This is a genomic window from Burkholderia pulmonis (assembly GCF_984667975.1).
Map to the genome: position 1 here is coordinate 1 of NZ_OZ480187.1, position 909420 is coordinate 909420.

Consider the following 909420-nt stretch of genomic DNA (forward strand, 5'->3'; position numbering starts at 1 on the left):
ATGGCCACGACGAAGCGCGCCAAGAAAACCGATGTGGATGTGGTGAGTGCCAGTTCAGCCGAATTGCGCAAGGCCGTCGAGGCGATTGCCATTCAGCCGAAAAGCGGCAAGATCACGCTCCTCACTCGCAAGCTGTTCAATGTCCTGCTGGCCGTCGCGCAGCAGGCCGACGACTCGGGCGATACGTATCGCGCGCTGCTGTCGGACATCGTCGCCAACTCCGCTTTCGATTCGAACGACACCGCACTGGTGAAGGAACACCTGCGCCGCATGGTGTCGGTTCAGGTCGAATGGAGCACGGGGACGTCGAGCCAGAAGCCCGGCCGCAAGTGGGGGATCTCCACGCTGATCGCCGATGCTGAAATTCTCGAGGATCCGACGACCCGCCGCGTGTGGGTCGAATTCTCGTTCGCGCCGAAGATCAAGAAGAAGCTGCTCGACCCGGTCCAGTACGCGCGGCTGAGCCTGCAGTTCCAGAGCCAGCTGCGCAGCAGCGCCGGTCTCGCGCTGTACGAGATCTGCGTGCGTTACCTGACGAACCCGAGCCACCTGACGATGCGCGAGCCGTGGGAGTGGTGGCGGCCGATCCTGTCGGGCACGCCCGACACGGAGGCCGGTGACGAGGCGAAGCGCGAGTACAAGTACTTCAAGCGCGACTACCTGCGCCCCGCGATCGCGGAAGTCAACGCGGTCACCAACATCTTCGTCGAGCTGATCGAGCACCGCGAAGGGCGCCGGGTGGCCGAGATCCAGTTCCGCGTGACCGAGCGCAAGCAGCCGATGCTCGCACTCGACGAGCATCCGAATGTGTTCGACAGCACGCTGGTCGACCGGATGGTGAAGCTCGGGATCCCGCTGAAGGAAGCGCAGACGCTGTATGCGGACAGCGAGGAAAACCGGATTCGCGCCGCACTGCAGATGACCGAGCAGCGGATGCGCAGCACGACGCTGCCGCCGGTGCGCAGCGCGCCGGCTCTGTTCAAGGATGCGTTGAAGAAGGGTTATGCGCCGCCGGTCGAGTCGGTCGACGCGCTGCCTGCCGGCACGCCGTCCGCGAAGGTCGTAGCCGCCCAGCCGGACGATCTGAAGGCTCGCCTGCTGAGCGAGTTCGCGGCGTTCCGCCGCAAGGAAGCGAAGGTGCTGTACGAAGAGCAGGGCGACGCGGAGCGCGAAGTGGCGCGCGAGTCGTTCGAATCCGAGGCACTGCCGACGATGGGTTCGCATCTGCGCGATGACTGGCGCAAGCGCGGCCTCGATTCCAAGCTGGCCGAGACGGCCTTTTTCGACTGGCTGGCCCAGAAGACCTGGGGCGAGCCGACGGACGGCGATCTGCTGTCGTTCACGCTGAACCAGTCGCGGGCCGCCTGAGGCCCGCTCAGGCCCGCTGACGGGCCGCCGCCGGCCCCGCCCGCCAGTCGGGTGGGCCCGGCGTCTTCACCAGGCCCTGCCGGCCGTTTCCATCACTCCGACAACAGCATCCGCTCGAGCTGCTCGAGGATCGCGTCGCGCTTGTCCTTCGGGAGGCCGCGCAGGCGCAATTCGATGCGGTCTTCGCCATACGACTTCAGGTCGCCGACCGACTTGCCGCCGAGCTTGATCTCGAGACGCTGCGCATAGCGCTGACGGCCCGCGGGCTTCGGCGTTTCCTGCGCCGCGACGCGGCCCTTGACGATGTCCGACACCTGGCGCGTGCTGAGATCGTCCGACACGATCTTGTTGATCAGGCGCAGCGTCGCCTCGGTGCCGCGCGCGTTGTGATAGCGGCCGACCTGATACGCCATGTTCGATCCGAAGCGATCGGGGCGCGCGACCATTTCCTGCATGATCGCTTCCGGCAGCTTGCCGATCGACAGCGCGACGGCCACCGTCGACTCGTCGAGGCCCAGATGCTCGGAGAGCTCCTTCTGGCTCTGGAAATGCTTGTCGTCGAGGAAGCGGCGCCACACGACGGCGTTGTCGAACACCGTCTGCGAATCGCGCTGGACGTTGAGGTCGTAGCCGAGCTTGTAGCTCTGGATACCGATCGGCACGTCGATCACGATCGCCTTGACCGATTCCTTGTTCGCTTCCTTCAGCGCCCGCACGCGGCGGCCGCCGTCGCTGACGAAATACGTGCCCGGGGCGTCGTAGTCCGGAATCACGTGGATCGCCTGCTGTTGCCCCTGCTTCGCGAGGTTGACCGCGAGTTCGGCAATCGACGATTTCAGATAGAAGTGCCGCGGGTTGAACGGGCTATGCTTGATCGCCTTCAGCGACAGCTCGATCACCTGCCCGGGCGCATAGCGGTTCTCGAGGCGCCACGCGCGATATTGCTGCGATTCGTCGATCGACGGATCGATCGTGAGTTCCGGAGCAGCCGGCGGTGCGATGTCTTTCTTGGCGGATTTGGTCGGCGCCGGGGCGGGCGTCTCGGACTTGACGATGCCGTCAATCGCATTGAGCCGATCAAGCGCCGTGCGCTTCTCGCTCGTCGTGATATCCGGGCGCGCTTGGAATCCTTTGGCAAATTGGGAGGGTTTCATGTGACTCCTTTGTGCGCATAAAGTCAGGGCAGCATGGCGACGATTTCGTCGGCACATGCGCGAATTTCGGTGGCGGCCAGCTTGCCGCCGCGATCGTTCATCTGCAGCACGGTCTGACCGAGCGCCATCGCCTGCTTGTACGCTTCCCGGGTCGGGATCTGGGTCTTCAGCAGCGGAAAGCCGAGCTCCTCGAGTGCACGCTTGAGCTCGCGGGTCAGCATGCGCTTCTCTTCGGTCTTGTTCAGCAGGAAGACGGCGCGGAGGTCTTCGTTCATGACCTGCGCCTGCTGGATCAGCTTCACCAGCCCGACGCTCGACCAGTAATCGGCCGGCGACGACGACGTCGGGATCACGGCGATCGATGCGGCGAGCAGGACGACGCCGGAGACTTTCTCGGTGATCGACGGCGGGCAGTCCACGACGATGATGTCGTAGTCGTTGATGAACTTCTTGATCTCGCGATGGATCTGGCCGTCGGCTTCGGCGAGGTTGACGACCGGAAACGGGATGCCGTTTTCGCTGTCGCCGGCTGCGCTCGACCAGTGAACCAGCGTGTTTTGACGGTCTGCGTCGATGACGAGGACGCGCTTCCCTTTTTCATGGAACGCGGCGCCGAGGTGCATGGCAATCGTGCTTTTGCCGACGCCACCTTTTTGTTGAGTGACTGCAATGATTTCCGCGGCCAATTTTCACTCCTGTTTTGGTCGTTGGAATTCTACAGGACGATATTTGAATTTCAATGAAATTGTCGTTCAACAACTACGCATTAGCCATTCGGGCTATCGGTTTATGCGCATAAACGAGCTGGCGAAGATCGGTGGCTCGATTCGAGAGGGCGGTCGATGCACGAAGAGGTTGATGGGCCGCTCGACGGTCGGGTCTTCGCGCGCTACATGGTCGACGCGAACCGATCATCAATGACCTATCTTGGCGCTCTGCCCTTTCGCCGGGTGGGCGCAGTCTTGCCAGCGAGCGGCTGAGTTTGTGCGCATAAACTCAGCGGAGACCGAGGCGGCCAAATCTCTTGCGAGATCGCCTCCGATTCGCGAGCAAGGGTTGTGGTCTGCAAGCGGTGGCTCAGGACGGAGTGTCGACGCGAGTCATTGAGCCGGCATGTGCCGATACAACGCAATCATCGGGCGCGGCGTTTATGCGCATAAACCGGAGGCGATGGAGGGCGAGTGATGAAGGGATCACCTGCTGGTCTGAATCGAGTGCGAGGCGATGTCGCGTCGAGGGCTGCCTGTCGATGCCGTGATTCCGAGGTGCCGTGGCGTATCGACATACGACCGGGCCTTGAATCGTCGGGTTGCGTCACCGGTCGATCGCTGACTTTATGCGCATAAAGCCCCTCGATTGGTCACGCGATCGCCCACTCTTCACCTTCCCGCTCAAGGCTTCCTTCAGGAGGCATCGGCATGCGGATCCCGGTTCCTCATCCCGAGCACGTGGGCCGTTCGACTTTATGCGCATAAACACGTCGCTTCATTGAAGCAAGTCCTTGAAGCGCACCCCCTCGCGTCGCGAGTTCGTGAGGCATCGATTCGCCAAACAGCATCGACGACGATCGAATCCCACCCCCGATCTCGCCGGGCCTGCCCCACCGAGCCTCTCGATACAGACTGGCTACAATACAGGGCTCTACCATCCAGGCCTGAATGATGATCACGATCTACCACAACCCCCGATGCTCGAAGTCGCGTGAGACGCTTGCGCTGGTCGAGTCGCTGAATACCGCCGGCGCGCCGCTGACCGTCGTCGAATACCTGAAGACGCCGCCGACGGCGGAGGAACTGGAAACGCTGCATCGGCAGCTCGGCCGCCCGGTTCGCGACATGCTGCGCGACGGCGAGGAGCCGTACAAGACACTGAATCTGGCTCGCGCGGATCTGACCGACGCGGAAGCCTACGCAGCGATTGCCGCGCACCCGATTCTTTTGCAGCGCCCGATCGTCGTGTACCGGGGCAAGGCGGCGATCGGCCGGCCGCCGGAATCGGTGAAAGGGCTGTTCGAATAATTCTTGCCCGGCGTATTTTTATTATTGCATCAGTCCGGTGCGCGAGCCGTCCCAATCGAGTCGGCGTGACCATCGGGCATCACGCCGCCCGCCGCCCGCTTACGCGAACGATAGCGGCACCACGAGCGAGCGGCGTCTAGCGCTCACCGGACGACGACCCGCCGTCATCGTCCGGCTCCCGCCCCGCCGCCGCTTTCGCGGCCGTCCGCAACAGCGAAATCTGTCCGCGATAGGTTCTGCATCCGCTGCAGGTCGGCAGATGCACACGCACCTGCAGGCGCTCGTGCAACGTCAGATGCCGGTCGAGCGCATCCGACAGCAGTCGCGTGATGTCAGTACATTTCCCCGGCAGCATCTTCGGTCGTCAGTCCTTTTTCGCTCAGGCAGGTTCGCAGGCGCGTGCGCGCCCGATACAGCAGCACGCTGCAATGATTCGTCGTCAGCGTCAATTCGCTGCAGATGTCCGTAATCTCGACATCGAGGAACTCGCGCATCATGAACACGCGCCCGATCTGCTCCGGAAGGTGGTCGAGGCAGACCTGGAACAGCGTCCAGAACTGCTGCTGCTGCAACAGCGTCTCGGGCTTCGGCCACGGCCGCGGCTTCGCATGCGCGGCCCAGTGCCCGTTTTCCTTGAACAGTTCGCGATCGAGCACTGATTCGCCGTCGAGCTCGGCGTCGAGCGCGGTCAGGCTCACCATCCGTTGCCGTGCACGCAGCACGTCGATCAGCTTGTTGCGCAGGATGCCGAACACCCAGGTCTTGTGGGCCGACAGCCCGGCGAAATCGCCCGCGTGCGACCACGCGGCCGCCAGCGCTTCCTGCACGGCGTCTTCGGCCGCGTCGGCATCGCGGAGCTGGAGCCGCGCGAAGCGCAGCAGGTCGCGCCGCAATTGCGCGAGATAAACGGGATCGTCGTAGGCGGACGGCATGTCTGGGTTGCAGTGTCTCGAAACGATCGCGCATGCGCCACAGCGCGGGCGCGATCGCAGTGCGAGCAGCTTACTGGGCACGCCGCCACGCTGCAACGCATGTTCCGTCACGAATTCACGAAACCGGCCGGCGCGCTGCGCTATGCTTGCCGAACTCCCGCCCCGCGCGTCGACGGCGCCGCGCGACGGGCAATCTGTAACGTCAGAACATAACGGTCGAGTTATCCACAATTTCTGTGGAAAACCTTGTGGAAAGTCGGCCTGACGGCCCCGTGGGACGGCTCGCGGGCTGGCTTGCCTATAAACAGACCTTTGTCGCCCATTCGGAAGCAATCGATCCGATTCCTCACTCACCGGAAGGAGAATGCCATGTCCTATCGTATTGCGGTCGTCGTCGGCAGCCTGCGTCGCGCGTCGACGAACCGCGCGCTCGCGCACGCCGTGATCTCGCTCGCCCCCGCCGATTTTTCGTTCGAGTTCGTCGAGATCGGCGAACTGCCGCTGTACAGCCAGGATTACGACGCGGATTTCCCGGAAGTCGCGAAGCGCTTCAAGCAGTCGATCGAAGCCGCCGACGCGCTGCTGTTCGTCACGCCCGAGTACAACCGGTCGATGCCGGGCGTACTGAAGAACGCGCTCGACTGGGGCTCGCGCCCGTGGGGTTCCAACTCGTGGTCGGGCAAGCCGGGTGCGGTACTCGGCACGTCGCCGGGCGCAGTGGGCACCGCGCTCGCGCAGCAGCACCTGCGCAACGTGCTCGCGTATCTCGACGTGAAAACGCTCGGCCAGCCCGAGATGTTCATCAAGCACGATCCGGCGCGCATCGACGACCAGGGGCAGATCGTCAGCGAAGACACCCGCAAGTTCCTGCAGGGCTTCGTCGATCGCTACGCGGGCTGGGTGCGCCTGCTGAAATCGGCCTGATGACGCCGGCCTGATCGTCTCGCCCGTTCACGCCGCCGGCGCCGCCCGCATGCCGCGGGTCACGCGCCGGCGTGCCGTGCGTCGCGCGCCTCGCGGATGCCCAGCAGGATCTCGTCGAGCAGCGCGATGTCGAACGGCTTCGACAGCACGCGGACGTTGACGGTGCGCGTGCGGTCGAGTTCCTCCGCATAACCCGTGACGAGAATCACGGGCAGCTTCCCCGGCCGCTTCTCGACCGCTTCGGCCAGGTCGATGCCGTTCAGCCGGCCCGGCATGTGGATATCCGAAATCACGAGGTCGAACGCGTCGTTCGCGGCTGCGCCCTCGATCAGGCGCAACGCATCGTCGGCGGTGGGCGCATAGGTCACGCGGTGGCCGAGCAGCGACAGCAGCGCTTCCGTGCCGGCCGCGACTTCGCTGTTGTCCTCGACGAGCAGCACGTGCAGGCCGGCGAGCGCGCCCGAACCTGCATCGTGCGCGATGGCCGGCGGCCGCGCGACGACGTCCTCGGCGCGCGCGCGCGGCAGGTAGAGACGCACCGACGTGCCGGCGCCGACTGCGCTGTCGATCGTCGCGAGGCCGCCCGAGCGTTCGCAGAACGCGAACACCTGCGGCAGGCCGAGCCCCGTTCCCATCCCCTGCGCCTTCGTCGTGAACAGCGGTTCGAACGCGCGTGCGAGCACGTCGGGCGCCATGCCCGAACCCGTGTCGTCGAGCGAGATCTGCACGAAATCGCCGGTCAGCGGAAAACCGTCCTCGCGGCGCAGCGTCACGTTGCGCGCGCCGACCGTGAAGCGTCCGCCGGCCGCCATCGCGTCGCGTGCGTTGACCGCCAGGTTGATCACCGCGAGCTCGAGCTCCGCGACGTCGACCCGGATCGGCCAGACGCCGGGCTCGATCGCCACGACCAGCGACGATTTCGACCCGAGCGACGTCTTCAGCAGTTCGCGGCACGTGCCGACCCATTGCCCGACGTCGATCGTCTCGTTGTGCAGCGGCTGCTTGCGCGCGACGCCGAGGAGCTGGCGCGTGAGCGACTGCCCGTTCTTCAGCGCGCGCTCGATCGCGCCGAGTTCCTTGTCGAGATGCTGGACGCCGCGCCGCCGCGCGATCTGCACGTTGCTCGAGATGATCATCAGCAGGTTGTTGAAGTCGTGCGCGACGCTGCCGACGAGGTTGCCGAGCGCCTGCATCTTGCGCGACTGCCGGTACGCCGATTCGATCGAGCGCCGCATCGACGCTTCGGCCTGCCAGCGGTCCCATGCCTCCTCTTCCGCCTTCAGCCGCTTGAGCGACAGCCAGATCACGGACCATAGCGCGACCGACGGCGCGAACATCGAGATGAACAGGACGCTCAGGTGTTCGTACCATTCATGCCAGATCGCCGACGTGCGGTACGCGCACGTCACGTACACGGGATAGCTGCCGACCTGGCGGTACGCGACGATCTCGCTGCTCGCGCCGTCGTGCCGCACGCGCACGACGCCCGCGCGCGGATCGTTGTGCGCGTCGCCGAACGTGACCGAGCGATCGGTGTGCGCGAGCGCCGGCGGCGGCGGATACGACGCGATCACCGCGCCGTCCGAGCGCGCGAGCGCCATCGTCATCGGCGTGCTCGCGCCGCCGAGCAGGTCGCGGTAGAACGCGTTGAAATACGATGACTTCAGCGCGATCGACACCATCCCGGCGAACGAACCGTCGCTATGGCGGCGTGCGACACCCGTGTTGAACACGGGGATGTTCTCGAGCTTGAGCGGCCCCATCATCAGCCGCGAGATGTGCTCGATGACCTTGCCGTCGCGGATGCCGGCGAAGTCGTCGCGGTTCGCGATCGACGCATACGGCGCCGGATAGTAGAGGCTGTTGGCGAGCAGCATGCCGCTCGCGCCGAAGATCGACACGGCGGCCACCTGCGGATAGCCGCCGCCGATCGTGTTCAGCGCTTCGTGGATGTCGGATTCCCGGTTGCGCACGGTGGCGTCGTCCATGTCCTGCACGAGGTCGACGATGCGCGCATCGAGCGTCTCGCTCAGGTCGAACACCTTGAGCGCGTGCTCCTCGGCGACACGCACCGTGCGCATCGTCACGTCGCTCGCGGCGGCCTCGCGCGTCTTCAGGTCGTTGTATGCCATCACCACCACGTAGATGCACGGCAGCACGATCGCCGCGACGAGCAGCACGATCAGCGTGACGCGGCGGACCGCGAAATCGTGCTCGGGTGCGCCGGACGCGTAGTTGCCGTCGTCCTGCCAGTCGTCGGCGGGAGGGGGGGCGGGAGCGCGGGAGTCGGCAGGCCGTTCGGACGTCATCGGGGAAGGCGGGTGAGGCAGAGGTGCCTGCCATCATAAACGAGTTGCGGCGGCCCGCCGCGGCGCGCCGGACGGGCGAGATCCTGTCGAAATTGACAGAGGGAAACTGTCAGATTGAAAACGCGACGAATCCGGCAGCGCAAACGTACACAAGGAAAAATTTTGCGTACTTATCTCGAAAATGGTCGCGGCTGTTTTCGGAATGACGCGCGATCGGATCGATTCTGTCCGAAATGGTGAAAATGGCGAGTTGCATCGCCTTCGGTTTACTCAGAGAATCGCGCCTTGCTTTCCCTATGACAGATATATGCGCCCGCCGGCGATCGCCGCGCGGTGCGTCGCGCGCACCTGCGTCGCGGCGCCCGCGCGCGGTCGCAAGGCGGTTGCCCGCGCGCGAAACGCATGGCCCTAAAGAAGTGCGCCGCGCGGTCGTTAACGCGAGAGAGACCATTCCGTATACCGCATCGCCCCATGCCTTTGCCGATTGTAATTGCCGACGATTCGCTGCTCGCTCGCAAACTGATGACAAAGGCGCTGCCGGGAGACTGGGACGTTGAAGTCGCGTATGCAGCGAATGGTCGCGAGGCCTTGGCGCTCTATCGTGACGGCAAAGCTTCCGTGATGTTTCTGGACCTGACGATGCCCGACATGAGCGGATATCAGGTCCTGGAAACACTGCGCCACGAAGATCTGAACACGTTCGTGATCGTGGTATCCGCCGATATCCAGCCGCAGGCGCAAGCACGCGTGCGTGAATTAGGCGCGATCGCATTCGTTGCCAAGCCCGTGACGTCGGAGGCATTGCTGCCCATTCTCAAGGAGTATGGGTTGTATGCCTGAATCGGTGTTCACGGCGGAGCAACGCGACGCGTTGCAGGAGATCGCCAACCTTGCAATGGGCCGCGCAGCCGCGCGGCTTGCGTTGCTGCTTGGGCGCTTCATCGAGTTGTCGGTGCCGCGCGTGCGTGTCGTGAAAGCGGCCGACGCGGGTAACGCGCTGCGCGAGATGACGGGCATTCACGACAACGTGACCGCCGTGCGCCAGGGCTTCCGCTCCGACATCAAGGGCGAGGCGATCGTGCTGTGCCGCACGGCGGGCGTCGCGCGGCTCATGTCGGTCGTCGACCGCACGTTCGGCGACGGCGTGTACGGCGGGATGGCGACGCCGGACGAGCTCGTGTTCGACGTCGCGAACGTGCTGATGGGCGCGTGCGTCGCGTCGATTCTCGACGAACTCGGGCGCAAGCCCGTGTTTTTTCCACCAGGGCTGCTCGGCGCGAACGTATCGTTCGACGACGTGTTCCAGCCGAACGAACTCGCATGGAGCGTTGCGTTGCTGCTCGAGGTGAACTTCGGGCTCGAGGACCATACGTTCCGCGCCCACTTCGTGATGCTGATGGCCGAAGATTCGATCCGGCTGATGGGCGACGCGCTCGACGCGTTGCTGTCCGCGCTATGACGGCCGCCGCTCCGCTGCTGAGCGACCTCGTGATCGAGCGGGTCGGCTTCGGCCTGTTCGTGCTCGACCGTTCGATGAACGTACTGATGTGGAACCGCTTCATGCAGGACCACAGCGGCATCCCGGCCGACGACGTGATCGGCCGCAATCTGTTCGACTGTTTTCCGGACCTGCCGCACGCATGGCTGTCGCGCAAGATCGAGAGCGTGTTCCAGCTCGGCAGCTTCGCATTCAGCTCGTGGGAGCAGCGGCCCTACCTGTTCCGCTTCGAGCACGACCGGCCGATCACGGGCGGCGTCGACTACATGCAGCAGGACTGCACGTTCATGCCGCTCACGCGCGGCCGCGACGTCGAAGCCGTATGCGTGACGATCTCGGACGTCACGCACGTCAGCGTGATGCAGCGGGAGCGTGAGGAAGCGGTCGCGAAGCTGCGCGAGCACGCGAATCGCGACGGGCTGACCGGCATCGCGAACCGGCGTTTCTTCGAGGCGCGGCTCGGCGACGAGTTCGCGCGCTGGCAGCGCTACGGCGGCGACATGTCGGTGCTGCTGTTCGATCTCGACCACTTCAAGACGATCAACGACCGCTTCGGGCATGCGGCAGGCGACGCCGTGCTGCGCGAAACGGCGCGCCGCGTCGCGTCGATCGTGCGGGCGCAGGATACGTTCGGCCGCTTCGGCGGCGAGGAATTCGCGCTGCTGCTGCCGTGCACGAATCTCGACGAGGCGATGCTGGTGGCCGACAAGGTGCGCGACGCGATCGGCAGCCTGCCGGTCGATGCCGAGGGGGTCAGCGTGCCGGTGACGGCGAGCGTCGGCGGCGCGTGCGCGAAGACGGGTGCGCCGACCAGCGACGTGCTCGTCAACGAGGCCGACGCCGCGCTCTATCGCGCGAAGCGGCTCGGGCGCGATCGTTCGGTCGCCTACGCGTAGACCGCACCCGCCCCGCTCAGCTTTTCGCGATGTCGGCGAGCACGCCGGCCAGCACGGCCGGCTGCGACATGAACGGCGAATGGCTGCTGTCGAGCTGGTGCACGTGGGTCGGGTTGCCGGGCGCGAGCGCGTCGGCTTCGTCGATGAAGCGTTGCTGCAGCGCGGGCAGGATCACGCGATCCTCGAGACACTTGATGTAGTGACGATCGATCGCACCCCAGCGCGCGGCGGTCGTCGGGATCGCGGTCGCGAACGGCGCGGCCGGCACGTCGCAGGTCATCAGGTTCGCGACCGCGTCGAAGTCGGCCTGCGGCACGTCTTCGTACAGCGCGCGCTTCATCGTGTCGCGATACGCGGCGTCGCCGCTGCGCGGATCGATGCGCAGCGCACCGGCCACGCGCGGGCTCGCGAGCATCAGCGGGCCGAGCATCTCGCCCTTGTTTTCCGGTGCGCGCACGTAGTCGAGGCCCGGCACGCCCGAGCCCGGCATGAAGGCCGCGAGATAGACGATCTTCGCGATCTTTTCCGGTGCGCGTTCGGCGGCTGCCGTGATCGCGAGGCCGCCCATGCTGTGCGCGACCAGCACGACCTTGCCGTGGCCGAGCGCATACGCGTCGTCGACGGCCTGCATCACCTGCGTCGCGTAATCGTCGAGCGTGGTGTTCGCGACCGGCGACGGCTCGGCGCCGAACGCGTCCTTGTCGAGCGGCCGTTCGTGATACGACGCGGGAAAGCGGGCGTTGATGCCGTGCGCGGGCAGGTCGCGCGCGATCGACAGGTGGCCGCGCGCAGCCAGCGCGGCCGCGACGTGCGCGTAGCACCACGCGCCGTGCCACGCCCCGTGCACGAGTACGAAAACGGGATGGCCGGACTGCGGGGTGGCGGTGTCGTTCGTCTCCATGGTGTCCGTATTTTTTGAGAAAGGTGTCATCTTAGACGAACCCGCCGGCATCCAGACGCGAACGCACAGCGCGATCGCGCGGCCGGCTTCGATCCGTCCCTTTTGTCTCGCGCAGGCCACATTTCGTCCGGATCTGATTTGAATTTGTGCCGAAGCGCGCTAATTTGTTACTTTGCCCGCGATTGCGCCCCATGAACGTCGACTATCTCTTCTACCGGAAGCCGGACAAGCCCGGCCCCTATTCGCTCGACGACCTGGGCGAGATCGCACCGCCGATCGGCCCGGGCGACCTGGTGCGCGCGGGTATCGCGCGCGTGTTCGAGCAGGTCGACTGGCAGGAATCGCCGGACGTGCCGGGCGCGTGGTTCGGCACGGGCGGCGCGGTGTTCCAGTTCACCGCCGAGCCCGACGGCCGCGTGACGAGCTTCATGGGCTCGCGCCTCGAGCGCCGCTCGATGCTGCAGCTCACGCGCGAAATGGGGCTCATTGCGCTCGACCTGCAGCGCGACATCGTTTACGGCTGACGCACCGCGCGGCACCTGTTCCCGTCGGGGCCGCCGCTCCGGCCCGGCAGCGGTGCCCGGCGCCCCGCCCGGCGGGGCGCGTGTCCGCCATCGAACTTCAAAGATTGCTATACTTTCGCCCAATTCCGGCTTCCGGCCGGCAATTTGTGCCTGTCTGCGTCGATCGTTCGCATATCTCGCACGCATTTGACACCCTGACCATCCCAGCCGGGCATGGCTTCTTCAATCGCCCCGCGTGGGTGTCTCCGTGGAGCTCGTCTTGGCCGTTTCCAATACCGTCGTGGACGAACAAGAAACCGACGCCGCTGCCGTCACATCGGGCAGTTCCTTCTATCTGGCGATGCGCATCCTGCCGGCCGTGCAGCGCGATGCGATGTTCCAGGTCTACGCGTTCTGCCGCGCGGTCGACGACATCGCCGACAGCGACCTGCCGCGCGCCGAGCGCAACGCGGGCCTCGATCGCTGGCGCGCCGACATCGACGCGTGCTTCGCCGGCCGTCCGCCGCGCCACCTGGCCGCGCTCGATCGCGAGATCCGCGCGTTCAACCTGCAGCGCGACGATTTCCACGCGATGATCGACGGGATGGCGATGGATGCGGTCGAAGACATTTGCGCGCCCGACGAGCCGACGCTCGACCTCTTCTGCGATCGCGTGGCGAGTGCCGCCGGCCGGCTGTCGGTGAGGATTTTCGGGATGCCGGAAGCCGAAGGGATCACGCTGTCGCATCACCTCGGCCGCGCGCTGCAACTGACGAACATCCTGCGCGACATCGACGACGATGCGGCGATCAACCGTTGCTACCTGCCGCGCGAGCTGCTCGCGCGCGAAGGCATCGCGATCGCCGATCCGGCGACCATCGTGCGCGATCCGGCGCTGCCGCGCGTGTGCGCGACGCTCGTCGAGCGTGCGCTCGAGCACTTCCGCCAGGCCGACGCGGTGATGGACACCTGCCCGCGTGCGCAGGTGAAGGCGCCGCGCATCATGTCGGGCGCCTATCGCTGCATTCTCGAGGCGGCGGTCGCACGCGGCTTTGCCGCGCCGCGCGCGCCGCTGCGCAAGCCGAAGGCGCGCATGCTGATGATCGCTGCGCGCTACGCGCTGTTCTGAGTCGACCGAGTCGATGCCCAGAACCGTCCACGTGATCGGTGCCGGACTCGCGGGCCTGTCGGCCGCGGTCGAGCTGCAACGCCGCGGGCGGCGCATCGTGCTGCACGACGCGCATGCACACGCGGGCGGCCGCTGCCGTTCGTGGTTCGACGGGACGCTGAACACGACGCTCGACAGCGGGCTGCACACGGTGTTCGCGGGGCAACCCGCGACGCAGCGCTACCTGCGCGCGATCGGCGCGGCCGATCAGCTCGCGGGGCCCGCGCTGCCTGAATTTCCGGTCGTGGACGTCGCGTCGCAGCAGCGCTGGACGCTGCGCTTCGGCAGCGGGCGCTGGCCGTCGTGGCTGTCCGATGCCGCGTCGCGCGCGCCGGGCACGACGCCGCTCGACTACCTCGCGCTTGCCCCGCTCGCGTTCGCGCGCACGGGTCGCTCGCTTGCACAGACGATGCGATGCGACGGCGTGCTGTGGGATCGTTGGCTGCGGCCGTATTTCCTCGGTGTGCTGAACGTCGAGCCGCGCCATGCGAGCGCCGAACTCGCGCGCGCCGCACTGTGCGGCACGTTCGCCGCGGGCGGCCCCGGCTGCCGTCCGCTCGTCGCGCGCCACGGACTCGGCAGCGCATTCGTCGAACCGGCGCTGCGGATGCTGCAGCACGGCGGCGCGCAGATCCGGCTGAATTCGCGGCTCGACGCGTTCGAATTCGGCGCGCACGGCAATGCGGTCGATGCGGTGTCGGTCGGCGGCGAGCGCATCGATCTCGCGCCGGGCGACGCGGTCGTGCTGGCCGTGCCGCCCGAGGTCGCGCAGCCGCTCGTGCCCGAACTCGCCGCGCCCGACACGTTCAGCGCGGTCGTGACCGCGTATTTCGCGGTCGAGACGCCAGCCGGCGCGCCGTTGCAGACGACCGTCGTCAACGGCATCGTCGATGCGGTGCGCACGGGCGGCGGCCAGCTCGCGGCGACGATCCGCGACGCGGGCCGCTGGCTCGACACGCCGCGCGACACGCTCGCGCGGCGCATCTGGGAAGACGTCGCGCGCGTGACCGGCGCGAACCCGGAAGCCATCCCCGCGTGGCAGCTCGTCGTCGAGCCGCGCGCGGGTTTTGCGGCGGTGCCGTCGCAGGAAATGAAACGTCCGGCCGTGCGTACGCGCTGGACCAATCTCGTGCTGGCGGGTGACTGGATTGCCACCGGTTTACCCGCCACGATCGAGGGCGCGATCCGTTCCGGCCAACTGGCCGCGGACGTGCTCCAGACACAGTAAGTAACAGAGGGACCGATGAACGATCTCACCGAAATGGCTACCTTGTCCGCCGGCGCCGTGCCGGCCGGCGTCGACGCGGCCGTCGCACGTGCGACCGACGCGCTGCTGGCCGCGCAGCAAGCGGACGGACACTGGGTCTACGAACTCGAAGCCGATTCGACGATTCCCGCCGAATACGTGCTGCTCGTCCACTATCTCGGCGAGACGCCGAACCTCGAGCTCGAACAGAAGATCGGCAAGTATCTGCGCCGCATCCAGCAGGCCGACGGCGGCTGGCCGCTGTTCACCGACGGCGCGCCGAACATCAGCGCGAGCGTGAAGGCGTATTTCGCGCTGAAGGTGATCGGCGACGACGAGAACGCCGAGCACATGCAACGTGCGCGCCGCGCGATCCACGCGATGGGCGGCGCCGAGATGTCGAACGTGTTCACGCGCATCCAGCTCGCGCTGTACGGTGCGATTCCGTGGCGGGCGGTGCCGATGATGCCGGTCGAGATCATGCTGCTGCCGCAGTGGTTCCCGTTCCACCTGTCGAAGGTGTCGTACTGGGCGCGCACCGTGATCGTGCCGCTGCTCGTGCTGAACGCGAAGCGGCCGATCGCGAAGAACCCGCGCGGCGTGCGCATCGACGAGTTGTTCATCGATCCGCCCGTCAACGCCGGGCTGTTGCCGCGCCAGGGGCACCAGAGCGCCGGCTGGTTCGCGTTCTTCCGTGTGGTCGACCATGCGCTGCGCGCGGTCGACGGCCTGTTCCCGAGCTACACGCGCGAACGCGCGATCCGCCAGGCCGTGTCGTTCGTCGACGAGCGCCTGAACGGCGAGGACGGCCTCGGCGCGATCTACCCGGCGATGGCCAACGCGGTGATGATGTACGACGTGCTCGGCTATGCGGAAGATCATCCGAACCGTGCGATCGCGCGCAAGGCGCTCGACAAGCTGCTCGTCGTGCAAGACGACGAAGCCTATTGCCAGCCGTGCCTGTCGCCGGTGTGGGACACGTCGCTCGCCGCGCATGCGCTGCTCGAGACCGGCGATGCACGCGCGGAAGCCGCCGTGCTGCGCGGCCTCGAATGGCTGCGTCCGCTGCAGATCCTCGACGTGCGCGGCGACTGGATCTCGCGCCGCCCGCACGTGCGGCCCGGCGGCTGGGCATTCCAGTACGCGAACGCGCACTACCCGGACGTCGACGATACGGCCGTGGTCGTGATGGCGATGGATCGCGCGCAGAAGCTCGAGCAATCGGACACGTATCGCGAATCGATGGCGCGTGCGCGTGAGTGGGTCGTCGGCATGCAGAGCAGCGACGGCGGCTGGGGCGCGTTCGAACCGGAAAACACGCAGTACTACCTGAACAACATCCCGTTCTCGGATCACGGCGCGCTGCTCGATCCGCCGACGTCCGACGTGTCGGGCCGCTGCCTGTCGATGCTGTCGCAGCTCGGCGAGACGCCGCTGAACAGCGAGCCGGCCCGCCGCGCGCTCGACTACATGCTGAAGGAACAGGAGCCGGACGGCAGCTGGTACGGTCGCTGGGGGATGAACTACGTGTACGGCACGTGGACCGCGCTGTGCTCGCTGAACGCGGCCGGCCTGACGCCGGACGATCCGCGCATGAAGCGTGGCGCGCAGTGGCTGCTGTCGATCCAGAACAAGGACGGCGGCTGGGGCGAGGACGGCGACAGCTACAAGCTGAACTACCGCGGCTTCGAGCAGGCGCCGAGCACGGCGTCGCAGACGGCGTGGGCGCTGCTCGGCCTGATGGCGGCCGGCGAGGTGAACAACCCGGCCGTTGCGCGCGGCGTCGACTACCTGGTTGCCCGGCAGAACGAAGAAGGCCTGTGGGACGAGACGCGCTTCACGGCGACGGGCTTCCCGCGTGTGTTCTACCTGCGCTACCACGGCTATCGCAAGTTCTTCCCGCTGTGGGCGCTGGCGCGTTTCCGCAACCTGAAGCGCGACAACGCGACGCGCGTCACGGTCGGGATGTAACGCGTGGGCGTGTCACAGCACAACGGCGCATTGCCTGTCATCGCGGTGACGGGGATGGCATTCGAGGCGCGCATCGCTCGCGGTGACGGCGTCGAGGCCGTGTTCGCCGCACGGGCCGACCGGCTCGAGCGCGCGCTGGCGGACGCGACCGCGCGTGGTTGCGCGGGCATCGTCAGCTTCGGCACGGCGGGCGGGCTCGCGCCCGACCTGGCGCCCGGCACGCTCGTGATCGCGAACGCGATCGACGGGCCGTTCGGCCGCGTGGAGACCGACGCGGGCTGGAGCACGCGGCTCGTCGCTGCGCTGCACGACACGCCGGTCTGGGCGCGCGTCACGCGCGGCACGATCGCGGCCGTCGGCGCACCGGTTATCAGCGAACAGGACAAGGCGTCGCTGCATCACGCGAAGGGCGCACTGGCCGTCGACATGGAGTCGCACATCGCGGCGGCTTTCGCGGCCGCGCGCGGCGTGCCGTTCGCGGTGTGCCGCGCGATCGTCGATCCGGCGTGGCGTACGCTGCCGCGCGCGGCAACCGCCGGCCTGCGCGACGACGGCAGCACGGCGATCCTGCCGATCCTGCGCGAACTGCTGAAGCAGCCGTCGCAGCTCGGCCCGCTGCTGCAGGTCGCAAGCGACGCGCGCGCGGCGCGCACGACGCTGATCCAGGCAAGGCACGCGTTCGAGCGTGCGGGCGCGATGCGGATCGTTTGAGCGGTACGCGCCGCGTTTCCCCTCCTCCCGTTTCGCACCGACAAAAAAAGAGCGCTGCATGATGCAGCGCTCTTTGCTTTTGCGCGGCCGCCGTTGCGGCGTTACTGCGCGGCCGGGTTGCTTGCGGGGGCCGCTGGCGCGGCCGGCACGGTCGCCGAACCGGATGACGCCGGCATTGCAGAAGCCGCGGCCGGCGCAGCAGCCGGCGCACTCGCCGGCATCGCGTTGTCCGCACCCGGATCGTCGTACTGCGGCAACCCCGGCGCGGCCGGTGCGTTGCTCGGCGTGGCGCCCGATGCACCGCCCGACTCGCCCGGATCCTCGTAGTTCGGCAGCCCCGGCACGGCCGGCGCGGCGCCCGATTCACCCGGTTCGTCGTAGGTCGGCAGCGCGCCCGACGACGACTGGCTGCGGTACGTCAGCGACTTGCGCTGCTGCAGGTACGCATCGCGCACGAACGAATACGGATCGAGTGCAGCCTGATTCAACAGGTCGGTCGCACCGAGCAGGTCCGAACGCGCGCTGATGAACTGCGCGATGTACATCGGGTTGCGCGCGGCCGGCTCGATGTAGTTCAGCAGGTTGAAGCGCACGTCCACCGCGCGGCCGACGCCGTCGCGGATCGTGCTCGGCCCGAACACGGGCAGCACGAGGTACGGGCCCGACGGCACGCCCCAGCGCGCCATCGTCAGCCCGAAATCCTGGTGATGCTTCGGCAGCCCGGCCGGCGTCGCGATGTCGATCAGGCCGGCGACGCCGAACAGCGAGTTCATCGCCACGCGCATCAGATCCTCCGTCGCGTCGGTGATGCGCAGCTGCAGCAGGTTGTTCGCAATGTTGCCGAGATCGCCGATGTTCGAGAAGAAGTTGCTGATCGCGGTACGCACCGGCGTCGGCGTGACCTTCTGGTACCCCTTCGCGATCGGCTGCGCGATGTTCGAGTCGACCGTGTCGTTGAACTTGTACATCGCCCGGTTCATCGGCTCGAGCGGGTCGTTGGGATTGCGGTTCGGTCCCGTCGCGCAGCCGGTCAGCAACGCGCTGGCGGCAACGGTCGCCGCCATGATTCGCACCTTATTCATTGATTCCTTGCGATTGGTTCTTGGCGCGTTTGACGCGCGGTTTGCCCATCAGGACGGGCTGAAACACCACGGCGCCGATCAGCGTGCAGGTCAGGGCCAGCGCGAGCAGTTTGCCCATGCTCGACGTGCCCGGGTGGTGCGACAGCCACAGGCTGCCGAATGCGGTCGCCGTCGTCGCGGCGCTGAACAGCACGGCATGCGTGAGGCTCGAATGCAGCAGCCCCGTCTGCCCCGCGCGCCACGCCATCACGAAATACACCTTGAACGCGACGCCGACGCCGAGCATCAGCGGCAGCGCGATGATGTTCGCGAAGTTGAGCGGCATGCCGAGCACGACGCACATCTCGAGCGTCACGACGCCCGACACGAGCAGCGGCACCAGCGTGCGCAGCACGTCGCCGAAACGGCGCAGCGTGATCCACAGCAGGACCGTGATCGAGATGATCGACCACAGCGCCGCGTGCAGGAACGCGCTGATGATCGTGTCGGCCGAATGCAGGATCGAGATCGGCCCGCCGGTCGCGCCCGGCTCCGCGGCCTTCACCGTCTTCGCGAAACGGCGCAGCATCGTGTCGTCGTTCGGGTCGACGCCCTTCGGCACCTTCGGCGAGATCTGCACGAGCGCGTGGCCGTCCGGCGCGACCCAGTCGCGCACGAGTTGCGGCGGCAGCGATTCGCGCGTGATGTCCTGCGGCTGCAGCAGCGACGCGAGCTGGTTGAGCGCGATGCGCAGCGTATCGGAGAACGCGCGCTCGGCACGGTCGCGCGTCGCGCTGTCGGCGGCGGCGAGCTTCGCGAGCGATGCCGACAGGTGCTGCGCGGCCGCGGCGCCCGGGCCCGGGTGATCGTCGGCCGCGTAGCCCAGCAGGTCCGACACGCGCTTGAGCGCGGCGACGCGCTGCGCGTCGGTCGCGGGCGGCGCGGCCGGCTGCGTCAGCGCGGGCAGCAGGTCGCTCGCGGCCGCGGCGATCGCCGCGCGCTTGGCCGGCTGGTCGGCGGGGATGAAGGTCGACAGCGTGGTCGTGCGGCCGACTTCGGGCAGTGCGTCGAGGCGCTTCGCGGCCGCGTCGGCTTCGGCGAGCGACGGCGCGAGCAGCGTGACGTCGTTGACGGCCGCTTCCGGCGAATCCTTCAGCGCGAGCAGCGTCGCCATCGATTCGCTGTGCGGATCCTTCAGGTGCAGCGGGTTGAAGTCGAAGCGCAGGAACGCGAGCAGCGGCAGCGCGCCGATCACGACCACGAGCGTGCCGATCAGGATCGGCTTGCGGTGGCGATCGAGATAATCGTCGACCGGTGCGAGCCACGGGAAGCCCGGCGTCTTCGATTCGCCCGGCGGCGCGAACAGGCGCAGCAGTGCGGGCAGCAGCGTGAGCGTGGTCAGCAGCGCGACGAACATCCCGACGCCTGCGATCAGGCCGAGCTCCGACACGCCGCGATAGGCGGTGGGGATGAACGAGAAGAAACTTGCGGCGACGGCCGCGGTGGCCAGCGCGAGCGGCATGCCCATCGAGTGCGCGGCGCCGATCAGCGCGTGATCGATGCGCGGATCGCGGAAGCGTTCCTCGCGATACTTCACGCCGTACTGGATCGAGAAATCCACGCCGAGGCCGACGAACAGCACCATGAACGCGACCGAGATCATGTTCAGCGAGCCGACCATCGCGAGGCCGAGCGCGGCGGTCACGACGAGGCCGACGAACAGCGTGACGAGTACCGAGCCGATCATCCGCTTCGAGCGCAGCGCCAGCCACAGGATCACGAGCACCGCGAGCAGCGTGAGCGCGCCGTTGAGCGCGGCACCATCCTCGACCGACGCGAATTCGTCGTCGGCGAGCGGCTGTTCGCCGGTCAGGCGCACGACCGCGCCGTAGCGCTTCTCGAGGTCGAGTGAACGGGCCGCGTCGCGGATCACCTGGCTGGTTTCCGCGCCGGCCTTCAGCGCGCCGTAGTTGACCACGGGCTGCACGGTGACGAACGCGCGCGCGGGCTGCCGGGCGGCATCGCTGTCGACCAGCGCGCGCCACGAGAACGCGGCCGGCTTGCCGGCCAGCACGTCGTCGACCGTCGCCGCGCTGCGCGCGAGCAGCTTCGCCATCGCGGGCAGCTTCACCTGGCCGGTCAGCAGCGGCTGGCCGAGCGTGGTGGACAGCGTGGTCGCGAGCCCGGTCAGGCTCGGGTTCTTCGCGAGCTCGTTGACGAGCGGGCGCGCGCTCGCGAGCTGCGACGTCGTATCGGAGACTTCCTGCGGCGACAGGAACAGCAAACCGTTGTGTTCGAAGAACGGCCCGCCGCCGGGCTCGGCGACCTGGCCGATGCGACCGGCGGTCGCGTCCTTCTGCAGCGCGTCGGTCAGCGCCTGCGCGGCGGCATTCGCGAATTCGGGCGCGGGCGCTTCGACGACCGCGAGGATCGTGCCGTTGCGTTGCGGGTACGCGTTGTCGACGGCCTGGCCGAGCGCGGCCCATTGAGGTTCGGCATCGACGAGCTTGCTGATGTCGGTGTTGATCTTGAAATGCTGCGCGACATAGACGCCGCTGAAGGCGGCGATGACGAGCGACAGGACGACGACCCAGACGGGGCGTCGTACCGACCACGCAACGAGTCGGACGATGAGAGATGTCACCATGTGGCGGTGGGGAGCGGCTGGCAAGGGCAAAGTAGCCAAGTATACCGGCGCAGCGTGACGACGGTCGTGACGTTGGGGTGGATTCGGGGCGGGAAGGAGATTTGCTCGCGACGGCGGAATCGGTACGGTTGACCGGTTTATTTGTATGGGGATATTTACATAGTCGGCGCCGGTGGTCCCGGCGCGCCGCGCGGTCGCGCCTGTGACAAACGAAGCTGAAAGGTAACAGTCGGTCACCGTGCGGCAGCCGGGCGTCAGGCCCGGTATACTTTGCTTCACCGGCCGATGCAAAGAGCCGGTCGTTTTTTTCCACCGAGTGCGATATTCGTATGAAACGTCATCTGTTTGCTTTCGTCGCGGCGGCCGCCGTGTCGGTTTCCGCTTTCGCGCAGAGCGCGCCGGTCGATATCGTCCGCAATGCGGTCGAGGGTACCGTTACCGCGATGAAGGCCGACCCGGCCGCGCGCGGCGGCGACATGGCGAAGGTCACGCAGGTCGTCGAGCAGCGCTTCCTGCCCGCGACCAACTTCGAGCGCACGACCCGCATCGCGGTCGGCGACGCGTGGAAGCAGGCCACGCCGCAACAGCAGCAGGAGCTGTACAAGCAGTTCAAGCTGCTGATGACGCGCACCTACGCCGCGTCGCTCGCGCAGCTCGGCAGCCAGGACGCGAAGTTCTCGTTCAAGGCCGGCGGCGCGTCGGGCGCCGACGCGCTCGTCCAGTCGACGGTCACGACGCCGGGCGACAGCCAGTCGGTCGGCTATCGTCTCGGCAAGGTCGGCAACGACTGGAAGATCTACGACATCGACATGTCGGGCGCGTGGCTGATCCAGGTCTACCAGGGCCAGTTCAAGAGCCAGCTCGCAACGGGCGGGATCGACGGGCTGATCGCGTATCTGCAGAAGCACAATTCGCGGACGAACTGACGGCGGGTGCAAGGCCGCAGTCCGGATGCAGGAAGGGCGCCCTCGGGCGCCCTTTTTCATGGCTGCGCCCGGGTGGATTGTGCGTTATGCGCCGACGCCGAGCATCCGCAGGCAATCGTCGACCACGGCGTCGACGAACGCGGCGCGATCCGTTTCCGGCGCCGCGATGATGTGATCGGTCGCGCCATGCACGCCCGCATAGATCAGCAGCGCGGTGACCTGCGGGTGCGCGAGCCGCCACGTGCCGGCGCGGGCGCCGCCGTCGAGAATCGCCCCCAACTGCTCGAGGATCGCGTTCTTGTCGGCATTCGTGCGATCGTGGTGGTGATGGTTCGTGTAGACGATGTCGTGCGTGCGGTAGGTCGCCGCGTAGGTTTCGATATTGGCGCGGATCCACGCACGCAGCCGCGCGAGCCAGTCGTCGGCGTCGCACGCGTCCACCGCGTGCTGCAGCCGGTCGAGGAACGACGCCGTGTAGCGCTGCGCGAGCGCGGCAAGCATGTCGGACTTCGATTCGAAGTAGTGATAGAAGGTGCCCTTCGCAACCTGCGCGTGCTCGACGATCTCGCTGACGGTCGTCGCTTCGACACCCTGGGCGAGGAACAGGGTCTCGGCCGCAGCCATCAGTTCGTCGAGGCGGACTTCCGCCGGCTTCGTGCGCGGCTTGCCGGCCGGCACGTCGTCGTTCGCTGTCCTGGTCCCTGCTGTCTTTGTCCTGTCCGTCATTGCGCGGCTCGACGCCCGTTCTTGCAAAGCCCGCAGTTTAGGCCAAGCTCTCCGCCCACGGCCAACGCAATCCATTGACCGACGGTCAGTCGATATATAAGATGAGAATCATTCTCATCATTGTGCCCGTCGAGGGCCGATCGCCATGTCTCGTTACCGTCGCGCCGCACTCGTCCTGGCCGCCTGTCTCGGCACCTTTCTCGCCACGCTCGACATCAGCATCGTCAACGTCGCATTGCCGACGCTGCAGACGGCGCTCGATACCGATATCGGCGGCCTGCAGTGGGTCGTCAATGCGTATGCGCTCGCGCTGTCCGCGTTCATGCTGTCGGCCGGGCCGCTCGGCGATCGCTATGGCCACAAGCGCGTGTGGCTCGCGAGCGTCGTCCTGTTCACGGCCGGGTCGATCGTCTGCGCGTGCGCGGGCGGGCTCGGGCCGCTGCTGATTGGCCGCGCGATCCAGGGGCTCGCCGGCGCGCTGCTGATTCCCGGCGCGATGCCGATCCTCACGCATGCGTTTCCCGATGCGCGGCAACGCGCTCGCGTGATCGGTGGATGGTCCGCGTTCAGCGCCCTTGCGCTGATCCTCGGGCCGCTGCTCGGCGGGCTGCTCGTCGAGCATGGCGGCTGGCAGGACATCTTTCTCGTCAACGTGCCGATCGGCATCGTGACCGTGCTGCTCGGTGCGTGGGGCATTCCGGAGCGCCGACATCCGGACCACGCGGCGTTCGATCCGTTCGGGCAGGTGCTGAGCGTGGCATGGCTCGGGTTGCTCACGTACGGGCTGATCGGCATCGGCGAAGCCGGTGCGTCTCATGCTCACGCGAAGGTGCTTGCCCCGCTGGCGGGCGCCGTGGTGGCGTTCGTCGTATTCGTTCGTGTCGAAACGCGCGTCGAGCGGCCGCTGCTGCCGGTGTGGCTGTTTCGCGACCGGCGGCTGGTGCGCGCCAATCTCGCGTCGTTCGTGCTCGGGTTCTCGGGGTACAGCAGCCTGTTCTTCCTGTCGCTGTTCCTGCAGCAGGCGCAGGGGCGCGCGCCCGCCGAGGCCGGCTGGCAACTGATGCCGCAGTTCGTGATGACGGCGATCACGTCGATGCTGTTCGGGCGCATCGCGGCGCGTATCCCGTTGCACACGCTGATGGTGGCCGGATACGGGCTGATCGGCGCGATGCTCGCCGTGATGGCCGGCTTCGGGGCGGGCACGCCCTACGTGGCGGTCGGCATGGCGCTGGCGCTGCTCGGCGTCGGCATGGGGCTCGCGGTGCCCGCGACCGGAATGACCGTGATGGAACTGGCGCCGGCCGAGCGCGCGGGGATGGCGTCGGCGACGATGAATGCGCTGCGGCAGACCGGGATGAGCATGGGCATCGCGGTGCTGGGCAGCATGATGAGCGTCGGCGCGTTGCACCGGATGACGGCCGCGATGCAGGCGGCAGGCGGCGCGCATGCGGAGACGCTCGCGCGGCAGGCCGTGATGGAACATGCGTTCGCTCCCGGACGGCCGGACATGCTCGGCGCGTATCGGGAGGCGATGGCGCACGGGTTCGCGATCGCGGTTCTGTGTTCTGGAGTCCTGAGTGTAGGTGTTGCGGTGATGTTGATGATGCGGCGTGAACGGGAGAAGCGATCGGCCGTGTCGTGCGTGACGTCTTCGCAGCCGGAATGACGTGGCGCACCGACCGGCTGCGACTTTCGCAGCAGATCGGCGCGGCGCGTGTGCCTACCGCCGCCGATGCTCGACCGCGAACTTGATCAGCTCGGCCTGCCCCTCGATCTCGAGCTTGCGCTTCAGATTGAGCCGGTGCGTCTCGACCGTGCGCACCGACAGCCCTGTCTGTTGCGCGATCTGCTTGCTCGACAGCCCTTCCGCGAGCGCGTCGAGGATGTCGCGTTCGCGCGGCGTCAACCGGTCGAGCGGCGACGCGGTCGCGCTGGCCTGGATCATCCGTGCAGCCAGCCCTTCGCTGAAGAATGTCTGCCCGGCCAGCACTGCGCCGATCGCGCGGACGATCTCGCTCGCGGGCGAATCCTTCAGCAGGTAGCCGCTCGCACCGGCACGCACGGCCTGCGTCACGTATTCGACGTTGTCGTGCATCGACAGCATCAGCACGCGTATGCCGGGAAAGCGATCGTGGAATACGCCGGCGAGCGTGATGCCGTTCATCCCGTTCATGCCGACGTCCATCAGCGTGAGGTCGGGTTCGAGCGACGCGGCGAGCGCGAGCGCCTCGTCGGCGTTGCCGGCCTCGCCGACCACCGACAGGTCGGCCGCTTCGAGCCGCATCCGCAGGCCGTCGCGCACGAGCGGGTGATCGTCGACGAGCAGCAATCGGGCGGCGGGCCGGGCGGAATCGGGGGCGCTCATGCGTGAAAGGTCTCCTGTCATGGGGCGGATCGTTACGCCGCGCTGCGCAGCGGCACGCGCGCGGCGACGATCGTGTGGCCGACCTGCGACGTGATCGTCAGCATGCCGCCGAGCGCGTCGAGGCGCTCGCGCATGTTGCGCAGGCCGATGCCGCGGCGCGCGTCGGCCTGCGAGCGTTCGGCGTCGAAGCCGCAGCCGTTGTCGGCGATGGTCAGCGTGACGGACTGCGCGCCGACGTCGAGCGTGACGGCCGCGCGCGATGCCTGCGCATGATGCACGATGTTGCTGAGCGCTTCCTGCGCGATCCGGAACAGCGCGGTGTTCACGGCTTCGGGCAGCGGCCGCGTGCCGCTGTGCGCGACCTGCGTATAGCCGATGTCGATGCCACTTTCGGCGCCGAGCTCGCGGACGAGCTGTTCGAGCGCGGCCGCGAGGCCAAGATCGTCGAGCATCGACGGACGCAGTGCATGCGAGATGCGCCGCACTTCGCGCAGCGTGTCGCCGAGCCGCCCGACACCCGACGCGAGCGCCTGCTCGGCCTCGGGCATGCGCGCCGTGCCGCGCTCGAAGCGCGCGAGCGCGGATTCGAGCATCAGCTTCGCGGACACCATCATCTGGCTGATCCCGTCATGCAGCTCGCGCGACAGCCGCGCACGCTCCTGTTCCTGCGATTCGACGACGCGCTGCGCAAGCAGCTTGAGCTTCGCGTCCGCGCTGCGCGACTCGCTGACGTTCAGCACGAGCGCGCACACGGCGATCGCCGCCGCGCCGGTGAGTGCGATCGCGGTGAGCCAGCTCATCGTCCGCTCGATGTTCGCGGACGCGCGCGCGTCGATGCGCTGCAGCGCGGTGTCGACGTCGTCGAGATAGATGCCGGTGCCGACCATCCAGCCCCAGCGTTCGAGTGCGACGACGTAGCCGAGCTTCGGCGCGACGCGGCCCGTCGACGGGCGTTGCCACGCATAGCGCACGTAGCCGCCGCCGCTCGATGCCGCGCCGATCAGCTTCTGGATCGTCAGCGCGCCTTGCGGGTCGCGCATCGACCAGTAGTTGTGGCCGACGCGCTCGGGCTCGCGCGGATGCATCAGTGAATTGCCGTGCAGGTCGTACACGAAGAAGTAGCCGTCCGGGCCGAAATCCATCTTCTGCAGCATCGCGAGCGCCTGCGTGCGCAGCATCGCGTCGTCGCGCGCGTTGCGGCCGCTCGCGTCGTAGAGCGGCATGATCGCGCTCGTCGCGAGCTCGACGTAGTGCTTCAGCTCGACTTCCTTGCTCGACAGGTACGCGGCCTGGATCGTCGCGTGCTGCGTGCGCGCGAGCGACGTTGCCTGCTGGCGCACGCCGAAGCCGATGCCGGCGATCGCGAGCAGGAACGGCACGATGGCCAGAAGGAAGATCTTTGCCTTGAGTCTCATGGTGGTGCGAAGCGGCCGCGAACCGGCGCGGGCCGGCCGGGCGCGTCAGCCGCGCGGCGGCGCGGTGGCGTGTCGAGCCGACATTGTCGGCGATTTTGTGCGCGGGCGGCGGCGCTCCGGGCACCCGGGCGTTCAGGCCTGCCGCGATTCGAAATGACCGGAGGACGGGGCCGTATGCACGACGATGCGGTTGCGCCCGCCTTCCTTCGCGCGATACAGCGCGTCGTCGGCGAGCTTCAGCGCGGCCTGCATGTCGTCGTCGTGTTCGGGATAGCTCGTCGTCACGCCGATGCTCACCGTCAGGCGGCCGACCGTGCCGGCGTCGTGCCGGATGCCGAGATCGAGGATGCCCGTCCGGATCGCTTCGGCGATCGTCACCGCGCCGTCCGTGTCGATGTCCGGCAGCACCACGACGAACTCCTCGCCGCCGTAGCGCGCCGCATAGTCGGCCGGGCGGCGCAGGCAGCCGGCGATGCAGTGGCCGACCGCGGCGAGCGCGTCGTCGCCGGCCTGGTGGCCCTGTGTGTCGTTGTAGCGCTTGAAGTAATCGACGTCGATGAACAGCAGCGACAGGGCGAGCTGCGAGCGCGCGGCGCGACGCCATTCGCGCGCGAGCGTGACGTCGAGCATCCGGCGGTTGTCGAGGCCCGTCAGGCCGTCGGTGCGCGCGAGCGCCTGCAGCTCGGTTTCCGCGCGATGGCGCTTGCGCAGCTGCACGTCGAGCAGCAGCGACAGGCCGACGAAGCCGATCGCGAGCGCGGCCATCACGGAGCCGATCGGAATCGCGCGGTCGTACCACGCGGCATAGGTGTCCGCTTCCGAGCGCGCGACCATGATGATGAGCGGCAGGTGATCGAGGTGCCGGAACACGTACAGGCGCCGCACGCCGTCGATCGACGCGGTGTCGGCGAAGCTGCCTTCGCTGGCGGTCATGAAGCGCCGGAACGTACTCGCACGGCTGATGTCGCGGCCGACGATCCCGGGGTCGTACGGTTCGCGCGCGAGCATCTGGCCGTCCGTGCTGATCAGCGCGATCGAGCCGCGATCGCCGAGCGACAGGCGCGAGAACAGGTTCTGGAAATATTCGAGCCGGATCGACATCACGGCGACGCCGCCGAACGACCCGTCGGGTTTCGTGATCCGCCGGCTGAGCGCGATGCTCGGCGAGCCGCCGCGCAGGCGCGAATGATACGGGGGGCTGACGTACAGGCCGGCGTCCGGGTGGTCGCGCTGCACGGTGAAGTACGGTTCGTTGCGGAAGTTGGCCTTGCGCGGCACGTCGCTCTTGCCGTCGACCGAGATGTCGCCCTTCGCGTCGAGCACGTAGATGCCGCCGAGATACTTGGCCGTCGTCGCACGATCGAACAGCACCTGGCGGCGCATCGGCATCGGCAGCCTGACGACTTCGGGGTCGTTCTCGCCTTCGACGACGGCCTGCAGCGACAGTGAATAGATCTCGATGTTGCGCTCGATGTCCCACGACGCCATCAGCGCAAGGTTCTGCTGCATCGCGGCCGCGCGGTCGCGCGCGTCGATGCGGCCTTCGTACAGCACGATCCCGCACAGGAGCAGCAGGATCAGCGCGATCAGCAGCCCCGTGTAGAAGATCAGGTGCGGCAGCAGGAACCGGCGCAGATGCGCGGCGACACGGCTCGTCAGGCCGGATTCGCTGGGCATTGCGTAGTCGGTTTCTGCCATGGTCCGAGGATCGATGGGCATCGTCGCCTGGCGGCGGGCCGATGCGATTGTTCGTATGACGTGTCGGCGGCGATCCGGTGCGCGTGCTTCCGCGCATTCCTCCCGTTCAGCGGAGAAAACGGGCGCCGATTATCGGTAATCGTGGCCAGATAAACCGATAAATCACTTATTCACTGGCAACATCTGCCGTGATTCGACGATCCGACGAATCCGGTGATGCGAATTCAACGGAGTATAGCGCGCGTGTTCGCGTGCGCGGGAAATGTTGCGACCCGTTGATCCGGATCAAATTACAGTGGAATCCCGGGCTTGCAAATATCGGGCGGAACGTTGCTGTGCAAGGCTTTGCGGTGCAACGGAGCGCCGGACGCCGCATGGCCGGGGATTCCGGCTGATTGGCGTCGGGCGGGCTCGCATACGAAAGGCTGGCGATACGTACCGATTATCGGTTTCAACGGATGATTTCAACGGCCGTGTGAACCCGAAAATGAAAACGGGCGGCCGCGAGGGCCGCCCGTTTCGTCAGGCCGGCATGCGGGCCGGCCCGCATGCGCAGGCTCATGCGCCGTGCTGTTGCGCCTTGAACGCGAGGCGGAACTGATGCAGCAGCGGCTCGGTATAGCCGCTAGGCTGCGACGTGCCCTGCAGCGCGAGCGCGCACGCGGCCTTGAACGCGGTCGACTGGTCGTAGCCGGGCGCCATCGGGCGATAGTTCGGGTCGCCGGCGTTCTGCTGGTCGACGACCCGCGCCATCCGCTTGAACACGTCGAGCACGAACGCCTCGGTGATCACGCCGTGGCGCAGCCAGTTCGCGATGTGCTGGCTCGAGATGCGCAGCGTCGCGCGGTCTTCCATCAGGCCGACGTCGTGGATGTCCGGCACCTTCGAGCAGCCGACGCCCTGTTCGACCCAGCGCACGACGTAGCCGAGGATGCCCTGAGCGTTGTTCTCGACCTCGCTCAGGATCTCGGCGTCGCTCCACTCCGCGCGTTCGACGACCGGCACGGTCAGCAGCCCTTCGAGCAGCGCGTCGCGTTCGCTCGCGTACGGCGTCTTCTCGAGTGCCTGCTGGACGGCCTGCACGTCGACGAGGTGGTAGTGCAGCGCGTGCAGCGTCGCGGCGGTCGGCGACGGCACCCACGCGGTGTTCGCGCCGGCGCGCGGATGCGCGATCTTCTGCTCGAGCATCGCGTGCATCAGGTCCGGCATCGCCCACATGCCCTTGCCGATCTGCGCGCGGCCGCGCAGGCCGGCCGACAGGCCTGCCAGCACGTTGTTGCGCTCGTACGACTGGATCCACGCCGACGATTTCATGTCGCCCTTGCGGATCATCGGGCCCGCTTCCATCGCGGTGTGCATCTCGTCGCCGGTGCGGTCGAGGAAGCCGGTGTTGATGAACGCGACGCGCGCGGCGGCCGCGGCGATACACGCGGCGAGGTTCACGCTGGTACGGCGCTCCTCGTCCATGATGCCCATCTTCAGCGTGTTGCGCGGCAGGCCGTACAGATCCTCGATGCGCGCGAACAGCGTATCGGCGAACGCGACTTCGACCGGGCCGTGCATCTTCGGCTTCACGATGTAGATCGAGCCCGTGCGCGAATTGCGCTTCGCCTTCAGGTCGTGCAGCGAGCACAGCACCGTGACGACGCCGTCGAGGATGCCTTCCGGAATCTCGTTGCCGTCGCGGTCGAGCACCGCGCCGTTCGTCATCAGGTGGCCGACGTTGCGCACGAACAGCAGCGAGCGGCCGTGCAGCGACAGCGTGCCGCCGGCCGGCGTCGTGTATTCGCGATCGGCGTTCAGGCGGCGCGTGAAGCTCTTGCCGCCCTTCGCGACTTCCTCGGCCAGCGTGCCCTGCATCAGGCCGAGCCAGTTGCGGTAGAGCTGGACCTTGTCGTCGGCGTCGACTGCCGCGACCGAATCCTCGCAGTCGATGATCGTGCTGACCGCGGCTTCGAGCACCACGTCCTTCACGTTCGCGAGATCAGTGCGGCCGATCGGCGTCGATGCATCGACCTGGATTTCGAGGTGCAGGCCGTTGTGCTTCAGCAGGATCGCGGACGGCGCGCCGGCTGCGCCCTGGTAGCCGACGAACTGCGCCGGCTCGGCGAGATGCACGACGCCCTTCGCGGTTTCGACGGCGAGCTGGCCGTCCTGCACGCGATAGCGCAGCGCGTCGCGGTGCGAGCCGCTCGCGAGCGGCGCCGCGTTGTCGAGCACGTTGCGCGCGTAGTCGATCACGCGCTGGCCGCGCGTCGGGTTGTAGGCCGCGGTGCGTTCGGCGCCGCCGTCTTCGGGCAGTGCGTCGGTGCCGTACAGCGCGTCGTACAGGCTGCCCCAGCGGGCGTTCGCGGCGTTCAGCGCATAGCGCGCGTTCGACAGCGGCACGACGAGCTGCGGGCCGGCCTGCGTGGCGATCTCGGTGTCGACGTTCGCGGTGGCTGCCGCGACGTTCGACGGGACCGGCACGAGGTAGCCGATTTGTTCGAGGAACGCGCGATACGCGGCATGGTCGCGCACCGGGCCGGGGTGCGCGCGATGCCATGCGTCGAGTTCCAGCTGCAGGCGGTCGCGTTCCGCGAGCAGCTCGCGGTTGCGCGGCGCCAGGTCGTGCACCAGGGCCGAAAAACCGCTCCAGAACGCGGCCTTGTCGATGCCGGTGCCCGGCAGCGCTTCGTTTTCAATGAACTGGCTGAGCGCTGGCGCGACTTGCAGTCCTGCTTGGTCGATCATCGTTAATCCTCCCGGGGAAAAATGCGCGCGCGGCTTGGCTGGTTATGCCGCGACGCTTTGTGTGCTGGCGCGGGCGATCTGCGCGTCCTGCTCGGACTTTACGCCAGACACGCCGATCGCGCCCGCAATCCGGCCGTCGACCGTGACCGGCACGCCGCCTTCGAGCAACCCCGTCAGCGGCACGCTGAGAAACGCGGTGCGGCCACCGTTGATCATATCCTCATAAGCTTTCGTCTCGCGACGGCCGAGCGCCGCCGCACGCGCCTTGTCCTGCGCGATATAGGTACTGGCCGCCGATGCGCCGTCGAGGCGCGCGAACGCGAGCAGGTGGCCACCGTCGTCGACGACCGCGATCGACACGGCCCAACCGTGGCCTTCCGCTTCCGCGCGGGCGGCGGCGAGCATGCGCTCGACGTCGGCGAGTTCGAGTTCGGGCTTCGTTTTCATGGTGTTTCTCCGGAATCAGGTCAGTTGACGAGTCGGTTGTCGACGAGCTCGATCCAGTGGCGCACGGGCGTGCGGCCCGCGCCGTTCAGGTGAGTCTGGCAGCCGACGTTGGCCGTGACAATCAGGTCCGGCCGCGCGGCTTCGAGCGCATCGAGCCGGTTGTCGCGCAGCTTGGTCGCGAGTTCGGGCTGTGTCAGCGAATACGTGCCGGCCGAGCCGCAGCACAGATGACCGTCGGCGACATTCGTCAGATCGAAGCCGAGCCGGGTCAGGACGCTTTCGACCGCGCCGCCAAGGCGCTGCGCGTGCTGTAGCGTGCACGGGCAGTGGACCGCGACACGGCGCGGCGTCGCATCCGCCAGCGCGTCGAGCGGCTCGGCCGAGATCACTTCGGCGAGATCGCGCGCGAGCGCGCAGACGCGTCGCGCCTTCTCCGCATAGACAGGGTCGGAGCGCAGCAGGTCGCCGTATTCCTTGACGAATGCGCCGCAGCCGCTCGCCGTCTGCACGATCGCTTCCACGCCGGCCTCGATGGCGGGCCACCACGCGTCGATGTTGCGGCGTGCGCGATCGAGGCCCGCGTCCTGCGCGTTCAGGTGGTATTCGGTCGCGCCGCAGCAGCCGGCTTCGCGCGCCGGCGTCACGCTGATGCCGAGCCGGTCGAGCACGCGCGCGGCGGCTGCATTGGTGTTCGGCGACAGCGACGGCTGTACGCAGCCTTCGAGCATCAGCACGCGCCGCGCGTGACGCACGGCCGGGCGCGGCGCGGCCGCGGCGATGGCGGCCGGGATCTTGTCCTGCAGCCTGCCGGGCAGCAGCGGACGCAGCGCGCGGCCGGCCTTCAGCAACGCGGCGAACGTCGCCGGGCGCGGCACGACGTGACGCAGCCCCGCGCGCAGCAGGCGCTCGCGGGCCGGCCGTGGCACACGCTTCTCGGCTTCCGCGCGGCCGATGTCGAGCAGCGTGTGATAGCGCACGCCGGACGGGCAGGTCGTCTCGCAGTTCCGGCACGTCAGGCAGCGGTCGAGATGCTGCTGCGTGCGTTCGCCGCACGGCTCGCCTTCGAGCAGCTGCTTGATCAGGTAGATGCGGCCGCGCGGCCCGTCGAGCTCGTTGCCGAGTACCTGATAGGTCGGGCAGGTCGCATTGCAGAAGCCGCAGTGCACGCATGCACGCAGGATCGCTTCCGCTTCGTCGGCCCGGGCGAGGGCCTTGCTTGCTTCGCTGAGATTGGTTTGCATCGGCGGGTCCGGATCGGGTTCGCGTCAGAAGTCGGCGTAGAGCCGGCCGGGATTGAACATCGCGTGCGGGTCGAGCTGCGCCTTGAGCTGCCGGTGCACGCGCAGCAGCGCGGGCGGCAGCGGCTGGAACGGCTCACGTGTCGCGCCCGGCGTGAAGCAGGTCGCGTGGCCGCCCCATTGCGCGGCGAGCCGCTGCACGTCGGCCGGCGCGGCGTCGCTCTTCAGCCAGCGCTGCGCGCCGCCCCAGTCGACGAGCTGCGCGCCGGGCAACGCGTCGAGCGGCGCGGCGGCCGGCACCGACACGCGCCACAGCGGGCGCGGATCGTCGAAGAACGGCAGCGCGAGGTCGCGCAGCCGGGCCCAGAACGCGTCGCCGGTGTCGTCCATCCGGTCGCCGCCGATCGTGTCGCGCGCCGCCTTCACCGAGCCGTCGCCGCCTTCGATCCGCACGCGCAGCACGCCGTCCGCGTGGCACGCGCCCGCGAGCGGCAGCCCCGCACGTCGCCACGCGGCGATGCGCTGCACGGCTTCGCCGGCGGCGAGCGGCAACGCGAGATCGCACGTCGCGCGCGGTTTCGGCAGCACCTTCAGCGACACCTCGGTCACGATGCCGAGACAGCCGAAGCTGCCCGCGAGCAGCCGCGACACGTCGTAGCCCGCGACGTTCTTCATCACTTCGCCGCCGAAGCGCAGGTGCTTCGCGTGGCCGGTGATCACGCGGCAGCCGAGCACGAAATCGCGTACCGCGCCGGCCCACGGGCGGCGCGGCCCCGACAGCGCGGCCGCGAACATCCCGCCGACCGTGGCCGTACCGCCGAACGACGGCGGCTCGCACGGCAGCATCTGGCCGGCCGCGTCGAGCATGGCTTCGAGATCGGCGAGCGGCGTGCCTGCGCGCGCGGTGATGACGAGCTCGGTCGGGTCGTACGAGACGACGCCGCGATGCGTGCGCACGTCGAGCGTGCGGCCTTCGACGGGGCGACCGAGGAACGCCTTCGTGCCTGCGCCGCGGATGTGCAGCGGCTGGCGGTCGTGGATCGCGGCCCCGACCTGTGCGACGAGCGCCGCGCTGTCGTCGATCGATTCGATGTCGCGTCGCATCAGAAGCGCTCCAGTTCGGGAAACGGCAGCTTGCCGTGATGGATGTGCATCGCGCCGAATTCGGCACAGCGGTGCAGCGTCGGGATGTTCTTGCCGGGATTGAGCAGGCCCTGCGGGTCGAACGCGGCCTTTACTGCGTGGAAGAACGTGATTTCGTCGGCGTTGAACTGCACGCACATCTGGTTGATCTTCTCGCGCCCGACGCCGTGTTCGCCGGTGATACTGCCGCCCGCCGCGACGCACAGCTCGAGGATCCTGCCGCCGAGCGCTTCCGCGCGGTCGAGCTCGCCGGGCCGGTTCGCATCGAACAGGATCAGCGGGTGCATGTTGCCGTCGCCCGCGTGGAACACGTTCGCGACCGGCAGCCGGTATTCGGCGGACAGCGCGGCGATGCCTTCGAGCACGCGCGGCAGCTCGCGGCGCGGGATCGTGCCGTCCATGCAGTAGTAGTCGGGCGACATGCGGCCGACCGCGGGGAACGCGTTCTTGCGGCCGGCCCAGAAGCGCTGGCGTTCGGCTTCGTCGCGTGCGACGCGGATCCCGGTGGCGCCCGCGTCGCGCAGCAGCGCGGCCACGCGTTCGGCATCCTCGTCGACGTCGCTTGCCGCGCCGTCGAGCTCGCACAGCAGGATCGCCTGGGCGTCGACCGGATAGCCCGCGTGGATGAAATCCTCGGCCGCGCGGATCGCGAGGTTGTCCATCATCTCGAGGCCGCCGGGAATCACGCCCGCGCCGATGATGCGGGCGACCGCGGCGCCGGCTTCGGCGACGTCGTCGAAGCTCGCCATCAGCACCTTCACGCTCGACGGTTTCGGCAGCAGCTTCACGGTCACTTCGGTGACGATGCCGAGCATCCCTTCGGAGCCGGTGAACAGCGCGAGCAGGTCGAAGCCGGGTGCATCGAGCGCATCGGCGCCGAGCGTGAGCGTGTCGCCGTCGATCGTCAGGATCTCGACCTTCAGGATGTTGTGCACCGTGAGCCCGTATTTCAGGCAGTGCACGCCGCCGGCGTTCTCGGCGACGTTGCCGCCGATCGAGCACGCGATCTGCGACGACGGATCGGGCGCGTAGTAGAGGCCGTGCGGCGCGGCCGCCTGCGAGATCGCGAGGTTGCGCACGCCGGGCTGCACGCGTGCGATGCCGGCATCGGGGTCGATGTCGAGAATCCGGTTGAACTTCGCCATCACGAGCAGGATGCCTTTTTCGAGCGGCATCGCGCCGCCCGACAGCCCGGTGCCCGCGCCGCGCGCGACGACCGGCACGCGGTGCTCGGCCGCGACGCGCAATACCGCGCGCACCTGGTCGACCGTGTCGGGCAGCACGACCGCGAGCGGCACCGTGCGGTAGGCGGCGAGGCCGTCGCATTCGAACGGCTTGAGCGCCTCGCGTTCGTGCAGCACGTCGAGGCCGGGCGCCGCCGCGTGCAGCGCGGCAACGAGCGTGTCGCGGCCGACGGTCGCCAGCGCGCCGTCGATCCGTTCGTCGTAGATGAAACTCATCGGTCTGTCTCCACCATGCGGGCGGCCGCGCGATGCGCGACACGCCGGAAGGAGGGGATTCTTGGCGGGCTGCGCGGGCGTGTCCAGACGTCTTTCAGGTGGTCATACCAGTTTTTGGATAAGCCCTTGCGGTGGGTTCGGTTCAGATCCTGAAATGGTAATCAGAACAAGGCTTTGTGCGAAAATAGACGACATCCGTCCAAAGTGGTCATACCAGTATGGAAATGCAGGATCGAGAAGGGCCGGCGCGGCGCGTGGCCGATGTCGTTGCCGAGCGGATCGAGCAGTTGATCGTTGACGGCGTGCTGAAGGCCGGACAGGCGCTGCCGTCCGAACGGCGGCTGACCGAGAAGCTCGGCGTGTCGCGCACGGCCGTGCGCGAGGGGATGAAGCTGCTGCATGCGCGCGGGATCATCGACACGACGCACGGCAAGGGTTCATTCGTCGCGAGCCTGACCCCGCAACGCGAAATCACGCCGATGATGCATCTGCTCGGCTCGCAGCCGCGCACGCTGTACGACCTGTTCGAGGTGCGCGGGATGCTCGAGGCCGAGGCTGCCCGGCTCGCGGCGTTGCGCGGTACGCCGGCCGATTTCATCCTGATCAGGCGCCGCTACGAGGAAATGACGGCGGCCGATGCGCAGGATCTCGATCCCGCCGCGCGCGCGAAGCTCGATCATGCGTTCCATCTCGCGATCTGCGAGGCGTCGCACAATCCCGTGCTCGTCAATACGCTGCAGTCGCTGACCGACCTGCTGCTCAGTTCGGTGTTCGCGTCGGTGAACAACCTCTATCACCGCGAACCGCTGAAGAAGCAGATCGACCGCCAGCATGCGCGGCTCTACAACGCGGTTACCGGGCGGCTGCCCGACCAGGCGCGCAAGGCCGCGAGCGAACATATCCGCCAGTGCGTCGACTATCTGCGCGAGATCGAGCAGGAAGAACAGCGGCTCGTGCGCTCGACGTTGCGGCTCGAAGGATGGACGTGAGCGGGCGACTGCCCGTTCGTACGATGACGTAAATCAAGCGGAGTGCGTTGGCGACGCGGCGTTTTGATCGAATATGTCACAATGTGATGTATTGAATGTGCGGCCCGCGTGGATTGGTGCACATTCGTGCAACACGCGCCGTGTAACGTCGAGCGTGTTACGCCACCGATCCCGACAGGAGGATGCTGCATGTCGATTCCGACGCATGGAGACGGCCCCGCCGCCCGCACCGATCCGATCCCGCAGGAAGACCGCGCCGCGTTGCTGGCGACGCTCGACGAGCTGCTGGAGGCCGAGCGTGCCGGTGCGCGGGTCGCTTCCGAGACGGCCGCCGAGGTCACCGATGATCCCGAACTGCATCGGCTGATCGCGCATATCCGTCAGGATGAAGCGCACTGGTGCAGCGTGCTCGTCGACGCGATCCGGTCGCTCGATGCGATCCCGACACGCGCGACCGGCGCGTTCTACGAAAAGGCGATGGCGATCGACGATCTGGCCGAGCGCATGGCGTTCCTGAATCGCGGCCAGCGCTGGGTCGTGCGCAAGCTGCAGACGCTGCTGCCGACGCTCGCGAATCAGGATATTCATCACGCGCTGACGCTGATGCTGGTCGCGCACGAGAAAAACATCGGGGCGGTGGATGTGCGGTTGCGAGGGGGAGCGGGCGGGGGGTGACCGGGGCAGTAACCGCTAGAATTGCGGTTTTTAGCCCGGAACACGTCCATGTCCTTCGCCTCCCTTGGCCTGATCGAGCCGCTGCTGCGCAATCTGCAGGGCCTCAATTACCAGACACCTACGCCGGTGCAGGTCAAGGCGATTCCCGCCGTCCTCGGCGGCAAGGACGTCATGGCCGCGGCTCAAACCGGCACGGGCAAGACGGCCGGTTTTGCGCTGCCGCTGTTGCAACGGCTGGTGCAGCACGGCCCGGCGGTGTCCAGCAACCGTGCGCGCGTGCTGGTACTGGTGCCCACGCGTGAACTGGCCGAACAGGTGCTGCAGAGCTTCGTCGAATACGGCCAGGGCCTCGATCTGCGATTCCTGGCAGCGTACGGCGGGGTGAGCATCAATCCTCAGATGATGAAGCTGCGCAAGGGCGTCGATGTGCTCGTCGCCACACCCGGCCGTCTGCTCGACCTGAATCGCCAGAACGCCGTGCAGTTCGATCAGGTCCAGACGCTGGTGCTGGATGAGGCCGACCGCATGCTGGATCTCGGCTTTGCGCGCGAACTCGACGCCGTCTTCGCTGCGTTGCCGGCCCGGCGCCAGACGCTGCTGTTCTCCGCCACCTTTACCGACGATATCCGCGCGATGGCAGCGAACATTCTGCGCAGCCCGGTCGATATCAGCGTCAGCCCGCCCAATGCCACGGCCAGCAAGATCAAGCAATGGGTGGTGACGGTCGACAAGCGGAACAAGCCCGACCTCTTCATGCACCTGGTGGCCGAGAACAACTGGGAGCACGCGCTGGTGTTCGTCAAGACCCGCAATGGCGTGGAATACCTGGCGGCCATGCTGGATGAAGCGGGCTATGCGGTCGACACCATCCACGGCGACAAGCCGCAACCCGCGCGCCTGCGTGCGCTGGAACGCTTCAAGGCGCGTGAAATCCAGATGCTGGTCGCCACCGACGTGGCGGCGCGCGGGCTGGATATCGACGATCTGCCGCTGGTGGTCAACGTCGATCTGCCGATCGTCGCGCAGGACTATGTGCACCGTATCGGCCGCACCGGCCGCGCGGGCGCCAGCGGGGTGGCGGTGTCGCTCGTGTGTGCCGATGAAGCGCCGCAACTGGCCGCGATCGAAGCGTTGATCCGGCAAACGCTGCGGCGTGAGGAGGAGCCGGGTTTCGAAGCCGAACACCGCGTGCCGGAAACGAGCGCGACGGGGCAGATCATCAAGAAACCCAAAAAGCCGAAGAAGCCCAAAGTGCAGCAAGCGGTGCCGGTTGCCAAGCCGGTGCCCGGCAAGAAGCCGCGTCCGCAAGCGCCAGGCGGAGAAGGCAAGCGCAAGGCTGCCGCGCCGCAGCCGAAGCCGGCCGGTAACGGCGTGGACTACATCATCGGCAGCCCGTTCAGCGTGCAGAAGCCGCGCAGCAAGCCTGCCGGCAAGGCGGCTGCGGGTTCGGGCAAGCCGGCGGGCAAATCGGGTAGCCGTGGCAAAACGTCCAAGTAGCGCGGCGGATCCTCTGGGCAACTCCCCTTCAAAGCCCACATGCAGGCGAATGTCGGCCTAGGCACCCGACTGTCCGCGCCTGCCGATGCGATCATTGGCGCGACAGATGGATGTCTGTCCAAGATGCGTTAGCAGAGGAAGATTGGCGTATATATGGTTCTGTCACATTCCGTGAACTTTAAAGGTTGCCATCCAATTCGAAGTACATGCCGTGTAGAAAGAGAGTGGATGTGAATTTGAGATAATCTCGGTGCGTAACGGGATTGCCGCATCAATTTTTCGAAAATATTTGAGATTATGAATTGAGTGCGTAGGGATCTTCCTTCTCAGGGTTAAGCCATTTTCAAATGCTTTGTCGCATATAAAGGTTCGCGCAATTCTGAATAGAATTGCGCGAGCGACTCATCGTCGCAATGGCTGACCGTCGCTCGCATCGGTTTCTTGGCGGTCGAACCTGAGAGACAAGGAAAGGAAATGGTTCTTCCATCCGTCGATCCCGCAAGATTGCGGGCGGCTACGCTTTACGAGTCGATACATCGAGGTTTGATGCAGCATGAGCGACTGCTTATGTTCCGCTCCCCGCTGGGGGCGCAAACGCTCATTCCCGTGCGCGCAAAGGGATGGTCCAGAGTCGGACGAGGCTATCGCTGGGTGGTCGACGTCGTATCGTTACGTGACGATATCGATAACCTGGAACTCGAGCATCAGCATGTCACACTGTTTATTCAGCAAACCTCCAAGCCATTTATTGAATCCGTCTATCTCCCGATTCATGGCTTCGTTCACAAATTCCACACGCTGGGGCAAGACGGAAATCTGACCGTCTACCAGGTTGAGTTTGAGTCGGCGCTCTTCTTTCTCGGCAAGGCGAGCAAGAACGATCATTGGTTAAATAAAAGCGCGCGGGATATTCTCTCTGAATTGCTGGGGGCTTATCCGCAGCTTGCTGGGCGGGTACGTTTCGTCCTATGGGACGAGCCACGTGTGCGATCGTACACGCGGCAGAGCGAAACCGATCTGAACTTTTTCCATCGAATTCTCGAAGACGAAGGATGGTACTTTTATTTCGAGCATGCGCCGGTCCAGTATGAAGACGATCCGCGCGTGTCAACCCTCGTCATAGTCGACCGGCTTTCTGCCTTGCCAGATGCGAAGCCGATCGAGTTTTTCAACGGTGCAATTGGCGACGAGGTAGACGGCTTCACGCAATGGGCGGTGACTCAGACCGCACAAAGCCTTGCCTACGCGACAACTTCCTTCAATTACAAGAATCCGCACCAGAATTATTCGGTGCGCAGTGACTTGGGTGATAGCGCAAGCACTTACGTGACCGAAGAGCGACGTCAGCAGGTGACGCGCAGCGTTCCGTATGCACCTATGATCATGCGCGAAGCCTTGTCGTATGCCTATCCGAACTCGGACGATGGGCGCCGACGTGCATCCAATCGGACTCAGGCGTGGACGTCCGCCGCACGCCGATACATTGGCCTCGGCGGTGTGCGATGGCTCGACGCCGGATCGCGTTTCACGCTTGAGCATCACACGCGGCATATGACGTTCGATCCGAACCTTCGGGAGTTCATGGTAGTCGAGGTTGAGTGGTTCATCGAGAACAATGTGCCGCTATCCAATCATGCCGCGACCTATCCACTGAGTTTGCAGGGCGCGTTGTCCGACTTGCGCCATGACTATGGCACCCAGTTCAGCTCACGAACCAATCCCGTCGATGGCCTGGGCGGCGTCTACTTGGTCAAAGTAGAAGCGCAGCGGACCAACAACGAGTATCGCAGTCCGTTCGAGCATGGAAAGCCGCGGATGCATGCCGAGCACGCACTCGTGAATGGGCCAAATAATGAGGAAGCATGGGCCGATGAACGCAATCGTATCTACGTGATCTATCCGTGGGACGAGCGCGACGGAACGAACCAGATGCAAACGTCACCGCCACTGCTGGTGATGCAGGCAGACACCGGATATGGCTATGGTGGCGTTCATGTGCCGCGCAAAGACGAATGGGTCCTCGTCGACTACTTCCAGGGTGATTGCGACCGGCCGTATGTGCTCGGCCGCCTGCCATCCCAAACGACACCCCCACAATGGCATACCAACGTGCTCCTCTCGGGCCTCAAGTCGAGTGGCTTCGGTAAGAGTGGCGCTTACAACGCGTTCGTACACGACGATGCGACACATCAAGGGGCTACGCGACTGACTACCTACACGGGGAGGGTCGGGAACAGCTACAGCCTGTACCACCAAGGGGTTTTGATCGACCATGCGGGCAATAACAACGCTCGCGGCCGATACCTCGGAAAAGGAGCCTTGCTACATACGGATGATTATCTCGGTATGCGGGCGAATCGTGGTGCATACATCGGAACGCACGCGAAGGCGCACAACGATGATCAGCTCGACGTCAAGGAAGCGCAGGGTCAAATGATCAGCGCCGAAAGCATCGTTGAGGCGCTGTCGAACATCGGTGTCCAGCACCACGCGGACAGCTTGAAAGAGAGCCACGCTTCGCTCAAGCAGTTCACGGACGCCACTCAGCAGTCGGAGACGCCGGAAGCCGGTGGCGGTCGTACCGCAGGGGGTGGGACTGGCAGTGCGAACGCGTTCAAGAAGGCGATTCTGCTACTTGCTAGTCCGTTCGGCATCGGCACATCTACGCAAGACTCGCTGCATATGACGGCAGATCGCCATATCAATTTGGTCAGCGGCCAGAACACGCATATCGGATCAGCAGGCGCATTTATTGTAAATGCCGCCAAGGTGATCGGGATGTTCTCGCAGACGGCGATCAGGTTGTTCACCAAGGGACCGGTGCAGATCCAGTCCCATGACGCAAATGTCGAGGTGGTCGCCAAAGCAGTCCTCAAACTGCTAGCACAAGGGGACATCGAGATCGCGGCGGGGGGAAAGCTGGTGCTCACCGCGGGCGGTGCGTCAATCACCCTTGAAGGCGGCAATATCCGCGGGCATGCACCCGGGACCGTCGAGTTCAAGGGAGCGCAGCATTCGTTTAGTGGGCCGGCCAGTATGCGCTATTCCATCCCGCGGCTTCCTGTCAGCACGTTGCAGCAAAACCTGGCTCACGAATATACGCAGACTTTCGACGTATCTTCGGTCATCGCGAATCTTGGTGTCGGGCAAGCGCTGCAAGCGCAGACATATCGCATCTATCTGCCGGACGGGACACTTCAGCAGCAGGGCGGGCTTCTCAATGGTGAAACGGCAACGGTTCACACGCCTACGTCAACGAAAGTGAAGTGTGAGATCGGTGGCGGCGACTGGCACGCGATTGAAGATGCTTACGACCATGAAGAAGCAGTCGACGACGCGAGCGAAGACCCGGTCGATTAGCAGCAGGAAACTTGACCGATTCAGCTTCTGATATCAGCGAAATAGATAGGGAGAACAAGTGTCGAACGCACAACCCGCGGACGCACCGGCACCGAAGGCTAAGGTTCGACGCGTCGCTTCCGTGGAAGTAACCGTGCTTTTTCGCGATGTGTTGAAAAAGCCTATCGAAGGTCTTTCCGTTCAGTTGAAAGCTGGCAAAAACGCACCGCCGGCCCCCGCGTGGGAAATCGGCCCTGATCCAACGATCATCCAAGAGGATTCCGCAACAAAGAGCAATGCGCCAGCTGCTACGCCCGCTTCCGGGGCGGCGGCCTCATCTGGAGTGGCATCCAGTTCGGCGGCGCCTGCACAAACGCCACCGAATAGCAAAGCCGAACCGATCGCTCCGCCCTCGCCGCCCATTTCGGACAACAAGACGGAGGTGACTACCGACAAGGATGGCTTTGCGGTGACAATCACAAATGCAGCTCGCAACCAGCCGATAGACGTGTTCGTCAAGAATCGTCGTGGAGAGTTTGTCTGGAAAGCCCAGATTGTCCCCAAGAAGGATATCAGCGCGTTCACCATCGTCAGTCCCGAATATCACCTGGAGTCCACCACGCAACTCACACCGAAGGACAAGTTTGAGCAGAACCTCAATCTTCCGGTTGTGAAAGAGGGCGAAGCCATGACGATCGAAAGATTGGTCAAGGAATTTGGTCAATACATTGCGTGGACGCAAAAAGTCACCGAGCAAGGCCGTGTAAAAAAAGACTTTCCCAAGAAAAACAAGGAAGTCACCGTCGATCCACAGTCACATAAGAAGAAAGTCAAGATTGCAATTGAACACCACTATAAGGTAGTGGACACTGGCAAACCGCACACCGTAGCATTCAGCGTTTTTGGTTCGCGGCTGAATTACCCCAAGCCTGAGTTCTTTTCGGATGTTCAGTATCAGCGCATGGCTAGTGAACTTGGCGTAGAGGTTGCCGCCATTAAGGCGTTGGTTCAGCAGGAATCTCAAGGCCATCCATTTTTGGAAAATGGACTTCCTCCCATACTGTATGAGCGACGGCATTTCTTTGATCTATCCGTAAAGAAGCGCGACAGGGAGGCAGAGGAGAAAGAAAGGGGGGCGGAAAAGAAAGCGATAGAATCGAAGAGCACAAAAGCGACTGGTGCTGCCAAAAAGAAGGCGCATCCGCTCAAAAGAAAGGATCCTCCTGAAAATCCTTATCCAAAATTTCCTGATCTCTGCTTTCAGAGCGGAGATCAATATGGCGAAGACGGTCTGAGTCAATATGGAAAGCTGATTCGCGCTGCGGCTCTTGATTTTGATGTCGCTATTCAATCATGTTCTTGGGGAGGATTTCAAATTCTGGGAGAATACTATTCATCGTGTGGGTGTTCGACGCCGGCAGAGTTTGCCAATAAATTTATGTCTGGATCAGATGGGCAGATGGAAATATTTATTGCATTCATGAAAAAAGAGAAGCGTGCCGGTGTTGACGGATTAAGAGGGCGCAAATGGGAGCAGGTTGCGGCCTCATACAACGGTAGCCGCTGGCGCACGAAAAATCCTCACTACGCTGAAAATCTCAAAAAATTCTATGAGCAGTTCAAGTAAATTCATTGTGCTCTTATTTGTTGTATTGCTTTCGCGATTGTCTTTTGCCGGCGAAGTGATTCTGTTCAATGATGCAAGATTAATCGGGTTTCGCGATGGGAAAGCTATATCAGGTCTTTATGATTCACGAAACGCAAGATTTTCTTGCAACTTCTTGTTTGTAGAGAAGGGTGTCAAGTCAAGAGATACGAATGTTGATGGTTACGTCGGCACGCCGTTACTTACTTTTGTTTTAGGTGAGTTATCCCCGGAATTTTCGAATAGAAATAAAGTGTTCGACATCAAAGGGGATTTATATCGGCGCGACAATGAGTGGGTTATACAAACGGAGTCCGGTCAGGCCGGGTGTGAAAATGCAACAGGAACATTCACTTTTGGCCCAAAAGACTTTAGGTCGGTCACTTATTACGAAACTCATAAGATTCCAGCTATCGGGATTCGCATTGTGAATGATAAAGCGAATTTTTATGACAATCGTGATGGAAAATTTGTGGCGAAGAAATCCTATCTTGTAAAGGGGGATGGTGTGGTTGCGCTGAAAAGCCAAGGCGATTTTTCATATATTCGTTACGTAGGCACTGGGCCGAAGTTCGAGGGCGGCATCACTTTTGGCTGGGTGCATACGCGGGATTTGGTGGATCCTTTCCCACCGAAATAAGATTTCAATTCCTTTTGTCAGGGCGCCAAGTTTCACGATGAGTTAGATGCCGCTCGGCAAATGGGGTGCGCGGGGGACATTGTCGAGCCGGATCGACCCCGAGAATGCCTCTGCGACGCGTCACGCGGATCAAAGTGCCGGAAAACTTGCTCTAGATTTGATCTGAAAATCTTCTGAAATTTTATGATTCGTTTAAATAAGAATCTGCTATTTGCAACGATGCTGGCAGTGTCTGGGTCGGCATTTTCCGGGGGTGCTGTTCTGTTTCAGCAGCCGTACTTGATTGCGTTTATGAATTCCGGTCGTGTGACTGGGGTTTATTCAAGAATTGGTGAGGCTGGGTCTTGCTATTTTTTGTTCTATGGGATGTTTGAAAAAAAGTATCCTGACACGGCGAATTACTCCACCTTTAAGATCAACACTTTTCTCAGTGGCGACAGATATCTCGATTTTTCAAGTCGAGACAAGAGCTACGACATCGATGGTTATTTATACAAAAAAGATGAAGGATGGGTTCTTAAAACAGTGAGCCCGCAGGCTGGTTGCAGTAGCGCGCAAGGCATCTTCTCTGCTGATCCGCCAGATATTTCGGCGACGGAATTTTTTGCTTCAAGTGAAATTCCGGCATTAGGTGTTCGTCTGGTTGAAAGAAAATCCGCCTTGTATACGCTAAGAGGCGGTGAGTTTATTGCCAAAAAATCTTACCTTGTACGTGACGATGCCGTCGTTGTTATAAAGGTGCGCGGTGAATTTTCATATATCCGCTACGTCAATACGGGGCCGAAGTTTGATGGTCGTATCACGTTTGGCTGGTTGCGCTCGAAAGATTTGGTTGATCCATTTCCCCACGGAACGCAATGAAAGCGATCCCGATGGCCGTTTGTTGAACGCTTTGCGTGATGCACAAGAGGCGGATATAAAATTCGCCGCCTCGAAACGTAGTCTTGTGGTTGATCTGGGGGAGGGCCAGTTGCACGGTCGTGGATTTCAATCGTTGGCTTTGGGAATCATTGCTGAACGTTAATCCGATGCGATAGGCCGGCGCATTGTGATTGTTGAATTCGGTCTATGACAGAAAGCCTGCACGGGGTCTTCAAGCAACATCCACCCCAACCCCCGCAAAGCATGAAAAAAGCCCGCCGAAGCGGGCAACCTCACGATGCGGAGGGGGAGATCCGAAAACGCGTCCGGCGCGCGATCAGCCTTTCGTCGCGCCGAACGTGAGCCCCGCGACGAAATGCTTCTGCATCGCGAAGAACATCGCGACCGACGGCAGCGCGGCAAGAATCGATCCGGCCGACACGAGATTCCACGACGTTGTCCATTGCCCCTTCAGCGCAGCCACGCCCGCCGTGATCGGCGCGGCTTCATCGCCCTGCGTGAGGCACAGCGCCCAGAAGTAGTCGTTCCACACGAACGTGAACACCAGAATCGCGAGCGCGGCCAGCGCTGGCCGGATCAACGGCAGCACGATCCGCCAGAACACCGTCCATTCCCCCGCGCCTTCGATGCGCGCCGCCTCGATCAGCTCGAACGGCAGCTGCTTGATGAAGTTGCGCAGGAACAGCGTGCAGAACCCGGTCTGGAACGCGACATGGAACAGGATCAGCGCTTCGACGGTATTGAACACGCCGAGCCTCAGCGATAGATCACGCACCGGAATCATCAGCACCTGCACCGGCACGAAGTTGCCGGCGACGAACGTGCCGAACAGCGCGGTATTGCCGCGAAACCGGTAGGTCGCGAGCGCGAAGCCGGCCATCGCCGCGAGCGCGATCGAGCCGATCACGGACGGCACGGTGATCTGCACGCTGTTCCAGAAGTAATGCAGCATCGGCGACGTCGTCAGCGCGTCGCGATAGTTCTCGATCATCGCGAAGTGCCGCGGCCACCCCCAGTAGTGGCCTTCGACGAGTTCCTCGGTCGAGCGCACCGACGTGACGAACACCGCGATCATCGGCAGCAGCCAGATCAGCAGCGCGACGGGCAGCGACAGCTTGTACAGCCGGCGCGAGACGGGCTTCCATTGGGCAACGGGTGTCGGAAACATGATGAAGGCCTCCCCGGCAGATCACTGCTCGTTGCGCAGCATGCGGCGCAACTGGAACACGATGTAGACGAGCATGATCGCGAACAGCACGACCGCGATCGACGCGGAATAGCCGAGCCGGTAGTACTTGATCGCCTGGTCGTACATGTAATACGCGAGCACGGTCGAACTCTCGAACGGGCCGCCGCTCGTCATCACCGAGATCAGGTCGAAGCTGCGCAGCGCGCCGATCACCGTGACGACGATCGCCATGAACGTGGTCGGCCGCAGTTGCGGCAGCACGACGTGCCAAAGCATGGCGAAGCCGCGCGCGCCTTCCATCCGCGCCGCTTCGATCTGTTCCGGATTGACCGACGTGAGGCCGGTCAGGTACAGGATCATGCAGTACGCCGTCTGCGGCCACAGCGCGGCGAATACCACGCCGAGCGTTGCATAGCGCGCGTCGCCGAGTACCGGGATGCCGTGCCCGGCGAGCAGCGCGAGCAGCCCGAACGTCGGATCGTAGAACCACGAGAAGATCAGGCCGACGACCACGCCGGACAGCACGAACGGCGCGAAGAACAGCGACTTCACGAGCCGGATGCCGCCGACCGCCTGGTTCAGGTACAGCGCGAGCGCGAGGCCCAGCGGCGGCGCGAGCATGAAGAGCACGAGCCAGATCACGTTGTTGCGCAGCGCCGTGTAGAACGTCGGCGCATGCAGCAGTTCGACGTAGTTCGCGAGACCGACGAAGGTGCGCTCGGTCATCCCGTCCCAGTTGTACAGGCTCAGCCACATCGTCGACAGGATCGGCCAGATCACATAGACGGCAACCATTGCGCAGGCCGGCGCGAGAAAGAGCCACGCGGCGCGCCGTTGCCGCCGCACGGCCGGCGACGGGCGCCGTGCCGGCAACGCGGTGGCGGATGTCCCGCGCGGCGGCGGCGCGGTGCCGGCGGGCGGGGTGGACGTGATCGGACTGGACACGGCAAGCCTCCTAGACGGACACGGCGGCGCACGGCCGCCGGTTGGGTCACGCGGTCACTTCTTGTAGATCCGCTTGCGGGTCTGTTCGAGTTGCGCGAGCACCGTATCGAGCTGCGCGGGATTCGCGAGGAACTGCTGCATCCCCTTCATCCCTTCGTCGGCCATTTCCTTCGTCATGTCGCGGTCGTAGAACTGCGCGACGCCGCCCTTCGTGTCGGCGAGGATCCGGAAGCCGATGCGCGAGATCGGATCGTCCGGCTCGGGCGACTTGCTGTTGGCCGACAGCGATCCGAGGCCCTCCGCGAGCTTCGCGCCCATCTCGGGCGTTTCGACGAACGCGAGGAACGTGTGCGCGTCGGCCTTGTTCTTCGCCTTCGTCGGGATGTGCAGCGATTCGACCGGGCCATCCTCGGCGGTCGGCACCTTCGGGTCGATGATCGGGAACCGGTAGTAGCCCATTTCCTGCTTCACGTTCGGCGGGAAACCGGCCGCGATGAAGGTGCCCATCAGCATCATCGCGGCCTTGCCCTGGAACAGGAACGGCTGCGCGCCGTCGAGATCGTAGGACAGCGCGTTGTCGATGAAGTAGCCGGCGTCGATCAGCGATTTCCACGTCGTGTAGACCTTCTTCACGCGCGGGTCGGTGTACGGCACGTCGCCGGCCATCAGCTGCTGGTGGAACGCGTTGCCGTTCAGGCGCAGGTCGAGATAGTCGAACCAGCCGGCGAGCGTCCACGCGTCGCGGCCGCCGACCGCGATCGGCGTGATGCCGGCCGCTTTCAGCTTCTTGCACGCATCGAGAAACTGGTCCCACGTCTTCGGCTCGTCGGCGATGCCGACCTTGCGGAACAGGTCCTTGCGGTAGAACAGCCCCCACGAGTAGTAGACGGTCGGCGCGGCGTACTGCTTGCCGTTGTACGACGACGCGTCGCGCGTCGACGCATACATCGCGCCCCAGCCGTTCTTCGCCCAGTCGCCGCTCAGGTCCTCGAACAGTCCGCGCTTCGCGTAGTACGCCATCCGCTCGCCAGCATGCCAGTTCACAACGTCCGGCGCGACGGTCGTGAGCCACGCGGGGAGCTGTACCTTGTACGCTTCCTCGTCGACGAAGGTCGCCTTCACGTCGATGTCGGGATGCGCCTTGCGGAATGCGTCGAGCGTCGATTGCCAGACCGCGCGCTGGCTCGCGCCCTTGAACGCGATGTTGATCGTCAGTGTGCCGGCATCGGCGGACGCCGTCATGCCGAGCGATGCGAAGGCGACGGCGGCGGCCGTGGCGAGCCGGGCAGCGGCGCGAAGGGGGCGATGTGTCATGGTGTCTCCAGTCCTGTGTGTCGTTGTGCGTGACCGGCGCGTCATGGCGCCGGTGGCGGGGTGCTACGAACGGCTTCGATACACGGCCACGTCCTGCGGCCCGACTTGCGCGGCGCCGAGCACGAACGCCGACGGCGGCACCGCGTCGATCGTGTGCGGCGTGCTGCCGTAGTTGAAGACGTAGGTCAGGCCGCCGCGCCGGCTCACGCGCACGCCGTCGCCGAGCGGCGTCGTTGCGAGGCCCGCTTCGGCCGCGACATCGGCGAACAGCTTCGCGGTGGTCGCCTCGTCGAACAGCGCGGCCCAGTAATGCAGCACGCCATGCGACACGCAGGCCGGATGACCGTCGGCGAAGCGTGCATGCACGACGCTGCGCGTGTCGTCGTGCAGCTCGACGAAGTCGCGCCAGTGGCGCGCATCGCCCGCGAGCAGGGAGCCGTCGCGCAGCGTGCCGTCGATCGGCTCGGTCACGTTCGGCCGCAGCGATTCGACGCGCCACACGCGCACCGGCAGGATCGACGCGAGCGGGCCGGGCGGTAGCGCCGGCGGAATCTGGAGGTCGGCGGTCTTCGAACCGGTGCGCGGCCCGAACACGGCATGCGCGCCCGACGCGGCGAGCCGTGCCGCGAAATCGTCGGGCACGACGGGTAGCGGCGGCACGACGACGAGGCGATAGCCGTCGAGCGGCGCATTCGCCGAAACGATATCGACGTCGAGGCCGAGTGAACGCAGCGCCGAGTAGTACTCGAATGCGAAGCGCGGGTAGTGGAAATCGGCGCCCTGCGGCTGCACTTCGAACAGCCACTTGGCCTCGTAGTCGAAAACGAGCGCGACCGGTGCGCGCACCGGGCCGTCCGCGTCCGTATCCTGGCCTGCGTCATGCACGGACGCGATCTCGCGTGCGACACGTTGTGCCTCGCGGCCGCCTTCGTCGAGCCTGTCGTCGGGCGTGTGCAGGCCCGCGTGCATCTGTTCCTGCGCGAACGGCGCCTGCCGCCAGCGGAAGTACGACACGCAGCCGGCGCCATGCGCGAATGCCTCCCAGCTCCACAGCCGAACCATGCCCGGCAGCGGCGCGGGGTTCCACTGCGCCCAGTTCACGGGCCCCGGCTGCTGCTCCATCACCCAGAACGGCAGCTTCGACATGCCGCGATACAGATCGTGATTGAACGACGCGAAATCGGGGTGGCCGGTGCGCAGCCAGCGCGCCTTCACGTCGGGCGCGAACCATTGCTCCTCGAGCGCGCCGAGCGGGTAGCTGTCCCACGTCGCGATGTCGAGGTCGCGTGCAACCTCGTAGTGGTCGAACTCGGTGAACAGCTGCATGAAGTTGTGCGCGACGGGCCGCCCCGGCGAATGCGCGCGGATCACGTCGACCTGCATCCGGTGATAGCGCGCGACTTCGTCGGACGCGAAGCGCCGGTAGTCGAGGCGATGCGACGGGTGGGCTTCGGTCACGGTGCCGACGGGCGCGTCGACTTCGTCGAAATGGCGGTACTCCATGCTCCAGAACACGGTGCCCCACGCGCGGTTCAGCGCGTCGATCGTGCCGTAGCGCGCCTTCAGCCATGCGCGGAAGCGCACGAGCGCGGCCGGCGAATAGCTGACGACGGTCTGGTGGCAGCCGAGTTCGTTGTCGGTCTGCCAGTAGCGCACGGCCGGGTGGCGGCCGTAGCGTTCGGCGACCGCCGTGCAGATCTGGCGCGACGCTTCGAGATAGGTCGGCGACGAGAAGTCGTAGTGGCGGCGCGAGCCGAACGCGCGCGGCCGTCCGTCCGCACCGATCGCGAGGATGTCGGGATGGCGGTCGACCAGCCATTTCGGCGGCGTGGCGGTCGGCGTGCACATCACGATCTCGAGGCCGGCGGCGCCGAGCACGTCGACCGCGCGATCGAGCCAGCCCCAGTCGTATTCGCCCGGCGACGGCTCGATACGGCTCCACGCGAATTCGGCGATCCGCACCTGCTCGATGCCGAGTGCCTTCATCCGGCGGGCATCGTCGGCCCACATCGTTTCAGGCCAGTGTTCCGGGTAGTAACAGACTCCGAGGCGCATGCCGATCCCTATGCGTAGTGGTGGACGTGGACGTCGGCGCACGCGGGCACCGCGCGGCCGTCGTCGGTGAAGAGATGGCAGGCCGAGGCCGGCGCATGCACGTGCACGCGCTCGCCGGTGCGTACCTGCGCGTCGCCGGGCACCTTCGCGATCAGCGGTGCGCCGCCGGGCGTATCGAGGTGCACGTAGGTCTGTTCGCCCAGGCGTTCGACCAGCGCGACGTCGCGCGCGAGCGTCGTCGCGTCGGGCGCGGTACCGAGCGTCAGGTGTTCGGGGCGAATACCGAGCGTCACGGCCATGCCGGCGCCGAGCGACGAGCCGTCGCGTGGCAGTACGAAGGTTTCGCCGGACGGGACGAGCGTGACGGTCGTGCGATGCGCATCGCACGCAGCGACGACGGCCGGCAGGAAGTTCATCCGCGGCGAGCCGATGAAGCCCGCGACAAAGCGGCTGGCCGGGTGGTGGTAGAGGTCGAGCGGCGCGCCGACCTGCGCGATGCTGCCGTGCTGCGCGGTGTCCGCGCCGGCGTGCAGCAGCACGATCTTGTCGGCGAGCGTCATCGCTTCGGTCTGGTCGTGCGTCACGTAGACGACGCTCGCGCGTTCGAACTGCCGGTGCAGCCGCGCGATCTCGATGCGGGTCTGGCCGCGCAGTGCCGCGTCGAGGTTCGACAGCGGTTCGTCGAACAGGAACACGCCGGGCTCGCGCACGATCGCGCGGCCGATCGCGACGCGCTGCCGCTGCCCGCCCGACAGCGCCTTCGGCTTGCGGTCGAGCAGCGTGTCGAGCTGCAGGACGCGCGCCGCGTCGCGCACCTTCCGGTCGATCTCGGCTTTCGGCACGCGCGCGAGCTTCAGCCCGAACGCCATGTTCTCGTACACCGTCATGTGCGGAAACAGCGCGTAGCTCTGGAACACCATCGCGACGCCGCGCTCGGCGGCCGGCACGTCGTCGACGCGGCGGCCATCGATCGACAGCTCGCCCGCGCTCAGGTCCTCGAGGCCGGCAATCATGCGCAGCAGCGTCGATTTCCCGCACCCGGACGGCCCGAGGAATACGCAGAACTCGTGCGCGCCGATCTCCAGATCGACGTCGCGTATGACCGGCGCGTGATCGCCATAGGCTTTCTGCACGCGTCGCATCGAGATGCTCGCCATTGTCTCCGCTCCATGTTTTAATGCGCTGTATTACATGATTAAGCGCTTAATCATCGCGATCAAAAAAAGAGGCGATGCGATCGCGGCCGAGTCGCGCCCGTCGGTCGGGCGGCAAGGTGTGCGGCGATAGTGCGCCGCTTGGGCAAGCGAAGCAAATACTGGATTGACGTCTCATATAGTGAGCAACCGATGGCAACTCTGGATGAAGTGGCGCGCCGCGCCGGCGTGACGGCCGCGACGGTATCGAACGTGCTGCGCGGGCGCGGCCGGGTCGGCGACGCGACGCGTGCGCGCGTGCTGGAAGCGGTCGACGCGCTCGGGTACCGGCCGCATCTCGCCGCGCGGGCGCTGGCGGAAGGGCGCGCGCCGACGGTCGCGCTGATGGTGTCGAGCATCGCGAACCCGTTCTACCCGGAGTTCGCACTGGCAGTCGAGCGCGCGGTGCGCCGCAACGGGCAGTTCCTGATCGTCTGCAATACGAATGAAGATCCGTTGCAGGGCCGCGCGTATCTCGACCAGATCGCCGGCACGATTTCCGAAGGGATCCTCGTGACCAACGCGAACCTGCACCTGCCGGATCTGCTCGACGTCGCGCGGCGCGGCGTGCCGGTCGTGCTGTGCCTGTGGGAGCGGCCCGAGGCGCTGCCCGACGGGCTGCCGTGCGTGGCGATCGACTTCCGGGAGGCGGGGCGGATCGCGACGCGGCACCTGCTCGAACTCGGCCACGAGAAGATCGGCGTGATCGTGGGCGGGGCGGCGAGCGGCGTGCAGGCGGCGCGCTACGACGGCTTCGTCGACGTGATGCGCGAGGCCGGGCTCGACGCGTCGATCGTCGCGGCCGAGCGCGATTCGATCGAAGGCGGCGTGCGCGCGGCGGGCCGGCTGCTCGATGCCCATCCGCAGTTGACCGCGCTGGTCGCGACCAACGACCTGCCGGCGATCGGCGCGATGCACGCGGCGGCCGATCGCGGCAGGCGTGTGCCGGACGACCTGTCGATCGTCGGCATTACCGACATCCATCTGGCGAGCGACACGCGGCCTACGCTGACGACCGTCGCGATCCCGACGGCCGAAGCGGCCGGCCTCGCGGTCGAGCTGCTCAACACGTTGCGCGAGGCGGGCGGGCAGGGCGACGAGGCGTCGCGCGTGCGGGTCGCGTCGCTGCCGAAACTGGTGGTGCGCGGCACGACCGGGCGGGTGCCGCGCGCGGTGTAGCGCAGGGGCGAGCGTTCGTACGCCGGTTTCAACCGCCCTCGACGAGCCGCATCACGATGCGTCGAGCCGACTCGAGATGCGCGACCGTCATCGAGCGCGCCGCACGCGCATTGCGTTCGCGGCACGCTTGCAGAATGGCTTCGTGCTCGACCTGGAACGACGGCGTATCGGCGAGCAGCGTGGTCTGCAGGCGCTCGTAACGTTCGACCTGGCTGCGCAGTTCGGCAATCGATTTCAACTGCCGCGCGTTGCCGCAGCACGCATACAGCAACGCGTGGAATTCGCGGTTCAGCTCGCCTTGCCGGCGCGACACGGTCGCATCGCCGAGCAGGCGATGCACGAGTTCGGCGCGCGCGAGCGTCTCGTCGTCGAGCCGCTTCACGCTCCGGTAGATCGCGTCGCCTTCGAGCAGCACGCGCAGGTCGTAGATTTCCTGTACGTCCGATGCGCTCAGCATCCGCACGACGGCGCCGCGATTCCTGAAGATATCCAGCAATCCTTCACGTTCCAGCCGCTGGATCGCCTCGCGCAGCGGAATCCGGCTGATGCCGAACCGGTCGGCCAGATCGCGCTCGACGAGCCGTTCGCCGGCTGCCAGTTCACCGTTGATGATCATGTCCCGCAGCGAGGCGGCGACGGCGTCTGCCGTGGAGTCGAGTTTGGCTTCCATGCCTGCGTGTTCCGTCATTTTGGAATAATGGTATACCAAACGAAAATCCGATGCCACAATGACAACCACAGGCGGGCACCGCAACATGGCGTCCCGCACGGTCGAAGCAACCGACATCAATGGAGATCGAGATGGCATCTGGCGAGCACACATATCGCGTCGCGGTGGAGTGGACGGGCAATCGCGGCACCGGCACGTCGGGGTATCGCGAGTACGGGCGCGATCACGTGATCCGGGCCGGATCGAAGCCGGACATTCCCGGTTCGTCGGATGCGGCGTTCCGCGGCGATGCCGCTCGCTGGAGCCCCGAGGATCTTTTGCTCGCGTCGGCATCGGCATGCCACAAGCTCTGGTATCTGCATCTGTGTTCCGATGCCGGCATTCGCGTGGTGGCCTATGTCGACCACGCGGAAGGCACGATGCTCGACAGCGCGGAGGAAGGCCGCTTCACCGAAATCGTGCTGCGCCCGCACGTCACGATCCAGGCCGGCGACGATCGCGAAAAGGCGGCGCATCTGCATCACGATGCACATGCGAAGTGCTATATCGCGAACTCGGTCAATTTCCCGATCCGCTGCGAACCGGTGATCGAATTCGCCGCAGCGTGACACCGATATCCACCCGATGACATCGACGATGAAGCTTTTCTACTACCCCGGCAATGCCAGCATGGCGCCGCACTTCGTGCTCGAAGAAACCGGCCGGCCGTTCGAACTCGAGTACGTCGATCGCACGCATGATCAGCACAAGTCGCCGGCGTATCTCGCGCTGAATCCGAACGGGCTCATCCCCGTGCTGGTCGACGGCGATCTCGTGCTGTACGAAACCGCCGCGATCTGCCTGCATCTCGCCGATACGCACCCGGAGCAGCGGCTTGCCCCCGGCCTCGGCACGCCGGAACGTGCGCAGTTCTACAAGTGGCTGATGTGGCTCACCAACACGCTGCAGGCGACGCTGATCGCGTACTTCTATCCGGAGCGCTGGGTCGATGCGGGCAATGCGTCGGGCGCGGCGCAGGTCAAGGCCCATGCGGAGGCAAAGATCGGCACGCTGCTGGATCAGCTCGAACATCAGCTGGAAACGAGCGGCGGCCCCTGGCTGCTCGGTGAGCACTACACGGTGCTCGATCCGTATGCGCTGATGCTGTGCCGCTGGACGCGCGGTTTTGCGGCGCCGGCGCGGCAGCGGGCGGTACTCGGTGACTACCTGCAGCGTGTGCTTGCGCGCCCGGCGATCCAGCGGGCGTTGAAGACGGAAGGGCTCGCAGCACCCTGGGTGTAACGCGCAACAGGCACGACAGGCGCCGCACGCGCGTCACGCGGCGCGCATGCCTGCCTGGCAATACCGGCAACCCGACCTCTGCCGCGTCCTCACAGCGCGACGCCGTAAACCTCCCGCGCAGCCGCGCGAATCGCTTCGGCCATTACCGCGACGGCCGGCGAATGCAGCCGGTCGGTGCGCGTGATGATCCCGAAATCGTCCATCCGGCAGTCCATCTCCAGCGGCAGCACCGTGACGATCCCGTGCCGCGCGTAATAGTGCGCGACGTCCTCGGCCAGTACCGCGATCATGTCGCTCTGTTCGAGCAGTTGCGTGATGAACAGCAGCGCGGACGTTTCGACCAGGTTCGCCGGCGGCGCGAGGCTCGCGCGCTGGAACACGAGCTCGAAGCGGTGCCGCAGCACGCTGCCGGCCGGCGGCACGACCCACGCGGCGCGCTGCACGTCGGCGAGCGACAGCGGCACCTGCGCGAGCAGCGGATGGCCGGTACGCACGACGGCGGCCACCGGCTCGCCGGTCAGCGGTTCGTAGCGCAGGCGCAGCTTGTCGTGTTCGGCGGAGAGCCGGCCGAGCACGATGTCGATCTTTTCCTGCGCGAGATGTTCGAGCAGCACGTTGCTGGTGTCGATCTCGACCGACACGTGCAGGCCCGCGTGCGTGCCTTTCACCGCGGCGACGGCCGGTGGCACGAGCCGCAGCCCCGGCGACGTGATCGCCCCCACGGCCACGTGGCCGAGATGGCCGGCCTTCAGCGCGGCCAGCTCCTCGTGCGCCTGGTCGAGGCTGCCGAGCGCCGCGCGTGCGTGGCGGATCAGCGCGTCGCCGTACAGCGTCGGCCGCATTCCGCGCGGCAGGCGCTCGAACAGCACCGCGCCGATCGATTCCTCGAGTTCGCGCAGCAGTTTCGACGCGGCCGGCTGCGTCATGTTCAGCGCGGCCGCCGCGCGGTGAATGCTGCCTTCGTCGGCGAGCGCGACCACCAGCAGGAGCTGGCGGGTCTTCAGGCGGCCGCGGTTTCCCCACGGGCTGGCTTCGGGCATCGTACGGGTTTATATCGATATCGAAATCAGTATCGTAATCGCCAAAAACGTCATTAGCCAGTTATCAAAATTCTGCCTAGACTGCGCCGGTATCCCGTCACCACAGGACTGACGATGTCGGCAACAAAACCCAGGCTGCGCTCCGCCCAATGGTTCGGCACGAACGACAAGAACGGCTTCATGTACCGGAGCTGGATGAAGAACCAGGGCATCCCCGATCACGAGTTCGACGGCCGGCCGATCATCGGCATCTGCAACACGTGGTCCGAACTGACGCCGTGCAACGCGCATTTCCGCAAGCTCGCCGAGCACGTGAAGCGCGGGATCTCCGAAGCGGGCGGCTTCCCGGTCGAGTTCCCGGTGTTCTCGAACGGCGAATCGAACCTGCGGCCGTCGGCGATGCTCACGCGCAACCTCGCGTCGATGGACGTCGAGGAGGCGATCCGCGGCAACCCGATCGACGCGGTCGTGCTGCTCGCTGGTTGTGACAAGACGACGCCCGCGCTGCTGATGGGCGCGGCGAGTTGCGACGTGCCGGCGATCGTCGTATCGGGCGGCCCGATGCTGAACGGCAAGCTGGAAGGCAGGAACATCGGTTCGGGCACGGCCGTGTGGCAGCTGCACGAAGCGCTGAAGGCCGGCGAGATCGACCTGCATCACTTCCTGTCGGCGGAAGCCGGGATGTCGCGTTCGGCCGGCACCTGCAACACGATGGGCACCGCGTCGACGATGGCCTGCATGGCCGAGGCGCTCGGCGTCGCGCTGCCGCACAACGCGGCGATTCCGGCCGTCGATTCGCGCCGCTACGTGCTCGCGCACATGTCGGGCATCCGCATCGTCGAGATGGCGCTCGAAGGGCTCGTGCTGTCGAAGATCCTGACACGCGCGGCGTTCGAGAACGCGATCCGCACGAACGCGGCGATCGGCGGCTCGACGAATGCGGTGATCCACCTGAAGGCGATCGCCGGCCGCATCGGCGTGCCGCTCGAACTGGAAGACTGGATGCGGATCGGCCGCGACACGCCGACGATCGTCGACCTGATGCCGTCGGGGCGTTTCCTGATGGAAGAGTTCTATTACGCGGGCGGCCTGCCGGCCGTGCTGCGCCGGCTCGGCGAAGGCGGGTTGCTGCCGCACCCGGACGCGCCGACGGTGAACGGCAAGTCGCTGTGGGACAACGTGCGCGAAGCGCCGAACTACGACGACGAGGTGATCCGCCCGCTCGACCGGCCGCTGATCGCGGACGGCGGCATCTGCATCCTGCGCGGCAATCTCGCGCCGCGCGGCGCGGTGCTGAAGCCGTCGGCGGCGAGCCCGGAGCTGCTCAAGCATCGCGGCCGCGCGGTCGTGTTCGAGAACCTCGACCACTACAAGGCGACGATCAACGACGAAGCGCTCGACGTCGACGCGAGCTCGGTGCTCGTGCTGAAGAACTGCGGGCCGCGCGGGTATCCGGGCATGGCCGAGGTCGGCAACATGGGGCTGCCGCCGAAGCTGCTGCGCCAGGGCGTGAAGGACATGGTGCGGATATCGGATGCGCGGATGAGCGGCACCGCGTACGGCACGGTCGTGCTGCACGTGGCGCCCGAGGCCGCCGCCGGCGGGCCGCTCGCGGCCGTGCGCAACGGCGACTGGATCGAACTCGACTGCGAGGCCGGCACGCTGCATCTCGACATTCCGGATGACGAACTGCAGCGCCGCCTGTCGGACGTCGATCCGGCCGCGGCGCCGGGCGTGGCCGGCCAGCTCGGCAAGGGCGGCTACGCGCGGCTGTACATCGATCACGTGCTGCAGGCCGACGAGGGGTGCGACCTCGACTTCCTGGTCGGCACGCGCGGCGCGGACGTGCCGAGCCATTCGCATTGAGCAGCAGGCGGCGCGACGTGCGCCGCCGCCGGTTGCGGGCCGTGCGGGCCCGCGCTTCGTGAAACCGTGAACGCAAGACGGCCGGTCAGCACCGCGGCCGAAGCAGGACGCGAACCATGACATCGAGCAGCACGCCGCGCTATCGCGGCATCTTCCCCGTCGTCCCGACGACGTTTGCCGATAACGGCGCGCTCGACCTCGCGAGCCAGAAGCGCGCGGTCGATTTCATGATCGACGCGGGCTCGGACGGGCTGTGCATCCTCGCGAATTTCTCCGAACAGTTCGCGATCACCGACGACGAGCGCGACGTGCTCACGCGCACGATCCTCGAACACGTCGCGGGCCGCGTGCCGGTGATCGTCACGACGTCGCACTACAGCACGCAGGTGTGCGCGGCGCGCAGCCTGTGCGCACAGCAGCTCGGCGCGGCGATGGTGATGGCGATGCCGCCGTATCACGGCGCGACGTTCCGCGTGCCGGAAGCGCAGATCTTCGACTTCTATGCACGCGTGTCCGACGCGATCGCGATCCCGATCATGATCCAGGACGCGCCCGCCAGCGGGACTGCACTGTCCGCGCCGTTTCTCGCGCGGATGGCGCGCGAGATCGAGCAGGTCGCGTACTTCAAGATCGAGACGCCGGGCGCCGCGAACAAGCTGCGCGAGCTGATCCGGCTCGGCGGCGACGCGATCGAGGGGCCGTGGGACGGCGAGGAGGCGATCACGCTGCTCGCCGATCTGCATGCGGGCGCGACCGGCGCGATGACGGGCGGCGCGTATCCGGACGGCATCCGGCCGATCCTCGAAGCGTGGCGCGCAGGTCGGCACGACGACGCTTATGCGCGCTACCAGGCGTGGCTGCCGCTGATCAATCACGAGAACCGCCAGTCCGGGATCCTCACCGCGAAAGCGCTGATGCGCGAAGGCGGCGTGATCGCGTGCGAGCGGCCGCGGCATCCGATGCCGGAACTGCACCCGGACACGCGCGCGGAATTGCTCGCGATCGCGCGCCGGCTCGATCCGCTCGTGCTGCGCTGGGCGCACTGAGCGATGCGCGAAGGAGACATGGACGATGAGTAATCCGATTTCACTGGGTGTCGTCGGGATCGGCAAGATCGCGCGCGACCAGCATCTGCCGGCGATTGCCGCCGAACCGGGCTTTGCGTTGACCGCGTGTGCGAGCCGCCACGCGGAAGTTACGGGCGTGCGCAACTATCCCGACCTGCGTGCGCTGCTCGCCGCCGAGCGCGAACTCGACGCCGTGTCGCTGTGCGCGCCGCCGCAAGTGCGCTACGCGCAGGCGCGCGCCGCGCTCGAAGCCGGCAAGCACGTGATGCTCGAGAAGCCGCCGGGCGCGACGCTCGGCGAAGTGGCCGCGCTGGATGCGCTCGCGCGCGAACGCGGCCTCACGTTGTTCGCGACGTGGCATTCGCGCTGTGCGAGCGCGGTCGAGCCTGCACGCGCATGGCTCGCGACGCGCAGGATCCGCGCGGTGCAGGTGCGCTGGAAGGAGGACGTGCGGCGCTGGCATCCGGGGCAGCAGTGGATCTGGGAGCCGGGCGGCCTCGGCGTGTTCGATCCGGGCATCAACGCGTTGTCGATCGTCACGCGGATCCTGCCGCGCGAACTCGTGCTGCGCGAGGCGACGCTGTTCGTGCCGAGCGACGTGCAGACGCCGATCGCGGCCGAACTCGATTGCGCGGATACCGACGGCGTACCGGTGCGCGCGGAATTCGACTGGCGGCACGGCCCCGTCGAGCAATGGGAGATCGCGGTCGACACGACCGATGGCGTGCTCGCGATCAGCCGCGGCGGCGCGCAACTGTCGATCGCGGGCGAGCCGGTCGAGATCGGGCCCGAACGCGAATATCCGGCGCTGTATGCGCACTTCCATGCGCTGATCGCGCGGGGCGAAAGCGACGTCGACGTGCGGCCGCTGCGGCTCGTCGCCGATGCGTTCCTGTTCGGCCGGCGCGTGCAGACCGACGCGTTCGGCCGCTGAACGTGCGCGCTTCGACGCGAAGCGCGCACGACGAATCATTGCGGCACACATTACGGCACCTGCCGATACCAAGGAGACATTGCATGAACCGCACGACTCACACGATTCGCCGGCACACGTTGCGCGCGCTCTTGGCCGCGCTCTGCATCGCGCCGCTCGGCATGCAGGGCGCCGCGCGCGCCGACGCGCCGCTGAAGATCGGCTTCCTCGTGAAGATGCCCGAGCAGGCGTGGTTCATCAACGAGCAGAACGCGGCGTCCGCGCTCGGCCAGAAGGAGAACTTCTCGGTCGTGAAGATCGGCACGCCGGACGGCGAGAAGGTGCTGGCCGCGATCGACAACCTCGGTTCGCAGGGCGCGCAGGGCTTCGTGATCTGCGCGCCGGACGTGCGCCTCGGCCCGGCGATCGCCGCGCGCGCGAAGCGCTACAACATGAAGTTCGTGACGGTCGACGACCAGCTCGTCGATTCGACCGGCAAGCCGCTCGCGAACGTGCCGCACCTCGGGATGTCGGCGACCAAGATCGGCAACCAGGTCGGCCAGGCGATCTCCGACGAGATGAAGCGGCGCGGCTGGAAGCCCGAGGAGGTCGGCGCGCTGCGGATCACGAACTACGAGCTGCCGACCGCGAAGCTGCGCACCGACGGCGCGACGCAGGCGCTGCTCGCGAACGGCTTCCGCAAGGACAACATCTTCGACGCGCCGCAGAAGACGACCGACGACGAAGGCGGCTTCAGTGCGGCCGCGCCGGTGCTCGCACGCCATCCGAACATCAAGAAGTGGGTGGTCTACGCGCTGAACGAGGAAACCGTGCTCGGCGCGGTGCGCGCGACCGAGCAGCTGCACATCCCGGCGGCCGACGTGATCGGCGTCGGCATCAACGGTGCGGGCGAGGCGTTCGCCGAATTCCAGAAGAAGGAGCCGACCGGCTTCTACGGGACGATCGCGGTCAGCTCGACGAACCACGGCAAGGACAGCACGCAGAACCTCGTCGACTGGATCCGCAACGGCAAGATGCCGCCTGCCGACACGCAGACGAGCGGCAAGCTGATGACGCGCGCGAACTGGCAGGCCGTGCGCGCCGACCTCGGCATCTGAGCGGAGCGAGGCGAGAACGCGATGACGACGCAGACGATGACGGCCGTGTCCGGCGGCGGTACCGACGCGGGCACGCCGCCGCCGGACAGCCCGCTGCTCGCGCTCGACGGCATCACGGTGACGTTTCCGGGCGTGCGTGCGCTCGACGCGGTGTCGCTGTCGGTGCGCGCGGGCGAAGTGCACGGGCTGATGGGCGAGAACGGCGCGGGCAAATCGACGCTGCTGAAGGTGCTGTCCGGCGTGAACCAGCCGCAGGCCGGCACGCTGACGCTGAACGGCGCCGTGCAGCGCTTCGCGTCGACGCGCGCGGCGCTCGAGGCCGGCATCGCGATCATCTACCAGGAGCTGCATCTGGTGCCCGAGCTGACGGTCGCGGAGAACCTGATGCTCGGGCAACTGCCGAGCCGGCTCGGCGTGGTCGACGAGCGCACGCTCGCGGCACGCGCGCTCGATGCGCTGGAGCGGCTCGGCGAGCACATCGACCCGGGCATTCCGGTGAAGTATCTGTCGATCGGCCAGCGCCAGATGATCGAGATCGGCAAGGCGCTGATGCGCGACGCGCGCGTGATCGCGTTCGACGAACCGACGAGTTCGCTGTCCGCGCGCGAAACGACGCAACTGTTCCGGATCATCCGTGCGCTGCGCGCGGAAGGGCGCGCGATCATCTACGTCACGCACCGGATGGAAGAAGTGTATGAACTGTGCGACCGCGTGACCGTGTTCCGCGACGGCCGCCGCATCGACACGTTCGATGCGGTGACCGGTCTCGACCGCGACCGGCTGATCGGCTGCATGGTCGGCCGCTCGATCGAGGACGTGTACGGCTACCGGCCGCGCGCGGCCGGCGACGTGCTGATCGAGGCGAAGGGGATCGCGGGGCCCGGGCTTGCCGAGCCCGTGTCGTTCACCGCGCGGCGCGGCGAGATCGTCGGCTTCTTCGGGCTCGTCGGCGCGGGCCGCTCGGAGCTGATGAAGCTGCTGTACGGCGCGGTGCGCCCGAGCGCCGGGCACGTCGAGCTGAACGGGAAGCCGGTGGCGTTCCGAAGCCCGCGCGACGCGGTGCGCGCCGGCATCGCGCTGTGCCCGGAAGACCGCAAGCAGGAAGGCATCGTCGCGATCGCGTCGGTGGCCGACAACCTGAACATCAGCGCGCGCCGCCATTTCAGCCCGGCGCGCATGCTGCTCGACGGGCGGCGCGAACGCGAACTCGCGCAACGCTACATCGAGCGGCTCGCGATCAAGACCCGCGACGGCGATACGCCGATCGGCGCGCTGTCCGGCGGCAATCAGCAGAAGGTCGTGCTCGCGCGCTGGCTGGCCGAGCGCATCGACGTGTTCCTGATGGACGAGCCGACGCGCGGCATCGACGTCGGCGCGCGCGCGGAAATCTACAACCTGTTCTACGAACTCGCGGAAGCGGGCCGCACGGTGATCCTCGTGTCGAGCGATCTGGCCGAGGTGATCGGCGTGTCGGACCGCATCGTCGTGATGAAGGAAGGACGGATCGCGGGCGAGGTCGCGAAGGCGCATGCGACGCCCGACGCACTGATCAAGCTCGCGCTGCCGCGCTAGCGGCGTGCGGTTCAACCGGAAAGCCAATGACATGAGCCAGGCCATGCAACCCCAACGCACTTCCCCGTCCCCCGATGCCGCCGCCGTGCCCGCTCGTGCGCGCGGCGGCGTGTGGCAGCTGATCAACCGCTCCGGCATCGTGATGGTGTTTCTCGTGCTGTTCGCGACGCTGTCGCTGACGGTGCCGGACTTCCTCACGCCGCGCAACATCCAGGGCCTGCTGCTGTCGGTCACGCTGATCGGCTCGATCGCGGTGACGATGATGTTCGTGCTCGCGCTCGGCGAGGTCGACCTGTCGGTCGCGTCGATCGTCGCGTTCTCGGGCGTCGTCGCGTCGACGCTGATCACCGCGACGCACAGCGTGCTGTTCGGCACCGCGGCCGGCGTGCTGGCGGGCGGCGCGGTCGGGCTCGTGAACGGCGTGCTGATCGCGCGCTACCGGATCAACTCGCTGATCGTCACGCTCGCGATGATGGAGGTCGTGCGCGGGCTCGCGTTCATCACGTCGAACGGCGATGCGGTGATGATCTCCGAGGAGCGCTTCTTCGAACTCGGGTCGGGTTCGTTCCTCGGCATCTCGTATCCGATCTGGAGCAACATCGTCGGCTTCGTCGTATTCGGCTTCCTGCTGCGCAAGACGGTGTTCGGCAAGAACGTGCTGGCCGTCGGCGGCAACGGCGAGGCCGCGCTGCTCGCGGGGCTGCCGGTGATGCGCATCAAGATCATGGTGTTCGTGCTGCAGGGGCTCGTGACGGGCTTCGCCGGCGTGATGCTCGCGTCGCGGATGAGCCTCGGCGATCCGAAGACGTCGGTCGGCCTCGAACTCGGCGTGATCTCCGCGTGCGTGCTCGGCGGCGTGTCGCTGACGGGCGGCGTCGCGACGATCTCCGGCGTGCTCGTGGGCGTGCTGATCATGGGCGCCGTGCAGGATGCGATGAGCCTGCTGAACGTGCCGACCTTTTACCAATATCTGATACGCGGCGGAATTCTGTTGCTCGCGGTGCTGTTCGACCAGTATCGTCGCAACCAGCGGCGCGCGATGAAGATCTGACCGGCAGCGCGGCCGCCCGCGAACGCGACAGGTCAGACATCGGGAGACGGCATGCAACAGACTCATCCGGCCGCGCAGGCGACGCTGCTGGCCGACAGCCGCAACACGCTCGGCGAAGGCGCGACGTGGTGCGACAGGACGCACGCGCTGTACTGGGTCGATATCGAAGGCGCGCAGCTGTGGCGCTGCCGCGCGGACGGTTCCGACCTGACGCCGTGGACGATGCCCGAGCGGCTCGCGTGCTTCGCGCTGACCGACGATCCGGACGTGCTGCTCGTCGGGCTCGCGACCCATCTCGCGTTCTTCGACCTGCGCAGCGGCGCGTTCACGCGGATCGTCGACGTCGAGCCCGAGCTGCCGACGCGCCTGAACGACGGGCGCTGCGATCCGTCCGGCGCGTTCGTGTTCGGGATGAAGGACGAAGGCGCCGAGCCGCCGCGTGCGGTCGGCGGGTTCTACCGGCTCAATCCCGACCTGACGCTCGAACGGCTCGCGTTGCCGCCGGCCGCGATCGCGAACAGCCTCGCGTTCTCGCCGGACGGGTCGAAGATGACCTTCTGCGATTCGCTGGTACGCGAGATTTTCGTTTGCGATTACCGCGCGGGCGGCGACGTCGGGAACGTGCGGTCGTTCGCGCGGCTGACCGATGCCGACGGCGACCCGGACGGCGCGACGATGGACCGCGACGGCGGCCTGTGGAGCGCGCAGTGGGGCGGCAGGCGCGTGGTGCGTTACGGCCCGGACGGCGTCGAGACGGAGCGTGTCGTGGTGCCGACCGCACAGCCGAGCTGCGCGGCGCTCGACGGTGAAGGCCGCCTGTACGTGACCAGCGCACGCATCGGGCTGGGCGACGACGCACTGGCCGGCGACGCGCATGCGGGCGGCGTGTTCGTCGCGCAGACGCGGCATGCGGGGCTGCCGACTGCGCGGTTCGCGGGCCGGCGCCCGGCGCGCGGCTGACCGGGCGGACCTGAGCGGCGTCACGTACAACAGGACAGATCGCCGTTTCGCGTGCTGGTAAGATGGCCCGCAATTCCATCCAGCACGCGCCATGAGTTCCACCCCGACCAAGCCCGCGAATCCGAAGAACGCCGCCCGTGCCGCGGGCGACACGCCGAAGGCGCGCGGATCGCAGCGCCTGACCTACGCGATCGGCGGTCTCGACCGGCTGCTGCGCCGCCACATGACCGACGCGCTCGCGCCGCTCGGCATCACGCTCGCGCAGTACACCGCGCTGTCGGTGCTCGAAGCGCGCGGCGCATCGTCGAATGCGCAGCTCGCCGAGCGTTCGTTCATCACGCCGCAATCGGCGAACGAGGTGATGAGCGTGATGGCGAGCCGCGGCTTCGTCACGCGCGAGGCCGATCCGTCGCACGGCCGCGTGATCCTGCTGACGCTGACCGGCGAAGGCGCGGCGATGCTGCGCGAATGCGAAGCCGTGCTGCGCCCGCTCGAGACGCGCATGCTCGGCGATTTCTCCGCCGACGACGCCGTGCACGTGCAACGCGCGCTCGAACTGTTCGCGCGGAACCTGCGCGGCTGACCTTCCCCCGGCGCGGGCGCGCCTGTCTCGCGTTTTTCTTGTCGCCGCTGCCGGGCGCCTGATCGCACCCTTCTTCCCTGGCGCTTTCCGATCCGGGTTTACACCGGCGTTCGTGTCGCTTGCAATATCAGGTAGCCTGATATTAAATGAAGCCGTCCGCAGCAGGAATGCTGCGCACCGAATCGCACAGGAACGAACGACAGGAACCGACATGAGCAAGTATGACAACCGCTGGCAGACCGTTGAAGTGAAGGTGGAGGCCGGCATCGCGTGGGTCACGCTGAACCGCCCGGACAAGCGCAATGCGATGAGCCCGACGCTCAACCAGGAGATGCTGCAGGTACTCGACGCGGTAGAGTTCGACGACGAGGCGCGAGTGCTCGTCCTCACCGGTGCGGGCGCCGCGTGGACGGCCGGCATGGACCTGAAGGAGTATTTCCGCGAGATCGACGGCGGCCCGGAAGCACTGCAGGAAAAGGTGCGGCGCGACGCGTCGGAATGGCAGTGGCGCCGCCTGCGCATGTACGGCAAGCCGACCATCGCGATGGTGAACGGCTGGTGCTTCGGCGGCGGCTTCTCGCCGCTCGTCGCGTGCGATCTCGCGATCGCGGCCGACGAAGCCGTGTTCGGGCTGTCGGAGATCAACTGGGGCATCCCGCCCGGCAACCTCGTCAGCAAGGCGATGGCCGACACGGTCGGGCACCGCCGCGCGCTGCACTACATCATGACCGGCGACACGTTCACCGGCGTCGAGGCCGCGGACATGGGCCTCGTGAACAGCAGCGTGCCGCTCGCCGGGCTGCGCGACGCGACGATCGCGCTCGCCGCACGGCTGATGGACAAGAACCCGGTCGTGCTGCGCGCGGCGAAGCACGGCTTCAAGCGCTCGCGCGAGCTCACGTGGGAGCAGTGCGAGGACTACCTGTATGCGAAGCTCGACCAGGCGCAGCTGCGCGATCCGGAACACGGCCGCGAGCAGGGGCTGAAGCAGTTCCTCGACGACAAGGCGATCAAGCCGGGCCTGCAAGCCTACAAGCGCTGACGCAACCGGACGAGACATCGCATGGCAGGAGACAACATGACCGACAGACGGATGCTGATCGCCGGCGAGTGGTGCGTCGCCCGTGACGGGCGCACCTTTGACCGACTCAACCCCGTGACAGGCGCGCTCGCATCGCGCGCGCCGGCGGCCGGCCTCGACGACGCCGACGCGGCGATCGACGCCGCGCACCGGGCGTTTCCCGCGTGGGCGGCGCTCGCGCCGACCGAGCGCCGCCGGCTGCTGCTGAAGGCGGCCGACCTGATGGACGCGCGTATCGACGCGTTCGTTGCGACCGGCGTCGCCGAAACCGGCGCGACGCCGGGCTGGATCGGCTTCAACGTGATGCTCGCGGCGAACATGCTGCGCGAAGCCGCGTCGATGACGACACAGATCGCGGGCGACGTGATCCCGTCCGACGTGCCCGGCAATCTGGCGCTCGCGATGCGCGTGCCGTGCGGCGTCGTGCTCGGCATCGCGCCGTGGAACGCGCCGGTGATCCTCGGCACGCGGGCGCTTGCCATGCCGCTCGCGTGCGGCAACACGGTCGTGCTGAAGGCGTCCGAAGCGTGCCCCGGCGTGCATGCGCTGATCGGCTCGGTGCTGGACGAAGCGGGGCTCGGCGCGGGCGTCGTCAACGTGATCACGCACGCGGCGGCCGATGCACCGGCGCTCGTCGAGCGGCTGATCGCGCATCCGCACGTGAAACGCATCAACTTCACCGGGTCGACGCACGTCGGGCGCATCATCGCGCGCCACGCGGCCACGCACCTGAAACCCGTGCTGCTCGAACTCGGCGGCAAGGCACCCGTGCTCGTGCTGGACGATGCCGATCTCGACGCGGCGGTTGACGCAATCGCGTTCGGCGCGTTCTTCAACCAGGGGCAGATCTGCATGTCGACCGAGCGCGTGATCGCCGCGCGGCCGATCGCCGATGCGCTCGTCGAGCGACTGGCCGCGAAGGCGCGTACGCTGGTCGCGGGCGATCCGCAGGCCGGCCATCCGCTCGGCACGATGGTCGATGCGTCGGCGGCCGCGCGCGCGGCGTCGCTGGTCGAGGATGCGCGTGCGCATGGCGCGAGCCTGCCGCTCGGCTGTCGCGTCGAAGGCGCGACGATGCAGCCCGCGATCGTCGACGGCGTGACGCGCGACATGCGGCTGTATCGCGAGGAGTCGTTCGCGCCGGTCGTCGCGATCCTGCGCGCGGACAGCGACGACGAAGCCGTCGCGCTCGCGAACGACAGCGAGTTCGGGTTGTCGTCGAGCGTGTTCAGCCGTGATGTCGCACGCGCGATGGCGGTGGCGCGGCGGATCGAATCGGGCATCTGTCACATCAACGGCCCGACCGTGCACGACGAAGCGCAGATGCCGTTCGGCGGCACGAAGGCGAGCGGCTACGGCCGTTTCGGCAGCCGCGCGTCGATCGCCGAATTCACCGAGCTGCGCTGGATCACCGTGCAGACCACGCCGCGTCACTATCCGATATGAGCGACGCGACGATGAACGTATCGAATCCTTCGGACGACGTCGCGCGTGATAGGGACGGCGTGCGCTATCGCGCGGCGGCGGTCGCCGCGGGCGCCGCCGACATCCACCGCGCCGACGACGGCACGTGGTACCTGCGTGCCCGCGAACCGCTCGGCGATTACCCGGCGCGTCTGACCGACTGCCTCGTGAATGGGGCGCACGCGCACCCCGACCGCGTGCTGGCCGCACGACGCGGCGAAGACGGCAACTGGATCGAGATCACGTACGCGCAGATGCTCGAACGCTCGCGCGCACTCGGGCAGGGCCTCGTCGATCTCGGCCTGTCGGCCGAACGCCCGCTCGCGGTGCTGTCCGGCAACGACCTCGAACACCTGCAACTGATGTTCGCCGCGATGCTGGCCGGTGTGCCGTATGCGCCGATCTCGCCCGCGTATTCGCTGGTATCGACCGACTACGGCAAGCTGCGCCACACGCTCGGCGTGCTGCGGCCGGGGGCGGTGTTCGTTGCCGAGCGCGCGGCGTTCTCGCGTGCACTCGATGCGGCACGGCCGGCCGACGCGACGCTGATCGTCGCACGCGATGCCGATGTCGATGCACCGGGCGATGATGCCGTGCCGCTGTCGCGCCTGCTGGCGACGGTACCGCGCACGATCGACGCGATCCACGCGGCGGTTGGTCCCGATCATCTCGCGAAGATCCTGTTCACGTCCGGTTCGACGAAGCGGCCGAAGGCCGTGCCGACCACGCACCGGATGCTGTGCAGCAACCAGCAGATGCTGCGCCAGACGATGCCCGAGCTGACACGTGAGCCGCCGGTGCTGGTCGACTGGTTGCCGTGGAATCACACGTTCGGCGGCAGTCATAACCTCGGCATCGCGTTGTACAACGGCGGCACGCTGTACATCGATGACGGTCGCCCGGTGCCCGGCCGTTTCGACGAGACCGTGCGCAACCTGCGCGAGATCGCGCCGACGATCTACTTCAACGTGCCGAAAGGCTGGGAAGAGCTGACCGTCGCGCTCGAACGCGATGCCGCGCTGCGCGACACGTTCTTTTCGCGCGTGAAGCTGTACTTCTTCGGTGGCGCGGGGCTGTCGCAGGCCGCGTGGGACCGGCTCGACCGCGTGACCGACGCGCATTGCGGCGAGCGCATCCGGATCATGGCCGGGCTCGGCATGACCGAAACGTCGCCGTCGTGCCTGTTCACGACGGGTCCGCTGATGCGTTCCGGCTATATCGGCCTGCCCGCGCCCGGCTGCGACGTGAAGCTCGCGCCGTGCGGCGGCAAGCACGAGTTGCGCTTCAACGGGCCGAACGTGATGCGCGGCTACTGGCACGCCGATGTCGATTCGCGCGACGTGTTCGACGACGAAGGCTATTACCGCAGCGGCGACGCGGCGGTGTTCGCCGATCCCGGCCGGCCGGAATTCGGGCTGCAGTTCGACGGGCGGCTGACCGAGGATTTCAAGCTGAGCAGCGGCACGTTCGTCAGCGTCGGGCCGTTGCGCGCGAACGCGGTGTCGAGCGGCGCGCCGTACGTGCAGGACGTGGTCGTGACCGGCATCAACCGCGACGACATCGGCCTGCTCGTGTTTCCGCGCGTCGATGCGTGCCGCACGCTCGCGGCGCTCGGCGCCGATGCCGCCGTAGCCGACGTGCTGCGCGCGCCGGCCGTGCGCGCGGTGTTCGGCACGTGGCTCGCGGCGCTGAACCGGCACGCGAGCGGCGGATCGACGTTCGTCGCGCGCATCCGGCTGATGGACACGCCGCCGTCGCTCGATCTCGGCGAAGTGACCGACAAGGGTTCGCTGAACCAGGCCGCCGTGCAGCAGCATCGCGCGGCGACGATCGACGCGCTGTACGACCCGGCGCGCAGCGATCCCGACGTGATGCACGCGTAAGGACACAGCCAGCCACACATGCAGCAACCTGCCGGCGATGCGACCGGCGGGCTTTTTTACGGCCAGTGAATCAGGCTGCCTGATAACAAGGGCGTCCATTCAACCGACCCATCGCGCGCCTGTCCGCCCCTGGCCGGTGGCGGCGCGCACAGCGAGCGGCCCTGCGAGGCACGCCGACGACAAGACAACAAGGATTGGAGACACGATGAACACCTACGTTGCCGAAAGACGACCGGCCGTTGCGATGACACTCGCGCTGTGTTTCGCGATCGCGCTGCTCGAAGGGCTCGACCTGCAGTCGGTCGGCGTCGCCGCGCCGCGCATGGCGCGCGAATTCGGGTTGACCGTGTCGCAGATGGGTATTGCGTTCAGCGCGGGCACCTTCGGGCTGTTGCCGGGCGCGATGCTTGGCGGGCGGCTCGCCGACCGGATCGGCCGCAAGCGCGTGCTGATCGTGTCGGTCGCGCTGTTCGGGCTGCTGTCGATCGCCACCGCGCAGGTGTCGAGCTTCGCGATGCTCGTCGTCGTGCGCGTGCTGACCGGTATCGGCCTCGGCGGCGCGATGCCGAACCTGATCGCGCTGTCGTCGGAAGCGGTCGAGCCGCGTTCGCGCAGCAGCGCGGTGGCCGCGATGTATTGCGGGATCCCGTTCGGCGGCGTGATCGCATCGCTGATCGGCGTGCTGCTCGCGGGCGATACCGAGTGGCGGCACATCTTCTACGTCGGCGGCGCGGGGCCGCTGCTGTTGTTGCCGCTGCTGGCGATGCTGCTGCCGGAATCGCGCGCGTACCTCGACATCGCCGGCACGCCGGCCGCGCGCACGAGCGTCGCCCGCACGCTGTTCGGCGACGGCCGCACGGTATCGACGCTCGCGTTGTGGATCAGCTACTTCTGCACGCTGATCGTCCTGTACTTCCTGCTGAACTGGCTGCCGTCGCTGATGGCCGCGCGCGGGCTCGACCGCGAGCATGTCGGCCTCGTGCAGATCGCGTTCAACGTCGGCGGCGGGCTCGGCGCGCTCGGCATCGGCGCGGCGCTGGATCGGATGCGTGCGTCGCGCGTGGTCGGCGGCATGTACGTCGGGATCGTGCTGTCGCTCGCCGCGCTGGCGGCGGCGCCGGGCTTCGCGTCGCTCGCGGCGGCCGCGTTCGCGGCCGGCATGTTCGTGATCGGCGGGCAGTCGGTGCTGTATGCGCTCGCGGCGATCTACTACCCGACCGCGATGCGCGGCACGGGCGTCGGCGCGGCGGTGGCCGTCGGCCGGCTCGGCTCCGTCGTCGGGCCGCTCGCGGCCGCGACGCTGCTGGCCGCCGGCCGCAGCGCACCGGTCGTGATCGGCGCGAGCATCCCCGTCACGCTCGTCGCGGCCGTCGCCGCGCTGCTGCTGATCCGCCGCCCGCAGGCACGCGACTGACTTTCCACGGTTTTTCAATGCGCGCCGTCAGAGCGCGCAATCACTCGAGGTCTGGAGACACAACGACATGAAGAAGAACACCAGGAACGGCCTGCTGGCCGCCGGCGCGTGCTGCGCGCTTGCCGCGCCGGTCGCGCACGCGCAGTCGAGCGTGACGCTGTACGGGATCATCGATACGGGCGTCGAGTTCGTGTCGCATGCGAACGCGGCCGGCGATCACGTGGTGCGCATGCCGGCCGTGACGGGCGAACTGCCGTCGCGCTGGGGGCTGCGCGGCGCGGAGGATCTCGGCGGCGGGTATCAGGCCGTCTTCACGCTCGAAAGCGGCTTCAACGTGCGCGGCGGCGATCTCGGCCAGGGCGGCCGGCTGTTCGGCCGGCAGGCGTTCGTCGGGCTGAAGGGCGGCTTCGGCACGCTCGCGTTCGGCCGCCAGTACACGATGACCTACCTCGCGCTGCAGGGTGCGGACATCATCGGCCCCGACATCTACGGGCTCGGCTCGCTCGATGCCTACGTGCCGAACGGCCGCGCCGACAACGCGGTGACCTATATCGGCACCTATCGCGGCGTCACGCTCGGCGCCGCGTATTCGTTCGGCCGCGACGGCGCGGGCACCGGCAATTCGCCGGGGCAGGGCACGTGCGCGGGGCAGGTGCCGGGCAATACGGTCGAATGCCGCAACTGGTCGGCGATGCTCAAGTACGACAGCGCGTATTTCGGTGCGGCCGCGTCGTACGAGGAACAGCGCGGCGGCACGGGCGCGGCCGCGAACTTCTTCGACGGCGTCGCGCCGGTCGCCTTCACGAGCAGCGCGGGCAAGGACGCACGTGTGCACGTGAGCGCGTATGCGCAGGCGGCGGGCGCACGGATCGGCGCGGGCTGGATCGGGCGGCGCGTGTCGACCGGTTCGCCGGCCGCGGCCGGCGCGCATTCCGACCTGTTCTTCGTCGGCGCGTCGTATGCGGTGAAGCCCGATTTCGTCGTCGACGGCGAAGGCTACCGGATCGTCAACAGCGCACACGACACGCGCGCGACGATGGCCACGCTGCGCGCGACCTACCTGCTGACGAAGCGCACGTCGGTCTACGCGCAATCCTCCTATCTGTGGAACAGCGCACAGGCACGCTACGCGGTCAGCGGCGGCGGGGCCGGCACGACACCCGGCGAGGGGATGGGCCAGCTCGGTGCGATGGTCGGCATCAAGCACATGTTCTGAACCGGCGGCTCGACGAACGGGAGTTATCTTGAACAGACAATCTGCATTCCTCTTCATTGCGCCGATTTCCGCGCTCATGCTTGCCGGTTGCGGCGGCGACGATTCGGTCAGCTCGGCGCCGACGCACCTGAGCGCCGCGACACCGGCCGCGATGGCGCAGACCTGCGATGCGCTCGCCGCGAAGCTCGCGTATGCGAACACGTCGTTCACGTCGGTGACGACTGCGGCCGCCGGTGCGCTGACGGTGGCCGGCCAGCCAATCGCCGAGCACTGCGTGATCGAAGGGAAGATGAACGAGCGCGTGAGCGCGGTGGACGGCAACACCTATGCGATCGGCTTCGAGATGCGTTTGCCGAAAGCGTGGAACGGCCGCTTCTTCTACCAGGCGAACGGCGGGCTCGACGGCAACGTGGTGACCGCGACCGGCGAGATCGGCGGCGGCGGCCCGCTGAACGATGCGCTGAACATGGGCTTCGCGGTGATCAGCTCGGATTCCGGGCACAGCGCCGCGCAGAATCCGCTGTTCGGCATCGATCCTCAGGCGCGGATCGACTACGGCTACGGCGCCGTCGATGCGCTGACGCCGATGGCGAAGCAGGTGATCCGGCTCGCGTACGGCAAGGCGCCTGACCGCAGCTACTTCGACGGCTGCTCGAACGGCGGCCGTCACGCGATGGTCACGACCGTGCGCAACCCGGCCGACTACGACGGGATCATCGTCGGCGATCCGGGTTTCCATCTGCCGAAGGCGGCGATCGGCGAGATGTACGGTGCGCAGCAGTTCGCGAAGATCGCGTCGGCGACGGGCACGAACGGATTGCCGGATATCCGCAGCGGCTTCACCGACGCGGAGCGGCAGTTCGTCGGCGCGAAGATCCTCGAGAAGTGCGATGCGCTCGACGGCGCGGCCGACGGGATGGTGCAGGACGTTGCCGCATGCCAGGCGCACTTCAGCGTCGATACGGATATCCCGACCTGCGCGAACGGCACGCGCACCGGTGCCTGCCTGACGCCCGCGCAGAAAACCGCGCTGGAGAACGTATTCGCGGGGGCGCACAACAGCGCGGGCACGGCGCTGTACGCGAGCTTTCCGTACGATCCGGGCGTGGCCGGCAGCGGCTGGGCCGCGTGGAAGCAGTCGAATTCGGTCACGCTGGATCCGGCCGCGATGGCATTCACGTTCATGACGCCGCCGAAAACCGCCGCGACGCTCGCGAACCTGCCCGGGTTCGCGCTCGGCTTCGACATGGACACCGACGCGCCGGCGATCTTCGCGACGAACGGCGTGTACACGCAATCCGCGTGGTCGTTCATGACGCCGCCCGACGAGACTAACCTGTCCGCGCTGAAGGCGCGCGGCGCGAAACTGATCGCGTATCACGGCACGGGCGACCCGGTGTTCTCGTTCAACGATACGCGCGACTGGTACGCGAACGTCGCGCAGGCGAACGGCGGCGACGCGTCGGATTTCGCGCGCTTCTATCCGGTGCCGGGGATGAATCATTGTTCGGGCGGCCCGGCGACCGACCAGTTCGACATGCTGACGCCGCTCGTCGCGTGGGTCGAGCAGGGGCAGGCGCCTGCCGCGATCGTGGCCGCCGCGCGCGATACGACGAACGCGGTGCCGAATGCCGACGTGCCCGCATCGTGGGGCGCGGGCCGTACGCGGCCGCTGTGCCCGTATCCGCAGGTCGCGCGCTACAACGGTGCGGGCGATGTAAATTCGGCGGCGAGCTTCAGTTGTCGTTGAAGTAGCCGTCGATGGGAAGCGGCCGGCAGTTTCGCGCCGGCCGCTTCATGCCTGCCAGCAGGCGCTCACTCACTCGCCAAGATCGACCGGCACGTCGAGCCCGACCTTCACGCGGCTCATGCTCACCAGCGTCTTGAACCGCTTCACGTTGTTGTTCTCGAAGAACAGCTCGCGCGTGAGCGCGTTGTACTGATCCATGTTGCGCACCGCGAGGATCAGCACGAAATCCCATTCTCCCGTCACGTAGTAGCACTGCTGGATCTGCGGGCAGCGCTCGAACGCGTGCTTCATCGCGTCGAGCTGGTCGATCTGCTCGCTCTCGACCTCGACGTTCACGACGATCGTCAGTGGATGATCGACCTTGTCCGGCGCGATCACGGCCGTATAGCGTTCGATCACGCCGTCTTCCGCGAGCCGTCGCAGCCGCCGGTTCACGGCGGCGGTCGACAGGTTGACGCGCGCGCCGAGCTCGGCCTGCGGCGTGTGCGCGTCGCGCTGGACTTCCATCAGCAGCTTGCGGTCGAACGCATCGAGAGGGGTCGTCATGATGGCGCGTGAAACCTCGAAAGAATGAGAAATTTTTGCGTTGGGATGGCCAATTTGGCGATTTTATTGACCGGCATGCGCAATATTATTTTCCAACCGACGGCGAGCGCAACCCGCGCTTGCCCGATCCGACCCACCCGACGGGCTGACTGCACCGTCCCGACCCGGAGCTTTCCGCCATGCTGATCGCCAACCCGCGCGCATCGCGCACCGCCTACCCGAACGCGCTGCGCCGCGTGATGAACATCGCGTCGGCCGACGAAAGCGGCGCCTGGCTGTCGCACTGGCCGCTCGTCGGCAACGCGCGCACGCCGCTGCGCGCGCTGCCCGATCTCGCTGCGCGGCTCGGCGTCTCGAGCGTCAGTGTGAAGGACGAGTCGTGCCGCTCGCCGCTCGGCAGCTTCAAGGCGCTCGGCGCACCGATCGCGCTGGTGCGGCTCGTGAAGCGGCTGCGCCGCACGCAGGATCTCGATCCGCAAGGGCTCGTCACCGGCGCCTACGCGTCGGAGCTGGCCGACCTGACGGTGATCAGCGCGACCGACGGCAACCACGGCCGCGCGCTCGCCGCCGCCGCGCGCGCAATCGGCTGCGGGTGCGTGATCGTGCTGCATGCGAACGTCGATGCCGAGCGCGAACGCGCGATCTCGGCCTACGGCGCGCGGATCGTACGCATCGCGGGGAACTACGACGAATCGGTCATCAGTGCGGCGCAGCTGGCGCAGGCGAACGGCTGGTACGTCGTGTCGGATACGTCGTACGACGGCTATGAAGCGATTCCGCGCGACGTGATGCAGGGTTACGGCGTGATCGCCGCCGAAGCGGCTGCGCAGGCGGCGGAGGAAGACGGGCGGCCGTTCACGCATGTGTTCCTGCAGGGCGGTGTGGGCGGCCTCGCCGCGGGCGTCGCGAGTTATCTTTGGGAACGTGACGGCGTGCAGCGGCCGCGCTTCGTCGTCGTCGAGCCGCGGCAGGCCGATTGCCTGTACCAGAGCGCGCTGGCCGGCCGCGCGACGAAGGCGACCGGCAGCGTCGATTCGGTGATGGCCGGGCTCGCGTGCGGCGAGGCGTCGCCGCTCGCATGGGATTTCCTCGAGATGTGCATCGACCACTTCATGCTGATCGACGACGAAGACGCGGTGCAGACGATGCGCGGCCTCGCGGCCGGCAGCGAGCGTGATGTGCCGCTCGTCGCCGGCGAATCGGGTGCGGCGGGTGTGGCGGGCCTGGCGGGACTGATGCGCGACCCGGCGCTCGCGCGTCAGGTCGGGCTCGACGCGAATGCGCGCGTGCTGGCGATCAACACGGAAGGGGCGACCGCGCCGTCCGTGTACCGGAACTGCGTCGGCGAGACGGCCGACGCCGTGCTCGCGCGACAGCGCGACTGGCTGAACCGCGCGGCGGTGGCGGCCTGAACGACATGACGACAGACGAGGCGAATGCAATGGACGCAATCGACGCAAATGAAGAAAGCACGCTGCAGGGGCAACTGAAGACCTGGCGCCGCCATCTGCACCAGTACCCCGAGACGGGTTTCGAAGAAGTGAACACGTCGGACTACGTCGCGCGCATCCTGACGACGCTCGGGCTCGACGTGCAGCGCGGGATCGGCGGCACGGGGCTCGTCGCGAGCCTGACGGCCGGCACCGGCACGCGCGCGATCGGTATCCGCGCGGACATGGATGCGCTGAACATCGCCGAGCACGCGCCGGACCGCGAACACGCGTCGCGCACACCCGGCAAGATGCATGCGTGCGGGCACGACGGCCACATGTCGATGGTGCTCGGCGCCGCGCGGCTGCTGGCCGAGCGCAAGGATTTCGACGGTACCGTGCGCTTCATTTTCCAGCCGGCGGAAGAGCATGGCCGCGGCGCGAAGGCGATGATGGCCGACGGATTGTTCGAGCGCTTTCCGGTCGACGCGATTTTCGGCGCGCACAACATGCCGGGCATGCGTGCGGGCACGTTCTCGACGCGCGCGGGCGGCATCATGGCGAGCGAAGACAATTTCGTGATCCGGATCGACGGACGCGGCACGCACGCGGCGCGTCCGCACATGGGCATCGATCCGATCGTGATCGGCTCGCAGATCGTGCTCGCGCTGCAGACGATCGTGTCGCGCAATCTCGATCCGGGCCAGCAGGCGGTGATCTCGTGCACGGAGTTCATCACCGACGGGCTGCGCAACGTGCTGCCGTCGACGGTGACGATCAAGGGCGATACGCGCAGCTATTCACGCGACGTGCAGGCGCTGCTGGAAACGCGGATGCGCGAGATCAGCGAAGGGATCTGCCGCACGCACGGTGCGGCCTGCACGTTCGACTACACGCACGAGTTCGCGCCGACGGTGAATTCTCCGGAATGGGTCGACACGGCCGTGCAGGCCGCTGCGCAGATTGCAGGCGCCGACGCGGTGAACGCCGACGTGCAGCCGATGATGATCTCGGAGGATTTCGGCGCGTTCCTGCAGGCGGTGCCCGGCAACTTCGTGTTCATCGGCAACGGCGAAGCCGCCGGGCGCGGCGGCGTGCCGCTGCACAACGCGACCTACGATTTCAACGACGAGATCCTGCCGGTCGGCGCGCGGTATTTCGCAGAAGTGGCGCGGCGCGCGTTGCGCGCCGCGTAGCGGCCGGTTCGTCGCGTCACACCAGTTCGCCGAGGCACGCGTCGAACTGCGCGACGAGCCGGTCGACATCGTCGTCCGTCGTCTGCGGGCACACGAGCATCATGTTGTGGAACGGCGTGATCAGCACGCCGCGATTCAGCAGGTACAGGTGCACGACGTGTTCGAGTTCGCTGTCGAGCTGCGCGCCGGCGAGCGTGCCGTTGCGCGGCGGCACCGGTGCGAACTGAAACTCGGTGCGCGCGCCGATGCGCGTCACGCACCATGGCAGCCCGTGTTTCTCGATCACCTGTTCGAGGCCCGTCGCCAGCCGTGCGGCGAGTTCGAACATGTGCGCATACGCGGCGTCGGTCGCGACTTCGGCCAGCGTCGCGCGCATCGCATGCATCGCGAGCATGTTCGCGGTGAGCGTCGTGCCGATGCCCGAATGGCCGGGCGGCGCGTTCAGCTTGGCCTGCTTCGCGCGTTCCGCGAATTCGGCGCTGAAGCCGTACACCGCGCACGGTACGCCGCCCGCGATCGGCTTGCCGACCACCAGCATGTCCGGTTCGAGATCGTGCGCGACCGCGTAGCCGCCCGGGCCGCTGCTGATCGTGTGCGTCTCGTCGATCACGAGCAGCGTGCCGTAGCGGCGCGTCAGCTCGCACGCGGCGCTCCAGAAGCCCGGGTCGGGCAGCACCATGCCGATGTTCGTCATCGCGGGCTCGGCGAGCACGCACGCGACTTCGCCATCCTTCAGCGCGGCTTCGAGCGCGGCGAGGTCGTTGAATTCGACGACGCGCGTGTTCGCGAGCAGGTCGTAGGACTGCCCGAGCAGGCTGTCGCGTTGCACCGGGCGGCCGTCGACGAGATCGACGAACACGTCGTCGACCGTGCCGTGATAGCAGCCGTTGAACACGACGATCGTATTGCGGCCGGTGGCCGCGCGGGCCCAGCGCAGCACGAAGCGGTTCGCGTCGCTCGCGCTCAATGCGAATTGCCACACCGGCAGCTTGAAGCGGCGCGCGAGTTCGCGCGATACCCATACGGCATCTTCGCTCGGCAGCATCGTCGTGTAGCCGCGCGTGGCCTGCTCGACGAGCGCGCGGGCGACCGGTTCGGGCGCATGGCCGAACATCGCGCCCGTATCGCCGAGGCAGAAATCGACGTAACGATGACCGTCGACGTCGGTGAACGTCGCCCCGCGGGCTTCCTTCACATAAAGCGAGAACGGTGTCGACCAGTCCTGCATCCAGTGCAACGGCACGCCGAACAGCAGGTGCTCGGACGCTTCCGCAGAGAGGGCGCGGGAGACCGGCATGGTTTCGGTGAATGCCTGGCGCTCGCGATCGAACAGCGCGCGGGCGCGGATGAGGTCGACTCCGTGGCGGGAAGGCAAAGGCAGCTCCTGGGCTGTGAAGAGGGGGAAACGATAGCGCGGGCGACGGGGGGCTGAACAGAGGCGGAATTACCGAGGCGGGTGGTAGTGGCGACAAGGCGCGGGGCGCGAGCGGAACACGCGATATTTTTTAAAAGTTTTTGCGCATAAACCGGCGATGGCCGGTTTGTTCGCTTTATTGAATGGAAAGTTGGTGGGCGCTCACATCTTTGACATCGAATTCGGCCTGGATGGCGAGTGTGTCGGGAGTTGCGGGCCTGCGTCTCCCGTTTCCTGGCTGCGGTGTCGCGTTACGCCAGCGTTTTTACCATGTGGTGCTCGTCGTAGAAGCGGCCGTTGACGAACAGGGAGCGCGGCTCCGTGCCGAACCGCACGAACCCCTGCGCCGCATACAGCCGCTCCGCAGTGCCGTTGACCTCGTTCACGCACAGCATCAGCTGCTTGCACTGCCATGCCTGCGCCGCATGCCCGGTCGCGCTTTCGAGCAGCGTCTGCGCGATGCCCTGCCCGCGATACGCGGGATCGACGAACACGCCCCAGATCGTCGCCTTGTGCGCGATCTTCGTGCGCGCATCGCGGCGCACGCCGGTGATGCCGACGAGCGTATCGCCGTCGAATGCACCGAACACCGCGCGCTCGTGGGTCGGCGTGATGCGCGTCGCGAACTCGTCGACCGGCACCTGCGATTCTTCGTCGAGCGTCGGCAGGAAAGACGTGGGCGCGGTGTCGACCGCACGCAGGCGAACGGTCTGGAAACGGGCGGCGTCGGCCGCATCGAGCAGGCGGGTCGTGATCGTCATCGGGTGAATTCCGGTTGAGGGTCGTGCATGCCGGCGCGGGCTGCTGCAGCCGCGGGATGCATCGTCCTCATCCTAATAGGAATCCGGATGTCGCGTGGCGGTGTTCGCCGCGTCCTTGCGGTCAGATCGCGTCGCGCGGCCGCTGCGTATCGCCGTCGACGCAGCACGCGAGCACTTCCGCGTCGGTGTCGCCGAGGCTCAGGTACACGTGCCCGACCGCGCTGTCGAAATACAGGCTGTCGCCGGCGCCAAGCCGGTACGCATGGCCGTTCTCGAAGCGCAGTTCCAGCTCGCCGCTCAGCACGAACACGAACTCCTCGCCGCTGTGCCGGATGTAGTCGGCGAAGTCGGAGAGCTTGCGCGCATGGATCCTGCCGCGCACGGGCACCATCCGCTTGCCGGTCAGGTCGTTCGCGAGCATCCCGTACGCATAGTTCGGCGTGTCGTAGACCATCTGCTGGCCGGCCGGCGTGAACGACGGCGTCATCGCGCCGGCTGGCGCGGGCCGGCCGAACATCGTGTCGAAGTCGAGTGCGAGCGCGTGCGTGAGCGCCGCGAACTTGTCGTAGGTGAGCGCGATGTCGCCGCGCTCGGCCTTCGAAATCGTCGACACCGCAATCCCGGAACGCTCGGACAGTTGCGCGAGCGTCAGGCCGCGCGATTTGCGCGCGTCCCGCAGCCGCGCGCCGACCGTCTGGTGGTCGAGCTGCGGCGGGGCGGCGTCGGTGGGCGGCGGAACGGGAGCGGTGGATTTGGGCATGCGGATACAAGGCGCGGCGTGAATACGGGTTTTATCGTATACGAGAATAAATTTTCTCGTATATGATAATTTTCGTCGAGGTCGCCGATGTGGGCGTGACGGCCACTCTAGCATCGGACGGCGCGAAACTCGCGGCGCCGGTGCGGCCGGCACGAACGCTGCGGGTACGAATCGGCGCAGCTCGCCCGTGCGGCGGCGGCCCGATCGTGCGCGCGCCGGCGGTTTCCCCTGTCATTTCCCCGGCCCGTTGCGGCCGGGCACGCGAAGGTGCAATCCATGTCCAGTGAAATCAAACGTCTGCAGACCGGTACGCGCATGAGCCAGGTCGTGATCGCGAACGGCATCGTCCACCTCGCCGGCCAGGTGCCCGATACGGCCGGCGCACCGATCGCCGTGCAGGCAACCGAAATCCTCACGCGCATCGACGCGCTGCTCGCGTCGGCCGGCGTCGACAAGACGCGCGTGCTGACGGCCAACATCTGGCTCAGCGACGCCGCGCATTTCGACGCGTTCAATGCGGTGTGGGACGCGTGGGTGCCGGCCGGCCACGCGCCGACCCGTGCTTGCGTGCAGGCGCTGCTGATGAAGCCCGGTCTCGACGTCGAGATCGCCGTGACCGCGCTCGCCTGACGCTCGCGCTGCCCGCCGCGAGGAATTCCCGATGACATTCGATACGCTCGTCCTGGGCGGCGGCATGATCGGCGTGTCGGTCGCCGCTCACCTGCAACGGCGCGGCCAGTCGGTGGTGCTCGTCGACCGCAAGGCGCCCGGCAACGAAACGTCGCTCGGCAACGCGGGGCTGATCCAGCGCGAAGGCGTGTACCCGTATGCGTTTCCGCGCGGCTTCGGCACGCTGCTGAAATACGCATGCAACCGCTCGCCCGATGTCCGCTATCACGCCGGCGCGCTGCCGAAACTGATTCCGTTCCTGTATCGCTACTGGCGCAATTCGCATCCGGCGCGCCATGCCGAGATCGCACGTGCGTATGCGCCGCTGATCGAGCACTGCGTGACCGAGCATCGCGCGCTGATCGAAGCGTCCGGTGCCGGCGCGCTGCTGCGCGAAGGCGGCTGGCTGAAGGTGTTCCGCACGGCCGCGACGCGCGATGCCGAAACGCGCGACGCCGAACGCTGGCGCGCCGAATACGGCGTCGCCTTCGACGCGCTCGACGCGGCCGCGCTGCGCGACGCGGAGCCGCACCTGAGCCGCGCGCTGATCGGTGCGCTGCGCTATACGGATTCCGATTCGATCAGCGATCCGAATGCGCTCGTCACGGCTTACGCGCGCTACTTCGAGCAACTCGGCGGCCGCATCCTGACCGGCGATGCACTGACGCTGTCGGCCGCGAACGGCTGGCGCGTCGATACCGCGCAAGGCCCGGTCGACGCGCGCGCGGCGGTCGTCGCGCTCGGCCCGTGGTCGGACCTGCTGTGCGAGCGGCTCGGCTACACGCTGCCGCTCGCGGTCAAGCGCGGCTATCACATGCACTACGCGCCGCAGCCGGGCGCGCGGCTGAACCGGCCCGTGCTCGATGCGGACAGCGGCTTCCTGATCACGCCGATGACGCGCGGCATCCGCCTGACGACCGGCGTCGAACTCGGCTATCGCGATACGCCGCCCACGCCGACCCAGCTCGCCGCCGTCGAACCGGTCGCGCGCGAACTGTTTCCGCTCGGCGCACGCGTCGACGGCGAGCCGTGGCTCGGCCGCCGGCCGTGTACGCCCGACATGCTGCCGGTGATCGGCGCGGCGCCGCGTCATCGCGATCTGTGGTTCGCGTTCGGGCATGCGCATCACGGCTTCACGCTCGGCCCCGTGACCGGCCGGCTGATCGCCGACCTGATGACCGGCACGCAACCGTTCGTCGATCCGGCGCCGTTTCGCGTCGAACGCTTCCTGCACGGCCGCTGAACCGGCGACCGTGCGCTGCAGCAGGGCGGCCGGCACACGACGCCGGCCGCTCCATCCAGCGGCCGGCCCATCCGGCCCGCCGCGACGATCAACGACTGGAGACAACATGCAACAGCACACGATGCGGCGCGCGCTCGGCGCGCGCCAGATTTCGTTCATGGCGCTCGGCATGGCCATCGGCGTCGGCCTGTTCCTCGGCTCGGCGTCCGCGATCAAGGCGGCCGGGCCCGGCGCGCTCGTCGCGTACCTGATCGGCGGCGCGATGATCTTCCTGATCATGCGCGCGCTCGGCGAGATGGCCGTGCACCGGCCGGTGTCCGGCTCGTTCGGCGCGTATGCGTTCGAATACGTCGGGCCGTTTGCCGGCTACGTGGTCGGCTGGAGCTACTGGCTGCTGATGGTCGGTGTCGGCGTCGCCGAGACGACGGCCATCGGCATCTACATGGGCTTCTGGTTTCCGGACGTGCCGCAGTGGCTGTGGGTCGTGTCGGCGATCGCCGCGATCTCGGGCTTCAACCTGCTCAACGTGAAGGTGTACGGCGAGCTGGAGTTCTGGTTCGCGATCGTGAAGGTCGTGACGATCGTGCTGATGATCGCGGGCGGCGCGCTGATCGTGTTCACCGGGATCGGCCATCACGGCGAGCCGGTCGGGCTGTCGAACCTGTGGCGCCATGGCGGCGTGTTCCCGCACGGCGCGCTCGGCGTCGTGAGCGCGCTGCCGATCGTCGCGTATTCGTTCGCGGGCGTCGAGATGATCGGCCTCACGGCCGGCGAGGCGCGCGAACCGCAGAAGATGATCCCGCGCGCGATCAACTCGGTGCTGTGGCGCATCCTGATCTTCTACGTCGGCGCGCTGTTCATCATCATGGCGCTGTATCCGTGGAACGAACTCGGCGAGCACGGCAGCCCGTTCGTCACGACCTTCGAATCGCTCGGGTTGCGGCAGGCGGCCGGCATCGTCAACTTCGTGGTGGTGACCGCAGCGCTGTCGAGCTTCAACTGCATCGTGTTCAGCGGGGCGCGCATGCTGTCGAGCATGGCGGGGAACGGTCTCGCGCCCGCTTCGTTCGCGACGCTGAGCGCAAGCGGTTCGCCGTCGCGCGCGGTGCGGGCGACCGTGCTGTTCATGTCGGTCGGCGTGGTGCTGAACTATGTGATTCCCGCGCGCGTATTCGGCTGGCTGATGTCGTTCCTGTCGTTCGACGTGGCCGTGATCTGGGCGATGATCGTGCTGACGCACATGCGGTTCCGGCGCGCGCTGGCCGCGCGCGGCGAGACGGTCGCGTTCCGCCTGCCGGGCGCACCCGTCACGCCGTGGATCTGCCTGGTGTTCGTCGCGTTCGTGTTCGTGATGCTCGGCGTCGATCCGTCGACGCGCGGCTCGCTGGTGGCCGGTGCGGTGGTGATGGCGCTGATGGCGATCGCCTACCGGCGCTCGCGGCATCTGCAGGCCGCGGCGCGGTCGGCGCGCGTCGCGCTCGGGGCCGAGCGCGTGTGAAGGCAAAGCCGGTGTCGCGCCGAATCCGTTGTGCTCGACGTCGAACGCTCGACGTGCGCGCGATCAGGTCACGCGCACGCCAGCGGAATCAATAACGCGACAGCTGATTGCCGTTGATCTGCACGCGGTCGCCCGGACGCAGGTTGCCCGGCGACTGCACGTCGAACGAGCGCATCGAGCCGTCGCTGACCTGCACGTCGATCCGGTAGCTGCTCGGGCCTTGCGCGGCACCCATCTGCTGGCCGATCTGGTTGCCGGCCACCGCACCGCCGAGCGCGCCGATCACGGTGGCCGCATCGCGGCCGTGGCCGCGGCCGAACTGGTTGCCCACCAGGCCGCCGACCAGCGCACCGACGACGGTGCCGGCGACGCCCGACGGGCCGACCGAGCCGTTGACCGGCTGGATGTTCGAGACGGTGCCGTACTGCGCGCCGTACGGGGTCGCGTATTGCTGCTGTTGTTGCTGATTGCCGTACTGGTCATACGGCTGCGACCCGTATTGCGGCTGGTTGCCGTACTGGTCGTACGGCTGCGGTGCCTGGTTCGGGTACGGCTGCTGTTGCTGCACGTAGCCCGGTTGCGAGTACGCAGGCTGCGCATAGCCGGGCGTTGCGTATTGCTGCTGCTGCGGATAGCCCGGTTGCGCGCCGTAGTAGCCGGGTGCGACGCAGGCGGTGAGCGGAAGCGCCGCCACGGCGACGAGCGAGGCGAACAGAACGGTCTTCGTGGAGGGCATGCGCATCATGATGTTTCCTGCATCGGCAACGTGTCCGCCGATGGATTCCCGGATGGGTGGCGAACTCGGCGTGAGTATAAGGAATGGCCGGACGCACGTCCGGTGCGGCCGGGTAACAACGTGTAAAGTCTGTTGCCGCGCAACTCGCCGGCCGGGCGGGGCGCTCGACCCATGCCCTGCAAGGGCGCGAGGCGGCTTCCGGCCAGTCGCGTGCCGGTAATGAGGCCGACGCGTTTCAGGCGGGATTTCAGGGGTTTTCGCCGCGATCGAACCCCATCGCAGCGCCAGGCCCGACGGGCAGGCGCGCCGCGCATCGCGAAATCGAATGCGCGGCATCGCGACATTTAATTGGCCTCGGGCGGCGGCGTCCGATATCGTGGCCGCATTCCCTGCCAATGGTCGCGCCGCGCCGGCTGCGGTTCCTTCCCCTGTCCGCGCCGGTGTCGCGCAGCGACCGCCCCACATTCCAGGCCATGACCGAAAGACTCTTCATCAACGCCGTCGATGCCGGCGGCCAGCCCGTCAATCTCGTCGTCCGTGACGGCCGTTTCACCGCGATCGGCGCCGATGCCGCAGCCGCGCCCGGCGCGGAGACGATCGACCTCGAAGGCCGCGTCGTGCTGCCCGGCTTCGTCGACGGCCACATCCACCTCGACAAGAGTTTCGTCGGCGATCGCTGGGTGCCGCACGAATCGGTCGGTTCGCTGCGCGAGCGGCTCGCGGTCGAGAAGCGCCAGCTTGCCGCCGCGCCGCCGATCGTCGAGCGTGCGAACGCGCTGATCGCGCAGGCCGCCGCGTTCGGCACGATCGCGATGCGCAGCCACGTCGACGTCGATGCGACGACGGGCCTGTCGAACCTGCAGGCCGTGATGGCCGCGCGCGAACAATGGCGCGGGATCGTCGACATCGAACTGGTCGCGTTTCCGCAGGCTGGCGTCGTGACGTGCCCGGGCACCGCGGAGATGCTCGACGCAGCCGTGCGCGAAGGCGCGGACGTGGTCGGCGGGATCGACCCGACGACGCTCGACGGCGACGCGGACGGCCAGCTCGACATCGTGTTCGGCATCGCCGAAAAGCGCGGCGCGAAGATCGACATCCACCTGCACGAGCCGGGCGAAATCGGCATCGCGCAGTTGCTGCGGATCGCGGCGCGTACGCGTGCCGCCGGGCTCGGTGGCCGCGTGAACGTGAGCCACGCGTATGCGCTCGGCCAGGTGAGCGACGACGACGTCCGGCGTACCGCCGCGGCACTGGCCGACGCCGGCGTGTCGATCCTGACGAATGCGCCGGGCGACTGCGCATTCCCGCCGGTGCAGCCACTGCGCGACGCGGGCGTGCACGTGTTCGCCGGCAACGACAACATCCGCGACGCGTGGTGGCCGTACGGCAACGGCGACATGCTGCAGCGCGCGATGATGGTCGGCTACCGGTCGGGCTTCTACACCGACGAAGCGCTCGGGATCGCGCTCGACATGGCGACGCATGCCGGCGCACGCGTGATCGGCAAGGATAACTACGGAATCGCGGTGGGCTGCGACGCGAGCTTCGTCGCGGTGCGCGCGCCGAACGCGGCGGCGGCCGTGGCGGGCGTACCCGCCGAGCGCTGGGTATTCCGCCGCGGCGAGAGCGATACCGGCGCGCCGTTCGCCCCGTCGCTGCGCTTCACGCGCTGACAAACTGACCGGCGGCACGGCATGCGCCGTGCCCGCTTCGCACTGACCGACCCCACCGGAACCGACATGACGAACCTGCTGATCCGCAATGTCCGCACGAGCGCCGACACTGCGCTCGACATCCTGATCGAAGACGACCGCATCGCGTGCGTCGGCCCGTCGCTCGACGCGCCTGCCGGCTGCGCGATCGAGGACGGCGCGGGCGCGCTCGCGCTGCCCGGCCTCGTCGAAGGCCACACGCACCTCGACAAGACGCACTGGGGGATGCCGTGGTATCGCAACCAGGTCGGGCCGCGCCTCGTCGACCGCATCGAGAACGAACGCCACTATCGCGCGACGAGCGGCCATGACGCAGGTGCCGCATCGCTCGCGCTGGCGCGCGCATTCCTCGCGGCCGGCACGACGCGTATCCGCACGCACGTCGACGTCGATACCGAAGCCGGGCTGCGCCACCTGCACGGCGTGCTCGCGACGCGCGAGACGTTGCGCGGGCAGGTCGACATCCAGATCGTCGCGTTTCCGCAATCGGGCGTGCTCAAGCGGCCGGGCACCGATGCGTTGCTGTCCGACGCGCTCGGCGCCGGTGCCGACCTGCTCGGCGGGCTCGACCCGTGCGCGATCGAAGGTGATCCGGTCAAGGCGGTGGACGTGCTGTTCGCGATCGCCGATCGTCACGGCCGCGGGCTCGACATCCATCTGCACGAGCGCGCATCGATGGGCGCGTACTCGCTCGACCTGATCCTGCAGCGCACGGCCGAGCACGGCATGCAGGGGAAAGTCACGATCAGCCACGGCTTCTGCCTCGGCGATATCGCCGAACGCGAGCGCGATGCGCTGCTCGCGCGGATGGCGGAGCTCGGTGTCGCGCTCGTCACGACCGCGCCGGCGGCGGTGCCGGTGCCGCCGGTTGCCGCGTGCCGCGCGGCCGGCGTGACCGTGATCGGCGGCAACGACGGCGTGCGCGATACGTGGACGCCGTATGGCTCGCCCGACATGCTCGAACGCGCGATGCTGATCGGCATGCGCAACGATTTCCGCCGCGACGATGCGCTCGAAGTCGCGCTCGACTGCGTGACGTACAGTGCGGCGCGCGGTTGCGGATTCGCGGATTACGGGCTGCAGCCGGGCAGCCGCGCGGACGTCGTGCTCGTCGATGCGCTGACGTTCGCCGAGGCCGTCGTCGCGCGGCCGGTGCGGCGTCTCGTCGTGTCGTCCGGGAAGGTCGTCGCGCGCAACGGCGCACTGGTCTGAATGCGCCGTCGCCCCGGTATGATCCGGTTTTCAGCCTGATTTCCGGGAGACGACGATGCGACGCACGATAGCGGCACGGGCCGCACGATGGATGGCGGCGACCCTGTTCGCCGTGACGGCCGCGCACGCGGTAGCGGCGGGCCCGACGGCCGCACAGCAGGAGGCCAACCGGCGCACGGTGCTCGCGTTCTACGAGAAAGGGTTGAACGAGAAGGATGCGGACGCCGCGCTGGCCTATGTCGGCGATCGCTACGTGCAGCACAACCCGAACGCGGCCGACGGTCCCGACGGCTTCCGCAAGTTCGTCGCCTTTCTGCGCGACAAATATCCGCAGTCGCACAGCGAGATCAAGCGCTCGTTCGTCGACGGCGACTACGTGATCCTGCACGTGCATGCGGTGCGCGAACCGGGCACGCGCGGCAGCGCGATCATGGACATCTTCCGGCTCGAGAACGGCAAGATCGTCGAGCACTGGGACGTCAACCAGCCGGTGCCCGAGCAGGCCGCGAACGGCAACACGATGTTCTGATGCAGGCGGGGCGCAGCACGCCGCACCCCCGCGCCCCGCTTCCGGATGAACCGGCCTTGCTTACTTGCCCTCGAGTTCCAGCATCTTCGCGAGCGTCCTCGTCAGCTCGCTGACCATCGGGTCGGCGGTCGGCCGGTGCAGGATCGCGATGTCCATGTGCTCGATCGGCTCAAAGCCCTGCTTCGCCGTCAGCACGACGTGCTCGTCGGTCACCACGCGCGCGGGCAGCACGCTGATGCCGAGCCCGTCCGCGACGGCCGCCTGGATGCCGCTCAGGCTCGACGTCGTGAAGCTGATCCGCCAGCGGCGGCCGCGCTCCTCGATCGCCTTGATCATGTCGTCGCGGTAAAGTCCGCGCGGCGGGAACACGACGATCGGCACCGGGTCGAGATCGATCGACGGATGCGCCGCGCTGTCGATCCAGCGCAGCTTCTCGGGCCAGCGCACGACGGCTTCGCGGCTGTCGCGGCGCTGCTTGATCAGGACGAGATCGAGTTCGCCGCGATCGTATGCGGCGCTGATGTCGCGGCTCAGCCCGCACATCACTTCGAGCTTGACCTGCGGATGCTCGCGCTTGAATGCGGCGAGCGCGTGCGTCGTACGGCCCGCCGCGAAATCGTCGGGCACGCCGAGCCGGATCGTCAGCGCGACCGTCGCGCCCGACAGCGCTTCCAGCATCTCGTCGTTCAGCGCGAGCATGCGCCGCGCATAGCTGAGCACCGTCACGCCCGCATCGGTCGGCCGCACGTCGCGCGTGCCGCGGTCGAGCAGGCGGTGGCCGGCGATTTCCTCGAGCCGGCGCACCTTCTGGCTGACCGTCGACTGCGTCGAATGCAGGCGCGCGGAAGCCGTCGTGAAACTGCCGCAGTCGGCGACCATCACGAGCGCGCGCAGCAGGTCGATGTCGAACAGGGGTCTATTCATTTCTGCACTTCTGTGGATTCGAACATTTCATTTCCAAATGCGTGCGACTACTTTTAACATGGCCGGACGCTGCGGGCAATCGCGGTTTCGCCGGACCCGGCGCGGCGTCCTGCGGCGCCGGGCCGGCGCCTGACGTATCGCATCGGCCGCGCATCGGCGTGCGCGGCACGCAAGGAGGGAACGGGATGTTTTTCAAACGGATCGCGATCATCGGCTCGTTTGCGCTGACCACGCTCACGTCGGCCGTGGCCGCCGCCGACGGCGGCGCGCCCGAGAACCGGCTGCGCAGCGCGGGCGACCGCGGCGATGCGGGCGAAGTGCGCATGCTGCTCGAACACGGTGCGCAGATCGATTCGCGCGACGGCCAGGGCCGCACCGCGCTGCTGATCGCGACGCACGGCAATCACGTCGAGGCGGCGCGCGTGCTGATCGACGCGGGCGCGGACGTCAACGCGAAGGATGCGATCCAGGACAGCCCGTATCTGTATGCCGGTGCGCGCGGCCATCTCGACATCCTGCGGATGACGCTCGCGCATGGCGCCGACCTGCGCAGCACGAACCGGTATCGCGGCACCGCGCTGATTCCGGCGTCCGAGCGCGGCCACGTCGATACGGTGCGCACGCTGATCGACGCGGGCGTGAACGTCGACCACGTGAACCGGCTCGGCTGGACCGCGCTGCTGGAGGCGATCATGCTCGGCGACGGCAGCGAGCGCTATGTGCGGATCGTGCAGCTGCTCGTCGATGGGCACGCGAACGTCGATCTGGCCGATTCGAACGGTGTGACGCCGCTGCAGCATGCGCGGCAGCGCGGGTATGGGGCGATCGAGCGGGTGCTGGCGGCGGCGGGGGCGCGGTAGGGGTTAGCGGCGGCAGCAAGGGGTTGCGGTCAGATCCACACGTTCCGATAGAGGTGCAGCGCCTGTGACCATGCGGCAAGGTTTTTCCAGATGGACCGTAGCGGGGTGCCAGAGCGTTCCGCAGCTTCCTCGGCCGCGTGCACGACGACGGGTAGCGGTAGCTCGTCGAAAATGACGGCGAACTGCGATTCACATCCTGCCGGGATGTGCCCGGTGGCCAATGCGTCGACCAGTCGCGCCTGTGTGAGGGCGAGCTCCGCTCTCCGTTTCGCCACGACCTGACCGATCTCATTGAGTTGCATGCGGGGGCCCCCGGTTCGGATTCAGCAGCTCATGAATGTAAGGGTTATCTTGCATCGTCGAACGCGTTATCGCGTTCCAGCGATGTGTCATGCGGTATAGGGCGCATTTGCCAATGCCGCCGATCCAGTATCGGGCGCGCCTTCACGCCGATCTCCTGTATAGACATCCCGATCCAGCGAACATCCGGAAAAACGCGTGCTGTAGCGGACGTGCGTCGCGCAGGGTAAACACCCGAAAACCTCGCAATAAGGCCGCCAATCAAGCGCGATCTCACCGTCCCGGCCGCCATCTCCCGCCAATCCGCCGCGTCCCCCCGCTCCCCCGCTTGCGCTCGAAAATTGAGCGGTCTAGACTGCATCGCAGTTTCATCGAAGTCCCCGTCTTTCGCGCACCGTGTCGGCATGCCGGCGCGGCGCCTACCACCGGACGCCGGCGTCGCCCGCCGCGTCGAGACCTTCAAGGACACGCCATGAACCGCACTGCAAAGCTCCTCGTTACCGCGCTGGCGTTCGCGCCGCTCGTGTCGTTCGCCCAGGACACGTCGACGATCCGCTGGGGTATCGACCCCACGTATCCGCCGTTCGAGGCGAAGCAGCCCGACGGCTCGCTCGCCGGCTTCGACATCGACCTGCGCAATGCGCTCTGCGAGCAACTGCATGCGAAGTGCGTGTGGGTCGAGCAGGGTTTCGACGGGATGATCCCGGCGCTGCGCGCGCGCAAATTCGACGTGATCATGTCCGCGATGACGGCCACCGACGAGCGGCTCAAGCAGATCGACTTCACGAACAAGCTGTATGCGTCGCCGGGCGCGCTCGTCGCGCCGGTCGGCTCGAAGCTGCTGCCGACCGCCGAGTCGCTCGCGGGCAAGCGCATCGGGATCGACCAGGGCACGACGCAGGAGGCGTACGCGAAGGCTGAATGGGCGACCAAGGGCGTGACGATCGTGTCGTACCAGAATCAGGACCAGGTGTACCAGGATCTCGTCAACGGCCGCCTCGACGCGACCTTCCAGGACAAGACGCAGGCCGGCTACTCGTTCCTGCGGACACCGCGCGGCAAGGGCTACGCGTTCGCAGGCCCGGACGTGACCGACGTGCGGATCACCGGCTACGGCGTCGCGATGGGCATCCGCAAGGGCGATGCCGACATGAAGAAGCGGCTGAACGACGCGATCGTCGCGATTCGGGCGAACGGCACGTACCAGAAGATCGCCGCGAAATACTTCGACTTCGACATCTACGGCACGAAGCAGCAGCTGACTTCGGCACCGTGATTCCGTGACCCCGTGATTCATTCCATCGACAGGCACACCATGACGAGCATCCACGACCGCGTCGCGCAAGCCGTGACGCCCGAACTGATCGCCGCGTTCCGCGAGGAAGGCGCGGTCTGCATCAAGGGCATCTTTTCGCCCGACGAAGTGGCCGCGCTGCGGGCCGGCATCGATACGAACCTCGCGCAGCCGAGTGAACGCGCGAAAGTGGCGAGCCGGCCCGACGATCCGGGCTGGTTCTTCGAGGATTTCTGCAACTGGCAGCACAACGACGCATATCGAGACTTCATCGTGCGCTCGCCGGCGCCGTCGGTCGCCGCCGCGCTGATGGGGACCGAGAACGTGCGGCTGCATCACGATCACCTGCTCGTGAAGGAGCCCGGCACGCGGCAGCGTACGCCGTGGCACCAGGACCAGCCGTACTACAACATCGAAGGCGACGACAACGTCAGCATGTGGATTCCGGTCGATCCGGTGCCGCTCGAATCGACGCTGGAATTCGTCGCGGGCTCGCATCGTGGGCCGTGGCTGATGCCGCGCACGTTCATGGACAAGGAAGCGAAGTGGTTTCCGGAAGGCAGCCTTGCCGACCTGCCCGACATCGAAGCCGACCGCGCGGCGTTCCCGATCCGCCACTGGGCGCTCGAACCCGGCGACATGGTGTGCTTCCGGATGCTCACGCTGCATGCGTCGGGCGGCACGCAGAACCGCCGGCGCGCGTTCTCGATCCGCTTCGTCGGCGATGACGTTCGTCACGCGCCGCGCCGCTGGAAAACGTCGCCCGATTTCCCGGGGCTCGCGGAGCAACTGGCCGACGGTGCGTCGCTCGACCATCCGCTGTTTCCGGTCGTGTGGTCGCGTGGCGCGGGGCAGGTTGGTGCGATCTGAGCCGCGCAGGTGACGAACACGGCGGTCGTTTCATGACGAAACGACCGCCGTGTGCTTTTTGCGGACGAAGCAGGGTCAGGTCGGGTGGCGTCCGGCGCCCGGCTTGAAGCGCGAGCCGAGCCGGTAGCGGTTGCCCGGATGCAGGAAATGCACGAACGTGACGGGCAGCCCGTCCGTCCAGGTGCGGCGCGTGAGCGTGAGGCACGGCTCGTCGGCGCGCATGTCGAGCAGCCGCGCCTGCTCGGCGGTGGGCAGCGCTGCGTCGACGACGTGCTCGATTTCCAGTTCGTAGTGCGACACGTTGTTGTACAGGTACTCGGACGGCGGCTCGGCCTGGAAATCCTGGTCGATGAAGCCCGGCGCGGCGGCCGGATTCACGTAGCGGTCCTCGAGCTGGATCGGGCGACCGTTTTCCTCGTGCACGCACACCACGTGAAAGACCGGCGTGTTGACCGGCAGCCCGAACGCGGCCGCGACGTCGAACGACGCGGGCTCGCTCGACCGGCTCAGCACGCGGCAGCGATATTCGTGCCCGCGTGCGCGGATTTCGTCGCGAATGTGCGCGATCATCAGCAGGTTCGATTGCGGCTTGACCTCGGCGACGAAGGTGCCGACGCCCGCGATGCGCTTCAGCACGCCTTCCTCGGTCAGCTCGCGCAGCGCACGGTTGACCGTCATGCGCGCGACGCCGAACTGCGCGGCGAGATCGAGCTCGGACGGAATGCGGTCGCCGGGGCGCCAGTCGCCCGCTTCGACGTTCTGGCGAACGAGCGTCTTGATCTGCTGGAACGGTGCGGTGGCCTTCGTGACCATCGGGGATCCTTGCGCGAAGAAGTGACGAGGCTAGTCGTCGTGGCTGACGATGACCAGGATCTCCGCCTGCGCGGTGCCGAGGCTGCGCGTGCGGTGCGGGATGAGTGCGTTGAAATAGACTGAATCGCCGGTCCTGAGTTGCACCGTCTCGTTCGGAAATTCGATTTCGACGCGCCCTTTGTGCACAAACAGGAATTCCTCGCCTTCGTGCTCGCGGAACGTCGACGCGACGAATTCGTGCGGCGGGTGCACGACGAACGGCAGCATCTTCTTCGGTGCGACGCCGGCCGCGATGCTCTCGAAGCGGTGCGCGTGGCTGTCGGCCGCCGCGCCCATCGCCGTGCGTTCGCCGGCGCGCGTGACCGTGATCAGCTCGCGGTTGTGGCTTTCCGAGAACAGCTGCTCGACGTCGACGCTCAGCGCCTTCGACAGCTTCAGCGCGACCGCGATCGACGGCACGCTCAGGCCGCGCTCGACCTTCGACAGGTAGCTCTTGGTGAGGCCCGTCTCGTCGGCCAGCACATCGAGCGTCCAGCCCTTCTGTTTTCTGAGCAGCTTCAGGCGAATCGTCATGGGGCGCCAGGTGTCCTTCGAAAAACCGATTGTAACGCATGACACAAAGTGTCCTGTGGTGTATCGTGTGTCACGTGGTGCCGGGGAAACGGCCGCGGACGGCGCGGCAAACCCGGTTCATTCAGGAGGCGAACATGGCGGAAACGCTAAATTTGACGAAGGAAGCGCTGGTCGCGCTGGCGGAGCGGCGGCTCGAAAACGAAGTGGGCGACAGCCGCTGGTCGGTGCGGCAGAAGCTCGCGCTCACGTGCCGGATCCTGTTCGACGCCGGCCACGATTCGGGCCTGGCCGGGCAGATCACCTGCCGCGCGGGCGATGCCGGCACCTACTTCACGCAGCGGCTCGGGCTCGGTTTCGACGAGATCTCGGCCGCGAACCTGCTGCACGTCAACGAGGATCTCGACGTCGTCGACGGCGAGGGCATCCCGAACCCGGCCAACCGGTTCCATACGTGGATCTACCGCGAGCGCCCGGACGTGAACTGCATCATCCATACGCACCCGGCGCACGTCGCGGCGCTGTCGATGCTCGAGCAGCCGCTCGTCGTGTCGCACATGGACACCTGCCCGCTGTACGACGACTGCGCATTCCTGAAGGACTGGCCGGGCGTGCCGGTCGGCAACGAGGAGGGCGAGATCATCTCGAAGGCGCTGGGCAGCAAGCGCGCAATCCTGCTGTCGCATCACGGCCAGCTCGTGGTCGGCAAGACGATCGAAGAGGCCTGCATGCTCGCGCTGCTGATCGAGCGGGCGGCGAAGCTGCAACTGCTCGCGATGTCGGCGGGCGAGATTAAGCCGGTACCGCCGGCGCTGGCGCGGGAAGCGCACGACTGGATCTCGAAGCCGAAACGCGATGCGGTGACGTTCGACTATTACGCACGCCGCGCGTTGCGTACGCATCGGGACTGCGTCGCGTAAGCGGGCGCATCGCCTTCTTCTCGCTCGACAATCATTGAGGAATACACATCGTGTCCATCCTGTTGCAAGGCATCATTGCCTACCCGGTCACGCCGTTCTCCGCCGACGGCAGCGTCGACCTGAAAGCGTTCGATGCGCTGATCGATCGCCTGATCGCCGACGGCGTGCACGCGATCGCGCCGCTGGGCAGCACCGGCGAAAGCGCCTACCTGTCCGACGCCGAATGGGAGGCAGTCGCCGCCGCGTCGATTCGCGCGGTGCGCCGGCGCGTGCCGACCGTCGTCGGGATTTCCGACCTCACCACGGCGGGCGCGGTGCGTCGCGCGCGCTTCGCCGAGCAGGCCGGTGCCGATGCGGTGATGGTGCTGCCGGTGTCGTACTGGAAGCTCGGCAATGACGAGATCGTCGCGCACTACCGCGCGATCGGCGATGCGATCGGCATCCCGATCATGCTGTACAACAACCCGGCGACGAGCGGCGTCGACATGCCGCCCGACCTGATCGTGACGATCTGCCGGACCGTCGACAACGTGACGATGGTGAAGGAGAGCACCGGCGACATCGGCCGGATGCACCGGCTCGCGCAACTGAGCGACGGGACGATCCCGTTCTACAACGGCAGCAATCCGATGGCGCTCGCCGCGCTGGCCGCGGGTGCGGCCGGGTGGTGCACGGCCGCGCCGAACCTGAATGCCGCGCTGCCGCTGGCGCTGGTCGACGCGATGCGCGCGGGCGACCTGGCGCGCGCCAGGTCGGTATTTCACGCGCAGTTGCCGCTGCTGCAGTTCATCGTCAACGGCGGGTTGCCGGTGACCGTGAAGGCCGGGCTGAGGCTGCGCGGCTTCGACGCCGGCGAGCCGAGGAAGCCGCTGCTGCCGCTGGGCGACGCGCGCACGCGCGAACTCGAGCGCCTGCTGGCAGCGCTGCCGGACGGTGCGGCGGCATGAGCGATGGCGCACGGCCGGCGATTTCCGCCACCGTCGGCGCGGTGCGGATCGGCGCGAGCCGTCCGCTGGCCGGCACGCCGCATGCGAGCGCGATCGACAAGCAACCGGTCGATGCGCGCCTGTGGCTGGGCACGCTCGGCTTTGCCGGTGACGAGCAGGCCGATGCGCGACATCACGGCGGCCCGGACAAGGCGGTTCATCACTATGCACATGACCACTATGCGTGGTGGTCCACGCAGATCGGTGCGTGCGACGTGCTCGCGCAACCGGGCGCCTTCGGCGAGAACCTGTCGACGCACGGATTGACCGAGCACGACGTGTGTCTCGGCGACGTGTTCGCGCTGGGCGGCGCGGTGCTTCAGGTATCGCAGTCGCGGCAGCCGTGCTGGAAGCTCAATGCGCGCTTCGATCATCCGCGGATGGCCGCGCTCGTGCAGCAAAGCGGCCGCACCGGCAGGTACTACCGCGTGCTGCAGGAGGGCTGGGTGGAGGCCGGCGATGTGCTGGCGCTGCAGGCCCGCCCGTATCCGCAATGGCCGCTGTCAGCGGTGCTCGACGTGCTCTACCGGCGCACGCTCGACATGGCCGCGCTCGACGCGCTGTGCAACGTGCCGTTGCTGCCGCCCGGCTGGCGCAAGATGCTTGAAAAACGCCGGACGGAGCGGCAGGTCGAAGACTGGACGAAACGGCTCGAAGGATGACGAGCGGCGTTGGCGGCTTACCGGGCCGGCAGGTTCCGCACGTCGGCCGTCGGCTCGGCGCCGAACGCGTCGCTCAGCGCATAGCCGAGCAACTGGCGCGCGGCTGCCTCGGGCGTCGCGAGTGCGCCGCTCGACTTCAGATCGTCGAATTTCTCGCGCATCGGGAAGTTCTCTTCGCTGGTCGAGCGGATCGTTGCCTGCATGCCCGTATCGACGACGCCCGGCGCGACGCTGCAGATTCGCAGCCCGCCGTTCGCGTCGAGCGCGACCGCGCGTGCATGGTGATCGAGCGCGGCCTTGGTCGCGCAGTAGATGCTCCAGCCCGCATACGCGTTGCGGGCCGCGCCGCTCGACAGGTGCAGGATCCGGCATTCGGTCGTGGCCGATGCGGTCTGCGCGAGTGCGGCCGACAGCATCAGCGGCGCGGCGACGTTCAGGCCCACCGCGCGGGCGACGATCGCCGGATCCTGCGCGGCGAGCGGGCCGATCGGATCGACGATGCCCGCGTTGTTGAACAGCAGCACGAGCGACGCGCCGTCGACGAAGTCGCGCAGCGTGTCGCCGGCGAGCCAGGTCGCGACGGCTGCAGAGTCGGACAGGTCGAGTTCGACTTCGGCGAAGCGGTCGCCGGCTTGCGACGCGAGCGACGGATGACGGCTGCGCGACACGCCGAGCACGGTAATGCCTTCCTGCAGCAGTTGTTCGGCAAGCGACGCGCCGAGGCCGCGCGTATGTCCGGTGACGATGGCGCGTACGTGCGCGGAAGAAGATGCAGTCATGGCGGTGAACCGGTGAGGGGGTAAACGGTGCCGACGAGCGGCGCGCCTGCACGGCAGTAGCGCGCTCTGGACGGGTGATGCGTGGTGTCGGCGCGCGAAGACGGTCGCGCGCGGCGCCGCGGATAGCGGCGTGAGCGCATATCGTAGCGCCGGCATGCGCATCGCGCAAACGGCGGGTTTTGCACGACGGGCGAATTCGCCATGCCGTACGCGCGCATCGCCGCGTGGTACCGCGCAGCATCGGGCGGCACGATACGTTGGACGAAAACCGGCTGCGGTACGTGCGCGCGCCGGTACGGCGAGCGGCGCCGGGCCGCGCGTCGCGAGCTATCATATGGCTCGCCCGTGCGCGATGCCGGACGGGCCGCGACTGTTTCCCTTCACCTGCTGCACGCTGCGACGCCACCATGAACACCACGCCGGATACGCCCACGCCACGCGCCCTTCGCGAACTCACGCCTCTCGAGGCCCGCATTCTCGGCGTGCTCGTCGAGAAACAGCACACGGTGCCGGATACGTATCCGCTGTCGCTGAATGCGCTGACTTCGGGCTGCAACCAGAAAACCGCACGCTCGCCGGTGATGAGCGTCAGCGAGGACGAAGTCACGACCGCGCTCGACGGGCTGAAGCACCTGAGCCTCGTGATGGAAGGCAGCAGCAGCCGCGTGCCGCGTTTCGAGCACAACGTGAACCGCGTGCTCGGCATCCCGAGCCAGGCGATCGCGCTGCTGACGATCCTGCTGCTGCGCGGCCCGCAGACGGCCGCCGAGTTGCGCCTGAACAGCGCCCGCCTGCATGGCTTCGCGGATATCTCGTCGGTCGAGGCGTTCCTCGACGAGCTCGCGGCGCGTGCGCAGGCGCTCGTCGTGCGGCTGCCGCGTGCGGCGGGGGCGCGCGAGAACCGCTGGATGCACCTGATGTGCGGTGAAGTGAACCTGGCTGACTTCGCGAGCGCGGATGCCGGTGGCGCGGATTCGGTGCCGCCTTCCGAATTCGAAGCGCTGAAGGCCGAGCAGAAGCGTCTTGCCGATGAAGTCGCGCGGCTGAACGCGCTGGTTCAGCGGATGGCGAGCGAACTCGGCATCGACACCGGCGTGCCGGGCGACGCGTCGTGACGCGATGACGGCGGTGCCCGCGCACCGCCGCATTACTTCAGCTTCACACCCGGCACGAGATAACGCGCACCACCCGATTTCAGGATCGGCGCGAGCGCCGCAAACGGTGCGTCGAGTTGCGGCCCGAGACAGGCCGCCGCCGCGTGAACGATCCCCGACACTGCGAACGACAGCTTGCCGGGCACATCGAGTTCGAACGCCAGATATTGCGGGAACACATCGGCGCACGACACCGAATTGCCTTCGCCGTCCGTCGGCTGGTCGCGTGGCGTCGCCCCGTCGCGAAGCCGCGTGATGAAACTCGTCAGCGCGGAGCTCGTTGCCGATTCGCCGTCCTTGCCCGGTGCGGTCGCATCGATGATGCGATTCCAGTCGAGATAGGTGCCGCGCAGCAAGTCGAACGTGACCGGGTCGTAGTGATTGTCCGGATACGCGCCGCCGCAGAACAGGCTGCCCGTTTCCACGATGCCGAATGCCGCACTCGACAGCCATGTGACTGCCACGTGCTCGTCATCGTAGCCACCGAGTGTTCCGGAGGCCGGCCCGTCGTCGGTATAGCGCGTCGATTCGCATTCGAGCGCCGCGAGACTCATCTGCCAGTGCCGCTGTTCGAGCAGATGGTTGACCCGCGCCATCACGGCGGGATCGGGGTGGCGGCTCAGCCGTGGATACGCGAATTCCGTGCGCGAATCGCGCCACATCCGGTACGCAACCGTGCCGTCGCCGATTTCGGGGCCGACGGGCCGCGCGTGCCCGGCGAGCTTCAACGTGGCATAAGGCGCATGCTGCATGTCAATGTCTGCGCTGCGAGCGATACCGCTGCCGACACCACTTCCGGACACAGCGGTGATCGCTTCGACGGCGCCAGGGGCGACCGCGTCGGGATCGTATTCGGCCACGCGGCGCAACGTGAACGCGCGCGTCTTGCCTGAACGCGCATCGGTCCAGCGGCCGCGATAGCCGGCCTTGTCCCGCGTGCCCTGCCAGGTTGCCGCGACATGATCGAAATCGGCGTGCTCGCGGAATGTCGACGGGTCGCGCGCGTCGTCTGGCAATTGTGTACGCGCGAGCGGTTCGACCAGTTGCACGGGCGTGCCGTGCAGCGGAATGTCGACGCCGAACTGCGCATAGAAATAGCGGCCCGAAAGCGTGCCGTCCGCCGCCGGCAGCGTGTCGAGTTCCATCACGACGGCGCCCGCTCCTTGCAGCGTTCCTTCGTAGACCGTGCGCGGCGCTGCATTTGCGAAGCCCGCGTGCAGCGCGATCAGCACCAGCACGATCCGGATCGGCGGGCGCATCACCAGCGGCACCCGGTTTGTTCGGAGGCGTCGACGTCCGGTACTCTGCCGAACGCGGTCTGCTTGCCGGTGCGCGCGCTGGTATAGGTCATCGAATAGATCATCGCGCCCTGTGACATCATTTCGTACCGCCCGTTGATCCTGCCGTCGACCATCTCGACCCAGGTCGTCGTGAACTGGTGCGGGCGGCCCTCGGCGAGCACTTCCTCGTCGACGTGCTCGACCACCAGCGGCAGCGCCGTTTTCGCTTTCGCATAGCGGACCATGCCGCCCGACCAGTCGACGGCGTCGTCGTAGTAGGTGCGCATCTCGAAGCGCACGGGTTTGTCGCCGTCCGACTTGAAGCAGTACACCTCGGTGGAGACCTTGGCGAACGCGGGCAGCGACGCGCAGAGCAGCAGGACGGCGAAGGTTTTTTTCATGATGGACCGGTGAAGAAGGAAGTGCGGCATCAACCGAGCACGATCCGCGTAGCCCCTGCATCGACGAGCCGGAACAGCAGATCCTCGACGGCCGTTTCCGGCGCGGAACCGAGATCCGCATCGACGCGCCAGCCCTGTGCCGTGCGAACCGGTTCCGACAGATAGTGAACGATCCCGTGCAGCCCGTCTTCGGCCGGGGTGTTCTCGTCGTCGACATCGAACCACGCGAGGAACCACGCCTTGAACGTGTCGTTCGCCGCGCTTTCGTCGAGACCGTCGGCCTCGATCGCGGCCCAGTCCCAGACGAACGGGCGGATCGATACGGCTGCCGTTTCGAGCTCGAACGCGAACGGCTCGAAATCCAGCTGCGTGGCCGAATCGACCATCGCGGGCTGGCCGGCCGATTCGCCTTCGGTCGTGATGGTGTCCGCGCGGCACGGCAGCGCGAGCGGGCCTTCGGTGGCCAGTGTGCCGTCGGCCCGCCGGTAGGCCGGCTCGACGATGATGGCCCGTTGCGCGGCCGCTTTCGCGAGCAGGTCGGCATACGGTTGACGGATGGCGCGGAGCAGTTCGGATACGGTCATCGTGGCGTGTCGGTAGAACGGGGAACGATCGGTCGCGGGCAGGCGGTGCGCGAAGCGGCTTGCGTCGCACGACGCGGCCGTTTCGCTACCGGACAGCCGTGATCGTACGGTACTTCGACCGAACACGGACAGTCGGCCAAACGGCCGGAGCGACCGCATCGCGAAGCACGGCTTTTAGACGTTTACCTTCAAACAATCGAAAACGCGCATCGAACGCATTCGCGTTGTGCTTCAATGAATCCGGTTTGTACTCCTACTAAAATTACAGATTCAGAACAGGCCGGATCATTCACTTAAAGGAGACAGTCGATGGCAAGGAAACGCCTTTGAATCGGCAATCGCAATGGTCTGCAACACCGCCGGACTTCCTTCGATGAAAGCAGGTTATTCCAGGGGCCCCCACCCATGTCCTCCAGCCGTTTCATGATTGCCGCAGCCGCCATGGCCGCCGCACTGGCGTTCGCCGTGCCGCCGGCCAGCGCCGCCGCACCGACCGTGTCCGATCCGTTCTACACGTACACCGGCACCACGCCGCTGGCATCGGTTCCACCGGGCACGGTGCTCAAGACGCGCAACGTCACCTATCACGTGGCCGGCATTCCGACCGCGGTGACCGCGCAGCAGCTGCTGTATCGCACCAACAACGCGCAGAACCAGCCGGTCGTCAACGTGACCTCCGTGATTCGCAGCCAGGTCAGTAACGGGCAGGCGATCTCGTACCAGTCGGCCTACGATTCGCTGAACCCGTACGACGAGCCGTCGCAGGTGATCGCCGGCGACCGTGACGTGACCAAGGTCATCAACATCGGCACGCTGCTCTACAGCGCGGAATCGATTCCGCTGTCGACGCTGCTGCTGCTCGGCTACAACATCATCGTGCCCGATACGGAAGGCCAGACGGCCGACTTCGCGGCCGGCCCCGAATACGGGATGACGACGCTCGATTCGATCCGCGCGGCGCTGAATACACCGTCGACCGGGCTGAACCCGTCGAGCAAGGTCGCGATGATCGGCTACTCCGGCGGCGCGATCGCGACGAACTGGGCCGCGCAGCTCGCGCCGAGCTATGCGCCCGAGATCAACAAGCAGCTCGTCGGCGCGGCGGAAGGCGGCGTGCTGGTCGATCCGGCGCACAACCTGCACTACGTCGACGGCAGCATCGTGTGGGGCGGCGTTGCCGCGGCCGCGCTGGCCGGGCTGTCGCGCGGCTACAACTTCGACCTGACGCCGTATCTCAACGATACGGGCGTCGCCGTGTTCAACGACATCCAGAACCAGTCGCTCGCATACATCCTGCCGAAGTACACGGGGCTGCACTGGAGCACGCTGTTCAAGCCGCAATACGCGAACGACATCAACAGCATTCCGGCGTACGTGACGTATGCGAACAAGGTGAATGCCGGGCTGGCCGCGTCGCCGACGATCCCGATGTTCATCGGCCAGGGCACGGCGGGCGCGCTGGACGGCACCTTCAGCAGCCAGGTGGGTGACGGCGTGATGCTCGCGTACGACGTGCGTGCGCTGGCTCAGAAGTTCTGCGCCAGCGGCACGCCGGTCACGTACAACGAGTATCCGCTGGAGCATGCGGGCGCGATCGTGCCGTGGGTCGCGGGGATGCTGCCGTGGCTTTACGATCGCTTCAACGGGAAAGCCGCGCCGAGCAATTGCTGGCTGACGTCGCTGCTGCCGAGCAATTCGCTGGCGCCCGAGACGCTGCACTAGTTGCGCCGCGCCACGCGGCGAATGACCGGGCGACCCCTTAGCGGGTCGCCTTTTTCTTGCGATGCCTTGACGTCGGTCGCGTGACCGCGGCGGCCGCCGCCCGCGTTCCCCCGCCGTCATCCTCTGCCGCCTCCTCCGGGTGCCATAATCGAGCCTGCCCAATCATTCCAGACGTCCCCCGGAGAATCACCATGCAGAACCTCGACAATCCTTCCCACGATCGCGAGGTAGGCAGCGCCGACGCGACGCAGGACACCACGCGCATCGACGACGTCCGCATCGGCGCCGTGCGACCGCTGATTTCGCCGGCGCTGCTGCTGGACGAACTGCCGGTGCCGGCCGGCACGCAGACGCTCGTCGAGGACACGCGCCGCGCGATCGGCGACATCCTGCACGGCCGCGACGACCGGCTGCTGCTCGTCGTCGGCCCGTGCTCGATCCACGATCACGACCAGGCGCTCGATTACGCACGCCGCCTGAAGGTCGCGGCCGACGCGCTGAAGGACGACCTGCTGATCACGATGCGCGTCTACTTCGAGAAGCCGCGCACGACGGTCGGCTGGAAAGGCTACATCAACGATCCGCGCCTCGACGGCAGCTTCCGCATCAACGAAGGGCTGCGCGCCGCGCGGCAACTGCTGCTCGACATCAACGCGCTCGGCCTGCCGGCATCGACCGAATTCCTCGACCTGCTGAGCCCGCAATACATCGCGGACCTGATCGCGTGGGGCGCGATCGGCGCGCGCACGACCGAGAGCCAGAGCCATCGCCAGCTCGCGTCGGGCCTCAGCTGCCCGATCGGCTTCAAGAACGGCACCGACGGCGGCGTGCAGGTCGCGTCGGACGCGATCGTCGCCGCGGCCGCGAGCCATGCGTTCATGGGGATGACGAAGATGGGGATGGCCGCGATCTTCGAGACGCGCGGCAACGACGACGCGCACGTGATCCTGCGCGGCGGCAAGACCGGCCCGAACTACGACGCCGAGCATGTCGAGGCGTGCTGCGCGGTGCTGCGCAAGGCCGGGTTGCGCGAACAGGTGATGGTCGACTGCTCGCACGCGAACTCGAACAAGTCGCACGACCGGCAGGTCGACGTCGCGCAGGATCTCGCGCGGCAACTGTCGCAGGGTGAGCAGCGGATCGTCGGCGTGATGGTCGAGAGCCACCTCGAAGCCGGGCGCCAGGACCTGAAGCCGGGCGTGCCGCTGAAGTACGGCGTGTCGATCACCGATGCGTGCCTGAGCTGGACGCAGACGGAGCCGGTGCTGGACGTGCTGGCCGATGCCGTGCGGCAACGTCGCGCGCAGTCGCGCAACGCATGACGGAGGGCGGCGGCGCCATGTCCGATTCCCGCTCCGGCGCGCCGGACTTTCCCGGCACGCCCGTCGCTTCCGATGCGACGGCAACGGTGCCCGCGTCCAGGCTGTTTTCGATCGCGGGCATCGGCTGGGCGTCGTTCCTCGGCTCGCCGCTCGCGGGCGGCATCCTGCTCGCGGCGAATGCGCGGCGTCTCGGCAACCGCGCGCTCGCGCGGCGGCAGATCGTCGCGACGGCGCTCGTCACGCTCGTGTCGGTCCTGCTGTACGCGGCGGTGACGCTGCCGGAATCGGCCGCGGTGCCGGGTGCGCTCGTGCACGCCGTCGTGATCGGTGCGCTGGCCGGGACGGTCGTCTATGCGCGGTGCGCGCAAGGCGCGGCCGTCGACGCGCATCGGGCCGCCGGTGGCGGACTGTATTCGAACTGGCGTGCGGCGGGCATCGGCGTGCTGACACTGTGCGGCGTCTGGATCGCGATCGCATCGGCGCTCGTGGCGCTGGGCGTCGCAGGCGTGCTGAATTTCGACAACGACCTGCGGATCGTGCGCAATTATCCGGCGCCGACGGAACTGCGTTTGCCGGCCGGATGGCGCGTCGCGGATCGGCCGCGGGATCCGGGCGACGCGACGTACCGTATCCGGCGTTTCCGGTACGGGTTGATGTCGGCGGGCATCGAGTTCGTGATCGGCGACAAGAGCGACGACACGCTGGCGAGTTTCTGCGAAGGCATGGTCGACGCGGTCAAGGAGGGCGGCAGCGCGATCGAGTCGTCGCACGCCGAAAACGGCACGGTAGACGGCCGGCCCGCGATGATGTGCGAATACAAGAGCACACTCGACGACGTAATCGTGCATCAGTCGGCCGTGCTGACGTCGGGCAACACGAAGACATGCGCGCTGATCTACACCGCACGCGAAGACAACTACGCGCGCTATCTGCCTGAATTCGCACAGGTTCGGGATTCGCTGCGTTGTCCGTAATGCTGTTGTCGCGCGGGCTGCGTCATCGCGTCCGATGCAGCGTTGCGCGAGTGGCGCTAACATGGGCCGGTGCGATGTGTCGCGCATACGGAGGCGGAGAGGCCGTCCGCCGATACCGACAACAATTCACCGGAGTGCATAACAGCATGGCTTTTTACAAGACCCTCATCGCAGCAACCGTCCTCGCATCGAGCGTCAGCGCGCACGCGCAGATCGCGGGTGCGCAGCCGATCAGCGTGACCGTCGAGCAATCGCAGGCGCTGCTCGAAGGCTGGAGCGTGAAGAAGAGCGTGCTCGGCAAGGCCGTGTACAACGACGACAACCAGAAAGTCGGCACCGTGCGCGACCTGATCGTCGCGCCGGACGGCTCGGTGTCGGCCGCGATCGTGTCGGCAGGCGGCTTCCTCGGCGTGGCCGCGCATGACGTCGCGGTGCCGATCGCATCGCTCGACGTGCGCAAGGGCAACATCTACCTGCCGGGCGCGACGAAGGATGCGCTGAAGGCGACGCCGGCATTCCAGTACGCGAAGGTGCCGTCGCCGCCGAAGCCGAAGAAGATCGACGACAAGCAGTGATGCACACGGCCCGGCACGTCCTGTGCCGGGTCAGGCCGACCGCGCCGCGATCGCCGCGCGGGTCGGTATCCCGATTCCCGCCGCATGCCGGCAATCAGCTTGCCGCTGACTCCCCGTCCACCCACACCGCGCTGAACCCGAACGCAACCGGCCCGCTCAGGAACACGCTGCCGGTGCCGTCCCATTGAACGGTGACGTCGCCGCCGTCGCATGTCACCCGTACCGTATCGTCGAGCAGCCCGCGCCGGATGCCGTTGACCACCGCGCCGCACGAACACGAGCCGGAGCCGAGCGGCACGCCGCCGCCGCGCTCCCAGATGCGCAGGCGAATGTGCGAACGGTCGATGACCTGCACGACGTGCACGTTGGTTTTCTGCGGAAACAGCGGATGCGTTTCGATTGCGGGGCCGAGGGTTGCGAGGTCGATCGCATCGACATCGTCGACGAAGAACGTGCAGTGCGGATTGCCCATGCTGCACGCGGCCGGTGCGCCGGGCAGCGGCAGCGCGAGCGTGTCGAGCGCTTCGGCGACGGGCACGTCCTGCCAGCCGGCGCGCGGCGCGCCCATCTCGACGCTGACCAGCCCGTGCGCATCCTGCGAACAGCGCAGGCGCCCGCGATTCGTGCGCAGCACGACCGACGGCGCGCCGGTTTCCCGCATCACCTTCCACGCGACGCCGCGCGTTGCGCTGCCGCAGGTATCGAGCGTCGAGCCGTCGGGATTCCAGAACGCGACCTGCGCGGCCGCGTCGCCGCAGTCCGACAGCACCGCGAGCTGGTTGAAGCCGATGCCGTTGTGCCGGTCGCCCATGCGCCGCACGAGGTAGCGGTCGATGCGGGGCAGGTGGCCCTGATCCTGACCGCGCAGGTCGACGACGACGAAGTCGTCGCCGTTTGCGTTCATCTTCTGAAATCCGATCGCCATGGCGGTTCCGGAATGGAGGCAGGCGATTACTGTACGTGGCTCGCCGTTCGTGATCAATCGCGCGCGCCGGACGCGACACCCGCAACCGAGTCTACGTAATTCTACGTAGCTCCACATACGTAGTTATGCGCTTGTAAGCCGCCCCCGTCGCACGGAATACTACGGCCCATCGTCGCGGCCTTTGCGAGGCTGCGGCACGACGCATCGACGTCACGCGTGTGCGGTGCCTGCACCGCCCACCATCTAAAACCACATTGGAGACCAGGAGACGCCATGAATCGGGCTTCCAGTACCCTGCTCTGGATCGCAGTCGCGCTGCTCGGCGCGTTCTCGTTCGGCACGATCGCACTCGCACACGGCGAGCGCGTGAGTGCCCTCTGGATCGTGATCGCCGCAGTCTGCGTGTATCTGATCGCGTATCGCTTCTACAGCCGTTTCATCGCCAGCAAGGTCATGCAGCTCGACGGGCTGCGGATGACGCCGGCGGTCAAGTACAACGACGGCCTCGACTACGTGCCGACCAACAAGTACGTGCTGTTCGGCCATCACTTTGCCGCGATCGCCGGCGCCGGCCCGCTCGTCGGGCCTGTGCTCGCCGCGCAGATGGGTTATGCACCCGGCATGCTGTGGATCCTGGCCGGCGTCGTGTTCGCCGGCGCGGTGCAGGACTTCATCGTGCTGTTCATCTCGACGCGCCGCGACGGCCGCTCGCTCGGCGATCTCGTCAAGATGGAGCTCGGCACGGTGCCCGGCGTGATCGCGCTGTTCGGCGCGTTCCTGATCATGGTGATCATCCTCGCGGTGCTCGCGCTGATCGTCGTGAAGGCGCTGACCAATTCGCCGTGGGGCACGTTCACCGTCGCCGCGACGATTCCGATCGCGCTGTTCATGGGCATCTATACGCGCTACATCCGTCCGGGCCGCATCGGCGAAGTGTCGATCATCGGCTTCGTGCTGCTGATGGCGTCGATCGCGTTCGGCCAGCATGTGCACGATTCGCCGACGCTCGCCGCATGGTTCACGTTCACCGGCACGCAGCTCACTTGGATCCTGATCGGCTACGGCTTCGTCGCGTCGGTGCTGCCGGTGTGGCTGCTGCTCGCGCCGCGCGACTACCTGTCGACGTTCCTGAAGATCGGCACGATCCTCGGCCTCGCGATCGGCATCCTGGTCGTCGCCCCCGAACTGAAGATGCCCGCGCTGACGAAGTTCGTCGACGGCACGGGCCCGGTATGGTCGGGCGGCCTGTTCCCGTTCCTGTTCATCACGATCGCGTGCGGCGCGGTGTCGGGCTTCCACGCGCTGATCTCGTCGGGCACGACGCCGAAGCTGATCGACAACGAAACCAACGCGCGCTTCATCGGTTACGGCGCGATGCTGATGGAGTCGTTCGTCGCGATCATGGCGCTGGTCGCGGCCTGCGTGATCGAACCGGGCATCTACTTCGCGATGAACGCGCCGGCCGCCGTGCTCGGCTCGACGCCCGAGGCCGTCGCGAACACCGTGACGCAGTGGGGCTTCGTGCTGACGCCCGACATGCTGACGCAGACCGCGAAGGCCGTCGGCGAAACGACGATCATCGCGCGCGCGGGCGGCGCACCGACGCTGGCCGTCGGCATGGCGCACATCCTGCACCAGGTGATCGGCGGCGAAGCGATGATGGCGTTCTGGTATCACTTCGCGATCCTGTTCGAGGCGCTGTTCATCCTGACGGCCGTCGATGCGGGCACGCGTGCGGGCCGTTTCATGCTGCAGGACCTGCTCGGCACGTTCCACCCGGCGCTCAAGCGTACCGAGTCGCTGCCCGCGAACCTCGTCGCCACCGCGCTGTGCGTGGCCGCGTGGGGCTACTTCCTGTACCAGGGCGTGGTCGATCCGCTCGGCGGGATCAACACGCTGTGGCCGCTGTTCGGCATCTCGAACCAGATGCTCGCCGCGATCGCGCTGGTGCTCGGTACCGTCGTGTTGTTCAAGATGAAGCGCGAACGCTACGCATGGGTGACGATCGTGCCGACCGTGTGGCTGCTGATCTGCACGCTGACGGCCGGCTGGCAGAAGATTTTCGATTCGAACCCGAAGGTCAGCTTCCTCGCGCACGCCGCGAAGCTGCAGGCCGCGGTGGACGAGGGCAAGGTGCTCGCGCCGGCGAAGTCGATCGCGCAGATGCAGCGGATCATCTTCAACGACTACGTCGATGCGGCGCTGGCCGGGTTGTTCATCTTCGTCGTCGTGGCGATCGCGGTGTACGGCGTGATCGCCGTGCTGCGCGCGCGCCGCGAGTCGAAGCCGACCGTGCGCGAGACGCCGTACGAAGCGATGCCGGCCGGGCAGGCGCTCGGCAGCGGACGTTAAGGGGAGGCCGCGATGTTCAGCGATCTTGGCGGCGACCTGCGCAACGCGGGGCGTTACCTCGGGCAGGCGTTGCGGCTGATGGTCGGCCTGCCCGACTACGACACCTACGTCGCGCACATGCGCGCAACCCATCCGGACCGCGAGCCGATGACGTACGAGGAATTTTTCCGCGAACGCCAGAATGCGCGGTACGGGTCGGGGGCGGGGAAGTGCTGTTGAGCCGGGCCGTTGAAATGGACTGACGAATCGGTTCGGTAATCGAAAGGAAAGCGCCGCGATGCCTGTCGCGGCGCTTTTTCTTTGGCGGGCCGGCAACGCGCATCGCACGGCGGCCGCTGCGCGGTTTGCCCGAGCGCAGCACGGCAAATCCGGGCCCCCGGTATCATAGGGCTCCCTCTTTTCTCGATGGACCCGCAGGAGAACACGTCGTGCATGTCGGTGAGCGTTTCAACAGCATTTCCCATCTTGTCGGCGCGGTACTGTCGGTGGCGGGCCTCGTGGCGCTGGTGACGATGGGCGCGCTCGAAGGCGATCCGTACAAGGTGGTGAGCTTCAGCGTGTACGGCGCGATGTTGTTCCTGCTTTACGCGATCTCGACGCTGTATCACAGCGTGCGCAACCCGCGCCTGAAGGCGATCCTGCAGAAATGCGACCATTCGGCGATCTACCTGCTGATCGCCGGCAGCTATACGCCGTTCACGCTGGTCACGTTGCGCGGCCCGTGGGGCTGGTCGCTGTTCGGCGTGAGCTGGGGGCTGGCCGTGTTCGGCATCGTGCAGGAGCTGACGCTCGGGCGGCGCACGCGCTTGCTGTCGATGATCCTGTATGTGGCGATGGGCTGGCTGGCGCTCGTCGCGGTGCGCCCGCTGATCCACGCGCTGCCGCCGGTCGGCACCGTGTGGCTCGTGGCCGGCGGCCTGATCTACAGCGCAGGGATCTACTTCTTCATCAACGACGAACGTATCCGCCACGGGCACGGTATCTGGCATCTGTTCGTGCTGGCCGGCAGCCTGTGCCAGTTCGTCAGCGTCGCGATGTATGTCGCGTGAGCGGCGCGCGGCGCTGAGCCGGTGACGACGGGCAGACGGCGCGCCGTCTGCCGCGTTCGCTAACGCCGCGTGGCGGCCTGCAGGCGCGCGGCCGTTTCGGCGGTTGCCGGGATCTGCCGCGTCGTGATCCACCAGGTGACCGCGGCGAACGCCGACAACGCGATCGCCATGACCAGCGCCACCCGCATCGCCACCGGAAACGGCTGCAGCGTCGCGATACAGGCACCGAAGATCGCCACGCCGAGCGCCGATCCGGTCTGCCGCGCCGCGTTCAGCGCCGCTGCCGCGACGCCGGCGCGGCGCCGGTCGACCGTCCCGAGTGCCGGCGATGTCGCGGCCGGCGAGATGAAGCCCGACGCGAAGCCGATCGCGAGCATCGGCGCGACGGCATGCCACGCGGGTGTCGCCGCGCCGATGCCCGTCATCCCGAGCGCGCCGGCCGCATAGAACGCGAACGCCGCGCACATCGTCCCGCGCGCGCCGAAGCGGGCCACGATACGCCCCGAACCCAATCCGCCGAGTGCGACCATCGCCGTCATCGGCAGGAACGCGAGCCCCGTGTCGAGCGGGCTCGCGCCGCGAACCTGCCGATAGAACAGGCTGAGCACGAACAGCAAGCCGTAGAACACGAACGCCGATGCCATCGACACGCACGTCGACCCCGCGAACAACCGGTTGCGGAAGAACGCGAGCGGCAGCATCGGCTCGCGGCGCCGCGCTTCGATCGCGATGAACGCGATCCACGCGACGACGCTCGTCACTGCGCCGCCGACGATCGGCGTCGAGTGCCAGCCGAGCGACGGGCCTTCGATCAGCGTGCCGATCAGCGCCGCGATCGCGACGATGGCCGCGGCCTGGCCGCCCCAGTCGAAATGCCGCGACCGGTCGGCGGCGGCGCGCGTGACCGTGCGGCCGAGCCAGATGCCGGCGAGCCCGAGCGGCAGGTTCACGAAGAACAGGCTGCGCCACCCGAACAGATGAATCAGGAGGCCGCCGATCAGCGGGCCCGACGCCATCGCGATGCCGCCGCAGCCCATCCACAGGCTGATCGCCGACGCACGCGCGGCCGGGTCGGGGAAGGTGCGGTTGATCAGCGCGAGCGAGCAGGGCACCAGCATCGCGCTGCCGATCCCTTGCAACGCGCGGGCGACGGCGAGTGCCGGCAGGGTTGGCGCGATGCCGCACAGCACCGATGCGATGACGAATACCGCGAGCCCGGCGACATAGACGGTGCGGTCGCCGAGCCGGTCGCCGAGCGTGCCGCCCGTCAGCAGCAGGCTCGCGAATGCAAGCGTGTAAGCGTTCACTATCCACTGCAGGCCGGCCACTTGGCTGCCGAACGTGTGTGCGATGTCGGTGAGCGCGACGTTGACGATCGACGCGTCGAGCAGCACGAGCGTGTAGCTCACGCAGGTCGCGGCGAGCACGCGGCGGGCGGTGCTCCGGTCCGGCGCGGCGGCCGTCATGCGCGGTCGGGCGCTGGCGAGGCGGCCCGCAGCGCGAGGAAGCCGACCCATCCCCAGTACACGCGATGATGTGCGATCAGCCCGTCGCGCAGGTCCATCACTTCGACGAGATCGACCTGGTCGCCGTCCGGCGTGGCGCGCGGATATTCCCACGTGAGCTGGCGGCCGTTCGAGAAGAACAGCCCGGTCCGGTACCAGCGCCCGAGTTGGTTGCCCGGATTGCGCAGGCCGGCCGCGAAGAATTCGCCGATCGCGGCCTTGCCGTGCAGCACGCCGGAGCCGTGCGCGGGCAACGTGACGACGACGAGCGGCGTTTCGAGCACCGCGTCGTCGGCATACAGCGCGATCAGCGCGTCGAGGTCGCGGGCGACGACGGCCGCGTGCCAGTGTTCATGGATGCGCTGGGCGTCAGCGTCGGTGTCTGCGGGTGTCATGGCGGGTTTCCGGAGGCGTCGATAACGGAAACCCACTGTATGGGCGCGCCACCGCGAGACGTTTCACGTCAACCCGAAGGATGGATGTCGTCACGCGATGCGTGTGACGGTCAAGCCGCGTGCAGGGCGCGATACCGTGCGAGCGTCAGTGCTTCGGCGTCGTGCGAAAGCTGGGTCGCGGCGGCCTCGGCCGCTTCTCGTGCCGATTCGGTCACGCGCGCGAACATCTGCTGCTCGAATGCCGCGACGGCCGCGTCGCGGTCGGCCAGGCCTATGAGGCCGGCCGCGAGCTCGGCCGCGTCGAGCATCGCATGGTTCACGCCTTCGCCGCCGAACGGCGACATCACGTGCGCGGCGTCGCCGATCAGCGTGACACCGCGACGATGGGCCCAGCAATGACCGACCGGCAGCGCGAAGATCGGCCGGTTCGCGAACCGGTCGCCGCTGGCGCGAAACAGGTCGTGGAAAGCGTCGGCGAAGCCGTCGAACTCGGCGATCAGCGCGGCGCGCATCGCATCGGGCGACGCGAAGTCGAAGCGCCCGGCGATCCAGTCGAGCGGGACGCGAAAGATCGCATAGCCGCGCACGTGCGCGTGCCCGTTGCGCTGCGCGATGATCGCCTTGCCGTTCCCGTGTACGCCGATCTTGCCGCGGCCGACGAGCTGCGACAGCGCGGGATGCTGCCGATCGATATCGTCGACGCCGAATTCGATGAACGTGAGGCCGCTGTACTGCGGCTGGTACGGCGACAGTAGCGGACGAACGCGCGACCACGCGCCGTCCGCGCCGACCACGAGATCGAAGGGCCCCTCCGTTCCGTGCTCGCACACCAGCGTCGAGCGCCCGTCGGGCTGAATACGGACCTCGCGCACCGTGCGACCCCATTTCACGCAGCCGGGCGGCAGCGCGTCGAGCAGCAGCGCGCGCAACGCGGTGCGATCTACTTCGGGCCGGTTGCCGCCTGCACCGTCGTCGTCGAACAGCACGCGGCCCGTGCGGTCGAGCAGGCGCGAGCCCTGATCCTCGTAGCGCGCGACGGCCAGGAACGGGTCGGTCAGGCCGGCCTGCGCGAGCGCCAGCAAGCCCGACGCTTCGTGCAGGTCCAGCGTGCCGCCCTGCGGGCGTTCGAGCGGATGCGCGTCGCGTTCGTAGACGACCGCGTCGATGCCGCCGAGAGTCAGCAGGCGGGCGAGCGTGAGGCCGCCAGGCCCACCCCCGACGATGGCAATGCGGAAACCGGGCTTCATGGTGCGCTCATGGTTTGATAAGATAGGTGCCTATATAGAATCATAGTCACCTATGGAATGTCAACATGAGTGCTCCCGGAATGACGAAGGCCAATCCGTTGCCGCTGATCAGCTTCACTTACCGGCTGTTTGCGCGGGTGGTCGACCGGCCGTTGCGTGAACTCGGATTCGCGATGAGTCAGGTGCCGGTGCTGGTGTCGTTGAAGAAGGCAGGCGCGCTGTCGCAGTCGGAGCTTGCGCGGCGTGCGCAGGTCGAGCAGCCGAGCATGGCGCAGTTGCTGAACCGGATGGAGCGCGACGGCCTCGTGCTGCGGGTGCCCGATCCGGACGACCGGCGTAGCCGCCTGATCTCGCTGACCGATTCGGCGGCGCAGGGGCTCGCGAAGGGGCGCGCCGTGATGGACGGGGCGAGCGAGCAGGCGCTCGCGGGGTTGAGCGACGCGGAGCGCGAGCAGCTTGCGTCGTTGCTCGGCCGCGTGAACGCAAATCTCGAGCGGATGGCCGGTGTCGAGCGCGCGAGCGATATCGACTGAGCCCGATCGGCGGCTGCGTTGCCGCTGCCGATCGCGGGTTGTCGCCCGCCCTTACCCGGCCAGCGCGTCGAGATTCAGCACATACGACTTTCCGATCCACACCGCGCAATCGCGGTGGTCGCGCAGTTCGTCGTTCGTATTCGGATGCAGGAAGATGTCGAGCGCGCCGTGGTTCAGCACGAGCCACGGCACGATGTCGTCGAATCGCGCGGCGTCGAACGCGATCTGGTACGACCAGGCCGGATGCGGGCCGACGGGGCGTTCATGAAAGCGGCCGAGCTCGATGACCGCGCCGAACCGCTCGTCGACGACCTGGCGAAATGCCCAGGCCGCGTCGCGGCTCGCGGCATCGAAATAGACGTGCGCGTGCCAGCTGGCGATGGCGGTAGTGTCGAGGGCTGCCATGGAAGGACTCGATAAAAAAGGGAATGCGTGAAATACCGTGAGAAACGGCCGATACGGGATTATCGCGCGTCCTTGCCTTATGCGTCGTGTCGCGATCCGGCAATTCGACGCGGATGATTTGTCCTGCGTCAGAAGAACCGGTTGATCGGATGAAATCATTTGCGCGGTAACCGCGTGCGCGATATCACGCCGGAAGCCTTGCCGGCATGGGTGCCGGCCGGGATCGCACCGGCAACACGTCATTTCGGAAACTGAAAAAACGGTGTGTGCACCGCACCGGATCGCACGTGCGAATGCGATCAGGTCGTTGAATGAAATAAAGAAATTCCATATCGAGGGGATTCGCGAACGACACGGCTCGCGTGCCCGATTCCGAAGCCGAAAATATCAATTGCGGATTCGTCTATTCAAGCGGCATGCGGCGCGATTTACGATGTTTTCAACGCATCGACGATGAACGATCGATGCGGGGACAACCATCTGGAGGCCACTATGCGATCCCTCGTTCCCGTTGCTGTTCTTTCCTGCGCACTCGCTGCGCTGCCCGCCGTCGGTTTTGCGCAATCGGCTGGTGCTGACTGGTCGGCGAATACCGCGCAATTGACCTGGTCGACGGCGCGTGCCGAAACCGACGCACAGCTGATGCAGATGACGCGTGCCGGCTATCGCGCGACGACGGCCGGCAACCAGAACTATCCGCTCGCGATGCAGCGTGCGCTTCAGCGTGTACACAATCCGGTGCCCGACCGCTCGCACGAAGAGAAGGCCGCAATGCAGGCGCGTGCGGCCCGCGACGCGCAGGGCGGTCATCCGGTGAAGGCGTTCTTCGTGAAAACCGCCTACTACCTGAAGGGCGAGAACACGTTCTGATGCAGGAGACGAGCATGGCATGCCCCAACCGGTTGACCGGCGCGTTGCGCGTGTCGGCGATACGCAGGCTGTCGGACGCGTGCGCGACGCGGCAGCGAGCCGATGCATACGGCGGGCGGCGCCGGGCGAGCGACCTTCGCGACATGGGCCGCGGCGCGTGCGTGTGTCGTACCGCGTGGCCGGCATTTGCGGCCGGCGACGTGCCCGCGCGCGAGGGCGAATCGTGAAGGCCGCCCGGAAGCACCGCCGCCATCAGCCGTTGACCCGCGAATGGCTGTTGCCGCTGCCGCCCGCGCATGTACGCGACATCTCGCTGAAATGCCACATGGCGCTCGTCGCGCTGCGCGGCGGGCACGGCAGCGAAACGTTGCTGATGCGGCTGCGCACGAGCGTGTATCTGGTGTTCCTCGCGCTCGACGACGACGTTATGCCCGACGCGAGCATCGACCTGTGCGTCGACGCGGAGCGCGTGCTCGACGCGAGCGTGGCGCGCGCCGCGCAAAGCGGTGCATGGACGCTTGACGATGACGAATGCGCGGTGCTCGAACGCGTGCTCGCCGCGAACGACGCCTGCGTGGCGACGCTGACGCGCCACCGGCTCGCCGAGCTGTGGCGTCATGTCTGCACGTTCGCTTCCGCCGAACAGCCGGCGCTGGTCGCGCAGGCGGCCGCGAGGATGCGGGAGCCGGCCGTTCTGCATTGAGTGACCGGCTGCGGGGCGTGTTTCATACACGTCCCATTTCATCGTGCCGACGCTCGCCGCCTAATGTCATCACTGGAGCCCGGGTGCGTTCGGTCGATGACGGTCCATCCTCGCGTTCGCGACGATCGTGCGTGTTGGCGCGAACGCATTCGTTTCGGTCAGGAGGAGCGATGGCGCTATACAGGATCGGCGGCTACTTCACGTGCGGAAGCGGCCGCGCATTCAGCGAGAACCTGCCGCCGGGCAGCGAGGTGACGGTGGCGGGCATCTATCGATGCACCGTATGCGGCGACGAGATCGGCATTGCGAAGTCGCAGGCGCTGCCATCCGATGAAGCGCATCGACACGATCTCGATCCCCCGTCCGACCCGGCGCTCGATCCGGGGCCCACCACTGCATGGCAGCTGATCGCCGCGGCGGAATCGCGAAGCTAGGGCATCGGCATTCGATCCCGCATGCCGGTGCGCAACGCGAAACACGCGATACGGCGTCCGGAAAAACAAAAGCGCCACGGAGCGAACTCCGTGGCGCTTTTTCGATGGCTGCCGGGGCGGAGGCGCAAGCCTCCGCGTGGCAAACCGCGCTTAAGCGGCGGTTGCCGGCTTGGCCGGCTTCTGCAGCTTGCCCTTGCCGGCGCGCTGGATTTCCTCGAGCTTGATCTCGACGTGGCGCGAGAACACATACTCGGCCGGGCGCTGCTTCGCGATCGAGATGTCCGGCGCGAACGGGCCGTCGGTCTTGATGCCCTTGCGGCTCACGCGCAGTGCCTTCAGCGGGTTCGAGATCGTGTCCATCACGGCGGTGGCTTCGAAGCCGCAGTGGACCATGCAGTCCGCGCACTTCTCGTAGTTGCCGACGCCGTAGTTGTCCCACTCCGTCGTTTCCATCAGTTCCTTGAAGGTCTTCACGTAACCTTCGCCGACCAGGTAGCACGGCTTCTGCCAGCCGAACACCGTACGCGCCGGGTTGCCCCACGGCGTGCACTTGTACGTCTGGTTGCCGGCCAGGAAGTCGAGGAACAGCGACGACTGGCTGAACGACCAGCGCTTGCCGCCTTCGCCGCGCTTCAGGATTTCGCGGAACAGGTTCTTGGTCTTGTCGCGGTTCAGGAAGTGCTGCTGATCCGGCGCGCGCTCGTAAGCGTAGCCCGGCGACACCGTGATGCCGTCGACACCGATCGGGCCCAGCGTGTCGAAGAACTTCGCAACGCGTTCCGGCACCGCATCGTTGAACAGCGTGCAGTTGATGTTCACGCGGAAGCCGCGGCGCTTCGCTTCCTTGATCGCCGCGACGGCCTTTTCGTACACGCCTTCCTGCGACACCGAGTGGTCGTGCGCTTCCTTGTCGCCGTCGAGGTGGACCGACCAGACGAAATACGGGCTCGGCTCGTAGTCGTCCATCTTCTTTTCCATCAGCAGCGCGTTCGTGCACAGGTACACGAATTTCTTGCGCTTCATGATGCCCTTGACGATTTCCGGCATCTCCTTGTGGAGCAGCGGTTCGCCGCCGGCGATCGACACGACGGGCGCGCCGCACTCGTCGACGGCCTGCAGGCATTCCTCGATGGACAGGCGCTGGTTCAGGATCGGATCCGGATAATCGATCTTGCCGCAGCCGTTGCACGCGAGGTTGCAGCGGAACAGCGGCTCGAGCATCAGCGCGAGCGGATAGCGTTTGTTGCCGGACAGGTGCTGGCGCACGATGTAGGCGCCGACACGGACTTGCTGGAGCAGCGGAATAGACAAGGGATGTCCTCCTTAAACTTCGCGGGCGACAGCTTGCATGAGCTTCGCCGGCAGCTTGAATTCGACTTTTTCCTCACGGCCCGCCATCGTCGCGACATCGACGGGCCCCAGCGCGCGCAGCGCGCCGATTACATCCTCGACCATCTCTTCGGGCGCCGACGCGCCGGCCGTCAGGCCGACCGTCTGCACACCCGCGAACCATTCGGCCTTCACTTCCGAGCCGTCGGCGACGAGATAGCTCGGCACACCGCTTTCGGTGCCGATCTCGCGCAGGCGGTTCGAGTTCGAGCTGTTCGTCGCACCGACGACGAGCAGCACGTCAACCTGTTCGCTCAGCTCGCGCACGGCGGCCTGGCGATTTTGCGTGGCGTAGCAGATGTCACGCGTGTCCGGGCCGACGAGGTCGGTGAACCGGCGCTGCAGCGCTTCGATGATGCCGCGCGTATCGTCGACCGACAGCGTGGTCTGCGTGATGTACGCGACCGGCGTGTCGACGGGCAGCGTCAGCGTATCGACTTCTGCTTCGCTCTGCACGAGGATCACCTCGGCCGGAATCTGGCCGATCGTACCCTCGACTTCCGGGTGGCCCGCATGGCCGATCAGGATCAGCCGGCGGCCCGCCGCGACATACTGGCGGCCCTGCACGTGCACTTTCGTGACGAGCGGACAGGTCGCGTCGAGCACGTCGAGCCCGCGCGTTTCCGCGTCGCGCTCGACCGTCTGGGCGACACCGTGCGCGCTGAAGATCGCGACAGCGCCGTGCGGCACCTCGTCGAGTTCCTCAACGAATCGTGCCCCTTTATTACGCAGATTTTCTACGACGTGCCGGTTATGCACGATTTCATGACGGACATAAACCGGCGCACCGTGCTGTTGCAGCGCCCGATCGACGATCTCGATCGCACGGACAACCCCCGCACAAAAGCCGCGGGGCTGGGCAAGGATGACTCGCATAAGTGAGCGAACTCCGACGACAGACGCCGGGGTTCGAGGAGCTGGCACCTGCTCGCTCGCCCCGGCTTGATGTTATGAAGGCAGGAACGAACCGGCCGGCCAGGCCCCGGAACCCCGAATTAATCGCGCATTTTAACTCTATCGCGCCGTCCTTGCTTTGGTGCTGTGTCGGCACTGTTGCAATTGCGGGAGAGCCGCGTCGGCGCTGGCGTGCGCGGAACCCAGTAAACTACGCGGTTTCGCGGGCGGCCGCTCCGGCTGCCCGGCGTCGCGCTCATTTCAAGGCCATTCGATGACCGTCGATTCTTCTGCGTATTGCCCGTCCGCCCGTGCGGCGGCGGGTGTTTTGTTCCTGACCCCTATTGAAGTCTGGTGTGCCGTCACCCCGCAGGAGGCCCGCCGATGATGCTGGTGATCGCTTTCCTGGTGTCCGGCCTGTCGCTGATGATCTGGATCGTGCTGCTCGTCGCGCGCGGCGGTTTCTGGCGCGCGGTGCCCGCACGGCCGCTGCCGCCCGAGGCGCGCGGGGCGGCTGCCGAGGCCGGCTGGCCGGCCGTCGTCGCGGTCGTGCCGGCGCGCAACGAAGCCGACGTGATCGCCCGGGCGGCGACTTCGCTGCTCGAGCAGGATTATCCGGGCGAATTTCACCTGATCATCGTCGACGACCACAGCGACGACGGCACCGCCGACGCGGCCCGCGCGGCCGCGCTCGCGATCAACCGCGCCGACCGGCTGACGGTGCTGGCCGCGAAGCCGCTGCCGGCCGGCTGGTCGGGCAAGGTGTGGGCGCAGTCGCAGGGGATCGCCGCGGTGCAGGCGCTCGGCCTGCCGGCCGACTACCTGCTGCTGACGGATGCTGACATCGGCCATCCGCCCGACGCCGTTGCGCAGCTCGTCACGCGCGCGCAGGCCGAGAGCCGCGATCTCGTGTCGCTGATGGTGCGGCTGCGCTGCGATTCGTTCTGGGAAAAGGCGCTGATCCCGGCGTTCGTGTTCTTCTTCGCGAAGCTGTACCCGTTCTCGTGGATCAACAACCCGCGCAACCGCACGGCGGGCGCCGCCGGCGGCTGCATGCTGGTGAAGCGCACGGCGCTCGAGGAAGCGGGCGGCATCGAGTCGATCCGCGGCGCGTTGATCGACGACTGCAGCCTTGCCGCGCAGATCAAGCACCGCGGCAGCGGCCGCCATCCGATCCGGCTCGATCTCGCCGACCGCAGCGTGTCGCTGCGCCCGTACGACAGCTGGCGCGACATCTGGAACATGATCGCGCGCACCGCGTTCACGCAGCTGCACTATTCGCCGCTGCTGCTGGCCGGCACGCTGCTCGGGATGACGATCATCTATCTCGTGCCGCCCGTCGCGGCGCTCGTGTACGGCGCGCGTGCGTGGCCGGCGTGGCTCGCGTGGGCGTCGATGTGCGCCGCGTATGCGCCGATGCTGCGCTACTACCGGCGCTCGCCGCTGTGGGCGCCCGCGCTGCCGCTCGTCGCGCTGTTCTACGTCGGCGCGACGTTCGCGTCGGCGTGGCGCTACTGGCGCGGCAAGGGCGGCCAGTGGAAGGCGCGCGTGCAGGCGCCGGTGGATCGCTGAGCGTGTTGCGGGAGGCGTGCCTCCCGCCAGCCGGAAAGCAGACAGCCCGATCGGTGCGAACCGGCCGGGCTGTTTCGTTTTCGGCAGGGCGGCTGCCGGCGCGTGCGCTTACCGCTGCGTCAGCATCATGTACATCTGGATCACGACGTCCGGCGAGAACGTGAACGGCACCCAGCCGTAGCCGGTGTGGCGCGCGACCAGCAGGCGGTCGCCGTTCGACTGCTTCTGCACGGCCATCATCGGGTTCTTCGTCGTCACGAAACGCCAGCCGGCCGGAATGCCGGGCGGCGGCTCCGGCTGCATCGACGCGCGTGCATGCGCGAGTTCCTCGATCAACTGGCCCAGTTGCTCCGGATTCAGCGTGATCGACTGGCCGTTGACGGTCAGCGAGAGTTCGTTCTGGGACGGGCGCGCGACGTGCAGCGTCGCCTTGTCGGCCGACACGGCGGCGGTTTCGGTGCCGGCCGCGGATTCGGCTTGCGCCACCGGGACGATCGCGGTTTCGGTCACCGCAGCATCGGAAACGCCGGCTGCTTCGGCCACGGCCGGCGCAGCTGCGTTCACGACCGGCTCCGCCGCCGGCGTGACGGCCGGTGCGGGGGCGACGACTTCGGCCGCCACGGCCGGCGCGGCAACCGCGTGCGTCGCGGCTTCCTTGACGACGGCCTCGACCAGCGCCTCGGCGTCGGCGACGGCCTTCGCGTGGTGCTGCGCGGCCGCTTCGGCCTGTGCAATCGCTTCGGTATGGCGCTGCGTGACGGCTTCGGCTTCGGCGGTTGCGACGGCGTGGCGCTGCGCGGCGGCTTCGGCCTGCGCAATCGCTTCGGTGTGGCGCTGCGTGACGGCTTCGGCCTCGGCAGCCGCATCGGCGTGACGTTGCGCGACAGCCTCGGCTTCGGCGATCGCCTGCGTGTGACGTTGCGCGAGCAATTCGGCCTCGGCGATCGCAGCCGTGTGGCGCTGCGCAGCGGCTTCGGCTTCGGCGGTCGCTTCCGCGTGGCGCTTTGCGGCGGCCCCGGCTTCGACGGTCGCGGCGGCATGGCGTTGTGCGGCGGCATCGGCCTCGGTCGCGGCGCCGTGATGGCGCTGCGCGGCAGCCTCGGCTTCGGCGATCGCAGCCGCGTGGCGTTGCGATGCGGCTTCGGCATCCGCGTGACGCTGCGCGAGCGCTTCGGTCAGCGCGGTGGCTTCCGCATGGCGCTGCACGGCGGCTTCGGCCTGCGCGGCGGCATCCGCATGACGTTGGGCGGCGGCTTCGGCGGCGGCGGTTGCGTCGGCGTGGCGCTGCTGCGCGGCGTCGGCATCGGCGGCGGCAGCCGTATGGCGCTGTGCGGCGGCCTGTGCGTCGGTTTCCGCGGCGGCGTGACGTTCGGCCGCGGCCTGGGCTTCCGCTGCGGCGGCGCGCGCGAAGGCTTCCGCGCTGCGGGCCGCCTGCTGCGCGGCGTGGTGATCGTGGAGGAGCTGATCGACGCCGGTGACGAGCGAAGCGATCTGATCGTTCAGGTTCATGCGTGTCTTCTCTGCGTAAGACCCGCGATTTTAACCGCTGCGCCGATGGCGGGCCGCGAGCGACGTGTAACAAAGTGCGCAAAGCGGCGTGACGCGCGCCGCTTTGTGTTACTTCAGGTAACCCGCCGAGCCGAACCAGTCGAGCGCATCGCGCAGCCCTTCGCGGTACGGGCGCGCACGGTAGCCGAGCTCGCGCTCGGCCTTCGCCGACGTGAAATACATCTTGTTCTTCGACATCCGCAGCCCGTCCACGGTGACGAACGGCTCCTTCTTCGTGAACTTCGCGACCGCTTCGGCGCCGACCGCGAGCGGGTACAGCGGCCAGCGCGGCAGCGCGATCGTCGGGGGCTTGCGGCCCGTCATCTGCGCGATGTCCGCGAGCATCTGCTGCAGCGGCAGGTTCTCGCCGCCGAGGATGTAGCGTTCGCCGATCCGGCCGCGCTCGAGTGCGAGGAAGTGGCCGTGCGCGACGTCGTCGACGTGCACGAGGTTCAGCCCCGTGTCGACGAACGCGGGAATCTTGCCGAGCGCGGCCTCGACGATGATCCGGCCGGTCGGCGTCGGCTTCACGTCGCGCGGGCCGATCGGCGTCGACGGGTTGACGATCACGGCCGGCAGCCCTTCGTCGGCGATCATCCGCTCGACCGCGCGCTCCGCGAGCACCTTGCTGCGCTTGTACACGCCGATCGCCTGCTCGGCCGTGAGCGGCCGGTTCTCGTCGGACGGATCGCCGGCGCTCGTCACCTTCAGCGTCGCGACGCTGCTCGTGTAGACGATCCGCTCGACGCCTTCCGCGCGCGCCGCACGCATCGTCGCGACCGCGCCCTCGAGGTTCGCGCGCTCGATCTCGTCGGGATCGGGCGCCCACAGCCGGTAGTCGGCCGCCACGTGCAGCAGGTAGCGCACGCCGCGCAGCGCGGCACGCATCGACGCCTCGTCGCGCATGTCGCCGGTGACGATCTCGGCATCGAGATCCGCGACGTTCGTGCGCGGGCTGGTCGGGCGCACGAGCACGCGCACCGCATAGCCTTTCTGCTGTGCAATGCGCGCGACGGCCGAGCCGACGAAACCGGACGCGCCGGTGACGAGAACGAGATCGCGGGAAGTATCAGTCATGCGTTTCCTTCGGGGCCGCGCGCGGGCGGCGCGGCGGTTGAGCGTCGGCGAGATTGTACGTGGTCGGCGCGCGCGGCGACGCCTGGCCGGCGCGTGTGCGAAGCGGCCGACGCGACTACAATGCCGGGCTTGAATGCAACGGGAGGGCGACGCGATGAGCCGCAATGAACTGGACGAACGGATCGAGACCTACTACGTGCGGGTGCGCGGCGTCGTGCAGGGCGTGGGCTTTCGTCATGCGACGGTGCGCGAAGCGCATGCGCTGAAGCTGCGCGGCTGGGTCGCGAATCTCGAGGACGGCACCGTCGAGGCGATGATCCAGGGCCCCGGCGCGCAGATCGACCGGATGCTCGCGTGGCTGCGGCACGGGCCGCCGGCCGCGCGCGTGACCGAGGTGACGTTCGAGGAGCGTCGGACCGAAAGGCGCTTCGAGCGTTTCCAGCAGCAATAAGAGGCGCGGGACAACCATGACGGGGTATCCGGAAGCCGGGCGCGGCCTCATGCTGTCGGTGATGGCGTCGATGCTGTTCGCGCTGATGTCGGCTTACGCGAAGCTGCTCGCGCCGCTCACGGGGCTCGACATTTTCGCGTGGCGCGTCCTGTGGACTGCACCGGGCGCACTGGCGCTGATCGCGCTGCGCGGCCGCTGGCCGGCGCTCGCCGAGCTCGCGCGGCGCACCGTGCGCGACTGGCGCCTGCTGATCGCGCTGCCGGTGAGCGCGGCGCTGCTCGGCGTGCAGCTGTGGCTGTTCTTGTGGGCGCCGCTGCACGGCCGCATGCTCGAAGTGTCGCTCGGCTATTTCCTGCTGCCGCTGACGATGGTGCTCGTCGGCCGCTTCTACTATCACGAACGGCTCGATCCGCTGCAGTGGGCGGCGGTCGCGTGCGCCGCGCTCGGCGTCGCGCACGAAGTGTGGGCGACACGCGCGTTCGCGTGGCCGACGCTCGTCGTCGCGCTCGGCTATCCGCCGTATTTCGTGCTGCGCCGGCGGATCAACGCCGATTCGCTGGCCGCCTTCGCGGTCGAGATCGCGCTGCTGTGCCCGATCGCGTTCGCGATGGTCGCGACGAGCACGACGCGCGTCGCGAACCATCCGTTGCTGTGGGCCGCGCTGCTGCCGGGGCTCGGCATCCTCAGCACGCTCGCGCTCGCGAGCTACCTGAAGGCGAGCCGGATGCTGCCGATGGCGCTGTTCGGGATTCTCGGCTACGTCGAGCCCGTGCTGCTCGTCGCGGTGTCGCTGCTGCTGCTCGGCGAGACGCTGAGCGTTGCGAAGCTCGCGACCTACGGGCCGATCTGGGTCGCCGTCGCGCTCACCGCGTGGCACAGCGCGATGCTGATGCGGCGTCTGCCCGCACGCGGATAAGCGCCTGTCGCGATGCGGCGGCCGCACGGAACGTGCCGCGCATCGCGCATCGTCCAGCGGTCGAGCATCGATCGCCGGGCACTCGAATGCATCGATGCTGACCGCAAACTGGCGTCGCACTGACGCGAATCTGGCCACGCTGCCTGCTTCGCACGACAACGCTCGCGCTTGTAATCGAACAGAAGATTCGGTTGCACTTTGTTACTTAGGGTCTGCCCGGACCGGCCATTAGACTGGCCTGACCGACTTCCCTTCGTATGCAGCTTTTCAATGAACGGTCATCTCCGTGCCTGGCCGGCCGGGTTGGCGCGATGCGAGCATACGCGTATCGCCGCTGATCGCGCTCGCCTTCTTCTTCCCGATTCCTTCCCCGGTGCGTGTCGCACCGCTGTCGCGCCGGTGCGCTCATGTCGTTGAGCTCGCCGTCTTTCGCCGCGGTTCAGCCGTCGCGCAGCGGCCGCCTGATCGAAATCGACTTCTTCCGCGGGCTCGTGCTGTTGATGATCGTCGTCGATCACATCGGTGCGAGCGTGCTGTCGCGCGTGACGCTGCACGCGTTCGCGCTGTGCGACGCGGCCGAAGTGTTCGTGTTTCTCGGCGGCTTCGCGACCGCGAGTGCGTACGGCGCGATCGCCGAGCGCCACGGCGCGCGTGCCGCGCAACGGCGCTTCGTGCGTCGCGCGATGCAGATCTATCGCGCGTTTCTCGCGACGTCGACGCTGATGCTGGTCGTGTCGGTCGTGCTCGATCACTACGGGATCGATACGCCGAACCTCGCGCTCGACGACGTCAGCGTGATGCTCGCGTCGCCGCTCACGGGCGCAGCCGAGCTGTTGACGTTCCAGCGCCAGCCGTATCTCGCGTCGGTGCTGCCGATGTACGTGCTGTTCGCGCTCGCGTCGCCGGTGCTCGTGCCGCTCGCCCGCCGCCATCCGTGGCTGCTCGTCGCGCTGAGCGGCGCATCGTGGATCACGGCCGGCTGGCTCGGCCCCGAGCTGCTGGATACCGACGGCTTCCGCTGGAGCTTCAACCCGTTCGCGTGGCAACTGATGTTCGTCGCCGGCGTGCTCGCGCGCTGCCAGCCGTTCTACCGGCGCATCGCGCTCGGGCGCTGGGGCGCGGCGGCGACCGGGCTCGCGTGCGCGGTCGTGCTCGGCTGCGCGAGCTACAAGCTGTTCTCGGGGCTACCGGTGCCCGAAGGCATCCTCAAGCGCGACCTCGCGCTGCCGCGCATCGTGAGCTTCGCGGCGGTTGCGTGGCTGATGGCCGATTGCGTGCGCTTCGGCTGGATCGCGCGGATTGCGCAGGCCGTGCGGCCCGTCGTCGCGGTCGGCCAGCGCGGGCTGATCTGCTTCGTTGCGGGCGCGGCGATCTCGCTCGTCATCGATTCGCTGCTGCACCCGGTCGTGCGCAGCGCCGATCTGCGACATGTCGGCGTGGGCCTCGCGGCCGACGCATGCGCGCTCGGGCTGATGATGGCCGTGGCCGGTTCGGGAACGTGGATCGCGCGATGGCGCAGTGCGGCTGCGTAGGCGGCGTGGAAGGCGGGGTGAGCGGCACGGCAGGTGCCGCGCGGCGTCAGTGAGGTGAGCCGATACGGGAGCGGGGTACGGCGGTCGCGTCGTCGGATTCGGCGTCGTCGCGTTCGTCCTGCGCCGGATCGTCGTGTTCCGCGAGGACGGCATCGGCTTCGGCCGCGGCTCGTGCGGCACGGACCGCGGTGCAGCGCTGGGCGTGCCGGATGTCCGACAGGATCCTCAGCAGCCGCGTCGTCTTGCTTTTCATGGTCTTCTCCCGCCAGTGTGCATCTCGCGAAGCGGATGCGCGTCCTGCAACCAGTGTAGGACGCGTTCGCGTGGCTGGCGGGAGAATGTGGCGTGCAGGCCGCACGCCGAGGGATAGTACTTACTGCGCGGCGACGGCCTGCGCCTGCAGCGCTTCTTCGCGGCGCTCTTCCGTGCAGCGCTGATGCTGGCGCGACAGGCGGTTCATCAGCGGCAGCAGCAGCAGCGCGAGCACCATGCCGATCGCGGCGAGCCAGCCGAGCTTCTCGAACAGCGACAGGTAGAGCGGCAGCGATTCGGTGGCCGGCAGTTCGTGCGACGGCATCTGCGCGAAGTTCGCGACGACGCTGCCCAGATACTGCGACACGCCCGTCGCGACGAAATACGCGCCCATCATGAAGCCGCTCATGCGCGCCGGCACGTAGCGGGCGATCATCGCGAGGCCGAGGCCGCTCACCAGCAGTTCGCCGAGCGAGTAGAGGCCGTAGCCCCACACCATGAACCACGACGACACGCGGCCGTCGATCGCGTAGCGGCCGCTGATCGTGAACACCAGGTAGCCCGCGGCGACCGCGCCGAAGCCGAGTGCGTACTTCGCGGCGACCGGCAGGTCACGGCCGCCCTTCGCGACGGCGTTGTAGACCAGCACGAGCACCGGGCTCAGCAGCATGATCCAGATCGGGTTCAGCGCCTGGAACTGCGCGGCGCTCCACGTGAACAGCGTCGTGCCGAACAGCATGAAACGCGGATCGACGTTGCGCAGCGCGAACAGCGTCAGCGACGTCGACATCTGCACGTAGAAGATGAAGAACAGGATCACCTGGCCGATCAGCACGAGTGCCGCGATCAGGCCCGCGCGCTCCGAGCGCTCCGACTTCGCGATCATGTATGCGAAGATCGCGAGGATCGCGAACGCCGCCGTCCACACGCTGGCAACGGCGAGCTGCTTGTGCTGCAGGACGTACAGCGTGACCAGCGCGAGCGCGACGCCGCCGAGCGCGACCGCACCGAGGCGTTTCCAGCGGATCGGTTCGTCGTCCGGCTTCGAGCCGACGTGTGCGAGCGTGCGGTGCATCAGCATGAAGTTGAGGATCGCGAGCAGCATGCCGCCGCAGCAGACCGCGAACGCGGCGTGCCAGCCCCAGTGATCCTTGATCCACGGCGTCGCGAGCATCGACACCGTCGAGCCGATGTTGACCGCCATGTAATAGATCGTGAATGCGCTGTCGATACGTGCGTCGTCGCCTTCGTAGATGCGGCGCACGAGGTTCGCCGCGTTGGCCTTGAACAGGCCGTTGCCGACCACGATCACGCCGAGCGACGCGTACATGTACGTCAGGTGGTCGTTCGGCACCGCGAGCATCAGGTAGCCGGCGGACAGCACGGACGCGCCGATGATCATCGTGCGGCGGGCGCCGAGCACCTTGTCGCCGATCCAGCCGCCGATCGACGGCGCGGCATAGACGAGTGCGGTGAACGCACCCCAGGTCAGGTTCGCGTGGCTGTCGGTGAAACCGAGCCGGTCGACCATGAAGAGGACCAGGAGCGCGGCCATGCCGTAGTAGCCGAAGCGCTCCCACATTTCGATGAGGAAGACCGTCGTGAACGATCGGGTTTGTGAAACAGGTGAATGCATCATCAATCTCGGTTGAAACGGACGGCACGGATCGCGCGTCGTCTTGGGGTCGAACTGGCGCCTGTGTGCAATGGGCCGGGTAAGCTTTGCGCTGGCGATGGAACAGTCGGGCGGATTAGCCCGGGCCGGGGTCGGACACCGCCTGGTGGGGCGGGGAAGGTCCCCGACCGGCGCGCGCATGGTAACGGTTGCCGGTCCGGTGCGACAGGTGTGTGCTACCTAGGGAAACTCCCGATCTGGCAGCAGCTTTCAGGAACATTCGTCTCATCATTTATTTGTAAGAATTCGCGCTGGGCATCCGAGGATTCCCGGAGAGCCGCTTGCAGCTTGCCTGTGAAGCCGGCGAGTCTGGCAAGATAGCGCGTCATTTCGCTCGCTTCGTGCCCTGTTTAGTGCACCGGGCTCAACACCGAAGGCGTATGCGAACCCGAAGACTAAGCTATATCGATCTAACTTAGTTATTTTCCATCAAACATTTTTTGACGATCACTTTTCGGCCTGCTATGGTTCCCCCCACTGAAAACTCGCGGTCTGCAGACGCTGCCGCCGCACTGGGCAGCAAGATTCGCGCGTTGCGCCAACGACTCAAGCGCACGCTCGACGACACCGCTACCGCCGCGGGGATTTCGAAGCCGTTTCTGTCTCAAGTCGAGCGCGGGCTCGCGTCGCCGTCCCTGACATCACTGGCCGGTATCGCGCACGCGCTGGGTGTGACGGTGCAGTACTTCGTGGATACGCCGAGTGAAGAACGCTCGGTCTGCCGAGGCGAGCAGTTGCGCTTCTTCGGGTTTGCCGATTCGGCGAACCTGTTCGCGCGGCTGACGAACGTATCCGAAGGGCGCCAGCTGGAGGCGATCCTCGTGAGGATGCCGCCGGGGCAGAAGCGGTCGGAGGTGACGACACATGCAGGAGAGGAGTTCCTGTATGTGATTGAAGGGGAAGTGTCGCTGACGCTGGAAGGCAAGACGTTCGTCCTGCAGGCCGGCGACAGTTCGCACTATCAGTCGACGGTCCCGCACAGCTGGGTCAACACCGCAAAAGTGGAGTCGGTGGTGGTCTGGGTCGGTACACCGAGGCTGTTCTAGCGCACAGGTATTCCTTCGTTTCGAAGACGGGATACCTGTCGAAAGAAACGTAAGGAATACTAATATGCAATACGAGAATCACGGGCCTCCTCAATCGCTGCACCCGTCAGCGTCTCACGCGTAATCCGCGGCATTCGCCGCGCGACGCCCCGAACAAACCTTCTCAAGACAGCCACGATGAAATCCTTGCATGCCATGTCGGCCGTGCTGGCCGCGCTCGCCCTGACGACGCCCGCCGCTCACGCCGTTACCGTTCCGTCGAACGTCACGCTCGCTCCCCAACAGGACCTGACGCGACAGGTGCCCGCCGAAGTCGAATCGCTCGACCCCGCGCACATCGAATCGTGGACCGGCAACACGATCGGCCTCGACCTGTTCGAAGGGCTGGCGCGCATCGATGCGGCAGGCCAGGTCGTGCCGGGCGTCGCGCTGTCGTGGGAACGCAAGACGCCGCAGACATGGATCTTCAAGCTTCGCCATGACGCGAAGTGGAGCAACGGCCAGCCGGTGACGGCCGCCGATTTCGTCTATTCGTGGCAGCGCCTCGTCGATCCGAAGACGGGCTCGAAATACACGATCCTCGTCGAGTTCATCAAGAACTCGAAGGACATCATCGCAGGCAAGGCCGCACCGTCGACGCTCGCCGTGCGCGCCGTCGATCCGTACACGCTGGAAGTGACGACCGACGTGCCCGTCGCGTTCTTCCCCGAGCTGACCGCGATGGCGCCGCTCGTGCCGGTGAACAAGGACGTCGTCGCGAAGTTCGGCGATGCATGGACGCGCCCGGGCAACATCGTCAGCAACGGCGCATACCAGCTCGTCGACTGGCAGCCGAACAACCGCATCGTCGTGTCGAAGGACGCGAAGTACTGGAACGCGCCGAAGGTCGTGATCAACAAGGTCACGTACCTGCCGATCGAAAGCGACGAAACCGCGATGCGCATGTACCAGGCCGGCCAGATCGACTACAGCTACTCGATCCCGTCGGGCATCTTCCAGCAGGTCAGCAAGCAGTTCGGCGGCGAACTGCGCCCGGGCCTGCAGCTCGCGACGTACTACTACTACCTGAACAACAGCGACGCGGCGCTGAAGGACAAGCGCGTGCGCCAGGCGCTGTCGATGGTGATCGACCGCGACGTGCTCACGTCGAAGCTCACGCAGGCCGGCGAGAAGCCGATGTTCGGCCTGATGCCGAACGGCACGAAGGGCGTGCAGCCGTTCACGCCGGAATGGGCGTCGTGGCCGATGGCCAAGCGCATCGCGACCGCGAAGGACCTGCTGAAGCAGGCCGGCTACTCGGACGCGAAGCCGCTGTCGTTCACGCTCACGTACAACACCAACGACCTGCACAAGAAGGTCGCATTGTTTACCGCATCGGAATGGCGCACGAAGCTCGGCATCAACACGAAGCTCGAGAACGTCGAGTTCAAGGTGCTGATGAAGGAGCGTCACGACGGCAAGGTGCAGATCGCGCGTGACGGCTGGTTCGCCGACTACAACGACGCGATGACCTTCTTCGACCTGATCCGCTGCGGCAGCTCGCAGAACACCGTCGGCTACTGCAACAAGCAGGTCGACGCGCTCGTCGAGGAAGGCAACCAGAAGCTCGACGACAAGGCGCGCGCCGCGCTGCTCACGCAGGCGCACGACCTGGCGATGAACGACACGCCGATGGTGCCGCTGTTCCAGTACTCGGCCGACCGTCTCGTGAAGCCCTACGTGGGCGGCTATTCGCTGAAGAACGTGATCGACATGCGTGCTTCGCAGGACCTGTACCTGATCAAGCACTGACGGAGCGATCATGCTGGCCTACGCATTGAGGCGCACGTTGTGGGCGGTGCCGACCATTCTCGCGGTCATCACCGTCTGCTACCTGCTGCTGCATTTCACGCCCGGCGGTCCGTTCGATTCGGAAAAGCAGTTGTCCGCCGCGACGCTCGCGAACCTGAACGCGAAATACCACCTCGACGAGCCGCTGTGGAAGCAGTACCTGATGTATCTCGGTGCGCTGCTGCACGGTGATCTCGGCCCGTCGTTCCGTTACGTCGACTGGTCGGTGAACGATCTCGTGAAGAAGGCGCTGCCCGTGAGCCTCGGCGTGGGCGGCGTGTCGATCCCGATCTCGATCGTGCTCGGCGTGCTGCTCGGCACCGTCGCGGCCGTGCGCCGCGACAGCGTGATCGACCGTTTCGTGATGCTGATCGGCAACTTCGGCAACGTCGTGCCGCCGTTCGTGCTCGGCCCCGTCATGGTGTGGATCTTCGCGATCCTGCTGAAGACGTCGGAAGGCAACGGCTGGCTGCCGGCCGGCGGTTGGGGCGACGGCGGCTGGCGGTACCGGCTGCTGCCGATCGCGCTGCTGACCCTCATCAACGTATCGCTGCTCGCCCGCGTGATGCGCGGCTCGATGATCGAGACGCTGTCGAGCAACTACATCCGCACCGCGCGCGCGAAGGGCCTGCCGGGCTCGACGATCGTGCTGCGCCACGCGCTGAAGCCCGCGCTGATGCCGGTCGTGTCGCTGTTCGGCACGGTCTGCATCACGTCGATCACGGCGGCCGTCGTCACCGAATCGGTGTTCGCGCTGCCCGGCCTCGGGCAGCTCGTCGTGAACGGCGCCATCAACCGCGACTACACGCTGGTGCTGGGCCTCGTCGTGCTGACGACCGTCTGCGCCGTGCTGTTCAACCTGCTGGTCGACCTTGCGTACGCATGGCTCGATCCGCGCATCCGTTATTGAGCGAGGCACCGCGATGACTCCGACTACTCCCGTCGTCGGCCTGCCCGTGCAGACCGATTCGCCGCCGCGTTCGCGCTCGCCGCTCGAGCTTGCGTTCGCGCGCTTCCTCCACAACCGCGCGGCGGTGTTCAGCCTCGTGCTGCTCGTGCTGATCACGCTCGCGTGCTTCGTCGGCCCGTTGCTGCTCGCGGCCGATCCCGCCGCGAGCGACTGGGGCTCGATCAGCCTGGCGCCGACCTGGGCGAACCAGCACTGGCTCGGCACCGACGAGCTCGGCCGCGACCTGCTCGTGCGCACGCTGATCGGCGGCCGCGTATCGATCGAGGTCGGCCTGCTCGGCACGCTCGTGTCGGGCCTGTTCGGCGTCGCGTGGGGTGCGACCGCGGGCTTCGCGGGCGGCCGTGTCGACTCCTTGATGATGCGTGTCGTCGACATGATGTACGCGATCCCGTACCTGCTGATCGCGATCCTGATGATGACCCTGTTCGGCCGCTCGTTCATGCTGGTCGTGCTGACCATCAGCGCGTTCTCGTGGATCGACATGGCGCGCGTCGTGCGCGGCCAGACGCTGTCGCTGCGCAACCGCGAGTTCGTCGATGCGGCGCGCGCGATCGGCGTGTCGCCGGCCTCGATCGTGCTGCGCCACATCGTGCCGAACCTGCTCGGCGTGGTCGTCGTGTACGCGACGGTCTCGGTGCCGAACATCGTGCTGACGGAATCGGTGCTGTCGTTCCTCGGCCTCGGCGTGCAGGAACCGATGACGAGCTGGGGCGTGCTGATCCAGGACGGCGCGCAAAAACTGGAATCGATGCCGTGGCTGCTGCTGGCCCCGGCCGTCATGCTGTGCGTGACGCTCTATTGCGTGAACTTCGTTGGCGATGGCCTGCGTGACGCGCTCGACCCGAAGGATCGCTAAGATGAAACGACCCCCACGCTCACTTTATTCGCTCGGGGGGGCGCAGCCCCCCCGTCTCCTCCAGGCTCTGCCGTCGAAGTGCCGGGCGGCCCGGCGGAGGCTGGCATGACCGCACTACTGGAAGTAGACAACCTCGGCGTGCGCTTCACGCGCAAGGATGCGCCGACGATCGACGCCGTGAGCGGCGTGTCGTTCTCGCTCGAAGCCGGCAAGACGCTCGGCATCGTCGGCGAATCGGGCTCGGGCAAGAGCCAGACCGTGATGGCATTGCTCGGCCTGCTGGCCGGCAACGGCACGACGACCGGCACCGCGCGTTACCGAGGCGACAACCTGCTCGAGATGAATACGCGCGCGCTGAACGCGGTGCGCGGCGACCGGATCGCGATGATCTTCCAGGATCCGATGACGTCGCTCAATCCGTTTCTGACGATCGAGCGGCAGATGACCGAGACGCTGCAGCTGCACCGCAAGCTGTCGCGCAAGGAGGCGACCAAGCGGGCAATCGAGGCGCTCGAATCGGTGCGCATTCCGGATGCCGCGCGCCGCATCCGCATGTATCCGCACGAGTTCTCGGGCGGCATGCGGCAGCGCGTGATGATCGCGATGGCGCTGCTGTCCGAGCCGGAAATCCTGATCGCCGACGAACCGACCACCGCGCTCGACGTGACCGTGCAGGCACAGATCATCGACCTGCTGCGCGAGCTGAACCGCGAGCGCGGCACCGCGATCGTGCTGATCACGCACGACATGGGTGTTGTCGCCGGCCTCGCGGACGACGTGATGGTCATGTATGCGGGCCGCACCGTCGAATACGCGCCGGCCGAATCGATCTTCGCGGCACCGTCGCATCCGTACACGATCGGCCTGCTCAACGCGCTGCCGCGCCTGACCGACGCGGACGACGCGCCGCTCGTCGCGATTCCCGGCAATCCGCCGATGCCCGGCACCGCGCCGGCCGGCTGCGCGTTCGCGAAGCGCTGCACGTATGCGGAAGAACGCTGCGGCGCCGCGCGCCCCGCGCTCGAAACCTATGGCGCCGTGGGCGCGGTGCGCGCGTGCCACCGGCCCGTGGCCGATCTGACGGGAGGTCTGCGATGAGCGTCGATGAACGCCGCCGTACCGGCGCGACGGACGACACGCTGCTGTCCGTCGAGAATCTGAAGGTGCATTTCCGTGTGCCGCTCGGCGGCTTTCCGTGGTCGCCGAAGGGCACGCTGCGCGCGGTCGACGGCGTGTCGTTCGACGTGAAGCGCGGCGAGACGGTCGGGCTGGTCGGCGAATCGGGCTGCGGGAAGTCGACGCTCGCGCGTGCGCTGATCGGCCTCGTGCCGATGACGGACGGCACGGTGAAGTGGCGCGACCAGGCCGTTGCACCCGATCACCTGCGCGGTACCGCGATGCGGCGCGAAGTGCAGATGATCTTCCAGGATCCGCTCGCGTCGCTCGACCCGCGCATGACGATCGAACAGGTCGTCGCGGAGCCGCTCGTCACGCACCACTCGGGCCTCGGCCGCACCGAAGTGCGCCGCCGCGTGATCACGATGCTCGAACGCGTCGGCCTGAATGCGCATCACCTGCTGCGTTATCCCCATGAATTTTCCGGCGGACAGTGCCAGCGCGTCGGAATTGCACGCGCGCTGATCGGCGAGCCGAAGCTCGTGATCTGCGACGAACCGGTATCGGCGCTCGACGTGTCGATCCAGGCGCAGATCGTGAACCTGCTGCGCGACCTGCAGCGGGAACTGTCGTTGTCCTATCTGTTCGTTGCGCACGATCTGGCGGTGGTCAAGGCGATCAGCCAGCGTGTGCTCGTGATGTATCTCGGCCGCGTGATGGAGTTCGGCACGCGGCATGACGTGTACGGCGTGCCTCAACACCCGTACACGAAGGCGCTGCTCGATGCGGCGCCGACGCCGGAGCCGGCGCGCGAGCGTGCTCGCCGTCCGATGCTGCTGGCGGGCGAGATGCCCTCGCCGCTCAACCCGCCGTCCGGCTGCGCGTTCCGCACGCGTTGCCCGGTCGCGATCGACGCATGCGCGCAGGACGTGCCGCTGCCGGAAGTTCGGCAGGGGTCGGCGGCGCGTGTCGCGTGCATCCGTGCGGGTGCGGCGTGAAGTGAAGTAGCGCGGCAAATAAAACCAGGCAGGTCAACAGGGGCAGTGGCGGCGCGAATGATCTTCGCGCCGCGGGTACAGGCGCGTCCTTAACCGGGCGCGCCGGGGGGCCGGGAGCGGATCGCAACCGGCGTGGACGATATCAAACAAGACGAGAATTACGATGAAAAAACAGAAGACGATCGGGACGGCATCGAAGATGCTGCTTGCATGGGGACTACCGGCACTCGCCGGCGTCTCGTTGACGGGCGTTGCGCACGCCGACGACGCGGCCCCCGCACCGCTGACGGTCGCGCAGGCCGCACCGGCCGCCGGTACCAGCGCCACCGTTGCGCAGGCACCGACCCCGAACGCCATTGTCAACGCCGAAGCCGACCAGGCCGTCACGCCGACTGCCGAGCCGTCCGCGCAGTCGAAATCGAAGGGCTTCATCGCCGACAGCCATCTCGATTTCCTGTTCCGCAACTATTCCGACGTGCTCGACAGCAAGGGCGGGCCGCATCGTCACGCATGGGTCCAGGGCGCGATGGCCAACTTCGAATCGGGCTACACGACGGGCCTGATCGGGATCGGTTTCGATGCATCGCTGTATGCGGCGCTGAAGCTCGACGGCGGCGAAGGTGCCGGCAGCATGGTGCACATCGCGAAGGGCGGCGGTGGCGGCAACCAGCTCGCATGGGCCTACCCGGGCATCTACGACATCAAGGCGCGCATCTCGAACACGGTGGTCAAGTACGGTCTGCAGGCCGTCGACAACCCGTTCATGGAGCAGCACGACAACCGTGCGCTGCCGCCGACGTTCCTCGGTGCGACGATCGTCAGCAATGAATTCAAGAACGTGATGCTCGAGGCCGGCAGCTTCACGAAGACCGACGCGCGCGGTCACACGACGCTCACGAACCTGACGACGCAGTACGGCGGCACGCGCATCAATCGCCTGTCGTATGTCGGCGGTACGTGGGACTACTCGCCGAACGGCGAAGTCGCGCTGTACGCGAACCAGGCCGACGACGTGTGGCATCAGTACTACGCGTCGGTGAAGCACAGCATCGGCAGCCCGCAGACGATCAAGTGGACCGGCTTCGGTAACGTCTACTCGACGCACGACACGGGCGATGCGCTGCAGGGCAAGATCGACAACAACGCATACAGCCTGTCGCTGGCTGCGCAGCACGGCCCGCACGAGCTGCTGCTCGGCTTCCAGCAAGTGCTGGGCGACCAGTTCTTCGATTACCTGAACGAAACGAACGGCATCTTCCTCGTCAACTCGATGGACGTCGACTACAACGCGCCGCACGAAAAGTCGCTGCAGCTGCGTTACACGTTCTACGGTAAGGAAGCGGGCCTGCCGGGCTTCAAGGCGATGGTCTGGGGCGTGACGGGCTGGGGTGCGGACGGCAGCGTGGGCGCGGCCAACGACCCGACCAAGTCGAGCATCTACTGGAGCAACGGCGCACCGGTGCAGGGCCGTCACCACGAGTTCGGCTTCATCCCGTCGTACACGTTCCAGAGCGGCAAGCTGAAGGACACGAAGGTCACGTTCATCGCGATGTGGCACAACGGTTCGGCTCACTACTCGGACGCGACGAACCGCGAGTACCGCCTGGTCGTGAACCTGCCGCTGCACGCGTTCTGATCGAAGGGGGAACCGTGTTCCCCCGCATCGCGCAGCCGGCCTGTCAGCAGGGCGCTCAGGCCGGCTTGTGCAACCCCGCGACCGGGTCGTTCGCGGCGGGCATCTCTTCCACGAGCGACGTGAGCTGGCGGCCCGTATCGCGCCATGCGTCGAGGCCGCCGCGCAGCGCGAGCGCATCGGTGAAGCCTGCGTCGAGCAGGCGCTTCGCCATCAGCGCGGCCGTGAACTCGTTCGGGCACGAGCAATACACGACGAATTTCTGCGTGATCGGATAGCGCGCGACGATGTCGCCGATCTGGCGTTCGTCCGCAAACTGCGCGCCGGGAATCGTGAACGGGTCGAGCTTGCGGTGCTCGGGCGAGCGCACATCGAGGACCACCGGCGCGGAGGTATCGCGCAGCATCGCGTCGAGCTCGTCGACGCCGATCCGCGCGCTCGCGAGCTGGCGGATCAGCGCGCGGCGGCGCATCCAGCGGATCGCCGCGTACACCGCCAGCACCGCGACGGCCGCCAGCAACGCCACGCGGCCAAGCTGGCCCGCGCCGGCGAACAGCCAGTCGATCTGGCGATAGAACATCACCCCGACCACCAACCCGACGATCGTCCACAGCGCGGCGCCGAGCGCATCGTAGCCGACGAACGTGCGATAGCGTGTGCCGAACGCGCCGGCCATCGGCACCGACACGAGCGACAGCCCGGGAATGAAGCGTGCGACGGCGAGCACGCGCACGCCGTAGCGGCCGAAGAAGCGTTCGGTCTTTTTCACGCAGCTGTCACGCGACAGCGACAGCCGGCAGATCGTCTTCAGCGTCGTGCCGCCGAAGCGCCGGCCGGCGAGGTACCAGACGGTATCGCCGATCAGCGCGCCGAGTACCGACAGGGCCACCACCGTGACCAGCTGCGAGCCGATCATCGCCGGATGCATCGCGGACATCGCGCCGAACAGCACGAGCGTCGGCATCGCGGGCACCGGCAGGCCGATGGCCGCCGCGAGCACGTTGGCGAACACGAGGAGCGGCCCGTACTGGGCGACGAGGTCACGTAGGAGCATGACGGCTGGCCGAAAAGGAAAGGCGTGGGCAGGAAACGCAGATGGGCCGATTATCGGCCTTTTTCAAGACAGCGGCGGGAATGACGGAATGCGCCTGACGGTGGCAGGGGGATGTCGGTGAGCACGCGCATTGCACGCGGCTCACCGTTCTGGATCAGGACGGCGAACGAGCGAGCGATGCGGCGCCGTGGTTCTCGCCGGGCAGTTCGGCGCCGTGCGAGCGGATCGCCGCGATCAGTTCGGCCGGCGTGATCTCGTAGCGGACCTCACGGTGGATGCCGGGTTTGCGTTCGTCGATCTCGATCAGCAGCACGCTTTTGCCGTCGCCCGTCGCTTCGAGCCGGAGCGAGCGCAGTTCGCGGCCGTCGGCCGGGTCGTGTTCGGTGAGCAGGGTCATAGCCCCGGATGAGCCGGTAGTGCGCATCGAACCTATCCTCGTATCGTGTCGTGGATGCCTTGGCGGCAAAGATGTCGTTGTTGAATACGGCTTGACGCAGTTTAACGCGAACGGGCCGCAACACGGAGCATTTTCGTGCGGTGAAATGAGGGCTACACCACCGATCCTTCTGATGTTTGAGCCGCGCCGGGCGGGCGTTTCAGCCGGATCGGGCACCGGCCGCAGCCGGCGCGCGACCGGCGTTCGCGGCCGCGCCGGCGCGGGCGGCGACACGCGCTGCAATGCGTGTCGCCGGGCGCGGTGTCAGAAGCGGTCGGCGAGCCCCATCGCCGGGTCGCTGACCGAGTGGCGGCCCGTTTCGACGCGGCCGGCCACGCGGCGCGAGAAGCTTGCATCGCTGTCGGCGGTCACGATGAAGTCGTACCAATGGCCGGTCGAGTCGAGCTTCCAGTGCAGTTCGGACCGGTCGCCGGCGTGCACCGTGACGGTCCACGTGGTACCGGTGCCGTGACCGTGGCCGCGCCCCTGGCTGTTGCCGTCCTCGTTGCCATGGCCATGACCGTGGTCGTCGCTGCCGCCGCGTCCCGACAGCGGCCCGTAGACCTGGTTCGACTTCACCGTGAAGCGCACCGTGCCGCCGCCGTCGTTGCGCAGCCGCAGGTGGAGGCTGCCGCTCGCGCCCGCATAGCCGACGCGCACTTCCGGGCGCGGCGCGCGTGCGCCGGCGAGGCGGCTCAGGTCGCCGGTGAAGCGGCGGTGATAGCCGTTCGGGCCGAGCACCCACAGGTCATATTTACCGCCGTTGTCGGCGCGCGCGGCCCAGTCGCCGTGCAGTGTCTTGCCCGGTTCGACGACGTAGCGCCGCGGCAGGCGGTCGAGGTGCAGCTTGTCGTAGACGTGAAACACGGCGGCGGCGCGGCCCGTGTTCGCGAACTTCAGCGTGACCGTGCCGGTGCCGGCATCGGTACGGGCGCTTGCATGCAGCTCGTAAGGCAACGCGCGCGACGGACGCACGCCGGTGGCCTGGGCGGGCAGCGCGGGCGCGGTCGGCGGCACGATCTTCGGCGCGGCCTGCTGCGCGGCGCTCAGCGCGTCGACCTGGCTTTTCGTCGTACGGCCCGCGAGCGTCGGCAGCGGCTCGTTGTTCGGCGAGCGGAAGTTGAGCGCGCTCGTCAGGTCGCCGCACACCGCGCGACGGTACGGGCTGATCTGCGGTTCCGCGACGCCGAAGCGCTTCTCGAGGAAGAGCAGCGTCGACGTATGGTCGAACACCTGCGAGTTGACCCAGCCGCCGCGGCTCCACGGCGACACGACCCACATCGGCACGCGCGGGCCCGGGCCGTACGGGCGGCCGTCGGTGGCCGGCTGGCTCGACGTGGCCGGCGTGAAGTCGTGGTACTCGACCGCGACGTCGGCGGCCGACAGCGTATGGCCGCCCGCGAGCGTGCCGTCGGGATTGCGCGACGGCACGGCCGGCGACGGCATGTGATCGAAGAAGCCGTCGTTCTCGTCGTAGTTGACCAGCAGCACGGTCTTGCTCCACACCTCGGGGTTCGCCGTCAGTGCGTCGAGCACGGCCTGTACGTACCAGCCGCCCTGCGCGGGGCTCGACGGCCCCGGGTGTTCGCTGTACACGGACGGCGGGATGATCCACGACACTTCCGGCAGCGTGCCGTTGCGGATGTCGTCGCGGAACGATTCGAGAAAGCCGTACGGCATCGTGTTGCCGAACCCTTTCGCGAGCGGGCTCAGCGGATCGTCGATCGCCGGATCGTAGAACGCGCCGGCCGCGGTCGCCGGTTGCGTGATGTCCGTCGACGCGACGTATGCGGGCCGGCGCGCGGCCGGCATCTGCTCGATCGCCGCGCGCCAGTGGCGGAAGCTCATCATCTCGTTGCAGCCGAAGTTGTCGATCAGGCTCTGGTAGACCTTCCAGTTCACACCGGCCTGCTGCAGGCGGTCGGCATAGGTCGTCCAGGTCCAGCCCTGGCTCGACGGGCCGATGTCGTTGCCGCCGTTGAACTGGTTGTTCAGCGCGGCGATCTTCACGCGGCCGCCGTCGGCCGGGCTGATGCCGTTCGGGCCGTTGGTGCCGCTCCAGTAGAACAGGCGGTTCGCGATCGTGCCCGTGTGCATCCCGCAGTGGTAGTGGTCGCACAGCGTGAACGCATCGGCGAGCGCGCGCTGGAACGGCACTTCCGCGGCGTCGTAATAGCCCATCGACAGCGGCGTCTTCGCGTCGGGCCAGCGGTTCATCCGGCCGTGATCCCACGCGACCTGCGCATCGGCCCACGTATGCGGCGTGCCGCCCGCGCGCTGCGCGTTGCCCTGGCTCGCGTCGAGGTGATACGGCGTCACGGTCGCCGCGGGCGTCGCCTTCGTGTACGCCTGGTAGAACACGTCGCGGCCGTTCGGCGATGGCACCGCGAAGCGGTCGCCATAGCCGCGCACGCCCTTGAACGTGCCGAAGTAGCTGTCGAATGCACGGTTCTCCATCATCAGCAGCACGACGTGCTTGACGTCCTTGATGGTCCCCGTTTCATGGAACGCGGGAATGGCGAGCGCGCGGCGAATGCTCGGCGGAAACGCGGACAGCGCGGCGGCGGCGAGGCCGGACGTGGCGGTCTGCTGAAGGAACTTGCGGCGTGACGTCATGGCGTTCGGATCCTGTGGTGGTGGGAGCGTTCGTGACTTCGTGTGGAGGCACCCGTGCGTCGTCCCCCCCGGGACAATTCGCGATGCGTGTGCGTTCGGAGGCGTCGGCAGCATGTCGCGGTGATGCGTGCATCGCGCCCGGCATGCGGTATCGCGCGGAGGCAGCGGCCGTCGCCGCGATCCTGCGCGCCGCGCGCTCGTGATGCGCGGGGCAGGTGTCGGCACACACACCGGCCCGGCGCATGCCGGGCTGGGCGGCGCTCAGTCTAGGGAGGCGACATGACGTCGACGTGATGGAGACATGACACGGCATGTCGCGCGTGTGACGTTGCGTGCGCAACTATTTTCGGTGGAAAAGGCAACAAATTACCGATTCCCTCGCGCGGGACCGGTCAGATATTTCCGACTCGTGGCCCGTGCGCGTGGTCGCCTGTCGTTGTAGAGGCAACAACCTGTGAAGCGGCGTGACGCCCGTGTTTCAAATGCGTGAAATCGGATAAGCTCGACACGTTGCTGCGCACGTGCGCAGCCCGTGCCTTTGGCGCGATCTTTTGGAACCGGCCCACCCATGACCGATATCAAGATCCGGCACAGCGAGACGCACGACGTCGACGCGATCCGGCAGATCGCCGCGCATCCCGCGGTGTACATGAATACGCTGCAGCAGCCGTTTCCGTCGCTCGAGAAATGGCAGAAGCGGATCGAGAGCGTGCGCGAGAACGGCGTGAGCCTCGTCGCCGAAATCGACGGCGCGGTAGTCGGCCACCTTGGCCTGCATCCGGAGCCGAATCCGCGCCGGCGCCATGCCGCCGGGCTCGGCATGATGGTCGACGCGGCCCGTCACGGGCACGGCATCGGCAGCCGGCTGCTCGCGGCCGCGATCGATCTCGCGGAAAACTGGCTGAACATCACGCGTCTCGAACTGACCGTGTTCACCGACAATCGCGCGGCGATCGCGCTTTACGAGAAGCACGGGTTCCGGATCGAAGGAGAATCGCCGGATTACGCATTGCGCGACGGCGCGCACGCGTCCGTGTATCACATGGCACGGATCAAGGGCCGGCCGTGAAGGGCCGGCCGACACCCGGGCGACCGCATGCGCGGCTGCGCTGCCGCGCGTCATATTCATTCGAGAATTCGTTCGTTTTCCCCCGGCTGTACCCGTCGTATCGTTAAAGGATTTGCCGGTCGCGTCTGCCGGCGTCCGCTTTTCCGACTCGATGCATGCGCGGCGTGGCACGTCGGCTGGCTTCATCGTCCCCGCTTCACGGCCGTCGTCCCGGCACGCCTCGCCTCCCGCAACCGTCTCTCTCAACGGAACCCGCTTCCATGAAAACCGTTCTCCGGAATCTGACTGCCGCCTGCCTGTTCGCCGCCGCGGGTGCGGCGTTTGCCGCGGCCGCGCCTGCGGGCGCACCGGTGGTCAGCGCCTCGTCCGATGGCGCGCATCTGCCGCCCGGCATCGCGTGGCAGCACGGCGACGTCGACGCCGCATTCGCGCTCGCGAAGCGCACCGGCAAGCCGCTGCTGCTGTACTGGGGCGCGGTGTGGTGCCCGTCGTGCAACCAGGTGAAGTCGACGATCTTCAGCCAGCAGGCATTCAAAGCCCGCTCGTCGTTCTTCGTGCCCGTGTATCTCGACGGCGATACCGAAAGCGCGCAGAAGCTCGGCGAGCGCTTCAAGGTGCACGGCTATCCGACGATGATCCTGTTCCGCCCCGACGGCACCGAAGTGACGCGGCTGCCGGGCGAAGCCGATCTCGCCCGCTACATGCAGGCGCTGTCGCTCGGGATGACGGCCACGCATCCGGTGCGGCAGACGCTCGCGACCGCGCTGAAGAACGGCGGGTCGCTGACGCCGGACGAATGGCGCCTGCTGGCCGATTATTCGTGGGATACCGACGGCGCGCTGCCGGTGCCGGCCGATCGTGTTGCCGAGACGCTGCAGTCGCTCGCGCAACGCGCACGGGCGGCCGGTGCGAAAGCAGAATCGGCGCGCTTCGCGCTGAAATCGACGGTCGTCGCCGCGTCGGACGATCCGGCGCAGGCCGGCGCGCTCGACAAGGCGGCGCTCGCCGATTCGCTGCGCACGGTGCTGCACGATCCGGCGCTGTCGCGGGCCGATTCGGACGTGCTGGTCGCGGCGCCGGCGCGTGTCGTTGCCTATCTCGGCGGCGACGACGCGCAGCGTGCGAAGTTGCGCGGCGCGTACGACGCGGCGCTCGCGCGCCTGTCGACCGACACCACGCTGTCGTCGATCGACCGGTTGATGGCGCTGCACGGCCGCGTGCTGCTCGCAAGCGGCGATGCACGCAAGGGTGCGCCGCCTGTCGCGCCGGCGCTGGCCGATACCGCACGCAAGCAGATCGCCGCGTCGGTGCAGGGCGCGGCGAACGCGTACGAGCGGCAGGCGCTCGTCAGCGAAGGCGCGGACACGCTGACCGACGCGGGGCTGTACGACGAGTCGGATGCACTGCTGAAGGCCGAGTTGCCGCGTTCGTCGACGCCGTATTACTTCATGTCCGGGCTGGCCGCGAATGCGAAGGCGCGCGGCGACAAGGCCACGGCGCTCGACTGGTACCGCAAGGCGTACGACGCGGCGAGCGGGCCGGCGACGAAGCTGCGCTGGGGCGCGACTTACTTTGCGAATGCGGTCCAGCTGGCGCCGGACGATTCGGCGCGCATCGAAGGGATTGCCGCCAGTGTGCTCGCGCAGGCCGACAAGACACGGGACGCGTTCTACGGCGCAAACCTGCGTGCGCTCACCAAGGTCGTCACGCAGTTGAACCGCTGGCGCAGCAGCGGCGCGCACGATGCGTCGGTCAGGTCGGTCGTGAAGCAGTTCGACGGCGTATGCGGGAAGCTGCCCGCGGGCGATCCGCAGGCAGCGGCGTGTGCGAAGCTGATCCAGCCCGTGAAGGCGTAACCACGCACGACGGCATCGTCGGGCGGGCCGGACGACCGATTACCGGCCCGACTCCGACGATGCGCCGCGATCACTGCCGTATCCGGCATCGTGCTGGCGGGCGATCTTCGCTTCGGCGGAAACGATGCTGGCCGGATAGAACCAGTCGCTCGACTGGAAGCCGGCCTGCTTCAGCGCCTTGACTTCGGCATGGACCTGCGCGCGCGTCAGCGGCGGGTTCGACTGTGCTTGCGCGGCGAGCGGGGCCGAGACGGCGACGGCGATGGCAACGGCTTGGATCAGGTGCTTCATGATCGGGACCTCCACGATTCCGGTAAATCGCCGCGCTTCGTTCGCCGAAGCGCCGTGCGACGTTGAAACCAGTGTAGGCCGGAGCGGGCGAGGGAAAAATGCGATCGCGCCCAACGCAGTGTTTTGCTGCGGGCAACAATGGACACGCGGCGGGGATGCCGGATGGCGTCCGGCGTGCCGCACAGGCACGCGGTGACGCGGTGACGTGGCGTTGGCCGGGCCCGGCGAGCGGGCAAATAAAATCGGACCGGATGCGAATGCCGGCATCCTTTCCGGTTCGCATGCGGTCCGATCCTGGAGCGCGGGTCGTGAAGCGGCGTGCGGGACGCCGCCTCATGCACGGACTTACACGAGCCCCGTCGCGTAGTACACGGCGATCACGAAGAACACCGCGAGCGTCTTGATGACGGTGACCGCGAAGATGTCGCGATACGACTCGCGGTGCGTGAGGCCCGTGACCGCGAGCAGCGTGATGACCGCGCCGTTGTGCGGCAGCGTGTCCATGCCGCCGCTCGCCATCGCGACGACCCGGTGCAGCACGTCCATCGGGATGTTGGCGGCCTGCGCGCCCTTGATGAACACGTCCGACATCGCGGCGAGCGCGATGCTCATGCCGCCGGACGCGGAGCCCGTGATACCGGCGAGCGAGCTGACCGACACGGCCGCGTTGACGAGCGGGTTCGGGATGCTCTTCAGCGCATCGCTGACGACGAGGAAGCCCGGCAGCGCGGCGATCACGCCGCCGAAGCCGTATTCCGACGCGGTATTCATCGCGGCGAGCAGCGCGCCGGCGACGGCGGCCTTCGAGCCGGTCGCGAAGCGGCCGCTGACGCGCTTGAACGCGGTCAGCAAGACCAGCACGATGCCAAGCAGCAACGCGGCCTCGACCGACCAGATCGCGACGACCGTCTTGATCGACGTGGTGACCGGTGCATGCACGCCCGGCAGCACGTCCGGCGCGACCGTGTACGACGCGGCGCCGTACCACTGCGGGATCAGCTTCGTGAACGCGAAGTTCGACACGCCGACGAGGATCAGCGGCAGGATCGCCAGCGCGGGATGCGGCAGCGCCTTCGTCTCGACGCGCTCCGGCTCGTTGACGAGCGACGTGCCGTAGCCTTCGCCCTTCGCCATGGCCGAACGGCGGCGCCATTCGAGATACGTGAGGCCGACGACGATGATGAACAGCGAGCCGATCGTGCCGAGCGCGGGCGCGGCCCAGGCGGTCGTCTTGAAGAACGTGGTCGGGATGATGTTCTGGATCTGCGGCGTGCCCGGCAGCGAATCCATCGTGAACGAGAACGCGCCGAGCGCGATGGCACCGGGCATCAGCCGTTTCGGGATGTTGCTCTGGCGATAGAGTTCGGCCGCGAACGGATAGACCGCGAACACCACGACGAACAGCGACACGCCGCCATAGGTGAGCAGCGCGCACACCGCGACGATCACCGCATTCGCGCGGGAGCGGCCGATATAGCGGATCGCCGCATGGACGATCGACTCGGAGAACCCGGACAGTTCGATCACCTTGCCGAACACGGCGCCGAGCATGAAGACCGGGAAATACAGTTTGACGAAGCCGACCATCTTCTCCATGAAGATGCCGGAGAAGACCGGGGCGACGGCGGCGGGTTCGGTCAGGAGCACCGCGCCGAGCGCGGCGATCGGCGCGAACAGGATCACGCTGTAGCCGCGATAGGCGGCGAACATCAGGAACGCCAGCGCGGCGAGGACGATCACGAAAGACAAGGGGAGTCTCCTAATGGCTTTGGTTGTTGTTCGATCGCGCGATGCGCCGCGGACCGGCTCAGGTTCGTGCAGGTTTCGTGCCATCGGCCGGATTGCGCCGCCGGACATGGGTCCGCCGGAGGCTGGCGGGCCCGCGCCGGCCTATGTCTGACGATTCTACATAAAACGTCTCCATCTGGAGACGATATGGCCGTCCGGCCAGCCCGCGAATTCGGGCAGGGCTTTCCCGGACAACGCATTGCGGCACGTCTCCAGAATGAGATAATCCGTCTCGTTCCGGAGACATCCGGTCGACGATACACGGAGACGAAGACACGATGATGAATGACTGGGCCCGCCTGCCCGTCAACTATGGCGACGTGCTGCGGCGCGCCGCCGAGTCGCTGTTCCGGACCTTCGAGGATTCGAGTGCGGGCACGGTGGTCGTCGATCGCGATGCGCGCGTCGTGTGGATGAACGAGCGTTATGCGGCGCGCTTCGGTTTCGCCGATCCGCAGCAGGCCGTCGGCCTCGACTGCGAGACCGTGATCCCGAACAGCCTGATGCGCGAGGTCGTGTCGACCGGGCAGCCGATCCTGCTCGACATCATGGAGACGGGCCGCGAGCCGCTCGTCGTCACGCGCCTGCCGCTGAAGAACGAGGCGGGCGAGACGGTCGGCGCGATCGGCTTCGCGCTGTTCGACCAGTTGAAGACGCTCACGCCGATCTTTTCCCGCTACGCGCAGCTTCAGCAGCAGCTGATCGCGACGCAGCGCTCGCTCGCGCAGGCGCGCCGCGCGAAATACACGTTTGCGAGCTTCGTCGGCACGAGCGCCGCGAGCCTCGAAACCAAGCGCCAGGCGCGTCGTGCCGCCCAGGTCGATTCGCCGGTGCTGCTGCTCGGCGAGACGGGCACCGGCAAGGAACTGCTCGCGCACGCGATCCATGCGGCGTCGGCACGCGCGCTCCAGCCGCTCGTGACCGTCAACGTCGCCGCGATTCCCGACACGCTGCTCGAAACCGAATTCTTCGGCGCGGCGCCCGGCGCGTACACGGGCGCCGATCGCAAGGGCCGCGTCGGCAAGTTCGAGCTGGCCGACCGCGGCACGCTGTTCCTCGACGAGATCGGCGACATGCCGCTGCCGTTGCAGGGCAAACTGCTGCGTGTGCTGCAGGACAAGGAGTTCGAGCCGGTCGGCTCGAACCGGATCGTGCGCGCGGACGTCCGGATCATCGCCGCCACGTCGGCCGACCTGCCGGCGCTCGTGGCGGCCGGGCGTTTTCGCGCGGATCTCTATTACCGGCTGAACGTGCTGACGATCCATGCGCCGCCGCTGCGCGACCGCGCGTCCGACATCGCGGCGCTCGTCTATGCGACGCTCGAGGAGCTGGCCGCGCAGCACGGGCGCGCCGCGCACTGCGAGCTGACCGACGATGCGCTGCGCATGTTGTGCGCGTATCCGTGGCCCGGCAACGTACGCGAGTTGCGCAATACGCTCGAACGCGCGCTGATGTTGTCGGACCGTTCGGTAATCGATGCGCGCGCGCTCGCACCGTTTCTCGGACCGGTGCGCGTATCGACGGACGGCGCATCACCGGTCAAGCCGGCGGCAGCGGTGCCGGTCGGGCAGCGCGCGGGCGATGCGACGGGTGAATCCGGCGCACCGGCCGCTTCGTATGCCGACGCATTGGCGGCATGGGAGCGCCAGTTCCTGACCGATGCGCTGGCGGCCTGCGACGGGAAGGTCGTCGAAGCGGCCGCGCGCATCGGGATCGGCCGCGCGACGCTGTACAAGAAACTGGCGGCGCTCGGCATCGACCGGTAGGCTGGTCGGCGAAGCCGATGCGGCCGGACGTGAAGCATCGAACAGGAGATCACGATGAAGCGGATCGGCATCGCAGGCTGGCTGACCCTGTTGCTGGCGACTTCCGCATGTGCACAGGCCGGCGACACCGATGCGCCTGAAGCGCGGCGCAACTGGTACAACGATCCGTTCGTCGCGCTGTCGCAGGACGTGGCCGAATGTCCGCTGCCGCTCGGCCCGTGGATGACGCGCGCCGAGATGACGGACGATGCGCATTACCGCGCCGAACGCGGCACGACCTGCTGGCTCGCCCACCGCTGCACGAAGCCGAACTCGTATATGTATGACGCGTCGATCGCCGATGCGGCGAAAGCGCACTTTGCCGGCTCCGATCATCTGCGCGGCACGAGCCTGTGGATCACCGTGCAGCGACGTTTCATCTACGTCGAAGGATGCGCGGATACGGCGTTCGACCGCCAGGCGCTGCAACGCGAATTCGAGGCGCTTCCGGACGTCGAGCAGGTTTTCGTTCGCATCACCGACGATCCGCGCAAGCACTTGCCGTACAAGGCGCGCGGTCAGCCCGACCGTACGCCGAACTGACGGATGAAGGGTCGCGCATGGCATACTCGCGACATTCAGAAAATGGTTGACGGGAAGAACAATGAAACACATGCTTGCGTCGGTCTGTCGGTGGCCTCGGGCGGCCGCAATGCTGGTCCTGGTTGCGGGGCTCGGCGGGTGCGGTGGCAGTGCTCCGCTGTTCACTTCGGACGGGCGTCCGACCACGCAGGTGCAATGCACCGGCAGCGACTGGAGCAATTGCACGGACAATGCCCGGGCCATGTGCAACGGGGATTTCGAGGTGATCCAGCAATCGACTGATGACGCCGTGCGAAATCTTCTCTTCGCGTGCAAGAAGAAGAGCGGTTATTGATCCCGAAATGACCGGTTGAGGAGATCACGATCGGGCGAAGCGCTTTTCTGTTTGCATTGAGTCACCTGTTTTTCATGAATAACACTCACGGAGTCCCATCCATATGGCGACCTACAGGCAACTGACCGCACAGCTCGAAAGGCTTCAGCAAAAGATCGACAAGGAACGTGAAAAGGCGATTGCCGACGCAATTGCGGATATCCGCGCGAAAATCGAGGAATACGACATTACGCCGGAAGAGCTCGGTTTTCGTCCGGTGGGGGCGTCTCCCGTTGCTGCCGCGAAGCCCAAGCGGACGCTGCCGCCGAAATACCTGAACCCGAAAACGGGCGAAACGTGGACTGGCCGCGGGCGGTCGCCGACCTGGCTCGGCAAGAACCGCGCACGTTTCCTGATCAAGGACTGACTCCCGAAAATCCTCACCTTTCGTGAGTTGAACGACGGTGCGAATGGCCATGCGGCCGTCGCACCGTTTTGTTTTTGCGCAGGCGGCCTGCGATTTTCCCGAGCGAATTGAAGTGCAATGCCGCGCAATTAACGGATCCGGTTTTGCGAATTCGCCGCGATCCGGCTGCATATTGCGGGGAATTCCGGTAAACAACCGTGCAATGACGCAGCACACGCGCATTGGCATTCGCCATTTTCCCGGTGCATGCGCGCAGCGGATATTCATCACCTTTCGCTGGTTTGCGCGGTGTGTCGTGCAATTCCCGAAGATACTCACCATGGCTCCTGTAAATCCTCACCTTTGAGAAAGCGGCCGCGACGGCGCCGCGATGCCGGGCTGCGTGTGTTGCAGGTCCATGGTGCGAGCGTTGATGTTCGTCGAACAGTCGGCCGTTCGGCATATAGGCAGCCGCAGGCGCTTCGCCTATGCTTGGGGTTCGCGTCGATCGGTGCCCGGCCTGCCCGGGCGTATGCCGATCGTGCCGTCTTTCGTCACCGCAGGAGCCGATGTGACCGTTCGCCATCTCGATGCGTTGTTCCAGCCCAAGTCCGTTGCGGTCGTCGGCGCGTCATCGCGCGCGGGCAGTATCGGCGCGATGGTGTGGTCGCGTGTGCTCGGCGGCGCGTTCCAGGGGCCCGTGTGGCCCGTCAATCCCAAATATCGCGAGCTGGACGGGCATGCGGTCGTCGCCGACGTCGACCGGCTGCCCGCGCCGCCGTCGGTTGCCGTGATCTGCACGCCACCTGCAACCTGGGCCGGCATCGTGCGCAAGCTCGGTGAGCTCGGCACGCGCGTCGCGGTGATCGTCGGCGAGGCGCGCACGGATGCCGATCGCGCAGCGGTCGATCGCACGCTGAAGGCGGCGAAGCCATTCGTGCTCCGTATCGTCGGGCCCGGCAGCCTCGGCGTGCTGTCGCCCGCGCGGCATGCGCATTTCGGCGCGCCGGCGTATACGGCGCGATCGGGCGGCGTCGCGTGGGTATCGCAATCGAACGCATTGACGAACGCAGTGCTCGGCTGGGCCGATGCGCGGGGCCTCGGCTTTTCGCATGTCGTCGCGCTCGGCAGCGAATCCGACGTCGATGCGGGCGACGTGCTCGACTATCTGGCAAGCGATCCCGGCACGCGCGCGATCCTGCTCGAACTCGATACCGTGCGTGCGGCGCGCAAGTTCATGTCGGCGGCGCGCGCGGCGGCACGCAACAAACCGGTGCTCGCATTGCGCACCGGCCGAGCCGATCCCGGCGACGCACTCTATACGGCGGCGTTCCAGCGCGCGGGCATGGTGCGCGTCGATGCGCTCGACGATCTGCTCGACGAAATCGAAACGCTTGGTGTCGGCCGCGTCACCGCGCGTGGCGCGGCGACGCTCGTCACCAGCGATGCCGGCGTCGCGAAACTCGCGGTCGATGCGGTTGCCGAGGTGCGCGACGTGCTGGCCGACTGGTCGCCCGCGGCAACGTCGGCCGTGGCGGCCGCGCTGCCGCATCTCGCGGCGCCCGGCAATCCGCTCACGCTGGGCGACGATGCGCGCCCCGAGCACTTTGCCGCGGCGATCAGGGCGCTCGCGCCGTTTCCGCAAACGGGCACGCTGTTCGTCGTCCATTCGACGTCCCACAGTGCGCCGGCCGAGTCGGTCGCGCGCACGCTGATCGACTCGCGGCAGCACGCGCATCGCGGCATCCTCGCGTGTTTCTTCGGCGCGGTCGACGCGGTGACGCGCGATGCGCTGCATGCGAACGGCATTCCCGTGCACACGACGCCGCAGCGGCTCGCACGCGCGTATGCGCGTCTCGTCGACTACAACCTCGGGCGGCAACTGCTGATGCAGACGCCGGAGGGCTCGCCGCCGCAGCCGGCCGAATGCGTGGCATCCGCACAGGCCGACGCGCGCCGGATGGTCGAAGCCGGCCAGCCTGATCTCGGCGGCGAGGCCGCGCTGCGCTGGCTGTCCCATTTCGGCTTGCAGGGCGAGCAGGCCAACGAGCCTGCCGGTACGAAGGTCGTCGATATCACGGTCGACATGTACGACGATGCGAACTTCGGCCCGGTGTTTCGCTATGCCGTGCCGCCGGCGGACGGCGTGTCGGCGCCGTTCGTCGTCTACGGCCTGCCACCGCTGAACACCGTGCTTGCCCGTGCGGTGATGGAGCGCTCGCCGTATGCGCGCAGCACGCCCGTCGAGCCGGCGCTCGATGCGCTGACGGCGCTGTCGCAGGTCGTTTGCGACGTGCGCGAAGTCGTCGCGATGTCGGTCACGCTGCGCGTGCTGTCCGATCGTGCGCGTGTGCTCGCGCCGCGCATCACGCTGGCCACGGGGCGCAGCCGGCTCGCGATCATGCCGTATCCGCGCCACCTCGAGCAGACGCTCGAGTGGCGGGGCGAGACGGTGACGATCCGGCCGATCCGTCCGGAAGACGAGGCCGCGCACAACGAACTGCTCGGCGCGATGACGCCGGACGATCTGCGGATGCGTTTCTTCGGCGCGGTGCGCAGCTTCGACCATTCGCAGGTGGCGCGCATGACGCAGATCGACTACGACCGTGAGATGGCTTTCATCGTGTCGTTCACCGATGTGTCGGGGCGCGACCACACGCTTGCGGTGGCGCGTGCGGTGGCCGATCCCGACAACGAGACGGCGGAATTCGCAATCGCGGTGCGCCCGGATCAAAAGGGCAAGGGGCTCGGCCGGCTGATGATGGCCCGCATCATCGACTACGCGCGCTCGCGTGGCACTGCGTGGATGATCGGCGAGGCGTTGCGCGAGAACACCGCGATGATCTCGCTCGCGAAATCGTGCGGCTTTTCGGTGGCGACGACGGAGGAGCCCGGCGTCGTGGGATTCAGGATGAAGTTGCAGCCGTAAGCGTCGGGTTGCGGCCCGATGCATGACGGCGTTGCATGCGGCCGACGTCTTCGATGTTCGCGATGTTGCAAGCAGAATCAGAAAATTCGATCAGGAATGCAAATTACTTGATCCGGTCTCGTGAACGAAGCGTCCGCGTCCGTATCGGGCGTGTCCGCCGAGGCGATATCGATGTGCTCATGGTGTCCCGAGACACGCCACCGCATGCCGCGATACTTGCCCGGCAAGCCGTTCCAAGCGATGTGCAATCACGCATTCGCGCCCGCATTCTGGCCTCGCCGATTCGAAACCGGCACTAAGGTGAGACTTTTCGGGAGCCCATGCGTGAGCTTTTCCGGGACGGCAAGGTGAGCCGATACGGGAAGCGTTCGGTGAGCCTTCGCGGGAACAGCCGGTGAGACCTTGCGGGAGGTGCCGGTGAGCCTTTCCGGGACGCGTCGGTGAGCACCTGCGGGAGGTGTCGGTGAGGACATTCGGGAGGCGTTGGTGAGGGTCTCCAGGAGCGTTGGGTGAGCTTTTTCGGGAGGCCAGGGTGAGCGCTTGCAGGACGCTGAGGTGAGACTTTTCGGGAGCATGCGGATGCACGATTCCCGCGGGCGCGGCGCCGGCCAATGCCGGCGTCACGCGCGGGTGCGGGCACGCATGAACCGTGCCCGCAAACAGAATTACGCTGCGAGTTTCGCTGCCGCGTCGTTCACCTGGTCGCGCGAAATCGCGAGTTCCTCGAGGTGCGGATCGGCATAGACGGCACCGGTTTCGCGCTCGAGGCGGGCGATCGTCAGGGCACAGCGCGCGATGTCTTTCGGCATCGCGATGAAGCGCTTGACCGATTCGCCGGACGTGAATGCGTCGAACAGGGCGCCGCGCACGTCGTCGGGAAGCGTCTTGGTCCACTGGTACGGCTTGCCGTTGAACGTGATCGACGGCGGCAGCGTGCGTTCCTTCTTGGTCGCCGTGATGAGCCCGTAGGTACGGGCCGCTTCGCCGATCTGTTCGGGCGAGAAGAGTTCGTCAGGCGTGATGTCGAACTGCTCGATGTAGTTCTCGATCGCCTGCATTGCGGCGGCACGATCGTCGCGCTTCTGCTGCGCGCGCGCGACGATGTCGCGCAGCTCGTCCGCTTCCTCGGGCGTGATCGTGAAGCTTGCCTGCTTCTGCTGAAGTTCGGAGAAACGCTGGAATTCTTGATCGTTCAGAAGTTTGGCCATGACATCCATCGGACACGACGGCCGTGACAACCGGCCGCCGTAGTTTTTGAGAGGGCCGCTATTTTAGCGTAGCGCCGCGGGCGCGCGATGCGACATCGTGCATCGCGTGCCGCGCGGGCGTCGCGCGCAACCGGGGCCGGCGCCATCGTGCCGTGCCCGGTGCGTGTCGTCGAACCTGCGTGTCAGCAGGTCTCGGTGCGGCCCATCGACAGATGGGCGGCCGTGTCGCGCAACGCTTCGACGACCACGTCGACGGACGGCGCCGCGTGTGCGTCGATCCGGCGCATGTACGGGCAGGTCAGCACCGCGATCGCATGGCCGGACGGCCCGAGGATCGGTACGGTCAGATCGGTCACGCCGTACGCCTGGCGGCTGTCCTGGCGCAGGTAGCCGGACTGCCGGATGGACTGGCACGCAATCGCGAGCTCCTGCTCGTGCAGCGGGGCTTCGCCCTTGACCTTGCGGTGCTCGGTCAGCATGTGCGCACGCTGCTCGGCGCTCTGGAATGCCAGCATCATGCGACCCGACGCCGTATCGGCGAGCCCGACACGCGAACCGAGGCGGACCGACACGCCCCAAGGGCCAGGCCCGTCCACCTGCGCGATCACGAGCAGGTTGCCGCGATCGTAGACGCACAGGTGGCACGACTGCTCGGCGGCATCGGCGAAGCGCTGCATCGGCGGGAGCGCCTCGGCAATCAGCCGGTTCATCGGCGGATGCCGGTGCGCGAGCGCGAACAGCTTGAGACTGAGCGTGTAGCGGTCGCCGCCGGTCGAGCGCATCACGTAGCGGCGCGCGACGAGGCGCTCGAGCATCCGGTAGATTTCGCTCGCGTTGCGGCCGAGTTCCTTCGTGATCTCGGTGCGGGTGAGCCCTTCTTTCTGTTCCGACAGGAGTTCGAGAATGTCGAGGCCCTTGTCGAGTGCAGGGGCGCGATAGCGGTCGATAGCGGCCATCGATTCCCGTGCGTCGCAGCCGGGAAGCGGGTCGTGGGTTGTTTGCATTATCGGTGTGAGGTTGGGGATTGCCGTCGTTCGGTTGGCGACGCACGCTGGCCGTTTCTGCACGTATGAGCCGGGCCCGCGTATGGCGGTGAAAGCCATTCGTAGGAGCTTAGCAATAAACATACGGTGTGCAATGCAGCGTCTTTTTACCGATCATTACCGGACAAGAACGGATGGGCAAACGTTTCCGATGACAGGGCCACCCCGAATATCCAGTATTCGTGTACCGATGGCAGGCGCTGCCGGCCGTCACGACCGAACGGTCGATGCATGCGCATCCAATGCTGCGCCGCAACGTCGGCAGGCGCACCAATAGTCGGTATCCGTCGCGCGTCATTTCACGGCGCGCGGCCGATGGTACAAAGGCTTGCGGGCCAGCGACGGTGCGGCCGCGCGTGAAGCCGGCCGGCATGGGCAGGCACGCGTCGCGGGTGCCGGGCCGTCGTCGCCGATGCGCAGACCGGCGGCCGCCCGTTCGATGCGCGCCGTACTTTCGTCCGGCGCCGCGATCGCTGCGCCCGCGCGACCCTCGCGCGTCGAACCGCCCGCCGGATGCGGTGCCGACGCGCGCAATCGACGATCGACAATCAGTCCGGCGCGCGGCCGCGAAAGGCCGCGTCGGCCGGTATCCTGTCCCATTCGACAACAGAGGTTGAGCACGATGAAACTGCTTCGCTATGGCCCGTCCGGCCAGGAAAGGCCCGGTATCCTCGACGCGGACGGCCGGATCCGCGACCTGTCCGCCCATGTGGCGGATCTCGCCGGCGACGTGCTGTCCGACGCGGGCCTCGCACGGCTGCGCGGGATCGATCCGGCCACGTTGCCGCTCGTGTCCGGCGAGCCGCGCATCGGCGCGTGCGTCGGGCATGTCGGCAAGTTCATCGGCATCGGCCTGAACTATGTCGATCACGCGGCCGAAGCCGGCATGCCGGTGCCGAAGGAGCCGGTCGTGTTCGGCAAGTGGACGAGTTCGATCTGCGGTCCGAACGACGGCATCGACATCCCGAAGGGCTCGGTCAAGACCGACTGGGAAGTCGAGCTGGGCGTCGTGATCGGCGCGAAGTGCAAGGACGTCGACGAGGCGAGTGCGCTCGATTACGTCGCGGGCTACTGCGTCGTCAACGACGTGTCCGAACGCGAATGGCAGATCGAGCGCGGCGGCCAGTGGGACAAGGGCAAGGGTTTCGACACGTTCGGCCCGATCGGCCCATGGCTCGTCACGCGCGACGAGGTGCCCGATCCGCAGCGTCTCGACCTGTGGCTCGAGATCGACGGCCACCGTTATCAGAACGGCAACACGCGCACGATGGTGTTCACCGTCGCACAGCTGATCGCCTATCTGTCGACCTGCATGACGCTGCAGCCGGGCGACGTGATCACGACCGGCACGCCGCCGGGCGTCGGCATGGGCATCAAGCCGTCGCCGGTGTTCCTGAAGGCCGGCCAGATGGTGCGCCTCGGGATCGAAGGGCTCGGCGAGCAGCTTCAGCACACGCGCGGCGCGCAGTAACCGGTCGCCGACGCTTCAAAACCAGGGGCCCGATTCCGCGTTGTGCGGAATCGGGCCCCTGGCATTTGTGCGCGAGATACGCAGGCGGCGTCACACGACGTTGTCGAGCTCGCAATGTGCTTCCAGCCGATACCCGTCCGGATCGAGAACGAACGCCGCGTAGTAACCGGGGCCGTAGTGCTCGCGCTTGCCGGGCCCGCCGTTGTCGCGGCCGCCGTGCTCGAGCGCGGCGCGGTAGAACGCGTCCACCTCGACCGGCGACGCGGCCTTGAACGACAGGTGCAGCCCCGAATCGGGATCGGCGGCGACCGGGCGCGGTGCGTGCTGCAGCCACAGCTCCGGCTCGGTCGTGCCATACCCGATGGAGCCGTCGTCGCTGTACAGCCGCTTGTAGCCGAGTGCGCCGAGCGTGCTGTCGTAGAAGGTGCGGCTGCGGCCGATGTGGGCAACGCCGAACGAAAGGTGATCGATCATCTGTGGCTCCTTGGACTGAAGAGGGACGTCACTGCGGCAAACCTGCTCATAACCACCATGCCAGCCGCTTGTAGCGGAATGCGCCGAGTGTGCTGTCGTAGTACGCGCGGCCGCGGCCGTTGTGGATAACTTCGTACGAAAGGCGATCGATCATCTGTGGCTCCTTGAACTGAAGCGGGCGTCCGTGCGGCAATCTGTTTTATAACCACTATGCTGGTTATGTTAGAAAGCGTCCGGATGCTTGTCAACCGGCATGATGGTTAGATACGATCGCGTCATGAGCAAAACGCAACCTTCCGTCACAACGGACTGCCTGATCCCGGCGCCGCCCGAGGCACTGGGGATCGATTTCATGAACACGCTGTACTGGCGCGGCAGCGATCCGCCGACGGAAACCTTCGGCACGATGGACGACCTGCTGGCGTGGTGCCGCGAGCATGCAGGCGTGCCGGCCGGCCTGGCGGAAGCGTGCCGCGCACGTGGCGTGAAGGAGGGCGAGCCGGCGATGCTGGCTCACGCACTCGCATTGCGCGAGGCGCTGTATCGGCTCTTTCATGCGCAGGCGGAGCAGCGCGAGCCGCAGGCGGACGATCTCGCGCTGCTCGGTGGTTTTCTGGCGGAGGCGTCGCCGCGCGTCGCGCTGGCGCGCGTCGACGGCGGTTATGCGTGGCGGGTCGATGCGTCGGGCGCGACGCTCGCGGGGTTGCTGAGCCCGGTGCTGTGGTCGGCGATCGACCTGCTCGGCGGCGCGCGGCTCGCGAAGGTCAAGCGTTGCGCGAACGACGCATGCCAGTGGCTGTTCATCGACGACAGCAAGAACGGCAGTCGCCGCTGGTGTTCGATGTCGTCGTGCGGCAATCGCGCGAAGGCGTACCGCCACTATCACAAGGCCGACTGACCGGCCTGCCGCCAGTCGAACCTATTTCGCCGACAACTTCCGCCACAGCGTCGTCTTGCTGATGCCGAGCATCGCGCACGCGCGGTCGCGGTCGCCGCCGCACGCGTCGAGCGCTGCGCGGATCTCGTCGGCTTCCGCGCGGCGGCGGCGCGCGTGCAGCGTCTGCGCATCATCGGTGTCGGCTGCGGCGGGTGCAGCCGCGAACAGCTCGGGTGCGATCACCTGCAGCGCGTCGGGATCGAGTGCGGCGCAGGCGGCCGCTGGATCGTCTTCATCGGCGTCCTCGGCGAGTTCCACCGCGATCCGCTCGATTACGTTCTGCAGTTCGCGCACGTTGCCGGGCCACCGGTAGCGCGCGAGCGTCGCCTGTGTCGTGCCGAGCACGCGCGCCGCGTCGTCGGCATCGCGCAGGCGTTCGGCGAGCCGTGGTTCGCGCCGTGCGGCCTGCACGAGCAGCGTCGCCGCGAGCGCGGGAAGGTCGGCCGCGCGCTCGCGCAGCGGCGGCAGGCCGACGTTCAGGATGTTGAGCCGGTAATAGAGATCCGCGCGGAACGTGCCGGCCTCGACGGCCGCGAGCAGCGGCCGGTGCGTCGCGGCGATCACGCGCACGTCGATGCGGATCGGCTCGGTCGAGCCGAGGCGGATCACCTCGCGCTCCTGCAGCACGCGCAGCAGCCGGCTCTGCAGCGACGGCGGCATCTCGCCGATCTCGTCGAGGAACAGCGTGCCGCGGTGCGCGGCTTCGAACAGGCCGGTCTTGCCGCCGCGCCGTGCGCCGGTGAACGCGCCTTCCTCATAGCCGAACAGCTCGCTCTCGAGCAGTGCCTCCGGAAACGCGCCGCAATTGACCGCGACGAACGGATAGCTGCGCCGCGCGGACAGCGCGTGCAGGCTCTGCGCGATCATTTCCTTGCCGGTGCCGCTTTCGCCGAGCACGAGCACGGTCGCGTCGGATTTTGCGTAGCGGCGCACGAGGTCGCGCACGCGCGTCATCGGCGCCGATGCGCCGACCACGTCGTCAAGCGCGTAGCGCGCGGCGAACTGCTGCGTGGTCGGCTGCGAGCGCAACGCGCGGTCGAGCCGTTCGACCGCGCGCGATTCCTGGAACGTCAACACGCTGCCCGACGTGACGCCGCGATCGACCAGCGGCCCGCGGTGCACGACGTAGCGCACGCCGCGTACGGTCGCGAGCGCATCGCCGTCCTCGCCGCGCAGCGTGCGCAACTCGGGCCGCAGGTCGACGAGCGCGCGGCCGACGGCCGCCGCGGGTTCGACCCCGAGCGCCGACGCGAGCCGCTCGTTGATCGCCTCGACGCGGCCGCGCGCGTCGAGTGCAACGACGCCGTCGCGCAGGTGCTGCAGCAGCGTGTCGAGTCGTTGGCGGCGGAACGCCTCGGCATGCGTCGCATACGCGACTTCGAGCGCCGTTTCGACGGCCTTGCGCACCGACGCGTGCGAATACAGGAACACCGCGCCCATGCCGGCACTGGCCGCGAGGTCGGTGACGAGGCCGGGGCCGACGATCGTCTCGATGCCGCGATCGCGCAGGTCGTGCACACAGGCTTCCGCTTCCTGCGCGGACTGATATGACGCAAACTGCACGTCGAGGCCGTAGGCGGCGACGAATCGGCGTACTTCGGGCGGCGTTTCCCCGGCGCTGACGAGCGCGATCCGCGACGCGTCGCGCCGTGCGCGGGCGAGCGCCTGCATCACGTCGAAGCCGGTCGGCGAGACCACCACCACCGGCACCTGCGCACGCGTTTTGAGGAAGCCGCCGTTCGAGCCGGCCGCGACGATCACGTCGGGCCGCGCGGCGCCGGCTTCGGCGATCGCGCTGAGCGCATCCTCATAAGCGCGCGTCACGATGCGCACATCGGCGCGTTCGTCGAATTCGCCGGCGATCTCGCGAAACAGGTCGCGCAGGCGGCTGATGCCCATCGCCCAGATGCGCGGGCGCACCGTGCGGTCGGCCGGGCCGGCGGGCTTGGTCGAGGAGAGGTCCATGACGACCGATTATGCGCGCGCGATTTCAGTTTTGAAACATGAGATTGCCAAATTGAAATCATGAGGCGCTGTAGCGCCCGTACCGGTTGCTTAAGAATCAGTGGGTTAGCGAGGTTTGGCGAGCTGGCCCGGTCCTTGCTGTTATCGGGCATTCCATCAGGAGGCCGTTCATGAGCAATACGCATCTTCAGAGCGCCGGCGCGAAATTCCGCGCGGCAGTCGCGGCAGAGCAGCCGCTGCAGGTGGTCGGCGCGATCACCGCCTATGCGGCCAAGATGGCGCAGGCCGTCGGCTTCAAGGCCGTGTACCTGTCGGGCGGCGGCGTCGCCGCGAACTCGCTCGGCATTCCCGACCTCGGCATCAGCACGATGGAAGACGTGCTGATCGACGCGGGCCGGATCACCAACGCGACCGACCTGCCGTTGCTGGTCGACATCGATACGGGCTGGGGCGGCGCGTTCAACATCGCGCGCACGGTCCGCTCGTTCATCAGGGCCGGCGTCGCGGCCGTGCACCTCGAAGACCAGGTCGGCCAGAAGCGCTGCGGCCACCGTCCGGGCAAGGAAGTCGTGCCGGTCGAGGAAATGGTCGATCGCGTCAAGGCCGCGGTCGATGCGCGTACCGACGACCAGTTCGTGATCATGGCGCGTACCGATGCGGCTGCCGCCGAAGGGATCGACTCGGCGATCGAGCGCGCGGTGGCCTACGTCGAAGCCGGCGCGGACATGATCTTCCCGGAAGCGATGAAGTCGCTCGACGACTACCGTCGCTTCAAGGCGGCCGTGAAGGTGCCGATCCTCGCGAATCTGACCGAATTCGGCTCGACGCCGCTGTTCACGCTCGACGAACTGCGCGAGGCGAACGTCGACATCGCGCTGTACTGCTGCGGTGCGTATCGCGCGATGAACAAGGCGGCACTGAATTTCTACGAGACGCTGCGCCGCGACGGCACGCAGAAAGCGGCCGTGCCGACGATGCAGACGCGCGCCGAGCTGTACGACTTCCTCGGCTATCACGAATACGAGCGCAAGCTCGACGAGCTGTTCGCGCAGGGCAAGAAGTAACGCGGCCCGCACCCCACCGATACACATTGGAGAACGGAAACATGAGCGAGACGAAAGACGCAGCAGCACCGGCCGCCGCAGGCGCATTCAAGCCGAAGAAGTCGGTGGCGCTGTCGGGCGTGACGGCCGGCAACACGGCGCTGTGCACGGTCGGCAAGACCGGCAACGATCTGCACTACCGCGGCTACGACATTCTCGATGTCGCCGAATCGTGCGAATTCGAGGAAATCGCGCACCTGCTCGTGCACGGCACGCTGCCGAACCTGACCGAACTGGCCGCGTACAAGACGAAGCTGCGCGCGATGCGCGGCCTGCCGAACGCGTTGAAGGTGGCGCTCGAGCAGATCCCGGCGTCCGCGCACCCGATGGACGTGATGCGCACGGGCGTGTCGGTGCTCGGCACCGTGCTGCCGGAGAAGGACGACCACAACCTGCCGGGCGCGCGCGACATCGCCGACCGCCTGATGGCGTCGCTCGGCTCGATGCTGCTGTACTGGTATCACTTCTCGCACAACGGCAAGCGCATCGAGACGGAAACGGACGACGACTCGATCGGCGGCCACTTCCTGCACCTGCTGCACGGCAAGACGCCGTCGAAGTCGTGGGTCGAGGCGATGCACACGTCGCTGATCCTGTACGCGGAGCACGAATTCAACGCGTCGACGTTCACCGGCCGCGTGATCGCGGGCACGGGCTCGGACATCTATTCGGCGATCACCGGCGCGATCGGCGCGCTGCGCGGCCCGAAGCATGGCGGCGCGAACGAAGTCGCGTATGAAATCCAGAGCCGCTACAGCTCGCCGGACGATGCCGAAGCCGACATCCGCCGCCGCGTCGAGAACAAGGAAGTCGTGATCGGCTTCGGCCATCCGGTCTACACGATCTCCGATCCGCGCAACAAGGTGATCAAGGGCGTCGCGCACAAGCTGTCGAAGGAAGCGGGCGACGTGAAGCTGTACAACATCGCCGAGCGCCTCGAATCGGTGATGTGGGACGCGAAGAAGATGTTCCCGAACCTCGACTGGTTCAGCGCGGTGTCGTACCACATGATGGGCGTGCCGACCGCGATGTTCACGCCGCTGTTCGTGATCTCGCGCACGTCGGGCTGGAGCGCGCACATCATGGAGCAACGCATCGACAACAAGATCATCCGCCCGAGCGCGAACTACACGGGCCCGGAAGACCTGCAGTTCGTGCCGATCGAGAAGCGCTGATCGCCCGCCGCGCGCGCCGGCACCCGTGATGCGGGCAGCCGGCGCGTGCGGAACGTCATACCCAGATTCCCGCCCCACATCATGAATACCGCCAACCGCAAACCCCTGCCCGGCACGTCGCTGGACTATTTCGACGCGCGTGCCGCGGTCGACGCGATCGCGCCCGGCGCCTACGACACGCTGCCGTACACGTCGCGCGTGCTCGCCGAAAACCTCGTGCGCCGCTGCGATCCGGCGATCCTCGCCGATTCGCTGAAGCAGATCATCGAGCGCAAGCGCGAACGCGATTTTCCGTGGTTCCCGGCGCGCGTGGTGTGCCACGACATCCTCGGGCAGACGGCGCTCGTCGATCTCGCCGGCCTGCGCGACGCGATCGCCGACGGCGGCGGCGACCCGGCGAAGGTGAATCCGGTCGTGCCCGTGCAGCTGATCGTCGACCATTCGCTCGCCGTCGAATGCGGCGGCTTCGATCCGGACGCGTTCGCGAAGAACCGCGCGATCGAGGATCGTCGCAACGAGGATCGCTTCCACTTCATCGAGTGGACGAAGAAGGCGTTCGAGAACGTCGACGTGATCCCGCCGGGCAACGGCATCATGCACCAGATCAACCTCGAGAAGATGTCGCCGGTGATCCAGGCGCACGACGGCGTCGCGTATCCGGACACCTGCGTCGGCACCGACAGCCACACGCCGCACGTCGACGCGCTCGGCGTGATCGCGATCGGCGTCGGCGGCCTCGAAGCCGAGAACGTGATGCTCGGCCGCGCGTCGTGGATGCGCCTGCCCGACATCGTCGGCGTCGAGCTGACCGGCAAGCGCCAGCCCGGCATCACCGCGACCGACGTCGTGCTCGCGCTCACCGAATTCCTGCGCAAGGAAAAAGTGGTCGGCGCGTACCTGGAGTTCCGCGGTGAAGGGGCGGCGAGCCTCACGCTCGGCGATCGCGCGACGATTTCGAACATGGCGCCCGAATACGGCGCGACGGCCGCGATGTTCTTCATCGATGGCCAGACGACCGACTACCTGCGCCTCACCGGCCGCAGCGACGAGCAGGTGAAGCTCGTCGAGACCTATGCGAAGGCGGCCGGCCTGTGGGCCGACACGCTCGCCCACGCGCAATACGAGCGCACGCTGACGTTCGACCTGTCGAGCGTCGTGCGCAACATGGCCGGCCCGTCGAACCCGCACAAGCGGCTGCCGACGTCCGATCTCGCCGCGCGCGGGATCGCCGGCCAGTGGGAAGAGAAGGCGGGCGAGATGCCCGACGGCGCGGTGATCATCGCCGCGATCACGAGCTGCACGAACACCAGCAACCCGCGCAACGTGATTGCCGCGGCCTTGCTCGCACGCAATGCGAATGCGAAGGGCCTCACGCGCAAGCCGTGGGTGAAGAGCTCGCTCGCGCCCGGTTCGAAGGCGGTCGAGCTGTACTTGGAAGAAGCGAACCTGCTGCCCGAACTCGAGAAGCTCGGCTTCGGCATCGTCGCGTTCGCGTGCACGACCTGCAACGGGATGTCGGGCGCGCTCGACCCGAAGATCCAGCAGGAGATCGTCGATCGCGACCTGTACGCGACGGCCGTGCTGTCCGGCAACCGCAACTTCGACGGCCGCATCCACCCGTATGCGAAGCAGGCGTTCCTCGCGTCGCCGCCGCTCGTCGTCGCGTATGCGATCGCCGGCACGATCCGCTTCGACATCGAGAAGGACGTACTCGGCCACGACGCGGACGGTAAGCCCGTCACGCTGAAGGACATCTGGCCGACCGACGAGGAGATCGATGCGATCGTCGCGTCGAGTGTGAAGCCCGAGCAGTTCCGCAAGGTCTACGAGCCGATGTTCGCGCGCAGCGCCGATGCGGGCGAGCGTGCGGCGCCGCTGTACGACTGGCGCGCGCAGAGCACGTACATCCGCCGTCCGCCGTACTGGGAAGGCGCGCTGGCCGGCGAGCGCACGCTCACGGGCATGCGGCCGCTCGCGGTGCTCGGCGACAACATCACGACCGACCACCTGTCGCCGTCGAACGCGATCCTGCTGGATAGCGCGGCCGGAGAATATCTCGCGAAGATGGGCTTGCCGGAAGAAGACTTCAACTCGTACGCGACGCACCGGGGAGACCACCTGACCGCGCAGCGCGCGACGTTCGCGAACCCGACGCTGTTCAACGAGATGGCCGTCGTCGACGGCGCGGTGAAGAAGGGCTCGCTCGCGCGCGTCGAGCCGGAAGGCAAGGTCATGCGGATGTGGGAAGCGATCGAGACGTACATGAATCGCAAGCAGCCGCTGATCGTCGTGGCCGGCGCCGACTACGGCCAGGGCTCGTCGCGCGACTGGGCCGCGAAGGGCGTGCGGCTCGCGGGCGTCGAGGCGATCGCCGCCGAAGGCTTCGAGCGGATCCACCGCACGAACCTGATCGGGATGGGCGTGCTGCCGCTCGAGTTCAAGCCGGGCACCAACCGGACGACGCTCGGCATCGACGGCACCGAGACCTTCGACGTGATCGGCGAGCGCACGCCGCGCGCTGACCTGACGCTCGTGATTCACCGCAAGAATGGCGAGCGCGTCGACGTGCCGATGACGTGCCGGCTCGATACGGCCGAGGAAGTGTCGATCTACGAAGCGGGCGGCGTGCTGCAGCGTTTCGCGCAGGATTTCCTCGAATCGTCGCAGGCGGCCTGACCGGGTCACACAGGGATAACGCAAACATGGCTCACATTCCTCAAATCAGGATTCCCGCGACCTACATTCGCGGCGGTACCAGCAAGGGCGTGTTCTTCCGGCTGCAGGATCTGCCGGATGCCGCGCAGGCGCCGGGCGCCGCGCGCGACGCGCTGCTGCTGCGCGTGATCGGCAGCCCCGATCCGTACGGCAAGCAGATCGACGGGATGGGCGGCGCGACGTCGTCCACCAGCAAGACGGTGATCGTGTCGAAGAGCACGCGGCCCGGCCACGACGTCGACTACCTGTTCGGCCAGGTCGCGATCGACAAGGCGTTCGTCGACTGGACCGGCAACTGCGGCAACCTGTCGGCGGCGGTCGGCCCGTTCGCGATCAGCGGCGGGCTCGTCGATCCGGCACGCGTGCCGCGCGACGGCGTCGCGACCGTACGGATCTGGCAGGCGAACATCGGCAAGACGATCGTCGCGCACGTGCCGGTCACGAACGGCGCGGTGCAGGAGACGGGCGATTTCGAACTGGACGGCGTCACGTTCCCGGCCGCCGAAGTGCAGCTCGAATTCATGAACCCGGCTGCCGAGGAAGAGGGCGCCGGCGGCTCGATGTTCCCGACCGGCAACCTCGTCGACGATCTCGCGGTGCCGGGCGTCGGCACGCTGAAGGCGACGATGATCAACGCGGGCATCCCGACGATCTTTGTCGAGGCGGAAGCGATCGGCTATAGGGGCACCGAGCTGCAGGACGCGATCAACGGCGATGCGAAGGCGCTCGAGAAGTTCGAGACGATCCGCGCGCACGGCGCGCTGCGCATGGGCCTGATCGACACGCTCGACGAAATCGCGACGCGGCAGCACACGCCGAAGATCGCGTTCGTCGCGAAGCCGGCCGACTACGTCGCATCGAGCGGCAAGCGCGTGAATGCGGGCGACGTCGACCTGCTGGTGCGCGCGATGTCGATGGGCAAGCTGCACCACGCGATGATGGGCACGGCGGCGGTCGCGATCGGCACGGCCGCGGCGATTCCCGGCACGCTCGTCAATCTGGCGGCGGGCGGCGGCGAACGCAACGCGGTGCGCTTCGGCCATCCGTCGGGCACGCTGCGCGTCGGCGCGGAAGCGCAGCTCGAGCACGGCGAATGGACCGTCACGAAGGCGATCATGAGCCGCAGTGCGCGCGTGCTGATGGAAGGCTGGGTGCGCGTGCCGGGCGACGCGTTCTGATCGTTGCCGGACGTATCGGCGCAGATGCGGGCGGCTTCGGCCGCCCGTGTCGTTTTCGTCAGCCGTGCAGGAAACGGCGCAGCGCGTCGTGGCTCAGGCGGCGCGCCGTTTCGGACACGCGTGCGCCGGGCACGATGTCGAAACCGTGCACGCCGCCGGGCAGTACGTGCAGTTCGGTCGGCACGCCCGCGCGGAGCAGGCGTTGCGCGTAGTCGAGATTTTCGTCGAGGAACAGGTCGAGTGAGCCGACCGACAGGAACGCCGGCGGCAGGCCGTCGAGCCGTGTGGCGCGTGCCGCGGCCGCATACGGCGACACGCCGTCGGTGCCCGGCGCGTGACCGAGCAGCGCAGTCCAGCCGAACCGGTTGTTGGCCGCATGCCAGACGAATTCACCGGCATGCGGATGCGGCGCGCGCGTGCAGGTGCGATCGTCGAGCATCGGATAGATCAGGTGCTGGAACGCGAGCCGGTATTCGCCGCGGTCGCGGGCCAGCAACGCCAGCGCGGCGGCGAGCCCGCCGCCCGCGCTTTCGCCTGCCACACCGATCCGCGATGCGTCGATGCCGAGCGTATCGGCCTGACGGAAGACCCACGCGAGCGCTGCATAGCAGTCCTCGATCGCACCGGGAAACACGGTTTCCGGCGCGAGGCGGTAGTCGATCGAGATCAGCGCGCAGCCGAGCTGCGTCACGAGCGACCGGTGCACCGCCTCGAGATCCTTCGCCTTGCCGCGCACGAAGCCGCCGCCGTGCATGTGGACGATCGCCGGGAGCGGGCGCGCGTGAGCGTCGGGCAGGTAGACGAGAACCGGGACGTCCGGCGCGCCGGCGGGGCCGGGCACCGTACGGCGTTCGAGCGTGCTGCCGGCCAGGTCGGGCGGCGGCAGCGGCAGCACGCGTTCGCGCGACTGCGCGAGGTTCTCGACGCTGAGCGTGACGGTCGGCCAGGTCTCGAGCAGCGGTCGGATTTCAGGATCGACGAGAGGCAGGGTGTCCAACGCGTAGCTCCATCGTGAAGGTGGGCGGTGTGCCGCGGTCAAAGCGCGCTGCGCGCGATGACCCAACGGTGCACCTCGGTGGGGCCTTCGAAGATGCGCATCAGCCGCGCTTCGCTGGCCATCTGCTGCAACGGCATTTCCTTCGTCATGCCCATCGCGCCGAGCGCCTGCATCGCATGATCGATCACGCTCGATGCCATCTCGGTCGCGAACACCTTGACCATCGAGATTTGCGTGCGCGCATCCTGCCCGGCGTCCACGCGCGTGGCCGCTTCGTAGGTCATGAGGCGGCACGCGTGAATCTGCGTCAGCGCGTCGGCGACCCACCACTGGACTGCCTGGCGCTCCGCGAGCGGCACGCCGAAGGTCTTGCGCTGTTTCGCATGGTCGCACAGCATCGCGACCGCGCGCTCGGCGCGGCCGATGCACCATGCGGCCATTTCCAGCCGCCGGTTCGCGAGCCGTGCCTGCATCGGCGCGAAGCCGGCGCCTTCCCGGCCCAGCAGTTGCGCAGCGGGAATGCGGCAATCCTCCAGCACGATTTCGTAGGTCGACAGCCCGCCGATCATCGGAATCCGGCGTTCGATGACGAAGCCCGGCGTATCGCGATCGACGATGAACGCCGACATGCCGCCCCGTTTGCCCTTGCTTCGATCGGTCAGCGCCATCACGATCGTCCAGTCGGCTTCGGGCGCGTGGCTGATCCAGATTTTCCGGCCGTTCAGCACCCAGCCGTCGCCGTCGCGCACGGCCGTCGTCGACAGCGCACCCGGGTCGGAGCCGGCGCCCGGCTCGGAGATCGCCATCGCGGCACGCGTGACACCGCTTGCGTATGGCTCGAGATAGCGCACCCGCTGCGCATCGTCGGCCACGTCGCACAGCATCCGCAGGTTCGGCGAGTCGGGCGGCAGGATGTACGGGGTGACGGTCGTGCCGATCGCCTCGTTGATGCCGACCATCGCGACGGCCGGCAGATCCGAGCCGCCGGCGTCGAGCGGGGCGTCGAGTCCCCACAGGCCGAGCTGCCGGGAGCGTTCATCGAGGTGTGCGCGTTCGTCGGCGAGCAGCCCGAAGGGCTGGCCGTCGGCTTCGCGCGCCATCACGGCTGCTTCGAGCGGAATCAGTTCGTCCTTCACGAAACGTGCGACGAGGTCCCGGATCATCCGGTGTTCGAGTTCGAGTTCGAAATTCATGACGATAGGTCGGTGTGGGAGAAGAGTGGATTGCGCCGTCAGCCGGCGTTTGCCCGCGACGCTGCGCGGGCGCGCAGCGTGCCGAGCAATGCGAGTGCGCCGACCGCGAGCAGCGCGGCATTGAAGTAGAGTCCGCCGCGCATCGAACCGGTGGCCGTGTTGAGCACGCCCATCAGGAACGGGCTCGCGAACCCGCCGATCGCGCCGGACATCGTGATCGCCGCGATCGCGACCGCCATCGAGCGTTTCGGCAGCGCGAGCCCCGGCAGTACCCAGAACGCGGGCAGCGTCGCGGCGTGCGTGGCGACCGCGATGCAGAGCGCGATCATCAGGTGCGATGTGCCGCCGACGCTCGCCAGCCCGGCGAGCGATGCCGCGCACGCGAGCATCGCGACTGCGCCGTGCCCGCGCCATTCGCGCCGGCGCTCGGTGCGCCAGCCCATTGCGAGCATGCCGACGATGCCGCACAGGTAGGGCAGCGCGGACAGCAGCCCGATCTGCATCGCACCATGCAGGCCGCCGCGATGCAGGATCACGGGCATCCAGAACACGAGCGCGTAGCCGGCCGCCGCGATCGCGAAATTGGCGGCGCACAGCAGCCAGAAATCGCGGTGCGCGAGCAATGGCCGGGCCGCGTTCGCGTCCGGCACGCCGGCGTCGGCCTGCGCATGCGCGACGCGCAGCGCGGCCTTGTCGGCGTCCGACAGCCAGCGTGCGTCGTCCGGCCGGTCGTCGAGAAAGCGCAATGCGACGAGGCCGAGCACGCTGCTCGGCAGCCCCTCGATGACGAACAGCCATTGCCAGCCGCTCAGGCCGGCGGCGCCGTCGAAGTACGAGAGGATGGCGCCGGATACCGGGCCGGCGATCACCCCCGCGAGGTACAGCGCGGTCATGAACAGCGCGAACGCCTTGGCGCGCTGCCGCGGCGGATACCACGCGCCGAGATAGAACAGGATGCCGGGGAAAAAACCGGCCTCGAACACGCCGAGCAGGAAACGGCACGCATAGAACTGCGCGGGCGTCGTGACGAACATCGTCGCGGCCGAGCCGAGCCCCCACAGCACCATGATCCGGGCGATCGTCCTGCGCGCGCCGATCCGCGCAAGCCATGCGTTGCTCGGAATCTCGAACGCCATGTAACCGATGAAGAAGATGCCCGCGCCGAGTCCGTAGACGGCGTCGGAGAAGTGCAGTTCGGCCGCCATCTGCGCGTGCGCGAAACCGATGTTGATCCGGTCGATGAACGACAGCGTGTAGCAGAGGATCAGGAACGGCAGCAGCCGGCGCGAGATCCGGCGGTAGAGCGCCGGCGTCGCGGCGGCGTCGCCGGCGGCCGAATGGGTGGACAGGGTCGGGGTCATGGGCACTCCGTCAGAAGCGGTGAACGATGCCGAGCGCGAACACCTGCTCGGTGCCGCCCGGTTGCGGCTGCAGGCCGACGACGACCGTGTTGCGGGCGTCGCCGCCGTTCTTCATGTACAGATAGCGTGCATAGAGCGACGTGCGCTTCGACAGCGGATGGTCGTAGCCGACGCCGAGCGCGGTCGCGTCGTTCGCCGAGCCTTTCACGTCGCGGCGCACGACCGAGACGAGCACGCGATCGAGCGCGCCGACGTTGATCGACGCGCCGGCGCTCGCGGTCGAGAACGCGGGCAGGTTCGGCGCCGTGCTGACGCCGTACAGGAACGCGGCGTAGAGCTTGACGCGTGCGAATGCGTAGTTGGCCGCGAACACGTAGTGGCGGGTCGTCGACGGCGAGACGACGGGCGCCAGGTTGCCGGCCGACGTGTCGCCCTGGAAGCCGGCGCCGAGGTAGAGCCCGCCGATCCGGTACTGGAGCCCGGCGCCGTAGTTGCGTCCGGCTTGCGTGGACAGCGCGTTCGGTGTCGGGAAGCCGTACGTGGCCATCACGCGCAGGCCGTTCCAGTCGGGGCTCAGGTATGACGCCGCCTGGTTGAAGCGCGGAATCGGCGGTGTCGTGTTGCTCGTGATCGTGTCGGTGGACGTCGCGAGCAGCGCGAGCGGCGACAGTCGCTCGTTGAGCCCGAACGGATCACCGTCGTACACGACGTAGAACGCCGGCGTGTATTGCCGGCCGAGCCGGATATCGCCATAGCGTGTGTTCTGCAGCGACACGTAGGCCTGCCGGTAGAACAGCGTGCCGCCCTGGAACGATCCGTCGGCGGGAGAGAAGCCGCTTTCCAGCACGAACTTCGTCGAGGTGCCGCCGCCGAGATCCTCGACGCCCGTCAGTCCGAAGCGGCTCGTCGACGAGCCGCCGCCGCTTTGCCGCAGGGTCGACAGGTTGCCGATGCGATCGAATTCGACGTAGCTGTCGACGATCCCGTACAGCGTGACCGACGATGCGTGCGCCGACGTGGTGAACAGCATGCACATGCCGATCAGGAGTGCTTTCCGTTGCATGAAGGTGTCTCCGTTCCATGTCTTTTTTTGTCGAGCGCCCACATTCTGGGAGCGGTTGCGCGCGTGGTGTCGCCGTGCTGTGTCGGGCTCAGCGCCCCTTGAATACCGGCTTGCGCTTCTCGAGAAACGCGCGGGCGCCCTCGATCCGGTCCTCGCTCGCGTAGACGTCGGGGCCGACGTCCAGCCGCAGCGCGGCAGGCACCGGCAGCCCCTGGCTGCGCGTCGCGGTTTCCTTGATGCGGCGGATCGTGAGCGGTGCGTTCGCGGCGATCGTCCGTGCCAGTTCGCGCACGGTGTCGTCGAGCGCGGCGCCGGGCACGACGCGGTTCAGCAACCCGGCGCGCTGCGCCTCGTCCGCGTCGAAGCGGCGGCCCGTGAACAGCAGCTCCATCGCGATCGCATGCGGCAACATCCGCGGCAGCAGCACGCTCGCGAAGTTCGCGCCCATCCCGACCCGCGCTTCCGGCAGCGCGAAGGTCGCATGATCGGCGGCGATCCGCAGGTCGCAGGCGAGCGCGATTTCGCAGCCGCCGCCGACCGCGTAGCCGTTGACCGCCGCGATCGTCGGCTTGCGCAATTCGAGGATCAGCTCGTGCACGTTGCGTGCGAGGCCGCGCATCGGCTGCATCCCGCGTATCTCGGGGTCGCCGAGATCGACGCCCGCGCTGAACGCACGTTCGCCGGCGCCGCGGATCACGATGACGCGAATCGACGGGTTGTCGTCGAGCGTGACGAGCTCCTCGCACAGGCGCCGGATCGCTTCGGCGGACAGTGCATTGGCGACGTGCGGGCGATGGATCGTCAGCCACGCGATGCCGTCGTCGTCGTGGCGCAGGATCGACGGCGCATCGTCGCCCGTCGGCGAGGAAAACGAGCCGGACGCGGTCATGACGTGCTCCCGGTGGCGTCCGCGCGCGTGTCGTGGAGCACGCCAGCCTGCCGCAGCGTGTCCCGATGCGCCGCGTCGATCCCGAACGCATCGAGCACGGCGTCGGTGTCGGCGGCGAACGGCTGCGGCGGCCGGCGTATCGATCCGGGCGTGCGCGACAGTTTGGCGGGGATGCCTGCGCCGGTGTACGTATCGGTGTCGACGAACATCGCGTTGCGTGCTGCCTGCGGGTGGCCGAACGCATCGGCGACGGTGTTTACCGGCCCCGTCGCGACGCCGGCCTGCAGCAGCCGCTCGACGACGTCGTCGGCACGCAGTTCGGCGGTCAGCTGGCCGAGCAGCGTGTCGAGCGCATCGCGATGCGCGACGCGCTGCGCGTTGGTCGCGAAGCGCGGGTCGCGTGCCAGCTCGGGCACGCCGAGCGCGGCGATGAGCCTGGCGAACGTGCGGTTGTTGCCGGCGCCGGTCGCGATCGCTTTGTCCTTGCACGGATAAACGCCGTACGGCGCGATCGCGCCATACACGTTGCCGGTCGCGACGGGAACGTCGCCGGTTGCCATCCAGCTCGTGCTGACCGGATGCAGCATCGACAGCGCGGTACTGAACAGGTCGATGTCGACGTGCTGCCCGAGGCCGGAACGTGTCCGTTCGACCAGCGCGAGCAGGACGCTCGACACGGCGCTCATGCCGGCCGCGAAATCGACGACCGGAAACGGCACCTTGAGCGGCATGCCGCCCGGCTCGCCGTTGATCGACATGAAGCCGGCGAGGCCTTGCGCGACGGCGTCGTAGCCCGGAAATCGCGCGAGCGGGCCGTCGGTGCCGTATCCGGAGATCGAGCAGTGGACGAGGCGCGGGAAGCGCTCGCGCAGGCAATCTTCGTAACCGATGCCCCAGCGTTCGAGCGTGCCCTGCTTGAAGTTGTCGATCAGCACGTCGGCCGTTTCGAGCAGGCGGAACAGCACGTCGCGTCCGCCGGGATGCGACAGGTCGAGCGCGAGATTGCGCTTGTTGCGGTTGAGCCCCCAGTAGTAGCTGGAGATGCCGTTCGGCATCGCGGGCCCCCAGTCGCGCGTTTCGTCGCCCTGCGGCGGCTCGATCTTGATGACGTCCGCGCCGTGGTCGGCGAGCGTCTGCGCGCAGAACGGCCCCGCATAGACGCGGCTCAGGTCCACCACGCGCACGCCTGCGAGTGCGCCTTCGTTGCTGCTGGTCATGACGATGTCTCCTTCGATGTGGATTCGACGGGCCGGCAGGCCGGCATGCGCCGGCTGCACGGCTGCGATGCGTCGCGGGTTCAGCCGCGCGCGGCGAACAGCGCGTTCACCGCCGCGTGATGCTCGGGTGTGGCGTGCGCGAACGCCTGGTACGACGCCGACAGGTCGAGCAGCGTGTCGAGGCTTGCGTGGCGGCCTTCGCGCAGCAGCCGCTTGGTCAGGCGCAACGCGGTGCCCGAGTGGCGGGCGATGCGGCCGGCGAGTTCATGCGCGTGGGCAAGGAGGTCGCCATCGGGCACGACGCGCGACACGAGCCCGCAGCGCAGCGCCGCCTGCGCGTCCAGCGCGTCGCCCGTGAACGACATTTCCGCGGCGACGGCGGCGCCGACGATCTGCGGCAGGAACCATGCGCCGCCGTCGCCGGGCACGAGGCCGAGCGCGATGAAGCTCTCGGCGAAGCGCGCACGATCGGCGGCGATGCGGATGTCGCACATGCACGCGAGATCGGTGCCGGCGCCGATGGCCGGGCCGTTGACGGCCGCGATGGCCGGCACTTCGAGGTGCTGGAATGCGTGCGCCAGCCGCTGGATGCCGCGGCGATAGCTGGTCCGGATCGCGGCGAGATCGTGCGGGTCCGATTCCATGAACGCGCGCATCGCCTTCACGTTGCCGCCCGACGAGAACGTCGTGCCGGCGCCGGTCAGGATCAGCACGCGGATCGATTCGTCCCGGTTCGCGTCGTCGCAGCATGCGGTCAGTGCGTCGATCGCATCGGTGTCCGAAATGGCGTTGCGGGTTTCGGGGCGGTTCATCGTGACGGTCAGGATTGGTCCCTGCCGTTCACGGATCAGAAAGGCTGACATGGTGTCTCCGTGTGTTCCGTGCCGCGGGACTTCACGCCGCGGGCCGAAGCCTAGTATCGTCACGACGGTTGGCAGCGGGAAATTCCGTTCCACATATGTGGAAGGCCCGGGCCGGTAGCTGCGGAGAGGGCGGGATGAGCGGAAACGTGGTCAAGAGTGCGGCGCGCGTGTTCGAGGTGCTCGAACTCTTCAGTGCATTGCAGCGGCCGCTGAGCGTGCGCGAGATCGCCACGCGCTGCGGGTATCCGGGGTCGAGCGCGGCGGCGCTGCTGACCAGCATGAAGACGCTCGGCTATCTCGCGTACGACGACGCGACTCACGCGTATGCGCCCACCGCACGGCTCGTCAATCTCGGCGAAGCGCTGGTCGATTCGGCGGCCGGCAGCCGACGGCACTGGCATGCCGTTGCGAAGCGGCTGGCGGCGCGCACGCACGAGGCGGTCGTGATTGCGGTGCAGAGCGATCTGTACGTGCAGTACATCGATGCGGTCGAGGGTTCGCATACGATTCCGATCCAGTTCTACGCGCCGATCGGCACGCGTCGCGAGATCTGCATGTCAGGGCTCGGCTGGGCGCTGCTGAGCCTTCAGCCGGACAGCACGATCCGCCGGCTCGTGTCGCGCAGCATCCGCCGGATCGGGAAGTCGGGCAGGACGATCGACGAGGACGTCGTGCTCGACAAGGTCGAACAGACACGCCGGCTCGGCTATTCCTATTCGGCGCATACGGTCACGCAGGGCGCGGCGATGATCTCGATGGTGATCGCAGACGGCTGGAACGGCCTGCCGCTGGCGATGGGCGTGGCCGGGCCCGTCGAGCGGATCGACGCGCGTCGCGATTCGATCGTGCGGGCGATGCGCGGCGCGCTGGACGAGCAGCGTCCGGATGCGGCAGCCGGCTAGCCGCGCGACACCGGCGCATGCAGGCATTCGCATAGAATCGGGAGCGTTAGCCGCTCCTGTCCCTGCTGTATTTCCGCGAGGTCGTCATGTCATTGAACGCGCCGCTTTCCGGCATCCACATCGTCGAATTCGAAGGTCTCGGCCCCGGCCCGCTTGCGGGCTGGATGCTGGCCGGAATGGGCGCACGGATCACGCTGATCGCGCGCCCGTCCGGCCGCACGAGCGCGCCGGACGCGCTGCGGGCCCGCGACGGCGATCTGCTGCGCGAAGGCAAGACGATCGTCGAGCTCGACCTGAAGACGCCGGCCGGCTGCGACGCGGCGCTCGACCTGATCGCTCGGGCCGACGCACTGATCGAGGGCTTGCGGCCCGGCGTGATGGAGCGGCTCGGCCTCGGGCCCGACGATTGCGCGCGCCGCAACCCGAAGCTCGTATACGGGCGCATGACGGGCTGGGGCCAGCACGGCCCCCTGGCAGCCGCGGCCGGGCACGACCTGAACTACGTCGCGCTGACGGGGCTGCTGTCGCTGTCCGCGCCGCGCGACGGCCGGCCGGGTGTGCCGCCGACGGTCGTCGGCGATGCGGGTGGCGCGCTCGGGCTCGCGTTCGGGATCGTCTGTGCACTGCTCGACGTGCGCGGCGGCGGGCCGGGGCGCGTGGTCGACGGCGCGATCGTCGACATCGTGTCGATGCTCGGTTCGCTCGCGCTGTGGGCGCGCGCGAACGGGCAACTCGACGGCGCGCAGCCGAGCCTGTTTCACGACGCGCCGTTCTACGACGTGTATCGCTGCGCGGACGGCGAATGCGTGACGATCGGCGCGCTCGAACCGCCGTTCTATGCGCTGCTGGTCGAGCGGCTCGGGCTGACCGACGTCGATCCCGCGTCGCAGTACGACCGTACGCGCTGGCCCGCGCTGAAAGTGCGTTTCGCCGACGTATTCGCGCAGCAGCCGTCCGCACACTGGCGCGCGCTGCTCGAAGGCACCGACGTGTGTTTTGCGCCGGTACTGAGCGTGGCCGACGCGGCCGCGCATCCGCACAACGCGGCGCGCGGAATCTATCGTACGGATGAGCACGGCAACGTGCGGGCTCGCGTGGCGCCGCGCTTCCTGCCGCTGGCGGACGCCGCCGGTTAGCGGCGCGGGGGCTGGCCGCGCGAAATCGGGTATCGGCCGCTCAGATCGTTCTCAGGCCGGCGTCACGCCGTTTCCTCCGGCGCATCCGACATCTTGCCGTCGCCGACCCGGTTGATCGTGCCTTGCGCGATCGCGACGAGCCGCTCGTGATCGCCGTCGATGACGAACACGTGGCACTGGCAGGTCGCCTGGTGCCGCCCCGCATAGACGAGCTTCGCGCGCGCGACGAGCGTGCCGTTCACGGCCGGCCGCAGGTAGTTGATCTTGTACTCGGCGGTGATCACGCGCGGGCCGAGCACGAGCGCGCCGGCGAACGTCAGCGCGTTGTCCGCGAGATAGCTGATGACGCCGCCGTGCACGAACCCGTGCTGCTGCCGCAGTTCCTCGCGCACGGGCAGACACAGCGACACTTCGTTGTCGCCGATGTGCATCAGCTCCGTGCCCAGCAGCATGCTGAACGGTTGCGCGCGCAATGCGCCGCGCGCGTGATCCGTGATGTCGGTCATCGAACTTCCCTCGAAATGAGTGCCCGCTTGCGCTGAACTCTAGGAAGGGGGCTGCGGATAAGCAAGGAAATTCGTCCACATTTCCTGCAAATTCCGGTGCGATGCGACGCGATTATTGCGTCGAATACGCGAGATCTCGCCGTTTGCGGGCGATTCCGCGGGAATGCGCGAGCAACGCGTGCGTTACCGCCGGCCGTGCCTAAAGTCCGACGAAGAAATGCCGCTAATGCCGGGGCATTGCCTCATCGTTCGCTCTCCAGGAATCCCCCATGTTCGGAAAAATCAAGCTCGCGTCGGGTCTGCTCGGCGTGTTGACCGTGTTCTGCCTCTTCCTGTTCGCGATCGAAGCGCTCGGCTTCTGGGCGCTCACGTCCACGCGCAGCGGCGTCGACGATCTGTCGAACGTCGCGATCGCGCAGGTCGACGCGGCCAGCCAGGCGACCGAGCAACTGCTCGACGCACGGATCAACCTGTCGCGCGCCGGCACGCGGATGGTGCGCGGCGGCCCGAAGCCGGAAGACATCATCCGCCACGCGGGCGCATCGCTCGCGGAAGCGGACAAGGCGTTCGCCGCGCTGACGGCCGCGCAGCCGGTCGACGACACGAACCGCGCGCGCGTCGCGGCGCTCACCGAACGCTATCGCGCGCTGCGCGGCGCGCTGGGCGAACTCGTGCAGTTCCTCGACGCCGACAACATCCAGGCATTCCTCGACCAGCCGACCCAGAGCTTCCAGGACGCCTATATCGCCGAACTGCACCGCTTCGCCGAATACGGCAGTGCGTCGAGCCGCACGGCGCTCGACACGATCGACGGCGGCATGCTCTGGTTCAAGTCGGTCGGTATCGTGCTGCTGGTGGCGATGCTCGCGGCGAGCGCCGCGATCTACGCGGCCGCACGGCGCGCGGTGGTCGCGCCGCTGGAGGAAGCAGGCCGCCATTTCGAGCGGATCGCGCAGGGCCGGCTCGACGAAGCCGTGCGTGCGGGCGGCGTGTTCGAGATCGACCGGATGCTGCGCGGCCTCGCCGCGATGCAGACGAGCATCGCGGGCACCGTGCGCACGGTGCGCCACGCGTCCGATGCGATTCACCTCGGTGCGGGCGAGATCGCGGGCGGCAACGCCGACCTGTCGGCGCGCACCGGCACGCAGGCTGCCTCGCTCGAGGAAACGGCCGCGAGCATGGAAGAACTGACCGCGACCGTCCGGCAGAACACCGACAGCGCACGCGCAGCCAGCGCGCTGGCCGACGCGGCGCTCGAAGCGACGGGCCACGGCGGCGGCGTGGTCGACAGCGTGATCGATCGGATGCGCGGCATCGCGCAGAGCTCGGGGCGGATCGCGGAAATCATCTCGGTGATCGACGGCATCGCCTTCCAGACCAACATCCTCGCGCTGAACGCGGCGGTCGAGGCCGCGCGGGCCGGTGAACAGGGGCGTGGCTTCGCGGTGGTCGCGGGCGAAGTGCGCTCGCTCGCGCAGCGCAGTGCGCAGTCGGCGAAGGAGATCAAGGCGCTGATCGAGGATTCGGTCGCGCAGATCAACGGCGGCGCGGAACTCGTCGAGCGCGCCGGCGAGGCGATGCGCACGGTGTCGGCGTCGATCACGCGTGTCGTGCAGACGATGTCGGAGATCACCGCGGCGTCGGTCGAGCAGAGCGTCGGGATCGAGCAGGTGAACCAGGCCGTCACGCAGATGGATCAGCTCACGCAGCAGAACGCGGCGCTGGTCGAGGAAGTCGCGGCGGCGGCCGCGTCGCTGAACGACCAGACCGCGCACCTGATGCAGGCGGTGTCGGTGTTCGAACTGGGCGACGGACGTGCCGCACGCGGCGAACGCGCGGCGCCGTCGTTCGCCGGGACGGGTTACGAACCGGCCGGCAGCGCCGCGTAGGCGGTCGCGAGGTGGTAGGGCGTCGTCGACGGCATGTCGGCGCGCGACACCTGCCCGTCCGCCGTCTTGCACTCGAACCAGCCGCGCGGATGCAGGAAACGCGCGGCGAACTGCTCGATCTGCCGCGCGAGCGGCGCGGAGGCCGGCGTGCCGCCGTGCGTCGCGAGCGCACGCAGGTATTCGGTCTGCGCCCAGATCCGCTGCGTGCCGTCGAGGCACGCACCTTGCGCATCGAGCGCCGCGCAGACGCCGCCCGTCCGCGGATCGACGCCGTATTGCTCCGCGAAGCCGAACGCGCGCGACAGCGCGGCGGGAAGCTCCGTCTGCGCGAGTCGCGCACCGGCCGCATCGACCAGATAGAACCACTCGAACTGATGGCCGGGCTCGAAACGGTTGTCGGCCGCCCCGAGCGGCAGTTCGGCCACGCAGCCGGTCGCCGTGTCGACGAACGTGCGCTCGACGGCCTGCGCGGTGCGCATGAGCGCATCGTCGAACGCCGCATCGCCGAAGGCATCGGCGGCTGCGAGCCATGCTTCGGTCAGGTGCATCAGCGGATTCTGCAGCGCACCGCTGCCGGATGACGAGAAATCGGCGTGTCGCGCTGCATCGAGCAGCGCGTCGCCGTGGCGCGGCGCGAAGCGGTCCTGGATCAGCGCGGCAGTCTCCTCGGCCACCTTGCGTGCGGCAGTGTCGCCCGACGCCGCGTGCCACGCAGCGCATGCGAACACGATGAACGCGTGCGTATAAAGATCCTTGGTCGTATCGAGCGGCGCGCCCTGCGCGTCGACGCTGTAGAGCCAGCCGCCGTGGCGCGCGTCGCGAAAGCGCCGGCACAATGCGTCGAACAGCGTGGCCGCGTGCGCGGTGTCGCCGGCCTGCGCGAACACGAACAGTTGCCGGGCGCACGCCATTGCGCGATAACGGGTGACGGGCAGCGGCGCGTGGGTGGCCGGGTCGACGGCCTCGAACGGCAGCTGCAATGTATGGTCGAACCCTGAACCCCGCCAGATCGGCAAGACGACGTGCGCGAAATGGTGGCGCAGCTGGGCGGCCTGGGCGGAAGCGGAGTCGGAAACGGACATGACGGGGTTGAGCGCTTGGATCGAAACGTGTCGGCGCGGCCCGGAAGATCGGCGCGGCCGGGGCCAAGGATAAAACATTCCGCGCGGCCGGCACCAAAAAAAGGAGAGAAATCGGATGCTCAGCAACCTGGAACTCGTGATGCGGCTTGTTCTCGCGGCGGCGCTCGGCAGTGTCATCGGCTTCGAGCGCGAGCGCCTGTCGTGGGCGGCCGGCCTGCGCACGCACATGCTCGTCTGCGTCGGCTCGACGCTGATCATGATCGTGTCGGCGTTCGGTTTTGCCGACGTGCTCGGCAGCAACGACCACATCGTGCTCGATCCGTCGCGGATCGCCGCGCAGGTCGTGTCGGGCATCGGCTTCCTCGGGGCGGGCTCGATCCTGCTGCGCGGCGAGATCGTGCGCGGGCTGACGACGGCCGCGAGCCTGTGGTCGGTCGCCGCGATCGGCCTCGCGGTGGGCGGCGGGCTGTATGTCGCGTCGATTTCGGCGACGATCATCATCCTGATCATCCTCGCCGGCATCAAGCCGCTGGAGCGGCGCTACTTCACGGTGCGCCAGCGGCGCCAGTTCGCGCTGACGGTCGTGAGCGGCACGCTGACGTTCGATTCGCTGCACGCCGCGCTCGGCGCGGACAGTGCGCGCGTGAAGCAGTTCGTCGTGCAGCGGGCCGACGACACGGGCGAGCACGACGAGGTGCGCATCACGCTCGCGCGGGTGTCGGAACTCGAATACCGGGCGATCTGCGACAAGCTGCGCGCGCTGCAGGGCGTCACGCGTTTCGAGGAGGGTCGCGGGATGTCGGGCGACGAATAGGTCGAATCGGCAACGGGGCATGCGACAATGGCCGATCACCGATTCCGTTCGACATCCGGTTCCGCGCTCGCGGGCCCCGCCATCCGATTTCCATGACCGAATCCGTTTCCTCGCCTCGCTCCCGTTCCATGCATTCGTCGGCCCGTTCCCGCCGGCGCTCGGCTGCTGCCGCAGGCAGCACGTCCGCGCGGGCGACGACGCGGCCCGGCAGCGCGCCGGCCGGCGATGCGCCCCGGGACGAGCGGACGCTCGACCTGTTCGGCGATCCGGTGCTCGAGCCGGGCGAGCGCGTGCCGGTTGCGGCGCGCGATGAAGCGGCAGGGGAAGCCGATGCGGCGGCCGTTGCATCGGACGGCCGACAGGCGTCGCTGGACGGGTTCAGCACGCCGGAAGGGGAGACCGCGGCCGGGCGTGTGGAAGCGGAAGGCGCGGCGCTGCCGGATGTCGAGGTGGCGATCGACGCTGTCGCGAGGCCCGAAGGTGGTGTGGCCGCGAACGTCGACAGTGCATTTGCAAATGGTGACGCTGCGAAGGAAGCCGGTTTGCCTGCGGCCGATGGTGCGGCGACGAACGCCGACGCGAGTGAGGTCGACGGCGCCGTGAAGGCGGCGGCCGAAGTGCCGGCATCCGATGGCGCTGCGGCGAAGGCGATCGAACCGCAAGCGGCAGAGGCTGAAGTCGCGAAGCCGGTGGCCGAGGTGACAGCCGTCAAATCCCGCGACGGGAAAGCTTCCGGCGATGTCGTGAAGGAGCGGCGCTCGTCGTCGGGCGGCAAACGCCGGGCGGCTGCCGGTGCCAGTGAAGCAACGGCAACGCAATCCGTACCGGTTGCGACGCGCGTCGACTCGAAGCCGGAGGCAGTCGAATCGAGCCTGCCTCAGGTTGCCGTTGCGCCGCTCGAGCCGCAGGCGCCCACGCAGCCGGCCGGGCCGGTGATTACCTCGCATTCCGCGAAGCCCAATGAATCGACGCCGCAGCCCGACACTGTGCCGTCGCCGGTCGTGCAGCCCGTGGCTTCCGCCGCGTCGTTCGTGACCAGGCCGTCGGCGGAGCGCGCACAGCCGGCCGCGCCGGCCTTCGACCCGGACACGCACCTCGGTCCGTTGACCGACCGGCTGGCTGCACTGCAGGCCGATGTGGATGGCCTGACGCGCACGGCCGATCGCGAGATGCGTCGCGTCAATCGCCTGCTGCTGGCGCTGGCCATCGTCGTGCTGGCGGGGCTTGTCGCGCTGGTGATGCAGACACGACAGATTGCCCATCTGAAGCAGGACGTGGCCACGAAGCAGCAGCGGATCGATCGCCTCACGGCCGATCTGTCGACGCAGCAGGCAACGCTGATGACGCTCGAGGAGCATCACGAAGCGCTTCTGTCGCAAGTCGACCGGCTTCAGCGCAGCGCGAACCGCGAGGCCGCCGTCGCGAAGCGGGCTCGCCGCACGCGCTGATTAATCGTTTCGACCCTACCCAGGAAGTCATACGCAGCAAGGATCACCGTTTTGCGTCGGTGATCCGTTGTCGCGCGTCTGCAGCAAACTGACGCGACTCACTGGCAAAGTTCAGGGAAAACCCTTAGAATGGAGTCAATCTAAGGGAAAACCCTAGCCACATCTGTCAGGAGTCTCAAATGAGCTTCATCCTCGCCCTGCTGCAAAAGATCGACGACCTGTTCGTGTCCCCGCACCTGCCGCTCGACGCCGAATACTCGTATGCCGCGCGTCGCGCCGAAGCCGAGCGCGTGCGCCGTGCGCACCTCGTGCCGATCGTCCTGTACCGTCGCTGATTCGCTGATTCGCTGATTCGCTGATTCGCTGATTCGCTGATTCGCTGATTCGCTGATTCGGCGCGGCGCTCGCCGCACCTGGCTGCCCGTTTTCCACCGCCGCATCGCGCGCCGGTGCGACTGTCCCGCTACACTGGAAGTCCGATTCCGTTCACGGCGACCGGGCCATGCTGCAGATGCGGCCGATGACGGCCGGCGAATTCCATGCTTACCGCACGCGAGCCATCGACGGCTACGCGCGCGATCTCGTTTCATCCGGACAAAACGCTGTCGAAGACGCCGCCGATCGTGCGCGCGCCTGTTTCGACACGCTGTTGCCGGACGGCCTGCTGACCGCCGGCCAGACCCTCGTCATGCTCATCGACGGCGCCAGCGGCGACGCGGTGGGCGACCTCTGGTACGCGATCGTGCCCGAAGGGCCGAACCGCACGCTGTTCATCTACGACCTCGACATCGTTTCGTCCCGGCGCCGCCAGGGCTGGGCCACGCGCGCGCTCGATGCGCTCGACGCCGAGGCCCGCCGGTACGGCGTCGCCGAGATCGGGCTGTCGGTGTTCAACCACAACACGGCCGCCCGGGCGCTGTATCGCGCATGCGGCTTCGCGCCGATCACGACGACGTTGATCAAGCCGGTCGTGTCGGACTGAATCCGCCGGCCGGCGATCCGTCGTCGCGTGCCGCCGGTCCGGCGTGCCGCAGCCGGCCAGCGCCGGCAGTCTTCCCGATCCTTCCTGTTGGCCGAACGCCGAACGCCGAACGCCGAACGGCCGTTCGGCCATCCGGCATTCGCCACCGCCCGCCTCAGCGCGCGCGGCCTTTCCATCTCCGCAGCAGCAGCGCATTCGTCACGACGCTGACGCTCGAAAACGCCATTGCCGCGCCCGCGATCACCGGGTTCAGCAGGCCGAACGCCGCGAGCGGCACGCCGACCAGGTTGTAGACGAACGCCCAGAACAGGTTCTGCTGGATCTTCCGGTACGTGCGTTTCGAGATGTCGATCGCGTCGGCGACGAGCGCCGGATCGCCGCGCATCAGCGTGATGCCGGCCGTGTGCATCGCGACGTCCGTGCCGGTCGCCATCGCGATCCCGACATCGGCCGCGGCGAGCGCGGGCGCATCGTTGATCCCGTCGCCGACCATCGCGACGACGCCACCATGCGTGCGCTTCAGCTCGGCGACGACGCGCGCCTTGTCGTCCGGCAGCACCTGCGCATGCACTTCGCCGATGCCGAGCGCGGCCGCGACGGCTGCCGCGCTGCCGCGGTTATCACCCGTCACGAGCGCGCTCGCGACGCCGCGCGCCGACAGCGCCGCGATCGCGTCGCGGGCGCCCGGTTTCACGGTGTCGCCGAACGCGATCAGCGCGATCAATGCGCGCGGCGCATCGGCACGCATCAGCCACGAGATCGTGTTGCCTGCGCGTTCGAGTTCCGCCGCGCGGGCGTCGAGCGCGGCCGGCACCGCGATGCCGAGCTCGTCGCGCCAGCGCGTGCTGCCGAGCGCGAGCCGCTGCCCGCCGACCTGCGCTTCCACGCCGCGTCCGGCCACCGCACGCGCATCGGCCGCGACCGCCGGCGGCGTCGCGCCGCCATGCGCAGCCATATCCGCATCGTATGCGGCGACCACGGCACGTGCGAGCGGATGGTCACTCTGGCGCTGCACGGTCGCTGCAAGCGAGAGCGCTTCGCCGCGCGGCACGCCGATCGCTTCGAACGCCGTCACGGACGGTTTGCCTTCGGTCAGCGTGCCGGTCTTGTCGAATGCGATCACGGTCGTGCGCTGCGCGAGTTCGAGCGCCTGTGCGTCCTTGATCAGCACGCCGTGCCGGGCTGCAACGCCCGTGCCGGCCATGATCGCGGCGGGCGTGGCGAGACCGAGCGCGCACGGGCACGCGATCACGAGCACCGCGACCGCGTTGAGGATCGCGGTTTCCGTCCCGGCGCCGGCGATCAGCCAGCCGACCAGCGTCAGCAACGCGATGCCGAGGATCGCCGGCACGAACACTTCGCTGACGCGATCGACGAGCCGCTGGATCGGCGCCTTCTCGGCCTGTGCGGATTCGACGAGGCGGATGATGCGTGCGAGCGTCGTTTCCGCACCGATCGCGGTGGTTTCGACGACGAGCGCGCCTTCGCCGTTGATCGAGCCGGCCGTGACGGCGTCGCCGCCGTCCTTCGGCACCGGCAGGCTTTCGCCGGTGATCAGCGATTCGTCGATGTGCGAGCGGCCCGACACGATCCGGCCGTCGACGGGCACGCGCTCGCCGGGGCGGATGCTGACCTGCGTGCCGACGCGCACCAGTGCCAGCGGCACATCGCGTTCGACGCCGTGCTCGACGACGCGCGCCCGGTCGGGGCGCAGCGCGTTCAGCGCACGGATTGCCTCGGTGGTCTGGCGCTTCGCGCGCGATTCGAGCCATTTGCCGAAACGCACGAGCGTGACGATGACGGCCGACGCTTCGAAATACAGATGGCCGGGATGCGCGGGATCGCGCAGCAGCATCCACAGGCTCAGGCCGTATGCGGCCGACGTGCCGAGCGCGACGAGCAGATCCATGTTGCCGGCGCGTGCCTTCACCGCATGCCAGGCCGCGCGGTAGAAGCGCGCGCCGAAGCCGAACTGGACGATCGAGGCGAGCACGAGCTGGAGCCAGCCCGGCAGCATCAGGTCGATACCGAGCGGCGCGACGAGCATCGGCGCGACGAGCGGCGCGCTCAGCACGGCGGACCAGATCACGAGGTTGCGTTCGCGTACCGCTTCGCGGCGCTTGCGGGCATCGGGGTCCTGCGCGGCGCTCTCCGGTTGTGCGTCGGCACCGGCCGTTGCGCCGGCTGACGGCGCGGCGGCGAGCGATGCTCGGTAGCCGGCGGTGGTGACCGCCGCGACCAGCGTGGCGGCGTCGAGTGCGCCTGCACCGTGCACCGACGCGCGCTCGGTCGCGAGATTGACCGTTGCGCGCGCGACACCCGGCACGGCGGCCAGCGCCTTTTCGACACGGCCGGCGCAGGATGCGCAGGTCATGCCGCCGATATCGAGTTCGAAGTCGGCGGAAGCGGGGGAGGCAGCGGGCGGCGTGGCGACGGCGACCGGCGTCGCGCCGTAGCCGGCCTGTTTCACCGCTTCAGCGAGTCGCGCGGCGGATACGTTGGCCGATGCGTCGACGGTGGCGCGTTCGGTCGCCAGGTTGACCGACGCATGCGTGACGCCCGGCACCTTCGCCAGTGCCTTTTCGACGCGCGCCACGCATGACGCGCAGGTCATGCCGTCGATATCGAGTTCGATCGTGGCGGCGGCAGGAAGAGGCGCGGCCGCTGCCGACTGCGCTTTTTCAGGCTGCACATGCGCCGCAGGCGCGGTCGCGACGGCTTCTACCGACGCTTCGCGCACGGCCGCGCGGTAGCCGGCCTCGTCTATTGCGTCGACGAGCCGGCCGGGTTCGACCGTGTCCTGCGCGGTCACCGTCGCCGTGTGCGTGCCCAGATCGACTGCCGCCTCGACGACGCCCGGTACGGCGGCCAGCGCACGCTGCACGCGGCCCGTGCAGCCGCCGCAATGCATGCCGTCGACGCTCAGCTCGATCGTTTGCAGCGCTGCGGAGGCAAGTGGTTCAGTCATGTCGGATTCCCCAAAAGCGCGGTTCGTGCCGCGAATGGTTCCAGTATCAACATTCCCATGATGGTAAGGTCAAGCACCAGATTGCAAGTGCGGGGGAGCTTGCGGATTCCGCGATCCTCCTCCGGCTCCCTGTCAGCCTGTCGATCCTATCTGGGGACGAGGGCGGAGCACACCAGTTGTTTGCTTTCGTCGAAAGCGACGCATGGTCTGCAACCGACCGGAGCAATGCGCCGACCCGGTTGTAAAATTCGACGTTCTATAAACAGGCGTGGGGGCCAATCGATGTTTGATTTCAAAAATTCCAGCCCAGAGGCATTGAAGGCTGAATACAAACGCATTGCCCGGGAAATCGGGGACGATCAATTCTTTACGAAAAAGGAATTGAATCATCTTCCCGAAATCCTGATGGGCGGCGAGCAGGTGTTGGCCTTCTCGTCCGGATTGATGGATGGCAATACCTGGTTGATCGTGCTTACCGATCACCGTGTCCTGTTCCTGGACAAAGGTCTCATTTACGGCCTCAAGCAGGTTTCGATCAATCTCGACAAGGTGAATTCGGTATCGGGAAAGACCGGAATGATGTTCGGTGAAATCCGCATCGAGGATGGCGCCAGCGAGCGGATCATCAAGAACGTCTGGAAGAAAACGGTTGTGCCGTTCACGAACAAGGTGAGAGATGCGATTCGTGATTACACGCGTGCATCGAATCCGGCGATCGCCATATCCGTGCCGCCTGCCGCGGACGACGTCGTATCGAAGCTGGAGCGGCTTGCCGCGTTGAAGGAGCGGGGGATTCTGACCGATGCCGAGTTCGCGGACCAGAAAATGAAGATACTGGCGTCGTAATCCCGGGGGCGCAGGCATTGCGGAGGCCGTCGCATCACGGGGCAGCGACGGGCCTGCCTGCCGGGCAAACTGCGCCCGTTCCGTATCTGGCAGTACTCTTCCTGCGCCAGAAATGCTCAGTCGTCGACTTTGTGCCGATGGTGGCTGGCCGCAGGGCATTGTTGCCATCGACCGGTCCGTGATGAGTCATGTTGGACAGTTGACGACACCGAAAACGATAACCGGTCAATTGTCCTGATTAATTGGGCGCCGAGACAGTGCCAAATTCAGGGTCCTGCGCTGTATCGCTTCGCATTTCACCTTCGATGCGAGGCGTCAGCCGGAAGTTTTTATATTAATAAAAACGATATACTTCCCTTCGTTAACCTTGCAGTGATTTTAAACGGTGGTCGATTGGCCACATATGATCGTATATGGTTGTCAATTGACCGTCTTTTCGCAAAGACTCAAAGAGGAACGCCAGCGTCTCGGATTGAACCAGACGGCGTTTGCTTCTCTCGGCGGCGTGTCCAAGGATGCCCAACTCAACTACGAGAACGGCTCGAGACGGCCGGATTCCACGTATCTGGAGGCTGTCGCCAGGCATGGTGTCGACATCCTGTATGCCCTCACGGGACAGCGCGACGTAACTGCGCTTTCTGTCGACGAGGGTGATCTCGTGCGCCGGTATCGCGAAGCACCGACCGTGGTGCGCGCCGCGGCCTTCGCGGCCCTGGTCGCCGGTGCGATGCCCGGCCGGCATCCGCAGCGGCAGGGAGGCGAGGGCATGGAGCGACCGGCCGGCAGTGACGCGGGCGCGCCCTGCACGATCGACCTGGGTTCGGTGCACGAGAAACGGACTGCCCGCGATTGACGAACCTGACAGTCGTCGCATGCGGCCACGGGGTAATTCAATTTCCAACAAGCGCAGATGCGCTAATGATATGAGGGACCAATGAAAAAACTGTTCAAAATCGGCCTTGGCATCGTACTTGCGCTCATCGTCATCAGTGTGATTTTCGGCAAGAAGCCGGCACCGTCCGCCGCATCGAGTGCGGGCACTGATGCGCCTGCGGCTACGGAGCAGGCTGCGCCAGCGCAAAAGCCCGTTGAAACGGTGAGCGTCACCGCATCGGCGCTGTTCACCGCTTACGACAAGAACGAAGTCTCCGCGGACCAGAAATACAAGGGCAAGGCCCTGGCCGTGGGCGGAACGGTTCAAAGCATCGACAAGGATGCGTTCGACAACATCGTCGTGAAGCTGAAGACCGGCAACGAGTTCATGCCGGTCAATGCTTATCTGAGCAAGGAGCACGAAGCGCTCGCCGCGTCGCTGGAAAAGGGAAAGAAGGTGTCGTGGGTATGTGAAGGCGCCGGACGTCTCATCGGTAGTCCGATTCTGCGAGATTGCACGCCTGCGTAACCGTTGAGCAGGTTTCAGTCAAAAAGCCCGCGATTGCGGGCTTTTTTGTTTTCACCGATCCGGGGGCGGAAGGGGCAACAGGTGACGCGTTCGTCGGCGGTACGAACCGCCCGCCTTCCTTTCGTTTACATAACGGCGGGAGATGGATCGGAAGTCTGATGTATTCGGCATATTAGGGATTGCCCCGAGGCGCTATGATACCGGCCTGACATCAGCGCCCACCGTTGCGAAACGTAGCGAAACGGCATCCGGGCAGGCTGGGGTGCCTTGCTTTCGCCGTTCGCGAGACGAACAAGGTGTTGACTGAAAAGAACGATATTCGGCCAGTAATCGATGATTGAAAACCAACGGGAATCAGTTTCTCTGCGGCGCGTGTACGCGTCGCTGGCCATGGCGGCGTTGCTTGCGGGGTGCGCGTCGCAACCGGATGCGATCCAGCGGAAAACCGGCTGGATGCGTGCGGAAGTGGCCGACTCCTATATCTATGCGTATCCGCTCGTGCTGATGGACGTCGCGAAGGAAGCGGCGACGGGCGGCGACGGCGCGCAACCGGGGCAGGCGCCGCTCAACACGCTGCGCCACGCGCAGGCGCTGCCGCCCGTCGGCGCGCTCAATCCGCCGCTGCCGGGCGTCGACACGCTTGATTCGACCGGCTGGCTCGACGTCACCGCCGAACCCGTGATCGTCACGCTGCCCGATACGCGCGGCCGCTACTGGGATGCACGCGCACTCGACATGTGGACGAACGTGCTGTGGTCGTCGTCGAGCGCCGCGCCGCGCGGGGCGCGTGGTGCCGTGCGATCGCAAACGATTGCCTTCGCCGCGAAGGACTGGCAAGGCACGCTGCCGAAGGGTGCGCTGCGCGTCGACGTGCCGTCCGCCAATGCGTGGCTCGACGTACGGCTGCAGACGAGCGGCGGGCGCGACCTCACGAACGTGAAGAAACTGCAGCGGGCGATCCGCGTGGTGCCGCTGTCCGTCTACACGGGCGCCGAGCGCGGCGCGTCGGTCGCGGTGCACGCCGGCAGCGCGCCGTCCGAAGCGGTGGGCGGCGGCACGCCGGCCGAGCAGGTGGCCGCGCTCGACCCGAAGGCATTCTTCGCACGCTTCGCGCAGGCGCTGCAGGACAACCCCGCGCCGGCCGACGATGCGCACGCGCAGGAATCGCTCGGCGACATCGGCGTGACGGCCGGCTACCCGGTGCTGTGGACGGGCGACCGCCTCACGGCCGCGACGGCCGGCGTCGCCGAGGCGCGCGCCCGGCTCGCGGCGGCGCCGTCGAACCTGCTGAACGCGAACGGCTGGAGCTGGATCGGCGATACGGCCGGCAAGTACGGCCAGGACTACGCACTGCGCGCATACGCGGCCTACACGCAGTTCGGCACCGCGACGCGCGACGACGAGACGCTCGCGGTCGTCCGCGTCGACAGCGACGGCCATCCGTTGAACGGCGCGAACCGCTACGTGCTGCACTTCGCGCCGGGCGCGGTGCCGCCGGTACGCGCGTTCTGGACGCTCACGCCCTACACGACGAACGGCGCGCTGCCCGATGTCGGGTCGGCGCGCCGCTCGCTCGGCGATCGCGACCGGCTGCGCCGCAACCACGACGGCTCGATCGACATCGTCGTGTCGGCGTCACCGGGCGGCACGCATGCCGGCAACTGGCTGCCGGCGCCGCGCACCGATTTCGCGCTCGCGCTGCGCCTGTACGCGCCGAAGCCGCAGGCGAGCGACGGGTCGTGGATGCCGCCCGTCGTCGTCCGGAAATGAACGGTTGACCGCCGTCGTTGTCCGACCCGCGGGCGCGGCGGCGGCGCCCGACCTCCGTACCGTCACCTCCTGAGCCTATACTTTCGGGATAGCGTGCGCGGCCGCCCGGTTGTCCGGGCGGCCCGGCATCCATTCCCGAGGCATTCAAGCATGGCAAGCGCAGACAAAGAAACCGTATCCTCGACCCTCCATGCCCTCGGCGGCGTTGCACGCTCGCGCCGGACCCGGCGTATCGGCATCGGCGTGCTGATCTTCCTCGTTCTGTTCGGACTGCTCGGGTTCTTCGCGGCGCCGCCGCTGATCCGCCACATCGCAGAACAGCAGCTGAGCAAGCAGCTCGACCGGCCGGCCACGATCCAGCGCATCGCACTGAACCCGTACACGCTGAACCTCGAAGCCGACGGTATCCACCTCGGCGAGCGCGGCGGCCAGGGCGACTTCATCGACATCGGCAAGCTCGTCGTGAGGCCGTCGTGGTCGTCGCTGTTCCGTGGCGCGCCGATCGTCAACGAAATCCGGCTCGATTCGCCGCGCTTTCACATCGTCCGCTACGACGCGCAGCGTTTCAACTTCACCGACCTGATCGAGAAGTTCTCGTCGCCGTCGCCGAAGCCCGACAGCAAGCCGACGCAGTTCTCGGTGTCGAACATCCAGGTCAACGACGGCCGGATCGATTTCGACGACCGCCTGCTGAACGAAAAGCACGTGGTCGACAACTGGACGCTCGGCATCCCGTACATCGCGACGCTGGCTTCGAAGACGGACATCTTCGTCGAGCCGAAGCTGCGCGCGCGCTTCGACGGCAGCCCGATCTCGATCGACGGCAAGACCAAGCCGTTCGCGCAGTCGCGCGAATCGGAGATTGCGCTGAAGTTCGACCGCCTCGACGTGCCGAAGCTGATCTCGTACGTGCCGGCGAAGCTGCCGGTGGCCGTGACGAGCGGCCTGCTGAGCAGCAACCTGACGGTCAATTTCGTGATGAGCGGCGAGACACCCGCGCTGCGCGTGTCGGGCACCGTCGACCTGAACGACGCGAAGGTGATCGACGGTGCGTCCGCGCCGCTGTTCGCTGCGCGCGGCGTGCACGTCGCGGCGGCCAGCCTCGAGCCGCTGCGCAACGCGATGCACTTCGACGAAATCAGGATCGACCAGCCGGTTGTCGACCTGTCGCGCGACAAGCAGGGCGTGCTGAACGTCGAGAAGCTCGCCGCGCAGCCGTCCGCCGCTCCGAAGGCCGAAGCCGGCAAGCCGGCGGCGTCGGGCGCCGCGGCCGCTTCCGGTGCCGCCGTTGCCGCAGCCAGCGGCGCGAAGGCTGAAGATGCCGCCGCCGCGAAGGAATCGCCGCCGCTCGACCTGACGATCCGTCATTTCGCAATCGATGGCGGCACGATCAACGTCGACGACCGCGTGCCGGCGACGCCGACCGCGATGTCGCTGACGAAGCTCACCGCAACGCTCGACGGCTTCTCGCTGCAGGGCAAGACGCCCGCGAAATACACGCTGTCGACGTCGCTGTCGCGCGGCGGCGACGTGACGGCCGAGGGCGCGTTCAATCTGGCGGACAAGCAGGCCGACACGAAGCTGACGGTCGCCGCGCTCGCGCTGCCGGCGCTGCAGCCGTACCTTGGCGAGGCGACGCGCGCGCGCGTGCTCGACGGCACGCTCGGCGCGACCGTCAACGCAAAGACCGACTGGGGCAAGACGCCGCTCGCCGCGGAAGTCGCCGACAGCACGGTCAGCCTGAAGTCGCTGAAGATCGCCACGCCGGACAGCAAGGCGCCTGCGATCGTGCTGCCCGACGCGAGCGCGAAGATCGCGAAGGTGGACGTCGCCGCGCGCACCGCGGAGATCGCGAGCGTCGACGCGAGCGGGCTCGCGCTCGACGTGAAGCGCCTGAAGGACGGCAAGATCGACCTCGCCGCGCTGGCCGAACCCGCGCAGGCGGCGGTGCCGAAGCGCACGGTCGCGCGCAAGGCCGAGGCTGCCGCGCCGTCGTGGCACTACCGGATCGACGCGCTGAACGTGAAGGATTCGTCCGCGAACTTCACCGACCTGTCGACGCCGCGCCCGGTGAAGCTGGCGATCAAGCCGCTCGAACTGTCGGTGCAGAAGCTGAGCGACGACATGACGAAGCCGCTGCCCGTGCAGCTGAAGGCGACACTGAACCGCAAGGGCTCGCTGAACGTGACGGGCGACGTGACCGCACAGCCGCTGAAGCTCGGCCTGAAGATCAACGGCAACCGCCTCGATGCGGCCGCGTTCGAACCGTACTTTGGCAGCGCGCTGAACGCGACGATCGCGAGCGCGCTGCTCAACGCGCAGGGCAACCTGACGTTCGCGCAGGTGAAGGACACGCCGCGCGCGACCTATCGCGGCGACGTCGCGCTGGTCGACGTGCGGATGCTCGACAAGGCGACGTCCGACCCGTTCGCGGGCTGGCGCTCGCTCGCGCTGTCGAACCTGAAGGCGAACTACGACGAGAAAGGCACCGACGTCGACGCCGCGCGCGTGACGTTCTCGAACTTCTACGGCCGCGTGCTGCTCGATGCGCAGGGGCGGTTGAACCTGAAGGACGTGGTCGCGAAGGAGTCGGGCCCCGCCCAGTCGCTCACGCGTGATGCGAGCAAGGGCGAGCCGGTGCCGCTGTCGCCGGGCATGACGCCGCCGGCCGCTGCCCAGGCCGCATCGGCTGTGGCCGCGCAGCAGGCGTCGGCGCCCGCCGCTGCGTCGGCGACGGTGGTCGTGAAGGCCGCGACGCCGCCGCAGAACCCGGTGCGGATGCACTTCGGCGAGCTGGTGCTGCAGAACGGCCGGGTCACGTACACGGACAACTTCATCAAGCCGAACTACACGGCGAACCTCGTCGCGATCAAGGGCACGGTGGGCGCGTTCGGCACGGATTCGACGACGTCCGCGCCGGTCGACGTCGCCGCGAACCTCGCGGGCAACGGGCCGATCTCGATCAAGGGCTCGGTGAACCCGCTGATCGAGAAGCCGGCACTCGACCTCACGGCGACCGCGCACGACATCGAGCTGACCAACCTGACGCCGTATTCGTCGAAGTACGCCGGCTATCCGATCACGAAGGGCAAGCTCAACGTCGATCTGCACTACCAGCTCGCGAACGACCAGCTGTCGGCGAACAACCACATCTTCATCGACCAGCTCACGTTCGGCGATCGCGTCGAGAACGACACCGCGACGAAGTTGCCGGTGAAGCTCGCGATCTCGCTGCTGAAGAACACGCGCGGCCAGATCGACGTGAACCTGCCGGTGTCGGGCTCGCTGTCGAATCCGGAATTCAGCGTCGGCGGGCTGATCTGGCACGCGGTGCTGAACCTGATCGCGAAGGCGGTGACGTCGCCGTTCACGCTGCTCGCGAATGCGTTCGGCGGTGGCGGCGAGGATCTCGGCTACGTCGAGTTCGCGCCGGGCTCGTACCAGCTGACCGACGCGCAGCAGAAGAAGCTCGACACGGTCGTGAAGATGCTGACCGAGAAGCCGTCGATCCGCCTCGACCTGATCGGTCGCGTCGATCCGGCGCTGGACACGCCGGGGTTGCGCGATGCGTACGTCGAGCGGCTGGTGCGCCAGCAGAAGCTGAAGGACGTGGTCGGCCAGGGCGAGAGCATCGATCCGATGTCGGTGAAGGTCGACAAGGCCGAATACTCGAAGTACCTGACGCGTGCGTACAAGGCTGCCGACTTCAAGAAGCCGCGCAACCTGGTCGGCCTGCAGAAGACGCTGCCCGATGCGGACATGAAGCAGGCGCTCGCCGATCACGCACCGGCCGACGACAACGCGCTGCGTGCGCTCGCACAGCAGCGCGCGCAGGCGGTGCGCCAGTATCTCGACGGGAAGATCGATGCGAGCCGCGTGTTCGTCGTCGCGCCGAAGCTCGATGCGAAGGGCATCTCCGACAAGGGCGCAACGACCCGCGTCGACTTCGGGCTCCAGTAAGCTTCACGGTTTACCGTCATCCGCCGCCGCGCCCGCACCTGCCGGGCGCGGCGTTTTTTTTAGCGCGCGGCGATCGCCGGTTCGCGCTTGCCCAGCTCCTTCCTCGCGGCCAGCGGCAGACGCGCGTCGTCCCACTGCGTCAGCCATTCGACTTCCTTCGCGGTGAACACCGGTCCGTAGTTGCGCAGCGCGTACTGCAGCGCATCGACGACGTGATGGCGAATGATTTCGGGGGTACGTGCATCGTCCAGCACGAACCGGAGAGCTTCCAGGGTCGACATACTCGTGCTCCGGGTCAGGGAAAACCCTTTATCACACGCCAATAGTCGCGGGCCAAGCCGAAAAAAAATCCGGCACACGGGCCGGCATACGAGACGGCCGCCCATTGCGACCACGTCATGTCACTTGCGATTGGTTACGTTTGACAGAGAACAGAAAGCCCCGCTTCATGCGACCGCCGCACGATCCGGCGATATTTTGCGCGCCTGATGGCAGGTCACGCAGTTCAACATCAATCGATGAGGTGGGGTGATGATTTCCAGGTTCGTCAAGCAGCGAAAAATGGCGGTGATGGTGGTGGGGGCGCTGGCGCTCGCAAGCGCGGGCGCGCATGCGGCGCAGCAGGGCGGCAACAGCCAGGGCGAGAACGGCGGCCATGCACGCCGTGTCGTCAAGCACGTGCTGCTGCTCAGCATCGACGGTTTGCACGAGCAGGATCTCGCGCGCTGCATCGGCGCGAACACGTGCCCGAACATCGCGGTGCTCGCGAAAAGCGGCGTGACGTACGCGAATGCGTACACGCCGGGCCTGTCGGATTCGTTCCCGGGCCTCGCGGCGCTCGTGACGGGCGGCTCGCCGAAGACGGCCGGCCTGTTCTACGACGTGTCGTATGACCGCAACCTGTACGCACCGGGCGATACGACGTGCTCGGGCAAGCAGGGCTGGAACGTCGTGTTCGACGAAACGACCGGCATCGACGCGTTCAACGGCGGCAAGCTCGTGCATCTCGACGGCGGCGGCGCGTTCAACCCGCAGGCGATTCCGCATGCGCGCGTGAACGGCCAGTGCGTGTCCGTTTATCCGCACAACTACGTGAAGACCAACACGGTGTTCGAAGCCGTGAAGGCCGGCGTGCCGAATGCGCACACCGCGTGGGCCGACAAGCACGCGTGGGGCTACGACTGGCTGAACGGCCCGTCGGGCACCGGCGTCGACGACTTGATGCGCACCGAGATCAACTCGATCGATCCGGCGACGAACACCGACTACACGGACATCTATTCGCACACTGCACGCTTCGACAACCTGCACGTGCAGGCGCTGATCAACCAGATCGAAGGCCGCGACTCGACGGGCACGAAGAGCGCACCGGTGCCGACGCTGTTCGGCGCCGACTTCCAGACGCTGAGCGTCGCGCAGAAGGCGACGGTCGCGACGGGCGGCGGCTATCTCGATGCGGATTTCACGCCGAACGGACAGGTTGCGAACGCGATCACGTACGTCGACAACGCGATCGGCCATGTCGTCGCGGCGCTGAAGCAGGCGAACCTGTATGCGTCGACGGCGGTGATCGTCACGTCGAAGCATGGCCAGTCGCCGACCGATCACACGAAGCTCGTGAAGAACGGCGATACGCTGACGAAGTTGCTCGAAACGAACAACTATCTCGACCCGAACGGCAACTTCGGCCAGAACAACACGACGACGGGCAACCTGAACGACGGTTCGGGCCTGGTCGGCACGGGCTTCGTGCAGACCGACGACGTGGGCCTGATCTGGCTGCGCGATCGCAGCCAGCGCACGGCGGTGGTCGAGACGCTGAAGGCGAACCTAGCCTGCAACGCACCGGGGATCTGCGCGGACGGTTCGCAGGCCTACATCCTGTACGGCGCGGCGCTGGCCGACCGCTTCGGCGATCCGGCCAACGGCCGTACGCCGGACATCGTCGTCCAGCCGAACCCGGGCGTGATCTACACGTCGAGCACGAAGAAGGATGAGGAGCACGGCGGCAACGCACCGGACGACAGCCACCTCGGCCTGCTCGTGTCGTATCCGGGCATCCACCGCGCGCGCACTGTGAACGACCTCGTCGGCACGAAGCAGGTCGCGCCGACGATCCTCGAACTGCTCGGCGCCGACCCGCGCCTGCTGCATGCGGTCGTGGCCGAGAACACGCGCGTGCTGCCGGGGCTTGGTATCGGGCGCTGACGCGGCAGGCCGGATGCCGCCGTCGGGCGGCGTCCGGCGCAGGGCGCGCGCGGCCGTGCGGCGGCGCGCGCCGTTCGTTACAGGGGCGACATCATGCCGCTCTACGCGCGCCCGGATTCGTCCAGCATCCAGTCCCTGAACCACCGTAACGCATCGCTCGTGTCGAGGCGCTCCGGCGCGTAGCACAGGTAATGCCCCTGCGCGTCCACGTCGACCGGTGCGTCGAACGGCTCGACCAGCGTGCCCGCCGCGAGATTGTCGAGAATCAGGAAGCGCGGCACGAGGGCGATCCCGAGCCCGGCCTGCGCGGCCTGGATCAGCACCGAATACTGCTCGAAGCGCGGCCCCGCCAGCGCGTTCATCTGCGACGCGCGATGACGCTCCGCCCATGCGGACCATGCGATCTCCGCCTGCTCGTGCACGAGGCGCGGTGCCGCCACCGCATCGGCGGGCGCGTGCAGCGCATGCCGATCGGCGAATTCGCGCGAACAGACCGGCACGAAGGTTCGCCCGCCCAGATAGTCGCTTCGCACGCCTTCCCATCCGCCGTCGCCATAACGGATCGCCGCGTCGAGTCCGAACGGAAACACGTCGCCGGGCGCGAGATGGCGGCGAAAACTCAGCGTGACGTCCGGCGCCGTCGCGAGAAAGCGCGTGAGGCGCGGCAGCAGCCACTTGGTCGTGAACGTCGGCACGCTCGCGATCGTCAGCAGGTCGCTGTTCTCGCGCGCGCTCAGCAGTTCGATCGACGCGTTGCCGATTTCGCGCAACGGCCCGACGACGCGTGCGTGATACACCTGGCCCGCACGCGTGAGCGCGAGGCCGCGCCCCTCGCGCACGAACAGCTTCACGCCGAACAGGGCTTCGAGGTTCGCGATCTGCCGGCTGACCGCGCTCGGCGTCAGGCCCAGTTCGCGGGCCGCGTAGGAGAAGTTCAGGTACTTCGCAGAAGCGGCGAATGCGTGCAGCTCCGCCACGTTCGGATACAGGTGCTTCATCGCGGGCTGTTCCGTCCTTGCACAGGTCGATGCGCGCTTTTTACGTTTTTTTCATGACGATGCCATGTCGAAACCGCACACTGCGCCGGCTTCGACCACGCAAGCGGGCTCCGTCCGACGGGCGTCGAGCGAGGTTTTCCCCGATCGTCAGCGAGTGAGTTCATGCATCCGTCAACCGCCCCGGCATTGGCCGACGGTGTTCCGATTCGTCGTAACGGAGCGGCGCAACCGCGTGTCGGCCGCCTGTTGCTGCAGGCGCTGCTCGCGGTGTTCGCGCTCTACCTGCTGCTGCCGATCGCGTTGCTGCTGATCGGCGCGGTGGGCGAATCGTGGACCAACACGTTGCTGCCCACCGGCGTCACCGGGCACTGGTTTGCCGACCTGGCCGCGAACCGGAGCTTCATCCGCGCGTTCGGCGTGAGCTTCATGGTGGCGCTGGCGTGCTGCGCGCTCAACGCGGTGATCGGCCTGCCGCTCGCGTATGCGCTGCATCATCGCGCACAGGCCGGCGGCGGGTTCGTGACGCGCGTCGTGATGCTGATGCCGGTCGCCGTGCCGGCGCTGACGCTCGGTTTCGGCTACATCGCGATCTTCAGCGGCGACACGCTGCCGTGGCTCGGCACGTTGCCGCTGATGATCGCGGCGCACGCGGTGCTGACGTTGCCGTATCTGCTGCAGACGCTGCTCGGCGACCTGCGTCACCTCGGCCTCGCACGGCTCGAGGCCTGCGCGGCGACGCTCGGCGCGACGCCGCTGCGCCAGTTCGTCACGATCGTGCTGCCGAACCTGCGGCACAGCCTGTTTTCCGGCCTCGTGATGGTGGCCGCGCTGTCGATCGGCGAATTCCAGATCTCGAACCTGATCGCCGGCTTTCGCTACCGGAATTATCCGATCGTGCTGCTGCAGGCGTTCTACGGCGCGACGGGGATGGCGTGCGCGGCCACCGTCGTGCTGCTCGTGCTCGCCGTGCTTGCGACGCTCGTGTCCGTCGGCACCGTGCAACGTCTGAAGTGAGTCATCCATGAGTCTCGAATTCGAACACGTCAGCTTCCAGTATCCGGGCGCCCGTCACGGCGTCGACGACGTCACGCTGTCCGCCGCGCAAGGCGAGCTGCTCGCGGTGATGGGGCGCAGCGGTTCCGGCAAATCCACGCTGCTGAGGCTCGCGGCCGGGTTGCTCGACGGCTGGCGCGGCCGCATCGCGATCGGCGGCGCCGACGTGGCCGGTGTGCCCGTGTGGCGGCGCGAAGTGGGGATGGTGTTCCAGCACTACGCGCTGTTCCCGAACCTGTCGGTCGTCGACAACGTCGCGTACGGGTTGCGGATGCGCGGCGTGGCGGCCGACCTGCGGCGCCGGCGCGCGCTCGACATGCTCGAGCGGGTCGGGCTGTCGGCCCATGCGACGCGCGGCGTCGCGATGCTGTCCGGCGGGCAGCAGCAGCGCGTCGCGCTCGCGCGGGCGCTCGTGATCGAGCCGAAGCTGCTGCTGCTCGACGAGCCGCTTGCGGCGCTCGATGCCGGCATCCGCCATCAGTTGCGCGACGAGATCCGCGCGCTGCAGCGCGCGTGCGGCGCGACGACACTGTTCGTCACGCACGACCAGGACGAAGCGCTGAGCATGGCCGACCGCGTCGCGATCGTCGACGGCGGCCGCGTGCTGCAGGCCGGCACGCCGCGCGACCTGTACGAACGCCCGGCCACCGCGCAGGTCGCGCGCTTCGTCGGGCATTCGACACTGCTGCGCGGGCGCGTGCTCGCGCACGGCGAAATCGACGTGCGTTTCGCGACGCTGCGCGCGGAAACGGGCGCGCATCGCCCCGGCGAGGACATCGCGGTGCTGGTGCGGCCCGAGCACGTGCAGGCCGATCCGCCGGCGCCGAGCACGAACCGCATCGAAGGCCGTCGCGGGGAGGTGCGTTACTTCGGCGCGACGCAGCGCTACGACTTCATTCCCGACGGCTCGGCCGACGTGCTGCTGTGCGAAGGGCGCGAGCCCGCCGCGCGCAGCATCGCGATCGACCCGCGCCATCTGCTCGTGCTGCCGGCCTCGCCGGACGCGCACTGATCCCTTTCGTTCAACGGAGATTCACGATGCTTGCAGGCTCCCTTTTTGTGAAAGCCATGCGCACCCGCATGCTGGCGCTGTGCGCGCTCGCGGCGCTTTCCTGCACGGCGGCGCAGGCCGCGCCGCTGTATCCGGGCGAAGACGCGCTGTACGCGAAGGCGGCCGACGAAGGGCTCGTCGTGTCGTTCGATACCGGCCCCGAATGGGCGAACTGGAAGGCGCTGTTCGCCGAATTCCGCAAGCGCTACCCGAAGGTCGAGATTACGTACAACGACATCGGCTCGGCTGCGACCGTCGTCGCGCTCGACAAGTCGCGCCGCCGTCCGCAGGCCGACACCGCGTACTACTTCGCGGCGTCGGCGCTCGACGCCGCAGGCAAGGACGTCGTCGCGCCGTTCCGGCCGGTCAACTTCGACAAGCTGCCGGGCGTGTTCCGCGCGACCGACGGCCGCTGGTTCGCCGTGCATTCGCTGAACATCGCGTTCCTCGTCAACCGGAAGCTCGTCAAGAACGTGCCGCAGCGCTGGTCCGACCTGCTGAAGCCCGAGTACCGCAACGCGGTGGTCTATCTCGACCCGCGCTCGACCGGGCAGGGCCAGGTCGCGGTGTTCGCGGCCGCGTATGCGAACGGCGGCAGCGTCGAGAACCCGAAGCCGGGCGCCGACTTCTTCGGCAAGCTGAAGCAGGCCGGCAACGTGCTGCGCGTCGAGGGCACGACGCCGTACGCGAAGTTCGTGAAGGGCGAGATCCCGATCCTGATCGGCTACGAGAACGACGGCCTCAAGGCGAAGTACGCGGACGGCATGGGCGATGCGGCCGACGTCGTGATCCCGCAGGACGGCAGCGTGTCGGCGCCCTATGCGATGAGTCTCGTGAAGAACGGTCCCAACCCGTCCGCCGCGCAGCTCTGGCTCAACCTCGTGATGAGCGACGTCGGGCAGGCGCTGTTCGCGCAAGGCTACGTGCGCCCCGCGGTGCCCGGCACGCCGGTGTCGCCGGAGGTCGCGGCGAAGCTGCCGAACGCGCCGCAGGTGCGCCCGCTCGATGTCGCGAAGGCGGCGGCGCGCAAGGCCGAAGTCGACCAGCTCTGGTCGCAGGCCACGCTCGGCCAGTAAGGGGCGCGGGATGCACGCTTCCTTGCCGGAGCGCGGCGTGCTGCGCCGCTTCGGCGCGCTGCCCGCCGCGGCCTTGTTTGCGGTGTGCTTCGTGCTGCCGCTGGCCGCGCTGGTCGATGCGGCGTGCGCGGACGGTGGCCGCGCGTTTGCGGCGGTGTGGCGCGATCCGCTCGTCGCCGACGCGATCGTGCGCTCGCTCGCGTTGGCGATCGGCGCCGGCACGCTGTCGGTCGGCGTGGGCGTGCCGGTCGCATTCGCGCTGGCCGGGCAGTCGCCGGCGCGACGCCACTGGTCGCTCGCGCTGCTCGGCGTGCCGCTCGCGTTTTCCGGGCTGGTGATCGCGTACGGCTTCATTCTCGCCTTCGGCCGCGCGGGCTTCGTGACCACGCTGCTGGCCGCGCTGGGCGCCGATCCGACCGTGGTCGGCGGCGCGATCTACACGATGCCGGGGCTCGCGGTCGCGTACGCGTACTACCTGATCCCGCGGGTCGCGCTGATGATCTACCCGGCGCTCGCGAATCTCGACCGGCGGCCGCTCGAGGCGGCGCTGACGCTCGGCGCACGGCCGTGGCGTGCATGGCTCGACGTCGCGTGGCGCGAGCTGTGGCCGTCGGTCGCGTCCGCCTGGTGCCTTGTGACCGCGATCGCGCTCGGTACCTACGGCACGGCGATCGCGCTGGCCGGCACGCAGATCAACATCCTGCCGCTGCTGATGTACCTGAAGCTGTCGGACGGGCAAACCGATTTTTCGCAGGCGGCTGTGCTGTCGATCGTGCTGACGGCGATCTGTACCTGCGTTCTCGCACTGGGGGAAGGTCTTGTTCGCCAACGACGTCATTGAATGCGTATGGTCCGAACCGTCGCGCGACGCACTCGCGCGACTGGCGCAACGGCAACGCGGCGCGCGCCGGCACCGGATGCCGGTCGGCCTGATCGGCCCGCGCGAGGCGACGGATGAGCAGATGCGGGTTGCGCAGCGGATCGCGTATGCGGTCGCGTCGACGGGCGTCGCGCTCGTCGGCGGCGGCAAGCAGGGCGTGATGGAGGCCGCCGCGCGTGGCGCGCAGGCGGCCGGCGGCTGCGCGATCGGGCTGTTGCCCGAAGACGATGCATCGCTCGCGAATCCGTACCTGAGCGTCGCGCTGCCGACCGGGCTCGGGATCACGCGCAATGCACTCGTCGCGCGTGCGTCGCTGTGCCTGATCGCGGTTGGCGGCGGGCTCGGCACGCTGTCCGAAATCGCGCTCGGGTTGCAGTGGGGCAAGCCGGTCTTCACGATTTGCGGTGCGCCGCAGGTGACGGGCGTCGAGTGTTTCGACGAAGCGGACGGGCTCGTCGCGCGCGTCGCGCAGTGGCTGGCCGATTCGGCGTAACGCCGGCGGGGCGTCGGGCACGGGCTTGAAATGACGGGCGCAACCCGCCATATTGGCTACGCATTACCCGTTCAACGACGTACCGAGAGGATCGTTCATGCGCCTTTTGCTTGCCTTGCTGCTGCCGTGGTTCCAGTTTTTCACGATCGGCCGCCCGGTCGCCGGGATCATCTGTCTGGTCCTGCAACTCACGATCATCGGCTGGCTGCCGGCCGCGATCTGGTCGGTGTATGCGCTGAGCCAGTACAAGACCGATCGCAAGATCGAAGCGGCGTTGCGCGAGCGGCGGTGACGCAGGCGGCGAGCGCCGCCGTTCGCCCGCCCGCCGCCTGCTACTGCGGCGGCGGCCCGTCCAGTTCCTCGGCCCGCGCGAACAGCCAGTCGACGAACGTGCGCAACGCCGGATCGTCGTCGTTGCGATACAGGCAGTGAAACGGCGGCCCTTCCAGATGGACTTCCGGAAACAGCGCGACGAGCCGGCCGCTCGCGAGCGCGTCGCGCACCACCGCGCGCGGCGCGAGGCATACGCCGAGCCCGCTCGCGGCGGCCTGGATCAGCAGGAAGAACTCGCGATAGAACGGCCCGCGCAGCGTCTCGGTGACATCCGTGCCGGCCTGGTGGAACCAGTACTGCCACGCCTGTGGCAATCCCGCGTAATGAAGCAGCGGCGCATGGCGCAGGTCCGCCGGCACGCGCACCCGTTCGAGCGCCGGATGGCCGGGCGCACACACCGGCAGCGCGACGTTCGCGAGCAGCGGACGCGACACGAAACCCTTGCGGCGCAACTCCGGCGTATAGCGGCGGATCACGATGTCGCACGTCTCGTCGATCTGGTCGCGCTCCGCGTCGGCGTTCGTGACGAGCTGCACGTCGATGTCCGGATGTGCAGCCTGGAACACGGCCAGTTGCGTCAGCAACCATCCATGCGCGAATGACACGGACGCATTGACGCGGATCGAATGGCCGCCGACGGGCTCGAACATCTGCCCGGTCGCCTGCGCGAGCCGGCCCAGGCAACTCGCGACGTCGACGAGGTAATGCCGCGCACGCGGCGTGAGGCGCAACGAACGCCCGTCGCGTTCGAACAGCTTCTGCCCGAAGAACGATTCGAGCACGCGGATCTGCTGCGCAACCGCGCTCTGGGTCACGTTCAGTTCCTCGGCGGCGAGGGTGAGGCTCTGCAGTCGGCCGGCAGCTTCGAAGCTGCGCAGCGCGTTCAGGGGCGGCAATCGGCGCATCGTGAGATCGCGAAGAAAAGCTACACAGTGGGTCAAAAAATGTCGTTTGTGGCGGCCGGGGCGCCTCCCTATCATGGCGCCGACAGGAGAATGCCCCGATGACGATCATAGCGCCCCCCGATAGCCGATCAACCGGAATTCGCCGCCGTCTTCGCGACCGGCGAACGGCGCGGCGCGCGATGCGCGGTGTGGCAGCGGTTCCGCCGGTGCGCGGTCGCGGTGCGCTGGCGCTTGCCTGTGCCGGGCTGCTCGCCGTGCTGACCGGGTGCGCGGCGAAGCCGCAGAACGAACGCCAGATCGGCAGCGGCGGATCGCTGGTGCGCTACAGCTCCAGCCAGACCGAAGTCGACCTGACGGATACCGAGCAGCAGACGCTGCGCATGATGACCGATCGCCGCTATGCGGGCGCGACGCAGGCGCGGGCACTCGACGCGGTGGCGTCCGTGCTGCGCACGCAGGGCTACACGCCGGTGACGGTCGACCGCGACGTGGGGCTGATCGAAGGCGGCCGCAGCGACACGCTGATTCCGAAGTGGCGGCAACTGCTGCGCGGCGCGCTGAAGGCGAAGATCGGCGGCTTGCCCGCGAAACCGGATCACGAGCGCGTGGCCGCCATCGTCACGGTTCGCGTCACGGCGGCGCGCGACACGATCGTGCGGGCGCGGTTCGACCGCACGGTGTGGGACAGCAACGGCGATTCGCGCATGAAGACCGTCGTCGAGCCCGGCTACTACCAGACGTTCTTCAGCGCGATGGACAAGGCGATGTGCACGACGTCGTGCGAGCGGTGAGCGGCGCGTACGCGCCGATGCGGCGGATGTGAAGAAGCGGGGCGTGGCGGGCACATTGCCGCGCGTCGGGAAATGGCAGCCGGGCGCAGCACCCGGTGCATCGGGCTACGGCGGGAGCCGCAGCCGTCAACGAAAAAACGGCCGCCCGGACCGTCGTTCGATCCGGGCGACCGCCTTGCCTACTTCACCGCAAACAGCGTCAGGTTCATGAAGATCTTGAACGCGTAGCCGAGCGTGACGGCGCCGATCACGCCCCCCGCCCACAGCACGACGAACCACATCCAGCCGCGCATTCGCGGCCGCGGTGCCTCGGGCGGACGATCGGCGGAATCAGTGGTGGTAGTAATGCTGGTCTTCATGGCGCACCTTGCCTCGGAATACCCAGTAACCCATCGTCGTGTAGGCGATGATGATCGGGAGGATAACCGCTGCGCCGACCAGCGTGAAGGTCTGGCTCGAACGCGGCGCTGCCGCTTCCCAGATCGTCATCGTCTGAGGAATCGCATACGGGAACAGCGTGACGAGCAGGCCGACATAGCCGAGCAGCACGAGCGCCAGCGCGAGCACGAACGGCGTCATGTCGTGCCGGTCGCGCACCGCGCGACGCATCCACACCGCGCACCCGGCGACCAGGAACGGCACAGGGAGCAGGCGCCAGAACAGCCCCGAATCGAACCAGCGCTGCGCGATGGCCGGATCCTGCAGCGGCGTCCACAGGCTGACGACCGCGATGAAGCCGAGCAGCACGACGGTGAGCGGCCACACGACGCGATGCAGGCGGCGCTGCAGGTCGCCTTCGGTCTTCGCGACGAGCCAGCAGCAGCCGAGCAGCGCATAGGTCACGATCAGGCCGAGGCCCGTCAGCAGGCTGAACGGCGTGAGCCAGTCGAACGCGTCGCCGGCGAACACGCCGTCCTTCACGTTGATGCCCTGCAGGAACGCGCCGAGCGCGATGCCCTGGAACAGCGTCGCGCCGGCCGAGCCGCCGATGAACGCGAGATCCCACAGCTGCTTCGTGCGCCGCGCCTTCGCGCGGATCTCGAACGACACGCCGCGGAAGATCAGGCAGACCAGCATGAAGATCAGCGGCAGGTACAGAGCCGACAGCACGGTCGAATAGACGATCGGGAACACCGCGAACAGCCCGGCACCGCCGAGCACGAGCCACGTCTCGTTGCCGTCCCATACGGGTGCGACGGTGTTCATCATCAGGTCGCGTTCCTTCTCGTCCGGGAAGAACGGGAAGATGATGCCGATGCCGAGGTCGAAGCCGTCGAGCACGACGTACATGAAGAGCCCCAATGCGATGATCGCGGCCCAGATTACGGTGACGTCCATAGGTTTTCTCGTATGCGAAAGGGGTGGGCTCAGACGGTCTCGAGCGGCTCGTCGACGGCCGACATCGGGCGGCGCGCGGTGTGATCGGGGCGCGTGTCGGGCGTGTCGTCGTGCTTCACGTCGGGCAGTGCGGGGCCGGCCTTCATCAGCTTCAGCATGTAGTACACGCCGGTACCGAACACGAGGAAGTACACGATCACGAACGTCATCATCGACAGGCTGACCTGCTGCACCGACAGCGGCGACACGGCCTGCGCGGTACGCATCACGCCATACACGACCCACGGCTGGCGGCCCGCTTCGGTCGTTACCCAGCCCGCGAGCAGCGACACGAAGCCGGTCGGGCCCATCACGAGCGCGAAGCGCTGGAACCATTTCGATTCATACAGGCGACCGCGGCGGCGCAGGAACCACGCGAGCGCGGCGAGGCCGATCATCGCGAAGCCGAGGCCGACCATGATCCGGAAGCTCCAGAACACGACCGTCGAATTCGGGCGGTCTTCCGGCGGGAATTCCTTCAGCCCGCGGATCTCGCCGTCCCAGCTGTGCGTGAGGATCAGGCTGCCGAGGTGCGGCACCTTCACCGCGTAGCGCGTCGTTTCCGCCTTCATGTCCGGGATGCCGAACAGGTTGAGCGGCGTGCCGCCCTTCTCGGTTTCCCACAGCCCTTCGATCGCGGCGATCTTCGCGGGCTGGTACTTCAGCGTGTTGATGCCGTGCTGGTCGCCGATCACGGCCTGCAGCGGCGCGAGCACGAGCAGCAGCCACAGCGCCATCGAGAACATCTTCTTCACGCCCTTGTCGCGGCGGCCCTTCAGCAGGTGCCACGCACCCGTCGCGGCCACCACGAGCGCGGCGACGATGAACGCGGCGATTGCCATGTGGAACAGGCGGTACGGGAACGACGGGTTGAAGATGATCGCGAACCAGTCGGTCGGCACGATGCGGCCGTCGACGATCTCGAAGCCCTGCGGCGTCTGCATCCAGCTGTTCGACGCGAGGATCCAGAACGTCGAGATCAGCGTGCCGATCGCGACCATCAGCGTCGCGCCGAAGTGCGCGCGCGGGCTCACGCGGTTCCAGCCGAACAGCATGATGCCGAGGAAGCCGGCTTCGAGGAAGAACGCGGTCATGACCTCGTACATCAGCAGCGGCCCGGTGACGGCGCCCGCGAAGCTCGAGAAGCCCGACCAGTTCGTGCCGAACTGGTAGCTCATCACGACACCGGAGACGACGCCCATCCCGAACGCGACCGCGAAGATCTTCGACCAGAACAGGCAGAGGGTTTTGTAGTACTGCTTGCCGGTCTTGAGCCAGCGATATTCGAGCACGGCGATGAAGCTGGCGAGGCCGATGCTCAACGCCGGAAAGACGATGTGAAACGAGACGGTGAACGCGAATTGCAGGCGGGCCAGATCGAGGGCCGAAAGTGCGGTGTCCATACCAGATGACCGAAGCTGACGATACCCGCCGGCGGGTGCCGACGGACCCCGGCAGACAGGCGTCGGGGTTGGCTGGAGTATGTGCCGCGATGTTGCACCGCGAAATGCGCCAACTCGTCGCAGATGTCCAGCCTGTCGGGCTTGATTCCGGGATAAATCGTTGATTCGTATCAAGAAGGCCGTTCATGGCGCGCACGGCCGCGGCGTGGCGGTCTGACGCACGTGCGTCAATATGGCGCGTCGCGTCATCGGAACGGTTTCGGCCGTGTGGAAATCGCGCGGCAGGCAGTCCGCGCGCGATGCCACGCGCAGCCGGTCCCGTCGCCGATCCATTTCAGAGCGTTAGCGCGTAATGTGCGCCGCCGTGCCGGCGGGCCGTTGCCGCGCGCGACTGTCACACCGGTAACGGCACGCAACATTGGGGCACGCGTCCGTAATGGATGCCGGATCGCGCGCAGCGTACGTTCGGGGTATCGGGTTCGCATCGGCGAACCGGCCTGCCGGAGAACGTGACGTGAATGGATTGAAGCTCGCGCTGGGCGCGGCCGCGGCGGTGGTGCTCGCGACGGGCGGCGTGGCGCATGCCGCCCGGGTCGGGGTCTACATCGGCCCCGGCTACCCGTATTACTACCCCGTCGTCCCTGCCCCGTACTACTACCCGCCGCCCGTCGTCGCGGTGCCGGTCGATCCGGGCCCGCCGCCCGAGTACGTCGAGAAAGGGCAGCCCCAGGACGATGGCGACGCGAACCTCTGGTACTACTGCGACGCGTCGAAGCATTACTACCCGTATGTGAAGACCTGCAAGTCGGGCTGGCGATCGGTGCCGGCGCGGCCGCAATAACGGAGCCGCGACGATGAAATCCGCATTTCGACCTCTTCGCGTGCCGGCCGTGCTGGCGTTGGCCGGCCTGCTGGGCGCATGCGCGTACATGCCGGTCGGGCCGACCGTGATGGCGCTGCCCGGCACCGGCAAGTCGTTCGACCAGTTCCGCGCCGACGACGGCAGTTGCCGTCAGTACGCATTCGAGCAATCGGGCGGCGTGAGCGCCGGGCAGGCCTCGACCGCGAGCGCGATCGGCAGTGCGGCCGTCGGCACCGCGCTCGGCGCGGCGGCCGGCGCCGCGTTCAACGGCGGCACCGGCGCGGCAGTCGGCGCCGGGGCAGGGCTGCTCGCCGGCAGCGTCGTCGGCGCGGGGGCTGCGCAGGGCTCGGCCTACGACATCCAGCGCCGCTACGACTACGCGTACCTGCAGTGCATGTACGCGACCGGCAACCGCGTGCCGGTGCCGGGCGGCATGAGCGGCGGCGGTGGCAGCGGCGGGTATGGCGGTGGCGGATACGGCGGCGCGCCGCGCGCCGCGCCGCCGATGCCGCCGGCAGGCGTCCAGCCGCCGCCGCCGCGATACTGACGTGTGCGATTGCGGCCCGCCGGGTCGGCACGCGCTGCGTGAATTGCGTACACTCTGAGTCTCGTTTCGGCAGGGCCGGGCGCAGGGATGCCGGCCCGCGTTTACTCAGGGCATAGCGATGATCGATTTACGCAGCGATACCGTGACACGTCCGGGCCAGGCGATGCTGGCCGCCATGACTGCCGCCGAGACCGGCGACGACGTCTGGGGCGACGACCCGACCGTGCTGCGCCTGCAGGCGGTGACGGCCGAGCGGGCCGGCAAGGAAGCGGGCCTGTTCTTTCCGAGCGGCACGCAGAGCAACCTGGCCGCGCTGATGTCGCATTGCGAGCGCGGCGACGAATACATCGTCGGCCAGCTCGCGCACACCTACAAGTACGAAGGCGGCGGCGCGGCCGTGCTCGGCAGCATCCAGCCGCAACCGATCGAGAACGCGCCCGACGGCACGCTGCCGCTCGCGAAGATCGCCGCGGCGATCAAGCCGCTCGACAATCACTTTGCCCGCACGCGCCTGCTCGCGCTCGAAAACACGATCGGCGGCCAGGTCTTGCCGGAAAGCTATGTGCAGGAAGCCGTCGCGTTCGCACGCAGCCGCGGGCTGTCCGCGCACCTCGACGGCGCGCGCGTGTGCAACGCGGCCGTCGCGTTGGGTCGCCCGATCGCCGAGCTGTGTGCGCCGTTCGACACCGTGTCGATCTGTTTCTCGAAAGGGCTCGGTGCGCCGGTCGGCTCGGTGCTGGTCGGCAGCCCCGCGCTGATCGAGCGCGCGCAGCGCTGGCGCAAGGTGCTCGGCGGCGGGATGCGGCAGTCGGGCATTCTCGCGGCGGCGTGCCTGTATGCGCTCGATCACAACGTCGAGCGCCTTGCGGACGATCACGCGAATGCCGCGCATCTCGCGGAAGGCCTTGCGCGCATCGAGTCGGTGAAGGTGCTGTCGCCTGCGACGAACATGGTGTTCGCGCAATTCCCCGAAGCCGATTGTGCGCCGCTCGAGGCGTGGCTCAAGGCACGCGGCATTCTCACGCAGATGCTGTACGCGTCGCGCTTCGTCACGCACTGCGACGTATCGCGTGCGGACATCGACACGTTCCTCGGCGCGGTCGGCGAGTACTTCTCGCAGCGGCGCGCGTAACGGCCGGGAGCCGGCGCTGGCGCCGGCTCGTCTCCTCGTTTCATTTCGGCAGCGGCGCGAGCAACCGGCGCGCCGCTTCGACGACGCGTTCGGACAGCGACGCCATCGTCGGCGACTGCACGGTCCATGCGTGCCAGTACAGCGTGACGTCGGTCGGATGCGCGGGCGCGAGGTCGACGAGCCCCTGCGCATCGAGCGGTGTCGTGCCGATCAGCGGCTCCGGCACCATCGCGTAGCCGAGCCCGTGCCGCACCGCCGCAAAGTGCGAATGGGTGCCCGGCACGTAGTGGCACGGGTACGCGCCGTCGGGCAACCCGAACTTTTCCTTCAGGAACGACGACTGCAGCGTGTCGCGCCGCGAATACGCGACGACGGGCGCCTTGCGCGCGCTCGTGCGGTTCAGCCCGCGCGGAAACCAGCGCACCGCGAACGCAGCGGCCGCGAGCAGCCGGTAGCGCATCGTGCCGAGCGGCGTCGCGATGCAGCCGCGCATCGGCTTCGGCTCGGTCGTCACGCAGCCGACCGCCATCCCGCTTTCGAGCAGCGCGAACGTGTGGTCCTGATCCTCGACGATCAGCTCGAACAGGATCCGCTCGCCCGCGAGCACGGACGTCAGCGCGGGCAGGAACCACGTGCCGAGGCTGTCGGCGTTCAGCGCGATCGTCACGGAGATCGGCGATTCGCGTTCGGTCGCGAGCGTGCTCTGCAGGTCGGCCTGCAGCAGCGCGACGCGGCGCAGGTGCTGCAGCACGCGCTGGCCGGCCACCGTCGGGCGGCACGGCCGCGTGCGCAGCACGAGCGGCGTGCCGAGGCTCGCTTCCAGCGCGCGGACCCGCTGCGTGACGGCGGATGCGGTCACGTGCAGGCGCACGGCCGCCTGCTCGAAGCTGCCGGTGTCGGCGACGGCCAGCAGCGCGGCGGCCTGCTTCGGATCGATCGTCATCGACATGTCGGTGGAATTCCTGTGATCGGGGACGAGAACAGGCCGTAGTGTAAGGCAGCGTGCGCAACCGTTCGCGCGCGGCGAATCGTCCCGCCGTGCGTCATTCGTCGTGGGAATCGGTTGCAGCGTATGGGATGCCGGCAGCGCGTGCATTTTGATCTACGCTGTATGAATGGGCGAAAACCGGCCGGCGCGATACCGCTCGCGCGGCGGCGATGTCATCATGCCGACGGCGGCGCGGCACGACGATGTGCGGCAGGCAGGCCCGACCACACCCACCTGAACAGGCGACGGAGCGACCTCGAGATGATCTTCCGGCAACTTTTCGACCCGCAATCGTCGACCTACACGTATCTGCTCGCCGACCGCGCGTCGCGCGAAGCGCTGCTGATCGATCCCGTGTTCGAGCAGGTGCGCCGCGACGCTGCGCTGCTCGACGAGCTCGGGCTGCGGCTCGTCGCGACCGTCGACACGCACGTGCATGCCGATCACGTGACGGGCGCGTGGCTGCTGAAGCAGCGCGCGGGCAGCGCGATCGCGATCTCGGCTGCGAGCGGCGCACAGGGTGCCGACCGCTACCTGAACGACGGCGATCGCTGCGCGTTCGGCGCGCGCTACCTGACCGTGCGCACGACGCCGGGCCACACGAGCGGCTGCATCAGCCTCGTGCTCGACGACGAATCGATGGCGTTCACCGGCGATTGCCTGCTGATTCGCGGCACCGGCCGCACGGATTTCCAGCAGGGTGATCCACGGGCGCTGTACCGCGCGGTGCACGGCCGGCTCTTCACGCTGCCGGCTGCATGCCTGCTGTATCCGGCCCACGACTATCGCGGGCTCACGGTGACGAGCGTCGGCGAGGAGCGGCGCTTCAACCCGCGACTCGGCGGCGATCTCAGCGAAGACGATTTCGCGGGCTACATGCGCAACCTCGGGCTCGCGCATCCGCGCCAGATCGACGTCGCGGTGCCGGCGAACCTGCAATGCGGCGTCGCCGCGAACGCGCCCGACGCGCAGGCGGCGGCCGACTGGGCGCCGCTCGTCTATACGTTCGCCGGCTTCTGGGAAATCGATCCGCAATGGCTCGAGGATCACCTGCCGGCCGTGCAGGTCGTCGACGTGCGCGAACCGGACGAATTCACCGGACCGCTCGGCCACCTGCCCGGCGCGACGCCGATTCCGCTCGGCGAACTGGCCGCGCGCACCGGCGAGATCGCGCGCGACCGGCCGGTCGTGACCGTGTGCCGGGCCGGCGGGCGATCCGCGCAGGCGACCGTGATCCTGCTGAAGGCCGGCTTCGACGCGGTCGCGAATCTCGGCGGCGGGATGCTGCGCTGGCGTGCCGAAGGGCGCGTCGTGAAGGACGGCCGGTCGTAGCGGCCGAAGCCGGTTTAAAAAAATTTCCGGACCGATGTCGAAACGGCCCGATGCCGTTCGTCGTCAAGGTATCCGATCATGGGGCGCCGCATGACGTGGTGCCCAAACCCTGAGAGACCGCACGATGAAGCCGACGCTTTATGCCCATCCTTTTTCGTCCTACTGCCAGAAGGTGCTGACCGCGCTGTACGAGAACGGCACGCCGTTCGAGTACCGCCTGCTCGCGCACGACGATCCGAAGCCGATGCAGGAACTGACCGCGCTGTGGCCGCTGAAGCGCTTCCCGGTGCTCGTCGATGCGGGGCGCACGGTGATCGAGGCGTCGATCATCATCGAGTATCTCGGCCTGAACCATCCGGGCCCCGTGCGCCTGCTGCCCGACGATCCGCACGCCGCGCTCGAGGTGCGGATGATGGATCGTTTCTTCGACAACTACGTATCGACGCCGCAGCAGAAGGTCGTGCACGACGCGCTGCGACGGGAATCCGAGCGCGATGCGCGCGGGGTCGCCGATGCGCGCGCCATGCTCGACACGTCGTATGCGTGGCTGGACCAGAAGATGGCCGATCGCGAATGGGCGGCCGGCGACCATTTCAGCCTCGCCGATTGCGGCGCGGCGCCGTTCCTGTTCTACGCGGACTGGACGCACCGGATCGATCCGAAGTTCGCGAACGTGATCGCGTACCGCAAGCGTCTGCTCGCGCGGCCGTCGTTTGCGCGCGCGGTCGACGAGGCACGGCCGTTTCGTTCGTTCTTCCCGCTCGGCGCGCCCGATCGCGACTGACGTGCGCGGCCGTCGCGCGGCGTGATGCTGCCGCGCACGGCCGGCAGCGCGTACCCGGGCGACGGAACGACAGCAGCAGCGGCAGCATCGCGGCACCGTCCCGTTACATCGTGTGCGTGACCGACTGCGCGAGCGTCAGCAGTTCGTCGAACTGCGTGATCAGCTCGAAGCACAGCAGGAACGCGAGCGTATAGGCCGGGGCGGGGAAGCGCCGGATCATCTCCAGCACCTGCGGCGCGAAGTGCGACCGGAGCGCGTCGCGCGTCAGCAGCCACGCGATCGCGATGCCGATCGCGGCGCCCGCGATCAGGTCGGTCGGGTAGTGAAAGCCGAGATACGCGCGCGGCAGGCAGATGAATACGACCGAATACAGCAGCGCGAACACGCCGACGCGGCGCGCGATGATGAAGATGCCGGTCGCGATCGCCATCCACAGCATCGCGTGATCGCTCGGAAACGAACTCCATGCCTGCAACGTGCCGGCGCGCAGTCCGGCCGACGGGAAGTGCAGGTGCAGGTCGGGGTTGTAGATCGGTCGCACGCGGAACGGCAGCACCTGGGCGAGCACGCGGCCGAATGCGAGCGCGATGAGCCCGCTCGCGATCGTCGCGACCACCAGCTCGCGTTGCCGCTCGCGGTTCGGGCCCGGCTGGAACCACAGCCAGCACAGGACGGGAATGAGCACGAAGCCCTTGAACGTGTACAGGCCCGCGATCACGCGGATCGCGTGATTCATCAACGGGCTGAAGGTCACGTGAGTGAGGAAGATCTGGAGCGTGGTGTCGAAATGATTCATGTTCTGCGACCCCGGCGGACGCGGCGCATGACGCGCGGCCGGCAGGATCTGGAAGCGCGCTCGCCCGGAGCGCAACGGGGGGCAAGTATGTCACCCGTTATTTCGAAGAAAATGCGAAAAAATACCGGGAATCCCCTGATAAAACGGCGCTGCGTGGCGGGGCCGGATGGGAGCGCGCCGTGCGGTGCGGCAGGGTCGAATCGTCCGATGTTTGCGCGCGCCGGCGTACGTCCGCCGGAAAAATATTTGGTTGAACTGCGCAATGCAGAAGGCCGGTGCGGACCTTGCGCCGGATGATCGATCGCCGTGCGATCCGCCGGCGAATCTGCCGGGCCGCGCGGCGTCGTGCATGCATCGACCGAAAATAAAAGAAAAGGCGGGCAAGCCCGGTGGGCCTGCCCGCCTTGCCCGCGCGATGCCGGATTTCAGTTGCGCCAGATCCGCACGGCGAGCGCGGCCAGCGACGTCGTGACGGCCAGCGCCGTCACCGCATTCCAGCCCAGTTGCGCGAGCAACAGGCTGCCGATCGCGGCGCCGGCCGCCATCCCGACGAACATGCCGACGAACAGCACCGCGTTGAGGCGGCTGCGCGATGCGGGATCGATCCGGTAGACGATCGCCTGGTGCGCGATCAGCGTCGCCTGCACGCCGAGATCGAAGCCGATCGTCGCGACCGCGAGCAGCACGAGCTGCGCATGCGGCGACATCAGCGGCGCGGCGGCCATCGACGCGAACGACAGCGTCGCGATACCGATGCCGATGCGCGTGACGCGCTCGGGGCCGTGATGGTCGGCCAGACGTCCGGCAATCGGCGCGGCCAGCGCACCGGCGGCACCCGCAAGGCCGAATGCGCCCGCGGCCGCACTGCCGAGATGGAACGGCGCACCGTGTAGCATCACCGCGAGCGTCGACCAGAACGCGCTGAACCCGATGGCGAGCAGCCCCTGCGCGAGCGCGGCGCGGCGCAGCGCCGGATGGTTGCGCCACAACGCACCGAGCGAGCCGATCAGCGCGCGATACGGCAGGCGCGTGGTCGGTTCGAAGCGCGGCAGCCCGCGTGCGGCCACCGCGCCGATCGTGGCGACGCTGACGGCCGCGAGCGCGAACATCGCGCGCCAGCCGGCCGTTTCCGCGATGAAGCCGGCCACGACGCGCGACAGCAGGATGCCGAGCAGCAACCCCGTCATCACCGTGCCGACGATGCGGCCGCGATGCGTGTCGTGCGCGAGCGTCGCGGCGGCCGGCACGACGTCCTGCGCCATCGTTGCGGCGAGGCCGATCGCGAAGCTCGCCGCGAGCAGAAGCCCGAGCGACGGCGCGATCGACGCGAGCAGCAGCGCGACGACCAGCGCGGCCGCCTTGGTCACGATCACGCGGCGCCGGTCGAAGCGGTCGCCGAGCGGCGCCAGCAGCAGGATGCCGAGCGCATAGCCGAGCTGCGTGAGCGTCGGCACGAAGCCGATCGCGCGCGCCGACGCGCCGAGATCGGGCCCGAGCGCGCCGAGCATCGGCTGCGCGTAGTAGAGCGGGGCGACGCCGAGGCCGGCGGCGGCCGCGAGCAGCAGCACGAGCCGGCGATCGGGCATCGAATGGGCGGCCGGATGGGCCGGGGCGTGCGCCATGCGCGGCGCGGCGTCGAGACGGGTCGGGGTGGACATGGTGTGCATCCTCGGTTGGATAACGCGATGGACGCGAGTGTGGCGGCACGCGCCAGGCCACGGTAGTGCCGCCTTGCGCAGATTTGTTATACGCTCCACGCATGACTGAAAAATCTTCCATTTCTCCCGCTGCTGGCGGGTCTCAGCGCATTCAGGCCGTGCCGGTGGACGGCGCAGGCTATCGTTTCGAGCTGATGGAAACCTTCGTACGCATAGTCGAGGCCGGCAGCCTGTCGGCCGCCGCCGCGCAACTGCATACGACGCAGCCGACCATCAGCCGGCGGCTGCAGGCGCTCGAACGTTCGCTCGGCATGCGGCTGCTGCAACGCACGACGCACACGATGCGGCTGACCGTCGACGGCGAGCGCTGCTTCAAGCGCGCGAAGGAGCTGCTGGCGAACTGGGCGGCGTTCGAGGCCGATTTGCGCGGCGCGCAGGAGGAGCCCGACGGGCTGCTGCGCGTCGCGGTGCCGCATGCGTTCGGACAGGAGCGTTTCGTCGCGCCGCTCGCGCAGTTCCTGCGCGACTATCCGCGCGTGTCGGTCGAATGGCTGCTGCAGGACGAGGTGCGCGATTTCATCGGCAGCGGCATCGATTGCGCGATCCAGGTCGGGGAGCCGACCGATCCGGGCGTGGTCGCGATCCGGCTGACGAAGGTGCCGCGCTTCGTGGTCGCCGCGCCGTCCGTGCTGAACGGCGCCGATGTGCCGGCCGATCCCGATGCGCTGGCCGCGTTGCCGTGGCTCGCGTTACGCACGTACTACCGCACCGAGCTTGCGCTGACGCATGCCGCCACCGGCGACACGCGACGCATCGCGATCCGGCCGCGCATCACGACCGCGAACCTGTATACGCTGCGCAGCGCGGCGCTGCTGGGCGTCGGCGCGTGCGTCGGCTCGTCATGGATGCTGGCCGGCCATCTCGAGCGCGGCGAGCTCGTGCACCTCGCCCCCGAGTGGCAGGCCGCGCCGCTGCCCGTCTACCTGACCTATCCGCATGCGCAGTTTTATCCGTCGCGGCTCGTGCGGTTCGTCGCGATGATGCGCGAGGCCGTACCGACGCTCGTCGAAGGACGCGAAGGGTGATGCCGCCGGCGCGCGATGGCGGCCGTGCCGTCAGCCGCGCCGGATGCCTTCGGGCAGTGCGCTGATGCGGCGCACCTCGGGCGAGTCGAGCCACGTGCGCGACGTCGCGCAGTCGGCGAACATGCCGGTCGCGTCCTCGCCCCAGAACAGGTCGCCGTCGAGTGCGAAGGTCGGCACGCCGAATACGCCGTCGGCGATCGCCTGATCGGTGTTCGCGCGCAGTGCATCCTTGACCGACTGCGCTTCGACGGCCGTCACGCCCTCCGGAAAACCGACGGCCTCGCACAGTGCGGCGAAGCCTTCCGGTGTCGAGACGTCCTGGCCGTCGCGCCAGATGTGCCGGAAGATCCGCTGGATGGCGTCGCGCGAACTGCCCATCGCGATCGCGAGGCGCAGCGGCTTGATCGGGTTGAACGGATGCGCGGGCGGCATCCGGAACGCAATGCCGAGCTTGTCGGCGCGATATTGCGCGTGACGATAGGTGAAGACGCGCTTGGCCGCGATCTCCGCCGGCGCTTTCTGGCCCCAGTGCGTGAGCAGCGCGCCAAGCACGATCGGCCGGGGCTCGAACGCGGCGGCGGGCGGCAACTGGTCGAACTGTTCCTGTTGCAGATAGGCGAACGGCGAAACGAAATCGAAATACCAGATGGCGGTGCGCGCGGCGTTCATCGCGAGTGTCTCCTCGTGCGGGTCCGGATGGATCGGGGGCGGACCAGTGTCGCACGTGGCGGCGTTTTGCGCTGCCGCACCGCCTTTTCGCTGCCGGCGCGAACGGCAGCCGCTATGCGGCCTCGACCAGCGCCGCGAGCCGTGCCAGCGCCATCTGCCAGCCGGTTTCGTTGTCGGCGGCCGGCACGCCGGGCGGTACGCCGTCGTGCACCGCGTCCACGCGTGTGCCGCCCGCTTCGTCGGACAGCGTGATCGTGATCGTCATCGCGCCGCGCAGCATCGGGTCGTCGGTTTCGAACACGTCGATCTCGACGATCTGCTCGTCGGGCACGAGCGTGACGAAGCGGCCGTGATAGGTATCGGTGCGCGCGGCGGTCTTGCCGATGCCGGCCGACGGTGGTGCGTCGTAGCTCAGCGATACGCGCAGCGCGCCGCCCTCTCGCGCATCGTACGCGTGCACGCGGCAGGTCATGCCGTCGGGCACCTTCCACTGCTCGACCGCGTGCGGATCGAGCAGCGCACGGTAGACGCGCCCGCGCGGGGCGTTCAGGTGCCGGCTGACCCGGGTCGAATGCGTGTGCGTGTGCAACATGTGGCCTCCCGCGGAGCGCGCGCGACGGTGCACGCCGGAGACCGGCGTGTCGTCATGCTTCCTTCAGGAATCCTAGGCGCGGGCGCGGCGGCATGCAATGGGCGCACGCCGGTCTGCGCGTCAGCGCAGGGTTGCGGCGAATGCGTCGAGCTGCGTGATGCAGGTGTTCCAGCCCTCGAAAAAGCCGAGCGCTTCGTGGCGCTCGCGCGTCGCGGCATCCGGATGCATCACGCGCGCTTCGTAGCGGCTGCCCGCGTCGTCGTCGGCCATCGTGATGATCGCCGTGAAGCCCATCCACGGCGCCTGCGGCCGCCAGTCGCCCGAGAGCATCGACGTGAACGCGATGCGCGATTCCGGCACGATTTCCAGGAAGCAGCCGGGGTTGTCGCTCGTGCCGCCGTCCGGGCCGCGCATGAACGTGTGGAAGGCGCCGCCCGGCCGCAGGTCGAACGCGCGCACCTCGGTGGTCCATGGTTGCGGGCACCACCATGCCTTCAGCAGTTCGGGTTCGGTCCATGCGCGCCACAGCGCGCGGCGCGCGCAGCGTGCGCGTAATGACGAGATCGTGGGTTTCAACGGGTTCGACGTGACTTGCTGACATCTTGCTCCTCCTGGTGACGGCGTTCGACGAATTCGACGAGACGATCGGATCGTGCTTCCCACGTCGCGCGCTGCGCGGCGAGCCATGCCTCGGCCTCGGTCAGCCGGCTGCCGACCAGCGCGCAGGTGCGCGAGCGGCCCGTTTTCCGGGTCTCGACGAGACCGCTGCGCTCGAGCACGGCGACATGCTTCATGAACGATGGCAACGCCATGTCGAACGGCGCGGCCAGCGCGGAGACGGTCCGCTCGCCCTGGCCGAGCGCGCTGACGATCGCGCAGCGTGTCGGATCGGCGAGGGCGTGGAAGACGTCGCTGATGCCGGGTTTAAAGTTAGCCATATGGCTAAGTGTAGCCGTTGTGAAGGGCGATGCAGCGAAAATTTTCGTCGCGTACGATGATGGGGCGGTAACGCGCGCCGACCGGGCGCCGCGCTGCCGGACGCCTGCCGTCGTTGCGCAAGCTTTGACATCGGCCGGCGCTCTTTCGATTCCGGCCCATGCCGAACCCGCGCGTGCGGCCTATCTGACTACCGGAGATGGCATGACCGAATCTGTTACCGTCCGCCGCGTCGACGCACGCGAAGCGACGAACTGTATCGAGGCGCTGGCCGACGTGCTGATCGATTGCGTTGAAGGCGGCGCGTCCGTCAGCTTCATGTTGCCGATCGAGCGGCCGACTGCCGTCGCGTTCTGGACGCGCGTGGCCGAGGGCGTCGCGAACGACGAGCGCATCCTGCTCGTCGCCGAGGATGCGTCCGGCCGGATCCTCGGCACGGTGCAGGTCGTGACCGCGCAGCCCGAGAACCAGCCGCATCGTGCGGACATCTCGAAGATGCTCGTGTCGCGGCACGCGCGCCGGCAGGGCATCGCCGCGCGGCTGATGGCGGCGGCCGACGTGGCCGCGCGCGACGCCGGCAAGACCGTGCTCGTGCTCGACACCGTGACGGGTGGCGACGCCGAGCGGCTGTACGAGCGGGCCGGCTGGCAGCGGGTCGGCATCGTGCCGAATTACGCGCTGATGCCGGACGGTGCGCTCTGCGCGACGACGTACTTCCACAAGCAGCTCGCGTAACGGCGTCCGCCATGCATCCGGTCGCCCCGGTGCTCTTGTTCCTCACGCTCGCGGCCGGAGTCGTCGCGCTGATCGCGCCCGTGTGGCTCGCGGTGATCTGGCGGCGCCGCACGCAGGTGCCGTTGCGCGTGTTTTGCTACGGCATGCTGACCTTCTTCGTGTTCCAGCCGGTGCTGCGCCTGTCGTGGCAGATGCCGTTGTTCCACTGGCTCGGGACCGATCGGCGCTGGCACGTGCCGATGCTCGTGTTCGCGGCGTTGACGGCCGGGCTCTTCGAGGAATGCGGGCGCTGGGTCGCGTTCCGGTACCTGCTGCCGAAGCGGCGCGACGCGCAGACTGCCGTGATGCTCGGGCTCGGGCACGGCGGGCTGGAAGCGATGCTGCTGGTCGGTGTCGGGTTCGTCGTGCTCGGCACCGGCTACCTGCTTGCGCATGCGGGTGTCGTCGTGTCGGCCGGCGTGCAGTCGCTGATCGGGTCGCAGTTCGCGGGCATGACGCTCGCGTCGCCGTTTCTCGCGCTGTTCGAGCGGGCGAGTGCGATGGCCGCGCATGTCGGGCTGTCGCTGATCGTGTTGCAGGCGTTCGTCCGTGGCACCAAACGCTGGCTCGCGTATGCGATCGCGTTCCATTTCATGTTCGACCTCGTTGCGGTGTTGCTGACGCGGTATTGGCATGTCGATACCGTGCTGGTCGAGGTGCTGCTGTTCGTGTGCAGTGTCGCGCTTCTGTGGCTGGGTGTGCGCTGGAGTCGTCGGGGAGCGGGGGCTGGCGATCCGCGTACGGGGCATGCCGTTTGACGGACATGGTTCGTTTCAGCCGTGCGCGGCGGGGTTTGCCTGGCGGATGGCTTGCCGCTCCCCCGTTCGCCACCGGTTCACGAGACTCAAACCCATCCCTGCCGTGACGATCGCAATACCCGCGAGCGCCGGCGCATGTGGCCGCTCCCCGAGCAGCAGCATCGCCTCGAGCGTGGCAAGCAGCGGCATCAGCGCGGCGAAGGTCGCGCCGATCGCCGGGCCGAGCGCGACGACGGCCCGGCTGAAGCAGTAGAGCGCCAGCACCGACATCAGCACGCCCTGGTAGATCGCCTGCGTCGCGATGGCCGCGACCGGCGCATGCAGCACGGCGCCGCCGCGCACGGCGAGATAAAGCGGACAGTAGAACACCGCCGAGCCGACCGCCACGACGGCCGTCGCGTGCAGCGCGCCGGTTCCGGCCCGTTTCGTCGTCACGTTGTAGACGGCCCACAGCAAACCGCCGAGGACGAACAGCCCGAGGGCCGGCAGCCCGATCGCGCCGTGCAGCGCGTCGGACGCGGTCAGCACGATGCCGCCGAGGATCGCGACGATGCCGGCGACCTGCGCGGCGCTCAGCCGTTCTTGCGTGACCTGCCGCCCGAGGATGGCGGTGAACGCGATCATGCTGCCCGGCGTCAGCGCGAAATAGCCGACCGGCGCGCGGCTCAAGGCCGCCGCGACGGTCAGGATGTACGGCGCGCCGGCGCCGGTCACCATCAGCGCGATCGATGTCGGGCGCAGCGTGCCGAGGCCGTGGCGCAGCAGGACGGGCAGCAGCAGCGCGCCCGATACGACGAAGCGGATGAAGGTGATGTCGTACGCGTCGAGGGTCGAGTGCGTGACGCCGACGCGCGTGACGACCGGAAAGCCGCCCCAGATGAGCGCGGCGAGCAATCCGTAGCCGATGCCGGTGAGCCGTTCGTTGCTGTTCATGTGCTGTCCTTGCCGTGCGGCCGCTGCGTATGCGGTGGAGCGAGCCGATAGGGGGCAAGAATGCGGGGCTTCCAGTCATGCGTCCAATATATTATTCAGGCGTTATTAGGTCGTAAAAAGTCTTTGTCGAGACGAAATGGCGGATCGCGATGGTGCGCGTCTCGCCGTCTGCCGGGGCGCGGTGAGTGCGGGCGTCCCATGGAAGCCGGCCGGAATGAAAAACGGGGCTGAACGCGTTGCCGGTCCGATATATTCACGTTCAGGCAGGAAGACTCCATCGCCACGCCACGGAACCGCCGCTTCGATGAAACGCTCCCACGTCGTTTTCGCCCTCACGGGCCTGCTGGTCGCGCTGCCGATTGCCGCGTATGCGCTCGTCAAGCCGCTGCGCGTCGTCGCGCCGTCACTGGTCCCCGGCGTGTCGTGCCCGAGCGCCGGCATCTGCACGGACGATGCCGCGAAGCTCGGCGATGCGCAGCAGCTCTATCGCGACGGCTATGCGCGCGCGGCGGCGGCCGTCGGCGCGTTCCGCGACGCGCCGCGCGTCGTGTTCTGCTCGACGCGCACGTGCGCCGATGCGTTCGGCCTCGGTTCGCGCGCGGCGCTGACGCTCGGCGATTTCGGCGTGGTGATCGCGCCGCGCGGCTGGCAGACCTATTTCCTCGCACACGAGCTGATCCATCACCGCCAGGCGGAAGCGCTCGGCAACCTCGCCGTCATGACCAAGCCGCGCTGGCTGATCGAAGGGATGGCGTATTCGCTCAGCGAAGATCCGCGCCATCCGCTGGCCGAGCCGTTCGAATCGTGGCGTTCGCGCTTTGCCGCGTGGAATGCGGCGCGCGGCGCGCAACCGCTGTGGGATGCCGCGCGGGCGGTGGAGTAGCGCAGTGCGCCGGGTGACGCGCGAGGGCGTCAGTGGGCGGCGAAGGGGTCGTAGCTGCCGAAGGTCCAGACATTGCCCTCGGGGTCGCGCACGTTGTAGCCGCGGCCGGGATAGCCGTCGTTGTCCGTGGGCTCGGTGAGGATCTCGGCGCCTGCCGCACGGGCGCGGGCGCAGTGCGCGTCGGGGTCGTCGATCACCGCGCACACGCACATCGTGATGCCGCCTGCCTCGGACGCGGTCTTCCAGCGATACAGGTCGCGCACGGGGCCGGGGCGGGCGGAGCCGAGCATCACCATCTGGCCGTTGAGCGTCAGCTCGGCGTGATGGATCAACGTCGGGTCGTGGTCATCGGCGTAGACTGCGTGGCGCTCGAAGCCGAAGGCGTTGCAAAGGAAGTCGATGGCGGCCGGCGCGTCGGTGTAGCGCAGGCAGGGGATGAGGGCGTGATGGACTGGCATGGTTCGAACCTCCGGCTTGGGGTCGGGTTCTGCTTCGTCACTGCTCGAGGGGAAAAACGCGCGGATTCGTCCCGCCGCCCACGCTTCGGCGCGGCGGCGGGCCGTACGGTCAGACCGTCGTGTCGATGATGCCCGGAATCTTCACGTCCGGGTTCACGTCCGCTTCGTAGTCGACGCCCGCGATCTCGAAACCGAACAACCGCAGGAAGTCGGTCTTGTAGCCGGCGAAGTCGGTCGTCTCGTACAGGTTCTCGTTCGTCACCTTGTCCCACATCGCGACGACCTTCGACTGCACCTGCGGATCGAGTTCCTTGTAGTCGGCGCGCAGGCGGCCTTCTTCGTCGATGTGCGGCGTCGCGCCGTACAGGCTGTCCTTCAGGAGCCCGTACACCTGCTCGATGCAGCCTTCGTGCGTACCGGTTTCCTTCATCACCTTGAACAGCAGCGACAGGTACAGCGGCATCATCGGGATCGCCGAGCTGGCCTGCGTGACGACGGCCTTCAGCACCGACACGCGGGCATCGCCGCCGTGCGCGGCCAGCTTGTCGCGAATCGACAGCACCTTCTTGTCGAGATCCTTCTTCGCTTCGCCGATCGAGCCGTTCCAGTAGATGTCGTGCGTGATCTGCTCGCCGAGGTACGTGAACGCGGTGGTCTTCGCGCCGTCGGCCAGCACGCCGGCTTCGGCCAGCGCGTCGATCCACATCTGCCAGTCCTCGCCGCCCATCACGGCGACGGTGCCGTCGATCTCTTCCTGCGTCGCCGGTTCGAGCGCGACGTCGCGGATCACTTCCTTGTCGGTGTCGAGGCCGCGGAACGTGACGGCCTTGCCGATCGGCTTGAGCGTCGAGCTGATGGTTTCGCCCGTCTTCGGGTGCGTGCGGCGCGGTGCCGCGAGGCTGTAGACAACCAGGTCGACCTTGCCGAGATCCTGCTTGATGGTATCGATCGTGACCTGTTTGACCTTGTCGGAGAATGCGTCGCCGTTGATGCTGCGCGCATAGCGCCCCTTTTCCGCGGCGAATTTCTCGAACGCGGCGCTGTTGTACCAGCCGGCGGTGCCCGGCTTCGTCTCGCTGCCGGCGCGCTCGAAGAACACGCCGAGCGTGTCCGCGCCCGAGCCGAATGCGGCCGAGATCCGGGCGGCGAGGCCGTAGCCGGTCGACGCGCCGATCACGAGCACTTTCTTCGGGCCATTGGCGATCGGGCCGTGCGAAGTCACGTAGTCGATCTGTTCCTTGACGTTGGCTTCGCAGCCGACGGGATGAGTCGTCACGCAGATGAAGCCACGCACGCGCGGTTTGATGATCATTGAAACCTCTTGTCAGAAAGGCAGAAACGGCCTGAAATCGGAAAATTCCCGCGCATTGTAATGGATGCGGCCGATCGCGGGCGGGCGCGGCCGGCAGGTGCCGGGTCGCCCGGTTATTTCTCTCTTGACAGAAATAACTGAAATGAATAAATTTACCGACATGGAACTCACACCGATCGCCGAACGATTCATTCTCCATTGGGGCGAAATGGGCTCGCGGTGGGGCGTCAACCGCACCGTCTCGCAGATTCACGCGCTGCTCTACCTGGCCGGCCGGCCGGTTGCGGCCGACGAGATCGCCGAGACGCTCAACGTCGCGCGCTCCAACGTCAGCACGAGCCTGAAGGAGCTTCAGGCTTGGCGGCTCGCGAAGGTCGTGCACGTGCTGGGCGATCGCCGCGACCACTTCGAGACGTCGACCGACATCTGGGAGTTGTTCAAGCTGATCGTCGAAGGGCGGCGCCAGCGCGAGATCGAGCCGACGCTCACGGTGCTGCGCGATTGCCTGACGAACCCGGAGATCGCGAACGAGAGCCGCGAGACCGAACAGCGGATCCGCGACACGCTGCAGTTCGTCGAGACGCTCACGACCTGGTCGGACGAGATGCTGCGGCTCAAGCCCGATACGCTGATGAAGGCGCTCGGCATCGGTGCGAAGATCAGCCAGACGGTCAGGCGCAAGCCATCGAAGTAAGCGGTAACGGACGGGCGGGCAGACAGCCCGCTTTTTTCGGGGTTGTTATTTCTGTTTGTACAGAAATAACTGTAAATAGAGGATGAAAATGAACGCAGTCCTGCCGTCGACATGCCTGCACGATCGCACCGGCGCGCGCAGCATGACCGTTCTCGTTTGCGGCGCGAGCGGCTTCATCGGGCGGGCGCTGTGCGCGCGGCTCGAAGCCGGCGGCCATCGCGTGCTGCGCGGCGTGCGTCACGCCGCCGGCCCGGGCGACGTCGCGATCGATTTCGCGAACGACGTCGATCCGCAAGTGTGGCTGGCGCGGCTGAAGGGCGTCGACGTGGTGATCAATGCAGTCGGCATCCTCGCCGATCGACGCGGCGCGACGCTCGATGCCGTGCACCGCGCCGCGCCGTGTGCGCTCTTCACCGCGTGCTGCCGCGCCGGCGTGCGGCGTGTGATCCAGGTCTCGGCGCTCGGTGTCGAGCGCGGCGAGACCCGCTACTTCGCCAGCAAGCACGCGGCCGACCGCTTCCTGCAGACGCTGCCGATCGATTTCCGCATCGTGCGCCCGGCGCTCGTCTACGGGACGGAGGGTGCGTCGGCACGGTTTTTCCGGATGCTCGCGAGCCTGCCCGTGCAGGTGCTGCCGGCCGGCGGCCATCAGCGGCTGCGCCCCGTGCATGTCGACGATCTCGCCGAGGTCGTCGCGCAGCTCGTCGAGCAACCGGGCGATGCATGGGCGGCCGGCGGCCGGGTGATCGACGTGGTCGGCAACGACGAAGTCGAATACCGCGAGATGCTGGCGAGTTACCGTGCCGCGCTGGGCTTTCCGCGGGCTACCCGTGTGACGCTGCCGGGCCCGCTGGTCGGCGCGGCGGCCGTGCTGTCCGGCGCGTTGCCGGGCGCGATGCTGACGCGCGACACGTGGACGATGCTGCGCGGCGGGAACACCGGCGATCCGGCGGCCACCGCGGCCATCCTGGGCCGGCCGCCGCGCGGCATCGGCAGCTTCATCGGCGCGGAAGCCGCGGTGCTGCGCCGCGATGCGCTCGCGATGTGGCGGCACCCGTTGCTGCGGGGCGCGCTCGCGATCGTCTGGGTCTGGACGGCGATCGTCAGCGCATTCATTCATCCGCTGCACGCGAGCCTCGCGCTGCTGGCGCCTGCGCACCTGACGGGGCTGCCCGCGCTGATCGCGCTTTACGCAGCCAGTGCGCTGGACTTCGCGTTCGGCATCGCAACCATTGCCGCGCCTTCGCGGCGCCTGTGGGCCGCGCAAGCGGCGCTGATCGTCGCGTATTCGGCCGTCATCGCGGTCACGATGCCGGGCCTGCTGGCCGAACCGTTCGGCCCCGTGCTCAAGAACGTGCCGATTCTCGCGATCCTGTTGATCCTCTTTTCAGAAGAAGAACAAGCATGAATACCTATCTCGTCATCAAGGCGCTTCACATCCTGTCCTCGGTGCTGCTCGTCGGCACGGGGTTCGGCACCGCGTTCTACCTGTTCTTCGCGAACCGCACGCGCTCGGTGCCCGCGATCGCGGCCGTGTCGCGGCTCGTGGTACGCGCGGACTGGTGGTTCACGACACCGGCCGTGATCTTCCAGCCGGCGTCCGGGCTGTGGCTCGCGCATACGGCCGGCTGGCCGTGGCATACGCCGTGGCTGCTCGCATCGATCGTGCTGTACACGGTCGCCGGTGCATGCTGGCTGCCCGTCGTGTGGTTGCAGCTCGAACTTGCATCGATGGCGAAGCTCGCGCACGCGAACGGCGAGGCGGCCCTGCCGGAGCGCTACTGGCGCTACGCGAAGCGCTGGGAACTGCTCGGCTATCCGGCGTTCTTCGCGATGCTGACCGTCTACTTCCTGATGGTGGTCAAGCCGATGTAAGCGGGGCGCCGCCATGCGGGACCGGTGCGGCGTCGATACCTGTCTGAAAGCAGTCAATCAATCGATTCATGATGCTTGCGATAAAAAGAAGGAGTGCAAAGCATGAACTCAAGTGAATTGGTTCTTTATTTCGACGGACGATGTCCGCTTTGCGTCGCGGAAATCCGGCGTCTCGGAGCCCGCGACGCGCGGCACCGGCTCGCGTTCGTCGATATCGCGGGGCCGGGCTTCGACCCGGCGCCGCTGGGCGTCGGCCTGCCCGCGCTGAATCGCGAGCTGCATGCGCGCCTGCCCGACGGACGCATGCTGACCGGCGTCGACGGCATCGTGGCAGCCCATGCGCTGGTCGGGCGCCGCTGGCTCGTCTGGCTGCTGCGCGTGCCGGCGATGCGGGCCGCGCTTGCGCCGCTGTATCGCCGCTTTGCACGCAACCGGCATGCGGTTTCGCGCTGGCTCGGGTATCGCGCCGAAGTGTGCTGCGACGAGGCGGTGTGCGGGACCGGCGAGGTCGCCGAAAGTACGAGCGGAGACCGGCCCGCGCGCGACACCGCACGCCGCCTCGTCGTGCGCTGGATGATCGCCGCGGCGCTCGTGCACCTGCTCGTCGGCGTGGCCGTTCCGTGGGTGGCAGGCGCGCCGTGGCTCGACGCGTATCACCGCGGCATCGAGCTGCATTTCTGGTCGGGAGCGGCGCCCGATGCCGCGCGCGCCCAGCAGGTCTGGTGGATGTCGCTGATCGGCGCGACGGTGCAGTGCGCGTCGGTCTGGATGCTCGCGCTCGTTCACCTCGGCAACCGGCTGCGGAAACGGGAAGTGTGGGGCTGGCTGCTGGCCGGCCTGTTGATCTGGGCGCCGCAGGACATGCTGTTGTCGTGGCAGGCGCATGTGTGGGGCCATGTGGCGATCGATGTCGCGGCACTCGTCGCGATGGTGCCGCCGCTCGTGTGGCTGTGGAGGAGGGATACCGTATGAACACCTTGCCTGCTTTCGACTGGGCGCTCAACCTGCTGATCGTGCAGGGCGCGATGGGCGCATTCGATACGCTTTATCACCATGAACTCACGCAGGACCTGCCGCACAGCCCGCGCGCGCGGCTCGAGCTGGCGATTCATGCGGTGCGGTCCGTGCTGTACGGCCTCGTGTTCGCGTCGATCGCGAACGTCGCGTTCCACGGCGCATGGGTCGCGGCCCTCGCGGCGGTCGTGCTCGTCGAAGTGGTGCTGACGTTGTGGGATTTCGTCGTCGAGGACCAAAGCCGCAAGCTGCCGGCGACCGAACGCGTGCTGCACACGCTGCTGGCCGTCAACGGCGGCGCGCTGTTCGGGATGATCGCGATGCAACTGGCCGTATGGGTGCACGAACCGACCGCGCTGCACGCGATCGACCTCGGCTGGCGCGGCTGGCTGCTCAGCCTGTTTGCCGTCGGCGTGACGGTATCGGGGCTCCGCGACGGGATCGCCGCGTGCCGCATCGCGCACCGCACGCCGGCGGCCAATCCGTTTGCGGGGCAGCCGCCCGGCAACGTGCTCGTCACGGGCGGGACCGGCTTCATCGGCGAAACCCTCGTGAACCAGCTGCTCGATGCGGGTCATACGGTCACGTTGCTCGCGCGCGATCCGCTGCGAGCGGCCTACCTGTTTCAGGGGCGTGTGCGCAGCGTGACGTCCTCCGAACAGCTGCAGCCGCACGAGCGCTTCGACACGATCGTCAATCTCGCCGGCGCACCGGTGCTGGGCGCGCGCTGGAGCACGCGCCGGCAGGCGGTCCTTCTCGCGAGTCGCGTCGGCGTCACGCAATCGCTGATGCGCTGGGTCGAGCGTGCCGAGGTCAAGCCGCGCACGTGGATCCAGGCGTCCGCGATCGGCTATTACGGCGTGCGGCCGGGCGACGAACGGCTCGACGAAGGCAGCAGCGCCGGCACGGGCTTCATGTCGGATCTGTGCCGGCAGTGGGAGCGGTCCGCGCAGCCGCTCGAGCGTGATGGCATGCGCACGGTGGTGCTGCGGCTGGGCATCGTGTTTGGCCCTGGCGGCGCGTTGCGACCGATGCTGCTGCCGCATTACTTCGGCATGGGCGGGCGGTTCGGCGACGGCGCGCAGGTGATGAGCTGGATTCACCGCGACGACGTGCTGCGGATCGTCGCGCGTGCGATGTCGAATGCGGGCATGCACGGCGTCTACAACGCGGTCGCACCGGTGCCGCTGACCCAGCGCGAGTTCGTGCAGATCGTGACGAAGGTGCTGCGCCGCCCCGCGTTTCTGCACGTGCCGGCCGCGCCGCTGCGCGTCGCGATGGGCGAGATGGCCGAGCTGTTGCTGGACGGGCAGCGCGTGATGCCGGCCCGGCTGCATCAGGACGGCTTCATGTTCCGGTTCCCGACGGCCGAGCACGCGCTGCGCGACCTGACGAGCCGGCCGCACACCGATTTCGCCCATTCGACCTGCCGTTTCCCGCGAGGTCGTGTATAAATTCGGCGTGAACGCGTTCGGGGCGTGTCGTGCGCTCCGAACGCTCCGCATCCGAACTCACAAGGAGACTGCATGCTGCACATCCTCGGCAAGATCCCGTCCATCAACGTCCGCAAGGTGCTGTGGCTGTGCACCGAACTCAATCTGCCGTTCGAACAGGAAGACTGGGGTGCGGGCTTTCGCACGACCCACGATCCGGCCTATCTCGCGCTGAATCCGAACGCGCTCGTGCCCGTCATCAAGGATGACGATTTCGTGCTCTGGGAATCGAACACGATCATCCGCTATCTCGCGAACCGCTATGGCGGCGACGCGCTGTATCCGGCCGAGCCGCAGGCGCGTGCGCGGGTCGACCAGTGGATCGACTGGCAGGGCGCGGACCTGAACCGCGCGTGGGTCGGCGCATTCCTCGGTCTCGTGCGCAAGTCGCCCGATCACCAGGATCCGGCCGGCATCGCGCAGTCGATCGCGGGCTGGACGAAGCACATGCACGTGCTGAACACCCAGCTCGAAAAGACGGGCGCGTACGTGGCCGGCAACACCTTCACGCTCGCGGACATTCCGATCGGCCTGTCGGTGAACCGCTGGTTCGGTACGCCGTTCGAGCATCCGGAATTGCCGGCCGTGTCGCGCTATATCGAGCGTCTCGCCGCGCGCGACGGCTTCAAGCAGTACGCGGGCAGCGCGAACCCGTAATGCAAGGCAGGTAGTACGTGAAGCGGGGGCAATGAAAGCGCCGCCGCTTCACTTCCGATTCACCGCCTCAGGTGCCCGTTCTTACGCACCGGGCGCCGGCACCGCATCGAGCACGCGCGCGAGAAACGCCTCGTGATTCCACGCGGATTCCGGCCGCGACAGCCCGAGCCGCACGACCACCAGCTGACGGCTCGGTACCACGCTCACGAACTGGCCTTCATGGCCGACCGCATGAAATGCGTCGGCCGGCATCGCGCGCGCCTGCGGGTCGCGATCGTTGAACGGCTCCGGCACCTTGACCCACAGCTGCGCGCCGAATTCCTGGCGCGACGACTGCGGCGTCGCGCGCGTCAGGTAGCGCACCCAGCCTTCCGGCAGCAGCCGCTGCCCGTTCCATACGCCATCCTGCAGCAGCAGCTGCCCGAAGCGCGCCCAATCGCGCGCGCTCGCATACATGTACGACGGCGCGACGAGCGTGCCGGACGCATCGGGCTCGAATACCGCGCTGTGCATCCCGAGCGGCGCGAACAGCGCGCGGCGCGGATACGCGAGGTAGTCGTCCTCGTTGCCGCCCAGCGCCTCACGCATCACGCGCGCGATGATCTCGCTCGTACCGCTCGAATAGGACCACTGCGTGCCGGGTGTCGCGGCCAGCGGCTTCGCCGATGCGAAGCGTGCCATGTCGGGCTGCGTGAACAGCATCACGGCGACGTCGGACAGCGGGTCGTCGTAGTCCTCGTTGAATTGCAGGCCGCTCGTCATTCGCAGCAGCTCGTCGAGCGTGATGGCCGCACGTGGATCGCCGCTGCCGCGCCATTCGGGCAGCAGCGCAGCGGTATCCGGAGACAGCTTGTGCTGCGCGACGAGCGTGCCGACCAGCGCGGCCGTCACGGTCTTCGTCATCGACCAGCCGGGCAGCGGCGTATCGGCCGTGAAGCCGGGCGCATAGCGTTCGGCGATCACCTGGCCGCGCCACATCACGACGACCGCGCGGGTGCGTCGCGGCCGCGCCGGGTCGGGCTCGTCGAACGCGCGGTCGATCGCGGTCTGCAGCTTGTGCGCATCGATGCCGGCGGGCGGCGTGGCCGGGACGGGCGGGTCGGACGGCGGATCGGGAAGAGGCGGCAACGCGGCCGGCAAGGTCGTCGGCGCCGCGCCGGACGAGGAGCCGGGCGCGAGCGTGCAGCCGAGCCCGGGCCGGAAGTCGGCTTCGCGCTCGGCGAAGCCGGCGAAGGTTGCCGTTGCGCGATGATGGTCGGGATCGATCGACGGGCGCACCAGTTTCAGCAGCGGATGGACGCCGGCCATGATGTCGACGTCGATCACGGACGCGGCCGGGCGGCCCGATACGAATACGCCGGAGCACAGCGCCTTCGCCGCGTAGCCGGTCGCGATCGGCGCGAGCCGGGACAGCATGAAGCCGGCGTAGCCGACCGCCGCAACGAGTGCGAGCGCGACACCGCGCAGAATCAGCTTCTTGAGGGGGATCGTCATGCGCGAGCGTCCTCGGTGGCGTGCCGGCCGGCAACGTTACGGCAGTGTCGCAGGTTCGGGCGATACGTGGCAATCGCGGCCGCGTGACGCGCGACGATCGCCGCACGCATTTGCGATGTTTCGCGCCGGCCGCTCGACCTGCTGCGTCGTGCGAGTTGAAATGCGGCCCGCCATCGGCCGATAATCGTCCGGCATTGCTCTCCCGGTCCAACCGTCCAACCGATATCGGAAAACGCCATGTCCTACGACAACAACAACCCGTTCGCGAAAATCCTGCGCGGCGAACTGCCGTGCGTGAAGGTCGCCGAAGACGACGCGACGCTCGCGATCATGGATCTCATGCCGCAGGCCGACGGTCACGTGCTCGTGATCCCGAAGGAGCCGGCCGCGCAGATCTTCGAGCTGTCCGGCGACGCGGCCGCGGCCGGCATCCGCATGACGCAGCGCGTCGCGGCGGCGGTGCGCGCGGCGCTCGAGCCGGACGGCGTGTTCATCGGCCAGTTCAATGGCGCGGCGGCCGGCCAGACGGTTCCGCACGTGCACTTCCACGTGATCCCGCGCTGGGAAGGCGCCGAACTGCGGATGCATGCGCGCGAAATCGCCGACGCGGCGACGCTCGAAGCGCTCGCGCAGCGCATTCGCGCGCGCTTCGTGTAACGGCGCGGCAGCCCTCGGCGCGGCGGTCGCCCACGGGCCGGCCGTCGCGCCGCTCGGGTCTGTTTCAGCGGTCATGTGGGGTAACACGTGTAACGACCCACGAAACTCGGCCCGGCAAGCCCGGCGCTAGACTCGGCGCATTACATCATCGAGCGACAGGAAGGGCGGATTGCCTCTTCGTGCCGGCCGCCGCCTGTCGCGGCGGTGCGGCTTTCGCGAGGTGCCATTCGTCATTCGCGCCGGGAGCCGAGCCATGTCCAGACTTCTCATCACGCTTGCCCTGATCGGCGGCCTGTCCGGCTGCTACGTCGCGCCGCCCTACGGCTACGCGCCCGCCTACTACGGCTATGCGCCGGCGTATTACGCGCCGCCCGTCAGCGTCGGGATCGGCGGCAACTTCCGTATCCGCTGATCCGGCCCCGCGCGCGGACCCCGGCCGCACCGGCCCGGTCCGCCGCCTTGTGCCGGACGATTTGCGCGGCTTCGCCGGCCGCATGACGGCGGCGTGCTGCGCTTCGTGCGTGCGGTTCCTATACTTCACAGGAAAGCGCATCCCGGCGAGGCCGTCATGACCGTTACACGCAAGGTCGCAATCGTCTCGGGCGTATCCACGCTCGTCTATCTCGGGCTCGCCGTGCTCGGCATCGGCGGGTTCGCTGCATTCTTCTCCCATCCGCCGCTGACCGTCGTCGTGATCGCGACGCTCGTGATGGCCGTCGCCGCGATGTTCACCGAAGGCAACCTGAGCAGCGGCGAGCGCGAGAATCGCGACAACCGCTGGGTGCTCGGCGCATTCGCGGTGAGCGGGTTCCTGCTCGCGTACCTGCCCGCGCTGACCGACCGGCTCGACGTCTGGACCTTCGGCGGCGACACGGTGCGCTGGATCGGCGTCGTGCTGTACATCGCGGGCGGCGCGCTGCGGATCTGGCCCGTGTTCGTGCTCGGCAAGCGCTTCAGCGGGCTCGTTGCAATCCAGCCGGGCCATACGCTCGTGACCGGCGGTATCTACCGCCGCATCCGCAACCCGAGCTACCTCGGTCTGCTCGTCAATTCGGTCGGCTGGGCGCTGGCGTTCCGCTCGGGCGTCGGCGTGCTGCTGGTCGTATTGATGCTGGTGCCGCTCGTCGCGCGCATCCGCTCGGAGGAGGCGCTGCTGCGTTCGCAATTCGGCGCCGAATACGACGCGTATTGCGCGCGGACGTGGCGGTTGCTGCCCGGCGTGTACTGACCCCGCATTTCCCTCCTCGACTGTCGCCGGGGCGCCTGTTCACGGCGCGTGCCCGATGTGTTGCCACGTGTGTCTCAAACGTGCGACGCCGCGCAGGGCCGGACGGTTGCCGCGTGGGCGCCGACCCCCGCCAAAGCCAATGCCAGAAAGGGTTTCAGACGATTTCGAGGAGGGTGTTCGACCTCACTTATTCGTAAACAACTTGTTACCAGAATGTCGACGGCAAGGAAGCGGGACCGGTGCTATTCTTCGCCGCAAGCTCATTGAAATGAATTGGTCCGCGGTTCGGCACAGTGCCTGACACGACGTCGATCGATTCAGATCGTCGTACCGAGCGGACCTTCAATAACCAGATTGCGAACAAGGAAGAATACGGGAATGTGGAAGAAAATCGCCCCCGCTCTCGTCGTCGCCGCGCTGACCGGCACGACTGCACTGCCGGCTCTGGCAGGTGACATGAACAATGCGCTTGGCGGCGCGCTCGGCGGGGTAGCCGGCGCAGCAGTCGGCGGTGCGCTCGGCGGCAGCACGGGCTCGGTCATCGGCGGCGCCATCGGCGGCGGCGCAGGTGGCGCAGTGACGTCGAACCGTCACGAGCGCACCGGCGCGATCATCGGCGGCGCACTCGGTGGCGGCGCAGGTACCGCGGCAGGCAACGCGATGGGCGGCCGCACGGGCGGCCTGCTGGGCGCGGCTGTCGGCGGCGGCGCCGGCGCGGCACTCGGCGGCAACATGTCGCGCAGCTCGTACGAGCGCGATCGCGGCGACCGCGGCTACCGTCACCGCAAGCATCGTCACCACCGCGACTGGGACTGATCGCCGCTGGCGCGGCACGGTGCGCGATTCGCGCACCGGCGCGCCGACGGCGTCGGCACCCGACGCGAGCAGCAGCCCGGCAGTCTGCCGGGCCGCCATCGCCGGCCAGACCGGCGACGCTTCTCCGGCTTCCTCAGCCGCTGCCATGTGCCCGATCAACGGGCCGGCAACACACCTCCCTCCGATTTCCTTTCCTCTCGACGACACGCCTGCCGCGTCTGAACGCGCCCGGACAGGAGCGGCGAACACCATCCGCTTTTCCATCGACACGTCGGCCCCGTTCCGCTCCGCCCGCGACCGGCGACCCTGATGCCGCGACCTGTTCTCGCGCGCGTATCGACCGCCTTCGATTCGTGTAGCAGGACAACTCGCGACCTGCGCGCGCGCCGCGTGTCACCGCGGTCGGACGCATCGCTGCCGTCAGGATTTCCCTGATAGCCAGACCGTCTCGCCACGCCTCCTCGCCGCGTGTCGCGGTTGCCGGCGGGTAGTGGGAAATCGAATGGATATCATCGCAACATTTAATTGGTCGATCGGGATCGACTTCGCTATCGTCAACGATGCCCGCGTACGGAGTCGAACCGTGCCGTCGTCCGCGCCTCGCCGCATGATCGCGAGCGCCGCGGCCCGGCCGCCGGACCCGACAACCCGGGCCGCCGCGTCCGCTGAACCGGACGGACCCGACGCGAAGCCTGGCCGACCGAACGAAGGCGCATGCGCCTTCAAGCCACCCCGGCAACGATGTCCCGCCGCCGCATGCGCGCCCCACGCGTGTGCGAACCGCCCGATGCCGTTTGCGCCCGGGGCCGGACCAACCCATTGCCTGGATGCAATATGTCTAAGACAACGTACTACGCGCCGCATGGCGGCCACCCGCCGCAGACGGATCTGCTGACCGATCGCGCGATGTTCACCGAAGCGTACGCGGTGATCCCGAAGGGTGTGATGCGCGACATCGTCACGAGCTGGCTGCCGTTCTGGACGAACACACGCCTGTGGGTGATCGCACGCCCGCTGTCGGGTTTCGCGGAAACCTTCTCGCAGTACATCGTCGAAGTGAATCCGGGCGGCGGCAGCGACAAGCCCGAGCAGGACAAGAACGCCGAAGCCGTGCTGTTCGTCGTCGAAGGCGAGGCCGAGCTGACGCTGCAAGGCAAGAAGCACACGCTGAAGCCGGGCGGCTACGCGTTCATTCCGCCGGGCGCCGACTGGACGCTGCACAACGTCAGCGATGCCGCGGTGCGCTTCCACTGGGTGCGCAAGCACTACCAGGTCGTCGACGGCATTCCGCTGCCGGAAGCCTTCGTGACCAACGAGCAGGACGTCGAGCCGATCCCGATGCCGGGCACCAACGGCGCATGGGTCACGACGCGCTTCGTCGACATGAGCGACATGCGTCACGACATGCACGTGAACATCGTGACGTTCGAGCCGGGCGGCGTGATTCCGTTCGCCGAAACGCACGTGATGGAGCATGGCCTGTACGTGCTGGAAGGCAAGGCCGTCTATCGGCTGAACCAGGACTGGGTCGAGGTCGAAGCGGGCGATTTCATGTGGCTGCGCGCGTTCTGCCCGCAGGCATGCTATTCGGGTGGCCCTGGCCGCTTCCGCTACCTGCTGTACAAAGACGTGAACCGTCACATGAACCTGACGCTGAACCCGGCGCGCTGAGCGCCGCGCAGGTCGGACACGAAAGCCCGCCGGTGCATGCCGGCGGGCTTTTTTCATGGGCGGCGCGTTTCGCGGCTACAGGCCGAGTGCCGCCGCGGCCAGCGCCGCGACCTGCAGCCGCGTGTCGGGCGGCAGGTCGTCTTCCATCAGCCACACGGCCGACAGGCCCGACCACGCGAGAATCCATTGCAGCAGCCGGCGTCGGTCGAGCTGCGCGGCGTCGGTCACGAGCGTGACGCGCCGCTCGAAATGCGCGGGATCGACCGCGATGTCGTGCGCGGGATTGCAGAACAGGTTCGCGTAGTCGAACGTGCGCTCGCCGCGCAGCCCTTTCGGATCGATCGCGCGCCAGCCGCGATCGCCGAAGTGGAGAATGTTGTCGTGATGGATGTCGCCGTGGAGGATGACTTCGTCGGCGGGCGGCTCTGCCAACAAAGCGCGCGCGGTGACTACCGAGTGGCGCAGCGCGTCGTTGCCCGCGTCAGTCGACAGCAGCGCATGGAACCAGTCATGCAGCGGCACGACCTGCGCAGGTGGCTGCGGCGCGCGATGCGCATGCAACCGCGCAACGACGTCGCACGCGATGCGCATCGTGTCGTCGTCATGCCCCGATGCCGACAACGCGGCCAGCGACGGCGCCGGTTGCGCGCGTTCGAGCAGGATCGCGTCGCTGTCGTGCTGCCACACCTGCGCGGCGCCTTGCCCGTTCCACCAGGCCATCAATGCGTTGCCGCGCCGCTCTTCGTCGCACGTGGCGACCTTCAGCATCGCGGGCCGCGTGTGCCAGACGACCGGCAACAGGCCGCCGCTTGCGGTCAGGAGCGGGCCACCGTCGGGAACGAGGCCCCACAGGTCGAGGTATCGATCGAACATCCGTCGATGGTACAAGCGAACCGGATCGCGTGCCGCGCGCGTTGCCGCGACGACATGCCGCAGGCCCGTGCGCGCTGCGTGAACGGGCCGTCGCGCGCTTTCCTAAATAAAATTTAGCCAGCCAAACTTTGGCTAAAGAATGTTCCGGTTTCGGGCTATCCCTTCGACAATGCGCGCCTTCCGTGACGGTCGGCGCCTATCGCGCGCCGGCCGTCGCGGGCACTGAAGAAGGAGCCTGACATGACCGACCCTACCGCCCACACTCCGCCGCAACCCGCACCACCGCGCCGCCGCCGCGTGTGGCGCACGCTCGCGGGTGCGCTGCTCGGCCTGACGCTGGCATGCGCCGGCATCGGAGCATGGACGATCGATCGCATCTGGTCGCAACTGCCGTCCGTCGAACACCTGGCCGTCTATCGCCCGGCGCTGCCGCTGCGGATCTTCTCGCGCGACGGCGACCTGCTGGCCGAATACGGCGTCGAGCGGCGCGAGTTCGTGCCGCTCGAACGCATCCCGCCGCTGATGCGGCACGCGCTGCTCGCGGCCGAGGACGCGAAGTTCTACGAGCACGGCCCGGTCGATGTCGGCGGCCTCGCACGCGCGACGTTCGCGAACGTCGTGACGGGGCAGCCGGGGCAGGGCGGCAGCACGATCACGATGCAGGTCGCGCGCAACTTCTACCTGACGCGCGACAAGGTGCTGAGCCGCAAGCTTGCCGAGATCCTGATGGCAGCCAAGCTCGAACGCGAATACAGCAAGGACAAGCTACTCGAGCTGTACATGAACGAGATCTACCTGGGCGAGCGTGCATACGGCTTCGCGGCCGCAGCGCACGTGTATTTCGGCAAGCCGCTCGACGCGCTGAGCGCGGGCGAGGCGGCGGTGCTCGCGGGGCTGCCGAAGGCGCCGTCCGCGTTCAACCCGGTCGTCAATCCGGCACGCGCGACCGCGCGGCGCAACTACGTGCTCGGCCGCATGCATGCGCTCGGCCAGCTCGACGACGCGACGTATCGCGCGGCCGTCGACGCGCCGATCGCGCTGGCGACCACGCCGCCGCCCGGGATCATCGCGGCGCCGTACGTCGCCGAGCGTGCGCGCCGGATGATGGTCGAACGCTTCCACGACGACGCGTACACGCTCGGCCTCGACGTGACGACGACGATCTCGATGCGCGACCAGCGCGCGGCGGAAGCCGCGCTCGACCGCACGCTGAGCCGGCAGCCGCGCGCGAAGCGCGATGCGCGCAACGGGCTCGAAGGTGCGCTCGTGTCGCTCGATGCGGCAACCGGCGACATGCTTGCGCTGGTCGGCGGCGCGGACTTCAACCGCAACGTGTTCGATCATGCGCTGCAGGCATACCGCCAGCCGGGTTCGAGCTTCAAGCCGTTCGTCTATTCGGCGGCGCTGGAGAAGGGCTATTTCCCCGGCGTGCTCGTCGACGATACGCAGCGCACGCTCACGCGGGCGGAAACCGGCGCGCAGCCGTGGCGTCCGCGCAATTTCGGCAACCGCTACGAAGGCTTCATCCCGGTGCGGCGCGGGCTCGTGCGCTCGAAGAACCTGGTCGCGGTCAGCCTGATGCAGGCCACCGACGCGCGCTACGTGCAGCAGCACGCGGTGCATTTCGGCTTCGACGCGCAGCGCAATCCGGCATCGCTGCCGCTCGCGCTCGGCGCGGGCGCGGTGACGCCGCTTGAACTTGCCAGCGCATACAGCGTGTTCGCGAACGGCGGCACGCGGATGGAGCCGCGGCTGATCCTCTCGGTGAAGCAGCGTCATGGCGGCGCGATGTACGAGGCGACCACGCCGGCGGGCGGGCGCGTGGTGTCGGCGCGCAATGCGTTCGTGATGGACAGCATGCTGCGCGACGTCGTGCGGGCCGGCACCGCGCGCGGCGCGCTCGCGCTGCGCCGCGACGACGCGGCCGGCAAGACGGGCACGTCGAACGGATCGAAGGACGTGTGGTTCGCCGGTTACTCGTCGGGCATCGTCGCGGTTGCGTGGCTCGGCTACGACACGCCGCGCCCGATGGGGCGCGCGACCGGCGCGACGCTGGCGCTGCCGGTCTGGCTCGACTACATGAAGACGGCCGTCGACGGGCGCACGCCGGTCGATACGACGCCGCCGCAGGACGTCGCGCTCGTCGACGGCGACTTCGTCTACACCGAATACACGCGCGGCACGTGCACGACCGACGTGCCGGCCTACATCCGCAGCCGCTTTGCATGCGGCGGCGCGCTGGCAACCGATGCGCCGGATGCGCAGGGCGACGGCGGCAGGCACGACGAACCGATGCCGGCTGCCGTCGACGCGGCAGAGCGCGAACGCGTGCTCGACCTGTTCCGGACCGACGACTGACACGCGCCATGCATACGCTTTATCTGATTGCGATCGTCGCGGAAGCGATGTCGGGGGCGTTGATGGGCATGCGCCGCGGGATGGACCGCTTCGGGCTCGCGCTCGTCGGCGCGGTGACGGCGCTCGGCGGCGGCACCGTGCGCGACGTACTGCTCGGCCACTATCCGCTCGGCTGGATCGCGCATCCCGAATACCTGGTGATCACGCTGGTCGCGGCGACCGTCGCGTCGTGGGCGGCACGGCACGTCGCGCGGATGAAGACGCTGTTCGTCACCGTCGACGCGATCGGCCTCGCGGCGTTCACGATCATCGGCTGCGACATCGGCGCGTCGACCGGCACGGCGCCGATCATCGTCGTGCTGGCCGGCGCGATCACGGGCGTGTGCGGCGGAATGCTGCGCGACCTGCTGTGCAACGAGATGCCGCTGATCCTGCGCGAGGAGCTGTATGCGAGCGTCGCGTTCGTCACGGGCGCGCTGTATGTCGGGATGCAGCATCTCGGCATCGACGCGGGCATTGCGACGATCGTCGCGCTGACGGCGGGATTCTCGATGCGGATGCTGGCGGTGCGGCTGGGGTGGAAGATGCGGACTTTCGGCGCGGCGGACGTCGAGCATTGAGCGCCGTTCGCGCGCCGGCATTCAGTCCGGTTGCATCACCTGGAAGACGTTGCCTTCGGGGTCGAGGCCGTCGTACATCGTGTACGGAAACCCGTCGTAGCGCTTGAGGTCGCGTACGGTCACGCCGTCGGCGGCCAGCCGGTCGCGATGCGCATCGACGCCCTGGTCGATCGAGAAGACGAACTTCACGTGACTCGATTCGGCGCGCGTGGACACTGCGTGCCGGAACGCCGGGCCGGCAAGATGCAGCGCCAGCTCGATGGCGCCCGCGCGGAGCACGACCCACTCGTTCTCGATCTCCTCGACGATCGGCAGATCGAAATAATGTCGGTAGAACGCCTTGAGCGAAGCGACATCCTGGACATACAGGATGATGCGGGTCATCGAAAGCGGCATGCAGGTCTCCTTGAAAGTTGATTCGAACGCTGGAGCGGACGACGCCCGGCGGTCGGTACTACCCGGCACGAACGCAATGCACCGGCCGCTATGCCGGCACCATCACGGGCGGCGCACCGTCGCCGGTCTCCACCATCTTCACCGCGAACCCGTAGCACTGCGCGATATGCGCGGGTGTCATCACGTCGCGCGGCGTGCCGTGCGCGACGATCGTTCCGTCGGCGAGCATCGCGATCGTATCCGCGTGCCGCGCGGCGAGGTTCGGATCGTGGACGATCGCGAGCACGCCGAGCTGCCACTCGCGTGCGACCGCACGCACCGTATCGAGCAGCCGGTGCTGGTGCGCGAGGTCGAGCGCGGCGGTCGGTTCGTCGAGCAGCAGGTAGCGTGGGCCGCCTTCCGTCGCATCGTCGTCCGGCCATAGCTGCGCGAGTACGCGGGCGAATTGCACGCGCGCGAGTTCGCCGCCCGACAGCGTCGTGACGTCGCGACCGACGAGCGCATCGGCGCCCGCACGTTCGAGCGCGTGCCACGCGATCTCGCGATCGCGGTGCGACGTGGCACCGCTGTGCCGCGCATGCGGATAGCGGCCGAGCAGCACGATTTCGTCGACGCTGAACGGGAAGGCCGGCTGTGCGGACTGCGGCAGCACCGCGCGCAGGCACGCAAGCCGCGGCGCGTCGATGTGTGCGAGCGGTTCGCCGTTCAGCGTGATGTCGCCCGTCACGCGTACGCCGTTCGGCGCGACGCTGCCGGTCAGTTCGCCGGCAAAGGTTTTCAGCAGCGTGCTCTTGCCCGCGCCGTTGCGGCCGAGCAGCGCGGTCACGCGGCCGGGTTCGATCGACAGCGACAGGTCGCGCAAAATCGCGTTGTGCCGCCGGGCGACGTCGAGGTGGTGGGCAGTCAGCATGGTCGTCGTGAAGAAAGGATTACCCGCCGAGCGCGCCGCGATTCTTCCACAGCAGCGCGAGGAAGAACGGCGCGCCGAGCAGCGCGGTCAGCACGCCGAGCGGAATTTCGGCGGGCGCGGCGATCGTGCGTGCGGCAAGATCGGCCGCAAGCGTCAGCAGCGCGCCGAGCAACGCGGCGCCGGGCAGCACGATGCGCTGGTCGGGGCCGCATGCGAGCCGCACGCAATGCGGCGCGACGAGCCCGATGAAGCCGATGATGCCCGCGCACGAGACGAGTGCGCCGACGGCAAGCGCGACCGCGACGAGCACGCGCCGCTTCAGCCGCTGCACGGGCACGCCGAGATGCAGCGCTTCGGTTTCGCCGAGCTGCAGCGCGTTCAGCGCGTCGCGTTCGCGCGCGAGCAGCACGCAGCCGATCGCGACGCACGGCGCGACGGCCGCCAGCGCGGACCATTGCGCGCCGCCGAGGCTGCCGAGGCTCCAGAAGGTAAGCGAGCGCAGCTGCGCGTCGTCGGCGACGAACGTGAGCAGCCCGATCGCCGCGCCGACCAGCGCATTGATCGCGATGCCGGCGAGCAGCAGCAACGGCAGCGCGAGCCGGCCGCGCGACGCGGCGAGCCGGTAGACGAGCGCCGCGACCGCGAGCGCGCCGGCAAACGCCGCGACGGGCAGCGCGGCGGCGCTTGCGTGGGCGGCAAAGAGCGCGGGGCCGAGCACGATCATCGTCGTCGCGCCGAGCGCGGCGCCGCTCGATACGCCGACGAGCCCCGGATCGGCGAGCGGATTGCGGAACAGCGCCTGCATCGCGGCGCCGGTCGCGCCGAAGCCGCCGCCGACCAGCAGCGCGAGCACGACGCGCGGCGCACGGATATCGAACAGCACCGCGCGCGCCTGCTGCGCAGCCGCATCGCCGGTCAGCGCGGCCCAGGCTTCCGCGAGCGGAATGCGGTACGCGCCGACGCACAGCGCGACGACGGACATCGCGCACACGAGCGCGGCCAGCGTGGCCAGTGCGAACGGTGCGAAGCGGCGCGACGTACCGACGCGCGCGGCGCCGGAGCGCGACGCGGGCGACGGTGCGGGGAAGGACGAAGCATGAGCGGGCATCGGGTCGATCCGGAATCAGGCGAGCGCATCCGACAGGCGTCGGTGCAGGGTCGTGACGGCGAGCGGCAGACGCGGGCCGAAGCCGAGCAGGAACAGTGCGTCGAGCGACACGACGCGCTGCGCGCGGCCGGCCGGCGTCGCGCCGAAGCCGGGCGTCGCGAGCAGCGCGGCGCGACCGCCGACGGCGGTCAGCCCTTCGTCGGAGATCAGCACGATGTCGGGCGCGGCAGCCGCGAGCGCCTCGGTCGTCAGCGGCTTGTAGTGATCGAAGCCCTGCATTGCGTTGCGCGCTCCCGCGTAGCGGATCATCGCGTCGGCAGCCGTACGCTGGCCGGCGACGAGCGCCTGGTTGCCGGTGTGGTTGAGCACGAACAGCACGCGCGGCGGCTGCGCGCCGCCGGGTGTGCGCGCGGCGACCGCATCGCGCGCGGCCTGCCAGTCGCGATCGAAACGTTGCAGCAGCGCGGCGCCGGCATCGCGCACGTCGAGCGCCTGCGCGATGCCGGTGATCTTCGCGCGCACCGATTCGACGTCATGGCGTTCGTTGAAAGTCGTGACCGTGACGCCGGCGCTTTTCACCTGCGCGATCGCCGCGGGCGGGCCGGCTTCCGCCGACGCGAGCACGAGATCCGGCCGCAGCGACAGCAGCCCTTCGGCCGACAGCGCGCGCTGGTAGCCGACCTTCGGCAGGCGCTTCGCGGCGTCGGGGTACGTGCAGGTCGTGTCGGCGCCGACGAGCCGGTAGCGCGGCGTCTCGGCGCCGCCGAGCGCGAACGCGGTTTCCGCGAGCGCGCCGCCGATCACGACCACGCGCTTCGGTGTGGCCGCCGCCACCTGCGCGAGCACGCTGCCGGGCAGCGCGCCCGCGAGCGCACCGGCCGCCGCGCCCGCCAGCACCGCGCGGCGGCGCGGATCGAACGGCCGCGCGCTCATCGTGCATCCTCGCGTGCGGCCGCCGGCAGCGTCGCGACGAGCGCGCGCCAGTCGTCGCGTTCGACCTTGCCGGGCTTGCGCTCGCCGAACAGTAGCGCGACGTGGTCGCCCTGCCGGTCGAACAGTTCGAGCGACGTGACGATGCCGTCGCTCGTCGGTTTCTTCACGACCCAGGCGGCGGCGATCAGGTCTTCGCGCACGTGCAGGTTGAAGCCCGGATCGAGCACGTTGATCCACGCACCGACTTCACGCACGTTCGCGACGGGGCCCGTATGGATCTGGATCATCCCCGCGTTGCCGACGAACACCATGATCGGCTGGCCGCTTTGTGCAGCCTGTTCGAGCACGTGACGCAGCGCATGCGCGGTTTCGACCGGATACGCATATTGCGGATCGGCGAGACGCAGCGCCTGCATGCGGCTCACGCCGAAGCGCTGCGTGATGCCGAAGAACTGGTGCGTGTCGGTCATCGCGTCCCACGCGGCGCGGAAGCCCGCGACGTCGATCTCGGTGTCCGCGCGCTCGGGCGCTTTCGGCGCGGCGGGCGCGACCTCGAGGCCGGGCTCCTGCGACGGTGCGCGCCAGCGTTCGACGAACGCGTCGTACGCGGCGTGATCGCTGTGCGCACGCAGATAGACCTTGTGGATCGCATGGCCCTGCGCATCGAAGAACTGCAGGCTCTTCAGCGGGCCGTGTGCGGTCTCGTCGCGCACCGCGAACGCCGACACCCAGTGGCGATAGAAGATGCGCAGGTCGATGTCGCCGAGGGCAAGGCCGACGGGGCCGTCGTGGCTCATCTGCGCATATTCGCCGTCCTTCTCGTGGACGGCCGTGTCGTTGCGCGTCAGCGCCATCACGCGGCCGAGGCGCGGCATTTCCTCGAACATCGCCGGGAAACGCGCGTCGAGCCGCACGACGTGCTCGCCGACGAATGCGGCGAGCGCCTCGCCTTCGCTGACGCCGAGCGCCTGCGCGACGTCGCGGTTGCGCAACTGGCGTTCGGTCTTGAGCTTGATGAACGCGTCGCGCAGCGCGGCGGCCGCGCGGGCCGGCGTGGCGGATTGACCGGGAAGGGCGGATTGCATCATGTCGGACTCCTTCAAGTAACGGTTGGGGTGGTTGCGCGGGCGACGCGCATCAGAAATCCACTTTCATGCTGACGGCGACCGTGCGCCCGGGCGACGAATACGCATCGAGCACCTGCGAATCGGCCGCGATGCCGCGCACGTCCGACCAGTTCCAGTACTTGCGGTCGAACAGGTTGCGGATGCCGATCGTCGCGCTCACGTGCTTGTTGAAGCGGTAGCCGCCGCGCAGGTCGACGACGAACGACGACGGCGGCGTGAAGCACGCCTTGTTCGAGCAGTCGGACTTGTCGATGTCCTTGTCGCGTTTCGCGGCCTGGAACAGCAGGTCGGTCTGCACGTACCAGCGTTCGCTCGGCTCGTAGCGCACGCCGAACACGGCCGAGAACGGATTGACCGTGTTGAGCGGCTGGCTGGCCGCGCCGTCGTTCTGCGTCGAGCCCTTCGTGAACGCCATCGCCGTCTTCAGCGTGATGCCGTTCGGCATCACCCACTCGGCGCGGCCTTCGAGGCCGTGGATGCGCGCGTCGGCGAAGTTCACGTACTGGAATACGAACGGGTCGGCCGGGCGGCCGCTGCCGGCGATCGTCGTGCGCGAGATGAAGTTGCGGTAACGGCCGGTGAACGCGGCCGCGCTGTAGCGCACGACGCCGTAGCCGGTGCCCGCCTTGCCGCGCAGGCCGGCTTCGAACGTGTCGCTGGTTTCGGGCTTCAGGTTCGGATTGCCGATCGACGTATAGCCGTACACGGGATTCGAGAAGCTGCTGTTCACCTGGTCGGGCGTCGGCGCACGGAATCCGTGTGCGTACTGCACGTACGGAATGATCGCGGGCGTGATCTCGTAGAGCACCGCGACGCGCGGCGACAGTTCGTTCGCGCTGGTCGATACGGCCTTGCCGGTGAACAGCGGATCGTTCTCGGTCGGGCTCAGCCGGTACGTGTCGAAGCGCAGGCCCGGCGTGACGAGCAGGCGGCCGTAGCCGATCTGATCCTGCACGAACGCGCCGAACAGCGTGTAGTCGGTGTCGGGAAACGCCTTGTTCGGGAACGCTTCGCCGACGCCCGGCACCGTGCCGTCGCGCATGTTCGTCACGCGCGACAGGCTGCCGTCGACGCCATACAGCAGCTTGTGCGCGAGCGGGCCGGTCGCGAAGCCGCTCTCGGCGAACGCGGAGCCGCCGAACGTACGCTCCTTGTACTGGTTGTCGCGCGAGCGCGAAGGCGTCTTGCCGCGCGTCTCGAACGCGTACTGGTCCTGCTTCGCGTCCTGGTAGTAGAACTGCACGTGCGCGGTCTGGAACCAGCGGAACGCATCGTCGCGGAAGTCGTAATCGACGCTGAAGCGGTTGCGCTCGAGCCGGTCGTAGGTCGTGAGGCCGAGCGTGGTCGGCGGATTGATCGCCGACAGCACGTCGGTGCTCACGCGCCGCTGCACCGTTTCGGCGGTGAACTTGAACGTGTCGCGCGTCGTGGGCGTCAGCACGAGCTTGCCGAGCAGGGATTCGGAATAGACGTCCTGCGGATTCGACGTCGTGCGCAGCGTGCTCGCCGAGTTGTTGCTGCCGCGCGTGTCGACCTCGTGGCCGCGCCGGCCGTCGGCGATGATCATCCCCTGGATGCGGTCGTTGCCGCCCGCGGCCGACACGGTCGCGCCGATGCTGCGGTCGGTCGAGTCGTAGCTCGGCCGGAACGAGAAGTAATAGGGCTTGTTGTAGACCGACAGCAGGTCGCGCGGGTCCTTCGTGATGAAGTTCACCGCGCCGGTCAGGCCGTCGCTGCCGTACAGCGCCGACGCCGGCCCGCGCAGGATCTCGATGCGCTTGAGCGTGTCGAGATCGGCGTAGTCGCCGCGGCCCGCTTCGAGCGGGCCGAACGAGAATGCGTTCGGCAGGCGGATGCCATCTTCCATCAGCAGCACGCGATTGCCTTCGAGGCCGCGGATGTTGATGCTCGAATCGCCGTCGCGGCCGCCGCCGAGCGCGGCGCTGCCGGGCCGGTACGCGGTGCGGCGCACCGTGACGCCCGGCTCGTAACGCAGCGCGTCCTTGATGTTGGTGGCCTGCTGCTCCTCGAGATCCTCGTCGGTGATCACCGACACGGACGCCGCGGTGCGGCTGGCAGCGGTGGCCGTGCGGGTGGCCGTGACGGTGACGGGGTCGAGCAGTGCCGCATCGCCGCGCGTGGACGCGGCAATGAGGACGGCAGAAGGCGGAGTGGCGCCTTGCGGCGACGAATCGGCGTGAGCCGGGGCGGCGGACAGGCCGAACGCGCCGAACAGCGCGGCACAGATCGGCCGCCGCGCCAGCGTATAGCAATGCACAGGTGGTCTCCCATTGACGATAACAAGCCCGAAGGCTGGCTGGGTGACGCGTTCACCTGGCTGGCCCGTTTGCGCGCGGCATGCGGCAAACGGCGAATTGAAAGGCAACTGACAACTTTAACAGTGTAAATGAGAATTATTATCAATACAAGGTTGAACGATGGCGCGTGCGGGCGAGCGCTCACCTGCGCAGCTTGGACGCGCTGCGGCGGGGAATTCGGGAGGCAGGCCCTGGGGCCTAGGCCAGCGCTTCGATGCGGATCAGCAGGTTGCGTGCATGCGTGATGAACGCATCGTGCGTCGCACGATCGGTGTGGCTTTCGAGGCCTGCCTGTTCGGCGAACGCGATCTGTTCAGTGTAGAGATCGACGAGCGCACGGCGTGCGTCAGGGGGAAGCGCGCGGATCATCGACACGATCAGCAACTCCTGCGCGCGAAGCATGCCGGACAGCGACTGGACGTTCATGCTGGCCTCCTCGGACGATGCGGCGGCGAGCCGCTCTTTCCATACTAGGCGGTCGGCGTCCGTCGTGGAGGCGAGGTGCGTGCGACGAGGCGGGCGGCACGCGATTCAAAGGGCATGCCGCACGCGCGGCACTCGCCGCGTGCGTGCGGCCCGCGCGAGCCGAAGCGCGCAGGGAGGCGAACGGATTCAGCCGGCCGCGGTGGCCGCCCGCGCATCGCGCACGACCTGCGCGACGCGTTCGACGAACTCGGCGTCGGCGCTTGACAGCGCTTCGCGCTTGCCGTCGGGCATCTCGACCATCAGGCGGTACGTGATGTCCTGCGTGCCCCACGCGAGATAGCCGACGACGACGAGCATCACGCCGACGACGAGCGCGGCGCTCGATGCGCCGATGCCGCCCGCGATGGCGACCGCCGCGCCGATCAGCGAGATCAGCGACGGGACGAGACGGTTCTTCGGAATCTTGACGACATCGACCTGGCGGATGTCACGCAGTGCGAATACCTGCCCGGCGGCCGACAGGCCGTTGCGCGTGACCATGACGCCACGTTCGTTGAATGCGTTTTCCATCGTGTGTTGCGTGGACGAAAACGCGCAGCGTAGCAGGTTTCGTTGTCGCGTCAAACGAGACCGACTGCCGCACGATGCGTGCGGCAGGGCCGAAAGACGGGAAGCGGGTGGCGGGGGAACGCGTTCAGAACTGCAACTGGCCGTCGCCGTAGAGCCGGCCCGGCACGTGCGATGCGACGACCTCGGCGATCTCTTCGTCGGTCGATTCGGCCGGCACGATCTGGCGCCGCGCGGGCGCGTCGAGGTGCATCGTCCACTCGACGAGACGATACGGGCGGCCCCAGGGCCGCTGCATTTCAACCGAGACGCGGCAGCTCTGGACCGGCAGCGAGTGTTGGCACGTCAGAATCGCGTGCAGATGGCTGAAAACGGTATCTTCGATCATCATGGCCTCCGATCCTGTCTTGTGGGCAATCGATGGCGGCGCCGTCGGCATGTCTAAAAAAAAAGCCGCCGATGCTCAGGCGGCCAACAGGGGGGGTGAGAGCATCCTCTCAGCCCAGAATTAAGCGAAACTTAAAAGCCCATAAAAAAGCGCCCCGCGTGGAGCGGGGCGCTTCTTGCCGTCGTGATCCGCGAGTTAAGCGGATGCTTTAGAACTTGTGACGGATACCGATACGTGCGGCGATCTGGTTCTTCGAACCCGTGCCCGACGTATTGAAGTAGCTCGTGCTCGAGCCGATCTGCGCTTGCACGCCCTTGCCCGATGCCTGCTGGTACACGACCAGGCCGTACACGTCCGTACGCTTGCTGAGTGCGTAATCGGCGATACCGTTGACCTGGTTCCAGTGCCACGAGTTGCCGCTCTGCGTCGCGTTCGTGTACGTGTAGCCGAGGCCACCCGACAGAGCCGGCGTGAACGCGTACTTCGCACCTGCTTCGTACGCGTTGTAGAACGTGCCGCCCGCGCCCGAAACGGTCGAGAACTGCGTACGCGTCCACAGCAGCCATGCCGTTGCCGGGCCCCAGACGTAGCGGCCGCCGACGCCGTACGTGCGCAGGTCGCGGACGTTGCCCGTGCTGATGTTGGCGATCGTCGTCGAGAATGCCGGCGTCGACTGGCTCGGGAAGCGGATGTCCGTGTACGCTGCGCCGACCGAGATCGGGCCGTTCGCGTAGTTCAGGCCGAAGCTGTATGCGCGCGACGAGCCTGCGGTCGTCGTCGTGCCCGACGTCGTCGCGGCTGCGCCTGCGAAGTCGGTCGAGTTCGAGAAGCCGTACAACGCGCCGAACGTGAAGCCCGAGTAGTTCGCGCTCTGGAACTTCACGGCGTTGTTGATGCGGCTCGACGTGAGCTGGTCGATGTCGTTCACGTGGTACGCGTAGTTACCCGCGACCGTGTTGCCGCCCGTCGAGTAGTTCGAACCGAGGATGTCGGTCGAGAACGAGTACTGGCGGCCGAACGTGACCGTGCCGTATTGCGACTGGCTCAGGCCGACGTAAGCCTGGCGACCGAAGATCGCGCCACCCTGGCCGATCGTGCCGTTGCCGCTGTTGAAGCCGTTTTCGAGCACGAAGATCGCCTTCAGGCCACCGCCGAGGTCTTCGGTGCCGCGCAGGCCCCAACGGCTGCCCTGGGCAACGCCGTCGTCATACTTGAACAGCTTGCCCGTACCGCCGTTGGCGGTCTTGCTGTGGTTCACGTAGCTGATACCGGCATCGATGACGCCGTACAGCGTCACGCTGCTTTGTGCATGTGCCGTGCCGGCCGTTGCTGCCAGGACGGCGATGGTCAACAGTTTCTTGTTCAAAGGATTCTCCGAGCGAATAAATGGCGTGTCCAGTTGCGGTTCCGGCGCTCTCTATGGGCGCTTTCACGGACCGGCGGCAACTTTATCGGCGGGCCACGTAATGAATATGACAGCGACTGTCATATGAAGAATGTGTGGTGCCGATGCGACACTGAATTCTGCCCGGTTGCGCTATCGGGGGTTATACCGAATTCGCGTGTCGTTCGATCCCGGTCAGGAATATGCACATGAAATAAGCTTGGTTGGTGGTGTTCGGGCCCCGTGCCACGATCCGTGCTCCAACAAACGACACGGGACAAGAGGACACCACATGCGACGTTCGATCCTGACCGGCCTCGGCGCACTCGCCGCGGCGCTGGCCTTCGCGGCGCCCGGCGCGCACGCCGACCCGCAAACGCTGAAGATCGGCACGATGAGCGGCCCCGACGCGCAGATCTGGACCGAAGTGACGAAGGTCGCCGCGCGCGACGGCCTCGCGATCAAGGTCATCGAATTCAACGACTACGTGCAGCCGAACGCGGCGCTCGATTCGGGGGATCTCGACGCGAACGGCTTCCAGCACCAGCCGTTCCTCGACAGCCAGATCAAGCAGCGCGGTTACAAGATCGTGAACGTCGGGCTTACCTATACGGCGCCGATGGGCTTCTATTCGAAGAAGATCAAGTCGCTGAAGGACTTGCCGGCGGGCGCGAAGGTCGGGATCCAGAACGATCCGTCGAACGGCAACCGCGCGCTGTTGCTGCTGCAGAAGTACGGGGTGATCAAGCTGAAGGCGGGCGCGGGCACGAACGGCGTGAACGCGACGCCGCTCGACGTCGTCGAGAACCCGAAGAAGATCAAGATCGTCGAACTCGACGCCGCGCAGCTGCCGCGCGCGCTGCCCGACGTCGATGCCGCATCGATCAACACCGACTACGCGGTGAAGGCGGGGCTCACGCCGGTGAAGGACGCGATCGCGATCGAGGATCTGCGCGGGCCGTACGCGAACCTGATCGCGGTGCGCGCGCAGGACAAGGACAAGCCGTGGGTGAAGAAGCTCGTCGCGGCCTATGAATCGGACAACGTGCGCAAGTTCATCGACCAGAAGTTCGGCGGCGCGATCGTGCCGGCGTTCTGATAGGCCCTCACGCGTACCGGAGGCCGGTGGTGTAGATCGTCACGCGTCGACGGCCTGGAAAGCCAATCGCCCGCGCAAGCGGGCGATTTCGTTGGTGCGTGCGATGCGCGCCGTGGCCCGGCGCGCGGGCAGGTCGCTCAGGCCGACAGCAGCGAGCCCGTGCGGATCGCGGTCGCGCCGGCGATCCGCGCGACTTCCATGCCGGCCGTCGCGAAGCGCACGATCTGGCGCGCGTACAGCACGCCAGACACGCTGCTCTTCAGCGTGACGACGCGATCGGTCAGCGGATCGATGATGTCGGCCACGGCCTGGCCGGCCTCGATCATCACGCCGACCGGCGTGCGGAACACGATCACGCCCGACACGGGCGCGACGAGCGGATCGGTGCCCGCGAGCGGCGTGGCCGGATGCGCGAGCGGCGGCAGCGGCGCCGGCGTGCCTTCGACGACGCCGCGCTCGGTCAGGTATTCGACGATCGCCTGTGCATCCTTTTCGGCGAACTCGTACGACACGTCGCGCTCGCTGCGCAGTTCCACCGTGACGGAAATCGCGCCGTTCGGGATCGGGAAGCGGTCGCCGAAGCGGTTGCGCAGATCCGACCAGCAGAAACTGTGGATCTCGTCGAACGGGTTGCCGACCGAATTCAGCGCGAGCAGCGACGCCTGCGCGTCGAGATAGCGCGACAGCGGCTCGACGTCCGGCCACAGGTCGGGGTTCGTGTAGAGGTGCATCACCGCATCGCTGTCGCAATGCAGGTCGAGCACGATGTCGGCGTCGTACGACAGCTTCTGCAGCGCGAGGCGCTGCGATTCGAGCTCGGTGCGCGGCGTCTGTTCGTCGAGTGCTTCGCGCATCGCGGCGCGCACGACGGCGAGGTTGCGCTGCGCGTCGTTTGCGAGGCGGTTTTCGATACGCGACAGCACGAGTGCCGCGAGATCGTAGAAGTTGCGGTTGAAGTTCTGCATCGAGCCGAGCTCGAAGCGACCGAGGTGATCGCCGAACACGTGCTGCGACAGGCCGATCGGATTCGGCACGGGCACGATGACGACTTCGCCGCGCAGCTTGCCGGCCGTCTCGAGCGCGGCGATCTTGCGGCGCAGCAGCGTGGCGACCAGCATGCCGGGCAGTTCGTCCGCGTGCAGCGACGACTGGATGTAGACCTTCTTGCCGCCGCGCGGGCCGTAGTGGAAGCTCGTGATCTGGCGTTCGGTGCCGACGGCGGGGGAAATCAGCGGATGGGTCTGCGTTTGCATGATGAGGGGAGTGCGGCGCAGCCGCGAATGATCCGTGTGCGTGGAAGATCGATTGTACGTTGCCTTCCTCGCCGCCATCAAACCGGCGCCAGGACACGCGGTTTTTCGTTGAGAATCATCAGGTTGGCGCGGAAAAAATAGCGTTGTCCATGCCGTGCGCGCAAAAAAAACGGGCTCCTTGCGGAGCCCGTTTGCGTCGCAGCGCGGTGCGCGCTGGCGTGCCGTATTACTTGCCGTAGACGTCGAAATCGAAGTACTTCTTCGCGATCTTCGCGTACGTGCCGTCCTTGCGCATGCCGGCGATCGCGCCGTCGATCTTCGCCTTCAGGTCGGTGTCTTCCTTGCGCAGGCCGATGCCGGCACCTTCGCCGAGCGTCTTCGGATCGTCGAGATCCTTGCCGGCGAAGTCGAAGTTCGCGCCGCGCGGCGTCTTCAGGAAGCCGATCTCGGCCTGCACCGCGTCTTGCAGCGCGCCGTCCAGACGGCCCGAGATCAGGTCGGCGTAGACCTGGTCCTGGTTCTGGTAAGGCACGACGTTCACACCCTTCGAGGCCCAGTACGTCTTCGCGTAGGTTTCCTGGATCGTGCCCTGCTCGACGCCGATCGACTTGCCCTTCAGCGATTCGGCCGTCGGCATCAGGCCGGCGCCCTTCTTCGTGACGAGGCGCGTCGGCGTGTTGAACAGCTTCGCGGAGAACGCGATCTGTTCCTGACGCGCCGGCGTCATCGACATCGACGACAGCACGCCGTCGAACTTGCGGGCCTTCAGCGCCGGGATCATCCCGTCGAAGTCGTTTTCGATCCACACGCACTTCGCGTTCATGCGGCGGCAGATTTCGTTGCCGAGATCGACGTCGAAACCCACAACCTTGCCGTCAGCGCCTTTCGATTCGAAAGGCGGGTAGCTTGCGTCGACGCCGAACCGCACGGTCGTCCAGTCCTTCGCGTATGCGCTGCCGGCCGACACGGCCAGCAGGGCGACGGTCACAGCCGCAAGAATCTTTTTCACTCGGTGACTCCTCGTTTTGTTCGATGGGTGCGCGGTTGTGCCGCGCCGTAAGCCTTCGGCCCGCCGCGGCTTCGCGTCGGACTGTCCGTTTCGCCCGCCCGATGCGGGCGCGCGACGTGCGCAAGATTATCAAGACAAAATGCCGGCAGGGCGCCTAGTACAAGCCCCGATACCGGGCCCGGCGGCGGCGCGTTGCGGGCGCTGCCGTTTCACACACTGGAACGATTCAACCGAGCGTTTCGTTGACCGCGCGCTGCAGGCACGCGACGAAATGCGAGACGGCCGGCGTGGGCAGCAGGTCGCGCCGCGCGATGATCGACAGGTCGAAGCGCGGCATGCTTTCGTCGAGTTCGGCCGTGCGGATGCCGAGCGGCGCGACCATCTCGGCGAGCGGGCGCGTGAAGCAGCCGATCACGTCCGAGCGCGCGACGAGCCCGAGCGTCACCGCGAACGACATCGGCGATCGCAGCAGGCGTTTCGGCAGCGGCAGCCCGTGCGCCTCGAACATCCCGACCATCACGCTGTGCGGAAACTGCTCGGCGCCGACGGTGACGATCCACTCGGCGTCGAGCAGTTCCTCTAACCGGCGCGCATGGGCGAGCGGGTGGCCTTCGCGCATCACGACCGTGAATTCGGTCGACAGCAGCGGCAATTGCGTGAAATCGCGGTCGAGCGCGGGCACATGGTGCATCGCAGCGATATCGAGCGTGCCGTTGCGCAACTGTGCGAGCGCGTCGGGCACCGTCACTTCCTCGAGATGCAGGCTCACGTTCGGCATCGACTGCCGGAACGCCGTGACCGCGTGCGGCAGCGCGGTCAGTGCGATCGACGGCATCGTGCCGACCGCGACACGGCCCGACATCTCGCCTTTCACCTGCTCGACGGCCTCGACCGTGCGGCGGATGTCGCCGAGCAACTGCTCGGCGCGCGGCAGCAGCGCCTGGCCGCAGGCGGTCAGCTCGACGCCGCGCACGCTGCGCACGAGCAACTCCGCGTTGAGCGCCGTTTCGAGTTCGCGGATCGTATGCGTGACCGCGGGCTGAGTGACGCCGAGCTCGCGCGCGGCGGCGCGCAGGCTCTTGTGATGCGCGGCGGAGACGAACGCCTGGAGCTGCGCGATGTTCAGGGGGTTGCGGATGCGGGTCATCGGTCGGGTCCGGTTGGCGCGAAAGGGGCGGCGGGTCGGGGTTTCAGGTCGGGGGCCTGCGGGACGTCATGCGCCGGCGCGTGCGCGGAACGCCTGGCGATAGCGTTGCGGCGACGTGCCGACGATGCGCGCGAACCGCTCGCGAAACGCGGTGACCGAACCGAACCCGGCTTCCGTCGCGACATGTTCGATCGACAGCTCCGTCACCTCCAGCAACTGCTGCGCGTGCCTGACGCGCGCGGTCTGCAGCCATTGCCGCGGCGACGTGCCCGTCTGCTCCTGGAAGCGCCGTGTCAGCGTGCGCACGCTCGTCGACCCCTTGCGCGCGATCGCATCGAGCGTGAGCGGCTTGCGCAGGTTCGCGTGCAGCCAGTCCATCAGGTCCTGCAGCCCGTCGCCGCCGGCCGGCCACTCGGGCGCGATGAACTGCGCCTGCCCGCCTTCGCGCACGCGCGGCGCCACCGCGGCGCGTGCGGCGTCGACGGCCACCGCCGCGCCGTAGTCGGCCTGGATCATGTGCAGGCACAGATCGAGGCCGGCCGCCGCACCGGCCGAGGTGAGGATCTGCCCGTTGTCGACGAACAGCACGTTCGGATCGACGTCGACACCCGGGTAGCGGCGCGCGAGTTCGGCGGCCGCGAGCCAGTGCGTCGTCGCGCGCAGGCCGTCGAGCAGCCCGGCTTCCGCGAGCACGAACGCGCCGCTGCAGATCGACGCGATCCGGCAACCGCGCGCGGCTGCGTCGCACAGCGCCGCGATCACGCGACGCGAGGTGGGCGCGAGCGGCACGGACGTGCCGGGGACGACGATCGTGTCGGCCTCGGCAAGCGCGTCGAGACGAAACGGCGGGCGCAGCTCGAACAGGTCGCCGGCGACGCGCGGATGCTCGCTGCATACGCGCACCCGGTACGGCTGTGCGACGTCGGGTGCGCGCACACGCGCGAACGTGTCGCATGCGACGCCCAGATCGAACGGGACGACATCGGGCAAAGCGAGAACGGCAACCGTGTGCATGGCGTTCGTGACCGTGGCCAGAATCCGTCGAAAGATGTCATTCTAGCCAATGGCTCGAACCGGCACCACACGCGACAATCGCCGTGAACCCACCCGGAGCCGTGTCGATGGAACAAGACGATCGCAACGCATTGCGGAACCTGCAGTACCTGTCGTTGCTGGAGACGACCACGCTCGTCGTGCTGGTGTGCGTGGCCGTGCCGCTCAAGCACCTGGCCGGCTATCCGGTCGCGGTATCGGTCATGGGCCCGGTGCACGGCATCGCGTTCGCGATGTACGTGTGGGCGGTCGTCGGCACCGCGTCGAGCGGGCTGTGGAGCCGGGGCGAGGTCGCGCGGCTCGTGCTGTCGGCCGTCGTGCCGTTCGCGGGGCTGGCGAGTGCGGGATGGATCGCGCGCAAGCGGCACGCGCAATGATCTACCTGATGCTGAAGACCGTGCACGTGATCGCCGTCGTTACGTTCGTCGGCGGGCTGCTGATGTTGTCCGTCGGCGTCCGGATCGCGAACCTTGCCGTGCAGCGCGCGGTGCGGCGCTGGGATCGCACGGTGACGGTGCCCGCGCTTGCGCTCGTGTGGATCGCGGGGATCGCGCTCGCGCTGAGCGGCCACTGGTTCGGCGCGGCGTGGTTGTCGGTGAAGCTCGCGATCGTCGCCGCGCTGTCGGTGCTGCACGGGATTCTGACCGGCACGCTGCGGCGCATGGAACGCGACGATCTCGTCGTCGTGCCGGCGCCGTGGCTCGGACAGGCGGCGGGCGCGGTGATCGTCGCGACGGCGATCGCCGTCGGGCTGGCCGTCATCAAGCCGTTCTGACGGGGCGACCTCAGGCCAGCGCCATCTCGACCGCCGCCAGCGTGCGGCGCCGGATCCAGCCGCTCCCGAGCCGGATCGCGAGCCAGTACGGCGTGAACAGCCAGCGCGTGCGCGCGGTCGGGCAATGAATGAAGGTTTCGGTGCGCAGGATGTGCGCGCCCGAGGCGAGCCCGACGACCTCGAACCGGAGCACCAGCTTCGCATCGCGCGGGTCGTCGTGCCGGACGAAGGCGGCGGCATCGGCGATGGCGCGCACGTCGGGCGTGGGGCGCCAGAAGCGTCCGACGAGGCCGAGCGACAGCGACGTGTCGTCGCGATGGAGCAGCGTGAACGTGTCGAAGCCGAAGCGCGCGCGCCCGGCGCGGGCAGGGCTGTTGCGAAGCGCGCCGGCAACGGCAGCGGGGAATTCGCGCACCATCATCAGCGCGTCGATGACGGGATCGGCGCGCATGTCGAGCGACGCGACGGCATCGATGATGCGCGCGGGCGGCGCGTCGATCGGCTGCGATTCATGCACTTCGTGGAAGCCGAACGACGGTATGAACGGCGGCTTGCGCGCCGAGGTCCGGGTGCTCGATTCGGAGACGATGCCGAGCGCGTTCATCGCGGCTCCTGAAGGGGCAAAGCGCGATCGTAGCACCGGGCGCGAATGCGCGTCGCGCCGTTTCCGCGACGCAGCGTCACGCTGCACCGCACCAACAAAAAAAGCCTGGAAACTCGCGTTCCCAGGCCTGGAGACCATCAACGATGATGGTGGAGGAGACGTCGTCGTCCCGATGCGCGCCGCCCTTCTGCAGGCGACGTCGCGCATGTCCCGCGGTCAGATGGCCCAGCCGCCGAGATAGAAGGTGACGAGCACGGCCGCGATGAGCACGGTGCCGACGTTGAGCTTGCGGAATTCGCCGCTGGCGATGCGGCCGATCACGAGCGTCGAGAAGCCGAGCATGATGCCCGTCACGATGTTCGCGGTCAGCACGATGAACACCGCGCACACGAGGCCCGACATCGCGTCGACCATGTCGTCCATGTGCAGCTTGCTCACGCTGCTGAGCATCAGCAGGCCGACGTACATCAGCGCCGGTGCGGTGGCGTACGACGGCACGAGGCCCGCGAGCGGCGAGAAGAACATCACGACGAGGAACAGCAGGCCGACCACGGCGGCCGCGAGGCCCGTCTTCGCGCCGGCGGCCACGCCGACGCTCGACTCGATGTAGGCTGCCGCCGGCGCGCCGCCGAGGAAGCCGGAGAAGATCGAGCTGATCGAATCGGCGGTCAGTGCGCGGCCGCCGTTGATGATGCGGCCGTTCGCGTCGAGCTGGCCGGCCTGGCCGGCGACTGCGCGGATCGTGCCGGTCGCGTCGAACACGGCGGTCATCACCAGCGCCAGCACGCTCGGCAGCACGGCCATCGACAGCGCGCCCTTGATGTCCATCGCGCCGATCAGCGACGCATGGCCGGGTGCGCTCAGCGACGGCAGCGCGAAGATGCCGTGGTACTTCACGCTCGGATCGAAGATCAGGCCGAAGATCGAGATCGCGATCACGACGAGCAGGATGCCGCCCGGCACGCGACGCTTCTCGAGGCCGAAGATCGCGGCGAGGCCGACGACCGACATGATGACCGGGAGCGACGTGATCTGGCCGAGCGAGACCGGCAGGCCGGCGCCCGGGTTCTTGATCACGAGGCCGACGTCGTTCGACGCGATCAGCAGCAGGAACAGGCCGATGCCGATGCCCGTGCCGTGCGCGACGCCCGCGGGCAGGTTGCGCAGGATCCACGAACGCACGCCGGTGACCGAGATGCCCGTGAACACGAGGCCCATCAGGAACACGGCGCCGAGCGCGACCGTCGGATGCAGGCCCTTGCCGAGCACGAGGCCGAACGCGGTGAACGCGGTCAGCGAGATCGCGCAGCCGATCGCGATCGGCAGCTTGGCCCACAGGCCCATCAGCAGCGAGCCGAACGCGGTGGTGAGGCAGACCGCGACGAACACGGCGCTCGTGTCGAAGCCGGCCTTGCCGAACATGCCGGGCACGACGAACACGGAATAGACCATCGCGAGGAAGGTGGTGACGCCGGCGACGATCTCGGTGCGCTGCGTGCTGCCGCGCGACGAAATGCCGAAGTACCGGTCGATGACTCCCTTGGTGCCAAAGTCAGTTTCTGCCGAGCCGACGTCGACCGTCGACTGCACCGGGGTATCACTCATGAGCTTGCTCCTTTATCAGCATGCTGAAACGGCCCGTAGCGAACCGTCGTCAGGGTGTCTCGTATCTATCTAGTTGGGATTTGTCGGCAACGTCGTGGGGACGAATGACGCGTGATTCGTGTCGTTACGTGCGAATCGAAACGATCGCGAGGGTGTCGCGTCGTGCGACGCGTTGTGGAGTCGACCCCGTCACGTGTGCTTTGCCGTAGCGAAGGTTAGGCGAGCCGCCCATCACGTCCCATCGGGGAAAGAGCATGCAGCGCATGTCTCAGCGCTTATATCGGCCTGCAACGGGGCTTCGTTGCGAAGACACGCGTGTATACGCCTAGTTTGAATCCGTTAAGGCGACTATTTGAATGCGGGGTCGGCGGGCAGGGCAGGAGCGGGTGAGCCATTGAATCTTACAAATGTATTTCATTGGGGTGGTGCACGCGCATGCTGGCGGCGTCGCGCGACGCGATGCGCGGCCGCGCGCACGCGGCACCCGGATGATACCGGTGCCGCGCGCCGGCTGCGCCCGCGCGCGTTCCGGCCCTCGTCGCATCAATCGCGCGAAAGCTGCGCGAGGTACGCGCAGAACATGTCGGCCATCGCGGCGGAATAGGCGTCGATTTCCGCCGGCGTGCGCGGGGTTTCGGAGAACACCTTGCCGCCCGACGTGAGCGTCGTCAGGATCAGCTCGCACGCGAGCGCATGCGTGGCGTCGGACACGCCGGGCAACGCTTCGCGCATGAACGCGCTGAAGGCCCGGTTGCCGTCGGCCCGCGCTTCCCGTGCCTCGGGGGCGTCGCGATAGAGGGGCGCGGCGTCGTCGAGCGCGATGCGCATGCTTGCCTCGTCGCATTCCGAACGGATGAACGCACGGACGGCGACGCGCAGCCGCTCGGGCGGCGTCTTTTGCGGGTCCTGCAGGATCCCGCACAGCATCTCGTACGTCTGCCGCCATTCGTCGTGCTGCAGCCGGAACAGCACGGACGCCTTGTTCGGGAAGTACTGGTACAGCGAGCCGACGCTCACGCCGGCGCGCTCGGCGACACGCGCCATCGTGAAACGCTGCGCGCCTTCGGTCGCCAAAACCTGAATAGCGGCCTGGAGGACGTCTTCGACGAGACGGGTCGAGCGCGCCTGCCGAGGCAGCTTGCGCGTGGCGATCGGGGCGTTGCGGCGGTCGGTCATGGGCGGTTTGCCAATGCGAATAGTAAAACCTGAATAGTTCGTCATATTCTAGTCGGGCGCACTGACGCACTCAACCTGATCCTGGAGATCCGCATGACCACCCTGATTCACGACCCGCTGGCGTCGCTGCTCGCGCGCCTGTTCGACGAAGCCGATGCGTCGTCGCCCGCGACGAGCCCGGATTTCGCCGGCGTATCGCGCGACGAGCAAGCGCGGCTGATGCGCAGCAAGACGGACTACATCGAGCTGTATGCGCGCCTGAAGGACTATCCGCTTCCCGTGTCGCGCGAGACGGGCACGTTGTTGTACATGCTCGCGCGCAGCGGCGGTGCACGGACGATCGTCGAATTCGGCACGTCGTTCGGCATTTCGACGCTGCATCTCGCGGCCGCGCTGCGCGACAACGGCGGCGGCCGGCTGGTCACGAGCGAATTCGAGCCGTCGAAGGTCGCGCGTGCACAGGCGAACCTGGTCGAGGCCGGCCTTGCCGATCTCGTGGAGATTCGCGAGGGCGATGCGCTGCGCACGCTGGCCGCCGATCTTCCCGATTCCGTCGACCTGTTGCTGCTCGACGGTGCGAAGGCGCTGTATCCGGAAATTCTCGCGCTGGTCGAGCCGCACCTCAGGGCGGGGGCGTTCGTCGTGGCCGACAACGCGGAATACAGCCCCGACTACCTCGCCTACGTGCGCGCGCCGGAACACGGCTATCTGTCGGTGCCGTTCGGCGGCGACGTCGAGTTGTCGATGCGGATACGCTGAACAGCCGGAACGAAGGGCGCGACGATTTCACGCTTCCGTTCCTGAAAGACAGGATAACTGATTGAATGGAGGCGTGATGGAAGGCGCCGGGACGATGCCCGGTGCCTGCGGCGCCGCGTACGTCACTTCAGGAACACGTAGCGTGCGAAGTACGGGAAGCGGCCGACCGCATGCTCGGTCGTGCACGTCGTGGCCGGCGGCGTGCCGCCCGCCGTGTCGAGCCGCTGCACGAAGTGCACGCCGGCGAGCGTGCCCGTGGCGGCCGGCGTTGTCGCGAGCAGCAGTTGCGGAATGCTGGCCGGGTGCATGCTCGGTGCTTCCGCGAGTTTCTTGCCGGTGATGCGGCTGCCGTCGAGCGTTTCCCATGACGGCCCGGCGCCGTGCCGCACGACGAGCGTGCCGCTATCGTCGAACAGCATCGCCTCCGGGCGCTGGAAGGCCCACGCGAGCCGGTGTTCGGCATCGTATTCGCACGAGTAGATCTGCACGCCGGTCGCGGTGGTCGACAGCACTGGCGTGGCCGGCGCCGGCGGCGTGAGGCCGGAAGCCTCGTCAGCCTGTGCAGGCGCGGTGAACGTTGCAAGGGAAAGACTGGCCGCGAGGGCCAGCAGCATGTCGCGCAGGGGGAAGCGGCTTGGCATGGCGGTGCGTCCTTTCAGGTCGGGTGACGGTCGTGCTCGTGCGGAGTCAATCGCGTCAACGTTAGACGCCGAATGCGCAGGCTGCAATTCGGAAATGACAATCGCGGCGATAGCGGCCGCGATTGTCGGGGGACGGATGCGCGCTCAGCGGATCGCGACCGGGTTGATGTTGACCTGCGTGGAGCCGACGTACAGCGGCTGGCCGAGCACGAACAGGAATTCCCACGCCTTGTCGCGTACCAGCGCGCGGCTGTCGATCAGTTCCAGGTTGTAGATGCCGCGCTTCGCGAGCATGTACTGGTTGATCGGGAATTCGTCCTGCGTATGCGGATTCGGATAGACCTCCGACGCCCACGTGTCGCCGCCGAATGCGACGATCCCCTGGTCGGCGAGCCACTTCGCGGCTTCCATGCCGATGCCGGGCTCGACTTCGAGGAACTGCTTGTTGTCCTTGCCGATCAGCTCGAGCCAGCCGGTGTTGAACAGCACGACGTCGCCCTTGCGCAGCGTCAGCCCTTCCTTCTTCAGCACGGCCTGGATGTCGGCGACCGTGAACTCGGTGCCGCCCGGCACGACCGGCTTGCCGTAGTAGGCGGTCATGTCGAGCACGACGCCGCGCGTGACGATCGGCGGCACCTTCTCGACGCCGAGCTTCTTCACGCCGTCGACGGTCACGAAATCGGCCGCCTGGTTGCCGTTGTAGTACACGTTGTCGATGCCGATGTGGCCGATGCCGTTGAGCTGCGTGCCGACGCCGGTCCACGCGTTGACGAGTTCGTCGTTGAACGTGAACTTGTTCGGGCCGAGGCTCTTGCCGGCCTGCTGGCCGACCTGCACGTTGTACAGGCGGAAGCTGCGGTGGCGGAACGCCGGCAGGTTCTTGTCCACCGGCACGGCCAGCGGATAGGTCTTGCCGGCTTTCACGAGGCCGACCGCCTGCTTGATGACGTCGGGCGTCAGCAGGTTGGCCGCGCCGATTTCGTCGTTCGCGCCATAGACGGACGGATACCAGTCGGCCGCCGGTGCGGACGGCGCGGCGTGGGCAGCCTGCGCGGCCGCGAACGGCAGGATCGCGGCGAGCGCGAGCCGGGCGAGCGTTGCTTTCATGTGGGACTCCAGTGAATCGTTCAGGCTGCTGCTTGCGCGAGCGTCGGGTAGTCGGTCAGGCCCCGGGCGCCGCCGCCGAACAGCGTGTCGCGGTCGTGCGGTGTGAGCGTGGCGCCAGTGCGCAGGCGCTCGGGCAGGTCGGGGTTCGCGACGAACGGGCGGCCGAAGGCGACGAGGTCGGCGCAGCCGGCGGCGATCGCTTCGCGTGCGCGCTCGGCGGTGTACGCGCCGGCGTAGATCAGCACGCCCGGGTACGCGGCGCGCAGTTGCTGCTTGAAGGCGACCGGCATCAGCGGCGCGTCGTCCCAGTCGGCTTCCGCGATGTGCAGGTAGCCGATGCCGAGCTCGCCGAGCAGCTTCGCGGCGGCGAGGTAGGTCGTTTCCGGATCGTCGTCGACGCAACCGTTCAGCGTGGTCAGCGGCGCGAGGCGGATGCCGACGCGCGATGCGTCGCCGGTGCCGTCGATCAGTGCCTGCGCGACTTCGCGCAGGAAGCGCAGCCGGTTCTCCAGCGAGCCGCCGTACTGGTCGGTACGCATGTTCGCGTTCGAATCGATGAACTGGTTCACGAGGTAGCCGTTCGCGCCGTGCAGCTCGACGCCGTCGAAGCCGGCTTCGATCGCGTTGCGTGCGGCGGCGCGGTATTGATCGACGATCTCGCGGATTTCGTCGACGGACAGTGCGCGCGGCTCGGATGCCTGCACGAAGCCCGGCGTGCTGCCGTCTTCACCGGCGACGAACACGTTCACGCCCGTTGCCTGGATCGGCGACGACGACACGGGTTGCGCGCCGCCGAGCAGGCTCGTGTGGCTCAACCGGCCGACGTGCCACAGCTGCGCGAAGATCCGGCCGTGCGCGGCATGCACGGCGTCCGTCACCTTGCGCCAGCCGGCGACCTGCGACGGCGTGTGTATGCCGGGCGTCCAGGCGTAGCCCTTGCCGAGCGGCGCGATGTAGGTGCCTTCGCTGACGATCAGGCCCGCACTCGCGCGCTGCGCGTAATACGCGGCCATCAGTTCGTTGGCTTCGTCGCCGGGCTGGCTTGCGCGCGAACGCGTCATCGGCGGCATCACGATGCGGTTCGGCAGCGTCAGCGCGCCGAGCTGCAGCGGTTGAAAAAGCGGGTCCTGGGTCATGGTCGTGTCCTGTCGGTGCCGCGGCCGGCTGGCCGCGGACGGGTCGATTACGGGGGGCGGCGTGCTTAATCCCACTTCGGCGCGAGGCCGGCCGGGTCGACTTCACGGCCGTTGCGCTCCAGCGCGGCGATCTGCGCCATGTCTTCGTCGGTCAGGCGCAGCGTCTGCGCGAGCAGGTTGCTTGCGAGGTTTTCGCGCTTCGTCGACGACGGGATCACCGAGTAGCCGAGCTGCAGCGCCCAGGCGAGTGCGACCTGCGCGGGCGTCGCGTTGTGACGCTGCGCGATCGCGCCGATCACCGGATCGCCGAGCACCTTGCCGTACGCGAGCGTCATGTACGACGTCACGTGGATGCCTTCGCTGTTCAGGAACTCGACGAGCTTGCGGTTCTGCAGATACGGGCTCAGTTCGATCTGGTTCGTCGCGATCGCCTCCTTGCCGACGGCCGCAATCGCTTCCTTCGTCAGTTCGATGTTGAAGTTCGAGATGCCGATCTGGCGCGTGAGGCCCTTCGCCTTCGCTTCGGCGAGTGCGGTCATGAACGCCTGGATCGACACGCCGTTGCCCGGGGCCGGCCAGTGGATCAGCGTCAGGTCGACATAGTCGGTGCGCAGCTTGCGCAGGCTTTCCTCGAGACTCGCGACCAGCTTTTCCGGTGCGTAGTTGTCGACCCAGATCTTCGTGGTCAGGAACAGGTCTTCACGGCGCACGCCCGATGCGGCGATCGCTTCGCCGACTTCGGCTTCGTTGCCGTAGATCTGCGCGGTGTCGATCGCGCGGTAGCCGACGTCGAGGCCGTTGTGGACCGAGTCGATGACAACCTGGCCTTGCAGGCGGAAAGTGCCGAGGCCGAATGCGGGAATCTTGCTCATCATGTGCTCCTGGGAGGGGGGAACGGTTGCGGTATGGGAGTCATTCTGGCGCTTGAAACTGATGAAATAAACGCCTTTAGAGGTCAATAATATTTGATTTAAAATCAAATATTGGTTGTGCCGCGGGTCCGCCGAGGGCCGTTGCCGGCCTTATGCAGCGCGCGTTTGCGCGTTTGTCCTCGGATGGAAAGCGGGCAGCACGTCGGATGCGATCTCGGCCATCGTCTCGTCGAGCGGGCGGCGGTTGCGGCGGAAATGCAGGCCGATGTGCCGCACGCCCGCGTCGCGCATCGCCGCGAGTTCTTCCGTCAGCGCGACGCGTCCTGCGCGGGCGCCGAAGCGGTGCCGCTGCAGCGGCTCGTGCGGATCTTCCGCGAGATCGAGGTGGATGAAGCTCACGTACGGCTTGTCGCCGGCCACCGCGCGCCAGTTCGCGGCGCGCTGCGCGTGGTCGGCCGGGGTGCCCGGATACGCGAGGCAGCCGTCCATGTGCTCGCCGATCCACGCGGGCGTCTGTTGCGCGAGGCCCGCGACGAGCAGCGGCACCGGCGAGCGGGCGGCCGGCAGTACGTCCAGGCCGGGCGGCAGGTGTCCGCGCGCGCCGTCGCGCAGCAGCGCGATCTGGTCGCGGAAATTCGCGCCGCGCGACGCGAAGTCGCGGCCGAACAACGGATATTCGACCGGCCGGTCGCCGCTCGCGACACCGAGCATCAGGCGTCCGCCGCTCAGTTCCTGGATCGTCGCGGCCGATTTCAGCGTCAGCAGCGGTTCGCGCAGCGGCAGCACGACGGCGGCCGTGCCGAGCAGGATGTCGTTCGTGATGCCGGCGAGGTAGCCGAGATACGAGAACGTTTCGAACACCTGCGCGGCGTCGCCGAACGACGGGTCGTACACCGGCACGTCGCGCACCCAGAGCGCGCGGAAGCCGAGCGTGTCGGCCAGCTGTGCGAGCTCCGCATGGATCTCCAGGTCGGGTACGCCGGGGCGGCGGCCCTGATGCTGGCGCTTCGCGTCGCCGGCCGGCGACCAGTCGTTGTCGAGCGGCAGTTCGATGCCGATGCTGAAGCCGCCGTCGGCGAGTTTGTCGAGTGAAGTGGACATGTCGGGCTCCGTTCAGATCGCGCGCAGGCTGCCTTCGAGGCGGTAGAAATCGAGCGACGACGCGGTGAAGAACGAGCGCGACGTGCCGGCGGCGAAATCGTCGATATGCACGACCGTCGCGCGGTCGGCTTCCTGCCACGAGATCGCGTAGGTCTCGCCGGCGACGGGCTGCCACGTGTATTCGACTTCGCCCTTCGCGCCCGCGTACGGGCCTTCGGTGATCTCGTAGCGCAGGTGGAGGCCGTCCTCGTCGTACGCGTTGAGTGCGGTGAGGCCGTCGTAACGGACTTCGAAAGTCTTGCCGGCGAACGGCGGACGTCGGGTCGATGCGTTCATGCTGGATAGCTCCTGCAAAAAGTGACGTTCAATGGGCGAGTTCGACGGGTTCGGCCGTGCGTTCCGGCAGCCCGTGGCGGCGATCGAGGCGGCCGCTCAGCGCGGTGAGTGCGAACGCGCCGAGCGTGACGACGGCGCCGATCCACGGCGTGTGGCCGAGGCCGACGTTCGCGACGATCAGGCCGCCGAGCGACGAGCCGCCGGCCACGCCGAGGTTGAAGGCGGCGATGTTGAAGCCCGATGCGACGTCGGTAGCGTCCGGCGCGAAGTGGCGCGCCTGCTTGACGACGTACACCTGCAGCCCCGGCACGTTGCCGAACGCCACCGCGCCCCACGCGAGCATCGTCAGCACCGCGAGCCATTTCACGTGGATCGTGAAGGTCAGCGCGAGCAGCACGATCGCGAGCAGCAGGAAGATCCGCTTGAGTGCCTTCACCGGGCCGACTGCATCCGCGAGCTTGCCGCCCCACACGTTGCCGAATGCGACCGACACGCCGTAGCCGACGAGCACGAGGCTGACCTGCGACGGCGTGAAGCCGGCGATCTGTTCGAGCAGCGGCGCCATGTACGTGAACGCGATCAGCGAACCGCCGTAGCCGACGGCCGTCATCGCGAAGACGAGCAGCAGGCGCGGCTGCGTCAGCACGCGCAGCTGGCGGGCGAGCGGCGCCGGCGGCGTCTGCGGCAGCCCGCGCGGCACGAAGGCGACTGCGCCGAGGAACGCGACGAGGCCGAACAGCGCGACGATCAGGAACGTCGCGCGCCAGCCGAAGTGCTGGCCGATGAAGGTGCCGAGCGGAATGCCGGCGACGAACGCGACGGTCATCCCGCTGAACATCGTCGCGATCGCGCTGGCGGCCTTGTCCTTCGGCACGAGCGTCGTCGCGATGATCGAGCCGACCGAGAAGAACACGCCGTGCGCGAGGCCGGTGAGGACGCGTGCGACGATCAGCGATTCGTAGCTCGGCGCCTGCCAGGCGACGAGGTTGCCGACGGTGAAGAGCGCCATCAGCCCGGCGAGCAGCGTCTTGCGCGGCACGCGGCCGGTGAGCGCGGTGAGCAGCGGCGCGCCGATGGCGACGCTCAGCGCGTAGAGGCTGACGAGCAGGCCGGCCGACGGCAGGCTGACGCCGAGGTCGGCGCCGATCGTCGGGATCAGCCCGACGATCACGAACTCGGTCGTGCCGATGGCAAAGGCGCTGATGGTCAGCGCAAGCAGGGCGAGTGGCATGATGGGATCCAGGTTCCAGTAAGGATGGATCGCAGTGTGCCGACTTTACTTTTGCTGAAAAACTGGTCTATAAACCAAATTGTTTTGATTTCAAATCAACAATGAAGATCACGCTCGACGAACTCCAGGCCTTTGCCGCCGTGGTCGACACCGGTTCGATCACGGCTGCCGCCCAGCAGCTCGACCTCACCGTGTCGGCGACGAGCCGCACGCTCGCGCGGCTCGAGGAGAAGCTGAAGACCACGCTGCTGCGCCGGACCACGCGCCGGCTCGAACTGACCGAGGAAGGGCGCGCGTTCCTGCAGAATGCGCGCGCGATCATCGAATCGGTCGAGAACGCGGAGGAGCAGATGCTCGCGCGGCGCGAGATGCCGTCGGGGCGCCTGCGTGTCGACGCCGCGACGCCGTTCATGCTGCACGTGATCGTGCCGCTCGTGCGCGGCTACCGCGAACGCTTTCCGAAGGTCGAGCTGGAGCTGAACAGCAACGAGGGGATCATCGACCTGCTGGAGCGGCGCACCGATGTCGCGATCCGGATTGGCCGGCTGAAGGATTCGACGCTGCACAGCCGGCGTATCGGCAACAGCCGGCTGCGCATCCTCGCGAGCCCGGCGTATATCGAAGCGCATGGCCAGCCGCGCAAGGTCGAGGATCTCGACAAGCACACGCTGCTCGGCTTCACGCAGCCCGAATCGCTGAACGTGTGGCCGATCCTCGGTGCGGACGGCGAAGCGTGCCGCATTGAGCCGGACGTCTGTTCGTCGAGCGGCGAGACGCTGCGGCAGCTTGCGCTGGAGGGGACCGGCGTCGTCTGCCTGTCGGATTTCATGACCGCGCAGGATCGCGAAGCGGGCCGGCTCGTGCAGGTGCTCGGGCGCCAGACGCTCGATGTCGAGCAGCCGATCCATGCGGTGTATTACCGCAATACCGCGATCTCGTCGCGGATCGCGTCGTTCGTCGACTACATGATCGAGGTGCTGGGCGGCAGCAGCGGCAGCGATGCGCCGGCGCGACGCAAGGCCGCATGGATGGAGCCGCTGTCGCGGTAGAGGGCGGGCGCCGCCGCCCCGGGCGATCCGGCGTGCCGCGCGGCGGCACGCCGTGGTAGCGCGTTACGCCTCTTCGGACCAGGACATCCCGTCGCGTGCGAGCAGCGCCGACGAAGCGGCGGGCCCGAACGTGCCGGACGTGTACAGGCGCGGCCGGTCGCCGAGCTGCTTCCAGCCGTCGAGGATCGGCTCGACCCACGACCAGGCGGCTTCGAGCTCGTCGCGGCGCATGAAATGCGTGAGGCGGCCGCGGATCACGTCGATCAGCAGCCGTTCGTACGCTTCCGCGCGCCGCTCCGGAATCGCCTGCTGCAGGTCGAGGTTCAGGTTGACCGGCACCATGTTCATCCCGCTGCCCGGTTCCTTCGCGAGCATCTGCAGCTGGATCGACTCTTCCGGCTGGAGCTGGATCACGAGGCGGTTGCTGTAGTGGCGCGGGCCGGTCGGGATGATCGAGAACGGCATGTCCGCGAACTCGACCACGATTTCCGACTGGCGGCGCTGCAGCCGCTTGCCGGTGCGCAGGAAGAACGGCACGTTCGCCCAGCGCCAGTTGTTGATGTGCGCGCGCAGCGCGACGAAGGTTTCCGCGCGGCTGTCGGCCGGCACGTTGTCTTCCTCGAGATAGCCCTTCACCGGCTGGCCGTCGACCGCGCCGGCCGTGTACTGGCCGCGCACGGTGTCGCGCGCGACGTCCGACAGCGACATCGGCCGCAGCGAGCGCAGCACCTTCAGCTTCTCGTCGCGCACCGCGTCCGGGTCGAGCGACACGGGCGGCTCCATCGCGACGATGCACAGCAACTGCAGCAGGTGGTTCTGCACCATGTCGCGCAGCGCGCCCGTATGGTCGTAGAAGCCCGCGCGGCTGCCGACGCCGACCGTTTCCGCCACCGTGATCTGCACGCTGCGGATGCTCGGCGCCTGCCACAGCGGCCCGAAGATCGGGTTGCCGAAGCGCAGCACCATCAGGTTCTGCACGGTTTCCTTGCCGAGATAGTGGTCGATCCGATAGATCTGCGATTCCTCGAAGTGCTTGCCGACCGCATCGTTGATCGCCTTCGCGGACGCGAGGTCGTGACCCAGCGGCTTTTCGAGGACGACGCGCGAGTGCGCGTCGACGAGGCGTGCGGCCGACAGGTTGTCGCAGATCGTCGTGAACAGCTCCGGCGACGTCGACAGGTAGAACACGCGGACTGCATCGCCGCGCGCCGCTTCGGCGAGCCGCAGGTAGTCGTCCGGCGCGTTCACGTCGATCAGCACGTATTTGAACAGGTCGAGGAAGCGGCTCCACGCATCGGGGTCGAACGCCTTCTCGTCGATGAACGGGCGCGACTGCTCGTCCATGAACTTGCGATAGCCGTCGATGCCCCAGTCACGGCGGCCGACGGCGATGATGCGCGTCTCGGGCGGAAGGTTGCAGTGCAGGTGCGCCATGTACAGCGCGGGCAACAGCTTGCGGGCGGCCAGGTCGCCGCCGCCGCCGAAGATGATCATGTCGACGGGCCGGTCGGCCGCGGTCTGGGTAGGCTGATTCGTCATGGGAGGTTCGCGGTTTGAAACGGGGAACGTGAAACGAACGTCGAGGGCATCGGGCGCCGGCTGCGCCGCCGCCGGTACGGCAAAACGCTAATAGTGCACCGTTTTGACGGATTGCGTATGTGTTCCCCCTGATGTAACAGGGCTTGCATTCCGGATGATGGCCGGATTATGATTGAGCGCTCACTCATTAAAGGAATCGAACGTGGCCCGACCGCGCAGTCCCGACAAGCACGACGCCATTCTCGCCGCCGCCGCCCGCGCGCTCGCGGAAGACGGCGCGACTGCGACGACCGCGCGCATCGCGCGGCTCGCCGGCGTGGCGGAAGGCACGGTGTTCACGTACTTCGAGACCAAGGATGCGTTGCTGAACGCGCTGTACCTGAGCCTGAAGGCCGACATGCGCGAAGCGATGACGGCCGGGTTTCCGGAGCACGCGCCGGTCGAGCAGGCCGTGCGGCATGCGTGGAACGGTTATGTGTCGTGGGGTGTCGCGGATCCGGACGGGCGGCGCGCATTGCAGCAGCTCGGCGTGAGCGGGCGTATCGACGACGCGCATCGCGCGGCCGGCGCCGAAGGTTTCGGCGGGATCAACGCGCTGCTGCGCGAGCAGGTTGCTGCGTCGGGCGCGCTGAACCACGACGACACGCATACGTTCTGCCTGGCGTTGTTCATGTCGATCGCGGAAACGGCCATGGAGTCGATCGCGCGCGATCCGGCGCGGGCCGATGCGTACCGGGAGGCCGGGTTTCGCGCGTTGTGGGCCGTGTTGCACGCGGTGTGAGTCAAGAATTGCCGCCGTGGCGGCGCGTGCGGTTGCGCGCGTCGCGACAGCGGCCAGCAGTGAGTGTCAGGCAGGGCGATGCAGGTCATGAAAGACCGAATCGTCGCCCATATTAATGAGTGAGTAATCATTCATTTATGCGGTTTCACCGCGATCAAGGAGTAGGAAATGTCGAAAGTCTGGTTGGTAACGGGGGCCGCGCGCGGCCTGGGGCGAGCGATTTCGGAAGCGGTGCTGGCGGCAGGTGACCGACTGGTGGCCGGTGCACGCGATCCCGCAAGATTGGCCGATCTGGCCGAGCGGTACGGCGACCGGCTGCTGCCGGTCGCACTCGACGTCACCGACGAAGCAGCGGCCGCGCAGGCTGTCGCGGCGGCACATGCGGCGTTCGGCCGGATCGACGTGCTGGTTAACAACGCGGGTTACGGTCACACGGCGCCGTTCGAGCAGATGGGCGCCGACGATTTCCGCGATCAGATCGAAACGAACCTGTTCGGCGTGATCAACCTCACGCGTGCGGTGCTGCCGACGCTGCGTGCGCAGCGCGCGGGGCACATCTTCCAGGTGTCGTCGGTCGGCGGACGCGTGTCGATGGCCGGGTTGTCTGCGTATCAGGCCGCGAAGTGGGCGGTCGGCGGGTTCAGCGACGTGCTCGCGAAGGAAGTCGCGTCGTTCGGCGTGCGCGTGTGCACGCTCGAGCCGGGCGGGATGCGCACCGAATGGGCCGCAGAGGCGAAGCGCGGCGTCGACGATCTGCTGCCCGACTACCAGCCGTCGGTCGGGATGATGCTCGACCTGCTCGGTAAGTACGGTGGCCAAGAGATCGGCGATCCCGCGCGGATCGCGACGCTGATCGTCGAGCTGTCACGGCGCGACGACGTACCGATGCGCTTGCTGCTCGGCGGCGATGCACTGTTCGTCTGCGAGCAGGCGGAACAGCAGCGCGCGGAAGAAGCGGCACGGTGGCGCGATGCGACGCTGTCGACGCAGTTTCCCGATGCGACGCTGCCGGGCGGGCTGGATGTGCTGAAGGACATCGGGTAAGCGCGGCAGCCGGGGGCGCACGGACGATCGGCATGCGGGTGCATGCCGATCGTTCCGAAGGTGCGGCGATGACCGCGCGCTGCGCTCAGCGCCCCAGCGCGTAGAACTCCGCGTTGGGGCGCATGTTCGTCACGTTCGCGATGCGGTTGGACATGCCGAAGAACGCCGAGATAGCCATCACGTCCCAGATGTCCTCTTCGGAGAAGCCATGTGCTTTCAGCGTGTCGAAGTCCGCTTCGCCCACCTGGTGCGCGGCCTGCGACACCTTCATCGCGAAGTCCAGCATCGCCTTCTGCCGCGCGGTGAGGTCGGCCTTGCGGTAGTTGGTGGCGACCTGGTCGGCGATCAGCGGATCCTTCGCGCGAATGCGCAGGATCGCACCGTGCGCGATCACGCAGTACTGACACTGGTTCACGCTGCTGGTGGCCACGACGATCATTTCGCGCTCGGCCTTGCTGAGGTTGCCCGGCTTGTCCATCAGCGCGTCGTGATACGCCATGAAGGCGCGGAACTCGTCCGGGCGATGCGCGAGGGTGAGGAACACGTTCGGGATGAAGCCCGACTTTTCCTGGACGGTTGCGATGCGTTCGCGAATGTCGTCGGGCAGCGCTTCGAGCGCCGGCACAGGGAAGCGGCTGATGGGTGCGTTGTCTGAAGCAGTCATGAGGTCTCCTGAGAAAATGGCATGGCAGCCGTGGCGGGCGTCATGCGTTGACGTCGGCGACGATGCGGCCGACGCCCCAGCCGTTGAGCACGACGCGGTCGCCGGGGCGGTAATCCGGGTGCGCGCTGTGTTCGACTTCGCCGACCAGATCGATGCCCGGCACCATCGGGAACTTGCGGACCACCGGGCTCTTGCCGGCGATCGCGAGCCCGTCCTTGCAATTCAGTGTCGAATAGCCCACGCGGATCGTCACGTTGTCCGCTGTCGAGTGAGCGAGACCCGTCGTCAGGGACACAGACACCGCTTGAGTTTGTCCAGCAACCAGCGGCCGGCAACCCCGGGCGCGCGTTCGCGTCGGTGAGCTGCATAGATCGTCAGCCCCTCGCGCGGGGTTGGGTCGTTCTCGATCTCGATACGCATCAGATGCCCGGCGGCAATGGCTTCGCTGACGAGATGGCCTGGCATGCGGCACCACCCGAAGCCTGCCAGAAGGAAATCCAGGCGCTTTCCGATATCGACGAAACGCCACAGCCTCGCGCTTGATAGCCCGTAAGACGCACCGTTAGGGTCAGCCGGGTCGGAGAGCACGAGTTGGACATGCGGCTCAAGGTCGCTTCGCGTTGCTGGCCTGCCGAGTGAGGCCAATGGATGACCAGGCGCGACGACCGGGATCATGTCGACGCGCAGCAGCGGGTGCGCGACGATGTCTTCCGGCACGGCCGGAAGCAACAGGCAAATCGCCAGCGTGGCAGAGTCATTGCGCAAACGGCGCAAGGCGCCCCCAAGGCCCTCTGTCGTAAAACTGACAGGAAGGTCGGGATAGGCATTGCGCAGTGCGTGCAGGCTTTCGGTCAGCGGCGCGGTCGGCACCAGCGGGTCGATCGCCAGCGCGAGTTCGGCTTCCAGTCCTGACCGGTTGCTCGCCGCAACGGCCTCGAAGCGCGCCGCGCTGGCCAGCACGAGACGCGCCTGCTCGACCAGCACTTGTCCAATGTCCGTGAGCCGCGGCCGGTGACCGCTTCGATCAAACAGGCGGACGCCTTGTAAATCTTCAAGGGTGGCAACCGCCTGGCTGATGGCCGATTGCGCGCGCCGAAGCTTGCGGGCGGCCGCCGAGAAGCTGCCCACGTCCGCAATCGTCACCAACACACGTAGTTGGTCCAGGCTAAGGTTGCCGAGCGCCATGCATCATATAAACCGATAGAAACCAGCAGAATTATATCTCTTCCGCAGAAGAGCGGCTGCCCCCACCATGGGTCGCATGCAGCCAACTTACTTCGTCAATCACGGTGGCGGCCCTTGTTTCTTTCTTGAGCCCGGACCGATGCGCTCCACCCGGAGCGAGCTAGAAACCTATCTGCGGAATTTCGCCGGCACGCTGTCGGAACGCCCATCGTCCACCCGCGATGACGCACTGATCCATTGGGAGCAGGCGCCCGGTGCACGCCATGCTCAGCTACACGAAGACCACTTGCTTCCGCTAATGGTCGCCGCTGGAGCGGCATCCGGCGAACCGGGACATATCGACTTTCATGGCCATGCACCTGGAAAACCGATCTCCGGTTTTCGCTTTGGCTGACATCCATTCACCTACTCACTACTCGAAGAGAACAACCATGAGCAAACTACTCGTTGTTGAAACCAGCCCTCGCGGTGATGCCTCCATCTCGCGAAACATGACACGTCGCTTCGTCGCGCAATGGCAGGCCGCGCATCCGGGCGGCGAGATCGTCAAACGCGATCTGGGGGAAACGAATCTGTCCTTCGTCACGGCGCCTTGGCTACAGGCCTACTTCACGGCGCCCGAGCATCAATCGGCTGCGATGAAGGAAGAGTTGCGCTTGTCGGATGAACTTGTCGCCGAGCTGCTGGCCGCCGACCACATCATGATTGCCACGCCGGTCTACAACTACAACGTGCCGGCGGCGCTGAAGGCATGGGTCGATCACATCGTGCGCAAGGGCATGACGCTGGGATTCGACGGGAAGGGTCTCGTCACCGGCAAAAAAGCGACGGTGCTGCTGGCATCGGGAGGCGTTTACACCGAGGGCTCGCCTATTCGGGATCGCGACATTGCAACCCATTACCTGAAACTGATCCTCAACGTGATCGGGATCACCGACGTGACGATCGTCGCTGGCGGCGGTGCCAAAGCTGTCGATATGGGTGAGGCGACGATGGATAGCTTTGTTGGGACGCTTGTCTCGAATCTTGAGCAGGCGGCAGCCGCATGACCGTTTTCTGACCGCCCGACGTACCAAGCCTGGGCAGCCTGAGGAGACGGCAGATCAATGATCTGTCGTCTCCCATGAGTATTCCTGTCGGCAAGGATTCTGTTCCATATCCTCATCTAATCGAAAGCTACAGTCCGGCGCCCGTTGTCCGTAAAAACCCTGATTAAAAAACCTTATCGCGGTGAAAAATTCCGCATCTTATTGAACCGATATCGGCTCGATATAGTGGCTCGCTTTCCCGCACGCGCCTTCTGCGTGCGCAGACAAACAGCAGGAGCCCCTTGATGACCAGCGATACCCGATTCACCGAAGTCGAGGATCTGATGCCCGCCGCCGGCGGGCTGCGCGAGATCCGTCACCACATCCACCACCATCCCGAGCTGGCGTACGAAGAGCACGACACGGCCGCGCTCGTCGCGGACAAGCTCGAGCAATGGGGCTGGCAGGTGACGCGCGGGGTCGGCAAGACGGGTGTCGTCGGCACGCTGCGCGTGGGCGACGGCGCACGCAGCATCGGCATTCGCGCCGACATGGATGCGCTGCCGATCATCGAGGCGACCGGCCTGCCGTATGCGAGCGGCACGCACGGCAAGATGCACGCCTGCGGCCACGACGGCCACACGACGATGCTGCTCGGCGCAGCACAGCACCTCGCGAAGACGCGCCACTTCTCCGGCACCGTGCACCTGTATTTCCAGCCGGCGGAAGAGCACGGGGTCGACAGCGGCGCGAAGAAGATGATCGACGACGGCCTGTTCGAACGCTTCCCGTGCGACGCCGTGTTCGGCATGCACAACCATCCGGGCGCGGCGCCCGGCGTGTTCCTCACGCGGCGCGGCCCGTTCATGTCGGCCGGCGACAAGGCGATCATCACGATCGAGGGCGTCGGCGGCCATGCGGCGCGGCCGCACCTGACGGTCGACCCGGTCGTCGTCGCGGCGAGCATCGTGATGGCGCTGCAGACGATCGTCGCGCGCAACGTCGATCCGTCGCAGCCGGCGGTCGTCACGGTCGGCTCGATGCACGCGGGCACCGCGAACAACGTGATTCCGAACGGCGCACGCCTTGAACTCAGCGTGCGTTCGTTCAGCCCTGAAATCCGCGCGCTGCTCAAGCGCCGCATCACCGAGCTGGCCGAAACGCAGGCCGCGAGCTATGGCGCGACCGCGAACGTCGAGTACATCGAAGGCTACCCGGTCGTCGTCAATACGGATGCCGAAACGGATTTCGCCGCGCAGGTCGCGCGCGAACTCGTCGGCGACGCGCACGTGGTCGAGCAGACCGACCTGCTGATGGGCAGCGAGGATTTCGCGTTCATGCTGCAGCAGCGGCCGGGCTCGTTCGTGCGGCTCGGCAACGGCGAAGGCGAGGACGGCTGCATGGTGCACAACCCGAAATACGACTTCAACGATCGCAACCTGCCGATCGGCGCGGCGTTCTGGACGCGCCTCGTGGAGCGTTACCTCGGGCAGTGACCCGGGCGGTGGCGGGCGGCCGGCGCTTCCGGCCGCATTGAGAGGAGACGACAACGATGCAGAAAGACCATCTCGCGCTGCACCCCGCGTCGACGGGGGCAGCCGACACCCGCGCGCCGGGCGCGCCTGCCGTCACGCGACGCGGCGCGATCGCCGCGGCCGTGATCGGCAACTGGCTGGAGTTCTTCGATTTCACCGTGTACGGCTTTTTCGCGGTGCTGATCGGCAGGCTGTTCTTTCCGTCGAGCGACCCGACCACGTCGCTGCTGCTGTCGGTCGCGACGTTTGCCGCCGGTTTCTTCACGCGGCCGCTCGGCAGCGTCGTGCTCGGCGTCTATGCGGACCGCAAGGGGCGCAAGGCCGCGCTGAACCTGACGATCATGCTGATGGCGCTCGGCACGGGCCTGATCGCGATCGCGCCGACCTATGCACAGGTCGGCGTGGCCGCGCCGCTGCTCGTCGTGTTCGCGCGGCTGCTGCAGGGCTTCTCGCAGGGCGGCGAATTCGGCGCGGCGACGTCGACGCTGCTCGAACAGGGCGGCACGTCGCGCCGCGCGTTCCGCGCGAGCTGGCAGCTCGCGACGCAGGGCGGCGCCGCGCTGATGGGTTCGGGCTTCGCGGCGCTGCTGTCGAACACGATGACGAAGGACGCGCTGGAAAGCTGGGGCTGGCGGTTGCCGTTCCTCGTCGGCGTGCTGATCGCGCCGGTCGGCATGTACCTGCGCCGCCGGCTCGCGGACGACGCGCCCGGCGACAGCCATCACGGCATCGAGCGCGGCGTGCTGCACGAGCTGTTCTCGCAGCACACGCGCACGGTGCTGCTGCTGATGCTCACGGTGATGGGCGGCACGGTGTCGACCTACATCCTGACGTTCTACATGCCGACCTACGCGATCCACACGCTCGGCCTGCCGATGAAGCTGTCGATGTTCGTCGGCGTTGCGTCGGGCTGCGTGATGCTGGTCACGTGCCCGCTGTTCGGCTGGCTGTCGGACAAGCTCGGCAGCCGGCGCCTGCCGATCTTCGTCGGCCGCGGCGTGCTGGTCCTGCTGCTGTTCCCGGCGTTCTGGCTGATGAACCATCATCCGACGCTGTCGGTGATCCTGCCGCTGACCGCGCTGATGCTGCTGTTCTATTCGCTCGGCTCGGCGTCGGAAATGGCGCTGATGTGCGAGTCGCTGCCGCGCCACGTGCGGGCGACCGGCATCTCGATCGCGTATGCGCTCGCGGTGACGATCTTCGGCGGCACCGCGCAGCTGATCGCCACCTGGCTCGTGAAGACGACCGGCAGCAAGCTCGCGCCGGCCGGCTACGTGGCCGCGTGCGTGGTGCTGTCGCTGATCGCGGTCGCGATGCTGCGCGAGACGGCGCGGGAATCGCTGGACTGACGCGCGCGGCGGGCGGCGGCGCGCCACGTGCGCTTACCGCCCGCGCACCATCCTCAGGTACGACGCGAGCATCGTCGCGAGTTCCTGCGCGGCCGGCGTCAGCGGCACGGCCGCGCGCTGCAGCAGGCAGATGTCCTGCGATTCGGCCTGCTCGCGCACGGGCACCTTCACGAGCGCGCCGGCGAACGGTCCGTGCCGCGTGATGGCCTCGGTTTCGAGTGCGAGGGAATCGGTCTGCGTGACGATCTGCAGCGTCTCGAACATCCCTTCGACGGTCGCGAGCACCTTCGGCGGCGGCTGGCCGTGCGCGTCGAAGTACGCGAGCAGCCGGTTGACGACCGGGTCGACACTCAGGTTCGGCGAGCGCGTGGACACCCACGCATAGCCGGCCAGCTCGGCGAGCGATTGCGCGTGCATCGCCGGATGCCCGTTGCGGCAGACGACCACCGGCGCCGACGCATGCAGCGGCGTGACCGCGAGATCGGTCGTATCGGTCTGCTTCGCGACCAGCGCGATCGCGAAATCGACCGCGCTTTCGCGCAGCCAGCCGACCATCATCCGCGACGTGCCGGTGCGCAGGTGCACGTCGACCTTGTCGAAGCGCGCGCGGAACGCGGTCAGCACGGGCGCGAACGCGTCGGTCAGCGGCTCGGCCACGAGGCCGAGCGTGACGGTGCCTTCGTACGCGCCGCTCAGTTGCCGGATCTCCCGCTCGACCTGGTCGCATTCGCCGAGGATCGAACCGGAGCGCGCGAGCAGCCGCTGGCCGACGGCCGTCGGCACGATCCCGCGATTGGTGCGCGTGAACAGCGTCGCGCCGAGCGTGGCTTCGAGGCTCTGCAGCTGCTGCGTGACGCCGCTTTGCGCGAGATCGAGCGCGCGTGCGGCGGCGCGCAGGCTGCCGTGCTCGACGACGGCCTGGAAGATGCGGAGCTGGGACAGCGTGAACGCCATGGATGAGCGCGAGGCCGGTGATCGGAAATACCGATCATGATAAGGCAGTCGATGGTTCCGGCGGTGGCCTGTGCCGCCTACGATCGCAGGCAGTCCGGCTCATGCCGTTTGCTCACGCTGGTTTCTCTTCCTGCCCTTCGTCGACCATGAAACGTTTCCTCGTCCCGCTCGTTTCCCTGTGCATTGGCCTGGCAGCCCCCTCCGCGCATGCGCTCGATGCGCACGTGGTGCGCCTCGGCATCGACCCGACCTATCCGCCGATGGATGCGAAAGCACCCGACGGCAGCCTGAAGGGCTTCGACGTCGATCTCGGCAACGAGATCTGCCGCCGCGCGCAGTTGCGCTGCCAGTGGGTCGAGCTCGAATTCTCCGGGATGATCCCCGCGTTGCAGGCGCGCAAGATCGACGCGATCCTGTCGTCGATGGCGATCACCGCGAAGCGCGAGAAGCAGATCCTGTTCTCGGCGAAGCTGTTCCGCTTCAAGTCGCGGCTCGTCGCGCGGCCCGCGAGCGGGCTCGACAGCACGACGGCGTCGCTGGCCGGCAAGCGCGTCGGCGTGCAGTCGGGCACGCAGTTCGAATCGTGGGCGCTCGCGCACTGGGCGCCGGCCGGCGTCAGCGTGGTGCCGTACAAGAGCCAGGACGACGTGTTCGCCGATCTCGTGAACGGCCGCCTCGACGCGGCGCTGCTCGGCACGGTGGAAGCCGACTACGGGTTCCTGCGCCAGCCGCGCGGCAAGGGCTTCGCGTTCGTCGGCGGGCCGCTCGACATGGGCGATCGCGGCGTCGGCATCGGCATGCGGCAGTCCGACACCGCGCTGAAGGCATCGATCGACGGTGCGATCGCGTCGATGCTGAAAGACGGCACGTACGACCGGATCGCGAAGCAGTACTTCGACTTCAACCCGTACGGCGACTGAGCGTCGTACACGTACATTCCGCTCAATTTCCCGTTTTCATCCGTTCGAGACCATCGATGCAGATTCGCACCACGCCGCTCCTGTCGCCGTCGATCGGCACGCAGCGCACGCTGACGAGCTTTCACTTCGGGCCGGCCGATACCGGCCGCAAGATCTACCTGCAGGCCGCGCTGCACGCGGACGAGACGCCGGCAATGCTCGCGGCGTTCGTGCTGAAGCAACGTCTCGCGCAGCTCGATGCCGAAGGCCGGCTCGCGGCCGAGATCGTGCTCGTGCCGGTGTCGAACCCGGTCGGCCTCAATCATCATCTGCTCGGGCAGTTCATCGGCCGCTTCGACCTGGCGAGCGGCCGCAACTTCAATCGCGGCTTCCTGCCGCTCGCGGCGATCGCCGCGCGGGCGCGCGACCGGCTGGGCGACGACGGCGAGCGCAATCTTGCGATCGTGCGCGAATGCGTCGGCGCGGCGCTCGACGAGATCGCGCCGCGCACCGAATTCGATGCGCTGCAGCTTGCGCTGCTGAAGCTGTCGCACGACGCCGACGTCGTGATCGACCTGCATTGCTCGCTCGAAGCGGTGATGCATGTGTACACGAGCGATACCGCGTGGCCGGACATCGAGCCGCTCGCGCGTTATCTCGGCGCGGAAGTGTCGCTGCTCGCCGAGGATTCGGGCGGGCATGCGTTCGACGATGCGCATCACCTGCTGTGGGCGCAATTGCGCGAGCATTTGCCGGAAGGCACGCCGATGGCGGCCGGCACTGTGGCCGTGACGGTGGAATGCCGTGGCCAGCGCGACGTGACGTACGAATATGCGGAACGCGACGCCGAGGCGCTCGTCGACTACCTGGTGTGGCGCGGCGCGGTGCGCGGCGAGCGCACGCCGCTGCCGCCGCTGGCTGCGCCGGCCACGCCGCTCGCGGGCAGCGAGCAGTTCTACGCGCCGGTGAGCGGGATCCTCGTGCACCGCGCGGCGATCGGCGCGACGATCCGCGCCGGCGATCCGCTGTTCGACATCGTCGATCCGCTGACGGATGCGATCACGACGATCTCGAGCGCGACCGACGGCGTGTTCTACATGCGTCGCGCGATCCGCTTCGTGACGGCCGGCGCGCCGCTCGGCCGCGTGACGGGCACGGTGCCGGTGCGAACGGGGATGCTGCTCGGCGCGTGAGCGGTGCGGTGTCCGACGGAGCTGACGCAGTTTCGCTCCCGTCAGATTGACCGCGTTTCCGTGCATCACTAAATTGTGCAGCGCGGAGTGTGCTCCGTGTTCCGTGAGAAGAACGTTGTTGTGGAGTCAGAGCGGTGAGCGGGCGGCCTTGTGCCGCCCGCTTTTTTTATTGTCGAATTGTCGTATCGCCGATACGACAATCGCAGGATTGCCATGCGGGTCTCGCTCGCCGCCGCCACCGCTACTTCATCACGGCACCGCACTCGGCCGATGATCGTGAAACAGGTCGTAGACGAGCGCGCGCAGCCACTGATGCCCTTCGTCGCGCTGAAAGCGTTCGTGCCAGAACTGCGCGATGTCGGCCGGTGCGATGTCGAACGGCAGCGGCACGGCACGCACGTCGTCCCGCGCCGACAGCGCACGCGCCAGCCGGCTCGGGATGCACGCGACGAGATCGCTCGACGACACGATGCGCTCGAGGCCGAACGAATGCGCGAGCTGCAGCGTCACGCGGCGCGCGCTGCCCGCATGCGGCGACAGTGCATCGAGCATCGCCTCGAAGCGCGCATGGCTGCCGGCGGTGGGCGTGTAGATCACATGGTCCGCCGCGAAGAACTGCTCGACGGTCGGCGCGGCGCCGATCGCCGGATGATCGTTGCGCACCAGCGCGACATAGGTTTCGTGGAACAGCCGCTGCTGGTGGAAATCCGCATGCAGCCCGGTGAACATGCCGAGCGCGAGATCGATCTGCCCGAGTTTCATCATCTGCTGCGCGGCGTCGAGCGGCGGGTCCGCCGTGACGATCCGGATGCCGGGCGCGACGCGATGCAGTTGCGCGACGAGCGGCGGAATGAAGATCGCCTGGCCGAGATCGTTCACGTACAGGCGGAACGTGCGCGTCGACGTGGCCGGATCGAACGATCGCCCCGCCTGCAGCGCGCCGCGCAGCGACGCCAGCCCTTCGTCGACGCGGATCGCGATCGCGTCGGCGCGCGGCGTGGGCTGCATGCCGTCGGCCGTCTTCACGAACAGCGCGTCGTCGAACAGCGTACGCAGCCGCTTCAGCGCATTGCTGACGGACGGCTGCGTGAGGTGCAACGATTCGGCCGCGCGCGTGGCGCTGCGCGTGCGGTACAGCACGTCGAACACCAGCAGCAGGTTCAGGTCGATGTTGCGCAGGTCGGGATCGTGGTCCATCGCGTCGGTCGGGTGGCGGACATAGATGCCGTGAATGACGGTATTCAACGCCGCAATTTAACAGGGAGCCGCTGCCCCCCTATGCTGGCTTCGACACGCCGCACCACGGTGGTGCCGGCGGATACCGACATGACAGGAGGCAGCATGCAGGACAAGATCGCGCTCGAGGAGCACTTTGCCACGCCGGACACGATCGGCGATTCCGAACGTTACTTTACCGCCGACATCTGGCCCGCGCGACGCCGGCAGCTGCTCGACCTGCAGGAAGAGCGGATCGAGCGGATGGACGCGTGCGGCATCGGCTACACGATCCTGTCGCTGAACGCGCCGGCCGTGCAGGCGATCGCCGATCCGCGGCGGGCGATCGACGTCGCGCGCCGCGCGAACGACCTGCTGGCCGAACAGGTCGCGCGCCGGCCGGAACGCTTCGGCGCATTCGCGGCGCTGCCGCTGCAGGACCCCGACGCGGCGGCGCGCGAGCTGGATCGCGCGGTGACCGAGCTGGGTTTCAAGGGCGCGCTCGTGAACGGCTTTTCGCAGATCGGCAGCGCCGACAACGCGACCTATTACGACCTGCCGCAGTACTGGCCGTTCTGGGGCGAAGTCGAGCGTCTCGGCGTGCCGTTCTACCTGCATCCGCGCAATCCGCTGCCGAGCCAGCAGCTCGCGTATGAAGGGCATCCGTGGCTGCTCGGGCCGGGCTGGGCGTTCTCGCCGGAAACCGGCGTGCACGCGCTGCGCCTGATCGGCAGCGGGCTGTTCGACGCGTACCCGTCGCTGCAGGTGATTCTCGGCCACCTCGGCGAGCTGGTGCAGAACAACATCTGGCGGACCTCGCACTGGGCGTCGGCGACGGGCAAGAACCCGCTCGGCGTGAAGGCGAAGCGGCCGTTCATCGACTACTTCCGCGAGCACTTCCACGTCACGACGAGCGGCAACTTCCGCACGATCGCGATGCGCAACGCGATCGACGAGATCGGCGGCGATCGCGTGCTGTTCTCGACCGACTATCCGTTCGAGACGATGGAAGAGGCGAGCGCGTGGTTCGATGCCGCGGAGATCGGCGACAACGACCGGCAGAAGATCGGCCGCGACAACGCGAAGCGGCTGTTCCGGCTGGACTGAGCAACCCGGCTTGCCGGCGTGCCGGGCTTGCCCGGTACGGCACATCGATGGGGCGGCGGGATGCACCGGCATCCGGCCGACCGCCCCACTATAAAACGAAGGAGACACCGTCTTGCAACCCGCTCCCGTATTCGACGTGCAGCGCTGGATCGACGCGCTGCCGTTTTCCCGCTTCCAGTTCGCGATCACCGTGCAGTGCTTCGCCGTCGTCGCGCTCGACGGGCTCGATACCGCGCTGATCGGCTTCGTCGTCCCCGCATTGCGCGACAGCTGGCACGTCGGCACGGCCGCCGTTACGCTGCTGCTCGCGTCCGGCCTGGCCGGCCTCGCGATCGGCGCGTTCTTCGCGGGGCCGCTCGGCGACCGGTTCGGGCGCAAGCGCCTGCTCGTCGCATCGGTCCTGCTGTTCGGGCTGTTCAGCTTGCTGTGCGCGGTCGCGCCGGAGATCGTTTCGCTGATCGTGTTCCGGCTCCTGACGGGCGTCGGGCTCGGCGCGGCGATGCCGAACGCGATCGCGATGACGTCCGAATACAGCCCGCGCGCGCGCCGTGCGCTGATCGTCGCGACGATGTTTTGCGGCTTCACGTTCGGCTCCGCGGCGGCGGGGTTCGTCGCCGCACACGTGATTCCGCGCTACGGCTGGCATGCGATGTTCGCGATCGGCGGCGCGCTGCCGATTGCACTCGGGCTGGCGATGCTGGCCGCGCTGCCCGAGTCGATCCGCTTCCTGATCCACCGGAACGCGCCGGCCGCCCGGATCGCGGACGTGCTGCGCCGCCTGTCGCCCGATGCGCCGGACGCCGCGCATCGCTTCATCGCCGACGAGCCGGCGACGGGCGGCGCGGCGCGCTCCCCCGTCGCGCAGTTGCTGTCGCCGCCGCTGCGCTTCGGCACCGTTGCGCTGTGGTGCGCGTTCTGGATGAACCTGCTGGTCGTCTACCTCGTCACGAACTGGTTGCCGAGCCTCTTTCGCGAAGCCGGCTTCGATCTCGCGCAAGCCGCGATCGTCACCGCGATGTTCCAGGCCGGCGGCACGGTCGGCGCAATCGTCCTCGGCCGCGCGATGGGACGCTTCAACGCGCATGCGGTGCTGGTGGCCGCGTATCTCGTCAGCGTGCTGTGCGTGCTGCTCGTCGCGTGGCGTTACGACGACCTGTTCGCGCTGGCCGGCGGCGTGTTCGGCATCGGCTTCGGCGTCGCGGGTGCACAGACCGGCGCCAACGCACTCGCGGCCGACTTCTATCCGACCGGCAGCCGCGTGACGGGCGTCAGCTGGGCGCTTGGCGTCGGCCGGCTGGGCGCGATCGCGGGCTCGTTCGTCGGCGCGCTGGTGCTGGCGAGCGCGATGGGGCTGTCGGGCGTATTCCTGCTGCTGATCGCGCCGATTGCGTGCGCGGCCGTGGCGATCGGCGCGATGGGGCTGCATTACGCACGGGAGGTGGCGTATGCGAAAGCCGTCGAATGAAGCCGGGCGGTGCTTGCGCCAGCCCGGCCCGATCCCCGTGAGGGCGCTCGACGTGCGAGCCTCGGCACGCCGTCGTCGCGCGGCCATGACGTTCGCGATGCTGAACGTCGCGGCCGCCGGCAGCGCGCACGCGCAGAGCACCGTCACGCTGTACGGCAGCCTGGATGCCGGCGTCGCCTACGTGAACAACCGGGCGGGCAGCCCGCAGGCCGTGATGCTGCAGGGCGTGATGCAGCCCGATCGCATCGGGTTCCTCGGCACGGAGGATCTCGGTGCCGGCTGGCGCGCCGTGTTCCGGCTCGAGAACGGCTTCGCGACCAATACGGGCGCGCTGATGCGCAGCGGCACGCTGTTCAACCGGCAGGCGTATGTGGGGCTGTCGTCCGGGCGCGTCGGCACGATCACGCTCGGCCAGCAGACCGCGTTCAACTACGACTGGCTGGCGCCGATGGGGAACGGCTTTCAGTCGGCGAACCTGCTCGCCGCGCATCCGGGCAATCTCGACGAGCTGGTCGAAACGACTTCCGCGCAGCAGAGCAACGTCGTGAAGTATCGATCGCCCGCGTGGTACGGGCTGAAGGTCGGGTTGCTGCTCGGGCTCGGCGGCGTGCCCGGCAATTTTTCGAGCGGGCGGATCGTCGGCGCGGGTGTCGATTACGCGAACGGGCCGTTCGGCGTCGCGGCGGCGTACGTCAACGAGCACGACCGGCCGCTCGGCGCGATGCTCGGAGACACGACCGCGGGCCTCGGGCTGTCGACGTTCCAGGGGCGCCCGGCGTTGTCATACGTGGCGGACAAGGTCGAGAACGCGGGAATCGGCATGCGTTACGACTGGGGCAGCGTGCGGCTGCATGCGCTCTATACGCTGGCGAAGCTCCGCTCCGGTGCCCATGCGGACACGTACCGGACGATCGATGCGGGCGTCGCGTGGCAGGCGACGCCGGCCAATGCGGTATCGGGCGGCGTATCGACGACGACGTTCGTCGGTCGCCGCTACGTGTCGGCCACGCTCGGCGACGTGTTCGCGTTGTCGAAGCGCACCCAGGTTTATCTTCACGCGGTCACGCAGCAGGCGACGGGCGCGGCGGACGCGCGCGCCGCGATCTTCTCGATCGGCGCGTCAGGCTCGCAGCGGCAGGTCGTGATCGTTGCCGGCGTTCATCACCTGTTCTGAACCGTTCCGCCCCGCGCGGCGGAGCAGAGGGTTGCGCGGCGCGTTCAGCCGCGCCGTGCAACCAGCTCCGACACCGTCTGCGCGGCCTGCTGCAGCGGACCGAGAAACTCCTTCACCATCTGCTTCGCGGTGTGCCGCTGCGCGTTGCCGCTGATGTTCATTGCCGCGATGATCTGCCCGCGCCGGTTGCGGATCGGCGCGGACAGCGACATCAGGCCCACTTCGAGCTCCTGGTCGACCACGGCCCAGCCCTGCTGGCGCACCTGCGCGATCGTCGTCTTCAACTCGCCGAGGTCCGTGATCGTGCGCGGCGTATGCGCACGGATGCCGCTCTGCGCGAGCGTTTCGTCGAGCGCCGCGTCGTCGAGCGCGGACAGCAGCACGCGGCCCATCGACGTGCAGTACGCGGGCAGCCGGCTGCCGATCGACAGGTTGATCGTCATGATCTTGCGTGTCGGCACGCGCAGCACGTAGACGATCTCGGTGCGGTCGAGCACGGCCGCCGAGCAGCTTTCGTGGATCTGTGCGGACAACTGCTCCATCACCGGATCGGCGAGATTCCAGAACGGCATCGACGTGAGGTAGGCGAAGCCGAGCTCGAGGATCTTCGGCGTGAGCCGGAACAGCCGGCCGTCGGCCTCGACGTAGCCGAGCGTCTGCAGCGTGAGCAGGATCCGGCGTGCGCCCGCGCGCGTGAGCCCGGTGGCCGACGCGACTTCGGTGAGCGTCTGCTCGGGGCGTGCCGCGTCGAATGCGCGGATCACCGCGAGGCCGCGCGCGAACGACTGCACATAGGAGTCGCCGGGTTTCGTCTGAGTGTCTTCGGTTGTCATGAGCGCCTGGAATGTCGTGCAGCCGAGAAGATAGCGCATGGGGCCCGACACGCCAACCGCCCGGCGGACCGTGCGCTTGACAGGTCGTCCCTGCACTCCCTATGATGCGTTGAACGTTCGATACACGATCTTATGTTCGTATATAGAACATTTAAGCGCATCCCGGCGGGCAATGCAAGGGGCGCGCCCTGTTCATTTCCCAGCCTTTCATGGGACCGGAGACACTGATGACCGAAGCTTTTCTGTGTGATGCGATCCGTACGCCGATCGGGCGTTACGGCGGTGCACTGTCCGGCGTGCGCGCCGACGATCTGGGCGCGGTGCCGCTCAAGGCCCTCGTCGAGCGCAACCGCGACGTCGACTGGACGGCGATCGACGACGTGATCTACGGCTGCGCGAACCAGGCCGGCGAGGACAACCGCAACGTTGCTCGCATGTCGGCGCTGCTCGCGGGCCTGCCGCAGGGCGTGCCCGGTTCGACGATCAACCGCCTGTGCGGTTCCGGGATGGATGCGGTCGGCGTGGCCGCGCGCGCGATCAAGTCTGGCGAAGCCGCGCTGATGGTCGCGGGCGGCGTCGAGAGCATGACGCGTGCGCCGTTCGTGATGGGCAAGGCCGCGAGCGCGTTCGCACGCCAGGCCGACATCTTCGATACGACGATCGGCTGGCGCTTCGTCAATCCGCTGATGAAACAGCTGCACGGCGTCGATTCGATGCCGGAGACGGCCGAGAACGTCGCGGTCGACTACAACATCAGCCGCGCGGATCAGGACCTGTTCGCGCTGCGCAGCCAGCAGAAGGCGGCACGTGCGCAGCAGGACGGCACGCTCGCCGAAGAAATCGTGTCGGTCTCGATTGCCCAGAAGAAGGGCGATCCGGTGGTTGTGTCGCGCGACGAGCATCCGCGTGAAACGTCGCTCGAAGCACTCGCGAAGCTGAAGGGCGTCGTGCGCCCGGACGGCTCGGTGACGGCCGGCAACGCGTCGGGCGTCAACGACGGCGCCGCCGCGCTGCTGCTCGCGAATGAAGAAACCGCGAAGCGCTTCGGCCTGACGCCGCGTGCGCGCGTGCTCGGTATCGCCACCGCCGGCGTCGCGCCGCGCGTGATGGGGATCGGCCCCGCACCGGCCACGCAGAAGCTGCTCGCGCGGCTCGGGATGACGATCGGCCAGTTCGACGTGATCGAGCTGAACGAAGCGTTCGCGTCGCAGGGCCTCGCGGTGCTGCGCATGCTCGGCGTTGCCGACGACGATCCTCGCGTGAACCCGAACGGCGGCGCGATCGCGCTCGGCCATCCGCTCGGCGCATCGGGCGCGCGTCTCGTGACGACCGCGATGTACCAGCTGCATCGCACGAACGGCCGCTTTGCGCTGTGCACGATGTGCATCGGCGTCGGCCAGGGCATCGCGATCGCGATCGAACGCGTCTGATCGAGGTGACGCGGTGAAGCGGCCGGACACGCGCGGCTTCACCGCTGTTCCGCTTCGCAACGACGGGCGGCACGAGGAGGCTCGTGCCGCCCGTCGTCGTTAACCGGCCTGCGGCAGCTGCCTGAGGCGCGCGTCGAGCACGTCGATCTCGGTGTCCGCGAACACCTCGATGCCATGCTCGCGCAGCAACGCCGCCGTGACCCCGGCGCCCGCATGCCGCCGGTTCGCGAAACTCCCGTCGTAAATGAACGTGCTGCCGCACGACGGACTGCCGTCGGCGAGGATTGCGAAGCGGCAATCGTGCGCCTGCGCGACGGCCAATGCGGCGTGCGCGCCGGAAACGAACGGCGCCGTCACGTCGGTGCCGTTCACGTCGACGATGCGTGCCGAGCCCGACAGCACCTGCTGACCCGATTCGCCGCCGGCGATCTCGGCAGGCGGGCGCGGCACGCTGAAGCCGCCGGCGAGTTCCGGGCAGACGGGCACGAGACGCCCTTCGCGCTGCCACCGCTCGAGCGCCTCGTGCGCGGCGGTCTTCGCCGAGCCGTTGTAACGGACCGGATGGCCGACCACGCACATGCTGACGAGAATCTTCGGCATGGCTTGCGGCTGCGGGTCGTTCTTCAATGTCGTGCTCCGTGACGGCGGATGGCGGCTGCGGCAGAGCGGGAAATTCTACGCTTCATCCGCGTGCCGGGCCGTCAGGCCGTCGACCCTTCCAGATGAATGTCCTCGGGCTCGAGTGCATAAAGCTCGGGGTCGGGTGCCTTGCTGACCGTGAAGCCGAGGCGCAGGTAGAAGTCGATCGTGCGCTGCGACGGCGTGGCCGACACGTACAGCCGTTGGGCGCCCATCGCGTGCGCTTGCGCCAGGGCTGCACGGTAGAGCTGTTCGCCGAGTCCGCAGCCGCGCCAGTCGTGACTCACGTGCAGGAACTTCAGCTGCAGCATGTCGCGTTGCGGACCGAGCGGCCGGCTGTCGACGACGACCGCCGCGACGAGCCGCGCGCCGTCGAACAGGCCGAGAAACCAGCCGCCGCGATCGTGGCAGTCGAGCAGGATCGGCGTGTAGTGATCGGCTTCGCCGTCGGGCCAGCCGGCCACGTCGTAGAACTCGGGCACGAGGTGCAGCGCACCGTCGCGCAGCACGTACAGGTGCTCGATGATCTCGCGCCGGTCGATGGTCCAGACGAGCGGCACGTCGTCGCGTGCGAGGAGGCGGGCGGCCAGTGCGTCGCGTTCGGCGGCGGTGCGGCGCGTCATGCGGCCACCCGGTGCGCGGCGATCGCGTACATCAGCGGCAGGCGCGGCATCCCGTCGGGCGGCACCATCCGGTGGCCGTCCAGCTCACGCATGCCGTCGAAGCCCTTCCAGCCGTTCGCATACGGATATTCGGTCAGCCGGTCGATCGCGAGCCCCGCGGACACGAGCGCATTCACCACGTCGCCGATGCCCCACATGAACTCGTAGCTCGGGTGCGGATTCGCGAAATCGACGACACCCGGATGGTCGTGCTGCGCGCCGAGCCCCGTGCCGGATGCGGCGACGTAATCGCCGATGCCGGCCGGTTCCTCGGTCGCGTCGCGCTTGAAATAGTCGTAGTGCGGTGTCCAGTGTTCGTCGAAATACAGCGCGAACGGATGAAATTCGACCATCGCGAAGCGGCCGCCCGGTGCGAGCAGCGCGGCGATCCCGCACGCCCATGCGGTGAGATCCGACAGCCAGCAGATCGCGCCGTACGACGTGAACACGCGATCGAAGCGCTCGCCGCGCGCGGCGGCTTCGGGCATCCAGTCGAGCACGTCGGCCCGCTCGAAACGCGCGGGCAGGCCCGCATCGGCCGACAGTTGCCGTGCGAAGCCGATCGCTTCGTCGGAGATGTCGACACCGGTTGCATCCGCGCCGTCACGCACGAGGCTCAACGTATCTTGCCCCGCGTTGCATTGCAGGTGCAGGAGCCGCAGGCCCGCGAGATCGCCGAGCAGTTCGCGTTCTTCGGGAAACAATGTCGAGCCGCCATTGCGGAAAAAAGCAGCCTGATCGCCTTTATGGCTGTTATGCGCGACCGTCGCCGTATTCCAGGACAGCCGATTCAGTTCGTGCAATGCCTTTTTCATTGAATTCGAATTCCGGTGGAATGGAGCAGGATAGGCCAATCGTTTCGCCGTGCGCAACGGATAACGCCATCGTCAAGCCATGCAGCGCTTTGTGACAGGCAGATAAACGTGCGCGACGATTATCGCCGGATTATTTGACCGAAATCATGGCAATGGCCCGATTGCATATTTTATGTGCGACAGGATTAAGGTTTTCCGACGAATTGCCGACAGTAAGGACGAGACCGTCGTAAAGCGATCAACCGTTTTTCGGCTACTGAGCGTGATTTGAACACGGCGCGGACAACAGATCCGCCTTTCGGAGCCTTGCATGCGCAATAACCAGCCCGTTACCCAACAGGAATTTGATTTCCCCGACGACGTCACACTGATGTCGACGACCGATGCAGACAGCACCATTACCTACGCGAACACGACGTTCGCGCAGGTGAGCGGCTTCTCGAACGAGGAACTCGTCGGCCAGCCGCACAATGCCGTGCGCCACCCGGACATGCCGCGCGAGGCGTTCGCCGACATGTGGGCGACGCTCAGGCGCGGCGAGCCTTGGACCGCGCTCGTGAAGAACCGCCGCAAGAACGGCGACCACTACTGGGTGCGCGCGAACGCGATTCCGGTGATGCGCAACGGCGAGCCGCAGGGCTACATGTCGGTGCGCACGAAGGCGCCGAGCGACGAGACCGAAGCCGCGGACGCGCTGTATCGCGCGTTTCGCGAAGGCAAGGCCGGCCAGCGCCGGTTCCACAAGGGGCTCGTGATCCGCACCGGGCTGCTGCGCATCGCGTCGCTGCCGCAGACGATGTCGGTGCGCGCACGCGTGCATTCGGCGCTGTGCGTGCTGGCTCCGGTGGTCGTCGGTGCGGGCTGGGCATGCGGGCTGTCCGGTGCCGGGCTCGCGGCGTTCGCCGGTGCGACGGTCGGCGTGGCGGCGGCGGCCGGCTGGTGGCTTGACGCACAGATCGTGCAGCCGTTGAAGCGGCTGCACGAGCAGGCGCTGAACGTCGCGACCGGCGAAAGCCGGCGCGGCGTGCGGATGAACCGCGTCGACGAGATCGGCATGACGCTGCGCACGATCAACCAGCTCGGGCTGATGTTCCGCTGGCTCGTCGACGACGTCAGCGAACAGGTGCACAACGTGCAGCGCGCGAGCAACGAGATCGCGCAGGGCAACAACGACCTCAGCGCGCGCACCGAGCAGGCCGCGTCGAGCGTGCAGGAGACGGCCGCGTCGATGGCCGAGATGACGGCGACCGTGTCGAGCAATGCGGAGACGGCGCTGCAGGCGAATCAGCTGTCGGTGTCCGCGAGCGACGCGGCCGAGCGCGGCGGGCAGGTGGTCAGCGAGGTCGTCACGACGATGAGCGACATCACCGACAGCTCGCGCAGGATCGCCGACATCATCGGCGTGATCGACGGTATCGCATTCCAGACCAACATTCTTGCGCTGAACGCGGCGGTCGAAGCGGCGCGTGCGGGCGAGCAGGGTCGCGGTTTCGCGGTGGTTGCGGGCGAAGTGCGTGCGCTCGCGCAGCGCAGCGCGAATGCGGCGAAGGAGATCAAGACGCTGATCGGCGCGAGCGTCGAGCGGGTCGAGTCGGGGGCGCGACGCGTGGACGAGGCGGGCAGGACGATGGAGGACATCGTCACGCAGGTGAAACGCGTGTCGGACCTGATCGCGGAGATCAGCTCGTCGACGGCCGAGCAGAGCACGGGTGTCGCGCAGGTGGATCAGGCGGTCGTGCACCTGGACAACATCACGCAGCAGAACGCGGCGCTCGTCGAGCAGAGCACGGCGGCGTCGGAGAGCCTGAAGCAGCAGGCGACGCGGCTGGTGGATGCGGTGAACGTGTTTCGGTGAGCGCGGGGAGGCGCGAGATGACGCGGGCGAGGCGGTGCAACGCGCGAGCCCGCGCATCATGCCGGCGGCGATCAGATCAACGCGGGCTGCAGCGGCGCGCGATGCTCGCGGACCTTGACGATGCGGTATTCGGTGCGAAGTCCTTCATCGGTGATGATCTGCGTCTGGCGGAGATCGACGACCAGCATGTCTCTTTTTCCGAAACGCTCGCCGGCATCGACCTTCGCGAGAAACTGTTCGTCGTCCAGTGTGGCGAAGAACGCCGCAGTGCCGTCGTGCACGCGCCATTTGTTGCCATCCTTGAACACGACGGATTCGAGCTGCAGCACCTTGCACACGATTGAGTCCGTTACGACGTCGCCGGGATCGTCGCTGCTCGTGAACATGTCGAGTTCATGGTTCCCGATCTCGAGCTCGACATCATCGCCGCGGGCAATGCCGAAGCTGTCGATGCCTTCGCGTTCGAGCGGCGACAACATTTTCTGCAGGCTGATTCTGACCGAACGGTTCCGGTAGAGCCGAAAGATCGGTTCGTCGACGACGAAAGATTCCTGCTCCGATATCCAGACCCGCGTGTGCGTTCCTTCCTGCTCGGCACGATGCGGTTTGCGTCCGCGCAGCGTGCGAATGAGCCCGATCAAGCCGCCGCCTCCGACGATCCCCAGCGCGGCGAGGATCGCCAGCGCGTTGCTGAACGCGTTGGCGTTCGGCCCCGCGAACAGGTCGCGGATCTGGCTCGCGAGCGACTGGACGAAGATCAGTTCGGAATGGAACGAGCCGGCCTTGAAGCCGCCCCTGACCTCGAGGCGCACCTCGGCGCTTTCGCCATTGAGCGCCTTGTTGGTGAACGAGAACAGGTCGGCGATCGCGATCAGCGCCGGGGCGAGATCGCGCACGTCCATCCGGTGGTCGCCGAGCGCGGGCCCGTCGTAGACGACGTTGAACGGCTGGTGATTGTTCGTGCTGCCGGTTTTTTCCGTCGGCGGAGGTGCCCGGTGACCGAATGTCTTCACGATCATGTGCGGGCTCCTGGTGTGCGGGTCGGGAACCCGGGGCGCGTACGAAGAGGTGCTGCGGGCGTGATGCGTGCGCGTGGCAGGCAGGCCGGATGGAAAGTCGTGTTCATGCGCAGGAAAACCGGATCGAGATGGAGCGCTCAATCTAGCGATTTGCTGCGGAACGAGAAATGAGACTTGAACGAAATCCGGAGCGGTATGCCGTTCGGCAGAGGGGGGCGATGTCGCACAGGCAGAGCCTGCCGATATCGAGAAGTCAGCGGGAACACGAAGTGACGCAGGCGCGACGGAGAGGGACGCCGGCCCGCGTCGGACCGCCCGGTTCCGGCCGGGCGGTCAGGGCCTGTCGCCGAAGCGGCAGGCCCTGAACCGTCAGACGGCGAGGCAGAGGTACTTGATCACGACGTAGTCGTCGATGCCGTAGTGCGAGCCTTCGCGGCCGAGGCCCGATTGCTTGACGCCGCCGAACGGCGCGACTTCGTTCGAGATCAGGCCCGTGTTCACGCCGACCATCCCGTATTCGAGCGCTTCCGCCACTTTCCACACGCGGCCGATGTCGCGGCTGAAGAAGTAGGCGGCCAGGCCGAATTCGGTGTCGTTCGCGAAGCGGATCACTTCGTCGTCGCTGCTGAACTTGAACAGCGGCGCGAGCGGCCCGAACGTCTCTTCCTTTGCGACCTTCATCGCGGGCGTGACACCCGTCAGCACGGTCGGCTCGAAGAAGCCGTGGCCGAGTGCGTGGCGCTTGCCGCCCGTCACGACGGTCGCGCCCTTCGCGAGCGCGTCCTCGATGTGCGCCTCGACCTTCAGCACGGCCGCTTCGTTGATCAGCGGGCCCTGCGTGACGCCCGGCTCGGTGCCACGGCCGACCTTCAGCTGGCCGACGGCCGCCGCGAGCTTCTGCGCGAACTGGTCGTACACGGCTTCATGCACGTAGAAGCGGTTCGTGCACACGCACGTCTGGCCGCTGTTGCGGTACTTCGACGCGATCGCGCCTTGCACGGCCGCATCGAGATCGGCGTCGTCGAACACGATGAACGGCGCGTTGCCGCCGAGTTCCAGCGACACCTTCTTGACCGTCGCCGCGCATTGCGACATCAGCAGGCGGCCGATCGGCGTCGAGCCCGTGAACGACAGCTTGCGCACGATCGGGTTCGACGTCAGTTCGCCGCCGATCGCCTTCGGGTCGCCCGTGACAACGCTGAACACGCCGGCCGGCACGCCCGCGCGCTCGGCCAGCACGGCCATCGCGAGTGCGGAGAACGGTGTCGCTTCCGCCGGCTTCACGACGATCGGGCAGCCTGCGGCGAGCGCCGGGCCGACCTTGCGCGTGATCATCGCCGCCGGGAAATTCCACGGCGTGATCGCCGCGCACACGCCGATCGCTTCCTTCGTCACGACGATGCGCTTGTCGCTCGCCGGCGTCGGGATCGTGTCGCCGTACACGCGCTTGCCTTCTTCCGCGAACCACTCGAGGAACGATGCCGCGTAGCCGATCTCGCCCTTCGCTTCGGCCAGCGACTTGCCCTGCTCGGTCGTGAGGATCAGCGCGAGGTCGTCGGCGTTTTCCATCATCAGGTCGTGCCACTTGCGCAGGATGACCGCGCGTTCCTTCGCGGTCTTCTTGCGCCACGCCGGCCATGCGGCGTTCGCGGCTTCGATCGCGTGGCGAGTCTCGCTCGCGCCCATCGCGGGCACGGTGCCGAGCAGGCCGCCGGTTGCCGGGTTGCGGACGTCGAACGACTCGCCGTTCGCCGCGCCTTGCCATTCGCCGTTGACGTACGCCTGCTGGCGGAACAGCGACGGATCTTTCAGTGCCAGGGTTTCCTGAACAGTGCTCATGTGAATCACCTGCTTTGAAAAGGACGGATGAAAACGGCCGCCGCCGTCTTCACGACGGCGGCGGCCCATTCGGTTGAAGTGGGCGGGAACTCAGGCCGGCACGCCGACCGTTTCCTTCAGCACTTCCTCGAGGATCACGAGCGCTTCGTCGAACACGGCCTGCGTGATCGTCAGCGGGAACAGGAAGCGCACGACGTTCGAGTACACGCCGCACACGAGCAGCAGCAGGCCGCGCTCGAGCGCGCGCGTCTGCACGCGCTTCGTGAATTCGGCATCCGGCTCGCCCGAACCCGGCGTCAGGAACTCGACCGCGATCATCGCGCCCGGGCCGCGCACGTCGGCGATCTGCGGCACGTCGGCCTGCAGCGAGCTCAGCTTCGCCTTCAGCACGTCGCCGAGTTGCGTCGCGCGCTCGCACAGCTTCTCTTCTTCGATGATCTCGAGCACCGCGTGGGCCGACGCGACGGCCAGCGGGTTGCCCGCGTACGTGCCGCCGAGGCCGCCGGGCGCTGCCGCGTCCATCACGTCCGCACGGCCGACGACGCCCGACAGCGGCATGCCGCCCGCGAGGCTCTTCGCCATCGTGATCAGGTCGGCCAGCACGTCGTAGTGCTGCATCGCGAACAGCTTGCCGGTACGCGCGAAGCCCGTCTGCACTTCGTCGGCGATCAGCAGGATGCCGTGTTCGTTACAGATCTTGCGCAGCGCGCGCACGAATTCGGCCGGCGCCGGGTTGAAGCCGCCTTCGCCCTGGACCGGTTCGAAGATGATCGCGGCGACGCGCTTCGGATCGATGTCGGCCTTGAACAGCATCTCGATCGCCTTGATCGAGTCGGCGGTCGTCACGCCGTGCAGCGCGTTCGGGTACGGGGCGTGGAACACGTCGCCCGGGAACGGGCCGAAGTTCAGCTTGTACGGGGCGACCTTGCCGGTCAGCGCCATGCCCATCATCGTGCGGCCGTGGAAGCCGCCCGAGAACGCGATGACGCCCGGACGGCCGGTCGCCGCACGCGCGATCTTGATCGCGTTCTCGACGGCTTCGGCGCCGGTCGTGAAGAACGCGGTCTTCTTCGGGAAGTCGCCCGGCGCGCGGTCGTTGATCTTCTCGGCCAGTTCGACGTACGACGCGTACGGGACGATCTGGTAAGCGGTGTGCGTGAAGTTGTTCAGCTGATCCGCGATCGCCTTGACGATCTTCGGGTGGCGGTGGCCCGTGTTCAGCACCGCGATGCCGGCGGCGAAATCGATGAAGCGGCGGCCTTCGACGTCCCACAGTTCCGCGTTCTCGGCGCGGGCTGCGTAGAAATCGCACATCACGCCGACGCCGCGCGGGGTGGCGGCGTTCTTGCGGGCCTGCAGGTCGGCATTCTTCACGGTCATCTCCTTGATGTTCTTTCCGGTGAGTAGGGAATCGGGCGCATTGGCAGCCCATGGAGGCGACTATAATCACATTTGGCTCTGGTAATCAGAGCCATTTCAATAAATATTCAGGAGCCAATCATGCGCGCGAGCGTGTTGTCGGACTGGCTGGCGCAGCGCCTCGTGCGCGGCGGCGAACAGCCGATCTACCGGCAGCTTCACCGGCTGCTGCAACAGGCGATCCTGTCGCGCGAACTGCCGGCCGGCACGCGCGTGCCGTCGTCGCGGCTGCTGGCGGCCGAGCTCGGGATCGCGCGCAACACGGTCACGCAGGTTTACGAACAGCTTGCGCTCGAAGGCTACGTGAACTCGGCGACGGGCCGCGGCACGTTCGTCGCCGACAGCGCGCCGGACGAGATCGTCGGCGTACCGTCCGACGCGGCGGCCGGCCCGGCCGTCGTGATGCCGTCCGCGCGGCGGCTGTCCGCGCGCGGCACGCGGCTCGTCGAAGGGGCGGGCGTGTCGAAGCGTCAGGGCGGCGCGTTCATGCCGGGCGTGCCCGATGTGTCGCGATTTCCGGCGCGGGTGTGGACGCGGTTGCACAACAAGTACTGGCGGCGCCTGCGCCCCGACCTGCTGACCTACGCGCCGGGCGGCGGGCTCGCGCTGCTGCGCGAGGCGCTGGCCGATTACCTGCGCACGTCGCGCTCGGTGCGCTGCACGCCCGAGCAGATCGTGATCACGACCGGCATCCACCAGTCGATCGACCTCGCGGTGCGGCTGCTGACCGATCCGGGCGACGCGATCTGGACCGAGGACCCGTGCTACTGGGGCGTGCGCAGCGTGCTGAACGTGTCGGGGCTGACCACGCGGCCGATTCCGGTCGACGACGAAGGCATCGCGCCGTCGGCTGCCGATCTCGCCGAGCCGCCGAAGCTGATGCTCGTCACGCCGTCGCACCAGTATCCGCTCGGAATGGTGATGAGCCTCGCGCGGCGGCGGATGCTGCTCGAATACGCGCGCCAGCACGGCTGCTGGATCATCGAGGACGACTACGACAGCGAATTCCGCTACGGCAGCCGGCCGCTCGCGTCGCTGCAGGGTCTCGACACGGCCGGGCAGGTGATCTACGTCGGCAGTTTCGGCAAGACGCTGTTCCCCGGGCTGCGGGTCGGCTACCTGGTTGCGCCCGAGCCGCTCGCGGAAAGCTTCGCGACCGCGAGCGCCGAGCTGTATCGCGAAGGGCAGTTGCTGCAGCAGGCCGTGCTCGCCGAGTTCATCGCGGAAGGGCACTTCGTGTCGCATATCCGCAAGATGCGCACGCTGTACGGGCAGCGCCGCGAGGTGCTGCTCGATGCGGTCGCGCGCCGCTACGGCGACACGCTGCAGGCGCTCGGCAGCGATGCGGGGCTGCATCTCGTCACGCAGCTGCCGGAGGGTGTCGACGATCGCGTGGTCGCGCAGGCCGCGCTCGAACGCAACATCGTCGTGCGGCCGCTGTCCGGCTACTACGCGGATCGCGAGCGCGCGGCGTCGGGGTTGCTGCTCGGCTATGCGTGCGTGCCGGAGGATGAAATCGCGACGGCGTTCGCGACGCTCGCCGAAGCGATCGACGAACGGGCGTTCGGCGGGGTGATCGAGGTCGCCTGAGCGAGGCAGGCCGCCGCCGCGTCTCGCTGGAACGCCCGCCGACGCGGCCGGACGGATCGATGCGCTCCGCAGCGCGGAGCGCATTCGCGATGCGTAGCGCCCCTGAACTTCAATATCCGATCCACACCGCGAACGTCAGCGCGACGCACGACAGCGCGAGCAGGATCGCGAACAGCGGCAGCACGAAGCGGATCCACGCACCGAAGTCGACGCGCGCGGTCGCGAGATACGCGAGCAGCATGCCGGACGTCGGCGTGACGAGATTCGTCAGCCCGCCGCCGAGCACGAACGCGAGCACCGACGTCTGGCCGCTCACGCCGGACAGCTGCGCGATCGGCCCGATGATCGGCATGCTCACGGCCGCCTTGCCCGACACCGACGGAATGAACACGTCGAGCACCATCTGCACGCCCATCAGCCCGTTCGCGACCCACACCGGCGACTGCCCGTCGGCGAGCCGCGTGAAGAAGTTGATCAGCGTGTCGAGCACGAGGCTGTTCTGCAGCAGCAGTTCGACCGACGCGGCGAGTCCCATCAGCAGCGCGGCGAGCATCATGTTCTTCATGCCGTCGACGAACGCGTCGGCCGCGCTGCGCGAATCGAGCCGGCCGATGACGGCCGTCGCGATGCTCACGGCCGCGTAGAACGCGGCGAGTTCGACGTTGCCCCATTTCAGCTCGCGCGTGCCGTAGATCAGCATCGCGACGGCCGCGGCGAATACGACGAGCGTGGCCTTGTGGCGCAGCGACAGCTTCGCGGCCGCATGCACGGCGTGACCGGCGGCCGTTTGCCCCGCGCGATAGCCGGTGCTGCGCACGTAGCGCAGCAGGTACAGGATGCCGATCGTCAGGAATACGACGAATACGGCCGCGCGCAGCGCGACGCCGCTGAACAGCGGCACGCCGACGAGCGGCTGCGCGACAGCCAGCGCGAGCGGGTTCGTGACCGACGCGATATAGCCGATCTTCGCGGCGAGCGCGACGAGCGCGACCGCGAACAGGTCGGAGAGACCCAGGCGCCGCGCGATCACGACGACCATCGGAATGATCACGAGGTACTCGGAGATGAAACCGAGCAGCGTGCTGCCGAGCCCGATCAGGATCATCAGCATCGGCGTCAGCAGGTACGCGTTGTTGCCGGTGAGCTGCAGCAGCCGGTCGATGCCCGCATCGACGACGCCCGTGCGGCGCATCACGCCGAACATCCCGCCGACGAACATCACCATCACGATCAGCGGCGCGTTCTTCAACAACCCCTGCGGCACCACGACGAACGCGGATACGAGGCTCGCCGGCATCGCCTGCGTGGGCGTGCTATGGCTGACGGCCGGCGCGACGAGCGTCGACAGCGCCGTTGTCTTCGGCACCACGTGATAGGTGCCCGGCACGACGAGCCGGCCGTTGCGCTCGAAGTGGCCGGCGTCGACGATCCACGTGAGCGCGATCGCGACGGCCAGCACCCACAGCATCATCACGACCGGATGCAGCATCTTGCCGTGCGGATGCGGCGCGTGACCGGCAGCGGCCGACGGTTCGTCGGCCGCGAGGGCGGCGGTGTCGGCGCCGTGCGCGCCGGCCGGGTTCGGAGAAGAGGCGGACATCGGATCCTCGTCGAAGAAGGGGCGGGCCGTCAGGCCGGTTGTAGCGCGGCGCGCGCCGGGACGTAGCCGAGTTCGGCGGAAATCGCGTGGCTGCACGCCTGCAGGCGTTCGAGATAGTCGGGAATGTCGGCGTGACTCACGCGCACCTCGGGGCCCGTCACGCTGACCGACGCAACCGTCGCGCCCGTCAGGTCGCGCACCGGCACCGCGATCCCGACTGCGCCGGGCGTCACCTCGCCGCTGCTCACCGCGTAACCCTTGCGTGCGACCGCATCGAGTTCGCCGGCGAGCTTCGCCGGATCGCCGGCCTGCCCGGCCCGGCGCAGTTGCGCGAGAAACTCGTCGCGCACGGCATCCGGCGCGAACGCGAGCAGCACCTTGCCCGACGCGCCGAAATGGATCGGCCGGCGGTTGCCGACCGCGCCGACGGTGCGCACCGCGTGCGTGGTTTCGCAGCGCGCGACGCACACCGATTCGAACCCTTCCCGCACGCGCAGCACGATGGTTTCGTTGATCGCCTGGTTGAGCGCGAGCATGTGCCGGTGCGCGGCGCGCACGAGCGCGTTCTGCTGCGACGCGGCCACGCCGATCACGAATGCCTGCGGGCCGAGCGCATAGGTGGACGTGCGCGGGTCCTGCACGACGAAGCGGTGCAGTTCGAGCGTGCAGAGCATCCGGTACGTGCGCGACTTGTTGATGTCGAGCTGCGACGCGAGCTCGGTCACGCCGAGGTTCGGATGTTCGGCCACGTAGGTCAGCAGCTTCAGCGCGCTGTCGACGGCGTCGACGATGTAGGTTGTCATGCGGAGTCTCCCGGCGGCGCGATGCGTGCGCGCACGTAGTCGGCGAGTGCGTCGAGGTACGCATCGACCGAGCGCTTCAGCGCGGCGAAGCCTTCGTGTCTGGCGAACGCGGCTTCGTCCATGTACAGCGCGCGGTTGAATTCGATCTGGATGCTGTGGCGTTGTTGCGCCGGATCGGCGAGCGCGGTCAGCAGGTCGCCGCCCTGGTACGGATCGTTGATCTGCACACGGTAGCCGGCGCCGGCGAACCACTGCGCGGTCCACGCGGTGAACGCCGGGTCGGCGGTCGTGCCGCGCCGGTCGCTGACGACGACGTCCGGCCGCAACGCGCCCGCGTCGACGTTCATCGCGTTGCCGCGCGACTTCATCGAGTGGCAGTCGATGTGCCACAGCGCGCGATGCGCGGCATGCAGCGGCGCGGCGATGCCGGCGAGCGCGCGGCGGTACGGCAGGTAGTACGCGTCGATCCGGTGCCGTACTTCGGCGAGCGACAGCTTGCGGTCGTACAACGGCACGCCGGGCAGCGCGTCGCGCCGGATCAGCCCCATCCCGCGCTGCGTGTACGGCTGCGGCGAAAGCGGCTCCGGCCACGGCTCGGCGAGCAGCGTTTCGTCGATGTCGGTTTCCGCGCGGTTCGGATCGATATAGGCGCGCGGGAACGTCGCGCCGAGCAGCGTGCCGCCGCGCGCAGGGGCACCGGCCCACAGTTCGTCGATATACGCGTCCCACGTCGTGCGGATCGCATCGTCCGGTGCGACGGTCGCGAAGTCGGGCGGATACGCGATGCCGCTGTGCGGCGAGTCGACCACGATCGGCAGCGCGGGCGCCGTCGGCTGCGCGACGAAATACGCGGGCGATGCGCCGGCGGTCGCGGTGTTGCAATTAAACGTCACCATGGGGATCAGGTTCTTTACCTAGTTTCTCGAAGTGTCTCGTTCGTTTGTTTTAATCATTAAAACAGCGTATCAATATTTCACAACGGCAGAAAATTACGGTCAAGGGCTTTTTTCAAAGCCCGGGCTGCGTGCCCGGATCGGCCGGTAATGCTTGTCGATATTGAGTTTGTTTCATTCTTCGAAACGTCTCGTGAATCAACGGGTTTTGACTCCCGCATGCGATTTTTGGCATGACTTGACGCTGTAAATCATCGAATTCGACAATTAATAAGACGATGTTTTATTCAATAAAACACGTCATGGGCGATTTAAATCGCTCCCCATATTCAATCGACAAAAAAGGGGTCGGAGATGAAGCGGAAGGAAATGGCGGTCGCGCTGGCAGGCATCGCAATCGCGTCAGGCGCCACGCACGCGCAGGCGCAATCGAGCGTGACGCTGTATGGCGTCGTCGATTCGGGGATCACGTACACGAACAACCAGAACGGCCATGCCGCATGGCAGGCGACCGGCGGCAACGAGCAGGGCACGCGCTGGGGGCTGCTCGGCAAGGAAGATCTCGGCGGCGGCACGCGCGCGGTGTTCCGGCTCGAGAACGGCTTCAACATCGAGAGCGGCACCGCGAGCCAGGGCGGGCGGCTGTTCGGCCGCCGCGCGTACGTGGGGCTGGACAACGACCGCTGGGGCACGCTGACGATGGGCCGCCAGTACAACGCGGCGCAGGAAGTGCTGGAGTCGCTGCAGATCGGCGCGACCACCGCGCTCACGCAGTACGCGCTGCATCCGTTCGATACCGACGACCTCAACAACACGTTCCGCACCAACAACTCGGTGCAGTACCAGACGCCCACGTGGTACGGCCTGCGCGCGGTCGGCCTGTACGGCTTCTCGAACTCGACGTCGTTCGCGGAGAACCGCGTGTGGAGCCTCGGCGCGAGCTACGAGAACGGGCCGCTTCAGCTTGGCGCCGCGTACGTGCGCGTCGACCACCCGGCGCTCGACACGACCGGCGCGGCCGCGTCGGACAACTACTACACGTTCATCAAGGGTGTGACGCGCCAGCAGATCTGGGGCGCGGGCGGTGCCTATGCGTGGGGCGCCGCGACGTTCGGGCTGCTGTACACGAGCTCGCTGTTCAACCTGCAGACGGGCGGTGCGATGCGCTTCAACAACTACGAAGGCAGCGTGCGCTACCTGATGACGCCCGCGCTGCAGTTCGCGCTCGGCGAAACCTACACGCAGGTGCTCGCGTCGCAGGGGCCGAAGCCGAGCTCGCACTACCTGCAGACGAGCGTCGGGGCGCAGTACTTCCTGTCGAAACGCACCGATGTCTACGTGAATGCGTTCTACCAGCGCGCGTCGTCGAACGCGGTGGCCGCGATCGAAGGGATCTCGAATCCGTCGAGCACGCGCACGCAGATCGTCGCGGTGACGGGTATCCGCCACAAGTTCTGACGCGGCAGGCAGGCCGCGGGCGCGCTTGCCGTTACAGCCGGATCAGCGCCGCGCCCGCGACCACCAGCGCGCATGCGGCGAGCCGCTGCGCGCCGGGCCGCTCGCGCATCACGAACCAGCCGATCGCGACCGCGAAGATCGAGCTCGTTTCGCGCAGGGCAGAAACCGTCGCGACCGGCAGGTGGCGGTACGCGAGGATCACGATCCCGTACGCGGCGAGCGAGATCGTGCCGGCGATCGCGCCCTGCGTGAGCGCGGTGCGCGAGCCGAGCACCGCGCGCGGCCCGCCGCGCAGCGCGCAGACGAGCACGAGCTGCGGCACGCTCCACAGCAGGTACACCCATGCGATGTAGCCGAGTGCGCTGCCGGAAATGCGCGAGCCGATCCCGTCGCAGATCGAATACGCGGCGATGAATACGCCCGTGAGCAGCGCATACGGCACGCCTTCGCCGGAAAACCGGAAGCCGCGCCGCAGCGCGAGCGACATGATGCCGAACGACACGAGCGCGATGCCCGCGAAGCCGAACGGTGTCGGCCGCTCGTTCAGCAGCGCGAACGCCAGCACCGACACGAGCAGCGGCGAGATGCCGCGCGCGATCGGATAGATCTGCCCGAATTCGCCGTTGCGGTACGCACGCGCGAGCGTGAAGCAGTACGCGACCTCGAGCGCGGCCGACGCGGCGATGTACGGCCACGCCGCGGGCGCCGGCGCGGGCAGCAGCACGGCGCCGGCGATGCCGAACGCGAGATACGGCAGCGACATCGTGCCGAGCTGCACGAGCCGGTCTTCGCTGACGTGGAGGAAGGCATTCCAGATGGCGTGCAGCAGCGCGGAGCACAGCACGAGGCCGATGAACAGGTGATCCATGAACGAACGCGAGGATGGGGACGGGAGAGGGGCGGCGCCGTCAATTATGTGGGTATCCGGCGCGCTCGCGCGGAATTGTCGATAATAGAACGTTGTTATTCACCGGATGCCGACGATGACCGAAGCCACCCAAGCCCAGCCCGCCGTTCCGCGCCTCACGAGCCTGTCGCACGGGGGCGGCTGCGGCTGCAAGATCGCGCCGGGCGTGCTGTCCGAGCTGCTGAAGCGCGCGACGCCGCCCGCGCTGTTCCCGGACCTGCTGGTCGGCACCGAGACGGCCGACGACGCGGCCGTCTACCGGCTCAACGACGAGCAGGCGATCGTCGCGACCACCGATTTCTTCATGCCGATCGTCGACGATCCGTTCGACTTCGGTCGCATCGCGGCGACCAACGCGCTGTCCGACGTGTATGCGATGGGCGGCAAGCCGATCCTTGCGCTCGCGCTGGTCGGCATGCCGATCAACGTGCTGCCGCACGAAACGATCGCGGCCGTGCTGCGCGGCGGCGAATCGGCGTGCGCGGATGCCGGCATTCCGGTCGCCGGCGGCCATTCGATCGATTCGGTCGAGCCGATCTACGGGCTCGCGGCGATCGGCGTCGTGCATCCGTCGCGCGTGAAGCGCAATGCGGCCGCGCGCGCAGGCGACGTGCTCGTGCTCGGCAAGCCGCTCGGGGTCGGCGTGCTGTCGGCCGCGCTGAAGAAGAACCAGCTCGATGCCGACGGTTACGCGCAGATGGTCGCGACGACCACCAAGCTGAACCGGCCGGGTGCCGAGCTCGCCACGCTGCCGGGCGTGCATGCGCTGACCGACGTCACGGGCTTCGGGCTGCTCGGCCATACGCTCGAACTGGCGCGCGGCGCGCAGCTCACCGCGCGCGTGCACTATGCGTCGCTGCCGTGGCTCGCGGGTGTCGAGGCGTTCGTGACCGACGGCGTGTTCACCGGCGCGTCGGGCCGCAACTGGGCTGCGTACGGCACGGATGTGCGATTGGCCGACGGCCTGCCGCCCGTCGCGCAGGCGCTGCTGACCGATCCGCAAACGTCGGGCGGCCTGCTGGTCGCGTGCACGCCGGAAACCGTCGACGACGTGCTCGCGTGCTTCCGCGCCGACGGCTTCGATCGCGCGGTCGTGATCGGCGAGATGGTGGACGGCCCCGCGCGCGTCGACGTCGCCTGACGCCGGATTCACACAGGGTCGTTTTGACGTCGATAAAATCGATGCCTTCCATCGAACGCATCGACGACCGATGAACGACTTCCTGTTCGGGCTGATGATCGCGCTGTCGGTCGGGCCCGTCGCGCTGATGATCGCGAACTACGGCATGCGCGCCGGCACCGCGACCGGCGTGCGCGCGGCAATCGGGGTGGCCGCTGCCGACGGCTGCTATGCGGTCGTCGCATTCACGATCGGCGCGATGCTTGCGAGCACGCTCGCGTCGCACCTGTCGCTGTTCCGTACCGTCGGCGCATTCGTGTTGCTCGCAATGGGCGCGCGGATGCTGTGGCAGGCGCTGAGGGACCGGCGCCGCACGCTCGATGGCGATGCACCGCCGCCGGGCACGCGTCCGTTCACGTCGATGTTCTTCGTCACGCTCGCGAACCCGCTGACGATCCTGCTGTTCTACGGCTATGCCGCGGCTGCCGCCGGTGCGCACCGGCACTGGCTGCTCGGTGCGGCATGCGTGTTTGCCGGCAGTCTCGCCGGGCAGCTCGTGTTCGCGTTCGGCGGCAGTGCGATCGGGAGACTCGTGAAATCGCCGGGGTGGCTCGCGGCGAGCCATGTGATCGCCGCGGTCGTCGTGCTCGGTTACGGCGTTGCCGGGCTGATGCACGCGTAGCACGGTGCGAAGCGGCCGACGTCAAGCGCGGCGACGAACCCGATAGCATTCCTGATGTTTGCAATGCAGCGTCGAACGCGCGAATTCCATCACGCAACACGTCGCCATTCGCACGAAACACCATCGGTCGTTTCGTAGTCGGGTTCCGCATCGCGCACGCCCGTTCTATACTCCCTCGCGCAGTCTCCGAGAGCCGTTCTCACCCAACATCACCGAAACAAGGAACGCCGATGCTGACTCGCTCCATTCTTTCCGCCGCTGCATTCTCGCTCGCAGCCTGTGCGACCGCGCCGTCGATCGCGCAGGACAACCAGGGCAACAACGCGGGCAACGCTGCATTCTCCGAGACCGGTGCACAGGGCCGCCCGGTCAAGGTCATGATCATCACGATGTTCGGTCCGGAGGGCCAGGCATGGCTCGACCGGCTCGGCCCGTGGCGCGACATCACCGTGCCCGGCCTGTCGCCCGACTATCCGGCCGTCCACTGCAACAAGCAGGACGTGTGCGTCGTCACGACGGGCATGGGCTATGCGAATGCGACGGCGACGATCATGGCGCTCACGTTCTCGCAGCGCTTCGATTTGCGCCGCACGTATTTCCTCGTCTCCGGCATCGCGGGCGTCGATCCGGCGCAAGGCACGGTCGGTTCGGCCGCATGGTCGAAATACCTCGTCGATTTCAGCCTGCAGTGGGAGCTCGATGCACGCGAGATTCCGGCTGGCTGGAACACCGGCTATCTCGGCATCAACACGAAGAGCCCGAACGACAAGCCGCCGCTCGACTATCGCACCGAAGTGTTCCAGCTCAACCCGCAGCTGACCGACGCCGCGTATGCGCTGTCGCGCAACGTCGTGCTCGCCGACAGCGCACAGGCGCAGGCCGCGCGCGCGAAGTTCACGTATGCGCCGGCGAACCGGCCGCCGACGGTGATCCAGTGCGACACGTCGTCGGGCAACACGTGGTTCTCGGGCACGCTGATCGGCGAGCGCGCCCGCCAGTGGACGAAGATCCTGACCGATGGCAAGGGCACGTACTGCATGACCGCGCAGGAAGACAACGCGACGTATGAGGCGCTCAAGCGCGCGGCGAGCGTGAAGCGGGTCGACCTGTCACGCGTTGCCGTACTGCGCACCGGCTCCGATTTCGACCGGCCGTATGCGGGGCAGACGAGCGCCGACAACCTGCTGAACTACGCGGACCAGGGCGGCTTCGCCCCGGCGACCGAGAACCTGTACCGCGCGGGCAATCCGCTCGTGCAGGACATCGTCACGCACTGGGGCGAATGGCGCGACGGCGTGCCGCGCCGTTGAGCACCGGACGATGACTCAGCCGGCAGTCAATGCGCGTGCGGGGCCGAACGGAACGGCGTCCAGACCGGCGTGGTGTCGTCCCAGTGATCGAGCGGCGAAGGAAGTTGATCGTTCATCATGTGCTCCTGCAACTAACTGACTCATCGAGTCGTCGATAGCGGTATCGCAACGCCGCGCACGGGGCCACCCGCTGCGCGGCGTTGTGCGTTTACCGGCCCCCGCCGGCGAGCTGGTTGCCTTCCTGCATCGGGCGATACGGGCCTTGCGCGAGTTCGAGCCCTTGCGGATACGAATTCGCCTTGCGCAGGTACGCGAGCGTGCCGTCCTTGCGTGCTTGCTCGACTTCCGCGTTCACTTCGGCGCGCGTGCGCGGGCCGTAGTGCTGCGAGTACCACGACGTGTTGCCGTAGTCGCCGGCGTGCGGCGTGCCCGAATCGGCGAAGGCCGGTGCGGATGCGGCGAGTGCGAGGGCCAGGGCGGAGAGAAGATGGCGGTGGTTCATGGCATAACTCCTGTGTCGATATGAGTCAGCGCTTCAGCGCTTACTCAGATCCCATGTCGGAGCTGGCGCCCGAGCGCTACTCCGGTCCCATCAAGCGGGATCTGTTCGATGCGCAACGAGGTGCGCGACAGGGTTTACTCTAGGTATCTGTTCGGTCGCGATAAATGCAGCAGACGCGAATTGATTTGTCGTCGCAAAGGAACAATCGATATCCGTAACGGCGGCAGGGTGATGCCGGAATCGCCGGCAGCCCCGCGCGGCGGGGCTCGCACGGATGCAACGGTCACGCGCGACGGCGCACGCGGGCGATTGCTGCGCGCGGCACAAAGGTTTGCTGCGGATTCGGGAAGGATCGGGGTGCGTCGCGCGGGAACGCGGTGCGCAGGCGGGAGAAGGCGGGATGACGCGCGGGCCTCGCGGCCCGCGCGTGCAGGTCAGACGATTACGCGACCCACTCGTTGATGACCGGCGTATCGAGCGCCGGCGCGCGTTCGGCTTCCTCGAACGTGCGCTTGCTGCACGTCGCGTCGAGGCTGCCCTTGCCGCTCAGCAGCGGGCAGCGGTCGAACACTTCGGCCACCCAGTCGACGAACACGCGTACCTTCGGCGACAGGTGGCGGCTGTGCGGATACACGACCGAGATCGGCATCGGCAGCGGCTTGACGCCGGGCAGCACTTCCTTGAGCCGGCCTTCGCGCAGGTGCGGCAGCACCATGAAGAGTGGCGGCTGGATCAGCCCGAAGCCCTCGACCCCGCAGGTCACGTAAGCATCCGCATCGTTCACCGACACGATGCTGTCCATCTTCACCTCGACTTCCTTGCCTTCGCTCAGGAACGTCCAGTCGATCGTGCGGCCGGTGCGGCTCGAGAAATAGTTGACGGCCTTGTGCTGGCCGAGATCGTCGATCGTCTGCGGCTCGCCGAAGCGTTCGAGATAGTCGGGTGCCGCGACCGTCACGCCTTCGAACAGGCCGACGCGGCGCGCGACGAGCGACGAATCCTGCAGCGCGCCGACGCGGATCACGCAGTCGACGCCCTCCTGCAGCAGGTCGACTGGGCGGTCGGACAGGCCGAGCTGCAGGTCGATGTCCGGATAGCGCGTATGAAATTCGCACAGCGACGGAATCACGAGCAGCCGCCCGATCGAGCCCGGCATGTCGATACGCAACTTTCCGTGCGGCTTCCGGTTGTTCGCCTGGAAGCTCGCTTCGGTTTCCTCGACGTCCGCGAGGATCCGCACGCATCGTTCGTAGTACGCGGCGCCGTCCGGCGTGAGCGACAGCCGGCGCGTGGTCCGGTGCATCAGCCGCACGCCGAGGAAGGCTTCGAGATTCTGGATGATCGTCGTGACGGACGCTCGCGGCAAGCTGAGCGTTTCTGCTGCCTTGGTGAAGCTGCTTGTATCGACGACGCGAGTAAACACCTGCATGGCCTGAAGCCGGTCCATCACAACCTCCGCAATCTAATGAGCCCCCGGAACAACAAGGCTGCGCTACCTCGTGGGTAAACGCAGCCTCGGATTGTTCGGGGGCGTTGAATTGTGTTGCCGGATTATAGGCATTTATCCCAATGTCTGCCGGACCCAGAATTCGTTCCATCTCGAAATGGATGCTGCATCGTCATGGACGCTTCTGAATTCAGCAAATTCCTGAAAGCCGCGCTGCCCGCGCAAGCCTTGGCAGGCGCGGCGCTGACGGTCGCCGAAGTGGAAATTCCCGGCTACGCGCAGGACATCGTGCTGCGCCTCTACCGTCGCCCGGACAAGACCGGGTTGCCAGTAGTGCTTTATTTCCACGGCGGCGGTTTCGTCCGCGGTTCGCTCGAAGACGCGGATTTCGCCGCGCGTTTTTTAGCAGAACGCTTACCAGCTCTCGTAGTGTCGGTCGATTATTCGCTCGCGCCGGCCTTTCCTTTTCCGGCCGCGCCGGAGGATGCGTATCGCGCCGCCGTGTGGGCCGCGACGCGTGCCCGTGCGTTCGGCGGCAACCCGAAGAAGATCGGGGTCGCGGGCCACGACGCGGGCGGCCAGCTCGCGAACTGTCTCGCCTTCATCGCACGTGACCGCGGTGAAGTGTCGATCGCCGCGCAGGCGCTGTTCGGACCGATGCTCGACCCGAGCATGACGCGCATCGGCGACGCCGAGCGCCTCGCGTCCGACATCACCGCGCGCGAATGCGCGGCATGTTATCGCGCGTATCTGCCGCAGGCGGCGCAGCGCATGCACCCGTACGCGGCGCCGATCGAATCGGTGCGCCTCGCGGGGCTGCCGCCGACGCTCGTCGTCACCGCGCAGAACGACGTGCTGCACGTCGAAGCGGAGAAATATGCGAGCTGCCTGATCTCGTCGGGCGTGCTCACGCAGGTGATCCGCTATCCGGACATCACGCACGCCGCGCTCGCGACGCACGAGGCCGCATTCGAGGAAGCCGTGCGCTTCTTCCAGTGCCGCTTCCAGGCGCGCCAGCCGAACCGTTCCGAATAACCAGAACCAATCCACGTTTACCGGAGATCCACATGGCCATCCTACGCACCTCCCGCTCGCGCATCGCCACCGCGGCGATCGTGACGCTCGCCGTCGTCGGCCTCGGCACGTTCGGCGCGATGCGCGTGAACGCGAACGCGCCCGAGAAAACGGCGGCGCCGCTGCCCGAAGTCGACGTCGCGACCGTCGTACCGCAGACCGTGACCGACTGGCAGAGTTATTCGGGCCGCCTCGAAGCGGTCGAGAAAGTCGACGTGCGCCCGCAGGTGTCGGGCACGATCGTCGCGGTGAACTTCAAGGACGGCGCGCTCGTGAAGAAGGGCGATGTGCTGTTCGTGATCGACCCGCGCCCGTACCAGGCCGAAACCGATCGCGCGGCCGCGCAGCTCGCGGCCGCGCAGGCGCGCAACGGCTACGCGCAGACGGATTGGCAGCGCGCGCAGCGGCTGATCGGCGACAACGCGATCGCGAAGCGCGACTACGACGAGAAGCAGAACGCGGCCCGCGAAGCGGCGGCGAACTTGAAGGCCGCCGAAGCCGCGCTGGAAACGGCGCGCATCAACCTCGGCTATACGCGGATCACCGCGCCGGTGGCCGGCCGCGTGTCGCGCGCGGAAATCACGCTCGGCAACGTCGTGTCGGCCGGCGCGGCAGCCGCGCCGCTGACGACGCTGGTCTCGGTGTCGCCGATCTACGCATCGTTCGACGCGGACGAGCAGACCTACCTGCAATACATCAACGGCGCGCGCAACGGCCGCAAGGTACCGGTCGAGCTCGGGCTCGCGAACGAGACCGGCTACTCGCGCAGCGGCGAGATCGATTCGGTCGACAACCGGCTCGACACGTCGTCCGGCACGATCCGCGTGCGGGCGCGCTTCGACAATGCGGACGGCACACTGGTCCCGGGCCTCTACGCGCGCGTGAAGGTGGGCGGCAGCGCGCCGCACGAGGCATTGCTCGTCGACGACGCGGCGATCAACACCGACCAGGACAAGAAGTTCGTGTTCGTGGTCGACCAGCAGGGCCGCGTGTCGTACCGCGAAGTGCAGCAGGGGATGCAGCACGGCAACCGGCGCGTGATCGTGAGCGGGCTCGCGGCCGGCGATCGCGTGGTCGTGAACGGCACGCAGCGCGTGCGCCCCGGCGAACAGGTGAAGCCGCACATGGTCCCGATGACGGGCGGCGATGCGCCGTCCGCGCCGCTCGCGGACAACGCGAAGCCGGCCGCACCGGCGAAGGCGGATTCGTAAGCGGCCCGCCGCTTCGCATCCGCGTTCAACCAGACAGAGCCACACATGAACATTTCAAAATTCTTTATCGACCGGCCTATCTTTGCAGGAGTCCTATCGGTGATCATCCTGCTCGGCGGGGTGATCGCGATGTTCCTGCTGCCGATTTCGGAATATCCGGAAGTCGTGCCGCCTTCGGTGATCGTGAAGGCGCAGTATCCGGGCGCGAACCCGAAAGTGATCGCCGAGACGGTCGCATCGCCGCTTGAAGAGCAGATCAACGGCGTCGAAGACATGCTCTACATGCAGTCGCAGGCGAACAGCGACGGCAACATGACGATCACCGTCACGTTCAAGCTCGGCACCGATCCGGACAAGGCCACGCAGCTCGTGCAGAACCGCGTGAACCAGGCGCTGCCGCGTTTGCCGGAAGACGTGCAGCGGCTCGGCATCACGACGGTGAAGAGCTCGCCGACGCTGACGATGGTGGTCCACCTGATCTCGCCGGACAACCGCTACGACATGACCTACCTGCGCAACTACGCGCTGATCAACGTGAAGGATCGCCTGTCGCGGATCCAGGGCGTCGGCCAGGTGCAGCTGTGGGGTTCGGGCGACTACGCGATGCGCGTGTGGCTCGATCCGCAGAAGGTCGCGCAGCGCGGGCTGTCGGCCGAGGACGTCGTGCAGGCGATCCGCGAGCAGAACGTGCAGGTCGCGGCCGGCGTGATCGGCGCATCGCCGTCGCTGCCCGGCACGCCGCTGCAGTTGTCGGTGAACGCGCGCGGCCGTCTGCAGACGGAAGACGAGTTCGGCGACATCGTCGTGAAGACGACGCCGGACGGCGGTGTCACGCACCTGCGCGACATCGCGCGGATCCAGCTCGACGCGTCCGAATACGGGCTGCGCTCGCTGCTCGACAACAAGCCGGCCGTCGCGATGGCGATCAACCAGTCGCCGGGCGCGAACTCGCTGCAGATCTCGGACGAAGTGCGCAAGACGATGGCCGAGCTGAAGCAGGACATGCCGGCGGGCATCGACTACAAGATCGTCTATGACCCGACGCAGTTCGTGCGGTCGTCGATCAAGGCCGTCGTGCACACGCTGCTCGAAGCGATCGCGCTGGTCGTGATCGTCGTGATCGTGTTCCTGCAGACCTGGCGTGCATCGCTGATTCCGCTGATCGCGGTGCCGGTGTCGATCATCGGCACGTTCTCGCTGCTGCTGGCGTTCGGGTATTCGATCAACGCGTTGTCACTGTTCGGGATGGTGCTCGCGATCGGGATCGTGGTCGACGATGCGATCGTCGTCGTCGAGAACGTCGAGCGGAACATCGAGAGCGGGATGAACGCGCGACAGGCGACCTACAAGGCGATGCAGGAAGTGAGCGGGCCGATCATCGCGATCGCGCTGACGCTCGTCGCCGTGTTCGTGCCGCTCGCGTTCATGTCGGGCCTGACCGGCCAGTTCTACAAGCAGTTCGCGATGACCATCGCGATCTCGACGGTGATCTCGGCGTTCAACTCGCTGACGCTGTCGCCGGCGCTGTCGGCGATCCTGCTGAAGGGGCATGGCGACAAGGAAGACTGGCTCACGCGCGTGATGAACCGCGTGCTCGGCGGCTTCTTCCGCGGCTTCAACAAGGTGTTCCACCGCGGTGCGGAGAACTACGGCCGCGGCGTGCGCGGCGTGCTGTCGCGCAAGACGCTGATGCTCGGCGTGTACCTCGTGCTGGTGGGCGCGACCGTGCTCGTGTCGAAGGTCGTGCCGGGCGGCTTCGTGCCCGCGCAGGACAAGGAATACCTGATCGCGTTCGCGCAGCTGCCGAACGGCGCGTCGCTCGACCGCACCGAGAAGGTGATCCGCGACATGGGTTCGATCGCGCTGAAGCAGCCGGGCGTCGAGAGCGCGGTCGCGTTCCCGGGGCTGTCGGTGAACGGCTTCACGAACAGCTCGAGCGCGGGCATCGTGTTCGTCACGCTGAAGCCGTTCTCGGAACGGCACGGCAAGGCGCTGTCGGCCGGTGCGATCGCGGGTGCGCTGAACCAGCAGTACAGCGCAATGAAGGATTCGTTCGTCGCGGTGTTCCCGCCGCCGCCGGTGCTGGGCCTCGGGACGCTCGGCGGGTTCAAGATGCAGATCGAGGATCGCGGCGCGGTCGGCTATGCGCGGCTCGCGGATGCGACCAACGACTTCATCAAGCGCGCGCAGCAGGCGCCTGAACTCGGCCCGCTGTTCACGAGCTACCAGATCAACGTGCCGCAGCTCAACGTCGATCTCGATCGCGTGAAGGCGAAGCAGCTCGGCGTGCCGGTGACCGACGTGTTCAACACGATGCAGGTGTATCTCGGCTCGCTGTACGTGAACGACTTCAACCGCTTCGGGCGCGTGTACCAGGTGCGCGTGCAGGCCGATGCGCCGTTCCGCCAGCGCGCGGACGACATCCTGCAGCTGAAGACGCGCAACGACAAGGGCGAGATGGTGCCGCTGTCGTCGCTCGTCACGGTGACGCCGACGTTCGGCCCGGAAATGGTTGTGCGCTACAACGGCTACACGGCGGCCGACATCAACGGCGGCCCGGCACCGGGCTTCTCGTCGGGGCAGGCGCAGGCCGCGATCGAGCGCATCGCGCATGAAACGCTGCCGCGCGGCGTGCGGTTCGAGTGGACCGACCTCACGTACCAGCAGATTCTTGCGGGCGATTCGGCGATGTACGTGTTCCCGATCAGCGTGCTGCTCGTGTTCCTCGTGCTCGCGGCGCTGTATGAAAGCCTGACGCTGCCGCTCGCGGTGATCCTGATCGTGCCGATGAGCATTCTGTCGGCGCTGACGGGCGTGTGGCTCACGCAGGGCGACAACAACATCTTCACGCAGATCGGGCTGATGGTGCTGGTGGGGCTGTCGGCGAAGAACGCGATCCTGATCGTCGAATTCGCACGCGAGCTCGAACACGACGGCAGGACGCCGCTCGAGGCCGCGATCGAGGCGAGCCGGCTGCGGCTGCGCCCGATCCTGATGACGTCGATCGCCTTCATCATGGGTGTCGTGCCGCTTGTCATGTCGTCGGGGGCCGGTTCGGAAATGCGCCATGCGATGGGTATCGCGGTGTTCTTCGGGATGCTCGGCGTGACGCTGTTCGGGCTGATGCTGACGCCGGTGTTCTACGTCGTGCTGCGGACGCTCGCGGGCGGCAAGATCCATGTCGCCGGCAAGGATTCGACCGGTTATGGCGTGCCGGCTCAGGGCGTGCCTGCATCGGATGCTTGAGGACAACAAAATGAACAACTTGCACAACACGAACGGCCTGATGCGCTTCGCGAAGGTAGCGGCCGCGAGCACCCTGCTCGCGACGCTGCTCGCCGCGTGCGCGGTGGGCCCCGACTACAAGCGTCCGGATGCCGCGGCGCCCGCCGCGTTCAAGGAAGCGCCGACGCTCGCCGCCGGCGAACAGGCCGGCACGTGGAAGACGGCCGAGCCGTCGGACGGCGAACATCGCGGCGAATGGTGGACGGTGTTCGGCGACCCGGTGCTCGATTCGCTCGAGACGCAGGCGCTCGCCGCGAACCAGAACCTGAAGGCCGCGGCGGCGCGTGTCGAGGAAGCGCGCGCGTCGACGCGTTCGGCGCGCTCGCAGTGGTTCCCGCAGGTCGGCGCCGGGTTCGGGCCGACGCGCCAGGGGCTGTCGTCGGCGTCGCAGTTTCAGCCGCAGGGCACGGGCCCGACCAACGCGACGCTGTGGCGCGCGCAGGGTACGGTGTCGTATGAAGCCGACCTGTTCGGCCGAGTCGGCCGCAACGTCGAGGCGTCGCGCGCCGACCAGGCGCAGAGCGAAGCGCTGTTCCGTTCGGTGCAGCTCGCGCTGCAGGCCGACGTCGCGCAGAACTACTTCGAACTGCGCCAGCTCGATTCGGACCAGGACCTGTACCGCCGCACGGTGGAGCTGCGCGATCAGGCACTGAAGCTCGTGCAGCGCCGCTTCAATGAAGGCGACATCAGCGAGCTCGACGTGTCGCGCGCGAAGAACGAGCTGGCGAGCGCACAGGCCGATGCGGTCGGCGTCGCGCGCCGGCGTGCGGCGTCGGAGCATGCGCTCGCGATCCTGCTCGGCAAGGCGCCGGCGGATTTCGGGTTCAAGGAAACGCCGATCGTGCCGGTCACGGTGAAGATTCCGCCGGGCCTGCCGTCCGCGTTGCTCGAACGTCGTCCGGACGTGTCGGCGGCCGAACGCGCGATGGCGGCCGCGAATGCGCGGATCGGCCTCGCGAAGTCGGCATACTTCCCGAAGCTCGATATCACGGGGGCGTTCGGCTATGAAGCGTCGACGCTCGGCAGCCTGTTCCTGTGGTCGAGCCGCACGTTCCTGCTCGGGCCGTTCGCCGGCACCGCGCTGACGTTGCCGCTGTTCGACGGCGGCCGCCGTGCGGCCGGCGTGCAGCAGGCGCGTGCGCAGTACGACGAGCAGGTCGCGAACTACCGGCAGCAGGTGCTCGTCGCGTTCCGCGAGGTCGAGGACAATCTCTCCGACCTGCGCCTGCTCGACGACCAGATCCGTGCGCAGGATGCGGCCGTCAACGCGTCGCGCCGTGCGGCGACGCTGTCGCGCACGCAGTACCAGGAAGGCGAGGTCGCGTATCTCGACGTGATCGACAGCGAGCGCTCGGTGCTGCAGTCGCAACTGCAGGCGAACCAGCTGACCGGCGCGCAGGCGGTGTCGACCGTGAACCTGATCCGTGCGCTGGGCGGCGGGTGGGGGCCGGCGCCGACGGCGGTGGGCGACGCGGCATCCGTCAAGGCGGAGGTCGCCGCGCGCTGAAGCAGCGGCCCGCCGAGGGCCGTCCGGGCAGGTGGCCGATCGAAGAAGAACCCCGGTCCGTGGCAACGCGGGTCGGGGTTTTTTATTGGTCGCGCGTTACGGCTGCTCGTCGGGCTTCACGTCCGTGCGCTCTGCGATGACGACCGCGTAGCGGCCGACCGCATCGGCGATGCGCTGCGCCAGTTCGGGATCGCGCACCGCGCGCGCGAGCGTGACGCCGCCCGACAGCAGTGCGAGGAACGCGATCGCGCGATCGTCGTCGGGGGTGTCGCCCATCCCGGCCGACACGTCGTCGACGATCTGCCGCAGCGCCTGCTCATACGCGTCGCGCGTCTCGTCGTCGGCGCGCATCACTTCCGGGGACAGGCTCGGCAGCGCACAGCTTTCGCCGAGTGCGCAGGTGCGCCGTGGCCCGAGGTAGAACGACACGAACGGGCGCCGCCAGCGCGCGCCATGCTCGGCCTTGAACGTCGCGACGCCTTGCCGGAGCTGGTCGAGGCCGTCCAGCACGACGTTGCGGAACGCTTCGCCCTTCGATTTGAAATGCCCGTAGAACGCGCCGTTGGTGACACCCGCGGCCTTCGTCAGCGGGCCGATGCCGGAGCCGCCATACCCCTCCTGGCGGAACAGGCGGCTCGCGGCCTCGAGGATGCGCGTGCGGGTTTCGTGTTTATGCTCGACGGAATAACGCATGACAGGCTCGCTTCAGAGCGATCGCTCTTTATCGCTTGCATAGAGAGCGATCAGTGTCTAATGTATAGAGAGTGACTGATATTTATATCACGTCACGATTTCGATGACCTGACCTGGAGAAAGTGCGATGCCGATTACGCTGACAGTATCCGAAGGGGTTTTCAAGGCGGACGACGAGGGGCCGGTGTTTGCCGAGCTGACCGATGCGCTGCTGGAAGTCGAAGGGTTGACCGGGAACGCGTTCCTGGCGCCGAACGTGGTGGGCACGCTCAACGTGCTGCCGCGTAACCGGACCTTCGTGCACGGGCGCGCGGAGCCTGCCGCGTTCGTCGAGTTGAAACTGCCGGCCGTGGCGCTCGCGGCGCCCGACAAGCAGCGGCAATTCGTCGAACGGGCGACCGGGATCGTGCTGCACCATGCCGGCGGGCGGCTGACGCCGGCGCAAGTATGGGTGAACGTCGTGCATGCGGTCGATGGCGGATGGGGCATTGCCGGACGACGCTATGACAACGCGTCGCTCGTCGATTCGATCCAGGGTGCGGCGGCTGCGGCGCATTAACCGCAACTAACGGTCGAGCCATCAAGCGTTGACCGACGGCGTGGCGGCGCGCGCCGCCACGCCGGTCATTTGTCGTCGCCTGCAGCCCGCAGCGCGCGGACCAGTTCGCTCGCCGCCTTGCCGAGCCCCGTGTGCTTCTGGCGACGCAGGTACACGGGCAACGGCAGCCCGTTGCGAATGTTCGCGAACACGAGCGGCGCGAGTTCGCCGTCGGCGACGTAGCGGCCGATCATCGATTCCGGCAAGTTCGCCCAGCCGTGACCGGCCTTCACGAGCGCGATCGCGGTCGCCATGTCGGTCACTTTCCACGTGCGGTTGCCGATCAGCGGCCTCACGTCGGTCAACGGCCGCTCCGGATCGGCGATCACGATCTGCCGGAAGCCCGACAATCGCTCGATCGCTTCGGGTTGCGCGCATTCGGCGATGGCCGGATGGCTTGGCGCGGCGACCGCGACGAGCGTCTCGGTCCACAGCGCGTGGATCTGTTCCTGCGGATGAAGATCGAGCCCGCCGTAGGCGACGCAGAGATCGACGGCCGAACGATGCAGCGCGTCGACGATCGCGTCCTGCGGTGCCGTGACGATGCTGATCGCGAGCGCCGGATACTTCGCGGCCACGGCCGTCAGCGCGCGGGCGACCGGCGCGCTGTCGAGTTCGGCCGCGAGCCCGAGCCGCAGCGTGTCCTCGACGCCTTCCGACAGGTGCTGCGCATGCGCACGCAGCGCGTGCAGCCGTTCGGCGATCGAGCGCGCGTCGGGCAGCAGCGCGGCCATCGCGGCGGTCGGCGTCGGTTCGCGCGTGCCGCGGTCGAACAGCACGAGGTCGAGTTCGGCCTCGAGGTTCGCGATCGCCATGCTCACCGCCGACGGCGTGCGGCCGAGCGCGCGGGCAGCGGCCGAGAACGAGCCTTTGTCGATCACGGTCAGCAGCATGTCGATGTGGTCGCTGGTCAGCATGCGGCCTCCTGTCAGAAAAATTGAAAGGACCTGACTTGGGCGGGCGCAGGCCCGCTGATAGTCTCGCCACCTTGTCAGAGATGAAGGTGGATGGTCATGCAAGGGTGGAAAAGACGCATAGTTTACGTCGTGATGTTCGAGTTGCTCGGCATCCTGGTCGCGTCGTCGGTGCTCGGCATGCTGAGCGGCGCGAGTGTCGCGGCGAGCGGCATGCTGGGGGTGATGATCTCGACGACGGGTGTCGTCGTCAATTTCCTGTACAACCTCGGGTTCGAGGCATGGGAACGGCGCAGCGCGGCCACCACGCGCACGGTCGGGCGGCGCGTGCTGCATGCGATCGGTTTCCAGATCGCGCTCGTGACGTTCCTGATTCCGTTGATCGCGTGGTGGCTCGATGTATCGCTGCTGCAGGCGTTCCTGTACGACGCGGTGCTGATCGTGTTCTTCCCGATCTTCACGTTCACGTACAACTGGGCGTTCGACAGCGTGTTCGGGCTGCCGGATGCGGTGACGCGCAAGGCGGAGCCGGCTGTCTGGTAAGAGAGGAGGAGGCGGTGCGCACGCAGCCGCTACAATCGCGACACACGCCGTCTGGGCCCGCAGGCCGCACGCCCGACGGTTTTTCGTCGCGATCCCTGCACCCGAACGGGCCGTTCAAAACGATGAGCACTCACAAGACGTCGAGATTCTGCATGGCATGGCTTGCCTGTGCATTCGCCATCGCATCGCCCGCGCGGGCGGACGGCCCGAGAGTCCTGCCGCGCAGCGAACAGGCCGACGGCGGTTACGCATCGGCGCAACTGCTGCTCAAGCCCTGTCTCGACGTGCGCCAGTTCGGCGACAACCCGGACGACACGCTGCTGAAGGATGCCGCCGCCGCACGCCGTGCGCTGCCGCCCGGTACCTGCGACAACGCCGCACTGGTCGAGAAGGTGTTTGCCGCGCGGTTTCTCCAGTACGCGACGCCTGCCGAGGTGGACGATCCGTGGAATATCGACCGGCAGGTCGATGCGCAGAACCGTGCGATCGATCGTTGCAAGGACACGCGATGTCTCGATCGCGAACTCGATGCCGTGATCGGGGTGCTGTCGCCGGTGTACCTGCATGCGCATCCCGTGTGGCCGCAAGGAAAGGGCTTGTGTACGAGCGAGCCGGTCGATGCGCCGGTCGGCCCTGCGCTGTCGCCGCTCGGGGCACGCGTGCGCAATGCGCTGGCTCGCGAATGCGGTGACGAAGCGTTGACCGCGCAAACCTGCGAAGGCTCGCACGGCAGGATGCTGTTCGTGAGTTGCGAGATGAGCGGGAACCAGGTCAACGCGAATCAGTGGCTGTACCGCGCCCGCAAGGGGGGATTCGAACCGCTGCTCGGTGTCGGCGACGGCCCGGTCGGCGTGCTCGACAGCACCTGCAACGGGTGGCCCGACCTCAAGACGCTGGCCCGGATCAGCATGGGCGAACATCAGGCGACCTACTACCGCTACGACGGTAGGACCTACCAACCCGTCTACGCGTACACCGAAACCGGCGTCGGCAGTGACGGCAACGGCAACGATCTGGTCATCGCTCAGGACACGACGTCTGCTCGCGTGACCTGCCGTTAGCCGCACGCTCTCCGCATCGCTTTCGGCCGCGTCGGCTGCAGGTGCCTCCGCCGATTACTTCATGTTCGATACATTGCGTGTCGCGTTGCCGCCCGATTGCATCGCCAGCGAATTGTAGAGGACTTCTAATGTCGTAATCGTCTGGTTTTTTGTCGCGTCTTAACAAAACTGTCCGAATTCCCTTTCTAGAATCCGACAGATCGATGACGCGCGCGGCGGGCAGGAGGGGGCCGTCGACGCGCCGCGCGCCTGTATCGGAACCCCGTCAGCGGCTCCGAGGCCGCGCATCGTCCGCACGCGGCGCACGCCGCCTGCATGACCATCCCCGTCCGGCCAGAAAAACGAGGAGGGATTGCCGATGTCGCGTATCGATCGCCGTACGTTTCTGACCCGCTCGGCGCAGGCGGCCGGCGCTGCCGCGCTTGCGGCGGCGTTGCCCGAAAGCATTCGCCGCGCGCTTGCCGTCGAGCCGGCCCGCGTGACCGGAACGATCCGGGACGTGGAGCACATCGTCGTGCTGATGCAGGAAAACCGCGCATTCGACCATTACTTCGGCACGTTCCCGGGCGTGCGCGGTTTCAACGATCCGCGCGCGGTCGCACGTCCCGACGGCAAGGCCGTCTGGTATCAGAACTACAAGGGCCGCGACTACGTGCCCTGGCATCTCGACACGTCGAAGACGTGGGCGCAATGGATGATGCCAGAGAACCACGAGTGGGATGCGTTCCACAAGCTGTGGAACGAAGGGCGCAACGACCAGTGGATGGCCGTGCAATGGCCCGACGCGATGGGTTACTTCAAGCGCACCGACCTGCCGTACTACTACCCGCTCGCCAATGCGTTCACGATCTGCGACGCGTATTACCAGTCGATGATGGGGCCGACCAATCCGAACCGGCTCTACCTGATGACGGGACGTTCGTCGCCGAACGCGGACGGCAGCCAGGTCGCGATGTCGAACTGGATGGGCGACCGCTCGGGCACGGTGTCGTGGAAGACTTTTCCCGAGCGGCTGCAGCAGGCCGGCATCGACTGGCGCGTGTATCAGGAAGGCGGCGTCGGCTCGTTCAACGTCGCGTGGAATTTCCTGTCGAGCCGCTACTGGATCGACAACACCAACAACTACGACTGCAATGCGCTCGCGTGGTTTTCGCAGTACAAGTCGGCCGCGTCGGGCTCGCCGCTGAACCAGCGCGGGCTGACCGCGCGCGGCGTCTCGTCGCTGCGCGACGACGTGCTCGCGAACCGGTTGCCGCAGGTGTCGTGGATCGTGCCGCCGTTCTCGTCGTCCGAGCATCCGTGGTGGGGGCCGTCGTTCGGCGAGGAGTTCGTGTCGCGGATTCTCGATGCGCTCACGTCGAATCCCGACGTATGGGCGAAGACCGTATTCCTGATCTGCTACGACGAAGGCGACGGCCGCTTCGATCACGTGACCGCACCGGTGCCGCCGTGGAAGGCCGGCAAGGGGCTGTCGACGGTCAGCGTCGAAGGCGAGATCGAGCAGCAGTCGGGCTTGCCGATCGGGCTCGGCACGCGCGTGCCGCTGCTCGCGATCTCGCCGTGGTCGAAGGGCGGCTGGACCTGCTCGGAAGTGTTCGATCACACGTCGGTGATCCGCTTCATCGAGAAGCGTTTCGGCGACGATCATCCGGACGTCTACGAATCGAACATCACGCCGTGGCGTCGCGCGGTGTGCGGCGACCTCACGTCGGCGTTCGACTTCGCGGGCGATGCGGACCGCACGGTGCCGCCCGCGTTGCTCGACCTGACCGCGACGAAGGCACAGCTCGACAACGCGTACTGGGTGCAGTACTACCTCGCGAAGCCGAGCTATCCGTCGAGCTACCCGGCCGACAACGCACCGCTGCCGGTGCAGGAGCCGGGGCAGCGCAAGCTGCGCGCGGTGCCGTACGAGCTGTTCGTCGAGGCGGCGCTCGATACGCGCGCGGGCGTGCTGAACGTGAGCTTCGCGAACAACGGCAAGGCCGTGCCCGGCAACGCGGCCGGTGTGTCGGCCGCGGTGTTTCACGTGCACGACGCGATCGCGCAGAACGGCCCGCGCTTCTACACGATCCAGAGCGGCCGCGTGCTGAGCGACCAGTGGTGGCCGGTGCGAGATACGCAGGGGCGCTACGACCTCGCGGCGTACGGGCCGAACGGCTTCTTCCGCCGCTTCAAGGGCGGAGCGACGACGAGCGCGCCGCTGTTCGACGTGACGGTTGCGTATCGTCCGGACGGCAGTCTCGTCGTGCGGATGCGCAACGCGGGCCGCACGCCGCTGGTCGCGACGCTCGTCGACAACGGCTACGGCACCGCGTCGCGTTCGGGCACGGTGGCGGCGGGCGCCACCGTCGACACGGTGCTGAACCTGTCGGCAAGCGGCGGCTGGTACGACCTCGGCGTGACGATCGATGCGGATGCGGGCTATCTGCGCACGCTGGCCGGCCATGTCGAAACCGGTGCGGCGAGCGTGACCGATCCGCTCTTCGCACGTGTGACAGGAACCGCATGATGAACCGGACCATCATCGTATGGGGCACGGTCGCGCTGGCGGCAGGGGCCGCCGCGTCGGCCGTCGTGTTGTGGAGCGGCCGCCCGGGCGGCACGCCGCACGCCGCTTCTTCCACCGTTGTCAGCCAGGGATCCGCCATGACGAATCAAGCGGCCGCGTCGCCGGTCAATTTCCGCGCGCAACTCGACGGCTATGCGCACGAGCGCGACGCGCTGAACGCGGCCGATCGCCAGGCGCGCGCGCGTTCGTTGCTCGCGCAACTGCGTGCCGACGCCGATGCGGGCAGGCTCGATCCGCGCGAGGCGTCGGGGCTCGCGGATCTGCTGTTGCAGGACGCGGAACCGGATGCTGCCGCGCGCCAGGCCGCGAGCGATGCATTGCGCGACCACCTGCGCGATCTCGCGATGGGCGAACGGCCGGCATCGCCTGCGCACGAGCGGCAGGATGCCGACTATGTCGCGCAGAGCCGCAAGATCATCGACGAAGTGGTGCGCACGGTGCCGGACCGCGAACAGCAGCGGGTCGCGCTCGATACGCGGCTGGCGGAATTGCGCAGGCAGATTTACGGGACGGACGCGCCGGTGACGCACGGCGGTTGATGAAGCGGCGCTGCGGAGCGTATCCGCATCGTCGTCGAACAGCGAGGGGATCGGGCGGCGCGAAAGCCGCCCGGAAACTCATGCGGCGACGAACTCGTGCACGTAGCGGTTGAACACGGCGGGGCTCGCGGCGTTCATCCCGTGCGAGGCGCCGGCAACCGTCTGCCGTTGCGCGTTGCCGATCCACTGCGACAGCGTATCGACGTTGTTGCGGAACATCTTCGGGCTGCGCTGGCCGTCGATCAGCAGCGTGCGGCACGCGATGTCGCCGGCCGTGTGCTGCGAATACGCGGGCAGCGGGTCGCGCAGCTGCTTCGGCAGCGTGCTCGCGTTGTCGATCGCCATCGTGCGGAAGCGCGACGTGCTCTTCTTCCATGCGCCCGGCAGGCTCACCGAATCGACGAACATCTCGATGCCGGTTTCGATTTCACCCTGGCCGATCAGGTTCACGGCCTGCGTGCGCAGCGCGAGTGCGGTGGCCGGCAGTGCGGCTTCGCGTACGCCCGGCTGTTGCAGCGGGCCGCCCGGATCGGCGAGCGTCAGCGATTCGACGAGTTGCGGATGCTGGCGTGCGACGTTGAATGCAACGCTGCCGCCGCGCGAATGGCCGACCAGGTGCACGGGGCCGAGATCGAGTGCATCGATGAATTCGGCGAGCTCGTCGACGTGGTTCTGCCAGCTGAATTCGTCCTGGATGCCCGCTTCGACGGCCGGCCAGTAGTGGCTGAGGCTCGGCGCGATGCAGCGGTAGTGCGCCGACAGCGCGGCGAGTTGCGGATCCCAGTAGCGGTAATCGCACAGCGAACCGTGCACGAACACCATCGGCACACCGCTGCCCCGCTCGACATACGGCAGGCTGATGCCTGACGAAAGCGTCGCAAATTGCAGGTCGGGGTTCGCGAGCACGGACGGCTCGATTCGCATGTTCATGACTGAAAGACTCAAAGGTGCGTCAACACGACGCAACTATGCATCAGGGCGACCTGCAAGGAAAACGCATAATTTTCATCGCGGCGATCAATTTTTCTGATGGATCGGCCGCAAACCCTTGTCGGGTGGAGGTGGGTGTCGATGCTTTCAAACGCATAACGCTCGGCATCGGCGCCGGAAAAGCCCGAAAAGGGCGTGCGACGGCCTGCGCACCGGCGCATTTCGCGGGAAGAAAAAGGAAGGACGCGAGCCGCGAACGCGGCCCGTGCGTCAGCGCACCGTCAGCGCGGGCGCGGTCTGAAGCTCGACGGGGAGGTCGTTGTCGGCGGCGAACTGCATCGCGAAATCGAATGCGTCCGCGCACACGGCGCGCAATTCGTCGGACACGAACAGGCATTTGGCGCCGCCGTCGACGACGGGCATCGCGAGCCGCGACAGCGCGCACGGATAGCCGGGCCGCCGTTCGCCGACGAACAGCGTGATGACGCCTGCGAGGCGCTCGGGCCAGTCGCTGGGGCGGAAGGTTTTCTGCGCGCGCGTGACGCCGCGGATCAGGTGGCCGGCGATGCGGCCTTGGTCGGTGACTTCGATGCGATCCATGCTGTTGTGCGTGTCCTCGTTCGCGTCATTCGCCGCCGTCGGCCGCCGCGTCGCCGCGCGCCGGAATCCGGAGGTTGCGCAGCTTGTGATAGAGCGTCTTCTTCGGCATGCCGAGCGCGACGCTGGCGTCCGCCACGTTGCCGTTGTGACGTTGCAGCATGTCCTCGATCAGCATCCGTTCGAAATACGCGAGCTGTTCCGCGAGCGTGTCGCCCACGGCCGGCGCATCGCCGGACGACAGCAGGCTGTCGCCGGTCAGCCCGAGCACGAAGCGGTCGGCCACGTTCTGCAGTTCGCGCACGTTGCCGGGCCACGCATGTGTCATCAGTTCGGACACCTGCGCAGCCGTGACGACCGGTGCCGGCTGCCCGAAGCGTCGCGCGGCCGCGAGCACGAAATGCTCGAACAGCAGCGGCACGTCCTCGCGCCGCTCGCGCAGCGGCGGCAGTTCGATCTGCGCGACGTTGAGGCGATACAGCAGGTCCGCACGGAAGCGCCCGTCGGACGCGAGTTCCGCGAGATCGGCCTTCGATGCGGCCACCACGCGGCAGTCGACCGGAATCAGGTCGTTCGCACCGAGGCGTTCCACCACGCGCTCCTGCAGCACGCGCAGCATCTTGATCTGCAGCGAAACCGGCATCGTCTCGATCTCGTCGAGGAACAGCGTGCCGCCGTCCGCCCATTCGATCTTGCCGATGCGCTTCTTGATCGCACCGGTGAACGCGCCGGCTTCATGGCCGAACAGTTCGCTTTCGAAGACCTGCTCGGGCAGGCCGCCGCAGTTCAACGCGACGAAATGCGCGTCGCGCCGGCCGCCGAAGTCGTGCAGGCTGCGTGCGATCAGCTCCTTGCCGGTGCCCGTTTCGCCGGAGATCAGGACAGACACCGACGTATCGGCCAGGCGCAGGATCTTCTTGCGCACGTCGGCCATCGCAGGCGATTTGCCGAGTACGAACGCCTCGATGCCCTGCCAGTTGTTCAGTGCCGCACGCAGCCCCTGCACCTCGAGCGTCAGGCGGCGTTTCTCGACCGCGCGCGCGACGCGGCCGGCGATCACGTCCGACGAAAACGGCTTCTCGATGAAGTCGTACGCGCCGACCCGCATCGCGCCGACGGCCGTCGAGATATCCGCGTGGCCGCTGATCAGCACGACCGGGATCTGCGCGTCGATGGCCATCACGCGATCGAGCAGCTGCAGCCCGTCGATGCCCGGCATCCGCACGTCAGACACGATCACCACCGGCGCGCCGGGTGCGACGTGCGTCAGCGCGTCGGCGGCCGACGCGAACGCGTCGACCGGGAAACCGGCGAGCGCGACGGCCTGCTCGACGCCGATCCGGACGTTTTCATCGTCCTCGACGACCAGCACCCGAATCTCATCTTCCATGCTCTGTCCTTTGTTGCGGCGTCGCCGCCGCGAATTCGATACTGAACTGCGCGCCGCCTTCGTCGCGGTTCGTCGCGGCGATTTTCGCGCCGAACGCCTCGACGATGCGCGACGTGATCGCGAGGCCGAGCCCGAGGCCCTGGCCGCGCGGCTTGGTCGTGACGAACGGCTCGAACAGGTGCGGCAGCACGTCGGGCGCGATGCCGGCGCCGCTGTCGGCCACCGTGAAGCGCACACGGCCGGCTTCGTCCGGCCCGGCCGCGTCGATGACGATGCGGCGCACCGGCGCTTCGTGCACCGCGTCGAGCGCGTTGCCGAGCAGGTTCACGATCACCTGCTGCAACTGGCTCGATTCGGCCGACACCGTCGTGCCCGGTGCGATGTTCACGTCGAGCTGCACGCCCTCGTCGCGGATCCGCGCGTCGTAGATGAGCCGCGCGTGCGCGACGGCCTCGGTCAGCGACACCGCGACGCGCTCGACGTCGGGCTTGCGCGCGAAGGTCTTCAGCTCGCCGGTGAGCACGGCCATGCTGTCGACCAGCTTGCCGATCCGTTCGAGATTGGCATACGCGGGTGCCGGCTGGCCGCGCTCGAAGAACGTGCGGGCGTTGTCGCACAGCGTGCGGATCGCGACGAGCGGCTGGTTCAGTTCATGCGTCAGGCCGGCGGCCATCTGCCCGAGCACCGCGAGCTTGCCCGCGTGCACGACTTCCTGCTGCGACGCGCGCAGCCGCTGCTCGGTGCGCTCGCGCTCGACGATCTCGCGCTGCATCCTTTCGTTCGCGGCCGTCAGCGCGGCCGTGCGCTGCGCGACCGTCAGCTCGAGCCGGTCGTTCGCGCGGCGCAGCGCGTCCTGCGCATTCAGCCGCGCGACGATCGCCCGGCGGCGCTGGATCGCGTAGCCGGCCAGCAGCGCGGCGATCAGGAACGCACCGGTGACGAACACGAACGCCGTCTGCTGCTGGCGCCGTGCGCCCGCGATGTCGAGCAGCACCATCAGTGAATCGCCCGCCTGCGGCGCGGGGCGCGACATCACGAGATAACGCGTGGTGCGGCCGGTGCGGCGCGGATCGGGGAAGGTGCCGAACCATGCAGCCGAGCTGCGATCGCCGATGCGGTGGTACGGCAGCGCATCGACGGTGCGCCCCGCGTATTGCCGCGATGCCTGGATGTCGCGCTGCTGCTGCGCGGTGATCGGGCGCAGCGCGGTGAATTTCCAGGCGGGTTCGGTCGAGATCACGACCACGCCGTTGCTGTCGACGACCATCGCGGCGACGCCCGGCGCGCGCCATGCCGATTCGAGCGGATCGACGCTGATCTTCACGGCGGCCACGCCGATCGGCACGCCGTCGTCGCGCACGGCGCTCGCGAAGTAGACGCCCGGCACGCCGGTGTTGGTGCCGATCCCGAAGAAGCGGCCGCTGCCGCGTGCGAGCGCGTCCTTGAAGTACGGCCGGTAGGACACGTTGGTGCCGACGAAGCTGATCGTGTCGTTCCAGTTGCTGGCGGCGATCACCTCGCCCTGCAGGTCGATCACGTCGACTGCGCCGCTGCCCGCGTCGCGGTTCACTGCCTCGAGGTAGGTGTTCACCGAGTGCACGAGTGCGGGCGCGTCGTGCGGCGCGGCTTGCAGCATCGCGCGCACACCGTCCTGCCGCGCGACGAGGCCGGGCAGGATCTCGAAGCGGCCGAGCTCGCTCTTCAGGCTCGATGCGTACAGGTCGAGCCGGTGCGCGCCGGTTTCCTCGAGCGCGTCGATCGCGCGTTCCCATGCGAAATCGACGGCCGCACCGGCCACGCCGACATACAGCACGGCGGCCGACGCCCAGCCCCACCACGGGATTCCCTTGAAACTCTTCTGCACGTTCGCCCTCATCGAAACCCGCTACCGTCCCGCCGGAACGACGCGCGCCGCGCGCCGGCAAGGCCGGCGGCGGCGCGTGCGAAGCAGCCTGCGCGACGGTGCGCGCGGCCGCGCATTACCCGAAGTGCGCGACCAGGATCAGCGTCACCGTGACGACGATCGCGCCGCCGATCCGCGTCGCGATCTGCGCGAACGGCATCAGCTGCATCCGGTTCGCGGCGGTCAGGATCGCGACGTCGCCGGTGCCGCCTTGCCCGCTGTGGCAGGCGTTCACGATTGCGGTGTCGATAGGGTACATCTTCAGCAGGCGGCCGACCACGAAACCGGTGCCCATCAGCGTCGCGACGGTCGACACGATCGTGATCACGTTGACGACCGTGAAGGCGGCGGTCAGCTTGTCCCACGGCGTCATCGCGACGCCGATCGCGAACAGCAGCGGATACGTGACGGCGGTCGAGAAGAACTTGTAGACGACGAATGCGCCTTCCTGCAGCGGCGGCGACACCGCGCGCGCGAGCTTCACCAGCACCGCGAGGAACAGCATCGCGACCGGTGCGGGCAGGCCGAACAGCTTGTGCGCCATCAGGCCGACCAGGTACAGCGTGATGGCCGTGATGCCGGCAGCTGCGATGTGCGTGACGTCGACGTGGCCGCGGATCTCTTCGTTTTCCGGCACCATGTCGCCGCTTTCGCCGACCTGCAGGCGGCCGTTGCCGGTCAGGTGCGGCAGGCGCTTGCCGAGCATGTCGAGCGCGCCCGACAGGATGATCGCGGTCAGGCTGCCGAGCATCACCGGCGGCAGCACCATCGCGAACATCTCGCCCTGCGGCAGGTGCATCAGTTCCGAATAGCCGATCGACAGCGGAATCGCGCCTTCGCCGACGCCGCCTGCCATGATCGGCACGACGATGTACAGCAGCGTGTGGCGCGCGCCGAGGCCGAGCGCGGTGCCGACGGCCGTGCCGACGATCGCCGCGGCGATCGAGCCGGCCGCGAGCGGGATGAAGATCTTCACGAAGCCCTGGATCAGCACGCGGCGATCCATGCTCAGGATGCTGCCGACGATGATCGACGCGATGAACAGGTACAGGAAGTTGGTCGACTTCGTGAAGTCGACCGTCAGGTTCAGCACCGGCTTCGGCAGCACGTGGTAGTACGTGAGCGCCGACGGCACGAAGGTCGCGAAGATCGCGGCCGCGCCGATGTTGCGCAGGAGCGGCAGGCGCTTGCCGAGTTCGGCGCAGGTGAAGCCGAAGAATGCGAGCACGGCGATTGCCATCGAGATCTCGCCGGGCACCTTGCCCGTCACCGCGAAGCCGACGATCAGCCCGAACAGGATCACGTAGACCGGCAGCGGGATGATGCCGATGCGGATTTCCATCAGCTTCCACCAGCCTTCCGGCCAGAAGCGTTCGCGCGTGGCGGGACCGGCTTCGGCAATCGGCTCGGGATGGGACGGAGTTTGGATAGAGGTCTGCAAGACGTGTCTCCTGATGTTGGAATGCCTGCATCGCTTCGCGGCATTGTGTGCCGTCTATTACGCAACCCCCGTGCCAGAAATCCGGCCTGCCGGAATATTTTTAAGGTATTGATTCTTAAGGAGTTTGTTTCGTCTGCCGAAAGGGTTGACCGACCGGCTGGCCGAGATTTCGGAATTCGCCCGGCGCCCAGGCCGGGATTTCAGCCGGATGGCCGGCCGCGCACCCGGTCCGGCCCCCGATCCCGCCCGGCCGCCTGCCATATCGCCGCGCGCGATTTTCTTCGCACAATCGCTTCGTAGACCGTCCCGCTGCCGCTCTCTATCATCGGCTGATCCTTTTCCGATGCGATGACGACTGTCCGGAGAGCGCCCGCGCGCTCGCCGCGGCGTCGCTCATCCGTCGATACCGTCTTTGGACAGGAGAGTGGTTTCATGCTGCATCCCGTTTTTTCCGCCCGCTTTTCCGTCGGCCGTGCGGCCCGCCTGCTGATGGCTGCGCTGCTCGGCGTTGCGCTGCTGAACGGCGCGCGCGCCGATACCGCGCCGCTGAAGGTCGGCATCTCTACCAGCCCGCAGATCGAGGCGCTGAAGATCGCCGCCAAGGAGGCGAAAGAGCAGGGGCTCGACGTGAAGATCATCGAGTTCACCGACTGGAATACGCCGAACGCGGCGCTCGCGAACAAGGACATCGACGTCAACTACTTCCAGCACATCCCGTTTCTCGAGAACGCGAAGAAGCAGGGCGGCTACAACTTCATCTCGATCGCGCCCGGCACGATCATGAAGATCGGCCTCTATTCGAAGAAGGTGAAAAGCTTCGCCGAGCTGAAGGACGGCGCGCGCGTCGCGATCGCGAACGATCCGGTGAACGGCGGGCGAGGGCTGTTGCTGCTGCAGCGCGCGGGGCTCATCACGCTGAAGCCGGGCACCGACTATCGTGCGACCACGCACGACATCGTCGCCAACCCGAAGCACCTGAAGATCATCCCGCTCGAGGCGTCGCAGCTCGCGCGTTCGCTCGACGACGTCGATCTCGCGCAGGGCTACCCGAGCTTCATCAAGCTCGCCGGCACGACCGACCCGAACAGCGCGCTGCTGTTCGACGGCACCGAGAACAAGAGCTTCGCGATCCAGTGGGTCGTGCGCCCCGAGAGCGCGAACGATCCGCGCATCCGCAAGTTCATCGCGATCTACCAGCATTCGCCGGCCGTGCGCCGTGCGCTCGACAACGCGTTCGGCTCGCTGTACGCGATCGCATGGTGACGGAGGCGAGCATGACGACGGCGAACCGCAAGAAGATCCTGCTCAACGCGTTCAACATGAACTGCGTCGGGCACATCAACCACGGGCTGTGGACGCATCCGCGCGACCGCTCCGCGCATTACACCGATCTCGACTACTGGGCCGATCTCGCGAAGACGCTCGAACGCGGCAAGTTCGACGGGATCTTTCTCGCGGACATCGTCGGCGTGTACGACGTGTTCGGCGGCGGCCCCGATGCCGCGCTGCGCGAATCGGTGCAGGTGCCCGTCAACGATCCGCTGCTGCTCGTGCCCGCGATGGCGCAGGTCACGCGGCACCTCGGCTTCGGCGTGACCGCGAACCTGACCTACGAGCCGCCTTACCTGTTCGCGCGCCGCATGTCGACGCTCGATCACCTGACGAAGGGGCGGGTGGGCTGGAACATCGTCACCGGTTATCTCGACAGCGCCGCGCGCGGCATGGGACTCGCGCAGCAGATCGGCCACGACGACCGCTACGAGCGAGCGGACGACTACATGGACGTCGTCTACAAGCTGTGGGAACAGAGCTGGGACGACGACGCGGTGATCCGCGATGCGCAGGCGCGCGTGTTCGCGCAGCCCGGCAAGGTGCGGCGCGTGAAGCACGACGGGCCGTTCTATTCGATCGACGCGATCCACCTCAGCGAACCGTCGCTGCAGCGCACGCCGGTGCTGTACCAGGCCGGTTCGTCCGCGCGCGGTGTCGAATTCGCGGGCCGTCACGCCGAATGCGTGTTCGTGAACGGGCAGAGCAAGGCGGCCGCACGCGCGGCGACGCTCGACATCCGCGCGGCCGCCGCCCGGCAGGGCCGCGACCCGGCATCGATCAGGATCTTCGCGGGCGTGAGCGTCGTGACGGCAGAAACGGAGCGGCTTGCGCGCGAGAAATTCGACGAGTACCGGCGCTACGCGAGCCCGGAGGCCGGTCTCGCGCATTTCGCGAGCTCGACCGGCATCGACTTCGCGAAATACGGCCTCGACGAGCCGATTTCGTACGTGAAGACCGATTCGATCCAGTCGGCCGTCGACGCGATCTCGCGCAAGAGCACGACCGGCACCTGGACCGTGCGCCGGATGCTCGAACAGATGTCGCTCGGCGGCCGCTATGCGCCGATCGTCGGCTCGCCGTCGCAGGTCGCGGACGAACTGCAGTCGTGGATCGACGAGACCGGCATCGACGGCTTCAACCTGACGCGCACCGTGATGCCCGAGTCGTTCGAGGATTTCGTCGACTGGGTCGTGCCCGAGCTGCAGAACCGCGGTGTCTACAAGGAAGACTACGACCCCGCGCCGACGCTGCGCGAGAAGCTGTTCGGCGCGGGGCCGCGCCTGCCCGCGTGGCACACCGGCGCGCAGCACCGGCCGGCCGCCGTGTCCGAACCCGCGCATCCCGCGCATGCCTGAACGTGACGGAGCGAAGCGATGACGCAATTGTTCGATACGCTGGGTTTCATCGAGCCGTCGGCCGTGCGGGCCGGTGCCGCTGCAGCGGCCCATGAAGAAGCGGGCGTGTCGGCCGCCAGCGGCGCAGCCGTGTCGCTGGAGCAGGTCGGCAAGGTATTCGCGTCGCCGCGTGGCCACGCTGCAGCGCTGCGCGACGTGACGCTCGACGTGCGGCGCGGCGAGGTGTTCGGGATCATCGGCCGCAGCGGGGCGGGCAAGTCGACGCTGCTGCGGCTCGTGAACGGGCTGGAGCGGCCGAGTTCGGGCCGCGTGCGCGTGCAGGGCGTCGACGTCGGCGCGCTCGACGAGGACGGGCTCGTCGCGCTGCGGCGCCGCACCGGGATGGTGTTCCAGCATTTCAACCTGCTGTCCGCGAAGACCGTATTCGAGAACGTCGCGCTGCCGCTGAAGATCGCCGGCGTGCCGAAGGCCGAGCGCGTACGCAAGGTCGAGGCGCTGCTCGACCTCGTCGGGCTCGCCGCGAAGCGCGACGCGTATCCGGCGAGCCTGTCGGGCGGGCAGAAGCAGCGGGTCGGCATTGCCCGTGCGCTCGTGCACGATCCCGAGGTGCTGCTGTGCGACGAGGCGACGTCGGCGCTCGATCCCGAGACGACGCAATCGATCCTCGCGCTGCTCGCCGACATCAACCGCCGCCTCGGGCTGACGATCGTGCTGATCACGCACGAGATGGAAGTGATCCGTGCGGTGTGCGACACGGTCGCGGTGATCGAGCAGGGCGAAGTCGTCGAAACGGGCCCCGTGTGGCGCGTGTTCGGCGATCCGCGCCACGGCGCGACGCGTGCGCTGCTCAGTACGCTGCAGCACGACCTGCCGGCCGAGCTGGCGGCGCGCGTGCAGCCGCTGCCCGAGCAGGCCGAGCTGCCCGCTGGCGCGCAGGTGGTGCTCGACGTCCGCTACACGGGCGAGAGCGGCGGCGAGCCGGATGTCGGCGCGCTGGCTGCGGCGCTCGGCGGCTCCGTGCGGTTCCTGCACGGCGGGATCGAGCGCATCCAGGGGCATGCGCAGGGACGGCTCGTGATCGCGGCCGCGCCCGGTGCGGACGACGGGGTTGCCCGGCATGCGCGCGATGCGGTTGCCACGCTGCTCGAACGCGCGCGCCGCCATGCGAATCATGCGGAGGTGCTCGGCTATGTTTGACCTCTGGTGGCCCGAACTGCTTGACGCGATCCGCGACACGCTGTCGATGGTCGCCGCCTCGGCCGTGATCGCGGCGTTGATCGGCATCCCGCTCGCGGTGATCCTCGTGACCACCGCGCCCGGCGGCATCTACGCGCGGCGCGGCGTGAACGCGGTGCTCGGTGCGCTCGTCAACGTGTTCCGCTCGACGCCGTTCATCATCCTGCTGGTCGCGCTGCTGCCGTTCACGCGCGTGCTGATCGGCACGACGATCGGCGTGTGGGCGGCCGTCGTGCCGCTGTCGATCGCCGCGATTCCGTTCTTTGCGCGGATCGCCGAAGTGAGCCTGCGCGAAGTCGATCGCGGGCTGATCGAGGCCGCGCTCGCGATGGGCGCGAAGCGCCGCCACATCGTGTGGCATGTGCTGCTGCCGGAAGCGCTGCCCGGCATGCTCGGCGGCTTCACGATCACCGTCGTCGCGCTGATCGGCTCGACCGCGATGGCGGGCGCCGTCGGCGCGGGCGGGCTCGGCGATCTCGCGATCCGCTACGGCTATCAGCGTTTCGACACGACCGTCATGGCGACGGTGATCGTGATCCTGATCGCGCTCGTCTCGGCCGTGCAAATCACGGGCGACCGCCTGGTCCGACGCGTGACCCGGCGTACCTGAGCGACGCCACGAGCGTCCGCTCGCTTCATTCATGATCCTGAGAGAACAAAACTGATGACCTTGCCTATCGGCGCGCCGCGCGAATGGAACGGAGCATTCGAGGAAGCGCTGTTTCTCGACGTGGCGCGACGCCACCGTCCGGACTTTCCGGCCAAGCTCGCGACACCGCCGCGCGAGCCGCGCAATGACGACGAGCGGGCCGCCGTCGCCGACTACTACAAGAAGATGGCGTCGCACGACCTGTTCATCGTGCAGGTCGTCGCGAAGGCGATCGACACGCTGTTCCGCGACGATCCGCATTTCCAGCTGATCCTGTCGCGCCAGCTCGGCGACGACGGCGCGCATGCGGTGATCGGCCGCGAACGCGTGACCGAACTGACGGGGCGCGATCCGCTGCCGGAAGTCGACCGGCTCGTCGCCGCACACTGGGCGCGCATCGGCGATATCGCGGTGCGTGACGTCGCGGGCTTTCTGGCGTTCGAATGGCATTACGAGCTGCACATCCTCGCGAAGCTGTGGATCCAGCGCAAGACCGGCCGTATCGGCGACAGCGCGATGCGCGAGCACGGCGAGAACCGGATCCGGCCGGACGAGGAATGGCATCGCGTGCAGATCGTCCAGTGGTGGTTCGACACGCTGAAGGCCCTGCCGGCCGCCGGGCGCGACGCGCTGATCGATCGCGTGATCGCGGCCGACGAGGAAACGCAGGCGCGGCTCGACGGATATCTGCACGACGAGTACGCGCACACCGCGCACGTGTTCGGCGCGGATATCGCCGAATACCGTGCGATCTACGACGACTGGCGGCGCGAGATCCTGTCGCGGCTGACCGGCCGCAGCCTCGGCGCACTCGTGCCGTTGTCGGGCGAACCCGTCGAACAGGAAGCCGTCGCATGAACGATCCACGCGGCCCGGCGACCTTCGCGCGGGATACCGATACGCCGGCCATCGACCGCGACGCGCTGGCCCGCGCGATCGACGCGCTGCGCGTGACTGCCGCCGCGCGCGACCGCGCGGGCGGCCACGCGGCGCAGGAAAAACAGTGGCTCGCCGATGCGGGCCTGCTGACGCTCGCGGTGCCGCGCGCGTTCGGCGGGCAGGAAGCGGCGTGGCCCGCGATCTACGATGCGATCCGGCAGGTCGCGCGCGTCGACAGCGCGCTCGCGCATCTCGTCGGGTTCCAGTGCCTGCAGGTGGTGAGCGTCGACGTATGGGGCAGCGCCGCGCAGCGCGAGCGCTACCTGCGCGGCACCGTCGACGAACGCTGGTGGTGGGGCAATGCGGTCAATCCGCTCGATACACGGCTCGTGGCCACGGCGACGCCCGACGGCGGCTACCGGCTCGACGGCGTGAAGGGCTTCTGTTCCGGCACGCGCGGGTCGCAGCGCATGACGGTGTCCGCGCACGATCCGGCCACCGGCCGCACCGTGTTCGGCGTCGTGCCGACCGATCGTCCGGGGATCACGGTCAACGACGACTGGGATCCGGTCGGCCAGCGCCAGACCGACAGCGGCAGCGTGCGCTTCGACGGCGTGACGCTTGCGGCGGATGAGGTGCTGCATCGTTCCGAGGCGCCGCCGACGCCGCGCGCGACGCTGCGCACGCTCGTGTCGCAGCTCGTGCTGACGAACCTGTTCGTCGGGCTGGCGGAAGGCGCGCTGGCCGAGGCGCGCGATTACGTGCGGCAGCATGGCCGCCCGTGGATTCACGCCGACGTCGCGCAGGCGGCGGACGATCCGTACACGCTGCAGCGCTTCGGCGACATGCGTGTGCGCGCGGTTGCGGCGGCGGCGCTGGCCGATCGCGCGGCCGATGCGTTGCAGCACGCATGGGTGCTGCAGGATGCGCTGACGGCCGACGCGCGCGCCGAGGTGGCGCTCGCGGTATCGGAAGCGAAGATCGTCGCGCAGCGCGCGGCGCTCGACAACGGCGAGGCGCTGTTCGACGCGTGCGGTGCGCGTGCGACGGCCGCGTCGCTCGGCCTCGACCGCTTCTGGCGGAATGCGCGCACGCATACGCTGCACGATCCGCTCGACTACCGGCTGCGCGATGTCGGCCGGTTTGCGCTGACCGGCGAGTTGCCGCCCGCGTCGCTCTATACGTAAGCGGGCACGCGCTCCGTCATTGATCGCCGGGCGGCGGGCCGTCCGGCGCGACGGCAGCGGTAGCGGGCGCAGGCCCGGCGGCCAACGGCGAGCCGCTGTCCGTTCCGGCGCGCTTGTACGACGCGAGTTCGTTCGAATAGCGTGCCGTCCGCACACCGTTCGTGTCGTAGTACTCCTCGACCGACTTGACCCAGCGGCCGACCGCCGGCACGTACCAGAACGCCTTGTAGGTCTTGCCGGTTCCTTCCGCCGTCCCGTTGTTGTGGCTTTGCATCACGATCGTCGAACCGCCCGCGTTGCGGGATACGCCGGACGAGATCGACTGCCCCGGCGCGGTTTGTGCCTTCCACGTGCCTTCGGCCTCGATCTTGATCGCGTCGAACTTGCCGCCCGCGACGGTGACGGTCTCGGGGCCGACGACCTTGTAGTGCGTGTCGTACGCCTCGGACGCGTGCTGCGGATTCGGGTGCGACTCGCTGTACTGGATCGTCCAGGTCTTGCCGACCGTCAGCGGAAACGCCAGCGGGCGGTTCACGACGGTTTCGGTGCCGTTGACGCTGCGCGCACGGCTCCAGTCCGCATCGACGATCATTTCGTGCGGCGCCTGCGTTGCGCCGCTTTGCCGGGACTCGACGTAGATGTGCCCGGGCGTCGTGCGTTGCACGGTAATCTCGTCGCGCGTCTGGCGCCAGCCGTTCGGGCCGATCTCGACGGTATTGACGTAGGTCCAGGTATCGCCCGGCTTCAGCGCCGGCGCTGCGATCGACTGGGCGAGCGCGATGCCGGGCAGCATGGCGCAAAGTGACAAAGCAGCAAGGATTTTCTTTTTCATGGTGTGTGTGGGCAGCCAGCGGTCTCGCCGCCGAGCTTATCAAGCACACCTTTCAATCGGCATGACATGCGTGGTGCCGCTGCCGTTTTCGACTCGCGTCGAACCGGTACGGCGGGGATCGTGAATCGCACGTCGCCCAACCGGACTGCTGGACGTCTGAAATGATATGTTATATCGTTGCGATACAATATATCATTCTCTCCTCAACGTCCTCTACCGGAATCGCCCGATGAGTACCGCACTGCATCCGTCCACGCGGCTTCCCGTGACCGTCCTGTCCGGCTTCCTCGGCGCCGGCAAGACGACGCTGCTCAACCACATCCTCAACAATCGCGAGGGCCGACGCGTCGCGGTCATCGTCAACGACATGTCCGAGGTCAACATCGATGCCGCGCTCGTGCGCGACGGCGGCGCGGGGCTGTCGCGCACCGACGAGAAGCTGGTCGAGATGAGCAACGGCTGCATCTGTTGCACGTTGCGCGAGGATCTGCTGATCGAGGTCGACCGGCTTGCGCGCGAAGGGCGCTTCGACCAGCTCGTGATCGAGTCGACCGGCATTTCGGAACCGCTGCCGGTGGCCGAGACGTTCACGTTCGAGGGCGAGGACGGCCGCAGTCTCGGCGAAGTCGCGCGGCTCGATACGATGGTGACGGTGGTCGACGCGTTCAACTTCCTGCGCGACTACGCATCGCGCGACAGCTTGCAATCGCGCGGCGAATCGATGGGCGACGAGGACGCGCGCACGGTCGTCGACCTGCTGATCGACCAGATCGAATTCTGCGACGTGATCGTGATCAACAAGATCGACCTGATCGACACCGGCGCGCGCGAACGTCTGGTCGCGCTGCTGCGCGGGCTGAACCCGCGTGCGCGGATCGAGATCGCCGAATTCGGCAAGGTGCCGCTCGAGCGCGTGCTCGACACCGGCCTGTTCGATTTCGACGAGGCGTCGCGCGCACCGGGCTGGCTGCAGGAGATGCGCGGCACGCACACGCCGGAGACCGACGAATACGGAATCCGCAGCTTCGTCTATCGCGCGCGTCGGCCGTTCCATCCGCAGCGCTTCTTCGATCTCGTCGAAAGCGAATGGCCGGGCGTCGTCCGCTCGAAGGGGTTCTTCTGGCTGGCCACGCATCCGACCATCGCCGGGTCGTGGTCGCAGGCCGGCGCGGTCGCGCGGCACGGGCCGGCCGGCCACTGGTGGGCGGCCGTGCCGCCCGAGCGCTGGCCGCAGGACGCGGAAGCCGTCGCGCAGATCCGCGCCCGCTGGGACGAGCGTGTCGGCGACGCACGGCAGGAGCTCGTGCTGATCGGCATGGACATGGACGAGCCCGCGTTGCGCGCGCGTTTCGACGCGTGTCTGCTGACCGACGCCGAGATGGCGACCGGCCCCGAGCACTGGACCACGTGGGACAGCCCGTTTCGCGACTGGCCCTGACCTGAACGCGCGCTTCCTGCATCGACCCGGATGGAGAAGGCGCTCCACCGGATTTCGAGCATGAATGCAGCGCTTCCCGATATTTCCCTGACCGATGTCGCGCCGGGCCGCCGCCCGCTCGAGTGGGTCGGCATGCAGGGCATCGACCTGCCCGTTACGGTGGCCGAACCCGGCTGCCGGCGCGACGTGCATGCGCGTGCCGACGTACAGGTCGATCTGCCTGCGCCGCAGGTGAAAGGCATCCACATGTCGCGGCTCTACTGGCTGCTCGACTGGCTCGCCGATGGCGAAGCGCTGTCGCCGGCCGGCATGCAGCGCATGCTGCGCGCGATGGTCGACAGCCACCGCGACTGCGATACGCGCAGCGCGCGCGTGCGGCTGCGCTTCGATCTGCTGGCCCGCCGCACGGCACTGGTGACCGAGGGGCTGGCCGGGTGGAAGGCTTATCCGGTGCGGATCGACGCAACGCTGGCGGGCGAGGCGTTCGAACTGCGCGCGCAGGTGACGGTTGCCTATTCGTCGACGTGCCCGTGTTCGGCCGCGCTGTCGCGGCACTGGGTCGAACAGGCGTTCCTGGCGGCGTTCGGCCGCGAGGATCGCGTGGAGCCGGCGGCAGTGGCCGCGTGGCTGAAGCAGCATGCGACGGCGGCCACGCCGCACAGCCAGCGCAGCGAAGCCGTCGTCAGCGTGGCGCTGCCGGCCGATGGCGCGGCGCTGGGGCTGATCGACCTGATCGATCGCGTCGAGCGGGCGCTCGGCACGCCGGTGCAGACGGCCGTCAAGCGTGCGGACGAGCAGGCATTCGCGGTGCTGAACGGCGGGAACCTGATGTTCGTCGAGGATGCCGCGCGCCGCGTGCAGGCCGCGCTGGAAGATCGCCATGCGAACCCGCGTGTTCGCGTGCGCCATCTGGAAAGCCTGCATCCGCACGATGCGGTGGCCTGGGCCGCACCGGTTCGCGAAGGCGCCGGCGCATGCTGATCCGCAAGCTGTTCCGGTTCGAGAATGCGCACGTCGTGCGCGGCTGCAGCACGCGGCGCTGCTCGCATTCGATCCACGGCCATTCTTACCGCGTCGAGCTGCTGCTCGAAGCGCACGCGCTCGACCACGGGCAGATGATCTACGACTTCGGGCTGCTCAAGGGCGACGTGCGCGACCTGATCGATGCGTTCGACCATGCCGTAACGCTGTGGTCGGACGACGATCCGCGCTACGTCGAAAGCATGCGCCGGCATTCTGAACGCTGGGTGGTGCTGCCCGTGTCGCCGAGCGCCGAGCAGTTCTCGCGCGTGCTGTTCCGGCTCGTCGATGCCGCGCTGTCGTGCACGCACATGTCGAACGGCGAAGCCGACGTGCGGCTGCATTCGGTCATCGTTCACGAGACCGAGACCGGCTACGCGCAGTGTTTCCGCGACGACGCATTCAATCCGCGCATGGGCCGCATCGATCTCGACGCGATCGCGTTCGCACCGGCCATCGCCGCGCAGTGGCGCGACCCGGGCCTGTTCGACCGGCTCAAGCGCGGCCGTCTCCTGTCAAAGAAGGAATCCTGATGATCAGAAAGAACCCGCGCGGCGACCTGCCGCAGATTCATCCGAACGCGTTCGTCGACCCGACCGCCATCCTGTGCGGGCTCGTGATCGTCGAGGAGAACGTGTTCATCGGCCCGTACGCGGTGATCCGCGCCGACGAAACGGATGCCGACGGCCAGATCGCGCCGATCGTGATCGGCGCGCATTCGAACATCCAGGACGGCGTCGTGATCCATTCGAAGTCCGGCGCGAGCGTGACGATCGGCCGGCACACGTCGATCGCGCATCGCGCGATCGTCCACGGGCCGTGCAAGGTCGGCGACGGCGTGTTCGTCGGGTTCAACAGCGTGCTGTTCAACTGCACGATCGACGACGGCTGCGTGGTGCGCTACAACGCGGTCGTCGACGGGTGCCACCTGCCGCCCGGCTTCTACGTGCGGTCGACGGAGCGCATCGGGCCGGAAACCGACCTCGCCGCCATGCCGCAGGTGACGGCCGACGCGAGCGACTTCTCAGAGGACGTCGCGCGCACGAACAATGCGCTGGTGCTGGGTTACAAGCACATCCAGAACGAGTTCTGAATCATGCGCGAGCCCATTCGACCTGAAGGGATCGACCGGCCGGCGCGACGCCACGTCGACCTGCTCGTGCACGGCGGCACGGTGATGACGCCCAATGGCGCCGAACGGATCGACGTGGCGTGCGCGGATGGCCGCGTGGTCGCGCTGGGCGCGCTGCACGGCACCTGGAGCGCGGACGTCGTGCTCGATGCCGGCGGCTTGCACGTGCTGCCGGGCGTCGTCGACAGCCAGGTGCATTTCCGCGAACCGGGGCTGACGCACAAGGAGACCATCGAGGCCGGCACGCGCGGCGCGGTGCTCGGCGGCGTCACGACGATCTTCGAGATGCCCAATACGCATCCGCTGACGCTGAACGAACAGGATCTGCAGGCGAAGCTGGATCTTGCGCGCGGTCGTGCGTGGTGCGACTACGCGTTCTACATCGGCGGCTCGGCCGTGAATGCCGAGCGGCTGCCGGTGCTCGAGCGCTTGCCCGGGTGCGCGGGCGTGAAGGTCTTCATGGGCAGTTCGTTCGGCGATCTGCTGGCCGACGACGAAGCCGTGCTGCGGCGGATCCTGCGCAACGGGCGGCGGCGCATGGCCGTGCATGCGGAGGACGAGGCGCGGCTGCGCGAACGCAAGGCGATCGTGGAAGCGAGCGGCGACGTGCGCGACCATCCGCGCTGGCGCGACGAGGAAAGCGCGCTGGCCGCGACCCGGCGCATCGTCGGGCTGGCTGCCGAGACGGGTCGGCGGCTGCACGTGCTGCATGTGTCCACGGCGGACGAAATGGCGTTCCTTGCGCGGCACCGGAGGCGCGTGACGGTCGAGGTCACGCCGCATCACCTGAGCCTGCATGCGCCCGATTGCTACGAACGGCTCGGCACGTTCGCGCAGATGAATCCGCCCGTGCGCGACCGGCATCATCAGGATGCGCTGTGGCGGGCCGTGCGCGACGGCGTGGTCGACGTGATCGGCAGCGATCACGCGCCCCATACGCGCGACGAAAAGCGCCGCCCGTATCCGCAGTCGCCGAGCGGGATGACCGGCGTGCAGACGCTGCTGCCGCTGCTGCTCGACCACGTGCAGGCGGGCCGCCTGAGCCTCGAACGGCTGGTCGACCTGACCAGCGCCGGGCCGGCGCGGATCTTCGGCATCGAAGGAAAAGGGCGCATCGCGGCCGGCTACGACGCCGATTTCAGCATCGTCGACCTGCGCGCCCGGCGGATCATCCGCGACGAGTGGATCGCCAGCGTGAGCGGCTGGACGCCTTACGACGGGTGCGCGGTCACGGGCTGGCCCGTGCATACGGTCGTGCGCGGGCAGGTCGTCGTGCGCGATGAAGCGCTGAACGGGCAGCCGGCCGGGGAGGCCGTCACGTTCCTGGACGCCTAGATCGGCAGGCGAACCGTCTGCTTGATGCGCTTCAGCGGAATCTCGGTTTCGACGTTGCGGACGCCTTCGATCTGCGTGAGCGTCTCCATCTGGAAGCGCTGGTAGTCGTCGAGATCGCGGGCGATCACGCGCAGCAGATAGTCGTAGCTGCCGGCCATCAGGTGGCATTCGAGCACTTCGGGCGCCTGCTCCATCTCGCGCGCGAAGTGTTCGACCGTCTTCTTGTCCTGGCGCTCCAGCGTGACGCGCACGAACGCGGTGAAGCGCAGGTCGACGGCGGCGGGATTCAGCAACGCGACATACGCGTTGATCACGCCCTGTTCCTCGAGCAGATGCACGCGGCGCAGGCAGGGCGTGGCCGACAGTCCGGCCTGTTGCGCGAGTTCGGCATTGGTCTGGTTCGAATTCTGTTGCAGCGCACGCAGAATGCGCCGATCGATCGCGTCCAGTTTGGTTGGCATTTTTGACTACCAGATACGGAGATGCTAGAGAATAGCGCCAAATCAGGCATTCGAAGTAGCCGAATACGCATCCAATCTCCACGGGAACACGCCGATAATCTGACGACCGGCCGGGCGATTCTCGTCCGTCGGCCATTCCGTTCAGGAGCTATCCCATGTCGCATTTGTCCTGGCTGCCGTTCATCGCCACGTCGCTTCTGATCATCGTCACGCCGGGCCAGGATATGGTGCTCGTGATGTCGCGCACGCTGTCCGGCGGCACGCGCGCGGGCCTCGTGACTGCAGCAGGCGTCAGCGTCGGGCTGCTCGTGCACACGATGCTCGCGACGCTCGGGCTCGGCGCACTGCTTCAGGCATCCGAATGGCTGTTCACGGCGCTGAAGGTGATCGGTGCGGTATACCTGCTGTACCTCGGCATCACGCTGTTGCGCTCGTCAGGTGAATTGACGCTCGCGAGCAGCAGTGGCGGCGCGCAGGTATCGCGGCTTCGCACGTTCGCGCAAGGCGCGCTGTCCAACGTGTCGAATCCGAAGATCGCGCTCTTCTATCTGGCGTTCCTGCCGCAATTCGTGCCGGCGGGCACCGCGCATCCGATGCTGTCGCTGTTCGTGCTGGGCGCGACGTTCGCCGGCCTGACGTTTCTCGTGAAGGGGCCGGTCGCGCTGTTCGCCGGCCTGCTGTCGGCGTCGATCCGCCGCAACCCGCGCATCCTGACGCGCATGCACCGCGTCAGCGGGGTGGTGCTGCTGGGGCTCGGCGTGAAGCTGGCGCTCGAGCGCCGCTGATGACGGTCATCGTGTCGCCGCGTCGTCGCATGCGCCCGCCGCGCGGTCGGCGCGCCTTCCAGCGTCGAGAAAAAAGCTGCTCGGCGCTTCACGGTCGACGAATTCGTTCGAGCTCGATTCAATCAAAAAGAAGTGCTAAACAAATTTTTTGGTCAGCGAAATCGGCGAAGTGAGTCCGTAGGGAAACGGAAAAAGCGCGGCGGCTTTTATGTGTGACACGATCCGCGGCGCTGGAGCGCCTCGGTCCCGCGGCTCGAGAGGCGACGTCGCATTCTGATCGGGCGCGCCGACGCCGGTGTTCGCCGTGGCGGCCGATCTTTGTGCTTTTGAGGGAAATTTCGCCGCGTGAGGCGCGTGCCGGCGGGCGCCTACATGCCGGTCGCGGCCCGACAGCCGGCCGTCGGCCGCCGGCTTTCGTCAAGCACCGTCGCGCATGCGTTACTGCGCCGGCAACGCGTCCGCCAGCGCCCGCATCGCCTCCACCGTTTCCGGATTCGCCGGAAAGAACGCCTCGATCGCGAGTTCCGACAGCGTCACGTCGACCGGCGTGCCGAACACCGTCGTCGTGCTGAAGAACGTCAGCTCGCCGGCCGCCGTGCGCAGCCGCAGCGGCACCGCGATATCGGCGAAGTCGGCGCGCGCCGGCGGGTCATCGGGTTGGCCGGCCGGTGCCGGATACGCGGCGAGCTCGTCGCGCAGCGCATGCAGCGTGCGGTCGCCGCTCGCATCGATCTGCCGCTGCAGCCGATGCAGGATGTGCGCGCGCCATTCATGCCAGTTGACGATCTGCGCCGCGAGGCCGTCCGGATGCAGGCTCAGCCGCAGCACGTTGACGGGCGGCTGCAGCAGCGCCGGATCGGCCTGCGCGACCAGCGCGCCGAGCATCCGGTTCGCGGCGAGCAGCGTCCAGTGGCGGTCCACCGCGAGCGCCGGGTACGGCTCGTGGCCGCGCAGCACGGCTTCGACCGCATGGCGCGCGGCATCCAGTTGCGGATCCGAAAACGGCCGTTCGCGAAACAGCGGTGCGAAGCCGGCCGCGACGAGCAGCGCATTGCGTTCGCGCAGCGGCACGTCGAGGCGTTCGGCGAGATGCAGCACCATCTCGCGGCTCGGCTGCGCGCGGCCCGATTCGACGAAGCTCAGATGGCGCGCGGACACTTCCGCGTCGAGCGCGAGTGCCATCTGGCTCAGGCGGCGGCGTTGCCGCCACGTGCGCAGCAGCGGGCCGATGCCGGACGCGCGGCCGGCGGACGGGGAGGGCGAATGGAGGGCGGCGGTCGGGTTCATGAAGCAGATGATAGGCAATCCCGTGCGCGTTGGGCATTACCTGCCAGGTAAGCATCGCGCCGTTCCCCGGGCGCGCCGTAGCGCTGCGTTACCATTACGTCCGTGCCACCTGAGAGGCGGTGCCGGACCCGCGACGACCACGCATGGGCCGGTGCCGCGCACATTCACAACAAGGCATTCCAGGGGAATCCAACAATGAAAAAACTTGCCGTCCGGCTCGCCTGCGTGGCGACGCTCGCACTTGCCGCGACCAGCGGCCACGCGCAGACCGAAGCTGCGCAGGTGGAAATGAGGGCTGCCGCCGCGGCCGCCAACGACGCGGTCGTGAAAGGGCCGACCGACATCGACGTGAAACACGAAGCCGTGCTGAAGCTGAAGGCCGGCGAGTCGTTCGTACCGGCCGCCGAAGCCGGCCGCTACCTGCGCTCGATGGGCAACTCGATCGACGAATCGAAGCTGGTCGGCCTCGTGCTGCCTGACGACCCCGATGCCGACTGGATTTCCGTCGTGTCGTTCGAGCCGAGCGGCTATATCCGCGACGACGACGCGAAGGACTGGAAACCCGACGAACTGCTGAAGAACCTGCAGGCCGGCACCGAGGAAGACAACCCGGCGCGCAAGGAGCGCGGCCTGCCCGAAACCGAGGTGGTCGGCTGGGCGAAGGCGCCTGCATACGACGCGGCCTCGCACCGGCTCGTGTGGTCGGCGATCATCCGCGACAAGGGCGCGGCGCCGAATGCCGAGAACGACGGCGTGAACTACCGGACGCTCGTGCTCGGCCGCGACGGCTACCTGTCGCTGACGATGGCGTCGACGCTTGCCGACCTGCCGAAGTACAAGACATCGGCCGACGAGCTCCTGTCGAACATCAGCTTCAACGACGGCAAGCGCTACGCCGATTTCAACAAGTCGACCGACCACGTCGCCGAGTACGGGCTCGCGGCGCTGATCGTCGGCGTCGGCGCGAAGAAGCTCGGCCTGCTCGCGCTGATCGGCGCGTTCGCGGTGAAGTTCTTCAAGATCGGCGCGGTCGCACTGCTGGCCGGCGGCGCGGCGCTGAAGCGTTTCTTCGGGCGCAAGCCGAAGGCGGCCGCGGTGCCGGCCGTCGCCGACGCGTCCGATGCAGCCGCCACGGAGCGCAAGGAATGACGAAGCTGTTGCTGCTGATCTTCGGCGGCCTCAAGCTCGGCAAGGTGCTCGTGTCGGCGGGCACCATGCTCGCGTCGATCGCGGTCTACGCGCTGTTCTACGGCTGGCGCTTCGCGGCCGGCTTCGTCGCGCTGCTGCTGGTGCACGAGGCCGGCCACTACCTCGCCGCGCAGCGGCGCGGGCTCGACGTCGGGCTGCCGACCTTCATCCCGTTCGTCGGCGCGTGGATCCAGCTGAAGGAGATGCCGCACGACGCGGAAACGGAAGCGTACGTCGGGCTGGCCGGGCCGTTCGTCGGCACGCTCGGCGCGCTGGCCTGCTACGCGGCCGCGCGCCACACCGACAGCAACCTGCTGCTCGCGCTGTCGTACACGGGCTTCTTCCTGAACCTGTTCAACATGATTCCGCTGTCGCCGTTCGACGGCGGGCGGATCACCGCGGTGCTGTCGCCGCGCATCTGGTTCGCGGGCGTGCCCGTGCTGATCGCGCTGTTCGTGTATCGTCCGAGCCCGCTGCTGATCGTGATGGCGATCCTCGCGCTGCCGCAGCTGAAGCGTGCGTGGCGCTACGACCCCGACGCGCCGGAGAACCGCGTGTACTACGCGACGTCGATCGAGACGAAGACGACCTACGCGTTCTGCTATGTCGGCCTGCTCGCGTTCCTCGCGCTGATGACGTCCGGCGTGCACGACATGCTGCGCGTCGCACATTCGTCGACCTGATGTCGAGTGGATGAAAAAAAACGGCGGCCGCGTAAAGAGGCCGCCGTTTTCTTATGAAGGAAAGCCGGACGTCACGCGTCGCGATGACGCAATTCGACCCGCTTGATGTCCTTCACGATCACGAGATAGCTGAACACGGTGACGAGCGCGTTCAGCCCGACGAACACGAGCGCGCCGTTGAACGAGCCGCTCGCGCCGACGAGATAGCCGATCGCGATCGGCGCGACGATGCCGGCCGTGTTGCCGAACATGTTGAACAGGCTGCCCGACAGGCCGATCGCTTCCTTCGGAGCGGTATCCGCGACGACGGCCCAGCCGAGCGAGCCGATTCCCTTGCCGAAGAACGACACGGCCATCAGCACGATCACCAGCACTTCGCTGTCGACGTAATTGCAGCCGATGATCACCATCGACAGCGCCATCCCGCCGACGATCGGAATCTTGCGCGCGAGCGTCAGCGATACGCCGCGCCGGATCATCCCGTCCGACAGCATCCCGCCGAGCACGCCGCCGAGGAACCCGCAGATCGCCGGCAGCGACGTCATGAAGCCGGCCTTCAGCAGCGACATCCCGCGCGCCTGTACGAGGTAGATCGGAAACCACGTGAGGAAGAAGTACGTGAGCACGTTCACGCAGTACTGGCCGAGGTACACGCCGATCAGCATCCGGTTCGACAGCAGCTGGCGCACGTAGAACCAGCCGGCCACGCGGCTGCCTTCCGCGCGCGTGCCGTCGGCGCTGCGTGCCCCGGTCGGCCGGCCCGTCGACCGCACGATGCCGCCGCCCTGCTCGATGTGGTCGAGTTCCGCGCGGTTCACGGCCGGATGGTCGGCCGGATCCTTCATGACGCGCAGCCACAGGAACGCGAGCGAGATGCCGGCCAGGCCGAGCCACAGGTACACCTGGTGCCAGCCGTACGCGTGCGTGAGCCAGGCCATCAGCGGCGAGAACACCACGGCCGCGAAGTACTGCGCGGCGTTGAAGATCGCCGACGCGGTGCCGCGCTCGGCGGTCGGGAACCAGCTCGCGACGACTTTCGCGTTCGCGGGGAACGCGGGCGCCTCGGCGATGCCGACCGCGAAGCGCATCGCGAACAGCGCGGCGACCGCGAACGCAGCGCTGCCGCCGAGGCCGATCGTGCTCTGCAGCAGCGTGAACGCCGACCACAGGAAGATGCTCGCCGCATACACGCGCCGTGCGCCGAAGCGGTCGAGCAGCCAGCCGCTCGGCAGTTGTGCGAGCACGTACGCCCAGCTGAACGCCGAGAAGATGTACCCCATCGTCACCGGGTCGATGCCGAAGGCCTTGCGGATCGGCGTGCCGGTGATCGACAGCGTCGCGCGGTCCGCATAGTTGAGCGTCGTGACGACGAACAGCATCGCCAGGATCCAGTAGCGCACGGCGGTCCGGCGCGCGGTGCGCGCGAGGTCGAGCGGAAGGTCGCGAGGGGTGGTCTGATTAGGCACTTTAATGTACGTCGTCGTATGACATGGGCCGAAGTTTAGGGGGAATGTCAGGATGCAGAAACCTCGGGTTTTCCCTTTGAGAGATGACGTGAGACGGTAATAAAGTCGCGGGTAAGCAGACTGAATCTGGATTTCTTGTGGGTCGATGGCGGCGCGAAAATCGGCGGAAATGATGCAATCTCGTCCGCAGACATCATATCTGTTGGGCTACAATGGGCAATCCATTCCCGAACTACGGAGCACATCCCATGCAACTGACAGGAGAGATGCTGATCGGCGCCGACGCGGTGGCCGGCTCGGCCGGAACCTTGCAAGCGTTCGACCCGACGAAAGGCGCACCGATCGACGCGCCGGCGTTCGGCGTCGCGACGCAGGCCGACGTCGAGCGCGCGTGCGAACTCGCGCGCGACGCGTTCGATGCGTACCGTGCGCAGCCGCTCGCGGCCCGCGCGGCGTTTCTCGAAGCGATCGCCGATGAGATCGTTGCGCTCGGCGATACGCTGATCGAGCGCGCGCATGCCGAAACGGGCCTGCCGGTTGCGCGCCTGCAGGGCGAGCGCGGCCGTACCGTCGGCCAGCTCCGGCTGTTCGCGCGCGTCGTGCGCGACGGGCGTTTCCTCGCCGCATCGATCGATCCCGCCCAGCCCGCGCGTACGCCGCTGCCGCGCTCGGACCTGCGCCTGCAGAAAGTCGCGCTCGGGCCCGTCGTCGTGTTCGGTGCGAGCAATTTCCCGCTCGCGTTCTCGGTGGCCGGCGGCGATACCGCATCGGCACTCGCGGCCGGTTGCCCGGTGATCGTGAAGGCGCACGAGGCGCACCTCGGCACGTCCGAACTGGTCGGCCGCGCAATCCGCGCCGCTGTCGCGAAAACCGGCATGCCGGCCGGCGTGTTCTCGCTGCTCGTCGGCCCCGGCCGCGTGATCGGCGCGGCGCTGGTCAGCCATCCGGCGATCCAGGCCGTCGGCTTCACCGGGTCGCGACAGGGCGGCATGGCGCTCGTGCAGCTCGCGAACGCGCGTCCGCAGCCGATTCCCGTCTATGCGGAAATGAGCAGCATCAACCCCGTCGTGCTGTTCCCGGCCGCGCTTGCCGCACGCGGCGACGCGATCGCGACGGGCTTCGTCGATTCGCTGACGCTCGGCGTCGGCCAGTTCTGTACCAACCCGGGCCTCGTGCTCGCGGTCGACGGCCCGGATCTCGACCGCTTCGAGGCCGTCGCCGCCCAGGCGCTCGAGAAGAAGCCGGCCGGCGTGATGCTCACGCGCGGTATCGCCGATGCGTACCGCAACGGCCGCGGCCAGCTGGCCGAACTGCCGGGCGTGCGCGAGATCGGCGCGGGCGAGGCCGCGCAGACCGCCTGCCAGGCCGGCGGCGCGCTGTACGAAGTCGGCGCGCAGGCGTTCCTGGCCGAACCGGCGTTCAGCCACGAGATGTTCGGGCCGGCGTCGCTGATCGTGCGCTGCCGCGATCTCGACGAAGTCGCACGCGTGCTCGACGCGCTCGAAGGCCAGCTGACGGCCACGCTGCAGATGGACGCCGACGACAAGCCGCTCGCGCGCCGGCTGCTGCCGATCCTCGAACGCAAGGCCGGGCGCCTGCTCGTCAACGGCTACCCGACCGGCGTCGAGGTGTGCGACGCGATGGTGCATGGCGGGCCGTTCCCCGCGACGTCGAATCCGGCCGTCACGTCGGTCGGAGCGACCGCGATCGAGCGTTTCCTGCGACCGGTGTGCTACCAGGATTTCCCGGACGACCTGCTGCCCGAAGGGTTGCAGGAAGGCAATCCGCTCGCGATTCCGCGTCTGCGGGACGGGAAGGCGGAATGATAGGGCGTAGTCGTTGAAGGCAGCGTCCCGGGAGGGACGCGTTCCGGCACGTTGAAACACGGCGGTGGGGCCTGCAGGCCCCGCCGCCGTGTTTTATTCAGTGCGGGACTTCTTGCCGGTTTCGCCTGGTCAATGAGCGGGGTGGGCGACGAGTTGCAAGCGCTCCGCTGCGGTCAGCAGGCGCCGGTCGCGTGTCCACAGCTTGGTGCCGTCGGTCAGTCTGGCCGAGGCAAGCAGGTGTGCATCGACGTAACCGATGCCGAGCCCGTGAAGCGGTACGACGTCGATCATGCGCTGAACTTCGTCGTCGGTAGCAGGTGTTGCGGCGGGAAGGTCGCGCAGCGCATCCATTACCGTCTGGCGATTGCGCATGCTGGCGAGCGCAAGCTCGCCGACGATGAACGGATGGATCAACACTCGCTCAGCTTCCAGCAATGCTGTGAGCGTTGCGTCACCGGCCCGCAAGTGATCGATCCAGACTGAAGTATCGACAAGAATCATGCGGGCTCCGATGGGCGGCGCGGAACCGAGTCAAGGTCGGGTTCGGTGCCCCCGAGGCGGGCGAGTCGTCGTGCACTTTCGCGGGCGATCAATGCGCGCAGCGCTTCTCTTACGAGCGCCGATTTTTCGGTGACGCCGGTCAATTGCTGCGCTTTGGCGAGCAGCGCGTCGTCGAGGGACAAGGTGGTACGCATGTGCGGCTCCCGAGAAAGTCAGTGCATCAATTATGACATCAAACGGTGCTTATGTTGATGCTCCACCGTGGCGAGGAGATGTCGGCTTTCCTGTCGCCGGAATTTCTCCTACAGTAGCGAGGCCCCGGACCACCCGGTTCGCGGGCGGGCCTGAGAGACCGACAAAAGACCAAGAGGGAACCTTCCGATGAACATCAACAAGCGTGGCGATCACCTGTTCGCTGCCGGATTGTGGAAAGCGATCGGCGACGTCGCGAAATCCGTCCGCAGTGAGGTCGGCCAGTACAGCGAAGGGCGCGTGCTCGCGAATGCGCTGCTGGAATTCCAGCGCGACCTGGGCGGCAGCGAATTTGACATCACGATCAACCAGGGGCGGCTCGTCACGGGGTCCGATGCCCATTCGCTCGTGTTCGGGCAGGCCGTCAAGCGTTTCCGGGAGGACATGACGGCGCTGGTGTTCGCACTCCAGTACCGGCGCGGCATCGACGAACGCGATCCGGGCCTGCGCACCGAAGCGCTGACGCAGGCGAACAGCCAGCTCGCGACCGCGAAGCAGTCGGCGACGATCACCGTCGGCCGGTTCTTCGATGCGGTTGTCGACCGCGACGTGCTCGGGCAGATCCTCGACGGCGCATCGAATTCACGCGCACGGTCGGGCGCGCAGGCGCAGATCGAGGCGACGCGGGTCAGGCTGGGGAACGTGCGCTACCGGATCGTCGGGGTCATCGCGCAGATGTGACGGTCGCGGCGCGCATCGCGGCGGCGGTGGCGCGCGCCCTCGTGGACAGGACGCCACAAACGATCGCGGCCGGCGAGTGCCGGCCGCGCTGCAACACTGCCGGCCGCGCCGCCGGCGAACCCCGCTTACTGCGGGCCCATCTTCTTGATCAGCACGTCGAGCTCGGCCGCTTCCGCGTCGGTGAGGTCGATGAGCGGCGCCCGCACTGGGCCGGCGTCGTGGCCGACGAGCTTCGCGCCCGCCTTCACGATGCTGACCGCATAGCCGGCGCGGCGATTGCGGATCTTCAGGTACGGCAGGAAGAAATCGTCGATCAGGCGGCCGACCGTCGCGTGGTCGTCCTTCGCGATCGCTTCGTAGAATTCCATCGCCGTCTTCGGGATGAAGTTGAACACGGCCGACGAGTACACCGGCACGCCGAGCGCCTTGTATGCAGCCGCATAGACTTCCGCCGTCGGCAGGCCGCCGAGGTACGCGAACCGGTCGCCGAGGCGGCGGCGGATCGTGACCATGCTTTCGATTTCGCCGACACCGTCCTTGAAGCCGATCAGGTTCGGGCAACGGTCGGCGAGGCGCTCGAGCATGTCGGCGTTCAGCTTCGAATTCGCGCGGTTGTACACCACGACGCCGATCTTCAGCGCGCGGCACACCTGCTCGACGTGGTCGGCGATCCCTTCCTGGCTCGCTTCGGTCAGGTAGTGCGGCATCAGCAGCACGCCGCTCGCGCCGAGACGCTCGGCTTCCTGCGCATATTCGATTGCAACGCGCGTGGCGCCGCCCGCGCCGGCGAGGATCGGCACCTTGCCCTTGCAGGTTTCCGTCGCGACACGGATCACGTCCGAATATTCGCGCTGCGTGAGCGAGAAGAATTCACCGGTGCCGCCGGCCGCGAACAGCGCGCTGGCGCCGTACGGCGCCAGCCATTCCAGGCGCTCGGCATAGGTGGTCGGGCGGAAGCTGCCGTCGGCGTCGAAGTCCGTCAGCGGAAACGACAGCAGGCCGTGGGAGATGATCTGTTTGAGTTCTTGCGGTGAAGTCATGGTTGGGTCGTCCGTCTAGCGCGAGTGCTGGGTTCGTCGGGAACGGCATACGAGCCGAATTGGCGATGTCGTTGTATGTCATCGTACAACGAGGGGAAAGGTGACGCAAGCGGTTTGCTGGCCGTTCGGAGGTAGGGTCTTTCCGGATAAGGGTTTACGCAGCATCGTCGATTGAGGTTGAATGTCGTATGATGACTAACAATACCGCAGATAGCTTCCAGGAATTCCGATGACTGCTCCCCCTCTCTACATTCGCGTGCATCCGGACGACAACGTCGCGATCGTCGTCAACGACGGCGGTTTGCCTGAAGGCGCGACGTTCGCCGACGGGCTGACGCTGTGCGAAGGCGTGCCGCAGGGGCACAAGGTCGCACTCGTCGATCTCGCGGCCGGCGATCCGGTCGTCCGCTACAACGTCGTGATCGGCTACGCGCTGACCGATCTGCGGCGCGGCAGCTGGGTGAACGAACGGACGATGCGCATGCCCGAGCCGCCGGGGCTCGACGACCTGCCGCTCGCGACGCGCGCCGCGCCGCCGCTCGAGCCGCTCGAAGGCTATACGTTCGAGGGTTTCCGCAACGCCGACGGCTCGGTCGGCACGCGCAACATTCTCGCGATCACGACGACCGTGCAGTGCGTGTCGGGCGTCGTCGAGCATGCGGTGAAGCGGATCAAGGACGAACTGCTGCCGCGCTACCCGAACGTCGACGACGTGGTCGGGCTCGAGCACACGTACGGCTGCGGCGTCGCGATCGATGCGCCCGACGCCGACATCCCGATCCGCACGCTGCGCAACATCAGCCTGAATCCGAATTTCGGCGGCGAGGTGATGACCGTGAGCCTCGGCTGCGAGAAGCTGCAGCCCGAGCGCCTGCTGCCGCCGGGCGCGATTCCGGTGACGGCTGACGGCGCGACCGACAACGGCGGCGTCGTGTGCCTGCAGGACGCCGCGCATGTCGGCTTCCATTCGATGATCGACTCGATCATGAAGATGGCCGAATCGCATCTCGAGCGGCTGAACCGCCGCCGCCGCGAGACGTGTCCCGCATCGGATCTCGTCGTCGGCGTGCAGTGCGGCGGCAGCGATGCGTTCTCCGGGCTCACGGCGAACCCGGCCGTCGGCTTCGCGGCCGACCTGCTCGTGCGTGCCGGCGCGACGATCATGTTCTCGGAAGTGACCGAAGTGCGCGACGGCGTCGCGCAGCTCACGTCGCGTGCGGCGAATGAAGACGTCGCGCGCGAGATCATCCGCGAGATGGACTGGTACGACCGCTACCTGCAGCGCGGCCGCGTCGACCGCAGCGCGAACACGACACCGGGCAACAAGAAGGGCGGCCTGTCGAACATCGTCGAGAAGGCGATGGGGTCGATCGTGAAGTCGGGCAGCGCACCGATCGCCGGCGTCGTGCGCCCCGGCGACCGGGCGCGGCAGAAGGGGTTGCTGTACGCGGCGACGCCCGCGAGCGATTTCATCTGCGGCACGCTGCAACTCGCGGCGGGGATGAACCTGCACATCTTCACGACCGGCCGCGGCACGCCGTACGGCCTCGCGCAGGTGCCGGTGATCAAGGTCGCGACGCGCAGCGATCTCGCGCGCCGCTGGCACGACCTGATGGATCTCGATGCGGGGCAGATCGCGACGGGCGCGGCGACGATCGAGGACACGGGCTGGGAGTTGTTCCGGCTGATGCTCGACGTCGCGAGCGGCAAGCGCCGCACGTGGGCCGAGCAATGGAAGCTCGCGAATGCGCTGACGCTGTTCAATCCGGCACCGGTGACCTGATACGCGCGGTGACGTGAGACTGCGATACGGGCGCCTTCGGGCGCCCGTTTTCGTTGGGGTGCGCGGCCGCGGCCGACGCGCGTCACTCGATGCCGATCGGCAGCGACAGTCCCACCTTCACGCGCGACATCACGACCATCGTCTCGAAGTGGCGGATGTTGTGGTGCTGCCGGAACACGCGCGTGGAAAATTCCTCGTAGTGGTCGATGTCGCGCATCGCGATCATCAGCACGAAATCGGCGCGGCCCGTTACCACGTAGCACTGCATGACTTCCGGCAGCGATTTCAGGAACCGCTTGAATTCGTCGAGCAGGTCGACCCGTTCGCGCTCGACCTGGACGAGCACGAGCATCGTCAGCGGGAGGCCGACCTTGTTCGGATCGACGACGGCAACGTCCTGCTGGATATAGCGCTCGTCGCGCAGCCGCTTCACGCGGCGCAGGCACGCGGGCGGGCTCAGTCCGATCTCGGCGGCGAGCGCCTGGTTGGTGACCTGGTTGTCGTGCTGGAGACGGGCGAGGATCCGCAGATCGAAGTCGTCGAGCGGCGCGGCAATGGAATTCATCGGATTTCCTTGCAAGAGAAAAAACGAAACAAATTCACGAATGAAGCCGCGCGATGTTTATCGGATTTCGTGACGGCTGCCGATAATCGTAGCATCCGTCAACGACGAAGCTGCGAGGAAATCATCATGCGTTCCCGACGTCTGCTGCTGGCGCTTGCGCCGCTTGTGCTGGCCGTTCCCGCGTTCGGCGCGGATACGGTCGTCGTGGGTTTTGCCGGGGCCCTCACGGGCGCGCAGGCGCATTTCGGCGAGGACAGCGCGCGCGGCATCCGGCTCGCGATCGACGAAATCAATGCGGGCCATCCGAGCGTTGCCGGGCACCCGTTCAGCTTCGTGCTCGACGCGCAGGACGACCAGGCCGACCCGAAGGTCGCGACGACGGTCGCGCAGCGCTTCGTCGACACGCACGTCAGCGCCGTGATCGGCCACCAGAACTCGGGGACGTCGATCGCCGTCGCGCGGCTCTACGCGACGGCGAACATCGCGGAGCTGACGCCGTCGGCCACCAATCCGGCGTTCACGCGCCTCGGCTATCGCACCACGTTCCGGATGCTCGCGAACGATGACTTCCTCGGGCAGGCCGTCGCCCGCTATGCGGTCGAGCAGCTGCACGCGCGCCGCATCGGCGTCGTCGACGATCGCACGGCATATGGGCAAGGCATCGCGGACGTGTTCGCCGGCGGGCTCGGGGCGGCGGGCGCGACCGTCGTCGCACGCGAATATACGACCGACAAGGCGTTCGACTTCGGCGCGCCGCTGACGCTGCTCAAGGGCAAGGCGCCCGATGCGATCTTCTTCGGCGGCATGGATACGCAGGGCGGGCCGATGCTCAGGCAGATGCGGAAGTTGCGGATTACCGCGCCGCTGTTGGGCGGCGACGGCCTGTGCACGCACGAGATCCTGAAGCTGGCCGGCGATGCGCTCGACGGCAATCTCGTGTGCGCGGACGGTGGCCGGAGCCTCGCGAAGATGCCGGGCGGCCCGGCCTTCGCCGCACGTTTTACGCAGAAATACGGCGCACCCGTGCAGCTTTATGCGCCCTATGCGTACGACGCGATGATGGCCATCTACCACGCCGTCATGCTCGCGCAGTCCACTGATCCTGCGAAGATCGTCGATGCATTGCATCGTGTCGACTTCCAGGGCGTGACCGGCCGGATTGCATTCGACGCGAACGGCGAGTTGCGCAATCCGGCGGCAACGATTTCGACGTTCAAAGGAGGTAACAAGGTGACTTTGTCGGAGGTGGTCAAATGAATACGCGGATTCTTCCCGTGGGCACGGCATCGCTGCGCGACGTCGCACGGCCGGTCGACGACGTTGCCGCTCCCGCGGTACGCGAAGCGGCAAGCGCACTGTGCGCGGCGCTGCGCGCGTTTCGCGACGAGCACGGCTTCGGTCGCGCGGTCGCCGCGCCGCAGATCGGCATCGGGCAGCGGATGATCGCGCTCGCGCTGGACGGCTGGCCCGACGTGATCGTGAACCCGGAGATCGTGTGGCGCAGCGACGCGCGGATGACGCTGTGGGACGACTGCATGTGCTTTCCGGACCTGTTCGTGCGCGTCGAGCGCCATGCGTCGGTGAGCGTGCGCTACACGACGCTGGACGGCGAGCCGCATCGGCGCGACGCCCTGTCGCCTGCCGAATCGGAGCTGATGCAGCACGAGATCGATCACCTTGACGGCAAGCTGTCGTTCGATCGCGCGGCGGGGCCGAATGCGGTCGTGCATCGCAGCGTGTTCGATGCCGATCCCCCGTCGTTCGCCGCGCAGGTCGACTACACGCCGAACGCTCCCGGGGAGATGCACATGGCGCCGCATGGCATTCCGTCCGTCGAGGCTTCTGCGTTTCCGCAGGGCGCCGCCTACATGAATGGCCGCTTCATCCCGATCGCCGACGCGCGCGTGTCGGTGCTCGACTGGGGTTTCCTGCATTCCGATGTCACATACGACACCGTGCACGTATGGAACGGTCGTTTCTTCCGGCTCGACCAGCACATCGCGCGGTTCAGGCGCTCGCTGGCGAGGCTGCGGCTGAATGTGTCGCTCGGCGACGACGCGCTTCGCGACATCCTCGTCGAATGCGTGCGCCGCTCGGGCCTGCGCAACGCGTACGTCGAGATGCTGTGTACGCGCGGCGTGTCACCCACCTTCAGTCGCGACCCGCGCGACGCCGTGAACCAGTTCATCGCGTTCGCGGTGCCGTACGGCTCGGTCGCGAACGAGCGGCAGCTGCGCGAGGGCCTGCACCTGCACGTGATCGACGACGTGCGGCGGATTCCGCCCGAATCGGTCGATCCGCAGATCAAGAACTACCACTGGCTCGACCTCGTCGCGGGGCTGCTGAAGGGCTATGACGCGGGCGCGGAGTCGGTCGTGCTGAAGTGCACGGACGGCAGCATTGCGGAGGGGCCCGGGTTCAACGTATTCGTCGTGCACGGCGGCCGGCTGCGGACGCCCGACCGCGGCGTGCTGCACGGCATCACGCGACAGAGCGTGTTCGAGCTGGCGGCGTCGATGGACCTCGACGCGCAGGCCGCGCGCATCGACGACACGCACCTGCGTGACGCGGACGAAGTGTTCATCACGTCGACGGCCGGCGGGATCATGCCCGTCACGCGGCTGAACGGCGCGGCGATTGGCGACGGCCGGCCGGGCCCGGTGACGCGCCGGCTGTTCGACGCGTACTGGGCGAAGCACGAGGATCCGGCGTGGAGCCTGGCGGTGGAGTACGCGGCCGGCTGATCGCGGCGGTGCGGGCGCGATTTCCTTACCTCGTACGTAATCGACCGCCCGCGCGAGCCCGGCGACGATAGCGGCACGCGGACCCGAAACGTTCGCGACATCGTCCCTCACCGACACAAGGAGCCTCGCCATGAACACCGCCCAATCCGCTTCGTCCGTTCACGCCGACCTGATCGACCGCTACTTCGACGCCTGGAACGAACCCGACGCCGCGCGCCGCCGCACGCTGATCGATGCGACCTACGCGAGCGACGCGGCGTACCGCGATCCGCTGATGGCCGGCGACGGCCATGCGGGCATCGACACGATGATCGCGGCCGTGCAGGAACGCTTCCCCGCCTACCGCTTCCGCCGCACGACCGACGTCGACGCATTCGGCCAGCACCTGCGGTTCTCGTGGGCGCTCGTGTCGCCCGAAGGCGCGGCGATCGTGAAGGGCTCGGATTTCGGCACCGTCGATGCATCGGGCCGCCTCGCGTCGATCACGGGTTTCATCGACGAAATGCCGGCCGCGGCGTCGTGACGCGAGCGACGCATGCGCAGCGGCCGCCGGGATCGGGTAACGTTATGCGGTTTGTTCCTGATCCCGGAGACTAGCCGACATGCTGAAGAATCTCGACCCGCTGCTGCACGCCGACATCCTGCACACGCTGCGCGCGATGGGCCATGGTGACGACATCGCGATCTGCGATGCGAATTTCCCCGCGGAATCCGTCGCGGAGCACACGGTGGTCGGCCGCGCGCTGCGGATCGACGGCGCCGATTCGGCGCGCGTCGTGCGCGCGGTGCTGTCCGTGCTGCCGCTCGACACGTTCGTCGACACGCCCGCGTGGCGGATGGAAGTCGTCGGCGATGCCGTGACGGTGCCGCCCGTGCAGCGCGAAGTGCAGGCCGAGATCGACCGCGCGGAAGGGCGCGCGGTGCCGCTCGCGGGCATCGACCGTTTCGCGTTCTACGAGCGCGCGCAGCAGGCGTACGCGGTGATCGTCACCGGCGAGCTGCGCGGCTACGGCTGCTTCATCTTCAAGAAAGGCGTGCTGTTGAGCGACGCGGGCTAAACGCCGCTTTTTCCGCTTTTTCGTGCCGCCGCCAGCGGGCCGCGCGGCGGCCGCCGTGTAAAGATTTGCTACAACCTTTTTCTTGGACACGGCCGAAAGACCCTCTATTCTGGCCCATTTACCGCGGGCCCCGCAGGGTCGCGCGGCCTCGAGCCGCACGGGTGTGCCCCGTGCAGCCGGCCGAATTGCATATGAGGAGAGAGGCATGACGCGTTCCGTCGATTCCGGCGTCATTTTTTTCGCACGCCTGGCGCTGGCGGCGTTGTTCCTGTGGGGCGGCATCATGAAGCTGCTCGGCTACAGCGATTTCGTCGCGTATCTGCACGCGCTGAACGTGCCCTATCAACAGGTCGTCGCGCCGATCGTCGTTGCGATCGAGGGGCTCGGCGGCCTGCTGCTGATCGTCGGCTACAAGGTGCGGCCGCTCGCGCTGCTGATGGCGGTCTATACGATCGCGACCGCGATGGTCGGGCACAATTTCTGGGACGCGACGAACGCCGCCGTCCAGCACGACATGGTGATTCACTTCTGGAAGAACGTCGCGATCGCCGGCGGTTTCCTGCTGCTGTTCGTCACCGGCGCCGGCGGCGCGAGCATCGATGCGCTGCGCCGGCCGAGTTCGTCGTACGGCGTGCTGCGTTGAGCTGAGCCGATTCGCGCCGTCGCGCTGAAACAAGACAAAAGGGCCGAATCCCGCACGGTGCGGGATTCGGCCCTTTGTTCATGAAGCCGGCGCGTGCGCGCCGACGTTCAGCGTGCGTCCTTCAGGTCCTTCGCATCCTTCGAGAACTGCACGGCGATCGCGCCGAGCACGCAGATCGCCGCGACGTACACGACCGGCGCGAGCGGGTTCGACTTCATCATCAGCGACACGATCACCGGCGTGAGGCCGCCAAAGATCGCATACGCGACGTTGTACGAGAACGAGATGCCCGAGAAGCGCACGACGGCCGGGAAGCTCCTGACCATCACGAACGGCACCGCGCCGATCGTGCCGACCATGAAGCCGGCGATCCCGTAGTAGAGCGGCAGCGTCGATGCGTCGGCCGCGACCTGCACGAACAGCAGGTAGTAGCACGCGGCCAGCCCGATGCCGCCGATGCCGAGCACGCTCCTCGCACCGATCCGGCCCGCGAGCGACCCGGCGGTGATGCAGCCGGCCGTCAGGCACAGCGTCGCGATGCTGTTCGCGAACAGCGTCGTCGCGGGCGTCAGGTGGAACTGCTTCTGCAGCAGTGCCGGCGTCATCAGGATCACGACGACGATGGCGGCCGACAGCATCCACGTGAGCAGCATCGACACGATCACCGCGCGGCCGTGGTCGCGCAATACGGCCTTCAGCGGAATTTCGGCCGCGAGCGCCTTCTTCGCCTTCATCTCGGCGAACACCGGCGTTTCGTGCAGCCAGCGGCGCAGGTACACGGAGAACAGCCCGAACACGCCGCCGAGCAGGAACGGGATGCGCCACGCGAACGCACCGACTTCGGCGGCCGAGTAGCGGCTGTTGATGCCGGCCGCGACGAGCGAGCCGAGCAGGATGCCGGCCGTGAGGCCCGCGGTCAGCGTGCCGCAGGCGTAGCCGATGTGACGCGACGGCACGTGCTCGGACACGAACACCCACGCGCCCGGCACTTCGCCGCCGACCGCCGCGCCCTGCAGCACGCGGAACAGCAGCAGCAACACCGGCGCGAGGATGCCGATCGTGTCGTAGGTCGGCAGCAGGCCCATCAGCAGCGTCGGCACCGACATCATCAGCACGCTCAGCGTGAACATCCGCTTGCGGCCGAACAGGTCGCCGAAGTGCGCCATGATCACGCCGCCGAGCGGGCGGGCGAGATAGCCGGCCGCGAAGATGCCGAACGTCTGCAACTGGCGCAGCCAGTCGGGAATGTCGTGCGGGAAGAAGAGTTGTCCTATCGCGGGGGCGAAGAACACGAAGATGATGAAGTCGTAGAACTCGAGGGCGCCGCCGAGTGCGGCAAGGCCAAGGGTCTTGTAGTCGCTGCGCGTGAGCGCGCGTTCGGCGGCGCGAGGCACGCCGCTCAATTCGGAAGCTTGCATGGTCAGGACGATCGGTTTTCGAATGTTGTTGTCGGTGCTGCGTCTCCAGGGCCCGCTATCGGCATGGACTGACAAGGCGCGGCTTGCATCGTCGAAGCGTGCCGCGTGCCGGGTGAGGCACGAAACACGCGCCGCCGCACCGGGATGGGGCGCGGCGGAGACGAAGCGTCAAAGCGGGTTGGGGGATTCTACAGGAGCGCGAAATGCGTGCGCGCGGGTGCGCGCCGAGGACGGCTTCGGACCAGGCGGCCGAAGCGCGCGCGGCGCGGGCGGCCGGTGAGCCGCTTGCGCGCCGCGCGGGGCAGGGCTGCGTATCAGTTGCCGGCGATCGTATCGACCGGCTTGAACGCACCGTGCTCGACCTTGTAGATCGTCACGGGCGCATCCCTCAGGTCGCCCTTCGCGTCGTACGCGATGCTCGGGGCCGACACGCCCTTGATCGACACCTTGCCGAGATACGGCGTGTACACCTTCGGATCGGTCGAGTTCGCATCCTTCATCGCGGTGAGCAGCGCGATCGTGCCGTCATACGAGTACGGCGAGTAGGTGATCACGTCCTCGTTGAAGCGCGCCTTGTAGCGTGCCGCGTAGCCGGAGAAGCCCGGCATCTTTTCCTTCGGCAGCCCGCCCATGTAGACGATCGCGCCTTCGGCCGCTTCGCCGCCGACCTTCAGGAACGTCGGCGAACGCGACATCTCGCCCGTCACGAATGCCGACTTCATCCCGAGTTGCCGCATCTTGCGGATCATCGGCGACGATTGCGCATCGCCGCCGCCGTAGAAGATCGCGTCCGGATTGACGCCCTTCAGGTTGGTCAGGATCGCGGAGAAGTCGAGCGCCTTGTCGTTCGTGAAGTCGCGCTTCACGATCGTGCCGCCTGCCGCTTCCACGGCTTTCGCGAATTCGTCGGCGATGCCCTGGCCGTAGGCCGTGCGGTCGTCGATGATCGCGATGCGCTTGAAGCGCAGCGTCTTCACCGCGTACGTGCCGACGATGCGGCCTGCCTGCGCGTCGCTCGTCAGCAGCCGGTAGGTCGTCTTGTAGCCGCGCGCGGTGTATTGCGGCGACGTCGCCATCGAGATCTGCGGCAGCCCCGCGCGATCGTACAGGTCGGACGCGGGAATGCTGGTGCCCGAGTTGAAGTGGCCGATGATCCCGCGGACGTTGTCGTCGATCAGCCGCTGCGCGACGGTCGTGCCGGTGCGCGGGTCGGCCTGGTCGTCCTGCGAATCGAGCTGGAACGTGACGGGCTTGCCGCCGATCGTCGGATGCGTCGCGTTGAAATCGGCGATCGCGAGCTGCACGCCTTTCTGCATGTCCGTGCCGTAATTCGACTGCGGGCCGGTCAGCGGTGCGGCGAAACCGATCTTGACGACGTCGGCGGCGATGGCGTGCGCGCCCGACAGTGCGCAGGCAGCGGCCAGCGCGACGTGCGATACCTTCAGCTTCACTTTCACTTCCCCTTGATGGCGTGGTTGGGCCGCCGCCGGCATGCGGGCCGGCGCCGGTAAACCGGGCGAGACGTATCGGTCGGCAGGCCGGATGCGAGGGCCGTGCAGGTTTGCCGCGTGCTGCCCGCGCTGTGCAGGAATCGGCGTGTGCGACGGCGGATGCGGCGGGCCGTGCGTGCCGATTGCTGCAGCGGCGGGATGTCGTCTCGTGACCGTGAAGCGAAGTCTAGATAGCGAAAATGCGGGCGTCTTGCGCGTTCGGTGCGTGGCCGGCGACGATATCGGCATATCGTCGATAACCCTGATATGTGCCGAAATCGTCATGGGGAATGCGCAAACGCGCCAAGACGCGAGGCATGCGCATTTTTAGGATGGTGGATTCGGGGGCGTGATGCCGATGTGCCTGTGTGATGTGCCGACAGCGGTGGAAGCGGAACGGCTGCCGGTCGCGCCCGCGCTTCACGGTGGTTGTGCGCGCAACCTGTGTTGCCGGCCGATGGCGCCGATCGGGATGTGCGACATGCCGGCCGCCACCGCCAGCTAGCCTGCCCCGCGCTCGGCGCGCCGCGATCGAAGGGGCGCTTCTATAATCGACGCCATCTGCCACTCGCTTCGCGGTTGCCGGGATGACGACCTTGCTTGCCGTACCGCCCATGAGCCTGTCCGACACGTTGCGCTACCAGCCCGACAACGCCGATCTCGGCGCGATGCTCGTGCACTTCCGCCTGCTCGAACCGGTGTTCGACGCGCTGCCGGACGTTGCGTTCTTCGTGAAGGATGCGAGCGGTCGCTACGCGATCGTCAATCGCACGCTGGCGATGCGCTGCGGCTACAAGGACAAGCGCGACCTGCTCGGCAAGACGGCCGACGAAGTGTTTCCGCGCCGCTTCGGCCGCAGCTATTTCGAGCAGGACATGGCGACGATCAACGCCGGCCAGCAACTGATGGACCAGCTCGAGCTGCACCTGTATCCGGGCCGCCAGCCGGGCTGGTGCCTGACCTGCAAGGAGCCGCTGCGCGACGCCGCGGGCAGGGTGGTCGGCCTCGCGGGCATCTCGCGCGACCTGAAGGCGCACGAAGGCTCGCACCCGGCGTACAGCCGGCTCGCCGACGTGGTCCAGCACATCCAGGATCACTACGTGCAGCCGCTGAACCTGAAGCAGCTCGCGCAGATGGCCGGAATGTCGGTCGCGCAGCTCGAACGCTACTTCCACAAGGTGTTTCACCTGACGCCGCGCCAGGTGCTGCTGAAGACGCGGCTCGATGCGGCCACCGCGCTGCTCGTCACGCACGACAAGGTGACCGACGTCGCGGCGCTATGCGGCTATACGGATCACAGCGCGTTCACGCGCCAGTTCAAGGCGACGGTCGGCGTGACGCCGACGGAATACCGGCTGATGCTGCAGGAGCGGGCAGGGTGAAGCGACTCGCCGGCCAGGCCGGCGCGTCGCGGGAATCGGGGTGTTGCGGGGAAACCGGAAAACGGGGAATGGGTGAAAACGGCGGCTCAGCGGTAGCCGAGCCCTTTCAGGACGGCCGTGCCGTCTTCGGTCAGTCGGAAGCTGGGTGCCGTATCGGCGTCGAGCTTGACCATCTCGACGAGACCGGCTTCCTGCAGCGCAGGCAGTTCGGGTTTGGCGTTCGCGCCGATCGGGGCATGCAGCAGCACGAGCAGCGTCGCGATTTCATGATGACTGAGCAGGCGGCGCAGCATCGTCTTCTTGGCAGGGGGCGCGGCCGGGCGGCCCGCGGGTGCTTCTACGGCGCTCATCGCTTTCCTCCATTTCGAGATAACCATCGGGTACTGGTTGCGGATGGTGCCGTCGAAGACTTAAGCGATTCTTAAAACCATGGTGGTCGGAGGAATGCTGCGCTGCGATATGGGTTACGGGATGTAACGCCATGTGCGGCGCGGCTTCCGGCCCGATTGCGGCCGGCCGCGCGGGCGGGTCCGCGCCGCTCGATTCACCACGATGGTGCGTCGACGAATGTGGATTTTTGTACCGGCGGCGAGAAACCGGCACGGTCCAGCCCTCAAACGCGGATTTTCATCCTCCCCTTATTTCCGCCGCTGCGCCTGCGCGGCGAGCCGTACGGCCGCATTGGTCGCGCCGTAGCCGTCGTACCCGCCGCGCCGCTCGACGATCTCGAGCGAAAAGCGGTTGTCGACCAGTTCGGTATACGCGTGCAGGAATTCGCCGCCGTGCTCGTCGCGGTCATACAGCAGGTGGTGCGCGCTCAACGTGTCGATCAACTCGTCCGGCAGCGCGTAGCGCGCGGCGAGATCGTCGTAGTAATTGGCCGGAATGCGCAGGAACGGTACGCCGTCGGCCGCGAATGCGGCGACCGTCTTCACGATGTCGTCCGTGCGGAACGCGACGTGGTTCAGCCCCGTGCCGTGGTAGCGGTCGAGCGATTCGGCGACGGCCGTGTGACGGTCGACCGATGCGTTAAGCGCGATCCGCACCGAGCCGTCGGCGCTGCGCACCGCGCGGCTGCGCATCAGTCCGTACGGGTCGGGCACAAGCCAGCTGCGCTCGGCTTCGAAGCCGAACGCCGTCTTGAAGAACAGGATCCACGTGTCGAGCGCATCGGCCGGCAGCGCGAGGCACACATGGTCGATCCCCGTCAGCGGGCCGACTTCGCTCGGGCCGTCGATGTCGGTCAGCACGAAGTCCGATTCATACAGCGTCGGCGCGTTCGGCGCCTCGTCGACGAAATACTCGAGGCTGCCGTCCGGCGCCTGCACGCCCGGCAACACGCGCTCGTTCGGGCCGACGCGGCCGGAGAACGGCGCATAGCCGAAGCCGGCCGCGCGTTCGAACGCCACTTTCGCGTCGTCGACGCGGAATGCCGACGCGCACAGCGACAGCCCGTGCTGCTGGAAGAACGCATCGGCGAACGAGTCGCGCTCGGCGTTCAGCACGATCGAGGCGGCGCCGTGCTGGAACAGCGTCACGTCTTTCGAGCGGTGCCGGCCGGCGAGCCGGAAGCGCATCCGGCCGAGCCATTCGCCGACGGTCGCCGCCGCCTGTGCGTCGACCGCGAATTCGATGAACTGGAACCCGACGTGCGCGGGCGGCGCGGGCGGTGCGAACAGCGGCTGGCCGGCGGCCGGCGCGCGGCCGTCCTGTACGAGCCGCGTGCGCGTCACCTCTTCCAGATAGAGCAGCGAACGATGGCCGTCGGCGGCCGTGATCGCGGTCGGCGCCGCGCGGAAGCCGTCGTTGAAGATCTCGAGCGACAGCGGCCCCGTATAGCCCGACTCGATCACGCGTGCGGTGAAGCGTGCGAGGTCGAAGTCGCCCTGGCCCGGGAACGAGCGGTAGTGGCGGCTCCATTCGAGCACGTCCATCGCGAGCTTCGGCGCGTCGGCGATCTGCACGAATGCGATGCGGTCGCCGGGAATGTCGGCGATCGCGTCCGGCGAATCGTCGAGCGACAGCGTGTGGAAGCTGTCGAGCGCGAGGCCGAGGTGCGGGCTGTTCACCGCATTCACGAGCTTCCACGCATGGCCGTACCGCTTGACGGCGCGTCCCCACGCGAGCGCTTCGTACGCGGCGACCACGCCGGCCTGCCGCGCGGCTTCGGCGAGTGCGCCGAGCTGGTCGACGAGCAGTCCGTCGTCGGCGATCGTGTCGGCCGACACGTTGCTGCAGACGAGGATGCGGTCGGTGCCGAGCGCATGCATCACGTCGAACTTGCGCTTGATGCGGTCGAGATTGCGCGCGAGCTGGGCCGCGCTCACCCCCTCGAAGTCGCGAAACGGCTGGAACAGCACGATGTCGAGACCGAGATCGGCGGCCATGCGCCGGACGTCGGCCGGCGATCCGTCGAAGTAGACGAGGTCGTTTTCGAAGATTTCGACGCCGTCGAAGCCTGCGGCCTGGATGGCGGCGAGCTTCTCGGCGAGCGTGCCGGACAGTGACACGGTGGCGATCGAGCGCTGCATGGGCGATTCCTGCGGATGAGCGGGGCATGGCGTCGGTCGAGCCGGTCCTGAATGGACCAGTCGTTGAGTTTTGAATGCACGCCATATCCCGCATTTACTGGGCTGGTGATGCGTATTGTACAAACTAACTAGATGGTACAAATTAGCGAAAACCCGGAAAGACAGCCCGGATGCATGGGCGCACACTAGCGCCAAATTCCGATGTCTTCGGGGCGGCGCCGATCCTGGTCCGCCCCTGTTTCAGGAGCAGAATCACCATGAGCAAGCACAAGGTGCTGGTGCTGAACGGCCCGAACCTGAATCTGCTGGGCACACGCGAACCCGATATCTACGGTGCGGAAACGCTCGCCGACGTCGAGCAGCGCTGCCGCACGGCAGCCGAACGGCTCGGGCTGGAAATCGAGTTCCGCCAGTCGAACGCCGAGCATCAGCTGATCGACTGGCTGCATGCCGCACGTCACGACACACACGGCATCGTGATCAACCCGGCCGCCTATACGCATACGTCGGTCGCGCTGGCCGACGCGCTTTCCGCGATCGCGAAGCCGGTGATCGAGGTGCATATCTCGAACGTGCATCGCCGCGAGGCGTTCCGTCACCATTCGTACGTGTCGGCGGTCGCCGAAGCCGTGATCTGCGGCTGCGGCACCGAAGGCTATGTGTTCGCGCTGCAGCGTCTCGCGACGCTGTTCGCGCAGGGAGCCGCACGATGAGCCGCCCGTCGTTTCTGATCGGCCTGATCGGCCAGGGCATCGGCGGTTCGCTGTCGCCCGCGATGCACGAGGAAGAAGGTTTCCGCCAGGGCTTCGGTTACGTGTACCGGCGCATCGACCTCGACGCGCTCGGCGTGACCGTCGATGCGCTGCCGCAACTGCTCGATGCCGCGCAGCGGATGGGCTACAACGGGCTGAACATCACGCACCCGTGCAAGCAGCGCGTGATCGAACACCTCGACGCGCTGTCGGACGACGCGCGTGCACTCGGCGCGGTGAACACCGTGCTGTTCAAGGACGGCAAGCGGATCGGCCACAACACCGACTGGTCGGGCTTCGCGAAATCGTTCCGCCGCGGGTTGCCCGACGCGAAGCTCGACAGCGTCGTCCAGCTCGGCGCCGGCGGCGCGGGCGCGGCCGTCGCGCACGCGGCACTGCAGATGGGGGCGGCCGAACTGACGATCTTCGATGTCGACGGCACGCGTGCCGCCGCGCTCGCGGCCGAACTGCAGCAGCGCTTCCCCGCCGCGCGGGTCGCGCCGGGCGGCGATCTGGCGGCCGCGATGCGCGCCGCGACAGGCCTGATCCACGCAACGCCGACCGGCATGACCAAGCACCCGGGCCTGCCGCTGCCGGCCGAGCTGCTCCATGCGGGCATGTGGGTGGCCGACATCGTGTATTTCCCGCTCGAAACCGAACTGATCCACGCCGCGCGCGCGGCCGGCTGCGCCACGCTGCCGGGCGGCGGAATGGCCGTCTACCAAGCCGTCGACGCGTTCGAGATCTTCACCGGGCGCACGCCCGACGCCGAGCGGATGTTCGATCACTTTCAGTCGCTCGTCGCGCGCTGACCCTTTACAGAAAGAGAGACCAGGAGACGACCATGCAGCACACCACCCACACGAGCGCCGCGCCCGCGCAGGCGGCCGGTACGGTCCGGCGCACGTCGGCGCGCTACAAGATCCTCGCGCTGCTCGCGATCGGCACGATGATCAACTATCTCGACCGCACCGTGCTGGGGGTGGCTGCGCCGCAGCTCACCAAGGAGCTCGGCATCAACGCGGCCGTGATGGGCATCATGTTTTCCGCGTTTTCGTGGACGTACGTGGCGGCGCAGGTGCCCGGCGGCCTCTTTCTCGACCGGTTCGGCAGCAAGGTCACCTATTACTGGTCGATGACTTTGTGGTCGCTGTGCACGTTCCTGCAGGGCTTCGTGCCCGGCGTCGGGACGCTGCTCGCGTGCCGCCTCGGGCTCGGCGTCGCGGAGGCGCCGTGCTTCCCGACCAACAGCCGCGTCGTCGCGACGTGGTTCCCGCAGAACGAGCGCGCGATGGCGACGGGCACCTATACCGTCGGCGAATACATCGGCCTCGCGTTCTTCAGCCCGGTGCTGTTCGCGCTGATGGGCGCATTCGGCTGGCGCTCGCTGTTCTGGGTCGTCGGCACGATCGGCATCGTGTTCGGCCTGGTCTGGTGGAAGTTCTATCACGAGCCGCGCAACCATCCGGCCGCGAACTCGGAGGAGCTGGCGTACATCGAAGCGGGCGGCGGGCTGGTGCACGGCGTGCGCAAGGACGGCGACAAGGGCGGCAAGGGTGCGCAGAAGTCGTTCAGCTGGGCGATGGCCGGCCAGCTGCTGAAGAAGCGCCAGCTTGCGGGCATCTGCCTCGGCCAGTTCGCCGGCAACTCGACGCTCGTGTTCTTCCTGACCTGGTTCCCGACCTACCTCGCCACCGAGCGCCACATGGGCTGGCTGAAGATCGGTTTCTTCGCGGTGATGCCGTTCATCGCCGCGTCGGTCGGCGTGATGTTCGGCGGCATCTTCTCCGACTGGCTGCTGCGCCGCGGCAAGTCCGCGAACCTCGCGCGCAAGCTGCCGATCATCGCGGGCCTGCTGCTCGCGTCGACGATCATTCTCGCGAACTACGTGAAGAGCAACGAGGCCGTGATCGCGATCATGTCGGTTGCGTTCTTCGCGCAGGGGATGGCCGCGCTCGGCTGGACGCTCGTATCGGACATCGCACCGGACGGCCTGCTCGGCGTGACGGGCGGCATCTTCAACTTCGCGGCGAACCTCGCGGGCATCGTCACGCCGCTCGTCGTCGGCTTCATCGTCGCGTCGACCGGCTCGTTCGTCGGTGCGCTCGTGTTCATCGGCGTGATCGCGCTGGTCGGTGCGCTGTCGTACATCTTCGTCGTCGGCGACATCAAGCGGATCGAACTGTAAGCATCGGCTCCACGCACATTCAGTGCGTTCGCCCGGCGGCCGGTTGGCCGCCGGGCTTTTTTGTTTGTGCGGGCCGGCGCGTGGGCCGGCTTGTCGGCAGCGTTATGCGCGCTGCACGGCGATGCCGAGCGATTCGACCGCCTGCGCGATTGCCGCGACCGCGCGCCGGATATCGCTCGCATCGATCGCGCCGATACAACCGACGCGGAACGTCTCGAGCTGCGTGAGCTTGCCCGGATACAGGACGAAGCCCGCATCGCGCACCGCGTCGTAGAAGCGGCGGAAATCGTAGGCCGGATGGTCGGGCGCGTGGAACGTGACGATCACCGGCGCCTGCACGCTCGCGTCGAGGAACGGCACGAAGCCGAGCGCGCGCATCGATTCGACCAGCGTCCGGCAGTTGTCCGCGTAGCGCGCGCCGCGCGCCGGCTGGCCGCCTTCGGCGAGGTACTGGTCGAGCGCCGCACGCAGCGCGGCGATCACGTGCGTCGGCGGCGTGAAGCGCCACTGGCCCGTCTTGCGCAGGTACGCGTACTGATCGTGGAGATCGAGCGCGAGCGATGGTGAGTTGCCTTCGCAGGCGTCGAGCGCGTCGCGCCGCACGATCGCGAACCCCATCCCCGGCACGCCTTCGAGGCATTTGCCGCTCGCCGAGATCAGCGCGTCGATGCCGCTGTCCGCGAGCGCGATCGGCAGCGCGCCGAACGAACTCATCGCATCGACGATCAGCCCCTTGCCGTGGCGCCGGCACGCGGCCGCGATTGCATCGAGCGGATTCAGGATCCCGGCGCTCGTTTCCAGGTGCACGAGCGCGACGTGCGTGATGCGCGGCTCGCGCGCGAACGCGGCTTCGACGGCTGCGGCGTCGACGGCCGCGTCCTCGCCGAACGGCAGCGCGATCGCGTCGATGCCGAGCCGGCCGAGGATCTTCAGGATGCGCGCGCAATACGCGCCGTTGTCGGGCACGAGCACGACGCCGTCGCGCGGCACCAGCGTGCCGAGCGCGGCTTCGACCGAGAACGTGCCGCTCCCCTGCATCGGCACGCAGACGTACTCGTCTCCGCCTTTCGCGATCGCGACGAGGTCGGCGCAGACGCTGGCCGTCAGCTGATTGAAAGCGGTGTCCCACGAACCCCAGTCATGTTGCATTGCGTGGCGTGTTGTGGCGGACGTGGTGAGCGGGCCGGGCGTGAGCAGGATCGGGTCGGACATGGTTTTTCTCCAGCAGAGGTCGAACGAAACACCGGACGGTATTTCTGAATGACTTGCATGATATTGGCAAAATGTGTCATTTTTTGGAAATTGTGGCATTCGTCACGGGTTTGTCATCGAACGCTGTGATCCTTCGGTTGCCGCGCGAAACCCAGCTTCAGCGCGGCAGCGCGGCAGGCCGTCGATCGGCGCTGCCCGGAGATAACAGGAGAGCCGGATCGTGCCCCGGCCGTTTGGTGTTCCGCCTACGGAGAAGTGAGATGACACTGCAGAAACCCTCGCGCGCCGCTGCCGGCGCGTTCCGCAAGCTCGCGCTGGCCGCCTGTGCCGCCGGTCTGCTGCAAGGTGCCGCGATGCCGGCGCATGCGGCAAACGCGGTCGTGCTGTACACGGCGGACGGTCTCGAGAACCTCTATCGCGATGTGCTGCCGGCCTTCGAGAAGAAGGAAGGCGTCAAGGTCAACATCGTGACGGCAGGTAGCGGCGAGGTCGTGAACCGCGCGAACATCGAGAAGAATTCCCCGAAGGCCGACGTGATCGTCACGCTGCCGCCGTTCATCCAGCAAGCCGGCCAGATGGGCCTGCTGCAGCCGTACCAGAGCGTGAACTACAAGAACGTGCCGGCCATCGCGAAGGCCGAGGACGGCACGTGGGCGACGTTCGTGAACAACTACTTCTCGTTCGCGATCAACCCGGACGTCGTGAAGAACCAGCCGAAGACGTTCGCCGACCTGCTGTCGCCGGCCTACGCCGGCAAGGTCGCGTACTCGAACCCGGCCACGGCCGGCGACGGGATGGCCGTGCTGATCCTGACGACGTCGCTGATGGGCGAGGACAAGGCATTCGACTACCTCGCGAAGCTGTCGCAGAGCGTGAAGTTCCACACGAAGGGCACGGGCTACCTGAACGTGCTGCTGTCGCGTAACGAGATCAGCGTCGCGAACGGCGATCTGCAGATGGACCTCGACGACGCCGAGCACGGCGCGCTGTCCGTCAAGCCGATCTTCCTGGCGGCGAAGGACGGCGACCAGCCGACCACGTTCCAGCTCCCGTACGGTATCGGCCTGATCAAGAGCGGCCCGAACCAGGACGCCGGCAAGAAGCTGATCGACTACCTGATGTCGACGGAAGTGCAGTCGAAGGTGCCGGACATGTACGGCATCCCGGGCCGCACGGACGTGCCGCTGGCCGGCAAGAACGGCGAAGCGGTCAAGAAGGCGATCGCGGGCGTGAAGCTGATCCCGGTCGACTGGACCCAGGTGATGGCGAAGAAGCCGGTGTGGATCGAGCGCTGGAAGAAGGACGTGATCGGCAGCTCGGGCAAGCAGCTCGACGTCGTCAAGCCGAAGTGATCGGCGCGCGCCGCCTGTATTAGTGAGCAAGAGGATGAACCCGGTGGAAACCACCCTGACCCATCCCGGCGCATTCGGCGCCGCCGAACCGCACGCGACGCTGCGGTCCGGCGCGCCGGGCGGCGTGCAGATCGAACACCTGAGCGTGCGCTACGGCGCACGCACGGTGCTGGAAGATCTGTCGCTGTCGATCGGCGCCGGTGAATTTCTGACCGTGCTCGGCAAGAGCGGCTGCGGCAAGACCACGCTGCTGCGCTTCATCGCCGGGTTCGTGAAGGCCGACGGCCTGACCGGCACGCTGACCGTTGCCGGACGCGACCTGACCTATGCGCCGCCGCACAAGCGCAATCTCGGTCTGCTGTTCCAGAATTACGCGCTGTTCCCGCACCTGTCGGTGTTCGAGAACGTTGCATTCGGGCTGCGCGCACGCGGCATGGCGTCGTCGGAAGTGACGCGCCGCGTCGCCGACGCGCTGAAGCTCGTGCAGCTCGGCGACGCGGGCCACCATCTGCCCGCGCAACTGTCGGGCGGGATGCAGCAGCGCGTCGCGCTGGCGCGCGCGCTCGTGATCGAACCGGACGTGCTGCTGCTCGACGAGCCGCTGTCGGCGCTCGACGCCAACCTGCGCGCATCGGTGCGCAGCGAACTGAAGGCGCTGCACGAGCGCCTGCCGAACCTGACCGTCGTCTGCGTGACGCACGACCGCGACGACGCGCTCGTGCTGTCCGACCGTGCGCTGCTGATGCGCGACGGCCATATCGCGCAGCTCGGCACGCCGCAGCAGCTGTACGACGCGCCGCAGGACGGCTACGTCGCACGCTATCTCGGCCCGGCGAACCTGCTGCCGCCGCACGTGATCTTCCCGCTCGGCGATCCGCGCCACGAAGTGCGCGGCAAGGTCGCGTGCGTGCGCCCCGAGCGCCTGACCGTGATGCCGCCCGCGGCCGGTGGCCTGCACGGCACGGTGTCGTCGGTCGAATGGCAGGGCGCGGACCTGTCGATCGCGGTCGTGATCGACGCGGCGCCCGACGAGCCCGTGCGCGTCACGATGCAACGCGGCCGCGGCGCGGCCCCCGAGCGCGGTGCGCGCGTGTCCCTGCATTGCGAGGCAGACGATGTCGTCCTTATCGAGCCCTGAAGCCGGCCTGCCGCCGCACGTGCTCGCGTCGGCCGCCGCGCACGCCGCCGCCGCGCGGCGCCGCAAGCGCATGGGCGATCTCCACCTGGCCGCACTCGCGGTCGTCGTGCTCGGCCCGCTCGTCGTCTATCCGCTGGTGCGGCTCGTGCTGCTGAGCGTGTCGGGTGACCACGGGTTCAGTTTCGCCGCGTACCAGACGTTCTTCGGCAACCCCGACACACGCGGCGTATTGCTGACGACGCTCGGCGTGCTGTTCGCGAGCGCCGGCACCGCGTCGGTGCTCGGCGTGCTGCTGGCCGCGCTGCTGTTCTTCAAGCCGTTCCCGGGCGCCTCGCTCGTCACGCGCTTCCTGGAACTGTACGTCGCGTTCCCGTCATTCCTCGTCGCGTTCACGCTGATCTTCCTGTACGGCTCGCAAGGGTCGATCAGCATTGCGTTGCAGCACCTGTTCCATCTCGAGAATCCGCCGCTCGATTTCCTGTTCGGCATCGGCGGCGTGATTCTCGCGCAGACCGTGTTCTACACGCCGTTCGTCGTGCGCCCGACGCTCGCGTCGTTCGCGACGCTCGACCTGCGGCTGATCGAAGCCGCGCGCAGTCTCGGCGCACCCGGCTTGATGCTCGCGCGCCGCGTCGTGCTGCCGATCGCATGGCCGGGCATCGCCGCCGGCACCGTGCTGTGCTTCCTGCTGACGTTGAACGAGTTCGGGATTCTGCTCGTGCTCGGCAGCGCGCGGCTCGTCACGCTGCCGGTCGCGATCTACAGCAGCGCGACCGTCGATCTCGACCTGCCGACCGCATCGGCCGGCGCGGTCGTGATGCTGACGTTGTCGCTGGCGCTGTATGCGGTTTATCGCCGGGTGAACCGGCGTGCGACGGGAGGAAACGATGTCCGCTGAATTTCGTATCGGGCAAGCCGTGCCGCGCCACCAGATCGGCTGGAGCGACGCGCTGCTCAAGCATGCATCGCGTGCCGCGCTCGCGCTGGCCGCATTCGCGTGCTTCTGGTTGTTCGTGCTGCCGGTCGTCGTCGTCGCGCTGTCGAGCGTGGCGACGCAATGGTCGGGCACGATTTTGCCGGCCGGCTACAGCCTGCGCTGGTTCGAGCGGCTCGGATCGCCGGAGTACGACGCGCTGCTGACGAGCCTCGAAATCGGCTTCGGCGTGTCGGCGATCGGCACGATCCTCGGGCTGTGGCTTGCGCTGGCGCTCGAAGGGCGCGACCGCCGCGGCCTCGGCGCGGTGGTCGACGCGCTCGTGATGGTGCCGAACGGCGTGCCGAGCGTCGTGCTCGGGCTCGCGGTGCTGATCGCGTATCACCAGAAGCCGCTCGACCTGTCGAGCTCGGCGGCGATCGTCGTGCTCGTGCAGCTCGCGCTGATTTTGCCGTTCTGCTATCGCTGCGCGGCTGCCGCACTGCGTCCGGAGCTGACCGTGCTGCGCGAAGCCGCGGCGAGCCTCGGTGCGCCGCCCGCGATGGTGCTGCGCCGCGTGCTGCTGCCGCAACTCGTGCCGGCGCTGCGCGCGAGCCTCGCGCTCGGCTTCGCGCTGTCGCTCGGCGAGCTCGGTGCGACGCTGACGGTCTATCCGCCGGGCTTCGCGACCGTGCCGATCGTCGTGATCGGCCAGGTCGAGCGCGGTTACTACCTTCCGGCCTCGGCGCTGTCGCTGCTGATGCTCGGCGCGTCGCTCGCGGCGCTGCTGCTGATCGCTGCGCGCGTGCCGCGCGGCAAGCGGGCGGCATCATGAACGCCGCGTTCGCATTGCGCCATCCCGGCGACACGCCGCCCGCCGGCGCGTCGACCGATCTTGCGGGTCGCTCGGTCGACGTCAACGGCCGGCGCTACCGGCTGCCGGTCGAGCCGACCGTCGTCGTCTGCGTCGACGGCTGCGGGTATGACTATCTCGAACGTGCGGTGGAAGCAGGCGCCGCGCCGTTCATCGGCCGGATGATCGCGGAAGGCACCGCATGGCGCGGCGATTGCGTCGTGCCGACCTTCACCAACCCGAACAACCTGTCGATCGTCTGCGGCGTGCCGCCGTCGGTCCACGGGATCTGCGGCAACTATTTCTGGGATCCGGCCGCCGACGGCGGGCGCGGCGCCGAAGTGATGATGAACGATCCGGCGTACCTGCGTGCCGGCACGTTGCTCGCGGCGGCATCCGACGCCGGTGCGCGGGTGGCTGTCGTGACGGCGAAGGACAAGCTGCGCCGGCTGCTCGGCTGGCAGATGCACGGCATCTGCTTCTCCGCCGAGAAGGCCGCGCAGGCGAATCTCGCGGAAAACGGAATCGTCGACGTGCTCGACTGGGTCGGCCTGCCGTCACCGGATGTCTATAGCGCGGCGTTGTCGGAATTCGTGTTCGCGGCCGGCGTGCGGCTCGCGCAGACCCGCCAGGTCGACCTGATGTACCTGTCGACCACCGATTACGTGCAGCACAAGTGCGCGCCGGGCAGTGCGGGCGCGAATGCGTTCTACGCGATGATGGACGGCTACCTCGCGCAGCTCGACGCGCTCGGCTGGGCGATCGGGCTCACGGCCGACCACGGGATGAACGCGAAGCACGACCCGGTGACGGGCCGCCCGAACGTGATCTATCTGCAGGACGCATTCGACGGCTGGTACGGTGCGCAGGCGGCGCGCGTGATCCTGCCGATCACCGACCCGTACGTCGTGCACCACGGCGCGCTCGGCTCGTTTGCGACGATCTACCTGGCGCCGGGCGTCGACCGGGCCGAGGCGATGTGGCGCGTCGGCGGGCTCGATGGCGTCGAGCTCGTGCTCGACAACGCGGAAGCCGCCGCCCGTTTCGAATTGCCGGCCGACCGGATTGGCGATCTCGTCGTGATCGGCCGGCGCGACATGACGCTCGGCACGCGCGAGCGCGAACACGACCTGTCGGGCCTCACGGTGCCGCTGCGCTCGCATGGCGGCGTGTCGGAGCAGGAAGTGCCGTTGCTGTTCAATCGCCGTATCGAGCGGGACGATCCCGCACGTCGCCCGCGCAACTTCGACGTGTTCGATTTCGTGCTGAACCGGATCGCGACATGATGGCTCATCCCCGGCAAGATCATCCGGCGTTTCGTGCAGAGGCATTGCGCTGGTGCGGCACGCGCGCGATGCGCGAACGCACGCTCGACGTCACCGACCCGTACACGGGCACGCGCGTCGGCACGGCACCGCTCGCGAGCGTCGACGATGTGCGCGCGGCGTTCGATTACGCGATGGCCTACCGGCCGACGCTCACGCGCTACGAGCGTTCGCAGGTTCTGGAGCGTGCGGCTGCGCTGCTGCGCGAACGCATCGAGGAAGCGTCCGATCTGATCACGCTCGAATCGGGGCTGTCGAAACAGGATTCCCGCTACGAGATCGGCCGTGTCGCCGACGTACTGAAGTTCGCGGCGGTCGAGGCATTGCGCGACGACGCGCAGAGTTTCTCGTGCGACCTGACGCCCCACGGCAAGGCGCGGCGCGTGTTCTCGCAGCGGCAGCCGCTCGACGGCGTGATCGTCGCGATCACGCCGTTCAATCATCCGATGAACCAAGTGGCGCACAAGATCGCACCGGCGATCGCGACCAACAACCGCGTGATCGTGAAGCCTTCCGAAAAGGTGCCGCTGTCGGCGTTCTATCTGGCCGACCTGCTGTACGAAGCCGGATTGCCGGAGCCGATGCTGCAGGTGCTGACCGGCGACCCGGCCGAGATCGCGGACGAACTCGTCACGCATCCGCATGCGTCGCTGATCACGTTTACGGGCGGCGTCGCGATCGGCAAGGCGATCGCCGCGCGGGCCGGCTACCGGCGCATCGTGCTGGAACTGGGCGGCAACGATCCGCTGATCGTCCTCGACGACGCCGATCTCGAACGCGCGACGTCGCTGGCGGTACTCGGCTCGTACCGGAATTCCGGCCAGCGCTGCACGGCCGTCAAGCGGATGCTGGTGCAGCGCTCGATCGCACCCGCGTTCACCGAGTTGCTCGTCGAGAAGACGCGTGCGTGGAAGTACGGCGATCCGTTCGATCCCGCGAACGAAATGGGCACGGTGATCGACGAGGCAGCGGCGCGGCTGTTCGAGGCGCGCGTGGAAGAGGCGGTCGCGCAGGGCGCGCGCCTGCTGACCGGCAACGTGCGGCGCGGCGCGCTGTATGCGCCGACCGTGCTCGACAACGTCGATCCGTCGATGACGATCGTGCGCGAGGAGACCTTCGGGCCGGTGTCCCCCGTGATCACGTTCGACACGATCGACGACGCGATCCGGATCAGCAACGGGACCGCGTTCGGGCTGTCGTCCGGCGTGTGTACCGACAGCACGGCGGCCGTCGTGCGGTTCGTGAACGAACTGAACGTCGGCACGGTGAATGTATGGGAAGTGCCCGGCTACCGGATCGAGCTGTCGCCGTTCGGCGGGATCAAGGATTCGGGGCTCGGCTACAAGGAAGGCGTTCAGGAGGCGATGAAGAGCTTCACGAACCTGAAGACGTTTTCGCTGCCTTGGGAGTAAACGAATGGCATTGACGGTCGAAGAGATCCACGGGCTGTATCGCGAGCATGGCCATGTGGCTTATAGCGGCGAACCGGTCACGCAGCTCGAGCACGCATTGCAGAGCGGATTGCTGGCGGAAGAGGCGGGCGCCGACGAAGCGCTGGTCGCGGCGGCGTTCCTGCACGACCTCGGCCATCTGCTGAATCGCCAGGGCGAGACGCCAAGCGCGCGCGGGATCGACGATCTGCACCAGTATTACGTGTTGCCGTTCCTGCGGCCGCTGTTTTCCGACGCGGTGCTGGAGCCGATCCGCCTGCACGTCGACGCGAAGCGCTGCCTGTGCCGCACGGACGCCGGCTACTTCGAAAGCCTGTCGGCGGACTCGGTGCGCAGCCTCGCGCTGCAGGGCGGCATCTTCACCGAGGAGGAGACGGCGGCGTTCCTGCAGCGTCCGTTCGCGGAGGACGCGCTGCGTCTGCGCCGCTGGGACGACACGGCGAAGGAGGAGGGCAAGGTGACGCCGGATCTCGATCACTATATGGAGCTCGTCGAGCGCCAGGTGCGTACAGCCTGACGGTTCGACTGCCTCTATATAAGGCCCCGCACGCGGCAGCGTGCGGGGCCTTATATTTTTTGCGAAACCCCTTGCGCGATTGCTGTCGGGTGCATAGAATCACGCCTCTTTCGCGCTAACGGAAACGCGGCGCGAGAGGAAGGGAAGCAGTGCTGTTGGGGCTTGGTGGTAACGGCCTCGGCGGTACGGAAGTTGAGCCCCGCAGTCGCAACGATGTAGTGTAAAAAGTTGTTGACGAGCTGCGAAACACGGTTCATAATCTCGCTTCTCTGTTGCTGAAAACGCAGCGCTGCTGAGAGACGCGAAGTTCCTCGCAGAAATGCTCTTTAAAAATTAACAGCCGATAAGTGTGGGCGCTTGATGGAAGCGAGCTGATCCTCGGATCAGATAGCGAAAGTATCAAGAGTCTCACACTAAAGTAAGTCAGGTTTATGAAGTGATTCATATTCCTGTCAGCTTTGAGTGAGCGACCGGTTCTTAACTGAACCGAAAACAGTAACAGGTTTAAACTGAAGAGTTTGATCCTGGCTCAGATTGAACGCTGGCGGCATGCCTTACACATGCAAGTCGAACGGCAGCACGGGTGCTTGCACCTGGTGGCGAGTGGCGAACGGGTGAGTAATACATCGGAACATGTCCTGTAGTGGGGGATAGCCCGGCGAAAGCCGGATTAATACCGCATACGATCTACGGATGAAAGCGGGGGACCTTCGGGCCTCGCGCTATAGGGTTGGCCGATGGCTGATTAGCTAGTTGGTGGGGTAAAGGCCTACCAAGGCGACGATCAGTAGCTGGTCTGAGAGGACGACCAGCCACACTGGGACTGAGACACGGCCCAGACTCCTACGGGAGGCAGCAGTGGGGAATTTTGGACAATGGGCGAAAGCCTGATCCAGCAATGCCGCGTGTGTGAAGAAGGCCTTCGGGTTGTAAAGCACTTTTGTCCGGAAAGAAATCCTTGGCCCTAATACGGTCGGGGGATGACGGTACCGGAAGAATAAGCACCGGCTAACTACGTGCCAGCAGCCGCGGTAATACGTAGGGTGCGAGCGTTAATCGGAATTACTGGGCGTAAAGCGTGCGCAGGCGGTTTGTTAAGACCGATGTGAAATCCCCGGGCTCAACCTGGGAACTGCATTGGTGACTGGCAAGCTAGAGTATGGCAGAGGGGGGTAGAATTCCACGTGTAGCAGTGAAATGCGTAGAGATGTGGAGGAATACCGATGGCGAAGGCAGCCCCCTGGGCCAATACTGACGCTCATGCACGAAAGCGTGGGGAGCAAACAGGATTAGATACCCTGGTAGTCCACGCCCTAAACGATGTCAACTAGTTGTTGGGGATTCATTTCCTTAGTAACGTAGCTAACGCGTGAAGTTGACCGCCTGGGGAGTACGGTCGCAAGATTAAAACTCAAAGGAATTGACGGGGACCCGCACAAGCGGTGGATGATGTGGATTAATTCGATGCAACGCGAAAAACCTTACCTACCCTTGACATGGTCGGAATTCCGCTGAGAGGTGGAAGTGCTCGAAAGAGAACCGATACACAGGTGCTGCATGGCTGTCGTCAGCTCGTGTCGTGAGATGTTGGGTTAAGTCCCGCAACGAGCGCAACCCTTGTCCTTAGTTGCTACGCAAGAGCACTCTAAGGAGACTGCCGGTGACAAACCGGAGGAAGGTGGGGATGACGTCAAGTCCTCATGGCCCTTATGGGTAGGGCTTCACACGTCATACAATGGTCGGAACAGAGGGTTGCCAACCCGCGAGGGGGAGCTAATCCCAGAAAACCGATCGTAGTCCGGATTGCACTCTGCAACTCGAGTGCATGAAGCTGGAATCGCTAGTAATCGCGGATCAGCATGCCGCGGTGAATACGTTCCCGGGTCTTGTACACACCGCCCGTCACACCATGGGAGTGGGTTTTACCAGAAGTGGCTAGTCTAACCGCAAGGAGGACGGTCACCACGGTAGGATTCATGACTGGGGTGAAGTCGTAACAAGGTAGCCGTATCGGAAGGTGCGGCTGGATCACCTCCTTTCTAGAGCTTCTCGCAAAGTTGAGCGCTCACGCTTATCGGCTGTAAATTAAAGACAGACTCAGGGGTCTGTAGCTCAGTCGGTTAGAGCACCGTCTTGATAAGGCGGGGGTCGTTGGTTCGAATCCAACCAGACCCACCACCGTCTTATCTGGCGGTACACCTGAGGATACCTGTACATGGGGGCATAGCTCAGCTGGGAGAGCACCTGCTTTGCAAGCAGGGGGTCGTCGGTTCGATCCCGTCTGCCTCCACCAATCTTCAATGACAAGCGTTCGAACGAAGCGATGTTCGAGTCTTTGTCATTGGCGATTGAGCCAGTCAGAGTGATATGAGTAACACCATATCGGCTGTCGTTCTTTAACAATCTGGAAGAAGTAAGTAATTTGGATAGCGGAAGCGTCTATGAGATGGACGTGAAAACTATCCGGGTTGTGATTGTATCGATGTATCTCAAGATGATTCGAACTTAATGTTCGGCTCAATTGGAATACGGCACAAATGCGAGAACTCAACCTGTAGCGACTGTAGCGTCGAAAGACGAGACAGACTCGTTATAGGGTCAAGCGAACAAGTGCATGTGGTGGATGCCTTGGCGATCACAGGCGATGAAGGACGCGGTAGCCTGCGAAAAGCTACGGGGAGCTGGCAAACAAGCTTTGATCCGTAGATGTCCGAATGGGGAAACCCACTCCTTTTGGAGTATCCATAGCTGAATACATAGGCTATGTGAAGCGAACGCGGTGAACTGAAACATCTAAGTAACCGCAGGAAAAGAAATCAACCGAGATTCCCAAAGTAGTGGCGAGCGAAATGGGATGAGCCTTGCACTCTTTATTTGTATTGTTAGCCGAACGCTCTGGAAAGTGCGGCCATAGCGGGTGATAGCCCCGTAGGCGAAAACAGTATGAAAGAACTAGGTGTGCGACAAGTAGGGCGGGACACGTGAAATCCTGTCTGAAGATGGGGGGACCATCCTCCAAGGCTAAATACTCGTGATCGACCGATAGTGAACCAGTACCGTGAGGGAAAGGTGAAAAGAACCCCGGGAGGGGAGTGAAATAGATCCTGAAACCGCATGCATACAAACAGTCGGAGCCTCGAAAGGGGTGACGGCGTACCTTTTGTATAATGGGTCAGCGACTTACGTTCAGTAGCAAGCTTAACCGTATAGGGCAGGCGTAGCGAAAGCGAGTCCGAATAGGGCGTTCAGTTGCTGGGCGTAGACCCGAAACCAAGTGATCTATCCATGGCCAGGATGAAGGTGCGGTAACACGTACTGGAGGTCCGAACCCACTAACGTTGAAAAGTTAGGGGATGAGCTGTGGATAGGGGTGAAAGGCTAAACAAACTTGGAAATAGCTGGTTCTCTCCGAAAACTATTTAGGTAGTGCCTCGTGTCTCACCTTCGGGGGTAGAGCACTGTCATGGTTGGGGGGTCTATTGCAGATTACCCCGCCATAGCAAACTCCGAATACCGAAGAGTGCAATCACGGGAGACAGACATCGGGTGCTAACGTCCGGTGTCAAGAGGGAAACAACCCAGACCGCCAGCTAAGGTCCCCAAATATAGCTAAGTGGGAAACGAAGTGGGAAGGCTAAAACAGTCAGGAGGTTGGCTTAGAAGCAGCCATCCTTTAAAGAAAGCGTAATAGCTCACTGATCGAGTCGTCCTGCGCGGAAGATGTAACGGGGCTAAGCTATATACCGAAGCTGCGGATGCGTGCTTTGCACGCATGGTAGGAGAGCGTTCCGTAAGCCTGCGAAGGTGCGTTGAAAAGCGTGCTGGAGGTATCGGAAGTGCGAATGCTGACATGAGTAGCGATAAAGGGGGTGAAAGGCCCCCTCGCCGTAAGCCCAAGGTTTCCTACGCAACGTTCATCGGCGTAGGGTGAGTCGGCCCCTAAGGCGAGGCAGAAATGCGTAGCTGATGGGAAGCAGGTCAATATTCCTGCACCATTGTTAAATGCGATGGGGGGACGGATCGCGGAAGGTTGTCCGGGTGTTGGAAGTCCCGGTCGCTGCATTGGAGAAGGCACTTAGGCAAATCCGGGTGCGGAATTCAAGGGTGTGGCGCGAGCTTCTTAGGAAGCGAAGCAATTGGAAGTGGTTCCAAGAAAAGCCTCTAAGCTTCAGTTTAACAATGACCGTACCGCAAACCGACACAGGTGGGCGAGATGAGTATTCTAAGGCGCTTGAGAGAACTCGGGAGAAGGAACTCGGCAAATTGGTACCGTAACTTCGGGATAAGGTACGCCCTTGTAGCTTGATGCCCCTGCGGGCAGAGGGTGAAGGGGTTGCAATAAACTGGTGGCTGCGACTGTTTAATAAAAACACAGCACTCTGCAAACACGAAAGTGGACGTATAGGGTGTGACGCCTGCCCGGTGCCGGAAGATTAAATGATGGGGTGCAAGCTCTTGATTGAAGTCCCGGTAAACGGCGGCCGTAACTATAACGGTCCTAAGGTAGCGAAATTCCTTGTCGGGTAAGTTCCGACCTGCACGAATGGCGTAACGATGGCCACACTGTCTCCTCCCGAGACTCAGCGAAGTTGAAGTGTTTGTGATGATGCAATCTACCCGCGGCTAGACGGAAAGACCCCATGAACCTTTACTGTAGCTTTGCATTGGACTTTGAACCGATCTGTGTAGGATAGGTGGGAGGCTATGAAACCGGAACGCTAGTTTCGGTGGAGCCGTCCTTGAAATACCACCCTGGTTTGTTTGAGGTTCTAACCTTGGCCCGTGATCCGGGTCGGGGACAGTGCATGGTAGGCAGTTTGACTGGGGCGGTCTCCTCCCAAAGCGTAACGGAGGAGTACGAAGGTACGCTAGGTACGGTCGGAAATCGTGCTGATAGTGCAATGGCATAAGCGTGCTTAACTGCGAGACCGACAAGTCGAGCAGGTGCGAAAGCAGGTCATAGTGATCCGGTGGTTCTGTATGGAAGGGCCATCGCTCAACGGATAAAAGGTACTCTGGGGATAACAGGCTGATACCGCCCAAGAGTTCATATCGACGGCGGTGTTTGGCACCTCGATGTCGGCTCATCTCATCCTGGGGCTGTAGCCGGTCCCAAGGGTATGGCTGTTCGCCATTTAAAGAGGTACGTGAGCTGGGTTTAAAACGTCGTGAGACAGTTTGGTCCCTATCTGCCGTGGGCGTTGGATATTTGAAGGGGGCTGCTCCTAGTACGAGAGGACCGGAGTGGACGAACCTCTGGTGTACCGGTTGTCACGCCAGTGGCATCGCCGGGTAGCTATGTTCGGAAGAGATAACCGCTGAAAGCATCTAAGCGGGAAACTCGCCTTAAGATGAGATATCCCTGGGGACTAGATCCCCTTGAAGGGTCGTTCGAGACCAGGACGTTGATAGGTCAGGTGTGTAAGCGCAGTAATGCGTTCAGCTAACTGATACTAATTGCCCGTAAGGCTTGATCCTATAACAAGTCTGTCTCGACAGTCGTTAGCGCTTCAGCGCTGTACGAATGTCGAGCATCGAGTGCAAGGCGCTCGATGTACTGCGGTTGAAGTACCGCATGTGTGTGAGATACAACCTCACAACCCAACCAAATTACTGCTTCTTCCAAGATTGGTTGTGCTGCGAAGTCAGCACAACAACCCTCTTTGCCTGATGACCATAGCGAGTCGGTCCCACCCCTTCCCATCCCGAACAGGACCGTGAAACGACTCTACGCCGATGATAGTGCGGATTCCCGTGTGAAAGTAGGTAATCGTCAGGCTCCCTAAGCCAAGAACCCCCGCCCGAAAGGCGGGGGTTTTTGCATTGGTGCAAAGGAAATGCGTGTGGAGCGGCGAAGCACAACGTGACCACCGCTGCGGCGCTGGGGACGTCGATTCAAGCTCCGTTCCAGAGCGATTCCCGGTCACCAGACACCACCAAAATCCTCTGACACGTCCTTCCACGGACTACAGCGATCCCCAGTCAGCCGACATCCGGCCGATGTCGCCGCATTCAGCGGCGATATTGTGATGGGCGATGATGAGCGACGTTCGTCGACAATGCTTGGCCAATGCCGTCTTCTGACGCGACCTTCCTGCTTGATCTACCCGTCCTTCGACACGCCGTGTCGGCCCGATCGTGCGCGCCCCTCAGCAAACGCATCAAGAAATCGTCATAAAAATCTATGCGCATAAAGTCCATTCGCGCGACGTGCGCTGCAGAGCGGAACGCGGACCCTTCGGGGTAATATCGCCATTCGTCCCGATTCCTGGCGTTGGTCCACATCCGCCGGCGGTCGGTGTCTTCCGCATTCCGTTCCTGCATCGTTCATGACTGACAGCCCTGCCCAAGGTGGTCGGACGACCGACTTCTTGCCGTATCTCGTCGCCGCGACGTTCTTCATGGAGTACCTCGACACGACCGTGATCGCGACAGCGCTGCCGCAAATGGCCCGCTCGTTCGGCGTCGGGCCGAACGCGTTGAGTCTCGGGATGACGGCTTACATGCTTGCACTGGCGGTGTTCATTCCGATCAGCGGCTGGATTGCTGACCGCTATGGTTCGCGCACGGTGTTCGCGAGCGCGATCGTCGTCTTTACCGGCGCGTCGGTACTGTGCGGGCTCTCGGACGGCGTGATGTCGTTCACGGCCGCGCGGCTGCTGCAGGGTGTCGGCGGAGCGATGATGGTGCCGGTCGGGCGGATGATCGTCGTGCGCAGTACCGAGAAGGCCAAGTTGATGCGTGCGATCGCGACGATCACATGGCCGGGCATCGTCGCGCCCGTCGTCGGGCCGCCGATCGGCGGGTTCATCACGACCTATGCGTCCTGGCGATGGATCTTCCTGCTGAACGTCCCGTTCGGCATTGCCGCGCTCGTTTGTACCTGGCTGATCGTCCGGAATACGCGGGCCGACGAGCAGCGGCCGCTCGACTGGGTCGGCTTCGTGCTGGCAGGCGGCGCATTGACGTGCCTGTTGATCGGCACCGAGACCGCCGGGCAGCAGGATGTCGACTTCACGCGCGCCGGCGTCCTGGTGGGGGCGAGCGTGCTGTTCGGCGTGGCTGCGTGGTGGCATGCGCGACGCAGTGCACATCCGCTCCTCGATTTCACGACGCTGAAGATACCGACGTTCTCGGTCACGGTGATCACCGGTTCGATCACGCGGATGGCGATCAACGCCGTGCCGTACCTGCTGCCGCTGCTGTTCCAGATCGGCTTCGGGCTGTCGCCGTTCCAGTCCGGTCTGCTGCTGCTCGCAAGCGCGCTCGGCAACCTCGGAATGAAGGCGGGCACATCGTGGATTCTCGACCGGTACGGTTTCCGGCGCGTGGCGCTCGTCGACGTGACGATCGTCGGCTTCTTCACGATCGCGTGCGGTTGGCTGACCGCATCGACGCCGCTGGCGATCACGCTGCTCGTCGTATTCGTCTACGGACTCACGCGATCGATGCAGTTCACGACGCTTGCGACGCTCGCCTATGCGGATATCCCGGCTCAGCAGACGAGCGCAGCCAGCACGCTGTGGAGCGCTGCGCAGCAGATGACGATCGGGATGGGGATCGCGTTCGGTGCATTGTCATTGCGGCTCGCGGCACTCGTGCGCGGCGATGCGGCCGGCATGCACTACGTGCTCGACGATTTCCGCTGGGCGTTCGTTGCGGCGGGCGTGCTCGCGCTGCTGACGTTGCCGGGCTATGCGCGGCTCGCCTCCGATGCAGGCGACCGGCTGCGGGCGAGCGCGGCACGAGGATAGGGCGGACTGCAGATCGCAGTTGCGTGGCGGCCGGTGAACTTGTCTGTTTGTCGTTGCTCACCGGAATCTCCGAACCGTCGCGACCATTGATATGGCCTGACGATCAGCGCGATCGGTCATCTATCGCTGTGGGCGAGTGATCGGCTGAGCGGCAATGCCCGGTCGCGACGCGCCCCGGGCAATGATGCGCGGAGCTTTCCTGAATAAGCTCGATGCGGGATGGGCGGCACGACAGCATCGCGGTCGCTTCGGTTGCGGCTACTGTGCGTCGTGAAAGATGATGCCGACCGTGTGGCGATGGCCGCTTCGGATCCGGCTCACACCGTGGCGCAGATTGACGCGATAGACGCCGCGCGTTCCCTGTACGGGGCGGCCATGCACGGCGAAGATCACCGCGTCGCCTTGCATCAGCGGCACGACTTCCGCACGCGACTGCATGCGCGGCCGCTGTTCCGTCAACACGAACTCTCCTCCGGTGAAATCGCGGCCCGGCGCCGACAGCAGGATCGCGACCTGCAGCGGAAACACGTGCTCGCCATACAGGTCCTGATGGAGGCAGTTGTAGTCGTCCGGGCCGTATTGCAGGATCAGTGGTGTCGGTCGCACCTGTCCCGCCGCGTGGCAGCGATCGAGAAAGGTCCCGTGGCCTTTCGGGTAGCGGACGTCGATCCCCAGTGCCTGGTTCCAGCGATTCGCGATCGGTGCGAGATGCGGGTAGATCGTCGCGCGCAATTCGCCGATGACCGCGGGCAGCGGGTACGCGAAATATTTGTATTCGCCGCGGCCAAAGCCGTGTCGCGCCATCACGACGCGTGAACGATAGAGCGCATCCCGTGGATAGAGCGACGCGAGCGCATCGCATTCGCGTACCGATATCAGGCCCGGCACGCGTGCGCATCCGTAGCGATCGAGGTCGGCATTGACGGTCGGCCAGTCGATCGCGTCGACGCGTTGCGCGATGTCCGTCGACTCGGCGGCAGGTTGAAGGTCGGCAATGTTCACGGGCGTACCTCGGTTCATTTGCGGTGTGGTGCCGTGCGGTTGAGCACGGTCGAATCCACGACGAAAGTTGATGAACCCAGTCTACCGGCGTCCGTGCGCGGGTGCGCTCCAGATCTTGCGCTTCAATTCGGAAGAGGGAATGGGGAAACGAGGGAGACGGAGTACCCACAGACTGAATGTGGCGATGTGCCGAGGCGGAGAGGCGGAGAGGCGGAGAGGCGGAGAGGCGAGCGGGAGGAGAGGCGACGATCCGGTCAGCCACGGCAGGCGACCGGCTTCCACCGGCCACCCGCGCGTCCACGATCAGGCCAGCGTCCGGAACAGCCAGTAGAGCCCTGCCGCCAGCGCGATCGATGCCGGCAGCGTCAGCACCCACGCGAGGACGAGGCTGCGTACCGTGCTCCATTGCAAGCCCGACCCGTTCGCCGCCATCGTGCCCGCGACACCCGACGACAGCACGTGAGTCGTCGACACCGGCAGCCCGTACATGTCCGCAGCACCGATCGTCAGCATCGCGACGAGTTCGGCCGATGCGCCCTGTCCGTACGTCAGATGCTGCTTGCCGATTTTTTCGCCGACGGTCACGACGATTCGCTTCCAGCCGACCATCGTGCCGAGGCCCAGCGCAATCGCGACGGCGACCTTCACCCACGTGGGAATGAACTTGGTCGCATGGTCGAGCTGCTTGCGATAGTTGTCGATCGCGAGCTTGTCGTCGGCGGCGAATGCGGGTTGCCCCGACTTCTCGATCAGGCGAATTGCTTCGGACACCAGATACATCGTGTTGCGCACGTTGTCGACGTCGCGCTGCGGCACGGCCGCCATCGAGCCCGACGCGCCGACCGCGTTCGCGAGCGAAGTGGACAGTTGCGCCACGGCCGGCAGCACGGCGGGCGTCAGTTCACGACGCTGCACGTAGTGTTCGACATCGGCGCGCGGGTTTGCCGACGGTGCGACGCCGTTCGTGTACTTCCCGAACGTCGCGGCTGCCTGGTTTGCGACCGCCACGAAAGTTTGCGATTCGGCCGGCGTGACGGCCTTGTTCAGCGCGTACGCAGCCGGCACCGTGCCGATCAGGATCAGCATGATGAGGCCCATCCCTTTTTGCCCGTCGTTCGAACCGTGCGCGAACGACACGCCCGTGCAGGTCAGGATCAGCAGGCAGCGAATCCAGAACGGCGGCGGCTGATCCTTCGGCGGCTCCTTGTACAGCTCCGGAATCCGCACGACGGCCTTCAGCACGAGCAGCAGCAGCGACGCGCACAGGAAGCCGACGATCGGCGAGAACAGCAGCGATTTGCCGACGCCGAGCGCCTGGCCCCAGTCGACGCCGCTCGTGCCGGATGCCCCGTGCATCAGCTGGTTCATCAGCCCCACGCCGATGATCGACCCGATCAGCGTATGCGAGCTCGACGACGGCAACCCGAAATACCAGGTCGCGAGGTTCCACACGATCGCGGCGATCAGCAGCGCGAAGACCATCGCGAAGCCCGAGCCGCTGCCGACCTGCAGGATCAGCTCGACCGGCAGCAATTGCAGGATGCCGAATGCGACGGCGCCGCTCGAGACCATCACGCCGAGGAAGTTCCACATGCCCGACCAGATCACCGCGACGTTCGGCGTCAGCGAGTGCGTATAGATCACGGTGGCGACCGCATTCGCTGTGTCGTGGAAGCCGTTGACGAATTCGAAGCCGAGCGCGATCAGCAACGCCGCGCCGAGCAGCAGGTACGGAAACAGCGCCCCTTCGCGGACCGGCGACAGATCGTCGATCAGGTGGGTGGCGATATAGACGGCGCCGAGCGCGAGCACCAGCAGGAAGACGGCATAGCCGAGCTGCTTGGTGCGTTCGATGGAGCCTGGATTGTTCGGGGTGGACGAAGCAGGTTGATTCATGACGGCATCTCGTGAGGGAACCGCGTCCGATCCTAGCTGCGGCCAGCAGTCAGTTTGATGACAGTCGGGACGACGAACGGTGTGTCTTACAGCAATGTAAGGTGACCGGCGGCATGTGAAGCGCCGGTGCGTATCGCCCGTTCACATCGTGAGCGCAACGGCGGCTCAAGCTTCGGTGTCGCGCCGGTCGTCGTCCGGCATGATCAACGTCCAGCCATCCGGCGAGGCGGCGAACGTCGTGCACGACAGCGGTGCGACGTCGACACGCATTGCAGCGCCGGGATCCATCCGCTGCACGTGCGCGATGACCGCACGGACGATCGGCGCATGCGTGATCGCAACGACGTCGCGACCGCGCGGCAGCGCACCCAACCATGCGTCGACGCGGTGCGCGGCGGCCTCGAACGATTCGCCGCGATGCGGTGACGCGGTCGGATCGCCGATCCACGCAGCCAGTTCGTCGGGCAGATCGCGTGCGAGATCGTGCAGCCGCTTGCCGCGCCAGGTTCCGTAATCGATGTCGCGCAGCGCGTCGTCGATGCCGGCGTGCAGTCCGAGCGCATCGGCGGTCTGCTGCGCACAGCGTGCAGGACTGCACAGCACGAGCGAACCGGGCGCGCCTGCCCATCGGGCGCGCAGCGCGGCGGCTTCGGCGAGCCCGTGCGTGTCGAGCGGATCGTCGTCGGGAAACGTGCCGCTGCGCATCGCGCGGGTCGATGCGTGCGCGATCAGGCGCAGCGTGGCGTGCAGGGTCATGTCGGTTGTCGGGTGATCCGGAGCGGGACGCGATCGTTCATGTGTGGTCACTTCAATACGCGAACGTTCGCGCGTACAATTCGCCCGATACGAAACGCGGAAGCCGGTGCAATTCCGGCGCGGTCGCGCCACTGTAACCGGGGAATCGATGATCCCGGAAGCCAGACCTGCCTTCGTACCCATCCAACATTTGTCGGGGCGCGATTCCCCTGAGGTGCATCCATGAGCGAAGCAGTGCTGAAGCCGGCTGTCGTACCGGCGCCCATTCCCGTCCGTGAACTGTTGCCGTGGGCCATCTTCGTCGGCCTGATCCTGCTGCTCGCGATTTATTTCGTGGGCGCGGAAGAGGGCGCGACGTCGCTCGTGCCGGGCATGTACGTACACGAGTTCGTTCACGACGGCCGCCATCTGCTCGGCTTTCCCTGCCACTGACGCGGAGATCAAGATGGTCGGAAAGCTGCTCATGCGCGGGATGCTCGCAGGCATCGCCGCAGGTCTCCTCACGTTCGGTTTCGCGAAAATCGTCGGCGAACCGCAAGTCGATCAGGCAATCTCCTTCGAAGAAAAGCTCGATGCCGCCAAAGGCGACGCACCGGAGCCCGAACTGGTCAGCCGCCACACGCAGGCCGGCCTCGGGCTGCTGACGGGTGTCGTCACCTACGGCGCGGCATTCGGCGGGCTGTTCTCGCTGGTCTTCGCGTTTGCGTACGGGCGAGGCAGTCGCCTCCCGGCACGTCCGCTCGCGGCCTGGCTCGCGCTGGCGGCGTTCATCGCGCTGGTGATCGTGCCGAACATCAAGTACCCGGCCAATCCGCCGTCGGTGGGCGACCCGGACACGATCGGCTATCGCACGGGCCTGTTCTTCCTGATGATCGCGATCTCGATCGCGACGATGGTGTTCTCGGTCAACGTGCGCCGCCACCTGCTGGCGAAGCTCGGCCAATGGAATGCGTCGATCGTCGCGGGGCTCGTGTTCGTCGTGATCATCGCGGCCGTGCAGCTCGGGCTGCCGTCGATCAACGAAGTGCCGGCCGCGTTCCCGGCCGTCGTGCTGTGGAAGTTCCGCGCCGCCGCGATCGGCATGCAGGTGATCATGTGGACGACGATCGGCCTGCTGTTCGGCGCATGGGTCGAGCGCGGCGAACGCATCGGCATGCGCGCCGCCTGACGCGCATCGCCACGGGGCGCGCCCGGCGCAGCATGCGCGGCGCGCTCCACATCGCTTCGCGCGCCAGCGCGACGACCGCGGCCAGATAGTCGATCGATGCATCCGCGTCGCGGATGCCGAGGGAGATCTGCTTCGCGATCTCTTTCCTTCCCCGCTTGACCGGCACGACCCGCATCCGTTTCTCCAGCTTCAGCCGCTGCTGCCCGCCCTGCATGAACCGCAGGCCACCGCCTTCCCCGGTCCCGGATCGGCGTGCCGAACGGCTGCTCGATTTTCCGGACGTATGGCCGAGTGCCGATTGCGTGAGGTGCAGCGCATTGGCGGCCGCGATCGGCGCACCCTTGCGCTCGACCTCACGAATGACGACGAGACGGAGTCGTTCCAGCATGGATCCCGCTCGCACAATAGATGCATGAACAACTCTCATGCATGGATGAAATAATGCCATTTCATTTCATGGTTTGAACTCCCTATCATGGTTGCCGGATCTCCAATTTCTCTCGGGACGGCAGCCACATGGTGACGACACACAACCTCGGTTTTCCGCGCATCGGCGCAAAGCGCGAACTCAAGTTCGGTCTCGAGCGCTACTGGAAGGGCGAATCGTCGCGCGACGAACTGAAGGCGCTCGGCGCCGAGCTGCGCCAGCGCCACTGGAACGACCAGCGTGATCTCGATCTCGCGCCGATCGGCGACTTCGCGTTCTACGACCAGGTGCTCGACATGAGCTTCACGCTCGGCAACCTGCCGAAGCGCGTGCAGGACTTCCACGGCGATGCGCTCGACAACTATTTCCGCGTCGCGCGCGGCCGTTCGGCGCAGTCGGCGGAAGCGCACGCCGCATGCTGCGGCGGTGTCGCGGCCGGTGAAATGACGAAGTGGTTCGACACGAACTATCACTACATCGTCCCGGAATTCCACGCGGACACGAACTTCGCGCTCGACCCGTCGGGCCTGCTGCAGCAACTGGCCGAAGCGCAGGCGCAGGGCGTAGCCGCGAAGCCGGTGATCCTTGGTCCCGTCACGTACCTGTGGCTCGGCAAGACGAAGGACGATTCCGATCGCCTCGCGCTGCTGCCGAAGCTGCTGCCGGTGTACGGCGCACTGCTCGACACGCTGACCGCACAGGGCATCGAATGGATGCAGATCGACGAGCCGATCCTCGTGACGGAGCTCGACGCCGAATGGCGCCAGGCCTTCCGCACCGCGTATGCAGCGCTGGAAACGCGCCGCATCAAGGTACTGCTCGCCACGTACTTCGGCCAGCTTCAGGACAACCTGACGCTCGCGGCCTCGCTGCCGGTCGACGGCCTGCATGTCGATGCGATCCACGCCCGTAACGAAGTCGACGCGCTGGTGCGCGAACTGCCGGCCGACCGCGTGCTGTCGGTGGGCGCGATCAACGGCCGCAACATCTGGAAGACGGACCTGAGCGCGACGCTCGACTGGCTCGAGCCGCTCGCGAAGCAGCTGGGCGAGCGCCTGTGGATCGCGCCGTCGTGCTCGCTGCTGCACGTGCCGGTCGATCTCGCGAGCGAGGAGAAGCTCGATGCGGAAATCCGCTCGTGGCTCGCATTCGCGCTGCAGAAGCTCGACGAACTGAAGGTGCTTGCGACCGCGCTGAACGAAGGCCGCGACAAGGTCGCCGATGCGCTCGCCGCGAACGCCGCCGCGATCGACTCGCGCCGCCGTTCGCCGCGCGTGAACAACCCGGCGGTGAAGGCCGCGATCGCACGTATCGACACCCAGCTCGGCAACCGCGTGAGCCCGTACACGCAGCGTGCGTCGAAGCAGTCGGCGCGACTGAACCTGCCGGCCTTCCCGACGACGACGATCGGGTCGTTCCCGCAGACCGCCGAAATCCGCCAGGCCCGCAGCCAGTTCAAGGCCGGCGTGCTGGACGAGGCTGGCTACCGCGCGGCGATGAAGGCCGAGATCGAGCGCAGCGTGCGCGAACAGGAATCGCTCGAACTCGACGTACTCGTGCACGGCGAAGCCGAGCGCAACGACATGGTCGAATACTTCGGCGAGCAGCTCGACGGCTACGCATTCAGCCGGTTCGGCTGGGTGCAGTCGTACGGTTCGCGCTGCGTGAAGCCGCCGATCCTGTTCGGCGACATCAGCCGCCCGAAGGCGATGACGGTCGAGTGGATCACGTATGCGCAGTCGCTGACGAACAAGCCGATGAAGGGCATGCTGACGGGCCCGGTGACGATCCTGAACTGGTCGTTCGTGCGCGACGACCAGCCGCGCTCGGTGTCGTGCTACCAGCTCGCGCTGGCGATCCGTGAAGAAGTGCTCGACCTCGAGCAGGCCGGCGTGCGCGTGATCCAGATCGACGAGGCGGCGCTGCGCGAAGGGCTGCCGCTGCGCCGCGCGCAGTGGGGCGAGTACCTGAAGTGGGCGGTCGAGTCGTTCCGCATCACCGCGAACGGCGTGCAGGACGATACGCAGATCCATACGCACATGTGCTATTCGGAGTTCAACGACATCATTGCGTCGATCGCCGACATGGATGCGGACGTGATCACGATCGAGACGTCGCGCTCGGACATGGAGCTGCTCGACGCGTTCGACAACTTCAAGTATCCGAACGAAATCGGGCCGGGCGTGTACGACATCCATTCGCCGAACATCCCGACGCAGGATCACATCGTCGGCCTGATGAAGAAGGCGGCCGAACGGATTCCGGCGGAACGCCTGTGGGTGAACCCGGATTGCGGCCTGAAGACGCGGCAGTGGGCGGAAGTGATTCCGGCGCTGACGAACATGGTCGCCGCCGCGAAGACGCTGCGCAACGAGGTGCAATGACGCATGAACGCTGCGTGCCGGCCGTCGCGATCGACGGCAACCTGATCGCGGACGTGCCCGGAAGTCTCGACGCCGGGGCGACGCGCGAGCGCGTGCGCAGGTTGCCGAGCTGGCCGAGCGTTTCACGGTGTAGGCGTGACATCCCGTTGAGGAGGAGGGCAAGGTGAGCAACGCGACGGACGACGCGCTCGAACGGCTGTTGAAGTCGCTCGAGGACGACAGCGACGATTGCTGGGCGATGCATGAAGAGATCGGCCGGGTGGTCGTGCGCCGGCTGCTGATGGCCGATCGAGCTGCGCTGCGCACCATTGCGAGTGCGTGGATTGCGAGCGACGACGCGCATGCCGCACTGGTCGATCTGGATTGTCATTCGCCCGATCTCGGCGCGGCGAAGGACCGGACGGAGCGCGCCGACGGCGTGCTGCGCGACGCGGTTCGCCGGGCCGTCTTCAAAGAGCCGACATGACGATCGTCGACGACTACGCGTCACCGCACGGTCATTTCAGCGACAGATAGCGCTGCGGCGCATCGCCGGTGACCTGCCGGAACATTGCAATGAACGCGCTTGCGCTGCTGTAGCCGAGCTCCGTCGAGACCTGCGCGACGGTCTGGCCCAGCGTCAGGCGCGTGATCGCCTCCGCCACGCGCATCTGCTGGCGCCATGCCACGAACGTGAGCCCCGTTTCCGCATGCAGGCGACGGGCGAGCGTTCGCCCGCTCGCCCCGAACTGCGCCCCCCAGAAGTCGAGCGTGAGATCGCTCGCCGGATCGTTCATCATGTGTTCGCACATCCCGAGCAGGCGTGGATCGCGCGGCAGCGGAACGCCCGGTTCGGCTAACGCCGGCGTCTCGGCCATCACCTTAAGGAGCAGCGGCGCCGACAGCGCCGCCCGGCTGCCGCGCGCATGTTTCTCGCCGTCCTCGGCCAGCGTGACGGCCAGTTCGCGCAGCAACGGCGACACCGCGATCACGGCCGGCTCGCGCCACGACCACGGAAACGCGTCGGGTTCGACATAGACGTTGCACAGCTGGCCGTCGCCGATCGCGTGCAGCTCGTGGTCGATGTCGGACGGCAACCACACCGCACGCGACTGCGGCAGCGTCCAGGTGCGCGACGGCGTCAGCACGCGCACGACACCCTGTGCCGCAAAGGCGAGCTGACCATGGTGATGCTGGTGCCACGTCAGGCGATCGCCATGGCGGAAGGGCGTGACGGACGCGACGATTTCGTGCGGCAGCGGTACGCGCGCGATCGGATAACGCTTGAGCAGGAACGTCTTCATCGGTCGTTGTCGCGAAACCGGCCGGCGTCGGCCCTATCGCGAATTCACCTCATCTTGTCAAAAAATCGATATCGATTGTCAGCCTTTCTTTTGGCCGACCCGATAAGCTCCTTACCTGGCAAGGCTTCAGGGCCGATACCCTGACAATTCAGTAATGATTCTCATTCCTGTCATTGTCTCATGACCGACCATTCGTCACGTGAGAAGCGGATGAGCCGTGTAGCCGGATCGCCGGCGCGTCGACCGGTGCAACCGAGGTCGGCGGGGCCCGCCGGGACCCGCCTACAAGAACGTCCCCCAGGCATTTGATGTGTCGTGCCCGCCGCCGGCGGGAGGACGTCGTTCGTCTTTTCAACAGTGGGATGAGTGCAATGAAAACAACAACGGACCGCGTGGGGGCGCCGCGTGCGTCGATGACCGGATGGCGGCTGCGTGCGCCGTGCCTGACGCCGCTGGCGCTGGCGATGTTCGGCATGGCGTCGCCATGCGTGCGGGCGCAGGCCGTGCCGGGTGCGAACGACGGCGTGCTGCCGGCCGTGAGCGTCACCGCGACCGCGTCGCCCGACGCGACGACCGAAGGCACGGGTTCGTATGCGGCAAAGCGCGCGACGATCGCGGGCAGGACGCCGGAGCGCATCAAGGACATTCCGCGCTCGGTGTCGGTGATGACGCGTCAGCAGATGGACGACCAGAACCTCACGACGATCCAGGAAGCGCTGCGTTACGTGACGGGCGTGACGTCGGTCGACTACGGCGACGGCACCGCGTATTTCCGCGCGCGCGGCACGCAGCTCGGCGTCGAGTTCGACGGTGTGCCAATCGCGAGCGGGCTGCAATACAAGCAGCAGTTCGATCTCGCGATGTACGACCGCATCGAGGTGCAGCGCGGCCCGGCCGGCGTGATCGACGGCGCGGGCGAACCGGGCGGCACGGTCAATCTCGTGCGCAAACGGCCGCAAGACCGGTTCCACCTGTCGACCGAGACGCAGGTCGGCTCGTTCGGCAGCGTGCGCCAGATGATCGACGTGACGGGGCCGTTGAACAAGGACGGCTCGCTGCGCGGGCGCGCGGTGCTGGTCGGCAGCGACGGCCTCGGATCCGTCGAGCGGATCCGCGACAAGAACGTGATGGCCTATGGCGCGCTCGACTACGACTTCTCGCCGCGCACGACGCTGTCGCTGTCGGCCGCCTATCAGGTATCGCCGGTCTCGGGGCTCGACTACGGGGCGGCCGGTGTCGTCAACGCATCGATGACGGCGCTCACGGGGCGCGTGCCGGGCGCCTATACGCAGAACTTCAGCCCGAGCTGGAATTACTCGTACACGTCGGTGCAGGAGGTCAACGGCAATCTCGTGCACCGCTTCGCGAACGACTGGACGTCGTCGACCACGCTGTTCTACCGGCACGAACTGCTGAAGGGCTATTACGCGTATGCGGGCCCCGGTTCGCTGCCCAACGGCCTTGCGCAGTACGGCGACCAGCGCCAGCGCAACTCGATCGACTGGTTCGGCGCGGACACCAACGTATCGGGCCCGGTTCGCTTGTTCGGGCAGACCCACACGCTGACGTTCGGTGCGAACTACACGGTGATGTCGACGACGGCCCAATCGGGCTATGTCAGGCTCAAGGGCCCGTATGGCGGCGCGGCGGGGCTCTTCAACCTGTTCGATCCGAACGCGGTGCCGGCGGTCGACGTGCCGTACACCTACGGCGAGAACGATCGCACCGTACAGTACGGCTTCTACGCGCAGGCGCGCATCCGCGTCGCGAAACCGCTGACGCTCGTGCTCGGCGGCCGCGAGGTGTTCGTGCAGACGCGCTCGCAGACGCTGCTGCCGACCGTGCAGGACTGGACGACCGGCGCGCAGATCGATCACCGCTTCCTGCCGTCGGCGGGCCTCGTGTGGGACATCGTGCCGTGGCTGAGCGCGTATGCGAACTACTCGCGCTTCGTGACGCCGCAGACGGAGACCTTCTTCGGCGGCGGCGGCCTGCCGCCGCGCACCGGCGAGCAATACGAAGTGGGCGTGAAGGGCAGCTTCCTCGACGGCCGGCTCGACGCGACGGCCGCGCTGTTCCGGATCAACGACAACAACCGCGCGGTGGGCGATCCGTTTCATCCGAACTTCTCCGTGGCGGAGGGCCACGTGCGCGACCAGGGCGTCGAACTCGAGGTGACGGGCCAGCCGGCGCCGGACTGGAACGTCTATGCGGGCTATACGTACCTGGATGCGGGCTACGACAGCAGCAGCGACGCCTACCTCACGGACGGCACGGACCCGAAACACCTGTTCAAGATGTCGACGAAGTACACGTTCTCGCGTGGTGTGCTGCGCGGCGTGTCGGTCGGCGGCGGCATGCTCGCGCAGACACGCATTACACGCGGCGTCGAGCAGGGCGCGTATGCGATCTTCAACGCGCAGATCGGCTATCGCATCAACAAGCACGTCGAAGCATCGCTGCAATTGAACAACGTGTTCAACCGCGACTACTACATCCGTCCGCCGAGCCGGTTCTACAGCGTGTTCGGCGACAAGCGCAACGTGATGCTCACCGTGCGTTCGGACTTCTGACGGGCAATGAAAAAAGGGCGGCGCGATGCGCCGCCCTTCGCAGGCGATGACGGGGCAGGGGCGTGACGAAGCCTGCCCGTTGTGCCGGGGGTTATGCGGTGCGCGCGCCGCGCGGCACCGGTTCGTTCGTCTTGCGGGGGGCGCCTGCATCGTCGATGCTGACGCGGCGCGAGATCAGCCACACGCACAGCGACGACAGCACCGCCGCACTCGTGTACTGGAGCGCGAGCGGCCACCATTGCGGCGCGGTGTTCTGCGCGATGATGGTCGCGACGAGCGGCGTGAGGCCGCCGGCGAGCGCGCCGCATACCTGGTATGCGATCGAGATGGCCGTATAGCGGATCCGCGCGACGAAGATGCCGCTGACGAAGCCCGCGACCACCGAGTAGTAGCCCGATTCCGCGAGCGTCGCGAGGCCGACGCCGACCGTGATCGACACGGGTGTGCCCATGTGCACGAGCGGCAGCATCAGGAACGGGACGATCGCGGCCCATGCGCCGGTGATCAGCAGCACGCGCGTGGTGCCGAAGCGCTGCGCGAGGAACGCGGCCGCGAGCTGCACGACGAACTGCAGCACGGCGACGATCGTCATGCAATGCAGCACCATCGACCGGTCGAGCGACAGGAACTGCGTCGCGTAGCTGATCATGAAGATGTTGCTGAAATACACGCCGGCGATGCCGTACACGTTCGCGCCGATCGCGAGCAGCAGCAGCGGCCAGTACTTGAGCGCTTCCTGCAGCGGTTTTTGCGCGATGTTGCCGCTCTTCTTGACCTCCTCGAACTCGGGCGACTCCGATACGCTCGCGCGGATCACGAAGCCGACGATCAGCAGGACGGAACTTGCGAGGAACGGCACGCGCCAGCCCCAGCTCATCATGTCGTCCTTCGACAGCGTGCTGATCGCGCCGAACGCGAGCATCGACAGGATCAGGCCGCTCGCGCTGCCGAGCTGTGCGAACGACGCGAAGAACGTGCGCTTGCCTTCCGGCGCATGCTCGCCGGCGAGCAGCACCGCGCCGCCCCATTCGCCGCCGACCGCGATGCCTTGCAGCACGCGCATCAGCACGAGCAGGACCGGGGCGATCACGCCGGCTTGCGCATGGGTCGGCAGCAGGCCGATCGCGACCGTCGACACGGCCATCAGCATCAGCGTCGCGAGCAGCGAGCGCTTGCGGCCGAAGCGGTCGCCGAGATAGCCGAACATCACGCCGCCGAGCGGCCGTGCGAAGAAGCCGACCGCGAACGAACCGAACGACGCGAGCAGGCTGATGAAGCGATTTTCGCCGGGAAAGAACAGCGGCCCGAACACGATGGCGGCGGCGGTCGCGTAGCTATAGAAGTCGTACCACTCGATCGTGGTGCCGACGAACGAAGCGAGCGCCGCCCGCTTCGGTTGCTTGACGGAAGTCCCCATCTTTATGTGTGCTCCTCTGGAATCCTCTGATTTGGAATAGTGGTGGTGTCGGGATCAGTCGCGGTACGCGACGCCCGGCAGCACGCACAGCAGCTCGTACGCGAGGTTCGCGCCGAGCAGCGCCGTGGTGCCGAACGGGTCGTACGGCGGCGCGACTTCGACGAGATCGCAGCCGACGATGTTCAGCCCCTTCGCGCCGCGGATGATCTCGAGCGCCTGCGGCACCGTGAGGCCCGCGATCTCCGGCGTGCCGGTGCCCGGCGCGTAGGCCGGATCGATGCCGTCGATGTCGAAGCTGATGTAGACGGGCGTATCGCCGACGCGGGCGCGCACTTCTTCCATCAGCGGCGCCAGCGACTTGTTCCAGCATTCCTCGGCCTGGACGACGCGGAAGCCCTGCTCGCGGCACCAGTCGAAATCCTCGGCCGCGTAGCCGGTGCCGCGCAGGCCGATCTGCGTGACCTTGTCGCCGTGCAGCAGGCCTTCCTCGACCGCGCGGCGGAACGGCGTGCCGTGCGCGATCTTTTCGCCCATCATCGTATCGTTCACGTCAGCGTGTGCATCGACGTGGATCAATGCAACCTTGCCGTGCTTGCGGTGGATCGCGCGGAGGATCGGCAGTGCGATCGTATGGTCGCCGCCGAGCGTGACCGGCTTGCAGTCGTGCTCGAGGATCGCGTCGTACGCGGCCTCGATGCGCGCGATCGAATCGTGCAGGTTGTACGGGTTGATCGCGACGTCGCCGATGTCGGCGATCTGCAGCGAATCGAACGGGGCGGCGCGCGTGGCCATGTTGTACGGGCGCAGCAGCACGGATTCGGTGCGGATCTGGCGCGGGCCGAAGCGTGCGCCGGTGCGGTTGGACGTGCCGAGATCGAACGGCACGCCGACGAAGCACGCGTCGAGGCCTTCGGCGCTCGCCACGTGCGGCAGGCGCATCATCGTCGCGATGCCGCCGCAGCGCGGCATTTCATTGCCGCCGAGCGGCTGGAAATGGGTGGGTTCGTTCATGGGGATGTCTCGTCCGGTGTGGGGGTGCCGTATCATGCGACGCGGTCTGGCGCACAGTTTTACGCGCTCCACCGGGAAAGAAGAATGCGAAGATATCGACGTAAACATCGATTTGCATCGATGTATGGAGGGGGATGAGCGTGCTGGGGAATCTGTCGACCCTCGATCTGCGGTTGATCCGCGTATTTCTCGCGGTCACGGACGCGGGTGGCGTATCGGCCGCGCAGGCCATGCTGAACGTCGGCCAGTCGACGATCAGCGCGCAGCTGTCGTCGCTCGAGACGCGGCTCGGCTACCGGCTCTGCGAGCGTGGCCGCAGCGGCTTCCGGCTCACGCCGAAGGGCGAGCGGTTTCATGCGATGAGCCGCAAGCTGCTCGCGGCGCTCGACGAATTCGGGATGGCCGCGCGGCATATGGATCGCCAGCTGGTCGGCACGCTGAACATCGGCCTGATCGGCCATACGCCGGTCAGCCAGAACGCGCGGATCGCCGAGGCGATCGCCGCGTTCCGCACGCGCGACGAAGCCGTGCGCTTCTCGATTTCGGTGCGCGCGCCGGGCGATCTCGAGGAGAAGCTGCTGAGCGACGAGATCCAGATCGCGGTCGGCTACTTCTGGCATCGCGTGCCGTCGCTGCATTACACGCCGCTGTTCATCGAGCGCCAGGTCGCGTACTGCGGCCGCGGCCATCCGCTGTTCGACGGCGCCGGCACGCTGACGCCGGCCGACGTCGCGGGCTTCGAATGGGCGTGGCGTTCGTATCCGCTGCCCGAGGCGCAGCTGTCGACCACGCCGGACCGCGTGACCGCGACCGCCGACAACATGGAGGCCGTCGCGCTGCTGATCCTGTCCGGCCACCATCTCGGCTACCTGCCGCAGCACTTCGCGGCGCCGTACGTCGCGCAGGGGCTGCTCGCGCCGCTCAATCCGGAGCAGTTGCGCTACGACGTGACGTTCCACATGGTCGTGGCGCGCAACGGGCGCGGGAATCCGCTGGTGGAGGCGTTTCTCGAGGATCTCGAACGCGCACACCAGTCGCCCGACGTCGCGTGACGCCGGCACGGTCGACAAGGTGAACAAGCGTTACGCCGGCGCGGCTTGCCGGCCCAGCGCACATCACGGCACCGGCAAGCCCGCGTCGTGCTTCACTTCACGCAGCGACAACGCCGATTCGATCGACGTCACGCCCGGCAGCATCCGCAGCGAGTCGCGCAGGAACGTGCCGTAGTCGTCGAGGTCGCGCGCAACCACCTGCAGCAGGTAGTCGGCGGTGCCTGCGACGTTGTGGCACGCGAGGATCCGCTCGATGCCGAGCACTTCCCGTTCGAACCGGTCGGCAACCTTGCGGTCGTGCGTCGCGAACCGCACGAGCACGAATGCGACGACGCCGAAGCCGAGCGCCTGGCGCGACAGCTGCGCGCGGTAGCGCTCGATGTAGCCGTCGTTTTCGAGGCGTTTGAGGCGCCGCGCGCACGGCGTCTCGGACAGGCCGACGGATTCGGCGAGCCGCGCGATCGGCAGGCGGCCGTCGCGCTGCACCGCAGCGAGGATCGCGCGGTCGGTTTTGTCGAGTTCGGTCATGTTGGCGGAATCCCTGTTTGGATTCCATTATTGTGGCGGATTCCCCTAAGGATCGCCAATTCGAAGCCAAAGATGGCCAATAATCGCTCGTCCTTCAGCGGCAACATATCGTCATTGAAGGACGGGGGCAGACCATGATTTCCACGCATTTGCTGTTGATTTACCTCGCCGCGCTGGCGGCCATTTACGCCGTGCCGGGCCCCGACATGGCGCTCGTGCTGCAGACCAGCATCGGCCGTGGCGTGCGGCCCGGGATGGCCGCGGCGGCCGGCCTGTCGCTCGCTCGTACCGCGCACGTGACGCTGTCGGCATGCGGCGTCGCGGCGCTGATCCGCAGCGCGCCGTGGCTGTACGAAGTGATCCGCTACGGCGGCGCGCTGTATCTCGCGTATGTCGCGATCCAGGTGTTCCGCTCGCCGGTGTTCGCACTCGGCGAAGGCGACGCGGCCGCCGCCGGCGAACTGCGGCAGTCGTTCGTGAAGGGGCTGCTGACGAACCTGCTGAACCCGAAGGCGCTGCTGTTCTGCTCGGTGCTGCTGCCGCAGTTCGTGCGGCCGGCGGCCGGGCCGGTCGTCTGGCAGATGTTCGAGCTCGGCGCGCTGCTGGTCGCGGCCGGCGTGTGCTTCGACCTCGCGTGCGTGTTCGGCGCGTCGCGCATCGCCGCGTGGATGCGTGCGCATCCGCTCGCGCAGACCGTGCAGCGCTGGACGTTCTCCGCGGCGCTGATCGGCTTCGCGCTGCGCCTGTCGATGGACTGAGCATGGCTGCCGCATCGCTGCCGCGACGGTCGACGGGCCGCGCGGCAACGATGCGACGCCCGCCGCAGGCCGCGCGCAATGCCGGCCTTCACGCGCGCGCCTTGCTGCAGAAGGGCATGCGCGCAAATCGTCTGACTGTTCTAAACTTCCCTTAACTCCGCGCAAGCGCGAACCGACTGACCGAACGGAACCGACTTCCGCCGGCTATGTCCGATTTCCTGGCTGTTCCGTGCAACGCGGTACCAAGGAGGGTCTGAACATGGCAAGGCATCTTCACGCCGACCGTGAATCCCGAATCGTCGCCGAGTCCAAGTGCCTCGGCCCGTGCGATCCGGCAGAACGCATCCACGTCACGATCATGTTGCGGCGGCAGGAAGAAGGGCAACTCGATACGTTGGTCCACCAGCTCGCCACCGGCGACGCGCAGGCGAAACCGCTGTCGCGCGAAGCATTCGCGCAGCGTTTCTCCGCTAATCCCGACGACATTCGCAAGGCCGAGGACTTCGCGCGTCATCACCAGCTCACGGTCGATCGCGTCGATCCGGTCGAGAGCGTCGTCGTGCTGTCCGGCACGATCCAGCAATTCGAAGCCGCATTCGGCGTCAAGCTCGAGCGTTTCGAGCACCAGTCGATCGGCCAGTATCGCGGCCGCTCGGGCCCGATCGCGCTGCCCGACGATCTCGGCGATGCCGTCACGGCCGTGCTCGGCCTCGACAGCCGCCCGCAGGCGCGACCGCACTTCCGGCTGCGTCCGCCGTTCCGGCCGGCGCGCGGCGGCGCGGCGGGCGTCACGTTCACGCCGGTCCAGCTGGCGTCGCTGTACGGCTTCCCGGCCGGCGACGGCGCCGGGCAATGCATCGCGATCGTCGAACTCGGCGGCGGCTATCGTGTGGCCGACATCCAGCAGTATTTCCGCGGGCTCGACATCACGACGCCGCCGACGCTCGTCGACGTGAACGTCGGCACCGGCCGCAATACGCCGACCGGCGACCCGAACGGGCCGGACGGCGAAGTCGCGCTCGACATCGAGATCGCCGGCGCGATCGCGCCGGCCGCGAAAATCGCCGTCTACTTCGCGTCGAACAGCGACGCGGGCTTCATCCAGGCCGTGAACGCGGCCGTGACCGACACGACCAACAAGCCTTCCGTGATCTCGATCAGTTGGGGCGGCCCGGAAGCCGTCTGGCAGGCGCAATCGGCGCAGGCGTTCAACCGCGTGCTGCAGGCGGCCGCCGCGCAGGGCATCACCGTGTGCGCGGCATCGGGCGACAGCGGCTCGGGCGACGGGCTGCAGGACGGCGCCGATCATGTCGATTTCCCCGCATCGAGCCCGTACGTGCTCGGCTGCGGCGGCACGCAGCTCGACGCGCTGCCCGGGCAGGGCATCCGCAGCGAGGTCACGTGGAACGACGAGGCGGCCGGCGGCGGCGCGGGCGGCGGCGGCGTCAGCACGCTGTTCGACCTGCCGGCGTGGCAGCAGGGGCTCACCGTCACGCTCGCCGACGGCAGCAGCACGCCGCTTGCGAAGCGCGGCGTGCCGGACGTGGCCGGCGATGCTTCGCCGCAGACGGGCTACGAGGTATCGGTCGCCGGCACGGCTACCGTGATGGGCGGCACGAGCGCGGTCGCGCCGCTGTGGGCCGCGCTGATTGCGCGGATCAATGCCGCGGCCGGCGCATCGGCCGGCTGGATCAATCCGGTGCTGTACAAGAATCCGGGTGCGTTGCGCGACATCACGAAAGGATCGAACGGCACCTATGCGGCTGCTTCGGGCTGGGACGCGTGCACGGGCCTCGGCAGCCCGAACGGCACGCAGCTCGCCGCGATCCTCGCACGCAAGCCGTCGAGCTGACGCGCCGGCACACGCCTTTCCTTCGACGCGGGTGTCCTGCCCGCGTCTTTTTTCACCTCCAGGAGCAGCACGATGGGCATCGATTCCGCATCTTCCGGCGGCGTGTATCCGCTGCATCACGGCGACCACAATTCGCATGGCGTGCCGCCGACCATCAACCCGGTCGCGCTGAGCCACGGCCGCGACCAGCCGTTCTTCGACCCGGTCGCGTACGGCAACGGCCCCGACGACTCGGTGACCGACACGACCGAGGCGGCCGCGATCACGCATCACACGATCCTGATCGACGGCAAGCGCATCGCGTACACGGCGACGGCCGGCCACCTCGTGACGGTCGACCCGAGCAGTTCGCGGCCGGCCGCGAAGATCTTCTACGTCGCATTCACGGCAGACGGCGCGAAGGAGGAAACGCGGCCCGTGACGTTCTTCTACAACGGCGGGCCCGGTTCGTCGTCGGTGTTCGTGCTGCTCGGCTCGTTCGCGCCGAAGCGCATCAAGACGTCGATGCCGGGGTTCACGCCGCCCGCGCCGTATCAGATGGAAGACAACCCGGACAGCATGATCGACCACAGCGATCTCGTGTTCATCAACCCGGTCGGCACCGGCTATTCGGCGGCTGTCGCGCCGAACAAGAACCGCAATTTCTGGGGCGTCGACCAGGATGCGGATTCGCTGAAGCAGTTCATCAAGCGCTACCTGACGAAGAACAACCGCTGGAATTCGCCGAAATACCTGTTCGGCGAGTCGTACGGCACAGCGCGCAGCTGCGTGCTCGCGTACAAGCTGCACGAGGACGGCGTCGACCTGAACGGCGTCACGCTGCAGTCGTCGATCCTCGACTACCGGCAGGCCGGCAACCCGGTCGGCGCGCTGCCGACCGCCGCGGCCGACGCGTGGTATCACAAGAAGCTCGGCGTGACGCCCGCGCCGACCGATCTCGGCGCATTCGTCGAGGAAGTCGCGCAGTTCGCGCGCACCGACTACCTGAACGCGCTGCGCACGGTCCCGCATGCGGACCCGGCCACCGTGCAGAAACTGTCGCAGTACACGGGCATCGACACGGCGACGCTGCAGTCGTGGAGCCTCAACATCGCGGGCTACGACGCGCGCGGCAATTCGCTGTTCCTGACGACGCTGCTGCATGCGCAAGGGCTTGCGCTCGGCTCGTACGACGGCCGCGTGACCGGGATCTCGTCGGGCATCGCGGGCAAGATCGATCCGAACTCGGGCGGCAACGATCCGACGATGACGGCCGTGACGGGTGTCTATACGGCGATGTGGAACAGCTACCTGAACGAGCAGCTGAAGTTCACGTCGAATTCCGCGTTCACCGACCTGAACGACCAGGCGTTCCAGAACTGGGATTTCAGCCACATCGACCCGACCGGCGCGCAGCAGGGCATCGATGCACAGGGGAACGTGATTCTCTATACGGCCGGCGATCTCGCGGCGGTGATGGCGCTGAACGTCGACCTGAAAGTGCTGTCGGCGAACGGCTTCTACGATTTCGTCACGCCGTTCTACCAGACCGTGATAGACCTGCAGCAGATGCCGCTCGAGGATCAGAAGGTGCGGCAGAACCTGTCCGCGCGCTTCTATCCGTCGGGACACATGGTGTATCTCGACGGTGGCTCGCGTACCGCGCTTAAGCGCGATCTCGCGACGATGTACGACACGACCGCCAGTGATACGGGTGCGCGGATGCGGATTCGTGCGCTGCAGGCGAAGAAGACGGGCGGGCACGCATAACGGTGCCCGTCGCCGTGCGCCGCGCGCAGCCGTGACGGCTCGCGCGGCGGTATGTCCATCCGGGTGGCCGGCTTACGCGGCCGGCCAGTCGAACATCGTGTACGGCAGCGCGCGCTTGTGGCGCGAACCGTCGTGGAAGCGCAGCACCGTTTCGTACACGTGATCGCTGACCGCCTTGCCTTCGAGGAAATCGTCGATCTCGTCGTAGGTGACGCCGTAGGCGTGCTCGTCGGGACGCAGCGGGCGCAGCTCCTCGAGGTCGGCCGTCGGCACCTTCATCACGATCAGTTCCTCGCCGCCGAGCGCACGCGCGACCGCGCGCACGCGACGCTTGTTCAGGCCCGCGAGCGGCAGGATGTCCGCGCCGCCGTCGCCGAATTTCGTGAAGAAACCCATCAGCGATTCAGCGGCGTGATCGGTGCCGATCACGATGCCGCGCTGCGCGCCCGCCACCGCGTACTGCGCGATCATGCGCTCGCGCGCCTTGATGTTGCCGTGCACGAAATCCTGTTGCGCGGGCGTATCGAACACGTGGCCGGAGGCGGCCAGCGCGCCGAGCATCGCATCGGCGGCCGGCTTCACGTCGACCGTCAGCACCTCGTCCGCCCGCACGAACGCGAGTGCGCGCTGGGCATCGGCTTCGTCGTTCTGCACGCCGTTCGGCAAGCGCATCGCGATGAAATGCGCATCGTAGCCGTCGGCGCGCAGGCGCTCGACCGACAGTTGCGCGAGCCGGCCGGCCGTCGACGAATCGACGCCGCCGCTGATGCCGAGCACGTAGGTCCGCAGGCCGGTCGAACGCAGGTATTGCGCGAGAAAATCGACGCGGCGGGCGATCTCGGCCTCGGCGTCGAAGTGCGGGGCAACGTTCAGTTCGGCAATGATCGCGCGTTGGCGGCTGGCGTAATCGGCGGATGTCATGAAGGAAGTTCCGGAACGAAATGCAAGGCGCCCATCATAAGCGCAATCGTGGCGGGGCGCCGCGCCGGGCGTGCGATCCGGCGGTTTCGCGTTGCTTCGGCGAGACGCGATGCATCGCCATGGTGCACGGTGCGCCGGGCGGGTGCAGGATGCTGCGCGAAGGGCACTCGCGCTTGCCCTTTCGACGGGTGCGCGGGCCGGCTGGCCGGCGTCAGCGCCGCGCGAGCACGACGCCCACCAGCGCGAGCGCGAAGCCGGCGAGCTGGATCGCCGCGAGCGTTTCGCCGAACAGCCAGTAGCCCTGCAGCGCGGCCAGCGGCGGCGCGAGGAACAGCAACGACGTCGCGCGTGCCGCGTTGCCGCGCCGCAGCATCCACATCAGCATCGTGACCGCGCCGCCCGACAGGAACACGACGCCCCACACGAGCGACACCCACAGCGCCGGCGCGCCGATCCAGCGTGTTTCATGAAGCAGTGCGACGAAGACGGCCGCGACGATCGCCGCGCCGAAGTTCTGCACGGCAACCGCCGTGCGCAGGTCGCTCTGCGCGAGCTTGCCTTTCTGGTACAGCGAGCCGGCGGTAATCGACCCGACCGCCAGTACCGACACGGCGATGACGAGCCAGGCAGGCGCCGCGCCCGGCGGCGGCGCGACGCCGCCCGTGACCTTCGGCGCCAGCACGAGCGCGACGCCGGCCAGCCCGAGCGCCATCCCGAACCAGCCGCGCCGGGGCAGGCGCTCGTTGAACAGCGGGACGGCAAGCACGGCGGTGGCGAGCGGCTGCAGCGCGCCGAGCAACGCCATGACGCCGGCGTTCAATCCTTGCGCGACGGCCCAGTAGCTCGCGCCGAGATAGACGCCTTGCAGCAGCGCGCCCGCGATCAGGTGGCGCGGCCATTCGCGGCGGGCCGGCCACGGCGCGCGCGCAACCAGCGCGACCACGCCGAACAGCGCGGCGGTGCCCGCGAAGCGCGCGAGCAGGAACAGGTTGGGATCGGCGTAGGGCTTGATTGCCCGCGCAACGATGAAGCCGGTGGACCAGAGCGCGACGAAAGCGGCGGCGACGATCGAGGTAAGCATGCGTAACGGGCCGCGAAGCGGCCGGACAGAACCGGAAGTCGGCCAGTATCGGGGGAAGCGGTGCCGGCGTCTTGTCGAATCCTGCACTCATGCCGCGCGGTGCGGGACCGTGCCGGCGGTCGTTGCGCGTCGGTCGCGCGGTGCGGAGGGGGCGGGTGCCGCGCCGCATGACGCGGCACGGGCGGGTGCGAAGCCGCGGGGATCAGTCGATCGAGAACGTGTCGAGCGGCTGGTTGGCGCGCGCGTCGGTCGCGAAGCGCGCGGCGAGCTGTTCGTAGAGCCGGCGAGCTTCGTCGAGCGTCAGGTCGATCCAGTACGGATCGCCGGCTGCGTCGTTGAGGCGTTCCGGCGGAAACTGGATTTCGATCACACTGCCTTTGCGATACATGGCGCGAGCCCCTTTGCTTGGTCGGTCGTTCGGCGAAGCGCAAAGTGTAGCAACCGGCGCCGCGCGGATTCGCGCGCGTCAGGCAATACAGAATTTCGCTTTCGTGAAACCCGGCCGGCCGGGTTTCCCGCCGCAGTCAAATGGCCGTCAAACGTCCGTAATACAATGGCCGGCTTACCCATTACCAGTCGCCTCGGGCGCACACGCGATGCTGGCGGAACAACGTCATCAATACATCCTGTCGGAGCTCGGACGGTCGGGCGCGTTGTCGGTCGCGGAACTCGTCCGTTCGCTCGACGTGTCGCGCGAAACGGTGCGGCGCGACCTGAACGCGCTGGCCGCGCGCGGCCTGCTCGTGATGACGCACGGCGGCGCACTGGCCGCGGACCGCCGCGAGCCGAGCCTGTCCGAACGCGAAGCGGCGAACGCCGAAGCGAAGCGCACGATCGGGCGGCGCGCGGCCGAATTCGTGCCCGACGATGCATCGGTGCTGATCGATTCGGGCAGCACGCCGCACGCGGTCGCGCTCGCACTCGCCGACCGGCACCGGCTGTCGATCTACACGAACGACTGGCGCACCGCGTTCGTGCTCGCGCGGCGCAACGGCAACCGCGTGACGCTGCTCGGCGGCGAGCTGTCCGACGACGAGGACGCGACCTTCGGGCTCGACACGATCCACCAGCTCGCGCAATACCACGTCGATTTCGCGTTCGTCGGCGCCGGCGGCATCACGCCCGACGGCGAATGTACCGACTATTCGCGGCTCGCGGCCGAGGTGCGCAGCCGCATGATCGCGGCGGCCGGCACGGCGATCATCGTCGCCGACCATTCGAAATTCGGCCGCGTGACGCCGGTGCGGATCAATGGCACGGCCGCCGCCCGGTATCTGGTGACCGAGCGCGCGCCCGACAAGGCCGTGCGCCGTGCGCTGACCGCGCGCGGGATCGAGCTGCTCGTTTGCGACTGACGCGCGTCCGACATACAAGGTTCACCGAACCGTCATCCGGCGGGAAGAACCGCCGTCGACACTGACTCATTCACCTCGACCGGCCACCAGGCCAGGGAGCAACGAATGACCGTCAGCGTGCGCAGCTATCTTTCCCCCACCCTGGTCCTGCTGGCCTTCGACTGGCCCGATGCGGCGTCGCGGTCCGATTTCCTCGGCTTCGCGATCCGGCGCACGCCGGGCTTCTGGTCGGCCGACGGCAAGACGCGCGCACCGGACAGCTGGCTGCCCAACCGCCTGACGTTCGACGGCCCTGCAGCCGACACGCAGGGCGATGCGCCGACCGACCAGGCGCCGATCCAGAAATTCATGTGGTGGGACGCGCGCATCGATCCTCAGGACCGCGATGCATCGTTCCGCTACGACGTGTATCCGGTCGTCGGCACCCCGGCGAACCTGCAGGTGCTCGACGCGGAAAGCGGCGTATGCGAGATCGTGCTGCCCGCGCACATCGAGGACGGCATCGGCACGTGGTTCAACCGCGCGGTGGTGAGCTCGCAGGCGTTCGCGAAGCAGGTCGCGGCGCTGGGGCTCGCGCCGAACGAGGCGCCGAGCGACGCACAGGCGCTGAAGCTGCGCACGTGGCTCGCGAACGACATGGAGCAGGTGTTCGCGGAGATGCTCGACCCCGCATCGCGCGCGGCGTCGGCCGTCTATCACCTGACCGACACGCGGTGGGCGCTGCCCGCCTTCGAAGCGTTCGGGCGCAAGCATGGTGAAGCGTCGCTTGCGATCGTCTACGACGCGCACACGACGGCGCGCAAGGGCAAGCCGCCGCTGCCGTCGCCGAACCAGCCGGCCGTCGACGCGCTGCAGGGCCTCGCGACGCTCGCGCCGCGCGACAAGACGCACATCATGCACGACAAGTTCATCGTGACCGATGCGCCGTCGAACCCGACGCCCGCGCGCGTGCTGACCGGTTCCGCGAACTTCACGACCGAGGGGCTGACCGAGCAGGCCAACGTGCTGCACGCGTTCGACTCGCCCGCGCTCGCGGCGCTGTACAACGACCGCGCGCATGCGCTGGCCGGGAATCCGTCGATCGCGGAGACGGCGAAGCTGACGTCGGGCTGGTCCGGGCCGATGACGATCGGCAGCGCGCAGGTGCGCGTCGCGTACTCGCCGGAGCCGGCGGGGCAGCGTACCGAGATCGATACGATCGTCGCCGCGATTGCGGCCGCGAAGCATTCGGTGTCGTTCTGCCTGTTCATGCCGACCGACGCGGCGCTGCGCGACGCCTGCTTCGCGGCCGGCGACCGCGGGCTGATGATGTTCGGCCTCGTGAACAAGATCAACGTCGGCAGCGCGACGAAGGCCGATGCCGCCCGGCAGGCCGGCCAGACGCTCGATGCGGCGACGCTCGCGAACCTCGAGCTGTACCACCGCAGCCGCGACAACCACGACGTGATCGATGCGTCGTATTTCTCGCCGGCCACCGTGCCGCAGGGTTTCGAGCCCGAGCTGCGGCTCTTTCCGGGCGAGCCGGCGCCGGCGTTTCCGCCCGTCGTGATCCACCACAAGTTCATCGTGATCGATGCGGAAGGCGCGAATCCGGTCGTCTATACGGGCTCGGCGAACATGAGCCGCAATTCGGAGCAGTACAACGACGAGAACCTGCTCGAGATTCGCGACAAGCGGATCGCGGCGATCTATCTCGCGGAATTCCTGCGGCTCTACGAGCATTACCGCGCACGGGCGCTGGCGATCAATGCGAAGGCGCACGGCACGGATGCCGGCACGGGCGCGCATGCGCGGCTCGCGCTTGCACCCGATTCAAGCTGGGCGAAGAAGTATTACGTGGCGGGCAGCCCGGAAGAGAAGGCGCGGATCGCGCTGGCGTCGACCGCACCGACGGACTGATGCATGGAAGTGCGCGGGGCACGAAGGGTTCGTGCCCTGGCCGGAGGTGGTTGCCGCCGCTTATGCGGCGACGTAGCGCAGCACGGCGTCGGCGATCGTGTCGCGATGGCGTGCGCGCAGGCGCGGCGCCGACGGATCGCGGCCGAACGCGGCGCCGAACGTATAGCGGTTCGACACGCGGTGGAAGCAGAACGAGCTGATCAGCAGGTGCAGGTCGAATGCGTCGATGTCCTTGCGGAACGCACCGCTGGCCGCACCGCGCTCGACCAGTTCCTCGAGCGTCTTGATGATGCTGACGTTGCGGTTCTTGAACGACTTGAGCTGTTCGAGGTACTTCGCGCCGTGGATGTTCTCGATCGACACGAGGCGGACGAAGTCGCGATGCTTGTCGTGATAGTCGAACGTGAATTCGACGAGGCGGCGCATGCCTTCGCGCGGCTCCATGTCGCCGATGTGCAGTTCCTGCTCGAGCGCGCGGATATCGCCGTACACCTTCTCCAGCACGGCCTCGTACAGGCCTTCCTTGCTTTCGAAGTAGTAGTAGAGCATCCGCTTCGTCGTGTTCGTGCGCTCGGCGATCGCGTCGACGCGCGCACCGGCGAGGCCCATCGCGGAGAATTCCTGCGTGGCGACATCGAGGATGTTGCGCTTGGTTTGCTCGGGATCGTATTTACGCCGCGCATCGGACGCAAGCGCGCGGGTGTCGGACGTGGCGGCCTTGCTTCCTGCTTTCATGTGACTTTGTTGTGGGTTCGCGGCGGCTTGGAAAAGGCATTCTAGCATGCGGGAAATCCCCGCCCGGCCGACCTTCCGCTCTAATCGGCAAGGCCGTCCGGCGCGGCCGTTTCCGCCGCCGCGGCCGCTCAGCGGCGGCAGGATGCGAGCGCGTCGCGGGCCTGGTATGCGGTGTACGTGAGCTGCGCGGCGGCGAGGCCGGCCAGCCCGAACGTGCGCGTGAGCCCGAACGCGGCGAAGCCGTCCGGCACCGGCCGGCCTTCGGCCAGCGCGGCGGCGAGCGCTTCGCCGGCCACCGTGGTCGGCGCCATCCCGTGGCCGCCGAACGCGATCGCGTGCCACACGCCGTCCGCATCGCGGCCGATCTGCGGCATCTTGTGCCGTGCGTAGCTCATCAGCCCGCCCCACGCGTAGTCGACCTTCACGCCTTCCAGTTGCGGATACACGCGCAGCAGGTCGCGCCGCAGCAGCCGGGCGATCGCGTCGGGGCCGCGGTCGAGCACCGAGATCCGGCCGCCCCACAGGATCCGCGTGTCTTTCAGCGGGCGGTAGTAGTCGAACGCGAAACGCGTGTCGTAGATCGCGTACGGCGCGTCGATTGCGTCGGGCAGGCGCGTGCCGAGCGGTTCGGTCGCGATCACGTAGGTCGCGATCGGCAGCACCGCGCGCTCGATGCGCGGCGACACGCCGCGGGCGTAGCCGCCGCCGGCGAACACGACGTCCTTCGCGCGCACCGTGCCCTGCGCCGTGCGCACGACGTAGCCGGCGCCTTCGCGCGCGATGCCGAGCGCGGCCGAGCGTTCATAAACGCGCGCACCGCCGCGCGATGCGGCTGCGGCGACGCCGATCACGTACTTGAGCGGATGGAAGTGGAAGGCGTTCGGCTCGAACAGGCCGCCGTAATAGCGCTGCGTCTTCAATCGTTCGCGCAGTGCGTTGGTCGGGACGGGCTCCCAGTCGACGCCGAGTTCGGTCTTCATCAGCGTGCGCACGCTGTCGAGCCGCGACGGATCGTCGAACCAGTTCGCGAGCATCACGCCCTGGTCGACGATGTCGCAGTCGATCCCGTAGCGGGCGATCCGCGTGCGGATCAGGTCGACCGCGTCGACGGTGAGCCGGTACAGCCGGCGCCCTTCGTCGCGGCCGAGCGTGCGCAGCAGGTCGGCGTTGTCGAGGCTGTAGCCGCCGAACACGAAGCCGCCGTTGCGGCCCGACGCGCCGAAGCCGACCCGTTCGCTGTCGAGCACGACGACGTCATGGACACCACGCTCGACGAGGCCGAGCGCCGTACACAGGCCGGCGAGGCCGCCGCCGACGATGCAGACCTGCGTGTCGATCGCGCCGGTCAGTTGCGGGTAGGGCTGGCGGGTAACGGTGGCTTCGTAGAAGTTCTGCATGCGATTCGGTGACTCGTAACGGCGGAAAAACGGACGGCGCGTCGATCTTGCCTGAACGCGCGCGCCGCGTCGAATGGGGATTGTCGGTGCGCCGGCCGCCGCGACGGGGCGGCTGACGGCGCGCCGGGTGACGACAGGCTTCAGGTTTCCGGCTTCAGGTGCCCGGCGTCGGGTTGGCCGGGCGGGCGGCGTAGCCCGCGTAGCCGGTTTCGGCCTGCGGCGCGGCTTCGGGCGTCACGTTGCGTTCGATCCACGGCGCGATTTCCATGTCTTCGTAACGTACCAGACGGCATTTGCGCACGAGCGCATAGCCGAGCCAGATCACGAGGAAGAACGGCAGGCCGATGTAGGTCGCGGCGATGCCGACCCAGTCGATCTTGTCGGCGAGGAACGCCTGGTAGTCCTGGCCGAGCGCGACGACCGCGCACAGTGCGAACGCGAACAGCGGGCCGAACGGAAACCACTTCGACCGGTACGGCAACTGGTCGAGCCGGTAGCCCTGCTTCAGGAAGCCCTTGCGGAAGCGGTAATGGCTGACCGCGATGCCGAGCCACGTGATGAAGCCGGCCATGCCCGACGTGTTCAGCAGCCACAGGTACACGGTCTTGTCGCCGTACAGCGACGTAAGGAAGCACAGCGCCCCGACGGCGGTGGTCGCGTACAGCGCGTTGCGCGGCACGCCGCCCGGCGACAGCTTCGCGAACAGCTTCGGCGCGCGGCCTTCGACCGCGAGGTTGTAGAGCATCCGCGTCGACGCATACATGCCCGAGTTGCCGGCCGACAGCACGGCCGTCAGGATCACCGCGTTCATCACGCCGGCCGCGAACGCAAGACCCGCGTGGCGGAACACCAGCGTGAACGGGCTCACGCCGATGTCGGTCACGTCGCTCTTCAGCAGGCTCGGGTCGGTATAGGGAACCAGCACGCCGATCACGAAGATCGCAAGCACGTAGAACAGCAGGATCCGCCAGAAGATCTGGCTCACCGCGCGCGGGATCGTCGTGCGCGGGTTCTCCGATTCGCCGGCCGCGACGCCGATCATTTCGGTGCCCTGGAACGAGAAGCCCGCGATCATCGCGACGCCGAGCATCGTTGCCCAGCCGCCCGCGAACGGCGCGTCGCCGATCGTGAAGTTGCTCCAGCCGGCGCTCGGGCCGCCCTGCATGATCCCGAAGATCATCAGCAGGCCGACGCCGACGAACGCGAGCACCGTCAGCACCTTGATCAGCGCGAACCAGTATTCGGCTTCGCCGAAGCCGCGGACCGACAGCGCGTTGAGCGCGAAGATCAAGGTGAGGAACAGCGCGCTCCACCACACGCCCGGCACATGCGGGAACCAGTAGTTCATCACGAGCTGCGCGGCGACGAGCTCCACCGCGAGTGTCACGGCCCAGCTGTACCAGTAGTTCCAGCCGAGCGCGAAGCCGAAGCCTTCGTCGACGAATTTCGCGCCGTAGGTCGCGAACGAGCCCGATACCGGCATGAACGCAGCCATTTCACCGAGGCTCGTCATCAGGAAGTAGACCATCAGGCCGATCACCATGTACGCGATCATCGCGCCGCCGGGGCCGGCCTGCGAGATCGACGCACCGGACGCGACGAACAGGCCCGTGCCGATCGAGCCGCCGATCGCGATCATGCGCAGATGGCGGGCTTGCAGCGCACGGTGAAGGGACGGCTTCGCGGGCGGCGAGTCGGACGGGCGGGACGAATCGGGGCGGGCATCTGAATGCATGGCGTGCGCTGGGCGCTGTCTCCGGGATTGTTTTTTCGGTGACGAAGCGCGACGCGTTGCCGGGCGCGGGCCGGGCAGCGGTGATACGGTGCGAAACGGGCCCGGTGAGCCGGGCCGCGGTGCGTGTCGCCTTCGTCGGTCGTCCGGCTGCCGTAGTGGCGGCCGGCGGCGCGCCGGGTGCGTTGCATCTCGACGTCGCACCGATTGTGTGTGCCCGATGCACGGGCGGCAAACGATATTTCCGAACAGGGTGATGCAGGTTTGTCATCAACCTGCACCGCTTTGCGACATGTCCGCTCGCCCGGCTTCGGGCTTTGGAAACGTCCCGAATCGGCACGAAAACGTACGGTTCTGACTTGTCGAGTTGTTGCGTTTTGGGAATGAAGTCGTGAGTTAATATCAATAGCGGCCCGACTTGTGGCCACCGACAATGTGTTTCATGGATCGTGCCTCGCGAGGCCGGGGCGCGCCGTCCGGCCGGGCTTCCGGCGGCGGCGCAGCGCGATGCGCCGTCCGGCGCACCGGGCCCGCCACGCGGCGCATCCGCTTGCACCGGGCGCGCGAACGCGCTCCAATCGAATCACGCGGGCGGCGCTGCCGCCGCACCGATCAATCTGTCCCTGAAGAGGAAGTGATGCAATTCAACGACATTCTTGCCGCGCTCGATATCGATCTCGCCCAGTGGAAAGGCAATGCGCTGACCGCGCGTTCGCCGCTCGACGGCGCGACGCTCGCGACGCTGGCCGTCGACACGCCGGCCGACGCAGAACGCAAGATCGACGCTGCGCACGACGCATTCCTCAAGTGGCGCACGGTGCCGGCGCCGGTGCGCGGCGAACTCGTGCGCGTGTTCGGCAACGTGCTGCGCGAGCACAAGGCCGAACTCGGTCGCCTCGTCACGCTCGAAGCCGGCAAGATCACGTCGGAAGGCCTCGGCGAAGTGCAGGAAATGATCGACATCTGCGATTTCGCAGTCGGCCTGTCGCGCCAGCTCTACGGCCTGACGATCGCGTCCGAGCGCCCGGGCCACCGGATGATGGAAACGTGGCACCCGATCGGCGTGTGCGGCGTGATTTCGGCGTTCAACTTCCCGGTTGCCGTGTGGGCGTGGAATGCGGCGCTCGCGTTCGTGTGCGGCGATTCGGTCGTGTGGAAGCCGTCCGAGAAGACGCCGCTTACCGCGATTGCGTGTCACGTGCTGCTGCAGAAGGCGATTCGCGAATTCGAGAAGACGCATCCGGGCGTCGCGCCGGCGGAGCTGAGCCAGCTGGTGCTCGGCATGCGCGATGTCGGCGAGGTGCTGACGGCGTCGAAGAAGGTGCCGGTCGTCAGTGCGACGGGCAGCGTGCGGATGGGCCAGGAAGTCGCGAAGGTGCTGAGCCAGCGTCTCGCGCGCGGCATCCTCGAACTCGGCGGCAACAACGGGATGATCGTCGCGCCGAGCGCGGATCTGGATCTCGTCGTGCGTGCCGTCACGTTCGCGGCGGTCGGCACGGCCGGCCAGCGTTGCACGACGCTGCGCCGCCTGATCGTGCATCGCAGCCTGGTCGAACAACTGCTGCCGCGCATCGAGAAGGCGTACACGTCGGTGAAGGTCGGCAACCCGCTCGAAGAAGGCACGCTGGTCGGCCCGCTGGTCGATCGTGCGTCGTTCGACGCGATGCAGAAGGCGCTGGGCGATGCGCGCGAGCAGGGCGGCGAAGTGAAGGGCGGCGAGCGCGTCGACGTCGGTCACGCGGATGCGTACTACGTGCGTCCGGCCATCGTGCGGATGCCGAAGCAATCGGCGGTGGTCGAGCGCGAGACGTTCGCGCCGATCCTGTACGTGATGATCTACGACAACTTCGACGATGCGGTCGAGCTGCACAACGCGGTGCCGCAAGGCCTGTCGTCGGCGATCTTCACGAACGACATGCGTGAAGCCGAGCAGTTCATGTCGGCGGCCGGCAGCGATTGCGGGATCGTCAACGTGAACATCGGCACGAGCGGCGCGGAAATCGGCGGCGCGTTCGGCGGTGAAAAGGAAACGGGCGGTGGCCGCGAGTCGGGTTCGGATGCGTGGAAGGCGTATATGCGTCGCGCGACGAATACGATCAACTACAGCCGGCAACTGCCGCTGGCGCAGGGTGTGAAGTTCGACGTGTGATGCGGGGCGCCCCGGAGGGCGCCGCGTACGAACGAAAAGGGCCGGTTGCCGCGGAAGCGGTAGCCGGCCCTTTGTGTTTCGGGGCAGGTGGATGCATCGTCGACGGCAAGCCCGCCCGGGCGGTACTTATTTCTCCGCCGCCGGCATGTTCTGCACGACCAGCATCTGCGGGGTCGACAGCGTGATTCCCGCCGCGCGCAACTGCTTGAGGATCTCGAACAGCAGATCGCTCTTGGTCGAACTCGCGATCCGCGGGCTCGACACGTAGCCCGTCACGCTCAGCGTGATCCCGTCCGGCGTGAGCTGGCTGAACGTCACCGACGGCGCCGGCTTTTCGAGAATCGCCTGATGCTCGCGATACGCGTCGAGCAGCAGGTCGCGCACCTGCTCGGGATCGGTGTTCAGCGGGAACGTCAGCACCAGCGTCGCGACGCCCTGCGTGCTGTTGCCCATCGTGACGTTGCGCACGTTCTGCGAGATCAGCTGCGAATTCGGCACGATCACGGTCGAGCGGTCGCTGAGCTGGATCTCGGTCGCCCGCACGTTGATGCGACGGATGTCGCCTTCGACGCCCGCGATGCTGACCATGTCGCCCACCTTTACCGGGCGCTCGGTCAGCAGGATCAGCCCCGACACGAAGTTCTTCACGATCTCCTGCAGGCCGAAGCCGATACCGACCGACAACGCGCTGACGATCCACGCGAGGTTGTTCCACCGGACGCCGAGCAGCCCGAGCGTCATCAGTACGAGCAGCACGTAGCCGACGTTGGTGAACAGCGTGATCAGCGACACGCGCATGCCCGTATCCATGCCGAGCGCGGGCATGAACTCGCTGTCGAGCCAGCGGCGCAGCGAGCGCAGCAGGTAGAAGCCGATCGCGAACCCGATCACCGCGTTCAGGATCCGGTCGGGCATGATGTTCAGGCTCTGCAGCCGCTGGCTGCCGATCATCGCGATCGCGCTGTCCAGCAGGTCGCCCGGCGTCGTGCCGAAGCCGCCCGTCATCAGCGCGATCGCCGCGATCAGCATCAGCAGGCTCGTGCCGAAGCCGGACAGCACCGTGCGCGCCTGGTCGAGGTGGCGATCCTCGAGCGCGAACAGGTGCTTGATCTGCTGACCCGTCGACAGGCTCGACGAGAACAGGCTTTCGCTCGCGTCGCGCGTCAACTGGATCAGGATGTAGGTCGTGCACAGCACGATCTCGAACCACACGAGCTCGTACGTGATGAAGCGTGCGACCGTGATGTAACCGATCAGGAGTGCGATCAGCGACGCGACGATCGCCAGCGTGACGCCGGCATGGATCAGCCCCGCGAGCGTCGAGCGCTGCTCGGGCGCCTCGCCTGCCGCCGCGAGTGCGCTGCGCGCGCGGTTCGCGCGCAGCAGCGACGCGCCGACCGTCAGCGCGACAACGAGCGATACGATGCCGCGGCCGAACAGCGTGACCGACAGGCTGGTGTCGACGATCCGGTTGATCGATTCGAGCGTGCCGGACACCAGCAGCAGCGCAGCCAGGATGGCGGGGAACGGCTTCATCGCGAGCGCGACGGGATCGGCGAGCGCGGGCAGGCGCCACGACGGATGCTTCGTGCAGAGCAGGGCGCGGCCGAGCCCTGCGATCAGCGCGCAGGTCGCCGCGAGTTTCGCGAACTGGTCCCACAGGTCGGTCAGCGACGGCGTGAGCTCGTAGTGGCGCGCGACGGCGAGGTAGAGGATCTGAATGGCGATGGCCGTCGCCAGGAACGTCGACAGCGCGGTCGACAGCGCCAGCGCGCTGCGGCGCAGGCGGGTGGGCGGCAGCCGGCTCAGCGCGACCCATGCGAGCCCGCGCTCGATCAGCCGGCGGCCGCCGATCCACGCCGCAAGCGCGGCGATCAGCAGCAGCGAGGTGATCGCCCGTTGCCCGGGTACCCACGACGAGTGCAGCATGTCGCGCAGTTCGTCGTAGAAGTCGTCGAGCCGCTGGACGTCGTCCGTCGGAAGATGGAACAGCGGCAGCCAGAACTGCGCACTGAAAATGCCGCCCGAACGAAACGCGAGCTGGTTTCTCAGCAGGCCGCGATGCAGCTTCGCGAACTGCTCGGCCAGGTTCGTGAGGCTGGCTTTCTGGTCGGCGGCCTGCTTCAGCGCGGCGTCGATCTGGGTCTTGCGCGCGTTCAGCGTGACCCGCTGCCTGGCGACGGCCGGCGTTTCCGGCGCGGCGCCCGCGGCAGGCGGCGGGCCGAGCACGTCGAGTTGCGCCTGGATCTGTGCACGCTGCGGCGTGAGATCGCCTTGCAGTTTCGCGACATCGGCGCTCAGTTCCTGCGCGGAATCGTCGAGCCCGTCCAGCTCCTTGCTGTTGGACGCGGTCGAGGTCTGCTGCTTGATGCGGTCCAGCTCGGCCTGCATCTGCTTGAGCTGCGCGATGGCGTCGGTCAGCGAGATGGCGGGCACGGTTGCGCCGACGCCGCTCGCGACGGGAGCGGAGGCGGCATCCGTCAATGCCGACGCGGGCGCGATCACCGCGAACTGCAGCAGCACGATCAGCGCGATCCGGCGGGCGTACGTGGATAGTCGTTGTATGGACATGGAATGCTTACGATTTGCCGACAATGCCGGGTGCCGAAAGGCAGCCGGAAGCCGGTAGTTGGCCCGGTAGCATGTTACCGGGGCGCGGAACGCGTGGTTGTACCGATTGCGTACCCCGTTTGCGACGAAACCTGTAGTGCGCGTCCGCGCGAAACCGTGCGGCAGGCCCGTACCGCCGGGCCGGTGCCGCCAGCGCGGCGGGGCGGGCGGCGCCGCAGGGCCGGTCCGGCATGCTGTCCGCGCCCGACATACGGTTACGCAATTTACACATTATCCGGCGCGAAAATGGGGTGTCCGAACCGTTCGGGCGCCGGCCGCGCGGCCGGCCTGCCGGCCCGCACGTGCGACGGACGGGCGTGCCGGTACAATGCAGCGATTCGCCCGACGGCGGCTCGACGGTCGCCGGACAACAACACACAACACGACACGACCAGGAGACGCGCCCAAGATGGCCTCAACGGACAGCCTTCCGCAGGCAGCAGCCCAATCCCCCTCCATCGACCCCGGCTCCATCTCGGCCCGCCTCGACCGCCTGCCGCCCACCCGCAGCGTCTGGAAGCTCGTCGTCCTGCTGAGCCTCGGTTTCTTCTTCGAACTCTACGACCTGCTGTACAGCGGCTACGTCGCGCCCGGCCTTGTAAAAAGCGGCATCCTGTCAGCGACGACGCACGGCCTGTTCGGCACCACGGGCGTCGCGAGCTTCATCGCCGCGCTGTTCTCCGGGCTCTTCATTGGCACGATCGCGTGCGGTTTCCTCGCCGACCGCTTCGGCCGCCGTGCGATCTTCACGTGGTCGCTGCTGTGGTACACGGCCGCCAACATCGTGATGGCGTTCCAGGACACAGCGGCCGGGCTGAACTTCTGGCGCTTCGTCGTCGGTCTCGGGCTCGGCGTCGAGATGGTGACGATCGGCACGTACATCTCCGAACTCGTGCCGAAGCAGATCCGTGGCCGTGCGTTCGCGTGCGAGCAGGCGGTCGGGTTCGTCGCGGTGCCGGTGGTCGCGTTCCTCGCTTACCTGCTCGTGCCGCACGCGCCGTTCGGGCTCGACGGCTGGCGCTGGGTCGTGCTGATCGGCGCGCACGGCGCGCTGTTCGTGTGGTGGATTCGCCGCGAACTGCCGGAAAGCCCGCGCTGGCTCGCGCAGCAGGGGCGCGTCGAAGAAGCCGACCGCATCATGCGCGCGCTCGAGGCGAAGGTCGAGGCCGAGTACGGCCGGCCGCTGCCGACGCCGGCGCCGGCGGAACCCGTGCCGCCGCGCGGCAGCTTCCGCGACATGTGGGTGCCGCCGTATCGCAGCCGCACGATCATGATGACGATCTTCAACGTGTTCCAGACGGTCGGCTTCTACGGCTTCGCGAACTGGGTGCCGACGCTGCTGATCAAGCAGGGCATCACGATCACGTCGAGCCTGATGTATTCGAGCGTGATCGCGCTCGCGGCGCCGATCGGCCCGCTGATCGGCCTCGTGATCGCCGACCGCTTCGAGCGCAAGTCGGTGATCGTCGCGATGGCGGCGGCGATCGTCGTCTGCGGGCTGCTGTTCAGCCAGACGACGGTGGGCGCATTCCTGATCGTGCTCGGCATCGGCCTCACGCTCGCGAGCAACATCATGTCGTACAGCTTCCACGCGTATCAGGCCGAGCTGTTCCCGACGTCGATCCGCGCACGGGCCGTCGGCTTCGTCTATTCGTGGAGCCGCTTCTCGGCGATCTTCTCGTCGTTCGTGATCGCGGCCGTGCTGCGAGGCTTCGGCACGTTCGGCGTGTTCTCGTTCATCGCGGGTGCGATGGTGGTGGTGATGGCCGCGATCGGGCTCATGGGGCCGCGCACGAAAGGCATCGCGCTGGAAACCATCTCGAAGTAGTCGAAAGTTGCGCACGCGTGCCGCATGGTTCGTGCGGCATGCGTGCGATGCGGTTCGGGCAGGAAATCCGCATCGCCATCATGATTTGGTATCCGAATCGATTGGACCGGAGCATCGTTTCATCTCAAGCGAACCGGCAACCCGGGCAAGCGCGCCGAACGGCCCAACTTTCAAGCGTGCCACGCAACGAAGCCGAAAACGGCAACGAGTTGAAACAAAGCGTGACGAAGCGCAAATCTCACGTAAAACCACGACTTTTGCCGCTGCCGGATCGCGCGCCGACGCGTAAAATGAAGGGCCTGACGACTCATTAGCCGCCATCGGACCGCACGCGTTGCATCAGCGAACGGCTCCGCCGCGAAGAGGCGTCGGCGCCGGGCGCACACGGTGTGCCGGACGTGTCGATGGCTCGCGCGGAAGATGCGCCGCTCGCAGCAGCACCATGCGGCGGCCGGATCGGCCGATGGCTTCGAACGTATGATGCTTTCCCGCTTGACGCGGCACTTTGCGAAGCCGCGTTGTCTTGCCCGCGCAGTTGCCGTGTCCGCGTGGTTCGCGGTCGCGCTGCCGGTTTCCGTTCTCGCGGTGCGGCCCGCCTTTGCCGCGTCCGACACGCCGTCGTCCGCAGCTACGTCATCCTCATCGGTTGCGTCGCCCGCGTCGGCGGCTTTACGTGCGCATCCGGATTCGTCCGCCCATGCTTCATCAGGTGCGTCGACCGCGCAGCCGGCGCCTGCCGCGTCACATGCGCATCGTGCAGAGCCTGCCAGCGCGGCATCGGGTGCCTCGGCCGCGTCTGCGGCATCCGGCGCGTCCGCTGCAGCGCCCGCGTCGGCCGCATCCGCGACGCCTGCCAGCGAGGCCGAGCCGCCCGCGCCAACCCCGCCGCGTCGCCATCCGCCGCTGTCGGCCGACGAAGCACAGAACGCGACGGCGCGCGCGATCGACATGCGCAAGCGCTTCACGCAGGAAGTCACACGCCGCCTGAACGTGCCCGCGAGCGAGCAGCGCGCGTACGGCGAGCGGCTCCAGAAGGCTCTCACCGAGGCGGACCTCGGCGACCTCGCCGGCGAATATGTCGCGATGGTCGACCGCGCACCGAACGTGCAGGCGCTCTTCATCTATTTCCGTGCAACGCCGGCCAACGCCTGGATGATGATCGGCGCTTCGCCGGTCGGCACCGGGCTGCCGGGCAAGTACGACCATTTCCTGACGCCGCTCGGCGTGTTCCATCACTCGCCCGACAACATGGATTTCCGCGCGGAAGGCACGACGAACGAGAACGGCATCCGCGGCTACGGCCGTCGCGACATGCGCATCTACGACTTCGGCTGGGTGGACGGCGAGCGCGGCTGGGGCAAGGGCGGCGTGTCGCCGATGCGCTTCCAGATGCATGCGACCGACCCCGACCGCCTCGAACCGCTGCTCGGCATCCGGCACTCGAAGGGCTGCGTGCGGATTCCCGCGTCGCTGAACACGTTCTTCGACCGGCATGGCCTGCTCGACGACGACTACCAGGCGCGCGTCGAAGCCGGCAAGTCACTGTGGGTGTTGCGGCGCGACCGCGACATCACGCCGATCGCGGGCCGCTACCTGGTCGTGATCGACAGCGCGCGCAAGGCCCGCCCGGCCTGGTCGCCGATGCCGGGGCACAAGGCATGGTCGAAGGTGCCGAAGGGGGGCGACACGGCGGATTGACCGCCGGTTCGCCTGGCGTGGGGATACATGTAGATGAGAATAAATCCGTTTTATTGAACCATAATAAAAGCAAACTTTTATTATCCGATCCGGGTTCGTATAGTCGAGTCCAGTTTCGCGGAACCCTGCCGCGCCTGGACCACCACCGATCACACGACCCGCATGAAAACTCTCTACAAGCTCGCCCCGCTCGCGATGCTCGGCGCCTTCGCGACCCATGCCTGTGCGCAAAGCAGCATCACGCTGTACGGTCTCATCTCGGCCGGCGTCGGGTTCGCGACGAACCAGGGCGGCAAGAACGCCTGGCAGGCGCTGTCCGGCACGAACCAGAACCCGCGCTGGGGGCTGAAAGGCAAGGAGGATCTCGGGCAGGGGCTGTCCGCGATCTTCCAGCTCGAGAACGGCTTCAACGTGATGACGGGCACGGCCGCGCAGAACGGCCGTGAATTCGGGCGCATGGCCTACGTCGGCCTGGCCGACCGCACCTACGGCTCGCTGACGTTCGGCCGCCAGTACGACGCGATCCACGACTACATCGGGCCCGTGATCATCGCGAGCAACGGCGTGAACATCGGCGACAACGACAACGGCTACAACGACATCCGCGTGCAGAACTCGGTGAAGTACGTGAGCCCCGTCTACTACGGCCTGAAATTCACCGCGCTGTACGGCTTCAGCAATGCGACGGGCTTCGCGAACAACAGCGCGTACAGCTTCGGGCTCGGCTACGAGCAGGGCCCGCTGCGCTGGAGCGCGGTCTATGCGCAATACAACCATCCGTACAGCGCGACGAACCAGGACGGTGCGATCGCGAACGACTATGCGTCACCGCTGCTGATCTTCAGCAAGAGCGCGATGTCGCCGGCCGCATATGCGAGCCGGCAGCGGATTGCAGGCACCGGCGGCTTCTACACGATCGGCCGCGCGCAGTTCGCCGCGATGTTTACCGACGTGCGCTACGATTACCTCGACAATACGCACCTGCACCTGCAGAACCTCGGCGTGAACGTCGTCTACACGATGACGCCGCAGCTCTTTCTCGGCGCCGCGTATGCGTTCACGAACGGCAAGTACGACGTGATCGACAAGCGGCCGAAATGGCACCAGGTGAACCTGCAGGCCGATTACTACCTGTCGAAACGCACCGACGTCGCGCTGACGGTGATCGTGCAGCAGGCGGCCGGCGATGCGGAGCATGCGCAGATCTTTGCGTACGCGCGCTCGACCAGCACGCGCCAGATGATGGCGACGCTCGGCGTCCGGCACGTGTTTTGAGCGCCCCCAACCTGCCGCTTCGCAACAGGCCCCCCGAGGGGCCAGGCAAACCCGGGGCGGCCCGGCGTTTTCTTGAGAGCTCGACCATGACCCATCCGATCGCATCCCGCCGCACCTTCCTGAAACTGTCCGCCGCGCTGGCCGGCACCGCGCTGCTGCCCGAAGCGGGCGCGTTCGCGGCCGGCGGCGACGCCGCGCGCCGCACGGTGATCATCGATACCGACCCGGGGCAGGACGACGCCATCGCGATCCTGTTCGCGCTGGGCGCGCAGGACCGGCTCGACGTACGCGCGCTGACGGCTGTCGCAGGCAACGTGCCGCTTGACCTGACCGAACGCAACGCGCGGATCATCCGCGACTGGGCCGGCCGCACGAAGACGCTGCCGGTCTACGCGGGCTGCCCGCGCCCGCTCGTGCGCGACCTCGTGACGGCCGCGAACGTGCACGGCAAGACGGGGCTCGAAGGCGTCGAACTGCACGAGCCGCGCGCGCCGCTCGCCGCCGGCCATGCGGTGTCGTACCTCGTCGATACGCTGAGCCGCGCGGCGCCGAACAGCGTGACGCTGTGCGCGCTCGGCCCGCTGACGAACATCGCGACCGCGCTGGTCGAAGCGCCGCAGATTCGCGGCGCGCTGCGCGAGATCGTGCTGATGGGCGGCGCGTTCTTCGAGCGCGGCAACATCACGCCGGCCGCCGAGTTCAACATCTACGTCGACCCGCAGGCGGCCGACGTCGTGTTCGGCAGCGGCGTGCCGATCGTCGTGCTGCCGCGCGACGTCGCGGTGAAGGCACCGATCACGCCGGCGCGCGTCGCGCCGTTCCGTGCGCTCGGCAACCGCTGCGGCAAGATCGTCGCGGACATCATGGATGCCGAGCTCGCGTACAACAAGAAGCGGCGCGGCGTCGAAGACGCACCGATGTACGACCCGACCGCGGTCGGCTATCTCGTCGATCCGACGCTGTTCGGCGGGCGCAAGGTGAACGTGGTGGTCGAGACGACCGGGCAGTGGACGCTCGGCGAGACGATCGTCGACTGGAACGGGCGCAGTGGCCGCACGGCGAATGCGACGTGGATCAACGAGGTCGACGCGGACCGTTTTTACGCGACGCTCGTCGAGCGCATCGCGAAGCTGCCCTGAACACGGGCGGCAGCGCGGTGAACGGCATCAGATGTGCTTCGCAATCCACTCGCGGCACGCGCGCACGTGCGGGCCGCGATCGTCGGCGGCGAGCGAGATCAGCGAGATCGCGCGCGTGACGCGCGGTTTGTCGACACGCAACGCGACGAGTTCGGGATCGTGCAGATGCATCGTATAGAGGCTGGGCAGCACGGCGGTCGCGAGGCCGTTGCGCGCGAGTGCGTAGAGCGGCTCGGTGTATTCCATCCGGTACGTGACGTTCAGGCGCAGCTTCTCGGCGCCGCCGGTGCGATGCAGCGATTCGCTGACGCTGCCGCGCACGAACACGGCAAGCTCGCGATCGACGAGCTTCGCCCACGTGACGCTCTTGGCGCGGGCGAGCGGATCGTCGTGCCGCACGACGATCACGATCTCGTCCTCGAACAGCTGCTGGTAGCGCAGCGTGCCGTCGTCGCTGTCCGGTTCGCGCACGCCGATGCCGAGATCCGCGACACCGTCGCGCACGGCTTCGACGAGCGCGCTGTTCGGCAGGTCGGTGAGCGTGAAGCGCAGCGTCGGGTGCGTGCCGCGCAATGCGTTGAGCGCGGGCAGCAGGCGGCCCGCGACCGACGGGATGAACGCGATGCGAACGGTCTGGATGCGTTCGCCGATGAGCCGCGTCATGTCGTCGAAGGTGCCGCGCGCCTGGTTGAGCAGGCGTTCGGCGAGCGGCAGCACGGCTTCGCCGGCCGTGGTGAGCGTGAGGCGGTGTGCGGTGCGCGCGAACAGGCGGCCGCCGAGCAGGAACTCGATCTGGCGGATCGACGCGGTGAGCGCGGGCTGCGTGAGCGACAGCGCCTGCGCGGCCTGTGTGAAGCTGCGTGCGTGGGCGAGCACGACGAAGTGCTGGACTTGCCGCAGCGTGAGCGCGGGCAGCAGCGACGAGCGGTCGGACGACATCGGGCAATAACGGTCGGGATGCGGTACGCGGCAGTATAAGACCGCGCTGCGGGAACCGACACAGGACAATATTCGGAATCACAGGAGAACCACCATGTCAGCGACTGACACGATGCCGGCGCGAGCGCCGGCCAACTGGCTCGAACGCCGCTTCGCGCTCGCCGCGCGCGGCACGAGCGTGCGCACCGAGACGATCGCGGGCGTCACGTCGTTCCTCGCGGCGGCCTATCTGCTCGTCGTGATCCCGTCGCTGCTCGCGACGGGCGGCATGGAGCGCGGCGCGGCGACGACCGCGACGATCATCGTGTTCGTGCTGTTCACGGCGCTGATGGGGCTCTACGCGAACCTGCCGTTCCTCGTCGGCCCCGGCATCGGCGGCTCGGTGATCATCGGCGTGACGCTCGCGACGACGGAGCACGTCGGCTGGCAGACGGGCCTCGGCATCGCATGCGTATCGGGCGTGCTGTTCTTCCTGCTGACGATTCTCGGCGCGCGCGGTGTCGTGATGCGGCTGATACCGGTGCAGATCAAGCTCGGGCTCGGCGCGTCGATCGGGCTGTTCGTCACGATGCTCGGGCTGCGCAATGCCGGGATGGTCGTCGCGAACGCGAAGACCAATGCGTTCGCGCTCGGCGACTTCTCGCGACCGGGTGCGCTCGTCGCGCTGATCGGCCTCGCGGTGGCGATCGTGCTGCAAGCGCGCAAGGTGCCTGGCGCGATCCTGATCGCGATCCTCGTGGCGGCGGCGGCCGGCGTGCCGCTCGGCGTCACGCACCTGCCCGCATCGTTCGTGTCGCTGCCGCACAGCATCGCGCCGATCGCGTTCAAGCTCGACATCCGCAGCGCGCTGAGCCTCGCGGCCGCGCCGTACCTGTTCGCGTTCTTCGCGGCGGAATTCTTCTCGACGCTCGGCACCGCGCTCGCGGTCGGCGCGAAGGCGAACCTGCTCGACGAACACGGCAACCTGCCGAACATCAACCGGCCGTTCCTCGTCGATTCGCTCGCCGCGACGCTCGGGCCCGTGTTCGGCATTCCGGCGCTGACCGCGCTGATCGAATCGGCGGCAGGCGTCGAGGCCGGCGGCCGCAGCGGGCTGTCGTCGGTGGCCGCGGCCGTGCTGTTCGCCGCGATGCTGCTGTTCGTGCCGGTCGCGCTCGCGATTCCGAAAGAGGCGACCGCACCGGCGCTGATCCTGATCGGGCTGTCGATGTTCGCGACGATCCGCCATACGCATTTCGACGACTTCACCGACGCGCTGCCCGTGATGTCGATGGTGCTGCTCACGCTGATGTCGAACAGCTTCGGCACCGGCATCGCGGGCGGGCTGCTGTGCTACGTGCTCGTCAAGCTGCTGGCGGGCCGCTGGCGCGACGTGCCGTGGGGGCTCGTCGTGCTCGCGCTGCCGCTCGGCTATTACTTCTGGACCGTTGTGAAGCCGCATTGAGAGACGGCTTTCGCGACGCAATGGCACTACCGCAAAAGAGACTGACATGAAGGGAACACCAGGCAACGTCCCGGCCGCGCGCACGGGCATCGAGATCACGCCGGCCCATCGGGCCTTCTTCCACGCGCTGCCGAAGGTCGAGCTGCACTGCCACCTGCTCGGCGCGGTGCGGCACGACACGTTCGTCGCACTCGCGGAGCGCAGCGGCGCACCGATCGAGCGTGCGGAGATCGACGCGTTCTATGCGCGCGGCGAGAAGCCGGTCGGCGTGCTGCACGTGCTGCGCGCGCTCGACAAGTATCTGCTCACGCAGCCCGACGATCTGCGGCGGATCGCATACGAGTATCTGGAAGACGCGGCCGCGCACAACGTCCGGCATGCGGAATTCTTCTGGAATCCGACCGGCACGGTGCGCGTATCGGGCATCGCGTATGCGGACGCGCAGGCGGCGATCGTCACGGCGATTCGCGATGCCGTGCGCGATTTCGGAATCGGCGCCCGCCTGATTCCGAGCATCGACCGCGAACAGGATCCCGACGAAGCGGTTGCGATCGTCGAGTGGATGAAGGCGCATCGCGCGGACGAAGTGGCGGGGCTCGGCATCGACTATCGCGAGAACGACCGCCCGCCCGAGCTGTTCTGGAAGGCGTACCGCAATGCGCGTGCGGCCGGCTTCCGCACGACCGCGCATGCGGGCGAGTTCGGGATGCCGTGGCGCAACGTCGAGACGGCCGTCGACCTGCTGCAGGTCGATCGCGTCGATCACGGCTATACGATCGTCGACCACCCCGAGTTGTGCGCACGCTATGCGGAACGCGGGATCGTCTTCACCGTCGTGCCGACGAATTCGTACTACCTGCGCACGCTGCCGCCCGAGCAATGGGCGGAACTGCACCCGATGCGCAAGATGCCGGGCCTCGGGCTGAAGATTCATCCGAACACCGATGATCCGACGCTGCACAAGGTCAATCCGAGCGAGGCGTGGGAGTTGATGTTCAGCCATTTCGGTTTTACCGTGGCCGAGCTGAAGCAGTTCATGCTGAACGGGATCGACGGCGCATGGGTCGATGACGCGGCGAAGGCCGCATGGCGTGCGGCATGGGCGCCGGAGTTCGACGCGCTGGCCGATACGCTCGCCGCGGGCTGAGCGCGGCTGCGTGTTACGCCGGCCGGTGCGTCAACCGGCCGGCGATTCGTTCGGGTTCAGGTGGCGGCGCAGGTCGCCCGCATCCAGCAACTCCGCGTAGCGGTACAGCAGGTTCGCGACAGCAACTGCGCTCGGGATCATGCGGGCTCCGTCGTCGTTGGAGGGTGACGACGATGATGCACCGCGTGCGAGGGGCCCGCTTCGTCCGGGTGGACTAATGCGACGTGCGGCGTCGTACCGGCAGCCGCCTTCGTCATCCCGCGCTCCTATAATGAGCGCCGATACGACAACAGCCGCAATCAAGACGAGGGCGACGCTTCCGATGGGCAATCGAGCATGGCTCTATCTCCAGTCCGGCGACGGAGATGACGCGCGAACGGTCGAGTTCGCGGAATCCAGCAATCACTTTCCGCTGCTGTGGCGCGTGTTGCTCGCCGACGGCAGTGCGGGCGGCGCGATCACCGATCAGCGGGTGTTCGGCGACGCGGGCACGCCGAATCTCGCCAGCGACGCGCGTGCCGCGCATGCGCGTCTCGGCCGGCTTGCGTCGTTCGTCGTCGCGCATCCGCTGCACGGCGACGATCCCGCGCTCGCGCGCCAGTTCGATGCGCTCGTGCGCCATCTCGGCGAGTCGATCGACGCGCTGGGCGATGCGCACGGTGCGCCGATGTTGTCCGCGAACCTCGACGAACTGTCGTGGCTCGCCGACAGCGGCCCGGACGAATTCATCAACGAGGAGCGCGACCACTGCACGCGGCTGTGGTGGCGGATCGTGAACTGCATGGATTTCCGTGACGCGCGCGGCGTGCGCGATGCGCTCGAGATCGATACGCCCGCCGACTGGTGCGACTGGGCGTGGGGCTTCGGGTTCGGCTGCGTGTCGCATCACTACTTCCGGCGCCAGGAGCCGCCGCGCGGCGTGACGTTCGCCGAGATGTTCGACGCCGAGGAACGGCACGGCAACTGGCTCGGTTACGACACGTTCAGCTTTCGCGGACGCAACGGCCGGTGGGGCGTACGGCGCGAAACCGACGATGCGTGGGAGGTGATCGTGCCGCCCGAGTGGGCGAACCTGTGGACGAGCGGCGCGCGCGACGACCGGTTGCTGTGGGCCGCGCGCGACGGGAAGGTCGGCCTGCTGCTCGCCGGCGGCGACGGCGACGAGACGCGGATCGTGCGCGAGCCGGCGTTCGATGCCGTGTGGGATTTCAGCGGCGACGTCGCATGCGTGCGCGTCGGCGAGCGGTTCGGGCTCGTGCGTACGGACGGCACGTGGGTGCTCGAACCGGCGCTCGACGATTTCGGCGAATTCTCCGACGGTCTAGCGTCCGCGAGCGTGGACGGCCGCTGGGGCTTCGTCGACACGCAAGGCGCGTGGGTGATTCCGCCGCGTTTCGACGATGCACATGAGTTCGTGAACGGTGCAGTCGTTGCGGCGAGCGACGGCGAGCACTGGGGGCTGGCGGGCCGCGACGGGCAATGGCTGGCGACGCCCGAATGGACGTCGCTCGAATGGTCGGCCGAGTGCGGTGCGTTTCTCGCGCGGCGCGACGGCGATCATGTCGGCCTCGTCGATCTGAACGGTCGCACGGTCGTTGAACCGCATTACGCGGAAATCGCCAGGCTCGACGACACACCGACGGAGCGCGTGGCGGACCTCGGCGCGATCCGCCATGTCGTGCGGCGCGACGACGGGCGCTGCTCGATCGTCGACGGGCAGGGCCGTGAACGGGTGCCTTTCGATTTCGTGAACCTCGGCGCGCCGTCGTGGTTGCACGACGACGAGGCGGTGCCGGGCGAGCTGTCCACGCGTTACGCGATCGGCGTCCTGCCGGGCGAGCCGGTGCAACTCGCGATCTGCGATCTCGATACGGGCGCGACGATCGCGCACGGGCGGTACGACGAGGTATCGGGCCTGTGCCGGGGCCGCGAGCACGCCTGGCTGGCCTGCGTCGAGGACGAAGACGGCAACGATGTGCGGGCGACGGTGCTGAGCGCGGACGGCACCGTGCTGCATCCGGCCCGTTACACGCGGATCGGTGACGACGCGCTGTTCGACGGTGTGGCGCATGCGTTCCTGATGCCGTGGTACGTGCGCCGCATCGCGATCGCGCAGAACTGGCGCAACGGCGAACCGGTCGCGGCATTGCGCGACGACGGTACGCCGGTCTGGTTGTACGCGGACGGGCACGCGACGGCGACGCGCCGGTAAACCGGGCAGCCGGCGTCACGGGCCGGCGGCACCGCGATCAGCGAAAAAACCTCAGCCAGTCGAACAGGCCCGAATGCTGCGAGCGCCGCTTCGGCGCCGGCGCGCTGCGCGGCCGGAAGTCGGGCGAGAACTGCGCGTGCGGGTCGATCGCCCGTGCGCGCAGCGCCGCATCGTAGAACGAGCCGACGATCGGCAGCGCGCTGTGCGCGCCTGCGCCCCAGTAGTCGCTGCGCAGCGTCACGCTGCCGTCGTCGAAGCCGACCCATGCGCCGGCCACGAGCTGCGGATGCATCAGGATGAACCAGCCGTCGGCGTTGTCCTGCGTCGTGCCCGTCTTGCCGGCGACGTCGACGCGAATTCCGTAGCGCGACCGGATGTCGGCCCCGGTGCCGCGATCGACGACATCGCGCATCACGTCGACGAGCGTCTGCGCGGCCGGCGCCGGCAATGCGCGTTCGGGCGGCGCGCTGCCGAATGCGGCGAGCACCTTGCCGTCGCGATCCTCGATGCGCGTGATCATCTGCGGTGCGACGTACACGCCGCGGTTCGCGATCGTGCCGTACGCGGACACCATTTCCTTCAGCGTGACGGGGCTCGTGCCGAGCGCGAGCGACGGCACTGCGTCGAGCGGGCTGTCGCGCACGCCCATCGCGCGTGCCAGCTGTGCGACCTTCGCGGCGCCTTCGTGCTGCATCACCTGCGCGGTGACGCGGTTGCGCGACAGCGCGAGCGCATCGCGCAGCGTCATCGGCTCGCCGGTCGGCGGCTCCGCATCGGTCGGGCGCCACACCGCGCGGCCATCGATCGGAATCGCGACGGGGCGGTCGACGAACGTGTCGTCCGGCCGCATGCCGTCCGCGAACGCGGCGCCATAGACGAACGGCTTGAACGTGGAACCCGGCTGGCGCCGCGCCTGTGCGACGTGATCGAACGGCTCGCTGCTGAAATCGGGGCTGCCGACCCACGCGCGGATCGCGCCGTTGCGCGGATCGATCGCGACGAAGCCGGCCTGCACCTGCGTCTTGCGTTCGCACAGCGCATGCATGAACGCCCGATCGGCGCCGAGCTGCTTCAGCACGGCCACATCGGCGAGCCCCGTGTCGCGCGCCTGGCGATACTCGGGCGTCTGGCGGATGAAGCCGCGGAACAGGTCGTTGCGCAGCCCGCAGCCGGACGGGCCGCGCCATGCGCCGTCGGCGATCGCCTGCAGCCGTTCGGTCTGCCGCGTCAGCGCCTGCGTGGCCATGTCCTGCAGCCGCGCATCGAGCGTCGTGCGCACGACGAGGCCGTCCGAGTAGAGATCGTAGTTGTTGCGGTCGGCCCACGCGATCAGCCACTTGCGCAGCTGCACCGCGAAGTGTGGCGCGAGGCCCGGCTGGGCCGTCTGCGGCTCGAAGTCGACGCGCAGCGGCTGGCGCTGCAGTTTCGCGAGCTGCTGAGGCGTGAGCATGCCCATCTGCGCCATCCGGCCGAGCACGATGTTGCGCCGCTGGACCGCGCGCTCCGGGTTCAGCACCGGGTTGTAGTAGCTGTTGCCCTTCAGCATCCCGACGAGCGTCGCGCTTTCCGCGACGTCGAGCTGGTCCGCCGACTTGCCGAAGTAGGTGCGCGCGGCCATTTCGACGCCGTACGCGTTGTACAGGAACGGCACGGTATTCAGGTAGGTCTCGAGGATCTCGTCCTTGCTGTACACCGATTCGATCTTGAACGCGGTGATCAGCTCCTTGACCTTGCGCGTGAGCGTCGGCGCGCGGCCGACTTCGTCCGGGTACAGGTTGCGTGCGAGCTGCTGCGTGATCGTCGAGCCGCCCTGGCGGTCGCCCGAAAACGTATGCAGCCCGGCCGCGATCGTGCGGCGCCAGTCGATGCCGTGGTGTGCGTAGAAGCGGTGGTCCTCGGTCGCGATCAGCGCGTCGACCATGTGCGGCGAGATCTGCTTGAGCGGCACCCATTCGCGGTTGACGGGCCGGAACTCGGCGATCAGCTGGCCGTCGGCCGACAGCACGCGCGCGGGGCGGTCGATGCGCGCCTTGCGGATGTCGCCGATGCTCGGCGTGAACGGGACGAACGCGAGCAGGACCAGCAGGCCCAGCACCGGTATTGCGGCGAGCGTCAGCGCCACGCCACGCCGCGTCGGATGGCGCAGGCGGTGCAGCACGCCTGCGCCCAGGGCGCGGAGGCGCGCGCGGCAGGCGGCGGCGAGCGGCGCGACACGGGCGCGGCAACGGAGCCACGCATCTCGGAGAGGCAGCACGAAACGATTCAAGGCGGCAGGCGCGCGGAGGGAGGAGGCGCGATCCTAGCAAACCGGACAGGCGTGCCGACGGGCGAAACGGCCGTTTGCTTGCAGGATTTACAGACGATTACGTTTGTTGCCCGTCGACAACCTTTTACCGCGCGCGGGGGCGCGATTCCACCGACGAAACCACGTCCGCGAGCCGCTGCGCGGCCGCTTCCATCTGCGCGCGGCCGAACCCGCCGAAGCCGAGGATGAGCCCCGGGCGGGCCGTGCCGGGCGCGAACATCGGCGACACCGCGCGCACCGCGACACCGGCCTGAGCGGCGCGCGCGACCACGTCGTGATCGTCGATGCCTGCGGCGAGCCACAGCACGACGTGCATTCCCTGATCGCCCGGCTGCACCCACGCGCGCTCGCGCGGCAGCCGCGCGCCGAGCGTGTCGATCAGCAGCGCGCGCTGTTCCGCATAGACGCCGCGCACGCGGCGGATGTGGCGATCGAGATGACCTTCGGCGATGAACGCGGCCAGCACGTGCTGGTCGGCGGTCGGCGCATGGCGATCCATCAGCACGCGCGCGCCGCAGAACGCGGGCACGAGATCGTCGGGTGCGATCACGTAGCCGAGCCGCAGCGACGGAAACAGGATCTTGCTGAAGGTGCCGAGATAGATCACGCGATCGGGGTCGAGCCCCTGCAGCGACGGGAACGGATAGCCTTCGTAGCGCAGTTCGCTGTCGTAGTCGTCCTCGACCACCCACGCGCGATGCGCACGCGCCCACGCGAGCAGTGCGTTGCGCCGCGCCATGCTCAGCGGCATGCCGAGCGGGTACTGGTGCGACGGCGTGACGAACGCGGCGCGCGCATCCGGCGCGAGGCGGATGCCGGCGTCGACGTCGAGGCCGTCCGCGTCCACTGGCACGCGCACCATCGCGTCGCGCCGGCCGGTGCTTTCGAGCAGCGCGGTGATGCCGCGATAGGCCGGATTCTCGACCCACGCGCGGTCGTTGTCGCCGAGCAGCACCTGGCTCGCGAGATGCAGCCCCTGCTGCGTGCCGCTCGTGATCACGACCTGGCCGGCATCGCAGCGCACCGAGCGCGACCGGCGCACGTAGTCGGCGATCGCTTCGCGCAGCGGCAGCGCGCCTTGCGGATCGGCATAGCCGGACGGCGCGCCGGCGCCGCGTGCGCGCAGGCGGTTGCCGAGCCGGCGCCAGATGTCGTCGGGTGCGGTGAGGCCGACCGGCACCGAGATCGCGAACGGCATGGCCGGCAGCGGACTGAATTCGCGGGCGATCCGCGCGAAGGTGGCGGCCGGTTCGGGCAGTCCGGCGCGCGCCGGGCGCTGACGTCGTGCCGGCGGTTCCGGTTCGTTGCCGGCCGGCGGTTCCGCGAGCGCGCTCGCGACCCGCGTGCCCGCGCCGCCGCGCGATTCGAGAAAGCCTTCGGCGACGAGCTGCGCATACGCATCGACGACGGTACCGCGTGCGACCTGCAGCGCCGTTGCCAGCAGCCGCGTGGACGGCAGCGTGTCGCCCGGCCGGACGTCGCCGCGGCCCACGGCGTCGCGCAGCGCCTGCGCGAGCTGGCGGCTCAGGTCGCCGGCCGCGCGGTCGAGCGCGCCGAGCGACGGGATTTCGACGATCCGGGCCGTTCTTGCCATGATTCTGGTCTGCTGAAATTGTTTCAAACCGGCTCTACAGCATAAACCAGATTTGGACCACAATCGCCGCATGACGGGCTCGCGCCCGCGCCATTTCCCACCCCGCACGACAGTGGAGCCGACATGTACGTCCCCGCCGATTTCAACGAACCCAATCCCGACGCGATGCGCGAGCTGATCGTGCAGCATCCGTTCGGCAGCCTGATTACGCACGGCAAGAGCGGGCTCGACGCGAACCACATTCCGTTCGAACTGTTGCCCGACGACGGCGGGCCCGGCGAACTGCATGCGCACGTCGCACGCGCGAATCCGGTCTGGCAGGACGTCGTGGACGGCGACGAGGTGCTCGTGATCTTCCGCGCGGGCGATGCGTACATCTCGCCGAACTGGTACCCGAGTAAGCACGTCGCGCACCGTCAGGTGCCGACGTGGAACTACATGGTCGTGCATGCGCACGGCCGCATCACGGTGCGCGACGACGAGAAGTTCGTGCGCGGCGTGGTCGCGCGGCTGACGCGCACGCACGAGGCGTCGCAGCCGGCGCCGTGGAAGATGGGCGACGCGCCGAAGGACTACATCGACACGATGCTGCAGTCGATCGTCGGCTTGCAGATCGAGATCACGCGGCTCGTCGGCAAGCGCAAGCTCGGGCAGAACAAGGCCGAGGCCGATATCCGCGGCGCGGGCGAAGCGCTGGTCGCGGACGGCAACCTCGCGATCGGCGAGGCGATGCTCGCGGCGGCCGACGCAAAGCGCGAGTGAGCGACTGAACGGGTGAGCGCGCGAGGCGCGCGGGCGCGTGCCGTGCCCGCGCGTCGCGCTGCTTACTGCGTGCTCGTCGTCCCCTTCGATCCCGCCTGCGCGAGCGCGCCGCGAATCGCGGCCTCGGTCTTGTCGTATCCGCCTTCGCCATAGCGTGTATAGACGACCTTGCCGTTCGCATCGATCAGGTACAGCGCGGGCCAGTACTGGTTTCCGTACGCGCGCCACGTGTCGTAGCGGTTGTCCTGCGCGACCGGGTACCGGATATCGAAGCGTTTGATCGCGTCGGCGACGTTGCCCGCATCGCGCTCGAACGGATATTCCGGCGTATGCACGCCGACCACGACGAGCCCCTGGTCGCGATACTTCCGGTACCAGTCGTTTACGTATGGAATCGTGTGAATGCAGTTGATGCACGAGTACGTCCAGAAATCGACGAGCACGACCTTGCCGCGCAACTGGCCGAGCGTCAGCGGCGTGCTGTTGTGCCAGCGGTCGATGCCGGTGAAATCGGGCGCGGGCGTGCCGGCCGGCGAGGCCTGCATGCCCGTGTCGTCGCGGGTGCCGGCGAAGGCGGCGAGCCCGGCCGTGGCGGCGAGGGCGATGACGATGGCGGCGGTCTTGAGGCGAGGCAGCATGGCGTTCTCCTGATCGGGGGGCCGCTGCTCGGGGGCGGCGGCCGGACGGGTTTCGACAGGCCTCATTAGGCGGCGCCGACGTATCTGCGATGTGTCCGGCCAGTCGCGCGTGTGCAATGTTGTGTGTCGTCACGGCTGCGCGATACATTGGGATACAAACGCGTGCCCGCCGTGCGGTATAAAAGCGGACATCGATTGCCCGAACTACGACACCGACAACGACTCATGGACAAGATCGACCACGTGCTGATCGTCGACGACGATCGCGCGATCCGCGAACTGATCGCGGACTACCTGGAGAAGAACGGCATGCGCGTGTCGCTGGCCGCGAACGGCCGCGAGATGCGCAACGTGCTGGACGACGGCGCGCCCGACCTGATCGTGCTCGACCTGATGATGCCGGGCGAGGACGGACTCACGCTGTGCCGCGACCTGCGCGCCGGCAAGTTCCGCACGGTGCCGGTGCTGATGCTGACCGCCCGCGGCGAGGAAACCGATCGCATCATCGGCCTCGAGATGGGCGCCGACGATTACCTGGCCAAGCCGTTCGCGGTGCGCGAACTGCTCGCGCGGATCCGCTCGGTGCTGCGCCGCGCGCGTATGCTGCCGCCCGGGATGCAGGTGACGGAAACGGCCGAGCTGCTCGCGTTCGGCGAATGGCGGCTCGACACGACCGGGCGCCACCTGCTCGACGCCGAAGGCACGCTGGTCGCGCTGAGCGGCGCCGAATACCGGTTGCTGCGCGTGTTCCTCGACAACCCGCAACGCGTGCTGACGCGCGACCAGTTGCTCAACCTCACGCAGGGGCGCCAGTCCGACCCGTTCGACCGTTCGATCGACCTGCTCGTGAGCCGGCTGCGCCAGCGTCTGCGCGACGGCGCGCGCGAACCGCGCTACATCAAGACGCTGCGCAACGAGGGCTACGTGTTCTCGTCGGCCGTGACCGCCGTCGACGGTACGCCATGAGCGCGCGCACGCTATGGCACTGGCCGCGCTCGCTGTTCGCGCGGCTCGCGCTGATCCTGTGCGTGGGGCTCGCGCTCGCGCAGACGCTGTCGTTCTGGCTCACCGTCACGGAGCGCGACCAGGCGACCACCAACCTGATGATGGGCTACATCGAGCGTGAGGTCGCGAGCTCGGTTGCGTTGCTCGACCACCTGCCGCCGGCTGAGCGCGCCGCGTGGCTGCCGCGTCTCGCGCGGCGCAGCTATGCGTTCATCCTCGGGCCGGGCGAGACCGGCACGCCGCCGGAAGCGCGGTTGTCGGCTCGCGTCGAGCGCTCGATCTCGGACGGCATCGGCGGCGACTACCCGCTGACCGCGAACGCGATCCCCGGCGACCGCGAGCATCTGCAGGTGCATCTGCGCCTGACCGACGGATCGCCGCTGACGATCGACATTCATCCGATGTCGACGGTGCCGCTGTCGGGCTGGCTGCCGGCCGTGCTCGTGCTGCAGCTCGCGGTGCTGGCCGCGTGCTGCTGGCTCGCGGTGCGGCTCGCGACGCGGCCGCTCAAGCAGCTTGCGCAGGCCGCCGACGCACTCGGCCCCGACCTGAAGGGCGAGCGGCTGAACGAAGGCGGGCCGTCGGAAGTCGCGCGTGCCGCACGGGCGTTCAACGCGATGCAGGACCGCATCGCGCAGTACATGGCCGAGCGCATGCAGATCCTCGCGTCGATCTCGCACGACCTGCAGACGCCGATCACGCGGATGCGGCTGCGCGTCGACGTGATGGACGACGACACGCAGGGCGCGAAGCTGCGGCAGGACCTGCTCGAGATGGAGCACCTGGTGAAGGAGGGCGTCGCGTACGCGCGGACGCTGCACGGCACCGAGGAAGCCGCGCGCCGCATCGATCTCGATGCGCTGCTCGACAGCATCGTGTGCGACTACACGGATGCCGGGCAGGACGTCGCGCTGCACAGCCGCGCGCCGCTCGCGCTCGTCACGCGGCCGAAGGCGCTGCGCCGCATCGTCGGCAACCTCGTCGACAACGCGCTGAAGTTCGCGGGCGCGGCCGAGATCGACGTGCAGGCGGCACCGGACGGCGGCGCGGTGATTGCCGTGCTCGACCGCGGGCCGGGCATTCCGGCCGATCAGCTCGACGCGGTGTTCGAGCCGTTCCGGCGCGTGGAGACGTCGCGCAATCGCGATACGGGCGGCACGGGGCTGGGGCTTGCAATCGCGAAGCAGCTCGCGCTCGCGATGGGCGGCACGCTCACGCTTTCCAACCGGCCCGACGGCGGCGGACTTGAAGCGAGGCTCACGCTGAAGAACGCGGGGTAATGCGACGCGGCGCGTGAGCGTCGCGGTTCCAGGTGCGTGTCGAAGCCGAAGTTGGAGCCGAAGCGCGTAACGTCACACGCGCTGCAGATGCGCGTCGACGAGCGGCGCGAGCGCTTGCGCATGCACGGCCGCGAGGTCGTGCCGGCCGCCCGGCACGACATGCAGCTGCGCGTCGGGCAGCCGCTCGAGCAGGCGCCGGCCGGCCGCGACCGGGCTGAGCGGATCGTCGTCGCCCCACAACAGCAGCGTCGGCTGGGCGATACGGCCGATCTCTTGCGACAGGTCCGCGCGGAACGTCAGGAACCAGTCGGGCAGCTGCGGGTTCGCTTCGGCGAAAACGGCCCGCCAGTCCTGCGCGCCGAGCCCTGCCATATCGAGACCGCCGGACGTGACCGTCAGCACGAGATGCGTGACGTGTTCGGGCTTGTCGAGCGCCGCGCGCATTGCAATGACACCCCCCATCGATTGCGCGATCACGGCAGTCGGCCGGTCGATCTTGTCGAGGACCTCACGCACGAGGCTGTCGAAATCGTCGACGGCCGGATCGCGCGGTGTGTCGCCGAAACCCGGATAGGCGACGATCCGCCGCTCGGCCGGGTGCGTCAGCAGGCCGGCCAGCGGTTGCCAGAAAGCGGTGCTGCCCGATGCACCGGGCAGGAAGAGCAGTTGCGACGGAACGGGCATGGCGTTCGGTTTTCCTGTGATCGAGCGAAGCGGGGTGACGGAGCGGTGCGTGCGGCTCAGCAGCGGCCGGTGCGCAGTGCGACGGTCCAGTCGTCGCGCCCGCGCGAGGCCGCGGTGGCGGAGGCTGTGTGCCAGTCGTATTCGACTGCATGAAATTCGACGTTCCAGCCGGCCGCCGTGCGCGACACCATCGCGTAGCGCGCATGCGGCGAGCCCGTCTCGATCCGGTGCGGATGCGGCAGGTCGTCCGCGTACGCCTGCAGCCCGACGCTGCCCGGGTTGACGATCAACCGGCCGTCGTCGAGCTTTGCCGTGCGCGGTACGTGCGTGTGGCCGCACAGGATCAGCGATGCCGTTTCGTTGCCCGCGCGCTGCGCGACTTCGTCGGGCGTGGCCGCGCGGCAGCCGTCGGGCGTGACCGTTTCGAGGAAGTAGACGAGATCGCTGCCCGGCGTGCCGTGCACCATCAGGACATCGTCGCCGTCGAGCGTCATGCGCTCGGGCAGCGCGGCGATCCACGCGCGGTGGTCGTCGCGCAGCGTGTCGTGTGCCCAGCGATCGGACAGCCGCATCGCTTCGCGATCGTAGGTGAGCAACTGGCGCTCGTGATTGCCCTTGATCGTCGGCAGGTCGAGCGCGATCAGGCGGTCGGCCGTTTCGGCCGGTTGGAGCGCGCCCGACACGATGTCGCCGAGATTCACGATCACGTCGGCGCCGCGGCGGCGGACGTCGTCGAGCACCGCGTCGAGCGCGGCGAGGTTGCCGTGGATGTCGGAGAGCGCGGCGATTTTCATGGCGGAGCGTCGATGTGGGGAACGGCGATTGTCGCCAATTCGGCGCGGGTCGTCCAATGGCTTCACGGCATTGGCGCGCGATGCCTGGTACTGCGCGTCAGTCGGTCGCGAGCCGCGCGTACATCGCGAAATCGCCCGGCGTACCGCGCACCATCTTGTAGGCGCGCAACAGCCCTTCATAGCGATAGCCGCACTTCTGCAGCACGCGCGCCGAGCCCGCGTTGCTGGCCAGCGCGACGGCCTGCATGCGGATGAAGCCGCCGTTTTCGAATGCCCACGCGGTGACGGTTTCGCATACCGCGCTCGCGATCCCGCGCCCCCAGTGCGACGGCGCGAGGTCGTAAGCGATTTCCGCCGAGCGGTTCGCGGTGGACACCGTATGCAGCCCGATCGTCCCGGCGAGTACACCCGAGGCGGTGTCGACGATCGCGAGGCGCCGGATAGAATCCGGATCGGCCGATTCGATGTTGTCGAACAGCGGCAGCAGATCGTCGGGCGTGCGCAGGCTCCAGCTCGTGTGGCGGAACACGTCGGGGTTCGACAGGTACGCGTACCACGCGTCGAGATCCGCGCGTTCGAGCTGGCGGAGCGACAGGCCGGGAAAGCCGGAGCGGGGCGGTGCGGCGATTTTCATCGGAACCTGCTCCTATGCCGCATGACGCCGGTACAGCGCCAACGAACCGGCGAGCGCGAGCAGCATCGCGCCGCACGTGCGTTCGAGCCACAGTGCGCCCGAGCGCTTCAGCAGCCGCACCGCACGTGCGCCGAGCAGCGCATAGCCGAACATCACCACGCCGTCGAGCAGCGCGAACGTGACCGCGAGCGCGACGTACTGCGGTGCGAGCGGCGCGGACGGATCGAGGAACTGCGGCAGGAACGCGGAGAAGAACAGATAGCCCTTCGGGTTCGTCACCGCGGTCAGGAAGCTTTTCGCGAAGATCGACACTTTGCGCTCGGTGGGGGTACCGCTTTGCGCGGCGGCGACATCGAGCGTCCCCTTCGACATCAGCAGCCGGATGCCGACATACGCGAGGTACGCGGCGCCGAGCCATTTCACCACCGAGAACCAGAACGCGGAAGCCATCAGCAACGCGCCGAGGCCGAGCGCGACCGCGACGATCAGCACGAAGTCGGACAGCATCGCGCCCGCAAAGCCGTAGGCCGCGCGGCGCACGCCATAGCGCGAACCGTTCGTCAGCGCGAGCAGCACGGTCGGGCCGGGTGTCGCGATACCGACGAATGCGACGGCGGCGAAGATCAGCAGGGTCGTTTCATGCATGAAGGCACTCCCGATGGATGGCGCGCGTTCGATTATCGGGTGCGCCAGCCCGTGCTGTACAGGCACGCCAGCCATCCGCGACGGCGGCGCACCAACTATCTCGATTTTGGCAAAAAACTGTTGCCGTTATTCCGCTTTGGAACGGAACCGGTTCCATCTACCATGGCGGCCGCAGCGGGCATGCCCGCCGCGTCGTCGCACGTGGACGCCGCCGGACTTACGCAGCCGGCGGAGGTCGGCGCCCGCGCGCTACTCGCAACTGCCAGCCAGAACAACGGGCTCACCGCCCGGAGACATAAAACCATGAACAAGCAACTGATCGCAGCGCCGCTGCTGCTCTCGCTCGCGGGGGTCGCCGCCGCGCAAAGCTCCGTCACGCTGTACGGCATCGTCGACGCGGGCGTGACCTATCGCAGCAACGAGCGGGTGGGGACGGCGGGTGCGTACACCGGCCATTCGAATGTCGGGCTCACGACCGGCAACCTGTCCGGCAGCCGCTGGGGCATCAAGGGCGCCGAGGATCTCGGCGGCGGGATGCGCGCGCTGTTCGTCCTCGAGAACGGCTTCGACATCACGAACGGCACGTCGGGCCAGGGCGGCCGCCAGTTCGGCCGCCAGGCGTTCGTCGGCGTCGGCAGCGACCGCTACGGCACGATCACGCTCGGCCGCCAGTACACGTCGCTCGACGATTTCGTGAGCCCGGTCGGCCCGTCGTCGTTCATCGGCGGCTTCGGCGCACACCCGGGCGACATCGACGATCTCGACCAGACCGCGCGCGTCGACAGCTCGATCAAGTACACGAGCGCGAACTACTCGGGCTTCACGTTCGGCGCGCTGTACGGCTTCGGCGGCCAGCCGGGCAGCATGAAGCAGCGCAACACGTGGAGCGTCGGCGCGGCGTACGCGGCGGGCCCGCTGCGCGTCGGCGTCGGCTACGAACGTTCGGACAACAGCAAGACGGGTGCGACCGACCCGACGACGGGCAAGTGGCAGAGCACCGACGATGGCCTCTTCAACTCGTCGATCAACGAAGGCTATGCAAGCGCGCAATCTCAGCAGGTGATCGCGACGGGCGCGACGTACGACTTCGGCCCGGCCGTCGTCGGCGTGAACTACAGCAACGTGCAGTACCGCAGCGGCGGCCAGTCGCTGTTCACCGGCCACGCGACGTTCAACGTCGCGGGCGTGTTCACGCGCTGGAACGTGCGGCCGCAGACGCAACTGTTCGCCGGCTACAGCTACACGCGCGGCAGCGATGTCGATGGCGTCGACGACCGTGCGCAGTATCACAACGTCACGCTCGGTGCCGTCTACGACCTGTCGAAGCGCACCAGCGTGTACCTGCTCGGTGCGTACCAGCACGCATCGGGCATGACGCTCGACGCGCTCGGCCGGCCGGTGGCCGCGACCGCGTCGGTGTCCGACAAGGCGAACGGCCACTCGTCCGACTCGCGGTCGCAGGCGATCGTCAGCCTCGGGCTGCGTCAGAAGTTCTGACGGCACGGTCGTTGCGACCGCAACGGGGCCCGCGGTTCAGGCGGGCCCCATTGCATGCAGGCTCCTGTTGCCGCTTTGTCGGCACCGCGTGATCGACGTCGTCGATGCGCTGCCGAAGTACGTCGACGGCCGGCGTCGCGTGACGCTCGCCCCCGCGAACCGAACGATCGTGCCCGCGCGCCGGTACGACGCGGTGCGCGGTTCCCCCTCCGCCGCATTCCTCCTTTCCCTTCCGCTTCAATACGCAAAATCGCGAAACGGCGATCGAGGCGTGCATTATTTTTTCTCTTTCATTTCAATTTCGATTTGTAATCATTGAAACGATTTACGGGGAATGAAATGGCAATGCGGTCATGTCAGAAAAAATGACATATCCGCATTGAATGACCCGGAAGAAAATGCCGGGATAAAGCACCGAAACCGTGCGCCCGGCAGCCGATCTGGCGCGGTTTCGCAGGTCTTACCTTCGTTGACGAAAAAGCGCCGGACGGCAAAAGGCGCGGAGTGAATAATTCGGGATGACGGCGAATACGCTTTTGCCGGAATCACCAATATTTCATGCGCCGCGATTTACAGTGTCGACAATTGTTCGTCTGGGAGCATTATTCATGTCAATGAAACGAATCCGCGCGGCGTTGCTGGGAATGTGCGTGGCGATGCTGGCGCCGGCGGGCCACGCGCAGGTGCCATACTCGACCGACTGGCTCGCGAACACGTACGGCACGCTGGTCTCGCACGTCGGCAACGGCGCGCGTTCGATGTGGGTCGCGCCCGAAGGCGTGATCTACACGGCGTCGCGCTGGGACGAGAACGCGGGCGGCGTGGCGATGTACCAGAACGGCCAGCCGCTCGGCACGATCGGCATTCACGACGAATTCCAGGGCGGCGCGATCACCGGCAATTCGACGTCGCTGTTCGTCGCGCTCGGCTACAACCGCACGTTCGGCAGCGGCTCGGTGGGCCGCTACAACCGGAGCACGAACCAGCGCGACCTGCGCATCCCGGTCAGCACGTGGACGGGCATCCAGTACGCGGACGTGATCACGGGCCTCGCGACGGCCGGCAACCTGCTGTACGTGAGCGACTTCTACGGCAACCGCGTGCGCGTCTATACGACCGACGGCGTGTGGCAGCGCGACATCGGCGTAACGGGGCCCGGCGCGCTGGCGCTCGATGCGGCCGGCAACCTGTGGGTCGCGCGCAAGAGCGCGGGCGTCGTCGCGGAGTTCAGCGCGACCGGCACGGCGATGAACACGCTCCAGATGGCAGCCGGTGCGCGGCCGGCGTCGCTGTACTTCGACGCGTCGACGGGCCAGCTGATGGTGGGCGACGAAGGGCCCGACATGAACATCAAGGTCTACGGCGGGCTGCCCGGGCTGCCGGCGCAGGTCGGCACGTTCGGCGTGCAGGGCGGCTACCTCGACACGACGACGGGGATCAAGGGGCAGGTCGGCGACAAGCGCTTCACGCGCGTCGCCGCGCTCGGCAAGGATTCGGGCGGCAACCTGTACGTGCTGAACAACGCATGGGGCGGCGGCTGGGATCTCGGCCGCAACGGCAGCACCGATCTCCATTCGTACAGCCCGACGGGCGCGCTGCAATGGAAACTGCAGGCGCTGAACTTCGAGGGGATCGCCGCGCCCGACCCGGTCACGGACGGCACGTTGTTCTACAGCGGCAACAACGTGTACACGGGCACGGCGGGCGGCACGTTCGTCGCGAACACGGTCGACCCGTTCACCTATCCGAAGGACCCGCGCCTCGACATGAACGACTACCAGCGCGGCCAGCATTTCGGCCAGCTCGTGAACGTCGGCGGCAACCGGATCCTCGTCGCGTCGGGCCAGAACCCGGGCAACTTCAACTTCTATTACTTCAGCAACGCGAGCGGCTATATCGCGATTCCGGCCGGCTCGCTGCCCGGCAAGCCGTTCAACACGACGCTGCAGGTGACGGCCGGTTTCGACATCGACGGCAATGGCGACGTATGGGCCGGCCTGAACGGATCGAACGTGATCGCGCGCTACCCGATGACGGGCTTCGACGCGACCGGCAAGCCGTCGTGGGGCAAGCCGTTGACGACACCCGTGCCGGCCAGCGTGGCGCCCGTCACGCGCATCATCTACCAGGCCGACAGCGACACGATGATCCTTGCGCAGGGCCTCGCGGGCAACTGGGACTGGACCGCGATGAACGGGCACATCGAGGTTTATCACGGCTGGAAGAACGGCAACACGAGCGCGCCGAACCCGGTGATCAACCTGACGAGCGCGAACCCGAAGTCGATCGCGGCGGCCGGGCACTACCTGTTCGTCGGCTACGTGCACACGGTGCCGAACATCGACGTGTTCGACCTGAACAGCGGCGCGCTCGTCACGACGCTGACGAATTCGAACACGTCGGCGATGGACGTCGGCAACGACGTCGATTCGATGTACGGCGTGCGGGCGTACCTGCGCTCGACCGGCGAGTACGTGATTACCAAGGACAACTACAACGGGTCGAGCATCATCGTGTACCGCTGGCATCCGTGACCGCGCCGGCCGAGTCGGCCGCATCGACCGGCGCGGCCGGTCGTCAGGGCGCGCCGAGCACGCGGCCGTTCACGCTGCGCCCGTACATCGAGTCGGGCGAATCGTGGAATTTCGCGCGCGTGTCCTGCACGGAGCCCGTGAAGCGCGGGTCCTGCGGGCGTTCGTGGCTGTCCATGAAGGTCGCGACGTCCCATGCCTCCTGATCGGTCAGCGTGCCGCCGAGCCCGAGCGGCATGTTGGCCTTGATGAAGCCGGCCGCGTTGCGGATGTCGCCCATCCCCGCGCCCCAGTTGAACGAGCGTGCGCCCCATAGCGCCGGGAAAGCGGCCTTGCCGCCGCTCGACTGGCCCTGGCCGTCCGCGCCGTGGCACAGCACGCAGTGCTGCGTGTAGACGGCGGCGCCGCGCGCGTAGTCGGCCTTCTGGGCGGGCGGCGGCAGTTTCGGGAAACCCTGGCCCGGCAGCTTCGTGCCGACCGGCGCGCCCTTCGCGAGCCAGTACGAATACGTTTCGAGCGCGACCAGGATCGGGTCGCCGGCCGGCGGCGCCTTGCCGTTCATGCTGTAGCGGAAGCAGCCCTGCAGGCGCTCGGCGAACGTGTTCACGTGGCCGTTCTTGGCGCGGTACGCCGGATACAGCAGGTACGCGGCCCACATCGGGCTCGAGTCGGGCCGGCGGCCGGCGTCGAGGTGGCAACTCGCGCAGGTCAGCTTGTTGCCGACGTACTTGCCCGCGAATTCGGGCGTGTGCAGGAAGATCTGCTCGCCGAGCCTGACGGTCTTGCCGAAGTCGTCGGCGGGAATCGCCGATTCGGGTGGCGGCGTGAACGATTTGGCGGCCGTCGCGGTTGCGGCGGGGGCGATTGCCGGAGCGGAAGCGGCGGCTGGTGCGTCCTGCGTGGTCGCCGCGAAGGCGAGCGCGGGCAGCCAGGCCGCGCCGAGCAGGGCCGCGCGGGCGCGGCGGATCAGCATCGTGCGGTCGATCATCGCTTGTCTCCTGGTGCGGCGCCGCCGCGCGCGTAGTAGGCGGCCACCGCGTCGATGTCGGCATCGGACAGCTTGCCGGCGATCATCGGCATCAAGGCCATCGGCCCGGGCGGCCGCGTGCCGTATTTCCAGCCGTTCAGCTGGCCGGCGATATACGCGGCCGGCTGGCCCGCGAGCGGCGGAAACGCGGTGCCGACGCCGAGGCCGCCGGGGCCGTGGCATTGCGCGCACGCGGGGAGGCCTTGCGACCAGCGCCCGCGCGTGGCGAGCCACGCGCCGGTGTTCGCCGGATCGATCGATGCATCGTCGGGCGTGAAGATGCCGGCCGGCGCGGGCAGGCTCGCGAAGTACGCGGAGACCGCGTCGCGCTCGTGCGGCGACAGCAGTTTCGAGAGCGGCTGCATGACCGGGTTCTGGCGGGTGCCGTCCGCGAACGCGGCGAGCTGCGCGGACAGATACGCGGCGTTGGCGCCCGCGAGGCGCGGGAAGCCGGCCGCCGCGTTGCCTTCGCCCTGGCTGCCGTGGCAGCCGATGCAGGCGGCGACGCCGGTCGCCGTGCCTTGCGTCGCGATCGTCTTGCCGGGTGTTGTGTCGTCCGCCTGTGCGTGGCCGGCCAGCAGCGCAGCCGCGGCGAGCAGCAGCGGTGCGAACCGGTGTCGCGGTGTATCGACCCTGTCGTTCACGTCTCCCCTCCTTGTTGTAGGTGTCGTATGTGCCGCACGGCGGCCGGACCGTCAGCCGGCCGCGGGCCGGTCCTGCTCCGGCGCAAGGTGCGGCGTCGGCTGGCTCGCATCATATCGGCCGAAGCCGTAGCGCTCGAAAATCCTGAACGCCTCCGGCGAGCGGATGAACGCGAGCCATGCGCGCGCGGCTTCCGGATGCGGCGCGTCCTTCACCATCGCACCGGCGTAGATCGCCGTCGTATTCTGCTCGGCCGGAATGTTGATGTGCATCAGAGGATGCCCGACCTGTTCCTGGAATGCCGCTTCGGATTGCCACAGCACGCCCGCGTCCGCACGCCCCTGCATCAGGAACAGCGCGGTTTCGCGATGATGGATGTGCGTGAGTTCGGTCGTGCCGGCGTGCACCTTGTCGTCGTAGACGGTACGGGCGAGCGCGTCGCCGCCCGCTTTCACGAGCGACGCGCGGATCTGCCGCGCGACACCTTCGAAGGCCGGATTCGGCATCGCGAGCTTCACGTCGGGCCGTGCGAGATCGTTCAGCGACGCGATGTGTTTCGGATTGCCGGCGCGCACCAGGATCGTCAGCTGATTGGTCACGTACGGCACGGCCGGGCCCGCGAGCGTGCCGTCCGCGATCAGGCCGTTGATCTTGCCGAGCCCCGCGAAATATGCGTCGGGCTTGACCGTCCACGTCATGTTGCCGACGGTGATCGTGCCGCCCGCCTGGATCTGCTTCACGAGCAGGCCGGGCGGGATCGTTTCCCAGTAGATGCGCCCGCGATACTCGGGATGGTCTTCCTCGAATTTTGCGACGAGCGGCGCCATCGCGAAGAAGTAGTTGCCGCCGACGTACAGCACGAGCTTCGGCGCGGTGAGGTCGCCGTGGAAATCGGCGAGTACGTCGACCTGCGGCACCGTGAATTCGAGGCCGCGATGGATCGCGTCGTTGTTGCGGCCGTCCTGCCAGGGCGGAAAGATGCGTGCGTCCGTGTCGGCGGGCGCGGCGAGCGCGAGCGCCGATGTGCAGCACAGCCACGCGGTCAGCACGGCGCGCAGCGTGCGCCGGCGGCGGCGCGAAGGCGATTGCGGTTTCGTATGGATCGGTGTCATCACGGCGCTCATTTCGCGTACGTGAAACCGGCCTGCTGCAGCTCGGGCAGCGTGCCGACCGCGCCCGGCGTGACGATCGCCGACGGGATCACGTGGTTGGTCAGGTCGGCCGCCAGTGCGTCGAGCGGCAGCTTGTCGGGGTTCGCATTCGCGCCGTCGAGCCGTTCCGCGAGTTCCCAGATTGCGTTGTGGCACGACAGGAACACGACGCCGCGCTGCTGCAGCGCGGCGAGACTGTTGTCGTGCGACGAGAACGCGCCGTCGGGCGCTTCATGGTCCTGCGCGCTTTTCGATTGCGCGGGTTTCGCGTCGAGCAGCGTGTTGGTCGGGAAGGCGGCGCCGGCGAATTTCGCGAGGCCGTATTTGTCCCACGCGGCCTGGTCGAACAGCGCGAGATGCGCGCTGCCGTGCGTGGCCGACACGACGAGGAAATCCGGATGCCGGTACGACCAGATCTGCGCGTTCAGCGAATTGCGCATCAGGTTCAGCCATGGGCCGCCGAGTTCGGTGTTGTCCCACACCTGCTTCGGGCCGCCGCGATAGCCGATCACTTCGGCCAGCGCCGCGTGATCCCACTGGTCGGGCTGTTCGAGGATCATCGGCACCGTCTTGAAGTCGCGCCGTCGCGGCGCGGCCGCGAGGCGGCGCGTGAGGTCGGCGAGGCGCGTGGCGCCGCCGGGCAGCAGCGCGCCGGTTTCGGATGGTGCCGCGTGCGCGGGGCGCGCGGCGGCGAGCAGCGCGGTGCCGGCCGCGAGGCCGAGTGTCTTGAGCGCGCCTCGGCGCGCATGCCGGTCGGACATGGTGATCTCCCGGAATCGTTTTTGTGGGGGGACGTGCCGCGTTGCCGTGCGGCGGCGCGGCGTCGCAATCGCGTAGCCAGTCTAGAGGCGCGCGATCGATACCGGAAATCGCGATATCGGATGGGAGATATTCGGGGGTCTGATGATTGAGCGGGAGGCGGACGTCGCCGCGTTGCGCGGCGACGTGCAGGCGGAAGGGGACGCGCGGCCGACCGACGTCGCGCGTCGGCGTCGGCCGCGCGATGCGTCAGAACGACACCGTCGTCGTCAGCGTGACGAGCCGCGGCTCGCCGACCGCGACGATCAGGTTGTTGTTGCTCGACGGGTAGTAGGTCTTGTCGAGCAGGTTCTTCACGTTGAGCTGGAAGCGTGTCGGGAATTTGCCGATCGTCGTTTCGTAGGCGGCGAACGCGTCGACGGTCACGTAGCCGGGCAGCGTGAAGCTGTTCGCGGTGTCGCCGGAGCGTGCGCCGACGAGGCGCGCGCCGCCGCCGAAGCGCCAGCGGCCCGGCAGGTTCGCGATGGCCGTGTCGTACACCGCGAACAGGCTGCCCGTGTGGCGCGCGACGTTGACGAGCGGCGTGTTGCTGTCGCGGTCGTTCGCGTTCGTATAGGCATAGCTGCCGATCACGCTCAGGTGGCGCGTGATCTGCCCGGCGACGTCGAGCTCGATCCCGCGCGAGCGTGCGGTGCCGATCGTCGACGTGATGTCGCCGACCGTGACCGCGACGTTGCGCTTGTCGATCTGGTATACCGCGAGCGTGCCGGTGATCGCGGGCTTCAGGCTGAACTTCAGCCCGGCCTCGAGCACGCGGCCGTATTCCGGCGCGAGCGGCGCGGCGACGTTCGACGCGACGTTCGGCTTGAACGAGCGGCTCACGTTCGCGTACGCGGTGAGCGCGGGCGTGAGCGCATACGCGAGCCCGAACTGCGGCAGCCAGACGCTGCCGCGCGAACGGTCGGCGAACGCGAACGGCCGCCCCATCCCCGATTCCTGCTGCCAGTTTTCCCACCGCAGGCCGCCCACCGCGGTGAGACGGTCGGTGATCTTCACCGAATCCTGCACGATCGTCGAATACGCATGCACGACCGAGCGCGAATCGCTTTGCTTCGTGTTGGGCGTGCCGCCCGGCGCGAGCAGGCCGTATACGGGATCGTAGAGATTGAAGCCCGTCGTCGCCTTGCCGCGGATCGTGTCGCCGCGGAAGCTGCGCTGCCGCTCGTATTCGCCGCCGACGTAGATCGCGTGGTTCATCCCCGCGAGCGTCACGTTGCCGAGCAGGCCGAGCGTCGCGATCTGGTCGGAGTCGTTGCGTCCGAGGTTCGCATCGGACGAGCGCGTCAGCGCGCCGGTCCGGCTGTTGAACGCGGTGGCGCGGGTGATGAACTGGTCATAGCGGTCGCGGCCCCAGCCGTAGGTCGCGCGCACGCGCCACGCATCGGAGAAGCGGTGCTCGATGCGCGTGCGCAGCGTTTCCTGGATGCCGCTGCTTTGCGACCACGCTTCCTCGTAGCGGCGATAGCGCAGCGCGTCGTCGGGCCGGCCGTTCACGAGCACGGTGCCGCGGTCGAACGGCATCGTGTAGTCGACGTACTGGTAGCTGACGTCGATCGACGTGTTCGCGTCGCGCCACGACAGCGCGGGTGCGATCAACGCGTTGCGTTCGCGGCCGAAGCTGCGCCAGTAGCGGCTCGTGTCGTATTCGCCGGTGAGCCGGAACGCGAGCGTGCCGCCCGCGACCTGGCCCGGCTTGCCGAGCGGGCCCGTGAGGTCGAACTGCGCGCTGCTGCCGCCGTGGCTCGTGCGCGACGCGGAAATCGAGCCGCCGAACGTGTCTTCCGGCTTGCGCGTGACGAGGTTGATCACGCCGCCCGGATCCTGCATCCCGTACAGCAGTGAGGCAGGGCCCTTCAGCACTTCGACGCGATCGATCGTCGCGAGATAGCTGTGCAGCACCGGCGTGCGCACGCCATCGACGAGTACCGAGCCGTCGTTGTTCGACCCGAAGCCGCGCTTGATGAACGCGTCGCGCGTGCCGCCGAGCGTATTCGTCTGCGTGACGCCGCTGATGTTGCCGAGCACGTCGTCGAGCGAGCGTGCCTGCTGGTCCTGCATCACGCTGCTGCTGACCACCGCGACCGATTGCGGAATCTCCTTCAGCGAGCGGTCATCGCCGCCCGCGATGCGCGTGGTGCGCGGCTGATAGCCGACCGTCGGATCGACGGCGGCCGACGCGTTGACGCTGATCGCCGGGAGTTCGTGTTCGGCGGGCGTCGCGGGTGTCGATGCGGGCGCGGCGGGTTCGGCGTTGGCGGCATGCGCGCCGCTCGCGACGCACAGGGTGATCAGGGCGGGCAGGCTCGTGCGCCACGGACGCAGGGTCCGGGCACGGCGGGGCGTTCGACGGGATGGCATGAATCGAGGCGGAAGGAGTGCTAAGGATCGTGTTGCGGGCCGCGGCGTTTCGTTGCGGCCAGGTTGCGCATGATATATGTAATGAGAATCATTTGCAATTGTAATGAAATGAACGGCAACGCGCGGGGCTTGGTTGCCGGGCCGCCGGCCGTCTGCTACCGTAGCGGCCAAAATCAGACGCAGTGAAATTCAACGAGAGAACCGGGGGCCGCACCATGTCATCTTCCTGTCACGTCGCGTTCCGCGCGGCGGCACGCACCGCGCACGACCATGCGGGTGATGAAGTGATCGCAGCCGTGTACCGCCATTCGAACGATTAGAGCAACGGAAGCGAATCCAGCCGGTGCAAGCGCCGGGCTTCACTCACTTCAACCACCACGCTAGACGGGAGACCACCCATGAAGAAGATTTCCGCGCCGTTCGCGGCGGCCGCGCTCGCGGCCTGCACGCTGCTGGCGGGCGTTCACCAGGCCGCTTGCGCGGCGTCGGACGCCGAACCCGCGATCGATGCGCATTACGGCGCCGTGATCGAGGCCTATACGCAGGACATGGCCGCCGCGAAGACGAAGTACGACGGCAAGCGCCTCGTGTTCGCCGGCGCCGTGATCCGGATGGGCAGCGACCCGGGCGGCACGTACTTCGGCGCGCTGACGGCCGACGGCGAGCAATTCGACACGCATTTCGACGTGGCCGACCAGGATGCGCTGAAGCCGAAATTCCCCGGCGGGGAAATCAAGCCGTTCGTCACGTCGGCGGCGTTCCGGTTCAGCTGCGTGAATGAGGGCTATATCGACGCGCCCGTATTGCCGGGCCTGAAGCTGGCGCACTGCCGTCTCGTCAATTGACCGGTTGCGCGCTGCCGCGATCGAACCGCGGCGGCGTAACCCGGCCGCCGCGCGTCACGCGCGCGTGCGTTCCCCTTCCAGCCGCTGCATCGCTTCGGCCACTTCGTTCCTGAAGCGCACGAGCGCCGCCTGTTCCGGCGCCGGCGGCTGCACGGCGGCCCACAGCATGTCGATCAGCTGCGCGGCCGTCGTTTCCGTATCGAGCTTGCGGTGCCCGAGGATCGCATCCCACAGCACGTGCTCGATCGGCCCGAACACCATCGAGCGCAGCAGGCTCAGCGGCAGGTCCGCGCGAACCTGCCCGGCCGCCTGGCCGCGCGCGAGCACGTCCATCAGCGGCGCCGTGTAGCGGCGCTGCAGCGCGGTGAGCTCGTCGCTCAGCGCATGCTGCTTCGCACGGCCTTCCGACAGCACCAGCGCGCACAGCCCCGTGCCGTTCACGAGCATCAGCCGCAGGTGAGTGCGCACGATGAAGGCGAACTGCTGCTGCACCGACGCATCCTGCGGCATGCCGTGCTCGAACGCGGCGATGATTTCGTCGTACCAATCCGCGATCACGCGCGCGCACAGCTCGCGTTTGCCGCGGAAGTAGCTGAACACCGTCGCCTCCGACACCCCCACGCGCTGCGCGATCTCGGCGGCCGTCGCATGCTCGTAACCTTTTTCGGCGAACACTTCACGGCCCGCGCGCAGAATGTCCTGCACGCGCTGCTGGGACTTGCGCCCGGCGGGCGCGCGCGGCGTGTCGGCGCGGTCGGCTTTGGCGGTGGCGGTCATGGTGTCGGCGGGAGCGGCTGTCATCCAGTCATCATATCTGAGTATCACTCAAAAAACTATTGACGCCAAACCCGACGAGGCGCGAAACTGTGCAAAATTTCCGCTGTATTGGCTAATGAATCGGTGCATTCATTCGATTTGAGCGAAACTCAGAAATCGGTGAGTGCGACACACTTTCTGGAGACGGAGGAGACATGATCAACCTGCCCGGCGTGCAATTCATGCTCGGTGAAGACATCGAGATGCTGCGCGACGCTGTCGCGACGTTTGCGGCGAAGGAAATCACGCCGCGCGCGGCGGAGGTCGACCGCACCGACCAGTTTCCGATGGATCTGTGGAAGAAGTTCGGCGATCTCGGCGTGCTCGGCATGACGGTGGCCGAGGAGTACGGCGGCGCGAACATGGGCTACACCGCGCACATGGTCGCGATGGAAGAAATCTCGCGCGCATCGGCGTCGATCGGCCTGTCGTACGGCGCGCACTCGAACCTGTGCGTGAACCAGATCCACCGCAACGGCACCGACGCGCAGAAGCAGAAATACCTGCCGAAGCTCGTGTCGGGCGAACACATCGGCGCGCTCGCGATGAGCGAGCCGAACGCCGGCTCCGACGTCGTCAGCATGAAGCTGCGCGCGGACAAGCGCGGCGACCGCTACGTGCTGAACGGCACGAAGATGTGGATCACCAACGGCCCCGATTGCGACACGCTCGTCGTCTACGCGAAGACGGACGTCGAAGCCAACTCGCGCGGCATCACCGCGTTCATCGTCGAAAAGGGGATGAAGGGCTTCTCGGTCGCGCAGAAGCTCGACAAGCTGGGCATGCGCGGCTCGCATACGGGCGAGCTGGTGTTCCAGGACGTCGAGGTGCCGGAAGAAAACATCCTCGGCCAGTTGAACGGCGGCGTGAAGGTGCTGATGAGCGGCCTCGACTACGAGCGCGCGGTGCTGTCGGGCGGGCCGACGGGCATCATGGCCGCGTGCCTCGACGCCGTGGTGCCGTACATCCACGACCGCAAGCAGTTCGGCCAGTCGATCGGCGAATTCCAGCTGATCCAGGGCAAGGTCGCCGACATGTACACCACGTTCCAGGCCTGCCGCGCCTATCTGTACGCGGTCGGCCGCCATCTCGACTCGGCGGGCAGCGACCACATTCGCCAGGTGCGCAAGGATTGCGCGGGTGTGATCCTCTACACGGCCGAGAAGGCGACGTGGATGGCCGGCGAGGCGATCCAGATCCTCGGCGGCAACGGCTACATCAACGAATACCCGGTTGGCCGCCTGTGGCGCGATGCGAAGCTGTACGAGATCGGCGCCGGCACGAGCGAGATCCGCCGGATGCTGATCGGCCGCGAGCTGTTCGCGGAAACGATGTAACGCCCCACGTCACGCGAACGGAGCCCCGTCGATGCCGATCATCGAATCGAAACTGAACCCGCGTTCGGAAGACTTCCGCGCGAATGCCGCGGCGCTCGAGGCGGTCGTCGCCGACCTGCGCGCGAAGATCGAACAGCTCGCGCAGGGCGGCGGCCAGGCCGCGCGCGACAAGCACCTGTCACGCGGCAAGCTGCTGCCGCGCGACCGGATCGCGCAACTGCTCGATCCGGGTGCGCCGTTCCTCGAGCTGTCGCAGCTCGCCGCGAACGGCATGTACAACGACGACGCGCCGGGCGCGGGCGTCATCACCGGGATCGGCCGCATCGCCGGCCGCGAATGCGTGATCGTGTGCAACGACGCGACGGTCAAGGGCGGCACCTACTACCCGGTCACCGTGAAGAAGCACGTGCGCGCACAGGAGATCGCCGCTGAAAACCGGCTGCCGTGCGTATACCTCGTCGATTCGGGCGGTGCGAACCTGCCGAACCAGGACGACGTGTTTCCCGATCGCGACCACTTCGGCCGCATCTTCTTCAACCAGGCGACGATGTCGGCGGCGGGAATCGCGCAGATCGCCGTCGTGATGGGCTCGTGCACGGCCGGCGGCGCGTACGTGCCGGCGATGAGCGACGAGTCGATCATCGTGAAGGACCAGGGCACGATTTTCCTCGGCGGGCCGCCGCTCGTGAAGGCCGCGACCGGCGAGGAAGTGAGCGCCGAGGATCTCGGCGGCGGCGACGTGCACACGCGCCTGTCGGGCGTGGCCGACCACCTCGCGCAGAACGATGCGCATGCGCTGTCGATCGCACGCAACATCGTCGATCACCTGGCGCCGAAGATCGCGTCGCCCGTCGCGCTGCGCGAGCCGAAGCTGCCGCGCTACGACGCCAAGAGCCTGTACGGCGTGATTCCGGTCGATACGCGCAAGCCGTTCGACGTGCGCGAGGTAATCGCGCGCATCGTCGACGATTCGGAGTTCGACGAATTCAAGGCGCGCTACGGCACGACGCTCGTCACAGGTTTTGCGCACATCTGGGGCCATCCGGTCGGGATCGTCGCGAACAACGGCATCCTGTTTTCCGAATCGGCGGTGAAGGGCGCGCATTTCATCGAGCTGTGCTGCCAGCGCAAGATCCCGCTCGTGTTCCTGCAGAACATCACGGGCTTCATGGTCGGGCGCAAGTACGAGAACGAAGGCATCGCGCGGCACGGCGCGAAGATGGTGACGGCCGTGTCGAACGCGAAGGTACCGAAGTTCACGGTGATCATCGGCGGCTCGTTCGGCGCCGGCAACTACGGGATGTGCGGCCGCGCATTCGGCCCGCGTTTCCTGTGGATGTGGCCGAACGCGCGTATCTCGGTGATGGGCGGCGAGCAGGCCGCGTCGGTGCTCGCCACCGTGCGGCGCGACGGCATCGAGGCGAAGGGCGGTGCGTGGTCGCCGGAAGAAGAGGAAGCATTCAAGCAGCCGATCCGCGACCAGTACGAGCGCCAGGGCCATCCGTATTACGCGAGCGCGCGGCTGTGGGACGACGGCGTGATCGATCCCGCGCAGACGCGCGACGTGCTCGGCCTCGGCCTGGCCGCATCGATGAACGCGCCGATCGACGATACGCGCTTCGGCGTGTTCCGCATGTAACGCCCGGGAGGACTCACCGATGCGATACGAAACGATCAAGGTAAGCGAAGCCGGCCGCGTGGCGACCGTCACGCTCGCGCGTCCCGACGTGCGCAATGCGTTCAACGAGACGACGATCGCCGAGCTGACCACCGCGTTCGAATGGCTCGATGCGCACGAAGGCGTGCGCGCGATCGTGCTCGCGGCGGAAGGCGCCGCGTTCTGCGCGGGCGCGGACCTGAACTGGATGAAGAAGATGGCCGGTTACTCGGACGACGAGAACCGCGCCGATGCGCGCAAGCTCGCGCGGATGCTCGAGGCGATCCATCGCTGCGGCAAGCCGGTGATCGCGCGCGTGCACGGCGATGCGTATGCGGGCGGCGTGGGTCTCGTCGCGGCGGCCGACATCGCGATCGCCGCCGACGGCGTGAAGTTCTGCCTGTCGGAAGCGCGGCTCGGGCTGATTCCCGCGACGATCGCGCCGTACGTCGTGCGTGCGATGGGCGAGCGCGCGGCACGGCGCTACTTCACGACGGCCGAGGTGTTCGACAGCACGCGCGCCGCATCGCTCGGCTTCATTCACGACGCGGTGCCTGCCGGCGCGCTCGACGAAACGGTCGCGAAGCTGGCCGCGACGCTCGTCGCGAACGGCCCCGATGCGGTGAAGGCGTGCAAGCGGCTCGTCGCCGACGTGGCCGGCCGCCCGCTCGACGCGACGCTGATCGAGCAGACCGCCGACTGGATCGCGCGGACCCGCGCCGGCGCGGAAGCGCGCGAAGGGATCGCGTCCTTCCTCGAAAAGCGCACGCCTTCTTGGCGTGAATGACCGCGTGACTCCCTCTTTCCGGACGACATCGAAGCCATGTTCGACAAGATTCTGATCGCCAACCGCGGCGAAATCGCGTGCCGCGTCGCCGCGACGTGCAAACGTCTCGGGATCGCGAGCGTCGCCGTCTATTCCGACGCGGACGCGAATGCGAAACACGTGGCCGCATGCGACGAGGCCGTGCACATCGGCGGCTCGGCCGCGGCAGACAGCTACCTGCGCATCGAGCGCATCATCGAAGCCGCGCGCGCGACCGGCGCGCAGGCGATCCACCCCGGCTACGGCTTTCTGTCGGAGAACGAAGATTTCGCGCACGCGTGCGAAGCGGCCGGCATCGTGTTCATCGGGCCGCCGGTCGATGCGATCGCAGCGATGGGCTCGAAGGCCGCCGCGAAGGCGCTGATGCACGCGGCCGCCGTGCCGCTCGTGCCCGGCTATCACGGCGACGACCAGGACGCGGCCCACCTGCATCGCGAAGCCGATGATATCGGCTATCCGGTGTTGCTGAAGGCCAGCGCGGGTGGTGGCGGCAAGGGCATGCGCGTGGTCGAGCGCTCCGATGATTTCCTGGCGGCGCTCGCGTCGTGCCAGCGCGAAGCGGCGAGCAGCTTCGGCAACGACCGCGTGCTGATCGAGAAATACCTGACGCGACCGCGCCACGTCGAAGTGCAGGTGTTCGGCGACACGCTCGGCAATACCGTGTACCTGTTCGACCGCGACTGTTCGGTGCAGCGCCGTCACCAGAAGGTGCTTGAAGAAGCACCGGCGCCGGGCCTGCCCGACGACGTGCGCCGTGCAATGGGCGAAGCGGCTGTCGCGGCCGCGCGCGCGGTTGGCTATGTCGGCGCGGGCACCGTCGAATTCATCATGACGGGCGACGCGTTCTACTTCATGGAGATGAACACGCGCCTGCAGGTCGAGCATCCGGTCACCGAGATGGTTACGGGGCTCGATCTCGTCGAATGGCAACTGCGCGTCGCATCCGGTGAGCCGCTGCCGCTGAAGCAGGACGAACTGCGCGTGCAGGGCCACGCGCTCGAGGCGCGCCTGTATGCAGAGAACCCCGCGCGCGGCTTCCTGCCGTCGACGGGCACGCTGAAGCATCTGCGGCTGCCGGCAGGCGTCGAGTTCTCGATCGGCGCCTCGGTGCGTGTCGACAGCGGCGTGCGCGAAGGCGATGCGATCACGCCGTTCTACGACCCGATGATCGCGAAGCTGATCGTCCACGGCGCGGACCGCGCGGAAGCGCTGAGCCTGATGCTGCGCGCGCTGCGCGCCTGCGAGGTGGTCGGCCTGCATACGAACGCCGCGTTCCTGCAGCGGATCGTCGCGTGCGAGCCGTTCGCCACCGCCGATCTCGACACGGGCCTGATCGAGCGCAACCACGATGCGCTGTTCGCCCCGCAACAGCCGCCGCGCGCGACGCTTGCGCTCGCATGCGCGGCACTGCTCGCGCGCGAACGCGGCGCGGCGCAACGCACGTCGCCGTGGGGTGCATTGCCGGACTGGCGGCTGAACGGCGGTTATCGCCGTACGCTCGAATGGCATGCGGCCGATCGCGAAGCGGACGTGACGGTCACGTACGAAGACGACGGCGCCGGTGCGCGCATCGCGGCCGGTAGCGATGCGGCTCAGCCGTTCGCGTGGACGCGCGGCGCCACGCCGCTCGATTTCGACGTGACGCTCGGCGGCGTGCGCAGCAGCGGCCGCGTGTATGCGGACGGCGACACGTTCCATGTGTTCACGCAGGGCGCGGCCGAGACGTTCGAATGGCGCAACCTGCTCGCGCATGCGGGCGAGACGGAGCAGGGCGGCGGGCGCTTGACCGCACCGATGCCCGGCAAGGTGATCGCGGTGCTGGTCGAACCGGGTCAGAAGGTCGAAGCCGGCACGCCGCTGATCGTGATGGAAGCGATGAAGATGGAGCACACGATCGGCGCGCCGAGCGCGGGCGTCGTCGCGGAAGTCCTGTACGGCGTCGGCGACCAGGTCGCGGACGGCGCACAGCTGCTGCTGATGGCGGAAGGCTGAACAGGGCCTTCCCGTCGTGAGCGGGCCGGCTGCCGTGGCAGCCGGTCCGCATGAAAACCGCGTCGCGATTCCCCGCGCGACCCCTGTCGAATCAGGCCGGCTTCGATCGCATCGAGATGCCGAAGCAGTCCGAATCTTTCGATCGCATTACATTGCCCGCCCTCCCACCGCACCGACACGTGCTACCGCACGCGTGCACATCACGCTACGCTCGTACGCGACACCGTCGTGTAACACGTGGTAATTAGCATTCGCCGTCGATATGACCGGTGCGCACCCGCGCCCGGGCCACGTCATCACCCCCACGGAGAATCGTTATGCGAAAGTCGGCCCTGCGGCCTTTCGCGGTCGTTGGTCTGATCGCGCTGACAACCCTCCTCGGCGCCTGCAACGACGACCTGGCTGCACCCGCCGCGCCCGTCGCGCAGCAGAAGGCCGCGTGCGGCGGCGCCGTCGTCGCCACCGCGCAGATGCGTTGCCCGCCGGGCTTCACCGCACCTGCGTCCTCGTCCGCTTCCTGATCCCGGCCGTTTCCACCAGAACTCCCATCAAGAAAGAGCAACCAGCATGGCCATCCATTCGCGACGCGATTTTCTGAAGTTCTCGGCCGGCCTCGCCGGCGCGACCGCCGCCACAGCGCTGCTTCCCGAATCGATCCGCAAGGCGCTTGCGATCGAGCCGAATACCGTGACGGGCACGATCCAGGACGTGCAGCACATCGTCGTGTTCATGCAGGAGAACCGCTCGTTCGACCACTATCTCGGTCACCTGAGCGGTGTGCGCGGCTACAACGACCGCTTCCCGGTCACGCTGCCGAACGGCAAGCCCGTGTGGTTCCAGCCGCGGCAGGAAGACAAGACGAGCGTGATCGCCCCGTTCCGCTACGACACGACCAACCCGGGCGTCAACGCACAATGTATCGGCGGCCTGCCGCATACGTGGGCGACGACGCACGGCGCGATCGACAACGGCCGCGCCGACCAGTGGGCCGTGCAGAAGTCGAACATGACGATGGGCTATCACGTCCGCGACGACATCCCGTTCCACTACGCGCTCGCGGATGCGTTCACGGTGTGCGACAACTACTTCTGCTCGATTCCGGGCAACACGCACCCGAACCGCATGTACCTGATGACGGGCATGGTCGATCCGCTCGGCACGGGCGGCGGCCCGCTGCTCGACAACACCGACTACATCGACAACCAGTTCGACAAGATCCAGTTGCCGCCCTTCAGCTGGACGACCTACCCGGAGCGGCTCGAGAAGGCCGGCATCTCGTGGCAGGTCTACCAGCAGGGCACCGGGTTCGACAACTTCACCGGCAACTACGGCACGAACATGCTCGCGTGCTTCAACAACTTCGTGAATGCGCCGGCCGGCTCGTCGCTGCAGACGCGCGGGATGAGCACCCGCCCGATCACGCAGTTGAAGGCGGACGTACAGGCCAATGCGCTGCCGCAGGTGTCGTGGCTGCTGCCGCCCGCCGCGTATTCGGAGCACCCGAAGTTCACGCCGCTGTACGGCGCGTACTACCTGTCGACGATCCTCGATGCGCTGACGTCGAATCCGGAGGTGTGGAGCAAGACCGTCCTGCTGATCATGTACGACGAGAACGACGGCTTCTTCGATCACGTCGTGCCGCCGTCGGCGCCGACGCTGCCCGGTTCGGGCATGAGCACCGTGGACGTGTCGCTCGAGCGGCACAACGTCGTGACGTCGACGCAGACCGGCACGTATACGGCCGACAACCTGCCGTACGGCCTCGGCCCGCGCGTGCCGATGTTCGTCGTGTCGCCGTGGTCGAAGGGCGGCTTCGTCTGCTCGCAGGTCTTCGATCACACGTCGGTGCTGCAATTCATCGAGAAGCGTTTCGGCGTGATGGAGACCAACATCTCGCCGTGGCGCCGCGCGATCTGCGGCGACCTGACGTCGGCGCTCGACTTCTCGAAATCGGATGCCACGCTGCCGACCCTGCCGAACACGCAGGCGTATGTCGCGCAGGCGGACCTGCAATGCTCGCGCGCGTCGTCGCAGGCCGCGCCGGCCAGCACCGCGCAGCAGGTCGTGACCGCGCAGGAATCCGGCACGCGGCCGGCGCGTGCGCTGCCGTACGAACTGCACGTCACCGGCCAGCTGCAGGCGCAAGGCTATGCGGTGACGTTCTCGAATACGGGCACGCAGGGCGCGCACTTCTGGGTCTATACGGGCGACCCCACCGCGATGCCGCGCCGCTATACGGTCGAAGCGGGCAAGCAGCTCACCGATACCTGGGCGCTCGACGCGAACGGCAACTACCTGGTGAGCGTGTGGGGGCCGAACGGCTATTTCCGGCGCTTCGCGGGGTCGGCGGCCGCGGATGCCGCGGCCAAGCCGGAAATCACGCCGTGCTACGACGTGGCGAACGGCGATGTCTACGTGACGATCGCCAATGCGGGCACCGGCACGCTCACGGTCACGGCGACCGATGTCGCGTACGGCGGCGCGGCGCGCACGCTGACGATTCCGGCGGGGCAGCGCGTCGAAGCGCACTGGGACCTGTCGTGCAACAGCCAGTGGTACGACCTGCAGTTCGCGGTGGCGGGCAATGCGGGCTGGACGCGCCGCATCGCGGGGCACGTCGAAACCGGCAAGCCCAGCATCACCGATCCGGCCGCCGTGGCGCCGACGATCGCGCCGATCTGACGGCGGCAACCGCTACGACGACGCGCCGGCCGGTCGAATCCGGCCAGCGCGTCGCTTTACGGCGGAATGATCGATAGCCCGGCGGGGGCGTCAGGGCAGCAGCCCGTCGTCGTGCGCCATCATCAGCGCGCGCATCGCGGACCACATCCCGTAGTAATGCACGATGTAGCTGTCCGCCCGGCGAAACAGCCAGGGCGTGTTGAAAGCGACGAGGTCGGCCACGCCTTCGCCTTGCAGTTGCCCGTCGCGTTCCATCGCGCGAATGAAATGCAGCTGGTCGCCATCGCTGGCATAGACGCTCGACCGGTCCTGCAGCGCGGTGATCGTCGTCATCAGGTCGCGCAGCATCGCGTCGTTGCGTTCGGTGCGGCGGAATGCCATCACGCCCGAGTTGAACGCCCACTGGCCGATGTCCTGTGCGAGCAGCCAGTCGCGCCCTTCGAGCAGCGGCTCCAGCGGTTGATGCGGATCCGCGATCAGCACGTCGGCATCGAGCCACACGACCCATTCATGGTGCTGCAGGTACGCATGCAGCAGCCACGGCTTGAACCAGTTGCCCGTCGCGTTCAGCCCGATCTCGGCGGGAATCTCGCGATGCACGTAGAGCGTGTAGCCGTGCGCATCGCAGTAGCGCCGGAAATTCCGTTCGGCGACGCGTGCATAGCTGCCGATGTTCGGCGTGTAGAGCATCATCGCCGCAATCGGGCGGCCGGGATTGTAGGTGCTGCGCTCGGTGGCTTCGTCCGGCGTGGCCGGCGCGTCGTGATCGAACGAGAACATCGGCCGGCCGGCGGTGCGGCATCGGTTGACGTAGGCGACGAGCGTGTCGCGGAAACGCGGCGTCGCGCCTTTCCGCTCGGGATCGTGCGGTGTGTCGTCGATGCTGATCGCGAACGTCGGTTCGCGGGCCCACATCGGATCGAGATTGGGGCCGGCCGGCATGACCGCGTACAGCCCGTCGATCGATGCCATGTAGCGATGCGTGTCGAGACCCGCGAACAGCGCGGCCTCGGACGTGAGCCGGGGCTCGCTGCCGAGCTTGCAGCGCTGCACGAGCCGCATCGCGAGGGCCCGCACGTCCGGCGTGTTGCGCCAGATCTGCACGTCGACTTGCGGCAGCGGCGGCGCGAATGCGTCGACCAGCAGCAGGTCGCGCCCGGCCATCAGGCGCTCGAGGGCGACGGGTTCGATGATCGCCGCGTCTTCGCCGAGCAGCAGCACGAGTTCGCCGGGTTGCGCGCCGCGCAGCACGTGAAGCAGCGCTTCGTAGCGATGCAGCGGCCGCAACGGCAGCGCCTGCGGCATCGCGGACGCATCGACGATCTCGTGGCGATAGCCGTGAACCTGCGCGTACCAGCGGTGATTCTCGAGGCTGGCGGGCGCGTGCTGGCCGAAATGGCTGAGGACGATCATCGCGCGCTCCGGATGCCGGGAAGCGGCCTGCGCCGCAAGCGGTCGCGAACGCTTTCCATGCTCCAGAGCCCGAGGCAGCGATCGGACATCGGCACCGTGCCGATGTCGGGCCCGTAGACGATGCATTCGTTGCTGCCTTCGACGATCAGCGTCAGCGGCGGATCGAGATCGAACGGCGGCATTTCGAGGTTGATGGGCGTCCACTGGCCGGTCGCGATTTCCGCGTTGCGCGGATAGCTGCGATAGATGAAGGTCGTGGTCAGCAGGTAGCGCGCGTTCGTCGCGGCGAAACGCTCGAATGCGCGGAACACGTCCGCATGGGAAAAGTGGAACAGGCAGTCGCGGCAGAGGATCAGGTCGGCATCGGGCAACGGATCCTGCAACAGGTCGAGATGCATGAAACGGCGGTTCGGCGCCGTCCAGGTCGCCTGGTTGGCCGCCACGAGGCTCTGCACGATGTCGGCGCCGATGTAGTCGATGCCGTCGAGGTCGACGTGGCGCATCCAGTTGAAATCGCCGCACGGCGCATCGAGCATCGAACGCACCCCGAAGCGGCGCAGCAACCCGGGCAGCTCGCGAATGACCTGCGCGGTGTTTTTCAGCTCCGAACCCCACCCGGATACGCTTTCCTGCGAATGCCACCCCTGTTCGTCGTGGATTTTCTGGAAGACTTGCGCGGCGTCGTGTTCCATTGTGTTTCAGCCTTTCTTTGACGTGGTGCGGCGTGGTCGTTCGTTGCCCGCTCGAATGCCCCGAAAGCACCGGCCGCCGGGCGATGCAGCGGGTGGCACGAGTATCGCATAACGGTCTGGCGGATCGACCTGTCCGGGCGGCGCGCTGACCATCCCTGACAGTGTGCGGCCGGCGCTCCGCTAGAATGCCGGGTTGGCCGTCGCCGCTTGACGCGGGCGGCGCTTCGCGCGCTACACTGCGCCATGCCACTCCCATCCAACCTTCCATCCCGCCGACGATGACGTCTCCTGTCCTGAACGGCCTGCGCATCGGTATCACGATCGGATTGCGTGCCCCCGACGAAAGCCTGTGGATCAACGGCATCAAGCAGAACGCGCTGTTCCTCGCGAAGCTGCTGATGGCGTCGCCGCACGGCTACCGCGTGACGCTGGTCAACACGACCGATGTGCCGCTGACCGATGCACTGCCGTGGGACCGCAACGTGTACGACACGCGCGCGTTCGCCGACATGAAGGATGCGCTCGACGTGGTGATCGAGCTCGGCGGGCAGATCGACGGCGAGCAGACGGCCTACCTGAAAGCGCGCGGCGCGAAGCTCGTCAGCTATTGCTGCGGCGTCGAGTACATCAACGCGATGGAGTCGATGCTGTTCGGCCGCCGGCTGTGGGATTCTCTGTTCATCAACCGCGGCTACGACGAGGTGTGGGCGATTCCGCAGATCGCGCCGTCGTCGCTGCCGTTCCTGCAGTCGCTGCGCCGCTGCCCGGGGCGCGTCGTGCCGTTCGTGTGGGATCCGATGTTCCTGAGCGCCCGCGCGCAGTCGCTGCCCGAGCATGGCGAATACCGGCCGCGCAGCGAGCCCGGCAAGCGGCTGACGGTGATGGAGCCGAACCACAACGTCGTGAAGTTCTGCGTGTATCCGATGCTGATCATCGACGAGGCGTATCGGCGCGACCCCGACGCGATCTGCTTCACGCACGTGACGAACGCCGATCGCCTCGCGCACGACAGCGCCGAGTTCGTGATGCTGATGAATTACCTCGACATCGTGCGCGCGGGCAAGGCGAGCTTCGTCGGTCGCTTCGACACGCCGCTGTTCCTCGCCGACCTGACCGACATCGTCGTGTCGCACCAGTGGTCGAACCCGCTGAACTACTTCTATTTCGACGTGTGCTGGCAGGGCTATCCGCTCGTGCACAACGCGAGCCTCGCTCCCGATCTCGGCTACTACTATCCGGACAACGACGTGCAGCAGGGCGCCGATGCGCTGCTGCGCGCGCTGCATACGCACGACGACGACTGGGAAGCCTATACGCGGCGCCAGCGCGAGATCCTTGCTCGTTACACGTCGGCGAATCCGGCGCTCGTCGCCGAATACGACGCGCTGCTCGCCAACCTGGTCGGCGCGACGGCCGCATAAGGCCCGATTTTTTCCGCGGCGCATCTTCATTGCGCCGCCGGCCGCCATCGGGGTTGTCCCGCCCTAATGTCTGACGAAATAATGCCGTTAAAAAAAAGAAACCGCCGAACCCGATCGGTTCGACGGTTTTTGAAGGCACGAAATTGACGGCTCCGAGGGAAGTCCGTCAGAAATAATTTTATCGCTTAACAAGTCTTGAAGATTGTTAAACATGTTTCAATCGATAATCTTCATATAATTGAACTTGATATTATTGATTTAGCAGCACTTGATTCCGTTTCGAAATTTAATAATACGTTTGAAACGTGGATATTGAATGCTGCAGTGATCGAATGACGTGTGGCGAAGGGGTTTAGGCGAAGGCAATTCGTGCAAGGGTCGGTGTTTCGGGATGAGACGTCGGGCACGGCCGGCGCGCTGCGGGGCGGTATTAATCTGATCAATTGTCATTTTCCCGATTTGCGAGACCGGCTTGTCGTGGGAGAATTGAATCAGCCGAAACTGTTTAGATGAGAAAGATAAACGATTTTCAATTTGGGGTTCTGTAATTCGTGTTGTGTAACCTGTCGCACTGTCGGCATGGCATGCGCATGGTGTATTTCCAGTAACTGAATATCGTTGAAAATATCGAATTTGACGGCGCGCCGAAGCGAAAAGTACGCTCCCCGGAAAAAATCGACATAACAGGATGGGCCGGGTAGGCGGCGGAGCGTGTCGTGGTCGGCTCGCTCCGCATGTGTATTGAGGTCGAGCCGTCGTTGGCGGCTCGCCATTTGCCGGAGCGCCGGATGAATGCGGTCGAAGCTCGCCAGGAGGCGAATCGGGAAGCGAATCGCGACGAAATCGATCTCGTTTTCGGTGCACCCGACGATCACCCCGACCTCGCGTCGGTACGCAGTTTCGTGGAAAGCCGGCTCGGGTTCGCGCGCGAGCCCGTGTGCCGCTCCGACCTGTCGGGCGGCGTGCTGTACCAGGAGTGCCTGGCGCGGTTGCGATGGGGCGAGCGCGACGCGCTGCCGCCGGTTGCGTTCCTGCCGCGCCTCGAGGCACTCGGGCTGATGCGGTGGTTCGACCGGCTGGTGGTCGGGCGGACGATCGACGCGCTGCGCGCCGATCCGGGCGCCGTGCTCGGGTGCAACGTCGCGGCGGTGAGCGCGGTCGTCGACGACGCATGGCTGGCGATTTTCAGGCGGCTCGAGCGTGAACCGTCGGTGGCGGCGCGGCTGGTGGTCGAGATCACGGAGACGGGGCCGCTGAATCCCGTCGCGGGCCGGTCGTTCGTGAACCGCTTCCGGCAGGCCGGATGCCGGATCGCGATCGACGATTTCGGCGTCGGCTTCAGTGCATTGAACAATCTGGTGGTCGGCAATCCCGACATCGTGAAGCTCGACCGGTCGATCCTGTCGATGATCAAGCGCAACGCGATCGGACGCTACCAGTTCCGCAGGCTGATCGCGTTTGCGCATGAAGGTGCGCGGCACGTCGTCGTCGAAGGCGTGGAAAGCGAGATCGACCGGCAGATCATCGTGGATGCCGGCGTCGCATGGGCGCAGGGCATCCGCTTTTCATGGCGGTCGCCGGCCGCCGCGTGACGGTGCGGCAGCAAGCAGGGCGGCGCGCGGGGTGTGCGTCGGGGCGGGACGAATCGCAAAGGGGCGTGGGCATGGCAGGGACGAAGGCCGGAGGCGGAACGGGCACGCAGGCGACCGGTGCGCGCGACCTCGTCGCGATCGCCGAGCTGGCCGACATGCTGTGGCAGCTGGGCGCCGAATCGACCGATGCGCCGATCGACGTCGCACCCTATCTCGACGGCCTGAAAATCGTCGCGCGCCGCATTCAGCGGATGAATTCGCTCGACGCGGGCGGCCGCGAACTGGCCGCCCGGCACTATTACGCGGGCGTCATCGCCGGCGCATGCGGCGGCGATTCGGCGATCGCGCGCGGCGTGTCCGACAGTCTCGTCAGGCAATCCGCCGGCGCGAACCGGCCAGCGGCCCGCTGTTTCGCCGTGCTCGCACGCATGGGGCGGCGGCACGGCCGCGTGTTCGCCGCGCAAAGCGGCGACCGGGTGCTGGTCTAGGGCCTGTTCACGCAGCCCGTCAAATCGATCGATCCTTCCCGAAACCACCGAGCATCAGCGCCATCGCGCGGTCGATCGCGTCGTCCCACTGGCCGACGTGCGCGGCACGCACGATCCGGACTCCCGGGTAGAGCGCGGTGTGCGAACCGGTTTCCCAGCGGGCGTCGGCTTTCGGGCTGAGCAGCAGCACGGCCGGCACGCCGAGTGCGCCGGCGAGGTGGATGTGTGCGGTGCAGGTGGTCACCACGGCGCCCATCGCGAGCATCAGGGCGGCCAGATCGCTGAAATCGCCGATCGCGTGATGCGGGAAGCTGACCGGCAGGTCCGATTGTTCGGACTGCGCGGACAGGTCGCGGTTGATACAGTACGCGGCGTAGCCGTGCATCCGGGCAAGCGGGGCGAAGTCGTGCAGGCTGGCCGCGCGATGGAAGCGTGCGTCGCTTTCGTCGCGCCCGCGCCAGTTGAGCCCGATGAGGCGTGTGCCGGGCGCATGGCCGTCGCGCGACACACGCTCGCGCCATGCGTCCGCGTGCGCGGGCGGGCACGCCAGGTAGGCGGCCGGCACGCCTTCCGGCGCCGGTGCATAACCGAACAGCGCGGCGAGCATCAGGAACGAACACCAGTAGTCGTGGGCGATCTGTGACGTGTCGACCCACGCGCCGTGCGCACCGATGAATTCGAGGCGCGGGAACGTATGGCGCAGCAGGCCCGTCAGTGCGTCGGGCACGACGACGGTCACGCTGGCGCAGCCGAGCACGTCGAGTGCATGCAGGTAGCGCGCGTACTGAAGCTGGTCGCCGATGCCGCCGTAACTGAGCACGAGCAGCCGCTTGCCCTGCAGCGGCTGGCCCTGGTAGAGCCGCTCCGTCGGCAATCCGAACTGGGCGGCCGTCAGCACGTTTTCGCTGGCGATGGTGGCGCGCGCGGCCTCGTCGCGCCGGCCGGCGCGCAGCAGCAGCGCCGAGCGCGCCAGTTCGATGCGCCCGCGCGCCGCATCGGGCAGCGCGGCCGGATCGCCGAAATGGTCGAGCGCCGCGAGCCCGGCTTCCGGCGCACCGGCGAAGCCGTAGCACGACGCAAGCTGGAGCGCGATCGCATCGTCGTCGAGCCCGCGGCCGCGCGCGCGCTGCCAGCGATCGATCGCGTGCCCCCACTCGCCGCGCGACTCGTGATCGAGTGCGCGGTTCCAGTTCGTTTCGGGCGCGTCGGCATCGGCGTGCGCGGGCGCTGCGGGATCCGCGCCGCTTCCGGTCGTCGAACCGACGGCGAGCGGCTCGCCCGAGATGACGAGGTGTTGCCGGTCCCAGCGCGAGTTCGGCACACACAGCATGTTCAGCCCGTCGATCCGGTAGAACGTGTAGTCGAGACCGGCGAACGTGTCGATGATCGGCGCTTCGCCGACTTTCCAGTATTCGATCCAGCACCACGGCAGATGTGTCTCGATCAGCCGGCGCGCGCCGCGCAGCGCGTCGATCTCCATCCCCTCGATGTCGAGCTTCAGGAAATCGAGCCGGGGCAGGCCGAGCGAATCGAGCCTGACGACCGGCGTTGGCGTGCCGCCGGATGCCTGCGCGTCGACGAGCGAGACCTGCCCGAAGTCGGCATCCTGTCCGTAGTCGACGTCGGGTACCTTCATCGTGCCGTTGGCGGCCGCCAGCCCCATGTTCAGCAGATGGAGGTTGTCGAGCTGGTTGAGCGCGAGCGTGCCGCCGAGCGCGTGGAACAGCGTGCGCTGCGGCTCGAACGCATAGACGCGGCCGCCGCGCTCGCGCAGCCGGTGCGCGATCGGCACGCACACGAGTCCGGCGTTCGCGCCGCCGTCCACGGCGATCGCGCCGTCGGGCAACTGGTCGATCACGAGCAGGATCGTGTCGAGTTCGCCCTGGATATGCGGCCGGCCGGTCTTGATCAGCGCTTCGGCCTGCAGTGCGCAGTGACGGTTGATGACGAACGGGCCGTGGATCGAATCGATCACGACAAAGTTGCGGACGGTCTGGTTCATGGCTGTGAACGCTTGCGAAGGAGATCAGCCGAGCGGGCGGTCGGCGAACAGCTGCTGGATCTGCGCGGAGTACGCGCGGACGTTGTGCTCGGCGAGCGTGTCGACCTGGTGCAGGCAGCGGCGCGCGGCTGCCGCGTAGTCGTCGAGCCGCGCGTCGTGCGTCTGTGCGGCGGTCGCGATCGCGCGCGCCGCATCGAATATCTCGAAGTCCGGGTAGTAGTAGCCGACGTCGCGCAGGAACGGCGAGTTGTGCACGAGCGGGTAGTTGCCGTACAGCGCGTCGTACAGCAGGTAGTTGAGGCCGTTTTCCCAGTGGTGCGACACGACGATGTCGGTATGGTGCGCGGCCCATGCGACGAACGGTGCGCGCACGTCGGCGGTTGCCTTGCCGTCGCGCACCATCTCGAGCCCGAGCGCGAGATGCTTGAAGGCGACGTTTTCCTTCTTGTCGAACGTGTTGGTCATGTACACGTGCTCGACGAGCGCCGGGTGCTCGACGTAGCACGCGTTCGCGGCGAGCATCGGCACGATCGAGCTCTTCACGACGTTCAGGTTCGGTTCGAAGAACGCGATGCGCTTGGCCGGGCCGTGATTGCGGTAGCCGAAGCGCGCCTTCAGTTCGGGATCGGCGTCGAGGCTGCGCTCGATGAAATACGGCGACCAGATGTGCGGCAGCTCGATCACCGGCGCGCGATAGACGGCCTGGAAATAGGCTGCGCACGTATGCATGTGCTGCGGGTTGGTCCAGATTTCGTCGAACTGAACGCGGTGCGGGTTCGGCCGCCAGTCGTTCTTTTCGAAGTTGATCGTCTCGACCGCGATCACGTAGTCGTTGCCGAAGCGGTACGACACGCACTTCCCGCCGCGCCGGCGCACGACGTCCGTGTGCGACGGATCGATGAACGCGTTCATCTCGATCAGCAGGTCGGTCTGGTGGACGACGGCCGACAGCGGCCGCAGCGCATTGCCGAACGCGTCCATCATCAGCGCCTGAGGATACTCGGTGATGCCGTCGTCGTGCGCAAGCCAGACCTCGCCGATCAGCGGCGACTGCTTCAGCAGCATGTACAGGTACACGCAGTGCTGGTTCGCGCCGTTGTACCAGATCGACTGCGTCGCGTCGCGCTGCACGTTCATCGTTATCGCGACATTGATTTTCATCGGATCGACTCCGTGGACGAGCGGGGGCCGCTTATTGCGCGGCGTTCTGCGACTGGCGCGGCACGTAGCCCGTCAGATGCCAGCGACCGTCGTTTTCGAGACGGAAGCTCAGCTTCTCGAATACGGTGCCGCCGCTCGTCAGCGTCGTCGCGTAATCGACGTTCGCGTAGAGCCCGTCGGGCATTGTCGACATGTTCGCGTAGCGGATGCGCGTGATCTGCGCCCAGCCGCGATGGTTGACCGTGCCGACCGACTGGCGTGCCTGCTGCATCTGGGCGGCGAACTGGTCCTGCTTGAAGCGCGCCTTCACGAACGGGGCGGCGTCGGTCCACACCGCGCCGTACTGGCCGGCGTCGAGCTGCTTGAACACCGCCTCCGAGTCGCGGAGCAGCGAGTCGGCCGATTCGCCGGCCGATTGTGCGTGGGCGCCGATCGCGATCGATGCGGCGGCGCAGCCGATCAGCCATTTTGCGCGGGTGAGGGTCGGGCGTGCGTTCATGTCGGTGTCCGGAAAGGGCGGCGCGTCACGCGTCGCGATAGAGGGAAGCGATCGCGTCCGTGTAGGCCGCGACGTTCTCGGGGTTGTAGATGCTGACCGAGCTGAGCACGTGCTTCGACTGCTCGCGGTAGGCGTCGAGATTCGCGTCGTGCTCGGCGAATGCCTGCAGCAGCGCGCGGCCGCCGGCCTGGCAGTCGAAATCCGGATAGAAATACCCGGCCTTGCCGAGGAACGGCGAGTTGTGGATCAGCGGATAGTCACCGTACAGCAGCTCGTAGTACAGGTAGTTCTGCGCGTTTTCCCACGTGTGCGACACCACTGCATCGCCGTACGCGGCCATGAACTCGTACACCGCATAGCGGCTTTCGAACGTCGTGATCCCGTGTTCGACGATGTCGAGACTCTTCGCGAAGTGGATGAACGTCGTGTGATCCTTCAGGTGAATCGTGTTGCACACGCGCACGAACTCGAGGAATGTCGGGTTCGCGCGATAGGCCTCTTCCGTGACCAGCATCGGGATGATGCTCGTCTTCACCATGCAGATGTTCGGCTCGAACATCGTCACGCGCCAGCGCGGCTTGCCGGGCTGATAGCCGAAGGTCAGGCCGGCGCCGAGCGTCGCGCGCGCCTTGTCGAACAGCATCGGATGCCAGATGTGCGGGACGATCGTGACCGGTGCGCGCAAGCCCGTCTGGTAGTAGTGCAGGCACGAGCGCTCGAATTCGGGAATCGTCCACACCGCGTCGTACGGTGCGCCAGAGAACAGGAAGCCCGACGGCTTGTCGAACATCGCGCGCTCGATGTCGATCACGTAGTCGTTGCCGACCCGCATCGTGACGACCTTGCCGCCGCGATCGCGGAATGCGCGCAGGTAATCGGCGCCGAACTGCGCGCTCATTTCGATCAGCACGTCGCAGCGTTCCAGCGCTTCGTCCATCGACAGCAGCGGCACGTTCCACTCGCCGAGCATCATCTGCGGATCGGCGACCTGTTCGCCGCCGTTCACCATCACGGCTTCCGCGACGAGCGGCGACTGGCGCAGCAGCAGGATCAGCAGCAGGCAGTTCTGGAAAATGCCGTTTTCCCACAGCGACTGGCCGGCGCCGCGCACGAACAGCGACACGCCGACGACGAGACGCTTGCCCTCGCCGGGCGCTTGACGGGCATTGGAGTCCGACATGCGTATTCTCCGGTTCAGGCGACCAGACGCGAGACGAACGCGTCGAGGTTCGCGGGGTTGTCGATCGAGACGGACTGCAGCAGCCGGCCGGCTTTCATGCGGTAGTCGTCGAGGCGTTCGTCGTGATGCAGCCACGCTTCGAGCAGCGCGCGGCCGCCGGCGGCCGAGTCGAAATCCGGGTAGTAATAGCCGGCGTCGCCGATCAGCGTCGAGTTGTGGATCAGCGGGTAGCCGCCGTACAGCACGTCGTAATACAGGTAGTTCTGCCCGTTTTCCCAGTGGTGCGACACGACCGCATCGGCATGACGCGCCATGAAGCCCGGCAGGTCGAGGCGCGGTTCGAACGTCGCCTTGTGCTGGCGCACGAGATCGAGGCTGTTCGCGAAGTGCACGAAGGTCGCATGCTCCTTCATGTGCATCGAATTGACGACGAACATGTGCTGCACCGCATCCGGCCGCGCGCGGTAGAACTCGTCGCACGCGAGCATCGGGTAGTGGCAGGACTTGGCGACCGAGATGTTCGGCTCGAGCATCGCGAGGCGCCACGGCCGCTGGCCCGGCCGATAGCCGAACGTCTCGCCTTCGCCGGCGAGCGCGGCCACGCGGCGCTCGAGGAAGTACGGCGACCAGATGTGCGGCATCAGGTGGACGGGAGCGCGCAGGATGGTTTGCAGCATCGGCGCAGCGGTCTTGTCGTATTGCGGCAGCAGCCACACTTCGTCGAACGGTGCGCCGTTGAATACGTGCCCCGACGGCTTCCCGAAGATCGGCGTTTCGCACAGGCCCGCATACACGTGGCCGCAGAAGAACGCGGCGATCTTCTTGCCGAGCGCCTTCATGTGCCTGAGCCATTCGACCGGCAATTGCGCGCCCATTTCGATCACGACGTCGAGTTCGTGCGTGACGTCGGAAGGCTTCACGAGCGGGATGTCGAGGCCGTCGAGTTCGAGGCCGGCCGGCAGCGCGCTGGCGTCGCCGCCGTTCAGGAAATAGACGGGGCCGACGCGATCCGAGCGCTTGAGCATCATCGCGAGGAACGCGATGTTCTGGTGAATGCCGTTTTCCCAGATTGCCTGGCCGTCGCGCGCAAACAGCGAGATGCCGACCGCCGGCCGTTGCTTGCGGGTGCCGCCCGCGGCGGCTTCATTGATGTCCGTCACCGGTTGGTTTCCTCTGCGGCGTCGTGCGTCCGGGCATCGCGTCGAGCGTCTGGCCCGGAAGCGGCGCGCCGTGGATTGTCATGATTGGATTCGCGCCGGTGCGCCGCGGCAGGCGAATCGGGCGACGTGATTCGCGAGGGCGGCAGCCGGGTTCCGGCGCGTCGCCGGGCACGCCTGGCACGGCGCGCGAGTCGGGCAAGCTGCCCCGGCGACTGTCTGCGGCGATTGTGGCATGGAAACCGCCGGTTTTGGCAGGACGTGACGAACTTTGACATAGCCGCCGGCCAACGGAAACGGGCGCCGGCGAAGCGGCGCCCGGTGGTCAGGCGGAATTCCGGCGCGGCCCGGACGGCCTGCCGGTGCGGGCGGCCACGGGCGCGGCCGCCGGCGGCTCAGTGCTGCAGCCGGATTTCGACGCGGCGGTTGCTGGCGCGGCCTTCCGGCGAGTCGTTCGACGCAACCGGATCGGCCTTGCCGCGGCCAGTGACCGTCATCGAGTCGGCCTTCAGCCCGTGCCCCTTCAGATAGGCGGCGACGGCCTCGGCGCGGCGCTTCGACAGCGCGAGGTTGTAGTCGTCGCTGCCCACCGAATCCGTGAAGCCGGTGACCGTCACCTGCGAGTACGTATGGTCGGCGCGCTCGCTCAGCAGCCGGTCGAGCGATTCGCGCGCGGTCGGCGTGAGCGTGGCGTGGTCGGTGGCGAACAGCGCATCGCCCGACAGGTTGATTTGTTCGACGGCGGCGGCGGCCGGCTCAGCGGCCGAGGCCGGTTTGGCCGGCGCGGCGCCGCACTGGAAGACCAGCGTTGCCGGATCGGATTTGTCGCGCAGCGCGCGGGCCGAGTCGATCGCGCGCACGGGCTGGTCGCCGCAGATCTTGCGGGCGGCCTTCATGCAGGTCTGCGGGCCCGACAGCAGGCCGTGGCAGTCCACCTGGAAGGTACGCACGCCGTCGCGCGGCTGCAGTTCGGAGGCGCTGAAAGTCGGGCCGGATGCGGTCGAGCACGCGGCGAGGGCCGTTGCGGAAAGCGCGAGCGCAAGAGCGAGTTTGTTCACGGTGACGTCCTTAAAGCTTGGGTTGACCGAGGCCCGCCGCGCGGTGCGCAGCGGGCTCGTCCTGCCGTCGGGGCCGCGGGCCGTCCGGCTGGCGAGCCGGACGGGCGGGCGGCGCGACGCGTTACTTCCACTGGTACAGCATGCCTGCGCCGATCACCTTCTGACCGCCGCTGAAACCGCCGTTGATCGACGCCTTCAGGTTTTCCGTGATGCGCGCCTGCATGTTGACCGCCATCGCCTTCTGGCCGAGGAAGGTCGACGTGCCCACACCCATCCCGAAGTTGGCGTCGCGATCGAGCGCCGGGATCGACGCCATCGCACCGACGGCCGCGATACCCTGCTTCGCCATCTGGTCGGTCTGCTGCAGTTGCGAACCCAGCGAGTTGATTTGCGACTGCTGGCCCGACAGTGCCGTCGACAGCGTCGTCTGCACCTGCGTCAACTGGTTCACGTTCACCGCGTCGGTGCCTTGCGTACCCGGCGCGACGTTCGTGATCTGGCGCTGCTGCGTGTCGCTACCGACCGACACCACGTTCGAGCGACCGCCGTCGTTCGAATTCGCGCCGATCGCCACCGAGTTGGAGCCGGCAGTGACCGTCGGCAGATCGGTGCCCTTGCCGTTCATGTCGGCCGCGATGCCGTTGTTGTTTGCGGCACGCGTCGTGTTGTTGTTGACCGTCGTCGACAGCGAGTTCAGCGTGTTGTTGATGTTCGTCACGCCGGTCGACAGCGAGGCCACGTTGCTGTTCGTCGTGCTCAGGCCGGTGGACAGCGAACCGATGCCGGTCGAAGTCGACGTCGACAGCGAGTTGACGTTGCTGTTGGTCGAGCTCAGGCCCGTCGACAGCGAGTTGATCGCGGTCGAGGTCGACGTGGACAGCGACGACACCGAGCTGTTCGTCGCGCTCAGGCCGGTCGACAGCGAGTTGATGCCGGTCGACAGCGATGCGACGTTCGACGCGGTGGACGTCGACAGCGTGTTGATCGCGTTGTTCGTCGCGTTGAGCTGGCTGCCGTTGATCGCGTCCGTGCTGGTGGCCGAGATCTGGCCGGCGGCGACGTTCGTGATCTGGCGTTCCTGACCCGGTGCGCCGACGCTCACCACGCCAACCGGCGAGCTGCCTGCGAAGAAGTACTGCACGCCGCCGATCGTGGCGCTCGACGTCGGGTTCGCGGTGCTGGTGACCGAGTTCGCACCGAGCGCGATCGAGTTGGCGACATTGGCCAGCGCGTTCGAGCCGAAGGCGAGCGAATCGGCCGCGCTTGCCGTTGCGCTCGAGCCGTAGGCCTGGGCGCCGACGGCGTTGGCCGTGGCCTGGTTGCCGAGTGCGATCGTGTTGTCGGCGAGCGCCTGGTTCGAGCTGCCGAGGGCGAGTGCGCTGGCGCCGTTTGCCGTGTTCGCGTTGCCGAGCGCCACTGCGCCGTTGCCGGTTGCCGTGTCGTTCGCACCCATCGCCACTGCGCCGGTACCCGTCGCGATGCTCGGGTCGCCGATCGCCACTGCGCCGTCACCGGACGCCGTGTTGCCGGAGCCGATCGACACCGCCTTGCCGCCCGTTGCCGATGCGTTCTGGCCGATTGCGACTGCACCTGCCGATTGGGCGTTCGAGCCGTCGCCGACTGCCACGCTGCTGGCGCCCGCCGCGCTGGCGTTCACGCCGGCTGCGAGGGCGTTGGTGCCCGTTGCGCCGTCGTTGTTGTAGTTGTTTTGCTGCACGCCGTTGTCGTTGACGCTGTAGTAGTGCGTCTTCGCGGCGTTGATCGCGGTCGAGGTCGACGTGGACAGCGACGTCACCGAGCTGTTCGTCGTGCTCAGGCCGGTGGACAGCGAGCCGATGCCGGTCGACGTCGAAGTCGACAGCGACAGGATCGTGCTGTCCGTGCTGCTCAGGCCGGTCGACAGCGAGCTGATGCCGGTCGACGTCGACGTGGACAGGGACGTGATCGAGCTGTTCGCCGACGACAGGCCGGTCGAGGTCGACGTCGACAGGGACGAGATCGAGCTGTTCGCCGAGGACAGACCCGTCGAGGTCGAGGTCGACAGCGACGCGACCGAGCTGTTGGTCGAGCTCAAACCGGTCGACAGCGAGTTGATGCCGGTCGACGTCGACGTGGACAGCGACGTGATCGAGCTGTTGGCCGAGGAGAGGCCCGTCGACGTGGAAGTCGACAGCGACGTGATCGAGCTGTTCGCCGACGACAGACCCGTCGAGGTCGAGGTCGACAGCGACGAGATCGAGCTGTTCGCCGACGAGAGGCCGGTCGAGGTCGAAGTCGACAGCGACGTGATCGAGCTGTTCGCCGACGACAGACCCGTCGAGGTCGAAGTCGAGAGCGACGTGATCGAGCTATTCGCCGACGACAGACCCGTCGAGGTCGAGGTCGACAGCGAGGTGATGGAGCTGTTGGCCGACGAGAGACCCGTCGAAGTCGAAGTCGACAGCGACGTGATCGAGCTGTTCGCTGACGAGAGACCCGTCGAAGTCGAAGTCGACAGGGACGTGATCGAGCTATTCGCCGACGACAGACCCGTCGAGGTCGAGGTCGACAGGGACGTGATCGAGCTATTCGCCGACGACAGACCCGTCGAAGTCGAAGTCGAGAGCGAGGTGATCGAGCTGTTAGCCGACGACAGACCCGTCGAAGTCGAAGTCGACAGCGAGGTGATCGAGCTGTTGGCCGACGAGAGACCCGTCGAGGTCGACGTGGACAGCGAGGTGATCGAGCTATTCGCCGACGACAGACCCGTCGAAGTCGAAGTCGACAGCGAGGTGATCGAGCTGTTCGCCGACGACAGACCCGTCGAAGTCGAAGTCGAGAGCGAGGTGATCGAGCTGTTGGCCGACGAGAGACCCGTCGAAGTCGAGGTCGACAGAGACGTGATCGAGCTGTTCGCCGACGACAGACCCGTCGACGTGGAAGTCGACAGAGACGTGATCGAGCTGTTAGCCGACGAGAGGCCGGTCGAAGTCGAAGTCGACAGGGACGTGATCGAGCTATTCGCCGACGAGAGACCCGTCGAGGTCGACGTGGACAACGAGGTGATCGAGCTGTTAGCCGACGACAGACCCGTCGAAGTCGAGGTCGACAGGGACGTGATCGAGCTATTCGCCGACGACAGACCCGTCGAAGTCGAGGTCGACAGCGAGGTGATCGAGCTGTTCGCCGACGACAGACCCGTCGAAGTCGAGGTCGACAGGGACGTGATCGAGCTGTTAGCCGACGACAGACCCGTCGAAGTCGAGGTCGACAGGGACGTGATCGAGCTGTTAGCCGACGAGAGGCCGGTCGACGTGGAAGTCGACAGGGACGTGATCGAGCTGTTAGCCGACGACAGACCCGTCGAAGTCGAGGTCGACAGGGACGTGATCGAGCTGTTCGCCGACGACAGACCCGTCGAAGTCGAAGTCGAGAGCGAGGTGATCGAGCTGTTAGCCGAAGACAGGCCGGTCGAAGTCGAAGTCGACAGCGAACCGATGGAGCTGTTGGCCGACGACAGACCCGTCGAAGTCGACGTGGACAGCGACGTGATCGAGCTGTTCGCCGACGACAGACCCGTCGAGGTCGACGTGGACAACGAGGTGATCGAGCTGTTGGCCGACGACAGACCGGTCGAGGTCGACGTGGACAGCGACGTGATCGAGCTATTCGCCGACGAGAGACCCGTCGAGGTCGAAGTCGACAGCGACGTGATCGAGCTGTTCGCTGACGAGAGACCCGTCGAAGTCGAAGTCGACAGGGACGTGATCGAGCTGTTAGCCGACGAGAGGCCGGTCGACGTGGAGGTCGACAGCGACGTGATCGAGCTGTTAGCCGACGAGAGACCCGTCGAAGTCGAAGTCGAGAGCGACGTGATCGAGCTGTTAGCCGACGACAGACCCGTCGAAGTCGAGGTCGAGAGCGACGTGATCGAGCTGTTAGCCGACGACAGACCCGTCGACGTGGAAGTCGAAAGCGAGGTGATCGAGCTGTTAGCCGACGAGAGGCCGGTCGACGTGGAGGTCGACAGCGACGTGATCGAGCTGTTAGCCGACGAGAGACCCGTCGAAGTCGAAGTCGAGAGCGACGTGATCGAGCTGTTAGCCGACGACAGACCCGTCGAAGTCGAGGTCGAGAGCGACGTGATCGAGCTGTTAGCCGACGACAGACCCGTCGACGTGGAAGTCGAAAGCGAGGTGATCGAGCTGTTAGCCGACGACAGACCCGTCGAAGTCGAAGTCGACAGGGACGTGATCGAGCTGTTAGCCGACGAGAGGCCGGTCGACGTGGAGGTCGACAGCGACGTGATCGAGCTGTTAGCCGACGACAGACCCGTCGAGGTCGACGTGGACAACGAGGTGATCGAGCTGTTGGCCGACGACAGACCGGTCGAGGTCGAAGTCGACAGCGACGTGATCGAGCTATTCGCCGACGAGAGACCCGTCGACGTGGAAGTCGAGAGCGACGTGATCGAGCTGTTAGCCGACGACAGACCCGTCGAAGTCGAGGTCGAGAGCGACGTGATCGAGCTGTTAGCCGACGACAGACCCGTCGACGTGGAAGTCGAAAGCGAGGTGATCGAGCTGTTAGCCGACGACAGACCCGTCGAAGTCGAAGTCGACAGGGACGTGATCGAGCTGTTAGCCGACGAGAGGCCGGTCGACGTGGAGGTCGACAGCGACGTGATCGAGCTGTTAGCCGACGACAGACCCGTCGAGGTCGACGTGGACAACGAGGTGATCGAGCTGTTGGCCGACGACAGACCGGTCGAGGTCGAAGTCGACAGCGACGTGATCGAGCTATTCGCCGACGAGAGACCCGTCGACGTGGAAGTCGAGAGCGACGTGATCGAGCTGTTAGCCGACGACAGGCCGGTCGACGTGGAGGTCGACAGCGACGTGATCGAGCTATTTGCCGACGACAGACCCGTCGAAGTCGAAGTCGACAGGGACGTGATCGAGCTGTTAGCCGACGAGAGGCCGGTCGACGTGGAGGTCGACAGCGACGTGATCGAGCTGTTAGCCGACGACAGACCCGTCGAGGTCGACGTGGACAACGAGGTGATCGAGCTGTTAGCCGACGACAGACCCGTCGAGGTCGACGTGGACAGCGAGGTGATCGAGCTGTTGGCCGACGACAGACCCGTCGAAGTCGAAGTCGACAGCGACGTGATGGAGCTGTTAGCCGACGACAGCCCCGTCGAAGTCGAAGTCGACAGGGACGTGATCGAGCTGTTCGCCGACGACAGACCGGTCGAGGTCGAAGTCGAGAGCGAGGTGATCGAGCTATTCGCCGACGAGAGACCCGTCGACGTGGAAGTCGAGAGCGACGAGATCGAGCTGTTAGCCGAAGAGAGGCCCGTCGAAGTCGACGAGGACAGCGACGTAACCGAGCTGTTGGTGGAGCTCAGGCCGGTGGACAGCGACGAGATGGCGCTGGTCGCAGTACCGACTTGCTGGGCGACCGAATAAAGCTGGCTGCCGTTGATCGCATCGGTACTGGTCGCGGTCACCTGGCCGGCGGCGACGTTGGTGATTTGTCGTTCGTTGCCGGCGCTGCCGACGCTCACGGTGCCCACCGGCGCAGTGCCGGCGAATCCGCCGAACGTCACGCCGCCGACGGTTGCGCTGCTCGTGCCGACGGCCGGGGCGGTGGCCTGCGAGTTGGCGCCAAGCGCGACGGAATTGATCGTGCTGGCGGTGGAGCCGAGGCCAAGCGCGACGGCATCGTTCCCGCTGGAGACAGCGCCGCTGCCAATGGCGACGGCGTCGGTGCCGGTCGCGGTGCTGTCGGCGCCGGTCGAGTTCGCGTGGAAGTACTTGATGCCCTGGCTGTTGATGTTGTTGATCGCCGAGCCGACGCTGTTGGCAGTCGATGTCGTGCCGTTCGCGTTGTAAGTCGTGTACGCCGGTGCGGAGACGGTCCCGGTCACCGGGTCGTACGTGGAGCCGCCGCCGAGTGCCGATGCCGTGCTGGTGCCGAGGTTGTTCGTCTTCGTCGTGATCGTGCTCAGGCCGGTCGACAGCGAGCCGATCGAGCTGGTGGCCGACGAGAGGCCGGTCGACGTCGAGGTGGACAGCGACAGGACCGAACTGTTGGTCGAGCTCAGGCCGGTGGACAGCGAGCCGATGGAACTGGTAGCCGACGAGAGGCCCGTCGACGTGGAAGTCGACAGGGACGTGATCGAGCTATTGGCCGACGACAGGCCGGTCGAGGTCGACGAGGACAGCGACGTGACCGAGCTGTTGGTCGAGCTCAGGCCGGTGGACAGCGAGCCGATCGAGCTGGTGGCCGACGAGAGGCCCGTCGACGTGGAGGTCGACAGCGAGGTGATCGAGCTATTAGCCGACGACAGGCCGGTCGAGGTCGACGAGGACAGCGACGTGACCGAGCTGTTGGTCGAGCTCAGGCCGGTGGACAGCGAGCCGATCGAGCTGGTGGCCGACGAGAGGCCCGTCGACGTGGAGGTCGACAGCGACGTGATCGAGCTATTAGCCGACGACAGGCCGGTCGAGGTCGACGAGGACAGCGACGTGACCGAGCTGTTGGTCGAGCTCAGGCCGGTGGACAGCGAGCCGATCGAGCTGGTGGCCGACGACAGACCCGTCGACGTAGAGGTCGACAGCGACTTGATGGAGCTATTTGCCGACGAGAGGCCGGTCGACGTGGAGGTCGACAGCGAACCGATCGAGCTATTCGCCGACGAAAGGCCGGTCGACGTGGAGGTCGACAGCGAACCGATGGAGCTGTTTGCCGACGAAAGGCCGGTCGACGTGGAGGTCGACAGCGACGTGATCGAGCTGTTCGCCGACGACAGACCGGTCGAAGCCGACGTGGACAGCGACGTAACCGAGCTGTTGGTCGAGCTCAGGCCGGTGGACAGCGAACCGATGGAGCTGTTTGCCGACGAAAGGCCGGTCGACGTGGAAGTCGACAGCGACGAAATCGAGCTGTTGGCGGACGACAGGCCCGTCGACGCCGATGTCGACAGGCTCGTGATGCTCGACGTCGTCGTGCTCGCGACCGAATAGAGCTGGCTGCCGTTGATGGCGTCGGTGCTGGACTGGGTGACGAGGCCGGCCGCGACGTTCTGGATGCGGCGTTCCGAACCTGGCTGCCCGACGCTGACGACACCGCCCGCCGAGTTGGACCCCGCGAAGTTGCCGAACGTCTGACCGCCGATCGTTGCGCTGCTGACCGTGGTGGTACCGCCGGACGTCGACGTTAACGCACTGGTCGTCAGGGAGTTGTAGCCGAGGGCGACCGAGTTTGCGACGCTGGCGGTCGAATTCGAACCGAGTGCCGTGCCATAGGAGCCGGACGCCACGGCTGCCGCACCGACCGCGACCGCGCCTGCGGCGCCGCTGGCCGTCGAGCCGTTGCCGAGTGCGAGTGCGTCCGTGCCGCTCGCGATCGAGGTGGCGGCGAAGCTACCGGAGTTGCCGAGCGAGATTGCGCCGGTGCCTGTTGCCGTCGAGGAGTTGCCGATGGCGACCGAGCCGTTGGTGCCCGTCGCCAACGCCGAGCTGCCGAGCGCGACGGAGCTGTTGGTTGCTTTGCTGCTGTTGCCCAGCGCGACGGAACCCGTGCCGCTTGCCGTGTTGCCGTTGCCCAGCGCCACGGCGCCGTCGCCGCTTGCGGACTGGTTTCGGCCGATCGCAACCGCACCGCCGGCTGCCGTGGCGCCGTTCGCGGTGGTGCCGGACGAACCGATGGCCACGTTCTGGCCCGTCGCGCCGGAGGTGACACCGTCACCCTGTGCGATGCCGTATGCGCCGCTGACGGTCGCACCGCGACCGAGCGCAATACCCGATGTCGCGGTCGAGGCGACGAGCGATTGACCGCCGAGCGCAATCGCATTGGTCGCGGTAGCCGACGCGCCCGCCACGCCGTTGTTGCCGATGGCGATGGCGCCGGCGGCATTCGCAAGCGTCTGGGTCGTAGCCGGCGTGCCGGTTGCCGTCGAACCGCCGATGGCGACCGAGTTCGTTCCGGAGGCAAGAGCCAGGCTGCCGACCGCAGTGGCGAAATTGTTGGAGGCAGTCGATGCCTGGCCCAATGCGACCGCGGCCGGACCGGAAGCGGTCGCCGAGCGGCCCATCGCAAGCGAATTGGAGCCGCTCGCCACCGCAGTGGCGCCAATGGCCGTACTGCTGTTGGCGCCGGCCGTTGCGTTGCTGCCAATGGCGGTTGCGTAGGCGTCGCCAGCGGTCGATCCCCCCCCGATGGCCGTGGAGTTGTTCGACGTGACGGTGGAACCCGCGCCGACCCCCCCGCCGATTGCAACGGAGGAAGGGGCCGTGGTCGCGCCCCCGCCCGCTGAATATTGCGCATGCGCGACGTTGCTCGCGAGGGCCCCCGCTGCGAGGACTGCGGTTGCAACGGCCTTCACGACGGCCGACTTGTTCGGCTTGCCCCGTGCCGAATCGTGTTCGGATGCTGCGACCCAGGCGCCGAGCGCTTCGTTCCAGATCGAGCGGTATGTGCGGTTCATGTCCTGCTACCTCCAAATATGCACGCCACACACCGGTCTCTTTTGTTAGAGGAATACTCCGTGCGCTCGCGCGAATCTCAAAATTGATGGGCGGAGTTTATTGGAGGTGGATTTTAGAGATTGATAAAAAGTGATAAATGAGGGGTTTTGAAAGTTAAAGAATGGTTAATACATCGCGTTTTGATGTATTGGTGCTGAATGAAATTGAAAGATGTAAGAATGTTGATTGAAGGAATGAAATCTCCAGGGCTGGTGCGTTTGATTTGTATGAAAATCAATGGCTTACATGAGTTATGTGCGCTGCGAAACACAGTGTCTCAGCCCATCTGTAAGACAAATGCAATAGCAAACGTTTGCGCGAATCCGATTTCTTTCATGATTGTAATGTTTTATGGCGCGGCAATCGTAAATCTGGCACGTGTTTTGTCAATTCGTTGATTTGTGATTTTGCTACGATTTTTATTTATTTTGAATATCGCTGAATTAATCTATTTTATTTAAAGCGGCAAACATCGGGCTATGCTGATTTGCGCATCTTGACCGGCGCGGTTGCCCGTGTGGCGGGCGTTCCGGGCGGGCAGGCTCGCCGAACTTGTAAAAAATTGCTACAGAGCGACCGATGGGACTATCGGCATCCAGATATCGGATTTGTCCTATTGACGATATCGGTGGTATCGGCGCTAAAGCGGAATAGGGACGCGTGCCGGACAGCCGGGAGGCGGTCTCGCGGCGGGTGTCTCGCGCGGTGCCGACAGGTTGTTAAAGATTGGCCGCCGGCGCCGGGGGCGAGGTGCCCGAAATGTCAGATTTCGGGTGCGGCAATGTGTCCGTCGTGCCAGGGCAGCGTCGACGTTGCGCGGAAAAAAGGGGGCGGATTGAGTGTGTCGGGCGCGCCACATCCGGTCCACGGATGGGGGCCGAACCGGCCGCTTGCCGTGTGACCTGCGGCAACGCCCGACGTTACTTCTTGAGAAACCGCAGCGCGAGCCGCGCCATTCGCGGCACGAACATCGGTCGCAGCAGGCGCTTGTCATACCCGGCCATCCGCCGGTCGTTCTCCGCGAGACACAGCTCGATCAGCTCTCGCGGGTTCAGCGCGTCGCCGATGTCGGCGGTGCCGGTCGCCGGAAAATTCACGTCGCGCGCAGTGCCATCGGCATCGATGCCGCGGGCAATGCTCATGCGGTCGCGGATCAGTTGCACCCACACGGTGGCGACGCGGGCGAAGAACCACGGCCGGCGCCACCACGACATCGTGCGCCAGTACCACGCGTACCAGTTCACGAAGAACAGGATGTGGCGGCCTTCTTCCTGGATCACGGGCTCGAAGGTCTCGACGAGTTCGGGCGGGAAATAGCCGGAGCGCTGCGCGGAGCGGAACAGGCCGAATGCGAAGAAGCTGTCGATGCATTCGCTGAAGCCCGTCATCATCCACGACCATTCGGGATCGGTCGGCGCCGGGTAGGCCGGCTCGGGCGCGAGCCGGATGCCGTATGCCGCGACGAGCTTCGACAGCACGATCTTGTGGCGCGCTTCCTCGCCACCGTCCATCTCGAGCGCGCGGCGCAGCAGCGGATCGCCGATCGTGGCCGCGTAGGTGGCCACGCGGATCGATGCGCGGCCTTCGGTTTGTACCGCGATGTCCCAGATCGGCAGCGACGTGAGCCGCCGAAGTTCATCGGGCTTGAGCGCCGGCCAGTCGATCACCGCCGGCTTGTACGGGTTGTGTGTGTCGAGCAGCATGCGGCAGAACATCTGCTTGTGCGCATCGGAACCGGTCCGGACCGGACCTTGCCTCTCGAAGGTCCAGTTGCGCATTGCGTGATCTGCAGCTGCATGCGCTTCCTGCAGCGTGTCACTCATGGCTGTTGTTATGCGATTACGGTCCGAAAGATTCTTGCATAGCTTTCGTAATCGCGTATTTTCGAGCGGCCATGTGGGCGCCGGCCACGCGGGCGTCACGCGTTCGTGTCGACCCAGAGGCGGCCCCAGCGCGACGCGTAGGCGAGCGCATGCTCCTCCTCGAAGAAGAAATCGATCGCGTCGAACGACACGGAGCGCGGCGACGGGCCGCTGCTCGCCTTCTCGATCGTCAGGTTGGCGGCGAACAGCCCGTTCGGCAACCGGGCGGCGGCGGGGGCGACTTCATAGCCCTTGTAGCGGATCGTACGGTTCATGGCGTGCGCGGAGAAAGTTCGGACTTTCAGCGTACGAAAACCGGCCGGCCAGGTGAACCAATCTTTCGGCCAATGCTAATCACGCGGCAGGCTGAATCGTTATCGGAGCGGTACGCAGGGGCGAGGCAACACGGGGAAGGAGACGGCGTGCATGGCGCATCGCCGTGCATCCGAAGACGCGCCGTGCGTGCCCGTCGAACCTGGCCGACCGGGCGCGCACGTCGCAATGCAGGGAAGGTTACTGGTTGGCGACCTTCAGCACGGGGGCCAGCGCATCGACCGATGCCGCATGCGAGGCCGCGCGATGCGATGCGAACGCGAGCGCGAATTCGGCGGCTTGCGCACCGACCGTCTCGAGCTGCGCGACGACCTTCGGATCCGAGCAGCTGTCGGCGCTTTCGAAGCGCGTTTCCAGCGTGTTCACGGTTGCGCCGAACGGCGTCGGCCAGCCGCGCAGCGCGTGAACGATCGAACGCAGCGACGTCAGCACGGTGCCGGCCGCCTGCCAGCCGTAGGCCGTGACGATCAGGCCGACCGCGCGGCCGTCGAGATACGGGCGGTCATCCGCGCGCAGTTCCTCGAGTGTGTCGAGTGCGTTCTTCACGAGACCGGAGACGCCGCCGTGATAGCCGGGCGTCGCGATGATGATCGCGTCGGCCTGGCGCACGGCGTCGATCAGCTCGTGCTGCGCGTCGGTCAGCGTTTTGTGTTCGGGGGCGTAGTGCGGCAGCGTATGCAGGAACGGGCCGTCGAACAGGCGCGTGCGGGCACCGGCGGCCTGCGCGCCGCGCAGCGCGAACGACAGCGCGCGTTCGGTCGACGACGCAGCGCGGGTGGTACCGCCGATGCCGACGACGAACGGGCGGCGGTGTTGATCGAATGCAGTCAAGGGGCGCTCCTCGGGAGTGGCTTGCCCGGCTAAGCACAGGCTTAAAACCAGATGGTAACGACCCCGTCGCCACTCTGAAAACGACTTTTCGTTCTATCGATATGCCGTGCGACGGGGGCAATCGTGTGCGCGGCCGCGCAAATCGATAGTAGAAATGCTTGGTTGGGACGGTGCGCCGCGGTCGATAAGATGGGCCCGTCTCCTCCATGATGTCTCTACTGACATGGGTTGGCCCCGCCGCGCGGATGCAGGCGGGGCTTTTTTTCGTCCAGGCCAGGAAAAAGGGGGGCGATTCCCCGGACTGCTGCCCGTTACGCGAATACCGGCCGGAAGAAGCTGCGCTCGTAGCTGACGATGCATCGCGTTTCCTCTGCGTAGCGGAACGCGGCCTGGCAGGCAGGATCGTCCTTCGAGCGTTCGCGGTAGCGCTCGTATTCGGCGAGGCTCGGGAACGAGAACATCGCGAGCGCGATGTTGCTCGCACCTTCGGACGGCAGGAAATAGCCGTGATGCGTGCCGCCGAACTGCTCGACGAGCGGAATCCACATCCTGCCGTAGGCTTCGAATTCGGCGAGCTTGTACGGATCGATGACGTAGCGGAGATAGCAGGTGACCATGTGCACTCGCAATGCGGTGAGGGAGCAGCGAGTCTGGAGCGCGTTGCGGCACGTGTCAACGATGCGCGTGCCGGGCGGCGATCGCCTCGCACGACGCGTTGCTTGCGCGAACAACGATCGACGCTTTCATGCGCCCGGCGCGGCGTGCATGCTGCATCGGAACGCGTCGTCTTCCTCGCCGCTACGGCGCGCCTGGCCCCAAACTTTTACGACATTTTTTCTTGCGACGCCTGCCGGCGCGCTCATAGACTTCGTGCATCCCAACCACGGAGCAAGGCAATGTCGATACCCTGGAACGCGATCGCCGAACGCACCCCTGCCGCGCCGCCTGCCGTGCGCGCCGATCGGGTGATCGTCCGGCGTTTCGATCCGGCAGTCGACAGTTATGCGCAGCTCACGCCGATGCTGCATCGTGCGTTCGCGCGGCTCGGCGCGATGGGGCTCAACTGCACGTGCGTCGATCAGGACGAAGACGTCACGCGCCGCCGCGCGGAAGCGGGCGAGTGTTATGTCGCCGTGTGCGGCGGGCGCGTGATCGGCACGGCCACGCTGTATGCGACCGATCCGTCGTCGGCCTGCTCGTTGTACCGGCGCGAAGGCGTCGCGAGCGTGCGCCAGGTGGCGGTGGACCCCGATTGCCAGAGCCTCGGGATCGGCGCGTTGCTGCTGTCGTTCGCCGAGCAGTGGGCCGCGTTGCGCGGCTATACGCTGCTCGCGCTGGACACGCCGCATCCCGCTGCGCACCTGCTGGCCTTCTACGGTGCGCAGGGCTTCGAGGTCGTCGACGTGATGCGCTTCGCCGGCAAGCGTTACGACAGCGCGATCCTCTGCAAGCGGCCCGTCGCACACGTTGCGCGCCGCGTGTCGCCGGCGTCGCGGTTCGCGGCTCGTGTGGCGGCCGTGCGGCGCCTGGCGGTTGCATTGCCGTCGCGCGTGGCAGCGGTGGCGCGGCGCGACCACCGCGTGCGTCGCGGTGCCGGATGGGCGGCACGACGTGCGGCCGGCGCCGCGAGCTGCCGCTCGTCGCCGTGGCGGCCCCGCCAGCACGGACGTTACACGTTCGGCTGAGCGACAGGCGCCCGTTTCTTTTCCCGTTTTTGCCGCGTAGACATCGCGTGAGCGGAGTGTGGCGCTCCCGCTCGTGTACGGCCCTCGAGACACCCCGCCGCGTCGCGGCGAAACGGATGTTTACGCGCTTTTTATGCCCTGACGCAATCCTTTGCCGCGATCTTCACGCGAACCTTCATAAGATGGTTGCGTGGAAACGGAAGCCGCACGTGCGGATGCGTGCAGGCTGCCGGCTCGCCTGACCGATGCCGGCTGCCGCCGCGCCGCGCCGGCAAAAGGAAAACCGCCATGTCTCTCGCTCCTGTGACAGGCCCGCGCCCCGAGCATCCGGGCCATCCGCGCACGGCCGCGCGCTCGATGTTCGATCCGGCGCTCGTGCGCCCGGCGATCGCCGACGCGTTCAGGAAGCTCACGCCGCGCACGCAGTTCCGCAACCCGGTGATGTTCTGCGTGTACGTCGGCAGCATCCTGACGACGCTTCTGTGGATCGCCGCGCTGTTCGGTCAGGCCGAGGCGCCCGCCGGCTTCATCGTCGCCATTGCGCTGTGGCTGTGGTTCACGGTGCTGTTCGCGACCTTCGCCGAAGCGCTCGCCGAAGGGCGCTCGAAGGCGCAGGCCGCATCGCTGCGCAGCGCGAAGCACAACGTGGTCGCGAAAAAGCTCGCGGCGCCGCGTGCGAAGTCGGCCGTCGAGGTGATGGCGTCGACCGACCTGCGCAAAGACGACGTCGTGCTCGTCGAGACCGGCGACGTGATCCCGGCCGACGGCGAAGTGATCGAAGGTGTCGCGTCGGTCGACGAATCGGCGATCACCGGCGAATCCGCGCCGGTGATCCGCGAGTCGGGCGGCGACTTCTCGTCAGTGACGGGCGGCACGCGCGTGCTGTCCGACTGGATCGTCGTCAAGGTCACCGCGAACCCCGGCGAGGCGTTCCTCGACCGGATGATCGCGATGGTCGAAGGCGCGAAGCGCAAGAAGACGCCGAACGAGATCGCGCTGACGATCCTGCTCGTCGCGCTGACGATCGTGATGCTGCTGGCCACCGCCACGCTGCTGCCGTTCTCGACGTTTGCGGTCGATGCGATGAAGGCCGGCCACGTGGTGACGATCACCGCGCTCGTCGCGCTGCTCGTGTGCCTGATCCCGACGACGATCGGCGGGCTGTTGTCCGCGATCGGCGTGGCCGGGATGAGCCGGATGATGCAGGCGAACGTGATCGCGACGTCGGGCCGCGCGGTGGAAGCGGCCGGCGACGTCGACGTACTGCTGCTCGACAAGACCGGCACGATCACGCTCGGCAACCGCCAGGCGTCGGCGTTCGTGCCCGCACCGTTCGTGACTGAAGAAGCGCTGGCCGATGCCGCGCAACTGTCGTCGCTCGCCGACGAGACGCCGGAAGGCCGCAGCATCGTCGTACTCGCGAAGCAGCGTTTCAACTTGCGCGAGCGTGATATGCAGGCGCTGCATCCGGTGTTCCTGTCGTTCAGCGCACAGACGCGGATGAGCGGCGTCGACCTGTTCCCCGCAGGGTCTTCGCCCGGCGCACCGGGGCGCGAGATCCGCAAGGGCGCGGCCGACGCGATCGCGCATTACGTCGAGTCCCACGGCGGCCGCGTCACGCGTGAGGTCCAGGCGGCCGTGACCGACATCGCGCGCCGCGGCAGCACGCCGCTGGCGGTCGCGGAGCGGCGCGACGGCGTGGCGCGCGTGCTCGGCGTGATCGAGCTGAAGGACATCGTGAAGGGCGGCATCAAGGAGCGCTTCGCGGAGCTGCGCAAGATGGGCATCAAGACCGTGATGGTGACGGGCGACAACCGGCTGACGGCCGCGGCGATCGCGGCGGAGGCTGGTGTCGACGATTTCCTCGCGGAAGCGACGCCGGAAACCAAGCTCGCGACGATCCGCGAACACCAGGCGGCCGGCCGTCTGGTCGCGATGACGGGCGACGGCACGAACGACGCACCGGCGCTCGCGCAGGCCGACGTGGCGGTGGCGATGAACACGGGCACGCAGGCGGCGAAGGAAGCCGGCAACATGGTCGACCTTGACTCGAACCCGACGAAGCTGATCGAGATCGTCGAGATCGGCAAGCAGATGCTGATGACGCGCGGTTCGCTGACGACGTTCTCGATCGCGAACGACATCGCGAAGTACTTCGCGATCATCCCGGCCGCATTCGCGACGACCTACCCGCAACTGCGTGTGCTCGACGTGATGCACCTCGCGTCGCCGGCGTCGGCGATCCTGTCGGCGGTGATCTTCAACGCGCTGATCATCGTCGCGCTGATCCCGCTCGCGTTGAAGGGCGTGCGCTATCGTCCGCTCGGCGCGGCGCCGCTGCTGCGCAGGAACCTGCTGCTGTACGGCCTCGGCGGCGTGCTGCTGCCGTTCCCGTTCATCAAGCTGATCGACATGGTGCTGGTCGCATGCGGATGGGCGTGAACAGGATGACGCACGGAGGCAGGACTCGATGAGCGCGCCGACCGTCGTCATCGCGATCGTCGACGAAGACAGGTTCATCCGGCATTTCGTGCATGTCGCACTGAAAGCGGAGCGCATGCATGTGTACGAGGCTGCGACCGGCGCGGCCGGCGTGGAGACCGTCACCGCGCGCCGCCCCGACCTGATCGTCGTCGACACCAACCTGCGCGATCTCGGCGGCACCGGGCTGATCCGTGCGTTGCGCGCGTGTTCGGACGCGCCGCTGATCGTGTTGTCGGCGCTGAGCGCGGAACGCGACAAGGTGGCCGCACTCGACGCCGGCGCGGACGACTACCTGACCAAGCCGTTCGGCGCGGCCGAGCTGATCGCGCGGATCCGCGCGCACCTGCGTCGGCGGGCCGGCGGCGGGCGCATCGATGCGGTGCGCGTGTGTTTCGGCGACGTGACCATCGATCTCGGCGATCGCCAGGTATGGCGCAGTGGTGCGCGCGTGCATCTGAGTCCGATCGAATACCGGTTGCTGGCCGTGCTCGCGCATCACGCGGGACGGCTGCTCACGCACGACCGCTTGCTGAGCGAGGTGTGGGGCGCGGCACACGGCAAGGATGCGCACGACCTGCGCGTGTATGTCGGCCACCTGCGGCGCAAGCTGGAGTGCGATCCGCGGCGGCCCGCATACATCGTGACGGAGACGGGTGTCGGCTACCGGCTCGCCGGTGCCGCATAGCGCAGGGCCGCGGGCTCAGGGGTTCGAGGCCGTCCGCAGTTCGTCGGCAGGCATGCCGTTCGGGCGGCGCAGCTGCGCATCGAATTGCTGCACGCGCAGCGCGACGCGCTGTGCATAGCGCTTCGTGCCGCCGTTGTAGCGCACGAGGGCGGTTTCGACATCGCCGTCCGCATCGTCGAGATAGCCGCGGAAGATCGCCGCGCCGATCCGCACGTTGGTTGCCGGATCGGACAGGTCCTTCACATGCGCGACGAGGTCGCGATGCGCGGCGGGCAGCACCTGCATCAACCCGCGTGCACCCGCCACGCTGATTGCATGGCGATCGAAGCCCGATTCGACCGAGATGATCGCGAGCAGCAGCGCCGGTGCGAGGCCGTAGCGATCCGATTCGGTCTGTACCGCACGGGCGATCGTGCGGGCTTCCGCATACGCGATGTGAAAGCGGTTGCGCAGCGCCGTGACGATCGTGTCGAGGGTCGACGGGAGGGATGTATCGGGCGTGCCGGCGGCGGCCGGCGTAGCCGGCGTGTCGTCGGCATGCGCGGGCAGGGCGACCGCCAGCGACAGCGCGATCGGGAAAAGCAGCAGAAGCCGCTTCAGCGGCCGGGCCGGGCGTTGCAGCGGCGCCGGCCGGTCATGCGATGGATAGGTTTCCTGCATGTCGTCGCATCGTGGTTCCGATGCGACGACTGTACGCAGTTATGCGTTGCGCCCGTCGAAAGAAACGGGCGCGCCCGATAAACGCCGCATAAAGACGTGCGCCGGCGCGCTTCGCGTCACTCGTCGCGCGTCTCGCCGCCGCCTTTCGCGAGGCGCCACGCAATGGCGCCGAGCACGCCGACTGCAACGACCAGCGCGCCCCACAGCACGTAGCGGCGCTTCGCATCCGTATCGACGGCTGCCACCGGAGCGACCGCCGATACCGGCAGTGCCGCGCCGACGCGTGCGGGCCGTACTTCGGGCGCCATGCCGACCAGCAACGCGTCGCGGCTCACGGCCGACGACACGAGCGACGCATCGCCAACGCCGAGCGTAAACGGCGGCGTGCCGCGCGCGACGAAGGTCAGCGCGGCCGGATGCCAGCCGATCGCAACGGCCGGCTGGCCGCCGCCGAGCCCGCCGTTGCGCATGTCGACGACGATGCGCCAAGCGCGATCCGTCGTCGCCGCGAACTCGAGCGGCGGGTTGCGCTGCTCGCCGGCCTTGCCCTGCAGCCGGAACAGCACGGCGCCGGCCACGTCGCGCCACGGCGCCTGCGCATCGGCGCGGCTTTGCAGCGTCGCGCGTGCAACGGTGTTCGGCTGCGGCAGGTCGATACGCACGCGGTCGACCGGATACGCGCCGTCGGTGTCGAACAGATACTCGCCGGGCGCACCGCCGGCGCGTACCCGCACGGCATCACGCCACTGGCGCGGCACGGATGCGGTGTCGGTGCCGCGTGCGTCGCGCGGATGCGTCTCGACGTCGATCGACGCGATCGCGGGCGCCCCGTCGAGCCAGTCCAGCCACAGGTAGCGCGGCGCGGCGCCTTCGAGCGCGATGCGTTCCTGCACCAGCATGTCGTCGCCGTGGCCGACCTTCAGCAACTGCGTGCTGCCGAGCGAGCGCCAGCTGCGCAGGTCGTCGCTCGCCTCGACGGCGACGCGTCCCTGGTAGCTGTCGTCGCCCACGTGCACGAGCAGCGCGTCGAGGTTGCCGTCGGCATGCGACAGGTCGACGAGATCCGCGCCGTGTCTTGCGCGCGAAGGTGCCGCGACCGCCGCGCGCAGCGCGCCGTCCGGGCCGACCGTCACGCCGAGCGGCGCGCTGCCGTTCTCGGCGCGGGCGGGCGGCAGCGGGAACCAGTGCACCGGCGTGCGCGTCGGCGGCACCGCAGGTTCGGCCGCGACGGGCGCGTCGAGCGAATACGGCACCGGCTCGCCTGCGCCGTTGAAGATGCGCACGTCGCCGAGATCGTCGCGCCGGCTCGCCGCATAGACGGGCTGCGGCACGGTGAGCTGGTAATACGCGGCGCTGCCGTCGAGGTCGAGCGTGAAGCGCTGCGCGGCCGGCCCGGTGCCCGGCGCGCCGTCGGCGGCCCCGAACGAAGCGAGCAGGCTCAGTCCGAGCAGGGCAGCGAGTCGCTTCATGGCTGGTCGTCCTGCTGCGCGGCGGATTTCGGCGGCAGCGGCGAGAAGTATCCGATCAACAGCAGCAGCACGCCGATGCCGATGAACGACACGATGCGCTCGATGCCGGTGACGTGCGACAGGTCGAACAGGAACAGCTTGACGACCGTCAGCGCGAGCAGCGCGGCGCCGACGAACCACAGCGGACGCAGCCCGCGACGCGTGGCCCAGATCGTGATCGCGAGCGCGCAGAGCGTCCAGTACACGGATACCGACGCCTGCACGAGCGTCGATTCGGCCATTGCGCCGAATTCGTACGGCACGCCGGCCCAGTGATGCAGCGTGCGCAGCAGGATCGCGTTCAGCCACAGGAACGCGGTTGCGCCGGCCGCACTCAGCAGTTCGACGCGATACGTGTCGAACGACCAGCCGAGCTTGCGGGCGCGAACGAACCACGACGCGGCGAGCGCATAGACGACCACGAGCACGAGATCGAGCGGGTTGAACAGCGGCACGCGCGCCCAGCTTCCGCCGTCCTGCGTGAAGTTCGCATAGAAGGTCCATACCCACATCACGACGATCAGCGGCAGCGACGCGAGCGCGCAGATGCGCGCGATGCCGTCGCGGCGCGTCAGCCACATCCCGGCGAACGCGAACAGGCTCCAGCCGACCATGAACACCTGCTGGATGCCGAACGACGACAGCACGGTATCGATGTCGTAGCCCAGGTGGAAGCGGTGGTGCAGCGTGCGCAGCATCAGCGCGTTGAACCACAGGAACACCGTTGCGATCGCCACATAGTCGACCGCCCGCGGATGCCACGCGATGCCGAGCGTTTTGAGGCGGCGCAGCCACACGACGAATGCGATGAAGGCGAGGCATTGCGCGATGTCGAGCGGATTGAGCAGCGGCAGCCAGAAGAGCGGCGCGGCGTTGCCGTCGCTGACCGTGCTGGCGATGCTCCACAGCCACAGCAGCGCGGCGAGCGGCGCCGCGCCCCACACCTGGTATGCGCGCGGGAATGCGGCGACGGGCCAGCGCAGGCGCGAGCCCGGGCCCGACACCAGCAGGAGCAGCGCGCCGAAGCCATACGCCCATGCGCTCCAGCTCCATGCGCCTTCGGGGACGAACGCGCGCAGGCGCCAGAACCCTTCGAGCGACAGCAGCCCGCACAGCGTCCAGAACGTCAGCGTATGCAGCGGTGCGAGGAGGCTTGCGGTGATGGACGGCACCGCGCCTTTCGCGGCACCGGCACCGGCCGCGCCGCGCGACTGGCGCCACAGCAGTGCGAGACCCGCGCCGACCGCGACAGGCCACGCGAACGCACCCATGCCCGACAGCGGCGCTTCGTGCGCGTCGAACGCGCGCAGCGCGAGCAGCGCCAGTACCGGCGTGAGTGCGAGCGCGGGCCATTCGGCGAGCGGCCACGCGAACCGGCGGCGGGCGACGTGCGCGAGCCACGCGGTACCGGCCGCGAACAGCGCGGTCGTATCGACGACGAAGCGGTCGACATGCAGATCGACGTGACGGCCCGCGTAGACGAGGATCTCGTGCAGCCCGCCGCTGACCCACCACAGCAGTCCCCACGCGGCCGCCGCGGCGCCGATTTCCGGCATCCACGCGTGCCACGCGCGCGCTTCGCCGCGCCCATGCAGCCACCAGCCGGTGAACAGGCCGGCGAGCGCGATCAGCAGCATCGCGATATACGGGCTGTTGAGCACCGGCAGTGCGTTTGCGTCGGCCGGCCCGAGCAGGCTCGTGAAGAACGCGCCGGCCGCGGCGACCTGCATCAGCAGCCCGAAGCAGAACGGCAGCAGGCGCTTCTGGCGCACGCCGAGCCACACGACGGCCGCGCCTTCGATTGCCCAGGCGGCACTGGTCGTCGGGCCCGAGAATGCGAGCGGCACGGCCAGCGTCGCGAAGATCACCGCGAGCGCGAGCATCGATTCGAACAGCAGCCCGAGGCGGTCGCGGCGCCGCGCGAGCCAGGCGGCGACCGCGATGTAGAACGCCGACAGCGCGACCGCGCTCCACGCGAGCCCGAACGGCATGTCCTTCACGAGCGACGCCTGCAGCGCGGTCGCGACGATCGGCGTGCCGAACACGAGCGTGCCGTCCACGTAGTGCCGCAGCGCGAGTTCGCGTTTCACCGCGTACAGCAGTGCGATGCCGACATACATCAGGAAGAACAGGATCAGGAATGGTTCGGTACTCGCGAACAGCGCGGGGCGGTAGGCCGTCACACCCCACGCGGAGCCGATCGTGAACGTGAACACGAAGCCGAGCAGGTTCAGCGGCCGCCAGGCCTTGAACCACGCGATCGCGAAGATGCCCGCGTTCAGCAACGCGTAGTAGCTGAACAGGGCGACGTGGTTGCCCTGGCCGGTCGACAGCAGCACCGGCGCGAGGAAGCCGCCCGCGCTGCCCATGAACGCGAGCGGCAGCGCGTTCTGCCGCACCGCGAGGAACGCGCTCAGCGCGCAGACCGCGACCATCAGCGGGAATGCGGCGCCGACGGGCAGCAACGCATAGAGCTTGGTCGCGGCGAAGATCGTCAGGTACAGGATGCCGATGCCGCCGCCTTGCAGCACGAGGCCGTATGCGGCGCGACGCGCACGCACGCGCCAGCCGATCGCGAGCAGCGCGGCCGCGGCGAGTGCCGTGCCCGCGAGGCGGAATTCGATCGGCAGCATGTTGTTGTCGGCCGCGTACTTGAGCAGGAACGCGACGCCGAAGAACAGCACGATGATGCCGACCCGCACGACCGTGTTGCCGCCGAGCAGCCAGTTGCGCGCGGCACTGAATGCACGGTCGACGATGCCGGGTTCGCGCGGTGCGGGCGGGGCAGGGCGGGCGGGTGTGGCGGGTGCGTTGGCGTTGGTGGTAGCAGGCGCGGCGGCGGTGCGTGCCGCGGGTGCCGGTGTCGGTGCGGGCGCGGGCGCGGGCGTCGCGGCAGGCGCGGGCACCGACGTCGATGCCGGCGTGCCGGCTCGTGCGGCGACAGGTTGCGCGGCCGGTGCCGATGGCGTTGCCGTGACGGGTGTCTGCAGCGGCGTGGGTACGGCGCCGGCCGAAGCCGCTTGCGTGACCTCGCCGGCTGCCGCCGCACCGGCCTTCGCGCCGGCCAGTTGAGCGCGCAGCGCATCGAGTTCGCGCGTGAGCGTATCGACGGTCGCTTCGAGGCGCGCGACGCGATCGGCGAGCGGCAACGGTGTGGGCGGCGGCGTGGCGTCCATCGCGAACGCGTCGGGCGCGGCGAGCGTGTTCTTGAGCCGGTGTTGCCGCAGCGCGTGCCCGATGCAGAACCCGACGGCGGCCCCGAGCAGCGAACCGTTCGCGGCCGAGAAATCCCCGATCAGGGCGGCGATGCCGCCCACGACGAAACCGATTACGGCGAATGCCCAGTTCAACGCCTTGCTCCCTCTCACTATCGTTATCGTCCTTCGATCACGGATCGCGGATCGCACCGGATCGAGGCAGTTTCAGCACGGCCGGCAGGCGAACCGGCATGCGCGTGTCGCGTGGGTGGACTCTCGTGCGAAAGGCCTGCGGCAACGTCGCGGTCAGCGTGTTTGCGGGGAATGTATCACAGCGGGCCGTCGTGGATTTCCGGGGTTGACGCGGTATCGCGGCGCGCGCCGTCCGGTGTCGCCGGACGGCTTTTTGCACGATCATGCTTTTTACCGGTGAACGCGACGGGCGTTTTCGTCTGAGCAGATCGACGGCGGATCGGACGTGAATTTGTCGCAAAGCGACGCGCACCCGATGCGCATTGGCGCAAAACCTCATGCGACGCGCGTCGCGCTGCTGCGCACAAGTCCGACGGGTGATGCCCGCCGTTGCTGGGCGTGCGCGTATTGCGCCGCCGCAATCGGGTGTCGCCGCGTGGCGCGGTCCGCCGGGCGGGGCTGGCGGGTGTGTCGTATTTGCGCAAGCGTTTGTCGTAATTCGTCGGCAGGCCGGGGTTTTTTCTGGCAACTATGTAGGCACGCTATGACAAGCGCGAGTCCCCGCTACACGAGGAGAAGGTTTCGATGGATGCCCCCAAGGTCGTGGTCGAAGGTCTGTGCAAGGTGTTTGGAAGTAATCCGCAGCAGGCGCTCGACATGCTTGCCGCCGGCGCGACGAAGGACGATGTGCTCAAGCGCACCGGTCAGGTCGTCGGCGTGCACAACGTCTCCTTCGATGTGCAGGAAGGCGAAATTTTTGTGCTGATGGGCCTGTCCGGCTCCGGCAAGTCCACGCTGATCCGCCTCGTGAACCGGCTGGTCGATCCGAGCGCCGGCAAGGTGATGATCGACGGGCTCGACGTCGCGTCGGCCCGCCGCTCGGCGCTGACCGCGCTGCGCCGCAAGGACATGAGCATGGTGTTCCAGTCGTTCGCGCTGATGCCGCATCGCAGCGTCGTATCGAATGCCGCGTTCGGCCTGGAAGTCGCGGGTATGGGCAAGAAGGAACGCGAGCGCCGTGCGATGGAAGTGCTCGAGCAGGTCGGCCTCGCACCGTTCTCGAACAAGCTGCCGTCCGAGCTGTCGGGCGGCATGCAGCAGCGCGTCGGCCTCGCCCGCGCGCTGGCCGTGAACCCGTCGCTGATGATCATGGACGAGGCGTTCTCCGCACTCGATCCGCTCAAGCGCCGCGAAATGCAGGATGTGCTGCTGCAACTGCAGAAGGAACAGCGCCGCACGATCATGTTCGTGTCGCACGATCTGGAGGAAGCGCTGCGCATCGGCAACCGCATCGCGATCATGGAAGGCGGCCGGCTCGTGCAGGTCGGCACGCCGCAGGACATCATCTCGAACCCGGCCGACGATTACGTGCGCGCGTTCTTCGACGGCATCGACACCAGCCGCTACCTCACCGCCGGCGACCTGATGCAGACGGGCGCCGTGCCGATCGTGTCGAAGTGCGATGCCGCGAACGTCGCGGCGACGCTGAACGGCAGCGCCGAATACGCGTTCGTGCTCGACGCCGCCCGCAAGATCCGCGGCTTCGTCACGCGCGACGCGATCGGTCAGGACACGCCGTCGGTGCGGCCGATCGAAAGCATCCGGCACGATGCATCGCTCGAGCACGTCGTCGCGCGCGTGGTCGCGAGCCCGAATGCGCTGCCCGTCGTCGACGACGACGGCTGCTACTGCGGCTCGGTCGATCGTGCGCTCATCCTGAAGGCCATCACGCGTTCGCGAGGTTCCCATGTCTGAAATGATTCCGCTCGGTACCTGGGTCGACCAGTCCGTTCACTACCTGCTCGACCACGACGCGAAGACGTTCGACACGATCGGTCAGGCGATCGAGGGGCTCGCGGCATTCGTCGAGCACGGCCTGCAGGCGATCCCGATGTGGATGATGATGGCGATCTTCATCGGCGTCGGGCTGTGGCGGGTGGGCTGGCGTTTCGCGCTGTTCACCACCGCGTCGCTGCTGTTGATCTTTGCCACCGGCTTCTGGGACCAGACCGTCATCACGCTCGGCCTCACGCTGTCGTCGACGATCATCAGCCTCGTGCTCGGCATTCCGCTCGGCATCTGGGCCGCGAAGAGCAAGTGGGTCGCCGCGATCGTGCGTCCGATCCTCGACCTGATGCAGACGATGCCGGCCTTCGTCTACCTGATTCCGGCAGCGATGCTGTTCGGTCTCGGCCGCGTGCCGGGGATCCTGTCGACGGTGATCTTCGCGATGCCGCCCGCGGTGCGCCTGACGAGCCTCGGTATCCGCCACGTGAACCGCGAGATCGTCGAAGCGGGCCAGGCGTTCGGCTGCACGCCGTGGCAGCTGCTGTACAAGGTGCAGTTCCCGAATGCGTTGCCGTCGATCATGCAGGGCGTGAACCAGACGATCATGATGGCGCTGTCGATGGTGATCATCGCGTCGATGGTCGGCGCGGGTGGCCTCGGCAACGACGTGCTCGCGAGTATCCAGCGCCTCGACATCGGCCTCGGCTTCGAAAGCGGTCTGTCGGTCGTGCTGCTCGCGATCATTCTCGACCGCATCACCGAAAGCTTCGGTCGCGCACCGGGCACCGTGAAGGCACCGCTGTTCGCCGGTCTCAAGCAGCTCTTTCGCGTGAAGGCAGCGCCCGCACAGGCCTGACCTCCGGCGGCCGGCGTACCACCGGCCGCTCATCCTGAATATAGAAAACGACTTCCGCGGCTTCGGCCGCGGGGTTGGCCCCTTGCAACCTCCTCGCCAGGAGACCGATGTGACGTCCGCCGTCGCTGTCGCGCCCGCCGCCTGCGTTTCACCGGTTTCGTCCCTCGCCCATTTCGGCTTCCTGACGCTGCCGAACTTCTCGATGATCGCGTTCTCGAGCGCGGTCGAAGTGCTTCGGATGGCGAACTATGTCGGGCGGGCCGACCACTACAGGTGGTCGATCTATTCGCTCGACGGCGCGCCCGCACATGCCAGCAACGGCATCGCGGTGCGACCCACGCAGGCGCTCGACTACACGGACCTGCCCGACGTGATGATCGTGTGCGGCGGCATCCGCATCCGCGACGTGGTCGACGAAGGCGCACGCGATACGCTCGCGGCGCTCGCCGAACGCGGGCTGCCGCTCGGCGGCATCTGCACCGGCGCGTACGCGCTGATGTCGAGCGGGCTGCTCGACGGCTATCGCTGCACCGTGCACTGGGAGAACCTGTCCTCGCTGCATGCCGAGTTTCCGCAGGTCGGCTTCGCCGACGAGCTGTTCGTCGTCGACCGCGACCGGCTGACCTGCACGGGCGGCACCGCGCCGCTCGACCTGATGCTGAACCTCGTCGGCATGCGCTTCGGCCAGCAGCTGGCCGCACAGGTGTCCGAGCAGTTCATCCTGGAGCGCATCCGCAGTTCGACCGATACGCAGCCGATTCCGGTCGATGCACGGGTCGGCTTCTCGCGCGCCGAGCTGATCGAGGTCGTGCGGCTGATGGAAGCGAACATCGAGGAGCCGCTGTCGCTGGAGGAACTCGCGCGGCTCGTGCGGCTGTCGCAGCGGCACCTGCAGCGGATGTTCAAGGTGTACCTGAACGTGTCGCCGACCCACTATTACCTGACGCTGCGCCTGAAGCGCGCGCGCGACCTGCTGCGCACGACCGATGCGTCGATCGCGCGCGTGACGACGGTCTGCGGCTTTCATTCGCCGTGTCATTTCAGCAAGGCATACCGCGCGCAGTTCGGCCATGCGCCGAGCTACGAGCGCAGGTTGCCGGGGCGCTGACCGACCGAATCATTCCGTCCGCGACGTCGCCGGGATCGCGGCGCGCGGCTTCAATAAACGATCCCGCATTCAAGCAAACGACATCACTTTGAGGAGAAGCAAGATGAAGCGCCTATTGATCGCAGCGGTGTGCGGGATCGGGGTATCCGCGCCGATGTCGGCCGTCTATGCGGCCGACCCGCCCGTATGCAAGAACGTGCGCTTCGCGGATGTCGGCTGGTCCGACATCGCGGCGACCACGGGCCTCGCGTCGACGATGCTCCAGGGGCTCGGCTACAACCCGACGAAGACGATCGCCTCGGTGCCGATCACGTTCGCGGGGATCAAGAGCAAGCAGATCGACGTGTTCCTCGGCTACTGGTCGCCGACGATGGACCCGATCATCCAGCCGTTCACGAAGGCCGGCACGATCAAGGTGCTCGCGACGCCGAACCTGACCGGCGCGAAATACACGCTCGCGGTGCCCGACTACGTGTACCAGGGCGGCCTGAAGTCGTTCGCGGACATCCAGAAGTACGCGGACAAGCTCAACGGCAAGATCTACGGGATCGAGCCGGGCAACGACGGCAATGCACTGATCAAGAAGATGATCGACGGCAACCAGTTCGGCCTCGGCAAGTTCAAGATGGTCGAGTCGAGCGAGGCCGGGATGCTGATCGAGGTGAATCGCGCGATCCGCGACAAGCAGTGGATCGTGTTCCTCGGCTGGGAACCGCATCCGATGAACGTGCAGATGAAGATCGATTACCTGACCGGCGGCGACGACGTGTTCGGTCCGAACTACGGCGAAGCGAAGGTGCTGACGGCCACGCCGCCCGACTACTCGCAGCGCTGCCCGAACGTCGCGAAGTTCGTGTCGAACCTGCAGTTCACGACGGCGATCGAGAACCACGTGATGGTGCCGATCATGAACAAGGAAGACCCGAACAAGGCGGCGGCCGAGTGGCTGAAGGCGAACCCGCAGGCGCTCGACAAGTGGCTCGCCGGCGTGACGACGCTCGACGGCAAGCCGGGCCTGCCGGCGGTGAAGGCATACCTCGGCGTGCATTGAGCCTGATACGTCGGGCTTCGCGGCTTCGGCCGGAAGCGTGACGGGCTGTTCGAGCCGGCGGCGGCAGGACGTCCATCCTGCTGCCGCCGGCTTTTTGGCGTCTGCGTCGGGTTCGGCCCGACGCCGGGCCGGCGATGCGCTAGACTGCTCGATCCCGATCGAGGAGGCGGCCATGATCCGCAACGCGCTTGATGTATTCGGACGGCAATGTGAAGTCGGCAGGCGGCTGAACGGCGCGTCCGCTCCGGTCGATGCTGGCTGCGGCGTGACGATGTCGCACCGTCGCCATTCAGTCGCATGAAGCGCATCGAACAAGTCGTGCTCGCCGCCGATCTCGCGGGCACGGCGGTGTTCGCGATCGAAGGCGCCAATGCGGCGATCGGCGCGGGGCTCGACCTGTTCGGGGTGATGGTGCTGTCGCTCGTCGTCGCGCTCGGCGGCGGCGTGATCCGCGATTTGCTGATCGGCGCGCGGCCGCCCAGCGCCGTGAGCGACTGGCGTTATCCGGCGCTTGCATTCGCTGCCGGGTTGTTCGCGTTCGTCTTTCATGCGCGGGTTGCCGAATTTTCGCCGTCGCTGCTCACGACGCTCGATGCGGCCGGCCTCGCGTTGTTCGCGGTCGCGGGGGCGGTGAAGGCGCTCGAACTCCGGGTTCATCCGTTCATCGCGACGCTGATGGGCGCCGTGACCGGTTGCGGGGGCGGCGTCGTGCGCGATCTGCTGCTCGCGCGGATTCCGGTCGTGCTGGTCACCGACATCTACGCGAGCGCGGCGCTGTTCGGCGCGGTGGTCGTCGTGTCGTGCCGGCGGCTCGGCTGCCCGCCGGTCGTCGCGGCCGTGCTGGGCGGTGTCGCCTGCTTTGCGCTGCGGATGGCGGCGGTGCGCTTCGGCTGGCAACTGCCGAAAATTGCGGCCGGGGCGTAACGGGCGGATCCGGAAGGCCATTTCGCGCAACCGCAGCCGCATCCGCTTGCCGCCCGGCGCGGGATCGGACAGAATCGCGACGATTGAGCCGGGCCGGACGCCCGTTTCGTACAGCGTAGTGGATCGCAACCGGGTGCGCCTATGCCTCTTCTCGTCGAAGCAATCCTTGGCTGGACCACGCTGGTGCTTGCCGCACTCGGCCTGCTCTGCGTGATGATCTGGCCGTTGACGCCGGACCGGTGGGTGTTCGACGCCGGCTATGCGTGCATGCCCGACGGCCGGGACCTGATCCTGTCGCCGCGGCGCCTGCGCTTCGGTCACTTCGTGTGGTGGTCGTTGGGCTTTGGCCTGACTGCCTTTGGACTGGCCTGCATGACCGGCATACCCGCGTTCGCCGGGGGCATGACCGGAGACGAGTTGCACGCGTGGTACGAATGGCTCGGGCTGGTGGCCACCGGTGTGCTGGTCGTCGGAACGGGCGGGTTGTTGATCTGGATCGGCCGCAAGCTGATGCGTGCGCGCTGGTTCGCCGGCCCGCTGCGCGAAACCCGCTTCTGCTGGCGCGGCGAAGAACGCTGGATCGATATCCGCACCACGCGCCTGCTGCGCAAGTCGGTGCTGAATACCTACCCGTGCGGCGATCTGGCGCACCTGCTGGTCGGTGGTCGACGAAGTCTTGACGGCGCTGTCGTGGGCGGCTCGCGGGTGGCGATCCAGCAGGATCTGGTGCAGCTCGTGCTCGTGTTTCGTGACCGCCAGCCGATCGACCTGATGGGGCGGATCAAGGATGGCGATGGCGCGCGCCGCATGGCCAGCATGATTGGCACCTGGTGCGGCGTCGAGGTACAGCGGGTCGACGGGCTGCCGGACGTGACGCCTTTCAATTTCGACCGGATCTGACCTGGCGATCGTACCCGCCTCACGACCCCTTCGTCGCCGCCGGCACGTCGAACACGTGATCGAACGCCCACTGGAACACGAACGCGTAGCAGAAGAAGAACGCGAACAGCCCGATATCGACGACGAACGCGTCGAACCACGAGATGTCGAGCCACCACGACACCACCGGCACGAGGATGAAGATCAGTCCGCCTTCGAAGCCGGTCGCATGCAGGATGCGCCGCCCGAGCGTACGTGCCGGCTGCCGGCGCGACGCTTCCCAGCGTTCGAACAGCGCATTGAAGATCATGTTCCACAGCAGCGCGATCGCCGACATCGTCGCCGACAGCGCACCCGAATAGACGAGATCCTGCTTGAAGATCGCCGCGATCACGGGCGAGATGCAGGAGATGGCGATCGCTTCGTAAAGCACCGCCTGCGTGATCCTGCGCGGTAGGCCTTGCACGTTGTTCCTCCGGTTTGGTGCCGGTTCGACGGTCATTGCGCGGCGCCGTGCCGCGACGTCCCGCAAGGCTACCCGCGTTGCACGCCCGCTTCAATTCACCTAATCTCACCCCGATTGAATCGAATTCAACCCGGCCGCATCCGGCCCGCGAGGCCCCGTGTTCTCGAAAATTCCCCTGACCGCATTGCGTGTATTCGAATCGTCGGCGCGGCTCGGTACGTTCAAGGCCGCCGCGGACGAGCTGGCCGTGACGCCGGCCGCCGTGTCGCACCAGATCAAGTCGCTCGAAAGCCGGCTCGGCGTGCTGCTGTTCGAGCGCGGCGCGGGCGGCGTGCGGCTGACGGACGAGGGCGAGCAACTGTTTCGCACGAGTCACGATGCGCTGCTGGCATTGAGCCGGGGGCTCGACGCGGTACGTCCCGAAGCGGCCGGCGACCGCACGCTCGTGCTGACCACCACGCCCGCGTTTGCGGCGATGTGGCTGATTCCGCGTCTCGGCGCATTTCGTCGTGTCGATCCACAACTGCACATCAAGGTCGAGACGGGCAATGCGCTTGTCGATCTCGAACGCGATGCACGGATCGATCTCGCGATTCGCGCGACGTCGCGCACGTTCCCCGCGCTGCACGAGATCGCATTGATCGACGAGTATTTCGGTGCGTATGCGGCCGCCGGGTTCGACGCGCATCGTACGGACGAGCCGCTCGACCTGATCGAGACCGTGTGGGATACGCCGCTGCCGGTGTCGGTCGACTGGGCGTCATGGTGCCGGGCGGCGGGCCGCGAAGCGTGGCTCGAGCGCGCGGTGTTTCGCCATTAAGACGACGAGCATTACGCGGTGCAGGCCGTGCTGCACGGGCAGGGTGTCGCGTTGTTGAGTTCGGTACTGGCCGCCGAGCACGTCGCGCGCGGGGCGCTCGTGCCGATCGAGCCGTCGGTGCGGCTCGACGGTGCGCGCTTCATCGCGCTCTGCCGGCCGGGGCGGGAGCGCGAGCCGCAGGTCAGGCGGTTTCTCGACTGGCTCGAAGCGGAAATCGCCCGGACCCGCGCGGAGGTCGCGCGGATGGCGCCGGACGAGCGGCGCGACGCTACCCGAACCTGACGCAATACACCGGCGGCAAATGCGCGGATACCGGTTGCCAGTGTTCGCCGCCATCGGCGGACGTCCATAACCCGCCGGTCGTCGACGCCATCGCGAGGCGCGTGCCGGAATCGTCCACCGCGAGCCCGTGCCGGTACACGAGATCGTAAGCAGGCGCGGGCGGCAATCCGTCCGAGAACTGCTCGAAACTGCGCCCGCCGTCGCGCGTACGCGTGACGACGAACCGGCCGTCCACCGGAATCCGGCACGCGTCCTTCACGGCCGGCACGAACCACGCGGTGTCCGGTTCATGCGGATGCACGGCCACCGCGAAACCGAAGCTCGACGGTTGTGCTTCGATCCGCCGCCAGTGCCCGGCGCCGTCGGTCGAGCGGAAGATCGCGCAGTGATGCTGCGTCCACAGCACGTCCGGGTTGGCCGCGCATTGCACGACGCGGTGCGGATCCTGCATGTTGGGCTCGCCGCGCCGCTCGGGCGGCATGTAGTCGGCTTCCATGCCTTCTGCCGTCACGCGCCACGTCATGCCGCCGTCGGCGGTTTGCCAGACGCCGCCGCACGAGATGCCGATCGTCACGTGCCGGCTGTCGCGCGGATCGACCATCACCGAGTGGATGCCCGGTGCGTCGTATCCGCCGCCGCCCCATTCGATGCGTTCGGGGCGATCCCACAGCGGGCGGTTGAGTACCCATGAATCGCCGTGATCGCCGGAGCGGAACAGCCCGCCGGGAATCGTGCCGGCCCACAGCACGCCGGGCTCGTCCGTGCCGCCGGCTTCGAGCGACCAGATCTGCTGGAGTGTCCACGGCGGTTGCGGCGATCCGGGGGGCTCGTCGTCAGCGTCACCGGTGCCTGCATGCGTGCCGGCGCCGGCGGGTGGCGCATCGGCCGGCTGCGGCGGATAAACCGGCACTGCGCATTCTTCCCAGTCGGCGGCGCCGGCGCGCCGGCGATACAGCTTGACGCCGAAATGGCCGAGGTTGAGCGCCGCATACAGCGTGCCGTCGCGCGGGTCGGCGAGCGCCATGCTGACCGGCTCGCCGATGAAATGCGGTGCGCCGAGCGTCCAGCTGCCGTTGCCGTCGGGTTCCAGGACGAACAGGCCCTTGCGGGTGGCGACGAGCAAGCGATCGTTCATGTCGGTGTCTCCTGAGGGGCCGGCCGGTGCGCCGACGCCGGCCCGTGCATCGTTCCCTTTATCCGCCCGTCAGCGCCTGAACGACGTACACCCGGCTGGCGTTGCCGAGCGCGTCGGACAGCCGCTGCCGGTCGCGTATCGGCTGGCCGTCGATGAACACCGACAGATGCTTTCGCAGCGCGCCCTGATCGTCGACGATGTAGCCGCGCAGCCGCGGCTGTTCGCGGAAAACGGTGTCGAATGCTTCGCCGACGGTATGCGCGTCGATGTCGCGCTCGGGCGTTTCGACATGCCGCTGGATCGACGCGGCGAAGAAGAGGTGCGCCATGGCGGTGGCTGGCAGGAGCCGCGCGGAGGGGACGGTCTGTAGTGTAGGCGATCCGCCGGCAGCCGAAAGTCGGGAGGGCGCGGCGCGCCGTGCGGGCCCGGCCCGTGCGCTAGACCGGAATCGACCGCCCGCGAATCCGGATCCCGAGCCGCACGACGCCGATCACCGCGTTCGACAGCCACGTGAGCAGGCGCGGCATTCCACGCCGGCGAATGTCGAGCAGCAGCACGATCCGCACTTCCTCGCTGTCGTTCCATACCTCGTGCATGAACGTGTCGTCCCACAGCAGGAAGCGGCCTTCGTCGAGTCGATACTCGCGGCCGTCTACCTTCAGCACGGCGGCCGGTGTACCGTCCGCGCGCTTCGGCATCGACAGCACGAGATAGCCGCGCAGGATGCCGCGAAACGGCCCGCGATGCGGCGGGATGTGCTTGCCGGGCGCGAGGAACGACAGCGACGCGGACAGCACGTCCGGCGACGCCGCGATGATCGACGCGACGGTCGGGCAGCGCGACAGGTTGCGCGGGAACGGCTGGCCGTAGGCCTGCATGATGAACATCCGCCAGTCGCGCGCGTCGTTGGCCGAGATGTCGTACTGCTCGCGCATGATTTCGTGAAAGCGGGGGATGCGCGGCATGTCGCGCGCTACATCGAGTGCTTCCGCCTGGATCGCGGGCCATGCGCGTACGAAGCGGTCGGCATCCGGGAACGCGGCCGTGTCGAGCACCGCGCCGCCATCGAGATGGCGGTCGTACAGCGTGCGCAGCAGGCCGGCTGCATAGTCGTAAGCGACGGACATGGTCGATCGGTAAGCGATCCGTATGAGGTGTCGTCAGTCTGCCCCAAGCACGACGGGCACTGCGTTACTTCAGGTTACGCCGCCTGACGAAAGAATGACAGATCGATGAAGGTCCGGCAAGGGCGGACCGGCCGGCCGGGAATAAACGCAGCGCCTCCGTCGTCATACGGGTGTAGCACATCGTCTCGTTGACTTCTGAAGGAGTGGAACATGAACAAGCAATGGCTGGTGGCCGCCATCGTGGCGGCGATGTCTCTCGCGAGTGTCGCGACGCAAGCGTCGGCACAGGCACTCACCCGCGCGCAGGTCCGGCAGGAACTGATCGACGCCGAAAACAACGGGCTGCGCTTCGTGACCGATACATCGTATCCCGACGTGAGCCCGCTGTTCCAGCATCAGGCCGGGCAGATGCCGCAGCGTCAGGCCAGCACGGCGGTCGGCAGCGATCCGGCCGTGTCGTCCGAAGCGGGCAAGCCGGCGACGATGTCGCCGCGTCGGGGCGCCGCCGCATGCGTCGGCCCCGCGAGCTTCTGCGCAATCTATTTCGGAAGCTGATACGCCCGCCTGCATCCGCAGGTCACGCATTTCCCGTAGTGGATCGATACGCAACCTTGAAGGAGATCATGATGAAAACATATATCGCACTACTGATGATGATCGGAGCGATCGCCGGTCAGTCGGCGTTCGCGCAATCGACCTCGCCGCTGACGCGCGCGCAGGTTCGCGATGAACTGATGCGTCTCGAAGCGGCCGGGTACGACCCGGCGAAGGGGGACGAAGGCGAGTATCCGGCGGACATCCAGGCGGCGGAAGCGAGGCTTGCCGAACAGGACCGGGCGCGCATGACGGCGTCGGCCCCGCATGCGCCGGCGCCCGGCATGCCGGTGCAGACCAGCAATTAGGGGCCGACATGATCGTGTGCTCCTTCCGGCCGTCGTGTTCCAGGCACGGCAGTCCGCAAGCCCTTCGCGCCGCGCGACGCGGCCGAAGGGCGCGGGCCGCGATGCCGCTCGTCGAGCGCCGCTTCGCGCGGCGTTGCGATCAGCGCGTCAACCGGCCCCGGTGGGCAGGCAGGCCGATCGCACGATGAAAGTGCCTGCGGGCGACAGGCCGAACCGTCACGATCGGGCGCATGCCCGCGAGCGGAAGCGAGGGCCGTCCGGTTACCACGGCATCATGCGTTGCAAGACTTGGTCGCGCAGTACGAAGCGGTGCGCCAGTGCGGCCGCCACGTGCAGGCAAATGCCGGCGAACAGCGCCCATGCGAGGATGCCGTGCACGTCGCCCATCGCGTGACCGAATCCCGAGCCAGCCGTCGACAGCGCCGGCAACGGGATCGCGCCGGCGAGCGTCACGGCCCATGCGCGCGACGACGCGTTGATCCAGCCGAGCAGCGGCACCGCGATCAGCAGCCCGTAGAGCGCGCCATGCGTCAGGCCGGACAGCGCGCGCACGGCAGGCGACAGGTTGCCGGCAGGCGGGCGATGCGTCGCACGCCACAGTACGCGGCACGCCATCGCCGCGAGCAGGGCCGTTCCGACGATCAGGTGAGCGGCGATCAGGCCGACCGGTTGCGTGCCGCGATGCACGTCGGGCATCGTCCAGCCGATCGCATATTGCGCGACGATCAGCGCCACGATCAGCCAGTGAAGGAAACGGGCGATGGCGTCATAACGGGCGGGTGTCGACATGAAGACTCCTGACGGACGGCAAGATGGCATGGTCCGGCGGATTGTACGGACGGTTCCTTAACGAAACGTTAAGCAGGCGGCATCTTGCGCGACGCGCGGTCGTCGTTTTCGTCGGACGGTTCGTCGGACGGTTCGTCGCGCGGCGGCATCGGTTCGACCGCGTGTGCCGACGGCAGCGCAATCGTGACGCCGAGCCCCCGGCCGCCGATGCCGGATTCGAACTGGACGGTGCCGCCGAAATATTGCGCGATGCGTGTGACGATGGACAACCCGAGCCCGCTGCCGGGCAACTGCGTACCGCTGCCGCGATAGAAGCGGTCGCCGAGCCGTTCGTGCTCGTCGTGTGCGACACCGGGCCCGTCGTCGCGCACGACGATGCGTTGCAGCGCGCCGTCGTCGTGTACGCCGAGCTCGATGCGTCCGCCGTGACGGCCGTACTTGACGGCGTTGTCGACGAGATTGTCGAGCAGGATGCCGACCAGGATCGGATCGGCTTCGATCGCCCGCGCGGAGAAGTCGCCGGGCACGATGTCGATGGCCTTGTCCGCTGCTTTCGACAGATGGCGGTCGATCGCGGCGTCGACGAGCTCGCGCACGACGACCGCACGCGCCGGGATGCGTTCGTATTCGTCGAGCCGTGCGAGCAGCAGCAGCTGTTCGGCAAGCCGCGCGCTGCGGTCGACGCCCTGCACGACACGCTGCATCGCCACCTGCTTGCGTGCGGGATCGTCGGTCGCCATCGCCACCTGGGCCTGCACCTTGATCGCGGCGAGGGGCGTCTTGAGTTCGTGCGCGGCGTCGGACGTGAACGCGCGTTCACGGACGATCGATTGCCGCAGCCTCGCCAGCAGGCGGTCGATCGAATCGACCAGCGTGCGCACTTCATCCGGCACGGTCGCGATGCCGAGCGGCTCGAGGGATCGGGCATCGCGCGCGCCGATCAGGGCGGACAGCGTCTTCAGCGGGGCGAGACTGCGGCCGATCATCACCCAGAGCAGCAGCGCCAGCACCGGCAGCGCGATGATCAGCGGCAGGACGATGCCGCGTGCAATGCCGGTCGCCAGATCGCTGCGCGTATTCGACATCTCCATCACGCGCACCCGGCGCCCCGATGCGTCGTCGCGCAGCGCGTGCGTGCGCCACGGCACGCCGCGAATGACGAGCGTTTCCGGCATGCCGCGCGGGTCGCGTGCGTCGGGCAAACCGGCTGCGTCGGCCGGCAGGCTCGACGCGACCACGTTGCCGCGTGCGTCGCGCACCTCGAACAGCACGTCGCGCGGCAGACGGTCGCCGTCGGTTTCCGGTCCGGGTCTCGAATCGCCACGACCCAGTTCGACCCGCGCGTCGGGTGGCACGCGGGCGAGACGGTCGAGGTCGGCAGGGGCGAGATTGACGAGCAGCGCCGCGTATTCGACGAGGCGCGCGTCTTCCCATTCGCCGATCTCGCGCGTCGCGTGCCGGAAGCTGCCGAACACGGCGACGAGCCAGACGACGGTCACGCAGCCGATCGCCATCAGCGACACGCGGCGACGGATCGAGCGGGAAATCATCGGAGGTCGACCACGTAGCCGATGCCGCGGACGGTGCGGATCAGCTCCGCGCCGAGCTTCTTGCGCAGGTTCGACACATGCACCTCGATCGCATTGCTTTCGATGCCTTCCTGCCAGCCGTACAGGCTGTCCTCGAGACGGGCGCGCGATTGCGGGATGCCGGGATGGCTGACGAGCTGAACGAGGATTGCCCACTCGCGCGACGTGAGCGCGATACGCGACGCATCGCGCGTCACCGTGTGGGCGGTCAGGTCGATCGTGATGTCGCGCCACGCGATCTCGTCGGCGGCGCGGCCCTGCGAGCGCCGCACGAGCGCGCGGCAGCGGGCGAGTACTTCGGACAGCTCGAACGGCTTCGCGAGATAGTCGTCCGCGCCGTCGTCGAGGCCGCGGACGCGGTCGGCCACGGTGCCGCGCGCGGTCAGTACCAGCACGGGGACGGTATCGCCCGCGTCGCGCAGTGCGCGCAGCAGTTCCGTGCCCGATTTCCCAGGCAGGCCGAGATCGAGCACGACGAGCGCGAAGCGTGTCGTCGCGAGCGCGGCGGCGGCCGCATGACCGTCGCGCAGCCAGTCGACGTGATAGCCGGCCTGACCGAGACTGATCTCGAGGCCGCTGCCGATCAGGTCGTCGTCTTCAACAAGGAGGAGTCGCATGGTCGATTCGTGTGCAGGCGTCTGCGATTGTACGAGCCTGACCGCACATACCGTGAAACGGAATGTAATCGCGCTGCTCCGAACATTCCCCGATTCTGAAGAACGCTTAAGGTTTGGCCCCGGCAATCCCGCTACCATCGGCCACATCATTTCTCGGGCGGTATTCCGCTTCCCCCGATCCCGAACCGGGACGGACGCAGCCGGCGCATGCCGGACGCGCCGGCCCGCCAATCCGCGATCTTTCCGGTCGAAGTCCGATCGATGCGCGTCGCCCGTACGGGAGGTTCGTTCCTGATGGCACCCTCGACGATCGAGCGATGGCGCGCCCACCTGCTGATCGCTGCGCTGACCGGCATGGTCATTCAGTGTTTCGTGCTGGTTTCGCTGCTTGCGTGGCCGGTACCCGAAACATTTTTCACGACGATGACGTTTCGGGTGTCGATCGTCGTCGCGGTGGCCACGGCGATCCTTTCGACCCGCAAGCTTGCCGAAGCGGCATTCAGGGCCGCAGTCGCATGCGGCAGCGTGCGCGTGACCGGAATCGATCGCCGCACGGTAGTTGTGTCATCTGATTGCGCGTACCGTCGGCTGGTCGTTCTTCACATCCGGCTCAACGGAGACCGGGACGGCGGCGTGCCCGGCTGAGCCCGAATGCGCGCCGCCGTTCCCGGGCGTCGCGGTCATCCGGATCACCACTGGGGAGAAGCATGGTTTTGCTGCATGTGCTGCGCGTGCTGGGCGGGGCAATGTCGATCGCCTGCGGGCTGGGCGTGTTGCTGGGCATTGCGTACACGATCACGGCCAGCGTGCTGGTCGGCCGGTTCTTTTCCCGCGCGGCGGCGGCGCCGCGCACGTATCCGGGCGTCACCGTCGCGAAGCCGCTGCACGGCGACGAGTGGCATCTCGTTCAGCATCTCGAAAGCTTCTTCACGCAGAATTATCCGGGGCCCGTCCAGCACCTGTTCGGCGTGCACGATGCGGGCGACGCCGCGCTCGCGGCGGTCGAGACGCTGCGTGCGCGCTACCCGGACGCGAACATCAAGGTCGTTGCCGATGCGCGGCTGTACGGGCCGAACCGCAAGATCGCCAATCTCGTGAACATGCTCGAACACGCGGAGCATTCGGTGCTCTGTCTCGCCGACAGCGACGTGCTGGTCGAGCGCGATTATCTGCGCGCCGTCGTCGGCGCGCTACAGCAGCCGGATGTCGGCATCGTGACGAGCGTGTATCGCGGCGTCGCGTCGCCGGGTTTCTGGCCCGGCGTCGCCGTCGCAATGACGAACTACCATTTCCTGCCGGGCGTCATCACCGGCCTCTTCATCGGGCGCGCGCGGCCCTGTTTTGGCCAGACGATTGCGATCACGCGCACGACGCTCGAACGTATCGGCGGGCTCGCGCGTTTCGCGCATCACCTCGCGGAAGATCATGCGCTCGGCGAAGCGGTGCGACAGGCGGGCGCGCAGGTCGTCATTCCGCCGTTCGTCGTCGGGCATGCCTGCGTCGAGGAGACGTTCGCCCGGTTGTACGCCCACGAATTGCGCTGGAGCTGCACGATTCGTGCGGCGGACCGGCTCGGCCATCTCGGATCGGTCCTGATGCATCCGGTGCCGCTCGCGCTGCTGGCGGTGCTGTTTTCCGGCGGCGCGGCCGTCGCGTGCGGGCTCGCGGTCGCGGCACTGGCGGCGCGCGCGCTGCTGATGCTGAAAACGAGCCGCGCGACCGGCGCCGGGCTGCGCGGCGCACTCTGGCTGCCGTTCGTCGATCTCGTGCAATTCCTGGTCTTCGTGTCGAGCTTCTTCTCGTCGCATGTCGTGTGGCGCGGCACGCGCTTTCGCGTCGACCGGGAAGGCCTGCTGTCGCCGGCGGGGGAATCGTGATGACGGAGCCGAACACCGGCGGCGCCGGCACGGACCCGGCCGCCACGCGCGGCGATGCGCGGCTCCGCCACGTGGGGCGGGTGGCGGCGCTCGGCGGGCTGGCGCTCGCGGTGTGGCTGGTCTGGCGCGAGCATCCGCTCGATATCCTGCATCGCCTGCAGATCGCCGGCGCCGGGTTGCTGGTCGCCGCGCTCGCGCACATCGTGCCGATGCTCGCGAATGCGTGGGACTGGCGGATGCTGATCCGCGGCCCGCGCCGGCCGTCGTTCATGACGATGCTGAAACTCGTGTGGATCCGCGAATCGATCAACGGGTTGCTGCCGGTCGCCCGCATCGGCGGCGAGATCGTGTCGTTCGGGCTGCTGCGGCAAGCGGGCGTACGGCCGGCGACCGCCGTGGCCAGCCTCGTCGCCGACATGCAGCTGACGCTGATCAGCCAGCTGATCTTCGCGCTGGTCGCGATCGGCTACGTGCTCGAACGCGTGTCGTCCGATGCTGCACGGGTCGCCGGGAACCTGGCGATCGGCATGGCCGCGCTGGTGCCGGTGCTGCTGCTGTTCGCGCTGGTGCAGCATGCGCGGCCGTTCGAGCGCGCGATGCGGGTGCTCAACCGCGTCACGAGCGGCAAGGTGGTGGCGCTCGTCGGCGAATCGGCGCGCACCGATCAGTCGATCCGGATGATCTGGAGAAAGACGGGTGTCGTCGTGCGCTATCTGGGGATCTGGCAGACGCTGCAGTTCGCGGGCTACGCGCTGGAAATCTGGCTGGCGCTGTACTTCCTCGGCGCCGATCCGACCTTCGCGCAGGCGCTGGCGATCGAGGCGCTGATCCAGCTCGTGAGCAGCATCGCGTTCCTGATGCCGGGCGGCCTGGGGGTGCAGGAGGGCGGGTTCGTGCTGATCGGCGGCCTGCTCGGGTTCGACCCGCCGACCTGCCTCGCGCTGGCCGGCGCGCGCCGCGTGCGCGATCTGCTGTTCTATCTGCCGGGGCTGCTCGCATGGCAATGGGCGGCCGGTTCGGCGAACCGGCCCGGCGGAACGAAACGCACGCCGTTGTCCGTCGGGGAATCCGCCGGGCCGCGCTGACGCGGCCCGGCGCGACGCCGTGCGCGGCTCAGCGCTGCTCGTCGGCGATATGGCTGCGGATCACGTCCGCGAACGACGTATCGCCCGTCAGTCCGAGCGCTTCCGCGCGCGACGTGTCCCAACGGCCCGGCCAGCTGCCGACGATCTTCTCGACGCGCTCGTCCGGCGCATGACGGATCAGCTTCACGACGTCGTCGCCCGCGACTTCGCGCAGCGCCGCGATCATCTCGTCGACCGAGACCGACAGCCCCGGCAGGTTGATCACGCGCTTGTTGCCGAGCTTCGCGCTGTCGATCTCGCAGCCGGCGACGAGCGCTTCGATCGCGCCGCGCGGCGACAGCAGCCACAGCCGCGTCGAGCCGGGCACCGGACACACGCTTTCCTCGCCGTTCAGCGGCTCGCGGATGATGCCGCTCGCGAACGACGATGCAGCGGCATTCGGGCGGCCCGGCCGCACGCTGATCGTCGGCAGCCGCAGCACGCGGCCGTCGACGAAGCCGCGCCGTGCGTAGTCGCACAGCAGCAGCTCGGCGATCGCCTTCTCGGCGCCGTACGACGATTGCGGGTTCAGCGCGGTGTCGTCCTGCACGACGTCGGGCAGCGTGCCGCCATAGACCGCGACCGAGCTCGTGAACACGACGCGCGGCTGGTGGCCGCGCGCGCGGCACACTTCGAGCAGCGTGCGCGATGCGTCGAGGTTGATCCGCATGCCGAGATCGAAATCGGCTTCGGCCTGCCCGCTGACGATCGCCGCGAGGTGGAAGATCGCGCCCGTCTGCGTGTCGATCGCGCTGTCGAGCACGGCGCGATCGGCGATGTCGCCGACGATCGACGTCACGCGCGCATCGCCGAAATCGCTGCCCTTGACGACATCGAGCAGCACCAGCTCGTCGATCTTGCCGGTCCGGCCGTCGGGGCCGGTCAGTTCGCCGCGCTCGAGCAGCTTGCGCGCGAGGCGCTGGCCGAGAAAGCCGGCACCGCCGGTGATCAGTACTTTCATGTTCGTTACCCTCTGAGGAATGCTTGGATTACAGGTACGGCCTAAGCCAGCCGAGGCCTTCCGACGTGCCGGCCTTCGGGCGATATTCGCAGCCGATCCAGCCGTCGTAGCCGAGCGCGTCGATCAATGCGAACAGGTACGGGTAGTTGAGTTCGCCGACGTCCGGCTCGTGACGCTCGGGCACGCCGGCGATCTGGATGTGGCCGATGCCGGCGAAGTCGCGCTTGAGCTTCATCGCGAGATCGCCTTCGACGATCTGGCAGTGATAGCAGTCGAACTGCACCTTCAGGTTCGGCGCGCCGACTTCCGCGCAGATCGCCTGCGCGTCGTCCTGGCGGCTCAGGAAATAGCCGGGCATGTCGCGCTGGTTGATCGGCTCGATCAGGATCGTGACGCCGTGCGCGGCGGCAGCGTGCGCCGCATGGCGCAGGTTCGCGAGGTAGGTGTCGCGATGGCGCGCGCGGTCGGCGCCCGGCGGGACCATGCCGGCCATCACGTGCAGTTTCTTGTTGCCGAGCACGCGTGCATAGTCGAGTGCCTGGTCGATGCCGCGCCGGAACTCGTCCTCGCGGCCCGGCAGCGACGCGACGCCGCGTTCGCCCGCGGCCCAGTCGCCCGGCGGCGCGTTGAACAGCGCCTGTTCGAGGTTGTGCGCATCGAGGCGCGCGCGGATGTCGTCGGCGGCGAAGTCGTACGGGAACAGGTACTCGACGGCTTTGAATCCGTCGTGCGAGGCGGCGGCGAAGCGTTCGAGGAACGCATGCTCGGTGTACATCATCGAGAGGTTGGCGGCGAAGCGTGGCATGGCAGCGGGTCCTGTGAATGAGTGGGGCGGGGCGCTGTGCACCCCGCGTCGAACGATGGTGGCCGGATCAGCGGTTCACGAGTTTCGCGGGCGTGAGCCACACGGCGATCGCACCGATCACGAGCATCGCGGCCAGCATGTACATGCCGGATGACGTGCTGTGCGTGACGTCCTTCAGGTAGCCAATCACGTACGGGCTCGCGAAACCGGCGAGGTTGCCGACCGAGTTGATGATCGCGATCCCGGCCGCCGCCGCGGAGCCCGCGAGGAACGCGGTCGGCAGCGACCAGAACAGCGGCGCGCAGGTCAGCACGCCGCCTGCCGCGAGCGACAGGAACACGATCGACACCGCCGTATTGTGCGAGTACGACGCGGCGACCGCAAACCCCACCGCGCCCATCAGCGCCGGCACGATCAGGTGCCAGCGGCGCTCGCGGCGCTTGTCCGCGCTGTGGCCGAACAGGTTCATCACGACGATCGCGACGAGGAACGGGATCGCCGACAGCAGGCCGATCTGCAGCGTATCGGTGATGCCGGTCGATTTCACGAGCGTCGGCATCCAGAACGTGAGGCCGTACTGACCCGTGACGAACGCGAAGTAGATCAGCGACATCCACCACATGCGCGGGTCCGAGAACACGGCCTTCAGCGAATGGCCGTGCTTCTGCTGTTCCTGCGGCTGCGCGGCGATCTCGTCCTCGAGGAGCTGCTTCTCGCGCTCGTCGAGCCACCTCGCACCGCGGATGCTGTTGTCGAGATACAGGATCGTCGCGATGCCGACGAGCACGGCCGGCACGGCTTCGATCATGAACATCCATTGCCAGCCGTGGAAGCCCGAGCCGCCGTGGAAGCGCTCCATGATCCAGCCCGACAGCGGGTTGCCGAAGATGCCCGACACCGGAATCGCGGACATGAACACGGCGATGATCTTCGCGCGGCGATGCGACGGGAACCAGTACGTGAGGTACAGGATCACGCCGGGATAGAAGCCGGCTTCCGCGAGGCCGAGCAGGAAGCGCAGCACGTAGAACTGCGTCGGCGTTTTCACGAACGCGAACAGCGCGGACAGCAGGCCCCACGTGATCATGATCCGCGCGATCCAGATGCGCGCGCCGAGCCGATGCATCAGCATGTTGCTTGGCAGCTCGAACAGGAAGTAGCCGAGGAAGAAGATGCCCGCGCCGAGCCCGAACACGGTTTCGCTGAACGCGAGATCCTGCGACATCTGCAGCTTGGCGAAGCCGACGTTCACGCGGTCGAGATACGCGACCACGTAGCAGAGCATCAGGAACGGCACGATGCGCCAGAACACTTTCTTGTAGGTGCGGTCGAGTTCGGCCGAATGGGCGGGCGCGGCGGGCGAGCGGCTTGCGGCCGCATCGAGAGCAGTCATCGTCGTCTCCAGGACTATCGTGTGCCGGCGGCGCGTACGCCGCCGGATCGTGTGTGTGCTGACGGAAGGGCCCGCGCACACGGCGGGCATGGGAATCGGTGTGTAGTCCTGCGTGATCCGTGCGCGCGTCGGGTTACCAGCGCGCGCCGAAGGTCCGGCGCAGTTCGTCGAGTGCGGCTTCGGACAGCGGCTCGGGCTTCGGTTGCGTCATCAGCCACAGCCGGGCCGTTTCCTCGAGCTCTTCAAGTGCATACGACGCTTGGGATACCGACGGCCCCCACATCACGGGGCCGAGGCGATCGAGCAGCACGCCGCGCACCTGGTCGGCCAGCGCCGCGACTTCGGCCGCGACGGCCGGGTCGCCGGGGCGGCGGTAACGGATCAGCGGAATGTGGCCGACCTTCATCACGTAGTACGGCGTGATCGGCGGCAGCACGTCGGTGTCGCGCCACACGCCCGCGAGCGTCAGTGCGACGAGGTGCGTCGAATGCGTGTGGACGACGCCGTTCGCTTCCGCGTTGCGCGCGTAGATACCGCGATGCAGCGCGAGCGTCTTCGACGGCTTGCCGCCCGATACGGGCTGGCCGTCCGTGCCGACTTTCGCGATGTCGTTCGGGTCGAGCCGGCCGAGGCATGCGTCGGTCGGCGTGATCAGCCAGCCGTCGGGCAGGCGCGCACTGATGTTGCCGGCGCTGCCGACCGCATGGCCGCGCGCATACAGGCTCGCGCCGACCACGCAGATCTCTTCGCGCAGTTTCGCCTCGTCGCTCATCGTGCGGCTCCGTCCAGCGCGCGCAGCGCCTTGTCGAAAAAGTCCGTCGTGCCGAAGTTGCCGGATTTCAGCGCGAGGCCCAGCGGCTGCGCGTCGATGGTGGCCGTGGCCGGCACGCCCGGATCGATCTGTGCGCCGATCTGCAGCGACTTCACGTCGAGCGCCTGCACGACCGCGCCGGACGTCTCGCCGCCGGCGACGACGAACTTGCTCACGCCGAGTTCGCGCAGGCCGCGTGCGATCGCCGCGAGCGTGCTTTCGACGAGATGGCCGGCCGCTTCGACGCCGAGCGCCTGCTGCACGGCCTTCACTTCGTCGGGCGTGGCCGTTGCGTAGATCAGCACGGGTTGCGGCAGGTGCGAGCGCGCAAAGGCGAGCGCCTGGTCGACGACGGGTTCGCCGCGCGACGCCGCGAGCGGATCGATGCGGAAGCTCGGCCGCGTCGCGCGCCACGCGGCGACCTGCGCGTTGGTGGCCTTCGATGCGCTGCCGGCGAGTACGGCCGACAGCCCGCCGATGCGCGGCAGCGATGCCGCGTTGTCGCGCTCGGGCAGTTGCTCCGCGCGGCGGAAATTCGCGGGCAGGCCGAGCGCGATGCCCGAGCCGCCGGTGACGAGCGGCAGGCCAGCGCACGCTTCGCCGAGGACGTAGAGGTCACGATCGGATAGCGCGTCGGCGATCGCGAAGCGCGCGCCTTCCGCGCGCAGCTGTTCGATCCGCGCGCGCACGGCGGCCGCGCCGAGCGCGATCGTGTCGTAGCGGATCAGGCCGACCGCCGACTTCGTCTGCCGTTGCAGCACGCGCACGAGGTTCGCGTCTTTCATCGGCGTGAGCGGGTGGTTCTCCATCCCCGACTCGTTCAGCAGCACGTCGCCGACGAACAGGTGGCCGCGGTAGATCGTGCGGCCGTTCTCGGGGAATGCCGGGCAAGCGATCGTGAAGCCGCCGCCGGCCGCATCGAGCAGCGCGTCGGCCACCGGCCCGATGTTGCCCGCGTCGGTCGAGTCGAACGTTGAGCAGTACTTGAAGAAGAACTGGCGACAGCCTTGCGCGCGCAGCCATTCGTACGCGGCGAGCGATTGCGCGACGGCGTCGGCCGCGGGGATCGTGCGCGACTTCAGCGCGACGACGATCGCGTCGGCGTCGAGCGAGGTGCCGTCGGCGGGCACGCCGATCGTCTGCACGGTGCGCATGCCGCTCTTGACGAGCATGTTCGCGAGATCGGTCGCGCCGGTGAAATCGTCGGCGATGCAGCCGAGCAGGGGACGGGAAGCGGAAGCGGTCATGGCAGGAACGTCGTTCGAATCAGCGGGCGGGCGGCAGCGTGATGCCGGGGAAAGTCTTGATCACGGCGGAATCGTCCTCGCCGCCGTGGCCGGCGCTCGACGCGCTCATGAACATCTGGTGCGCGGTGGCCGACAGCGGCAGCGGGAACTTGCTGCGGCGCGCGGTATCGAGCACGAGGCCGAGATCCTTCACGAAGATGTCGACGGCCGACAGCGGCGTGTAGTCGCCGTTCAGGATGTGCGGCACGCGGTTCTCGAACATCCACGAGTTGCCCGCGCTGTGCGTGATCACGTCGTACAGCGCGTCGGCATCGACGCCTTCGCGCAGGCCCAGCGCCATCGCCTCGGCTGCGGCCGCGATATGCACGCCGGCCAGCAGCTGGTTGATGATCTTCACTTTCGAGCCGATGCCGTGCGCGTCGCCCAGGCGATAGACCTTGCCGGCGATCGCGGCGAGCACGTCTTCGCAGCCGGCGTACGCGGCGGCGGGGCCCGACGTCATCATCGTCATCTCGCCGGAGGCCGCGCGCGCGGCGCCGCCCGACACGGGCGCGTCGAGCATCTGCAGGCCGGCGGCCTCGATGCGTGCGCCGAGCGCGACCGCGAATTCGGGCGCGACGGTCGCGCTCGCGATCACGACGCAGCCCGGCTTCATCGCCGCGACCGCGCCGTGCTCGCCGAACAGCACGGTTTCCGTCTGCGCGGCATTGACGACGAGCGTGACGACGACGTCGCACTGCGCGCCGAGTTCGGCCGGCGTCGCGCAGGGCACGCCGCCTTCGGCGGCGAACGCCTGCAGCACGGTGTCGCGCACGTCGCATGCGTGGACGCGCAGGCCGGCGCGCAGCAGCGAGCGCGCGACGCCGAGGCCCATCGCGCCGAGGCCGATGACTCCAACATTTCGTGACATGGTCAACCTTGATCGATTCGGGAGAGGTTCGTGACGGCGGCGGCGCCCGGCCGGGCTGCGGCCGCCGGGTTCAGCAGATGCCGGCTTCCGCGAGACGGCGGGCGGCGTTGTACATGTGCGTGCGTGCCGCGTTGCGCGCGGCCATCGGGTCGCGTGCGCGGATCGCATCGGCGATCGCCGCATGTTCCTCGCGCACCTGGCGCGAGAAGTCCTCGCGCGTCGCTTCGTTGCGCCGCGTGACCTTCACGCCCGCCTCGAGGTACTGGTTCAGGAACTGCAGCGTCTTCAGGAAATACGGGTTGCCGGTGACGGCCGCGATCGTGCGGTGGAACGCGACGTCTTCCGCGACGCCGTCGCGCCCTTCGGCCACCGCATCGTCGATCTTGCGCAGCGCGTCGTCGATGTCGGCCATGTCGTCGGCGGTGTGGTGCAGTGCGGCTTCGGCCGCGACTTCAGCCTCGATCGCGCGGCGCACCGCGAGCAGGTGCGGCAGCGAGCTGGCCTCGACGGCTTCCGCGTAGTCGATCCGCAGCGGCCGGATCGCGCCGTGCTGGTTCACGAACACGCCGCTGCCCTGGCGCGGCTCGACCACGCCTTCGTTCTTCAGCCGCGAGATCGCCTCGCGGATCACGGTGCGGCTCACGCCGAATTCCTGCGCGAGCACGGCTTCCGTCGGCAGCTTGCCGCTGGCCGAGAAACTGCCGGCTTCGATCTGCTTGAGCAGCTGCTGCGCGACATGGTCGCTCATCGCACGGGCGGGAATTTTCTCGAACATGATGCTCTGGTTTGTAAGGTGATGTGGTCGTCATACAAATTTGAATGGGCATCAGCATCCGGGATAACCCTCGGTTTGCTGAAGACAACGTCGGTCAAATTGATTGGAATCGGTTCCAATTGAATCGAAACCGATGCGATCGTGTGTCGTTCCGCGGTCGATCGGGAAAGGGGGCGATGCCCCGTGACCGTCAGTCGGCGATGTCCTCGACGGGATCGGCTGCCGCCTGTTCGCCGGCTTCGGCCACTTCCCCCCCGCGCTCCCGATACGTCGCCGGCGGCACGCCGAACTGCTTGCGGAATTCGCGCCCGAGATGCGACGCGTCGGCAAACCCGCAGCTCGACGCGATATCGGCGACCGTGCGGTCCGAACTCGTCAGCAGCCACGCGGCGGTGCGCAGCCGCACCTGCTTCGCGAACGCCTGCGGGCTCTTGCCCGTTTCCGCCTTGAACAGCCGCTCGAGCTGCCGCGTCGACAGGTCGAGCTTGCTCGCGAGTTCGTCGAGCGACAGCGCGCGCCCGACATGCTGTTCCATCAGGAGAATCGCGCGCTTGACCTTCGGGTGCGTGGCCGGTTCGAGGCCCGGCGGATGCGGCTGCGGCGCGTTGCCTTTCTGCATCTCGCCGACGAGCAGGATGCGCAGCGCCTTCTGCACGGTCGCATGATCGAAATGGCGCAGCAGGATGGCCGCCGCGACGTCGATCGACGCGCGGCCGCCCGAACAGGTGATCCGGCGCCGGTCGATCACGAACAGCCGGTCGGCGATCAGCAGGTCGGGATCGGCTGACGGAAAGCGCTCGATGAAATCCCAGTAATGGAACCAGCTCACGCAGGTGCGGTAGCCGTCGAGCACGCCGGCGCGCATCAGCGTGAACACGCCGGTGCAGATGCCGACGACCGTCGCGCCGGCCGCCGCCGCGTGGCGGATGAAGCCGAGCGTTTCAGGGCCGGCCTGCGGCCCCGAATGCAGCAGCCCGCCGACCACCACCACGTAATCGAACGGCTCGGCCGCGTCGAACGTCTCCCACGGCGTGATCTGGATCCCGCAGCTCGCGCGCACCGGCGCGAGCGTCTCGCCGATCACGCTCCATGCGCAGCGCACGGGCTTGCTGTAGTCGCCGTCGTCGGCCGACAGCCGCAGCATGTCGACGAAGCCCGAGAAGGCCGTCAGCGTGAAGTTCGGCAGCAGCACGATGCCGAAGCGGATGCGCCGCGGCGCGGGTTCGGCAAGGGGGGAAGCGGGTACGTCGGGTGTCATCGCGGCCAATCTCGTCACGCCGGGCAGGCGGTCTCACTCGTTTCACTCTGGTTGCGGGTTACGGCTGCCGGGGCGGCGCGGATGCAGCCAGCGTCGCCGATCGGCCGCGGCCGGACTTGTGGTTTTTCGTCGCGAACCATCGCCAAAACGCACTTCCGGCCCGGCCGGCGCGGGGTTTGGCGGCGCTATCCCACGCCGATGCCGTTTTTGTTCTATCGGCCGATTTTACGCTTTGATGTACTGATGCCCAACGACATTCCACGCATGCCACCCAGAGGAAGCCAGATGAACGTCAGCGCGTTCGACCTGTTCAAGATCGGTATCGGCCCGTCCAGTTCGCACACGGTCGGCCCGATGATCGCCGCGTGCCGCTTCGCGTCGCACGTCGAGGACGCGAACCTGCTCGGCTTCGTGCGCCGCGTGCGGGTCGAGCTGTACGGCTCGCTCGGCGCGACCGGCAAGGGCCACGGCACCGACAAGGCCGTGCTGCTCGGCCTCGAGGGCCACCTGCCCGACACGATCGATCCGGACCTGATCGAGCCGCGCCTCGCCGCGATCCGCGCGGAGAAGTCGCTGTCGCTGCTCGGCAAGCAGACGGTGCGCTTCGAGGAAAAGGAACACATCGGCTTCTATCGCAAGCTGATGAGCGGTACGGGCATCGTGCACCCGAACGGGATGCGCTTCCAGGCGTTCGACGAGCACGGCCAGCTGCTCGTCGAGAAAGAGTATTACTCGGTCGGCGGCGGCTTCGTCGTGAACCGCGACGGCGATCGCGTGAACGGCGTGCGCGCGGCGATCGAGGTGCCGTACCCGTTCCGCACCGGCGACGACCTGATGCGCCAGTGCCGCGAACACGGGCTGTCGATCGCCGAACTGATGCTGCGCAACGAATCTGCGCTGCGCCCCGCCGACGAAGTGCGCGGCGGGCTGCTCGCGATCTGGCGCACGATGGCCGCCTGTGTCGAGCGCGGCTGCAAGGTCGAAGGCGAGTTGCCGGGTCCGATGCGCGTGAAGCGCCGCGCGGCCGAGTTGTACGGCCGCCTGCGCGCACGTTCGGAAGAGTCGCTGCGCGATCCGCTGTCGATGCTCGACTGGGTCAACCTGTATGCGATGGCCGTGAACGAGGAGAACGCGGCCGGCGGCCGCGTGGTCACCGCGCCGACCAACGGCGCGGCCGGCGTGATCCCCGCGGTGCTGCACTACTACGTGAAATTCGTGCCGGGCTCGAACGAAGCCGGCATCGTCGAATTCCTGCTGACGGCCGCGGCGATCGGGATCATCTACAAGGAAACGGCGTCGATTTCCGGTGCGGAAGTCGGCTGCCAGGGCGAAGTGGGCGTCGCATGCTCGATGGCCGCCGCCGCGCTCGCCGCGGTGATGGGCGGCACGCCCGACCAGGTCGAGAACGCGGCCGAGATCGGCATGGAGCACAACCTCGGGATGACCTGCGACCCGGTCGGCGGGCTCGTGCAGATCCCGTGCATCGAGCGCAACGCAATGGGCGCGATCAAGGCGCTGAACGCGTCGCGCATGGCGCTCAAGGGCAACGGCCAGCACTACGTGTCGCTCGATTCCGTGATCAAGACGATGCGCGAGACCGGCGCCGACATGAAGACGAAATACAAGGAAACGTCGCGCGGCGGCCTCGCCGTGAACGTCATCGAATGCTAACGAAGGATCACTAACATGAGCCGCTACTCGATATTCAGCCTGTTCCGCAACGGCCTCTCGTATCACGAGAACTGGGAAAAGCAGTGGAAGAGCCCGGAGCCGAAGAAGGAATACGACGTCGTGATCGTCGGCGGCGGCGGCCACGGCCTCGCGACCGCTTACTACCTCGCGAAGGAGCACGGCATCACGAACGTCGCGATCCTCGAAAAGGGCTGGATCGGCGGCGGCAATACCGCGCGCAACACGACGATCGTGCGCTCGAACTACCTGTGGGACGAATCGGCCGCTCTGTACGAGAAGGCGATGAAGCTGTGGGAAGGGCTGTCGCAGGACCTGAACTACAACGTGATGTTCAGCCAGCGCGGCGTGATGAACCTGGCCCACACGCTGCAGGACGTGCGCGACACCGAGCGCCGCGTGAACGCGAACCGGCTGAACGGCGTCGACGCCGAATTCCTGACGCCCGCGCAGATCAAGGAAATCGAGCCGACGATCAACCTGAACAGCCGCTACCCGGTGCTCGGCGCGTCGATCCAGCGCCGTGCGGGCGTCGCGCGCCATGACGCGGTGGCCTGGGGCTTCGCGCGCGGCGCGGATCGCGCCGGCGTCGACATCATCCAGAACTGCCAGGTGACGGGCATTCGCCGCGAAGGCGGCGCGGTGGTCGGCGTCGATACGGTGAAGGGCTTCATCAAGGCGAAGAAGGTCGCGGTGGTGGCGGCCGGCAACACGACGACGCTGGCCGACATGGCCGGCGTGCGTTTGCCGATCGAAAGCCACCCGCTGCAGGCGCTGGTGTCCGAGCCGATCAAGCCGGTCGTCAACTCGGTGATCATGTCGAACGCGGTGCACGCTTACATCAGCCAGTCCGACAAGGGCGACCTCGTGATCGGCGCGGGCATCGACCAGTACACGGGCTTCGGCCAGCGCGGCAGCTTCCACATCATCGAAAGCACGCTGCAGGCGATCGTCGAAATGTTCCCGGTGTTCTCGCGCGTGCGGATGAACCGCCAGTGGGGCGGCATCGTCGACGTATCGCCGGACGCGTGCCCGATCATCACCAAGACCGACGTGAAGGGCCTCTATTTCAACTGCGGCTGGGGTACCGGCGGCTTCAAGGCGACGCCGGGCTCGGGCTGGGTGTTCGCGCACACGATCGCCCGCGACGAACCGCATCCGCTGAACGCGCCGTTCGCGCTCGACCGCTTCTACACGGGCCACCTGATCGACGAGCACGGCGCTGCCGCCGTCGCGCACTGAACGAGGAGAAACAACATGTTGCTGATCGAATGTCCGTGGTGCGGGCCGCGCGCCGAATCCGAGTTCTCGTGCGGCGGTGAAGCCGACATCGTGCGCCCCGTCAACAACGAGAACATGACCGACCGCGAATGGGGCGAGTACGTGTTCATGCGCGAGAACAAGCGCGGGCTGCACAAGGAGCAATGGCTGCACACGCAGGGCTGCCGCCGCTGGTTCAAGGTCACGCGTGACACGGTGACCTACGATATCAAGGGCTACGAAAAGTTCGGCGCAGCTGCCGGCAACGCACACGAAGAGGGTACGAGCAAATGAGCCAGAAAGACCGCCTCGGCACCGGTGGCCGGATCAATCGCGCGATTCCGCTGACGTTCACGTTCAACGGTCGTACGTACCAGGGCTTCCAGGGCGACACGCTCGCGTCCGCGCTGCTCGCGAACGGTGTGCACTTCGTCGCACGCAGCTTCAAGTACCACCGTCCGCGCGGGATCGTGACGGCGGATGTGGCAGAACCGAATGCCGTCGTGCAACTGGAATCCGGCGCGTATACCGTGCCGAACGCACGCGCGACCGAGATCGAGCTGTACCAGGGGCTCGTCGCGACGAGCGTGAACGCGGAGCCGACGCTCGAGAACGACAAGTACGCGATCAACCAGAAGTTCTCGCGCTTCATGCCGGCCGGGTTCTACTACAAGACGTTCATGTGGCCGCGCAACATGTGGCCGAAGTACGAAGAGAAGATCCGCGAAGCGGCCGGCCTCGGCAAGGCGCCCGAAGTGCTCGACGCCGATCGCTACGACAAGTGCTATGCGCACTGCGACGTGCTTGTGGTCGGCGGTGGCCCGTCGGGCCTCGCCGCCGCGCATGCGGCCGCGACGGCCGGCGCACGCGTGATCCTCGTCGACGACCAGCGCGAACTCGGCGGCAGCCTGCTGTCGTGCCGCGCGGAGATCGACGCGAAGCCCGCGCTGCAGTGGGTCGAGAAGATCGAGGCCGAGCTGCGCAAGCTGCCCGACGTGACGATCCTGTCGCGCAGCACCGCGTTCGGCTATCAGGACCACAACCTCGTGACGGTCACGCAGCGCCTGACCGATCACCTGCCGGTGTCGATGCGCAAGGGCACGCGCGAGCTGCTGTGGAAGGTCCGCGCGAAGCGCGTGATCCTCGCGACCGGCGCGCACGAGCGTCCGATCGTGTTCGGCAACAACGATCTGCCGGGCGTGATGCTGGCCGGTGCGGTGTCCACCTACGTGCATCGCTTCGGCGTGCTGCCGGGCCGTAACGCGGTCGTGTTCACGAACAACGATTGCGCGTACCAGACCGCGCTCGACCTGAAGGCATGCGGCGCGAAGGTGACGGTCGTCGATTCGCGCGCGTCGTCGAACGGCGCGCTGCCGGCTGCTGCCAAGCGGCAGGGCGTGACGGTGATGAGCGGCGCGGTCGTCACGGCTGCATCGGGCAAGTGGCGCGTATCGTCGGTCGACGTCGCGTCCCTCTCGAACGGCCAGGTGGGCGGCAAGCTGCAGACGCTGCCGTGCGACCTCGTCGCGATGTCGGGCGGCTTCAGCCCGGTGCTGCACCTGTTCGCGCAGTCGGGCGGCAAGGCTTGCTGGAACGACGAGAAGGCGTGCTTCCTGCCGGGCAAGCCCGTGCAGGCGGAGGCGAGCATCGGTGCGGCGGCCGGCGAATTCGGGCTGGCGCGCGCGCTGCGGCTCGCGGTCGATGCCGGTGCGGAAGCGGCGAAGGCCGCGGGCTTCACGGCTGCGCAGCGCCCGGTTGCGCCGCAGGTTGCCGAAGCCGTCGAAGGCGCGCTGCAGCCGCTGTGGCTCGTCGGCAGCCGCGAGGCGGCGGCGCGCGGGCCGAAGCAGTTCGTCGACTTCCAGAACGACGTGGCGGCCGCCGACATCCTGCTCGCCGCACGCGAAGGCTTCGAGTCGGTCGAGCACGTGAAGCGCTACACGGCGATGGGCTTCGGCACCGATCAGGGCAAGCTCGGCAACATCAACGGGATGGCGATCCTCGCGGGCGCGCTCGGCAAGACGATTCCGGAAACGGGCACGACGACGTTCCGCCCGAACTACACGCCCGTGTCGTTCGGGACGTTCGCGGGCCGCGAGACGGGCGACTTCCTCGACCCGATCCGCAAGACGGCCGTGCACGAATGGCACGTCGAGCACGGCGCGGCGTTCGAGGACGTCGGCAACTGGAAGCGGCCGTGGTATTTCCCGAAGAACGGCGAGGATCTGCATGCGGCCGTGAAGCGCGAATGCCTCGCGGTGCGCAACAGCGTCGGCATCCTCGATGCGTCGACGCTCGGCAAGATCGACATCCAGGGCCCGGACGCGGTGAAGCTGCTGAACTGGATGTACACGAATCCGTGGAACAAGCTCGAGGTGGGCAAGTGCCGCTACGGGCTGATGCTCGACGAGAACGGGATGGTGTTCGACGACGGCGTGACCGTGCGCCTTGCCGACCAGCATTTCATGATGACCACCACCACCGGCGGCGCCGCGCGCGTGCTGACGTGGCTCGAGCGCTGGCTGCAGACCGAATGGCCCGACATGAAGGTGCGGCTCGCGTCCGTCACCGATCACTGGGCGACGTTCGCGGTGGTCGGCCCGAAGAGCCGCAAGGTCGTGCAGAAGGTGTGCCAGGACATCGATTTCGGCAACGAGGCGTTCCCGTTCATGAGCTACCGGAACGGCACCGTCGCAGGGGCGAAGGCGCGCGTGATGCGGATCAGCTTCTCGGGCGAGCTGGCCTACGAAGTGAACGTGCCGGCGAATGCGGGCCGGGCGGTGTGGGAAGCGCTGATGGCGGCCGGTGCCGAATTCGACATCACGCCGTACGGCACCGAGACGATGCACGTGCTGCGCGCGGAGAAGGGCTACATCATCGTCGGCCAGGATACCGACGGCTCGATCACCCCGTATGACCTCGGGATGGGCGGGGTCGTCGCGAAGTCGAAGGACTTCCTCGGCAAGCGTTCGCTGGCGCGCTCGGATACCGCGAAGGAAGACCGCAAGCAGTTCGTCGGCCTCCTGACCGAAGACGAACAGTTCGTGCTGCCGGAAGGCGCGCAGATCATCGCGAAGGACACGCAGGTGTCGGCGGTCGATCCGACGCCGATGATCGGCCACGTGACGTCGAGCTACTACAGCCCGATCCTGAAGCGCTCGATCGCGCTCGCGGTGGTGAAGGGCGGCCTGAACAAGATGGGCGAGAGCGTCGTGATTCCGCTGGCCAACGGCAAGCGCATCACCGCGAAGATCTCGAGCCCGGTTTTCTACGATACCGAAGGGGTGCGTCAGCATGTGGAATGAAACGAGAAACCAGACGCAGGTGGCGGGCGCGGGCGGCGTGACGCTTGAATCGCCGTTCGTCGGCGCGGCCGACGTGCTGAAGACGCACCAGGCGCGCGCATCGAAGAAGTTCATGCTGCGCGAACGGCCCTTCCTCGATCTCGTCAACGTGCGCGGCGAGTTGAGCGACCCGGCGTTCGTCGATGCGTTCGAGCGCGTGGTCGGCTGCCGGCCGCCCGCGCAGCCGAACACGGTCGCGCGCGGCGCCGAGTACGACGTGCTGTGGCTCGGCCCCGACGAATGGCTCGTGCGGTCGAACGGGCCCGTTCAGGCCGGCGTGCTCGAAGCGAAGCTGGCGGAAGCCGTGCAGGGTTCGTATGCGGCGGCCGTCGACGTCGGCAGCGGCTATACGGTGGTCGAGATCAGCGGCGAACGCGTGCGCGACGTGATCGCGCGCGGCTGCCCGCTCGATCTGCATCCGCGCGTGCTCAAGCCGGGCCAGTGCGCGCAGTCGCACTACTTCAAGTCGCCGATCACGCTGATCCCGACCGGCGACGACACGTTCGAGATCGTCCTGCGTCGCAGCTTCGCCGACTATTTCGTGCGCATCATGCTCGACGCCGCGGCGCCGCTCGCATCATGAAGCCGTTCGAGGAGCCGTTCGTCGCGATCGACGTACCGCGCCTGCGCGGGCGCGGCTGGAGCGTGTTCGTCGACGAACTGAAGGTGCCCGCGCGGATCGGCATTCATGCGCACGAGCATGAAGCGCCGCAGCCGATCGTGATCGATGCGCAGCTCGGCTACCGGTGCGAGCCGAGCGAGCAGGGCGAATGGATCGATTACGACGGCTATTGCGCACGCATCGCGTCGTTCCTGTCGCACAAGCCGCATACGCGGCTGCTCGAAACGCTCGTCGCCGATATCGCGGTGCTGTCGTTCCGCGAATGGCCGGCGCTGGAGTCGCTGACGCTGTCGGTGTACAAGCCGAAGATCCGGCCCGGCACGAAGCGCGTCGGCGTGTCGCTCGACTGGACGCGCGGCGATTACCTGCGGTGGACGGGGGCGGCCGGGCAGATGTGATCAGAGAGGGGCCGGATCAAGGCACGAGGGGGCCCGCGAGCCCGACGGGTGCGGCGACACGAATGTGCCGCCGCACCCGTTTATAGTTCCTGAAATATAAGAATAAAGCGCTGCCGTCGACCTGTGGTCAATTTATTCCTGAAATACCGGAACAATTGGCGGCCTGACCTGCGTACACCTATAATTCCGATATTCTCGTAACTATGCCGTCGGCTGATGGGCTGCGGCGCTTTGTTCCTGGAATCCCGGAATTATGGCTCGCACCTTACCGCAACCGGTCGCGTCACTCGACCCGCTCGCACTGGATCTCGCCGCACTGGGGGCGCTCGTCCGCAACCGGCGGGCGCAGAACCAGATGCGGATCGACGATGCCGCCGATATGCTCGGCGTCTCCAAGGACGTACTGTCGCGGCTCGAAAATGGCCGTGCGGTGAGTCTCGACAAGCTGTTCAAGGTACTGGACGGCTTTGGTCTCAATTTGCTCGTCGTGCCGAAACGCGACGTCCCGGTGGCGCGTAATGCATTGCGCGATCGTGCGACGGTACGCGGCGCTTCGCCGGGTTCGGCTGGTTCGCCCGAGGACGCGTGATGCTCCATCGCCTGCGCATTTCGACCGATGGTTCGCCGGTCGGACAGTTGACTTACGATGCCCGCCGCGACGACTACGGCTTTTCCTACGATCCGGCGTGGCTGGCGCGCGGCGATGCGTTTGCGCTGTCGCCGTGCATTCCGCTGGACGGCGGTACCCCGCCCGCGGGCGCCATCCAGCGCTTCGTGGGCAACTTGCTGCCCGAGGGCCGTGCACTCGACGTGGCCGCGTCGATGTATCAGATATCGAAGGACAACGTCTTCGGCCTGATCCGGATACTGGGCAAGGAGCCTGTCGGTGCGCTGAGTTTCATGCCGGACGACGATTCATCCGCGCGGGCGCCTGAAACCCTCGAACCCGTGCGGCGCCCGATTTCCGCGGAGGAATTGACGGACCGCATCCGCAAGCGCGATGCAATTCCGTTTTCCGTCTGGGACGATCAGGTGCGTCTGTCCATCGCCGGCCATCAGGACAAGTTGCAGGTGCTCGTCGAGGGCGACCGGTATGCGTTGGTCGACGGGGCGCTCAGCAGTTCGCATATTCTGAAGCCCGAGTCGCACAGCCCGCAGGCGCCGTTCATGGTGGCCAACGAACACTTCTGCATGACGCTGGCGGCACGCATGGGCTTACCGGTCGCGCATGTCGAAATTCGGCGTATCCCCGAACCGATTCTGCTGATCGAGCGATTCGACCGGCTCGTGACGACCGCCCCGGACGATCCGCAGCACGTGAGCGCGGTGCGGCGACTGCATATCATCGATGGATGCCAGGCCCTCGATTTGCCGACGACGCTCAAATACGAGCGCAATCTCGGCAACAACGCGGACGTACGCAATATCCGCGAAGGCGTGAGCTTCGAGAAGCTGTTTTCGCTGACGCCGTCTCTCGAAACACCGGCTGCCGCGCGTTCGGCCATGTTGCGCTGGGCGTTGTTGCAACTGCTGATCGGCAACAGCGATGCGCATGGCAAGAACATTTCGTTTTTCGTCAGCAGCGGCGGGCTCGATCCCGCGCCGCTTTACGACCTGGTGTGCGTGAACGTGTACGGCGACGCCTATGTACAGGACATGGCGATGGCGTACGGGGACGTGTTCCGCACCGAGGAACTGACCGCTTTCGCGCTCGCGGACTTCGCGCATCGTGCGCAGATCCGGCTGGCGCTCGTCGCCCGTGAAATGACGCGGATGGCGACGCTGGCTGCGGCACTGGCCCCCGGACTGGCGGAATCGAGCGTCTATGCAGGCGACGAGCGTGCATGGGTACATCGTATTTCGGAATACGTACGAACCCAGGCCGAGCGCATGCTTCGCATTGCACCCTTGGTGCCCAAGGTCAACGTCGAACTGCTCTGATGTCGCGCGGCTTGCCGGCCATTGCCGCGACACCGATCGGGCATGTCGCGACGATGGCAACGTGATTCCGTCACACCGCAGCCGTACCGTTGAGCACCGGATAGTCGACATACCCGCGCGCATCGCCGCCGAAGTATGTGTCGCGCTGCGCGTCGTTCAATGGTGCGCCCGTCTTCAGCCGCGTCACGAAATCCGGATTCGCGAGCACCATCTGGCCGTACGCTTCGAGATCGGCGAGACCCGTCGCGACATCCGTGCCGATCGCATCGCGGGCCCGACCGGGCCGGTTCACGATCAGCGTGCCGTTCCAGCGTGCGCGCAGGTCCGCGAGCAGCGGCTCGTCGCCCTGGTGCATCACGTGCAGGTACGCGAGGCCGAGCCGGTCGAGTTCCGTCGCGAGGTGGCGGTACAGGTCCGGCCCTTCCGCGCCTTCGTCGATGCCCCACAGCGTGGTGCCGGGCGACAGGCGGATCGCGGTGCGGTCCGCACCGATCTCGTCGGCGATCGCCTCGGCAACCTCGATCGCGAAGCGCGCGCGGTTCGCGATCGAGCCGCCGTATGCGTCGGTGCGCGTGTTCGCGTTCGGCGCGAAGAACTGCTGGACCAGATACCCGTTCGCGCCGTGAATCTCGACGCCGTCGGCGCCGGCCTCGATCGCGCGGCGCGCGGCAACGCGGAAGTCGTTCACGGTGTCGCGCACTTCGTCCGTCGTCAGCGCGCGCGGCGCCGGAATCTCCTGCATCCCTTTCATCGTGAACATCGGCACGCCCGGCGCGACCGGGGAAGGCGCGACGCCCTGGCGATGATGCGGCGTATTGTCGGGGTGCGACATGCGCCCCACGTGCATCAGCTGGATGAACAGGCGGCCGCCACGTGCGTGCACGCGCTCGCTGACCGCTTTCCAGCCGGCGACGTGCGCATCGGTGTAGATGCCGGGCGTCGTCAGGTAGCCCTGGCCGTCGTCCGAGGGCTGCGTGCCTTCGCTGACGATCAGGCCGAGGTCCGCGCGCTGCGCGTAGTACTCGGCGGCCAGCGCGCCGGGCGTGCCGTCGAAGGCGGCGCGGCTGCGCGTCATCGGCGCCATGACCAGGCGGTTCTGCAGGTCGTATCGGCCGACGCGGACCGGGGCGAACAGTCGCGGCGCCTGCTGGCCGGCTTGTGCGGGAACGAACAGTTGTTTCATCGCGTATTTCCTCATCGAAGTTCGGGTGACGGCACCGGGGCGGTGCCGCATCGGGCGAGGGTCGCGCGGGTTGCGCCGGCCGTGACGCCATACCTGCATCATCCATTGCTCCTTTTTCGAGATAAAGTGGGTGCCATGGAGAACATTGATCCATTGATGGAGCATTCGGTATGGAACTGCTGAACGACATGGCGCTGTTCGTGGAAGTCGTGAAGGCGCGCGGCTTTCGCAGCGCCGCGCAGGCGCTGGGGATGCCGAATTCGACGCTGTCGCGGCGTATCGGCGCGCTGGAAAAGGCGATCGGCTTGCGGCTGCTGCACCGCACGACGCGCCGCATCGAGCTCACGGAGGCCGGGCAGCTGTATTTCGAGCGGTGCAAGCGCATCGTCGACGAGGCGCGGCTCGCGCACGAGCAGCTCGGCGGTCTGCTGGCCGAGCCGGCCGGCGTGCTGCGCGCGTCGTTTCCGGTCGATTTCGCGGTGATCTACCTCACGCCGCTGATCGTCGAATTCGCGAACCGCTACCCGAAGCTGACCTTCGATTTCGAGCTGACGTCACGGCGGGTCGATCTCGTGAGCGAGCCGTTCGACGTCGCGATCCGGATCGGCGAATCGGCGGATTCGCAACTCGTCGCGCGGCGGCTCGCGACGTTCCGCAACGCCCTGTATGCGTCGCCGCGCTATCTCGAACGCGCAGGCGAGCCGCTCGAACCGGGCGACCTGGCGCGGCACGCGTGCATGAGCGTGCAGCGCGTCGCTACGTGGACGCTGCGTCGCGGCGAGCAGGCGGTCGAGGTGCCGGTGGGCGGGCGGTTTGTCGTGAACAGCGTGGGCATGAACCGGCAATTGGCCGTGCATGATGAGGGGATCATCCAGTTGCCGGAGGCGGTGGTGGCCGACGACGTCGCAGCCGGCCGGCTGCGGCGCGTGCTGCCTGAATGGGAGGGCGCGCCCGTGCCCGTCTTCGCGATGACCGAAACGCGTTTGCTGCCCGCGAAAACGCAGGTGTTCATCGAGTTTCTGCGCGCGCATTTCGCGCAGGCGTGACGGGCTTTCGTCAGCCGGTCACGGTTGCGCGGGCGGCGGCGCGTCCGCTTGCGCTTCCCATTTCTTCAGGATGCGCACGCGTGCCTGGCTGAAGTCGACCCAGCAGTTCATCCACGCGTCGCTCGGGATCATCTGCCCGGGGTTGGCGGCCTTCACGTAGTCGCAGGTGTCGCCGGCGAAGCGCGTCCAGCTGGCCTGCGATTTCGCGAGCGCGCTGGCCGCATCGGGATTGCGCTGCCCGAGCTTGCGCTCGAGCGACTGGTACGCGCGTTCGACTGCCTGATGGTTCTGATCGAGGATGCAGGCCCGCACGTTGTCCATCGTCGGGCCTTGCCGTTCGCAATCGACGGCGGCGAAAGCATGGCCGGCCGTCAGCGTGGCGACGGCAAGGAGGCAGGCGGCGTGTCGGATCGCGTGGCGCATGCGCGGCACCGTCGGAAGAAGGGCGAAAGGGGCGCTTACTGAGCGTTGCGTGCCGACGCAGGGGGCGACGTATCGCTGACCGGGATCAGGCGGCCCTTCGTGTCGTTCGGCGCTTTGGCGGCTTTCGAATCGTCGTCGGGTTCGAGCACGAACCGGAACGAATCGACCCGCTGCATCACTTTTGCCGCATACGCACTGGATCCGCCGCTGTAGCTCTTCAGCCCGGCCTGCACGTTGCCGCCGGCCGCCTTCACGTAGCCCGACAGGATCGCGGAGCCGGCTTCGACGTTCGCGTTCGGCTCGGTCAGGTCCTTTACGTTGCGCAGCAGGCCGCGGTGTGCAGCCGGTACGACCTGCATCAACCCGGTCGCGCCATGCTGGCCGCGTGCCTTCTCCTGGAAGCGCGATTCGATCGAGATGATGGCGTAAACGAGTGCGGGCGGCAGCGAATATTTCGTCGCGGTGACGCTCACGATATCGGCGAGCTTCGCAGCACGCTCCTTGGCGACACCGAATTTCTTCGTCAGGTAGGTCGTGATGCGGCGGTTTGCTTCGTTCGGCTGATCGTTGGCGTTCGCGAGCGGCGCGGAGGCGACGGGCGCCGCCGATGCGGCCGCTTCGGGCGCGGATGCAGGCACGGCGGACGCCTGCTGCGCCGATGCCTGTTGCGCGATGCCGAGCGAAAGCACGATCAACCAGAGAAACCGTCGCATGGTGGAGTGCGGGGAAATGGGAGGCGCATAGTATATCGGCCAATCGTCGCCGATGGTCGAGCGCCGGTTCGAATGAAAGCGCCATGTAGGCTTGTGTCGATCCGTGCGGGCCGATCGTTGCGCGAACACGCATCGGAGTCCGGATGAATCGTAAAAGATCGTCAAAACCGGTCTTTTTTACACGCCTGTGACAGGGTGCGTCCCCGCGCGATCGGGCGTGACCTCATGCGCGCCGCGCGGTTGCCACCCGTGCAATCGCGCCGATCGCATCGCTGACGAGCACCGCGAGCAGCCCGACGATCACGCCGCCCTGCAGCACGAACGCGGTATTCGACGTCTGCAGGCCCGCGATGATCACGTCGCCGAGCCCGCGCGCGGCGACCGTCGAGCCGATCGTCGCCGTGCCGAGGTTGATCACGACCGCGAGCCGGATCCCGTTGACGATCACCGGAAACGCGAGCGGCAGCTCGACCGACATCAGTTGCTGCCAGCCGCTCATCCCCATCCCGCGCGCGGCATCGACGACGTCGCGCGGCACGTCCTCGAGCCCCGCGATCGTGCTCTCGAAAATCGGCAGGAGCCCGTACAGCACGAGCGCGATCAGCACGGGCTTCAGGCCGAAACCGACGGCCGGCACCGCGAGCGCGAGCACGGCGACCGGCGGGAACGTCTGGCCGATATCGACGACGCTGCGCGCGAGCGGCAGGAAATCCGCGCCGGCCGGCCGCGTGACCGCGATGCCGGCCGCGACCGCGACGATCGTGCCGATCAGGCTCGACAGTGCGACCGTGCCGAGATGCGCGAGCGTGAGGTCGAGCAGGCTCGCGCGATCGTAGATGACGGGTGCGCCGTTGTCGGCGAACGGCGCAAACAGGCCCTGCAGCCACGCGGGGCGCAACAGCAGCACGAGCAGCAGCGCGAGCGCCGCTGCTCGCGCGACATACGCGGGAAGCGCCGAGCGCGTGGACCGTACGCTGCGCTGCGCCGTCATGCGGGCTTCCTCGCGTGCGAGCGGATCGCGTCGAGCGTGATGCGGCGCGCAGGGTGTCCGTTGCTGCTGGCGCCATCGTCCACAGGCAACGCATCGACACCGCGCCACAGCAGCTCGGATACCGCATCGCGCAGCGTGCGCGTCGCCGCGATCGGTTCGCCGTCGGCGTGGCCGGGTTCGGCCACCGCGTCGATCGGCGTCAGCGCGAGCAGGCGCAGCGGCCGGTCGACGCCCGCGACGAGTTGCTCGACGACGCCGGCCGCCGGCCTGCCGAGAATCTCGGCCGGCGGCGCGACCTGTAGCAGCCGGCCGCCATCCATCACCGCGATCGTGTCGCCGAGTTTCAGCGCTTCCTCGATGTCGTGCGTGACGATCACGACCGTGATGCCGAGGCGGCGCTGCAACGCGAACAGGTCGTCCTGCGCCTTGTTGCGGATGATCGGGTCGAGCGCGCCGAACGGCTCGTCCATCAGCAGCATCGCGGGCTCGGCCGCGAGTGCGCGAGCGACGCCGACACGCTGCTGCTGGCCGCCCGACAGCTCGTGCGGCAACTTGCTCGCGAACTCGGCCGGCGGGAGATGGAACAGCTCGAGCAGTTCGTTCACGCGCGCGTCGATGCGCGCGGACGACCAGCCGAGCAGGCGCGGCACGGTCGCGATGTTGCGCGCGACGTTCCAGTGCGGAAACAGCCCGTGCCCCTGGATCGCGTAGCCGATACCGCGCCGTAGCTGTTCGGGCGCGACGGTCGCGGTGTCGACGCCGTCGATGCGGATCGTGCCGCTGGTCGGCGCGATCAGCCGGTTGATCATGCGCAGCAGTGTCGACTTGCCGCTGCCCGATGCGCCGACGAGCGCGGTGATCGTGCCGCGCTGCATCGTCAGCGACACGTCGTCGACGGCGACCGCGTCGCCGAAGCGTTTGCCGGCCCGTTCGATCTCGATCATCCTGCACGCCCCTTCGCGAGCGACGTCGCGGCTTCGAACACAACCGCGGCCGCCAGTGCGAGCGCGATCGTCGGGATCGCGCCGAGCAGCACGAGATCGGCGGCCGATTGCCCGATCCCCTGGAAGATGAAGGTGCCGAATCCGCCGCCGCCGATCAGCGCGGCGACCGCAGTCAGGCCGATGTTCTGCACGAGCACGATGCGCACGCCGCTCAGGATCACCGGCAGCGCGAGCACGAGGTCGACGCGCAGCAGCCGCTGCAGACGCGTCATGCCCATCGCGCGCGCCGCTTCGGTCACGTGCGGCGGCACCTGTTCGAGGCCGACCACGACGCTCGATGCGATCGGCAACAGCGAATACAGGAACAACGCGAGCACGGCCGGCGCGACGCCGATCCCGCGGATGCCGAGCGCGGCCGCGAGCGGCACGTGCGCGGCGAGCAGGCCGAGCGGCGCCATCATCAGCCCGTACATCGCGATGCTGGGGATCGTCTGCACGACATTGAGCACGGGCATCGCGACGGTCCGCACGGCCGCGATGCGCGCGCAGGCGATGCCGAGCGGCAGACCCGCGACGAGCGCGGCGGCGACCGAGCCGCCCGCGAGCGACACGTGACGGAGCGCTTCGCGCCAGAAATCGTCGCTGCGCACCGCGTATTCGCGCATCACGGAGAGGCCGTCCCACCAGCCGCTCGCGAGCGGCACGGAAATCGCCGCAATCGCGACGACGAGCGCGGCGAGGCGCCGCCACGGGCCGAATGCGAGGCGTGCGAGCGCGTCGGCGATGAGCACGGCCCACGCGAACAGCAGCAGCCAGACGCCCGCGTCGGGCGACACGCGGGCCAGCATGTCGTCGGGGGCGACGACGTGCGTCGCGGCCGCACCGACCGCATACGCGAGCGTGGCGAGCCCCGCGCAGCCGGCGGCGAGCCGCCACGCGGGGCGGCTCGCCGTCATCGCCCACAGCGCGCCGACGGTCCAGAGCGCCGCGAGCGCGGCGCCCTGCATCGGCGGCAGCGCGGCGAACACCGACAGCCCGGTGCCGGCCGCGATCCGGTTCGGCCGCAGCACCGCGAACGACAGCCCGAACACGGCGACGATGGTCAGTACCCCGATCAGGATGCCGACCTTGTCGAGTGTCACGCGTCGCGCGGATGCGGCCGCGCGATCCGTCATTTCACGAAGCCCTTCGCCTTCAGGTAGCTTTTCGCGACGCCGGCTGCCGGCTCGCCGTTGATCTGGATGCGGGCGTTCAGCGACTGCAGCGTCTTCAGGTCGAGGCTCGCGAACACCGGCTTCAGGTAGTCGGCGATCTGCGGATGCGCTTTCAGCACGGCTTCGCGGATCACCGGTGCGGGTGCATAAACGGGCTGCACGTGCTTGTCGTCGTCGAGCACCGCGAGGCCGCTCGACGCGATGCCGCCGTCGGTGCCGTAGACCATCGCTGCGTTCACGCCGTCGGTCTGGTTTGCGGCGGCCTTGATCGTCGCGGCCGTGTCGCCGCCGGACAGCACGACGAGCTGGTCGGGCTTCAGCTTGAAGCCGTACGCCTTCTCGAACGACGGCAGTGCCGATGCGCTGTTCACGAATTCGGCCGATGCCGCGAGCTTCACCTTGCCGCCGCCTACCACCCACTTGCCGAAATCGGAGAAGGTCTTCAGGTGCTGCGATTGCGCGACCGGCGCGAGCAGCGCGACGCCCCACGTGTTGTTCGCGGGCGCCGGCGCGAGCCATACGAGATGGTTCGCCGCGTAGTCGAGCTTCTTCGCGGTGTCGTAGCCTTGTGCGGCGTTCTTCCACACGGGATCGTCGGCCTTGTTGAAGAAGAACGCGGCGTTGCCCGTGTATTCGGGGTAGATGTCGATCTCGCCGCTCGTGAGCGCCTTGCGCACGATCGGCGTCGCGCCGAGCGCGATCTTTTCGGTGACGGGGATGCCGTGGGCCTTCAGCACCTGCGCGATGAGGTTGCCGAGCAGGTTGCCTTCGGTGTCGATCTTCGACGACACCACGACGGGCGTGTCGGCGTGCGCGCCGGGCGCGACGATGGCGGCGGCGAACGCGAGGCCCAGAATCCGGGCGGGCAGGGCGAGCTTCATCGGGGCCATTCTCCAGGACGGGGGCGTACGCCGAAAGTTACTTGACTGAGCCGGCTTTGGCAAACCGCGTGCGGCGGCGTGTCCACAGCCCGTGTGGGGATAACCCGCCGTGGTCGCGCAGGCTTGTTACACTGAAACGCATTCCCGCCTGCGGACATTTGCTGACATGAAGCCCGAGTTGCTGGTCCTCATTGCGTTGCGCAGCGACGCGCATCGCGAGATCGCCGCGTCGTTCGACGTGCGCCATGCCCCGACTGCCGACGAGCGCGAACGCGCAATTGCCGAGCACGGCGGCACGATTCGTGCGGTGCTGACCAACGGCAGCACGGGGCTCACCGCTGCCGAAATCGACCGGCTTCCGCAACTCACGTTCGTCAGCGCGCTCGGCGCGGGCTACGAGCACATCGACGCCGCGCATGCGAAGGCGCGCGGCATCACGGTGGTCACGGGGGCGGGCACCAACGACGATTGCGTCGCCGATCACGCGTTCGCGCTGCTGCTCGCAGCCGTGCGCAACGTCGTGCAGCTCGATGCGAAAACCCGCGCGGGCGTGTGGCGCGAAGGGCTGCCGATGCCGCCGAACGTGTCGGGCAGGAAGCTCGGCATCGTCGGGCTCGGCAAGATCGGCGAGAAGTGCGCGCGCCGCGCGGCCGGCTTCGACATCGAGATCGGTTATCACAACCGGTCGGAGAAGCCCGTTCCTTACCGCTATTTCGATCGGGTCGACGCGCTCGCGCAGTGGGCCGATTTCCTGATTGTCGCGACGCCGGGCGGCGCGGGCACGCGGCACCTGATCGATCGCACGGTGCTCGATGCGCTCGGCCCCGGCGGCTTTCTCGTCAACGTATCGCGTGGCAGTGTTGTCGATACCGCTGCTTTGGCAGACGCGCTGCGCGAGCGGCGCATCGCGGGTGCGGGGCTCGACGTGTACGAGGGCGAACCGGAGCCGCCGCGCGCGCTTACGGATCTCGACAACGTCGTGCTGACGCCGCACATGGGCGGCTGGTCGCCCGAGGCGCTCGACCGGTCGGTACAGCAGTTTCTCGACAACGCGGCGCGGCATTTCGCGGGGCAGCCGGTGTTGACGCCGGTGTGAGCGCGGGCTGCCGGCAGACCGCATCGATACCGGTGCCTGAAGCGTGCGCGCTGGCCCGGCAATCCGTCATGCCGACGATTGACGGAACGATTGAGTTGCCCGGCGCACGGTCGTGGTTCGGCGCGATCAGGTAAGCTTCGCGGAAATTCCCGGGTGCCCTGTCGATCATGACGATGCGATCTTTCGTTCTGCTGTTGTGTGCATGGGCTGCGAGCACGGCCGTTGCCCGTGCCCAGATGGTGCAAACCCATCCCGATCCGGCATGTCAGCTTGAGAGGAACGCGCAGATCCCGATGAGCTTCCGGGACGGTCATTACACCGTCCCGGTCGACATCGGCGGGCATGTGTATCCGATGGTGCTCGGGATCGGCACCGACCGCACCGCGTTTTCTCCCGATGCGATCCGGATGCTGGGGCTGACGGAGGACACGCGCAAGGCCAGCGTCGTCAGCGGATTGAGCGGCGCCCGTTCGACGTATCCGTATCTGCTTCCGTCGCTCAAGTTCGGCCCGGAGGAATGGAGTCATCTGTCGGTGCTGACGATGAACCTGCCGAATGGGCCGCCCGGCGATGTCGCGGCGCCCATCGGTATTCTGGGCGCGGACGTGCTGTCACGTTACGACCTCGACGTCGACTTCCCGAACCGGACGATGGCGCTCTACACGGCGCAAGGATGCATTGCACAATTCCTGCCGTGGCAGGGGCGGTATTTCGAGTACGCGGCCCAACCCCAGCCGCGGGAGAATCATCGTTTCGTGATTCCGGTCACGTTGAACGGGCGGAAGCTCGACGCCATTCTCAGCACGGGTTCGGTACGAACACTGGTCAAGCGCGCCGATCTCGAGCAGGTCGGCGGCACGCGCGCGGCGCAACTGACTTTCGCGCCTTCCGGCGCGGCGAGTTCGTCGCCCAGGACGGTCGACGTCTATCGATTCGACACGCTCCAGGTCGGGCCGAGAAACTATCGCAACGTGAGCCTCCGGATCAGCGACTCGATTTCCGCCGGGGAAGACATGGTGCTGGGTCTGGATTTCATGCATACCCGGCGCGTATGGTTTTCCCATTCGTCCGAACGGGTATTCATGCAGCCGTCGGCCGATCAACGGAAGGTGGAAATACCGGCCGAGATCATTCAGCCCGGGGTGTTCGGTCCAATCGATTCCGGCAATGCGTCCGGGAACGACCTGTCCGAGATGCTCAGGCAGCATCCGGAATGGTCGACGCACACTCACATGACCTACACCCCCACCGTTCGCGTGACCGAGCGGGCGCGGTTGCAGCCTCCTCCTTGAGTGCGGGAAGGGGCCGGAATCGAGGCGCGCACGCGTGCCCGAATCATCCGGCCTGCCTGCAGAATTCCCAATAGAAGTCCGGCAGGTTCGCCGGCTTGCCGGCGTCGAGGTCGATCCAGCCGAACTGGTTGTGCTCGCCGCTCAGGACGATTTCACGGCGATCGACCTCGCACTGGAAGCACACGATGAGCACGCGCTTGCCCGGCACGACCTCGCACGAACGGCTGGCCACATAGCGGATCGCCGAGGCGACGATCCCGCATTCCTCCTGTACCTCACGCGTGACGGCGTCCTCGAGCGATTCGCCCGCTTCGGGCCAGCCGCCCGGCAACTCCCATTCGTCGCGCGGATTGCGCAGGAACAGGACCGAGCGTCCGTCGCGGACGATCGCTTTGGCGCTGATGGGGATCATGCGGGTTCACCTGTAACGTTCGATTTCCGCAGCCTATCGCAGGTGTTCCCTTCGTGCAGCGATCCCCCGCCTGCGCCGACGGGCGCGGGCGGGGGCAGTGCCGTTACGCTGCAAGCCGGCGGGCGATTACGCGCCCGTCGCCGCCGCAGCCAGCGGCACCGTGACCGACGTGCCGGCCGGATCGAGCGCCAGGCCCGTGCCCGGCGTGGGCCGCAGCGTCGCCTCGTTGTCGCTGGAGAGGACGACGAGCCCCAGCCGGTGGCCGGCTTCCAGCTTGTAGTCGCGCGGCATGAACGTCAGCTTCAGGTCGTACGGCATGCCGGGCAGCACGGGCTGCGACACCCACTCGGACAAGCGGTTGCGCGGGTCGGTCCACGCTCGCGTGACGATCGTCGCCGTGCCGTCCGGCGCGCGATCGACCAGCAGGGCCGTCACGTTGGCTACCCCGGTGAAGGTCAGCCTGACGCGTGCGGTTGCCGCTCCGGAAAGGCGCGTGGCGGCCGTCAGCGGCGCGGTTTCGAAGCGGCTGCGGTTGTCGCCCGTCGGTGCGTTCGCCAGCGTGAGCGCGGGAATGCGCGCATCGTCGGTGAAGCGGGCGAGCGGGCCGCCGGTCGGCAGTCGCAGCAGCGTGCCGGTGCCTGTACCGTCGCCGCCCGCGAAGTACGTGACCGGCGTTGCATGGCGCGCGGCCCAGTCCGCTTCCTTCAGCAGCGTGCCGTCGGCCTGCTCGATCACCGCGCGCGGATCGCGTTCGACGCCGTTGCTGTAGCCGATCAGGTAGCGCGTGAACCACCGGTTCACCTCCGCGGTCCATGCTTCGCCCATCGCCGGCACGCGGGTCGGGTCGGTGTGTTTCAGGCGATGCAGCCAAAGCTGCGTCGGCACGCCCTGGCGGCGCATCGCGAGATACCACGACGTCGACTGGTCGACGCGCACGTTGTCGTCGGTCAGCCCCTGCGCGACGAGCGCCGGTGCGACCGCGAACGCGGTCGGGATGTCGCGCGCGGCCCAGAACGGCGAATAGTCGCCGGTCTTGCGGTCTTCCTGCTGCAACGCCTCGTCGATCAGGTGCGTGCAGCGCTCCGGATGCGCGTTCGTCAGCAGCGCCTTGATGTACACGTCGACGTCCTCGCCCTGATAGCCTTCCGGCGCACGCACGAGGCCGCCCGAGCGGTAGTAGCCGTACATGTTCGTCAGCCCGGCGATCGGCACGATCGCGTCGAGCCCGCGCGTGCGCAGGCTCGCGACCATCTTCGGCAGCGTGCCGTCGTACGACACGCCGTACATGCCGACGTGGCCCGTCGACCAGTTCGCGACGACCGTCTTGCCGTTCGCGTCCTTCGCGGTCGCGTCGCGGCCCAGCCAGCGGATCACCGATGCCATCGCGACCGATTCGTCGCGCGTCAGGATCGTCGGGCAGCCGTCCGAGCCGGCGGTGCCGAGCGAATCCGCATACACGATCGTGAAGCCGCGCGGCACGAAGTAGCTTTCGATCCACGAGCGGCCCGCCGCGGCCGCTTCGACCTGCTGCTGCATCCGCGACTGCGGCGCGGCGGCCATGATGCGCGTGGACGCCGATGCCGGTGCGGCGGCATTCGCAGCCGGATGCGGCGTGCCGTCGAGTTCGACGTCGACGTTGTGGTCGGGGCTGTCGGCGAGCCCGGCGTAGTACGGGCTGGCGAGCACGATGACGGGCGTGCGTGCGCCGTTCGCGGTTTCGGACGGCCGGACGATGCGCACGTGAATGCGGTCGCGCGTGCCATCGCCGTCGGAATCGACCGGCGTGTCGACCCATGCGTTCTCTTCGATCGTGCCGCCGGACAGCGACGGTTGCACCTGGCCGTTGCTGATTACCGGCTGGTAGCGTCCGCCGCTCGCGGGGTTCGCATACGGGACGCCGGACGGCGAAATGCGTGATGAGTGCGACTGCGCGTCGGCCGCGGCGGCGGCCCCCTCCTGTTGACCCTGCGCAAGTGCGGATGCACCTGCCACGCTGCCGTCGTCGCCGCCGCACGCGGCGAGCGTCGTGGCGGCCACGAGCGCGGGTAGCCACGCACGCCGGAATCCGGTTCGATGAATGTTCATTGAATCGACCTCGTCTCTTGTGATTGTCTGGAACCGGCCGGCTCGCGATACACCCCCTGCGGCCTGGCCGGGTACTGCGTCGGATGAAGCGGAACTGCACCAGCAAAAGCGGCGGGCGAGACGGACAGGGCCTCTCCCGGTGCCGGCGCGCGCGGCATGGCACGCAAGCCGGCTGGCGCCGAGGCGATCGTCTCGGCGCGAACGGAAATCGTCAGTGCGACGGCGGCACGAAATGAATGCAGGAGTACGAATTAAATGCGGGCATGCCCGAGCTTCCTTCAGGTTTCGGATGAAACGGAACGGCACGATGCGATGAGGCGGGAGTGTTGCGAACGGCGGTGCTGCAACGGCAGGAAAGCGCGACGCGAGTCGGCACGGCTGGCCGGAATGCTTTCCGGAAGCTTGCGCAAAAGTTATCTCAGTGAAATGTCCGTGTCAAACTTTTTTAGCTTCGGTCAAACAAAGTTTCAGCGCGTGTGCGGTGTGCGGCCTCAACTTCCGCTGAATCCTTCCGTAAACAATAAAAAACAGTCTGAAAGGAGAGAGAGGGCATGACGATTTCGGTCACGGCGGCGGGCAGCCTTTCGCCCGCGCAGATGGCGCAGGCGGCGCTCGACGGGCGCCAGCAGACGGACACGACGGCATCCGGGGCATCGCAGGAGCAGCCGATCCGCATCCGGGCGGTGGATCCCGAGGCGATGCAGGCGGCGATGACGAAGCAGTTGTCGATGGTGGGCGACCTGACGATGAAGCTGCGCGGCGTCACCGATGCGCTCGCGACGAGCATGCAGGACATCGTCGCGAAGCGCCCGGACCTGGCCGATGCGCAATTCGACTTCATGACCGACAACGGCCGGATCAAGGTCGTGTCGAAGACGATGACGGACAGCGATCGCACCTGGGTGGAGTCGACCCTGAACGCGAACGCCGGCCTCGTGCTCGCGACGCGCGATTTTCACGAGCAGGCCGTCGATATCGCCGCGCAAGGCGCGGCCGTGCGCGGCGACACGTTCACGGACAGCGATCGCGCGGCGGCCAGCCAGGGCGCCGACGCGCGCTTTCATTTCATGAGCCTGCTCAACCAGTCGGTCGCGAACAACCCGCCGCCCGTGCCGCCCGGCGGGCACTTCACCACGCAGGACGGCACGCCGCTGAAGATCGAGCAATCGGCCGGCAGCGCGCGCGGCACGCTCGCGCTGCTGAATACGGCGCGCCAGTTGTCGTCGGGTGCGGCGATCTTCGTCGACCGATCCGGCGAGAAGTCCTACGGCATGCGCGCGGAACTCGTCAGCGTCGGCTTCGACGTGCTCGCCGGCTACACGCCGGACGGCGGCAACAGCGTCGGCTTCCACGAGATCGCCTGACGCCGCGCCGGTTGCACTTACTCGTCGCGCAGCGCCTCGGCCGGCCGCACCCTCGCGGCGCGCCAGCTCGGGTACAGCGTCGCGACGCACGACATCAGGAACGCGGCCGACGCGATCTCGATCACGTCGACTGCCGAGAGCTTCGACGGCAGCGAACTGAGGAAGTACACGGACGGCGTCAGGAAGTGAATGCCGAGCAACCGTTCGATCGCCGGCAGCACCCACGGGATGCTGGCCGCGATCGCGCAGCCGAGCGCGACGCCCGCCAGCGTACCGGCGAGGCCGATCGTCATCCCCTGGATCGCGAAGATCTTCATGACCGACCGGGGCGGCGCGCCGAGCGTGCGCAGGATCGCGATGTCGCCCTGCTTCTGCGTGACGGTCATCACGAGCGATGACACGAGGTTGAACGCGGCGACCGCGACGATCAGCATCAGGATCAGCGACAGCATCCGTTTCTGCAGCCGCTCGGCTTCGAACCACGTGCGGTTCTGTCGCGTCCAGTCGCGGATATAGAGGTCGCCCGACAGCGTGCGCGACAGCGCGAGCGCGATCTCCGGCGCGCGCTGCAGATCGTCGAGGCGCAGCCGGATGCCGGTCGGCGCGGGCACGTTGAACAGCTTCTGCGCGTCGCGGATGTGGATGTATGCGAGCGCGCTGTCGTACTGGTAGTGGCCCGACTCGAACGTGCCGACCACGTTGAACTGCCGGAACTGCGGCAGCGCCTCGCCGATGCGCGCGGTGTTGCCGGGCGCGAAGAACGTGATGCGGTCGCCGATCTTCACGTGCAGCGCGTCGGCCAGCGCGGCGCCGAGCACGATGCCCATCTCGCCCGGCACGAGCGCGTCGAGGCGGCCGGTCTTCAGCTTGCGCGCGATCTCGGACACGCGCGGCTCGAGCACGGGATCGATGCCGCGCAGCGCGACGCCCGTCACGCTGCCCGCATTCGTCAGCAGTGCCTGTGCGTCGACGTAGGGTGCGATCGCACGTACGGCCGGGTTCTGCAGCGATTCGTGCGCGGTCAGCCGCCAGTCGGGCATCGAACCGGCCGGCGAGAAGATTTCCACATGCGCGAGCACCGACAGCATCCGGTCGCGCACTTCGGTCCGAAAACCGTTCATGACGGACAGCACGACGATCAGCGCGGCCACGCCGAGCGCAATGCCGGCCATCGCCGCGCCGGCGATGAACGACACGAAGCCGTCGCCGGCCGAGCGCCGGCCGCCGCGCGCGTAGCGCAGCCCGATCTGCCATTCGAACGGGAGTTTCAAGCGGTTTCCTTTCATTTCGATTCGATCCTGCCGAGTCGCGCATTCTAGCGAACGCGGCGCAGCCGCGTGCAGAGGTCGTGCAGCGCGCCAAATGCCGCCCGACCGGCCGGTCGCCCGACAGCGTTGCGCGGCGGCACACCGATATTTCCATCGTTTCGGGTCTGATCGATAATGGCGTCCAGCATCCGGTCGAATATTCCAAGTACTACGGCGCAACCGGGCCGCGCCGTCACAGACCCATAACAATTCGGGGAAGGTTGCCGCGTCGGGCAGCATGTCCTTGACAAGGAAACAACAATGGATTTGCTGCGCTTCCTGCTGCTCCTGCCGATTCGCGTGGCGGGCTTCGTCTGGTGGCTGCTCGGCTGCGCGCTGCGGCCGCTGGTCGGCAACGTGTCGTGGACGGCGCCCGCGTGGATGGGCATCACCGTCGCGGCCGTGCGCCGCCGTCCGTGGCATGCCGGCGGCATCGTGCTGCTCGCGGCCGCGCTCGGCTACGGCGGGTACTGGTTCAAGCATCGCCCGAAGCCGCCCGAGCCCGAAACCGTCACTTTCACCGTGAAGGCGCCGGCGATCACGACCTACGAGGTCGACGATACCGACAAGCCGAAGATCACCGTGCATCCGCTCGAAGTGGCGTTCGCGCAGTCGGCCGCGCCGATCGAGCTGGTCGGCAAGCCGGCCGGCGACGGCATCGAGATGACGCCCGCACTGAAAGGCGCGTGGGAGTGGGTCGACGACAAGACGCTGCGTTTCACGCCGGCGGCCGACTGGCCGGTCGGCGCGCACGTCGAGGTGCGTTTCGCGGTGCACCGGGTGTTCGCGCCGCAGGTGATCATGCACGACGACCGTTTCGCGTTCGACCTGCCGGCCTTCGCCGCGACGTTCGGCAACAACGAGTTCTACCAGAACCCCGACAATCCGGCGGAAAAGCAGGCGCTGCTGCAGCTGCGCTTCAACTATCCGGTCGATCCGGCCGAGTTCGAGAAGCGCATCGGCCTCGTGCTGGTCGGTCGCGACGGCAAGACTGCGTCGCCGCTGCGCTATACGGTCAACTACGACAAGATGAAGACGAGCGCGTGGGTCTACTCGCAGCCGCTCGAGATTCCGCGCGATCCGCTGTCGGTGCGGCTCGACGTCGACAAGGGCGTGAAGAGCGCGCGCGGTGGCAACGGCACGCCGGACGTGCTGCACGCGTCGGTCGGCGTGCCGGGTCTGTACAGCCTGTCGATCGACAACATCGCGCCGACCCTCGTCGACAACGAGCGCTACGAGCCCGAGCAGGTGCTCGTCGCCGAAACGTCCGACGGCGTGCGCAGCGCCGATCTCGCCGCGCGCGCGAAGGCGTGGGTGCTGCCGAAGCGCAAGCCGGGCGTCGACCAGTCGGACGACGATCCGCCGTACGAATGGAACGTGGCCGACATCAGCGACGCGGTGCTGAAGCAGTCGAAGCCGCTGCCGCTCGAAGCGGTGCCGACCGAGAACGATTTCGCGACGCTGCAGAGCTTCAAGTACCACGCGACGCCGGGCGACCGCATCGTCGTGCGGTTCGAGGGCGACCTGAAATCGGCCGGCGGCTACCTGCTCGGCAAGCCCGTGACGAGCGCGTTCACGGTGCCCGACTATCCGAAGCTGCTGCGCTTCATGGCCGACGGCTCGCTGCTGTCGATGAGCGGCAGCAAGCGGCTGTCGGTCGTGTCGCGCAACCTGCCGGGGATGAAGGTCGAGATCGGCCGCGTGCTGCCCGACCAGCTCCAGCATCTCGTGAGTTTCAACAACGGCACGTACGCACGGCCCGAGCTGTCGTATTCGTTCAGCGAGGATCACATCGTCGAGCGCTTCGTGCAGACGCGCGCGTTCCCGGCCGGCGACCCCGGCAAGGCGCATTACGAAGGCATCGATCTCGGCCAGTACCTGAAGGGCGGCAAGCGCGGCGTGTTCCTGCTGCACCTGTCGAAGTACGACCCGGCAGCCGAGAAGAAGAAGGCCGACGATGCGAAGGACAGCGATGCATCGTCGGACGACAGCGGCCAGGATCAGTCCGGCAACGCCGATTCGAGCGGCAGCAACGGCAACGGCGACGACAGCGACAACAGCGACAACGCGCTCGGCGACACGCGCCTGATCGTCGTGACCGATCTCGGGATGCTGGTCAAGAAGGCACTCGACGGTAGCCAGGACGTGTTCATCCAGTCGATCCGCACGGGCAAGCCGGTGGCGGGCGCCACCGTGTCGGTGCTCGCGGTGAACGGGCAGGCGCTGTTCACGCAGACGACCAGCGCCGACGGCGCCGTGCATTTCCCCGCGTTCAAGGGGCTCGACCGCGAGAAGCGTCCGCAGCTGTACCTCGTGAAGAAGGGCACCGACCTGTCGTTCCTGCCGGTGGCCGGCCGGGACCGCCAGCTCGACTTCTCGCGCTTCGACGTCGACGGCGAGCGCAACGCAACGGGCCAGGGGCAGCTGTCAGCGTACCTGTTCTCGGATCGCGGCCTGTACCGGCCCGGCGATCCGTTCCACATCGGCCTGATCGTGCGCGCGGCCAGCTGGGCGCGCAGCCCGGCCGGCGTGCCATTGCAGGCGGAGATCGTCGACCCGCGCGGGATCACCGTCGAGCGCAAGCCGGTGACCGTCGACGCGACGGGCTTCACCGAGCTCGGCTATACCACGACCGAAACGGCGCCGACCGGCACGTGGACGGTCAACCTGTACATCGTCAAGGACGGCCAGCCGGGAGCCGAACCGATCGGCAGCACGACGGTGCAGGTGAAGGAATTCCTGCCCGACCGGACGAAGGTCGACGCGAAGCTGTCGCAGCAGGTCGTCGAAGGGTGGGTGAAGCCGAAGGGGCTGAAGGGCATCGTCGATGCGCAGAACCTGTTCGGCACGCCGGCCGAGAAACGCCGCGTCGCGGCGACGCTGACGCTGCGCCCCGTGTGGCCGTCGTTCCGCAGCTGGCAGGGCTATCACTTCTTCGATGCCCGCCGCGCGAAGGAGGGCTATACGACGACGCTGCAGGACGGCACGACCGACGACAAGGGCCATGCCGAGTTCGATCTCGACCTCGACAAGTACGCGGATTCGACCTACCAGCTCTACTTCCAGGCGAAGGCGTATGAAGCGGAAGGCGGGCGCAACGTCGCCGCGAACGCGCAGACGCTCGTGTCGAACAACGACTGGCTCGTCGGCTACAAGTCGGTCGACGATCTCGGCTACGTGAAGCGCAACAGCCCGCGCACGGTGCGGCTCGTCGCGATCGATCCGGGTGCGAAGGCGATCGACGTGAAGGACTTGCGCGCGCAACTCGTCGAGGAGCGCTACGTGTCGGTGCTGACCAAGCAGGATTCCGGCGTATACAAATACGATTCGCGCTTGAAGGAAGTGCCGGTCGACGAGAAGCCGCTGACGATTCCGGCGGCCGGGCTCGACTTCGCGCTGCAGACCGACAAGCCGGGCAGCTATGCGCTCGTGATCCGCCGCGCCGACGGCACCGCGGTGAACCGGATCGAGTATTCGGTCACGGGCGACGCGAACGTCACGCGTTCGCTCGACCGCAACGCCGAGCTGCAGGTGAGCCTCTCGAAACACGATTTCAAGCCGGGCGAGCAGGTGGAAATCGCGATCCGCGCGCCTTACGCGGGCAGCGGCCTGATCACGATCGAGCGCGACAAGGTGTATGCGCATGCGTGGTTCCATGCGGACACCACGAGCTCGATCCAGCACATCACGGTGCCGGCCGGCTTCGAAGGGAACGGCTACATCAACGTGCAGTACATTCGCGATCCGTCATCGGACGAGATTTTCATGAGCCCCCTGAGCTACGGCGTCGTGCCGTTCTCGGTGAACCTCGACGCACGCCGCAACGCGGTGACCGTCGATGCGCCGGCGCTCGTGAAGCCGGGCGACACCGTCAACTTCACCGTGCATTCGGCGAAACCGTCAAAGGTCGTCGTGTTCGCGGTCGACGAGGGCATCCTGCAGGTCGCGCGCTACAAGCTCGGCGATCCGCTGAAGTTCTTCTTCCGCAAGCGGATGCTCGAAGTCGGCACGTCGCAGATCCTCGACCTGATCCTGCCGGACTTCGAGAAGCTGATGGCGATGGCCGCGCCCGGCGGCGACGCCGACGACGCGATCGGCCGCCAGCTGAACCCGTTCAAGCGCAAGCGCGACAAGCCGGTCGTCTACTGGTCGGGAATCGTCGACGTGAACGGCGACACGCGCCTGAGCTACACGGTGCCGGATTACTTCAACGGGAAGCTGCGGGTGATGGCCGTATCGGTGTCGCCGGACCTGGTCGGTACGTTCGAAGGCGCGACGACGGTGCGCGGCGATTTCGTGCTGTCGCCGAACGTGCCGACGACGCTTGCACCGGGCGACGAGGCCGACGTCAGCGTCGGCGTCGCGAACAACCTGACGGGCGTCGGTAACCAGCCGGTGCCGGTGGCGGTCACGCTGAAGACGGGCCCGCAGCTGCAGGTGATCGGGCCGGCGACGCAGAACGTCGCGCTCGCGCCGCAACACGAGGGCGTCGCGCTGTTCCGCGTGAAGGCGACCGACACGCTCGGCTCGGGCGCGCTGTCGTTCGGTGCGCGCTACGGTGCGAAGGGCGCGCAGCAGCGCGTCGACGTGTCGGTGCGGCCGGCCGCCGCGTTCCGCACGCAGCTCGACATCGCGCGGCTCGACCCGGGCAAGAAGGCGAGCGTGCCGAACCTGCGGTCGATGTACGACGCGTATGCGTCGCGCGACGCGAGCATCTCGACCGCGCCGCTCGTGCTGTCGGAGGGGCTGTCGTCGTATCTCGTCAACTTCGACCACTACTGCAGCGAGCAGATGGTGAGCGCGGTCGTGCCGCGCGTGTTCGCGGCGAAGTGGCTGTCGGTGCGCGCGCTGACGAGTGCGATGCATGCGCCCGAAGCCGGTGTCGACGCGGCGAACGCGAGTGCGATCGCGCAATTCCTCGGCGTGCTGCGCAGCCGGCAGAACGCGCAGGGCGGCTTCGGCCTGTGGAGCGCGACGCCCAATGCCGATCCGTTCGTGTCCGCATATGCGATGCACGTGCTGCTCGACGCGCGCGATCGCGGCATCGCGGTGCCGAAGGACATGCTCGATGCGGGCAATGCGTATCTGCAGAAGCTCGCCGCGAACGATTCGCTCGGCTCGCTCGACCTGTTGCGGCAGCGTGCGTACGCGGTGTACCTGATGACGCGCCAGGGCAACGTGACGACCAACAGTCTCGCGGCCGTGCAGAAGCGGCTGCAGGATGCCTATCCGAACGACTGGAAGAACGATCTCGCGGCCGCATGGCTCGCCGCGTCGTATCAGCTGCTGAAGCAGGACAAGGAAGCTGCCGCGCTGATCGCGGGCCCGCAGGCGTTGCTCGAACGCAAGCATGCGTCCGACGGCGGCTACGTGACCGGCTACTACATCGATCCGCTGACGCGCGACGCGAGCGTGCTGTACCTGCTCGCGAAGCACTTCCCGGAGCGCGTGCGCAAGCTGTCGCCGCGCGCGATGGACAACATCGCCGCGCCGCTCGTCGACAACCGCTACAACACGCTGTCGTCGGCGATGACGATCCTCGCGCTCGATGCGTACGCGGCGTCGAACGCGGGCCAGCTCGACCAGCTCGCGATCGACGAATTGCGCGCGGGCGCCGCGCCGAAGGACGTGTCGTCGATCCAGGCGAACCTCGTGCGCTCGGGTACGTGGGCGGCCGGCGCGTCGCGCGTCGATTTCGTGAACGGCAGCGCGTTGCCCGCGTGGTGGGTCGCGAGCCAGTCGGGCTACGACCGCGGCACGTCGACGAAGGCGATCAAGAACGGGCTGGAGATCGTGCGCGACTACACCGACACGGACGGCAAGCCGCTCGACAAGATCACGCTCGGCCAGGAGATCGACGTGCACCTGAAGATCCGCGCGACCGGCTCGGCGAGCGTCGGCAACGTGGCGATCGTCGACCTGCTTCCGGGCGGCTTCGATCCGGTGATCGCGCCGCCGCCCGCGACCGACACGCAGGACGGCGACAGCAACGGCGACGGCAGTGCGTCGGCGCCGGTGGCCGATGCGCCGTGGCGTTCGCCGATCGGCGTGAAGGGCTCGACGTGGCAGCCGGAGTTCGCGGACATTCGCGAGGATCGCGTGGTGATCTACGGCACCGCGACGACCGACGTGCGCGAGTTCGTCTACCGGATCAAGGCGAGCAACGCGGGCCGCTTCATTGCGCCGCCGGCCTACGGCGAGTCGATGTACGACCGCCGCGTGCAGGCGCAGGCGCCGGGCGGCACGACGCTCACGGTGGAGCGCGTGCGATGACGATGCGGCTGCACCGGCGCGGCGGGCCGCGCCGGGTGCGAGGAGTGCCCGGGCGTGGCTGATGCATCGGTGTTCCGGCGCGCGCTGCACGGCGCGGGCCGCTGGCTGCATCGCTGGCAGAACTGGCTCGTCGGCGCGCTGCTCGTGTTCGGCGTGCTGGTTGCGTGCCGACTGTGGCCGCATCCGCCGCTGCGCGACTGGAAGCCGTCGTCGGTCGCGGTGACGGATGCGCAGGGCCGGTTGCTGCGCCTGACGCTCGCGAAGGACGACCGCTACCGGCTGTGGGTGCCGCTCGACCGGATGTCGCCGCAGCTCGTCGAAGCCGTGATGCTGCACGAGGACCGCTGGTTCTGGTGGCATCCGGGCTTCAACCCGTACGGGCTCGCGCGCGGGGCGTGGATCACGTACGTGCGCGGCGGCAATCCGCAGGGCGGCTCGACGCTGACGATGCAGCTCGCGCGCTCGCTGTGGAAGCTGAACACGCGTACGCCGGCCGGCAAGCTCGCGCAGGTCGCGCGTGCGCTGCAGCTCGAACTGTTCTACTCGAAGCGGCAGATCCTCGAAGCCTATCTGAACGATGCGCCGTACGGTCGCAACGTCGAAGGCGCGGGCACCGCGAGCGTCGTCTATTTCGACCGGATGCCCGATGCGCTGACGCTGCCCGAGGCGCTCGCGCTCGCGGTGATTCCGCAGGACCCGGCGCGGCGCGTGCGCGGCGGGCAGGACGAGATCAACCGCGCGCTGGCTGCGTCGCGCAACCGGCTGTACGCGCGCTGGTTGACGAAGCATCCGGGCGATGCGTCGTTCAAGCCGCTGTTTGCATTGCCGCTCGCGATGCGGCCGCTGTCCGCGCTGCCGTTCGATGCGCCGCATGCGGTCGACCAGGCACTTGCCGCACGTAACGCGTGGCGTGCGACGTCGGGCGGCGCGGCGGATGACAGCGACGCCGGCGCGCGGCTCGTGACGACACTCGATCTCGACCTTCAGCGTACGCTCGAACGGCAGATCGCACGCTATGTCGCGCGTAACGACACGCGCGGCGTGCGCAACGCGGCCGCGATCCTCGTCGATACGCGCGACATGGGCGTGAAGGCGCTGGTCGGCTCCGCGAACTTCTTCGACCGCTCGATCGACGGACAGGTGAACGGCACGCTCGCGCGGCGCTCGCCGGGCTCGACGCTCAAGCCGTTCATCTATGCGCTCGGCTTCGACCAGGGCGTGCTGCATCCGCAGACCGTGCTGCGCGACGTGCCGACTTCGTTCGGCCCGTATGCGCCGGAGAATTTCGACGGTCATTTTCTCGGGCCGATCACGGCGACCGATGCGCTGAACCGCAGCCGCAACGTGCCGGCCGTGTGGGTCGCGTCGCAGCTCAAGTCGCCCGACCTGTATCAGTTCCTGCAGGAAGCGGGCGTACGCCGGCTCGCGAGCGCGCAGCACTACGGGCTCGCGCTCGTGCTCGGCGGCGGCGAAGTGACGATGCAGAATCTCGCGGCGCTGTACGCGATGCTCGCGAATCGCGGCGAGTTCCGGCCGCTGAGGCTGCGCGCGGACGAGCCGGCGCTGCCGGGCCGGCGGCTGCTGAGCGCCGAGGCGAGCTACATGACGATGGACATGCTGCGCCAGCACCTGCGCCCCGACGAGACGAGCGGCGCGCAGCCGTCGAGCGTGCCCGTGTACTGGAAGACCGGCACGTCATGGTCGTTCCGCGATGCGTGGACGGCCGGCGTGTTCGGCCCGTACGTGCTGGTCGTGTGGGTCGGCAACTTCGACAATTCGACGAATACGGCGTTCGTCGGCGTCGATGCGGCCGCGCCGCTGTTTTTCCAGGTCGTCGATGCGATGAATGCCGAGCGCACGCTCGTCGAGCCGCCGCGCTCGATGCCGCCGCGGCTGAAGCGCGTGCGGATCTGTCTCGCGAGCGGCGACCTGCCGAACGAGTGGTGTCCGCAGCAGGGCTGGACGTGGTTCATTCCGGGCACGTCGCCGATCCGCGTGAGCACCGTGCACCGGCCCGTCGTGATCGACGATGCGACGGGGAAGGCCGCGTGCCCGCCGTACGACGGCAAGCGCACGCATACGGAGATCTTCGAGTTCTGGCCGTCGGATCTGCAGCAGGTGTTCGCGCAGGCCGGCATTCCGCGCCGACGGCCGCCGCAGAATGCGGACTGTCGCGATGCGGGGCAGGTTGAGGGCGACCCGCCGCGCATCACGTCGCCGGTGCGCGGCAGTACCTATGCGATGCGGGTGAAGAGCACGGAGGACACGCGCATCGCGTTCAACGCGACGGCCGATGCGAGCGCGCATGCGCTGTACTGGTTCGTCAACGACGCGTATGTCGGCCGCAGTACGCCGGGCGATGCGCTGTTCTGGCAGCCGCGGACGGCCGGCAACTATACGGTGCGGGTGGTCGACGATCACGGGCGCAGCGATCAGCGGCCGTTGGGGGTGGGGCTGGAGCAGTAGCGGGGCGCGAGCGGTGTTGCGGTTGCTGCCGTGTGGCCGTGACGTATGGCCCGATCATGCATGCGCATGCGCCGATCCGCGTTCGTGCGACGCGGTCGGCGCTGTCTGTGCCCTTATCCCAACTCGAACGACGTCACGCCGAACACGCGATCGATCGCAATCGCCGGCGTTTCTTTCGTGTACATCCGCGCGGTTTCGAACACGCTCGTCATCCCATGGTGTTCTGCCAGCGCGACGGCCGCGGGATTCGTCTCCGGTACGTCGAGCACGATGACCTCGCCGGGCATGCGGGCCGCCAGTGCACGAAACAGCCCGGTGGCGACGTCCGCGTCGTCGGCGAACAGCGGGCCGATCTTGCAGCCCGCGTTGCAGCGACGCACGACGCCGTAGCCGGCGACCCGGTCGCCATCGACCGTTGCGAGCGCAACGGCATCCGGCTGCGCGATCCATGTGGAGACGAAACGCTCGCGCGCAGCGGGAAAACACTGGCGATCGTATGCAAGCAACTGGTCGAACGGCACGTCGGCCGCGGCGATGACCTGTGCGCAGCCGATGCCGCCGACGTGCCCCTGATAGCGGATGTTGCGGTACGCGAGCCGGAAGCCGGACTTCCGGTAGTTCGCCTGCTGGGCGACGACGCCATCGAGCCCGATGTTGCGACCGCCGAGGTAGCGCATGCCATGCTGCCAGACCCGCATGCCGAAGCCTTGGCCGCGAAATGCGGGTTTGACGATGTAGAGGCCGATGAAGCCGAAGTGCTCGTCGTATGCGACGGCGGCGAGGCACGCGACGGGCCCGCCGCGCCAGACGCCGACGAAGAAGCCGGCCGGATCCGCCTCCCGGAAACAGTGCGGATCGTGCAGGCCGGGGTTCCACCCTTCGGCCGCGGCCCATTCGACCGACATGGCGACCTCGTCGGCCGACATGGTGCGTACGATGAAGTTGTCGTCTCGATCCATGGTTCGCCCTCGTGCTGCTGACCGATTCATCATAGTCGCGGGGGCGGGCGGTGCTTGGTTACCCGTCATCCACCTTCGCCTGTAGCCCCTTCAACCCCTGAATCACGACCAGCAGCGCGCGCCCGTGCTCGTCCGAGCCGTCCCATGCGTCGACGATCGCGTCGCGCAGCAGGTCGTTATAGCGGCGGCGCGACGGCTCCGTATCGACTCCATAGAAACTGCATAGCTTATTGAATGGCGCGCTGCGGCGCAGCCGCCGCCCGTCCGACAACCTAAGACGCGATACGGTCGGCTGGCTGACCCCGGAAAGTCGCGCTATTTCGCTGGATGAGCGTGTATCTGCCAGCAGGCGGCGCAACAGGTCTTGAACGGGAAAATCTTGGTCCGGGGCTTCCATGCGATGCATTATACCTATACAGTTACGGCTGTTGAATGGGCTTGCTGTCACCAGCGAGGCTGTATCCCGAGAAAGTTGATGACACTGAAACACCTCCCACCCACGTTCTGCTGGACCAAGATCGGTACCGAGTCCGGCGAGGAACTGCCGACCGTCGTGCTCCGCAAGGAATGGGAGCGCCGGCTCGGGGGCGGGCGTTTTCTGTGGGGCATCAACCAGCCGCTCGGCAGCAGCGCGCAAGTCGCCGCGCATCGCACGGGCTCGCTGCTCGCGCTGTTCTCGCCGGTCGCATCGCGCCCGCGCGCGGGCGAGCGCAAGGACGCGCTGCTGTGGAATGCGTGGGTCGACACCAGCGGCCAGGTGCGGCCGCTGCCGCCGCATACGTTCATCGCCAGCCGCTCGACGTTGCCGTCGGGCCGGCGCCGCGAGCAGCACTACGCGCTCGTGTGCGCGTCATCCACCGCGCTGACGGTCGGCACGCAGCTGCGCGTGTTTCCCGACCACCTGCGCAGCGTGAGCACCGGCAAGCCGCTGGGCGCCGCACAGGGTGCGGCCGTGGTCGATTGCGTCGGGCGTGCGAAGGAGCAGACCGGCAAGAGCTATCCGCTCGCGCTGTCGGTCGAACTCGAGGCACCGTATTTCGTGCGGCTCGCGCAGCCGTGCGTGCTGAAGGCGCGCGATCTCGCGGAAGTGAACAAGGCCACGCGTGCGGGCGATTTCGATCGCTTCGTCGAGCTCGTCGCGCGCTTGCGCGGCCGCTCGCCGACGGATGCCGTGCGCGGTGTCACGCGCGATCTGTTCGACGTGCAGCCGATCGAAACGGCGGCCGCGTATGTTGCGCCCACGCATGTCGCGCGCATGCGCAATCGGCCCGCAGCCGAACATCCGCGCGATCTCACCGGCGATCTGTTCGACCTGTCGCCGGGCGAGGCGGCCGTGTTTGCAGGGCTTGCGCATCCGCGCATCGGGCGCGCGTGACGAACGGCGCGACGCAGGTCGCGCAAGAATTTGTTGCAATCTCGCCGTAGCGGATCGGCGAGCGCAGAGGGACAATCGGCTGGAAGCGCGCTGCGCGGCGGCCGATGCGTCGATACTCGATGAGTCGTGGTTCACGCCGCCGACATGCGCACCACGCACACTGGGCGTCGGCGTGCTTCACACTGCAATCCTGAGGGAGGAGTGTCGATGTCGATCCACATCTGTTCGCGGGAAGCGCAGGCTGCACAACGCTTCGTCGAAGCGACGCGCAATGTCGATCAGGCATTTCGCGCGGTGCGCGGCGAAAGCGACGACGATGCATCGTCCGCGGAATATGCACGCGCGATGTCGCGCCTCGATCGCGCGCTCGACGAGTTGGCGCTTGCGCAGGAATGCTTCGACCGCGTCGTCGGCGCGGGCACCCCGCACGGCAACTGACGGGTTCGTCGCTGCGTTTTTTCGTGCGTCGGGCGACGCGCGTTCATCTTCATGCCGGGCGTGCTGCCCGGCATGTCAGTCCATCTTCCCGTTTCGACTTCAGACCTTGCGGCCTTCGACCGGATAGCCGGGATCGGTGTAGCCGTGCGTCGATACGTGCCCGGGCGGCACGAGCGAATCGACGAACCGTTCGTCGTCCGGGCCGAGTTCGAGCGTCAGCGCATCGATGTAGCTGTCCCAGTGCGCTTCGGTGCGCGGCCCCGCGATCGTCGAGCTGACGACGCGGTTCTTCATCACCCATGCGAGCGCGAACGCGACCGACGTCGTGCCGCGCGCGGCCGCATGCGCGGCCACCTGCTGCGCGATATGCAACGATTCGGGCCGCCATTCCGTCTGCTGGATGCGGCGGTCGCCGCGGCCTGCGCGCGAATCGGCGGGCGGCTGCGCATTCACCGCGTACTTGCCGGTCAGCACGCCGCGCGCGAGCGGGCTGTACGGCACGACGCCGATCCCGTAGTGCGCGGCGGCCGGAAGCTGTTCGACCTCGGCCGTGCGATCGACGAGGTTGTACAGCGGCTCGCTCGCGACCGGCCGATCGATGCCGAGCTGATCCGCGAGCCGCACGATTTCGGCGATGCGCCAGCCCTTGAAGTTCGACAGCCCGAAGTAACGCACCTTGCCTTGCCGGATCAGGTCGGCCACCGCGCGCATGCCTTCGTCGAGCGGCGCGTCGGTCAGCGCGCGATGGAAATAGAGGATGTCGATGTAATCGGTGCCGAGGCGCTTCAGGCTCGCATCGACCGATTCGAAGATCCATTTGCGCGACTGGCCCTGCCGGTTCGGCCCGGCGTCCGGGCCGGCCGGGTAGCCGAACTTCGTCGCGACGACCCAGCTGTCGCGACGCGATGCGATCGCACGGCCGACGACTTGCTCGGAGCGACCGGCGTGATAGACGTCGGCCGTATCGATGAAATTGACGCCCTGGTCGAATGCCTTGTCGATGATGCGCGCCGACGTTGCTTCGTCGGTCTCGCCGCCGAACATCATTGCGCCGAGACACAGCGGCGACACCTTCAGCGCGCTGCGCCCGAGATAGCGGTAATCCATATGAGGCTCCATGCAGGCATGCGCCTGCCGGTTGAGTGAAGGGTTGCGCCTAGACGCCGGCTTCGTCGAACACGCGTTGCGCGATCGGCAGCGCCGAGCTGGCGGTCGGCCAGCCCGAGTAGAACGCGAGGTGCGTGATCGCCTCGATCAGCTCGTCGCGCGTGAGGCCGTTGTCGAGCGCTTTCTTCAGGTGGAACGGCAGTTCGTTGACACGATACAGCGACACGAGGCTCGCAACCGTGACGAGGCTGCGGTCGCGCGGCGACAGGCCGGCGCGCTGCCAGACGTCGCCGAACAGCACGTTGTCGGTGTAGTCGGCCAGCGCGGGCGCGATCGCGCCGAACGCCTTGTGCGCGGGGGAAGTCGGTTCGGACATCGGAGGCTCCGGGGAACGTGGGAAACACCGACGATGGTAGCCACCGGTACGCCTATCGATAATCCCCAACAATCCGCATGCACTTATCGACCGGATTCATGAATCGCGACGGGTAGCCGATACCGCGGGTCGGCTCAGGCGCGATAGCGCAGCGCATCGACGATTACCGCGAGCGCACGCGACGATTGCCGCCGGCTCGCGTAGTACAGGTGATGGCCGGGGAACGTCGGGCACCAGTCGTCGAGCACGCTCGCGAGGCGGCCGGCTTCGACATGCGGCGCCGCGAGTTCGGCGGGCACGTAAGCGAGGCCATAACCGGCGAGTGCCGCGTCGAGCATTTCGTACGTGCCGTTGAACGTGACCTGCCCGTCGACGCGCACCTGCAGCGATTCGTCGCCGCGCGCGAGTTCCCATGCATACAGCGCGCCGTGTGTCGGCAGGCGCAGGTTGATGCAGTCGTGTGCGACGAGATCCTGCGGCGCGTCGGGCCGCGCACGTTCCGCGAAATACGCGGGCGCACCGACGATCGCCATCTTCAGGTCGGGCGAGAGGCGCACGGCGATCATGTCCTTCGCGACCTGGTCGCCGAGCCGAACGCCGATGTCGAAGCGCTCCGCGACGATGTCGGACAGCCCGTAGTCGGTCACGAACTCGACCTTCAGGTCGCGATAGTCGCGCAGCATCGGCGCGAGCTTCGGCCACAGCAGCGTACGGATCACATAGTCGGTCGCGTTGATGCGCACGGTGCCGGCCGGCTTGTCGCGCAGCTCCGCGAGTGCAGACAGCTCGGCCTCGATTTCGTCGAAGCGCGGCGCGAGGTTTTGCAGCAGGCGTTCGCCGGCTTCGGTCGGTGCGACGCTGCGCGTCGTGCGCGTGAGCAGCCGCACGCCGAGGCGTGTTTCGAGCGAACGGATCGTGTGACTGAGCGCCGATTGCGATACGCCGAGTTGTGCGGCCGCACGCGTGAAGCTGCGCTCGCGCGCGACGGCGATGAAGGCGAGCAGGTCCGCAAAGTTGTCGCGCGGCATGGAAGGAGTCGGGTGGTCGATGCCAGCGCATCGTACCACCGCGTTCAGCGGGCCGCGCGGTGGCGCGGCGCGTGCGTCAGCCTGCGCGCGTCGTGCCCGGTGCGGCGGGGGCGGGGTGGTACGCGTAGCCGCGATGCTGGAACGAGGTTGCAAAGAACCGCATCTGGTAGCGGATCGCGTTCGACCAGTAATCCCACGTGTGACCGCCGGGCCGTTCCGTGTAGTCGTGCGGCACGCCGAGCGCGACGAGCCGTTCGTGCAGCGTGCGGTTCGAGCCGACGAACGAATCGTCGCGGCCGCAATCGATCGTCAGGTCGAGATGCGCGCGCACGAACGCCCGCGCGCTTTCGACGATCACGTTGCGGTTCCAGAACGACGGATGGCGGCCGGGGTCGCCGAACACGTGGTCGATGCCGGGCTCGTCCTCGCAGCAGCGCGGATCGACCGCGCCGCTGATGCTGCCGACCGCGCCGAACGTGTCGGGCCGGTCGAGCGCGATGCGCAGCGCGCCGAAGCCGCCCATGCTGAGCCCGGTGATCGCGCGCGCGTGCTTCGTCGCGATCGTGCGGAAATGCAGGTCGACATAGGACACGACTTCGTCGCCGATGAAGGTTTCGTAGCGGCTGCCCGAATCGAACGGGCTGTCGATGTACCAGCTTTCGTGTCCGCCGTCGGGCATCACGAGGATCACGTGGTAGCGGTCGGCCAGCGCGGCGATATGCGTGTTCGACGTCCAGTCGGTATGGTCGCCGCCCGAGCCGTGCAGCAGGTAGACGACCGGATAGCGTTCGTCGCCGCGGTTGCCGCGCGCGTAGTCGTCGGGCAGCACGACGGTGGCCTTGAGTGTCTCGCTCATCGCGGCGCTCGGGATCGCGACGACCCGCGCATGAAACGCGAAGGCAGGGCTCGTGACAGCCATCAGCAGAAGCAGCCAGAAGGTACGTGCCAGGTTCATCGATCCTCGCATGTGTCGACCCAGTCCGGCGCCTGGCGCCGGGAAAACCCTGTTCCGGCGACTCTAGCAACCGCGCCTTTCAACCATATTTCGGCGAATCCTACGGGTTGTCAGGCGGCCGGCGCGTGCACGATGCGCTCGATGGCGGCGCGAAACGCCTCGGGCTGCTCGGCCGGGATCAGGTGCCCGCACCCCGCGATCGTGTCGAAGCCGGCGCAGCGGGCGAGCGCCCAGGCGGGGACATGCCAGCATGCACGCGAGCGTTCGCCGGCAATCAGCCAGACGGGGTGACGCTCGAACACCTGCGCGAGCGCCTGCAGGTAGCCCGCCTCGCCGGTTGTCTCGACCACCGAGCGGCCCATCGCGCGCAGCGTCGATGCGGGCTGATGCGCGAGCCAGTGGCGGACGTCGTCGAGCTGTCCCGGCGACGGCGCGTCGATTGCGCCGCGCAGCCAGTCGAGCGGGGCCGCGCGCAGGCCGTCCAGCATGGCATCGGCTTCGACGGGTGTCATGCGGCCGACCGATGCGGACCAGAACGCGTCGTCGAGCGTGAAGTTGCCTTCGACGTTGACGACGCGCCGCACGCGCTCCGGATGCGCATGCGCGAACAGCATCGCAATCGCGCCGCCGACCGAGTGGCCGACGACATCGACCGGTTGCGTACCGAAGTGCGCATCGACGGTTTGCCGCACATGTTCGACCTGCGCGGCGAGCGTGATCGCGTCGAACGGCGCCGTGCGATGCGCGCCGTAACCGAGCAGGTCCGGGCAGAGATGCGGGCCGCTCCATCCGCGCACGTCGAGCGTGCCGATGAAACCGTGGATGAAGATGACGGGCGTGGGCTGGGTCATTCGGCGGGCGCTGAAGGGAGGGGCGGCAATTCGAGTTCGGCGAGCAGTTCGTCGAGTTCGAGCACGTGCGTGCGGTCGTGATCGAGCAGCTCGCGCACGAGTTCGTCGAGCGACATGCGGCGGATGCCGTCGCGCAGCCCGCAGCGTGCGAGTTGCGACGGTTCCAGCGCGGCAGCGGTCGCGCACAGCGCGGCGCGGCCCGTGCGGAATGCAGCGATGGCGGAATCGAGCGGTTGCGCGAGGTAGTCGCGTTGCGCGGCGAGCACGGTCCCGTCGACCGATTCGATCACGGGCAGCTCGGCCGTGCGCACGGCGTCGATGCGCTCGGCGAACACCGCGTCGAGATCGCGCAGGTGGCACGCGTGTTCGACGAGCGAGAAGCCGGTGCCGGCCGGACGGCGCGTGGCCAGCGCGGCCGGCACGTGCGCGGCATACGCGGCGAGCCGGTCGGGCATGCGGGCCAGCACGGCGACGACGTCGGCGAACGGCAACCGGTGCGGAAACGGGGTGAACACCGCGCCATAGCTGAACAGCGTACCGCCGAGCCGCCCGCGCGCCTGCACGACTTCGTGACTGTGGCGGCGCATGATTTCGGCGACCATCGCGCCGCAGAACTGGCGGGCCGTCGTGTCGGCTTCGATTTCGGGGAATTTGTGCGCGATCTCGTCCTGGATCGCGCCGATCGCGGCCACGCCGACGCGCGACAGCGCCGCGAATTCCGGATAGTGCTTGGGTTGCGCGATCAGCGCCTCGAGCTGCACGCCGAGCGCGGTCGTGCGGAAACGGTCGAAACGGGAATGCATGGCGGGCTGGCCCTCATGAGTAACGTATCAAAACGATACGTTACTCATGAGGGCTGCGTCAACTGCCCGGTGCTAGCCGGCGAGCGCCGTGAGCAGCTGGTTCCGGACGATCGCGGTCGCCAGCGGCTGGCGGCCGAATTCGTACCACCCGATGTGACGCCGCCACGTCGCGCCCGGAATCGGCTTCACGAACAGCAGCGGATCGTCGCTCCACGCCGCATGCCGCAGGCGCGGCACGATCGTCACGCCGACGTTCTGCCGCACGAGATCGGCGATCGCGGCGATCGAGTTCATTTCGAGGACGGGACTGACCTCGACGTGCAGGCGGCGCAGCAGGCTCGTGACATGCCGTCCGGTCGGCGACGCGGCTTCGAAGCCGATGAACGGATGACGCTTGAGCAGCGACGCCACCGATGCATCGGCCGGCGCGATCGCCGGGTTGGCCAGCAGCACGAGCGGTTCGTCGTACAGGTACTCCCACGATTCGGGCAGCGTGGTCGTGCGCGGCTCGCCGATCAGCACGGCCGCGTCGATCTCGCCCGCGCGCACCTGGCGCTCCAGTTCCGGGCTGCCGCCGTGCGTGAGGCGCACGTTCAGGCCCGGATACTGCACTTTCAGCCGGATCACGTTGGCCGCCAGAAAGCCCATCGACGACACCGTCGCCCCGATCGTGATCGACCCTTCGATGCTGTGCTGCCCGCTCACGCCGCGCACCAGCGAGTCGTACGCGGCGACCACCGAGCGCGCCTGCTCGAGGATCGAGCGGCCGGCGTCGTTCAGCTGCACGCTGCGCCCGCTGCGGTCGAACAGTTGCCGCTGGCAGACGCGCTCCAGCGTGCGCATCTGCGCGCCGACCGCCGCCTGCGTCAGCGCCATGCGGTCGGCCGCGGCGGCCATCGTGCCGTGTTTCTCGATGGCCAGGAACGTCCTCAGCATTCGAATCTCGCTCATCCCGCTCTCCTGGAAACTGCCCGGCAACGTGCGTGCGCAGCACGTTCGACCGGTATCGCGATGCGCCGGATGATCGCACGAAACTAAAAAAAATCTTTTGTTTATGGAAAGAAAATAACGCTTTTTATTTTGTTTCTCGCGTCCGAGAATCGTCTCGTCCGATCCAGCGCAAGGAGCTTTCCGATGTCGTCCATCCAGCCTTTTCCCTTCGTCAGCGTGTCCGGCAAGCCCTACGAGCGTGGCGTGCAGTACGGTCGCGCCGCCGCGGCGCGCGTGCGCCTGAGTGCGTCGCGTTACGGGCAGACGCTGCGCAACCTCGGCTACGGCGCGGCGGCGCAGGCGGCGTTCATCCGCTCGCTCGAACAGGCGATCGGCGCGTTCCAGCCGGCCTATCTCGACGAGATGCGCGGCATTGCCGACGGGGCCGACGTGGCGTTCGACGACATCGTGCTCGTCAATGCGCGCACGGAAGTGCTCGCGAAGGCGCGCGCGGAGCATGCGCTGCCGGCCGATGCGGACGCCGAGGACGAGGACGGCTGCACCGGCGTGCTCGTGCTGCCGTCGCGCTCGGCGACGGGCAAGCTGATCCACGCGCAGAACTGGGACTGGAAGGCCGACTGCGTCGACACGGGCATCGTGCTGCGCGTGCGCAACGACGACGGCCCCGACTTCCTGACGTTCGTCGAGGCGGGCGGGCTCGCGCGCAGCGGGCTGAACGCGAGCGGCGTGTCGATCACCGCGAACTATCTCGAATCCGACCGCGACTTCACGCAAGCCGGCGTGCCGCTGTCGCTGCTGCGCCGGCGCGTGCTCGAGGAGCCCGTGTTCGCGAATGCGCTGCGCGTGATCGCGACGACGCCGAAGTCGTGCTCGAACAACATCATGCTCGGGATGGCCGACGGCTTCGGCATCGATTTCGAATGCGCGCCGGACGAGGCGTTTCCGGTCTATCCCGGCGACGACGACCTGATCGTCCATGCGAACCACTGGGTTAGCCCGATCGCGCGCACGAAGCTGCGCGACACGGGCTGCGAGAACTCGCCCGACAGCTACTACCGCGACTGGCGTGTGCGCCGGCTGCTGGGCGCGCTGCCGAAGATCGACCGCCAGGCGGTCAGCGCGGCGCTGTTCGACGACTTCGGCGCGCCGTATTCGGTGTGCCGGCCGCCGCGCCCGGGCACGCGCCACACGCTGTCGGCGACGGTCGCGATGATCGTCATGCAGCCGGGCGACGGCGAGATGGACGTCGCGCCGATGCCCGCGCTGAACCGCGTGTTCACGCGCTACAGCCTGACGCGCGAGCCGCTTCGCGAAGCGGCCTGAACGGCGGCGCGACGCGGTCGCGATCCACGACGACAGAATCAGACGGAATCATTCAGGAGACAGACAGATGTTCGATACCGCCACGACGCCGGCCGGTTCCGGTGAAGCCCGCGCGGAAGCGCTGTACGACCTCGGCTCGACCACGGTCTACGCGAGCCGGCACGACGCGCGATTTCCGTACGTACTGTATGTGCCGGACGAAATCGGCGCGCCGGACAACGACGTCGAGCTGGTCGTCGTGATGCATGGCACGGGGCGGCAGTTCACGCAGTACCGCGACGCGTTCGCGTCGTTCGGCCGCTGGAACCGCTGCGTCGTGCTGTGCCCGCTGTTCCCGGTCGGCGTGTGCGGCGACGGCAATCGCAACGGCTTCAAGCGGCTCGCCGAAGGCGGCATCCGCTACGACCGCGTGCTGCTCGACATGGTGAGCGAAGTCGGCGAACGTTACGGCAAGCGCTTCGACCGGTTCGCGCTGTCCGGCTATTCGGGCGGCGGGCAGTTCGCGCACCGCTTCGCGTACGTGCATCCCGAGCGGCTGTGGGCCGTGTCGATCGGCGCGCCGGGCAACGTCACGCTGCTCGATCCGCAGAAGGCGTGGTGGCTCGGCCTCGGCGGCTTCGAGCGGCAGTTCGGCAAGCCGTTCGATGCAGCGTCGCTGGCGCGCGTGCCGGTCCAGATGGTAGTCGGCCGCGCCGATCTCGAGACGTGGGAAATCACCGTGCGCGAAGACAGCGCGATGTACGTGCCCGGCATCAACGATGCGGGCGCGACGCGGCCCGAGCGCCTGCGCGCGCTCGCGGCGTCGTTCGATGCGGCCGGCGTCCGCGTGCGCTTCGACGAGCTGCCCAACGTCGCGCACAACGGGATGCAGACCGTCGATACGGTGCAGGACTTCTTTGCGCAGACGCTGCGTGCGCTGCGCGCCGGAGGCTAGGTCCATGGAAATCGGCTCCGAAGCGGGGCAGGCCCGCAAGGTCATCGTGTCGACCGTGATCGGCGGCACGTTCGAGTGGTTCGATTTCATGGTGTACGGCTACTTCTCGAGCCTGATCGCGCGGACGTTCTTTCCTGCCGTCGGGCGCGGCGAATCGATGCTGCTGACGTTCGCGACATTCGCCGTCGGGTTCCTGGTGCGGCCGGTCGGCGGCGTCGTGATGGGGATGTACGCCGACCGCGCCGGGCGCATGAAGGCGTTGTCGTGGATCATGGTCGCGATGTCGATCGGCTCGCTGTTGCTCGGCCTCACGCCCGGCTACGCGGCCTGGGGCATCGCCGCGCCGGCGCTCGTCGTGGTCGGCCGGCTCGTGCAGGGGTTCGCGGTCGGCGCGCAGTTCGCGCTGTCGTCGGTGTCGATCTACGAGGTTGCGCCGCCCGGCAAGAAGATGTTCTACGGCAGCTTCAACATGCTGTCGCTCGGGCTCGCGGCGATGTTCTCGTCGGGCGGCAGCTACCTGCTGTCGCGATACCTGTCGCATGCGGCGATGGCCGAGTGGGGCTGGCGCGTGCCGTTCCTGATCGGCGCGCTGGTCGGCCCGCTCGGCTTCTACATCCGGCATCACGTCGACGAATCGGCGGCGTTCCAGCGGATGCGTGCGCGGCCGGCTGCCCGTGCGCCGGCCGGCGTGCGCGCCCGCGCGTTCGTCCGCGAGAACGGCGATGCGCTCGTCTGCGCGATCGGCGTGATGATCGCGGGCACGTCGCTGAACTACGTGTGGAATGCGTACCTGCCGAACTACGCGCAATCGCAGCTGCACCTGCCGCTCAGCTCGTCGCTGCAGGCCGTGTTCGTCACGAGCATCATGTCGTGCGTGCTGTCGCCGCTGTTCGGCAAGCTGGCCGACCGGATCGGGCCGTACCGGCTGTTCTGCGGCTTCATCGCCGGCTGGCTCGTGTGCGTGTTTCCGCTGTTCTGGTATCTGCTGGACGCGCCGACCGCGAACCGGCTGATGATCGTGCACCTGATCGGCATGCTGTTCCTGACGCTGCAGGGCGCCGCGCATCCGGGGATGCTCGTGCAGATCTTCACGGTCGAGGGGCGCTCGACCGGTGTCGCGATCGCGTACAACTCGTCGGTGACGCTGTTCGGCGGGCTCGCGCCGTTCTACATCTCGGTGGTCGCGCACCTGACCGATGCGCGGTTCATCCCGCCGAGCTACCTGTTCGGCACGAGCCTGCTGGCGATCGCGCTGGTGCTCGCGACGCGCACCGGGCGGCGGTCGATCCGTGGCGACCGCGCGAAAGGCGGACGTGGCGACGCCGCGCCCGCGGGCGAGTTTCCCGGTCCGGGCGGCACCGTTCCGGCGCACGAGCAGACACAGGCCCGGCCGTGACGCCGCCGGTTTCCGGCAAGGCAGACGACCAGCCGCGCACAGCGGGGCGGGCGCGAGGTTGACGCCCGCCTGTCGCTCAAGGCTTTTGCTGCGCGTTGGCTTCCGCGCTCAGCCGCGCTTTCTGAGCCTGCAGTTCGGCCGTGAATGCCGGGCTGAAATCCTCGACCTCGAGCAGCGGGCGGATCTCGATCTCGGAGTCGCCCGGCATCGGGTTCGGGCAGCGCTTCACCCATTCGACGGCTTCTTCCAACGATTTCACCTGCCACAGCCAGTAGCCGGCGACGAGTTCCTTCGTTTCGGCGAACGGGCCGTCGATGACCGCGCGGTTCTTGCCGGAAAAATGCACGCGCTTGCCGCGCATGCTCGGGTGCAAACCGTCGGCGGCGAGCAGGATGCCGGCTTGCGCCAGCGCCTCGTTGAAGCGGCCCATTTCGGCCATGCATTCGGTGTCGGGCATCCGGCCGGATTCGGAGGCGGAAGTGGCTTTGACGATGACCATGACGCGCATTGTCGTATCTCCTGAAAAATGAAAAGGGGAAACCGCCGGATGGTATCGACGGCAAAAACGATCGGTTACGACAACACGACGCGCGAGCATGACGCGAATCGACATCGCGCTCGACGAATTTTCGGTGACGGGCCGGCCGGCGGGCGCCGTCACGGATCGCGTCGCCAAAACTGGTATGCTGATCCTCGCCACGTTGACGCGGAGGGTGCCATGGCTGCTAAGGAAGTCTCGAAGAAGAAGTACCTGAAAATCCTGAACAAACGCCTGCGTGCGGAACCGGCGGCCCCGGACGGCGCGTCGTTTGTGTTTTTCCCGCTGGGCGCGAAGGCGAAGCACGCGACGGGTGTCGTGTCCGGCGACACGCGCAGCAAGCACGAACTGGCCGTGATGGCCGCGGTCCAGCGCAAGGCGGCCGAAGAGTTCATCGTCGCCGGCGCCTGATCGGCGCCGACTGAACCTCCATTGGATTGCCGCTGCCGCGGCTTACGCGGCGGCGGCTTCGCAGTGCGCGATCGCACCCGCGAGCACACGCGGGATGTCATGCGTGATCGCCGGGCCGTGCATCGGCAGGATGATGTCGAGATCGAGCGCCTGGATCCGGCGCAGCGCGCTCGCCAGGTGCGCGAGCGACGGCAGGTAGTCCGAGCGCCGGATCGATTCGAGGATGAACGGCAACGGGTCGTCCGTTTCCTCGTCGCCGAAGCGCATCAGGATGTCCGACGACAGCAGCGCCCTGTACGCCGGCAGGTACACGACCAGCGCATCCCATTGGTGAACATGCTTCGTGAAGACCGGTACGACGTCGACGCCTGAAATCGTCGTCGGCTCGCCGTCCTTCAGCGGCTTCGCGCGCACGCCGAAGATGTCGGCCAGCCCGTGCGTGCACATCGGATGGCCGTACGCGACGAGTGCCGGATTGGCCGCGAGAAAATCGGGCAGTGCGCCCATCTCGTCGACCTCGAAATGCGGCACGATCACGCTGCTCACCGTCGATGGCGCGATGCCGACGGTCGCGAGGCTCGCGCGCAGTTGCGGAAAGTTGGCGCGCGTACCCGTTTCGATGCAGACGACGTCGCCGCCCGGCGCGCGGACGAAGAACTGGCTGAAACCGAGCTTCAGCTTGTCGATGTAGGTCGTCGCGCGAAACAGGCCGCGGCGGATTTCGTCGATACGGGCGTGGTCCATCGATGCAATCCTCGCGCGGGGAGTGGGGTTGCGCCGTCGCTTGATCGCCGCCGCGCTTCAGGCAGGCGGCCGCGCGCGAACCGGTGCGTCGAACCAGTCTAGCAGCGTCGCACCGGACGTGAGGCCCGTCGGTTCGCGCGGCGGCCGGGCACGGCGCCGAACGCCGTTCCGGCCCGGGAACACACCGCTTCGATCAGGACACCTTGTCCGCCGCCGCCGGATACCGGCCGCTGCCACCCGTCTCGTCGCCCGCCGCGAGCTGTTCCAGTGCGAGGCCCTTCGTCTCGATCCCGAGCGTCCACACGGCGATCGCCGCCGCGATGAACGACAGTGCGCCGAGCGTGAACACGCCGCCCTGGCCGAACACCGGCAGCACGACGCCGACCACGTAAGGCCCGATCAGCGAGCCGACGCGCCCGATCGCCGATGCGAAGCCCGAGCCCGTCGCACGCGCGCCGGTGCCGTACAGCTCGGGCGTGTACGTGTAGAGCGCGGCCCACATCCCGAACAGGAAGAACTGCATTGCGAGGCCCGTGACGATCAGCAGCGTCGTGCTGCCGCCGTACAGCGCGCTCTGGCCATAGGCGTATGCCATCGCACCGCCGCCGATCAGCGACGCGATGCAGGTCGGCTTGCGCCCCCAGCGTTCGACGAGCCACGCGGCGCACAGGAAGCCCGGTACGCCGCCGAGCGAGATCAGCACCGTGTAGAACACCGATTTCGTGACTTCGAAGCCGGCCTGCTGCAGCAGCGCGCCGAGCCACGACGTGAGGCCGTAGAAGCCGAGCAGCGCGAAGAACCACAGCAGCCACACCATCACCGTGCGGCGGCGGTACACGCCGCTCCAGATCTCGCGCAGCGCGCCGTGGCCGCGCGCGACGGCCGGCTCGGCGAGCCGCGACGGCGGCGGCAGCGTCGTCACGCCGGCCGAGCGCATCACCTTTGCCTCGATCGTGTGCATTACCGTGTCGGCTTCCGCATGCCGGCCCGCATGTTCGAGCCAGCGCGGCGATTCGGGCACGATGCGGCGCACGACGAGCACGAACACGGCCGGAATCGCGAGCAGCCCGAACACGGTGCGCCAGCCGAACTGCGGCAGCACGAAATACGCGACGACGCCGGCCGTGATGAAACCGAGCGGCCAGAAGCCGTCCATCAGCGCGATCAGGCGGCCGCGCTTCTCGGTCGGCACGAATTCGGACAGGAGCGTCTGCGCGACCGGGAATTCCATCCCCATCCCCATCCCGATGCCGAGCAGCACGCGGTAGAAGATCAGCGCGTCGACGCTCTGCGCGGTCGAGCACAGGTACGACGCGGCGCCCCACAGCACCATGCTCCACTGGAACACGGGCCGGCGGCCGAAGCGGTCGGCGAGCAGGCCGGCGACGGCCGCACCGATCACCATCCCGAAGAAGCTGGCGCTCGCAACGAGGCCGGCGGCCGCGGTCGACAGCCCGAACTCCTTGCGGATCGAGCCGAGCACGAACGTCATCGTGCCGAGGTCGACCGAGTCGAAGAAGAACGCGATCGCGATGATGAAGAAGATGCGCTTGTGATAGCCGGAGAACGGCAGGCGTTCGAGCCGGGCAGCGGCGGAGGCGGGTGCGGTGGCGGCGGGCATGGCGTCCTCTGAAATGAAAAGGGGCCGTGCAGCGCATGCTCCAGGGCCCCGATGCTTCGTATTCAGTAGACGCGACCACAAACTGCCGCATCAGAGGAAAAGCGCCGCCTGCTTGCCCAAATGCGTCATCGGCGGGCGGCGCGCGCCACGTCAGTTCTTCAGCTTGTAGCCGGTGCGGAACATCCACGCGACGATCGCGAGCAGGATCACGAGGAACAGCCCGGTGGCGGCGAGGCTGATCCACACGTGCACGTCGGCGATCCCGTAGAACGACCAGCGAAAGCCGCTGATCAGGTAGACGATCGGGTTGAACAGCGTGATCACGCGCCATGCGGGCGGCAGCATGTCGACCGAGTAGAAGCTGCCGCCGAGGAACGTGAGCGGTGTGATGATCAGGAGCGGCACGAGCTGCAGCTTCTCGAAGCTGTCGGCCCAGATGCCGATCACGAAGCCGAACAGGCTGAACGTGATCGCCGTCAGCACCAGGAACAGCACCATCCAGAACGGATGCAGGATGTGCAGCGGCACGAACAGGCCGGCGGTGGCGAGGATGATCACGCCGAGCAGCATCGACTTCGACGCGGCCGCGCCGACATAAGCGATCACGATCTCCCAGTACGACACGGGCGCGGACAGGATCTCGTAGATCGTGCCCGTGAAGCGCGGGAAGTAGATGCCGAACGACGCGTTCGAGATGCTCTGCGACAGCAGCGACAGCATCACGAGGCCCGGCACGATGAACGACCCGTAGCCGATGCCGTTCACGTCGCTGATGCGCGAGCCGATCGCGGAGCCGAACACGACGAAATACAGCGACGTCGAGATCACCGGTGCGATGATGCTCTGCATCAGCGTGCGGCGCGTGCGGGCCATTTCTGCGCGGTAGATCGCGCGGATTCCATGCCAGTTCATGCGTCAGGCTCCTTGCACGCCGTTGCGGCGGTTGTCGATCAGGCTGACGAAAATGTCCTCGAGCGAGCTCTGCGTCGTGTGCAGGTCGCGGAAGCCGATGCCGGCCGAGCCGAGCGCGTTGATCAGTGTCGCGATGCTCGCGTCGTCGCGCTGCGAGTCGTACGTGTAGACGAGCGCGGCGCCGTCGTCCGCGCGTTCGAGCCCGAACGGCGCGAGCGCGGGCGGCACCTCCGCGAGCGGGTGCTCGAGCTGCACGGTCAATTGCTTCTTGCCGAGCTTGCGCATCAGTTCGCGCTTTTCCTCGACGAGCACGAGCTCGCCGCCGAGGATGATGCCGATCCGGTCGGCCATCTCCTCGGCTTCCTCGATGTAGTGCGTGGTCAGCAGGATCGTCACGCCGCTTTCGCGCAGCGAATCGACGAGCTTCCACATGTCGCGGCGCAGTTCGACGTCGACGCCGGCCGTCGGCTCGTCGAGGAACAGGATGCGCGGCTCGTGCGACAGCGCCTTCGCGATCATCACGCGGCGCTTCATGCCGCCCGACAGCGTCATCAGCTTGTTGTCGCGCTTGTCCCACAGCGACAGCGCCTTCAGCGTCTTCTCGATGTACGCGGGATCGGGCGCCTTGCCGAACAGCCCGCGGCTGAACGACACGGTCGCCCAGACGGTTTCGAATGCGTCGGTGGTCAGCTCTTGCGGCACGAGGCCGATCATTTCGCGCGCCGCGCGGTATTGATCGCGGATGTCGTTGCCGCCGACCGTCACACGGCCTTCGGTCGGCGTGACGATGCCGCAGATCGAGCCGATCAGCGTCGTCTTGCCGGCGCCGTTCGGCCCGAGCAGCGCGAAGATCTCGCCGGGGCGGATGTCGAGGGTCACGTGCTTCAGCGCCTGGAAGCCGGACGCGTAAGTCTTGGAGAGGTCGGAGACGGAAAGGATCGGTTGCATGCTCACGGATGGCACGGCCGGCCGGCGCGACGCGGTGTGCCGCGCGTGCCCGGTGTCGCCGCCGCTGCGAAGCGGCGGGGACCGGGGACGGCATGGCGAACGGGCGTCATGTCGAACGGCGTTGTGGTGCGGGATCGCGGGACCGCCATATTAGCAATCGGTAGATCGAAATGCATTCTGATGGAAAAGCCGGGCGTTGCCGGTGCCGGATTGGCGTGAATTACCCGTATATAGGTCAATAAAAATGGGTTTTATTTGAATCGAGCGAATAATTCGGGTCGTTTTCCGCGAATCGGGCCGGGGCGGCGCTTCCGCGCATGCGGCCGGCCGACTGTGCTGCCCGAAGGCCCTTGCGCCGTACCGGGACGGCACGCGGCGCGCTCGCGATAATGCGTTCCTTTCATCGTTCACGGAGCAGCGCGCATGTCTTTGATCGATTTCAAATCCGTGGCGGACGCCCAGGCCGCCGCATGGAAATCCACGATCGTCGGCGAAGTCGGGCCGGCCCGGATCAAGGTGCTGCGCATGGATGCGCAGCCGTACGAAGCGGAAGTGCACGACTACAACGAGGGGCTGCTGGTGCTCGACGGTACGCTGATGCTCGAGGTCGACGCGGAAACGATCGTGGTTGGGGCCGGGCAGATGTATCTCGCGCACGCCGGCACGCGACACGCGGTGCTGCCCGGCAGCCACGGCACGCTCGCGATCATCGACGTGTAAGGTTGCGCTGCAACATGTGCGGCGGCCGCCGAGGGCCGGCCGGCGCGGCTCGGCGCGATTTGGCGGGTACCGTTCAAACGCGTGTTCCACGGCCCCGGTATTTGTCTGAGCAAATAAAATGAAGGCTGTTTGAAAATCTGTCAAATACCGTATGAACGCTAGGATTGCGCGGTTTCATTCGTTTGGAACTCTGCATCCATTTACTTGTTTGAATGGTCCGATCATAGTCTCGACAAACGACGCATCACGATAACGAATCAAGCGTACGGATGGAGACCACACCATGAGACGCGTATCCGCGGGGCCAGCCGGACTGCCGTTTCCCGATTTTTCGCTGAATGCAGGCGCGACGCAGGTCGCGTGCCTGCATCGTCACCTCGCCGTGTAGCGGCGAACCACTTTCCGTTTCGATCGTTCCGACGGCGCCGTGCCGCATGACGGCGCTGCGGGAGCGCGCTTGTCTGCCGCCGCGGCACATGCCGCATCTGCCTGAACGGCATCGCGGCCGCCTGGCGCGCACCGTCATGCGCCGCGCGTTCGTGCGGCGGCGCGATACCAACCGGCGGGCCATGCAGCTTGGCCGGAAGAGACTTGTCGTACCTGAAAAGGAGGGGTTGATGATTTGCATTCCTGAATGGCGGAAGGCGATCCTGTCGTGCGCGGTAGTCGCTTTGCCGTTCGTCGCCGGTTGCGGTGGCGGCGACGATCCGGGGCCGATCAACGTGCCGCAGTGCTCGGGCAGCGCCTGCGGGCCGAGCGGCGCCGAAACCACGCCGCCGGTCGTGACGAAGCTGTGTCCGGACGCGCTCGATTACACGACGACGTATACGGGCGGCTCGGGCAGCGGCGAATACGTGAAGGTGAAGTTCGACACGACGAAGCTCACCTATCAGATGCAGTTCATCGACTCGTCGGTGCCGACCTCGGCAGGGCAGATCAACAACACGCGCGCGGGCCTGACGATCAGCGGCGCGTTCCATCATCCGACCAATCTCCCGACGGCAGAGCAGAATCGTTGCGCGTTCGTGCTCGACAGCGGCGCGACGAGCGACGGTACGTATTCGGTGACGATCAATCGTGCGGATCCGCCGATGCTGTTCGTCGGCAACGGCGTGGTGGGCGGCGGGATTCCGGGCGCGACGATCGCGTTCCAGGGTATTGAACTCGCGCCGGGTTTCTTCATTGGCTCCGTACCGTCGCGCACGTTCGACTTCTATCCGTTCATCGGCTTTACCAACACCGAAACGGATTTCTCGAAGGTGGCCGGCGTGTACAACGAAGTCGGCATTCACCTGTCGCCGACCGGTACCAACTATCAGACCACCACGCCGCAGGGCTGGCAGCCGGACGTTGTGAACTGGAACCAGACACTCAACGCGGACGGTTCGTGCACGATCACGCAAGGCAGCGACTATTCCTGTCAGACGACCGGTTCGCCGTGGACATTGCGCAAGAATGCGGACGGTACGTCTGACAATGTGTTCGTCAGCAATGCGCAATCGGGCAAGGCGTATCCGACGGCAGGCCAGGGCCAGCCGCTCGTGATCATCGTGCCGAGCCAGGCGCACGGCGTGATGATCGTCGGAAAGCTGAACGGTGCGCTGGTGCCGGTCGTGATCCGTGTCGGGTATGCCTATGCAGCGCCGGGCAATCCGTTGGGCTCGGTGGCCGATGCGGAGGTTGGCATCTCGATGCTCGCCCCTGCCAAAGCCGTCGCGTCGAACGTGCTGAAGGGCGGGTTCATCGGTGCGACGAGTGCTTCCGCGTGCGGGGTGGTGACCAACAACGGGCCGGCGAGCAGCGCGGCGGGCCAGGGCCCGAGCTTCAACCCGTTCGTTCCGCATCCGGACCTGCCCGGCACGTTCAACACGGCTTTCAATTATTTCACGCCATCGGCCGGTAACTGCAGCGACGGCACCGCCGTGTCGACCATCGCGGCGAACTACACGTCGACGTTGTTCCAGGGTAATACCGCGGCGTTCATCGACCCGCAAACGTCGTCGGAGACTGCGCAGTTCGGATTGGACTATACGCAGGCGTCACCCGGCAAGATCGCGGTCACGGCCAACAGCGACTTCAACGCGAAGGGCGCGAACGGCAACGTGGCGATCTTCAAGAAGGGCGATACGGGCTGGATCCTGACGGCCGGCAACGTCTACGCGATGGTCGTCAACAACAGCCAGGTCAACCCGTTCTTCACGGTCGGCGCATTCGTCCAGTAACCCTGCATTGAACACGTAATACCGGCGGCGCGTGCGTCGCCGCCGGCGAATCGAATTTCAAGAGGATTCCTATGAATTTGAAACAATGGATGGCCGCGGCGTCGCTCGCGCCCGTGCTGGCCGCATGCGGCGGAGACGGCGACCCGCCGCCCGCGCCGGTGGTCCGGCTGTGCCCGCAGACGATCGACTACAACACGGTGTTCATCGGCGGGTCGGGGTCGGGCGAGCTCGTGAAAGTGCAGCTCGACACGACGAAGATGACGTACCGGATGACCTACCTCGCATCGCCGGTACCGACCACCGCGGGCACCGTGCAGCCGACGCGCGACACGGCCCCCGCGAATGTGGTCGACGGCACGCTGACCGACGAAACGGGGTTGCCGACGGTGAAGCTGAACCAGTGCACGTTCCGGATGCAGAACGCGAGCCTCGACCCGAGCCGGCCCGCGCGGCTGTTCCTCGGCGAAGGCGTGCTGGGTGGCGCGATTCCGGGCGCGACGATCCAGTTCAACGGCGTGATCGGCGTCGGCAAGATTCCGCAGACGACGTTCCCGTACTACCCGTTCATCAGCTTCTCGTCGCTCGAAACCGACCTGACGAAGATCGCCGGCACGTACAACCAGCTCGGCTATCACCAGGTGCCGTCGCAGAACTTCCAGCCGGTGGCGCTCGACCAGAAGGTGACGATCAACGCGGACGGCAGCTACGTCGAGACCGACAACTTCGGCAAGAAGAACGGCGGGCAGCCGCTTGCGTCGAGCGCGACCGTGAACCAGCCGTTCACGCTGCGTCCGGATGCGCCGGCGTTCCAGTCGCTCAACTACCTGCCGCAGATTCCGCCGACGCTCGCCGCGCTCGATCCGGCGAAGGCGGGCAAGGGGATCCTGATCGTCGGCAAGCTGCGCAACCAGCTCGTGCCGATCTTCATCCGCACCGGCGCGGCGAACGCGGACCTCACGCAAGGGCCGCCGAGCGCGGACGACGAATCGGGCATCTCGTTCCTGAGCCCGCAGACGGCGATCGCGCAGGGTTCGCAGGACGGCGAGTACACGGGCGTCGACAGTGCGTTCAACTACCGCGCGACCGCGCTCATCGGCGCACAGGCCACGCTGCTCGATCCGTTCAACGCGTCGCAGGCCGCGCTCACGCGCGCGCTGAACCTCGACTACACGCAGAAGGTGCCGGGGGTCGTGACGACCGTGCATGCGGATGCGGCGTCGGGGCCGGCAACCGGCAAGTTCGTGTTCACCGGCGGCGTATTCGGGTTCCTCGACATGAACGATACGAGCAACCCGTACTTCACGGTCGGCGCATTCGTGCAGTGACGCACGCCTGGATGGAGACACGGTGGCGCCGCGCGCAGATGCGCGGCGCCCGGACAGAATGAGGGGAGACTTCATGAAGAAGCTGATTGTCGCGGGTATCGTCGCAGGCGTGTCGACGCTCGCATCGGCCCAGCAGGCGGGCGACAACGTCGCGACGCTGGGCTGGCTGCACATCATGCCGCAGGATTCGACCAACGGGCTGACGACGAATCTCGCGGGCATGCCGATCAACGGGCCGCTGCGCCTGCCCGGTTCGTTCACGTCGCCGGGTACGAGCCTGACGGTCAACAACGCCGATACGGTCGGCCTCACGCTCACGCACTTCTTCACCGACCACATCGCGGTGACGTCGGTGCTCGGTGTGCCGCCCGAGTTCACACTGACCGGGCACGGCACGATCAAGCCGCCGGGCCCGGCCGGTGCGCTTGGCAGCGTCAACATGGACGACCCGGCGAACCAGCCGGCGGTGAAGAACGCGCGGCAGTGGAGCCCCACGATCATCCTGCAGTACTACTTCAATTCGTCGACGGCGCGGTTCCGGCCGTTCGTCGGGATCGGCGTGGCGTACAGCTGGTTCAGCAACATCGAACTGAACGGCAACTTCGCGAGAGACATCAACCAGAACCTCGGCAGCGTACTCGCGGCCGGCGCCGGCAAGCCGGGGCCGACGTCGGTGGAGGGCAAGGCGTCGTCGTCGTTCACGCCGGTCTACAACGTCGGCGCGAGCTATGCGATCGACAAGCACTGGGGGTTGACCGCGACGCTGACGTACATGCCGCTGAAGACCTATTCGTCGCTCGTGATCAAGGCGGCCGACGGCTCGACGCTCGCGACCACGCGTACGAAGTTGAAGGCCGACCCGCTGATCACGTTCGTCGGGATTTCCTACAAGTTCTGAGCCGACCGGCGCGCATGACGCGTGCCGGCGGTTTCCTGCGACCGGCTGGCCGGATCGTTCCGGCCGGAAGGTTGCGTTCCTGGCGGCGTGCCGCCATTTGTAAAGAGAGGGGGCAGTTCAAATGAGCATTCGCAAAATCGTATCGCTTGTTGCTGCAGTGGCTTTCACCGCGGTTTCGGCCGCGCCTGCTTTTGCCGTCACCGTTTCGCGTGCGGACGGTCAGCCGATGAACCCGAACGGCGAGCCGTTCTCCGCATCGGGCATCACGAACCTCAGCAAGGGAGCGATCAGCGCAGGCTGTACCGCAACCTTCAACGGCACGATCACGTCGACCGGCATCGTCAACATCACGTCGACGACGTTCACCGGCGGCGCGACGTGCTCGCTGATCAGTGGCAGCGCGAGCAGCACGACGCCGTGGACGGGTCAGGCCGACAGCACGACGCAGCTGTCGATCAACAACGTGAAGGTGAACGTCACGTTGCTCGGCACGTGCGGGCCGAGCAAGGTTGTGACGGCGTGGAGCGATGCGAACTCGTCGCTGACGTTCAACAACTCCGCGCTGACGCCGGACTGCACGGTGGGCGGCACCGTTCTGACGTCGCCGAAGTTCCACGTGCAGTAAGCGATCGCGGATCGAAGCGGATACCCGTTGCGCGCGAGGGCCGTGCGGTAGGCGCGGCGGGTTTTCGCGGCTTTGATGGGTTCGTGCCGTCGCGCGTATCGGCGCGGCGGCCGGATTCATTCCGCAGAGCGGCCGCAGTTCGGGTGGCAGGCCGCCACATATCGAGAGAGAGGGCCTCACAAATGAAAACTCGTCGAATCACGTTGCTTGTTGCGGCTGCGGCATTCGCCGCGGTCTCGGTCGCGCCTGCATTCGCAGTGACTGTTTCGCGCGCGGACGGCATGCCGATGAATCCGAATGGCGAGCCGTTTTCCGCGTCGGGGTTGATGAACGTCGGTAAGGGAGCGATTGTCGCGGTCTGCAGTACCACGTTCAACGGTACGATCTCGGCGACCGGTATCGTCAACGTGACGTCGACGCAGTTCACCGGGGCTCCCCTCTGCGGCTTGTTCGCCGGTAGCGCGAACAGCGCTTCGCCGTGGACGGGACAGGTGGATAGCACGACACAGTTGTCGATCAATAACGCGCAGATGAACGTCAATTTGCTCGGGGCTTGCGGGCCGGGAAAGATAGCAACGACATGGAAAGACTCGGACTCGTCGCTGACGTTCATGAACGTCGTGCTGCCGCGTGATTGCACGTTCGCCGGGACGCTCGCGACGTCGCCGAAGCTCCACGTGCAGTAACCATGACCGAGCGAAGCGGGGCGCCCGCCCGTGCATGAGGATCGTGTGGTTCGCACGTGAGTTTTCGCTTCCTCGATGTATTCGCGTCGTCGCGCTTATCCGCGTGACGGCCGAGCCACCCGTGTTGCGATCCGATACGGGTGGACTTGTCGGGCTGGCGTGACGTACTGCGCCCCCGACTCGATTGAAACAAAACGATTCCAATTCGACCAGAACTATCCCGGACGACCCATGCTTACCGATCCAGCAAAGTATGGCGAGGCCCGCGGTGCGACGCCTGACCGGCTGCGCACGGCCGCGTGGCTGCAGTACCTGATCGACCATCTCGACGCGACTGCTTGCGCGGCGATGGCGGGCGAGGCGGACGACATGACTGTTGTCGCGTCGCACGCGATACGCGTGCAGGCCGGCGTCGACCTGTCTCACGAAGCCGCTGCGATCCTCCACCGGCTCGTCCCGTGGATCGCGACGGACGGCGGCGGCTGCGCATGCGACCCGGCCGATCCGCTCGGCGCATGCTCGCATGTGCCGTCCGCACAGCAGCTCGCGGAAGCCGAACGTTGCTGCCCTGGCTCGCGCACCGTATTCGACACCGCGCACGGCGTGATCGATGCGTGTGCATTCGACGACCCGGATGTCGGCTGGGCCGCGCTCGAACGGATCGCCGGCGGCGTCGAATACGGCAACGAAGACGCCGTCGAACGCATCGCCCACGAACATGACGCGCACGGCGAGACGCCGCCTGCCAAGAACCTGAGGGAACGACTGACCGCCATCGCGGCGACGGGCACGGCAACACCACCCCGTCCCGGCGCCGTCATCGATGCGATCGTGTTACGCACATGCGGCCCGCGCGACGACGCGGCACGCATCGACGAGATGGCAGCGCTCGCGATGTTCTCGGCCGAACTCGCTGCCGGCAACGGGGTGTCGGTTGCCGCGTACGGCGGCCAGCACAACCTCGTTGCGCGGGCAATCAGCACGCATCGCACCGATCTCGCGTCGGCGGACGGGCTGTTCGCGGCGTTATCCGTGTGCCGGCTCGATCAGCTGACAGGCGCCGGCAGTTTCTGGGCGTACTCGCTGCTGGCAGGCATCATGATCGCCGCGCCGGACACGGTTCGGGACATCGGTCGTCGCTTTCATGGCGACACGTGGCAAACGTGGCTCGACCACGTGCTCGCGTGGCCGGCGGTCAGCCGCTTCAGGCCGAAGGAGGATGCCGCATTCGACCGTCTGCGCGGTGCGATGAGCCTCACGTCGCGCTGGAACCCGATCATCCGCGCCAAGCGGATGCGGACGCGGGCCGTTGCGATCTCCCGCTTCGGCGAAGACGAGGGCGACGCGGGCTGATACGAAGCCTTGGCCGGAACGAAGCGACAGGATTCAACCTCTCGCGCGAGCCCTCCGTTCGCGTCGAAGTATCGAGCCCCGTTCGCCCGCGCGAGCGGGGCGTCACGCCGTCCGCATCGACGCGCGACCGCCCACCCGCCCAACCCGACCGCCCGCGCGGCATCGTCCGTCCCGGGCCCCATCGACCGGACGCAGTATGATTCCGCAGACGATGCGGGCGCTCGACCGATCCGATCCAGCCGTTCGCCCGCACCGCTGAAGATCCGCCAGGCTTGTTGAAAGCCGGATGCAAGATGGCGCCGCGTCACGGCGTCGCTGCCGAACCGCATCCGGGCCACCATCATCGAAACGGTCAGTCAGATGTCAAAGCAAAGCAAGAAAATCCTGCTCCTGAGCGTGAGCGCCGGCGCCGGGCATACCCGCGCGGCCGAAGCGATCCGCGCATTCGCCGACCACCATCCGGCCGGCATCGACGCCATCCACCTGGACGTGATGGACTTCGTGTCCACCGGCTTCCGCAAGCTGTACACCGATCTCTACATCAAGCTCGTCAGCAGCCAGCCGGCGCTGTGGGGCTACCTGTACCAGAAGACCGACGAGGTCGATCCGGCCGCCGCGTCGCAGAAGATCCGGCGCGCGATCGAGCGGCTCAACTGCCGCCAGTTGCTCGCGGAGATCGAACGGCAGCGCCCGGACGCAATCATCTGCACGCACTTCCTGCCGGCCGAACTGCTGTCGCGCGAGATCCGCAAGGGGCGCGTCGACACGCCGGTGTGGGTGCAGGTCACCGATTTCGACCTGCACAGCATGTGGGTCGTGCCGCACATGCGCGGCTATTTCGCGGCGAACGACGAGATCGCCTGGCGCATGCACGCGCGCGGCATGGCGCCGGAAACGGTGCACGTCAGCGGCATCCCGATCATGCCGGCGTTCGGCCAGCCGCTCGATCGCGCGACCTGTGCGGCAGAGTTCGGCCTCGATCCCGCGCGCCGCACGTTCCTGATGATGTCCGGCGGCGCGGGCCTCGGCGGGCTCGACGTGCTGGCCGCGCGCCTGCTCGAGATGGACGACGATTTCCAGCTGATCGCGCTGGCCGGCAAGAACCAGACGATGCTGGCCTCGCTGCAGGCGCTCGCCGCGCGGCATCCGGGGCGGCTCTTTCCGCAGGGCTTCACGCAGCAGGTCGAACGCCTGATGGCCTGCGCCGATCTCGTGATCACGAAGCCGGGCGGCCTGACGACGTCCGAATGCCTCGCGATGCAGTTGCCGATGATCGTCAATTCGCCGATTCCGGGCCAGGAAGAGCGCAACGCGGATTTCCTGCTCGAACAGGGCGTCGCGCTGAAGGCCATCGACGACGATGCGCTCGTCTACCGGATCCGCGCGTTGCTGCAGACGCCGGAGCGCCTGGTCGACATGCGTCGCCGCCTGGCGCCGCTCGGGCGGCCGCTCGCCGGCCGCTTCGTGCTCGACCGTGTGCTGGGCCTGGAGCCGGCCGCATGAGCGTCGCGCGTTTCCTCCCGACGCGCCACACGCTGTTCGTCGTCGCATGGGTCGTGCTGCTCGCGTATTTTTTCGCGAACGTCGAGATCCAGATCGAGGGCAGCGCGGGCTGGGCCGCGAACCTGCCGACCTGGCGCATCGAGCATCACTGGCTGCTCGACATCTTCTGGGGCGGGCGGCCGATGACCGGCTACCACGCCTGGGTGTTCCCGTTCGTCGCGCTGTTCTTCCACCTGCCGCCGATCTTCAACGCGCGGTGGTCGTGGCGCATCGAGGCGCGGATCATCGCGTGCATCATGGTGTTCTGGCTGACCGAAGATTTCCTGTGGTTCGTGCTGAATCCGGCCTACGGCCTGGCGCGCTTCAACCCCGCCAATGTGCCGTGGCACATCCACTGGCTGGGCGTGGCGCCGACCGACTACTGGACCATGAGCGCTGCCGCGATCGTGCTGTTCATCCTGTCCCGCGAGCGCAAGCGCGCATTCTATTGACCCGACATGAAAATCGCCGTCATTGCCTCGATCGCCGTCACGCTCGCCGCGCTCGTGCAGCCGGCCTGCGCGGACCCGGCTTCCGGCGTATCCGCCCGGCCGGTCAAATGGGCGCAGAGCATCGCCGATGCGCACGTCAACAACCTGCATCGGATCACGCCGTCGCTGTATCGCAGCGCGCAGCTGTCGCGTTCGGACGTGCCGGAACTGGAGAAGCTCGGCATCCGCAAGGTCATCAGCTTCCGCTCGTTTCACGCGGACGACACCATCCTGGCCGGCACGCAGATCCGCATGCAACGCATCCGGATCAACACGTGGGACATCCGAGACGAAGACATGGTTACCGCGCTGAAGGCGCTGCGCACGGCCGACCAGGACGGCCCGGTGCTGATCCACTGTCAGCACGGCGCCGATCGCACGGGCCTCGTGTCCGCGCTGTACCGGATGGTGTACCAGGGCTGGACGCGCGAGCAGGCGCTCGATGAGCTGCAGCATGGCGGCTACGGCTTTCATCCGGTCTGGCAGAACATCACGAACTACCTGAAGCACGTCGACGTCGAGCGTTTGCGGCAGGAAGTGAACAGCGGCTGACGGAGAAAGCGAAAACGCCGCCGACAGTGACTGTCGGCGGCGTTTCGTCGGCACACCATCGAAGTGCGGGCCGTGCGCCCGCGTGCGTCAGACCGTCTCGGGTTGCCGCACGGCCTTCGCGACATTGCGCGCCAGTGCGCCGTTCGCGACGAAGTACGGCACGTCGACCCGTGCGAGCGGCTGGAGGCCGCGGATCTTGTCGGCGATCTTCTCGGCGATCATGATCGTCGGCGCGTTCAGGTTGCCGGTCGTGATGATCGGCATGATCGACGCATCGACGACGCGCAGCCCTTCGAGCCCGTGCACGCGGCCTTCTTCATCGACCACCGCCATGTCGTCGTAACCCATCTTGCACGAGCATGACGGATGGAACGCGGTTTCCGCGCGGGCGCGCACGAACGCGTCGAGTTCCTGGTCGCTCTTGCAGTCGGCGCCCGGGTTCAGCTCGCGGCCGCGATAGCGGTCGAGCGCGGGCTGCCGCATGATCTCGCGCGTCGCGCGGATCGCATCGCGGAACTCGCGCCAGTCGAGCGCTTCGGCCATGTAGTTGAACAGGATGCTCGGGTGGTCGTTCGGGTCGCGCGAGCGCAGCTTCACGCGGCCGCGGCTCGGCGAACGCATCGAGCCGACGTGCGCCTGGAAGCCGTGCATCTCGATTGCATTCGAGCCGTTGTAGTTGATCGCCACCGGCAGGAAGTGATACTGGATGTTCGGCCACAGATCATCGTCGCGCGTGCGGATGAAGCCACCCGCTTCGAAGTGGTTGCTCGCGCCGAGGCCGGTGCCGTTCAGCATCCATTCGAGGCCGATCTTCGGCTGGTTCCACCACTTGAGCGCCGGGTACAGTGAAACCGGCTCCTTGCACTCGTACTGGATGTACATCTCCAGGTGGTCCTGCAGGTTCTGGCCGACGCCGGGCAGGTCGAGCACGACGGGAATGTCGAGTGCCTTCAGCCATGCGCCGGGGCCGACACCCGAGCGCTGCAGCAGCTGCGGCGATGCGATCGCGCCGCTGCACACGAGCACTTCGCGGCGCGCATGCGCGGTCGCGCGCTCGCTGCCGCGCAGGTACGTGACGCCCGACGCGCGCTTGCCGTCGAACAGGATGCGGTCGGCGAGCGCGTGCGTGACGATCTCGAGGTTCGGCCGCACCTTCGCCTGGTCGAGATAGCCGCGCGCGGTGCTCGCGCGGCGGCCCTTCGGCGTGACGGTGCGGTCCATCGGGCCGAAGCCTTCCTGCTGATAGCCGTTCAGGTCGTCGGTGCGCGGATAGCCGGCCTGCACGCCTGCATCGACCATCGCCTCGAACAGCGGGTTCACGCCCGGCTTGCTGGTCGTGACGGACACGGGGCCGCTGCCGCCGTGATAGTCGTTCGGGCCGACGTCGCGCGTCTCGGCTTTCTTGAAGTACGGCAGGCAGTCGAGATACGTCCAGTTCTCGAGGCCCTTGTGCGTCGACCAGTTGTCGTAATCGAGCGCGTTGCCGCGGATGTAGCACATGCCGTTGATCAGCGACGAGCCGCCGAGCCCCTTGCCGCGGCCGCATTCCATCCGGCGGTTGTCCATGTGCGGCTCGGGGTCGGTCTCGTACGCCCAGTTGTAGCGGCGGCCCTGCAGCGGGTAGGCGAGGGCGGCCGGCATCTGCGTGCGGAAGTCGAAGCGGTAGTCGGGACCACCGGCTTCGAGCAGCAGCACCGTGACGTCCGGATCTTCCGTCAGGCGCGTTGCGAGCACGTTGCCCGCGGAACCTGCGCCGCAGATGATGTAGTCGTATTCGCGTGTCGTCATGACGGTCAGTCTCCTTTCTTAAAACACCGGGTTGTAGCGGCCGAGCTCGACCTGCACCGACTTGATTCGAGTGTAGTGCTCGAGCGTCGTGATGCCGTTCTCGCGTCCGACACCGGATTGCTTGTATCCGCCAACCGGCATCTCGGCCGGCGATTCGCCCCACGTGTTGATCCAGCAGATGCCGGCTTCGAGGCGATGGATCGTGCGGTGCGCACGCGACAGGTTCTCGGTCACGACGCCGGCCGCGAGGCCGTAGTGCGTGTCGTTCGCGCGGGCGATTACTTCGTCCTCCGATTCGAAATCGAGGATGCTCATCACCGGCCCGAAGATTTCCTCGCGGACGATCTTCATGTCGTCGCGGCAGTCGCCGAACACGGTCGGCGCGACGTACTGGCCGCTGCCGAAATGGCCGTCGGTCAGGCGCGTGCCGCCCGCGAGCAGCTTCGCGCCTTCGGCCTTGCCGCTTTCGATGAAGCCGAGCACCTTGTCGAGCTGCGCGGCCGACACGAGCGGGCCGAAGTTGGTGTCGGCATCGGTCGGCTTGCCGACGCGGATGCGCTTCACGCGTTCGAGCACTTTCTGCGTGAACGCGTCCTTGATCGAACGGTGCACGAACACGCGCGTGCCGTTCGTGCAGACCTGGCCCGAGCTGAAGAAGTTGGCGGTCACCGCGATGTCGGCCGCGCGGTCGAGGTCCGCATCGTCGAACACGATCAGCGGCGACTTGCCGCCGAGCTCCATCGTCACTTCCTTCAGCGACGACGCGCCGGCGAGCGACATCACCTTCTTGCCCGTCTCGACGCCGCCGGTGAACGACACCTTCGCGATGTCCGGGTGGCCGGTCAGCAGCGCGCCGACCGAGCCGTCGCCCTGCACGACGTTGAACACGCCGGCCGGCACGCCGGCTTCCGTATAGATTTCCGCGAGCTTCAGCGCGGTGAGCGGCGTGACTTCGCTCGGCTTGAACACCATCGCGTTGCCGGCCGCGAGCGCGGGCGCCGTCTTCCAGCACGCGATCTGGATCGGGTAGTTCCACGCGCCGATGCCTGCGCACACGCCGAGCGGCTCGCGGCGCGTATAGACGAACGACTCGGCGCGCAACGGCACCTGCAGCCCTTCGATCGCGGTCGCGAGGCCCGCGTAGTACTCGATCACGTCCGCGCCGGTGACGATGTCGACCGCGAGCGTCTCGCCGATCGGCTTGCCGGTGTCGCGCGTTTCCAGCGCCGCGAGTTCGTCGTTGCGTTCGCGCAGCAGGTCGACCGCGCGGCGCAGGATGCGCGAGCGCTGCATCGCGGTCATCGCGGCCCATTCGCGCTGGCCTGCCTGTGCGGATGCGACGGCACGGTCGACGTCGGCCGCGCTCGCCTGCTGCACCTGCGCGAGCAGTTCGCCGGTGGCGGGATCGAAGGTGTCGAAAGTCTTGCCGCTCGTGGCGTCGACGTAACCGCCGCCGATGTAGAGGCGCTGCAAACCGAATACGGACATGAGGATCTCCTTGAGGGCGACTGCGTGACGCGTCAGGCGGACGCGAGCAGCAGGTCGATGTAATCGTGGGCGAGCTTCAATGCCGCCCGGGTATCGATCGGGCCGCCGGCGAGCGCGCCGCGCAGCCACAGGCCGTCGATCAGCGCGGCAAGGCCGCCGGCGGCTTCGCGCGCTTTCGTGCGCGGCAGGGCCTTCGCGAATTCGGCGCACAGGTTCGAATGGAGGCGCCGCGTGTTGACGTGCTGCAGGCGCTTGAGCATCGGGTCGTGCATGCTCTGAGACCAGAACGCGAGCCACGTCTTCATCACGGGCGCGCTGACCTGCGTGTCGTCGAAGTTCGCGGCGACGATCGCGCGCAGCCGCGAACGCGGATCCTTGCGTGCGGCCGTGCGGCGGCGCGTGGTGGCCGACCACAGGTCGCGCAGCACGTGCCGCATCGTCGCTTCAAGCAGGCCGTCCTTGTCGCCGAAGTAGTGGCTGACGATGCCCGTCGAGATGTTCGCGCGTTGCGCGACCGATGCGAGCGTCGTGCCGGGCAGGCCCGCTTCGTCGATCGAGCGCAGCGTGGCATCGATCAACTGTGCGCGGCGAATCTCCCGCATTCCGACTTTCGGCATCGCGACTCCCTTCGCCCGGACGGGCCGTCCATGGAAGTCGAGAGCTTAGCGGTTTTTTATTGATCGTTCAATCAACAAAAAACCGGGGTCGAACGGCGACATGACCCCCGATAACGGGGAACGATTGTGTTCGCGGTCATGTGCAGGTGCGGAAAAACGAATTGAAAGAAGGTTAATTAAATTGGAATCTGTTTAAAACGGTTTATGAAAAATGGCGCAATGCCGGGGACAATTTCCGCTGCTGTTTTTCATTACATCTCGAAAGAATGTCGAACTCTGTAATATTGTTCGCGATGTGAAATCGTCAATCCGGATCGTGAAGGCATATCGTGTTCAAAAATTCGTTTCAATCAACCGATTTAAACAAAATATCTGATTGAATTTAAAGAGATATTGATGATTTGACGACCTCGGTGCGGATTGTTCGCAAACGATTGCGATCACCTTTCAAAGGATTCCGTCTACCATATAAATTGATAAAAAAATTTGAAACCGGTGCATTTCCCGACCGAGTAGAGGGGATCCTTGGAATGACTTGAGTAAGTAATATCGACCGTATTAGTATGGCGCCGCACTACGAGGAATGAATGGGCACCGCGGGCATTTTCCGCGGTGCGTCGGCAATGGGCGCGATGACGGACCGCGCACGGGGCCGGCACCCGCCATTGCGCACCTGCAGCATGCCGCGACGTCGAGACGCCGCATCCACCGGAGAACGACGATGCCGACCGAAAAACACGTGGTCCCGCTGCCGAATGGTCTGAAGGTCTACGTCGAACGGAACGTGTTCGACCCGGCGTTCGACACGGCGATGCTCGTCAATGGCGCACTCGCGACGACCGCGTCGTTCGGCCAGACCGTCCAGTATCTCGGCGAGCGGATGAACACGATCTGCTTCGACTTGCCGTATGCGGGGCAGTCGCGCCAGCACAACCCGGACTGCTACGTCCTGACCAAGGACGACGAGGCCGCGATCCTCCAGCACCTGGTCGAGCATTTCGCGCCCGCGTACCTCGTGTCGGTGTCGTGGGGCGGCGTCGCGTCGCTGTTCGCGCTCGCGCGCGGCTGCCCGAGCGTGCGGCGCGCGGCGATCTGCTCGTTCTCGCCGTTCCTGAACGACGCGATGGTCGACTACGTGACGCGCGCCCGCGACCACATCGCGGCCGGCGAGAACCTGAAGGCCGCGCAGTTGCTGAACGACACGGTCGGCCGCTACCTGCCGCGCATCATGAAGCTGTACAACTACCGGTATCTCACGCGCCTGCCGCGCGACGAGCAGGACCAGGTCGCGTTCCACGTCGACCAGATCCTGTCGCTGCAGCCCGAACGCTACTTCAGCGAATTCGCGAACATCGGCTGCGAACTGCTGTTCCTGAACGGCGAGCGCGACGAATACACGACGCCGGCCGACGTGCGCCAGCTCGGCGCGCACGTGTCGCGCGCGCGCTTCGCGACGGTGCCGGACGCCGGCCATTTTCTCGACATCGAGGGCCGCGCGCAGCGCGAATACACGCGCACGACGCTGCTCGACTTCTTTTGCGGCGAGGTGCCCGTCGCGGCCGGCCTCGCTCACGCGGCCGCGCATGCGTGCATGCCCGCGCCGATGCACGCGCTGTCATCGTGACGCCATCCGTCGTGCATCGGGCTCGTCCCGCGCATCCGAATTCCCATCCCAACGAGGCAGGCCCGCCGTGAATATCGTTCAGACCATCGCCATCGTCGTTCCGTGGGCCGCGTGGCTCGCGTACTGGATCGCCACGTCGCAGCGCGCGAAAACGACCGTGCGCAAGGAAGCGTCGCGCTCGCGCACGCTGCAGTCGATTCCGCTGATCGTCGGCGGCGCGCTGATCATCCTGCCCGATCCGTCGTGGCAGGCGCTCGTGCCCGACTGGCAGCGCTTCGGGCTGCCGGCGCAGTGCGGGCTCGCGGTGCTGGTGGCGGGCCTGCTGTTCTCGGTATGGGCGCGGTTGCATCTCGGCACGAACTGGAGCGTGTCGGTCACGCTGAAGGAAGACCATGAACTCGTCCGCACGGGCCCGTACGCGCTCGTGCGTCACCCGATCTACACGGGCTGCCTGATCGCGCTGGTGGGCGCCGCGCTGATCGGCGGCGAATGGCGCGGCGCGATCGGCGTGCTGCTCGTGTTCGCGTCGCTCGCCTACAAGGTGCGCGTCGAGGAAAGCTGGCTGACCGGATATTTCGGGCCGGCCTATACGCAGTATCGCCGCGAGGTCGCGGCGCTGATTCCCGGCTTCTACTGACACCCGCGAGGCGCGCGATGGCGAAGATGATCGTGACCGCGATCGGCTCGGCGGGCGACGTGCATCCGCTGCTCGGCGTCGCGCGCACGCTCGCGGCGCGCGGTCACGACGTCGTGTTCTGCACGCACGCGCCGTTCGAGGCGGTCGTGCGCCGCTGCGGTTTCGCGTTCGTGCCGGTCGGCACCGCGGCCGAATACGAGGCCGCGATGGCGAACCCGGCGCTGTGGGATCCGCGCACGTCGTTTCGCACGTTGTGGCAGGTGATCGCGCCGATGTTGCGCCCGCACTACGACGCGCTGCATGCGCTGACCGATGCGGACACGGTGCTCGTCGGCACGCTGTGGGCGTTTTCCGCGCGCTTCATGCAGGAGCGGCACGGCACGCCTTACGTGTCGGTGCAGGTGTCGCCGTCGACGCTGCTGTCCGCGCATGCGCCGCCGACCCACCCGCGCCTGACGATTCCCGCGCGCTGGCCGCTGCCGGTGAAGTCGGCGCTGATGACGCTGATCGAGCGCCAGGTGCTCGACCGCGTGTGCGGCCCCGCGCTCAATGCGGTGCGCCGCGAGCTGGGGCTCGCGCCCGCACGGCGCGTGCTCGGCCGCTGGCTGCATTCGACCGATGGCGTGCTGTGCCTGTTTCCCGGCTGGTTCGCGCCGCCGCAGCCCGACTGGCCGTCGAATCATCTGCAAAGCGGCTTTCCTTTGTTCAACGATATTGCGACCCCCGACGATGATGTGGCACTCGATGCGTTTCTCGCGGCCGGCGAGCCCCCGGTCGTGTTTACGGCCGGTTCGACTCTCGTCGATCACGCGGCCTATGCGCGCGCGGTGGCGGATGCGCTGCGCGCGACGGGTGCGCGCGGGATCCTGCTGACGCCGCACGATGCGGCACCGGGTGATGGCCGGCTGCTCGTGCGCCGCTTCGTGCCGATGCGCGCGCTGCTGCCGCGTTGTCGCGCGCTCGTGCATCACGGCGGGATCGGCACGGCGGCGCTCGCGTGCGAAGCCGGAATCGTGCAGGTCGTCACGCCGTTCGCGCACGACCAGTTCGACAATGCGCAACGCGTCGTCGCGAACGGCTGCGGCGTGCGGATCGACGGTACGGTCGACGGCGTGCGGCTCGGCGCGGCGCTTGCGCGCGTGCTCGACGAACCCGCGTTCGCGGTGCACGCGAAGCGCGTGCGTGCGCTGCTCGCGGCCGCACCGGACGGCTGCGACGCGGCCGCCGATTTCATCGAACGCTTCGCCCCGGCGCGCGGTCGGGTGGCCGCGCGGGCCGATGTCGCGGTGGCCGGCGCATGAGCACCGCGTCGCCGCTTCACGACGGGCCCGTCGCGCCGTCGGCGTTCGACGGGCCGGCGAGCGCGCCGGCCGCGCAGCCGGTGCGCGGCATCCGGCTGGCGCTGCTGACGTTCGCGCTGTCGCTCGCGACCTTCATCGAGGTGCTCGACTCGACCGTGACGAACGTCGCGGTGCCGGCGATCTCCGGCAGTCTCGGCGTATCGAACAGCCAGGGCACCTGGGTGATCAGCTCGTACTCGGTCGCGGCCGCGATCGCGGTGCCGCTCACCGGCTGGCTCGCGCGCCGCGTGGGCGAGCTGCGGCTGTTCGTCGGCGCGGTGCTGCTGTTCACGCTCACGTCGCTGCTGTGCGGGCTCGCACGCGACCTGCACGTGCTGGTGATCTGCCGCGCGCTGCAGGGGCTGTGCTCGGGGCCGATGGTCCCGCTGTCGCAGACGATCCTGCTGCGCACGTTCCCGCCCGACAAGCGCACGATCGCGCTCGCGCTGTGGGCGATGACGGTGCTGCTCGCGCCGATCTTCGGGCCGGTGGTCGGCGGCTGGATCGTCGACAACTTCTCGTGGCCGTGGATCTTCCTGATCAATTTGCCGATCGGGCTGTTCTCGTTCGCGGTGTGCACCGCGATGCTGCGGCCCGACGCGCAGCGCGGCGCGGCCGGCCCGGTCGACGTGCCGGGCATCGTGCTGCTCGTGATCGGCGTCGGCTCGCTGCAGGCGATGCTCGACCTCGGCCACGACCGCGGCTGGTTCGACTCGCCGCTGATCGTCACGCTCGCGGTGGTCGCGACGCTCGCGATCGTGTCGCTGCTGATCTGGGAAGCGGGCGAAGCGCATCCCGTCGTCGATCTCAGCCTGTTTCGCGACCGCACGTTCTCGTTCTGCGTGCTGATCATCTCGCTCGGGATGATGAGCTTCTCGGTGGTCGGCGTCGTGTTCCCGCTGTGGATGCAGGCGGTGATGGGCTACAACGCGTTTCATGCGGGGCTCGCGACCGCGTCGCTCGGCGTGCTCGCGCTGGTGTTCTCGATTCTCGTCGGGTTGCATGCGCACCGTTTCGACGCGCGCGTGCTCGCGACGTTCGGCTTCCTGGTGTTTGCCGCCGTGCTCGCGTGGGACGCGCATTTCACGCTGAAGATGACGTTCGCGCAGATCGCCGCGCCAGGGCTGATCCAGGGGATCGGGCTGCCGTGCTTCTTCATTCCGCTGACCGCCGCGACGCTGTCGCGCATTCCGGACGACCGGCTCGCCGCCGCGTCGAGCCTGTCGAACTTCCTGCGCACGCTGTCGGCCGCGTTCGGCACCGCGATGAGCGTGACGCTGTGGGACAACCGCGCGACGTATCACTACGACGTCGTGTCGCAATCGGTCACGCATGCATCGGCGAACACGCAGCGCTTCGTACACACGCTGAACGCGATGGGCGTGGACGGTGTACGCGAGCTGACGACATTGCATCAGGTCGTGATGCAGCAGGCGTACATGATGGCGACCAACGACATGTTCTGGATGGCGAGCATGACGTGTCTCGCGCTCGCCGCGATGATGTGGCTGACGCGGCCGAAGCGCGGCGCGGCCGCGTCGTTCGGGCATTGAGGAGAAGACCATGACGACACTCGGCGCACTCGTGATCCTGTATCACCCGACCGATGCCCAGCTCGACGCGCTCGGCGCCTGGCGGCACGCATGCGACGCGCTGCTCGTCGTCGACAACACGCCGCAGCCCGATGAGCGTGCGCGCGACCTGTGTGCGCGCGAAGGTATCGCGCTGCTGCATCACGGCAATCGCGGCGGGATCGCGGGCGCGTACAACGCGGGCCTCGCGGCGCTGTTTCGCGACCGGCTCGACGCGGTTGCGCTGTTCGACCAGGATTCGTCGGTGCCGGCTGCGTACTTCCCGGCGATGCGCGATGTCTGCGCGGGGCTGGCAGGCCGTGCGTTCCTCGCCGGCCCTCGCATCTTCGACGAAAACGCGCGCAGCTTCCTGCCCGAACTCGCGACAAACGGTATCGGCCTGCGCCGCCTGCGCATCGAGCCGGGCACGCCGATGCAGCGCTGCGCATTCCTGATCTCGTCGGGCTGCGTCGTGTCGCGCGACGCGTTCGACGTGCTCGGCCGCTTCGACGAAACGCTGTTCATCGATCACGTCGACACCGAATACAGTTTCCGCGCGCTGTCGCGCAACGTGCCGCTCTACGTCGTGCCGTCGCTGGTGCTGCCGCACCGGATCGGCTCGAAGCAGCGGCACGCGATCGGCCCTTTCGAAATGACGTCGATGAATCATTCGTGGCAACGGCGCTACTACAGCGCGCGCAATGCGGTGCAGCTCGGGATGCAGTACGGGCTGCGCTTTCCGGTGGCGATCGTGCCGAACCTGCTGACCGTGTGGCAGGTCGTGCAGATCGCGCTCGTCGAGCGCGACAAGCGCGCGAAGCTGGCCGGCATCCTGTTCGGCGTCGCGGACGGCCTGTTCGGCCGGCTCGGCCCGCTCGAGCGTACGCGGCCGCGTCTGGCCGCGCGTGTGCAGCGCGTACAGCAGGGGTGACGATGCAGCGCATGAGGAAAGCGGTGGATTCGGCGCGTGGCGTGCGGGGCGGCGCAATGATCGCGGCGGCAGCCGCGCTGCTCGCATTGAGCGGTTGCGTGCCGTCGGGCTTCCTGCCGTCGCTGTCGATGCGCGCACCGGCCGACGATGCGCTCGCGCATACCGCGGGCCCCGGCGCGAACGGCGCGTGGCCGGCGCCCGACTGGGTGAAGCAGTTGCAGGATCCGCAGCTCGACGCGCTCGTGGCCGACGCGTCGCAGAACAGCCCAGATGTGCAGGTTGCGCAGGCGCGGTTGCGGATCGCGCAGGCGCAGCTTCAGCAATTCGATTCGCTGACCGGGCTCACGGGCACGGCCGGCGCGTCGATCAGCCGCGCGCGGATGCCGAAGCCCGGCGACATCGCCGACGTGACGGCCGGCGGCTATCGCGTGCCGGTGCAGATCTTCGGCGATCCGAACGTGTCGCCGTCGTCGATCTTCGTCGGGCTGAACTACCAGCTCGACCTGTGGGGCAAGAATCGAGCGGCGACGAAGAGCCTGATGTCGCTGCGCGACGCGGCCGGGGTGGAGGCCGAGCAGGTGCGGCTGACGCTCGCCGTCGCGATCGTCACCGTGTACTGCCAGCTCGACCAGGCGTACGCGGTGCGCGACCTGCTGGAGCAGAAGCTGAAGATCAGCCAGCGCGTGACCGCCGTGCTGCGCGAGCGCACCGCGCGCGGTCTCGACAACGCGTATGACGCGAGCGACGCGTCGATCAAGCGCAGCCGCCTGCTCGAACAGATCGCGCTGAACGACGAGCAGATCAAGCTCGCGCAACTGCAGCTCGGCGTGCTGTCGGGGCGCGGCCCCGAGCGCGGGCTCGCGCTGCAGCGGCCGCGCGTTGGCGCGTTCGCGGGCGGTGCGGTGCCGGCACGGTTGCCGGCCGATCTCCTGGGCCGCCGGCCCGACATCGTCGCCGCACGGCTGCGCGTCGAAGCCGCGTTCGCGAATGCCGATTCGACGCGCGCGCAGTTCTATCCGGACGTGAACCTCGTCGCGCTCGGCGGCGTGTTCGCGCTGACGCCCGCGTCGCTGTTCTCGCGCGACTCGCTGGCCGGCTCCGTCGGCCCGGCGATCTCGCTGCCGATCTTCGATCACGGCCGGCTGAAGGCGAAGCTCGGCGCGGACGTCGCGCAGGCCGACGTCGCGATCGGGTTGTACAACAAGACCGTCGACGATGCGCTCGGGCAGGTCGCGCAGATCGTCACGTCGCTGCAGACGTCGCAGACGCTTGTGACACAGCAGCAGGACGCGGTCGCGGCCGCGCAGAAGATCGTGCAGATCGCCGCCGACCGCCACCGGCGCGGCGTGCTGATGCAGAAGGACGTCGATGTCGCCGATCTCACGCTGATCGACGAGCGCACGCAGATGATCGCGTTGCTCGGCCGGCAGCGGACGCTGCGCGTCGGGTTGATCGGCGCGCTGGGCGGAGGCTTCGATGCGGGCGCAACGGTCGCGCAGGCCCGGACGCCGGCCGTGCATCGGGCACGCAGCGGGGCGGCAAGGCGTGGCGCGGCGACCCCGGCGGCTGCCGTGACTGCTGTGGGCGCGACCCCGGCGGCGGCCGGTTCGCCGCGTGCTGCGTTGCCGCCGGCTGCCGTCACGGCGAGCATCGCGCCGGCAACGCGTGACGCTGCGGCGAGCCCGTCGACGGCCGGCGCGATCCGCCCGGCGGCGACGTCGCGCGCGACACCCGTTCTCGCACGCACGGCATCGGCGAGCCCGGCACCGACGCCGTCGGTCATCCCGCCGATCCCCCTGTTCCAGCACGATCGCCTGATCGTCACGCAAAGCGACTGATGCACCACGACAACCTCCATTCCGCCGCGCCGCCGGCCGCACTGAACGACCCGGCACTCGATGCGCGCCGCGCGACGCGCCGCAAGCGCTTCACCGTGTTCTTCGCGATCGTGCTGCTGGCCGCGATTGCGTGGATCGCGTACTGGCTGCTGAGCGACCGCTATTACGAAGACACCGACGACGCATACGTCGCGGGGAGCATCGTGCAGGTCGCCGCGCAGGTTCCGGGTGCCGTGACCGACGTGGTGGTGGCCGATACGCAGGTGGTGCGCGCCGGGCAGGTGCTCGTGCGGCTCGACGATGCCGAGGCGTCCGTCGCGTTCGCGCAGGCGAAGGCGCAGCTCGCGCAGGCCGTGCGGCAGGTTGCGAATGCGAGGATTTCGAACACGATGTACGTCGAGGCCGTGAATGCGCGGCGCGCCGACCTGTCGCTCGCGCAGCGCGCGTTCGCCGCCCGCTCGGGCGCATCGGTCGAGATCGTCGCGCCGGAGGAACTGGCACGGGCGCGCGCGGCGGTGGCCGGCGCGCAGGCGAACCTCGCGGCCGCCCAGGCGCAGCTGGACGCGGCGCGTGCGCTCGGCAGCAAGCTGCCCGTCGACGAAAGCCCGGCCGTCGTCCAGGCGGCCGCACAGTTCAAGCTCGCGTACCGGAACCTGAAGCGCACGACGATCGTCGCGCCCGTCGACGGCACGATCGGGCAGCGTTCGGTGCAGGTCGGCCAGCAGGTCGGGCCCGGCGTGCCGCTGATGTCGATCGTGCAGTTGAACCAGTTGTGGGTCGACGCGAATTTCAAGGAAGGGCAGATTCGCCACATGCGCATCGGGCAGCCGGTCGAGGTCGTGTCGGATCTCTACGGTTCGCGCATCGCGTATCGCGGCCGCGTGCAGGGCTTCTCGGCCGGCACGGGCAGCGCGTTCTCGATGCTGCCGTCGCAGAACGCGGCCGGCAACTGGATCAAGGTCGTGCAGCGCGTGCCGGTCGTGATCGCGCTCGATCCGCGCGATCTCGCCGCGCACCCGCTGCGCGTCGGGCTGTCGATGCGCGCGACGGTCGACACGCACGACCGCAACGGCCACGCGCTCGACAGCGAGCCGCCGACGCCTGCCGTCAGCACGCGCGTGCACGACGGCGTCGCGAGCGACGCGGAAGCGGCTGCTGCCGCGGTCATCCGCGAGAACCAGGGCGGGTAGCGCCCGCGGAAAAAGGGGCGGGCCGGCGCAACGGGCGGTCCGACCCCGGGCGAGCACGTGGTCGCCCTGAAGGCTTCCCGCCGTTTCCCGCCCGACTTTCGTATTTCCGCCATCGATGTCGGCGCCGATCAAACGCATGTCGCGTTTGAGACATCGGCGCCCCTGCCTCCGGGACTACTCTCGAACAGCACGTTGCGCGTGCGCCGCATGGGCCGGCGCGCCGCGGCGCCAGCCAACGAGACATGGAGACAATACGATGAGCAGCAATCGAGGTGTCGTCTATCTTGGACCGGGCCAGGTCGAAGTCCAGAAAATCGATTATCCGAAGATGGTCGACCCGAGCGGCCGCGCGATCGGCCACGGCGTGATCCTGAAAGTGGTCAGCACGAACATCTGCGGTTCCGACCAGCACATGGTGCGCGGCCGCACGACCGCTCCGGTCGGCCTCGTGCTCGGTCACGAGATTACTGGCGAAGTGGTCGAAGTGGGCCGCGACGTCGAGACGCTGAAGATCGGCGATCTCGTGTCGGTGCCGTTCAACGTCGCGTGCGGCCGCTGCGCGATGTGCAAGGACACGCATACGGGCGTGTGCCTGAACGTGAACCCGTCGCGTGCCGGCGGCGCCTATGGCTACGTCGACATGGGCGGCTGGATCGGCGGCCAGGCCGAGTACGTGCTCGTGCCGTACGCCGATTTCAACCTGCTGAAATTCCCGGACCGCGACCAGGCCATGTCGAAGATTCGCGACCTGACCTGCCTGTCCGACATTTTGCCGACCGGTTATCACGGCGCGGTAAGCGCGGGCGTGAAGCCGGGCTCGACGGTCTACATCGCGGGCGCGGGCCCGGTCGGGATGGCGGCGGCCGCGTCGGCGCGCCTGCTCGGCGCGGCCGTGACGATCGTCGGCGACATGAATGCGGAGCGCCTCGCGCATGCGCGCGCGATGGGCTTCGAGACGGTCGACCTGTCGAAGGACGCCTCGCTCGGCGAGCAGATCGAGCAGATCCTCGGCGTGCCCGAGATCGACTGCGCGGTCGACTGCGTCGGCTTCGAGGCGCACGGCCACGGATCGTCGGGCCATTCGGAGGAAGCGCCTGCGACGGTGCTGAACTCGCTGATGGAAATCACGCGCCCGGCCGGTGCGATCGGCATCCCGGGCCTGTACGTGACGGACGATCCGGGCGCGAAGGACAAGGCTGCGCAGCACGGCAGCCTGAGCATCCGCTTCGGCCTCGGCTGGGCGAAGTCGCATTCGTTCTTCACGGGCCAGACACCGGTGCTGAAGTACAACCGCAACCTGATGCAGGCGATCCTGTTCGACCGGCTGCCGATCGCGAAGATCGTCAACGTCGAGGTGATCTCGCTCGACCAGGCGCCGGAAGGCTACAAGAAGTTCGACGGCGGCGCGCCGCGCAAATTCGTCATCGACCCGCACGGGCTGCTGGCGGCGTGATGCGCTAGCGTTCGGCACGCGCAACAGGAAACGGGCGGCTCCGGAAACGGGCCGCCCGTTTTTCATCGCGGGCCGACGGCGCGGGCAGGGCGCGATGGCGCACCGCGGTCCCGGCCGCCCGGAATTGCTGCGATAATCATCGCCCGTTCCCGAACCCTCCACCGCCGTGCGGCGGCGACTCCACGGATGGCCAAGTCACTTCCCCTCGCCGCGTTGCATACCTTCGTCGAAGTGGCGCGCTGCGGCAGCATGAAGCAGGCGGCCGACCTGCTGTGCATTTCGCCGGGCGCCGTCAGCCAGCATGTCCGCAATCTCGAGGATCGCCTTGCCGTGCGGCTGTTCGAGCGCACCGGCCGCGAGCTCGCGCTGACCGGCACCGGCCGCGCGCTGTTCGACCAGCTCGCCCGCGGCTTCAACGAGATCGAGGCCGCCTGGTCGAACGTGCACGGTGCGAACCGGCGCATCGTCCGCCTCGCGGTGACGACCACCGCGTCGTTCGCGAATACGTGGCTCGTGCAGCGCCTCGGTTCGTTCAATGCCGCGTACCCCGACATCGAGATCACCGTCGAGACGCGTGCGCAACTGGTCGACCTGCGCCGCGACTACGTCGACGTCGCGATCCGGCACGGGCTGGGCCACTATCCGGGGCACGCATCGTTCCGCATCTGGACACCGGAGCTGTGGCCCGTGTGCAGCCCGCGGCTGCTCGATCCCGCGCGCCCGATCGGCGCGCCCGCCGACTGCCTGTCGTACCCGCTGCTGCAGGATGCGGACCGCGCCGACTGGGCGCTGTGGTTGCGCGCGCAGGGCATCGAGGATGCACGGGCGCAGCGCGGCGCGAGCTTCAGCGAGGATCCGTTGCTGATCAAGGCCGCGGTCGCCGCGCAGGGCATCGCGCTCGTCCGCGACATCTATGCGCGCGACGAAATCGCGGCCGGGCGGCTGGTTCGCGTGATCGAGCGACCCTGGCCGACCGAACTGTCCTATTACGTCGTGTGCAGCGAAGCGCGCCAGGACGAGTGGAAGATCGCCGCGTTTCGCGACTGGCTCGCGCAGGAGATCGGCCGCGACGCGCGCGATCCGCGCGACCTATTGGCGTGACCCGCGCACGGCTGCCGACGCGAATCCCTTGATCTTGCCGGTCGCGAGCGCGGTGCCGAGCAGGATGATCGCGCACCCGGCGACCGTCTGCACGGTGATCGTCTCGTGCAGGAAGATCGCGCCCCACACCACCCCGAAGATCGGAATCAGGAACGTGACCGACGCCGCGTATTGCGCGCCCGCGTTGCGGATCAGCCCGAAATACAGCAGGTAGGCCACGGCCGTGCAGATCGCGCCGAGCAGCACCACCGCGATCCACGCGGACGTGTGAACCGGGCCGTGCGGCCACATCGGCAGCGCGAGCGGCACGAGTGCGACGGCCGCGAACAACTGGCTGCCGAACGCGGATACGAACGGCCGCACGTTCGCGAGCTTGCGCTTCGAGTAATGCGCGGCGAAACCGTACGACAGCGTCGCGAGCATCGCGGCGGCGATCGCGCGCGATGCACCGGGCGTGCCGGCGCCGACGGCCGAGCCGGCGAGCACGACGACACCGGCGAACCCGAGCGCGAGGCCGATCGCCTGCGGCTTCGTCAGCGGCGCGCGCAGCCATACGTACGCGACGATCGCGGTCCAGAGCGGCGTCGTTGCATTCAGGATCGAATCGGTGCCGGCCGTCACGAACAGCGCCGCGTAGGTGAACAGGCAGAACGGCAGCGCCGAGTTGGCGATGCCGACGACGAACAGCGGCACCACGTGCGAGCGGAATTCCCGTCGTGCATCGGCATGGCGCAATACCGGCGACAGCAGCACGGCCGCGATCGCGACGCGCAGCGCGATCAGCGGGACGACGCCGAATTCCGGCGCGCCCATGCGCATGAACAGGAAGGACGCGCCCCAGATGGCAGCGAGGGTCACGAGCTGCAGTGCATTCATCGACAGACTCCGTTCGGTGGATCGGGCGGCCGGCACGCGAGGTGCGCACCGGCGCAGGCGAATGACCCATTGAACGTCACGCGTCCGTCGCGACACAAACGAGGTTTTTTGAGGGGCGGTTTAGAAAAATGAATCGTCGGGCGCAGGCCCGGGCCACGCGGTCAGTGGCCGCGATAGAGCTTGGCGATTTCCGCATTGCTGGCGGCGGTGTAGCGCGCGTGGCGGGTATGCAGGCTCACGCGGCGAACCGTATGCGTGCGGTGCGTGGCATCGCGGCTGCCGTTCCAGTCGGCGACGCGAATCGCACCCGGGCGTGCCCGGTCAGGTGCGTGCATCGACGGCCTGGCTTGCGCAACCTGCATCCGGTTCACGGGTTCGCCCGCGTTCGGGCCTCCATATTGCGGATTGCCCGCCAGTGGCGTGCCGTCGGGCACATGAAACGGAAAGACGGGCGCCGGCAAGACCGGCGGCGTCGGCTCGTTCGCCGCAAGCACGCCGGTTTCGGTCGCGGCGGCCGTCGACGCGCCGGACTTGCGGCAGACGGGGTCGGCCTTGCACGTTCGGTCGACCGCCACGTAACCGCCGACGAGCAGGACGAGCGTCAGGAGGCTCAGGATCGGCGCGCTCGACGCGCTGGGCCGCCGGAATGCCGCGTTGCGCAGCGTACGCGCGATACGCGACGGCCACAAATGGAACGACTGCCGCGCCTGCGCGGGGCGTGCAGGGTCCGGCGTGTGGCGAACCGGATCGAACGGCCAGTCCCACTGGCCACAGGCGGAGCAACGCTCGAGTGCGCGGCCGGCCACGAAGCCGCATTCCCTGCAGCAGCAACGGACGGCGTGCCGCGATGCGGCGCGCACGTTCAGCACCGCGCGCCACGCATCGCGCGCGCGAACGTTCCGGTTGGACAGGACGCGCATCGTCAGGGGCGACCGGACGCCGTCGTCGGCGCCCGCGCCGGCCGTCGTCCGCATGCGGTGTTCATGTGATTCTCCATAACATCGGACGCGTGGAACCCGTTCGTCCGCGGCTGGCGTACCGCTTCATTCTTTGTCGCTTGCGAGCGAAACGCAAGACGCATGTCGATCGTCGCGATCCGCACGTCTCGTGCTACCGGTCGTGCCGCTGCCGGGCCGCGAGCGTGCCGAGCGTCTCCATCGCGCGCTCGACGGCCGGCGTCCACGGCCGCCCGTAGTTGAGGCGCAGATAGCGGCGGAACCCGCCGGTCGCGGAAAAGAGCGGTCCCGGCGCGATGCTGACACCACTTTCCATCGCGTCGTCGAACAAGTGCATCGCGTCCGCGTGCGGCGGCAGTTCGATCCACAGGAAGTACCCGCCGCGCGGGGCGAACACCGCGGTATCGGCCGGAAAATACGCCCGCACGGCCGCCAGCATCTGCGCCTGGTGCGCGGCGAGATTGCGTCGCAGCTTGCGCAGGAAACGGTCGTATGCGCCGTCGTGCAGGTAGCTCGCAAGCGCCAGCTGCGCAGGCACGTCGGCGGCCGGCGCGCTCGCGCCTTTCGCCTGGCGGATCTGCCGCACGAAACGTCCGGCCGCGACCCAGCCGATCCGGAATCCGGGCGCGAGACATTTCGAGAACGATCCGCAATGCAGGACGAGCCCGCTGCCGTCGTACAGTTTCGCGGGCCGTGTGGGCGCCGTGCCGAAATGCAGTTCGCCGTACACGTCGTCCTCGATCAGCGGCACGCCGCGCGACGCGAGCAGGTCGATCAGCGCGCGCTTGCGTTCGTCGGTCAGCGTGGCGCCGGTCGGGTTGTGGAACGATGTCATGAACCAGCACGCGCGTACCGGATGCGTGTCGAGCGCCTGCGCGAGCGCGTCGAGATCGAGGCCCGTGCGCGGGTCGACCGGAATCTCGACGGCCTTCAGGTGCAGGCGCTGCACGGCCTGCAGCACCGCATGGAACGCCGGTCGTTCGATCGCGACGATGTCGCCGGCGCGCGTCAGCGCCTGCAGGCTGAGCGTCAGTGCCTCGATCGCGCCGGTGGTGATGACGATTTCCTCCATCGGCAGCGACGCGCCCGCGTTCAGGTAGCGCAATGCGATCTGACGGCGCAGCGCATCGTGGCCGGGCGGCAATCCGGACAGCAGCTTCGTGCGATCCATGTTGCGGGCGGCCGACGCCACGTAGCGCCACAGGCTGCTCATCGGGAACAGCGAATAGCTGGCGAATGCCGAGCCGAGCGGAACGATGTCTTCGCATTTGAGGGAATCGAGCAACCGGAACAGCGCATCGTCGCCGCCGGTTTGCACGGTGCCCGGCCGGTGCGGCGGTTCGTGGCCGACCCGCACGTGCTTGTCTTCGAGGTTCGCAACGAAATAACCGGAGCGCGCCCGCGCGACGATCAGACCCTCGCTTTCGAGCGTGTAGTACGCGCGAAACACGGTGGACGGGCTCACGCGATAAGCGCGGCACGCGGCGCGCACGGTGGGAATCCGCGCGCCGGTGGCCAGGTCGCCGCGCCGGATCGCGTCGGCGATCGTCTGTGCCAGCGCCGCATATCGCTTCATGCCTGCCCCCCGGCCGCTCGAAGCCTCGCTGACAAAAGAGTAGTACGGCAGCCGTCACGTGCAAGCGCGCCCCAAATCGCTGATCCGCATGTTTTGAGCGCGCTCTGATCCTTGTCTTTCGTCTGACCAGCGGGCATGCTCTCGCAAGCCTTGTTCCCGATGTCCGACCAATACGGAATTCACGCTGCCCGACGGCGGATCCGTGACCCCCGCGCGTCCTGCGCGGCCCGTTGTCCGCGGCGTCCCTACCTTACCCGGAAGCATCCAGCGTGAAACTGAAGACCCTCGTCGCCGGCCTCGTGGCCGGGATTGCCCTCAATCTGTTCGGCGGCGTTGCAGCCGCAGCCTGCATCAACGATCCCGCGGCCCAGCCGAACGCGACGTTTCCCGCCGCGCTGACCGGCAAGCTCGTCTATCACAGCTACGTGAAGTACGGCGACGGCACGAGCCAGCTGTTCCTGTACGACTTCTCCGCTCATACGCTGACGCAACTGAGCAAGAGCACATGGGGCATCACCGATCCGATGAACGGCATGTTCAGTCCCGACGGCAAGTGGCTTGTGTTCATGGGCATCAGCAACGGTGCATGGAACGTGTTCATGCTGCAGCTCGGCGCCGGTACGCCGCCCGTGAACATGACGAACAGCACGGGCGCCACGCGCAACGAAGACCCGAAATTCAGCGCGGACGGCAAGACGCTCGTGTTCAAGCAGAACGGCGACGTCAAGCAGGCGACGCTGTCGTACACGAGAGCGGGCCCGGTGTTCACGTCGGTCGTGAGCCTGACGAACGCGCCGGCCGGCGCCGAATACTCGATGCCGTTCCTCGCGCCGGACGCGAGCGCCGTGTACTACGCGACCGGCACCGGCGCGAACATGGGGCTGATGAAGCGGACGATCGCGACCGGCGCGACCGCCGTGTTCGATCATCCGGCCGGACTGCAGACGTACTACCCGATCGTGCGCGCGGACGGCATGGTGTACTACGCGCGCTGGAAGGACAGCGGCGGGGCCGACCAGATCTATGCGAAGACGGCCGACCCGGCATCGACGCCGGGCGCGCTGGCGCTCAACGACTGCATGAGCAACAACTCCGATCCGGCGCCGGTAAGTGGTACGAACTACCTGTTCTTCTCGTCGACGACGGCGGGTGGCTATCAGCTCTACGTCGGCGACGTGACGACCGGCCAGCGCTGGAGCCTGTCGCAGTTCGGCGTGAACGTCGACACGACGAAGGCGAAGCTCGGGTCGAGCTACTACGGCGGCCCGGCCGTCGCGCAGCCGGCGCTGCTGTCGCAGGGGCGGCCGGCCGCGGCGTCGGCGAGCTACAACGCGTCGCTCACGCCGGACAAGGCATTCGACGGCAACACGACGAGCACGCGCTGGGATTCGCCGGAAGGCGCGGGTGTCGATCCGCAGTGGATCTCGGTGGATCTGGGCGCGACGAAGACCATCAGCAGCATCGACCTGTACTGGGATGCGGGCGCGCTCGCCTACCAGATCCAGACATCGAACGACAATGCGAACTGGACGACGATCTATTCGACGAACAACGGCGTGTCGTACGGGCACGTGACGCTGCCGAACCTGAACGGGCAGGGCCGCTATGTGCGGATGCTCGGTACGAAGCGCGCGACGCCCTGGGGATACTCGCTCGACGAGATGCAGGTGTGGGGATCCTGAGCGCAAAGAAAAAAGCGGCCTTCGAGGCCGCTTTTTTTTCAGGCGCCGCGCGTGTCACGCATGCAGCACATGAGCAGGAAACGCGGGACCGGCGGCGCTCGCCGCACCCTGCGCGAGCGGGGCGACCTGCTTGCGGCGTTCACGCGTCGGCGCGACGCCGAACGCATCGCGATAGCTCTTGCTGAAGTGGCACGCCGACTGGAAGCCGCATGCCATCGTGATGTGCATGATCGACATGTCGGTCTGCAGCAGCAGCTCGCGTGCACGGCGCAGCCGCAGCGTCAGGTAGTAATGCGTCGGCGTCATCCCGAGGTGCTCGCGGAACAGCCGTTGAAGTTGCCGCTGCGACATGTTCGCGAGCCGCGCGAGTTCCTCGCGCGACAGCGGCTCCTCGATGTTGTTCTCCATCAGCGAGATCACTTCGAACAGCGACTTGTTCGCGGAACCGAGACGCGCGACGAGCGGCATGCGTTGCTGTGCGCTCGTGTCGCGCACGTGTTCGACGATGAATTGCTCGGCGATCTGCGTGACGCGCGCGGTGCCCACGCGCGCGGCGATCAGGTTCAGCATCATGTCGAGCGGCGCGACGCCGCCCGTGCACGTGATGCGGTCGCGGTCGATCACGAACAGTTCTTTCAGGAAGCGCGTGTCCGGAAACTCTTCCTTCAGCGCCGACATGTTTTCCCAGTGGATCGCGCATGCGTAGCCCGCGAGCAACCCCGACTTCGCGAGTGCATAGGTGCCCGTGCACAGGCTGCCGAGCGGGATGCCCGAGCGCGCGAAGCGGCGCAGCGTCGACAGATGGGCCGGCGTGGTCGCGCGCTGCACGTCGACGCCGCCGCACACGAACACGATGTCGGGCTGCCCCGCGCATTCGGCCGGGCCCGTGTCGACCGTCAGGCCGTTGCTCGCCGTCACCGGGCCGCCGTCCGGGCTGATCACCGACCAGCGGTAGAGCGGCTGGCCGCTCAGGTAGTTTGCCATCCGAAGCACCTCGATCGCATTGGTGAACGCGATCATCGTGAAATTCGGTAACGGCATGAACGCGAAGTGGGACAGCGACGCTGTGCGGTCGGGCGACATGGGGAGCGTTCCTAGAATCTCTAATAGCTATACGCCCGGGAGGCACCGATCGGGCTGCGGTATTGTGTGAGCGAGCGCAACAAGCGTGCCATACGGCTAAACCCTAGCTCCATACGTTGTCTGGGTGTAAGGCCGATGTTGCACTGCACCGTATCCGGGAGATGCCGCACCTCGACCGGGCGGCAAACGCACTGCCGGTGTGCGTGTCCATAGGTGAACAGCCGACGCCGTTTTGGTTGGTGATCCGAAAAAGCACGACCGGTCACTTGTATAAAACGGACGTGCATGGCGGAAAAGGCAAAGAACGCGTCTAAATTCATCAATCCGCCGAAAATCCGAACGACAAGAATAGAGCCGTCGGCAACCTTGCACTGGCGCAGCGGGAAACCCAGGCAGGGCGGGCCTTGAGCTTTGGTTGCAGCCCTTTATTCTTCGTCACGGACGCACTATGTCGAACACCCAGCCTTTCTTCTCGCAGCCCCTTGCCGAGCGCGACGCGCCGGTGCGCAGCGCCATCCTGAAGGAGCTCGAGCGTCAGCAGTCGCAGGTCGAGCTGATCGCGTCGGAAAACATCGTGTCGCGCGCCGTGCTCGAGGCGCAGGGCTCGGTGCTGACGAACAAGTACGCGGAAGGCTATCCCGGCAAGCGCTACTACGGCGGCTGCGAGTTCGCCGATGAAGTCGAGGCGCTGGCCATCGAACGCGTGAAGCAGATCTTCAACGCCGGCTATGCGAACGTGCAGCCGCACTCGGGCGCGCAGGCGAACGGCTCGGTGATGCTCGCGCTGGCCAAGCCGGGCGACACGGTGCTCGGCATGTCGCTCGACGCGGGCGGCCACCTGACGCACGGCGCGAAGCCGGCACTGTCGGGCAAGTGGTTCAACGCGGTCCAGTACGGCGTGAACCGCGACACGATGCTGATCGACTACGACCAGGTCGAGGCGCTGGCACACGAACACAAGCCGAACCTGATCATCGCCGGCTTCTCGGCGTACCCGCGTGCGCTCGACTTCGCGCGCTTCCGCGCGATCGCCGACAGCGTCGGTGCGAAGCTGATGGTCGACATGGCGCACATCGCCGGCGTGATCGCCGCGGGCCGCCACGCGAACCCGGTCGAGCATGCGCACGTCGTCACGTCGACCACGCACAAGACGCTGCGCGGCCCGCGCGGCGGCTTCGTGCTGACCAACGACGAGGACATCGCGAAGAAGATCAACTCGGCGGTGTTCCCCGGCCTGCAGGGCGGCCCGCTGATGCACGTGATCGCCGGCAAGGCCGTCGCGTTCGGCGAAGTGCTGCATGCGGATTTCAAGACCTACATCGACAACGTGCTCGCGAACGCGCAGGCGCTCGGCGAAGTGCTGAAGGCCGGCGGCGTCGATCTCGTCACGGGCGGCACCGACAACCACCTGCTGCTGGTCGACCTGCGCCCGAAGGGCCTGAAGGGTGCGCCGGTCGAGCAGGCGCTGGAGCGCGCGGGCATCACCTGCAACAAGAACGGCATTCCGTTCGACACCGAGAAGCCGACCGTCACGTCGGGCATCCGTCTCGGCACGCCGGCCGGCACGACGCGCGGCTTCGGCGTCGCGGAATTCCGCGAAGTGGGCCGCCTGATCCTCGACGTGTTCGACGCGCTGCGTGCGAACCCGGAAGGCGACCACGCGACCGAACAGCGCGTGCGCCGCGAGATCTTCGCGCTGTGCGAACGCTTCCCGATCTACTGATCGACCCCACAAGAACAGACCCACGAGCGAGAGCAGATATGAGCACGCTGCATCAGGACAGCATCATCATCGACGGACTGAACATTTCGAAGTTCGAGAAGCCGGTGTTCGAGGACATGCGCAAGGGCGGCATCACCGCCGCGAACTGCACGGTGTCGGTGTGGGAGAACTTCGCCAAGACCGTCGACAACATCGGCGTGATGAAGAAGAAGATCCGCGACAACGGCGAGCTGCTGACGCTCGTGCGCACGACGGACGACATCTTCCGCGCGAAGAAGGAAGGCAAGACCGGGATCATCCTCGGCTTCCAGAACGCGCATGCGTTCGAGGACAACCTCGGCTACATCGAAGCGTTCGCCGACATGGGCGTGCGCGTCGTGCAGCTCTGCTACAACACGCAGAACCTGGTCGGCACCGGTTGCTACGAGCGCGACGGCGGCCTGTCGGATTTCGGCCGCGAAGTGATCACCGAGATGAACCGCGTCGGCATCATGGTCGACCTGTCGCATGTGGGCGGCAACACGTCGTCGGAAGCGATCGCGTTCTCGAAGAAGCCGGTGTGCTACTCGCACTGCCTGCCGTCGGGCCTGAAGGAACATCCGCGCAACAAGAGCGACGTGCAGCTGAAGGAGATCGCCGATGCGGGCGGCTTCGTCGGCGTGACGATGTTCGCGCCGTTCCTGAAGCGCGGGATCGAAGCGAATATCGACGACTACATCGAGGCGATCGACTACGTCGTGAACCTGATCGGCGAAGACGCGGTCGGCATCGGCACGGATTTCACGCAGGATTTCGCGAAGGAATTCTTCGACATGCTCACGCATGACAAGGGCCGCTATCGCCAGCTGACGAACTTCGGCAAGGTGATCAACCCGGACGGTATCCGCACGATCGGCGAATTCCCGAACCTGACCGCCGCGATGGAACGCCACGGCTGGAAGGAGTCGCGCATCCGCAAGATCATGGGCGAGAACTGGGTGCGCGTGTTCAAGGACGTGTGGGGCGCGTAAGCGCCGCATCGAGCCGAACCGCTACCCGCGATTCAACATTAGAAAAATCGGGACGTGCCCGCGCAAGCCGCGCGGGCGCGCGGACGATGTCGCGCCTGCGCACTGAGCCGCGCGGCCACTTTCCTCACGGAGTCACCACGATGCAACCGCAACTGCCGATCAACGTCGATCCCGATACCGGCGTCTGGACCACCGATGCACTGCCGATGCTGTACGTGCCGCGCCACTTCTTCACGAACAACCACGTCGCCGTCGAGGAAGCGCTCGGCGTCGAAGCGTATGCCGAGATCCTCTACAAGGCCGGCTACAAGTCCGCTTACCACTGGTGCGACAAGGAAGCGAAGCTGCACGGCCTGACCGGCATGGCGGTGTTCGAGCACTACCTGAAGCGCCTGTCGCAACGCGGCTGGGGCCTGTTCTCGATCATCGAGGCCGATCCGGCCAGCGCGCGCGCGAAGATCGAGCTGCGCCACTCGTCGTTCGTGCTCCAGCAGCCGGGCAAGGAAGGCAAGCTCTGCTACATGTTCGCGGGCTGGTTCGCCGGTGCGATGGACTGGGTCAACGACACGACGCCGGAAGGCAAGGGCGCACCGCGTGCGCAGTCGAAGGAAGTGCAGTGCGCGGCCGAGCATCACGACCACTGCGTCTTCGAAGTGTCGCCGATCGCGCACTGATGCACTGATTCACCGAAACAGAACAACACCCGCAACACGAGACATTCGAACGCCAGAGGTCGCCAGCGATGCGTTATCCCCACCTGTTCAAACCCATGCAGCTGAACCAGCTGACGCTGCGCAACCGGATCGTCAGTACCGCGCACGCGGAGGTGTATGCCGAGCCGGGCGGCCTGCCGGGCGACCGCTATATCCGCTACTACGAGGAAAAGGCGAAGGGTGGCGTGGGCCTCGCGATCTGCGGCGGGTCGAGCCCGGTGTCGATCGACAGTCCGCAAGGCTGGTGGAAATCGGTGAACCTGTCGACCGACAAGATCATCGATCCGCTCACGCGCCTGGCCGACACGATGCACAAGCACGGCGCGAAGATCATGATCCAGGCGACGCACATGGGCCGCCGCTCGTCGTTCCACGGCGAGCACTGGCCGCACCTGATGTCGCCGTCGGGCGTGCGCGAACCGGTGCACCGCGGCAACGCGAAGATCATCGAGATCGAGGAAATCCGCCGCATTATCGGCGATTTCGCGGCGGCCGCGAAGCGCGTGAAGGCAGCCGGCATGGACGGCATCGAGATCTCGGCCGCTCACCAGCACCTGATCGACCAGTTCTGGAGCAAGCGCTCGAACCACCGCACCGACGAATGGGGCGGCAGCCTCGAAAACCGCCTGCGCTTCGGCATCGAAGTGCTGACGGCGGTGCGCGAAGCGGTCGGCAAGGATTTCTGCGTCGGCCTGCGCATGTGCGGCGACGAATTCCACGAGGACGGCCTCGATCACGAAGCGCTGAAGGAAATCGCGCAGGCGATGTCGGAGACGGGGCTGATCGACTACCTGAGCGTGGTCGGCTCGGGCGGCGACACGCACAACACGATCGCGAACTGCATGCCGCCGATGGCATTGCCGCCGGAGCCGTTCGTGCACCTCGCGGCCGGCATCAAGTCGGTCGTGAAGATTCCGGTGATGCACGCGCAGAGCATCCGCGATGCGGGCCAGGCCGAGCGCCTGCTCGCGACCGGCATGATCGACCTGGTCGGCATGACGCGCGCGCAGATCGCCGATCCGCACATGGTGATCAAGATCCGCGACGGCCGCGAAGACGAAATCAAGCAGTGCGTCGGCGCGAACTACTGTATCGACCGTCAATACAACGGCCTCGACGTGCTGTGCATCCAGAACGCGGCGACGTCGCGCGAAGCGACGATGCCGCACGTCATCGAGAAGTCGCGCGGCCCGAAGCGCAAGGTCGTGGTGGTCGGCGCCGGCCCGGCGGGCCTCGAGGCGGCGCGCGTCGCGAAGCTGCGCGGCCACGACGTCGTGCTGTTCGAGAAGAACGCGGAAGTGGGCGGGCAGGTGATGATCGCCGCGAAGGCGCCGCAGCGCGAGCAGATGTCGGGGATCATCCGCTGGTTCGACATGGAGACGAAGCGCCTGGGCGTCGACCGCCGCCTCGGCGTGGCCGCCGACGAGAAGATGATCATGGCCGAGAAGCCGGACATCGTCGTGCTCGCGACGGGCGGGTCGAGCTTCACGTGGCAGGTGCCGGGCTGGGGCGTGGCCGAGGGGCTCGCCGTCAGCTCGTGGGACATCCTGACCGGCAAGGTCGAGCCGAAGCAGAACGTGCTGCTGTTCGACGGCGTGAGCACGCATGCGGGCGCCGGCGTGGCCGATTTCATGGCGAGCCGCGGCTCGAAGGTCGAGGTCGTCACGCCGGACGTGAAGGTCGCCGACGATTGCGGCGGCACGACGTTCCCGATCTTCTATCGCCGCCTGTACGCATTCGGCGTGATCCCGACGCCGAACACGATGCTCGATCGCGTCTACGAAGAGAACGGCAAGCTGATCGCCGTGCTGCGCAACGAGTACACGGAAGAGCTGGAAGAGCGCGCGGTCGACCAGGTGGTGATCGAGAACGGCTCGTCGCCGAACGACGAACTGTACTGGAAGCTCAAGCCGGAATCGGTGAACCGCGGCCAGATCGATCCGCACACGCTGTTCGCGGCCGAGCCGCAGCCGTGCCTGTCGGAAGAACTCGGCAACGGCCGTTTCCTGCTGTTCCGTGTCGGCGACTGCATCTCGATGCACAACGTCCACGGGGCGATCTACGACTCGCTGCGTCTCGTGAAGGATTTCTAAAAGATGAACCCGTCCTTCCTCATTACCGCCCTGTTGTGGCTGTCGGTGGCGGGGCTCGCGTTCGCGGTCGCGAAGCGCTCGTCCTACTGGCGTCTGGGCCGCGCCACGGCGCCCGGCTCGTTCGGCGTCGCGAACCTGTTCGCGATCCCGAAGCGCTATTTCGTCGACCTGCACCACGTGGTCGCCCGCGACCCGTACATCGCGAAGACGCACGTCGCCACCGCCGGCGGCGCAATCGGTGCGCTCGCGCTGGTGTTCATCAACTACGGCCTCGCGATCTACTCGCCGTGGCTCGACAAGCTGATCTTCCTCGCGGCGCTCGCGATGCTGGTCGGTGCGGTGTTCGTGTGGCGCCGGCGCGCGGCGAAGGACGTGCCGGCCCGGCTGTCGCGCGGCCCGTGGAATACGCTGCCCTGGCTGCTCGGCTCGTTCGCGCTCGGCCTCGTGCTGTTCATGCTGGTGCCGACCGGTGCGATGTCGGGCGCATTCGCGGTGATCTGCGCGCTGCTGATCGGCATCGGGGCATTCACGATGACGGTCGGTGCGGCCAAGGGCGGCCCGATGAAGCATGCGATCGCCGGCCTGCTGCACCTCGCGTTCCACCCGCGCCAGGAGCGTTTCGCCGCGACGCGCGAATCGTTCACGGGCAACGGCACGGCCACGCCGCCGACCGCGCTGAAGCTGCCGGATATCGAGCATCAGGAATACGGCGTCGCGAAGCCGGTCGAATTCCGCTGGAACCAGCTGCTGAGCTTCGACGCCTGCGTGCAGTGCGGCAAGTGCGAAGCCGCGTGCCCGGCGTTCGCGTCGGGCCAGCCGCTGAACCCGAAGAAGCTGATCCAGGATCTCGTCGTCGGGATGGCCGGCGGCACCGATGCGGCCTATGCGGGCAGCCCGTCGCCGGGCCTCGCGGTCGGCCAGCATCGCGGCGAGCCGAATGGTCCGATCGTGTCGGGCCTGATCGAGGAACAGACGCTGTGGTCGTGCACGACCTGCCGCGCGTGCGTGCAGGAATGCCCGATGCTGATCGAGCACGTCGATGCGATCGTCGACATGCGCCGCAACCGCACGCTCGTGCACGGTACGGTGCCGGGCAAGGGCCAGGAAGTGCTCGCGAACCTGCGCGAGACGGGCACGATGGGCGGCTTCGACACGGCCGCGCGCTACGACTGGTCGGTCGACCTGAGTGCGCCCGTCGCGCAGCCGGGCAAGCCGGTCGACGTGCTGTTCGTCGCGGGTGAGGGCGCGTTCGACATGCGCTACCAGCGCACGTTGCGCGCGTTCGTCAAGGTACTGAACAAGGCGGGCGTCGATTACGCGGTGCTCGGCTCGACCGAAACCGACACGGGCGACGTCGCGCGCCGGCTCGGCGACGAAGCGACGTTCCAGCAGATGGCGAAACGCCTGATCGGCACGCTCGGTACGTTGTCGTACAAGCAGATCGTGACGGCCGATCCGCACGTGATGCACAGCCTGCGCAACGAATACCGCGCGCTCGGGCTGCGCGTGACGGTCAAGCATCACACGACCTATCTCGCCGAACTGGCCGACAGCGGCAAGATCGTGCCGAAGGCCGTCGAGGCGCTGCAGGAAAAACGCACCACGTATCACGATCCGTGCTACCTCGGCCGCTACAACGGCGAGACGGACGCGCCGCGCAAGCTGCTGAAGACGATCGGCATCCAGGTCGTCGAGATGGAGCGCAACGGCATGCGCGGCCGCTGCTGCGGCGGTGGCGGCGGTGCGCCGCTGACCGACATCCCGGGCAAGCAGCGCATTCCCGACATCCGCATCGCCGACGCACGCACGATCGGCGCGGACGTGGTCGCGGTTGCGTGCCCGAACTGCACGGCCATGCTCGAAGGCGTCGTGGGCCCGCGCCCCGACGTGCTCGACGTCGCCGAACTCGTTGCCGCCTCGCTGGAGTGAATCGATGAACACGATCAAACGAATCGATCCGCGCCGGCCGTTCATCATCACGGCCGCCGGCCTGAAGCGCATCACGCTCGGCGAGGAAGGCAGCGCCGATGCGAACGCCGTGCACGGGGCCGCGCACGGCCATGGCGCCGCGGCCGCGAAGCCGCGCCGCGCGCTGCAGGATCCGAAGCACGTGATGCTGGTCGTCGCGCACAGCGAACGCGGCGCGCTCGATGATCATTCGCGGCAGGCGATCGCCGCCGCCGCCGTGCTCGCCGATGCGCAGACCGAAGTCGCGCTGCTCGCGTTCGGCGAGTTGAAGGACGACGTGGCCGAGCTGGGCGTCGACAAGCTGCTCGAGCTGACCGGGTTCGAGCGCCGCGCGTTCGATCCAGAAAGCGAACTGCAAGCGTTGCAGGCCTGCGTGGCCGCGCTGGCACCGAAACACGTGTTCGTGCCCGACAACGCGACGGGCGACGGCGATCTCGGCCGGCGCTATGCGGCGGCGGCGGGCGCGAGCGTCGCGACCCACGTCGTCGAAATCGACGCAAAGCATGTCGGCGTGTTTGCGCAGGCCGGACGCGCGTTTGCCACGCGTGCGCTGCCCGACGTGATCCTGCTCGCGCAGAACGCGGTCGATGCGAAGCTGCCGTTCGTCGGTGCGGGCGAACGCCTGGCCGCCGACTTCATCCGCCCCACGCTTGGTGCCGCGCAGCCGTACCGCGATCTCGGCCTCGACGAAATCGACGCGGCGCAGGTCGCGCTCGAGGAAGCCGATTTCATCGTGTCGGCCGGCAACGGCGTGTCCGACATCGGCGCGTTCGAGCAACTGGCCGGTGCATTCGGCGCAGCGATCGGCGCGAGCCGCGTCGCGGTCGACAACGGCCACTTCACGCGCGACAAGCAGGTCGGCGCCACCGGCAAGACGGTCGAGGCGAGCGTGTACATCGCGTTCGGCATCTCGGGCGCGGTGCAGCACTTGCAGGGGATCAAGGACTGCCGCCACGTGATCGCGGTGAACCTCGACGGCAGCGCGCCGATCGCGAAGCGCGCGAACCTGACGGTGGTCGGCGACGCGCAGGGGACGATCGCCGCGCTGATCGAGCAGGTGCAGGCCGCGCGTGCCGCGCGCGGCGAATCGCCGGCTGCGGTCGGCACCCGTGAACCCGAAGGAGTCGCCGCATGAACGCCCCCCGCACCTTGCAACGCATCGCGGTGCTCGTGTCCGTCGGCCGGCATCCGGTCAGCGGCGTCGCGCGCTACAGCCGCAACGACGCAGCCGCGCTCGAAACCGGCCGCCAGCTCGCCGAGCAGCATCGGGCGACGCTCGACGTGATTCACGCGGGCGACCCCGCGAACGGGGCGCTGGCCGAATATCTCGCGCTCGGCGCGCGGGAGGTCGAGGTGCTGGCCTGCCGCGACGACGACGATGGCGTGCACGCGCTCGCTGCGCGCGTCGAAGGCTACGACCTCGTGCTGACCGGCACGCGCGCCGAAGGCGCATACGACACCGGGATGCTGCCGTACCGCATCGCCGCGGCGCTCGGCTACCCGCTCGTCGGCTCGGCCGTCGACGTGAAGGTCGACGGCGGCCGCGCGGCGGTCCGGCAATTTTTGCCGAAAGGGCTGCGGCGGCGCGTCGACGCCGTGCTGCCGGCCGTCGTGGCCGTCCATCCGCTCGCCAACGCCGAGCCGCGCTACGCGTATGCGCGGCTGCGCGCCGGCGCGATCCGGCCGGCGCTCGCGGCGCCCGGCGCGGACGCCGACGCGGCCGCGTGGAAGGTCGGCCCGGTCGAGCGTAAACCCGTAAAACTGGTCGCCGCCGAGAAGCGCTCCGGGCATGCCCGGATGCTGTCCGCGACGACGACCGAAAGCCGTGGCGGCAACGTCGTAAATGAAGGGAGTTCGGTCGAAAAAGCACAAGTGATCCTCGCGTATTTGCGCGAGCATCAGCTCATCGACTACTGATTTTGATGCCTGTCGGCAAGAACCCAGGGATGCAAGGAATCCGGAGCAAACGATGAAAGTATCGGCAGACATTCGTGCATTGATCGAGCGGCGCAAGGAAGGGCACAGCCTCGACGCACCGTTCTACACGAGCGAGGACATCTTCGCGCTCGACATGGAGGCGATTTTCCGCCAGCACTGGATCCAGGTGGCGATCGAGCCGGACATTCCGGAGCCGGGCGACTACGTGACCGTGGAACTGGGGAGCGATTCGATCCTGATCGTGCGCGACGACGACATGGCGATCCGCGCGTTCCACAACGTGTGCCGCCATCGCGGCGCGCGCCTGTGCAACGAGGACAAAGGCTCGGTCGGCAACATCGTGTGCCCGTACCACAGCTGGACTTACAACCTGACCGGCCAGCTGATGTTCGCCGAGCACATGGGCGAGAAGTTCGACCGCTGCAAGCACAGCCTGAAGTCGGTGCACGTCGAGAATCTCGCCGGCCTGATCTTCGTCTGCCTCGCCGACGAGCCGCCGGTCGATTTCGCGCAGATGCGCGCCGAGATGGAGCCGTACCTGCTGCCGCACGACCTGCCGAGCACGAAGATCGCCGCGCAGATCGACATCATCGAGGAAGGCAACTGGAAGCTCACGATGGAGAACAACCGCGAGTGCTATCACTGCGTCGCGAACCATCCGGAGCTGACGATCTCGCTGTACGAATACGGCTTCGGCTACCAGCGTTCCGACGCGAACGCCGAAGGCATGGACGCATTCGCGGAGACGTGCGTGCGCCGCGGGAAGGAGTGGGCCGAGATGGGCCTGCCGTCGGAAGAGATCGAAAAGCTGCTCGACGTGACGGGTTTCCGCACGCAGCGCCTGCCGCTCGACCGCAGCGGCGAATCGCAGACGCTCGATGCGAAGGTCGCGTCGAAGAAGCTGCTCGGCGGCTTCGACAAGGCCGACCTCGGCGGTCTGTCGTTCTGGACCCAGCCGAACTCGTGGCACCACTTCATGAGCGATCACATCGTGACGTTCTCGGTGATCCCGCTGTCGGCCGGCAAGACGCTCGTGCGCACGAAGTGGCTCGTGCACAAGGACGCGAAGGAAGGCATCGACTACGACGTGAAGAACCTCACGGCCGTGTGGAACGCGACCAACGACCAGGATCGCGCGCTCGTCGAGTTCTCGCAGCGCGGCGCGAACAGCAGCGCGTACGAGCCGGGCCCGTATTCGCCGTTCACGGAAGGTCTCGTCGAAAAATTCTCGGCCTGGTACATCGGCCGGCTCGCCGAAAAAACCGGCGCGTAGTACTGAGCAGCGGACAAGCGGAGCAAGACATGATGCGAGATGCGGCCAATTTCGAGCCGACGGACAGCCGGGTCACGCGCCCGGCGTTCTGGAACGCCCTTCCCGAGCGCTGGACGAGCGACGTCGAGGAAACGCTGGTGTGCTGCCACGTGCGGCAGGAAACGCACGACGTGAAGAGCTTCTTCTTCCGTTCGCCGCAGGGCCGCTCGTTCTCGTTCGAGCCCGGGCAGTTCCTCACGCTCGAGCTCGACATCGACGGCGAGACGATCAACCGCTGCTACACGATTTCGTCGTCGCCGGCACGGCCGCACACGGTGTCGATCACGGTGAAGCGCGTGCCGGGCGGCAAGGTGTCGAACTGGCTGCACGACAACCTGCAGCCGGGCGCACCGGTGCGCGTGCTCGGCCCGGCCGGCGAATTCACGTGCGCACGGCATCCGGCGCGCAAGTACCTGTTCCTGTCGGCCGGCTCGGGCGTGACGCCGCTGATGTCGATGAGCCGCGCGCACCACGATCTCGCCGAGGATCGCGACATCCTGTTCGTGCACAGCGCCCGTACGCCGGACGACATCATTTTCGCGCGCGAGCTCGACCTGATCGCGTCGAATCACACGAACTTCCGTACGTCGTTCGTCGTCGAGCGCCTGGGCTCACGCACGAACTGGCCGGGCGTCACGGGCTTCCTGACGCTGCCGCTGCTGAAGCTGATCGCACCGGATTTCATGGAGCGCGAAATCTTCACGTGCGGCCCCGCTCCGTACATGAAGGCCGTGCGCGACCTGCTGGACGAAGGCGGCTTCGACCGCAAGCAGTATCACGAGGAGAGCTTCTCGTTCGAGACGCTCGCGCAGACCGCGAGCGACGAACTGCTCGCCGAGCTCGCGCCGCCGGTTGAAGGCGACGACGCGGACACGAAGCAGTACACGGTCAGCTTCGCGAAGAGCAATCGCGAGATTGCGTGCGGCTCGGCGCAGCACGTGCTCGACGCGGCGCGCCAGTCCGGCGTGCGGCTGCCGGCGTCGTGCACGCAGGGCATGTGCGGTACCTGCAAGGTGAAGCTCGTGTCGGGGCAGGTCGACATGAAGCACAACGGCGGCATCCGCCAGCGCGAGATCGACCAGGGGATGGTGCTGCTGTGCTGCAGCAAGCCGCTGTCGGATCTCGTGATCGACAAGTAGTCGAAACGCGCCATCGGCTGTCCGGGCGCGTCGCGTCCGGACAAGCATCTGTCGGAAAACGACGATACCGCGGATTTGTGGTTGAAGAACCTAGAGAGACAACGCGCGCGGTGCGCATATCAAGGAGATCGACCATGAAGCTGTTCGGAAAACTGTTGTGGACCGGCGCACTGTCGGCGATGGTGGCATTGAGCGCGTCGGCACTCGCCGACACGAAGCCGACGCTGAAGATCGGCTACGTCGAAGGCTGGGACGACAGCGTCGCGACGTCGAACGTCGCGGCCCGCGTGATCGAGAAGAAGCTCGGCTACCAGGTGCAGCTCGTGCCGGTCGCGGCCGGGATCATGTGGCAGGGCGTCGCGCGCGGCGATCTCGATGCGACGCTGTCCGCGTGGCTGCCGGTCACGCACGGCTCGTACTGGGACGAGTACAAGACCAAGGTCGTCGACCTTGGCGCGAATTTCCCCGATGCGAAGATCGGCCTGATTGTGCCCGCGTACGTGAAGGCGAAGAGCATCGACGACCTGAATGCGGAGAAGGCCAGCTTCGGCGGCCGGATCGTCGGCATCGATGCGGGCGCCGGCGTGATGCGCAAGACCGACGACGCGATCAAGAGCTACGGGCTGAACTACACGCTGATGCCGAGCTCGGGCGGGGCGATGACGGCGGAGCTGTCGCGCTCGGTGAATGCGAACAAGCCGGTCATCGTCACGGGCTGGGCGCCGCACTGGATGTTCGCGAAGTGGAAGCTGCGCTTCCTCGAGGATCCGAAGAAGGTGTTCGGCGGCGCCGAGCACGTCGACAGCGTCGTGAATCCGGGGCTCGAAACGAAGGCCAAGCCGGTCGTCGCGTTCCTGAAGAAATTCCAGTGGAAGCCGGGTGAAATCGACACGGTGATGCTCGCGATCCAGAACGGCGCGAAGCCGGAAGCGGCTGCCGACGCGTGGATTGCAGCGCATGCGGACCGTGTGAATGCGTGGACGGAAGGCGCGCAATAAGACGCGACGATTCGCCGCGATAAAAACATGAAGAGACGGTCCGGGATTGATTGCTAGGAATGCGAAATAAACGCACTGCGATGCGGTCATATCCCGGAATTATTTTTTTGATTCTGCAAAAAATCCCGTAAATTGTTACACTACGGCCCTTGTGCGGAGTCATCTGCTTTGCATCGGAACAGAGTAAGCGCTGAAGCGCTAACGCTGATCGAGAGGAGGAATTGGATGAGTCAGGCAGGACTGCGTGCGAATCGCACCAGTGATGTTGAGGCAACCATCTCACATGATTCGACGGGCCACACGCTGCATCGTGGCCTGACTTGGAAAGACGCTTTTTGGGTAACGAGCGGCGTGCCGGCAGGCGTGCTGTTCACGATCGGCGGCGTATGCGCGACGATCGGCCAGCCTGCGTGGGCGATCTGGATCGCCGCGATCACGATGGGGCTGATTCAAAGCGCGACTTATGCGGAAATATCGGGGCTATTTCCCCATAAATCGGGCGGCGCGTCCGTGTATGGCGCGATCGGCTGGGTCCGTTACAGCAAGCTGATTGCCCCGGTTTCCGTGTGGTGCAACTGGCTCGCGTGGTCGCCGATGCTTGCGCTCGGCTGCGGCCTCGCGGCGAGCTATGCGCTCACGAGTCTCTTTCCCGCCAACGCGGCGGTGCTGCACTGGCAGCTCAAGATTGCGGATCTCGGTTTCATCAAGCCGGGTCTGTCCCTGCGGATCAACGCGACGTTCATCATCGCGACGATCTTGCTTCTCATCACGTTCAAGCTTCAGCACAGCGGTGCGTCGAAGGCTGCGCGCACGCAGCGCATTCTCGGCATTGCATCGCTCACACCGCTGCTGATCGTCGGCATCGTGCCGTTCGTCACCGGCGACGTGCCGATGTCGAACCTGCTCCCGCTGCTACCGCTCGGTCACGACGCGCACGGCAACCTCACGGCCGCGATGTTCGGCACGTGGAACGGGCAGGGCGTCACGATGGCGCTCGGCGCGATGTTCATGGCCGGCTGGGCGTCGTACGGTTTCGAAACGGCCGTCTGCTATACGCGTGAATTCCGCGATCCGCGCCGCGATACCGCGAAGGCGATCTTCTGGTCGGGCGCACTGTGCCTCGTCGTGATGACGCTCGTGCCGCTGGCGTTCCAGGGCGCGCTCGGTACGCAGGCGATGCTCGATCCGTCGATCGGCGACGGCACCGGCGTCGCAGCCGCGATGGCGAAGATCGTCGGCGGCGGCGCGTGGGTCGCGAATGCGATCGTCGTGATGCTGATGCTGTCGATCCTGCTGATCGTGATGACGTCGATGATGGGCTCGTCGCGCACGCTGTACCAGGCATCGGTCGACGGCTGGCTGCCGAAGTACCTGTCGCACGTGAACGAGCACGGCTCGCCCACGCGCGCGATGTGGACCGACCTCGGCTTCAACCTCGTGTTGCTGATGATGTCGGACTACATGACGGTGCTGTCGATCTCGAACGTCTGCTACATGCTGTTCGTATTCCTGAATCTTCAGTCGGGCTGGATCCACCGGATGGATCGCGGCAACTGGGATCGTCCGTTCCGCTGCCCGACCTGGCTGCTGGTCGGAGGCGCGATCTGCGGTTATGCGAACCTCGTCTATGTCGGTGCGGGCGCGAACCTGCAGGGCGACGGCACGCTGCGCAACGGGCTGATCGCGATGCTGCTGATCGTGCCGGTGTTCCTGTTCCGCCACTACTGGCAGGATCGCGGCCGGTTCCCGGCGCAGATGCAGCGCGACATGGAGCTTGAAGTGCCGAAGCGCGCGATGTGGCTGAACCTGATGCCGTACGCCGCGCTGATCGGCGCAGGGCTGACGATCTGGCTGTCGTATTACTTCGCATGGGTGAAGTGACGCATCGGGCCGCGTAGCGGCATGCTCCGCCCGGAAACCGCACGCGGGCGTTGCGATCTATCTCCCGGCAACCAACGAAAGCCCGACCGGCTGCAACCGGTCGGGCTTTCGTCGTTCATGGCTGACAGCGGAGCCGGCCTGCACGGCGCGAGCACGCGATCGACGGCGCTTGATTTTGGGAATGATCAGTTCTAATATCCGCATTCATGAGCCCGATTTCTCCCGGCTCCCGCGACAGGGGGCGTCCACGCGAATTCGACACCGACGAGGTGATCGACGCGGCCGCACGCGTGTTCTGGGAGCAGGGGTATCACGCGACGTCGATCGACACGCTGTGCGAGGCGACTGGCGTCTTCCGCGGCAGCCTGTACCGGACGTTCGGCGACAAGCACGGATTGCTGGTCGCCGCGTTCGACCGTTACGCGGAAGGCGCGATCGCGCGGCTCAAGGAGCGTCTCGCGGCGAACCTGCCGCCGCGGCAGGCGCTCAGGGACGCACTGCTGTACTACACGGAAATCGGTGTGCGACTGACGGAGCGCCGCGGCTGCTTCATTACGAATTCGGCCGTCGAGCTGCTGCCCGGCGACGACGCGTTGCGGCCGTACATCGAATCGACGCTGCTGCGGATCGGTACGCAGTTCAGCCTTGCGGTGGCGCGCGGCCAGCAGTCGGGCGATTTCGACCGGAACCTCGATCCGGAAGAGGTCGGGCGGTTCCTGCTGTGCCTGATCCAGGGCATGCGGGTGCTGGGCAAGTCGAGTGCGTCGGAGGCGGAACTGGCGTCGATCGTCGAAATCGCGATGCGGGCGCTGACCTGATTTTTTTGATTATTTTGAGAATGATCGGTCTCGAATGGCGCGTACGCCACGTACGCCACGTACGGCTGTCGGGACCGTGAAGGGCAAGCAGATTCGGCAACGAAGTTGAAAGCACGCCGCCGCTGCGCACATCCGCATCGGCATCATGGTTCAATTAATTTGGGAACGATCGGTCATGAATGATTCGATTAACGGAATACCGGCCGCAAGCGTGTACGGGAAGGGCATCGCGGCATGTGTGAGCGCGACGATCCTGATGGGCGTGATGTTTCCGGTGATGACCGATGCGCTGCGATACATCGATCCCTTCACGTTCACGTCGCTGCGTTACCTGATCGCGGGTATCGCGTTCGTCGTGCTGTTGAGGATCGTCGAAGGGCCTGGTGCATTCCGCGCGGCCGGCGAATCGGTGCCGCTTGCATGGCTGCTCGGTTCGATCGGTTTTTGCGGGTTCGGATCGTTCGTGTTCCTGGGCCAGCAACTGGCCGGCGACCAGGGCGCGCTGACCGCATCGATCATGATGGCGACGCAGCCGATGATGGGGCTCCTGCTCAACGCGCTGGTGCGGCGTGTCGCGCCCGCGCCGGTGTCGGTGCTGTTCGTCGTGCTGTCCTTTACCGGCGTGGCGCTCGTGATCACGCGCGGCGACGTGATTGCCGCATTGCACGAACCGCAGCACTACGCGGCCAATGCACTGATCATCGTCGGCGCGTTGTGCTGGGTCGTCTATACGTTCGGGGCGGCGCGCTTCACCGGCTGGTCGGCGCTGAAGTACACGACCTTCACGACGTGGCTCGGCCTGACCACGATCGTCGCGGTCAACCTGGTGTTGATCGCGACGCACCGGATCGTGGCGCCGTCATGGGCCGCCGTGCATGCGGTGCTGCCGCATCTCGCGTACATGGGGCCGGTGGCCGGCTTCGGCGCGATCCTGTTGTGGATGACGGGCAACCGCAACCTGGGGCCGATGAACGGCGTGCTGTTCATGGACATCGTGCCGATCACCGCCTTCATCGTGTCCGCGCTCACGGGTGTGGTGCCCAACCGTGCGCAGGTCGCGGGCGCCGCGCTGACGGGCGTGGCGCTGATCCTCAACAACCTGTACCTGCGGCGCAGGGCGCGGCGAACCGGCACGGCGCCGGTGCGCGCGCCGGCGGCTTCCGCATGACGGACGGCGGTTGCCGGCCGCAGTGCCACCCGCTTACGGGAACACCACCGTGCGATCGCCGTTCAGGAACACGCGCCGCTCGATGAACGCCTTCACTGCGCGCGCGAGCGTGATGGATTCCACGTCGCGCCCGACCGCGAGCAGTTGCTCGGGCCGCAGCGCATGATCGACGCGCTCGACGACCTGCTCGATGATCGGGCCTTCGTCGAGATCGTCGGTGACGAAGTGCGCGGTCGCGCCGATCAGCTTCACGCCGCGCGCATGCGCCTGGTGATACGGCTTCGCGCCCTTGAAGCCGGGCAGGAACGAGTGATGGATGTTGATCGCGCGATGCGCGAGCTTCGCGCTCGTCTCCTGCGACAGCACCTGCATGTAGCGCGCGAGGATCACGAGCTCGGCGCCGCTCGATTCGAAGAAGTCGAGCCATTGCGCTTCCTGCTGCGCCTTGGTGTCGGCCGTGATCGGGAAGTGCCGGAACGGCAGCCCGTGCTGCACGGCGAGCGGCTCGAAATCGGGGTGGTTCGACACGATGCCGACGATGTCCATCTTCAGCTCGCCCATGCGCCAGCGGAACAGCAGGTCGGCGAGGCAGTGCTCGAGCTTCGACACCATGATCAGCACCTTCGGCCGCGCGTTCACGTCGTGGATCGCCCACTGCAGGTCGCCCTGTTCGCCGCCGAGGCCGGCCGCGATCGGCGCGAATTCCTGGCGCAGCGCGTCGATCTGCAGCGTTTCATCCGTCGGATGAAAGACGCAGCGCACGAAGAAGCGGTTGCTGAGATCGTCGTCGAACACGTTCAGCGCATCGACATAGCAGTGATGGCGATCGAGAAAGCCGACGACGGCGGCGACCTGGCCGGCCGCGCTCGCGCACGACAGCGTCAGGACGAATTGATCGGGGCGGTGCTCGGCGGTCATGAGATTCCTCGAATGGCAGGGGGGCGCACGGCCGTGCGGCGGCGCACGACGGCGCCGTACCGCGCGGGTAGCGGGAGCCTCAAGTAAATCAGGACGATTTCGGGGCGGATAGAACCAACGCGCCGTGTGGCTGGTATCGGCGCGTCAGCGGGCGGCGGCGGGTACGCCCGGTCAGGCCCCCGCGCACGCGTCGAGCAGCCAGCGCCGGAACACGTGCGTCGCGTCGGGCTCGGGCCGCTGCGGCGGCCGCACCAGGAAGTAGCCGCGCGACGTGACGACGGGGGCGTCGATCAGCTTCACCAACTGGCCGGACGCGACCAGCTCGTCGACGAGCGGCGACCAGCCGAGCGCGACGCCTTCGCCGAGCAGCGCCGCGTGGATCACGAGCGCGTAGCTGTTGAAGGTCACGCCGCGCGCGGCAGCCGGCGGTTCGAGGCCGTGTGCGTCGAACCAGCCCGTCCACGACAGCCAGCGCTCGGGGCGCGTCGGCTGTACGTGCAGCAGCGGCAGCGCGAGCAGGTGGTCCGCCCGCGCGACGTCGGGGTGCGCGTCGCGGAATGCGGGCGAGCACACGGGCGTGACGGATTCGGGGAAGAGCCGCGCGGCCGTGCACGACGGCCAGTGGCCGTCGCCGAACAGGATCGCGATGTCGCCGTGGTCGCGCTGCGCGTCGTAATCCTGTGACGTGACGACGCGCACGTCGACGTCCGGCATCACGCGCTTCAGCCCGGCCAGCCGCGGCATCAGCCAGTAGGTCGCGAAACCGAAGTCGGTGACGATCGTGAGCGCGCCGTGCTCGCGGCGCGCGCGCAGCGTCGCGGTCGCGCCGCGCAGCGTGTCGAGGCTCAGCCGCACCGCTTCGTACAGGCACTGGCCGTCGGCCGTCAGCGTGACGCCGCGCGGGCTGCGTTCGAACAGCGGCACGCCCAGTTCGGCTTCGAGCTGGTACACCTGCTGGCTCACGGCCGGCTGCGTCGAGCCGAGCTCGCGCGCGGCGGCCGTGAAGCTCGCGAGCCGGGCGGCCGACTCGAACGCACGCAGCGCCTGCATCGACGGTAACGCTTCGGGTTTCGACATAAGTCTCTCTAATGGCCCCATAAGGGCCGGACGCCTACCCGCGCGAATTCGGGCGGGCGATAGTGCACCGGACGGTACGGCACACGCGCTTCATGGCCGCCGGGCAACGCCTTCCGCGATTCTAGCCAGCGCGGGCCGCACGCGCGGCAGTTTCTGCGGGCCGTTTCCGTCATGCCGGACGTCTCGCCGCCCGAGCGGCGCGCCGTTCCATTCGAACACCGCTTTCCCCACGAACGCCGATGACGAACCCGACTCCCAACATCCTGATCCTGATGGCCGACCAGCTCACGCCGTTCGCGCTGCCGGCCTACGGCAACCGCGTCGCGCGCACGCCGACGCTCGACCGTCTCGCCGCCGAAGGCGTGGTGTTCGACGCCGCATACTGCGCGAGCCCGCTGTGCGCGCCGTCGCGTTTCTCGCTGCTGACGGGCAAATTGCCGTCGGGGATCGGCGCCTACGATAACGCCGCCGAATTGCCGGCGCAAACGCTGACGTTCGCGCACTACCTGCGCGCGGGCGGCTACCGGACGATGCTGTCCGGCAAGATGCACTTCTGCGGGCCCGACCAGCTGCACGGTTTCGAGGAGCGCCTCACGACCGACATCTATCCGGCCGATTTCGGCTGGGTGCCCGACTGGGACCACCCGACCGAGCGGCCGAGCTGGTATCACAACATGAGTTCGGTGCTCGACGCGGGCCCGTGCGTGCGCACGAACCAGCTCGATTTCGACGACGAGGTCACGTTCGCCGCGAAGCAGAAGCTCTATGACGTCGCGCGCGAGCGCGCGGCCGGGCACGATGCACGGCCGTTCTGCATGGTCGTGTCGCTGACCCATCCGCACGACCCGTATGCGATCACGCGCGACTACTGGGATCTCTACAGAGACGACGAGATCGACATGCCGGCCGTGCGGCTCGATGCGGCGGAAAGCGATCCGCATTCGCAGCGGCTGCGCTTCGTCTGCGAGACCGACCGCACGCCGCCGACCGACGCGCAGGTCCGCGCCGCACGCCATGCGTACTACGGCGCGACGTCCTACGTCGATACGCAGTTCGGCAGCGTGCTGGCCGCGCTCGAACAGTGCGGGTTCGCGGACGACACGATCGTGATCGTCACGTCCGACCACGGCGACATGCTCGGCGAGCGCGGGCTCTGGTACAAGATGACGTTCTTCGAAGGCGGCTGCCGCGTGCCGCTGATCGTCCATGCGCCGGGCCGCTTCGGCGCCGCGCGCGTGCGCGGGCCCGTGTCGCACGTCGACCTGCTGCCGACGCTCGTCGACCTGGCCGGCGCCGCGCCGGCCGGCGGCTGGCCCGACCCGGTCGACGGCGCGAGCCTCGTGCCGCACCTCCACGGCACGCCCGCGCACGACGTCGCGCTCGGCGAATACCTCGCGGAAGGCGCGGTCGCGCCGGTCGTGATGATCCGTCGCGGCGACTGGAAGTACGTGCATTGCCCGCTCGATCCCGACCAGCTCTACAACCTGTCGGACGATCCGCGCGAGCTGACCAATCTCGCGGGCCTGCCGGAAGCCGCCGACGTGCTTGCCGCGTTCCGCGCGGAAGCCGCGCGGCGCTGGGACCTGCCCGAACTCGACCGGCAGGTGCGCGCGAGCCAGCGGCGCCGGCGTTTCCATTACGCGGCGACGACGCAGGGCCGCATCCAGGCGTGGGACTGGCAGCCGTTCACCGACGCGAGCCAGCGTTACATGCGCAATCACATCGAACTCGACACGCTCGAGGCGATGGCGCGTTTTCCGCGGGTCGGGCGCTGAGCGTCCCGCCTCGCGAACCTTGAAGAACGACGGAGGAAGCGGACGATGAAACGGCAATGCAATGCAGCAATCCGGATCGGCGCGGCGCTCGCCGCGGCCGCGTGCCTGACGACGGCGCCGGCCGCGCGGGCGGCCGACCCGCAGACGTGCAGCGACGTGAAGATGGCGGCGCCCGGCTGGACCGACATCGACGCGACGAACGCGATGGCGGGCGTCGTGCTGAAGGCGCTCGGCTACCGGCAGGATGTGGCGAACCTGTCGGTGCCGATCACGTACCAGGGCCTGAAGAAAGGGCAGGTCGACGTGTTCCTCGGCAACTGGATGCCCGCGCAGGCGCCGCTCGTGAAGCCGTTCGTCGACGAGAAATCGATCGACGTGCTGCACGCGAACCTGAGCGGCGCGAAGTTCACGCTCGCGGTGCCCGATTACGTGGCGGCCGCCGGAGTGCATACGTTCGCCGATCTCGCACGCTATGCGGACCGCTTCGGCGGCAAGATCTACGGGATCGAGCCCGGTGCGCCCGCGAACCAGAACATCAAGCGGATGCTCACCGACCACGCGCTCGGCCCGGCGAACTGGTCGCTCGTCGAATCGAGCGAGACGGGCATGCTCACGCAGGTCGAGCGCGCGGTGCGCGACAAGCGCTGGATCGTGTTTCTCGCGTGGGAGCCGCACCTGATGAACACGAAGTTCCACCTGACCTACCTGTCGGGCGGCGATGCGTATTTCGGTCCGAACTACGGCGGTGCGACGGTCAACACGGTCACGCGTTCCGGGTTCGCGGGCCAGTGCGCGAACCTCGCGCGGCTGTTCCGGCAGATGACGTTCTCCGTCGACGCCGAGAACCGGATGATCGCCGACATGCTCGACAACAAGACGTCGCCCGCGCTCGCGGCGCAGCATGCGCTGAAGGCCGATCCGTCGCTGGTCGCCGGCTGGCTGGACGGCGTGACGACGGCCGCCGGCGCACCGGGCCTGCCGGCCGTGCGCGCGGCCCTCGACAGCCATTGATTCCCTCCCTCCGGGCGGCCGGTTCGACCGTGCCGCCTGTCTACGTGTTTTCCCGACCGGGTCGCATCGTGACCATTTAGTGTCGCCTTCAGACGGGTGATGCGAAATATGGGTTTGTATTTTTCGCCAATGGCTGCGTTATTGCGAAAAACGAAATGCCGAAGCCAGCGGGCGTATTGAATTCGAATCCACCGGCGTATCGCGGCACGCGCCGGGACGAGATTCTATCCATCGAACGGTTCAGGGAGGGTGGTCCACAATGAAGCATACGAAAGTTGCCGTAGCCGCCGCGCTTGCATGCGCGGCCTGCATTCCCGCCATCGGGCATGCACAAAGCAGCGTGACGCTGTACGGGATTCTCGACGCGGGCATCACGTACGTGAACAACACGGGCGGCTCGCACGTCGTCAAGTTCGACGATGGCGTCGCCTACGGGAACCGCTTCGGCCTCAAGGGCACCGAAGATCTCGGCGGCGGCCTGAAGGCCGTGTTCACCCTCGAGAGCGGTTTCCGCCTCGGCAACGGGCAACTCGGCTTCGGCGGCGCCGAATTCGGCCGGCAGGCGTATGTCGGCCTGCAGAACGACTGGGGCACGCTGTCGTTCGGCAACCAGCTCGACATCACGAACGAGCTCGTCTCGATCTACAACATCTCGGCGTGGGGCAGCGGCTATGCGATCCACCAGGGCGACTTCGACCGCTTCAACGGCGACCGCCTGCCGAATTCGGTGAAGTTCCTGTCGAACGACATGAGCGGCTTCAAGTTCGGCGCGATGTATTCGTTCGGCAACGTCGCGGGCGACTTCCACCGCAACAGCGCATGGAGCGCGGGCGCGAGCTACACGAAGGGCGACTTCTCGATCGGCGCCGCGTACACGCGCCTGAACAACCCGAGCGGCATCTACGCGTTCGACCCGTACGCGATGATCGGCACGCACACGTTCCTCGGCCAGCAGACCGTCACCGTCGATCCGGTGACCGGCGCGCGTACCGACCTGTATGCGAACACGTCGATGAACGTCGACAGCCAGGGCACGTTCGGAATCGGCACGAGCTACACGATCGGCAAGCTGACGCTCGACGGCAACTTCTCGTACACGACGATCAAGGGTTTCGGCCAGTCGTCGCACATGCAGGTGTATGAAGGCGGCGGCTCGTACCAGTTCACGCCGGCGCTGAGCTTCATCGCGGGCTACCAGCACACGCGCTTCGAAGGCCATCACTGGAACCAGGGCACGGCGGGCGTGCACTACCTGCTGTCGAAGCGCACCGACGTGTACATCTCGGGCGATTACCTGCGCGCGTCGCAGGGTGTCGATGCGGTGATCGGCTACAGCTTCACGCCGTCGACGACGCAGACCCAGGCCGACGTGCGGATCGGGATGCGGCATTCGTTTTGAGCGGGGCAGCATGGGGTAGCGACGTCTTCAGCGAGGTCTCTCTTTGGCGCGAACCGAGGTTCGCGCCTTTTTTTATTGACGGGCGCGCCGGGTCGCCGCCGGGAACGCCCGCTCGACGGTCTTGACCCGTGCCGCCTATAGGCGCTAGCATCGTCCGCATGCTGATTCGCGCCCATTTCCTCGCCTCGCTGCCCCGTGCATGTTGTCAGAACGTGCCAGGGGGAATTTGCGTCTAGCGAACTCGCTAAACATTCAAGCAATCGCCTTCCGGCCGCCTGTGATGCAAGAACAGGCGGCCTTTTTGCTTTTGGGCCGACCTCTTCGAAACGGAGAACCCCGATGCCGCTTGCGCTGTATGACACCTGGTCGCGCACCGTGCGCCCGTTCACCCCGATCCGTGCCGGGCAGGCGGGCATGTACTGCTGCGGCCCGACGGTCTACGACGATGCCCATATCGGCAACCTGAGAACCTACGTGTTCGAGGATCTCCTGCGCCGCGTCCTGATGCGAAACGGCTACGAGGTTCGGCACGTCGTCAATATCACCGATGTCGGCCACCTGACGTCCGATGCGGACGAGGGTGAGGACAAGATGGAAAAGGGGAGCCGCCGGACCGGCGAATCGGCGTGGGCCATCGCGCGGCGCTACACCGAGGCGTTCGTCAGGGACTGGCGCGCGCTCCACCTGCTCGAGCCGACGGTCTGGTGCCGCGCCACCGATCACATCGCCGAACAGATCGCGTTCATCGATACGCTCGACCGGGGCGGCTACGTCTATCGGACGGACGACGGCCTCTACTTCGACACCAGCCGGCAGGACGACTATGGGTATCTCGCGCGACTGGACCGCGCGGGGCTGCAGGCAGGCAAGCGGGTTGCGCTGGGCGAGAAGCGGACCATCACGGATTTTGCGCTGTGGAAGTTCAGCCCGGCCGGCGTCAAGCGGCAAATGGAATGGGACAGCCCGTGGGGGCGCGGCTTTCCGGGGTGGCATATCGAATGCTCGGCGATGTCGGCGAAGTATCTCGGGACGCTGTTCGATATCCATTGCGGCGGCGAGGATCATATCGCCGTGCATCACAGCAACGAGATCGCGCAGACCCGGGCGGCCCACGGCACGCACCTCGCGAATTACTGGATGCACGGGCACTTCCTGACGCTCGACGCCGATACGAAGATGTCGAAGTCGAGCGGCGATTTCGTTCGTCTGCAGACCCTGGAGCGCAGGAACGTCGATCCGCTCGCGTACCGTTACCTGTGCCTGACGGCCCATTACCGGAGCAAGCTGCATTTCACGTGGGCGTCTCTCGACGCGGCGCACACCGCGCTGAATCGACTTCGGCACCTCCATGCCGGCTGGCCGGACGGTGGGCGCGTCGATGCGGATTTCGCCGCGCGGTTCGACGCCGAGGTGAACGAGGACCTGAATCTGCCCCGGGCGCTCGCGGTGCTGTGGGATCTGGTCAGGAGCAACCTGGCGCCCGCGACCCTGAAAGCGACCGTGGACAGTTTCGACACCGTGCTGGGTCTCGGTTTGTGCGAATGGCGGCCGGTTGCGCCCGACCTTCCGGAACACGTCCGCGCGTTGCTCGGTGATCGCGAGCGCGCGCGGGCGGACAAGGACTGGGCGCAGGCCGACCGGATACGGGAAGCGTTGGGCGCCGAGGGCTGGCGAGTCGAGGACACCCCGGAAGGCCAGCGCCTGTTTGCCATCGCGACGGGCCCGACCGATGCGGGCGGCCGGCCGCAGTGACATGCGCGTGCCGTGTGCATCGGTCGAGCCGGTGCACGCGGCTCGACCCGGCGGCCGCGATCGACACGGCCGCCGGAATCGTCGGCGCCCGCGCTCGTACGATGCCGCCGGCCTCTCCCCGGCCCGTTTTCCGCGGTTGGCATATCATCGCGCTTTGGCTGCGCCCACACCGTTGTCGCGCGCACGCACCGGCGAGAGCGGGCGTTTCCCGAGCGGCGCCGGCGTGCAGCGCCGACCGCCGAGACCTCGATGACCGACTCCGTGCCCGACCCCAGTCCTTTATCCCCGTTACCCGCCAACCTGTTCCGCCACGCGCCGTTCCAGCGTTTCTGGGGCACGCGCGTGATGTCCTCCCTGGCTTTCCAGATCCTGTCGGTCGCAATCGGCTGGTATATCTACGCGCTTACGCACAGCGCATTCGCGCTCGGCCTCGTCGGCCTCGCGCAGTTCGTGCCGATGTTCGCGCTGACGCTCGTCGTCGGGCAGGTGGCCGACCGCTACGACCGCCGGCGCATCGCCACCCTCTGCCAGAGCGTCGAAGCGCTGGCCGCCGGCGTGTTCCTGCTCGGTGCGGTGCAGGGGTGGCTGGCCGCGCCGGCCGTGTATGCGCTCGCGGCGATCGTCGGCACCGCCCGCGCGTTCGAGTCGCCGTCGGTATCGTCGCTGCTGCCGGCCGTCGTGCCGCGCACCGATTTGCCGCGGGCGACCGCGTTGTCGACATCCGCGAACCAGGCCGCGCAGATCCTCGGCCCTGCGTTCGGCGGGTTGCTGTACGGCATCGGCGCGCCTTTCGCATTCGGCACGAGCGTCGTCGCATTCGCGATCGCGGCCGTGCTGAGCGGCACGATTCCGCTGCGCACCGCGCCGCCCGCCCGCGAGCCGGTCACGCTGCGCTCGGTGTTCTCCGGCATCGCGTTCATCCGGCGCGAGCCGGCGATCCTCGGCGCGCTGTCGCTCGACCTGTTCGCGGTGCTGTTCGGCGGCGCGACCGCGCTGCTGCCGATCTATGCGCGCGACATCCTGCAGGTCGGCCCGTGGGGGCTCGGCGCACTGCGCGCGGCGCCCGCGGTCGGGGCGCTCGCCGGCACGCTGTGGCTCACGCGCTTTCCGCTGAAGGGGCGGCCGGGCCGCGCGATGTTCGGCGGCGTGATCGCGTTCGGCATCGCGACGATCGTGTTCGGGCTGTCGCGGCACTTCGCGCTGTCGCTCGTCGCGCTGGCGGCGCTCGGCGCGTCGGACGTGATCAGCGTCGTCGTGCGCCTGTCGCTCGTGCAGTTGCGCACGCCCGACGACATGCTCGGGCGCGTGAGCGCGGTCAATGCGTTGTTCATCGGCACGTCGAATCAGCTCGGCGAATTCGAATCGGGCGTGACGGCGGCCTGGCTGGGTGCGCCGGCGGCGATCGTCGTCGGCGGCGCGGCAACGATCGCCGTCGCGCTCGCGTGGATGCGGCTCTTTCCGCAGCTCACGAACATGAAATCGCTCGAACGCGACGCGTGATGTAGTAACGCTTCACATGCGCGGCCGTGCCGAAGCGGATGATTCCGGCCATGTCCGCGCCGATCCGTCAGAAGAGCTGGTGCCCGAGCCACCACCCGCCGGCCGCGAACAGCGCGGCTGCCGGCAGCGTCAGCACCCACGCCCACACGATGTTGCCGGCCACGCCCCAGCGCACGGCCGACAGCTTCTGCGTTGCGCCGACACCGACGATCGCGCCGGTGACCGTATGCGTGGTCGACACCGGAATGCCGAGGAACGACGCGATGAACAGCGTGATCGCCCCGCCGCTTTCCGCGCAGAAACCGCCGACCGGCTTGAGCTTCGTGATCTTCTGGCCCATCGTGCGCACGATGCGCCAGCCGCCGAACAGCGTGCCGAGGCCCATCGACAGGTAGCACGCGCCGATCACCCACGCCGGCGGCGCAGCGGCGGTGGACGATGCGTAGCCGCTCGCGATCAGCAGCATCCAGATGATGCCGATCGTCTTCTGCGCGTCGTTACCGCCGTGGCCGAGGCTGTACAGGCCGGCCGACAGCAGCTGCAGCCGCCTGAAGCGCCGGTCGACCTTGCTGGGCGCGGTACGGAAGTACAGCCACGACACGCCGAGCATGAACAGCGAACCGAGGATGAAACCGAGCAGCGGCGAAATGAAGATGAACGCAACCGTCTTCAGCAGCCCGTCGATGTTCAGCGAGCTCCAGCCCGACTTCGCGAGCGCCGCGCCGACGAGGCCGCCGATCAGCGCGTGCGACGAGCTCGACGGAATCCCGTAGTACCAGGTGATCACGTTCCAGCCGATCGCACCGACCAGCGCGCCGAATATGACGTAGTGGTCGACGATCTCGGGATCGATCGTGCCTTTGCCGACGGTCTGCGCGACTTTCAGGTGGAAGATGAAATACGCGATCACGTTGAACGCGGCCGCGAACACGACGGCCTGCTGGGGCTTGAGCACCCCGGTCGACACGACGGTGGCGATCGAGTTCGCCGCGTCGTGAAAGCCGTTCATGAAATCGAATACGAGCGCGACGAGCACGAGCGTCGCGACCATCCACAGGGCAAGTTGGATCGAATGCATCTTCTTGTGTCACTCACGCGTTTTCCAGCACGATGCCTTCGACGATGTTCGCGACATCCTCGAATTTGTCGGTGATGCGTTCGAGCAGGTCGTACACGCCCTTCAGCTTGATGAGCGTCTTCACGTCGATGTCGTCGCGAAAGAGCTTCGATATCGCGGCGCGCAGCACACGGTCGGCACGGGTTTCGAGCGCATCGATCTCTTCGCATGCCTTGAGGATCTGCGCGGACTCCTTCAGGTCGGACAGGTGATTGATCGCCAGTTGCGCCTGCAGCGCCGACTGCACGACGATATCCGCGAGTTCGCTCGCCTCTTCGGTGACGGCCTTCAGGTCGTAGACCACGACGGTGGTCGCGACGTCCTCCATCAGGTCGAGGATGTCGTCCATCGTTGTGATCAGCTTGTGGATCTCGTCGCGATCGAGCGGCGTGATGAAGGTCTTGTGCAGCAGGTCGATCGCGTCGTGTGCGAGTTTGTCGCCGGTGCGTTCGGCGGTCTGCACGTTGGCCATGCCCGCCTCGGCGTCGTCGAGATCGTCGAGTAGCATCTGAAGTTCGCAGGCGGCCAGGACGATGTGCTGCGCATGCGTATCGAAGAGGTCGAAAAACCGGTTCTCGACCGGGAGGAAGCGTCCAAGCATGGATTCTCCGGGGGAAAGGTGGGCGGGACGAGTCGGGTCAGGCCGCGCACGGGCTGCACAGCGTGCTGTTGCCGAATGCGACGTGCCGGCGCTCGGCGAGGGCGCGCAGGTCGAGCGGCCGACGGTTGACGATCGTGCTCGCGTGGCCCGACGACAGGTCGGGATTGACGAAGTACATCAGCGACTGGCGCCGGGCGCGCGTGCGCGGGCGTTCGACCGCGTGCTGCATCGCCGGGACTTCGCCGTCGGTGAGCGCCTCGAGGAGCGAGCCGGCCAGCACGATCATTTCGTCCGGCCGCGGCAGCGCGGCAATCGGTGTCGAATCGGGCAGCAGCACCAGGCCGGGGGCGGTCGGCCGGATGAACGACAGCAGATGGCCATCCTCGTGCGGGTCCTGCAGGTACGCGCGATCCTGGCTGCAATGGTGCTGCTCGTACGCGCAGAACTGCAGGTAGGAGCTGTGCCGGACCGGCGGCTGCGCCGGGCCGCCGAGGTTGTCGCATATCGCGTCGAGCAGGTCCTGCGCGATCGCGTTGATGCAGGCTTCGTATGCGGCCATCTCGCGGTAGAACGCGGATTTGACCAGCGGAAAGCCGTGATGCGCATCGCGTCGCGCGACCCAGTAGCAGAACCGGTCGCACAGATCCGGCCGGTCGGGCGTCGTCGAGTATTCGAGCCCGAACGGCAGGAAACCGTCGGTCTGCTCAGGAAACGAGAACGCGTGCTTTTGCCTGCGGTCGAGCTGGTCGTAGGCTGCCGCGATCCGGTCGAAATGCAGGTGCAACGCGTACGGCATCTTGAAGTAGATGTAGCTGTCGCGGATCAGGCGGCTGGCATGGAGTTTCATACTGGTTTGCATGGTGTTCTCCCGGTACATCGGATATGGCGTGAGTCGTGCGGTCCGGCCGGCGGCGGTGCCGAACGGCGGGTGTCGCCGCATTGCCGGAGCGAGGAAAGGGGCGGCGCGTGCGAGCCGGGCCGCGTCATCGTGAAACGCGTGACGGCCTCGGGGCGGATCGCCCCGGAGGGCATGGCGGTGCGCGACGCGAGGAGGCGTCGTACCGGTGGTCGTGAACGAGCCGCTGTGGCGCGGCCGGACGGGCGAGAAAGGCGAGTCGTGTCATGCGTGCTCCTGGCGCCGGGTTGCATACGGCGGGAGCGTCATGACGTCAGCGACGGACGAGCGCTTCCCGCCGCGCCGCGTCGGGCGCGATCGGCTGATGAATGGCTGGGAGTCGGGTGCTCGCCGGCATGGCGTGCGAACGCGTGCCGGCGCATCTTAATCGGCTACTGTCGTCGTCCATTTCGAACTCCTGTCTATCGAGGCGCACACGCGTGCAACGACCGCGCATGCATGAGCATGCGATCGGAAACACGCGCGCGACGCGGGTCACGCACGGACGCCGCTCGAGCGTCGAGCGGCAACTGAATTGTCGAGTACGGGATTTTCGGATCGACGGTACGCCGATCCTGAAAGACACCGCATCCTGCTATCCCGGGATGCGGCAGAAGACAAGGCTCTGCGAAGCTTCCTCAGGCGGCAGTCAGGTTGGTCCAGGACCAACTACAACTCGCATCGGTAGGCACAGACGCCTCCATGAATTGAAACGAGTGCGATGGTAAGAGGGAACCGCGCGGCGCGTCAATCGAAAACTTCGCCCGCGTTTCGCGCGGTATCCGCAGCCCATGCGGGCTTCGGGCATCAGGCCGGTTCGACGATGACGGCCGTGCCGTAGCAGATCACTTCGGTCACGCCCGCACCGATCTCGGTCGAGTCGTAGCGCATCGCGACGATCGCATTCGCGCCGAGCTTGCGCGCATCGGCGAGCATCTTGTCGAAGGCCTGCTGGCGCGCCTTTTCGCACAGCGACGTATAGAGCGTGATGTTGCCGCCGAAGATCGTCTGCAGCGATGCACCGAACGAGCCGACGATCGAGCGGGAGCGCACGATGATGCCTTGTGCGACGCCGAGCGCGCGAACCGTCGTGTGGCCGGGCAGGTCGAATGCGGTCGTGACGCGGGCGGGCGACAGGTCGTCGTAGGAGCGGGTGGTTTCGGTCATGGCGGAAGTGTGTCGCGGAGTGGACGAATGACGATTCTAGCCGGACGCGCAGGCATGACCGGCAACCCGATCGGGAGGCGGACATTGTTTAACGAATGTAGCGATACCTTCTGGCGCTGGAAATTTTCGGGCCGAGCATCGCGGCCTGTCGCGGGAGGCTGGAACCGTCGTACCGCTGCCCGCTCGACAATCCGGCTTCCGCGGCGGTTGCGCTCGCGTCGGGCATGCAATGGTACGGGACGCTGGACGAGATCGTCCGGTCGAAGTCGTCCGGCCGGAAGCGTGGGCGAATCGCACGCGCACGCTTCCGTCACTCGCGGGCGTCAGCGCTTCACGGTCGTCCCGCTGTTGCCACCGAGATCGACCGCATAGGCGAGCGCCAGCTTGCCGAATTTCAGCGCGTGGTTCGCCTGTCGATCGGAGTTCTCCAGCGTGTCGTTCACCGTGTGGATGTACGGGCTGTCGTTCTGGTCGGCCTCGAACGGGAACGATGCCGGGTACCCCTGCGCATTCCACGACGCGTGATCGGAGCACGCGTACCCGCACTGCGACGTGCCGATCGCGAGCTCCGGCAGGTAGGTTTTCGCGAGATTCGTCAGGTAGGTGTTCTGCGCCGCGTTCGTGTAGTCGGTGATCAGGTAGATATCCTTCGGATCGCCCTTGTAGTTCGTCATGTCGAGCTGCAGCACGCCGACCACGTTCGCATTCTGCGTGCGGAACTGCTTCGCGATCGCCTTCGAGCCGAGCAGGCCGGCTTCCTCGGCCGCGTATCCGACGAACTTGATCGTCCGCTTCGGCCGGTAGTCGTTCGCGAGCAGCACGCGCAGCGCCTCGGTGAGGCTCGCGATGCCCGATGCGTCGTCGTCCGCGCCGGGCGAGCGCGAGTTCTCCGTCGTGCGGCCGACGGTCGAATCGAGGTGGCCGCCGAGCACCACGGTGCCCGCGGCCGGATCGCTGCCGCGGATCGTCAGGATCACGGATTTCTGCGGAAAGCCGGTATGCGCGAACTGTTCGACGATGATGTCGGCGCGTGCGCCGGCCAGCTGCTTCCACTGCAGCGCGAGCCAGTCCGATGCGGCAACGCCGTGCGACGTCGTGTAGTAGCGGTTCGTGAAGCCGGACAGCGACGTGATCGTGCCGACGATGTTGCTGGCCTGCAGCTGCTGGATCCAGGTGCCGATCTGTGGCGCGTTCGCTACCTTGTACACGGGCGCGGCGGCCAGCTTCGCGAGCGTGGCCGGCAACGGCTGAAGCGCCTGGCGTGCTTCGTCGAACGAATCGTGGAGCACGTAGCCCGGCCCGTGGCCGCGCGTGTGATGAACGGCATGGGCCAGCTCGCCCAGTTGCGAATCGTCGATCTCGACGACATGAACGGTTTCGCGGCGCGCGGCACCGTCGGCCGTCTTGCCGGCGTCGACGGTCGTGCTGTACTGCGCGGTGGCGCCGGCGTCGATGCGTTGAAGCTGGTGGAACGCGGTGTCGCCGAGCGTGATCCAGACGGGGGTCGCGTGCGCGGCGGCGGTCAGCAGCATGCCGCCCAGCGCGGCGCTCAGGCGGGTCGGTTTCAGAGTAGGCATGTTCGATCTCGTGAGGATGGCGATGTCGATGAAGGGAGCGCGCCGCAGGTCGTGCGATGCGCTCCCGCCTGCTGCGGGATTACGACTTCTGCGGGACGGTCACGGCGTACGTGCAGCTTTTGTTGTACGCGTTGCCGATCGCGGTGAGCTGCGCGTTGCTGTAGCCGAGTGCGGATGCGGCCGTCAGCACGGCCTGCGCGGCGGCCTTCTGGTTGGTCGAGCTGTTGGTCATCGACAGCCCCTTCAGGAACGCCTTGTCCATCGCCTGCGCACCGATCGCGTCGCGTGCGACGAGGTTGCACGACGCCCAGTACTGGCCGGCCGTGTGGATCTCCGCGCCGCGCGCCTGCGCATAGGTGCGTCCGACGTTCCAGTTGGTCACGCGGCCGCCCCAGAACTCGTTGTGGCCGTCCCAGTTGTAGACCCAGTTGTACTGGGCATCCGTCGGGCTCCACTGGTTGAAGTCGCGGCTGTACGCGGCGGCGAGATAGTCGCCGGTGCCTTCCGACAGGCCTTCCTGTTGCGACAGGCCGCCGTTCGTCACCCAGTCGTGGATGCCGTGGCCGAGCTCGTGGATCACGACGTCCGCATCTTCCGCGTCGTCGACGCCGCCCTGGCCGAAGGTCAGCCGGCCGCTGCTCGACGAGTACGACGAGTTGTCGTCGCCCGATTCGCCGTGCGGGTCGTACTGCACGCCGCCCGTGTATTGATAGGGCAGCGCCTTGATGCCGAGCGTCTGGTTCACGTAACGCAGGAACGTGTCGATGTGGTAGTACGCGTTCACGGCCTCGAAATACAGGTTGCCGCGCGTGAATTCGAACGCGGGCGTCGACTGCACGGGGCAGGCCTTGTCGAGCGGCGCGTCGAAATCGACGCACACCGCGTACGGGCCCGACAGCGAGTAGCGCGCGCCCGACTGCGCGAGATCCTTCAGCGTCACGCGCACGCGTGCCGCCGTGAGCTGCGTCGAATCGGCATCGTTGTTGTCCTTGTAGCCCGTGCTGCCGTAGTTGCTCTTCGTCGACGACAGCGGATCGGGGCGGAACACGAAGCCGGTGCCGTCGGTCGCGTAGAACGCCTTGTCCTCGGCGCGCAGCACTTCGCCGCTGCCCGCGTCGATCAGCAGTTCCCAGTCGCCCTTCGGGCCGTCCTGCGGGCGGCCGCGTACTTTCCACGCGGTGTGCGTGCCGGTCTTGTCGACGAACGCGACGAGCTGCGCGTCGAGATTCGTGAAGCCGCTCACGCCGAGATATGCGCGGGCGCGGTCGAGGGCCTGCTGCTGGTCGACGGCCTGCGACTTGCGCGTCGTCGCGACCACGCCGTTGATCGTGTTGCTCGCGACGTACAGGATGCGGCCGTCCTTCGCGACCGTCACCGCGATGTCGCTGCCGTACACGGGCAGCCCGGCGGCTTGCTGCTGCAGGCGCACGACCGTGAAGTCCGCATCGTTGCGTTCCGACGTGACGACGAGGCTCGCGAGCGCGGCCGCGTCGAGCCCGAGCTGCGCCGCCTGCGACGCGACGAAATCGCGTGCGGTGGCGGCGGGCGTCGTGGCGGCTTTCTTGACGCGATAGGCCGGGTTGTACAGCGTGACCGCGACGCCGTCCGTGCGGAATTGTCCGGCTGCCGTATCGGATTTGGCGGCCGGCGGTGCAACGCCGCGCGTCAGGCTCTCGCGCAGGCTGACTGCCTGCGGATTCGAGACTTTCGTATCGGCCAGGGTGCCGCCGACGATGCCGAAACCGAGCGCGAGACCCAGGGCGAGCGGCAATGCTTTGCGTGATGTCTGCATACGTGATCCTCATCTCAACGGTTGGACACGCCCGCACGCTCATGGCGAGCAGGCACGACACGGCCCTCGCGCCGGTTCGATGGAACCGGTGCGGCGAAGCGGTGTTGGGAGTGTCGACTGACTAAGGAGTTCTAAACGTCAGGTCGAAAAGAAACGGGCGGGCGAAGCGAAGAAGAAGCGAACGGCAGGCAGGTGCGGCGACAGCGAATCGAGCATCGTCATGTCATACCCCTCGGATCGATATTGATATCGGCGGCAGCCTGCGTGGCTCGACGTGCGTCGAGCTGGCGAATCGTCTCGTTAGGCTGCCTATCTAATTTCGACTTATGTTACAGAATATTTTCAACCACATTCCAAATTATTTTCGATGATCGCTTCGGTTGACCGATCAATCGCCGGCATTGTTCAGCGAACGGCGGGAAACGCTGCTGGAACACGCAATACCGCGCAGGATTGTGGTTAAAAGCCGCGACGATCAGCGCGTCGCGCGGCGGTCGCTGCGCGGGCTGACGCCGAAGCGTGCGCGATACGTACGCGAGAAATGCGACGGCGATTCGAACCCGCACGCGACGCACACCGAAGTGATGCTCATGTCGGTCTGCTGCAGCAGTTCACGCGCGCGATCGAGGCGCAGGTTCAGGTAGAAGTGCGTCGGCGTGTCGTTCAGCGTCGCACTGAACAGCCGTTCGAGCTGGCGCCGCGTGATCGACACGTCCTGCGCGAGCGCGTCGGAGCCGAGCGGATTCTCCATGTGCTGCTGCATCGTGCCGATCACCTGGATCAGCTTGCGGTTGTGCACGCCGTAGCGGGCGGCGATCTCGAGCCGCTGGCTGTCCGAGCGCTGCCGGATGCGGCTCACGACGAACTGCTCGGAGATCGTTGCCGCTAGATCGGCGCCATGCCGGCGGCCGATCAGGTCGAGCATCATGTCGATCGACGCGGTGCCGCCTGCACACGTGATGCGCCGGTCGTCGATCTCGAACAGTTCCTGCGTCGCGTTCAGGCCCGGATAGCGTTCGCGGAACGCGGCCAGCGCTTCCCAGTGCAGCGTGAGCGGCTGCGACGCGTCGAACAGCCCGGCTTCCGCGAGCACGAAGCTGCCCGTATCGATGCCGCCGAGCGTTGCACCATGCCGGTGCTGGCGGCGCAGCCAGTCGCCGAGCGTGCGCGTGTAACACACGAGCGGATCGAAGCCCGCGACGACGAAGACCGTATCGACCTGCGAGACGTTCGCGCACGCGGCTTCGGCGGCGACCGGAATGCCGTTGCTCGCGGCGACGGGTGCACCGTCCGCGCTGATCACGTGCCAGCGATAGAGCTCGGTGCGAAAGCGGTTCGCGACGCGCAGCGGTTCGACCGCCGACATGAAGCCGAGCGCGGAGAAACCGGGCAGCAACAGGAAGTGAAAATCCTCGGGCATCGGGGCAGGGGATCGAATCCGGTGGTCGTCACGCATCGCACGGGGCGGCGATCGGGCGGGCAGGTGCGGCGTCGGCTCGCGCACCGCACGGTTAGCGGGAGATTATCGCGGGTTTTGCGCGTGTCAGCGCGTTTTTACGGCGCGCACGGACCGGCGCGCAGTGATCGACGGCAGTTCGCCGAACTGCGCCTTGTACGCGTTCGCGAAATGGCCGAGATGGATGAACCCCCAGCGCGCGGCCGCATCGCTGATCGGCAAATCGGCTTGCCGCGTGTCGAGCAGCATCCGCCGCACCTGCGACAGGCGCAGCGAGCGCACGTAGTGCAGCGGGCTGGTCTGCACGACCGACTGGAAACTGTTCTGCATCGTGCGCCGGCTCACGCGCAGCTGCGCGCACAGGCTCAGCACGTCGACGGGCGCTTCGGGGTGCTCGATCACGTAGTCGTGCACGCGGCGAACGATGTCGGCGCGGCATGCGTGCGTGAGCCGGTTCGACGCTTCGGGTATCCGGTACGTCAGGAGATCGACGAGCACATTGCCGATTTCACCGCGCAGCTCGCGCTGCACGCGCGCGTCGCCGTACGTATCGGGTGAGGACAGCACGCGTTCGAGCTGCGTCGCGATCTGCACGCTCGCGCGCAGCAGCACGGCCGTCGGCATGTCGACGACGCCGCGCCGCAGCGTCGTTTCATCGACGCGCACGTCGGCCGCATCCTCGACCTGCTGCAGCAGCTCCGCATCGATGACGACGCCGATCAGCGACATGTCGTCGGGCGAATGCAGTTCGAACGGTGCGCCGCCGCGCGCCATCACCATCGTGCCGCGTTCGATGCGCGCGCCGCCGAACGCGAATGCGCCCGAGCCGGTGAGCGGCATGCCGAACACGGTATGGCCGGGCGGCAGCCGGCCGCGCTGGATGATGCGCACGTTCGCGGCTTCCTGGAACAGCTGCAGGCCGTCGAGCACCGCGTGCTTGACCGCGCTGCGATACGAGCCCGGACCGATCTGGTCGTAGCGCTGGTTCCAGCCGCGCAGCGCCTCGGCATGCCGGTCCGCGTCGTCGAACATCTCGTGAAACACGAACACTGCACCTCCGGGGGTGTCGAGCAGGATCGCGCAAGAGTAAACCGGCCGGGCGGTCGGCGCAATAAGGGGGCGCGCGATTCGGCGCGCATTCTTCAGAGGGTCGGATGAGCGCGTCGCCACGAGGCTTTCACGTGCATTTCCAATATCCCGAATCGGCACGCACGCGTTGCCGGTCCGGGTGCTGACCGGATTTATTGTCGAACTACAGTCGCCCCACATAACGTGAATCCCCAACTGGAGGCGACATGAGGACAAGGCGACGAACCGCGGCGCTCGCGGCGACGCTGGCGTTCGCGGCGGCGTGGGCCGGCAGCGCGAACGCGACGGAAAAGCCCGAGGAACTGGTCGTGCAGAAAATGCCGCCGTGGCATCCGCACGAGGTCTATATCGTCGACATCTCGATGCCTTCGATGACCGACGGGCGCATCTATGTGTACGACGCCGACGCGAAGAAGCTGCTCGGCCAGATCGACGGCGGCTTCGGCCCCGGCCTCGCGATCTCGCCGGACCACAAGACGAGCTTCGTCGCGACGACCTACTTCTCGCGCGGCTCGCACGGCACGCGCACCGACGTGGTCGAGATGACCGACAACACGACGCTCGATCATGCGGGCGAGATCGTGATTCCGGCGAAGCACGCGCAGCATGTGCCGTCGCCGTACAACACCGCGTTAAGCGCCGACGGCAAGCGGCTGTACGTCGCGAACATCACGCCGGCCGCATCGATGACTGTGATCGATGCCGTCACGAAGAAGGTGCTGTCGGAGATCGACACGGCCGCCTGCGTGCTCGCGTATCCGTCGGGCAACGACCGCTTCACCGCGCTGTGCGAAAGCGGCAAGGCGCTGACCGTCACCCTCGACGCGAACGGCAAGGAAGCGAAGCGCACGATGTCGGACGCGTTCATCGACGTCGACAAGGATCCGGCGTTCGTGAACGCGTCGCGGTACGACGGCGGCTACCTGTTCACGACTTACGGCGGCAACGTGCGCAGCGCCGATTTCAGCGGCGACAAGCCGGCGTTCGGCAAGCCTTGGTCACTGCTGACGGACGCCGAGCGCGCCGAGGGCTGGCGCCCGGGCGGCATGCAGCAGACGGCCGTGCAGGCGAAGCAGAACCGCTACTACGTGCTGATGCACAAGGGCGCCGACGGCTCGCACAAGGAGCCCGGCACGCAGGTGTGGGTGTACGACCTGAAGTCGAAGCAGCGCGTCGCGCGCTGGGATCTCGCGCAGCAGAAGGTCGATCCGCTCGTGTCGATCCAGGTCAGCCAGGACGACAAGCCGCTGTTCTACGGGCTGACGGCGACGTCCGACCTCGTCGTGATGGATGCGCGCACGGGCAAGCTGCAGAACGTCGAGAAGCAGATCGGCAATACGTCGACGCTGCTCGTCAACCCGTGAGGCCGCGATGACGCTCGATCCCGTACTCGCCACCAGCGCGCAGGCCGGCGCGGCCGTCGTCGTGCTGCTCGGCGCCTTCGCGAAGATGCGCCGGCCCGCTGCGTTCCGCCAGGCGCTGGCCGGCTACCGGCTGCTGCCCGACACGGTCACCGCCCCCGTCGCGTTCGCGATTCCGCTCGCGGAAGCGATCGGCGCCGCGGCGCTGCTGTTTCCCGATACGCGCACGGCCGGTGCGATCGGCCTGATTGCGCTGCTGCTGGCCTTCGCGGCCGGGCTCGCGATCAACCTGCTGCGCGGCCACACCGACATCGACTGCGGTTGCGCCGGCTTCACCGCTGCGCGCACCGACGCACCGCGCGGCATCGGCTGGCTGCACGTCGGCCGCGTGCTGCTGCTCGTTGCGCTGGCCGCCACCGCGTTCGTCGACCCGGGCACGCGTGCCGTCGTGTGGTTCGACTACCTGACGCTGTTCTTCTCCGTGCTGCTGATCGTCTGCGCGCTGCTCACCGTCGACGTGCTGCTCGCCAACGTACCGCGCCTGTCCCACCTGAGGAATTCATGATGCAAACCGCTCTCACCGTTTCCACCGCCCTGCTGTGGGTGGCCGTCCTCGCGCTCGGCGCGATCTGCCTCGCGCTGGTGCGCCAGATCGGCATCCTGTACGAACGCATCATGCCGGCCGGCGCGCTGATGATCGACAAGGGGCCGGCGGTCGGCGCGATCGCACCGACGTTCGAGCTGACCGACATTCGCGGCTCGCACGTGAAGGTCGGCGGCATCGACGCAGCGGGCAAGGCGACGCTGCTGTTCTTCCTGTCGCCGACGTGCCCGGTCTGCAAGAAGCTGCTGCCGCTGCTGCCGTCGCTGCAGGCAAGCGAATCGACGCCGGTCAACATCGTGCTCGCGAGCGACGGCGATTTCGACGAGCATGCGCGCTTCGCGCAGAAGCACGACCTCGGGCGCTTCCCGTACGTGCTGTCGCAGGAGCTGGGTCTTGCCTACCAGATCGGCAAGCTGCCGTATGCGGTGCTGCTCGACGAAACGGGCACGGTGCGCGCGAAGGGGCTCGTCAACACGCGCGAGCATCTCGAGAGCCTGTTCGAGGCGAAGGAGCGCGGCGTCGCGTCGCTGCAGCAGTTCGTGCACGGCGATCACAGCCACGACGCGCACGCGCAGCACGCGTGACCGGCCGACCCACTTACAACGTCATGGGAGAACAACGACATGGGCCTGTTTGATTCATGGTTCGAGCGGTCGGCGCGCGGCGTCGCGCAGCACAGTTCGCGGCGCAGCGCGATGGCGAAGCTCGGCAAGGTGCTGGTGGGATCGGCGATGCTGCCGCTGCTGCCCGTCGACCGCACCGCCTATGCGGCCGAGGCGGGCGCATCGGGGGCCTCGAGCGCCGCCGCATCGGGTGCGAGCGACGATCCGACGAGCTGCGACTACTGGAAGTATTGCGCGATCGACGGCTGGCTCTGCAGTTGCTGCGGCGGCACGTCGAGCAGTTGCCCGCCGGGCACGACACCGTCGCCGATCACGTGGATCGGCACCTGCCGCAATCCGCACGACGGTTCGGACTACATCGTGTCGTACAACGACTGCTGCGGCAAGACGTCGTGCGGCAAGTGCTTCTGCAACCGCAACGAGCGCGAGAAGCCGCTGTACAAGCTGTCGTTGAACAACGACATCAACTGGTGCATGGCGAACGGTAATTCGAATTACCACTGTTCGGTTTCGGTTCTGTTGGGAGCGGCAAAGCAATGAAAGTGAAGCAGACAGGAAAGAATGTCGTTGCGTGCATGACGGTTGTGGCAGCCTTCGCGTTGCCAGGCGCGGCCAGCGCACAGGAAACCGTGCATTACCCGGCCGGGAAAAGCCTGTTCGACGCGCAGTGCGCGGTGTGCCACCAGGCGGGCGGGAAAGGGCAGGACGGCCTGGCGCCGCCGCTGACCGAGTATCCGGGCAAGTATGCGGCGGCCGAGGCCGGGCGTGCGCAACTGGTCGCGACGCTGCTGCACGGGATGTTCGGCGAGATCAAGGTGCACGACAAGAACTACAACTTCAAGATGCCGTCGTTCGCGAGCGCGAGCGACGACGACATCGCGCACGTGCTCAACTACGTCGTGTTCGATCTCAACGCGCAGCACGGCGACGCGAAGCCGTTCACGGCGGCCGACATCCGTGCGGCACGGGCGAAGGAGATGGACGGCACGGCCGTGCATGCGCAGCGCGCGGTGGTGATCAAGGGGCTCGGTCTGTGAGCGGCGCCCGCGCGTCCCGTGCGGACGCATCCGCGCAGGGCACGCGGGGCACGTCGTCGTCGTGGCGCGGCCGCGTGTCGCGTCACCTGTCGTCGTGGCTGCTGCTGGCGGGTGCTGCCTTATGTGCAGTCGTCACGCCCGCGCATGCCGACGGCGCGGCCGACGCGACGCTCGCGCGGCAGCACTGGGTGCTCAACTGCATGGGCTGCCATACGGCGACGGGCGGCGGCATTCCCGGCAAGGTGCCGCCGCTTGCGAATTCGCTCGGCTATTTCACGCATCTGCCGGCCGGGCGCGAGTACGTGATGCGCGTGCCCGGCGCGTCGAATTCGGCGCTGTCGGACCAGGAGCTGGCCGACGTGCTCAACTGGGTGCTCACGACGATGAATCGCGACGCGCTGCCGCGTAACTTCAGGCCTTATACGGCCGCCGAAGTCGCCGCGCACCGCCGTCCCGCCTTTGCCGACGTCGCGACCGTGCGCGCCGGTCTGGTTCGTGCGTTGCAGGCACGCGGGATCGATGGCGTCACGGATCGCTACTGACCGATTCATTCAAGAGATTCAAGGAAACGAGAACCTGGAGACGAACGAAACCTTTCCGCTGCGCGACGCAACGCGCGTCACGCGCGGATCAGCACCACCCCGAGGATGAGGCACGCCGCACCGGCAATGCGGATCGGGCTGGCCGAATGCTGCTCGATGCCGAGCACACCGAAGTGGTCGAACACGAGTGCACCCGTCATCTGCCCGACGACGATCAGCGCGAGCGTCGTGGCCGCGCCCAGCCGCGGCACCATCAATATCGCGACGCCGACGAATATCGCGCCGAAGAGTCCGCCGGTCCAGCTGAACCACGATCCCGCACCGGAGAAGGTACCGCTCAAACGCGGATGCGGGGACAGCAGCGCGACCGCCAGCATCGCGGCCAGGCCGACGAGGTAGCTGACCGATCCGGCCCACCAGGGCGAGCCGATCTGCGCGCGGAGGTTCGCGTTGAGCACCTGTTGCAATGCGACGCTGATGCCGGCGGCGACGACCAGCAGATAGGACAGGAGGGTAGCCACGGGGATGAACGCTCCGAAAAGTCCGCCGGAACGGTGATGCCGGCGTGGAAGGCTTCCATTCTGCGGAGCGTGCCGGTATAACGCAAATATCGAATCCGGCGCTTATCCATCTCGTTTCGGCATGCCATCCCTCCGGCAAATCCAGTACTTCCTGACCGTGGCGGACCTCGGCGGCTTCACGCCGGCCGCGGGCGCGCTCCACGTTGCGCAGTCGGCGCTCAGCCGGCAGATCGGGCAGCTCGAGGACGAGCTGGGGTTCCGGCTGTTCGAGCGCGAGGCACGGGGCGTGCGCCTCACGCCGGCCGGCACGGTCTATCGCGATCGCGTGGCATCGGTGCCGGTCACGCTGGCCGCCGCGGCCGAGGAAGGCGAGCAGCTGTCGCGCGGCGAAGCGGGCGTGCTGCGGCTCCTGCATTCGAGCACGATTCCGGTCAACAGCCTGATGGCCGATCTCGACCGCTTCATGCGCGAATGTCCCAACGCGCGCGTCGATCTCGATCGCGCTTCGTCCGAGGAGCAGGTATCGGCCGTCGCGAACGGCCATGCCGATATCGGGATCGTCCGGTTGCCGGTGCTGCGCCGCGATGTGCGCGTGCGTTTCGTCGAGCTTGCGGCCGAGCGGCTGTGCGTAGCGCTGCCGAGCGATCATCCGCTCGCCGCGCGCAAGCGCACGACGCTGTCGCGGCTCAAGCGCGAGCCGTTCGTGTCGGCCGTGCATCGCCAGCAGGGCGGTCTTGCGCGGGTCGTGACCGATCTGTGCCTGAAGCACGGCTTCGTCCCGTCGGCCGCGCGAATCGTTTCGCCGAAGACGTCGATGCTGAATCTCGTCGCGGCCGGATGCGGCATCGCGATCGTGCCGGAGCGGATGGCCAGCCTGGGTGTGGACGGCGTCGCGTACGTGCCGCTCGCGGACGACGACGCGAAGTCGGTGTGCGCGCTGGTGCTGCCGGTCGAGCCGACCGTGCTCGCGCAGGCGTTCGCCCAGATCGTGGCGCGAAGCCGCGCACGTTGAACACGCGCATCGCCTGATGAAAAAAAACGCGCGGCCGCGAGGCACGCGCGCAAACTCGGAGCTTGATTACCGGTGGCGGTTCAGTTGCCGTTCGACGCGACGGTGTTGGCTGCGCCGGCGCAGTCCTTCTGGTATTTCGTCATCAGGCGCGCCTGCGCCGAATCGATATCGTCCGGATAGCTGCTCTCGTCGCCCGACGACGGGTTGTAGCCGACGGATTCCAGCTCGTTCAACTCGTTGATCAGTTGCCGATGCGAGACCGGGCCTTTCGTGTGCACGAACGGATAGTCGTTGCATTGCGCGGACGTGAGCTTCGGCGCGGCATGCGCGGAGACGCTCAGCACGAGCAGGGCGGCACAGGCGAGGTAGCGGGCGGGATGATTCATCTTCGACTCCAGGGAAGCGTTGGGAACAGGCCGTACGGTGGGATGCCAACGTCGACCGCACGACGAAGGTTAGGCACCGCGGACTATCGAAACGGCCGCGCGAAGATGAAACAAGTTTTATACGGATCGTCCCCGTGCACGGGGGTGCGTCGTCGTGCGCGGCAGACCTTAAAGAAACCTTCATGCGCATGCTGCCGAACGGTTAGAAGCGCGGGCGTATCGTCGAACGCATGATCAATCGACGCTGCGCCCGGCGCGGCCCGCATCGGGGTAATGCAATGAAGACAACCGTCAGGATGGCCGCGCTCGTCGCGCTGGTGTGCTCACCGGTGCTGGCGTTCGCGAAGGTGCAGGGAACGGGGCTCGCGATTGCGGACGCGACGCTCGCGCATACGAAGGTCGAGCGCATGCATCGCGCGGAGGATGCCGCGCATCGTGTCGCGTCGCATCGCGGCGACCGGCAGGACACGGCGCAGCAGCAGGGCTGACGCTCGATTCTTTACCGATGCCTTTCGGCGCGACCGCTACGGGCGTCGCTGCAATGGCTCGCACGCGATGGTCGTGCGCGGTGCGGCATCCTGTCGCAACGACGCCGGCCGGCAATGCCGGCCTGCGCTGCCGCCGTATATGAAACTTTCTTCATGAAGTCGACGCGCACGTTTTACGCGCGCGCGTGTAGTCTCCATCCGAACGCGATCGCCCGTCGGGTGTCGAAGCGCGTGCGTCCCTTCGCTGAAGACGAGAATCGTATATGGCATTATCAGTTTCCCCGGGTAACAAGCCGGCCCTGCCTGACAGGATGGCCGAGGACGGTGCGGCAGTGGCGCACGTACTGACGATCGAAGACGACGAAATCACCGCGAACGAAATAGTAAGAGAGCTGAAAGGGCGCGGCTTCACGGTCGAATGGGTGGCGAACGGACGCGACGGCATGGCCCGCGCGCTCGGCAACGAGTTCGACGTGATCACGCTCGACCGGATGCTGCCGGTCGTCGACGGCCTCACGATCCTGACCACGATGCGCAGCGTTGGCGTGCGCACACCCGTGCTGATGCTGAGCGCGCTCGGCGATGTCGACGAACGGGTGCGCGGCCTGCGCGCGGGCGGCGACGACTACCTGACCAAACCGTTCGATCCCGAGGAAATGGCCGCGCGCCTCGAAGTCCTGTTGCGCCGGAGCCAGACCGCGCCGGCGCCGTTCGCGACGACGCTGGCCGTCGGCCCCCTCAAGCTCGACCTGATCTCGCGCAAGGTGTTTCGCGACGGCGAGGAAATCGCGCTGCTGCCGACCGAGTACCGCGTGCTCGAATACATGATGCGCAATGCCGGGCAGACCATCACGCGCACGATGCTGTTCGAGGCCGTGTGGGGATATCACTTCGATCCCGGCACCAACCTGATCGAAGTGCACATGGGCCGGCTGCGCAAGAAGATCGATCCGCCCGATGCGACGCAGATGATCCAGACGGTACGCGGCGCCGGTTACATTCTTGGCTGAGATCGCTACCTTGACGTCTACCGTGAATCACGTCCAGCCGGCGCCGAAGCGCCGCTGGTACTCCAGTACGTTCCGGCTCGTGTCGGTCTATGCCGTGACGTTCTCCGTTTCGGTCATGTTGCTTCTCGGCTTGATCGCATCGGGCATCACGCACGACATGGAGCGTGAAACCGATGTGGTGATCGACTGGCAGATGATCTACTTCGATTCGATCGAAGATGCGCAACTGCCTGCCGCGATCCAGCACCGGATCGAGCACGAGCACATGCACACCAACTATTACGGGCTTTTCACCGGCGACGGCAGGCATATTGCCGGCGACGTGCTGGTGATGCCCGCCGGCCTCCGGCCGGACCGCAACGGCGTGACGCTCGATCACACGATGACGATCGCGGGCGACCAGGTGCCGCCCGTCGTCCGTGCGATGGCGGAGCGCCGCGCCAACGGCGACGTGCTGGTGCTCGGGCGCGACCTCACGCACATCCTGCGGATTCGCGCGGCGATCATCCAGGCGCTGGTCGCGGGCGGGCTGTTTTGCCTCGGCGCAGGTGTTGTGGGCGGCCTGATCCTCAGCGTGCGGCAGATGCGGCGTCTGAAGGAAGTCCGGCGCATCACGCAGCGGATCGCGCAGGGCGATCTCGGGCAGCGGCTGCCGATCGGCGGGCACGACGAGATCGACCTGTTGTCGCATCTCGTCAATCACATGCTCGAGGAAGTCGAACGCCTGATGAACGAGGTGAAGGGCGTCTGCGACGGCATCGCGCACGACCTGCGCACGCCGCTCGCACACGTGCATACGCTGCTCGCGCACGCGGCGGAGCGTGCGGACGGGCTCGACGATGCCGCGCTGGCGAGCCTCGTCGCGCGGGCGCGCAACGAAACCGACGTGCTGCTCAGCCGGTTCCGCGCGATGCTGCGCATTGCCGAGATCGGCTCGCTGCAGCGGCGCGGCGGGTTCGCCGAGCTGGCGCTGGAAGATCTCGTCACGGATGTCGGGCAGCTGTTCGAGCCGCTTGCGGACAGCCGCGAGATCCAGTTCGTGCTGCTCGTCGAACCCGTCGTGCCGATCCACGGCGATCGCGCATTGCTGTTCGAGGCGCTCAGCAACCTGCTCGACAATGCGCTCAAGTACACGACCGCCGGCGATACCGTGCGCCTGGAACTGCACGACACGCCGTCCGGCCCGCGCATCGACGTGGTCGACAACGGCCCCGGCATCGCGGCGAACGAACGCGAGGCCGTGCTGCAGCATCGCTACCGCAGCCGCCGCACCGGCCATCTCGCCGGGGCCGGGCTCGGCCTGAGCATCGTGTCGGCGGTCGTCAACGTGCACGACTTCACGCTGCGCATCGGCAATGCCGAGCCCGGCACGCGTGTGACGATCGAGTGCTGGCCGAGGTCGCTGGGATGACGGTCGTCCGCACGCGACTGCACGTGCAGGCGTTTTTCCGCCGCGGAGCCTGCTGACGATGCGCGTCCTGCTCGTGACTTCGCCGCACCCGGAAGCGTCGTGGCTGCACAAGGCGCTGCAGGAGAGCGGGCACAGCCTGCAGCGCGCCGACGACCTGCGCGACGGGCTGTTTCTCGCGTCGCAGGAGGCGTTCGACGCGATCGTCGCGACCGCCTTCGAGCCGGGCAGCGATGCCGCATTGATCGCGATGCTGCCGCGTTTCGTCGCCGACGGCGGCGGCGCCGCGCTGGTGGTGCTGATCGGCCAGGCGTCGGCGCGCGAGCGCATCCGTGTGCTGCGTGCGGGCGCCGATGCATGTTTCGGTGCACCGTATTCGTTCATCGAGCTGCACGAGCGCCTGCAGGCGCTGCAGCGGCTGGCCGGGCCGCGCGATGCGGACAGCCCGGTCACGGCGGCGTCCGCGCTCGAGACGCTGGCGCGCGAACTCAAGGACGGCAAATTGCGCCTCGCCGTGACGCGCCGCGAATGCCTGCTGCTCGAATGCCTGATGCGCCATCCGAACGCGCCGGTGCCGCGCGACCAGTTGATCCGGTACGTATGGCAGGACAAGGAGGATGTCGATCCGTCGAGCGTCAATCTCGTGGTGTCGCGGCTGCGCCGCAAGCTTGCGCGGCATCTGCCCGACGTCCGGATCGATACGGTGAGCCGCTACGGCTACCAGGTGACGCTGCCGGACGCATAAACGCGCGGCCCGGGTCGCACCACGAGCATGACGGGCGCGCTGCCGGTGGCAGTGCGCCCGTCATGCGTTTACGAGCCGAAGAACGGTACGCAGAAATCGGGCGGGCCGACACAGTCGCCGGGGCCGTCGGGCTGCGCGGCGGCACAGCCGGACAACACGAAACCGGCGGCGATCGCGACGAGCGCGAGACGGGCGGAACGAACGAGCAACGGACGAAGCTTCATGGATGGCGGGCGATTCGGTGGACGGGTGGCGTCGCCGCGGGCGGCGTGCGCCGGGCACCGCGCCCGGCCGCACGGCGGCGCGCATCAATGCGAGTAGAGCGTGGAGTTCAGGTACTTGAGCTGCCCGTCCTGTTCCGCGTGCACGAGATCGGCATAGACCTCGGCGCGCGTCTTCTCGTGGAGCGCCTGGCCGTACGGCGGCACCCACTGGCCGGCTGCCTGCGCGCCCGGCACGCCGTCCTTGGTGGCGGCCGGCGACATCTGCATCGCCTGGGTGCTGGTTTGCGCGAATGCGGGAACGGACAGCGCGGCGAATGCGGCGAGCAGGGCGGAAACGGCGATCTTGGCGGTTTTCATGTTCGGAGTCCTCATGATGATTGACTGGATTCATCCCCCGGCGCGGCGTGTCGATGTCGCGCATCGGGTTGAGGACAAGCATAGAGGAGCGGGGATGGCGGATCGGCATACGCAACGTGAAAAGAAATTCATGCACCGGCGCGCCGTTCGCGCAGACATGAAACAGGCGTGTCGCGAAGATGAAGCAGGTTTCATTTTTCGGGCCGTTTTGATAACGGCGCTGTCATGCCCGCTGCCTAAATTGTGCGCCATCGCATCGCGCACGAGCGGCCACGCCACACGGGCCGGCGATGCGAGCAGACCGATCCACTCTAGCGAAACCATCATGAAGAAATATCTGGCAATCCCGGCCGCGGTCGCGTGCATGCTTGCGAGCGCCGCGCACGCACAGAGCAGCGTCACGCTGTACGGCACGATCGACGCGGGCCTGGACTACATCAGCAACCAGAAATCGGCAGCCGGTGCGGGGCCCGTCTACGGCGTCCAGAGCGGCAACGTCAGCACGTCGCGCTGGGGGCTGCGCGGCAACGAGGATCTCGGCGGCGGGCTGGCGGCCGTGTTCACCCTCGAGAACGGCTTCAACGTCGCGAACGGCAAGTTCGGCAACGGCGGCGACGAGTTCGGCCGTCAGGCGTGGGTCGGTCTCGCGAGCCGCCAATGGGGCACGGTCACGCTCGGCCGCCAGTACGATTTCCTGGTCGACTTCGTCGCGCCGCTGTCGGCGACGGGCTCGGGATTCGGCGGCAACATCGCCGATCATCCGTACGACAACGACAACCTCGCCAACGACACGCGGATGAACAACGCGGTGAAGTTCCGTAGTGCCGACTACGGTGGCTTCACGTTCGGCGGTGCATATGGCTTCAGCAACCAGGGCGGCGGATTCAGCAACAACAGCGCGTACAGCGTCGGCGCGCAGTATGCGAACGGCCCGGTCGACCTGGCCGTCGCGTACCTGCAGTCGAACCAGCCGGGCGGCGTGAACGCGCCGCAGAACACCGGCGGGTCGCTGAGCAGTTCGGACGGCGATGCGATGCTCGTCGGCGGCCGCTGGCGCACGTTCGGCGCCGGCGCACACTATGCGTTCGACCATGCGGCGATCGGCTTCGTCTACACGAGAACGATCCTGAACGATCCGCGCGAACTGTCGCAAGGCGGCGCGTACGGCAGCGTGAACGGCCAGTTGCTGACCTTCAGCAACTACGAACTGAACGGGCGCTACTTCCTCACGCCGGCATTCTCGCTGGGCGGCTCGTACACGTTCACGCAGGGCCGCTTCGACGATGCGGGCCGCAGCATCGCACCGAAGTGGAACCAGTTCATGCTGCAGGCCGACTACGCGCTGTCGCGCCGCACCGACCTCTATCTCGAAGGCGTGTACCAGCGCGTGACGGGCGCGGACGGTGTCTCGGTGCTCGGCAACGCGGGGATCTTCAACCTCGCCGCGTCGAGCAACGATCATCAGGCCGTGGTCGCGGCCGGCATCCGTCACAAGTTCTGATCGACCGGGCAAAAAAAACGGCACCCGTCGCGATGACGGGTGCCTCGAAACGCGACACGCAACCCGCGTGTCGCAGGGGGCCTCAAGTCGTCGAGCGTGCCGTTGCGACGGCCGGCGTTTTCGCCACGGATGCCGCTTCACCGGTCGACCACCCGCCGCCCAGCGCCGCGATCAGCCCTACCGCCGCCAGTTGCCGGCGCGTATCGAGCTCCAGCATCGCGACCTTCGTATTGAGTTCGGTGGTCTGCGCGGTCACGACGTCGAGATAGCTGACGACACCGTCCCGGTAGCGCGACATCGACAACTGCAACGTGCGTTCCGCCGCATCGAGGGCTTCCTGTTCGCGATCGGCTTCGTCGCCCAGGTGGTGCGTGAGCGCGAGGTTGTCTTCGACCTGCTGGCACGCGCCGAGCACCACCGCACGATATTTCGCGCCGTTCTCGGCCAGCCGCGCATGGGCCTGATCCGTGAGCGCCTGGCGGCGGCCGCCGTCGAACAGCGTCAGCGCGAGGCTGGGCCCGATCGACCAGATCTCGTTCGGTGCGCTGAGCCAATGACCGAGCCCGGAACTCTGGTACCCGCCGATCAGACCGAGCGTGATGTCGGGGAAGAACGCCGCGCGCACCACGCCGATCTTCGCGTTGGCGGCGGCCATGCGGCGCTCCGCGGCCGCGACGTCGGGCCGTCGCTGCAGCAGCGTGGCGGGAAGGCCGGCCGGAATCGTCGGCAGGTAGGCGGCGGCCAGGTCCGGCGCGAGCGAGAACGACGAGGCCGGCACGCCCGTGAGCGTCGCGATCGCGTGCTCGTCGAGCGCGCGCCGCGCCCGCACGTCCTCGGCCGACGCGCGCGCCGAATCGAGCTGCGTCTGCGCGCGCGAGACGTCGAGATCGGACGCGATGCCGCCCGCATGCCGGCTCATCGTCAGCTGCAGTGCCCGCCGGTAGGTATCGATCGTGTCGGACAGCAGCTGTTGCTGCTGGTCGAGCCCGCGCAGGTTGAAGTATGCGTTCGCCAGGCTGGCCTGCAGGCTCAGCTGCACCGATGCGAGATCGTCGGCGCTGGCCTGCGCGTCGGCGCGCCCGGCCGCGACTTCGTTGCGGACCTTGCCCCACAGGTCGAGGTCGTAGTCGAAGCCGGCATCGAGCGTGTTGGAGCCATACACGTTCGGCTGGTTCGAGCCGCGCAGCGGCCGCGTGGCCGATTGCCGGTTGCTCGAGACCTGCGCACCGAGGCCGATGGTCGGGAACAGCCCCGAGCGCGCCTGATCGAACAGCGCGCCGGCTTCGTCGTGGCGGGCCACGGCCGCGGCCACGTCGGGGTTGGCTGCCGCCACCCGCACTTCGAGCCGGTCGAGCACGGGGTCGCGGAACGCCTTCCACCAGCCGTCGCGCGCGATGCGGTCGGCCGGCTTCGCGGCCTGCCAGCCGCCGGCTTCCTTGAAGCTGGCCGGCAACGCGGTCTGCGGCGCGTGATAGACGGGCGCGAACGAGCAGGCGGAGAGGAACGCGATGCTGGCCAGCATCGCGCAGAGCCGACGCGGGTTAGCCATTCGCATGCTCCGTGTCGCGCGCGGCCGAGGCGACGGCGCCGGCCGGCGCCGCGAGCCGCACCGGGTCGCCCGCGGACAGCGAATCGGGCGGGTTGTCGATCACGCGATCGTCGGGCGCGAGACCGGTCGCGATCTGCACGTGCGTGCCGAAGTCGGTTGCGATCGTGACGGGCTTGAATACCGCGCGGTTGTCCTTGCCGACCACGGCGACCTGCAGGCCGGCCTGGCGAAAGATCAGCGAGCTGGCCGGGATCGTCAGCGCGTGGCTTGCGTTCGCCGGTAGCGCGAAATGCACCTCGGTGTATTCGCCCGGAATCAGCTTGCCGTCGCGGTTGTCGACCATCAGCTGCACCAGCAGCGTGCCGGTCGAGTCGGCGATCGAGTCGTCGGTGTCGGCAAGCGTCGCGTGGAAAGTCTCGCCCGGATGCTCGGGCACGGTCAGCGTGGCGGTCATGCCGGGATGGATCGCGGCGGCCTCGTTCTGCGGCACGCTCACGTAGACGCGCATCTGGTGCACGTCGGACACGGCGAACAGTTCGGGGCCGGTGCCGCCGCCCGCCGAGATCAGCTGGCCGATATCGGTCTTGCGCGCGGTGACGACGCCGTCGAACGGCGCGACGATGCGCTTGAAGGCCTCCAGCGCGTCGAGGCGCCGCACGTTGGCCTCGTTGGCCGCGACGATCGCCTGCTTGGCGGCGAGGTCGCTGGTCTTCTCGTCGGTTTCCTGCTGCGATACCGAATCCTGCGCGAGCATCTTGGTCCAGCGGGCGGCGGTGGACGCAGCCAGTTTCTCGTTCGCGAGCGAGCTTTGCAGGTCGGCGCGCGCCTGCTGCAACTGCTGGTCGAGCTCGGGCGTGTCGATCAGGCCGAGCAGCTGGCCCGATTTCACATGCGCGCCGATGTCGGTGTACCACGCATGCAGGTAACCCGACACCTGCGCGTGGATCGGCGCGCTCTCGAACGCGGACAGGTGGCCGGGCAGCTCGAGCGTGGTGCCGTCGCCGCCGGTCGACGGCGTGTACGCGACGACGGTCGGCACCGCCTGTTCGGCGGACCAGGTCGTCATTTCCTGTTTCGCGTGTGCGCGGCCGACGATGCCGGACGTCACGATGCCGACCGCGATCAGCGCGGTGATCGTGGCGACGAGCTTGAGGTTGGGCAGCCGTTTCGGCGACTTGATTTCGATCTCAGTGGACATGGGAAGCTCCGGACGCGGAAGGGGTGGAAGCGCGGGGTGCGTCGTGCTTCAGCGCATCGCGCCGGTGCACGAGGCTGAACACGACGGGAACGAAGAACAGCGTCGCGAGCGTCGCGCAGGCGAGGCCGCCGATCACGGCGCGGCCGAGCGGCGCGTTCTGCTCGCCGCCGTCGCCGAGGCCGAGCGCCATCGGCGCCATGCCGATGATCATCGCGAGCGCGGTCATCAGCACCGGGCGGAAGCGCGTGAAGCCGGCCTCGAGCGCCGCGGCCAGTGCGTTGCCGGTTTCGGCGAGGCGCTCGCGTGCGAAGCTGACGACGAGGATCGAGTTCGCGGTGGCCACGCCCATGCACAGGATCGCGCCGGTCAGCGCCGGCACCGACAGCGGCGTGTGCGTGGTGAACAGCATCCAGACGATGCCGGCCAGCGCCGCCGGCAGCGCCGAGACGATCACGAACGCATCGGCCCACGAGTGGAAGTTCACGACGATCAGCAGGTAGATCAGTGCGATCGCGCCGACGAGGCCGAGCAGCAGGCCGGCAAACGCGCCGTTCATGGTCTGCACCTGGCCGCGCAGCGTGACCGTCGAGCCCTTGGGCAGATCCTTCGCGGTGGCCTTGACGATGCTGCCGATGTCGGCGGCGACCGCGCCGAGGTCGCGCCCCTGCGTGGTCGCGTAGATGTCGAACAGCGGCTCGATGTTGTAGTGCGACACCACCGCGCTGCCGACGCCGCGCGTGATCGTGGCGAGGCCGCCGAGCAGCTGCGACTGGCCGCTTGCGCCGGTGACCGGCAGGTTCTGCAGCGCCGACAGCGTGGTCATCCGGTACTGCGGTGTCTGCGCGACGATCGGATAGGACACGCCGTTGCGCGGGTTCAGCCAGTAGGTCGGGTCGACCTGGCTGGTGCCCGCCAGCGTCGCGACCACCGAATTCGTCACGTCCTGCTCGGTGATGCCGAGCTGGTCGGCGCGCGTCCGGTCGACCGCCACCGTGAACTGCGGGTAGGTCGTGGCCTGCTGGATGCGCGGGTCGGCCACGCCGGCGATCAGGCGCAGCTTGCGGTACAGCTCGTGCGCATACGCGAGGTTCGCCTGCTGGTTGGGCCCGGCCACCTGCAGGTCGACCGGCGCGGGCGCGCCGAAATTGAGGATCTGGCTGACGATGTCGGCCGGCAGGAACGAGAACGTCGTGCCCGGATACGCGCGCGGCAGCAGTTCGCGCAGCGTGCGCACGTAGCCGGCGGTCGGTGCGTGATCCTTCGACAGCGAGATCAGGATGTCGCCGTCCTGCGGCCCGAGCGTGCCGCTGTTGTTGTAGGTCAGGTTGATCCCGCTCTTCGGCAGGCCGATGTTGTCGATCACCTCGCGCAACTGCGCGGGCGGAATCACGCCGCGGATCGTGTTCTCGATGCGGTCGAACTCGGCGGCGGTTTCCTCGACGCGCGTGCCGACCGGTGCGCGCACGTGCAGCGAGATCTCGCCCGAATCGATCGCCGGGAAGAAATTGCGGCCGAGCCACGGCGCGAGCAGGAAGGACGCGGCCACCACGCACAGGAACGCGATGACGAACGGCTTGCGGCGCGTGAGCGCGAGGCCCAGCAGGATCCGGTACGACGCGCGCACGGCCTCGAAGCGGCGCTCGAACGCACGCTGGAAGCGCACCAGCGGATTGCGCGACGGCGGCACGTCGTGCGCGCCGGCATGGCCCGCGTGCGGATCCATGATCGCGGCCAGTTCGCCCGACGCGTGGCCGGCTGACGCGTGCGGCTTGAGCAGGTATTGCGCGAGCATCGGCACGAAGGTGCGCGACAGCACGAACGACGACACCATCGAGAAGATCACGGCCTTGGCCATCGGCACGAACAGGAAGCGCGAGATGCCGTCGAGCATCAGCATCGGCACGAACACGATGCAGATGCACATCAGCGAGACCAGCGCCGGCATCACGATCTGTTTCGCGCCGTCGACGATCGCGGTGCGCGTGTCCTTGCCCTGTTCGAGGTGCCAGTTCACGTTCTCGATCGTCACCGTCGCATCGTCGACCAGGATCCCGACCGCGAGCGCGAGGCCGCCGAGCGTCATCACGTTGAGCGTTTCGCCGGTGGCCGCGAGCAGCGCGATCGCCGAGAGCACGGCGAGCGGGATCGACGCGGCGATGATCAGCGTCGAGCGCCACGAGCCGAGGAACAGCAGGATCATCAGCGAGGTCAGCGCGGCGGCGATGATGCCTTCGCGCGCCACGCCGCTGACCGCGCCTTTCACGAAGGTCGACTGGTCGCCCATCGTGACGAGCTTCAGGCCCGGCGGCAGCGTCTGTTCGATCAGCGGCAGCTTGGCCTTCACGCCCGCGATGATGTCGAGCGTCGACGCCGAGCCGTTCTTCAGGATGCTCATCAGCACGGCGCGATGGCCGTCCACGCGCACGATGTTGCTCTGCGGCGGGAAGCCGTCGCGCACGTGCGCGACGTCGCGGATGGTGATGGTGGTGCCGTCGACCGACTTGATCGGCAGGTCGTTCAGCGCGTCGAGCGCGAGCGGGCTGTTGTTGAGCTTGATGTTGTATTCGAAGCGGCCGATCTTCTGCGTGCCGGCCGGGATGATCTGGTTCTGCTGCGCGAGCGCGTGCGCGACGTCCTGCGCCGACAGCCCCTTCGATTGCAGCGCCTGCGGGTCGAGGTCGATCTGCACTTCGCGCGCCTTGCCGCCGTACGGCGTCGGAATCGCGACGCCGGGCACCGACAGCAGCTGCGGGCGGATGAAGTTCTCGGCGTAGTCTTCCAGCTTCTGCTCGTCGAGCGTGTTGCTGCTCAGCGCGATCTGCAGCACCGGCACGGTCGACGCGTTGTAGTTGAGGATCTGCGGCGGCGTGGTGCCGGGCGGCATCTGCTTCAGCACGGTCTGCGAGATCGACGTGACCTGTGCGGTGGCCGTACGGATGTCGACGGTCGGCTGGAAGAAGATCTTCACGATGCCGAAACTGCGGAACGATTGCGATTCGATGTGCTGGATGTCGTTGACCGTCGTGCCGAGCGTGCGCTCGTAGTACGTGACGATCCGCCCGGACATGTCGTCCGGCTGCAGGCCGGAGTAGTTCCAGACGACGCTGATCACCGGAATGCGGATATCCGGGAAGATGTCGATGGGCGTGCGGAGTGCCGCGAGCGGGCCTGCGATCAGGATCAGCAGCGCCAGCACGACGAACGTATAGGGCCGGGTGAGCGCGAGCCGGACAATTTTCAGCATGGGGTGCTGCTCCGTTCAAAAGCGTCGTGAAGAAGAGCCGGCTGCGCGCGGTGTCGGGAAAACACCGATGTGCAGCCGATGACAGCATTCTGCGGAGCAGCCCCTAACAGCCGGTCGCTAAAAAGATGAAACAAGTTTTAGGTGGCGCGCGGATTCAGCCGAGCATGTAGCCCGAGCCGCGGATCGTGCGGATCAACTGCGCCGCGCCGGGCCGGTTCACCTTCTTGCGCAGGCGCCCGACGTGGACGTCGATCAGGTTCGTGCCCGGATCGAAGCGGCAGCCCCACACCGCCTCGAAGATCATCGTGCGCGTGAGCACGCGCCCGGCGTGGCGCATCATGAATTCGAGCACGCGGAATTCGGTCGGCAGCAGCGCGAGCTCGCGCGCGCCGAGCGTGACGCGGCGCCGCACCAGGTCGAGTTCGAGCTCGCCTGCGCGCAGCACCGTCTCGACCTGCGGGCCGCGCGGCCGGCGGCGGATCAGCACGTCGATGCGCGCGCACATCTCGTCGAGCGAGAACGGCTTGACGAGGTAGTCGTCGCCGCCCGCGCGCAACCCCTGGATGCGCTGGTCGACATCGGACATCGCGCTCATCACGAGCACCGGCGTGTCGAGGCCGACGCCGCGCATCGTCGCGAGGATCGTGAGCCCGTCGAGATCCGGCAGCATGCGGTCGAGCGTCACGACGTCGTAGTCGGCGCTCATCGCCTTGGCCATGCCGTCGCGGCCGGTGCGCGCGACGTCGACCTCGTGGCCGGCGGCGCGCAGCGTCTGCGTGATGTGATCCGCGATCAGCGGATCGTCTTCGATCGTCAGGATGTGTGTCATTGACGGAGCGGCCCGGATGGCGTCAGGCAGCGGCCAGCTGCGCGGTGGTGCGCTCCGGCGCGCGATAGTGCTCGACCACGTAGTCGATGAAGCTGCGAACCTTCGTCGACAGATAGTTGCGGCTGGGGTACAGCATCGAGACGCAGCGCGGGCCGCCGTTCACCTCGTAGTGTTCGAGCAGCGGCACCAGCGTGCCGCGCGCGAGATCGTCGGCGACGAGCGGATGCGGCAGTTGCGTGATGCCCATGTGATTGAGCGCCGCGATCCGCACCATCATGCTGCCGGACGACGCCAGTGCGTTGCCCGTATAGACGCGGTAGGAGCCGTCGACATCCGAGAATTCCCAGCTGCGGGCCGTGCCGTTCGACACGGTCAGGAGGTTGTGTTCGTTCAGCTCGACGGGGTCGTTCGGCGTGCCGTGAAGCGCGAGATACTGCGGCGACGCGACGACCACGTCGCGCACGTTCGTCAGCATCCGCGACACGAAAGTCGCGTTGATGAGGCGGCGATCGTCGCAGAAGCACACGTCGTAGCCGCCCTCGACCATGTCGACGTGCGTGTCGAAGGTCGTCACGTCGAACCGGACGCGCGGATGGCCGGCCCGATACGTCGACAGCAGCGCGCCGAGCCCGGCCGCGACGGAGGTGGCCGACGCGGCGATCCGCAGCGTGCCGCGCGGATCGCGGGTGGCCTGGACGAGGTTCGATTCGATCTCGTCGAGTTTCTCGATGATCGTGCGGCAGCCGTCGAGATACTCGCGGCCGGTTTCGGTGAGCGACAGGCTGCGCGTCGTCCGGTTCAGCAGGCGCATGTTCAGGTGCGCCTCGAGCATGCCGACGCTGCGCGTGACCGCGGCAGCCGACATCCCAAGCTGGCGCGCGGCGAGATTGAAGCTCGACAACTCGACTACGCGCGTGAAGACGCGCATCGCTTGCAGTTGGTTCATGGTCTGCGGAGGGAAGGGGTTGGCCCGCTGCACGCGCCGGCGACGATCCGCCGGTGCGCATGGCTACGCGTGGCCGACAACGTAGCGAGTGGATTATGGGATGCGGGCCTGCTTCAGACGCTTAAAAAACGACGCGGGATGGATGAAATTTCGTTTAAGGAAGCGGTGCGGTGCGACGCTTCGTGTACGGCGAAAGCGCGCGACGCGCGGCTGTGCGGCGTTGTCCGTTCTCTAAATAAAACTTCATGAAGCGACACCAAATCTTCAGGTGGGCGCGTGGCGCCGCTGCCGATAATAGCGCGACGTATGTAGCCACGAGGAACGCAGAAATGACGCAGCCGCTGAGTATCAAGATGATCCAGGAGGACGGCAAGCCGGTGGTGCTGGTGTCGATCGAACGGGGCGCCGCGGTGCTCGATCCGGAGGATGTCGACGCGGTGATCCAGTATCTGAGCCTGCTGCGTGCATCGATGCAGCCTGCCATACCCGAGGTGCCGCCGCGCGCGCAGCAGTTCGTGACGGAGATGGACCCGTGCTGGTATGCGGAGCGCCATCCGCTGTATGGCGGCGCGGTGCTGCTGTTGCGGCACACGGGCCTCGGCTGGGCGAGCTTCGCGCTGCCGCCGCAGAGCCTCGAGCGCCTGCACGGCTCGCTGACACAATTGCTCGAGGACGAACAGCAGGTGGTCAGCCTGCCGAACTGAATGTCACGTCTTGCTGTTGCCCGCTGCCGCGCGCGAACGCGGGCAACGCGACATCGCGCGACGGGGCAGCGGGCGGGCAGGCCGGATATCGGCCCGATCGTCGGCAGCGATGCCGGGGCGGCTTCCGCGAGGCACGGAAGCCGCCCCGGCGCGGGTTCGCCTAGAACGTGTGACGCAGCCCGATCCGGCCGACCGCCTGCCGGCCGCTCGACGACGGATCGAAGCCCGCGACCTGCGCGACGGCGCCGCCCGACGCCATCTGCAGCGCAGCGAGCGCGTAGATCGCCGTGCGTTTCGACAGTTCGTACTCGGCGCTGGCGTTCAGCTGACGGTATTTCGGCTCCTGGCCGGTCGCATGGTCGCGGCCGGTCGTGTAGGTGTAGCCGAGGCCGAAGTTGAGCTGGCTCGTGGCGGCGAGCGTGGCGGCGATCTCGTAGTTCTGGAACTTCACGTCCTGCCCGTCGTCGCCTTGCTGGAAATCGACGTCGCTGAAGTTGCCCATCAGCTTGACGTTGCTGATCTGGTACGACGCACCCGCCGCGAGGATGTTCTGGCTGCGCGCGTTCTCGAGGTAGCTGCCGTACACCGCGTTCGTGTAGCCGCTGCCGTTCTGGTAGCTCTGGACGGCCTGCTCCGGATCGTTGACGCGCAGATAGCCGACACCGGCCGAGAACGGCCCGTTCGTGTACGCGACGGCCGCGCTGTACGCGGCGTTGTCCGAGAAGCGGCCGGCCTGGCCGCCGAACGAGTAGAGCGCCTCGCCGGTGAAGCCGTCGATCGTCGGGCTCGTGTACTTCACGGCATTGCTGACCGCGAAGCCGTTGTCGAGGTTGTCCATGTCGTTCGGGTGCGAGAAGTACCAGCCGCCGTAATAGCTGTTCAGCGAATACGGCTCGATCAGGTCGACGACCGGATCCCACTGGCGGCCGAGCGTCAGCGTGCCGAGGCGCTGGCTCGACAGCCCGGCGTACGCGTTGCGCGAGAACGCGAGGCCGCTGCCGAGCCCGCCGTTCGTGGAATTGAAGCCGCTTTCGAGATCGAAGATCGCGGCGAGCCCGCCGCCGAGATCCTCCTTGCCGCGCAGCCCCCAGCGGCTGCCGGCACTGACGCCGCTTGCCATCTGCCACAGGTGCTGGCCGCCGACGTTCGACGCGAAGTCGATGCCGGTATCGATGATGCCGTACAGCGTGACGCTGCTTTGCGCATGGGCGGCGGAGAACAGGCCGCAGCAGGCAAGTGCGCACGTCATGCGCAGCAGCCGTGTCGTTTTATTCATGGATGGATGTCTCGAACGGGGTTGACGGATATTGTTCGCAGTCCTTTGTTATAGGGCTGGTCGTCGACAATATATCTGCGTCAAAAGCGTGCGAGCCGGCAATTCAGTCTTTCAGTTTTCGCGTTGGATTCGTGCACGCGGGGTGTCGACAACGGCGCGCGGCCGTTGCTGGAGCGGCGCTGTCGCCGCGGCGAGCGCGGCCACCCGGCCATCGACGTATTCGTCGACGGAATGGTCCGGACGACGGCGAGACGCGTCGGATAACCGATCGGCCGCCGAGGTCCGGACAGACGTCAATACTCAGACGTTGTATCCCACCTCGCGCATCAACCGGCGCGACACCTCGCCGCGCTCACCGTCCGCGTCGAACAGCGCGCGAAGTTTTGCATCCGCGGCGCGGGTGACGCCGCGATGCATGGCCACAACGATTGCGACAAGGGCGACGACAAAGAAAGTGGCAAGCATCATGTTGCTCCTGGCCGATCGGACCGGATGAGTACGTCGTGACGGCCGGTCGTTTCCGTCTGCATCGATTCCGATGACGCGCAATATCCACGCCCGGGGCGGCAACGACGACCGGCCGCCCGTGCGCGATGCGCGATGACCTATCCAGCATAGGTCCGGCCCGGCGCATCGGGGGGCCGTCGGAAATCTGTCAGCATCGCCGCGACGAAATCGAAAGATTCACGCCGCACCGGGGCAATCCCGTCGTCGCCCGGAAAAGCCCGAAACCCTTTCCAGTCAAGCCTCACACAAAATCTAGTGGTTTCCACTCATAGTCGCAAATAGTCAAGAACAGGTCGCCGGCGGTCTTCTCGCGGTGAATATGGCTCGTTACTTTTACTCCCACGATGCAGGCCGGCGCACACTCCGCGCACCGGCTGCCGCGAGACCAACCGGGAGGAACCGAACCATGAAGTCGACGAAGATCGCCGCGCTTGCCGCGGCCGTGCTGGCGACCGGCGCGTTCACGAACGCCGCACTGGCCGAGACGGATGCCGCGACCTGCCGGACCGTGCGTTTCGCGGATATCGGCTGGACCGACATCACGTCGACCACGGCGCTCGCGTCGACCGTGTTCGAGGCGCTCGGCTACAAGCCGACCACGACGATCGCGTCGGTGCCGATCTCGTTCGCCGGTCTCAAGAGCAAGCAGCTCGACGTGTCGCTCGGCTACTGGTGGCCCGTGCAGCAGAAGCAGCTCCAGCCGTTCCTCGACAGCAAGTCGATCAACGTCGTCGAGCCGCCGAACCTGTCCGGCGCGAAGGCGACGCTCGCGGTGCCGAGCTACGAATACCAGGCCGGCCTGAAGACTTTCGAGGACATCGCGAAACACCGCGCGGAGCTCGACGGCAAGATCTATGGGATCGAGCCGGGCAGCAGCGCGAACGCGACGATCCAGAAGATGATCGACACGAACCAGTACGGGCTCGGCGGCTTCAAGCTCGTCGAATCGAGCGAGGCCGGGATGCTGGTGACGGTCGAGCGCGCGATCCGCGAGAAGAAGTGGGTCGTGTTCCTCGGCTGGGAGCCGCATCCGATGAACATCCAGCTCGGCATGAACTACCTGTCCGGCGGCGACGCGTCGTTCGGGCCGAACTACGGCGAAGCGCGCGTGTACACGCTCACCGCGCCCGACTTCATCGCGCGCTGCCCGAACGCGGGCAAGCTCGTGACGAACCTGCGCTTCTCGACGCAGCTCGAGAACCAGCTGATGCAGTCGGTGATGAACAAGACGAAGCCGGCCGATGCCGCGAAGGCGTACCTGAAGAAGAACCCGCAGGTGCTCGATCCGTGGCTCGCGGGCGTCAAGACGTTCGACGGCAAGGACGGCCTGCCTGCCGTGAAGGCGCATCTCGGCCTGTGACGGCCCGCGCCATACCCGCAATGCGACACAACCCGATTCAAGCGAGGCACCCAGCATGAACCACGAAGTCATCATCACCTGCGCGGTCACCGGCGCGGGCGATACGGTCGGCAAGCATCCGGCGATTCCGGTCACGCCGAAGGAGATCGCGGCGGCCGCGATCGAAGCCGCGAAGGCCGGCGCGACGGTGGCGCACTGCCACGTGCGCGATCCGCAGACGGGCCGCGGCAGCCGCGACCCGAACCTGTACCGCGAAGTGGTCGACCGCATCCGCTCGGCCGACGTCGACGTGATCATCAACCTGACGGCCGGGATGGGCGGCGATCTCGAGATCGGCCCCGGCGAAGACCCGATGCGTTTCGGCAAGGGCACCGACCTGGTCGGCGGCCTTACGCGGCTTGCGCACGTCGAGGAGCTGCTGCCCGAGATCTGCACGCTCGATTGCGGCACGCTGAATTTCGGCGACGGCGACTACATCTACGTGTCGACGCCCGCGCAGTTGCGCGCCGGCGCGAAGCGCATCCAGGCGCTCGGCGTGAAGCCGGAGCTGGAAATCTTCGACACGGGCCATCTGTGGTTCGCGAAGCAGCTGCTGAAGGAAGGGCTGCTCGACGATCCGCCGCTGTTCCAGCTGTGCCTCGGCATTCCGTGGGGCGCGCCGGCCGATACGGGCACGATGAAGGCGATGGTCGACAACCTGCCGCCGGGCGCGCACTGGGCCGGCTTCGGGATCGGCCGCATGCAGATGCCGATGGTCGCGCAGGCGATGCTGCTTGGCGGCCACGTGCGGGTGGGCCTCGAAGACAACATCTGGCTCGACCGCGGCGTGCATGCGACCAACGGCACGCTCGTCGAACGCGCCCGCGAGATCGTCGAACGGCTCGGCGGCCGCGTGCTGACGCCGGCCGAAGGCCGCCGCAAGCTCGGCCTGCCGGCGCGCGGCGAGCGCCCGCTCGAGCGTCGCGCGATCGCCGAATTCGCGTGAGCTTTTTGCTGACTGACCTGACAGGGCGGCATGCGTTCACGTGCGGCCGCCCGCCGATTTCCCCTGATTTGAAGGATGCGTTGACATGGCTGTGAAGACCGACATCAAGACGTTCGCCGCCATCGGCACCGGCGTGATCGGCAGCGGGTGGATTTCCCGTGCGCTCGCGCACGGTCTCGACGTGGTCGTGTGGGATCCGGCGCCGGGCGCGGAAGCGCGGCTGCGCGCGAACGTCGCGAACGCGTGGCCCGCGCTCGAACGCGTCGGCCTCGCGCCGGGCGCCGATCCGGCGCGGCTGCGCTTCGTGCCGACGATCGACGCATGCGTGGCCGATGCCGATTTCATCCAGGAAAGCGCGCCCGAGCGCGAGGCGCTGAAGCTCGAACTGCACGAGCAGATCAGCCGCGCGGCGAAGCCCGACGCGATCATCGCGTCGTCGACGTCGGGGCTGCTGCCGACCGATTTCTACGCGCGGGCGACGCATCCGGAGCGCTGCGTGGTCGGCCATCCGTTCAATCCCGTCTATCTGCTGCCGCTCGTCGAAGTGCTCGGCGGCGCGCGCACGTCGCCGGAAGCGGTCGAAGGCGCGATGGAGGTCTATCGCAAGCTCGGCATGCGACCGCTGCACGTGCGCAAGGAAGTGCCGGGCTTCATCGCCGACCGCCTGCTCGAAGCGCTGTGGCGCGAGGCGCTGCACCTCGTCAACGAAGGCGTCGCGACGACCGGGGAGATCGACGATGCGATCCGCTTCGGTGCGGGTATCCGCTGGTCGTTCATGGGCACGTTCCTGACCTATACGCTGGCCGGCGGCGACGCGGGCATGCGACACTTCATGCAGCAGTTCGGCCCCGCGCTCGAACTGCCGTGGACGAAGCTGGTCGCGCCGACGCTGACCGACGCGCTGATCGACAGCGTCGTCGACGGCACGACCGAACAGCAGGGCACGCGCAGCATCAAGGAGCTCGAACGCTATCGCGACGAGTGCATCACCGAGGTGCTGAAGTCGATCGCCGCGGTGAAGGCGCGGCACGGGATGCGATTCGAGGACTAGACGATGACGGGCGATACCCCGCTGACGATTTACCGCGACGTGGTGCGGCCCGAATGGGTCGACTACAACGGCCACCTGCGCGATGCGTTCTACCTGCTGATCTTCAGCTTCGCGACCGATGCACTGCTCGATCGCATCGGGCTCGACGATGCCGCGCGTCGCGAGCGGGGGCGCTCGGTCTACACGCTCGAAGCGCACGTGAACTACCTGCACGAGATCAAGGAGGGCACGCAGGTGCGCGTCGACGCGCGCGTGCTCGCGCACGATGCGAAGCGGCTGCACCTGTATCTCGAGCTGTTCGCGCAAGGGCATGACGATGCGGTATCGGCGAGCGAGCAGATGCTGCTGCACGTCGATACGCGCGACGGCGCGAAGTCGGCGCCGTTCGACGACGACGTGGCCGTGCGCGTGGCCGAACTGCATGCATTGCAGCGCGATTGCGCGGCGCCTGCGTACGCGGGCCGCGTGATCGGTTTGCCGCCGCGCCGCTAGCGGCGATCTTGCACCGTCGAATGTCGACCTTCAACCGCGGAGCGCGCGCGATGCTCGAACCGGAAATCGCGGCGTTCGTCGCGGCCGTCGACGCGTGGTATCCGGCCGATGCGGCGGCGCGCTCGCCCGCCGAGCAGCGTCGCCTCTATGACCGTTTCGCGGCCGAATGGACGCCGGCTACGCTGCCGGCCGGCATCGTGCAGCAGGATGCCGTGTGGCACGCACCCGACGGTCGCGCGATCGCACTGCGGCGCTACACGGCCGCGCACGGCACATCGCGCGGCACGGTGCTGTTCTTTCATGGCGGCGGCTTCGTCGTCGGCTCGCTCGACAGTCATGCGCTGATCACCGCGCAGCTGGCGGCCGATACGGGGCTCGACGTGATCGCCGTCGACTACCGGCTGGCGCCGGAGCACCGCGCGCCGGCCGCGCTCGAAGACTGCCTTGACGTCACGCGCGCCGCGCGCGATGCACGCTGGCCGTTCGGGCCGTGCATGCCTCCGCTGACGCTCGCGGGCGACAGTGCGGGCGGGATGCTCGCGGCGGCCGTGGCCACCGCGCTGCGCGATGCGGGCGAACGCAATGTCGACGGCCTCGCACTTGTCTATCCGATGCTCGGCTTCGAACCGCAATCGCCCGCGCGCGAAACGGAAGCGCACGCGCCGATGCTGACGCTCGACGACGTGCGTCGCTATCGCGAACTGTACTGGGGCGGCGAGCTGGCCGACCTGATGCGCGACGGCAACCCGCTGCTGCGCGCCTCCGTGCCGCTCGACGCGGCGCGCTTCGACGGCCTGCCGCCCGTGCTTGCGATCGGCGCGGAACACGATCCGCTGCGCGACGACGCGCGCGTGTACGCCGAACGGATTCGCGCGGCCGGCGGGGTCGCGCATGACTGGATGGGAAAAGGGCTGGTGCACGGTTGCTGGCGCGCGCTCGGGACGAGCCCGCAGGCCGCACGCATGCACCGGATGGTCGGCGGGTTTCTGCTCGCACCACACGCGTAGCGGGCGTTTTCCGGGAGGCAACGATGCAGGCAGCAGCGCAACACCGTATCGAGGACTGGCGGACGTTTTCGGCTGACGCGGCCATCGCGGCGGCGACGATCGGCGATGGCGCAGTGGACGTCGAGTGGAGCGACACGCGACGATCGCCGTTTCATTTCGACTGGCTGCGCGACAACTGCGCGTGTTCAGCGTGCGTGCATGCGGTCACGCGCGAACAGGTGTTCGAGATCGCCGACGCGCGCGAGGACTTGTCCGCGCTCGCCGTGCATGTCGAAACCGACGGCGCGCTGCACGTCGAGTGGAACGACGGCCATCGCAGCGCGTGGTCGCCGGGCTGGCTGCGCGCGCATGCGTACGACGATGCGTCGCGCGCGGAGCGCCTGGCCGCGCACGGGCGGCACGTGTGGGCCGGCGACGATGCGACGGCGATCGGCGTGTTCGCATGGCGCGACGTGATGGAAGACGACGGGGCACTGCTTGCGTGGCTCGCCGCGCTGCAGCGCACCGGGCTGACGCTCGTCGAAGGCGTGCCGGCCGAGCGCGGCCGCGTCGACGAAATCGCGCGCCGTATCGGCCTGATCCGCGAAAGCAATTTCGGCGTGCTGTTCGACGTCGAATCGAAGCCGCGTCCGGACAGCAATGCGTATACGTCGCTGAATTTGCCGCCGCATACGGATTTACCGACGCGCGAGTTGCAGCCGGGCGTGCAGTTCCTGCATTGCCTGGCCAACGACGCGGCGGGCGGCGACAGCATCTTCCTCGACGGCTTCGCGCTGGCCGATGCGCTGCGACGCGAGCATCCGGCCGATTTTGGTCAACTTGCGTCGACGCCGTTCGAGTTCTGGAACAAGAGTGCGAACAGCGACTACCGCTGTTCGGCACCGGTGATCGGGCTGGATGCGCGCGGCAACGTCACGGAGGTGCGCGTCGCGAACTTCCTGCGCGGGCCGCTCGATGCGCCGGCCGAATCGGTCGCGGCGGTCTATCGTGCGTACCGGCGTTTCCTCGCGCTCGCGCGCGAGCCGCGTTTTCGTGTGCTGCGCCGGCTGCGGGCGGGTGACATGTGGGCGTTCGACAACCGGCGCGTACTGCATGCCCGCACGGAATTCGATCCGTCGACGGGGCGTCGGCATCTGCAGGGCTGCTACGTCGATCGCGACGAGCTGCTGTCGCGTTGGCGTGTGCTGTCGCGATCGGTGCCTGCCGGGACGCGTGAATGAAACCTCGGCACGCCATCGGTTGCGATCACGCAGGCGTGACCGAGGCGCGCCGAGCGAGCCGGCTTAGGGTTGGAGCAACGAGAAGACGACCCACTCGGGTTCCGTGCCGTCGGGCGACACGCGTGCGAATTCGTGTTTCCGTTCAAATATGGTCAGGACTTTGCCTTGGGGATACTTCTTGAAAACCGGGGCATTCTGATTTGGGGCGTGCCTCACGTCGCATATCGGAATGTTGACGCGCAATGAGTTCCCGACACCTTCGTTGACAGGATGACGAGTGGGATCTTCCAGCAAACTCAAGGCGATCTTTGAGTCCTCGCTGTAAGTGACTGTAGCGGTGGAGTCTGATAGTGAAAAATTGAACGCTTGCATGCGCCGGGAATTCTCAGTGCGACTTGCCTGCTCGCAAACTGCGCTTTGAATCGAATCAACCGCCGCTGCATCTAATTCATCATCTCCGCTCCGAGAAACGATTTCGATGTCGGAAATTTCATGGTTCGTCGTTACGGTGTAGGCAATGACTACTTTCCCTTGATGATTTCTGCGTCGTGCCAAAGATGGGTAGGTCGGAACCGGAATGCGGCAGACGTTGTCTGGTGTCGTCAAAAAGCGGGTACTTTTCATCGTTCGATTGCAGGCATATGACATCACGATATCGCCGCGGGCGCCCGGCTTGATTTCCGTGTAGGGCTCCGGATCATTGAGGGTGGTGCTGACTTGATCCGGTTGCGTACCATAGCTGGTGGACTTGCCAATTGTTCCCCGACGCGTCTCGCAATCGAATGACCATTGAGCAACTTGTGCAGTCACGAAGAACGGAACCCCTAGCCATGCATTCGGGACGTCGTAATCCAGTCTGACGCGAACAGTCGCGCTATTCCCGTTGCGTGCATACGAAGCAGGGTCGACGCTGACTGAAACACCACCGTTGCGAATCAAAAGTGTCCAGCTTGGCTCGTCCGCGAACGCGGGCGCCACGAAACAGCAAACGAGACTCACGATGGCAGTCGTCTTCATGAACGAGTTTTCTTATGGGCGTCTGCGTTGTAGTGACGGGAGTCTATATCATCAATGAGCTTGTTCCGCGCATGATTCATGGCCCGAGACGGCCGGTGCGGCGTATCCGACAGGAGATTTCGATGGTCCGGCGCAGGGGGGGCGTGCCGGTAACAGTGTTGTTCTGCGGGATGTTTGAAGGTGGCAATCCGGGCGAAATCAACGATGGCTTGCGCGAATCGTTTCTTGCAGGCATGGCCACGAAAAAGCGCCCGGGCACCAGGGGCGCCCGGGCGAAGCCACCCGCTGCCGGGCGGCGGAGGTATGCGTTTCATAAAAAAGACGAGCCCCGCAAGGGGGCTCGTCCGGACTGCTTTGCTTCATCGCGCGACGCGCGGCGCCCGCCGGGGGCGCATCGGCTTACTGGCCGAAGAAGATCGAGTCGCGAGCGTTCTTCGACGCTGCGACCGGGGCGCCCGAGTGGACGACCGGAGCCGGCTGTGCGCCGTAGCCGCTGGTGTCGGCACCATGAACACGCGCTTCGGCGCTCTGGATGTCGTTCGGGTAGTACGGGCTCGACAGGCCCGGCTTGTAGCCGGCTTGTTCGAGCTGGACCAGTTCGCCGCGCACTTGTGCGCGGGTCACGGTGCTTTGAGCGAATGCGCCGAACGAAGCGGACAGGGCGACAGCGGCAACGACTGCGGAAACGAGCGATTTCATGGTGACCTCCGGTGTTTTATTGAGTTCGCTCTCGACACCATGTCTTGAGCGATTGATTAAATGTTAGTCACCGGAGCGTTCAGGGTAAACGCTGATTTTGACGATAGATTGTTTCCTGAGCGGTAACAGTGGTGCGTCGGATCAGTCTTTCAAAGGGCTTTCTTTTCGATTGGTGTAATAAGTCTGAAGAATGATGCAGCCGGCGATACGTGGCTCAGCGTGCCTCGGCGGCCGCATCGAACTGCCGGCCCGGCGAGCGTCCGGCCGGGGCGCCCGAACTGAGGAAACGCACGCCCGTCGCGGCTTCCGACGCTTCCCACAGCAACGCGGCGGATGCCACGTTGCGCGCAGAGCGCGGCACGCTCGCAGGCGCCGGCAGCCCGCGCGATTCGAACCAGCCGGACGGGCCGATGTACGCGCCGCCCGCCAGATCGGGCGACGTGGCGGCATGAATCGCGGGCAGCGCCCCCTGGTCGGCCGGCTGCGCGAGATAACGGTTCGCCGCGCGCATCAGCGCGGCGCGGGCGGGCGAGCTGTCCATCGCGGGGCCGGCGAACTGCAGGTTGGTCGCCGCATAGCCGGGATGCGCGGCGACGCTGATCCCGGCGAGCGCCGCGCGCTCGAAACGGCGCTGCAATTCGAGCGCGAACACGAGGTTGGCGAGCTTGCTGTCGCAATAGGCGAGATAACGGTTGTAGCGGTGCGTGCCGTGCAGGTCGTCGACGCGAATCCGGCCGCCGCGGTTGAAGCCGCTCGACATCGTCACGACGCGTGCGCGCCGTGCGGCGCGCAACGCGGGCAGCAGATGGCCGGTCAGCGCGAAATGGCCGAGGTGGTTGGTGCCGAACTGCATCTCGAAGCCGTCGTGCGTGTGCCGCAGCGGCAGGAACATCACGCCGGCGTTGTTGCAGAGAATGTCGACGCGGCCATGGCGTTCGGAGATGTCGCCCGCGAAGCGGGCGATCGACGCGAGATCGGCCAGGTCGAGCGGATCGACTTCGACACGTGCATCGGGATGGAGCCGGCGGATCGCATCGGCCGCCTGGGCGGCGCGCGCGGCGTCGCGGCAACCCATCACGACCGTCGCGCCTTTCGCGGCCAGCGTTTCCGCGAGCTGCCAGCCGAGACCGCTGTTGGCGCCGGTCACGACCGCGACCTTGCCGCCTTGCGCCGGGACGTGGCGCGCGCTCCATGCATGCATGTCTGTCTCCATCGGCACGGCCGACCGGCCGCGACACGTAATCGTTACATTGCGCAGTGTAACGATAGTGCGGGCGGACCTGACAGACAAGCGAGGGAATTAGACCCGCGCTTCTAGGGAGGGCTCGCGGCGTGACGCAGCCAGCTCCGGCGCGCGGCCGGCAGGTTTTACCTGCTCCCGGCCAGCGCGAACACCTCGGCGGCGGAGATCATCGCGGCCGCGTTGGCGGGCGCCGGGCGCTCGGCCGGGCGGAATACTTCGTCGCCGCGATGGATGACCTGGCGCGACAGCGCGCAGGTGCCGGTGCGCTGCGCGAAGCGGCGGCGCCAGCGCTGTTCGCCGTAATGACAGCGGCCGGGTTCGACCCAGCGGACGACGAGCAGCGTATCGGAACGTTCGAGAATTTCGACGTGGACGTCGGCGGGATCGAGCGCAGGCAGGGATTTGGAGGCCTTCATTTTGCCGTTTCCTAAAGCTCGTGCGGTTTCGGCCTTGGCAGTGGATGTCACTACCCGATGGCGAATCCGTAGCGGTTTCCATGAGTGGTGCGCTAAATGTAAGCGTCTGTGACCGGAAAAAACATCCTGTCTGGCTCAAATTACCTTTTGCCGATTTAGAAACAATCCACGCTTATTTTCTTGGAAACCACGGACAAAAACGCCCCGGACGGGGACGTCCGGGGCGGAAAATCGGCCCGCGCACCGTGTCTGCTCGCCCAGTCACGGCGTCCATCGCCGGGGGACGGAGGTGCCCGCAGAGATCCAGCGCGGGCGGGGAGGCGATGGTGTGAAGAGCGCGGTCCGGCGACGCCATGATGGCGCGCACATCCCGTTGAGACCCTGACGCGAACATGACTTTTTTGTCAGTTTGCCGCGGCGGCCGCGCGCGGCGCCCCTGAAAAACTGCCCGAAAAGCCCGCCGGTATTGGGCTCGAGCGAAATTTCCAACGTACACCCCGGGCCGGCCCGCCCCCGGATTTTTATGCGCCCGACGGATTGCCGTGCACGGGTAAATACTGAATCGCGATTTCGTGACAACCGCGCCTTCCGTGCCTATTATTGGTTGGACCTTTAGTCCTTTGTGCCAATCGGCCGATCAGCGGCCGGTTTTTTCGGGAGAAGTGCTCATGAGATTGCAGGGTAAGCGCGCGCTGGTCACGGCGGCCGGGCAGGGTATCGGCCGCGCGACCGCGCTGCGGTTCGCGAGCGAGGGCGCCGACGTGCTGGCGACCGACATCAACGAAGCCGCACTCGTCCGGCTCGAAGCCGACGCCGAACGCGCGGGCGTCCACCTGGCCACGCGGCGGCTCGACGTCACCGACAAGAACGACGTCGCGGCGCTCGCCGCCGGCGAACCCGCGTTCGACGTGCTGTTCAACTGTGCGGGCTACGTGCACCACGGCTCGATCCTCGACTGCGACGAAGACGCGTGGGCGTTCTCGCTGAACCTGAACGTCACGTCGATGTACCGGCTGATCCGCGCGCTGCTGCCCGCGATGCGCGAAGCCGGCGGCGCGTCGATCATCAACATGGCATCGGCCGCGTCGAGCGTGAAAGGCGTGCCGAACCGCTTCGTGTACGGCACGACCAAGGCGGCCGTGATCGGGCTGACCAAGGCGGTGGCCGCCGATTTCGTCGAGCAGCGCATCCGCTGCAATGCGATCTGCCCGGGCACGATCGAGTCGCCGTCGCTGGAGCAGCGAATCGAGGAGCAGGCGCGCACGCGGCAGGTGTCGATCGACGAGGTGCGCCAGGCATTCGTCGCGCGCCAGCCGATGGGGCGCGTCGGCACCGCCGACGAAGTGGCCGCGCTCGCGCTGTACCTGGCGTCCGACGAAGCGTCATTCACGACCGGCGCGATTCATCTGATCGACGGCGGCTGGTCAAACTGACCGCGCCTTCCCATTCACTTTCCGTTTCCGTTCGGATGACGATATGAAATTGCTGAGATTTGGTGACAAACACGATGAAAAGCCGGGCCTGCTCGATGCGCAGGGCCACATCCGCGACCTGTCCGGCGTGATCGGCGACATCGCCGGCGACGTGCTGACGCCTGCGTCGCTCGCGCGGTTGCGCGACATTCCGCCGTCGTCGCTGCCGCTCGTCGAAGGCACGCCGCGGCTCGGTGCGTGCGTCGGCCGCGTCGGCAAGTTCATCTGCATCGGGCTCAATTATTCGGACCACGCGGCCGAATCGGGCATGGAGGTGCCGAAAGAGCCTGTCGTGTTCGGCAAGTGGACCAGCGCGATCTCGGGCCCGAACGACGACGTCGAGATCCCGCGCGGCTCGGAGAAGACCGACTGGGAAGTCGAGCTCGGCGTGGTGATCGGCCAGGGCGGCCGCTATATCGCGGAAGCCGACGCACTGTCGCACGTCGCGGGCTACTGCGTCGTCAACGACGTGTCGGAGCGCGAATACCAGCTCGAACGCGGCGGCACGTGGGACAAGGGCAAGGGCAACGATACGTTCGGGCCGCTCGGCCCGTGGCTCGTGACGGCCGACGAAGTGCCCGATCCGCACGCGCTGCGGCTGTGGCTCGACGTCGACGGCCACCGCTACCAGAACGGCACGACCGCGACGATGGTGTTCCGCGTGCCGCACCTGATCAGCTACCTGAGCCGCTTCATGAGCCTGCAGCCGGGCGACGTGATCTCGACCGGTACGCCGCCGGGCGTCGGCCTCGGGCAGAAGCCGCCGGTCTATCTGCGCGCCGGGCAGGTGATCACGCTCGGCATCGACGGGCTCGGCGAGCAACGCCAGCGCACCGTGCAGGCCTGATTCCCTTTAACGGACGGTTCGTCATGCCTATCATTCGATCGATGCGCGTCCTCGACGTGCGTTTTCCGACCTCGCGCCAGCTCGACGGCTCCGACGCGATGAATCCGGATCCCGACTATTCGGCCGCCTACGTCGTGCTCGAAACCGACGACGACGGGCTCGAAGGTCACGGGCTCACGTTCACCATCGGGCGCGGCAATGAAATCTGCTGTGCGGCGATCAACGCGATGCGTCACCTCGTCGTCGGCCTCGACCTCGACTGGATCCGCGAGGACATGGGCCGCTTCTGGCGGCACGTGACGTCGGACAGCCAGTTGCGCTGGATCGGCCCCGACAAGGGCGCGATCCACCTGGCGACCGGCGCCGTCGTCAATGCGGTATGGGACTTGTGGGCGAAGGCCGTCGGCAAGCCGCTGTGGCGGCTCGTCGCCGACATGAGCCCCGAAGAGCTGGTGCGCGCGATCGACTTCCGCTACCTGACCGACTGCCTGACGCACGACGAAGCGCTCGACCTGCTGCGCCGGCAGGCGCCCGGCAAGGCCGAGCGGATCGCGACGCTCGAGCGCGAAGGCTACCCGTGCTATACGACGTCGGCCGGCTGGCTCGGCTACAGCGACGACAAGCTGCGCCGGCTGTGCCGCGAGGCGGTGGACGCCGGGTTCGACTATGTGAAGCTGAAGGTCGGCGCGAACCTCGAGGACGACATTCGCCGCGTGACGATCGCGCGCGACGTGATCGGCCCCGATCGCAAGCTGATGATCGACGCGAACCAGGTGTGGGAAGTCGACGAGGCGATCGACTGGGTGCGCGAGCTCGCGTTCGCGCAGCCCTGGTTCATCGAGGAGCCGACCAGCCCCGACGACGTCGAAGGGCACCGCAAGATCCGCAAGGCGATCGGGCCGGTGCAGGTCGCGACCGGCGAGATGTGCCAGAACCGCGTGCTGTTCAAGCAGTTCATCGCGCGCGGTGCGATCGACGTCGTGCAGATCGACTCATGCCGGCTTGGCGGCGTGAACGAGATTCTCGCGGTGATGCTGATGGCCGCCAAGTACGGGCTGCCGGTATGTCCGCACGCGGGCGGCGTCGGGCTGTGCGAATACGTGCAGCACCTGTCGATGATCGACTACGTGTGCATTTCCGGTACGAAGGAGGGGCGCGTGATCGAATACGTGGATCATCTGCACGAGCATTTCGTCGAGCCGTGCGTGGTGCGCAATGCGGCATACATGCCGCCGACGGCACCCGGTTTCTCGATCGAGATGAAGCCCGAATCGCTGGAGCAATATCGATTCCGCGGTTGAAGCATGGCAACGCACGACGTGCCGGGCGCGTCGTGCGAGGCGACAACATGAACGACGGAGACGCGAAGTGGATTTGAATCTGCAAGACAAGGTCGTGATCGTGACCGGCGGCGCATCAGGCATCGGCGCCGCGATATCGATGCGGCTGGCCGGCGAAGGCGCGATACCGGTGGTGTTCGTGCGCCATGCGCCCAACGACGCGTTCTGGCATGAACTCACGCGGAAGCAGCCGCGCGCGACATGCGTGTCGGTCGAGCTGCAGGACGACGCGCAGTGCCGCGATGCGGTTGCCCAGACCCTGGCGCGCTTCGGTCGCATCGACGGCCTCGTCAACAACGCCGGCATCAACGACAGCATCGGGCTCGAGGCCGGCCGGGATGCATTCGTGTCATCGCTCGAGAAGAACCTGATCCACTACTACGTGATGGCGCACTACTGCGTGCCGCACCTGAAGGCCACGCGCGGCGCGATCGTCAACGTCTCGTCGAAGACGGCCGTGACCGGGCAGGGCAACACGAGCGGCTATTGCGCGTCGAAGGGCGCGCAGCTCGCGCTGACGCGCGAATGGGCCATCGCGCTGCGCGACGACGGCGTGCGCGTGAATGCGGTGATTCCGGCCGAGGTGATGACGCCGCTCTACCAGAACTGGCTCGCCGGGTTCGACGACCCCGATGCGAAGCTGGCCGGCATCGCAGGCAAGGTGCCGCTCGGCAAGCGTTTCACGACGGCCGACGAGATTGCCGATACGGCCGTGTTCCTGCTGTCGGAACGCGCATCGCACACGACGGGCCAGTGGCTGTTCGTCGATGGCGGCTATACGCATCTCGACCGTGCGATCAGCTGAGGGCCGCGATCCATGCAACCCGATCCGAACCTGAGCACCGCGCCGTCCCTGATCGCCCTGACCGGCATCGGCAAGCGCTTCCCGGGCGTGCAGGCGCTCGACGATTGCCGTTTCGACCTGCGCGCCGGCGAAGTGCATGCGCTGATGGGCGAGAACGGCGCCGGCAAGTCGACGCTGATGAAGATCCTTGCGGGCGTGTACCAGCGCGACGCCGGCGAGATCCGGATGGACGGCCGCCCGGTCGAGATCGCCGATCCGCGCACCGCGCAGGCGCTCGGGATCGGCATCATCCATCAGGAACTGAACCTGATGAACCACCTGAGCGTTGCGCAGAACATCTTCATCGGCCGCGAGCCGCGCGGCCGTCTCGGCATGTTCGTCGACGAAGACACGCTGAACCGCGACGCGGCCGCGATCTTCCAGCGGATGCGGCTCGACCTCGACCCGCGCACGCCGGTCGGCCGCCTGACGGTTGCGAAGCAGCAGATGGTCGAGATCGCGAAGGCGCTGTCGTTCGACTCGCGCGTGCTGATCATGGACGAGCCGACCGCCGCGCTGAACAACGCGGAGATCGCCGAGCTGTTCCGCATCATCCGCGACCTGCGTGCGAACGGTGTCGGCATCGTCTACATCTCGCACAAGATGGACGAGCTGCGCCAGATCGCCGATCGCGTGACCGTGATGCGCGACGGCAAGTACGTCGCGACGGTGCCGATGGCCGACACGTCGATGGACACCATCATCTCGATGATGGTCGGCCGTCAGCTCGATACGGAGGTGCGCACGCCGCCCGATACGTCATCGAACGACGTGGCGCTCGACGTGCGCGGGCTGTCGCGCGGCCGGACGATCCGCGATGTCGCCTTCACGCTGCGTCGCGGCGAAATCCTCGGCTTCGCGGGGCTGATGGGCGCCGGCCGCACCGAAGTGGCACGCGCGGTGTTCGGCGCGGATCCGGTCGACGCGGGCGAGATCCGCGTGCACGGCAAGACCGTGACGATCCGCACGCCGGCCGACGCGGTGAAGCACGGCATCGGCTACCTGTCCGAGGATCGCAAGCACTTCGGGCTCGCGGTCGGGATGGACGTGCAGAACAACATCGCGATGTCGAGCATGCACCGCTTCCTGCGCCGCGGCATGTTCCTCGATGCGCGCGAGATACGCGACACCGCGCAGTCGTACGTGCGTCAGCTCGCGATCCGTACGCCGTCGGTCGAGCAGCCTGCACGGCTGCTGTCGGGCGGCAACCAGCAGAAGATCGTGATCGCGAAATGGCTGCTGCGCGACTGCGACATCCTGTTCTTCGACGAGCCGACGCGCGGCATCGACATCGGCGCGAAAAGCGAGATCTACAAGCTGCTCGACGCGCTGGCCGCCGCCGGCAAGGCGATCGTGATGATCTCGTCGGAATTGCCCGAGGTGCTGCGCATGAGCCACCGGATTCTCGTGATGTGCGAAGGCCGCGTGACCGGCGAACTGCGCGCGGCCGACGCCACGCAGGAAAAGATCATGCAGCTCGCGACACAGCGCGAGTCGACCGTATTGTCCTGATTAAGACGAGCTTCCGACCATGTCCAACGATACGCAACCTGTCCCGCCCCTCGCTTCCGGCGACTCGCCGGCAGGCGCTACGGGATTCCGTGCCCGTTTCTTCAACCCGGCCGCGCGGCAGAAGCTGCTCGCGTTCGCGAGCCTCGTGCTGCTGATCGTGTTCTTCACCTTCGCGTCGCCGAACTTCCTCGAAGTCGACAACCTCGTGTCGATCCTGCAGGCCACCGCCGTGAACGGCGTGCTGGCCGTCGCGTGTACGTACGTGATCATCACGTCGGGCATCGACCTGTCGGTCGGCACGCTGATGACGTTCTGCGCGGTGATGGCCGGCGTCGTGCTGACGAACTGGGGCATGCCGCTGCCGCTCGGGATCCTGGCCGCGCTGTTCTTCGGCGCGCTGTCGGGCTGCGTATCGGGCTTCGTGATCGCGAAGATGAAGGTGCCGCCGTTCATCGCGACGCTCGGCATGATGATGTTGCTCAAGGGGCTGTCGCTCGTGATCTCGGGCACGCGGCCGATCTACTTCAACGACACGCCGGGCTTCACGTCGATCGCGCAGGATTCGCTGATCGGCAACCTGATTCCCGCGCTGCCGATTCCGAATGCGGTGCTGATCCTGTTCCTCGTCGCGATCGGTGCGTCGATCGTGCTGAACCGGACGATCTTCGGCCGCTACACGTTCGCGCTCGGCAGCAACGAGGAATCGCTGCGGCTGTCCGGCGTGAACGTCGATGCGTGGAAGATCGCGGTCTACACGTTCAGCGGCGCCGTGTGCGGGATTGCCGGCCTGCTGATCGCGTCACGGCTGAACTCCGCGCAGCCCGCGCTCGGGCAGGGCTACGAGCTCGATGCGATCGCGGCCGTCGTGATCGGCGGCACGTCGCTGTCGGGCGGCGCGGGCAGCATCGTCGGCACCATCATCGGCGCGTTCATCATGAGCGTGCTGACCAACGGCCTGCGCATCATGTCGGTCGCGCAGGAATGGCAGACGGTCGTGACGGGCGTGATCATCATCCTCGCCGTGTATGTCGACATCCTGCGCCGGCGCCGTCATTGACGCCGGTACGCATGGGCTTTACCGCCGGCCGGGCCGGCATTTGATTCGATACCAATCCAGGAGACGCGAAGTGATCAAGAGCAAGGTGTTGAACGCAATCGTCGGGCTGACGTTCGCCGTCGGCATGACGGCAGGCGCGCAGGCGCAGGAGGCTTATATTCCCCTGATCTCGAAAGGCTTCCAGCATCAGTTCTGGCAGGCCGTGAAAGCGGGGGCGATGCAGGCCGGGAAGGATTATCACGTGAAGGTGACGTTCGACGGACCCGAAACCGAGGCGATGGTCGACAAGCAGATCGACATGCTGTCGGCCGCGATCGCGAAGAAGCCGTCCGCACTCGGCTTCGCGGCGCTCGACAGCAAGGCCGCGCTGCCGCTGCTGAAGAAGGCGCAGGCCGAGAAGATCCCGGTGATCGCGTTCGACTCGGGCGTCGACAGCGACATCCCGGTGACGACGGCCGCGACCAACAACAAGGCTGCCGCCTCGCTCGCCGCGGACAAGCTCGCCGCGATGATCGGCGACGAAGGGGAGGTGGCCGTGGTCGCGCACGACCAGACGAGCCGCACCGGCATCGACCGCCGCGACGGCTTCGTCGAACGGATGAAGTCGGCGCACCCGAAGGTGCAGATCGTGACCGTGCAGTACGGCGACGGCGACCAGCTGAAGTCGACCGAAGTGACGAAGTCGATCCTGCAGGCGTATCCGAAGCTGAAGGGGGTGTTCGGCACCAACGAAGGCTCGGCGATCGGCGTGGTCAACGGCGTGCGCGAAATGAAGCGCAAGGTCGTGATCGTCGGGTTCGATTCGGGCAAGCAGCAGAAAGACGCGATCCGCAGCGGGCTGATGGCCGGCGCGATCACGCAGAACCCGGTCGGGATCGGCTACAAGACGGTCGAGGCGGCCGTGAAGGCGATCAAGGGCGAGAAGCTGCCGAAGATCATCGATACCGGCTTCTACTGGTACGACAAGACCAACATCGACGACCCGAAGATCGCGGCGGTGTTGTACGACTGAACGTAGCGTGGCGGGGGCGGCGCATGCCGCTCCGTTGGCGACTGGACACGAGGGCACCATGGGCGCAGTGCGTATCGATTCCCATCAGCACTTCTGGCGTTATCGCGCGGCCGATTACCCGTGGATCGGCCCCGGGATGGGAGTGCTCGCACGCGACTACCTGCCCGACGCGCTGTGGCCGCAGATGCGCGCGCAGGCGCTCGGTGCATCGATCGCGGTGCAGGCGCGCGCCGGGCGCGACGAGACGGCGTTCCTGCTCGATCTCGCGCGCGACGACGCGCGGATTGCAGCGGTGGTCGGCTGGGAGGATCTGGGTGCGCCGGCGCTCGCCGACCGTGTCGCCGAGTGGGGCAGCCCGAAGCTGCGCGGCTTTCGTCATCAGGTGCAGGACGAAGCCGACGTGGCTGCGTTCGTCGCGGACCCCGGGTTCAACCGGGGCATCGCGTGGCTGCAGGCGAACGGGTACGTGTACGACGTGCTCGTACTGGAACGGCAGTTACCGGACGTGCAGGCGTTCTGCGCGCGGCACGACGCGCACTGGCTCGTGCTCGATCACGTCGGCAAGCCGGCGCTCGCCGGGTTCGAGCGCGACGACACGGCGCTCGCACGCTGGCGCGCGTCGCTGCGCGAGCTGGGCGCGCTGCCGCATGTCGTGTGCAAGCTGTCGGGGCTCGTGACCGAGGCCGACTGGCAGCGCGGCCTGCGCGCGCCGGACATCCGCCATATCGAGCAGTGTCTCGATGCGGCGCTCGATGCGTTCGGGCCGCAGCGGCTGATGTTCGGGTCGGACTGGCCCGTGTGCCTGCTTGCGGCGTCGTATGACGAAGTCACGTCGCTGGTCGAACGCTGGGCCGAATCGCGGCTGTCGGCGGCCGAGCGCAGCGCGTTGTGGGGCGGTACGGCCGCGCGTTGCTACGCGATACCGGGCGAGGTGAAGCGCGGCATATAAAATAGGCGCGAACGGTCTGCCCGTATTCGTCAGACTGTCCGAAACGAAACCGATTACCAGCGTCAACGTATGTCTATCCAGCCGATTCAGAACCGCCGCCTCTACCAGCAGATCGCCGACAAGCTCAGTGCGATGATCGAGTCCGGCGATTTTCCGCCGGGCAGCTATCTGCCGCCCGAGCGCGAACTGGCCGAACAGTTCGGTGTGTCGCGCACGTCGGTGCGCGAAGCGCTGATCGCGCTTGAAGTGAGCGGGCTCGTCAGCGTGCGCGTCGGCGACGGCGTGAAGGTGCGCCATCCCGAAGCCGCTGCGGCGCCCGAGCCTGCGCCCGAACCCGATGCGAAGGTTGCGCCGTTCTCGATCGTCGAGATCGACCCCGAACTCGGCATCGCGCTCGATCTCGACACCGAAATCCCGCCGTTCGCGTTGCTGCAGGCGCGCCGGCTGATCGAGCCGGAAGCCGCGTCGCTGGCGGCGAAGCACGGCTCGGACGCGCAGATCGAGGGGATCCACGAGGCGTTCCTGCGCAACCAGGAAGACAACCGCAGCGGGTCGCTCACGCACCCGGGCGACCGGCTGTTCCATATCCGCATTGCCGAAGCGAGCGACAACGCCGCGTATGCGCTGATGATCAAGCAGCTGCTCGCGCACAAATACGACCTGATGTTCCAGCGGCTGCAGTCGCTGTACATGCCGAACGACATGCCGCACCGGTCGGAACTGGAGCACCGCGCGATCCTCGACGCGATCCGCGCGCGCGATCCCGAAGCCGCGCGCCGTGCGATGGCAGAGCATCTCGACGAAGTGATCCAGATTTTCGGCCGCGCGCTCGACTGAGTGCGAGTCGATTCTCCGCAGATCCGGAAGCGGTCGATGCGATGCGATGCGGACGGCGGTTCGGCTGCCGTGCCGGGCGAGGAGGTCGGCCATCGGGACAGAATGAACGTTGCGATGCGAGCGACGCGTGCCGGCTGACCGGCATGCCGCTCGCTTGCCGAATGGAGCATGACCCATGCGTGTGAAGGATTGCCACAATTTCCACGACTTCCGTGAGCTGGCCAGACGGCGGTTGCCGGGGCCGATCTTCAATTACATCGACGGCGCGGCCGACGACGAAGTCACGTATCGACGCAACACGAGCGCGTTCGAAAGCTGCGACCTGGTGCCGAACGTGCTGCGCGGCGTGCGCGACGTCGATCTGTCGGTGACGGTCATGGGGCAAAAGCTCGGCATGCCGGTTTACTGCTCGCCGACGGCGCTGCAACGCCTGTTTCACCATGACGGCGAGCGCGCCGTCGCGGCCGCGGCCGCAAAGTTCGACACGATGTTCGGCGTGTCGTCGCTCGGCACCGTGAGCCTCGAGGAAGCCCGCGCGATCAGCCAGGGCCCGCAGGTGTACCAGTTCTACTTTCACAAGGATCGCGGCCTCAACCGCGAGATGATGAACCGGTCGAGGCAGGCCGGCGTGAACGTGATGATGCTGACGGTGGACAGCATCACCGGCGGCAATCGCGAGCGGGACAAGCGAACCGGCTTCTCGATTCCGTTCAGGCTGAATCTCGCGGGGATGACCCAGTTCGCGCTGAAGCCGGCCTGGGCGCTCAACTATCTGACCCACGAGCGGTTCCGTTTGCCGCAACTCGACCAGCATGTCGACATGGGTGGCGGCACGATGTCGATCAGCCGCTACTTCACCGAAATGCTGGATCCGTCGATGACCTGGGACGACGTCGCCGCGATGGTGCGGGAATGGGACGGGCAGTTTTGCCTGAAAGGCGTCATTTCGGCCGAGGATGCGCGCAGGGCGGCGGACATCGGCTGTACCGGCATCGTGTTGTCGAACCACGGCGGCCGCCAGCTGGACGGCTCGCGTGCCGCGTTCGATCAGCTGGCCGAGGTGGTCGACGCGGTGGGCGACCGGATCGACGTGATGATGGATGGCGGCGTGCAGCGGGGTTCGCACGTGCTGAAGGCGTTGGCGCTGGGCGCGAAGGCGGTTGGGCTGGGGCGCTATTACCTGTTTCCGCTTGCGGCCGCCGGCCAGCCCGGCGTCGAGCGCGCGTTGCAACTGATGCGCGCGGAGATCGAGCGGGACATGCGGCTGATGGGGTGCTCGTCCGTTGCGCAACTGGGGCGGGACCAGCTTCGCTTTCGCTGATGGCGGGCCCGCCGCCGGTCGCGACTGCGGGCCGGCGGGTATCGCGCGTTCAGAAGCGGTCCGCGCGATACGGCGCCGGATCGGTGAACGGCGCTTCGCCGGTCATCATCTCGGCCAGCAGGCGGCCGGTGACGGGGCCGAGGGTCAGCCCGTGGTGGTTGTGCCCGAACGCGAACCACAGCCCGCGATGCGCGGGCGCGGGGCCGATCACCGGGCGCATGTCGGGCGTGCACGGCCGGAAGCCGAGCCACGGATGCGGGTCGAGCCGTTCGCCGAAACCGAATACCGGCCGCGCGACGCGTTCCGCGCGTTCGAGCTGCACGCCGGTCGGCGGCACGCGGCGCCGCGCGATCTCGACTCCCGTCGTGAGCCGCAGCCCGCGCCGCATCGGCGCGATCACGTAGCCGTATTCGCGATCGACGATCGGCGCCGACGGCACGCCGCGCCCGGACGGTGCGTAGTGCATGTGATAGCCGCGCTTCTCGCGCAGCGGGATCTTGTAGCCGAATTTGCCGAACACGGTGTCGGACCACGGGCCGAGCGCGACGACGACGGCCGGCGCGGCGGCCGGGCCGTCCTGCGTGTCGACCTGCCAGCCGGGCGACAGCGCGTCGAGGCTGGCCGCGTCGCCCGTCAGCAGCGTGCCGCCGCCCTGCACGAACAGTTGCGCATACGCTTTGACGAGTGCGGCCGGATCGACGACGCTTTTCGGATCGAGCCAGTGCAGCGCGCCGCAGAAGCCGGGCGCGAGGCTCGGTTCGTGCGCGAGCAGCGCGGCCGCGTCGAGCGGCGTGATGCCGAGCCCGTGGCGGCGCGCGGTGAGGCCGGCCTCGGCCACGCCGCGTTCGAATGCGGCGGGCGTGCGGAACGCTTCCAGCCAGCCGTTCGCGCGGACCAGTTCGCCGGCGCCGGCCCGTGCGATCAGCGCGTCGTGTTCGACGAGGCAGCGCTCGATCAGCGGCAGCATGTCGCGCGAGGCCGCCGCATGGCGCAGCGGCGCCGATTCCCACCAGAACCGTGCGAGCCACGGGGCGAACGCGGGCAGCGACGCACTGTGCCAGTAAAGATCGGTCGAGCGGTTCAGCGCATAGCGCATCAGCGTGAACGGGCTGCGCGGGAACGGGTACGGTTCGACCGACGAGCGCTCGATCAGCCCCGCGTTGCCGAAGCTGGTGCCTTCGCCGGGTGGGCCGCGATCGACGAGGGCGACCTTGCGCCCGCGATCCTGCAGGTGCAGTGCGGCCGAGACGCCGACGATGCCGGCGCCGAGAACGATGACGTCGAAATCCATCGATGGTGAATGACGGTTGGCGGGGCAACGGTGTCGCGTTCGCCGTGCCGCCGCGTGTTGGAGAGCGTTCGAAGCTCCAGCATACTCGCGGCGGCCGCAGCGCGCATCCTCGAATCGGATGCGTTTCCGATCAACGCATCCCGAACAGCTTCCCCCACCGCGTCAGCTCGCGCGTATCGACATCGGCCATCCTCAGCGCTTTCCATACCACCGTCGACACGGTGTCGTAGGCCGCGATCCCGGTCGCCTGCTCGAACGGCCCGGCCAGGTGCGCGGCATGCAGGTTCGTGCAGAACGTGACCACCGCATCCGGCCGCGCCTGCGCCGTCTTGCGCATCAGCGCCGCGAGCTGCGAATCGGGCACTTCCGCGAAGCTGGTGTTGTCGCGCAGCCCGAGATGCTGCTCGGCCACGCACTCGATGCCGAGCTGCGCGTACTGACGCACGATCCGCTGCTGCACGTCGTCGAGATAGGGCGTGACGAGGCCGAGCCGCCGCACGCCGGTGCGTTCGAGCAGTTCGTTCAACGCGAGCACCGATGTCGTCGCCGGGATCCCGGTCGCTTTCTCGATACTGCGGCACAGCGCGGCGTCCCGCTCGAAGCCGAGCCAGCCGGCGGACGTGCCGCTCCAGCCGATCACGTCGACACGCGCGTCGGCAAGCTGTCGCGCCGCGACGAGGATGCGCGCCGCGTCGAACTGGTCGAGTGCGGCCGCATCGAGTGCGATCTCGGTCACCGTGAAGCGCGCGAAATGCACGCTGACGTTCGGCAGGCCGGCGACGATCGCGGCCGTCAGCGGCTCGAGCGCGGTGTTCGACGACGGCGTCAGGATGCCGATGCGGATGCGGGGATTCATCGCATGACCTCCGTTCAGTCGAGCAACTGACGTACCGCATTGACAGCCGCGCGACGCAGCGCCGTCAGGTCGAGGCCCGGAATCTCGCCGTTGTCCACCACGACGCGGCCGTTCACGATGTTGTACTTCACCGGCGCCGGTTCGCCGGCCGCAACCGGCGCGATCGCATGGTCGTGGAAGCCGTTGAAGCGCGGCCCGCTCACGTCGTACAGCACGAGATCGGCGGCTTGCCCGACTGCGAGCGTGCCGACCGCGTCCAGCCCGAGCACGCGCGCGCCGCCTTGGGTACCCCAGTGCAGCACGTCCTCGACGGTGGTGGCCGACGCGCCGTGTGCGGCGCGATGCACGAGCCACGCGAAATTCGCTTCGTGCGTCATGCTGCCCGATTCGTTCGACGCGACGCCGTCGACGCCGAGCGACACCGGTACGCCGGCCGCCGCCATCCGAGGCGCGGGTGCGATGCCGCTGCCGAGCCGCGCGTTGCTGACGGGGCAGTGCGAGCAGCCGGTGCCCGTTTCCGCGAGCATCGCGATTTCGCTCGCTTCGAGATGGACCAGGTGTGCGAACCACACGTCGGGGCCGAGCCATTCGTGCTCAGCGACGAATTCGACGGGCAGTTTGCCGAAGCGCTCGCGGCAGAAATCGACGTAGCGCGTCGTTTCCGACAGATGCGAATGCAGCCGCAGGCCCATCCCGCGCGCCGCGCGCGCGACTTCCGGCAGCAGGTCGGGCGGCAGCGAGAAGGTCGGCGTCGTCGGCGCGACGACCACGCGGCGCATCGAGGCCGCGCCTGCATCGTGGTATCGGGCCTTCAGCCGTTCGATGTCCGCGAGCATCTGGTCGAGCGTTTCGGGCTGCAGCGCGGTGCCGGCGAAGCCCGGATGATCGCCGGCCGCCTGCAATGCGCCGCCACGGCACAGCACGAAGCGCATCCCGAACGCGGCCGCTTCGTCGAACAGCAGGTCGCCGGTCTCGGTCGTGCCGCCCGCGTGATACAGGTAGTGGTGATCGGCGCAGGTCGTCACGCCGGACAGCAGCAGTTCCGCGAAGCCGAGCCGCGCGGCGATGCGTGCGAGTTCCGGCGTGAAGCGCGCGACGCGCGGATACGGCACGGCCGCGAGCCATTCCTGCAGATCCGCGTTGATTCCGGCCGGCACGCCTTTCAGCAGGTTCTGGAACAGGTGGTGGTGCGTGTTGACCCAGCCCGGATAGACGACGCAATGGCTCGCGTCGATCACGCGTTCGCCGGGCAGCGGCGCGAGGCCGGGCGCGATCGTGTCGATCCGGCCGTCGCGGATGCGCAGGTCGGCCGGGCCGAGCCGTGCGTCATCGCCGGCGCGGCCGCTCATGACCGCGATCGGGTTGCGGATCAGCAGCGAAGAAGTAGGAACGCTCATGGTCGGGTCTCCTCGGATTCGGATGGTCGTGCCGTTGTTCGTCAGGCGCCGCGCGCAGCCACGATGCCGCGCGCGGCAGGAAGCCGGTCAGTCGCACTCGCGCGCCATCGGGCTGCGGTGCGCGGCGTCGGCATGGACGTGCGATTCGAGGGGTTCCGCCGCCGGCACGCCGTTGAGCAGCGCGTTGAGCAGTACCGACACGAGACACGCGAGCACGACGCCGCTGTGCAGGAACGGCTGCGTCCAGTCGGGCATGTGCGCGAACACCTTCGGCGCCATCACCGGAATCAGCGCGGTCGCGATCGTGAAACCGACGATCAGCACGTTGTAGCGGTTGTTCTCGAAATCGACTTTCGCGAGCGTCTGCACGCCGGCCGCGACGACCACGCCGAACATCGCGATGCCCGCGCCGCCGAGCGCGGCCGACGGCGTGGAGGCGACGATCGCGCCGATCTTCGGCACCAGCGCGACCACGCACATCAGCACGCCGCTGATCGCGACGATCCAGCGGCTGCGCACGCCCGTCAGGATCACGAGCCCGACGTTCTCCATGAACGCGATGAACGGGAACGCGGCGAACGTGCCGGCGATCGCGCTCGCCACGCCGTTCGCACGCAGCCCGCGCACGACGTCCTCCTCGCTCACCTGTTTCTCGACGATGTCGCCGATCGCGACGAACAGGCCCATCGATTCGACCATCTGCACGATCATCACGACGACCATCGTCAGTACCGGCACGATCGCGAACACTGGCGTGCCGAAGTGGAACGGGTAGGGCACGGTGAACCAGGGCGCGGCCGCCACGTTCGTGAAGTTGCCCATCCCGAGCGAGATCGCGAGCAGGCTGCCGGCGACGAGCCCGATCAGCACCGACAGGTTGCGCAGGAACGCGTTCGCGAAACGGTTGACCGCGAGGATCACGATCGCGACGACGAGCGCGACCGCGAGGAACGACAGCTCGCCGAACTGCAGCTTCGCCGCGTCGCCGCCGCCGGCCCATTGATACGCGACCGGAAACAGCTGCAGCCCGATCACGGTGACGATGCAGCCCGTCACGACCGGCGGGAACAGGCGGCGCAGCCGGCCGACCAGCGGCGCTGCGAAGGTCGTGATGATGCCCGCGCCGATCACCGCGCCGCACACGCCGGCGAACCCCACCCCCGGCGTCATGCCGATCGCGATCACGGGGCCGACGCTGCTGAACGCGACGCCCTGCAGGATCGGCAGCCGTACGCCGAGCTTCCAGACGCCGACCGTCTGCAGGATCGTCGAGATGCCGGAACAGAACAGCGCGGTGCTGATCAGCACGGTCGTGTCGGCGGGCGACATCTTTAGCGCCGACGCGACGATCAGCGGCACCGCGATCGCGCCGATATAGGCGACGAGCATGTGCTGCAGGCCGAGCGTCAGCATCTGGCGGCGCGGCAGGACCCGATCGACGGGATGTGAAGCAGAGTTCATGGGCGTGTCTCCTGAGGTTCGTTATCGGGCGGGCGCATGGCGCGCCCGCCTGGCGTGCCCGTCAGGCCGCGACCGGCGCGGCGAGACAGGCATGGAAACGGTCGGTCAGCGCGGCGCGATCGAGATCGCGGCCGATGAAAACGATGCGCGACGAGCGCGGCTCGCACCCCCACGCCTGCGCGGCGCGCAGTTCGATCACGCCGTGCACGCCCTGCAGCACGTAGCGCTGCGCACGGCCCTGCACGGCGAGGATGCCCTTCATCCGGAACAGGTTCGCGGTGTCGGCACGGCGCAACTCGCCGAGCCACGCTTCGAGCGCGTCGAGATCGATGTCCGAATCGACTTCGATGCCGACCGACGACACGCTTTCGTCATGCTCGTGATGGTCGTGGTCCTCGTCGTGTGCGTGTGCGGCGTGATCGTCGTGCGCAGGGTGGTCGTGTTCGTCGTGGCCATGCTCGTGCGCGTGCTCGTCCGCATGCGGCGCATCGGCGTGCAGCCCGTCGCTCTCGACGAGGATCTGCGCGAATTCGTTCGCGCCGATCCCGAGGATGCGGTCGAGATCGACCTGCGCGTAGCTCGACGTGACGATCTCGGCCGTCGTGTTCAGCCCGCGCAGCCGCGCGGTCAGCGCATCGACGTCCGGCGCGTCGACGAGATCGACCTTGTTGATCACGATCCGGTCCGCGCAGACGATCTGGTCGACGGCCTGGTTGTCGCGGCCGTCGAGCACGAGATCGTCGAGGTGCGCGCGGATGTGCTTTGCGTCGACCATCGTGACGACCGCGTCGAGTGCGACTTCCTTCGCGATCGGATCGTCGAGGAAGAAGGTTTGCGCGACCGGATACGGATCGGCGAGCCCGCTCGTCTCGACGATGATGTGATCGAGCCGGTCGGGCCGCGCGACGAGCATCCGCACGATCCGCACGAGATCCTCGCGCACCGCGCCGACGCAGCACACGCAGCCGTTCGTCATCTCGTAGATTTCCTCGGTCGATTCGAGCACGAGCCCGCCGTCGATGCCGATCTCGCCGAACTCGTTCTCGATCACCGCGATCTTGCGGCCGTGCTTCTCGCGCAGGATGTAGTTCAGCAGCGTGGTCTTGCCCGCGCCGAGAAAGCCCGTGAGCACGGTGACCGGAATTTTTTCGACGTCGCTGTGGGTGGTGTGGATGTGGGTCATGATGCGTCTCCGTTGAGTCGGTTGGGCTGCGGGTGGGGCCGGGATTCGCTTTCTTTCCAGCGATGGACGGTGCGGGAATCGAGGTCGAACAGGTCGAGCACGCGGCCGAGCGTGTGGTCGATCATCTGGTCGAGCGAAGCGGGGCGCGCGTAGAACGCCGGCACGGGCGGCGCGACGATCGCGCCCATCTCCGTGACGGCGGCCATGTTGCGCAGGTGCGTGAGCGTGTACGGCGTTTCGCGCGCGAGCAGCACGAGCCGGCGGCGCTCCTTCAGCACGACGTCGGCCGCGCGCGAGATCAGGCCGGATGACAGTCCGCTCGCGATCTCGGCGAGCGTCTTCATCGAGCACGGCGCGACGATCATCCCGAGCGTGCGGAACGAGCCGCTCGAAATCGGCGCGGCGATGTCGTCGCTGCGGTACAGCGCGCTCGCGAGCGCGGTGATGTCGGACAGCCTGAAATCGGTCTCGTGCGCCATCGTCAGCGCGGCGGCGCGCGAGACGACCACGTGCGTCTCGATGTCGAGCTCGCGCAGCAGCGCGAGCAGCCGCATCCCGTACACGAAGCCGGATGCGCCGCTGATGCCGACCACGAGCCGCCGCGTGCTCATCGCGAGGCTCCGCCGAGTTGCGCGATGACCTGTGCCGCGCGCTGCATCGCGTCGTCGCCGACACGTGCGCGTATGCCGTCGAAGCGCGAGCCGCGCGTCGCGTCGATGCCCATCCGCGACGTCGTGCCGTCGGCCGATGACGAAGGATCGAGCGGGCTGCCGGGCAGGCCGTCGACGACGAACAGGTCGCGATGCGGCTGGAAGTGCGTGGCGATCGCCCACAGCACCTGCGCGTCGTCGGTGATGTCGACGTCGCTGTCCACCGCGACGACGTTCTTCAGGTACGGATCCCAGCCGAGCAGCGCGAGCATGATCTGGCGCGCTTCGCCGTCGCGCGACTGCTTCAACGCGACGTAGCAGTGGAAGTGGGTGCCGGAATTCGGATAGTGGATCGCGGTGACGGCCGGAAAGCGGGCCTTCAGCTTCTCGCTCATCTCGGCTTCGCGCGGCAGCCGCGCGAGTGTCAGGTGTTCCGCATACGGGCCGCCGACCACGTCGACGAGCCACGCGTCGTTGCGCCGCATCATCGCGTCGATACGCAGCACGTTGTTGGTCGAGCGATCGGACGAATAGCCGGTGAATTCGCCGAACGGGCCTTCTTCGGCATGCGCATCGGGATCGATCGTGCCTTCGAGTACGAATTCGGCGGCGGCGGGCACGCCGATGCCGTGACGCGGCGTGCGCACGAGCTGCAGCGGTGCGCCGAACAGCCCGCCGGCGACGGCGCGCTCGTCGGCGCCGAACGGCAAACGGGCGGCGGCCGCGAGCATGAACAGCGGATGCGCGCCGATCACCATCGCGACCTTCAGCGTGTCACCGCGCGCCTTCGCGGTCTGCAGCATCCGCCACAGATGGCCGCGTGAATGCAGGCTCGTCGCCAGCGCATTGCGCGCATGCGGCATCGAGCGGTGGTAGCTGAGGTTCGCGACGCCCGTCACCGGATCTTCGGCGACGATCACCGCATTGGTCACATACGGCCCGCGATCGGTTTCGAAGTGGCGGATCATCGGCAGTTGCGCCAGATCGACGGCGTCGCCTTCGACGACATGATCGAGCACGGGGCCGTGCGGCACGACGACCGGTGCGACGGGCGCGTTCGCGCGCTGCTGCCACGCGTCGAACAGCCCGTTCGCATCGACGCCGAACAGCCGGCCGATACGCGTACGGGACGCAAATACGTTGGTGACGAGCGGGGCAGACAGCCCGTCGACGCGCTCGCAGACGAGCATTTCATGCCGGCCGCGCGCGGCGAGCGACGCGACGACGGCCGTGACGTCCTGGTCGGCGGACAGCGGCTGCGCGATCGTCAGCACATCGTCCGGAAAGCGTTCGCGATACGCGTTCGCGAATTGGTGGAAATCCTGCTGCTCGGCGAAAAGGCTGGACGCCATGATGCACTCCGTCGGATACGGAAGGGGAAAGGCCGGACCGCGCGCATGCCCGCGGCGGGACGCGATCCGGCTGCCGGCGCGTTACACGTAGGTCGCGGTCAGGCGCTTCTGCGCTTCGTCGAGATCCTTCGGCGGTCTGGTCGGCTCGATGCCGACGAGGCGGGCGATGTTGTTGCCCATGTAGTCCTCCAGGCCGTTCTCGTCGAGATCCATCCCCTGCGGCGCGGGCCCGCACAGCATCTCCAGCTCGCGCAGCCACATGCCGGGCTCGTTCGGCGGCGAATCGGTGCCGAACACGATCTTGTTGCGCGGCAGCTCGCGTGCGAATTCGACGATCCGCGCCTGGTAGCACCAGCCCGATTCGCAGTACACGTTCGGCGTGTCCATCGCCATCCAGAACGCCTCGAACGAGTAGTTGCCGCCCGTCTGGATGCCGAAGTGACCGATGATGAAGTTCACCATCGGAAACTCGCGGATGATCGGGTAGAACTGCGTCGGGATCGTGTACGGCCCGTCACCGGTGTGGATCAGCACGACGATGTTGTACTTCGCACAGACCTTCATCGCGGGGCGCAGCCAGTCGAGCGCGCGATCGGGCCGGTAGCCGTGCATGTTCGCGTGCAGCTTCACCATCTTGAAGCCGTACTCCTTGATGTGGAATTCGAGCTCCGCCGCGCCGTTTTCCGGGCCCCAGCGCGGGTTGTACGTGAAGTTGCCGATGAAGCGGTCCGGGTACTTCTGCGTGAGTTCGGCGATGTACGCCATGTAGTCGCGGATGCCCTCGCGGCCGCGGCGGTTGCCGTCGCGATAGCCGGTGTTGCCCGGCGGCGGCTGGATGAAACCCATGTCGATGCGGCGCGGCTTGCCGTTGATGATGTACGGGCCGTCCATCATCTTCAGCAGGCGTTCGCCGGTGAACGGTTCGCCGGTGTGGCGCCACGCCTCGTCGACGAGGTTGGTCGGGTGCAGGTGCGTATCGATGATCATGCAATGCTCCGGAATCGGGAGAGGGGGGCGCGCGTCACGCGGCGAGCAGCGCTTTCGCTTCGTCGACGGTGCGCGGCGCGGGCGTCGGTTCGAGGCCGATCATTCGCGCGGTGTTGTTGCCGAGGTAATCCTCGAGCGTGTCCTCGTCGAGATTCATCCCTTGCGGCGGGTCGAAGCAGAGCACTTCGAGCAGGCGCAGCCACATGCCCGGTTCGTTCGGCGGCGTGTCGGAGCCGAACAGGATCTTGTGCTTGGGCAGCACCTTCGCGAATTCGACGATGCGCGACTGCAGGCACCAGCCCGATTCGCAATACACGTTCGGCAGGTCCATCGCGAGCTGGAACGGCTCGAAGCAGTAGACACCGCCCGTCTGCACGCCGAAGTGCGCCATGATGAAGTTGACGGTCGGGAATTCCTTGATCATCGGCACCCACTCGGTCGGGATGCTGTACGGGCCGTCGCCGGTGTGCAGCTTCACGAGCACGCCGAGTTCCGCGCACTTCTTCAGCGCGGGGCGCAACCAGTCGAGCGCGCGGTCGGGGCGATACGCGTGCATGTTGGCCTGGAACTGCACCATCTTGAAGCCGAGCTTGCGCACGTAGTGATCGATCGCATTGACGCCGTTCTCCACGCCGCAGCGCGGGTTGTACACGAAGCAGCCGATGAAGCGGTCCGGGTGCTTGCGGACCATCTCGACCGTGTACGCCATGTACGCGTCGATCGATTCGGTGCCCGACTTTTCGCCGTCGGTATAGGTATAGATGGTGTTGCCTTGCGGCGGCTGGATGAACGCCTTGTCCACGCGGCGCGGCTTGCCGTTGATGAGGAACGGGCCGTTCATCGTCTCGATCAGGCGCTCGCCGGTGAACGGCGGGCCGTCGTGACGCCACGCGAGGTCGACGAGATTCGTCGGGTAACAGCTGGTGTCGATGATCATCTACTCGATCTCCTTGAGAGGAACCGGAAAAGCCGGTTGCCGGATCGCGGGCAGGCACGTCGATGAAGCGACCCTGTCGGTCGGATTCATGCGGCCCTTTGCAAGGCGCTTTTTTTTCGCGCCTTCCCCTCGCCGGCATCGAGTGACACACTGCGACGTGCACTGCTGCTTGGGACCGAGTGTCACAAGCGGTATGTGCTCTGTACAATATTTTTTACTGACGCTCTTGATACGTTTGCGATATGGACATGCGGGTGTTGCGTTACTTCGCGGTACTGGCCGACGAACTGCATTTCGGGCGCGCCGCCGCGCGGCTCCATATCTCGCAGCCGCCGCTGAGCCAGCAGATCCGGCTGCTCGAGGAGCAGCTCGGCACCGCGCTGTTCGTGCGCTCGCAGCATCGCGTCGAACTGACCGAGGCAGGGAAAACACTGAAGGAACAGGTGCCGCTGATCGTCGCGCAGTTCGATCGCGCGATCGATCTCACGCGTTGCGCGGGGCGCGGCGAAGTGGGGCGGCTCGCCGTCGGCATCATCAGTTCGGCGATGGTCGCGCCGATCCCGCACGCGTTGCGCGTGTTCGCCGAGCGCCATCCGCACGTGCACTGGTCGCTGCACGAGATGACGCCGGCCGCGCAGATCGACGCGCTGAAGGAGAAGCGGCTCGACGTGTGTTTCTTCCGGTTGTTCCAGGACGATCCGTCGATCCGCAGCGAGATCGTCGTGCGCGAAACGGCCGTGGCCGTGCTGCCGCCCGGCCATCCGCTGTCAGCGCGCGACGCGATCGCGCTTCGCGAGCTGGCCGGCGAGCAGTTCGTGTCGTTCGGCCTGCGGCACTCGCAGCTGGCGCGCTTCCTGCAGCAGAGCTGCGTCGATGCGCGCTTCACGCCGCAGATCGCGCACGAGGTCGTCGAGGTGCATACGCTGTTGTCGCTGGTGCGCGAAGGGCTGGGCGTCGCGCTGCTGCCGGCGTCGGCGCGGCAGATCTCGACGGGCGGCGTCACGTTCGTGCCGTTGTTGCCGCCGGAGCTGGAGGTGTCGCTGCAGGCGCGCTACCGCGCGGACGATACGTCGGCCGTGCTCGGCGCGTTTCTCGAGACCGTGCGCGAGGTCGCGGCGGAATTCAGCGCCTGAGGCGACGCGGGCGTCAGTGTGCGAGCGACGTCGCGACCAGCGCGCCGATCGCATCGATCAGCGGCTTCACGCGCGCATGCCGCTCGCGCGGCCAGATCGCATGGAGGTTGTAATGCGTCGGAATCGCGATCGTGCAGAGTTCGACGAGCCGGCCGTCGCGGCGCGCGTCGGCGGCGAGCAGGCCCCGTACCAGCCCTGCGCCGAGCCCTGACGCGAGCGTCGCGACGAGCCCTGCCGCATTGTCGAACACGGCGATCGTCTCCGGCTCGACCGGTTCGAGCCCGGCCGCTTCCAGCCACGGAATCCACGAGCGCTTCGTATAGCCGAGCAGCGGCAGCTCCAGCACCTGTTCGGGCGCGAGCGGCGCGGTGAGCCCGTAGCGTTCGAGCAGCGCCGGCGCGGCCATCGCGGTCAGCCGGTCCGGGCAGACCAGCGCGCTGTCCACGCCTTCCCATTCCCCGTAGCCATAGCGCAGCGCAACATCGACGCGATCGAATGCATCGCGGTCGTGGCGCGGCGCGGACAGCACCGTCAGCGTTGTGCCATCGAGCGTGCGCATCAGTTCCGGCAGCCGCGCGGGCAGCCAGCCCTGCATCAGTTCCGGATCGACGTCGAGCCGGAGCGATGGCCCGGCCGTGCGGCCCTTCACCGACGACAGCGCGCGATCGATCTGTTCGAGCCCGTCCGACAGCTGGTTCGCGAACAGCGTGCCGGCATCGGTCAGGATCACGCGGCCGCCGGCGCGGGCGAACAGCGGCTGGCCGAGGAATTCCTCGAGCGAGCGGATCTGCTGGCTGATCGCGCTGTGCGTGAGCGCCAGCTGGCGCGCCGCGCTGGAAAAACTGCCGACCCGCGCGGCCTGCAGAAACGCCTGCATCGACTGGATCGAAGGGTATCGCTTGAGCATCTGTTAGTCCGACTGACAGGGATTCGACGAAATGATCGCTGGCGCACCTGCGCGTCGCGTTTCGATAATGCTCCGAAACCGCGCAACGGACGCGGGCCGCCCCATGAATGCGAATCAGGAGACCGCACATGATCGACATCGTCGTGAACGATACACGCCATTCGCTCGAGAATGTACCGGAGGATATGCCGTTGCTGTGGGTGCTGCGCGACCGGCTCAAGCTCACCGGCACGAAGTTCGGTTGCGGCAAAGGTTTGTGCGGCGCATGCACCGTGCATCTCGAAGGGCAGGCCGTGCGGTCGTGCCTGATCCCGGCCGTCGCCGCGAACGGGCGGCACGTGACGACGATCGAAGGGCTGTCGCCGGACGGGCGCCATCCGCTGCAACTCGCGTGGGTGGCCGAGGACGTGCCGCAATGCGGCTATTGCCAGCCGGGGCAGCTGATGCAGGCCGCCGCACTGCTGAAGGGCGGGCAACCGGTGGACGACGAAGCAATCGTGTCGGCGATGTCGGGCAACATCTGCCGCTGCGGCACGTATGTGCGGATTCACCGTGCGATCAAGCGTGCGGCGTCCGGCGATCCCGCGTTGAAGGCTGCCGTCGAACCCGCGAAGGAGGCGTGACATGCGCGACGATCTCGCACAGGACGTACCGCGCACCGACGACACGCCGCGCCGGCGCTTTCTCAAACAGAGTTCCGCGTTGCTCGCCGCCGGTGTCGCGATCGGCTTCCGGATGCCCGACGCGAAGGCGGCCGGCAAGAACGTGAGTGGCGATCCGCATCCGTCCGCCGGAGAATTCGAACCGAACGCGTGGGTGCGCGTGCTGCCCGACGACACGATCAAGCTCGTTGTGCACAAGCACGATTCGGGTACCGGCACGCGCACGGCGCTCGCGGCGGTGGTGGCCGAGGAACTCGACGTCGATCCGTTCCGCGTCGACGTGATCACACCGGAAGATCCGTTCTTCGCCGACTATATTCACCCGCTGTGGAAAGTGTTCTCGACCGGCGGCAGCACGAGCGTCGCGATGGAGTACGACCGGCTGCGCCGGGCGGGTGCGACCGCGCGCGCGATGCTCGTCGAGGCGGCGGCACAGCAATGGAGCGTGCCCGTATCGGCGTGTACGACGGCGGACGGTGCCGTGCTGCATGCAGCGAGCGGGCGCCGCGCGACCTACGGTTCGCTCGCGCAGGCGGCGGCGCAGTTGCCTGCACCGAAGGAAGTCGCGTTGAAGGATCCCGCGCAGTTCCGCTACATCGGCAAGCTGCGCAAGAAGCGCGGCGCCGCGCAGAAGGCCGACGGATCGTTTCCGTACAGCATCGACGTGTCGCTGCCCGGGATGCTGGTGGCCGTCGTCACGCGCGCGCCGGTGATCGACGGGCGCGTGCGCAGCGTCGACACGAAAGCCGCGCTCGCGATTCCCGGCGTGCGCGAGGTGTTGCAGATTCCGCCGCGCCCCGACGTGCTCGGCGGCAACCAGGCCGGTGTTGCGGTACTCGCGGACGACTACTGGTCCGCGCATCGCGGACAGGCCGCGCTGACGATCGAATGGGAAGACAGCCTTTTCGAGACGTTCGACAGCAGCACGCTCGCCGCGCGTCAGGCCGCGTGGGTCGACGATCCGGCCGCGCGCGTCGTGCCGACCATTGCCGACGGCGATCCGGCGAAAGCGAAAGCCGCCGGCGCGCGCACGATTGAAGCGTCGTATTCGATGCCGCACAAGGCCGCGAATCCGCTGGAGCCGGTCAACATCACCGTGTGGGCGCGCAACGGCGGCATTGAATACTGGGGGGGATTGCAGGTGCCGTCGACCGCGATGGAAGCGGCCGACGTGATCGGCGGCATTCCCGCGCATCGCGTGACGCTGCACGAGCTCGTGTCGGGCGGCAGCTTCGGTGCGCGCGAATCGAAATACTGGCTGTTCGAGGCGACCTGGCTCGCGGTGAAGACAGGCAAGCCGGTGAAGCTGATGAACAGCCGCGAGGACGAGATGCGTGCGCTGTTCTATCACGCGGCGAGTTACCACCGCGCGCGCGCGGTGCTCGATGCGCAGGGCAACCTTGCGTCGCTGTGGCTGCGTGGCGTGATGCCCGCTTCGCCGCAGCAATGGGAGCCCGGCTACCTGGAGCGCACGGACCGGATGGATTTCAGCACGACCGAAGCGATCACCAAGTGGGAGTTCGCGTACTCGGCGCCGCATCGCGACATCGGCTGGATCCGGATGGAGACGGGCGTGCCGACCGGCTGGTTTCGCGCGGTGAGCTACATCCCGAACGTGTTCGCGGTTGAATCGGTGATGGACGAAGCCGCGCATGCGGCGAAGCGCGACCCGGTCGCGTTCCGGCTCGCACACATGCACGACCGGCCGCGTCATGCGGCCGTGCTGCGCGAAGCAGCGCAGCGCGCGGGATGGGGGCAGCCGCTGCCGGATGGCGTAGCGCTCGGCGTGGCGACGAACCAGGCGTACGACAGCTATGTGGCGGTGGTCGCGCGGGTCGTGCGCAAGGACGGTGCGGTGACGGTGGAGAAACTCACGTGCGTGGCCGATTGCGGGATCGCGGTGTCGCCGGCCGGCGTGGACGAGCAACTGTACGGCGGGCTGATGTGGGGGCTTGGTCACGCGACGTCCGATCGCATCGACTTCAGGCATGGCCGCGTGCAGCAGTCGAACTTCGATACGTATCGCGTGATGCGGATGAGCGACATGCCGGAGACCGACATTCATATCGTGCAGGGCGATCCGGCGAAGCCGGGTGGCGTCGGCGAGCTGTCGAGCCCGGTGGTGACACCCGCGATTGCGAATGCGGTGTTCAGGCTGACGGGGAAGCGGTTGCGGGAGACGCCGTTCGATTTGTCGGCGTTGGCGCAAGACGGATGAGCCAGTGCGACAACGGTGACCGGACGCGCCAGGACGCTTTCGCGTGATGGGCGTGCCGGCCGTGTACGGCAATGTCGGGTGTCAGAGTGTAATGCCGTGAGCAGCAACACGACTGCGCAATGTGTCTAACCGAGCGTGTGCGACAGCGGCCAGTCGGGACCGGATGGACGGCTCTGCAAGAATTTCCCGGTGACGAACCCCTGGCGATGTCCACATGGAGATTGGGTTCGCGAGCCATCGTTCGAGCGCACGGCACAGTTCGTCGGCGCGCTCGGCGCTCGGCTCATCCTGTGCGGCGATCAATGCGATGCAGACGAGGCTGTCCCATTGGTCTCTTGAACACACTGCCAGCGCAGCATGACGATCGCCGTACCGGTCGAGCATGGCCCGGATCTGTTCCAGTGTCACGAATGCGCCGAGTACGCACAACCGTACACCTGCCTTGCGCACTCGGCGAGCGGGATCGAGCAGCGCGCGTGCCGCAATGTTGTCCTTGTCGGTTGGCGATGTCCTGGCCAGCAATGCAAGCGCATGTGCACGGATGTGAGCGCGATCGTCGTTTGTGTAACCCGTGAGTACCGCTTTGGCTTCTGGCGCGCGGAGTTCCGCGAGCAGCGACAGGCCGGCACGAATTTGCAGGGCGGACAACGAACCGGATTCGAGCAGGGTGCGGCAGCGACTGGCGACCTCGCGGCCATGTTCGGCGAGAAGTCGGGCGGCGGCATACCGCAAGCTTCCCTGCGAGTCGAATATCGCCCGCCACAGGAATGGTTCGTTACCGGCATCGACATGGTTGCCGGCGACGCATGTGAATGCGGCATAGCGAACCGGCCCGAACGGCGAGCAAGCAGCGAGATCGATGCAGCTTTGGCGCTGGTCTGCCGGTATGCGATCGAGCAGTTCGACAGCCTGCCGGGCCAGCACGATGTCACCGGACGTCAGGCCGCGCCTGACCATATCGGCGACCGGCAGGAGGTCGTGATCGAACGCCACTTGGCAGGCGGTGCGCTTGAGCCGGAAGTCGCTGCCGTCCATGGCGTCGACGATCGCGGCGAGCCCGCCTGCCTGCACCAGCCGTTGCTCGAATTCGTGTAGCCACGGCTGGTGGTTTTCGCGCGTTGCGGAGACGAGTGCGCGAAGAACCGGAAGCACGGCAACGAAATGCGCTGCGGGTACGATTGGCAGCAGTGTGAGCAGCGCGCTTGTCGCGGCGCGCCGGACCTCGGGTACCCAGTCGTTGACGCGTGCGGCGAGCGGTTCAAGCAGCGCGCCGTCGCCGAGTTCGGCGGCACGTGCAATCGAGGCTTCCCGGACGTAGCCCGAGTAGTGCGAAATCCATTCGGCAATGAGTTTGACATCGACACATTCCGAAATCCTTCCGAGCGCCGTATGTAACGGGATGGCTTGAGCGTATTGCAGATACACCGTTTTTTTAGGTGCCGTCGAAGCCGGCCGTACTCCGAAGATCTTTGGAATGAGTGTCATTGGGTCATCGACTCGCGGTGGTGCGCGGTCCGCTGCCTGTGTGTTGGTCTGCGGTAATTTTACTTGAGTGATCTTGCTGGTGCGTTCGACAGCCTGGCGGAGAGGCGGTGGAGTGAAACGCCGTTCGATTTGTCAGCGTTGGCGTAGGTTGCGAGTACGTATGAAGTTTGCCGCGCACGGGTATCCAATCTGCTGATCAATTGGCCGACGTCGATATCGAACCGACGCCGGCCAGCGCGTTCGCCCGCATCGTCGTGCAGCAACACCGATTCCGCATACTTTCCGACATTTTCTCGGGTGTTTCCCACTGCTTGGTCATCCGAATTTTTACCTAAGATGAAGCAATCATGCGCGTAATTCGGTGCCTGCACGCGCATGGAGGGAGGCAGGAGGCAGCGCCGGAGCGACGCCAGCGGATGTTGCCATCATGGATGCGAAAGTGTGCGCGTCGACTGTCAGTCTCGCGACTGCAGCGACGCCAGCGGGCGCGGCGATCAACGCCGTGTGCAAGGTATGCGGCCGCCTTGGCCTGACCACGTCGCTGCGCCACGCATTTCTCGCAATCGTTTGCGCTCTGGGGGCGGCCCCCGCCGTGCCCGCCGGTGCGGCCGCCAATACGGACGATCCGGTCGACACCGTGCAGATTGCCGCCGCCGCAAGCCCCGCGAATCCTCCCGTTTCGTCACACGACACGACCGTGCGCCAGGTCGTGCTCGGCATCATCAGCTTCACGCGCTGGCCGTCCACGCCCGTTCGCCTGCATCTGTGCATCACGGGCCGGCCCGATTACGCACGCGACCTGGGCGACACGCTGGAAGCCGGTTCGACACTGGTCGATGTGCAGCGCGTGCGCCCCGATGATTCGGCGCTCGGCATCGCGTGCGACATCGTCTATTTCGGCGCGCTGAGCAACGATGAACGAACGCGGGTGAGAGCCGCGGTGGCCGGCCATCCGGTGCTGACGATTTCGGAACACGATCCGTCCTGCACCGCGGGCGGCATGTTCTGCCTGAACGTCGATGGCGATCGCGTGTCGTTCGACATCAATCTCGACGCCGTCGCACGCAGCGGCGTGCGCGTGCATCCGAACGTGCTCAACCTCGCACGGCGACCGGTGACGCCATGACACGGTCCGCGCTCCCCGTTCCCGCCTCGCGCATATCGCGCCCGACGCTGCAAAGCGTGTTGCGTCGCGCGCACCTGCGCCTGGCATTCGTCGCGGTGACGATGGCGGCCGTGTCGCTGATCGTCGTCGCCGTGATCGCGTTGCGAGCGTATGCGGGCAACAACCTGAACCTGCTGGCGCGCTCGCTCGGTTATACGGTCGAGGCGGCGCTCGTGTTCGGCGATCGTGTCGCGGCGAACGAGGCGATCGGGTTGATCGCCGGAGACGAGGACGTCGCGCAGGTGATCGTCACGGACAGCAAGGGGCAGCTGTTCGCGACGTGGCAGTTGCCGGCCGGGAACGGAATCGCGCGACTCGAACGCGCCGTTGCCGACGTTGCGCTGCCCGGGCCGGTGGCGGTGCCGGTGATGCACGACGGCATCGTTGTCGGGCACGTCGTCGTGCGAGGGCGCGGACATCAGTTCTTCGGCTTCCTGCTCGGCGGTGTCGGCGGCATTCTCGGCTGCCTGGCCGTCAGCGTGTTCGGCGCGTACGTCAGCTCGAAGCGTCTGCTGCGCAACATCGTTTCGCCGCTGCGTGCGCTGGCCGGCGTTGCACATGCGGTGCGCCGCGAGCGTGCGTTCGCGCGGCGGGTCGAGCCGGTGGCGATCGCCGAACTGAATCAGCTCGGCGACGACTTCAATGCACTGCTCGACGAATTCGAAGACTGGCAGAACACGCTGCGTGACGAGAACGCATCGCTCGAACACAAGGCGACGCACGATGCGCTGACCGGATTGCCGAACCGCATGCAGTTCGAGTCGCGCCTCTCGCTTGCGCTGTGCGACGCCACCGTGACGGGGCAGCGGGTCGCCATCCTGTATCTCGACTGCGACCGTTTCAAGGAGATCAACGATTGTCTCGGCCACGACGCCGGCGACGCGGTGCTGATCGGCATTGCGTCGCGGCTGCGCACGCAGGTGCGCGAGGCCGATCTCGTCGCACGCCTGGGCGGCGACGAATTCGCGGTGATGCTGGCGGCGGTGCCTGAAGCGGGCAGCGTGTGCCGGATCGCCGACGAGATCCTGTCCGGCATGGCGCCGTCGATCGAGCTGTCCGACGGCCGCGTGGTGGCAACCATGATGAGTGCCGGCGTTGCGCTGTATCCCGATCACGCATCGGACGCGAACGGCTTGTTGCGGGCGGCGGATGCCGCGATGTACCGCGCCAAGCGCGCGCGGCCGGGCTCCTGGCAACTGGCGGAGGGCGTGGTCGGATCGGCTTGAGGTTTAACGTTTCGCGCTGCGGGCGAGGCCGCGGCAGCGATTGACAAGAAGCGCGCCCAACGAGGGCGCATTCGAAGGGGATGCAAAATGAACCACTTGTTTCCTGTGAGCATGGAGCGGCTGTGCGTCGCGAGCGCGCTGCTGCTTTGCATGCTGCTGGGGGGCTGCAAGACGCCGCCGCCGCTTCATCGCGGGCTGACGCCGACGCAGGTCACGGCGTTGAAGACGGCCGGGTTCCAGGAGACTGGACAGGGGTTCGAGTTCGGGTCGACCGGGCCGATCCTGTTCGATTTTGACCGGTACAACCTGAAGCCGGATGTGCGGCGCATCGTTGAACGGATCGGGCGGACGTTGCGGTCGGCCGGGATCAACGGCGTGCGGGTCTATGGGTACTCGGATGACGACGGGACGGAGAAATACGATCTCGAGTTGTCGAGGCGGCGGGCGGAGGTCGTGGCGATCGAACTGGTGGACGTCGGGCTCGATGCGAAGCAGATCGCGATCGTCGGGGAAGGGAAGCTCGATCCGGTGGGGGACAACAAGACGCCGGGCGGGAGAGCGCAGAATCGACGGGCGGCGATCGTGGTTTCGCCGCGGTGAGGAGAAAGGCGCTCCGCCCGGGCGCGCTGGTTTGGCGAGCGGGCGTCTGCCGACCGGCAAGTTGCCGGGACTGCTCGTTCAAACCCTGACTCGGGGATATCTTGGCGCGGTCATTTTTAACTCTTTTCTACTATTTTCACGCGAACACGCGAGCATCCGTGGATCGTCGTGATGTCTCAGGTGCCCTCCTGCTGATCGAGATGGCCGATGGCTCTGCTTTCATCGCCCCTGCGGCGTGCGCAGCCGCGTCCCGGCGTCCAGCTTCCGACTGGTTTTTCGTTTATTAAGGGCCTGAATGACAACGTTTGCGGGTATCTTCTACGCATTCGGGTTTTGCCCTACATTATCGTGGCTTCGGACCGGCAAGCCGGCCCATGGAACCTGAGATCATAAGAAAGGAACAAGCATGAGTTTCGCTCCGAACGGGGGTATTCCCACTGGATTGGGCGGCAGTGCGCTCGGCTCGTTGAGCGCGCTCGGCGGCCTCGCCGGCCCGGTTGCATCGAGCGTGGCCGGCAGTCTCGGGCCGCTCGCAGGCCTGGCCGGGCACGTCGACACCGTCCAGCGGGCGATGCAGCTCGCGCAGACGGGTTTCTCGCTGATGGACAAGACGCCCGGTGCAATCGCCGAGGCGATCAACGGCGCCGCCAATCCCGCGCGTCTGACCCAGCTCAACCGCTACGTGACGCTCGACACGCCGCTCGGCCCGGATGTTCTCCTGGTCAGCGCGGCCGTCGTCGACGAGCACGTGAACCGCTTGCCGGAAATCCACCTCGATTTGCTGTCGCACCGCCACGACCTGCGGCCCGACGACCTGATCGGCCAGCAGGTCAAGATCCGCTTCGATCAGCAGGCGCGCCTGTCGACGCTCGAGCGCGTCGTGGCGTCGGGTGCCGTCGAGGGCGAACGGTACTTCGACGGCTACGTCGCGTCGTTCGACCGCGCCGGCAACCCCGGGAACGTCACGCAGTACCACCTGACGGCGGTGCCGTGGTTCTGGTTCCTGACGCGCTCGACCGACTGTCGGATCTTCCAGAACAAGACCGCGCAGGACATCCTCACCGAGATCTTCCAGGAACACGGGTTTTCCGATTTCGCATTCGACATCCGGACGAACCACAAGCCGCTCGAGTACGTCGTGATGTACCAGGAGAGCTACTACAACTTCTGCGCGCGATTGATGGAGCAGGAGGGGCTGGTCTGGACGCACCGGTACGAGAAGGACAAGCACATTCTCGTGATCGGCGACACGAACCTGCTGTTCCGTCCGATCGACGGGCTCGCAACCGTGCCGTTCGCCGCCACCGAGGCGAGTGAGGACAGCGGCATCGACCAGTTGCACGAAGGCCGGCGCTTCGGCGTCGGCAAGGTCACGTTCCGCGACTTCAATCACCAGAATCCGTCGTCGCCGCTGATGCTGGTGGAGGCCGGGCCGCAAAACCTCAAGCATGCGCGGCTCGACGCGACCGAGCGGTTCGAGCACCAGTCGCTGTACGACCATGGCGACGACGGCAACCGCTATGCCCGTTTCGCGATGGAGGCCGAGGAGGCGCAGGCCCATCGCTATACCGGCGGCGGCTACGCATGGCGGATGACGACGGCGGGCGCTGTCGCGGTGGCCAATCACCCGGTCCTCGACAACAACCAGGAATACGTGATCCTGCACGTGCGTCACGAGGCCGTGAACGATTACACGCAGCACGGCGCGAAGCTGCCGTATCGCAACAGCTTCTCGCTGCTGCCGAAGAAGATTCCGTATCGTGCGCCGCGCGGCACGCCGAAGCCGGTGATTCACGGCACGCAATCGGCATTCGTTGTCGGCCCGAAGGGCGAGGAAATCTACACCAACGGCAGCGCCGTGAAAGTGCATTTCCCCTGGGACCGGCGCGGCAAGAAGGACGGCTCCGATTCGATGTGGGTGCGCGTGTCGCAACCGTGGGCGGGCGACGGCTGGGGGGCGGCCGCGATTCCGCGGATCAAGCAGGAAGTGCTGGTGGCGTTCAACCAAGGCGATCCTGACAACCCCGTGATCGTCGGCCGCGTGTTCAACGGCGAGCAGGGCAACCCGTATCACGGCGCGGCCGGCCAGACGATGGGGATCAAGAGCCAGACGCACAAGGGGCAGGGGGCGAACGAAATCCGCATGACCGACACGAACGGCATGCAGGAATTCTTCATGCACGCCCAGAAGGACATGAACACCATCGTGGAGAACAGCGAGACGCACAAGGTGCTGGGGCCGATGCGTACCGTGCTGGTCGCGACGGGCAGTGAAGAGAAGCAGATTCCGCAGGGCAACCTGACCGAGACGATTGCCGAGAAGCGCAGTACGACCGCGACCACGGTGGAGGTGACGACGCCGGCCAAGGATGGTGGGGGCGGCACGCAGGTGCACATGGCCGAGCGCGGCATCCTGCTGAAGGTGCAGGACAGCTCGATTTCGCTTGCGCCGGAAGGCATTCGCCTCGAACACAAGGGCTCCGTGATCCTGATGACCGACGACGGTGTGATGGTCAACGGCACGCGCATCGATCTCAACAAATAACGCGAACAAAACCCGCCATGCACTACGCAATCCACGAAGGCACCTTCGAACTCCCGGACGCGGCGCTCGACCGCACCGTCAACATCCTGATGATGAACGCCGGCCCCGGCGGCCTCAATCTCGTGATCGCCCGCGGGCGTTTTCGCGACGGGGAGAATCTCGACGCGTTCGTTGCGCGCGAATGGGAAGTCGCGTCGCGCGATGCCCGAATGCTGACCGAGAAGGCGCGTCGGCCGGTGACGGTCGCCGGGTGTGCGGGTGTCCAGATCGATTCCACGCACGAGCGGGACGGCCGGTTCTGGCATCAGGTACAGACCCTATTTCCGTCGGACGACGCCGGCCGCGTGCTGGTGATGACGCTGACCAGCGCGGCGCCGCTGACCGACGAGCAGCAGGCGATCGGCGACCGGATGCTCGCCAGCTTCCAGCCGCGTGCCGCTCGGCCGACCCTGCTCGGGCCGGGTGACGCGTCGTGAGCGCGGAGAACTTCGCGGCCGCTCGCTTCGAAGATCCGATCCAGCACACGTCGCTCCTGGGTGAGCTGGTCGGCACGGTCGGGTCGGTGGTTGGCGGCGCCATCGTCGGCGCATTGGTGGCGGAGGCGATGGAAGGGCTGGTGTTCGCCGGCCTCGCTGCGCTCGAGATCGGCACGGCAGGGCTGGCGACGCCGCTCGTGATTGCGATCGGCGTGGGGGTGGCGGTCGGCTCGGGCGCGCTGATGGAAGCGAGCGGGATGAACGAGGCCATCGACGACGGCGCGAAGGCGATCGCCAATTCGATGGTGCCGCCCGTGATCAAAGGCGCGATCGCGAGCGGCTCGGGCAACGTCTACGTCAACAACAAGGCGGCGGCGCGGGCGGCGAAGCCGGGCGATCTCGATACCGTCGCGTGTACCGATCATCCTGGCCCGCAGATGATCGCCGACGGATCGGGGAGTGTTTATATCAACGATCAACCGGCTGCGCGCGTGGGCGACAAGACGACCTGTGACGGGACGATTGCCATGGGTTCCGACAACGTCTTCATCGGCGGCGGCACGCAGCGGGTGCGGGACGTGAAGTCGGCTACCCGGCTCGGGTGGTTGGGGGCAGCGCTCGGGATTGCGCTGGCGGTCTGCGGCCGCGGGAAGATGAGCTGGGGGCAGTTCCTGAAGAGCAAGGCGCCGTGTATCGCGATGAATTTTGCGGCGAGTGCCTTCGGGACGTGGCTGGGCAGTCTCGCGAGGCCGTCAGCGGGGCATCCGGTCAACGTCATCACCGGCGGCAAGATTCTCGATGGCACGGACGATACCGATTTCGCGTTGCCCGGGCCGCTGCCGATCGTGTGGCAGCGTTTCTACAGCAGCCACGACGATCGTGCGGACAGCCTGTTCGGAACTGGGTGGAGCGTGCCGATCAGCGTCGAGCTGCGGCTTGCGCGTGAGCATGGTGACGTGACGTCGATCACGTACTGGGACGAGCAGGGGCGCGACGTCGTGTTTCCGGCTGTGCCGCCGGGCGAGAGTCATTTCAGCGTGCCTGAAGGCATTTACCTGATCTGCACTGCCGGCGGCCACTATGTGGTCGAAACGGTCGACGGGTTGTATCGCGATTTCGGCCGTGCGCGGAGCGATGCGGATAGTGAGGCGCTCAAGCTGTGGCGTCTCGAGGATCGCAACGGCAACTGGATCGAGGTGGAGCAAGAGACGGCCGATGCAGTTGTGCGGCCGGCACGGCTGCATGACAGCGCCGGACGGCTGTTGACGCTGACCTACGACAGGTCGCACCTCCGACGCATCGCGACGATCGAGCTGACGCGTGGTGTGGACGGCGAGCGGCCCGACACGCTGGTGCGTTACGCGTACAACGGTGCCGGCGAACTGATCGCCGTGACCGATCGCAGCGGTCATACCGGGCGACGCTTCGCATACGCGCACGGGCTGATGGTTCAGCACACGCTGCGTGGTGGCCTGCAGTGCTTTTATGAGTGGCAAGGCGTTGGCCGCAACGCGCGTGTCGTGCGCCACTGGACCGACGACGGCGAAGCGTACACGTTCAACGCGGATCTCGCGCAGCGTTCGGTGACGATCACCGACCAGATCGGGCGCGTGACGCAGTGGACATGGAACGAGGATCAGCAGCCGACGAGCCATACGGATGCTGAAGGTCATGTCTGGCAACTGGAGTGGAACGCGAAGCGGCAGTTGGTCAGCACGACCGATCCCGCCGGGAATACGACGCGCTTCGAGTACGACGAGCGCGGGCGGCAGACGCAGCGTATCGATGCGCTTGGCCAGGTTGAGCGCACGGAGTGGAACGGGCACTACGATCTGCCCGTTGCTGAAACCGATCCGGCGAATGCGCGGTGGATCTACCGGTACGACGATCGCGGCAACCTGACGATGACGCGCGATCCGGCGGGATCTGCGACCGAGTATCACCGGGATGAGCGCGGGCTTGTACATACGATCCGCGACGCGCGCGGGGGCTACAAGTTTCTGGAGTGGAATGGCCGGGCACAGTTGACCGCGTACACGGATTGTTCAGGCAAGGTCACGCGGTTCGGGTATGACGCACGTGGTGCGCTTGCGCGTGTGACCGATGCGGCCGGGCAGTCGACCGTGTACGAAACGGACGCGATGGGGCGGGTCACGGGGATCGGGGCGGCCGATGGTGCGCGGCAGACGTTCCGTTACGACGCGGCCGGGCGTCTCGTTGAAGTGGTGGATGCGAATCAGCGCAGCACGCGCTATGAACTCGATCCGCGTGGGTTGTTGCTGTCGCGTACGGATGCGGCGGATCGTGTGGTGCGGTTCGGTTATGACGATGCGTTCAGGCTCGCGAGTTTGACCAATGAGAATCGCGAGACGTATCGCTTTCAGTATGACCGGCGCGATCTGGTTTCTGCGCAGATCGGCCTTGATGGCAACAAGCGTACATACGAATACGACGTGTGCGGGCAAGGCACGCTAGTACGAGAAGGGCAGACCGAGACTCGATACGAGCGCGATGCGATCGGGCGGTTGACGGCAAAGCAGGCCACGCACGAGCGTTGCGAGTATCTGTACGACAAGGCGAGCCGAATCGCATCCGCCGAGTTGTACACGCTGAGCGCTCGTGGTCCGGCGCTGAAGAATCGCGTCAGTCTGAAATACGACGCGCGCGGAGCGGTGCTCGAGGAATACACGCCGACCGGCTGGCTCGCGCATACGTACGACGAACTGGGCAATCGCGTCAGCACCACCATCTCCGGCGAGCGCACGATCGACTGGCTGCATTACGGCTCGGGACACGTGCACCAGATCCGCGTTGACGGTGCCGCGATTGCGGATATGGAGCGCGATGATCTGCATCGTGAGGTGTTACGAACACAAGGCAAGCTGACGAGTCATTTCGGATATGACGCGGTAGGCCGGCGCGCTCGACATGCCGCGCAGCGAGGACGGGCTGCAGACGATCTGCTGGCGAAGCAGTGGCAATACGATGCAGTGGGCGACGTGATCCAGAAGCGGGATCAGCGTTACGGTACGACGAGCTATCGGTATGACCCGACTGGTCGCATTGAACAGGCGGCGGGGCCCGGGTTGCCGTCGGAAGTGTTTCGCTGGGATGCGGCGGCCAATCTGGTGTCGAGCGATCACCCGGGCGGCTACGTCGAGCACAACCGGCTCAAGATGTTCGAGGACAAGCGCTTCGAGTATGACGCGTATGGACGTCTGATTCGCAAGGTTAGTGGTCATGGGCCGGCTAAAGAGCTGGCGCTTGAATACGACGATTGGAACCAGCTCAAGACCGTCGTGACGAAGGATCGTCTTGGGGTCGCGACAACGCATTTCGAGTACGACGCTTTTGGTCGGCGGATTCGGAAGCTCAATGGGGGTTACGCGAGTACCGATTTCCTGTGGGATGGGATGCGGCTCGTGCAGGAGACGTATCACGATCGTCAGGGTGAGGAAGCGCTGACGTATTTGTATGAGTCCAGCAGCTATGTGCCGTTGGCGCGGATCGATCAAGGCAAGCCGGCGGCGAATGATGCCGATGCAAGGGATGCGGTCTACTATTTCCACAACGATGTGTCGGGGTTGCCGGAGGAGTTGACTGATGCCGATGGCGAGTTGGTCTGGCAGGCTCGCTACAAAGTGTGGGGCAATGCGGTGCAGGAGGAGTGGATCGCACGGGTGCCGCAGCGGTCGATCGCTGCATGGGGCGAGGTGCAGGAAACTGCGCTGCCGTCAGTCCATATACCACGACCGCAGAACCTGCGTTTCCAAGGGCAGTATCTGGATCGTGAGACGGGGCTGCACTACAACACGTTCCGGTTCTACGATCCGGATATTGGTCGATTTATCAGCCCGGATCCGATCGGCCTGCTGGGAGGAACGAACCTTTATCGGTACGCACCCAGCCCAGCTAGCTGGATTGATCCGCTGGGGCTGACCGCGTTAGTAGCTGGAGCTCCATTACCCGACGGAACCCAAGTATTTCGAGTCAGTACAGATGGGCCTTACAGTTTTGATTTCAATTCCCGAGAGCTTGCAGCAATTGAGCAAGGAAAGCTGGATCCTGCTGGGGTCTCGTTGATTAGGGCAGCCGATGCTAACGAGGCTGCGCAGATCTGGAATAAGGCTTTCCCGAACCGACCGGCTACGAGTGTTGGTCAAATAAGCGCGGAAGATCTGAGGGGAACTGGGTTTGATGTTATTCATAATCCAACTAAAGGTGCGTTGGGTGAAAATCATGCGAGACTTATACATCCTGATGGTTTTGAGGGATTCAATGCCAACAAAGAAAAGTTGCCGAGTGCTTTTAAGGGTTGTGGGGCTGGATAATGATTGATTCTATTCAAGGAAGTGATGGCCGAGTATATGCAATAATTGATTATTATCCGGATGGTAATATCGATCATTATTTTAAAGGAAAGATAATCGAATATATTTTTACTGATGAGCTTGCGGCGCTCATTGAAGAGTATTCGAATCTGGTTGATGGTATGGTGCTTTCTTTACTGGATGATGTGGAGGAGAGGATATACGGATATGGGCTGAGATTAAAAAAAGGAGGGGTGAATATTTTCAATCTGGAGATCAAGAACAAGACGGATGTTGTATTTTTTGATAAATATCCGACTGGGAAAGGGTTCGCAGATAAATTTCGAGGCGGTGCGGATCCCAGTTGATGGCGTTGCTTATCCCTCTTTAGGGGTGGCCAGATTTTATTTGGATCTGTGGGGGGGCTGCGGGCTGATGGGCGCGCAGCAAGATCCGGTTGTATGAATTATCTCATAATTATCGCAGAAAGCTGAGATGTAAATTTCATTGGATACGTTTAGTCATGTCGCAGCGGAGCGATGTCTACTAGGCATCTGGCTGGAGGCGGGTGGTGTGGCGAAAAAATGATTAGATGTTTGGGGGATCTGAAAAGGCGAAAATCGGGATTTTATGTTTTTTTGGGGGGTAAATGTGAATTCTATGGAGAGAGATATTGAGGAGATACTTCGTCGTTATCGCGATCGAGAGATTGACTTGCGGCAACTGCGCGAGTGGTTAGACAACGAAGGCGCGCGCGTAGAGGTACAAATTCCACGAGGTCAATTGCTGAAGCTTAAACGAGGAGGCGAAGCGCAGTGCAATGAGGCGATTGCACAGTTGCTTCCGGCTTGCGAGTACTGTCGCGGCACAGGTTCGCCCAAACAGTTCGTATCCCGTCAGGAATATCAACAATATTCGCAACGTCGTGACGCCGCCGTTACCAGCGGAACACTAGCGGAAATTGCGCCACCTCATTTCGACTCCGATGCACCAGGATCGGCAGGTTCTGCAGTGTATTATCGCTGCACTCGGTGCTATTCGATTTGGGTATTCGTGGAGCCGGAGAGGGTGGAAAATGGATCGTGGAATAGAGTGATTTAAAATTTTGGGGTGAGTGATGGAGCTCGCATGCGATGGCTCGTTCCAGTGTGTGAAAGCACGCTACTGCGACCATGAATCTGCTGCTCATACTTGGAAAACTGTCGGGAAAAACTGCAAACACACTCGCTAATTGAAGCTGAACGAGACCGGGCGGCAATGATGCTGTTGTCGTATCGTCGGTGCGTAGTCAGGATGACGTCAATCTAATTTCCTTGGGAGGATTGTGACTTGATTCATCTCGAACAATACTACACTGGCGATGATGCCTGGGAAAATTTCTCCGATCTCTTCGCAAAATACAAGGACTTGCAGGAGGTTCAGGATCTTGCTAAGGCTCTCAATGAGCAACTCGATCTTGCTTATACGATCTATTGGGTTGCTGGCCTAAAATCTGCTCGAAAGTGGATAAATTAGAATGTTCCGGCACTCGACAATATTCGTCCCGTCGATTGTGTCGGCAATCCGGAGTTGATTAAGCGTCTGCGCGAATGTCTAATGCGCATGCCATCTTGACGATGATGGCAACCGCTACGCCCGTCTCGCGATGGAGGCCGGTGAGGCGCAGGTTCATCGCTATGCAGTCGGCGACCATGCGCGACACATGACCACCGTCAAACCGTTTCAAATCGTCACGTTCCGATCAATTGCGTTCCAAGGCAGATCCCGCTGGCGTCGAGCCGCTTGCCCTTGGCATCAACACGCGCAATGACCCTGGAACGGACCAAATCGCGTACCTATACCCAATGGCTAACATACAGCCAAATAAGCGTCGACGATGGTCTAATTACGCAAAGCCCAACTGATGATCGCGTGCCTGCAGTGCGCGCGAATGGACGTGCCACATGTGCTGATCTTCTATCGAAGCATCGCTTTCATCGATTCACCAACAAAGGAGGAATCCGAACAATAAAGCTGCAGCTGTAAACGAGCGCGGGCCGCAAGTGCTACCAACACTCACGACCCGCTAACCACAGCCAACTAAATAGGAGTTGTCCATGGCTAAGCCGAATCATAAAGCACGACCACCGAAGACGGAACGTTTCGTCACGATCCAGGAAATGTGGGGTACCCCGAAGACCACGGACCAGAGACCGGACAGGTTTTATCCGTACATGAAGATTGGTGGAATGTGGCTGATCAACGATGCGTGTTTTGTTCCGGGCCGCAAGGCGCGGATCGAGATTGAGCCGTGGAGGCTGATCATCACGCAGCTTTAAGCGCAATGCCGCGGGATGCGGCCGCGCTGCGCGACGTCGCGCAGCGCGCCGGGCAGCCGCAATAGCAGCCGCCCAACCCCACACATCACCACCCGATTTTGCAAGACGACCGCGACGTCCCCGCTCCGCCGGTAGCCGTGCACTTCGTCCCCGAGCCGTTGTCATAGAACGTCCGCGTCTCCGGCTGCGGCACCGAAGGATCGAACGGATTCGGCGCGCCATGCGGCCCACGCGGCGAATCGTACGGCCGTTGTGGCGCATACGACCCACCACTCCCGGCCGGCCGCGAACCATTGGCACGCAGGTATTCATTCCAGTTCTGCTCGCGCTGCTCATACCTGGGCACGGCGCGACCCAAACTATCTTTCCCGCCCGCACCGAGCGCGACGCGGTTCGGGGGCAATGCAAAATCGGGTTTGTGTTTAAAGGAAGGCGGCGATGCGACAAGCGCATCGCTTGTCGCACGCAGTGGCCGCCCATCCTGCGTATCGAACGGACTGCGCCCCGCAGGCGCAGCGTACTGCACGCGTCGGCGGCTCACACGCGCCGCATGCCCGTCATCGCGAGCGGCAGCACGCCGCTCCGAGCGAAATACGTTGGCACCGGCCGACCGATCGGTCAGCGTATCGCGTCCCGAAGCACTGGCAGTGGAAACAGAAAGCGCGCACGCGATCGCGGCGGCAGAAGAGAAGCGGACGGGGTGATTCATAGGCGATCCGAAGCAGGTGATGTGCATTGAACAAAACGGCAGATCACTGGCTGGCGGCTGGGCGACGGAGGGGCGTCGAAGCGGCCCTGAAGCGACTGCGAGGCGCGGCGGGCGCGACTTGCAGGGAGGCTGGCTGGATTGCAGAAGCGAATCCGTATTATTTCATGGAAATATCAACGAGCTTTCAAAATGTTTAGGCCTGTTGGTAAACAGAAGGATTTACCGCTTCGCCCGAACGCCCTGCATGGGTGCGCGGCCACTCAATCATCAGTCGATTGATTTTCAACGATCGGACCCTTGGCAGCCCGAAAGCGCGTCGCGAAAAGCCGCCAATCGCTGAACCTCAAGAACAGCAAGGCACCTCGCCCGATCACCCCGTCAAATAGCAACCGGATTGCACTCGAAGCAAACGTTCTCGACCTCCTGAGGTTGCTCCCTGGTCGCCACCCAGGCATCACATAAACCTACGTGTTTTCCCTCGGTCGACCGGCATTTTTGACAGACGATTTAAAAACGCTCATATAATTTCGACTGCCTTGCCAACGGCTGTCGGACCATCCCTCCGATCAAGCGGTTTGGCAAGCGGGGCAGGCGAAACGCTTGCGCAATGCAAGACGCATCACGATGTCTTTCCGAACCAGACGTCCCCTTCGGGGACTGCAAGAGCCGGGCCCCGCTACGCAACATTCCGCTGGAGTTCCGTCTTCTATGTGTCTCGGGCGTGTCCCATGTCCTCGCCCCGGGTGCTGTTCGATTGCGCAAGTCATGCCGCCTTTGCCCGTATGACTAAACAACATCGAGGAGCTCCCAGATGACGCTGTCCCGTCTTACGTCCATTTCCGTCGCCGCCGTGCTGTTCGCCGCCGCCGCCGCCGCCGCGCAAGCGGAAACCGTGAAGATCGCCATCGCTGGTCCGATGAGCGGTTCGGTCGCCCAGTATGGCGACATGGTGAAGGCCGGTGCGCTGACCGCGATCGAGCAGATCAACGCAGCCGGCGGTGCGGGCGGCAACAAGTTTGAAGTCGTGATGATGGACGACGCGTGCGAACCGAAGCAGGCCGTCGCCGTCGCCAACAAGATCGTCAGCCAGAAGATCAAGTACGTGATCGGTCACGTGTGCTCGGGTTCGACGATCCCGGCCTCGGATATCTACGAGAACGAAGGCATCGTGATGGTCACGCCGTCGGCCACCGCGCCGCAGCTGACCGAAGGCAAGAAGCGCCACTTCATCTTCCGCACGATCGGCCGTGACGACCAGCAAGGCCCGGCTGCTGCGCAGTACATCATCAACCACGTGAAGCCGAAGAAGGTCGCGGTCCTGCACGACAAGCAGTCGTACGGCCAGGGCATCGCGACGTCGGTGAAGAAGGACCTCGAAGCCGCGAAGATCCCGGTCGTCCTGTTCGAAGGCATCAACGCCGGCGATTCGGACTACTCGGCGATCATCACGAAGCTGAAGTCGCAAGGCGTCGATTTCGTCTACTTCGGCGGCTACCACCCGGAAATGGGCCTGCTGATGCGCCAGGCGCGCGAGCAGGGCGTGAAGGCAACGTTCATGGGGCCTGAAGGCGTGGGCAACAAGGACGTGACGGCCATCGCCGGCCCGGCTTCGGAAGGCATGCTCGTCACGCTGCCGGCCGACTTCTCGGCCGATCCGGCCAACGCGGCGCTCGTGAAGGCGTTCGCGGACAAGAAGCGCGACCCGAACGGCCCGTTCCAGATGCCGGCGTACGCAGCGGTGAAGATCATCGCCGACTCGATCGCAGGAGCGAAGTCGACCGACCCGACGAAGGTCGCCGCGTACATGCACAAGACGACGTTCGACACGCCGATCGGCAAGGTGTCGTATGACGCTCAGGGCGACCTGAAGGCGTTCAAGTTCGTTGTCTACACGTGGCACAAGGACGCGACGAAGACCGCCGCCAAGTAATACGGAGTACCCGCCCGCGCACCCGCCCTGTCCGAAACCCGGACGGGGCGGGTGCGTATTGGCCGCGCATCGGCCCAGTGCGCAGCCAAGGGGCGGCCCGAGACGACACCGTGCGTTGCGCGCGGCCGAACGCCGTGATCCGGCGACGGCATGCGACACAACGCCAACGGGAGCTTCCCGCACATGACTGACTTCTTTCCGCAATTCGCCCAGCAGCTGGTCAACGGCCTGACGCTGGGTGCGATCTATGCGTTGATCGCCATCGGCTATTCGATGGTCTACGGCATCATCGGCATGATCAACTTCGCCCACGGCGAGATCTACATGATCGGCGCCTACGTGGGCCTCGTGACCCTCACTGCAATCGGCATCTCCGCCGGCTATCCGCTGCCGCTCGTGCTCGGCGCCGCACTGATCGTGTCGGTGATCGTCACCGGCCTGTACGGCTTCGCGGTCGAGCGCGTTGCGTACCGTCCGCTGCGCGGCGGCCCGCGCCTCGTGCCGCTGATCTCCGCGATCGGCATGTCGATCTTCCTGCAGAACTACGTGCAGATCGGCCAGGGCGCACGCGACGTGTCCGTGCCCGTGCTGATCTCCGGCGCGTTCGACATCCATCTCGGTGGCGACTTCGACGTGACCATCCCGTATTCGCGCCTGATGATCGTCTGCGTGACGCTCGTGCTGATGATCGCGCTCACGCTGTTCATCTCGCATTCGCGGATGGGTCGTGCGTGTCGCGCGTGCGCCGAGGACATGAAGATGGCGAACCTGCTCGGCATCGACACGAACCGCGTGATCTCGTTCACGTTCGTGCTCGGCGCGATGCTGGCGGCCGTCGGCGGCGTGCTGATCGGGCTGACGATCGGCAAGCTGAATCCGTATATCGGCTTCGTCGCGGGCATCAAGGCGTTCACCGCCGCGGTGCTCGGCGGGATCGGCAGCATCCCGGGCGCGATGCTCGGCGGCGTGCTGCTCGGCCTCGCCGAAACCTTCGCCGCAGGCTACATGCCGGCCGAGTACAAGGACGTGGTCGCGTTCGGCCTGCTCGTGCTGATCCTGCTCTTCCGCCCGACCGGCCTGCTCGGCAAGTCGGACATCGAAAAGGTTTGAGGGAGACGCAGATGAGTCAAGTCATTTCCGTTCGCCGCCCGGCCGCCGACGCGTCGATCGGCCAGGCGCTGAAGAATGCCGTGGCCGCCGCGTTCCTGACGGCGATCCTCACGATTCCGGTGCTCGGCCTGCAACTGAGGCTCGACGGTTATCAGGTCGTGCTGACGCCGCACTGGCGCCCGGTGTGGATCGCGGTCGCGGCCGTGTTCCTGTTCCAGTTGTTCAAGCCGTGGCTCGTGCGCGCGAAGGCGGCGGTGAAGCTGCCGGCGGTGCCCGCGATGGGCGCGCAGCAGCAGCGCGTGATCATCTGGGTGATGCTCGCGATCGGGTTCGTGTGGCCGTTCTTCGGCTCGCGCGGTGCGGTGGACGTCGCGACGCTCGCGCTGATCTACGTGATCCTCGGCCTCGGGCTGAACATCGTGGTCGGCTTCGCGGGCCTGCTCGATCTCGGCTATGTCGGGTTCTACGCGGTCGGCGGCTATACGTACGCGATGCTCAACCAGTATTTCGGGCTGTCGTTCTGGGAGTGCCTGCCGCTCGCGGCGATCGCGGCGGCGACGTTCGGCTTCCTGCTGGGCTTCCCGGTGCTGCGCCTGCGCGGCGACTATCTCGCGATCGTCACGCTCGGCTTCGGCGAAATCATCCGCCTGCTCGCGAACAACCTGACCGACCTGACGGGTGGCCCGGACGGCATCTCGAGCATTCCGAAGCCGACGGTGTTCGGCTTCGAGATGGCGCGCACGGCGAGCGTCGAAGGCGCGAAGACCTTCCATGAACTGATCGGGCTGGAATACAGCGGCGAGCACATGGTGATCTTCCTGTACCTGATCGCGCTGGTGCTGGTCTGCTTCACGCTGTTCGTGACGAGCCGCCTGATCCGCATGCCGATGGGCCGCGCGTGGGAAGCACTGCGCGACGACGAAATCGCATGCCGTTCGCTCGGCCTGAACCCGACGCGCATCAAGCTGTCGGCGTTCACGCTCGGCGCGGCGTTCGCCGGTATCGGCGGCGCGTTCTTCGCGGCGCGTCAGGGCCTCGTGAATCCTGAATCGTTCACCTTCATCGAATCGGCGCTGATCCTCGCGATCGTCGTGCTCGGCGGGATGGGCTCGCAGCTCGGCGTGATTCTCGCGGCAATCCTGCTGACCGTGCTGCCGGAAGTCGCGCGCGGCTTCGCCGAGTACCGGATGCTGATCTTCGGTCTCGTGATGGTGTTGATGATGATGTGGCGTCCGCAGGGCCTGCTGCCCGCGAGCCGTCCCCACGTGGAGCTGCCGCAATGAGCGCGAATGCAGAACTGTTGAAGGTCGCCGGGCTGCAGATGCGCTTCGGCGGGTTGCTCGCGGTGGACGGCATCGATTTCGACGTGCGCCGCGACGAGGTGTTCGCGATCATCGGGCCGAACGGCGCGGGCAAGACCACGGTGTTCAACTGCGTCGGCGGCTTCTACAAGCCGACCGGCGGCGACGTCGTGCTCGACGGCCATGCGATCGCAGGGCTGCCGAGCCACAAGATCGCGTTGAAGGGGCTCGTGCGGACGTTCCAGAACATCCGCCTGTTCAAGTCGCTGACCGTCGTCGAGAACCTGCTCGTCGCGCAGCACCGCAAGGTGAAGGCGGGGCTGCTGCATGGCCTGTTCGCGACGCCCGCGTATCGTCACGCGGAGAAGGAAGCGCTCGAACGCGCGGCCGTGTGGCTCGACCGGATGGGGCTGACGGCGGTTGCCAACCGCCAGGCCGGCACGCTGTCGTACGGGCACCAGCGGCGTCTGGAGATCGCGCGCTGCATGATCACCGAGCCGCGCCTCCTGATGCTCGACGAGCCGGCGGCCGGCCTCAACCCGCAGGAAAAGATCGAGCTGCAGCACCTGATCGACAAGCTGCGCCGCGAATTCGGCGTATCGGTGCTGCTGATCGAACACGACATGAGCCTCGTGATGGGCGTGTCCGACCGCATCCTCGTGATGGAGCACGGCCGGCCGATCGTGATCGGCACGCCGGAAGCGGTCCGCAACGACCCGCGCGTGATCAAGGCGTATCTGGGGGAAGAGTGATGCTGAAGCTGGAACAGGTCCATACGCACTATGGCGCGGTCGAAGCGCTCGCGGGCGTGTCGATCGAGGTGAACAAGGGCGAGATCGTCACGCTGATCGGCAGCAACGGCGCCGGCAAGACGACGCTGATGATGACCGTGTGCGGCACGCCGCGCGCATCGTCGGGCCGCGTGCTGTTCGAGGGCAAGGACATCACCGGGATGTCGACGCACCAGATCATGCGGCAGGGGATGGCGATTTCGCCGGAAGGGCGGCGCGTGTTCCCGAGCCTGACGGTGCTCGAAAACCTGAAGATGGGCGGCTTCTTCGCGAGCCGCCACGAGATCGACGACGGCATCGAGCACGTGTTCAAGCTGTTTCCGCGCCTGAAGGAACGCGCGGCGCAGCGGGCCGGCACGATGTCGGGCGGCGAGCAGCAGATGCTGGCGATCGGCCGTGCGCTGATGAGCAAGCCGCGCCTGCTGCTGCTCGACGAACCGACGCTCGGCCTCGCGCCGCTCGTGATCGCGCAGATCTTCGACATCATCCGGGCGATTCGCGACGAAGGCGTCACGGTGTTCCTCGTCGAGCAGAACGCGAACAAGGCGCTCGGCGTGGCCGACCGCGGCTACGTGCTCGAAACGGGGCGCGTGGTGCTGGCGGACACGGGCGCGAACCTGCTCGCGAACGATCGCATCAAGCAGGCGTACCTCGGCGGTTGATGCCGAAAGCCGCCGGCCTGCAACGGGCCGGCGGCGTTTTGCTGGCTGGTCCGCTTTCTCGCACGAGGCCGTCTCCCGGCCTCGTCTTCCCTAGCCGATCCTGAACGTGCTTTTCAGAACGTCGCGCAGATGCAGCGCGGCGCGATTGCTGTCGTCCGTCAGGATCGTGATCAGGTGCGGCGGCAGGTCGGGCAGCACGATCCCGGCGACGTGGCTCGTCAGGTTGCCCGACACGCGATCGTGCTCGATCAGGCCGACCGCGAGGCCGTTCGCGATGCAGGCTTCGACCGCCGGCGAGCTGGCGCTTTCGAGCAGCATCCGGTGTGCGATCTTCGCCTTCTTCAGCGCGTTCAGCGCGGTGTCGCGGTACGGGCAGCCCTGCAGTTGCACCGCGATCGGCAGCGGCGCATCCGGGTTGAACTTGAACGTGCGCGCGGCGACCCACACCGGATGGGTCTTGCTGAGCAGTTCGGCGTGCGGCGGCGCTTTCGGCACGACGGCGATCGTGATGTCGAGCTGGCCGCGCGCGAACAGCAACTGCAGTTCCTCGCTGGAGCGCGCTTCGACGGTCAGTTCCAGCAGCGGCCGGTCGGCGGCGAAGCGCGGCAGGAATTCCGCCATGAAGTGCGCCGCGTAGGAATCGGGGATGCCGAGCCGCAGCTTGCCGGTCAGCATCTGCGGCGACAGCGATTCGACGAGCCGGTCGTGGCTCAGCAGGAACTCGGTGGTGTCGCTCAGCAGCTTGTGGCCGTACTGCGTGAGTTCGACGGCCTGGTTGTTTCGCGTGAACAGGCGCTGCGCGACCATCTCCTCCAGCTTCTGGATTTGAGCGGTGACCGACGATGGACTGCGGTTCACATGGGCAGCCGCATCCTTGAAGCGGCCGAGCTTCGCGACGGCGTGGAAGGTTCGCAGCAGGTCGACGTCCAGGGTGCGCGGCATGATTTTGTTTTTCCGAATCAGTAATTCAGGTAATGTCGATTGACGGAATTATTGAGCATCCCATATTCTCGGGTCAACAGGCAGACAACGGCAGGCAGCCGGTCGGGCGTAGCACGCATCCGGGGAACGATTCATGTCGATCAATGATTTTGTCGTAGATGCATTGGTGCGGGACAGGAAGCTGAAGGCGGAGTCGGTATGGACGGTCGAGAATCACGAGAAGTATTCGACGCTGAAGCGCACTGACGATGACGCGCGGCGGAGGGAAGCGGGGCGCGAGGTCTTTGCGCTGATGCGAAACCTGAACGAGCTGGGCGTACGAAGCCCGGCGCTGTGCGCGGATCGCGACGGCAACGGCTCGTTGCGCGAAGCGATCGGCGCGCTGAGCGAGCGGCTCGCGACGTTGTCGCGCGGCCGCGATGTCCACTACATCGAGCTCGGCCCCGAACCGGTGAAGACCACCGAGCTGATGAAGGCCGTCAGCGGCGGCGGGCCGGACCATCTGCGTTACACGGCCGTCGACATCAACGAGTCGTCGGAAGACGCGATGCGGCACGCGATCATGCCGTTCCTGAAAACGCCCGGCTGTTTCAACTACATCGCCGACGATTACCGGAACGTGCAGTGGAACCATATCGACCTGGGGCAGGACGTGACGTTCATCACGATGCTCGGGTTCCAGGAAGGCAACGAATTGCCGGTGACGATCGGCCGGCTCATCCGCAATCTCGGCGGGAAATCGACCTACGTGGTGTCGGAGATGCAGTTGCTCGTGGAGGGGCGCGAAGAGCCCATCTACAACTTCTACAAGAACGAGAACATGGTGCGGTTCTCCGAAATCGTCAGCCGGCAGCAGGGCTTCGAGCCGCTCGGCGAACATCATGTATCGATCGTCCGGCTCAATCTGCTCGGCGACCAGTTCCATGTGGCGGTCACGCTGCAACCGGTGTCGAAAGCGGGGGCCGACGGGCACCTGATCACCAACGTCTGCCTGAAATACACGCCGGAGCAATTCCGCCACGTCCGCCTGAGCCACGGCAATTGCCGCGTGATCGACGAGCTGCGCAGCGGGGATGGCAGCGTCGTGTACCAGATTGCGCAGTTCAAGGGTTGAATGCCGAAACGTCGACAGCGAGGCGCGCGATGAACAAGGGAAATGCATTGCCGGTGTTTGCGCGAGGGTTCGATCGGGTCAGGCTTGCGTTGCAGACGTCGCTGGCCGCCGGCGTGAATGTCGAAGGCGAGATGGAAGCGTCGAAGGAGCCGATGCGCTGGACGAGCGCGTGCCTGCGCGATGGCTACGAGGTGCGATATCGCCGCAATCTCGATGATCTCGGCTACCACGATGTCCCGATGCGCGGCACGCGCTCGAATTCGCTGAACGCGGTGTGCCATCTGCGCGGGTTGTTCACCGACGAAGCGGTCGGTGCGTTGCGCGAGATCGGCCGCGCGCTGGAGCGCAGCGCGTCGAGCAGCAACTGGATCATTTCGAAGCGCGTGCGCGCGGTGACGAACCGGTCGCGGTTCATCGACGACATGATGCACGACCGTGCCTTCCTGATGAGGGTGTCGCGTCTCGCCGGTGCGCCGCTGATCCCGTATCCGATGGTCAATGCGCGGTCGCAGTTCAACTACTACTATCCGACGGACCACGGCGACGACGGCAAGGAGCAGTTGGGCATGTGGCACACCGACGGCACCAGCTTCGTGCTGAACATCGTGCTGTCGGATCGTGCCGATTACGAGGGCGGCAACTTTCTGTTCTACGAATCGACCGCCGAGACGTTCGATCGCCATGATCGGGAACGCCGGCATGTGAAGTCGGCGGATCTGTCCCGCGCGGGCGACGCGCTGCTCATCTACGGCAGCAAGCTGTTTCATGGCGTCGAGCCGGTCGTGGCCGGGCGCCGCATGTCGCTGGTGCTGTCGTTTCATTGCCCGTACACGCGCGAGGACGACAACGGGTTCTGGCATCTCGCGTCGGACGACGGCATTCCGCGCACGATCGTCAACTGGCTGGCGCTGCAGCGCGCGCTGAGGGACGACGCCGAACTGCAGTACCACCGCCTGGGGCTCGAACCGATCCGGCCCGAGGATCTGGACGACCAGCGCCTGTCCCCGGCCACTTTCTGAGAGCCGTTGCCCCATGCAGCTATTCCTGCTTCAGCTCGTATTCGTGTTGTCGTGGAGTTCCGGTTTCATCGGCGCGAAGCTCGGCGCGGAGACTGCCGGCGCGTTCAACCTGCTGTTCTGGCGGTTCCTGCTCGTCACGCTGTGCCTCGCGATCGTCCTCAACCGGCAGCTCGGTCGCCTGACGCTCGAAAAAATCCGCTATCACGCGGTGATCGGCTTCCTGTCGCAGTTCCTCTATCTGACCTGCGTATACATCGCGATTCAGCACGGCCTGCCGCCGGGTATCGCCGCGATCGTGGCGGCATTGCAGCCGCTCATCACGGCCGCGATGACGTCGCTCGAAGGCAGCGAGCGCAGCGGGGCGCGGCAGTGGGCAGGGCTCGTCGTCGGCTTCGTGGGCGTGGGCATCGTGATCGGCGGGCAATATGCGCTGCCGGCAGGGTCGGTCGGGATCGTCATGTACCTGCTGCCGCTGGTGTCCGCGCTGGGGTTGTCGATCGCGACGATCTACCAGCGGCGGCGCGTGCTGACGGCCGCGCGCAGCAACGAGGACGGGCTGTTCCTGCCGCTGTTCGTGCAGGGATGCGTGAGCCTCGTGCTGTTTGCGATATGCGGGATCGCCACGGGCAACCTGCATGTGCCGACACAGCCGAACGTGTGGGTGTCCGTCGTATGGCTGACGGTGTTTTCCACCTTCATCGCGTACCTGTCGTTGTGGGCGCTGCTCAAGCGGATGCCTGCCACGCGCGCGGCGACCCTCGTTTATCTCGAACCGCCGGTGACGCTGATGTGGGCCGCGTGGATGTTCGGCGACCGGATCGAGGTGACAACCTACCTCGGCATCGTCGTCGTCGCGGTCGGCGTGTGGCTGGCCGGCAAGCACGTCGAGCGGCCCGCGCGGGCGCGGCGGGCGGAGATGGAGGCGGCCGGCCGCTGAGGTCTGGTTGCGCGGGCCATTCCGGTGTAGCTTCGCGGGACAACCCGACTCGCGAAGGAATCCGATGAAAGTCAAACGAATCGTCGCCAATATCGATACACGATCGGTCGACGACGCAAAGCGTTTTTACCAACAGATCTTCGGTCTCGACCTGCTGATGGATCACGGCTGGATCGCGACCTACGGCAACGCCGAGCAGATGGACGTGCAGATCAGCTTCGCATCGCAGGGCGGATCGGGTACGCCGACGCCCGATCTGTCGATCGAGGTCGACGATGTCGATGAAGCGCTCGAACGTGTCCGGGCGGCCGGCATTCCCGTCGAATACGGCCCGGCCGACGAGCCGTGGGGCGTGCGGCGCTTCTACGTGCGCGATCCGTTCGGCAAGCTCGTGAACGTGCTCGCGCATCGCTGATCTGACGCATCGAACCGGCTCCGGCGTTCAAGTGTGCAACGCCAGCCCCTTCACCGCCTTGTCCACGGCCTTCTTCGGCCCGTGCAACGCCAGGCCGACCAGATCGGGATTTTCCGCATCCTCCGCGCGAAACGCTTCGCGGTTGGCCGCATCGTGCCCGGTCGAGAACATCGCACGGACGTAGGGCACGATCGTCAGTTCGCGCGACAGCGCCTGCCGGTGCGCGGCCTGCAACCCGTTCAGGTCGGCCGCGAACACCATCATCGGCTGGCCGAGCATCCGGCCGTAGCGGCGGCCGGCCGCATCTTCATAAGGCTCGCCGAGCGCCTCGGGCGCACCGGCCGCGACGCCCGTCGCGAGAAACGCGACGACGTTGAGTTTTTGCCACGCGGCGAGATCGTCGCGCACGATCAGCGCTACTTTCGTATCGAACATGCTTGCTCCTGGTTGGAAGTCGCATGATCGGATGGCGTGCGCGATCAGTCTGGAACGTTTGTGCAGAGTTGCCGGTAGGCGGCCGGCGTGATCCGGTACGCGCGGCGGAACCAGCGGCCCAGGTGGCTCTGGTCGGCGAAACCGACGTCCGCGGCCGCCTGGGCGGGCGTACGGCCGGCCGCCAGCAGCCTGCGCGCGGCGCGCAGCCGCAAGTGCACCAGGTACGCATGCGGCGACGTGCCGAATGCGCGCTGGAACATCCGCGTCAGCCGGAACCGGTCGATGCCGGCTGCGCCGGCGAGTTCGTCGAGGCCGATGTTGCCGTCCATGTGTTCGTGCAGCAGGTCGCGCACGCGCACGATCGCGGGCGGCACGACGCCGCTCTCCAGCGCGAGCGGGCCGCGCAGTTCGCCGCCGAGCCGCGTCAGCAGGCGGTCGAGCGTCTGGTCGCGCGCGAGCCGGCCTTCGTTGTCGTGGATCGCGAAGAAGGCGTTCTGGATCGCCTCGACGAGGCCGCGGTCGTCGACGAGCGTATGGCCGAACGTGGCTTCGACGCTGCCGAGGCCCGGCAGGTCCAGCCGGCGCGCGGCGCGCTCCACCCACGCTTGCGGCAGGTACAGCATGCCGTAGGTGAAGCCGCCCGCTTCGGGCGCGTGGCCGTCGTGCATCGCACCCGGCTCGATCAGGATCGCGCGGCCCGGCACGCTCGTATGCAGCGAGCGGTGGCACTGGAAGCGCTGCACGCCCTGTTCGGTGAAGCCGACCAGCATGTCGTCGTGATCGTGTGCGTCGTACGCATGGCCGTTGAAATGCGCGTGCAGGCTTTCGATGCCGGTTTCCGCATCGCGCCGTGCGACGAGCCAGTGGTCGGTCGTGCCGATGTCCGGTGCGGTTGTCGTCATCAGGTGCCTCGCGCGTCGTCGTTGCGTGACAGGTAGTGTACGCAGGTCGCGGAATGAGGGCGGCGGGCGCGGCTCATGCTTCGTTCGTCGCGGCCTGCTCTTCACGCGCATATTGCGCGGGCGGCCGGCCGACGTGGCGGGTGAACGCGACGCTGAACGTGCTGGCCGAGCTGTAGCCGACACGCCCGGCGATCTCCGCGATGCGACCCTCGTTGCGGCGGAGCAGGTCCTTCGCGAGCGCCATGCGCCAGGTGAGCAGGTATTCCATCGGCGCGACACCGACCGCGCGGCTGAAGCGTTCGAAGAACGTCGAGCGCGACAGTGCGGCTTCCTTCGCCAGTTCGACGATCGTCCACGGATGCGCAGGGCGTTCGTGCATCCGGCGGATCGCGGCCGCGAGGCGGCTGTCGGCGAGCCCGCGCACGAGGCCGGGTGACGCATGCGTGCCGGGCGTGAAGCGCAGCGCCTCGATCAGCAGCACTTCCAGCAGGCGCGCCAGCACGATCTCGCGGGCGGGCCGCTGGGCACGCGATTCGTCGCGCACCAGTTGCACGAGCGTGGTCAGCCGCGGCTCGCCGCGCACGTGCACGAACTGCGGCAGCAGCGACACCAGCAGCGCTGCGTCCGGCGAACCGAAGCTGCAGTTGCCGGCCATCATCCGCGTGTCGACGGGGTTGGCCGGATCGCCGATCCGGTATTCGCCGTGGTCGAGCGCGACGGGCGGCGCGGTTTCGACGCCCGGCGCCGGCGGTTCGAGGCTGGACATCGCAACGCCGTAGGCGGCCGGAATCAGCATGAAATCGCCCGGCAGCAGCTCGATCGGCGCGTGCCCGTCGATCGCGATCCGGCACCCGCCGTCGAGGATCGCGCAGTAGAACGGCTCGCCGGCGACCGTGCGGTTGATTGCCCACGGGCTCGCGCCGCGCACGTACTTCGAGTACTGCGCGCCCGGTTGCAGCAGCGTCACGACTTCGGTCAGCGGGTCGATCATCGCCGGACTCTCGCAAAAGAAAAGCGGATTTTTGATTGTAGCGAATACGGGTCCCGCCATCTATCGTACGAACACATGCCCCACACACCACAGGAGTTCGCATGAAGACCGTACTGATCACCGGCTGTTCTTCCGGCTTCGGCCTCGAGATCGCGCGCCATTTCCTGGCCCGCGACTGGCGGGTCGTCGCGACGATGCGCACGCCGCGCGAGGACGTGCTGCCGCCGTCGGCGAACCTGCGCGTGCTGCCGCTCGACGTGACGAACGCGGACAGCATCCGCGCGGCGATCGACGCGGCCGGCCCGATCGACGTGCTCGTCAACAACGCAGGCTTCGGTGCGGGCGCGCCGGCCGAACTCACGCCGCTCGACACGGTGCGCGCGCTGTTCGAGACCAACACGATCGGCACGATCGCGCTCACGCAGGCCGTGTTGCCGCAGTTTCGCGCGCGCGGCGCCGGCGTGATCGTGAACGTCACGTCGAGCGTCACGCTGAAGGTGCTGCCGCTGGTCAGCGCGTACCGCGCGAGCAAGGCGGCCGTCAATGCGTTCACCGAATCGATGGCGGTCGAACTGGCACCGTTCGGCGTGCGCGCGCATCTCGTGCTGCCGGGCCGCGCGCCCGACACGCGTTTCGGCGACAACGCGCGCGCGAACATGCACGGCTTCGAGCATGAAGCGTATGCGGACTTCGTCGGGAAAGCGATTGCGCGGATGCTCGATGCGTCGGGGCCGATCACGCATGCGCAGGATGTCGCCGAAGCGGTGTGGCGCGCGGCGACCGATCCGTCGAGCCCGATGCGCATGCCGGCCGGTGCCGATGCGCTGGCGTGGGCGGCGGAAGCTGGCTGATCAACCGGAAATTCGTCGCGCCGGTTGGTTGAACCGGCGCGACGGATCGCGTGATGCGGAGCAGGGCGCTACAGCGCGCGCGTGATCGCCTGCTCCAGCAGCGACAGGCCGAGGTCGATCTCTTCGTCGCTGACGGTCAGCGGCGGCGCGATCCGGAACACGCCGCCCATGCCGGGCAGCTGCACGATGTTCATGCTGAGCCCGAGCTTCATGCACTCGCGCGTGATCTTCGCGCCGAGCCCGTCCGCCGGTTCCTTCGTCCGGCGATCCTTGACGATCTCGACGCCGAGCAGCAGCCCGCGCCCGCGCACGTCGCCGATGCAGTCGAAGCGCTCCATCAGGTCGAGCAGGCCGCGACGCAGCCGGTCGCCCATCACGTTGGCCCGCGCGACGAGCCCGTCGCGCTGCACCACGTCCAGCACACGCAGGCCGACCGCAGCCGGCAGCGGGTCGGACACGTGCGTCGTGTAGAACAGGTAACCGAGTTCGTGCGCGCGTTCCTCGATGGCCGCGGACGTGACGATGGCCGCGAGCGGCAACCCGGCGCCGAGCGTCTTCGACAGCGTCAGGATGTCGGGCGTCACGCCGTCGCGCTGGCACGCGAACATCGTGCCGGTGCGGCCGACGCCCGTCTGCGCTTCGTCGAGGATCAGCAGCATCCCGCGCTCTTCGCACTTGCGCTTGAGCGCCGCCATATAGCCTTCCGGCAGCTCGATGATCCCGCCCGAACTGAGGATCGGCTCCGCGATGAAGGCGGCGAGGTTGCCGCTCGACTGGCGATCGATCAGGTCGAACGCGTAGTCGAGTTCGGCGAGGGTGTCGTAGGCCCCGTTGCGCTCGAAGCGCGGCCGGTACGTGAACGGCGCCGGAATCGCGAACGAGCCGACGGATGCCGGGCCGACGCCCTTGCGCCCGGCGCTGTACGTGGCCGATGCGGCCGCGCCCGTCATCCCGTGCCACGACTGCGCAAAACCGACGATCTCGTACTTGCCGGTGACGAGCTTCGCCATCCGGATCGCCGCTTCGTTCGATTCCGCGCCGGTGCTGAGCAGCAGCGCGCGGTCGAGCCCGGGCGGCGTGACGTCGGCGAGGCGCGTCGCGAGATCGACGACCGGCCGCGACAGCATTCCGCTGAACAGGTGGTCGAGCTTGCCCGCGTATTCGCTGATCACGGAGACGATTTCCGGATGGCTGTGACCGAGCACCGCGCTCATCTGGCCCGACGTGAAATCGAGGATCGCGCGGCCGTCGGCGTCGTAGACGAAGCTGCCTTTCGCGCGCTCGATGATCATCGGCTCGAACGTGCCGCCGTAGCGGACCAGGTGCTGCCTGGCGTTGCGCCAGAAGGTTGCATCGTCGTTCAGGGACATCGGGCGTCTCCGGGCAAAAGGGCAGGGGGCGCTTGCAGTCTAGGCGCGCGTCTGGTTTGATGGAAACGAATAGTTCTTATGCAAGGTAGAAAGGGAGCTAATACCTTGGGACGCTCGCTCGAAATCGACCTGCTGCGCACGTTCGTCGTGATCGCCGAGGTGCGCGCGCTCAGCCGCGCGGCCGCGCGCGTCGGCCGCACGCAATCGGCGCTCAGCCAGCAGATGAAGCGGCTCGAGGAAGCGGTCGACCAGCCGCTGTTCCAGCGCACCGGCCGTGGCGTGGTGCTGACGCACCCGGGCGAGCGGCTGCTCGTGCATGCGCAGCGCATCCTGCGGCTGCATGACGAGGCGATGGCCGACCTGTGCGGTACGGGGCTGTCGGGCACGATCCGGTTCGGCTGCCCGGACGATTACGCGGAGGTCTGGCTGCCGTCGCTGCTGCGGCAGTTTTCGAGCCAGCATCCGCAGGCGATCGTCGAAGTCGTGTGCGGACCGACGCCGCGGCTGATCGAACAGCTGGAGAAACGGGCGGTCGATCTCGCGATGATTTCATTGCCGGACGATGGAGCGAGCGACGACATCATTCGCCGCGAGCAACTGGTCTGGATCGGCTATCCGGGGCTGGAACCCGCACATTTCGATCCGCTGCCGCTCGCGCTGTCCGATCGCGATACGCTCGATCACCTCGCGGCTTGCGACGCGCTGGATCGCGCCGGCCGCGACTACCGCGTCGCCTATGCGAGCAGCAGCCTCGCGGGGCTGATCGCGCTGGTGCGCTCGGGGCAGGCGTTCGCGGTGATGACGCAGACGGCCGTGCCGCCCGACCTCGCGATCGTCAACGGCGATCCGCGCTTGCCGCCGTTGCCGGCGGTGGGCATTACGCTGAAGTTCGACCGGAAGCGGCCATCGCATCTGACGGCGGCGTTCGCCGAACACATCCGGCATACATTGCCGTTGCTGTGATGGCACGGGGTTCGGCCGGCATCGCGTGAGATCGATCGCTTCGGAATCAAGTGCAAACGTTTGCGTGCGATGCCGTATGCGGCAGACGCCGTACCTATGCGATTTGCCGGATCACCAGATCGGAATCCTGTGCAGTTCACTCATCCCGCCTGGCGAGATTCCATCGCGCGTGTTTACATCGGCAGCGAAACGGAAAAATGAAGGTAGACGATTGTTAATCATTGTTAAAACCAAAAAAACAATAACAAATATTCGTAACTTCTGTGTATTAATTCCGGTGAATTCAAAGAGACTTTCGCCGTATTAAATACGGTGTACGAACTGATTCTAAAGAACCAGCTGGATAGCCGTGCGCGTCCGGAATTCGGCGACTTTCATCGGGGGTGTCGTAGTGAATCGCAGCTATCGAAGCATATGGAGCGAGGTGCTCGGCACGTGGGTCGCAGTTTCAGAGGTCGTCAAGTCTCGGGGAAAGAAATCGCGTGGTGGCGTATCCCGGTCAAGCGGAGACGCTGTCGAACCGGAGAAACTCCTTGAATTAAATGCGCGCGGAATAATTGGTTTATCCATTTTTGCGTCATCGTGCCTGGCTATCCCGGCTTATGCACAGCAATTCATCGTCAACGACAACGGCGATCCAGGGTGTTATCGCATTACCGACGGCGGGGTGGTCGGGCAGGCAGGTGGATTGTCTGCGTGCAACACCGCCAGCACAACCGCCGTGATGGTGAACAGCGGCAGCCTGATTGTCGGCGGCACGAACGGCACGGGTGTGATCGGCGGATTGCCGACGTCGACAGGCGGGACGACGACGGCCGGCGGATCGACCGCCAACGCGTATGGCTTCTACGTGCTGTCGAATGGCGCGTACATCAACGGCGGCACGAACGGCACCAACATCGTCGGAGCCCTCCAGGTATCGGGCCTGACGTCATTGAATGGCGGCGCCAGCCTCAACAACCAGAAAATTACCAATCTCGCTCCGGGAACGGTGTCGGCGACAAGCACCGACGCGGTGAACGGGAGCCAGCTCGCGAGCATGTCGACGTCGGTGTCGACGGGATTGTCGTCGGCGAATAGTTCGATCGGTTCGTTGTCGACTTCGACGTCGACGGGGCTGTCGTCAGCGACCAGCTCGATCGGTTCGCTGTCGACAGGGCTGAGTTCGACGAACAGTTCGGTGACGTCGCTGTCCAGCTCGACCTCGACAGGTCTGTCCTCGGCTACCAGTTCGATTGGTTCGTTGTCGACAGGGCTGAGTTCGACGAACAGCTCGGTGACGTCGCTTTCGACCTCAAGCTCGACCGGTCTGTCGTCTGCGAACAGCTCGATTACCTCACTGTCAACTTCGAGTTCGACGGGCCTGTCTTCGGCCAACAGTTCGATCACGTCATTGTCGACTTCGACCTCGACCGGCCTGTCTTCGGCCAACAGCTCGATTACGTCGTTGTCGACTTCGACGTCGACTGGCCTCTCATCAGCCAATAGCTCGATTACGTCGCTGTCCACGTCGACGTCGACTGGCTTGTCGTCAGCCACGAGCTCGATTGGTTCGCTGTCGACGGGGCTCAGCTCGACGAACAGTTCAGTTACTTCGTTGTCGACGTCTTCGTCGACCGGCTTGTCGTCGGCTAATAGCTCGATCACATCGCTTTCTACGTCGACCTCGACGGGCCTGTCGTCGGCGAACAGTTCGATCATGTCGCTGTCTACATCGGCGTCGACGGGCCTCTCATCAGCCACCAGTTCGATCACGTCGCTGTCGACGTCGACTTCGACGGGCTTGTCGTCAACCACCAGCTCGATTGGTTCGCTGTCGACGGGGCTCAGCTCGACGAATAGCTCGGTGACGTCTTTGTCGACGACTTCGTCGACCGGCTTGTCGTCGGCGAATAGCTCGATCACGTCGCTGTCGACGTCGACCTCGACGGGGCTGTCGTCAGCGAACAGCTCGATCACGTCGTTGTCGACTTCGACCTCGACTGGCCTCTCATCAGCCAACAGCTCGATCACGTCGCTGTCCACGTCGACGTCGACTGGCTTGTCGTCAGCCACGAGCTCGATTGGTTCGCTGTCGACGGGGCTCAGCTCGACGAATAGCTCGGTGACATCTTTGTCGACGTCTTCGTCGACCGGCTTGTCGTCGGCGAACAGTTCGATCACGTCGTTGTCGACGTCGACGTCGACCGGCCTGTCATCGGCCACCAGCTCGATCGGTTCGCTGTCGACGGGATTGAGCTCGACGAACAGCTCGGTGACGTCACTTTCGACATCGAGTTCGACCGGTTTGTCGTCGGCAAATAGTTCGATCACGTCGTTGTCGACTTCGACCTCGACCGGCCTCTCATCAGCCAATAGCTCGGTCACATCGCTGTCCACATCGACTTCGACCGGCCTCTCATCGGCCAATAGCTCGATCACATCGCTGTCCACGTCGACCTCGACGGGTCTGTCGTCAGCGAACAGTTCGATCACGTCGTTGTCGACTTCGACCTCGACCGGCCTCTCATCAGCCAACAGCTCGATTACGTCGCTGTCCACGTCGACATCGACTGGCCTGTCTTCGGCCAACAGTTCAATCACGTCATTGTCGACTTCGACATCGACGGGTCTGTCGTCAGCCACCAGCTCGATCGGTTCACTGTCGACGGGATTGAGCTCGACGAACAGCTCGGTGACGTCACTTTCGACATCGAGTTCAACCGGTTTGTCGTCGGCAAATAGTTCGATCACGTCGTTGTCGACGTCGACCTCGACCGGCCTCTCATCAGCCAATAGCTCGATCATATCGCTGTCCACGTCGACCTCGACTGGTCTGTCGTCGGCCACCAGCTCGATTGGATCACTGTCAACTTCGAGTTCGACGGGCCTGTCTTCTGCTAACAGTTCGATCACGTCATTGTCGACTTCGACCTCGACTGGTCTGTCGTCAGCCACCAGCTCGATTGGTTCGTTGTCGACGGGACTGAGTTCGACGAACAGTTCGGTAACGTCGCTTTCGACCTCAAGCTCGACCGGTCTGTCGTCGGCGAACAGCTCGATTACCTCGCTGTCAACTTCGAGTTCGACTGGCCTGTCTTCGGCCAACAGCTCGATCACGTCATTGTCGACTTCGACGTCGACGGGGCTGTCGTCAGCAAACAGTTCGATCACGTCATTGTCGACATCCACGTCAACAGGCTTGTCGTCGGCCAACAGCTCAATCACGTCGCTGTCCACGTCGACATCGACGGGCTTGTCGTCAGCGAATAGCTCGATCACGTCGTTGTCGACTTCGACCTCGACAGGTCTGTCATCGGCCACCAGCTCGATTGGTTCACTGTCCACTGGGCTGAGTTCGACGAACAGCTCGGTGACGTCGCTCTCCACGTCGAGTTCGACCGGCTTGTCGTCGGCTAACCGCTCGATCACGTCGCTGTCGACGTCGACCTCGACGGGCCTGTCGTCAGCGAACAGCTCGATCACGTCGTTGTCGACTTCGACCTCGACCGGCCTCTCATCGGCCAATAGCTCGATCACGTCGCTGTCGACGTCGACCTCGACTGGCTTATCGTCAGCGAATAGCTCGATTGGATCACTGTCAACTTCGAGTTCGACGGGCCTGTCTTCGGCCAACAGTTCGATTACGTCGCTTTCCACCTCGACCTCGACAGGCCTGTCGTCAGCGAGCAGCTCGATTACATCGCTGTCAACTTCGAGTTCGACCGGCCTCTCATCGGCGAATAGCTCGATCACCTCGCTCTCGACGTCGACGTCGACGAGCCTGTCGTCGGCCAACAGCTCGATCACGTCGCTGTCCACGTCGACATCGACTGGCTTGTCGTCAGCCACCAGCTCGATTGGTTCACTGTCGACGGGACTGAGTTCGACGAACAGCTCGGTTACTTCGTTGTCGACTTCTTCGTCGACCGGTTTGTCGTCAGCCAATAGTTCGATCACATCGCTGTCTACATCGACGTCGACGGGCCTGTCGTCAGCCACCAGTTCGATCACGTCGCTGTCGACTTCCACGTCGACGGGCTTGTCGTCAGCCAACAGCTCGATCACGTCGCTGTCCACGTCGACATCGACTGGCTTGTCGTCAGCCACCAGCTCGATTGGTTCGCTGTCGACGGGGCTCAGCTCGACGAATAGCTCGGTGGCGTCGCTTTCGACGTCAACATCGACTGGTCTGTCATCAGCGACCAGCTCGATTGGTTCACTGTCAACGGGGCTGAGTTCGACGAACAGCTCAGTGACGTCACTCTCGACGTCGAGTTCGACAGGCTTGTCTTCGGCCAACAGTTCGATCACGTCGCTTTCCACCTCGACCTCGACAGGCCTGTCGTCAGCGAGCAGCTCGATTACGTCGCTTTCGACGTCGAGTTCGACCGGCTTGTCGTCGGCGAACAGCTCGATCACGTCGCTGTCAACGTCGACGTCGACGGGCCTGTCGTCGGCCAACAGCTCGATCACGTCGTTGTCGACTTCGGCCTCGACGGGTCTGTCGTCAGCCACCAGCTCGATTGGTTCACTGTCGACGGGACTGAGTTCGACGAACAGCTCGGTTACTTCGTTGTCGACTTCTGCGTCGACCGGTTTGTCGTCAGCCAATAGTTCGATCACATCGCTGTCTACATCGACGTCGACGGGCCTGTCGTCGGCCACCAGTTCGATTGGTTCGTTGTCGACGGGGCTCAGTTCGACGAACAGCTCGGTTACTTCGTTGTCGACGTCTTCGTCGACCGGTTTGTCATCGGCTAATAGCTCGATCACGTCGCTGTCGACTTCCACGTCGACGGGCTTGTCGTCAGCCACCAGTTCGATTGGTTCGCTGTCGACGGGGCTCAGCTCGACGAATAGTTCGGTGACATCTTTGTCGACGTCTTCGTCAACCGGCTTGTCGTCAGCGAATAGCTCGATTACGTCGCTTTCGACTTCGACTTCGACGGGTCTTTCGTCAGCCACCAGTTCGATTGGTTCACTGTCGACAGGGTTGAGTTCGACGAATAGCTCGGTGACGTCGCTTTCGACGTCAACATCGACTGGTCTGTCATCCGCTACCAGTTCGATCGGTTCGTTGTCGACGGGGCTGAGTTCGACGAACAGCGCGGTGACGTCGCTCTCGACGTCGAGTTCAACTGGCTTGTCGTCGGCGAACAGCTCGATCACGTCGCTGTCAACGTCGACGTCGACTGGCCTGTCGTCAGCGAGCAGCTCAATTACGTCGCTGTCGACGTCGACATCGACCGGTCTATCGTCGGCCAACAGCTCGATTACATCGCTGTCAACTTCGAGTTCGACCGGCCTCTCATCAGCGAATAGCTCGATCACCTCGTTGTCGACTTCGACCTCGACGGGTCTGTCGTCCGCCACCAGTTCGATTGGTTCGCTGTCGACGGGGCTCAGCTCGACGAATAGCTCGGTGACATCTTTGTCGACGTCTTCGTCGACCGGCTTGTCGTCAGCGAATAGCTCGATTACGTCGCTCTCGACGTCGACTTCGACCGGCCTTTCGTCAGCCACCAGTTCGATTGGTTCACTGTCGACAGGGTTGAGTTCGACGAATAGCTCGGTGACGTCGCTTTCGACGTCAACATCGACTGGCCTGTCGTCAGCGAGCAGCTCGATTACGTCGCTGTCGACGTCGACATCGACCGGTCTATCGTCGGCCAGCAGCTCGATCACGTCGCTGTCCACGTCGACATCGACTGGCTTGTCGTCAGCGAATAGCTCGATCACGTCGTTGTCGACTTCGACCTCGACGGGTCTGTCGTCAGCCACCAGCTCGATTGGTTCACTGTCGACGGGACTGAGTTCGACGAACAGCTCGGTTACTTCGCTGTCGACTTCTTCGTCGACCGGTTTGTCGTCAGCCAATAGTTCGATCACATCGCTGTCTACATCGACGTCGACGGGCCTGTCGTCAGCCACCAGTTCGATCACGTCGCTGTCGACTTCCACGTCGACGGGCTTGTCGTCAGCCAACAGCTCGATCACGTCGCTGTCCACGTCGACATCGACTGGCTTGTCGTCAGCCACCAGCTCGATTGGTTCGCTGTCGACGGGGCTCAGCTCGACGAACAGCTCGGTGACGTCGCTTTCGACGTCGAGTTCGACCGGCTTGTCGTCGGCGAACAGCTCGATCACGTCGCTGTCCACTTCGACGTCGACGGGTCTGTCGTCAGCCACCAGCTCGATTGGTTCACTGTCGACGGGACTGAGTTCGACGAACAGCTCGGTTACTTCGTTGTCGACGTCTTCGTCGACCGGTTTGTCATCGGCTAATAGCTCGATTACATCGCTGTCTACATCGACGTCGACGGGTCTGTCGTCAGCCACCAGTTCGATCACGTCATTGTCGACTTCCACGTCGACGGGCTTGTCGTCGGCTAACAGCTCCATCACGTCGCTGTCGACTTCGACGTCGACAGGCCTTTCGTCAGCGACCAGCTCGATTGGCTCGCTGTCGACAGGGTTGAGTTCGACGAATAGTTCGGTGACGTCGCTGTCCACGTCTACGTCAACCGGTTTGTCGTCGGCCAACAGCTCGATCACCTCGCTGTCCACGTCGACGTCAACCGGCTTGTCATCCGCCACCAGTTCGATCGGCTCGTTGTCGACGGGTCTCAGCTCGACCAACAGCACGATCACTTCGTTGTCGACATCGGCATCAACCGGTATCAACTCGCTGTCGACAGGCTTGAGCACGACCAACAGCGCCGTGTCGTCGCTGTCGACCTCGACGTCGACCGGGCTTTCATCGGCAGCCAGCTCGATCACCTCGTTGTCGACGTCGACATCAACCGGTATCAACTCGCTGTCAACGGGCCTGAGTTCGACCAGCAGCACGATCCTGTCACTGTCGACCTCGACATCGACCGGCATCGGCTCGCTGTCCACCGGCCTGAGCACGACCAACAGCTCGGTGTCGTCGTTGTCAACGTCAACGTCGACTGCGATCAACGACGCCAAGACGCATTACTACAGCGTCAACGACAACGGCGTTCAGCAGGGTAACTACGACAACAAGGGCGCAACAGGTTCCAACGCGCTCGCGGCAGGTGTGAACGCGAGCGCGGCGGGCGCGAGCAGCGTCGCGGTCGGCGACGGCTCGAACGCGCAGACGGCAGGCGCGGTCGCAATCGGCCAGAACGCATCGGCAACGGGCGGCAAGGCCGTGTCGATCGGCTCCGGCAACACGGCGTCCGGTGACGGGGCAGTGGCAATCGGCGACCCGAGCATCGCGACGGGTACCGGCGCGGTGGCGATGGGTGCGAACGACACGGCTACCGGCAACGGTGCAGTGGCGCTCGGCAACGCGAACACGGCAAACGGCGCCAGCGCGCTCGCCCTCGGCAGCTCGAACCAGGCCACTGCGGACAACACGATCGCACTCGGCAACGGCTCGGTGGCCAGTGCGGCCAACGCACAGGCGTTCGGTGCGGGCGCAACGGCAAGCGGCGCAGGCGCACTGGCTTTCGGCTCCGGCGCAACGGCGAACGTCGTGAACTCCGTCGCAATCGGCATGAACTCGGTCACGGCTCCCGCCGTCGCCACGTCGAGCGCCACGATCGGCGGCTTCACGTACTTCTTTGCGGGCAGCTCGCCGATCGGCCCGTTAAGCGTCGGCGCACCGGGTCAGGAACGCCAGATCACGAACGTCGCCGCGGGCCAGATTTCGGCCACCAGCACGGACGCAATCAACGGCAGCCAGTTGAATGCGACGAACACCGCGATCAACACGCTGTCGACGTCCACCGCGTCGAACGTCGCGTCGCTGTCGACCGGCATCAACTCGTTGTCCACCGGCTTGAGTACGACGAACAGCAACGTCGCGTCGCTGTCCACGTCGACGTCGACCGCGATCAACTCATTGTCGACGGGCCTGAGCGCGACCAACAGCAACGTCAACTCGCTGTCGACGTCGACTTCGACCGGCATCGGTTCGCTGTCCACCGGCCTGAGCACGACGAACAGCAACGTGGCCTCGCTGTCGACCGGCGTGACGAACATCAACAACACGCTGAACTCGCTGTCGACGACGATCAACAACAACCAGACGCGCGCCGCGAACAGCAATGGCATTGCCGCCGACATGAACGGCAAGGGCACCGATCTGCCGACGGTCACTGCGGGTTCGAACTCGGTGGCGCTCGGTGCGAATTCGACCAACAGCAACCGTTCGAACGTCGTCTCGGTCGGCAACGACTCGCAGCAGCGCCAGATCATCAATGTCGCGCCAGGTACGCAAGGCACCGATGCGGTCAACCTGAACCAGTTGACGGCGGTGCAATCGACGATGTCGACGGCGCTGTCGGGCCAGCAGGCGCAGATCAACTCGTTGGGTTCGCAACTGCAGCAGACCGATCAGATGGCGCGGCAGGGGATCGCTGCGGCAACGGCACTCACGATGATGCCGCAGGTCGAGCCGGGCAAGACGATCAACGTCGCCGTTGGCGTGGCAAGGTTCGCCGGCGAGTCGGGCATGGCGTTCGGGGCGAGCGCGCATATCACGACCAATGGCATCCTGAAGCTGGGGATCGGTGTATCCGGCAACAACAAGACGTACGGCGCGGGCTACGGATACAGCTGGTGATCGATCCGCGCCATACGGCCTGACGTTGCAATGACGGGTGTGCGCGGCGATACGGCCGCGCACACGTCGCCGTCAGGCAGCGTCGATTCCGGCTCGTCGGCATGTTTGCGTGACGCACCGTCGCGCATGCGGATAGCCACCTGCATGCCGGACAAGTTCAATTCAGTTTCCTGATACGCGTTGACCGGCCAGGAATCGACGGCGATGCCGTAGCCGGCGAACAGCCGCCACCCGCGACTCGCACAGCGCGCAGCGCGACGAACCGACGAAGCACTCACTTTCGCCACGGCACGTGCGTACCGTTCGAACACATCGCGCTCAAGCACGGCCTTGCCGAATGCGCCGCCGTTACCTTCCTTTCACGCAGACACCGAATCGTCCGTCGCGGATCCGATGATGGGCCGCCGCGCCTGCATCAGGTGCCGGCCTGGCGAGTCGTACGCCGTCTCGGCCGTAGCCGTGATCCAGGCTCGGGACCTGTCCTACGACGGTCGCGGGGCTTATGTCGGATTTACGCGCGCCAACGGCGAAATAGACTTCCAATCGAGCGAGATGATCGTACAGGACGGAACACGAAGCCGGCCGCTCCACATCGCTCGTGCACGGGCTTCGACATGTCGCTCGACGGACGCACGCTGCCGGCGCCGTCGACGTCGACCGCTCTTGGGGGAGCGGCCCGCCTGCATCGGCAGACGAGCGGGCAATGGCCTGGCACGGACATTGTCCGACTTTTCCGAAAGCAATCGTTACGCCCTGATGTGCGACACGTATCGCGCCGGCTCGCCGGCCGACCGTCGACGCCGTGCGACCGGATGCCGTCGCATGGTGCGCTGCGTCGGGCGAATGCCTATCGAGGGGGTCATCATGACCAGGTCATTTCGTATCGTCGGCGCCGGGGTTGTCGCATGGGCGTGCGCCGTTGCCAGCTTCCCGATTCATGTTTGTGCAGCGACGCTCACGGAGTACACGGCACCGTGGCGTAGTGCGCGGGCGCGACCGGCGACACCTGCCGTACCGGCGGCCGTGACGATCAGGCCGGCAAGCGACGGCAGCGACCAGACCGATGCGTTGCAGGCCGCGCTCAACGCGTTGCAGGCCGGACAGACGCTGATACTCGCGCCGGGGCGCTACACGGTCAGCCACTCGCTGTCGGTGGCGACATCGGGTGCCGTGGTATCGGGCTACGGCGCCACGCTTGTCGCGACCAATCCATCCGACCAGACGATCGTGATGAGCGGCACCGGTTCGACGCTGGTGGGCGTGACGCTGGTCGGCACCGGCACGACGCGGCTCACGACGCCGGCCTCGACCAAGGTCGAGGTGACGGGCACGGGCGTCCAGGTGCTGGGCGTGACGATCCAGGGCGGCGCCAGCGCCGGCATCTTCGTGTTCGGCGGCAGCAACGTCGCAATCGTCGGCAATACGGTGAACGCCACGCTGGCCGATGGCATCCATACGACCGACGGGTCGACCAACGTGCTTGTGCAGGGCAATACGGTGACGGATACCGGCGACGACATGATCGCCGTCGTCAGCTATCTGGCGGACGGCCGCGTGAGCAGCAACGTGCTGATCGATCGCAACTCCGTGTCGGGGAATTACTGGGGGCGCGGCATTTCCGTCGTCGGGGGCCAGGCCGTGACGATCTCGAACAATACGGTCTCGGGCGTGCAGAAGGCGGCGGGCATCCTGGTGGCGCAGGAGGACAGCTGGAAGACGTATGGCGCGTCGAACGTCGTGGTCGACAGCAACGTGGTGACCAACATCCAGAACTCGACCGTGAACAACGGGCTGCAGCCGACGCAGCAGGCGGCGCTCGAACTGGACACGTGGTCGGGCACGGTGTCGTACGTGCAGGTCACGCGCAACCGCGTATCGGGATCGGGCTACTCGGGATTCCGGGCCTTGGGCAACGTCTGCGAATTCGAGGTCGAGGGCAACACGTTCGCATCGATTGCCGGGACGGCGGTGTCGTTGCTGTCGAGCGGCTGCACGGCCAGCCAGATCGTCGTCAACGGCAATACGCTGGACGGCGTCGCGCTGGTCCAGCCCGTTGGCGCATCGTCGTCGGGCACGATCGCGGTTACCGGCGCGGTGACGACGGCAATACCGCAGGTGCGCTCCGGCCTGATGCGGTCGTCGGGCGGCACGTCGACGACCGGCGCGGCACGATGACCTCGTGACGTCTGGAATGCGCCGCCGTCACCTGAGGGGAGCGGCGGCTGCGTCGAGCATCAATCGACCGTCGACGATAGGCGTTCGCGACCGTGCGCCGTCGCTGCATCGCGCACGCGGATCGCCGCCTGCATGCCGGACAGCTTCAGTTCGGTTTCCTGATACTCGTTGACCGGCTCGGAATCGGCGACGATGCCGCAGCCCGCGAACAGCCTGCACGCGCCACCCGCGACCAGGGCCGAGCGCAGCGCGACGATGAAGTCACCGTTGCCATGCGCGTCGATCCAGCCGATCGGTGCTGCATACCAGCCGCGGTCGAAGCCTTCATGCTCGCGGATGTGGTCGAGCGCGGGCGGGCGCGGGTGGCCGGCCACGGCGGGCGTCGGATGCAGTGCCGCGATGACCTGCAGCAGCGTTGCGTCCGCATTCAGCGTCGCGCGGATCGGCGTGCTCAGGTGCTGGAGCTTCGGCAGCCGGTGCAGCGACGGCTGATCGGGCACATCGAGCGCACGCGACAGCGGCGCCAGCGCGGCACGGATCGCGTCGACGACCAGTGCGTGCTCGGACCGTTCCTTCGCGGAATCCATCAGCGCCGCGCCGAGCGCGCGATCGTCGTCGGGCGTGGCGCCGCGCCGGATCGTTCCGGCGAGCGCATGCGTGCGCACATCGCCGGCCGCGACACGCGCGAGCCGTTCGGGCGTGGCACCGACGAAACACCCGCCTTCACGACGGACCGCGAACAGGTGCGCATGCGCGTCGCGCCGCCGGAGCCGGCGCAGCAGCGGCGCGATCGCGACGGGCCGTGCGTACTGTTCGAGCACGTCGCGCGCGAGCACGACCTTGCCGAATGCGCCGCCGTGGATCGTGTCCACCGCGCGCCGGACTTCATGCTGCCATTCGCTCGCCTGCAGCGCCTGCGTATGCAGCAGTTGCGGCGCATCGTCTTCCGCGGCCGGGGCCAGCGCACCGAGCGACTCGATGCGTGCGAGGCACGCATGCGCGAGCGCGGCCGGATCGTCGTGGGCGGCGACGACATGCTGGCACACGGCCCAGTGCGCTTCGCCTTCGCGCACGATCAGCAGCCGGGCCAGCGTCATGCTCGCATCGGGGAAGGGCACCCAGTGCGCGCTGCGCGGGCCATGCAAATCGAACCGGAAACCGCCAACCAGGCGCGGTGGCTGCGGGCCGGCCGTTACCGCATCGCGGACGAGCGTGCGCCAGCGCGCATCGATCTGCGCGAAGCGCGTGTCGCCCGTGGCGCGCAGTTCGAGCGCGCAGTCCCAGCCGAACAGCGTGACGGCCGCATCGCCAGCTTCGTGGAAAAACCACGGCGTGACGCCGTCGTCCCACGCGGCGATCAGGTCGAAGAAGTCGAGCGGCCGCAGCGGCACCGATACCGATGCGAGCGTCGGGGTACCGGTGGCGGCGGCGCGGCTGGCCGCGTGCGCGAACGTGTCGTGCAGCAGCGGAAGGCCGGCGTTCATGCGAGCCCCCGCTGCTGCCGCCAGTATTGCGTTTGCTGCGCGATGTACCACGCGATGAGCTGAGCGAACAGCGTTTCGACGTAGTTCGCGTCGAGGCCGGCCTGTTCGGCCCAGCGGCGCCGGTCGGGCAGCATCGCGGCCACGCGCTCCGGTGCGGCGATGCTCGCTTCGTCGGGCTTGAAGCGCGACGCGGCCTTCACGTACTGCATGCGCAGGCCGAGCGCGTCGATGATGTCGGCGTCCAGACGATCGATGGCTTCGCGAATGTCGGGAAGCCCCGTGCAGGCATCCGGTGTTTTCATGTGTACTCCTTTCCGTAACGAAGGGATTGGTCGATCCGTTCGACCAGATGTGCGATCACCGCCGGGTATTGGTGTCGCAGGTAGAAGTGGTCGCCGTTGAACGTCTCGATACGGATCGGGCGCGACGCGACGTCCTGCCACGCATGCGCTTCGTCGTCGTCGAGCTCGCTATCGGCGAGCGGCAGCATCACGCCGAGCGGCGCATCGATGCGGGGCGGCCGGTCGCGTCGATACGTCTCGATCGCGCGGTAGTCGTGGCGGATCATCGGCAGGTAGATCGCACGCATTTCCGGATCGGCGAGCAGCGCGGCATGTTCGCCCGACAGCCGGGCGACGTCGCCGACGAGTGCATCGTCGGATTGCAGGTGCAGGTCCGACAGGCGCTGGCGATGCGGCGGCGGCAGCGCGGAGACGGCCACGTAGATCGGCGCCGCGCCGCGCGCTTCGAGCCGCACCGCGACTTCGTAGGCGAGTGCCGCGCCGAGGCTGTGCCCGAACAGCACGAGCGGGGCGTGCGCATAGCGTTGCAGCGCGTCGGCGGCAGGGCCGGCGAGCGCTTCGATCGATGGCAGGCACGGCTCGCCGAAGCGCTCCTCGCGGCCCGGATACTGCAGCGCGAGCAGGTCGACGTCCCACGGCAGCGCGCGGCTCCAGGGACGGAAGAAGCTGGCCGTGCCGCCGGCATGCGGGAAGCAGACGAGCTGCGCCCGCGCACACGGCGACAGCCGCAACTCGCGGATCCAGTTCGAATCAGACGGGCGTGCGGTCATGCGGCCGCCGCCTGCAGCTGGCGGCGCAGCAGGTCGCGCAGCGATTTCTTGCTGGTCTTGCCGATGCCGGTTTCCGGAAAGCGCGGCATGAACTCGATGCGATCGGGGATCTTGAAGGCCGCCAGCCCGCAGTCGCGCAGGTAGCGTTTCAGCACCAGCCTGGACGGCGCCGGTGCGCGTGCGACGACGAATGCGCACGTGCGCTCGCCGAGCATCGCGTCTGGCATCGCAACGACCGCCGCGTCGTGCACCTGCGGGTGCGCGAGCAACAGGTTTTCCACTTCCTCGGCCGATACCTTTTCGCCGCCGCGGTTGATCTGGTCCTTGTCGCGGCCTTCGACGACGAGATCACCGTCCGCGGTGCGCCGTACGCGATCGCCGCTGCGGTAGAAGCCGTCGGCCGTGAACGCCGTTGCGTCGTGTTCCGCGAGTCGGTAGTAGCCGCGTATCGTGTACGGGCCGCGTACCTGCAGTTCGCCGATCTCGCCGGGCCCGACCGGTGCGCCGGCGTCGTCGACGATGCGTACTTCGTCGCCGTCCGATACGGGGCGACCCTGCGTGTGTGCAATGCGCCCGGGCGCATCGTCGAGCCGCGTGCAGCAGATGAGCCCTTCGGCCATCCCGAACACTTGCTGCAGCCGGCAGCCGAGCACGGGCGTCACGCGTTCCGCCGCGTGATCCATCAGCCGTGCGCCGCCGACCTGCAGCACGCGCAGGCTCGACAGGTCGGCCTGCCGCTGCGGCTGTTCGTCGAGCCACAGCAGCGCGAGCGGCGGCACGAGCGCGGTATGCGTGACGCGTTCCCGCGCGATCAGCGCGAAGCTCTGGTCGGGCTCCGGTCGCGTGGTCGCGACCACGCGGCCGCCTGCGAGCAGCGCGCCGATCGTGCCGGGGCAGCACAGCGTGAAGTTGTGCGCCATCGGCAGCGCGGCGAGATACACGGTATCGGCATCGAAGCCGCTCGCGACGCTGCACGCGCGCACGTTGTACAGGTATTCGCGATGACGACGCGGAATCAGCTTCGGCGTGCCGGTCGTGCCGCCCGACAGCTGGAAGCACGCGATGTCGTCGGCGTGTGCCGCGCATTCGAGCACGGGCGGCGCATCGTACAGCGCGTCGAACGACGTGAACGGATGATCGGCGCCGGCCATCACGATGTGCTCGAGCGTTGGGCAGTCGGCCTGCAATGCGGCGGCGAGCGGCCGGCAGTCGAAGTCGCCGAGTTGGGACGCGCACAGGTACGCACGGGCGCCGGCGAAGCGGCAGAACGCGCCGATCTCGTAATGGCGATGTGCGGGCAGCGCGAGCACCGGCCGCACGCCGAGCTGGAACAGCGCGAAGCACGTCTCGATGAAGCGTGCGCCATTGGGCAGGTGGACGACGACCGCGTCGCCGCGCACGAGGCCGAGGCGCGCGAGGCCGCCCGCGAGACGGCGAATGCGGTCCAGCAGCTCGCGATAGCCGAGCCGGCACGCGCCGTCGACGATGGCGAGCGCGTCCGGATGGCGCCGCGCACACGCGTCGAGCGCGTCGAAGAACGTCGTGTCCTGCCAGTAGCCGGCGTCGCGGTAGCGGCGCGCGAAGTCGTCGGGCCAGTCGGGCGCGTCGGCCGGCACGGCCGCCGCCAGGGAGGAAGGGGAGGATTGCATGCGCTGGCCTTGGGTTCCGGCAAGTTGTCAGAAAATGTAAATGAGATGTATTATCATTTGGAACGGATGCTGCGATAGCGCCGTTTCTTTCGATATCGCGGCAATTTCATTCGATCGGGCGCCCGTTGCGCGGCGCCTGCCCGGTCCGGCCAGACAATCGGCCGGTTGCCGCCGGCGCGCGCCGGTCCGCGCGTGCCGCCTAACCCACGGACCTCCGATGAGATCGACCACCTTCGCTTCGTCACGACGTCACCCGCCGGTGCTCGTGCCCGGCAACCATCCGGGCGTGGTGCACATCGACGCGGGCATGAAACTCATGAGCGGCACGCTGTGCTCGGACAGCCGCGACTGGTACGAGGAGCCGCTCGAAAAAGGGCTGAAGCTCGTCCTCGTGCAGAGCGGGCAGTTGCGCTGCCGCGTGCCCGGCCAGCCCGAGCAGTGCATCAAGGGGCCGGGCCTGTGCGTGATCGCCAACGACGGCGAATTCACGACGCACCAGATCTACGACCGCGACGTGCCGCTGCGCTACACGATCGTGCAGCTCGGCCTCGACGCGCTCGACCGCAACCTGAACCTGCTGCCGGAGAAGATGCTCGCGCCGACGGGCGGCGATCCGCGCATCGTCAGTTGCCCGGCGTCGAAGGCGTTGCAGGCGCTTGCCGTGCAGATCGCCACGTGCCCGTTCGAGGGCGCGGTGCGCGAGTACTACCTGAAGGCGAAGGCGTTCGAGCTGACCGCGCTGAGCGCACAGTTGCTGGCCACGCAGCGGCAATCCGCGCCGGCCGACGTGCGCGTCACGTCGTCGGACGTCGAGCGCGTGTACGCGGCGAGCGACATCCTGACGCGCGAGCTTCAGCAGCCGCCGACGCTCGATGCGCTCGCGGGCCGGGTCGGGATGAATTCACGCAAGCTGACGGCCGGGTTCCGCAAGGTGTTCGGCACGAGCGTGTATGCGTACCTGCAGGAATACCGGCTGCAGACCGCGCACGCGATGCTGTGCGCGGAGGACGCGAACGTGTCGACGGTCGCGTACCGCGTCGGCTACAGCCCCGCACATTTTTCGATCGCATTCCGCAAGCGCTACGGCATTTCGCCGAGCGATATCCGCGTATCGTCGAACGCGATCGACAGCGAGGAACTGGCAGGCGCGGCGATCTAAAACAACTGACCGGCAGCCTAAAGGAATCGACCGGGCTCATGGGTGTGAATGAGATAGATTCTCATTCACAGGCGGCCGCCGCTGAGCGGACCCGCCATCGAATGACCCATACAAGGCGTGCCCATGAGCCAGACCGCTGTCGATTCCCATATCGGCCATTCCGATCCTTCCTGTTGTTCTCCCACTGACCTTCGCTCGCAGCTCGTCGCGTTGATCGCCGGGTTGCTCGACGAATCCGTCGATGAAACCGCATCGCTCGACGATGACGAGGACCTGCTGAGCTGCGGCCTCGATTCGATCCGGCTGATGTACCTGCAGACGCGCGTGAGCCGGCTCGGCTACGCGCTGACGTTCGACGCGCTCGCGCGTACGCCGACGCTCGGCGCGTGGGTCGCATTGCTTGCGAACGCACCGCGCGTCGCACGCGCGGCACCCGATGTCACGGCCGACGATGTCGACGTGCACGCGCCGTTCGACCTGTCCGCGGTGCAGCAGGCGTACTGGCTCGGCCGCGGTGACGGCGAAGTGCTCGGCAACGTGAGCTGTCACGCGTTTCTCGAATTTCGCAGCCGTGCGATCGACCCGGTTCGTCTCGATGCGGCATGCCGGCGCGTGCGCGAGCGTCATCCGATGCTGCGCGCGCGTTTCGATGGCGGTCGCCAGCAGATCCTCGTCGAGCCGGATGCGCCGGTGTTCGCGCATGCGGACTGGCGGGGCAAGACGGCCGCCGACGCGGAAACCGAATGGGCAGCGTTGCGCGCGTTCCGGTCGCACGAATGTCTCGACGTCGAGCATGCGCAGGTGTTCATGACGGGGCTCGTACAGATGCCCGGCGGTGAGGATCGCGTGTGGTTGAGCGTGGACCTGCTCGCGGCCGACGTGGACAGCGTGCGGCTGCTGATGCAGGAGATCGGCGTCGCGTATGCCGAGCCGTCGGCGCTGCCCGATGCGCCGTCGACGTGGTTCCCGGTCTGGCTCGCGCGTCGCGCGGCCGATACGCGCGATGCGCGGGCCGCGGCGCGCGACGCGTGGCAGGCACGGCTCGCGACGCTGCCGGAAGGGCCGGCGCTGCCGCTCGCCCGTGCGCCGGAAACGATTCGCGCGCCGCGCTTCAGCCGCGTCACGCATACGCTGAGCACCGACGAGCTGGCGCGCCTGCACGCGCGGGCCGCGCAGCATGGCGTCACGCTGTCGTCGGTGTTCGGTGCCGCGTTCGCGGCGGTACTCGCTCGCTGGAGCGGCCGGCACGCATTCCTGCTCAACGTGCCGCTGTTCGACCGGCATGGTGACGCGCCCGATCTCGGCCGCGTGATCGCCGATTTCACGACGCTGCTGCTCGTCGAATGCGACGTGCGCGCCGATGCGAGCGCAGCCGACGCGGTGCGCGCGTTCCAGCAGCGCCTGCACGGTGCGATCGCGCATGCCGCATATCCGGCGCTCGACGTGCTGCGCGACGCGCGTCGGCAGGGCACGCCTCGCGCGGCGCCTGTCGTGTTCTCATGCAATCTCGGCGACGCGCCGTTCGTGCCCGACGCGTTCGCGCGGGTATTCGGCGACCTGCACGACATGATTTCGCAGACACCGCAGGTATGGCTCGATCATCAGCTCTATCGCGTGCCGGACGGCGCGCTGCTCGCGTGGGACAGCGTCGACGGCCTGTTTCCGGACGGGATGATCGATGCGATGTTCGGCGCGTATGTCGCGCTCGTGCAGGCGCTGTGCGATCGCGACTGGCGGTTGCCGATCGCGGTCGAGCTGCCGTCCGCGCAGCGCCGCGTGCGCGACACGCTCAACGCGTTGCCCGCGCCGGGCCGCGCGCGCACGCTGCATGGCGATTTCTTCGCGCTGGCCGCCCGCGAGCCGTCTGCCGTGGCATTGCGATGCGGCGAGCATGCGGTGACGCGCGGCGAACTGGCTGCGCAGGCGCTCGCGATCGCGGGCGGGCTGCGCGCGGCCGGGATCGGGCACGGCGATGCCGTCGAGATCAGCCTGCCGCGCGGGCCGGCACAGGTCGCTGCCGTGTTCGGCGTACTCGCTGCCGGCGCGTGCTATGTGCCGCTCGACATCGCGCAACCGGTCGCGCGCAAGGCGCTGATCGAGCGTGCGGCGGGCGTGAAGGCCGTGATCGGCGACGCGGCGCGCATGGATGCGCCGGTGCCGCACTTCGGCGTCGCCGCGCTGATGCGGCATGCGCCGCTGGCCGCGCCGCTTGCAGTCGCGCCGCAGGCCACGGCGTACGTGATCTACACGTCCGGTTCGACGGGCGTGCCGAAGGGCGTCGAGATGACGCATGCGGCGGCGGTCAACACGATCGATGCGATCGATGCGCTGCTCGGCGTGACGGCGGACGACCGGCTGCTCGCGGTGTCGGCGCTCGACTTCGACCTGTCGGTGTACGACCTGTTCGGCGCGCTGGGCGCAGGCGCCGAACTTGTGCTGCCGACGCAGGACGAAGCGCGCGACGCCGCGCGCTGGATCGATTTGATCGCGCAGCACCGCGTGACGCTGTGGAATTCGGCGCCCGCGCTGCTGGAGATGGCGCTGGCCGTGCCGGCTGCGGGCGATGCGTGCCGCAGCGTCCGTGCGGCGCTGCTGTCCGGCGACTGGATCGCGCTCGACCTGCCGGCGCGGCTGCGCGCCCGCTGCGGCGATGCGTGCGCGTTCCATGCGCTCGGCGGTGCGACGGAAGCCGGCATCTGGTCGAACGTGCAGACGGTGCACGACGTGCCGCCGCGCTGGCGTTCGATTCCGTACGGCCGGCCGTTGCCGGGGCAGGCGTATCGCGTCGTCGATGCCGATGGCCGCGATGTGCCCGATCATGTGCCGGGCGAGCTGCTGATCGGCGGCGACAGTCTCGCGCGCGGCTACCGGAACGATCCCGAACTGACCGCGCAGCGCTTCGTGCAGCACGCGTCGGGGCGCTGGTATCGCACCGGCGATCGCGGCCGCTACTGGCCGGACGGGACGCTCGAATTCCTGGGGCGCGAGGATCGGCAGGTGAAGGTGCGCGGACACCGGATCGAACTCGGCGAGATCGAGGCGGCGCTCGCCGCGCATCCGCAGGTCGACGGAGCGTGTGCGAGCGTAGTCAACGGCGAGGCTGCGCGCATCGTCGCGGCGTTCGTGCCGGCCGATTGCGCAACGGACACGGCGCCGTCGTCGCTCGCGGATGCCGGCGCGGCCGATACGGCGCAGGCGGAAGCGGCCGTTGCGCGCGCCGTTGCAGACCGCCTGCTCGACGGCGATGCCGGGTTGCCGCCCTCGCTGCGTGCACACCGGCACGCAAAGGACGACGTATCGATCGCCATCGACGGCGCGCTCGATCTGCTCGACTGGCATGCAACCGATCTCGACGACCTGACGGCATCGCTGCGCGCGCTCGCCGCCGATCAGGAGGCCGCCGCGCAGCGCGTGCCGCTGGACCCGTGCGTGGCACCGCTTGCGTTCGCGACGCGTTTGCCGGATGGCGCCCGTGCGCTGCGCGAATTTGCCGGCGCGCTCGACGAGCAGGCTGCCATGCACACGGGTGCGTTGCGGGTTGCGGTGCTCGACGCCCGCGCCGGGCAATGGCTCGAGGCGGGGCTCGGCGTGCTCGACGATCCGCGTTTCGACGTGACGCTGTTCGACGTGTCGCCGGGCCTGCTGCATACCGCGCAGGCACGCTTCACGCGAACGAGGCCCGCGCTTCAGGCGATGCAGGATGGCTTGCTGCCGGCGCGTCATCTCGGCGAATTCGATTGCGTGATCAGCTTTGCCGCCGCACACCTGCGCGACGATCCGCGCGACACGTTCAGGATCGCGGCCGCGCTGCTCGCGCAGGATGGCCGTTTGCTGCTTGCCGACGTGCTGCGCGATTCGCCGTTGCGCGAACTCGTCGCGAACGTGACGGGCGATGCGTCGCTGCCGCGGCCGTTCGCGAGCGACGCGATCGCGGCGGCGGCACACGCGTGCGGCTTTGCGCTCGCTTCGCGAAGCTGGCGCTCGGCCGCGTTCGCCTGCATCGATGCGCGTCGTACCGGCGAGCCGGCCGTACCGGCGGCGCTGGCCGACTGGCTGCGCGACCGGTTGCCCGACGCGATGCGCCCCGATGCGCTGTGGTGCGTGCCGCGCTGGCCGCTCAACGCGAACGGCAAGATCGATCGCCGTGCAGTCGGCGATGCGCTGGCGCGAGCGCTCGGCGACGCACCGGCCGCGCACGATGCGTTCGTCCCGGCCGACGAACGGCAGGCGACGCTGCTCGCGTGCTGGGAGCATGCGCTCGGTCGCCCGGCACATGCGCGCGACGCGACGTTCTTCGCACTCGGCGGCGACAGCCTGCTCGCGACGCGCCTGCTCGCGCAGCTGCGCGAGCGGCTCGGCGTAAGGGTCGGGATGGCCGCGTTCTACCGGCAGCCGACGCTCGCCGGTCTTGCCGCGCAGATTGACGACGTGACGCCGGTCACGCATGCCGGCGGCGATGCATCGGTCGCGACGATCGAGGAGGGCGTGCTGTGAGCTTCGACGACGTGCTCGATCTCTGTCGCGAACGGCAGATCGAACTGTGGTGCGACGACGGCGGCCAGTTGCGCTATCGCGCGCCGGCCGGTGCGCTCGATGCGGATCTCGCGGCGCGCATCAAGGCCGAACGCGATGCATTCGTCCGCTTCCTGCAGGAAGGTGCGTGGCGCAGCGATCCGGCGCACCAGCATGAACGGTTCGCACTGACGCCGGTACAGGCCGCCTATGTGCTCGGCCGGCACGAATCGTTCGAGTTCGGCGGCAGCGCCTGCCATCTGTACGTCGAATACGACGAGCGGAAGGAGCTCGACTGCGTGCGTTTCGAAGCCGCGTGGAATGCATGCGTGGCGCGCCATCCGATGCTGCGCGCGATCGTCGAGGACAACGCATGGCAACGCGTGCTGCCCGACGTGCCGTGGCAGCCGCTCAACGTGCACGACCTGCGCGAGGCCGATGCGCATGCATTCGATGCCCACGTGAGCCGCGTGCGCGAGCGCCTCGACCATGCGGTGCATGCGCTCGACCGCTGGCCGGTGCTGCAGCCGGAGGTGAGCCTCGGGCCGGATGGCGCGGTGCTGCACCTGTCCGTCGATTTCACGCTGATCGACTACGCGAGCCTGCAATTGCTGCTCGCCGAATGGCGGCGCCGCTACGACGATCCGCAATGGCGGCCGACGCCGCTCGACGCGACGTTTCGCGACTATGTCGCCCATGAAGCGCAGGCCGGCACACGCGCCGATCATGCGCGCGACAAGGCATGGTGGTTCGAACGCATCGACGATCTGCCCGCGCGCCCCGATCTGCCGGTGGTCCCCGCGATGCGTACCGACGCGCGGCCGCGCTTCACGCATCGGCATGCGCGGCTCGACCGTGCGCAATGGGCGGCACTGAGCGGTCATGCAAGCCGTTTCGGCCTGAGCGCGGCGAGCGTCGCGCTGGCCGCATTCGCCGAGGTCGTCGGCCGCTGGAGCCAGTCGCCGGCGTTCTGCCTGAACCTGACCGTGCTGAACCGTCCGCCCGTGCATCCGCGCATCGACGCGGTGCTCGGCGATTTCACCGCGCTGAGCCTGCTCGCCGTCGACGCGACGCACGGGCGCGATTTCGTCGAACGCGCCCGCACGATCGGTGCGCGGATGTTCGACGATCTCGACCATCGCGCGTTCACCGGCGTCGACGTGATGCGCGAGATCGCGCGGCGGCGCGGCAAGGATGCGGCGCTGATGCCGGTGGTGTTCACGAGCGGCATCGGCAGCGTCGGGCGGCTGCTCGGCGAGCACACGGCACGCGCTGAACCGCCGCGCTACATGATCAGCCAGACGCCGCAGGTGTGGCTCGATTGTCAGGTGACCGACCAGTTCGACGGGCTGGAAATCGGCTGGGACGTGCGCGACGACCTGTTTCCGGACGGCATGCCGTCCGCGATGTTCGACGCCTACGTCGCGCTGCTGGGCCGGCTCGCCGACGATGCCGGATGGTGGTCGCGCGCAGGCGATGTCGTGTTGCCGTCCGCCGCGCCGGTTGCCGACGTGCATCCGGACGCCGATACGCATATCGCGTCCGGCTTTGCCGCGCAGGCGCTGCGCACGCCCGATGCGCCGGTCGTGATCGACGCACGGGGCGCACGTACGTACCGCGATGTCGCGCAACACGCGGCTGCGCTGCGGACCGCGCTCGAACAGGCCGGCGTCGGCGTGGGCGATACGGTTGCGGTGCTGATGCCGAAGTGCGCACACCAGCTTGCGGCCGTGCTCGCGATCGTCCAGGCGGGCGCCGCATACGTGCCGGTCGACAGCCGCCAGCCGGCGCTGCGGCAGCAGGCGATCCTGCGCAATGCGCGGGTGCGTGCGGTCGTAAGCATGCAGGCGCTCGACTTCGAACACGAAGGGTGCGCACGCATCGATATCGATACGTTGCCGACCGATCCGCAATGGCCGCCGCGCGCCGCGCGCGACATCGACGGCGACGCGCTGGCTTACGTGATCTACACGTCGGGCTCCACCGGCGAACCGAAGGGCGTGATGCTGAGCCACGCGGCGGTGTGCAATACGCTCGCCGACATCAGCGCGCGTCATGCGGTCGGCGCGGGCGACGTGGTGCTGGGTCTCGCCGAACTGAGCTTCGACCTGTCCGTCTATGACTTCTTCGGCGCGACCGCGCGCGGTGCGTGCATCGTGTTGCCCGATCCGGCGCGCGGCAACGATCCGTCGCATTGGGCCGAGCTGATGGTGCGCCATGTCGTGACGCTGTGGAACTCGGTGCCCGCACAGGGGCAGATGCTGATCGATTACCTCGAAGGCGAACCGGCGCTCGACGTGCCGGCCCCGCGCCGCGTGCTGTGGTCGGGCGACTGGATTCCGGTGACGCTGCCGGCCCGCTGGTGGCGTCGCTGGCCCGACAGCGCGCTGTTCAGCCTCGGCGGCGCGACCGAAGCGTCGATCTGGTCGATCGAGCATCCGGTCCATGCGGACGACACGCAGCTCGCGAGCATTCCGTACGGCCGCGCGCTGACCGGCCAGACGATGGAAGTGCTCGACGCACTCGGCCGGCCGTGCCCGCCCGGCGTGCGCGGCGAGATTCATATCGGCGGCGTCGGGCTCGCGACGGGCTACGCGAACGATCCGGTGCGAACGGCCGAACGTTTCATTCGTCATGCCGACGGACGGCGGCTCTACCGTACTGGCGATCTTGGCCGCGTCCGTACCGACGGCTCGCTCGAGTTCCTCGGGCGGCAGGACGATCAGGTGAAGATCCGCGGCTACCGGATCGAGCTGGCCGAGATCGATGCGGCGCTGACCGCGCATCCGCTCGTCGGCGCGGCCGCGACGATCGTGCTCGGCGAAGGCGGGGAGCGCCGGCTCGCGAGCTTCGTGTCGCTGCAGGGCACGGAATCGGTGCCGTCGGCGCGCGACGACACACTGGACGAGATCGCGACGCGCGTGCGTACCGCGTTCGACGCCGCACGCTGGCCTGCACAGGCGGATGTGTCGCGTTCGGTCGCTCAGCTCGGGACGGCCTGCGCGGCATCGTTGGCCGCGTGGATCGTGCCGGCCGGCGGCCTGACGACCGACGGCGCGACCGGTTTCGCGACGCTGTGCGAGCGGCTGCGTGTGCCGCCTGCGCGACGACACCTGCTGCGCCACTGGCTCGCGATGCTCGACGCGCATGGCGTGCTGCATGCGGATGCCGAAGGCGGCTGGCGCATGCGGCCGGACGTCGGCTTCGTCGATGCGCCCGCATGCTGGGAGGCATTCGCGCAGCACGCGTCTCCCGATCTGTGGCCGGCCGTGCTCGTCGATTACTTCCGCGACAGCGCAGGATGCATCGACGCACAGGTGGACGGCAGCGTATCGCCGGCCGGCCTGATGTTCCCGGAAGGCGCATCGCATATCGCCGAGGCGATGTACAGCGACGGCGAACACGCCCGCGCGCTGCATCGCGGGATGGCGCAGGCCGTGCGCGCAATCGTCGCGCGCGAGCCGCAGCGCACGTGGCGCATCCTCGAGGTGGGCGCGGGAACGGCCGCCGCGACGCGCGCGATCATCGATGCGCTCGCGCCGCTGGTCGAGGCCGGTACGCGGATCGACTACCTGTTCAGCGACGTGTCGAGCTACTTCCTCGCGGCCGCACGGGAGCGTTTTGCCGCGTACCCGTGGATGCGGTTCGTGCGCTTCGACATGAACGCGCCGTTCGACGCGCAGGGCATTGCGCCGCATTCGGTCGACATGACGATCAGCTCCGGCGCACTGAACAATGCGCGCGATACGGTCGCGCTGATCGCCGGATTGCGCGCGCTGTCGGCGGCCGACGCGTGGTGGGTGATCCAGGAACTGACGGCCGAGCATCCGGAGATCAGCATCAGCCAGGGGCTGATGATGGAAACGCCGGACGACGCGCGGGCTGCGGCGGCGCATCTGTTCGTACCGCGCGCGCAGTGGCTCGAATGGCTGCAGGTGGAGACGGGCGATCGCGCGCTGGGTTGCGTTGCGCCCGACACGCCGCTCGCCGCGCTCGGCTACGACATCCTGCTCGCACACGTGAAGCGCGGCGCGGCACGTATTGCCCCCGACACGCTGCTGTCGTTCGTGGCCGAGCGCGTGCCGGGCTACATGGTGCCGTCGCAATTGCGCGTGCTCGAGCGCCTTCCCGTGACCGCGAACGGCAAGATCGACCGCCGTGCGCTGGCCGGCATCGCCGATATCCGCGAACCGGAGCCGGTCGTGGCCCGATCGGCGCCGATGCAGGCAGCCGATCCGCTGCTGGCACGCCTGATCGGTTTGTGGGAAACCGTGCTCGATACGCGCGACGTCACGCCGGATCAGGACTTCTTCGCCGCGGGCGGCGATTCGCTGCTGATCGCGCAGCTCGTGTCGCGGCTGCGCGGCGAGGAGCCGCTCGCGCACGCGCATCCGTTCGACCGGCTGCTGCGCTGGGTGCTCGCGCAGCCGACGCCGGCCGCGTTCGCACGATGCCTGCGCGAGGCGGGCGAGCAACCGGCGAGCGCGACGTCGGCGGCAGCGCCCGCCGCGCAGCGTGCGACACATGCATCGACGGTCGTCCACGCACCGGCGCCGCGCGTGCGCGCCGGCGTGCGGCCGATTCCGCTCGCGCCGGGCGACGGCGTGCCGCGCGTGATCGTGCACGAAGGGCTCGGCACCGTGCATGCGTACCGTCCGGTGATGCCCGCGCTTGCGCGGCTCGGCCCGGTGCTCGGCTTCGCGGTGCGCGACGCGCAGGACTATCTCGACCTGCCGGCGCGCCACCTGAACGCGACGCTGGGCCGGCGTTACGCGGATGCGCTATGGCGCAGCGGCGTGCGCGAGGTCGACGTGCTCGGCTACTGCTCGGGCGGGCTGGTCGCGCTGGAAATGGCGAAGTCGCTGGTGCAGCTCGGCGTCGCGGTGCGCTCGCTCGACATTGTGTCGAGCTACCGGATTCCGTATCTGATCGAGGATGAACGGCTCGTGCTGTTCAACTTCGCGGCGACGCTCGGGCTGCCGCTCGACGCGCTCGGTTTTCCGGAAACGTACGTGCTGGCCGACGCGCTCGCCGACGCGTTGAAGGCCGACCCGGCGCGGCTCGCGTCAGGCAGCCTGCAGGCGCAGCTCGAAATTTTTGGCGATCGCTGCGAGCCGCTCGACGTGCTGCGCGGCCGCGTGTTGCGCGCAGCGGCGGGCCTGTCGATGCAGGACGAGGTCGCGCATCCGCTGCTCGACGAGCGCGAACGGCTGTATCGGCTCTTCATGCATTCGGTGCAGGCCTGCCATTGGGCTGGCGATGCGCCGTATGCGGGCGCGCTGCGGCTGTTCGTGCCCGAACGCTGCAACCCGCTGATTCCGCAGCAGCGCGCGACGCTCACCGAATACTGGACGGCGCAGGCGCTCGGCGGCATTACGGCCGTCGATATCCCCGGCGGTCATTTCGACTGCCTGAACGCCGCGTTCGTCGATACCCGCCTGAAGGAGGCACGATGAAGGTCCATCCGCTGCCGGTCGTCGTGGCCGGCTCCCGTTTCGGTCAGTTCTATGCGGCGGGCCTCGCGGCGTCCGGTTCGTATCACGTCGCCGGCATCCTCGGCCAGGGGAGCGCGCGCACGGCCGCACTGGCCGCCCGCGTCGGCGCGCCGGTGTTCGATCGCGTCGAAGCGTTGCCGGACGAGGTGCGCGCGGCATGCGTCGCCGTCGGCGGTGCTGCGCGCGGGGCGGAAGGCGCCGCGCTTGCGTGCCGGCTGCTCGAACGCGGGATCGACGTCGTGATCGAGCATCCGCTGCTGCCCGACGAATGGGACACCGTCCTGCGCACCGCGTCGCGCCTCGGCCGCCGATGCCTGCTCAACAGTTTCTATCCGAACCTGCCGGTCGTCGCGCGCTTCATCGCGGTCGCGCGGCGGTTGAGCGAAACGAGTGCGCCCGTGCATGCGGACATCGTGTGCTCGGTGCAGGCGAGCTACGCGGCGCTCGACGTGCTGGCGGCCGCGTTGCAGGGCGTCGGCGCGTGGTCGGTCGAGCCGATCGGGCCGGCGCTGTCGTCGATGCGCGAATGCGCGATGGTGCTCGCCGACACGCCGGTATCGCTGCGCGTGCACAACGAGATGGCGGCGGCCGACGACGGCCGGATGAGCATGCTGTTCGGCATCACGCTGACGACGGACGCCGGCACGTGGACGCTCGCGTCGCCGCACGGCCCGCTGTGGTGGGCGCCCGCGCTGCGCGAGCCGGCGACGGACGAGGACGGGCTGTTCCCGATCTTCGGCGATCTGGCCGGCGACGCCATGCCGAGCCTCCAGATCTGTGACGACGCACAGGATACGTGGGGCGAGATTCATGCACGCTGCTGGCCGCAGGCGGCCGTGCGCGCGGTCGACCGGCTCGTGTCCGGCGACGGGCTGCAGGCGTGCAACCAGCGCAGCATCGATGTGACGCGCGTCTGGCAGCAGCTGACCGCGCAGCTGGGTTTTCCGGAGCAGCCGCCGGGCGATGCATGCGCCGCGACGCTCGGCATGCTGCTGGAGCGTGCCGCATGAAGGGGCCGTTGCTTTCGATGTTGCGGCCGTTCGCGGTGCCGCTCGCCATCGCGGTGGTGCTGCAGGCGCTGGCCGGCATCGCGTCGCTCGTGCCGTGGCTCGCGCTCGCGCATCTCGCCGACGCATGGCGCGTGACGGCGCAGCTCGACGCGGCGTCGCGCGGCTGGCTCGTCGCGGCCGTGACGGCGGGCGTGTGCTGGCTGGGTGGCCAGACGGTCGCGCTGCACCTGACGCATCGCGTCGACGCCGATCTCTGCGACCGCCTGCGCAAGCGCCTCGCCGATCATCTGCAGCGCTTGCCGCTCGGCTGGTTCACGCGTGCGGGCAGCGACCGTGTCGCCCGTCATGTCGACCAGGACGTGCGCGCACTGCACCAGCTCGTCGCGCATGCGCCGGCCGACATCACGCAGCTCGTCGTCGTGCCGTGCGCGGCACTCGCGTGCCTGCTTTACCTGAATCCCGCGCTGCTCGCGTTCGCACTCGTGCCGCTCGTCGCCGGCGCCGCGCTGTTCCGCTGGATGCGTTCGGCGCGGTTCGCGCCGGCCGTGGCGGCACGCAACGCGGCGCTCGAACAGTTGATGGGCGACTACGCGCAGCTCGCGCAGAACCCGGCGCTCGTGCGGCAGTATCCGGGCGCCGGCATCGAGGCGGCTGCACTGGAATCGACCGGGCGCTTCGAACAGGCGTTTTCGGCATGGGTCGGTCGCGTCGGCGGCCCCGGCGCATGCACGCAGGTGCTGCTCGGCACGCCGTTCCTGCTCGCGTGGGTCGTGTTCGGCGCGACGTGGCTCACGGCCGGGCGGTTGCCGGTCGGCGAGCTGTGCGCGTTCGCGCTGCTGATCTGGGCGGTCGCGGCGCCGGTGCGCGCGCTTGGCCACGGCGCCGATGCGCTGCGCGAGGCGCGTGCCGCTGCTGCGCGGCTCGATGCGTTGCTCGCGCAGCCGGGGCTGCCCGAGCCCGTCGATGGCGCGGTGCAGGTGCCGCGCGATGCGTCGGTCGAGCTGCGCGGCGTGAGCGTCGACATCGACGGCACGCCGATCCTGCACGACATCGACGCGACGATCGCGGCCGGCACGACCACCGCGATCGTCGGGCCGTCGGGCGCGGGCAAGAGCACGCTGCTGATGCTGCTCGCGCGCTTCATGGATCCGGACCGCGGCACGGTGCGGATCGGCGGCGCCGACCTGCGACTGCTCGCGTCGGAGACGCGGCGTGAACAGATTGCGATGGTGTTCCAGCAGGCCACCGCGCTCGACGTGTCGATCGCGGCGAACATCGCGCTTTACCGGCCCGATGCCGATCGCGATGCGATTCGCGCCGCCGCGCGCGCAGCCTGTCTCGACGAACGCATCGACGCGTTGCCGGGCGGCTACGACTGCCTGTGCGGGCGCGACGTGCGCTTGTCCGGCGGCGAACTGCAGCGGCTGTCGATCGCGCGTGCGTTGCTGTCGCCTGCGCCGTTGCTGCTGCTCGACGAACCGGCATCGGCGCTCGATCCGCAAACCGGGCGGGCGCTGCGCAACGCGTTGCGCAGCGACACGCGCACGCGCGTGATCGTCAGCCACGATCTCGACGCGATCCGGCATGCGGACCAGATTCTCGTAATGGAGCACGGCCGCATCGTCGAGCGCGGCACGCATGCGGCGCTGCTGGCCGCACGCGGGCTGTACGCGCGCCTATGGCGCGAGCGCGGTGCCGCAGGCGGGGAGGCCGCATGATGACGAAATTGCCCAAACGTTTGCAGTGCCTGCCGCGCGACACGCGCCGCGCACTGTGGCGCGGTGTCGGCTGGGCGGTGGCCGCCGCGTTGCTCGATGGTGCGTGCGGGCTGCTGCTCGTGCCGCTGATCCGCGCATGGTTCGCCGGCGCGCAGGCGGCCGCGCTGCACTGGACGGTCGCGCTCGGTGCGCTGACGCTGTGCCACGCACTCGTGCTGTACGTCGCGCAACGCGGCGGCTATCGCGCGGGCGGTGCGCTCGCGGCCGGTCTCGTCGATCGCCTCGTGCGTCACCTGCCGCGCATCGCGTCGTGGCAGACCGTGCGCGACAGTCATCCGGCCGGGCTGCTGCGCGGGCCGGTCATGCAGGCGATGGGGGTTCCCGCCCATCTGCTCGGGCCGCTGATCGGTGCGGTCGTGACGCCGCTCGCGGTCGTTGCCGGGCTCGCGTGGATCGACTGGCGCATCGCGCTGTGCCTCGCGGGCGCGGCCGTGCTGCTGTTCGCGCTGCTGGAGCGCGGCGGCGCGCGCACGCTCGCGTTCGAACAGGCGCGTGCGGCCGGCGATCGCGACATGGCCGTGCAGCTTCAGGCGTTCGCCGCGCATCAGGGGCTGCTGCGCTTCGCGGGCCGGGAAGGCGATGCGCGCGCAGCGCTGCAGCACGCGTTCGACGGGCAGCATCGCCGTACACGCGCACTGATGCGCCGCTCGCTGCCGATCGAGCTGGGTTTCGCGGGCGCGGTGCAAGGCGTGTTCGTCGCGATGCTGATCGGCGGCACGTGGGCGGTCGCGGCCGGCCGGCTCGATGCGGCGACGGCCGTTGCGGTGCTCGTGCTGCTCGTGCGTTTCATCGAGCCGCTCGCGCAACTCACCCAGCTCGACCAGGCGCTGCGAGGCGGCTGGCGCGCGCTCGACACGGTGCTCGAGGTGCTGCAAGCGCCGCGCTTCGACAGCCCCGACCGCGGCACGCCGGTACACGATGCGAGCGTCGACGCGGTGCGCGTCGGCTATCGGTCGGCCGGCGGCACGACGTTGCTCGACGGGATCGACCTGCATTGCCCGGCGGGCGGCTTCGTCGCGATCGTCGGCCCGACGGGCGCGGGCAAGAGCACGCTGCTCGGCCTGCTCGCGCGGCTTGACGATCCATGCACGGGGCGCGTGCTGCTCGGCCGCTCCGACGTGCGGCACCTGAGCGAAACGACGCTCGCCACGACGCGCAACCTGGTGTTCCAGGACAACGGGCTGTTTCGCGGCAGCCTGGCGTGGAACGTGCGGATGGGGCGGCCGGACGCGACCGATGCCGAGCTGCACGGAGCGCTGGACGCGGTCGGCCTGCTGCGCGACGCCGAGCGGCTGCCGGACGGCCTCGACACCGACGTGGGGCCGGGCGGCCAGCTGCTGTCGGGCGGGCAGCGCCAGCGGGCTTGCCTCGCGCGTGCGCTGCTGGCGCGGGCGCCGGTGCTGATGTTCGACGAGCCGACCGCAAGCCTCGACGAACTGAGCGCGCGGCGCGTGCGCGACAGTCTCGTCGCGCTGCGCGGGCAGCGCACGCGCATCGTCGTCACGCACCAGCCGTCGCTCGCCGCGGCGGCCGACACGATCGTCGTGTTCGACGCCGGCCGCGTGCGGGCGACCGGGACGCATGCGCAGCTCATGGAGGCCGATGCGTGGTACGCGACGTTCGCCCGTGCGGGGCGGCCCCATGACGGGGTGCCGCCCGCCGACGCGAGGGAGGAAACCCGCCCGGCCGACCGAGCATTGACGTGAACAATGCGGGCCGGTGTGCCCGGAATCGATAGGAAAAGCCGCTTGATCGAAAAATCGCCCGCCGGTTCTAATTGATAATGAGAATGATTATCAAATACGGGGGCGTGAATGCGGTACGAGGTGCGGGAACCTGGGAGATCGATGATGAAGGGCGCACGAGTCGCCCGTTTCGGGCGCTGGCGCCCGTCGCTGTATCTCGGCCTGCTGATCGCCGCGCATCCGGCGGCGGCGTTCGCCGATGCGGCGCCGGCAGCCGGTGCGGAGGTCAAGAAGGAAGCGGCCGGCGCACAGCCTGCGGCAGGCGAGCTGAAGGCGATTTCGGTGAACGCGGCGCGCGGCGTGGCCGACGATCCGTCGGTGGCGACGGTCGGCAAGATGCCGCTCGCGTTGCGGGAGATTCCGCAGTCGGTCAGCGTGACGACGCGCGAGCGGATCGACCAGCAGAACCTGTTTTCGCTCGACGAGGTGATGCAGCAGTCGGCCGGCGTGACCGTCCAGCCGTACGTGCTGCTCACCACCGCGTACTTCGTGCGCGGCTTCAAGGTCGATTCGTTCGAATTCGACGGCGTGCCGGTCGTGATCGGCGACATGGCGAGCGCGCCGCAGGACATCTCGGTGTACGAACGCGTGGAAATCCTGCGCGGCGCGAACGGGCTGCTGCACGGTTCGGGCAATCCGGCTGCCACCGTCAACCTGGTGCGCAAGCGCCCGCAGTACCAGTTCTCCGCGAACGCGAGCGTGAGCGTCGGCAGTTGGGACCGCTATCGCGCGGAAGCCGATATCGGCGGGCCGCTCAATGCGGCCGGCACCGTGCGCAGCCGGCTCGTCGCCGCGTATGAGGATCGCCACTTCTTCTACGATCACGCGAAGCAGGACACGCGTTCGATCTACGGCATCACGGAAGTCGACGTGACGCGCGACACGCTGCTCACGTTCGGCGCGCAGTACCAGACGACATCGTCGGTGCCCGACATGTCCGGCGTGCCGATGGCGCGCGACGGATCGAGCCTCGGCCTGTCGCGCTCGACGTTCCTCGATACCGCATGGGGCCGCTTCAACTGGGACACGACGCGCGCGTTCGCGTCGGTCGAGCAGAAGCTCGGCGCCGGCTGGAAGGCGAAGATCAGCGGCGAATACCAGAGCGTGCGCTCGGACCTGAAGTACGCGGGTTCGTTCGGCGCGATCGATCCGGCGACCGGCAACGGCGGCCGGCTGAACGGTGCGGCGTACCAGTTCAGCAGCTACAGTCGCAGCCTCGATGCGAACGTGCAGGGCCCCGTGCATGCGTTCGGGCTCACGCACGACCTGCTGTTCGGCGTCACCTACGCGAACAGCAGCAGCGGGCAGATGACGGCGCCGCTGCTCGGCGACGTGTCCGGCACGCCGGTGAACGTGTACCGCTGGAATCCGAGCAGCGTGCCCGAGCCGGGCATCGGGCCGTACCAGCAGTCGCAGCAGAACGACATTTCGCAGAAAGGCGTGTACGGGCTCGGCCGCATCAAGCTCGCGGAACCCGTCACGCTCGTGCTCGGCGGCCGGATGAGCTGGTGGAACCAGGACAGCCTCGGCGCGCACTACAACACCGGTCACCAGTTCACGCCGTATGGCGGGCTGATCTGGGATTTCGCGCGCGACTGGTCGTGGTATGCGAGCTATGCGGAGGTGTTCCAGCCGCAGACCAAGTCGATGTGGGGCGGCGGCATCCTGACGCCGGTGAAGGGGCGCACCTACGAGACGGGCGTGAAGGGCGAGCTGGCGGGCGGCAAGCTCAACGTGTCGCTCGCGGCGTTCCGCATCGATCTCGACAACAACCCGCAGGTCGACAACGCGCACCCGTGCGCGGGGCCGAGCTGCTACTACGTGAACGGCGGCAGCGTGCGCAGCCAGGGCTTCGAGTTCGAGGCGAACGGCCGCATCACGCCGTGGTGGAGCGTGTGGGCGAGCTATACGTACGACACGATGCGTTATGCGAACAATCTCGCGAACGCGGGCTCGTCGTTCTCGCCGCTGCTGAACCCGCGCCACCTGTTCCGGCTGTGGACCAACTACGACCTGCCGTGGCAGGAGCGGCGCTGGAGCATCGGCGGCGGCGTGCAGGTGCAGAGCAACTACTCGGCGCAGGCGAACGGCGTGACGATGACCCAGGGCGGCTACGCGCTCGCGAGCGTGCGGCTCGGCTACCGCTACGACAAGCACTGGAGCGCCGCGCTCAACGTCAACAACCTGTTCGACCGCAACTACTACCTGAGCCTGAGCCAGCCTGGCTGGAACAACCGTTACGGCGAACCGCGCAACGTGATGCTGACCATGCGCGGGCAATTCTGATGGCGTCCGGCTGGGGCACGCGGTCGGCGCTCGCGATCGGCGGCGTGCTGCCGGGTGCGGTCGCGCTCGCGGTCACGCTGGCCCGTCATTACCCGGCCGACGGCCTGAACCGGCTCTATGCGTCCGTGCTGCTGACGCTCGTCGCGAGCGTCGCCGCGCTGCTGTGGGTGCTCGTCGCCCCCGGATGGCGGCAGGCCGCCTGGCGCGCGGGTGCGTGGCTCGCGGTGCTCGTGGCGTGCGCGGCGGGCTGGGGAGGGCACTGACATGGATGCTTCGTCGCGTTCGCGCTGGCGCGCGCTGCATCGCGGCGCCGGCGCGCTGTTCGGCGTGGTGCTGTTCGTCGTGCTGTTCAGCGGCACCTGGAGTCTCGCGTTCGATTCGATGCAGGGCTGGTGGCGGCCGCCGCCGGTTGCGGTCGCGCGGCCGACGCTGCCGCTCGATGCGCTCGTCGCGCGTGCGGCGTCGCTCGGTGTCGCGCTGCGCGACGCGCGCATCGTGATGCCGCAGCCGGACGATCCGGCCATCCGTTTCTGCGACGCACGCCAGGCGTGCATGCTCGCGCTCGATCCGGCCACAGGTGAGCCGCTGCCCGATGCGGGCAGGGCGGCGTTGATCGTCACGCTGCACAAGACGCTGTTCGCCGGCTTCCCCGGTCGCATCTTCGTCAGTCTGTGGGGCATCGTGCTGCTCGTGCTCATCGTCGCGGGCGTGGTCGTGCATCGCCGGCAATGGCCCGACGCGGCGCGCATCCGGCGCGGTCACGGGCTGCGCGTCGCGCTGTTCGACCTGCACGCATGGATCGGCCTGTGGGGAACGCCGTGGCTCGTGCTGTTCGCGTTCACCGGCGCGTTGTCGGGGCTCGGTGCACTCGGCACGGTGTCGCTGGCGGGCGTCGCGTATCCGGGGCAGCCGCAGCGTGCATTCGCCGAACTGCTCGGCGGGCCGCCGCCCGTCGAGGCGGGCGGCCCGTGGCGCCGCGCACCCGATCTCGATGCGCTGCTGCGGCGCGATGCGACGCGCGTGCCCGGGTTCCGGCAGGAGGCCGTCGTGCTGCATCGCTGGGGCAAAACGAACGCGAGCGTCGAGATCGCCGGCACGACGGCGGGCCTGCCGAGCACGGCCGTGTTCGAGCGTCACCTGTATCGCGCGGCGGACGGGCAATGGCTCGCGGATGCCACATCGCGGGGCCGCGGCTTCTGGCTGCGCGCGTTTATCGCGGTGCAGCCGCTGCATTTCGCGCAATACGACTGGATCGGTGCGGCGGGCGGCGTGCTGCGCGCGCTGCATTTCCTGATGGGGCTCGCCGCATGCGCACTGTGTGCGACGGGGCTGCATCTGTGGATCGAGCGGCGGCGCGCGCAGCGCGACCGTTCGGCGGACGTGCTGGCCGCCGTCGCGGTCGGCGTGTGCGGCGGGCTCGTGCTCGCGGGCGGCGTGCTGATGTTCGCCGGGCGCGCATTGCCCGATGGCGTGCACGTCGACCATGCACTCGCGATGCTGTTCTGGGCGGTGTGGGCCGGCGCGATTGCGCTCGCGGCCTGCGTGGCCGATCGCGCGGCGTGGCTGCGCATCCTGATGCGTGCGGCCGGCGTGACGTACGGGCTGGCCGGCGCGACGCATTGCGCGATCGCGCTGCTGGGCGCCGGCCAACCCGTGTACTGGCCGATCGACGCGGCACTCGTCGCTTGCGGCGCATTGCTGCTGCGTTCGGCACGCCGTCCGCGTCGCGATGCGATGCAGGCCGCCCGTGTGCCGGCCGGCGCAGAACCTTTTTAACCTCATGCAACTGGAGACTTCGATGCGCGACCTGCTCGAACATCGCCGCCTGGTCATCACGATCACGCTGCTTTACCTGTCACAGGGAATCCCGATCGGCATTGCGATGGACGCGATGCCGACGCTGCTGCGCCACGACGGCGCGCCGCTTCATGCCCTCGCGTTCCTGCCGCTCGTCGGGCTGCCGTGGGTCGTGAAATTCCTGTGGGCGCCCGTCGTCGACAATCGCTGGTCGCCCCGGATCGGCCGGCGGCGCAGCTGGATGCTGCCGATGCAGGCCATCGTCGTGCTGTGTCTCGCCAGCTTGGCGCAGATCGGGATGACGGTCGCGACGGCCGGATGGGCGGTCGGCTTGCTGGCCGTCGCATCGCTCGCGAGCGCGACGCAGGACATCGCGAACGACGGGATGGCCGCCGAGCATTTCAGCGGCGACACGCTCGCGAAGATCAACGCGATCCAGATTGCCGGCGTGATGATCGGCTTCTTCGGCGGCGGCGCCGGCACGCTGACGCTGATCGGCCTGTTCGGCCAGCAAACCGCGTTTCTCGCGCTGATGGCCGTCCCGCTCGCGAGCCTGGTCTGCGTGCTGTGGGTATTGCCGCGCGACGCGGATCGCGCCCGCGCACGGTCCGAACACAATGCGAGCCTCGTGCGCTTCGCGAAGCGGCCGCGATCGTGGTCGCTGCTGTCGCTCGCGCTGCTGTCGGCGATGACGGCCGTATCGGGCTTCGGCCTGTCGAAGCTGTTCCTCAACGATGCGGGCTGGACGCTCGACGCGATCGGAAAACTCGGGATGGCCGGCGGCGTCGTGACGGTCGTGCTCGGTTGCGGCGGCGGCGCGTGGCTCGTGAGGGGGCTCGGCCTGTGGCGGGCGTTTACGGCCGGCGTGAGCTGCGCGGGTGCGGCGGCGTTGCTGTGGTTCGCGCAGGCGAGCGGGTGGCTGCCGGTGTCGTCGTCGTGGGCGTGGCTGTGCACGGTGCTCGGCTCGCTGGCGACGGGGATCACGTCCGTGTCGATCATGACGGCCGGCATGCGCTTCGCGGGCGGCAGCGACCAGGCCGGCACCGACGTGACGGCCGTGCAGAGCACGCGCGATCTCGGCGAGCTGATCGCGTCGTCGACGATCCTGTCGCTGACCGCGAAGGTCGGTTATACGGGCGGGTTCCTCACGGGCGCCGGGCTGGCGGTGCTGGCCGCATTGATCGCGATGAAGCTGCGGCGGCGGGAGGCGGCGTATGCGGTGAAAGCGGACGATGTGCTGGTGTCGTGACGGAAGCGGCGTAGCCGGTGCCGCGCAAGCTACGTGCGCACCGGCTTGCGCAGCATCCCGAGCACTTCGTCGACCATCGGATGATGGCGCTGCGTGTTCCAGACGGCTGCGGCCGTCACCACCATGATCTTTTCCTGCAGCGGGCGAACGACCACGTTCTCCGGTGCGAGCCTGCGTATCGAGGCCGGTACGAGCGCCACGCCCTGACCGCACCCGACGTACGCAACCTGCGACGTCACCGACCGTACTTCGTGAACGACGCGCGGCGTCAGGCCGTGCGTGCGGCAGACCGACGTCAGCATGTCGAAGTAGACCGGGCTGACCTGTCGCGACGACATGATCAATTGCTCGCCCATCAGAGACCGAAGCCGCACCCTCGGCATCGCGGCGAGCGGATGTTCCTTCGGTAGCGCCACGGCCAGCCGATCCTCGGCGAGCGGCAGCGTCGCGATGCCGTTCGCTACCTCGCCGTCGACGCGCGCAAACGCGAGATCGAGTTCGCCGGCCTCCAGCGCGGGAACGGCATCGACACTGTCGATCTCGTTGACGAACACGGTCAGGTCGGGATGCGCGCGCTTGAGGGCATCCAGCAACGGCGGCACCGTATCGAGCATCGCCGCCGTGATCGCGCCCACGTGCAGTACGCCCGACTGGCCGGCCGCAACTTCCCGGACCACGCGTTGCAGCCGCTCCGCCTGTCCGGCGAACTGCCTGACGGCCGGCAGGATCGCGGCGCCCGCCGCGCTGAGTAGCGTGCCTTGCCGCGAGCGATGGAACAGCTGTATCCCCAGCGATTGCTCCAGCACCTTGATCTGCTCGGTCAGCGGCGGCTGCGACATGTTCAGCCGTTTGGCCGCACGCCCGAAGTGCTGTTCCTCGGCGACGGCGAGAAACATCCATAGCTGCCGAATCAGCCGGTAGTCGATCGTGTTGCTCATGATGCGTGCGTCCACGGTGAAAGGATGCGGAGGCCGCTGCGGGAGCGGCGGCGGGGCCGTGCATTGTCGCCGCCGTCATCCGGCGACGACACAGTTCCGTGATTCGAAAATCGTATCACGCAGATACTGAATCGGAAATTTACATGTCGCGCTGCCGGCGCGACGATTGCCCCACTTGCCAACGGGGATCAGCGTGATGAACCAGCCTTCCTTTCTCGACCGCCTTGCCGCGCTCGACACGAACACCGTGTCGGATGCGCTCGACTTTCTCGGCATGCCTGGCGCGACCTGCGGCCTGCGCCCACTGTGGGCATGCCCGAAAGTCGCCGGGCGGGCCAGCACCATTCAACTCGGGCCGAAGACGGACGCCAGGCCGACCGTGCATCTTATTTCGCCGGTTGTCGACGCCATCACCGCGAACGACCGCGTGCTGGTGATCGCGGGCGGCACGGACGGCATTTCCTGCTGGGGCGACATCATGGCCAACGCGGCGACCGTCAAGGGGATTCGCGGCTCGGTGATCGACGGGGCGAGCCGCGACATCGAGGGCAGCGAATCGATCGGTTACCCGGTTTACGGGCGCGGCATCACGATGATCAGCGCACGCAACCGCGTGGTCCAGATCGACTCGGGCACGCCGGTGCAGATGGCCGGCGTGACCGTGTACGAGGACGATTACGTGCTTGCCGACCGTTGCGGCGTGGTCTTCGTGCCGGCGATGTGCATCGCGGACGTGCTCGATCTCGGCGAGCGGATCGCGAAGCGGCAGGACGGCATGGTCGCGGCCGTCCGCGCCGGTCGCCCGGTCGCCGAGGTGATGCACGATACCGAGTTCGAAGCCATTGCGGCGCGCTGAGCGCGTCCCTGTTTCGGAGTATTAAATATGACGAATTCCCGCAAGGCTGCGGAGGAAGACTGGGCGCTGGTCGCGCTGTTCGAGGGACTGGATACGCCCGGCGTGTCGGACGCGATGGACCGGCTCGGGCTTCACGGGCAGGCGCTCGGCATCATGCCGCTGGCCGACTACACGACGGTCGTCGTCGGCCCGGCATTCACGGTCAGGTACGTGCCGGCCAGCGTTCCGCCCGGCACCGTCGGCGATTTCATCGACGACGTCGCGTCAGGCGATGTGATCGTCATCGATAACGGCGGCAGGACCGACTGTACCGTGTGGGGCGACATCATGACCCAGTACGCGGGGCTGCGCGGCATCGCGGGCACCGTGATCGACGGCGTGTGCCGCGATGTGAACAAGGCACTCGGCGACAACTATCCGTTGTTCACGGCAGGGCGCTTCATGCGGACCGGCAAGGATCGCGTGCAGGTCGAAGCCGTGAACGCCACCGTCGGGATCGGCAGCGTGCGCGTGGCGGCACGCGACATCGTCGTCGCGGACGCCAACGGCGTCGTCATCGTGCCGCGCGACCGTGCACGCGACGTGGCCGAAGTCGCCCGGCAGATCGAAGCGACCGAATCGCGCATTCGCGAACACCTCGCGCTCGGCAAGACGCTCGGCGAGGCGCGCGCCGCGCTCGGCTATCACACGTTGCAAAGGAAAACCTGATGTCCACGATCAAGACCGACGGCGCGGATCTGTTCGACCGGGCGCGCAGGCTCGGAACATCGACGCTTTACGAAGCATCCGGCCTCGCCACCAGCTCGGTTGATCCCGCGATTCGCACGGTGTGGCCGGGTGCGTCGATCGCCGGGCCTGCGTATCCGCTCGAATGTTCGCCGGGCGACAACCTGTCGATTCACATCGCGATGGAGCAGGTGCCGCGCGGCAGCGTGCTCGTCGTATCGACCGGTGGCTTCGTGTCCGGTTACTGGGGGGAAGTGCTGACGGTGGCGGCCGAAGCGGCCGGCGTCGTGGGGCTCGTGATCGACGGCGGCGTGCGCGACATCGCGGCGCTGGTCGTGCGGCGCTTTCCGGTATTCACGCGCGGTGTGTCGATGCGCGGCACGGTCAAGGCGAGCGCGCCATCGATCGGGCGGCCGATCAGCTTGGCCGGTACGCCGGTCGCGGCTGGCGATCTGGTCGTCGCGGACGACGACGGCGTCCTCGTGATCCCGTCGGCGCAGGTCGGGCGGACGCTGGCGGACGGGCAGGCGCGCGCCGACAAGGAGGCGCAGATGATGGAATCGTTGCGTGCCGGGCGCAGCACGCTGGAACTGATGGGGCTGACTCGCTGGAGGGCCGCGCAATGAGTGTGCCGATTGTCACGCTGAACCGCTTTCTGGCCGCGGCCCGACCGTCGGCCACCTACGGGGTGATGGATCGCGTGGCCGCGCGGCGCGCGACCGGCGCAGCGGTGATTTCGCTGAGCGCCGGCGAGCCGGATTTCGACACGCCGGACCACGTGCGGGAAGCCGGCATCGCGGCAATCCGCGCGGGCCACACGCGTTATACGCAGGTGGCCGGCTTGCGTGCGTTGCGCGAAGCGATTGCCGCCAAGTTCCGGCGCGAGAACGGGCTCGACGTCGACTGGCGCGACACGCTCGTGTGCAGCGGTGGCAAGCAGGTGATCTTCAATGCACTGGCCGCGACCCTGAACGAAGGCGACGAAGTCGTCGTTCCCGCACCGTACTGGGTCAGCTATCCGGAGATCGTGCAGCTATGCGGCGGCCGGCCCGTTGCCGTCGCGTGCGGTGCCGAAAGCGGCTTCAAGCTCACGCCGGCCGCGCTGGAAGCGGCGATCACGCCGCGTACGCGATGGCTGATCCTGAACTCGCCGTCCAATCCGACCGGGGCGGTTTACAGCCGCGCGGAGCTGAAGGCGCTCGCCGAAGTGCTGCTTGTGCATTCACACGTGCTGGTGCTGTCCGACGACATCTACGAGCACCTGATTTTCGACGGCATCGAGTTCGTCACGATCGCACAGGTCGAGCCGCGGCTTCGGGCGCGCGTACTGACGATGAATGGCGTGTCGAAGGCGTATGCGATGACGGGCTGGCGTATCGGCTTCGGCACCGGTCCGCGCTGGCTGATCGATGCGATGGAGAAGTTGCAAGGGCAACAAACGTCCGGTGCTTCGACGATCTCGCAATACGCGGCGCTGGCCGCGTTGACGGGGCCGCAGGATTTCATCGCACATTCCCGTGCCGCATTCGAGCGTCGGCGCGATCTGGTCATCGGGCAACTCAATCAGGCGCCGGGCCTGCGTTGCGACGCCCCGCAAGGCGCGTTCTACGCGTTCGCGTCGTGCGACGCACTGATCGGCCGGACGACCCGCGCGGGTACGCGCCTCGACAGCGACGAGGACGTGGTGAACGCGTTGCTCGACGAAGCCGGCGTGGCGACCGTGCATGGCAGCGCTTTCGGGCTGGGCCCGTATATCCGGATTGCTTACGCGCTGGACGCCCCGTCGCTGCTGCGCGCGTGTGCGGCAGTCCAGGATTTCTGCCGGACGCTGGCGGGCTGAACGCCGCTGTCCCGTATTTGCGGTCGCGCCTCGGCTGCGCGTGTTGCGCCGAGGCGGGCATACGTCACCTTTACCCGGAATTCGATCGGATGAGCAATGAATTTTTCCAGTCGCGGTTCTCGTTCGCCATAGGCGACACCGCGCTGAACGTTTCGGCCATTTGTCGCGACGGCGACGGTGCGCCCATCGTGTTCCTTCACGGCTTCGGCTCGACGAAGGAAGATTACGCGGACATCGTGCGCCATCGCGCGTTCGACGGCCGGCCTTTCGTTGCATACGACGCGCCGGGCTGCGGCGATACGTGGTGCGCGGACCTGTCGCGGATCTCGATTCCGTTCCTGGTCGAAACGGCATTGAACGTGATCGACCGCACGGGGTTCGGGCGATTCCATCTCGTCGGACATTCGATGGGCGGGTTGACGGCGCTGATGTTCGCGCACCGGCATCCGGAGCGCGTGCTCAGCTTCGTCGACATCGAAGGGAACCTCGCGCCCGAGGACTGTTTCCTGAGCCGCCAGATCGTCGATCATCCGCACGACAGCGCCGAATGCTTCTTCGACGACTTCATCGAGCGCACTCGCCATGCGCCGGCGTATGCGAGTGCGCTGTACTCGGCCAGCCTGCGTCACAAGGTGCGTGCGGAAGCCGTCGGCGGCATCTTTCGCTCGATGGTGGAGCTATCCGACCACGGCGACCTGATGCACAAATTCCTCGCGCTGCCGTTTCCGCGGATGTTCATGTACGGCGAACAGAACGCGTCGCTCTCGTACCTGAAGGCGATCGGCGAACAGGGTGTCGCGCTGTCGGAAATTCCCGATTGCGGGCATTTTCCGATGTATTCGAACCCGGTGTCGATGTGGCAAGCCATCGCCGGCTTTCACGCAAGCGGCGAGTGAGCAGTCGATGCGCGCCGTCCCGCGCCACGTCACGCGCGGGTCAACCGCCGCGCAGCCAGCAGCGCGAGCGCGAGCAGTACCGCAACGTACCCGACGACGCCCACCCACGCGCCGTGTTGCCAGAATGTCCCGCCGACCGAGCCGAGCACGCTCGACCCGGCATAGTAGGCCAGCAGATACAGCGAAGCCGCGTGCCCCTTCGCCGATCCCGCGAAGTTGCCGACCCAGCCGCTCGCGACCGCGTGGGCGACGAAGAAGCCGATCGTGACGAGCACGATGCCGACAATGATCGCGACGAGCGAGTGCGATAGCGTCAGCGCGAGGCCCGCTGCGAAGACGACGATGCCGCTGACGAGGACCGGTGGCCGCCCGAGACGGTCGGCGAGTGCGCCGGCGCTCGATGACGACACCATCCCGAACAGGTAGGCGCCGAAGATCAGGCCGCACGCGGTCGGGCTCAGGTTGAACGGCGCGGCCATGAGCCGGAACCCGGCGTAGTTGTAGATCGTCACGAACGCGCCCATCACCAGGAAGCCGATCGAGAACACGAACGGCAGGCGCGCGTGACGCAGTTGCGCGTGCCACAGCCGCAGGTGATGCCGCAGCGTCAGGTCGGTGCGCTTCACGAAGCGGCGCGACGGCGGCAGCAGCATCACGAACGCGATCGCGGCCAGCAGGTCGACGATGCCGATCGTCAGCATCGCGGTGCGCCACGAGAAGTGCTCTTCGAGCGCGCTCATCCCGATCCGCCCGATCATGCCGCCGAACGCGGTCCCGCCGACGTAGAGCCCCATCGACAAGCCGAGCCCGTCGGCGGCGATTTCTTCCGCGAGATAAGCCATCGCAACCGCCGGCACGCCGCCCAGCGCGAAGCCTTCGAGCGCGCGCCATAGCAGCAGCAGGTTCCAGTTCGGCGACAGCGCGGCGAGCACGTTGAACAGCGCGGCCAGCGTCATCGACGCGAACATCAGCCCGCGTCGCCCGACGCGTTCGGACAGCGCGCCGGCGCACAGGATCGACACCGCGAGCATCCCGGTCGACAGCGACAGCGAGAGCGAACTCGATGCGGCGCCCAGGTTGAACTCGTGCGCGAACGCGGGAAGCAGCGGCTGCACGCAGTACAGCAGCGAGAAGGTGGAAAAGCCTGCGAGGAACAGCGCGAACGCGATGCGCTGGTAGGCGGCAGAGCGCGGGGACACGCCGGCAGGCAATGCATCGGGCGCGGCGCTCTGCATGGCTGGCATGGATCGGGAAATCGAAGGAGAGGACATGGATGCACTCGATGTGCGACGGAATACGCGAATTCTTGCGCACCGTCATGTATATGTCCAATATATGAAAGAAACCGAAGCGATATGTTTTAGCACTGGCTGAATGGCCAGCCGACTCACCGTGAGGTCAGGTCACGAATGGAACTCCGGCATCTCCGATATTTTCTGGCCGTCGCGGCCACGTCGAATTTCACGAAGGCCGCCGAAACGCTCGGCATCGGGCAGCCGCCGTTGAGCCAGCAGATCAAGGCGCTCGAGGGCGAGCTCGGCGTCGAACTGTTCAAGCGGACCGCACGCGGCGCCGAGCTGACGCTGGCCGGCGAGGTCTTCGCCGAAGAGGCGCGACGCGTGCTCGACGATGCCGAGCGCGCGGCACGTGCGGCAAGGCGCGCCGCGCGGGGGGAAACCGGCCATCTGCGGGTCGGTTTCACCGGGACGGCGGCGTTCAATCCGAAAGTGTCGGATCTGATCCGCCGCTTTCGGGAGGCGTTTCCGGATGCGGAGCTGACGTTGCAGGAAGCGACGTCGGGCGTCCTGCTCGAGGCGCTGGAGGCCGGACGCCTCGATATCGCGATCGTGCGGCCGGAGCGCCGCATCGCCGCGACGCTGCGTGTCATCGACTGGGACGAGGAGCCGATGTTCGTCGCGCTGCCCGTCGCGCATCGGCTGGCGCAGCGCCGGCGTATCGATCTGGCCGAACTGGCCGACGAGTCGTTCGTGCAGGTGCCGCGGGAGGCCGGCAGCGCGCTGTTCGACGATATCGTCGCCGCCTGCAAGGCGGCCGGATTCGAGCCGCGCATGGCGCAACCGGCGCCGCAGATCGCGTCTGCGGTGACGCTGGTGGCGGCCGAGCTCGGCGTGTCGGTCGTGCCGAAGGCGATTACGCAGGTGCAGGTTGCCGGGGTCGTCTACCGGCCGTTCGCGGGGAGCGGGCTTCGCGCCAGGCTGGCCATTGCGTCGCGATGCGACGAGCCGTCCGCGGTCGTGCGGAATTTCCTGTTGCTGGCGTAGCGGGGAGGGGGGCGGCCGGTCTCGCGCCGGAATGGATCGGCAGACCGCGGCGGGCATGGGTGTCGACTGCGCCGCGCCGAAAACAAAAAACCCGCGAAGCCATGTGCTTTTGCGGGTTTCTGAACATGCCTGGAATGCGTTGAAGCTGCATCTGGTGCCGACGGCGAGACTCGAACTCGCACAGCTTTCGCCACTACCCCCTCAAGATAGCGTGTCTACCAATTTCACCACGTCGGCACTGCAAGGGGCGCAATTCTAACGTCACATTGCGCATTTGTGAAGGGGGTGTGACAAGGTCGTGCAGGGACACGAACGCGATCCCGGTAGAATTCGTCCGATCGGTCCAACGATCATCGCAACCGCCACCCGTTTTCTCCCCGTGACCCACACCCTCGAACAACTGCAGGCCGGACAACTGTCGGGCGCACGGCAACTCAAGCTCGCATGCGGGTTGACCGAATTTCCGCGCGAGATCTTCGATCTTGCCGACACGCTCGAAGTGCTCGACCTGACCGGCAATGCGCTGTCAGCGCTGCCGGACGACCTGCCGCGGCTGCATCGCCTGCGCATCCTGTTCGCGTCGGGCAACCGCTTCACCGCGTTCCCCGACGTGCTCGGCGCGTGCGGGCACCTCGACATGATCGGCTTCAAGGCGAACCGGATCCGCACGGTGCCGCGCGGCGCGCTGCCGCACGCACTGCGCTGGCTGATCCTGACCGACAACGCAATCGGCGAACTGCCTGCCGACATCGGTGATTGTTCGCGATTGCAGAAGCTCATGCTCGCCGGCAACCGGCTGCGGGCGCTGCCGGCCGAAATGGCCGCCTGTCGCGCACTGGAACTGGTGCGGCTGTCCGCGAACCGGCTGGAGTCCTTGCCCGACTGGCTGCTGCGCCTGCCGCGTCTCGCGTGGCTTGCCGTTGCCGGCAACCCGCTCGGCGCGGCGGCGGAGGCCGCGGCGTCGGCCGGGCCGGACGTCGCGGAGATCGACTGGGCATCGCTTGCTTGCGAACAGAAGCTGGGCGAGGGCGCGTCGGGTGTCATCTACCGCGCGCAGTGGCGTGCGGACGGCCATCCGTCGCGGACGGTCGCGGTCAAGCTGTTCAAGGGGGCGGTGACGAGCGACGGCCTGCCCGATTGCGAAATGGCCGCGTGCCTGCATGCCGGCCGCCACCCGAACGTGATCCCGGTGATCGGCAAGGTGCGCGGGCATCCGGACGGCACGCACGGCCTCGTGATGGAGCTGGTCGATCCCGCGCTCACGAATCTCGCCGGGCCGCCGAGTTTCGCGTCCTGCACGCGCGACGTCTATGCCGCCGATGCGAAATTCGATCCGGCGGAAGCGATGCGGATCGCGCACGGCATCGCGTCGGTCGGCGGCCATCTGCATGCGCGCGGCATCATGCATGGCGACCTGTACGGGCATAACATCCTGCACGACGGCGAAGGTGGTGCATTGCTCGGCGATTTCGGCGCGGCGTCCCTTTACGACGTGAACGACCGCACACGCGGCGCCCGGTTCGAGCGGCTCGAGGTGCGGGCATTCGGCTATCTGCTCGGCGAATTGCACGAGCGATGCGAACCGCACGCCGGGGCGCTCGAGGCGCTGGCGGCCGCGTGCCTGAACGAGGACGTCGACGCGCGGCCGTCGTTCGATGCGATCACGGCCACGCTGGCCGCGCACATGCACTGATGACGGCGGCGCGCCGGCTTACGCCTGTCGCGCAGTCAGCAGCTTGATCCCGAGCCCGACGAACAGCAGCCCGCTGGCGCGCTTGAGCACGCGCACCGCGCGGCTCATCCCGAAGCCGCGATGGAAGTGGCGCACGCCGGCCGAATAGACGCTGTGAACGATCACGACCGTGCAGGCGATCGTCGCGTACATCACGACGAACTGCAGCGCGAGCGGCCGGTCATGCACGATGAACTGCGGCATGAACGCCGACAGGAAAATCATCGTCTTCGGATTGCTGCCCGACACGAACAGCGCTTCGCGGAACAGCTTCCGGCGGTCGGGTACGGCGATCTCCGCCGCGCTGCCCGACGTGGCGGCCTTGCGATCTCCGCGCAGTTGCCGGACGCCCAGGAACATCAGGTACGCGGCGCCGATCACCTTCATTGCGACGAACAGCGGCGGCATCGCGGCCAGCACCGCGCCGACGCCGAGCGCGACGAGCAGCACGACCACGCCCTGTGCGACGAGGTTGCCCGCGATCGTTGCCGCGGTGCCGCGCGTGCCGTAGCGCACCGTGTTGCGGATCACGAGCAGCACGTTGGGCCCCGGCGACAGCGTCGTGGCGAGATAGGCTGCGGCAAACAGCATCCAGGTCTGAAGGGCCATGCGTCGCTCCGAGAGGCGGTTCCGGTGGTCGGGATGAATCGATGATGCCACGCCAATAATGGCGCGGGCCGCCGCCGGAACCGTGCCGTCGCGGCGCGTCAGCGCGCGTCGCGCATGCAGTACGCGGGAATCGCCGGCGGCGTCTCGATGGCGGCAGGCCGCGTCATCCACGCGACCCATGCGGCCCACAACCCGCAGACGATCAGTACGGCGACATTCAGCGGCGTCCGGTAGCGGACGATCAGGTCGGCCAGCGGCAGGCGGTCTTTCATGTGCGTCTCCTTCGATCGAGGGCGGGCGGCGTTACTGGCCGGCGTAGGTCGGCGGTTTCGCGTCGCAGGTCACGGATACGGTGGAGCCGTCCGCGAAATGCAGCCGGAACGGCACCTTCGCACCGGGCGCGACGGTCTGGCGCGGCTCCTCCAGCATCACGTGATAGCTCTTCGGCTTGAACGTCACCGTGCCGTGCGCGGGGACGACGACCGAGTCGACGTGAACCATCTTCGCGGTGCTGCCGTTCGTCTGCGTTTCATGCACCATCGCCATCCCGTAGGCCGGGGTGTCGATGCCCGTCAGCGTCGCGGGCGCGTCGCCGTCGTTCTTCAGCGTGAAGTAGCCGGACGACGGCACCGTCGCCGGCATCGCGCGGATCCAGCATGCGTCGGCGTGGACGGCCGGCGCGGCGAACGTGGTGGAAGCGTGCAGCGCCAGCAGCGCGAAGAGCAGGCCGGTCGGAATCGAGCGTTTCATCGTTGGTTCTCCTTATCGGGTGGGTTCGTGGGCGTTGCGGCGTTACTTCAGCGTGAATGCGTAGTGGCCTTTCGTGCGATGGCCGTCGCTGGCTACCGCGATCCACGCGACCGTGTAGGTGCCGGCCGCGAGGCTGGCCAGTGCGACGTGCATCCGTTTCCGGTTGCCGGCGTCGACGGCCGATTTCCCATCGGTGACCGATTGCCCGTGGCTGTCGGTGACGGCGATCGAGCTGAACGCCGGCTCGAGCGCCTCGCTGAAATCGATCGTGACTGCTTGCGGTGCGGCGGAGAGCGTGGCGTCGGCGGCCGGGTTCTGTGTTTTCGGGAGGGCGTGTGCGTGAGCCGCCTGGATGGCGACGAAGCCGAGTGCGGCGAGCGCGCCGCGAACGAAAGTGACGGTTTTCATGGCTGGATGAGCGAGTGGCGAATCGGATGAGAAAGACGGATTCGACGGACGGATGCGCGAGCGGCATCGATGCCGGCGGCCGGCACGGACGTGCGCGACCGGGCATTCGCATGCGGGCGAATGCCGGCGTGGCAGTGCGAGCCGGAAGCGGCCAACCGCATGCCCGGCACGAGGCCGCGCGCAGCATGGTGAGACATGAGCGTCCTTCGAAACGTGACACGTCGCGCACGCAGGTGGCGTGCGCGGACTGCGCGATGCGCTACGGCATCACGCGCAATGACGACGGATCAGGATGCGAACGGCGGGGCGCGCGGTTGCGCGGAGGTGAGCGGCAGCGCGCGGCGCAAGCTTTCGAAGCGGGTTGCCGCGCGGTGCTGGATCACGTGCACGTTGGCCGCGAACGTCAGTTCGGGGGCGGGCAGTGCGGGCGTATGGGCAAGCAGGCTGCAGTAGCCGCATGCCTGGAGATGGGCCTGCAGGCTTTTCGTCGACGAATCGGCGGAGCGCTCGCCGGTGGCCGGTGCGGCCGAACAGTAGTCGGCCAGCAGCGCGTCGACGCGCCCTTGCGTGGTCAGCGCCTGCGAGATCGTCGGCGCGAGCGCCGTCATCAGGATGGCGAGCATCCCGATCAGACTGCCGATCTTCCGGAGACGACGACTCAGCATGCGATGCGCGGCGGCGGGTGGACGACGATGGAGCGGATTATGCCACGCACGTCGATTCGCAGGTCGGCAGCGGCGTGCGGCGTAGCGGCGCGCTACGCGTGCTTCGCCAGATACTTCGTGATCAGCATAGTCTGCGCGGTCCAGCCCTGATCGTTCATTTCGCGGGCCTTTGCGCGGCGCGCTTCGATCAGCTGGTCGAAACCTGTTTCGGTGATCGTCAGCAGCGTGCCGCCGGCTTGCGCCGCGAGCGCGAACGTGACGAGCGTCATCGGCTCGGACGTGTAGTCGACATTCGGATCGATCGCAAACGGGTGCCAGCGGAACGAGAACAGGTGCTGTGGCTCGATGCGATCGACGACGATTTCGAACACGGCGCCCGCATAGGGCTCCTGCGCCTTGGCGACGTCGTCGTCGACGCGGGTCGGCGTGATGCGGCCGAACAGCGGCTGGCCGGCCGCGAACGGCTCGTCGAACGTGACGCCGAACCAGTGGCCGAATTCGCCGGAATTGCTGACGGCTTCCCAGACGCGGTCGGGCGATGCCGTGAGCTGTGTCTGTTTTTCGATGCGATCGGTTGACTGGGTCATCACGTTCTCCATGCGGGATCGAGCATTGCAGGACGACGCGCGCGACCGCGCGCCGCGTCTAGTCGAGCATGACCGCGTCGGGCACGTCGAGCACGAGGTCCGACGTCGCGACGGCCACGCACGGCAGCGTGTAGCCGTCGGCCTTTTCCTCGCGGCTCAGCCCGGGCCATTCGATCGTGTAGCGTACGCTCCCGCTGACGATCCGGCAAAGGCAGCTTCGGCACGTGCCGTTGCGGCACGAGCGCGGCAGCGACACGCGTGCGAACGCGGCGGCTTCGAGCACCGTGAGCGAATCGGGGGCGTCGAAGCTCGCGCCGAGCGGCTCGATGCGCACGAGGGGCGGGTGATCGGGATCGGTCATGACTGAAGCGGGCGGAGGGTCGGCGGCAACGCGCCAAGCATACCCGAACCCGCCGGCGGCGGCCGGCTGCCGGCCGTCCGCGTCAGTGCCGCCGCAGGTATCGGTATACGGTGTTGCGCGCGAGGCCGAGCTCGCGCGCGGCGGCCGAGACGTTGCCGCCGTGCCGTGCGAGCACGGCGTCGATCACCGCGGCCTGATGGCTTTGCAGCGTCGTGGCTTCATGCGTGTCGGCCGGCGAGGGCGCCGTGGCGGCTGCCGGCGTGTCGTCGCAGTCGAGCCAGAAATCGTCGGGCAAATGCGCGAGCGTGATTTCGGTCTCGTCTTCGGCGAGCATGCCGGCCGTGCGCAGTACGTTGGTCATCTGCCTCAGGTTGCCGGGCCAGCGGTGGCGCGTGAATGCGTCGAGCACGTCGGCCGCGAGGCGGCGCGGCATCGGTTCGCTGTGCGCGAGCCGCGCGAGAATCCGGTCGACGAGCGCGGGCAGGTCGGTACGCACGGCGAGCGCCGGCAGCGTGACGGCGAGCCCGTTGATCCGGTAGAACAGGTCTTCGCGGAACGTGCCGTCCGCGATCATCGCGCGCAGGTCGCGGTGGGTCGCGCAGACCACGCGCACGTCGACCGGCACCGCGCGTGCGCCGCCGAGCGGCATCACCGCGCGCTCCTGCAGCACGCGCATCAACCGGACCTGCTGCGCGAGCGGCATGTCGCCGATCTCGTCGAGAAACAGCGTGCCGCCGTCGGCCTGCGCGATCTTGCCGGGACTGCCGCGCTTGCGCGCGCCGGTGAACGCGCCGTCTTCATAGCCGAACAGTTCGGCCTCGATCAGCGAATCGGGCAGCGCCGCGCAGTTGACCGCGACGAACGGGCCTTCCGCGCGCGGCGACGCCTGGTGCAGTGCGCGAGCGAGCCATTCCTTGCCGGTGCCGGTCTGGCCGAGGATCAGCAGCGGCAGGTCGCGGCCGCGGATCTTCGCGACGCGCTCCAGCACGGCGGCCATGCGCGCGTCGCCGGTGTCGAGCGTCGCCAACGTGATCGCGTCTGGGTCCGGTGCGCGGACGCGCACGGCCGGCGCGGGCGGCGTGACGGCAACGGTCGTTTTCTGCGCTTCCGGGAATTCGCAGCGGACGAGCACGCGTACGCCGTTCGACAACGTGAGCCGGAACGTGGCGCCCGGCGCGCGGGCGGCCTGCTGCGCGAGCTGGCCGAAGCGCATGCCGAACAACGCATCGCTGGCCTGATGCTGCAGTGCATCGAACGATGCGCCGAGCTGGAATTGTGCGCTGCGGTTCGCGGCGATCAGCCCGCCGTCGGCGCCAAATGCGACAAGCCCGGCGAACAGCGAATCGACGCAGTCCTCGTGCGCGTGAAAGCGCAGCCGCAGCGCTTCGCCGCACTGGTTCGCGAACAGTTGGTTCTCGATCAGCTGCGCGGACATTCGCACGAGCGCGAGCGTATGCGGGCCGGAGCCGCGCGGGTCGCCGCTGACGTCGAGCGTGCCGAGCGTGCGGCCGAACGGATCGACGATCGGTGCGCACGCGCACGTGAGGATGTGGTTGGCGCGCAGGAAATGTTCGGAACCGTGCACGACGACGGCCTGGCCCGATGCGAGCGCGGTGCCGATCGCATTGGTGCCGCGTGCGCCTTCGGCCCACGACACGCCGGTGCACAGCGCGACGCGGTTGGCTTTCTCGATGAAATCCGCGTCGCCGATGCTGTGCAGGATCACGCCGTCGGCGTCGGTCAGCAGTACGAGGCTTTGCGTATCGGCGATCTGCGCGTGGAGGTCCTCCATCACCGGGCGGGCATGCGAGAACAGCGCGTGGTTCGTGTCGAGCAGTTCACGCAACGCGAGGCGCGACAGCGGCGAGAAATCGGGGCGTTCGTGCGCGCGCAGGCCGACCGCGGTCGAGCGCGCATGCGCCTGCGCGAGCAGGTCGGTGCGACCCGCGGCGGCGGGCAGCACGAAGGGTTGCGGCATGACTTGTCTCCTGTCGGCCTGAGTTAGCGCTTTAGCGCTTACTCAGGCCCCATGCTTCGCGGTCGGCCCACGTCAGCGCTTTAGCGCTTACTCAGGCCCCATGCTTCGCGGTCGGCCCACGTCAGCGCTTTAGCGCTTACTCAGGCCCCATGCTTCGCGGTCAGCCCGGTCAGTGCTTCATCGCTCACTCGGGCCATGTTCGTCGATCGGCACAATCGTGTGCCCCGGTCCTGGCCGACATCCCATCGCCGAATTCCTCGGCAGATTCCGCTTTCCGCTTGCGGCGCACCATCGGTGTGCGCGAGCCGACCGTCCGGGTACGCATCATCATACAAGCGCCACGTGCGATGCGCGACCGCGAACAAAATCCCCTTGCTTTTAAGCGCCCGCCTGCAATGATGGAAATGGAGCACGCACGCGCCGTGTTCCGCACTGCAACATGCATGCGACGCGACATGCATCCGTTCGGGAGACGCATCATGGTTCGGACGGAACTGAGAGTCGTGCTGGCGGCGATCGCCACGTTCATCATGCTGGGCGGCATTGCCGTGGCGATCCACGGATTGCTGTTCGATCTGGCCGATGCGGTGAAATACGGGGCGGCCGCGATTGCGGTGGGCGTCACGACGGCCGCGATCTCCCTCAACATCTGGCCCACCGATCCTCACTGACGCCCGTTTCCGAAACGGTGTCGGATGCCGCGCAGATCAGACGAAATGCGCGTCGGAACGACGCACACCGGAAATTTTGTCTCCCGCGCGAAACCGTCTAAAGTGGAAATCAACCGGCATGCATTGACTGCGCAGAACCCCGCGGTCACGGCCTCCGCCGGCGAGCCCGCGTACATTTCGTCCGGCCGGTAGCGGACGACGAACGCGGTCATTCGTTTTCTACCGGTCGAGGCGGCTCCCATGCAGATCCATTTCACGAACGAAAAGCCCGAGTATTCGGGGCGTGACCTGATGCTTGCGTTCACGGCACTGGTCAATGGCGAGCGCGTCCAATGTCAGATCACCGCCGAGGCGCTGGAAGACCACTTCGGCGCGGCATCGCCGCGCTTCGAGGACATGGTCGGTGCATTCGACCAGCATCGCGACCGTATCGAGGCGGCTGCACGGCGTCTGCTGTCGGAGACGCGCGCGCAATGCGTGACGCTGCGCAGCGGTTACGTGCGCTTCTACGAGGCCAACTGGCGCTGACGACACGACGCTCGTCTTGCGGCGCGCGGGACTGAACGCGGCGCACGCGAAGACGTTGCCTTTCGCGCAATGCCGTTCGGCGGGCCGGACGGCATTTTCGTATGCGGGCCGCACCGCGATTGCATGGGCGTCGGCATGGTCGCGTGATGTCGATTCATCAGGATCGCAGAAGAGTCGTGCGGAAACGAAAACGCCACCCGAAGGTGGCGTTTTTCATTGCATCGTGCAGCGCTTCGCTTACTCGCTTACTCGCTTACTCGCTGCCGAGATAGAAGAAGCGGAACAGGAACACGGCCGCGATGATCCACACGATCGGCTTGACCGTGCGGGCCTGGCCCGTCAGCAGCTTCAGGCCGCCGTACGCGATGAAGCCGAACGCGACACCGTTCGCGATCGAGTACGTGAACGGCATCAGCAACGCGGTCAGTGCGGCCGGCACGGCTTCCGTCGCATCGTCCCACGGCACGTCGACCATCTCGCGCAGCATCAGGCACGACACGTACAGCAGTGCAGGCGCCGTTGCGTAGGCCGGCACGACGCCGGCGAGCGGCGCGATGAACAGGCACGCGAGGAACAGCACCGCGACGGTGAGGGCCGTCATGCCGGTACGACCGCCGGCCTGCACGCCCGATGCGCTTTCGATATATGCGGTGGTCGACGACGTGCCGAGCACCGAGCCCGCGACGATTGCCGTGCTGTCGGCGAGCAGCGCCTTGTTCAGGCGGTTCATCTTGCCTTCGACGAGCAGGCCCGCGCGGTTCGCGACGCCCATCAGCGTGCCTGTCGCGTCGAACAGCTCGACGAGGAAGAACACGAGGATCACGTTGATGATGCCGGTCGACAGCGCAGCGCGGATGTCGAGCTTGAACAGCGTCGCGTCGATCGACGGCGGCGCGGAGAACACGCCGTGGAACTGGTTGTCGCCGAAGAAGAACGACAGGATCGTGACGCCGATGATGCCGATCAGGATCGCGCCGCGCACGCGCAGGTGGTCGAGCGTGACGATCGTGAAGAAGCCGACGATCGCGAGGATTGTGTCGTGCTTGTGCAGGTCGCCGAGCGTGACGAGCGTGGCCGGGTTGCCGACGATCACGCCCGACGTCTTCAGCGAGATGATGCCGAGGAACAGGCCGATACCGGCGGTAATGGAAATCCGCAGCGATTTCGGAATGCCGTTGACGATCGCCTCGCGCACGCGGAACAGCGTGACGAGCAGGAACAGGCAGCCGGAGATGAACACCGCACCGAGCGCGGCCTGCCACGTGAAGCCCATCCCCTTGACGACCGTGTACGCGAAATACGCGTTCAGGCCCATGCCGGGCGCACAGGCGATCGGGTAGTTCGCGTACAGCCCCATGATGATCGACGCCAGCGCCGCGACGAGGCAGGTCGCGACGAACACGGATTCCTTCGGCATGCCGGCGTCGCCGAGGATCGCGGGGTTGACGAAGATGATGTAGGCCATCGTCAGGAACGTGGTGACGCCCGCGAGTATTTCGGTGCGGAAGTCGGTGCCGGCTTCAGCGAAGCCGAAATACCGCTTGATGGATTCCATGAAGGCGTTTCTCCGGTCGGGTTGTCGTGTTGATTGTTGTGCCGAATTGTTGTAAAGGCAGCGCGCGGCCGGCTAACTGTAACCAGCCACTATTGCCCGGCTATCGGCGGATTGTAATAGCGCGGATAGCTCGGACGATATAGTTGGAGGGCGCGATCGGTTGCCTGCGCGCGAACGGTCTGGCAGCCCGGCCGCGCGACGAAGGCGCGCATTTTACCGGTTCGTGCGGCACGGGCCGGCAGAATGGGTTGAAACGGCGGAAACAGGCGTGGGAGCGGGGCTGTCGGGTGAAGGCGGCCGATGCGTGCGCAACGGCACGCCGGGCGCGTCGCGCGTGGCGGGTGCGCCATGACATGCGACTGAAACGAGGGGCCCGCATGCTGCACGAACGCGGTGCAGGCGGCGCGTGCGCGCATACGCACGTGCACGGCCGGTGCGGATGCGCGGCAGCGGCATGCAGCGGCCATTCGTCAGTCCAGGCGGTGGCAGATATCGGGCTATCGTGCGCCGAAGCCGTCCCGTCCGCAACTGTCATTTCGCGATGCGGTGGCGACTGTGGTTTCTGTGTAAAAGATTGCAAGACCCCATCGCGTAAACCGGCAAGTCTTTCTAGGATAGATACACCGCACATGCACACGCCGGCCGGTAATTGCCGACGCGGGGGAGTCGCAGTCCGTGCAGGCCTGGCGGTGAATGGCGGTCAAGGTCGTTGCGCGTTCGGGCAGGCACGGCCGGTTGCGATTGCCCGATGCGGGTTCGTCCGTAATCACGGAGGTCAGCATGTTGAACTGGATCAGCCGTTGGGCGATGCGACACGCCCCCACGCCGGAAAAAACCGCCGCGTCGATGCTCGTGACGGCGCGCATGGAACTGTTCGCAGCCGAACAGCGCGTCATCGATGCGAAATTACAGGCGGATTACTGGCGCACACGAGTGTCATTTCTCGAAGAGGTGCAGAAGCAGGGCATCGATCCGTGGGTGACCTCGCAGGCCGCGCAACGTCCCGACCTCGAGTCCACTCCCCGGAGCACGGGCCCGCGTCTCGCCGCCAGCACCTGATGCACCTGTTGCATCCCGTCGCTGCGCACGGCGCGCGATCGCTCGCGGCACGCACCTGCGTGCCGCGTCATTCGATGCGCACCTGCGGCGCGTTGCGCCGCGGGTGCGTCCGTTTCCGGTCGCGGCCGTTCCGCGTCCCGCGTGCGTAACGGCACGTCGCTCATCCGCTCCTTCTCCCTACCCCGGCGAGCAAACGTTGCACTTGTGCGAGCGCGCGCCTGAAGCGCTCGCCGCGCCGCACGTACGCGGTCGTGAGTGTCGCTTCGGCCGACCGGTCGGCATCGGTGCCGAGCCAGATGCGCTCGCCGCGCGCAATGCGCAGCACGTCGCCGGGCCGCACCCAGTAATCGTCGACGCTCGGCGGCCGCGTGACCCACAGCGCCGCGCCATGCGTGCGCAGCTCCGCGTCCTGCGGCGCGCGCCAGGTCATCGTCGTGCGAGGCGCGACCGCGAAGCGGATCACGACTGTCGGTAACGCGATCGTGCCGGCGTGGCGCCGATCGGGACGGTCAAACAACTGGCTTGCCTGGTCCATCGTCTTCTCCATTCAGTGAGCCGGACGGATGACGCGCACCAGAACAAAAAGGCCTCATCCGTTTCCGGTGAGGCCTTGTGTGACATGCAGTACTGCTCGATTGCTAACGCACAAGCGCCTCCCGTGAACCATTCTTTCGAATGTTCATCGATCGATGAATCGCGACGGCGATAAGCTTGTACGTAGGCATGCGAACGATTCTGTTGTCGGGCTGCGGTGTTGTCAACGACTATTTTCGGGATATGCGCGGGCGATACGTTGCCGCGCGCGTGCGGCGGTTCATGACGTCGCTGCGCACCCGGATCGCGTGTGCGGCGACGCATTCGTCATGCGCGACTTCGACCTTGCCCGAGCAGCATCGCGCGTATCCGTGCGAACACACGCGGAAGCCGTGCATCGCGTTTCATCACGTACACGGTCGTGATCGAGGCTTTGGCAGGTGCGTCGTCGTCGGTGCTGATCCAGATGCGATCGCCGCGTTGTACGCGTAGTACGTCGCCGGTTCTCAGCCAGTAATCGTCGATGCTGCCCAGTCGCGTGACCCACAGCGTTGCATCGTGTACGCGGATCTCGGCGTCGTTCTGCGCGCGCCACGTCAGCGTCTTGCGCGGCGCGACCGTGAAATGCAGTTCGACTCTCGGTAATGCGATTGCGTCGGTGCGACACCGATCGCGACAAACAACCAGCCGGCTTGCTTGGTCCATCGTCATCTCCATCCGTTGAGCCGGGCGGGATGACGCGCACCAAAACAAAAAGGCCTCATCCGTTTCCGGCGAGGCCTTGTGACATGCATGACTGAATCTCGATGCTAACGCACAAGCGCCCCCGGTGATCGCCGCGTACCGGCGTTCACTCGTGTTTTATGCGCGATGGCGTTGGGCTTGAGCATAGGCATGCGAACGAGTGTGTCGTGGCAGCGCAGCAATGTCAACGGAAATTTCGAGATACGTGGCGGTCAAGCGTCGCGTTGCGCGAGCCCGTTCACGAGCAGCTCGGACAGCAGGCCCGTCATCCCTTCCGGGTGCGTGGCCGCACGCGCCTTCAGCTGTTCGACGAGTTCGGCGTTGAGCTTGCACGCGAACGGCACGAGTCCCTGTTCCTGGTCGAGCTTGCGCTGTGCGCGGCGGTCGAGCTTGACCGCTTCGTCGGCACCCTTGCCGAAACGCGCGGAGCCAGACTGCTTCATCGCTTGCGTCAGTTTGAGCGCCTTGTTCTTTTCGAGATCGGTTTTCTTCATGGCCATCGCGGCACCTCCGGGAAATTGAAGCCGCGATTGTACGCATTTCGGCGGGCGACGCCCGCCGAGTCGGCCGGAAACGCGATCAGGCGCCTTTGGCGGTGCCCCAGTTGCCGCCGTGCGCGGCCGCCTGCGCGGCCGGCGAACGGGCGAGGTAAGCGAGCGCCTGCTCGGTCGAACCTTCGTGGTGCGGCGTGTAGCTCGGCTTGAAATAGCGCAGCGCGGCGCCGATCACCTTCCAGAACGACGGCAGGTGCCCGCGCCGCGAACCCTGCCACCACGCGAGCGCGAAGCCTGGGTAGCGGCCGGCCGCCGGGTCGCGCTTGTACATGAACTTCGCGCCGGTCGTGATGTAGTAGAGCAGCAGCAGGATCACGAACGCCATGTGCACGCAGCGCTCCGGATAGGTGCCGCCCAGGTGCCGGTAGATGTCGAACGCGACGGTGCGGTGCTCGACTTCCTCGGCGCCGTGCCAGCGCAGCAGGTCGACCATCGTCGGGTCGGCACGGCCTTCGTCGAGCCCGTGCGCGTTGAGCACCCAGTTGCCGAGATAGCCGAAGAAATGCTCGAGCGATGCGATCACGGCCAGCTGCTGCCGCAGCCAGAAGCGCGTATGGCCGATCTTCAGCCCGAGCGGCTGTTCGCCGAGCACGCGCGTGAACAACCGGTTGAGCTTCTGCGTGAACGGCTTCGTGTCGATCCCGTGCCGGTCGTAGTAGTGCTTCAGCACGCCGCCGTGCGAGCGCGAGTGCACGGCTTCCTGGCGCAGGAAGCCTTCGGCCTCGTCGCGCAGGCGCGCATCGGTGATCAGCGGCAGCGCCTTGTTGTACACGCGGCAGAACCACAGCTCGCCTTCCGGGAACAGCAGATTGAGCGTGTTGATGATGTGCGTGCTGCCCGGATCGTTCGGCACCCACGTGATCGGCGTGTCGCTGAAGTCGAACTTCACGTGCCGGGCCTTGATCTTGTGATAGTCGGCGGTATCGGTCATGTTGTCTCCCTGTGCGGCGTCATGCGCCGTCAATGCGATGCCATGCTGACGCGGGCAATCATCCGGCCGAGCCACGGCATGAAGCGGCCGACGAAGCGCATCACGTGCGCCTCGCCGCCGACCGCGACGACCGGGCGGTTGCGCAGCACACCGTCGACCATCGCCTGCGCGACGGTTTCGGGTTTCAGGCCGCGCATCTGGTACAGCCTGGTCGCGCGCTTGCGCAGCCGTGCTTCGTCCTGTGCGTTGGCGCCCGCATATTGCGTCGACGCCATGATTCCGGTCTCCGCGAAACCCGGGCATACGGCCGTCACGCCGATGCCTTTCTCCGCGAGTTCCGCGCGCATGCATTCGCTGAGCATCAGCACGGCGGCCTTCGTCGTCGCGTAGGCGGGCAGGTCGCGCGACGGCCCGAACGCGGCGGCCGACGCGGTGTTGACGATGTGCCCGCCGGTGCCGCGCGCGGCCATCTGCTGCGCGAACAGCCGCGAGCCGTGGATCACGCCCCACAGGTTCACGTGCAGGATGCGCTCCCAGTGCCGCGTGCTCGTGTCGAGGATGCCGCCGGCCATGCCGATGCCCGCGTTGTTGATCACGACGTCCGCGCCGCCGAGCGCGCTGCCGACCCACGTCGCGAGCGCTTCCATCTCGTCGGCGGACCCGACGTCGACGCGTTTCGCATGCGCCTGCGCGCCGGTCAGCCCGAGCAGCAGGGCGGTGCGTTCGGCGCTCGCGAGATCGATGTCGCATGCCACGACCGTGGCGCCTTCGCGAGCGAACGCGATGGCCGCGCAACGGCCGATGCCGCTGCCCGCACCGGTGACGACCGCGACCTTGCCGCTGAAGCGGCCGCTCGTGGCGCGGCGGCGCGCGTTCGCGAGCGCGGGCGGTTCGTTGCCCGATTCGACCGCGTCGATCAGCTGCCCGGCAAGATCCGCGAAGCGTGCGGGATCGGCGAGCGGCAGCCAGTGGCCAGCCGCGACTTCGCGGCGGTAATACTGCGGCACCCAGCGCGACAGGTTCTCGGACAGCGCGGGGCTCACGTACTTGTCGCCGAGCGGCACGATCGTCTGCACCGGTGCGTGCGCATAGCGTTCGCGCGGCGCGAACAGGCAGCGGATGAAGTTCGCGCGATAGAGGCGCACGCCGCGCGCGCCGTCGTCGGCCTGGGTCGGGCGCGGTGCGGCGGGTGTCTTCTCGAGCCGGCGCAGCAGGCGCGGCCATGCGCGGCCGAGCCACAGCCGCCAGCCGAGCTCGGGAATGAACGGCAGATGGAACAGGTACACGTACCACGAACGCACGAGCTGGCCGCCGAGCTTGGCCAGCGATGCAGGCGTCGGGCGCAGCACGCGTTCGCGCAGCCAGAAGCCGACGTGGTCGAGGCACGGCCCCGAGCACGACGTGTACGACGCGATGCGGCCGGCCAGGCGTGGGTCGGTGACGAATTCCCAGCCCTGGATCGAGCCCCAGTCGTGCGCGATCAGGTGCACCGCGCGGCCGGGGCAGAGCGCGTCGATCACCGCGACGAAATCGTCGGTCAGCTTCGCGAGGTGGTAGTCGGCCGTGCGCTTCGGCACGCCGGACAGGCCCGCGCCGCGCACGTCGTATGCGATCACGTAGTGCTTGCGTGCCAGCAGCGGCGCGACGTGCTGCCAGACACTGCTGTCGTCCGGATAGCCGTGCACGAGCACGACCGGCGAGCGGGCCGGGTCGCCCCAGGTCCTGACCGCGAGCGTCAGGTCGCCGGAGGCGACCGCCGTCTCGCTGTGAACCGATTCGAACAGGGCCAGCGGCGCTTCGTCGGAAAGAGGCTGCATCGTGAGTCCGTCGTTCAGGGAGTCGGGAGGGAAGGCGCGGTGCGTCAGGCGGCGGCCGGCACGGTCGCGGCGGCCTGCTTGCGCTCGGCCTGGCGACGCTGCCAGCGGCGCACGTGCGGGAGGTCTTCGTCGAGCCAGTACGCGTCGTCGTCGGTGATCACGAGCAGCTCCTCGAATTTCGCGCCGACGCCGGCGAAGCCGAGATGCGGCTCGACGGCCCACAGGCCCGGCACGGGCGCATGCTCGGAGCGGCGGTCGATCGACCACAGCGGCGACCAGCCCTGCTGTTTCGCCGCGCGGCCCTGGTCGAGCAGCAGGTTGCGCGTCGCATTCAGCCCGAAGCGGGCGACGAAGCGCGGCTTCGACAACTTGTGGATCTTCGCGACGCGATGCGCGAGCACCTTGAACGGATACGCCTTGTGGCGCGGTTCGACGCCCTGGCGGCGGCACAGCGCGTCGACTTCCTGGGCGACCTCGGCCATCGACCGGCGCTCTTTCACGAGTCGCACGATCATGTCGCGATGGTCCATCAGGTCGTCCTGCAACTGTTCGAGGATCGGGTTGTGGCCGAGGCAGTGCGCGTAGCCGACGTCGGCCACGATGCCGTCGAGCACCGGCGCGACGTCGAGGATCACCGGCATGTCGGTTTCGAGCTGGCGGTTGCTCGGGAAGAACGCGAGATTGAAGCCGCCCATGTGCTTGAGCCCCGCGAAGCCTTCGAACGCGGTACGGTCGCCGAACCACGCGAACGGCTTGTGCAGCCAGTCGTACACGCCGTTGTCCTGCAGCCATTCGGTCAACAGGCGCGCGGCTTCCTTCTCGGTGATGCCGGGGTAGAGCATCGCGCCGACGGTTTCGACGCAGCGGTACGCGAGCTGCTGGACCGCGCGGAATTGCGGCAGCTCGTCGAGGTGGACTTCCGGCAGCGGGTGGTCGGCCATGATGCGTCTCCGTTAGGGGCGCTGATCCGGAACGCGCCCGCCGACGTCACCGTCACGGGTTATTCAGTCAGCATTTAATGTGTCATTGATCAATGTAATGATCATAGACGGTTCCGGGGCCCCGGAAGTGAGGATTTGTCCTAATGGAAGGGGGAAATGGAGGGGAGGCTCTAGAGGGCCACGACAGGTGCGTTGTCCGGAGAGCCGATGCGCTGCGATCCCGGCGTATCGGGCGGGGCGCGTTCCGCCTGCCGGTGCGCAAGATTTCCGAATCGACGATCCGGAAATCCCGACCGGTGCGCCGGTACCGCGGGGCAACCGGTGCCGTCACTGCCCGGTTTTTGACCCCAACCGATCCAGCAACGCCCCCAGCAGATCGACCGGCAGCGGAAACACGATCGTCGAATTCTTGTCCGCCGCGATCGTGGTCAGCGTCTGCAAATAGCGCAACTGCATTGCCTGCGGCTGCTGCGCGAGCCGCTGCGCGGCCTGCAGCAGCTTCTCGGACGCCTGCAGTTCGCCTTCCGCGTGAATCACCTTTGCGCGCCGCTCGCGTTCGGCCTCGGCCTGCCGTGCGATCGCGCGGATCATCGTCTCGTTCAGGTCGACGTGCTTGATCTCGACCGTCGACACCTTGATCCCCCACGCATCGGTCTGCGCGTCGAGCGTTTTCTGGATGTCCGCGTTCAGTTGCTCGCGTTCGGCCAGCAGCGCGTCGAGCTCGTGCTTGCCGAGCACCGCGCGCAGGGTCGTCTGCGCGAGCTGGCTCGTCGCCTCGACGTAGCGCGCGACCTGGATCACGGCCTTCTCCGGATCGACGACGCGGAAATACACGACCGCATTGACCTTCACCGACACGTTGTCGCGGGTGATCACGTCCTGCGACGGCACGTCGAACACGACGGTGCGCAGGTCGATCCGCACGACCTGCTGGACGATCGGGATGATCAGCACCAGCCCCGGCCCCTTCACTTTCCAGAACCGGCCGAGCATGAACACGACGCCGCGTTCGTACTCGCGGAAGATGCGGATCGACGACGCGACGAGCACCACGACGAAGACGATCAGGACGCTGCTGAAGCCGAACGTGTAACCGATCATGAAGGTTCTCCCTGGGTTTGTTTCGACGCCGGTGCGTCGTAGAGCGGCGCGACGGTTAGCGTCAGCCCGTGGCGGCCGGTGACGCGGATGCGGCAGCCGGCGGCCAGCGGCGCGCTGCTGGCCACGCGCCAGCGTTCGCCGTGCACGCGCGCCCAGCCGGCGGCCGACGGCGCCGCGCCGGCCGCGCCATGCGGCTGGTCCGGATGCAGGCCGTCGTCGAGCACTTCGCCGATGCTGCCGAGCATCGCCTCGGCGCCCGTCACGACCGGCCGGCGCCGCGCGCGCAGCGCGACGCTCGACACGCACGCGACGAGCAGCCCGCCGCCGAGCGCGAGGCTCGCGATCACGGGCCACGGAATCCCGTAGCCGGGCACGTCGGTGTCGATCAGCATCAGCGCGCCGATCGTGAACGACACGATCCCGCCGAAGCCGAGCACGCCGAAGGTCGGCAGGAACGCCTCGGCGACGAGGCAGCCGAGCCCGAGCAGCACGAGGCCGAGGCCCGCATAGCTGATCGGCAGCAACTGCATCGCGAACAGCCCGACCAGCAGGCAGATCGTGCCGACGACGCCCGGCAGCACGAAGCCGGGGTTCGCGAACTCGAAGAACAGGCCGTAGATGCCGATCGTCAGCAGGATCAGCGCGACGTTCGGATCGGCGATGATCGCGAGAAAGCGGCTGCGCCAGTCGGGTTCGACGACGACGAGCGGCGCATGCGCGGTCGCGAGCCGCACCGTGCCGGCCGTGGTCGTCGCGCTGTGGCCGTCGAGCTGGCGCGCGAGGTCGGCCGGATCCTGCGCGATCAGGTCGATGACGTGCTGCGCGCGCGCCTCGTTCGCCGACAGGCTCACGGCCTCGCGCACCGCGCGTTCGCCCCATTCGGCATTGCGCCCGCGCAATTGCGCTAGGCCGCGGATATAGGCGGACGCATCCTGCGTCGCCTTGCGGATTTCGGTCGATTGCGTATCGGTCGGCAACGCGGCTGCCGTGGCGGACGCGTCCGACGCGCCGGATGCACCCGATGCACCGGTCGGCCGTGGCGCGGCCGGATTCGCACCGGGCGGCGCGGCACCGCCGATGCCGAACTGCACGGGCGACGCCGCGCCGAGATTGGTGCCGGGCGCCATCGCCGCGAAGTGGCTCGCATAGACGATATAGGTGCCCGCGCTCGCGGCCCGTGCGCCGCCCGGCGCGACGAACGCGGCGACCGGCACCGGCGAGCCGAGGATCGCCTTGATGATCTGCCGCATCGACGTGTCGAGGCCGCCGGGCGTGTCGAGCTGCAGGATCGCGAGCGGCGCGTGCTCGTGGGCGGCGCGGTCGAGCGAACGCACGATGAAATCGGCGCTGGCCGGGCCGATTGCGCCGTTGACGGGGATCACGACGACCGGCCGCGCGGCCGGCGCTGCGGCGGGCGGCGGCGCGGCAACCGCGGCACATACGACGAGCAGCGCCGCGAACAGCGCGGCGCGCGCGACCCGCGCGGACAGCGGGTGACGGGGGCGGTCGTCAGGCGTGGCAGGCGTCGACGGCGGCCCGTGACGGTGAAAGCGCATCGGGACGTCCGGGCGGCGCGCGGCCGCGTGCCGTCCGGCTTGCGGAAAGGGCGTGGGCCCGATGCTTAAAGATTAGGCGGTTTCGGCGGAAAGCGCGAAGTCGCGGCCGAGCCGGCGGGGTTCAGGCCGCGCCGCCGCCGCGCGCGAGCACTTCGTCGCGATAGTCGGCCGGGCTGCGCCCGCTCCATTTGCGGAACGCGCGGTAGAACGCGCTCGGTTCCGCGAAGCCCGTCGCGGCGGCGACGTCGGCGATCGTGCGCGCGGGGTCGGCCAGCGCCTCGAACGCGAGATCGCGCCGCAGCGTGTCCTTGATCGACTGGTAGGCCTGGCCTTCCTGGTGCAGCTTGCGGCGCAGCGTGGCCTCGGCCACGTGCAGCCGCGCGGCCATCCCGCCCGCGCCCGGCCACGCGGCGGGCGGCATGCCGCGCAGCACCGCGCGCACGCGCTGCGCGAGCGCGTTCGGGTTGCGGTACTTGACGATGAAGCTCGCCGGCGCATTGCGCAGGAACGTCTTCAGCGTCTTCGCGTTCTGCACGACCGGCAGCGTCGCGAATTCGGGATCGAAATCGACGTACGAATCGGGTTCGTTGAACCGCATGTCGTCGCAGAACATCGACGGGTATTCGTGGTCGGCGGGCGGGGTATCGCAGCGGAAGCTCGCATGCAGCAGCGGAATGCGGCGCCCGATCAGCCAGCAGGTCAGCCCGTACACGATGATGAAATAGGTCGCATACGTGAACATCGCAGGCGTCGCGCCCGTGTTGCGGTGCACGAAACGCAGCCGCACGCGCTGCGGGTTCGCGTCGAGCTCCGCGTGCAGGTCGTCGAGCACGCAGTGCATGAAATTCACCGCGCGCGCCATCGCGTGCAGCCCGTCGCGCGCGGACAACGCCGCCTGGCTCATCGCGATGAAGCTGCCGCTGCGCATCGGGTGGCGATCCTGCCCGAAAAACTCGTCGTCGAGCGCGCGGGCGATCACGTTCCACAGCGCGCCGTACTGCTGCGCGGACACGCGTGCGCGCGGCTGCGCGAGCAGCGCGGGCGCGATCCCGGCCTGCGCGAGCAGCGGCTCGGCCGCGACGCCGCGCCGCGTGGCGAGCGCGACGCTGTAAGCGACGAGGCTGATCGCGACGGTTCCCTTGTCTTCCTGCTTCATCGGTGTCGCCGTTGTGGCAAAAACGCTCAGTGTAAATGAGCGACGCGAGCATCGAACAGTCGCGCGTGCTTGCCTACACTTGTTGCATCGAAACGCAAGGACGGTCGCGCCCGGCGGCCGCGGGAGACAGCAGCACCATGGACGAGCTCTACACCGAAGACCAGCGGATGATCCGCGATGCCGCACGCGCTTTTGCGACCGAGATGCTGGCGCCGAACGCGGCGCAGTGGGACCACGACGCGCACCTGCCCGACGCGATCGTCGCGCAGCTCGGCGAACTCGGCCTGCTCGGGATGATCGTGCCGCAGGAGCTGGGCGGCGCTTATACGGACTACGTGGCCTATGCGCTGGCGATGGAAGAAGTCGCCGCCGGCGACGCCGCGTGCGCGACGATGATGAGCGTGCACAACTCGGTCGGCTGCGGGCCGATCCTCGGCTTCGGCACGCCGGCGCAGAAGGATCGCTGGCTGGCCGACATGGCGGCGGGCCGCGTGATCGGCGCGTTCTGCCTGACCGAGCCGCACGCCGGTTCCGAGGCGAACAACCTGCGCACGCGTGCGGAGCTGCGCGACGGAAAATGGGTGCTGAACGGCGCGAAGCAGTTCGTGACCAACGGCCAGCGCGCCGGTGTGGCGATCGTTTTTGCCATGACCGACCCGGAAGCCGGCAAGCGCGGCATTTCCGCGTTCCTGGTGCCGACCGACACGCCGGGCTTCATCGTCGGCAAGCCCGAGAAGAAGATGGGCATCCGCGCATCGGATACGTGCCCGATCACGTTCGAAAATTGTGCGATTCCGGAAGAAAACCTGCTCGGCAATCGCGGCGAAGGGCTGAAGATCGCGTTGTCGAACCTCGAAGGCGGCCGCATCGGCATCGCCGCGCAGGCGCTCGGCATCGCGCGCGCCGCGTTCGACAAGGCCCGCCGCTATGCGGGCGAGCGCGTGCAGTTCGGCAAGCCGATCGCCGAGCATCAGGCGATCCAGCAGAAGCTCGCCGACATGGCCGTGCAGATCAACGCCGCGCGCCTGCTCGTGCATCACGCGGCGAAGCTGCGCACGGCCGGCCTGCCGTGTCTGTCGGAAGCGTCGCAGGCGAAGCTGTTCGCGTCCGAGATGGCCGAGCGCGTGTGTTCGGATGCGATCCAGATCCACGGCGGCTACGGCTACCTCGTCGATTACGAAGTCGAGCGTCACTATCGCGACGCGCGCATCACGCAGATTTACGAAGGCACCAGCGAAGTGCAGCGGATGGTGATCGCGCGGCAGCTTTGAGCCGCGACGGTCGCACCGGTCGAAACATCACGCAGGGCACGAGGGCAGCGCGGTGAACGCGGCACGCAACGACGTGACCGTGCGCCGCACAAGAGGCAGTCGGGCCTGTGCTGCAGCGCAGGCGCCGGTTGACCGCGAGACATGGAGACTGGAGAACACGATGACGGTACAGGCATTCCTGAACGCACGCGATTTTCTGCTGCGCCATCGCACCGACTACGACACCGCGTACCGCGATTTCGAGTGGCCGGTGCTCGATGCGTTCAACTGGGCGCTCGACTACTTCGACCCGATGGCGCACGGCAACGACCGGCCCGCGCTGTGGATCGTCGACGCGGCGACCGGTACCGGCGATCCGTATTCGTTCGCGCAGATGTCCGAGCGTTCGTCGCGGATCGCGAACTGGCTGCGCTCGATCGGCGTCGTGCGCGGCGACCGGATCCTGCTGATGCTGCCGAACCGCGTCGAGCTGTGGGACGCGATGCTCGCCGCGATGAAGCTCGGCGCGATCGTGCTGCCTGCCACCACCCAGCTGTCGCCCGACGACGTGCGCGACCGCGTGCAGATCGGCGGCGCCAAATACGCGATCGTCGACGAGAACGAAACCGCCAAATTCGAACAGGCCGACCTCGGCCTCGCGCAGAGGATCGTCGCCGGCGCGCCGCGCGCGGGCTGGCTCGCGATGAACGACGGCTACGCGGCGAGCGCCGAATTCGCGCCGGACGCCGTCACGCACGCGAACGATCCGATGCTGCTGTACTTCACGTCGGGCACGACGTCGAAGCCGAAGCTCGTCGAGCATACGCACCGCACCTATCCGGTCGGCCATCTGTCGACGATGTACTGGGTCGGCCTGCAGCCGGGCGACATCCACTGGAACATCAGCTCGCCGGGCTGGGCGAAGCATGCGTGGAGCTGCTTCTTCGCGCCGTGGAACGCGCAGGCCTGCGTGTTCGCCTTCAACTACGCGCGTTTCGAGCCGAAGGTCGTGCTCGACGCGCTCGTCAAATACCAGGTGACGACGCTGTGCGCGCCGCCGACCGTGTGGCGCATGCTCGTGCAGCAGCCGCTCGCGTCGTTCGACGTGAAGCTGCGCGAGATCGTCGGCGCGGGCGAGCCGCTGAACCCGGAGATCATCGAGCGCGTGAAGAAGGCATGGAACATCTCGATCCGAGACGGCTACGGCCAGACCGAGACGACCTGCCTGATCGGCAACTCGCCGGGCCAGCCGGTCGTCGCGGGCTCGATGGGCCGGCCGCTGCCCGGCTACCGGATCGCGCTGCTCGACCCGGACGGCGTGCCGGTGACCGAAGGCGAAGTCGCGTTGCCGATCGGCGCCGACGTGCCGCGCCCGGTCGGGCTGATGAAAGGCTATGCGAACAACCCGGACGCGACGGCCTATGCGATGCGCGACGGTCACTACCGCACGTCCGACATCGCGATGCGCGGCGACGACGGCTACTACGTGTACATCGGCCGCGCGGACGACGTGTTCAAGTCGTCCGACTACCGGCTGAGCCCGTTCGAACTCGAGAGCGTGCTGATCGAGCATCCGGCGATCGCGGAGGCGGCCGTCGTGCCGAGCCCCGACCCCGTGCGGCTGTCGGTGCCGAAGACCTTCATCACGCTGCGGCAGGGCTACGAGGAAAGCCCCGAACTCGCGCTGGAGATCTTCCGTTTCTCGCGCGAGAAGCTCGCGCCGTACAAGCGGATCCGCCGCCTGCAGTTCGCGGAGCTGCCGAAGACGATCTCGGGGAAGATCCGCCGCGTCGAGCTGCGCCGGCGCGAGATCGAGCGCGGCGACGACGCGAGCGCGCGCATGCCCGGTGAATACTGGGAAGAGGATTTTGCTGCTGAATTGAAATGACGTGACCGCGGGCCGCGCGCGCCGCATGTCGCGGCCGCCGCCCGCAGCCGAACCGAACCGGCCGCGCGGCGATATCGCGCTTCGCGGCCCTCTGCCAGGAGATAGCATCGATGAACGCGATTTCGAAAGACGTGCCGACGGTCAAGCTGCTGATCGACGGTGCCTTCGTCGAGTCCGCCACGAACGAGTGGCGCGACATCGTCAACCCGGCGACGCAGCAGGTGCTCGCGCGCGTGCCGTTCGCGACCGTCGCCGAAGTCGACGCGGCCGTGCAGGCCGCGCACACCGCGTACGCGACGTGGAAGAACACGCCGATCGCCGCGCGCATGCGCATCATGCTGAAGTTCCAGGATCTGGTGCGCGCGAACCAGCAGCGCATCGCGAAGACGCTGACGGCCGAGCAGGGCAAGACGATCCCCGACGCTGAAGGCGACATCTTCCGCGGCCTCGAAGTGGTCGAGCACGCATGCTCGATCGGCACGCTGCAGCTCGGCGAATTCGCGGAGAACGTCGCAGGCGGCGTCGACACCTATACGCTGCGCCAGCCGCTCGGCGTGTGCGCGGGCATCACGCCGTTCAACTTCCCCGCGATGATCCCGCTGTGGATGTTCCCGATGGCGATCGTGTGCGGCAACACGTTCGTGCTGAAGCCGTCGGAGCAGGATCCGATGTCGACGATGGAACTGGTCGAGCTCGCGGTCGAAGCGGGCGTACCGAAGGGCGTCCTGAACGTCGTGCACGGCGGCAAGGAAGTCGTCGACGCGATCTGCACCCATCCGCTCGTGAAGGCGATCTCGTTCGTCGGCTCGACGGCGGTCGGCACGCACGTGTACAACCTCGGCAGCGCGCACGGCAAGCGCGTGCAGTCGATGATGGGCGCGAAGAACCACGCGATCCTGCTGCCCGACGCGAACCGCGAGCAGGCGATCAACGCGCTCGTCGGCGCGGGGTTCGGCGCAGCCGGCCAGCGCTGCATGGCGACGTCGGTCGCGGTGCTCGTGGGCAAGGCACGCGACTGGCTGCCGGACATCGTCGCGAAGGCGAAGGCGCTGAAGGTCAATGCAGGCGCGGAAGGCGGCACGGACGTCGGGCCGGTCGTGTCGAAGACGGCGAAGGAACGCATCCTGTCGCTGGTCGAAGCGGGCGTGAAGGAAGGCGCGAAGCTCGAACTCGACGGCCGCGGCGTGAAGGTGGACGGCTACGAGCACGGCAACTTCATCGGCCCGACGATCTTCTCGGGCGTGACGACGGACATGTCGGTCTACACGCATGAAATCTTCGGCCCCGTGCTGGTCGTGATGGAAGTCGACACGCTCGACGAGGCGATCGCGCTCGTCAACGCGAACCCGTTCGGCAACGGCGTGGGCCTGTTCACGCAGAGCGGTGCGGCGGCGCGCAAGTTCCAGAGCGAGATCGACATCGGCCAGGTCGGCATCAACATTCCGATTCCGGTGCCGGTGCCGTTCTTCAGCTTCACCGGTTCGCGCGGCTCGAAGCTCGGCGATCTCGGCCCGTACGGCAAGCAGGTCGTGCAGTTCTACACGCAGACGAAGACGGTCACCGCGCGCTGGTTCGACGACGACACGACGGCCGGCCCCGTGAACACGACGATCCGGCTGCATTGAGCGGCGGAGGACTCCAAAATGAAAATCGGATTTATCGGCCTCGGCCACATGGGTGCGCCGATGGCGCTGAACCTGCTGAAAGCCGGCCATGAAGTGCATGCGTTCGACCTGAGCGCCGATGCATTGCGCGCACTGCAGGACGCCGGCGCGCAGGTGGCCGCGTCGCCGCGCGATGCGGCGGCTGGCGCGACGTTCGTGATCACGATGTTGCCGGCCGCACCGCACGTGCGGTCGGTGCTGTCCGGCGAGAACGGCGTGCTGGCGGGCCTCGGCGCGGGCGCGACCGTGATCGATTCGAGCACGATCGACCCGGCGAGCGCGCAGGCGTTCGGCGCGCTGGTGCGCGAGCACGGCGGCGCGTTCGTCGATGCGCCGGTGTCGGGCGGCACCGGCGGCGCGGCGGCCGGCACGCTGACCTTCATGGTCGGCGGCAGCGACGCGGATTTCGAGCGCGTGAAGCCGGTGCTCGCCGGCATGGGCAAGAACATCGTCCACTGCGGCGCGACGGGCATGGGGCAGGTCGCGAAGGTCTGCAACAACCTCGTGCTCGGCATCTCGATGGCGGCCGTGTCGGAGGCGATGTCGCTCGGCGTTGCACTCGGCATCGACCCGAAGGTGCTGGCCGGCATCGTCAACACGTCGACGGGCCGCTGCTGGAGCTCGGACACCTACAACCCGTATCCGGGCGTGATCGAGACCGCGCCGTCGTCGCGCGGCTACTCGGGCGGCTTCGGCACCGACCTGATGCTGAAGGATCTCGGCCTCGCGAACGACGCGGCGAAGCAGGCACGCCAGCCCGTCTATCTCGGCGCGCTCGCGCAGCAGCTGTACCAGACGATGAGCAGCCGCGGCGACGGCCAGCTCGATTTCTCGGCGGTGATCCGCCTGTACCAACCGGCAACGAAGAAGGACGCGTGATGATCGAACTCGACTTCGTCGACGATGGCGCAATCGCGTGCGCGACGCTCAAGCGTCCGCCCGCGAACGCCTTTACCGCCGACGGGCTGCAGCAGTTGCAGGAAACCGTCGCCGAACTGAATGCGAACCCGCGCGTGCGCGCGCTGGTGATCACCGGCGACGGCCCGAAGTTCTTCAGCGCGGGCGCCGACCTCAACACGTTCGCCGATGGCGACCGCGCGGTCGCGCGTACGATGGCGTCGCGCTTCGGCGCGGCGTTCGAGGCGCTGCACGACGCGCGCGTCGTGACGATCGCGGCGATCAACGGCTATGCGATGGGCGGCGGGCTCGAATGCGCGCTCGCATGCGACCTGCGGATCGCCGAGACGCATGCGCAGATGGCGCTGCCCGAGCCGTCGGTCGGCCTGCTGCCGTGCGGGCTCGGCACGCAGACGCTGCCCTGGCTCGTCGGCGAGGGCTGGGCGAAGAAGATCATCCTGACCGGCGCGCGCGTCGATGCGGCCACCGCGCTGCGGATCGGCCTCGTCGAGGACGTGGTGGAGAGCGGCGCCGCACGCGACGCGGCGCTGGCGCTGGCGCGCAACGTTGCGCGGCAAAGCCCGCACGCGGTCGCGTACAGCAAGGAACTGATCGGTCTCGCACGCCGCGGCGTGCCGCGCAGCGCGGCGCTCGCGGTCGAGCGCGAACGCTTCGTCGACCTGTTCGACACGGCCGACCCGCGCGAAGGCGTGGCCGCGTTCCTCGGCAAGCGCGCGCCCCAGTGGAATACCGATGGAGAGCCGCAACGATGAGCACGCCGGTGACGAATCACGACGCGTTCGCTGAGCACGCGCCCGAAGTGCTGTTCCGCGTGGTGAACCGCGTGGCGCTGATCACGCTGAACCGTCCGGCCGCGCTCAATGCGCTGTCGTACGCGATGATCGGCGAGCTGGCCGCACTGTTCGAGCGTTGCCGCACCGACGAGCAGATCGTCGCGGTCGTGCTGCGCGGCGCGGGCGAGAAGGGCTTCTGCGCGGGCGGCGACGTACGCGCGCTGTACCGGATGGTCGCGCAGCGCGAGACCTGGCTGCCGTTCTTCGTCGACGAATACCGGCTCGACTACGCGATCCACACGTTCCCGAAGCCGGTGGTCGCGCTGATGGACGGCGTGACGATGGGCGGCGGCATGGGGCTCGCGCAGGGCGCGGCGCTGCGCGTCGCGACCGAGCGCAGCAAGATCGCGATGCCGGAGACGCGCATCGGCCTCGTGCCCGACGTCGGCGCGACGCATTTCCTGTCGCGCATGCCGGTCGAACTCGAGCTGTACGCGGGGCTGACCGGCGCGATGCTGTCGGGTGCCGACGCGCTGACCGCGAAGCTGGCGGATCTGTGCGTGCCGTCCGCATGGCTCGACACGTTCGAGACGCGCATCGAAAGCGTCAGGTGGGAAGGCGATGCGCTGTCGCTGCTGCGCAAGGTGTTCGAGCCGCCGTGCAACGTGGTGCCGCATGCGGCGCTCGACGGCCAGATGCCGTGGATCGTCCGCCACTTCGACAAGCGCTCGACCGTCGAGCGGATCGTCGCGACGCTCACGCAGGATCTGGCGCGCGAGGAACTGTCGCGCGAGCACCGTCAGTGGCTGCAGGCGACGCTCGATGCACTCGCGAGCCATTCGCCGACGATGCTTTCCGTGACGCGCGAGGCGCTGTTGCGCGGCCGGCAGATGACGCTCGCCGAATCGTTCCGGATGGAGCTAGGCATCGTGGCGCGCGCGATCGAGGAAGGCGACTTCTGCGAAGGCGTGCGCGCGCATCTCGTCGACAAGGATCGCAAGCCGCGCTGGGCGCCCGCGTCGCTCGTCGAAGTGCGCGCCGAACGCGTGCGGCATTTCCTGACGTCGCCGTGGAAGCTGTTTGCGCATCCGCTCGCCGATCTCGGCGCGGCGTGACAACCCGGCGCGCCGCGCGGCGCGTCGGTTTCGATTCATCTCATCGCGTTTCGTCGGGGCGCTCGATCATCGGCGGCACCGCCTGGGCGAGCGCGTCGATCACGCAGCGCGTCTTGCGCGGCAGGTAGCGCGTCTTCGGCCAGATCGCATGGATATCGCCTTCGCACACGAAGCAGCGATCCAGCACGATCGCCATCTCGCCGCGCTTCACGTATTGGTCGAGCAGCCAGCTCGGCACCCAGGCGATCCCGAACCCCGACGCGCCGGCCGCCGCGATCGCCTGCACGTCGTCGAAACTCAGTTGATGCGGCATGTCGATGCGCACCGTCGAGCCGTCCGGCGCGCGCAAGTCCCATGGTTGAATCACGCCCGAGCGCGAGTACGCGATCGTCCGGTGGTGCTTCAGGTCGTCGAGCGTCTTCGGCATCCCGTAACGCGCGAGATACGACGGCGCCGCGCCGAGGCTGCCGTATTGCGTGCCGAGCCGCCGTACCGCGAGGCTCGTGCTGTCCGCGAGCGTGCCGATCCGCACCGCGAGGTCGATGCCTTCCTCGACGAGATCGACGAAACGGTCGGTGATCGAGACGTCGATCCGCAAGTGCGGGTAATTGCGTGCGAGATCGAGCACGATCGGCGTCACGCAGTGGTGCCCGAACGCGAGCGGCACGCTCAGCCGCAGCTTGCCGCGCGCCTCGTTGCGGCCGCAGTCGAGATCGGCTTCCGCCGCTTCCAGTTCCGCCAGCGCGCGCACGCAGCGGTCGTAGTACGCCTGGCCGTCGTCGGTCAGGCTCTGGCTGCGCGTCGTGCGCTGCAGCAGCCGCGCGCCGAGCCGCTTCTCGAGCCGGGCGATCGCCTTGCCGACCGCCGAGCGCGTCATGTCGAGCCGCTCCGCGGCGAGCGCGAAGCTGCCCGATTCCACCACCTGCACGAAAGTCGTCACGCCGTCGAGTCTGTCGGTCATCGCAAGTTGCCGTGATTGAGTCCTGAGATTCCCCAGTTCGTGGAAATTAGCGCGTCAATGGGGAGGAGAATTCTCACTATAGTACCGATTCCTGTCCAGCGTGCGTGGCCGGCCGCACGCGGCGAATCCCTTTCACCTGGAGGCGCGCGGCCCGTTGCCGGGCCGCCGCGTAATACGCATGACGCTATCCGACTCCCGCAGGAATGCGGTCGCACTCGCGGCCGTCTGTCTCACGTCGCTGATGTTCGGCCTCGAAATCTCGAGCGTGCCGGTCATCCTGCCGACGCTCGAACACGTGCTGCACGGCGATTTCAACGGCATGCAGTGGATCATGAACGCGTACACGATCGCGTGCACGACGGTGCTGATGGCGGCCGGCACGCTCGCTGACCGGTTCGGCCGCAAGCGCGTGTACGTGATCGGCACCGTGCTGTTCGGCGCGACGTCGCTGCTGTGCGGGCTCGCGCCGAACGTGCCGGTGCTCGTCGCGGGCCGGCTGCTGCAGGGCGCGAGCGGCGGTGCGATGCTGATCTGCCAGATCGCCGTGCTGTCGCACCAGTTCCGCGAGGGCCGCGAGCGCGGCCGTGCATTCGGGATCTGGGGAATCGTGTTCGGCATCGGGCTCGGGTTCGGTCCGATCGTCGGCGGTGCGATCGTCGCGCTGGCGAGCTGGCCGTGGGTGTTCCTGGTCCATGCGCCGCTCGCGGCCGTGTCGCTCGTGCTGATCGGCGGCGCGGTACAGGAGTCGCGCGATCCGCATGCGGGCTCGCTCGACGTCGCAGGCATCGTCACGCTGTCGCTCGCGGTGCTCGGGCTCGCGTTCTATATCACCCAAAGCGCCGAGCTCGGGCTGACGAGCGCGGCCGGCCTCGGCGTGCTCGGCGCGACCGTGCTCGCGGTGATCGGCTTCGTCATCGCGGAGCGCGCCAGCGCGCGGCCGATGTTCGATTTCTCGGTATTCCGGATCCGTGCGTTCACCGGCGCGATCTTCGGCTCGATGGGGATGAACTTCAGCTTCTGGCCGTTCATGATCTATCTGCCGATCTGGTTCCAGGTCGCGCTCGGCTACGACAGCGTGACGGCGGGCCTCGCGTTGCTTGCGTACACGCTGCCGACGCTGGTTGCGCCGCCGTTCGGCGAGCGGCTCGCGTTGCGCTACGGGCCGGGCGTCGTGATTCCGGGCGGCCTGTTCACGATCGCTGCCGGTTTCGCGCTGATGCGGCTCGGCAGTGCGGCCGAGCATGCGAGCTGGCTGACGATGCTGCCCGGCTGCGTGATCGCCGGCATCGGGCTCGGGTTGACCAACACGCCCGTCACCAACACGACGACGGGCGCGGTGCCGAGCTCGCGCGCCGGGATGGCGTCGGGCATCGACATGAGCGCGCGGATGATTTCGCTCGCGCTGAACATCGCGGCGATGGGTTTCGTGCTGGTCGCGGGGATCGTCGCGAGCCTGAAGGGCGGGGCGGCAGGCACGATCGGCGAGGCGGCGCTGCGCAGGCTCGCGCAGGAGATCGCGTCGGGCCGCACCGACGGGCTGCAGGCGATCGCGCCGGCGCTTGCACAGGCCGACCCGACCGGCGCGGCGCTGCATGCGGCGCTCGTGCACGGCTTCGGCTGGGTGATGGTGTACGGCGCGGCCGGCGTGGCCGTGCTCGCGACCGCGAGTGCGGTGGCGTTCGCGCCTGCGCGGCGCGGGGCGGCGGTCTGCGAATGACGCAGCCCGCCCGATGCACCGGCGCGCCGGTCAGGACGTGCCGCCGCCGAGCGCCCGGTACAGCTTCATCTGGTTGTTGAGCCGGTTCAGGCGCGTCAGCTCGTCGGCGCTTTGCGCGTTCCTCAGCACCTGCTGCTGGTCGAGCCACGGCTGTACGGCGGTGGCGCCGGCCGCGTAGCGTGCGGCGGCCAGCCGCTCGGCACGCTGCGCCTGGGCCAGCGACAGCGTGCGCTGTTCGGCCTCGCGTTCGAGCTGCACGCGCGCCGACAACGCATTCTCGACTTCCGCGAGCGCCGTGTAGAGCCGCTGGCGGAACCCGACGACCGCTTCCTCGTACTGCGACTTCGATACCTTGATCTGCAGCTGCATCGTGTTCCACTGGATGAACGGCAGCGCGAGGCCGAGCCCGAGCGAGCCGACCGGGTTCGTCAGCACGCGCTCGAGGCTCGTGCTCGTCGTGCCGGCGCTGCCGGTCAGCGTGAAGGTCGGGTAGAAGCTCGTGCGCGTCGCGTCGACCTGCGCGAGCGATTCGCGCAGCCGGAATTCCGCCGCACGCAGGTCGGGGCGCCGGCCGAGCAGGCTGGCCGGCAGGCCGGCCGCCACTTCCGGCGGGGCGGTGTCGGGCAGCGCCGGCGGTTCCGCCGCGCGCTGCTGCGGCGGCCGGTCGAACAGGATCGCGAGCGCGTGGCGGTTCTCGGTGCGCTGCTGGATCAGTTGCGTCTGCGTGGCGCGTTGCGCGGCGAGACTCTGTTCGGCCTGCGCGAGATCGAGCCCCGACACCGCGCCGGCCGCGTGACGGGACCGCACGACCGCGAGCGTGCGCACCGCATACGCGATGTTCGCGTCGCCGAGTGCAATCTGCCGGTTCAGGTAGCCGAGCTGCCAGTACAGCGACGCGGTCGTGCCGATCAGCGACAGCCGCGCGGCTTCGAGGTCGGCGGCCGTCGCGTCGGCTTCCCAGCGCGAGGAATCGCGCAGTGCGGCCAGCCGGCCCCACAGGTCGATTTCGTAGCTCAGCGAACCGTTGAGGCCGCTCGACCGGCTCATCTGGTGCGTATCGAGCGTGCGCGACACGGTGCCGTTCGCGCCGACCGTCACGGTGGGCGTCAGGTTCGTATCGGCGAGCCCGGCCTGCAACTGCGCGCGATACACGCGGATCGCCGCGATCGCGAGGTCGTTGTTGGCGCGCAGCGCGTCGTCGATCAGCGCGTCGAGTTGCGGATCGCCGAAGCTGCGCCACCAGTCGCGCGTGGTGGCCGGCGCGTCGGCCGCGACCGGTGCGGCCCAGTTCGCGGGCATCGCGACGGCCGGCAGCGGTTGGTGGCGCGCACCCGCGCAGCCGGCGAGCAGTGCGGCCGCGCATGCGAATGCGCCGAGACGGTGAAGCGAGGGGGAATGCGTCATGGCAGGTCTTGCGTCAGTCGCGCGCGAGCGCATCGATCGGATCGAGCCGCGACGCGTTGCGCGCGGGCATGAAGCCGAATATCACACCGGTGAGCGTCGAGCACACGAACGCCGTCACGATCGCGCCTGCGGAGAACACCATCTTCCACTGCGCGACGAACATCGAGAACAGCGCACCGAGCCCGAACGACAGCGCGATGCCGATCGTGCCGCCGAGCAGGCAGACGAGCACGGCCTCGACGAGGAACTGCTGCAGGATGTCGGACTGGCGCGCGCCGACCGCCATCCGGATGCCGATCTCGCGCGTACGCTCGGTGACCGACACCAGCATGATGTTCATCACGCCGATCCCGCCGACGACGAGCGAGATCACGGCGATCAGCGACAGCAGCAGCGTGAGCGACTGGCCGGTCTTCTCGACGGTCTTGACCACGCTGTCCATGTTGTACGTGAAGAAGTCCTTGCGGCCGTGGCGCTGGATCATCAGCTTCTCGAGGCTTTTTTCGGCGGCGGCGCTCGGCTGCCCGTCGCGCACGCGCACGGTGATGCTGTCGAGATAGCGCTGGCCGAACAGGTGCCCGCTCGCGGTCGTGTACGGCACCCACACGTTCAGGCTTTTCACGCTGCCGAACGCGCTCTTCTTGTCGGCCGTCACGCCGATCACGACGCACGGCACGTTGTCGACCAGGATCACGTCGCCGACCGGGTTGCGCGTCGCGCCGAACAGCTTGCGGCGCGTGTTCTGGTCGATCACGGCCACCTGCGCCTGGCGGCGCACCGCGTCCTCGTCGAACGCGGCGCCGAGCGCGAAGCGCATCCCGCGCGCCTGGAAATAGCTGTCGCCGACGCCGCTCACGAGCGCGTTGACGTCGACGTTGCGGTAGCGCAGCAGCAGCGTGCGCGACGTTTCGGGCGTCGCGCTGTCGACGTACGGCTGCTCGGCGAGCGCGGCGACGTCGGCCGGCACGAGCGTCTGGATCGTGTCCGCGCGGCTGTCGCCCCAGTCGGTGCCCGGATAGACGTTGATCGTGTTGGTGCCGATGCTGCCGATCTCGTCGAGCATGTAGCGCTTCGCGCCTTCGCCGACCGCGACGATCGACACGACCGACGTGATGCCGATGATGATGCCGAGCATCGTCAGCAGCGTGCGCAGCCGGTGCGACACCAGCGCGATCCATGCCATCCGGCAGGCTTCGGCGAAGCGGCCGGTGCCGGCCGCGAAGCGCCGTGCGCGCGGGGCGGCAGCGGCGTCGGCGGGCAGAGGGGCCGCGTGGCGATCGGCTGCCGGCGGCGTGCCCGCTGCCGTTTCCTGCACCGTGTCCGACGCCGGTCCGGATGCTTCTGTTGCGCCGATACCGGCTTCCGCGAGCGCTTCCGCATAGTGGCGGTTCGGCCGGTCGGCGACGATCTCGCCGTCGCTGATCTCGATGATGCGTCGCGCATGGCGCGCGACGGCCTTGTCGTGCGTGACGATCACAATCGTATGGCCGAGCGCGTTTAGCTCGTGCAGGATCCGGATCACGTCCTGGCCGCTTTTCGTGTCGAGCGCGCCGGTCGGTTCGTCGGCGAGGATCACCTGGCCGCCGTTCATCAGCGCACGCGCAATGCTCACGCGCTGCTGCTGGCCGCCGGAGAGCTGCCCGGGCCGGTGATGCGCACGATCCGCGAGCCCGAGGCGCGCGAGCAGTTCGCGCGCGCGCGCATGCCGCTCCGCCCGCGTGGTGCCCGCGTAGATCGCGGGCATTTCGAGGTTCGCGACCGCGTCGACGTGCGGCAGCAGGTGATAGCGCTGGAACACGAAGCCGAAGTGTTCGCGGCGCAACTGCGCAAGCTCGTCGCTGTCGAGCATGTGCGTGTCGCGTCCGCCGACCGTGTAGATGCCTTCGCTCGGATGGTCGAGGCAGCCGAGGATGTTCATCAGCGTCGACTTGCCGGACCCCGACGCACCGACGATCGCGACGATCTCGCCCGCGTCGATCGACAGGTTCACGTTGTTCAGGACGACGACATCCTTGTCGCCGGCCGGAAAGCGTCGCGTGACGGCGGCGAGTTTCAGCAGGGGCTGGCTCATCGTCACACCACGTCCGACAGCGGCGCGTGGTCGTCCGCCGACGCTTCGCCGATCACGACGCGCTCGCCGTCCTTCAGCCCGGCCAGCACTTCGACGCGCACGTTGTTGTTGATGCCGATGCGGATGTTGCGCGTTTCCGTGCTGCCGTCGGCGCGCAGCACGCGTACCACATAGGTGCCGTCCTTGCGTTTCTCGCCGAGCGCGGCGGCCGGAATGCTGAGCGCGTTGCGTGCGTTGCCGAGCACGATGCTGACCTGCGCGGTCATCGAGATGCGCAGCCGGTGCTCGGGATTCGGCACGTCGAACAATGCGTTGTAGAACACCGCGGCGTTTGGCTTCGCGCCGCCGCCCGCACCGCCGCCGAGCGTGCTTTGCGCGTCGGCGTAGTTCTGCGGCGCCGGCTCGATCGCGCGCAGCTTGCCGTAGTGGCGCGTGTCCGGCTCGCCGAGGATCGTGAAATACGCGGTCTGGCCGGAGCTCACGCGGATCACGTCGGCTTCCGACACCTGCGCCTTCACGGTCATCGTGTCGAGATTCGCGAGCTTCAGGATCACCGGCGCCTGTTGCTGCGCGATCACGGTCTGGCCTTCCTGCGTGACGATCGCGACGACTTCGCCGTCGATCGGCGCGACGATGCGCGTGTAGCCGAGGTTGGCCTGCGCGGTCTCGATCTGGATGCGGGCCGAGCGGATCTGCGCGGCGAGCGATTCGAGCGTCGCGCGCTGCACGTCGAGCGTCGCGCGCGCGGCCTCGAACGATTCGCGCGACGTCGCATCGTCGGGCAGCATCGCCTGCTGGCGCCGGAACGCGAGTTCGGCCTGTTTCAGTTGCGCGGCGGTCGATTGTTGCTGCGCACGCAGGCTTTCTTCGCTGGCGCGCGCCTGGCGCAGCGTGTTTTCGGAAATCACGGGGTCGATCTCGGCGAGCCACTGGCCCTTCGTGACCTTGTCGCCGAGCTTGACCTTCAGCGTCTTCAACTGCCCCGACACCTGCGCGCCGACGTCGACTTGCCGGAACGCCTGCAGCGCACCGGTCGCGAGCACCGCATTCTCGAGATCGCCGCGCGTGACCGGCGCGGACAGGTACTGCGGATGCTTGTCGGGCGCGCAGGCCTTCAGCGTGATGCCGGCGGCGATCGCGACGACGGCAAGGGTGGCCAGCACGATGCGCCGGCGGCGATGGGTCTTCTGGGTCATGAGAGTGCAGCGAGGATGAAGCGGGCGCCGGCGATGCGTGCGGCCGAGCAGGGCGATCCGGTTGGCGTCGCATGTCGGGCGTGTTGCCCGCGACGGGAGCCGCGTACGCATCGCGCGGGTGTGCCGAATCGAATCAGACGCTCATGGTAAGCGAGGAGTTCGCGACAAATCGTGTGGGAATTGTGCTGAATTGTGCGTGCGCCGTGCCGGCGGCCTGGCCGGATGGCGTGATTGTGTCGCTCCGTGAACGAGACGAGCCGTTACGCGTGCGGTGGCCCACGCTACCGCTGCGCGGTGACGATCGCCATCATCGGCCGGTCGCGTTCCTCGTCGAGTGCGGGCATCGCGTCGACCTGCTCGGGCGTCGGCCCCCATTCGTTCAGGTGCGTGAGCGTGAAGCCGCTGCCGATCAGCAGGTTCACGAGCGTGCCGAGCGTGCGGTGCTGCTTGACGACGCCCGGCGCGAGCCAGTCGGTCACGCGTTCGCCCTCGCGCTGGTAGCCGTCGAGCGGCCATGCGCGATTGCCCTGCGCATCGACGACGAAGCCGGGCCGGCGCGGCGCTGTATAGACCGGATGCTCGATCGAGAACACGAGCCGCCCGCCCGGCACGAGTGCGCGATGGATCGTGCGCAGCAACGTGTCGAGGTGCACGATGTAATGAAAGGCGAGCGAGCTGTAGGCGAGATCGAACGCGGCATCCGGCAGCGCGAGCGTTTCGAGGTCGGCGCGGCGGTAGGTGATCGCCGGGTGCGCGGCGCTCGATGCCGCGCGTTCGAGCATGCGCTCGGATACGTCGACCCCCAGCACGCTCGCCGCGCCCTGGTCGGCCGCCCAGCGGCTGAACCAGCCGTAGCCGCAGCCGAGGTCGAGCACATCGCGACCGCGCAGATCCGGCAGCAGCGCGCGCAGCGCGGGCCATTCGGGCGCGCCGTCGAGCCCGTGAACCGAGCGGCTCAGGCGGCTGTAGCCTTCGAAGAAGGCCGGGTCGTCGTAGATGTTCTGCGTCATGCATCGGGCCTCGTGCGGGTCGGGCGCGCGGTGCGGCGCGCCCGTTCCTGCGAGCTTACGCGTGCTGTCCGCCAGCGTCGATCCTGCGCTGCGTATCGGCATCGACGATGGCGCGGATCGCGCTGAACAGCGGTGCGGCGTCGGTATAGCGCCGGCCGTAGCCGAGATTGAACGCGTAGTCGAAATCGGGCGGGTTGCTGCCCTGGTTGTGCTGCAGGATCGTTTCGAGCTTGTCGAGTGCCTTCGCCGCGCGGGCTTCCGGCGACGCGGCTGCCTCGTATTCGTCCCACAGCGCGACGATCTCGTCGCGCAGCGTGCGATCGAGCGACGCGGTCAGCGTCAGCAGGTCGTTGCGTTCGTGCGCGCTCTTGTCGGGGTGCGCGGCCTGCTCGTTTGCGGGGATGTCGCCGTGCAGCGCCTCGCCGAGATCGTGGACGACGCACAGCTTCAGCAGCTTCAGCGGGTCGGCGCCGGGCAGCGCGTCGGCGAACACGAGCGCCATCAGGCACAGCCGCCAGCTGTGTTCGGCCGTGCTTTCCGCGCGGCCGCCGGACGTGTAGCCGCTGCGCAGCACGTCCTTCAGGCGTTCGGCTTCGCGCAGGAAATCGAGCCGTGCGCGGATCGTGTCGGGAATCATGTTCGGCATCCTTGCGATGAGCCGTCAAGCGTACGCCGGCCGCGCGCGGTTCGTCCACGCATGAAATATGCGCGGCGGATACGGGATCCGGCGTGGCGGACATGCTTCGCCGACGGATGCGCTCACATCAGCGAGAGTCCGGCCCAGAAGAACAGTGCGAAGAAGCCGGTCTGGACAAGAACGACGAAGCCGAATGCGTAGGGGTGGCTGCGGCGCGCCACGCGCCTGCCGCCGGCGTTGGCGACACCCGAGCGAAGCGCGCCCAGTACGGCGATGCCCGTATAGAGCATGAAGGCGACGATCACGAGCGCTCGTACGGCGAGCATCGACATGGGGCAATCCTCCGGGCCGTGTTGCAGTTCACGATGACTTCCTTCGCGCCGTGCGCGCCGTGCGTCGACGCACGGCGCGCGTGGCGATGCCGCGATCACGCGTCGTGCAGCGTTTCCACGAGCCGCGCGGCCGAGCCGTCCGACAGCGTCATGCGCGTCCACCGGCACAGGCTGCCGCGAATCGGCACGACGCGCGACGCATTCGTGCCGGTATCGAACTCGACGCTCGGCGGCCCCACGTGGTCATGCCAGCCGAGCGGGTCGAGCGCGGCTTCCATGCGGGCGATCTCCGGCGTCGCGTAGCGCCACAGCGACGTGCCGAGCAGCGTCGACAGCGGTTGCGAGAATTCGGCCGCCCGCGCCGGCGAGCTGGAGAGCAGGCGGTGCGTGAGGTCGCACACGAGATGCATGCGGCCCGCACTGCCCGCGACGAGCCGCGCGAGGGCGCGGTCGCCCGCGGAATCGAGCCGCGCGGCCAGCAGCCGTTCGGCCGTCGCGCGCTCGTCGGGCGACATCTGCTGCAGACCGGCTTCCCAGCGCGAGATCGTCGATTGTGCGACACCGAACAGTTCGGCCGCATGGTTTTGCTTGACGCGGTGCAGCGCGCGCCAGCGCTTGAGCTGCGGGCCGAGCGGCGGGGCGTGAAGCGGTGACGCGGTCATGGCGATGCTCCGTTCGGTGCTGCCGTCGCGCGGCATGCGGGTCGCGACGGCTACGGATGAAAGTGGAATCCGCCTTGCGCCTCGAGCACGACGAGCGCGACGGGAACCAGGACGACGCCGCCCAGCACGAGCACGCCGTCGGCGGCCACCGTGATCGGCGTGGCGAGAATCCGCAGGCCCATGCCGACGGCGGACGGCGATTCCTGGATGAATACCGAGTACGGCCGGTTGAACGGCTGCGCGACGCCGCTGCCTTGCGCGGCGAACCCTTCCGTCGAATAGCGCTTGCCGTCGATGTCGCCTTCGAACACGAGCCCGGCGGGGGCGGCCGTGAACCCGTCGGCCGCTGCTGCCTGCTGCGCATCGCCCGGCGCATCTTTGGGCAACACGATCCGGTAGTGGCCGGTGACGCTGCCGCCGCTCGCCTGGAAACCGGCAAACGTCGTGCGCAGCGATTTCCGGTAGCCGGACAGCAGTACCGGCCGCAACCGGGCCGGCAGATCGAAGATGTAATGGTAGCGCTTGCCGAGGACGACGAGCTTCTTGCCGTCTTCGGTAATCATGAATGCGGATACGTCTTCGCTGTAAGCGTTGTTCTCGTACAGCTTCGGCGTGAAGCAGCCCGACAGCGCGAGGCTGCTCGCGGCGACGCCGGCGGCCAGCAGGCGCCGGCGTGTGATCGATGTGCTCATTTCTTGTTGTCCCGTCTGTGCGGTTCGGTTCAGTTCGGTGGCTTTCGCCCTCGGAAGCCGGATTCTCGCGTATCCGTCGCAGGTTGTCGAACGGGAACGCTGCCGTGGCAGCGGATGGCCGGCCCGGGCCGCACGCCGGCGAAAACGTTTTCGCCGGACTTTCAACCGGCTCCGCCATATCTTATTATTCGGCCAGAGCGGCACGTGCCGGCCGCCATCGGTCATGTCGACGACATGACGGGCCGGCCACGATGACCGCCATCCGGCCGGTGCGGCCGACATGACAGGGAGCGCGAGGCCGCGCGTATCCCGGAAAAGGACACGAGGGCGCGATGGTACGACTGGTGTTGCTGCTGCTGGGCATCGAATATCTGCGAACCCGCTGGCGCGGGCTGACCGTGCTCGGCTGGCTGTGGGTGGCTGCGGGCGTCGGCATTTTCGTCGACGCGCTCGACGGCGCGCTGCATTTCCCGATCGAGCTGTTCGCGTGGCTGTTCCTGATCGAGGGGCTCGCGACGCTCGCGGTGGCCGGCAGCGGGGTTGGCGGGCAGCGGATCCTGCGCTACGTGAAGGGCATCGTCGTCGTGATCGCCGCAGGGCTCGTGTTCGCCGGCCATCATCACGGCCACTTCCTGCTGTCGATGATCTTCGGCACGCTGTTCCTGGTCGACGGGCTGCTGCAGTGCACATCCGCGTGGATGGTGCGCTACCGCCGCTGGAACGTCGCGTTCGCATGGGGCGTCGTCGAGATCCTGCTCGCGATCTTCTTCTTCCAGCCGTACCCGACGCATTACGCGGGCACCGTGCCGTACTGCCTCGGCCTGCTGCTGATGTTCGGCGGGATGCACATGCTGAGCCTCGCCGCGCGCGTGCGGCGGCTGACGCGCAATCCCGCGTTCGCGACCTCGCCCGCGCCGGCCCTCGTGCCCGACCTCGACGATGCGCGCGACCTGCCGCAGTTCACCCAGTCCGAATGGGACGGCCCGCCGGCCGACGGCGAGCATGCGCTCACCGTGCACGTCTGGACGCCGACCGGCACGTCGAAGGCCGAAGCGCAGCGCTATCCGGTGATCGACCGCTATATCGCGGCGGTGGACGTCAACGGCGTGATCTCGACCGGGCATGCGGCGCTGGAATCGCCGGAGGGCGTCTATATCAGCCTGTATCCGGGTGTCGAAATCGATCGTTCTCCGGACGAATTCACGCGGATCCTGCGTGCGACGCGTGAGAACGACGTACCGGGCCTGTTCCAGCCCGACTATGCGACCGAGTCGACAGCGTGGTGCCCGTCGACCGTGCGCGTGCGGATCCGCAACTACGATCCGGCCAAGCTCGATGCGTTCTGGGCGGCATATCGGCAGAACGTGACGTACAACCTCACGCACCGCAACTGCTCGAGCACCGTGTCGCAGGCGCTCGAAGCCGCGCTCGACGGCGCGGTGTGGCGGCTGCAGGGCGCGCGGGCCGGGTGGGGCGCGTTCGTGCGGCTGCTGTTCACCCCGGAGCTGTGGGTGGCCGCGCAGATCCGCAAACGCGCGGTGACGATGGCGTGGACGCCCGGGCTCACGCTCGACTATGCGCGCGCGCTCAGCATGCTCGCCGATCCGCGGCCGTTCGCATGGTGGAAGGTCGCGCGCTCGGCGGTGACGGCGATCATGGCGTCGCGCCGCGCGTGGCGCGAGCAGGACAGCGCGGCGTTGTCGCCGGGTGGATCGGAGGCTGCGTCGATGAAGTGATCGCGTGGTGCCGGACGAGGGCCCGGCGTCACAGGGGCGCATCGCGCGGCCCGGCGAGTTTGCCCGCCATAACAACCCACAGACGACAACAATGAACAAGACGAGCGCTTTCCGTTTCACGATAGCGGCCGCGCTGGCGCTGGCCAGTGCCGGTTTCGCGCAGGCAGGTACCGACGAAGTGCCGCGCATGAGCAACGACGTGTACCGGACCTCGGTATCGTTCTGCTCGAATGTCGTGGCCGCCGAGAAGGTCGAGTGCCAGGGCGACATGATCGCCGCGGGCAGCCGGATCGTCGCGGCGATCGGCGGCCTGCCGCCGGCCTCCGCCACGGCGATCGACGAAGGCGCGCGCAACAAGCTGCCGCCGGCGGAGCGCAAGGGGCTCGCGCCCGTCGAGCCGGGCGCGATCGACAAGGACGACGACCTGGCCGGCCTCGCCGGCATGGTGCGCCTCTGCGACGTGTACGAATCCGAGCCGGCGTCGCGCGCGCGGCATCACGCGGCGCTGCAGCAGAAGGCGCCCGATGCCGCACCGCGCGTCGAGGCGCTGCTGGCCGATGCGTCGACGGCGGCGCGCCAGCGCGTCAGCATCGGCGTGTGGCAGATTCTCGCGCTCGAAGGCCCCGAAGCATCGGCGCGCGCGTGCACGCAGCTCGGCAGCAGTTCTTGAGCGAGCGCGCGACGCAAGCGCATGCGGATCGACCGTCGGCACACCGGCAGCGCGACGCCCGCGACGATCGGGTCAGCCGTCGTGCCCGATCGTGGGCGGCCTGACCCGTACCGGCTTGCCCAGCGTGCGGGCGACCGGAGACGTTCGTACCGCGTCGCGCACGAGTGCCTGCTGCAGGTGCGACAGCGGCGCCGCGAAGCGCAGTGCGATGTCGAAACCGGTTTCGTGATCGAGGCGGTCGATGGTCACGTCCGCCGTACACGCGGGCAGCGTCATGCCCGCGCGTGCCGCGGCCAGATCGATCGACATGCAGATGCAGGCCGCGAGCGCGCACTCGAGCAGCTCGTGCGGCCGCATGCCCGCATCGCCGCCCTGGCCGTCCTTGTGCGTGTCCGAGCAGACGACGCTGCGCCCGTTCCCGATCTCGACGCAACAGGGCTTGCCCAGCCGTGCAGCCGTCACCATGGGAATGCTCCTTGGCAGGATGAAGATGACGACACGGTACGCCGGCGGCGCTTGCGGCGGAAGGCAACGGCTGGTACCGGTACCGCGTGTAACAGGGTCGACGGCACGCCGCGAATTCTTTCGTCCACCTTCACATTCGTGCCACGTTGCGACGGCAACAATCGCGGTCAGACATTCGACAACCTTGCGGCGCATCCCGCGACCGCAAGCCTTTTCCGAGGAAACACGCCATGCTCAAGACGCTCGCCCGCGCCGCTGCCGCACTCGCCGTCGCTTCCGTTTCACTGCACGCCGCCGCGCAGACCAGCTACGACTACCTGTTGCTCGCCGCCTCGTGGGAGCCCGGCTTCTGCGCGTCGCACGACACACCGGAATGCACGAACCTCGCCGGCTCGTATGCGGCGTCGAGCCTGTCGCTGCATGGCCTGTGGCCGAACAACTACGATGGCAACCAGCCGTTCTACTGCGGCGTGCCGCAGAACGACATCGACCTCGACAACGCGCACCAGTGGTGCAGCATGGACGCGTACCCGATCAGCAGCGCGACGCGCAACACGCTGTCGACGTACATGCCGGGCGTCGCGTCGTGCCTCGACAAGCACGAGTGGTTCAAGCACGGCACCTGCTCGAACTCGGCAACGCCCGATGCGTACTGGAACCAGGCGTCGGGCATGATCAGCCGGCTCGGCAACACGTCGTTCAATACGTTCCTGCAGGCGAACGCGGGCAAGACGGTCACGCGTAACCAGCTGCTGTCCGCATTCGAAGGCGCGTTCGGCAGCAACACGCGCAGTGCGGTGTCGCTGAAGTGCACGAAGACGAACGGCGTGAGCTACTTCACCGAAGCATGGATCGCGGTGAAGACGAATGCGGCTGCGCAGTTCCCGAGCGCGGCGTCGCTCGTGACGGACGGCAACACGCAGGGTACGTGCCCGACGTCGGGCGTGTATATCGCGAAGTAACGCGAGGTTCGCCGGCCGGCAAGTCGCGAAGGGCGACTGCCGGCCGGCGGTCGCAATGGTTCAGACGCGTTCGTCGAGGGTCTGGCGCGCGGCGTGCAACAGCTTGCCGCTGTCGATCCGGTCCGGGTGAAACCGCGGGGCGAACCAGAACAGCCATGCCGGCAGTATCCGCGTGAAGATGCCGGGATGCACGAACAGCCAGCATTGCAGGCGCATCCACTCGCGCAGGTTGCCGCGCTGCCGGTCGGCCGCCGCGAGGCGGTAGATGAAATACGTGAGATCGAGCACGAAATACACCGATACCGCGAGCATCGCGCCGCAGCGAATCAGGTAATTCCGCAACGGACGCGGTTCGATGGCAGCGAGCACGTCGAACGCGACCGCCTTGTGCTCGGTTTCCTCGATCGCATGCCATCGCCAGATGGCGGCCATCTGCGGGTCCGCGCCGTCGAGTATCTCCGGATGCCGCAGCAACTGGTCGGCCAGGATCGCCGTGTAGTGTTCGAGGCAGGCCGTCAGCGCGAGGCGCGTCGTGGTCGGCATGGCCGCGAGGCTGTTCTGCTGGCGCCGCCGGATCAGCGCCTCGAGCGCGTCGACCGGTGCGCCTTGCGCGGCGAGCCGGTGGTTATAGGCGCGGTGCTCGCGAATATGCGTCGCTTCCTGGTAGATGAAGCCGGCGACGTCCTCCGCGAGCGGCGTACCGGCGGGAATCCGGTCGCGGAAGTGGCTGACGCTGTCGATGAAGAACCGCTCGCCGAGCGGAAACATGATCGAGAAGGCGTCGAAGAAGCGCGTGACGTGGCACCAGCCGCGATACCAGTAACGCGGAATCGTGTCGTCGAGCGGGAACTGCAGGCTGCGCTGCGGGATCGGGGGCGACGGGCGATGGGCATCGCGCGTGCGCCGGAACGGGAGTTTCATGTCGACTCGGTGGCTGGAAGTGTCAGGCGCTTGCCCCATCGAATGCCGGGCAGTTCCAGGTAACGGTACGAGAGCGTGGCGAGCCATGCGATTGCGCCGAGCGAACCGATGGCGGCCGTGGCCGGCTGCCTCCATCCGGCGGCCGTGAACCCGCCCGTGCGCCACAGTATTTCGTGCGTGACGAGCAGCACGGGCAGGTGGCACAGATAGATCGAATACGCACGTTCGCCCACCCAGCCCAATGCGGCGCCCAACGGGCCGCGATGGCGGGCCGCGCCGTCGTGGCCGGCAGTCGCTTCCAGCCACACGAGGCCGGCGGCGGCCACGGCGAGGACGGCAAGCGGATCGCGGGGCGAGATCGACGGCGCGCAGACGAGCGCCGCCAGCAGCACGATCCTGGCCGGCGACACGAGGCGGCGGGCGGCGAGCTGCGCCGCCGCGCGGCGGGATGCATGCGTGTCGTGAAGCGCATACACGCCGGCGCCGAGCACCAGGGCATCGATACGCAGGAACCAGCGCAGGTCGAACGCGTGATAGGGCAGCATGTTGAGCAGCGCGACCCCGGCGAGCGCCAGCACCATCACCGTGCGCAGCCGCATCACGAGCAGCGCGGTGGCGAGCAGCAGATAGAACTGCTCTTCGAGCGACAGGCTCCAGTAGATCCCCGTCAACTGCGGCAGACCGCAGCGGGCGGCGGCGCCTGCCGCATGGCAGCCGGCCCAGAAGAGGTTCGCATAGCCGAACGCGCCGGCGGCCGCGCCGCGCAACTGCGCGGCGACGTCGAGGTGGCCAAAGGCCTGCAGCGCGAAGCCGAGCGCAGTGCCGATGGCGAGCCATACCCATGCGGCCGGCAGCAGCCGGCCCGCGCGCCGGATCCAGAACGCGCGCCACGTCGCGGCATCGATGCGATCGGTGGCGCGGCCGGCCAGCAGCGAACGGCTGATCACGAATCCCGAGATCGCGAAGAAGAGATCGACACCGCCCCACAGCGCGAGCTTGGCGGCGGCGGCGCCGGCATCCGGCATCGCGAGCAGATAGTGCTGCAGCGCGACGAGCAGGATCGCGACGCCGCGCAGCACCTGGATGCCCGGCAGTTTCGGCAACGCGGCCGGGTGGCGTCGTTCGGCCGTGCGCGGCATCGCATCCGGCGGGGGCGGCTGCGTCCGGGGTGCCGCCTGGCCGGCCATCGTGCGGCCGCGCCACAGCAGCGCGGCGAGATCGCGGGACGCCAGCCGGTGCTCGCCGTCACCCACCGTGTCCGGCAGCGCGTGCCACGGCACCGCCGGATTGCGGTGATGCTGCAGATGCAGGTTGATGTGATACGGCCACACGAACACGCGGCCGATCCAGCCGGTGCGCCACGAATACGTCCAGTCGGCCCAGCCGGGCGTCGCATGCGGGCTGCCGCTGTGCTCGGCCATGCTGCGGATCTTCTGCAGCAGCACCGACAGCGTGAGCAGCGGCACGAACCACAGCGCCGCGACCAGCACGAGCGTGCGCGCGGAGCAGGCCCACACGAGCAGCGCGACGATCGCGATCCAGACAGCCGCCGCCGCATGAAACGGCCGGCCGAGCCGCGTGTTCTGCCCGCCCGCGCGCCGGAACGCGGCCATGTTGCGCACCATGTTCAGCACGAACAGATCGCCGAAGAACTGTCGTGCGAGCGGCCACGCATCGAGCGGACGGAACCGCCACGGCTGGTCGTGATAGAGGAAGCGGCGCTCGGGATCCTGCGCGGTGCCGAGATGGCGGTGATGCGCGAGATGCAGCGGCCGGTAGAACTCGACGGGCACGAGCCCCGGCACGCCGATCGCCACGTTGATCAGGAAGTCGTTGAGGCCGCGCCGGCGCGTGACGTGATAGTGGGCCGCGTCGTGATACAGGATGAACAGCGCATGCTGCCGCGTCGCGACGACGAGCGCGGCGAGCGCATACAGGTACCACGCGCCGAGCGCGACGGCCACGCGGATCGCAACGATGATGCACGCCCATTCGAACAGGGCGGCCGCGATCGTGCGCAGGTCGACGCTTGCGCGCAGCAGCGCGAGCGTGACCGTGCCAGCGACGATGCCCACCACGCCGCCCCATGCGACATCCGCGACGTGATGCTGGCCGGTGGTCAGCACCGTCGCCGTCAGCAGCACGCTCCACGCGACGAACAGCACGGCCGGCCGTTGACGCAACGCCAGCAGCACGATCGCGATCGCGACCGGCAGCGCGACGTGCCCGCTCGGCGATGCGGCAAGCGGCAAGTCGATTTGCTGCAGCCAGGCGAGCCAGCCGCGCTCGGCAGGCGGCCACGCCACGGCAGTCGGATGCAGCAGGTGAGCGATCAGGCACAGGCCGGCCGCGAGCGCACCGGCGAAGAACACCGGCAGCAGCCATGCGCGGCCGCGCCCGAGCCAGACGAGCGCCGGCATCGCGAACACGTAGCTGAGGTAGAGCGGCACGGTGCCGGGCAGCACCGGAATCGCGCGATCGAGCGCGCTCGCCGGAATCATGGCGACGGGGCCGAGCGGCAGATGCGTGACGAAGAAGTAGAGCGCACCCGTGACGACGAGATACGCGACGAGCAGCAGCCATGGCCGGGCGATCGGCGTGTCGTTCGCATCCTGGCGGGAAAGGACCTGGGACATGGCTTGGGCGGGCGGGTAACGGGCTATCATAGCAAGCTGTTCAGTCTTGCAGGAGTAACCGATGGAGTTGCGCGCCACTGCCGTCGAACGTGCGGCCCTGGGCCCCGACGACATCGACCGGATGTTCTCGCTGTACGCGGCGTCGTATTGCGACACGGGCCGCGCGCAGTTCGACCGCGACCTCGGCGACAAGACGCACTGCATCGTGCTGCGCGACGGCGGCGGCGCGATCCAGGGCTTCTCGACGTTGAAGCAGTACGACGCGCACTGGCGCGACGCACCGATCCGCGTGATCTTTTCCGGCGATACGATCATCGATCCCGCGCACTGGGGCTCGCAGCATCTCGCGTTCGCATGGATCCGCCATGCGGGCGACGTATGGCGGCAGGCGCCGGCCGTGCCGCTGTACTGGTTCCTGATCTGCAAGGGGCATCGCACCTATCGCTACCTGCGGGCGTTCGCGCGCGACTACGCGCCGCGCGCCGACAACCTGACCGCACCGGCCACGCAGGACCTGATGGATCACCTTGCCGCGACCCGCTACGGGCACGCGTACGATCCGGCCACCGGCATCCTGTCGTTCGACACGCCGCAGGGCCGGCTCACGCCCACGCTTGCCGAGGTGCCGGTCGCGCACCGGCGGCTGGCCGACGTCGACTACTTCCTCGCACGCAATCCCGGCTATGCGCAGGGAGACGAGCTCGTGTGCCTGTGCGAGCTGTCGGCATCGAACCTGCGGCCGCTCGCGCGCAGGCTGTTCGACGGCGCGTGAGCCGCGTCCATGCGGATCCGTCTCGCGCAACCGGCCGACAACGCGCGCATCCTCGATTTCCAGGCCCGCCATGCGATGCAGGGCAGCCTGCCGCTGCGCTTCGACCGCACGCCCGACTACTTCGCCTTGCATCGCTGTCACGCGCCGCATCATGAGGTCTGGCTCGCGGAAGGCGAGCAGGCGGCGCTGAAGGGGCTCGCGAGCCTCGTCGTGCGCGACGGCTATCTCGACGAACGCGCGCAGCCGGTCGCCTATCTCGGCGACCTGCGTCTGATGCCCGACCGGCGGCTGTCGCGAGAATGGACCGATTCGGTGCGCGAACGTTTCGCGACGCTGCGCACCGATGCCGGCGTGCAGCACGCGTACTGCTGCATGATCCGCGACAACCGGCTCGCGGTGCAGTCGCTGGCGCGATCGCGGCGCGAGAACCGGCTGCGCTTCTCGCACTGGCATGGCTACGAGAACGTCTCGATCTATGCGCAGCGCGGGCTGTCGTCGGCGCCGCGCAGCGTGCCCGGCATCAGGATCGTCGACGCTCAGCCGCATCATGCGGATGCGCTGCGCGCGTTTCTCGACGCCGAATCGCGCCGCCAGCCGTTCGGCAGCGTGTTTTCCGAGCGCGAGTTCGCGCGCCGGCTCGATACATGGCCGGCGTTCGGTCTCGGCGCGTTCCTGCTGGCGCTCGACGCGCACGGCAGCCTGGTCGGCTGCGTCGCCCCGTGGGATGCCGGCGACATCAAGCGGATCGTGCTCGAACGTCTGCCGTTGCCGCTGCAGGCGATCCGCATCGCGTTCAACACCGTGGCGCCCGCGTTGCGCCGCCCGCGCATCGCGGCGCCCGGCGAACCGCTGCGCGACGTCTACCTGACGCACCTGCAGGTGCGCGGCCGCGATCCGGCCGTGTTCGCGGCATTGCTCGATGCCGCATGGCTGCGCGTACGCAGCCGCCATGCACTGATGCAGCTGTGCCTGTACGACGGCGATCCGCTCTGGCCGGCGCTCGCACGCTATTACGCGGCGCGTACGCCGATGGATCTCTATACGCTGTCGACCGGCGGGCCGGCGGAGCCGATCGACGGCCTGCTGGCCGGCCGCGTGCCGGGGTTCGAGATCTACCTGGTTTGAGCGCGCGTGACGTGCAGCAGGTCGGCGAGCGCGAGCCAGAAGCGGCCGGCGTCGAAGCCGAGCCCGCCGAGCACCGGCTGGCCGTGATCGAGCCGCGGCAGGCAGATTTGCGGGATGCCGGCCATCACCTGGTTCTCGAGATAGAACTGCCCGTCGTGCGCGCAGCCGGGGCGAAGGCCGTTCAGCCGCGCGTGATGAGAATCGAAGCGCGTGGACGCTTCGACGGACCAGCTCACGCCGTGCACGAGAGGCAGGTCGCGCGGCAGCGCCGCGAGCATCGCGCCGACACGCGGGTCGCGCCGGCTGCTGATGTCGCGCGTGCCGGCGTCTACCCAGCGCGTGCGCAGCATGCGGCGTGCGATGCGGTCGGGCCACGGCGCGGCCCTGTGCGGCGGGACGCCGTGACGGAGGATCGTATCGACGATCGCGGACGGCCCGACCGGCGGCTGCACGAGCGCGAGGCCCGTACAACGTGCCGACAGCGCCGGGTCGGCGACGAGCGCCGCGAGCATGTCGATGCCGCCCTTGCTGTGCGCGAGCACGACGAATTCTTCGCCGGCCGGTATGTGCGCACGCAGGTGTCGACCGATGTGCTCGCCCTGGTCGAACACGCCGCGTGAGGAACGCACGGGCACCGTCAGCACGCGATAGCCGGCCGCGCCGAGCGCCTGCCGCGCGCCGCGATTGCAGCCGGGCAGCCATTCGGAATAAAGCCCTGCGATGAGCACGACCGTCGTCGTCAGCGGCAGGCGGGCCGTGCGCCGCGTCCAGCCGTCGACGAACGCGTCGGTCCGGTCGAGGTTCGCCGCAGCCCGGGTGAACGGCGTCGCCGGATAGTGGCGGCGCCAGTCGTCGAACCCGTCGGGTGCCCACGGCGCGTGCGTCATGCGTGCGACTCCGGCTCGTGTTCGGCGGTGGCCAGGTACGGTTCGAGCGCGGTGCGCGCCGCCCGCAGCGCCGCGTCGCTGTCGAGGCGATCGGGATGGAACCGCGGCGAGAACCAGAACAGCCACATCGGCATCACGTGCGTGAAGATGCCGGGCGAGACGAACAGCCAGCGCAGCAGTTGCAGCCAGCCGCGCACATTCCGGGTCTGCCCGTCGACCGCGACGAGGCGGTGCACGAAATAGATCAGGTCGATCACGAAGTAGACGGAGATACCGAGCATCGCCGCGCAGCGCACGACATAGCGCCGCACCGCGCCGGGCATGGCGGCGGTGAACACGTCGAACGCGACGGTCTTGTGCTCGGTTTCCTCGATCGCGTGCCAGCGCCACACGGCCGCCATCGTCGGCTCGGCGCCGTCGAGGATCGTCGGGTCGCACAGCAGGTGGTGCGACAGGATCGTCGTGTAGTGTTCGAGGCACGCGGTTAGCGCGAGCCGCGTGACGGGCGACACCTGCCGTGCGGCGTTGCGCTGGCGTTTCTCGAGCAGCGCTTCGAGCGCGGCGACCGGCACATGCTGCGATGCGAGGCGTGCGTTGTAGAGCCGGTGCACGCGGATATGCGACGCTTCCTGCCGCACGAACGCATCGACATCGGTCGCGAGCGATGGGTCGCCGCCGACGCGGTCGCGAAACGGCCGCACGCTTTCGACGAAGAAGCGCTCACCGAGCGGGAACATGACAGAAAACGCGTCGAAGAAGCGCGTGACATGGCAGGCGCCGCGATACCAGAAGCGCGGAATGCGCGCGTCGATCGCGAAGCGCACGTCGCGCGGCGGCATGCGCGACGCGGTGCTGGCGGCGGGCGGGCGGCGAATCGGCCGCATGCTAGTTCGCCCCCGTCGCGGACGGCGCGCGGGCCGTTACCGGCAGTTGACGCATCTGTTGTATCCTCCCGTGCAAACAACCGCCATTCCGAGCCTTCCGAGCCATGAACCGACCGAGCGCGCAAGCCGCTGCGGCGCAAACCCGACGTTACGACCGCGCCAACCTGCTGGTGCTCGCGCTGCAGACCGGCGTATGGGCCGGCACGCTGACCTGGCTTTCACATACCGGCGCCGGCGCGATCAAGTGGCTCGTGCTCGTGCCGTTCTGCCTCGTGATGCAGGGCGTATTCTCGATGATGCACGAAACCTTCCACGGGTTCGCGCATCGCCGGCCGATCGCGAATTATATGATGATGTGGTGGGCGTCCACGATGTTCGGCGCGGCTGCGACGCTCATTCACGTCAACCATCTCGGCCATCACGTGCGCAACCGCACGCCGGCCGAGCGCGCGGATTTCGCGACCGCGAACGAATCGCTGCTGCGCAAGTGCATCGAGTACTACGCGGCGATCCTCGGCGGCATCTGGCTCGGCGGCCTCGTCGGCAGCTTCGTGCTCGCGCTGGTGCCCGGCCGCACGATGCAGCGGCTCGCCGCGCGCGGCGACGACAACACCTATGCGGCCGCTTTCAAGGAATTCTCGACGGCCGACTTCCGCCGCATCCGCTACGAAACGCTCGCCGCCGTCGGCGCGTGGCTGCTGGCCGGCTGGCTGCTCGACTGGTCGGTGTCGGCGGTACTGATCGCGTACGTCGCGTTCGCGTTCTCGTGGTCGTCGCTGCAATGGGTGTACCACATGCGCACGCCGCTCGACGTCGTCGAAGGCACCTACAACATGCGCGCGCCGACCCCGGTGCGCTGGCTGCTGCTGAACTTCAACTACAACCTGACGCATCATCGCCGCCCCGCGCTGCGCTGGCAGGACATGCATGCGGCGTCGGATCAGCGCGAGACGCGGCCGCTGTGGTACGGCTGGCTCACGATCTTCGTGCCGCCGCGCCGGCTGCCCGACGATCTCGCGCAGCTCGACAAGACCTATTTCTGATGGACGCTTCCGCCCGCAGCCCGGCCGACGCTTGGCGCGCGTTCGCGCGTGCCGCGCAGCCGGACGTCGAGCGCTGGCAGGCCGGCCTCGGCACGCCGGACGACGTGCAGGCGCAGCGGCTGATGGCGCTGCTCGCGGCGAACCGCGATACGGCGTTCGGCCGCCGGTTCGGCTTCGACCGGATCGGCAGCCCCGCGCAGTTCCGCGAGCGCGTGCCCGTGCAGGCGGCGGCCGATTTCCTGCCGTGGCTCGAACGCGCGTCGAATGAACCGGAGCCGGTGCTGACGGCCGAGCGCCCGGTGTTCCTCGAAAGGACGAGCGGTAGCACCGCGCGCCGGAAGCTGATTCCGTACACGCCGGCGTTCCTGCGCGAACTGCAGGCCGCGATGATCGTGTGGCTGGCCGACATGCATCGCGCGTGTCCGGCGCTCGGGGAAGGGCGCGCGTACTGGTCGATGTCGCCGCCGCTGCAGGCGCCCGGCGTGGCGCCGAACGGGATTCCGGTCGGCTCGGCGAGCGATCTCGATTACCTCGGCGACAGCAGCGCCGCCGCGCTCGTGTCGACGCTGCTCGTGCCGCCGCTGACCGGCGACGCGTCGACGTGGCGGCGCGAGACGCTACGCGCGCTCGTGGCCGACGCATCGCTCGCGTTCATCAGCGTGTGGAGCCCGACGTTCCTGACGAGCGTGCTGCGTCCGCTGTTCGACCCGGACGATGCCGACGGGGCGCGCGACCTCGCGTGGGTCGAAGCGTCGTTGCCGGCCGATCGACGCGCTGCGTTGCGTCGTGCGATTGCGAACGGCGACTGCCGGGCGCTGTGGCCGCGCCTGGCCGCCGTGAGCTGCTGGCTGGACGGCCCGAGCCGGCATTACGCCGACGCGTTGCGCGTGCGGTTTCCGAGCGTGCAATGGCTGCCGAAGGGGCTGTTCGCGACCGAAGGCGTCGCCAGCATTCCGTTCGGCGCGGGCGACGGTTGCCCGCTCGCGATCGGCAGCCATTACCTCGAATTCGTGCGCGACGACGGCAGCGTATGCGACGCCGAAGCGCTGCGGCCCGACGATGACGCACAGGTGCTGCTGACCACCGGCGGCGGGCTGTATCGCTACGCGCTCGGCGATCGCGTGCGCGTGGTCGGCATGACCGGACGCACGCCGCGCATTGCGTTCGTCGGCCGTGCGGCGGCGAGCGTCGATCTCGTCGGCGAGAAGCTCGACGAACGCATCGCGGCCGATGCGCTGAGCCATGCATACGGGCAACACACTGAAGTCAGTGCATGCATCGTGCCGTGCGCGGCGCGGGAAGGGTTGCCGCACTACGTGCTGTGCGTCGCTGGCGACCTTGGCGCCGACGCGGCCGATACGATGCGTGCAGCCGTCGAAGCCGAACTGGCGCAGGTGTTCCACTACGCGCATGCACGCCGCCTCGGCCAGCTCGGCCCGCTGCGCATGCGCTGGCTGGGCCGATCGCCCGCGCGGCTCGGCGACTTGCTGCAGCACGCGGCCGAACGGGCCGGCATGCGCGCGGGCGACGTGAAGCCGTGCGCGCTCGTGACACGGTTGCCGATGGCGGACGCGCTGCTCGCGATGACGGATGAATGACGCGATGAACGACATGATCGAACCACGCGGATGCGGGCGCGATTGCCCGGCGGGCGATGCGGCACAGGTGCACGAACCCGTGCCGCCGGCCGACGGCCTGCACGAGCAATGGTTCGTTGCGTGCACCGAACGCGAACTTCCGCGCGACAAGCCGCTCGGCGTCCGGATACTCGATACCGGCATCGTGCTGTTCCGCCAGCGCGACGGCCGGGTCGCCGCGCTGATCGACCAGTGCGTGCATCGCGGTACGCGCCTGTCGGCCGGTAAGGTCGACAGCGACACGCTCGTGTGCCCGTATCACGGCTGGCGTTACGACGGCGAAGGGCAGGTCGTGCAGGTGCCGAGCATCGACGGCACGCGACCGACGGGTACGCCCGGCCGCTATCCGTTCCGGCAGCGCACGTTGCCGGTGCAACTGCTCGACGGGCTCGTGTGGGTGTATCTCGGCACCGGCGATCCGTCCGCACGCACGATTTTCCGGATGCCGTTCCGCGACGTCGCTGCATGGCAGTCGTACTACATGGTCAACACGTTCGACGGCGACATCGCGATGCTCGCGCAGAACTTCATGGACGTGCCGCACACGGTGTTCGTCCACGACGGGATCTTCCGCAGCAGCCGTGGCCAGGCGATGGAAGCGACGGTTGCGGCGACGCCGGACAGCGTCGCCGTCACCTATCACGACGGCGACGACAAGATCGGCTTCTGCCTCGACTGGCTCACGAATCCCGATCACGTGCCGCTTGCGCACGTCGACCGTTTCATCGCGCCGAACGTGACGCGCTGCGACTACCTGTGGGGCGAACGATCCGGGTTCCTGATCGTCAGCCAGATCACGCCGGTCGATGCGCGTCGTTCGCGCGTCTACACGTACATCGCGTACCGGTTCCGCCTGCCGCGCTGGGTGCTGCGCGCGCTGCGGCCGCTGCTGAACCTGTACACGCACCTCGTGATCCAGCAGGACGTGCGGATCATGCGCGCGCATCGGCAGGGCCTCGACAATGCACCGGGCTTCCGGCCGCACAACGTGCGCGCCGACATCGTGCATGTCGCGATCGACCGGCTGCTCGACGCGGTGAAGCGCGGCGAGCCGCTCCCGGCCGAGCAGTGCAGCGAAAAGGTGATGCGGTTCGAGCTGTAGGTGCGGCGCGGGGCCGCGCGTTCAACGCGCGGGGCCGGTCCGGTCGGGCGCGAGCGCGACGCCTTCCGTCAGGTAGCGGTGCACGGCCGGCAGATGCTCGAGCGCGAGCGCCGGATACGCGTGATGCACCTGGTGATAGCCGATGTTGCGCGGATACAGCACGAGCTTGCCGATCCAGCCGAACGTCATTGTGCGCGTCATCCGCCAGATCGATTCCGGCGAGCGTTCGCCCATCTCCACATGGTCGTGTTCGAGCAGCACGCGGTTCGCGTTCATGATGCCGCCGACGATCCACGGCAGTCCGTAGTACGTGAAGAACGGCAGATCCCAGTGCACGACGGCTGCGATCGCGACCAGGTAGCCCGCGCAATGCGGCAGGTCGGCGCGTGCGCACGCGATGACTTCGGGATGGCGGCGCAGGTCCTGGCCCGAGCGGTCCTGCATGAAGCCGCGCGCGTACCACGGCCGGAACGCGGGCCATGCGAGCGCGAGCGGCGCCATCAGTGCGCGCAGCGGCCACCAGACCGGCAGCAGCGCGCCGCGCAGCATCATCGCGCGCCGCACCCAGCCGCCGCGCGCGGCGAGCCGGTGCAGGTACGGATCCTGGGCGGTGCCGACCGCGCGATGATGGCGCAGGTGGTGATAGCGCATCGCGGCGATCGACGAACCGATGGTCCAGCCGGCGAGCGCATCGACGAGCGCGAGCGGCAGCGTCATGCGCCGCACGGGAAAGTGGCAGGCGTCATGCAAGATCACGCCGAATGCCTGCAGCCGGCCTGCGATCAGCAGCACGGCCGCGACGTAGACGAACGGATTCGGTATGAAGCGGATCGCGGCCCAGCACAGCAGGATGCCGAGCCAGTCGACGCACGCATAGCGCACGAGCCGCCATGGCCGCGCGCCGGCTGCGAACGGCAGCGTGCGGTTCAGTTCGGCGGGTGTCGGCAGGGCGGATGGCGTGGGCATTCGGTGGTGTCGGGCGCGCCGTCGACGGCGCGTATGCAGGTTTGTTGCTCGGCAATATACACCGGTTCAGGCGACGAGCGGCTGCGGTCAATGCGCGGCGCAGGGCTCGCCGAACCATCGCGTTGCCGCGTGCGCCGCGGCGTCGACGTCCGCATCGTCGTCACAGGCCCATGCGACGAAACCGTCGGGGCGCACGAGCACGGCGCGCAATCCGAGTCGGTCTTTCGCATCGCTCGCGACATACGCGATCCGGTCGCGCCAGCGGCTGGCCAGCGCCTGAAGCGGCCGGCCGGCATCGAAGTCCAGTAGCACGCCCCGGCCACCCCTGAAGCGTTCGCCGAGCCGCGTTCCGTCGTCCAGTTCGAAGTCCGGAACGCTGCGGCCCGCAAGCGGGTGACTGCCGCCGAGATCGTACGCGACGGACACGCCCCACACGCGTTCGGCGAAATACGTCGCGCCGTCGCGCGTGTCGACGAGATCGCGAATGATCGCCTCGAGCGCACGCGAACTCGCGGACGGCCGCATCAGCGCGACCTGCGCACGTGACCAGTCGAGCACGCGCGCGCCGACCGGATGCCGTTCGTCCGTGTAACTGTCGAGCAGGCCGGCCGGTGCGTCGCCGCGGATCGTCGCGGCCAGCTTCCAGCCGAGATTCATCGCGTCGCCGAGCCCGAGATTGAGCCCCTGGCCGCCGAGCGGCGAATGGATGTGCGCGGCGTCGCCCGCGAGCAGTACGCGGCCGTTGCGGTAGGTCGCTGCCTGGTACGCGCGATCGGTCCACGTGGTGGCGAGCCGGAGCGCCGTCAGCGTGACGCCGGTGCCGGACACGCGGCGCAGGACGGCCTGCGCATGCTCGAGCGTGACCGGCCCGTTCCGATGGAACGCGCCGCCGTCGAATTCGACCAGCGCGACGGTCCCGGGCGGCGTGTACGTGTACATGCCGCCCGGCGTGTAGTGACGGCCCGGCAGCAGCGCGCCCGGATCGGCGAACTCGGCTTCGATCGAGTAGCCGGTGAATTCGGGATCGGTGCCGGCGAACGCGAAACCGCCTGCCTTGCGGACCGTGCTGCGGCCTCCATCGCAGCCGACGAGCCACCGTGCGCGGAACGTCTCGCCGCCCGCGTGCAGCGTGACTGCGTCGTCCGACTGGTCGAAGCCTTCGATGGCGAGGCCGCGCCGGATGTCGACGCCCGTTGCGTGCGCACGGGCGGCCAGTGCGGATTCGACGCGCGCCATGTCGGTCGCCATGTGCGTGCCGGCCGGGCCGGGCAGATGGTACGGCCACTGCGACGCATCGATGTTGTCGTGGAAGAACTGGATGCCGGCGAAGTGGCCGCCCGGGCGGCGCGGTTGCTGCATCCAGTGCGCGGTGTCGTTCGCGCGGGGCGGCAGCGCGATGCCGTCGAGCAGGCCGCGACGGTAGAACGCGTCGATGGTGGGCGCGGACAGGCCGCGCATGCCGAACGGAAGACGTTTCAGCGGGGAATCCGGATCGTCCGCCTGCTCGAGCACCTGCACGGACCGGCCGGCAACGCGTAACTCGCAGGCGAGAAACAGGCCGACAGGGCCGGCTCCGGCAATCACGACATCATGGGTCACGGGCAGATTCATCGGGTGGCTCGGTTTCGGGCCCGGGCGGGCCGTGGGCGGTCGATAGCGCAACGCCTGACCGGCATCGCGCCCCGTTTGATAAAGCGATGGAACGTTGTTCCAGTGGCGAGATATTGGAACGTTGTTCCAGATGTGTCAAGCTAGCGTGCATGAAAACCAGCAACCGGACCGAACGGCGCGCGGACGCGCTGTCGAAAGAGCGGATCGTCGGGGCCGCGATCGAGATACTCGACCAGGACGGCGAGGCGGCGCTGACGTTTCGTGCGCTCGCCGCGTACCTGGCGACGGGAAGCGGGGCGATTTACTGGCACGTCGCCGACAAGCACGACCTGCTTGCGGCAGCCGCGGATCAGGTGATCGCAGCCGCGATGACGGACGTGCCGACGGCGCGTGAAGGCGAGGCGGCCGAGGCGATCCGGCGCATCGCGTTGCGCCTGTTCGACGTGTTCAGCGCGCATCCGTGGGTCGGCGCGCAACTGTTCCGCGAGCCCTGGCAGCACGCGGTGCTGCGCATTCTGGAATGCATCGGCGGGCAGCTTCAGGCGCTGGGCGTGCCCGAACCGGCGCAATTCAACGCGGCGTCGGCGCTGATGCACTACATCTTCGGGCTGGCCGGCCAGTACGCGGCCGGCGCACGGCTTCATCCGCGCGAAGCGGAGCAGCCGGAGATCGTCGCGACCGTGGCCGCGCGGTGGGCGCAGCTCGAGCCGGCGCAGTATCCGTTCGTGCGCAAGGTGGCGGCGCAACTGGCCGCGCACGACGAGCGTGTGCAGTTTCTGGCCGGCATCGATCTTATCCTGGCGGGGATCGGAGCGGCCCGGTAGGCCGTCGTCGGGTGGCGGGGCGGCTTGTCCGTTACCCGAGCAGCCGCAACGCATCCGCAAGCGACAGCACCGTCGTGCGCGATTCGAATGCAGTGGCGAACAGATGCTCGTGAACCACCGGGTCCGGGTCGTAGCAGCAATCCTTGACCGTATAGAGGCGGAAATCCGCGTCGCTGGCATGGGCGATCGACGACAGCATCACGCCGGTCGACGCGATGCCGACCATGATCAGCGAATCGACGCCTTGCGCGACCAGCCGTGCCTGCAGGTCAGTGCCGAAAAACACGCTCGCGCGATGCGCGACGATCAGCGGCTCGTCGGCCTGCTTGCCCAGTTCCGGCGACGGGCCGTCGTTGATGAACAGGCCAAGCTGTTTGATGCCCTGGCCGTTCTTGTTGAGCGGGCTGACTTCCGGGTAGCCGGGGCTGAAGCGGAGATTCGCGAACCAGACGCCGACGCCGGCCGCGCGTGCCGCGTCGCACAGCCGGCGCGTATTGGCGAGCAGCTCGGGCGCGACCGACGGGAAAAGGCCGAGGATGTCGGTCTGGTAGTGCATGACGAGCAGCGCGGTTCTCGATGGCACGATGGCCGGAATGGGCGCGGAGGCACCGCTATCGGCGTTCGTTCGGGTTGTCGTCGTGACTTCTGGTGCGTTGTCCGGATGCATGCGTGATGTTCTCCAGTAACTGCTGCGGGTGTCAGAAAATCGATCGTTTCGTGTACGCCGTCAACCATGCTGCCTTCGACGAGCGGGGTTGCTCGACTTTGGACGAAGCCGACTCTCGGTTAATGCGCGAGATCGCAATGAATCTGCAGCCTTTCCGTGGCGTTGCGGTGAATCTGAAACCCTTGCCGTACCAGTGCGGACTGGATCTGCGCCAGGGCCGAATCGCATCGCCGCATGCGACGCCGCTGCCAGAACGGCGGCGTGAATACGCCCAGCGGCAGCAGCCGTATGCGGCGGCCCTTCAACCCGAACGAAACGTCGATGTGCGTTCCGTCGACGTCGTGTCCGTTGCTTCCGAAAATATCGGCAAGCTCGTTGCCTCTGGCAGGGTAGAGCAAGCGGAACAGGCCGATTCCCAGTGCACGAAACCCGCGACGCGCGAAACCCAGACCGGACGCTCGCGGCTCGTAGCCTCGCGTCAGGATCAGGTTGATCTCCGCGGGCAACCCGGCCTGGATCGCCTGCAGCTTCCCCAGCACGCGCTCTTCCACGCGGACGTATCGTGCGGGCCAGCGCGGCTGGATCTGTACACCCGCGTGAACACCACGAGTCAGGGTAAGCAAGTTCGAATGCATCGTGCGGATATCGGTGGCGCTGTATTTGACGATCGGATCCGGCCAGGAGAGGGTTCTCGACGCAGGTGACCGGTGGGTGGGACGGCAATCACGGCAAGCCATCGTGTCCACGCGAGCGCCAACCGGACGAGTGGAGCCACATCAGGCTCAGGAAGCGTAATTGGCGAACGCCTTTTGGACCAGACCATCGGGCCCAAAGAAAAAGACTTCCGCAGCGAGTCGTCCGTTGGCGCCTCGATAGTGAATGACGATGCTGCCTGCTCCAGCCAGCGTAGCTATGCTTTCAAAGCGAAGGTCGGGGACCATTTTCAGCGCCTTTTCCCAATAGGCTCGAACGCGATCCTTGCCCTGAAGCAGGCCACCGGGCTCACCCATGATCTGTGCAATCAGCGGAGACGACATCTCGAATCCGTCGGAGTAATGCGACAGAATGCGATCGAGGTCGTGCGAATTCCAAGCTTCGATCCATTCTTGACTAAACGCTTGTGCGAATTCCGGTGTGATGGCTGTCATGGTTGATTTGAAGGGCTCGGTAGAATTGAAGTGCGGCCGAACAGCTTGCCGCGATGTATCTTGCCGTCCATCAAGCATGGATTTCAATAGTTTTGTGCAGCTATGGTATCTGGAGCGGGAGCCGCAATGAAGGTAGAGGTACACATCGTGAATTCGCTGACGGATGGCGAAGTCGGGGGCAATCCGGCCGGCGTCGTGATTGATGCGGATGCGCTCGACACGGAGCAAAAGCTGGAGGTCGCGCGGAAGGTGGGTTTGTCGGAAACGGCGTTCGTGTCGAAATCCCGTGTCGCGACAATCAAGCTGGAATTTTTCACGCCAACTCGGCAGATAGCCCATTGCGGGCATGCGACGATTGCTGCCTTTTCACTTCTCAGGCAGCTCGGCCGGGTCAGCGACGGCAAGGTAACGAAGGAAACGATTGACGGATGCCGGACCATTCTGGTCGACGGAACATCGGTGCTGATGGAACAAGGCGCTCCCGCATATACGTCGATCGAAGCAAGGTCCGACCTGGCGCAAAAAATTGCGGAGTCGATAGGATTGAAGCAGGCCGATATCTATCGCATCGCAAGCCCGACCGTGGTCAACACGGGAAACAGCTTCCTGATGATCGCATTGCCCGATGGCCGTTCGGTTGCCGGGGTTCAGCCCGACCATCAGGCGATTGCATCGATCAGCGAGGAACTCGACCTGATCGGCTACTACCTGTTTTCTCCCGAGACCGTCGTCGCCGGCCGGCATGCCGGGACTCGCATGTTCGCACCACGATTCGGCATTCCGGAGGAATCCGCGACCGGGACGGCCGCCGGCCCGTTGGCCTGCTTCATTTATGAGCGCATGGGCGGCAGAGATCCCGACATGACGATCGAGCAGGGACGGATGATGCAACCGGCATCGCCGAGCATCATCAAGATCATGCTCGACATCGAGGACGGCAAGGTTGCGCGGTTGATGGCCGGCGGAAGCGCGACCGTCAAACGATCTGCCGTTGTGGAGATTCAGGCCGGGTGATCAACGGAGCCCGAGCGGGCGATCCGGATCGCTGTTTTTGATCGTCTGCTGGGGAGAAGGACGGGTGTCTTTTCAGGGGGGGCAAGCGGGTGACCGCTGTGCTGCCGTCGGCGATCGGATTTGGCCATGAACGGTCAATCGATAGAGGCGCCTGATTCGTTGACAACCACCGATGCAGACGAATAGCGGAAGGGGAGATCTGGTGCTTCGAGAGGGGTTACCGTCCGCAACGGGTCGATGTCTGCCGTCGGTGCGATGCCGAGCTGTAAAAATAGTGTGACGCGATAGCCGTTCGATAGCCGACGGCCATTGCCATTCCCACGCCCCGCGTTTCTCGGTGCGGGGGCAATTGCCGGACCCGCAGCATCGACCCGGGCGAACCAGGATTGTGGTTGTTGGACTTGGACCGGGTTCCGGGCGGCGCGTTGCTGGTCAGCAGGTCTGCCGAACGGGTTCCGCGATCGCGGCGGTCTTACTGCCATTCACCGGGATGACAGATCACCCAACCCGGATGGTAGCTATCCATGTCCGTGTGACCCCAGCACCAGCCGTGCTGCCGAATGGTCTTCATCAACTGTTCGCGTTGTGCGCAGGCGCTCCCCGGCGCATATTGTCCGTTCGGTAATAGCTTCGGTGCCGGGCCGTTCTTGCAAGTGTCATCGACCCCTTCTTCCTGATGCATCAGCGTCTGGACAGCGGGTGGAATGGTGCGGGCCAACGTGGCCTTGTATTCGACGCAGGCTGGCGCCTTGGGGTCGTTGGACTTGCCTGCACATCTGGACTGGAGCTTGTCGATGTTTCTCGATACGTCTGGCGGGTACGTCTCGGCGTGCGCCGTAGCAACACCTCCAGCCAGCAACAGGCAGGCGGTGGCAAGAGATCTGATCAAAATCATTTCGCGCAGGACACAATGCGTCCGGTAGCTCGGGAACGGGCGAATTATGGCATGCGCGTGTTTTCGACGTCCCGGTCGGCAATGGCGTCGAATGGAGCTTCGCACCATGTAAGCAGGGCTCGGCGCCGCAACAGGCTACCGCGCCGCTCGGCGTTTGACCACTTGGGAGCCGTTCGAAGGCCTGCCTCGAGGCGATTGTCGTCGAATGAGGAATTCTTTGGCGAGCGCGGGAAGACAAGGGTGCAAGCGAAGAATTGCTGAATAAAGCTATTTATTTGAAACCAATCCGGTGAGGTATTGATTCAAATCGCGAAAATCTTTAACCGTCCAGGGGAAGGGCGATAGTTTTACGCCATTTTCTCGCAAGGTTTTTGGAATCAGGTCTCCGTTTGGGCGAAGTATGACTGACGAGACAATAACGCCCGGGTATTCGCGGAGTCGTTTTTTGAAAGCGGGTGTCGTGAGATCGGGTGTGGGTGGGCTGCTCTTGTTGGCCAGTGGTCCTGTTCCTCTGGCGTCTGCTCCGTGGCACATGGCGCATCTCGCCAAAAATATCCTTTTCCCGTTATCACTGTCTGCAAAGGTTGGCGATGTTTGGGAAAACAATAAAATTCCTAGCGAAGCGGTGAGCAGTATTTTCATTTTTTGTTGATTGTTATGTATGAGTCTTCGGATATCTCTTTGAGGCCGATTGCTGCCGAGCCGGCACGGCCATGACGGGTGATACGCACCTGTATGGCAACGTCTCCGTCAGAAACGCAAATCCTATGGATGGAAGGTTTCGCCCCGGTTCAGCATGTCGATGAATTCCGCGATTTTACGCGCCCTGGTTTCCGGCTTTTTGGCATTCTGCACCCGAAACAGGATGGCATAGCGGTTACGGCTGTTCAGCGTCGAAAAAAACTTCCTGGCGCCCGGATTGGCGTCCAAAGCTGCCTGCAAATCGTCCGGCACGGTCGACTGACTGGCCGACGTATACGCAGCTTTCCAGCGGCCGTCTTTCCTGGCCTTCTCGATTTCGCCCATGCCGGGTGGGCGCATTCTGCCGGCGGCAATCAGCGCTTCAGCCCGTTCTGTGTTGAGTTTGGACCAGATGCTTTTTGCGGTGCGCGGGGTGAAGCGTTGTAACCAGTATTGCTCGCTCTCGGCCTGCTTTTGGCCATCGATCCAGCCATGGCAGAGGGCGCTTTCCAGTGCCTGTTCGTAGGTTACGGTTCGCTGCCCGGCGCCTTTTTTCGCCAGACGCAGCCATGCTCCGGTCGAAGTGCCGCCATTTTTCGTTAACCAGTTTTCCCATTCGGTCTGACTGGTAAACGTGAGGGCGCATTCGGTCATGTCACTATCCTGAATGGTTGAGTGCATGTGGCAGACAAGGCGCCCGCAGTGTAACAGTGTTGATACGGACATCAGCGTCCCGCGACCCGGGACCGGTCACTCGGTAGCCACTCGCTCGTCGGTGGGTTTGGAGCGACCGTCGCGGCCATTTGAGCTTGGTCGGTTACCCGCCGCGTCGGGCGTTCGACAGGCCGGCACGCGTCGTCCACAATTCAACGACACCAGCAAGCACACAGGAGGAAACCTTGGCGCTGCACGCGAATCGAATTCGTATCGAATCCGGTCGACTTTCGATCAAGCCATTCTGTGCTGATGACGCTGACGAGGCGTTTCCGTGCATCACGCCTTCACTGACTCGCCTGATGTCGTGGGAGCTGCCTCCTGACAGAGCGAGTTTTGATCTTGTCTGGCAGGCTTGGTTACCCGAGATGATCGAAGGAACGGACTTCGTATTTACTGCCCGTCAACGCGACAGTGGCGAATTCCTTGGATTGGCAGGGCTTCATCGCGTCAAATGCCCCGATGTGGAATTGGGCATCTGGATTCGGGAAGATCGCCATGGAGAAGGTATCGGCCGTGAAGCTGTCGGCCTCGTGGCAACGTGGGCAAGTCGCGAATTGGGCATCGATCGCTTCATCTATCCTGTCGCTGAAGAGAATTACGCCAGCCGGCGCATTGCCGAATCTCTTGGTGGTGTCGTGGCGGAGCGCCGTCAGACGCCGAAATACCAATCCGTCATTTATCAGATACCAAGGCAACCGGAATTCGGTGGCAGGGGAAAGCAATAGCATCGGTGCCATTCGCAGTCAGCCCGTGCCTGATCGAAACATCGCGACGACAGCTGGTGCGCACTCAGGCCACTGCCTGATGTGCGCTTTGCCGCTTCAAAAATCGACCGCCCCGTACAAGTCGTCAATCACGTCAGCGCGAGCGTGACGGCGCTCCGGCAATACAGACTGCCATGTGATCCCTCCTGCGCAGACCGCGCGGGCACGCGCCACGCGTCGTTCGACGACCGAGTTCGGCCATGAGCGATCGTTGGAGCAGCGCGCATAAATCGGCGACAATCGCACATGCCGGAAAGCTATTATTTCGACTGCGCGGATGTCCCTGTCCGCTGTGTGTTCAACGCGCAGCCGGATTCGCGCCGCACTTGCCCACGGTAGCTATCCCGTGCTCGCCGTTCCGTTCACCTGCTCGAGGTCACGGCGAGCGACTCGACCGCGCTGACGCGACAAAGCCTTCCAGACCTTCAAGAACGCAGGGCCCGAGACACATCGAACCCGTTCGCCACATCATGACCACAACAAGAAGCCTGGCGCTCATTCTGGCATGCGTGTTTGCCTTTTCGCGGCCCGGCCACGCGCAATGTGTCGACCTGGTCGCCAGTCTTGACGACGGTCAGTTGATGCAGTCACGGATTGCGCTGATCGACCGTGCCACGCCTGCCGAGCAGATCCGCATCCTCGCCTACATCTTCGAAATCGATCAGACCGGCGGCCTGCTGTTGCGCCATCTGGTTAGCGCCGCGCACCGAGGCGTGCCGGTCAAGCTGCTGATCGACGGCATCGGCCCCGAGCCGCACTTCCCGTTCGAGGACGAGCTCATCGTCGCCCTGCACGAGGTGGCTCCCGGCATCGAACTCCGAATCTTCCATCCGCGATCGGATCTCGTCGAGATTTCGCATCGCATGCACGACAAGCTGTTCCTGGTTGGCGACACGGCCGTGATCGGCAGTACCTCGATCTGGGATGCGAGCTTTCGCAACTGGCTCAGCGAGCGCGATCTGATGGTGTCGGGCGATGCCGGCCAGGATGCGTCCTCCCTGCACGCCATGTACCAGCATTTCGCGTTGTTCTGGAATAGCCCGGAAGTGGTTCGCCCCGAGCCGGAAAAATTCCTCGAAGTCGCAAGTCCTTATCGCGTCTCGCAGGGTTATGCGACGCTGGACCCGGCGCGCATTCAATATTGGCGTGAATGGCTGCTGGCTCCGCTCGACGCGGCAGCCCGGGCGACGGACCCGGCCGCTACCGATACACCAACGGCCTCCGATACGCCCCATGATCCCGCCGCGCCTCCGGCTCCCGGGGCGTCTTTTGATCCCGCCTGGATGCCGATCGCCTGCGATCGCCTGCGCTATGTCCATGACTGGCCCGACAAGCGCTCGCCAGGCACGTCGCAGGACATGCTGCAAGCGTTCGATACGGCGCAGCACGAGATCCTGATCATCAATCCCTACCTGCTCTTGGTGCCGGAATTGCGCGAGGCGCTTGAGCGCAAGCGGCGCGAAGGTGTCCGCGTGATCCTGGTGAGCGCCTCGCTGGCGAGCATCACGCAGGAATTCCCCGCAGTCGGGCGCGCCTATGCCGACGATCTGCCCGGCTTGGTGAATGCCGGGATCGAGGTGCGCGAATATGCTGACCGGGAGAACCGCATGATGCACGCCAAGCTGGTCCTCATCGACGGCCATCGATACTATCTCGGCAGTTTCAATTTCGATTCGCTGTCGACCCGCCTGAATACCGAAAACGGCCTGTGGATAGACAGCCCTGAGGACGGGCTCGATCCGTTGCAAGACAGCGTGGCGTACTTCCTGGGCCACTCGAGTTCGGTGAGCGACGCCAATGGCCGCCTTCTGGCGGATCCCGATGCGCGCTGCCGGGCTGCCGGCTGCGGTGGTGTCTGGCGGTGGGCGACGGTGCTGATCAGGAACTTCCTCTGAGCGCTGCGTGCCTTGTCGCGAGACTGCGTGACCAGTTCGGGCCACCGTCCGCACGGTGTCGCGCAGTAGTCGGCCAATCCAGGCCGACATGTCGCCCCGAGGTCGACCGCGCGGGCAAGCGCCGCGCGATCTTGGGCGACCGGTTGAATCCGCCGCCAGTACCGGCCATTCGACGACTTTGGACGAGTTGCTGTCGGATCGTCAGATCGCTAACCTTGCCTGATGTTCGGCGCGACTGTCATCAAAATGATCTCGATTCAACCGTTAACAACCCTTCCTCCGCAATTGCTCGATTTGGAGCGTGAGGCTGTCGGTCAAGGGTTCAGCCTGGTCGGCCGGTTGATTCGCGAGTGGCAAGACGGAAGCAACAGGTTCGACAAGCCGGGTGAATGCCTGCTCGCGGTTACTGACAACGGAACCCTTTTGGGCGTCGGCGGCTTGAACATCGACCCCTATGTTCCGGATGGTTCGACCGGGCGCTTGCGCCGGCTCTATGTCGCGAATGCCTTCCGCCGTCGCGGTATAGGCGAAGCCCTCGTTGCAGCGCTGTTGCAGAAAGCCGCGCAGCAATTCCAGCGAGTCCGGCTTTCGGCGGATACGGAATCCGCCGCTGCTTTCTACGCTCGACTGGGATTTAGTGCAGTGGAAGATGAAACGGCTACCCACGTGAAAATGCTGTGACGAGCAGCGGTGGCGGGGCGGTCGCGGCCAACGGGTGAACGACCCGCTCGGTGTGCGGGGCATGCCGAATCGACCTGCCGCCATTGCAGGGCATGAATTGCACGTTGATTCCGCCCCCTCAAAAAATCGACCTTCCCCAATAGGTCGTCAACCACTCCAAAGCCAGCGTGCTGGAACGCCTGCAATACAAGCCGGCTGTATTCCCCCGGTGTCGACCAAGCGGGGATCGTCGCGCTTCTTTCGACGACCGGGTTCGGCCATGAGCGGTCATTGAAACCTGCCGTGCGACCTCGGCAACCCGTCTGCGTCCCGGTCGGCCCTTCACACATCCGAGTCCTCTCCTCCAGGCGTTCGCGCTTGCGCGTGCGCTTCGTCGGCCAGTTCAGGCTCAGGTCGATTTGTTCCACGGGCTACCCGCCGATCCTCGACAAGCACATCGGAGGGCGAGTTCTGCAGAACATTCGAAGCGGAACAACCACGCCGCTCGTTCATTTGCGCGAGTTTTAACGGGGTCGAATTTATAGGATTTCTTGCGGGCAGACGTGCCGGACGCTCGTATGCGGCAGCATTAAAAGGGCCACTGTTACGGAAGAAATATCAGACAAGAATCGATCTCGTTAACACTGATTGTGTAAATAGATTTACACAATAAGATTGTAAGTAAATTAATTTACACATTCACGGTGAGCGTATGCCAACCGATGTGACGCCGGGTTCAATCGGTCCGGATGAGCCGCCTGGTGACGAGGCAATGGAGTCGCGCATTGCGCGCTTGATGCCGACGCTGACGCCGGCCCATCGGCGCGTGGCGGAATTCGTGCGAACGAATCTCGTCCGCGCGGCGACGATGCGAATCGACGAATTCGCTGCTGCGGTCGACGTGTCGGTCGCCACCGCAAACCGGTTCGCGCGTGCACTCGGCTTCGATGGTTATCCGCATTTTCGGGCGAGTCTGGTTCCTGACCTCGAGGCGATCTTTGCCCCGGTCGAGCGCTTGCGCAGCGCACTTGAATCAGAGGCGCCCGGGGCCCAGGCGCTGGGTACTGCGCTGGCGCGCGAGGCGGAAAACATTGAAGCGTGTTTCCGTGCACTGGATCCGCGTGCCTGCGAGCTGGCCGTGAAAGCCATCGTGGATGCCGACCGGGTTTTCATTCTCGGGTATGGCTCCAGCGGCTATCTCGCGAGCTTGATGGAACACGGGCTGAATCCCTATCGGAACAACGTGCGAGCGTTGTCGATGGGAGGCGGGCCGGAACATGCCGCACGCCTTCTTTTCGATGTCACGGCGCGTGACCTGGTCGTCGCGATCGCCTTCCCTCGTTATGTGCGCGACACGATCACACAGGCTGAACGTGCGCATAAGCAGGGCGCCCGGCTGCTTGCCCTGACTGATAGTCCGGCGTCGCCGCTGGCAGGCTTTGCAGAGGCTTCATTGTTCGTTAACGCAAAACGTCAGCTGACGGCGTGTTCCAACGCGACGATCCTCGCGCACATCGAGGCGCTGTGCGATGCCGTTGCGCGTTGCGTGCCGAAGTCCGCGGCTTCGTCGAAGAGGATGACCGAGTTTGCATTGCCCTGGATTTATCAATCCGGGCGCAAGTGAGGGCGGTGCCGATGCGGGGCGCCGGTAGGTGTTTCATCACGGTTGCGTGATCGTTGCTCTTCTGAGCGAAGGAGATGGATTCCGGGAAGCGAACTGGAAATTGTCAACATTACCGGTGCCAGGAACACATCGCTACTGCATTCCCGATGATCAGGACTGACGATATTGGGAGAAGTAGCCGCAAGCCGGCAGTTCACGCATGGTGCATGCAGGGCGGCGCGAAATCTGCCCGGGAAGAACTGTCGAGGCGGAGGCCGCCTGGGCTTCATGCCGCTCGTCGAGAGTGGCGGAAGATGGGCCAGTTGTGATCACGGCACACGTGCGTTCGAACAGGATAAGGCGGAAAGCCGTGCTGTCGGACGCGCTGTTTATCAATAGAGCAAAGCGTAGAGTGAATCGGTAGACGAATGGGACTGAACGTGTCGATGCGTGACCGTTGCCCGGATCTCCGAAAACCTGAAACGCAGGCACGAGACTGTGTGGTGACGTAATGGACATCTTGTTAGTGGAAGACGATCCTCTTCAGGCATCCGTTTTCGAAAAGGCATTACAAAATCTGGATCGGGAGATATGCAAGGTACGTGATGGCCAGCACGCCGTGCAGTTTCTCAGGAATCAGCGTGTGGAACTGGTGGTGCTTGACTGGCATTTGCCCAGCATGAGCGGTCTGGAGGTATTGCGCTGGATACGCGCGAATCTCGGCGACGAACCTACGGTGCTGTTTCTGACCGCCAGAGTGCTCGAGACTGATGTCGTTGCCGCGCTCGACGCGGGGGCCGACGAGTACATCGTGAAGCCGTTTCGGGAAATCGAACTTGCTGCGCGCGTCAAGGCGTTGCTGCGTCGATGCGCGCACGGAAGGAAGCAGGCCGAACTGACCCGGGTGGGTGCCTACGTACTGGACCCGGCGATGAAGAGCGTGTCGCTTCGTGACGAGACGGTCGATTTGACATCGAAGGAGTTCGCCTTGGCGAAATGCCTGTTCGACAACCTCGGAAGGGTCATTTCCCGAGATACGCTCGAGGCCCTCGCGTGGGGGAGGCCGCTCGACGGCTCGTCGAGGAGCCTCGATACTCACATGTATCGAATTCGGCAAAAATTGACGCTTCGCCCGGAAAACGGTTTTCGTTTGAGCGCTGTGTACACGCACGGCTATCGGCTCGACGAGGTCGACGGAGGGTCTCCGGCGGCCTCGAAGGAGAGCGGGCGGCGTGAAATGACGAAGGAAGCAGATTCGGTGGCGATGCCCGAGACGGTTCATGCAGCATGAACCGCTTTGGTGCCGGGACAGGGGGCTCCTGGACTGCGCGTCGAAGCGAAAACCGCACGACGATGAATTGACGGGAAGAGGCGATGTGGCGCTTTCCGCTCCCGGTTGAACCATCAAGCGCACCGGATCAGGTTTGTGTCGAGCCTCATTCGCTATCGCTTTTTCTCCCCATCGGCGGACGACCGCTCCGGGTCGATTGCCGCCGATGGCCGAATTCCCCATCGAGCGCGCCGTCGCGCCAGGCGAGGCGCGCTTGACTTCACCGCTTCAGAAAATCGACCTGCCCGTATAAGTCGTCAGCCACTCCAAAGCCAGCGTGCCCGCCAACGAGTTCCCGTTCGCATCGAGTCCCGGCGCCCACACGCACACGGCCATTTCCCCCGGCAGGACCGCGACGATCCCGCCGCCGACGCCGCTTTTCGCCGGCAATCCGACGCGATACACGAAATCGCCGGCCGCATCGTAGGTGCCGCAGGTCAGCATCAGCGCCGACAGCCGTTTCGCGGAACTCGAATCGACGATCCGCTCGCCGGTCGCCGGTGCAACACCGCCGTTCGCGAGGAACAGTGCGGCGGTGGCGAGCTCGACACAGTTCATCGTGATCGCGCACTGGCGGCAATACGCATCGATCACGGTATCGGGCGGCATCTGCATGTTGCCGAAGCTCGCCATGAAATGCGCCATCGCGCGGTTGCGCTCCGCATGCTGCAGCTCCGACAGCGCGACGCGCGAATCGTAGTCGATGTCGTTCGTGCCAATCATCCGCCGCACGAATTCGACCAGCGCCGTCTCGGCCTTCACGAAGCGGCGGCACAGCACGTCGGTGACGACCAGTGCGCCCGCGTTGATGAACGGATTGCGCGGCTTGCCGCGCTCGCTTTCGAGCTGGACCAGCGAGTTGAACGCGTTGCCGGACGGCTCGCGGCCGACCCGCTCCCACAGTTCGTCGCCGAGCAGCTGGAACGCGAGCGTGCACGCGAACAGTTTCGAGATGCTCTGGATCGAGAAGCGTTCGTGCGCATCGCCGACCGTATGAACGGTGCCGTCGAGCGTCACGACGGCCATCCCGAACTTGTCGGCGGGCACTTTTGCCAGCTCGGGGATGTAGTCGGCAACCCGTCCCTGGCCAATCCAGGGGGCGAGTTCGGTGTGGATGCGTTCGAGGATCGTCTGGTAATTCATCACGTCAGGCAGGGTAGGTGCACGGCACGGATTCCGGCGAGCCCGTATGGAACCGTCCCCGCGCCGATTCGTCAAGCGCGGCCGGTATCGCGCCCTTATTTTCAAGACCGTCAAACGGGCAAGCGGCGGGCGCAGTATCATGCGGTACGTTTCGGTCGATGGCCGGCGTCCGGCACCTGCCGGCGCCGCCGCGGCCTCCTCGATGATCCGACCGCTGCCCATGTCTTTTCGCATCCTGCTCGTCGAAGACGACACCCGCCTGTCCACGCTGATCGCCGGCTACCTGCGCAAGAACGACTATGAAGTCGATACTGTGCTGCATGGTGACGCCGCGGTGCCGGCGATCCTGTCCATTCGCCCCGATCTCGTCATTCTCGACGTGAACCTGCCGGGCAAGGATGGCTTCGAAATCTGCCGCGAGGCGCGCAAGCAGTACGACGGCGTGATCATCATGGTGACGGCGCGCGACGAGCCGTTCGACGAGCTGCTCGGCCTCGAATTCGGCGCGGACGACTACGTACACAAGCCGGTCGAGCCGCGCATCCTGCTCGCGCGGATCAAGGCGCAGCTGCGCCGTGCGCCCGCACGGGTGGTCGAGAGCACCGCGCCGCAGCCCGAGCGTTACGCGTTCGGCAAGTTCTCGATCGACCGCACCGACCGCACCGTCGTGCTGCCCGACGGCAGCACGCCCGACCTGACGTCGGCCGAATTCGACCTGCTGTGGGCGCTCGTGTGCCACGCGGGCGAAGTGGTCAGCCGCGACGACCTGATGCTGCAACTGCGCGGCGTCGAGTTCGACGGCCTCGACCGCACGATCGACGGGCGCATTTCGAAGTTGCGCCGCAAGCTGCGCGACGACGCAAGCAACCCGCAGCGGATCAAGACGATCCGCAGCAAGGGTTATCAGTTCAGCAAGCACGCGTGGGAATGACGCCGCCTTCGCGCGACGCCGTCACGTTCCGCGCGGGCATTCCACCCGCCGGCCGGGAGCCGCGATGATCCGACGAACCCGTTCGCACCCCGATGCACCGCCGCTGCCGACGCTGCGCTACGTCAGATGGCGCTGGCTGCATTTCCGCCGCGCGTGGACCGACACGCGCGCCGACCGCATTCCGAGCTGGTCGCGCCTGTACGTGCGCACCTACCTGCATCTGCTCGGCCTCGTGCTACTGACCGCGCTCGTGCCGGCGCTCGCACTGTGCGTCGAATTGTCGCCGCAGGTCGTGTGGCATGCATTCGACTCGCTGCCGGGCGACATCTGGATCGTGCTCGCGTTCGTGTTTGCCGCCCCCGCGCTTGCCGCGTACCGATGGATGCGGCCGGTCTGGTCGGATCTGGTGATGGTGCGCGAGCGTGCGATCGACTTCACCGGCGGGCGCTTCAACACCCGCGCCCGCGAATCGCACAGCGTGATCATCGGCCCGCTCGCGCGCACGCTGAACGCACTCGCGATGCGGATGGAGCGGCTGATCGCCGCGCAGCGCGATCTGACGAACGGCATTTCGCACGAACTGCGCACACCGCTTGCGCGCGTGCGCTTCGCGCTCGAAATGCTGCGCGAGCCGGGTTCCGCCGTCGAATACCAGGGCGCGCTCGAGAGCATCGCGCAGGACGTGACCGAGCTCGAAGAGCTGATCGACATGAGTCTCACGTATGCGCGGCTCGAGTACAGCTCGCTGCAGTCGAATCTCGAGATGACCGCGCCGGTCGCATGGTTCGAGCATCAGGTGAACGACGCACAGCTGCTGTATCCGGAGCGCGCGATCGACGCGCGCATCGCGATTGCATCGGATTTGCGCGTGAAGATGGACCGGCGTCTGATGTCGTATGCGATGCGCAACCTGCTGCGCAATGCGAGCAAGTACGCGAAATCGCGGATCGTCGTCGGGATCTCGCTCGTGCACGGCAACATCGGGATCTTCGTCGAGGACGACGGCCCCGGCGTGCCCGAGAGCGAGCGCGAACGGATCTTCGACGCGTTCGTGCGCCTCGACCGCCGCACCGGCGGCTACGGGCTCGGCCTGTCGATCACGCGACAGGTGCTTCACGCACACAACGGCCGGATCGCGGTCGTCGACCCGGTCGAGCTCGGCGGCGCGCGGTTCGAGATCAGCTGGCCGGTCTAGCGAGACGCCGCGCGAGGCATCACCCCTGCAGCCGTGTCAGCCGCGATGGCGACGCGCGCCGTGCGCGCGCGCGTTGCCGACATGCCCCGCCGTCGTTCCCCGTTGTCGATACCTTTCCCTGTCGGAATCGCATGCAGATTCGTTTGCGGTGCGCGCGCGCTTTGCGTTACGATTGCAATTGCAACTATATGGGCAGGCCGGCCATGCTCGCCGCCCTTCGTTCATGCATTCCTGTCCGGGTCACGCATCATGCGGCTACTGAATATCGTGTCATCTCCCCGTGGCGCCCGGTCGGCGTCGATCGCGGTTGCGAATGCGTTCGTCGATGCGTGCCGCCACGCGAATGCATCGATCGACGTCGATACGCTGAACGTCTGGGAAGAGGACTTGCCGGACTTCGATGGCGACGCGATCGGCGCAAAGTACAAAGGCGTTGCGAACGAACCGATGAACGCCGCCGAGCAGGCGGTCTGGCTGCGGATCCAGTCGCTCGTGAAGCGGTTTCAGCAGGCGGACCGGATCGTCGTCGGCGTGCCGATGTGGAATTTCGGGTATCCGTACAAACTCAAGCAGCTGATCGATCTGGTCAGCCAGCGGAACATGCTGTTCACGTTCGATGGCACGGCCTACGGCCCGCTGCTGACGATTCCGCGCGCGCTGGTCATCCATGTGCGCGGGCAGAGCGGGGAAACCGGTGCGGGTCGCATCGGCAATCCCGGGTTCGGGCATCAGGCCGATTACATCGAATTCTGGCTGAAGTTCATCGGCGTGACCGAGGTCAGTAGCCTGACCGTCGAACACACGTGGAATGCGAGGGCGCACGACAGCATTGAGCGGGCGCAGGTGCGGGCGGTCGCGATGGCCGCGGATTTCTGATCGGGGAATACGAAAGCGCGTCGGCAACCCGGATGCCGCCGAAGCGGCATCCGCGCAGGTTCAGTAGGTGCGGCCGAGCTGCAGGTAGAAGTTGCGGCGGCCGCCCGGGGCGAGCGCGACGCCGATATAGACCGGCCCGAACGCGGTCGACAGGCTCGTGAAGAACGTATAGCTCTGCTTGAGCGAGCCGCCACCGACCTGCTGGCCGCTCGACCAGACGTTGCCGACTTCCGCGCTGGCGCCCACCGACAGCGCCTTGACCGGCGATGCGTTGAACGTCATCAGCTGGTTCATGTAGGTCACCTGCGCGTACGCGAGTTCGTTGCCGTTCAGCTGGTCGGCCGCATACGCGGACAGGTGCTGGAAGCCGCCGAGCGTGAAGTTGAACGCGTTGATCAGGTTGGTGCCGCCGATGCTCTTGCCGCCTTCGATCGTCGCGCTGATGCTGTGGCGGCCGAACTGCTGCGCCACCATCGCCTTGCCGTAGATCTCGGTGTAAGGCGCGTTGTTGATCCCGTCGTCGAAATCCTGCGCCGAGCCGCCGTTGCGGGACACCAGCGAGCGTTCGACACGCAACTCGGTGAAATAGCCCTTGCGCGGGAACATCGGATCGTCGAGCTGGTCGATGACGAGCCGTGCGCGCGCGGTCAGCGCCTGGGACGTGAAGCTCGGCCACAGCAGCATCTGGCCAGTGCCGTCGTCGAGCGGCAGGTTGTAGGTCGGCGAGCCGTGGCCGGTCACGTAACCGATACCGATCCGGAAGTCGCCGAGCCGTGCGATCGGCAGGCCGAGGTCGACCCCGGCGCGCGCCGTCTGCATCAGATACTGCGTGATCTTCACGTTGCCGGTGTCGTCGTACAGGTTCGCGTAGCGGCGCTGGTATTCCGCGTACGGCGAAAGGTAGACGCCGTAGGCCATCGACAGCGGCTGGCGGAATTCGATGCGCGCCGACTGCAGGTCGCTGCCGATCGTCGTGTCCGCGCGGAATTCAAGCCCCGATTCCGTGAGCCACGGCCGCCGGTAGCCGACGTGCAGGCGGAAACCGCCCTCGTCGGTCGAACTGCTCGACATGCCGAGCCCGAACAGCAGGAAGTTGGGCCCCCAGTATTTTTCGCGCGCATTGATCTCGAGCACGTTGTCGTCGCCGTGGCTCACGATCTGCTGCGTGACGCTCTCGAAATTGCCGCCCGTCGTGAGCCCGAGCAGATCCTGGCTGACGGTCTGCGGATCGTAGGTGTCGCCGGGCTTCACGTGCAGCGCGTTGCTGACGACCCGCTTCGGCACGTCGCCGCTGGTCTTGATGTCGATGCGCGTGATCCGGATCGGCGGCGGCAGCGGCTGCGCATGCGCGGACTGGTAGGCCGCGTACTGTTCCGGCGTGAGCGCGAAACGCCGCAGCTTCGGCAGCGCGGCGGTCGCGGCGGCCGCGCCGGCGGCGATGGCCTGCTTCGCGTTCTGGAAATCGGTGAACGCGAGCGAGCCGAGATCCGGCGTGAGCAGCACGTCCTGCGCGTCGAGCTGCTTGCGCTGCGCGTTCACGTTCTGGCGGATCAGGATGCCGACCATCTGCTGCATCACGTCGGCCGGCGACGCGAGCGCATCGAGCGGGCGCAGTTGCGAGCCGATGTCGACGGCGATCACGACGTTCGCGCCCATCTGACGCACGGTGTCGACCGGCAGGTTGCTGACGAGCCCGCCGTCCACGAGCGCACGCCCGTTGATCTCGGCCGGCGCGAACAGGCCCGGCATCGCCATGCTCGCGCGGATCGCGAGCGGCAGCGAGCCATGGTCGAGCACGACCATCTGGCCGGTCTGCAGGTCGGTTGCGACCGCGCGATACGGGATCGGCAGGCGGTCGAACGGCTGGTTGGTCGGCACGGCGGCCGTCCAGTTCGCGAGCAGCGCCTGCAGCCGGTTGCCCTGCACGAGGCCGACCGGCGCCTTCACGCCTTTCTTGCCGAAGCCGAGTGTCAGCCCGTTGATGTACAGGCGTTCGTCTTCCCGGCTGGTCTGCGGCAGGTCGGCGCGGTCCGTCACGTCGAACGCGACGTCCGCGAGGTTGACCTCCGACAGCCGCTTCTGCATCTCGTCGGCCGCCATCCCGCTCGCGTACAGGCCGCCGACCACGGCGCCCATGCTGGTGCCCGCGATGCAGTCGATCGGGATCCGGTTCTCCTCCAGCACCTTCAGGACGCCGAGGTGCGCGTAGCCGCGCGCGCCGCCGCCGGACAGCACGAGGCCGACCGACGGGCGGCCGGCCGGGCCGCCGTCGGCCGCGCAGGTATGTGCGGCCGACGGCGTGGCAGCCGGCGTAGTGGCGGCTGCGACGGCAGCCGGGGCAGAGGCGGGTTCGGTGGCCGGCAGCGGTTGCGCGGCGACCGTGCAGCACCAGAAGGCGACGAGCGTCGTACAGAGCGGGCGCACCCGCGCCCAGCGGAAGGAAACGGTCGCTGTCATGGTGGAAATACCTGGCGTGATCGGGCGTCTGAGGCCTGCCGGGAGCAGGCAAGACCGAGAGATTACCGTGTTTTACAGGCGCAATGCGAGAGGCCGTTGCGTAGCCCGATGCACCCGAAACGGTATTTTCGACAATTTAGTCGCGAAAAAATCATCGGAATTGCCTAAAGTATCGGAACGATTTGCCGCTAAGCCCGTGATGGGGCGGGTTGGACGCGCCGCGCAAATCCGGCGCGGCCGTCCCGGTCCGTTCGTTCACAAAGGTTTGATATGGCGACACCGCTGTTCGGAAAGTTGTTTGCGCAACCCGTTGCGATCGACCCGGGAACGGCGAGTACGCGGATCTATACGCACGAACGCGGCGTGGTGCTGAACCAGCCGTCGGTCGTCTGCTTCCGCAAGGCCGGCGCGACCGACGCGCGGCCGACGCTCGAGGCCGTCGGCGAGCTCGCGAAGGCGCTGCTCGGCCGCGAACCGGGGCATCTCGAAGCCGTGCGGCCCATGCGGCACGGCGTGATCGCGGACGCGCACGCGGCCGAGCAGATGATCCGCAGCTTCATCGACATGTCGCGCACGCGCTCGCGCTTCGGCCGCCGCGTCGAGGTCACGCTGTGCGTGCCGTCCGATGCAACGGCGGTCGAGCGCCGCGCGATCCGCGAGGCCGCGTTCGCTGCCGGCGTGTCGGAGGTCGAACTGATCGAGGAATCGCTCGCGGCCGGGCTCGGCGCGGGTTTGCCGGTGACCGAGCCGGTCGGCTCGATGGTCATCGACATCGGCGGCGGGACGACCGAAGTCGCGGTCATCGCGCTCGGCGGCATCGTCTACCGCGAGGCGATCCGCGTCGGCGGTAGCCAGTTCGACGCGGCGATCGTCAACCATGTCCGCAACCTGTACGGCGTGCTGCTCGGCGAGCAGACGGCCGAGCACGTGAAGAAGACGATCGGTTCGGCCACCAGCGCGGTGCCGCGCACGTCGACCCGGGCCGTCGGCCGCAGTATCGGCGACGGACTGCCGCGCTCGGTCGAGCTGTCCAACCACGACGTCGCGGACGCGCTGGCCGCGCCGCTCAAGCAGGTGATCGGCGCGGTGAAGTCGGTGCTGGAAAACGCGCCGGCCGAACTCGTGACCGACATTGCCAATCGTGGCGTGGTGCTGACGGGCGGCGGCGCGCTGCTCGCCGATCTCGAGCGCCTGCTGTACGACGAGACCGGGCTGGTCGCGCGGATCGCCGACGAGCCGGCCACCTGCGCGGTGCGTGGCGCCGGCGAGGCGATGGGGCGGCTCGCGATGTGCCCGGCCGACTGAGCCGGACCGGCGCCGGCCGGGCGTCGCTGCCCGATACGGGCATTTACATTCTTTCGATCCTCCGGTTGCCGGCACGCGTCGCCGGTTCCCTTGCCGAAAGACGGCCGACCGTCCCGCATCGGTCCGCCACGTGGACACGCGCGAGCGCACCGTGCTAGCGTGACGCGCCCGTCCGGGGCGGGGTAGCCGATCCGCCCGACGACCTGAGAGACCGACAACCTTGAAATATCGAACCAAACGGGGCTTTGCGGCCCGAGCGGGCCGCCTGCTGGCCGTCGTTGCGTGCATCTGGGTCGCCGCGGCCGCCGCGATCGTCATCTGCGGGATGCGAATGCCGAGCGAACCGGCGGACGTCGCCGTGATCTTCGGCAACGCGCTCGACGCAACCGGCGCGCCGAAGCCGGTGCTCGCGGCGCGGCTGGATGTCGGCGTGCGCTGCTACCGCACGGGACAGTGCCCGGCGTTTCTGGTCAGCGGCGCGATCGACGGCCCCGGGCTGAACGAGGCGACGGCCATGCGCGACTATCTCGTGGCGCGCGGCGTGCCGGCCGGCCGGATCGCCGTCGACGACCAGGGCGACAACACGCTCGCGACCGCGCAGCACACGCTCGCCTATCTGCAGGCGCACGGCCTGTCGCGCGTGCTGATCGTCAGCCAGTATTACCACCTCGCCCGGGCGCGCCTCGCGTTCGAGCGCGTCGGCATCGCGCGGTCGAACATCTCCGTCGCGTATCCGCACCGTTTCCAGGTACGCGACGTCTATTCGAGCTGGCGCGAAGTGCCGGCCTACGCGGTGTATGCGGTGCGGCTGTGGATGAATCCCGATGCGCGGCCGGTGTCGTTCCGGCCGATGCTGTACCTGATGAGCCTGTTTTCGTAACGGGGCGGGGCGCCGGGCGAACGCCTCGGGGCCGCCCGATTTTCTTCTTCCTTCCGGTTTCCTGCCGTTTCCGCCCGGCTGTACGAATGGCCGCAATACCGGGCAAGCGACAACGATTCGCGTTGCAGGTTTGGTGCGAGGCAAAAATCAGGGCGATTTTCTGTCGACTGCCTGAAAGACTGGATTTGCCTGCTTGTTAAGCGAATGTTGATTATCGGTAATATTGATTCGGTCGGTGAAGATATTGCACTGCGGAATTCATATACGATGGATTGAATTCGTGTATCAGCATTTTCACTGATGCGGCAATTTCGGTATTTTTGCGAAAAATCAAATCGAATAGACGCGAAGCATGCGGGATGCCACCGTAAAACACCCTTCGCCGGGTAAAAAGTACATGCTGGTTCACCTTTGATTCGATAAGTAAATATCGACTGGAAAACGGGTGGAGTTTGATATAGCCTTGTCTGACAAAAGCAGGGTAGTAATCAAATAACCCAGAAAGTCGCTGCAAAAGAAACAGGGGCCGCCATCATGTCATTTGACTAGGTTTACGCCTGCAAACCCGATCCCGGGTTGATTCAACACTCATCGATGTATAAGCCGACGTCGCATCGCGACTGCCGGGGCGGATGCTTTTGTCCGTGATTTTCTGCTGCGTGCCGTGCGTGGCGGTCGCAATACCCATACCAAAGCCGAAACCAAAAAAACGAGGGAAAGCATGAATCTTGCGCGTTCGAAAAAAGCCGGTGAGCCGTTTCCGAGACTGCTGTTGCCCACGGGCGTTTTCCTGGCGCTGTCAGGCGCGGGTATCGTGCCTGCCTATGCGACCTGCAGCCAGGCGGGCACGACGGTGACCTGTTCCGGCGTTGCGAACCCGCTGGCACCGAGTTACTCGAGCAACCTCAACAACGTGAGCGCGACGGTCAATCCGGGTGCGAGCGTCGGCGTGCTGCTTGGCGTCGGCGGCACGGCGATGTCGCTGACCGGCAACAACGTCACGCTGACCAACAACGGCACGATCGATCCGTCCGCGCTCGGCACGGGGCTTGGCGTGCTGTCGAGCGGCACGGTGGTCGGCAATGCGGCGGCGAGCAACACCAACGTCACCAACAACGGCACGATGAACGGCTCGACCGGCGTGGCGATCAGCGGCGTAACGGGCATGGCGCTGTCGGTCCAGAACGGCACGGGCGGCACGACGCACATCACGAATACCGGCTCGATCGGTTCGAACGCGCTGATCGGCGCGACCCTCGTCGGCGCGGACGCGCCCGTGGTGGCCGCATACGGCGGCGGCGCGGTCAACATGTCGAACAGCGGGATGATCACCGGCCGCGTGTCGCTCGGTTCGAACAACACGCCCGGACAGGGCAATACGCTCACCAACTCCGGCGTGATCAACGGCAGCGTGTCGATGGGCGTGAACAGTACCAACACGTTCAATGCCGTGACGGGCTCGTCGGTCAATGCGGCGGGCGGCACCGGCGGCGCGTTCAACATCACGGTCGGCCCGGTCACGCTCAACATCGCGGCAACGGGCGTCGTCGACGGCGGCGCGGGCGGCAACAACACGCTCAACCTGCAGCAGGGCGCCGTCGCGAGCGGCACGATCGCGGCCAACAATTACATCAACTTCAATCACCTCGACGTCGGCAGCGGCAGCTGGACGATCAACGGCGCGTCCACTGCGCAGGACGCGACGCTGAACGGCGGGGTTGCCATCATCAACGACAACGCGTCGCTCGGCACGGGCACCATCACGGCCAACGGCGGCGCGCTGCAGGCGGGCACTGCAGGGCTCAACGTTGTCAACAACGTGACGCTCGGCGCGGGCGGGCTGACGGTGCAGGGCGCGACCGGGCTCGCGCTGTCGGGCACCGTGTCGGGTGGCGGCGCGCTGACGAAGAACGACGGCGGCACGCTGACGCTGACCGGCGCGAACAATTACACAGGCGGCACGAACCTGAACGCCGGCGGCCTGGTGGTCGGCAACAACGCGGCGCTCGGCACGGGGGCGCTGAACGTCAACGCGTCGGCATCGCTCGACACGAGCGCGAACGTGACGCTCAACAACACGGTCAACCTCGCCAATGGCTCGACGTTGACGATCGGCGGCAGCAACAACCTCGGGCTGGCCGGCACGATCGCCGGTGCGGGCGGTCTCGTGAAGAACGGCGCGGCGACCACGACGCTCACCGGCACGAACACGTACACGGGCGACACGACGATCAACTCAGGCACGCTCGCGCTGAGCGGTGCCGGCAGCCTGGCGTCGACCGGCACCGTCAACCTGACCGGTGCGGGCGCGACGTTCGACGTGAGCGCGGCCTCGGGCGCGCGGACGATCGGTTCGCTGGCGGGGGCGGCCGGTACGAGCGTGGACCTCGGCGCCAATTCGCTGACGCTCAACGGCAGCGGCAATGCGACCTATGCCGGCACGATCGGCGGCTCGGGCAGCGTGACGCTGTCGGGTACCGGCACGCAGGCGCTGACGGGCGCGAACACGTACACCGGCGGCACCAACCTGAACGGCGGCAACCTCGTCGTCGGCAGCAATACGGCGCTCGGCGTCGGCGCGGTGAACGTGAACGGCTCGTCGTCGCTCGATGCGACCACCAACGTGTCGCTCACGAACGGCGTCAACATCGCGACGGGCACCACGCTGACGCTCGGCGGCAGCACCGCGCTCGGGCTGAGCGGCCAGATTTCCGGCGGCGGCGGTCTCGTGAAGAACGGCGCAGCGACCACGACGCTGTCCGGCGCGAACAACTACACGGGCGGCACGACGCTGAACGCCGGCGGCCTGGTGCTCGGCAACGCATCGGCGCTCGGTACCGGCGCGCTGACCGTCGGCGGCGCGGCGTCGCTCGATACCAACGCGAACATGACGGTCGCCAACGCGATCAACCTCACGACGGGCACGGCGCTGACGCTCGGCGGCAGCAACGCGCTCGGGCTGAGCGGCGCGATTTCCGGCGCGGGCAGCCTCGTGAAGAACGGCGCGGCGACCACGACGCTGACGGGCGCGAACACGTACACGGGCGGTACGACGATCAACGCCGGCACGCTGGCGATCGGCGCGGGCGGCAGCCTGTCGTCCACGGGGACGGTGAACCTGGTCAATCCGGGCGCCACGCTCGACATCAGCGCCGGCGGTGCGCAGTCGATCGGTGCGCTGTCGGGCGCCGCCGGCACGAACGTGAGTCTCGGCGCCAGCGCGCTGACGCTGGGCGGGACCGCCAGCGGCTCGTTCAGCGGCACGATCGGTGGCACGGGCAGCCTGACGCTGTCGGGCACCGGCACGCAGACGCTGAACGGCGCAAACGTCTATACCGGCGGCACGAACCTGAACAGCGGCAGCCTCGTGCTCGGCAACAACGGGGCGCTCGGCACCGGCGCGCTGAACGTTGGCGGGGCGGCAACGCTCGATACGAATGCGAGCCTGACGGTGAGCAACGCGGTCAATCTCGGCACGGGCGCGGCGCTCACGCTGGGCGGCAGCAATGCACTCGACCTGAGCGGTGCGATTGCCGGTGCGGGCAGCCTCGTGAAGAACGGCGCGGCGACCACGACGCTGACGGGCGCGAACACGTACACGGGCGGCACGACGATCAACGCGGGCACGCTGGCGGTGGGCGCGGGCGGCAGCCTTGCATCGACCGGCGCGATGAATCTCGCGGGTGCCGGCGCGACGCTGGACCTGAGCGGTGCGACGGGCGGCCAAACGCTCGGCGCGTTGTCCGGTGTCACGGGAACGAACGTCAACCTCGGGAACAACGCACTGACGCTGGGCGGGACCGCCAGCGGCACGTTCAGCGGCGCGATCGGCGGTGCGGGCAGCCTGACGCTCGCGGGCAGCGGCACGCAGACGCTGAATGGTGCGAGCACGTACACCGGCGGCACGAACCTGAACAGCGGCGGGCTGGTGCTCGGCAACAACGGGGCGCTCGGCACCGGCGCGCTGAACGTTGGCGGGGCGGCAACGCTCGATACGAATGCGAGCCTGACGGTGAGCAACGCGGTCAATCTCGGCACGGGCGCGGCGCTCACGCTGGGCGGCAGCAATGCACTTGATCTGAGCGGTGCGATTGCCGGTGCGGGCAGCCTCGTGAAGAACGGAGCGGCGACCACGACGCTGACGGGCACGAACACGTACACGGGCGGCACGACGATCAATGCGGGCACGCTGGCGGTGGGCGCGGGCGGCAGCCTTGCATCGACCGGCGCGATGAATCTCGCGGGTGCCGGCGCGACGCTGGACCTGAGCGGTGCGACGGGCGGCCAAACGCTCGGCGCGTTGTCCGGTGTCACGGGAACGAACCTCAACCTGGGTGGCAACGCGCTGACGCTGGGCGGAACCGCCAGCGGCACGTTCAGCGGCGCCATTGGCGGCACGGGCAGCCTGACGCTGTCGGGCACCGGCACGCAGACGCTGTCCGGCGCGAACACCTATACGGGCGGCACGACGATCGACGGTGGCAGCACGCTGGCACTGGGCGCGGGCGGCAGCCTCGCGTCCACCGGCACGGTGAATCTGGCCGGGACGGGCGCGACGTTCAACCTGAGCGGCGCGACGGGCGCGCAGACGATCGGCGCGCTGACCGGCGCGGCGGGCACGAACGTGAACCTCGGCGGCAACGGGCTGACGCTGAGTGACGCGGGCAACCACACGTTCGGCGGCGCGATCGGCGGCACCGGCGGCCTGACGCTGGCCGGCGCGGGTACGCAAACGCTGACGGGCGCGAACACCTATACAGGCGGCACGACGATCGACGGCGGCAGCACGCTCGCGCTCGGCGCGGGCGGCAGCCTTGCGGCGACGGGTGCCGTGAACCTCGCGGGCGCAGGTGCGACGTTCAACCTGAGCGGGGCATCGGGCGCGCAGTCGATCGGCGGGCTGACGGGCGCGGCCGGCACGAACGTGACCCTCGGCGCGAACGCGCTGACGCTGAACGGCAGTGGCAACAACACGTTCGGCGGCGCGATTGGCGGCACCGGCGCGGTGACGTTCGCCGGCACGGGTACGCAGACGCTGACGGGCGCGAATACGTACACGGGCGGCACGACGATCGACGGCGGCAGCACGCTCGCACTGGGCGCGGGCGGCAGCCTCGCGTCCGGCAGCGCGGTGAATCTCGCGGGTGCGGGCGCAACGTTCAACCTGAGCGGCGCGACGGGCGCCCAGACGCTGGGTACGCTGACGGGCGCGGCCAACACCAGCGTGAACCTCGGCGCGAATGCGCTGACGCTGAACGGCAGCGGCAACGGTACGTTCGGCGGGGTGATCGGCGGCACGGGCGGTGTGACGCTCGCTGGCACGGGCACGCAAACGCTGACGGGTGCGAACACGTATACGGGCGGCACGACGATCAACGGGGGCAGCACGTTGGCGCTCGGCGCGGGCGGCAGCCTTGCATCGACGGGTTCGGTGAATCTGGCCGGGACGGGCGCGACGTTCAACCTGAGCGGCGCATCGGGCGCGCAGTCGATCGGCTCGCTGACGGGCGCAGCCGACACCAGCGTAACCCTCGGCGCGAACGCGCTGACGCTGAACGGCAGCGGCAACAACACGTTCGGCGGCGCGATTGGCGGCACCGGCGCGGTGACGTTCGCCGGCACGGGCACGCAGACGCTGACGGGCGCGAATACGTACACGGGCGGCACGACGATCGACGGCGGCAGCACGCTGGCACTGGGTGCGGGCGGCAGTCTCGCGTCCGGCAGCACGGTGAATCTCGCGGGTGCGGGCGCAACGTTCAACCTGAGCGGTGCGACGGGCGGCCAGACGCTGGGTACGCTGACGGGTGCGGCCAACACCAGCGTGAACCTTGGCGCCAATGCGCTGACGCTGAACGGCAGCGGCAACGGTACGTTCGGCGGGGTGATCGGTGGCACGGGTGGCCTGACGCTGGCCGGTACGGGCACGCAGACGCTGACGGGCGCGAATACGTACACGGGCGGCACGACGATCAACGGTGGCAGCACCCTTGCGCTCGGTGCGGGCGGTAGCCTCGCGGCGACGGGCGCGGTGAATCTTGCGGGCACGGGCGCGACGTTCAACCTGAGCGGTGCGACGGGCGCGCAGACGATCGGCTCGCTGGCCGGCGGGACCGGCACCAGCGTGAATCTCGGCGCGAATGCGCTGACGTTGAGCGGCAACGGCAGCAGCACGTTCGGTGGCGCGATCGGCGGGACGGGTGGCGTGACGCTCGCGGGCACCGGCACACAGACGCTGACGGGTGCGAACACGTACACGGGCGGCACGACGATCAACGGTGGCAGCACGCTGGCGCTCGGTGCGGGCGGCAGCCTTGCATCGACGGGTTCGGTGAACCTGGCCGGCACGGGTGCGACATTCAATCTGAGCGGCGCGACGGGTGCGCAGACGATCGGCTCGCTGACGGGTGCGGCCGACACCAACGTGACCCTCGGCACGAACGCGCTGACGCTGAACGGCAGCGGTGCGGGCACGTTCGGCGGGACCATCGGCGGTGCGGGCAGCGTGACGGTTGCGGGCACGGGCACGCAGACGTTGACCGGCGCGAATACGTACACGGGCGGCACGACGATCAACGGCGGCAGCACGCTTGCGCTGGGTGCGGGCGGCAGTCTCGCGTCGGGCAGCACGGTGAATCTCGCGGGCACGGGTGCGACGTTCAACCTGACTGGTGCGACGGGGGCACAGACGATCGGCACGTTGACGGGTGCGGCCGGCACGAACGTGAGCCTGGGTGGCAACGCACTGACGCTGAACGGCAGCGGTGCCGGCACGTTCGGTGGCGCGATCGGCGGGACCGGCAGTGTGACGCTCGCGGGTACGGGCACGCAGACGCTGACGGGCGCGAATACGTACTCGGGCGGCACGACGATCAACGGCGGTAGCACGCTCGCGCTCGGTGCGGGCGGCAGCCTCGCATCGACCGGTGCGGTGAACCTGGCAGGCACGGGTGCGACGTTCAACCTGAGCGGTGCGACGGGCGCGCAGACGATCGGCACGCTGACGGGCGCGGCCGGTAGCAGCGTGAACCTCGGCACGAATGCGCTGACGCTGAACGGCAGCACCACCGGCGCGTTTGGCGGGACCATCGGTGGATCGGGCGGCGTGACGGTCGCGGGTACGGGCACGCAGACGCTGACGGGCGCGAACACCTACACCGGCGGCACGACGATCAACGGCGGCAGCACGCTCGCACTTGGTGCCGGCGGCAGCCTCGCGGCGACGGGTGCGGTGAATCTCGCCGGTGCGGGCGCAACGTTCGACGCAAGCGGCGCGACGGGCGCGCAAACGGTCGGCGCACTGTCGGGCGCGGCCGGCACGAACGTGAACCTCGGCACGAACGCGCTGACGCTGAACGGCACCGGCAGCGGGACGTTCGGCGGCACGATCGGCGGGTCGGGCGGCGTGACGGTCGCGAGCGGCACGCAGGTGCTGACCGGCGGCAACACGTACACGGGCGGCACCACGATCGCGGCCGGCGGCACGCTGCAGCTCGGCAACGGCGGCACGTCGGGGAGCGTGGCCGGCAACGTCGTCGACAACGGCGCACTGGTCGTCAATCAATCCGGCAATGTGACGATCGCGAGCGTGCTGTCCGGCACCGGCTCGCTGACCCAGGCCGGCACCGGGCAACTGACGCTGACCGGCACGAACACGCTGAGCGGCCCGACCACGGTTGGCGCGGGCACGCTGGCCGTCAACGGTTCGCTCGGCCAGTCGACCGTTACCGTGCAGAGCGGCGGGACGCTGACCGGCACCGGCACGATCGGCGGTCTCGTGGTGCAGGGCGGTGCGACGGCTGCGGCCTCGCAGCCGGGCGCGGCGCTGAACGTGGGCGGCAACGTCACGTTCCAGCCGGGTTCGACGTTCCAGGTCGCCGCCACGCCGCAGCAGAGCGGCAGCCTCGCCGCGAGCGGCACGGCAACGTTGAACGGCGGCACCGTGCAGGTGCTCGCGAACCAGAGCAGCTACCAGCCGAGCACAACGTACACGATCCTCTCCGCGTCGTCGGGCGTGCAGGGCGCGTTCACCCAGGTGAACGCGAACTACGCGTTCCTGACGCCGACGCTCAGCTACGATCCGGATCACGTCTACCTGCGGCTCGTCGCGAACGGCACGTCGCTGCCCGACGTCGCGACGACGCCGAACCAGCGCTCCGTCGCGACCGCGCTCGGCGGGCTCGGTGCCGGCAATCCGCTGTACGACGCAGTGCTGACGACCGACGCACCCACCGCGCGCCGCGCGTATGGCCTGCTCGACGGCGAACTGCAGGCGAGCCTGAAGAGCATGCTGCTGCTCGACAGCCGCTACGTGCGCGATGCGGTGACCGATCGCGTCCGCCAGGGCCTCGCGCCCGGATCGGGCCCGCTCGCGGCACTGTCGTCGGGCGGCGCCGCACTGTGCGGCGACAACACGGCCGGCGCGGTCGATCCGACGCTGCCGCCGGAACGCCGGCTCGGTTCGCGCGAAGGGTGCTACGGCGGCACGCCGTATCAGCCGGTCGTCTGGGGTCAGGCGTTCGGCGGCCGCAGCCGGCTCGCCGGCGACGGCAACGCGTCGACGATCAACCGCAGCATGACGGGCTTCATCGCCGGCGCCGACATGGCGCTCAACGACAAGTGGCGTGCCGGTCTGGCCGCAGGCGTCACGCACAGCTCGCTCGACAACGACCAGAACTCGTCGGCGGCGGTGAACAGCTACTACCTGTCGCTGTACGGCGGCGCGCAGTACGGCGCGCTCGGCGTGCGCGGCGGCGCGTCGTACACGTGGTACCGGATCAACAGCGACCGGTCTCCGGGTTTCGCAGGCTTCTCCGATCATGACTCGGCCGGCTACGACGCGAATTCGGCGCAGGTGTTCGGTGAAGTCGGCTACGCGCTGCCGGTCGGGCCCGTCGCGCTCGAACCGTTCGTGGGCCTCGCGTATGTGAACCTGCATACCGACGGCTATACGGAAACCGGCGGCGCGGCGGCACTGCGCGCCGGTAGCGAGACGACCCACGTCGGCTTCTCGACGCTCGGCCTGCGCGCGGCGTCGCAGCTCGGCTCGATCGCAAGCGGCACGTTCACCGCGCGCGGCACGGTCGGCTGGCGCCATGCGTTCGGCAACGCGCAGCCGTCGTCGGCGTTCACGTTCGCAAACGGCGGCACGTCGTTCCAGGTGTCGGGCGTGCCGATTGCGCGCGACAGCGCGGTGCTCGAAGCCGGCATCGACGCGAACATTACGAAGCGCCTGACGCTCGGCCTCACGTACAGCGGCCAGTTCGGCAGCGGCGTGCGCGACAACGCGATCCTCGGCAACATCCTGTGGAAGTTCTGACCGGCGCGTAGCGCGCCCGCACCGGCGCGCACACGCCCGCCCACCGCGACGCCATGCGGCGACGGCAACGTCGCATGGCGTCGCGGCCGTTTCGTCGCTGCGCACGTACCCCGTTCTGGCCTATCCTGTGCGAAACACGCGACGCGCACCGCGCGTTGCGCCTCGACACAGGAGCATCGATGCCGAATCACGCCGAAGCCACCACGACGCAGGCGCCGCAAGCTGCGCCTGCCGCCCCGAACGCCGCGTCGGGTCCCGCCTTCATCGCGCCCGAAGCCGATCCGCAGGCCCTGGCGCGCAACAACCAGTACGTGCTGAAATCCGGCGACGCGTTCGTGGTCAGCGACGCGCTCGGCGATATCGGCGGTCATGACGACGGCCTGTTCGTCGACGACATGCGCGTGCTGTCGAAATGGCGCCTGACGTTCGGCGGCCGCGCGCCGTCGCTGCTGTCGGGCGCGACGAGCGCCGACAACGCGTCGTTCACCGCGCACCTGACGAACCGCCCGCTGCCGCCGCTCGGCGGCCACGAGACGCCCGAAGGCGTGATCCATATCGAGCGGATGCGCGTGCTCGCGGGCGACGTGCTGTACGAAGCGCTGACGCTGACGAACTACGGCGCGAGCGAAGCCGAGGTACCGTTGTCGCTGTCGTTCGCGGCCGATTTCAAGGACATGTTCGAAGTGCGCGGCACGCAGCGGCCGAAGCGCGGCACGGTCGTTGCTCCGCGCGTCGATGCGGGCGCGGTGCGGCTGCGCTACGACGGCCTCGACAGCGTCGAGCGCAACGTGACCGTGTATTTCTCGCCGGCGCCCGACGCGCTGTCGGTCGATCGCGCCGACTACACGCTGACGATTGCCGCGCAGGCGTGCGTGTCGATCTACCTGACCGTCGATGCGACGCTCGGCCCGGCGCATGGCGAAGGGCCCGGGCCCGGGTGCGGCCGCGTCGCGCTGCGCACCGCGCTCGTCGGCGTGCATCGCGAGATGCGTGCGCGGCGCGAATCGATGGCGCGCGTGAACACCGGCAATCCGCTGTTCGACGCATGGCTCGACCGTTCGCTCGCGGATCTCGGGCTGCTCACAACGCAGCTCGACACGGGGCCGTACCCGTATGCGGGCATTCCGTGGTTCTCGACGCCGTTCGGCCGCGACGCGGTGATCACGTCGCTGCAGATGCTGTGGCTGCAGCCGTCGCTTGCGCGCGGCGTGCTGCGTTTTCTCGCCGAGCATCAGGCGCGCGAGACCTCCGCGTTCCGCGACGCGGAGCCCGGCAAGATCATGCACGAGTTCCGCCGCAGCGAGATGGCCGCGACGGGCGAAGTGCCGTTCGCGCTGTACTACGGCGGCGTCGATACGACTCCGCTGTTCATCGTGCTTGCGGGCGCCTACGTCGAGCGTACCGGCGACGACGCGCTGATCGACGAGCTGTGGCCCGCGCTCGAGCGCGCCGCGCAATGGGTGATCGACAAGTGCGACCGCAATCCGTACGGGTTGCTCGATTACCAGCGCACGTCGGAGCGCGGCCTCGCGAACCAGGGCTGGAAGGACAGCCACGATTCGGTGTTCCATGCGGACGGCCGCTTCCCCGACGGGCCGATCGCGCTCGTCGAAGTGCAGGCGTATGCATGCGCGGCGCTCGATGCGATGTCGGCGTGCTCGCACCGGCGCGGCCACGCGGCCGACGCGACGCGCTACGCACTGCGCGCGAAGACGCTGCGCGACCAGGTCGAAGCGCTGTTCTGGATGCCGGAAGGCGATTTCTACGGGATTGCGCTCGACGGTCATGGTGACCTGTGCCGCGTGTTCGCGTCGAACGCAGGCCACCTGCTGGCATTCGGGCTGCCCGACGCCGAGCGTGGTGCGGCGGTTGCCGGCGTGCTCGGCTCGGCGCTGTTCCAGACGGGGTGGGGCATCCGCACGCTCGCGGCCGGCCAGCCGCGCTTCAACCCGATGGCCTATCACAACGGCTCGGTATGGCCGCACGACAATGCGCTCATCGCGCGCGGCCTGGCACGCTACGGCGACAAGACGGCCGCGGTGAACCTGCTGCGCGCGCTGTTCGAGGCGGCGGTGAGCTTCGAGATGCGCTTGCCGGAGCTGTTCTGCGGGTTCCCGCGCCGGCGCGGCGAACCGCCGACCGCATACCCGGTGGCCTGCCTGCCGCAGGCGTGGGCGGCCGGTGCGCCGTTCATGATGCTGCAGGCGTGCCTCGGCGTGAGCATCGACGCGTCGCGCCACGAGGTGCGCGTCGAGCGCCCGGCGCTGCCGGAAGGCGTCGACTGGCTGCGGATCGATGCGCTGCGCGTCGGTGACGAAACGGTGACGCTGACGTTCCGCCGCGTCGATGGCCAGGTCGTCGCGGCGGCCGAGCAGCCGGGCCGCGTGAAGGTGGTCGCGGTGCTGTAGCGCGATGCTGCGCGAACGTTGCGCGATGTCGCGCCACGTTCGCACGCAGCGGCATAGAATCGTGACATGACCCTTGAACGATGGCGGAGGTAGACGATGACGACCGACAACCGGCCCGACGACGGCGAGCAGAAGCTCGAGAATCTGGAAGCGGCGGTCGACCACCTGCACAAGTCGATCGAATCGCAGAGCATCGCGATCGGCGCGGCGAAGGGCATCCTGTTCAGCCTGATCGAAACGCTCGGCGCATTGATCGGCGATCCCGACCTGCCGGAGCATGCGCGCTCGGGTTACGAAGCGCTGCGGGACAAGGCGAGCGAATTGCGCGGTGGCCTCGACCGGCATTGATGCGCGGCCTGCACCGGCGCCGGCCGCGCGGGCCGCGCCGGTGCTGCCCGATTCTGCAGATGAAGCACAAAACCCCGTGCGCTCAATGAGTTAGGTGTCCGGTGCGCAGGATATCCACAAGCTTGCCAACACAATCTGTGGAGAACCGGCCGGCCTTCGGCATGGCGCGGGGTGCGTGCCCGGCGCTCACCCGGAGCGTCGTTCGAAAGCCCTCCCGGTGCCACACCATTGACCGGTCAAGGTCCGGATATTGAATCCCCTTGTGTATCAAGATGTTACGCGTCCGATCTGAAGGATATCCACAGGCTTGCCAACAAAATCTGTGGACAACTTGCAATCGATTGCGTCGCATTGGTTGAGGATCGAGCCTGAATGCGACCGGTGCGCGAGGCCCGTGCACAAAGGCTGCCCGATGTCTGCGTCGGCACGTTAATTCGTGCACGATCAAGGACTTGGATCCCGGGTACCCAGGATATCCACATCCTTGCCAACACTTTCTGTGGACAAGCGCGGCCGCGTCATTCGGCTGGCGCGGCGCCGGCCGCTTCGGCCACGATCCAGTCGCGAAAGAGCGTCATCGCGGGCGTCAGCGGTTTCGATTTCAGCGACGTGAGCCAGTAGCCGCCGGCGCGCACGTCGATGTCGAGCGGCCGCGCGAGCAGGCCGAGCTGCAATTCGCGCGCGAACATGCAGGCCGGCGCGAGCGCGACGCCCGCGCCCTGCATCGCGGCCTCGACCATCAGCCGGGACGAATCGAACACGGGCCCGTTGACCGCCCACGGTTCGAGCCGTGCGGCGTCGAACCAGCCATGCCATTCGTCGATGCGGTACGAGCGCAGCAGCGTTTCGTTCGCGAGATCGGTCGGTTGCGCCAGGCGCCGCGCGATCTCCGGTGCGCACAGCGCGGTGAGCGGCGCATCGAGCAGGCGTTCGTTGCGCGTGGCCGGCCAGTTGCCTTCGCCGAAGCGGATCGCGAAGTCGAGACCCTCGGCGGCGAGGTCGACGACGTTGTTGTTGGTTCGCAGCCGCAGCTCGACGAACGGGTGCGTGTCGCCGAACTGCTTCAGCCGCGGCATTAGCCAGCCTATGGCAAACGTGCCGACGACGCCGAGCGTCAGCACCTCGTGGAACCGCCCGCCGTCGAACTGCTTGAGCACCGTCTCGATGCGGCTGAACGCATCGCTCAACACCGGCAGCAGCGCGCGCCCCTCGTCGGTGAGCCCGAGACCGCGCGGCAGCCGTGTGAACAGCGTGCAGCCGAGCCGCTCCTCGAGCGAGCGCACCTGCTGGCTGACTGCGGCCTGGGTCACGCTGAGCTCGAGGCCGGCGCGTGTGAAGTTCAGGTGGCGCGCCGACGATTCGAACGCGCGCAGGGCATTGAGCGGAAGATGAGGGCGGAGCTTAGTCATAAGAATTTCTTTTGTCAGCGCTCAATTATCGTTGCTTGTCAGGCAACCGTAAAGTCACGATAGTCCTGTCTCGGCGGCCGGCCGTTTTCATCTTCGATTCGCCTCCATTCCACCACGAGACAACCGACATGACCTACTCATCGAAACGTCGAACCCTGTTGCTGGCCGCCGCGATGGCGCCGCTCGCTCTCACCGTTACCGCGTGCGCGTCGCAGCAGGCCGCTGCGCCTGACGCGGCCAGTCAGGCAGCGGCGGCTGCCGCGGACGCCGTGGCGCACGCCGCTGCAAGGACGGCGCTGGCCGACCTCGAGCGCGACGCAGGCGGCCGTCTCGGCGTGTGTGCGATCGACACGGCGAGCGGCCGGGTCATCGAGCATCGCGCGGGCGAGCGCTTCCCGTTCTGCAGCACGTTCAAGGCGATGCTGAGCGCGGCGGTGCTCGCGCAGAGCGTCGACCGGCCGGGCTTGCTGCAACAGCGCGTGACGTACACCAAGGCCGACCTCGTCAACTATTCGCCGGTGTCGGGGAAGCATGTCGATACGGGCATGACGGTCGCCGCGTTGTGCGAGGCTGCGATCCAGTACAGCGACAACTCGGCCGCGAACCTGCTGATGAAGCTGATCGGCGGCCCGTCGGCGGTGACCGCGTATGCGCGCTCGATCGGCGACGACACGTTCCGGCTCGATCGATGGGAGACCGAACTGAATACCGCGCTGCCGGGCGACCTGCGCGACACGACGACGCCTGCCGCGATGGCCGCGAGCCTGCGCGTGCTGATGCTCGGCGAGGCGCTGCCGGCCGCGCAGCGTGCGCAGCTCGTCGCGTGGATGCGCGGCAACAAGGTCGGCGACAAGCGGATTCGCGCGGGCGTGCCGGCCGGCTGGGCGGTCGCCGACAAGACGGGCACCGGCGACTACGGGACGACGAACGACGCAGGCGTCATGTGGCCGGCGTCGGGCGCGCCGATCGTGCTGGTCGTGTACTACACGCAGCAGCAGGCCGACGCGCGCGCGAAGGAGGATGTGATCGCGTCGGTTGCGCGCATCGTGGCGCAGACGTTCGGTTGAGCCGGGCGGCGCGGCGTGCATGGCGAACACCGCATGCATGTCGTGCCGCAGTCGTGACCCGCGCGATCAAACGGTGTGCGATCAACGACTTAGGTCACGCATGCTCAGGATATCCACATGCTTGCCAACAAAAATTGTGGACAAGCCCGCGAGTGGCCGCGTCCGGCGCGATGAGCGCCATCGTGCCGCGTTTGAGGCGGCACGGACAAAGTCTTTCGGATCAAGCGCTTGGCCGCGGTATGTGCAGGCTATCCACACGCTTGCCAACACAATCTGTGGATAAGCAGCCGGCCCGTCGCGGCCCGCAGCCCGTCACGCGCCGCGACGGTACGCAACCGGCGATCTGCCGGCCGCGTGCCGCATTCGAAGCGGTGCGGACAAAGTCTTTCGGATCAAGCGCTTGGCTGCGGTATGCGCAGGCTATCCACATGCTTGCCAACAAAATCTGTGGACAAGCCCGCGTGCTGCCGCGGCCGCAACGCTCAGGGCTGCCGATCGCCGACGGCGGGCCAGCGCGCGAACGCGAACACCCACAGCATGACGAAGTTCAGCACCGGGACGAACATCGTCAGGATCCACCAGCCGGAATGCCCGGTGCGCCGGACGATGCGGACGTACGGATAGATGACGATGGCGACGAGCACGAGCGAGATGAGCAACTGCCATGCGGTGAAGTGTTCCATGGCCTTCCTCGGAGAGAGGTGTCGTGACGGAGTGCCGGCGGTACGGCCGGCCCGTGGCGGCGCCGCGCGAAGCCGGCGATGCGCGGCCGCGTGCGGTTCGCACGATCTTGCGGTGTGACGGGCATGGGCGTCAAGGCGCGGGCAGCCGGTGCGGCGGCGCCGGATCGTCCGCGTTCGCGCAGGTTCGAGCGATGCGTTGCCGAAACGGTGGCGCGACGCACGAACCGTAGGCCGATCAACGGGTTAGCGCGTGCTTGCGCAGGATATCCACAGGCTTGCCAACAAAATCTGTGGGTAAGTCGCGCACGGCCTGACGGGCCCGTGTGTGGCGGTCGCGACGGGCATCGGGCTCGCCTCGTCGTGGCGTCCTGATGCGAACTGAGGCGAAGCGCCGCGCGTGATGGCCATGACTCGGGCCTTGTCTGCATCACGCGTGCCAAAGTCCATCGGATCAAGGGTTTAGCGCTGCGGTGCGCAGGATATCCACAAGCTTGCCAACATTTTCTGTGGAGAAGTCCGGGTTCGCGATCGGCCGGCGCGAACCCGGCCGATGCCACGCGTTGCCACGTTTCGGATGCGCATTCAGGCGGTGCAGATTCCGGCGACGCCGACTTTCTGGAACAGGTGCGGGCTGGCGACCGCGGACGACGGATACGCCGAGAGCTTGGCGACGAATTCCGGATGCGTGAAGGCCGCTCGGAACGCTTCCGTCGATTCCCAGATCGCGTAGTTCAGGTAGGTCGGGCTGTCGCCGAGCGCGCGATGAAGCTGCGTCGAGATGAATCCCGGCTGCCGTTTCATGAATTCGGCATCGTCTTTCCACACGGCGAGAAAGTCGGCTTCGTCGGCCGGAGCCAGCGTGAACACGTTGACGAGGACGACGGGCTCCGCGTCGATCGCAATCTGTTGCTGGATCGGAAAGGCCGGATCCATCGGCTTGAAATGAGGCATGGGCACTCCTGGTGGGGTAGAGGGCAGGCGGGTGGTTACGCGTGGCCGGCCTGGCCGTGCGCGCTGGACATCGCCGACAGCACGCGAATCGCCGCATCGAGGTCGGCCGAGCTGAAGTCGCCGGCGATGTCGCGGACATGCCGCTGCCACTGCTCGACCACGGCCTGATAGGCCGCTTCGCCGCGAGGCGTCAGCGCGTACAACGGAGAGCGCTTGTGCGCAGGGTTGGGCAACGACAGGACCAGCCCTTCATCGGTCAACACGTTGACCTGTTTCAGCACGGCCTGCCGCGTGATGCCCATCGCATCGGCGATCTGCGGGATGTTCGGGGCGTCCGGCGCCAACGAGATCGCCCCCAGCACCTGCCAGCGCGCGCTGGTCAGGCCGTGGGGCCCGGAAAAGGCGTTGCCCCATTCGATCAACAATCCGTTCAACCGGAATACCGACAATGCGACGGCGGTCAACTTCTCGGATTTCGTCATGTCCAGCTCGCGTCATGAATTGACAACTACTTTACGTAATGGACAACTGGTTGTCAAGTTGGCAGGTGAGCGTCGACGAGCGATGCCGGGTCGGTACACGTGGGTCGCGATCCGGAAAACGATTACGTGCTGAATTGAGTGGCGTGGCGCGCGCGGCTGGCCGGGTGCGGTGCGTCATGCCCCGGTTTGCAGCCGCCTGGCGCATTTGCCGCGCATGCCAGACAAACCCTTTCCGATCAATGGCTTGGTGTCGTTAATGGAAGGTTGTCCACAAGCTTGCCAACATAATCTGTGGAGAAGCCCGCCCGTCGCGCGCGTCAGGCCGGCAGCGGAAAGCGCACCGTGACGGTCAGCCCGCGCCCGCCGCGCGTGGTCCCGAGCGCGACGGTCGCGCGATGCTGTTCGGCGATCCGCTTGACGATCGACAACCCGAGCCCGCTGCCCGACGACGTGACGGCCTGCGCGCCCTCGCCGCGATAGAAGCGTTCCCACACGTCCGTCCGTTCGGCCTCCGGAATGCCGGGGCCGTCGTCGGCGACTTCGAGCACGGGCGTCGTGCCGTCGAGATGCGCGGACACGTCGATACGCGCGCCGTCGCCCGCATAGCGGATCGCGTTGTCGACGAGGTTGTTCAGCAGCACGCGCAGCGTATCGGCATTGCCGGCGGCCATCACGGGCGCCGCGACGATCGCGCCGAGATCGATCCGGTGCGCGTCGGCGACGCGCGTGCGGTCCGACACCACCGACCGGCACAGCGCCGCGAGATCGACGGGCGCCGACGCGGAGGCTGCGGCCTGCGCGTCGGGTTCGAGGCGCGCGAGCGTCAGCAGCTGTTCGGCGAGGTGGCCGAGGCGCGTCGTACCCGCATGGATCTGCGCGAGGATGTGCTCGCGTTCGTCGGCCGTCGTCGCGCGTCGCAGCAATTGCGACTGGATCGACAGCCCCATGATCGGCGTGCGCAGCTCGTGCGCGGCATCGGCGATGAAGTGCCGCTGCAGCGTGAACGAGCGGTCGAGGCGCGTGAGCAGGTCGTTGATCGCTTCGGCGAGCGGGCGAACCTCGTTCGGCATCGACGCGACGTCGACCGGTTCGAGATTGTTCGCATTCCTGCGTTTAAGGCCGGACGCGATCGTGCGCAGCGGCCGCAGACCCGCGCCGATGCCGAACCACAGGCCGATCGCGAGCAGCGGCAGCATCGAGAACACGGGCCACAGCAGGTGCACGGCGATGCCCGCGATCGCTTCCCATCGCGCATGCCGCGCCTGCGCGAGCCGGATCGTCGTGCCGCCGCGTTCGGTCACGTAGGTACGCCACGGCTGGCCGCCGACGTCGACGCTCGCGATGCCTTTCTGTTCGGGCGGCGGCAGCTTCGAATCGCGATCGGTCGAATACACCAGCGTGCCGTTGCGCCACACCTGCAGCAGCACGGCATCGGGGTCGCTCGCCTCGAAACCGTGCTTGCCGTTCGCGTGATTGCTGAACGACAGCTCGCCGTTCGGGCCGACGACGATCTGTCTCGACATGCTGCGCATCTGGTCGTCGAGCAGGTCGTCGAGTTCGCGCAGCGCACCCCAGTACGTACCCGCACTGGCGACCAGGCCGATCACGCATGCGGCCGGCAGCAGCCACATCAGCAGGCGCCGCCGCAGCGACGCGTTGCGCCAGCGCGCGACCGCGCGTTGCATGCGCGTCACGTGCCGTCACCGATCCGGTAGCCGACGCCGCGCACCGTGCGGATCATGTCGTGGCCGAGTTTCTTGCGCAGGTTGTGGATATGCACCTGCACCGCGTTGCTCTCGATTTCCTCGCCCCAGCTGTACAGCCGCTCCTCGAACTGCTCGCGTGAAATCACCGCGCCGGGGTCGCGCATCAATTCGTGCAGCAGCACGAATTCTTTCGGCGACAGCGGCACTTCGTCGTCGCCGAGCCAGACGAGGTGCTTGACGGGGTCGAGCCGCAGCGGGCCGATCGCGAGTGTCGTCTGCGCGCGGCCCGCGTGGCGGCGGTTGACCGCGCGGATGCGGGCGAGCAGTTCGTCGAGCTCGAACGGCTTGACGAGATAGTCGTCCGCGCCGCTGTCGAGGCCCGCGATGCGGTCGGGCACGCCGTCGCGCGCGGTGATGATGATCGCGGGCAGGTTTTCGTCGCGACGGCGCAGCGCGGCGAGCACCGACAGGCCGTCGCGGTTCGGCAGCCCGAGATCGAGCAACAGCAGCCCGTAGCCGGTCGCGCGCAGGGCGAGCGACGCGGCATCGCCGTCCTTCACCCAGTCGACCGCGAAGCCTTCCTGTTTGAGGCCCTGTTCGAGCCCGCTGCCGATCAGCGGATCGTCCTCGACGAGCAGTACGCGCATGAATTCGTGTCTCTTCAACAGGGCGCGGTGGCGCCCGGAGTGTCCATGATAAGCGCACGTGTCTTAGGCCCAGCTTAAATGCGCGCCGCGCGCGGCCGCCGTTCGTGCGGGTCCGATGCGGCAGCGTGTCGCTTCGGCGCATCCTTCAGGTTTGCTTAATCTTACGGTCCGTAATCTGATGCCGTCGCGTTCAACGGAGCGCGGCGCCACATCGAAGAAGAGGACCGAGATCATGAAACACCTGGCCAGAATCCTGGCGGTCGCGCTCGCCACGCTGCCTGCCGCCGTCTACGCGCAATACACGGGGCCGTCCGCGCTGACCACGACGACCGTGAAGGAGCTGCTCGCCAACGGCAAGGACGACCAGCACGTGCAGTTGCAGGGGCGCATCGTCAAGCACGTCGGCGGCGAGGATTACGAGTTCGCCGACGCGACCGGCACGATCCACGTCGAGATCGACCACAAGCTGTGGGCGGCCGGCCAGCCCGTCAGCGACAAGACCGAAGTGAAGGTGACCGGCGAATTCGAGCGCAAATGGTCGGGCCGCGTGAAGGTCGACGCCGATCACGTCGAAGTGCTGCGCTGACCGGTGTGTGCGGAGCCGGTGATACCATGATCGACCGGTTTCCGTTCCCACCAAGATGGCCGCCAATTTCGACGAACTCGCGTCCCGGATCCGGGCGCAATTTTCCGAGCTGAGCCCGCAATTCCAGGCGGGCGCCGCTTTCCTGCTCGATCATCCCGACGAAGTCGCCACGTCGTCGATGCGCAAGGTCGCGCAGCGCGCGCAGGTGCAGCCCGCGTCGCTCGTGCGGCTCGCGCAGCAATTCGGCTTCCCCGGCTGGAACGAGCTGCGCGATTTGTGCGTCGCACGCGTGCGCACGCGCCCCGAGCCGCTCACGCAGCGCGCCCGCTCGCTCGTGCGGCCCGATGCGAAGGCATCGCTCGCGCACGACCTGCTTGCCGCGCAGCAGCACAACCTGTCGGCGACCGCCGCGCAGAACGAGCACGCGCTCGCGGACGCAGCCAAGCTGATCCGCAAGGCGTCGCACGTGCACGTGGCGGGGTTTCGCTCGTGCTATCCGGTCGCGTTCGGTTTCGTATACGGCTATCGGCTGTTCCGTCCGACCGTGTCGCTGCTCAACGGCGTCGCCGGTTCGCTCGAGATGGAGCTGCGGACGATCGCGAAGCAGAGCGTGACCGTGGTCGTCAGCTTCGCGCCGTATTCGGCCGAAGCGACACGTGTCGCGCAGGCCGCGAAGGCGCAGGGCAGCCGGATCGTCGCGATCACCGACAGCGCGGTGTCGCCGATCGCGCTGCACGCGGACGCGCAACTGATCTTCACGCACGACAGCCCGTCGTTCTTTCCGTCGCTGGTGGCCGCGCATGCGATGGCCGAGGCGCTGGTCGCGCAGTTGCTGGCGCTCGAAGGCAGCGATGCGATCGCGGCGCTCGAGCGCACCGAAGCGGAGCTGCATGCAAAGGGCGCGTACGTCGTTTGACGTGCGGCACCTGCGGTTTCAGTTCATCCTCATTCACGACCTGACGCAATCCATGACGTTCACCTACGAAGTCACCGATGCAGGCGACGCGGACATCCGCAAGCAGATCGTCGCGCCGCTCGTCCGCTTCAACGAAAGCCAGGCCGGCCCGTCCGATTTCCGGCCGCTGGCCGTGGTCGTGACCGACGACGCCGGCTCGGTGGTCGGCGGCCTGTGGGGCGGCACGGGGTTCGGCTGGCTGCATGTCGACCTGCTCGTGGTGCCCGAGGCCGCGCGCGGCCAGGGCGCCGGCACGCGCATCATGGATCTGGCCGAAACGGAGGCCGTCGCGCGCGGCTGCCACAGCGCGTGGCTCGATACGTTCGATTTCCAGGCGCGGCCGTTCTACGAGAAACGCGGCTATGTCCGCTTCGGCGAGCTGCCGGATTATCCGGTCGGGCACACGCGCATCTTCCTGACGAAGAAACTCGCGGGCTGAGCGGCGATTCCGGCGGCACGGTTGACGATGTCGACGGACGTCGCCTACGATACCGGACAGCGATGCAGGTCGCTTCCGGGTCCGCGGAAAGGGTTGAACCCACCTGTCGCAGCAAATCCGGTTGTTCCCCGTCCTTTGTGCTGGCGGTATTGCGGACCTTCGGCCATCCACGCACGAGGATCCGCATGAAAAAGCTGCCTCCCAAGGCCCATTCCGATCATCTGAAAAAGCAGGCCAAGGAATTGTTGCGCCTGTACCGGCAGGGCGACGCCGGCGCCGTCGCGCGCTTCGTCCAGTCACTCCCCGCTGCCGCCAACCACACGTACGACGAAACGCTCGCGCTCGGGCTCCGCCTGCACGACGCGCAGTCCTGCATCGCGCGCGAATACGGCTTTGCTTCATGGGCCGATCTCGACGCGTTCGTCGACACGCAGGCGCTTGCGCGGCAACAGCGGCCGCTGCTGGTCCGGCGCTGGCTCGATCTTGCCTACGGTGCCGACGTGACGGGGGGCTTCGACGCGTCCCGGCCGCGCGTCGCCGCGCAATTGCTGCGCGATCATCCCGATCTCGTATCGGCCGACCCGACCATCGCCTGTGCGGCGGGCGATCTCGACGCGTTGAAGGCGGCGCTGGCCGCGGATCCCGGCTGGATCGCGCGCGCCGGCGGTGCGCTGAAGCTGCCGCCGCTCGTCGCGGTCACGCATTCGCGGCTCGGGCAGCTTCCCGAGTTCGCTGTCAGGCTGCGCGCCTGCGCGCGTCATCTGCTCGATGCAGGCGCAGATCCGAACCAGCGGATCGGCAATCGGTTCCCGCCTGCCTCGCTGGCCGAGCCCGACGAATCGGGCCCGCTGTCGGCGCTGTACGGCGCGGCCGGCGTCAATCGCGATCCGGTGCTCACCGTGATGCTGCTGGAAGCCGGCGCCGATCCGAACGACGGGGAATCGCTGTATCACTCGGTGGAGAATCCGGCGTGCACGCGCGTGCTGCTCGAGCACGGCGCGCGGGTGGGCGGCACGAACGCATTGCGTCGCGCATTCGACATGCGCGACGCGGACGCACTCGAATTGCTGCTCGCGCATGGCGGCGACCCGGAAGAGCCGGCCGGAGAAGGGCCGACGGAGATGTGGGGCGCACCGTTGTTGCGCGCGATCGGCGTGCGCTGCTCGGCGCGCCATGTCGCCGCACTGCTGGCGGCCGGCGCCGATCCCCGGGCGCATACGCCGGCGGGCGTCAGTGCGTACCGGCTTGCGATGCAGGCCGGGTTGTCGGAGGTCGCGGCGCTGTTGCGCGCGGCCGGCGCGGAAGAGGCGCTCGGTGCGGACGATGCGTTCGTGGCGGCCTGCGCGCGTGCCGATGCGGACGATGCGCGGCGCATCCAGGCGAAGCATCCCGAGCTGCCGGGGGCGCTGACGGAAGACCGGTTGCGCCAGCTGCCCGACGCCGCCGCGTGGGGCTCGCGCGACGCGGTGAAGGTCATGGTCGAGCTGGGCTGGCCGATCGCCACGCGCGGCGGCGACTGGGATGCGAGCGCGATGAATCACGCGGTGTTCCGCGGCGATGCGGAACTGCTGGCGTTCCTGCTCGCGCACGGCGCAAGCTGGCGCGAGCTGCACGGATTCGGCAGCGACGCGCTCGGCACGTTGTCCTGGGCGTCCGTCAACGAACCGGAGGGCGTCGGCGATCCCGACTGGGAAGCGTGTGCACGCGTGCTGATCGCGCACGGCGTGCCGCAAGCGGCGCGCGACCTGTCGAATCCGGAGGGGGTGCTGATCGACGGCCGCGCGATGCGGTTCTCTGAGGCCGTCACCGACGTGTTGCTCGGCATCGACGGCACGCAGCCCGCATCGAGCTGAAAGCTGGCGGGCGGGCATCGGGCGAGGCCGGGTGCCTGTCTGCCCGCCAATGGGGTTACCGGTTTTGCGTGTCGCGCGACGACATTTCGGCGGTCGCTGAAACGTCGCGCGCACGACCGGCGTAAGCTCACCCGTGAACCTCTTCCGGGAGTCCGCGATGACCCATACCGACCAGCAAGCCCGCCACGCCGAAGCTTTCCGAGCACTGCACACGCGCCCCGGCGCCTTCATCATCCCGAACCCGTGGGACGCCGGCACCGCGCGCCTGCTGGCGATGGCGGGCTTCGAGGCGCTCGCCACGACGAGTGCGGGCTATGCGTTTTCGAAAGGGCAGCCCGACAACGCGATCGATCGCGACGCGATGCTCGATCACATCGCCGATCTCGTCGCCGCGGGCGGCCTGCCGGTGAGCGCCGATCTCGAGAACGGCTTCGGCGACGCGCCCGACACGGTGGCCGAAACGATCCGGCTGGCGGCCGAGGCCGGCGCGGTCGGCGGCTCGATCGAGGATGCGACCGGCCGCGCCGATACGCCGATCTATGCACGCGACGTGTCGGTCGAGCGCATCGCGGCTGCCGTCGACGCGGCGCGCGCGCTGCCGTTTCCGTTCACGCTGACCGCACGCTGCGAAAACTACCTGCACGGCCGCCGCGACCTCGACGACACGATCGCACGGCTCGTCGCCTATCGCGACGCCGGCGCCGACGTGCTGTATGCACCGGGCATCACCGACGCCGGCGAGATCGCGGCGGTGACGCGGGCGGTCGGCGCACCCGTCAACGTCGTCATGGGTCTGCAAGGCGGGTTGCTGAGCCTCGACGAACTGGCCGCGCTCGGCGTGAAGCGCGTCAGCGTCGGCGGCGCGCTGGCGCGGGCCGCGCTCGGTGCGTTCCTGCGCGCCGCGACGGAGATGGTGCGCGACGGCACGTTTACGTTCACGCAGGCGGCCGTGCCGGGGCGCGATATCAACCGCTGGTTTGCCGCGCCGGATAATTCACCGGTTTTGTTCAATGAATGAGCCCCAATAAAGTCCGGAATCGTTTCCAGCTGGAACATTGATTGACAATAATCAACCGATTTCGCGTCCGAATTAATCGACGATGACGGCGCGAAAATCATCGTCTATTCTCCGCATTCCGCCCGTTTGACTGCCGTCGGCGTGCAACCCGCACCGGATCTGGCGGCCAGCGGGCCGCCAGGCGTACCGATGCTGCGTATTGTTTCCTGTTTTCATTCAAATCATTTTGTACGCGGGAGTTGCCGGCGGTTTTTTTGATTGATAATCTGCGGCACGTTCCAATGACCGGCCGATGCGCCGCCGGAAATATCGATATATAAAAAGCTGGGAGTGCGATGACGATCCGGGAAAATCAATGCATCGGGTTTCGCGTCGGCGATGTCGTGACGCTGAAAACGGGTGGGCCGCGCATGACCGTCACCTATGCCGGGCCGGTCGTGTTCGACGAAGGCGACTGGCTGATCTGCCAGTGGTTCGACGAAAGCGGCGAGTTCCGGCAGGAAATGTTTCATCACGGCACGGTGGTGCCCGAGCCGCGCGCGATTTCGGCCGGGCGCGTCCGGTTGCGCATGCAGTCGCATCGTTACCGGTCGGCTGCCTGACGCCGGCATCCCTGCGGCGCCGCTGCAGGCGGCGCCCGTGCGGCGACATTTCACGCAATCCCGAAACATGCGGCGGCGCACTGCGCCGATACTGGCCGCATGAACCCGACCGATCCCCTTGCCGCGGTTACGCACCGCGATCCCTATCCCTACTACGCGACGCTCGTCGACGGGCCGCCGCTTGCGTACGACGCCACGCTCGGCCTGTGGGTCGCGAGCCGCGCGGCGGCCGTGACGGCCGTGCTCGGCCATCCGGCCTGCCGCGTGCGCCCGCTGGACGCGCCGGTGCCGCCCGCGTTGCGTGGCACGACGGCCGGCGCGCTGTTCGGCGAACTGGTCCGCATGAACGACGGCGCGTCGCGGCACGACGTGCCGAAGCAGGCGTTGCGCGCGGCGTTTGCGCCGATCGACACGGATGCGCTGCGCGAGCGCGCCGGGCAACTGGCCGCACGGCGGCTGCCGTCACCGGGCGATGCCGACGCGCTGAACGCGTGGTGCATGACGGTGCCTGTGTGCGCGGTCGCCGATCTGCTCGGCTTCGACGAAACGCAGCTCGACGACATCGCGGCGCAGGTCGTCGATTTCGTCGCCGCGCTGTCGCCGTTGTCGGACGCGGCGGCGCTGGCCCGCGCGAGCGACGCTGCGCGGCAACTGCTCGACCGGATGACGGAGCGTGTCGCGCAGTCGCACGCGCATGACGGCACGCTGGTTGCTGCGGTGCAGCAGGCGGCGCGCGCGTCGGGCTGGCAGGCGAGCGGTGCACTGGTCGCGAATCTTGTCGGCTTGCTGTCGCAGACCTGCGAGGCGACGGCCGCGTGGCTCGGCAATACGCTGGTTGCATGGAATGCGGAAGCGGATGTCGCCCGCGCGGCGCCGGACGCCGCCGCGCTCGATGCGTTCGTTGCCGAAGTCGGGCGTTTCGATTCGCCGGTGCAGAACACGCGCCGCTTCGTCGCGGCTCGCACGACGATCGAAGGCGCGCATGTCGAAGCCGGCGACGCGATCCTCGTCGTGCTCGCCGCGGCGAATCGCGACCCGTCCGTGCATCGCGACCCGCACCGGCTGATGCCGGGCCGCGCGGCGGGGCCGAATTTCGGTTTCGGCTCGGGGCCGCACGGCTGCCCGGGTGAGCAGATCGCACGGGCGGTGACGACGGGGGCGTTTGCGGCGTGGTGGCGTGCGGGCGGCTCGCCGCCGCGCGAGGAACTGACGTGGAATTACCGTGCGTCGACCAACGTCAGGATGCCGAAGTTCGACGCGGCACGGTGAAGGGGAAAGAGGGACTTAACGGCAGCCTTGCTTTTCGGCCCATTGCTCCTGGGCGGCGACGCGACGTTGCACGCGTTCGACGAGGCCGGTCGAGAAGGTCCGCATGCTGATGCCGCGACGCTTCGTGAGGATGACTTGCGCGACATCGCTGCGCGGGTTCGGCTGGTACGCCCAGTAGAGCGTCATCAGCCAGCCGATGCCCGTCCACGCGAACAGCGCGTTGAACATCGCGATCGTCAGCTTGTCCCGCCGGCCGCGCCTGTCGGCAATGATCGCCGGCAGAAAATAGAGCGCGATCGCTGCAACCGAACCTGCCACTTGAATCAGGACTGCATCATGCATGGTGCTGCTCCGTCCGAACTGCAATGAGGCTGATTGTCGCGCTTTTTCCGTTTGTGTGCAGGCAATTGATTGTTGCGCTTTTAATGACGATCAGCCGGCTTCGACGTCCGCGGGCTGCACATCGTTGCTCAGCGCGAAACCTTCGTCGAGCCAGCCGGTCACGCCGCCGATCATCAGCTTGACCGGGCGGCCGAGGCGCGCGAGCCGGATCGCCGCTCGCGCGGCGCCGTTGCAGTGCGGGCCTGCGCAGTACACGACGAACAGCGTGCCGGCCGGGTAGCCGGCGAGCTTGCCCTCGATGATCTTGCGGTGCGGCAGGTTGCGCGCGCCCGGCACGTGGCCGGCGGCGAACAGGTCGGGGCCGCGCACGTCGAGCAGCACGAAATCGGGCGTGCCCGATGCGAGCGCGTCGTGCACGTCCCAGCAATCGGTCTCGAATCGCAACGACGCCTCGAAATGCACGAGGGCGGCGGGGCTGTCGGCGGCGGGCGCGTCGGTGACGTAGGACATGGGCAGGTTCTCCGGGTTGAACGGGCGCGGAACGCGCCGGAACGAAGGGCAGTATCGCGGTTCGGCCAGTTTCGCGGCAGTGGCGCGATCGACAAGTTCCGGTAACATCACGCCATGCACAATCACCTCGTCGTCGCGCTCGCCTACGATCGTCTCTGCACGTTCGAATTCGGCTGCGTGGTCGAACTGTTCGCGCTCGAGCGCCCCGAACTCGGCGTCGACTGGTATCGCTTCGCGGTATGCGCAAGCGAGCCGGGGCCCGTGCGCGCGGCGGGCGGCATCACCGTTGCCGCGCCATATCGGCTCGCGACGCTCGATCGCGCGGACACCATCGTGATTCCCGGCTGGCGCGATCCGGACGAACTTCCGCCCGAACCGTTGCTGAAGAAGTTGCGGGCCGCACATCGGCGCGGCGCGCGGCTCTGCTCGATCTGTTCGGGCGTGTTCGTGCTCGCGGCAGCCGGCGTGCTCGACGGGCTCACCGTGACGACCCACTGGCGTTATGCGGAACGCCTGCAGGCGCGTTATCCGGCGCTGCGCGTGAATCCCGATGCGCTGTACGTCGACGAAGGGCAGGTCGTCACGTCGGCCGGCTCGGCGGCGGGGCTCGACATGCTGCTGCATCTCGTGCGCCGCGATCACGGCGGCGCGATCGCGAACCGCGTCGCGCAGCGCCTCGTGCTGCCGCCGCATCGCGACGGCGGCCAGGCGCAGTTCGTGCCGCGTCCGGTCGCGCCGGGCGGCAGCGACCGGCTCGCGAAGCTGATCGACTGGATGCGCGTGCATGCCGCCGAGCCGCATACGCTGGCATCGCTCGCCGCGCAGGCCGCGATGAGCACGCGCACGCTGCAGCGCCAGTTCGCGGATGCGACGGGAATGTCGCCGCTCGCGTGGCTGATCCGCGAGCGCGTGAACGTCGCGAAGGACATGCTCGAAGCGCAGCCCGCGCTGCCGCTTGCGCAGGTCGCGGCGCGCGCGGGGTTCGGTTCGGAGGAATCGCTGCGCCGGCATTTCCGGCGCGTCGCGGCGACGAGCCCGGCCGCGTACCGGCGCGGGATGGACCGCGGCGGCACGTAGCGGGTGCCGAACGGGGCCGTTCGCGCGCGACGATGACAAGGACAACCCACGTGGCGATGGCCACTCATTCCCGAAAAGGATGCCGATGACGATGCCGCCTTCCCGTTTGCCGCTGATCCAGGCCCCGATGGTCGGGTCGCTGAGCCCGCTCGCGATTGCCGTGTGCGAAGCCGGCGGGCTCGGTTCGCTCGCATGCGCGGCGCTCGGCCCGCAGCAGTTGCGCGACGAGATCGCGGCGATCCGTGCGCGCACGTCCGCGCCGTTCAACGTGAACTTCTTCTGCCATGCGCCGCCCGCGCCCGATGCCGAGGTCGATGCGCGCTGGCGCGCGGCGCTCGCCGCCTACTACGCGGAAGCCGCGCTCGATCCGGCCGGCGTGAAGGGCGGCCCCGGTCGCGCGCCGTTCGACGATGCGATGTGCGCGGTCGTCGAGGCGTTGCGGCCGGCCGTCGTGAGCTTCCACTTCGGGCTGCCCGACGACACGCTGCTCGACCGTGTGCGCCGCACGGGCGCCTGCGTGGTGTCGTCCGCGACGACCGTCGAGGAAGCGCGCTGGCTCGATGCGCGCGGTGTCGACGCGATCGTCGCGCAGGGGGCGGAGGCCGGCGGCCATCGCGGGATGTTCCTGACCGACGACATCCATGCGCAGCCGGGCCTGTTCGCACTGCTGCCGCAGATCGTCGATGCGGTGCGAGTGCCCGTGATCGCGGCGGGTGCGATCGCCGACGGGCGCGGCATCGCGGCCGCGTTCGCGCTCGGCGCACGCGCGGTGCAGATCGGCACCGGCTACCTGCTGACGCCGCAGGCCGGCCGCTCGGCGCAGCATCGCGCGGCCGTGCGCGCCGCACGCGACGACGGCACGCGCATGACCAACCTGTACACGGGCCGCGCCGCGCGCGGGCTGCTGACGCGTTTCATGCGCGAGCAGGGGCCGATGAGCGCGCTCGCGCCCGCGTTTCCGCTTGCGACGGCCGCGGTCGATCCGCTGCGCGGCGCGTTCGAGCGGCAGGGGCGCGACGATTTCTCGCTGCTGTGGTCGGGCGAGGCCGCGGCGCTTGCGCGCGAGGAGGATGCCGGCGCACTGACGCGGCGCCTGTGGGACGATGCGCTCGCGTGCGCGGCCGGGCTGCGCGACACGTTTCCGAAGGTTGTCTGAACGGCCGGGAGGGGGCGCCGGCGGGGGAGCATCGGCGTATGATCTGGGTTTTCGTCAGCCCGATCCAGGCACCCCCACCATGACCTCCGTCGACACTACCCCCGTCCTCGACCATGACAAGCTCGTTACCTTCGTCGAGCGCAAGTGGAACGATGAAATCCTCCACGCACTGACCGACTACATCGCGATCCCCGCGAAGAGCCCCGCATTCGACCCCGACTGGGCGAAGCGCGGCTATCTCGAGCGCGTCGTCACCGATGCCGCGCAATGGGCCGAACGGCAGCCCGTGAAGGGCCTGAAGCTCGAGATCGTGCGTCTGCCGGGCCGCACGCCGGTGATCTTCTTCGAATCGCCGGCCACGCGTTCGGGCAGCACCGACACGATCCTGCTGTACGGCCACCTCGACAAGCAGCCCGAATTCGACGGCTGGCGCGCGGATCTCGGCCCGTGGACGCCGAAGTACGAGAACGGCAAGCTGTACGGCCGCGGCGGCGCGGACGACGGCTATGCGATCTACGCGAGCCTCGCGGCGCTCGGCGCGCTCGACGAGCAGGGCATCGAGCGGCCGCGCTGCGTCGGCCTGATCGAGACCTGCGAAGAGTCGGGCAGCTACGACCTGCTGCCGTACGTCGACGCGTTGCGCGAGCGGCTCGGCCAGGTGTCGCTCGTCGTGTGCCTCGATTCGGGCGCCGGCAACTACGACCAGATGTGGCTCACCACGTCGCTGCGCGGCCTCGTGTCCGGCGACCTGCAGGTCGAGGTGCTCGAAGAGGGCATCCATTCGGGCGTCTATGGCGGCATCGCGCCGTCGAGCTTCCGCGTGATGCGCCAGTTGTTCGAGCGTCTCGAGGACGCAAAGAACGGCAACCTGCTGCCGGGCGTGTTCCATTGCGAGATTCCGCAGAGCCGCGTGCGCGAAGCCGAAGCGGCCGCGTCGATCCTCGGCGACATGGTGTGGAAGGGGCTGCCGTGGGCGTGCGGCGCGGACGGCAAGCCCGTGCTACCGACCACGACCGATCCGCGCGAGGCGCTGCTGAATTCGACGTGGCGTCCGTCGCTGTCGGTAACGGGCGCGGCCGGCATGCCGGCGCTTGCCGATGCGGGCAACGTGCTGCGTCCGCGCACCGCATTCAAGCTGTCGCTGCGCCTGCCGCCGCTCGTCGATGCCGCGCAGGCGGTGCAGCAGTTGAAGGATCTGCTCGAACTCGATCCGCCGTACAACGCGAAGGTCACGTTCAAGCCGGACGCGGGCGCCGCGACGGGCTGGAGCGCACCGGATCTCGCCCCGTGGCTCGCGTCGTCGCTCGACGCCGCGTCGCGCCGCCACTTCGGCGCCGACTGTGCATACATGGGCCTTGGCGGCACGATTCCGCTGATGAACGTGCTGCAGGAGGGGTTCCCGTCCGCGCAGTTCATGGTGTGCGGCGTGCTCGGGCCGAAGTCGAATGCGCACGGCCCGAACGAGTTCCTGCACGTGCCGTACGCGAAGAAGCTCACCGCGGCCGTTGCCGACGTGATCGCGACCGCACGCTGATCGTCGCATCGTCCGACGTACCGATTGTCCGACCCGATCCGACCTGATGGAGTGTTGCCGATGACCGCACTGCCGACGCCCGATACCGAACCGCTGCGCATGCGCGCCGAACCGCTGCATGCATTCGTCGCGGCACTCTGGGAACGGGCCGGCAGCAGCGCGCGCGAGGCAACGCTCGTCGCCGATCACCTGGTCGGCGCGAATCTCGCGGGCCACGATTCGCACGGGATCGGGATGATCCCGAACTACGTCGCGTCGTGGCGGGAAGGGCAGTTGCAATTGAACGGGCACGCGTCGATCGCCCGCGACGGCGGCGCGGTGCTGACGATCGACGGCGGGCGCGGCTTCGGCCAGGTGATCGCGTTCGAGGCGATGGTCGAAGGGATCGAGCGCGCGCGGCGCATGGGCATCTGCGCGATCGGGCTGCGCGACGTTCACCACCTCGGCCGCATCGGGCACTGGGCCGAGCAGTGCGCGCGCTCGGGGCTCGTGTCGTTCCATTTCGTCAATGTGCCGGGCGACCTGCTGGTCGCGCCGCTGCACGGCACCGATCCGCGTTTCGGCACGAACCCGTTCTGCGCCGCGTATCCGCGGGCGGGCAAGGCGCCGCTGCTGCTCGATTTCGCGACGAGCGCGATCGCGTACGGCAAGACGCGTGTCGCGTACAACCAGGGCAAGCGCGTGCCGGCCGGGTCGCTGATCGACCACCGCGGCCAGCCGACCGACGATCCGGCCGTGATGCACGAGCAGCCGTTCGGCGCGCTGCTGCCGTTCGGGCTGCACAAGGGGTATGCGCTCGCGGCGATGTGCGAGATCTTCGGCGGCGCGCTCGTGGGCGGGCATACGACGTACGGCGATACGCTGCAGAAGACGAGCGCGATCGTCAACGGGATGCTGTCGGTGCTGATCGATCCGAAGGCGTTCGACGCGGCCGATGCCGAGCGCGAGGCCGACGCATTTGTGGCCTGGGCGAAAGCGTCGCCGCAGGCCGGCAACGAGCCGGTGCGGGTGCCTGGCGAGCCGGAGGAGGCAAGCCGCGCTGCGCGCGGTGCGGCCGGCATTCCGGTCGACCGCGCGACGTGGCGGCAGATTCGCGACAGCGCGGCCGCCGTCGGTTTCGACGCGGCCGAGCTCGATGCGTGGACGCAGCGCTGCGAGACAGCCGCATGAGCTGGCAGGCGGAGAAGGCGCACGGCGAGGAGATCGCGTATCAGCTTGCGCCGCTCGGAGCGGTCGTGGTCGCGCGGTTCTTCAGCGGAGTGGGGCTGCGGCTCGACGGCGTGATGTTCGGTTTCATGTCGCGCGGGTCGCTGTTCCTGCGCGTCGACGACGTGAACCGCCCGGCGTTCATCGCGGCGGGGATGGGGCCGTTCTCGTACACGAGGCCCACGCGCACGGTCTCGCTCGCGGGTTACTACGAAACGCCGGCCGACGTGCTCGAGGATGCGGGCGCGCTGTTCGACTGGTGCCGCAGCGCGTATCGTGCGGCGCTGCTGGCGGGGGCGCCGAAGCGCAAGGCGAGGGCCGCGCCGAAACCGGCGTCGAAGGCGGGTGCCGGGGCGACGCCGAAATCTGCACCGAAATCTTCGCCCAAACCTGCACCGAAGCCCGCGCCGAAACCGGTGTCGAAAGCGGGTGCCGGGACAACACCGAAACCCGCGTCGAAATCTTCACCCAAACCTGCACCGAAGGCCGCGCCGAAACCGGCGTCGAAGGCGGGTGCCGGGGCGACGCCGAAATCCGCATCGAAATCCGCGCCGAAGCCTGCGCCGAAACCCGAGCCGAAGACGGCATCCAGGGCGATGGAGAAATCCACGTCGAAACCGGCCTCCGTGCCGAAAGCGAAACCGGCATCGAAATCGTCGCCCGGGCCCGTATCGAGACCCGCTGCGAAGCGCAAACAGGCGTAATACCGGTCGCACGAAGCGACAGCCTTGAGATTTTCGCTTTCCTGCCTTTCAGGTACGCCCATCACCGGGCGAACGGTGCGCCGTATGGCCGCAGGCCCGCACGATCAGGCGTACGAACGCGTCAAGCATGACGCACCGCACATCCCGCATGCTTCACAACGGCGGCCCCGGCGTTTATGATCGCGCGGGTTGCGCCCGTGCCTGGCGCGACCCGCCGGCGTTGCCGCCGGCGCCGCGAACGGCGCATCGTACGCCGCGCGGGACGTTTCCCCACTCATCATTCCAGACGGAGACAGCCGATGCTCGTTCTGATTCTCGGTTTAGCGATCTTCCTCGGTGTGCACTCGATTCGGATCGTCGCCGATGGCTGGCGCTCCGCGATGATCGCGCGAATCGGCGAGAAAGGCTGGAAAGCCGGCTATGCGGTTGCGTCGATCGTCGGCTTCGTGCTGATCGTCGTCGGCTACGGGATCGCACGCCAGAACGTGACGCTGCTGTGGGTGTCGCCGATCGGCGTGCGTCACCTGACGGGCGTGCTGACCGCGGTCGCGTTCGTGCTGATCGCCGCGTCGTACGTGCCGCGCAACCGGATCAAGACGCTGGTCGGGCATCCGATGCTGGCCGGCGTGATGGTCTGGGCGGTGGCGCACCTGCTCGTGAACGGCACGCTGCATGCGGTCGTGCTGTTCGGTGCGTTCTTCGTGTGGGCGCTCGTCGATTTCGTCGTATCGCGCGCCCGCGATCGCCGCGACGGCGTGCGCTATCCGGCCGGCGGACTGACGGGCGACATCGTCGCCGTGCTGGGCGGACACGTTTTCTGGGCCGTGTTCGCGCTGTTCCTGCACGGGCCGCTGATCGGCGTGCGCCCGTTCGGCTGAGCGCACGCGCCGGTGGGCCGCCCGCCGGTCAACGCCCCTTCGCGCCGGACGCCGGTGCGAACGACGGCTGCCTGCGCCGCAGGAAGTACGCGGCGACGATCGCGAGCGCCGTCGACACCGTGAACCAGAACTGGAAGCGCGAATCCGGGTTGAACGCCTGCGATCCGAGCACGGCGACCAGCGCCAGCAGCGCGACCCAGTTCGACACCGGATAGAACCACGCGCGGAACGCCGTCGGGTCGCGTGGCTCGTGCTTCATCTGCCGGCGCATCGCGAAGTGCGCGACGATGATGAAGATCCACACGATCATCACGAACGCGCCGCTGCTCTTCGCGAGCATCAGGAACAGGTCGCCGCCGCTCACGAAGTGAATGCCGAGGATCGACACGCAGATCGCGAGGCACAGCACGAGCGCGTTCATCGGCACGCCTTTCGCGTTGGTGCGGCCGAACATCGCCGGCGCGTGGCCACGCTGGCTCAGCGAGAACAGCATGCGCGAGTTCGAGAACAGGAACGAGTTCATCACCGACATGAACGACACGAACAGCACGATCTTCATCGCGACGGCGGCGCTCGTGAAGCCCGCCAGGTTGAACAGCGACACGTACGGCGATTTCAGGTTGGCCTTGTCGGTCCACGGCATGCACAGGATCAGGATCGACACCGAGCCGACGTAGAACACCATCACGCGCACGATCACGCTCTTGATCGCGCGGATCACGTTTTTGCTCGGGTTCTCCGATTCGCCGGCCGCAACGGCCGCGATCTCGCTGCCGCCGAGCGAGAAGATCACGACCATCACGCCGGCGAGCACGGGCGAGATGCCGTTCGGCATGAAGCCGCCGTGATCCGTCAGGTTCACGAGCCCCGGTGCGGGAATGCGCGGCTGGAAGCCGAGCAGGATCGACGCGCCGAGCGCCATGAAAATGATGATCGTCGTGACTTTCGCGAACGACAGCCAGTATTCGGCCTCGCCGAACGAGCGCACCGAGTACGCGTTGCTCGCGATCAGCGTGACGAGCATGAACAGCGCGCCGCCCCAGATCGGCAGCCACGGCAGGAAATCGTGGAGGATCGCGCCGAGCAGGATCGCCTCGACGGTGATCGTCATCATCGACTTGAACCAGTACAGCCAGCCGACCGCGAAGCCGGCCCATTCGCCGAGATAGTTGCTCGCGTACGTGGAGAACGATCCGCTGTCGGGGTTGCGCGAGGCCATTTCGCCGAGCATGAACATGACCAGCGTGACGATCACGCCGCCGATCAGGTACGACAGGATCGCCGCGGGGCCGGCCGTTGCGATGATGGCGCCGGAGCCGACGAACAGGCCCGCGCCGATCAGGCCGCCAAGCGCGATCATCGTGATGTGCCGTTGCTTGAGGCTTTGCCTCAACGAGTTGTCCTGCATCTCCTACCTCTAGTTATTGTTGGCCGGGAACGCATCGGGCGGCGCGGCGGCAAGTGTTCTGCCGCCGCAGGGGCGCCGATGTCGGGGGAGCGTGTGTGACGCGATGTGCGGGGCCGCCGGCGGTGAATCGGAATGGCGGCCACGGTGTGCCGGTCGGTGCCCGCGAGAGGGCGATGACGACGGCCACCCCGGATTGTGGGCGGACACTGCCGCCACGGCAAACGAGATATGCGAAAGACGTCTTGCGGTTTGCTCATCAATTGCCGGTTCGCCCATGCCCGCGTCGACATGAACTACATGAAGGCGCGGCGATGGGAGCGGCGGTGGTCTCCCTATATCGTTGTTTCCACGCGGCGACGTCGGCAGGTTCGACGGTTGCCGCGTCGACGACAACGCTTCCATGGAGACACGAATGACGACGACCCAGGTCGTGCCGCTGATGCGGTCACGCGCGCCGGTTCCGCCCCGCCATTGCACGTTCGACGTGCGCGATTGGGAAATCCTGAGCCGCTACTGGCATCCGGTCGCGTTCGCGAGCGAGGTGACCGACCGTCCGCTCGCGGTGACGCTGCTCGACGAACGCGTCGTGCTGTTCCGCTCCGGCGGCACCATCGTCGCCGCGCGCGACGTGTGTCCGCATCGCGGCGCGCCGCTGAGCCGCGGCTGGGTGGTCGACGACAAGCTCGTGTGTCCGTATCACGGCCTCGAATACGCGGCGGACGGCAAGTGCGTGCGCATTCCGTCGCAGCCCGACGGCCCGATTCCGGAGCGCCTGTGCCTGACGACCTACGCGGCGCAGCAGGCATACGGGCTCGTGTGGGTGTCGCTGGGTGGCGGCGAGTTGCCGCTGCCGGATTTTCCCGCGTGGAACACGGAGGGCTTCCAGCAGATCCTGCCGCCGTCGATCGACATCCATGCGTCGGCCGGCCGGCAGACGGAAGGCTTCATCGACGTTGCGCACTTCGCCTGGATTCATCACGAGAGCTTCGCCGACCGCCGCAATCCGGTCGTGCCGCAGTACTCGGTCGAGCGGCGCGACAACGGCCTGCATGCGGAATACGTCAGCACGGTCAGCAACTTTCCGAAATCGATGCAGCACCGCGCGCCCGACGGCTTTCTGTGGCGGCGCGTGTTCGAAGTCGACGTGCCGTTTTTCGCGCGCCTCACCGTGCATTTTCCGGAGGGCGCCCGGCTTGCGATCCTGAACGCGGCGAGCCCCGTTTCCGCGCGCCTCACGCGCCTGTTCGTGCCGATCGCGCGCAACTTCGATCACGACCTGCCGCTCGACGACGTCTATGCGTTCAACCGCCAGGTCTTCGAGGAAGATCGCGAAATCGTCGAGCAGCAGTGCCCGGAAGATCTGCCGATCGACCGCGCACACGAAGCGCCGATTCTCGCCGATCGTTCGTCGGGTGCGTATCGGCGCGCGCTCGGCGAACTCGGGCTGGGCCAGGCTTATGCGCGCTGAGCCGCGCACGGGAGAAGCGATGAAGATCTGGGAATGCGTGATCTGCGGGTTTCGATACGACGAGGCCGAAGGCCTGCCGCAGCACGGGATCGCACCCGGCACGCGCTGGGAAGACGTGCCGGACGACTGGATGTGCCCGGACTGCGCGACCGGCAAGCACGATTTCGACATGCAGATGGTGCCGGCATGAACGCGAACGCAACGTCAGGAAACCAGGGCGATCCGGTCGTCATCATCGGCACGGGCCTCGCCGGCTATACGGTGGCGCGCGAGTGGCGCAAGCTCGACGGCGACACGCCGCTCGTGATGATCAGCCGCGACGACGGCAGCTTCTATTCGAAGCCGGCGCTGTCGAATGCGCTCGCGCAGCGCAAGACGCCCGAGCAGCTGGCGATGTCCGACGCATGGACGATGGCGGACCAGCTGCGCGCGACCATCCGGACGCACTGCGCCGTGCGGCGGATCGATCCGGCGAAGCACGAGATCGTGCTCGACGACGGGGGCGTGCAGCGCTATCGCGCACTTGTCCTGGCGACCGGTGCGGACGCGCGGCGGGTGCGCTGCGAAGGCGACGGCGCGGCCGATGTCCTGTCGATCAACGATCTCGCCGACTATGCGCGCTTTCGCGGCGGGCTGCGCGACTGCCGCTCGGTCGCGATGCTCGGCGCGGGGCTCATCGGTTGCGAGTTCGCGAACGATCTGATCGCGGCGGGGCTGACGGTCACCGTGGTCGACCCTGCCGATGCGCCGCTGTCTCGGCTGCTGCCGGCGGAGGCCGGACGCGTGTTCGGGCAGGCGCTGAGCGACGCGGGCGTGCAGTTGCGACTCGGCACGGGCGTGCAGTCGATTGCGCGTCTTGCGCGCGGATACCGGCTCGCGTTGACGGACGGTGGCCACGTCGAGGCCGACCTCGTGATCTCGGCGATCGGACTCGCGCCGAGAACGGGGCTGGCGCAGGATGCGGGGCTCGACGTCGCGGACGGGATCGTGACCGACGCGTGGTGCCGCACCAGCGCGCCGGACATATTCGCGCTCGGCGACTGTGCGGCGATCGACGGGCGTGTCCGGCCTTACGTACTGCCGATCATGCACGCGGCGCGCGCGCTCGCGCAGTGCCTGCACGGTATGCCGACACGCGTCGCATTTCCGGTGATGCCGATCGTCGTCAAGACGCCGGCGATTCCCGCGGTGGTCGTCGCGGCGGACGGTGGCGGCCACTGGATCACGGAGGTCGGGGTCGGCGATGCGCCGCGCGCGACGCGCGCGTTGTGCGCGGATCCCGATTCCGGGCGCCTCACGGGCTTTGTGCTGCTCGATGCGGCAACGGCGGAAAAAGCCGCGCTGCTGAAGACGATGGCCGGCGACGCGGCGAACTAGCCCGCGGGCCGCGCCAACCTGACAGGGCGCTTCTCCAGATGCGCCTTCGACAGGCAGCCTCTTCGCTGACCGACCCCTGTCGCGGACGCGACCCGCACGATGGTGCGCGGGTCCGTTCGTTTCTCGCCGCGAGCGTTTGCTCGCGGCTTTTTGTCTTTCAGTGAGGATGGCGCGCGGCTTCTGGCACCAGCTTTTTCGCGACGCCGGCCACGAGGCGCCGCAACCACACGGCGGCGGCGCTGCGATGCGTGCGGTCGTGCCAGAGCTGGTAGTACGTCAACGCCTGAGGCTCGCACGGAATCGGTTCGATGCGCAGCGGCAGCAGGCTGCAGAAGTGCATCGCGAGCGTGCGCGTCGTCGTGAACAGCAGGTTCGAGCGCATCAGTACGTAGGGCGCCATGCCGAAATAGGGCATCGTCGTCGTGACGTTTCTCGACAGGCCGCCGCGCGCGAGTTCGCGGTCGATGGTGCCGAGCCCGGTCGCGTGATGGGTGGTCACGCCGAGATGGTCGGCTTCGCGGTAGACGTCCGCGGTGAGCCGGTCGTGCGCGATCGGGTGATCGTCCCGTAACACGCACACGAGATCGTCGCGGCACAGCGGCTGCAGATGCAGTTGCTGCGGTGGCGTGCTCCAGTTGCCGACCGCCAGGTCGAGCGTGCCGCTTTCGAGCGCGTGCTCGTAGCCGCCGTCCACCGTCATCAGGTGCTGGAACTCGATGCGCGCACCCGGGGCCTCGTGCTTGAACGCATCGACGATCGCGGGCAGGAAGAACACGTCGAGGTAGTCGGGGGAGCCGATGCGGAACGTGCGGTGCGTCGTGGCAGGATCGAACGTGCTCGCGGGATTCAGCACGGCCGCGATGCCGGCGAGCGCCTGGTCGAGCGGCTCGACGAGCGTCAGTGCGTGACTGGTCGGCACCATCCGGCTGCCGCTGCGCACCAGCAGCGGATCGCCGGTGATCGCGCGCAGCCGCCGCAGGGCGACGCTGATGGTCGGCTGCGATTGCCCGAGCAGGACGGCGGTTCGCGAGACGCTCGATTCGGTGATGAGCGTATGAAGAATCTTCAGAAGATGTGCGTCGATGACGTATCGGGACATGCCTGTTGCCGTGGGGATATCGTTCACCGATGTATACGCAGCGATATTTCGGTCGTCAATCGAGCGAATCGCCGAGGCCCCCGGGGCGGCCCTTGCGCGGCGGACCTCATATCGGATCGGATATCGCGTCTATGTTCGCGGCGCCATGGCCGCGGAGCGGTGGCCGGCGCCTCGGGGCCGGGCCTTCCCGCGTCAGATCGGCTTGACGAACAGCCCGATGGTCAGCACGACGCCGATGCAGACGATCCCGATCCGCAGGATGCGTTCGTTCACGCGATGCAGCGCCCACGTGCCGAGCAGCCCGCCGACGATCGCGCCGCCGCCGAGCGCGAGCGCCGACTTCCAGTGCAGTTGGGGCGACGTCAGGAACAGTACGACGGCCGACGCGTTCATCACGCCGGCGAGCGCGTTCTTCGTCGACATCGCGTGACGCGGCGACAGGCCGGCCATTGTCAGCACGGCCATCATCAGGAAGCCGAGCCCGCCGCCGAAGTAGCCGCCGTAGATCGCGATCATGAACTGCGAGATCGCGGCGGGCACGGTGCCGAGGTGCGCCGCGCCTTCGCGCGGCTTGCGGAAGAAGCTGCCCCACGCGAACACGACCGTCGCGAACAGCACGAGCCACGGCACGAGGCGCGAGAAGATCGACGAAGGCGTCTTCAGCAGCAGCAGCCCGCCGAGCGCGCCGCCGATCACGCTGATGAAGAACATCGCGCGAAACGATAGCTTGCCGACGCCACGCACCATGTTGCGGCTCGCCCAGCCGGTCGTGACCTGCGCGGGAAACAGCGCGACCGTCGACGTGATGTTCGCCGCGAGCGGCGACATGCCCGACACGATCAGCGCGGGCAGCGTGACGAACGAGCCGCCGCCGGCGAGGGTGTTCTGCAGGCCGGCCCAGAGGCCGGCGAGGATGATGAGAGTGAGCATCGGTGCGCAACGGGAGAGGTGGCGGGGCCCGCTTGCCGGCGGCGGGCAGGCGCGGTGGACGACCGATGGTAATGCAGGATCGCGGCGGCCGGAAGCCGGGGCGGATGCGGAGGCGCGTGCGGCGTCACGCGTCGGGTCGAGACGCTTCGTCCGGTGCGGCGGCGTCGCCTTCGACGTCCGGATAGACGATCGTGCCGTCGGGCCGCACGACCGCGCCGGCCGTGAGGCGCGCGGGCTCCACGCGGTTGCGGCCCATGATGTGCAGCACCGTTTCGCCGCGCGCGATCAGGTAGTCGGACACGATGCGCCGGTGGCAGCGCCACCACACGGCTTCGGAGCACATGATCGCGCAGCGCTGCGCGTGCCCCTGTGCGATCAGCCGGTCGAGGCCTGCGTGGAATTCCGGCGACAGCGCGTAATCGGCGTAGCGGTGGAAGCTGCGGTTCGTCCAGAAGTCGTTGACGTCGTCGGGCACGCCGCGCGACTTGCCGCGCAGGCCGCCGAGTTCGGCGATGTGTTCGTACGCGATGTCGGCGGGGGCCAGCGCATCCGGCAGCGTCGCTTCGTTGAACTGCGGATTGGTGCGCGAGCGCGTCATCTTGCGGATATCCGCGAGCAGCGCGATCTCGACCGCGTCGAGCATGTCGACGAATTCGTCGAGCGTGCGGTTCGAATGGCCGATCGTGTAGAACGGGAGCGTCATGCGTCGTCCTTGCCGGCGATGCGTTCGAGCACGCGGCCGCGATGCGCGGCGATATGGTCGGTGCGGTCGCTCTTGATCTCGTACTGCGGATCGTCGGGCGATGCGTGATGGCGGTGGCCCTTGTAGTCGAAGTCGGCGGTGTGGATCGCGATGATCGTGCCGGTCACGTAGCCGGCTTCGGAATTCCAGCGAACGTGGTCGCCCAGCCTGAATGGGGTGGTCATGTCGCGGTGCCTCCTGGTTGCGATGCGCGGTTCGCGGGTGCGCGTTGCCTGGTCGAGAAGACGTGCCTGTCTGCCGCCATTATCGGTCGCGCCCGTGCCGGGGAACAGACACGGACGGCGGGTAGGGCGGTTCTGCCTGCATGATCGGCGTGCTGGCACGCGGCTAAGCTTTCATTCCAGGCCGACGAACTAAAGTGGCCCTTTTACCGCAAGAAGTTCGATAATTTTTTGCTTGTACGGCGGATAGGATGGCAAAGCAAGTGGTACCGAGAGCCGAGCATCGCGAACAAAGCCGGCAACCGCATTGTCTGATGATTTGACATATTGACCCGTTTAACGTGACGATAGGTGACTGAATAACGGGTAATTCGTCATGTGCGTCGACATGGTAGAGAATGTTGGCGCGCAGGTTCTGCCCGGCGAGTCGAGTTACCCGTGATATAGGCCAAGAGAGATGGCTGATCCGAATGCGCGGGTGGCGATCTTCTTGGTTGGTTTGGCCATTCCGTGGCTCCATGCGCTGTCCGGCTTCATCGATTCAGAAGTGATAGGGCATTTGCCCCATTTGTTGCATCTCGACATCGACATGAAAAAGATAAAACCGATCGTGATGACGCTTCCGGCTTGCGTGACGTCGACAGAGACGTCGTCAGTGGTGGCTGACGCCTCGCCATGCTCTTTTTTCGCGGCAGTTCGCGAGTCAGTTGATGCCGCCCACTGACTGTGCGTCGAGCGCCGTCTTTTGCCGACGCCTGATTGTCGCGGTTGTCGTGATTGTGGCGGGCTGCGACCCGAAAAAGCCTGCGTTGCCGGCGACGCCGCAGATTCCGATCGAAACCCTGTCCGGATTTCCCGACAACGCCGATTTCAACGACGGGCCTTTCACGCTGAAGACCCGGGAGCCAGCGGACCGGTCGGCGGCGCGGGAGATGCAGATGCTCTACCGTGGCTCGCCAATATTGCATCCGTCGCCGTCTGCGGCAGAGGCTCGCCCGGAACCGCTTCCGCTCACCTTCGCGCGTCGCGTACACAATGGTCCGGCGGCCTATGTGCTCTCCTACGACTGCAAGGCGATCGATCTCGTGACCGAGGCGGGGGAACACCCCACGGTGACGACATTGCAGGGTACGGTTGACGCGCCGCTCGATGCCGATTTGGGCGGGCAGAATTCCTGTGCGGGCGTGCGCCTGTCCATGAACGAACTGGCGTTCCCGGGCAACCGCACCCTCGACGAAATGCGCAACGGCACGATGTCTCATCGTACCGGGCACGAAGTCAGTGTGCTCGACACCGATACGCTCGACATTCGCACTTACCGGCGGCCCGATCACGATGTTCTGGCCTGCGTGGCGGGAAGTGTCCAGGAATGCGAAGCGACGAAGACGAAAGGCGTGGAGCGTTCCGCCAGCGACGCCGATGTGTCCGTGACGGTCGTCGTCAATGCGAGGGCGATCGATGCCTGGGATCGCTTGCTGTTGATCGGTCATTCCCCCGACGCCAGGTTTGCCGCCTGGATTACGCCGCCCGACGGCTTCGCGACCGACGACGCGCCTGCTCGCACCGTGATCGTGGCCGATGCGACGGGAGAGCATCCGCGCAAGATCGCGATTCCGGACAGCCTGCAAGCCAGGCTGACGACGGCGACCGAAAGAACGCAGGCGCAGTATCCGATGACGCCGGCCTGGCTGGCGACGGCATTCGACTGGCAGAAGGATCAGCGCGGCGAGTGGACGCTGGCGCCTCGCGGTGCCGGGCAAGCCGCCGCGCCGCAAGGACTTCAGGCCGTAGCCGACAAAGTGGAAGCCGTGCTCGTCGACCCGGCGTCGATCGACAGCCTGACGCTGGCCGGGCAGTTGCAGGATTCGATGGGCGGCCAGGATGCCGCGCGCGGTGCCGACGGGCAGACGATCGCGGCGAGGCCGTGGCCGCCGCAAGTCTTCGGCCTGACTTCGCCTGGCCTCGCACCCTTCGCGATTGCCCGAGACAAGACAGCCCGTCGCGACGGCGCGGACCGTCCCGATCCCCGATTCCTGATAGGTGTCAGCACGAGGGAAAACGGCGGCGAGCCGGGAGGAAGCCTGGTGCTGACCTTTGCCGGCGACACGCCCTCGCTGGACGACGAGGGCGGCATCGCGTCCCTGCGCGACCGGCTGGACACATGGTTGAAAGGCAGGCATGCGCGTTGTCTGTGGGCGAGGCCGTCCGAACTGAAGAAAAGCGCCGCGCTCGCTCAGCGCTTGCGCGATCAACTGGGCTGGCGCGAGCCGCAGATTGCCGACGTACTGGCCACGCTGCGCAGCGAACCGGTCGCTCGCTCGCTGGAGGAGAAGGGCTGGTTGGTCTTTACCGGGGCCGGCGCCTTTCTGCTGGACACGACCTCGGCCGGCATTCCGAATGCGGGACTGGCGTGGGATCTGTGGGCGGTCTACCGGTTGCCGGTACCGGCGCGGACGGCTTTCTCCGATCAGATCCGGAACGCGGTGCGGTTTCCTGCGTCCGGAGAATATCTGACGGCGTCGCTGCCGGCCTGGTTGCGGTCGGGGCAGCTTCTCGACGATACGGCGGACAAGGACCACCCGCCGGACGGGTATCTGCTGCGTCGCCCGGTCGACCTGTCAGGCATGTCCGTACTGTCCGTTCATCCCGACGGCGAGGGCTATGCGATGCGTGTCGGCGGCACGCCGCAAACGACGCTTGCGGCGCTCGAGGCGATGCTGCAGGTCGAGAAGACGCGCTACGTCGTGCTGCCGGCCGAAGAACGCGAGCCGAAGGAGGCGACGATCGCCCGTCTGCGCGAGCAACTGGGCTGGAGCCAGCGCAGGATCGAGGACTGGACGAACCAGCGGGCGGCCGGAACGGATCGCGATGCGGGTGCGCAATTGATCACGAATCACGGCGTGGTGACGGTGTCGTCGATACGGACTACCGATGACTTCGCGATTCCGGAAAGCCTGGTGACGACCTCGCGAGGAACCTATCCCGGCCATCCGGACTGACGAACCGCTCCGGTCGGTGCGCCGTGGCGGGCACGTCGTCGTGCGCCGGGATGGTGGAATGTGACGGGCGAGATGCGGTGCGGAGGAGAGGGTATGCGCTTGACGGAAGACGATGCGGAGAAGACGCTGGTCGATGCCGACGCAGTGCGCGTTCGCCTGTTGCAGGCCGCGCCGACGGTTGCGGTGGCGCCTGTCGAACTGCAGGAGCACCTCGCCACCGCATGGCTGCGCAAGATCGAGGCGCTGGGAGCGCTGGAGCGGAATGACGATGCGGTGGCGGAGGTCGACGCCTTCACGCGATATTTCGACCAGGGCGCCGATACGACGGAGGCCGCATGGCCCTGGCTGGTCGAGGCGGCCTGCCGCAAGGTCGTGGCGCTGGCGCGGCAAAGCGAGCTGCAACGCGCCCTGGAGATCGCCGAGTCGGTACAGGCACGCTTCGAGCACACGCAGGCGCTGGCGGTGCGCGAGTGGGTGGCGTACGCCGGGCTGGAGGAGATCAAGATCCGCACCGCGATGGACGAAACCTTCGCCCGCGTGGACATGGTGCGTCACGCGCAACGCCTGTCCGAGCGGTTCGGCGCAGACGCGTGGCCCGCGACGCGTGCGTTGGTTGGCCGCATCCGCTTGCGCCGGGCCCGCATGCTGAGCGAACTCGACTACGACGACGAGGCACTGCGTGAGCTGTCGGCCGTGCGGGCCGACTTCGCCGGACTGGCGGATCCGGGCGTGCAGGAGGTGGCAGCCGATGCATTGCACATGCGCTCGCGTTTGCTCAAGCAACTGCATCGCGATGACGAAGCCCGGTCCGAGCAACGGGCGCTGTTGGCCGAGTATGGACGCAGCACCGATCCGGAAATCCGGCAAACGTGTGTGCTGGCCCAGTTCGATGCGATCGCGTGGGCCGAAGAAGCGGCCGCGGCGACGGGCAACGACGCAGATCATCTCGAGGCGTGGATCGCCGCGTGCGACGCGCTGATTCTCGATCACGCCGACAACCATGATGCCTTCGTGGTACTGCGCGTCAATCAGGCGTTGCGTTACAAGGCGCGAGCGTTGCGCCGGTTGGACGATGCCGGGGGCGAGGACGATCAAGACGATCAGCATGACTATCTGGAACAGGCGGACAGGGTTGCCGACGAACAATGGATGCGTTATCGCGACCATCCTGATGCGGCGGTACAGGCCACATTGATCGATGCGATGCTGGAGCGGCTCGAGACCCGGGACCGTCCTGCGCAAGTACTGGATGGGGCCGAGCTGCTGTTGCGGCATCTGCAGCGCTCAGGGCCGATGGAGGCCGCCTCGCCGCAATTGATTCGCCTCCTGCTGCTCAAATCCCGGGCCTTGCGCGCGTTGGGGCGGCCCGGGCAGGCACTCGATGCGTTGAGCTTGCCGCTGGCCGATGCATCGACCGGAGAAAAGGATCCGATATCGCGCAAGCTGCGGGTCGACGTGCAGATCGAGCGCGGCCGTCTGCTGCGTCGAATGAAACGGCCGGACGACGCACTCGATGCGCTGGCGCTGGCGCCGGATTTTCCGGATGACGCGGTCGAATCGGGGAAAGCCGGGTTCGACCAACCCTTGCGCCGGGCCGTGGCGCGCGCGATGGATCTGCGGATCGACATCCTCGCCGAGGCCGCTCCGCCCAACGACGACGATACGCCGTTCGGCCAGTCGGTGCCGCTCGACCCGGCCGAGCAGGCGTATGCGCAGGCGGTGCACGCGCTGGACCGACGCTTTCATGCGGACGAGGATGCATCGATCCGGTCGATGGTGGCCGATGCGCTGTACAGTCTCGCGGTCCATCAGCGCGAGCGTGCTCATCCGCACGAGGCCATCGCGAGCTACGACCTGCTGCTGAGCCGCTTCGCGGACGATATGGAGCCGGCCATCGAGCCGCGCGTGGCCAGTGCGTATCTGAACAAGGCCTATCTGCTCCTGAACGGTCTGGATCGTCCCGGCGAAGCGCTGTCGGTGTACGACGCGCTGATGGCGCGCTTTGCGAACGCAACCGGCGACAAGCTGCGGGACAGCGTGGCCAAGGGCGCGGCCAGCCGGCTGACCTGCCTCAATCGGCTGCAGGACCGCGGCGTGGCCGTGAACTACGGCGACCAGTACGAAGACCTGACGCCCGAACAGCGCGGCGCGATCGTCGGCACGCTCGACCGTGCCGACACCCTGCGGGACGAAGACAGGCATCGCGACGCGATCGCACTGTACGACCAGATGCTGACGCAGCACGTCGAGTCGCTGCATCCGGAATTGCGCCGTCTGTGCCGGAAGGCCATGACGAACAAGGCGTTCTGCCTGGCAAGGCTGAATCAGCGCGAGGCGTCGCTGGCAGTCAACGACGAAGTGATTGCGCGCTACGGCATCGATCTGTCGACGACTGCCGAGAAAGACGTGGCCCTGGCCATGTCGAACAAGGCGGTCGACCTGAACAGGCTGGGCCGTCATGCCGAAGAGCTGAAGGTCTACGAGCAGATCATCGAGCGCTGGGGGCGTGCGGACGTGGCCTATCTACGCCTGCGCGTGGCGGCTGCGATGTTCAGCAGGGCACATACGCTGGCGGACCGCGACCCGGAATCCGCGCTGGCCGGCTATCGCCAGGTGCTCGACGGCTACCTGTCTGCCGGTGAGGCGAACCTGAGGTTGCAGGCCGCGAAGTCGGCGGTCAACCTCGGCATTCTGTTGCGCAAGCTGGGCCGTCATGCCGATGCGCTGCGTCCCTGCGAAAGGTTGCTTCAGGTGTGCAATGGGGAGACAGACGAGCAGATCAAGGCGCTGCTGATCCAGGCGCGCATCAGCCTGGCACGCACCTATGCGCCCGCAGGGGCACCGGAGAAGGCCGTGGCGATGTACCGGGAATTGTTGATCCTGCCGCCGCGGCAATTGAGCGACGCGCAACGCAAGGAACTGGACAAGGAGCTGCTTGCCCTGCCCGGCGGGCGGCTTGGGGTGGTCGGCCTGTTCAAGGCCGCGCGCGGCAAGCTGCTGGGGAAGTAGCCTGTCAACGCGCGTCGGCACACGTCATGCCCATTGATCGAAGCAACGAAATCCGGCGGTTTGCCGGGCAGAAAGGGCGAATCAGATGAAAGGCTATCTCGCCGCATTAGCGATCCTCTTCCTGACGGCATGTCAGGCCGGAGGGCAGGCCGCTGCACCGGCGAGCGTCGGGACATCTGCCGGACTGCAAACGAAAGACGAAGCGGTACGCGATAATCCGGTCCGCCCGCACGAAAAGGATGAAGCCGGCGTGCCGGCCAGCGATGTATCGTCATCCTCTACCTCTTCGGGGAAGTCGCTTGCGCAGCTCGTCGACGCGTGTCATGAGACCGATCCGGGAAGTTGCGAGAAGGCCGGTTTGGGCTATGCCGCGGCCTCGACCGAAAACCTCCTGCATGCAGCGGGCTTATACGCGGACGGCTGCGACAATTCGAATGCCGCAAGCTGCACTCAAATGGGGCTCATGCTCCAGAAAGGCGACGGTGTGCAACAGGACTGGTTCAATGCAGCGAAAAACTTCAGATCGGCCTGCGATCTCGACGACACGGAGTGTTCGAATCTCGGCCTGGCTTATGTCTTCGGCCAGGGTGTGGAACGGGACAGCAGGCGAGCCGTGCAACTATTCGACAAGGCGTGCCGGGCAGGCGGTATGACGGGGTGCGCGAATCTCGGGGCGGCCTATATGAAGGGGATCGGTGTGCATCGGGATCGCAAGCGCGCAATCGCGTTGTTCAGGGAGGCATGCAGCGACGGCGATTCGCTCGGTTGTTTCAACCTCGGGGTGATATACCACACGGGGCAAGGCGTCCGGCGTGATTTGAAACGGGCGGCGACCTACTACCAGACCGCATGTGACCACGACGAGGGCGAAGCGTGCAGCAATCTCGGGAAACTGCGACTCGGCTGGAAAATCGGCGCGCGTGATCCGAAAGCCGCGATACAACGGTTCTCTCGGGGCTGCATACTGAACGACGCCGAAAGCTGCCTGTATCTCGGTCTGGCCTATCAGTCGGGCGACGGCGTCAACGCGAATGCCTACGACACGCGGCGCTATTTGTGGCGCGCGGTTGCGCTCGATCCGAAGTCGCATGCCGCGCGACGTGCGCTTGCCCGTTTCGCCCGCGTTGGAGATGACCGTGCGGCGACGCCTGCAGGCAGGCAACCTTCCGGAGAATGAATGCATTCGATCAATACACTCGTTGCGAGGATGCAAAACTCGGGGATCACGCGAACCCTGAGTATGGGTCTCTCGTTCCTCGTGCCGTTCATCTGGATTCTGTCGACCGATCTGATATGGGCCGCTCTGAAGAACATCTCACGCAATACGAGCGATGCGTCCATCAATATCCCGACCGCGATGCCGTTGATTGCATCTGTGGCCGGTGCCTGGTTTGTTTGTGCATTCGCGCTCGGTCGTGTCGTCAAATCGACGCTGCGCGTGATACTGGTTTGCAATGTGGTCGCCGTGATCGTATTCGTCGTCGAATTCACGTTGACGTTCGGTACTTCAGACTGGGCGCTCGTTTCAGGCGGGCTGGTCAGTATTTATCCCGTCCGGTTCGGGCTGGCGATGTCGATCGCATTCATCGCGAGTATCTTGACGAGTCGCATCTTCAGGAAGGCGCGAGCCGGGTGACGTACTGGCATGTCCTTCCGGCGGGTAGCGCTGGTATGGCTGCGAGGAGCGGATCGTTGTCGGTCAACGGAATCTGCCGAGAGAACGCCTTGTCAGGGCTGCATATATGCCCCATTTGATCGCGAAGCGCCTGATTCTCGCGGCAGCGGCAATTGTTCTTGTCGCTCGTCATGCCGATCTGCCGGTAGTCGAACGACGACGGTTGCGCGCTTGCTGTTCAACCGCCTCCACCCGGTGGGCTCGCTGATGAACGACGCATTGATTGAAGCATGGCTGCGTGAACTGGCGACGCGTCTTCAGCAGATACCGCCGGGCGGAGGCCGTTACGCGAATGGCCGCCCTGCCTTCATCGCCGCGTTGACGCCGCAGGAGTGGCGGTTGCTGAACCTGCACGGCATGGCCGATCACTATGTGCCTGTCGTTGCCGAAGCGTGGGAGCAGGATCACGCACGGTTTCGCTCGTTGCTGGTCGCATGTGTGCGCATCTGGACCTTGACCGGGCTCGCGAATGCACCGTTCAGCGCGAGATGGTCCTTCACCGACCCGCTGATGGCGCTGGCCGCCGGCGATGAGGAAACCTACCGGATACAGGTACCGGCGGCAGATGGTTGGGGTGATCCCGAGCTGTCGTTTTCGGTGGACAAGATGGTGCTGCTGGTAACGCGGCTGATGGTGGCGATTGAGCACGATTTGTCCTGGCCGCCGGCGTGGGAGACGTTCGCCGGGAAGATGATCGCAGGGAGCGGCGCATTCGATCGCGCGCTGGCCGAGACGCTGCTCGCGCTCCGCACGGGCGACGGCGATCCGGTGACGCCGTTCGGCAAGGTCGTCGAGACGTTTCGCCGGCCGGGCTGGGCGCGCACACGCTATGGCGCGCTGGCCGGTCTGCCGCTGTTGCCCGTCGGCATCGTGGAGCTTGCTGGTCGCAAGCATCATGCGGCTGCCGGGGAACTCGCGGCAATGCTGCCGGCTACAGCCCTCGCATACAGGCGCACGCTGGGGATGGGCACGCCGGCGTGTCCGTTCCTGTTTCCCGCCGAACTGGGCTTCCTGAACGAGCTTCTCGCCAATCCAGCGAGCTGGGCCGCGTTGGCGGCCCAACTGGCGAGAAAGTGGAACGCCACCGCGTGATGGACGATCGTCATGCCGGCGTCGCGGCGGAGCCAGGTTGCCTGCGCCGTGGGTGCTGCCGTCCGCCGCGGGCATCGACGCCATCCAGGATCGGTTGGACATGCGTGACTTCGAATCGAGGCGCGCGCGGCAGGTCAGTCGTCGTCGATCGATTCATCCAGCCGGGCCAGCAAGGCAGCCAGATAGTGTTCGCCTTCGTCGATCGATGCAACGAGCGCGGCGCGCTCCACTTCGCCCCAGAATGGCAGGCGCCACTGCGGATCGGGGTAGGGGCGCAGCACGGCTACGCGAAACAGGCCGTCGTTTCGACGCGCGATATGTGCGACCAGATTCCGGCTCGCGAGATGACGCTCGACGACGGTGACCTCGCCCGGCGCCTGCGATATCCAGATCGCTCCGTACCGTTCTTCCCAACTCATGTTCGCACCTCGTATGCGTGCGTCGGTATCGACGGGCATGGGCATGCCGGCCGCGGAACCACACGATATCAGGCGCGTATGGCGAGTTGCACCGACTTGAATGGCGCATGCTGCGATGACAGCCGCGTCGTTCGCAAATCCCCTTGTCCGGAGCAACCGATATGAAGCGTCCGATATCCGGTCGGTTACGACGATTCGATTCGAGCTTCAACGGCGCACGGCCGGTCAGGCCGCGCTTCCTTGCGTGGTTCTTGATCGCCGCGATCCCCGTCCTTGCAGGCGGGTGTTCCGATCGCGACACGCGGGATGTCTGGCCGGACGGCCTGATCGGTCACACGTGCGGCTCCAATGATGCGCCCCTGCCGGTCATCACGTCCACCGCGAAGGACGGGCGGAGCGTGCGATTGACCGTGCCCGACGCGTCGGAAGCTAAAGTCGTCACTGCGTCGGATGCCGCTCGTGCCGATCGCGGGCAAGGCCGCGTCTATCTGTGCGACTCGAACGGATGCGAGCTCGGCGCCGAAGGTCGTTACGATGTCAGGGCTGCCGGCGATGGTGCATGGCAAGTCGATTTCAACGCGACCTTCATCCGGGCAGGCCGGCCGCAGGCCGTTCACGGATCCTTCCTTGCGTACAAGGCCGATGACGCCACCGCGATGCCATGCGGGTAGCCGGTGCCGGCGGGCTATCGTTCCGTTGGCCGGCGTTCGGCGAACGGCCGTGCCGACGCGGCGTGCCGTTTCGAGGATTCAGGGTGGAGGCGGCTTTCGATGAAGGTGGGCGGCAACGCGAGAACGCGACATGCATCCGTCCCGCGCCGATCGGGGATCGGGGCCGGAGCCGCGGCATGCATTACGAGGCAGGCGTCCTTTGACAGGGGAAGCGCATGAGCAGGAGCGGGGTGTCGTGGGGAACGACAGCGATCCTTTCGCTGGGTGCGGTCGTCTTTCTGTGCCTGATCTTCTCGCCGCGGCTTGTCCACCTGTTGCTGGTGCGCGGTCTTTCGTTCGATTCGTACGTCACGGAAAAGGCGGCGCCTCGCGACTGCATGCTCGTTCGCCGCGGCAATGTTCACGCTGACGCGGTGATCTGCACGCTCGACTACAACGGAGCCGGCAAGCCGATATCCGCCAGGGCGCTGGCATGGGAGTCCGACAGTGCATTCAACACGCTGGCGGTTCTGCACCGGCGGCTCGCCGCTTTCAGCGATGGCCGGTCGATCGACGTCGACCTCAACGTCAACAGGCTGCATGGCGTCAGCCGGCCACAGTACGTGCCGCAAGCGTGGTTTCAGGCGTCCGTCGGGGCGCTGGACATGCTGATCCTCGTCGGGCTGTTCGTTGCGGGCTTTATCGTGCCGGGCATGCTGACTGGCCGCCCCGGGCGCCGCGCGGACTACGAGTACGACGAGCAGGGGAATCTGGTTCTCAAGCGCGGCCGCACCTGGCGAAAATGGCCGCCGCGGCTTGCGATGTCGCTGTTGTGGTGCCTGTTGCTGTTCGCGATGCTCTATACGTTGACCAACCGGCCGGCGAACCATCGGCTGTTCGTCGGCCGCGAGCTGGTGGACGTACCAGGCATCCTGGTGGATTGCGCGTCGCGTTACACCGGCGGTCAGAAGGGGCACGACCAGATCGAGTGCGACGTCAGCTATGAATGGCAAGGCCGAAAACTACGCGGGCAGGCCGAGGCCGTGGATTTCCGCTGGCTTCCGACCGCCGGGCGGCTCGATCGCGCGGCGGATTCCGCCGAGGGGCGTCACGTCCCGGCCTATGTCGACCCGGCCCAGCCAGGCTATGCGATCGCGTTCGTCAACGACGACATGTTCGTGCCGTACAGTCTGGGCCTGTCGGAAATCGTGCTGGTTGCATGGTTCTTCGGGCTTACCCTTTACGTTGCGGCAGCCGGTTTCGCACGGGAGCGATAACGTGATTCAGCGACAAGCCGGACCGCAACGTGATGCGTTACATGGAGACCGCGATCGATCGGGGAGGCGTGTCGCATGGTGTTATTGATGATCCTGCCGCTGCTCGTGTCGGGCGTGCTGATTTTGGGTCTTGCGCTGTGGCGGGCGCGGCAATCGCATGTCGCCGGTGGCGGCCGCCCGCGTGCGTTCGCCGGCCGGTTGATGGCGCCGCTACTGCTGGCAGGTGTTTTACTGATTGTCGTCGCCTTCGTGCTTGTCGATGCGTCGGGGGAAGACGACTCGGCGGGCGGCGGCAAAACCCTGGCCGGTATCTACACGCTCCATCGGGGGCGCGTCTACATGAACATCGGCGGACAGGGCTACTATCTGGTGCCCGGCGCCGATGCCCGCAGCTTTGGCGCACTCGGCGGCCTGGATTCGGAGAATCTCGGCAAGGATCGCATCGCGGTGTATTGCGGTTCGCGCGTTGTTCCGCGGTTGCGTCCCGAACAGGTTCGCTTCGTCAGCAACGGCTACGTCAGCGATGGAAGACGCGCGTGGTACTGCACGCGGCAAAAGAAGAACGCGTCCTATCACTGGTGGCACGACTTCACGCACAGCCGGAGCGAGGATAACCCGGAGAAGCCGCGCCCCACGGACTACGTGCTGGTTCCGCTGGAATCGGCGAATGCCGCGAATCTGAAGATCGTTGTCGATGCGTACGCGCAGGACGGCGTGCACGCCTTCTACGAAGGCGGTGTGATCCCGGGCGCCGACGGCGCGTCGCTCCAGACGGTAACGCTCGGCCTGGGAGAGCTGGCCGGCCGGATAGACGATCGCTACGCGCGCGACAGCCGCCGCGTGTATTTTCAGGGCGAGGTGGTACCGGGCGCCGGGCCGGCTACATTTTTCGCGTTCCGGCCGGACAGCGACCCATCGGACAACGTCTACGGGCAGGATCGCGCGACCGGGCGATTCTACTTCGGCGCAACACCGTTTCCTCCCGAAGTCGACGGCGTGGACAGCCGTTCGCTGCACCTGTTGATCGCCGACCGCGACCGTGCCAATCACGAGCTTTTCTATAACGCGTCGGGAATCTGGTTCTGGGACTATCGGGGCGAAGGGCTCCAGCGCGGCTGCGCCAACCCGTTCGCCGGCACGCCGACGATGCGCTCGCACGGCGTATGGACCGACGATCGCAACGCCTTCGTGATACGTGCTGTGGACGAATGGGGAAACGGACGGAGCGATCGATCGTTGAAAGCCCGCAAGACGCAATTGTGGATGCTGCCGGGTCTGTCGGCGCCGAAGTGGACCAAGGTTGCCGATCTGGACGGCGGACAGGGCGAGTCACGCGGCACTCTGTGGCAAGGCGGCACCCAACTGTATTTCGCGCCAAACGCAGGGAAGAATGTCTTTCTGAACGACGCCTTGTATATCGTCAGCGATCTTGAGGGCCTCAAGCGCGACCTCAGGTCCGGGCAATACTATGTAAAAGTGCTTCAGTCCGGCGATATCCAGCGGCTGGATTCGTCGGACGGCACGATCGTCTGCCGGGCTGCCTCGCGTGATCCGTCGACGTGGGAATTCTGGAAGCAATGACCCCGTCGAAACGGGCGAGGTCGAATGCAGTCCGAAGTTTTCCCGCTCGATCGACTTCGCATTTTTATGGCCGATGCATTGCTTTCGGGAACGTATCTGGATCATGTCGCGACCGTCCATGCCGAGCTGGCTTTGCCCCCGAACCTGTCTGGACGAAGCACGATTGCGGCGCCTGCTGGCGGGAAAGACGATCCTGATCACCGGCGCGTCGTCCGGGATCGGCGCGGCTGCCGCACGCCTTCTCGCGCAGCCGGGCGTACGGCTGCTCCTGGTCGCGCGAAACGAAGCGCGACTGGCCGATGTGTGCAGACAGGCAACGGAGAAGGGAGCCAGCGCGCACTACTACTGCGTCGATTTCGCGGAGATGAGCCAGGTGCAGGCGCTGGGCAACCGGATCGAAGCCGAGTTTCCGGTGATCGACGTGATGATCAGCAATGCCGGGAAATCGATTCGCCGACGCCTGACCGACGGACCACAGCTGTTGCGCGATGCGTTGCGCTGCAACCAGATCAACCATGTCGCGCCGGTCGCGTTGCTGAGCCGGGTTCTTCCACGCATGGTGGCGCGCGGCGCGGGGCAGGTCGTCAACGTGTCCTCGGTGTCGGCCAGGCTCCCCGCGACGCCTTACTGGGCGGCCTACCAGAGCAGCAAGAGCGCGTTCGACATGTGGTTTCAGTCGGTGGCTGGCGAGCTGCGCACCAAAGGCATCGATCTCGGATCGGTCTATCTGCCGCTGGTCCATACGCCAATGAGCGCGCCCAGCGCCGTGTTCGAGCGCGTGCCCGGCATGTCCGCCGAGCAGGCGGCGGGCGTACTGGCCTACGCGCTGGTGTCGCGCCGGCGTCGCGTCGCGCCGTGGTGGCTCTGGCCATGCGAATGGATCGCGATTCTGTTTCGTCATCCTGTCGACTGGATGCTCTCGGCGCTGTATCGACGCGGCGCTTCGCAAGATGCGTCGGGGAAGCGCGATGCGTGACTGCCTGACGGCGATGCGATGGGTATGGCGAGCGCTGCGCATCAGCGGTCTGCCCGCGCCGGGCTCGCTGGGGTTGCGCCTGGTCCGGCTGGGCATCCGGCACGGATGGTCGATGTACGTGCTCGCGGCGCTCTGGAAAGACCTCGCGCCCGACGAGACCGCGCTGGCGGACGATCAGCGCCAATGGAGCTGGCGCGAGCTCGTTTGCGACGTCGACGCGCTTGCCTCCGCCCTCGACGGCATGGGGGGGCGCGGCCGTGACCGGGTCGGCTTGATGTGCCGGAACCACGGCAGGTTTGTCATCGCGATGCTGGCGTCGATGAGGCTCGGTGCCGACGTCGTTCTGCTGAGCACGCGATTCGACGGGCGTCAGCTGGCGGCGGCGCTCGACGCTCACGATGTGCGCACGCTTGTCGTCGATCCGGAATATGCAGCCCACGTGAAGGAGGCCGATTTTCGTGGTCGGGTGCTATGGAGCGAATCGTCGACGGACCGTGAAGCGGGCGGTGCCGGCCCGAATCTGCCGGGATTGATCGCATCGACGCCCCCCGCGCGGCGCGGCCGGCGCAGGCAGGGCGCGTTGATCGTGCTGACCTCCGGAACGACCGGCGCAGCGAAAGGCGTGCGTCGCGCGTTGTCCGTGACGCAGGTAGCCGGAATCATGTACAGCCTGGTGTCACGGCTGTCGTTGCGAACCGGGGCCCGCACGCTGATCGCGGTACCGCTGTTTCACGGATACGGAGTCGCGGCGCTGGCGTTGGGCCTGGCGCTTCGGTGTCCGGTGGCGCTCACGCGTCATACCGACGGCAGCCGGTTGTGGGCAATCGCCAAGCACACGCAGGCAAGGAACGTCGTCGTCGTGCCGACGCTGTTGCGCCGCATGCTGGACGCATCGCTGCACGATCCGCCTGCCGCGATCGAGTGCGTCGTTTCGGGATCGGCGCCGATGCCGGTGCGCTTGATCGAGGAAACGTTCGGCCGCTGGGGCGCGGTTCTCTACAACCTGTACGGGAGTACGGAAGCGGGCCTGATCACGATAGCGGACCCGCGGGACCTGCGCGAGGCGCCCGAAAGCGTCGGGTACCCGGTCCACGGGACGGAGATTGCCATTCGAGGGAGCGCGGGCGACACGTTGAGCCCGGGGAAGATCGGCGAAGTGATCGTAACGGGGCGGCTGGTCTTCGGCGGATACGATCATGCGCATGCGACGCCGGTATCCGTGCATCCCTTCGCAACAGGAGACAAAGGGTGGCGAGACGCCGCCGGGCGGCTCTATTTGCTGGGGAGGACGGACGACATGCTGATCGTCGGCGGCGAAAACATCTACCCGCAACAGGTCGAGGACCGGCTGATGACCCTGCCTCAAGTCGTCGATGTGGCGGTGGCCGGGTGTGCCGCCGATGACGGAGGGCAATGCATCGTGGCGTGGTTGGTGCTGCGGCCGGGCCACGATATCGGGGCGTCCGATTTCGCGAGCGTGCTGCCCGCCTATATGCGCCCGGCGCGTTGGACGGTGGTTGAAGCATTGCCGCGTAACGCAATCGGAAAGCTGGCGCGCAGGCAGCTCGTGTCGCGGAAGACCGACACCGGCTCCTGATCCGCCCTCGCTTTTACGTACGGCATCTCATGCAGCGACGCACGCGTTTTCTTGATGGATGGACGTTTCGTCGAGTACGGCGGGGCCGAACGCGTGGCTGGCAACGGACATTCGGTAGGGTTTTGATGTACTGCGTTGAACGATGTCTCTGCTTGAATGGACCGGCCAGCCTACCGTAGACATCTTCGAGCCATGATTTATGGCAACCGGGCAGGTCGAACCGGACCAGAGTGCCGAGGTTCTGCCGACGTCATTCGGCCCGGTGGATGTCATGCGTGACGAAACCCGCCTCGTTGTCAGGCAATGCGAGACCGCCCTCGACTGCCAGAGTCTTGCGGATATCCTCGAGGCCGGCAGCCCAGCGATCGCGCATCGTCGACAAGCCGAACTGCGCATCCTTGTACTGACTTCCCGACTGCTCTGGCTGGTAAATCAGTTGCTGGATATTGTAGCGCCGGCCGCACGAGACTTCCTCGGCCTGCTTGCACCACGGGTGTGTTTTGCGCACTGCCTCGGGCACCTGCTCAAGCACGCGATGCAGAAGGCGGCGATAGCGCTGCTCGCGCTGCAGCGTGTCGGTGACGAAGCGGGTCCGGCTTGAATACTGGATGTCCTTCGTGCGCTCTGCGACGTCGTCCAGTGACTCAGGCAGCGGACCTCGCGCACTCCACAGATCGACCTGGAACGCGAGTGTGTCGCGGCGCGGTGACGCATGGAGTATTTCCATCAGCGGAGTGTTCGACACAATGCCACCGTCCCAGTAATACTCGCCATCGATTTCGACAGGTGGAAAGCCGGGTGGGAGCGCGCCGGATGCCATGAAATGCTCGGGACGCATGGTTGTTTTCGTGTTATCGAAATACGCGAAATTGCCGGTGCTGACGTTGACAGCGCCGACCGAGACGCGTGTCTCGCCTGAGTTGATGCGGTCGAAATCGCAGAACTCCAGCAGCGTTGCACGTAGCGCCGACGTATCGTAGTAGCTCACCTTTCCCGGGTCTGTTCGCATACCCGGAAGCGGCGGCGGGAAGCGGGGTACGAAGAAACCGCGCTGACCCTGCGTGAACGTGCTGGCTGTCTGCATCGCGGTCAGCATCGAGCGGATTTGCTCGTGCGTGTTGAACAGCGCGAACTCGAACGCGGCCGGAATCGTGGGAAAGAACGCCGGCTGGCAAATCGTTTCCCAGAACTCGCGTAGCCGCCCGACGCGATGCTCGGGTGCATTGCCCGCGATCAGTGCGGTGTTCAGCGCGCCGATTGAGATGCCCGCGATCCAGTTAACCGGAATGCCGGCCTCGTGCAGTCCTTCGAACACGCCGGCCTGGTATGCACCGAGCGCGCCGCCGCCTTGCAGCACAAGCGCGATCGTCTCGTATGGCAGAGCGTGCGCGGCCGCGCCGGCTACGTGACGCAGGTCCGCTGCATCGACTGCCTGTTTTTCGGTGCGGGCTGGTGACTTCATTGAATGATCCGTCGGTGACTAACAATGAACGGCTGACCGATCCGCCTGGCGCTTGCCTTCGCGATATCCAGCACGATCGGTTTGCCGATACGGTTCGAGGCAGCCGTGACGACGATGGTTTTGCCATCCGGATTGCTCATGATCAATCTCTCGTGAAAAGAGGGGCGTCTGTCCGGCAATCGATGCGGGCCTCAGCAACCTGGGCTACGACTATTCACAGCTCGTCTGGAAAACCGGGTGCCGGAACCATCGACACGCTTGACCACCGTTCATTCAGTGTTCTGCGTAGTCGATACCGGTCAGCGGACCCAGATGGGCGATCGTGGTGAAGTGCGATTCGTGTTTCGTGTCGATATTGAGCACGCGAACATTACCGCCAAGATCCGTCACAAACGCACGCCGGCTTCGAGTGTCGAGCGACACGCCGATGCCTTCCTTCAGATCGCGGGCGAGTACTTCGCGTTCTGTTAGTCCGGTGGCGGTGATTTTTGCGCGATTCAGCGTGTTGCCGTCGTGAGTGTCGTCGCCACGGTCCGTCCAGTACAGCATGCCGTGGTCGTGGTCGAGGTCGAGATCGATCGGTTCCGGCAAGTTATGGAGGAGACATTCGACGTCAGGCCGCTGGTCGGGTTGCGCACCTGGCGGCAGTTCGATGCTGGCCCTGAATATGCGGCCTTGCCCTGCGTCTGGCGGCCCCTTCTGGGTCCAGTAGATATGGCCGTTTGCCTTGTCCAGCACGATGCCGACGCAATGGCGTGTCGCATCCGCAGTGTCATGGGGAAACTCGCCGGTACGCACCAGTTCGGTGACTTCCGAGCCGTCGAGGCGAGCACGCATGACCCGCATGCCTTCGCGGTCGCACCAATACAGGTGGCCCCCCTGCTTGTCGATCACCAGTTCTTTCGGTGTCCCCGCCTGACCACTCGGCACCAGTACGTGGTGTCCGCTTCCGTCGAGATTGGCGCATTCGATCGTGCCATCGTTTGGCGGGACCGATCGGCTGGCCGGATCAGTGTCGATTAGATGGATGCCGGTACCCATGTTGGTCCAGTACACGATGTTGCTTTCGGCGTCGACCTTGATACCGTCAGGTGTCCGAGTCAAATTCCCGAGCACGGTTTGATGGGCGCCATCCGGTGACAGTGCAATGATCGCGGGAGGTCGCGCTTGCAGGACATACAACGTACCGCCATTCTTTGTTGTCACAAGAAATCTCCGAGTAGTCACGAGAACTGCCGTCATTTCCCAAGACGGGCGAAATCCATTTCCACCGAACGGACACCGGTAGCCTACACACGTCAGATCTCCAAACAGTCGGTTTAAGTGTTAAGCATTGTGAAGCCGAGCTCGCTGGTTCTTCGGGTGAGGCTAGCGTCAATGCAGCATGGCCTTGTCCAGCGGCAGATCGGCCACGAGGCGCTTGAGCTTCGCGTTTTCTTCACGCTACTCCGACGATGCGGACACCGATCGCCACGCTTGCATGCGTGAAATTGTCGTGCTAATTTTTCATGAAATTTATCGACGTAAATTTCACGGAGTCCGCATGTTCGTGCAGTCCGACCGTCACGTCGCAAGCTACTACGCCGGCACCTACCCGGCGCCGATCCCGCATCGTCCGGCACTGGACGAACGTATCGACGCCGACGTGCTCGTCGTGGGCGCGGGCTTCAGCGGGCTGCATACGGCGCTGCGCCTGGCGCTGGCCGGCAAGCGCGTGGTCGTGCTCGAAGCGAGCCGCGTCGCGTGGGCGGCATCGGGCCGAAACGGCGGACAGGCGCTGCTCGGCTGGTCGTGCGACATGCAGCCGCTCGAGGATTCGCTGGGCCGCGACGGCGCGCGCCTGCTGTGGGACAGCATGCGCTGGGCGGCGGCCGAAGTGCGCGAACTGCCGGTGCGGCACGGCTTCGACATCGACTACCGGCCCGGCAGCTTGTGGGCCGCGGTGCGGCCGCGCCGCGTCGCGATGCTCGCGCAGGCGCGCGACGAGGCGGCCGAGCGCTGGGGCTACGACCGGCTGCGCGTGATCGGGCGCGACGAGATGCCCGAATGGATCGGCGGCACGCGCTATCTCGCGGCGCTCCATGATCCGGAGGCCGGCCACCTGAACCCGCTGAAGCTCGCGCTCGGCCTGGCGCAGACGATCGAGCGCGCGGGCGGCCGCATCTTCGAACAGAGCCGCGTGCTCGACTGTCGCGAGACGGGGAGCGGCCATATCGCCCGCACCGAGCGGGGGGAGGTACACGCGGACGTGCTTGTGCTCGCGTGCAACGCGTACGTCGACCGCCTCGATCGCGATCTCGCGCGCCGGCTGCTGCCGGTCGGCACCTACCAGGTCGCGACCGCGCCGCTCGCGCCCGACGTCGCACGCGCACTGCTGCCGCAGAACAGCTGCGTGATCGACAACCAGTTCGTGCCCGACTATTTCCGCCTGAGCCCCGACAACCGGTTGCTGTTCGGCGGCGGCTGCACGTATCTCGGCGGCATTCCGGCCGATATCGCGGCGGCGACGCGCCCGCACCTCGAGCGCGTGTTCCCGCAACTGGCCGGCGTGCCGCTCGACTACGCATGGGGCGGCCATATCGACATCAGCATGCGTCGTACGCCGGACATCGGCCGCCACGGGCAGCGCTTCTGGCTGCAGGGCTTCTCGGGGCACGGCGTGCTGCCGACGCTCGCCGGCGCGCGCGCGGTGGCCGACGCCGTGCTCGGCGACGACCGCCTGCTCGCGCAGTACCGGCGCATCCGCAACCCGCGTTTCCCCGGCGGCGACCGGCTCGCCGCGCCGCTGGAAGCGATCGGCAAGGCCTGGTACCGTCTGCGCGATACCGTCTGACCCACCGGAACCCGTCATGAACGAACAGGAAGAGATAGAAAGTCTGGCGATCCTGATCCGCGACCTGCGCAAGCACCGCAAGGTCACGCTGAACGATCTCGCCGAACGGATCGGCCGCTCGGTCGGCTTTCTGTCGCAGGTCGAGCGCGGGCTGTCGCGCCCGACGGTCGCGGATCTCACCGCGATCGGCGAGGCGCTCGGCGTGCCGACCACGTATTTCTACAGCCTGAGCAAGCCGCGCAGCGTGCCGTGGGTCACGCGGCCCGACGAGCGGCGCACCGTGTATTACGCGGCCGGCATTACCGACATCCTCGTGTCGCCGAACATGCGTTCGCGCTTCTCGATCCTCGAAAGCCATCTCGCGCCGGGCGCGAGCAGCGGCGAGCGGCCGGTCGACGACAGCGACGAGCAGGGCGGTTTCGTGCTCGAAGGAGAGCTGACGGTCTGGATCGACGGCGACGACACGCCCGTCACGCTCGGCCCGAACGATGCATTCCAGCTGCCCGCGCACAAGCGCTTCCGTTACGCCAACCTGACCGACGCGCCGACGCGCGTGATCTGGGTATTCACCTGAGTTGTCGGCGGGGTGCGCGGCGTTGCAGGCCGTCGCATCACGCAGCCTGTTTGCAGTACTGATTGAAATGCGGCGCTCGCAGTTTCGTATGCTGCATGAATCCGGTTCGCCGCACTGCGGCACCGTCATACAAGACATGGAAAGGATGAGACATGGCTGACGTCGTTCCCGCGCTGGTCAGTGAAGTCCGCGCATTCCGGCAGGCACACCCCGAGATCCGTTATGTCGACCTGATCTGCCTCGATCTGCCCGGGCATTTCTACGGCAAGCGCTATCCGATCGATGCGCTCGAGAAAGTCGCGGCGGGTTCGCTGTTGAAGTTGCCGCAAAACTGCATCCTGCTCGGCACGCAGGGCGGGCTCTACAAGATCGGCGACTACTGTTTCAACGACGGCGACCCGGACGCCGTGCGCCGGCTGATCCCCGGCACGCTGAAGCCGGTGACTTGGGAGAAGCAGCCGCTCGGCCAGATGCTGATCACGACCGACGGCACCGATTCGCCGGTCGAGTTCGAGCCGCGCGAGGTGCTCGCGCGCGTGCTGAAGCGGCTCGCGCGGCGCGGCATCCGGCCGGTCGTCGCGTTCGAGCTCGAGTTCTACCTGTTCGACGCACAGCTCGAGGAAGGGATGCCGAAGTATCCGCGCGACCGCCTGTCCGACGATCGCGACGATCAGCCGAACATGCATATCGAGCGGCTGTCGCGCTTCTCCGACGTGCTGCACGAGATGGTCGACGTCGCGTGCGGGCAGGGTATCGACGCGACCGTGATCACGGCCGAGCTCGGGCCCGGCCAGTTCGAGATCAACTTCGGCCATTGCGACGACGGCCTGCGCGCGGCCGACTGGTCGGCGATGTTCTGCCGTAGCACGCGCGGCGTCGCGCTGCAGCACGGCTATCGCGCGAGCTTCATGGGCAAGCCGTACCTGCATGCGCCGGGCAGCGGGATGCACGTGCACGTGAGCCTGTACGACGAAGCGGGGCGCAACCTGCTCGCGGCGGACGGCCAGCGGCCGCTGCGGCACGCGGTGGCCGGGTGTCTCGCGCTGCTGCCGCATTGCATGCCGGTGTTCGCGCCGAACCACAATGCGTTCCGGCGCTACGGATCGATGGTGAACGCGGCGAGCCGGGCGAGCTGGGGCTTCGAGGATCGCGATGCGTGCATCCGGATTCCGGAGTCGGACGCGCGCAACCTGCGGATCGAGCACCGGCTCGCGAGCGCCGATGCGAATCCGTATCTGGTGCTCGCGGCGATCCTGTCGGGGATGGAGCATGGGCTCGATACGAAGATCGAGCCGATCGCGCCGCTCAACGAGGATCGCGGCAGCGGCATCGATTTCCCGAAGGAGATGCTGTCGTCGGTTGTCGCGATGCAGGATCATCCTGCCGTGCGCGAAGGGCTCGGCAGCGAGTTCGTGATGGTGTATTGCGAGAACAAGCGGCAGGAGGAGCTGGATTTCCGCAACGAGATCGGGGCGCGGGAGTATCGGTGGTTTTTGTGACCGGCTGCTGCCGCCCGCACGTCCTATCGTCCGCGCATCTGTTCGATCGGCAGGTGCGCGCCCCACGCATGCGTCAGCGCTTCGATTTCGGCCACCGGATCGATCTGTTGTCGCGCGTTTTCGTTCACGTCGTCACCGAATAACAGGTGAGCGAATTCGCGCGCACGCTCCGTGATTGCCGCGGTTTTCCGGCTGCGCCGCGTCGTGAACGACGCGAGCGCTGTCTCGAGATCGCTGCCGTGGTCTGCCTCGTATTCGTCGAGACACCGAGCAAGATGCCAGGCATCCTCGAGCGCCTGGCATGCGCCTTGCCCGGAAGTCGGTAGCGGCGCGTGCGCGGCGTCGCCGATCAGCAGCACGTTGCCGCGGTGCCAGACGTCGACCGGATCGAGGTCGTGTACGCGGATCTTCGCGATCGTGTCCGGCGGCGTGGCACGTATCACATTCGCGATGGGCGCGGGCCACGCAGCGAACCGCCGTTCCAGCATCGCGCGCGGATCGCCTTCCGTCGCACCCTCCGGGCCGGCTTCGGGCCACGCCGCCGCCCAGTACAGGCGATGCCGGTCCACGGCGACGATGCCGAATCGCTCGCGCGTGCCCCAGTAATCGAAGATCGACACGTCGTCGACCAGCGGCGCATCGCTTTGCGCGATACCGATCCAGTTGACGAACCCCTGATAGACCGGAGTGTTGTCGCCGACCACATGACGTCGCGCGACGGAGTTCATGCGGCCGTCCGCGCCGATCACGAGATCGGGAGCGATCGTCGTTCCGTTGTCGAAGTGAACGACGGCGCGCCCGTCCGTCCCGGCATCGATCGACGTTGCACCATGGCCGAAGCGGACTTCGATGCCTTGCCTGGCGACATGCCGCGCCAGCACGGCCTGCAGGTCGCGCCGCAGGATCGAATAGGTCGGGAATCCCATGCGGTCGTCGAGTGCGCGGATACCGGTGGTCTTGAGCAGGTTGCCGTGCCGGTCGATGCGTTTCATCGCGTTCATGCGGCCGCCGGCTTCGACGATGTCCGGCAGCAGGCCGAGCTGCGTGAGGACGAAGCCGGCATTCGGCCACAGCACCACGCCTGCGCCCATCGTCGATTCCGACGGCCTGCGTTCGTACAGCCGGATCTCGTGACCGCGCTCGGCGAGCGCGAGTGCGGTGCTCATGCCGGCCACGCCGGCGCCCAGGATTGCAATGTTCATGACGCTCCTTCCTTGTGTCGTGCGAGTGCTCGCTTGAACGCGGGTTCGCGAGGCGGCGTCGCATTGACGGGATGAGCATCGTAAATTATGGTCACGGACGGGATAAGCCATGAAAATCGGCGAGCTTTAATACCTTAAATGGGCTAATGATGCGGAGCAAGCTGGATCTGAATGCGGTGCGCGTGTTCGTGTCGGTGGTCGACGAAGGCAGCTTTGCCGGCGCGGCATGCGTGCTTGCGATGCCGGGCTCCAACGTGAGCCGCCATGTCGCGCAACTGGAGTCGCGGCTCGGCGTGCGCCTGCTCGAACGCAGCACGCGGCACCTGCGCATGACCGAAGCCGGGCGTTTGCTGCACGAGCGAGCGCGACCGATGCTCGATGCGCTGACGCAGGCCGAATTCGAGCTGACCTCGCAGCAGACGGAGTTGCGCGGCGTCCTGAAGCTCTGCGTGCCGGGCGAAATCGGGCCACGCATGCTCGGGCCGATCGTCGCGGAATTCGCGAGCCGCCATCCGCGCGTCGAAATCGACTGCGACACCAGCCTCGCGGGCGTGTCGACGCTGCGCGACGATATCGACCTGTCGATCATCGTCAATCGCGGGAAACTGGACGACAGCGCGTTCGTCGTCAGGCCGCTCGCGAGTTTGCCGAGTGTCGTCGTGGCCGCGCCGTCGCTCGTCGCCCGAACCGGGTTGCCGACCCGGACGGAACAGCTCAGGCAACTGCCGTGCATCACGACGTTGAGCACGCTGAAAGGGCAGCCGTGGCAGTTCGCCGATCGCGACGGGCGGATTCACAAGATTCCGGTGGCGAGCCGGTATCGCGTCAACAGCGGCGAGATGGCAGGGCTGGCGGCAGTGAACGGGATCGGCTTCGCGATTCTCGTCGAGCGCGCGTGCGCGGCAGCACTGGCTGAAGGGCGGCTGGTGCGTGTGCCGCTGGAGATGACGCCTGCGCCGCTGGAGCTGCATGCCGCTTATGCGAGCCGGAATTCGGTCAATGCGAAGATCCGCGAGCTGTTGCAGATGATGCAGGAGCGGTTGGCGGCGGAGGAAGCGATGCCCTCGTCGTGCTCGCTACGGTAGTACGCGCCAGTAGCGCACCTCTTCGATCGGTACGCCATCGATTTCGAACGTCTTGATGTCGTCCTCGGAGACGAAGCCTTCGCGTTCATAGAACGCCCTTGCGCGACGGTTCTTGATCAGGACCCAGAGCGATACCCATGCATGACCCAGGTCGCGCAGCGATCGGCAGGCGTGATCGACCAGTGCCGCGCCGATGCCTTGCCCGCAATGCGACGGATGCAGGTAGATCGCTTCGATTTCCGCCCACCCGCGATCCTTGTCGGTGTCGCGTGTCGGACCATAGGCGATCCATCCGGCCGGCGCGTTGTTCGTGATCGCCAGCGCGACGCGCGGCCGTCCGGCATTGAGCGCACAGCGCCACGCGGCGGTGCGCTTTTCGACCGACAGGCCGGCAAGGAACGCGGCCGGCATGATGTTCGTGTAGGTCGCCTGCCATGACGCAACGTGGATGTCGGCGATGGCCGGTGCGTCGGCGGAGGTGGCGGCGCGGATGTCGATCGTCGTCGTGTTCGGTGCCATGCGTACCTCGCCTGATCGGTTGCCATGTGCCGCGTTGCCGCGTGCGGGTTTTATGCCACGGGATCCAGACTGCCGTCGATGGCGAAATGGTAGTTGATATCCGCTTGCGACGCGTCGCCGGGGGCGTCGGTTTTGCTCAGCACGAACTCGAACGCGGGTTCGTACCAGCCGTTGCGCGGGACTTCACCGCCGAGGACTTCGACGTCGTACCAGCCGTTGTCGATTTCAATGACGGGCCTGCCCGGTTCGCGATAGCGCGCGAGCAGCGCGTTCACCGTTTCGTCGGTGAACCGTTCGAGAATGCGCCACGTGTAAAGCATCACCGCACGATGCTCGACGCGCAGCACGTACCCGCCTCGCCGGTGCTGCAGCCGGCTGCCGGCCTTCAGCAATTCGGGGGTGTCGTCGTCCAGCGTGAAGATGACCGTGTACGGATGATTCTCGATGCCGGCCAGCGGGATGACGACGCCTTCGAGCACGGCGTGGTCGCCGCTGTCGCCGGTCGTGAATTCGGACGCGACGTTGTCCGACAGTCGATGTGTTTCCTTGTAGCGCTTCAGCAGCAGAAGATCGCCGACGAGGAAATAGTCGATCAGGTCGTTGAGGACTTCGGAGAATTCATGCCGCATCGTCGTTCCTTTCGAAGGTGCGGTGCCGCGAAGCGTGTCGCGGCACCGCACGCGCGACGATCTTACTCGCCGAGCTTCGACGCCACGCAGCCCGTGCTCGAGCATTCGCGCTCACGCTCGCGCAGGAACGACAGCCGCGACTGCGTCATGTCGTTCGCGCACTGGATATCCACGAGGTAGCTGTTGTTGCGCGTTTCGCTGCACTGCGCGTCGCGTTGCTTCAGCCACGCAAGCTGGCCGGCCTTCAGCGTGGCCTGCTGGTCGCCGCTCAGCTGCTTGCGCAGGCGGCCGTATTCGTCGTTGAGATCGCGGTCGGATTGCGAGAACTGCGTGCTGGTGCAGTACACCTGGTCGAACGCGCTGTGCGGCTTTCCGCAGCCGGCAGCCTGTGCGGCGAACGGAACGGCGAGCGCGAGCAGCGCGCAGGATGCGAACAGGTTCTTCTTTTTCATTGTGATGCTCCTGACTGGGTGAAAACCGTTGAGCCCGACGGGCGATGCCGTCATTTACTTCGGTGCCGTGCACGCGTCGATGCCGCCCGCGATCGCGGTGGCCAGGCGCTGGATCGTCTCGCGCCGCGCGAGCCGCGCTTCTTCGTCCGGATTGACGATCACGCCGGCCTCGACGAGCACGGCCGGGATCGGCGCGGTGCGCAGTACGACGAGATCGTCGAAGCGGTGGATGCCGAGTTGCGGGTCGATCAGCGGGCGGTTCTCGCCGCGGATCGGCTGTGCGTGATACAGCGACGGCCGCTCGCCGGCCGCGACCAGCCGCTCGGCGATCGCCTTCGCGCAACGCAGGCTTTCCGCATAGTGCGGATTGCGCTCCGACACGAACACCGAGAAGCCGCGGAATTCGCGCTGCCGGCCCGCGTCGATGAACTGCTGCTGCATCGAGTCGTGATGGATCGACACGAACAGGTTCGCGTCGGGCGCCTGCGTCGAGCGCTGGTCGAGCTTGATCTCGCGGCCGTCGGCCGACGTGCGCAGCACGCGGTCGCCGTGCGCGGCGAGCTTTTCGGCGACCGCGCCGGACAGATCGAGGTTGTACAGGTATTCGACACGCCCGCTCGCGCCGGTGGAGCCGGGGTGCGCCGGCGTATGGCCGGTGTCGACGACGATGTAGCGCCCGGAGGCGGGCTCGGTGCCGGAGGCGGCGGTGGCGGCCGTATCGGCCGCATGCAGTGCCGGCGGCGCGCCGAGCAGCGGCGCGCAGGCGAGCACGCGCGCGGCGGCACGCACGAGCGGGCGAAGGCGTCGGAGGGTTCGATTCGTCATTGTTGTTGTCGAGGAGGGCATACGGCGCGTCGAACGGCGCGGCACCGTCGGCCTGCTCAATGCAGTCGGAATGTCGCGCGATTATAGCGTTTGGCGGCGGCGCTGCAATGACGAAACGGCGGCCGGAGCAGCCGCCCTGCGGCCTGCGCTCAGGCCAGCACGCGCCGGGCCGCCAGCATGCCCCAGTACGACGCTTCCTCGAACAGCGACAGTCCGGACAGGTCGGCATGCGCGAACACGACGGGGCCGTCGGCGTCGCGCAGCGCGAGCAGGCCCGGGCGGCTCAGGAAGCCGACGTCGGGCGTTGCCATCGCGTGGCCGCGCACGGTGATCTCGAGCGCCGTCGCGTGTTTCCACAGCTCGCGCCCGTAGACGGCCTGCAGGTCGATCGCGGCCTGTTCGCGCAACGCGTCGGGCTTCGCCTGCGCAAGCCAGCGGCGCGTGTCGTCCGGCGTCTGCGTGTTCAACGCCTGGTACGCGGAGAACACCGAGCGTGTCGGCGGCGACATCCGGATCAACTGGTGGGTCGACACGACATAGCCGAGCGCCGCGCCGTCGTAGACGACGTTGTCCCACGCGAGCGGCACGCCGGCTTCTTCGGCCGGCATTCCGTCGAGCAGGAAGTTGGACACGAGCCACGGTGCGCGCGGCGGCAGGTCGCGCGCGGGTTCGAAGCCATACGCGGCAAGCTGCGGAAACACGTGCGCCGCGACGAACAGCGGCATCGCGCTCACGACGCGCCGTGCCTTCAGCGTGAACGTCGATGGCGTGCGGTCGTCGCCGATACGCGCGCACAGCACGTCGACGCCGCCCGCGCGTTCGGTCGCGCGCACCGCGAAGCCGTCCCGCGCCCACGC

793 protein-coding genes, 3 tRNA genes, 3 rRNA genes, 5 pseudogenes and 1 riboswitch (1 of these 805 only partly in view) are annotated in these 909420 nt (G+C 67.1%); of the genes and pseudogenes, 448 read left to right on the forward strand and 356 right to left on the reverse strand.

The window, feature by feature from the left end; genetic code table 11:
- On the forward strand, positions 1-1368 hold the full coding sequence (locus AC5LXK_RS16795) for a replication initiation protein (protein WP_175848270.1): 1368 nt from the start codon (positions 1-3) through the stop codon (positions 1366-1368).
- Positions 1369-1460: 92 nt separating this feature from the next.
- Here the strand turns inward: AC5LXK_RS16795 and AC5LXK_RS16800 are convergent, their stop codons facing one another.
- Together AC5LXK_RS16800 and parA are read right to left on the reverse strand one after the other, a co-directional pair.
- Positions 1461-2522: a ParB/RepB/Spo0J family partition protein gene (locus AC5LXK_RS16800; RefSeq protein ID WP_493392623.1), complete on the reverse strand. Its 1062-nt coding sequence runs from the start codon at positions 2520-2522 to the stop codon at positions 1461-1463.
- Between the two features lie 23 nt (positions 2523-2545).
- Positions 2546-3208 carry a ParA family partition ATPase gene (gene parA, locus AC5LXK_RS16805; RefSeq protein ID WP_124450694.1) on the reverse strand — a complete coding sequence of 221 codons (663 nt, stop codon included), beginning with the start codon at positions 3206-3208 and terminating at the stop codon, positions 2546-2548.
- 975 nt (positions 3209-4183) lie between these two features.
- On the opposite strand from parA, the gene arsC reads away from it, so the two are divergent.
- Entirely contained in the window at positions 4184-4540 is a 357-nt protein-coding gene (gene arsC, locus AC5LXK_RS16810) for an arsenate reductase (glutaredoxin) (RefSeq protein WP_493394094.1), read from the forward strand.
- Between the two features lie 136 nt (positions 4541-4676).
- Here arsC and AC5LXK_RS16815 read toward each other — a convergent pair whose 3' ends face one another.
- Both AC5LXK_RS16815 and AC5LXK_RS16820 read right to left on the reverse strand, forming a co-directional pair.
- On the reverse strand, positions 4677-4895 hold the full coding sequence (locus tag AC5LXK_RS16815) for a zf-HC2 domain-containing protein (RefSeq protein WP_493392624.1): 219 nt from the start codon (positions 4893-4895) through the stop codon (positions 4677-4679).
- Positions 4873-5472 (reverse strand): RNA polymerase factor sigma-70, encoded by a 600-nt coding sequence (locus tag AC5LXK_RS16820; RefSeq protein WP_493392625.1) that lies wholly within the window; start codon positions 5470-5472, stop codon positions 4873-4875. Before AC5LXK_RS16820 ends, AC5LXK_RS16815 begins: the two co-directional genes overlap by 23 nt.
- 369 nt (positions 5473-5841) lie before the next feature.
- Between AC5LXK_RS16820 and AC5LXK_RS16825 the strand changes: the two genes are divergently transcribed.
- Complete coding sequence (locus AC5LXK_RS16825; protein WP_050013472.1) at positions 5842-6396, forward strand: NADPH-dependent FMN reductase; 555 nt, start codon at positions 5842-5844, stop codon at positions 6394-6396.
- A gap of 59 nt (positions 6397-6455) precedes the next feature.
- Here the strand turns inward: AC5LXK_RS16825 and AC5LXK_RS16830 are convergent, their stop codons facing one another.
- Positions 6456-8705: a hybrid sensor histidine kinase/response regulator gene (locus AC5LXK_RS16830; protein ID WP_493392626.1), complete on the reverse strand. Its 2250-nt coding sequence runs from the start codon at positions 8703-8705 to the stop codon at positions 6456-6458.
- Positions 8706-9176: 471 nt separating this feature from the next.
- Between AC5LXK_RS16830 and AC5LXK_RS16835 the strand changes: the two genes are divergently transcribed.
- Genes AC5LXK_RS16835 through AC5LXK_RS16845 form a run of 3 tightly spaced genes read left to right on the forward strand, consistent with a single transcriptional unit; the run spans position 9177 to position 11099 of the window.
- Positions 9177-9545 (forward strand): response regulator, encoded by a 369-nt coding sequence (locus tag AC5LXK_RS16835; RefSeq protein WP_175845712.1) that lies wholly within the window; start codon positions 9177-9179, stop codon positions 9543-9545.
- Positions 9538-10164 (forward strand): chemotaxis protein CheC, encoded by a 627-nt coding sequence (locus AC5LXK_RS16840; RefSeq protein WP_493392627.1) that lies wholly within the window; start codon positions 9538-9540, stop codon positions 10162-10164. The genes AC5LXK_RS16835 and AC5LXK_RS16840 overlap by 8 nt, the downstream gene beginning before the upstream one ends.
- The gene (locus tag AC5LXK_RS16845; protein ID WP_493392628.1) at positions 10161-11099 is read left to right on the forward strand and encodes a sensor domain-containing diguanylate cyclase; all 939 of its coding nucleotides are present in this window, start codon (positions 10161-10163) and stop codon (positions 11097-11099) included. The genes AC5LXK_RS16840 and AC5LXK_RS16845 overlap by 4 nt, the downstream gene beginning before the upstream one ends.
- A gap of 16 nt (positions 11100-11115) precedes the next feature.
- On the opposite strand, the gene AC5LXK_RS16850 is transcribed toward AC5LXK_RS16845, so the two are convergent.
- Complete coding sequence (locus tag AC5LXK_RS16850) at positions 11116-12000, reverse strand: alpha/beta fold hydrolase (protein ID WP_493392629.1); 885 nt, start codon at positions 11998-12000, stop codon at positions 11116-11118.
- Between the two features lie 191 nt (positions 12001-12191).
- On the opposite strand from AC5LXK_RS16850, the gene AC5LXK_RS16855 reads away from it, so the two are divergent.
- From AC5LXK_RS16855 to AC5LXK_RS16875, 5 genes are all read left to right on the forward strand, one after another.
- Positions 12192-12524: a hypothetical protein gene (locus AC5LXK_RS16855; RefSeq protein ID WP_493392630.1), complete on the forward strand. Its 333-nt coding sequence runs from the start codon at positions 12192-12194 to the stop codon at positions 12522-12524.
- A gap of 259 nt (positions 12525-12783) precedes the next feature.
- Entirely contained in the window at positions 12784-13632 is an 849-nt protein-coding gene (gene hpnD / locus AC5LXK_RS16860) for a presqualene diphosphate synthase HpnD (RefSeq protein ID WP_493392631.1), read from the forward strand.
- A 13-nt stretch (positions 13633-13645) separates the two neighbouring features.
- Complete coding sequence (hpnE, locus tag AC5LXK_RS16865; protein ID WP_493392632.1) at positions 13646-14899, forward strand: hydroxysqualene dehydroxylase HpnE; 1254 nt, start codon at positions 13646-13648, stop codon at positions 14897-14899.
- A 15-nt stretch (positions 14900-14914) separates the two neighbouring features.
- Entirely contained in the window at positions 14915-16888 is a 1974-nt protein-coding gene (gene shc, locus AC5LXK_RS16870) for a squalene--hopene cyclase (protein WP_493392633.1), read from the forward strand.
- A 54-nt stretch (positions 16889-16942) separates the two neighbouring features.
- Positions 16943-17599: a phosphorylase gene (locus tag AC5LXK_RS16875; protein ID WP_493394095.1), complete on the forward strand. Its 657-nt coding sequence runs from the start codon at positions 16943-16945 to the stop codon at positions 17597-17599.
- 101 nt (positions 17600-17700) lie between these two features.
- On the opposite strand, the gene AC5LXK_RS16880 is transcribed toward AC5LXK_RS16875, so the two are convergent.
- Both AC5LXK_RS16880 and hpnN read right to left on the reverse strand, forming a co-directional pair.
- Positions 17701-18681: an MlaA family lipoprotein gene (locus tag AC5LXK_RS16880; protein WP_493392634.1), complete on the reverse strand. Its 981-nt coding sequence runs from the start codon at positions 18679-18681 to the stop codon at positions 17701-17703.
- Positions 18674-21307, reverse strand: a complete 2634-nt coding sequence (gene hpnN / locus AC5LXK_RS16885; RefSeq protein WP_493392635.1) for a hopanoid transporter HpnN — start codon at positions 21305-21307, stop codon at positions 18674-18676. Before hpnN ends, AC5LXK_RS16880 begins: the two co-directional genes overlap by 8 nt.
- Positions 21308-21636: 329 nt before the next feature.
- Here hpnN and AC5LXK_RS16890 point away from each other — a divergent pair, with 329 nt between their 5' ends.
- Positions 21637-22233 carry an MlaC/ttg2D family ABC transporter substrate-binding protein gene (locus tag AC5LXK_RS16890; RefSeq protein ID WP_493392636.1) on the forward strand — a complete coding sequence of 199 codons (597 nt, stop codon included), beginning with the start codon at positions 21637-21639 and terminating at the stop codon, positions 22231-22233.
- An 84-nt stretch (positions 22234-22317) separates the two neighbouring features.
- Here AC5LXK_RS16890 and AC5LXK_RS16895 read toward each other — a convergent pair whose 3' ends face one another.
- Positions 22318-22959: a TetR/AcrR family transcriptional regulator gene (locus AC5LXK_RS16895; RefSeq protein WP_493392637.1), complete on the reverse strand. Its 642-nt coding sequence runs from the start codon at positions 22957-22959 to the stop codon at positions 22318-22320.
- Positions 22960-23104: 145 nt separating this feature from the next.
- Here AC5LXK_RS16895 and AC5LXK_RS16900 point away from each other — a divergent pair, with 145 nt between their 5' ends.
- Positions 23105-24625: an MFS transporter gene (locus tag AC5LXK_RS16900; RefSeq protein WP_493392638.1), complete on the forward strand. Its 1521-nt coding sequence runs from the start codon at positions 23105-23107 to the stop codon at positions 24623-24625.
- A 54-nt stretch (positions 24626-24679) separates the two neighbouring features.
- Here the strand turns inward: AC5LXK_RS16900 and AC5LXK_RS16905 are convergent, their stop codons facing one another.
- The 8 genes from AC5LXK_RS16905 to glcD form a co-directional block, all read right to left on the reverse strand.
- Positions 24680-25324, reverse strand: a complete 645-nt coding sequence (locus AC5LXK_RS16905; protein ID WP_493392639.1) for a response regulator — start codon at positions 25322-25324, stop codon at positions 24680-24682.
- A gap of 32 nt (positions 25325-25356) precedes the next feature.
- The gene (locus tag AC5LXK_RS16910; RefSeq protein WP_493392640.1) at positions 25357-26739 is read right to left on the reverse strand and encodes a cache domain-containing protein; all 1383 of its coding nucleotides are present in this window, start codon (positions 26737-26739) and stop codon (positions 25357-25359) included.
- A 132-nt stretch (positions 26740-26871) separates the two neighbouring features.
- Positions 26872-28437: a sensor domain-containing diguanylate cyclase gene (locus tag AC5LXK_RS16915; protein WP_493392641.1), complete on the reverse strand. Its 1566-nt coding sequence runs from the start codon at positions 28435-28437 to the stop codon at positions 26872-26874.
- Positions 28438-28995: 558 nt separating this feature from the next.
- Positions 28996-31170 (reverse strand): malate synthase G, encoded by a 2175-nt coding sequence (locus tag AC5LXK_RS16920; RefSeq protein WP_493392642.1) that lies wholly within the window; start codon positions 31168-31170, stop codon positions 28996-28998.
- 42 nt (positions 31171-31212) lie between these two features.
- Positions 31213-31617 (reverse strand): GlcG/HbpS family heme-binding protein, encoded by a 405-nt coding sequence (locus AC5LXK_RS16925; RefSeq protein ID WP_493392643.1) that lies wholly within the window; start codon positions 31615-31617, stop codon positions 31213-31215.
- 20 nt (positions 31618-31637) lie between these two features.
- Positions 31638-32858, reverse strand: coding sequence for a glycolate oxidase subunit GlcF (glcF, locus tag AC5LXK_RS16930; protein WP_493392644.1), 1221 nt, complete (start codon positions 32856-32858; stop codon positions 31638-31640).
- 24 nt (positions 32859-32882) lie between these two features.
- A complete protein-coding gene (glcE, locus tag AC5LXK_RS16935; RefSeq protein WP_493392645.1) occupies positions 32883-33959 on the reverse strand; it encodes a glycolate oxidase subunit GlcE in 1077 nt (358 codons plus the stop codon).
- Positions 33959-35458 (reverse strand): glycolate oxidase subunit GlcD, encoded by a 1500-nt coding sequence (gene glcD / locus AC5LXK_RS16940; protein WP_493392646.1) that lies wholly within the window; start codon positions 35456-35458, stop codon positions 33959-33961. Before glcD ends, glcE begins: the two co-directional genes overlap by 1 nt.
- A gap of 218 nt (positions 35459-35676) precedes the next feature.
- Between glcD and glcC the strand changes: the two genes are divergently transcribed.
- The 7 genes and pseudogenes from glcC to AC5LXK_RS16975 all read left to right on the forward strand — a co-directional run bounded on the left by glcC (position 35677) and on the right by AC5LXK_RS16975 (position 45104).
- A complete protein-coding gene (gene glcC, locus AC5LXK_RS16945; RefSeq protein WP_493392647.1) occupies positions 35677-36447 on the forward strand; it encodes a transcriptional regulator GlcC in 771 nt (256 codons plus the stop codon).
- A gap of 252 nt (positions 36448-36699) precedes the next feature.
- Positions 36700-37122, forward strand: a pseudogene (locus AC5LXK_RS16950) (DUF6306 domain-containing protein); the annotation flags it as partial.
- A gap of 48 nt (positions 37123-37170) precedes the next feature.
- Positions 37171-38619: a DEAD/DEAH box helicase gene (locus AC5LXK_RS16955; protein WP_493392648.1), complete on the forward strand. Its 1449-nt coding sequence runs from the start codon at positions 37171-37173 to the stop codon at positions 38617-38619.
- Between the two features lie 474 nt (positions 38620-39093).
- A complete protein-coding gene (locus AC5LXK_RS16960; protein WP_493392649.1) occupies positions 39094-41979 on the forward strand; it encodes a type VI secretion system Vgr family protein in 2886 nt (961 codons plus the stop codon).
- A gap of 58 nt (positions 41980-42037) precedes the next feature.
- Positions 42038-43585, forward strand: a complete 1548-nt coding sequence (locus AC5LXK_RS16965; RefSeq protein ID WP_493392650.1) for an N-acetylmuramidase domain-containing protein — start codon at positions 42038-42040, stop codon at positions 43583-43585.
- Complete coding sequence (locus tag AC5LXK_RS16970) at positions 43569-44243, forward strand: hypothetical protein (protein WP_493392651.1); 675 nt, start codon at positions 43569-43571, stop codon at positions 44241-44243. Before AC5LXK_RS16965 ends, AC5LXK_RS16970 begins: the two co-directional genes overlap by 17 nt.
- Before the next feature lie 183 nt (positions 44244-44426).
- Positions 44427-45104 carry a hypothetical protein gene (locus AC5LXK_RS16975; RefSeq protein WP_493392652.1) on the forward strand — a complete coding sequence of 226 codons (678 nt, stop codon included), beginning with the start codon at positions 44427-44429 and terminating at the stop codon, positions 45102-45104.
- Between the two features lie 337 nt (positions 45105-45441).
- On the opposite strand, the gene AC5LXK_RS16980 is transcribed toward AC5LXK_RS16975, so the two are convergent.
- From AC5LXK_RS16980 to AC5LXK_RS17000, 5 genes are all read right to left on the reverse strand, one after another.
- A complete protein-coding gene (locus tag AC5LXK_RS16980) occupies positions 45442-46293 on the reverse strand; it encodes a carbohydrate ABC transporter permease (RefSeq protein ID WP_309288198.1) in 852 nt (283 codons plus the stop codon).
- Between the two features lie 21 nt (positions 46294-46314).
- A complete protein-coding gene (locus AC5LXK_RS16985; protein WP_493392653.1) occupies positions 46315-47259 on the reverse strand; it encodes a carbohydrate ABC transporter permease in 945 nt (314 codons plus the stop codon).
- A gap of 54 nt (positions 47260-47313) precedes the next feature.
- Positions 47314-48573 carry an ABC transporter substrate-binding protein gene (locus AC5LXK_RS16990; RefSeq protein WP_493392654.1) on the reverse strand — a complete coding sequence of 420 codons (1260 nt, stop codon included), beginning with the start codon at positions 48571-48573 and terminating at the stop codon, positions 47314-47316.
- A 63-nt stretch (positions 48574-48636) separates the two neighbouring features.
- The gene (locus AC5LXK_RS16995; protein WP_493392655.1) at positions 48637-50628 is read right to left on the reverse strand and encodes a beta-galactosidase; all 1992 of its coding nucleotides are present in this window, start codon (positions 50626-50628) and stop codon (positions 48637-48639) included.
- 8 nt (positions 50629-50636) lie between these two features.
- Positions 50637-51785, reverse strand: coding sequence for an ABC transporter ATP-binding protein (locus tag AC5LXK_RS17000; protein WP_493392656.1), 1149 nt, complete (start codon positions 51783-51785; stop codon positions 50637-50639).
- Between the two features lie 189 nt (positions 51786-51974).
- Between AC5LXK_RS17000 and AC5LXK_RS17005 the strand changes: the two genes are divergently transcribed.
- A complete protein-coding gene (locus AC5LXK_RS17005; protein WP_493392657.1) occupies positions 51975-53000 on the forward strand; it encodes a LacI family DNA-binding transcriptional regulator in 1026 nt (341 codons plus the stop codon).
- A gap of 28 nt (positions 53001-53028) precedes the next feature.
- Here the strand turns inward: AC5LXK_RS17005 and AC5LXK_RS17010 are convergent, their stop codons facing one another.
- Positions 53029-53670, reverse strand: coding sequence for a GntR family transcriptional regulator (locus tag AC5LXK_RS17010; RefSeq protein WP_493392658.1), 642 nt, complete (start codon positions 53668-53670; stop codon positions 53029-53031).
- Between the two features lie 131 nt (positions 53671-53801).
- Here AC5LXK_RS17010 and AC5LXK_RS17015 point away from each other — a divergent pair, with 131 nt between their 5' ends.
- Positions 53802-54278, forward strand: a complete 477-nt coding sequence (locus AC5LXK_RS17015) for an OsmC family protein (protein ID WP_493392659.1) — start codon at positions 53802-53804, stop codon at positions 54276-54278.
- A gap of 28 nt (positions 54279-54306) precedes the next feature.
- Positions 54307-54951, forward strand: coding sequence for a glutathione S-transferase family protein (locus AC5LXK_RS17020; protein ID WP_493392660.1), 645 nt, complete (start codon positions 54307-54309; stop codon positions 54949-54951).
- 89 nt (positions 54952-55040) lie between these two features.
- On the opposite strand, the gene AC5LXK_RS17025 is transcribed toward AC5LXK_RS17020, so the two are convergent.
- Positions 55041-55991, reverse strand: coding sequence for a LysR family transcriptional regulator (locus AC5LXK_RS17025; protein WP_493392661.1), 951 nt, complete (start codon positions 55989-55991; stop codon positions 55041-55043).
- A 114-nt stretch (positions 55992-56105) separates the two neighbouring features.
- On the opposite strand from AC5LXK_RS17025, the gene AC5LXK_RS17030 reads away from it, so the two are divergent.
- From AC5LXK_RS17030 to AC5LXK_RS17095, 14 genes are all read left to right on the forward strand, one after another.
- A complete protein-coding gene (locus AC5LXK_RS17030) occupies positions 56106-57857 on the forward strand; it encodes an IlvD/Edd family dehydratase (RefSeq protein WP_493392662.1) in 1752 nt (583 codons plus the stop codon).
- Between the two features lie 116 nt (positions 57858-57973).
- Positions 57974-58903, forward strand: a complete 930-nt coding sequence (locus AC5LXK_RS17035; RefSeq protein WP_493392663.1) for a dihydrodipicolinate synthase family protein — start codon at positions 57974-57976, stop codon at positions 58901-58903.
- 25 nt (positions 58904-58928) lie between these two features.
- On the forward strand, positions 58929-59858 hold the full coding sequence (locus AC5LXK_RS17040) for a Gfo/Idh/MocA family protein (protein WP_493392664.1): 930 nt from the start codon (positions 58929-58931) through the stop codon (positions 59856-59858).
- A gap of 83 nt (positions 59859-59941) precedes the next feature.
- Positions 59942-60955, forward strand: coding sequence for an arabinose ABC transporter substrate-binding protein (locus AC5LXK_RS17045; RefSeq protein ID WP_493392665.1), 1014 nt, complete (start codon positions 59942-59944; stop codon positions 60953-60955).
- A gap of 21 nt (positions 60956-60976) precedes the next feature.
- The gene (araG, locus tag AC5LXK_RS17050; RefSeq protein WP_493392666.1) at positions 60977-62527 is read left to right on the forward strand and encodes an L-arabinose ABC transporter ATP-binding protein AraG; all 1551 of its coding nucleotides are present in this window, start codon (positions 60977-60979) and stop codon (positions 62525-62527) included.
- Positions 62528-62558: 31 nt separating this feature from the next.
- Positions 62559-63578: an L-arabinose ABC transporter permease AraH gene (araH, locus tag AC5LXK_RS17055; RefSeq protein WP_493392667.1), complete on the forward strand. Its 1020-nt coding sequence runs from the start codon at positions 62559-62561 to the stop codon at positions 63576-63578.
- A gap of 51 nt (positions 63579-63629) precedes the next feature.
- A complete protein-coding gene (locus AC5LXK_RS17060) occupies positions 63630-64538 on the forward strand; it encodes an SMP-30/gluconolactonase/LRE family protein (RefSeq protein WP_493392668.1) in 909 nt (302 codons plus the stop codon).
- Between the two features lie 91 nt (positions 64539-64629).
- Positions 64630-65121, forward strand: a complete 492-nt coding sequence (locus AC5LXK_RS17065) for a MarR family winged helix-turn-helix transcriptional regulator (RefSeq protein WP_493392669.1) — start codon at positions 64630-64632, stop codon at positions 65119-65121.
- Between the two features lie 211 nt (positions 65122-65332).
- Positions 65333-66163 (forward strand): p-hydroxycinnamoyl CoA hydratase/lyase, encoded by an 831-nt coding sequence (locus tag AC5LXK_RS17070; RefSeq protein WP_493392670.1) that lies wholly within the window; start codon positions 65333-65335, stop codon positions 66161-66163.
- A 36-nt stretch (positions 66164-66199) separates the two neighbouring features.
- Positions 66200-67648: an aldehyde dehydrogenase gene (locus AC5LXK_RS17075; RefSeq protein ID WP_493392671.1), complete on the forward strand. Its 1449-nt coding sequence runs from the start codon at positions 66200-66202 to the stop codon at positions 67646-67648.
- A complete protein-coding gene (locus AC5LXK_RS17080) occupies positions 67645-69549 on the forward strand; it encodes a feruloyl-CoA synthase (protein WP_493392672.1) in 1905 nt (634 codons plus the stop codon). Before AC5LXK_RS17075 ends, AC5LXK_RS17080 begins: the two co-directional genes overlap by 4 nt.
- 205 nt (positions 69550-69754) lie before the next feature.
- Positions 69755-70963: a 3-(3-hydroxy-phenyl)propionate transporter MhpT gene (gene mhpT / locus AC5LXK_RS17085; protein ID WP_493392673.1), complete on the forward strand. Its 1209-nt coding sequence runs from the start codon at positions 69755-69757 to the stop codon at positions 70961-70963.
- Positions 70964-71030: 67 nt separating this feature from the next.
- Positions 71031-72179 (forward strand): porin, encoded by a 1149-nt coding sequence (locus AC5LXK_RS17090; protein WP_493392674.1) that lies wholly within the window; start codon positions 71031-71033, stop codon positions 72177-72179.
- Positions 72180-72207: 28 nt separating this feature from the next.
- Entirely contained in the window at positions 72208-73929 is a 1722-nt protein-coding gene (locus tag AC5LXK_RS17095; RefSeq protein ID WP_493392675.1) for a tannase/feruloyl esterase family alpha/beta hydrolase, read from the forward strand.
- Between the two features lie 69 nt (positions 73930-73998).
- Here the strand turns inward: AC5LXK_RS17095 and AC5LXK_RS17100 are convergent, their stop codons facing one another.
- The gene (locus AC5LXK_RS17100; RefSeq protein ID WP_493392676.1) at positions 73999-74475 is read right to left on the reverse strand and encodes an Lrp/AsnC family transcriptional regulator; all 477 of its coding nucleotides are present in this window, start codon (positions 74473-74475) and stop codon (positions 73999-74001) included.
- A gap of 179 nt (positions 74476-74654) precedes the next feature.
- On the opposite strand from AC5LXK_RS17100, the gene AC5LXK_RS17105 reads away from it, so the two are divergent.
- Positions 74655-75887: a diaminopropionate ammonia-lyase gene (locus tag AC5LXK_RS17105; protein ID WP_493392677.1), complete on the forward strand. Its 1233-nt coding sequence runs from the start codon at positions 74655-74657 to the stop codon at positions 75885-75887.
- A gap of 29 nt (positions 75888-75916) precedes the next feature.
- Positions 75917-77101: a M20 aminoacylase family protein gene (locus tag AC5LXK_RS17110; protein ID WP_493392678.1), complete on the forward strand. Its 1185-nt coding sequence runs from the start codon at positions 75917-75919 to the stop codon at positions 77099-77101.
- A 16-nt stretch (positions 77102-77117) separates the two neighbouring features.
- Here the strand turns inward: AC5LXK_RS17110 and AC5LXK_RS17115 are convergent, their stop codons facing one another.
- The 3 genes from AC5LXK_RS17115 to AC5LXK_RS17125 all read right to left on the reverse strand — a co-directional run bounded on the left by AC5LXK_RS17115 (position 77118) and on the right by AC5LXK_RS17125 (position 80036).
- Entirely contained in the window at positions 77118-78476 is a 1359-nt protein-coding gene (locus AC5LXK_RS17115) for an aspartate aminotransferase family protein (RefSeq protein WP_493392679.1), read from the reverse strand.
- Between the two features lie 290 nt (positions 78477-78766).
- A complete protein-coding gene (locus tag AC5LXK_RS17120; RefSeq protein WP_493392680.1) occupies positions 78767-79276 on the reverse strand; it encodes a GNAT family N-acetyltransferase in 510 nt (169 codons plus the stop codon).
- 121 nt (positions 79277-79397) lie between these two features.
- Positions 79398-80036, reverse strand: coding sequence for a helix-turn-helix domain-containing protein (locus AC5LXK_RS17125; protein ID WP_493392681.1), 639 nt, complete (start codon positions 80034-80036; stop codon positions 79398-79400).
- A 276-nt stretch (positions 80037-80312) separates the two neighbouring features.
- Between AC5LXK_RS17125 and AC5LXK_RS17130 the strand changes: the two genes are divergently transcribed.
- The 3 genes from AC5LXK_RS17130 to AC5LXK_RS17140 all read left to right on the forward strand — a co-directional run bounded on the left by AC5LXK_RS17130 (position 80313) and on the right by AC5LXK_RS17140 (position 83446).
- The gene (locus AC5LXK_RS17130) at positions 80313-80666 is read left to right on the forward strand and encodes a RidA family protein (RefSeq protein ID WP_493392682.1); all 354 of its coding nucleotides are present in this window, start codon (positions 80313-80315) and stop codon (positions 80664-80666) included.
- Between the two features lie 31 nt (positions 80667-80697).
- Positions 80698-81948 (forward strand): NAD(P)/FAD-dependent oxidoreductase, encoded by a 1251-nt coding sequence (locus AC5LXK_RS17135; RefSeq protein WP_493392683.1) that lies wholly within the window; start codon positions 80698-80700, stop codon positions 81946-81948.
- A 106-nt stretch (positions 81949-82054) separates the two neighbouring features.
- Complete coding sequence (locus AC5LXK_RS17140; RefSeq protein WP_493392684.1) at positions 82055-83446, forward strand: amino acid permease; 1392 nt, start codon at positions 82055-82057, stop codon at positions 83444-83446.
- An 88-nt stretch (positions 83447-83534) separates the two neighbouring features.
- Here AC5LXK_RS17140 and AC5LXK_RS17145 read toward each other — a convergent pair whose 3' ends face one another.
- Positions 83535-84191 carry an outer membrane lipoprotein gene (locus AC5LXK_RS17145; RefSeq protein WP_493392685.1) on the reverse strand — a complete coding sequence of 219 codons (657 nt, stop codon included), beginning with the start codon at positions 84189-84191 and terminating at the stop codon, positions 83535-83537.
- Positions 84192-84655: 464 nt separating this feature from the next.
- Here AC5LXK_RS17145 and AC5LXK_RS17150 point away from each other — a divergent pair, with 464 nt between their 5' ends.
- The 3 genes from AC5LXK_RS17150 to AC5LXK_RS17160 all read left to right on the forward strand — a co-directional run bounded on the left by AC5LXK_RS17150 (position 84656) and on the right by AC5LXK_RS17160 (position 87635).
- The gene (locus AC5LXK_RS17150) at positions 84656-85855 is read left to right on the forward strand and encodes an amidohydrolase family protein (protein WP_493392686.1); all 1200 of its coding nucleotides are present in this window, start codon (positions 84656-84658) and stop codon (positions 85853-85855) included.
- Positions 85856-85921: 66 nt separating this feature from the next.
- Positions 85922-87106 (forward strand): amidohydrolase family protein, encoded by a 1185-nt coding sequence (locus AC5LXK_RS17155; protein WP_493392687.1) that lies wholly within the window; start codon positions 85922-85924, stop codon positions 87104-87106.
- 55 nt (positions 87107-87161) lie between these two features.
- Positions 87162-87635 carry a nuclear transport factor 2 family protein gene (locus AC5LXK_RS17160; RefSeq protein WP_493392688.1) on the forward strand — a complete coding sequence of 158 codons (474 nt, stop codon included), beginning with the start codon at positions 87162-87164 and terminating at the stop codon, positions 87633-87635.
- A gap of 60 nt (positions 87636-87695) precedes the next feature.
- Here AC5LXK_RS17160 and AC5LXK_RS17165 read toward each other — a convergent pair whose 3' ends face one another.
- On the reverse strand, positions 87696-88559 hold the full coding sequence (locus tag AC5LXK_RS17165; RefSeq protein ID WP_493392689.1) for a LysR family transcriptional regulator: 864 nt from the start codon (positions 88557-88559) through the stop codon (positions 87696-87698).
- 185 nt (positions 88560-88744) lie between these two features.
- Here AC5LXK_RS17165 and AC5LXK_RS17170 point away from each other — a divergent pair, with 185 nt between their 5' ends.
- On the forward strand, positions 88745-89419 hold the full coding sequence (locus AC5LXK_RS17170; protein WP_493392690.1) for an ankyrin repeat domain-containing protein: 675 nt from the start codon (positions 88745-88747) through the stop codon (positions 89417-89419).
- A gap of 29 nt (positions 89420-89448) precedes the next feature.
- On the opposite strand, the gene AC5LXK_RS17175 is transcribed toward AC5LXK_RS17170, so the two are convergent.
- Positions 89449-89721 (reverse strand): hypothetical protein, encoded by a 273-nt coding sequence (locus tag AC5LXK_RS17175; RefSeq protein ID WP_493392691.1) that lies wholly within the window; start codon positions 89719-89721, stop codon positions 89449-89451.
- Positions 89722-90191: 470 nt separating this feature from the next.
- Between AC5LXK_RS17175 and AC5LXK_RS17180 the strand changes: the two genes are divergently transcribed.
- The gene (locus tag AC5LXK_RS17180) at positions 90192-90995 is read left to right on the forward strand and encodes an ABC transporter substrate-binding protein (RefSeq protein ID WP_493392692.1); all 804 of its coding nucleotides are present in this window, start codon (positions 90192-90194) and stop codon (positions 90993-90995) included.
- A gap of 39 nt (positions 90996-91034) precedes the next feature.
- Positions 91035-91883, forward strand: a complete 849-nt coding sequence (locus AC5LXK_RS17185; RefSeq protein WP_493392693.1) for a phytanoyl-CoA dioxygenase family protein — start codon at positions 91035-91037, stop codon at positions 91881-91883.
- A gap of 75 nt (positions 91884-91958) precedes the next feature.
- Here the strand turns inward: AC5LXK_RS17185 and hutC are convergent, their stop codons facing one another.
- Entirely contained in the window at positions 91959-92696 is a 738-nt protein-coding gene (gene hutC / locus AC5LXK_RS17190) for a histidine utilization transcriptional repressor HutC (protein WP_493392694.1), read from the reverse strand.
- 30 nt (positions 92697-92726) lie between these two features.
- Positions 92727-93269, reverse strand: a complete 543-nt coding sequence (locus tag AC5LXK_RS17195) for a helix-turn-helix domain-containing protein (RefSeq protein WP_493392695.1) — start codon at positions 93267-93269, stop codon at positions 92727-92729.
- 134 nt (positions 93270-93403) lie between these two features.
- On the opposite strand from AC5LXK_RS17195, the gene AC5LXK_RS17200 reads away from it, so the two are divergent.
- Genes AC5LXK_RS17200 through AC5LXK_RS17210 form a run of 3 tightly spaced genes read left to right on the forward strand, consistent with a single transcriptional unit; the run spans position 93404 to position 95834 of the window.
- On the forward strand, positions 93404-94186 hold the full coding sequence (locus AC5LXK_RS17200) for an aldolase (RefSeq protein WP_493392696.1): 783 nt from the start codon (positions 93404-93406) through the stop codon (positions 94184-94186).
- Positions 94187-94236: 50 nt separating this feature from the next.
- Positions 94237-95133, forward strand: coding sequence for a dihydrodipicolinate synthase family protein (locus AC5LXK_RS17205; protein WP_493392697.1), 897 nt, complete (start codon positions 94237-94239; stop codon positions 95131-95133).
- Positions 95130-95834 carry an MOSC domain-containing protein gene (locus AC5LXK_RS17210; RefSeq protein ID WP_493392698.1) on the forward strand — a complete coding sequence of 235 codons (705 nt, stop codon included), beginning with the start codon at positions 95130-95132 and terminating at the stop codon, positions 95832-95834. Before AC5LXK_RS17205 ends, AC5LXK_RS17210 begins: the two co-directional genes overlap by 4 nt.
- Positions 95835-95851: 17 nt before the next feature.
- Here the strand turns inward: AC5LXK_RS17210 and AC5LXK_RS17215 are convergent, their stop codons facing one another.
- Positions 95852-96613, reverse strand: a complete 762-nt coding sequence (locus tag AC5LXK_RS17215) for an SDR family oxidoreductase (protein ID WP_493392699.1) — start codon at positions 96611-96613, stop codon at positions 95852-95854.
- Between the two features lie 407 nt (positions 96614-97020).
- On the opposite strand from AC5LXK_RS17215, the gene AC5LXK_RS17220 reads away from it, so the two are divergent.
- The gene (locus tag AC5LXK_RS17220) at positions 97021-97728 is read left to right on the forward strand and encodes a YceH family protein (RefSeq protein ID WP_493392700.1); all 708 of its coding nucleotides are present in this window, start codon (positions 97021-97023) and stop codon (positions 97726-97728) included.
- A 32-nt stretch (positions 97729-97760) separates the two neighbouring features.
- On the opposite strand, the gene AC5LXK_RS17225 is transcribed toward AC5LXK_RS17220, so the two are convergent.
- The 3 genes from AC5LXK_RS17225 to AC5LXK_RS17235 are packed head-to-tail and all read right to left on the reverse strand — an operon-like array spanning position 97761 to position 100032.
- The gene (locus tag AC5LXK_RS17225; RefSeq protein ID WP_493392701.1) at positions 97761-99026 is read right to left on the reverse strand and encodes a hypothetical protein; all 1266 of its coding nucleotides are present in this window, start codon (positions 99024-99026) and stop codon (positions 97761-97763) included.
- Positions 99026-99448, reverse strand: coding sequence for a hypothetical protein (locus tag AC5LXK_RS17230; RefSeq protein ID WP_493392702.1), 423 nt, complete (start codon positions 99446-99448; stop codon positions 99026-99028). The genes AC5LXK_RS17225 and AC5LXK_RS17230 overlap by 1 nt, the downstream gene beginning before the upstream one ends.
- Positions 99449-99477: 29 nt before the next feature.
- A complete protein-coding gene (locus AC5LXK_RS17235) occupies positions 99478-100032 on the reverse strand; it encodes a hypothetical protein (RefSeq protein WP_493392703.1) in 555 nt (184 codons plus the stop codon).
- Between the two features lie 405 nt (positions 100033-100437).
- Between AC5LXK_RS17235 and AC5LXK_RS17240 the strand changes: the two genes are divergently transcribed.
- The 4 genes from AC5LXK_RS17240 to AC5LXK_RS17255 all read left to right on the forward strand — a co-directional run bounded on the left by AC5LXK_RS17240 (position 100438) and on the right by AC5LXK_RS17255 (position 104625).
- Positions 100438-101754, forward strand: a complete 1317-nt coding sequence (locus AC5LXK_RS17240; protein ID WP_493392704.1) for a lipase family protein — start codon at positions 100438-100440, stop codon at positions 101752-101754.
- Positions 101755-101945: 191 nt separating this feature from the next.
- Positions 101946-103076 (forward strand): 3-deoxy-7-phosphoheptulonate synthase, encoded by a 1131-nt coding sequence (locus tag AC5LXK_RS17245; protein WP_226266255.1) that lies wholly within the window; start codon positions 101946-101948, stop codon positions 103074-103076.
- A gap of 17 nt (positions 103077-103093) precedes the next feature.
- The gene (locus AC5LXK_RS17250; protein WP_493392705.1) at positions 103094-104050 is read left to right on the forward strand and encodes a hypothetical protein; all 957 of its coding nucleotides are present in this window, start codon (positions 103094-103096) and stop codon (positions 104048-104050) included.
- A 146-nt stretch (positions 104051-104196) separates the two neighbouring features.
- The gene (locus AC5LXK_RS17255) at positions 104197-104625 is read left to right on the forward strand and encodes a PRC-barrel domain-containing protein (RefSeq protein WP_175014843.1); all 429 of its coding nucleotides are present in this window, start codon (positions 104197-104199) and stop codon (positions 104623-104625) included.
- 94 nt (positions 104626-104719) lie between these two features.
- Here AC5LXK_RS17255 and dapF read toward each other — a convergent pair whose 3' ends face one another.
- Positions 104720-105550 carry a diaminopimelate epimerase gene (gene dapF / locus AC5LXK_RS17260; protein WP_493392706.1) on the reverse strand — a complete coding sequence of 277 codons (831 nt, stop codon included), beginning with the start codon at positions 105548-105550 and terminating at the stop codon, positions 104720-104722.
- A gap of 273 nt (positions 105551-105823) precedes the next feature.
- Here dapF and AC5LXK_RS17265 point away from each other — a divergent pair, with 273 nt between their 5' ends.
- From AC5LXK_RS17265 to trhA, 3 genes are all read left to right on the forward strand, one after another.
- The gene (locus AC5LXK_RS17265; protein ID WP_493392707.1) at positions 105824-107902 is read left to right on the forward strand and encodes a carbon starvation CstA family protein; all 2079 of its coding nucleotides are present in this window, start codon (positions 105824-105826) and stop codon (positions 107900-107902) included.
- A 12-nt stretch (positions 107903-107914) separates the two neighbouring features.
- Positions 107915-108121: a YbdD/YjiX family protein gene (locus AC5LXK_RS17270; RefSeq protein ID WP_129516026.1), complete on the forward strand. Its 207-nt coding sequence runs from the start codon at positions 107915-107917 to the stop codon at positions 108119-108121.
- 209 nt (positions 108122-108330) lie between these two features.
- Positions 108331-108951 (forward strand): PAQR family membrane homeostasis protein TrhA, encoded by a 621-nt coding sequence (gene trhA / locus AC5LXK_RS17275; RefSeq protein WP_493392708.1) that lies wholly within the window; start codon positions 108331-108333, stop codon positions 108949-108951.
- Between the two features lie 59 nt (positions 108952-109010).
- Here trhA and AC5LXK_RS17280 read toward each other — a convergent pair whose 3' ends face one another.
- From AC5LXK_RS17280 to AC5LXK_RS17290, 3 genes are all read right to left on the reverse strand, one after another.
- A complete protein-coding gene (locus AC5LXK_RS17280; protein WP_493392709.1) occupies positions 109011-110417 on the reverse strand; it encodes an MFS transporter in 1407 nt (468 codons plus the stop codon).
- Entirely contained in the window at positions 110414-110851 is a 438-nt protein-coding gene (locus tag AC5LXK_RS17285; protein ID WP_493392710.1) for a nuclear transport factor 2 family protein, read from the reverse strand. Before AC5LXK_RS17285 ends, AC5LXK_RS17280 begins: the two co-directional genes overlap by 4 nt.
- Before the next feature lie 110 nt (positions 110852-110961).
- Positions 110962-112098 (reverse strand): FAD-dependent oxidoreductase, encoded by a 1137-nt coding sequence (locus tag AC5LXK_RS17290; protein ID WP_493392711.1) that lies wholly within the window; start codon positions 112096-112098, stop codon positions 110962-110964.
- 65 nt (positions 112099-112163) lie between these two features.
- Between AC5LXK_RS17290 and AC5LXK_RS17295 the strand changes: the two genes are divergently transcribed.
- Positions 112164-112631 carry a MarR family winged helix-turn-helix transcriptional regulator gene (locus AC5LXK_RS17295; RefSeq protein WP_493392712.1) on the forward strand — a complete coding sequence of 156 codons (468 nt, stop codon included), beginning with the start codon at positions 112164-112166 and terminating at the stop codon, positions 112629-112631.
- A gap of 51 nt (positions 112632-112682) precedes the next feature.
- Here the strand turns inward: AC5LXK_RS17295 and AC5LXK_RS17300 are convergent, their stop codons facing one another.
- Entirely contained in the window at positions 112683-113036 is a 354-nt protein-coding gene (locus tag AC5LXK_RS17300) for a DOPA 4,5-dioxygenase family protein (RefSeq protein ID WP_493392713.1), read from the reverse strand.
- Between the two features lie 492 nt (positions 113037-113528).
- Between AC5LXK_RS17300 and AC5LXK_RS17305 the strand changes: the two genes are divergently transcribed.
- From AC5LXK_RS17305 to AC5LXK_RS17320, 4 genes are all read left to right on the forward strand, one after another.
- Entirely contained in the window at positions 113529-113906 is a 378-nt protein-coding gene (locus AC5LXK_RS17305) for a hypothetical protein (RefSeq protein ID WP_493392714.1), read from the forward strand.
- A gap of 14 nt (positions 113907-113920) precedes the next feature.
- Positions 113921-114133 carry a hypothetical protein gene (locus tag AC5LXK_RS17310; protein ID WP_493392715.1) on the forward strand — a complete coding sequence of 71 codons (213 nt, stop codon included), beginning with the start codon at positions 113921-113923 and terminating at the stop codon, positions 114131-114133.
- Complete coding sequence (locus tag AC5LXK_RS17315; protein WP_493392716.1) at positions 114130-114609, forward strand: hypothetical protein; 480 nt, start codon at positions 114130-114132, stop codon at positions 114607-114609. The genes AC5LXK_RS17310 and AC5LXK_RS17315 overlap by 4 nt, the downstream gene beginning before the upstream one ends.
- A 170-nt stretch (positions 114610-114779) precedes the next feature.
- Complete coding sequence (locus AC5LXK_RS17320; RefSeq protein WP_493392717.1) at positions 114780-115043, forward strand: hypothetical protein; 264 nt, start codon at positions 114780-114782, stop codon at positions 115041-115043.
- 150 nt (positions 115044-115193) lie between these two features.
- Here the strand turns inward: AC5LXK_RS17320 and hpnH are convergent, their stop codons facing one another.
- Together hpnH and ispH are read right to left on the reverse strand one after the other, a co-directional pair.
- On the reverse strand, positions 115194-116354 hold the full coding sequence (hpnH, locus tag AC5LXK_RS17325) for an adenosyl-hopene transferase HpnH (RefSeq protein ID WP_493392718.1): 1161 nt from the start codon (positions 116352-116354) through the stop codon (positions 115194-115196).
- 12 nt (positions 116355-116366) lie between these two features.
- On the reverse strand, positions 116367-117308 hold the full coding sequence (ispH, locus tag AC5LXK_RS17330; protein WP_493392719.1) for a 4-hydroxy-3-methylbut-2-enyl diphosphate reductase: 942 nt from the start codon (positions 117306-117308) through the stop codon (positions 116367-116369).
- A gap of 402 nt (positions 117309-117710) precedes the next feature.
- Here ispH and AC5LXK_RS17335 point away from each other — a divergent pair, with 402 nt between their 5' ends.
- Complete coding sequence (locus AC5LXK_RS17335) at positions 117711-118898, forward strand: glycosyltransferase (protein WP_493392720.1); 1188 nt, start codon at positions 117711-117713, stop codon at positions 118896-118898.
- A gap of 108 nt (positions 118899-119006) precedes the next feature.
- On the opposite strand, the gene AC5LXK_RS17340 is transcribed toward AC5LXK_RS17335, so the two are convergent.
- On the reverse strand, positions 119007-120407 hold the full coding sequence (locus AC5LXK_RS17340; RefSeq protein WP_493392721.1) for a phage tail protein: 1401 nt from the start codon (positions 120405-120407) through the stop codon (positions 119007-119009).
- 108 nt (positions 120408-120515) lie between these two features.
- Positions 120516-121523, reverse strand: a complete 1008-nt coding sequence (gene hpnA, locus AC5LXK_RS17345) for a hopanoid-associated sugar epimerase (protein ID WP_069749363.1) — start codon at positions 121521-121523, stop codon at positions 120516-120518.
- 154 nt (positions 121524-121677) lie between these two features.
- Between hpnA and AC5LXK_RS17350 the strand changes: the two genes are divergently transcribed.
- The 3 genes from AC5LXK_RS17350 (at position 121678) to AC5LXK_RS17360 (ending at position 124422) form a co-directional block, all read left to right on the forward strand.
- Positions 121678-121974 carry an acylphosphatase gene (locus AC5LXK_RS17350; protein WP_027781702.1) on the forward strand — a complete coding sequence of 99 codons (297 nt, stop codon included), beginning with the start codon at positions 121678-121680 and terminating at the stop codon, positions 121972-121974.
- A 16-nt stretch (positions 121975-121990) separates the two neighbouring features.
- The gene (gene rarD / locus AC5LXK_RS17355; RefSeq protein WP_493392722.1) at positions 121991-122890 is read left to right on the forward strand and encodes an EamA family transporter RarD; all 900 of its coding nucleotides are present in this window, start codon (positions 121991-121993) and stop codon (positions 122888-122890) included.
- A 407-nt stretch (positions 122891-123297) separates the two neighbouring features.
- Positions 123298-124422, forward strand: coding sequence for an OpgC domain-containing protein (locus AC5LXK_RS17360; protein WP_493392723.1), 1125 nt, complete (start codon positions 123298-123300; stop codon positions 124420-124422).
- 46 nt (positions 124423-124468) lie between these two features.
- On the opposite strand, the gene AC5LXK_RS17365 is transcribed toward AC5LXK_RS17360, so the two are convergent.
- A complete protein-coding gene (locus tag AC5LXK_RS17365; RefSeq protein ID WP_493392724.1) occupies positions 124469-124675 on the reverse strand; it encodes a hypothetical protein in 207 nt (68 codons plus the stop codon).
- 120 nt (positions 124676-124795) lie between these two features.
- Positions 124796-126313, reverse strand: coding sequence for a peptide MFS transporter (locus tag AC5LXK_RS17370; protein ID WP_493392725.1), 1518 nt, complete (start codon positions 126311-126313; stop codon positions 124796-124798).
- A 500-nt stretch (positions 126314-126813) separates the two neighbouring features.
- On the opposite strand from AC5LXK_RS17370, the gene AC5LXK_RS17375 reads away from it, so the two are divergent.
- The 7 genes from AC5LXK_RS17375 to AC5LXK_RS17405 all read left to right on the forward strand — a co-directional run bounded on the left by AC5LXK_RS17375 (position 126814) and on the right by AC5LXK_RS17405 (position 134801).
- Positions 126814-127395, forward strand: coding sequence for a cupin domain-containing protein (locus AC5LXK_RS17375; protein WP_059238510.1), 582 nt, complete (start codon positions 126814-126816; stop codon positions 127393-127395).
- Between the two features lie 177 nt (positions 127396-127572).
- Positions 127573-129186 carry a peptide ABC transporter substrate-binding protein gene (locus tag AC5LXK_RS17380; RefSeq protein ID WP_493392726.1) on the forward strand — a complete coding sequence of 538 codons (1614 nt, stop codon included), beginning with the start codon at positions 127573-127575 and terminating at the stop codon, positions 129184-129186.
- 10 nt (positions 129187-129196) lie between these two features.
- Positions 129197-130135 carry an ABC transporter permease subunit gene (locus AC5LXK_RS17385; protein ID WP_493392727.1) on the forward strand — a complete coding sequence of 313 codons (939 nt, stop codon included), beginning with the start codon at positions 129197-129199 and terminating at the stop codon, positions 130133-130135.
- A 13-nt stretch (positions 130136-130148) separates the two neighbouring features.
- The gene (locus AC5LXK_RS17390) at positions 130149-131051 is read left to right on the forward strand and encodes an ABC transporter permease (protein ID WP_493392728.1); all 903 of its coding nucleotides are present in this window, start codon (positions 130149-130151) and stop codon (positions 131049-131051) included.
- A 105-nt stretch (positions 131052-131156) separates the two neighbouring features.
- A complete protein-coding gene (locus tag AC5LXK_RS17395) occupies positions 131157-132149 on the forward strand; it encodes an ABC transporter ATP-binding protein (protein ID WP_493392729.1) in 993 nt (330 codons plus the stop codon).
- Entirely contained in the window at positions 132146-133165 is a 1020-nt protein-coding gene (locus AC5LXK_RS17400) for an ABC transporter ATP-binding protein (RefSeq protein WP_493392730.1), read from the forward strand. The genes AC5LXK_RS17395 and AC5LXK_RS17400 overlap by 4 nt, the downstream gene beginning before the upstream one ends.
- A gap of 163 nt (positions 133166-133328) precedes the next feature.
- Positions 133329-134801: an OprD family porin gene (locus AC5LXK_RS17405; RefSeq protein ID WP_493392731.1), complete on the forward strand. Its 1473-nt coding sequence runs from the start codon at positions 133329-133331 to the stop codon at positions 134799-134801.
- A 55-nt stretch (positions 134802-134856) separates the two neighbouring features.
- Here AC5LXK_RS17405 and AC5LXK_RS17410 read toward each other — a convergent pair whose 3' ends face one another.
- The 3 genes from AC5LXK_RS17410 to AC5LXK_RS17420 all read right to left on the reverse strand — a co-directional run bounded on the left by AC5LXK_RS17410 (position 134857) and on the right by AC5LXK_RS17420 (position 138904).
- A complete protein-coding gene (locus AC5LXK_RS17410; RefSeq protein ID WP_493392732.1) occupies positions 134857-135852 on the reverse strand; it encodes a DedA family protein/thiosulfate sulfurtransferase GlpE in 996 nt (331 codons plus the stop codon).
- Positions 135853-136006: 154 nt separating this feature from the next.
- A complete protein-coding gene (locus AC5LXK_RS17415; protein WP_059448929.1) occupies positions 136007-136276 on the reverse strand; it encodes a hypothetical protein in 270 nt (89 codons plus the stop codon).
- A gap of 276 nt (positions 136277-136552) precedes the next feature.
- Positions 136553-138904: a phosphocholine-specific phospholipase C gene (locus AC5LXK_RS17420; RefSeq protein ID WP_493392733.1), complete on the reverse strand. Its 2352-nt coding sequence runs from the start codon at positions 138902-138904 to the stop codon at positions 136553-136555.
- A gap of 568 nt (positions 138905-139472) precedes the next feature.
- Between AC5LXK_RS17420 and AC5LXK_RS17425 the strand changes: the two genes are divergently transcribed.
- Together AC5LXK_RS17425 and AC5LXK_RS17430 are read left to right on the forward strand one after the other, a co-directional pair.
- Positions 139473-139973 carry a GNAT family N-acetyltransferase gene (locus tag AC5LXK_RS17425; protein ID WP_493392734.1) on the forward strand — a complete coding sequence of 167 codons (501 nt, stop codon included), beginning with the start codon at positions 139473-139475 and terminating at the stop codon, positions 139971-139973.
- Positions 139974-140233: 260 nt separating this feature from the next.
- Positions 140234-141829, forward strand: coding sequence for a thioredoxin family protein (locus AC5LXK_RS17430; protein ID WP_493392735.1), 1596 nt, complete (start codon positions 140234-140236; stop codon positions 141827-141829).
- Positions 141830-141868: 39 nt separating this feature from the next.
- On the opposite strand, the gene AC5LXK_RS17435 is transcribed toward AC5LXK_RS17430, so the two are convergent.
- Together AC5LXK_RS17435 and AC5LXK_RS17440 are read right to left on the reverse strand one after the other, a co-directional pair.
- Complete coding sequence (locus AC5LXK_RS17435) at positions 141869-142120, reverse strand: DUF4148 domain-containing protein (RefSeq protein ID WP_493392736.1); 252 nt, start codon at positions 142118-142120, stop codon at positions 141869-141871.
- A gap of 345 nt (positions 142121-142465) precedes the next feature.
- On the reverse strand, positions 142466-143869 hold the full coding sequence (locus AC5LXK_RS17440) for a GntP family permease (protein WP_493392737.1): 1404 nt from the start codon (positions 143867-143869) through the stop codon (positions 142466-142468).
- Between the two features lie 317 nt (positions 143870-144186).
- Between AC5LXK_RS17440 and AC5LXK_RS17445 the strand changes: the two genes are divergently transcribed.
- From AC5LXK_RS17445 to AC5LXK_RS17470, 6 genes are all read left to right on the forward strand, one after another.
- Complete coding sequence (locus AC5LXK_RS17445) at positions 144187-145674, forward strand: sigma-54 interaction domain-containing protein (RefSeq protein WP_493392738.1); 1488 nt, start codon at positions 144187-144189, stop codon at positions 145672-145674.
- 54 nt (positions 145675-145728) lie between these two features.
- Entirely contained in the window at positions 145729-146256 is a 528-nt protein-coding gene (locus AC5LXK_RS17450; RefSeq protein ID WP_493392739.1) for a BON domain-containing protein, read from the forward strand.
- Between the two features lie 61 nt (positions 146257-146317).
- The gene (locus AC5LXK_RS17455) at positions 146318-146590 is read left to right on the forward strand and encodes a hypothetical protein (protein ID WP_063805267.1); all 273 of its coding nucleotides are present in this window, start codon (positions 146318-146320) and stop codon (positions 146588-146590) included.
- A gap of 103 nt (positions 146591-146693) precedes the next feature.
- Entirely contained in the window at positions 146694-146996 is a 303-nt protein-coding gene (locus AC5LXK_RS17460) for an H-NS histone family protein (protein WP_493392740.1), read from the forward strand.
- A gap of 43 nt (positions 146997-147039) precedes the next feature.
- The gene (locus AC5LXK_RS17465; protein WP_493392741.1) at positions 147040-147342 is read left to right on the forward strand and encodes a hypothetical protein; all 303 of its coding nucleotides are present in this window, start codon (positions 147040-147042) and stop codon (positions 147340-147342) included.
- 204 nt (positions 147343-147546) lie between these two features.
- A complete protein-coding gene (locus tag AC5LXK_RS17470; protein ID WP_493392742.1) occupies positions 147547-149904 on the forward strand; it encodes a GNAT family N-acetyltransferase in 2358 nt (785 codons plus the stop codon).
- Positions 149905-150569: 665 nt separating this feature from the next.
- On the opposite strand, the gene AC5LXK_RS17475 is transcribed toward AC5LXK_RS17470, so the two are convergent.
- Complete coding sequence (locus AC5LXK_RS17475; RefSeq protein WP_493392743.1) at positions 150570-151121, reverse strand: hypothetical protein; 552 nt, start codon at positions 151119-151121, stop codon at positions 150570-150572.
- 173 nt (positions 151122-151294) lie between these two features.
- Positions 151295-152116: an IclR family transcriptional regulator gene (locus AC5LXK_RS17480; protein WP_493392744.1), complete on the reverse strand. Its 822-nt coding sequence runs from the start codon at positions 152114-152116 to the stop codon at positions 151295-151297.
- A 661-nt stretch (positions 152117-152777) separates the two neighbouring features.
- On the opposite strand from AC5LXK_RS17480, the gene AC5LXK_RS17485 reads away from it, so the two are divergent.
- Complete coding sequence (locus tag AC5LXK_RS17485) at positions 152778-153626, forward strand: ureidoglycolate lyase (RefSeq protein ID WP_493392745.1); 849 nt, start codon at positions 152778-152780, stop codon at positions 153624-153626.
- A gap of 90 nt (positions 153627-153716) precedes the next feature.
- On the opposite strand, the gene AC5LXK_RS17490 is transcribed toward AC5LXK_RS17485, so the two are convergent.
- Entirely contained in the window at positions 153717-154100 is a 384-nt protein-coding gene (locus AC5LXK_RS17490) for a VOC family protein (protein WP_493392746.1), read from the reverse strand.
- A gap of 277 nt (positions 154101-154377) precedes the next feature.
- Between AC5LXK_RS17490 and AC5LXK_RS17495 the strand changes: the two genes are divergently transcribed.
- Positions 154378-154998, forward strand: coding sequence for a CGNR zinc finger domain-containing protein (locus tag AC5LXK_RS17495; RefSeq protein WP_493392747.1), 621 nt, complete (start codon positions 154378-154380; stop codon positions 154996-154998).
- Positions 154999-155019: 21 nt separating this feature from the next.
- Here AC5LXK_RS17495 and prpR read toward each other — a convergent pair whose 3' ends face one another.
- Complete coding sequence (prpR, locus tag AC5LXK_RS17500) at positions 155020-157002, reverse strand: propionate catabolism operon regulatory protein PrpR (protein ID WP_493392748.1); 1983 nt, start codon at positions 157000-157002, stop codon at positions 155020-155022.
- A 170-nt stretch (positions 157003-157172) separates the two neighbouring features.
- On the opposite strand from prpR, the gene prpB reads away from it, so the two are divergent.
- From prpB to prpF, 4 genes are all read left to right on the forward strand, one after another.
- Positions 157173-158066 (forward strand): methylisocitrate lyase, encoded by an 894-nt coding sequence (gene prpB / locus AC5LXK_RS17505; protein WP_493385825.1) that lies wholly within the window; start codon positions 157173-157175, stop codon positions 158064-158066.
- Between the two features lie 41 nt (positions 158067-158107).
- Positions 158108-159280 (forward strand): bifunctional 2-methylcitrate synthase/citrate synthase, encoded by a 1173-nt coding sequence (prpC, locus tag AC5LXK_RS17510; RefSeq protein WP_493392749.1) that lies wholly within the window; start codon positions 158108-158110, stop codon positions 159278-159280.
- Between the two features lie 81 nt (positions 159281-159361).
- On the forward strand, positions 159362-161956 hold the full coding sequence (acnD, locus tag AC5LXK_RS17515; protein ID WP_493392750.1) for a Fe/S-dependent 2-methylisocitrate dehydratase AcnD: 2595 nt from the start codon (positions 159362-159364) through the stop codon (positions 161954-161956).
- A gap of 26 nt (positions 161957-161982) precedes the next feature.
- Positions 161983-163173 (forward strand): 2-methylaconitate cis-trans isomerase PrpF, encoded by a 1191-nt coding sequence (gene prpF, locus AC5LXK_RS17520; RefSeq protein WP_493392751.1) that lies wholly within the window; start codon positions 161983-161985, stop codon positions 163171-163173.
- A 58-nt stretch (positions 163174-163231) separates the two neighbouring features.
- Here prpF and AC5LXK_RS17525 read toward each other — a convergent pair whose 3' ends face one another.
- The 7 genes from AC5LXK_RS17525 to AC5LXK_RS17555 form a co-directional block, all read right to left on the reverse strand.
- Complete coding sequence (locus AC5LXK_RS17525) at positions 163232-164170, reverse strand: alpha/beta hydrolase (protein ID WP_493392752.1); 939 nt, start codon at positions 164168-164170, stop codon at positions 163232-163234.
- Between the two features lie 38 nt (positions 164171-164208).
- Positions 164209-165363 carry an acyl-CoA dehydrogenase family protein gene (locus AC5LXK_RS17530; protein WP_493392753.1) on the reverse strand — a complete coding sequence of 385 codons (1155 nt, stop codon included), beginning with the start codon at positions 165361-165363 and terminating at the stop codon, positions 164209-164211.
- A 38-nt stretch (positions 165364-165401) separates the two neighbouring features.
- Entirely contained in the window at positions 165402-166724 is a 1323-nt protein-coding gene (locus AC5LXK_RS17535) for an MFS transporter (RefSeq protein WP_493392754.1), read from the reverse strand.
- Positions 166725-166734: 10 nt separating this feature from the next.
- Entirely contained in the window at positions 166735-167787 is a 1053-nt protein-coding gene (locus tag AC5LXK_RS17540) for a porin (protein ID WP_493392755.1), read from the reverse strand.
- A gap of 88 nt (positions 167788-167875) precedes the next feature.
- Positions 167876-168676 carry an enoyl-CoA hydratase/isomerase family protein gene (locus tag AC5LXK_RS17545; RefSeq protein ID WP_493392756.1) on the reverse strand — a complete coding sequence of 267 codons (801 nt, stop codon included), beginning with the start codon at positions 168674-168676 and terminating at the stop codon, positions 167876-167878.
- Positions 168673-169893: a CaiB/BaiF CoA transferase family protein gene (locus AC5LXK_RS17550; RefSeq protein ID WP_493392757.1), complete on the reverse strand. Its 1221-nt coding sequence runs from the start codon at positions 169891-169893 to the stop codon at positions 168673-168675. Before AC5LXK_RS17550 ends, AC5LXK_RS17545 begins: the two co-directional genes overlap by 4 nt.
- Before the next feature lie 80 nt (positions 169894-169973).
- A complete protein-coding gene (locus tag AC5LXK_RS17555; protein WP_493392758.1) occupies positions 169974-170756 on the reverse strand; it encodes a crotonase/enoyl-CoA hydratase family protein in 783 nt (260 codons plus the stop codon).
- Positions 170757-170890: 134 nt separating this feature from the next.
- Between AC5LXK_RS17555 and AC5LXK_RS17560 the strand changes: the two genes are divergently transcribed.
- Positions 170891-171658, forward strand: coding sequence for an IclR family transcriptional regulator (locus AC5LXK_RS17560; RefSeq protein ID WP_493392759.1), 768 nt, complete (start codon positions 170891-170893; stop codon positions 171656-171658).
- Between the two features lie 86 nt (positions 171659-171744).
- The gene (locus AC5LXK_RS17565; protein WP_493392760.1) at positions 171745-172794 is read left to right on the forward strand and encodes a CaiB/BaiF CoA transferase family protein; all 1050 of its coding nucleotides are present in this window, start codon (positions 171745-171747) and stop codon (positions 172792-172794) included.
- A gap of 62 nt (positions 172795-172856) precedes the next feature.
- On the opposite strand, the gene AC5LXK_RS17570 is transcribed toward AC5LXK_RS17565, so the two are convergent.
- Positions 172857-173300 (reverse strand): PaaI family thioesterase, encoded by a 444-nt coding sequence (locus AC5LXK_RS17570; RefSeq protein ID WP_059238587.1) that lies wholly within the window; start codon positions 173298-173300, stop codon positions 172857-172859.
- A 269-nt stretch (positions 173301-173569) separates the two neighbouring features.
- Here AC5LXK_RS17570 and AC5LXK_RS17575 point away from each other — a divergent pair, with 269 nt between their 5' ends.
- Positions 173570-175189: a methyl-accepting chemotaxis protein gene (locus AC5LXK_RS17575; protein ID WP_493392761.1), complete on the forward strand. Its 1620-nt coding sequence runs from the start codon at positions 173570-173572 to the stop codon at positions 175187-175189.
- On the opposite strand, the gene AC5LXK_RS17580 is transcribed toward AC5LXK_RS17575, so the two are convergent.
- Positions 175162-176271, reverse strand: a complete 1110-nt coding sequence (locus tag AC5LXK_RS17580; protein WP_493392762.1) for an AGE family epimerase/isomerase — start codon at positions 176269-176271, stop codon at positions 175162-175164. The two genes, AC5LXK_RS17575 and AC5LXK_RS17580, sit on opposite strands and share 28 nt — an antisense overlap.
- 115 nt (positions 176272-176386) lie before the next feature.
- On the opposite strand from AC5LXK_RS17580, the gene AC5LXK_RS17585 reads away from it, so the two are divergent.
- The 4 genes from AC5LXK_RS17585 (at position 176387) to AC5LXK_RS17600 (ending at position 179515) form a co-directional block, all read left to right on the forward strand.
- Complete coding sequence (locus tag AC5LXK_RS17585; RefSeq protein WP_493392763.1) at positions 176387-177085, forward strand: MgtC/SapB family protein; 699 nt, start codon at positions 176387-176389, stop codon at positions 177083-177085.
- 92 nt (positions 177086-177177) lie between these two features.
- The gene (locus AC5LXK_RS17590; protein ID WP_493392764.1) at positions 177178-178533 is read left to right on the forward strand and encodes an FtsB/FtsL family cell division protein; all 1356 of its coding nucleotides are present in this window, start codon (positions 177178-177180) and stop codon (positions 178531-178533) included.
- A gap of 179 nt (positions 178534-178712) precedes the next feature.
- A complete protein-coding gene (locus AC5LXK_RS17595; RefSeq protein WP_006481665.1) occupies positions 178713-178868 on the forward strand; it encodes a hypothetical protein in 156 nt (51 codons plus the stop codon).
- A 167-nt stretch (positions 178869-179035) separates the two neighbouring features.
- Entirely contained in the window at positions 179036-179515 is a 480-nt protein-coding gene (locus AC5LXK_RS17600) for a GNAT family N-acetyltransferase (protein ID WP_493392765.1), read from the forward strand.
- A 154-nt stretch (positions 179516-179669) separates the two neighbouring features.
- Here the strand turns inward: AC5LXK_RS17600 and AC5LXK_RS17605 are convergent, their stop codons facing one another.
- Positions 179670-182483: a heavy metal translocating P-type ATPase gene (locus AC5LXK_RS17605; protein WP_493392766.1), complete on the reverse strand. Its 2814-nt coding sequence runs from the start codon at positions 182481-182483 to the stop codon at positions 179670-179672.
- Between the two features lie 282 nt (positions 182484-182765).
- Here AC5LXK_RS17605 and AC5LXK_RS17610 point away from each other — a divergent pair, with 282 nt between their 5' ends.
- The 5 genes from AC5LXK_RS17610 (at position 182766) to AC5LXK_RS17630 (ending at position 190461) form a co-directional block, all read left to right on the forward strand.
- On the forward strand, positions 182766-183329 hold the full coding sequence (locus AC5LXK_RS17610; RefSeq protein ID WP_493392767.1) for a PH domain-containing protein: 564 nt from the start codon (positions 182766-182768) through the stop codon (positions 183327-183329).
- 424 nt (positions 183330-183753) lie between these two features.
- Positions 183754-184182 (forward strand): helix-turn-helix domain-containing protein, encoded by a 429-nt coding sequence (locus AC5LXK_RS17615; RefSeq protein ID WP_493392768.1) that lies wholly within the window; start codon positions 183754-183756, stop codon positions 184180-184182.
- Between the two features lie 81 nt (positions 184183-184263).
- Positions 184264-184731 (forward strand): OB-fold protein, encoded by a 468-nt coding sequence (locus AC5LXK_RS17620; protein WP_493392769.1) that lies wholly within the window; start codon positions 184264-184266, stop codon positions 184729-184731.
- A gap of 333 nt (positions 184732-185064) precedes the next feature.
- The gene (locus tag AC5LXK_RS17625) at positions 185065-186501 is read left to right on the forward strand and encodes a DUF1254 domain-containing protein (RefSeq protein ID WP_493392770.1); all 1437 of its coding nucleotides are present in this window, start codon (positions 185065-185067) and stop codon (positions 186499-186501) included.
- Between the two features lie 150 nt (positions 186502-186651).
- Positions 186652-190461: a DUF748 domain-containing protein gene (locus AC5LXK_RS17630; RefSeq protein ID WP_493392772.1), complete on the forward strand. Its 3810-nt coding sequence runs from the start codon at positions 186652-186654 to the stop codon at positions 190459-190461.
- 59 nt (positions 190462-190520) lie between these two features.
- Here the strand turns inward: AC5LXK_RS17630 and AC5LXK_RS17635 are convergent, their stop codons facing one another.
- On the reverse strand, positions 190521-190742 hold the full coding sequence (locus AC5LXK_RS17635; RefSeq protein WP_493392774.1) for a hypothetical protein: 222 nt from the start codon (positions 190740-190742) through the stop codon (positions 190521-190523).
- A gap of 250 nt (positions 190743-190992) precedes the next feature.
- Here AC5LXK_RS17635 and AC5LXK_RS17640 point away from each other — a divergent pair, with 250 nt between their 5' ends.
- On the forward strand, positions 190993-192669 hold the full coding sequence (locus tag AC5LXK_RS17640; RefSeq protein WP_493392775.1) for an alkaline phosphatase family protein: 1677 nt from the start codon (positions 190993-190995) through the stop codon (positions 192667-192669).
- A 101-nt stretch (positions 192670-192770) separates the two neighbouring features.
- Here the strand turns inward: AC5LXK_RS17640 and AC5LXK_RS17645 are convergent, their stop codons facing one another.
- On the reverse strand, positions 192771-193667 hold the full coding sequence (locus AC5LXK_RS17645) for a LysR substrate-binding domain-containing protein (protein ID WP_493392776.1): 897 nt from the start codon (positions 193665-193667) through the stop codon (positions 192771-192773).
- A gap of 162 nt (positions 193668-193829) precedes the next feature.
- On the opposite strand from AC5LXK_RS17645, the gene AC5LXK_RS17650 reads away from it, so the two are divergent.
- The 6 genes from AC5LXK_RS17650 to AC5LXK_RS17675 all read left to right on the forward strand — a co-directional run bounded on the left by AC5LXK_RS17650 (position 193830) and on the right by AC5LXK_RS17675 (position 198512).
- The gene (locus AC5LXK_RS17650) at positions 193830-194681 is read left to right on the forward strand and encodes an ABC transporter permease (RefSeq protein ID WP_493392777.1); all 852 of its coding nucleotides are present in this window, start codon (positions 193830-193832) and stop codon (positions 194679-194681) included.
- Positions 194682-194688: 7 nt separating this feature from the next.
- Complete coding sequence (locus AC5LXK_RS17655; RefSeq protein WP_493392778.1) at positions 194689-195732, forward strand: ABC transporter ATP-binding protein; 1044 nt, start codon at positions 194689-194691, stop codon at positions 195730-195732.
- Positions 195733-195758: 26 nt separating this feature from the next.
- Positions 195759-196847, forward strand: a complete 1089-nt coding sequence (locus tag AC5LXK_RS17660) for an extracellular solute-binding protein (RefSeq protein WP_493392779.1) — start codon at positions 195759-195761, stop codon at positions 196845-196847.
- A 10-nt stretch (positions 196848-196857) separates the two neighbouring features.
- Positions 196858-197688, forward strand: a complete 831-nt coding sequence (locus AC5LXK_RS17665) for an ABC transporter permease (protein ID WP_493392780.1) — start codon at positions 196858-196860, stop codon at positions 197686-197688.
- Positions 197689-197764: 76 nt separating this feature from the next.
- Positions 197765-198220 (forward strand): TIGR00725 family protein, encoded by a 456-nt coding sequence (locus tag AC5LXK_RS17670; RefSeq protein WP_493394096.1) that lies wholly within the window; start codon positions 197765-197767, stop codon positions 198218-198220.
- A gap of 97 nt (positions 198221-198317) precedes the next feature.
- Positions 198318-198512 carry a YqaE/Pmp3 family membrane protein gene (locus tag AC5LXK_RS17675; protein WP_493392781.1) on the forward strand — a complete coding sequence of 65 codons (195 nt, stop codon included), beginning with the start codon at positions 198318-198320 and terminating at the stop codon, positions 198510-198512.
- Between the two features lie 40 nt (positions 198513-198552).
- On the opposite strand, the gene AC5LXK_RS17680 is transcribed toward AC5LXK_RS17675, so the two are convergent.
- Positions 198553-199458 (reverse strand): LysR substrate-binding domain-containing protein, encoded by a 906-nt coding sequence (locus tag AC5LXK_RS17680; protein WP_493392782.1) that lies wholly within the window; start codon positions 199456-199458, stop codon positions 198553-198555.
- Between the two features lie 179 nt (positions 199459-199637).
- On the opposite strand from AC5LXK_RS17680, the gene AC5LXK_RS17685 reads away from it, so the two are divergent.
- Positions 199638-200249: a hypothetical protein gene (locus AC5LXK_RS17685; protein ID WP_493392783.1), complete on the forward strand. Its 612-nt coding sequence runs from the start codon at positions 199638-199640 to the stop codon at positions 200247-200249.
- A 179-nt stretch (positions 200250-200428) separates the two neighbouring features.
- Here the strand turns inward: AC5LXK_RS17685 and AC5LXK_RS17690 are convergent, their stop codons facing one another.
- The 3 genes from AC5LXK_RS17690 to AC5LXK_RS17700 are packed head-to-tail and all read right to left on the reverse strand — an operon-like array spanning position 200429 to position 203029.
- On the reverse strand, positions 200429-200608 hold the full coding sequence (locus tag AC5LXK_RS17690; protein WP_034187692.1) for a hypothetical protein: 180 nt from the start codon (positions 200606-200608) through the stop codon (positions 200429-200431).
- A complete protein-coding gene (gene cydB, locus AC5LXK_RS17695) occupies positions 200580-201587 on the reverse strand; it encodes a cytochrome d ubiquinol oxidase subunit II (RefSeq protein ID WP_128842614.1) in 1008 nt (335 codons plus the stop codon). The genes AC5LXK_RS17690 and cydB overlap by 29 nt, the downstream gene beginning before the upstream one ends.
- A gap of 29 nt (positions 201588-201616) precedes the next feature.
- Positions 201617-203029, reverse strand: a complete 1413-nt coding sequence (locus AC5LXK_RS17700) for a cytochrome ubiquinol oxidase subunit I (protein WP_493392784.1) — start codon at positions 203027-203029, stop codon at positions 201617-201619.
- Between the two features lie 514 nt (positions 203030-203543).
- On the opposite strand from AC5LXK_RS17700, the gene AC5LXK_RS17705 reads away from it, so the two are divergent.
- The 3 genes from AC5LXK_RS17705 to ltaE all read left to right on the forward strand — a co-directional run bounded on the left by AC5LXK_RS17705 (position 203544) and on the right by ltaE (position 205570).
- A complete protein-coding gene (locus tag AC5LXK_RS17705) occupies positions 203544-203870 on the forward strand; it encodes a hypothetical protein (protein ID WP_493392785.1) in 327 nt (108 codons plus the stop codon).
- Between the two features lie 13 nt (positions 203871-203883).
- Complete coding sequence (locus AC5LXK_RS17710) at positions 203884-204438, forward strand: hypothetical protein (RefSeq protein WP_493392786.1); 555 nt, start codon at positions 203884-203886, stop codon at positions 204436-204438.
- A 118-nt stretch (positions 204439-204556) separates the two neighbouring features.
- Positions 204557-205570 (forward strand): low-specificity L-threonine aldolase, encoded by a 1014-nt coding sequence (ltaE, locus tag AC5LXK_RS17715; RefSeq protein ID WP_493392787.1) that lies wholly within the window; start codon positions 204557-204559, stop codon positions 205568-205570.
- 40 nt (positions 205571-205610) lie between these two features.
- On the opposite strand, the gene AC5LXK_RS17720 is transcribed toward ltaE, so the two are convergent.
- Positions 205611-206519, reverse strand: a complete 909-nt coding sequence (locus AC5LXK_RS17720; RefSeq protein ID WP_175845860.1) for an HTH-type transcriptional regulator ArgP — start codon at positions 206517-206519, stop codon at positions 205611-205613.
- A 300-nt stretch (positions 206520-206819) separates the two neighbouring features.
- On the opposite strand from AC5LXK_RS17720, the gene AC5LXK_RS17725 reads away from it, so the two are divergent.
- Together AC5LXK_RS17725 and AC5LXK_RS17730 are read left to right on the forward strand one after the other, a co-directional pair.
- The gene (locus AC5LXK_RS17725) at positions 206820-207890 is read left to right on the forward strand and encodes a rhodanese-like domain-containing protein (RefSeq protein ID WP_493392788.1); all 1071 of its coding nucleotides are present in this window, start codon (positions 206820-206822) and stop codon (positions 207888-207890) included.
- Positions 207891-208014: 124 nt separating this feature from the next.
- Positions 208015-208674, forward strand: a complete 660-nt coding sequence (locus tag AC5LXK_RS17730; protein WP_493392789.1) for a glutathione S-transferase family protein — start codon at positions 208015-208017, stop codon at positions 208672-208674.
- A gap of 103 nt (positions 208675-208777) precedes the next feature.
- Here AC5LXK_RS17730 and AC5LXK_RS17735 read toward each other — a convergent pair whose 3' ends face one another.
- Positions 208778-209470 carry a phosphatase PAP2 family protein gene (locus tag AC5LXK_RS17735; RefSeq protein ID WP_493392790.1) on the reverse strand — a complete coding sequence of 231 codons (693 nt, stop codon included), beginning with the start codon at positions 209468-209470 and terminating at the stop codon, positions 208778-208780.
- A 425-nt stretch (positions 209471-209895) separates the two neighbouring features.
- The gene (locus AC5LXK_RS17740) at positions 209896-211128 is read right to left on the reverse strand and encodes an MFS transporter (RefSeq protein WP_493392791.1); all 1233 of its coding nucleotides are present in this window, start codon (positions 211126-211128) and stop codon (positions 209896-209898) included.
- A gap of 101 nt (positions 211129-211229) precedes the next feature.
- On the opposite strand from AC5LXK_RS17740, the gene AC5LXK_RS17745 reads away from it, so the two are divergent.
- The gene (locus AC5LXK_RS17745; RefSeq protein WP_493392792.1) at positions 211230-212213 is read left to right on the forward strand and encodes a LysR family transcriptional regulator; all 984 of its coding nucleotides are present in this window, start codon (positions 211230-211232) and stop codon (positions 212211-212213) included.
- A 30-nt stretch (positions 212214-212243) separates the two neighbouring features.
- Here the strand turns inward: AC5LXK_RS17745 and AC5LXK_RS17750 are convergent, their stop codons facing one another.
- From AC5LXK_RS17750 to AC5LXK_RS17765, 4 genes and pseudogenes are all read right to left on the reverse strand, one after another.
- Positions 212244-212882 (reverse strand): 2-hydroxychromene-2-carboxylate isomerase, encoded by a 639-nt coding sequence (locus AC5LXK_RS17750; RefSeq protein ID WP_493392793.1) that lies wholly within the window; start codon positions 212880-212882, stop codon positions 212244-212246.
- Positions 212883-212994: 112 nt separating this feature from the next.
- Positions 212995-213474, reverse strand: a complete 480-nt coding sequence (locus AC5LXK_RS17755) for an SRPBCC family protein (protein WP_493392794.1) — start codon at positions 213472-213474, stop codon at positions 212995-212997.
- A 120-nt stretch (positions 213475-213594) separates the two neighbouring features.
- Positions 213595-214075 (reverse strand): annotated as a pseudogene (locus tag AC5LXK_RS17760) (SRPBCC family protein).
- Positions 214047-214412 carry an ArsR/SmtB family transcription factor gene (locus AC5LXK_RS17765; RefSeq protein ID WP_493392795.1) on the reverse strand — a complete coding sequence of 122 codons (366 nt, stop codon included), beginning with the start codon at positions 214410-214412 and terminating at the stop codon, positions 214047-214049. The pseudogene AC5LXK_RS17760 and the gene AC5LXK_RS17765 overlap by 29 nt, the downstream one beginning before the upstream one ends.
- A gap of 202 nt (positions 214413-214614) precedes the next feature.
- Between AC5LXK_RS17765 and AC5LXK_RS17770 the strand changes: the two genes are divergently transcribed.
- Complete coding sequence (locus AC5LXK_RS17770; RefSeq protein WP_493392796.1) at positions 214615-215145, forward strand: GNAT family N-acetyltransferase; 531 nt, start codon at positions 214615-214617, stop codon at positions 215143-215145.
- 11 nt (positions 215146-215156) lie between these two features.
- Positions 215157-215942, forward strand: a complete 786-nt coding sequence (locus tag AC5LXK_RS17775; RefSeq protein ID WP_493392797.1) for a YhfC family intramembrane metalloprotease — start codon at positions 215157-215159, stop codon at positions 215940-215942.
- Positions 215943-215957: 15 nt separating this feature from the next.
- On the opposite strand, the gene AC5LXK_RS17780 is transcribed toward AC5LXK_RS17775, so the two are convergent.
- Positions 215958-216875 (reverse strand): DMT family transporter, encoded by a 918-nt coding sequence (locus tag AC5LXK_RS17780; RefSeq protein WP_493392798.1) that lies wholly within the window; start codon positions 216873-216875, stop codon positions 215958-215960.
- Between the two features lie 304 nt (positions 216876-217179).
- On the opposite strand from AC5LXK_RS17780, the gene AC5LXK_RS17785 reads away from it, so the two are divergent.
- Positions 217180-217758, forward strand: a complete 579-nt coding sequence (locus AC5LXK_RS17785) for a hypothetical protein (protein WP_493392799.1) — start codon at positions 217180-217182, stop codon at positions 217756-217758.
- Positions 217759-217787: 29 nt separating this feature from the next.
- Here the strand turns inward: AC5LXK_RS17785 and AC5LXK_RS17790 are convergent, their stop codons facing one another.
- Both AC5LXK_RS17790 and fabV read right to left on the reverse strand, forming a co-directional pair.
- Positions 217788-218216 carry a VOC family protein gene (locus tag AC5LXK_RS17790; RefSeq protein ID WP_493392800.1) on the reverse strand — a complete coding sequence of 143 codons (429 nt, stop codon included), beginning with the start codon at positions 218214-218216 and terminating at the stop codon, positions 217788-217790.
- A gap of 109 nt (positions 218217-218325) precedes the next feature.
- Positions 218326-219528, reverse strand: a complete 1203-nt coding sequence (fabV, locus tag AC5LXK_RS17795) for an enoyl-ACP reductase FabV (RefSeq protein WP_493392801.1) — start codon at positions 219526-219528, stop codon at positions 218326-218328.
- A gap of 160 nt (positions 219529-219688) precedes the next feature.
- On the opposite strand from fabV, the gene AC5LXK_RS17800 reads away from it, so the two are divergent.
- The 6 genes from AC5LXK_RS17800 (at position 219689) to AC5LXK_RS17825 (ending at position 225261) form a co-directional block, all read left to right on the forward strand.
- Positions 219689-220222: a GbsR/MarR family transcriptional regulator gene (locus tag AC5LXK_RS17800; protein ID WP_006480371.1), complete on the forward strand. Its 534-nt coding sequence runs from the start codon at positions 219689-219691 to the stop codon at positions 220220-220222.
- Positions 220223-220310: 88 nt separating this feature from the next.
- Positions 220311-221630 carry an SDR family oxidoreductase gene (locus tag AC5LXK_RS17805; RefSeq protein ID WP_493392802.1) on the forward strand — a complete coding sequence of 440 codons (1320 nt, stop codon included), beginning with the start codon at positions 220311-220313 and terminating at the stop codon, positions 221628-221630.
- The gene (locus AC5LXK_RS17810) at positions 221627-222097 is read left to right on the forward strand and encodes a DUF2269 family protein (RefSeq protein ID WP_493392803.1); all 471 of its coding nucleotides are present in this window, start codon (positions 221627-221629) and stop codon (positions 222095-222097) included. The genes AC5LXK_RS17805 and AC5LXK_RS17810 overlap by 4 nt, the downstream gene beginning before the upstream one ends.
- 102 nt (positions 222098-222199) lie before the next feature.
- The gene (locus AC5LXK_RS17815) at positions 222200-223069 is read left to right on the forward strand and encodes a thiol-disulfide oxidoreductase DCC family protein (RefSeq protein ID WP_493392804.1); all 870 of its coding nucleotides are present in this window, start codon (positions 222200-222202) and stop codon (positions 223067-223069) included.
- A complete protein-coding gene (locus AC5LXK_RS17820) occupies positions 223066-224565 on the forward strand; it encodes a TIGR01777 family oxidoreductase (RefSeq protein ID WP_493392805.1) in 1500 nt (499 codons plus the stop codon). The genes AC5LXK_RS17815 and AC5LXK_RS17820 overlap by 4 nt, the downstream gene beginning before the upstream one ends.
- Before the next feature lie 72 nt (positions 224566-224637).
- Complete coding sequence (locus AC5LXK_RS17825; RefSeq protein WP_493392806.1) at positions 224638-225261, forward strand: glutathione S-transferase family protein; 624 nt, start codon at positions 224638-224640, stop codon at positions 225259-225261.
- A gap of 81 nt (positions 225262-225342) precedes the next feature.
- Here the strand turns inward: AC5LXK_RS17825 and AC5LXK_RS17830 are convergent, their stop codons facing one another.
- Complete coding sequence (locus AC5LXK_RS17830; protein ID WP_493392807.1) at positions 225343-226755, reverse strand: serine hydrolase domain-containing protein; 1413 nt, start codon at positions 226753-226755, stop codon at positions 225343-225345.
- Positions 226756-226992: 237 nt separating this feature from the next.
- On the opposite strand from AC5LXK_RS17830, the gene AC5LXK_RS17835 reads away from it, so the two are divergent.
- The 5 genes from AC5LXK_RS17835 (at position 226993) to AC5LXK_RS17855 (ending at position 231127) form a co-directional block, all read left to right on the forward strand.
- Positions 226993-227412 (forward strand): HIT family protein, encoded by a 420-nt coding sequence (locus AC5LXK_RS17835; RefSeq protein ID WP_043181059.1) that lies wholly within the window; start codon positions 226993-226995, stop codon positions 227410-227412.
- 253 nt (positions 227413-227665) lie between these two features.
- Entirely contained in the window at positions 227666-227824 is a 159-nt protein-coding gene (locus AC5LXK_RS17840) for a hypothetical protein (protein WP_164992061.1), read from the forward strand.
- Between the two features lie 156 nt (positions 227825-227980).
- Positions 227981-228640, forward strand: a complete 660-nt coding sequence (locus tag AC5LXK_RS17845) for a methyltransferase family protein (protein WP_493392808.1) — start codon at positions 227981-227983, stop codon at positions 228638-228640.
- Positions 228641-229018: 378 nt separating this feature from the next.
- Positions 229019-229456, forward strand: coding sequence for a hypothetical protein (locus AC5LXK_RS17850; protein WP_493392809.1), 438 nt, complete (start codon positions 229019-229021; stop codon positions 229454-229456).
- Positions 229457-230290: 834 nt separating this feature from the next.
- Positions 230291-231127 (forward strand): bifunctional allantoicase/(S)-ureidoglycine aminohydrolase, encoded by an 837-nt coding sequence (locus AC5LXK_RS17855; RefSeq protein ID WP_098554206.1) that lies wholly within the window; start codon positions 230291-230293, stop codon positions 231125-231127.
- Between the two features lie 75 nt (positions 231128-231202).
- Here the strand turns inward: AC5LXK_RS17855 and AC5LXK_RS17860 are convergent, their stop codons facing one another.
- A complete protein-coding gene (locus AC5LXK_RS17860; protein ID WP_493392810.1) occupies positions 231203-232000 on the reverse strand; it encodes an aminoglycoside phosphotransferase family protein in 798 nt (265 codons plus the stop codon).
- Positions 232001-232240: 240 nt separating this feature from the next.
- On the opposite strand from AC5LXK_RS17860, the gene AC5LXK_RS17865 reads away from it, so the two are divergent.
- Positions 232241-234358, forward strand: coding sequence for a penicillin-binding protein 1A (locus tag AC5LXK_RS17865; RefSeq protein ID WP_493392811.1), 2118 nt, complete (start codon positions 232241-232243; stop codon positions 234356-234358).
- Positions 234359-234366: 8 nt separating this feature from the next.
- Positions 234367-234978, forward strand: a complete 612-nt coding sequence (locus tag AC5LXK_RS17870) for a trimeric intracellular cation channel family protein (RefSeq protein WP_493392812.1) — start codon at positions 234367-234369, stop codon at positions 234976-234978.
- Between the two features lie 21 nt (positions 234979-234999).
- On the opposite strand, the gene AC5LXK_RS17875 is transcribed toward AC5LXK_RS17870, so the two are convergent.
- The 10 genes from AC5LXK_RS17875 to AC5LXK_RS17920 all read right to left on the reverse strand — a co-directional run bounded on the left by AC5LXK_RS17875 (position 235000) and on the right by AC5LXK_RS17920 (position 244517).
- Positions 235000-235374, reverse strand: coding sequence for a VOC family protein (locus AC5LXK_RS17875; RefSeq protein ID WP_493392813.1), 375 nt, complete (start codon positions 235372-235374; stop codon positions 235000-235002).
- Positions 235375-235462: 88 nt separating this feature from the next.
- Positions 235463-236284 (reverse strand): heme ABC transporter ATP-binding protein, encoded by an 822-nt coding sequence (locus AC5LXK_RS17880; protein ID WP_493392814.1) that lies wholly within the window; start codon positions 236282-236284, stop codon positions 235463-235465.
- Positions 236285-236303: 19 nt separating this feature from the next.
- A complete protein-coding gene (locus tag AC5LXK_RS17885) occupies positions 236304-237392 on the reverse strand; it encodes a FecCD family ABC transporter permease (RefSeq protein ID WP_493392815.1) in 1089 nt (362 codons plus the stop codon).
- Between the two features lie 15 nt (positions 237393-237407).
- Positions 237408-238325: a heme/hemin ABC transporter substrate-binding protein gene (locus tag AC5LXK_RS17890; RefSeq protein ID WP_493392816.1), complete on the reverse strand. Its 918-nt coding sequence runs from the start codon at positions 238323-238325 to the stop codon at positions 237408-237410.
- Positions 238322-239413, reverse strand: coding sequence for a hemin-degrading factor (locus AC5LXK_RS17895; RefSeq protein ID WP_493392817.1), 1092 nt, complete (start codon positions 239411-239413; stop codon positions 238322-238324). The genes AC5LXK_RS17890 and AC5LXK_RS17895 overlap by 4 nt, the downstream gene beginning before the upstream one ends.
- 49 nt (positions 239414-239462) lie before the next feature.
- Positions 239463-241730: a TonB-dependent hemoglobin/transferrin/lactoferrin family receptor gene (locus tag AC5LXK_RS17900; protein ID WP_493392818.1), complete on the reverse strand. Its 2268-nt coding sequence runs from the start codon at positions 241728-241730 to the stop codon at positions 239463-239465.
- A 238-nt stretch (positions 241731-241968) separates the two neighbouring features.
- Positions 241969-242196, reverse strand: coding sequence for a hypothetical protein (locus AC5LXK_RS17905; RefSeq protein WP_493392819.1), 228 nt, complete (start codon positions 242194-242196; stop codon positions 241969-241971).
- Positions 242197-242382: 186 nt separating this feature from the next.
- A complete protein-coding gene (locus tag AC5LXK_RS17910) occupies positions 242383-242766 on the reverse strand; it encodes a DUF6232 family protein (protein WP_493392820.1) in 384 nt (127 codons plus the stop codon).
- Positions 242767-242890: 124 nt separating this feature from the next.
- Positions 242891-243151: a DUF2866 domain-containing protein gene (locus AC5LXK_RS17915; RefSeq protein ID WP_124860320.1), complete on the reverse strand. Its 261-nt coding sequence runs from the start codon at positions 243149-243151 to the stop codon at positions 242891-242893.
- A gap of 208 nt (positions 243152-243359) precedes the next feature.
- On the reverse strand, positions 243360-244517 hold the full coding sequence (locus tag AC5LXK_RS17920) for a porin (RefSeq protein WP_493392821.1): 1158 nt from the start codon (positions 244515-244517) through the stop codon (positions 243360-243362).
- 310 nt (positions 244518-244827) lie between these two features.
- Between AC5LXK_RS17920 and AC5LXK_RS17925 the strand changes: the two genes are divergently transcribed.
- On the forward strand, positions 244828-245634 hold the full coding sequence (locus tag AC5LXK_RS17925; RefSeq protein ID WP_493392822.1) for a MetQ/NlpA family ABC transporter substrate-binding protein: 807 nt from the start codon (positions 244828-244830) through the stop codon (positions 245632-245634).
- Between the two features lie 137 nt (positions 245635-245771).
- Here AC5LXK_RS17925 and AC5LXK_RS17930 read toward each other — a convergent pair whose 3' ends face one another.
- From AC5LXK_RS17930 to AC5LXK_RS17945, 4 genes are all read right to left on the reverse strand, one after another.
- A complete protein-coding gene (locus tag AC5LXK_RS17930) occupies positions 245772-246887 on the reverse strand; it encodes a succinylglutamate desuccinylase/aspartoacylase family protein (protein ID WP_493392823.1) in 1116 nt (371 codons plus the stop codon).
- Positions 246888-247113: 226 nt separating this feature from the next.
- Positions 247114-247896 (reverse strand): ABC transporter substrate-binding protein, encoded by a 783-nt coding sequence (locus AC5LXK_RS17935; RefSeq protein WP_493392824.1) that lies wholly within the window; start codon positions 247894-247896, stop codon positions 247114-247116.
- A gap of 226 nt (positions 247897-248122) precedes the next feature.
- On the reverse strand, positions 248123-249043 hold the full coding sequence (locus tag AC5LXK_RS17940; RefSeq protein WP_493392825.1) for a LysR family transcriptional regulator: 921 nt from the start codon (positions 249041-249043) through the stop codon (positions 248123-248125).
- Positions 249044-249109: 66 nt separating this feature from the next.
- Positions 249110-250057, reverse strand: coding sequence for a GlxA family transcriptional regulator (locus AC5LXK_RS17945; RefSeq protein WP_493392826.1), 948 nt, complete (start codon positions 250055-250057; stop codon positions 249110-249112).
- Between the two features lie 107 nt (positions 250058-250164).
- Between AC5LXK_RS17945 and AC5LXK_RS17950 the strand changes: the two genes are divergently transcribed.
- Both AC5LXK_RS17950 and AC5LXK_RS17955 read left to right on the forward strand, forming a co-directional pair.
- Positions 250165-250473, forward strand: a complete 309-nt coding sequence (locus tag AC5LXK_RS17950; protein WP_493392827.1) for a DUF3817 domain-containing protein — start codon at positions 250165-250167, stop codon at positions 250471-250473.
- Positions 250470-250871 carry a CopD family protein gene (locus tag AC5LXK_RS17955; RefSeq protein WP_493394097.1) on the forward strand — a complete coding sequence of 134 codons (402 nt, stop codon included), beginning with the start codon at positions 250470-250472 and terminating at the stop codon, positions 250869-250871. The genes AC5LXK_RS17950 and AC5LXK_RS17955 overlap by 4 nt, the downstream gene beginning before the upstream one ends.
- A gap of 10 nt (positions 250872-250881) precedes the next feature.
- Here the strand turns inward: AC5LXK_RS17955 and AC5LXK_RS17960 are convergent, their stop codons facing one another.
- The 3 genes from AC5LXK_RS17960 to AC5LXK_RS17970 all read right to left on the reverse strand — a co-directional run bounded on the left by AC5LXK_RS17960 (position 250882) and on the right by AC5LXK_RS17970 (position 254301).
- Positions 250882-251475: a hypothetical protein gene (locus tag AC5LXK_RS17960; protein ID WP_493394098.1), complete on the reverse strand. Its 594-nt coding sequence runs from the start codon at positions 251473-251475 to the stop codon at positions 250882-250884.
- Between the two features lie 216 nt (positions 251476-251691).
- A complete protein-coding gene (locus AC5LXK_RS17965) occupies positions 251692-253080 on the reverse strand; it encodes an NCS2 family permease (protein WP_493392828.1) in 1389 nt (462 codons plus the stop codon).
- Between the two features lie 543 nt (positions 253081-253623).
- A complete protein-coding gene (locus AC5LXK_RS17970) occupies positions 253624-254301 on the reverse strand; it encodes a TetR/AcrR family transcriptional regulator (RefSeq protein ID WP_493392829.1) in 678 nt (225 codons plus the stop codon).
- Positions 254302-254349: 48 nt separating this feature from the next.
- On the opposite strand from AC5LXK_RS17970, the gene AC5LXK_RS17975 reads away from it, so the two are divergent.
- Positions 254350-255015: an O-methyltransferase gene (locus tag AC5LXK_RS17975; protein ID WP_493392830.1), complete on the forward strand. Its 666-nt coding sequence runs from the start codon at positions 254350-254352 to the stop codon at positions 255013-255015.
- A gap of 122 nt (positions 255016-255137) precedes the next feature.
- Here the strand turns inward: AC5LXK_RS17975 and AC5LXK_RS17980 are convergent, their stop codons facing one another.
- From AC5LXK_RS17980 to AC5LXK_RS18010, 7 genes are all read right to left on the reverse strand, one after another.
- Complete coding sequence (locus tag AC5LXK_RS17980) at positions 255138-255656, reverse strand: DUF3455 domain-containing protein (protein WP_493392831.1); 519 nt, start codon at positions 255654-255656, stop codon at positions 255138-255140.
- A gap of 144 nt (positions 255657-255800) precedes the next feature.
- Positions 255801-256763 (reverse strand): cyclase family protein, encoded by a 963-nt coding sequence (locus AC5LXK_RS17985; protein ID WP_493392832.1) that lies wholly within the window; start codon positions 256761-256763, stop codon positions 255801-255803.
- A gap of 20 nt (positions 256764-256783) precedes the next feature.
- On the reverse strand, positions 256784-257899 hold the full coding sequence (locus AC5LXK_RS17990; RefSeq protein ID WP_493392833.1) for an alkene reductase: 1116 nt from the start codon (positions 257897-257899) through the stop codon (positions 256784-256786).
- A 65-nt stretch (positions 257900-257964) separates the two neighbouring features.
- The gene (dkgB, locus tag AC5LXK_RS17995; protein ID WP_493392834.1) at positions 257965-258771 is read right to left on the reverse strand and encodes a 2,5-didehydrogluconate reductase DkgB; all 807 of its coding nucleotides are present in this window, start codon (positions 258769-258771) and stop codon (positions 257965-257967) included.
- Between the two features lie 150 nt (positions 258772-258921).
- Complete coding sequence (locus tag AC5LXK_RS18000) at positions 258922-259872, reverse strand: LLM class oxidoreductase (protein WP_493392835.1); 951 nt, start codon at positions 259870-259872, stop codon at positions 258922-258924.
- Between the two features lie 12 nt (positions 259873-259884).
- The gene (locus AC5LXK_RS18005) at positions 259885-260208 is read right to left on the reverse strand and encodes a MoaF-related domain-containing protein (RefSeq protein ID WP_493392836.1); all 324 of its coding nucleotides are present in this window, start codon (positions 260206-260208) and stop codon (positions 259885-259887) included.
- A 28-nt stretch (positions 260209-260236) separates the two neighbouring features.
- Positions 260237-261439: an MFS transporter gene (locus AC5LXK_RS18010; protein ID WP_493392837.1), complete on the reverse strand. Its 1203-nt coding sequence runs from the start codon at positions 261437-261439 to the stop codon at positions 260237-260239.
- Positions 261440-261540: 101 nt separating this feature from the next.
- On the opposite strand from AC5LXK_RS18010, the gene AC5LXK_RS18015 reads away from it, so the two are divergent.
- A complete protein-coding gene (locus AC5LXK_RS18015; protein WP_493392838.1) occupies positions 261541-262488 on the forward strand; it encodes a LysR substrate-binding domain-containing protein in 948 nt (315 codons plus the stop codon).
- A 63-nt stretch (positions 262489-262551) separates the two neighbouring features.
- Here AC5LXK_RS18015 and zwf read toward each other — a convergent pair whose 3' ends face one another.
- Positions 262552-264027, reverse strand: coding sequence for a glucose-6-phosphate dehydrogenase (gene zwf, locus AC5LXK_RS18020; protein ID WP_493392839.1), 1476 nt, complete (start codon positions 264025-264027; stop codon positions 262552-262554).
- Between the two features lie 202 nt (positions 264028-264229).
- Between zwf and AC5LXK_RS18025 the strand changes: the two genes are divergently transcribed.
- Both AC5LXK_RS18025 and AC5LXK_RS18030 read left to right on the forward strand, forming a co-directional pair.
- Entirely contained in the window at positions 264230-264808 is a 579-nt protein-coding gene (locus AC5LXK_RS18025; protein WP_493392840.1) for a TetR/AcrR family transcriptional regulator, read from the forward strand.
- Between the two features lie 168 nt (positions 264809-264976).
- Positions 264977-265852, forward strand: coding sequence for an SDR family NAD(P)-dependent oxidoreductase (locus AC5LXK_RS18030; RefSeq protein ID WP_493392841.1), 876 nt, complete (start codon positions 264977-264979; stop codon positions 265850-265852).
- 85 nt (positions 265853-265937) lie between these two features.
- Here AC5LXK_RS18030 and AC5LXK_RS18035 read toward each other — a convergent pair whose 3' ends face one another.
- From AC5LXK_RS18035 to AC5LXK_RS18045, 3 genes and pseudogenes are all read right to left on the reverse strand, one after another.
- A complete protein-coding gene (locus AC5LXK_RS18035) occupies positions 265938-266516 on the reverse strand; it encodes a peroxidase-related enzyme (protein ID WP_493392842.1) in 579 nt (192 codons plus the stop codon).
- 67 nt (positions 266517-266583) lie between these two features.
- Positions 266584-266817: pseudogene (locus AC5LXK_RS18040) on the reverse strand (alcohol dehydrogenase catalytic domain-containing protein); the annotation flags it as partial.
- Positions 266802-267701 carry a LysR family transcriptional regulator gene (locus AC5LXK_RS18045; protein ID WP_493392843.1) on the reverse strand — a complete coding sequence of 300 codons (900 nt, stop codon included), beginning with the start codon at positions 267699-267701 and terminating at the stop codon, positions 266802-266804. The pseudogene AC5LXK_RS18040 and the gene AC5LXK_RS18045, both read right to left, overlap by 16 nt.
- A gap of 76 nt (positions 267702-267777) precedes the next feature.
- On the opposite strand from AC5LXK_RS18045, the gene AC5LXK_RS18050 reads away from it, so the two are divergent.
- The 4 genes from AC5LXK_RS18050 (at position 267778) to AC5LXK_RS18065 (ending at position 271613) form a co-directional block, all read left to right on the forward strand.
- Complete coding sequence (locus AC5LXK_RS18050) at positions 267778-268095, forward strand: hypothetical protein (protein ID WP_493392844.1); 318 nt, start codon at positions 267778-267780, stop codon at positions 268093-268095.
- 37 nt (positions 268096-268132) lie between these two features.
- On the forward strand, positions 268133-268750 hold the full coding sequence (locus AC5LXK_RS18055; protein ID WP_493392845.1) for an FMN-dependent NADH-azoreductase: 618 nt from the start codon (positions 268133-268135) through the stop codon (positions 268748-268750).
- A 284-nt stretch (positions 268751-269034) separates the two neighbouring features.
- Positions 269035-270225, forward strand: a complete 1191-nt coding sequence (locus AC5LXK_RS18060; RefSeq protein WP_493392846.1) for a M20 aminoacylase family protein — start codon at positions 269035-269037, stop codon at positions 270223-270225.
- Positions 270226-270281: 56 nt separating this feature from the next.
- On the forward strand, positions 270282-271613 hold the full coding sequence (locus tag AC5LXK_RS18065; protein WP_493392847.1) for an MFS transporter: 1332 nt from the start codon (positions 270282-270284) through the stop codon (positions 271611-271613).
- Positions 271614-271646: 33 nt separating this feature from the next.
- On the opposite strand, the gene AC5LXK_RS18070 is transcribed toward AC5LXK_RS18065, so the two are convergent.
- Positions 271647-272567, reverse strand: coding sequence for a LysR family transcriptional regulator (locus AC5LXK_RS18070; protein ID WP_493392848.1), 921 nt, complete (start codon positions 272565-272567; stop codon positions 271647-271649).
- Positions 272568-272713: 146 nt separating this feature from the next.
- Here AC5LXK_RS18070 and AC5LXK_RS18075 point away from each other — a divergent pair, with 146 nt between their 5' ends.
- Both AC5LXK_RS18075 and AC5LXK_RS18080 read left to right on the forward strand, forming a co-directional pair.
- On the forward strand, positions 272714-273487 hold the full coding sequence (locus AC5LXK_RS18075; protein ID WP_493392849.1) for a transporter substrate-binding domain-containing protein: 774 nt from the start codon (positions 272714-272716) through the stop codon (positions 273485-273487).
- A gap of 56 nt (positions 273488-273543) precedes the next feature.
- Positions 273544-274659, forward strand: a complete 1116-nt coding sequence (locus AC5LXK_RS18080) for a succinylglutamate desuccinylase/aspartoacylase family protein (RefSeq protein ID WP_493392850.1) — start codon at positions 273544-273546, stop codon at positions 274657-274659.
- 249 nt (positions 274660-274908) lie between these two features.
- Here AC5LXK_RS18080 and AC5LXK_RS18085 read toward each other — a convergent pair whose 3' ends face one another.
- Positions 274909-275904: a LysR family transcriptional regulator gene (locus AC5LXK_RS18085; protein WP_493392851.1), complete on the reverse strand. Its 996-nt coding sequence runs from the start codon at positions 275902-275904 to the stop codon at positions 274909-274911.
- Positions 275905-276000: 96 nt separating this feature from the next.
- Here AC5LXK_RS18085 and AC5LXK_RS18090 point away from each other — a divergent pair, with 96 nt between their 5' ends.
- The 3 genes from AC5LXK_RS18090 to AC5LXK_RS18100 all read left to right on the forward strand — a co-directional run bounded on the left by AC5LXK_RS18090 (position 276001) and on the right by AC5LXK_RS18100 (position 279620).
- The gene (locus AC5LXK_RS18090; RefSeq protein WP_493385943.1) at positions 276001-276981 is read left to right on the forward strand and encodes an amidohydrolase family protein; all 981 of its coding nucleotides are present in this window, start codon (positions 276001-276003) and stop codon (positions 276979-276981) included.
- 112 nt (positions 276982-277093) lie between these two features.
- The gene (locus tag AC5LXK_RS18095; protein ID WP_493392852.1) at positions 277094-278446 is read left to right on the forward strand and encodes an MFS transporter; all 1353 of its coding nucleotides are present in this window, start codon (positions 277094-277096) and stop codon (positions 278444-278446) included.
- 85 nt (positions 278447-278531) lie between these two features.
- Positions 278532-279620, forward strand: coding sequence for a porin (locus AC5LXK_RS18100; protein ID WP_493392853.1), 1089 nt, complete (start codon positions 278532-278534; stop codon positions 279618-279620).
- A 44-nt stretch (positions 279621-279664) separates the two neighbouring features.
- On the opposite strand, the gene AC5LXK_RS18105 is transcribed toward AC5LXK_RS18100, so the two are convergent.
- Entirely contained in the window at positions 279665-280453 is a 789-nt protein-coding gene (locus AC5LXK_RS18105; protein ID WP_493392854.1) for an IclR family transcriptional regulator, read from the reverse strand.
- Positions 280454-280680: 227 nt separating this feature from the next.
- On the opposite strand from AC5LXK_RS18105, the gene pcaF reads away from it, so the two are divergent.
- On the forward strand, positions 280681-281883 hold the full coding sequence (pcaF, locus tag AC5LXK_RS18110) for a 3-oxoadipyl-CoA thiolase (RefSeq protein ID WP_493392855.1): 1203 nt from the start codon (positions 280681-280683) through the stop codon (positions 281881-281883).
- Between the two features lie 99 nt (positions 281884-281982).
- Here pcaF and AC5LXK_RS18115 read toward each other — a convergent pair whose 3' ends face one another.
- The 3 genes from AC5LXK_RS18115 to AC5LXK_RS18125 all read right to left on the reverse strand — a co-directional run bounded on the left by AC5LXK_RS18115 (position 281983) and on the right by AC5LXK_RS18125 (position 283999).
- Entirely contained in the window at positions 281983-282483 is a 501-nt protein-coding gene (locus tag AC5LXK_RS18115; protein WP_493394099.1) for a 2-thiouracil desulfurase family protein, read from the reverse strand.
- A gap of 101 nt (positions 282484-282584) precedes the next feature.
- Entirely contained in the window at positions 282585-283145 is a 561-nt protein-coding gene (locus AC5LXK_RS18120; protein WP_493392856.1) for a GNAT family N-acetyltransferase, read from the reverse strand.
- Entirely contained in the window at positions 283142-283999 is an 858-nt protein-coding gene (locus AC5LXK_RS18125) for a class I SAM-dependent methyltransferase (RefSeq protein WP_493392857.1), read from the reverse strand. Before AC5LXK_RS18125 ends, AC5LXK_RS18120 begins: the two co-directional genes overlap by 4 nt.
- A gap of 310 nt (positions 284000-284309) precedes the next feature.
- On the opposite strand from AC5LXK_RS18125, the gene AC5LXK_RS18130 reads away from it, so the two are divergent.
- Positions 284310-285854, forward strand: coding sequence for a methyl-accepting chemotaxis protein (locus tag AC5LXK_RS18130; RefSeq protein WP_493392858.1), 1545 nt, complete (start codon positions 284310-284312; stop codon positions 285852-285854).
- Positions 285855-285925: 71 nt separating this feature from the next.
- Here the strand turns inward: AC5LXK_RS18130 and AC5LXK_RS18135 are convergent, their stop codons facing one another.
- The 3 genes from AC5LXK_RS18135 to AC5LXK_RS18145 form a co-directional block, all read right to left on the reverse strand.
- On the reverse strand, positions 285926-286873 hold the full coding sequence (locus tag AC5LXK_RS18135; protein ID WP_493392859.1) for an LAPAL motif-containing putative phage structural protein: 948 nt from the start codon (positions 286871-286873) through the stop codon (positions 285926-285928).
- A gap of 369 nt (positions 286874-287242) precedes the next feature.
- Entirely contained in the window at positions 287243-288712 is a 1470-nt protein-coding gene (gene gabD, locus AC5LXK_RS18140) for an NADP-dependent succinate-semialdehyde dehydrogenase (RefSeq protein ID WP_493392860.1), read from the reverse strand.
- Between the two features lie 90 nt (positions 288713-288802).
- The gene (locus AC5LXK_RS18145) at positions 288803-290086 is read right to left on the reverse strand and encodes a 4-aminobutyrate--2-oxoglutarate transaminase (RefSeq protein ID WP_493392861.1); all 1284 of its coding nucleotides are present in this window, start codon (positions 290084-290086) and stop codon (positions 288803-288805) included.
- A gap of 126 nt (positions 290087-290212) precedes the next feature.
- On the opposite strand from AC5LXK_RS18145, the gene pdxR (AC5LXK_RS18150) reads away from it, so the two are divergent.
- The gene (pdxR, locus tag AC5LXK_RS18150; protein ID WP_493392862.1) at positions 290213-291721 is read left to right on the forward strand and encodes a MocR-like pyridoxine biosynthesis transcription factor PdxR; all 1509 of its coding nucleotides are present in this window, start codon (positions 290213-290215) and stop codon (positions 291719-291721) included.
- A gap of 109 nt (positions 291722-291830) precedes the next feature.
- Here the strand turns inward: pdxR (AC5LXK_RS18150) and AC5LXK_RS18155 are convergent, their stop codons facing one another.
- The 3 genes from AC5LXK_RS18155 to AC5LXK_RS18165 are packed head-to-tail and all read right to left on the reverse strand — an operon-like array spanning position 291831 to position 295020.
- Positions 291831-293321: a YfcC family protein gene (locus AC5LXK_RS18155; RefSeq protein ID WP_493392863.1), complete on the reverse strand. Its 1491-nt coding sequence runs from the start codon at positions 293319-293321 to the stop codon at positions 291831-291833.
- A 29-nt stretch (positions 293322-293350) separates the two neighbouring features.
- Positions 293351-294124: an IclR family transcriptional regulator gene (locus AC5LXK_RS18160; RefSeq protein WP_493392864.1), complete on the reverse strand. Its 774-nt coding sequence runs from the start codon at positions 294122-294124 to the stop codon at positions 293351-293353.
- Positions 294121-295020: an N-formylglutamate amidohydrolase gene (locus AC5LXK_RS18165; RefSeq protein WP_493392865.1), complete on the reverse strand. Its 900-nt coding sequence runs from the start codon at positions 295018-295020 to the stop codon at positions 294121-294123. The genes AC5LXK_RS18160 and AC5LXK_RS18165 overlap by 4 nt, the downstream gene beginning before the upstream one ends.
- A gap of 351 nt (positions 295021-295371) precedes the next feature.
- On the opposite strand from AC5LXK_RS18165, the gene AC5LXK_RS18170 reads away from it, so the two are divergent.
- On the forward strand, positions 295372-296475 hold the full coding sequence (locus tag AC5LXK_RS18170) for a porin (protein ID WP_493392866.1): 1104 nt from the start codon (positions 295372-295374) through the stop codon (positions 296473-296475).
- Between the two features lie 31 nt (positions 296476-296506).
- Here AC5LXK_RS18170 and AC5LXK_RS18175 read toward each other — a convergent pair whose 3' ends face one another.
- Positions 296507-297343 (reverse strand): EamA family transporter, encoded by an 837-nt coding sequence (locus tag AC5LXK_RS18175; protein ID WP_493392867.1) that lies wholly within the window; start codon positions 297341-297343, stop codon positions 296507-296509.
- A 115-nt stretch (positions 297344-297458) separates the two neighbouring features.
- On the opposite strand from AC5LXK_RS18175, the gene selD reads away from it, so the two are divergent.
- The 3 genes from selD (at position 297459) to AC5LXK_RS18190 (ending at position 300494) form a co-directional block, all read left to right on the forward strand.
- Positions 297459-298523, forward strand: a complete 1065-nt coding sequence (selD, locus tag AC5LXK_RS18180; protein ID WP_493392868.1) for a selenide, water dikinase SelD — start codon at positions 297459-297461, stop codon at positions 298521-298523.
- A gap of 70 nt (positions 298524-298593) precedes the next feature.
- Positions 298594-299184, forward strand: a complete 591-nt coding sequence (locus AC5LXK_RS18185; protein WP_493392869.1) for a LysE family translocator — start codon at positions 298594-298596, stop codon at positions 299182-299184.
- Positions 299185-299414: 230 nt separating this feature from the next.
- Positions 299415-300494, forward strand: coding sequence for a purine-nucleoside phosphorylase (locus AC5LXK_RS18190; RefSeq protein ID WP_493392870.1), 1080 nt, complete (start codon positions 299415-299417; stop codon positions 300492-300494).
- Between the two features lie 208 nt (positions 300495-300702).
- Here AC5LXK_RS18190 and AC5LXK_RS18195 read toward each other — a convergent pair whose 3' ends face one another.
- Together AC5LXK_RS18195 and ceoR are read right to left on the reverse strand one after the other, a co-directional pair.
- Entirely contained in the window at positions 300703-300996 is a 294-nt protein-coding gene (locus AC5LXK_RS18195; protein WP_493392871.1) for a DUF4148 domain-containing protein, read from the reverse strand.
- 442 nt (positions 300997-301438) lie between these two features.
- Positions 301439-302443 carry a putative multidrug efflux transcriptional regulator CeoR gene (gene ceoR, locus AC5LXK_RS18200; RefSeq protein ID WP_493392872.1) on the reverse strand — a complete coding sequence of 335 codons (1005 nt, stop codon included), beginning with the start codon at positions 302441-302443 and terminating at the stop codon, positions 301439-301441.
- Between the two features lie 174 nt (positions 302444-302617).
- Here ceoR and AC5LXK_RS18205 point away from each other — a divergent pair, with 174 nt between their 5' ends.
- Genes AC5LXK_RS18205 through opcM form a run of 4 tightly spaced genes read left to right on the forward strand, consistent with a single transcriptional unit; the run spans position 302618 to position 309520 of the window.
- Positions 302618-303478, forward strand: coding sequence for an alpha/beta hydrolase (locus tag AC5LXK_RS18205; protein WP_493392873.1), 861 nt, complete (start codon positions 302618-302620; stop codon positions 303476-303478).
- Between the two features lie 32 nt (positions 303479-303510).
- Complete coding sequence (ceoA, locus tag AC5LXK_RS18210) at positions 303511-304728, forward strand: multidrug efflux RND transporter periplasmic adaptor subunit CeoA (RefSeq protein WP_493392874.1); 1218 nt, start codon at positions 303511-303513, stop codon at positions 304726-304728.
- Positions 304729-304773: 45 nt separating this feature from the next.
- Positions 304774-307974 carry a multidrug efflux RND transporter permease subunit CeoB gene (gene ceoB / locus AC5LXK_RS18215; protein WP_493392875.1) on the forward strand — a complete coding sequence of 1067 codons (3201 nt, stop codon included), beginning with the start codon at positions 304774-304776 and terminating at the stop codon, positions 307972-307974.
- A gap of 10 nt (positions 307975-307984) precedes the next feature.
- Positions 307985-309520: a multidrug efflux transporter outer membrane subunit OpcM gene (gene opcM / locus AC5LXK_RS18220; protein ID WP_493392876.1), complete on the forward strand. Its 1536-nt coding sequence runs from the start codon at positions 307985-307987 to the stop codon at positions 309518-309520.
- A gap of 96 nt (positions 309521-309616) precedes the next feature.
- Here opcM and AC5LXK_RS18225 read toward each other — a convergent pair whose 3' ends face one another.
- Positions 309617-310213 (reverse strand): TetR/AcrR family transcriptional regulator, encoded by a 597-nt coding sequence (locus tag AC5LXK_RS18225; protein WP_493392877.1) that lies wholly within the window; start codon positions 310211-310213, stop codon positions 309617-309619.
- A 127-nt stretch (positions 310214-310340) separates the two neighbouring features.
- Here AC5LXK_RS18225 and AC5LXK_RS18230 point away from each other — a divergent pair, with 127 nt between their 5' ends.
- The gene (locus tag AC5LXK_RS18230) at positions 310341-310772 is read left to right on the forward strand and encodes a Tautomerase enzyme (protein WP_493392878.1); all 432 of its coding nucleotides are present in this window, start codon (positions 310341-310343) and stop codon (positions 310770-310772) included.
- 65 nt (positions 310773-310837) lie between these two features.
- Here AC5LXK_RS18230 and AC5LXK_RS18235 read toward each other — a convergent pair whose 3' ends face one another.
- Entirely contained in the window at positions 310838-311728 is an 891-nt protein-coding gene (locus tag AC5LXK_RS18235) for a LysR family transcriptional regulator (RefSeq protein ID WP_493392879.1), read from the reverse strand.
- Positions 311729-311824: 96 nt separating this feature from the next.
- On the opposite strand from AC5LXK_RS18235, the gene AC5LXK_RS18240 reads away from it, so the two are divergent.
- The 4 genes from AC5LXK_RS18240 to plcR all read left to right on the forward strand — a co-directional run bounded on the left by AC5LXK_RS18240 (position 311825) and on the right by plcR (position 316440).
- Positions 311825-312268 carry a PACE efflux transporter gene (locus tag AC5LXK_RS18240; RefSeq protein ID WP_493392880.1) on the forward strand — a complete coding sequence of 148 codons (444 nt, stop codon included), beginning with the start codon at positions 311825-311827 and terminating at the stop codon, positions 312266-312268.
- Between the two features lie 152 nt (positions 312269-312420).
- Positions 312421-313329 carry a hypothetical protein gene (locus tag AC5LXK_RS18245; RefSeq protein ID WP_493392881.1) on the forward strand — a complete coding sequence of 303 codons (909 nt, stop codon included), beginning with the start codon at positions 312421-312423 and terminating at the stop codon, positions 313327-313329.
- A gap of 358 nt (positions 313330-313687) precedes the next feature.
- On the forward strand, positions 313688-315841 hold the full coding sequence (locus AC5LXK_RS18250) for a phosphocholine-specific phospholipase C (protein ID WP_493392882.1): 2154 nt from the start codon (positions 313688-313690) through the stop codon (positions 315839-315841).
- A complete protein-coding gene (gene plcR / locus AC5LXK_RS18255) occupies positions 315841-316440 on the forward strand; it encodes a phospholipase C accessory protein PlcR (RefSeq protein ID WP_493392883.1) in 600 nt (199 codons plus the stop codon). Before AC5LXK_RS18250 ends, plcR begins: the two co-directional genes overlap by 1 nt.
- A 78-nt stretch (positions 316441-316518) precedes the next feature.
- Here the strand turns inward: plcR and AC5LXK_RS18260 are convergent, their stop codons facing one another.
- From AC5LXK_RS18260 to AC5LXK_RS18280, 5 genes are all read right to left on the reverse strand, one after another.
- Positions 316519-317370: an alpha/beta fold hydrolase gene (locus AC5LXK_RS18260; RefSeq protein ID WP_493392884.1), complete on the reverse strand. Its 852-nt coding sequence runs from the start codon at positions 317368-317370 to the stop codon at positions 316519-316521.
- A gap of 270 nt (positions 317371-317640) precedes the next feature.
- Positions 317641-317970 (reverse strand): DUF3579 domain-containing protein, encoded by a 330-nt coding sequence (locus tag AC5LXK_RS18265; RefSeq protein WP_493392885.1) that lies wholly within the window; start codon positions 317968-317970, stop codon positions 317641-317643.
- Between the two features lie 25 nt (positions 317971-317995).
- Positions 317996-319357: a sigma-54-dependent transcriptional regulator gene (locus AC5LXK_RS18270; RefSeq protein ID WP_493392886.1), complete on the reverse strand. Its 1362-nt coding sequence runs from the start codon at positions 319355-319357 to the stop codon at positions 317996-317998.
- Positions 319347-321233 carry a sensor histidine kinase gene (locus tag AC5LXK_RS18275; protein ID WP_493392887.1) on the reverse strand — a complete coding sequence of 629 codons (1887 nt, stop codon included), beginning with the start codon at positions 321231-321233 and terminating at the stop codon, positions 319347-319349. The genes AC5LXK_RS18270 and AC5LXK_RS18275 overlap by 11 nt, the downstream gene beginning before the upstream one ends.
- Positions 321234-321336: 103 nt before the next feature.
- Positions 321337-322701, reverse strand: a complete 1365-nt coding sequence (locus AC5LXK_RS18280; RefSeq protein WP_493392888.1) for a 2-hydroxycarboxylate transporter family protein — start codon at positions 322699-322701, stop codon at positions 321337-321339.
- Positions 322702-323133: 432 nt separating this feature from the next.
- On the opposite strand from AC5LXK_RS18280, the gene AC5LXK_RS18285 reads away from it, so the two are divergent.
- Genes AC5LXK_RS18285 through AC5LXK_RS18310 form a run of 6 tightly spaced genes read left to right on the forward strand, consistent with a single transcriptional unit; the run spans position 323134 to position 329339 of the window.
- Complete coding sequence (locus tag AC5LXK_RS18285) at positions 323134-323964, forward strand: MetQ/NlpA family ABC transporter substrate-binding protein (RefSeq protein ID WP_493392889.1); 831 nt, start codon at positions 323134-323136, stop codon at positions 323962-323964.
- Positions 323965-323975: 11 nt separating this feature from the next.
- Entirely contained in the window at positions 323976-325388 is a 1413-nt protein-coding gene (locus AC5LXK_RS18290; protein WP_493392890.1) for an LLM class flavin-dependent oxidoreductase, read from the forward strand.
- A gap of 18 nt (positions 325389-325406) precedes the next feature.
- On the forward strand, positions 325407-326585 hold the full coding sequence (locus AC5LXK_RS18295) for a methionine ABC transporter ATP-binding protein (protein WP_493392891.1): 1179 nt from the start codon (positions 325407-325409) through the stop codon (positions 326583-326585).
- The gene (locus AC5LXK_RS18300; protein WP_493392892.1) at positions 326578-327234 is read left to right on the forward strand and encodes a methionine ABC transporter permease; all 657 of its coding nucleotides are present in this window, start codon (positions 326578-326580) and stop codon (positions 327232-327234) included. Before AC5LXK_RS18295 ends, AC5LXK_RS18300 begins: the two co-directional genes overlap by 8 nt.
- A gap of 54 nt (positions 327235-327288) precedes the next feature.
- Positions 327289-328131 (forward strand): hypothetical protein, encoded by an 843-nt coding sequence (locus AC5LXK_RS18305; RefSeq protein ID WP_493392893.1) that lies wholly within the window; start codon positions 327289-327291, stop codon positions 328129-328131.
- On the forward strand, positions 328128-329339 hold the full coding sequence (locus tag AC5LXK_RS18310) for an acyl-CoA dehydrogenase family protein (RefSeq protein ID WP_493392894.1): 1212 nt from the start codon (positions 328128-328130) through the stop codon (positions 329337-329339). Before AC5LXK_RS18305 ends, AC5LXK_RS18310 begins: the two co-directional genes overlap by 4 nt.
- A 16-nt stretch (positions 329340-329355) precedes the next feature.
- On the opposite strand, the gene AC5LXK_RS18315 is transcribed toward AC5LXK_RS18310, so the two are convergent.
- On the reverse strand, positions 329356-330171 hold the full coding sequence (locus AC5LXK_RS18315; protein ID WP_493392895.1) for a hypothetical protein: 816 nt from the start codon (positions 330169-330171) through the stop codon (positions 329356-329358).
- 229 nt (positions 330172-330400) lie between these two features.
- Here AC5LXK_RS18315 and zigA point away from each other — a divergent pair, with 229 nt between their 5' ends.
- Genes zigA through AC5LXK_RS18340 form a run of 5 tightly spaced genes read left to right on the forward strand, consistent with a single transcriptional unit; the run spans position 330401 to position 335096 of the window.
- Entirely contained in the window at positions 330401-331609 is a 1209-nt protein-coding gene (gene zigA, locus AC5LXK_RS18320; RefSeq protein ID WP_493392896.1) for a zinc metallochaperone GTPase ZigA, read from the forward strand.
- Between the two features lie 60 nt (positions 331610-331669).
- Positions 331670-332590, forward strand: a complete 921-nt coding sequence (gene folE2 / locus AC5LXK_RS18325) for a GTP cyclohydrolase FolE2 (protein WP_493392897.1) — start codon at positions 331670-331672, stop codon at positions 332588-332590.
- A complete protein-coding gene (locus AC5LXK_RS18330; protein ID WP_493392898.1) occupies positions 332584-333162 on the forward strand; it encodes a 6-pyruvoyl trahydropterin synthase family protein in 579 nt (192 codons plus the stop codon). Before folE2 ends, AC5LXK_RS18330 begins: the two co-directional genes overlap by 7 nt.
- A complete protein-coding gene (locus AC5LXK_RS18335; RefSeq protein ID WP_493392899.1) occupies positions 333162-333722 on the forward strand; it encodes a gamma carbonic anhydrase family protein in 561 nt (186 codons plus the stop codon). The genes AC5LXK_RS18330 and AC5LXK_RS18335 overlap by 1 nt, the downstream gene beginning before the upstream one ends.
- 3 nt (positions 333723-333725) lie before the next feature.
- A complete protein-coding gene (locus tag AC5LXK_RS18340; RefSeq protein WP_493392900.1) occupies positions 333726-335096 on the forward strand; it encodes a dihydroorotase in 1371 nt (456 codons plus the stop codon).
- On the opposite strand, the gene AC5LXK_RS18345 is transcribed toward AC5LXK_RS18340, so the two are convergent.
- On the reverse strand, positions 335093-335557 hold the full coding sequence (locus tag AC5LXK_RS18345) for an Lrp/AsnC family transcriptional regulator (protein ID WP_493392901.1): 465 nt from the start codon (positions 335555-335557) through the stop codon (positions 335093-335095). The two genes, AC5LXK_RS18340 and AC5LXK_RS18345, sit on opposite strands and share 4 nt — an antisense overlap.
- A 155-nt stretch (positions 335558-335712) precedes the next feature.
- Between AC5LXK_RS18345 and AC5LXK_RS18350 the strand changes: the two genes are divergently transcribed.
- Positions 335713-336342 carry a LysE family translocator gene (locus AC5LXK_RS18350; protein ID WP_493392902.1) on the forward strand — a complete coding sequence of 210 codons (630 nt, stop codon included), beginning with the start codon at positions 335713-335715 and terminating at the stop codon, positions 336340-336342.
- Between the two features lie 438 nt (positions 336343-336780).
- On the opposite strand, the gene AC5LXK_RS18355 is transcribed toward AC5LXK_RS18350, so the two are convergent.
- A complete protein-coding gene (locus AC5LXK_RS18355) occupies positions 336781-337629 on the reverse strand; it encodes a helix-turn-helix domain-containing protein (protein ID WP_493392903.1) in 849 nt (282 codons plus the stop codon).
- A 195-nt stretch (positions 337630-337824) separates the two neighbouring features.
- On the opposite strand from AC5LXK_RS18355, the gene AC5LXK_RS18360 reads away from it, so the two are divergent.
- Together AC5LXK_RS18360 and AC5LXK_RS18365 are read left to right on the forward strand one after the other, a co-directional pair.
- A complete protein-coding gene (locus AC5LXK_RS18360) occupies positions 337825-338778 on the forward strand; it encodes a DUF2167 domain-containing protein (protein ID WP_493392904.1) in 954 nt (317 codons plus the stop codon).
- Positions 338775-339500 (forward strand): site-2 protease family protein, encoded by a 726-nt coding sequence (locus AC5LXK_RS18365; RefSeq protein ID WP_493392905.1) that lies wholly within the window; start codon positions 338775-338777, stop codon positions 339498-339500. The genes AC5LXK_RS18360 and AC5LXK_RS18365 overlap by 4 nt, the downstream gene beginning before the upstream one ends.
- 71 nt (positions 339501-339571) lie before the next feature.
- On the opposite strand, the gene AC5LXK_RS18370 is transcribed toward AC5LXK_RS18365, so the two are convergent.
- Entirely contained in the window at positions 339572-340966 is a 1395-nt protein-coding gene (locus AC5LXK_RS18370) for an MFS transporter (RefSeq protein ID WP_493392906.1), read from the reverse strand.
- Between the two features lie 248 nt (positions 340967-341214).
- Here AC5LXK_RS18370 and AC5LXK_RS18375 point away from each other — a divergent pair, with 248 nt between their 5' ends.
- On the forward strand, positions 341215-342792 hold the full coding sequence (locus AC5LXK_RS18375; RefSeq protein ID WP_493392907.1) for an aldehyde dehydrogenase (NADP(+)): 1578 nt from the start codon (positions 341215-341217) through the stop codon (positions 342790-342792).
- 129 nt (positions 342793-342921) lie between these two features.
- Here the strand turns inward: AC5LXK_RS18375 and AC5LXK_RS18380 are convergent, their stop codons facing one another.
- Together AC5LXK_RS18380 and AC5LXK_RS18385 are read right to left on the reverse strand one after the other, a co-directional pair.
- Positions 342922-343293: a type II toxin-antitoxin system VapC family toxin gene (locus AC5LXK_RS18380; protein ID WP_493392908.1), complete on the reverse strand. Its 372-nt coding sequence runs from the start codon at positions 343291-343293 to the stop codon at positions 342922-342924.
- Positions 343290-343487, reverse strand: a complete 198-nt coding sequence (locus tag AC5LXK_RS18385; RefSeq protein ID WP_448167852.1) for a type II toxin-antitoxin system VapB family antitoxin — start codon at positions 343485-343487, stop codon at positions 343290-343292. Before AC5LXK_RS18385 ends, AC5LXK_RS18380 begins: the two co-directional genes overlap by 4 nt.
- Positions 343488-343674: 187 nt before the next feature.
- On the opposite strand from AC5LXK_RS18385, the gene AC5LXK_RS18390 reads away from it, so the two are divergent.
- Positions 343675-344226 (forward strand): hypothetical protein, encoded by a 552-nt coding sequence (locus AC5LXK_RS18390; protein ID WP_493392909.1) that lies wholly within the window; start codon positions 343675-343677, stop codon positions 344224-344226.
- A 125-nt stretch (positions 344227-344351) separates the two neighbouring features.
- On the opposite strand, the gene kdgD is transcribed toward AC5LXK_RS18390, so the two are convergent.
- Entirely contained in the window at positions 344352-345266 is a 915-nt protein-coding gene (gene kdgD / locus AC5LXK_RS18395) for a 5-dehydro-4-deoxyglucarate dehydratase (RefSeq protein ID WP_493392910.1), read from the reverse strand.
- 229 nt (positions 345267-345495) lie between these two features.
- Here kdgD and garD point away from each other — a divergent pair, with 229 nt between their 5' ends.
- On the forward strand, positions 345496-347049 hold the full coding sequence (gene garD / locus AC5LXK_RS18400) for a galactarate dehydratase (protein ID WP_493392911.1): 1554 nt from the start codon (positions 345496-345498) through the stop codon (positions 347047-347049).
- Between the two features lie 82 nt (positions 347050-347131).
- Here garD and AC5LXK_RS18405 read toward each other — a convergent pair whose 3' ends face one another.
- Positions 347132-347614, reverse strand: coding sequence for an Lrp/AsnC family transcriptional regulator (locus AC5LXK_RS18405; protein WP_493392912.1), 483 nt, complete (start codon positions 347612-347614; stop codon positions 347132-347134).
- A gap of 9 nt (positions 347615-347623) precedes the next feature.
- Here AC5LXK_RS18405 and AC5LXK_RS18410 point away from each other — a divergent pair, with 9 nt between their 5' ends.
- From AC5LXK_RS18410 to AC5LXK_RS18430, 5 genes are all read left to right on the forward strand, one after another.
- Positions 347624-348871: a branched-chain amino acid ABC transporter substrate-binding protein gene (locus AC5LXK_RS18410; RefSeq protein WP_493392913.1), complete on the forward strand. Its 1248-nt coding sequence runs from the start codon at positions 347624-347626 to the stop codon at positions 348869-348871.
- Positions 348868-350358 carry an aminotransferase class IV gene (locus tag AC5LXK_RS18415; protein ID WP_493392914.1) on the forward strand — a complete coding sequence of 497 codons (1491 nt, stop codon included), beginning with the start codon at positions 348868-348870 and terminating at the stop codon, positions 350356-350358. The genes AC5LXK_RS18410 and AC5LXK_RS18415 overlap by 4 nt, the downstream gene beginning before the upstream one ends.
- A 130-nt stretch (positions 350359-350488) precedes the next feature.
- Positions 350489-350881: a nuclear transport factor 2 family protein gene (locus AC5LXK_RS18420; RefSeq protein ID WP_493392915.1), complete on the forward strand. Its 393-nt coding sequence runs from the start codon at positions 350489-350491 to the stop codon at positions 350879-350881.
- A gap of 79 nt (positions 350882-350960) precedes the next feature.
- Positions 350961-351416, forward strand: a complete 456-nt coding sequence (locus AC5LXK_RS18425) for an RbsD/FucU family protein (RefSeq protein WP_493392916.1) — start codon at positions 350961-350963, stop codon at positions 351414-351416.
- Positions 351417-351621: 205 nt separating this feature from the next.
- Positions 351622-352059, forward strand: coding sequence for a DoxX family protein (locus AC5LXK_RS18430; RefSeq protein ID WP_493392917.1), 438 nt, complete (start codon positions 351622-351624; stop codon positions 352057-352059).
- Between the two features lie 107 nt (positions 352060-352166).
- Here the strand turns inward: AC5LXK_RS18430 and AC5LXK_RS18435 are convergent, their stop codons facing one another.
- A complete protein-coding gene (locus AC5LXK_RS18435) occupies positions 352167-353477 on the reverse strand; it encodes an MFS transporter (protein WP_493392918.1) in 1311 nt (436 codons plus the stop codon).
- A gap of 314 nt (positions 353478-353791) precedes the next feature.
- Positions 353792-354970 carry a branched-chain amino acid ABC transporter substrate-binding protein gene (locus tag AC5LXK_RS18440; protein WP_493392919.1) on the reverse strand — a complete coding sequence of 393 codons (1179 nt, stop codon included), beginning with the start codon at positions 354968-354970 and terminating at the stop codon, positions 353792-353794.
- A 584-nt stretch (positions 354971-355554) separates the two neighbouring features.
- Between AC5LXK_RS18440 and AC5LXK_RS18445 the strand changes: the two genes are divergently transcribed.
- Complete coding sequence (locus AC5LXK_RS18445) at positions 355555-356349, forward strand: AraC family transcriptional regulator (RefSeq protein ID WP_006489480.1); 795 nt, start codon at positions 355555-355557, stop codon at positions 356347-356349.
- A gap of 86 nt (positions 356350-356435) precedes the next feature.
- Here the strand turns inward: AC5LXK_RS18445 and AC5LXK_RS18450 are convergent, their stop codons facing one another.
- Positions 356436-356699, reverse strand: coding sequence for a hypothetical protein (locus AC5LXK_RS18450; RefSeq protein ID WP_069749186.1), 264 nt, complete (start codon positions 356697-356699; stop codon positions 356436-356438).
- Between the two features lie 288 nt (positions 356700-356987).
- Complete coding sequence (locus tag AC5LXK_RS18455) at positions 356988-358880, reverse strand: bifunctional sugar phosphate isomerase/epimerase/4-hydroxyphenylpyruvate dioxygenase family protein (protein WP_493392920.1); 1893 nt, start codon at positions 358878-358880, stop codon at positions 356988-356990.
- A gap of 257 nt (positions 358881-359137) precedes the next feature.
- On the opposite strand from AC5LXK_RS18455, the gene aroQ reads away from it, so the two are divergent.
- From aroQ to AC5LXK_RS18470, 3 genes are read left to right on the forward strand one after another with little or no spacing between them, the layout of a single operon-like run.
- A complete protein-coding gene (aroQ, locus tag AC5LXK_RS18460; protein ID WP_493392921.1) occupies positions 359138-359593 on the forward strand; it encodes a type II 3-dehydroquinate dehydratase in 456 nt (151 codons plus the stop codon).
- A complete protein-coding gene (locus AC5LXK_RS18465) occupies positions 359590-360444 on the forward strand; it encodes a shikimate dehydrogenase (protein ID WP_493392922.1) in 855 nt (284 codons plus the stop codon). The genes aroQ and AC5LXK_RS18465 overlap by 4 nt, the downstream gene beginning before the upstream one ends.
- A gap of 32 nt (positions 360445-360476) precedes the next feature.
- Positions 360477-361820: an MFS transporter gene (locus AC5LXK_RS18470; protein WP_493392923.1), complete on the forward strand. Its 1344-nt coding sequence runs from the start codon at positions 360477-360479 to the stop codon at positions 361818-361820.
- A gap of 102 nt (positions 361821-361922) precedes the next feature.
- Here the strand turns inward: AC5LXK_RS18470 and AC5LXK_RS18475 are convergent, their stop codons facing one another.
- Positions 361923-363032 carry a 2-aminoethylphosphonate--pyruvate transaminase gene (locus tag AC5LXK_RS18475; protein WP_493392924.1) on the reverse strand — a complete coding sequence of 370 codons (1110 nt, stop codon included), beginning with the start codon at positions 363030-363032 and terminating at the stop codon, positions 361923-361925.
- A 260-nt stretch (positions 363033-363292) separates the two neighbouring features.
- Between AC5LXK_RS18475 and phnS the strand changes: the two genes are divergently transcribed.
- The 13 genes from phnS (at position 363293) to AC5LXK_RS18540 (ending at position 378335) form a co-directional block, all read left to right on the forward strand.
- Positions 363293-364384 carry a 2-aminoethylphosphonate ABC transporter substrate-binding protein gene (gene phnS / locus AC5LXK_RS18480; protein WP_493392925.1) on the forward strand — a complete coding sequence of 364 codons (1092 nt, stop codon included), beginning with the start codon at positions 363293-363295 and terminating at the stop codon, positions 364382-364384.
- A gap of 34 nt (positions 364385-364418) precedes the next feature.
- On the forward strand, positions 364419-365522 hold the full coding sequence (phnT, locus tag AC5LXK_RS18485; RefSeq protein ID WP_493392926.1) for a 2-aminoethylphosphonate ABC transport system ATP-binding subunit PhnT: 1104 nt from the start codon (positions 364419-364421) through the stop codon (positions 365520-365522).
- Positions 365500-366420: a 2-aminoethylphosphonate ABC transporter permease subunit gene (gene phnU / locus AC5LXK_RS18490; protein ID WP_493392927.1), complete on the forward strand. Its 921-nt coding sequence runs from the start codon at positions 365500-365502 to the stop codon at positions 366418-366420. Before phnT ends, phnU begins: the two co-directional genes overlap by 23 nt.
- On the forward strand, positions 366410-367270 hold the full coding sequence (phnV, locus tag AC5LXK_RS18495; RefSeq protein ID WP_122170376.1) for a 2-aminoethylphosphonate ABC transport system, membrane component PhnV: 861 nt from the start codon (positions 366410-366412) through the stop codon (positions 367268-367270). The genes phnU and phnV overlap by 11 nt, the downstream gene beginning before the upstream one ends.
- Complete coding sequence (gene phnA / locus AC5LXK_RS18500) at positions 367267-368574, forward strand: phosphonoacetate hydrolase (protein WP_493392928.1); 1308 nt, start codon at positions 367267-367269, stop codon at positions 368572-368574. The genes phnV and phnA overlap by 4 nt, the downstream gene beginning before the upstream one ends.
- Entirely contained in the window at positions 368571-370025 is a 1455-nt protein-coding gene (phnY, locus tag AC5LXK_RS18505) for a phosphonoacetaldehyde dehydrogenase (protein WP_493392929.1), read from the forward strand. The genes phnA and phnY overlap by 4 nt, the downstream gene beginning before the upstream one ends.
- Positions 370026-370029: 4 nt before the next feature.
- Positions 370030-370581, forward strand: coding sequence for a phosphonate degradation HD-domain oxygenase (locus tag AC5LXK_RS18510; protein ID WP_493392930.1), 552 nt, complete (start codon positions 370030-370032; stop codon positions 370579-370581).
- A gap of 506 nt (positions 370582-371087) precedes the next feature.
- Positions 371088-372620 (forward strand): 16S ribosomal RNA (locus tag AC5LXK_RS18515).
- 62 nt (positions 372621-372682) lie between these two features.
- Positions 372683-372759, forward strand: a tRNA-Ile gene (locus AC5LXK_RS18520).
- A gap of 39 nt (positions 372760-372798) precedes the next feature.
- Positions 372799-372874 (forward strand) — tRNA-Ala (locus tag AC5LXK_RS18525).
- 303 nt (positions 372875-373177) lie between these two features.
- Positions 373178-376059: ribosomal RNA gene (locus AC5LXK_RS18530) — 23S ribosomal RNA — on the forward strand.
- Positions 376060-376247: 188 nt separating this feature from the next.
- Positions 376248-376360: ribosomal RNA gene (rrf, locus tag AC5LXK_RS18535) — 5S ribosomal RNA — on the forward strand.
- The 16S, 23S and 5S rRNA genes sit together here with 2 tRNA genes alongside, the layout of an rRNA operon.
- 550 nt (positions 376361-376910) lie before the next feature.
- Positions 376911-378335: a DHA2 family efflux MFS transporter permease subunit gene (locus AC5LXK_RS18540; protein WP_493392931.1), complete on the forward strand. Its 1425-nt coding sequence runs from the start codon at positions 376911-376913 to the stop codon at positions 378333-378335.
- Between the two features lie 258 nt (positions 378336-378593).
- On the opposite strand, the gene AC5LXK_RS18545 is transcribed toward AC5LXK_RS18540, so the two are convergent.
- The 3 genes from AC5LXK_RS18545 to AC5LXK_RS18555 form a co-directional block, all read right to left on the reverse strand.
- Entirely contained in the window at positions 378594-379355 is a 762-nt protein-coding gene (locus AC5LXK_RS18545) for a 2OG-Fe(II) oxygenase (protein WP_493392932.1), read from the reverse strand.
- A 285-nt stretch (positions 379356-379640) separates the two neighbouring features.
- The gene (locus AC5LXK_RS18550) at positions 379641-381233 is read right to left on the reverse strand and encodes an inorganic phosphate transporter (protein WP_493392933.1); all 1593 of its coding nucleotides are present in this window, start codon (positions 381231-381233) and stop codon (positions 379641-379643) included.
- A 165-nt stretch (positions 381234-381398) separates the two neighbouring features.
- Entirely contained in the window at positions 381399-381989 is a 591-nt protein-coding gene (locus AC5LXK_RS18555) for a histidine phosphatase family protein (protein ID WP_493392934.1), read from the reverse strand.
- A gap of 50 nt (positions 381990-382039) precedes the next feature.
- Positions 382040-382178: riboswitch (cobalamin riboswitch) on the forward strand.
- Between the two features lie 33 nt (positions 382179-382211).
- Between AC5LXK_RS18555 and AC5LXK_RS18560 the strand changes: the two genes are divergently transcribed.
- Together AC5LXK_RS18560 and AC5LXK_RS18565 are read left to right on the forward strand one after the other, a co-directional pair.
- Positions 382212-382421 (forward strand): CbtB domain-containing protein, encoded by a 210-nt coding sequence (locus tag AC5LXK_RS18560; RefSeq protein WP_493392935.1) that lies wholly within the window; start codon positions 382212-382214, stop codon positions 382419-382421.
- Between the two features lie 13 nt (positions 382422-382434).
- Positions 382435-383157: a CbtA family protein gene (locus AC5LXK_RS18565; protein ID WP_493392936.1), complete on the forward strand. Its 723-nt coding sequence runs from the start codon at positions 382435-382437 to the stop codon at positions 383155-383157.
- Here the strand turns inward: AC5LXK_RS18565 and AC5LXK_RS18570 are convergent.
- The gene (locus AC5LXK_RS18570; protein ID WP_493392937.1) at positions 383081-383545 is read right to left on the reverse strand and encodes a hypothetical protein; all 465 of its coding nucleotides are present in this window, start codon (positions 383543-383545) and stop codon (positions 383081-383083) included. The two genes, AC5LXK_RS18565 and AC5LXK_RS18570, sit on opposite strands and share 77 nt — an antisense overlap.
- A gap of 128 nt (positions 383546-383673) precedes the next feature.
- On the opposite strand from AC5LXK_RS18570, the gene metE reads away from it, so the two are divergent.
- Both metE and AC5LXK_RS18580 read left to right on the forward strand, forming a co-directional pair.
- On the forward strand, positions 383674-385968 hold the full coding sequence (metE, locus tag AC5LXK_RS18575) for a 5-methyltetrahydropteroyltriglutamate--homocysteine S-methyltransferase (protein WP_493392938.1): 2295 nt from the start codon (positions 383674-383676) through the stop codon (positions 385966-385968).
- 163 nt (positions 385969-386131) lie between these two features.
- Complete coding sequence (locus AC5LXK_RS18580; protein ID WP_493392939.1) at positions 386132-386434, forward strand: hypothetical protein; 303 nt, start codon at positions 386132-386134, stop codon at positions 386432-386434.
- Positions 386435-386465: 31 nt separating this feature from the next.
- Here AC5LXK_RS18580 and AC5LXK_RS18585 read toward each other — a convergent pair whose 3' ends face one another.
- Entirely contained in the window at positions 386466-387251 is a 786-nt protein-coding gene (locus tag AC5LXK_RS18585) for an AraC family transcriptional regulator (protein ID WP_493392940.1), read from the reverse strand.
- A 371-nt stretch (positions 387252-387622) separates the two neighbouring features.
- Here AC5LXK_RS18585 and AC5LXK_RS18590 point away from each other — a divergent pair, with 371 nt between their 5' ends.
- Positions 387623-389824, forward strand: coding sequence for a TonB-dependent siderophore receptor (locus AC5LXK_RS18590; protein WP_493392941.1), 2202 nt, complete (start codon positions 387623-387625; stop codon positions 389822-389824).
- Between the two features lie 91 nt (positions 389825-389915).
- On the opposite strand, the gene AC5LXK_RS18595 is transcribed toward AC5LXK_RS18590, so the two are convergent.
- Positions 389916-391241, reverse strand: coding sequence for an MFS transporter (locus AC5LXK_RS18595; protein WP_493392942.1), 1326 nt, complete (start codon positions 391239-391241; stop codon positions 389916-389918).
- A gap of 54 nt (positions 391242-391295) precedes the next feature.
- Positions 391296-392252 (reverse strand): agmatinase, encoded by a 957-nt coding sequence (gene speB / locus AC5LXK_RS18600; protein ID WP_493392943.1) that lies wholly within the window; start codon positions 392250-392252, stop codon positions 391296-391298.
- A 134-nt stretch (positions 392253-392386) separates the two neighbouring features.
- Between speB and AC5LXK_RS18605 the strand changes: the two genes are divergently transcribed.
- Entirely contained in the window at positions 392387-393304 is a 918-nt protein-coding gene (locus AC5LXK_RS18605) for a LysR family transcriptional regulator (RefSeq protein WP_493392944.1), read from the forward strand.
- Positions 393305-393367: 63 nt separating this feature from the next.
- Here the strand turns inward: AC5LXK_RS18605 and AC5LXK_RS18610 are convergent, their stop codons facing one another.
- Positions 393368-393832, reverse strand: a complete 465-nt coding sequence (locus AC5LXK_RS18610; protein WP_050016315.1) for an Lrp/AsnC family transcriptional regulator — start codon at positions 393830-393832, stop codon at positions 393368-393370.
- Positions 393833-393966: 134 nt separating this feature from the next.
- On the opposite strand from AC5LXK_RS18610, the gene AC5LXK_RS18615 reads away from it, so the two are divergent.
- The 3 genes from AC5LXK_RS18615 (at position 393967) to AC5LXK_RS18625 (ending at position 398191) form a co-directional block, all read left to right on the forward strand.
- Positions 393967-394590, forward strand: a complete 624-nt coding sequence (locus tag AC5LXK_RS18615; protein WP_493392945.1) for a LysE family translocator — start codon at positions 393967-393969, stop codon at positions 394588-394590.
- A gap of 259 nt (positions 394591-394849) precedes the next feature.
- Entirely contained in the window at positions 394850-396442 is a 1593-nt protein-coding gene (locus AC5LXK_RS18620) for a S53 family peptidase (protein WP_493392946.1), read from the forward strand.
- A gap of 72 nt (positions 396443-396514) precedes the next feature.
- Positions 396515-398191 (forward strand): S10 family peptidase, encoded by a 1677-nt coding sequence (locus tag AC5LXK_RS18625; protein ID WP_493392947.1) that lies wholly within the window; start codon positions 396515-396517, stop codon positions 398189-398191.
- 72 nt (positions 398192-398263) lie between these two features.
- On the opposite strand, the gene nadE is transcribed toward AC5LXK_RS18625, so the two are convergent.
- The 3 genes from nadE to AC5LXK_RS18640 all read right to left on the reverse strand — a co-directional run bounded on the left by nadE (position 398264) and on the right by AC5LXK_RS18640 (position 400581).
- Positions 398264-399112: an NAD(+) synthase gene (nadE, locus tag AC5LXK_RS18630; RefSeq protein WP_493392948.1), complete on the reverse strand. Its 849-nt coding sequence runs from the start codon at positions 399110-399112 to the stop codon at positions 398264-398266.
- A gap of 211 nt (positions 399113-399323) precedes the next feature.
- Positions 399324-400193: a DMT family transporter gene (locus AC5LXK_RS18635; protein WP_493392949.1), complete on the reverse strand. Its 870-nt coding sequence runs from the start codon at positions 400191-400193 to the stop codon at positions 399324-399326.
- A gap of 202 nt (positions 400194-400395) precedes the next feature.
- A complete protein-coding gene (locus AC5LXK_RS18640; protein WP_006480515.1) occupies positions 400396-400581 on the reverse strand; it encodes a hypothetical protein in 186 nt (61 codons plus the stop codon).
- Positions 400582-400789: 208 nt separating this feature from the next.
- On the opposite strand from AC5LXK_RS18640, the gene AC5LXK_RS18645 reads away from it, so the two are divergent.
- Both AC5LXK_RS18645 and AC5LXK_RS18650 read left to right on the forward strand, forming a co-directional pair.
- Positions 400790-401548, forward strand: a complete 759-nt coding sequence (locus tag AC5LXK_RS18645; RefSeq protein WP_059238924.1) for a DeoR/GlpR family DNA-binding transcription regulator — start codon at positions 400790-400792, stop codon at positions 401546-401548.
- 105 nt (positions 401549-401653) lie between these two features.
- Positions 401654-403447 carry a phospholipase D-like domain-containing protein gene (locus tag AC5LXK_RS18650; protein ID WP_493392950.1) on the forward strand — a complete coding sequence of 598 codons (1794 nt, stop codon included), beginning with the start codon at positions 401654-401656 and terminating at the stop codon, positions 403445-403447.
- Between the two features lie 60 nt (positions 403448-403507).
- Here AC5LXK_RS18650 and AC5LXK_RS18655 read toward each other — a convergent pair whose 3' ends face one another.
- From AC5LXK_RS18655 to AC5LXK_RS18665, 3 genes are all read right to left on the reverse strand, one after another.
- On the reverse strand, positions 403508-404182 hold the full coding sequence (locus AC5LXK_RS18655; RefSeq protein ID WP_493392951.1) for a TetR/AcrR family transcriptional regulator: 675 nt from the start codon (positions 404180-404182) through the stop codon (positions 403508-403510).
- 128 nt (positions 404183-404310) lie between these two features.
- A complete protein-coding gene (locus AC5LXK_RS18660) occupies positions 404311-405579 on the reverse strand; it encodes an NAD(P)/FAD-dependent oxidoreductase (protein ID WP_493392952.1) in 1269 nt (422 codons plus the stop codon).
- A gap of 154 nt (positions 405580-405733) precedes the next feature.
- The gene (locus tag AC5LXK_RS18665; RefSeq protein ID WP_493392953.1) at positions 405734-407314 is read right to left on the reverse strand and encodes an amino acid permease; all 1581 of its coding nucleotides are present in this window, start codon (positions 407312-407314) and stop codon (positions 405734-405736) included.
- Positions 407315-407948: 634 nt separating this feature from the next.
- Here AC5LXK_RS18665 and amaB point away from each other — a divergent pair.
- Positions 407949-409460 (forward strand): L-piperidine-6-carboxylate dehydrogenase, encoded by a 1512-nt coding sequence (gene amaB, locus AC5LXK_RS18670; protein WP_493392954.1) that lies wholly within the window; start codon positions 407949-407951, stop codon positions 409458-409460.
- 126 nt (positions 409461-409586) lie between these two features.
- On the opposite strand, the gene AC5LXK_RS18675 is transcribed toward amaB, so the two are convergent.
- Positions 409587-412031: a DUF3772 domain-containing protein gene (locus AC5LXK_RS18675; protein WP_493392955.1), complete on the reverse strand. Its 2445-nt coding sequence runs from the start codon at positions 412029-412031 to the stop codon at positions 409587-409589.
- Between the two features lie 448 nt (positions 412032-412479).
- Between AC5LXK_RS18675 and AC5LXK_RS18680 the strand changes: the two genes are divergently transcribed.
- The 5 genes from AC5LXK_RS18680 (at position 412480) to AC5LXK_RS18700 (ending at position 418010) form a co-directional block, all read left to right on the forward strand.
- Complete coding sequence (locus tag AC5LXK_RS18680; protein ID WP_493392956.1) at positions 412480-413898, forward strand: MFS transporter; 1419 nt, start codon at positions 412480-412482, stop codon at positions 413896-413898.
- A gap of 47 nt (positions 413899-413945) precedes the next feature.
- Complete coding sequence (locus AC5LXK_RS18685) at positions 413946-414212, forward strand: hypothetical protein (protein WP_493392957.1); 267 nt, start codon at positions 413946-413948, stop codon at positions 414210-414212.
- 106 nt (positions 414213-414318) lie between these two features.
- A complete protein-coding gene (locus tag AC5LXK_RS18690; protein WP_493392958.1) occupies positions 414319-415596 on the forward strand; it encodes a hypothetical protein in 1278 nt (425 codons plus the stop codon).
- Positions 415597-415758: 162 nt separating this feature from the next.
- Positions 415759-416871 (forward strand): porin, encoded by a 1113-nt coding sequence (locus tag AC5LXK_RS18695; protein ID WP_493392959.1) that lies wholly within the window; start codon positions 415759-415761, stop codon positions 416869-416871.
- A gap of 86 nt (positions 416872-416957) precedes the next feature.
- On the forward strand, positions 416958-418010 hold the full coding sequence (locus AC5LXK_RS18700) for a nucleoside hydrolase (RefSeq protein ID WP_493392960.1): 1053 nt from the start codon (positions 416958-416960) through the stop codon (positions 418008-418010).
- Positions 418011-418037: 27 nt separating this feature from the next.
- Here the strand turns inward: AC5LXK_RS18700 and AC5LXK_RS18705 are convergent, their stop codons facing one another.
- The gene (locus AC5LXK_RS18705) at positions 418038-418949 is read right to left on the reverse strand and encodes a LysR family transcriptional regulator (protein WP_124456257.1); all 912 of its coding nucleotides are present in this window, start codon (positions 418947-418949) and stop codon (positions 418038-418040) included.
- 94 nt (positions 418950-419043) lie between these two features.
- Here AC5LXK_RS18705 and AC5LXK_RS18710 point away from each other — a divergent pair, with 94 nt between their 5' ends.
- The 3 genes from AC5LXK_RS18710 (at position 419044) to AC5LXK_RS18720 (ending at position 423752) form a co-directional block, all read left to right on the forward strand.
- Complete coding sequence (locus AC5LXK_RS18710; protein ID WP_493392961.1) at positions 419044-420393, forward strand: NCS2 family permease; 1350 nt, start codon at positions 419044-419046, stop codon at positions 420391-420393.
- A gap of 46 nt (positions 420394-420439) precedes the next feature.
- Entirely contained in the window at positions 420440-421540 is a 1101-nt protein-coding gene (gene add, locus AC5LXK_RS18715; protein ID WP_493392962.1) for an adenosine deaminase, read from the forward strand.
- 322 nt (positions 421541-421862) lie between these two features.
- Entirely contained in the window at positions 421863-423752 is a 1890-nt protein-coding gene (locus AC5LXK_RS18720) for a WG repeat-containing protein (RefSeq protein ID WP_493392963.1), read from the forward strand.
- Positions 423753-423789: 37 nt separating this feature from the next.
- Here the strand turns inward: AC5LXK_RS18720 and AC5LXK_RS18725 are convergent, their stop codons facing one another.
- Together AC5LXK_RS18725 and pdxR (AC5LXK_RS18730) are read right to left on the reverse strand one after the other, a co-directional pair.
- A complete protein-coding gene (locus tag AC5LXK_RS18725; protein ID WP_493392964.1) occupies positions 423790-426018 on the reverse strand; it encodes a penicillin-binding protein 1A in 2229 nt (742 codons plus the stop codon).
- 124 nt (positions 426019-426142) lie between these two features.
- Positions 426143-427651 carry a MocR-like pyridoxine biosynthesis transcription factor PdxR gene (pdxR, locus tag AC5LXK_RS18730; protein WP_493392965.1) on the reverse strand — a complete coding sequence of 503 codons (1509 nt, stop codon included), beginning with the start codon at positions 427649-427651 and terminating at the stop codon, positions 426143-426145.
- A 123-nt stretch (positions 427652-427774) separates the two neighbouring features.
- Here pdxR (AC5LXK_RS18730) and AC5LXK_RS18735 point away from each other — a divergent pair, with 123 nt between their 5' ends.
- Positions 427775-428413 (forward strand): FMN-binding negative transcriptional regulator, encoded by a 639-nt coding sequence (locus tag AC5LXK_RS18735; protein ID WP_493392966.1) that lies wholly within the window; start codon positions 427775-427777, stop codon positions 428411-428413.
- Between the two features lie 62 nt (positions 428414-428475).
- Here the strand turns inward: AC5LXK_RS18735 and AC5LXK_RS18740 are convergent, their stop codons facing one another.
- Positions 428476-429051 carry a thioredoxin family protein gene (locus AC5LXK_RS18740; RefSeq protein WP_493392967.1) on the reverse strand — a complete coding sequence of 192 codons (576 nt, stop codon included), beginning with the start codon at positions 429049-429051 and terminating at the stop codon, positions 428476-428478.
- Positions 429052-429276: 225 nt separating this feature from the next.
- Between AC5LXK_RS18740 and AC5LXK_RS18745 the strand changes: the two genes are divergently transcribed.
- On the forward strand, positions 429277-430017 hold the full coding sequence (locus AC5LXK_RS18745) for a response regulator (RefSeq protein WP_174954362.1): 741 nt from the start codon (positions 429277-429279) through the stop codon (positions 430015-430017).
- Entirely contained in the window at positions 430014-431336 is a 1323-nt protein-coding gene (locus tag AC5LXK_RS18750) for an ATP-binding protein (protein ID WP_493392968.1), read from the forward strand. The genes AC5LXK_RS18745 and AC5LXK_RS18750 overlap by 4 nt, the downstream gene beginning before the upstream one ends.
- A 72-nt stretch (positions 431337-431408) precedes the next feature.
- On the opposite strand, the gene AC5LXK_RS18755 is transcribed toward AC5LXK_RS18750, so the two are convergent.
- The 4 genes from AC5LXK_RS18755 to AC5LXK_RS18770 form a co-directional block, all read right to left on the reverse strand.
- Positions 431409-432020 carry an alpha/beta fold hydrolase gene (locus AC5LXK_RS18755; protein ID WP_493392969.1) on the reverse strand — a complete coding sequence of 204 codons (612 nt, stop codon included), beginning with the start codon at positions 432018-432020 and terminating at the stop codon, positions 431409-431411.
- Between the two features lie 56 nt (positions 432021-432076).
- The gene (locus AC5LXK_RS18760) at positions 432077-432814 is read right to left on the reverse strand and encodes a metallophosphoesterase family protein (protein WP_493392970.1); all 738 of its coding nucleotides are present in this window, start codon (positions 432812-432814) and stop codon (positions 432077-432079) included.
- Between the two features lie 97 nt (positions 432815-432911).
- On the reverse strand, positions 432912-433448 hold the full coding sequence (locus AC5LXK_RS18765) for a GNAT family N-acetyltransferase (protein ID WP_493392971.1): 537 nt from the start codon (positions 433446-433448) through the stop codon (positions 432912-432914).
- A gap of 12 nt (positions 433449-433460) precedes the next feature.
- Positions 433461-434093: a LysE family translocator gene (locus tag AC5LXK_RS18770; RefSeq protein WP_493392972.1), complete on the reverse strand. Its 633-nt coding sequence runs from the start codon at positions 434091-434093 to the stop codon at positions 433461-433463.
- A gap of 303 nt (positions 434094-434396) precedes the next feature.
- Between AC5LXK_RS18770 and AC5LXK_RS18775 the strand changes: the two genes are divergently transcribed.
- The 3 genes from AC5LXK_RS18775 (at position 434397) to AC5LXK_RS18785 (ending at position 438124) form a co-directional block, all read left to right on the forward strand.
- Positions 434397-435590 carry a porin gene (locus AC5LXK_RS18775; protein WP_493392973.1) on the forward strand — a complete coding sequence of 398 codons (1194 nt, stop codon included), beginning with the start codon at positions 434397-434399 and terminating at the stop codon, positions 435588-435590.
- Between the two features lie 88 nt (positions 435591-435678).
- Positions 435679-435909: a hypothetical protein gene (locus AC5LXK_RS18780; protein WP_493392974.1), complete on the forward strand. Its 231-nt coding sequence runs from the start codon at positions 435679-435681 to the stop codon at positions 435907-435909.
- A gap of 289 nt (positions 435910-436198) precedes the next feature.
- The gene (locus tag AC5LXK_RS18785) at positions 436199-438124 is read left to right on the forward strand and encodes an SMP-30/gluconolaconase/LRE-like region family protein (RefSeq protein WP_493392975.1); all 1926 of its coding nucleotides are present in this window, start codon (positions 436199-436201) and stop codon (positions 438122-438124) included.
- A gap of 43 nt (positions 438125-438167) precedes the next feature.
- On the opposite strand, the gene AC5LXK_RS18790 is transcribed toward AC5LXK_RS18785, so the two are convergent.
- The 5 genes from AC5LXK_RS18790 to AC5LXK_RS18810 form a co-directional block, all read right to left on the reverse strand.
- Entirely contained in the window at positions 438168-439109 is a 942-nt protein-coding gene (locus tag AC5LXK_RS18790) for a c-type cytochrome (RefSeq protein WP_493392976.1), read from the reverse strand.
- A complete protein-coding gene (locus tag AC5LXK_RS18795; RefSeq protein WP_493392977.1) occupies positions 439106-439792 on the reverse strand; it encodes a c-type cytochrome in 687 nt (228 codons plus the stop codon). The genes AC5LXK_RS18790 and AC5LXK_RS18795 overlap by 4 nt, the downstream gene beginning before the upstream one ends.
- A 51-nt stretch (positions 439793-439843) precedes the next feature.
- Positions 439844-440902 carry a substrate-binding domain-containing protein gene (locus AC5LXK_RS18800; RefSeq protein WP_493392978.1) on the reverse strand — a complete coding sequence of 353 codons (1059 nt, stop codon included), beginning with the start codon at positions 440900-440902 and terminating at the stop codon, positions 439844-439846.
- Positions 440903-440910: 8 nt separating this feature from the next.
- Entirely contained in the window at positions 440911-441702 is a 792-nt protein-coding gene (tetH, locus tag AC5LXK_RS18805; protein ID WP_493392979.1) for a thiosulfate dehydrogenase, read from the reverse strand.
- 247 nt (positions 441703-441949) lie between these two features.
- On the reverse strand, positions 441950-444118 hold the full coding sequence (locus AC5LXK_RS18810) for a TonB-dependent siderophore receptor (protein WP_493392980.1): 2169 nt from the start codon (positions 444116-444118) through the stop codon (positions 441950-441952).
- A gap of 398 nt (positions 444119-444516) precedes the next feature.
- Here AC5LXK_RS18810 and AC5LXK_RS18815 point away from each other — a divergent pair, with 398 nt between their 5' ends.
- Positions 444517-444963 (forward strand): hypothetical protein, encoded by a 447-nt coding sequence (locus AC5LXK_RS18815; RefSeq protein ID WP_493392981.1) that lies wholly within the window; start codon positions 444517-444519, stop codon positions 444961-444963.
- A gap of 54 nt (positions 444964-445017) precedes the next feature.
- Here AC5LXK_RS18815 and AC5LXK_RS18820 read toward each other — a convergent pair whose 3' ends face one another.
- On the reverse strand, positions 445018-445764 hold the full coding sequence (locus AC5LXK_RS18820; RefSeq protein ID WP_493392982.1) for a TetR/AcrR family transcriptional regulator: 747 nt from the start codon (positions 445762-445764) through the stop codon (positions 445018-445020).
- A 170-nt stretch (positions 445765-445934) separates the two neighbouring features.
- Between AC5LXK_RS18820 and AC5LXK_RS18825 the strand changes: the two genes are divergently transcribed.
- The 6 genes from AC5LXK_RS18825 (at position 445935) to AC5LXK_RS18850 (ending at position 454273) form a co-directional block, all read left to right on the forward strand.
- The gene (locus AC5LXK_RS18825) at positions 445935-447116 is read left to right on the forward strand and encodes an isovaleryl-CoA dehydrogenase (protein WP_041493178.1); all 1182 of its coding nucleotides are present in this window, start codon (positions 445935-445937) and stop codon (positions 447114-447116) included.
- Positions 447117-447147: 31 nt separating this feature from the next.
- The gene (locus AC5LXK_RS18830; RefSeq protein WP_493392983.1) at positions 447148-448755 is read left to right on the forward strand and encodes a carboxyl transferase domain-containing protein; all 1608 of its coding nucleotides are present in this window, start codon (positions 447148-447150) and stop codon (positions 448753-448755) included.
- A gap of 19 nt (positions 448756-448774) precedes the next feature.
- On the forward strand, positions 448775-449560 hold the full coding sequence (locus AC5LXK_RS18835; RefSeq protein ID WP_493392984.1) for an enoyl-CoA hydratase/isomerase family protein: 786 nt from the start codon (positions 448775-448777) through the stop codon (positions 449558-449560).
- 36 nt (positions 449561-449596) lie between these two features.
- On the forward strand, positions 449597-451591 hold the full coding sequence (locus tag AC5LXK_RS18840; RefSeq protein WP_493392985.1) for an acetyl/propionyl/methylcrotonyl-CoA carboxylase subunit alpha: 1995 nt from the start codon (positions 449597-449599) through the stop codon (positions 451589-451591).
- A gap of 317 nt (positions 451592-451908) precedes the next feature.
- Positions 451909-452112, forward strand: coding sequence for a hypothetical protein (locus tag AC5LXK_RS18845; protein ID WP_493392986.1), 204 nt, complete (start codon positions 451909-451911; stop codon positions 452110-452112).
- A 46-nt stretch (positions 452113-452158) separates the two neighbouring features.
- On the forward strand, positions 452159-454273 hold the full coding sequence (locus AC5LXK_RS18850; RefSeq protein WP_493392987.1) for a phosphocholine-specific phospholipase C: 2115 nt from the start codon (positions 452159-452161) through the stop codon (positions 454271-454273).
- A gap of 90 nt (positions 454274-454363) precedes the next feature.
- On the opposite strand, the gene AC5LXK_RS18855 is transcribed toward AC5LXK_RS18850, so the two are convergent.
- The gene (locus tag AC5LXK_RS18855; protein WP_493392988.1) at positions 454364-455686 is read right to left on the reverse strand and encodes a glycosyltransferase family protein; all 1323 of its coding nucleotides are present in this window, start codon (positions 455684-455686) and stop codon (positions 454364-454366) included.
- Positions 455683-456378, reverse strand: coding sequence for a class I SAM-dependent methyltransferase (locus AC5LXK_RS18860; protein WP_493392989.1), 696 nt, complete (start codon positions 456376-456378; stop codon positions 455683-455685). The genes AC5LXK_RS18855 and AC5LXK_RS18860 overlap by 4 nt, the downstream gene beginning before the upstream one ends.
- A gap of 278 nt (positions 456379-456656) precedes the next feature.
- On the opposite strand from AC5LXK_RS18860, the gene AC5LXK_RS18865 reads away from it, so the two are divergent.
- The 3 genes from AC5LXK_RS18865 to AC5LXK_RS18875 all read left to right on the forward strand — a co-directional run bounded on the left by AC5LXK_RS18865 (position 456657) and on the right by AC5LXK_RS18875 (position 459879).
- Entirely contained in the window at positions 456657-457799 is a 1143-nt protein-coding gene (locus AC5LXK_RS18865) for a DUF2827 domain-containing protein (protein WP_493392990.1), read from the forward strand.
- Positions 457800-458587: 788 nt separating this feature from the next.
- Complete coding sequence (locus AC5LXK_RS18870; RefSeq protein ID WP_493392991.1) at positions 458588-459391, forward strand: EAL domain-containing protein; 804 nt, start codon at positions 458588-458590, stop codon at positions 459389-459391.
- Positions 459392-459462: 71 nt separating this feature from the next.
- Complete coding sequence (locus AC5LXK_RS18875) at positions 459463-459879, forward strand: hypothetical protein (RefSeq protein WP_493392992.1); 417 nt, start codon at positions 459463-459465, stop codon at positions 459877-459879.
- Between the two features lie 19 nt (positions 459880-459898).
- On the opposite strand, the gene AC5LXK_RS18880 is transcribed toward AC5LXK_RS18875, so the two are convergent.
- The 11 genes from AC5LXK_RS18880 to AC5LXK_RS18930 form a co-directional block, all read right to left on the reverse strand.
- Positions 459899-461881 (reverse strand): FkbM family methyltransferase, encoded by a 1983-nt coding sequence (locus AC5LXK_RS18880; RefSeq protein ID WP_493392993.1) that lies wholly within the window; start codon positions 461879-461881, stop codon positions 459899-459901.
- 24 nt (positions 461882-461905) lie between these two features.
- Positions 461906-463042, reverse strand: coding sequence for a DUF2827 family protein (locus AC5LXK_RS18885; RefSeq protein ID WP_493392994.1), 1137 nt, complete (start codon positions 463040-463042; stop codon positions 461906-461908).
- Between the two features lie 31 nt (positions 463043-463073).
- The gene (locus tag AC5LXK_RS18890; protein WP_493392995.1) at positions 463074-463541 is read right to left on the reverse strand and encodes a DUF4019 domain-containing protein; all 468 of its coding nucleotides are present in this window, start codon (positions 463539-463541) and stop codon (positions 463074-463076) included.
- Between the two features lie 25 nt (positions 463542-463566).
- Positions 463567-464721: a DUF2827 domain-containing protein gene (locus AC5LXK_RS18895; protein ID WP_493392996.1), complete on the reverse strand. Its 1155-nt coding sequence runs from the start codon at positions 464719-464721 to the stop codon at positions 463567-463569.
- Positions 464722-464735: 14 nt separating this feature from the next.
- Positions 464736-465881, reverse strand: a complete 1146-nt coding sequence (locus tag AC5LXK_RS18900) for a DUF2827 domain-containing protein (protein ID WP_493392997.1) — start codon at positions 465879-465881, stop codon at positions 464736-464738.
- Between the two features lie 392 nt (positions 465882-466273).
- On the reverse strand, positions 466274-466936 hold the full coding sequence (locus AC5LXK_RS18905) for an OmpA family protein (protein WP_493392998.1): 663 nt from the start codon (positions 466934-466936) through the stop codon (positions 466274-466276).
- A 121-nt stretch (positions 466937-467057) separates the two neighbouring features.
- Entirely contained in the window at positions 467058-475409 is an 8352-nt protein-coding gene (locus AC5LXK_RS18910) for an ESPR-type extended signal peptide-containing protein (protein ID WP_493394013.1), read from the reverse strand.
- 960 nt (positions 475410-476369) lie between these two features.
- A complete protein-coding gene (locus AC5LXK_RS18915; protein ID WP_493392999.1) occupies positions 476370-477272 on the reverse strand; it encodes a ferritin-like domain-containing protein in 903 nt (300 codons plus the stop codon).
- A gap of 95 nt (positions 477273-477367) precedes the next feature.
- Positions 477368-477586, reverse strand: coding sequence for a transcriptional regulator (locus AC5LXK_RS18920; protein WP_124457124.1), 219 nt, complete (start codon positions 477584-477586; stop codon positions 477368-477370).
- A 238-nt stretch (positions 477587-477824) separates the two neighbouring features.
- Positions 477825-478475 (reverse strand): NADPH-dependent FMN reductase, encoded by a 651-nt coding sequence (locus tag AC5LXK_RS18925; RefSeq protein ID WP_493393000.1) that lies wholly within the window; start codon positions 478473-478475, stop codon positions 477825-477827.
- Between the two features lie 311 nt (positions 478476-478786).
- Positions 478787-479092: an NIPSNAP family protein gene (locus tag AC5LXK_RS18930; RefSeq protein WP_493393001.1), complete on the reverse strand. Its 306-nt coding sequence runs from the start codon at positions 479090-479092 to the stop codon at positions 478787-478789.
- A 279-nt stretch (positions 479093-479371) separates the two neighbouring features.
- Between AC5LXK_RS18930 and AC5LXK_RS18935 the strand changes: the two genes are divergently transcribed.
- From AC5LXK_RS18935 to AC5LXK_RS18945, 3 genes are all read left to right on the forward strand, one after another.
- Positions 479372-480160: a GNAT family N-acetyltransferase gene (locus tag AC5LXK_RS18935; protein WP_493393002.1), complete on the forward strand. Its 789-nt coding sequence runs from the start codon at positions 479372-479374 to the stop codon at positions 480158-480160.
- Between the two features lie 357 nt (positions 480161-480517).
- Positions 480518-482602 carry a potassium-transporting ATPase subunit KdpB gene (gene kdpB, locus AC5LXK_RS18940; protein WP_493394014.1) on the forward strand — a complete coding sequence of 695 codons (2085 nt, stop codon included), beginning with the start codon at positions 480518-480520 and terminating at the stop codon, positions 482600-482602.
- A 28-nt stretch (positions 482603-482630) separates the two neighbouring features.
- Positions 482631-483329, forward strand: coding sequence for a response regulator (locus tag AC5LXK_RS18945; RefSeq protein WP_493393003.1), 699 nt, complete (start codon positions 482631-482633; stop codon positions 483327-483329).
- A 15-nt stretch (positions 483330-483344) separates the two neighbouring features.
- On the opposite strand, the gene AC5LXK_RS18950 is transcribed toward AC5LXK_RS18945, so the two are convergent.
- The 3 genes from AC5LXK_RS18950 to AC5LXK_RS18960 all read right to left on the reverse strand — a co-directional run bounded on the left by AC5LXK_RS18950 (position 483345) and on the right by AC5LXK_RS18960 (position 488847).
- Positions 483345-483989: a lytic transglycosylase domain-containing protein gene (locus tag AC5LXK_RS18950; protein ID WP_493393004.1), complete on the reverse strand. Its 645-nt coding sequence runs from the start codon at positions 483987-483989 to the stop codon at positions 483345-483347.
- 116 nt (positions 483990-484105) lie between these two features.
- Positions 484106-485458, reverse strand: coding sequence for a DUF3999 domain-containing protein (locus tag AC5LXK_RS18955; RefSeq protein ID WP_493393005.1), 1353 nt, complete (start codon positions 485456-485458; stop codon positions 484106-484108).
- On the reverse strand, positions 485455-488847 hold the full coding sequence (locus tag AC5LXK_RS18960) for a DUF2339 domain-containing protein (protein ID WP_493393006.1): 3393 nt from the start codon (positions 488845-488847) through the stop codon (positions 485455-485457). The genes AC5LXK_RS18955 and AC5LXK_RS18960 overlap by 4 nt, the downstream gene beginning before the upstream one ends.
- Positions 488848-489349: 502 nt before the next feature.
- Between AC5LXK_RS18960 and AC5LXK_RS18965 the strand changes: the two are divergent.
- From AC5LXK_RS18965 to AC5LXK_RS18990, 6 genes and pseudogenes are all read left to right on the forward strand, one after another.
- Positions 489350-490641 (forward strand): annotated as a pseudogene (locus tag AC5LXK_RS18965) (quaternary amine ABC transporter ATP-binding protein); the annotation flags it as partial.
- Positions 490634-491530 carry a choline ABC transporter permease subunit gene (gene choW, locus AC5LXK_RS18970; protein ID WP_493393007.1) on the forward strand — a complete coding sequence of 299 codons (897 nt, stop codon included), beginning with the start codon at positions 490634-490636 and terminating at the stop codon, positions 491528-491530. The pseudogene AC5LXK_RS18965 and the gene choW, both read left to right, overlap by 8 nt.
- Positions 491531-491639: 109 nt before the next feature.
- Complete coding sequence (locus tag AC5LXK_RS18975; RefSeq protein WP_493393008.1) at positions 491640-492638, forward strand: GlxA family transcriptional regulator; 999 nt, start codon at positions 491640-491642, stop codon at positions 492636-492638.
- A 103-nt stretch (positions 492639-492741) separates the two neighbouring features.
- Positions 492742-493689, forward strand: coding sequence for a choline ABC transporter substrate-binding protein (locus AC5LXK_RS18980; protein WP_493393009.1), 948 nt, complete (start codon positions 492742-492744; stop codon positions 493687-493689).
- A gap of 297 nt (positions 493690-493986) precedes the next feature.
- Positions 493987-494613 (forward strand): trimeric intracellular cation channel family protein, encoded by a 627-nt coding sequence (locus tag AC5LXK_RS18985; RefSeq protein ID WP_493393010.1) that lies wholly within the window; start codon positions 493987-493989, stop codon positions 494611-494613.
- A gap of 141 nt (positions 494614-494754) precedes the next feature.
- On the forward strand, positions 494755-495513 hold the full coding sequence (locus AC5LXK_RS18990; RefSeq protein WP_493393011.1) for a hypothetical protein: 759 nt from the start codon (positions 494755-494757) through the stop codon (positions 495511-495513).
- 19 nt (positions 495514-495532) lie between these two features.
- Here AC5LXK_RS18990 and AC5LXK_RS18995 read toward each other — a convergent pair whose 3' ends face one another.
- Positions 495533-495958: a PACE efflux transporter gene (locus AC5LXK_RS18995; protein WP_493393012.1), complete on the reverse strand. Its 426-nt coding sequence runs from the start codon at positions 495956-495958 to the stop codon at positions 495533-495535.
- Positions 495959-496115: 157 nt separating this feature from the next.
- On the opposite strand from AC5LXK_RS18995, the pseudogene AC5LXK_RS19000 reads away from it, so the two are divergent.
- Positions 496116-497060, forward strand: a pseudogene (locus AC5LXK_RS19000) (LysR substrate-binding domain-containing protein).
- On the opposite strand, the gene AC5LXK_RS19005 reads toward AC5LXK_RS19000, so the two are convergent.
- The 3 genes from AC5LXK_RS19005 to AC5LXK_RS19015 all read right to left on the reverse strand — a co-directional run bounded on the left by AC5LXK_RS19005 (position 497047) and on the right by AC5LXK_RS19015 (position 499322).
- A complete protein-coding gene (locus AC5LXK_RS19005; protein WP_493393013.1) occupies positions 497047-498195 on the reverse strand; it encodes a WD40/YVTN/BNR-like repeat-containing protein in 1149 nt (382 codons plus the stop codon). The pseudogene AC5LXK_RS19000 and the gene AC5LXK_RS19005 overlap by 14 nt on opposite strands.
- Positions 498196-498253: 58 nt before the next feature.
- On the reverse strand, positions 498254-498523 hold the full coding sequence (locus tag AC5LXK_RS19010) for a ubiquitin family protein (RefSeq protein ID WP_493393014.1): 270 nt from the start codon (positions 498521-498523) through the stop codon (positions 498254-498256).
- Between the two features lie 109 nt (positions 498524-498632).
- Entirely contained in the window at positions 498633-499322 is a 690-nt protein-coding gene (locus tag AC5LXK_RS19015) for an aspartyl/asparaginyl beta-hydroxylase domain-containing protein (RefSeq protein ID WP_493393015.1), read from the reverse strand.
- Between the two features lie 210 nt (positions 499323-499532).
- Here AC5LXK_RS19015 and AC5LXK_RS19020 point away from each other — a divergent pair, with 210 nt between their 5' ends.
- Entirely contained in the window at positions 499533-499877 is a 345-nt protein-coding gene (locus AC5LXK_RS19020) for a DUF4148 domain-containing protein (RefSeq protein ID WP_493393016.1), read from the forward strand.
- Positions 499878-499948: 71 nt separating this feature from the next.
- On the forward strand, positions 499949-500224 hold the full coding sequence (locus AC5LXK_RS19025; protein WP_493394015.1) for a DUF4148 domain-containing protein: 276 nt from the start codon (positions 499949-499951) through the stop codon (positions 500222-500224).
- 261 nt (positions 500225-500485) lie between these two features.
- On the opposite strand, the gene AC5LXK_RS19030 is transcribed toward AC5LXK_RS19025, so the two are convergent.
- The 3 genes from AC5LXK_RS19030 to AC5LXK_RS19040 all read right to left on the reverse strand — a co-directional run bounded on the left by AC5LXK_RS19030 (position 500486) and on the right by AC5LXK_RS19040 (position 503219).
- Positions 500486-501013, reverse strand: coding sequence for a cytochrome b (locus AC5LXK_RS19030; RefSeq protein WP_493393017.1), 528 nt, complete (start codon positions 501011-501013; stop codon positions 500486-500488).
- Positions 501014-501081: 68 nt separating this feature from the next.
- Entirely contained in the window at positions 501082-502563 is a 1482-nt protein-coding gene (locus tag AC5LXK_RS19035) for an ATP-binding protein (RefSeq protein WP_493393018.1), read from the reverse strand.
- On the reverse strand, positions 502560-503219 hold the full coding sequence (locus AC5LXK_RS19040) for a response regulator (protein WP_493393019.1): 660 nt from the start codon (positions 503217-503219) through the stop codon (positions 502560-502562). The genes AC5LXK_RS19035 and AC5LXK_RS19040 overlap by 4 nt, the downstream gene beginning before the upstream one ends.
- A 207-nt stretch (positions 503220-503426) precedes the next feature.
- On the opposite strand from AC5LXK_RS19040, the gene AC5LXK_RS19045 reads away from it, so the two are divergent.
- The 3 genes from AC5LXK_RS19045 (at position 503427) to AC5LXK_RS19055 (ending at position 506181) form a co-directional block, all read left to right on the forward strand.
- Positions 503427-503864 (forward strand): hypothetical protein, encoded by a 438-nt coding sequence (locus AC5LXK_RS19045; protein ID WP_493393020.1) that lies wholly within the window; start codon positions 503427-503429, stop codon positions 503862-503864.
- A gap of 62 nt (positions 503865-503926) precedes the next feature.
- A complete protein-coding gene (hpnI, locus tag AC5LXK_RS19050; protein WP_493393021.1) occupies positions 503927-505096 on the forward strand; it encodes a bacteriohopanetetrol glucosamine biosynthesis glycosyltransferase HpnI in 1170 nt (389 codons plus the stop codon).
- Positions 505096-506181: a lysylphosphatidylglycerol synthase domain-containing protein gene (locus AC5LXK_RS19055; protein WP_493393022.1), complete on the forward strand. Its 1086-nt coding sequence runs from the start codon at positions 505096-505098 to the stop codon at positions 506179-506181. The genes hpnI and AC5LXK_RS19055 overlap by 1 nt, the downstream gene beginning before the upstream one ends.
- 28 nt (positions 506182-506209) lie before the next feature.
- On the opposite strand, the gene denD is transcribed toward AC5LXK_RS19055, so the two are convergent.
- The 8 genes from denD to AC5LXK_RS19095 all read right to left on the reverse strand — a co-directional run bounded on the left by denD (position 506210) and on the right by AC5LXK_RS19095 (position 514380).
- Positions 506210-507181, reverse strand: coding sequence for a D-erythronate dehydrogenase (gene denD / locus AC5LXK_RS19060; protein ID WP_493393023.1), 972 nt, complete (start codon positions 507179-507181; stop codon positions 506210-506212).
- 28 nt (positions 507182-507209) lie between these two features.
- Positions 507210-507986: a 2-oxo-tetronate isomerase gene (otnI, locus tag AC5LXK_RS19065; RefSeq protein ID WP_493393024.1), complete on the reverse strand. Its 777-nt coding sequence runs from the start codon at positions 507984-507986 to the stop codon at positions 507210-507212.
- A gap of 67 nt (positions 507987-508053) precedes the next feature.
- Positions 508054-509379: an MFS transporter gene (locus AC5LXK_RS19070; protein WP_493393025.1), complete on the reverse strand. Its 1326-nt coding sequence runs from the start codon at positions 509377-509379 to the stop codon at positions 508054-508056.
- 133 nt (positions 509380-509512) lie between these two features.
- Positions 509513-510151, reverse strand: coding sequence for a 3-oxo-tetronate 4-phosphate decarboxylase (gene otnC / locus AC5LXK_RS19075; RefSeq protein WP_493393026.1), 639 nt, complete (start codon positions 510149-510151; stop codon positions 509513-509515).
- Complete coding sequence (otnK, locus tag AC5LXK_RS19080) at positions 510148-511437, reverse strand: 3-oxo-tetronate kinase (protein WP_493393027.1); 1290 nt, start codon at positions 511435-511437, stop codon at positions 510148-510150. Before otnK ends, otnC begins: the two co-directional genes overlap by 4 nt.
- 19 nt (positions 511438-511456) lie before the next feature.
- Entirely contained in the window at positions 511457-512347 is an 891-nt protein-coding gene (gene ltnD, locus AC5LXK_RS19085) for an L-threonate dehydrogenase (RefSeq protein WP_493393028.1), read from the reverse strand.
- Positions 512348-512417: 70 nt separating this feature from the next.
- Complete coding sequence (locus tag AC5LXK_RS19090; protein ID WP_412023809.1) at positions 512418-513122, reverse strand: FadR/GntR family transcriptional regulator; 705 nt, start codon at positions 513120-513122, stop codon at positions 512418-512420.
- A 190-nt stretch (positions 513123-513312) separates the two neighbouring features.
- On the reverse strand, positions 513313-514380 hold the full coding sequence (locus AC5LXK_RS19095) for a GlxA family transcriptional regulator (RefSeq protein ID WP_493393029.1): 1068 nt from the start codon (positions 514378-514380) through the stop codon (positions 513313-513315).
- Between the two features lie 285 nt (positions 514381-514665).
- Here AC5LXK_RS19095 and AC5LXK_RS19100 point away from each other — a divergent pair, with 285 nt between their 5' ends.
- The 8 genes from AC5LXK_RS19100 (at position 514666) to AC5LXK_RS19135 (ending at position 523631) form a co-directional block, all read left to right on the forward strand.
- The gene (locus AC5LXK_RS19100) at positions 514666-516051 is read left to right on the forward strand and encodes an L-serine ammonia-lyase (protein ID WP_493394016.1); all 1386 of its coding nucleotides are present in this window, start codon (positions 514666-514668) and stop codon (positions 516049-516051) included.
- A 15-nt stretch (positions 516052-516066) separates the two neighbouring features.
- Positions 516067-517311: a sarcosine oxidase subunit beta family protein gene (locus AC5LXK_RS19105; RefSeq protein WP_006480591.1), complete on the forward strand. Its 1245-nt coding sequence runs from the start codon at positions 516067-516069 to the stop codon at positions 517309-517311.
- A 15-nt stretch (positions 517312-517326) separates the two neighbouring features.
- On the forward strand, positions 517327-517623 hold the full coding sequence (locus tag AC5LXK_RS19110; RefSeq protein ID WP_493393030.1) for a sarcosine oxidase subunit delta: 297 nt from the start codon (positions 517327-517329) through the stop codon (positions 517621-517623).
- On the forward strand, positions 517620-520631 hold the full coding sequence (locus tag AC5LXK_RS19115) for a sarcosine oxidase subunit alpha family protein (RefSeq protein ID WP_493393031.1): 3012 nt from the start codon (positions 517620-517622) through the stop codon (positions 520629-520631). Before AC5LXK_RS19110 ends, AC5LXK_RS19115 begins: the two co-directional genes overlap by 4 nt.
- Complete coding sequence (locus AC5LXK_RS19120) at positions 520621-521253, forward strand: sarcosine oxidase subunit gamma (RefSeq protein WP_493393032.1); 633 nt, start codon at positions 520621-520623, stop codon at positions 521251-521253. The genes AC5LXK_RS19115 and AC5LXK_RS19120 overlap by 11 nt, the downstream gene beginning before the upstream one ends.
- Positions 521250-521690, forward strand: a complete 441-nt coding sequence (locus AC5LXK_RS19125) for a dihydroneopterin aldolase (RefSeq protein ID WP_493393033.1) — start codon at positions 521250-521252, stop codon at positions 521688-521690. The genes AC5LXK_RS19120 and AC5LXK_RS19125 overlap by 4 nt, the downstream gene beginning before the upstream one ends.
- 253 nt (positions 521691-521943) lie before the next feature.
- Entirely contained in the window at positions 521944-522279 is a 336-nt protein-coding gene (locus tag AC5LXK_RS19130) for a helix-turn-helix domain-containing protein (protein ID WP_493393034.1), read from the forward strand.
- On the forward strand, positions 522279-523631 hold the full coding sequence (locus AC5LXK_RS19135; RefSeq protein ID WP_493393035.1) for a HipA domain-containing protein: 1353 nt from the start codon (positions 522279-522281) through the stop codon (positions 523629-523631). The genes AC5LXK_RS19130 and AC5LXK_RS19135 overlap by 1 nt, the downstream gene beginning before the upstream one ends.
- 70 nt (positions 523632-523701) lie before the next feature.
- On the opposite strand, the gene AC5LXK_RS19140 is transcribed toward AC5LXK_RS19135, so the two are convergent.
- Positions 523702-524814 (reverse strand): alkene reductase, encoded by a 1113-nt coding sequence (locus tag AC5LXK_RS19140; protein ID WP_493393036.1) that lies wholly within the window; start codon positions 524812-524814, stop codon positions 523702-523704.
- Positions 524815-524984: 170 nt separating this feature from the next.
- Here AC5LXK_RS19140 and AC5LXK_RS19145 point away from each other — a divergent pair, with 170 nt between their 5' ends.
- On the forward strand, positions 524985-525860 hold the full coding sequence (locus AC5LXK_RS19145; protein ID WP_493393037.1) for a LysR family transcriptional regulator: 876 nt from the start codon (positions 524985-524987) through the stop codon (positions 525858-525860).
- Between the two features lie 18 nt (positions 525861-525878).
- Here the strand turns inward: AC5LXK_RS19145 and AC5LXK_RS19150 are convergent, their stop codons facing one another.
- The 6 genes from AC5LXK_RS19150 to osmF form a co-directional block, all read right to left on the reverse strand.
- Entirely contained in the window at positions 525879-526283 is a 405-nt protein-coding gene (locus tag AC5LXK_RS19150) for a lysozyme inhibitor LprI family protein (protein ID WP_493393038.1), read from the reverse strand.
- 35 nt (positions 526284-526318) lie between these two features.
- On the reverse strand, positions 526319-526996 hold the full coding sequence (locus AC5LXK_RS19155) for a lytic transglycosylase domain-containing protein (RefSeq protein ID WP_493393039.1): 678 nt from the start codon (positions 526994-526996) through the stop codon (positions 526319-526321).
- Between the two features lie 223 nt (positions 526997-527219).
- Positions 527220-527987, reverse strand: coding sequence for an ABC transporter permease (locus AC5LXK_RS19160; protein WP_493393040.1), 768 nt, complete (start codon positions 527985-527987; stop codon positions 527220-527222).
- Positions 527984-528931, reverse strand: a complete 948-nt coding sequence (locus AC5LXK_RS19165; RefSeq protein WP_493393041.1) for an ABC transporter ATP-binding protein — start codon at positions 528929-528931, stop codon at positions 527984-527986. Before AC5LXK_RS19165 ends, AC5LXK_RS19160 begins: the two co-directional genes overlap by 4 nt.
- Positions 528928-530106: an ABC transporter permease gene (locus AC5LXK_RS19170; RefSeq protein WP_493393042.1), complete on the reverse strand. Its 1179-nt coding sequence runs from the start codon at positions 530104-530106 to the stop codon at positions 528928-528930. The genes AC5LXK_RS19165 and AC5LXK_RS19170 overlap by 4 nt, the downstream gene beginning before the upstream one ends.
- Positions 530103-531026 (reverse strand): glycine betaine ABC transporter substrate-binding protein OsmF, encoded by a 924-nt coding sequence (gene osmF, locus AC5LXK_RS19175; protein WP_493393043.1) that lies wholly within the window; start codon positions 531024-531026, stop codon positions 530103-530105. Before osmF ends, AC5LXK_RS19170 begins: the two co-directional genes overlap by 4 nt.
- 166 nt (positions 531027-531192) lie before the next feature.
- Here osmF and AC5LXK_RS19180 point away from each other — a divergent pair, with 166 nt between their 5' ends.
- Together AC5LXK_RS19180 and AC5LXK_RS19185 are read left to right on the forward strand one after the other, a co-directional pair.
- The gene (locus AC5LXK_RS19180) at positions 531193-532122 is read left to right on the forward strand and encodes a 2-hydroxyacid dehydrogenase (RefSeq protein WP_493393044.1); all 930 of its coding nucleotides are present in this window, start codon (positions 531193-531195) and stop codon (positions 532120-532122) included.
- Between the two features lie 236 nt (positions 532123-532358).
- Positions 532359-533414: a retropepsin-like aspartic protease gene (locus AC5LXK_RS19185; protein WP_493393045.1), complete on the forward strand. Its 1056-nt coding sequence runs from the start codon at positions 532359-532361 to the stop codon at positions 533412-533414.
- A 43-nt stretch (positions 533415-533457) separates the two neighbouring features.
- Here AC5LXK_RS19185 and AC5LXK_RS19190 read toward each other — a convergent pair whose 3' ends face one another.
- Positions 533458-533826: an NUDIX domain-containing protein gene (locus tag AC5LXK_RS19190; protein WP_493393046.1), complete on the reverse strand. Its 369-nt coding sequence runs from the start codon at positions 533824-533826 to the stop codon at positions 533458-533460.
- A 126-nt stretch (positions 533827-533952) separates the two neighbouring features.
- A complete protein-coding gene (locus AC5LXK_RS19195) occupies positions 533953-535911 on the reverse strand; it encodes a Xaa-Pro dipeptidyl-peptidase (protein WP_493393047.1) in 1959 nt (652 codons plus the stop codon).
- A 551-nt stretch (positions 535912-536462) separates the two neighbouring features.
- Between AC5LXK_RS19195 and AC5LXK_RS19200 the strand changes: the two genes are divergently transcribed.
- Positions 536463-537275, forward strand: coding sequence for a hypothetical protein (locus AC5LXK_RS19200; RefSeq protein WP_493393048.1), 813 nt, complete (start codon positions 536463-536465; stop codon positions 537273-537275).
- Between the two features lie 17 nt (positions 537276-537292).
- On the opposite strand, the gene AC5LXK_RS19205 is transcribed toward AC5LXK_RS19200, so the two are convergent.
- The gene (locus AC5LXK_RS19205; protein ID WP_493393049.1) at positions 537293-538546 is read right to left on the reverse strand and encodes a lipoprotein-releasing ABC transporter permease subunit; all 1254 of its coding nucleotides are present in this window, start codon (positions 538544-538546) and stop codon (positions 537293-537295) included.
- Positions 538547-538843: 297 nt separating this feature from the next.
- Between AC5LXK_RS19205 and AC5LXK_RS19210 the strand changes: the two genes are divergently transcribed.
- Together AC5LXK_RS19210 and pbpC are read left to right on the forward strand one after the other, a co-directional pair.
- The gene (locus AC5LXK_RS19210; RefSeq protein ID WP_493393050.1) at positions 538844-544855 is read left to right on the forward strand and encodes an MG2 domain-containing protein; all 6012 of its coding nucleotides are present in this window, start codon (positions 538844-538846) and stop codon (positions 544853-544855) included.
- Positions 544856-544909: 54 nt separating this feature from the next.
- The gene (pbpC, locus tag AC5LXK_RS19215) at positions 544910-547321 is read left to right on the forward strand and encodes a penicillin-binding protein 1C (protein ID WP_493393051.1); all 2412 of its coding nucleotides are present in this window, start codon (positions 544910-544912) and stop codon (positions 547319-547321) included.
- Positions 547322-547434: 113 nt separating this feature from the next.
- Here pbpC and AC5LXK_RS19220 read toward each other — a convergent pair whose 3' ends face one another.
- Complete coding sequence (locus tag AC5LXK_RS19220; protein WP_493393052.1) at positions 547435-548280, reverse strand: GNAT family N-acetyltransferase; 846 nt, start codon at positions 548278-548280, stop codon at positions 547435-547437.
- Between the two features lie 58 nt (positions 548281-548338).
- Entirely contained in the window at positions 548339-548677 is a 339-nt protein-coding gene (locus AC5LXK_RS19225; protein ID WP_493393053.1) for a helix-turn-helix domain-containing protein, read from the reverse strand.
- 78 nt (positions 548678-548755) lie between these two features.
- Here AC5LXK_RS19225 and AC5LXK_RS19230 point away from each other — a divergent pair, with 78 nt between their 5' ends.
- Positions 548756-549655: a hypothetical protein gene (locus tag AC5LXK_RS19230; protein WP_493393054.1), complete on the forward strand. Its 900-nt coding sequence runs from the start codon at positions 548756-548758 to the stop codon at positions 549653-549655.
- Between the two features lie 207 nt (positions 549656-549862).
- Positions 549863-550093: a hypothetical protein gene (locus AC5LXK_RS19235; RefSeq protein WP_493393055.1), complete on the forward strand. Its 231-nt coding sequence runs from the start codon at positions 549863-549865 to the stop codon at positions 550091-550093.
- 99 nt (positions 550094-550192) lie between these two features.
- On the opposite strand, the gene AC5LXK_RS19240 is transcribed toward AC5LXK_RS19235, so the two are convergent.
- The 7 genes from AC5LXK_RS19240 to AC5LXK_RS19270 form a co-directional block, all read right to left on the reverse strand.
- Positions 550193-551200 (reverse strand): aldo/keto reductase, encoded by a 1008-nt coding sequence (locus AC5LXK_RS19240; protein WP_493393056.1) that lies wholly within the window; start codon positions 551198-551200, stop codon positions 550193-550195.
- A gap of 49 nt (positions 551201-551249) precedes the next feature.
- Positions 551250-551576 (reverse strand): carboxymuconolactone decarboxylase family protein, encoded by a 327-nt coding sequence (locus tag AC5LXK_RS19245; protein ID WP_059239151.1) that lies wholly within the window; start codon positions 551574-551576, stop codon positions 551250-551252.
- Positions 551577-551710: 134 nt separating this feature from the next.
- Positions 551711-552604 (reverse strand): LysR family transcriptional regulator, encoded by an 894-nt coding sequence (locus AC5LXK_RS19250; protein ID WP_493393057.1) that lies wholly within the window; start codon positions 552602-552604, stop codon positions 551711-551713.
- Positions 552605-552680: 76 nt separating this feature from the next.
- The gene (locus AC5LXK_RS19255; protein WP_493393058.1) at positions 552681-553559 is read right to left on the reverse strand and encodes an alpha/beta hydrolase; all 879 of its coding nucleotides are present in this window, start codon (positions 553557-553559) and stop codon (positions 552681-552683) included.
- A 110-nt stretch (positions 553560-553669) separates the two neighbouring features.
- Complete coding sequence (locus AC5LXK_RS19260) at positions 553670-554410, reverse strand: alpha/beta fold hydrolase (RefSeq protein ID WP_493393059.1); 741 nt, start codon at positions 554408-554410, stop codon at positions 553670-553672.
- Positions 554407-555213, reverse strand: coding sequence for a DinB family protein (locus tag AC5LXK_RS19265; protein ID WP_493393060.1), 807 nt, complete (start codon positions 555211-555213; stop codon positions 554407-554409). The genes AC5LXK_RS19260 and AC5LXK_RS19265 overlap by 4 nt, the downstream gene beginning before the upstream one ends.
- A 72-nt stretch (positions 555214-555285) precedes the next feature.
- On the reverse strand, positions 555286-556164 hold the full coding sequence (locus AC5LXK_RS19270) for a LysR family transcriptional regulator (protein WP_493393061.1): 879 nt from the start codon (positions 556162-556164) through the stop codon (positions 555286-555288).
- A 183-nt stretch (positions 556165-556347) separates the two neighbouring features.
- On the opposite strand from AC5LXK_RS19270, the gene AC5LXK_RS19275 reads away from it, so the two are divergent.
- From AC5LXK_RS19275 to AC5LXK_RS19285, 3 genes are all read left to right on the forward strand, one after another.
- Positions 556348-557487: a C45 family autoproteolytic acyltransferase/hydrolase gene (locus tag AC5LXK_RS19275; protein ID WP_493393062.1), complete on the forward strand. Its 1140-nt coding sequence runs from the start codon at positions 556348-556350 to the stop codon at positions 557485-557487.
- A 67-nt stretch (positions 557488-557554) separates the two neighbouring features.
- The gene (locus AC5LXK_RS19280) at positions 557555-558421 is read left to right on the forward strand and encodes an alpha/beta hydrolase (protein WP_493393063.1); all 867 of its coding nucleotides are present in this window, start codon (positions 557555-557557) and stop codon (positions 558419-558421) included.
- A gap of 4 nt (positions 558422-558425) precedes the next feature.
- Entirely contained in the window at positions 558426-559817 is a 1392-nt protein-coding gene (locus tag AC5LXK_RS19285) for an MFS transporter (RefSeq protein ID WP_493393064.1), read from the forward strand.
- 76 nt (positions 559818-559893) lie between these two features.
- On the opposite strand, the gene AC5LXK_RS19290 is transcribed toward AC5LXK_RS19285, so the two are convergent.
- Entirely contained in the window at positions 559894-560325 is a 432-nt protein-coding gene (locus tag AC5LXK_RS19290; RefSeq protein WP_493394017.1) for a YciI family protein, read from the reverse strand.
- A gap of 210 nt (positions 560326-560535) precedes the next feature.
- Here AC5LXK_RS19290 and AC5LXK_RS19295 point away from each other — a divergent pair, with 210 nt between their 5' ends.
- Positions 560536-560766 (forward strand): hypothetical protein, encoded by a 231-nt coding sequence (locus tag AC5LXK_RS19295; RefSeq protein WP_493393065.1) that lies wholly within the window; start codon positions 560536-560538, stop codon positions 560764-560766.
- 42 nt (positions 560767-560808) lie between these two features.
- Here AC5LXK_RS19295 and AC5LXK_RS19300 read toward each other — a convergent pair whose 3' ends face one another.
- From AC5LXK_RS19300 to AC5LXK_RS19315, 4 genes are all read right to left on the reverse strand, one after another.
- A complete protein-coding gene (locus AC5LXK_RS19300; protein ID WP_493393066.1) occupies positions 560809-561510 on the reverse strand; it encodes an oxygen-binding di-iron domain-containing protein in 702 nt (233 codons plus the stop codon).
- Between the two features lie 193 nt (positions 561511-561703).
- Complete coding sequence (locus tag AC5LXK_RS19305) at positions 561704-563131, reverse strand: MFS transporter (protein ID WP_493393067.1); 1428 nt, start codon at positions 563129-563131, stop codon at positions 561704-561706.
- 150 nt (positions 563132-563281) lie between these two features.
- A complete protein-coding gene (locus AC5LXK_RS19310; protein WP_175841104.1) occupies positions 563282-564043 on the reverse strand; it encodes an ABC transporter permease in 762 nt (253 codons plus the stop codon).
- 3 nt (positions 564044-564046) lie between these two features.
- Positions 564047-564991 carry an ABC transporter ATP-binding protein gene (locus AC5LXK_RS19315; protein WP_493393068.1) on the reverse strand — a complete coding sequence of 315 codons (945 nt, stop codon included), beginning with the start codon at positions 564989-564991 and terminating at the stop codon, positions 564047-564049.
- Positions 564992-565414: 423 nt separating this feature from the next.
- On the opposite strand from AC5LXK_RS19315, the gene AC5LXK_RS19320 reads away from it, so the two are divergent.
- From AC5LXK_RS19320 to AC5LXK_RS19365, 10 genes are all read left to right on the forward strand, one after another.
- Positions 565415-565711 (forward strand): cupin domain-containing protein, encoded by a 297-nt coding sequence (locus tag AC5LXK_RS19320; protein ID WP_493393069.1) that lies wholly within the window; start codon positions 565415-565417, stop codon positions 565709-565711.
- A 617-nt stretch (positions 565712-566328) separates the two neighbouring features.
- Positions 566329-567933 carry a DUF2957 domain-containing protein gene (locus tag AC5LXK_RS19325; RefSeq protein WP_493393070.1) on the forward strand — a complete coding sequence of 535 codons (1605 nt, stop codon included), beginning with the start codon at positions 566329-566331 and terminating at the stop codon, positions 567931-567933.
- Between the two features lie 71 nt (positions 567934-568004).
- The gene (locus AC5LXK_RS19330) at positions 568005-569258 is read left to right on the forward strand and encodes a DUF2957 domain-containing protein (RefSeq protein WP_493393071.1); all 1254 of its coding nucleotides are present in this window, start codon (positions 568005-568007) and stop codon (positions 569256-569258) included.
- A 73-nt stretch (positions 569259-569331) separates the two neighbouring features.
- Positions 569332-570156 carry an OmpW/AlkL family protein gene (locus tag AC5LXK_RS19335; RefSeq protein WP_493393072.1) on the forward strand — a complete coding sequence of 275 codons (825 nt, stop codon included), beginning with the start codon at positions 569332-569334 and terminating at the stop codon, positions 570154-570156.
- Positions 570157-570277: 121 nt separating this feature from the next.
- A complete protein-coding gene (locus AC5LXK_RS19340) occupies positions 570278-570781 on the forward strand; it encodes a PraA/PraB family alkane oxidation protein activator (RefSeq protein WP_493393073.1) in 504 nt (167 codons plus the stop codon).
- Between the two features lie 182 nt (positions 570782-570963).
- A complete protein-coding gene (locus AC5LXK_RS19345) occupies positions 570964-571467 on the forward strand; it encodes a PraA/PraB family alkane oxidation protein activator (RefSeq protein WP_493393074.1) in 504 nt (167 codons plus the stop codon).
- Positions 571468-571698: 231 nt separating this feature from the next.
- Positions 571699-572820, forward strand: a complete 1122-nt coding sequence (locus AC5LXK_RS19350; protein WP_493394018.1) for a hypothetical protein — start codon at positions 571699-571701, stop codon at positions 572818-572820.
- A 360-nt stretch (positions 572821-573180) separates the two neighbouring features.
- Positions 573181-574323, forward strand: coding sequence for an MGDG synthase family glycosyltransferase (locus tag AC5LXK_RS19355; RefSeq protein WP_493393075.1), 1143 nt, complete (start codon positions 573181-573183; stop codon positions 574321-574323).
- Complete coding sequence (locus tag AC5LXK_RS19360) at positions 574320-574814, forward strand: hypothetical protein (RefSeq protein ID WP_493393076.1); 495 nt, start codon at positions 574320-574322, stop codon at positions 574812-574814. Before AC5LXK_RS19355 ends, AC5LXK_RS19360 begins: the two co-directional genes overlap by 4 nt.
- Before the next feature lie 6 nt (positions 574815-574820).
- Complete coding sequence (locus AC5LXK_RS19365) at positions 574821-575405, forward strand: dual specificity protein phosphatase family protein (RefSeq protein WP_493393077.1); 585 nt, start codon at positions 574821-574823, stop codon at positions 575403-575405.
- 87 nt (positions 575406-575492) lie between these two features.
- Here the strand turns inward: AC5LXK_RS19365 and betA are convergent, their stop codons facing one another.
- From betA to betI, 3 genes are read right to left on the reverse strand one after another with little or no spacing between them, the layout of a single operon-like run.
- Positions 575493-577193, reverse strand: a complete 1701-nt coding sequence (betA, locus tag AC5LXK_RS19370) for a choline dehydrogenase (RefSeq protein WP_493393078.1) — start codon at positions 577191-577193, stop codon at positions 575493-575495.
- Positions 577194-577211: 18 nt separating this feature from the next.
- The gene (gene betB, locus AC5LXK_RS19375; RefSeq protein WP_493393079.1) at positions 577212-578681 is read right to left on the reverse strand and encodes a betaine-aldehyde dehydrogenase; all 1470 of its coding nucleotides are present in this window, start codon (positions 578679-578681) and stop codon (positions 577212-577214) included.
- A gap of 32 nt (positions 578682-578713) precedes the next feature.
- Complete coding sequence (gene betI, locus AC5LXK_RS19380; RefSeq protein ID WP_175906945.1) at positions 578714-579298, reverse strand: transcriptional regulator BetI; 585 nt, start codon at positions 579296-579298, stop codon at positions 578714-578716.
- A gap of 721 nt (positions 579299-580019) precedes the next feature.
- Between betI and AC5LXK_RS19385 the strand changes: the two genes are divergently transcribed.
- The 9 genes from AC5LXK_RS19385 (at position 580020) to AC5LXK_RS19425 (ending at position 590983) form a co-directional block, all read left to right on the forward strand.
- Positions 580020-580922: an alpha/beta fold hydrolase gene (locus AC5LXK_RS19385; protein WP_493393080.1), complete on the forward strand. Its 903-nt coding sequence runs from the start codon at positions 580020-580022 to the stop codon at positions 580920-580922.
- A 67-nt stretch (positions 580923-580989) separates the two neighbouring features.
- A complete protein-coding gene (locus AC5LXK_RS19390) occupies positions 580990-581559 on the forward strand; it encodes a methyltransferase family protein (RefSeq protein ID WP_493393081.1) in 570 nt (189 codons plus the stop codon).
- Positions 581560-581576: 17 nt separating this feature from the next.
- Positions 581577-582860, forward strand: coding sequence for a glycosyltransferase (locus tag AC5LXK_RS19395; RefSeq protein WP_493393082.1), 1284 nt, complete (start codon positions 581577-581579; stop codon positions 582858-582860).
- Positions 582857-584452: a DHA2 family efflux MFS transporter permease subunit gene (locus AC5LXK_RS19400; protein WP_493393083.1), complete on the forward strand. Its 1596-nt coding sequence runs from the start codon at positions 582857-582859 to the stop codon at positions 584450-584452. Before AC5LXK_RS19395 ends, AC5LXK_RS19400 begins: the two co-directional genes overlap by 4 nt.
- A gap of 10 nt (positions 584453-584462) precedes the next feature.
- The gene (locus AC5LXK_RS19405) at positions 584463-585401 is read left to right on the forward strand and encodes a glycosyltransferase family 2 protein (protein WP_493393084.1); all 939 of its coding nucleotides are present in this window, start codon (positions 584463-584465) and stop codon (positions 585399-585401) included.
- An 11-nt stretch (positions 585402-585412) separates the two neighbouring features.
- Positions 585413-587239: an efflux transporter outer membrane subunit gene (locus AC5LXK_RS19410; RefSeq protein ID WP_493393085.1), complete on the forward strand. Its 1827-nt coding sequence runs from the start codon at positions 585413-585415 to the stop codon at positions 587237-587239.
- Positions 587239-588429 carry an HlyD family secretion protein gene (locus tag AC5LXK_RS19415; protein ID WP_493393086.1) on the forward strand — a complete coding sequence of 397 codons (1191 nt, stop codon included), beginning with the start codon at positions 587239-587241 and terminating at the stop codon, positions 588427-588429. Before AC5LXK_RS19410 ends, AC5LXK_RS19415 begins: the two co-directional genes overlap by 1 nt.
- 256 nt (positions 588430-588685) lie before the next feature.
- Positions 588686-589882: a formaldehyde dehydrogenase, glutathione-independent gene (gene fdhA / locus AC5LXK_RS19420; RefSeq protein WP_059239222.1), complete on the forward strand. Its 1197-nt coding sequence runs from the start codon at positions 588686-588688 to the stop codon at positions 589880-589882.
- Positions 589883-590068: 186 nt separating this feature from the next.
- A complete protein-coding gene (locus AC5LXK_RS19425) occupies positions 590069-590983 on the forward strand; it encodes a LysR substrate-binding domain-containing protein (RefSeq protein WP_493393087.1) in 915 nt (304 codons plus the stop codon).
- Here AC5LXK_RS19425 and AC5LXK_RS19430 read toward each other — a convergent pair.
- The 3 genes from AC5LXK_RS19430 to AC5LXK_RS19440 form a co-directional block, all read right to left on the reverse strand.
- Positions 590972-591859, reverse strand: coding sequence for a DMT family transporter (locus tag AC5LXK_RS19430; protein WP_493393088.1), 888 nt, complete (start codon positions 591857-591859; stop codon positions 590972-590974). The genes AC5LXK_RS19425 and AC5LXK_RS19430 overlap by 12 nt on opposite strands.
- Before the next feature lie 161 nt (positions 591860-592020).
- Positions 592021-592779, reverse strand: a complete 759-nt coding sequence (locus tag AC5LXK_RS19435) for a hypothetical protein (protein WP_493394019.1) — start codon at positions 592777-592779, stop codon at positions 592021-592023.
- A 190-nt stretch (positions 592780-592969) separates the two neighbouring features.
- On the reverse strand, positions 592970-594391 hold the full coding sequence (locus tag AC5LXK_RS19440; protein WP_493393089.1) for an aminotransferase-like domain-containing protein: 1422 nt from the start codon (positions 594389-594391) through the stop codon (positions 592970-592972).
- Positions 594392-594660: 269 nt separating this feature from the next.
- Between AC5LXK_RS19440 and AC5LXK_RS19445 the strand changes: the two genes are divergently transcribed.
- A complete protein-coding gene (locus tag AC5LXK_RS19445) occupies positions 594661-596073 on the forward strand; it encodes a discoidin domain-containing protein (RefSeq protein WP_493393090.1) in 1413 nt (470 codons plus the stop codon).
- Between the two features lie 54 nt (positions 596074-596127).
- Here the strand turns inward: AC5LXK_RS19445 and AC5LXK_RS19450 are convergent, their stop codons facing one another.
- A complete protein-coding gene (locus tag AC5LXK_RS19450; protein WP_493393091.1) occupies positions 596128-597156 on the reverse strand; it encodes a GlxA family transcriptional regulator in 1029 nt (342 codons plus the stop codon).
- Between the two features lie 448 nt (positions 597157-597604).
- Here AC5LXK_RS19450 and AC5LXK_RS19455 point away from each other — a divergent pair, with 448 nt between their 5' ends.
- From AC5LXK_RS19455 to AC5LXK_RS19515, 13 genes are all read left to right on the forward strand, one after another.
- Positions 597605-598879 carry a serine hydroxymethyltransferase gene (locus AC5LXK_RS19455; protein WP_493393092.1) on the forward strand — a complete coding sequence of 425 codons (1275 nt, stop codon included), beginning with the start codon at positions 597605-597607 and terminating at the stop codon, positions 598877-598879.
- Between the two features lie 38 nt (positions 598880-598917).
- Positions 598918-599889, forward strand: a complete 972-nt coding sequence (locus tag AC5LXK_RS19460; RefSeq protein ID WP_175841053.1) for a dipeptidase — start codon at positions 598918-598920, stop codon at positions 599887-599889.
- A 140-nt stretch (positions 599890-600029) separates the two neighbouring features.
- Positions 600030-600563 carry a DUF5943 domain-containing protein gene (locus tag AC5LXK_RS19465; RefSeq protein ID WP_006488993.1) on the forward strand — a complete coding sequence of 178 codons (534 nt, stop codon included), beginning with the start codon at positions 600030-600032 and terminating at the stop codon, positions 600561-600563.
- A 68-nt stretch (positions 600564-600631) separates the two neighbouring features.
- Positions 600632-602695, forward strand: a complete 2064-nt coding sequence (locus tag AC5LXK_RS19470) for an oxidoreductase (RefSeq protein WP_493393093.1) — start codon at positions 600632-600634, stop codon at positions 602693-602695.
- 3 nt (positions 602696-602698) lie between these two features.
- Positions 602699-604624, forward strand: a complete 1926-nt coding sequence (locus tag AC5LXK_RS19475) for a (Fe-S)-binding protein (RefSeq protein WP_493393094.1) — start codon at positions 602699-602701, stop codon at positions 604622-604624.
- 4 nt (positions 604625-604628) lie between these two features.
- A complete protein-coding gene (locus AC5LXK_RS19480; RefSeq protein WP_493393095.1) occupies positions 604629-605798 on the forward strand; it encodes an electron transfer flavoprotein subunit alpha/FixB family protein in 1170 nt (389 codons plus the stop codon).
- Positions 605795-606580 (forward strand): electron transfer flavoprotein subunit beta/FixA family protein, encoded by a 786-nt coding sequence (locus tag AC5LXK_RS19485; protein WP_493393096.1) that lies wholly within the window; start codon positions 605795-605797, stop codon positions 606578-606580. The genes AC5LXK_RS19480 and AC5LXK_RS19485 overlap by 4 nt, the downstream gene beginning before the upstream one ends.
- Positions 606581-606632: 52 nt before the next feature.
- Complete coding sequence (locus AC5LXK_RS19490; RefSeq protein ID WP_493393097.1) at positions 606633-607874, forward strand: aromatic ring-hydroxylating oxygenase subunit alpha; 1242 nt, start codon at positions 606633-606635, stop codon at positions 607872-607874.
- A 29-nt stretch (positions 607875-607903) separates the two neighbouring features.
- On the forward strand, positions 607904-609052 hold the full coding sequence (locus AC5LXK_RS19495; protein ID WP_493393098.1) for an FAD-binding oxidoreductase: 1149 nt from the start codon (positions 607904-607906) through the stop codon (positions 609050-609052).
- A gap of 134 nt (positions 609053-609186) precedes the next feature.
- Positions 609187-610050, forward strand: a complete 864-nt coding sequence (locus tag AC5LXK_RS19500; protein ID WP_493393099.1) for a glycine betaine ABC transporter substrate-binding protein — start codon at positions 609187-609189, stop codon at positions 610048-610050.
- Positions 610051-610275: 225 nt separating this feature from the next.
- Complete coding sequence (locus AC5LXK_RS19505) at positions 610276-611931, forward strand: trimethylamine N-oxide permease (protein ID WP_493393100.1); 1656 nt, start codon at positions 610276-610278, stop codon at positions 611929-611931.
- A gap of 206 nt (positions 611932-612137) precedes the next feature.
- Positions 612138-612749, forward strand: coding sequence for a TetR/AcrR family transcriptional regulator (locus tag AC5LXK_RS19510; protein ID WP_493393101.1), 612 nt, complete (start codon positions 612138-612140; stop codon positions 612747-612749).
- Between the two features lie 175 nt (positions 612750-612924).
- Positions 612925-613917: a DMT family transporter gene (locus tag AC5LXK_RS19515; protein WP_493393102.1), complete on the forward strand. Its 993-nt coding sequence runs from the start codon at positions 612925-612927 to the stop codon at positions 613915-613917.
- A 33-nt stretch (positions 613918-613950) separates the two neighbouring features.
- Here AC5LXK_RS19515 and AC5LXK_RS19520 read toward each other — a convergent pair whose 3' ends face one another.
- Both AC5LXK_RS19520 and AC5LXK_RS19525 read right to left on the reverse strand, forming a co-directional pair.
- Positions 613951-614835 (reverse strand): formyltetrahydrofolate deformylase, encoded by an 885-nt coding sequence (locus tag AC5LXK_RS19520; RefSeq protein ID WP_493393103.1) that lies wholly within the window; start codon positions 614833-614835, stop codon positions 613951-613953.
- A 171-nt stretch (positions 614836-615006) separates the two neighbouring features.
- Entirely contained in the window at positions 615007-615912 is a 906-nt protein-coding gene (locus AC5LXK_RS19525) for a choline sulfate utilization transcriptional regulator (RefSeq protein ID WP_493393104.1), read from the reverse strand.
- A 239-nt stretch (positions 615913-616151) separates the two neighbouring features.
- On the opposite strand from AC5LXK_RS19525, the gene betC reads away from it, so the two are divergent.
- From betC to AC5LXK_RS19550, 5 genes are all read left to right on the forward strand, one after another.
- Positions 616152-617687, forward strand: a complete 1536-nt coding sequence (gene betC / locus AC5LXK_RS19530; protein WP_493393105.1) for a choline-sulfatase — start codon at positions 616152-616154, stop codon at positions 617685-617687.
- 45 nt (positions 617688-617732) lie between these two features.
- Positions 617733-618698: a choline ABC transporter substrate-binding protein gene (gene choX, locus AC5LXK_RS19535; protein ID WP_493393106.1), complete on the forward strand. Its 966-nt coding sequence runs from the start codon at positions 617733-617735 to the stop codon at positions 618696-618698.
- 259 nt (positions 618699-618957) lie between these two features.
- Positions 618958-620097 carry a porin gene (locus tag AC5LXK_RS19540; protein WP_493393107.1) on the forward strand — a complete coding sequence of 380 codons (1140 nt, stop codon included), beginning with the start codon at positions 618958-618960 and terminating at the stop codon, positions 620095-620097.
- 339 nt (positions 620098-620436) lie between these two features.
- On the forward strand, positions 620437-621849 hold the full coding sequence (cysS, locus tag AC5LXK_RS19545; RefSeq protein WP_493393108.1) for a cysteine--tRNA ligase: 1413 nt from the start codon (positions 620437-620439) through the stop codon (positions 621847-621849).
- A 249-nt stretch (positions 621850-622098) separates the two neighbouring features.
- Positions 622099-623349, forward strand: coding sequence for an MFS transporter (locus AC5LXK_RS19550; protein ID WP_493393109.1), 1251 nt, complete (start codon positions 622099-622101; stop codon positions 623347-623349).
- Positions 623350-623416: 67 nt separating this feature from the next.
- On the opposite strand, the gene AC5LXK_RS19555 is transcribed toward AC5LXK_RS19550, so the two are convergent.
- The 8 genes from AC5LXK_RS19555 to AC5LXK_RS19590 form a co-directional block, all read right to left on the reverse strand.
- Positions 623417-624427: an inorganic phosphate transporter gene (locus tag AC5LXK_RS19555; RefSeq protein WP_493393110.1), complete on the reverse strand. Its 1011-nt coding sequence runs from the start codon at positions 624425-624427 to the stop codon at positions 623417-623419.
- 13 nt (positions 624428-624440) lie between these two features.
- Positions 624441-625067, reverse strand: coding sequence for a DUF47 domain-containing protein (locus tag AC5LXK_RS19560; protein WP_493393111.1), 627 nt, complete (start codon positions 625065-625067; stop codon positions 624441-624443).
- 37 nt (positions 625068-625104) lie between these two features.
- Positions 625105-625926, reverse strand: a complete 822-nt coding sequence (locus AC5LXK_RS19565; RefSeq protein WP_493393112.1) for a 2OG-Fe(II) oxygenase family protein — start codon at positions 625924-625926, stop codon at positions 625105-625107.
- An 843-nt stretch (positions 625927-626769) separates the two neighbouring features.
- Entirely contained in the window at positions 626770-627129 is a 360-nt protein-coding gene (locus AC5LXK_RS19570) for a YbjQ family protein (RefSeq protein WP_493393113.1), read from the reverse strand.
- A gap of 323 nt (positions 627130-627452) precedes the next feature.
- Complete coding sequence (locus AC5LXK_RS19575; RefSeq protein ID WP_493393114.1) at positions 627453-628706, reverse strand: M20/M25/M40 family metallo-hydrolase; 1254 nt, start codon at positions 628704-628706, stop codon at positions 627453-627455.
- 79 nt (positions 628707-628785) lie between these two features.
- A complete protein-coding gene (locus AC5LXK_RS19580) occupies positions 628786-630498 on the reverse strand; it encodes a M36 family metallopeptidase (protein ID WP_493393115.1) in 1713 nt (570 codons plus the stop codon).
- 475 nt (positions 630499-630973) lie between these two features.
- Positions 630974-631918 (reverse strand): GlxA family transcriptional regulator, encoded by a 945-nt coding sequence (locus tag AC5LXK_RS19585; protein ID WP_493393116.1) that lies wholly within the window; start codon positions 631916-631918, stop codon positions 630974-630976.
- A gap of 123 nt (positions 631919-632041) precedes the next feature.
- Positions 632042-633004 carry a helix-turn-helix domain-containing protein gene (locus tag AC5LXK_RS19590; protein WP_493393117.1) on the reverse strand — a complete coding sequence of 321 codons (963 nt, stop codon included), beginning with the start codon at positions 633002-633004 and terminating at the stop codon, positions 632042-632044.
- A gap of 245 nt (positions 633005-633249) precedes the next feature.
- Between AC5LXK_RS19590 and AC5LXK_RS19595 the strand changes: the two genes are divergently transcribed.
- From AC5LXK_RS19595 to AC5LXK_RS19620, 6 genes are read left to right on the forward strand one after another with little or no spacing between them, the layout of a single operon-like run.
- Complete coding sequence (locus AC5LXK_RS19595) at positions 633250-634407, forward strand: amine dehydrogenase large subunit (protein ID WP_493393118.1); 1158 nt, start codon at positions 633250-633252, stop codon at positions 634405-634407.
- Between the two features lie 7 nt (positions 634408-634414).
- Positions 634415-634969: a MauE/DoxX family redox-associated membrane protein gene (locus AC5LXK_RS19600; RefSeq protein ID WP_493393119.1), complete on the forward strand. Its 555-nt coding sequence runs from the start codon at positions 634415-634417 to the stop codon at positions 634967-634969.
- Complete coding sequence (mauD, locus tag AC5LXK_RS19605) at positions 634966-635592, forward strand: methylamine dehydrogenase accessory protein MauD (protein ID WP_493393120.1); 627 nt, start codon at positions 634966-634968, stop codon at positions 635590-635592. The genes AC5LXK_RS19600 and mauD overlap by 4 nt, the downstream gene beginning before the upstream one ends.
- Before the next feature lie 39 nt (positions 635593-635631).
- Positions 635632-636171, forward strand: a complete 540-nt coding sequence (locus AC5LXK_RS19610; protein WP_493393121.1) for a methylamine dehydrogenase light chain — start codon at positions 635632-635634, stop codon at positions 636169-636171.
- Positions 636168-636668, forward strand: a complete 501-nt coding sequence (locus AC5LXK_RS19615; RefSeq protein WP_493393122.1) for a c-type cytochrome — start codon at positions 636168-636170, stop codon at positions 636666-636668. The genes AC5LXK_RS19610 and AC5LXK_RS19615 overlap by 4 nt, the downstream gene beginning before the upstream one ends.
- Positions 636665-637210, forward strand: coding sequence for a c-type cytochrome (locus AC5LXK_RS19620; protein WP_493393123.1), 546 nt, complete (start codon positions 636665-636667; stop codon positions 637208-637210). The genes AC5LXK_RS19615 and AC5LXK_RS19620 overlap by 4 nt, the downstream gene beginning before the upstream one ends.
- Before the next feature lie 77 nt (positions 637211-637287).
- On the opposite strand, the gene AC5LXK_RS19625 is transcribed toward AC5LXK_RS19620, so the two are convergent.
- Entirely contained in the window at positions 637288-637731 is a 444-nt protein-coding gene (locus AC5LXK_RS19625) for a DMT family transporter (protein ID WP_493393124.1), read from the reverse strand.
- Between the two features lie 121 nt (positions 637732-637852).
- Between AC5LXK_RS19625 and AC5LXK_RS19630 the strand changes: the two genes are divergently transcribed.
- Positions 637853-638743: a LysR substrate-binding domain-containing protein gene (locus AC5LXK_RS19630; protein WP_493393125.1), complete on the forward strand. Its 891-nt coding sequence runs from the start codon at positions 637853-637855 to the stop codon at positions 638741-638743.
- A gap of 80 nt (positions 638744-638823) precedes the next feature.
- Here the strand turns inward: AC5LXK_RS19630 and AC5LXK_RS19635 are convergent, their stop codons facing one another.
- Positions 638824-639129 carry a DUF4148 domain-containing protein gene (locus AC5LXK_RS19635; protein ID WP_493393126.1) on the reverse strand — a complete coding sequence of 102 codons (306 nt, stop codon included), beginning with the start codon at positions 639127-639129 and terminating at the stop codon, positions 638824-638826.
- A gap of 278 nt (positions 639130-639407) precedes the next feature.
- On the opposite strand from AC5LXK_RS19635, the gene AC5LXK_RS19640 reads away from it, so the two are divergent.
- From AC5LXK_RS19640 to AC5LXK_RS19655, 4 genes are all read left to right on the forward strand, one after another.
- Positions 639408-639617, forward strand: a complete 210-nt coding sequence (locus AC5LXK_RS19640; protein WP_493393127.1) for a hypothetical protein — start codon at positions 639408-639410, stop codon at positions 639615-639617.
- Between the two features lie 311 nt (positions 639618-639928).
- Positions 639929-640627, forward strand: a complete 699-nt coding sequence (locus tag AC5LXK_RS19645) for a response regulator transcription factor (RefSeq protein WP_493394020.1) — start codon at positions 639929-639931, stop codon at positions 640625-640627.
- A gap of 79 nt (positions 640628-640706) precedes the next feature.
- Complete coding sequence (locus AC5LXK_RS19650; protein WP_493394021.1) at positions 640707-642038, forward strand: HAMP domain-containing sensor histidine kinase; 1332 nt, start codon at positions 640707-640709, stop codon at positions 642036-642038.
- 58 nt (positions 642039-642096) lie between these two features.
- Entirely contained in the window at positions 642097-642780 is a 684-nt protein-coding gene (locus AC5LXK_RS19655) for a response regulator transcription factor (protein WP_493393128.1), read from the forward strand.
- 68 nt (positions 642781-642848) lie between these two features.
- Here AC5LXK_RS19655 and AC5LXK_RS19660 read toward each other — a convergent pair whose 3' ends face one another.
- Positions 642849-643004 carry a hypothetical protein gene (locus tag AC5LXK_RS19660; protein ID WP_164716101.1) on the reverse strand — a complete coding sequence of 52 codons (156 nt, stop codon included), beginning with the start codon at positions 643002-643004 and terminating at the stop codon, positions 642849-642851.
- An 84-nt stretch (positions 643005-643088) separates the two neighbouring features.
- Positions 643089-643361, reverse strand: coding sequence for a DUF4148 domain-containing protein (locus tag AC5LXK_RS19665; protein ID WP_493393129.1), 273 nt, complete (start codon positions 643359-643361; stop codon positions 643089-643091).
- 325 nt (positions 643362-643686) lie between these two features.
- Between AC5LXK_RS19665 and AC5LXK_RS19670 the strand changes: the two genes are divergently transcribed.
- On the forward strand, positions 643687-644862 hold the full coding sequence (locus AC5LXK_RS19670; protein ID WP_493393130.1) for a porin: 1176 nt from the start codon (positions 643687-643689) through the stop codon (positions 644860-644862).
- Positions 644863-644944: 82 nt separating this feature from the next.
- Here AC5LXK_RS19670 and AC5LXK_RS19675 read toward each other — a convergent pair whose 3' ends face one another.
- The 5 genes from AC5LXK_RS19675 to AC5LXK_RS19695 all read right to left on the reverse strand — a co-directional run bounded on the left by AC5LXK_RS19675 (position 644945) and on the right by AC5LXK_RS19695 (position 652628).
- Positions 644945-646411, reverse strand: a complete 1467-nt coding sequence (locus AC5LXK_RS19675; RefSeq protein WP_493393131.1) for an efflux transporter outer membrane subunit — start codon at positions 646409-646411, stop codon at positions 644945-644947.
- Positions 646404-647609: an efflux RND transporter periplasmic adaptor subunit gene (locus tag AC5LXK_RS19680; protein WP_493393132.1), complete on the reverse strand. Its 1206-nt coding sequence runs from the start codon at positions 647607-647609 to the stop codon at positions 646404-646406. Before AC5LXK_RS19680 ends, AC5LXK_RS19675 begins: the two co-directional genes overlap by 8 nt.
- Positions 647599-650853 (reverse strand): efflux RND transporter permease subunit, encoded by a 3255-nt coding sequence (locus AC5LXK_RS19685; protein ID WP_493393133.1) that lies wholly within the window; start codon positions 650851-650853, stop codon positions 647599-647601. Before AC5LXK_RS19685 ends, AC5LXK_RS19680 begins: the two co-directional genes overlap by 11 nt.
- A gap of 154 nt (positions 650854-651007) precedes the next feature.
- Positions 651008-651682: a response regulator transcription factor gene (locus tag AC5LXK_RS19690; RefSeq protein WP_493393134.1), complete on the reverse strand. Its 675-nt coding sequence runs from the start codon at positions 651680-651682 to the stop codon at positions 651008-651010.
- A gap of 22 nt (positions 651683-651704) precedes the next feature.
- The gene (locus AC5LXK_RS19695) at positions 651705-652628 is read right to left on the reverse strand and encodes a LysR family transcriptional regulator (protein WP_493393135.1); all 924 of its coding nucleotides are present in this window, start codon (positions 652626-652628) and stop codon (positions 651705-651707) included.
- Positions 652629-652957: 329 nt separating this feature from the next.
- Here AC5LXK_RS19695 and AC5LXK_RS19700 point away from each other — a divergent pair, with 329 nt between their 5' ends.
- Complete coding sequence (locus tag AC5LXK_RS19700) at positions 652958-653332, forward strand: hypothetical protein (protein ID WP_493393136.1); 375 nt, start codon at positions 652958-652960, stop codon at positions 653330-653332.
- A 160-nt stretch (positions 653333-653492) separates the two neighbouring features.
- Here the strand turns inward: AC5LXK_RS19700 and AC5LXK_RS19705 are convergent, their stop codons facing one another.
- Complete coding sequence (locus AC5LXK_RS19705; protein WP_493393137.1) at positions 653493-654608, reverse strand: porin; 1116 nt, start codon at positions 654606-654608, stop codon at positions 653493-653495.
- 300 nt (positions 654609-654908) lie between these two features.
- A complete protein-coding gene (locus tag AC5LXK_RS19710; protein WP_493393138.1) occupies positions 654909-655076 on the reverse strand; it encodes a hypothetical protein in 168 nt (55 codons plus the stop codon).
- Positions 655077-655521: 445 nt separating this feature from the next.
- On the opposite strand from AC5LXK_RS19710, the gene AC5LXK_RS19715 reads away from it, so the two are divergent.
- The 6 genes from AC5LXK_RS19715 (at position 655522) to AC5LXK_RS19740 (ending at position 661230) form a co-directional block, all read left to right on the forward strand.
- Complete coding sequence (locus AC5LXK_RS19715) at positions 655522-656475, forward strand: choline ABC transporter substrate-binding protein (RefSeq protein ID WP_493393139.1); 954 nt, start codon at positions 655522-655524, stop codon at positions 656473-656475.
- 55 nt (positions 656476-656530) lie between these two features.
- Positions 656531-657460 carry a 3-dehydrocarnitine:acetyl-CoA trimethylamine transferase CdhC gene (cdhC, locus tag AC5LXK_RS19720; RefSeq protein ID WP_175903626.1) on the forward strand — a complete coding sequence of 310 codons (930 nt, stop codon included), beginning with the start codon at positions 656531-656533 and terminating at the stop codon, positions 657458-657460.
- Between the two features lie 85 nt (positions 657461-657545).
- Positions 657546-658511, forward strand: coding sequence for an L-carnitine dehydrogenase (locus AC5LXK_RS19725; protein WP_493393140.1), 966 nt, complete (start codon positions 657546-657548; stop codon positions 658509-658511).
- A gap of 3 nt (positions 658512-658514) precedes the next feature.
- The gene (locus tag AC5LXK_RS19730; protein ID WP_493393141.1) at positions 658515-659003 is read left to right on the forward strand and encodes a thioesterase family protein; all 489 of its coding nucleotides are present in this window, start codon (positions 658515-658517) and stop codon (positions 659001-659003) included.
- Positions 659004-659053: 50 nt separating this feature from the next.
- Positions 659054-660010 carry an alpha/beta hydrolase gene (locus tag AC5LXK_RS19735; protein ID WP_493393142.1) on the forward strand — a complete coding sequence of 319 codons (957 nt, stop codon included), beginning with the start codon at positions 659054-659056 and terminating at the stop codon, positions 660008-660010.
- Between the two features lie 23 nt (positions 660011-660033).
- Entirely contained in the window at positions 660034-661230 is a 1197-nt protein-coding gene (locus AC5LXK_RS19740; RefSeq protein WP_493393143.1) for a TauD/TfdA family dioxygenase, read from the forward strand.
- Between the two features lie 63 nt (positions 661231-661293).
- Here AC5LXK_RS19740 and AC5LXK_RS19745 read toward each other — a convergent pair whose 3' ends face one another.
- From AC5LXK_RS19745 to AC5LXK_RS19760, 4 genes are all read right to left on the reverse strand, one after another.
- Positions 661294-662247, reverse strand: coding sequence for an energy transducer TonB (locus AC5LXK_RS19745; protein WP_493393144.1), 954 nt, complete (start codon positions 662245-662247; stop codon positions 661294-661296).
- A gap of 399 nt (positions 662248-662646) precedes the next feature.
- Positions 662647-662946: a DUF4148 domain-containing protein gene (locus tag AC5LXK_RS19750; protein WP_493393145.1), complete on the reverse strand. Its 300-nt coding sequence runs from the start codon at positions 662944-662946 to the stop codon at positions 662647-662649.
- Between the two features lie 214 nt (positions 662947-663160).
- Positions 663161-664147: an oxidoreductase gene (locus AC5LXK_RS19755; RefSeq protein WP_493393146.1), complete on the reverse strand. Its 987-nt coding sequence runs from the start codon at positions 664145-664147 to the stop codon at positions 663161-663163.
- A gap of 167 nt (positions 664148-664314) precedes the next feature.
- Positions 664315-664605: a DUF3331 domain-containing protein gene (locus tag AC5LXK_RS19760; RefSeq protein WP_493393147.1), complete on the reverse strand. Its 291-nt coding sequence runs from the start codon at positions 664603-664605 to the stop codon at positions 664315-664317.
- A 668-nt stretch (positions 664606-665273) separates the two neighbouring features.
- Between AC5LXK_RS19760 and AC5LXK_RS19765 the strand changes: the two genes are divergently transcribed.
- The 10 genes from AC5LXK_RS19765 (at position 665274) to AC5LXK_RS19810 (ending at position 675796) form a co-directional block, all read left to right on the forward strand.
- The gene (locus tag AC5LXK_RS19765) at positions 665274-666038 is read left to right on the forward strand and encodes an SDR family oxidoreductase (protein ID WP_493393148.1); all 765 of its coding nucleotides are present in this window, start codon (positions 665274-665276) and stop codon (positions 666036-666038) included.
- A 43-nt stretch (positions 666039-666081) separates the two neighbouring features.
- On the forward strand, positions 666082-666924 hold the full coding sequence (locus AC5LXK_RS19770) for an ureidoglycolate lyase (protein WP_493393149.1): 843 nt from the start codon (positions 666082-666084) through the stop codon (positions 666922-666924).
- Positions 666925-666947: 23 nt separating this feature from the next.
- Entirely contained in the window at positions 666948-668225 is a 1278-nt protein-coding gene (locus tag AC5LXK_RS19775; protein WP_493393150.1) for an L-fuconate dehydratase, read from the forward strand.
- Positions 668226-668292: 67 nt separating this feature from the next.
- A complete protein-coding gene (locus tag AC5LXK_RS19780) occupies positions 668293-669069 on the forward strand; it encodes an SDR family oxidoreductase (RefSeq protein WP_493393151.1) in 777 nt (258 codons plus the stop codon).
- A gap of 12 nt (positions 669070-669081) precedes the next feature.
- On the forward strand, positions 669082-670620 hold the full coding sequence (locus AC5LXK_RS19785; protein WP_493393152.1) for a sugar ABC transporter ATP-binding protein: 1539 nt from the start codon (positions 669082-669084) through the stop codon (positions 670618-670620).
- Positions 670621-670639: 19 nt separating this feature from the next.
- The gene (locus tag AC5LXK_RS19790; RefSeq protein ID WP_493393153.1) at positions 670640-671677 is read left to right on the forward strand and encodes an ABC transporter permease; all 1038 of its coding nucleotides are present in this window, start codon (positions 670640-670642) and stop codon (positions 671675-671677) included.
- 70 nt (positions 671678-671747) lie between these two features.
- Entirely contained in the window at positions 671748-672689 is a 942-nt protein-coding gene (locus AC5LXK_RS19795) for an ABC transporter substrate-binding protein (RefSeq protein ID WP_493393154.1), read from the forward strand.
- A 58-nt stretch (positions 672690-672747) separates the two neighbouring features.
- Positions 672748-673638, forward strand: a complete 891-nt coding sequence (locus tag AC5LXK_RS19800) for an L-fucono-1,5-lactonase (RefSeq protein WP_493393155.1) — start codon at positions 672748-672750, stop codon at positions 673636-673638.
- Between the two features lie 69 nt (positions 673639-673707).
- A complete protein-coding gene (locus AC5LXK_RS19805; RefSeq protein ID WP_493393156.1) occupies positions 673708-674475 on the forward strand; it encodes a FadR/GntR family transcriptional regulator in 768 nt (255 codons plus the stop codon).
- 175 nt (positions 674476-674650) lie between these two features.
- A complete protein-coding gene (locus AC5LXK_RS19810) occupies positions 674651-675796 on the forward strand; it encodes an alpha-hydroxy acid oxidase (RefSeq protein WP_493393157.1) in 1146 nt (381 codons plus the stop codon).
- A 49-nt stretch (positions 675797-675845) separates the two neighbouring features.
- On the opposite strand, the gene AC5LXK_RS19815 is transcribed toward AC5LXK_RS19810, so the two are convergent.
- The 9 genes from AC5LXK_RS19815 to AC5LXK_RS19855 all read right to left on the reverse strand — a co-directional run bounded on the left by AC5LXK_RS19815 (position 675846) and on the right by AC5LXK_RS19855 (position 685910).
- Positions 675846-677087 carry an NAD(P)/FAD-dependent oxidoreductase gene (locus AC5LXK_RS19815; protein WP_493393158.1) on the reverse strand — a complete coding sequence of 414 codons (1242 nt, stop codon included), beginning with the start codon at positions 677085-677087 and terminating at the stop codon, positions 675846-675848.
- Positions 677088-677217: 130 nt separating this feature from the next.
- Positions 677218-677943 carry a maleate cis-trans isomerase family protein gene (locus tag AC5LXK_RS19820; protein WP_493393159.1) on the reverse strand — a complete coding sequence of 242 codons (726 nt, stop codon included), beginning with the start codon at positions 677941-677943 and terminating at the stop codon, positions 677218-677220.
- A gap of 14 nt (positions 677944-677957) precedes the next feature.
- Positions 677958-679340 carry an isoxanthopterin deaminase gene (locus tag AC5LXK_RS19825; protein WP_493393160.1) on the reverse strand — a complete coding sequence of 461 codons (1383 nt, stop codon included), beginning with the start codon at positions 679338-679340 and terminating at the stop codon, positions 677958-677960.
- 87 nt (positions 679341-679427) lie between these two features.
- A complete protein-coding gene (locus tag AC5LXK_RS19830; RefSeq protein ID WP_493393161.1) occupies positions 679428-680801 on the reverse strand; it encodes a nucleobase:cation symporter-2 family protein in 1374 nt (457 codons plus the stop codon).
- Positions 680802-680862: 61 nt separating this feature from the next.
- On the reverse strand, positions 680863-681984 hold the full coding sequence (locus AC5LXK_RS19835) for a CobW family GTP-binding protein (RefSeq protein WP_493393162.1): 1122 nt from the start codon (positions 681982-681984) through the stop codon (positions 680863-680865).
- The gene (locus AC5LXK_RS19840) at positions 681981-682595 is read right to left on the reverse strand and encodes a UbiX family flavin prenyltransferase (protein WP_493393163.1); all 615 of its coding nucleotides are present in this window, start codon (positions 682593-682595) and stop codon (positions 681981-681983) included. Before AC5LXK_RS19840 ends, AC5LXK_RS19835 begins: the two co-directional genes overlap by 4 nt.
- Positions 682592-683986, reverse strand: coding sequence for a UbiD family decarboxylase (locus AC5LXK_RS19845; protein WP_493393164.1), 1395 nt, complete (start codon positions 683984-683986; stop codon positions 682592-682594). Before AC5LXK_RS19845 ends, AC5LXK_RS19840 begins: the two co-directional genes overlap by 4 nt.
- A gap of 81 nt (positions 683987-684067) precedes the next feature.
- Positions 684068-684973 (reverse strand): amidohydrolase family protein, encoded by a 906-nt coding sequence (locus AC5LXK_RS19850; protein ID WP_493393165.1) that lies wholly within the window; start codon positions 684971-684973, stop codon positions 684068-684070.
- A gap of 34 nt (positions 684974-685007) precedes the next feature.
- On the reverse strand, positions 685008-685910 hold the full coding sequence (locus AC5LXK_RS19855; protein WP_011354246.1) for an amidohydrolase family protein: 903 nt from the start codon (positions 685908-685910) through the stop codon (positions 685008-685010).
- A 242-nt stretch (positions 685911-686152) separates the two neighbouring features.
- On the opposite strand from AC5LXK_RS19855, the gene AC5LXK_RS19860 reads away from it, so the two are divergent.
- On the forward strand, positions 686153-687043 hold the full coding sequence (locus AC5LXK_RS19860) for a LysR substrate-binding domain-containing protein (RefSeq protein ID WP_493393166.1): 891 nt from the start codon (positions 686153-686155) through the stop codon (positions 687041-687043).
- Between the two features lie 13 nt (positions 687044-687056).
- Here AC5LXK_RS19860 and AC5LXK_RS19865 read toward each other — a convergent pair whose 3' ends face one another.
- Entirely contained in the window at positions 687057-687950 is an 894-nt protein-coding gene (locus AC5LXK_RS19865) for a LysR substrate-binding domain-containing protein (RefSeq protein ID WP_493393167.1), read from the reverse strand.
- A gap of 128 nt (positions 687951-688078) precedes the next feature.
- Between AC5LXK_RS19865 and AC5LXK_RS19870 the strand changes: the two genes are divergently transcribed.
- Both AC5LXK_RS19870 and AC5LXK_RS19875 read left to right on the forward strand, forming a co-directional pair.
- Complete coding sequence (locus AC5LXK_RS19870; RefSeq protein WP_493393168.1) at positions 688079-688573, forward strand: (2Fe-2S)-binding protein; 495 nt, start codon at positions 688079-688081, stop codon at positions 688571-688573.
- Position 688574: 1 nt separating this feature from the next.
- Entirely contained in the window at positions 688575-690830 is a 2256-nt protein-coding gene (locus tag AC5LXK_RS19875; protein WP_493393169.1) for a xanthine dehydrogenase family protein molybdopterin-binding subunit, read from the forward strand.
- An 81-nt stretch (positions 690831-690911) separates the two neighbouring features.
- Here AC5LXK_RS19875 and AC5LXK_RS19880 read toward each other — a convergent pair whose 3' ends face one another.
- A complete protein-coding gene (locus AC5LXK_RS19880; RefSeq protein WP_493393170.1) occupies positions 690912-692315 on the reverse strand; it encodes a hypothetical protein in 1404 nt (467 codons plus the stop codon).
- Between the two features lie 427 nt (positions 692316-692742).
- Here AC5LXK_RS19880 and yfiR point away from each other — a divergent pair, with 427 nt between their 5' ends.
- From yfiR to AC5LXK_RS19930, 10 genes are all read left to right on the forward strand, one after another.
- Positions 692743-693441 carry a regulatory sequestration protein YfiR gene (gene yfiR, locus AC5LXK_RS19885; RefSeq protein ID WP_493393171.1) on the forward strand — a complete coding sequence of 233 codons (699 nt, stop codon included), beginning with the start codon at positions 692743-692745 and terminating at the stop codon, positions 693439-693441.
- Complete coding sequence (gene dgcN / locus AC5LXK_RS19890; RefSeq protein ID WP_493393172.1) at positions 693438-694706, forward strand: diguanylate cyclase DgcN/YfiN; 1269 nt, start codon at positions 693438-693440, stop codon at positions 694704-694706. Before yfiR ends, dgcN begins: the two co-directional genes overlap by 4 nt.
- An 87-nt stretch (positions 694707-694793) precedes the next feature.
- On the forward strand, positions 694794-695306 hold the full coding sequence (gene yfiB, locus AC5LXK_RS19895) for an outer membrane lipoprotein YfiB (protein ID WP_493393173.1): 513 nt from the start codon (positions 694794-694796) through the stop codon (positions 695304-695306).
- 406 nt (positions 695307-695712) lie between these two features.
- Complete coding sequence (locus AC5LXK_RS19900; protein WP_493393174.1) at positions 695713-697851, forward strand: type VI secretion system Vgr family protein; 2139 nt, start codon at positions 695713-695715, stop codon at positions 697849-697851.
- A gap of 17 nt (positions 697852-697868) precedes the next feature.
- Positions 697869-698327, forward strand: a complete 459-nt coding sequence (locus AC5LXK_RS19905) for a DcrB-related protein (RefSeq protein ID WP_493393175.1) — start codon at positions 697869-697871, stop codon at positions 698325-698327.
- Positions 698324-702658 carry an RHS repeat-associated core domain-containing protein gene (locus AC5LXK_RS19910; protein WP_493393176.1) on the forward strand — a complete coding sequence of 1445 codons (4335 nt, stop codon included), beginning with the start codon at positions 698324-698326 and terminating at the stop codon, positions 702656-702658. Before AC5LXK_RS19905 ends, AC5LXK_RS19910 begins: the two co-directional genes overlap by 4 nt.
- Positions 702658-703005, forward strand: a complete 348-nt coding sequence (locus AC5LXK_RS19915; RefSeq protein ID WP_493393177.1) for a hypothetical protein — start codon at positions 702658-702660, stop codon at positions 703003-703005. The genes AC5LXK_RS19910 and AC5LXK_RS19915 overlap by 1 nt, the downstream gene beginning before the upstream one ends.
- Positions 703006-703297: 292 nt before the next feature.
- Entirely contained in the window at positions 703298-703738 is a 441-nt protein-coding gene (locus tag AC5LXK_RS19920) for a hypothetical protein (RefSeq protein WP_493393178.1), read from the forward strand.
- 228 nt (positions 703739-703966) lie between these two features.
- Positions 703967-704152 (forward strand): hypothetical protein, encoded by a 186-nt coding sequence (locus AC5LXK_RS19925; protein ID WP_493393179.1) that lies wholly within the window; start codon positions 703967-703969, stop codon positions 704150-704152.
- A 581-nt stretch (positions 704153-704733) separates the two neighbouring features.
- Positions 704734-704955 (forward strand): hypothetical protein, encoded by a 222-nt coding sequence (locus tag AC5LXK_RS19930; RefSeq protein WP_493393180.1) that lies wholly within the window; start codon positions 704734-704736, stop codon positions 704953-704955.
- 85 nt (positions 704956-705040) lie between these two features.
- Here the strand turns inward: AC5LXK_RS19930 and AC5LXK_RS19935 are convergent, their stop codons facing one another.
- Entirely contained in the window at positions 705041-705691 is a 651-nt protein-coding gene (locus AC5LXK_RS19935; protein WP_493393181.1) for a hypothetical protein, read from the reverse strand.
- A gap of 784 nt (positions 705692-706475) precedes the next feature.
- Here AC5LXK_RS19935 and AC5LXK_RS19940 point away from each other — a divergent pair.
- The 5 genes from AC5LXK_RS19940 (at position 706476) to AC5LXK_RS19960 (ending at position 711458) form a co-directional block, all read left to right on the forward strand.
- Positions 706476-707594: a branched-chain amino acid ABC transporter substrate-binding protein gene (locus AC5LXK_RS19940; RefSeq protein WP_493393182.1), complete on the forward strand. Its 1119-nt coding sequence runs from the start codon at positions 706476-706478 to the stop codon at positions 707592-707594.
- A gap of 183 nt (positions 707595-707777) precedes the next feature.
- On the forward strand, positions 707778-708704 hold the full coding sequence (gene livH / locus AC5LXK_RS19945) for a high-affinity branched-chain amino acid ABC transporter permease LivH (protein WP_041493199.1): 927 nt from the start codon (positions 707778-707780) through the stop codon (positions 708702-708704).
- A gap of 11 nt (positions 708705-708715) precedes the next feature.
- Positions 708716-709987, forward strand: a complete 1272-nt coding sequence (locus AC5LXK_RS19950) for a high-affinity branched-chain amino acid ABC transporter permease LivM (RefSeq protein ID WP_493393183.1) — start codon at positions 708716-708718, stop codon at positions 709985-709987.
- A complete protein-coding gene (gene livG, locus AC5LXK_RS19955; protein ID WP_174936649.1) occupies positions 709984-710757 on the forward strand; it encodes a high-affinity branched-chain amino acid ABC transporter ATP-binding protein LivG in 774 nt (257 codons plus the stop codon). Before AC5LXK_RS19950 ends, livG begins: the two co-directional genes overlap by 4 nt.
- Positions 710757-711458, forward strand: coding sequence for an ABC transporter ATP-binding protein (locus AC5LXK_RS19960; protein ID WP_493393184.1), 702 nt, complete (start codon positions 710757-710759; stop codon positions 711456-711458). Before livG ends, AC5LXK_RS19960 begins: the two co-directional genes overlap by 1 nt.
- A 90-nt stretch (positions 711459-711548) precedes the next feature.
- Here AC5LXK_RS19960 and AC5LXK_RS19965 read toward each other — a convergent pair whose 3' ends face one another.
- Positions 711549-712400, reverse strand: coding sequence for a LysR substrate-binding domain-containing protein (locus AC5LXK_RS19965; RefSeq protein WP_493393185.1), 852 nt, complete (start codon positions 712398-712400; stop codon positions 711549-711551).
- Between the two features lie 133 nt (positions 712401-712533).
- On the opposite strand from AC5LXK_RS19965, the gene AC5LXK_RS19970 reads away from it, so the two are divergent.
- The 4 genes from AC5LXK_RS19970 to AC5LXK_RS19985 all read left to right on the forward strand — a co-directional run bounded on the left by AC5LXK_RS19970 (position 712534) and on the right by AC5LXK_RS19985 (position 715885).
- A complete protein-coding gene (locus AC5LXK_RS19970; protein WP_493393186.1) occupies positions 712534-713514 on the forward strand; it encodes a hypothetical protein in 981 nt (326 codons plus the stop codon).
- 29 nt (positions 713515-713543) lie between these two features.
- Complete coding sequence (locus AC5LXK_RS19975; RefSeq protein ID WP_493393187.1) at positions 713544-714533, forward strand: 2OG-Fe(II) oxygenase; 990 nt, start codon at positions 713544-713546, stop codon at positions 714531-714533.
- A gap of 13 nt (positions 714534-714546) precedes the next feature.
- Positions 714547-715470, forward strand: coding sequence for a DMT family transporter (locus tag AC5LXK_RS19980; RefSeq protein ID WP_493393188.1), 924 nt, complete (start codon positions 714547-714549; stop codon positions 715468-715470).
- Between the two features lie 64 nt (positions 715471-715534).
- Positions 715535-715885 (forward strand): VOC family protein, encoded by a 351-nt coding sequence (locus tag AC5LXK_RS19985; RefSeq protein WP_493393189.1) that lies wholly within the window; start codon positions 715535-715537, stop codon positions 715883-715885.
- Positions 715886-715912: 27 nt separating this feature from the next.
- Here the strand turns inward: AC5LXK_RS19985 and AC5LXK_RS19990 are convergent, their stop codons facing one another.
- From AC5LXK_RS19990 to AC5LXK_RS20000, 3 genes are all read right to left on the reverse strand, one after another.
- Positions 715913-716320 carry a DUF2000 family protein gene (locus tag AC5LXK_RS19990; protein WP_493393190.1) on the reverse strand — a complete coding sequence of 136 codons (408 nt, stop codon included), beginning with the start codon at positions 716318-716320 and terminating at the stop codon, positions 715913-715915.
- A gap of 44 nt (positions 716321-716364) precedes the next feature.
- Entirely contained in the window at positions 716365-717222 is an 858-nt protein-coding gene (locus tag AC5LXK_RS19995; protein ID WP_493393191.1) for an AraC family transcriptional regulator, read from the reverse strand.
- Positions 717223-717295: 73 nt separating this feature from the next.
- Positions 717296-718273, reverse strand: coding sequence for a cupin domain-containing protein (locus AC5LXK_RS20000; protein ID WP_493393192.1), 978 nt, complete (start codon positions 718271-718273; stop codon positions 717296-717298).
- 41 nt (positions 718274-718314) lie between these two features.
- On the opposite strand from AC5LXK_RS20000, the gene AC5LXK_RS20005 reads away from it, so the two are divergent.
- Positions 718315-719064: an SDR family oxidoreductase gene (locus AC5LXK_RS20005; protein ID WP_493393193.1), complete on the forward strand. Its 750-nt coding sequence runs from the start codon at positions 718315-718317 to the stop codon at positions 719062-719064.
- Positions 719065-719132: 68 nt separating this feature from the next.
- Here AC5LXK_RS20005 and AC5LXK_RS20010 read toward each other — a convergent pair whose 3' ends face one another.
- On the reverse strand, positions 719133-720434 hold the full coding sequence (locus AC5LXK_RS20010; RefSeq protein ID WP_493393194.1) for an aspartate aminotransferase family protein: 1302 nt from the start codon (positions 720432-720434) through the stop codon (positions 719133-719135).
- A gap of 78 nt (positions 720435-720512) precedes the next feature.
- Here AC5LXK_RS20010 and AC5LXK_RS20015 point away from each other — a divergent pair, with 78 nt between their 5' ends.
- Positions 720513-721397, forward strand: a complete 885-nt coding sequence (locus AC5LXK_RS20015; protein WP_493393195.1) for a LysR family transcriptional regulator — start codon at positions 720513-720515, stop codon at positions 721395-721397.
- Between the two features lie 645 nt (positions 721398-722042).
- On the opposite strand, the gene AC5LXK_RS20020 is transcribed toward AC5LXK_RS20015, so the two are convergent.
- A complete protein-coding gene (locus AC5LXK_RS20020; RefSeq protein ID WP_493393196.1) occupies positions 722043-722231 on the reverse strand; it encodes a hypothetical protein in 189 nt (62 codons plus the stop codon).
- A gap of 181 nt (positions 722232-722412) precedes the next feature.
- Between AC5LXK_RS20020 and AC5LXK_RS20025 the strand changes: the two genes are divergently transcribed.
- Positions 722413-729975, forward strand: coding sequence for a YadA-like family protein (locus AC5LXK_RS20025; RefSeq protein WP_493394022.1), 7563 nt, complete (start codon positions 722413-722415; stop codon positions 729973-729975).
- Here AC5LXK_RS20025 and AC5LXK_RS20030 read toward each other — a convergent pair.
- Entirely contained in the window at positions 729957-730301 is a 345-nt protein-coding gene (locus tag AC5LXK_RS20030) for a hypothetical protein (protein ID WP_493393197.1), read from the reverse strand. The two genes, AC5LXK_RS20025 and AC5LXK_RS20030, sit on opposite strands and share 19 nt — an antisense overlap.
- A 538-nt stretch (positions 730302-730839) precedes the next feature.
- On the opposite strand from AC5LXK_RS20030, the gene AC5LXK_RS20035 reads away from it, so the two are divergent.
- On the forward strand, positions 730840-732150 hold the full coding sequence (locus AC5LXK_RS20035) for a right-handed parallel beta-helix repeat-containing protein (protein ID WP_493393198.1): 1311 nt from the start codon (positions 730840-730842) through the stop codon (positions 732148-732150).
- Positions 732151-732209: 59 nt separating this feature from the next.
- On the opposite strand, the gene AC5LXK_RS20040 is transcribed toward AC5LXK_RS20035, so the two are convergent.
- Genes AC5LXK_RS20040 through AC5LXK_RS20055 form a run of 4 tightly spaced genes read right to left on the reverse strand, consistent with a single transcriptional unit; the run spans position 732210 to position 736355 of the window.
- On the reverse strand, positions 732210-733634 hold the full coding sequence (locus AC5LXK_RS20040) for an isochorismate synthase (protein ID WP_493393199.1): 1425 nt from the start codon (positions 733632-733634) through the stop codon (positions 732210-732212).
- Complete coding sequence (locus tag AC5LXK_RS20045; RefSeq protein ID WP_493393200.1) at positions 733631-733936, reverse strand: isochorismate lyase; 306 nt, start codon at positions 733934-733936, stop codon at positions 733631-733633. The genes AC5LXK_RS20040 and AC5LXK_RS20045 overlap by 4 nt, the downstream gene beginning before the upstream one ends.
- Positions 733933-734706: a thioesterase II family protein gene (locus AC5LXK_RS20050; RefSeq protein ID WP_493393201.1), complete on the reverse strand. Its 774-nt coding sequence runs from the start codon at positions 734704-734706 to the stop codon at positions 733933-733935. Before AC5LXK_RS20050 ends, AC5LXK_RS20045 begins: the two co-directional genes overlap by 4 nt.
- The gene (locus AC5LXK_RS20055; RefSeq protein WP_493393202.1) at positions 734703-736355 is read right to left on the reverse strand and encodes a (2,3-dihydroxybenzoyl)adenylate synthase; all 1653 of its coding nucleotides are present in this window, start codon (positions 736353-736355) and stop codon (positions 734703-734705) included. The genes AC5LXK_RS20050 and AC5LXK_RS20055 overlap by 4 nt, the downstream gene beginning before the upstream one ends.
- Before the next feature lie 217 nt (positions 736356-736572).
- Here AC5LXK_RS20055 and AC5LXK_RS20060 point away from each other — a divergent pair, with 217 nt between their 5' ends.
- The 10 genes from AC5LXK_RS20060 to AC5LXK_RS20105 all read left to right on the forward strand — a co-directional run bounded on the left by AC5LXK_RS20060 (position 736573) and on the right by AC5LXK_RS20105 (position 757386).
- A complete protein-coding gene (locus tag AC5LXK_RS20060) occupies positions 736573-737514 on the forward strand; it encodes a helix-turn-helix transcriptional regulator (protein ID WP_493393203.1) in 942 nt (313 codons plus the stop codon).
- Positions 737515-737637: 123 nt separating this feature from the next.
- Positions 737638-742008 (forward strand): amino acid adenylation domain-containing protein, encoded by a 4371-nt coding sequence (locus AC5LXK_RS20065; RefSeq protein WP_493393204.1) that lies wholly within the window; start codon positions 737638-737640, stop codon positions 742006-742008.
- Entirely contained in the window at positions 742005-747482 is a 5478-nt protein-coding gene (locus AC5LXK_RS20070; protein ID WP_493393205.1) for a non-ribosomal peptide synthetase, read from the forward strand. Before AC5LXK_RS20065 ends, AC5LXK_RS20070 begins: the two co-directional genes overlap by 4 nt.
- Positions 747479-748531, forward strand: coding sequence for a Gfo/Idh/MocA family oxidoreductase (locus AC5LXK_RS20075; protein ID WP_493393206.1), 1053 nt, complete (start codon positions 747479-747481; stop codon positions 748529-748531). The genes AC5LXK_RS20070 and AC5LXK_RS20075 overlap by 4 nt, the downstream gene beginning before the upstream one ends.
- Positions 748528-750249, forward strand: a complete 1722-nt coding sequence (locus tag AC5LXK_RS20080) for an ABC transporter ATP-binding protein (protein WP_493393207.1) — start codon at positions 748528-748530, stop codon at positions 750247-750249. The genes AC5LXK_RS20075 and AC5LXK_RS20080 overlap by 4 nt, the downstream gene beginning before the upstream one ends.
- A complete protein-coding gene (locus AC5LXK_RS20085) occupies positions 750249-752015 on the forward strand; it encodes an ABC transporter ATP-binding protein (RefSeq protein ID WP_493394023.1) in 1767 nt (588 codons plus the stop codon). Before AC5LXK_RS20080 ends, AC5LXK_RS20085 begins: the two co-directional genes overlap by 1 nt.
- A gap of 141 nt (positions 752016-752156) precedes the next feature.
- Complete coding sequence (locus AC5LXK_RS20090; protein ID WP_493393208.1) at positions 752157-754340, forward strand: TonB-dependent siderophore receptor; 2184 nt, start codon at positions 752157-752159, stop codon at positions 754338-754340.
- Positions 754340-754603 (forward strand): hypothetical protein, encoded by a 264-nt coding sequence (locus tag AC5LXK_RS20095; protein WP_493393209.1) that lies wholly within the window; start codon positions 754340-754342, stop codon positions 754601-754603. The genes AC5LXK_RS20090 and AC5LXK_RS20095 overlap by 1 nt, the downstream gene beginning before the upstream one ends.
- Position 754604: 1 nt before the next feature.
- On the forward strand, positions 754605-756116 hold the full coding sequence (locus AC5LXK_RS20100; RefSeq protein WP_493393210.1) for a PepSY-associated TM helix domain-containing protein: 1512 nt from the start codon (positions 754605-754607) through the stop codon (positions 756114-756116).
- Between the two features lie 22 nt (positions 756117-756138).
- Positions 756139-757386, forward strand: coding sequence for a RhtX/FptX family siderophore transporter (locus AC5LXK_RS20105; protein ID WP_493393211.1), 1248 nt, complete (start codon positions 756139-756141; stop codon positions 757384-757386).
- A gap of 29 nt (positions 757387-757415) precedes the next feature.
- Here AC5LXK_RS20105 and AC5LXK_RS20110 read toward each other — a convergent pair whose 3' ends face one another.
- On the reverse strand, positions 757416-758324 hold the full coding sequence (locus AC5LXK_RS20110; protein ID WP_493393212.1) for a LysR substrate-binding domain-containing protein: 909 nt from the start codon (positions 758322-758324) through the stop codon (positions 757416-757418).
- Between the two features lie 196 nt (positions 758325-758520).
- On the opposite strand from AC5LXK_RS20110, the gene AC5LXK_RS20115 reads away from it, so the two are divergent.
- The 5 genes from AC5LXK_RS20115 to AC5LXK_RS20135 all read left to right on the forward strand — a co-directional run bounded on the left by AC5LXK_RS20115 (position 758521) and on the right by AC5LXK_RS20135 (position 762642).
- Positions 758521-759180: an RraA family protein gene (locus AC5LXK_RS20115; RefSeq protein WP_493393213.1), complete on the forward strand. Its 660-nt coding sequence runs from the start codon at positions 758521-758523 to the stop codon at positions 759178-759180.
- A 27-nt stretch (positions 759181-759207) separates the two neighbouring features.
- Positions 759208-759888, forward strand: coding sequence for an RraA family protein (locus tag AC5LXK_RS20120; RefSeq protein ID WP_493393214.1), 681 nt, complete (start codon positions 759208-759210; stop codon positions 759886-759888).
- Entirely contained in the window at positions 759888-760532 is a 645-nt protein-coding gene (locus tag AC5LXK_RS20125; protein WP_493393215.1) for an RraA family protein, read from the forward strand. Before AC5LXK_RS20120 ends, AC5LXK_RS20125 begins: the two co-directional genes overlap by 1 nt.
- A complete protein-coding gene (locus AC5LXK_RS20130; protein WP_493393216.1) occupies positions 760529-761746 on the forward strand; it encodes a pyridoxal phosphate-dependent aminotransferase in 1218 nt (405 codons plus the stop codon). The genes AC5LXK_RS20125 and AC5LXK_RS20130 overlap by 4 nt, the downstream gene beginning before the upstream one ends.
- 89 nt (positions 761747-761835) lie before the next feature.
- The gene (locus tag AC5LXK_RS20135) at positions 761836-762642 is read left to right on the forward strand and encodes an alpha/beta fold hydrolase (protein WP_493393217.1); all 807 of its coding nucleotides are present in this window, start codon (positions 761836-761838) and stop codon (positions 762640-762642) included.
- A 29-nt stretch (positions 762643-762671) separates the two neighbouring features.
- Here the strand turns inward: AC5LXK_RS20135 and AC5LXK_RS20140 are convergent, their stop codons facing one another.
- Positions 762672-763913 carry an MFS transporter gene (locus AC5LXK_RS20140; RefSeq protein ID WP_493393218.1) on the reverse strand — a complete coding sequence of 414 codons (1242 nt, stop codon included), beginning with the start codon at positions 763911-763913 and terminating at the stop codon, positions 762672-762674.
- A gap of 138 nt (positions 763914-764051) precedes the next feature.
- On the opposite strand from AC5LXK_RS20140, the gene AC5LXK_RS20145 reads away from it, so the two are divergent.
- Positions 764052-764924, forward strand: coding sequence for a LysR family transcriptional regulator (locus AC5LXK_RS20145; protein ID WP_493393219.1), 873 nt, complete (start codon positions 764052-764054; stop codon positions 764922-764924).
- 152 nt (positions 764925-765076) lie between these two features.
- Here AC5LXK_RS20145 and AC5LXK_RS20150 read toward each other — a convergent pair.
- Positions 765077-765161: transfer RNA gene (locus AC5LXK_RS20150), tRNA-Leu, on the reverse strand.
- 142 nt (positions 765162-765303) lie between these two features.
- Here AC5LXK_RS20150 and AC5LXK_RS20155 point away from each other — a divergent pair.
- On the forward strand, positions 765304-766617 hold the full coding sequence (locus AC5LXK_RS20155) for a leucine-rich repeat-containing protein kinase family protein (protein WP_493393220.1): 1314 nt from the start codon (positions 765304-765306) through the stop codon (positions 766615-766617).
- An 18-nt stretch (positions 766618-766635) separates the two neighbouring features.
- Here AC5LXK_RS20155 and AC5LXK_RS20160 read toward each other — a convergent pair whose 3' ends face one another.
- The 8 genes from AC5LXK_RS20160 to AC5LXK_RS20195 all read right to left on the reverse strand — a co-directional run bounded on the left by AC5LXK_RS20160 (position 766636) and on the right by AC5LXK_RS20195 (position 772014).
- Entirely contained in the window at positions 766636-767265 is a 630-nt protein-coding gene (locus tag AC5LXK_RS20160; protein ID WP_493393221.1) for a LysE family translocator, read from the reverse strand.
- Positions 767266-767363: 98 nt separating this feature from the next.
- The gene (locus AC5LXK_RS20165) at positions 767364-767537 is read right to left on the reverse strand and encodes a hypothetical protein (protein WP_493393222.1); all 174 of its coding nucleotides are present in this window, start codon (positions 767535-767537) and stop codon (positions 767364-767366) included.
- Positions 767538-767568: 31 nt separating this feature from the next.
- Entirely contained in the window at positions 767569-768015 is a 447-nt protein-coding gene (locus AC5LXK_RS20170; RefSeq protein WP_493393223.1) for a copper chaperone PCu(A)C, read from the reverse strand.
- 42 nt (positions 768016-768057) lie between these two features.
- Entirely contained in the window at positions 768058-768423 is a 366-nt protein-coding gene (copC, locus tag AC5LXK_RS20175; RefSeq protein ID WP_493393224.1) for a copper homeostasis periplasmic binding protein CopC, read from the reverse strand.
- 287 nt (positions 768424-768710) lie between these two features.
- Positions 768711-769088 carry a DUF2946 domain-containing protein gene (locus AC5LXK_RS20180; RefSeq protein ID WP_493393225.1) on the reverse strand — a complete coding sequence of 126 codons (378 nt, stop codon included), beginning with the start codon at positions 769086-769088 and terminating at the stop codon, positions 768711-768713.
- A 92-nt stretch (positions 769089-769180) separates the two neighbouring features.
- A complete protein-coding gene (locus tag AC5LXK_RS20185; RefSeq protein ID WP_493393226.1) occupies positions 769181-769675 on the reverse strand; it encodes an SRPBCC family protein in 495 nt (164 codons plus the stop codon).
- A 58-nt stretch (positions 769676-769733) separates the two neighbouring features.
- Entirely contained in the window at positions 769734-770036 is a 303-nt protein-coding gene (locus AC5LXK_RS20190) for a 2Fe-2S iron-sulfur cluster-binding protein (protein ID WP_493393227.1), read from the reverse strand.
- Between the two features lie 82 nt (positions 770037-770118).
- Entirely contained in the window at positions 770119-772014 is a 1896-nt protein-coding gene (locus tag AC5LXK_RS20195) for a sigma-54-dependent Fis family transcriptional regulator (RefSeq protein ID WP_493393228.1), read from the reverse strand.
- A 395-nt stretch (positions 772015-772409) separates the two neighbouring features.
- On the opposite strand from AC5LXK_RS20195, the gene AC5LXK_RS20200 reads away from it, so the two are divergent.
- On the forward strand, positions 772410-772685 hold the full coding sequence (locus tag AC5LXK_RS20200) for a DUF2964 family protein (RefSeq protein ID WP_493394024.1): 276 nt from the start codon (positions 772410-772412) through the stop codon (positions 772683-772685).
- On the opposite strand, the gene AC5LXK_RS20205 is transcribed toward AC5LXK_RS20200, so the two are convergent.
- Positions 772679-772897 (reverse strand): hypothetical protein, encoded by a 219-nt coding sequence (locus AC5LXK_RS20205; protein WP_493393229.1) that lies wholly within the window; start codon positions 772895-772897, stop codon positions 772679-772681. The genes AC5LXK_RS20200 and AC5LXK_RS20205 overlap by 7 nt on opposite strands.
- Positions 772898-772925: 28 nt before the next feature.
- Between AC5LXK_RS20205 and AC5LXK_RS20210 the strand changes: the two genes are divergently transcribed.
- Positions 772926-773213, forward strand: a complete 288-nt coding sequence (locus AC5LXK_RS20210; RefSeq protein WP_011354308.1) for a DUF1488 family protein — start codon at positions 772926-772928, stop codon at positions 773211-773213.
- A gap of 253 nt (positions 773214-773466) precedes the next feature.
- Here AC5LXK_RS20210 and AC5LXK_RS20215 read toward each other — a convergent pair whose 3' ends face one another.
- On the reverse strand, positions 773467-774768 hold the full coding sequence (locus AC5LXK_RS20215; protein ID WP_493393230.1) for an NCS2 family permease: 1302 nt from the start codon (positions 774766-774768) through the stop codon (positions 773467-773469).
- Positions 774769-775548: 780 nt separating this feature from the next.
- Here AC5LXK_RS20215 and AC5LXK_RS20220 point away from each other — a divergent pair.
- Positions 775549-775827, forward strand: a complete 279-nt coding sequence (locus tag AC5LXK_RS20220) for a hypothetical protein (RefSeq protein WP_011354312.1) — start codon at positions 775549-775551, stop codon at positions 775825-775827.
- Positions 775828-775987: 160 nt separating this feature from the next.
- Here AC5LXK_RS20220 and AC5LXK_RS20225 read toward each other — a convergent pair whose 3' ends face one another.
- From AC5LXK_RS20225 to AC5LXK_RS20265, 9 genes are all read right to left on the reverse strand, one after another.
- Complete coding sequence (locus AC5LXK_RS20225) at positions 775988-776362, reverse strand: DUF2917 domain-containing protein (protein ID WP_493393231.1); 375 nt, start codon at positions 776360-776362, stop codon at positions 775988-775990.
- A 326-nt stretch (positions 776363-776688) separates the two neighbouring features.
- On the reverse strand, positions 776689-777066 hold the full coding sequence (locus tag AC5LXK_RS20230; protein ID WP_493393232.1) for a DUF2917 domain-containing protein: 378 nt from the start codon (positions 777064-777066) through the stop codon (positions 776689-776691).
- Positions 777067-777317: 251 nt separating this feature from the next.
- Positions 777318-777605, reverse strand: coding sequence for a hypothetical protein (locus tag AC5LXK_RS20235; RefSeq protein ID WP_493393233.1), 288 nt, complete (start codon positions 777603-777605; stop codon positions 777318-777320).
- 79 nt (positions 777606-777684) lie between these two features.
- The gene (locus tag AC5LXK_RS20240; RefSeq protein ID WP_493393234.1) at positions 777685-778590 is read right to left on the reverse strand and encodes a metal-dependent hydrolase; all 906 of its coding nucleotides are present in this window, start codon (positions 778588-778590) and stop codon (positions 777685-777687) included.
- A 29-nt stretch (positions 778591-778619) separates the two neighbouring features.
- Positions 778620-780407, reverse strand: coding sequence for an SDR family oxidoreductase (locus tag AC5LXK_RS20245; RefSeq protein ID WP_493393235.1), 1788 nt, complete (start codon positions 780405-780407; stop codon positions 778620-778622).
- A gap of 44 nt (positions 780408-780451) precedes the next feature.
- Positions 780452-781348: a M24 family metallopeptidase gene (locus AC5LXK_RS20250; RefSeq protein WP_493393236.1), complete on the reverse strand. Its 897-nt coding sequence runs from the start codon at positions 781346-781348 to the stop codon at positions 780452-780454.
- Positions 781349-781675: 327 nt separating this feature from the next.
- A complete protein-coding gene (locus tag AC5LXK_RS20255) occupies positions 781676-782449 on the reverse strand; it encodes a slipin family protein (protein WP_493393237.1) in 774 nt (257 codons plus the stop codon).
- The gene (locus tag AC5LXK_RS20260; protein WP_493393238.1) at positions 782446-784005 is read right to left on the reverse strand and encodes an NfeD family protein; all 1560 of its coding nucleotides are present in this window, start codon (positions 784003-784005) and stop codon (positions 782446-782448) included. Before AC5LXK_RS20260 ends, AC5LXK_RS20255 begins: the two co-directional genes overlap by 4 nt.
- 121 nt (positions 784006-784126) lie before the next feature.
- Positions 784127-785161 (reverse strand): AraC family transcriptional regulator, encoded by a 1035-nt coding sequence (locus AC5LXK_RS20265; RefSeq protein ID WP_493393239.1) that lies wholly within the window; start codon positions 785159-785161, stop codon positions 784127-784129.
- Positions 785162-785298: 137 nt separating this feature from the next.
- On the opposite strand from AC5LXK_RS20265, the gene AC5LXK_RS20270 reads away from it, so the two are divergent.
- The 6 genes from AC5LXK_RS20270 (at position 785299) to AC5LXK_RS20295 (ending at position 792769) form a co-directional block, all read left to right on the forward strand.
- The gene (locus AC5LXK_RS20270; RefSeq protein ID WP_493394025.1) at positions 785299-786432 is read left to right on the forward strand and encodes an acyl-CoA dehydrogenase family protein; all 1134 of its coding nucleotides are present in this window, start codon (positions 785299-785301) and stop codon (positions 786430-786432) included.
- 160 nt (positions 786433-786592) lie between these two features.
- Positions 786593-788299, forward strand: coding sequence for an AMP-binding protein (locus AC5LXK_RS20275; protein WP_493393240.1), 1707 nt, complete (start codon positions 786593-786595; stop codon positions 788297-788299).
- 110 nt (positions 788300-788409) lie between these two features.
- Entirely contained in the window at positions 788410-789924 is a 1515-nt protein-coding gene (locus AC5LXK_RS20280) for a CoA-acylating methylmalonate-semialdehyde dehydrogenase (RefSeq protein ID WP_493393241.1), read from the forward strand.
- 18 nt (positions 789925-789942) lie between these two features.
- Positions 789943-790842 (forward strand): 3-hydroxyisobutyrate dehydrogenase, encoded by a 900-nt coding sequence (gene mmsB / locus AC5LXK_RS20285; RefSeq protein ID WP_493393242.1) that lies wholly within the window; start codon positions 789943-789945, stop codon positions 790840-790842.
- Positions 790842-791633, forward strand: coding sequence for an enoyl-CoA hydratase (locus AC5LXK_RS20290; protein WP_493393243.1), 792 nt, complete (start codon positions 790842-790844; stop codon positions 791631-791633). Before mmsB ends, AC5LXK_RS20290 begins: the two co-directional genes overlap by 1 nt.
- Positions 791630-792769 carry an enoyl-CoA hydratase/isomerase family protein gene (locus AC5LXK_RS20295; RefSeq protein ID WP_493393244.1) on the forward strand — a complete coding sequence of 380 codons (1140 nt, stop codon included), beginning with the start codon at positions 791630-791632 and terminating at the stop codon, positions 792767-792769. The genes AC5LXK_RS20290 and AC5LXK_RS20295 overlap by 4 nt, the downstream gene beginning before the upstream one ends.
- 40 nt (positions 792770-792809) lie before the next feature.
- On the opposite strand, the gene AC5LXK_RS20300 is transcribed toward AC5LXK_RS20295, so the two are convergent.
- Positions 792810-793730 (reverse strand): LysR family transcriptional regulator, encoded by a 921-nt coding sequence (locus tag AC5LXK_RS20300; RefSeq protein WP_493393245.1) that lies wholly within the window; start codon positions 793728-793730, stop codon positions 792810-792812.
- 178 nt (positions 793731-793908) lie between these two features.
- On the opposite strand from AC5LXK_RS20300, the gene AC5LXK_RS20305 reads away from it, so the two are divergent.
- Positions 793909-795447 carry an MFS transporter gene (locus tag AC5LXK_RS20305; RefSeq protein ID WP_493393246.1) on the forward strand — a complete coding sequence of 513 codons (1539 nt, stop codon included), beginning with the start codon at positions 793909-793911 and terminating at the stop codon, positions 795445-795447.
- Positions 795448-795477: 30 nt separating this feature from the next.
- Here the strand turns inward: AC5LXK_RS20305 and AC5LXK_RS20310 are convergent, their stop codons facing one another.
- From AC5LXK_RS20310 to AC5LXK_RS20345, 8 genes are all read right to left on the reverse strand, one after another.
- A complete protein-coding gene (locus AC5LXK_RS20310; RefSeq protein WP_493393247.1) occupies positions 795478-796851 on the reverse strand; it encodes an efflux transporter outer membrane subunit in 1374 nt (457 codons plus the stop codon).
- A 13-nt stretch (positions 796852-796864) separates the two neighbouring features.
- Entirely contained in the window at positions 796865-798922 is a 2058-nt protein-coding gene (locus tag AC5LXK_RS20315; RefSeq protein WP_493393248.1) for a MacB family efflux pump subunit, read from the reverse strand.
- A gap of 2 nt (positions 798923-798924) precedes the next feature.
- Positions 798925-800118 (reverse strand): efflux RND transporter periplasmic adaptor subunit, encoded by a 1194-nt coding sequence (locus tag AC5LXK_RS20320; protein WP_493393249.1) that lies wholly within the window; start codon positions 800116-800118, stop codon positions 798925-798927.
- A gap of 281 nt (positions 800119-800399) precedes the next feature.
- Positions 800400-801128: a class I SAM-dependent methyltransferase gene (locus AC5LXK_RS20325; RefSeq protein ID WP_493393250.1), complete on the reverse strand. Its 729-nt coding sequence runs from the start codon at positions 801126-801128 to the stop codon at positions 800400-800402.
- Between the two features lie 55 nt (positions 801129-801183).
- On the reverse strand, positions 801184-801765 hold the full coding sequence (locus AC5LXK_RS20330) for an HD domain-containing protein (protein WP_493393251.1): 582 nt from the start codon (positions 801763-801765) through the stop codon (positions 801184-801186).
- 122 nt (positions 801766-801887) lie between these two features.
- A complete protein-coding gene (locus tag AC5LXK_RS20335; RefSeq protein ID WP_493393252.1) occupies positions 801888-802097 on the reverse strand; it encodes a hypothetical protein in 210 nt (69 codons plus the stop codon).
- 95 nt (positions 802098-802192) lie between these two features.
- Positions 802193-802759: a helix-turn-helix domain-containing protein gene (locus AC5LXK_RS20340; protein ID WP_493393253.1), complete on the reverse strand. Its 567-nt coding sequence runs from the start codon at positions 802757-802759 to the stop codon at positions 802193-802195.
- Positions 802760-802809: 50 nt separating this feature from the next.
- A complete protein-coding gene (locus AC5LXK_RS20345) occupies positions 802810-803451 on the reverse strand; it encodes a hypothetical protein (RefSeq protein WP_493393254.1) in 642 nt (213 codons plus the stop codon).
- A gap of 332 nt (positions 803452-803783) precedes the next feature.
- Between AC5LXK_RS20345 and AC5LXK_RS20350 the strand changes: the two genes are divergently transcribed.
- Together AC5LXK_RS20350 and AC5LXK_RS20355 are read left to right on the forward strand one after the other, a co-directional pair.
- Positions 803784-805187: an HdeD family acid-resistance protein gene (locus tag AC5LXK_RS20350; protein WP_493393255.1), complete on the forward strand. Its 1404-nt coding sequence runs from the start codon at positions 803784-803786 to the stop codon at positions 805185-805187.
- Positions 805188-805278: 91 nt separating this feature from the next.
- The gene (locus AC5LXK_RS20355; protein WP_493393256.1) at positions 805279-805857 is read left to right on the forward strand and encodes a hypothetical protein; all 579 of its coding nucleotides are present in this window, start codon (positions 805279-805281) and stop codon (positions 805855-805857) included.
- 72 nt (positions 805858-805929) lie between these two features.
- On the opposite strand, the gene AC5LXK_RS20360 is transcribed toward AC5LXK_RS20355, so the two are convergent.
- On the reverse strand, positions 805930-806322 hold the full coding sequence (locus tag AC5LXK_RS20360) for an OsmC family protein (protein WP_164566646.1): 393 nt from the start codon (positions 806320-806322) through the stop codon (positions 805930-805932).
- A gap of 230 nt (positions 806323-806552) precedes the next feature.
- On the opposite strand from AC5LXK_RS20360, the gene AC5LXK_RS20365 reads away from it, so the two are divergent.
- Positions 806553-807284, forward strand: coding sequence for a ribonuclease T2 (locus tag AC5LXK_RS20365; protein WP_493393257.1), 732 nt, complete (start codon positions 806553-806555; stop codon positions 807282-807284).
- 60 nt (positions 807285-807344) lie between these two features.
- On the opposite strand, the gene AC5LXK_RS20370 is transcribed toward AC5LXK_RS20365, so the two are convergent.
- Positions 807345-808205, reverse strand: coding sequence for a metal-dependent hydrolase (locus AC5LXK_RS20370; protein WP_493393258.1), 861 nt, complete (start codon positions 808203-808205; stop codon positions 807345-807347).
- Positions 808202-810841 (reverse strand): fatty acid desaturase, encoded by a 2640-nt coding sequence (locus AC5LXK_RS20375; RefSeq protein WP_493393259.1) that lies wholly within the window; start codon positions 810839-810841, stop codon positions 808202-808204. The genes AC5LXK_RS20370 and AC5LXK_RS20375 overlap by 4 nt, the downstream gene beginning before the upstream one ends.
- A 61-nt stretch (positions 810842-810902) precedes the next feature.
- On the opposite strand from AC5LXK_RS20375, the gene AC5LXK_RS20380 reads away from it, so the two are divergent.
- Positions 810903-811613: a hypothetical protein gene (locus AC5LXK_RS20380; protein ID WP_493393260.1), complete on the forward strand. Its 711-nt coding sequence runs from the start codon at positions 810903-810905 to the stop codon at positions 811611-811613.
- A 9-nt stretch (positions 811614-811622) separates the two neighbouring features.
- Entirely contained in the window at positions 811623-812738 is a 1116-nt protein-coding gene (locus AC5LXK_RS20385) for a hypothetical protein (protein ID WP_493393261.1), read from the forward strand.
- Here AC5LXK_RS20385 and AC5LXK_RS20390 read toward each other — a convergent pair.
- Positions 812726-813625, reverse strand: a complete 900-nt coding sequence (locus tag AC5LXK_RS20390; RefSeq protein ID WP_493393262.1) for a hypothetical protein — start codon at positions 813623-813625, stop codon at positions 812726-812728. The two genes, AC5LXK_RS20385 and AC5LXK_RS20390, sit on opposite strands and share 13 nt — an antisense overlap.
- Positions 813622-814509, reverse strand: coding sequence for a metal-dependent hydrolase (locus AC5LXK_RS20395; RefSeq protein WP_493393263.1), 888 nt, complete (start codon positions 814507-814509; stop codon positions 813622-813624). Before AC5LXK_RS20395 ends, AC5LXK_RS20390 begins: the two co-directional genes overlap by 4 nt.
- A 104-nt stretch (positions 814510-814613) precedes the next feature.
- On the opposite strand from AC5LXK_RS20395, the gene AC5LXK_RS20400 reads away from it, so the two are divergent.
- From AC5LXK_RS20400 to AC5LXK_RS20410, 3 genes are read left to right on the forward strand one after another with little or no spacing between them, the layout of a single operon-like run.
- On the forward strand, positions 814614-815552 hold the full coding sequence (locus AC5LXK_RS20400; RefSeq protein WP_493393264.1) for a fatty acid desaturase family protein: 939 nt from the start codon (positions 814614-814616) through the stop codon (positions 815550-815552).
- Positions 815552-817150 carry a GH3 family acyl-acid amido synthetase gene (locus tag AC5LXK_RS20405; protein ID WP_493393265.1) on the forward strand — a complete coding sequence of 533 codons (1599 nt, stop codon included), beginning with the start codon at positions 815552-815554 and terminating at the stop codon, positions 817148-817150. Before AC5LXK_RS20400 ends, AC5LXK_RS20405 begins: the two co-directional genes overlap by 1 nt.
- Positions 817151-817154: 4 nt before the next feature.
- A complete protein-coding gene (locus tag AC5LXK_RS20410; RefSeq protein ID WP_493393266.1) occupies positions 817155-818291 on the forward strand; it encodes a Rieske 2Fe-2S domain-containing protein in 1137 nt (378 codons plus the stop codon).
- Positions 818292-818312: 21 nt separating this feature from the next.
- Here AC5LXK_RS20410 and AC5LXK_RS20415 read toward each other — a convergent pair whose 3' ends face one another.
- Positions 818313-819257: a fatty acid desaturase family protein gene (locus tag AC5LXK_RS20415; protein WP_493393267.1), complete on the reverse strand. Its 945-nt coding sequence runs from the start codon at positions 819255-819257 to the stop codon at positions 818313-818315.
- 87 nt (positions 819258-819344) lie between these two features.
- Positions 819345-820868, reverse strand: a complete 1524-nt coding sequence (locus tag AC5LXK_RS20420; protein WP_493393268.1) for an FAD-dependent monooxygenase — start codon at positions 820866-820868, stop codon at positions 819345-819347.
- A 149-nt stretch (positions 820869-821017) separates the two neighbouring features.
- Here AC5LXK_RS20420 and AC5LXK_RS20425 point away from each other — a divergent pair, with 149 nt between their 5' ends.
- On the forward strand, positions 821018-821692 hold the full coding sequence (locus AC5LXK_RS20425) for a TetR/AcrR family transcriptional regulator (protein WP_493393269.1): 675 nt from the start codon (positions 821018-821020) through the stop codon (positions 821690-821692).
- Between the two features lie 31 nt (positions 821693-821723).
- Here the strand turns inward: AC5LXK_RS20425 and AC5LXK_RS20430 are convergent, their stop codons facing one another.
- From AC5LXK_RS20430 to AC5LXK_RS20440, 3 genes are all read right to left on the reverse strand, one after another.
- Complete coding sequence (locus AC5LXK_RS20430) at positions 821724-822359, reverse strand: cysteine hydrolase family protein (protein ID WP_493393270.1); 636 nt, start codon at positions 822357-822359, stop codon at positions 821724-821726.
- A 119-nt stretch (positions 822360-822478) separates the two neighbouring features.
- Positions 822479-823096, reverse strand: coding sequence for a hypothetical protein (locus AC5LXK_RS20435; protein ID WP_493394026.1), 618 nt, complete (start codon positions 823094-823096; stop codon positions 822479-822481).
- 45 nt (positions 823097-823141) lie between these two features.
- Entirely contained in the window at positions 823142-823507 is a 366-nt protein-coding gene (locus AC5LXK_RS20440) for a nuclear transport factor 2 family protein (protein WP_493393271.1), read from the reverse strand.
- Positions 823508-823654: 147 nt separating this feature from the next.
- Between AC5LXK_RS20440 and AC5LXK_RS20445 the strand changes: the two genes are divergently transcribed.
- The gene (locus AC5LXK_RS20445; protein ID WP_493393272.1) at positions 823655-824521 is read left to right on the forward strand and encodes a PhzF family phenazine biosynthesis protein; all 867 of its coding nucleotides are present in this window, start codon (positions 823655-823657) and stop codon (positions 824519-824521) included.
- 472 nt (positions 824522-824993) lie between these two features.
- On the opposite strand, the gene AC5LXK_RS20450 is transcribed toward AC5LXK_RS20445, so the two are convergent.
- The 3 genes from AC5LXK_RS20450 to AC5LXK_RS20460 form a co-directional block, all read right to left on the reverse strand.
- Positions 824994-825416: a hypothetical protein gene (locus AC5LXK_RS20450; protein WP_493393273.1), complete on the reverse strand. Its 423-nt coding sequence runs from the start codon at positions 825414-825416 to the stop codon at positions 824994-824996.
- A 267-nt stretch (positions 825417-825683) separates the two neighbouring features.
- A complete protein-coding gene (locus AC5LXK_RS20455) occupies positions 825684-826058 on the reverse strand; it encodes a c-type cytochrome (protein ID WP_493393274.1) in 375 nt (124 codons plus the stop codon).
- A 123-nt stretch (positions 826059-826181) separates the two neighbouring features.
- The gene (locus tag AC5LXK_RS20460; RefSeq protein ID WP_493393275.1) at positions 826182-826751 is read right to left on the reverse strand and encodes a YdeI/OmpD-associated family protein; all 570 of its coding nucleotides are present in this window, start codon (positions 826749-826751) and stop codon (positions 826182-826184) included.
- Positions 826752-826996: 245 nt separating this feature from the next.
- Between AC5LXK_RS20460 and AC5LXK_RS20465 the strand changes: the two genes are divergently transcribed.
- From AC5LXK_RS20465 to AC5LXK_RS20485, 5 genes are all read left to right on the forward strand, one after another.
- Positions 826997-827539: a GNAT family N-acetyltransferase gene (locus tag AC5LXK_RS20465; RefSeq protein WP_493393276.1), complete on the forward strand. Its 543-nt coding sequence runs from the start codon at positions 826997-826999 to the stop codon at positions 827537-827539.
- A 509-nt stretch (positions 827540-828048) separates the two neighbouring features.
- Entirely contained in the window at positions 828049-829473 is a 1425-nt protein-coding gene (locus tag AC5LXK_RS20470; RefSeq protein ID WP_493393277.1) for a phospholipase D-like domain-containing protein, read from the forward strand.
- A gap of 222 nt (positions 829474-829695) precedes the next feature.
- Positions 829696-830154, forward strand: coding sequence for a GNAT family N-acetyltransferase (locus tag AC5LXK_RS20475; protein ID WP_493393278.1), 459 nt, complete (start codon positions 829696-829698; stop codon positions 830152-830154).
- Between the two features lie 691 nt (positions 830155-830845).
- Positions 830846-831757 carry a MurR/RpiR family transcriptional regulator gene (locus AC5LXK_RS20480; RefSeq protein ID WP_493393279.1) on the forward strand — a complete coding sequence of 304 codons (912 nt, stop codon included), beginning with the start codon at positions 830846-830848 and terminating at the stop codon, positions 831755-831757.
- Positions 831758-832247: 490 nt separating this feature from the next.
- The gene (locus tag AC5LXK_RS20485) at positions 832248-833027 is read left to right on the forward strand and encodes a response regulator transcription factor (protein ID WP_493393280.1); all 780 of its coding nucleotides are present in this window, start codon (positions 832248-832250) and stop codon (positions 833025-833027) included.
- Between the two features lie 267 nt (positions 833028-833294).
- On the opposite strand, the gene AC5LXK_RS20490 is transcribed toward AC5LXK_RS20485, so the two are convergent.
- On the reverse strand, positions 833295-834209 hold the full coding sequence (locus tag AC5LXK_RS20490; protein ID WP_493393281.1) for a glutaminase: 915 nt from the start codon (positions 834207-834209) through the stop codon (positions 833295-833297).
- A 220-nt stretch (positions 834210-834429) separates the two neighbouring features.
- Between AC5LXK_RS20490 and AC5LXK_RS20495 the strand changes: the two genes are divergently transcribed.
- From AC5LXK_RS20495 to AC5LXK_RS20505, 3 genes are all read left to right on the forward strand, one after another.
- Complete coding sequence (locus AC5LXK_RS20495) at positions 834430-835140, forward strand: response regulator (protein WP_493386324.1); 711 nt, start codon at positions 834430-834432, stop codon at positions 835138-835140.
- Positions 835141-835204: 64 nt separating this feature from the next.
- Entirely contained in the window at positions 835205-836335 is a 1131-nt protein-coding gene (locus AC5LXK_RS20500; RefSeq protein WP_493393282.1) for an ATP-binding protein, read from the forward strand.
- Positions 836336-836584: 249 nt separating this feature from the next.
- Positions 836585-837211 (forward strand): FMN-dependent NADH-azoreductase, encoded by a 627-nt coding sequence (locus AC5LXK_RS20505; RefSeq protein ID WP_493394027.1) that lies wholly within the window; start codon positions 836585-836587, stop codon positions 837209-837211.
- 60 nt (positions 837212-837271) lie between these two features.
- On the opposite strand, the gene AC5LXK_RS20510 is transcribed toward AC5LXK_RS20505, so the two are convergent.
- Positions 837272-839668: a patatin-like phospholipase family protein gene (locus AC5LXK_RS20510; RefSeq protein ID WP_493393283.1), complete on the reverse strand. Its 2397-nt coding sequence runs from the start codon at positions 839666-839668 to the stop codon at positions 837272-837274.
- A 270-nt stretch (positions 839669-839938) separates the two neighbouring features.
- Here AC5LXK_RS20510 and AC5LXK_RS20515 point away from each other — a divergent pair, with 270 nt between their 5' ends.
- The 5 genes from AC5LXK_RS20515 to AC5LXK_RS20535 all read left to right on the forward strand — a co-directional run bounded on the left by AC5LXK_RS20515 (position 839939) and on the right by AC5LXK_RS20535 (position 853928).
- Entirely contained in the window at positions 839939-840973 is a 1035-nt protein-coding gene (locus tag AC5LXK_RS20515) for a rod shape-determining protein (protein WP_493393284.1), read from the forward strand.
- Positions 840974-841193: 220 nt separating this feature from the next.
- Entirely contained in the window at positions 841194-841853 is a 660-nt protein-coding gene (locus tag AC5LXK_RS20520) for a YdcF family protein (RefSeq protein WP_493393285.1), read from the forward strand.
- Between the two features lie 721 nt (positions 841854-842574).
- On the forward strand, positions 842575-851172 hold the full coding sequence (locus AC5LXK_RS20525) for an autotransporter-associated beta strand repeat-containing protein (RefSeq protein WP_493393286.1): 8598 nt from the start codon (positions 842575-842577) through the stop codon (positions 851170-851172).
- A 179-nt stretch (positions 851173-851351) separates the two neighbouring features.
- Positions 851352-853580, forward strand: a complete 2229-nt coding sequence (locus tag AC5LXK_RS20530) for an amylo-alpha-1,6-glucosidase (RefSeq protein ID WP_493393287.1) — start codon at positions 851352-851354, stop codon at positions 853578-853580.
- A 96-nt stretch (positions 853581-853676) separates the two neighbouring features.
- Entirely contained in the window at positions 853677-853928 is a 252-nt protein-coding gene (locus tag AC5LXK_RS20535; protein ID WP_493393288.1) for a hypothetical protein, read from the forward strand.
- A 518-nt stretch (positions 853929-854446) separates the two neighbouring features.
- Here the strand turns inward: AC5LXK_RS20535 and penR are convergent.
- The gene (gene penR, locus AC5LXK_RS20540; RefSeq protein ID WP_493393289.1) at positions 854447-855337 is read right to left on the reverse strand and encodes a beta-lactamase transcriptional regulator PenR; all 891 of its coding nucleotides are present in this window, start codon (positions 855335-855337) and stop codon (positions 854447-854449) included.
- A gap of 128 nt (positions 855338-855465) precedes the next feature.
- Here penR and blaPEN-bcc point away from each other — a divergent pair, with 128 nt between their 5' ends.
- Positions 855466-856404 (forward strand): PEN family class A beta-lactamase, Bcc-type, encoded by a 939-nt coding sequence (blaPEN-bcc, locus tag AC5LXK_RS20545; RefSeq protein WP_493393290.1) that lies wholly within the window; start codon positions 855466-855468, stop codon positions 856402-856404.
- A gap of 482 nt (positions 856405-856886) precedes the next feature.
- Here blaPEN-bcc and AC5LXK_RS20550 read toward each other — a convergent pair whose 3' ends face one another.
- From AC5LXK_RS20550 to AC5LXK_RS20570, 5 genes are all read right to left on the reverse strand, one after another.
- Positions 856887-857087 carry a DUF805 domain-containing protein gene (locus tag AC5LXK_RS20550; protein WP_493393291.1) on the reverse strand — a complete coding sequence of 67 codons (201 nt, stop codon included), beginning with the start codon at positions 857085-857087 and terminating at the stop codon, positions 856887-856889.
- A 582-nt stretch (positions 857088-857669) separates the two neighbouring features.
- Positions 857670-858038, reverse strand: a complete 369-nt coding sequence (locus tag AC5LXK_RS20555; protein WP_493393292.1) for an antibiotic biosynthesis monooxygenase family protein — start codon at positions 858036-858038, stop codon at positions 857670-857672.
- A 35-nt stretch (positions 858039-858073) separates the two neighbouring features.
- Positions 858074-858520: a MarR family winged helix-turn-helix transcriptional regulator gene (locus AC5LXK_RS20560; protein WP_493393293.1), complete on the reverse strand. Its 447-nt coding sequence runs from the start codon at positions 858518-858520 to the stop codon at positions 858074-858076.
- A gap of 317 nt (positions 858521-858837) precedes the next feature.
- A complete protein-coding gene (locus AC5LXK_RS20565) occupies positions 858838-860205 on the reverse strand; it encodes an ATP-binding protein (RefSeq protein WP_493393294.1) in 1368 nt (455 codons plus the stop codon).
- Between the two features lie 5 nt (positions 860206-860210).
- A complete protein-coding gene (locus tag AC5LXK_RS20570) occupies positions 860211-860873 on the reverse strand; it encodes a response regulator (RefSeq protein WP_493393295.1) in 663 nt (220 codons plus the stop codon).
- Positions 860874-861105: 232 nt separating this feature from the next.
- Here AC5LXK_RS20570 and AC5LXK_RS20575 point away from each other — a divergent pair, with 232 nt between their 5' ends.
- The 7 genes from AC5LXK_RS20575 (at position 861106) to AC5LXK_RS20605 (ending at position 867595) form a co-directional block, all read left to right on the forward strand.
- Positions 861106-861459 carry a NirD/YgiW/YdeI family stress tolerance protein gene (locus AC5LXK_RS20575; RefSeq protein WP_493393296.1) on the forward strand — a complete coding sequence of 118 codons (354 nt, stop codon included), beginning with the start codon at positions 861106-861108 and terminating at the stop codon, positions 861457-861459.
- 55 nt (positions 861460-861514) lie between these two features.
- Positions 861515-862375, forward strand: coding sequence for a MurR/RpiR family transcriptional regulator (locus AC5LXK_RS20580; protein ID WP_011354378.1), 861 nt, complete (start codon positions 861515-861517; stop codon positions 862373-862375).
- A gap of 52 nt (positions 862376-862427) precedes the next feature.
- Complete coding sequence (locus AC5LXK_RS20585) at positions 862428-862853, forward strand: GNAT family N-acetyltransferase (RefSeq protein WP_493393297.1); 426 nt, start codon at positions 862428-862430, stop codon at positions 862851-862853.
- Between the two features lie 185 nt (positions 862854-863038).
- Positions 863039-864706: an ankyrin repeat domain-containing protein gene (locus AC5LXK_RS20590; RefSeq protein WP_493393298.1), complete on the forward strand. Its 1668-nt coding sequence runs from the start codon at positions 863039-863041 to the stop codon at positions 864704-864706.
- A 157-nt stretch (positions 864707-864863) separates the two neighbouring features.
- Positions 864864-865724, forward strand: a complete 861-nt coding sequence (locus tag AC5LXK_RS20595) for an isocitrate lyase/PEP mutase family protein (protein ID WP_493393299.1) — start codon at positions 864864-864866, stop codon at positions 865722-865724.
- Between the two features lie 335 nt (positions 865725-866059).
- Complete coding sequence (locus tag AC5LXK_RS20600) at positions 866060-866326, forward strand: YodC family protein (RefSeq protein ID WP_493393300.1); 267 nt, start codon at positions 866060-866062, stop codon at positions 866324-866326.
- Between the two features lie 99 nt (positions 866327-866425).
- Positions 866426-867595 (forward strand): cytochrome P450, encoded by a 1170-nt coding sequence (locus tag AC5LXK_RS20605; RefSeq protein ID WP_493393301.1) that lies wholly within the window; start codon positions 866426-866428, stop codon positions 867593-867595.
- 15 nt (positions 867596-867610) lie between these two features.
- Here the strand turns inward: AC5LXK_RS20605 and AC5LXK_RS20610 are convergent, their stop codons facing one another.
- Together AC5LXK_RS20610 and AC5LXK_RS20615 are read right to left on the reverse strand one after the other, a co-directional pair.
- Positions 867611-867937: a superinfection immunity protein gene (locus AC5LXK_RS20610; RefSeq protein ID WP_493393302.1), complete on the reverse strand. Its 327-nt coding sequence runs from the start codon at positions 867935-867937 to the stop codon at positions 867611-867613.
- Between the two features lie 90 nt (positions 867938-868027).
- Positions 868028-868447: a rhodanese-like domain-containing protein gene (locus AC5LXK_RS20615; protein WP_493393303.1), complete on the reverse strand. Its 420-nt coding sequence runs from the start codon at positions 868445-868447 to the stop codon at positions 868028-868030.
- A 114-nt stretch (positions 868448-868561) separates the two neighbouring features.
- Between AC5LXK_RS20615 and ftrA the strand changes: the two genes are divergently transcribed.
- The 6 genes from ftrA (at position 868562) to AC5LXK_RS20645 (ending at position 875002) form a co-directional block, all read left to right on the forward strand.
- The gene (gene ftrA / locus AC5LXK_RS20620; RefSeq protein WP_493393304.1) at positions 868562-869524 is read left to right on the forward strand and encodes a transcriptional regulator FtrA; all 963 of its coding nucleotides are present in this window, start codon (positions 868562-868564) and stop codon (positions 869522-869524) included.
- A gap of 85 nt (positions 869525-869609) precedes the next feature.
- Entirely contained in the window at positions 869610-870680 is a 1071-nt protein-coding gene (locus AC5LXK_RS20625) for an NAD(P)H-dependent flavin oxidoreductase (protein ID WP_493393305.1), read from the forward strand.
- Between the two features lie 79 nt (positions 870681-870759).
- The gene (locus AC5LXK_RS20630; protein WP_493393306.1) at positions 870760-872214 is read left to right on the forward strand and encodes a M20 family metallopeptidase; all 1455 of its coding nucleotides are present in this window, start codon (positions 870760-870762) and stop codon (positions 872212-872214) included.
- A gap of 60 nt (positions 872215-872274) precedes the next feature.
- Entirely contained in the window at positions 872275-873384 is a 1110-nt protein-coding gene (locus AC5LXK_RS20635) for a malate/lactate/ureidoglycolate dehydrogenase (RefSeq protein ID WP_493393307.1), read from the forward strand.
- Positions 873381-874124: a TfoX/Sxy family protein gene (locus AC5LXK_RS20640; protein ID WP_493393308.1), complete on the forward strand. Its 744-nt coding sequence runs from the start codon at positions 873381-873383 to the stop codon at positions 874122-874124. Before AC5LXK_RS20635 ends, AC5LXK_RS20640 begins: the two co-directional genes overlap by 4 nt.
- 299 nt (positions 874125-874423) lie before the next feature.
- Positions 874424-875002, forward strand: a complete 579-nt coding sequence (locus AC5LXK_RS20645; protein WP_493393309.1) for an NnrU family protein — start codon at positions 874424-874426, stop codon at positions 875000-875002.
- Positions 875003-875030: 28 nt separating this feature from the next.
- On the opposite strand, the gene AC5LXK_RS20650 is transcribed toward AC5LXK_RS20645, so the two are convergent.
- On the reverse strand, positions 875031-876410 hold the full coding sequence (locus AC5LXK_RS20650) for an amino acid permease (RefSeq protein WP_493393310.1): 1380 nt from the start codon (positions 876408-876410) through the stop codon (positions 875031-875033).
- 412 nt (positions 876411-876822) lie between these two features.
- Here AC5LXK_RS20650 and AC5LXK_RS20655 point away from each other — a divergent pair, with 412 nt between their 5' ends.
- From AC5LXK_RS20655 to AC5LXK_RS20665, 3 genes are read left to right on the forward strand one after another with little or no spacing between them, the layout of a single operon-like run.
- Positions 876823-877878, forward strand: coding sequence for a Rieske 2Fe-2S domain-containing protein (locus AC5LXK_RS20655; RefSeq protein WP_493393311.1), 1056 nt, complete (start codon positions 876823-876825; stop codon positions 877876-877878).
- A gap of 19 nt (positions 877879-877897) precedes the next feature.
- Complete coding sequence (locus AC5LXK_RS20660; RefSeq protein WP_493393312.1) at positions 877898-878068, forward strand: rubredoxin; 171 nt, start codon at positions 877898-877900, stop codon at positions 878066-878068.
- Positions 878065-879255 carry an NAD(P)/FAD-dependent oxidoreductase gene (locus tag AC5LXK_RS20665; protein ID WP_493393313.1) on the forward strand — a complete coding sequence of 397 codons (1191 nt, stop codon included), beginning with the start codon at positions 878065-878067 and terminating at the stop codon, positions 879253-879255. The genes AC5LXK_RS20660 and AC5LXK_RS20665 overlap by 4 nt, the downstream gene beginning before the upstream one ends.
- A 157-nt stretch (positions 879256-879412) precedes the next feature.
- Here AC5LXK_RS20665 and AC5LXK_RS20670 read toward each other — a convergent pair whose 3' ends face one another.
- From AC5LXK_RS20670 to AC5LXK_RS20685, 4 genes are all read right to left on the reverse strand, one after another.
- Positions 879413-880354, reverse strand: a complete 942-nt coding sequence (locus AC5LXK_RS20670) for a LysR family transcriptional regulator (protein ID WP_493393314.1) — start codon at positions 880352-880354, stop codon at positions 879413-879415.
- A gap of 192 nt (positions 880355-880546) precedes the next feature.
- A complete protein-coding gene (locus AC5LXK_RS20675; RefSeq protein ID WP_493393315.1) occupies positions 880547-881284 on the reverse strand; it encodes a sulfite exporter TauE/SafE family protein in 738 nt (245 codons plus the stop codon).
- Between the two features lie 124 nt (positions 881285-881408).
- A complete protein-coding gene (locus AC5LXK_RS20680; protein WP_493393316.1) occupies positions 881409-881987 on the reverse strand; it encodes a DUF488 domain-containing protein in 579 nt (192 codons plus the stop codon).
- The gene (locus AC5LXK_RS20685; RefSeq protein ID WP_493393317.1) at positions 881984-882211 is read right to left on the reverse strand and encodes a hypervirulence associated TUDOR domain-containing protein; all 228 of its coding nucleotides are present in this window, start codon (positions 882209-882211) and stop codon (positions 881984-881986) included. The genes AC5LXK_RS20680 and AC5LXK_RS20685 overlap by 4 nt, the downstream gene beginning before the upstream one ends.
- A 454-nt stretch (positions 882212-882665) precedes the next feature.
- On the opposite strand from AC5LXK_RS20685, the gene AC5LXK_RS20690 reads away from it, so the two are divergent.
- From AC5LXK_RS20690 to AC5LXK_RS20715, 6 genes are all read left to right on the forward strand, one after another.
- The gene (locus tag AC5LXK_RS20690) at positions 882666-882932 is read left to right on the forward strand and encodes a hypothetical protein (protein ID WP_493393318.1); all 267 of its coding nucleotides are present in this window, start codon (positions 882666-882668) and stop codon (positions 882930-882932) included.
- Entirely contained in the window at positions 882919-885207 is a 2289-nt protein-coding gene (locus AC5LXK_RS20695; RefSeq protein ID WP_493393319.1) for a hypothetical protein, read from the forward strand. The genes AC5LXK_RS20690 and AC5LXK_RS20695 overlap by 14 nt, the downstream gene beginning before the upstream one ends.
- Positions 885208-885300: 93 nt before the next feature.
- Complete coding sequence (locus AC5LXK_RS20700) at positions 885301-888216, forward strand: hypothetical protein (RefSeq protein ID WP_493393320.1); 2916 nt, start codon at positions 885301-885303, stop codon at positions 888214-888216.
- Positions 888217-888301: 85 nt separating this feature from the next.
- Positions 888302-889393, forward strand: a complete 1092-nt coding sequence (locus AC5LXK_RS20705) for a tetratricopeptide repeat protein (protein ID WP_493393321.1) — start codon at positions 888302-888304, stop codon at positions 889391-889393.
- On the forward strand, positions 889394-889852 hold the full coding sequence (locus tag AC5LXK_RS20710) for a hypothetical protein (RefSeq protein ID WP_493393322.1): 459 nt from the start codon (positions 889394-889396) through the stop codon (positions 889850-889852).
- 210 nt (positions 889853-890062) lie between these two features.
- The gene (locus AC5LXK_RS20715; protein ID WP_493393323.1) at positions 890063-890983 is read left to right on the forward strand and encodes a hypothetical protein; all 921 of its coding nucleotides are present in this window, start codon (positions 890063-890065) and stop codon (positions 890981-890983) included.
- Positions 890984-891117: 134 nt separating this feature from the next.
- Here AC5LXK_RS20715 and AC5LXK_RS20720 read toward each other — a convergent pair whose 3' ends face one another.
- The gene (locus AC5LXK_RS20720) at positions 891118-891441 is read right to left on the reverse strand and encodes a hypothetical protein (RefSeq protein WP_493393324.1); all 324 of its coding nucleotides are present in this window, start codon (positions 891439-891441) and stop codon (positions 891118-891120) included.
- A gap of 122 nt (positions 891442-891563) precedes the next feature.
- On the opposite strand from AC5LXK_RS20720, the gene AC5LXK_RS20725 reads away from it, so the two are divergent.
- From AC5LXK_RS20725 to AC5LXK_RS20745, 5 genes are all read left to right on the forward strand, one after another.
- Positions 891564-892073 carry a hypothetical protein gene (locus AC5LXK_RS20725; protein WP_493393325.1) on the forward strand — a complete coding sequence of 170 codons (510 nt, stop codon included), beginning with the start codon at positions 891564-891566 and terminating at the stop codon, positions 892071-892073.
- Between the two features lie 215 nt (positions 892074-892288).
- Complete coding sequence (locus AC5LXK_RS20730) at positions 892289-893329, forward strand: hypothetical protein (protein WP_493393326.1); 1041 nt, start codon at positions 892289-892291, stop codon at positions 893327-893329.
- A 75-nt stretch (positions 893330-893404) separates the two neighbouring features.
- Positions 893405-894910 carry a DKNYY domain-containing protein gene (locus AC5LXK_RS20735; RefSeq protein ID WP_493393327.1) on the forward strand — a complete coding sequence of 502 codons (1506 nt, stop codon included), beginning with the start codon at positions 893405-893407 and terminating at the stop codon, positions 894908-894910.
- A gap of 118 nt (positions 894911-895028) precedes the next feature.
- Positions 895029-895886 (forward strand): SDR family NAD(P)-dependent oxidoreductase, encoded by an 858-nt coding sequence (locus tag AC5LXK_RS20740; protein WP_493393328.1) that lies wholly within the window; start codon positions 895029-895031, stop codon positions 895884-895886.
- On the forward strand, positions 895879-897483 hold the full coding sequence (locus tag AC5LXK_RS20745; protein WP_493393329.1) for an AMP-binding protein: 1605 nt from the start codon (positions 895879-895881) through the stop codon (positions 897481-897483). The genes AC5LXK_RS20740 and AC5LXK_RS20745 overlap by 8 nt, the downstream gene beginning before the upstream one ends.
- Positions 897484-897733: 250 nt before the next feature.
- Here AC5LXK_RS20745 and AC5LXK_RS20750 read toward each other — a convergent pair whose 3' ends face one another.
- The 3 genes from AC5LXK_RS20750 to AC5LXK_RS20760 all read right to left on the reverse strand — a co-directional run bounded on the left by AC5LXK_RS20750 (position 897734) and on the right by AC5LXK_RS20760 (position 900151).
- On the reverse strand, positions 897734-898945 hold the full coding sequence (locus AC5LXK_RS20750) for a patatin-like phospholipase family protein (RefSeq protein WP_493393330.1): 1212 nt from the start codon (positions 898943-898945) through the stop codon (positions 897734-897736).
- On the reverse strand, positions 898942-899085 hold the full coding sequence (locus AC5LXK_RS20755) for a hypothetical protein (RefSeq protein ID WP_493393331.1): 144 nt from the start codon (positions 899083-899085) through the stop codon (positions 898942-898944). Before AC5LXK_RS20755 ends, AC5LXK_RS20750 begins: the two co-directional genes overlap by 4 nt.
- Before the next feature lie 133 nt (positions 899086-899218).
- A complete protein-coding gene (locus AC5LXK_RS20760; RefSeq protein ID WP_493393332.1) occupies positions 899219-900151 on the reverse strand; it encodes a hypothetical protein in 933 nt (310 codons plus the stop codon).
- Positions 900152-900488: 337 nt separating this feature from the next.
- Here AC5LXK_RS20760 and AC5LXK_RS20765 point away from each other — a divergent pair, with 337 nt between their 5' ends.
- From AC5LXK_RS20765 to AC5LXK_RS20775, 3 genes are all read left to right on the forward strand, one after another.
- Positions 900489-901778, forward strand: coding sequence for an NAD(P)/FAD-dependent oxidoreductase (locus AC5LXK_RS20765; RefSeq protein ID WP_493393333.1), 1290 nt, complete (start codon positions 900489-900491; stop codon positions 901776-901778).
- 16 nt (positions 901779-901794) lie between these two features.
- The gene (locus tag AC5LXK_RS20770) at positions 901795-902352 is read left to right on the forward strand and encodes a helix-turn-helix domain-containing protein (RefSeq protein ID WP_069252166.1); all 558 of its coding nucleotides are present in this window, start codon (positions 901795-901797) and stop codon (positions 902350-902352) included.
- 152 nt (positions 902353-902504) lie between these two features.
- Entirely contained in the window at positions 902505-903851 is a 1347-nt protein-coding gene (locus AC5LXK_RS20775; RefSeq protein ID WP_493393334.1) for a glutamine synthetase family protein, read from the forward strand.
- A 23-nt stretch (positions 903852-903874) separates the two neighbouring features.
- On the opposite strand, the gene AC5LXK_RS20780 is transcribed toward AC5LXK_RS20775, so the two are convergent.
- Positions 903875-905053 carry an FAD-dependent oxidoreductase gene (locus tag AC5LXK_RS20780; RefSeq protein WP_493393335.1) on the reverse strand — a complete coding sequence of 393 codons (1179 nt, stop codon included), beginning with the start codon at positions 905051-905053 and terminating at the stop codon, positions 903875-903877.
- Positions 905054-905202: 149 nt separating this feature from the next.
- On the opposite strand from AC5LXK_RS20780, the gene AC5LXK_RS20785 reads away from it, so the two are divergent.
- The gene (locus tag AC5LXK_RS20785; protein ID WP_493393336.1) at positions 905203-906138 is read left to right on the forward strand and encodes a LysR family transcriptional regulator; all 936 of its coding nucleotides are present in this window, start codon (positions 905203-905205) and stop codon (positions 906136-906138) included.
- Here the strand turns inward: AC5LXK_RS20785 and AC5LXK_RS20790 are convergent.
- From AC5LXK_RS20790 to AC5LXK_RS20810, 5 genes are all read right to left on the reverse strand, one after another.
- Entirely contained in the window at positions 906130-906657 is a 528-nt protein-coding gene (locus AC5LXK_RS20790) for a GNAT family N-acetyltransferase (protein ID WP_493393337.1), read from the reverse strand. The two genes, AC5LXK_RS20785 and AC5LXK_RS20790, sit on opposite strands and share 9 nt — an antisense overlap.
- Positions 906658-906707: 50 nt before the next feature.
- The gene (locus AC5LXK_RS20795; RefSeq protein WP_493393338.1) at positions 906708-907286 is read right to left on the reverse strand and encodes a hypothetical protein; all 579 of its coding nucleotides are present in this window, start codon (positions 907284-907286) and stop codon (positions 906708-906710) included.
- A gap of 62 nt (positions 907287-907348) precedes the next feature.
- The gene (locus AC5LXK_RS20800; protein WP_493393339.1) at positions 907349-907738 is read right to left on the reverse strand and encodes a lysozyme inhibitor LprI family protein; all 390 of its coding nucleotides are present in this window, start codon (positions 907736-907738) and stop codon (positions 907349-907351) included.
- Between the two features lie 54 nt (positions 907739-907792).
- Positions 907793-908563, reverse strand: coding sequence for an N-acetylmuramoyl-L-alanine amidase family protein (locus tag AC5LXK_RS20805; protein ID WP_493393340.1), 771 nt, complete (start codon positions 908561-908563; stop codon positions 907793-907795).
- A 149-nt stretch (positions 908564-908712) separates the two neighbouring features.
- Positions 908713-909420: the final stretch of an NAD(P)-binding protein gene (locus AC5LXK_RS20810; protein WP_493393341.1), read on the reverse strand. 912 nt of this gene lie beyond the right edge of the window; the window shows 708 of its 1620 coding nt (coding positions 913-1620); its start codon lies off the right edge, out of view; its stop codon occupies positions 908713-908715.

What these genes read in the sequence shown, in the direction of transcription:
- AC5LXK_RS19850 (WP_493393165.1), bottom strand. Translation starts at nt 684,973, where the DNA reads ATGATCATCGATACGCACCTGCACCCGACCAACCTCGTCGACGAGGCG.
- AC5LXK_RS19900 (WP_493393174.1), top strand. Translation starts at nt 695,713, where the DNA reads ATGAGTTTCGCTCCGAACGGGGGTATTCCCACTGGATTGGGCGGCAGT.
- AC5LXK_RS17265 (WP_493392707.1), top strand. Translation starts at nt 105,824, where the DNA reads ATGAATCGGGCTTCCAGTACCCTGCTCTGGATCGCAGTCGCGCTGCTC.
- AC5LXK_RS18425 (WP_493392916.1), top strand. Translation starts at nt 350,961, where the DNA reads ATGCTGAAGAATCTCGACCCGCTGCTGCACGCCGACATCCTGCACACG.
- ltaE (WP_493392787.1), top strand. Translation starts at nt 204,557, where the DNA reads ATGATCGATTTACGCAGCGATACCGTGACACGTCCGGGCCAGGCGATG.
- AC5LXK_RS20355 (WP_493393256.1), top strand. Translation starts at nt 805,279, where the DNA reads ATGAACAAGACGAGCGCTTTCCGTTTCACGATAGCGGCCGCGCTGGCG.
- AC5LXK_RS17880 (WP_493392814.1), bottom strand. Translation starts at nt 236,284, where the DNA reads ATGCTGACTGCCCACCACCTCGACGTCGCCCGGCGGCACAACGCGATT.
- AC5LXK_RS17680 (WP_493392782.1), bottom strand. Translation starts at nt 199,458, where the DNA reads ATGCGCCGATTGCCGCCCCTGAACGCGCTGCGCAGCTTCGAAGCTGCC.
- AC5LXK_RS20350 (WP_493393255.1), top strand. Translation starts at nt 803,784, where the DNA reads ATGGTACGACTGGTGTTGCTGCTGCTGGGCATCGAATATCTGCGAACC.
- AC5LXK_RS18070 (WP_493392848.1), bottom strand. Translation starts at nt 272,567, where the DNA reads ATGGCGTTCACGCTGTCCCAGCTCCGCATCTTCCAGGCCGTCGTCGAG.
- AC5LXK_RS19245 (WP_059239151.1), bottom strand. Translation starts at nt 551,576, where the DNA reads ATGTCCGAACCGACTTCCCCCGCGCACAAGGCGTTCGGCGCGATCGCG.
- AC5LXK_RS19640 (WP_493393127.1), top strand. Translation starts at nt 639,408, where the DNA reads ATGAAGACAACCGTCAGGATGGCCGCGCTCGTCGCGCTGGTGTGCTCA.
- AC5LXK_RS18365 (WP_493392905.1), top strand. Translation starts at nt 338,775, where the DNA reads ATGACGAAGCTGTTGCTGCTGATCTTCGGCGGCCTCAAGCTCGGCAAG.
- shc (WP_493392633.1), top strand. Translation starts at nt 14,915, where the DNA reads ATGAACGATCTCACCGAAATGGCTACCTTGTCCGCCGGCGCCGTGCCG.
- AC5LXK_RS19005 (WP_493393013.1), bottom strand. Translation starts at nt 498,195, where the DNA reads ATGAACGATCGCTTGCTCGTCGCCACCCGCAAGGGCCTGTTCGTCCTG.
- AC5LXK_RS19230 (WP_493393054.1), top strand. Translation starts at nt 548,756, where the DNA reads ATGACACTGAAACACCTCCCACCCACGTTCTGCTGGACCAAGATCGGT.
- AC5LXK_RS18050 (WP_493392844.1), top strand. Translation starts at nt 267,778, where the DNA reads ATGCAGCCAACTTACTTCGTCAATCACGGTGGCGGCCCTTGTTTCTTT.
- AC5LXK_RS17910 (WP_493392820.1), bottom strand. Translation starts at nt 242,766, where the DNA reads ATGGAAAACGCATTCAACGAACGTGGCGTCATGGTCACGCGCAACGGC.
- AC5LXK_RS19575 (WP_493393114.1), bottom strand. Translation starts at nt 628,706, where the DNA reads ATGCCTACTCTGAAACCGACCCGCCTGAGCGCCGCGCTGGGCGGCATG.
- AC5LXK_RS16920 (WP_493392642.1), bottom strand. Translation starts at nt 31,170, where the DNA reads ATGATCGACCAAGCAGGACTGCAAGTCGCGCCAGCGCTCAGCCAGTTC.
- AC5LXK_RS16905 (WP_493392639.1), bottom strand. Translation starts at nt 25,324, where the DNA reads ATGAGCGCCCCCGATTCCGCCCGGCCCGCCGCCCGATTGCTGCTCGTC.
- AC5LXK_RS17825 (WP_493392806.1), top strand. Translation starts at nt 224,638, where the DNA reads ATGCTGCACATCCTCGGCAAGATCCCGTCCATCAACGTCCGCAAGGTG.
- AC5LXK_RS18540 (WP_493392931.1), top strand. Translation starts at nt 376,911, where the DNA reads ATGACTGACAGCCCTGCCCAAGGTGGTCGGACGACCGACTTCTTGCCG.
- AC5LXK_RS17675 (WP_493392781.1), top strand. Translation starts at nt 198,318, where the DNA reads ATGCGCCTTTTGCTTGCCTTGCTGCTGCCGTGGTTCCAGTTTTTCACG.
- otnI (WP_493393024.1), bottom strand. Translation starts at nt 507,986, where the DNA reads ATGCCACGCTTCGCCGCCAACCTCTCGATGATGTACACCGAGCATGCG.
- AC5LXK_RS17810 (WP_493392803.1), top strand. Translation starts at nt 221,627, where the DNA reads ATGAATACCTATCTCGTCATCAAGGCGCTTCACATCCTGTCCTCGGTG.
- AC5LXK_RS17020 (WP_493392660.1), top strand. Translation starts at nt 54,307, where the DNA reads ATGAAGCTTTTCTACTACCCCGGCAATGCCAGCATGGCGCCGCACTTC.
- AC5LXK_RS18440 (WP_493392919.1), bottom strand. Translation starts at nt 354,970, where the DNA reads ATGCCGGCGGCGGCCCAACCACGCCATCAAGGGGAAGTGAAAGTGAAG.
- AC5LXK_RS17770 (WP_493392796.1), top strand. Translation starts at nt 214,615, where the DNA reads ATGACCGAATCTGTTACCGTCCGCCGCGTCGACGCACGCGAAGCGACG.
- AC5LXK_RS19410 (WP_493393085.1), top strand. Translation starts at nt 585,413, where the DNA reads ATGAGGAAAGCGGTGGATTCGGCGCGTGGCGTGCGGGGCGGCGCAATG.
- AC5LXK_RS17145 (WP_493392685.1), bottom strand. Translation starts at nt 84,191, where the DNA reads ATGATGCGCATGCCCTCCACGAAGACCGTTCTGTTCGCCTCGCTCGTC.
- AC5LXK_RS17600 (WP_493392765.1), top strand. Translation starts at nt 179,036, where the DNA reads ATGCTGCAGATGCGGCCGATGACGGCCGGCGAATTCCATGCTTACCGC.
- AC5LXK_RS20375 (WP_493393259.1), bottom strand. Translation starts at nt 810,841, where the DNA reads ATGTCCCAGGTCCTTTCCCGCCAGGATGCGAACGACACGCCGATCGCC.
- AC5LXK_RS17915 (WP_124860320.1), bottom strand. Translation starts at nt 243,151, where the DNA reads ATGATCGAAGATACCGTTTTCAGCCATCTGCACGCGATTCTGACGTGC.
- AC5LXK_RS19940 (WP_493393182.1), top strand. Translation starts at nt 706,476, where the DNA reads ATGACGCTGTCCCGTCTTACGTCCATTTCCGTCGCCGCCGTGCTGTTC.
- AC5LXK_RS18560 (WP_493392935.1), top strand. Translation starts at nt 382,212, where the DNA reads ATGAGCGAAGCAGTGCTGAAGCCGGCTGTCGTACCGGCGCCCATTCCC.
- AC5LXK_RS18700 (WP_493392960.1), top strand. Translation starts at nt 416,958, where the DNA reads ATGACCCATCCGATCGCATCCCGCCGCACCTTCCTGAAACTGTCCGCC.
- AC5LXK_RS18375 (WP_493392907.1), top strand. Translation starts at nt 341,215, where the DNA reads ATGCAACTGACAGGAGAGATGCTGATCGGCGCCGACGCGGTGGCCGGC.
- AC5LXK_RS19010 (WP_493393014.1), bottom strand. Translation starts at nt 498,523, where the DNA reads ATGGCGCACCTCTTCTTCGCCGCGTCGATCCAGCGGCATGTCGAAACG.
- AC5LXK_RS17850 (WP_493392809.1), top strand. Translation starts at nt 229,019, where the DNA reads ATGTGGAAGAAAATCGCCCCCGCTCTCGTCGTCGCCGCGCTGACCGGC.
- AC5LXK_RS18455 (WP_493392920.1), bottom strand. Translation starts at nt 358,880, where the DNA reads ATGCAGCGCTCGATCGCCACCGTGTCACTGTCCGGCACGCTCGCCGAG.
- AC5LXK_RS20215 (WP_493393230.1), bottom strand. Translation starts at nt 774,768, where the DNA reads ATGGAATCCATCAAGCGGTATTTCGGCTTCGCTGAAGCCGGCACCGAC.
- AC5LXK_RS18510 (WP_493392930.1), top strand. Translation starts at nt 370,030, where the DNA reads ATGGCATTGACGGTCGAAGAGATCCACGGGCTGTATCGCGAGCATGGC.
- AC5LXK_RS20505 (WP_493394027.1), top strand. Translation starts at nt 836,585, where the DNA reads ATGCGGCTACTGAATATCGTGTCATCTCCCCGTGGCGCCCGGTCGGCG.
- AC5LXK_RS17450 (WP_493392739.1), top strand. Translation starts at nt 145,729, where the DNA reads ATGAAGCGGATCGGCATCGCAGGCTGGCTGACCCTGTTGCTGGCGACT.
- AC5LXK_RS17740 (WP_493392791.1), bottom strand. Translation starts at nt 211,128, where the DNA reads ATGTCCACCCCGACCCGTCTCGACGCCGCGCCGCGCATGGCGCACGCC.
- AC5LXK_RS20335 (WP_493393252.1), bottom strand. Translation starts at nt 802,097, where the DNA reads ATGTCGATGCTCGCCGTACGAGCGCTCGTGATCGTCGCCTTCATGCTC.
- AC5LXK_RS18295 (WP_493392891.1), top strand. Translation starts at nt 325,407, where the DNA reads ATGACGCAATTGTTCGATACGCTGGGTTTCATCGAGCCGTCGGCCGTG.
- AC5LXK_RS17220 (WP_493392700.1), top strand. Translation starts at nt 97,021, where the DNA reads ATGAACACCACGCCGGATACGCCCACGCCACGCGCCCTTCGCGAACTC.
- AC5LXK_RS19480 (WP_493393095.1), top strand. Translation starts at nt 604,629, where the DNA reads ATGAACACGATCAAACGAATCGATCCGCGCCGGCCGTTCATCATCACG.
- AC5LXK_RS18165 (WP_493392865.1), bottom strand. Translation starts at nt 295,020, where the DNA reads ATGGTGACGTTTAATTGCAACACCGCGACCGCCGGCGCATCGCCCGCG.
- AC5LXK_RS20420 (WP_493393268.1), bottom strand. Translation starts at nt 820,868, where the DNA reads ATGAATCTGCCCGTGACCCATGATGTCGTGATTGCCGGAGCCGGCCCT.
- AC5LXK_RS18585 (WP_493392940.1), bottom strand. Translation starts at nt 387,251, where the DNA reads ATGAAGACGTTCCTGCTCAAGCGTTATCCGATCGCGCGCGTACCGCTG.
- AC5LXK_RS18350 (WP_493392902.1), top strand. Translation starts at nt 335,713, where the DNA reads ATGTCGCATTTGTCCTGGCTGCCGTTCATCGCCACGTCGCTTCTGATC.
- AC5LXK_RS17745 (WP_493392792.1), top strand. Translation starts at nt 211,230, where the DNA reads ATGACTGAAAAATCTTCCATTTCTCCCGCTGCTGGCGGGTCTCAGCGC.
- AC5LXK_RS20165 (WP_493393222.1), bottom strand. Translation starts at nt 767,537, where the DNA reads ATGAAAGACCGCCTGCCGCTGGCCGACCTGATCGTCCGCTACCGGACG.
- AC5LXK_RS17185 (WP_493392693.1), top strand. Translation starts at nt 91,035, where the DNA reads ATGACGAGCATCCACGACCGCGTCGCGCAAGCCGTGACGCCCGAACTG.
- AC5LXK_RS19260 (WP_493393059.1), bottom strand. Translation starts at nt 554,410, where the DNA reads ATGACCCAGCCCACGCCCGTCATCTTCATCCACGGTTTCATCGGCACG.
- AC5LXK_RS18475 (WP_493392924.1), bottom strand. Translation starts at nt 363,032, where the DNA reads ATGTCCGACCCGATCCTGCTCACGCCCGGCCCGCTCACCACGTCCGCC.
- AC5LXK_RS17585 (WP_493392763.1), top strand. Translation starts at nt 176,387, where the DNA reads ATGCTCAGCAACCTGGAACTCGTGATGCGGCTTGTTCTCGCGGCGGCG.
- AC5LXK_RS16830 (WP_493392626.1), bottom strand. Translation starts at nt 8,705, where the DNA reads ATGACGTCCGAACGGCCTGCCGACTCCCGCGCTCCCGCCCCCCCTCCC.
- AC5LXK_RS20265 (WP_493393239.1), bottom strand. Translation starts at nt 785,161, where the DNA reads ATGAAGCAGGAAGACAAGGGAACCGTCGCGATCAGCCTCGTCGCTTAC.
- AC5LXK_RS20740 (WP_493393328.1), top strand. Translation starts at nt 895,029, where the DNA reads ATGCCGAGCTGGCTTTGCCCCCGAACCTGTCTGGACGAAGCACGATTG.
- AC5LXK_RS20045 (WP_493393200.1), bottom strand. Translation starts at nt 733,936, where the DNA reads ATGAAAACACCGGATGCCTGCACGGGGCTTCCCGACATTCGCGAAGCC.
- AC5LXK_RS17435 (WP_493392736.1), bottom strand. Translation starts at nt 142,120, where the DNA reads ATGAAGCACCTGATCCAAGCCGTTGCCATCGCCGTCGCCGTCTCGGCC.
- AC5LXK_RS18810 (WP_493392980.1), bottom strand. Translation starts at nt 444,118, where the DNA reads ATGCCATCCCGTCGAACGCCCCGCCGTGCCCGGACCCTGCGTCCGTGG.
- AC5LXK_RS20745 (WP_493393329.1), top strand. Translation starts at nt 895,879, where the DNA reads ATGCGTGACTGCCTGACGGCGATGCGATGGGTATGGCGAGCGCTGCGC.
- AC5LXK_RS17480 (WP_493392744.1), bottom strand. Translation starts at nt 152,116, where the DNA reads ATGCAAACAACCCACGACCCGCTTCCCGGCTGCGACGCACGGGAATCG.
- AC5LXK_RS20575 (WP_493393296.1), top strand. Translation starts at nt 861,106, where the DNA reads ATGAAACACCTGGCCAGAATCCTGGCGGTCGCGCTCGCCACGCTGCCT.
- araH (WP_493392667.1), top strand. Translation starts at nt 62,559, where the DNA reads ATGAGCCAGGCCATGCAACCCCAACGCACTTCCCCGTCCCCCGATGCC.
- glcF (WP_493392644.1), bottom strand. Translation starts at nt 32,858, where the DNA reads ATGCAAACCAATCTCAGCGAAGCAAGCAAGGCCCTCGCCCGGGCCGAC.
- AC5LXK_RS20425 (WP_493393269.1), top strand. Translation starts at nt 821,018, where the DNA reads ATGAAAACCAGCAACCGGACCGAACGGCGCGCGGACGCGCTGTCGAAA.
- AC5LXK_RS19785 (WP_493393152.1), top strand. Translation starts at nt 669,082, where the DNA reads ATGCAACCCGATCCGAACCTGAGCACCGCGCCGTCCCTGATCGCCCTG.
- AC5LXK_RS16955 (WP_493392648.1), top strand. Translation starts at nt 37,171, where the DNA reads ATGTCCTTCGCCTCCCTTGGCCTGATCGAGCCGCTGCTGCGCAATCTG.
- dkgB (WP_493392834.1), bottom strand. Translation starts at nt 258,771, where the DNA reads ATGAGCAAGATTCCCGCATTCGGCCTCGGCACTTTCCGCCTGCAAGGC.
- AC5LXK_RS19130 (WP_493393034.1), top strand. Translation starts at nt 521,944, where the DNA reads ATGGCTCGCACCTTACCGCAACCGGTCGCGTCACTCGACCCGCTCGCA.
- AC5LXK_RS18910 (WP_493394013.1), bottom strand. Translation starts at nt 475,409, where the DNA reads ATGAACCGCACATACCGCTCGATCTGGAACGAAGCGCTCGGCGCCTGG.
- AC5LXK_RS18565 (WP_493392936.1), top strand. Translation starts at nt 382,435, where the DNA reads ATGGTCGGAAAGCTGCTCATGCGCGGGATGCTCGCAGGCATCGCCGCA.
- AC5LXK_RS18640 (WP_006480515.1), bottom strand. Translation starts at nt 400,581, where the DNA reads ATGTATCGCAAAGGCAGTGTGATCGAAATCCAGTTTCCGCCGGAACGC.
- glcC (WP_493392647.1), top strand. Translation starts at nt 35,677, where the DNA reads ATGGAAATGCAGGATCGAGAAGGGCCGGCGCGGCGCGTGGCCGATGTC.
- AC5LXK_RS20245 (WP_493393235.1), bottom strand. Translation starts at nt 780,407, where the DNA reads ATGCAGCCTCTTTCCGACGAAGCGCCGCTGGCCCTGTTCGAATCGGTT.
- AC5LXK_RS16925 (WP_493392643.1), bottom strand. Translation starts at nt 31,617, where the DNA reads ATGAAAACGAAGCCCGAACTCGAACTCGCCGACGTCGAGCGCATGCTC.
- AC5LXK_RS17730 (WP_493392789.1), top strand. Translation starts at nt 208,015, where the DNA reads ATGAAGCCGACGCTTTATGCCCATCCTTTTTCGTCCTACTGCCAGAAG.
- AC5LXK_RS16995 (WP_493392655.1), bottom strand. Translation starts at nt 50,628, where the DNA reads ATGCGCCTCGGAGTCTGTTACTACCCGGAACACTGGCCTGAAACGATG.
- AC5LXK_RS20500 (WP_493393282.1), top strand. Translation starts at nt 835,205, where the DNA reads ATGATCCGACGAACCCGTTCGCACCCCGATGCACCGCCGCTGCCGACG.
- AC5LXK_RS20725 (WP_493393325.1), top strand. Translation starts at nt 891,564, where the DNA reads ATGAAGCGTCCGATATCCGGTCGGTTACGACGATTCGATTCGAGCTTC.
- AC5LXK_RS19105 (WP_006480591.1), top strand. Translation starts at nt 516,067, where the DNA reads ATGAGCCGCTACTCGATATTCAGCCTGTTCCGCAACGGCCTCTCGTAT.
- AC5LXK_RS19905 (WP_493393175.1), top strand. Translation starts at nt 697,869, where the DNA reads ATGCACTACGCAATCCACGAAGGCACCTTCGAACTCCCGGACGCGGCG.
- AC5LXK_RS18260 (WP_493392884.1), bottom strand. Translation starts at nt 317,370, where the DNA reads ATGAACATGCGAATCGAGCCGTCCGTGCTCGCGAACCCCGACCTGCAA.
- AC5LXK_RS19440 (WP_493393089.1), bottom strand. Translation starts at nt 594,391, where the DNA reads ATGAAGCGATATGCGGCGCTGGCACAGACGATCGCCGACGCGATCCGG.
- AC5LXK_RS19880 (WP_493393170.1), bottom strand. Translation starts at nt 692,315, where the DNA reads ATGACACTCATTCCAAAGATCTTCGGAGTACGGCCGGCTTCGACGGCA.
- AC5LXK_RS17430 (WP_493392735.1), top strand. Translation starts at nt 140,234, where the DNA reads ATGAAAACCGTTCTCCGGAATCTGACTGCCGCCTGCCTGTTCGCCGCC.
- AC5LXK_RS20060 (WP_493393203.1), top strand. Translation starts at nt 736,573, where the DNA reads ATGAGATCGACCACCTTCGCTTCGTCACGACGTCACCCGCCGGTGCTC.
- AC5LXK_RS17235 (WP_493392703.1), bottom strand. Translation starts at nt 100,032, where the DNA reads ATGACCGTATCCGAACTGCTCCGCGCCATCCGTCAACCGTATGCCGAC.
- AC5LXK_RS18005 (WP_493392836.1), bottom strand. Translation starts at nt 260,208, where the DNA reads ATGAACGCATCGACCCGACGTCCGCCGTTCGCCGGCAAGACTTTCGAA.
- AC5LXK_RS20630 (WP_493393306.1), top strand. Translation starts at nt 870,760, where the DNA reads ATGACCTCCGTCGACACTACCCCCGTCCTCGACCATGACAAGCTCGTT.
- AC5LXK_RS20735 (WP_493393327.1), top strand. Translation starts at nt 893,405, where the DNA reads ATGGTGTTATTGATGATCCTGCCGCTGCTCGTGTCGGGCGTGCTGATT.
- AC5LXK_RS20240 (WP_493393234.1), bottom strand. Translation starts at nt 778,590, where the DNA reads ATGACCGATACCGCCGACTATCACAAGATCAAGGCCCGGCACGTGAAG.
- AC5LXK_RS18310 (WP_493392894.1), top strand. Translation starts at nt 328,128, where the DNA reads ATGAACGATCCACGCGGCCCGGCGACCTTCGCGCGGGATACCGATACG.
- AC5LXK_RS18035 (WP_493392842.1), bottom strand. Translation starts at nt 266,516, where the DNA reads ATGACTGCTTCAGACAACGCACCCATCAGCCGCTTCCCTGTGCCGGCG.
- AC5LXK_RS17035 (WP_493392663.1), top strand. Translation starts at nt 57,974, where the DNA reads ATGACATCGAGCAGCACGCCGCGCTATCGCGGCATCTTCCCCGTCGTC.
- AC5LXK_RS16820 (WP_493392625.1), bottom strand. Translation starts at nt 5,472, where the DNA reads ATGCCGTCCGCCTACGACGATCCCGTTTATCTCGCGCAATTGCGGCGC.
- AC5LXK_RS20530 (WP_493393287.1), top strand. Translation starts at nt 851,352, where the DNA reads ATGCCGAATCACGCCGAAGCCACCACGACGCAGGCGCCGCAAGCTGCG.
- speB (WP_493392943.1), bottom strand. Translation starts at nt 392,252, where the DNA reads ATGAACGAACCCACCCATTTCCAGCCGCTCGGCGGCAATGAAATGCCG.
- AC5LXK_RS17000 (WP_493392656.1), bottom strand. Translation starts at nt 51,785, where the DNA reads ATGGCGAGCATCTCGATGCGACGCGTGCAGAAAGCCTATGGCGATCAC.
- araG (WP_493392666.1), top strand. Translation starts at nt 60,977, where the DNA reads ATGACGACGCAGACGATGACGGCCGTGTCCGGCGGCGGTACCGACGCG.
- AC5LXK_RS19990 (WP_493393190.1), bottom strand. Translation starts at nt 716,320, where the DNA reads ATGTTCGATACGAAAGTAGCGCTGATCGTGCGCGACGATCTCGCCGCG.
- AC5LXK_RS17925 (WP_493392822.1), top strand. Translation starts at nt 244,828, where the DNA reads ATGCGACGTTCGATCCTGACCGGCCTCGGCGCACTCGCCGCGGCGCTG.
- choX (WP_493393106.1), top strand. Translation starts at nt 617,733, where the DNA reads ATGAAACGGCAATGCAATGCAGCAATCCGGATCGGCGCGGCGCTCGCC.
- otnK (WP_493393027.1), bottom strand. Translation starts at nt 511,437, where the DNA reads ATGACCGCTTCCGCTTCCCGTCCCCTGCTCGGCTGCATCGCCGACGAT.
- AC5LXK_RS18360 (WP_493392904.1), top strand. Translation starts at nt 337,825, where the DNA reads ATGAAAAAACTTGCCGTCCGGCTCGCCTGCGTGGCGACGCTCGCACTT.
- AC5LXK_RS20180 (WP_493393225.1), bottom strand. Translation starts at nt 769,088, where the DNA reads ATGCTGAGTCGTCGTCTCCGGAAGATCGGCAGTCTGATCGGGATGCTC.
- AC5LXK_RS18855 (WP_493392988.1), bottom strand. Translation starts at nt 455,686, where the DNA reads ATGATCGTCCTCAGCCATTTCGGCCAGCACGCGCCCGCCAGCCTCGAG.
- AC5LXK_RS20010 (WP_493393194.1), bottom strand. Translation starts at nt 720,434, where the DNA reads ATGTCCCTGAACGACGATGCAACCTTCTGGCGCAACGCCAGGCAGCAC.
- AC5LXK_RS20085 (WP_493394023.1), top strand. Translation starts at nt 750,249, where the DNA reads ATGACGAAATTGCCCAAACGTTTGCAGTGCCTGCCGCGCGACACGCGC.
- AC5LXK_RS19610 (WP_493393121.1), top strand. Translation starts at nt 635,632, where the DNA reads ATGGGCCTGTTTGATTCATGGTTCGAGCGGTCGGCGCGCGGCGTCGCG.
- AC5LXK_RS20255 (WP_493393237.1), bottom strand. Translation starts at nt 782,449, where the DNA reads ATGATCGGTTACACGTTCGGCTTCAGCAGCGTCCTGATCGTCTTCGTC.
- betA (WP_493393078.1), bottom strand. Translation starts at nt 577,193, where the DNA reads ATGACGACACGCGAATACGACTACATCATCTGCGGCGCAGGTTCCGCG.
- AC5LXK_RS19680 (WP_493393132.1), bottom strand. Translation starts at nt 647,609, where the DNA reads ATGTCCACTGAGATCGAAATCAAGTCGCCGAAACGGCTGCCCAACCTC.
- gabD (WP_493392860.1), bottom strand. Translation starts at nt 288,712, where the DNA reads ATGAGCACTGTTCAGGAAACCCTGGCACTGAAAGATCCGTCGCTGTTC.
- AC5LXK_RS18605 (WP_493392944.1), top strand. Translation starts at nt 392,387, where the DNA reads ATGAGCGTGCTGGGGAATCTGTCGACCCTCGATCTGCGGTTGATCCGC.
- AC5LXK_RS20310 (WP_493393247.1), bottom strand. Translation starts at nt 796,851, where the DNA reads ATGACGCATTCCCCCTCGCTTCACCGTCTCGGCGCATTCGCATGCGCG.
- AC5LXK_RS19595 (WP_493393118.1), top strand. Translation starts at nt 633,250, where the DNA reads ATGAGGACAAGGCGACGAACCGCGGCGCTCGCGGCGACGCTGGCGTTC.
- AC5LXK_RS18345 (WP_493392901.1), bottom strand. Translation starts at nt 335,557, where the DNA reads ATGCCAACCAAACTGGACGCGATCGATCGGCGCATTCTGCGTGCGCTG.
- AC5LXK_RS17845 (WP_493392808.1), top strand. Translation starts at nt 227,981, where the DNA reads ATGACCGTTACACGCAAGGTCGCAATCGTCTCGGGCGTATCCACGCTC.
- AC5LXK_RS19830 (WP_493393161.1), bottom strand. Translation starts at nt 680,801, where the DNA reads ATGAACTCTGCTTCACATCCCGTCGATCGGGTCCTGCCGCGCCGCCAG.
- AC5LXK_RS17775 (WP_493392797.1), top strand. Translation starts at nt 215,157, where the DNA reads ATGCATCCGGTCGCCCCGGTGCTCTTGTTCCTCACGCTCGCGGCCGGA.
- AC5LXK_RS18895 (WP_493392996.1), bottom strand. Translation starts at nt 464,721, where the DNA reads ATGTCGGACTCCAATGCCCGTCAAGCGCCCGGCGAGGGCAAGCGTCTC.
- AC5LXK_RS20260 (WP_493393238.1), bottom strand. Translation starts at nt 784,005, where the DNA reads ATGCGCTTTCACCGTCACGGGCCGCCGTCGACGCCTGCCACGCCTGAC.
- AC5LXK_RS19415 (WP_493393086.1), top strand. Translation starts at nt 587,239, where the DNA reads ATGCACCACGACAACCTCCATTCCGCCGCGCCGCCGGCCGCACTGAAC.
- AC5LXK_RS19975 (WP_493393187.1), top strand. Translation starts at nt 713,544, where the DNA reads ATGAACAAGGGAAATGCATTGCCGGTGTTTGCGCGAGGGTTCGATCGG.
- AC5LXK_RS17990 (WP_493392833.1), bottom strand. Translation starts at nt 257,899, where the DNA reads ATGACCCAGGACCCGCTTTTTCAACCGCTGCAGCTCGGCGCGCTGACG.
- AC5LXK_RS20005 (WP_493393193.1), top strand. Translation starts at nt 718,315, where the DNA reads ATGAAGACCGTACTGATCACCGGCTGTTCTTCCGGCTTCGGCCTCGAG.
- AC5LXK_RS20075 (WP_493393206.1), top strand. Translation starts at nt 747,479, where the DNA reads ATGAAGGTCCATCCGCTGCCGGTCGTCGTGGCCGGCTCCCGTTTCGGT.
- AC5LXK_RS19865 (WP_493393167.1), bottom strand. Translation starts at nt 687,950, where the DNA reads ATGCTCAAGCGATACCCTTCGATCCAGTCGATGCAGGCGTTTCTGCAG.
- AC5LXK_RS19665 (WP_493393129.1), bottom strand. Translation starts at nt 643,361, where the DNA reads ATGAAAACCGCCAAGATCGCCGTTTCCGCCCTGCTCGCCGCATTCGCC.
- AC5LXK_RS19690 (WP_493393134.1), bottom strand. Translation starts at nt 651,682, where the DNA reads ATGACACACATCCTGACGATCGAAGACGATCCGCTGATCGCGGATCAC.
- AC5LXK_RS17100 (WP_493392676.1), bottom strand. Translation starts at nt 74,475, where the DNA reads ATGACGACCCCTCTCGATGCGTTCGACCGCAAGCTGCTGATGGAAGTC.
- AC5LXK_RS17125 (WP_493392681.1), bottom strand. Translation starts at nt 80,036, where the DNA reads ATGCCCAAATCCACCGCTCCCGTTCCGCCGCCCACCGACGCCGCCCCG.
- AC5LXK_RS17665 (WP_493392780.1), top strand. Translation starts at nt 196,858, where the DNA reads ATGCACGCTTCCTTGCCGGAGCGCGGCGTGCTGCGCCGCTTCGGCGCG.
- AC5LXK_RS20200 (WP_493394024.1), top strand. Translation starts at nt 772,410, where the DNA reads ATGATGGAAATGGAGCACGCACGCGCCGTGTTCCGCACTGCAACATGC.
- AC5LXK_RS20655 (WP_493393311.1), top strand. Translation starts at nt 876,823, where the DNA reads ATGACGACGACCCAGGTCGTGCCGCTGATGCGGTCACGCGCGCCGGTT.
- AC5LXK_RS20685 (WP_493393317.1), bottom strand. Translation starts at nt 882,211, where the DNA reads ATGACCACCCCATTCAGGCTGGGCGACCACGTTCGCTGGAATTCCGAA.
- AC5LXK_RS20365 (WP_493393257.1), top strand. Translation starts at nt 806,553, where the DNA reads ATGCTCAAGACGCTCGCCCGCGCCGCTGCCGCACTCGCCGTCGCTTCC.
- AC5LXK_RS17625 (WP_493392770.1), top strand. Translation starts at nt 185,065, where the DNA reads ATGATTGAAAACCAACGGGAATCAGTTTCTCTGCGGCGCGTGTACGCG.
- AC5LXK_RS18465 (WP_493392922.1), top strand. Translation starts at nt 359,590, where the DNA reads ATGAGCCGCCCGTCGTTTCTGATCGGCCTGATCGGCCAGGGCATCGGC.
- AC5LXK_RS17690 (WP_034187692.1), bottom strand. Translation starts at nt 200,608, where the DNA reads ATGAAGACCAGCATTACTACCACCACTGATTCCGCCGATCGTCCGCCC.
- AC5LXK_RS20640 (WP_493393308.1), top strand. Translation starts at nt 873,381, where the DNA reads ATGAGCTGGCAGGCGGAGAAGGCGCACGGCGAGGAGATCGCGTATCAG.
- AC5LXK_RS19695 (WP_493393135.1), bottom strand. Translation starts at nt 652,628, where the DNA reads ATGAACCAACTGCAAGCGATGCGCGTCTTCACGCGCGTAGTCGAGTTG.
- hpnA (WP_069749363.1), bottom strand. Translation starts at nt 121,523, where the DNA reads ATGACTGATACTTCCCGCGATCTCGTTCTCGTCACCGGCGCGTCCGGT.
- AC5LXK_RS19120 (WP_493393032.1), top strand. Translation starts at nt 520,621, where the DNA reads ATGTGGAATGAAACGAGAAACCAGACGCAGGTGGCGGGCGCGGGCGGC.
- AC5LXK_RS19015 (WP_493393015.1), bottom strand. Translation starts at nt 499,322, where the DNA reads ATGTCCGTCGCTTACGACTATGCAGCCGGCCTGCTGCGCACGCTGTAC.
- AC5LXK_RS20000 (WP_493393192.1), bottom strand. Translation starts at nt 718,273, where the DNA reads ATGGCGGGACCCGTATTCGCTACAATCAAAAATCCGCTTTTCTTTTGC.
- AC5LXK_RS17865 (WP_493392811.1), top strand. Translation starts at nt 232,241, where the DNA reads ATGACCGACCCTACCGCCCACACTCCGCCGCAACCCGCACCACCGCGC.
- AC5LXK_RS17280 (WP_493392709.1), bottom strand. Translation starts at nt 110,417, where the DNA reads ATGACGGCCGCCGCGCCGGACCGGAGCACCGCCCGCCGCGTGCTCGCC.
- AC5LXK_RS17130 (WP_493392682.1), top strand. Translation starts at nt 80,313, where the DNA reads ATGTCCAGTGAAATCAAACGTCTGCAGACCGGTACGCGCATGAGCCAG.
- AC5LXK_RS17765 (WP_493392795.1), bottom strand. Translation starts at nt 214,412, where the DNA reads ATGGCTAACTTTAAACCCGGCATCAGCGACGTCTTCCACGCCCTCGCC.
- AC5LXK_RS17370 (WP_493392725.1), bottom strand. Translation starts at nt 126,313, where the DNA reads ATGATGCATTCACCTGTTTCACAAACCCGATCGTTCACGACGGTCTTC.
- add (WP_493392962.1), top strand. Translation starts at nt 420,440, where the DNA reads ATGAAGGGAACACCAGGCAACGTCCCGGCCGCGCGCACGGGCATCGAG.
- AC5LXK_RS19825 (WP_493393160.1), bottom strand. Translation starts at nt 679,340, where the DNA reads ATGAGCGTTCCTACTTCTTCGCTGCTGATCCGCAACCCGATCGCGGTC.
- ltnD (WP_493393028.1), bottom strand. Translation starts at nt 512,347, where the DNA reads ATGTCACGAAATGTTGGAGTCATCGGCCTCGGCGCGATGGGCCTCGGC.
- AC5LXK_RS19515 (WP_493393102.1), top strand. Translation starts at nt 612,925, where the DNA reads ATGAATGATTCGATTAACGGAATACCGGCCGCAAGCGTGTACGGGAAG.
- AC5LXK_RS19275 (WP_493393062.1), top strand. Translation starts at nt 556,348, where the DNA reads ATGTCGTCCATCCAGCCTTTTCCCTTCGTCAGCGTGTCCGGCAAGCCC.
- AC5LXK_RS20435 (WP_493394026.1), bottom strand. Translation starts at nt 823,096, where the DNA reads ATGGCTTGCCGTGATTGCCGTCCCACCCACCGGTCACCTGCGTCGAGA.
- AC5LXK_RS19560 (WP_493393111.1), bottom strand. Translation starts at nt 625,067, where the DNA reads ATGCTTGGACGCTTCCTCCCGGTCGAGAACCGGTTTTTCGACCTCTTC.
- AC5LXK_RS18355 (WP_493392903.1), bottom strand. Translation starts at nt 337,629, where the DNA reads ATGAACCCGACCGCCGCCCTCCATTCGCCCTCCCCGTCCGCCGGCCGC.
- AC5LXK_RS18305 (WP_493392893.1), top strand. Translation starts at nt 327,289, where the DNA reads ATGACCTTGCCTATCGGCGCGCCGCGCGAATGGAACGGAGCATTCGAG.
- AC5LXK_RS19790 (WP_493393153.1), top strand. Translation starts at nt 670,640, where the DNA reads ATGTCCAACGATACGCAACCTGTCCCGCCCCTCGCTTCCGGCGACTCG.
- AC5LXK_RS18775 (WP_493392973.1), top strand. Translation starts at nt 434,397, where the DNA reads ATGAACAAGCAACTGATCGCAGCGCCGCTGCTGCTCTCGCTCGCGGGG.
- AC5LXK_RS20280 (WP_493393241.1), top strand. Translation starts at nt 788,410, where the DNA reads ATGAACGCGATTTCGAAAGACGTGCCGACGGTCAAGCTGCTGATCGAC.
- AC5LXK_RS19510 (WP_493393101.1), top strand. Translation starts at nt 612,138, where the DNA reads ATGAGCCCGATTTCTCCCGGCTCCCGCGACAGGGGGCGTCCACGCGAA.
- AC5LXK_RS20610 (WP_493393302.1), bottom strand. Translation starts at nt 867,937, where the DNA reads ATGCATGATGCAGTCCTGATTCAAGTGGCAGGTTCGGTTGCAGCGATC.
- fabV (WP_493392801.1), bottom strand. Translation starts at nt 219,528, where the DNA reads ATGATCATCAAACCGCGCGTGCGTGGCTTCATCTGCGTGACGACTCAT.
- mauD (WP_493393120.1), top strand. Translation starts at nt 634,966, where the DNA reads ATGATGCAAACCGCTCTCACCGTTTCCACCGCCCTGCTGTGGGTGGCC.
- AC5LXK_RS19040 (WP_493393019.1), bottom strand. Translation starts at nt 503,219, where the DNA reads ATGCGACTCCTCCTTGTTGAAGACGACGACCTGATCGGCAGCGGCCTC.
- AC5LXK_RS19710 (WP_493393138.1), bottom strand. Translation starts at nt 655,076, where the DNA reads ATGATGCTTGCCACTTTCTTTGTCGTCGCCCTTGTCGCAATCGTTGTG.
- AC5LXK_RS20340 (WP_493393253.1), bottom strand. Translation starts at nt 802,759, where the DNA reads ATGACCGCGTCACCGCTTCACGCCCCGCCGCTCGGCCCGCAGCTCAAG.
- AC5LXK_RS19580 (WP_493393115.1), bottom strand. Translation starts at nt 630,498, where the DNA reads ATGCAGACATCACGCAAAGCATTGCCGCTCGCCCTGGGTCTCGCGCTC.
- AC5LXK_RS20560 (WP_493393293.1), bottom strand. Translation starts at nt 858,520, where the DNA reads ATGACGAAATCCGAGAAGTTGACCGCCGTCGCATTGTCGGTATTCCGG.
- AC5LXK_RS17495 (WP_493392747.1), top strand. Translation starts at nt 154,378, where the DNA reads ATGAGCAAAACGCAACCTTCCGTCACAACGGACTGCCTGATCCCGGCG.
- AC5LXK_RS19360 (WP_493393076.1), top strand. Translation starts at nt 574,320, where the DNA reads ATGAGCGTCGCGCGTTTCCTCCCGACGCGCCACACGCTGTTCGTCGTC.
- AC5LXK_RS18930 (WP_493393001.1), bottom strand. Translation starts at nt 479,092, where the DNA reads ATGGTCACCTGCTATCTCCGCTACGTCATCGATCCGTACAAGCTCGCC.
- AC5LXK_RS17215 (WP_493392699.1), bottom strand. Translation starts at nt 96,613, where the DNA reads ATGACTGCATCTTCTTCCGCGCACGTACGCGCCATCGTCACCGGACAT.
- AC5LXK_RS17640 (WP_493392775.1), top strand. Translation starts at nt 190,993, where the DNA reads ATGATTTCCAGGTTCGTCAAGCAGCGAAAAATGGCGGTGATGGTGGTG.
- AC5LXK_RS18405 (WP_493392912.1), bottom strand. Translation starts at nt 347,614, where the DNA reads ATGAATTCCATTGCCGCGCCGCTCGACGACTTCGATCTGCGGATCCTC.
- cysS (WP_493393108.1), top strand. Translation starts at nt 620,437, where the DNA reads ATGCCGCTTGCGCTGTATGACACCTGGTCGCGCACCGTGCGCCCGTTC.
- AC5LXK_RS17445 (WP_493392738.1), top strand. Translation starts at nt 144,187, where the DNA reads ATGATGAATGACTGGGCCCGCCTGCCCGTCAACTATGGCGACGTGCTG.
- AC5LXK_RS20790 (WP_493393337.1), bottom strand. Translation starts at nt 906,657, where the DNA reads ATGGCACCGAACACGACGACGATCGACATCCGCGCCGCCACCTCCGCC.
- AC5LXK_RS17165 (WP_493392689.1), bottom strand. Translation starts at nt 88,559, where the DNA reads ATGAATAGACCCCTGTTCGACATCGACCTGCTGCGCGCGCTCGTGATG.
- AC5LXK_RS20770 (WP_069252166.1), top strand. Translation starts at nt 901,795, where the DNA reads ATGAACGAACAGGAAGAGATAGAAAGTCTGGCGATCCTGATCCGCGAC.
- AC5LXK_RS19505 (WP_493393100.1), top strand. Translation starts at nt 610,276, where the DNA reads ATGAGTCAGGCAGGACTGCGTGCGAATCGCACCAGTGATGTTGAGGCA.
- AC5LXK_RS17200 (WP_493392696.1), top strand. Translation starts at nt 93,404, where the DNA reads ATGGCGGAAACGCTAAATTTGACGAAGGAAGCGCTGGTCGCGCTGGCG.
- AC5LXK_RS18470 (WP_493392923.1), top strand. Translation starts at nt 360,477, where the DNA reads ATGCAGCACACCACCCACACGAGCGCCGCGCCCGCGCAGGCGGCCGGT.
- AC5LXK_RS19750 (WP_493393145.1), bottom strand. Translation starts at nt 662,946, where the DNA reads ATGAAATCGCTCGTTTCCGCAGTCGTTGCCGCTGTCGCCCTGTCCGCT.
- AC5LXK_RS20710 (WP_493393322.1), top strand. Translation starts at nt 889,394, where the DNA reads ATGCATTCGATCAATACACTCGTTGCGAGGATGCAAAACTCGGGGATC.
- AC5LXK_RS18100 (WP_493392853.1), top strand. Translation starts at nt 278,532, where the DNA reads ATGACGTTCGCGATGCTGAACGTCGCGGCCGCCGGCAGCGCGCACGCG.
- AC5LXK_RS20615 (WP_493393303.1), bottom strand. Translation starts at nt 868,447, where the DNA reads ATGTCCTACGTCACCGACGCGCCCGCCGCCGACAGCCCCGCCGCCCTC.
- prpB (WP_493385825.1), top strand. Translation starts at nt 157,173, where the DNA reads ATGAGCAATACGCATCTTCAGAGCGCCGGCGCGAAATTCCGCGCGGCA.
- AC5LXK_RS18740 (WP_493392967.1), bottom strand. Translation starts at nt 429,051, where the DNA reads ATGCTGCCTCGCCTCAAGACCGCCGCCATCGTCATCGCCCTCGCCGCC.
- AC5LXK_RS17605 (WP_493392766.1), bottom strand. Translation starts at nt 182,483, where the DNA reads ATGACTGAACCACTTGCCTCCGCAGCGCTGCAAACGATCGAGCTGAGC.
- AC5LXK_RS17120 (WP_493392680.1), bottom strand. Translation starts at nt 79,276, where the DNA reads ATGACGATCACGACCCGCCTGCTCGATGCGGCCGACGCCGCCCGTTTC.
- AC5LXK_RS17300 (WP_493392713.1), bottom strand. Translation starts at nt 113,036, where the DNA reads ATGGCAGCCCTCGACACTACCGCCATCGCCAGCTGGCACGCGCACGTC.
- AC5LXK_RS20625 (WP_493393305.1), top strand. Translation starts at nt 869,610, where the DNA reads ATGACGATGCCGCCTTCCCGTTTGCCGCTGATCCAGGCCCCGATGGTC.
- selD (WP_493392868.1), top strand. Translation starts at nt 297,459, where the DNA reads ATGACCGAAGCCACCCAAGCCCAGCCCGCCGTTCCGCGCCTCACGAGC.
- AC5LXK_RS20210 (WP_011354308.1), top strand. Translation starts at nt 772,926, where the DNA reads ATGCAGATCCATTTCACGAACGAAAAGCCCGAGTATTCGGGGCGTGAC.
- yfiB (WP_493393173.1), top strand. Translation starts at nt 694,794, where the DNA reads ATGAACCACTTGTTTCCTGTGAGCATGGAGCGGCTGTGCGTCGCGAGC.
- penR (WP_493393289.1), bottom strand. Translation starts at nt 855,337, where the DNA reads ATGACTAAGCTCCGCCCTCATCTTCCGCTCAATGCCCTGCGCGCGTTC.
- dgcN (WP_493393172.1), top strand. Translation starts at nt 693,438, where the DNA reads ATGACACGGTCCGCGCTCCCCGTTCCCGCCTCGCGCATATCGCGCCCG.
- AC5LXK_RS17950 (WP_493392827.1), top strand. Translation starts at nt 250,165, where the DNA reads ATGGAACAAGACGATCGCAACGCATTGCGGAACCTGCAGTACCTGTCG.
- AC5LXK_RS18980 (WP_493393009.1), top strand. Translation starts at nt 492,742, where the DNA reads ATGAAGCGCCTATTGATCGCAGCGGTGTGCGGGATCGGGGTATCCGCG.
- AC5LXK_RS18915 (WP_493392999.1), bottom strand. Translation starts at nt 477,272, where the DNA reads ATGAGTGACACGCTGCAGGAAGCGCATGCAGCTGCAGATCACGCAATG.
- AC5LXK_RS19255 (WP_493393058.1), bottom strand. Translation starts at nt 553,559, where the DNA reads ATGAACCTGGCACGTACCTTCTGGCTGCTTCTGCTGATGGCTGTCACG.
- hpnN (WP_493392635.1), bottom strand. Translation starts at nt 21,307, where the DNA reads ATGGTGACATCTCTCATCGTCCGACTCGTTGCGTGGTCGGTACGACGC.
- AC5LXK_RS18635 (WP_493392949.1), bottom strand. Translation starts at nt 400,193, where the DNA reads ATGCTTACCTCGATCGTCGCCGCCGCTTTCGTCGCGCTCTGGTCCACC.
- AC5LXK_RS20185 (WP_493393226.1), bottom strand. Translation starts at nt 769,675, where the DNA reads ATGACCCAGTCAACCGATCGCATCGAAAAACAGACACAGCTCACGGCA.
- dapF (WP_493392706.1), bottom strand. Translation starts at nt 105,550, where the DNA reads ATGGCGATCGGATTTCAGAAGATGAACGCAAACGGCGACGACTTCGTC.
- phnA (WP_493392928.1), top strand. Translation starts at nt 367,267, where the DNA reads ATGAACGCCGCGTTCGCATTGCGCCATCCCGGCGACACGCCGCCCGCC.
- AC5LXK_RS19645 (WP_493394020.1), top strand. Translation starts at nt 639,929, where the DNA reads ATGGCCGAGGACGGTGCGGCAGTGGCGCACGTACTGACGATCGAAGAC.
- AC5LXK_RS19730 (WP_493393141.1), top strand. Translation starts at nt 658,515, where the DNA reads ATGACGGGCGATACCCCGCTGACGATTTACCGCGACGTGGTGCGGCCC.
- AC5LXK_RS17490 (WP_493392746.1), bottom strand. Translation starts at nt 154,100, where the DNA reads ATGATCGATCACCTTTCGTTCGGCGTTGCCCACATCGGCCGCAGCCGC.
- AC5LXK_RS17210 (WP_493392698.1), top strand. Translation starts at nt 95,130, where the DNA reads ATGAGCGATGGCGCACGGCCGGCGATTTCCGCCACCGTCGGCGCGGTG.
- AC5LXK_RS20320 (WP_493393249.1), bottom strand. Translation starts at nt 800,118, where the DNA reads ATGACCCAGAAGACCCATCGCCGCCGGCGCATCGTGCTGGCCACCCTT.
- AC5LXK_RS20475 (WP_493393278.1), top strand. Translation starts at nt 829,696, where the DNA reads ATGTTCGGCGCGACTGTCATCAAAATGATCTCGATTCAACCGTTAACA.
- AC5LXK_RS19155 (WP_493393039.1), bottom strand. Translation starts at nt 526,996, where the DNA reads ATGCGACGGTTTCTCTGGTTGATCGTGCTTTCGCTCGGCATCGCGCAA.
- AC5LXK_RS17400 (WP_493392730.1), top strand. Translation starts at nt 132,146, where the DNA reads ATGAGCGTCGATGAACGCCGCCGTACCGGCGCGACGGACGACACGCTG.
- AC5LXK_RS17645 (WP_493392776.1), bottom strand. Translation starts at nt 193,667, where the DNA reads ATGAAGCACCTGTATCCGAACGTGGCGGAGCTGCACGCATTCGCCGCT.
- AC5LXK_RS18415 (WP_493392914.1), top strand. Translation starts at nt 348,868, where the DNA reads ATGAATACGCGGATTCTTCCCGTGGGCACGGCATCGCTGCGCGACGTC.
- AC5LXK_RS20145 (WP_493393219.1), top strand. Translation starts at nt 764,052, where the DNA reads ATGGAACTCCGGCATCTCCGATATTTTCTGGCCGTCGCGGCCACGTCG.
- AC5LXK_RS18875 (WP_493392992.1), top strand. Translation starts at nt 459,463, where the DNA reads ATGGCAGGGACGAAGGCCGGAGGCGGAACGGGCACGCAGGCGACCGGT.
- denD (WP_493393023.1), bottom strand. Translation starts at nt 507,181, where the DNA reads ATGAAAGTACTGATCACCGGCGGTGCCGGCTTTCTCGGCCAGCGCCTC.
- AC5LXK_RS20370 (WP_493393258.1), bottom strand. Translation starts at nt 808,205, where the DNA reads ATGAAACTCCCGTTCCGGCGCACGCGCGATGCCCATCGCCCGTCGCCC.
- AC5LXK_RS18065 (WP_493392847.1), top strand. Translation starts at nt 270,282, where the DNA reads ATGCAGAAAGACCATCTCGCGCTGCACCCCGCGTCGACGGGGGCAGCC.
- AC5LXK_RS20250 (WP_493393236.1), bottom strand. Translation starts at nt 781,348, where the DNA reads ATGGCCGACCACCCGCTGCCGGAAGTCCACCTCGACGAGCTGCCGCAA.
- AC5LXK_RS17630 (WP_493392772.1), top strand. Translation starts at nt 186,652, where the DNA reads ATGGCAAGCGCAGACAAAGAAACCGTATCCTCGACCCTCCATGCCCTC.
- AC5LXK_RS20395 (WP_493393263.1), bottom strand. Translation starts at nt 814,509, where the DNA reads ATGCGGCCGATTCGCCGCCCGCCCGCCGCCAGCACCGCGTCGCGCATG.
- hpnE (WP_493392632.1), top strand. Translation starts at nt 13,646, where the DNA reads ATGCCCAGAACCGTCCACGTGATCGGTGCCGGACTCGCGGGCCTGTCG.
- AC5LXK_RS17735 (WP_493392790.1), bottom strand. Translation starts at nt 209,470, where the DNA reads ATGAATCATTTCGACACCACGCTCCAGATCTTCCTCACTCACGTGACC.
- AC5LXK_RS19555 (WP_493393110.1), bottom strand. Translation starts at nt 624,427, where the DNA reads ATGCATTCGATCCAACTTGCCCTGTGGATGGTCGCGACGCTCGTGCTC.
- AC5LXK_RS19430 (WP_493393088.1), bottom strand. Translation starts at nt 591,859, where the DNA reads ATGAATGCACTGCAGCTCGTGACCCTCGCTGCCATCTGGGGCGCGTCC.
- AC5LXK_RS18720 (WP_493392963.1), top strand. Translation starts at nt 421,863, where the DNA reads ATGGGCAATCGAGCATGGCTCTATCTCCAGTCCGGCGACGGAGATGAC.
- kdgD (WP_493392910.1), bottom strand. Translation starts at nt 345,266, where the DNA reads ATGACTTCACCGCAAGAACTCAAACAGATCATCTCCCACGGCCTGCTG.
- AC5LXK_RS19485 (WP_493393096.1), top strand. Translation starts at nt 605,795, where the DNA reads ATGAACGCCCCCCGCACCTTGCAACGCATCGCGGTGCTCGTGTCCGTC.
- AC5LXK_RS17725 (WP_493392788.1), top strand. Translation starts at nt 206,820, where the DNA reads ATGATCTTCCGGCAACTTTTCGACCCGCAATCGTCGACCTACACGTAT.
- AC5LXK_RS17340 (WP_493392721.1), bottom strand. Translation starts at nt 120,407, where the DNA reads ATGAACCTGAACGATCAGATCGCTTCGCTCGTCACCGGCGTCGATCAG.
- AC5LXK_RS18665 (WP_493392953.1), bottom strand. Translation starts at nt 407,314, where the DNA reads ATGCATTCAGATGCCCGCCCCGATTCGTCCCGCCCGTCCGACTCGCCG.
- zigA (WP_493392896.1), top strand. Translation starts at nt 330,401, where the DNA reads ATGAGTACCGCACTGCATCCGTCCACGCGGCTTCCCGTGACCGTCCTG.
- AC5LXK_RS19315 (WP_493393068.1), bottom strand. Translation starts at nt 564,991, where the DNA reads ATGCAACCGATCCTTTCCGTCTCCGACCTCTCCAAGACTTACGCGTCC.
- AC5LXK_RS19980 (WP_493393188.1), top strand. Translation starts at nt 714,547, where the DNA reads ATGCAGCTATTCCTGCTTCAGCTCGTATTCGTGTTGTCGTGGAGTTCC.
- AC5LXK_RS17160 (WP_493392688.1), top strand. Translation starts at nt 87,162, where the DNA reads ATGCGACGCACGATAGCGGCACGGGCCGCACGATGGATGGCGGCGACC.
- AC5LXK_RS19655 (WP_493393128.1), top strand. Translation starts at nt 642,097, where the DNA reads ATGCGCGTCCTGCTCGTGACTTCGCCGCACCCGGAAGCGTCGTGGCTG.
- AC5LXK_RS17985 (WP_493392832.1), bottom strand. Translation starts at nt 256,763, where the DNA reads ATGAAAGCAACGCTCGCCCGGCTCGCGCTCGCCGCGATCCTGCCGTTC.
- AC5LXK_RS18060 (WP_493392846.1), top strand. Translation starts at nt 269,035, where the DNA reads ATGACCAGCGATACCCGATTCACCGAAGTCGAGGATCTGATGCCCGCC.
- AC5LXK_RS19470 (WP_493393093.1), top strand. Translation starts at nt 600,632, where the DNA reads ATGCGTTATCCCCACCTGTTCAAACCCATGCAGCTGAACCAGCTGACG.
- AC5LXK_RS18170 (WP_493392866.1), top strand. Translation starts at nt 295,372, where the DNA reads ATGAAGCGGAAGGAAATGGCGGTCGCGCTGGCAGGCATCGCAATCGCG.
- AC5LXK_RS18275 (WP_493392887.1), bottom strand. Translation starts at nt 321,233, where the DNA reads ATGAGGGCGAACGTGCAGAAGAGTTTCAAGGGAATCCCGTGGTGGGGC.
- AC5LXK_RS19970 (WP_493393186.1), top strand. Translation starts at nt 712,534, where the DNA reads ATGTCGATCAATGATTTTGTCGTAGATGCATTGGTGCGGGACAGGAAG.
- AC5LXK_RS19635 (WP_493393126.1), bottom strand. Translation starts at nt 639,129, where the DNA reads ATGAATCATCCCGCCCGCTACCTCGCCTGTGCCGCCCTGCTCGTGCTG.
- AC5LXK_RS18985 (WP_493393010.1), top strand. Translation starts at nt 493,987, where the DNA reads ATGAAGCGCATCGAACAAGTCGTGCTCGCCGCCGATCTCGCGGGCACG.
- AC5LXK_RS17670 (WP_493394096.1), top strand. Translation starts at nt 197,765, where the DNA reads ATGCCGGTCGGCCTGATCGGCCCGCGCGAGGCGACGGATGAGCAGATG.
- AC5LXK_RS17405 (WP_493392731.1), top strand. Translation starts at nt 133,329, where the DNA reads ATGAAAAAACAGAAGACGATCGGGACGGCATCGAAGATGCTGCTTGCA.
- AC5LXK_RS17290 (WP_493392711.1), bottom strand. Translation starts at nt 112,098, where the DNA reads ATGAAGCCCGGTTTCCGCATTGCCATCGTCGGGGGTGGGCCTGGCGGC.
- AC5LXK_RS17905 (WP_493392819.1), bottom strand. Translation starts at nt 242,196, where the DNA reads ATGAACGTCCAGTCGCTGTCCGGCATGCTTCGCGCGCAGGAGTTGCTG.
- AC5LXK_RS17965 (WP_493392828.1), bottom strand. Translation starts at nt 253,080, where the DNA reads ATGAGTGATACCCCGGTGCAGTCGACGGTCGACGTCGGCTCGGCAGAA.
- AC5LXK_RS20800 (WP_493393339.1), bottom strand. Translation starts at nt 907,738, where the DNA reads ATGAAAAAGAAGAACCTGTTCGCATCCTGCGCGCTGCTCGCGCTCGCC.
- otnC (WP_493393026.1), bottom strand. Translation starts at nt 510,151, where the DNA reads ATGAGCGACGAGGCGAAACTGCGCGAAGAGATCTGCGTGGTCGGCGCG.
- AC5LXK_RS18830 (WP_493392983.1), top strand. Translation starts at nt 447,148, where the DNA reads ATGCCGATCATCGAATCGAAACTGAACCCGCGTTCGGAAGACTTCCGC.
- AC5LXK_RS20225 (WP_493393231.1), bottom strand. Translation starts at nt 776,362, where the DNA reads ATGGACCAGGCAAGCCAGTTGTTTGACCGTCCCGATCGGCGCCACGCC.
- AC5LXK_RS18620 (WP_493392946.1), top strand. Translation starts at nt 394,850, where the DNA reads ATGGCAAGGCATCTTCACGCCGACCGTGAATCCCGAATCGTCGCCGAG.
- AC5LXK_RS20035 (WP_493393198.1), top strand. Translation starts at nt 730,840, where the DNA reads ATGACCAGGTCATTTCGTATCGTCGGCGCCGGGGTTGTCGCATGGGCG.
- AC5LXK_RS16900 (WP_493392638.1), top strand. Translation starts at nt 23,105, where the DNA reads ATGTCTCGTTACCGTCGCGCCGCACTCGTCCTGGCCGCCTGTCTCGGC.
- AC5LXK_RS17635 (WP_493392774.1), bottom strand. Translation starts at nt 190,742, where the DNA reads ATGTCGACCCTGGAAGCTCTCCGGTTCGTGCTGGACGATGCACGTACC.
- AC5LXK_RS20510 (WP_493393283.1), bottom strand. Translation starts at nt 839,668, where the DNA reads ATGACAGCGACCGTTTCCTTCCGCTGGGCGCGGGTGCGCCCGCTCTGT.
- AC5LXK_RS19920 (WP_493393178.1), top strand. Translation starts at nt 703,298, where the DNA reads ATGGAGAGAGATATTGAGGAGATACTTCGTCGTTATCGCGATCGAGAG.
- AC5LXK_RS20595 (WP_493393299.1), top strand. Translation starts at nt 864,864, where the DNA reads ATGACCCATACCGACCAGCAAGCCCGCCACGCCGAAGCTTTCCGAGCA.
- AC5LXK_RS20055 (WP_493393202.1), bottom strand. Translation starts at nt 736,355, where the DNA reads ATGCAATCCTCCCCTTCCTCCCTGGCGGCGGCCGTGCCGGCCGACGCG.
- AC5LXK_RS16835 (WP_175845712.1), top strand. Translation starts at nt 9,177, where the DNA reads ATGCCTTTGCCGATTGTAATTGCCGACGATTCGCTGCTCGCTCGCAAA.
- AC5LXK_RS18175 (WP_493392867.1), bottom strand. Translation starts at nt 297,343, where the DNA reads ATGGATCACCTGTTCATCGGCCTCGTGCTGTGCTCCGCGCTGCTGCAC.
- AC5LXK_RS19815 (WP_493393158.1), bottom strand. Translation starts at nt 677,087, where the DNA reads ATGGATTTCGACGTCATCGTTCTCGGCGCCGGCATCGTCGGCGTCTCG.
- AC5LXK_RS18610 (WP_050016315.1), bottom strand. Translation starts at nt 393,832, where the DNA reads ATGACCGAACTCGACAAAACCGACCGCGCGATCCTCGCTGCGGTGCAG.
- AC5LXK_RS19860 (WP_493393166.1), top strand. Translation starts at nt 686,153, where the DNA reads ATGGACATGCGGGTGTTGCGTTACTTCGCGGTACTGGCCGACGAACTG.
- AC5LXK_RS19600 (WP_493393119.1), top strand. Translation starts at nt 634,415, where the DNA reads ATGACGCTCGATCCCGTACTCGCCACCAGCGCGCAGGCCGGCGCGGCC.
- AC5LXK_RS18000 (WP_493392835.1), bottom strand. Translation starts at nt 259,872, where the DNA reads ATGTCCACTTCACTCGACAAACTCGCCGACGGCGGCTTCAGCATCGGC.
- ceoB (WP_493392875.1), top strand. Translation starts at nt 304,774, where the DNA reads ATGAACATTTCAAAATTCTTTATCGACCGGCCTATCTTTGCAGGAGTC.
- AC5LXK_RS20490 (WP_493393281.1), bottom strand. Translation starts at nt 834,209, where the DNA reads ATGAATTACCAGACGATCCTCGAACGCATCCACACCGAACTCGCCCCC.
- phnU (WP_493392927.1), top strand. Translation starts at nt 365,500, where the DNA reads ATGTCGTCCTTATCGAGCCCTGAAGCCGGCCTGCCGCCGCACGTGCTC.
- AC5LXK_RS17750 (WP_493392793.1), bottom strand. Translation starts at nt 212,882, where the DNA reads ATGAACGCCGCGCGCACCGCCATCTGGTATTTCGATTTCGTTTCGCCG.
- AC5LXK_RS17155 (WP_493392687.1), top strand. Translation starts at nt 85,922, where the DNA reads ATGACGAACCTGCTGATCCGCAATGTCCGCACGAGCGCCGACACTGCG.
- AC5LXK_RS19490 (WP_493393097.1), top strand. Translation starts at nt 606,633, where the DNA reads ATGAAAGTATCGGCAGACATTCGTGCATTGATCGAGCGGCGCAAGGAA.
- betI (WP_175906945.1), bottom strand. Translation starts at nt 579,298, where the DNA reads ATGCCGAAAGTCGGAATGCGGGAGATTCGCCGCGCACAGTTGATCGAT.
- hutC (WP_493392694.1), bottom strand. Translation starts at nt 92,696, where the DNA reads ATGGTCACGAAGGCCACCGCACCGTTCCAGCAGATCAAGACGCTCGTT.
- AC5LXK_RS20360 (WP_164566646.1), bottom strand. Translation starts at nt 806,322, where the DNA reads ATGGTGACGGCTGCACGGCTGGGCAAGCCCTGTTGCGTCGAGATCGGG.
- AC5LXK_RS19775 (WP_493393150.1), top strand. Translation starts at nt 666,948, where the DNA reads ATGCCTATCATTCGATCGATGCGCGTCCTCGACGTGCGTTTTCCGACC.
- AC5LXK_RS16880 (WP_493392634.1), bottom strand. Translation starts at nt 18,681, where the DNA reads ATGAATAAGGTGCGAATCATGGCGGCGACCGTTGCCGCCAGCGCGTTG.
- AC5LXK_RS19270 (WP_493393061.1), bottom strand. Translation starts at nt 556,164, where the DNA reads ATGAGCGAGATTCGAATGCTGAGGACGTTCCTGGCCATCGAGAAACAC.
- AC5LXK_RS17800 (WP_006480371.1), top strand. Translation starts at nt 219,689, where the DNA reads ATGGAACTCACACCGATCGCCGAACGATTCATTCTCCATTGGGGCGAA.
- AC5LXK_RS19385 (WP_493393080.1), top strand. Translation starts at nt 580,020, where the DNA reads ATGCCGACCGAAAAACACGTGGTCCCGCTGCCGAATGGTCTGAAGGTC.
- AC5LXK_RS17580 (WP_493392762.1), bottom strand. Translation starts at nt 176,271, where the DNA reads ATGTCCGTTTCCGACTCCGCTTCCGCCCAGGCCGCCCAGCTGCGCCAC.
- AC5LXK_RS18285 (WP_493392889.1), top strand. Translation starts at nt 323,134, where the DNA reads ATGCTGCATCCCGTTTTTTCCGCCCGCTTTTCCGTCGGCCGTGCGGCC.
- AC5LXK_RS19140 (WP_493393036.1), bottom strand. Translation starts at nt 524,814, where the DNA reads ATGAAACAACTGTTCGTTCCCGCACAAGCCGGCCAGCAGGCGCCGCGA.
- AC5LXK_RS19520 (WP_493393103.1), bottom strand. Translation starts at nt 614,835, where the DNA reads ATGACCGCCGAGCACCGCCCCGATCAATTCGTCCTGACGCTGTCGTGC.
- AC5LXK_RS20290 (WP_493393243.1), top strand. Translation starts at nt 790,842, where the DNA reads ATGATCGAACTCGACTTCGTCGACGATGGCGCAATCGCGTGCGCGACG.
- AC5LXK_RS16795 (WP_175848270.1), top strand. Translation starts at nt 1, where the DNA reads ATGGCCACGACGAAGCGCGCCAAGAAAACCGATGTGGATGTGGTGAGT.
- AC5LXK_RS16910 (WP_493392640.1), bottom strand. Translation starts at nt 26,739, where the DNA reads ATGAGACTCAAGGCAAAGATCTTCCTTCTGGCCATCGTGCCGTTCCTG.
- AC5LXK_RS20315 (WP_493393248.1), bottom strand. Translation starts at nt 798,922, where the DNA reads ATGAGCCAGCCCCTGCTGAAACTCGCCGCCGTCACGCGACGCTTTCCG.
- ceoR (WP_493392872.1), bottom strand. Translation starts at nt 302,443, where the DNA reads ATGGACCGGCTTCAGGCCATGCAGGTGTTTACTCGCGTCGTCGATACA.
- AC5LXK_RS18760 (WP_493392970.1), bottom strand. Translation starts at nt 432,814, where the DNA reads ATGAAAATCGCCGCGCTCTCCGACATCCACGGCAACCTCGCCGCGCTC.
- AC5LXK_RS17070 (WP_493392670.1), top strand. Translation starts at nt 65,333, where the DNA reads ATGAGCAAGTATGACAACCGCTGGCAGACCGTTGAAGTGAAGGTGGAG.
- AC5LXK_RS17195 (WP_493392695.1), bottom strand. Translation starts at nt 93,269, where the DNA reads ATGACGATTCGCCTGAAGCTGCTCAGAAAACAGAAGGGCTGGACGCTC.
- AC5LXK_RS18570 (WP_493392937.1), bottom strand. Translation starts at nt 383,545, where the DNA reads ATGCTGGAACGACTCCGTCTCGTCGTCATTCGTGAGGTCGAGCGCAAG.
- AC5LXK_RS20110 (WP_493393212.1), bottom strand. Translation starts at nt 758,324, where the DNA reads ATGAGCAACACGATCGACTACCGGCTGATTCGGCAGCTATGGATGTTT.
- AC5LXK_RS18920 (WP_124457124.1), bottom strand. Translation starts at nt 477,586, where the DNA reads ATGAACCGTACGATCCGCTACAAGGGCTATGAAGTCGCCCCCGCCGCC.
- AC5LXK_RS18115 (WP_493394099.1), bottom strand. Translation starts at nt 282,483, where the DNA reads ATGCCGAAGATTCTCGTCAGCATGTGCGTGGTCGGCCATCCGGTCCGT.
- AC5LXK_RS17360 (WP_493392723.1), top strand. Translation starts at nt 123,298, where the DNA reads ATGTCGTTGAGCTCGCCGTCTTTCGCCGCGGTTCAGCCGTCGCGCAGC.
- AC5LXK_RS20660 (WP_493393312.1), top strand. Translation starts at nt 877,898, where the DNA reads ATGAAGATCTGGGAATGCGTGATCTGCGGGTTTCGATACGACGAGGCC.
- pdxR (WP_493392862.1), top strand. Translation starts at nt 290,213, where the DNA reads ATGCGCGCGAGCGTGTTGTCGGACTGGCTGGCGCAGCGCCTCGTGCGC.
- AC5LXK_RS16890 (WP_493392636.1), top strand. Translation starts at nt 21,637, where the DNA reads ATGAAACGTCATCTGTTTGCTTTCGTCGCGGCGGCCGCCGTGTCGGTT.
- AC5LXK_RS20730 (WP_493393326.1), top strand. Translation starts at nt 892,289, where the DNA reads ATGAGCAGGAGCGGGGTGTCGTGGGGAACGACAGCGATCCTTTCGCTG.
- AC5LXK_RS20665 (WP_493393313.1), top strand. Translation starts at nt 878,065, where the DNA reads ATGAACGCGAACGCAACGTCAGGAAACCAGGGCGATCCGGTCGTCATC.
- AC5LXK_RS18330 (WP_493392898.1), top strand. Translation starts at nt 332,584, where the DNA reads ATGCTGATCCGCAAGCTGTTCCGGTTCGAGAATGCGCACGTCGTGCGC.
- AC5LXK_RS18935 (WP_493393002.1), top strand. Translation starts at nt 479,372, where the DNA reads ATGTCGATACCCTGGAACGCGATCGCCGAACGCACCCCTGCCGCGCCG.
- AC5LXK_RS20765 (WP_493393333.1), top strand. Translation starts at nt 900,489, where the DNA reads ATGTTCGTGCAGTCCGACCGTCACGTCGCAAGCTACTACGCCGGCACC.
- AC5LXK_RS18105 (WP_493392854.1), bottom strand. Translation starts at nt 280,453, where the DNA reads ATGACAACCGAAGACACTCAGACGAAACCCGGCGACTCCTATGTGCAG.
- AC5LXK_RS18710 (WP_493392961.1), top strand. Translation starts at nt 419,044, where the DNA reads ATGTCAGCGACTGACACGATGCCGGCGCGAGCGCCGGCCAACTGGCTC.
- AC5LXK_RS20565 (WP_493393294.1), bottom strand. Translation starts at nt 860,205, where the DNA reads ATGCAACGCGCGGTCGCGCGCTGGCGCAACGCGTCGCTGCGGCGGCGC.
- AC5LXK_RS19660 (WP_164716101.1), bottom strand. Translation starts at nt 643,004, where the DNA reads ATGAAGCTTCGTCCGTTGCTCGTTCGTTCCGCCCGTCTCGCGCTCGTC.
- AC5LXK_RS18135 (WP_493392859.1), bottom strand. Translation starts at nt 286,873, where the DNA reads ATGATCGTGAAGACATTCGGTCACCGGGCACCTCCGCCGACGGAAAAA.
- AC5LXK_RS18880 (WP_493392993.1), bottom strand. Translation starts at nt 461,881, where the DNA reads ATGAACCAGACCGTCCGCAACTTTGTCGTGATCGATTCGATCCACGGC.
- AC5LXK_RS20275 (WP_493393240.1), top strand. Translation starts at nt 786,593, where the DNA reads ATGACGGTACAGGCATTCCTGAACGCACGCGATTTTCTGCTGCGCCAT.
- AC5LXK_RS20160 (WP_493393221.1), bottom strand. Translation starts at nt 767,265, where the DNA reads ATGGCCCTTCAGACCTGGATGCTGTTTGCCGCAGCCTATCTCGCCACG.
- AC5LXK_RS20785 (WP_493393336.1), top strand. Translation starts at nt 905,203, where the DNA reads ATGCGGAGCAAGCTGGATCTGAATGCGGTGCGCGTGTTCGTGTCGGTG.
- glcE (WP_493392645.1), bottom strand. Translation starts at nt 33,959, where the DNA reads ATGCGACGCGACATCGAATCGATCGACGACAGCGCGGCGCTCGTCGCA.
- AC5LXK_RS19435 (WP_493394019.1), bottom strand. Translation starts at nt 592,779, where the DNA reads ATGCGCGTCCTGTCCAACCGGAACGTTCGCGCGCGCGATGCGTGGCGC.
- AC5LXK_RS17960 (WP_493394098.1), bottom strand. Translation starts at nt 251,475, where the DNA reads ATGAACGCGCTCGGCATCGTCTCCGAATCGAGCACCCGGACCTCGGCG.
- AC5LXK_RS20470 (WP_493393277.1), top strand. Translation starts at nt 828,049, where the DNA reads ATGACCACAACAAGAAGCCTGGCGCTCATTCTGGCATGCGTGTTTGCC.
- AC5LXK_RS20805 (WP_493393340.1), bottom strand. Translation starts at nt 908,563, where the DNA reads ATGACGAATCGAACCCTCCGACGCCTTCGCCCGCTCGTGCGTGCCGCC.
- AC5LXK_RS19125 (WP_493393033.1), top strand. Translation starts at nt 521,250, where the DNA reads ATGAAGCCGTTCGAGGAGCCGTTCGTCGCGATCGACGTACCGCGCCTG.
- AC5LXK_RS19135 (WP_493393035.1), top strand. Translation starts at nt 522,279, where the DNA reads ATGCTCCATCGCCTGCGCATTTCGACCGATGGTTCGCCGGTCGGACAG.
- AC5LXK_RS18450 (WP_069749186.1), bottom strand. Translation starts at nt 356,699, where the DNA reads ATGAGCGCCGTAGAAGCACCCGCGGGCCGCCCGGCCGCGCCCCCTGCC.
- prpR (WP_493392748.1), bottom strand. Translation starts at nt 157,002, where the DNA reads ATGGACCTCTCCTCGACCAAGCCCGCCGGCCCGGCCGACCGCACGGTG.
- AC5LXK_RS19210 (WP_493393050.1), top strand. Translation starts at nt 538,844, where the DNA reads ATGGATTTGCTGCGCTTCCTGCTGCTCCTGCCGATTCGCGTGGCGGGC.
- pdxR (WP_493392965.1), bottom strand. Translation starts at nt 427,651, where the DNA reads ATGGCAAGAACGGCCCGGATCGTCGAAATCCCGTCGCTCGGCGCGCTC.
- AC5LXK_RS19770 (WP_493393149.1), top strand. Translation starts at nt 666,082, where the DNA reads ATGAAATTGCTGAGATTTGGTGACAAACACGATGAAAAGCCGGGCCTG.
- AC5LXK_RS18955 (WP_493393005.1), bottom strand. Translation starts at nt 485,458, where the DNA reads ATGAAGCGACTCGCTGCCCTGCTCGGACTGAGCCTGCTCGCTTCGTTC.
- AC5LXK_RS19715 (WP_493393139.1), top strand. Translation starts at nt 655,522, where the DNA reads ATGAAGTCGACGAAGATCGCCGCGCTTGCCGCGGCCGTGCTGGCGACC.
- AC5LXK_RS19350 (WP_493394018.1), top strand. Translation starts at nt 571,699, where the DNA reads ATGCTTACCGATCCAGCAAAGTATGGCGAGGCCCGCGGTGCGACGCCT.
- AC5LXK_RS19615 (WP_493393122.1), top strand. Translation starts at nt 636,168, where the DNA reads ATGAAAGTGAAGCAGACAGGAAAGAATGTCGTTGCGTGCATGACGGTT.
- AC5LXK_RS19055 (WP_493393022.1), top strand. Translation starts at nt 505,096, where the DNA reads ATGACGGAGCCGAACACCGGCGGCGCCGGCACGGACCCGGCCGCCACG.
- hpnI (WP_493393021.1), top strand. Translation starts at nt 503,927, where the DNA reads ATGGTTTTGCTGCATGTGCTGCGCGTGCTGGGCGGGGCAATGTCGATC.
- AC5LXK_RS17655 (WP_493392778.1), top strand. Translation starts at nt 194,689, where the DNA reads ATGAGTCTCGAATTCGAACACGTCAGCTTCCAGTATCCGGGCGCCCGT.
- AC5LXK_RS20405 (WP_493393265.1), top strand. Translation starts at nt 815,552, where the DNA reads ATGGACGCTTCCGCCCGCAGCCCGGCCGACGCTTGGCGCGCGTTCGCG.
- AC5LXK_RS19020 (WP_493393016.1), top strand. Translation starts at nt 499,533, where the DNA reads ATGAACAAGCAATGGCTGGTGGCCGCCATCGTGGCGGCGATGTCTCTC.
- AC5LXK_RS17940 (WP_493392825.1), bottom strand. Translation starts at nt 249,043, where the DNA reads ATGACCCGCATCCGCAACCCCCTGAACATCGCGCAGCTCCAGGCGTTC.
- AC5LXK_RS19930 (WP_493393180.1), top strand. Translation starts at nt 704,734, where the DNA reads ATGGCTAAGCCGAATCATAAAGCACGACCACCGAAGACGGAACGTTTC.
- AC5LXK_RS17860 (WP_493392810.1), bottom strand. Translation starts at nt 232,000, where the DNA reads ATGTTCGATCGATACCTCGACCTGTGGGGCCTCGTTCCCGACGGTGGC.
- AC5LXK_RS19285 (WP_493393064.1), top strand. Translation starts at nt 558,426, where the DNA reads ATGGAAATCGGCTCCGAAGCGGGGCAGGCCCGCAAGGTCATCGTGTCG.
- AC5LXK_RS19465 (WP_006488993.1), top strand. Translation starts at nt 600,030, where the DNA reads ATGCAACCGCAACTGCCGATCAACGTCGATCCCGATACCGGCGTCTGG.
- AC5LXK_RS20270 (WP_493394025.1), top strand. Translation starts at nt 785,299, where the DNA reads ATGGACGAGCTCTACACCGAAGACCAGCGGATGATCCGCGATGCCGCA.
- AC5LXK_RS18250 (WP_493392882.1), top strand. Translation starts at nt 313,688, where the DNA reads ATGTCGCGTATCGATCGCCGTACGTTTCTGACCCGCTCGGCGCAGGCG.
- AC5LXK_RS17840 (WP_164992061.1), top strand. Translation starts at nt 227,666, where the DNA reads ATGTCCAGACTTCTCATCACGCTTGCCCTGATCGGCGGCCTGTCCGGC.
- AC5LXK_RS19740 (WP_493393143.1), top strand. Translation starts at nt 660,034, where the DNA reads ATGCAGGCAGCAGCGCAACACCGTATCGAGGACTGGCGGACGTTTTCG.
- AC5LXK_RS19475 (WP_493393094.1), top strand. Translation starts at nt 602,699, where the DNA reads ATGAACCCGTCCTTCCTCATTACCGCCCTGTTGTGGCTGTCGGTGGCG.
- AC5LXK_RS18680 (WP_493392956.1), top strand. Translation starts at nt 412,480, where the DNA reads ATGGCCTCAACGGACAGCCTTCCGCAGGCAGCAGCCCAATCCCCCTCC.
- AC5LXK_RS17815 (WP_493392804.1), top strand. Translation starts at nt 222,200, where the DNA reads ATGAACTCAAGTGAATTGGTTCTTTATTTCGACGGACGATGTCCGCTT.
- yfiR (WP_493393171.1), top strand. Translation starts at nt 692,743, where the DNA reads ATGGATGCGAAAGTGTGCGCGTCGACTGTCAGTCTCGCGACTGCAGCG.
- AC5LXK_RS20570 (WP_493393295.1), bottom strand. Translation starts at nt 860,873, where the DNA reads ATGCGCGTACTGCTCGTCGAGGACGATCCGCTGATCGGCAGCGGGCTC.
- AC5LXK_RS18735 (WP_493392966.1), top strand. Translation starts at nt 427,775, where the DNA reads ATGTACGTCCCCGCCGATTTCAACGAACCCAATCCCGACGCGATGCGC.
- AC5LXK_RS20230 (WP_493393232.1), bottom strand. Translation starts at nt 777,066, where the DNA reads ATGGACCAAGCAAGCCGGCTGGTTGTTTGTCGCGATCGGTGTCGCACC.
- AC5LXK_RS20130 (WP_493393216.1), top strand. Translation starts at nt 760,529, where the DNA reads ATGAGTGTGCCGATTGTCACGCTGAACCGCTTTCTGGCCGCGGCCCGA.
- AC5LXK_RS19290 (WP_493394017.1), bottom strand. Translation starts at nt 560,325, where the DNA reads ATGCGCGTCATGGTCATCGTCAAAGCCACTTCCGCCTCCGAATCCGGC.
- AC5LXK_RS20695 (WP_493393319.1), top strand. Translation starts at nt 882,919, where the DNA reads ATGCCGCCCACTGACTGTGCGTCGAGCGCCGTCTTTTGCCGACGCCTG.
- AC5LXK_RS18815 (WP_493392981.1), top strand. Translation starts at nt 444,517, where the DNA reads ATGAAGAAGATTTCCGCGCCGTTCGCGGCGGCCGCGCTCGCGGCCTGC.
- AC5LXK_RS17835 (WP_043181059.1), top strand. Translation starts at nt 226,993, where the DNA reads ATGTCCTACGACAACAACAACCCGTTCGCGAAAATCCTGCGCGGCGAA.
- AC5LXK_RS19250 (WP_493393057.1), bottom strand. Translation starts at nt 552,604, where the DNA reads ATGCCGCGCGACAACTTTGCGGACCTGCTCGCCTTCATCGCCGTCGCG.
- AC5LXK_RS20495 (WP_493386324.1), top strand. Translation starts at nt 834,430, where the DNA reads ATGTCTTTTCGCATCCTGCTCGTCGAAGACGACACCCGCCTGTCCACG.
- AC5LXK_RS19810 (WP_493393157.1), top strand. Translation starts at nt 674,651, where the DNA reads ATGCGTGTGAAGGATTGCCACAATTTCCACGACTTCCGTGAGCTGGCC.
- AC5LXK_RS20635 (WP_493393307.1), top strand. Translation starts at nt 872,275, where the DNA reads ATGACCGCACTGCCGACGCCCGATACCGAACCGCTGCGCATGCGCGCC.
- AC5LXK_RS19355 (WP_493393075.1), top strand. Translation starts at nt 573,181, where the DNA reads ATGTCAAAGCAAAGCAAGAAAATCCTGCTCCTGAGCGTGAGCGCCGGC.
- AC5LXK_RS17455 (WP_063805267.1), top strand. Translation starts at nt 146,318, where the DNA reads ATGAAACACATGCTTGCGTCGGTCTGTCGGTGGCCTCGGGCGGCCGCA.
- AC5LXK_RS19185 (WP_493393045.1), top strand. Translation starts at nt 532,359, where the DNA reads ATGGTGCAAACCCATCCCGATCCGGCATGTCAGCTTGAGAGGAACGCG.
- AC5LXK_RS19835 (WP_493393162.1), bottom strand. Translation starts at nt 681,984, where the DNA reads ATGACCCACATCCACACCACCCACAGCGACGTCGAAAAAATTCCGGTC.
- AC5LXK_RS16975 (WP_493392652.1), top strand. Translation starts at nt 44,427, where the DNA reads ATGATTCGTTTAAATAAGAATCTGCTATTTGCAACGATGCTGGCAGTG.
- AC5LXK_RS16815 (WP_493392624.1), bottom strand. Translation starts at nt 4,895, where the DNA reads ATGCTGCCGGGGAAATGTACTGACATCACGCGACTGCTGTCGGATGCG.
- AC5LXK_RS18690 (WP_493392958.1), top strand. Translation starts at nt 414,319, where the DNA reads ATGCGCCGCTCGCAGCAGCACCATGCGGCGGCCGGATCGGCCGATGGC.
- AC5LXK_RS19630 (WP_493393125.1), top strand. Translation starts at nt 637,853, where the DNA reads ATGCCATCCCTCCGGCAAATCCAGTACTTCCTGACCGTGGCGGACCTC.
- AC5LXK_RS20345 (WP_493393254.1), bottom strand. Translation starts at nt 803,451, where the DNA reads ATGAGCACATCGATCACACGCCGGCGCCTGCTGGCCGCCGGCGTCGCC.
- AC5LXK_RS20400 (WP_493393264.1), top strand. Translation starts at nt 814,614, where the DNA reads ATGAACCGACCGAGCGCGCAAGCCGCTGCGGCGCAAACCCGACGTTAC.
- AC5LXK_RS20680 (WP_493393316.1), bottom strand. Translation starts at nt 881,987, where the DNA reads ATGACGCTCCCGTTCTACACGATCGGCCATTCGAACCGCACGCTCGAC.
- AC5LXK_RS17425 (WP_493392734.1), top strand. Translation starts at nt 139,473, where the DNA reads ATGACCGATATCAAGATCCGGCACAGCGAGACGCACGACGTCGACGCG.
- AC5LXK_RS18430 (WP_493392917.1), top strand. Translation starts at nt 351,622, where the DNA reads ATGACGCGTTCCGTCGATTCCGGCGTCATTTTTTTCGCACGCCTGGCG.
- AC5LXK_RS16845 (WP_493392628.1), top strand. Translation starts at nt 10,161, where the DNA reads ATGACGGCCGCCGCTCCGCTGCTGAGCGACCTCGTGATCGAGCGGGTC.
- AC5LXK_RS18945 (WP_493393003.1), top strand. Translation starts at nt 482,631, where the DNA reads ATGAGCGCGCCGACCGTCGTCATCGCGATCGTCGACGAAGACAGGTTC.
- AC5LXK_RS20300 (WP_493393245.1), bottom strand. Translation starts at nt 793,730, where the DNA reads ATGACCGACAGACTCGACGGCGTGACGACTTTCGTGCAGGTGGTGGAA.
- AC5LXK_RS17485 (WP_493392745.1), top strand. Translation starts at nt 152,778, where the DNA reads ATGAAACTGCTTCGCTATGGCCCGTCCGGCCAGGAAAGGCCCGGTATC.
- AC5LXK_RS19225 (WP_493393053.1), bottom strand. Translation starts at nt 548,677, where the DNA reads ATGGAAGCCCCGGACCAAGATTTTCCCGTTCAAGACCTGTTGCGCCGC.
- AC5LXK_RS19840 (WP_493393163.1), bottom strand. Translation starts at nt 682,595, where the DNA reads ATGAGCACGCGGCGGCTCGTGGTCGGCATCAGCGGCGCATCCGGCTTC.
- AC5LXK_RS18240 (WP_493392880.1), top strand. Translation starts at nt 311,825, where the DNA reads ATGCAAGGGTGGAAAAGACGCATAGTTTACGTCGTGATGTTCGAGTTG.
- garD (WP_493392911.1), top strand. Translation starts at nt 345,496, where the DNA reads ATGACTGCTCCCCCTCTCTACATTCGCGTGCATCCGGACGACAACGTC.
- AC5LXK_RS19765 (WP_493393148.1), top strand. Translation starts at nt 665,274, where the DNA reads ATGAGATTGCAGGGTAAGCGCGCGCTGGTCACGGCGGCCGGGCAGGGT.
- AC5LXK_RS17720 (WP_175845860.1), bottom strand. Translation starts at nt 206,519, where the DNA reads ATGTCGATGACGATCGATCCGAAGCAGGCCGCCGCGCTGCTGGCCGTC.
- AC5LXK_RS18385 (WP_448167852.1), bottom strand. Translation starts at nt 343,487, where the DNA reads ATGCGTACCACCTTGTCCCTCGACGACGCGCTGCTCGCCAAAGCGCAG.
- AC5LXK_RS17380 (WP_493392726.1), top strand. Translation starts at nt 127,573, where the DNA reads ATGAAATCCTTGCATGCCATGTCGGCCGTGCTGGCCGCGCTCGCCCTG.
- AC5LXK_RS17225 (WP_493392701.1), bottom strand. Translation starts at nt 99,026, where the DNA reads ATGCGCCCGCCGATCCGGATCGTGCTGGTGCTGATCGCGCTGCACGCG.
- AC5LXK_RS17685 (WP_493392783.1), top strand. Translation starts at nt 199,638, where the DNA reads ATGCGCGGTGTGGCAGCGGTTCCGCCGGTGCGCGGTCGCGGTGCGCTG.
- fdhA (WP_059239222.1), top strand. Translation starts at nt 588,686, where the DNA reads ATGAGCAGCAATCGAGGTGTCGTCTATCTTGGACCGGGCCAGGTCGAA.
- AC5LXK_RS19365 (WP_493393077.1), top strand. Translation starts at nt 574,821, where the DNA reads ATGAAAATCGCCGTCATTGCCTCGATCGCCGTCACGCTCGCCGCGCTC.
- AC5LXK_RS20120 (WP_493393214.1), top strand. Translation starts at nt 759,208, where the DNA reads ATGACGAATTCCCGCAAGGCTGCGGAGGAAGACTGGGCGCTGGTCGCG.
- cydB (WP_128842614.1), bottom strand. Translation starts at nt 201,587, where the DNA reads ATGGACGTCACCGTAATCTGGGCCGCGATCATCGCATTGGGGCTCTTC.
- phnY (WP_493392929.1), top strand. Translation starts at nt 368,571, where the DNA reads ATGATGGCTCATCCCCGGCAAGATCATCCGGCGTTTCGTGCAGAGGCA.
- AC5LXK_RS17335 (WP_493392720.1), top strand. Translation starts at nt 117,711, where the DNA reads ATGATGCTGGTGATCGCTTTCCTGGTGTCCGGCCTGTCGCTGATGATC.
- AC5LXK_RS18755 (WP_493392969.1), bottom strand. Translation starts at nt 432,020, where the DNA reads ATGCCCGTTCCGTCGCAACTGCTCTTCCTGCCCGGTGCATCGGGCAGC.
- AC5LXK_RS19875 (WP_493393169.1), top strand. Translation starts at nt 688,575, where the DNA reads ATGCGCGACGATCTCGCACAGGACGTACCGCGCACCGACGACACGCCG.
- folE2 (WP_493392897.1), top strand. Translation starts at nt 331,670, where the DNA reads ATGAATGCAGCGCTTCCCGATATTTCCCTGACCGATGTCGCGCCGGGC.
- AC5LXK_RS17285 (WP_493392710.1), bottom strand. Translation starts at nt 110,851, where the DNA reads ATGACACCCGCAGACACCGACGCTGACGCCCAGCGCATCCATGAACAC.
- AC5LXK_RS19965 (WP_493393185.1), bottom strand. Translation starts at nt 712,400, where the DNA reads ATGCCGCGCACCCTGGACGTCGACCTGCTGCGAACCTTCCACGCCGTC.
- AC5LXK_RS19030 (WP_493393017.1), bottom strand. Translation starts at nt 501,013, where the DNA reads ATGTCGACACCCGCCCGTTATGACGCCATCGCCCGTTTCCTTCACTGG.
- AC5LXK_RS16915 (WP_493392641.1), bottom strand. Translation starts at nt 28,437, where the DNA reads ATGGCAGAAACCGACTACGCAATGCCCAGCGAATCCGGCCTGACGAGC.
- AC5LXK_RS17560 (WP_493392759.1), top strand. Translation starts at nt 170,891, where the DNA reads ATGAGCGGAAACGTGGTCAAGAGTGCGGCGCGCGTGTTCGAGGTGCTC.
- AC5LXK_RS20095 (WP_493393209.1), top strand. Translation starts at nt 754,340, where the DNA reads ATGGCGTCCGGCTGGGGCACGCGGTCGGCGCTCGCGATCGGCGGCGTG.
- AC5LXK_RS20430 (WP_493393270.1), bottom strand. Translation starts at nt 822,359, where the DNA reads ATGCATCCGGACAACGCACCAGAAGTCACGACGACAACCCGAACGAAC.
- AC5LXK_RS18840 (WP_493392985.1), top strand. Translation starts at nt 449,597, where the DNA reads ATGTTCGACAAGATTCTGATCGCCAACCGCGGCGAAATCGCGTGCCGC.
- AC5LXK_RS18770 (WP_493392972.1), bottom strand. Translation starts at nt 434,093, where the DNA reads ATGCATGAAACGACCCTGCTGATCTTCGCCGCCGTCGCATTCGTCGGT.
- AC5LXK_RS20410 (WP_493393266.1), top strand. Translation starts at nt 817,155, where the DNA reads ATGAACGACATGATCGAACCACGCGGATGCGGGCGCGATTGCCCGGCG.
- AC5LXK_RS17175 (WP_493392691.1), bottom strand. Translation starts at nt 89,721, where the DNA reads ATGCAACTCAATGAGATCGGTCAGGTCGTGGCGAAACGGAGAGCGGAG.
- AC5LXK_RS17060 (WP_493392668.1), top strand. Translation starts at nt 63,630, where the DNA reads ATGCAACAGACTCATCCGGCCGCGCAGGCGACGCTGCTGGCCGACAGC.
- AC5LXK_RS18790 (WP_493392976.1), bottom strand. Translation starts at nt 439,109, where the DNA reads ATGATCGACCGCACGATGCTGATCCGCCGCGCCCGCGCGGCCCTGCTC.
- AC5LXK_RS19335 (WP_493393072.1), top strand. Translation starts at nt 569,332, where the DNA reads ATGAAGAAGCTGATTGTCGCGGGTATCGTCGCAGGCGTGTCGACGCTC.
- AC5LXK_RS19820 (WP_493393159.1), bottom strand. Translation starts at nt 677,943, where the DNA reads ATGAATCCCCGCATCCGCATCGGCATCCTGACGCCGTCGTCGAACACC.
- AC5LXK_RS17930 (WP_493392823.1), bottom strand. Translation starts at nt 246,887, where the DNA reads ATGCAAACGCAGACCCATCCGCTGATTTCCCCCGCCGTCGGCACCGAA.
- AC5LXK_RS19200 (WP_493393048.1), top strand. Translation starts at nt 536,463, where the DNA reads ATGACGATTTCGGTCACGGCGGCGGGCAGCCTTTCGCCCGCGCAGATG.
- AC5LXK_RS16960 (WP_493392649.1), top strand. Translation starts at nt 39,094, where the DNA reads ATGGTTCTTCCATCCGTCGATCCCGCAAGATTGCGGGCGGCTACGCTT.
- AC5LXK_RS19405 (WP_493393084.1), top strand. Translation starts at nt 584,463, where the DNA reads ATGACGACACTCGGCGCACTCGTGATCCTGTATCACCCGACCGATGCC.
- AC5LXK_RS18885 (WP_493392994.1), bottom strand. Translation starts at nt 463,042, where the DNA reads ATGAAAATCAATGTCGCGATAACGATGAACGTGCAGCGCGACGCGACG.
- AC5LXK_RS19095 (WP_493393029.1), bottom strand. Translation starts at nt 514,380, where the DNA reads ATGACACCCGACGTACCCGCTTCCCCCCTTGCCGAACCCGCGCCGCGG.
- AC5LXK_RS17045 (WP_493392665.1), top strand. Translation starts at nt 59,942, where the DNA reads ATGAACCGCACGACTCACACGATTCGCCGGCACACGTTGCGCGCGCTC.
- opcM (WP_493392876.1), top strand. Translation starts at nt 307,985, where the DNA reads ATGAACAACTTGCACAACACGAACGGCCTGATGCGCTTCGCGAAGGTA.
- AC5LXK_RS20555 (WP_493393292.1), bottom strand. Translation starts at nt 858,038, where the DNA reads ATGCCTCATTTCAAGCCGATGGATCCGGCCTTTCCGATCCAGCAACAG.
- AC5LXK_RS20750 (WP_493393330.1), bottom strand. Translation starts at nt 898,945, where the DNA reads ATGAAGTCACCAGCCCGCACCGAAAAACAGGCAGTCGATGCAGCGGAC.
- AC5LXK_RS17620 (WP_493392769.1), top strand. Translation starts at nt 184,264, where the DNA reads ATGAAAAAACTGTTCAAAATCGGCCTTGGCATCGTACTTGCGCTCATC.
- AC5LXK_RS18800 (WP_493392978.1), bottom strand. Translation starts at nt 440,902, where the DNA reads ATGACACCGATCCATACGAAACCGCAATCGCCTTCGCGCCGCCGCCGG.
- AC5LXK_RS19800 (WP_493393155.1), top strand. Translation starts at nt 672,748, where the DNA reads ATGGGCGCAGTGCGTATCGATTCCCATCAGCACTTCTGGCGTTATCGC.
- AC5LXK_RS20015 (WP_493393195.1), top strand. Translation starts at nt 720,513, where the DNA reads ATGCAAGGTAGAAAGGGAGCTAATACCTTGGGACGCTCGCTCGAAATC.
- AC5LXK_RS20480 (WP_493393279.1), top strand. Translation starts at nt 830,846, where the DNA reads ATGCCAACCGATGTGACGCCGGGTTCAATCGGTCCGGATGAGCCGCCT.
- AC5LXK_RS20690 (WP_493393318.1), top strand. Translation starts at nt 882,666, where the DNA reads ATGGCTGATCCGAATGCGCGGGTGGCGATCTTCTTGGTTGGTTTGGCC.
- AC5LXK_RS18340 (WP_493392900.1), top strand. Translation starts at nt 333,726, where the DNA reads ATGCGCGAGCCCATTCGACCTGAAGGGATCGACCGGCCGGCGCGACGC.
- AC5LXK_RS18265 (WP_493392885.1), bottom strand. Translation starts at nt 317,970, where the DNA reads ATGGATCGCATCGAAGTCACCGACCAAGGCCGCATCGCCGGCCACCTG.
- AC5LXK_RS19340 (WP_493393073.1), top strand. Translation starts at nt 570,278, where the DNA reads ATGAGCATTCGCAAAATCGTATCGCTTGTTGCTGCAGTGGCTTTCACC.
- AC5LXK_RS19700 (WP_493393136.1), top strand. Translation starts at nt 652,958, where the DNA reads ATGACGCAGCCGCTGAGTATCAAGATGATCCAGGAGGACGGCAAGCCG.
- AC5LXK_RS20170 (WP_493393223.1), bottom strand. Translation starts at nt 768,015, where the DNA reads ATGAAACGCTCGATTCCGACCGGCCTGCTCTTCGCGCTGCTGGCGCTG.
- plcR (WP_493392883.1), top strand. Translation starts at nt 315,841, where the DNA reads ATGAACCGGACCATCATCGTATGGGGCACGGTCGCGCTGGCGGCAGGG.
- ftrA (WP_493393304.1), top strand. Translation starts at nt 868,562, where the DNA reads ATGCACAATCACCTCGTCGTCGCGCTCGCCTACGATCGTCTCTGCACG.
- AC5LXK_RS17755 (WP_493392794.1), bottom strand. Translation starts at nt 213,474, where the DNA reads ATGTTGCACACGCACACGCATTCGACCCGGGTCAGCCGGCACCTGAAC.
- AC5LXK_RS17395 (WP_493392729.1), top strand. Translation starts at nt 131,157, where the DNA reads ATGACCGCACTACTGGAAGTAGACAACCTCGGCGTGCGCTTCACGCGC.
- AC5LXK_RS20195 (WP_493393228.1), bottom strand. Translation starts at nt 772,014, where the DNA reads ATGCCGCAACCCTTCGTGCTGCCCGCCGCCGCGGGTCGCACCGACCTG.
- AC5LXK_RS20125 (WP_493393215.1), top strand. Translation starts at nt 759,888, where the DNA reads ATGTCCACGATCAAGACCGACGGCGCGGATCTGTTCGACCGGGCGCGC.
- AC5LXK_RS19725 (WP_493393140.1), top strand. Translation starts at nt 657,546, where the DNA reads ATGGCTGTGAAGACCGACATCAAGACGTTCGCCGCCATCGGCACCGGC.
- AC5LXK_RS17040 (WP_493392664.1), top strand. Translation starts at nt 58,929, where the DNA reads ATGAGTAATCCGATTTCACTGGGTGTCGTCGGGATCGGCAAGATCGCG.
- AC5LXK_RS20600 (WP_493393300.1), top strand. Translation starts at nt 866,060, where the DNA reads ATGACGATCCGGGAAAATCAATGCATCGGGTTTCGCGTCGGCGATGTC.
- AC5LXK_RS19935 (WP_493393181.1), bottom strand. Translation starts at nt 705,691, where the DNA reads ATGCACATCACCTGCTTCGGATCGCCTATGAATCACCCCGTCCGCTTC.
- AC5LXK_RS18645 (WP_059238924.1), top strand. Translation starts at nt 400,790, where the DNA reads ATGCTGGCGGAACAACGTCATCAATACATCCTGTCGGAGCTCGGACGG.
- AC5LXK_RS17700 (WP_493392784.1), bottom strand. Translation starts at nt 203,029, where the DNA reads ATGGACACCGCACTTTCGGCCCTCGATCTGGCCCGCCTGCAATTCGCG.
- blaPEN-bcc (WP_493393290.1), top strand. Translation starts at nt 855,466, where the DNA reads ATGACCTACTCATCGAAACGTCGAACCCTGTTGCTGGCCGCCGCGATG.
- AC5LXK_RS18045 (WP_493392843.1), bottom strand. Translation starts at nt 267,701, where the DNA reads ATGGCGCTCGGCAACCTTAGCCTGGACCAACTACGTGTGTTGGTGACG.
- AC5LXK_RS20550 (WP_493393291.1), bottom strand. Translation starts at nt 857,087, where the DNA reads ATGGAACACTTCACCGCATGGCAGTTGCTCATCTCGCTCGTGCTCGTC.
- AC5LXK_RS19145 (WP_493393037.1), top strand. Translation starts at nt 524,985, where the DNA reads ATGGAACTGCTGAACGACATGGCGCTGTTCGTGGAAGTCGTGAAGGCG.
- AC5LXK_RS20720 (WP_493393324.1), bottom strand. Translation starts at nt 891,441, where the DNA reads ATGCCCGTCGATACCGACGCACGCATACGAGGTGCGAACATGAGTTGG.
- AC5LXK_RS20775 (WP_493393334.1), top strand. Translation starts at nt 902,505, where the DNA reads ATGGCTGACGTCGTTCCCGCGCTGGTCAGTGAAGTCCGCGCATTCCGG.
- AC5LXK_RS20485 (WP_493393280.1), top strand. Translation starts at nt 832,248, where the DNA reads ATGGACATCTTGTTAGTGGAAGACGATCCTCTTCAGGCATCCGTTTTC.
- AC5LXK_RS18010 (WP_493392837.1), bottom strand. Translation starts at nt 261,439, where the DNA reads ATGCCACTCGCCCTGCTTGCGCTGACCATCAGCGCCTTTGCCATCGGC.
- AC5LXK_RS18120 (WP_493392856.1), bottom strand. Translation starts at nt 283,145, where the DNA reads ATGACGCGCCGCACCGCCGCCGAACGCGACGCACTGGCCGCCCGCCTC.
- AC5LXK_RS20585 (WP_493393297.1), top strand. Translation starts at nt 862,428, where the DNA reads ATGACGTTCACCTACGAAGTCACCGATGCAGGCGACGCGGACATCCGC.
- AC5LXK_RS20305 (WP_493393246.1), top strand. Translation starts at nt 793,909, where the DNA reads ATGACGCTATCCGACTCCCGCAGGAATGCGGTCGCACTCGCGGCCGTC.
- AC5LXK_RS17080 (WP_493392672.1), top strand. Translation starts at nt 67,645, where the DNA reads ATGAGCGACGCGACGATGAACGTATCGAATCCTTCGGACGACGTCGCG.
- AC5LXK_RS19705 (WP_493393137.1), bottom strand. Translation starts at nt 654,608, where the DNA reads ATGAATAAAACGACACGGCTGCTGCGCATGACGTGCGCACTTGCCTGC.
- zwf (WP_493392839.1), bottom strand. Translation starts at nt 264,027, where the DNA reads ATGACGAATCAGCCTACCCAGACCGCGGCCGACCGGCCCGTCGACATG.
- AC5LXK_RS19950 (WP_493393183.1), top strand. Translation starts at nt 708,716, where the DNA reads ATGAGTCAAGTCATTTCCGTTCGCCGCCCGGCCGCCGACGCGTCGATC.
- AC5LXK_RS19845 (WP_493393164.1), bottom strand. Translation starts at nt 683,986, where the DNA reads ATGGCGTCCAGCCTTTTCGCCGAGCAGCAGGATTTCCACCAATTCGCG.
- AC5LXK_RS18615 (WP_493392945.1), top strand. Translation starts at nt 393,967, where the DNA reads ATGATTTCCACGCATTTGCTGTTGATTTACCTCGCCGCGCTGGCGGCC.
- AC5LXK_RS19070 (WP_493393025.1), bottom strand. Translation starts at nt 509,379, where the DNA reads ATGACTGCTCTCGATGCGGCCGCAAGCCGCTCGCCCGCCGCGCCCGCC.
- AC5LXK_RS17015 (WP_493392659.1), top strand. Translation starts at nt 53,802, where the DNA reads ATGGCATCTGGCGAGCACACATATCGCGTCGCGGTGGAGTGGACGGGC.
- betC (WP_493393105.1), top strand. Translation starts at nt 616,152, where the DNA reads ATGACGAACCCGACTCCCAACATCCTGATCCTGATGGCCGACCAGCTC.
- AC5LXK_RS20515 (WP_493393284.1), top strand. Translation starts at nt 839,939, where the DNA reads ATGGCGACACCGCTGTTCGGAAAGTTGTTTGCGCAACCCGTTGCGATC.
- AC5LXK_RS17025 (WP_493392661.1), bottom strand. Translation starts at nt 55,991, where the DNA reads ATGCCCGAAGCCAGCCCGTGGGGAAACCGCGGCCGCCTGAAGACCCGC.
- AC5LXK_RS17475 (WP_493392743.1), bottom strand. Translation starts at nt 151,121, where the DNA reads ATGGATGTCATGGCCAAACTTCTGAACGATCAAGAATTCCAGCGTTTC.
- AC5LXK_RS18860 (WP_493392989.1), bottom strand. Translation starts at nt 456,378, where the DNA reads ATGGAACACGACGCCGCGCAAGTCTTCCAGAAAATCCACGACGAACAG.
- livH (WP_041493199.1), top strand. Translation starts at nt 707,778, where the DNA reads ATGACTGACTTCTTTCCGCAATTCGCCCAGCAGCTGGTCAACGGCCTG.
- AC5LXK_RS20645 (WP_493393309.1), top strand. Translation starts at nt 874,424, where the DNA reads ATGCTCGTTCTGATTCTCGGTTTAGCGATCTTCCTCGGTGTGCACTCG.
- tetH (WP_493392979.1), bottom strand. Translation starts at nt 441,702, where the DNA reads ATGTCCGACCGGCATGCGCGCCGAGGCGCGCTCAAGACACTCGGCCTC.
- AC5LXK_RS17885 (WP_493392815.1), bottom strand. Translation starts at nt 237,392, where the DNA reads ATGCCCGCTCATGCTTCGTCCTTCCCCGCACCGTCGCCCGCGTCGCGC.
- AC5LXK_RS18380 (WP_493392908.1), bottom strand. Translation starts at nt 343,293, where the DNA reads ATGATTCTTGTCGATACTTCAGTCTGGATCGATCACTTGCGGGCCGGT.
- AC5LXK_RS18190 (WP_493392870.1), top strand. Translation starts at nt 299,415, where the DNA reads ATGCTGACTCGCTCCATTCTTTCCGCCGCTGCATTCTCGCTCGCAGCC.
- aroQ (WP_493392921.1), top strand. Translation starts at nt 359,138, where the DNA reads ATGAGCAAGCACAAGGTGCTGGTGCTGAACGGCCCGAACCTGAATCTG.
- AC5LXK_RS19300 (WP_493393066.1), bottom strand. Translation starts at nt 561,510, where the DNA reads ATGGACCACGCCCGTATCGACGAAATCCGCCGCGGCCTGTTTCGCGCG.
- AC5LXK_RS18785 (WP_493392975.1), top strand. Translation starts at nt 436,199, where the DNA reads ATGTCAATGAAACGAATCCGCGCGGCGTTGCTGGGAATGTGCGTGGCG.
- AC5LXK_RS20390 (WP_493393262.1), bottom strand. Translation starts at nt 813,625, where the DNA reads ATGACGCACGCGCCGTGGGCACCCGACGGGTTCGACGACTGGCGCCGC.
- AC5LXK_RS17250 (WP_493392705.1), top strand. Translation starts at nt 103,094, where the DNA reads ATGTCCGATTCCCGCTCCGGCGCGCCGGACTTTCCCGGCACGCCCGTC.
- AC5LXK_RS18850 (WP_493392987.1), top strand. Translation starts at nt 452,159, where the DNA reads ATGGCCATCCATTCGCGACGCGATTTTCTGAAGTTCTCGGCCGGCCTC.
- AC5LXK_RS18235 (WP_493392879.1), bottom strand. Translation starts at nt 311,728, where the DNA reads ATGCTGACCAGCGACCACATCGACATGCTGCTGACCGTGATCGACAAA.
- AC5LXK_RS18315 (WP_493392895.1), bottom strand. Translation starts at nt 330,171, where the DNA reads ATGAAAAAGAAAATCCTTGCTGCTTTGTCACTTTGCGCCATGCTGCCC.
- rarD (WP_493392722.1), top strand. Translation starts at nt 121,991, where the DNA reads ATGACGGGGTATCCGGAAGCCGGGCGCGGCCTCATGCTGTCGGTGATG.
- AC5LXK_RS20040 (WP_493393199.1), bottom strand. Translation starts at nt 733,634, where the DNA reads ATGAACGCCGGCCTTCCGCTGCTGCACGACACGTTCGCGCACGCGGCC.
- AC5LXK_RS20205 (WP_493393229.1), bottom strand. Translation starts at nt 772,897, where the DNA reads ATGACCGCGTTCGTCGTCCGCTACCGGCCGGACGAAATGTACGCGGGC.
- AC5LXK_RS16800 (WP_493392623.1), bottom strand. Translation starts at nt 2,522, where the DNA reads ATGAAACCCTCCCAATTTGCCAAAGGATTCCAAGCGCGCCCGGATATC.
- AC5LXK_RS18695 (WP_493392959.1), top strand. Translation starts at nt 415,759, where the DNA reads ATGAAAACTCTCTACAAGCTCGCCCCGCTCGCGATGCTCGGCGCCTTC.
- AC5LXK_RS20325 (WP_493393250.1), bottom strand. Translation starts at nt 801,128, where the DNA reads ATGACGCAGAACATCTACGACGACCCGGCCTTCTTCGAAGGCTACAGC.
- AC5LXK_RS20670 (WP_493393314.1), bottom strand. Translation starts at nt 880,354, where the DNA reads ATGTCCCGATACGTCATCGACGCACATCTTCTGAAGATTCTTCATACG.
- AC5LXK_RS16855 (WP_493392630.1), top strand. Translation starts at nt 12,192, where the DNA reads ATGAACGTCGACTATCTCTTCTACCGGAAGCCGGACAAGCCCGGCCCC.
- AC5LXK_RS17230 (WP_493392702.1), bottom strand. Translation starts at nt 99,448, where the DNA reads ATGAAAAAAACCTTCGCCGTCCTGCTGCTCTGCGCGTCGCTGCCCGCG.
- AC5LXK_RS18675 (WP_493392955.1), bottom strand. Translation starts at nt 412,031, where the DNA reads ATGTCCATACAACGACTATCCACGTACGCCCGCCGGATCGCGCTGATC.
- AC5LXK_RS18030 (WP_493392841.1), top strand. Translation starts at nt 264,977, where the DNA reads ATGTCGAAAGTCTGGTTGGTAACGGGGGCCGCGCGCGGCCTGGGGCGA.
- AC5LXK_RS19855 (WP_011354246.1), bottom strand. Translation starts at nt 685,910, where the DNA reads ATGATCATCGACACCAGCTGTTACCCGACGAATCTCGTCGACCTCGCG.
- AC5LXK_RS17545 (WP_493392756.1), bottom strand. Translation starts at nt 168,676, where the DNA reads ATGACCGCGTCCGGCTCGTTTTCCTCGCCGACGGGCGACGATGCGCCG.
- AC5LXK_RS17970 (WP_493392829.1), bottom strand. Translation starts at nt 254,301, where the DNA reads ATGACGAACTATTCAGGTTTTACTATTCGCATTGGCAAACCGCCCATG.
- AC5LXK_RS20795 (WP_493393338.1), bottom strand. Translation starts at nt 907,286, where the DNA reads ATGCGGCATGAATTCTCCGAAGTCCTCAACGACCTGATCGACTATTTC.
- AC5LXK_RS20415 (WP_493393267.1), bottom strand. Translation starts at nt 819,257, where the DNA reads ATGCCCACGCCATCCGCCCTGCCGACACCCGCCGAACTGAACCGCACG.
- AC5LXK_RS20705 (WP_493393321.1), top strand. Translation starts at nt 888,302, where the DNA reads ATGAAAGGCTATCTCGCCGCATTAGCGATCCTCTTCCTGACGGCATGT.
- AC5LXK_RS19190 (WP_493393046.1), bottom strand. Translation starts at nt 533,826, where the DNA reads ATGATCCCCATCAGCGCCAAAGCGATCGTCCGCGACGGACGCTCGGTC.
- AC5LXK_RS18625 (WP_493392947.1), top strand. Translation starts at nt 396,515, where the DNA reads ATGGGCATCGATTCCGCATCTTCCGGCGGCGTGTATCCGCTGCATCAC.
- AC5LXK_RS19045 (WP_493393020.1), top strand. Translation starts at nt 503,427, where the DNA reads ATGCCGGACGCGCCGGCCCGCCAATCCGCGATCTTTCCGGTCGAAGTC.
- AC5LXK_RS17530 (WP_493392753.1), bottom strand. Translation starts at nt 165,363, where the DNA reads ATGAATTTCGAACTCGAACTCGAACACCGGATGATCCGGGACCTCGTC.
- AC5LXK_RS17890 (WP_493392816.1), bottom strand. Translation starts at nt 238,325, where the DNA reads ATGAGCGCGCGGCCGTTCGATCCGCGCCGCCGCGCGGTGCTGGCGGGC.
- AC5LXK_RS17415 (WP_059448929.1), bottom strand. Translation starts at nt 136,276, where the DNA reads ATGCGCACTACCGGCTCATCCGGGGCTATGACCCTGCTCACCGAACAC.
- AC5LXK_RS17830 (WP_493392807.1), bottom strand. Translation starts at nt 226,755, where the DNA reads ATGACGATCCCCCTCAAGAAGCTGATTCTGCGCGGTGTCGCGCTCGCA.
- AC5LXK_RS18290 (WP_493392890.1), top strand. Translation starts at nt 323,976, where the DNA reads ATGACGACGGCGAACCGCAAGAAGATCCTGCTCAACGCGTTCAACATG.
- AC5LXK_RS17805 (WP_493392802.1), top strand. Translation starts at nt 220,311, where the DNA reads ATGAACGCAGTCCTGCCGTCGACATGCCTGCACGATCGCACCGGCGCG.
- AC5LXK_RS19295 (WP_493393065.1), top strand. Translation starts at nt 560,536, where the DNA reads ATGGCTGCTAAGGAAGTCTCGAAGAAGAAGTACCTGAAAATCCTGAAC.
- AC5LXK_RS18015 (WP_493392838.1), top strand. Translation starts at nt 261,541, where the DNA reads ATGAAGATCACGCTCGACGAACTCCAGGCCTTTGCCGCCGTGGTCGAC.
- AC5LXK_RS16875 (WP_493394095.1), top strand. Translation starts at nt 16,943, where the DNA reads ATGGCATTCGAGGCGCGCATCGCTCGCGGTGACGGCGTCGAGGCCGTG.
- AC5LXK_RS17270 (WP_129516026.1), top strand. Translation starts at nt 107,915, where the DNA reads ATGTTCAGCGATCTTGGCGGCGACCTGCGCAACGCGGGGCGTTACCTC.
- AC5LXK_RS19035 (WP_493393018.1), bottom strand. Translation starts at nt 502,563, where the DNA reads ATGATTTCCCGCTCGATCCGTCGCCGCGTGTCGCTGATGGCGATCGGC.
- glcD (WP_493392646.1), bottom strand. Translation starts at nt 35,458, where the DNA reads ATGAGTTTCATCTACGACGAACGGATCGACGGCGCGCTGGCGACCGTC.
- betB (WP_493393079.1), bottom strand. Translation starts at nt 578,681, where the DNA reads ATGTCCGTATTCGGTTTGCAGCGCCTCTACATCGGCGGCGGTTACGTC.
- AC5LXK_RS20455 (WP_493393274.1), bottom strand. Translation starts at nt 826,058, where the DNA reads ATGAAAATACTGCTCACCGCTTCGCTAGGAATTTTATTGTTTTCCCAA.
- AC5LXK_RS17295 (WP_493392712.1), top strand. Translation starts at nt 112,164, where the DNA reads ATGAGTGCTCCCGGAATGACGAAGGCCAATCCGTTGCCGCTGATCAGC.
- AC5LXK_RS19280 (WP_493393063.1), top strand. Translation starts at nt 557,555, where the DNA reads ATGTTCGATACCGCCACGACGCCGGCCGGTTCCGGTGAAGCCCGCGCG.
- amaB (WP_493392954.1), top strand. Translation starts at nt 407,949, where the DNA reads ATGCAATTCAACGACATTCTTGCCGCGCTCGATATCGATCTCGCCCAG.
- AC5LXK_RS17895 (WP_493392817.1), bottom strand. Translation starts at nt 239,413, where the DNA reads ATGATGCAATCCGCCCTTCCCGGTCAATCCGCCACGCCGGCCCGCGCG.
- AC5LXK_RS17550 (WP_493392757.1), bottom strand. Translation starts at nt 169,893, where the DNA reads ATGACCAGCAGCAACGAAGGCGCACTCGCAGGCGTGCGCGTGGTGGAC.
- AC5LXK_RS18435 (WP_493392918.1), bottom strand. Translation starts at nt 353,477, where the DNA reads ATGCAAGCTTCCGAATTGAGCGGCGTGCCTCGCGCCGCCGAACGCGCG.
- AC5LXK_RS17140 (WP_493392684.1), top strand. Translation starts at nt 82,055, where the DNA reads ATGCAACAGCACACGATGCGGCGCGCGCTCGGCGCGCGCCAGATTTCG.
- AC5LXK_RS17075 (WP_493392671.1), top strand. Translation starts at nt 66,200, where the DNA reads ATGACCGACAGACGGATGCTGATCGCCGGCGAGTGGTGCGTCGCCCGT.
- prpC (WP_493392749.1), top strand. Translation starts at nt 158,108, where the DNA reads ATGAGCGAGACGAAAGACGCAGCAGCACCGGCCGCCGCAGGCGCATTC.
- mhpT (WP_493392673.1), top strand. Translation starts at nt 69,755, where the DNA reads ATGAACACCTACGTTGCCGAAAGACGACCGGCCGTTGCGATGACACTC.
- AC5LXK_RS19305 (WP_493393067.1), bottom strand. Translation starts at nt 563,131, where the DNA reads ATGCCCGCCGCCACCGCACCCGCCTCCGCCGCTGCCCGGCTCGAACGC.
- AC5LXK_RS18870 (WP_493392991.1), top strand. Translation starts at nt 458,588, where the DNA reads ATGAATGCGGTCGAAGCTCGCCAGGAGGCGAATCGGGAAGCGAATCGC.
- AC5LXK_RS19235 (WP_493393055.1), top strand. Translation starts at nt 549,863, where the DNA reads ATGTCGATCCACATCTGTTCGCGGGAAGCGCAGGCTGCACAACGCTTC.
- AC5LXK_RS20100 (WP_493393210.1), top strand. Translation starts at nt 754,605, where the DNA reads ATGGATGCTTCGTCGCGTTCGCGCTGGCGCGCGCTGCATCGCGGCGCC.
- kdpB (WP_493394014.1), top strand. Translation starts at nt 480,518, where the DNA reads ATGTTCGATCCGGCGCTCGTGCGCCCGGCGATCGCCGACGCGTTCAGG.
- AC5LXK_RS19345 (WP_493393074.1), top strand. Translation starts at nt 570,964, where the DNA reads ATGAAAACTCGTCGAATCACGTTGCTTGTTGCGGCTGCGGCATTCGCC.
- AC5LXK_RS20140 (WP_493393218.1), bottom strand. Translation starts at nt 763,913, where the DNA reads ATGTCCTCTCCTTCGATTTCCCGATCCATGCCAGCCATGCAGAGCGCC.
- AC5LXK_RS19240 (WP_493393056.1), bottom strand. Translation starts at nt 551,200, where the DNA reads ATGGATTACCGCTATCTCGGGCGCAGCGCGCTGAAGGTGTCGCCGCTG.
- AC5LXK_RS17465 (WP_493392741.1), top strand. Translation starts at nt 147,040, where the DNA reads ATGGCCATGCGGCCGTCGCACCGTTTTGTTTTTGCGCAGGCGGCCTGC.
- AC5LXK_RS19495 (WP_493393098.1), top strand. Translation starts at nt 607,904, where the DNA reads ATGATGCGAGATGCGGCCAATTTCGAGCCGACGGACAGCCGGGTCACG.
- AC5LXK_RS17650 (WP_493392777.1), top strand. Translation starts at nt 193,830, where the DNA reads ATGCATCCGTCAACCGCCCCGGCATTGGCCGACGGTGTTCCGATTCGT.
- AC5LXK_RS18990 (WP_493393011.1), top strand. Translation starts at nt 494,755, where the DNA reads ATGCCTCTTCTCGTCGAAGCAATCCTTGGCTGGACCACGCTGGTGCTT.
- AC5LXK_RS19995 (WP_493393191.1), bottom strand. Translation starts at nt 717,222, where the DNA reads ATGACGACAACCGCACCGGACATCGGCACGACCGACCACTGGCTCGTC.
- AC5LXK_RS17150 (WP_493392686.1), top strand. Translation starts at nt 84,656, where the DNA reads ATGACCGAAAGACTCTTCATCAACGCCGTCGATGCCGGCGGCCAGCCC.
- AC5LXK_RS17535 (WP_493392754.1), bottom strand. Translation starts at nt 166,724, where the DNA reads ATGACCCCGACCCTGTCCACCCATTCGGCCGCCGGCGACGCCGCCGCG.
- AC5LXK_RS20190 (WP_493393227.1), bottom strand. Translation starts at nt 770,036, where the DNA reads ATGACCGATCCCGATCACCCGCCCCTCGTGCGCATCGAGCCGCTCGGC.
- AC5LXK_RS19160 (WP_493393040.1), bottom strand. Translation starts at nt 527,987, where the DNA reads ATGACGGCGCAGCGCAGCGTACGGTCCACGCGCTCGGCGCTTCCCGCG.
- AC5LXK_RS18655 (WP_493392951.1), bottom strand. Translation starts at nt 404,182, where the DNA reads ATGAAAGCAGGAAGCAAGGCCGCCACGTCCGACACCCGCGCGCTTGCG.
- AC5LXK_RS16980 (WP_309288198.1), bottom strand. Translation starts at nt 46,293, where the DNA reads ATGTTTCCGACACCCGTTGCCCAATGGAAGCCCGTCTCGCGCCGGCTG.
- AC5LXK_RS17785 (WP_493392799.1), top strand. Translation starts at nt 217,180, where the DNA reads ATGAAACGCTCCCACGTCGTTTTCGCCCTCACGGGCCTGCTGGTCGCG.
- AC5LXK_RS18300 (WP_493392892.1), top strand. Translation starts at nt 326,578, where the DNA reads ATGTTTGACCTCTGGTGGCCCGAACTGCTTGACGCGATCCGCGACACG.
- AC5LXK_RS18155 (WP_493392863.1), bottom strand. Translation starts at nt 293,321, where the DNA reads ATGTCCGCCTCTTCTCCGAACCCGGCCGGCGCGCACGGCGCCGACACC.
- choW (WP_493393007.1), top strand. Translation starts at nt 490,634, where the DNA reads ATGTCTGAAATGATTCCGCTCGGTACCTGGGTCGACCAGTCCGTTCAC.
- AC5LXK_RS18420 (WP_493392915.1), top strand. Translation starts at nt 350,489, where the DNA reads ATGAACACCGCCCAATCCGCTTCGTCCGTTCACGCCGACCTGATCGAC.
- AC5LXK_RS20650 (WP_493393310.1), bottom strand. Translation starts at nt 876,410, where the DNA reads ATGCAGGACAACTCGTTGAGGCAAAGCCTCAAGCAACGGCACATCACG.
- AC5LXK_RS18080 (WP_493392850.1), top strand. Translation starts at nt 273,544, where the DNA reads ATGCAGATTCGCACCACGCCGCTCCTGTCGCCGTCGATCGGCACGCAG.
- AC5LXK_RS19585 (WP_493393116.1), bottom strand. Translation starts at nt 631,918, where the DNA reads ATGCCCGAGGATTTTCACTTCCTGTTGCTGCCCGGTTTCTCCGCGCTC.
- AC5LXK_RS18230 (WP_493392878.1), top strand. Translation starts at nt 310,341, where the DNA reads ATGCCGATTACGCTGACAGTATCCGAAGGGGTTTTCAAGGCGGACGAC.
- AC5LXK_RS17570 (WP_059238587.1), bottom strand. Translation starts at nt 173,300, where the DNA reads ATGACCGACATCACGGATCACGCGCGCGGCGCATTGCGCGCGCAACCG.
- AC5LXK_RS17005 (WP_493392657.1), top strand. Translation starts at nt 51,975, where the DNA reads ATGGCAACTCTGGATGAAGTGGCGCGCCGCGCCGGCGTGACGGCCGCG.
- AC5LXK_RS18270 (WP_493392886.1), bottom strand. Translation starts at nt 319,357, where the DNA reads ATGGAAGATGAGATTCGGGTGCTGGTCGTCGAGGACGATGAAAACGTC.
- AC5LXK_RS17575 (WP_493392761.1), top strand. Translation starts at nt 173,570, where the DNA reads ATGTTCGGAAAAATCAAGCTCGCGTCGGGTCTGCTCGGCGTGTTGACC.
- AC5LXK_RS17945 (WP_493392826.1), bottom strand. Translation starts at nt 250,057, where the DNA reads ATGCACACGGTTGCCGTTCTCGCTTTGCCCGATGTCGTCCCGTTCGAT.
- phnT (WP_493392926.1), top strand. Translation starts at nt 364,419, where the DNA reads ATGAACCCGGTGGAAACCACCCTGACCCATCCCGGCGCATTCGGCGCC.
- AC5LXK_RS19310 (WP_175841104.1), bottom strand. Translation starts at nt 564,043, where the DNA reads ATGAACTGGCATGGAATCCGCGCGATCTACCGCGCAGAAATGGCCCGC.
- AC5LXK_RS17420 (WP_493392733.1), bottom strand. Translation starts at nt 138,904, where the DNA reads ATGACGTCACGCCGCAAGTTCCTTCAGCAGACCGCCACGTCCGGCCTC.
- metE (WP_493392938.1), top strand. Translation starts at nt 383,674, where the DNA reads ATGGTGACGACACACAACCTCGGTTTTCCGCGCATCGGCGCAAAGCGC.
- ispH (WP_493392719.1), bottom strand. Translation starts at nt 117,308, where the DNA reads ATGCGAGTCATCCTTGCCCAGCCCCGCGGCTTTTGTGCGGGGGTTGTC.
- AC5LXK_RS18090 (WP_493385943.1), top strand. Translation starts at nt 276,001, where the DNA reads ATGCAGGACAAGATCGCGCTCGAGGAGCACTTTGCCACGCCGGACACG.
- AC5LXK_RS17410 (WP_493392732.1), bottom strand. Translation starts at nt 135,852, where the DNA reads ATGCTCCTACGTGACCTCGTCGCCCAGTACGGGCCGCTCCTCGTGTTC.
- AC5LXK_RS19320 (WP_493393069.1), top strand. Translation starts at nt 565,415, where the DNA reads ATGTCTTTGATCGATTTCAAATCCGTGGCGGACGCCCAGGCCGCCGCA.
- phnV (WP_122170376.1), top strand. Translation starts at nt 366,410, where the DNA reads ATGTCCGCTGAATTTCGTATCGGGCAAGCCGTGCCGCGCCACCAGATC.
- AC5LXK_RS19755 (WP_493393146.1), bottom strand. Translation starts at nt 664,147, where the DNA reads ATGCATGCATGGAGCGCGCGCCACGTCCCGGCGCAAGGCGGCAAGGTC.
- AC5LXK_RS20235 (WP_493393233.1), bottom strand. Translation starts at nt 777,605, where the DNA reads ATGGCCATGAAGAAAACCGATCTCGAAAAGAACAAGGCGCTCAAACTG.
- AC5LXK_RS19220 (WP_493393052.1), bottom strand. Translation starts at nt 548,280, where the DNA reads ATGGATCGAGACGACAACTTCATCGTACGCACCATGTCGGCCGACGAG.
- AC5LXK_RS18590 (WP_493392941.1), top strand. Translation starts at nt 387,623, where the DNA reads ATGAAAACAACAACGGACCGCGTGGGGGCGCCGCGTGCGTCGATGACC.
- AC5LXK_RS18130 (WP_493392858.1), top strand. Translation starts at nt 284,310, where the DNA reads ATGCGCAATAACCAGCCCGTTACCCAACAGGAATTTGATTTCCCCGAC.
- AC5LXK_RS17780 (WP_493392798.1), bottom strand. Translation starts at nt 216,875, where the DNA reads ATGAACAGCAACGAACGGCTCACCGGCATCGGCTACGGATTGCTCGCC.
- AC5LXK_RS18195 (WP_493392871.1), bottom strand. Translation starts at nt 300,996, where the DNA reads ATGAACCACCGCCATCTTCTCTCCGCCCTGGCCCTCGCACTCGCCGCA.
- AC5LXK_RS19565 (WP_493393112.1), bottom strand. Translation starts at nt 625,926, where the DNA reads ATGCAAACCAGTATGAAACTCCATGCCAGCCGCCTGATCCGCGACAGC.
- AC5LXK_RS18660 (WP_493392952.1), bottom strand. Translation starts at nt 405,579, where the DNA reads ATGCAGAACTTCTACGAAGCCACCGTTACCCGCCAGCCCTACCCGCAA.
- AC5LXK_RS20525 (WP_493393286.1), top strand. Translation starts at nt 842,575, where the DNA reads ATGAATCTTGCGCGTTCGAAAAAAGCCGGTGAGCCGTTTCCGAGACTG.
- AC5LXK_RS20590 (WP_493393298.1), top strand. Translation starts at nt 863,039, where the DNA reads ATGAAAAAGCTGCCTCCCAAGGCCCATTCCGATCATCTGAAAAAGCAG.
- AC5LXK_RS17310 (WP_493392715.1), top strand. Translation starts at nt 113,921, where the DNA reads ATGGCATGCCCCAACCGGTTGACCGGCGCGTTGCGCGTGTCGGCGATA.
- AC5LXK_RS17385 (WP_493392727.1), top strand. Translation starts at nt 129,197, where the DNA reads ATGCTGGCCTACGCATTGAGGCGCACGTTGTGGGCGGTGCCGACCATT.
- AC5LXK_RS17135 (WP_493392683.1), top strand. Translation starts at nt 80,698, where the DNA reads ATGACATTCGATACGCTCGTCCTGGGCGGCGGCATGATCGGCGTGTCG.
- AC5LXK_RS19400 (WP_493393083.1), top strand. Translation starts at nt 582,857, where the DNA reads ATGAGCACCGCGTCGCCGCTTCACGACGGGCCCGTCGCGCCGTCGGCG.
- pcaF (WP_493392855.1), top strand. Translation starts at nt 280,681, where the DNA reads ATGACCGAAGCTTTTCTGTGTGATGCGATCCGTACGCCGATCGGGCGT.
- AC5LXK_RS17565 (WP_493392760.1), top strand. Translation starts at nt 171,745, where the DNA reads ATGTCATTGAACGCGCCGCTTTCCGGCATCCACATCGTCGAATTCGAA.
- AC5LXK_RS19025 (WP_493394015.1), top strand. Translation starts at nt 499,949, where the DNA reads ATGAAAACATATATCGCACTACTGATGATGATCGGAGCGATCGCCGGT.
- AC5LXK_RS18595 (WP_493392942.1), bottom strand. Translation starts at nt 391,241, where the DNA reads ATGGGGACTTCCGTCAAGCAACCGAAGCGGGCGGCGCTCGCTTCGTTC.
- AC5LXK_RS17975 (WP_493392830.1), top strand. Translation starts at nt 254,350, where the DNA reads ATGACCACCCTGATTCACGACCCGCTGGCGTCGCTGCTCGCGCGCCTG.
- AC5LXK_RS17240 (WP_493392704.1), top strand. Translation starts at nt 100,438, where the DNA reads ATGTCCTCCAGCCGTTTCATGATTGCCGCAGCCGCCATGGCCGCCGCA.
- AC5LXK_RS19180 (WP_493393044.1), top strand. Translation starts at nt 531,193, where the DNA reads ATGAAGCCCGAGTTGCTGGTCCTCATTGCGTTGCGCAGCGACGCGCAT.
- AC5LXK_RS20050 (WP_493393201.1), bottom strand. Translation starts at nt 734,706, where the DNA reads ATGACCGCACGCCCGTCTGATTCGAACTGGATCCGCGAGTTGCGGCTG.
- AC5LXK_RS20385 (WP_493393261.1), top strand. Translation starts at nt 811,623, where the DNA reads ATGCGGATCCGTCTCGCGCAACCGGCCGACAACGCGCGCATCCTCGAT.
- AC5LXK_RS19170 (WP_493393042.1), bottom strand. Translation starts at nt 530,106, where the DNA reads ATGACGGATCGCGCGGCCGCATCCGCGCGACGCGTGACACTCGACAAG.
- AC5LXK_RS18075 (WP_493392849.1), top strand. Translation starts at nt 272,714, where the DNA reads ATGAAACGTTTCCTCGTCCCGCTCGTTTCCCTGTGCATTGGCCTGGCA.
- AC5LXK_RS19150 (WP_493393038.1), bottom strand. Translation starts at nt 526,283, where the DNA reads ATGCGCCACGCGATCCGACACGCCGCCTGCCTCCTTGCCGTCGCCACG.
- AC5LXK_RS17790 (WP_493392800.1), bottom strand. Translation starts at nt 218,216, where the DNA reads ATGCCAGTCCATCACGCCCTCATCCCCTGCCTGCGCTACACCGACGCG.
- AC5LXK_RS18750 (WP_493392968.1), top strand. Translation starts at nt 430,014, where the DNA reads ATGAGCGCGCGCACGCTATGGCACTGGCCGCGCTCGCTGTTCGCGCGG.
- AC5LXK_RS16825 (WP_050013472.1), top strand. Translation starts at nt 5,842, where the DNA reads ATGTCCTATCGTATTGCGGTCGTCGTCGGCAGCCTGCGTCGCGCGTCG.
- AC5LXK_RS17365 (WP_493392724.1), bottom strand. Translation starts at nt 124,675, where the DNA reads ATGAAAAGCAAGACGACGCGGCTGCTGAGGATCCTGTCGGACATCCGG.
- AC5LXK_RS17610 (WP_493392767.1), top strand. Translation starts at nt 182,766, where the DNA reads ATGTTTGATTTCAAAAATTCCAGCCCAGAGGCATTGAAGGCTGAATAC.
- AC5LXK_RS19195 (WP_493393047.1), bottom strand. Translation starts at nt 535,911, where the DNA reads ATGAACATTCATCGAACCGGATTCCGGCGTGCGTGGCTACCCGCGCTC.
- AC5LXK_RS18865 (WP_493392990.1), top strand. Translation starts at nt 456,657, where the DNA reads ATGACGTCTCCTGTCCTGAACGGCCTGCGCATCGGTATCACGATCGGA.
- AC5LXK_RS19450 (WP_493393091.1), bottom strand. Translation starts at nt 597,156, where the DNA reads ATGTCGCCCGACCGCACAGCGTCGCTGTCCCACTTCGCGTTCATGCCG.
- AC5LXK_RS18820 (WP_493392982.1), bottom strand. Translation starts at nt 445,764, where the DNA reads ATGACAGCCGCTCCCGCCGACACCATGACCGCCACCGCCAAAGCCGAC.
- AC5LXK_RS17110 (WP_493392678.1), top strand. Translation starts at nt 75,917, where the DNA reads ATGGACGCAATCGACGCAAATGAAGAAAGCACGCTGCAGGGGCAACTG.
- livG (WP_174936649.1), top strand. Translation starts at nt 709,984, where the DNA reads ATGAGCGCGAATGCAGAACTGTTGAAGGTCGCCGGGCTGCAGATGCGC.
- AC5LXK_RS17010 (WP_493392658.1), bottom strand. Translation starts at nt 53,670, where the DNA reads ATGGAAGCCAAACTCGACTCCACGGCAGACGCCGTCGCCGCCTCGCTG.
- AC5LXK_RS17980 (WP_493392831.1), bottom strand. Translation starts at nt 255,656, where the DNA reads ATGCCAAGCCGCTTCCCCCTGCGCGACATGCTGCTGGCCCTCGCGGCC.
- AC5LXK_RS17595 (WP_006481665.1), top strand. Translation starts at nt 178,713, where the DNA reads ATGAGCTTCATCCTCGCCCTGCTGCAAAAGATCGACGACCTGTTCGTG.
- AC5LXK_RS19670 (WP_493393130.1), top strand. Translation starts at nt 643,687, where the DNA reads ATGAAGAAATATCTGGCAATCCCGGCCGCGGTCGCGTGCATGCTTGCG.
- AC5LXK_RS19115 (WP_493393031.1), top strand. Translation starts at nt 517,620, where the DNA reads ATGAGCCAGAAAGACCGCCTCGGCACCGGTGGCCGGATCAATCGCGCG.
- AC5LXK_RS20380 (WP_493393260.1), top strand. Translation starts at nt 810,903, where the DNA reads ATGGAGTTGCGCGCCACTGCCGTCGAACGTGCGGCCCTGGGCCCCGAC.
- AC5LXK_RS19100 (WP_493394016.1), top strand. Translation starts at nt 514,666, where the DNA reads ATGAACGTCAGCGCGTTCGACCTGTTCAAGATCGGTATCGGCCCGTCC.
- cdhC (WP_175903626.1), top strand. Translation starts at nt 656,531, where the DNA reads ATGAACCACGAAGTCATCATCACCTGCGCGGTCACCGGCGCGGGCGAT.
- AC5LXK_RS17170 (WP_493392690.1), top strand. Translation starts at nt 88,745, where the DNA reads ATGTTTTTCAAACGGATCGCGATCATCGGCTCGTTTGCGCTGACCACG.
- AC5LXK_RS17320 (WP_493392717.1), top strand. Translation starts at nt 114,780, where the DNA reads ATGGCGCTATACAGGATCGGCGGCTACTTCACGTGCGGAAGCGGCCGC.
- AC5LXK_RS18185 (WP_493392869.1), top strand. Translation starts at nt 298,594, where the DNA reads ATGAACGACTTCCTGTTCGGGCTGATGATCGCGCTGTCGGTCGGGCCC.
- AC5LXK_RS19985 (WP_493393189.1), top strand. Translation starts at nt 715,535, where the DNA reads ATGAAAGTCAAACGAATCGTCGCCAATATCGATACACGATCGGTCGAC.
- ceoA (WP_493392874.1), top strand. Translation starts at nt 303,511, where the DNA reads ATGGCCATCCTACGCACCTCCCGCTCGCGCATCGCCACCGCGGCGATC.
- AC5LXK_RS18160 (WP_493392864.1), bottom strand. Translation starts at nt 294,124, where the DNA reads ATGACAACCTACATCGTCGACGCCGTCGACAGCGCGCTGAAGCTGCTG.
- acnD (WP_493392750.1), top strand. Translation starts at nt 159,362, where the DNA reads ATGAATACCGCCAACCGCAAACCCCTGCCCGGCACGTCGCTGGACTAT.
- AC5LXK_RS19540 (WP_493393107.1), top strand. Translation starts at nt 618,958, where the DNA reads ATGAAGCATACGAAAGTTGCCGTAGCCGCCGCGCTTGCATGCGCGGCC.
- AC5LXK_RS20295 (WP_493393244.1), top strand. Translation starts at nt 791,630, where the DNA reads ATGAGCACGCCGGTGACGAATCACGACGCGTTCGCTGAGCACGCGCCC.
- AC5LXK_RS17590 (WP_493392764.1), top strand. Translation starts at nt 177,178, where the DNA reads ATGACCGAATCCGTTTCCTCGCCTCGCTCCCGTTCCATGCATTCGTCG.
- AC5LXK_RS17460 (WP_493392740.1), top strand. Translation starts at nt 146,694, where the DNA reads ATGGCGACCTACAGGCAACTGACCGCACAGCTCGAAAGGCTTCAGCAA.
- AC5LXK_RS20535 (WP_493393288.1), top strand. Translation starts at nt 853,677, where the DNA reads ATGACGACCGACAACCGGCCCGACGACGGCGAGCAGAAGCTCGAGAAT.
- AC5LXK_RS18550 (WP_493392933.1), bottom strand. Translation starts at nt 381,233, where the DNA reads ATGAATCAACCTGCTTCGTCCACCCCGAACAATCCAGGCTCCATCGAA.
- AC5LXK_RS16840 (WP_493392627.1), top strand. Translation starts at nt 9,538, where the DNA reads ATGCCTGAATCGGTGTTCACGGCGGAGCAACGCGACGCGTTGCAGGAG.
- AC5LXK_RS19805 (WP_493393156.1), top strand. Translation starts at nt 673,708, where the DNA reads ATGTCTATCCAGCCGATTCAGAACCGCCGCCTCTACCAGCAGATCGCC.
- AC5LXK_RS18245 (WP_493392881.1), top strand. Translation starts at nt 312,421, where the DNA reads ATGGCATGGCTTGCCTGTGCATTCGCCATCGCATCGCCCGCGCGGGCG.
- AC5LXK_RS19265 (WP_493393060.1), bottom strand. Translation starts at nt 555,213, where the DNA reads ATGCATTCCCGTTTCGACCGTTTCCGCACGACCGCGCTCGGCGTGCAG.
- AC5LXK_RS20460 (WP_493393275.1), bottom strand. Translation starts at nt 826,751, where the DNA reads ATGACCGAATGCGCCCTCACGTTTACCAGTCAGACCGAATGGGAAAAC.
- AC5LXK_RS19165 (WP_493393041.1), bottom strand. Translation starts at nt 528,931, where the DNA reads ATGATCGAGATCGAACGGGCCGGCAAACGCTTCGGCGACGCGGTCGCC.
- AC5LXK_RS20440 (WP_493393271.1), bottom strand. Translation starts at nt 823,507, where the DNA reads ATGACAGCCATCACACCGGAATTCGCACAAGCGTTTAGTCAAGAATGG.
- AC5LXK_RS18205 (WP_493392873.1), top strand. Translation starts at nt 302,618, where the DNA reads ATGGACGCTTCTGAATTCAGCAAATTCCTGAAAGCCGCGCTGCCCGCG.
- AC5LXK_RS20675 (WP_493393315.1), bottom strand. Translation starts at nt 881,284, where the DNA reads ATGCTCACTCTCATCATCCTCGCCGGCCTCTGGGCCGGCCTGCAGAAC.
- AC5LXK_RS17870 (WP_493392812.1), top strand. Translation starts at nt 234,367, where the DNA reads ATGCATACGCTTTATCTGATTGCGATCGTCGCGGAAGCGATGTCGGGG.
- AC5LXK_RS17350 (WP_027781702.1), top strand. Translation starts at nt 121,678, where the DNA reads ATGAGCCGCAATGAACTGGACGAACGGATCGAGACCTACTACGTGCGG.
- AC5LXK_RS20115 (WP_493393213.1), top strand. Translation starts at nt 758,521, where the DNA reads ATGAACCAGCCTTCCTTTCTCGACCGCCTTGCCGCGCTCGACACGAAC.
- AC5LXK_RS17065 (WP_493392669.1), top strand. Translation starts at nt 64,630, where the DNA reads ATGAGTTCCACCCCGACCAAGCCCGCGAATCCGAAGAACGCCGCCCGT.
- osmF (WP_493393043.1), bottom strand. Translation starts at nt 531,026, where the DNA reads ATGAAGCTCGCCCTGCCCGCCCGGATTCTGGGCCTCGCGTTCGCCGCC.
- AC5LXK_RS17180 (WP_493392692.1), top strand. Translation starts at nt 90,192, where the DNA reads ATGAACCGCACTGCAAAGCTCCTCGTTACCGCGCTGGCGTTCGCGCCG.
- AC5LXK_RS18055 (WP_493392845.1), top strand. Translation starts at nt 268,133, where the DNA reads ATGAGCAAACTACTCGTTGTTGAAACCAGCCCTCGCGGTGATGCCTCC.
- AC5LXK_RS18685 (WP_493392957.1), top strand. Translation starts at nt 413,946, where the DNA reads ATGCGGTTCGGGCAGGAAATCCGCATCGCCATCATGATTTGGTATCCG.
- AC5LXK_RS19915 (WP_493393177.1), top strand. Translation starts at nt 702,658, where the DNA reads ATGATTGATTCTATTCAAGGAAGTGATGGCCGAGTATATGCAATAATT.
- AC5LXK_RS20090 (WP_493393208.1), top strand. Translation starts at nt 752,157, where the DNA reads ATGATGAAGGGCGCACGAGTCGCCCGTTTCGGGCGCTGGCGCCCGTCG.
- AC5LXK_RS17255 (WP_175014843.1), top strand. Translation starts at nt 104,197, where the DNA reads ATGGCTTTTTACAAGACCCTCATCGCAGCAACCGTCCTCGCATCGAGC.
- AC5LXK_RS18555 (WP_493392934.1), bottom strand. Translation starts at nt 381,989, where the DNA reads ATGACCCTGCACGCCACGCTGCGCCTGATCGCGCACGCATCGACCCGC.
- AC5LXK_RS18890 (WP_493392995.1), bottom strand. Translation starts at nt 463,541, where the DNA reads ATGAACGCACGCCCGACCCTCACCCGCGCAAAATGGCTGATCGGCTGC.
- AC5LXK_RS18705 (WP_124456257.1), bottom strand. Translation starts at nt 418,949, where the DNA reads ATGTCGTCCGACCGCTCGTCGCTGCTGCCCGCGCTCACGCTGCGGCAA.
- AC5LXK_RS18390 (WP_493392909.1), top strand. Translation starts at nt 343,675, where the DNA reads ATGAACATCAACAAGCGTGGCGATCACCTGTTCGCTGCCGGATTGTGG.
- AC5LXK_RS19325 (WP_493393070.1), top strand. Translation starts at nt 566,329, where the DNA reads ATGATTTGCATTCCTGAATGGCGGAAGGCGATCCTGTCGTGCGCGGTA.
- AC5LXK_RS20220 (WP_011354312.1), top strand. Translation starts at nt 775,549, where the DNA reads ATGTTGAACTGGATCAGCCGTTGGGCGATGCGACACGCCCCCACGCCG.
- AC5LXK_RS17105 (WP_493392677.1), top strand. Translation starts at nt 74,655, where the DNA reads ATGCTGATCGCCAACCCGCGCGCATCGCGCACCGCCTACCCGAACGCG.
- AC5LXK_RS20755 (WP_493393331.1), bottom strand. Translation starts at nt 899,085, where the DNA reads ATGAGCAATCCGGATGGCAAAACCATCGTCGTCACGGCTGCCTCGAAC.
- AC5LXK_RS16895 (WP_493392637.1), bottom strand. Translation starts at nt 22,959, where the DNA reads ATGACGGACAGGACAAAGACAGCAGGGACCAGGACAGCGAACGACGAC.
- AC5LXK_RS19745 (WP_493393144.1), bottom strand. Translation starts at nt 662,247, where the DNA reads ATGAAGACGACTGCCATCGTGAGTCTCGTTTGCTGTTTCGTGGCGCCC.
- AC5LXK_RS20605 (WP_493393301.1), top strand. Translation starts at nt 866,426, where the DNA reads ATGAACCCGACCGATCCCCTTGCCGCGGTTACGCACCGCGATCCCTAT.
- AC5LXK_RS19960 (WP_493393184.1), top strand. Translation starts at nt 710,757, where the DNA reads ATGCTGAAGCTGGAACAGGTCCATACGCACTATGGCGCGGTCGAAGCG.
- AC5LXK_RS17555 (WP_493392758.1), bottom strand. Translation starts at nt 170,756, where the DNA reads ATGTCAGCCTTTCTGATCCGTGAACGGCAGGGACCAATCCTGACCGTC.
- arsC (WP_493394094.1), top strand. Translation starts at nt 4,184, where the DNA reads ATGATCACGATCTACCACAACCCCCGATGCTCGAAGTCGCGTGAGACG.
- AC5LXK_RS20080 (WP_493393207.1), top strand. Translation starts at nt 748,528, where the DNA reads ATGAAGGGGCCGTTGCTTTCGATGTTGCGGCCGTTCGCGGTGCCGCTC.
- AC5LXK_RS16970 (WP_493392651.1), top strand. Translation starts at nt 43,569, where the DNA reads ATGAGCAGTTCAAGTAAATTCATTGTGCTCTTATTTGTTGTATTGCTT.
- AC5LXK_RS18545 (WP_493392932.1), bottom strand. Translation starts at nt 379,355, where the DNA reads ATGAACCGAGGTACGCCCGTGAACATTGCCGACCTTCAACCTGCCGCC.
- AC5LXK_RS20580 (WP_011354378.1), top strand. Translation starts at nt 861,515, where the DNA reads ATGGCCGCCAATTTCGACGAACTCGCGTCCCGGATCCGGGCGCAATTT.
- AC5LXK_RS19735 (WP_493393142.1), top strand. Translation starts at nt 659,054, where the DNA reads ATGCTCGAACCGGAAATCGCGGCGTTCGTCGCGGCCGTCGACGCGTGG.
- AC5LXK_RS18845 (WP_493392986.1), top strand. Translation starts at nt 451,909, where the DNA reads ATGCGAAAGTCGGCCCTGCGGCCTTTCGCGGTCGTTGGTCTGATCGCG.
- AC5LXK_RS19525 (WP_493393104.1), bottom strand. Translation starts at nt 615,912, where the DNA reads ATGTCGAAACCCGAAGCGTTACCGTCGATGCAGGCGCTGCGTGCGTTC.
- AC5LXK_RS19425 (WP_493393087.1), top strand. Translation starts at nt 590,069, where the DNA reads ATGGCCAAGTCACTTCCCCTCGCCGCGTTGCATACCTTCGTCGAAGTG.
- AC5LXK_RS18765 (WP_493392971.1), bottom strand. Translation starts at nt 433,448, where the DNA reads ATGAAAATCGCCGCACCGCCCCGCTCCGGCTTTCCCGGCCTGTCGCTC.
- prpF (WP_493392751.1), top strand. Translation starts at nt 161,983, where the DNA reads ATGGCTCACATTCCTCAAATCAGGATTCCCGCGACCTACATTCGCGGC.
- AC5LXK_RS19110 (WP_493393030.1), top strand. Translation starts at nt 517,327, where the DNA reads ATGTTGCTGATCGAATGTCCGTGGTGCGGGCCGCGCGCCGAATCCGAG.
- AC5LXK_RS17540 (WP_493392755.1), bottom strand. Translation starts at nt 167,787, where the DNA reads ATGCAACGGAAAGCACTCCTGATCGGCATGTGCATGCTGTTCACCACG.
- AC5LXK_RS18125 (WP_493392857.1), bottom strand. Translation starts at nt 283,999, where the DNA reads ATGAAAAAGGCATTGCACGAACTGAATCGGCTGTCCTGGAATACGGCG.
- AC5LXK_RS17710 (WP_493392786.1), top strand. Translation starts at nt 203,884, where the DNA reads ATGAAATCCGCATTTCGACCTCTTCGCGTGCCGGCCGTGCTGGCGTTG.
- AC5LXK_RS19500 (WP_493393099.1), top strand. Translation starts at nt 609,187, where the DNA reads ATGAAGCTGTTCGGAAAACTGTTGTGGACCGGCGCACTGTCGGCGATG.
- AC5LXK_RS19870 (WP_493393168.1), top strand. Translation starts at nt 688,079, where the DNA reads ATGATCGACATCGTCGTGAACGATACACGCCATTCGCTCGAGAATGTA.
- AC5LXK_RS19760 (WP_493393147.1), bottom strand. Translation starts at nt 664,605, where the DNA reads ATGAAGGCCTCCAAATCCCTGCCTGCGCTCGATCCCGCCGACGTCCAC.
- AC5LXK_RS19460 (WP_175841053.1), top strand. Translation starts at nt 598,918, where the DNA reads ATGAGCACGCTGCATCAGGACAGCATCATCATCGACGGACTGAACATT.
- AC5LXK_RS19550 (WP_493393109.1), top strand. Translation starts at nt 622,099, where the DNA reads ATGACCGACTCCGTGCCCGACCCCAGTCCTTTATCCCCGTTACCCGCC.
- AC5LXK_RS18825 (WP_041493178.1), top strand. Translation starts at nt 445,935, where the DNA reads ATGATCAACCTGCCCGGCGTGCAATTCATGCTCGGTGAAGACATCGAG.
- AC5LXK_RS17820 (WP_493392805.1), top strand. Translation starts at nt 223,066, where the DNA reads ATGAACACCTTGCCTGCTTTCGACTGGGCGCTCAACCTGCTGATCGTG.
- AC5LXK_RS19090 (WP_412023809.1), bottom strand. Translation starts at nt 513,122, where the DNA reads ATGTTCGAGAAAATTCCCGCCCGTGCGATGAGCGACCATGTCGCGCAG.
- AC5LXK_RS17375 (WP_059238510.1), top strand. Translation starts at nt 126,814, where the DNA reads ATGGTTCCCCCCACTGAAAACTCGCGGTCTGCAGACGCTGCCGCCGCA.
- AC5LXK_RS20105 (WP_493393211.1), top strand. Translation starts at nt 756,139, where the DNA reads ATGCGCGACCTGCTCGAACATCGCCGCCTGGTCATCACGATCACGCTG.
- AC5LXK_RS20700 (WP_493393320.1), top strand. Translation starts at nt 885,301, where the DNA reads ATGCGCTTGACGGAAGACGATGCGGAGAAGACGCTGGTCGATGCCGAC.
- AC5LXK_RS17390 (WP_493392728.1), top strand. Translation starts at nt 130,149, where the DNA reads ATGACTCCGACTACTCCCGTCGTCGGCCTGCCCGTGCAGACCGATTCG.
- AC5LXK_RS20780 (WP_493393335.1), bottom strand. Translation starts at nt 905,053, where the DNA reads ATGAACATTGCAATCCTGGGCGCCGGCGTGGCCGGCATGAGCACCGCA.
- mmsB (WP_493393242.1), top strand. Translation starts at nt 789,943, where the DNA reads ATGAAAATCGGATTTATCGGCCTCGGCCACATGGGTGCGCCGATGGCG.
- AC5LXK_RS17305 (WP_493392714.1), top strand. Translation starts at nt 113,529, where the DNA reads ATGCGATCCCTCGTTCCCGTTGCTGTTCTTTCCTGCGCACTCGCTGCG.
- AC5LXK_RS18950 (WP_493393004.1), bottom strand. Translation starts at nt 483,989, where the DNA reads ATGCAGGAAACCTATCCATCGCATGACCGGCCGGCGCCGCTGCAACGC.
- AC5LXK_RS19570 (WP_493393113.1), bottom strand. Translation starts at nt 627,129, where the DNA reads ATGACCGAAACCACCCGCTCCTACGACGACCTGTCGCCCGCCCGCGTC.
- AC5LXK_RS20330 (WP_493393251.1), bottom strand. Translation starts at nt 801,765, where the DNA reads ATGATTCCCGACACGATCCGCGCACGGCTCGATTTCCTGCGCGAAGCC.
- AC5LXK_RS20450 (WP_493393273.1), bottom strand. Translation starts at nt 825,416, where the DNA reads ATGATTTTGATCAGATCTCTTGCCACCGCCTGCCTGTTGCTGGCTGGA.
- AC5LXK_RS18650 (WP_493392950.1), top strand. Translation starts at nt 401,654, where the DNA reads ATGACCGTCAGCGTGCGCAGCTATCTTTCCCCCACCCTGGTCCTGCTG.
- AC5LXK_RS17090 (WP_493392674.1), top strand. Translation starts at nt 71,031, where the DNA reads ATGAAGAAGAACACCAGGAACGGCCTGCTGGCCGCCGGCGCGTGCTGC.
- AC5LXK_RS18745 (WP_174954362.1), top strand. Translation starts at nt 429,277, where the DNA reads ATGGACAAGATCGACCACGTGCTGATCGTCGACGACGATCGCGCGATC.
- AC5LXK_RS17245 (WP_226266255.1), top strand. Translation starts at nt 101,946, where the DNA reads ATGCAGAACCTCGACAATCCTTCCCACGATCGCGAGGTAGGCAGCGCC.
- nadE (WP_493392948.1), bottom strand. Translation starts at nt 399,112, where the DNA reads ATGACATCCGCCGATTACGCCAGCCGCCAACGCGCGATCATTGCCGAA.
- AC5LXK_RS17955 (WP_493394097.1), top strand. Translation starts at nt 250,470, where the DNA reads ATGATCTACCTGATGCTGAAGACCGTGCACGTGATCGCCGTCGTTACG.
- AC5LXK_RS20065 (WP_493393204.1), top strand. Translation starts at nt 737,638, where the DNA reads ATGAGCCAGACCGCTGTCGATTCCCATATCGGCCATTCCGATCCTTCC.
- phnS (WP_493392925.1), top strand. Translation starts at nt 363,293, where the DNA reads ATGACACTGCAGAAACCCTCGCGCGCCGCTGCCGGCGCGTTCCGCAAG.
- AC5LXK_RS17855 (WP_098554206.1), top strand. Translation starts at nt 230,291, where the DNA reads ATGTCTAAGACAACGTACTACGCGCCGCATGGCGGCCACCCGCCGCAG.
- AC5LXK_RS18335 (WP_493392899.1), top strand. Translation starts at nt 333,162, where the DNA reads ATGATCAGAAAGAACCCGCGCGGCGACCTGCCGCAGATTCATCCGAAC.
- AC5LXK_RS17030 (WP_493392662.1), top strand. Translation starts at nt 56,106, where the DNA reads ATGTCGGCAACAAAACCCAGGCTGCGCTCCGCCCAATGGTTCGGCACG.
- AC5LXK_RS16850 (WP_493392629.1), bottom strand. Translation starts at nt 12,000, where the DNA reads ATGGAGACGAACGACACCGCCACCCCGCAGTCCGGCCATCCCGTTTTC.
- AC5LXK_RS19675 (WP_493393131.1), bottom strand. Translation starts at nt 646,411, where the DNA reads ATGGCTAACCCGCGTCGGCTCTGCGCGATGCTGGCCAGCATCGCGTTC.
- AC5LXK_RS19685 (WP_493393133.1), bottom strand. Translation starts at nt 650,853, where the DNA reads ATGCTGAAAATTGTCCGGCTCGCGCTCACCCGGCCCTATACGTTCGTC.
- copC (WP_493393224.1), bottom strand. Translation starts at nt 768,423, where the DNA reads ATGAAAACCGTCACTTTCGTTCGCGGCGCGCTCGCCGCACTCGGCTTC.
- AC5LXK_RS19455 (WP_493393092.1), top strand. Translation starts at nt 597,605, where the DNA reads ATGTCGAACACCCAGCCTTTCTTCTCGCAGCCCCTTGCCGAGCGCGAC.
- AC5LXK_RS19330 (WP_493393071.1), top strand. Translation starts at nt 568,005, where the DNA reads ATGAATTTGAAACAATGGATGGCCGCGGCGTCGCTCGCGCCCGTGCTG.
- AC5LXK_RS18835 (WP_493392984.1), top strand. Translation starts at nt 448,775, where the DNA reads ATGCGATACGAAACGATCAAGGTAAGCGAAGCCGGCCGCGTGGCGACC.
- AC5LXK_RS17660 (WP_493392779.1), top strand. Translation starts at nt 195,759, where the DNA reads ATGCTTGCAGGCTCCCTTTTTGTGAAAGCCATGCGCACCCGCATGCTG.
- AC5LXK_RS18445 (WP_006489480.1), top strand. Translation starts at nt 355,555, where the DNA reads ATGACGACCTTGCTTGCCGTACCGCCCATGAGCCTGTCCGACACGTTG.
- AC5LXK_RS16990 (WP_493392654.1), bottom strand. Translation starts at nt 48,573, where the DNA reads ATGACACATCGCCCCCTTCGCGCCGCTGCCCGGCTCGCCACGGCCGCC.
- AC5LXK_RS18225 (WP_493392877.1), bottom strand. Translation starts at nt 310,213, where the DNA reads ATGCGTTATTCCGTCGAGCATAAACACGAAACCCGCACGCGCATCCTC.
- AC5LXK_RS17875 (WP_493392813.1), bottom strand. Translation starts at nt 235,374, where the DNA reads ATGCCGCTTTCGATGACCCGCATCATCCTGTATGTCCAGGATGTCGCT.
- AC5LXK_RS20135 (WP_493393217.1), top strand. Translation starts at nt 761,836, where the DNA reads ATGAGCAATGAATTTTTCCAGTCGCGGTTCTCGTTCGCCATAGGCGAC.
- AC5LXK_RS19395 (WP_493393082.1), top strand. Translation starts at nt 581,577, where the DNA reads ATGGCGAAGATGATCGTGACCGCGATCGGCTCGGCGGGCGACGTGCAT.